Annotated in this window: 718 protein-coding genes, 13 tRNA genes, 3 rRNA genes, 17 pseudogenes, 1 CRISPR repeat array and 1 riboswitch (2 of these 753 running past the window's edge); of the genes and pseudogenes, 332 read left to right on the top strand and 419 right to left on the bottom strand. The window is 46.2% G+C overall.

The features are described 5' to 3' along the window. The 20 genes from EYA81_RS13120 to EYA81_RS13020 form a co-directional block, all read left to right on the top strand. Window positions 1–373 carry the end of a hypothetical protein gene (locus EYA81_RS13120; RefSeq protein WP_036631740.1) on the top strand. Its footprint begins 1,901 nt before the window's first position, so 373 of the gene's 2,274 nt are visible here — the last part of the coding sequence; its start codon lies beyond the left edge, outside the window; it ends in the stop codon at window positions 371–373. Window positions 374–557: 184 nt separating this feature from the next. Continuing rightward, a complete protein-coding gene (locus EYA81_RS13115; RefSeq protein WP_036631730.1) occupies window positions 558–1,790 on the top strand; it encodes an AAA family ATPase in 1,233 nt (410 codons plus the stop codon). Continuing rightward, a complete protein-coding gene (locus EYA81_RS13110; protein WP_036631729.1) occupies window positions 1,787–2,290 on the top strand; it encodes a hypothetical protein in 504 nt (167 codons plus the stop codon). Before EYA81_RS13115 ends, EYA81_RS13110 begins: the two co-directional genes overlap by 4 nt. A gap of 107 nt (window positions 2,291–2,397) precedes the next feature. Next, window positions 2,398–3,378 (top strand): hypothetical protein, encoded by a 981-nt coding sequence (locus EYA81_RS13105; protein WP_036631727.1) that lies wholly within the window; start codon window positions 2,398–2,400, stop codon window positions 3,376–3,378. A gap of 462 nt (window positions 3,379–3,840) precedes the next feature. Continuing rightward, window positions 3,841–4,461: a TetR/AcrR family transcriptional regulator gene (locus tag EYA81_RS13100; protein ID WP_036631723.1), complete on the top strand. Its 621-nt coding sequence runs from the start codon at window positions 3,841–3,843 to the stop codon at window positions 4,459–4,461. A gap of 5 nt (window positions 4,462–4,466) precedes the next feature. Then, on the top strand, window positions 4,467–5,606 hold the full coding sequence (locus EYA81_RS13095; protein WP_117688852.1) for a StlD/DarB family beta-ketosynthase: 1,140 nt from the start codon (window positions 4,467–4,469) through the stop codon (window positions 5,604–5,606). A gap of 236 nt (window positions 5,607–5,842) precedes the next feature. Continuing rightward, on the top strand, window positions 5,843–6,367 hold the full coding sequence (locus EYA81_RS13090; protein ID WP_036631738.1) for a TetR/AcrR family transcriptional regulator: 525 nt from the start codon (window positions 5,843–5,845) through the stop codon (window positions 6,365–6,367). 196 nt (window positions 6,368–6,563) lie between these two features. Next, the gene (locus EYA81_RS13080) at window positions 6,564–8,903 is read left to right on the top strand and encodes an ATP-binding protein (RefSeq protein WP_036631717.1); all 2,340 of its coding nucleotides are present in this window, start codon (window positions 6,564–6,566) and stop codon (window positions 8,901–8,903) included. Then, window positions 8,884–10,203 carry a sigma-54 dependent transcriptional regulator gene (locus EYA81_RS13075; RefSeq protein WP_036631714.1) on the top strand — a complete coding sequence of 440 codons (1,320 nt, stop codon included), beginning with the start codon at window positions 8,884–8,886 and terminating at the stop codon, window positions 10,201–10,203. The genes EYA81_RS13080 and EYA81_RS13075 overlap by 20 nt, the downstream gene beginning before the upstream one ends. A 308-nt stretch (window positions 10,204–10,511) precedes the next feature. Then, window positions 10,512–10,706 carry a hypothetical protein gene (locus EYA81_RS19250; RefSeq protein ID WP_005858555.1) on the top strand — a complete coding sequence of 65 codons (195 nt, stop codon included), beginning with the start codon at window positions 10,512–10,514 and terminating at the stop codon, window positions 10,704–10,706. 110 nt (window positions 10,707–10,816) lie between these two features. After that, entirely contained in the window at window positions 10,817–12,655 is a 1,839-nt protein-coding gene (locus tag EYA81_RS13065) for a DUF3945 domain-containing protein (RefSeq protein WP_008778022.1), read from the top strand. Window positions 12,656–12,708: 53 nt separating this feature from the next. Continuing rightward, window positions 12,709–12,984, top strand: a complete 276-nt coding sequence (locus EYA81_RS13060) for a DUF4099 domain-containing protein (RefSeq protein WP_004288697.1) — start codon at window positions 12,709–12,711, stop codon at window positions 12,982–12,984. A gap of 72 nt (window positions 12,985–13,056) precedes the next feature. Beyond that, complete coding sequence (locus EYA81_RS13055) at window positions 13,057–14,829, top strand: DNA topoisomerase (RefSeq protein WP_005858550.1); 1,773 nt, start codon at window positions 13,057–13,059, stop codon at window positions 14,827–14,829. Window positions 14,830–15,125: 296 nt separating this feature from the next. Further along, window positions 15,126–15,338, top strand: a complete 213-nt coding sequence (locus EYA81_RS13050; RefSeq protein ID WP_005858548.1) for a hypothetical protein — start codon at window positions 15,126–15,128, stop codon at window positions 15,336–15,338. 18 nt (window positions 15,339–15,356) lie between these two features. Then, window positions 15,357–15,566 carry a hypothetical protein gene (locus EYA81_RS13045; RefSeq protein ID WP_005858546.1) on the top strand — a complete coding sequence of 70 codons (210 nt, stop codon included), beginning with the start codon at window positions 15,357–15,359 and terminating at the stop codon, window positions 15,564–15,566. 19 nt (window positions 15,567–15,585) lie between these two features. Then, on the top strand, window positions 15,586–16,560 hold the full coding sequence (locus EYA81_RS13040; RefSeq protein WP_036631737.1) for a PRTRC system protein E: 975 nt from the start codon (window positions 15,586–15,588) through the stop codon (window positions 16,558–16,560). A gap of 21 nt (window positions 16,561–16,581) precedes the next feature. Continuing rightward, window positions 16,582–16,803 carry a PRTRC system protein C gene (locus EYA81_RS13035; protein ID WP_005858542.1) on the top strand — a complete coding sequence of 74 codons (222 nt, stop codon included), beginning with the start codon at window positions 16,582–16,584 and terminating at the stop codon, window positions 16,801–16,803. Window positions 16,804–16,837: 34 nt separating this feature from the next. Then, window positions 16,838–17,947, top strand: coding sequence for a hypothetical protein (locus tag EYA81_RS13030; RefSeq protein WP_036631711.1), 1,110 nt, complete (start codon window positions 16,838–16,840; stop codon window positions 17,945–17,947). Between the two features lie 10 nt (window positions 17,948–17,957). Continuing rightward, a complete protein-coding gene (locus tag EYA81_RS13025) occupies window positions 17,958–18,659 on the top strand; it encodes a prokaryotic E2 ligase family D protein (RefSeq protein ID WP_036631708.1) in 702 nt (233 codons plus the stop codon). Next, window positions 18,656–19,435: a PRTRC system ThiF family protein gene (locus EYA81_RS13020; protein ID WP_036631707.1), complete on the top strand. Its 780-nt coding sequence runs from the start codon at window positions 18,656–18,658 to the stop codon at window positions 19,433–19,435. The genes EYA81_RS13025 and EYA81_RS13020 overlap by 4 nt, the downstream gene beginning before the upstream one ends. Window positions 19,436–19,515: 80 nt before the next feature. Here EYA81_RS13020 and EYA81_RS13015 read toward each other — a convergent pair whose 3' ends face one another. The 3 genes from EYA81_RS13015 to EYA81_RS13005 all read right to left on the bottom strand — a co-directional run bounded on the left by EYA81_RS13015 (window position 19,516) and on the right by EYA81_RS13005 (window position 21,638). Beyond that, complete coding sequence (locus tag EYA81_RS13015; protein WP_036631704.1) at window positions 19,516–20,220, bottom strand: NYN domain-containing protein; 705 nt, start codon at window positions 20,218–20,220, stop codon at window positions 19,516–19,518. A gap of 22 nt (window positions 20,221–20,242) precedes the next feature. Then, the gene (locus EYA81_RS13010) at window positions 20,243–20,569 is read right to left on the bottom strand and encodes a helix-turn-helix domain-containing protein (RefSeq protein WP_004288686.1); all 327 of its coding nucleotides are present in this window, start codon (window positions 20,567–20,569) and stop codon (window positions 20,243–20,245) included. A gap of 238 nt (window positions 20,570–20,807) precedes the next feature. Beyond that, a complete protein-coding gene (locus EYA81_RS13005; RefSeq protein WP_173022629.1) occupies window positions 20,808–21,638 on the bottom strand; it encodes a phosphoribosyltransferase in 831 nt (276 codons plus the stop codon). 210 nt (window positions 21,639–21,848) lie between these two features. Between EYA81_RS13005 and EYA81_RS13000 the strand changes: the two genes are divergently transcribed. The 3 genes from EYA81_RS13000 to EYA81_RS12985 all read left to right on the top strand — a co-directional run bounded on the left by EYA81_RS13000 (window position 21,849) and on the right by EYA81_RS12985 (window position 23,569). Then, window positions 21,849–22,142 (top strand): helix-turn-helix domain-containing protein, encoded by a 294-nt coding sequence (locus tag EYA81_RS13000; protein WP_004288683.1) that lies wholly within the window; start codon window positions 21,849–21,851, stop codon window positions 22,140–22,142. After that, a complete protein-coding gene (locus EYA81_RS12995; protein ID WP_036631699.1) occupies window positions 22,139–22,441 on the top strand; it encodes a helix-turn-helix domain-containing protein in 303 nt (100 codons plus the stop codon). Before EYA81_RS13000 ends, EYA81_RS12995 begins: the two co-directional genes overlap by 4 nt. Before the next feature lie 348 nt (window positions 22,442–22,789). After that, a complete protein-coding gene (locus tag EYA81_RS12985; RefSeq protein ID WP_036631696.1) occupies window positions 22,790–23,569 on the top strand; it encodes a DUF4121 family protein in 780 nt (259 codons plus the stop codon). 100 nt (window positions 23,570–23,669) lie between these two features. Here EYA81_RS12985 and EYA81_RS12980 read toward each other — a convergent pair whose 3' ends face one another. Further along, on the bottom strand, window positions 23,670–24,533 hold the full coding sequence (locus EYA81_RS12980) for a toprim domain-containing protein (RefSeq protein WP_036631694.1): 864 nt from the start codon (window positions 24,531–24,533) through the stop codon (window positions 23,670–23,672). 369 nt (window positions 24,534–24,902) lie between these two features. On the opposite strand from EYA81_RS12980, the gene EYA81_RS12975 reads away from it, so the two are divergent. From EYA81_RS12975 to EYA81_RS12965, 3 genes are read left to right on the top strand one after another with little or no spacing between them, the layout of a single operon-like run. Then, the gene (locus EYA81_RS12975; protein WP_051636094.1) at window positions 24,903–25,154 is read left to right on the top strand and encodes a DUF1653 domain-containing protein; all 252 of its coding nucleotides are present in this window, start codon (window positions 24,903–24,905) and stop codon (window positions 25,152–25,154) included. Further along, window positions 25,121–25,963 (top strand): hypothetical protein, encoded by an 843-nt coding sequence (locus EYA81_RS12970; RefSeq protein ID WP_036631692.1) that lies wholly within the window; start codon window positions 25,121–25,123, stop codon window positions 25,961–25,963. Before EYA81_RS12975 ends, EYA81_RS12970 begins: the two co-directional genes overlap by 34 nt. Before the next feature lie 2 nt (window positions 25,964–25,965). After that, window positions 25,966–26,646 (top strand): hypothetical protein, encoded by a 681-nt coding sequence (locus EYA81_RS12965; RefSeq protein WP_036631691.1) that lies wholly within the window; start codon window positions 25,966–25,968, stop codon window positions 26,644–26,646. Between the two features lie 282 nt (window positions 26,647–26,928). Here the strand turns inward: EYA81_RS12965 and EYA81_RS12960 are convergent, their stop codons facing one another. The 3 genes from EYA81_RS12960 to EYA81_RS12950 form a co-directional block, all read right to left on the bottom strand. Further along, window positions 26,929–27,909 (bottom strand): hypothetical protein, encoded by a 981-nt coding sequence (locus EYA81_RS12960; RefSeq protein ID WP_118067134.1) that lies wholly within the window; start codon window positions 27,907–27,909, stop codon window positions 26,929–26,931. Further along, window positions 27,887–29,779, bottom strand: coding sequence for an AAA family ATPase (locus EYA81_RS12955; protein WP_036643881.1), 1,893 nt, complete (start codon window positions 29,777–29,779; stop codon window positions 27,887–27,889). Before EYA81_RS12955 ends, EYA81_RS12960 begins: the two co-directional genes overlap by 23 nt. 96 nt (window positions 29,780–29,875) lie before the next feature. After that, on the bottom strand, window positions 29,876–31,765 hold the full coding sequence (locus tag EYA81_RS12950) for a P-loop NTPase fold protein (protein WP_036629362.1): 1,890 nt from the start codon (window positions 31,763–31,765) through the stop codon (window positions 29,876–29,878). Window positions 31,766–32,586: 821 nt separating this feature from the next. Between EYA81_RS12950 and EYA81_RS12940 the strand changes: the two genes are divergently transcribed. The 3 genes from EYA81_RS12940 (at window position 32,587) to EYA81_RS12930 (ending at window position 35,134) form a co-directional block, all read left to right on the top strand. Beyond that, window positions 32,587–33,819: a site-specific integrase gene (locus EYA81_RS12940; RefSeq protein ID WP_117597318.1), complete on the top strand. Its 1,233-nt coding sequence runs from the start codon at window positions 32,587–32,589 to the stop codon at window positions 33,817–33,819. 3 nt (window positions 33,820–33,822) lie between these two features. Continuing rightward, the gene (locus tag EYA81_RS12935) at window positions 33,823–34,197 is read left to right on the top strand and encodes a hypothetical protein (protein ID WP_117597316.1); all 375 of its coding nucleotides are present in this window, start codon (window positions 33,823–33,825) and stop codon (window positions 34,195–34,197) included. 178 nt (window positions 34,198–34,375) lie between these two features. After that, window positions 34,376–35,134 (top strand): hypothetical protein, encoded by a 759-nt coding sequence (locus tag EYA81_RS12930; RefSeq protein ID WP_131225896.1) that lies wholly within the window; start codon window positions 34,376–34,378, stop codon window positions 35,132–35,134. A 173-nt stretch (window positions 35,135–35,307) separates the two neighbouring features. Here the strand turns inward: EYA81_RS12930 and EYA81_RS12925 are convergent, their stop codons facing one another. Beyond that, window positions 35,308–35,610, bottom strand: coding sequence for a helix-turn-helix domain-containing protein (locus EYA81_RS12925; RefSeq protein WP_117597312.1), 303 nt, complete (start codon window positions 35,608–35,610; stop codon window positions 35,308–35,310). Window positions 35,611–35,643: 33 nt separating this feature from the next. After that, window positions 35,644–35,955, bottom strand: a complete 312-nt coding sequence (locus tag EYA81_RS12920) for a helix-turn-helix domain-containing protein (protein WP_009319098.1) — start codon at window positions 35,953–35,955, stop codon at window positions 35,644–35,646. 850 nt (window positions 35,956–36,805) lie between these two features. On the opposite strand from EYA81_RS12920, the gene EYA81_RS12915 reads away from it, so the two are divergent. The 7 genes from EYA81_RS12915 (at window position 36,806) to EYA81_RS12885 (ending at window position 48,022) form a co-directional block, all read left to right on the top strand. Beyond that, entirely contained in the window at window positions 36,806–37,171 is a 366-nt protein-coding gene (locus tag EYA81_RS12915; RefSeq protein WP_117816669.1) for a MobC family plasmid mobilization relaxosome protein, read from the top strand. Then, window positions 37,168–38,088, top strand: a complete 921-nt coding sequence (locus EYA81_RS12910) for a relaxase/mobilization nuclease domain-containing protein (protein ID WP_117816670.1) — start codon at window positions 37,168–37,170, stop codon at window positions 38,086–38,088. The genes EYA81_RS12915 and EYA81_RS12910 overlap by 4 nt, the downstream gene beginning before the upstream one ends. Before the next feature lie 3 nt (window positions 38,089–38,091). Then, window positions 38,092–38,571: a hypothetical protein gene (locus EYA81_RS12905; RefSeq protein ID WP_117816671.1), complete on the top strand. Its 480-nt coding sequence runs from the start codon at window positions 38,092–38,094 to the stop codon at window positions 38,569–38,571. Between the two features lies 1 nt (window position 38,572). Further along, window positions 38,573–39,775, top strand: coding sequence for a site-specific integrase (locus EYA81_RS12900; RefSeq protein ID WP_117816672.1), 1,203 nt, complete (start codon window positions 38,573–38,575; stop codon window positions 39,773–39,775). Window positions 39,776–40,030: 255 nt separating this feature from the next. Next, entirely contained in the window at window positions 40,031–41,065 is a 1,035-nt protein-coding gene (locus EYA81_RS12895) for a restriction endonuclease subunit M (RefSeq protein WP_117816673.1), read from the top strand. Beyond that, the gene (locus EYA81_RS12890; protein WP_131225894.1) at window positions 41,062–44,985 is read left to right on the top strand and encodes an Eco57I restriction-modification methylase domain-containing protein; all 3,924 of its coding nucleotides are present in this window, start codon (window positions 41,062–41,064) and stop codon (window positions 44,983–44,985) included. Before EYA81_RS12895 ends, EYA81_RS12890 begins: the two co-directional genes overlap by 4 nt. Before the next feature lie 85 nt (window positions 44,986–45,070). Next, on the top strand, window positions 45,071–48,022 hold the full coding sequence (locus EYA81_RS12885; RefSeq protein ID WP_131225892.1) for an ATP-binding protein: 2,952 nt from the start codon (window positions 45,071–45,073) through the stop codon (window positions 48,020–48,022). A 202-nt stretch (window positions 48,023–48,224) separates the two neighbouring features. Here EYA81_RS12885 and EYA81_RS12880 read toward each other — a convergent pair whose 3' ends face one another. Together EYA81_RS12880 and EYA81_RS12875 are read right to left on the bottom strand one after the other, a co-directional pair. Then, window positions 48,225–48,689, bottom strand: a complete 465-nt coding sequence (locus tag EYA81_RS12880; RefSeq protein WP_117601152.1) for a DUF2867 domain-containing protein — start codon at window positions 48,687–48,689, stop codon at window positions 48,225–48,227. Window positions 48,690–48,808: 119 nt separating this feature from the next. After that, window positions 48,809–49,579: a hypothetical protein gene (locus EYA81_RS12875; RefSeq protein ID WP_131225891.1), complete on the bottom strand. Its 771-nt coding sequence runs from the start codon at window positions 49,577–49,579 to the stop codon at window positions 48,809–48,811. A gap of 284 nt (window positions 49,580–49,863) precedes the next feature. Here EYA81_RS12875 and EYA81_RS12870 point away from each other — a divergent pair, with 284 nt between their 5' ends. After that, window positions 49,864–50,106, top strand: coding sequence for a hypothetical protein (locus EYA81_RS12870; protein ID WP_131225889.1), 243 nt, complete (start codon window positions 49,864–49,866; stop codon window positions 50,104–50,106). On the opposite strand, the gene EYA81_RS12865 is transcribed toward EYA81_RS12870, so the two are convergent. After that, window positions 50,076–50,336: a hypothetical protein gene (locus EYA81_RS12865; RefSeq protein WP_131225887.1), complete on the bottom strand. Its 261-nt coding sequence runs from the start codon at window positions 50,334–50,336 to the stop codon at window positions 50,076–50,078. The two genes, EYA81_RS12870 and EYA81_RS12865, sit on opposite strands and share 31 nt — an antisense overlap. A 23-nt stretch (window positions 50,337–50,359) precedes the next feature. Between EYA81_RS12865 and EYA81_RS19245 the strand changes: the two genes are divergently transcribed. Beyond that, a complete protein-coding gene (locus EYA81_RS19245; protein ID WP_165491390.1) occupies window positions 50,360–50,530 on the top strand; it encodes a hypothetical protein in 171 nt (56 codons plus the stop codon). On the opposite strand, the gene EYA81_RS12860 is transcribed toward EYA81_RS19245, so the two are convergent. The 3 genes from EYA81_RS12860 to EYA81_RS12850 form a co-directional block, all read right to left on the bottom strand. Next, entirely contained in the window at window positions 50,518–50,823 is a 306-nt protein-coding gene (locus tag EYA81_RS12860; protein WP_131225885.1) for a hypothetical protein, read from the bottom strand. The genes EYA81_RS19245 and EYA81_RS12860 overlap by 13 nt on opposite strands. Next, complete coding sequence (locus tag EYA81_RS12855; RefSeq protein WP_131225884.1) at window positions 50,820–51,737, bottom strand: IS1595-like element ISBun1 family transposase; 918 nt, start codon at window positions 51,735–51,737, stop codon at window positions 50,820–50,822. Before EYA81_RS12855 ends, EYA81_RS12860 begins: the two co-directional genes overlap by 4 nt. 72 nt (window positions 51,738–51,809) lie before the next feature. Next, on the bottom strand, window positions 51,810–52,133 hold the full coding sequence (locus EYA81_RS12850) for a hypothetical protein (protein ID WP_005825891.1): 324 nt from the start codon (window positions 52,131–52,133) through the stop codon (window positions 51,810–51,812). Window positions 52,134–52,342: 209 nt separating this feature from the next. Here EYA81_RS12850 and EYA81_RS12845 point away from each other — a divergent pair, with 209 nt between their 5' ends. Next, window positions 52,343–53,107, top strand: coding sequence for a LuxR C-terminal-related transcriptional regulator (locus EYA81_RS12845; protein ID WP_117601101.1), 765 nt, complete (start codon window positions 52,343–52,345; stop codon window positions 53,105–53,107). 2 nt (window positions 53,108–53,109) lie between these two features. On the opposite strand, the gene EYA81_RS12840 is transcribed toward EYA81_RS12845, so the two are convergent. Continuing rightward, window positions 53,110–53,694 carry a nucleotidyltransferase domain-containing protein gene (locus tag EYA81_RS12840; RefSeq protein ID WP_117601102.1) on the bottom strand — a complete coding sequence of 195 codons (585 nt, stop codon included), beginning with the start codon at window positions 53,692–53,694 and terminating at the stop codon, window positions 53,110–53,112. A gap of 126 nt (window positions 53,695–53,820) precedes the next feature. Between EYA81_RS12840 and EYA81_RS12835 the strand changes: the two genes are divergently transcribed. Further along, on the top strand, window positions 53,821–55,881 hold the full coding sequence (locus EYA81_RS12835) for a 3'-5' exonuclease (RefSeq protein ID WP_131225883.1): 2,061 nt from the start codon (window positions 53,821–53,823) through the stop codon (window positions 55,879–55,881). Between the two features lie 10 nt (window positions 55,882–55,891). Here the strand turns inward: EYA81_RS12835 and EYA81_RS12830 are convergent, their stop codons facing one another. Further along, a complete protein-coding gene (locus EYA81_RS12830; protein WP_005828836.1) occupies window positions 55,892–56,512 on the bottom strand; it encodes a CatB-related O-acetyltransferase in 621 nt (206 codons plus the stop codon). A gap of 14 nt (window positions 56,513–56,526) precedes the next feature. Then, a pseudogene (locus EYA81_RS12825) lies at window positions 56,527–57,820 on the bottom strand (MATE family efflux transporter). A gap of 628 nt (window positions 57,821–58,448) precedes the next feature. On the opposite strand from EYA81_RS12825, the gene miaA (EYA81_RS12815) reads away from it, so the two are divergent. From miaA (EYA81_RS12815) to EYA81_RS12775, 9 genes are all read left to right on the top strand, one after another. Continuing rightward, entirely contained in the window at window positions 58,449–59,366 is a 918-nt protein-coding gene (miaA, locus tag EYA81_RS12815; protein WP_117601106.1) for a tRNA (adenosine(37)-N6)-dimethylallyltransferase MiaA, read from the top strand. Window positions 59,367–59,432: 66 nt separating this feature from the next. Beyond that, on the top strand, window positions 59,433–60,359 hold the full coding sequence (locus tag EYA81_RS12810) for a diacylglycerol kinase family protein (RefSeq protein WP_005828845.1): 927 nt from the start codon (window positions 59,433–59,435) through the stop codon (window positions 60,357–60,359). A gap of 23 nt (window positions 60,360–60,382) precedes the next feature. Beyond that, on the top strand, window positions 60,383–61,183 hold the full coding sequence (gene kdsA / locus EYA81_RS12805) for a 3-deoxy-8-phosphooctulonate synthase (RefSeq protein ID WP_117601107.1): 801 nt from the start codon (window positions 60,383–60,385) through the stop codon (window positions 61,181–61,183). Window positions 61,184–61,286: 103 nt separating this feature from the next. Beyond that, window positions 61,287–64,115, top strand: a complete 2,829-nt coding sequence (locus EYA81_RS12800) for a pitrilysin family protein (protein WP_117965976.1) — start codon at window positions 61,287–61,289, stop codon at window positions 64,113–64,115. Between the two features lie 80 nt (window positions 64,116–64,195). Continuing rightward, the gene (locus tag EYA81_RS12795) at window positions 64,196–65,683 is read left to right on the top strand and encodes a DUF5687 family protein (RefSeq protein ID WP_117601109.1); all 1,488 of its coding nucleotides are present in this window, start codon (window positions 64,196–64,198) and stop codon (window positions 65,681–65,683) included. Between the two features lie 25 nt (window positions 65,684–65,708). After that, complete coding sequence (locus EYA81_RS12790; protein ID WP_117601110.1) at window positions 65,709–66,518, top strand: ABC transporter ATP-binding protein; 810 nt, start codon at window positions 65,709–65,711, stop codon at window positions 66,516–66,518. After that, window positions 66,515–67,027 (top strand): C40 family peptidase, encoded by a 513-nt coding sequence (locus EYA81_RS12785; protein WP_117601111.1) that lies wholly within the window; start codon window positions 66,515–66,517, stop codon window positions 67,025–67,027. Before EYA81_RS12790 ends, EYA81_RS12785 begins: the two co-directional genes overlap by 4 nt. Before the next feature lie 78 nt (window positions 67,028–67,105). Beyond that, complete coding sequence (locus EYA81_RS12780) at window positions 67,106–67,990, top strand: TraB/GumN family protein (protein WP_117601112.1); 885 nt, start codon at window positions 67,106–67,108, stop codon at window positions 67,988–67,990. A gap of 440 nt (window positions 67,991–68,430) precedes the next feature. After that, window positions 68,431–69,957, top strand: a complete 1,527-nt coding sequence (locus EYA81_RS12775; protein WP_117601113.1) for an ATP-binding protein — start codon at window positions 68,431–68,433, stop codon at window positions 69,955–69,957. 78 nt (window positions 69,958–70,035) lie between these two features. On the opposite strand, the gene EYA81_RS12770 is transcribed toward EYA81_RS12775, so the two are convergent. The 10 genes from EYA81_RS12770 to EYA81_RS12725 all read right to left on the bottom strand — a co-directional run bounded on the left by EYA81_RS12770 (window position 70,036) and on the right by EYA81_RS12725 (window position 87,731). Next, a complete protein-coding gene (locus EYA81_RS12770; protein WP_117601114.1) occupies window positions 70,036–72,279 on the bottom strand; it encodes a GH92 family glycosyl hydrolase in 2,244 nt (747 codons plus the stop codon). 297 nt (window positions 72,280–72,576) lie between these two features. Further along, the gene (locus EYA81_RS12765) at window positions 72,577–73,551 is read right to left on the bottom strand and encodes a glycoside hydrolase family 130 protein (RefSeq protein WP_117588978.1); all 975 of its coding nucleotides are present in this window, start codon (window positions 73,549–73,551) and stop codon (window positions 72,577–72,579) included. A 108-nt stretch (window positions 73,552–73,659) separates the two neighbouring features. Next, a complete protein-coding gene (locus tag EYA81_RS12760; RefSeq protein WP_117588977.1) occupies window positions 73,660–74,967 on the bottom strand; it encodes an MFS transporter in 1,308 nt (435 codons plus the stop codon). Between the two features lie 16 nt (window positions 74,968–74,983). Further along, window positions 74,984–77,269: a GH92 family glycosyl hydrolase gene (locus EYA81_RS12755; protein ID WP_171030415.1), complete on the bottom strand. Its 2,286-nt coding sequence runs from the start codon at window positions 77,267–77,269 to the stop codon at window positions 74,984–74,986. A gap of 214 nt (window positions 77,270–77,483) precedes the next feature. After that, window positions 77,484–78,635 carry a DUF1735 and LamG domain-containing protein gene (locus EYA81_RS12750; protein ID WP_117588989.1) on the bottom strand — a complete coding sequence of 384 codons (1,152 nt, stop codon included), beginning with the start codon at window positions 78,633–78,635 and terminating at the stop codon, window positions 77,484–77,486. A 27-nt stretch (window positions 78,636–78,662) separates the two neighbouring features. Beyond that, window positions 78,663–79,772 carry a glycoside hydrolase family 18 gene (locus tag EYA81_RS12745; RefSeq protein ID WP_117601153.1) on the bottom strand — a complete coding sequence of 370 codons (1,110 nt, stop codon included), beginning with the start codon at window positions 79,770–79,772 and terminating at the stop codon, window positions 78,663–78,665. Between the two features lie 33 nt (window positions 79,773–79,805). Beyond that, entirely contained in the window at window positions 79,806–81,437 is a 1,632-nt protein-coding gene (locus EYA81_RS12740) for a SusD/RagB family nutrient-binding outer membrane lipoprotein (protein WP_117588975.1), read from the bottom strand. A 16-nt stretch (window positions 81,438–81,453) separates the two neighbouring features. Continuing rightward, the gene (locus EYA81_RS12735; RefSeq protein ID WP_226791310.1) at window positions 81,454–84,744 is read right to left on the bottom strand and encodes a TonB-dependent receptor; all 3,291 of its coding nucleotides are present in this window, start codon (window positions 84,742–84,744) and stop codon (window positions 81,454–81,456) included. 237 nt (window positions 84,745–84,981) lie between these two features. Beyond that, window positions 84,982–86,637: an IS1182 family transposase gene (locus tag EYA81_RS12730; protein WP_118434923.1), complete on the bottom strand. Its 1,656-nt coding sequence runs from the start codon at window positions 86,635–86,637 to the stop codon at window positions 84,982–84,984. Window positions 86,638–86,810: 173 nt separating this feature from the next. Then, window positions 86,811–87,731 carry a FecR family protein gene (locus tag EYA81_RS12725; RefSeq protein WP_117588973.1) on the bottom strand — a complete coding sequence of 307 codons (921 nt, stop codon included), beginning with the start codon at window positions 87,729–87,731 and terminating at the stop codon, window positions 86,811–86,813. 218 nt (window positions 87,732–87,949) lie between these two features. On the opposite strand from EYA81_RS12725, the gene EYA81_RS12720 reads away from it, so the two are divergent. Continuing rightward, the gene (locus EYA81_RS12720; protein WP_117588972.1) at window positions 87,950–88,504 is read left to right on the top strand and encodes an RNA polymerase sigma-70 factor; all 555 of its coding nucleotides are present in this window, start codon (window positions 87,950–87,952) and stop codon (window positions 88,502–88,504) included. 58 nt (window positions 88,505–88,562) lie between these two features. Here the strand turns inward: EYA81_RS12720 and EYA81_RS12715 are convergent, their stop codons facing one another. The 10 genes from EYA81_RS12715 to EYA81_RS12670 all read right to left on the bottom strand — a co-directional run bounded on the left by EYA81_RS12715 (window position 88,563) and on the right by EYA81_RS12670 (window position 106,702). Then, window positions 88,563–90,842: a GH92 family glycosyl hydrolase gene (locus tag EYA81_RS12715; protein WP_117965955.1), complete on the bottom strand. Its 2,280-nt coding sequence runs from the start codon at window positions 90,840–90,842 to the stop codon at window positions 88,563–88,565. Window positions 90,843–91,009: 167 nt separating this feature from the next. Further along, window positions 91,010–92,992, bottom strand: coding sequence for a BT_3987 domain-containing protein (locus tag EYA81_RS12710; RefSeq protein WP_117965952.1), 1,983 nt, complete (start codon window positions 92,990–92,992; stop codon window positions 91,010–91,012). A 38-nt stretch (window positions 92,993–93,030) separates the two neighbouring features. Continuing rightward, window positions 93,031–94,185: a DUF1735 and LamG domain-containing protein gene (locus EYA81_RS12705; RefSeq protein WP_117965949.1), complete on the bottom strand. Its 1,155-nt coding sequence runs from the start codon at window positions 94,183–94,185 to the stop codon at window positions 93,031–93,033. A 9-nt stretch (window positions 94,186–94,194) separates the two neighbouring features. After that, the gene (locus tag EYA81_RS12700) at window positions 94,195–95,208 is read right to left on the bottom strand and encodes a glycoside hydrolase family 18 (RefSeq protein WP_117965946.1); all 1,014 of its coding nucleotides are present in this window, start codon (window positions 95,206–95,208) and stop codon (window positions 94,195–94,197) included. Between the two features lie 22 nt (window positions 95,209–95,230). Beyond that, window positions 95,231–96,820 (bottom strand): RagB/SusD family nutrient uptake outer membrane protein, encoded by a 1,590-nt coding sequence (locus EYA81_RS12695; RefSeq protein WP_117965943.1) that lies wholly within the window; start codon window positions 96,818–96,820, stop codon window positions 95,231–95,233. 11 nt (window positions 96,821–96,831) lie between these two features. After that, window positions 96,832–100,218 carry a TonB-dependent receptor gene (locus EYA81_RS12690; protein ID WP_117965940.1) on the bottom strand — a complete coding sequence of 1,129 codons (3,387 nt, stop codon included), beginning with the start codon at window positions 100,216–100,218 and terminating at the stop codon, window positions 96,832–96,834. Window positions 100,219–100,522: 304 nt separating this feature from the next. After that, entirely contained in the window at window positions 100,523–102,799 is a 2,277-nt protein-coding gene (locus EYA81_RS12685) for a GH92 family glycosyl hydrolase (RefSeq protein WP_117965937.1), read from the bottom strand. Window positions 102,800–102,864: 65 nt separating this feature from the next. Beyond that, window positions 102,865–103,854, bottom strand: a complete 990-nt coding sequence (locus tag EYA81_RS12680; RefSeq protein WP_165491389.1) for a FecR family protein — start codon at window positions 103,852–103,854, stop codon at window positions 102,865–102,867. 11 nt (window positions 103,855–103,865) lie between these two features. Next, window positions 103,866–104,459: an RNA polymerase sigma-70 factor gene (locus EYA81_RS12675; protein ID WP_117601122.1), complete on the bottom strand. Its 594-nt coding sequence runs from the start codon at window positions 104,457–104,459 to the stop codon at window positions 103,866–103,868. An 11-nt stretch (window positions 104,460–104,470) separates the two neighbouring features. Then, window positions 104,471–106,702, bottom strand: coding sequence for a GH92 family glycosyl hydrolase (locus EYA81_RS12670; protein ID WP_117965934.1), 2,232 nt, complete (start codon window positions 106,700–106,702; stop codon window positions 104,471–104,473). A gap of 174 nt (window positions 106,703–106,876) precedes the next feature. On the opposite strand from EYA81_RS12670, the gene EYA81_RS12665 reads away from it, so the two are divergent. From EYA81_RS12665 to serS, 4 genes are all read left to right on the top strand, one after another. Next, entirely contained in the window at window positions 106,877–108,889 is a 2,013-nt protein-coding gene (locus EYA81_RS12665) for an HAD-IA family hydrolase (protein WP_131225881.1), read from the top strand. 225 nt (window positions 108,890–109,114) lie between these two features. Continuing rightward, window positions 109,115–109,432 carry a 50S ribosomal protein L21 gene (gene rplU / locus EYA81_RS12655; protein WP_005828892.1) on the top strand — a complete coding sequence of 106 codons (318 nt, stop codon included), beginning with the start codon at window positions 109,115–109,117 and terminating at the stop codon, window positions 109,430–109,432. A 22-nt stretch (window positions 109,433–109,454) separates the two neighbouring features. Then, complete coding sequence (rpmA, locus tag EYA81_RS12650) at window positions 109,455–109,724, top strand: 50S ribosomal protein L27 (RefSeq protein ID WP_117601126.1); 270 nt, start codon at window positions 109,455–109,457, stop codon at window positions 109,722–109,724. Window positions 109,725–109,865: 141 nt separating this feature from the next. After that, on the top strand, window positions 109,866–111,140 hold the full coding sequence (serS, locus tag EYA81_RS12645) for a serine--tRNA ligase (protein WP_119961246.1): 1,275 nt from the start codon (window positions 109,866–109,868) through the stop codon (window positions 111,138–111,140). 147 nt (window positions 111,141–111,287) lie between these two features. Here serS and EYA81_RS12640 read toward each other — a convergent pair whose 3' ends face one another. The 3 genes from EYA81_RS12640 to EYA81_RS12630 are packed head-to-tail and all read right to left on the bottom strand — an operon-like array spanning window position 111,288 to window position 115,145. Continuing rightward, window positions 111,288–111,989, bottom strand: coding sequence for a LytTR family DNA-binding domain-containing protein (locus tag EYA81_RS12640; RefSeq protein WP_119961247.1), 702 nt, complete (start codon window positions 111,987–111,989; stop codon window positions 111,288–111,290). A 1-nt stretch (window position 111,990) separates the two neighbouring features. Further along, a complete protein-coding gene (locus EYA81_RS12635) occupies window positions 111,991–113,004 on the bottom strand; it encodes a sensor histidine kinase (protein ID WP_131225880.1) in 1,014 nt (337 codons plus the stop codon). 5 nt (window positions 113,005–113,009) lie between these two features. Then, window positions 113,010–115,145: an outer membrane beta-barrel family protein gene (locus EYA81_RS12630; RefSeq protein WP_227186385.1), complete on the bottom strand. Its 2,136-nt coding sequence runs from the start codon at window positions 115,143–115,145 to the stop codon at window positions 113,010–113,012. 196 nt (window positions 115,146–115,341) lie between these two features. Between EYA81_RS12630 and EYA81_RS12625 the strand changes: the two genes are divergently transcribed. Both EYA81_RS12625 and EYA81_RS12620 read left to right on the top strand, forming a co-directional pair. Beyond that, on the top strand, window positions 115,342–117,642 hold the full coding sequence (locus tag EYA81_RS12625) for a bifunctional dihydroorotate dehydrogenase B NAD binding subunit/NADPH-dependent glutamate synthase (protein WP_131225878.1): 2,301 nt from the start codon (window positions 115,342–115,344) through the stop codon (window positions 117,640–117,642). Window positions 117,643–117,748: 106 nt separating this feature from the next. Then, window positions 117,749–119,395, top strand: coding sequence for a S41 family peptidase (locus EYA81_RS12620; protein WP_131225876.1), 1,647 nt, complete (start codon window positions 117,749–117,751; stop codon window positions 119,393–119,395). 64 nt (window positions 119,396–119,459) lie between these two features. Here EYA81_RS12620 and panD read toward each other — a convergent pair whose 3' ends face one another. Then, entirely contained in the window at window positions 119,460–119,813 is a 354-nt protein-coding gene (gene panD / locus EYA81_RS12615; RefSeq protein WP_005823568.1) for an aspartate 1-decarboxylase, read from the bottom strand. A gap of 32 nt (window positions 119,814–119,845) precedes the next feature. After that, window positions 119,846–120,703, bottom strand: coding sequence for a pantoate--beta-alanine ligase (gene panC, locus EYA81_RS12610; protein ID WP_117965911.1), 858 nt, complete (start codon window positions 120,701–120,703; stop codon window positions 119,846–119,848). 246 nt (window positions 120,704–120,949) lie between these two features. Here panC and EYA81_RS12605 point away from each other — a divergent pair, with 246 nt between their 5' ends. Next, window positions 120,950–121,774 carry a glycogen/starch synthase gene (locus EYA81_RS12605; RefSeq protein WP_117601131.1) on the top strand — a complete coding sequence of 275 codons (825 nt, stop codon included), beginning with the start codon at window positions 120,950–120,952 and terminating at the stop codon, window positions 121,772–121,774. Window positions 121,775–121,797: 23 nt separating this feature from the next. Beyond that, complete coding sequence (locus EYA81_RS12600) at window positions 121,798–123,381, top strand: DUF4270 domain-containing protein (protein WP_117601132.1); 1,584 nt, start codon at window positions 121,798–121,800, stop codon at window positions 123,379–123,381. Window positions 123,382–123,462: 81 nt separating this feature from the next. Here EYA81_RS12600 and EYA81_RS12595 read toward each other — a convergent pair whose 3' ends face one another. Genes EYA81_RS12595 through EYA81_RS12585 form a run of 3 tightly spaced genes read right to left on the bottom strand, consistent with a single transcriptional unit; the run spans window position 123,463 to window position 128,119 of the window. Then, on the bottom strand, window positions 123,463–124,878 hold the full coding sequence (locus EYA81_RS12595; RefSeq protein WP_131225874.1) for a glycoside hydrolase family 57 protein: 1,416 nt from the start codon (window positions 124,876–124,878) through the stop codon (window positions 123,463–123,465). Between the two features lie 17 nt (window positions 124,879–124,895). Beyond that, window positions 124,896–126,164, bottom strand: coding sequence for a glycosyltransferase family 4 protein (locus EYA81_RS12590; protein ID WP_008666090.1), 1,269 nt, complete (start codon window positions 126,162–126,164; stop codon window positions 124,896–124,898). A gap of 14 nt (window positions 126,165–126,178) precedes the next feature. Then, a complete protein-coding gene (locus EYA81_RS12585; RefSeq protein WP_117965905.1) occupies window positions 126,179–128,119 on the bottom strand; it encodes a glycogen debranching enzyme N-terminal domain-containing protein in 1,941 nt (646 codons plus the stop codon). 170 nt (window positions 128,120–128,289) lie between these two features. Here EYA81_RS12585 and EYA81_RS12580 point away from each other — a divergent pair, with 170 nt between their 5' ends. Continuing rightward, a complete protein-coding gene (locus EYA81_RS12580) occupies window positions 128,290–128,973 on the top strand; it encodes a rhomboid family intramembrane serine protease (RefSeq protein WP_117965902.1) in 684 nt (227 codons plus the stop codon). Between the two features lie 82 nt (window positions 128,974–129,055). Further along, the gene (locus tag EYA81_RS12575) at window positions 129,056–129,718 is read left to right on the top strand and encodes a Crp/Fnr family transcriptional regulator (RefSeq protein ID WP_117601136.1); all 663 of its coding nucleotides are present in this window, start codon (window positions 129,056–129,058) and stop codon (window positions 129,716–129,718) included. A gap of 19 nt (window positions 129,719–129,737) precedes the next feature. Here EYA81_RS12575 and EYA81_RS12570 read toward each other — a convergent pair whose 3' ends face one another. From EYA81_RS12570 to mscL, 4 genes are all read right to left on the bottom strand, one after another. Next, window positions 129,738–130,430 carry an SGNH/GDSL hydrolase family protein gene (locus EYA81_RS12570; RefSeq protein WP_117965899.1) on the bottom strand — a complete coding sequence of 231 codons (693 nt, stop codon included), beginning with the start codon at window positions 130,428–130,430 and terminating at the stop codon, window positions 129,738–129,740. Between the two features lie 81 nt (window positions 130,431–130,511). Beyond that, on the bottom strand, window positions 130,512–131,819 hold the full coding sequence (gene guaA, locus EYA81_RS12565; RefSeq protein WP_117601138.1) for a glutamine-hydrolyzing GMP synthase: 1,308 nt from the start codon (window positions 131,817–131,819) through the stop codon (window positions 130,512–130,514). Between the two features lie 39 nt (window positions 131,820–131,858). Next, complete coding sequence (guaA, locus tag EYA81_RS12560; RefSeq protein ID WP_117965893.1) at window positions 131,859–133,412, bottom strand: glutamine-hydrolyzing GMP synthase; 1,554 nt, start codon at window positions 133,410–133,412, stop codon at window positions 131,859–131,861. Window positions 133,413–133,762: 350 nt separating this feature from the next. Then, a complete protein-coding gene (gene mscL, locus EYA81_RS12550) occupies window positions 133,763–134,197 on the bottom strand; it encodes a large-conductance mechanosensitive channel protein MscL (protein WP_117601141.1) in 435 nt (144 codons plus the stop codon). A 140-nt stretch (window positions 134,198–134,337) separates the two neighbouring features. Here mscL and gap point away from each other — a divergent pair, with 140 nt between their 5' ends. From gap to EYA81_RS12515, 7 genes are all read left to right on the top strand, one after another. Beyond that, window positions 134,338–135,348 carry a type I glyceraldehyde-3-phosphate dehydrogenase gene (gap, locus tag EYA81_RS12545; protein ID WP_117601142.1) on the top strand — a complete coding sequence of 337 codons (1,011 nt, stop codon included), beginning with the start codon at window positions 134,338–134,340 and terminating at the stop codon, window positions 135,346–135,348. Window positions 135,349–135,488: 140 nt separating this feature from the next. After that, window positions 135,489–137,546 carry a M3 family metallopeptidase gene (locus EYA81_RS12540; protein ID WP_131225872.1) on the top strand — a complete coding sequence of 686 codons (2,058 nt, stop codon included), beginning with the start codon at window positions 135,489–135,491 and terminating at the stop codon, window positions 137,544–137,546. Then, window positions 137,543–138,067 carry a DUF4847 family protein gene (locus tag EYA81_RS12535; RefSeq protein ID WP_117601144.1) on the top strand — a complete coding sequence of 175 codons (525 nt, stop codon included), beginning with the start codon at window positions 137,543–137,545 and terminating at the stop codon, window positions 138,065–138,067. Before EYA81_RS12540 ends, EYA81_RS12535 begins: the two co-directional genes overlap by 4 nt. A 12-nt stretch (window positions 138,068–138,079) precedes the next feature. Further along, window positions 138,080–138,520: a dCMP deaminase family protein gene (locus EYA81_RS12530; RefSeq protein WP_022401703.1), complete on the top strand. Its 441-nt coding sequence runs from the start codon at window positions 138,080–138,082 to the stop codon at window positions 138,518–138,520. Between the two features lie 68 nt (window positions 138,521–138,588). Further along, on the top strand, window positions 138,589–140,328 hold the full coding sequence (locus EYA81_RS12525) for a S41 family peptidase (protein ID WP_117601145.1): 1,740 nt from the start codon (window positions 138,589–138,591) through the stop codon (window positions 140,326–140,328). Continuing rightward, entirely contained in the window at window positions 140,246–140,776 is a 531-nt protein-coding gene (locus EYA81_RS12520; RefSeq protein ID WP_131226435.1) for a 5-formyltetrahydrofolate cyclo-ligase, read from the top strand. The genes EYA81_RS12525 and EYA81_RS12520 overlap by 83 nt, the downstream gene beginning before the upstream one ends. Further along, a complete protein-coding gene (locus EYA81_RS12515; protein ID WP_117601146.1) occupies window positions 140,773–141,558 on the top strand; it encodes a histidinol-phosphatase in 786 nt (261 codons plus the stop codon). The genes EYA81_RS12520 and EYA81_RS12515 overlap by 4 nt, the downstream gene beginning before the upstream one ends. Here EYA81_RS12515 and EYA81_RS12510 read toward each other — a convergent pair. Together EYA81_RS12510 and EYA81_RS12505 are read right to left on the bottom strand one after the other, a co-directional pair. After that, complete coding sequence (locus tag EYA81_RS12510; protein ID WP_005823615.1) at window positions 141,551–141,841, bottom strand: DUF721 domain-containing protein; 291 nt, start codon at window positions 141,839–141,841, stop codon at window positions 141,551–141,553. The two genes, EYA81_RS12515 and EYA81_RS12510, sit on opposite strands and share 8 nt — an antisense overlap. Then, the gene (locus EYA81_RS12505; protein WP_119961256.1) at window positions 141,838–142,950 is read right to left on the bottom strand and encodes a DNA replication/repair protein RecF; all 1,113 of its coding nucleotides are present in this window, start codon (window positions 142,948–142,950) and stop codon (window positions 141,838–141,840) included. The genes EYA81_RS12510 and EYA81_RS12505 overlap by 4 nt, the downstream gene beginning before the upstream one ends. A gap of 237 nt (window positions 142,951–143,187) precedes the next feature. On the opposite strand from EYA81_RS12505, the gene EYA81_RS12500 reads away from it, so the two are divergent. From EYA81_RS12500 to EYA81_RS12435, 14 genes are all read left to right on the top strand, one after another. Beyond that, window positions 143,188–143,871, top strand: coding sequence for a tol-pal system YbgF family protein (locus tag EYA81_RS12500; protein WP_119961257.1), 684 nt, complete (start codon window positions 143,188–143,190; stop codon window positions 143,869–143,871). 150 nt (window positions 143,872–144,021) lie between these two features. Further along, on the top strand, window positions 144,022–144,516 hold the full coding sequence (gene ribH / locus EYA81_RS12495; protein WP_005823623.1) for a 6,7-dimethyl-8-ribityllumazine synthase: 495 nt from the start codon (window positions 144,022–144,024) through the stop codon (window positions 144,514–144,516). A 74-nt stretch (window positions 144,517–144,590) separates the two neighbouring features. Then, window positions 144,591–144,673 (top strand) — tRNA-Tyr (locus EYA81_RS12490). 9 nt (window positions 144,674–144,682) lie between these two features. Continuing rightward, window positions 144,683–144,755 (top strand) — tRNA-Gly (locus tag EYA81_RS12485). Window positions 144,756–144,884: 129 nt separating this feature from the next. Then, window positions 144,885–146,162 carry a phage integrase SAM-like domain-containing protein gene (locus EYA81_RS12480; protein WP_117877910.1) on the top strand — a complete coding sequence of 426 codons (1,278 nt, stop codon included), beginning with the start codon at window positions 144,885–144,887 and terminating at the stop codon, window positions 146,160–146,162. Window positions 146,163–146,261: 99 nt separating this feature from the next. After that, complete coding sequence (locus EYA81_RS12475) at window positions 146,262–148,337, top strand: hypothetical protein (RefSeq protein ID WP_117877908.1); 2,076 nt, start codon at window positions 146,262–146,264, stop codon at window positions 148,335–148,337. 218 nt (window positions 148,338–148,555) lie between these two features. Further along, the gene (locus EYA81_RS12470) at window positions 148,556–149,221 is read left to right on the top strand and encodes a hypothetical protein (RefSeq protein ID WP_131225871.1); all 666 of its coding nucleotides are present in this window, start codon (window positions 148,556–148,558) and stop codon (window positions 149,219–149,221) included. 160 nt (window positions 149,222–149,381) lie between these two features. Next, window positions 149,382–149,654 carry a hypothetical protein gene (locus EYA81_RS12465; protein ID WP_117877904.1) on the top strand — a complete coding sequence of 91 codons (273 nt, stop codon included), beginning with the start codon at window positions 149,382–149,384 and terminating at the stop codon, window positions 149,652–149,654. Window positions 149,655–149,746: 92 nt separating this feature from the next. After that, window positions 149,747–150,637, top strand: coding sequence for an AAA family ATPase (locus EYA81_RS12460; RefSeq protein ID WP_117877902.1), 891 nt, complete (start codon window positions 149,747–149,749; stop codon window positions 150,635–150,637). Beyond that, window positions 150,600–151,652, top strand: coding sequence for a DUF3871 family protein (locus EYA81_RS12455; RefSeq protein ID WP_117877900.1), 1,053 nt, complete (start codon window positions 150,600–150,602; stop codon window positions 151,650–151,652). Before EYA81_RS12460 ends, EYA81_RS12455 begins: the two co-directional genes overlap by 38 nt. Before the next feature lie 942 nt (window positions 151,653–152,594). Continuing rightward, window positions 152,595–153,461, top strand: a complete 867-nt coding sequence (locus tag EYA81_RS12450; protein ID WP_009125444.1) for a WG repeat-containing protein — start codon at window positions 152,595–152,597, stop codon at window positions 153,459–153,461. A 44-nt stretch (window positions 153,462–153,505) separates the two neighbouring features. After that, window positions 153,506–153,913, top strand: a complete 408-nt coding sequence (locus EYA81_RS12445; RefSeq protein ID WP_009125445.1) for a hypothetical protein — start codon at window positions 153,506–153,508, stop codon at window positions 153,911–153,913. Beyond that, window positions 153,906–154,205: a hypothetical protein gene (locus tag EYA81_RS12440; RefSeq protein ID WP_009125446.1), complete on the top strand. Its 300-nt coding sequence runs from the start codon at window positions 153,906–153,908 to the stop codon at window positions 154,203–154,205. The genes EYA81_RS12445 and EYA81_RS12440 overlap by 8 nt, the downstream gene beginning before the upstream one ends. Next, window positions 154,180–154,620, top strand: a complete 441-nt coding sequence (locus EYA81_RS12435; RefSeq protein WP_117877898.1) for a hypothetical protein — start codon at window positions 154,180–154,182, stop codon at window positions 154,618–154,620. Before EYA81_RS12440 ends, EYA81_RS12435 begins: the two co-directional genes overlap by 26 nt. Window positions 154,621–154,957: 337 nt before the next feature. Here EYA81_RS12435 and EYA81_RS12430 read toward each other — a convergent pair whose 3' ends face one another. Further along, on the bottom strand, window positions 154,958–155,254 hold the full coding sequence (locus EYA81_RS12430; protein ID WP_005823625.1) for a hypothetical protein: 297 nt from the start codon (window positions 155,252–155,254) through the stop codon (window positions 154,958–154,960). Between the two features lie 173 nt (window positions 155,255–155,427). Between EYA81_RS12430 and EYA81_RS12425 the strand changes: the two genes are divergently transcribed. After that, window positions 155,428–155,991, top strand: coding sequence for a Crp/Fnr family transcriptional regulator (locus EYA81_RS12425; RefSeq protein ID WP_117599438.1), 564 nt, complete (start codon window positions 155,428–155,430; stop codon window positions 155,989–155,991). Between the two features lie 98 nt (window positions 155,992–156,089). Continuing rightward, window positions 156,090–157,244 carry an acyltransferase gene (locus EYA81_RS12420; RefSeq protein WP_119961259.1) on the top strand — a complete coding sequence of 385 codons (1,155 nt, stop codon included), beginning with the start codon at window positions 156,090–156,092 and terminating at the stop codon, window positions 157,242–157,244. A gap of 95 nt (window positions 157,245–157,339) precedes the next feature. Here the strand turns inward: EYA81_RS12420 and EYA81_RS12415 are convergent, their stop codons facing one another. Further along, on the bottom strand, window positions 157,340–157,705 hold the full coding sequence (locus EYA81_RS12415) for a hypothetical protein (RefSeq protein WP_005835432.1): 366 nt from the start codon (window positions 157,703–157,705) through the stop codon (window positions 157,340–157,342). Window positions 157,706–157,837: 132 nt separating this feature from the next. On the opposite strand from EYA81_RS12415, the gene EYA81_RS12410 reads away from it, so the two are divergent. After that, window positions 157,838–158,728, top strand: a complete 891-nt coding sequence (locus tag EYA81_RS12410; RefSeq protein WP_005835428.1) for a YitT family protein — start codon at window positions 157,838–157,840, stop codon at window positions 158,726–158,728. Here EYA81_RS12410 and EYA81_RS12405 read toward each other — a convergent pair. The 4 genes from EYA81_RS12405 to truA form a co-directional block, all read right to left on the bottom strand. Beyond that, the gene (locus tag EYA81_RS12405) at window positions 158,715–159,374 is read right to left on the bottom strand and encodes a DUF3256 family protein (protein WP_131225869.1); all 660 of its coding nucleotides are present in this window, start codon (window positions 159,372–159,374) and stop codon (window positions 158,715–158,717) included. The genes EYA81_RS12410 and EYA81_RS12405 overlap by 14 nt on opposite strands. Then, complete coding sequence (locus EYA81_RS12400) at window positions 159,371–159,841, bottom strand: GAF domain-containing protein (protein WP_117599434.1); 471 nt, start codon at window positions 159,839–159,841, stop codon at window positions 159,371–159,373. The genes EYA81_RS12405 and EYA81_RS12400 overlap by 4 nt, the downstream gene beginning before the upstream one ends. Before the next feature lie 11 nt (window positions 159,842–159,852). After that, window positions 159,853–160,752 (bottom strand): DMT family transporter, encoded by a 900-nt coding sequence (locus tag EYA81_RS12395; RefSeq protein WP_016272603.1) that lies wholly within the window; start codon window positions 160,750–160,752, stop codon window positions 159,853–159,855. Between the two features lie 65 nt (window positions 160,753–160,817). Then, window positions 160,818–161,570 (bottom strand): tRNA pseudouridine(38-40) synthase TruA, encoded by a 753-nt coding sequence (truA, locus tag EYA81_RS12390; protein ID WP_117599457.1) that lies wholly within the window; start codon window positions 161,568–161,570, stop codon window positions 160,818–160,820. 192 nt (window positions 161,571–161,762) lie between these two features. Here truA and EYA81_RS12385 point away from each other — a divergent pair, with 192 nt between their 5' ends. Then, window positions 161,763–162,446 carry a DUF5715 family protein gene (locus EYA81_RS12385; RefSeq protein WP_117599433.1) on the top strand — a complete coding sequence of 228 codons (684 nt, stop codon included), beginning with the start codon at window positions 161,763–161,765 and terminating at the stop codon, window positions 162,444–162,446. An 11-nt stretch (window positions 162,447–162,457) separates the two neighbouring features. Here the strand turns inward: EYA81_RS12385 and EYA81_RS12380 are convergent, their stop codons facing one another. After that, window positions 162,458–163,969, bottom strand: a complete 1,512-nt coding sequence (locus EYA81_RS12380; RefSeq protein ID WP_131225867.1) for an NAD(P)H-hydrate dehydratase — start codon at window positions 163,967–163,969, stop codon at window positions 162,458–162,460. 389 nt (window positions 163,970–164,358) lie between these two features. Here EYA81_RS12380 and EYA81_RS12375 point away from each other — a divergent pair, with 389 nt between their 5' ends. The 23 genes from EYA81_RS12375 to miaA (EYA81_RS12265) all read left to right on the top strand — a co-directional run bounded on the left by EYA81_RS12375 (window position 164,359) and on the right by miaA (EYA81_RS12265) (window position 186,385). Then, on the top strand, window positions 164,359–165,897 hold the full coding sequence (locus tag EYA81_RS12375) for a peptide MFS transporter (RefSeq protein WP_131225865.1): 1,539 nt from the start codon (window positions 164,359–164,361) through the stop codon (window positions 165,895–165,897). Between the two features lie 41 nt (window positions 165,898–165,938). Then, complete coding sequence (hpt, locus tag EYA81_RS12370; RefSeq protein WP_005823670.1) at window positions 165,939–166,475, top strand: hypoxanthine phosphoribosyltransferase; 537 nt, start codon at window positions 165,939–165,941, stop codon at window positions 166,473–166,475. A gap of 42 nt (window positions 166,476–166,517) precedes the next feature. Then, window positions 166,518–167,090, top strand: a complete 573-nt coding sequence (locus tag EYA81_RS12365; protein WP_005823672.1) for an adenylate kinase — start codon at window positions 166,518–166,520, stop codon at window positions 167,088–167,090. 14 nt (window positions 167,091–167,104) lie between these two features. Next, on the top strand, window positions 167,105–168,286 hold the full coding sequence (gene obgE, locus EYA81_RS12360) for a GTPase ObgE (RefSeq protein WP_131225863.1): 1,182 nt from the start codon (window positions 167,105–167,107) through the stop codon (window positions 168,284–168,286). Further along, window positions 168,283–169,092 carry a peptidoglycan editing factor PgeF gene (pgeF, locus tag EYA81_RS12355; RefSeq protein WP_131225862.1) on the top strand — a complete coding sequence of 270 codons (810 nt, stop codon included), beginning with the start codon at window positions 168,283–168,285 and terminating at the stop codon, window positions 169,090–169,092. The genes obgE and pgeF overlap by 4 nt, the downstream gene beginning before the upstream one ends. Window positions 169,093–169,126: 34 nt before the next feature. Further along, on the top strand, window positions 169,127–169,792 hold the full coding sequence (locus EYA81_RS12350; RefSeq protein WP_131225860.1) for a B3/4 domain-containing protein: 666 nt from the start codon (window positions 169,127–169,129) through the stop codon (window positions 169,790–169,792). Further along, complete coding sequence (locus tag EYA81_RS12345; RefSeq protein WP_117599427.1) at window positions 169,793–170,512, top strand: M23 family metallopeptidase; 720 nt, start codon at window positions 169,793–169,795, stop codon at window positions 170,510–170,512. A gap of 9 nt (window positions 170,513–170,521) precedes the next feature. Continuing rightward, window positions 170,522–171,523 (top strand): PhoH family protein, encoded by a 1,002-nt coding sequence (locus EYA81_RS12340; protein WP_131225858.1) that lies wholly within the window; start codon window positions 170,522–170,524, stop codon window positions 171,521–171,523. Between the two features lie 26 nt (window positions 171,524–171,549). Beyond that, the gene (locus EYA81_RS12335) at window positions 171,550–172,491 is read left to right on the top strand and encodes a phosphoribosylaminoimidazolesuccinocarboxamide synthase (RefSeq protein ID WP_117599425.1); all 942 of its coding nucleotides are present in this window, start codon (window positions 171,550–171,552) and stop codon (window positions 172,489–172,491) included. 89 nt (window positions 172,492–172,580) lie between these two features. Further along, entirely contained in the window at window positions 172,581–173,318 is a 738-nt protein-coding gene (gene ubiE, locus EYA81_RS12330; RefSeq protein WP_098032550.1) for a bifunctional demethylmenaquinone methyltransferase/2-methoxy-6-polyprenyl-1,4-benzoquinol methylase UbiE, read from the top strand. Between the two features lie 30 nt (window positions 173,319–173,348). Then, window positions 173,349–174,095 (top strand): shikimate dehydrogenase, encoded by a 747-nt coding sequence (locus EYA81_RS12325; protein WP_005835363.1) that lies wholly within the window; start codon window positions 173,349–173,351, stop codon window positions 174,093–174,095. Continuing rightward, window positions 174,095–175,090, top strand: a complete 996-nt coding sequence (locus tag EYA81_RS12320; protein ID WP_131225856.1) for an alpha/beta hydrolase — start codon at window positions 174,095–174,097, stop codon at window positions 175,088–175,090. The genes EYA81_RS12325 and EYA81_RS12320 overlap by 1 nt, the downstream gene beginning before the upstream one ends. A gap of 40 nt (window positions 175,091–175,130) precedes the next feature. Continuing rightward, window positions 175,131–176,039 (top strand): YgcG family protein, encoded by a 909-nt coding sequence (locus EYA81_RS12315; protein WP_117991045.1) that lies wholly within the window; start codon window positions 175,131–175,133, stop codon window positions 176,037–176,039. Window positions 176,040–176,210: 171 nt separating this feature from the next. After that, on the top strand, window positions 176,211–176,792 hold the full coding sequence (locus EYA81_RS12310) for a LemA family protein (protein ID WP_005835359.1): 582 nt from the start codon (window positions 176,211–176,213) through the stop codon (window positions 176,790–176,792). A 112-nt stretch (window positions 176,793–176,904) separates the two neighbouring features. After that, window positions 176,905–178,074 (top strand): AIR synthase-related protein, encoded by a 1,170-nt coding sequence (locus tag EYA81_RS12305; RefSeq protein WP_120141110.1) that lies wholly within the window; start codon window positions 176,905–176,907, stop codon window positions 178,072–178,074. Between the two features lie 4 nt (window positions 178,075–178,078). After that, entirely contained in the window at window positions 178,079–179,191 is a 1,113-nt protein-coding gene (gene prfA / locus EYA81_RS12300; RefSeq protein ID WP_118930981.1) for a peptide chain release factor 1, read from the top strand. 120 nt (window positions 179,192–179,311) lie between these two features. Next, complete coding sequence (pyrF, locus tag EYA81_RS12295) at window positions 179,312–180,142, top strand: orotidine-5'-phosphate decarboxylase (protein WP_131225855.1); 831 nt, start codon at window positions 179,312–179,314, stop codon at window positions 180,140–180,142. A 6-nt stretch (window positions 180,143–180,148) separates the two neighbouring features. Continuing rightward, entirely contained in the window at window positions 180,149–181,375 is a 1,227-nt protein-coding gene (locus tag EYA81_RS12290) for an HD domain-containing protein (RefSeq protein ID WP_131225853.1), read from the top strand. 84 nt (window positions 181,376–181,459) lie between these two features. Beyond that, window positions 181,460–182,500 carry a UDP-3-O-(3-hydroxymyristoyl)glucosamine N-acyltransferase gene (lpxD, locus tag EYA81_RS12285; RefSeq protein WP_131225851.1) on the top strand — a complete coding sequence of 347 codons (1,041 nt, stop codon included), beginning with the start codon at window positions 181,460–181,462 and terminating at the stop codon, window positions 182,498–182,500. Between the two features lie 3 nt (window positions 182,501–182,503). Beyond that, a complete protein-coding gene (locus EYA81_RS12280) occupies window positions 182,504–183,889 on the top strand; it encodes a bifunctional UDP-3-O-[3-hydroxymyristoyl] N-acetylglucosamine deacetylase/3-hydroxyacyl-ACP dehydratase (protein ID WP_005823709.1) in 1,386 nt (461 codons plus the stop codon). Window positions 183,890–184,026: 137 nt separating this feature from the next. Continuing rightward, window positions 184,027–184,803, top strand: coding sequence for an acyl-ACP--UDP-N-acetylglucosamine O-acyltransferase (gene lpxA, locus EYA81_RS12275; RefSeq protein WP_009037103.1), 777 nt, complete (start codon window positions 184,027–184,029; stop codon window positions 184,801–184,803). Window positions 184,804–184,859: 56 nt separating this feature from the next. After that, window positions 184,860–185,414, top strand: a complete 555-nt coding sequence (locus EYA81_RS12270) for a hypothetical protein (RefSeq protein WP_057282010.1) — start codon at window positions 184,860–184,862, stop codon at window positions 185,412–185,414. A gap of 65 nt (window positions 185,415–185,479) precedes the next feature. Beyond that, window positions 185,480–186,385 (top strand): tRNA (adenosine(37)-N6)-dimethylallyltransferase MiaA, encoded by a 906-nt coding sequence (miaA, locus tag EYA81_RS12265; RefSeq protein ID WP_117599416.1) that lies wholly within the window; start codon window positions 185,480–185,482, stop codon window positions 186,383–186,385. Here the strand turns inward: miaA (EYA81_RS12265) and EYA81_RS12260 are convergent. The 5 genes from EYA81_RS12260 to EYA81_RS12240 form a co-directional block, all read right to left on the bottom strand. Further along, window positions 186,361–187,602 carry a hypothetical protein gene (locus tag EYA81_RS12260; RefSeq protein ID WP_117964792.1) on the bottom strand — a complete coding sequence of 414 codons (1,242 nt, stop codon included), beginning with the start codon at window positions 187,600–187,602 and terminating at the stop codon, window positions 186,361–186,363. The genes miaA (EYA81_RS12265) and EYA81_RS12260 overlap by 25 nt on opposite strands. A 101-nt stretch (window positions 187,603–187,703) precedes the next feature. Continuing rightward, window positions 187,704–188,474 carry a TlpA disulfide reductase family protein gene (locus EYA81_RS12255; protein ID WP_117964794.1) on the bottom strand — a complete coding sequence of 257 codons (771 nt, stop codon included), beginning with the start codon at window positions 188,472–188,474 and terminating at the stop codon, window positions 187,704–187,706. Between the two features lie 12 nt (window positions 188,475–188,486). Beyond that, window positions 188,487–190,568, bottom strand: coding sequence for a M56 family metallopeptidase (locus EYA81_RS12250; protein ID WP_131225850.1), 2,082 nt, complete (start codon window positions 190,566–190,568; stop codon window positions 188,487–188,489). A gap of 36 nt (window positions 190,569–190,604) precedes the next feature. Beyond that, window positions 190,605–192,470: a TlpA disulfide reductase family protein gene (locus tag EYA81_RS12245; RefSeq protein WP_131225848.1), complete on the bottom strand. Its 1,866-nt coding sequence runs from the start codon at window positions 192,468–192,470 to the stop codon at window positions 190,605–190,607. Between the two features lie 29 nt (window positions 192,471–192,499). After that, on the bottom strand, window positions 192,500–192,862 hold the full coding sequence (locus EYA81_RS12240) for a BlaI/MecI/CopY family transcriptional regulator (RefSeq protein WP_117599411.1): 363 nt from the start codon (window positions 192,860–192,862) through the stop codon (window positions 192,500–192,502). A 210-nt stretch (window positions 192,863–193,072) separates the two neighbouring features. On the opposite strand from EYA81_RS12240, the gene EYA81_RS12235 reads away from it, so the two are divergent. Both EYA81_RS12235 and EYA81_RS12230 read left to right on the top strand, forming a co-directional pair. After that, a complete protein-coding gene (locus EYA81_RS12235; protein ID WP_117599410.1) occupies window positions 193,073–193,777 on the top strand; it encodes a hemerythrin domain-containing protein in 705 nt (234 codons plus the stop codon). Further along, window positions 193,767–194,381 (top strand): response regulator transcription factor, encoded by a 615-nt coding sequence (locus EYA81_RS12230; protein ID WP_005835337.1) that lies wholly within the window; start codon window positions 193,767–193,769, stop codon window positions 194,379–194,381. The genes EYA81_RS12235 and EYA81_RS12230 overlap by 11 nt, the downstream gene beginning before the upstream one ends. A gap of 494 nt (window positions 194,382–194,875) precedes the next feature. Here the strand turns inward: EYA81_RS12230 and ccsA are convergent, their stop codons facing one another. The 17 genes from ccsA to EYA81_RS12145 all read right to left on the bottom strand — a co-directional run bounded on the left by ccsA (window position 194,876) and on the right by EYA81_RS12145 (window position 217,511). Further along, on the bottom strand, window positions 194,876–196,927 hold the full coding sequence (ccsA, locus tag EYA81_RS12225) for a cytochrome c biogenesis protein CcsA (RefSeq protein ID WP_119962241.1): 2,052 nt from the start codon (window positions 196,925–196,927) through the stop codon (window positions 194,876–194,878). 29 nt (window positions 196,928–196,956) lie between these two features. Beyond that, window positions 196,957–198,111, bottom strand: coding sequence for a Rid family hydrolase (locus tag EYA81_RS12220; protein WP_005835334.1), 1,155 nt, complete (start codon window positions 198,109–198,111; stop codon window positions 196,957–196,959). A 65-nt stretch (window positions 198,112–198,176) separates the two neighbouring features. Further along, window positions 198,177–198,893 carry a hypothetical protein gene (locus EYA81_RS12215; RefSeq protein ID WP_008665536.1) on the bottom strand — a complete coding sequence of 239 codons (717 nt, stop codon included), beginning with the start codon at window positions 198,891–198,893 and terminating at the stop codon, window positions 198,177–198,179. Window positions 198,894–198,917: 24 nt separating this feature from the next. Beyond that, complete coding sequence (locus EYA81_RS12210) at window positions 198,918–200,129, bottom strand: porin (RefSeq protein ID WP_087332953.1); 1,212 nt, start codon at window positions 200,127–200,129, stop codon at window positions 198,918–198,920. A 29-nt stretch (window positions 200,130–200,158) separates the two neighbouring features. Next, window positions 200,159–201,592, bottom strand: coding sequence for a di-heme oxidoredictase family protein (locus EYA81_RS12205; RefSeq protein WP_034523352.1), 1,434 nt, complete (start codon window positions 201,590–201,592; stop codon window positions 200,159–200,161). A 109-nt stretch (window positions 201,593–201,701) separates the two neighbouring features. Then, complete coding sequence (locus EYA81_RS12200; protein ID WP_117680609.1) at window positions 201,702–202,853, bottom strand: imelysin family protein; 1,152 nt, start codon at window positions 202,851–202,853, stop codon at window positions 201,702–201,704. A gap of 29 nt (window positions 202,854–202,882) precedes the next feature. Next, window positions 202,883–204,265, bottom strand: coding sequence for a hypothetical protein (locus EYA81_RS12195; RefSeq protein ID WP_131225846.1), 1,383 nt, complete (start codon window positions 204,263–204,265; stop codon window positions 202,883–202,885). A 179-nt stretch (window positions 204,266–204,444) separates the two neighbouring features. Beyond that, window positions 204,445–204,792 (bottom strand): hypothetical protein, encoded by a 348-nt coding sequence (locus EYA81_RS12190; RefSeq protein WP_227186378.1) that lies wholly within the window; start codon window positions 204,790–204,792, stop codon window positions 204,445–204,447. A gap of 135 nt (window positions 204,793–204,927) precedes the next feature. Beyond that, window positions 204,928–205,137 (bottom strand): hypothetical protein, encoded by a 210-nt coding sequence (locus tag EYA81_RS12185; RefSeq protein WP_005835322.1) that lies wholly within the window; start codon window positions 205,135–205,137, stop codon window positions 204,928–204,930. 66 nt (window positions 205,138–205,203) lie between these two features. Next, a complete protein-coding gene (locus EYA81_RS12180; RefSeq protein ID WP_131225844.1) occupies window positions 205,204–206,562 on the bottom strand; it encodes an alpha/beta fold hydrolase in 1,359 nt (452 codons plus the stop codon). 12 nt (window positions 206,563–206,574) lie between these two features. Next, the gene (locus EYA81_RS12175) at window positions 206,575–207,531 is read right to left on the bottom strand and encodes an SPFH domain-containing protein (protein WP_016272575.1); all 957 of its coding nucleotides are present in this window, start codon (window positions 207,529–207,531) and stop codon (window positions 206,575–206,577) included. 198 nt (window positions 207,532–207,729) lie between these two features. After that, a complete protein-coding gene (gene xyl3A / locus EYA81_RS12170) occupies window positions 207,730–210,324 on the bottom strand; it encodes a xylan 1,4-beta-xylosidase (protein ID WP_131226434.1) in 2,595 nt (864 codons plus the stop codon). Window positions 210,325–210,412: 88 nt separating this feature from the next. Next, window positions 210,413–212,818, bottom strand: coding sequence for a TonB-dependent receptor domain-containing protein (locus tag EYA81_RS12165; RefSeq protein ID WP_131225843.1), 2,406 nt, complete (start codon window positions 212,816–212,818; stop codon window positions 210,413–210,415). 172 nt (window positions 212,819–212,990) lie between these two features. Continuing rightward, window positions 212,991–214,625, bottom strand: a complete 1,635-nt coding sequence (locus EYA81_RS12160; protein ID WP_131225841.1) for a hypothetical protein — start codon at window positions 214,623–214,625, stop codon at window positions 212,991–212,993. 113 nt (window positions 214,626–214,738) lie between these two features. Continuing rightward, window positions 214,739–215,908: a MalY/PatB family protein gene (locus tag EYA81_RS12155; protein ID WP_131225839.1), complete on the bottom strand. Its 1,170-nt coding sequence runs from the start codon at window positions 215,906–215,908 to the stop codon at window positions 214,739–214,741. 98 nt (window positions 215,909–216,006) lie between these two features. Further along, window positions 216,007–216,621 carry a CPBP family intramembrane glutamic endopeptidase gene (locus EYA81_RS12150; protein ID WP_131225837.1) on the bottom strand — a complete coding sequence of 205 codons (615 nt, stop codon included), beginning with the start codon at window positions 216,619–216,621 and terminating at the stop codon, window positions 216,007–216,009. Beyond that, window positions 216,618–217,511: a prenyltransferase gene (locus tag EYA81_RS12145; RefSeq protein ID WP_131225836.1), complete on the bottom strand. Its 894-nt coding sequence runs from the start codon at window positions 217,509–217,511 to the stop codon at window positions 216,618–216,620. Before EYA81_RS12145 ends, EYA81_RS12150 begins: the two co-directional genes overlap by 4 nt. A gap of 87 nt (window positions 217,512–217,598) precedes the next feature. Between EYA81_RS12145 and EYA81_RS12140 the strand changes: the two genes are divergently transcribed. The 4 genes from EYA81_RS12140 to EYA81_RS12125 all read left to right on the top strand — a co-directional run bounded on the left by EYA81_RS12140 (window position 217,599) and on the right by EYA81_RS12125 (window position 221,936). Beyond that, on the top strand, window positions 217,599–218,399 hold the full coding sequence (locus EYA81_RS12140) for a Cof-type HAD-IIB family hydrolase (protein WP_131225834.1): 801 nt from the start codon (window positions 217,599–217,601) through the stop codon (window positions 218,397–218,399). A gap of 12 nt (window positions 218,400–218,411) precedes the next feature. Then, complete coding sequence (locus EYA81_RS12135; protein ID WP_009037121.1) at window positions 218,412–220,154, top strand: ATP-dependent RecD-like DNA helicase; 1,743 nt, start codon at window positions 218,412–218,414, stop codon at window positions 220,152–220,154. A 68-nt stretch (window positions 220,155–220,222) separates the two neighbouring features. Next, window positions 220,223–220,837 carry an L-threonylcarbamoyladenylate synthase gene (locus EYA81_RS12130; protein ID WP_022401749.1) on the top strand — a complete coding sequence of 205 codons (615 nt, stop codon included), beginning with the start codon at window positions 220,223–220,225 and terminating at the stop codon, window positions 220,835–220,837. A gap of 76 nt (window positions 220,838–220,913) precedes the next feature. Beyond that, a complete protein-coding gene (locus EYA81_RS12125; protein ID WP_131225832.1) occupies window positions 220,914–221,936 on the top strand; it encodes an AI-2E family transporter in 1,023 nt (340 codons plus the stop codon). Between the two features lie 5 nt (window positions 221,937–221,941). Here EYA81_RS12125 and EYA81_RS12120 read toward each other — a convergent pair. The 13 genes and pseudogenes from EYA81_RS12120 to EYA81_RS12055 all read right to left on the bottom strand — a co-directional run bounded on the left by EYA81_RS12120 (window position 221,942) and on the right by EYA81_RS12055 (window position 236,417). Further along, window positions 221,942–223,252, bottom strand: a pseudogene (locus EYA81_RS12120) (HlyD family secretion protein). 3 nt (window positions 223,253–223,255) lie between these two features. Beyond that, on the bottom strand, window positions 223,256–225,463 hold the full coding sequence (locus EYA81_RS12115) for a peptidase domain-containing ABC transporter (protein ID WP_131225831.1): 2,208 nt from the start codon (window positions 225,461–225,463) through the stop codon (window positions 223,256–223,258). A gap of 1 nt (window position 225,464) precedes the next feature. Continuing rightward, complete coding sequence (locus tag EYA81_RS12110; RefSeq protein WP_131225829.1) at window positions 225,465–226,712, bottom strand: carboxypeptidase-like regulatory domain-containing protein; 1,248 nt, start codon at window positions 226,710–226,712, stop codon at window positions 225,465–225,467. Window positions 226,713–226,762: 50 nt separating this feature from the next. Beyond that, window positions 226,763–227,095, bottom strand: coding sequence for a hypothetical protein (locus EYA81_RS12105; protein ID WP_131225827.1), 333 nt, complete (start codon window positions 227,093–227,095; stop codon window positions 226,763–226,765). Window positions 227,096–227,109: 14 nt separating this feature from the next. After that, the gene (locus EYA81_RS12100) at window positions 227,110–227,763 is read right to left on the bottom strand and encodes a nucleotidyltransferase domain-containing protein (protein WP_165491388.1); all 654 of its coding nucleotides are present in this window, start codon (window positions 227,761–227,763) and stop codon (window positions 227,110–227,112) included. Window positions 227,764–227,777: 14 nt separating this feature from the next. Continuing rightward, window positions 227,778–228,134: a hypothetical protein gene (locus EYA81_RS12095; protein WP_131225823.1), complete on the bottom strand. Its 357-nt coding sequence runs from the start codon at window positions 228,132–228,134 to the stop codon at window positions 227,778–227,780. Further along, window positions 228,124–229,320 (bottom strand): radical SAM/SPASM domain-containing protein, encoded by a 1,197-nt coding sequence (locus EYA81_RS12090; RefSeq protein ID WP_242672385.1) that lies wholly within the window; start codon window positions 229,318–229,320, stop codon window positions 228,124–228,126. The genes EYA81_RS12095 and EYA81_RS12090 overlap by 11 nt, the downstream gene beginning before the upstream one ends. A 207-nt stretch (window positions 229,321–229,527) precedes the next feature. After that, a complete protein-coding gene (locus EYA81_RS12085) occupies window positions 229,528–229,938 on the bottom strand; it encodes a DUF3244 domain-containing protein (RefSeq protein WP_226791305.1) in 411 nt (136 codons plus the stop codon). 119 nt (window positions 229,939–230,057) lie between these two features. Next, window positions 230,058–231,794 (bottom strand): hypothetical protein, encoded by a 1,737-nt coding sequence (locus EYA81_RS12080; protein WP_131225822.1) that lies wholly within the window; start codon window positions 231,792–231,794, stop codon window positions 230,058–230,060. A gap of 1,246 nt (window positions 231,795–233,040) precedes the next feature. Continuing rightward, window positions 233,041–233,211 carry a hypothetical protein gene (locus EYA81_RS19670; RefSeq protein WP_242672384.1) on the bottom strand — a complete coding sequence of 57 codons (171 nt, stop codon included), beginning with the start codon at window positions 233,209–233,211 and terminating at the stop codon, window positions 233,041–233,043. A 155-nt stretch (window positions 233,212–233,366) separates the two neighbouring features. Continuing rightward, on the bottom strand, window positions 233,367–234,179 hold the full coding sequence (gene nagB, locus EYA81_RS12065) for a glucosamine-6-phosphate deaminase (RefSeq protein ID WP_131225819.1): 813 nt from the start codon (window positions 234,177–234,179) through the stop codon (window positions 233,367–233,369). 44 nt (window positions 234,180–234,223) lie between these two features. Next, complete coding sequence (locus tag EYA81_RS12060; RefSeq protein ID WP_131225817.1) at window positions 234,224–235,426, bottom strand: FprA family A-type flavoprotein; 1,203 nt, start codon at window positions 235,424–235,426, stop codon at window positions 234,224–234,226. A 61-nt stretch (window positions 235,427–235,487) separates the two neighbouring features. Beyond that, on the bottom strand, window positions 235,488–236,417 hold the full coding sequence (locus tag EYA81_RS12055) for a TIGR01212 family radical SAM protein (protein ID WP_131225815.1): 930 nt from the start codon (window positions 236,415–236,417) through the stop codon (window positions 235,488–235,490). Between the two features lie 315 nt (window positions 236,418–236,732). On the opposite strand from EYA81_RS12055, the gene EYA81_RS12050 reads away from it, so the two are divergent. From EYA81_RS12050 to EYA81_RS12025, 6 genes are all read left to right on the top strand, one after another. Next, window positions 236,733–237,692, top strand: a complete 960-nt coding sequence (locus EYA81_RS12050) for an ROK family protein (RefSeq protein ID WP_131225813.1) — start codon at window positions 236,733–236,735, stop codon at window positions 237,690–237,692. Then, window positions 237,685–238,836 carry a sugar MFS transporter gene (locus EYA81_RS12045; protein WP_117599341.1) on the top strand — a complete coding sequence of 384 codons (1,152 nt, stop codon included), beginning with the start codon at window positions 237,685–237,687 and terminating at the stop codon, window positions 238,834–238,836. The genes EYA81_RS12050 and EYA81_RS12045 overlap by 8 nt, the downstream gene beginning before the upstream one ends. Window positions 238,837–238,867: 31 nt before the next feature. Beyond that, window positions 238,868–239,629, top strand: coding sequence for a sugar isomerase domain-containing protein (locus EYA81_RS12040; protein ID WP_117599340.1), 762 nt, complete (start codon window positions 238,868–238,870; stop codon window positions 239,627–239,629). A gap of 201 nt (window positions 239,630–239,830) precedes the next feature. Beyond that, complete coding sequence (locus tag EYA81_RS12035; protein ID WP_117599339.1) at window positions 239,831–242,044, top strand: S9 family peptidase; 2,214 nt, start codon at window positions 239,831–239,833, stop codon at window positions 242,042–242,044. Then, window positions 242,044–242,925: a lipoyl synthase gene (gene lipA / locus EYA81_RS12030; RefSeq protein WP_117599338.1), complete on the top strand. Its 882-nt coding sequence runs from the start codon at window positions 242,044–242,046 to the stop codon at window positions 242,923–242,925. The genes EYA81_RS12035 and lipA overlap by 1 nt, the downstream gene beginning before the upstream one ends. A 46-nt stretch (window positions 242,926–242,971) precedes the next feature. After that, complete coding sequence (locus EYA81_RS12025) at window positions 242,972–244,090, top strand: hypothetical protein (RefSeq protein WP_117599450.1); 1,119 nt, start codon at window positions 242,972–242,974, stop codon at window positions 244,088–244,090. Here the strand turns inward: EYA81_RS12025 and EYA81_RS12020 are convergent. Then, window positions 244,056–244,760, bottom strand: coding sequence for an SAM-dependent methyltransferase (locus EYA81_RS12020; RefSeq protein WP_117599337.1), 705 nt, complete (start codon window positions 244,758–244,760; stop codon window positions 244,056–244,058). The genes EYA81_RS12025 and EYA81_RS12020 overlap by 35 nt on opposite strands. Next, the gene (locus tag EYA81_RS12015) at window positions 244,760–245,617 is read right to left on the bottom strand and encodes an enoyl-ACP reductase (protein WP_025835705.1); all 858 of its coding nucleotides are present in this window, start codon (window positions 245,615–245,617) and stop codon (window positions 244,760–244,762) included. Before EYA81_RS12015 ends, EYA81_RS12020 begins: the two co-directional genes overlap by 1 nt. A gap of 338 nt (window positions 245,618–245,955) precedes the next feature. Between EYA81_RS12015 and EYA81_RS12005 the strand changes: the two genes are divergently transcribed. From EYA81_RS12005 to EYA81_RS11990, 4 genes are all read left to right on the top strand, one after another. Continuing rightward, complete coding sequence (locus EYA81_RS12005) at window positions 245,956–246,609, top strand: HAD family hydrolase (RefSeq protein ID WP_131225810.1); 654 nt, start codon at window positions 245,956–245,958, stop codon at window positions 246,607–246,609. Window positions 246,610–247,336: 727 nt separating this feature from the next. Beyond that, window positions 247,337–248,728 (top strand): PTS galactitol transporter subunit IIC, encoded by a 1,392-nt coding sequence (locus tag EYA81_RS12000; RefSeq protein WP_117599335.1) that lies wholly within the window; start codon window positions 247,337–247,339, stop codon window positions 248,726–248,728. Window positions 248,729–248,748: 20 nt separating this feature from the next. Beyond that, on the top strand, window positions 248,749–249,705 hold the full coding sequence (gene kduI, locus EYA81_RS11995; protein WP_005823932.1) for a 5-dehydro-4-deoxy-D-glucuronate isomerase: 957 nt from the start codon (window positions 248,749–248,751) through the stop codon (window positions 249,703–249,705). 140 nt (window positions 249,706–249,845) lie between these two features. After that, entirely contained in the window at window positions 249,846–251,330 is a 1,485-nt protein-coding gene (locus EYA81_RS11990; RefSeq protein WP_117599334.1) for an MFS transporter, read from the top strand. 319 nt (window positions 251,331–251,649) lie between these two features. On the opposite strand, the gene EYA81_RS11985 is transcribed toward EYA81_RS11990, so the two are convergent. From EYA81_RS11985 to EYA81_RS11960, 6 genes are all read right to left on the bottom strand, one after another. After that, a complete protein-coding gene (locus tag EYA81_RS11985; protein WP_131225808.1) occupies window positions 251,650–255,114 on the bottom strand; it encodes a DEAD/DEAH box helicase in 3,465 nt (1,154 codons plus the stop codon). Next, window positions 255,111–255,932 (bottom strand): twin-arginine translocase subunit TatC, encoded by an 822-nt coding sequence (gene tatC / locus EYA81_RS11980; RefSeq protein WP_005823936.1) that lies wholly within the window; start codon window positions 255,930–255,932, stop codon window positions 255,111–255,113. Before tatC ends, EYA81_RS11985 begins: the two co-directional genes overlap by 4 nt. Window positions 255,933–256,069: 137 nt before the next feature. After that, window positions 256,070–256,285, bottom strand: coding sequence for a twin-arginine translocase TatA/TatE family subunit (locus EYA81_RS11975; RefSeq protein WP_005823939.1), 216 nt, complete (start codon window positions 256,283–256,285; stop codon window positions 256,070–256,072). A gap of 111 nt (window positions 256,286–256,396) precedes the next feature. Beyond that, the gene (locus tag EYA81_RS11970) at window positions 256,397–258,922 is read right to left on the bottom strand and encodes a bifunctional UDP-N-acetylmuramoyl-tripeptide:D-alanyl-D-alanine ligase/alanine racemase (protein WP_131225806.1); all 2,526 of its coding nucleotides are present in this window, start codon (window positions 258,920–258,922) and stop codon (window positions 256,397–256,399) included. Next, entirely contained in the window at window positions 258,898–259,887 is a 990-nt protein-coding gene (locus EYA81_RS11965; protein WP_117599331.1) for a GSCFA domain-containing protein, read from the bottom strand. The genes EYA81_RS11970 and EYA81_RS11965 overlap by 25 nt, the downstream gene beginning before the upstream one ends. Before the next feature lie 162 nt (window positions 259,888–260,049). Beyond that, window positions 260,050–261,147 (bottom strand): hypothetical protein, encoded by a 1,098-nt coding sequence (locus EYA81_RS11960; RefSeq protein WP_034525358.1) that lies wholly within the window; start codon window positions 261,145–261,147, stop codon window positions 260,050–260,052. Between the two features lie 566 nt (window positions 261,148–261,713). Between EYA81_RS11960 and dxs the strand changes: the two genes are divergently transcribed. From dxs to EYA81_RS11890, 14 genes are all read left to right on the top strand, one after another. Continuing rightward, entirely contained in the window at window positions 261,714–263,618 is a 1,905-nt protein-coding gene (gene dxs, locus EYA81_RS11955) for a 1-deoxy-D-xylulose-5-phosphate synthase (protein ID WP_034525360.1), read from the top strand. 66 nt (window positions 263,619–263,684) lie between these two features. Next, entirely contained in the window at window positions 263,685–265,025 is a 1,341-nt protein-coding gene (trkA, locus tag EYA81_RS11950; protein WP_005823949.1) for a Trk system potassium transporter TrkA, read from the top strand. 21 nt (window positions 265,026–265,046) lie between these two features. Beyond that, a complete protein-coding gene (locus EYA81_RS11945; RefSeq protein WP_131225803.1) occupies window positions 265,047–266,498 on the top strand; it encodes a TrkH family potassium uptake protein in 1,452 nt (483 codons plus the stop codon). Between the two features lie 102 nt (window positions 266,499–266,600). Then, complete coding sequence (locus EYA81_RS11940; RefSeq protein ID WP_117599328.1) at window positions 266,601–266,972, top strand: hypothetical protein; 372 nt, start codon at window positions 266,601–266,603, stop codon at window positions 266,970–266,972. A gap of 112 nt (window positions 266,973–267,084) precedes the next feature. Further along, a complete protein-coding gene (locus tag EYA81_RS11935; protein WP_005823956.1) occupies window positions 267,085–267,435 on the top strand; it encodes an NADH-quinone oxidoreductase subunit A in 351 nt (116 codons plus the stop codon). Next, window positions 267,426–268,007, top strand: coding sequence for an NADH-quinone oxidoreductase subunit B (locus EYA81_RS11930; protein WP_005823959.1), 582 nt, complete (start codon window positions 267,426–267,428; stop codon window positions 268,005–268,007). The genes EYA81_RS11935 and EYA81_RS11930 overlap by 10 nt, the downstream gene beginning before the upstream one ends. Before the next feature lie 15 nt (window positions 268,008–268,022). Continuing rightward, entirely contained in the window at window positions 268,023–269,612 is a 1,590-nt protein-coding gene (locus EYA81_RS11925; RefSeq protein WP_131225801.1) for an NADH-quinone oxidoreductase subunit D, read from the top strand. Window positions 269,613–269,745: 133 nt separating this feature from the next. Beyond that, entirely contained in the window at window positions 269,746–270,822 is a 1,077-nt protein-coding gene (gene nuoH, locus EYA81_RS11920; protein WP_009037156.1) for an NADH-quinone oxidoreductase subunit NuoH, read from the top strand. A gap of 57 nt (window positions 270,823–270,879) precedes the next feature. Then, window positions 270,880–271,383, top strand: a complete 504-nt coding sequence (locus EYA81_RS11915; protein WP_117599326.1) for a 4Fe-4S binding protein — start codon at window positions 270,880–270,882, stop codon at window positions 271,381–271,383. Window positions 271,384–271,413: 30 nt separating this feature from the next. Further along, the gene (locus EYA81_RS11910) at window positions 271,414–271,926 is read left to right on the top strand and encodes an NADH-quinone oxidoreductase subunit J (protein ID WP_005823970.1); all 513 of its coding nucleotides are present in this window, start codon (window positions 271,414–271,416) and stop codon (window positions 271,924–271,926) included. A gap of 5 nt (window positions 271,927–271,931) precedes the next feature. Further along, window positions 271,932–272,240 carry an NADH-quinone oxidoreductase subunit NuoK gene (gene nuoK / locus EYA81_RS11905; RefSeq protein WP_005823972.1) on the top strand — a complete coding sequence of 103 codons (309 nt, stop codon included), beginning with the start codon at window positions 271,932–271,934 and terminating at the stop codon, window positions 272,238–272,240. Between the two features lie 58 nt (window positions 272,241–272,298). Continuing rightward, window positions 272,299–274,212 carry an NADH-quinone oxidoreductase subunit L gene (nuoL, locus tag EYA81_RS11900; RefSeq protein ID WP_119961798.1) on the top strand — a complete coding sequence of 638 codons (1,914 nt, stop codon included), beginning with the start codon at window positions 272,299–272,301 and terminating at the stop codon, window positions 274,210–274,212. Window positions 274,213–274,263: 51 nt separating this feature from the next. Then, entirely contained in the window at window positions 274,264–275,742 is a 1,479-nt protein-coding gene (locus EYA81_RS11895; protein WP_117964860.1) for a NuoM family protein, read from the top strand. A gap of 39 nt (window positions 275,743–275,781) precedes the next feature. Continuing rightward, window positions 275,782–277,221 (top strand): NADH-quinone oxidoreductase subunit N, encoded by a 1,440-nt coding sequence (locus tag EYA81_RS11890; protein ID WP_117599323.1) that lies wholly within the window; start codon window positions 275,782–275,784, stop codon window positions 277,219–277,221. A 135-nt stretch (window positions 277,222–277,356) separates the two neighbouring features. On the opposite strand, the gene EYA81_RS11885 is transcribed toward EYA81_RS11890, so the two are convergent. Further along, on the bottom strand, window positions 277,357–280,140 hold the full coding sequence (locus EYA81_RS11885) for an ATP-binding protein (RefSeq protein WP_022402329.1): 2,784 nt from the start codon (window positions 280,138–280,140) through the stop codon (window positions 277,357–277,359). 234 nt (window positions 280,141–280,374) lie between these two features. On the opposite strand from EYA81_RS11885, the gene EYA81_RS11880 reads away from it, so the two are divergent. Then, a complete protein-coding gene (locus tag EYA81_RS11880; protein ID WP_131225799.1) occupies window positions 280,375–283,080 on the top strand; it encodes a TonB-dependent receptor in 2,706 nt (901 codons plus the stop codon). A gap of 120 nt (window positions 283,081–283,200) precedes the next feature. Then, window positions 283,201–284,382, top strand: coding sequence for a hypothetical protein (locus EYA81_RS11875; RefSeq protein ID WP_117958595.1), 1,182 nt, complete (start codon window positions 283,201–283,203; stop codon window positions 284,380–284,382). 120 nt (window positions 284,383–284,502) lie between these two features. Here the strand turns inward: EYA81_RS11875 and EYA81_RS11870 are convergent, their stop codons facing one another. The 4 genes from EYA81_RS11870 to EYA81_RS11850 all read right to left on the bottom strand — a co-directional run bounded on the left by EYA81_RS11870 (window position 284,503) and on the right by EYA81_RS11850 (window position 288,424). Continuing rightward, window positions 284,503–284,928 (bottom strand): hypothetical protein, encoded by a 426-nt coding sequence (locus EYA81_RS11870; protein WP_005835201.1) that lies wholly within the window; start codon window positions 284,926–284,928, stop codon window positions 284,503–284,505. Window positions 284,929–285,263: 335 nt separating this feature from the next. Beyond that, window positions 285,264–286,541 (bottom strand): mechanosensitive ion channel family protein, encoded by a 1,278-nt coding sequence (locus EYA81_RS11860; protein ID WP_005835199.1) that lies wholly within the window; start codon window positions 286,539–286,541, stop codon window positions 285,264–285,266. 27 nt (window positions 286,542–286,568) lie between these two features. Further along, on the bottom strand, window positions 286,569–287,582 hold the full coding sequence (locus EYA81_RS11855; RefSeq protein WP_005823997.1) for a DUF4435 domain-containing protein: 1,014 nt from the start codon (window positions 287,580–287,582) through the stop codon (window positions 286,569–286,571). Between the two features lie 11 nt (window positions 287,583–287,593). Further along, the gene (locus tag EYA81_RS11850; RefSeq protein WP_005823999.1) at window positions 287,594–288,424 is read right to left on the bottom strand and encodes an AAA family ATPase; all 831 of its coding nucleotides are present in this window, start codon (window positions 288,422–288,424) and stop codon (window positions 287,594–287,596) included. Between the two features lie 140 nt (window positions 288,425–288,564). Here EYA81_RS11850 and EYA81_RS11845 point away from each other — a divergent pair, with 140 nt between their 5' ends. Next, entirely contained in the window at window positions 288,565–289,476 is a 912-nt protein-coding gene (locus tag EYA81_RS11845; RefSeq protein ID WP_005835197.1) for a DMT family transporter, read from the top strand. Window positions 289,477–289,492: 16 nt separating this feature from the next. Here EYA81_RS11845 and EYA81_RS11840 read toward each other — a convergent pair whose 3' ends face one another. The 13 genes and pseudogenes from EYA81_RS11840 to EYA81_RS11780 all read right to left on the bottom strand — a co-directional run bounded on the left by EYA81_RS11840 (window position 289,493) and on the right by EYA81_RS11780 (window position 311,160). Continuing rightward, window positions 289,493–290,077, bottom strand: coding sequence for a Crp/Fnr family transcriptional regulator (locus EYA81_RS11840; RefSeq protein WP_005824006.1), 585 nt, complete (start codon window positions 290,075–290,077; stop codon window positions 289,493–289,495). Between the two features lie 24 nt (window positions 290,078–290,101). Beyond that, window positions 290,102–291,205 carry a methylmalonyl Co-A mutase-associated GTPase MeaB gene (gene meaB, locus EYA81_RS11835; RefSeq protein WP_005824008.1) on the bottom strand — a complete coding sequence of 368 codons (1,104 nt, stop codon included), beginning with the start codon at window positions 291,203–291,205 and terminating at the stop codon, window positions 290,102–290,104. A 49-nt stretch (window positions 291,206–291,254) separates the two neighbouring features. Next, entirely contained in the window at window positions 291,255–292,328 is a 1,074-nt protein-coding gene (locus EYA81_RS11830; protein ID WP_022402320.1) for a DUF1573 domain-containing protein, read from the bottom strand. A gap of 539 nt (window positions 292,329–292,867) precedes the next feature. Continuing rightward, a CRISPR array of direct repeats spans window positions 292,868–293,693; the repeat unit is 32 nt; unit sequence GTTTCAATCCACACACCCACGTAGGGTGTGAC. Window positions 293,694–293,862: 169 nt separating this feature from the next. Further along, window positions 293,863–294,153, bottom strand: a complete 291-nt coding sequence (cas2, locus tag EYA81_RS11825) for a CRISPR-associated endonuclease Cas2 (protein ID WP_131225797.1) — start codon at window positions 294,151–294,153, stop codon at window positions 293,863–293,865. Window positions 294,154–294,162: 9 nt separating this feature from the next. Then, complete coding sequence (gene cas1c, locus EYA81_RS11820) at window positions 294,163–295,185, bottom strand: type I-C CRISPR-associated endonuclease Cas1c (protein ID WP_131225794.1); 1,023 nt, start codon at window positions 295,183–295,185, stop codon at window positions 294,163–294,165. Continuing rightward, on the bottom strand, window positions 295,182–295,844 hold the full coding sequence (cas4, locus tag EYA81_RS11815) for a CRISPR-associated protein Cas4 (protein ID WP_131225793.1): 663 nt from the start codon (window positions 295,842–295,844) through the stop codon (window positions 295,182–295,184). Before cas4 ends, cas1c begins: the two co-directional genes overlap by 4 nt. Window positions 295,845–295,854: 10 nt before the next feature. Next, window positions 295,855–296,706 carry a type I-C CRISPR-associated protein Cas7/Csd2 gene (cas7c, locus tag EYA81_RS11810; protein WP_131225792.1) on the bottom strand — a complete coding sequence of 284 codons (852 nt, stop codon included), beginning with the start codon at window positions 296,704–296,706 and terminating at the stop codon, window positions 295,855–295,857. A 24-nt stretch (window positions 296,707–296,730) separates the two neighbouring features. Further along, complete coding sequence (gene cas8c, locus EYA81_RS11805; protein ID WP_131225790.1) at window positions 296,731–298,449, bottom strand: type I-C CRISPR-associated protein Cas8c/Csd1; 1,719 nt, start codon at window positions 298,447–298,449, stop codon at window positions 296,731–296,733. Beyond that, window positions 298,446–299,126, bottom strand: a complete 681-nt coding sequence (cas5c, locus tag EYA81_RS11800; protein WP_131225788.1) for a type I-C CRISPR-associated protein Cas5c — start codon at window positions 299,124–299,126, stop codon at window positions 298,446–298,448. Before cas5c ends, cas8c begins: the two co-directional genes overlap by 4 nt. 137 nt (window positions 299,127–299,263) lie before the next feature. Continuing rightward, window positions 299,264–301,489, bottom strand: a complete 2,226-nt coding sequence (gene cas3 / locus EYA81_RS11795; protein ID WP_131225786.1) for a CRISPR-associated helicase Cas3' — start codon at window positions 301,487–301,489, stop codon at window positions 299,264–299,266. 293 nt (window positions 301,490–301,782) lie between these two features. Continuing rightward, window positions 301,783–307,679: pseudogene (locus EYA81_RS11790) on the bottom strand (alpha-2-macroglobulin family protein). Window positions 307,680–308,378: 699 nt separating this feature from the next. Next, window positions 308,379–309,836, bottom strand: a complete 1,458-nt coding sequence (locus EYA81_RS11785; protein ID WP_117599309.1) for an aminoacyl-histidine dipeptidase — start codon at window positions 309,834–309,836, stop codon at window positions 308,379–308,381. A gap of 337 nt (window positions 309,837–310,173) precedes the next feature. Next, on the bottom strand, window positions 310,174–311,160 hold the full coding sequence (locus tag EYA81_RS11780; protein ID WP_117599308.1) for a lysylphosphatidylglycerol synthase transmembrane domain-containing protein: 987 nt from the start codon (window positions 311,158–311,160) through the stop codon (window positions 310,174–310,176). Window positions 311,161–311,295: 135 nt separating this feature from the next. Here EYA81_RS11780 and rsmA point away from each other — a divergent pair, with 135 nt between their 5' ends. The 3 genes from rsmA (at window position 311,296) to EYA81_RS11765 (ending at window position 315,434) form a co-directional block, all read left to right on the top strand. After that, window positions 311,296–312,090 (top strand): 16S rRNA (adenine(1518)-N(6)/adenine(1519)-N(6))-dimethyltransferase RsmA, encoded by a 795-nt coding sequence (gene rsmA / locus EYA81_RS11775; protein WP_117599307.1) that lies wholly within the window; start codon window positions 311,296–311,298, stop codon window positions 312,088–312,090. A 26-nt stretch (window positions 312,091–312,116) separates the two neighbouring features. Continuing rightward, window positions 312,117–313,463: a magnesium transporter gene (gene mgtE / locus EYA81_RS11770; RefSeq protein ID WP_165491386.1), complete on the top strand. Its 1,347-nt coding sequence runs from the start codon at window positions 312,117–312,119 to the stop codon at window positions 313,461–313,463. A 117-nt stretch (window positions 313,464–313,580) separates the two neighbouring features. Beyond that, entirely contained in the window at window positions 313,581–315,434 is a 1,854-nt protein-coding gene (locus EYA81_RS11765) for a DUF349 domain-containing protein (protein ID WP_117599306.1), read from the top strand. Between the two features lie 88 nt (window positions 315,435–315,522). Here EYA81_RS11765 and EYA81_RS11760 read toward each other — a convergent pair whose 3' ends face one another. After that, window positions 315,523–316,701 carry a phosphoribosylaminoimidazolecarboxamide formyltransferase gene (locus EYA81_RS11760; protein ID WP_131225784.1) on the bottom strand — a complete coding sequence of 393 codons (1,179 nt, stop codon included), beginning with the start codon at window positions 316,699–316,701 and terminating at the stop codon, window positions 315,523–315,525. Between the two features lie 186 nt (window positions 316,702–316,887). Beyond that, window positions 316,888–316,958 (bottom strand) — tRNA-Gln (locus EYA81_RS11755). A 217-nt stretch (window positions 316,959–317,175) separates the two neighbouring features. Between EYA81_RS11755 and rsfS the strand changes: the two genes are divergently transcribed. Genes rsfS through EYA81_RS11740 form a run of 3 tightly spaced genes read left to right on the top strand, consistent with a single transcriptional unit; the run spans window position 317,176 to window position 320,392 of the window. Further along, a complete protein-coding gene (gene rsfS, locus EYA81_RS11750) occupies window positions 317,176–317,535 on the top strand; it encodes a ribosome silencing factor (protein WP_117599304.1) in 360 nt (119 codons plus the stop codon). 9 nt (window positions 317,536–317,544) lie between these two features. Next, the gene (gene ftsH / locus EYA81_RS11745; protein ID WP_016274133.1) at window positions 317,545–319,560 is read left to right on the top strand and encodes an ATP-dependent zinc metalloprotease FtsH; all 2,016 of its coding nucleotides are present in this window, start codon (window positions 317,545–317,547) and stop codon (window positions 319,558–319,560) included. Continuing rightward, the gene (locus tag EYA81_RS11740; protein ID WP_009037172.1) at window positions 319,550–320,392 is read left to right on the top strand and encodes a phosphatidate cytidylyltransferase; all 843 of its coding nucleotides are present in this window, start codon (window positions 319,550–319,552) and stop codon (window positions 320,390–320,392) included. The genes ftsH and EYA81_RS11740 overlap by 11 nt, the downstream gene beginning before the upstream one ends. A 117-nt stretch (window positions 320,393–320,509) precedes the next feature. Here the strand turns inward: EYA81_RS11740 and EYA81_RS11735 are convergent, their stop codons facing one another. From EYA81_RS11735 to surE, 3 genes are all read right to left on the bottom strand, one after another. Continuing rightward, the gene (locus EYA81_RS11735; protein WP_165491385.1) at window positions 320,510–321,259 is read right to left on the bottom strand and encodes a NigD-like protein; all 750 of its coding nucleotides are present in this window, start codon (window positions 321,257–321,259) and stop codon (window positions 320,510–320,512) included. A 98-nt stretch (window positions 321,260–321,357) separates the two neighbouring features. Beyond that, window positions 321,358–322,503, bottom strand: coding sequence for a lipid-A-disaccharide synthase (gene lpxB / locus EYA81_RS11730; protein WP_131225782.1), 1,146 nt, complete (start codon window positions 322,501–322,503; stop codon window positions 321,358–321,360). A gap of 24 nt (window positions 322,504–322,527) precedes the next feature. Continuing rightward, complete coding sequence (surE, locus tag EYA81_RS11725; RefSeq protein ID WP_131225781.1) at window positions 322,528–323,292, bottom strand: 5'/3'-nucleotidase SurE; 765 nt, start codon at window positions 323,290–323,292, stop codon at window positions 322,528–322,530. Window positions 323,293–323,449: 157 nt separating this feature from the next. Here surE and EYA81_RS11720 point away from each other — a divergent pair, with 157 nt between their 5' ends. The 7 genes from EYA81_RS11720 (at window position 323,450) to EYA81_RS11690 (ending at window position 332,133) form a co-directional block, all read left to right on the top strand. Next, on the top strand, window positions 323,450–324,886 hold the full coding sequence (locus EYA81_RS11720) for a DUF1080 domain-containing protein (protein ID WP_131225779.1): 1,437 nt from the start codon (window positions 323,450–323,452) through the stop codon (window positions 324,884–324,886). Between the two features lie 45 nt (window positions 324,887–324,931). After that, the gene (locus EYA81_RS11715) at window positions 324,932–325,405 is read left to right on the top strand and encodes a DUF456 domain-containing protein (protein ID WP_117964875.1); all 474 of its coding nucleotides are present in this window, start codon (window positions 324,932–324,934) and stop codon (window positions 325,403–325,405) included. A gap of 421 nt (window positions 325,406–325,826) precedes the next feature. Next, window positions 325,827–326,600: a ParA family protein gene (locus EYA81_RS11710; protein ID WP_117964877.1), complete on the top strand. Its 774-nt coding sequence runs from the start codon at window positions 325,827–325,829 to the stop codon at window positions 326,598–326,600. A 185-nt stretch (window positions 326,601–326,785) separates the two neighbouring features. Beyond that, complete coding sequence (locus tag EYA81_RS11705; protein ID WP_061411439.1) at window positions 326,786–327,670, top strand: ParB/RepB/Spo0J family partition protein; 885 nt, start codon at window positions 326,786–326,788, stop codon at window positions 327,668–327,670. After that, on the top strand, window positions 327,671–328,450 hold the full coding sequence (locus tag EYA81_RS11700) for a DUF5683 domain-containing protein (RefSeq protein WP_117964879.1): 780 nt from the start codon (window positions 327,671–327,673) through the stop codon (window positions 328,448–328,450). It begins immediately after the preceding gene. A gap of 31 nt (window positions 328,451–328,481) precedes the next feature. After that, on the top strand, window positions 328,482–329,798 hold the full coding sequence (locus EYA81_RS11695; protein WP_117964881.1) for a lytic transglycosylase domain-containing protein: 1,317 nt from the start codon (window positions 328,482–328,484) through the stop codon (window positions 329,796–329,798). Between the two features lie 76 nt (window positions 329,799–329,874). Further along, window positions 329,875–332,133, top strand: a complete 2,259-nt coding sequence (locus tag EYA81_RS11690) for a bifunctional (p)ppGpp synthetase/guanosine-3',5'-bis(diphosphate) 3'-pyrophosphohydrolase (protein WP_117588666.1) — start codon at window positions 329,875–329,877, stop codon at window positions 332,131–332,133. A gap of 13 nt (window positions 332,134–332,146) precedes the next feature. On the opposite strand, the gene EYA81_RS11685 is transcribed toward EYA81_RS11690, so the two are convergent. Both EYA81_RS11685 and EYA81_RS11680 read right to left on the bottom strand, forming a co-directional pair. Then, complete coding sequence (locus EYA81_RS11685) at window positions 332,147–332,536, bottom strand: MerR family transcriptional regulator (protein ID WP_117588667.1); 390 nt, start codon at window positions 332,534–332,536, stop codon at window positions 332,147–332,149. Window positions 332,537–332,565: 29 nt separating this feature from the next. Next, window positions 332,566–333,534, bottom strand: a complete 969-nt coding sequence (locus tag EYA81_RS11680) for a M23 family metallopeptidase (protein WP_117588668.1) — start codon at window positions 333,532–333,534, stop codon at window positions 332,566–332,568. A gap of 171 nt (window positions 333,535–333,705) precedes the next feature. Between EYA81_RS11680 and alaS the strand changes: the two genes are divergently transcribed. Continuing rightward, the gene (gene alaS, locus EYA81_RS11675; protein ID WP_117588669.1) at window positions 333,706–336,324 is read left to right on the top strand and encodes an alanine--tRNA ligase; all 2,619 of its coding nucleotides are present in this window, start codon (window positions 333,706–333,708) and stop codon (window positions 336,322–336,324) included. A gap of 453 nt (window positions 336,325–336,777) precedes the next feature. Here the strand turns inward: alaS and EYA81_RS11670 are convergent, their stop codons facing one another. Further along, window positions 336,778–337,587: a hypothetical protein gene (locus EYA81_RS11670; RefSeq protein WP_117588670.1), complete on the bottom strand. Its 810-nt coding sequence runs from the start codon at window positions 337,585–337,587 to the stop codon at window positions 336,778–336,780. 76 nt (window positions 337,588–337,663) lie between these two features. Continuing rightward, window positions 337,664–339,082, bottom strand: a complete 1,419-nt coding sequence (locus EYA81_RS11665) for an ATP-dependent RecD-like DNA helicase (RefSeq protein ID WP_117588671.1) — start codon at window positions 339,080–339,082, stop codon at window positions 337,664–337,666. 95 nt (window positions 339,083–339,177) lie between these two features. Between EYA81_RS11665 and EYA81_RS11660 the strand changes: the two genes are divergently transcribed. The 3 genes from EYA81_RS11660 to rsmD are packed head-to-tail and all read left to right on the top strand — an operon-like array spanning window position 339,178 to window position 341,201. Continuing rightward, window positions 339,178–339,864, top strand: a complete 687-nt coding sequence (locus tag EYA81_RS11660) for a hypothetical protein (protein WP_117964889.1) — start codon at window positions 339,178–339,180, stop codon at window positions 339,862–339,864. A gap of 18 nt (window positions 339,865–339,882) precedes the next feature. After that, window positions 339,883–340,662, top strand: coding sequence for a DUF3822 family protein (locus EYA81_RS11655; protein WP_117588673.1), 780 nt, complete (start codon window positions 339,883–339,885; stop codon window positions 340,660–340,662). Then, window positions 340,653–341,201, top strand: a complete 549-nt coding sequence (rsmD, locus tag EYA81_RS11650; protein ID WP_131225777.1) for a 16S rRNA (guanine(966)-N(2))-methyltransferase RsmD — start codon at window positions 340,653–340,655, stop codon at window positions 341,199–341,201. The genes EYA81_RS11655 and rsmD overlap by 10 nt, the downstream gene beginning before the upstream one ends. A 64-nt stretch (window positions 341,202–341,265) precedes the next feature. On the opposite strand, the gene cls is transcribed toward rsmD, so the two are convergent. From cls to EYA81_RS11635, 3 genes are all read right to left on the bottom strand, one after another. Then, entirely contained in the window at window positions 341,266–342,705 is a 1,440-nt protein-coding gene (gene cls / locus EYA81_RS11645; RefSeq protein ID WP_117964893.1) for a cardiolipin synthase, read from the bottom strand. A 177-nt stretch (window positions 342,706–342,882) separates the two neighbouring features. Beyond that, a complete protein-coding gene (locus EYA81_RS11640) occupies window positions 342,883–345,807 on the bottom strand; it encodes a TonB-dependent receptor (RefSeq protein WP_117964895.1) in 2,925 nt (974 codons plus the stop codon). Window positions 345,808–345,915: 108 nt separating this feature from the next. Next, the gene (locus EYA81_RS11635) at window positions 345,916–346,329 is read right to left on the bottom strand and encodes a hypothetical protein (protein ID WP_016274145.1); all 414 of its coding nucleotides are present in this window, start codon (window positions 346,327–346,329) and stop codon (window positions 345,916–345,918) included. A 207-nt stretch (window positions 346,330–346,536) separates the two neighbouring features. Between EYA81_RS11635 and aroB the strand changes: the two genes are divergently transcribed. After that, complete coding sequence (gene aroB / locus EYA81_RS11630; protein ID WP_117974686.1) at window positions 346,537–347,598, top strand: 3-dehydroquinate synthase; 1,062 nt, start codon at window positions 346,537–346,539, stop codon at window positions 347,596–347,598. Window positions 347,599–347,649: 51 nt separating this feature from the next. Here the strand turns inward: aroB and EYA81_RS11625 are convergent, their stop codons facing one another. Next, a complete protein-coding gene (locus tag EYA81_RS11625; RefSeq protein WP_008665685.1) occupies window positions 347,650–348,180 on the bottom strand; it encodes an HU family DNA-binding protein in 531 nt (176 codons plus the stop codon). A 373-nt stretch (window positions 348,181–348,553) separates the two neighbouring features. Between EYA81_RS11625 and EYA81_RS11620 the strand changes: the two genes are divergently transcribed. The 7 genes from EYA81_RS11620 (at window position 348,554) to EYA81_RS11590 (ending at window position 357,228) form a co-directional block, all read left to right on the top strand. Continuing rightward, the gene (locus EYA81_RS11620; protein WP_165491384.1) at window positions 348,554–349,303 is read left to right on the top strand and encodes a NigD-like protein; all 750 of its coding nucleotides are present in this window, start codon (window positions 348,554–348,556) and stop codon (window positions 349,301–349,303) included. A 183-nt stretch (window positions 349,304–349,486) separates the two neighbouring features. Next, window positions 349,487–349,560 (top strand) — tRNA-Pro (locus EYA81_RS11615). A 199-nt stretch (window positions 349,561–349,759) separates the two neighbouring features. Beyond that, a complete protein-coding gene (locus tag EYA81_RS11610) occupies window positions 349,760–350,539 on the top strand; it encodes a DnaJ domain-containing protein (protein ID WP_119961778.1) in 780 nt (259 codons plus the stop codon). A 76-nt stretch (window positions 350,540–350,615) separates the two neighbouring features. Next, entirely contained in the window at window positions 350,616–353,888 is a 3,273-nt protein-coding gene (locus EYA81_RS11605; protein WP_131225775.1) for a S41 family peptidase, read from the top strand. A 168-nt stretch (window positions 353,889–354,056) separates the two neighbouring features. Next, window positions 354,057–355,655 carry an aspartate:alanine exchanger family transporter gene (locus EYA81_RS11600; RefSeq protein WP_117599288.1) on the top strand — a complete coding sequence of 533 codons (1,599 nt, stop codon included), beginning with the start codon at window positions 354,057–354,059 and terminating at the stop codon, window positions 355,653–355,655. Between the two features lie 3 nt (window positions 355,656–355,658). Further along, complete coding sequence (locus EYA81_RS11595; RefSeq protein ID WP_129643829.1) at window positions 355,659–356,648, top strand: aminodeoxychorismate synthase component I; 990 nt, start codon at window positions 355,659–355,661, stop codon at window positions 356,646–356,648. Next, window positions 356,632–357,228 (top strand): aminotransferase class IV family protein, encoded by a 597-nt coding sequence (locus EYA81_RS11590; RefSeq protein ID WP_131225774.1) that lies wholly within the window; start codon window positions 356,632–356,634, stop codon window positions 357,226–357,228. The genes EYA81_RS11595 and EYA81_RS11590 overlap by 17 nt, the downstream gene beginning before the upstream one ends. Window positions 357,229–357,233: 5 nt before the next feature. On the opposite strand, the gene EYA81_RS11585 is transcribed toward EYA81_RS11590, so the two are convergent. Then, window positions 357,234–357,623: a DUF2721 domain-containing protein gene (locus tag EYA81_RS11585; protein ID WP_005824170.1), complete on the bottom strand. Its 390-nt coding sequence runs from the start codon at window positions 357,621–357,623 to the stop codon at window positions 357,234–357,236. Between the two features lie 177 nt (window positions 357,624–357,800). Here EYA81_RS11585 and EYA81_RS11580 point away from each other — a divergent pair, with 177 nt between their 5' ends. From EYA81_RS11580 to EYA81_RS11560, 5 genes are all read left to right on the top strand, one after another. Continuing rightward, a complete protein-coding gene (locus EYA81_RS11580; protein WP_131225772.1) occupies window positions 357,801–359,117 on the top strand; it encodes a 3-phosphoshikimate 1-carboxyvinyltransferase in 1,317 nt (438 codons plus the stop codon). Between the two features lie 254 nt (window positions 359,118–359,371). Continuing rightward, a complete protein-coding gene (locus EYA81_RS11575) occupies window positions 359,372–359,800 on the top strand; it encodes a hypothetical protein (protein WP_055288493.1) in 429 nt (142 codons plus the stop codon). 50 nt (window positions 359,801–359,850) lie between these two features. Then, window positions 359,851–360,663 carry a metal ABC transporter permease gene (locus EYA81_RS11570; protein WP_016274158.1) on the top strand — a complete coding sequence of 271 codons (813 nt, stop codon included), beginning with the start codon at window positions 359,851–359,853 and terminating at the stop codon, window positions 360,661–360,663. Between the two features lie 13 nt (window positions 360,664–360,676). Further along, complete coding sequence (tsaE, locus tag EYA81_RS11565; RefSeq protein WP_117703512.1) at window positions 360,677–361,102, top strand: tRNA (adenosine(37)-N6)-threonylcarbamoyltransferase complex ATPase subunit type 1 TsaE; 426 nt, start codon at window positions 360,677–360,679, stop codon at window positions 361,100–361,102. A 49-nt stretch (window positions 361,103–361,151) separates the two neighbouring features. Further along, window positions 361,152–361,370: an immunity 17 family protein gene (locus tag EYA81_RS11560; RefSeq protein ID WP_081027348.1), complete on the top strand. Its 219-nt coding sequence runs from the start codon at window positions 361,152–361,154 to the stop codon at window positions 361,368–361,370. Window positions 361,371–361,431: 61 nt separating this feature from the next. Here the strand turns inward: EYA81_RS11560 and EYA81_RS11555 are convergent, their stop codons facing one another. The 3 genes from EYA81_RS11555 to dnaE all read right to left on the bottom strand — a co-directional run bounded on the left by EYA81_RS11555 (window position 361,432) and on the right by dnaE (window position 366,154). Continuing rightward, the gene (locus EYA81_RS11555) at window positions 361,432–361,764 is read right to left on the bottom strand and encodes a hypothetical protein (RefSeq protein ID WP_005824189.1); all 333 of its coding nucleotides are present in this window, start codon (window positions 361,762–361,764) and stop codon (window positions 361,432–361,434) included. A gap of 111 nt (window positions 361,765–361,875) precedes the next feature. Beyond that, window positions 361,876–362,190 (bottom strand): thioredoxin, encoded by a 315-nt coding sequence (gene trxA, locus EYA81_RS11550; protein WP_005824191.1) that lies wholly within the window; start codon window positions 362,188–362,190, stop codon window positions 361,876–361,878. Window positions 362,191–362,356: 166 nt separating this feature from the next. Next, window positions 362,357–366,154: a DNA polymerase III subunit alpha gene (gene dnaE / locus EYA81_RS11545; protein ID WP_131225771.1), complete on the bottom strand. Its 3,798-nt coding sequence runs from the start codon at window positions 366,152–366,154 to the stop codon at window positions 362,357–362,359. Between the two features lie 170 nt (window positions 366,155–366,324). Between dnaE and EYA81_RS11540 the strand changes: the two genes are divergently transcribed. The 3 genes from EYA81_RS11540 (at window position 366,325) to EYA81_RS11530 (ending at window position 368,099) form a co-directional block, all read left to right on the top strand. After that, entirely contained in the window at window positions 366,325–367,011 is a 687-nt protein-coding gene (locus EYA81_RS11540) for a phosphatidylserine decarboxylase family protein (RefSeq protein ID WP_117599283.1), read from the top strand. Window positions 367,012–367,024: 13 nt separating this feature from the next. Beyond that, window positions 367,025–367,732 (top strand): CDP-diacylglycerol--serine O-phosphatidyltransferase, encoded by a 708-nt coding sequence (gene pssA / locus EYA81_RS11535; RefSeq protein ID WP_131225769.1) that lies wholly within the window; start codon window positions 367,025–367,027, stop codon window positions 367,730–367,732. A gap of 67 nt (window positions 367,733–367,799) precedes the next feature. Beyond that, window positions 367,800–368,099, top strand: coding sequence for a DUF4834 family protein (locus tag EYA81_RS11530; RefSeq protein ID WP_016274162.1), 300 nt, complete (start codon window positions 367,800–367,802; stop codon window positions 368,097–368,099). Between the two features lie 24 nt (window positions 368,100–368,123). On the opposite strand, the gene EYA81_RS11525 is transcribed toward EYA81_RS11530, so the two are convergent. Then, entirely contained in the window at window positions 368,124–368,558 is a 435-nt protein-coding gene (locus EYA81_RS11525) for a nucleoside deaminase (RefSeq protein ID WP_117599445.1), read from the bottom strand. 40 nt (window positions 368,559–368,598) lie between these two features. Then, entirely contained in the window at window positions 368,599–368,832 is a 234-nt protein-coding gene (locus tag EYA81_RS11520) for a hypothetical protein (RefSeq protein ID WP_005824205.1), read from the bottom strand. 180 nt (window positions 368,833–369,012) lie between these two features. On the opposite strand from EYA81_RS11520, the gene EYA81_RS19665 reads away from it, so the two are divergent. The 6 genes and pseudogenes from EYA81_RS19665 (at window position 369,013) to EYA81_RS11495 (ending at window position 372,912) form a co-directional block, all read left to right on the top strand. Next, window positions 369,013–369,828, top strand: coding sequence for a BACON domain-containing protein (locus tag EYA81_RS19665; protein ID WP_242672383.1), 816 nt, complete (start codon window positions 369,013–369,015; stop codon window positions 369,826–369,828). Beyond that, window positions 369,821–370,786, top strand: a complete 966-nt coding sequence (locus EYA81_RS19660) for a S41 family peptidase (RefSeq protein WP_370293102.1) — start codon at window positions 369,821–369,823, stop codon at window positions 370,784–370,786. The genes EYA81_RS19665 and EYA81_RS19660 overlap by 8 nt, the downstream gene beginning before the upstream one ends. Beyond that, window positions 370,786–371,151 (top strand): YraN family protein, encoded by a 366-nt coding sequence (locus EYA81_RS11510; RefSeq protein ID WP_117599281.1) that lies wholly within the window; start codon window positions 370,786–370,788, stop codon window positions 371,149–371,151. Before EYA81_RS19660 ends, EYA81_RS11510 begins: the two co-directional genes overlap by 1 nt. Before the next feature lie 75 nt (window positions 371,152–371,226). Further along, window positions 371,227–371,584, top strand: a pseudogene (locus EYA81_RS11505) (MmcQ/YjbR family DNA-binding protein). Then, window positions 371,568–372,341 carry a biotin--[acetyl-CoA-carboxylase] ligase gene (locus tag EYA81_RS11500; protein ID WP_005835105.1) on the top strand — a complete coding sequence of 258 codons (774 nt, stop codon included), beginning with the start codon at window positions 371,568–371,570 and terminating at the stop codon, window positions 372,339–372,341. Before EYA81_RS11505 ends, EYA81_RS11500 begins: the two are co-directional and overlap by 17 nt. A gap of 391 nt (window positions 372,342–372,732) precedes the next feature. Continuing rightward, window positions 372,733–372,912: a hypothetical protein gene (locus EYA81_RS11495; protein ID WP_117599280.1), complete on the top strand. Its 180-nt coding sequence runs from the start codon at window positions 372,733–372,735 to the stop codon at window positions 372,910–372,912. Between the two features lie 188 nt (window positions 372,913–373,100). On the opposite strand, the gene EYA81_RS11490 is transcribed toward EYA81_RS11495, so the two are convergent. From EYA81_RS11490 to EYA81_RS11475, 4 genes are all read right to left on the bottom strand, one after another. Continuing rightward, entirely contained in the window at window positions 373,101–373,517 is a 417-nt protein-coding gene (locus EYA81_RS11490) for a zinc ribbon domain-containing protein (RefSeq protein WP_117599279.1), read from the bottom strand. Between the two features lie 34 nt (window positions 373,518–373,551). Continuing rightward, window positions 373,552–373,851, bottom strand: a complete 300-nt coding sequence (locus EYA81_RS11485) for a hypothetical protein (RefSeq protein WP_131225765.1) — start codon at window positions 373,849–373,851, stop codon at window positions 373,552–373,554. Window positions 373,852–374,007: 156 nt separating this feature from the next. Then, window positions 374,008–374,280 (bottom strand): zinc ribbon domain-containing protein, encoded by a 273-nt coding sequence (locus EYA81_RS11480; protein WP_131225763.1) that lies wholly within the window; start codon window positions 374,278–374,280, stop codon window positions 374,008–374,010. Between the two features lie 12 nt (window positions 374,281–374,292). Next, on the bottom strand, window positions 374,293–375,417 hold the full coding sequence (locus EYA81_RS11475) for an SH3 domain-containing protein (protein WP_165491383.1): 1,125 nt from the start codon (window positions 375,415–375,417) through the stop codon (window positions 374,293–374,295). Between the two features lie 581 nt (window positions 375,418–375,998). On the opposite strand from EYA81_RS11475, the gene EYA81_RS19240 reads away from it, so the two are divergent. From EYA81_RS19240 to EYA81_RS11465, 3 genes and pseudogenes are all read left to right on the top strand, one after another. Then, the gene (locus EYA81_RS19240) at window positions 375,999–376,157 is read left to right on the top strand and encodes a hypothetical protein (protein WP_165491382.1); all 159 of its coding nucleotides are present in this window, start codon (window positions 375,999–376,001) and stop codon (window positions 376,155–376,157) included. 57 nt (window positions 376,158–376,214) lie between these two features. Continuing rightward, window positions 376,215–376,925 (top strand): annotated as a pseudogene (locus EYA81_RS11470) (ATP-binding cassette domain-containing protein); the annotation flags it as partial. A gap of 3 nt (window positions 376,926–376,928) precedes the next feature. Continuing rightward, window positions 376,929–377,306 carry a hypothetical protein gene (locus EYA81_RS11465; protein ID WP_131225760.1) on the top strand — a complete coding sequence of 126 codons (378 nt, stop codon included), beginning with the start codon at window positions 376,929–376,931 and terminating at the stop codon, window positions 377,304–377,306. A 210-nt stretch (window positions 377,307–377,516) separates the two neighbouring features. Here the strand turns inward: EYA81_RS11465 and EYA81_RS11460 are convergent, their stop codons facing one another. After that, window positions 377,517–378,197 (bottom strand): hypothetical protein, encoded by a 681-nt coding sequence (locus EYA81_RS11460; RefSeq protein ID WP_117599444.1) that lies wholly within the window; start codon window positions 378,195–378,197, stop codon window positions 377,517–377,519. A gap of 163 nt (window positions 378,198–378,360) precedes the next feature. Here EYA81_RS11460 and EYA81_RS11455 point away from each other — a divergent pair, with 163 nt between their 5' ends. The 11 genes from EYA81_RS11455 (at window position 378,361) to EYA81_RS11405 (ending at window position 393,718) form a co-directional block, all read left to right on the top strand. Continuing rightward, complete coding sequence (locus EYA81_RS11455; RefSeq protein WP_117599275.1) at window positions 378,361–379,713, top strand: MATE family efflux transporter; 1,353 nt, start codon at window positions 378,361–378,363, stop codon at window positions 379,711–379,713. 129 nt (window positions 379,714–379,842) lie between these two features. Continuing rightward, entirely contained in the window at window positions 379,843–382,341 is a 2,499-nt protein-coding gene (locus tag EYA81_RS11450) for a heavy metal translocating P-type ATPase (protein WP_131225759.1), read from the top strand. An 88-nt stretch (window positions 382,342–382,429) separates the two neighbouring features. Beyond that, window positions 382,430–383,368 carry a DMT family transporter gene (locus EYA81_RS11445; RefSeq protein WP_119961772.1) on the top strand — a complete coding sequence of 313 codons (939 nt, stop codon included), beginning with the start codon at window positions 382,430–382,432 and terminating at the stop codon, window positions 383,366–383,368. A gap of 21 nt (window positions 383,369–383,389) precedes the next feature. Continuing rightward, window positions 383,390–383,905, top strand: a complete 516-nt coding sequence (locus tag EYA81_RS11440) for a nucleoside 2-deoxyribosyltransferase domain-containing protein (protein ID WP_117964922.1) — start codon at window positions 383,390–383,392, stop codon at window positions 383,903–383,905. An 82-nt stretch (window positions 383,906–383,987) separates the two neighbouring features. Then, window positions 383,988–384,698, top strand: coding sequence for a UMP kinase (pyrH, locus tag EYA81_RS11435; protein ID WP_117599271.1), 711 nt, complete (start codon window positions 383,988–383,990; stop codon window positions 384,696–384,698). 129 nt (window positions 384,699–384,827) lie between these two features. After that, window positions 384,828–385,388 carry a ribosome recycling factor gene (gene frr, locus EYA81_RS11430; protein ID WP_025834253.1) on the top strand — a complete coding sequence of 187 codons (561 nt, stop codon included), beginning with the start codon at window positions 384,828–384,830 and terminating at the stop codon, window positions 385,386–385,388. A gap of 109 nt (window positions 385,389–385,497) precedes the next feature. Then, a complete protein-coding gene (gene rsgA, locus EYA81_RS11425; RefSeq protein ID WP_117599270.1) occupies window positions 385,498–386,430 on the top strand; it encodes a ribosome small subunit-dependent GTPase A in 933 nt (310 codons plus the stop codon). Window positions 386,431–386,551: 121 nt separating this feature from the next. Beyond that, window positions 386,552–387,634, top strand: coding sequence for an efflux RND transporter periplasmic adaptor subunit (locus tag EYA81_RS11420; protein ID WP_117599269.1), 1,083 nt, complete (start codon window positions 386,552–386,554; stop codon window positions 387,632–387,634). A gap of 40 nt (window positions 387,635–387,674) precedes the next feature. Next, window positions 387,675–390,707: an efflux RND transporter permease subunit gene (locus tag EYA81_RS11415; protein WP_131225758.1), complete on the top strand. Its 3,033-nt coding sequence runs from the start codon at window positions 387,675–387,677 to the stop codon at window positions 390,705–390,707. Further along, on the top strand, window positions 390,704–392,029 hold the full coding sequence (locus EYA81_RS11410) for a TolC family protein (protein WP_131225757.1): 1,326 nt from the start codon (window positions 390,704–390,706) through the stop codon (window positions 392,027–392,029). The genes EYA81_RS11415 and EYA81_RS11410 overlap by 4 nt, the downstream gene beginning before the upstream one ends. A gap of 48 nt (window positions 392,030–392,077) precedes the next feature. Beyond that, on the top strand, window positions 392,078–393,718 hold the full coding sequence (locus EYA81_RS11405) for an amino acid permease (RefSeq protein ID WP_044467866.1): 1,641 nt from the start codon (window positions 392,078–392,080) through the stop codon (window positions 393,716–393,718). A gap of 47 nt (window positions 393,719–393,765) precedes the next feature. Here EYA81_RS11405 and EYA81_RS11400 read toward each other — a convergent pair whose 3' ends face one another. The 7 genes from EYA81_RS11400 to EYA81_RS11365 form a co-directional block, all read right to left on the bottom strand. Next, complete coding sequence (locus EYA81_RS11400; protein WP_131225756.1) at window positions 393,766–394,923, bottom strand: acyltransferase; 1,158 nt, start codon at window positions 394,921–394,923, stop codon at window positions 393,766–393,768. A 371-nt stretch (window positions 394,924–395,294) separates the two neighbouring features. Further along, the gene (locus EYA81_RS11390) at window positions 395,295–396,935 is read right to left on the bottom strand and encodes a fumarate hydratase (RefSeq protein WP_005824254.1); all 1,641 of its coding nucleotides are present in this window, start codon (window positions 396,933–396,935) and stop codon (window positions 395,295–395,297) included. A 132-nt stretch (window positions 396,936–397,067) separates the two neighbouring features. Then, a complete protein-coding gene (locus EYA81_RS11385) occupies window positions 397,068–399,059 on the bottom strand; it encodes a DUF4954 family protein (protein ID WP_165491381.1) in 1,992 nt (663 codons plus the stop codon). A 108-nt stretch (window positions 399,060–399,167) separates the two neighbouring features. After that, window positions 399,168–400,424: a GTPase HflX gene (gene hflX / locus EYA81_RS11380; RefSeq protein WP_131225755.1), complete on the bottom strand. Its 1,257-nt coding sequence runs from the start codon at window positions 400,422–400,424 to the stop codon at window positions 399,168–399,170. A 163-nt stretch (window positions 400,425–400,587) separates the two neighbouring features. Beyond that, the gene (locus EYA81_RS11375; protein WP_120164391.1) at window positions 400,588–401,505 is read right to left on the bottom strand and encodes a hypothetical protein; all 918 of its coding nucleotides are present in this window, start codon (window positions 401,503–401,505) and stop codon (window positions 400,588–400,590) included. Between the two features lie 34 nt (window positions 401,506–401,539). Then, entirely contained in the window at window positions 401,540–403,168 is a 1,629-nt protein-coding gene (locus EYA81_RS11370) for a RagB/SusD family nutrient uptake outer membrane protein (RefSeq protein WP_226791303.1), read from the bottom strand. A 27-nt stretch (window positions 403,169–403,195) separates the two neighbouring features. Beyond that, on the bottom strand, window positions 403,196–406,414 hold the full coding sequence (locus EYA81_RS11365) for a TonB-dependent receptor (RefSeq protein ID WP_165491380.1): 3,219 nt from the start codon (window positions 406,412–406,414) through the stop codon (window positions 403,196–403,198). 453 nt (window positions 406,415–406,867) lie between these two features. Here EYA81_RS11365 and EYA81_RS11360 point away from each other — a divergent pair, with 453 nt between their 5' ends. From EYA81_RS11360 to EYA81_RS11350, 3 genes are all read left to right on the top strand, one after another. Next, window positions 406,868–408,058, top strand: coding sequence for a site-specific integrase (locus EYA81_RS11360; protein WP_131225754.1), 1,191 nt, complete (start codon window positions 406,868–406,870; stop codon window positions 408,056–408,058). Window positions 408,059–408,869: 811 nt separating this feature from the next. Next, entirely contained in the window at window positions 408,870–411,836 is a 2,967-nt protein-coding gene (locus EYA81_RS11355; RefSeq protein ID WP_255425207.1) for a SusC/RagA family TonB-linked outer membrane protein, read from the top strand. A 20-nt stretch (window positions 411,837–411,856) separates the two neighbouring features. Beyond that, complete coding sequence (locus EYA81_RS11350) at window positions 411,857–413,455, top strand: RagB/SusD family nutrient uptake outer membrane protein (protein ID WP_117599254.1); 1,599 nt, start codon at window positions 411,857–411,859, stop codon at window positions 413,453–413,455. A 228-nt stretch (window positions 413,456–413,683) separates the two neighbouring features. Here the strand turns inward: EYA81_RS11350 and EYA81_RS19235 are convergent, their stop codons facing one another. Further along, on the bottom strand, window positions 413,684–413,845 hold the full coding sequence (locus EYA81_RS19235) for a hypothetical protein (protein ID WP_165491379.1): 162 nt from the start codon (window positions 413,843–413,845) through the stop codon (window positions 413,684–413,686). A 705-nt stretch (window positions 413,846–414,550) separates the two neighbouring features. Between EYA81_RS19235 and EYA81_RS11340 the strand changes: the two genes are divergently transcribed. The 5 genes from EYA81_RS11340 (at window position 414,551) to EYA81_RS11320 (ending at window position 425,510) form a co-directional block, all read left to right on the top strand. Beyond that, window positions 414,551–417,487 carry a TonB-dependent receptor gene (locus EYA81_RS11340; protein ID WP_131225753.1) on the top strand — a complete coding sequence of 979 codons (2,937 nt, stop codon included), beginning with the start codon at window positions 414,551–414,553 and terminating at the stop codon, window positions 417,485–417,487. Window positions 417,488–417,505: 18 nt separating this feature from the next. After that, window positions 417,506–418,966: a RagB/SusD family nutrient uptake outer membrane protein gene (locus tag EYA81_RS11335; RefSeq protein ID WP_016274185.1), complete on the top strand. Its 1,461-nt coding sequence runs from the start codon at window positions 417,506–417,508 to the stop codon at window positions 418,964–418,966. A 993-nt stretch (window positions 418,967–419,959) separates the two neighbouring features. Beyond that, entirely contained in the window at window positions 419,960–422,905 is a 2,946-nt protein-coding gene (locus tag EYA81_RS11330) for a SusC/RagA family TonB-linked outer membrane protein (RefSeq protein ID WP_242672381.1), read from the top strand. Between the two features lie 31 nt (window positions 422,906–422,936). After that, a complete protein-coding gene (locus tag EYA81_RS11325; protein WP_131225751.1) occupies window positions 422,937–424,526 on the top strand; it encodes a RagB/SusD family nutrient uptake outer membrane protein in 1,590 nt (529 codons plus the stop codon). A 30-nt stretch (window positions 424,527–424,556) separates the two neighbouring features. Further along, window positions 424,557–425,510: a hypothetical protein gene (locus tag EYA81_RS11320; RefSeq protein WP_131225750.1), complete on the top strand. Its 954-nt coding sequence runs from the start codon at window positions 424,557–424,559 to the stop codon at window positions 425,508–425,510. A gap of 95 nt (window positions 425,511–425,605) precedes the next feature. On the opposite strand, the gene EYA81_RS11315 is transcribed toward EYA81_RS11320, so the two are convergent. Continuing rightward, complete coding sequence (locus tag EYA81_RS11315; protein ID WP_131225749.1) at window positions 425,606–426,826, bottom strand: ATP-binding protein; 1,221 nt, start codon at window positions 426,824–426,826, stop codon at window positions 425,606–425,608. Window positions 426,827–427,242: 416 nt separating this feature from the next. Between EYA81_RS11315 and EYA81_RS11310 the strand changes: the two genes are divergently transcribed. Beyond that, complete coding sequence (locus EYA81_RS11310; RefSeq protein WP_370293453.1) at window positions 427,243–430,092, top strand: SusC/RagA family TonB-linked outer membrane protein; 2,850 nt, start codon at window positions 427,243–427,245, stop codon at window positions 430,090–430,092. Window positions 430,093–430,109: 17 nt separating this feature from the next. After that, complete coding sequence (locus tag EYA81_RS11305; RefSeq protein WP_005828430.1) at window positions 430,110–431,627, top strand: RagB/SusD family nutrient uptake outer membrane protein; 1,518 nt, start codon at window positions 430,110–430,112, stop codon at window positions 431,625–431,627. Window positions 431,628–431,686: 59 nt separating this feature from the next. On the opposite strand, the gene EYA81_RS11300 is transcribed toward EYA81_RS11305, so the two are convergent. The 5 genes from EYA81_RS11300 to EYA81_RS11280 form a co-directional block, all read right to left on the bottom strand. Then, entirely contained in the window at window positions 431,687–432,352 is a 666-nt protein-coding gene (locus EYA81_RS11300; protein WP_008665785.1) for a MarC family protein, read from the bottom strand. 52 nt (window positions 432,353–432,404) lie between these two features. Beyond that, the gene (locus EYA81_RS11295; protein ID WP_008665786.1) at window positions 432,405–433,103 is read right to left on the bottom strand and encodes a YjjG family noncanonical pyrimidine nucleotidase; all 699 of its coding nucleotides are present in this window, start codon (window positions 433,101–433,103) and stop codon (window positions 432,405–432,407) included. Between the two features lie 87 nt (window positions 433,104–433,190). Further along, window positions 433,191–434,069 carry a hypothetical protein gene (locus tag EYA81_RS11290; protein ID WP_005828438.1) on the bottom strand — a complete coding sequence of 293 codons (879 nt, stop codon included), beginning with the start codon at window positions 434,067–434,069 and terminating at the stop codon, window positions 433,191–433,193. 34 nt (window positions 434,070–434,103) lie between these two features. Further along, window positions 434,104–434,778, bottom strand: a complete 675-nt coding sequence (gene rsmI / locus EYA81_RS11285; RefSeq protein ID WP_005828441.1) for a 16S rRNA (cytidine(1402)-2'-O)-methyltransferase — start codon at window positions 434,776–434,778, stop codon at window positions 434,104–434,106. A gap of 13 nt (window positions 434,779–434,791) precedes the next feature. Further along, the gene (locus tag EYA81_RS11280; protein WP_117599252.1) at window positions 434,792–435,376 is read right to left on the bottom strand and encodes a hypothetical protein; all 585 of its coding nucleotides are present in this window, start codon (window positions 435,374–435,376) and stop codon (window positions 434,792–434,794) included. A 110-nt stretch (window positions 435,377–435,486) separates the two neighbouring features. On the opposite strand from EYA81_RS11280, the gene EYA81_RS11275 reads away from it, so the two are divergent. The 3 genes from EYA81_RS11275 to EYA81_RS11265 all read left to right on the top strand — a co-directional run bounded on the left by EYA81_RS11275 (window position 435,487) and on the right by EYA81_RS11265 (window position 437,400). Beyond that, window positions 435,487–436,092: a thymidine kinase gene (locus EYA81_RS11275; RefSeq protein ID WP_005828444.1), complete on the top strand. Its 606-nt coding sequence runs from the start codon at window positions 435,487–435,489 to the stop codon at window positions 436,090–436,092. Window positions 436,093–436,114: 22 nt separating this feature from the next. Then, window positions 436,115–437,230 carry an AI-2E family transporter gene (locus tag EYA81_RS11270; protein ID WP_008665790.1) on the top strand — a complete coding sequence of 372 codons (1,116 nt, stop codon included), beginning with the start codon at window positions 436,115–436,117 and terminating at the stop codon, window positions 437,228–437,230. A gap of 94 nt (window positions 437,231–437,324) precedes the next feature. Next, a tRNA-Lys gene (locus EYA81_RS11265) sits at window positions 437,325–437,400 on the top strand. A 705-nt stretch (window positions 437,401–438,105) separates the two neighbouring features. On the opposite strand, the gene EYA81_RS11255 is transcribed toward EYA81_RS11265, so the two are convergent. Together EYA81_RS11255 and EYA81_RS11250 are read right to left on the bottom strand one after the other, a co-directional pair. Continuing rightward, a complete protein-coding gene (locus tag EYA81_RS11255) occupies window positions 438,106–438,315 on the bottom strand; it encodes a winged helix-turn-helix domain-containing protein (RefSeq protein ID WP_005835016.1) in 210 nt (69 codons plus the stop codon). Window positions 438,316–438,549: 234 nt separating this feature from the next. Beyond that, window positions 438,550–438,999 carry a hypothetical protein gene (locus EYA81_RS11250; RefSeq protein ID WP_117966358.1) on the bottom strand — a complete coding sequence of 150 codons (450 nt, stop codon included), beginning with the start codon at window positions 438,997–438,999 and terminating at the stop codon, window positions 438,550–438,552. 127 nt (window positions 439,000–439,126) lie between these two features. Between EYA81_RS11250 and EYA81_RS11245 the strand changes: the two genes are divergently transcribed. After that, complete coding sequence (locus EYA81_RS11245) at window positions 439,127–439,942, top strand: helix-turn-helix transcriptional regulator (protein WP_117599249.1); 816 nt, start codon at window positions 439,127–439,129, stop codon at window positions 439,940–439,942. A 76-nt stretch (window positions 439,943–440,018) separates the two neighbouring features. Continuing rightward, a complete protein-coding gene (locus EYA81_RS11240; protein WP_005835009.1) occupies window positions 440,019–440,426 on the top strand; it encodes a pyridoxamine 5'-phosphate oxidase family protein in 408 nt (135 codons plus the stop codon). A gap of 48 nt (window positions 440,427–440,474) precedes the next feature. On the opposite strand, the gene EYA81_RS11235 is transcribed toward EYA81_RS11240, so the two are convergent. Then, a complete protein-coding gene (locus EYA81_RS11235) occupies window positions 440,475–441,017 on the bottom strand; it encodes a hypothetical protein (RefSeq protein WP_117589786.1) in 543 nt (180 codons plus the stop codon). Window positions 441,018–441,146: 129 nt separating this feature from the next. Between EYA81_RS11235 and EYA81_RS11230 the strand changes: the two genes are divergently transcribed. Further along, window positions 441,147–441,389 (top strand): hypothetical protein, encoded by a 243-nt coding sequence (locus tag EYA81_RS11230; protein ID WP_005828479.1) that lies wholly within the window; start codon window positions 441,147–441,149, stop codon window positions 441,387–441,389. A gap of 127 nt (window positions 441,390–441,516) precedes the next feature. On the opposite strand, the gene EYA81_RS11225 is transcribed toward EYA81_RS11230, so the two are convergent. Then, entirely contained in the window at window positions 441,517–442,386 is an 870-nt protein-coding gene (locus EYA81_RS11225; RefSeq protein WP_034528887.1) for a mechanosensitive ion channel family protein, read from the bottom strand. 104 nt (window positions 442,387–442,490) lie between these two features. Continuing rightward, window positions 442,491–442,587: riboswitch (TPP riboswitch) on the top strand. A gap of 33 nt (window positions 442,588–442,620) precedes the next feature. On the opposite strand from EYA81_RS11225, the gene EYA81_RS11220 reads away from it, so the two are divergent. From EYA81_RS11220 to EYA81_RS11210, 3 genes are read left to right on the top strand one after another with little or no spacing between them, the layout of a single operon-like run. Then, window positions 442,621–444,933, top strand: a complete 2,313-nt coding sequence (locus tag EYA81_RS11220) for a TonB-dependent receptor (RefSeq protein ID WP_117599248.1) — start codon at window positions 442,621–442,623, stop codon at window positions 444,931–444,933. Further along, window positions 444,933–445,583, top strand: a complete 651-nt coding sequence (gene pnuC / locus EYA81_RS11215) for a nicotinamide riboside transporter PnuC (RefSeq protein WP_117599247.1) — start codon at window positions 444,933–444,935, stop codon at window positions 445,581–445,583. The genes EYA81_RS11220 and pnuC overlap by 1 nt, the downstream gene beginning before the upstream one ends. Before the next feature lie 7 nt (window positions 445,584–445,590). Next, complete coding sequence (locus tag EYA81_RS11210; protein ID WP_117599246.1) at window positions 445,591–446,268, top strand: thiamine diphosphokinase; 678 nt, start codon at window positions 445,591–445,593, stop codon at window positions 446,266–446,268. On the opposite strand, the gene EYA81_RS11205 is transcribed toward EYA81_RS11210, so the two are convergent. Then, window positions 446,228–447,136, bottom strand: a complete 909-nt coding sequence (locus tag EYA81_RS11205) for a DMT family transporter (protein ID WP_117966355.1) — start codon at window positions 447,134–447,136, stop codon at window positions 446,228–446,230. The two genes, EYA81_RS11210 and EYA81_RS11205, sit on opposite strands and share 41 nt — an antisense overlap. A 70-nt stretch (window positions 447,137–447,206) precedes the next feature. On the opposite strand from EYA81_RS11205, the gene EYA81_RS19230 reads away from it, so the two are divergent. Together EYA81_RS19230 and EYA81_RS11200 are read left to right on the top strand one after the other, a co-directional pair. Next, entirely contained in the window at window positions 447,207–447,374 is a 168-nt protein-coding gene (locus tag EYA81_RS19230; protein ID WP_016274202.1) for a hypothetical protein, read from the top strand. Beyond that, a complete protein-coding gene (locus tag EYA81_RS11200) occupies window positions 447,359–447,682 on the top strand; it encodes a type II toxin-antitoxin system RelE/ParE family toxin (protein WP_117966352.1) in 324 nt (107 codons plus the stop codon). Before EYA81_RS19230 ends, EYA81_RS11200 begins: the two co-directional genes overlap by 16 nt. Before the next feature lie 441 nt (window positions 447,683–448,123). On the opposite strand, the gene thrC is transcribed toward EYA81_RS11200, so the two are convergent. From thrC to thrA, 3 genes are read right to left on the bottom strand one after another with little or no spacing between them, the layout of a single operon-like run. Beyond that, on the bottom strand, window positions 448,124–449,425 hold the full coding sequence (gene thrC / locus EYA81_RS11195) for a threonine synthase (protein WP_117599244.1): 1,302 nt from the start codon (window positions 449,423–449,425) through the stop codon (window positions 448,124–448,126). Between the two features lie 6 nt (window positions 449,426–449,431). Then, window positions 449,432–450,682 carry a cofactor-independent phosphoglycerate mutase gene (locus EYA81_RS11190; protein ID WP_117599243.1) on the bottom strand — a complete coding sequence of 417 codons (1,251 nt, stop codon included), beginning with the start codon at window positions 450,680–450,682 and terminating at the stop codon, window positions 449,432–449,434. Window positions 450,683–450,703: 21 nt separating this feature from the next. Further along, entirely contained in the window at window positions 450,704–453,136 is a 2,433-nt protein-coding gene (thrA, locus tag EYA81_RS11185; RefSeq protein ID WP_117966350.1) for a bifunctional aspartate kinase/homoserine dehydrogenase I, read from the bottom strand. A gap of 448 nt (window positions 453,137–453,584) precedes the next feature. Here thrA and EYA81_RS11175 point away from each other — a divergent pair, with 448 nt between their 5' ends. Next, the gene (locus EYA81_RS11175; RefSeq protein WP_117966348.1) at window positions 453,585–454,622 is read left to right on the top strand and encodes an asparaginase; all 1,038 of its coding nucleotides are present in this window, start codon (window positions 453,585–453,587) and stop codon (window positions 454,620–454,622) included. Window positions 454,623–454,632: 10 nt separating this feature from the next. Here the strand turns inward: EYA81_RS11175 and EYA81_RS11170 are convergent, their stop codons facing one another. Then, on the bottom strand, window positions 454,633–455,175 hold the full coding sequence (locus EYA81_RS11170; RefSeq protein WP_117599240.1) for a carbonic anhydrase: 543 nt from the start codon (window positions 455,173–455,175) through the stop codon (window positions 454,633–454,635). Between the two features lie 120 nt (window positions 455,176–455,295). Between EYA81_RS11170 and radA the strand changes: the two genes are divergently transcribed. From radA to EYA81_RS11145, 5 genes are all read left to right on the top strand, one after another. Beyond that, the gene (gene radA, locus EYA81_RS11165; RefSeq protein WP_117966345.1) at window positions 455,296–456,663 is read left to right on the top strand and encodes a DNA repair protein RadA; all 1,368 of its coding nucleotides are present in this window, start codon (window positions 455,296–455,298) and stop codon (window positions 456,661–456,663) included. A gap of 5 nt (window positions 456,664–456,668) precedes the next feature. Continuing rightward, window positions 456,669–458,291, top strand: coding sequence for an NAD(P)/FAD-dependent oxidoreductase (locus EYA81_RS11160; RefSeq protein WP_117966342.1), 1,623 nt, complete (start codon window positions 456,669–456,671; stop codon window positions 458,289–458,291). A 95-nt stretch (window positions 458,292–458,386) separates the two neighbouring features. Further along, window positions 458,387–462,379, top strand: a complete 3,993-nt coding sequence (locus EYA81_RS11155; RefSeq protein ID WP_131225747.1) for a hybrid sensor histidine kinase/response regulator transcription factor — start codon at window positions 458,387–458,389, stop codon at window positions 462,377–462,379. 88 nt (window positions 462,380–462,467) lie between these two features. Continuing rightward, window positions 462,468–463,076, top strand: coding sequence for a LuxR C-terminal-related transcriptional regulator (locus tag EYA81_RS11150; protein ID WP_117599236.1), 609 nt, complete (start codon window positions 462,468–462,470; stop codon window positions 463,074–463,076). Window positions 463,077–463,339: 263 nt separating this feature from the next. Next, window positions 463,340–465,796 (top strand): TonB-dependent receptor, encoded by a 2,457-nt coding sequence (locus EYA81_RS11145; RefSeq protein WP_131225746.1) that lies wholly within the window; start codon window positions 463,340–463,342, stop codon window positions 465,794–465,796. Window positions 465,797–465,801: 5 nt separating this feature from the next. Here EYA81_RS11145 and EYA81_RS11140 read toward each other — a convergent pair whose 3' ends face one another. Genes EYA81_RS11140 through metA form a run of 3 tightly spaced genes read right to left on the bottom strand, consistent with a single transcriptional unit; the run spans window position 465,802 to window position 469,714 of the window. Continuing rightward, window positions 465,802–466,857 (bottom strand): hypothetical protein, encoded by a 1,056-nt coding sequence (locus EYA81_RS11140; protein ID WP_117599234.1) that lies wholly within the window; start codon window positions 466,855–466,857, stop codon window positions 465,802–465,804. A gap of 41 nt (window positions 466,858–466,898) precedes the next feature. Beyond that, entirely contained in the window at window positions 466,899–468,764 is a 1,866-nt protein-coding gene (locus EYA81_RS11135; protein WP_131225745.1) for a U32 family peptidase, read from the bottom strand. 32 nt (window positions 468,765–468,796) lie between these two features. After that, a complete protein-coding gene (gene metA, locus EYA81_RS11130) occupies window positions 468,797–469,714 on the bottom strand; it encodes a homoserine O-succinyltransferase (protein ID WP_117599232.1) in 918 nt (305 codons plus the stop codon). Window positions 469,715–470,055: 341 nt separating this feature from the next. Between metA and EYA81_RS11125 the strand changes: the two genes are divergently transcribed. From EYA81_RS11125 to EYA81_RS11105, 5 genes are all read left to right on the top strand, one after another. Continuing rightward, window positions 470,056–471,963: a fimbrillin family protein gene (locus EYA81_RS11125; RefSeq protein ID WP_117599231.1), complete on the top strand. Its 1,908-nt coding sequence runs from the start codon at window positions 470,056–470,058 to the stop codon at window positions 471,961–471,963. Window positions 471,964–472,054: 91 nt separating this feature from the next. Then, entirely contained in the window at window positions 472,055–473,008 is a 954-nt protein-coding gene (gene metF, locus EYA81_RS11120; protein ID WP_117599230.1) for a methylenetetrahydrofolate reductase [NAD(P)H], read from the top strand. Window positions 473,009–473,080: 72 nt separating this feature from the next. After that, on the top strand, window positions 473,081–474,208 hold the full coding sequence (locus EYA81_RS11115) for a DNA polymerase III subunit delta' (RefSeq protein WP_131225744.1): 1,128 nt from the start codon (window positions 473,081–473,083) through the stop codon (window positions 474,206–474,208). 73 nt (window positions 474,209–474,281) lie between these two features. Then, window positions 474,282–475,655, top strand: a complete 1,374-nt coding sequence (locus EYA81_RS11110; RefSeq protein ID WP_171030462.1) for a regulatory iron-sulfur-containing complex subunit RicT — start codon at window positions 474,282–474,284, stop codon at window positions 475,653–475,655. After that, window positions 475,633–476,118: a gliding motility lipoprotein GldH gene (locus tag EYA81_RS11105; RefSeq protein WP_117966327.1), complete on the top strand. Its 486-nt coding sequence runs from the start codon at window positions 475,633–475,635 to the stop codon at window positions 476,116–476,118. The genes EYA81_RS11110 and EYA81_RS11105 overlap by 23 nt, the downstream gene beginning before the upstream one ends. Window positions 476,119–476,413: 295 nt before the next feature. Here the strand turns inward: EYA81_RS11105 and rodA are convergent, their stop codons facing one another. The 9 genes from rodA to EYA81_RS11060 all read right to left on the bottom strand — a co-directional run bounded on the left by rodA (window position 476,414) and on the right by EYA81_RS11060 (window position 489,725). Then, window positions 476,414–477,871, bottom strand: a complete 1,458-nt coding sequence (gene rodA, locus EYA81_RS11100; RefSeq protein ID WP_061412063.1) for a rod shape-determining protein RodA — start codon at window positions 477,869–477,871, stop codon at window positions 476,414–476,416. A 70-nt stretch (window positions 477,872–477,941) separates the two neighbouring features. Continuing rightward, window positions 477,942–479,810 carry a penicillin-binding protein 2 gene (mrdA, locus tag EYA81_RS11095; protein ID WP_117966324.1) on the bottom strand — a complete coding sequence of 623 codons (1,869 nt, stop codon included), beginning with the start codon at window positions 479,808–479,810 and terminating at the stop codon, window positions 477,942–477,944. A 19-nt stretch (window positions 479,811–479,829) separates the two neighbouring features. Continuing rightward, entirely contained in the window at window positions 479,830–480,333 is a 504-nt protein-coding gene (gene mreD / locus EYA81_RS11090; protein ID WP_005828540.1) for a rod shape-determining protein MreD, read from the bottom strand. Window positions 480,334–480,432: 99 nt separating this feature from the next. Continuing rightward, the gene (mreC, locus tag EYA81_RS11085; RefSeq protein WP_117966322.1) at window positions 480,433–481,278 is read right to left on the bottom strand and encodes a rod shape-determining protein MreC; all 846 of its coding nucleotides are present in this window, start codon (window positions 481,276–481,278) and stop codon (window positions 480,433–480,435) included. Then, window positions 481,278–482,300, bottom strand: coding sequence for a rod shape-determining protein (locus EYA81_RS11080; RefSeq protein ID WP_005828544.1), 1,023 nt, complete (start codon window positions 482,298–482,300; stop codon window positions 481,278–481,280). The genes mreC and EYA81_RS11080 overlap by 1 nt, the downstream gene beginning before the upstream one ends. 124 nt (window positions 482,301–482,424) lie before the next feature. Then, complete coding sequence (gene purH, locus EYA81_RS11075; protein WP_117966320.1) at window positions 482,425–483,948, bottom strand: bifunctional phosphoribosylaminoimidazolecarboxamide formyltransferase/IMP cyclohydrolase; 1,524 nt, start codon at window positions 483,946–483,948, stop codon at window positions 482,425–482,427. Window positions 483,949–484,108: 160 nt separating this feature from the next. Next, window positions 484,109–486,145 carry a M13 family metallopeptidase gene (locus EYA81_RS11070; protein ID WP_117966316.1) on the bottom strand — a complete coding sequence of 679 codons (2,037 nt, stop codon included), beginning with the start codon at window positions 486,143–486,145 and terminating at the stop codon, window positions 484,109–484,111. A 20-nt stretch (window positions 486,146–486,165) separates the two neighbouring features. Beyond that, window positions 486,166–488,127, bottom strand: a complete 1,962-nt coding sequence (locus tag EYA81_RS11065) for an ABC-F family ATP-binding cassette domain-containing protein (RefSeq protein WP_117966387.1) — start codon at window positions 488,125–488,127, stop codon at window positions 486,166–486,168. Between the two features lie 104 nt (window positions 488,128–488,231). Beyond that, window positions 488,232–489,725: an ATP-binding protein gene (locus EYA81_RS11060; protein ID WP_131225742.1), complete on the bottom strand. Its 1,494-nt coding sequence runs from the start codon at window positions 489,723–489,725 to the stop codon at window positions 488,232–488,234. A gap of 220 nt (window positions 489,726–489,945) precedes the next feature. On the opposite strand from EYA81_RS11060, the gene EYA81_RS11055 reads away from it, so the two are divergent. Further along, window positions 489,946–490,779: an AraC family transcriptional regulator gene (locus tag EYA81_RS11055; RefSeq protein WP_131225741.1), complete on the top strand. Its 834-nt coding sequence runs from the start codon at window positions 489,946–489,948 to the stop codon at window positions 490,777–490,779. A 74-nt stretch (window positions 490,780–490,853) separates the two neighbouring features. Here the strand turns inward: EYA81_RS11055 and EYA81_RS11050 are convergent, their stop codons facing one another. From EYA81_RS11050 to EYA81_RS11005, 9 genes are all read right to left on the bottom strand, one after another. Next, window positions 490,854–491,630, bottom strand: coding sequence for a class I SAM-dependent methyltransferase (locus EYA81_RS11050; protein WP_165491378.1), 777 nt, complete (start codon window positions 491,628–491,630; stop codon window positions 490,854–490,856). 235 nt (window positions 491,631–491,865) lie between these two features. Next, the gene (locus EYA81_RS11045; RefSeq protein ID WP_034528899.1) at window positions 491,866–492,198 is read right to left on the bottom strand and encodes a DUF3795 domain-containing protein; all 333 of its coding nucleotides are present in this window, start codon (window positions 492,196–492,198) and stop codon (window positions 491,866–491,868) included. A gap of 452 nt (window positions 492,199–492,650) precedes the next feature. Next, window positions 492,651–493,562 carry a nucleotidyltransferase gene (locus EYA81_RS11035; protein ID WP_005828584.1) on the bottom strand — a complete coding sequence of 304 codons (912 nt, stop codon included), beginning with the start codon at window positions 493,560–493,562 and terminating at the stop codon, window positions 492,651–492,653. A 126-nt stretch (window positions 493,563–493,688) separates the two neighbouring features. After that, complete coding sequence (locus EYA81_RS11030; protein ID WP_117966304.1) at window positions 493,689–496,043, bottom strand: BamA/TamA family outer membrane protein; 2,355 nt, start codon at window positions 496,041–496,043, stop codon at window positions 493,689–493,691. A 9-nt stretch (window positions 496,044–496,052) separates the two neighbouring features. Beyond that, complete coding sequence (locus EYA81_RS11025) at window positions 496,053–500,603, bottom strand: translocation/assembly module TamB domain-containing protein (protein ID WP_131225739.1); 4,551 nt, start codon at window positions 500,601–500,603, stop codon at window positions 496,053–496,055. 107 nt (window positions 500,604–500,710) lie between these two features. Beyond that, entirely contained in the window at window positions 500,711–502,996 is a 2,286-nt protein-coding gene (locus EYA81_RS11020; protein WP_131225738.1) for a hybrid sensor histidine kinase/response regulator, read from the bottom strand. Window positions 502,997–503,000: 4 nt separating this feature from the next. Next, on the bottom strand, window positions 503,001–504,344 hold the full coding sequence (locus EYA81_RS11015; RefSeq protein ID WP_117599219.1) for an MATE family efflux transporter: 1,344 nt from the start codon (window positions 504,342–504,344) through the stop codon (window positions 503,001–503,003). A 1-nt stretch (window position 504,345) separates the two neighbouring features. Further along, complete coding sequence (locus tag EYA81_RS11010) at window positions 504,346–505,584, bottom strand: pitrilysin family protein (RefSeq protein WP_117599218.1); 1,239 nt, start codon at window positions 505,582–505,584, stop codon at window positions 504,346–504,348. Between the two features lie 24 nt (window positions 505,585–505,608). After that, window positions 505,609–506,448: a peptidylprolyl isomerase gene (locus tag EYA81_RS11005; protein WP_117966295.1), complete on the bottom strand. Its 840-nt coding sequence runs from the start codon at window positions 506,446–506,448 to the stop codon at window positions 505,609–505,611. A 93-nt stretch (window positions 506,449–506,541) separates the two neighbouring features. Between EYA81_RS11005 and EYA81_RS11000 the strand changes: the two genes are divergently transcribed. After that, a complete protein-coding gene (locus tag EYA81_RS11000) occupies window positions 506,542–507,969 on the top strand; it encodes a sigma-54 dependent transcriptional regulator (protein WP_117599216.1) in 1,428 nt (475 codons plus the stop codon). Between the two features lie 222 nt (window positions 507,970–508,191). Then, window positions 508,192–508,374 (top strand): hypothetical protein, encoded by a 183-nt coding sequence (locus tag EYA81_RS10995; protein WP_005828596.1) that lies wholly within the window; start codon window positions 508,192–508,194, stop codon window positions 508,372–508,374. Between the two features lie 93 nt (window positions 508,375–508,467). Here the strand turns inward: EYA81_RS10995 and EYA81_RS10990 are convergent, their stop codons facing one another. The 4 genes from EYA81_RS10990 to EYA81_RS10975 all read right to left on the bottom strand — a co-directional run bounded on the left by EYA81_RS10990 (window position 508,468) and on the right by EYA81_RS10975 (window position 513,142). Then, the gene (locus tag EYA81_RS10990) at window positions 508,468–511,005 is read right to left on the bottom strand and encodes a prolyl oligopeptidase family serine peptidase (protein ID WP_131225737.1); all 2,538 of its coding nucleotides are present in this window, start codon (window positions 511,003–511,005) and stop codon (window positions 508,468–508,470) included. 10 nt (window positions 511,006–511,015) lie between these two features. Then, the gene (locus EYA81_RS10985; protein ID WP_005828600.1) at window positions 511,016–511,687 is read right to left on the bottom strand and encodes an RluA family pseudouridine synthase; all 672 of its coding nucleotides are present in this window, start codon (window positions 511,685–511,687) and stop codon (window positions 511,016–511,018) included. A gap of 92 nt (window positions 511,688–511,779) precedes the next feature. Next, window positions 511,780–512,526 (bottom strand): 3-oxoacyl-[acyl-carrier-protein] reductase, encoded by a 747-nt coding sequence (gene fabG, locus EYA81_RS10980; protein WP_117588701.1) that lies wholly within the window; start codon window positions 512,524–512,526, stop codon window positions 511,780–511,782. A 31-nt stretch (window positions 512,527–512,557) separates the two neighbouring features. After that, on the bottom strand, window positions 512,558–513,142 hold the full coding sequence (locus EYA81_RS10975; RefSeq protein WP_005828604.1) for a TetR/AcrR family transcriptional regulator: 585 nt from the start codon (window positions 513,140–513,142) through the stop codon (window positions 512,558–512,560). Window positions 513,143–513,380: 238 nt separating this feature from the next. Between EYA81_RS10975 and EYA81_RS10970 the strand changes: the two genes are divergently transcribed. Continuing rightward, window positions 513,381–513,453 (top strand) — tRNA-Met (locus tag EYA81_RS10970). Window positions 513,454–514,095: 642 nt separating this feature from the next. Here the strand turns inward: EYA81_RS10970 and EYA81_RS10965 are convergent. The 17 genes from EYA81_RS10965 to EYA81_RS10885 all read right to left on the bottom strand — a co-directional run bounded on the left by EYA81_RS10965 (window position 514,096) and on the right by EYA81_RS10885 (window position 530,064). Beyond that, window positions 514,096–515,406, bottom strand: coding sequence for an anaerobic C4-dicarboxylate transporter family protein (locus tag EYA81_RS10965; protein ID WP_008665936.1), 1,311 nt, complete (start codon window positions 515,404–515,406; stop codon window positions 514,096–514,098). A 52-nt stretch (window positions 515,407–515,458) separates the two neighbouring features. Beyond that, window positions 515,459–516,289: a hypothetical protein gene (locus EYA81_RS10960; protein ID WP_131225736.1), complete on the bottom strand. Its 831-nt coding sequence runs from the start codon at window positions 516,287–516,289 to the stop codon at window positions 515,459–515,461. Window positions 516,290–516,301: 12 nt separating this feature from the next. Further along, the gene (locus EYA81_RS10955; protein ID WP_005828614.1) at window positions 516,302–516,670 is read right to left on the bottom strand and encodes a GntR family transcriptional regulator; all 369 of its coding nucleotides are present in this window, start codon (window positions 516,668–516,670) and stop codon (window positions 516,302–516,304) included. Between the two features lie 2 nt (window positions 516,671–516,672). Further along, window positions 516,673–517,503, bottom strand: a complete 831-nt coding sequence (locus EYA81_RS10950; protein WP_131225735.1) for a hypothetical protein — start codon at window positions 517,501–517,503, stop codon at window positions 516,673–516,675. Next, complete coding sequence (locus EYA81_RS10945; protein WP_005828621.1) at window positions 517,503–518,354, bottom strand: ATP-binding cassette domain-containing protein; 852 nt, start codon at window positions 518,352–518,354, stop codon at window positions 517,503–517,505. Before EYA81_RS10945 ends, EYA81_RS10950 begins: the two co-directional genes overlap by 1 nt. Window positions 518,355–518,543: 189 nt before the next feature. Continuing rightward, window positions 518,544–519,989 (bottom strand): tetratricopeptide repeat protein, encoded by a 1,446-nt coding sequence (locus EYA81_RS10940; RefSeq protein ID WP_131225734.1) that lies wholly within the window; start codon window positions 519,987–519,989, stop codon window positions 518,544–518,546. A 5-nt stretch (window positions 519,990–519,994) separates the two neighbouring features. After that, a complete protein-coding gene (locus tag EYA81_RS10935) occupies window positions 519,995–520,945 on the bottom strand; it encodes a PstS family phosphate ABC transporter substrate-binding protein (protein ID WP_131225733.1) in 951 nt (316 codons plus the stop codon). A gap of 11 nt (window positions 520,946–520,956) precedes the next feature. After that, the gene (locus EYA81_RS10930) at window positions 520,957–521,772 is read right to left on the bottom strand and encodes an energy transducer TonB (protein ID WP_005828639.1); all 816 of its coding nucleotides are present in this window, start codon (window positions 521,770–521,772) and stop codon (window positions 520,957–520,959) included. 28 nt (window positions 521,773–521,800) lie between these two features. Beyond that, window positions 521,801–522,451 (bottom strand): biopolymer transporter ExbD, encoded by a 651-nt coding sequence (locus tag EYA81_RS10925; RefSeq protein ID WP_005828642.1) that lies wholly within the window; start codon window positions 522,449–522,451, stop codon window positions 521,801–521,803. Window positions 522,452–522,490: 39 nt separating this feature from the next. Further along, window positions 522,491–523,096 carry a biopolymer transporter ExbD gene (locus EYA81_RS10920; RefSeq protein WP_005828648.1) on the bottom strand — a complete coding sequence of 202 codons (606 nt, stop codon included), beginning with the start codon at window positions 523,094–523,096 and terminating at the stop codon, window positions 522,491–522,493. A 93-nt stretch (window positions 523,097–523,189) separates the two neighbouring features. Further along, window positions 523,190–524,002 (bottom strand): MotA/TolQ/ExbB proton channel family protein, encoded by an 813-nt coding sequence (locus EYA81_RS10915; RefSeq protein ID WP_005828650.1) that lies wholly within the window; start codon window positions 524,000–524,002, stop codon window positions 523,190–523,192. Window positions 524,003–524,201: 199 nt separating this feature from the next. Then, window positions 524,202–524,648, bottom strand: a complete 447-nt coding sequence (locus tag EYA81_RS10910) for a hypothetical protein (RefSeq protein WP_005828652.1) — start codon at window positions 524,646–524,648, stop codon at window positions 524,202–524,204. A 366-nt stretch (window positions 524,649–525,014) separates the two neighbouring features. Beyond that, window positions 525,015–525,125, bottom strand: a 5S ribosomal RNA gene (rrf, locus tag EYA81_RS10905). A 73-nt stretch (window positions 525,126–525,198) separates the two neighbouring features. Then, a 23S ribosomal RNA gene (locus EYA81_RS10900) occupies window positions 525,199–528,076 on the bottom strand. Between the two features lie 122 nt (window positions 528,077–528,198). Continuing rightward, a tRNA-Ala gene (locus EYA81_RS10895) sits at window positions 528,199–528,272 on the bottom strand. Between the two features lie 56 nt (window positions 528,273–528,328). Then, window positions 528,329–528,402: transfer RNA gene (locus tag EYA81_RS10890), tRNA-Ile, on the bottom strand. A gap of 135 nt (window positions 528,403–528,537) precedes the next feature. After that, window positions 528,538–530,064, bottom strand: a 16S ribosomal RNA gene (locus EYA81_RS10885). The 16S, 23S and 5S rRNA genes sit together here with 2 tRNA genes alongside, the layout of an rRNA operon. A gap of 36 nt (window positions 530,065–530,100) precedes the next feature. Here EYA81_RS10885 and EYA81_RS19655 point away from each other — a divergent pair. Continuing rightward, window positions 530,101–530,721 carry a hypothetical protein gene (locus EYA81_RS19655; protein WP_242672379.1) on the top strand — a complete coding sequence of 207 codons (621 nt, stop codon included), beginning with the start codon at window positions 530,101–530,103 and terminating at the stop codon, window positions 530,719–530,721. 131 nt (window positions 530,722–530,852) lie between these two features. Here the strand turns inward: EYA81_RS19655 and EYA81_RS10875 are convergent, their stop codons facing one another. From EYA81_RS10875 to EYA81_RS19945, 4 genes and pseudogenes are all read right to left on the bottom strand, one after another. After that, complete coding sequence (locus EYA81_RS10875; RefSeq protein ID WP_227201806.1) at window positions 530,853–531,371, bottom strand: HU family DNA-binding protein; 519 nt, start codon at window positions 531,369–531,371, stop codon at window positions 530,853–530,855. Window positions 531,372–531,704: 333 nt separating this feature from the next. Next, window positions 531,705–532,424: an SGNH/GDSL hydrolase family protein gene (locus EYA81_RS10865; RefSeq protein WP_131225732.1), complete on the bottom strand. Its 720-nt coding sequence runs from the start codon at window positions 532,422–532,424 to the stop codon at window positions 531,705–531,707. A 185-nt stretch (window positions 532,425–532,609) separates the two neighbouring features. Then, window positions 532,610–533,577: pseudogene (locus EYA81_RS10860) on the bottom strand (TolC family protein); the annotation flags it as partial. A 27-nt stretch (window positions 533,578–533,604) separates the two neighbouring features. After that, window positions 533,605–533,790, bottom strand: coding sequence for a hypothetical protein (locus EYA81_RS19945; protein ID WP_370293083.1), 186 nt, complete (start codon window positions 533,788–533,790; stop codon window positions 533,605–533,607). 11 nt (window positions 533,791–533,801) lie between these two features. On the opposite strand from EYA81_RS19945, the pseudogene EYA81_RS19650 reads away from it, so the two are divergent. Both EYA81_RS19650 and EYA81_RS10850 read left to right on the top strand, forming a co-directional pair. After that, window positions 533,802–533,924: pseudogene (locus EYA81_RS19650) on the top strand (AraC family transcriptional regulator); the annotation flags it as partial. A gap of 84 nt (window positions 533,925–534,008) precedes the next feature. Next, window positions 534,009–535,676, top strand: a complete 1,668-nt coding sequence (locus EYA81_RS10850; protein ID WP_131225731.1) for a beta-N-acetylhexosaminidase — start codon at window positions 534,009–534,011, stop codon at window positions 535,674–535,676. Here EYA81_RS10850 and EYA81_RS10845 read toward each other — a convergent pair whose 3' ends face one another. From EYA81_RS10845 to EYA81_RS10780, 14 genes and pseudogenes are all read right to left on the bottom strand, one after another. Beyond that, on the bottom strand, window positions 535,677–537,185 hold the full coding sequence (locus tag EYA81_RS10845; RefSeq protein ID WP_131225730.1) for an MBOAT family protein: 1,509 nt from the start codon (window positions 537,183–537,185) through the stop codon (window positions 535,677–535,679). It lies immediately after the preceding gene. After that, a complete protein-coding gene (locus EYA81_RS10840) occupies window positions 537,172–538,143 on the bottom strand; it encodes an SGNH/GDSL hydrolase family protein (RefSeq protein WP_226791299.1) in 972 nt (323 codons plus the stop codon). The genes EYA81_RS10845 and EYA81_RS10840 overlap by 14 nt, the downstream gene beginning before the upstream one ends. Beyond that, window positions 538,091–539,469, bottom strand: a pseudogene (locus tag EYA81_RS10835) (SGNH/GDSL hydrolase family protein). Before EYA81_RS10835 ends, EYA81_RS10840 begins: the two are co-directional and overlap by 53 nt. A 122-nt stretch (window positions 539,470–539,591) precedes the next feature. Then, window positions 539,592–539,885 (bottom strand): PG0541 family transporter-associated protein, encoded by a 294-nt coding sequence (locus tag EYA81_RS10830; RefSeq protein ID WP_005825638.1) that lies wholly within the window; start codon window positions 539,883–539,885, stop codon window positions 539,592–539,594. 51 nt (window positions 539,886–539,936) lie between these two features. Further along, window positions 539,937–543,107, bottom strand: coding sequence for an efflux RND transporter permease subunit (locus EYA81_RS10825; protein WP_131225729.1), 3,171 nt, complete (start codon window positions 543,105–543,107; stop codon window positions 539,937–539,939). Between the two features lie 102 nt (window positions 543,108–543,209). Next, entirely contained in the window at window positions 543,210–544,226 is a 1,017-nt protein-coding gene (locus tag EYA81_RS10820; RefSeq protein ID WP_131225728.1) for an efflux RND transporter periplasmic adaptor subunit, read from the bottom strand. Window positions 544,227–544,263: 37 nt separating this feature from the next. Continuing rightward, window positions 544,264–545,622, bottom strand: a complete 1,359-nt coding sequence (locus EYA81_RS10815) for a TolC family protein (protein WP_131225727.1) — start codon at window positions 545,620–545,622, stop codon at window positions 544,264–544,266. Between the two features lie 27 nt (window positions 545,623–545,649). Beyond that, entirely contained in the window at window positions 545,650–546,312 is a 663-nt protein-coding gene (locus EYA81_RS10810; protein WP_117601031.1) for a TetR/AcrR family transcriptional regulator, read from the bottom strand. A 155-nt stretch (window positions 546,313–546,467) separates the two neighbouring features. Next, on the bottom strand, window positions 546,468–547,964 hold the full coding sequence (hutH, locus tag EYA81_RS10805; RefSeq protein WP_117601030.1) for a histidine ammonia-lyase: 1,497 nt from the start codon (window positions 547,962–547,964) through the stop codon (window positions 546,468–546,470). Next, on the bottom strand, window positions 547,961–548,590 hold the full coding sequence (locus EYA81_RS10800; protein ID WP_117601029.1) for a cyclodeaminase/cyclohydrolase family protein: 630 nt from the start codon (window positions 548,588–548,590) through the stop codon (window positions 547,961–547,963). Before EYA81_RS10800 ends, hutH begins: the two co-directional genes overlap by 4 nt. 43 nt (window positions 548,591–548,633) lie before the next feature. Then, window positions 548,634–549,887: an imidazolonepropionase gene (gene hutI, locus EYA81_RS10795; protein WP_117966516.1), complete on the bottom strand. Its 1,254-nt coding sequence runs from the start codon at window positions 549,885–549,887 to the stop codon at window positions 548,634–548,636. Between the two features lie 63 nt (window positions 549,888–549,950). Then, window positions 549,951–550,841, bottom strand: coding sequence for a glutamate formimidoyltransferase (gene ftcD / locus EYA81_RS10790; protein WP_131225726.1), 891 nt, complete (start codon window positions 550,839–550,841; stop codon window positions 549,951–549,953). A gap of 31 nt (window positions 550,842–550,872) precedes the next feature. After that, window positions 550,873–552,861, bottom strand: a complete 1,989-nt coding sequence (locus tag EYA81_RS10785) for a urocanate hydratase (RefSeq protein WP_117966510.1) — start codon at window positions 552,859–552,861, stop codon at window positions 550,873–550,875. A 137-nt stretch (window positions 552,862–552,998) separates the two neighbouring features. Continuing rightward, a complete protein-coding gene (locus tag EYA81_RS10780) occupies window positions 552,999–553,658 on the bottom strand; it encodes a lipocalin family protein (RefSeq protein ID WP_117966508.1) in 660 nt (219 codons plus the stop codon). Between the two features lie 431 nt (window positions 553,659–554,089). Between EYA81_RS10780 and EYA81_RS10770 the strand changes: the two genes are divergently transcribed. Together EYA81_RS10770 and EYA81_RS10765 are read left to right on the top strand one after the other, a co-directional pair. Continuing rightward, entirely contained in the window at window positions 554,090–554,368 is a 279-nt protein-coding gene (locus tag EYA81_RS10770) for a LysO family transporter (protein ID WP_005825664.1), read from the top strand. After that, on the top strand, window positions 554,365–554,985 hold the full coding sequence (locus EYA81_RS10765; protein WP_117966505.1) for a lysine exporter LysO family protein: 621 nt from the start codon (window positions 554,365–554,367) through the stop codon (window positions 554,983–554,985). Before EYA81_RS10770 ends, EYA81_RS10765 begins: the two co-directional genes overlap by 4 nt. Window positions 554,986–555,191: 206 nt before the next feature. Here EYA81_RS10765 and EYA81_RS10760 read toward each other — a convergent pair whose 3' ends face one another. Together EYA81_RS10760 and EYA81_RS10755 are read right to left on the bottom strand one after the other, a co-directional pair. Further along, the gene (locus EYA81_RS10760; protein WP_131225725.1) at window positions 555,192–555,644 is read right to left on the bottom strand and encodes a DUF6078 family protein; all 453 of its coding nucleotides are present in this window, start codon (window positions 555,642–555,644) and stop codon (window positions 555,192–555,194) included. Between the two features lie 11 nt (window positions 555,645–555,655). After that, window positions 555,656–556,300: a DUF6563 family protein gene (locus tag EYA81_RS10755; protein ID WP_034525464.1), complete on the bottom strand. Its 645-nt coding sequence runs from the start codon at window positions 556,298–556,300 to the stop codon at window positions 555,656–555,658. A gap of 126 nt (window positions 556,301–556,426) precedes the next feature. Between EYA81_RS10755 and EYA81_RS10750 the strand changes: the two genes are divergently transcribed. Then, entirely contained in the window at window positions 556,427–558,325 is a 1,899-nt protein-coding gene (locus EYA81_RS10750; RefSeq protein ID WP_131225724.1) for a MutS family DNA mismatch repair protein, read from the top strand. A 40-nt stretch (window positions 558,326–558,365) separates the two neighbouring features. On the opposite strand, the gene EYA81_RS10745 is transcribed toward EYA81_RS10750, so the two are convergent. The 52 genes from EYA81_RS10745 to rpsU all read right to left on the bottom strand — a co-directional run bounded on the left by EYA81_RS10745 (window position 558,366) and on the right by rpsU (window position 592,967). After that, window positions 558,366–558,905 carry a hypothetical protein gene (locus EYA81_RS10745; protein WP_131225723.1) on the bottom strand — a complete coding sequence of 180 codons (540 nt, stop codon included), beginning with the start codon at window positions 558,903–558,905 and terminating at the stop codon, window positions 558,366–558,368. Between the two features lie 109 nt (window positions 558,906–559,014). After that, on the bottom strand, window positions 559,015–559,428 hold the full coding sequence (locus EYA81_RS10740) for a hypothetical protein (protein ID WP_131225722.1): 414 nt from the start codon (window positions 559,426–559,428) through the stop codon (window positions 559,015–559,017). A gap of 140 nt (window positions 559,429–559,568) precedes the next feature. Next, window positions 559,569–560,072, bottom strand: a complete 504-nt coding sequence (rplQ, locus tag EYA81_RS10735) for a 50S ribosomal protein L17 (protein WP_131225721.1) — start codon at window positions 560,070–560,072, stop codon at window positions 559,569–559,571. A gap of 3 nt (window positions 560,073–560,075) precedes the next feature. Then, complete coding sequence (locus tag EYA81_RS10730) at window positions 560,076–561,068, bottom strand: DNA-directed RNA polymerase subunit alpha (protein ID WP_117601011.1); 993 nt, start codon at window positions 561,066–561,068, stop codon at window positions 560,076–560,078. An 11-nt stretch (window positions 561,069–561,079) separates the two neighbouring features. Then, the gene (gene rpsD, locus EYA81_RS10725) at window positions 561,080–561,685 is read right to left on the bottom strand and encodes a 30S ribosomal protein S4 (protein WP_005825685.1); all 606 of its coding nucleotides are present in this window, start codon (window positions 561,683–561,685) and stop codon (window positions 561,080–561,082) included. 117 nt (window positions 561,686–561,802) lie between these two features. After that, window positions 561,803–562,192, bottom strand: a complete 390-nt coding sequence (gene rpsK, locus EYA81_RS10720; protein ID WP_002558049.1) for a 30S ribosomal protein S11 — start codon at window positions 562,190–562,192, stop codon at window positions 561,803–561,805. An 11-nt stretch (window positions 562,193–562,203) separates the two neighbouring features. After that, window positions 562,204–562,584 carry a 30S ribosomal protein S13 gene (gene rpsM / locus EYA81_RS10715; protein WP_005941839.1) on the bottom strand — a complete coding sequence of 127 codons (381 nt, stop codon included), beginning with the start codon at window positions 562,582–562,584 and terminating at the stop codon, window positions 562,204–562,206. A gap of 34 nt (window positions 562,585–562,618) precedes the next feature. Then, window positions 562,619–562,735 (bottom strand): type B 50S ribosomal protein L36, encoded by a 117-nt coding sequence (gene ykgO, locus EYA81_RS10710; RefSeq protein ID WP_002558051.1) that lies wholly within the window; start codon window positions 562,733–562,735, stop codon window positions 562,619–562,621. 9 nt (window positions 562,736–562,744) lie between these two features. After that, on the bottom strand, window positions 562,745–562,963 hold the full coding sequence (gene infA, locus EYA81_RS10705; RefSeq protein ID WP_002558052.1) for a translation initiation factor IF-1: 219 nt from the start codon (window positions 562,961–562,963) through the stop codon (window positions 562,745–562,747). A 9-nt stretch (window positions 562,964–562,972) separates the two neighbouring features. Continuing rightward, window positions 562,973–563,773, bottom strand: a complete 801-nt coding sequence (map, locus tag EYA81_RS10700; protein ID WP_117601010.1) for a type I methionyl aminopeptidase — start codon at window positions 563,771–563,773, stop codon at window positions 562,973–562,975. 13 nt (window positions 563,774–563,786) lie between these two features. After that, complete coding sequence (gene secY, locus EYA81_RS10695) at window positions 563,787–565,130, bottom strand: preprotein translocase subunit SecY (RefSeq protein WP_005825690.1); 1,344 nt, start codon at window positions 565,128–565,130, stop codon at window positions 563,787–563,789. A 4-nt stretch (window positions 565,131–565,134) separates the two neighbouring features. Next, on the bottom strand, window positions 565,135–565,581 hold the full coding sequence (gene rplO, locus EYA81_RS10690; RefSeq protein ID WP_005825692.1) for a 50S ribosomal protein L15: 447 nt from the start codon (window positions 565,579–565,581) through the stop codon (window positions 565,135–565,137). Between the two features lie 30 nt (window positions 565,582–565,611). After that, entirely contained in the window at window positions 565,612–565,788 is a 177-nt protein-coding gene (gene rpmD, locus EYA81_RS10685; protein WP_004291222.1) for a 50S ribosomal protein L30, read from the bottom strand. 11 nt (window positions 565,789–565,799) lie between these two features. Beyond that, on the bottom strand, window positions 565,800–566,318 hold the full coding sequence (rpsE, locus tag EYA81_RS10680; RefSeq protein ID WP_005825693.1) for a 30S ribosomal protein S5: 519 nt from the start codon (window positions 566,316–566,318) through the stop codon (window positions 565,800–565,802). A gap of 5 nt (window positions 566,319–566,323) precedes the next feature. After that, window positions 566,324–566,668 (bottom strand): 50S ribosomal protein L18, encoded by a 345-nt coding sequence (rplR, locus tag EYA81_RS10675; RefSeq protein WP_005656518.1) that lies wholly within the window; start codon window positions 566,666–566,668, stop codon window positions 566,324–566,326. Window positions 566,669–566,688: 20 nt separating this feature from the next. Then, window positions 566,689–567,258: a 50S ribosomal protein L6 gene (gene rplF, locus EYA81_RS10670; protein WP_131225720.1), complete on the bottom strand. Its 570-nt coding sequence runs from the start codon at window positions 567,256–567,258 to the stop codon at window positions 566,689–566,691. 15 nt (window positions 567,259–567,273) lie between these two features. Beyond that, entirely contained in the window at window positions 567,274–567,669 is a 396-nt protein-coding gene (gene rpsH, locus EYA81_RS10665) for a 30S ribosomal protein S8 (protein ID WP_004291226.1), read from the bottom strand. A 55-nt stretch (window positions 567,670–567,724) separates the two neighbouring features. After that, window positions 567,725–568,024, bottom strand: coding sequence for a 30S ribosomal protein S14 (gene rpsN / locus EYA81_RS10660; protein ID WP_005825697.1), 300 nt, complete (start codon window positions 568,022–568,024; stop codon window positions 567,725–567,727). A gap of 4 nt (window positions 568,025–568,028) precedes the next feature. Then, window positions 568,029–568,586, bottom strand: a complete 558-nt coding sequence (gene rplE, locus EYA81_RS10655) for a 50S ribosomal protein L5 (RefSeq protein ID WP_117601009.1) — start codon at window positions 568,584–568,586, stop codon at window positions 568,029–568,031. Beyond that, complete coding sequence (gene rplX, locus EYA81_RS10650; protein ID WP_117601008.1) at window positions 568,586–568,906, bottom strand: 50S ribosomal protein L24; 321 nt, start codon at window positions 568,904–568,906, stop codon at window positions 568,586–568,588. The genes rplE and rplX overlap by 1 nt, the downstream gene beginning before the upstream one ends. A gap of 20 nt (window positions 568,907–568,926) precedes the next feature. Beyond that, window positions 568,927–569,292, bottom strand: coding sequence for a 50S ribosomal protein L14 (rplN, locus tag EYA81_RS10645; RefSeq protein ID WP_005825700.1), 366 nt, complete (start codon window positions 569,290–569,292; stop codon window positions 568,927–568,929). 2 nt (window positions 569,293–569,294) lie between these two features. Continuing rightward, entirely contained in the window at window positions 569,295–569,564 is a 270-nt protein-coding gene (gene rpsQ / locus EYA81_RS10640) for a 30S ribosomal protein S17 (RefSeq protein ID WP_005825701.1), read from the bottom strand. Further along, window positions 569,561–569,758: a 50S ribosomal protein L29 gene (gene rpmC / locus EYA81_RS10635; protein WP_117601007.1), complete on the bottom strand. Its 198-nt coding sequence runs from the start codon at window positions 569,756–569,758 to the stop codon at window positions 569,561–569,563. The genes rpsQ and rpmC overlap by 4 nt, the downstream gene beginning before the upstream one ends. Window positions 569,759–569,763: 5 nt before the next feature. After that, entirely contained in the window at window positions 569,764–570,198 is a 435-nt protein-coding gene (gene rplP / locus EYA81_RS10630) for a 50S ribosomal protein L16 (RefSeq protein WP_004291234.1), read from the bottom strand. Window positions 570,199–570,219: 21 nt separating this feature from the next. Beyond that, complete coding sequence (gene rpsC, locus EYA81_RS10625; RefSeq protein WP_004291235.1) at window positions 570,220–570,951, bottom strand: 30S ribosomal protein S3; 732 nt, start codon at window positions 570,949–570,951, stop codon at window positions 570,220–570,222. Window positions 570,952–570,956: 5 nt separating this feature from the next. Beyond that, window positions 570,957–571,367 carry a 50S ribosomal protein L22 gene (gene rplV / locus EYA81_RS10620; RefSeq protein WP_004291236.1) on the bottom strand — a complete coding sequence of 137 codons (411 nt, stop codon included), beginning with the start codon at window positions 571,365–571,367 and terminating at the stop codon, window positions 570,957–570,959. A 36-nt stretch (window positions 571,368–571,403) separates the two neighbouring features. Further along, window positions 571,404–571,673 (bottom strand): 30S ribosomal protein S19, encoded by a 270-nt coding sequence (gene rpsS / locus EYA81_RS10615; protein WP_002558070.1) that lies wholly within the window; start codon window positions 571,671–571,673, stop codon window positions 571,404–571,406. Window positions 571,674–571,693: 20 nt separating this feature from the next. Next, window positions 571,694–572,518, bottom strand: coding sequence for a 50S ribosomal protein L2 (rplB, locus tag EYA81_RS10610; RefSeq protein ID WP_117601006.1), 825 nt, complete (start codon window positions 572,516–572,518; stop codon window positions 571,694–571,696). Window positions 572,519–572,523: 5 nt separating this feature from the next. Then, entirely contained in the window at window positions 572,524–572,817 is a 294-nt protein-coding gene (rplW, locus tag EYA81_RS10605) for a 50S ribosomal protein L23 (RefSeq protein ID WP_005825706.1), read from the bottom strand. 16 nt (window positions 572,818–572,833) lie between these two features. Next, the gene (gene rplD, locus EYA81_RS10600; RefSeq protein ID WP_005825707.1) at window positions 572,834–573,460 is read right to left on the bottom strand and encodes a 50S ribosomal protein L4; all 627 of its coding nucleotides are present in this window, start codon (window positions 573,458–573,460) and stop codon (window positions 572,834–572,836) included. Then, window positions 573,460–574,077 carry a 50S ribosomal protein L3 gene (gene rplC / locus EYA81_RS10595; RefSeq protein ID WP_117601005.1) on the bottom strand — a complete coding sequence of 206 codons (618 nt, stop codon included), beginning with the start codon at window positions 574,075–574,077 and terminating at the stop codon, window positions 573,460–573,462. The genes rplD and rplC overlap by 1 nt, the downstream gene beginning before the upstream one ends. 19 nt (window positions 574,078–574,096) lie before the next feature. Continuing rightward, window positions 574,097–574,402 carry a 30S ribosomal protein S10 gene (rpsJ, locus tag EYA81_RS10590; protein ID WP_004291244.1) on the bottom strand — a complete coding sequence of 102 codons (306 nt, stop codon included), beginning with the start codon at window positions 574,400–574,402 and terminating at the stop codon, window positions 574,097–574,099. 87 nt (window positions 574,403–574,489) lie between these two features. Then, on the bottom strand, window positions 574,490–576,607 hold the full coding sequence (gene fusA, locus EYA81_RS10585; protein WP_117601004.1) for an elongation factor G: 2,118 nt from the start codon (window positions 576,605–576,607) through the stop codon (window positions 574,490–574,492). Between the two features lie 57 nt (window positions 576,608–576,664). After that, complete coding sequence (gene rpsG, locus EYA81_RS10580) at window positions 576,665–577,141, bottom strand: 30S ribosomal protein S7 (protein WP_005825710.1); 477 nt, start codon at window positions 577,139–577,141, stop codon at window positions 576,665–576,667. A gap of 156 nt (window positions 577,142–577,297) precedes the next feature. Beyond that, complete coding sequence (gene rpsL, locus EYA81_RS10575; RefSeq protein ID WP_005825712.1) at window positions 577,298–577,699, bottom strand: 30S ribosomal protein S12; 402 nt, start codon at window positions 577,697–577,699, stop codon at window positions 577,298–577,300. Between the two features lie 119 nt (window positions 577,700–577,818). After that, window positions 577,819–578,130, bottom strand: a complete 312-nt coding sequence (locus tag EYA81_RS10570; RefSeq protein WP_117601003.1) for a DUF3467 domain-containing protein — start codon at window positions 578,128–578,130, stop codon at window positions 577,819–577,821. Window positions 578,131–578,401: 271 nt separating this feature from the next. Continuing rightward, complete coding sequence (gene rpoC, locus EYA81_RS10565; protein ID WP_117601002.1) at window positions 578,402–582,697, bottom strand: DNA-directed RNA polymerase subunit beta'; 4,296 nt, start codon at window positions 582,695–582,697, stop codon at window positions 578,402–578,404. A 108-nt stretch (window positions 582,698–582,805) separates the two neighbouring features. Then, complete coding sequence (rpoB, locus tag EYA81_RS10560; RefSeq protein WP_117601001.1) at window positions 582,806–586,618, bottom strand: DNA-directed RNA polymerase subunit beta; 3,813 nt, start codon at window positions 586,616–586,618, stop codon at window positions 582,806–582,808. 105 nt (window positions 586,619–586,723) lie between these two features. Continuing rightward, window positions 586,724–587,101: a 50S ribosomal protein L7/L12 gene (rplL, locus tag EYA81_RS10555; RefSeq protein WP_004291279.1), complete on the bottom strand. Its 378-nt coding sequence runs from the start codon at window positions 587,099–587,101 to the stop codon at window positions 586,724–586,726. A 61-nt stretch (window positions 587,102–587,162) separates the two neighbouring features. Further along, window positions 587,163–587,684, bottom strand: a complete 522-nt coding sequence (gene rplJ / locus EYA81_RS10550) for a 50S ribosomal protein L10 (protein ID WP_131225719.1) — start codon at window positions 587,682–587,684, stop codon at window positions 587,163–587,165. A gap of 15 nt (window positions 587,685–587,699) precedes the next feature. Further along, window positions 587,700–588,398 carry a 50S ribosomal protein L1 gene (rplA, locus tag EYA81_RS10545; protein WP_005825721.1) on the bottom strand — a complete coding sequence of 233 codons (699 nt, stop codon included), beginning with the start codon at window positions 588,396–588,398 and terminating at the stop codon, window positions 587,700–587,702. A 15-nt stretch (window positions 588,399–588,413) separates the two neighbouring features. After that, window positions 588,414–588,857 carry a 50S ribosomal protein L11 gene (rplK, locus tag EYA81_RS10540; RefSeq protein ID WP_005825722.1) on the bottom strand — a complete coding sequence of 148 codons (444 nt, stop codon included), beginning with the start codon at window positions 588,855–588,857 and terminating at the stop codon, window positions 588,414–588,416. 57 nt (window positions 588,858–588,914) lie between these two features. Then, entirely contained in the window at window positions 588,915–589,457 is a 543-nt protein-coding gene (gene nusG / locus EYA81_RS10535; protein ID WP_005825724.1) for a transcription termination/antitermination protein NusG, read from the bottom strand. Window positions 589,458–589,469: 12 nt separating this feature from the next. Beyond that, on the bottom strand, window positions 589,470–589,658 hold the full coding sequence (secE, locus tag EYA81_RS19940) for a preprotein translocase subunit SecE (RefSeq protein ID WP_005825726.1): 189 nt from the start codon (window positions 589,656–589,658) through the stop codon (window positions 589,470–589,472). A 14-nt stretch (window positions 589,659–589,672) separates the two neighbouring features. Then, window positions 589,673–589,745, bottom strand: a tRNA-Trp gene (locus tag EYA81_RS10525). A gap of 56 nt (window positions 589,746–589,801) precedes the next feature. Continuing rightward, a complete protein-coding gene (tuf, locus tag EYA81_RS10520; RefSeq protein WP_117601000.1) occupies window positions 589,802–590,986 on the bottom strand; it encodes an elongation factor Tu in 1,185 nt (394 codons plus the stop codon). Between the two features lie 50 nt (window positions 590,987–591,036). After that, window positions 591,037–591,108: transfer RNA gene (locus EYA81_RS10515), tRNA-Thr, on the bottom strand. A gap of 17 nt (window positions 591,109–591,125) precedes the next feature. After that, window positions 591,126–591,208: transfer RNA gene (locus tag EYA81_RS10510), tRNA-Tyr, on the bottom strand. Window positions 591,209–591,332: 124 nt separating this feature from the next. Next, window positions 591,333–591,406 (bottom strand) — tRNA-Thr (locus tag EYA81_RS10505). 93 nt (window positions 591,407–591,499) lie between these two features. Continuing rightward, window positions 591,500–591,799: a ribosome hibernation-promoting factor, HPF/YfiA family gene (gene hpf, locus EYA81_RS10500; RefSeq protein WP_005825731.1), complete on the bottom strand. Its 300-nt coding sequence runs from the start codon at window positions 591,797–591,799 to the stop codon at window positions 591,500–591,502. 18 nt (window positions 591,800–591,817) lie between these two features. Then, on the bottom strand, window positions 591,818–592,702 hold the full coding sequence (gene xerC / locus EYA81_RS10495) for a tyrosine recombinase XerC (protein ID WP_131225718.1): 885 nt from the start codon (window positions 592,700–592,702) through the stop codon (window positions 591,818–591,820). Window positions 592,703–592,775: 73 nt separating this feature from the next. Continuing rightward, complete coding sequence (gene rpsU, locus EYA81_RS10490) at window positions 592,776–592,967, bottom strand: 30S ribosomal protein S21 (protein WP_005825735.1); 192 nt, start codon at window positions 592,965–592,967, stop codon at window positions 592,776–592,778. 279 nt (window positions 592,968–593,246) lie between these two features. Here rpsU and EYA81_RS10485 point away from each other — a divergent pair, with 279 nt between their 5' ends. Together EYA81_RS10485 and EYA81_RS10480 are read left to right on the top strand one after the other, a co-directional pair. After that, window positions 593,247–595,040, top strand: a complete 1,794-nt coding sequence (locus EYA81_RS10485) for an aminopeptidase P family protein (RefSeq protein WP_131225717.1) — start codon at window positions 593,247–593,249, stop codon at window positions 595,038–595,040. A gap of 3 nt (window positions 595,041–595,043) precedes the next feature. Further along, window positions 595,044–595,556, top strand: a complete 513-nt coding sequence (locus EYA81_RS10480; protein WP_117600996.1) for a gamma carbonic anhydrase family protein — start codon at window positions 595,044–595,046, stop codon at window positions 595,554–595,556. A gap of 89 nt (window positions 595,557–595,645) precedes the next feature. Here the strand turns inward: EYA81_RS10480 and EYA81_RS10475 are convergent, their stop codons facing one another. After that, window positions 595,646–596,866 (bottom strand): 3-deoxy-D-manno-octulosonic acid transferase, encoded by a 1,221-nt coding sequence (locus tag EYA81_RS10475; RefSeq protein WP_117600995.1) that lies wholly within the window; start codon window positions 596,864–596,866, stop codon window positions 595,646–595,648. Window positions 596,867–596,897: 31 nt separating this feature from the next. Then, complete coding sequence (gene gltX / locus EYA81_RS10470) at window positions 596,898–598,424, bottom strand: glutamate--tRNA ligase (protein ID WP_131225716.1); 1,527 nt, start codon at window positions 598,422–598,424, stop codon at window positions 596,898–596,900. A gap of 98 nt (window positions 598,425–598,522) precedes the next feature. Between gltX and EYA81_RS10465 the strand changes: the two genes are divergently transcribed. From EYA81_RS10465 to EYA81_RS10440, 6 genes are all read left to right on the top strand, one after another. After that, on the top strand, window positions 598,523–600,583 hold the full coding sequence (locus EYA81_RS10465; RefSeq protein WP_117600993.1) for an HD family phosphohydrolase: 2,061 nt from the start codon (window positions 598,523–598,525) through the stop codon (window positions 600,581–600,583). 5 nt (window positions 600,584–600,588) lie between these two features. Next, window positions 600,589–601,362 carry a hypothetical protein gene (locus tag EYA81_RS10460; protein ID WP_117600992.1) on the top strand — a complete coding sequence of 258 codons (774 nt, stop codon included), beginning with the start codon at window positions 600,589–600,591 and terminating at the stop codon, window positions 601,360–601,362. A gap of 133 nt (window positions 601,363–601,495) precedes the next feature. After that, a complete protein-coding gene (locus tag EYA81_RS10455) occupies window positions 601,496–602,449 on the top strand; it encodes a site-specific integrase (RefSeq protein ID WP_131225715.1) in 954 nt (317 codons plus the stop codon). Window positions 602,450–602,884: 435 nt separating this feature from the next. Beyond that, on the top strand, window positions 602,885–605,914 hold the full coding sequence (locus tag EYA81_RS10450) for a cell surface protein (protein WP_131225714.1): 3,030 nt from the start codon (window positions 602,885–602,887) through the stop codon (window positions 605,912–605,914). Window positions 605,915–606,376: 462 nt separating this feature from the next. Then, window positions 606,377–608,842, top strand: coding sequence for a primosomal protein N' (gene priA / locus EYA81_RS10445; protein ID WP_117600986.1), 2,466 nt, complete (start codon window positions 606,377–606,379; stop codon window positions 608,840–608,842). 21 nt (window positions 608,843–608,863) lie between these two features. Next, a complete protein-coding gene (locus tag EYA81_RS10440; RefSeq protein WP_005825832.1) occupies window positions 608,864–609,325 on the top strand; it encodes a low molecular weight protein-tyrosine-phosphatase in 462 nt (153 codons plus the stop codon). On the opposite strand, the gene EYA81_RS10435 is transcribed toward EYA81_RS10440, so the two are convergent. After that, window positions 609,322–611,412 (bottom strand): BT4734/BF3469 family protein, encoded by a 2,091-nt coding sequence (locus EYA81_RS10435; protein WP_120173093.1) that lies wholly within the window; start codon window positions 611,410–611,412, stop codon window positions 609,322–609,324. The genes EYA81_RS10440 and EYA81_RS10435 overlap by 4 nt on opposite strands. A gap of 250 nt (window positions 611,413–611,662) precedes the next feature. Between EYA81_RS10435 and EYA81_RS19225 the strand changes: the two genes are divergently transcribed. Continuing rightward, window positions 611,663–611,809: a hypothetical protein gene (locus EYA81_RS19225; protein WP_165491377.1), complete on the top strand. Its 147-nt coding sequence runs from the start codon at window positions 611,663–611,665 to the stop codon at window positions 611,807–611,809. Between the two features lie 3 nt (window positions 611,810–611,812). After that, the gene (locus EYA81_RS10430; protein ID WP_131225713.1) at window positions 611,813–612,436 is read left to right on the top strand and encodes an HU family DNA-binding protein; all 624 of its coding nucleotides are present in this window, start codon (window positions 611,813–611,815) and stop codon (window positions 612,434–612,436) included. 217 nt (window positions 612,437–612,653) lie between these two features. Here EYA81_RS10430 and EYA81_RS10425 read toward each other — a convergent pair whose 3' ends face one another. From EYA81_RS10425 to EYA81_RS10390, 6 genes and pseudogenes are all read right to left on the bottom strand, one after another. Beyond that, window positions 612,654–615,410: a hypothetical protein gene (locus EYA81_RS10425; RefSeq protein ID WP_242672378.1), complete on the bottom strand. Its 2,757-nt coding sequence runs from the start codon at window positions 615,408–615,410 to the stop codon at window positions 612,654–612,656. A 300-nt stretch (window positions 615,411–615,710) separates the two neighbouring features. Next, the gene (locus tag EYA81_RS10415; RefSeq protein ID WP_131225711.1) at window positions 615,711–616,664 is read right to left on the bottom strand and encodes a site-specific integrase; all 954 of its coding nucleotides are present in this window, start codon (window positions 616,662–616,664) and stop codon (window positions 615,711–615,713) included. A gap of 76 nt (window positions 616,665–616,740) precedes the next feature. Then, the gene (locus EYA81_RS10410; protein WP_131225710.1) at window positions 616,741–617,868 is read right to left on the bottom strand and encodes an ATP-binding protein; all 1,128 of its coding nucleotides are present in this window, start codon (window positions 617,866–617,868) and stop codon (window positions 616,741–616,743) included. Window positions 617,869–618,032: 164 nt separating this feature from the next. Continuing rightward, window positions 618,033–618,374: a hypothetical protein gene (locus EYA81_RS10405; RefSeq protein WP_131225709.1), complete on the bottom strand. Its 342-nt coding sequence runs from the start codon at window positions 618,372–618,374 to the stop codon at window positions 618,033–618,035. A gap of 90 nt (window positions 618,375–618,464) precedes the next feature. Further along, window positions 618,465–621,801 (bottom strand): annotated as a pseudogene (locus tag EYA81_RS19935) (hypothetical protein). Window positions 621,802–622,269: 468 nt separating this feature from the next. Then, window positions 622,270–623,223 (bottom strand): site-specific integrase, encoded by a 954-nt coding sequence (locus tag EYA81_RS10390; protein ID WP_117601701.1) that lies wholly within the window; start codon window positions 623,221–623,223, stop codon window positions 622,270–622,272. A 329-nt stretch (window positions 623,224–623,552) separates the two neighbouring features. Here EYA81_RS10390 and EYA81_RS19220 point away from each other — a divergent pair, with 329 nt between their 5' ends. Further along, complete coding sequence (locus EYA81_RS19220) at window positions 623,553–623,714, top strand: hypothetical protein (RefSeq protein WP_005825763.1); 162 nt, start codon at window positions 623,553–623,555, stop codon at window positions 623,712–623,714. 302 nt (window positions 623,715–624,016) lie between these two features. Here the strand turns inward: EYA81_RS19220 and EYA81_RS10385 are convergent, their stop codons facing one another. Both EYA81_RS10385 and EYA81_RS10380 read right to left on the bottom strand, forming a co-directional pair. Then, the gene (locus EYA81_RS10385; protein ID WP_008661937.1) at window positions 624,017–624,358 is read right to left on the bottom strand and encodes a hypothetical protein; all 342 of its coding nucleotides are present in this window, start codon (window positions 624,356–624,358) and stop codon (window positions 624,017–624,019) included. Window positions 624,359–624,439: 81 nt separating this feature from the next. Continuing rightward, window positions 624,440–627,607, bottom strand: coding sequence for a hypothetical protein (locus tag EYA81_RS10380; RefSeq protein ID WP_131225708.1), 3,168 nt, complete (start codon window positions 627,605–627,607; stop codon window positions 624,440–624,442). A 333-nt stretch (window positions 627,608–627,940) separates the two neighbouring features. Between EYA81_RS10380 and EYA81_RS10375 the strand changes: the two genes are divergently transcribed. The 3 genes from EYA81_RS10375 (at window position 627,941) to EYA81_RS10365 (ending at window position 632,932) form a co-directional block, all read left to right on the top strand. After that, on the top strand, window positions 627,941–628,888 hold the full coding sequence (locus tag EYA81_RS10375; protein ID WP_117964240.1) for a site-specific integrase: 948 nt from the start codon (window positions 627,941–627,943) through the stop codon (window positions 628,886–628,888). 440 nt (window positions 628,889–629,328) lie between these two features. Further along, on the top strand, window positions 629,329–632,217 hold the full coding sequence (locus EYA81_RS10370) for a hypothetical protein (protein WP_131225707.1): 2,889 nt from the start codon (window positions 629,329–629,331) through the stop codon (window positions 632,215–632,217). A 232-nt stretch (window positions 632,218–632,449) separates the two neighbouring features. Continuing rightward, complete coding sequence (locus EYA81_RS10365) at window positions 632,450–632,932, top strand: hypothetical protein (RefSeq protein ID WP_117964242.1); 483 nt, start codon at window positions 632,450–632,452, stop codon at window positions 632,930–632,932. A gap of 183 nt (window positions 632,933–633,115) precedes the next feature. On the opposite strand, the gene EYA81_RS10360 is transcribed toward EYA81_RS10365, so the two are convergent. Next, window positions 633,116–633,676 carry a porin family protein gene (locus EYA81_RS10360; protein ID WP_117964243.1) on the bottom strand — a complete coding sequence of 187 codons (561 nt, stop codon included), beginning with the start codon at window positions 633,674–633,676 and terminating at the stop codon, window positions 633,116–633,118. A gap of 159 nt (window positions 633,677–633,835) precedes the next feature. On the opposite strand from EYA81_RS10360, the gene EYA81_RS10355 reads away from it, so the two are divergent. Next, window positions 633,836–634,333 (top strand): GNAT family N-acetyltransferase, encoded by a 498-nt coding sequence (locus EYA81_RS10355; protein ID WP_117964244.1) that lies wholly within the window; start codon window positions 633,836–633,838, stop codon window positions 634,331–634,333. Window position 634,334: 1 nt separating this feature from the next. On the opposite strand, the gene EYA81_RS10350 is transcribed toward EYA81_RS10355, so the two are convergent. The 11 genes from EYA81_RS10350 to EYA81_RS10300 all read right to left on the bottom strand — a co-directional run bounded on the left by EYA81_RS10350 (window position 634,335) and on the right by EYA81_RS10300 (window position 656,746). After that, window positions 634,335–636,764, bottom strand: a complete 2,430-nt coding sequence (locus EYA81_RS10350; RefSeq protein WP_131225706.1) for a DEAD/DEAH box helicase — start codon at window positions 636,762–636,764, stop codon at window positions 634,335–634,337. A gap of 128 nt (window positions 636,765–636,892) precedes the next feature. Beyond that, entirely contained in the window at window positions 636,893–637,114 is a 222-nt protein-coding gene (locus EYA81_RS10345) for a DUF2795 domain-containing protein (protein WP_002558131.1), read from the bottom strand. 70 nt (window positions 637,115–637,184) lie between these two features. After that, entirely contained in the window at window positions 637,185–637,739 is a 555-nt protein-coding gene (locus EYA81_RS10340) for a cob(I)yrinic acid a,c-diamide adenosyltransferase (protein WP_117964246.1), read from the bottom strand. A 104-nt stretch (window positions 637,740–637,843) separates the two neighbouring features. Next, the gene (locus EYA81_RS10335) at window positions 637,844–638,476 is read right to left on the bottom strand and encodes a hypothetical protein (RefSeq protein ID WP_117964247.1); all 633 of its coding nucleotides are present in this window, start codon (window positions 638,474–638,476) and stop codon (window positions 637,844–637,846) included. Between the two features lie 4 nt (window positions 638,477–638,480). Beyond that, entirely contained in the window at window positions 638,481–639,977 is a 1,497-nt protein-coding gene (gene bas-suc / locus EYA81_RS10330) for a 3-succinylated cholic acid synthase (RefSeq protein ID WP_117964248.1), read from the bottom strand. A gap of 96 nt (window positions 639,978–640,073) precedes the next feature. Then, window positions 640,074–642,536, bottom strand: coding sequence for a glycoside hydrolase N-terminal domain-containing protein (locus EYA81_RS10325; protein WP_131225705.1), 2,463 nt, complete (start codon window positions 642,534–642,536; stop codon window positions 640,074–640,076). Between the two features lie 196 nt (window positions 642,537–642,732). Further along, complete coding sequence (locus tag EYA81_RS10320; RefSeq protein WP_117964250.1) at window positions 642,733–644,946, bottom strand: glycoside hydrolase family 3 C-terminal domain-containing protein; 2,214 nt, start codon at window positions 644,944–644,946, stop codon at window positions 642,733–642,735. A 23-nt stretch (window positions 644,947–644,969) separates the two neighbouring features. Then, complete coding sequence (locus EYA81_RS10315; RefSeq protein WP_131225704.1) at window positions 644,970–647,552, bottom strand: sugar-binding domain-containing protein; 2,583 nt, start codon at window positions 647,550–647,552, stop codon at window positions 644,970–644,972. A gap of 141 nt (window positions 647,553–647,693) precedes the next feature. Beyond that, on the bottom strand, window positions 647,694–650,576 hold the full coding sequence (locus EYA81_RS10310) for a TIM-barrel domain-containing protein (protein WP_131225703.1): 2,883 nt from the start codon (window positions 650,574–650,576) through the stop codon (window positions 647,694–647,696). 138 nt (window positions 650,577–650,714) lie between these two features. Beyond that, window positions 650,715–654,773, bottom strand: a complete 4,059-nt coding sequence (locus EYA81_RS10305) for a hybrid sensor histidine kinase/response regulator transcription factor (RefSeq protein ID WP_117599962.1) — start codon at window positions 654,771–654,773, stop codon at window positions 650,715–650,717. Between the two features lie 245 nt (window positions 654,774–655,018). Beyond that, on the bottom strand, window positions 655,019–656,746 hold the full coding sequence (locus EYA81_RS10300) for a cellulase family glycosylhydrolase (RefSeq protein WP_117599762.1): 1,728 nt from the start codon (window positions 656,744–656,746) through the stop codon (window positions 655,019–655,021). A 201-nt stretch (window positions 656,747–656,947) separates the two neighbouring features. Between EYA81_RS10300 and EYA81_RS19810 the strand changes: the two are divergent. Next, window positions 656,948–658,297, top strand: a pseudogene (locus tag EYA81_RS19810) (glycoside hydrolase family 43 protein). Between the two features lie 134 nt (window positions 658,298–658,431). On the opposite strand, the gene EYA81_RS10290 reads toward EYA81_RS19810, so the two are convergent. The 3 genes from EYA81_RS10290 to EYA81_RS10280 are packed head-to-tail and all read right to left on the bottom strand — an operon-like array spanning window position 658,432 to window position 665,171. Beyond that, window positions 658,432–660,234 (bottom strand): hypothetical protein, encoded by a 1,803-nt coding sequence (locus tag EYA81_RS10290; RefSeq protein ID WP_117599763.1) that lies wholly within the window; start codon window positions 660,232–660,234, stop codon window positions 658,432–658,434. 32 nt (window positions 660,235–660,266) lie between these two features. After that, the gene (locus tag EYA81_RS10285) at window positions 660,267–661,949 is read right to left on the bottom strand and encodes a RagB/SusD family nutrient uptake outer membrane protein (protein ID WP_117599963.1); all 1,683 of its coding nucleotides are present in this window, start codon (window positions 661,947–661,949) and stop codon (window positions 660,267–660,269) included. A gap of 45 nt (window positions 661,950–661,994) precedes the next feature. After that, window positions 661,995–665,171 carry a TonB-dependent receptor gene (locus EYA81_RS10280; protein WP_131225702.1) on the bottom strand — a complete coding sequence of 1,059 codons (3,177 nt, stop codon included), beginning with the start codon at window positions 665,169–665,171 and terminating at the stop codon, window positions 661,995–661,997. 352 nt (window positions 665,172–665,523) lie between these two features. Here EYA81_RS10280 and EYA81_RS10275 point away from each other — a divergent pair, with 352 nt between their 5' ends. Beyond that, a complete protein-coding gene (locus tag EYA81_RS10275; protein WP_117599765.1) occupies window positions 665,524–666,483 on the top strand; it encodes a FimB/Mfa2 family fimbrial subunit in 960 nt (319 codons plus the stop codon). A 107-nt stretch (window positions 666,484–666,590) separates the two neighbouring features. Here the strand turns inward: EYA81_RS10275 and EYA81_RS19930 are convergent, their stop codons facing one another. Genes EYA81_RS19930 through EYA81_RS19215 form a run of 3 tightly spaced genes read right to left on the bottom strand, consistent with a single transcriptional unit; the run spans window position 666,591 to window position 667,418 of the window. After that, on the bottom strand, window positions 666,591–666,794 hold the full coding sequence (locus tag EYA81_RS19930) for a hypothetical protein (RefSeq protein ID WP_332055716.1): 204 nt from the start codon (window positions 666,792–666,794) through the stop codon (window positions 666,591–666,593). A 27-nt stretch (window positions 666,795–666,821) separates the two neighbouring features. Further along, the gene (locus EYA81_RS19620; protein WP_227186442.1) at window positions 666,822–667,229 is read right to left on the bottom strand and encodes a sensor histidine kinase KdpD; all 408 of its coding nucleotides are present in this window, start codon (window positions 667,227–667,229) and stop codon (window positions 666,822–666,824) included. A gap of 21 nt (window positions 667,230–667,250) precedes the next feature. Further along, window positions 667,251–667,418, bottom strand: a complete 168-nt coding sequence (locus EYA81_RS19215) for a hypothetical protein (protein ID WP_165491376.1) — start codon at window positions 667,416–667,418, stop codon at window positions 667,251–667,253. 325 nt (window positions 667,419–667,743) lie between these two features. Here EYA81_RS19215 and EYA81_RS19615 point away from each other — a divergent pair. From EYA81_RS19615 to EYA81_RS10230, 6 genes and pseudogenes are all read left to right on the top strand, one after another. Continuing rightward, window positions 667,744–668,983 (top strand): annotated as a pseudogene (locus EYA81_RS19615) (tyrosine-type recombinase/integrase). Window positions 668,984–669,007: 24 nt separating this feature from the next. Then, window positions 669,008–670,090, top strand: a pseudogene (locus tag EYA81_RS10255) (YhcG family protein). A 166-nt stretch (window positions 670,091–670,256) separates the two neighbouring features. Continuing rightward, window positions 670,257–670,616 (top strand): hypothetical protein, encoded by a 360-nt coding sequence (locus EYA81_RS10250; RefSeq protein ID WP_117599766.1) that lies wholly within the window; start codon window positions 670,257–670,259, stop codon window positions 670,614–670,616. 78 nt (window positions 670,617–670,694) lie between these two features. Further along, window positions 670,695–671,984 (top strand): PD-(D/E)XK nuclease family protein, encoded by a 1,290-nt coding sequence (locus EYA81_RS10245; protein ID WP_117599767.1) that lies wholly within the window; start codon window positions 670,695–670,697, stop codon window positions 671,982–671,984. A 1-nt stretch (window position 671,985) separates the two neighbouring features. After that, window positions 671,986–672,855 carry a hypothetical protein gene (locus EYA81_RS10240; protein WP_117599768.1) on the top strand — a complete coding sequence of 290 codons (870 nt, stop codon included), beginning with the start codon at window positions 671,986–671,988 and terminating at the stop codon, window positions 672,853–672,855. A gap of 500 nt (window positions 672,856–673,355) precedes the next feature. Then, entirely contained in the window at window positions 673,356–673,799 is a 444-nt protein-coding gene (locus EYA81_RS10230; protein ID WP_165491375.1) for a hypothetical protein, read from the top strand. Here EYA81_RS10230 and EYA81_RS10225 read toward each other — a convergent pair. Continuing rightward, window positions 673,796–674,590, bottom strand: a complete 795-nt coding sequence (locus EYA81_RS10225; protein WP_117599770.1) for a hypothetical protein — start codon at window positions 674,588–674,590, stop codon at window positions 673,796–673,798. The two genes, EYA81_RS10230 and EYA81_RS10225, sit on opposite strands and share 4 nt — an antisense overlap. Window positions 674,591–675,117: 527 nt before the next feature. Between EYA81_RS10225 and EYA81_RS19210 the strand changes: the two genes are divergently transcribed. From EYA81_RS19210 to EYA81_RS10210, 3 genes and pseudogenes are all read left to right on the top strand, one after another. Continuing rightward, window positions 675,118–675,339 carry a hypothetical protein gene (locus EYA81_RS19210; RefSeq protein WP_165491344.1) on the top strand — a complete coding sequence of 74 codons (222 nt, stop codon included), beginning with the start codon at window positions 675,118–675,120 and terminating at the stop codon, window positions 675,337–675,339. A 191-nt stretch (window positions 675,340–675,530) separates the two neighbouring features. Further along, the gene (locus EYA81_RS10215; RefSeq protein WP_117964259.1) at window positions 675,531–675,872 is read left to right on the top strand and encodes a hypothetical protein; all 342 of its coding nucleotides are present in this window, start codon (window positions 675,531–675,533) and stop codon (window positions 675,870–675,872) included. 58 nt (window positions 675,873–675,930) lie between these two features. Next, window positions 675,931–676,844: pseudogene (locus EYA81_RS10210) on the top strand (transposase). A 119-nt stretch (window positions 676,845–676,963) separates the two neighbouring features. Here EYA81_RS10210 and EYA81_RS10205 read toward each other — a convergent pair. Beyond that, window positions 676,964–677,047: transfer RNA gene (locus tag EYA81_RS10205), tRNA-Leu, on the bottom strand. Between the two features lie 157 nt (window positions 677,048–677,204). Here EYA81_RS10205 and EYA81_RS10200 point away from each other — a divergent pair. Further along, on the top strand, window positions 677,205–678,290 hold the full coding sequence (locus EYA81_RS10200; RefSeq protein WP_117599773.1) for a mannose-1-phosphate guanylyltransferase: 1,086 nt from the start codon (window positions 677,205–677,207) through the stop codon (window positions 678,288–678,290). Window positions 678,291–678,388: 98 nt separating this feature from the next. Here the strand turns inward: EYA81_RS10200 and EYA81_RS10195 are convergent, their stop codons facing one another. The 3 genes from EYA81_RS10195 to EYA81_RS10185 form a co-directional block, all read right to left on the bottom strand. Next, window positions 678,389–678,781 carry an HIT family protein gene (locus EYA81_RS10195; protein WP_117599774.1) on the bottom strand — a complete coding sequence of 131 codons (393 nt, stop codon included), beginning with the start codon at window positions 678,779–678,781 and terminating at the stop codon, window positions 678,389–678,391. Between the two features lie 49 nt (window positions 678,782–678,830). Next, the gene (greA, locus tag EYA81_RS10190) at window positions 678,831–679,295 is read right to left on the bottom strand and encodes a transcription elongation factor GreA (RefSeq protein ID WP_005824394.1); all 465 of its coding nucleotides are present in this window, start codon (window positions 679,293–679,295) and stop codon (window positions 678,831–678,833) included. A 190-nt stretch (window positions 679,296–679,485) separates the two neighbouring features. Continuing rightward, complete coding sequence (locus EYA81_RS10185; RefSeq protein ID WP_117599775.1) at window positions 679,486–680,637, bottom strand: thioredoxin-like domain-containing protein; 1,152 nt, start codon at window positions 680,635–680,637, stop codon at window positions 679,486–679,488. A gap of 207 nt (window positions 680,638–680,844) precedes the next feature. On the opposite strand from EYA81_RS10185, the gene pnp reads away from it, so the two are divergent. The 5 genes from pnp to EYA81_RS10160 all read left to right on the top strand — a co-directional run bounded on the left by pnp (window position 680,845) and on the right by EYA81_RS10160 (window position 689,892). Continuing rightward, a complete protein-coding gene (pnp, locus tag EYA81_RS10180) occupies window positions 680,845–682,989 on the top strand; it encodes a polyribonucleotide nucleotidyltransferase (RefSeq protein ID WP_117599776.1) in 2,145 nt (714 codons plus the stop codon). A gap of 171 nt (window positions 682,990–683,160) precedes the next feature. Continuing rightward, the gene (locus EYA81_RS10175) at window positions 683,161–683,733 is read left to right on the top strand and encodes an RNA polymerase sigma-70 factor (RefSeq protein WP_117599777.1); all 573 of its coding nucleotides are present in this window, start codon (window positions 683,161–683,163) and stop codon (window positions 683,731–683,733) included. A 97-nt stretch (window positions 683,734–683,830) separates the two neighbouring features. Further along, a complete protein-coding gene (locus EYA81_RS10170) occupies window positions 683,831–684,766 on the top strand; it encodes a FecR family protein (protein ID WP_117599778.1) in 936 nt (311 codons plus the stop codon). 164 nt (window positions 684,767–684,930) lie between these two features. Beyond that, window positions 684,931–688,278, top strand: coding sequence for a SusC/RagA family TonB-linked outer membrane protein (locus tag EYA81_RS10165; RefSeq protein ID WP_117964262.1), 3,348 nt, complete (start codon window positions 684,931–684,933; stop codon window positions 688,276–688,278). Between the two features lie 12 nt (window positions 688,279–688,290). Beyond that, window positions 688,291–689,892, top strand: coding sequence for a SusD/RagB family nutrient-binding outer membrane lipoprotein (locus EYA81_RS10160; RefSeq protein ID WP_117964263.1), 1,602 nt, complete (start codon window positions 688,291–688,293; stop codon window positions 689,890–689,892). Here EYA81_RS10160 and EYA81_RS10155 read toward each other — a convergent pair. The 22 genes and pseudogenes from EYA81_RS10155 to EYA81_RS10045 form a co-directional block, all read right to left on the bottom strand. Further along, window positions 689,889–692,093 (bottom strand): sodium-translocating pyrophosphatase, encoded by a 2,205-nt coding sequence (locus EYA81_RS10155; RefSeq protein WP_117599781.1) that lies wholly within the window; start codon window positions 692,091–692,093, stop codon window positions 689,889–689,891. The genes EYA81_RS10160 and EYA81_RS10155 overlap by 4 nt on opposite strands. A gap of 237 nt (window positions 692,094–692,330) precedes the next feature. Continuing rightward, complete coding sequence (locus EYA81_RS10150; protein WP_117599782.1) at window positions 692,331–692,651, bottom strand: heavy metal-binding domain-containing protein; 321 nt, start codon at window positions 692,649–692,651, stop codon at window positions 692,331–692,333. 71 nt (window positions 692,652–692,722) lie between these two features. Beyond that, a complete protein-coding gene (locus EYA81_RS10145) occupies window positions 692,723–693,988 on the bottom strand; it encodes a cysteine desulfurase (RefSeq protein WP_165491374.1) in 1,266 nt (421 codons plus the stop codon). A 22-nt stretch (window positions 693,989–694,010) separates the two neighbouring features. Then, on the bottom strand, window positions 694,011–695,354 hold the full coding sequence (gene sufD, locus EYA81_RS10140) for a Fe-S cluster assembly protein SufD (RefSeq protein WP_131225701.1): 1,344 nt from the start codon (window positions 695,352–695,354) through the stop codon (window positions 694,011–694,013). 17 nt (window positions 695,355–695,371) lie between these two features. Then, window positions 695,372–696,127, bottom strand: a complete 756-nt coding sequence (gene sufC / locus EYA81_RS10135; RefSeq protein WP_005824362.1) for a Fe-S cluster assembly ATPase SufC — start codon at window positions 696,125–696,127, stop codon at window positions 695,372–695,374. A 44-nt stretch (window positions 696,128–696,171) separates the two neighbouring features. Continuing rightward, window positions 696,172–697,626, bottom strand: a complete 1,455-nt coding sequence (gene sufB / locus EYA81_RS10130; protein ID WP_008661988.1) for a Fe-S cluster assembly protein SufB — start codon at window positions 697,624–697,626, stop codon at window positions 696,172–696,174. Between the two features lie 48 nt (window positions 697,627–697,674). After that, window positions 697,675–698,187 carry a CvpA family protein gene (locus EYA81_RS10125; RefSeq protein WP_008661989.1) on the bottom strand — a complete coding sequence of 171 codons (513 nt, stop codon included), beginning with the start codon at window positions 698,185–698,187 and terminating at the stop codon, window positions 697,675–697,677. Between the two features lie 153 nt (window positions 698,188–698,340). Continuing rightward, the gene (infB, locus tag EYA81_RS10120; protein ID WP_005824356.1) at window positions 698,341–701,388 is read right to left on the bottom strand and encodes a translation initiation factor IF-2; all 3,048 of its coding nucleotides are present in this window, start codon (window positions 701,386–701,388) and stop codon (window positions 698,341–698,343) included. A 123-nt stretch (window positions 701,389–701,511) separates the two neighbouring features. Beyond that, a complete protein-coding gene (nusA, locus tag EYA81_RS10115; protein WP_005824354.1) occupies window positions 701,512–702,777 on the bottom strand; it encodes a transcription termination factor NusA in 1,266 nt (421 codons plus the stop codon). A 4-nt stretch (window positions 702,778–702,781) separates the two neighbouring features. Continuing rightward, on the bottom strand, window positions 702,782–703,249 hold the full coding sequence (gene rimP / locus EYA81_RS10110; protein ID WP_005824352.1) for a ribosome assembly cofactor RimP: 468 nt from the start codon (window positions 703,247–703,249) through the stop codon (window positions 702,782–702,784). Window positions 703,250–703,719: 470 nt separating this feature from the next. Continuing rightward, window positions 703,720–706,209 carry a glycoside hydrolase family 3 N-terminal domain-containing protein gene (locus EYA81_RS10105; RefSeq protein ID WP_008661991.1) on the bottom strand — a complete coding sequence of 830 codons (2,490 nt, stop codon included), beginning with the start codon at window positions 706,207–706,209 and terminating at the stop codon, window positions 703,720–703,722. Window positions 706,210–706,345: 136 nt separating this feature from the next. Further along, complete coding sequence (locus tag EYA81_RS10100) at window positions 706,346–708,670, bottom strand: glycoside hydrolase family 3 C-terminal domain-containing protein (RefSeq protein WP_131225700.1); 2,325 nt, start codon at window positions 708,668–708,670, stop codon at window positions 706,346–706,348. A gap of 4 nt (window positions 708,671–708,674) precedes the next feature. Then, window positions 708,675–709,871, bottom strand: coding sequence for an esterase (locus EYA81_RS10095; protein ID WP_120172612.1), 1,197 nt, complete (start codon window positions 709,869–709,871; stop codon window positions 708,675–708,677). A gap of 45 nt (window positions 709,872–709,916) precedes the next feature. After that, the gene (locus EYA81_RS10090; protein ID WP_008661994.1) at window positions 709,917–711,122 is read right to left on the bottom strand and encodes an esterase; all 1,206 of its coding nucleotides are present in this window, start codon (window positions 711,120–711,122) and stop codon (window positions 709,917–709,919) included. A 31-nt stretch (window positions 711,123–711,153) separates the two neighbouring features. Further along, on the bottom strand, window positions 711,154–712,038 hold the full coding sequence (locus tag EYA81_RS10085; protein ID WP_008661995.1) for an esterase family protein: 885 nt from the start codon (window positions 712,036–712,038) through the stop codon (window positions 711,154–711,156). Window positions 712,039–712,125: 87 nt separating this feature from the next. Further along, entirely contained in the window at window positions 712,126–714,492 is a 2,367-nt protein-coding gene (locus EYA81_RS10080; RefSeq protein WP_117922907.1) for a glycoside hydrolase family 3 N-terminal domain-containing protein, read from the bottom strand. Window positions 714,493–714,645: 153 nt separating this feature from the next. Beyond that, window positions 714,646–715,428, bottom strand: a complete 783-nt coding sequence (locus EYA81_RS10075; RefSeq protein WP_230373587.1) for a RagB/SusD family nutrient uptake outer membrane protein — start codon at window positions 715,426–715,428, stop codon at window positions 714,646–714,648. Window positions 715,429–715,517: 89 nt separating this feature from the next. Further along, window positions 715,518–715,856, bottom strand: a pseudogene (locus tag EYA81_RS19610) (fibronectin type III-like domain-contianing protein); the annotation flags it as partial. 402 nt (window positions 715,857–716,258) lie between these two features. After that, window positions 716,259–718,718: an MBL fold metallo-hydrolase gene (locus tag EYA81_RS19600; RefSeq protein ID WP_230373588.1), complete on the bottom strand. Its 2,460-nt coding sequence runs from the start codon at window positions 718,716–718,718 to the stop codon at window positions 716,259–716,261. A 122-nt stretch (window positions 718,719–718,840) separates the two neighbouring features. After that, window positions 718,841–720,496: a RagB/SusD family nutrient uptake outer membrane protein gene (locus EYA81_RS10055; protein WP_117878269.1), complete on the bottom strand. Its 1,656-nt coding sequence runs from the start codon at window positions 720,494–720,496 to the stop codon at window positions 718,841–718,843. A gap of 29 nt (window positions 720,497–720,525) precedes the next feature. After that, window positions 720,526–723,630 (bottom strand): TonB-dependent receptor, encoded by a 3,105-nt coding sequence (locus tag EYA81_RS10050; protein ID WP_117878271.1) that lies wholly within the window; start codon window positions 723,628–723,630, stop codon window positions 720,526–720,528. A 52-nt stretch (window positions 723,631–723,682) separates the two neighbouring features. Then, on the bottom strand, window positions 723,683–725,338 hold the full coding sequence (locus EYA81_RS10045) for a carboxylesterase/lipase family protein (protein WP_117878273.1): 1,656 nt from the start codon (window positions 725,336–725,338) through the stop codon (window positions 723,683–723,685). Between the two features lie 259 nt (window positions 725,339–725,597). Between EYA81_RS10045 and EYA81_RS10040 the strand changes: the two genes are divergently transcribed. Then, window positions 725,598–729,647, top strand: a complete 4,050-nt coding sequence (locus EYA81_RS10040; protein WP_131225699.1) for a two-component regulator propeller domain-containing protein — start codon at window positions 725,598–725,600, stop codon at window positions 729,645–729,647. A 62-nt stretch (window positions 729,648–729,709) separates the two neighbouring features. Further along, window positions 729,710–730,108, top strand: a complete 399-nt coding sequence (locus EYA81_RS10035) for a hypothetical protein (RefSeq protein WP_117599793.1) — start codon at window positions 729,710–729,712, stop codon at window positions 730,106–730,108. Window positions 730,109–730,428: 320 nt separating this feature from the next. Here the strand turns inward: EYA81_RS10035 and EYA81_RS10030 are convergent, their stop codons facing one another. Next, entirely contained in the window at window positions 730,429–731,139 is a 711-nt protein-coding gene (locus EYA81_RS10030) for a SprT family zinc-dependent metalloprotease (RefSeq protein WP_131225698.1), read from the bottom strand. A 287-nt stretch (window positions 731,140–731,426) separates the two neighbouring features. On the opposite strand from EYA81_RS10030, the gene EYA81_RS10025 reads away from it, so the two are divergent. Continuing rightward, window positions 731,427–732,287, top strand: coding sequence for a head GIN domain-containing protein (locus EYA81_RS10025; protein ID WP_117599795.1), 861 nt, complete (start codon window positions 731,427–731,429; stop codon window positions 732,285–732,287). Window positions 732,288–732,587: 300 nt separating this feature from the next. Here the strand turns inward: EYA81_RS10025 and EYA81_RS10020 are convergent, their stop codons facing one another. The 6 genes from EYA81_RS10020 to EYA81_RS09995 all read right to left on the bottom strand — a co-directional run bounded on the left by EYA81_RS10020 (window position 732,588) and on the right by EYA81_RS09995 (window position 737,622). Further along, entirely contained in the window at window positions 732,588–733,070 is a 483-nt protein-coding gene (locus tag EYA81_RS10020; RefSeq protein WP_117599796.1) for a hypothetical protein, read from the bottom strand. Further along, a complete protein-coding gene (locus EYA81_RS10015) occupies window positions 733,060–733,569 on the bottom strand; it encodes an RNA polymerase sigma factor (protein ID WP_117599797.1) in 510 nt (169 codons plus the stop codon). Before EYA81_RS10015 ends, EYA81_RS10020 begins: the two co-directional genes overlap by 11 nt. A 60-nt stretch (window positions 733,570–733,629) precedes the next feature. After that, entirely contained in the window at window positions 733,630–734,400 is a 771-nt protein-coding gene (gene argB, locus EYA81_RS10010) for an acetylglutamate kinase (RefSeq protein ID WP_117599798.1), read from the bottom strand. Window position 734,401: 1 nt separating this feature from the next. Further along, window positions 734,402–736,294: a biosynthetic arginine decarboxylase gene (gene speA, locus EYA81_RS10005; protein WP_117599799.1), complete on the bottom strand. Its 1,893-nt coding sequence runs from the start codon at window positions 736,292–736,294 to the stop codon at window positions 734,402–734,404. A gap of 135 nt (window positions 736,295–736,429) precedes the next feature. Beyond that, entirely contained in the window at window positions 736,430–736,957 is a 528-nt protein-coding gene (locus tag EYA81_RS10000; RefSeq protein ID WP_117599800.1) for a shikimate kinase, read from the bottom strand. 62 nt (window positions 736,958–737,019) lie between these two features. Next, window positions 737,020–737,622: a nitroreductase family protein gene (locus EYA81_RS09995; RefSeq protein WP_117964278.1), complete on the bottom strand. Its 603-nt coding sequence runs from the start codon at window positions 737,620–737,622 to the stop codon at window positions 737,020–737,022. Between the two features lie 117 nt (window positions 737,623–737,739). Between EYA81_RS09995 and EYA81_RS09990 the strand changes: the two genes are divergently transcribed. Next, entirely contained in the window at window positions 737,740–738,375 is a 636-nt protein-coding gene (locus EYA81_RS09990; protein ID WP_057281933.1) for a viroplasmin family protein, read from the top strand. 93 nt (window positions 738,376–738,468) lie between these two features. On the opposite strand, the gene EYA81_RS09985 is transcribed toward EYA81_RS09990, so the two are convergent. The 15 genes and pseudogenes from EYA81_RS09985 to EYA81_RS09915 all read right to left on the bottom strand — a co-directional run bounded on the left by EYA81_RS09985 (window position 738,469) and on the right by EYA81_RS09915 (window position 757,678). Beyond that, entirely contained in the window at window positions 738,469–739,371 is a 903-nt protein-coding gene (locus tag EYA81_RS09985) for a sugar phosphate isomerase/epimerase (protein ID WP_117599802.1), read from the bottom strand. Between the two features lie 22 nt (window positions 739,372–739,393). After that, on the bottom strand, window positions 739,394–740,269 hold the full coding sequence (locus tag EYA81_RS09980; RefSeq protein WP_117599803.1) for a DUF1080 domain-containing protein: 876 nt from the start codon (window positions 740,267–740,269) through the stop codon (window positions 739,394–739,396). Between the two features lie 72 nt (window positions 740,270–740,341). After that, window positions 740,342–741,829 carry a Gfo/Idh/MocA family protein gene (locus tag EYA81_RS09975; RefSeq protein WP_005825899.1) on the bottom strand — a complete coding sequence of 496 codons (1,488 nt, stop codon included), beginning with the start codon at window positions 741,827–741,829 and terminating at the stop codon, window positions 740,342–740,344. Window positions 741,830–741,895: 66 nt separating this feature from the next. Then, a complete protein-coding gene (locus EYA81_RS09970) occupies window positions 741,896–742,975 on the bottom strand; it encodes a Gfo/Idh/MocA family protein (RefSeq protein ID WP_131225697.1) in 1,080 nt (359 codons plus the stop codon). 493 nt (window positions 742,976–743,468) lie between these two features. Further along, window positions 743,469–745,307, bottom strand: a complete 1,839-nt coding sequence (locus EYA81_RS09965; protein ID WP_117964280.1) for an ABC transporter ATP-binding protein — start codon at window positions 745,305–745,307, stop codon at window positions 743,469–743,471. 171 nt (window positions 745,308–745,478) lie between these two features. After that, on the bottom strand, window positions 745,479–747,320 hold the full coding sequence (locus EYA81_RS09960) for an ABC transporter ATP-binding protein (RefSeq protein WP_117599806.1): 1,842 nt from the start codon (window positions 747,318–747,320) through the stop codon (window positions 745,479–745,481). A 64-nt stretch (window positions 747,321–747,384) separates the two neighbouring features. Further along, complete coding sequence (locus tag EYA81_RS09955; RefSeq protein WP_117599807.1) at window positions 747,385–748,692, bottom strand: glycosyltransferase; 1,308 nt, start codon at window positions 748,690–748,692, stop codon at window positions 747,385–747,387. Between the two features lie 14 nt (window positions 748,693–748,706). Next, window positions 748,707–749,624 carry a glycosyltransferase gene (locus tag EYA81_RS09950; protein ID WP_119961738.1) on the bottom strand — a complete coding sequence of 306 codons (918 nt, stop codon included), beginning with the start codon at window positions 749,622–749,624 and terminating at the stop codon, window positions 748,707–748,709. Between the two features lie 68 nt (window positions 749,625–749,692). Next, window positions 749,693–751,951: a glycosyltransferase gene (locus EYA81_RS09945; protein ID WP_117599808.1), complete on the bottom strand. Its 2,259-nt coding sequence runs from the start codon at window positions 751,949–751,951 to the stop codon at window positions 749,693–749,695. Window positions 751,952–751,993: 42 nt separating this feature from the next. Beyond that, window positions 751,994–752,258 (bottom strand): annotated as a pseudogene (locus tag EYA81_RS09940) (glycosyltransferase); the annotation flags it as partial. A 12-nt stretch (window positions 752,259–752,270) separates the two neighbouring features. Continuing rightward, window positions 752,271–753,554 carry a glycosyltransferase family 4 protein gene (locus tag EYA81_RS09935; protein WP_117599809.1) on the bottom strand — a complete coding sequence of 428 codons (1,284 nt, stop codon included), beginning with the start codon at window positions 753,552–753,554 and terminating at the stop codon, window positions 752,271–752,273. Next, entirely contained in the window at window positions 753,554–754,498 is a 945-nt protein-coding gene (locus tag EYA81_RS09930; protein ID WP_117599810.1) for a glycosyltransferase family 2 protein, read from the bottom strand. Before EYA81_RS09930 ends, EYA81_RS09935 begins: the two co-directional genes overlap by 1 nt. Continuing rightward, on the bottom strand, window positions 754,495–755,571 hold the full coding sequence (locus EYA81_RS09925; RefSeq protein ID WP_005825939.1) for a glycoside hydrolase family 99-like domain-containing protein: 1,077 nt from the start codon (window positions 755,569–755,571) through the stop codon (window positions 754,495–754,497). Before EYA81_RS09925 ends, EYA81_RS09930 begins: the two co-directional genes overlap by 4 nt. A gap of 19 nt (window positions 755,572–755,590) precedes the next feature. Then, window positions 755,591–756,601 (bottom strand): glycosyltransferase, encoded by a 1,011-nt coding sequence (locus EYA81_RS09920; RefSeq protein WP_117599811.1) that lies wholly within the window; start codon window positions 756,599–756,601, stop codon window positions 755,591–755,593. Between the two features lie 12 nt (window positions 756,602–756,613). Beyond that, window positions 756,614–757,678 (bottom strand): CDP-glycerol glycerophosphotransferase family protein, encoded by a 1,065-nt coding sequence (locus EYA81_RS09915; protein ID WP_117599812.1) that lies wholly within the window; start codon window positions 757,676–757,678, stop codon window positions 756,614–756,616. A 261-nt stretch (window positions 757,679–757,939) separates the two neighbouring features. On the opposite strand from EYA81_RS09915, the gene EYA81_RS09910 reads away from it, so the two are divergent. The 5 genes from EYA81_RS09910 to hldE all read left to right on the top strand — a co-directional run bounded on the left by EYA81_RS09910 (window position 757,940) and on the right by hldE (window position 763,113). After that, window positions 757,940–759,754, top strand: a complete 1,815-nt coding sequence (locus EYA81_RS09910) for an LTA synthase family protein (RefSeq protein WP_117964287.1) — start codon at window positions 757,940–757,942, stop codon at window positions 759,752–759,754. An 83-nt stretch (window positions 759,755–759,837) separates the two neighbouring features. Beyond that, window positions 759,838–760,587, top strand: coding sequence for a lipopolysaccharide kinase InaA family protein (locus EYA81_RS09905; RefSeq protein WP_117599814.1), 750 nt, complete (start codon window positions 759,838–759,840; stop codon window positions 760,585–760,587). 36 nt (window positions 760,588–760,623) lie between these two features. Further along, a complete protein-coding gene (gene gmhA, locus EYA81_RS09900; RefSeq protein WP_022401853.1) occupies window positions 760,624–761,205 on the top strand; it encodes a D-sedoheptulose 7-phosphate isomerase in 582 nt (193 codons plus the stop codon). Beyond that, window positions 761,198–761,686, top strand: coding sequence for a D-glycero-beta-D-manno-heptose 1,7-bisphosphate 7-phosphatase (locus tag EYA81_RS09895; RefSeq protein ID WP_016272073.1), 489 nt, complete (start codon window positions 761,198–761,200; stop codon window positions 761,684–761,686). Before gmhA ends, EYA81_RS09895 begins: the two co-directional genes overlap by 8 nt. Then, entirely contained in the window at window positions 761,683–763,113 is a 1,431-nt protein-coding gene (gene hldE / locus EYA81_RS09890) for a bifunctional D-glycero-beta-D-manno-heptose-7-phosphate kinase/D-glycero-beta-D-manno-heptose 1-phosphate adenylyltransferase HldE (RefSeq protein ID WP_118696374.1), read from the top strand. Before EYA81_RS09895 ends, hldE begins: the two co-directional genes overlap by 4 nt. Here hldE and EYA81_RS09885 read toward each other — a convergent pair. Then, the gene (locus tag EYA81_RS09885) at window positions 763,094–764,092 is read right to left on the bottom strand and encodes a glycosyltransferase family 9 protein (RefSeq protein WP_118696375.1); all 999 of its coding nucleotides are present in this window, start codon (window positions 764,090–764,092) and stop codon (window positions 763,094–763,096) included. The two genes, hldE and EYA81_RS09885, sit on opposite strands and share 20 nt — an antisense overlap. Before the next feature lie 212 nt (window positions 764,093–764,304). On the opposite strand from EYA81_RS09885, the gene EYA81_RS09880 reads away from it, so the two are divergent. Then, a complete protein-coding gene (locus tag EYA81_RS09880) occupies window positions 764,305–765,279 on the top strand; it encodes a glycosyl transferase family 90 (protein ID WP_119961741.1) in 975 nt (324 codons plus the stop codon). A gap of 14 nt (window positions 765,280–765,293) precedes the next feature. On the opposite strand, the gene EYA81_RS09875 is transcribed toward EYA81_RS09880, so the two are convergent. Genes EYA81_RS09875 through EYA81_RS09855 form a run of 5 tightly spaced genes read right to left on the bottom strand, consistent with a single transcriptional unit; the run spans window position 765,294 to window position 769,869 of the window. After that, window positions 765,294–766,100 carry an FkbM family methyltransferase gene (locus tag EYA81_RS09875; RefSeq protein ID WP_118696376.1) on the bottom strand — a complete coding sequence of 269 codons (807 nt, stop codon included), beginning with the start codon at window positions 766,098–766,100 and terminating at the stop codon, window positions 765,294–765,296. A gap of 24 nt (window positions 766,101–766,124) precedes the next feature. Next, a complete protein-coding gene (locus tag EYA81_RS09870; protein ID WP_118696377.1) occupies window positions 766,125–766,937 on the bottom strand; it encodes a phosphorylcholine transferase LicD in 813 nt (270 codons plus the stop codon). Window positions 766,938–766,954: 17 nt separating this feature from the next. Continuing rightward, complete coding sequence (locus EYA81_RS09865; RefSeq protein ID WP_131225696.1) at window positions 766,955–767,686, bottom strand: NTP transferase domain-containing protein; 732 nt, start codon at window positions 767,684–767,686, stop codon at window positions 766,955–766,957. Further along, window positions 767,683–768,720 carry a histidinol-phosphate transaminase gene (locus EYA81_RS09860; protein ID WP_118696379.1) on the bottom strand — a complete coding sequence of 346 codons (1,038 nt, stop codon included), beginning with the start codon at window positions 768,718–768,720 and terminating at the stop codon, window positions 767,683–767,685. The genes EYA81_RS09865 and EYA81_RS09860 overlap by 4 nt, the downstream gene beginning before the upstream one ends. Window positions 768,721–768,723: 3 nt before the next feature. Beyond that, complete coding sequence (locus EYA81_RS09855; RefSeq protein WP_118696380.1) at window positions 768,724–769,869, bottom strand: glycosyltransferase family 1 protein; 1,146 nt, start codon at window positions 769,867–769,869, stop codon at window positions 768,724–768,726. Between the two features lie 367 nt (window positions 769,870–770,236). On the opposite strand from EYA81_RS09855, the gene EYA81_RS09850 reads away from it, so the two are divergent. The 3 genes from EYA81_RS09850 to EYA81_RS09840 all read left to right on the top strand — a co-directional run bounded on the left by EYA81_RS09850 (window position 770,237) and on the right by EYA81_RS09840 (window position 773,511). Then, window positions 770,237–770,434, top strand: coding sequence for a hypothetical protein (locus EYA81_RS09850; RefSeq protein WP_227212774.1), 198 nt, complete (start codon window positions 770,237–770,239; stop codon window positions 770,432–770,434). A gap of 63 nt (window positions 770,435–770,497) precedes the next feature. After that, window positions 770,498–771,541: a 4-phosphoerythronate dehydrogenase PdxB gene (pdxB, locus tag EYA81_RS09845; RefSeq protein WP_117878285.1), complete on the top strand. Its 1,044-nt coding sequence runs from the start codon at window positions 770,498–770,500 to the stop codon at window positions 771,539–771,541. 116 nt (window positions 771,542–771,657) lie between these two features. Further along, window positions 771,658–773,511, top strand: a complete 1,854-nt coding sequence (locus tag EYA81_RS09840; RefSeq protein WP_131225695.1) for a sulfatase-like hydrolase/transferase — start codon at window positions 771,658–771,660, stop codon at window positions 773,509–773,511. Here the strand turns inward: EYA81_RS09840 and purN are convergent. Then, window positions 773,502–774,089: a phosphoribosylglycinamide formyltransferase gene (gene purN / locus EYA81_RS09835; RefSeq protein ID WP_016272085.1), complete on the bottom strand. Its 588-nt coding sequence runs from the start codon at window positions 774,087–774,089 to the stop codon at window positions 773,502–773,504. The genes EYA81_RS09840 and purN overlap by 10 nt on opposite strands. A gap of 149 nt (window positions 774,090–774,238) precedes the next feature. On the opposite strand from purN, the gene EYA81_RS09830 reads away from it, so the two are divergent. Genes EYA81_RS09830 through rnc form a run of 3 tightly spaced genes read left to right on the top strand, consistent with a single transcriptional unit; the run spans window position 774,239 to window position 776,648 of the window. Then, window positions 774,239–774,475, top strand: coding sequence for an acyl carrier protein (locus EYA81_RS09830; protein WP_004291965.1), 237 nt, complete (start codon window positions 774,239–774,241; stop codon window positions 774,473–774,475). A gap of 21 nt (window positions 774,476–774,496) precedes the next feature. Beyond that, window positions 774,497–775,762 carry a beta-ketoacyl-ACP synthase II gene (gene fabF / locus EYA81_RS09825; RefSeq protein WP_131225694.1) on the top strand — a complete coding sequence of 422 codons (1,266 nt, stop codon included), beginning with the start codon at window positions 774,497–774,499 and terminating at the stop codon, window positions 775,760–775,762. 7 nt (window positions 775,763–775,769) lie between these two features. Next, on the top strand, window positions 775,770–776,648 hold the full coding sequence (gene rnc, locus EYA81_RS09820) for a ribonuclease III (protein WP_016272086.1): 879 nt from the start codon (window positions 775,770–775,772) through the stop codon (window positions 776,646–776,648). Here rnc and EYA81_RS09815 read toward each other — a convergent pair. Then, window positions 776,607–777,617, bottom strand: coding sequence for an ATP-dependent 6-phosphofructokinase (locus EYA81_RS09815; protein ID WP_005833813.1), 1,011 nt, complete (start codon window positions 777,615–777,617; stop codon window positions 776,607–776,609). The genes rnc and EYA81_RS09815 overlap by 42 nt on opposite strands. A 122-nt stretch (window positions 777,618–777,739) precedes the next feature. Between EYA81_RS09815 and EYA81_RS09810 the strand changes: the two genes are divergently transcribed. Next, window positions 777,740–779,251, top strand: a complete 1,512-nt coding sequence (locus EYA81_RS09810; RefSeq protein ID WP_131225693.1) for a GH3 auxin-responsive promoter family protein — start codon at window positions 777,740–777,742, stop codon at window positions 779,249–779,251. A 22-nt stretch (window positions 779,252–779,273) separates the two neighbouring features. Here EYA81_RS09810 and mnmA read toward each other — a convergent pair whose 3' ends face one another. Further along, on the bottom strand, window positions 779,274–780,326 hold the full coding sequence (gene mnmA / locus EYA81_RS09805; RefSeq protein ID WP_131225692.1) for a tRNA 2-thiouridine(34) synthase MnmA: 1,053 nt from the start codon (window positions 780,324–780,326) through the stop codon (window positions 779,274–779,276). A gap of 125 nt (window positions 780,327–780,451) precedes the next feature. Between mnmA and cysS the strand changes: the two genes are divergently transcribed. Beyond that, entirely contained in the window at window positions 780,452–781,927 is a 1,476-nt protein-coding gene (gene cysS, locus EYA81_RS09800) for a cysteine--tRNA ligase (protein ID WP_008662079.1), read from the top strand. A gap of 140 nt (window positions 781,928–782,067) precedes the next feature. Here cysS and EYA81_RS09795 read toward each other — a convergent pair whose 3' ends face one another. The 3 genes from EYA81_RS09795 to EYA81_RS09785 all read right to left on the bottom strand — a co-directional run bounded on the left by EYA81_RS09795 (window position 782,068) and on the right by EYA81_RS09785 (window position 786,986). Next, the gene (locus tag EYA81_RS09795; protein ID WP_207389412.1) at window positions 782,068–784,098 is read right to left on the bottom strand and encodes a patatin-like phospholipase family protein; all 2,031 of its coding nucleotides are present in this window, start codon (window positions 784,096–784,098) and stop codon (window positions 782,068–782,070) included. 147 nt (window positions 784,099–784,245) lie between these two features. Beyond that, window positions 784,246–785,790 (bottom strand): sulfatase, encoded by a 1,545-nt coding sequence (locus tag EYA81_RS09790; RefSeq protein ID WP_131225690.1) that lies wholly within the window; start codon window positions 785,788–785,790, stop codon window positions 784,246–784,248. Then, on the bottom strand, window positions 785,787–786,986 hold the full coding sequence (locus EYA81_RS09785) for a glycoside hydrolase family 88 protein (protein WP_118696383.1): 1,200 nt from the start codon (window positions 786,984–786,986) through the stop codon (window positions 785,787–785,789). The genes EYA81_RS09790 and EYA81_RS09785 overlap by 4 nt, the downstream gene beginning before the upstream one ends. 179 nt (window positions 786,987–787,165) lie before the next feature. On the opposite strand from EYA81_RS09785, the gene EYA81_RS09780 reads away from it, so the two are divergent. Then, the gene (locus EYA81_RS09780) at window positions 787,166–787,609 is read left to right on the top strand and encodes a PaaI family thioesterase (protein ID WP_118696384.1); all 444 of its coding nucleotides are present in this window, start codon (window positions 787,166–787,168) and stop codon (window positions 787,607–787,609) included. On the opposite strand, the gene EYA81_RS09775 is transcribed toward EYA81_RS09780, so the two are convergent. Both EYA81_RS09775 and EYA81_RS09770 read right to left on the bottom strand, forming a co-directional pair. Next, window positions 787,554–788,468: a DUF3108 domain-containing protein gene (locus tag EYA81_RS09775; RefSeq protein WP_174646490.1), complete on the bottom strand. Its 915-nt coding sequence runs from the start codon at window positions 788,466–788,468 to the stop codon at window positions 787,554–787,556. The two genes, EYA81_RS09780 and EYA81_RS09775, sit on opposite strands and share 56 nt — an antisense overlap. Next, the gene (locus EYA81_RS09770; RefSeq protein WP_131225689.1) at window positions 788,383–790,338 is read right to left on the bottom strand and encodes an Ig-like domain-containing protein; all 1,956 of its coding nucleotides are present in this window, start codon (window positions 790,336–790,338) and stop codon (window positions 788,383–788,385) included. Before EYA81_RS09770 ends, EYA81_RS09775 begins: the two co-directional genes overlap by 86 nt. Before the next feature lie 307 nt (window positions 790,339–790,645). Here EYA81_RS09770 and EYA81_RS09765 point away from each other — a divergent pair, with 307 nt between their 5' ends. From EYA81_RS09765 to lpxA (EYA81_RS09750), 4 genes are all read left to right on the top strand, one after another. Further along, a complete protein-coding gene (locus EYA81_RS09765; RefSeq protein ID WP_117599831.1) occupies window positions 790,646–791,821 on the top strand; it encodes an efflux RND transporter periplasmic adaptor subunit in 1,176 nt (391 codons plus the stop codon). A 90-nt stretch (window positions 791,822–791,911) separates the two neighbouring features. Further along, window positions 791,912–795,331 (top strand): efflux RND transporter permease subunit, encoded by a 3,420-nt coding sequence (locus EYA81_RS09760; protein WP_117599832.1) that lies wholly within the window; start codon window positions 791,912–791,914, stop codon window positions 795,329–795,331. Window positions 795,332–795,350: 19 nt separating this feature from the next. Further along, window positions 795,351–796,736 carry a TolC family protein gene (locus tag EYA81_RS09755; RefSeq protein WP_117599833.1) on the top strand — a complete coding sequence of 462 codons (1,386 nt, stop codon included), beginning with the start codon at window positions 795,351–795,353 and terminating at the stop codon, window positions 796,734–796,736. Between the two features lie 99 nt (window positions 796,737–796,835). Continuing rightward, window positions 796,836–797,603, top strand: a complete 768-nt coding sequence (gene lpxA, locus EYA81_RS09750) for an acyl-ACP--UDP-N-acetylglucosamine O-acyltransferase (protein WP_117599834.1) — start codon at window positions 796,836–796,838, stop codon at window positions 797,601–797,603. A 562-nt stretch (window positions 797,604–798,165) separates the two neighbouring features. Here lpxA (EYA81_RS09750) and EYA81_RS09735 read toward each other — a convergent pair. Both EYA81_RS09735 and EYA81_RS09730 read right to left on the bottom strand, forming a co-directional pair. Next, a complete protein-coding gene (locus EYA81_RS09735) occupies window positions 798,166–798,900 on the bottom strand; it encodes a carbohydrate-binding family 9-like protein (protein WP_117599835.1) in 735 nt (244 codons plus the stop codon). Continuing rightward, the gene (locus tag EYA81_RS09730) at window positions 798,891–799,973 is read right to left on the bottom strand and encodes a phosphotransferase enzyme family protein (RefSeq protein ID WP_117599836.1); all 1,083 of its coding nucleotides are present in this window, start codon (window positions 799,971–799,973) and stop codon (window positions 798,891–798,893) included. The genes EYA81_RS09735 and EYA81_RS09730 overlap by 10 nt, the downstream gene beginning before the upstream one ends. A gap of 189 nt (window positions 799,974–800,162) precedes the next feature. Here EYA81_RS09730 and EYA81_RS09725 point away from each other — a divergent pair, with 189 nt between their 5' ends. From EYA81_RS09725 to EYA81_RS09695, 7 genes are all read left to right on the top strand, one after another. After that, a complete protein-coding gene (locus EYA81_RS09725) occupies window positions 800,163–804,236 on the top strand; it encodes a hybrid sensor histidine kinase/response regulator transcription factor (protein WP_117599837.1) in 4,074 nt (1,357 codons plus the stop codon). Between the two features lie 129 nt (window positions 804,237–804,365). Continuing rightward, window positions 804,366–805,925, top strand: coding sequence for an arylsulfatase (locus EYA81_RS09720; protein ID WP_117599838.1), 1,560 nt, complete (start codon window positions 804,366–804,368; stop codon window positions 805,923–805,925). A gap of 191 nt (window positions 805,926–806,116) precedes the next feature. Further along, window positions 806,117–809,260: a TonB-dependent receptor gene (locus tag EYA81_RS09715; protein WP_227186469.1), complete on the top strand. Its 3,144-nt coding sequence runs from the start codon at window positions 806,117–806,119 to the stop codon at window positions 809,258–809,260. Between the two features lie 25 nt (window positions 809,261–809,285). Further along, window positions 809,286–811,040 (top strand): RagB/SusD family nutrient uptake outer membrane protein, encoded by a 1,755-nt coding sequence (locus EYA81_RS09710; protein WP_117599840.1) that lies wholly within the window; start codon window positions 809,286–809,288, stop codon window positions 811,038–811,040. Between the two features lie 48 nt (window positions 811,041–811,088). Then, a complete protein-coding gene (locus EYA81_RS09705) occupies window positions 811,089–812,096 on the top strand; it encodes a DUF5017 domain-containing protein (RefSeq protein WP_117599841.1) in 1,008 nt (335 codons plus the stop codon). 139 nt (window positions 812,097–812,235) lie between these two features. Then, window positions 812,236–814,278, top strand: coding sequence for a polysaccharide lyase family 8 super-sandwich domain-containing protein (locus EYA81_RS09700; RefSeq protein WP_117964299.1), 2,043 nt, complete (start codon window positions 812,236–812,238; stop codon window positions 814,276–814,278). A 26-nt stretch (window positions 814,279–814,304) separates the two neighbouring features. After that, window positions 814,305–815,255 (top strand): tRNA-dihydrouridine synthase family protein, encoded by a 951-nt coding sequence (locus EYA81_RS09695; RefSeq protein WP_165491373.1) that lies wholly within the window; start codon window positions 814,305–814,307, stop codon window positions 815,253–815,255. 208 nt (window positions 815,256–815,463) lie between these two features. On the opposite strand, the gene EYA81_RS09690 is transcribed toward EYA81_RS09695, so the two are convergent. The 3 genes from EYA81_RS09690 to EYA81_RS09680 form a co-directional block, all read right to left on the bottom strand. Further along, a complete protein-coding gene (locus tag EYA81_RS09690; RefSeq protein ID WP_117964300.1) occupies window positions 815,464–818,550 on the bottom strand; it encodes a chondroitinase family polysaccharide lyase in 3,087 nt (1,028 codons plus the stop codon). A 179-nt stretch (window positions 818,551–818,729) separates the two neighbouring features. Beyond that, window positions 818,730–819,242 carry a DUF4348 domain-containing protein gene (locus EYA81_RS09685; RefSeq protein WP_117599845.1) on the bottom strand — a complete coding sequence of 171 codons (513 nt, stop codon included), beginning with the start codon at window positions 819,240–819,242 and terminating at the stop codon, window positions 818,730–818,732. A 77-nt stretch (window positions 819,243–819,319) separates the two neighbouring features. Then, the gene (locus EYA81_RS09680; RefSeq protein ID WP_131225688.1) at window positions 819,320–820,594 is read right to left on the bottom strand and encodes a DUF2851 family protein; all 1,275 of its coding nucleotides are present in this window, start codon (window positions 820,592–820,594) and stop codon (window positions 819,320–819,322) included. Window positions 820,595–820,690: 96 nt separating this feature from the next. On the opposite strand from EYA81_RS09680, the gene dapB reads away from it, so the two are divergent. The 6 genes from dapB (at window position 820,691) to uxuA (ending at window position 826,741) form a co-directional block, all read left to right on the top strand. Beyond that, window positions 820,691–821,455, top strand: coding sequence for a 4-hydroxy-tetrahydrodipicolinate reductase (dapB, locus tag EYA81_RS09675; protein ID WP_117599847.1), 765 nt, complete (start codon window positions 820,691–820,693; stop codon window positions 821,453–821,455). 6 nt (window positions 821,456–821,461) lie between these two features. Continuing rightward, window positions 821,462–822,955: a signal peptidase I gene (lepB, locus tag EYA81_RS09670; RefSeq protein WP_117599848.1), complete on the top strand. Its 1,494-nt coding sequence runs from the start codon at window positions 821,462–821,464 to the stop codon at window positions 822,953–822,955. Further along, a complete protein-coding gene (gene lepB, locus EYA81_RS09665) occupies window positions 822,952–823,887 on the top strand; it encodes a signal peptidase I (RefSeq protein ID WP_117599849.1) in 936 nt (311 codons plus the stop codon). Before lepB (EYA81_RS09670) ends, lepB (EYA81_RS09665) begins: the two co-directional genes overlap by 4 nt. A gap of 89 nt (window positions 823,888–823,976) precedes the next feature. Further along, on the top strand, window positions 823,977–824,612 hold the full coding sequence (locus EYA81_RS09660) for a WbqC family protein (protein ID WP_117599850.1): 636 nt from the start codon (window positions 823,977–823,979) through the stop codon (window positions 824,610–824,612). 109 nt (window positions 824,613–824,721) lie between these two features. Continuing rightward, window positions 824,722–825,534 (top strand): SDR family oxidoreductase, encoded by an 813-nt coding sequence (locus EYA81_RS09655; protein ID WP_117599851.1) that lies wholly within the window; start codon window positions 824,722–824,724, stop codon window positions 825,532–825,534. Window positions 825,535–825,568: 34 nt separating this feature from the next. Beyond that, the gene (gene uxuA / locus EYA81_RS09650) at window positions 825,569–826,741 is read left to right on the top strand and encodes a mannonate dehydratase (protein ID WP_117964302.1); all 1,173 of its coding nucleotides are present in this window, start codon (window positions 825,569–825,571) and stop codon (window positions 826,739–826,741) included. A 134-nt stretch (window positions 826,742–826,875) separates the two neighbouring features. On the opposite strand, the gene EYA81_RS09645 is transcribed toward uxuA, so the two are convergent. The 4 genes from EYA81_RS09645 to EYA81_RS09630 form a co-directional block, all read right to left on the bottom strand. After that, complete coding sequence (locus EYA81_RS09645) at window positions 826,876–827,562, bottom strand: MIP family channel protein (RefSeq protein ID WP_117599853.1); 687 nt, start codon at window positions 827,560–827,562, stop codon at window positions 826,876–826,878. A gap of 280 nt (window positions 827,563–827,842) precedes the next feature. Beyond that, complete coding sequence (locus EYA81_RS09640) at window positions 827,843–830,068, bottom strand: glycoside hydrolase family 3 C-terminal domain-containing protein (protein WP_131225687.1); 2,226 nt, start codon at window positions 830,066–830,068, stop codon at window positions 827,843–827,845. A gap of 366 nt (window positions 830,069–830,434) precedes the next feature. After that, complete coding sequence (locus EYA81_RS09635) at window positions 830,435–831,685, bottom strand: glycoside hydrolase family 5 protein (protein ID WP_131225686.1); 1,251 nt, start codon at window positions 831,683–831,685, stop codon at window positions 830,435–830,437. Between the two features lie 205 nt (window positions 831,686–831,890). After that, on the bottom strand, window positions 831,891–833,534 hold the full coding sequence (locus EYA81_RS09630; RefSeq protein WP_131225685.1) for a DUF6377 domain-containing protein: 1,644 nt from the start codon (window positions 833,532–833,534) through the stop codon (window positions 831,891–831,893). Between the two features lie 55 nt (window positions 833,535–833,589). Between EYA81_RS09630 and EYA81_RS09625 the strand changes: the two genes are divergently transcribed. The 3 genes and pseudogenes from EYA81_RS09625 to EYA81_RS19925 form a co-directional block, all read left to right on the top strand. Continuing rightward, window positions 833,590–834,774, top strand: a complete 1,185-nt coding sequence (locus tag EYA81_RS09625; protein ID WP_117964305.1) for a DUF5009 domain-containing protein — start codon at window positions 833,590–833,592, stop codon at window positions 834,772–834,774. Next, window positions 834,774–835,355 (top strand): epoxyqueuosine reductase QueH, encoded by a 582-nt coding sequence (locus EYA81_RS09620; protein WP_117599858.1) that lies wholly within the window; start codon window positions 834,774–834,776, stop codon window positions 835,353–835,355. Before EYA81_RS09625 ends, EYA81_RS09620 begins: the two co-directional genes overlap by 1 nt. 202 nt (window positions 835,356–835,557) lie before the next feature. Next, window positions 835,558–835,775: pseudogene (locus EYA81_RS19925) on the top strand (alkaline phosphatase); the annotation flags it as partial. A 9-nt stretch (window positions 835,776–835,784) separates the two neighbouring features. Here the strand turns inward: EYA81_RS19925 and EYA81_RS09610 are convergent. Then, entirely contained in the window at window positions 835,785–837,032 is a 1,248-nt protein-coding gene (locus tag EYA81_RS09610; RefSeq protein WP_131225684.1) for a pitrilysin family protein, read from the bottom strand. Window positions 837,033–837,207: 175 nt separating this feature from the next. Between EYA81_RS09610 and EYA81_RS09605 the strand changes: the two genes are divergently transcribed. From EYA81_RS09605 to EYA81_RS09590, 4 genes are all read left to right on the top strand, one after another. Then, the gene (locus EYA81_RS09605) at window positions 837,208–837,813 is read left to right on the top strand and encodes an SIS domain-containing protein (protein ID WP_117599860.1); all 606 of its coding nucleotides are present in this window, start codon (window positions 837,208–837,210) and stop codon (window positions 837,811–837,813) included. After that, window positions 837,801–838,721, top strand: coding sequence for a carbohydrate kinase (locus tag EYA81_RS09600; RefSeq protein ID WP_131225683.1), 921 nt, complete (start codon window positions 837,801–837,803; stop codon window positions 838,719–838,721). Before EYA81_RS09605 ends, EYA81_RS09600 begins: the two co-directional genes overlap by 13 nt. A gap of 103 nt (window positions 838,722–838,824) precedes the next feature. Further along, window positions 838,825–839,889 carry a tyrosine-protein phosphatase gene (locus tag EYA81_RS09595; protein ID WP_117599862.1) on the top strand — a complete coding sequence of 355 codons (1,065 nt, stop codon included), beginning with the start codon at window positions 838,825–838,827 and terminating at the stop codon, window positions 839,887–839,889. Window positions 839,890–840,027: 138 nt separating this feature from the next. Next, window positions 840,028–841,983: a DEAD/DEAH box helicase gene (locus EYA81_RS09590; RefSeq protein WP_117599863.1), complete on the top strand. Its 1,956-nt coding sequence runs from the start codon at window positions 840,028–840,030 to the stop codon at window positions 841,981–841,983. Between the two features lie 419 nt (window positions 841,984–842,402). Here the strand turns inward: EYA81_RS09590 and EYA81_RS09585 are convergent, their stop codons facing one another. From EYA81_RS09585 to EYA81_RS09525, 13 genes and pseudogenes are all read right to left on the bottom strand, one after another. Next, on the bottom strand, window positions 842,403–843,062 hold the full coding sequence (locus tag EYA81_RS09585) for a hypothetical protein (RefSeq protein ID WP_117599864.1): 660 nt from the start codon (window positions 843,060–843,062) through the stop codon (window positions 842,403–842,405). Between the two features lie 35 nt (window positions 843,063–843,097). Further along, the gene (locus tag EYA81_RS09580) at window positions 843,098–843,946 is read right to left on the bottom strand and encodes a helix-turn-helix transcriptional regulator (RefSeq protein WP_117599865.1); all 849 of its coding nucleotides are present in this window, start codon (window positions 843,944–843,946) and stop codon (window positions 843,098–843,100) included. 370 nt (window positions 843,947–844,316) lie between these two features. Beyond that, window positions 844,317–847,901, bottom strand: a complete 3,585-nt coding sequence (locus EYA81_RS09575; protein WP_131225682.1) for a hypothetical protein — start codon at window positions 847,899–847,901, stop codon at window positions 844,317–844,319. A 56-nt stretch (window positions 847,902–847,957) separates the two neighbouring features. Then, window positions 847,958–849,211 carry a hypothetical protein gene (locus tag EYA81_RS09570; protein ID WP_131225681.1) on the bottom strand — a complete coding sequence of 418 codons (1,254 nt, stop codon included), beginning with the start codon at window positions 849,209–849,211 and terminating at the stop codon, window positions 847,958–847,960. 82 nt (window positions 849,212–849,293) lie between these two features. Further along, complete coding sequence (locus tag EYA81_RS09565; RefSeq protein WP_117599868.1) at window positions 849,294–850,262, bottom strand: FimB/Mfa2 family fimbrial subunit; 969 nt, start codon at window positions 850,260–850,262, stop codon at window positions 849,294–849,296. 143 nt (window positions 850,263–850,405) lie between these two features. Continuing rightward, the gene (locus EYA81_RS09560) at window positions 850,406–851,941 is read right to left on the bottom strand and encodes an Mfa1 family fimbria major subunit (RefSeq protein WP_117599869.1); all 1,536 of its coding nucleotides are present in this window, start codon (window positions 851,939–851,941) and stop codon (window positions 850,406–850,408) included. A gap of 91 nt (window positions 851,942–852,032) precedes the next feature. Beyond that, window positions 852,033–852,875, bottom strand: coding sequence for a hypothetical protein (locus EYA81_RS09555; protein WP_131225680.1), 843 nt, complete (start codon window positions 852,873–852,875; stop codon window positions 852,033–852,035). A 38-nt stretch (window positions 852,876–852,913) separates the two neighbouring features. Next, a complete protein-coding gene (locus EYA81_RS09550) occupies window positions 852,914–853,510 on the bottom strand; it encodes a DUF3575 domain-containing protein (protein WP_131225679.1) in 597 nt (198 codons plus the stop codon). A 271-nt stretch (window positions 853,511–853,781) separates the two neighbouring features. Next, window positions 853,782–854,645, bottom strand: coding sequence for a glycine betaine ABC transporter substrate-binding protein (locus tag EYA81_RS09545; RefSeq protein ID WP_131225678.1), 864 nt, complete (start codon window positions 854,643–854,645; stop codon window positions 853,782–853,784). Window positions 854,646–854,680: 35 nt separating this feature from the next. Continuing rightward, window positions 854,681–855,496 carry a proline/glycine betaine ABC transporter permease gene (locus tag EYA81_RS09540; protein WP_117599872.1) on the bottom strand — a complete coding sequence of 272 codons (816 nt, stop codon included), beginning with the start codon at window positions 855,494–855,496 and terminating at the stop codon, window positions 854,681–854,683. After that, window positions 855,493–856,725 carry a glycine betaine/L-proline ABC transporter ATP-binding protein gene (locus EYA81_RS09535; protein WP_117599873.1) on the bottom strand — a complete coding sequence of 411 codons (1,233 nt, stop codon included), beginning with the start codon at window positions 856,723–856,725 and terminating at the stop codon, window positions 855,493–855,495. Before EYA81_RS09535 ends, EYA81_RS09540 begins: the two co-directional genes overlap by 4 nt. Before the next feature lie 6 nt (window positions 856,726–856,731). Continuing rightward, a pseudogene (locus EYA81_RS19920) lies at window positions 856,732–857,719 on the bottom strand (hypothetical protein). A gap of 611 nt (window positions 857,720–858,330) precedes the next feature. Further along, window positions 858,331–858,819, bottom strand: coding sequence for a Dps family protein (locus tag EYA81_RS09525; RefSeq protein ID WP_117599874.1), 489 nt, complete (start codon window positions 858,817–858,819; stop codon window positions 858,331–858,333). A 140-nt stretch (window positions 858,820–858,959) separates the two neighbouring features. Between EYA81_RS09525 and EYA81_RS09520 the strand changes: the two genes are divergently transcribed. The 3 genes from EYA81_RS09520 to ahpF all read left to right on the top strand — a co-directional run bounded on the left by EYA81_RS09520 (window position 858,960) and on the right by ahpF (window position 862,232). Next, entirely contained in the window at window positions 858,960–859,886 is a 927-nt protein-coding gene (locus EYA81_RS09520; protein ID WP_131225677.1) for a hydrogen peroxide-inducible genes activator, read from the top strand. A 117-nt stretch (window positions 859,887–860,003) separates the two neighbouring features. Beyond that, window positions 860,004–860,570, top strand: coding sequence for an alkyl hydroperoxide reductase subunit C (ahpC, locus tag EYA81_RS09515; RefSeq protein ID WP_117599875.1), 567 nt, complete (start codon window positions 860,004–860,006; stop codon window positions 860,568–860,570). Window positions 860,571–860,672: 102 nt separating this feature from the next. Beyond that, window positions 860,673–862,232, top strand: coding sequence for an alkyl hydroperoxide reductase subunit F (gene ahpF / locus EYA81_RS09510; protein ID WP_117964318.1), 1,560 nt, complete (start codon window positions 860,673–860,675; stop codon window positions 862,230–862,232). Window positions 862,233–862,273: 41 nt separating this feature from the next. On the opposite strand, the gene EYA81_RS09505 is transcribed toward ahpF, so the two are convergent. From EYA81_RS09505 to EYA81_RS09485, 5 genes are all read right to left on the bottom strand, one after another. Further along, window positions 862,274–864,412, bottom strand: a complete 2,139-nt coding sequence (locus EYA81_RS09505) for a S46 family peptidase (protein ID WP_117964319.1) — start codon at window positions 864,410–864,412, stop codon at window positions 862,274–862,276. Window positions 864,413–864,450: 38 nt separating this feature from the next. After that, the gene (locus EYA81_RS09500) at window positions 864,451–865,812 is read right to left on the bottom strand and encodes a TIGR00341 family protein (RefSeq protein WP_117599877.1); all 1,362 of its coding nucleotides are present in this window, start codon (window positions 865,810–865,812) and stop codon (window positions 864,451–864,453) included. Between the two features lie 32 nt (window positions 865,813–865,844). After that, window positions 865,845–867,293, bottom strand: a complete 1,449-nt coding sequence (locus EYA81_RS09495) for a lipopolysaccharide biosynthesis protein (protein ID WP_117964361.1) — start codon at window positions 867,291–867,293, stop codon at window positions 865,845–865,847. A gap of 112 nt (window positions 867,294–867,405) precedes the next feature. Beyond that, window positions 867,406–868,443, bottom strand: a complete 1,038-nt coding sequence (gene ruvB, locus EYA81_RS09490; RefSeq protein ID WP_034525480.1) for a Holliday junction branch migration DNA helicase RuvB — start codon at window positions 868,441–868,443, stop codon at window positions 867,406–867,408. Between the two features lie 85 nt (window positions 868,444–868,528). Further along, window positions 868,529–869,296 (bottom strand): DNA alkylation repair protein, encoded by a 768-nt coding sequence (locus EYA81_RS09485; RefSeq protein ID WP_117599879.1) that lies wholly within the window; start codon window positions 869,294–869,296, stop codon window positions 868,529–868,531. A gap of 131 nt (window positions 869,297–869,427) precedes the next feature. Between EYA81_RS09485 and EYA81_RS09480 the strand changes: the two genes are divergently transcribed. From EYA81_RS09480 to ybeY, 3 genes are read left to right on the top strand one after another with little or no spacing between them, the layout of a single operon-like run. After that, window positions 869,428–870,432, top strand: a complete 1,005-nt coding sequence (locus EYA81_RS09480; protein ID WP_119961991.1) for a M28 family metallopeptidase — start codon at window positions 869,428–869,430, stop codon at window positions 870,430–870,432. Window positions 870,433–870,456: 24 nt separating this feature from the next. Next, entirely contained in the window at window positions 870,457–871,689 is a 1,233-nt protein-coding gene (locus EYA81_RS09475) for a nucleoside recognition domain-containing protein (protein WP_117599881.1), read from the top strand. Between the two features lie 60 nt (window positions 871,690–871,749). Continuing rightward, window positions 871,750–872,163: an rRNA maturation RNase YbeY gene (gene ybeY / locus EYA81_RS09470; protein WP_005826129.1), complete on the top strand. Its 414-nt coding sequence runs from the start codon at window positions 871,750–871,752 to the stop codon at window positions 872,161–872,163. A gap of 71 nt (window positions 872,164–872,234) precedes the next feature. Here ybeY and EYA81_RS09465 read toward each other — a convergent pair whose 3' ends face one another. The 14 genes from EYA81_RS09465 to EYA81_RS19205 all read right to left on the bottom strand — a co-directional run bounded on the left by EYA81_RS09465 (window position 872,235) and on the right by EYA81_RS19205 (window position 897,487). Beyond that, window positions 872,235–872,426 carry a hypothetical protein gene (locus EYA81_RS09465; protein ID WP_227187000.1) on the bottom strand — a complete coding sequence of 64 codons (192 nt, stop codon included), beginning with the start codon at window positions 872,424–872,426 and terminating at the stop codon, window positions 872,235–872,237. 63 nt (window positions 872,427–872,489) lie between these two features. Further along, window positions 872,490–873,626 carry an aldose epimerase family protein gene (locus tag EYA81_RS09460; RefSeq protein WP_005826133.1) on the bottom strand — a complete coding sequence of 379 codons (1,137 nt, stop codon included), beginning with the start codon at window positions 873,624–873,626 and terminating at the stop codon, window positions 872,490–872,492. Window positions 873,627–873,655: 29 nt separating this feature from the next. Beyond that, window positions 873,656–875,686, bottom strand: coding sequence for a hypothetical protein (locus tag EYA81_RS09455; RefSeq protein WP_117964323.1), 2,031 nt, complete (start codon window positions 875,684–875,686; stop codon window positions 873,656–873,658). Between the two features lie 32 nt (window positions 875,687–875,718). Continuing rightward, window positions 875,719–878,445 (bottom strand): alpha-L-rhamnosidase, encoded by a 2,727-nt coding sequence (locus EYA81_RS09450; protein ID WP_117964324.1) that lies wholly within the window; start codon window positions 878,443–878,445, stop codon window positions 875,719–875,721. 5 nt (window positions 878,446–878,450) lie between these two features. After that, window positions 878,451–879,455 (bottom strand): family 43 glycosylhydrolase, encoded by a 1,005-nt coding sequence (locus tag EYA81_RS09445; protein WP_119961994.1) that lies wholly within the window; start codon window positions 879,453–879,455, stop codon window positions 878,451–878,453. An 11-nt stretch (window positions 879,456–879,466) separates the two neighbouring features. Further along, window positions 879,467–881,530, bottom strand: coding sequence for a glycoside hydrolase family 172 protein (locus EYA81_RS09440; RefSeq protein ID WP_227186998.1), 2,064 nt, complete (start codon window positions 881,528–881,530; stop codon window positions 879,467–879,469). Beyond that, window positions 881,527–882,495 carry a glycoside hydrolase family 43 protein gene (locus tag EYA81_RS09435; protein WP_165491372.1) on the bottom strand — a complete coding sequence of 323 codons (969 nt, stop codon included), beginning with the start codon at window positions 882,493–882,495 and terminating at the stop codon, window positions 881,527–881,529. Before EYA81_RS09435 ends, EYA81_RS09440 begins: the two co-directional genes overlap by 4 nt. A 3-nt stretch (window positions 882,496–882,498) precedes the next feature. Then, window positions 882,499–883,467 (bottom strand): glycoside hydrolase family 43 protein, encoded by a 969-nt coding sequence (locus EYA81_RS09430; RefSeq protein WP_117964326.1) that lies wholly within the window; start codon window positions 883,465–883,467, stop codon window positions 882,499–882,501. A 208-nt stretch (window positions 883,468–883,675) separates the two neighbouring features. Then, window positions 883,676–886,330, bottom strand: a complete 2,655-nt coding sequence (locus EYA81_RS09425) for a family 43 glycosylhydrolase (protein WP_131225675.1) — start codon at window positions 886,328–886,330, stop codon at window positions 883,676–883,678. Window positions 886,331–886,414: 84 nt separating this feature from the next. Beyond that, the gene (locus EYA81_RS09420; protein ID WP_009037458.1) at window positions 886,415–887,992 is read right to left on the bottom strand and encodes a RagB/SusD family nutrient uptake outer membrane protein; all 1,578 of its coding nucleotides are present in this window, start codon (window positions 887,990–887,992) and stop codon (window positions 886,415–886,417) included. A gap of 22 nt (window positions 887,993–888,014) precedes the next feature. Then, the gene (locus EYA81_RS09415) at window positions 888,015–891,026 is read right to left on the bottom strand and encodes a TonB-dependent receptor (RefSeq protein WP_131225674.1); all 3,012 of its coding nucleotides are present in this window, start codon (window positions 891,024–891,026) and stop codon (window positions 888,015–888,017) included. Window positions 891,027–891,325: 299 nt separating this feature from the next. Next, window positions 891,326–895,279, bottom strand: a complete 3,954-nt coding sequence (locus EYA81_RS09410; protein WP_117964329.1) for a hybrid sensor histidine kinase/response regulator transcription factor — start codon at window positions 895,277–895,279, stop codon at window positions 891,326–891,328. 105 nt (window positions 895,280–895,384) lie between these two features. Beyond that, window positions 895,385–897,202: a glycoside hydrolase family 2 protein gene (locus EYA81_RS09405; protein ID WP_131225673.1), complete on the bottom strand. Its 1,818-nt coding sequence runs from the start codon at window positions 897,200–897,202 to the stop codon at window positions 895,385–895,387. Between the two features lie 126 nt (window positions 897,203–897,328). Further along, on the bottom strand, window positions 897,329–897,487 hold the full coding sequence (locus tag EYA81_RS19205; protein WP_165491371.1) for a hypothetical protein: 159 nt from the start codon (window positions 897,485–897,487) through the stop codon (window positions 897,329–897,331). A 294-nt stretch (window positions 897,488–897,781) separates the two neighbouring features. On the opposite strand from EYA81_RS19205, the gene mnmG reads away from it, so the two are divergent. From mnmG to deoC, 6 genes are all read left to right on the top strand, one after another. Beyond that, the gene (gene mnmG, locus EYA81_RS09400; RefSeq protein WP_131225672.1) at window positions 897,782–899,656 is read left to right on the top strand and encodes a tRNA uridine-5-carboxymethylaminomethyl(34) synthesis enzyme MnmG; all 1,875 of its coding nucleotides are present in this window, start codon (window positions 897,782–897,784) and stop codon (window positions 899,654–899,656) included. A 56-nt stretch (window positions 899,657–899,712) separates the two neighbouring features. Then, window positions 899,713–900,237 carry an adenine phosphoribosyltransferase gene (locus tag EYA81_RS09395; protein WP_165491370.1) on the top strand — a complete coding sequence of 175 codons (525 nt, stop codon included), beginning with the start codon at window positions 899,713–899,715 and terminating at the stop codon, window positions 900,235–900,237. Window positions 900,238–900,341: 104 nt separating this feature from the next. Continuing rightward, window positions 900,342–902,162: an excinuclease ABC subunit UvrC gene (uvrC, locus tag EYA81_RS09390; RefSeq protein WP_131225671.1), complete on the top strand. Its 1,821-nt coding sequence runs from the start codon at window positions 900,342–900,344 to the stop codon at window positions 902,160–902,162. Between the two features lie 79 nt (window positions 902,163–902,241). Next, on the top strand, window positions 902,242–902,694 hold the full coding sequence (dtd, locus tag EYA81_RS09385; protein WP_131225670.1) for a D-aminoacyl-tRNA deacylase: 453 nt from the start codon (window positions 902,242–902,244) through the stop codon (window positions 902,692–902,694). Next, window positions 902,694–903,032 carry a nucleotide pyrophosphohydrolase gene (locus EYA81_RS09380; protein ID WP_131225669.1) on the top strand — a complete coding sequence of 113 codons (339 nt, stop codon included), beginning with the start codon at window positions 902,694–902,696 and terminating at the stop codon, window positions 903,030–903,032. The genes dtd and EYA81_RS09380 overlap by 1 nt, the downstream gene beginning before the upstream one ends. After that, window positions 903,019–903,921, top strand: a complete 903-nt coding sequence (deoC, locus tag EYA81_RS09375; RefSeq protein ID WP_131225668.1) for a deoxyribose-phosphate aldolase — start codon at window positions 903,019–903,021, stop codon at window positions 903,919–903,921. Before EYA81_RS09380 ends, deoC begins: the two co-directional genes overlap by 14 nt. Before the next feature lie 85 nt (window positions 903,922–904,006). On the opposite strand, the gene EYA81_RS09370 is transcribed toward deoC, so the two are convergent. After that, window positions 904,007–904,981 (bottom strand): polyprenyl synthetase family protein, encoded by a 975-nt coding sequence (locus EYA81_RS09370; RefSeq protein ID WP_131225667.1) that lies wholly within the window; start codon window positions 904,979–904,981, stop codon window positions 904,007–904,009. 87 nt (window positions 904,982–905,068) lie between these two features. On the opposite strand from EYA81_RS09370, the gene polA reads away from it, so the two are divergent. Both polA and EYA81_RS09360 read left to right on the top strand, forming a co-directional pair. Next, window positions 905,069–907,924 (top strand): DNA polymerase I, encoded by a 2,856-nt coding sequence (gene polA, locus EYA81_RS09365; RefSeq protein ID WP_117599891.1) that lies wholly within the window; start codon window positions 905,069–905,071, stop codon window positions 907,922–907,924. 278 nt (window positions 907,925–908,202) lie between these two features. After that, window positions 908,203–908,595: a DUF3836 domain-containing protein gene (locus tag EYA81_RS09360; protein WP_005826180.1), complete on the top strand. Its 393-nt coding sequence runs from the start codon at window positions 908,203–908,205 to the stop codon at window positions 908,593–908,595. A gap of 153 nt (window positions 908,596–908,748) precedes the next feature. Here EYA81_RS09360 and EYA81_RS09355 read toward each other — a convergent pair whose 3' ends face one another. Both EYA81_RS09355 and EYA81_RS09350 read right to left on the bottom strand, forming a co-directional pair. Next, complete coding sequence (locus EYA81_RS09355) at window positions 908,749–910,536, bottom strand: RagB/SusD family nutrient uptake outer membrane protein (RefSeq protein ID WP_022401916.1); 1,788 nt, start codon at window positions 910,534–910,536, stop codon at window positions 908,749–908,751. A 56-nt stretch (window positions 910,537–910,592) separates the two neighbouring features. Continuing rightward, window positions 910,593–913,643 (bottom strand): TonB-dependent receptor, encoded by a 3,051-nt coding sequence (locus EYA81_RS09350; protein WP_005833923.1) that lies wholly within the window; start codon window positions 913,641–913,643, stop codon window positions 910,593–910,595. A gap of 215 nt (window positions 913,644–913,858) precedes the next feature. On the opposite strand from EYA81_RS09350, the gene EYA81_RS09345 reads away from it, so the two are divergent. Both EYA81_RS09345 and EYA81_RS09340 read left to right on the top strand, forming a co-directional pair. Further along, window positions 913,859–915,274: a calcineurin-like phosphoesterase family protein gene (locus EYA81_RS09345; RefSeq protein ID WP_005833924.1), complete on the top strand. Its 1,416-nt coding sequence runs from the start codon at window positions 913,859–913,861 to the stop codon at window positions 915,272–915,274. 106 nt (window positions 915,275–915,380) lie between these two features. After that, window positions 915,381–916,004: an HD domain-containing protein gene (locus EYA81_RS09340; RefSeq protein ID WP_117964338.1), complete on the top strand. Its 624-nt coding sequence runs from the start codon at window positions 915,381–915,383 to the stop codon at window positions 916,002–916,004. Window positions 916,005–916,274: 270 nt separating this feature from the next. Here the strand turns inward: EYA81_RS09340 and EYA81_RS09335 are convergent, their stop codons facing one another. Beyond that, window positions 916,275–917,891, bottom strand: coding sequence for a family 43 glycosylhydrolase (locus EYA81_RS09335; RefSeq protein WP_117964339.1), 1,617 nt, complete (start codon window positions 917,889–917,891; stop codon window positions 916,275–916,277). Between the two features lie 252 nt (window positions 917,892–918,143). On the opposite strand from EYA81_RS09335, the gene ychF reads away from it, so the two are divergent. The 5 genes from ychF to EYA81_RS09310 all read left to right on the top strand — a co-directional run. Further along, complete coding sequence (ychF, locus tag EYA81_RS09330; RefSeq protein WP_057097379.1) at window positions 918,144–919,247, top strand: redox-regulated ATPase YchF; 1,104 nt, start codon at window positions 918,144–918,146, stop codon at window positions 919,245–919,247. A 74-nt stretch (window positions 919,248–919,321) separates the two neighbouring features. After that, window positions 919,322–920,134 (top strand): carboxypeptidase-like regulatory domain-containing protein, encoded by an 813-nt coding sequence (locus tag EYA81_RS09325; protein ID WP_117964340.1) that lies wholly within the window; start codon window positions 919,322–919,324, stop codon window positions 920,132–920,134. A gap of 14 nt (window positions 920,135–920,148) precedes the next feature. Beyond that, the gene (locus EYA81_RS09320) at window positions 920,149–921,069 is read left to right on the top strand and encodes a ketopantoate reductase family protein (RefSeq protein WP_117599895.1); all 921 of its coding nucleotides are present in this window, start codon (window positions 920,149–920,151) and stop codon (window positions 921,067–921,069) included. A gap of 86 nt (window positions 921,070–921,155) precedes the next feature. After that, on the top strand, window positions 921,156–922,058 hold the full coding sequence (lgt, locus tag EYA81_RS09315; protein WP_131225666.1) for a prolipoprotein diacylglyceryl transferase: 903 nt from the start codon (window positions 921,156–921,158) through the stop codon (window positions 922,056–922,058). Between the two features lie 101 nt (window positions 922,059–922,159). Then, a protein-coding gene (locus EYA81_RS09310; protein ID WP_131225665.1) for an alpha-xylosidase crosses the window boundary here: on the top strand, window positions 922,160–922,746 show its start. It continues 1,750 nt past the right edge of the window; only the first 587 of its 2,337 coding nucleotides appear in the window; the start codon lies at window positions 922,160–922,162; its stop codon lies off the right edge, out of view.

Here is a 922,746-nt window from a genome sequence, read left to right as displayed (position 1 = left end):
GCCTGGAGATCATACAGTCGAATTTACAAATACTGTGATTATTCTCAACAAGTCAGACCTGCCCAAACTGAAATTACTTGATCCGCCTTCCACACTAAAGGACAAGTTTCATTTGAAATGTATCAATGAACAATACAAGTTATATGCCTCTGTAATCAAATTATCCGAAAACGAACCTCTTCTAAATGAATATATCAGTTCGGGAGCATACTTGGAAAAAGAATTGAAACAGATGGCATTGGTTTGTACAGAGCTGGACGCACAGATACTATGGAAGCAGAATATACCTGTTGTCATGATTAAGGTGCTCGACCGCTTTATTGACAGCGGCAATGAAAATCTTTCCGAAATCCGTCCGTTCAATGCCGACTGATACACATTCAGATATCAGATTGACACTTCTGACTATTAGAAAACCATCATAAAACATACAGGTTAAAAATTGGAAAAACAAAGAATTGGGAAGACCTCTATGTTCACAGCAAATGAAACACAACATTCATTAGGTCGTTTCATTTAGAAACACTATCTTTGTAACAGGTCTATACAATAAATATATGAGTAGAATCAAGATTAAAAACTTCGGTCCGTTGAAAGAAACAGCATCTGTAACGGACGGATGGATAGATATAAAGAAAGTAACCGTTTTTACGGGTAACCAGGGTAGCGGTAAAAGTACGGTTGCCAAACTGATTTCCACCTTTACATGGATGGAGAAGGTCTTGACACGGGGTGATTTCAAGGAGAAAGAATTTACCGCCGCCAAGTTCAAGAACAAGTATTGCGGTTACCATCGTATTTCCAATTATTTCATAAAGGAACAGACTGAGATTTTCTACGAAGGGGATTCCTACAAGTTTACCTACACGAAGCAAGGCGAACTTGTCATAGAAAAGAATGAGAATGCATTGGACAGCTATGCCCTTCCTCAAATCATGTACGTTCCTGCCGAACGGAATTTCATCAGCATGGTCAACAAACCGGATCTGATTAAGGATTTGCCGGATGCCTTGCTAGGTTTTCTTACGGAATATGACAAAGCCAAACAACGCATTAAGAGTAGTCTGGAACTGCCTATCAATCATGCTCAACTGGAATATAACAAACAAAATGACATTGTTTATGTCAAAGGTGAGGACTATAAGGTGAAGTTAATGGAAGCGTCCAGCGGATTCCAATCCATCGTACCGCTTTATTTGGTTTCTTTACATTTGTCCGAATCTGTAAAAAGTCAGGCGAATAGTGCCCAAAAGATGAGCAGCGATGAAGCGAAACGCTTCGAAGCGGAAGTTGCGAATATATGGAACATACCGAACCTTACGGACGAGCAACGGAGGATTGCCCTTTCAGCCGTTTCTGCCAGATTCAACAAATCGGCATTTGTCAACATTGTAGAAGAACCGGAACAAAACCTTTATCCGGAATCGCAATGGATGATAATGAAACAGTTGCTGGCTTTTAACAATGCTTTGGAAACAAACCGTTTGGTAGTTACAACACATAGCCCATACCTTATTAATAGCCTGACCGTCGCTGTCAAAGCCGGTATGCTGTTGGCTGTAGGTAATCTTTCCTGTGAGGTACAAGAAAGGATAAATGCTATTTATCCCATAGAAGCTGCCATACACCCTGACGAAATCGCTATTTACGAGTTCAACGAGATAGAAGGGACGGTAACTGTACTGGACACATATCATGGGCTTCCTTCCGATGAGAACTTCCTCAACAGGATGCTAGAGAGAACAAACGAAGATTTTGCCGATTTATTGGAAATACAGCAGGAATTATGATTGACTTCTTCCCGACACGACATATATCATCATCAAACAGACGCAAATTCGGTATATGTGACCGGCCGGCTCCTGCTGCTGAAAAAGCATATATTGCAGAAAGACAGGGTCAGGATTGGATTGCGGCGGTGGACAATTATCCTCAGATAAAGGTGAATTTCGTACCGGTTGATCATTGCATTGAACTGCGCAGGGCGGACGGGAGTATGGACAACCGCTGCGACGGCTGCCTGTTTTATAGAGATACGATCATATTTGTAGAGTTGAAGCAAAGAAAAGGCAAGGGTAATCAATGGATAAAAGACGGCGAACAGCAGTTGCGTTCTACCATTGGTTATTTTGAACAACAGGAAGAGGCACGGAATTTTCCCATAAAAAAAGCCTACATAGCCAATAGCGAAAAACCTTTGTTCAGAACCGGTCAGGCAGTACGTATGGAACGCTTTTTCTTGGAAACAAACTATATACTGAGAATCGAGAACAGAATAAATATTGAATAATTGGTTGACCCTGCAGTGATTTTCGGCGAAAAACGGAACTCCGGTACGAAACTTGATGCCTACATTTGCACCGTTAACAAAATGTTTCACTTAAAACCTGTTGATTTATGGACTATATCCAAAAGATTAAGTTGCTGAACGAGTTGATGCTCAATGCAACACCGCAAAATGTAGATTTCACGCCGCAAAACGGCAATTATTGTGTGGCACTGATAGCTACGCGGCCTGTTCACACTTGGGGATACCAAAAGCGTAACTTCAAGATTAAGGGACGCTTGGAAGAAGGCAAGACGGTCTCTGCCGATTTGATAGCGGAAAATGAAATGCTTTTTGGCGTGGAAGATCTGCCTTACGTGGCTCACGAGGGTGACCGTACCCCTATCTTCAAGATAATTCGTGCTTCCATTTTCTGTGCGTATGCGGGGTTGCAGCTTACAGACCTGCATCTGGGGATGCGGAAGATTGCCTGGTCAGATTATCCTTTCAAGAGACCGGATAAGGAAGAACAGGCAAAAGCAGAAGTCGGATTTATGAAACGTCTGGCATCGGTAATGACTGTTCCGGATCATTGTGTGGTAGGACGTTCCGTGGTAACCCATCTCACTTCCACCCGTTTGCGGGATGTTATGCTGTACAACAAGGAGTACGAACCGTCCTTATATGGAAAGATAAAGGATTCAATAGAATCCTTATCTCCCTTTATTCCGGCAAAGGACCATGCCGATAATGTGGTTCCCGATGTATTTGTTTCGCAACAGGATTGGGAAAATCCTCGTGACACTTATGAACATCAGGTTATCATACTCAATGCCAAAAGCAAAAAGAAAGAACAGTTCTGGTGGGATTACCTGAAACTCAATATTTTCCTGAGCGATTTGGAGTATTATTTCGGCTACTATATTTTGATGAACCGTTGGCAGATTCCGATGATTCAGAGGTGGATTGCCGAGTATCGCGAAAAAGGTTTCTTCGAGTCCCAGCGTGCGAAGGATTATCTTCTGTTCTATTTGAAAGCCGGAGAAAAGACACCGGTTCGTGTTTTAAACTCACAGGGGGTGCAGGTTAAGATGAAGATACCTTCAAGATAAGCCGGTAACATAATGTTTCTCATAGGGAAAAGCGGATTATGTATATTTCATAGGCATTTCTTTGCCGATAGAATGCATAATTGGCTTTTCCCTTTGTTTTTGTTGGGGATATTTATACTTTTGCATTCAAAAAAATACCGTCTGGTCGGTATTTTTTTGAATGAATATAGAAGAGTTATCAGAATATGGAATGAAAACACAGGGGAACATCTCTGTTTGAAATTCCACTTTCTGTTTGGGTTCCCCTATGTTAAACAAACCGACTAATCGGCTTATTTGAAAACAAATATAGTGAAAAAATAATATATCGCACAAAAAAATAAAATGGTATTGCAGATCGGTGTGTCGTAAATTCATAAAAGGCTTTGATTCATATGAAAAAGGCATATTTAATAATACTAAAACAAAATGCTTATTCTCTTAAAAAGAACTACTTTTGTATGATGCAAAAAAAAGAATGTCATGAAAGGAACAAAAGGTTCAGAAACAAAAGCTTTAATAAGGGAGACTGCATTTAAACAGTTTCTGACAAAAGATTACAGCATGGTCCCCTTAAAAGATATAGAAAAAAGCCTCAATTTGTCGAGAGGATGTATGTCATATCACTATCCTACAAAACAAGAATTGTTTATTGATGTGATAGACCAATACATACTCCGAAAACAAGATGTTGATAACAAACTGCAAATTTCAAAGCCCATGTCTTTATATGAATTTATAGAACACTATATTATTAATGTTGAGCGTACTATGAATTATTTAACTCAGTTCATTTTGCCGGAAGCTAAAACTAATGGAACACGAGCATATATGAACTTAATTCTACAAGCTGAAAAATTTTATCCTAATTTCACTAAAGAAACAACAATAATAACACAAAAAGAATTATTGTTGTGGGAAAGAATATTGAAACATGCTCAAAATGAGGGGGAAATAAATAAACAATATGATTGTAGATACCTTGCCAAACAGTTTAAATATCTTTTCTTTGGACAATCTTATAATGATGCCCTAGAAAACGGATTAAATATACCTGAGCTAAAAAAACAATTTATATTCATATATAATCTAATAAAAATATAATTTAAATGCAGAAAGAAGTTTTTATAACAACAACAGCTGTTTACTTTCCCAACTCTCCTATCGGCAATAACCAAATGGAGGAGTATTTGGGCTTAATTTCCGGTTCACACTCTCGTGTTAAAAACATTGTGCTTAGACAGAATGGTATAAAGCAACGTTTCTATGCCATTGATACTAATCAGACCATGACACATACTAATGCAGACTTGGCGGCACAATCTATATATAACTTGTTGGCGAAACACCCTCTTCCAATGCAGGATTTGGAATTGTTAGCGTGCGCAACTGCTAGTCCGGATCAGATATTACCCTCACATGCTTCTATGGTACATGGTTTACTAAAAAATAAGCCGATGGAAATATATTCATCATCTGGTATTTGTTTATCATGCATTCAAGCATTTAAAATTGCTTATTGGAGCATTTTATCTGGTGAAAAACGGAATGCTGTTTGTAGCTGTTCTGAATTGGCATCAGCAGGCTTGCTATCCAAAAACTATGATTTAGAATATGAGAAATGCGCAAATCTTGGAATAAAGCCATACATGGCACTAGAGAAAGATTTTTTACGTTTCATGTTGAGTGATGGGGCTAGTGCTGTATTGCTTCAGGACAATCCGGGTAATGAAAAGGCTTTGAAGGTTGAATGGGTAGAGATGACTTCATTTGCAAATGAATTACCAACATGTATGTTTATGGGAGCAGAAAAAACAGAAAATGGAGAATTAAAGAGTTGGAAATCATTTGATTCTCAAGATTTTGTAAATCGTTCACTCTTTACTGTTAAACAAGATATTAAATTATTGGAACAAAAGGCAGTTCCATATTGGGCCAAACATATCAAATATTGCTTTGCGAAACATAACATATCACCAGACACGATTTCGTATGTACTTCCTCACGTTTCTTCCATGTTTTTTTATGATAAAATAATAAATGAGCTTGAACAAGTGGGAATTGGAATCGACAAGAGCAAATGGTTCACTAATTTGCCGGAAGTCGGAAATATTGCTTCAGCAGCCATATTTGCAATTCTGGATCAATTCTGGAAGACACATAAGCTCGTGCCGGGAGAAAAAATACTGCTGCTTGTCCCTGAAAGCGGACGCTTTTCTTATGGAACAGTGCTATTAAGTGTCGTATAAATTTGGAAATAAACGATAAATAACGTATTTTTGCGCTGTTAAAACGACATAGTATAGTATCATATATCATCTTCCAAACGAAAAGTGGAAAATTTCAAAGAGATAAGATGGAATATGACGGCTTGCGCTATATTAAAATATATAGCACAGGTGCGTCAGCATCATCTCTAGGTATTCCACTACCGCGTTGGGGTGTTGATTGCATCTGTGCTATTTTTTATAATATAGGCAGTAGGATGGACCCGAATTTGAAACAGCGGATTATAGAGGAGGCATACAGGTTATTCATCACAAAAGGAATGAAGCAGACCTCATTCTGCGATGTGGCTGTCGCCGTGCATAAATCCAAAGGGGCTGTCATACACTACTTTCCTTCCAAAAAGAAACTGATTGATGCGGTTGTCAGAATGCGTTTTTTCCCCGACTCGCAGATTTCTTGTGAAATGTATTCCTTGGCTGACAAGGATTGGAATGAGTTTTTAAGGCAATACAGGAATCCGATAGAACGGGTGATAAACAGTTTTCCAAAACATCTGAATGGCAATCTCCTGGTATGTTATATGCAGTTTGTTTCCTCCGCCCATGAATATATGGACGAATTTCCACAAATGTATCAGCAACTCCTTATCCGGGAACAGGACTTTCTTTCCAATGTGGCTTATGGTCATAAAATAAGTTTGAAGGATGCCAAGGCGTTCAGCAGACAGGCATTGAACACTTCTATTGGTAAGACTTTCTTGGGGATGTTCTCAGAAATTTAAGCCCGCATTCCTTTCCTTTTCCTCCCTATCAGTTCATTCCGTTGTCTTTTAGACTGATAAATGATAAAACTTTACTTGCTGGAACCTGTTTTTTTTCATTATTCTTGGAAAAGGCTTATCTTTGCAAAATAAACCGACCAGTCGGTTTATTTTGCAAAGAATTTTAATAGAATATAATGAATTAAAAAGTGAATAATTGGAAAGTAGGAATAAATTGTTGAAATCTTTGCGCCTGCAACCGCTTCTTGCCAAAATAGCGGTAGGATATATGGCCAAGATTGTAGTCATAAGTGGTATTGCTTACGTTGGCATCTGCGAATGGAAAGAGACTAAGGCCAGGGAAATGGAAGTACGGATGATTAACCGGAAAAAGCATGAGATAAATGATATATACGTGAAAATGCTCAGGCTTTCTTTCTTCTGTGAAACCTTTATGGAGTGGAGTGAGCAGGATTTTTTATCATTTCAGAAGCGGAGACGGCACATTGACAGCCTGTTGTGTAGCTTGAGGTACTCCTCTTCCGGCTCACATACAGACAGCATCCGTAATTTGTGGAGAGCCAAGGAGCGGTATATGCGGGAAATCATATATTGGGTACACAGGCAGGAGGAAGCCGACCGGGAAATTGCAGCGCAGATTCCGGCCATTGCCAGACAGAGTGAACGGGAAAATGCCCCCAAAGGGGGATTCCTGAAGAGGTTGTTCGCAAAACGCCACAAGGCGGATTCTCCTTCTGCCGCCTCCATGCTTCATGAACTTAACCGAAGCGTGGTGGGCAGACAGCAGGCGTATGCCCGGAAGCTGGCAGAACGGACGGACAGCTTGGATGGGATGAACAGAAGGCTGAACGTGCAGTTGCGGCAGATGATTGAGAATATGGACGGAACGGTACAAGCAGAATTGAAGAGACAGGAAGAAGAAGTTGCGGAAGCCGGGAAACGGTCATTTGCCACGGTCATCGGTCTGACGGCATTCATGGTTTTGCTGCTGATATGGTCCTACATGGTGATACACCGGGATATGATGCGTATAAACCGTTATAAAAAAAGGCTGGAAGGCACAGTCCGTCAGTTGGAGCAGACCGTTCTTGAAAACGAGGAACTGATTGAGGCAAGAAAGAAAATCATGCTGGCCGTAACCCATGACTTGCGCGCGCCGCTTGCTTCTATCAGCAGCTATGCGGAATTGCTTTCCACGGAAAGAGAAGTGTCGAAGTGCAGGGAATACAGCCGGAACATACGGCAGGTGGCGGGACACATGTCTTCCATGCTGAATTCCCTGTTGGGATTTTTTCGGTTGGAAAGTGGCGGGGAAAAGGCCGTTCCTGTCCCGTTCAGGTTATGTTCCGTCACCGAGATTTTGGAAACGGATTTTATGCCGCTGGCAGCAGGAAAAAACCTTTTGCTGAACGTGCTGAGTGCCGGAGATGCGGTTGTTATAGGAGATAGGGACAGGATAATACAGATAGGAAGCAACTTGTTGTCCAATGCAATCAAGTTTACGGAGCAGGGAAGTGTAACGGTTCGCACACAATTTGACCAGGGCGTATTGACGCTTATCGTGGAAGATACCGGCACCGGAATGGACGATGAGGAGCAGACACGCATTTTCACTGCATTCGAAAGGCTTCCCAATGCGATTGCGGAAGAAGGGGTCGGACTGGGACTTTCAATAGTAAAAGGTCTGGTCGGATTGTTGGACGGCAGGATTGAAGTGGCAAGCCGGAAAGGGGTGGGCAGCCGGTTCACTGTCTGTCTTCCTCTGGCTGTGGCAGAGGAAGCGATGGCGGAGAGCGGCAGGAGCCGGATTTCCGTACGGTCCTATACGGTACTGGTATTGGACAATGACACCGTTTTGCTGGCGGCAATCAGGGAAATGTTTGCGTATCACGGGGTGGCTTGCACGGTATGTGAGAACACGCGTGATCTGATGGAGCATGTCCGCAGCCGTAGTTATGACCTTTTGATTACGGATTTGAAAATGCCCCGGACAAACGGATTCGAGGTGTTGAAGCTCCTGCGCATGGCCAATGTGGGAAATTCACGGAGCATTCCGGTTATAGCGAGTACCGCATCGGGAAACTGCGATACGGGGGATTTGTATGCGGCAGGGTTTTCGGGCTGTTTGAAAAAGCCGTTTTCCGCCGAAGAACTTTTGCAGGTATGTACGGAATGTCTGGGAAATGAAAGGCAGTCTGAACAGATAGACCTCGATGCCCTGCTGAAATATGGGAACAGGCGGAAGATGCTGGATACCCTGATCCGGGAGACAAGGAAGGATATGGAGGCTATGGCTGAATGTGCAGAAAAGAATGATCATGAGGCACTGAAAGAATGGATACATCATCTGACAGGCTCATGGGAGATCATTCATGCCGGCAAGCCGCTGCGTGAGTTGTTCGCACTGCTTCAGGATTCGGGAGAGTTTTCTGTGGACGAGTTCGGGCGGACTGTACAGCAGGTATTGGATAAAGGAAAAGAAATAATATGTTTGGCACAACAGGCTAAGAAGGCTTATGAGAGTAATTGTTGTTGAGGACAATGTCTTGTTCTGTAATTATATCTGCAATTTTTTGCAGAAGGCGGATTTGGATACTGTAAGGACTTACAGGCTGGCACAGGCTAAGAAGTTCATTGGGACATCCGTCCGTGAGGATGACATCGTATTGGCGGATTTAAGATTGCCTGACGGGGAAAGTACCACGCTGTTGCAGTGGATGAGGGAGAACGGCTATATGCACCCGTTCATCATGATGACTAATTATGAAGAGATACATTCTGCGGTTCATACCATGAAACTGGGTGCGGAAGATTATATCCTCAAACCGCTGGTTGAAACCAGGCTGCTGCCCGTCATCAAAAAAATAAGGACGGTGAACGAGGCTTTCACCAAGGTAATCTATGAACGCAAAAGCACCCCTTTTTGCGAGTTGAACCGGTACATTCACATGGTAGCGCCGACGGATATGACGGTACTGATATTGGGAAGCACCGGAACGGGAAAGGAACACCTGGCAAAAAAGATTCACAGGCAGAGCCTCAGATCCGGCAAGCCGTATGTAACGGTCGATTGCGGCAGTTTGTCCAAAGAGCTGGCACCTTCCGCCTTTTTCGGCCATGTCAAGGGGGCGTTTACCGGAGCCACAGAGGAAAAGGCAGGATATTTTCAGGAAGCGCAGGGAGGCACCCTGTTCATGGATGAGGTGGAGAACCTTTCGATAGAAACGCAGCGGATGCTGTTGCGTGCCATGGAGGAACGGCGGTATCGTCCGGTAGGCGGACAACGGGACAGGCTGATGGATGTGCGCATCATTGCGGCCACCAATGAGGATTTGCAGGAGGCTGTTGCGGAAAAGCGTTTCCGGAAGGACCTGCTTTATCGCTTTCAGGATTTTACCATCACCGTACCTGCATTGCATAATTGCCTGGAGGATATACTGCCTTTGGCGGATTTTTTCCGGGAGCAATCTTGCGGATTGCTCCGGAAAGAGGTCTTGGATTTTGACGAACCGGCAAAGAAGATGCTGCTGGGATACAGTTGGCCGGGAAATGTACGGGAACTGAAGCAGGTTATTCATGCGGCGGTATTGATATGCAAAGGAAAACTGATTACCCCCAATTCCTTACGGCTCCAATATGCGGGAGAGCCCGTTTCTGACCCCATGGGGAAAGAGAAGATAGACAAGTGTTTGCAGAAAGATGAAAGAAGAAACATAGAACAGATCAAGACGGCTCTTTCCATCTCTAAAGGGAACCTGACACAGGCAGCGGCCTTGTTGGGAATCAGCCGCCCGACCCTTTACAAGAGAATGAGCCTGCACGGAATTTCCAGATAGGTTTGTTTGCGATACAGTTTTCCCCCTCATCAAAGGAAAATCGAATTTGTCTTGCCGGCCGCATTTGCCGAATCTTTTCGTGGAAATTTTCCTTGCGGCTTCGCCGTGGAAAATTTTCACGAAAAAGAATGCGGCGGCAATCCAGATTCGATTTGAAAAACGATTACAGGGGCAAACTGCGACCGATGTGACGCATGGATAAAGGATATGGGCTGCTTGAAGAGGCCGTATTTCATAATCCATGAAATTCCACATATCCAGCCGGGATACAGATCTTATGAAAGTCTTGCTGTAAAAAAGCGGAAGGCATGAGAAGACAGGGGGCTTCAGCTCCCTCTGTTCTGCATGGTTTTGTCTTGCCTGCCCGCCTGCTCTTTTCTGGTGTCGGATGCGCAGGCTTTTTCCCTTCTGCCTCACGTATCTTCTCTCTTTCCGTTTATTCACTTCCCTTCTTCTCCGTTCACGGTTTAGCCGTTGGGAACAGTCATGTTTATGACATCTGACGACATTTGATGACATCTGATGACACCTTTTTGAAAATCAGCATATTATTTGGAAATACCCCATACCTTTGAAGCGTCAAAGCAATTCATTAACCCCTAAAAGAAAAGGTATGGCACAAGAAAAGATCCCGAACGAAAAGCCCAAACGGACCCGGAAACCGAAGGCCGGAAGTGATGCTCTTCCGGTGGAACAGATTACGGAATTGATGCTGGTTCATAACAAGAACGATCCGAAATTCGGTGTACAGGCTGTCAGTGAAATTGACAAGGACGGAAAAGCGAAGACGGTTCCGGCGGACGAGAAGAATGAAAACTCATTCCTGAAATTCGACAAGAATTCGAGTATTCTCGAAAACTTCATCAAGAATTTTTGGAGCCAGCTCAAGGAACCTACCCATTTCCGCCTGCTCCGCATGACCTACCACGACTACAAGGTGAACAAGCAGGCCATCAGGGATTTGTCGGAGGGAAAGCAGACGGATGCGGTGAAAGAGTTCCTCAAACGCTACGAAATCCGTCCGAGAGAAAACAAGAAGGAACAAAGTGTAAACCAAAAAGAAAAAACAGCTATGGCAGACAAAGAGACACAACCGCAGGAACCCCTGCAACAGAGCGAAGTACAGCAGGCGGCACAGCAACAGCAGCAGCCCCAGGCTCAACAGGCAGCGCAGGAGTCGCAAGGACCGCGTTACCGGTATAATGAGAACATGGTCAACTGGGAGGAGTTGGAAAAGGTCGGAATCTCAAAGGCTTCGCTGGAACAGCAGGGACTCCTTGATTCCATGCTGAAGGGCTACAAGACCAACAAACTGGTGCCCCTGACCATCCATCTTTCCGGTTTGCTGACAGCCAAACTGGATGCAAGGCTCTCACTCATCCCGCAACAGGACGGACAGGTGGGACTGGCCATTCACGGCATACGCAAGGAACCGCAGTTGGAGCGTCCTTATTTCGGGTTTAACTTTAACGAGGAGGACAAGAAGAATCTGCGTGAGACCGGCAACATGGGGCGTGTGGCAGAACTCAACCTGCGCGGCAGTGAATATACCCCCTGTCTGATTTCCATCGACAAGAGCACCAACGAGCTGGTTGCCGTCCGTCAGGAGCACGTTTACATCCCGCAGGAAGTGAGCGGGGTCAAACTTACCGCAGAGGAGATCAGGCTGCTGAAGGAGGGACAGCCTGTCAAAGTGGAGGGTATGACTTCCAAAGCAGGCAAGGAATTCGATGCCACACTCCAGTACAGTGCCGAGCGCAGGGGACTGGAATTCATCTTTCCGAAAAACCAGATTTTCAACGAACGTTCCATCGGAGGCGTGCCTCTCTCGCCCACCCAGATAAAAATGCTCAGCGAAGGACATACCATTCTGGTGGAAGACATGAAGTTCAGGAACAGGAATGACACCTTCTCGTCCTTTGTAACGATAGACAAGGTTACGGGGCGCCCGAACTACACGCGGCACAATCCGGAAACCGGAGAGATTTATATTCCAAAGGAAATCTGCAACGTGCAGCTGACTGCCGAAGACAGGGAAACCCTGCGCAAGGGACAGCCGGTCTATCTGGAAAACATGATCGGGCGCAACGGGGAGGAATTCTCCTCGTTCGTCAAGCTGGATATGAATACCGGCAGGACGATGTATTCACGCACGCCGAACGGATTCAACGAGCAGCAGGCACCGCGTATTCCGGCGGAGGTTTACGGGCACGTGTTCACGGCACAGGAAAAAGCGAACCTCCAGGATGGCAAGACTTTGCTTGTCGAAGGGCTGAAAAACAACGGGCAGACCTTCAGTTCCTACCTGAAAGTCAATCCCTATTCCGGGCAGTTGCAGTATTTTCAGGAAAATCCGGACATCCGCAGGGACACTTCCCGCCGTGCCGCACAGACGGAGACCGCACAGGGACAGCAGCAGGAGCAGAAGAAGGGTGCATCGCAGGCAGTATAGACCTGCCCGGAGAGAAACAGAATCAATCATACAAACCTAAAAAAACGAATCGTATGAATACGGATCAGAATACCCGTCATATTTATAAGACGGAAGATATCGACTGGGACGGTCTGAAGGCCGCAGGTATCAGTAAGAAACAACTGGAAGCGGAAGGCAACATGGAACTGTTGCTGCAAGGAAAGGAAACGGGCATCGTTCCGCTGAAACTCCATATTTCGGTCCTCAGCCTGACAATGGATGCCACGCTGAAGCTGGTACCCGACGGCAACGGCAGACCGGTCATGGAAATAAACGGTCTCCGTCAGAAGGAGGAGGCGGCAGTTTGACCGGGAAACAATAAGTATAACTCACGTTCCGTGCCGTTCCTGACGGTACGGAACATCAAAAGGAAAAAGAATATGATAGCGATAGTGACTGACAAGCCCAATGTGGGCAGAGAGATAGCAAGGGTTTTGGGAGCTGACAGAAAAGAGAACGGATATATGAGCGGAAACGGATACATGGTAACATGGACATACGGCAACATGCTTTCCCTGGCGATGCCGAAAGATACCGGTACGGCATGGGTGGAGCGGGAGAACTTCCCCCTGCTGCCGCCTCCTTTTCTGACGGTACGGCATGTAAAGACGGACACGGGATGGAATCCCGACATCAATGCGGTGCTCCAGTTGAAGGTGATAGCCGGGGTGTTCGATGCGTGTGACACTATTGTTGCGGCAACCGACGCTTCCCGCGAGGGGGAAATGCTGTTCCGGTATCTTTATCGTTTTTTGGGATGCAGGAAACCTTGCCTCCGCCTGTGGATCTCCTCCTTGACGGACGAAGCCATTGCCAAAGGAATGGAAAACCTTCGTCCTTGCAGCCTGTTCGACAACTTGTTTTTGGCGGCAGACAGCCGCAACAAGGCCGACTGGCTTCTTGGAGTCAATTCGAGCTATGCCGTCTGCAAGGCGGTCGGTTTCGGGAACAACTCGCTTGGAAGGGTACAGACCCCTGTATTGGCAGCGATAAGCGGACGGTACAGGGAAAGGGAAAATCACATTCCCGCAGACAGCTGGCCCGTATTCGTCAGCCTCTGCAAGAACGGGAAGATAATAAAGATGCGGCATGTGGAAGATTTCTGCAACCGCCGGGATGCCCTGGAACTTTACGAGGACTGCAAGGCGGCAGGATATGCCCGTATCACGGCGGTCAACAGCCGGACTGAGGAAATCACCGCACCTGCCCTTTATAACCTGACCGGGCTTCAGAAGGATGCGAACCGTTACCATAACCTGACAGCCATACGGGTGCAGGAAATTACCCAAAGCCTGTATGAGAAAAAACTGATCTCCTGCCCGCGCACTTCCAGCCGTCTGCTGCCCGGAGACGTGTATGACATGTTGCCTCCGGTTATGGAAAAGCTGCTGTCCGGCAAGGAATTCCGTCAATATGCCGGTATGATCGACCTTGCTGCAAGGAAAGGCGTAACCGGAAATCAGGACACGGCGGAGCATCATGCCATTGTCATCACCGGCATACAGCCGGGGGAACTGGACAGGGAGGAAAGGCTGGTTTACACCCTTGTTGTCGGCAGGATGCTTGAAACGTTCATGCCGCCCTGCAAGGTGGAATATACGACGGTTGAAGCGGTCTGTGCCGCACGCAAGTTCCGAATCCGTACATACCGTATTCTGGAAGCGGGGTGGCTCGGTATCTTTCAGAGGGAACGGCTTGTCGCGGAAGACAACGACCTCTGTCCCGTACCCCCTGAACTTTTTCGGGAGGAGAAGCTGCCGGTAACGGGATGCAGCCTTATACACAGGAAATCGCTGCCCGCTGCCCCTTATACGGATGAGGAACTGGCGGACTATATGGACAAGACCGGTCTGGGAACCGCATCCACGCGCACGAATATCATCCGTACGCTTCTGGAGCGTAAATATATCCGGTATTCGGGCAAATACATTATCCCGACCCCAAAAGGTCTTCTTTTATATGAAACGGTACGCGGAATGAAAGTGGCTGACGCCTCCCTCACCTCCGGCTGGGAAGCGGAGCTGGCACGGATTGAACAGGGAGAACTCACACAGAAAGAATTTCTGGATGGCGTATTGGAAACGGTAAATGAGGTTACCGGTGAGATTTTCCGGAAACTTTCGGAAGATGGACAGCCGCATGGTTCCATATAGACGGCCGGGCGGAAGGTACGGAACAGAAGAGGTGCAGACTGGGGTCTGTGCCTCGTTTTTATATATGTACAAGATACGTTTTTCCGCTTTTAAGCGGCAAAGGTCTTGGATTGCCTCGTTTTTGCCGCAAGGCGGCCCCTTTCAGGGGCTGGTCGGCTAAAAGAAAATCATCCTCGCTTCGCTGCGGTATTTTCTTTTGCCAAGCCTTGCGCAAAAAGGCAATCCAAGGGCCGGAGGCCTATAAAATCGGGAAAACATATCCCGATGGGATTATTCATTCTTAAAAATTTAAAGACATGAAACTGAAACTCATCGAAAACATCTGCAGGCAAGTGGTCGCACTGGTTCTGCTTACGGGAATATGCCTGCTTTACTGCAAGGGCGTCATTCCCGTGTACCTGTCTGTCCTGTTCCTTATGTCCGGAACACTGGTCCGTCTCGCCTTCAGGACATTCACCTTTGTCTTGAAAACAATCCTTGTCCTGATTGTCATGGGCATGCTTGTATAACCATCAAATGCAGAAGATATGAGAACTTACACATTTACATCCTCGGCTCCGGTCATGCCGGCTGCATGGCCTGCCACAAACCGGACAACACCTGTCAAAAGACAGCCTCCCTGTACGACAGACGGGCCCAGACGTATCGGCTACTATCTGGAACCGTTGAAAGGCATCGCCTCGAATCCGGACAGGCAGAGAATCCTGAAGGATTTTTTCAAGGAAACTTATGTATAACATTTTAAATTTTACCATTATGTTTTTTCAAGCAATCAACCAAATGATTACGGCAGGCACAGACCTGAGTATCAACATCAGACGGGTAAACGACAATCTGACGGTTGCCGTCGTTCCCAGACGGTCGGGAGTAAAGGCCGGCGAACGCATTGTCCCGCTCATCCTGAACGGTACGCCGGAAGAACTGGATGCAGGATTCCTGCAGGCTGTCGGTGCACCCGTACAGAAAGCGCAAGGTATCCTTACCAACCTGGAATCGTTCGAGAAGCAGGCAGAGCAGGCGGTTTCACAAAGCAAAACCTCCAAGCCTACGGTGGAAAAGGAGTCCAAGGAAGCCCGTGAAAAACGGGAAAAGATGGAAAAACTGCTGAAGAAAGCTGAGGATGCCACGGCAGGAAAGCATTATTCCGAAGCATTGACCTGGCTCAGGCAGGCTAAGGTACTGGCACAGCCGGACAAACAGGCGGACATTGACAAAAAAATGGCGGAAGTGCAGAAGAAGGCATCCGAGGGAAGTCTGTTCGACATGGTACAGCCGCCGGTAACTGCTCCACAGCCATCCTTGCAGCAATCGGCTCCACAACCGATGGCAGCCCCGACGCCACAATACCGGAGCGGAGAGCAAGTTCCGATGTTCATGCCCGAACAGCCTGCCCCGGCTCCGCAACCCGTTGCACAGCCGCAAGTCCAGCCCGTACAATATAGGCAACCTGCACCGCAACCGGTTCCTCAGCAGGCTGCTCCACAACCGCAAGACATCCAGTTCCATCAACCGGTACAGGTGCCGCAACCGCAATTGGCGGACAATCGCTGGATGCAACAACCGGCTCCGTCACAGTATGCAACGGTGCAGGAGGCTGCAATGTATAACTTCGACAAGGATTACGAGGATGACCGGGAGCTGCTCAGGGAGGACCCTTATGCGGAATATCCGGACTTTCCGAAGGAATGCCGCATGACGGATATGGCACAAATGGATATGGTATATTGTTAAACCCTATAAAAGAAAAATAATATGGCACTTGAAATCAAAGGATTGCAGAGAGTATTCAAATTCAAGAAGGACTCCGTGGAGCTCGTGTTGGATGATCCGAACAGCGAACTGTCCGTAAACGAGGTGATGGACTTCTATTCCATGACCTACCCTGAACTGACTACGGCAACGGTACATGGTCCTGAGTGGGAGGACGACAAGGCGGTTTACCGCTTCAAGACAACCATCGGAGTAAAAGGGTAAGCGGTATGAACAAGAAAAAAAAGGATAAGGAAACATGCAGACAGCTTTCAGAACAAGCCAAGGATGGACTGGCACGGCTGATTATTCTCTCAGTAAGTTCGTCCCACATCCGAAGGGGAACCTCGGAACGGAAAAGAAGGATACTTCCGCCACCGGGAAGCACAATGCTTTTCTGACCGGTAGAATCACACCCCTTGCACCGGATTATTGGCATCAGGATATGGATAATGATTCTCCGGTCAATCTCACGACTCCGGAAAATTTTGACTATCTCTACCGGTCGGCATCAAGATATGCGGAACTTATGGGCATAAAACTCCCTTTCCGATACAGGAAAGGGGGTTGCCCCCGCCTGAATATTACCGAGTTGTACAGAGTTATGGAAGAGTGTGTACCGGAGTGTATCAATCTGGAAAAGAAGGACGGAAGGCTGCATTTCTGTCTGTTCCGCCATCATGACTGGCCGGAACCTACTTTGTTTTGGATTCCGGTTGATTTTACCGAACGGCTTTCGGCATCATTGAAGAACATTGTCAGAGAGTTCATCCGGCTATTTGTCCGACACCACAGACTGTACGATATTACTGAGACATTTTGTTATGACTTTGCCATAGAAGAACTGGAAGACTGGGGAAACCGGGATTCCGATGCTTCCCCGAAGGAAGTCAGGGCGAACAAACGGCTGGCAGATTCCTATCAGTCTGGAAAACGGATGAAAGCACTCAGACGGATGTCGGGCAAACCGTTCTGCAAGTCTTTGGAGGAGGCTGTGCGGAATTATCGGACAAAAAAGGAAAAAGAGCTGAAGCTGTTGGAACTGATTGAGGACGGCATGGCATTGATTACTCCGGAAAGCCCGGTATTGACAGGCTACCAGTACGATTGGGCTTATGAAGAGGAATGCGATTTTCCCCCGGTGGGAATGGAAAGCCAGGTCATACTGGTCTATTCTGCTGATGATACATTGGCGGAGTGTGTCAAGGGGTATATAAATTCGGATTATCAGGAAACCTATGCCCTTACTCCGGTCACTTACAAGCTACTGACACCGGAAACGGACAGTCTTTTTCAGATGGATGACTATCCGGAAAGGCTTTCCAGATGGTTGGTGTGTTTTACAGGCTATATTGATGACAACTTTTAAAACGAATGACATGAATGAACTGACTAAGAAACTTCAACAGGTGATGGTTCCCAAAGCGGCACTGATTGCTTACGAATACAGTGATGGCCGCTATGGACACGGGACATATTATCTCGAACTGCATCCGATCAACGACAGAGGCCGGATGGAGGCTGCCGTCCCCGTTACGTATGAATTTATGGACTCCCTTGTGGAATACTATACGGATAACCGGCAGGATGTACCGCATGGGAAAATCCCCACCAATATGCTGTGGTGCGATACACGCAAGGGACACGAGAGGTACATCTGGTACAATCCTCCGGGAAAACGGCAGATGTTCTTTTCCGAAAGGCTGAATATTCCGGACGGGACATTCCATGTACCCGGTGTCATTTACAGGGTTTCCGGTGACAGACTGGAAATTTTTGCCTATAAGGGAGAAGCACCGGCAGAAGACAGCCCGCTTTTCCTTGCCCCGTTTTTCAATGTAACGGGAAGCAGTGTCTGCCTGGGAAATGCCTCGTTGACTCCTCCGGAAAACATGACTTTCTCAAAACTCCTTGAGCATTGGGAAAAACGCTTCTGGCTCAGTGAATTTTCCCATTTGGGAGGAAGCAGGAATCCCACCGAAAGCAATCTGGTTTCGGTGACGGAAAAGGCACGGACCAATCCGTTTGACTATAACGAATTGAAACCTATGGACAGACAACTTAAAGACTTATTGATATGAAAAAGATTCATTATACAGACAGATACCTGCTCAATCCCCACCATCCCGTAACCGTTTTCGTAATCGGTGCGGGCGGAACCGGATCGCAGGTGGCCACCAATCTGGCAAGAATAAGTATCGCATTGCAGGCACTCGGACATCCGGGCCTGCACTTGACGGTTTTTGACCCCGATACTGTCACGGAAGCGAACATCGGACGCCAGTTGTTCAGCGAATCCGAGCTCGGACTGAACAAGGCGGTGGCACTTGTAACCCGTATCAACCGCTTTTTCGGCTTTTCATGGGAAGCAAAAGGGCAATGCTATCCGTCAGGAACATCAGATTCCGTTTTGGCGAATATCATCATCACCTGCACGGACACCACCCGTTCACGGACCGGTCTGTGGCGTTTTTTGAAAAAGCATAGGGAACGTTCATACGATGACGAGAAATCACCGATATACTGGATGGATTTCGGCAATGCCCAGACCACCGGACAAGTACTGATAGGTAATGTCAAAAGCAAGATACCGCAGCCCTCCTCCACTGAATACCTGCCTATACCCAAGATGAACGTCATAACGGAGGAAGTTCCTTATTCCACCATCAGGGAGAAGGATTCGGGACCGAGCTGCTCGCTGACGGAGGCATTGCAAAAGCAGGATCTCTTCATCAATTCCATGTTGGCACAAATCGGATGCGACATCCTGTGGCGCATGCTCAGGGAAGGAAGAACGTTCTACCGGGGAGCCTATCTCAATCTTGACACGTTACGGGTAAACCCCATCCCGGTATAGAACACAAACGTCAGTTTCTCCTGATACATAAAAAGATGTATAGGAGAAACTGACGTTTTGGAACACTCCTGCCATGCGGTTTAATATTTCAGCCGTACGGCATTTGCCACTCCCTTTTCCGTCATGACCAGCTCATACCGGTCCAACTTTTCATAAAGTTTGCCCAATGTCTTGCATCCATATCTCCTGACCTTGAATTTGGGCATCATTTTTTTCAATGCACCGCCGATCAGTGAAAGGGAAACCTCTTCTTTGCCGTCAGCCGCCTGCTCAAAAGCCTTGTCGAAATACTCCATATCCCTTCGGATAAAGAATTCGGGAGTGTTCTCCTCTGCCTTGCTTTCCTTCCGGTCGGCATACAGGAATACGGAACAGGACCGTACCAATGACACCGGGGTCTTTCCTTCCCCATATCCCAGCACTTTCACCCCGGCTTCCCGTATCCGTTGGGCAAGCAGGCTGTAATCACCGTCACTGGCCACCAGGCAGAAACAGTCCGCCTGCCCGTCCCGAAGAATATCCATCGCATCTATGACCAGTGCAATGTCCGTCGTGTTCTTTCCGGGAACATGGGAGGAAGCTTGTACAAGCCTGAATCCATGCTCCCTGGCACTTTCCTTCCATGCGGAAAGCGCTTTCCTCGTCCAGTCTCCATAAATTCGTCTCACAACGGCATCCCCGTAACGGGAAACAAAGCCCATTATATCTTCCATCCTCTCAAAGGATGCGTTATCCCCGTCAATAAGGACTGCAACGGTATATCTTGAATTGGCATTTGTCTTCATAACAACTGTTTATGAAACAAAGTTAGCATAACTTTCCCATGTTGGTATTCCCGCCCTTATCTTTTTTCCCACGTTTCTGTAAAAACTCCTGTATTTCCGAGCTTCTGTAGAAGTTTTTCCCGTTATCGTCCGTCTGGTAATAACGGATCAGCCCTTTTTCCCTGTAACGGGCGACTGTCCGCAATGACACGTTTAGCAGTTTGGCAATGTCATAGTTGTCCAAAAGCTCGTCTCCGTTCAGGCAGTCCTTCACGCGTCCCATCCTGTCCAGTTTCTTTTCTATACGGTCAAAACCTTCCACTATGGTCATTATCATTTTTTCAAGCACTTCATTGTCTATATACATCATGGCAATTTTCTCCTGTCTTTTTAAAGGTTATTACTGGAATACCCTTTTCTTGTGCGCACTTTCAAGAGTATATGCCATGTTCAGTGAAAAATGTATGCCACATTATCCGTTTATATTGGACGGGGAATTATATAATGCTGCAAATCAATAAAATACAGATATAAAAATAGTATAGGGGAAATTGAAATGTAAAAATTCGAGGTGTAAAATTGTAAAATCCGAATGTAAACTTTACAATTTACAGGTCGTCAGACCTTCTCCAGATCAGGACTGATAGATGGCGTTTCCATACCAGGCGTTTTACTTTTGCCGGCGAAGGCATCTGAAAGGTACGGGCAAGAAATACAGCACCTTCCACTTTGGCACCGGCTCTTTCCAGATTATGGGCGTATTCCATCAGGCTGGATCCGCTGGTCAGCAAATCATCGACAATCACCACGCGCTTTCCGTACAGATCGTTTGACATCATATAGTTGGCGGTATTTATTTCAGAGCGTTTTTCTGAGGCGTGTTTACACTCCCTGCTTTCCGTAATGCATATTAAATCCAGTCCTGAACGGACATAGCCATGCGTTTCCAGAAAACTGGCAATACCTGAGAAACGTCTGTAATAGCGGTCTGATGTGCTGCACGGCATAAACATGGCAGTAATATCCTCATCAGTGGAAAGAAGCAGGAATGCTTGTGAAAAATATTCCGTACAGCTGTCTTTTCCATCCTTGAAATCATATACTTTTTGCACGAATGCCAACTGGTCATCACAAAGCCAGCTTTCAAAGCGTTTGGGAAAATAATAGCCGGCAAACACGCAGCGAATGCTCCCGAATGAGAACAATCGCAACGGACGGACTTTATCAAACAGCTCAGGACAAGTCAGCGCATATAACAGCGGTGCATGAGGATTTCCTGCTATGATGGCTTGACGTAGCGGTTTCTCCCTGTCTTCCCGCTCATCGTAGGCTGCTGCATATTGGCATAGCACCTTGCCGCACTTTTTTCTCCAGTATTGTCCGTATATCCAGAGAACGATAGCCGCTAGTAATAATGTTGCATTGATTATCAGTTCCATATTTCCTGTTTTTTTATTTTCGGACAGATTGTCCGGGATAAAAATACTGTTTTTCCGGTAAAGAAACAGACTTTTAGCCATTCTTTTACTTTGCTTCCCCAAACAGAGCGGTCTATGACATCTGATGACATCTGATGCCGTTTGATGACATCCTTTTGCCCACGACTTTTACTTCCCGTATTTTCGTGCCGGACAAAAAAAGCAGAGTTTATGGAGTTTGTATGTATCGAAGCTAAGGCATTCATGGAAATGAATGAGGCTTTGGAAGCCGTTGAAAAGAAAATGCGTGAAACATGCGGAGGAGGCATCTGTAGTATGGATGACTGGATTGATAACCAGGAAGCGTGTATGCTTATGAATGTCTCGCCCCGAAAGCTGTTGCAACTTCGGAGAAGCAGGATTATCCCTTACAGCCATATAGACCGCAAGGTATATTACAGGCGTCAGGATATTATACGTTATTTGGAAAACAGTATTCACCATGTAACCCCCGAATCCTTATGACTCAATTCATACTGACTAAAGAAAGCCCTGAGATTATACGTTTTTTTCGGAACATAAGCACCCTGTCCAAAATGCTGGATGATCAGGAGAAAAACCTTCGTCCGGTTCTGAACGGAGAGCGTTACATTACCGACAGCGAGTTGGCGGAGAAATTGAAGCTGACACGAAGGACGCTGGCTGATTACAGAATGAACGGCAGGCTGCCCTATTACAAAATAGGAGGCAAACTTTTATATAAGGAAAAGGACATTCTTGTTCTGTTGGAAAAAAACAGGGTGGAAACATTTGATCATTGGTAATACCCGTTTCCAAGTATCACGACATAAACATAAGAAAGTCATGGAAACGATAAAAAGAGAGGGGTTCATGGCTTTCTTATTACAGAACCGGCAGATTATACGTTTTTTTATTTTGGAATCATATATCGGTCAGCATTTCTATTTCTTACATGTAAAGGTAGCCTTTTGCTTCTGATGCGCAAGGCGGTCCTTCGGACTGGTTGGCTGAAAAAATCATCCTCGCTTCGCTGCGGTATTTTTTCGCCAAGCCTTGCACTATCAGAGCAAAAGACAAATGTCTGACATGTAAGAGATAGAAATACCGGCTTTGCCAAAGCCGGAAATGTTTAATCACAAAATAAGGAAATTATGATTCAGACAACAAACAAGTATAGCAAAGAAACTTTCATCCGCCTGAACTACTGGTATGATCGGATACACGGACTTGTACAGGAAGATATAGATAAAGTGAATACCATGGTGGAACACATCGAAAAGACACACTCCGACCGGTATCCACGAACAGGAGACAACCTGTTCTTTGTTTCCGGTTATGGTGAGCGTTCCCGGCTGTTCTTTATAGATGCCGTATATGGAGATAACATTATACTCCGGGATTTTTCCCGTGTTCCATTCGTGTCCCGTGACAAAGAGGGTATCAAATGCGATATGCATGGCGGTGAGTGTCTGTTGGTAAAGGCAGGCGATGTAAGGTTCAAGGCATGGACTACCGGCCGTTTCAAGCATTGGGGGCATTACGGGGCATGTGAAAACGGGGAGGTTTACTACGATGCGAAAATAGCCCTGTGGGAGTGTGGCGCACCTGAACAGCCGGAAAGCCGGGAATGGTTCAAAATCCATATCCGCAAAAACACCCGGCCGGGCGAGGATATGTACGTCGGAGAAATATCCTGTAAGGATGAGGATGGACTCAAACAGTTTGTCAACGACCATGAAGGTACCATATTCGCTGAAGAGGATTCTCAGGAAATGGTCATGCTGTGTTTCAGGCATTCCGACATGAGGATTTCCCCGGAAGAATGGGAAAAGATGGATTGTCCGGTATCCATGCGTGAGATATACGGACAGATGCAGGAAGTAAAGATTGTAAAAGACCATAAAACGCATCTGACCACATTCTACTATTAACATAGTATCACCACATGAAAAATCACCCTTGTTTCCTCCTGCCACATATGACAGGAAAGAAACAAGGGTATATCATCAGGCAGTCTTTTCAATACATCTATTAGATATGGAGCAGATTGTTCTTCCCGCACAAATATTCATTCAGATCCTTATATCCGGAATATTCATGCGAAAAATCGCATATACGGATTCCGTATTTCTCCTTTAATGCCTGCACCGCATTTTTCCCGGCGGCATCATTATCCAGACAGCAACGGATGCCGTCATATTGTGAAAGGAAAGAAAAAGCTTTCTGTAAGTTACTGACAGAATTCAACACTATATAATCCCCCTCTTCCAAAGATGGAAAAGCCGGTCTGAAAGACAGAAAATCCATAAACCCCTCAAAAATATAGCAAATCCTGCTTTCCGGCGTGCTAATGATGCGACTAATGTCCTTGGGAGCAATACAAGCCTTGAAATACCTGTTCCTGATTTCGTACCCTCCGGAAATATTAGGAAAAGCGATGGCAAAATAATTCTTCCCATTCCGTTTAAAATGGGCTTCCCTGCATATTTTTCGGGCAGTTTCCAGATCGATGCACCGTTCCTTCAGATAAGTAAGCAGTATCCGGTTGGCAAGAGGAATGATTTTCAGATCTTGAAAAGCGGGATATGCCTTTTCAAACGGACAGGAAACAGTAACCGGTTTCAGTACGGCTCTTTTATCCTCAATACACTGTAGTACATAACCTATATCTTGTGTCCGATAAATCTCCTTGGCCAACGTTATAATGTCCCCTCCCTTCCCCAGACCGAAATCATACCACAGTTCCTTATGGAGGTCAACCTTGAAAGAGGCCTCCTTTTCCGTCCTGAAGGGCGATTTGTACCATACGCTGTTCCCACGCTGTATTACCGGCTTGTATCCGAATCCGGCTAAAAAATCAACAAGCCTGATGTTCTTTGCTTCTTGTATGTTCATGGCATCTCATTTTCATGGATTAGTTCACTATTAATACACGACAAAGAACCGCTTTATATCCGAAACATAAAAAGCAGTATCATCAGATGTCATTAAAAGTCATCAGATGACAACTTGTTCCATCAATCAATGCGTAAATACTCCCATCTTCTTGCATGGATACTTGATAGATAAAATTTTCCTTTGTTTATTCATGCAGACATAAGTATAGAACAGATTCCCACTTGCTTTGTCGATAAAAAGCATCCTTATCTCTCCTCCTTTATTTCTTATTGCGACGTTATACAACGTTAAAAAAGAAAATATCTGTGACATTTCGATGTTTTTAATGAGGAATTCACTATTTTTATACTCAAATATAGATTTATCATGGATAAGGAACGATATTTTATGCATTTCAAGGGCGGATTATATAAATTGATAGGGTATGCTTATCATAGTGAAACGCAAGAGGAGATGGTAATCTACCAAGCTTTGTATGGTATGCATAAAATATGGGTACGTCCTAAAACTTTGTTTTTTGACAAAGTAATCCGTGATGGTATTGAAATAAATCGTTTCACTGAGATTGCAGAAAAAGAAATGTCATGCCTATTAGCCCTCAAGAAAAAAAATATCTGAAGAACAAACATAAAGGTGGCAATAATAACAGTAAAGGGAATATTTATGAAAGTTTTTACACTATTTACTGTATTGCTCTTTTTATGAATAGCCATATAACGCAACTGGATTCTGTCTATTTTACGTCCCAATTAGAAGAGTGTTTTGTAGATGATCTTCTTATAGAAGAATCAAATACGGCTCATCGGATATATCATCAAATCAAGGATGTGAAAAATTTATCATGGCAAACAAAACAGCTGAAACATGATTTTGAACGGCAGATGGATATATCATCTGAAATGGGAGAAAATTTTGAACTGAAGTTAGTTCATTCAAATTCCCCCACGATGGTTACTCCTATTCCGGAGGAGATAGTTTCAAGTACTTCAGTCTCATTTTTTCCGGCTGAGAAAAGTCTTAACCAATTGATATTGTCTTATCCTCCTTTCAAGAATGCTATTCAAAATATTACAGTATTGGGAGAAGCAAAAGATGATGAATTGCTGGGTATTGCAGAAGCAATCTTGGGAGTATGGACTGGCTTGGAGCAAAAGAATATTTCTTTGAAGGCAATATCTGATGAAGTAAAAAGAATAGGTAAGGGACTTATTAATATAAAAACCTATCCGAATATCCAAATAGCAGATAGCAGTCAAGAAATATTAAGACGTTTTGATCTCTGTTTTTATACTTGCGGAAATAACCTGCATTGGCATACAAGTAATCAAAAACTGTCAGGCAAAATAATATGGACTCCAGAAATAGAGCAAAAGTTAGAAAATGTACAACCTTCTGATCTTTGGGAATTAATAGAATTATTAAGTTAGATATGAGAACTTATGTAAATTTGACATATGAAGCGAACAGCGAAACGATTCAACAGATACAGGCTTTATCAAAACCTGACATTTCTGTTGACGATTATCGTCATTCCTTTTACTTAGTAGGAAAAGCTTTAGGTAAACTCTTGAATGAACGTACACATGGTGAGTATGGCAATACAATGTTGGCTTGTGCTTCAGAAGATGCTGATTGGTTGGCTCGTGGAGTTTTGGAGAGCTTGTCTCAAAAGGAAGTATCTTTAGCTGTCTTTTGGAATGAAAGAATAACATTAAATGCCTCTACCGGATTAGAATATAGTCCTATTATCAAATCCTATATAGAGCCAATTGACAAATGCCGGACTTTGGTTGTTGTCAAATCCATTATTAGTACATCTTGTGTTGTACGAACACAGTTAACTCGTTTGATTAATGATATTTATCCTCAAGAGATTTACATCGTAGCTCCTGTGATGTATAAAGATGCCCAAGCTAATTTGAAAAAAGAATTTCCTGCTTCCATATCAGATAAGTTCAATTTCTTAACATTTGCAATTGACACCCTTAAAGATAAAGAAAAAGGTATCATTCCTGGAATTGGTGGCATGGTATATCCTAAATTAGGATTAGGAGATATGCATGAAAAAAATAAATACATACCAAATCTTGTCAAAGAACGTATGATGTAATATGGATATATTTTATTGCATATCATATTTTCTAATACTAAATCTGCGTTCACCTTTCAATATCTCACGTTCCATTATAAGCTATTAAAAATGCAGGTGATATTCGTTGCAACAAACTGAGTATTTATGAAAATATAGATAAAGGGGGCGTCTCATTTTTTGAGACAGCCTCCTAAAGATACAAAAAGCCAACTAATTCGCAAGACTTTAAGTATGAATTGGTTGGCTGATTTAAAAGCTCATTTGGACTAAAATTGAGTTTTGACACTTCTTACTTATTAGTTACATATTGGTCCTCGCTCTTTCCAATATATCCAATTTAAATTTACTGAAAGGATATTTACAAATCTCATCTCTTCTCAAATAGAATCCCCAATCATCAAATTCTTTTTTTATCAAATCTGCTGGTATAGGTAACATGTTCAAATAATCAAAATAAGTGGGAGGATATCTATTCAATTTTCGAATTATGGAAATTACATTCTCCCGATTCTGTATTGTATCATATCGACAACCCAGGTTTAACAATGCATTATAACCATCTTTTTTATCTCCACCTGTTAATATATACACATCACCGTTTTCTGCATTTTCCCAGTGAGACTTCAAATTATAATCAAAGAAAAAATGACTATCTTGATACTCGTATGGATTGATTATCTTCATTGGAGTTAAGCTCGCATCCTCTTTATCTGATGTGACATCCCAATTATTCTTATGCTGAAAATCGTTACAAGAAGGACAGCTTGGTATCAAATTATAAAAAGACAATCCCAACATTGGATACTTTTCTTTAGGATAAAAATGATCCAATTCTCCTTTCTCCGTCTTAGAGAATGCTGTTGCGGGAGTATAATGGATATCTACCATATTACAATAGGGACAGGTCCCCACTTGGCTTTGTCGATAAAAATCATCTTTATTAAAACACTTATCATTATATCCAAAGACAATGAAGATATGATAAAGAATACGATTTAAAATCTTACTAGAATCAAAAGCATCTGAATGCAATTTTGAAATTATACACCTTAGCTTATCTGGATGGGACACTATAAGTTCCTTCAAGTTTTCCTCTTTAGATAAATACCTCAACAAATCTTCACTAGGTTTATCTCTAAGAATAGATATTTTTTCTTTATTCATTATTCTATTCTTACCAGAAAGAAAGTAATTAATATCATCTAACAAACGCCCCTTTACATTATTGAAATGCTGTAACGCTAAGGCATCTGTGTTTTTAGTTATTTTCAGTTGATACATTATTTCCTAATTTTTTATCAAGAATATTTTTAAGAAAGGTGTCGCCGACCAGTTTGACGTATTTGTCAAGATTTCCATGATTGATTTGAGTTTGTTCATAGAAATAGGATACATCAAAAGAGGTATCATTCATTATCTTGGTCATTAAACTATTAATAACCTCATAAGACACTTTTCCAATAGCACTCTCCTTTAGAAAGAAACTGAAACGAAGGAGATCATACATATTAGCTCCAAAAGATTCTGTCAGTTCCTTTTTTACTTTTGATGTGACAGGCTTTCCTTGTTCTAAAAAAAGGATATTTTCCATTGGAATATCACTAAGCACAAATGGTGAATGAGTAACAAGCAATATGTCTATCCTAAAATTCTTATCGATATTAAGTTTGTTCAAATATTCAATTAAAGTAGCTATTAAAATACGTTGATATTCTGGATGATAATATTGTTCTATTTCTTCCAAAACAATCTGTACACAATTATATGATTTTCGATTTTCGGCATTTTTTATGGTATATATATTATGCACATGATACAATATTGAACTCATTGAGTAAACCAATTGTCTTTCCCCCGAACTCAAATCAGTTATATTAACAACTCCAAGTTGTCCTTTATCCGTTCTATAAGATAAATAAAAACTGGTCTTGAAGATCGGTGGAGGTAACAAATACATAATTTTATCTATCTGAACAGATGAATCCGATCTTTTCTTTAAGAAAGGTTCCAAATCGCTCCAATAATATCTCCCTTCATGATAATAAGGTTCTTCCAAGTAATAAAGAATCTGATGAATTTTCAATGTTATATGACTTCTATCCTTTTTTAACATATCCACAGCCTTACCAAATGGGTTTTCTTGTTTAGAACCTTCTTTGAAATAGACTTGAAAAAAAGAGTACTTAACAAGGATAGACATTGTTTTATAGACAAGATATTGATAACAATATTCTGAATATTCATTATTGCCATTAAGAAATGGAAATCTTTTTATCCAAGCCTCCTTGATTAGTTTTTCCATATCCTCCTTGCTCATATCCTTTATTTTAGCCAAACAAGGATAATAGTTTTTCATCGCATGTTTGACTTTTTGTGATACACCATCTTTATCTAGTTTGATTACAAAAGATTTAATGTCATAATCGGGATGAAAACTAATAGAGTGGTAAAGCTTGAAATAAGAAAAAAAAGCGATAGAACGTTGTTCTGCCAATTCTGTTTCCACATTGATATCAATATTGCCTCGTTCTCTGAAGGGATTCAAAACAATGGGTGTTCTATAACCGTCATTCTTATGAAAAAGAGCTTCTATCCAAAACTTTTTCTTATATCTCCCCATAATTTCGGACTGATATTCCAATGAGTTATAGGCATAATGTGAATAATTGATGACGATCGTATAAAACAGCGATTGCAAATCATCACTATTGTGTCCCATTATATTACCATACTCGTCTGTCCATGAAAAGCCTTCGTTGGAAATAGCGATCTTATAAATGACATTATCTTTTTCATAATACAATTCTGCCTTCAAGCGTTTTACTGGAACCAATGGCTCAGCGGCGTATGTTCCAGATTGCTCTCCTAAGATATAAAAAGACAAATTATTTATAATCCGGATAATTAATTCTACGATTGTACTTTTTCCACTACCGTTCATTCCAACAATAGCGTGCAGGCTAATATTGGATGCATACAAATTATCCGGAACTTGTTGTTCGCCTTTTATCACTTTCCCATCTTTAAGCTCATAATTATTATAAAATGCATAAAAAACATCAGGTCTCAAGTTTTTTATTACATGTTTATTACATCCCTTCAATGGTCGTACACCAATGATTTTAAAGGTTTCCATACGCTCTTTTGTCATTTGTTTTAATAAATTTATACGATAAATGGTTATAAATAGACAATTAGTTCTTGTCATGTAGAAAATATCTGAATCTAAATCCGCATAGCTTTTATATTAAATACAATCACTGGTGTCATTCTTGCCTTCACACCTCCTAATCGCTTTAGTCAAAGCCTCTTTCAACCTTATAAAGGCAAGCCTGTCCACACTCTTTAATACACTGATTTTCTTACTAACCAAATCATTCAATTGGAGTAAACAAGGAATATCTGCCTTATATCTATCCCCCACATCTTGTAGGTGATAATCAAAATTATAATGATAAGAAAGAAATTGCGTAAAAGAATTTCTGCTTTTATTACTTAGTTTACAAATAGCATCAAAAAGAGTATTTGCATCTTCCGATGCAAATATAGTACGATATTCGTATGTGCAACTTTTATCCGGATAAGGTTGCCTATCTATAATTATGAGCTCCTCGACAGTTTCTTCTGTCAAATTACGTAGTGCTTTTTGCATTTGATCTGGTAAATCATTAATCTTTGATTTCATCTTCTGCAAAAAATAGGACACAATATCATCTGTTATTAGAGTCTTGGAATCTGTGGTTACATAATTACATCCACTAATAAAAAGCCCTTTTAGCCGATAAAGTTCTTCTAAACTGGTTTGATTATTAATCATTTCTGCTATTCTCTCTTTTATTGAAGAGACAGTATCCTTTTCCAAATAGACAGCATCAATAGCAGCAAAATATGATAGATATGCAATACTATAACCAAGTTGATAAGCGTCTTTTATTTCTTTATCCAATATGGCATTTATAGTAGCTTGACAAATACTTTCAAGTTCTTGCTGTTCCATATCGAAAAAACCAGATAACCTTTCCCAAGGTTTTAGCTCTCTTTGATTACCCTTTATTTCCATAGCAATGAATTCTACAAGTGGAGCACCTGTAATAATATAGTTTATAATAGCCGTAACATACCCTGGATTTAAAACATTATATACCAAGCTTTTATTTAAGGAATCATATTTTTCTCTCAAATGCTGCATTCTTTGCTTATCCTCATTATCATCTTGGTGTAGCAAAAATTTACATTCTTCACTCCATTTGCAAATTAACTCTTTGCTTTCACCATTGCTATACTCTGCATACACTGCAATAAATGAACCAAGAATATTTTTAAGAAAGATATTATCCTTTTCAATCAGTTCGGAAGGAAGTTTGTTTAAGTGGCTTTTAAAATCATATAAGCATTGTCTCAAAACCCGTAAGTTATCGGATTTTGTACATATAAAACAGTCAATAATGAAATCACGCATTTCTTTCAAATAATCGGATGTCGGAACTTCGTCAAGGAAGTATTCGATGGCTTCTTTTATATTGGGTTGTATTTCAAATTCCTTGCCTATAGTCTTTTCCTTAAACTCATCCAATACAGCCTTAGGCAGTTCTTCAAGGTGGTTCTCATCTCCAATTACAACAACATGACAATTACAGTGCTCTACAAAATAATTGATAAAACCTAACAATTCTTTCATTTCTATCAGACACCTTTCGATGTCATCAAATATCAGAAATTTTACACCTTTTATACTATCGTCTTCCACTTGTAGTAACGACAATGAATCCAGTGTTGCGGAAAATGAACCATCCTCTTTAGAATCTTCATTAAAATCCATACTTGTTTTGAAGACTATCTTACCGGCTAATTTCAAAGCTCCTTTTATGAAGCGCCCTGTTTTCGAATAAAAGAAAGGATTTAATTCTCTATCTATAGCAGTCTTAATATCATTCACGCTATCCATTCCATAGGTCGAAATATAGATGGGCTTTAGTGTAATTTCCTCATTGGTATCTGAGGTCTTATCAAACTTCTTCTTCCATTGCTTTATAAGATGAGTTTTACCACATCCCCATTTTCCTTTCAGCATCACGGCATACTGAGGATTAGGATTACCAGCATAACTGTCTAAAAAATCAAGAATTAAACTGTTCATACTTTTGTTATTAACATAATTCTATTTTAACTCCATTGGAAAATAAGAATGTAGCAATAAGAACATTAAATATGAAATAGTAAATGACGCTACAAATCCATTATCGCCACATCCACAACAAACAAAGTTAGTGAAATTTCTTAAATACAATAACATCCATACAACTAAATTTCAGGTTTCTTCTCACGGCTCTTTCATTTAAAAACGAAAAAATATTAGGCTGATTTTCAATACACCTAACCTTGCTGTTTGGGCTGTTAAACAAACAAGAAGAATTAAAAGTTAAGCACATAGTAAATAAAAATACTAACAATCAACATATTAACAAAATCGCTCGTTTCTTGAGATAAAGAGCCATAGTTCTTCGTTTAAAAATCTAATAAAGGCTTGCAGAAATCGAACCTTTTGCTTATCTTCGCATCGTCAAAAAGATAATGATTGTTGAATTGATAAAGAAAAGCGATGAATTTAGTGTAAAGCTAATTCGATGGTTTTCATAAGAAATAAAGCAAAAAGGTGCTGTCAATCAAGGGATTAGAGTAAACCAAACTAAAAGGTTCGATTCCTGGTGGCACCACTTTGAAGAAAAGCAAAAGACAGTAAAATCCTGATTTCCAAGCGAAATCGGGATTTTTTGTTTTCCCCCGACACGCAAAAAACGGCAAAATATTACCGTTTGAGGTGGAGCAAAAGGTGGAGATAAAAGGTGGAGCAAAAATCTCCACCGAATTAGAGTCTTTCTCACTGATTTGCAATGTTTTGCGTATCAAGAAAACGTGGTCGGTTTCCTACTTTTGTCCAAACTAAAAACTGTAGGAAAAATGAAAAGAAGTTCATTCAATGTGCTTTTCTTCTTGAAGAAGACCAAGCTGCTGAAAAACGGAGAAGCATCCGTTTGTATGCGTATCACTGTAGATGGTACGCGAGTTGAAAACAACATCCGCAAAAGCATTGACCCGTCTCTCTGGAGTCAGGCTAAGGAATCCGCCAGAGGCAAAAGCCGCAAATCATGTGATCTGAATGCCTATATCGAAAATGCGAGAATCAAATTACATCAGATTTTTTGTGAGTTGGAAGAACAGAACCAGCCTATAACGGCACGTCTGTTACAGGAAATATTTTTCGGACAGGACAAAGAACCGGAAGCGGTACGCACCCTCATCGGTACCATGCAGGAGCACAATGACCAATGCCGTGCCCTAGTCGGGAAAGACTACGCCCTGATTACCGTTCGCCGTTATGAAAGCTGCAAGCGCTATCTTGCCGAACTTATCAGACAGAAATACGGAAAGGGTGATCTGCCGCTGGCGGGAGTCAACGGTGAGCTGGTACGTGCCTTTGAATTTTATCTGAAGACGGAAAAGGAATGTCAGCAGAATACCGTTATCCGTTATATGAAATGTCTGAAGAAAATTACCAATCTGGCACTGGCCAATGAATGGATAGCCAAAGACCCGTTTATCGGTATCAAGTTCCACGAAAAAGAAGTAATCCGTGAGTTTCTTACTATGGATGAACTGCTGACCATCTACCACAAGGAATTTTCTCTGGAGCGAATCACCGTAGTCCGTGATGTTTTTATTTTCGCCGCCTTTACCGGTCTGGCTTTCATCGATGTGCAACAACTTTCCCCTGAGCATATCGTAAAAGACAACAACGGAAACCTGTGGATCAGGAAGCCACGTCAGAAAACAAAGAACATGTGCAATATTCCGCTGCTGGATATTCCTTTGGAAATCCTGAGAAAATATGCAGATTATCCTGCCTGCAAAAAGAAAGGAGTATTGCTGCCTGTCCCCTGCAATCAGAAGATGAACAGCTACCTGAAAGAGATTGCCGACCTATGCCTGATAAAGAAGAACCTGACTACACACACCGCCCGCCACTCGTACGCCACATCTGTCTGTTTGGCCAATGGGGTAAGCATTGAGAATGTAGCCAAAATGCTCGGTCACTCCAATATCAAGATGACGCAGCACTATGCAAGGGTACTCGACAGTTCCATTCTGAAAGATATGAATAATGTAAGGGATGTACTTTCAAATTGTCTGTAGCTTATGAAAAGAGAAATTATCCATATAATGGAGGACGGCAGAATTGTTATTCCTGCTGTCCATCCTGATAAGATTCGTATGGACGAAGCCGAACTTGTCGGTTTGTTCAATGTGGTTGCACCGACCTTACGAGCAGCGAAAAGAAGAATATATAAACTTGAGATTTTGCAACCATTCACCGCAGAACAACGTATTCCGTTAAAAGAGGGGTATCAGGTAGTCTATAACCTGGAAATGATATTTGCGCTTGCCTTTCAGATTAATACTTATCCGGCACAACAATTACGTGAGTATATAATAAGCAGACTGTTCCAATCTGAAAAGTCAATGGTTATCTGCATGGTGAATGGAAATCATAAGTCATATCTAAAATGCTGATAAATATTGATTTCAGTGTTTCATGCGGATAATAAGCCGCAAATTTTGCGGTTAATTATCCACATATAATAATATAAAAATATACTCTCATAAAAATGTTCTAGATCTTTAATATTCCAATTAATTGTAACACTCAAAATAATAGAGTAATTTTACAAAATATCAATCAAATGTCATTATGGTAAAAAAGAATAGAAATATTTTAAGAAACAAAGGAAAAGGAATTAAACTCAATCAATTATTGAAATTATATAAACAATGTAAACATAAACATTGTCCCATTCTTATGCTTCACAAAAAACAACATTCATCAATGAATGAATGTTCTATTTTTAATTCAAGTGAAACAGTAGAATATACATATCCACAAAAAAATGATATTTTAATCAAGAAACCATCAGACTACAGTTCTTTGTCAATGGTAAGACAGAGCAATAATTTGAAGGAAATTTTAATACCAGAAGGATATTACACAATTGCCATCGATACTTTAATAAAAGCGCAAAATAGCAATAATAATATAACGAAAGATTCTTTAATTTTCCCAATCCTATTCTGTTTTAGGCATTATTTAGAAATAATAATGAAGGATACTATTAGAAAATTCAAAATAGCAAATAACGAAATTACACCTGAACAAATTGGCTATGACAAGGAACATAGCTTATTAACAATTTGGAATCAATTAAAAAAGTATATACAACAGACTCAAACAGTAGAATGTCAAGCCTTTGAGAAACTTATAAATGAAATAAATCGAATTGATAATAAATCATTCAGTTTCAGATATGCCTATGTTGGGACTAATAATAATGAAGAAAATATTAATCCAATATTCAAAAATGAAATTGATATCGATTTAGACAACCTAAAATCTGTTATGGAAAAAATGCACAATTTTATTGAAGGTATTTCGGAATTAACTTATCAAAATTAGTAGCAAATCAATCATCTACATTTTTTTGTATAAAATTCCTCTATTTACGAAATCCTGTATAGTAAGTACTTGTCATCCCCATGCCCGAAGATTTATAATTGTTCATCATACAAGCATAAAGGCTGTGTGACATCGGTTCATCCAGACCGGCACTCAGCCTTTATGCTTATCTTTTATTTACTACTCATATATGCTTCCCGATAACTCTCCTGAAGCATTTTCTCAATATCACTCTCCCGGTATAGGATTTTACCTCCCAACTGGTAATAGGATATTCTCCCTTCATTACGATAATCCTGAAGCGTGCGTCTGCTCAGTTTCAATTGTGCCGACACTTCCTTGTCGGTCAGATAGCGTTCACCACCCAGTACGGGACGGGTTCCGACCGCCAGATTCTCAATCCCGACCAGCATACGGTCAAGACTTCCCATGATACGGTGTACCCATTCTCTGCTGTCTGTTCTCAGTTCACTCATGTTATTATGGATTTAGTGGTTATTGTTTAACTGTTATATGTTACGTCCTCTGTAAAGAGCCTCTTTTCTTCTGTCCTCAACTTTCTTGACGATACCCTGCACATCTTCCGGCTTGTAGAATATCTTGTGATTGATTTGGGAAAAAGGCAGGGTACCGTTATCACGGAGTGTCTGTAAGGTACGGGGCGAGATGTTCAGATACCGGCATACGTCCTGATTATCCATCCACTTGTGCAGCGTCCTGTCGTTCTCCCGGTTACAAATTTCCATGACCCGATGCTCAAAGTATTCAAACTTACGCACCAATTCCTCAAACAGTTGTTTTTCTATTCCTACAAATTCCATATCGTTTCCTTTTTTTGTTGATTGATGTTTATTCTTTTTTCGTTGTTTGCGACAAAGAAAAGCCATATATTCTGAAAGGCAATGGTTTCCGCTTAACTGGCAGCATGTGGCGCTGATTATCCTAGTTATGAGGCCACTTTCATATCCTTTTCTGCAAATATCCCTATATTCAGGGACTCCATCCAATAATGAATTATAGAATAAAAGATCTATGAACCTGATTCAATAAAGGTCCATAGCAATGGATAAGGAATGGTTTATTTCCATGTAACCTTACTTCATCACTTTTCCAAGCCATTGATTAGCTAAGGAAGCAAAGAATTGTTCCTTCAATGATTCACAGACATGAATATTTACTACAGTACGACATTAAGTCAGTAAATATTCAAGTCAATAGATCAGTAACTGTTTGAATCCCCGGTTCATTGTTTCATCAAACAGGAAAAATACCGCATTCCACACCGATTGCCCTTCATGCAAACTGCAACAGGCTACATTGTTGCCACATCCCGGCCAACTGTTTGACTATTGGAAACTTATATTCTTTTTTTGCCAGACAATTCATTCCGAGATATATCGGAACATGGCAAACAAAATGAGAAAATACATGATGAACAGAAACGGAAAAACAGGCCTGTCCCCTCCATAAGATGATACCGACAACGGTATTATTTCTCCCAGATTTATAAGGAGCATATTCAGAGACGCTCAAAATAGCGGGATTCTGGTTTTTAGTGGGGCAAGTTTGTGTTTCGGGCAGACCGAAACCGCTTGCTCCCACTACTGGACGCAGTGAGAGGTTCATCCCGCTGGTCTAATCAGTACATTCATTTTATGCAATAGTCAACAGATGGAAAAGAAACAGAATACAGAAAGAAACAACAAGGGCGGCCGTCCTCCCAAAAGTACGACCGACAAACTGAAATACCGTGTTACCGTGAAACTGGCGACACCGGATTATTACATGCTGAAAAGCAGGGCAAGAAGCGCAGGCATATCGGCAAGCGAATACCTGAGGGAATGTTTCCGTAAGGGATATGTACGGCAAAGACTAACAGCCGAACATTCCGACTATATCCATAAGCTATGCGGTATGGCGAACAATCTGAACCAGCTGGCTCATAAGGCAAATGCCGGAGGATTCGATACGGCAAAGCTGGAATGCCGTGTACAGGTGGCAAGAATCGAAGAACTTCTGAACCATATCCTGCTATGATTGCGAAGATTGTAAAGGGAAGCGGATTCCGTGAAGTTACCGGTTATATCATTGACAGTAAAAAGAATGCCAGGATTATCGCACATGCCGGCTTGTTTATTGAGGATGTTGCCACAATAACAAAGGCTTTCGAAGCACAAGCCGGAATGAATCCGAAAGTATCCAGACCGGTCGGACACATTGCACTGGGATTTTCCAAAGAGGATGAAAGCAGGCTGACCAGCCGGATTATGGCAGAAATAGCTCTGGAATACATGGAACGGATGGGCATAAGGGACACACAGTTTTTTATAGCCAAACATTTCGACAAGGAGCATCCCCATATACATATTGCCTACAACCGGATAGACAATGACGGCAGGACCATATCCGACAAAAACGAGCGGTTACGGAGTGCACGCATCTGCAAGGAACTGACCTTGAAATATGGGCTGCACATGGCCAAAGGCAAGGATCATGTCAAGACTGAACGCTTAAGGGAACCGGACAAGACAAAATATGAACTTTACATTCTGCTTAAAACAGAAGTCAGAAAGGCCGGGAACTGGAAGGAACTGATTGCCGGATTAAACGAAAAGGGAGTGGATGTACGGCTCAAATACAAGGGAAAATCCGATGAAGTACAGGGTGTAGTGTTCATCATGAACGGTTATTCCTTCAGCGGTTCCAAGATTGACAGACAGTTCAGCTATTCCAAGATAGATGCCGCATTAAAGACACCGTCACACTTGGAAACAAAAAGGCAGGTAGCTGTTCAGAGTGAACCGGCATATCAGCAGGAATCGCATGGCAATGAATTGTACAGCGGTTCTTTAGGTCTGTTCACACCGAACCCGCAACCGGAACAACCGGAAGGTTATCCGGACGATTATTTGAGAAAGAAGAAAAAGAAAAAACAACGAAAAATAAGATGGTAAAGCATGGAAAAAGACAATGTATATGTTTTGTTTGAAGAAATCAAGAACAAGATTGATATGATAAACGGGAAGCTGGATCAGAAGGCCGGAACACCTACTGACGGACAGGCAGAAGAAGTGATCCCGACATGCGTAAGGCATATTCACCGGCATCGTTTTGACATCAGGTCAAGCAAAGTATTTTCTCTTTTGGTCGGAATGGGGGTGGTATGCAGCCTGTCCTTATGGGGAAATATCAGACTTTGGCAGTCTAACCGGCAATATGCGGATGATGCCCTGAAGTTCCGAGCTATCCGTTCCTGGAGCGGGTGTACTCCTGAAGATATTCTCTGGCTGAACAAGGTTTTCGACATTCATCGTGACGAGAAGGCCATCGAATGGGTCAGGAAACAGGCCGACGGGTACGAGAACGAGCTGAAAGCTGTTTCCGACAGCCTGATGCAGGAGACACTTAAATTACAGGTAGAATCTGAATCCGATTGATATGGCCAGTGTAAAAGTGAAATTCAGACCTTCCGCCATAGAAGGAAAGGAAGGTACCGTCTATTATCAGATTATCCAGAACCGTGTAATCCGTCAGTTAAAGACGGATTACCGGATATTTACGGATGAATGGAACGAAGCTGAAAGCTGTATCATTGTCGGTAGTTCGGAACGAAGCGATCTGCTCCTTTCCTTGCAAGAACGCATGGAATGGGACCTGAAACGGCTGGACGTGATTATCCGCCAACTGGATAACCGGAAAGCCGGATATACGGCAGATGATATTGTAGCTTCTTTTCAGAACAATACAGAGGGACAGTCGTTTTTCAACTTCATGCAGGGCATCATAGCCCGTCTAAAACAGATGGGCAAGATACGCACGGCTGAAAATTATTCCTGTACTCTGAAAAGTTTCATGCAGTTCAGAGGAGATAGGGATGTTCTGCTGTCCGAAATTGATTCGGATCTGATGCAGCTTTATGAAGCCTATCTTCATGGGAAAGGGGCCGTACGGAATACCAGTTCATTCTACATGCGTATCCTTCGGGCGGTATATAACCGTGCCTTGGAAAAGGAACTGATGGAACAGCGCAATCCTTTCAGGCATGTCTATACGGGAGTGGACAAGACCGTCAAGCGTGCCGTTCCCTTATCCGCCATCAAGCGTATGAAGAATCTGGATCTGTCTTTACAGCCTAATCTGGAATTTGCAAGGGACATGTTCCTGTTCAGCTTCTATACCCGTGGCATGTCGTTCATAGATATGGCTCACCTAAAAAAGAAAGATCTTCAGAACGGATTTTTATCGTATCGTAGACGAAAGACCGGGCAGCAGCTGGTTATCAGGTGGGAAAAATGTATGCAGGAGATAGTCGGCAAATACCCGGAAGACAGCCTCAGTCCTTATCTTTTACCGGTATTGAGATATCCTTTTAAGGATACGCACAAGCATTACAGAAATGTCATGTCCGGAATAAACCGGAACCTGAAAGAAATAGCCAAATTGGCCGATATATCCGTTCCTCTGAGCATGTACTGTGCCCGTCATTCATGGGCAAGCGCAGCCAAAGGCAAGAACATTCCGATTTCGGTTATCAGTGAAGGAATGGGACATGACTCCGAGGCGACCACACAAATTTATCTGGCTTCATTGGACAATTCCGTAGTGGACAAAGCCAACGCACAAATTCTGAAAAGTTTGTAGGATTGGAGAACGTTTAGCAAAAGCATTCATTTCTTAGACAGAGGGACTCACTCTTGCGCAAAGTTATACATTTTATTGAAAATCCTGCAATTCCAGCCGTTGGATTTTCATACGGAAGTCATTGAATTTCAACTGTTGTTTAGCAATCCTACATATAATTCATCAGCAAATCAGCCTTATAGCCCAAAATCTCCCTCTGTCTAAGAAAGACGCAGACACCGGGACTTTCTCATCCCCTTTACGCACAGAAAGAAGATGGAGAAAACGACCGGAGAAGCCGACATACAGGAGAACAAGCTGAAAGAACTTTCACCCGACTTACTGAATACCTTGCTCAAAGATCATACAACGAGTAAGGAAGGAAAACAGTGTAATATATTCTGGGCTACTTCCGATTATAAACCGCTCGGCAAAGGCTATGAATACGGATCACAGATTCTTCCGGAGCTGATAACCGGAGAGAACGGCCATGTAGTCATGCCCCGTGTTCTGAAACACAGGGATACCCAAAGCACACGTTCCAGGGAAATGGCGGAGGTATTTACTCCGTCCTGGATATGTAATGCCCAGAACAACCTTATCGATGAAGCCTGGTTTGGCAGAAAGAATGTATTCAACCATGAAGTGACACCCAAAGACGGTACACATTCATGGGAAATCAATCCGGATAAGATTGCTTTTCCTGAAGGCAGGACATGGAAAGACTATGTACGGGAAAACCGGTTGGAAATCACCTGTGGAGAAGCTCCTTATCTAGTAAGCCGGTATGATACGACTACCGGAACATTCATTCCCGTGGAGAAACGTATCGGTCTGCTTGACCGTAAACTCCGTATTGTCAGTGAGAATACTACGACAACGCGTGAATGGCTGGAGGCAGCCAAGGATGCTTACAGAAGCATCTATGCCTATGAATGGCTGGGCGACAGTCTTCTTCTTGCCCGTGAAGCCCTTCTCTTATCCTTCATTGAATATTACCGGAACAAGTTCGGTAAAGATCCGCAAATTAAATCCATCAACCATATAGCCTATATCATCTCCTGGAATGTATGGCAGATGGACGGACTGAAAGGTGTTGTTCCGGACAGTTGCGGAGAACGTGTGCGAATGGAACCAAGTCTGTTCGGTACGATTGAAAGACGGGAACCGTGCGAGGGCTGTCTGAAAAATGACCTGACCAAGCACAACGGAATTTACTGCATTATCAAGGACTGGCGGGCTACAGACAAGGCAACAGGCAAAAAGGGGAAACGAATCCGATTTATCGACCTCATAAATGAAGAAGCATGAGATTCACATCGTCCCTGAAACTAAAACTTATCTATGTGTTCCGTATCAATGATGCGGCGCACCATGGATGCCTGAAGATTGGCGAGGCAACTTGTGAGGATGAAAACGTGTTTGGTCTGTCTCCTAACAGCAAGGCGCTCAATGAAGCGGCAAGAAAGCGTATCAACCAGTACACACAGACGGCAGGCATCGCATACGATCTGCTATATACTGAACTGACCGTTTACAACCGTGGCGGACTCCGTTCATTCAACGACAAAGAGGTACACAATGTTCTGGAACGCTCCGGCGTCAAAAAGAAAGTCTTCGATACAGTCAACAAAGCCAATGAATGGTTCATCACCGATCTGGAAACCGTCAAGCGTGCCATTGCGGCTGTAAAGGAAGGCCGGAGCTCCCTTTCATCAGCGGAAGTTACCCGTGAATATTCCCCGATTGTATTCCGGCCGGAACAGCAGGAAGCCATCAGCAAGACCAAGAAACAGTTTAAGAAAGGCAACCAGATGCTCTGGAACGCAAAGATGCGTTTCGGAAAGACCCTTTCTGCCATGCAGGTTGTCAAGGATATGGAGTTTCAGCGTACCCTGATTCTGACTCATCGCCCTGTGGTGGATGCCGGATGGTTTGAGGATTTCGGTAAGATATTTTACGACCGCAAGGATTTTGCATACGGTTCCAAGAACAACGGGGAAAGTTTTGGCAGCCTTGAACGACGGGCGGAAAACAACGGGCTTCATTATGTTTATTTCGCATCCATGCAGGATTTGCGTGGTTCTGAACTTGTTGGTGGCAACTTCGACAAAAACAACGAAGTGTTTGCTACCGATTGGGACCTGATTATCGTTGATGAAGCGCACGAAGGCACCCAGACCGAACTGGGTAAAGCGGTTATGGGAGAGCTGGTCAAGGAACAGGCCAAAGTATTGCGCCTGTCAGGTACTCCATTCAACCTGCTGGATGATTTCAAGGAGGATGAAATCTATACATGGGACTATGTGATGGAACAGCGGGCCAAGGTGAGCTGGGACGAACTCCATTTTGGCGATCCCAATCCGTATGCCTCACTGCCTACACTCAATATCTATACCTACGATTTGGGACGGCTGCTTCATGAATTTGTAGATGAAGATGTCGCCTTTAACTTCAGGGAATTTTTCCGGGTCAATGAATCCGGCAGTTTCTGTCATGAAAAAGATGTGTGGGCTTTTCTGAATCTTCTTACCAAGGAGGACAAGGACAGCCTTTATCCATATGCCAACGAGGAATATCGGAATATTTTCCGCCATACCCTCTGGATGGTGCCTGGCGTGAAGGAAGCACGGGCACTGAGTGCCATGCTTCAAGCACATCCGGTGTTCCAGCATTTCAAGGTGGTCAATGTAGCTGGTGACGGTGATCAGGACGAGGAGAGCCGTGATGCCCTGGAAGCCGTGGAACAGGCTATCGGAAAAGATCCGGATGCTACACGGACCATAACCCTTTCTTGCGGACGACTGACGACCGGAGTAAGTGTAAAGGCATGGACTGCCGTATTCATGTTATCCGGTTCTTATAATACAGCTGCATCCAGTTATATGCAGACCATTTTCCGCGTGCAGACACCTGCCACCATCAACGGACGGATGAAGGAGCAGTGCTACGTTTTTGATTTTGCTCCGGACCGTACCCTGAAAGTGATAGCCGAAACCGCCAAAATATCGGCCAAGGCTGGAAAGACTTCACAAAGTGACCGTAAGGCAATGGGAGAGTTTATCAATTTCTGTCCTATCATATCCATTGAAGGCTCACAGATGAACCGCTTTGATGTACCCCGTATGCTGGAACAGTTGAAACGGGTATATGTGGAACGTGTTGTTCGTAACGGGTTTGAAGACAACAGTCTGTATAACGATGAGCTGATGAAACTGGATGATCTGGAACTACAGGAATTCGATGACCTGAAAAAGATCATCGGCCAGACCAAAGCCATGCCCAAGACCAACCAGGTGGACATCAACAGTCAAGGCCTGAATAATGAGGAATACGATGAAAAGGAGAAGCTGGAGAAGAAACCCAAGAAGGAACTTACGGAGGAAGAACGGAAACGGCTGGAAGAACTGAAAAAGAAGACCAAGAACAGGGAAGCGGCCATATCCATACTCCGTGGTATCTCCATCCGTATGCCCCTGTTGATTTATGGTGCGGAACTGAGTGATGAGAGTCAGGAAATCACGATTGATAATTTTGCCTCACTCATTGATCCGCAGTCATGGGAAGAGTTCATGCCAAAGGGAGTGACCAAGCAGAAATTCAACAGCTTCAAAAAATATTATGACCCGGAAATATTCTGTGCTGCCGGAAAACGAATCCGTGCAATGGCCCGTGCTGCGGACAAACTGAGTATAGAGGAACGTATCGAGAGGATTACGGACATCTTCAGTACTTTCCGTAATCCGGATAAGGAAACGGTGCTTACTCCGTGGCGTGTGGTAAACATGCACCTAGGTGATTGTCTAGGAGGATATAACTTCTATGACACAGAGTATCAGAATGTGATTCCTGAACCACGGTTTATAGATAAAGGAGAGGTTACCGCAGAAGTTTTCTCCCCTGAATCCCGTATTTTGGAAATCAATTCCAAATCTGGACTTTATCCGCTTTATATGGCATACGGCATTTACCGGGCAGGGGTAAAGGCTTCTCTTTTCGCAGTAGAAACAGTAGAAGAGCAGCAGGCTGTATGGGATAAGGTAATAGCCGAGAACATCTTTGTCATCTGTAAGACTCCGATGGCAAAGAGTATTACCAAACGCACGCTTGTCGGATTCCGTAAAGCTAAAGTAAATACAAGATATTTTGAAGATTTAATCAACCAGATTAAGAATAAGCCGGAAAACTTTATAGCCAAAGTTGCCAAAGGTCGTTCTTACTGGAAAGCCATAGATAATGACAATATGAAATTTAATGCGATAGTGGGAAATCCACCATATCAAATTATGGATGGAGGTGCTGGGGTCAGTGCAAAACCTGTTTATAACTTATTTGTTGAAATAGCTAAACTCATAAATCCAACATATATTTCCATGATTATGCCTTCTAGATGGTTTGCGGGAGGCAAAGGATTGGACTCATTTAGAGCGAATATGTTGTCTGATAAACGAATTCATTATATTTTCGATTATATAAATGCAAAGGATTGTTTTCCAACATCAAGTATTGGTGGAGGTGTAAATTACATATTATGGGATGCTAACCACCATGGGGATTGTTCGATTACAACTGTCCAAGGATTATTACGTGACACTGTATCACGCCCATTAGATCAGTTTGCAGTATTTATCCGCTATAATCCTGCTATCCATATAATTCAGAAATGTCAATCAGATAAAACCTTTGCCTCAATAGTAAGTACACGTAATCCATTTGGTTTATCATCAAATATTAGAGGTGATAAATCTGGAGATCTTCGTTTAATATCAAGTGAAGGGGTATCATGGCTTCCTAAAACTGCTGTTTCAGCTTCAAATCAACTACTTTCTAAATACAAAATTCTTATGAGCAAAGTAACAGCTGAACATGCCGGTGAGCCTGATAAAAACGGCCAATTCAGAATCGTTTCAAGGACAGAAATTATAGGGCCAAATGATGTTTGTACGGATTCCTATTTGATTATTGGTGCATCAGAAGATAAGTCTGTTGTTGAAAATGAATATAAATATATTCAAACTCGCTTTACCAGATTCTTATTAATGCTGGCAGTATCTTCTATAAATCTTTCTCCTGATAAGTTCCAGTTCATCCCATTGCAAGATTTCACTGAAAAATCTGATATTGACTGGAATAGAACCATTTTTGAAATAGACCAGCAGTTCTATAGAAAATACAAACTCTCCGATGAAGAGATATACTTTATTGAGAAAATGGTAAAACCAGTACAATAATCATTAATTAAATTTGTATATATCAATACTTTACTGTATATTTCCACATTCATATGATAAATAATGTTTTAATATACTATAAGTTATGATTCACAAACTAGAAAAAATTTTATTTGAAAAGACAAAAGACTCTCAAAGTGACATATTATATACTCAATGGATTTATGATAAAAAGCTGGTACCAAGAGCATTATCATTAATCGCTGGAATATTTCCACACTATAGCATGCATGATCAATCTCATTCAGAAACGGTCATCAATAATATTGTTAGAATAGTAGGAGAAGATGTTATTGAGAAATTTACAGCAATAGATATTTGGTTATTATTAACTTCCGCTTATTATCACGATATAGGAATGGCTATTCCTGCCGATCGTATTGAAGAGACCCTAAAAAGTAAAGATTTTTTATCTTACATATCTGACATTCAAAGTGATTTATCACATCCATTATATCTTTATGCTTCGCATTTCAAGGAAGAACATAGACGACTAGTATTGAAAGATAGCTCATTTAATATTAATATATATGATAGCGTAAAGTTTTTATTAGCAGATTACTTTAGAAGATTTCATGCAAATCGTTCCGAACAAATAATAATAAATCCGGAAAAAGAAATATCTCTTAACTCGCCAAGAGGTGTTATACCCCAAAGGCTTATAAAAATATTAGGAGCAATTTGCGCCTCACACACCGAAGATTTTAATAAAGTATTAGAATTGCCTAAAAATGAAGTAGGAATAGATATTAATGATGCTCACCCCAGATATATTGCTTGCTTATTAAGGCTTGGTGATCTATTAGATTTAGATAATAATCGCTTTTCTGATGTATTCTTAAGATCAGTAAAATCTATACCAAAAGATTCTTTGTTACACAAAGAAAAGCATTTTTCAATTACACATTTTAGCGTTGACACAACAACTATAGATATTACAGCAAGTTGCGATGATTATAATGTTGCTAATATAACTCAATCTTGGTTTGAATATATTAGACAAGAAATCGTAAATCAGATGCTAAATTGGAACAACATAGTTCCTAATAAATCTATGGGATATCTCCCTACAATAAAGAACCTTAAAGTAAATTTGAACACGTGGAGATATATACATGATAAAGAGAAACCTAGATTTAAAGTTGATAATGAACAAGCATTACAGTTACTAAAAGGTGCTGGATTATATCAAACTCCATGGCAATGTTTAAGAGAAATTTTACAAAACTCTGTTGATGCCTCTCTATTAAGACTTTGGTTGGAGAAAAATGAGAATGATGACTTCAATTCTCCCAATGATTCTAAATTATTAGGCATGTTGGAAAACTATCCAATTAACGTTACAATTGAAGAAGTTTCCAAGAGTGACAATGAAGATATGGAGTGGAAAATTACAGTTGAAGATAATGGTATAGGATTATCAATTAATGATTTAGAATATTTATCAATAACAGGAAGTAGCAGAAAAAATAAAATACGAAATCAAATCATATCTGAGATGCCAGAATGGTTACAACCTTCTGGAGAATTTGGTATTGGTTTTCAAAGTATTTTTATGATAACAGATTTAGTCCATATTAATACTAAAAGCTTCTTCACTCAGCAAGAATTAGAAATAGAACTTTCTAATCCTGATTCTGAAAGACGTGGTGACATTCTTATTAAACAGGTAGCTTCAACATATAAACGAAAACCAGGGACAATTTTAAGTTTTAGAATTAAGACAAGTCCTATATTTCCCCAAAAAGAAAAGCAAGATTATACTGATATTAAAATAAATAAATATAAGTTCTATAGAGAATTATATATTGACCCATTTGAGCATAAAAAAGTATCAGCTGAGTTAGAATTTATTATACAAGAATTAAATAAATTCGCCAAAGCCTCGTGCCTAGATATTTATTTATCTATTAGGGGGGATAAACATATATTAAATGATAAAAGTAAAGGTATAAATAATACATTTCAGTTTTTTAATCAAGAAGAACAAATTCAATTTAATATAATTCCTAAAGTAAAGGACAATGAAACGATTTTTTATTATAAAGGACAAAGAATTGAAAGCAGAATAGATTTCAACTTCCTCTGTTTCGAAGTAAATATATTGAAATGTAATGCAAAGGATATCGTATCCCTAGATCGAAACTATCTAAAATACGAATTTGAATTTGATTTTTTTGAAGTTCTGAAAAAGTGCATTATAAAAGAAATACCTAAGTATGCAAAAGAGCAATCTTCAAATACAGATATTCAGCACATGATTAGTATGTTTGTTAATTACTATTGGGAAGATGATTATAATGAATACCTAAATTTAGATACTTATCAACAATGGAAAGAATATCAGATAACGATTAATAATGGTAATCAGTATAAACTTGGATACTTTGTAGATAATTGTAACGATATTTATATATACGATTATGCATATGGGCCAGATACTCCCATTAACTCATATGAGATAAAAGATAATGCACTTTATATTCATGATAAAGGATATGACGAATTAGCTATTTCCAGATTTTTATATCGTATTTTTAAGAAATATTTCCAATATATTTCTGAGGAAGAATCTTCAGACAAAAAATGTCGTATCCTACATTTATCTAAAACAAAACCAGAACACATTATTTATGAAAATAATTTATTGGAATATATTACTGGTAAAAGTACAACCGAAGAAGACGATGATGATGACATCTTTTCTTTTATTCCTGCTAATTTGAGGTATATTATACCTTGTGAAGATAAATATAAAGCTCTTAAATTAAAAGATGCCGAAGACTTAAAATTTGTAGACACTGCATATTTCCCAAGTTTAATTTCAAATTCATATCCTAAAATGATTTCTCCATTTACGTTCAGGAAAGATGAAGGAAGTTTAAAATACATTTATGAAGTAAAAATTACAGAATTCCTAATAGACTGGGTTAAAGAACATAATGATAATCCATCTATCACACGAGAAGAAATAAAAGAAGCATACTCAAAATTTGTTGATGAATATAATGGTAAACTTAACAGAAATACAAATTAAAATTTCTATCTTTGTCTTAGGAAACCTCCACGCAACCTTGTGCAAAATATTGCAGAAATCCAGTGGAGCAATAGCGGGAGATTACTTCTTTAGCTAAAAGTTACATCAAAGATATTCAGCCACTTATCGTTAGATTACGATTCCTGGTGGCACCACTCAAATAAATACTCCCATTGAAATGATAATATTTCAATGGGAGTATTTATTTACACCCACTCCCCCTATCCCCAGCAACATGCTTTAAGATAGACTTTACTATTATCCCATGAAAAGGTCTGATAATAAAGAAATATGCCCTTCCCAGCCAATTATTGTACTTCACAACAGTAGTAATCCGAAGTTCTTGTTTTCCTTCGTGATATTCCCCACACCACATGGACACATGGAAATCAAGATGCTTATCCAGCATTCCGAGAATTTCTTCATGCAGATTTTTATCCAAGACCATATCTGTAAATCTGGTTGCTGTATCCAGTCCTAATGGCTTTACAATCGCATTCCTGAAATTCATGAGCCAACCAATCCATTTAGGAAATCGGCTGAAGGCAAGATTGCGAAAATCTTCCGGTGTCAATGCCTGCCCAGTGACCATCACTTTAGAAAAAGAATCTATATAATCTACAGGAAAATAATTCTTTATTAAGCTGTCTGCCGGTATATCTTTCATCTTATCACATATTGAATTTAGGTAACTATATACCACTTTGCACTAAACATTAATTAAAAATATTAACAATATGTGCATCAGACATTTAAACTGATGCACAATGTGTTTTTAAAATAGAATTAATTACTAATAGTTGATTTTATTGGTAATAATGAATAATAAATCTCTTTACTATTCTTATCTATAATATAAATATTTGAACAAATACCTTGGATAACCAATGTTCTAATATTGAATATAGCAGCTTGACGAGAATTCCACTTACCATTATAATATTTGAATTCTATTACTAAAGCCATATTATCCCTATTTGTTTCAATAGGAAAGGCTTGGCTTTCTGTCATAGGTAATTTTAAAGTATTGTAATAATAATATCTATCTGAATGCTTACGCTCTTTCCAATATTGTTTAACAGAAGAAGGACATTTGAAAACAAGTTGTTCAATATTCATATACCCTTGAATGGGATAAAAATCATCCCAATCCATTTGATAGGAAAGGTCAAAGGTTTTTGTTTCTAAATTATATTCTTTTCCGTAACCTGCGTATCTAAAAGGAAATACATAATACATACTTGAATTCATTATATCTTTCTTTTTCGCATTCAATTTATTTAAAAGGTCTTTTCCCTCTGGAGTTGTCTTAAACATTTTACGTTTTAATTCAGTATCATAATCTCTCAAATCATAATATTCACAAATATCTAAATTATAAATATCAAATAAATTATCTATACGCATTCCTTCCAATTTTCCCTTAAGTTTTATACCATCATAATTTTTCTCTAAAATAGAAGACAATGAATCTAATTTTAGAGTTTTCCCAGTTTGAGATGCTATCTCAATTATTGGTAAAACGACAAACAAAATCAATAATACAAACTTTTTCATAACTATTCGTATTTCTGCCTTCACGTGACCTATAAAGGCTGTACCTAAAAGGAAGTGGGTCACAGTCCACAACTTCGTAAGGTATCGCCAGAAACCTATGCACACGCAGACAAGCAACCCACTTGGTACAGTGAGGGCTTGTGCCTTGTGTGCGTGTTAAAACTGGCGATTTTAACGAAGTAAGGCACTCCCGAATATTTTCTCTAAAACATTTGTTCTATAGAACATTTGCAAATATAGTGATATTTGCTACATTTGCAATGTCAAACAAATAAGAAAATATTATGGAAATTTCAGAAAACACTAAAAATCCTTATTCAGGTGGAGAATGGGTATACTTGGAATCTGACAAATCTGTTATGGTTAAAATCTCAATCTCAAATCCTAATGGCATGTTAGAATATTACCTTAAAGACAATCCCCATAGACAATTTATACATTATTCAAAAGTTAAACCTATTACAGACTATAATCTAATCAGTGAATTAGAAAAGAATTATAGTGGAGAAACTGGGTTGTTAGGATAAATTATAAGTTCGTTCTTATCATAAGAACAGTCCTCCGGCGGAAAATAAATTGGATGAATCACATAAATCGATAATTCTTCGTTCACTCCGTTATTCTGCTCGCTATATGCAAGTAAGACTTCGGGTGCGTCAAAAGGTTTGTCAAGTTCCTTTGAAATTTTATGAAGGTTTGCAAGCAATTTACCGACCTCATAACCGTTTATCATTTTCTTTTTTAAATCCACTCTCATAAATAATTGATTTTAAATAGTTTATGAAAAATAAATGCAAACATGAATGGGTAAAAACATCCTCCGGCTATACATGCCAAAAATGTTCAGCCATTATCTTAACTAAAGATGTTATACCCGTATTAGGAGTAATATTAGATAGTTCAGAAGAACTTCAAGAAGAAACAGACAAAGAAGAGAATCAATCCAAATAAAGGTCTTTTTCCTTAACAGACTGCTCTAATTCCAAGTCTTTTTCTGTAGGGTGAAGAATCCTTTGTACTAATATTTGTGCATTGTCCGGCTTTTCTCCAATTCCTACAAGTCTTTTATAAAGCATTTCATCAGACCAAGAATTTTGCCTAAAAATATCTCTTACCTCAGAAGGTGTAAGTAAATTCTTTTCTTTCTTCTTCTTTCTTATATCCTTCTTCTTGTAATTATATCGCATTGCAAAACTCATAAAGTTTTCAAATTCTTCTCCTATCGTCATTTCCTTTTTACTCATGCTGTCAATTTCTTATATGTAATACGGTAATTCATATTACAAAGTAACAAATTAAATCTTGAATTCTCGCTGATTTTTCGTGTATTATAGCGGAACACAAATTCATTAACATATCTTTGAAGATGCTTAGAACTCATATAGTGGTATATTCCTACATATCCTCTTTTTAATAAAGTCCAAAAACCCTCAATGGTATTAGTGTTGATTCTTCCGTACCCATATTGTTTCTTGCTGTGGTCTATGGAATAGTGATAATACATTTTGTCTATCTCATTATATCCGTACCATTCATCAGTGTACAATATAGCGTTTCTATCAACAAACTCCAATATTTTAGGAGTAAGTTCCTCTTTGGACGTGTTTTTGATAACTATCCCGATAACCTTTCCTTTTCTTTCTACCATTCCAAGAACCGGGGTCTTATCCTTGAATGAACGTCCCTGGCAAGCCTTAACTTTCTTGTCGTTGTGTCTATTCTTGTTCTTTCCTCCGACAAAGGTTTCATCGGCTTCTACTTCATTATGCAATTTCCCTTGATTTTCACATGCCAAACATATTCTTATCCGTTGTAACACATACCAGGCTGTTTTCTGAGTAACTTTAATGTCTCTCGCCAACTGTAAAGATGATATTCCTTTCTTGTTTGAAAGAACCATCCATACAGCCATAAACCATTTTCGCAATGACATTTTCGTATTCTCAAAAATGGTTCCCGTTTTTACATTAAACCTTCTCCCGGTGTCCTTACATAAATATGTATTATTTCCACATACATACACTTTAGAGCCAGGGCTAAAAGGAGATTCCACCTTTTCACCCCATCGCACTTTCTTTAAATATTCGATACAAGACTGTTCAGTAGGAAATGCTTCTAACAGTTCAAACAATGAATTAAACGAATTGAATCCTATCATAATATATTCCTCCTTTTACATCTAAATATACGAATATTTTTTCACAAATCCAACTAAAATAGTATATTTTTCTTATAAATATTCTGTTTTACCAGATTTAATCAACCAAAAATAATCATCACCACCAAATTTAAAATTTTTTACAGAACGTCCTCGTAGCTTTTCTTCAAAAGATTGTGGGTTTAATTCCGACGGTAAAATAGGCAGGTTAACCGATATATCTGTAATATCAATCGCATTGTAAGCTTCATTAAAAGGGTTGTCCCTTGTCTTTGTTGAAAACCCACTTACTACATAAGCTTTAAATTCGCCTAAAAACTTCATCGCTAAAACTTGCTTATGGGTCTTTTCTACTATTACCCATAAATTTTTGATACTTTCCTCGTTCATTTCCATAACTTTCTATTTTTATTGAATTTAATATTTAGTGCAAAGTGGTATATAGTTACCTGAATTTATTACTCGTTTGCTTTTCATTCACGACGTCCCCAATGACATGGCCTACAAAAGTAGCCACTTAATCCAACCCTACAACATATTCTTAAAAATAATATTATCCCGTAAAAGATAAAGCTCAAAAGAAAATTATCAGTTATCTTTGTTCCATGACTACCAACAAGACAACTCCCAAAGAATTATGGGCAAGACAGCAGATTAGCGGTCCCGATGTGGACTATGATTTGTGGAACAAGAAAAGAATATCCGTGCAAGCGTTCTCACAAATGAGTCAGAGCTGTATTTTTACAGTTGACGTATTTAAAGAGAGATACGATTTTGCATCCGACAGTTTTGCCCATCTTTTCGGATACAATCCCACTTGGATAAAGACAATCAGGCAACAAGGCGATTTACTGGAAGAGAGAATACACCCTGATGACAGAATTCAACTCACAGAATGCCAAATCGAGCATGGACAGTTCATCTACTCACTCCCACCGGAAGAAAGAAATGACTACCGGCAAATATTTCAATTCCGTATGTTGAATGCACGGCAACAGTATATCAATGTAAGCAGCCGGCAACAAGTCATAGAAACAGACCGGAATGGTAAAGCCTGGATAATCATGGGAGTAATGGACATACTTCCCGACCAGACCCCTATCGAAAGAATCAAACGGACGGTGGTGAACAGAAAAACGGGAGAGATACTTCCAACATGCACTGTTTCTCCCGACAAACAATTATCCAACCGGGAGAAAGAAATATTACGACTCATCCGACAAGGTTTTCTAAGCAAGGAAATCGCTTACCAGCTGGGAGTGAGCATCTATACTGTGAACAATCACCGGAAAAACATCCTAAGCAAGTTAGATGCCAACAATATAATGGAAGCCATCCATATAGTAGAAAATCTTGGTATCTACCTCTAAGATTACGGAAGCCAACCGAGACTGTCCGCCAACTGATTTGTTTTGCGCCACTCTTCAAGCTCCTTATAAGTGCGGACACCTCCCGTAAAGACAGCATGATAAATCTCTATACCTGGAATCGTTACACCATCCGGCACATCGAATTTGATTTGCAATATCGTTTTCCTAATTTCAGGAGTAAGGCGCTCCGCAATAGCGGCAGTCACCTTTTCTACAACACCATCATACCTGGAACCTTTCCGGATGTGAATCATATCAAACTTCCAAGTATTCTGTTCTCTATCCTTATATAAAGCATGCCACTCCATGCACTCTTCCTCCGTATGGATAAGGTTCCTATATTGTATTTCCTGCAAAGGCAATCGTTCCGCAAGTTCCCGGAGGACCGAAAAACTCTCTCCTACATCCAACCTATCGGTATAAATATGGATATCTATATCCCTACTTTTCGCCAACAGCCCGGTACGGAGTGAGCCCACCAAATGAACGGTTGCTCCAATGCGCTCCCATGCTTCAATAATACGGGTATCTTCCAATACTTTCCATGCAGATTGCTGATTCTGCCTTGCAAGCTCATGAATATCCATTTACCTCCACTTTTTTGAATGTGCAAAGATATAAAACTTCCCAATATATAGCTATAAATAGCCATTTCCCTTCCCGATACAATACACTAATTTTGCACACTGTCTTATTTTTAGCAACAACTAATTATGGCATTCAATCAAACAGAGAAACAAGAGAAAGAATATTTAAAGCAAATAATCAGTTTTCTGAAAAAGGTTATCGGTAATACCGACGCATCAGTGAAAGACCACGTCGACACCTTGGCAGAATACAAAGACTATATCTGGTCCAACAAAGACATCGACCCGCACGAGATACGCTCCATGCGCGAAAGCATCCTAAACCATTTTGCCTTGGGGGAAAGTGTAATCAACAAGCGTAAGCGGCTCACCAAGATACTTGCCATTCCTTACTTCGGACGAATTGATTTTTTGGAAAAGAAAGAAAACAGCAAAGTGATGCCTATCTATATAGGTATCCATACCTTCTATGACCCGGAAAGTCGAGCTACCCTTATCCATGACTGGCGAGCACCCGTTTCGAGCATGTTCTATGACCATGAATTAGGAGAAGCAGGCTATCGGTCTCCATCGGGAGAGATTAAAGGAGTAATTTCCCTAAAACGCCAATACAGAATTCGGGGCGGCAAAATGGAATTTATGATTGAAAGTGCCCTGACCGTCCATGACGACATTCTGCAAAAAGAGTTAAGTTCCAATGCAGATGACAAGATGAAAAATATCGTTGCCACCATCCAACGGGAACAGAACCGGATTATCCGCAACGAAGATATCCGCACGCTTATTATTCAAGGAGTGGCCGGCTCTGGAAAAACATCCATAGCCCTGCACCGCATAGCCTACCTGCTCTATACCTTCAGAGACAGCATCTCATCAAAAGATATTCTGATTATCTCCCCCAACAAAGTGTTTTCCGATTATATCTCCAACGTCCTCCCCGAACTTGGGGAAGAAACCGTGCCCGAAACCAGTATGGAACAAATACTCTCCGGAGTGTTGGAACACAAATATAAGTACCAAACATACTTCGGGCTAGTGAATGAACTGTTAGAAAAGCCATCCTCAAGCCTCATCGACAGAATAGCCTATAAAGCCTCTTTCGGCTTCATTTCAGAGCTTGACAAGTTTATCCTCCACATAGAGAACACCTACTTCAAGGCAGCAGACGTGAAGCTGACCAAATACATCACCATACCTGCCCCGTTTATTGAAGAACAGTACCTACGTTTCAACCGTTATCCCATACGCCGACGATTTGATGCTATGGCTGATTATATGCTGGATATGTTGAAAATACAATACGCCTTTACGGTAACCACCGCCGGCAGAAACCTTTTGAAAAAAGGAATCAGACTAATGTTTGCAGGCAATAACGACATTCAAGTCTACAAAGATTTCTTTAAATGGACAAATAATCCCGGAATGTTCAAAATGCGAAAGGGACATACACTCGAATACTCAGACTTGGCACCGCTGGCATACCTACACTTGGCATTGGAGGGAAACGGGAACCAGCCATTCAGAGTCAAACATCTGTTGATAGATGAGATGCAGGACTATTCGCCCATACAGTACAAGGTAATACAGAAACTCTTTCCATGCCGGAAAACCGTGTTGGGCGATGCAGGACAGTCCGTGAATCCTTATGGCTCATCCACAGCAGAAACTATCCAAAAGTCACTTACTGCAAGTGAAATCATGAAATTGTGTAAGAGTTATCGTTCCACCTTCGAGATTACGGATTTTGCGCAAAAGATTCATCCTAACGCAGAGCTGGAACCGGTTGCCCGGCATGGAGAAAAGCCACAAATCCTGCAGTTCGGCAGTGCCGTAGAAGAACTGTCCGGCATTATGGGGCTAATCTCCACTTACCGGAAATCCGGATATAAGTCTCTTGGCATCATATGCAAGACGGAGCAGCAAGCCAGGAAGATGGCAGACATGCTGAAATCATATGCCAATGATATCAGCTTCCTATCAAGTCAAAGCTCCGCATTTGTGCAAGGCATCGTCATCACCTCTGCCCACATGGCAAAAGGGCTTGAGTTTGACGAAGTCATTATTCCACAGACGGATGAGAGAAATTACCGTTCGGAGATTGACAAGAGTATGCTTTATGTAGCTGTAACCAGAGCTATGCACCGCCTAACCTTGACATTTCACGAGGCAAGACCGGCAACTCACTGATGATGGATTATTAAGGAAATCTATCCCAACAGCCTTGTACAAGATGCGGCAAGTAACAGCGTATCTCATCAATCGACCAATCCCACCATTGCAGCCGCAATAATTTCTTCACCACATCCTCATCAAAACGTTTCCTGATTTCTTTGGCAGGAGTTCCCCCTACAATTGTATAAGGGGGAACATCTTTAGTCACAACAGCACGTGCACCAATAATCGCCCCATCTCCTATATGAACACCAGCCATTATCACCGCTTCATAACCAATCCAAACATCATTACCTATTATAATATCTCCTTTGTCATCCCATGCATCCGTTATGTCCGATTTCTTCAATCCCCACTCTTCGTAAAATAAAGGAAATGTATAAGTAGACAGAGATTTCAACGTATGATTGGCACAGTTGAACAGAAATTTCGTACCGCAAGCAATGGAACAGAATTTACCAATAACCAGCCTCTCCTGATGGATGGGGTAATGATACAGCACATTGTTTTTCTCGAACAACAAAGGGTCAGCTACAAAATCATTATAAATAGTATAGTCACCAACCTCTATTCGAGGATCCTTTACAACAGCATTAAGATATACGGTTTGCTTATCTCCCGTACGCGGATATATTTTAGTCATCATAATTCGATATGTTTCTAATATTGTTTACTTCTTAAATAGAAAACCGATTGCAGTGCCAGCAAAATCACAAAAAGGTATTCTGCCGTTAAGTAAATAGCCAAGGATGCATGAGTGCAAGCGCTTAACCAATAAAGATACCCCAAATACACGACAGTGGTAGTCACTTGGAAAAGAAAAGTAATCCGGGTTTTACCGGTCCCTCCAACTGCGTTGAGATATACATAGCCTGGCAAGGCAAAGGTATAATTCAGCAACGTCACAACAAAAGGGATGAAAGCCTGCTCCGTCAACAGTTCGTTATCTGTATAGATTCCTATTATCAAGCGATTACAGCATACAGCTACCCCTATCAGTGGAAATCCAACAGAATAGCCCAACCTCAGTATCTTACGGCAGATAATGAAAACAGCCCTCCTTTCTCCAGCCCCAATCGCATTACTGACCAGCGAACCCGTAGTGACCGCAAAAGAATTGACTATTACAAAAAAGACAGCAGATACACTTCGCGTAATATTGGAAATGGCTAATTCCGTTTTACCCAAATGTTCCACCGCCACAAAAAACAAGAGCCACGGAGCTACGCTGATAAAGGCATGAAGCATGCTCCATACCGACAAGCTCAGCACATCTACCAACAGCTTTCCGTCATATACCGGTTTCAATCCATATTTCCCTTTATCTATTTTCAGCCATACGTAGAAAAGAAGCATCGCCAAAGAACCCATCTCTGCCAGAGAAGAAGCAATGGCAGCTCCCGATATTCCCAGTCCTCCAACGAATATCAGAATATAATTCAAAGGAATATTAATCACTACTGCAACGGCTGCAGCCCACGATAATGCCCGAGTGCATGTTATTCCCACAAGAAAAGAACGGATAGCCAAAAACGGAAACGAAAACAGCAAACCGAAACTGCGCCAGTCCAGATACTGAATTACAGCCCGATAAATCTCCGGTGAGGAAATCAACCTTCCCAATATGAAAGGAGAACTTGCCTGCATCAGCAGACAAAGCAAAATAGCCAATCCCGATAAAAAGAAGAAACCTTGAAAGAATATCTTCCCAGCCTTACCATAATCACATTCTCCATTCCTTGCGGGCAATCATCACCTGCAATCCGATACTAAATCCAAACCTAAGCATGTAGATCGCCAAATAATAAATCCCTGCAATGGCAGATGCTCCCAATTCCACCTCGCCAACGTGACCTAAGAAAACAGCATCGGTTATATTTATCAGCTGCTCCATCAAAATGCTCATCATTACCGGAAAGTTGATAAGCCATATCTGTTTATATGTATAATGCATTGCTCAACAATAAAATAGCACAAAACAACACACTGTACAAGTACAGCATGCTATCCTGCAAATTCATGAATAAAAGGATATACAATCTCTATGGCAAACGGGGCATCGCTTGCCAGATAGCTGAATAGCTTTATCAAGCAGGGCTATTCGTTGAGCGTAGCTATATACAGAGCTTCATAAAAGGTGAATATGTTTGTTCATTCAAGATATAGTGCAAAAGTACAGAAAAAAATGTGCCAAAGTTCAGTTTAGGGCATAAAAAAAGGAGTACCGCTGTACTCCAACCTTTGTTAACCTTAAATCTAATACTATGAAAAACACATTGCAAATGTACGGACTTTTGGGACATTGACAAACTTTCCAAGAAAAAAAGCATGTTTCATAACACATTTTAATAAGATAAATGCTCGTTTTCACGTCCTTTTTCACTTTTTCTGCTTCAAAATAGAAAAGGAGGTATAGCATCACGTAAAAAAATAAGCAAGTTCTTTCCATTATACTCCCAGTTTGCATTATCTTTGCACTAACACGAAGATAAGCTGCACCTCAGCATAAAAAATGAACGAGTTCATTTTATTCTGCATTCGGTTTGCACTATCTTTGTAATGAGATTAACAAGAACTTATATATGCCAGACTATGATTTAATCGCCATATTAGGGCCTACCGCCTCAGGAAAGACTCCATTTGCAGCCGCCTTGGCCGCCGAACTCCATACGGAAATCATCAGTGCCGATTCACGGCAAATCTACCGGGGGATGGACCTGGGCACCGGCAAAGACCTTGCCGACTATACCGTCGACGGGAAACAGATTCCCTATCACCTCATCGACATAGCCGACCCGGGCTATAAGTACAATGTTTTCGAGTATCAGCGTGATTTCTTGAATGCTTACGAGACTATTAAACAAAAAGGTTGCCTGCCCGTTGTATGTGGAGGAACCGGAATGTATCTCGAATCAGTGCTGAAAGGCTACCGTCTGCTGCCCGTACCCGAGAATCCTGAGTTGCGCACCCGTCTGGCGGACAAATCGCTGGAAGAACTGACCGACATACTGAAAGGTTACAAAAGCCTGCACAATACTACGGACGTGGACACAGCCAAACGTGCCATACGAGCCATCGAAATCGAAGAGTATTATGCCCATACCCCAGTAGACGAACGTTCCTTCCCCCAGATGAACAGCCTCATCATAGGTGTGGACATCGACCGGGAATTGCGTCGGGAGAAAATCACCCGCCGCCTGCACCAGCGCCTGGAAGAAGGAATGATAGACGAAGTGCGCCGTCTGATAGAGCAAGGCATCCAACCGGATGACCTCATCTATTACGGACTGGAATACAAGTATCTGACACTTTATGTCATCGGCAAGCTGACCTATGAAGAGATGTTCACGCAACTGGAAACAGCCATCCACCAGTTTGCCAAACGCCAGATGACCTGGTTCCGCGGTATGGAACGGCGTGGATTTACCATCCATTGGATGAATGCCCGATGGCCGATGGAAGAAAAGATAGCTTTTGTAAAGAATAAGTTGGAAGGATGATGAAATGATGAAGTAACCGGGTGATTTAAATCGTAAACTGTAAATAGTCAAATTGTAAATAGAATCATGAGTGCAGAACCCGAAAAGTTGGGAGTGATATACAACCCCAAGGCCGGAACGCGGAAAGTGCAGAAACGGTGGAAAGAAATCAAAGAATACATGGACAGCAAAGGTGTGCCTTACGACTATGTGCAGTCCGAAGGGTTCGGTTCGGTAGAGCGTCTGGCAGGCATCCTCGCCAACAACGGCTACCGCACCATTGTTGTAGTAGGCGGTGACGGCGCACTGAATGACGTCATTAACGGCATCATGCTTTCCAATGCACCGGACAAGGAGAATATAGCCATCGGCATCATCCCCAATGGTATAGGAAATGACTTTGCCGACTATTGGGAAATGAGTTCGGATTACAAGAAAGCGGTGGATTGCATTATCAACAACCGCCGCCGGAAAATAGACGTGGGTACCTGCTATTATTACGACGGTGAAAAGCATCTGACACGCTACTTTCTCAATGCCATCAACATAGGTCTGGGAGCCCGTATCGTGAAAATCACCGACCAGTGCAAGCGTTTTTGGGGAGTGAAGTTCCTCTCTTACTTCATGGCACTGCTATCCATTATCTTCGAACGTAAGTTGTACCGCATGCATCTCAAGATAAACGGCGAGCATATACGCGGACGCATCATGACTGTCTGCATAGGCAGTGCGTGGGGATACGGCCAGGCGCCTAGTGCAGTGCCCTATAACGGCTGGCTGGATGTTTCCGTCATTTACCGTCCCGAATTGCTGCAACTATGGTCGGGATTGTGGATGCTTATCCAAGGGCGGATTCTGAACCATAAGGTAGTGATGCCCTACCGTACGCAAAAAGTAAAAGTGCTGCGTGCGCAAAATGCCTCTGTCGATTTGGACGGACGTATTCTCGACCGTCATTTTCCACTGGACATCAGCGTACTGCATGAAGCAATAACATTGATTATACCCAATTGAAAATACTTAATCAGTAACAACCTATGATTGAATTAAAGAATAATCCTGCCGGAAACTTCTTCCTACTGGCAGGTCCATGTGTCATCGAAGGAGAAGAAATGGCAATGCGCATTGCCGAACGTATCGTGACTATCACCGAAAAACTGCAAATCCCCTATGTATTCAAAGGGTCGTACCGCAAAGCCAACCGCTCCCGCCTGGATTCCTTTATGGGTATCGGTGACGAAAAGGCGCTGAAGATACTGCAAAAAGTGCACACCACTTTCGGAGTACCTACCGTAACCGATATTCATGCCGCCGAAGAAGCCACCATGGCTGCCGAATATGTGGATATTCTGCAAATTCCCGCCTTCCTCTGCCGGCAGACAGACCTGCTTGTAGCCGCCGCCAAAACCGGAAAAACCATCAACATCAAGAAAGGGCAGTTCCTCTCTCCGCTTGCCATGCGCTTTGCGGCTGATAAAGTAGTGGAAGCAGGCAATAGGAACGTCATGCTGACGGAACGCGGAACTACTTTCGGTTATCAGGATTTGGTCATCGACTATCGCGGCATCCCCGAAATGCAGACCTTCGGTTTCCCTGTCATCCTGGATGTAACCCACTCCCTGCAACAGCCCAACCAGACCAGTGGTGTCACGGGAGGTATGCCGCAACTTATCGAGACCGTAGCCAAAGCCGGTGTTGCCGTAGGTGTAGACGGACTGTTCATCGAAACCCACGAAAATCCCACCGTAGCCAAGAGTGACGGCGCCAACATGCTGAAACTCGACCTGCTGGAAGACCTGCTGACCAAATTGGTCCGCATCCGGGAAGCAGTCAGATAAATTCCATTTATCCGGAATGGAATCCGAAAAAAACAACAGAAGTTGTGATTTATCTAAGGGCTGTCCGACAGATAGTTCAAGAACAATTTAAATTCATAATAATATGAAACATCTATTACGCGGTTTATGGATTGTAGCGTTAATTCTTTGCTGCAATTTTCAGCAGGTATTTGCACAGCAAATGCCGCCTATCCCGGTCGACAAAAATGTCCGTATCGGAAAGTTGGACAACGGATTGACCTATTATATCCGCAAGAACAGCCAGCCTGCAAACCGGGCCGACTTTTACATTGCCCAAAAGGTAGGCTCCATTCAAGAAGAAGCCGACCAACGCGGCCTTGCCCATTTCCTGGAACACATGTGTTTCAATGGAACGACCCACTTCCCCGGTGATGCACTGAAACAATACCTGGAGCGTATCGGGGTGAAATTCGGTGAGAACTTGAACGCCTATACTTCCGTAGACGAAACCGTATACAACATTTCCAATGTGCCGGTCACTACTCCGGGAGCCATCGACTCCTGCTTGCTGATTCTGCACGATTGGAGTAACGATTTGACTCTGGACCCGAAGGAAATAGACAAGGAACGCGGAGTCATCAACGAAGAATGGCGCACCCGTATGAGCGCCATACAACGCTTCCAGGAGAAGATGCTTCCGGTCATGTTCGAAGGAACGAAGTATGCCACTTGTTTCCCTATCGGAACGATGGAGGTCGTTATGAACTTCAAACCGCAAACCTTGAGAGACTACTATGAAAAGTGGTACCGTCCGGACCTTCAGGGTATTGTGGTAGTTGGCGATATAGACGTGGATGCCATCGAAGCCCAAATCAAGAAAATATTTTCTGATATTCCCGCCCAGCCCAATGCTGCCAAACGTGAGTACTATCCGGTAAACGACAACAAGGAGCCTATCGTATTGGTTTATCAGGACAAGGAACAGTCCAATGTACAAGCCCTCATCTTCAACAAGCACGAAGCCACTCCTGACGAGCAGAAAGGCGACATGGGCTATCTGGTACAGAATTATGCAACCACGCTCATCAACAATATGCTGAATGCGCGTCTGAACGAATTGGTACAGACCGCCAATCCTCCTTATATATATGCCGCCACTTATGACGATGATTTCTTTGTTGCCAAAACCAAAGATGCCTTCACCGGTGTCGTTGTCTGCAAGGAAGATGCCATAGAAAATGGAATAGCCACTCTCCTGCGCGAAACAGAACGCGCCCGCCAATTCGGCTTTACGGAAACGGAATACAACCGTGCCCGTGCCGAATATCTGCGCCAACTGGAATCTGCTTATAACGAGCGTGACAAACGCAAGAATGAAGAGTACGTGGATGAATATGTCCGTCATTTCCTCGATAACGAACCGATTCCAGGCATCGAAAACGAATACGCCATCATCAATCAGATAGCTCCCGCCATTCCGGTTGCCGCACTGAACCAGATGATGCAAGCCCTCGTAACAGACAGTAACCAGGTAGTCGCAATTCTCGGTCCGGATAAGGAAGGATTGAAAATGCCGACAGAAGATGCAATCAAGAAGATACTGAAAGATATTAAAGCTGAAAAACTGACTGCCTACGTAGACAAGGTATCGGATGAACCTTTGATGGCCGAAGCCCCGAAAGGCGGAAAGATTGTATCCGAGCAGACAGACGATATATTCAGCACTACAACGCTGACACTCTCCAACGGAGTCAAGGTCATTATCAAGAAGACAGACTTCAAGGCAGACGAAATCCGCATGAAGGGAGTCAGCCTGGGCGGCAGTTCCTTGTTCCCCGACTCGGAAATCATCAACATCAACGGACTGGATGCAGTGAGTGTCGGTGGTCTGGGTAATTTCAGTGCCGTAGACCTGGAAAAAGTTCTGGCTGGCAAGAAAGCTTCCGTCAGCTATGGTATCGGTGACAAGACAGAAACCGTCAATGGCAGCTGTTCACCGAAAGACTTCGAGACAATGATGCAGCTCACTTACTTGACGTTCACCGCCCCGCGCCGTGACGACGATGCCTTTGCATCCTACAAGAACCGCAACAAAGCTGCTTTGCAAAATATGGAAATGAATCCCCAGGTGGCGTTCAGTGACTCTGTCTCGGCCGGTATTTACATGCACCATCCCAGAAGAGCCAGAATAAAGGCGGACATGATTGACAAGATGGATTATGACAAGATTCTGTCTATGTATCAAGACCGCTACAAAGATGCCAGCGATTTTACCTTTATCTTTGTAGGAAATGTGAATGTGGAGGAAATGAAACCGCTCATCGCCGAGTACCTGGGTGCACTGCCTGCCATCAACCGCAAGGAAACATTCAAGGACAATAAAGTCGACATGCGCCAAGGAATTTACAAGAATGAGTTCGTAAGGAAGCAGGAAACTGCTAAAGCGTCGAATTTTGTCCTGCTGAGCGGTGACTGCAAGTACGACCTGAAAAATGACATCCTGCTGGATATGACCAGCCAGATTCTTGACTTGGTTTATACAGCCAAGGTACGTGAAGACGAAGGTGGCACTTACGGTGTATATGTAGGCGGCCAGTTAAGCAAATATCCGAAAGAAAAGGCCCTTCTGCAGATTATATTCGAAACCGCTCCGGCAAAAAGAGAAAAGTTGATGCAGATTATCTTTACAGAACTCGACAACATCGCCAAAGCAGGTCCGTCGGAAGGAGATCTGAATAAAGTGAAGGAGTTCATGCTGAAAAAACACGCCGAAGACTTGAAGGAGAACAGCTACTGGCTGGGAAGTATTGACGAATACCTGTTCACCGGTATGAATCCGATAAAGGATTACGAACAGATAGTCAACAGCATTACCGTGAAGGACATCCAGAAGTTCACCGACGACTTGTTCAAGCAGAAGAATGAGATTGAGGTATCAATGATCAGTCCTGAAACTCCTGACAAAGAATAAGAGAGCCATACACACAGAAGGCTGCGTTGTTTAAAAGGCAGCGCAGCCTTTTTTATACAAACTCTATATATACAAATACTATGAGTCTTTTCTTAGATTTGCGCAAGCACGGAAAACTGGCGGAAAAACGAAATCCGATGTACGAAAAAAGTAAATTCGGAAAATTCTGGATGTACTTCATGTTCGTCTTCTGGGCCGGTTACCTGATATTCTTCGGTACGACCTTTGCATTCGCCTTTGACGGTGGTGCCACAGAAGCCTATCACGTAATGAACTCCGGATTGATATTTGTCCTTGTGCTGGATTTCCTGATACGCCTGCCTTTCCAAAAAACACCCACCCAGGAAGTGAAGCCCTACCTGCTGCTTCCCATCAAACGGAATCGTCTTATAGACTTCCTGCTGATTCGTTCCGGACTGGATGGCTTCAATCTGTTCTGGCTGTTTCTGTTTGTTCCGTTTTCCATCATCACCGTCACCAAATTCTATGGAATCAGTGGTGTGCTGACCTATTGCATTGGCATCTGGCTGCTGATGGTATTCAATAACTACTGGTTCTTGTTGTGCCGCACACTGATGGGTGAGCGCATCTGGTGGCTGGCATTACCAGTAGTAGTATATGGTGGCATTGCCGCCGCACTATTCATTCCGGACAACAGTCCGCTTTTCGACTGTTTTGTCAATCTGGGAGAAGGGTTCATCACCGGCAGTATACTGTCATTCATCAGTGTACTGGCTGCCATCGCCCTCATGTGGTTCATCAACCGCACCCTGATGCAGAAACTCATCTACAATGAACTGAACAAAGTGGAAGATACACGGATAAAACATGTATCCGAATACAAATTCCTCGACCGCTACGGCGAAATAGGCGAATACATGAGACTGGAACTCAAGTTATTGCTACGCAACAAGATTTGTAAGCGTTCGCTCTATTCCATCACCGGTGTAGTGATAATGTTCAGTAGTATCATTAGCTTTTCCGATGTGTATGACGGAGGTCTGAGAGATTTCTTCGTCCTTTATAACTACATTATCTTCGGCATCATGTTCCTCAGCACACTGATGGGTTACGAAGGCAATTACATTGACGGACTGATGAGCCGCAAGGAATCTATCTACTCGCTGCTGCGTGCCAAATACATACTGTACAGCATTGCATTGCTCATTCCTACAATTCTGATGATTCCCGGTATGGTTACCGGGAAGGTATCCGTACTCGGTTGCATTGCATGGCTGATATTCATTCCGGGAGCCGTATACTGCTGTCTGTTCCAGTTGGCAGTATACAACAACAAGACTACCGACCTGAATTCAAAGATGACCAGCCGGCAGAATATAGGCACCGGTCTGCAGAATCTGATTTCAGGAGGTGCTTTCGGCATACCTTTACTGCTGCTTTTTGCACTGAATGCCATCTTTGGCAAAGAGGTCACCCCCTGGATACTTATCGGCATCGGCGTGGCATTTATCGCCACTTCCAAATTCTGGCTGATGAATGTATATCACCGACTCATGAAACGCCGCTACAAGAATATGGAAGGCTTCAGGGACAGTAGACAGAAATAGAAATCATTAAACATCAATCACTAACATGATACGCATCAATAATTTACAGAAGAATTTCGGCACAAAAAAAGCCGTAGATATAGAGAACTACACCATCGGGCAAGGCGATATGCTGGGACTGGTAGGCAACAACGGTGCAGGCAAGACCACCCTCTTCCGCCTTATTCTTGACTTACTACAGGCAGACCAGGGCAATGTAACCATCAATGACATTGACGTCAGCAAAAGTGAGGACTGGAAAAACTTCACGGGAGCCTTTATAGACGACGGTTTCCTGATAGACTACCTCACTCCCGAAGAATACTTCTATTTCATCGGCAAGATGTACGGTCTGAAGAAAGAGGAGGTAGACGAACGCCTGCTTCCCTTCGAACGCTTCATGAACGGCGAGGTAATGGGCCAGAAGAAATTCATCCGCAACTATTCTGCCGGAAACAAACAGAAAATCGGCATCATCTCCGCCATGCTCCACCATCCGCAACTGTTGATTCTGGATGAACCGTTCAACTTCCTTGACCCCAGTTCACAGTCTGTAATCAAACACTTGCTGAAAAGATACAATGAAGAACACGGAGCCACTGTCATCATTTCCAGCCATAACCTGAACCACACAGTGGACGTTTGCCCGCGTATTGCATTGTTAGAAAACGGTGTTATTATCCGCGATATACGAAATGAGAACAACTCTGCCGAACAGGAATTGGAAGCTTACTTCAACGTCGGCGTGGAGGAAGAAGCCGTGGTAGAAGAAACGGTAGAAGAAGCAGAAGCAGCCGTAGAAGAAATAACGGAAAAAGAAGATAAAACGGTAGAAGAAAAAAACTCGGAAGCATGAAAAAATATCTTTCTTATATAGTAGCCTTTACCATCATATTGATAGGTCTAAGTTCCTGCCATACCTCCGCGCCACGCCTGGACTACAAAGCCCTGGCACAGGCATCCGTCCGTTTGGGAGTGGATATTGAACTGCAGGACAACCACAAGCTGTACATCCATGCCTCCGAATGGATAGGCACCCCCTATCGTGCTGGTGGCGACAGCAAGCGGGGGACAGACTGCTCCGGACTGGTATCGCAACTGTATAAGAAAGTTTACCACACCCGTCTGTCGAGAAGCACAGACGGGCAACTGAAAGAGAGCAGCAAAATCTCCCGCCGCAACTTGCGTGAGGGAGATTTGGTGTTCTTCACCAGCCGTGCTTCCCGCAAAAAAGTGGCACACGTAGGTATCTACCTCAAGGACGGCAAATTTATACATGCCAGTACCAGCCAGGGAGTCATAGTCAGCAACCTCCGGGAAAAATATTACACCCAACACTGGCTCTGCGGAGGAAGAATAAAATGATACTAATTTTTTCCCTTCTTGTGATTTTCTTTACTCTTTCCCGACTGATAGTCCAGAAACAATTAAAAGAAGAAAACAATGAAGAAACTTTTAGGCATCCTCGTATTCATCAGCATTGCGCTGAGTGCCAATGCACAACTTTTATGGAAAGTATCCGGTAAAGGATTAGAGAAACCATCCTATATTTTCGGTACTTACCATCTCTCTCCACTCAGCATCAAGGACAGCATCGCCGCCATGCCGCAGGCCATGAACGAAACCACCCAAGTCTACGGTGAGGTCGTGATAAGCGAAATGGCGACTCCCGCCTTCATGCAAAGCATGCAACAGCAGATGATGATGCCCAAAGACACCACGCTGCAAAGCCTCTTTACTCCCGAGCAATACGAAGAAGTAGGTAAAGTTGTAAAAGAGAATATGATGGTAGACATCGCCATGCTTGCTCAACTGAAACCGGCTGCCATCAACCAGCAGCTTGTCGTCCTGCTCTACATGAAACATACTCCGGGCTTCAACCCGCAAGAACAGCTCGACACTTACTTCCAGCAGCAGGCCGGACAGCAAGGCAAGAAAGTTGGCGGTCTGGAAACAGCCCAGTCACAAATAGACATTCTGTTCAACAGCCAGACGCTGCAACGCCAGGCAAACCTCCTCTACTGCGCTATCAGTGACATCGAGAAAGGTATCGAGCAAAGCAAGCGCCTGATTGCCGCTTATGAAAAGCAGGATCTGGATGCCATGCTGCAACTGATGGAAGAGCGCGACGGCAATTCATGCGACCCGCTGCCCGGAGAGATGGAAGCCATGCTGGACAACCGCAACAAGGCATGGGTTGAAAAGATGCCTGCCATCATGACGGAAGCCCCCACCCTTTTCGTAGTCGGTGCCGGACACCTGCCCGGAGACAATGGAGTGCTGAACCTTCTGAAACAACAAGGATATACCATAGAAGCCATGAAATAAATCCTCTAACAATTCTCTCTAACAACAACTTTTAATGGCAGACTATACAAAGCGTGACGGTCAAATACCATCACGCTTTGTTTGCATATACACTTTATTGTCCTCATCATACTGTACATCCCGAAAAATATACTACTTTTGCACCAAAGTCTTGGCTGTTATAGTGATAACGTCACTTTTGACTCGATTCGATAAGAACGCAAGAAGCGAAAGTTATTATCCCTGCTATTCGGAATCTGGAAAATTCTCTTAAACACCGCAGGATAATAGCAACAGTTTCTTCACGTCTATGTTATTATATACTTAGGCGTGGGGGCTGTTGTCTATTAACGGTGTGGGCATTTTCCAGAGCCTCGAATGCAGATAGACAATAACAGTCCTCGCGCTTTTTATATAATAACCTTCGTCAATGAGGACAGACGAAATGAAAGACACCGCGTATGCATCTTACATTATTTGGAGAAGTACAGTTATTTCTGTTAATTGCCGTTACATCTGCAAGCTTTCTATACTGGATAAATCATAAATACAAAAGTCTGAACAGACAGATTATCCGGGCAATAGACATTCCAGTATATCTGCTGAACAGACAAGGTATTGTCGTAAAACTACTTAATACACCTACCGAAAAGGCGAACAGACTTCCATTTCTGAATTCGGGAGTTCTAAATATCAATAATTTAGTGACAGACGCCGATGAATGCCGGAAATACATGACGTCGCTGTTACGCGTACTGAATACCCGCACTTCGGACAGCCTGATCCTAAAGATAAGAGTGGAAAGTAGTGAAGAACTATATATCGCAGTGCGCATGGTCTACCTCAACAGAAATTATGCCATGGCCTTCATACGCGACATTACGGAAGATGAAGTCCAACGCCGGGAAAACGAAAAATACCGTTTCTTCCTTGAAAGTATTCTGGAGAACCTCCCCATCGCCACTACAGTAAAAGACAAAAACGACGAAGGACGCTACCTGATATGGAACAAAAAAGCGGCAGAGATGATGGAAGTCCCCGCTGAGGATATTGTGGGACACTATGAAGAGGAGTTCAAACCCCTAATGCAAGATAATTTCATTCAGGAGACAGACAAAGAAGTCGAAGAGTCGGAAACTCCCCAGTCCTACATCAAACACTTTGTCAATCCCAAAGGCAGAGAGTATGTTCTGTCGTTTCACAAAACGCTGGTGTCCTACAACAAAGGAAAAGAGAGATGGATTGTCAGTTCTGCACTGGATATCACCGAACTACTGGCAGCCAAAGAGAAAGCAGAAGAAGCCAGCCGCCTGAAATCGGCTTTTTTTGCCAATATGAGCCACGAGATACGTACTCCACTAAACGCCATTGTCGGATTCTCCTCCATACTTTCCGATTATATACAAGACGAAGATACAAAGGAATACATACATATCATCGAAGAAAACACCCAACTGCTGCTGCAACTGATTAATGATATTCTCGACCTGTCACGCATCGAAGCCGGCATTCTCGAATTCACAGAAGGAGATATGGATGTAAACAAGACGCTTGATGAAATGCAGACGATGGCAAAACTGAAACTTCCGCCCAAAGTCTGCATACGTCTCCTCCCCGGTACGGATTGCTGTAGCATTCATACCATTCCCAAGCGGGTAAGGCAAGTACTGAACAACTATCTGTCAAACGCCCTCAAGCATACGGAAGAAGGTTTCATCGACATTGGTTATCACCTGCCGCAAGAAGACAGGATTCGCTTCTTTGTCCGTGATACCGGGTGCGGCATTCCTCCCGAAAAGCAAAAGGATGTATTCGAACGCTTTGTCAAGCTAAACAGCTTTAAACAAGGCACGGGCCTCGGACTCTCCATCTGCACCATGATTGCCGGGAAAATGAACGGAAAAGTGGGCGTCAGCTCTATTCCGGGGAAAGGTTCCGAATTCTGGTTCGAAATACCCTATCAACCTGCCGGAAGCCAACCTGCATAGAAAAGCCCGCCACTGACATGAACTCTGTCAACAGCGGGCAACCTAAACCATCACCGATGTTATCCTGACTCACAATACCTATCGAAGACTAAACTGCAGTTTACCTCCCTGCACCAGTTCTTCATGAGTGATACGATATCGGGACAGTTTTTTTCCTCCCAGCTTCATCTCGCGGATATATAGAGATTCTGCCGACGGACGTTCCGTCTCTATTACCAGTTGGTCGCGTCCCCAATACTTAGGGTCGAGCTTTATGGTTACTTTATCAAATACCGGAGTAGATAGCGTATATGCCGGTTCTCCGGGACAATCCGGATAAAAGCCCATCATATTGAAGATAGCCCAAGCGGACATCGTTCCGGTATCATCATTGCCGGGAATTCCGTCGGGGGCATTCTTGAAATACTTCTGCAAAAGGCGGTGCAGCTCTTTCTGCGTGCGCCACTCCTCACCCTTGAAATAAGAGAAAAGATGGGCGTATGCAATGTCCGGTTCGTTGGCAGGGTCGTACAGCCCTTCGTCGAACACGCGCTGAAGCTTGTCTACAAACGGCTTCTTTCCACCCATGAGCCGGGCAAGCCCTTTCACATCGTGGGGAACATAGAAAGTATAGTTCCAAGCATTGCCTTCGTGGAAGCCGGGGCTGGGCTCAAAATTCTCACCTTCCATAGGATTGAAAGGAGCATAGAATTCTCCGTCCGGCAAGATGGGACGGAAAGTACCGTACTCCTTACAGTAATAATGCTTGTAGCCCAGCGAACGTTCGTGGAACAGACGGGCATCCTCCTTCTTGCCAAGCGCAGCAGCTATGCGCGACAAGGCATTGTCGGCAATATAGTATTCCAGGGCATGTGAAACGGAATTGTCATACTGCTCCCGCAGAGGCACATATCCCAATGACACATAGTCGTCATTGTCCGGACGGAGCAGGTTCTCCGCCCCCGGCAGGGTGGCTCCCTTGCGCATGGCCTCGTAGGCCAGTTCTATGTCAAAGTCGCGCAGACCTTTCAGCCAGGTGTCGACGATGACGGGGATGGAAGGGTCACCTTCCATGGTCAGCGTCTCACGGCCGTAGAGTTCCCATTTGGGAAGCCAGCCGTGTTCGCGGTACATGTCGAGCATGGAGCGCACCATCTGCAATTGCCGTTCGGGATATACTAGCGTAAGAAGCTGGTGCACATTGCGGTAAGTGTCCCACAAGGAAAAGACGGTATAACGGTCGCCTTTGGTGGTCAGAATTTTGTCACTCTCCATAGCGGGATACTCCCCGTTCACATCTTGCAGGATATTGGGATGTATCAGCGTATGATAGAGTGCCGTATAAAAAACGGTTTTCTGCTCTTCCGTACCTCCTTCCACAAGGATGCGCGAGAGGTCATCGTTCCAGCAACGACGGGCTTCCTCCAGCACTTGGCTGAAGTTCTTTCCCTGCTGCTCGATATCCAAATTGAGCCGGGCATTCTCTATACTCACAAAAGAGACTCCCATCTGTACTTCCACTTGCTCGCCCTCTTCAGTATGGAATGTAAGGTAAGCGCCGATGTCATCTCCTGCCAGCTCTTTCCCGTAGCCGGTGTAAAGTTTGTAGCGTCCGTTATCGGGATCCCATTCGGCCTCCACACCGGTCATGGGGCGTTGCTTCTTCCAGTAGCCCGAAGCAGCAGGCTGCTTGTTGACACGCATCACAAAGTAGATGGGGAAAACGGCCTGCGGATTATAGCAGAAAGTACCCAGCAGCTTCATACCTTCAAACTCGCACTCACCCGTCCGACGCAGAAAAGCTCCCGATTCATTGGTCAGACCTTCGCCCAGATTCAGCAGTACATGGCTTTGCCCAGCAGGAAAGGTGAAACGCGCCACACCCGTGCGGGGAGTTGCCGTCACTTCCGTCTTCACATTGTAGCGGGTCAGGAAGTTGCTGTAATATCCGGGGGATGCCTGCTCGTCCTTATAGCGGCTTCCATACTCCTTATAATCCACGGACAACTCTCCCGTAGTGGGCATCAGCAGCAAAGAACCCAATTCCGGACAGCCCACACCGCTCAAATTGACATGCGAATATCCGGTGAAGAAACAATTGTGATACTCATAGGGAGTGGACCACCAGCGGGCATCTTTATCGTATTTGTTGTCCTCCGAGCCCATCACGTTGAAGGGCACTACGGACATCATTCCATTGGGACAGACGGCTCCCGGATTTGTAGTGCCGAAGTTGGTGGTACCAATAAAAGGATTCACATAGTCCGTCGGTTGCTTCTCCGCAGCCATAGATGCCGTGAGCATTCCAAAGGAGATGATACAGAAAGTAATCAGTCGTTTCATAATATAGTAGGGATTTGTTCTTTATTAGTTAGTGAGCACGCTACCCATGCCGGTGTCATTGCATGCACTCTGCAGCGTTACTGCAAACGGTCTGCAGTGACACTGCAAACTACTTTGCAGTAGCGCTGCAACAGCTTTGCAGTAACGCTGCATCAGCTTTGCAGTGGCGCTGCAACGGCTCTGCAGTATCACTGCAAAAAGCATGCAGTATCTTTGCAGTGATATTTCACTAAGTATAAGACAGTTACGGCAGACGTTTTTTTCAGCAATACCAAGCGCCTGCCAACTGCTTGGTGCTTACAAAATACTTGTGCGCTTCGTGAACTCCAGAATCTCGTGGATATAGCCAAAGGCAAGCCCCACTACCGTATCGGCTGCACCGTAGTATACAGCTACACGTTCTCCATCCTGCAATGCTGCGCAAGGGAACACCACATTGGGTACATCGCCTGCCAGTTCGTATGGAGCAGCAGGCGCAAGCAGATACTCACGGGTGCGGTAGAGCAACTTGGCAGGATTGTCCTTATCCAGAATAGCCGCCCCCATGGAGTAACGGAAACCGTTGCAAGTGGTTATCACGCCGTGATAGAACATCAGCCAACCTTCGTCCGTGAGGAACGGTACCGAACCCGCCCCTATCTTGGTGCATTGCCAGGCACTTTCGGGGAAAGGTGTGGGAGCCATCACATGGCGGTGTTTGCCCCAAAACTTCATGTCGGGGCTGAAGCTGATGTAGATGTCGCCAAAAGGTGTATGGCCACTGTCGCTGGGACGGCTCAAGAGTGCATATTTGCCATCGAACCTCTGAGGCAACAATACACCGTTGCGATTGAAAGGCAAGAAAGCATTCTCGCACTGGAAGAACTCCTTGAAATCGAAAGTATAGCCGATACCGATGGTGGGACCGTAGTAGCCGTTGCACCACGTAATCCAGTAGCGATCCTCAATCCATGTCACGCGCGGGTCGTATTTATATTCGGACTCTATCATGTCCGTATTCCCGGCCTTGAACTTGATTGGCTCATGCTCTATTTCCCAGTGGATGCCGTCCTTGCTGAAACCGGCAAAAATATTCATCTGCACCGCCCGGTTGTCACAACGGAACACACCGGCAAATCCGTCGCCAAAAGGCACCACTGCACTATTGAAGATACTGTTGGACGTCGGAATATGGTAACGTCCGATAACGGGATTCTGCGAATAACGCCACATCACGTCCGCACAATCTGCCGGACGCTCTTCCCAAGGGATTGAAGTAAATTTATTGTTCATAATATTTTGGATTTTTATCTTTGCACCACAGATTACACAGATGGGCACAGATTATATTCTTTTATTCAATAGTTTTTTATGCAACAAGTCTCATTCATGCTGCAAAGCTTACTTCACCTCATCGTCATGCGTAAAGGGAATGAAGTATGTTATCAGCAACGACGGTACGGCGGCCAACAGCACGTAAGTGAAGAACTTCTCGTACCCCAACAAATCACTAAAGAAACCACTCATCATCCCCGGAAGCATCACTCCCAAATTCATGATGCCGGAAGCAAAGGCGTAGTGTGACATCTGATGCTTGCCGGGAGCAATCTGCTGCATCATGAACAACGTCAGCCCCACGAAGCCGAAGCCGTAACCGAAATACTCCGCCACGATGCCCGCACCTATCAGATAAAGGTTCTCCGGTTGATAAATGGCGAGTAGCGTGTAGGCCACGAACGGAAAGTTGAACACGATGCAGAGCGAAAACAGCGTCTTCTTCAGCCCGCGCTTCGACACGTAGATGCCTGCCAACAAGGATCCCAGCACAAAAGCCGCTGAACCGAAGACACCGTTCAACGTACCGATTTCAGTAAGCGAAAGCCCCAATCCCCCCACCTCACGCGAGGAGCGCAAGAAGAGCGGTGCAATCTTCATCACAAGCCCTTCAGCAAAGCGGTAGAGGATAATGAAGCAAATGTAATAGAAGATGTGGCGCTTTGTGAAGAAATTCCTTATCACCGCCCACAGTTCCCGCATCACCTCCGCGCCCGAACGCTTGGCGTCCTGCCGCTTCTGCGTGCACGGCAACATCCGTGAATGATACCCCCCCAACAGCAACAGCAACACGGCAATGACGATAAAGATAATCATCCACGCTTCCTTATAAGCAGACATGTTCTCCTGCATAGAACGGCCTTCCATCGCCCCGAAACTCTGGGCCAGCATACCCGCCATCGCCACCAGTCCGCCGTTCGCCACCAATTTGGCGATGTTGTAGAAAGCCCCCTGCACACCGATGTACTTGGCTTGGTCGGCAGGTGACAGTTCCGCCATATACACGCCATCGCAGGCTATATCGTGCGTGGCTCCGCTGAAAGCGATGACTGCCATTGTCGAAATACTAATGGCAAAAAAGTAATCGAACTTCAACGAAAAAGCCACCAGTCCGAACAGCAATCCGCTCAACAACTGGGTGATAACCACAAAGAACTTCTTTGTGCGGTACATCTCCAGGAACGGACTCCAAAGGAACTTCAACGTCCAGGGCATCATGATGATAGAAGTCCAGAAGGCAATCTGCGTGTCGGATATGCCCAAATCCTTAAACATGAACGTAGAGACCAGGTTGACTGCAATGAAAGGCAGCCCCATGGCAAAATAAACGGAAGGCACCCAGGAAACCGGGTTACGGTAATTATTGTGATTCATAACTAATCGCACGTTATCAATTGTTTGTCTTTACCGGCTTGTCGCCCATTATCAACTCCAAAGTGCCACCGTCCGTTATGTCCTGATGCGTAAAGAACGGGCGTACCAATTCCTCGCCGTTCAACAACATCTTCTGAACATACTTGTTCGTACGACTGTTGTCCGTGGCCACCACCGTGAATTTCTTTCCATCCTTAAGGTTCACTGTCGCCTTGTCGAACAACGGGCGACCGATGGAATAGAGCGGACGGCCTGGGCAAACTTGGTAGAAGCCCATGGCATTCAGTACATACCATGCCGACATCTGCCCACAGTCTTCATTACCCGAAAGCCCGTTCGGATTGTTGAAATAAAGCGTCTGCAGTACCTCGTCCACCAACTCCTGCGTGCGCCAGGGTTGGCCCACATAGTTGTAGAAGTGAATGATATGGTGACTCGGCTCATTACCATGGGCATACTGCCCTATCAGGCCGGAAATGTCGGCAGACACTAGTTCACCTTCCAGTGAAGAATCGGCCACGAACAGCGAGTCCAACTTACCGATAAAAGCTTCACGGCCTCCCATCAGTTCCACCAGTCCCTCCACATCGTGAGGAACAAACCAGGTCCATTGCCAGGCAGTCCCCTCACAATAGTCATCACTGCGATGGTTGGAAGAGCGGGGATTGAACGGCGTACGCCAATTGCCTTTGCTATCCAGTCCACGCATAAAACGGGTAACTGGATCGAAATAGTTCTGATAGCCCTTGCTGAAATCAGCATACTTCCGTTGGTTCAGCGTGTCGCCCAACTCACCGGCCAGCACAGAGATGCACCAGTCATCGTAGGCATACTCCAAGGCCTTAGCTACTGCTTCATTATCCTTGTCGCAAGGCACGTAACCGACCTTGTTCTTCCAATATTTGGCCTGCGGCATCAAATGAGGCAATACCAAAGGATGGGTGATAATACCAGTAGTGTCATACTCCGCCACACGCAGGCAAGCGCGGTATGCCTTCTGTACATCAAAGTCGCGATAGCCCTTCATATAGGCATCTGCCACAAGGGAGGCAGCATGATAGCCTATCATCGTGCCCGTATAGTTGCCCGCCAATTCCCACATGGGAAATACACCGCCTTCGCGCTCCTTCTGGATGAGCGAGCGGATGAAGGCTTGGTTCAAATCCGGATTGATAATCGTCATCAACGGGTGGTAGGCACGGAACGTGTCCCACAAAGAGAAAATGGTATAGACGGGCTCTTCCACGCTACCCTGATGCACTTTCAAATCCATGCCAAAATAACGCCCGTCGGCATCGGTAAACAGATTGGGCTGCATACCCGTATGATAAAGCGCCGTATAGAACATGGTACGCTGGTCTTCATCCTCCGTCTCGATATCTATCTTGGCAAGGTATTCATTCCATGATTGGCGGGCTGCCCGACGCACTCCGTCAAAATCCCATCCGGGTATCTCCGCTTCCACATTCCGGCGGGCACCGTCCATATCCACAGCTGAAACACCCACCTTCACCATCACCTGCTCATCCTTCTCCGTCTGGAATTGCAATAGCACCTTGGCGGTGGGCAGCAGCGGTTCCCCTTCATCCAATGCCATGGAATCGGTCACCATTGTATAAGTAAACGGTTTGGAGAACTTGGCATAGAAGTTTATGTATTGATCGAAAGCCCAGTAAACGGTTTTCTTATGTCCGCGGATTTCTGTATCACTGATGACTTCCAGCTTCATCTCTTCATTCTTCTGACGCTGGAGGCTGTAGTCAAGGTCAAGGATAAATCCTGCTTTCCCAGACTTGGGAAACGTGTAGCGATGAATGGCGGCGCGCTTGGTAGAGGTCAACTCGGCTTGTACGCCATAACGGTTGAGGAATACGGAATAATATCCCGGTTCTGCCTTCTCCCGCCCGTGCGAGAAAGGCGAGGCGTATGCCATTTGCTGGCTCTTCTTCCCCATCGCATGATAGTCCTGACGGCCCACGGTGGGCATCAGCAGCACATCGCCATAATCACCGCAACCCGTTCCACTGAGGTGCGTGTGCGAGAATCCGTTAATGGTGGAATCGGCATAGTAATAACCGGAACAAGCATCCCACTGAAAGATGCGCGTGTCGGGGCTCGGCTGAATCATCCCGTTGGGTACCACTGCGCCCGGATAGGTATGTCCGTGCCCCCCCGTACCGATAAACGGATTTACGTAAGATGCATAGTCTTCCCCTGAAGAAGCCGGAGTACAGTTGCATACCGCCATGCCCAACCACAAGAGACATCCGGCTTGCCATGCAATAGATTTCATGTTTTTCATCCTAAATTTAAGTTTATTGAGACACATTCTTTTGCCTTTTATTGGTTAATAAAACAATTCACTCGGCAAAAACACTAATACTGCAGATTATTTTTTAATTTTAATTAGCAGAATAGAAGGATAAAGAATAAAGACATGTCGGTAAAAGAAAGAATGCAAGTTCTTGTAATTGGTAGTTGCAAGAACTTGCATTCATATCCAAACCGGAATCCTGCTATTTAATAGTTATCGGTTCATCCAATTCCACGATGCCGAGGGCTTTATCGCCTCCATTCACCAATCCGTCCATTCCATGACCGGAAGCATCTTTCACTTTCCACGTCTCTCCGTCTTGGAACTGGTCGGTTCCGTTCAACTTATAATAAGCAGCAAGGCCTTCCGATTTCGGGTCAACCGTAATCATGTTTTCCTTGATTTGACTCTCCGTGCGCGACACATTCCAAAGTCTGACTTCGCTCATGCGACCATAGAACGGACGTTCGCCCCACATGAATCCGGCCACCTTACCGATAAAGAAGTCGCCCTTACCGAAATCGAAGCTCGGAATATCCCAAACCGCTTCGGAAGCTTTTTCTCCATTGATGAAGATGGCAGTCTTGCCGGTAGGCTGATTGTAAGTGAACGCCACGTGATACCATTTCCCGGTTCCCAAAGCCTGAGAAACGCTGTATTCCGATTTGCCTGCAATCTGCAAATGGTCTTTCTCCAGCAAAGGTGCATCACCGATACGGAAAATCAGAGTTCCCTCGCATCCCATAACAGTATTGTTGTTTCCAAAGAAATCAATATAAATCAATGCTTCGTAAGTAACGGATGTGAATTGGGTACCGGGAAGCAAAGGTATCCTCACATAATTGTTATACACACGAGCCACCTTCATAATCCGCACGGGCTTGTGGAGGATAAAATAAACCACATCTCCCCCTTGGGAAACCGGTAGAGAAGCAGACCGTACACGCACCGGAAGCAGATAAGACTTACCTTCTTCCACCTTATCCAACTTAGAAAATTTCACCGATACCGATCCGGCATACACCTCTCCGGAAGGAACAGTGGCAACAGCATTTCCCAAATCTACGGCAGTAGCATCGAACATCTCATATTCCGTTCCATACTTTTTGTTATAAGCCTCAATTACAGAAGTATCGGCCACTTCATAAGACACCTCTACCTGCGAAGCACACAAGGATGACACACGTGCCCGCAACTCATGGGTCATCGCTTCGCCCTCTTCCACCTCTATCCGGTACTCCCTTTCTTCAAAATAGACCTTAGGTTCCAGCAAATCACTTTCGCTATCATTGCAACTGACCGACAGCATGGCTATGAAGCAAAACACCATATATTTCAACAAATATTTATTCATATCTTTCATATTCTAAAATTTGATTCACTACTTATTTTTTCCTTTGCTTTCTTTCCATTCGTTGAACACACGCTGATTAATCTGTATGGCTTGACGCATCCATTTATAATCGGGTGCATTGTCATAGTCATTATCAAAGCGATAAGCTCCCACACCGCCTTTATACCCTTCTTCCGGCATCCAGGCGGCCTGTTTCAACAATTGCCCTCCATTGGAAGCAAACGATTCGAAGTTCTCCGTGACAATGAGTTTCTCATTGATATTGCCAGGCGAATGCAAATAAGGAGAAGCTTGCCCATACGCCTGAGCTATCCAGTAATCCACATAATCTTCTATCTCAGGCAAGAAATCATTGATATGCCCGTCGATGCATAGCAGTTTATGCCCTTTGTTCTCCGGGTCGCTCTTAGGACCGATGTATTTGCCCAACTCTTTCACCACGAAACCGATGTTACGGCTGCCGATAGTACCGTCGGAATCATTGAAACCGTTACCCGGTTCCCAGTCGATATCATATCCGTCCCACTCGCCGGTCACCAACGAGTCACAGATGGCTTTGGCAAATTTGGAAAGAGCCCGTTCCAGCTCTTCCTTGTTGTTCAAGTCATGCGAAGTAAACCCCCAGAAGTCCCAGCGAGCAAACTTTCTTTCTTCTGTCAGCTTAGCTTCGCTCCAACCCTCTTCTATGGCTTTTTTTTCCACTTCATCGTATACCGAAGTAGGGGTGCGCCCTTTGCCCAAGTGTGAAAGCAGGCAGACTTCCAATAACCTGATGCCTTTCACTTTTTGCACAAACTCCTTGTCTTTCTTCTGCGCCTCAGTGATTTCATAACGTCCTGGGGCACCGCTCCACATAGATATGATATCCATACTATCGGGCACAGAAGTGAGATACCCCCTCCGCATGGCTCCCGTCGGCGCCCAGTTGGAAAACCAGCCGAACGCAACGGGGCGGCCATAATTCTTGGCGGTTTCTTTATACGCGCGCAAGTCGGCATAGTACGCTTCGCTCTCCACGTCATCTTTGGTATTGTTACCACCGATATGATCTATCTCAATGCTCTCAATATCCGTGCAGGCAGTAGCCATCAAACCAAGCAACGGAACAATATATAATAGTTTCTTCAATTTTTTCATATTTTTCTTATTTCTAACGTAAGACATCGTTTATCACTTGCAATCCCACCACAGACGGGTAGAAGATTTGTCTTCACCACCCTTCCCATTATTGAGCAACTTCAGGATGGCCTGATAGTTGGCCTCGTCCTCCGTTGTCTGATGGAAACTGGTCGGATAAATCATTCGGCGCACTCCTTTTTCAATGGTGGCTCCTTGGAACGAACCTCTGTTTGCCATCACCGGATTCAAGTCGGGATAGCCAGTTCTTCTCCACTCCGTCCAAGCCTCTTGACCGTTGGGAAAGAGCGCAAGCCACTTCTGGATAATAATCTTCTCCAATTTTTCTTCCCGGCTGCCTTCAAACTTGACTGTAACGGCACGAGGGGCGGAAAAACTGCAAGAGTAAGAACCACCGAACTCATGCTTGATTGGTACATTGCCGGAGTTCATGTAATCATCGACCGAAGCTGTCACCCCGTTTTCCTGGAACGACATCCCAATACCTTGCTTGTAGAGTTCGTCGGCATTACCGAATTCACCTCCCCACACCAAAGCAGCTTCAGCACGTAAGAAATAGACTTCGGAAGCACGCATCCAATAGGTCGGAGTGTCACCTTTGATATTCGGCTTTGAGAATGTCGTATAGACATCGTTCTGCCCGTAAAGATGCCCGGCAGGAATGGCTTGATATTTCTTGCCATCGAATGCCAACTGTCCCAAAGTACATTTGTCATCCACCGGTTTGAAGTAAGCGCTCAGACGTGGGTCTTCGTAACCCATCAGGTAAGAGAACATGGACGACCCCATGCGCGATTCATTGTACTGCTCGGCCAACCACTCGATGTTGTTGCGGAAAGTGATGCCCGCACCCGAACTCATCTGCGCCTCTTCGTCTTTGGAGGTCATCACTCCGATGGAGTGTTTCACGGCCAAAGCCGCATACCGCTTTGCCAGTTCGGTATCGGCAAAACGTACGCGCATCGCCAGACGAAGCATCAGCGAATTGGCATACTTCACCCATTTCCTAGAGTCACCCGCATAAACCGCATCATAATCTTCCATAATGGTCACCCCGGCATCCGCTTTCTTGGTCAAAACCTCCACAGCATCGGCCAAGTCTTTGAACATGGCAGCATATATGTCCTTCTCCAAGTCGAAAGGAATGTTCATCGTAGCATCGGCTGCATGTGAATAAGGCATCGGCCCGAAACTCTCCAACGCCTTGTGCCAAGCCGAAATCTTCAATACTTGTGCCAAGGCAAAGACTTCGGGAGTGTCGTTCTTTTCAGAAGCGGCTTTCAATTTTTTCCACGGGTCGAGTGCATTGGTATAAGAACGTGCATAAGTACCCTTAATCCATCCGTCAATCAAATAATAACTGGTATTGTTGTTACCACCGTTCCAAGAGTTGTTTTGTGAGAAGAATCCACTCCAGCAGTCGGCAGACAGATGATAGTCGGTCTGGTACATGTTGATGATGTCCGTATCGTCGGCTTGTGTCCCTACCGGGAAGACGGTCTGCTCCATCGTTGTCACCAATCCTCCGACGGCAACACCGTCCATGGCTTCTTCCTTCTCGTTCATTTCAGCCCAATTGGTATTGATTTCCTCGTAATCGCAGGATGCCAACAATGCTAGGGCATATATTCCCGCTAAAAGCTTATATTGATTTATCTTTTTCATATTAAAAGTCGGTCTGTTATAATTTGAATTTAATACCAAAGCCAAAGCTACGCACACTTGGCTGCATAAAGTAATCGTTGCCTTGTCCGTAGGTGGCGGTAGAGGGAGTCAGTTCGGGGTCGAACGGAGCCTCGCAGTACAACATCCAGGGATTGTTGGCAATGAAGGAAACCGTCACGTCCTTCAGTACGTTGCCAAACCAGCGGTTGGGCATGGTGTAGCTGAGTGTCAACTCCTGCAAACGGATGTTGGTAGCGCTGTAGACATAGTAGCCGGAGGTCTCGTAACCTCCTGTACCAATCATCTGGTAGTAGGTCTTTGCATCTACCCTGCCCTGTCCCGGCAATAATGCACCGCCATTGTCACGTGCCTCGGCCGAACGCTTCGACACGCCGAAACGGTCGAGCAATGCTTCGGTAGAGGAGGTAACCACACCTCCGAAACGTCCGTTGAGCAGGAAGCTGAGTCCGAGTCCTTTGTACGACAAGGAGTTGTTCCATCCCATATTGAAGTCGGGGGAAGTCTTGCCCAAATAGACGGGCTTACCGCTATTATCCAGTTCAAACGTACCGTCACTCTTTATCTCTACATAACCCTGATGATCTTTCTTCAAGAAGGTATTGGCGTAAATGTCGTGAATGCTGCCACCTTTCCTCAAAATGATACGTCCGCCATCTTTCACAACTTCAGAAATCTGGATGGGATCGTCCAACAAATCAGTATGGTAACCATCCACCATTTCTTTAATTCTGTTGACGTTACGCGAAAATGTCAATGTGGAGGAGAATGCCAGTCCGTTCTTCAGCTTGTCATTGTAACCCAAAGAGGCTTCCCATCCGCGGTTCTCCACATTACCGGCCTGCAAGTAAATCTGCTTGTAACCGGTAAATTCAGGCAAGTTACCCAAGAAAGTCTGGTTCTTGGTATTGGAATGGTAGTAAGTGACTTCTGCACTCAACTTGTTCCACAAACGCAAACTTAAACCGAATTCATACGAACGGGTACGCTCTGCCTTGAAGTCGGTAAACGGATAGATATAGGTAGGCTTCACCGTACCGCCGTCAATGGGAGTTGTCACCGTACCGGGAGTCAGACCGGAACGGGAAATTGGAGCGCCCACTTCGGTAAAGGAACCACGTACCTTCAAGTAAGAAATGAACCGGGGCAAATCTACCATTTCGGAAATGATGGCCGACAAACCTACGGAAGGATAGAAGAAGGACTCTTCGTCGGTGTTCACCAGACGGGAGTTCCAGTCGTTACGTCCGGTCAGCGTCAAGTAAAGCATACTCTTCCAGCCTAATTCCACATTGGCAAAGACGGCATGGTTGCGCACGCGGCTATCACCGCCCTTTTCGGAGACACGTCCATTGGCCGGGTCGATGTTGACTGCCACGAATTTATTGGGTACCAGGCTCAATGTTCCTTTATATCCTCTCTCCAATAGCCAATAGTTAGAATAGCTCCAGCCCAAGTTAGCAGCAATGCTGAAGTCCCGGATATGCTTGTTGACATTCAGCATGAAGTCGGCGTATTCTTGGCGGTCGTTATAGTTGCTGTAGCCATAATGTCCTTTCTTTCCCTCGGCAAACTTCTGGTCGGAAGTGGCGTAAATCTTGCGTTCGAAGAGCACATGCGTATCGTCCATGCGGAAGCGTGCGGCGGCGTTCAGCCAGTCGGTAATCTTGTAGGTCAGCCCCACGTTGAACATGTAGCGGCTCTTCTCGTTGGTAGCCACATTGCGGTAGGCAGTCCAGTAAGGGTTCTGCGAAGCGTAGGTAGGTTCGGACACCGGCCAGTATTGTACGGGAAACTTACGGCTGTCATCATAACGCTCAAAAGTCTTGATGTCTTCAAAGTTTTCTCCCCGCGGGAAGAGGTAGGCAGCCATCACCGGATTCCAGTACTGTCCTTGCGACACCATGTTGCGGTCTTTCTGCTTCACATACGACGCGCCCAGGTCGAGTTGCAGTTTATCCTTGAAGAAGGTGGCAGTGTTGCGGATAGTGAAGTTCAGACGGTCGTAAGAGTTATTGGGCACAATACCGGCCGAGTTGGTGGATGATACGGACGCGAACGTCTGGTTCTGCTTGGTGCCCGTGGTCAATGTCAACGAGTTGATGAAGTTGGTTCCGGTATTGAAGAAGTCGTCCTTCGGATCGTAGGCAGAAGGGGTAGCCAGCTTTTCTCCCCAGCTTTCGTACATGTCCTTTTTATTGCCGTAGGTGCTCTGGAACTCCGGTGTCATGTAGGCTTTGCTAAACTCCGTGGAAGAAGAGAACTGGACGGAAAGTTTTCCTTCCTTGCCCTTTTTGGTAGTAATCAGAATCACCCCGTTGGCGGCGCTGCTACCGTACAAGGCGGCTGCCGAAGGGCCGCTCAACACGGAGAGGCTTTCGATGTCTTCGGGGTTGAAGTCAGCAATACCTTCCGTTCCGGCCTTGCCCTCACCCATGATACCGCTGTCCGTATTCCCCATATTGGTGTTGAACAAAGGGATACCGTCCACCACGTAGAGTGCATTGTTGTCGCCCTCGATGGACTTGGCTCCACGCATCACCACGCGGGTAGCTCCTCCCACGCCGCTAGCACTCTTGTTGATGCTTACACCGGCAATCTTTCCGCTCAGCGAGTTCACGAAGTTAGCATCCTTCACACGGACCAGCTCGTCTTGTTTCACCTGCTGCACGTTGTAGCTCAACGCTTTCTCGGCACGCTTGATACCCAGGGCAGTGACCACTACCTCGTTCAGCTTCTGCGAATCTTCTTCCAACAGCACATTCAGGATTCGATCGTCTATTATCTTGATTTCCTTAGTAGTATATCCCACATAAGAGATTTCGAGAACGTCCCCCTTGTTTACCGCCAAGTTGAACTTGCCGTCCAAATCAGTAATGGTACCGGCAATGGTATTCTTCACCTTCACGTTGACGCCAATCAGCGGTTCGCCGGTAGCATCCTTGACCACGCCGTCCACCTTGATTTTGGGTTCTTGTTGCTTTATCTGTTTCGTGGACAAGATTATCTGATTGTCTACCAATGTATAAGTGACATTTGTTCCACGAAACATGTCATCCAGGATCTCTGTTATCTTTCCCGACCGGCTGTTTACCGAAACAATGCGGTCTGCCTGAATCGTCTTGTTATTATAGAGGAACACATAGTCGGAGTTCTCCTCTATCTTATTCAATACATTTTCTATGGAAACACTCGACATAGAAAAGGAGCCTCGCGTCCGCTGGGCGTACCCGTTACTGGCAGGAAGCTGTAATACAACAGCAAAAAGTAGTATTAGACTTATCCTCATAGGTAAAGGAAGTTTTAATTTTAAGGTATATTTAAGGCATACTGCACTAAATGAATGATTATTTTTCATACATTTGCGGTTAACTAAAGTTTATTACTAAATGAACTAAGGTTTGATTCACGGCTTCTTGTCTGCTAAACCAAAATCCGTGAGTTTTTTAATGAGTAGGAAGGTGTGTCGTAATGCACGATGCACCTTCTTTCTTGTTTATCACCGATATAAATCGGTTTATTTTCTTCAAGCTGCGATAATTCGAAGATTTCTTTGATTTATGTGTCTCCAGCATCTAAATAAAGCGACAGTAAGCTCATAAAACCATCCTATCAGCCAGTTCATACCTTCTTTTGTCAGTTTTGCACACATCTTTTTTATATTGAAGGCAATGGCTAGGAAGGCAAAGTCCATGAAGACCTTGTCCTTTCCAAAATGTCGGAAACGTTTGTAGTTCATATTGTTTTTAATTTGTCCGAACACGGCTTCCGGTTCTATGCATCTCTGCCCTCTGTGTTTCAGTCCTTTCTCTGAGCAGAGCAGTTCTTTGGCTCTCCGCTTGTATTGTCTAAGCCTATGATTCAGTTCTATCGTCCTGTTTCCTTTTGCTTTAAAACAGCGGCATCGCAGGGGACAGCCTTCACACCTGACAGCTCTGTACCGTGCATTTTCGCTGACATATCCGGATGCGGTTTTCACATTCCTGGTGCCTATCCTCCGCATCCTTTGCCCCATAGGACAGATGCAGAAGTCATGTTCTTCATTGTAGTAGAAGTTTTCGGCCTTGAACGGGTCCGGTTTGAATCTCGGCCGCTGCTCCATGTGGAAATAGTTGTACTTTACGTAGGCTTCCATGCCGTTTTCGGACATGAAGCGGTAATTCTCTTCGGAGCCATAGCCGGAATCAGCAACCACCGTATGGGCCATCCGGTCATACCTGTTTGAAAAAGATTGCAGGAAAGGAATCAGGGTCAGTGTATCCGTAGGGTTCGGGAAGAGTGCAAAATCGGTGATGAACTGATTTTCGGTGCCGATTTGAAGGTTGTAACCGGGCTTCGTCTGTCCGTTGCGCATGGCATCCTCCTTCATTCTCATAAAAGTAGCGTCCTTGTCCGTCTTGGAATAGGAATTCCTCTCTTGCAGTGTTTCCAGATGGCAGTCGTATTCCTGCAGTTTGTCCCTGTGTTCTTCCAGTTCCTTCAGCTGTTTGCGTTTCTTTTTCAGTTCAGTCTTTTCCTCTTTCGCGGATGGCTCGGAAACCTGTTCCAATGCATGACGCAATTCTCCTGCCATTTCAGTCAGCATGGCCGGAGTGAACTCAACCTCCTCATTGTTCTCTGATGACTTCTCCCGGGCAATGACATCGTCTATCTGCCCTAACAGGACATGTATCTTCTTCATCAGGCGTTCACGGTTCCGCTCAACCGTTTTTCGCCAGACGAAAGTGTACTTGTTGGCTTTGGATTCGATCTTTGTCCCGTCAATGTATTCCACATTCAGGCTGATGAAGCCTTTGGAAGAGAGAAGAAGTACGGTTTGCGTAAACACCTCGTTGATTTCCTTCTTCACCCGGTTGCGGAAACGGTTGATGGTAATGAAATCCGGTTTCTCATATCCGGCCAGCCAGATATAATGGATGTCACGGTGAAGAAGCTTTTCAATTTTCCGGCAGGAGTAGATGTTGTTCATATAGGCATACAGAATGACCTTGAGCATCATCTTGGGGTGGTAAGGGCTGCGGCCGCATTCCTTATACAGCTTTCTGAAACTTTCAAGATTCAAGCCCTCAACCAGGGCGTCAACCATGCGCACCGGATCGTTTTCTGCAATATCCTCATCAATTCTTTGAGGAAAAAGAACGGTTTGGTTGGGAATGTAAGGACGAAAATGTATCTTTGTCATAGTGAAATTCTTATGCCTAAAGATACAGAATCTTTAGGTAATAACAAAGCCCCAGCTTGTGAAAGTCGGGGCTTTGTACGTAAAATAATGAAGGTGTGCATTTTGACACACCTTCTTTTTTGTTTTTGCTCTTCTTATACTATATCATAGGCTCTTTATGGTTTTAAGGGTTACTAATATAAGTTTACTATAATCCTAGCCTTCGTAAGGGTATCGTCTGCCTGCTGCGCAGCATCTTCCACCCTCCACTTCAAGGCTGCCGACTTTGCCAGATAATCCAAAATCTGCTGCAAGGTCTCTTTGTGGAAAGTCGCCCGGTACTTGTATTCCTTTCCCAACCTATTGTCAAACTCAATATCCACATTGAAATGCCTTGAAAGCCTTTTGAATATCTCTTCCAACGTCGCATTCCTGAAAATCAGCTTTCCGTCTTTCCAAGCCACCTTCTCGTAGACATCCACTTTATTTTTAATCCATTTCCGACTGTTCCGATTGTAAAGCAACTGCTCTCCGGGTAACAATTCCATTGTCTCCTGATTGGGGGTTACCACATTTACCTTACCTTTCTCCAACACCGTACCAATAAGTTCTTCATCCTCGTAGGCAGCCACGTTGAACTTCGTTCCGTATACATATACACTCAATCCATCCAGTGTGTTCACATAAAAAGGACGTTTCTTGTCGGCCTGCACTTCAAAATACGCTTCCCCTTTCAGTTCCACGCTCCGATTGTCTTTCCTGAAAACTATGGGATAACGCAAGGTACTTCCCGCATTGAGCCACGCCACCGAATGGTCAGGAAGCTCATAACGGATGACCGAACCTTTGGCAGCCGTGACTTCGGCGTAGCAGTCTACCGCTTCCGGTCCACTGAAATATAAGTAGCCCAACGTCAGCGAAATCATCAGCAAAGGTAACGTCAAGAATGCGGCATAGCGCATCAAGCTATCATACATCTGCCTACCCCGCTTTTTCCTTATCAACTGCTGTGTCCGTTCAAAAGCTTTGGCCACATCAATTGATTCCATTTCCCGGATATCATCTCCCAATGCTTGTGCTTTCCGAAACAATAAATCCGAATCTAATTTTTCCATAATCTCTAAACCTTATAACCTATTTATAATTGCAATTACATAGATAATACAATCGGGAAATCAAAAAGGGACAGCTAAAACAAAGTTTTTTCAATTGGGTCCTTAATAACAAAATACTACTTGCCTATTGCCACAGCTTTGTTCTTTTAAATTTCAAAAAGAACCTTTTATTTGACTTTCTTATTGTATATTTGCCTTCGAAATACTGTAGATATATTATGAAACTATCTCTTAATGAACAAAGCAAGAAACAAGTATTCAAGCAGCTCTACGAGGAGTACTATGCCCCCTTCTGCTTGTATGCCAAGCGTTTTGTTGACAATAAAGAGACTCGCGAAGACATTGTTTCCGAAGTATTCGCCTCCCTATGGAACAACATGGACAACTTCGAGATAGACCCGAAAACGATATTGGGTTACCTCAAGATGTGCGTGAGGAACAATTGCCTGAACTACCTGAAGCATCAGGAATATGAATGGAATTATGCGGAAGTCGTCAAAAAGAAAACCCCTGTCTACGAAACGGAACCGGACAGTGTATATACCTTAGACGAAATGTACCGGATGCTGTACGGTACCCTGAACAAGCTTCCCGAGAGCTACCGCATTGTCTTCATCGAGAGCTTCTTCAAGGGAAAAACGCATACAGAAATAGCGGAAGAGCTGAACCTTAGTGTGAAGTCAGTCAACCGCTATAAACAAAAAACATTGGAATTTCTGCGCAACGAGCTAAAAGAATACATGCCGTTGCTGCTGCTATTCATTTCCCGGTAGGACTCCACCTTATTAAAGGTATTGCTCATCAGGGAATCTTGTGAGCATAATAATCCATTTACTCTTCCGGCTTCAGCGGTTCGCTGCCCATAGTCAGTTCCAGTGTACCGCCGTCCACTATATCCTGATGCGTGAAGAATGGAGTCTCCAGCTTATTGCCGTTCAGCACAATGCTCTGCACATACTTGTTATCGCGGCTATTGTTGTGGGCTATCACCTTGAACGACTTGCCGTCTTTCAGATGAACGGTCGCCTCGTTGAACAGCGGGCGTCCGATGGAATATACCGACTTGCCGGGGCATACCTGATAGAAGCCCATCGCATTCAGAATGTACCATGCAGACATCTGTCCGCAGTCTTCATTGCCCGAAAGTCCGTCGGGGTTGTTGAAGTAAAGCGTATGCAGCACCTCATCCACAATCTCCTGCGTACGCCAGGGCTGGCCTACGTAGTTGTAGAGATGGGCAATGTGATGGCTCGGCTCATTGCCGTGAGCATACTGGCCTATCAGACCGGAAATATCCACCGAAGTCGATTCACCTTCCAGCTTGGAATCGGCAGTGAACAGAGAATCCAACTTGCCGATGAAAGCGTCGCGTCCTCCCATCAGTTCTACCAATCCGTCTACATCGTGGGGAACGAACCAAGTCCACTGCCAGGCAGTGCCTTCGCAATAGTCATCGTTACGGTGATTGGATGCGCGGGGGTTGAAAGGCGTACGCCAGTTGCCCTCACTGTCCAGTCCACGCATGAAACGGGTACTCGGATCGAAATAAACTTTATATCCCTCGGCAAAGGCAGCATACTTGTCGCGGTTGACTTCGTCGTCCAAGGCACCTGCCAGTACAGAGATGCACCAGTCATCGTAAGCATACTCCAGCGCTTTTGCCACGGACTCATTGTCTTTGTCGCAAGGCACGTAGCCAATCTTGTTCTTCCAGTACTTGGCCTGCGGCATCAGATGCGGCACAACCAAAGGATGCGTGATAATGCCCGTCGTATCGTATTCTGCCGTACGGAGGCAAGCCTTATAGGCCTCCTGCACGTCGAAGTTACGGTATCCCTTTACATACGAATCCGCTATGAGGGAAGCTGCATGATAACCAATCATGGTACCCGTATAGTTTCCGGCCAGTTCCCACATAGGCAGGACGCCGCCCTCGCGGGACTTCTGGATGAGCGAACGGATGAAGGCCTCGTTCAGTTCTGGATCGATAATCGTCATCAGCGGATGATAGGCACGGAAAGTGTCCCATAAAGAGAAAATGGTGTAGACAGGCTCGTCCACCCTGCCTTGATGGGGCTTCAAGTCCATACCAAAGTAACGTCCGTCGACATCGGTAAATAAGTTGGGCTGCATGCCCGTGTGGTAAAGTGCCGTGTAGAACATGGTACGCTGGTCGTTGTCCTTCGTATCGATGTCAATCTTGGAGAGATAAGTGTTCCACTGCTGGCGGGCAGCACGGCGCACACCGTCAAAATCCCATCCGGAGATTTCGGCTTCCACATTCTTGCGGGCACCGTCCATATCCACGGCAGACACACCTACCTTTACCAATACCTCCTCATTGGGCTCCGTCTGGAATTGCAGTAAAGCTTTAGCTGTAGGCAGAAGCGGACCGCCTTCGTCCAATGCCATGGAGTCCGTGACCAGCGTATAGGTAAATGGTTTGGAGAACTTGGCGTAGAAGTTGATATACTGGTCGAAAGCCCAATATACAGTCTTCTTGCGTCCACGGATTTCAGTATCGCTGATTACTTCCAGCTCCATCTGTTCATTCTTCTGGCGCTGAATGCTATAATCCAAGTCGAGGATAAAGCCTGCATCTTCCGCTTTCGGGAAGGTATAGCGATGAATCGCCGCACGTTTGGTAGAGGTCAGTTCGGCTTTCACCCCGTAGCGGTCCAAAAATACGGAATAATATCCCGGTTCGGCTGTTTCATTCTCGTGGGAAAAGGCAGAGGCGTACGCCATCTGCTGGCTCTTCGAGCCCATAGAGTGGTAATCCTGCCGCCCTACAGTGGGCATCAGCAACACATCCCCGTAATCGGCACAACCCGTACCGCTGACGTGAGTATGTGAAAATCCGTTGATAGTAGTATCTGCATAGTAATATCCGGAGCAGGCATCCCACTCGTAGATACGCGTGTCGGGGCTGGGCTGAATCATTCCGTTGGGAACTACCGCTCCGGGATAGGTATGCCCATGTCCGCCCGTACCGATGAACGGATTGACGTAAGACGCATAGTCCGGTGCCGTCTGGGTACAGCTGCAAACCGCCCCCAGCAGAAAAAGTCCGCCCAACAGTATGGAACTAGATTTCATGTTTTTCTTCATATTGTTTATTGTATAAGTAAGTGTATAGCTTCATAATAGAATCTTGTTATATGAGAATGCTTGAGGAGGGCCGCCCCATTACTTTGAGCAAAGCCCTCCTTTGTTTCATGTATGAAAAGGTTCAAGCATCCATTTTTCCGAAACCTCAGTTTACGGAAAACATGGCATCAGCGTACCTTCTTCATCGTATAGTTCTCACTCACGAAGTAAGGAACATCGGGGAAGATGTCGTTCTCAATCTCACCGCCTACATACTTATAAGGGTTGATAGCCCATCTGTTGCCCAAACCATAGATACGCATATCACCGTTAGGAGCAATATCGCCATCCATGGAATAATTATCATACTTAGGATATGCTTTCCACTGGAAGGCATTACTATAAGTACCGAAATGCATCTTGTAGGTAGCAGGGTCTTCAGCATCGCCCTCATGAATGGTTTGCGGATAGATGAGCAGTGCACCGTTATAGTAATCGCAATGCATCGGATACTTACCGGTAATTTCGGGGAAAGTACCCCAGTTGTAAACTACATATCCGGTACCTTCTTCATCTTTCTCTATAATTACATTCTTCTCAAAATCCTGACTGCCTTTCCAATCCCACCAGCGAGGATTGCCTTCTTCATCCACATAGGTAAAGAGGGAGTTACTGGAAGTTACTTTCCATTCACCGACCAAATCTTCATAGCCCATCATCTTTCCTTGATAAGCTTCACCAGTACGGTTCCAGTACTTACCGCTCCACTCCACTTCATCATCAAAAAGTACTTTACTTATTTCCGAAAGCAGCGTATAATACTGATACATCAGCGGTTTGGGATTGTAGAACATCTGAATGCCATAACCTTCATCTTTCACTTTTTGGAATTTGCTCTTGTCAAATCCATTCCAACCTCCGTTCAACTCATCATTAATCTTCCAAGGCAGCGGAGCATACTTGGATTTGGGCAGGTTCTCAAAATGAGACGCTTCACGGCCAAAAGCTCCATTAGGATTCTGATTCTGGTAATAACCATAGGTCATATAGTCCACAATATCACCAACTTTCACACCTTCTACCTCGCCATCGGGAGAATCAAGCGAACCATATTCATACACACCGATCAGTTTATCTCCAAATACCTGGCGGCACTCATAAACCAAACGTGCGAAGTTGGCACGTGAACGTTTTTCGAAGCCGGGACTGGGGTTGGAGTTGTTGTAACTGGTGTACTCATCATCAAAGTCAATGCCATCCAAACCATAGATATCCAAATAAGCCTTCAGTTCCTTGGCAAAGTCTTTGGCGGCAGCTTCAGAAAGGTTACCCATACCGGCCTCATCATGGTTGCCAAGAATAGTCATAGCCACCTTAATGCCCTTAGCCTGCAAAGGACGGATGAACTTATCCGCATTTCTCAGCAAGAAAGAAACCTGGTCATTGCAAAAAACATGTACGCGACCGGTCTTGCTATCCACATTGATATTGGCAGCAAAAATGCTGACTACATCAAAGAAAGGCTTTCCGTCGCTCTTCATGGTATATTCACCCATATTCAAGATGTTCTCGTCATTTACTTCCACAAAGCAATGTGTAAGTATATCACCCTTACTGATACTCTCAGGAATAGCAGCCAAAGGCTTTACCAAGTAAATATATTCCTGATTGTTTGTAGAAACTTCCACACCGTTATTGGCAGATGCAGAAACGGCAACAGCATAAGTTTGTCCGATTGTGCCTCCTGCATTGATATTCAGTTCCACAGAAGCCGACTTCTGTTCGCCCGCCTTGATAATGACAGTTCCACCGTTCGCCAGACTCAACTTATCGGCGGGATACATTTTATAGCTTGTTCCATTCTTCTTATTATAAGCTTCCAAAACGTCTTCGTCCACTTTGAAGGTCACCGTAACATCCTGCTCTGCAGCTTTGCTCAGTTCAAAATAGAGATGTCCGGTAGCAACCTTGTCGCCAAAAACGGAAATCGGAGTAAGTTCACGTGCACCAGCGGCAGACTTTACATAACCATACACGCCATCCACAGTATCCAGCTTGTCGCTGTTGCCGGTGTTGATGACAACATCATCTTCACAACCGGTAAAGCATATTCCTGCACATGCAAAAGCCATTGCCAGCAAGCCTGATTTTACATGATTCATATATTTCATAATCAATATCTTTTTATTTGAATTAAGGTATAACTAAATTATTTGGCGGGCAGTTCCACAGCAGTCCAAGTCAATGGTTCAACTGCAGTAGCATTGTTCTCATTTCCGCTATAGTCATGAATGGCAGTACCGGCACCTTCATCGAACTTCCAGTAAGAAACCAGTCCGTCAGCATCCGGATCTACCTGGTAGAAGTGGTCCTTTGCATTGATTTCTGCTGATGTCAACACCTTGTTCCAGATACGTACCTCTGAGATGTTACCTTCCAACCAGCGGTCACGATTGTATGAATGACCAATCCAGAATCCGTTACCTTCATCAGTCATAGTCTGCCCCCAGTTCACAGCACCGCAGTCCAAAGTAGTCTCCAACATATTCTTACCATTGATGTAAACTATAACAGTTTTTGCATCCGCATCGTAGGTCACAGCTATATGTGTCCATTCATTTGTCGGAATAGCCAGACTCTCATCAGTCACATTGCCACTGCTTGTAGCCACCTGCAATTGGTTCTGAGGAATTCCGGCATCACCGATACGGAGCAGGAACTTGCCTTCGATACCCATAATGGAAGTCAGCATCTTGTCGAACTTGCTTACGCGAATCAACGCTTCTGCCGTCAGTTTATTCATATTATTGGCTACATCCGGATTGGTCCAAGTTACGTAAACCAGATTCTTGGTAATATCAGGAACCGTATTAATCAATGCAGCACCCTTCAGCACGTAGTACATAGTACCGGAGCTCTTCAAGACTCCGATACTTGCCTGGTCTACCGTAACCGGCAATACATATACCTTCTCACGGTCCAGTTCCGTCAAGTTCTTGAAGCTGACAGTGATGTCATCTGAAATGACAGCACCGGCCAAAATGGTAGCCTGCGGAGTTTCTACCGTATAATAATTTTCCGGCAGCGCCTCGGCTGTGTCATAATAGGTGGCGTTATAAGTAGCTACCAAGGAAGGGTCCGCCTTCAAGGAAATAGTTATGTCCCGTGATTCAGGGCGAGCCATTGAAATCCGGAATGAACCTTCCGTATCGGAAACTGTGTTTTTCAACAACACAGTGCTGGTCATCGCCGAGCTGTTGATATACACCTGATTATCGAAATTCTCAACGTCATTATCATTACAAGCAGCAAATACACCTGCCAATAATGCCATCGATACTAAATATATACTTTTCAGTTTCATGATATTCTTTTATTTTTTAGGAGCAGGATTCATAATATTGATAGCTTCTCTCACGTATTGGTAGGTATTGGTTGCATTGTAGTAATCATTCTGCATGTTCTCAATAGCCAAACCAGCTTTTATAAACTCAGCAGACGGCTCTGTCACCCAATAAGCGGCTTCCGACAGAGCTCTCAAAGCATTGTAATATCCGGTAGTCTTATCAGTTGTATCCAGAGAGATGGTAGATGCCGATACAATGAAGCGGTCAGCCGGAACACCGTCTGCCATCAAGGCCTGAAGCGCTTCTATCCCCAGTTGGGCAACATCCGTGACATCATTTGTAATCAAGATGATATGGTCACAAGAAGACAGTACAGACTGACCTATCAGGTTGGCAGGATACCCCTGGAACACCAGCTTCTTACCCGAATTGGCGCTCTTCCAGTTGGCTATCACACTGAAAAAGGTATCTTGATTTGCCTTTGCTTCAGCCTTGTCAGCTTCGGACATGTAGATAGGATTGCTGCCGCGATATTCAGCAACAATGCCGTCGAAAGGAGCTTCCAGAGCAATCAATCTGTTCAACTCAGCAGAAAGATAAGCCGAGAATGTGGACGTTTCCGTTCCTTCCTTCACCTTGTCGGTATGTTCCTTCAAGATATTGTCATAACTGATAGAGTAGAATACTTTTGTTCCTTTCTCGTGTACACTTACAATGTCTTTCAGTTCGAATTCCACTAAATCGGGAGTAGTCACAATAATTACGTCCAGACTGTCAGGCACATCTGACATGTGTTGCCCACGACTGAAAGGAACTTTCTCACTATTATCAAACCAGCCGTACACAATCTTATGGTCAGAATTCTTATATTCCTGCAAGTTCTTCAGATACTTGGCATACAATTCGGGAGACTGTTCGTCGATTCCGGGTTCTGCCAAATTGATGCTTTCTGTATCTGTCCAGTCGGAGCAGGCAGACAATGCCAATACGGAAAAAGCTGCCAGCGCAATTCCTTTAAATGATTTCTTATATAATTTCATAATTATTCAGCATTTATTGTTATTATTTACGTGCCCACCATACATCAGTAGCCATGTTGTCCGGTCCACCCAGATAATTGCTTACTGCATCCTGCACGTTTTCAGTATTATTTGTATATTCTTCAGAAGGATAAGGCATGCGACGTGCACCTTTCTCGCTGTCAACAATTCCATTACTCTTATTGCCTTCGCTGGTTGCAGGCAACAGTTTGGGATAACCCGTACGACGGTAATCAGCCCAAGCCTCGTTGCCTAACGGCCAGTTAGCAATCCATTTCTGAGTAATGATACGCTCCTGCTTTTCCTCTTTGGATGCTCCCTCATTCCATTTGATGGTAATGTTTGAAAGGTTCTTTTCATACGTATTAAGACCAGCAGGATCCTTATAAAGGGCAGGGACACTGCTTTCATCAGCCAGATAACTATCTACCCCCGTAGCTCCCCATTGTTCAAAAGAAAGGCGGACACCTTGTTCATAAAAATCAGCCGCAGTTCCTTTCATGCTGAAACCATAGACTGCAGTAGCTTCAGCGCGCAAGAAGGCAACTTCCGCTGCATTCATCCAAAGCACAGGGTCTGAAGAGGAAATCTTCACCCGTGAATAATTTATGAAAGATTCCCTCGCTTTGCTGAGATCGATACCACGGCGTAATCCTACATAAGACTCTCCCTCCCATTTGGATTCTTCAAAATAGCTGGCGCGGCGATTGTCATTGTAACCGTTCATGTAACAGATGATGTCAGCAGCAGGATGGGTATCACCGCCTGATGCTTCTTCATTATAACGCACTGCCATAAACAGCGGGTTGCTGATTGTTCCGAAATACTTCCATGTAGCATTGTCTGCATTTGTTTCAATCAAGCCCAGTTCATGATTCACTGCGCTTTCAGCCATCTCTTTGGCCTTGGCAGGACTTACATTGGCAATGCGGATAGCCAGACGCAACTTCAACGAGTTGGCAAATTTCACCCATTTCTGTACATTACCGCTGTATACGAAGTCTGCAGAAGCGACCAACGCCGCGTTTCTGTTCTCGGTCAGCACCTCAATGGACTCGTCCAGTTCCTTGAAGAATGCATTGTAGACTTCTTCCTGCGTATCATAAGGAATAGTTATCTTGCCATCCTGACCAATCTTGGAATAAGGGATGGGACCGTATGTATCAGTCACGCGGCTCATGGCAGCAACCTTTATGATTTGTGCAATAGCATAGGGAACCGGATTGTTGGTATTCTCCGATACTTGTTTCACTGTGCTCAAGTTAGCATATAATGTCGAGATGATACGGTCACTCATCAAGAATACGCGTGTCCAGTCATTCGTAGCATTAAAATTGGATATTGTATTGGACCAGCCGGCATTTGAATCGGCAAAATAACCTCCCAACGGTCCGCCCAACAAACAATCGGTAAATTGTGCCGTATTGACGTCTGACGAAATAACCGTACTTGCCAAGTTACTCATGGCAGAACCCAGTGCATAATCATCGGGAGTCAAATCGCCCGGTTGATAAGGATTGGAATTGATATCCATATAATTGCCGGTGCAGGACATAAAGCCCATAACCAATGGAGCAATAATCAATTTATTTATTATATTTCTCTTTTTCATATCGTTTGGTATTAAAATTTAAAGCTCAAGCTAAAGCCGATGTTACGCAAAGCCGGCATCATGAAATAGTCGATTCCCTGATAGAAGTTATCGGTAGAAGCCACACTTTCTGGATCGAAAGGAGCCTTGCTGTAAATCATCCATAAGTTGCGGCCTACCAACGAAACCTTGATATCACACACATCGTTCAACAACTTTTTGGGAATAGTGTAACCCAAGGAAACTTCCTGCAGGCGAACGTTGGTAGCAGAGTAAGTATAGTATTGGGGAACAGCTGTACCACTACCGACTACACCATACCATGTTTCGGGATTTACCTTGTCCTTGCCATTCACCAATACGTAACCTAAATCACGTGCATCCGCAGAAGCCTCAGACACACCATAGTAATCCAACATGGCTTGTGTACGTGAGTAGACCACACCACCCAAACGGGCTGAAATCAAAAAGCCTGCTGTGAAATTCTTCCAGATGAAGTTGTTACGCCAAGCCAAATTCCCCTTAGGAAGTACACTTCCCAATTTGATGTATTTGTCAGGATCGGTAATGGTTTCCGTAGCAACTGCTCCGTTCTGGTCTACAAAAATCTGTCCATTGGCATCACGCTTCATATCTCTCAGAGAGTAAAGGTCCCCCATGCTTCCTCCCTCTTTCAGCAAGAAGCGGGCATCACCTAAACCACCCATATTCAACGTGCTCAAAGAGAACAACTCACCGGTAACGGGGTTGATGGCTTTGTCTGCCAGTGTCAAAATCTTATTCTTGTTGCTGGAAAAAGTTATACCAGTATCCCATGTAAAGTCCTTCCAAGTATTCTTATAGTTCAGTGACAACTCAATACCGGAGTTACGTACGGCACCGGTCTGGATATACAAAGCCGACCAACCGCTGACAGGCAACTGCGGATTGAATGTCTGATTCATAGTCTTGGCATTGTAATATGTCACATCCAATTCAAAATTTTTGAGGAAACGCATGTTCAAACCGATTTCCCAAGAATTGGTACGCTCAGGCTTCAGATTATACAACGGATATTGAGTCGTGATACTCCATTGACCGGAACTTGAATTCCATTCGTAGTGAGGATTAGCCAAGTATCTGGAGAAAGCACTACCAACAGATGCCCATGAACCACGAACCTTTATAAAAGAAAGATAATCTTTGTTCAAGTTAGGCATCAGTTCAGACAGTACAACAGAACCACCGACTGAAGGATAAAAGAATGATTTACTGTTGGAGTTGGGACCTGCCAACTGTGAAGGCCAGTCGTTACGTCCGGTCAGCGTCAAGAAGTAAGTATTCTTGTAACCAAGCTCAGCCGAAGCGAAGAGAGACTGAGTCTGTTCACGCCATCCCTCCTGCAAGCGCTGTGTCTTGCTGGCACTCAGGTTCTGGATAGCAAAGTAGTTGGTTAGACCTACCGGTTCACCACCGAAAGCATCACCACCGTCAGCAATCGGACCACGTGTTTTCATTGCATCCGAACGTATATCGGAGAATGAACCACCGACGTTGGCCTGGAGTGACCAGTCTTCACCGAAATATTTGTTGATACTCACCAGGAAGTCAGCATACAACTGTTTGTCCTGCGTCTTAGTAATACCATAAAGACCTCGTGAAGAACTCTCGGTGAGCTGAGTATTGGTAGAAGCATAAAACTTTTCTGTATAGTCATTATTGGAGTTATCCAAACGTACACGTCCTGAAACAGTCAGCCAGTCCAGAATCTTATAGCTCAAACCGGCATTCAGCATATAGCGATCCTTCTTGTTCTGGCGCAAATTGCGGTAGTTAATCCAATAAGGATTCTGCATTACCATACCTTCGTCCCCTACCGGCCAATATTGCGTATAAATCTTACGGGCAGCGTCATAGCGCTCATACATGCTGATATCCGACCAGTCGTTGCTGCGCGGGAACAAATAAGCACCCACCAACGGGTTATTGTAGGTACCCTGGTTCGTCATGTTCTGGTCATTCTGCAGAATATAGCTTGCACCGAAGTCCAAAGTCATCTTGTCGTCCAAGAAAGTAGTGGTATTACGTACCGTGAAGTTGTAACGGTTGTATTTGTTGTTGGGAACAATACCCTTAGAGTTTACGGCAGCAGCCGATGCATACGTCTGGTTTTTTTCTGTACCAGTTGACAAAGAGATGCTTTCCGTCCCTACAATACCCGTCTGGAAATAATCATCTTTCGGACTGTAATTGTAATTATTGGCTGCAGACAAAGGAGCTCCCCAGCTCATGGCTCCTGAAGTGCTCATCACACCACCGGTTCCCGTACCATACCGGTTTTGGAAGCTCGGCATCACAAACGGATTGGTGAATTCAGTATTGCTGCTGACAGTAAGACTCACCTTACCTTCTTTACCTTTCTTTGTAGTGATGACAATGGCACCGTTGGCAGCTTCCGAACCGTACAAGGCAGCAGCGGCGGCGCCAGTCAAGACCGACATTGACTCGATGTCTTCCGGGTTGATGTCAGCAATCGGTTCTGAAGATCCCTGGGAGTCGAACTCCTTACCTCCGGCAGTACCACGGCCAGAGAAAATAGGCACACCGTCAATTACATAAAGTGCATTGGAAGACTGCATGATGGATTTCGTACCACGCATCACTACCTTTGACACGCCACCCACACCGGATGAAGAAGCATTGATATTCACACCTGCTACTTTACCACTCAATGAGTTCACAAAGTTGGCGTCTTTATTGGAAGTAATGGCATCTGTATTCACCTGCTGTACATTGTAGGACAATGCCTTTTCCGAACGCTTGATACCTAGGGCAGTAACCACAACTTCTTCAAGCTGTTGGGTATCTCCGGCCATCATCACATTAATCGGTGCATTACCTTTCACGGGAATTTCCTGAGTAGTATAACCGATATAAGAGAATACGATCACCGGATTCGCTTCCGTAGTGGTCAACGTAAAGTTACCGTCGAGGTCGGTAATGCACCCGTTGCTGGTACCTTTTATCAATACATTCACACCAATCAGAGGTCCCATGTCATCTGACACGACTCCGGTAATCGTCCGTTCTTTCCCTTGTTGGTTGCCCTCTTGAGGAGCAGCAGACTTTTCAGAAAGATAAACGATGTTATCCTCCACTTTATAGGAAATGTCTTTCCCTTTGAGAATAACATTCAAAGCATCTTCTATAGACGCATTGTTCACTTTGACGTTTTCTACCGGCAACGCAGCCAGTTTGTCGTCATAAAAAAATTGATACTTGGATTGAGACTTGATTTGTTCAATGACTGTCCTCAATGTGCCGCGAGACACATTCAGGTTTAATTGGGCAAAGCCCCACTGGATAGAAACTGCCATGAACAACAAAACTAATAAAGCCCGCATGAACGTCGAACTCCGAAAAGCATAATTGTCTTTCATAAACACAATTTATAGGTTATACAATAAATTACTTCGAGAGATTCATTCTCTCGCATTCCTATATAAAACAACAGACAATGAAAATACACTTACTGAAAAAGTATCTTTTTTATCATTAATCCTAAAAAAAAAGAGTTACCCCGAAAATAAGTTGATATATCATTTTGCTCAATATTACTAACGAAGTAAATAATTATTTCCACCTGATTCAAGAAAAACACCTATAATACAGATAGTAAATAACAAAATGATATATCAACTTATTTTCGAGGCAACCCTTTTCTTACTATATTATTACTATTCTTTACTTCTTCAGTTCATTCGAGAAAGAATAAGGATAATCTTCCGGCTGCGTACCTCTCTTCATATTAGGCTGGCTGCCCATATCAAACCTCAAGGTACCGCCATTCTGCAAATTGCCATGCGTCAGATAATTCCTGGAATAATCCACGCCGTTCACCTTGAGAGACTCGATATACATGTTCTCCGGTGAGTTATCCGGAGCGTCAATTGTCAGGGACTTACCGTTCTCGAAATGGAGGGTAGCCTTACGGAACAGAGGGGCGCCCAGTACATACTCGTCCGTACCAGGGCAAACCGGATAGAAACCAAGTGCAGAGAAGACATACCACGCGGAAGTCTGACCGTTGTCCTCGTCACCGCAATAACCGTCGGGACCGGCAGTGTACATGCGGTTCATTACCTGACGAAGCCAATATTGGGCCTTCCAAGGCTCCCCGGCATAATTATAAAGGTAAATCATGTGCTGGATGGGCTGGTTGCCATGGGCATAGTTACCCATATTCATCACTGTCATCTCACGGATTTCATGGATTACCTGGCCGTAATAGCTGTCATCGAACAAGGGTGGAACAATAAATACAGAGTCAAGCATCTCCACGAAAGATTCCTTGCCACCCATCAAGTCTATCAGACCTTGAGGGTCGTGGAATACAGACCAGGAATAGTGCCAACTGTTACCTTCAGTAAAGGCATCACCCCACTTCAATGGAGAGAAAGGAGCCTGGAACTGGCCGTCTTGATTACGACCACGCATCAGCTTGCTTTCCTTATCAAACACATTCCTATAGTTCATGGCACGTTCCGCAAAGAGTTTCTGCTCCTTCTTCGGACGGTTCAACTCTTTTGCCATGCGGTAGATGCACCAGTCATTATAAGCATACTCCAAAGTACGGGCAGTGTTCTCGTTGATTTTCACATCGTAGGGAACATAACCAAGCTTATTGTAATACTCATAGCCGAGGCGACCCGTAGAAGAGACCTCGGGATGGACATTCTTTGTACCGTTGATGAGACCTTCGTACAGCGTCTGCACATCCTCCACCTTCACACCTTTCAGATAGGCATCTGCCAGTACGGAAGCAGAGTTGTTGCCAATCATACAGCCACGGTGACCCGGACTTGCCCATTCGGGGAAGAAACCGCTTTCCTTATAGGTGTTGACAAGACCTTCCTGAATCTGCCTGTTCACTGACGGATACATCAGATTAAGGAATGGAAAGAGACAGCGGAAAGTATCCCAGAAACCGGTATCCGTATACATATAACCGGGCAGCACCTGACCATTGTAAGGGCTGTAATGAATAGGACTTCCCGCCTCATCCAGTTCATAGAATGCACGGGGGAATAACAAGGAACGATACAAACATGAGTAGAAAGTACGGTACTGGTCAAGGGTTCCGCCTTCCACATCAATACGGCCCAGCACCTTGTTCCAGGCATCCTGACCTTTCTGAACCAATGTTTCCAAATTGTCATTGCCAAGCTCCTTCAAGTTACGGTCAGCCTGCTCAAAACTGATGAAAGAAGAGGCTACACGGGCATGTACCACTTCACCCTTGCGGGTTTTGAAGCCGATAACAGCACCGGCGTGTCCGGCTTCCTGCTCAACCTTATTCTCGGTCAAGACGCCATCGGCTACAGACGCCTTATAAGTAAAAGGCTTGTCGAACTCTATCACGAAATAGTTCTTGAAGTTCTCGGGAACACCGCCGCTGTTACGGGTAGTATAACCGATAATACGATTCTGTTCCGGAAGTATCTTCACATAAGAGCCCTTGTCAAAGGCATCAACAACAACGTATGAATGATCATTTTCAGGGAAAGTGAAACGGAACAATACGGCACGGTCGGTAGGGGTGAACTCGGTAACCACATCGTGTTCGGCAAGATATACCTTATAATAATGAGGAAGTGCCACTTCGCCCTTGTGGGAGAACCAGCTTGCACGCTTCTCCTCATCAAACTCGGGCTTGCCAACCACCGGCATGATGGAGAACTGCCCGTAGTCGTTAATCCAGGGACTGGGCTGGTGTGTCTGCTTGAAACCACGGATCTTGTTCGCGGTATAGACGTATTGCCAGCCGTCACCCATCTTACCAGTCTGAGGAGTCCAGAAGTTCATACCCCAGGGACGTGCGATCGCAGGATAGGTATTACCGGTGGAAAGCTCGAAAGTAGACTGCGTGCCGACAAGAGGACTGACATACTGGGTAAAGTCCTTGGCATGCAGCCACAAGGAACTGCTCACAAAAAGAAACAATAGGATTAATTTTCGCATAATATTAGAAAGTTGTTAGTATTAAATAAATTCTTCTCGTCATATCTCGGATTTGTGCGGCCTTCCTACTTCATTGAGGAGAGGAAAACACTGTTCCCCACAATTTTATACTCCAATGGAATGGCATTCTTTATCAGATTCAGCACAGCCCCCACACTCTCTTTTTTCTTCAGTGTACCCGAGTAGGTCTTGCTTACATCTATGTTCGGTGCCAGAATTATCCTCACCCCATACGAATTCTCCAATGTACGCGCAATGGTGTATAGGTCAGCCTTCTCAAAGACAAACTCATTATTGTGCCAGTTTTCGATTCCCGTATCCACCTGCTTCACCACCAGACGCCTAGTCATTCCGTTCAGCTCGGCTTTCTGTCCGGGGGCAAGGATAATCATACCCTCGCCATGATTGCCTTTCACCTCTACTTCGCCTTTCAGAAGGGTAGCTACTGCAGACATCTTAGCCTTGTCAGACTTGAGGTTGAAAACAGTTCCCAATACTCTGACCTGCATGGCCTCACTCTGTACGACAAACGGTTTTTCCGGATTCCTCATTACCTCAAAATATCCTTCTCCTTCCAGATAAACCTTTCTTCCCTTCCCTGCAAACTCATACGGATATTTCAAGGTAGTATTTTTATTCAGCCAGACTTTTGTGCCATCCGGCAGTTTCAATTCCTTAATCTTATCATGAGTGGTGACAGCCAGTAATGTTTCCGGCTGGCTATAAGTCTGATAAAAAAGATAGCCGAAAGTACCCAAAAGGAAGAAGCCCACAAATACGGCCGCATACCGCATCCATCCAACCATCCTCCGTACCTTGTATTGTTTCGTCTTCTCTTGTTCCAACCTTTTAAACAATCGCTTTTCGACCTTTTCTATGTCTTGTGCATTCGAAGTATCCCCCAGTCTCCCCAAGTGGTAAATCTCCTCCAGCCTGAACAATTCGCGTGCATTCTCACCCGACCCTTCCAGCCAGGCGTTCACCTCACGAAGTTCATCTTCCGTACATTCACCCATAAGGAACTTGGCCAATATCTCCTCATTCAACTTATTCATTCTTTCCTTCATTATGATAATAAAACAACGCTGCTCGCAAAAACACTTACTTTCCCGATGAAAAACAGAGCCAACATCAGGTTCAGATACCCCAGTTTATCGCGCAGCAACTTCAAAGCTTTGTACATGTGAGCCTCCACCGTACGCAATGACACTCCCATCGTATCAGCTATCTCCTTATTCTTCATATCATGCAGATAGCTGAGTTTGAATACCATCCGGCACTTGTCCGGCAATTCATTGATGGCATCGGACAGCTTCCTTCTGAGTTCGGCATCCTCTATCCGTTTCACCACATCATTGCTGTCGGGTTGATAGAACTCAACCCTCTTTTTATGGATTTCGAGCATGACAGCCTCATAGCCACTTACAATGTCCCGATGCTTCAGAACGTTCAAGGCACGGGTATACACCGCCCTATACAAAAAAGCCTGAATCTGCTCTCCCACCTTCATGGTATCTTTCCGCTTCCACAGCTCCACGAAAACATCCTGCACCACATCTTCCGCATCTTCTTCCCCCACAATGCGTGTGGCGTAGAACAGCAGATTGGTATAATACCTGCGGAAAAGGGATTTATATGTCAAGTCGAAATGTTCATCCATATTTTAGCCGGTTATCGGGGGCTGTACCATGCATCACCTGGCTTATCCCCCATTTCAAATTCGAAAACACTTCCATCCATTATCTGTTCATGCGTAATATAACTTTTGTCATAGCTCTTACCGTTGAGTTTGACAGATTGAATGTAGCAATTTTCCTTGCTCACCGCCGGTGCCAGTACCTTAAAGGTCTTTCCACCAGGCAGGTGCATCTTCATTTCCGGATATAGGGGGGTACCGATTTCATATTTTCCGCCAACCGGGTCTACCGGATAAAAGCCCATCGCACTGAACACATACCAAGCAGACATCTGTCCGCAATCCTCGTTGCCACACAAACCGGCAGGAGTGTTCAGGTAGAGTTCATGCATCACCCGGGCTGCATATTTCTGGGTTTTCCAAGGTTGATCCACAGCATTGAACAGATAAATGACGTGATGGCTAGGCTCATTTCCATGCGCATACTGGCCAATCATTCCGGTGCTGAAAATAGGCAGCTCATCATCTGCAGAAGGATTATAGGTAAACATACTGTCCAGCTTCTGGGCAAACCGTTCCTTACCTCCGGTCAAAGCTATCAAGCCGTCAATATCCTGCTGTACAGACCAGAAGTACTGCCAGCCGTTGCTCTCGCAGATGTGCGGAGTATAGTCGTCCGGCGAGAAGTTCCGGATAAACTCTCCCTTGTCATCACGGGGCTGCATGAAAGAACTTACCGGATTGTAAACATTCCGGTAATTACGGGAACGCTTATAAAACTCGTCCGCTACCTCCTTATCGCCCAGTTTCTCTGCCATACGGGCTATACAATAGTCATCGTATGCATATTCCAGTGTTTTAGAAAGTGACCAGTTTTCCGAATTATACTGATCCGTCACATTATAAGGAACATAAGCATATTTCTTATATAACCCAATGCCACGATAAGAATCGATATTGGCAGTAGCTACACAAGCCTCCAAGGCCTTTTTCGCATCGAAGTCCCCAATACCTTTCAGATAGGCATCTACAATAACTGGTACAGAGTGGTAACCTATCATCATATCTGTCTCGCTCCCCTGAAAATTCCATACGGGAAGGCGACCGTTCTGTTCGAAGAAGGCGAGGAAGGACTTCACCATATCGTTCACCCGTTCCGGCTCAATAAAGGTATAGAGAGGATGAGCCGCACGGTAAGTGTCCCACAAGGAGAAAGTACTGTAATTTGTCCAGCTCTCCGCACGGTGCACTTGCTTGTCGGGACCGTAATAAGCACCGTCCACATCACTGTAAATGGTAGGAGCAATCATCGAATGATACAAAGCCGTATAGAACTTGACTTTCTCATCACGGTCATCGCATTTTATTTCTATCCGGGACAATTGTTTGTTCCAATCATCCTGCACAGCTGCCAGGTATTTGTCGAAATCATCATCGGGTACTTCGGCTGCCAAATTACGTGCCGCCCCTTCCATACTCACACCGGAGATGGCAGTACTAACAAGAATCTGTTCTCCTTCCTTAGTCTGAAAGTCGAATCGTGCAATGACGGATGTCCCTATCCGCTTGCCATCTTTCTCTATGGCAGCTGTATCGAGCTGCATCACAACAAACGGTTTGGAGAAACGGGTACGGAAGTAGAGGCGCTGGTCGCGTGCCCAACCGTCAGAGTAACGGTAACCTTGCACCGTTACCGAATCGACGACTTCTATGTGAGAATCATTGGTAAAATCCCAATTCATGGCTTTCCGCAAATTCAGGAAAACGGCAGCATCGGCTTTGGGGAAAGTATACCGCTGAATGCCACAACGCTCGGTGGCCGTCAACTCTACATTGATATTATAATCTTTCAGACGCACCTGGTAATATCCGGCGCTTGCCGACTCTTCCGAATGAGAGAACAAAGAGTGAATGCCGAGCGGAGCTTCCGCCTCCTTATAAGGCAATGTCACCGGCATAAAAGAGATATCATACAAGTCACCAGCGCCGGTTCCGGAGAGATGGGTATGGCTGAAGCCTGCAATGGTACTGTCTGGATAAAAATATCCGGAAATACGGTCCCAGCCCGGCAGTCCGTTGTCAGGACTGAGTTGCACCATGCCAAACGGTGCCTGGGCACCCGGATAGGTGTTTCCAGTAAAATCTGTACCGATAAAGGGGTTCACGAACTCTGTATAAGACATACTCTTCACATCCGACACTTGTGGGGTACATGCCAGAAAGGATGAAAAGACCACAAACAAACAACAAGATTTTATCAAATTCATAACATTATAGGGTTAACGTGTATAGTATAACAACCTAACCGGATAAAACACTTACACATCTTGTCACTTTTTCAACAGAATTCATGCAAACAAAAGTAATACAAAATTCCGATTAATCCTCTTTTTTATTTTGTAAAAATATACTTTACACTATCTTTGCCACAAAAAGTCACAATGAATTACACGACCTATCTTTTCGACTTTGACTATACGCTTGCTGATTCTTCCCGCGGAATCGTCACTTGTTTCCGCAACGTACTGACCCGTCACGGATATACAGAGGTTACAGATGACGACATCAAACGTACCATCGGCAAGACTCTGGAAAACTCTTTTTCCATCCTCACCGGCGTGACAGATGCCGGACAACTGGCAGGATTCAAGGCAGAATACCGAAAAGAGGCCGATACGCATATGACTGTCAATACGGTGCTTTTCCTGGAAACCAAGTCTGTACTGACTGCACTAAAGGACTCTGGCGCCCGCATCGGAATCATCTCGACCAAATACCGATTCCGCATCAAGGAACTCCTCGACCAGCATTTTCCTGAAGATTTTATAGACATCATCGTGGGTGGTGAAGACGTGAAAACCGCCAAGCCATCTCCCGAAGGGCTACTCCTTGCCATTAAGCGGCTACATGTCAGCAAAACCGATACCCTCTATATAGGCGACAGCACGATAGATGCGGAAACAGCCCAAGCGGCCGGAGTAGACTTTGCCGGGGTCACCCACGGAGTAACCACTGCCAAAGAATTGGAAAAGTACCCACACCGGAAAATAATGAGCACTTTGGAAGAACTGCTGGCAGTTCAGGAGGAGCATCCCTCCATATTCAAGATTGAAAGCCCCATCCGACCGGAAAATATGTATGCCACTTCTCCCCGGAAACAGAAAAGGATAAATGCCTGGCAAATCCTCCTTCTATTGACACTCTTTTGGTTGGCTATTGAAGAGCTGGACATGACCGACGACAGCAACTTCTTCCCGGTTGTCTTCATACTAACATTGTGGGGCATCCTCCCAAAAAGAAGGATACTGCCCAACAAAGCAAGAACTTTCATCGACTCATGGTGGCACCCCTACGCAGTACGCCTGCGTGCATTCCACATCAAGCTGATACAAGGAAGGAAAACTCCTCCTGCGAGTACCGAAACCTGCACTTGCCTGAATTGTGGCACCACCTATACCGGCAACTACTGTAACCGTTGCGGACAAAGCCGAAACACTCCACGTTACCGGCTAAGCAACGCCCTTAAAAACATTGCCGGAGGCTTCTTCAATATAGACAATGGTTTTGGACGTACCCTTCTGGAACTCCTCTACCGTCCGGGATACATGATTAGAGACTTCATCGGTGGTAAGCGTATAGAGTATTTTCGCCCGTTCCAGACACTCTTCATTCTTGCAGCTCTTTATATCATGGCTGTGCAACTGGTAGACCCGGAAGCTCTGAGCAAAAAAGCAAAGACGGAAAAGACAGAGCAGACAGACAAAGAAGAAATCATTGCCGCTAAAGAGAAGCTTACCCAAAAGATGGAGAAAACCTATAGCAAAGAGGAAAAGCGAGCCCTCGCCATCACTATAAAAAGCCTGGAGAAAAGCCTGAACAAACTGGAAGAGAAGAACGCCTCCACTTCTGCCACACAGGTATCCGAATCGAACAGCGATGATGGCGACCTCATCGATGAGTTTGTAAACGACACCTCGGAGGTGGGAGACAGACTGGAAAAAGTCTTCCAGAACTCTCCTTTCCTAATGAAAGTATGGAATCTGATGAAGAGCTGGGGACACGGAAACAAAGCATTCCGCATCATTGCCACACTGCCTCTGTTTGCACTTGCTACCCAACTTGCCTTCCGACGCCGGAAATATAAGTTAAACTACAATACCACGGAGCATGTATTCATACAAGCCTACATAGCTTGCCAGATACTCCTGCTAAGCATCATCGTGCTGCCTTTCAACGGGTATGCAAAGGTAGACGATTTGTATGAGCTGCCTTTATGGCTTATTTTCTTCCTATTCTGTTGCGATTACAAACAATTGTACCGCTGCACCTGGTGGAGAAGCTTTTGGCGCACTATCCTCATGCTGACTTACAGTCTTGTGCTACTCGTCATATTTGCATGCCTCGTCATGGCACTAATGCTGGCCGGTATCTATGTACTGAAATTCATCTTGTAACAACAACCATCCCTACATAAATTGTCTCTTCTTGATGAAACAGTTTTTCTCCAATAGGCCAAAAGTACAATCTGCACTAAAAGAATAAAAAAGCAAAAGAACATTTGCCCATTTAGAATAAAAAGAGTACTTTTGTGCCCGATTATTCCGCACCGGGTTCGACCAAGTGCTTTCTAAGTGATTAGAGACCACCCGACGGAGCTAACTTATACATTAATATAAGAAATGTACGCAATTGTAGAAATTAACGGTCAGCAATTCAAAGCAGAAGCTGGCAAAAAACTGTTTGTACACCACATCCAGAATGCAGAAAACGGTGCAACAGTAGAGTTTGACAAGGTTCTTTTGGTAGACAAAGACGGCAACATCACCGTAGGTGCTCCCACAGTAGAGGGTGCAAAGGTTGTTTGCCAGGTCGTATCAAACATGGTAAAAGGCGATAAAGTTCTCGTTTTCCATAAGAAAAGAAGAAAAGGTTATCGTAAGTTGAACGGTCACCGTCAACAATTCACAGAGTTAACAATTACAGAAGTAGTAGCTTAATCAATTAAAACAGTAAGAAAAAATGGCACATAAAAAAGGTGTCGGTAGTTCTAAGAACGGCCGCGAATCACAGAGCAAGAGATTAGGCGTTAAGATATTTGGTGGCGAAGCTTGCAAGGCAGGTAACATCATCGTTCGTCAAAGAGGTACTGAATTCCACCCGGGTGAGAACATCGGCATGGGAAAAGACCACACTCTTTTCGCTTTAGTAGACGGAACTGTAAAGTTCAAAGTAGGCAAGGAAGACAGACGTTCAGTTTCTGTTATCCCCGCAGAAAACGCAGAAGCATAAGTTTCCGAACAAGAAATAAGGAAAAGGGATGCAATCCGAATGGATTGCATCCCTTTCTTTCATGTCAAAAGCAACACTTTATTTGTTTTTTCCATATCTTTGCACTCACAAAACCGAATAACATAAAAACAAGTATAAGATATGCTTACCATCAAACAAATTACAGAAAATACCGACGCGGTTCTCCGCGGACTGGAAAAGAAGCACTTCAAGAATGCGAAAGAAACCATTGCACAAGTGCTGGACTTCAATGACAAAAGAAAAGCCAATCAAACCATCTTAGATAAAAACTTGGCAGAAGCCAACTCACTCTCCAAATCCATCGGACAACTGATGAAGGAGGGTAAGAAAGAAGAAGCAGAAGCCGCCAAAAGCCGCGTGGCCGAGCTGAAAGAAGTCAACAAAGACTTGCAAGCCAATATGGAGCAGGCTGCCAACGATTTGCAGACTTTACTTTACACCATCCCCAACGTTCCCTATGACAGTGTACCCGAAGGCGTCGGTGCCGACGACAATGTGGTAGAGAAGATGGGCGGCATGGAAACCGAATTGCCCAAAGATGCCCTGCCCCACTGGGAACTGGCCAAGAAATATGACTTGATAGACTTTGACCTGGGCGTTAAGATTACCGGTGCCGGATTCCCCGTATACAAAGGCAAAGGTGCACAACTGCAACGCGCGCTCATCAACTTCTTCCTGGACGAGGCACGCAAATCCGGCTATACAGAAGTAATGCCGCCGACAGTGGTGAACGCCGCTTCCGGCTATGGCACGGGGCAACTTCCCGATAAAGAAGGACAAATGTACCATTGCGAAGTGGACGACTTATATCTGATTCCTACAGCCGAAGTTCCGGTAACAAACATCTACCGCGATGTGATTCTGGACGAAAAACAGTTGCCCATCAAGAATTGCGCCTATACTCAATGTTTCCGTCGCGAAGCCGGCTCATACGGAAAAGATGTACGTGGTCTGAACCGTCTGCACGAATTCTCCAAAGTAGAACTGGTGCGCATCGACAAGCCGGAACACTCCAAACAGTCTCATCAGGAAATGCTGGACCATGTAGAAGGTTTGCTTCAAAAACTGGAACTCCCCTACCGCATCCTGCGCCTTTGCGGTGGCGATATGAGCTTCACGGCTGCCCTCTGTTTTGACTTTGAGGTGTATTCCGAAGCACAGAAACGCTGGCTGGAAGTAAGTTCCGTCTCTAATTTTGACACTTATCAAGCCAACCGTCTGAAATGCCGCTACCGTACGGCAGAAAAGAAAACAGAGCTTTGCCATACGCTGAACGGTTCCGCACTCGCTCTGCCACGCATCGTTGCCGCCTTGCTGGAAAACAACCAGACTCCAGAAGGAATCCGCATACCAAAGGCATTGGTTCCGTATACGGGATTTGAAATAATAGACTAAGGCCATAATAGTCACGTGCAGCAATACGCCTTTGACACTTTCTTTCGGGCACGAATTACATGAATTTCACAGTTGCGGTTAGCAAAAAACGTGAAATCCATGTAATTCGTGCCCAGAGTTTTATCATGACAAGCTTCTCCTGCGCAACTACAAAGTATTCTTCAAAATACGTGCAAACACCTCCTCGCGGAAATTACGTGCCACCGGAACAGTATGCCTCCCAACTATAATCCGATTGCCACCTATCATCTCAATCTTTTCCAAATTTATCAGATATGATTTATGGACTTGCTGAAATACTCCACCAGGAAGAGCCTCTATCATACGCTTCATGGTAGAACGTACAAGCAGCTTTGTGCTTTCCGTATAAATACAGACGTAATTTTCCAGCCCCTCCACCACCAGAATATCCTTAAACAACACCTTATGCATCTGACGGTCTGAACGGACAAATATAAAATTATTAGCTTCATCCGGCCATTTCTCCTGCTGCAAAAGACCATGTACTTTATTCACCGCTTTCAGGAACCGGTCAAACGAAATCGGTTTCAACAGATAGTCCGTAACATCAAGTTCATAACCTTTCAATGCATACTGCTCATAAGCGGAAGTGATAATCACATGAGGCGGATGGGCAAGAGATGCCAAGAGTTCAAGCCCCGAAAGATAAGGCATTTCAATATCCAGAAACAACAAGTCCGGCTGCTCAGTCTGCAAAAGAGTGTTCAACTGCATAGCATCTTCACATACACCCATTAAAGAAAGGAAATCCACCTTTTCCACATAGCGTTGCAATCCTTCACATGCAGTAGGCTCGTCATCGGTTATTACACATTTTACCTGTTTCATCCTATAATTCTATCACAAGTTTTACTCTAAACAAAGTATCTCCTCTATTTATGTCCAGCGTATGACGCTCCGGATATAGCAGCTCCAGCCTGCGCCTCAGATTTTCTATGCCGATTCCATGTTTTCCTTTCTGGTGCACTAATGGTTCCGGTATAGAATTTTCAATACTAAAACACAACTTGCCTTCTTTCAGACACATATCCATAGCTATAAAATAGTTCCCTCCCACATATTTGAAAGCATTCTCCACCAACGGTACAAACAACAATGGATAAATCTCAACCTGCGCCTCCATTTCATCGAAATGCATCTGCAACTGCAGCCGCTTCGTAGCACGAAGTTTACATAGGCTGATGTATTGTTTCAGATATTCCACTTCCACACGAACTTGCACTTTCTCCCCGTCATTGTATAATTGGTAACGAAGCAAATCGGACAATTGCTCAAGAGTATGCCGTGGAGCCTCATTATTCTCATCTATCTGAAAATAAACCGTATTGAGTACATTAAAAAGAAAGTGTGGATGATATTGTGCTTTAAGGAATTTCAGCTCTGTCTGGAGCTGGTCATTTTTTATCTTCTCCAATTGCAGGCGTTGAGCTTCGTTTTCCTTCTGTATCATCTGATTACGCAAGAATATATAGAAGAAGCCGCCAAGCAACATACTGACTATGGCGGGAATAGGCACATCGTATAAATCAAGACTTACCCCCATCAAAAAGCGGATAACCCACATCGTCAGAAGACACCAGACGGGAGCTGTCAGGACAACCACCCCGTATTCCTGCCACCACACCAACTTCCGCTTCCGGCACAAACAAAGCCAATACTTCAATAGAAAAAAGATAGGGTAAGACATGAAGAGTACCACAAGCATATCCTTCAACATGAAATTCCACTCATTACTTTCCCAATAGTATTCATGTTTCGGAATATCATTCGCCACACGAATACATAGAAAAAGAATCACGGCAAATAATGCCGGCATCAGCCATTTGTTCCACAGTCTGCCCATAGTAGTTACAAATTTACTCTTTTTGTTTCATTTATTTCTTTTTTCCTTCTGCTTTCTTTTGTATCGCTGCCTTTTTGAAAACGCCAAGAGAAAGCAATACCCAGCACACGTTTGTTGTGCCGTTCGTCAACAAACGCCTGCACACCGGGAGACCGAATATCTACTTTTTGATAATTGGTGTTGAATACATCCTTGGCAAACAAGGTAACGGTGCATCTGTTACGGAACATCTTCTTTTGGATACCGATGTTCACCTCCAGCACCGGATGTACAGTGGCTTGTCCGTAGGCCATTCGCCCATTATAATTTGCCGAAAGTTCGGCCGACCATACTGAAGCGAAAGCAAACTGGTTCATGCAGCCGAGTATCGGGGTAAACATACGGTTTTTCATTTTCTGCCCTTGTTCCGTCCAACCATAATTATTATAAATACCGATAGCGGTCAGATTCACTTTCCAAAAAGAAGCAGGTGAGAGGTTGGCAGCATGTACACGCACACCCGTCTGTACATAGGAAGACAGATTCTGAGGCATTACATAGATACGCCGTTCCTCTTGTTCGCGATAGCTCTTCATGATAGCATCATCTGTATACGAGAAAAAGAGAACCGTCTGAAACCAGTCACGATACACATACCCCAACTCTATATTATCAGAAAAGGAAGGATGCAGTTTTGTATTTCCTCCTTCATGGGTATAGTCATCGAATATGTAGGTAAAAGGATTCAAATCACCATAATTGGGGCGGGTAATACGCCTGCCATACGAAAACTGAAACAAATGTTCCGAAGTCAAACCGTATTGCAAAGCAATGGTAGGAAACAAATGGAAGTAATTCGTTGTAAACGAAGAGTCTTTCTGTTGTGTATTTCCTCCAAAGTCCCCGTGTACATGGGTATGTTCCAACCTTAGACCCGCTGAGATTTTCAAGCGGTCTTTCTCATAGCCGGCTTGCAGATAGGAGGCATTGATATTTTCATCATATACAAATCGGGAACCAAGCGCCCCGTCCGGCAGCCAGCCGGAAGCCGACGGACGCATATAACCTGCCGTATTGTCTATCGTAACAAATGAGGTTTTGACTCCGGCCTGCAACTTCCAAACCTCACTTAATGGATAAACCGCATCTATCTGTCCGACATATAAGTCGGTATTTCCCTTCATGTCCCCTTTCAATGTATCGGGCTTAAAACTATCCATCAACTGGTTTCCAACACGGTAATAATGGAAATAATCAAAAGAAGCGCTGAGTTCTCCCCCTTCTCTTTTAAGCTTATGCACCATACTGGTCCCGGCAGAAAGATTGTTCCGGTTTTGCTCCGCATAGCTATAAGTATTTCCCGCAACTCCGATTTCTTGGATTTCCGTAAACATGCCTGCATTTTCCTTTTGCCGGGAAAAGTTTCCACCCAACGAGACTCCCCAAACTGTCCGTTCATTGAGATAATAATCACATCCGGTACGAAAATAGTGCGAATAATTCCTACGCTTCCGGTAAGAGTCCTGCATCATTCTTCCTCCATCCCGTTCGAACGCACGGTCGATAAACAAGTCTATGACATCCTTTCCCTGATAATACGAATAATTCAAATAAAGATTGAACTTATTCTCCCTGACATTCATGGAAACGCCGCCATAACCGCCACCCGTCCGTCCAAGACTGCCATTGCCGTTCAAGGCCAGATTCACACCGCGCAGCCTTATTTTTCTTGTACGTATATCAATCAACCCGGAGCTTCCCGCCGCATCGTGGCGTGCGGAAGGCTGGGTTATCAAATCTATCTTATCAGCATTAGTTGCAGGAGTAGATTTCAACAGACTCATCAATTCATCTCCCGAAAGATAAGTAGGCTTGCCATCCATCAGAATCGTTGCACCGCTTTGTCCGTTCAACAAAATATTGCCATTGGAATCTATCACGACTCCCGGCAGGGAAGCAAGAACATCATAAAGACTGCCCGTACTTTGAGTGACAGATGCATCCATCCGATAACTTGTTTTACCGGCAGATATTTCTACCAACGGGAGTTTAGCAGTTACCATAATTTCTTCCAAACGCTGGTCGGCAATCGTATCCTGCTGCGACCAAACCACCAAAGGCATACTCAATAAAATTGCCCCTAAAAAAACATTTCGATACATACTCTTCCTCATTTTTTATTTCAAAAGTAGGCAGGCTGTAGAAAGTGAACAAATTATAGTGACAAAGGGATGTTATCCAGTGACAACATGCAGTTTTACCCTATTCTTCTTTTGATATTACCAAATAACCCCTATCTTTGCAAAATCTATCAATCTGACAGTAATTGCGTAATTACACCAACAAAATTATTAGATAATGAATAAAATCATTAGCAAAGAACACTTTTCTGAAAAGGTCTTTAAGTTAGTCATTGAAGCACCATTGATTGCCAAATCACGTAAGGCAGGGCACTTTGTCATTGTACGTGTGGGCGAAAAAGGCGAACGTATGCCGCTTACCATTGCGGAAGCCGACCCGGTAAAGGGAACCATCACACTGGTGGTTCAGGAAGTCGGGCTCTCCTCTACCCGTCTTTGCGAACTGAACGAAGGCGATTACATTACGGATGTTGTCGGCCCGTTGGGACAAGCTACGCACATTGACAACTTCGGTACTGTGGTCTGTGCCGGAGGTGGTGTAGGCGTAGCTCCCATGCTCCCTATCGTGCAAGCGCTGAAAGCTGCCGGCAACCGCGTCATCACCGTACTGGCAGGACGTACCAAAGAACTGATCATCCTTGAAAAGGAGATGCGCGAAAGCTCCGACGAAGTCATTATCATGACCGACGACGGCTCCTACGGACGAAAAGGTCTGGTGACGGAAGGCGTAGAAGAAGTCATCAAGCGCGAGAAGGTGAACAAGTGTTTCGCCATCGGCCCCGCCATCATGATGAAATTTGTTTGTTTGCTGACAAAGAAATACGAAATCCCCACGGATGTATCCCTGAATACGATTATGGTTGACGGTACCGGCATGTGTGGCGCCTGCCGAATCACCATCGGAGGAAAGACCAAATTTGTATGTGTGGACGGCCCTGAGTTCGACGGACATCAAGTGGACTTCGATGAGATGCTGAAGCGTATGGGCGCTTTTAAAAGCATCGAACGCGAGGAGATGCACAAGCTGGAAGAACCTCAGACCTGCCAAGCTACCGGTGAAAACATGGAAGATGAGAAAAGCCGTAATGCTGCATGGCGTCAGGAGTTACGCAAATCCATAAAAGCCAAAGAACGGACTGCCATTCCACGCGTGGAGATGAACGAGCTCGATGCAGAATACCGCTCGCACAGCCGCAAGGAGGAAGTCAACCAAGGGTTAACGAAAGAACAAGCGCTGACAGAGGCCAAACGTTGCTTGGACTGCGCCAACCCCGGATGTACGGAAGGTTGTCCGGTAGGTATCGACATCCCCCGCTTCATCAAGAACATTGAGCGCGGTGAATTCCTCGAAGCGGCCAAGACACTGAAAGAAACCAGTGCGCTGCCTGCCGTCTGCGGTCGCGTCTGTCCGCAAGAGAAACAGTGCGAATCCAAATGTATCCATCTGAAGATGAACGAAAAGCCGGTAGCCATCGGCTATCTGGAACGTTTTGCCGCTGACTACGAACGAGAGAGCGGACAAATCTCCATACCTGAAATCAAGGAAAAGAACGGTATCAAAGTAGCTGTCATCGGTTCAGGTCCCGCCGGTCTGTCATTTGCCGGAGATATGGCGAAGTATGGCTATGACGTGACTGTTTTCGAAGCACTGCACGAGATTGGTGGTGTATTGAAATACGGCATTCCTGAGTTCCGCCTGCCCAACAAAGTGGTGGATGTGGAAATTGACAACCTTGCCAAAATGGGAGTAGAATTCGTCAAGGACTGTATCATCGGCAAGACGCTCAGCGTGGAACAACTGGAAGAGGAAGGCTTCAAAGGCATATTCGTAGCTTCCGGTGCAGGACTGCCCAACTTTATGAACATCCCCGGCGAGAACTCCATCAATATCCTCTCGTCCAATGAATACCTGACCCGTGTCAACCTGATGGATGCGGCAAGTGAAGATTCCGATACACCGGTTCCCTTCGGCAAATGTGTAGCCGTGATAGGCGGCGGTAATACTGCCATGGACTCCGTGCGTACTGCACGCCGCCTCGGTGCAGCGCGCGCCCTAATTATCTACCGTCGTTCGGAAGAAGAAATGCCGGCACGTATCGAGGAGGTGAAACATGCCAAGGAAGAAGGTGTAGAATTCCTGACCCTCCACAACCCAATCGAATACATTGCCGACGAACAAGGAAAAGTGAAACAAGTGGTGCTTCAGAAAATGGAACTGGGTGAACCGGATGCCAGCGGACGCCGCAGTCCCGTACCCATCCCCGGAGCCACGGAAACCATCGACATTGACCTTGCCATCGTCAGCGTAGGTGTATCTCCCAACCCGATTGTCCCAAGCTCCATCAAGGGACTGGAATTGGGCCGGAAAGGAACGATTGCCGTCAACGATAACATGCAGTCGTCCATCCCGACCATCTTTGCCGGAGGAGACATTGTCCGCGGAGGTGCTACCGTAATCCTTGCCATGGGAGACGGACGAAAGGCAGCAGCAGCGATGAACGAACAGCTAAAAAAATAAGAATCTGTCATGAAAGGTGGAGACATACGAACTCCACCTTTTTTATTCTACTACAACCTCTCCTTCTACTTTCCCCTTCTAATATACAACTTAATATTTCAAGAATATGAAACATATTCATCTATCCTTCCTTCTCTGTCTGGCTTCCCTATTGGCAAGCGCCCAAGAGCCCCTAAACGGGGATTCCCTTGCTTCAGACTTTCGGTATCTGGTAAAAGAACTGACAGCAACCCATCTTGACCCTTACAGCGGCTTCGGAGGAAAAGTATTCTTCTACGAACAAGCTTTCCATCTGGAGAACGAGTTACGCCGGACTCCCAGTACGAAACAGACCTTTTTTGACAAGGTAAGCATTTTCCTATCCAATCTGCAAGACGGACACACCTACCTTTTACCTCCCACAGCCAATCAACAAGCAAAGCAGCGTTACCTGGCACTGGAAGTACGCACCATCCCCGACGGCATTATACTTCAAGGAATCCCTGAAACGTACAAAGACTTGTTAGGTAGCCGTATCACAACCATCAACGGAGATTCTTTAGAAGAGGTACTGGCCCGCACTGCCGCTATCCAAGCCAGTGAAAACCTATATGACCGTTATGCCAATCTATGCAAGTCCATGCCTACGGAACATTTCTTGAGACAGCTTTTCCCTGAAATGAAAGACAACCTTCACCTCTCACTTCTTACTCCCGACGGCAAATCAAGAGGATTAACCCTTCCCTTATTGTCAAGGCAGGAAGTGCAAAACACACCCATGCAACACAATAACAGTTGGAAAGCTTATACAGACAAACAACTGACCTATCAGTTCGTAGACAACGACAAGCAAATAATGCTCATCAATATCAACAGTATCATGGCACGGGATAATTTTGAGTATATGCAAAAACAAGGGCTGAAAGATTTATACCGGCAAATAGGATTCTATTATCGGGATATCTTGAAACAAGATATGCCCGCCGATACCCTGCAAGCCATTCGGCAACTCCCGTCCCTTTCCGAAGTTTTCGCCCATATGTTGAAAGAGATGAAGAAGGAAGCCTCCTCCACTCTCATCATAGATTTGCGCAACAATAGCGGCGGCTGGACTCCGATTGTCCTACCCACACTTTACCAACTGTTCGGTGACCACTTCCTGCAAACGGATATGGATATAAAATTCTATCGTATCATCTCTCCCCTCTACATGCAAAAACTACAGACAAACTTGCAGGATTTCAACCAAACATACGGAACAGACTATACCTACGGTGACTACACTTTTAGTACGGACGAAGCAGATACCACAAACATAGAACAGCGACGGGCCGACTTCATCGAGAACTGTATGTCCAGTGTACCGGAAGAACTGAGAAAGCAACAAGGAAAGGCGCTCTATACTCCGGAACACATTTACGTCATTACCAACGAACGTACCTTCAGTGCAGCTTTCCACTACACTTTCTATCTGTGGAAAATGGGTGCTACCCTTGTAGGAATACCCAGTGGACAAGCCCCCAATACCTATATGGAACAAACCTTATTCCGGTTACCTTATACCGGCATGCAAGGCTCTATCTCCAACTCCATACAAATATGCTTTCCGGGCAAAGACCGGTGTGCCCACACACTTTATCCGGACTTGATGCCCACCTATCAGGACTACCAAAGATATAATTTCGATGTCCAAACTGAGATTCTGTATTTACTCGATAAGATTAAATCGGCTCCTCATTCTCATACGAACCCTGCGGGGAAGAATCAGAAGTAAAAACAAAGCCCCGTTTACAGAAAAATTGCAAACGGGGCTTTATTTCCATATTTCAATAAAGAGACTACTTCACCACCTTGTTCGTTGCCGGGTCGGGGAAAATCACCGTCGGCTTGAATGACTTGGCTTCTTCAAAGTCCATCAGCGCGTAGGACATGATAATAACGATGTCATCAGGTTGCACCTTGCGGGCTGCCGCACCGTTCAAGCAAATTTTTCCAGAGCCGCGCTCGCCCTTAATAATGTAGGTTTCAAAACGTTCACCGTTATTATTGTCGGCTATATACACCTTCTCGCCGGCAATCATGTTGGCAGCATCCATCAAATCCTCATCAATCGTAATGCTTCCCATATAGTTCAGGTTTGCTTCCGTGACGCGGGCACAATGGATTTTCGACTTCAACACTTCAATCATCATATCTTTATAAATTACGAATTACTAATTATAAATTACAAGGCAGCAGGCTCTTTGTACTTGATATTGTCAATCAGACGGACTTCCCCGCAGAACACCGTGATACAACCCACAGCATAAGAGGTTTCCTCCCAATCGGCAATCTTCTGTAAGGTACTGCCATCCACCAGCTCAAAGTATTCCAAACGCAATCCGGGGGTGGCTGCGATGGTGTCTTCCACAAACTTCTGTGTCTCAGTTACCGTATGCGAGGTTGCAAAGGTACGACTTTCAAATAAAGTCTGCGAAATTCTCAGTGCATTTTTGCGTTCTTCGGCAGATAAACGGGCATTGCGGCTGCTCAGAGCCAACCCGTCTTCCTCACGAACAATGGGACAGCCTACAATTTCCAAAGGATACTTCAGTTGGCGGACCATCTCGCGAATAATTGCCAGCTGCTGGAAATCTTTCTCGCCGAAGTAGGCACGATCCGGCTGCACAGCATCAAACAGTTTGCTCACAATCTGGCAAACACCATTAAAATGTCCCGGACGGAATGCCCCTTCCATCACTGTGTCCAGCGGTGCATAGCTGAAACGGCGGGTATCCGGTTCCGGATACATCTCCTCCACCGAAGGAGCAAAGACAAATGCCGCTCCACACTCCTCCAGCAAACGGCAATCAGCCTCCGGCGTACGGGGATATTTCACTAAATCATTCTTGTCATTAAACTGGGTCGGATTTACAAAAACGCTTACTACGGCAGCGTCATTTTCTGCCACACAACGTTTCACCAATGAGGCATGACCGGCATGCAAGGCACCCATCGTAGGTACCAGACCTATCTTCTTTCCCTGGGCTCTCAAAGCCGAAAGTCCGGCCTGCAAGTCCTTGATAGTATGTACTATTTCCATTTTAATTGGTTATATAATAACTTGGTTGTTCTCAAAAGCGGTGCAAAATAAACCATTATTTAGCATATAAAGAAGAAATATCACAAATTAATGCAAAACTCAGTACACTTTCCGACAATTCCAAAAGAAGATTTCTCACTGAACAACAATCAGTTAACAATTCATAAGGAATTATAGACGGGCTCTGTTTGCTTTATTGCCCGATTTTTTTTATATCTTTGCAGAATAATTGAGAACATTGTTATTATGACAAAGGCGAACAAGGTTTTATTTATAACCCAAGAAATTACCCCTTACGTTTCAGAATCCGAAATGTCCCTCGTAGGCAGAAACCTACCTCAGGCTATTCAAGAAAAAGGCAGAGAAATCAGAACGTTTATGCCAAAATGGGGAAATATCAACGAACGCAGAAACCAGCTGCATGAGGTGATACGACTCTCCGGCATGAACCTCATCATTGACGATACCGATCACCCGCTCATCATCAAGGTTGCCTCTATCCAGTCTGCACGTATGCAAGTATACTTCATCGACAACGATGACTACTTCCAGAACCGCTTGCAGGTAACAGACGAAAATGGTGAAGAGTATGAAGACAATGATGCCCGTGCCATCTTCTATGCCCGCGGCGTACTGGAAACGGTGAAGAAACTGCGTTGGTGTCCCGACATCATCCACTGCCACGGCTGGATGACCGCTTTAGCGCCTCTGTACATCAAGAAAGCCTATAAAGACGAACCTTCTTTCAGAGATGCCAAAGTCATATTTTCCCTTTATGAAGATGACTTCAAACAAGCTTTCCACACAGACTTTTCTAACAAGCTATTGTTGAAAGGCATTGCCAAAAAAGATATTGCAGGATTGAAGGAACCCATTGACTACACAGCACTTTGCAAACTGGCTGCTGACTTCTCCGACGGCATTATACAGCAAAGCGAACACGTCAATGAGGAAGTACTGAACTATGCCCGCGAATCCGGAAAGCCCGTATTGGAATATCAATCTCCCGAAAACTTTGCTGAAGCCTGCAACGACTTCTACGACAAGGTATGGAAAACAGAACAAAAATAAAATCGATTTAGACAGTTAAAACTATGAAAGTAAGATATCTGGGAACATTACTTTTGGCAGTCCTGACTTTCTTTGGATGCGATGACAACACCGGCACATTAGGCCTGGGTATGTTGCCCGATTCTGACGGCATGTCAGCGCATACTGCTACTTTTAATGTAACAACATGTTCATTTCCCGTTGATTCCGTATTTGCCAAAACGAGTACCGGCTATATAGGCAAGTTTTCCGACCCGGAATTCGGTTATTACGAAACAAGTTTCCTTACGGAGCTGAACTGTACGGAGAACTTCTCACTTCCGGAAGTGTATAAAGTGACCGAATGGGACAGTGAAGGAAATCCAATCAAGGCAACAGGTACAATGACTGCCGACTCGGTAGTTTCAGTACAACTGGCAGTCTATTATTCCAGTTGGTTCGGCGATTCCCTGAATGCATGCCGAATGAGTGTCTATGAACTGGACAAGAAGCTGGACAAAAATCGCTATACCAACATCAATCCAGAGGAGTACTACAATAAGTATGACCCCAAGTCCCTGCTCGGACGTAAGGCTTATTCAGCTTTCGACACGTCTGTTCCAGACTCTGTGAGATTTGAAAAGGACAATAACGGTTATTATACTTTCTATCCCAATGTAACGTTCCCATTGGACAAGAAAACCTTCGGCGAAGACAGAATATTGAAGGTTTATCGCGAGCATCCCGAATACTTTAAAGACGCCGCAACTTTCATAGACAAGATTTTCAAAGGAGTATACGTGAAGAGCGATTATGGAGATGGAACCATCCTCTATGTGGATTATGTGGCTCTGCAAATGCAATTCCGTTTCCACCACGTAAATGATACTACCGGTGTAGCACTGAAGAAAAAAGATGGTACAGACTCTTTGTTCTATAGCATGCAAACTGTATTCGCCTCTACCAAAGAGGTTATCCAGGCAAACCAGTTTCTGAATTCTGATTTGATAAAAGCAAAGGCTGCCGAAACTCAACATACCTATATCAAATCTCCTGCCGGTATCTTCACTCAAGCTACCATGCCATACGATTCAATATACAATAAACTGACCAATGACACCTTGAATGCCGTGAAGTTAACTTTCACGAATTATAATATAAACAGTGACTATGAATATAGCATGAGTGCTCCCAATGACGTGCTGTTGATACGTAAACAAGACTTGAAAAGCTTCTTTGAAGAGAACAAAGTCATGGATAATATTACCTCATTTACAACCACCCACAATGCATTTGCCACTAATCAATATGTATTCAGCAACATCGCCCGGTTGGTTACCACTTGCATCAACGAAAAACAAGCTGCCAAGAAAGCCGCCAAAGAAAAGGCCGGCAGTTCTTGGAATGAGACAGAGTGGGAAAAAACTTGGAACAAAGAAAATGAAGACTGGGATAAGGTATTGCTGATTCCGGTTTCCATTACCTATGACAACAGTACAAGCAGTAGCGGCAACAAAACCATAACCGGTATCCAAAACGACCTCAAGCCGGGATATGCCAAACTGAAAGGCGGTCCGAAAGAGAATGCAAAAGGCGAAGTGGAATCGCCTCTGAAGATAGAAGTTACATACACCAGTTTCAACAAGTAACTGACAGATATTCCATAAAAAAGCCTTCCGCTCTACAATGAGCGGAAGGCTTTTTTATGATTGATGGGAAAGCTGCCGATATTATTCAGCAGCCTTTTTAGTTGTTTTCTTTGCAGCAGGCTTTCTGGCAGAAGCCTTGGCCTTTGCCGTTTTTTCTGCGGCAGATTTAGCTGTAGCCTTGCCCTCTTTCTTTTCCGCAGCCTTTATCTTCTCCAGTTTGGTCTGCGCTTTCGCCAATTCCTTATGAAGTTCCTCTATCTCGGTACCTTGGTTTTGGATAGTGGTCAGCAATGCATTCAGTTCTTCATTATCTATATCTACCGGATAAAGAGAATCGACACGTTTGATAAAGTCACCAAGAATATTCATATAATTGGTGAAAGCATCAAAAGGAGATTCATAAATGCCACGGTTCAAACCGACACCGCTTTGCTTGGTAGTCATGAAACGGAAGTTGTTACTTGCCTGCAGATAATCCCAGTCTTGCTTGATACGACGGTCATCACAGAGATGGACACGTTCGGCAACACTATACAACTTGTTGAATGCTTCACGCTGCATCACGTTACCCAGCCAGCAGCTGGTATCTCTTTCTTCGTCCACCCAAGACATCGGATATGGAACGTCCAACTGGGAAACAGATTTCAGTTTAGTAACGATTTCCGTCGGTGTGGAGAAAGTAATCCCCTTTTCTTTGGCACAGTATGGAAGTGCCTTCAGGAATTCCAGAATATTGGAAGACAACGGCTGTGCCATGCCCAGAGCAGAGAGTTCCATAAAGATGTTGATGACCTGCTCTTCCTGCGGTAAAGCATCAATCCAGTTGATGTACTTGTCGGCAAACAAAGGATACTCGTTCCACTCGGAGTTGGAGAAGCGTAGGCTGATGTCGTCAGACAGCTTAAAGTCACGCAACAGCAACTTCAAGTTAGGATTCATGGAGCAATGGTATACATAGTGCGGACTCTTCCAACCCAAAACATGCTTGGCTCCTTCCGTCAGCATGCCCTTGAATCCCAAAGCTGCCACCATCGCACCAATCTCGTCATTATAAATCAGGCTGGAATTACGAAACACCTTCGGCGCCTTACCGAACATTTGCTTCATCTTAGCGCTCTGACGCATCACCTCTTCCTTGAAGCAATCCTCGTTGGCCAGAGAAGAAAGGCCATGAGAATAAGGCTCGGCAAGGAACTCACAGCAACCAGTATCATTCAGCTGGTGCAACAAGTCGATGACAGCCGGTGCATATATTTCCAACTGCTCCAGCGCAACCCCTGAAATGGAGAAAGCCACTTTAAACGCACCTCCGGAATTCTTCACCATTTCAATCAGAGTGTTCAATGCCGGGATATAAGAGCGTTCGGCTACATCATTGATACTGGTTTCATTGGCATAATCATCGTAGTAATAATGATCGATACCTATATCAAAGAAACGGTAACGTTTCAGATGAATGATTTGATGTATTTCAAAATAAAGACAGATAGTTCTCATTTCTATTATTGTTTTTGTTATTTACCATAGTTTCTTAACACATCCTCATAGAGGGCGCGGATTCTCAAGCCTACTTTTTCCCACGTGATTCCATCCACTTCCTTCTTGCCTTCCTCCTGCAGATATTGGAAGAGAGCGGGATTAGTGCAGAGAGAGTAAATGGCATCGGCCATTGCATGAATGTCCCAATAATCGGTCTTGATGACCTTATCAAGAATTTCACCGCATCCCGACTGCTTTGAAATGATGGAAGGAGTTCCACACTGCATGGCTTCCAGCGGAGCAATACCGAAAGGTTCGGAAACGGAAGGCATAACGAATACATCACTGTTCTTATAAACCTCATATACCTGCTTTCCCTTCATGAAGCCCGGGAAATGGAACCGGTCGGCGATGCCCCGCTCGGCTGCCAGATTAATCATGGCATCCATCATATCTCCCGAACCGGCCATAACAAAGCGGATGTTACGGGCACGCTGCAATACCAGTGAAGCAGCTTCCACAAAGTATTCCGGTCCCTTTTGCATGGTGATGCGGCCAAGGAATGTCACAATCTTCTCTTTGGAATGGTCGGGACGTGGAATGTCCTGGTATTCCTGCGAGAGAGGATAGACGGCATTGTGCATGGCAAACACCTTCTTGGGATTCTGATGGTACTGCTCAATAACCGTGCGACGGGTCAGTTCGGACACGCACATGATGCAGTCGGCATAATCCATACCGTTCTTCTCCATAGAATAGACGGTAGGATTGACTTTTCCACGTGAACGGTCAAAGTCCGTAGCATGCACATGGATGCAGAGCGGCTTTCCGCTCACCATCTTGGCATGCACTCCGGCAGGATACGTCAGCCAGTCGTGGGCATGAATAATATCAAATTCCTGCTGGCGAGCCACTACTCCGGCAATCACCGAGAAGTTGTTTATCTCTTCGTGCAGGTTGCCGGGATAACCGCCGGCAAAGTCCATGCAGCCTATGTCATTGACGTGCATATAAGAGAAATCCGAATAGATATGGTCGCGGAAAGAATAATAATCTTCCGGCGTCATGTTGCGCGTCAGCCTCGACTTCAAATAATTGTAATCGACATCACGCCACACGATAGGCACCTGGTTCATGCCTACTATCTTCAAGAAGTCCTCTTCTTCACCCGTCGGCTTGGGCATGCAGAAAGTAGTTTCCACATCGCCCTGCAAACTTAATCCTTTAGTTATTCCATAAGAAGCAACCGCAAGACCACCATATATTTTGGGAGGAAATTCCCATCCAAACATTAAAACTTTCATCTTCGTTCCTCCTTTTATAAATTATACTTAGACAATAACTTCAAGATACGCAGGATTTCTGCCGTATTCATGGCAAATGACACCGCCCCTCTTCCTACAAACGGAGGATTACCATCGAAGAGTTCGGGCAATGCGCCAATACAATGGGAAGTCATTTCATCTTCCATACCGATGAGGTATCTTTCTACAAACGACACGCCACTCACTTTATAGATACGCAGATATGCTTCCATGTAAAAACCCATCAGCCACGGCCATGCCGTACCCTGATGATAGGCATAATCTCTTTGAATCTGAGGACCTACATAATTCGGATTGTATCCGCCACTCTTGGGGCTCAGTGTACGCAAACCCTTCGGAGTCAACAGTTCTTTCGTCACAATATCGAGTACCTGCTTTTTCTGGGCCCTATCCAACGGAGAATAGTCAAAAGCAACAGTAAATATCATGTTGGGACGTACACTCCAATCCATCATATAACCATCCACATAGTCAAACAGATAGCCATACTCATTGCGGAATACGTCTACGAAAGACTTTCCGGTAACTTCTGCCTGAGCGTCCAGTGTATCAGCAAGAATTTCATTGCCTCCCTCCCGCACCATATCGGCTACAAAACGCAGGGCATTGTACCACAGTGCATTCACTTCCACAATATAGCCCGTACGCGGAATAACCGGACGGCCATTGGCGGTAGAGTTCATCCAGGTAACCGCTTTCTCGGTACCATTGGTATACAACAATCCATTTTCGTGCAGGAAGAGATTGCCATGCCTGCGTTCACGGATATAGTCAACAATCTCCTCAAGGAGATTACCGTACATCTGCCGGCAATTTTCACGCGAAGTCTCCTTAGCATACTGCTGTAAAGCCCAGACAGCCCACAGCAGCACATCCGGATGCTCCATCTCGTATATCTTATAGGAAGAAGGTTCTCCATTGATAAATTCACGGATAGCCTTTTCGGCTGTTTTCATCACGTCTTCAAATTCATCTTGCTCGCCTAAGGCCAAAGTAAGACCCGGCAGGGAGATGAACAAGTCACGGGCACGGCACTTGAACCAAGGATAACCTGCAAGCACATAATGCTCCTCTCCCTGCTTGTTGTGGAACTGGTGCGCCGAGTTTTTCAGACAGTGGTAAAAGCTGTCACGCGGAGTGCGGTCGGCCACCTCGGACTCAAAAGTCTGCTTCAGCTTGCGGGGGGAAATCTCGGAAATACCGGCGGAGAAGACAACGTTTTCCCCTTTCTTTATATCAACTTCAAAATATCCCGGCACATAAAGGTCTTCATTGAAGTCATATCCGCGTTCCTGTTCTTTAGGATACTCAATACCACGATACCAGTCAGGCTGGAAGTGGAACTCATTCTTTTTGTTGAGCTGCATGAACAACTCCGGATAACCAGGATACATGCAGGTTTTAATGCCATTCTCTACCAACTGATAGTCGCGGCTTGCCTGCGCATTTTCGTGCGTGTACTCGCGCACACTGCGGAATGCCAGGAAAGGGCGGAATCTGAGTGTAGTTGCCGAATGGGCATCGACCAAGGTATAACGAATCAGAATCCGATTTTCATGATGTACGAAAATCTTTTCTTTACGAAGGATGACACCTCCTACACGATAGGTAGTTGTGGGGATATTTTCACAGTCGAACTCTCGAATGTACTTGTGTCCGTTAGGACTGAAGTGGTTCCCTTGATACTTATGCAACCCCAGGTTGAACTCCGCACCGTGCTGAATTACAGTTTCATCCAAAGAAGACAGCAGCACATGGTTTTCATCATCAAGGTTGGGGACCGGTATCACCAACAGACCGTGATATTTGCGTGTGTTACAATCTACAATTGTTGTACAATGATAGGCTCCCGACCTATTCGTCCGCAATATCTCCCTTGGCAAAGATTCTTGCAGATTAATCATCAGGGTCTTGTCAAATCGTAAATAACTCATAGTTGTGCATTATTTAAAGGTTAATTATTTCGGTATATGCGCTACAAGCCATGTAGCGATGCCCAAAAATACGAATTAAAGCTTATAGGCAAAATAAAAAGTCAGTTTTTTTTCGGTTTTCGTCAAATATTCCGTAGTATTGTACAAAAATAGCAATCACTGTACGAAATATGAAGCATGATATACGCAGAATGGCATTGGCGGCGGTTATACCCCTATTCCTGCTATTCATTTTATACATTTTGAAGTTTTTGGAGATAGGCATGGACTGGAACTTCACACAACTGGGAGTATATCCGATGGAACAGCGGGGTATGTTCGGAATTTTCGCACATCCACTGGTGCACAGCAGCTTCAAGCATCTGCTCGCCAATACGATTCCACTCTTTTTCCTGATGTGGTGTCTGTTCTATTTCTACCGCCATATAGCCCCCTACATTTTCTTTGCCATTTGGATAGGATGCGGTACACTTACCTTTCTTATAGGGAAACCGGGATGGCATATCGGAGCCAGTGGCATTATATACGGACTGGCTTTCTTTCTGTTCTTCAGCGGCATACTGCGCAAACATGTACCGCTTATCGCCATTTCACTGTTGATAACGTTCCTATATGGCGGCCTGGTATGGAATATGTTCCCACAATTTGCAAAGGCCACCACTTCTTGGGAAGGACACCTTAGCGGAGCCATAGCAGGCACGCTATGCGCCATATGCTTTATGGGATACGGACCACAACGGCCTGATCCGTTTGCCGGAGAGGAGGAAGAGGAAGACACGGAAGAAGAGGATTCAGAAAAAGAGGATTCGGACCACAAGGCAGAAGAGGACAACAGCACGTTTAAGAAACAATAAAAAAAACAAAAAGAGGGGCAAAGAGTTTACAGTACACCTTGATAATGTCTACTTTTGTTTCAAAACAAGAAGAAAAAGCATCATGAATACAATGTTTGATACATTATTGCAACTGCCACTCTTTCAAGGACTCGCACAAGAAGACTTTACCAATATCCTAGGAAAAGTCAAGCTGAACTTTACAAAGCATAAAGCCGGCGAAGTTATCGTGAAAGCCGGTGACACATGCAGTCAACTGATATTCGTATTGAAAGGTGAAATCTCCTCATGTACTTCATCCGCTAATACCTCATACAGCTTCACGGAATATTTTCAAGCGCCTTATGTCATCGAGCCACAATCCCTATTCGGGATGAGCACCTCCTATGTCTCGACCTATACCGCCCAAACTGAGACCCACACTGTTAGCATAAGCAAGGCTTTCGTCATGAGCGAATTGTTTAAATATGATATATTCCGCCTGAATTACATGAATATCATCAGCAACCGCGCGCAAAGTCTGAGCAACCGCCTTTGGGCAGAAAACACCGACAACCTTGAAAGACGTATCGGCAACTTTATCCTAACACACATCGAACGTCCGGCAGGCAGGAAAACGCTGAAAATAAAAATGGAAGAACTGGCCCAGGTGGTCAATGATACCCGCGTGGGAGTATCGAGAGCGCTGAACAGCATGCAGGAGAAAGGTCTGCTCGAACTGCACAGAGGCGAGATGATGATTCCCAACGCAGAAAAACTCTTATAACCACCTGAACCGAGATTTCCTACAACACCTTGTCTATCACTTTCTTTATCAAGGATTCCATCACTTTATACCCTTCCAGAGTGGGGTGTACCCCGTCCTTAGTATACAAGGGGTTCAAGGCGTTATTGCCGTCTTCCGCCTCTACCATCTCACTGTAATAGTCGACATAAGGAATCTTGTTCTCCTTAGCATATGCCCGTATTCTGGCATTCAGCTGCATTATCTTTTGCGGAGCATCCTTCACCGAAGAATTCCAGCCAAAAGCAGCGGCAGGCAACACAGATGTCAAAATCACCTTTATCTTATTAGCCCGTGCCAACTCAACCATAGACACTATATTTCCAAAAGTGTATTCTTCATTATAAGCGCCTGCATTTTCCGCTACGTCATTGGTACCTGCATTTATCACGACCAGCGCCGGAGCAAGCTTGATGACATCCTCACGAAAACGGAGCAGGAAATGGGAAGAAGTCTGCCCACTTATACCACGGCCCACATAGCCATTTTTTTCAAAGAAAGCGGCATCATTTGCCACCCATCCTTCTGTGATTGAGTTGCCCATAAAAACCACCCGGTCCTTTTGCTTTCCCTTCCGTACCAGTTCCTTATTTGCCTCTGCATAACGTTTCAAATTTCCCCAATCCTGCTTCTGCGCGTCAGAGGCTACCCAAGGTATGCACAAAAAGACAGCAATCATACATAAAAGTTTCATTGTTCTATTCTTTGTTGTTTTTGTCATAAAAAAACAGCCCCACCATTTTTAAGGTGAGGCTATCATTATCATTGGCCAGTCTCACTCCCACTCGATTGTCGCATTGGGTTTCGGAGACATATCGTAGCAAACACGGTTGACGGTCTTCACTTCCTTGAGGATACGGTCTGTAATCTTCATCAGGATGGGCCAGTCTACCGGCTCGACGGTAGCGGTCATAGCATCCACCGTATTGACGGCACGGATAATGACGGGCCAGTCGAAAGAGCGCGCATTGTCGCGTACACCTACAGATTTGAAATCGGGCACCACAGTGAAATACTGCCATACCTTCTTATCCAGGCCTGCCAATTGGAATTCCTCACGCAGAATGGCATCCGACTCGCGTACAGCCTCCAAACGGTCGCGGGTAATGGCTCCCAGACAACGCACTCCCAATCCGGGACCGGGGAACGGTTGACGGTAAACCATCTCGTACGGCAATCCAAGCTCTACACCGCATGCACGTACTTCGTCCTTGAACAACTGGCGCAACGGCTCCACCAGTTCAAATTGCAAATCCTCGGGCAGACCGCCTACGTTGTGATGAGACTTCACCATCTTGGCTGTTTTTGTACCACTCTCTACAATGTCGGGATAGATGGTACCCTGTCCAAGGAAGTCGATGCCGTCCAGCTTACGGGCTTCTTCCTCAAAGACGCGGATAAACTCTCCGCCGATAATCTTGCGCTTCTGTTCAGGGTCGGCCACGTTTTCAAGCTTGGAGAGGAAACGGTCTGTGGCATCCACGTATATCAAGTTAGCCTTCAGCTCCTTGCCAAAGATTTCCACCACGGCTTCCGATTCGCCCTTACGCATCAACCCGTGGTTCACGTGTACGCAAACCAGCTTGTCGCCGATAGCTTTCAGCAGCAAAGCAGCCACCACGGAGCTATCCACACCACCGGACAGTGCCAGCAGCACCTTACGGTCGCCTACCTGACGGCGTATCAATTCTATCTGGTCGTTGACGAAATTCGTCATGTTCCAATTAGCCTCAGCCTTACAAGTATCGAATACGAAAGATTTCACAGCATCCTTGATGGCTTCCACATCATCCGTAAACTGCGGCAGCTTCACTTCACACAACGCCTTGTCGTGTCCGGCGGCCATCACGGGGAACCCTGCTTCGTAAATCTCGGGCAATACATCGATAGATACCCCATCAACCACATTATTGGGACCACCGTTGATGATGATACCTTTCACATTCGGCAAAGCCTTCAGTTCGGCAGCGGTAATATCGTGCGGGTATATTTCGCTATATACTCCCAACGCACGAATCGCTCTGGCAAGCACTGTGTTCTCATGGCTTCCCAAATCCAGAATCACAATCATATCCTGCTTCATTCTTCTATATTGTTTTTAAGTTAATAATTTCAGTCGGTCTTATTCCCATTCTATTGTGCTGGGCGGTTTTGAAGAGATGTCATAGGTTACGCGGTTCACACCTTTCACTTTATTAATAATGTCGTTGGACACCTTGCCCAGAAATTCGTAGGGCAGATGCGCCCAGTCGGCCGTCATGGCATCGGTGGAAGTAACAGCACGCAAGGCCACCGCACGTTCATAGGTACGTTCGTCACCCATCACGCCCACACTCTGTACGGGCAGAAGAATGACGCCCGCCTGCCAGACCTGATGGTAGAGCGATGTCTCGTTGCCGGCGGCATCCTTCACTTTCCAATCACGCAAGCCCTGGATGAAAATATCGTCGGCTTCCTGCAAGGTCTGTACTTTCTCTCGTGTTATATCCCCCAGAATGCGGACAGCCAGTCCCGGGCCAGGGAAAGGATGACGAGTAATCAGATGTTCGGGCATTCCCAATTCGCGTCCTACGCGGCGTACTTCGTCCTTGAACAGCCACTGCAACGGCTCGCACAGACGGAGGTTCATCTCCTCGGGCAGACCGCCCACGTTGTGATGGCTTTTGATGGTCTTGCCCGTAATGTTCAAGCTCTCGATGCGGTCGGGATAAATGGTGCCTTGTGCCAACCAACGGGCATCGGTAATTTTGTGCGCCTCGGCATCGAAGACTTCGATGAAATCGCGGCCGATGATTTTACGCTTCTGCTCAGGCTCGGTCACTCCCTTCAAATCCTTGAAGAACTTCTCACTGGCATCCACACCAATCACATTCAACCCCAGACACTCGTAGTCGTGCATCACATTCTTGAACTCATTCTTGCGAAGCAGTCCGTGGTCTACAAAGATGCAGGTCAGGTTCTTACCGATGGCACGATGCAGCAACACGGCGGCTACCGAAGAGTCTACACCGCCACTCAGTCCCAAGATAACGCGATCGTTGCCAAGCTGCTCCTTCAGTTCGGCCACAGTGGTATCTACAAACGATGCGGCGCTCCAGCTTTGACTGCAACCGCAGACGTCTACCACGAAGTTGCGTAGCATCTGCGTACCATCCTCGCTATGAAACACTTCCGGATGGAACTGCACTCCCCATATCTCCTCGCCGGACACCTGGTAAGCAGCAATCGCTACCTTGTCCGTAGAAGCTATAATCTTGAAATTGTCGGGAATGGCTGTAATCGTGTCTCCGTGGCTCATCCATACTTGGGTATTCTTCCTTACCCCTTTGAAAAGGACATTCTCCGAATCGAAAGAACCGAGATGGGCACGTCCGTACTCGCGGGTTCCTGCCGGCTCCACCCGTCCACCGTTGCTGTAGGAGATAAACTGTGCACCGTAGCAGATACCCAGAATGGGATATTTCCCACGAATCCCGCTCAAATCTACCTTGAATGCACTCTTATCATAAACAGAAAAGGGGCTACCCGAAAGGATAACTCCTTTTACACTCTCATCTCCGTATGGAAATTTGTTGTAAGGTACAATCTCGCAATAGACATTCAGTTCGCGCAACCGGCGGCCTATGAGCTGCGTGGTTTGCGAACCGAAATCAAGAATAATAATCTTCTCTTGCATATAAATCCGTATAGACTTTAATAAATGATTTGCAAAAGTAGAAAAAGTAAAGGAATTATTAGGGATAATGTGACAGAAAAACGCTTTTTTACTAAAAACAGCTTTAAATTCAGGCAAACACTATCCACAAATATACGAAAAGCTATTCTCACCACAGCCGTGTTGTTTTCTTACCACAGCTATGCAACTTGCTTACCACAGCAATGTTATTTTCTTACCACAGCTGTGGTAAGATTATTGCTTAGCACAAAAAGGAACAGTTTCCGGCAGTGTCGGGAAGAGTTAAAGGTACCAATGTAATTAATATGCCAACCGGCACATTAACCACATTATGAAGTTCTGCTTCGATATTACTTTTCTTTCAGCAAGTCACGGATTTCGGTCAGCAGCACCTCTTCCTTGCTCGGTACGGGGGGAGCCGGAGGAACGGCAGGCGCCTCTTCTTTCTTCTTTTCAGTCAGTTTGGTCAACAACTTTATAAACATGAAGATAGAGAATGCTATAATCAGAAAGTCGAAAGTGACCTGCAAGAAATTACCGTAATTCAAGGTCACGGCAGCAACCTCTTTCCCATCCACCATTTCGGCAGGTTTCAGCACCCACTTCAAGTCTGTAAAGTTGACACCGCCCACCAGTAACCCGATAGGAGGCATAATCACATCTGCCACGATGGAAGAGACGATTTTTCCAAATGCCCCACCGATAATCACACCGACGGCCATGTCTATCACATTGCCCTTCATGGCAAAAGCCTTAAATTCCTGTAAAAATGAACTTTTTCCCATCTTTTCAATTATTTAATTATGATTTTGGTTACGAATATAAAAACATTTTCTTACTTTTGCACCGCAAATCAGAAAGAAATGCAATTAGTAAGCGAAAGTTTATTTTTAAACATTATAAAACCCTTAAAAGTTTAAACAAAATGATTAAAGTAGGTATTAATGGATTCGGACGTATCGGACGTTTCGTATTCCGCGCTGCAATGAAGAGAAACGATATTCAGATCGTAGGTATCAACGACCTTTGCCCGGTAGACTACTTGGCTTACATGCTGAAGTATGACACTATGCACGGTCAATTCGACGGTACTATCGAAGCTGACGTTGAAAACAGCAAATTGATCGTTAACGGTCAGGCTATCCGCATCACTGCAGAAAAAAATCCGGCTGACTTGAAATGGAACGAAGTAGAGGCAGAATACGTTGTTGAATCTACTGGCTTGTTCCTGAGCAAAGACAAAGCTCAAGCTCACATCGAAGCTGGCGCAAAATATGTTGTAATGTCTGCTCCTTCTAAGGACGACACTCCGATGTTCGTTTGCGGTGTTAACGAAAAGACTTACGTTAAGGGTACTCAATTCGTATCTAACGCTTCTTGTACTACTAACTGCTTGGCTCCTATCGCTAAGGTATTGAACGACAAATGGGGTATCACTGACGGTTTGATGACTACTGTTCACTCTACAACTGCTACTCAGAAGACAGTTGACGGTCCTTCTATGAAAGACTGGAGAGGTGGTCGTGCTGCTTCCGGCAACATTATCCCGTCCTCTACCGGTGCTGCTAAGGCTGTAGGTAAAGTTATCCCGGCATTGAACGGTAAACTGACTGGTATGTCTATGCGTGTTCCGACTTTGGACGTATCTGTAGTTGACTTGACAGTTAACTTGGCTAAGCCCGCTACTTACGCTGAAATCTGCGCTGCCATGAAGGAAGCTTCTGAAGGCGAATTGAAGGGTGTTCTAGGTTACACTGAAGATGCAGTTGTTTCTTCTGACTTCTTGGGTGACACTCGCACTTCTATCTTCGACGCTAAGGCTGGTATCGCTTTGACTGATACTTTCGTTAAGGTTGTATCTTGGTATGATAACGAAATCGGTTATTCTAACAAGGTTCTTGACCTGATTGCTCACATGGCATCAGTTAACTGCTAATATACAGTTAGAAAATAATAAAAAATAGGTGGCTTCTGCGGAAGTCGCCTATTTTTTTTGCAATTTTGCAGCTAGTACGTTTTTTATCAGCTTCTTTAATGATGATGAAGATTATACTAACTCTAATATTGCTTTGCTTTATGAACACTATATCGTCTCAAAATCCTTTTTTTGAAACATACTCCACGCTACACGGCACTGTCCCGTTCGACAAGATTAAGACCGGAGACTATGTACCCGCCATCCACGAAGGCATCCGCCGCCAGAATGCGGAAATAGATGCCATCATCCGCAATCCGGAAGTCCCGACATTTGCCAACACAGTGCTGGCCTATGAGAAGTCCGGCGAAATGCTCCACCGTGTCGGTACCGTATTCGGCAATCTGCTCAGCGCAGAAACGAACGATGACCTGCAGGAACTGGCCAAGGAAATCATGCCGATGATGAGCGAGCATGAAAACAACATCAGCCTGAACGAAGAGCTGTTTGCACGCATCAAAGCGGTTTACGAGCAGCAAGACAAAGAGACGCTGAACCCGGAACAACACAAGCTGCTGGAAGATATTTACAATGGCTTTGTACGCAATGGAGCCAACCTCCAGGGAGAAGCCAAGGAGAAATACCGGGCTTTATGCAAAGAGCTCAGCCTGCTGACGCTGCAGTTCAGTGAAAACAACCTGAAAGAAACGAACGACTACAAGCTTGTCATCACCGACAAGTCACAACTGGCCGGGCTACCCGAGAGCGCGGTAGAAGCCGCTGCAGAGATAGCCGGGGAAAAAGGCGTCGAAGGCTGGGTATTCACCTTGCAGGCTCCCAGCTATGGCCCTTTCCTGACCTACGCAGACAGCCGTGACCTGCGCCGTGAGCTATATATGGCCTACAATACGAAGTGTACGCATGACAACGCCAGCAATAACCTGGAAATTGTAAAGAAACTGGCCAATGTCCGTATGGAGATTGCCCAACTCCTAGGCTATGACAACTTCGCCGAATACAACCTCCAGGAGCGCATGGCACAAAACAGTGAGTCCGTGTATAAGCTGCTGGACCAACTGCTGGAGGCTTACACGCCTACCGCCAAACAAGAATATGCAGAAGTGCAAGCCCTGGCACGCCAAGCGGAAGGAGAAGACTTCGTCGTGATGCCGTGGGACTGGGCGTACTATTCCCATAAACTGAAAGACCGGAAGTTCAATATCGACGATGAGCTGCTCCGCCCTTACTTTGAGCTGAACAACGTGAAGGAAGGTGTATTCAGCCTGGCAACCAGACTGTATGGCATCACCTTCAAGAAGAACCCAAATATTCCCGTTTATCACAAGGATGTGGACGCCTACGAGGTATTCGACAAAGACGGAAAATTCCTGGCTGTGTTCTATACCGACTTCCACCCCCGGGCAGGCAAGCGCTCGGGAGCCTGGATGACCAGCTACAAGGAGCAGTGGATTGACGAGAAGACCGGCGAGAACAGCCGTCCCCACATATCCATCGTGATGAACTTCACCAAACCGACACAAGACAAACCCGCCCTATTGACCTTCGGTGAAGTAAAAACCTTCCTGCACGAATTCGGACACAGCCTGCATGGTATGTTTGCCAATTCCACCTACGGAAGCCTGAGTGGGACCAATGTGTATTGGGACTTTGTGGAACTCCCCTCCCAATTCATGGAGAACTTCGCTATCGAAAAGGAATTCCTGCATACGTTTGCCCGCCATTACCAAACCGGTGAGCTGATACCGGACGAACTGGTACAGCGCATTGTGGATTCCTCCAACTTCAACGCGGCATACGCCTGCCTCCGCCAGGTTAGCTTCGGCCTGCTTGATATGGCTTGGTACACACGTAACACCCCGTTTGAAGGTGACGTGAAAGCCTATGAAAAGAAGGCTTGGGAAAAAGCACAGATTCTGCCTTCTGTGGCAGAAGCCTGCATGAGCACACAATTCTCCCATATCTTTGCCGGAGGATATTCTGCCGGATACTATAGTTATAAGTGGGCAGAGGTGCTGGATGCAGATGCTTTCTCGCTATTCAAGCAGACGGGCATCTTCAACCCTGAGACTGCCGCCTCCTTCCGAGAGAATATCCTTTCCAAAGGTGGAACGGAACATCCGATGACGCTCTATAAACGCTTCCGCGGACAAGAGCCTACAATCGACGCATTATTAATCAGAAATGGAATAAAGAAATGAAGAGACTTATAAGGAACATCTGTTGCATGCTGCTCATGTTGTCGTTGCTTCCCCTGTTAAGCGGTTGCGACAATGAGGACGATGTTGTCGGGATATTCACCGGGAAGACATGGAAGCTCAGCCGACTCACCAATAAAGGCAGCAATGCCCAATTCTATCCAAACCTTTGGAACAACAATGAGGAAGAGATGAAGAAGAGTCTGGACAAGCTATATAATCAGAAAAGTACCTTCACCCTCAATTTTGAAGGTACCGAACTGGATGGAGAACTGATGGGCACCACCGTCAACGGGCAAGGCATCAACTCAAGCGTCAACGGCACTTGGAAAGCCGACGGAGCTTCAGGCTCGCTCAGCATCAGCGTAAAGGTTACAGGGTCCGCAGAGAGCGATGCACTGGCCAAGGCATTCATCTCCGGACTGCAAAATGTGTACAAGTATGAAGGGGATGCCAATTCACTGACCCTCTATTTTAAAGACGGACCGACAACCAGAGTCATGGGATTCACCCCGCAACGATAAAACATAAATATGATGGACGATTCTACAAAAGACAAACAAGAAGCATTGGACAGGCGTTATATACGTATGGCAAGCATTTGGGCCGAAAATTCGTATTGCCAACGCCGCCAGGTCGGTGCACTGATTGTAAAAGACAAGATGATTATCTCCGACGGCTACAACGGTACTCCTTCCGGTTTTGAGAATGTGTGCGAAGATGAGAACAACGTCACCAAACCATACGTGCTCCATGCCGAAGCAAATGCCATTACCAAAATAGCCCGTTCAAACAACAGCAGTAACGGTGCCACCATGTACGTCACCGCCTCCCCATGCATAGAATGTGCCAAACTGATTATCCAGGCAGGCATCAAACGGGTGGTCTACTCCGAGAAATACCGCCTGGAAGATGGTATCGAACTTTTGAAACGGGCAGGCATCGAGGTGGTATTTATTTCAATGGATAATGGATAATAGAAAGTTGAAAATTGCATGCACAGCCAAATAGTAAATTGTAAATAGTCTAATAGTAAATAAACATCATGAGTACAAAAAATACTTCCCGCTTTATGCCGCTTATCATCGCAATCAGCGTAGTCGCGGGAATCCTTATCGGAACGTTTTATGCCAGGCATTTTGCCGGTAATAAACTGGGAATCATCAATAGCTCGTCCAACAAGCTGAATGCCTTGCTGCGTGTTATTGACGACCAGTATGTGGATACCGTCAACATGACCGATTTGGTAGAGAAGGCCATGCCGCAGATATTGGCGGAACTCGACCCCCACTCCACCTACATCCCCGCACAGAAACTGGAGGAGGTTAATTCCGAACTTGAAGGCAGCTTCAGCGGTATAGGCATCCAGTTCACCATTCAGGAAGACACGATACACGTAAACAGCGTGATTCCCGGCGGACCGTCCGAGAAAGTGGGCCTGATGGCAGGCGACCGCATTGTGATGGTCAACGACAGTCTTTTTGCAGGCAAAGGCCTGACAAACGAAAAGGCTATGCGCAACCTGAAAGGTCCGAAAGGAAGCCAAGTGAAGTTAGGCGTCAAGCGTGCCACGGAAAAGGAGTTGCTCGACTTCACCATCACACGCGGTGACATCCCGCAAAACACCATTGATGCAGCCTATATGCTCGATGATGACTATGGCTATATACAAATCAGCAAATTCGGACGCACCACACACGTGGAGCTGCTGAATGCGATTGCCCAACTGAGCCACGAGAAATGCAAAGGCCTGATTATCGACCTGCGCGACAATACCGGAGGATACATGGAAGCCGCCACGCGCATGGTGAACGAATTCCTGCCGGAAGGAAAGCTGATAGTGTATACCCACGGCCGCAAATATCCCCGTATGGAGGAATATGCCAACGGCACCGGCAGTTGCCAGAAGCTGCCGCTGATAGTATTGGTGAACGAAGGCTCCGCTTCGGCCAGCGAAATCTTTGCGGGCGCCATTCAGGACAATGACCGCGGGACCATTGTAGGACGCCGTTCCTTCGGCAAGGGACTCGTACAGCAACCCATCGACTTCAGCGACGGTTCCGCCATCCGCCTGACCATTGCCCGCTATTACACCCCATCGGGCCGTTGCATCCAGCGTCCCTATGAGAACGGTAAGGACAGCAAATACGAAATGGACTGGATTACCCGTTACGAACACGGCGAGTTCTTCTCCAAAGACAGTATCAAACTGGACGAAAACCTACGTTACTCTACCGGCTTGGGCAGACCCGTATACGGCGGCGGTGGCATTATGCCGGACGTATTCGTTCCGCAAGACACCACCGGAGTATCTTCTTACCTGATAGAAGTAAGCAACAAGGGACTGATTCTGCAATTCAGCTTCCAGTATACCGACCGCAACCGCACGAAATTGAGTGAATACGACAATGAAGAAGACTTGTTGAAGTACCTTCGCCATCAGGGTATTGTGGAACAGTTTGTGCGTTTTGCAGACTCCAAGGGAGTAAAGCGGCGCAACCTGCTTATACACAAGTCTTACAAGCTACTGGAAAGAAGCCTTTACGGCAACATTATCTATAACATACTGGGAAGGGAGCAATACATCCGCTACATCAACCAGAGCGATGCTACCGTCAAGAAGGCATTGGATATTCTGGAACGTGGCGAGGCATTCCCCAAAGCCCCGGAAGCGACACCAATCATAGAGGATACAAAAGATGATGGAAAGGAAAAAAGAACTGCGCAGGCAGGTAGCTTTGTTGAAGACCCGACACAGCTCTTCCACTACGCGTCAGTCTGCTGAAATACTTGCCGCCCTCGAGGCACATCCTGCTTTCAGGGCGGCAACAACCGTACTGCTTTATCACTCTCTCAAAGACGAAGTGGACACACACGAATTTATCCGGAAGTGGAGCTGCGAAAAGCGGATACTGCTTCCGGTAGTTGTAGGCGACGACCTGGAACTGCGGCTGTACACCGGACCGGAAGACCTGAAACCCGGCGCATACGGCATTGAAGAACCAACCGGCGAGCTATTTACCGACTATGCAGACATTGACTTCATAGTAGTTCCCGGTGTCGCATTCGACCGTAACGGCAACCGTCTGGGGCGCGGTAAAGGTTACTACGACCGGCTTCTGCCCCGCATCCCATCAGCCTACAAAGCCGGCATCTGTTTCCCGTTTCAACTCGTAGAAGAAGTTCCTGCGGAACCGTTTGATATACGCATGGATGAAATCATAACGCAATGAAAACTAATTATCACACGCACACCACACGCTGCATGCATGCCACCGGAGATGATGAAGACTATGTGCTCAGTGCCATCAAAGGCGGTTACCGGATACTCGGATTTTCGGACCACACTCCCTGGAAATACCGTACTGACTACGTAGCCGACATGCGGATGCTCCCCGAAGAGCTTCCCGGCTACGTGGAGAGTCTTAAGACGCTCCGTGAGAAATACCACGACCGGATAGACATCAGAATAGGACTTGAATGTGAATACTTCCCCCAATATATCCATTGGCTGAAAGAACAAATCAAGAAGTACCAACTGGACTATATCATCTTCGGAAACCATCACTACCACACTGATGAAAAGTTCCCCTACTTCGGCCATCATACGGACAGCCGCGATATGCTCGACCTTTACGAAGAGAGCGCCATCGAAGGTATGGAAAGCGGATTATTCTCTTGCCTTGCCCATCCGGACTTGTTCATGCGTTCCTATCCGAGATTCGACCACCATTGCACTACCATCAGCCGGCACATCTGCCGCACTGCTGCACGCCTGAATGTCCCGTTGGAATACAATATAGGCTATGTAGCCTACAATGAAGCGCACAGCTTATCCACCTACCCATGCCCGGAATTCTGGCGAATCGCTGCCAATGAAGGCTGTACAGCTATCATCGGACTGGATGCGCATGACAACAAGGATTTGGAAACTCCGATGTATTATGACCGGGCAGTCCGGGAATTGAAAGAACTGAAGATTGAAAGAATAGATGAGCTGAGGATGCTCATCTGAATATGATATTCGTTATGACCTGAGCCCCCACATGACGGTTCAAGTTGCGCACCAGCAACTCACGCCCCATCATCAGCTCCTGGCGCAGGGCAGCAGAAGTGAGGTGTACATAAAGTACCTGGTTCTTTATATAAAGTTCACGGGTGTAGGAGGCAATAGTAGGGCCCAGCACTTCGGGCCACGCACTGATAAGCCGCCGTTCATTCAGCGGAGACTCCAGACTTTCCTGCCTGAGGTAATGACGGATAAGCTCACCTATCTGTTCGGCATTATTTCGCTTCATGCCTCTTCCTCCTTCATCTCAGCAACTATTCCCTGCTCCACACGGAACATCTTATAATCACTGCCCACTTTATGCAGAATACGGTCCAGGTGTTCGCGGTTGGTATCGGTTATAAAAATCTGTCCGAAACTGTCGCCTGCCACCAACTTGATGATTTGCTCCACACGCGAGGCATCCAGTTTGTCAAAGATATCGTCCAGCAACAACAAGGGAACAGTGGTCCCGGTACGTTTCAGGAAATCAAACTGTGCCAGCTTCAACGCTACCAGATAAGTCTTGTTCTGTCCCTGCGATCCTTCACGTTTGATGGGGAAATTTCCCAAAAGCATATTCAGCTCGTCCTTGTGCACACCGCGCAATGAATAGCCCATAATCTGGTCGCGTACACGGCTTTCCTTCAGTACTTCCAGCAAAGAGGCATCGCGGGCATGGGAATCATAGCTTAATCCCACCTTCTCCCTATCTTGCGAAATGAATGAATAGAAAGACTGGAAAATAGGAATAAACTCACGGATAAAGGCCTCACGTTTGCGGAACACCACTTCGCCGGCTTGCGCCATCATCTCCTCCCAAACCAGAAAGAGCTCTTCCTCCACCGGCTGTTCACTCTTCAGTAAGGTATTCCGCTGCACCAAAGCTTTATTGTATCGTATCAAAGCATCCAGATACTCTTTGTCGTACTGCGAGATAACCACATCCATAAAACGTCGGCGTTCATCACTGCCTCCTGCTATCAACTCCGAATCGGCAGGCGAGACCATGACCAAAGGCAGGAAGCCGATATGGTCTGACAAACGCGTATACTCCTTCTTGTTTCGCTTGAACTGTTTCTTCTGGCGCCTCTTCATACCACAGTAGATTTCTTCAGGAGTCCCATCGGCAGCCTCATAAAACCCTTGAATAACAAAGAAGTCGGCATCATGGCGGATATTCTGGGAATCAATGGGATTACCGGCACTTTTACAGAAAGACAAGAAATACACCGCATCCAGCAGGTTCGTTTTCCCCATGCCGTTCTGTCCGAAAAAGCAGTTCAACTTGGGCGAGAATGTAAGCTCTACCTGCTCCAAGTTCTTATAATTGAGTATAGATATACGTTTCAGTATCATTATAGTAACGATGAGTTCGGTTACAAAGATAATGCAAAACCAAAAGCAGTACAAAATAAGCCTGCTTATTTTTAACACAGAGGTGAAGCCCGGCTTATTGAAAAGTAGAAATAATTTCAGTGTTTTCTGATACAATACAAAAAAAGATGCTGCTAAATTTCGTTGATAGCTATAAAAAACTTACTTTTGCGGGTCGAAATAGATAAATAAGAATAATAACAAAAAGATTATATAAAAATGGCAGAACAAAAAAAGACGAATGAAGCCTTAAACGTGGAGGATGCACTGACACAATCGGAGGCCTTTTTCATTAAGAACAAAAAAGCAATCATCGGCGCTGTAGTAGCAGTAATCATCATCATAGCCGGTGTAGTGATGTACAAGAACCTTTATGCAGACCCCCGTGAAGAAAAAGCACAAGCTGCCTTATTCAAAGGACAAGAATACTTCGAAGCAGACGCTTATGTACAAGCACTGAACGGTGACAGCATCGGTTTTGCCGGATTTGTAAAAGTGGCAGATGAATACAGCGGCACAAAAGCAGCCAATCTTGCAAAAGCCTATATGGGTCTCTGCTATGCACACCTCGGCAAATATGACGAAGCAGTGAAAGCATTGGACAGCTTTGACGGAGACGACCAAATGGTAACTCCTGCCATGAAAGGTGCTATGGGTAACTGCTATGCGCAGCTCGGCCAACTGGACAAAGCCGCTTCTATGCTGCTGAAAGCCGCCAACGAAGCCGACAACAACTCCCTCAGCCCCATCTACCTGCTGCAAGCCGGAGAAATCCTGGTAAAGCAAGGTAAATATGACGATGCAATTCAGGCGTATACCACTATCAAGGATAAATACTTCCGTTCATACCAGGCAATGGATATCGACAAGTATATCGAACAAGCCAAACTGTTGAAGAAGTAATATACTTTATTATAAAGACATTTCAGGCACGGATTACACGGAAAACACGGAAAAACACAATAGCCGTGAATCCGTGCAGTCCGTGCCTCTTTTATCTCCCCTCTCCCTTTAATTTTCAATTATTAATTTTTAATTCTTAATTCCTTATTTATGGCAACAGCTTATCACAATCTTTCAGACTACGATTTCAGTTCTGTACCCAGCGCGGAAAAAATGAAATTCGGCATCGTTGTATCTGAGTGGAATTATAATATTACCGGTGCTCTCCTAAAAGGTGCCATAGACACCTTAAAAAAACATGGAGCCAAAGATGAAAATATCCTGGTAAAAACAGTACCCGGCAGTTTTGAACTGACTTTCGGTGCCAACCAACTTATCGAATACAGTGAAGTCGATGCAGTTATTGCAATTGGTTGTGTAGTCAGAGGAGATACTCCACATTTTGACTATGTTTGCATGGGTGCTACCCAAGGAATTACCCAATTAAACGCAAGTGGCGATGTACCAGTAATTTACGGATTAATTACTACCAATACTATGGAGCAAGCAGAAGACCGCGCCGGTGGCAAGCTGGGTAATAAAGGAGACGAATGTGCAATTACTGCAATAAAAATGATAGATTTTGCTTGGAGTTTACAAAAATAGTCGTATCTTTGCACCGCAATTGAGAAACAAACCTACTCAATGAGAGAATTGAGATAGAATCTTAAGTGCAAAAGGGGCAAATACCAGAGTGGCCAAATGGGGCAGACTGTAAATCTGCTGGCTTACGCCTTCGGTGGTTCGAATCCATCTTTGCCCACAAAAAATTGCGGAAGTAGCTCAGTTGATAGAGCATTAGCCTTCCAAGCTGAGGGTCGCGGGTTTGAGCCCCGTCTTCCGCTCTTAGAAAGGATTGATAATCAAAAGGTTATCAATCCTTTTCTTTTATATGAATTCTTTGAAACACCCTTTCATTATACTATAAATTATGTAATTGTTGGTCTATTGTTGTTCCCCCAAAAACAATAGATATGATAACAATCAAAGCCGAAGTATTAAAAGGCAAACAAAAGAGTGATGGTACGTATAATGTCAAAATCAGAATGACTTATAAGAGAGAAGTCAAAAGACTGCCTACTTCTATCTATGTAAGGAAGGAAGACCTCACCAAGGCATTCAAAATAAAGAATCCCAAGTTTATTAAGGAAGCAAATAATATTGTTAGGCAATATCAAGAATTATGTGCTTCCCTCCCATTGGAAACAGCTAATTACAGCTTAAATGATATAATAGAGTGCATCAAGGTTAAAAATGAAAGAAAGACTACCATAGATTTCATTCAGTTCTCAAAAGAGTGGTTGAAGACTACTCAATTAAAAGGAAAAGCCAACTACCAGACTTCTATTAATGCTTTCATCACTTATCTTGGAAAAGAACACTTGAATACAGACCAAATAACTAAAAAGCTATTAAAAGATTTCATGAACTACCTACAATTAAAAAGAGCCCAAAGAATTGAGGAATTAAAGAAACATGGAAAACGAATACCTTCCAACAGAATGCTCTCTTTATATATTGGATGCCTCAGACATCTATACAATGAAGTCAAAAAAAGATATAATGACTATGATAGAAATATCATCTTAGTGCCCAATTCACCTTTTGATAACTTAGAAATACCTAAGCAAGAGGCTACAAGAAAGAGAGCCATACCAGCAGAAGCCATCAAAAAGATATGGGAATTACCTTATCAATACAACAACACAGGAAAAGAGAAGAAATGCCCATATAATTTAGCCAAAGATTGCTTCATTATATCTTTCTGCCTAATGGGAATGAACTCAATAGACTTATACAGTTGCTCTACACTGGAAGGAAAAGCAATCACCTACTACAGAAGTAAAACCAAAGACAGAAGGTTAGATAAAGCCAAAATGAAAGTTATAGTTCCCCCTATTCTTCAACCACTAATGGAAAAATACCAAGACCAAACAAAAAATAGAATATTTAATTTCTATCATACTTATTCAACTGCTGGCAACTTCAATAAGGCTATAAATATAGGACTCAAAGAGATTGGAAAACTTTTGAAAATAGATGATTTGGAATACTACGCAGCAAGGCATAGTTGGGCTACCTTGGCAGTCAATAAGGCAAGCATAGACAAATATACAGTCCATGCAGCACTAAACCACATAGATGAAGCCATGAAAGTCACAGATATATACATTGAAAGAGACTTTAAGATTGAGAATGAAGCTAATTCTAAAGTTCTTAAATATGTGTTTGGCAGTGATCTCCAGAAGTAAGTAGGTTTAAAAGAATCTCTATGGTTTATTGGATTATGGAGATTCTTTACTATTTTTGCTCACTTTGTTATTTTATTATAAACTTAAACTAAGTGAGATATGGAAAATACTACCCCATTGTATAATACTTATGGAGATTTATATGATGCTCCACAGATTGTATATTCAATAGATGGAAATTCCGAAGAAATCAAAGAAATATCACCAGATACAAGAATTGATAGTCTTGAAGGATTATTATATGGAGATTTTTCAAAGTATGAAGAGGTTCAATGTAACTTTAATCTATCTTTTTACATTGATAAGATGCCACATGGCATAGTAAACAAACAGATTCCTGGAGTAGGTGCTACTACCCTTGAAATAAACTCAAATAGAAATTCAATTATAGTCCTTCCTACAAAAGCACTGGCTTTCTCCAAATGTAAAAAGCACCCCAAAACTTTATATATAGGAAGTGAAATAAAGGATGAAAAGGAAAGGACAACAGACCAAGAGATAATAGAGTATCTCCAGAAGGAAGGATATAAGAAGCTGTTGGTAGTAGCAGATAGTTTAGGTAGGTTACTGAAATTAATAAAAGAAGAGAATTATAAAGACTACTTTCTAATGATTGATGAAATAGATGTCCTTCAATCTGATAGTAACTACAGACCTCAACTGGAAGATGTGATTGATTATTATCTATTGTTCCCTCCCAAGAATAGGTGCATGGTTACAGCTACTATGAAAGAGTTTACCAATCCCCTTTTAAAGAAGGAATGTCTATTTCCTATTTCATGGCAATGGGAAAAGAAAAGAAATATTAAACTACTTCATACCAATAACATTATCCAAGTAGTGATAAATGAGATTAAATCTCACCCAAATGAGAAAATATTCATTGCATATAACTCCATCCTACAGATTCAAAATATCATATCTTCTCTTGAAGAAGAAGTGAAAAAGGAATGTGCAATACTATGTAGTGAGGCATCTATTAAAGAAGCAGGAGAATATTATGTAGCCAAATTAGATAGTGATGATGTATTGCCAAATAGAATTAATTTTGCCACTTGTTGCTACTTTACTGGAATAGACATATCAGACAATTATCATCTAATAACAGTATCAGACTCCAGAAGAGACTATTCTATGTTAACCTTAGATAGAATGACACAAATATATGGAAGATGTAGAGGTGAGTATAAGATACTAAGTGACACTATTGTTTATAATACCAAAGATTATGCATTGGTAGAAGATATGAGAACTTATCCAGACTCTCTTGTAAGGAAAGCTAATAAAGTTTTAAGGCTTATTACTGCTGCTGATGACATTAGCCAAGGAGACTATACACTTACAAACCTATTCTCTATTGTAAAAGAGGCTATAAAGGATAAAGCACAAGAGAGGATAAGCAATGATGAACCTATAAATCTAATTAGGAGAAACATATATGGTGAGTATGTGCCTGCCTATCTGAATATAGATTATTTAGTTGAGAGAATGGAGTTATATAGAGGGCTATATTTCCTACCTGAGAAGATGAAAGAAGCTTTAGATAAATGTGCCAACATAGCCCAATACAACTCTATAAATTATGATATAAGCCAGCAACAAATGGCTCTTGAAGATGAAAACAAAGCCATGCAAGGAGAACTTGCAGATAGTTACATACAAGAGGCTATTACTGAAATTAATACATTGGCTGCAATAGGTAGTTTAAATGATAATACTTTAAAGACATGTATTAGGCAGAGTAAAAGAAATAAGAGAATATTTCTTGAGAGATTCAGTAGGCTATATAAATATGTTGATTTGGATAGCCTATTAAAACAGCTTTGGGAGATTAGAACTGACAATGATGTATCCTTTAAAAATCTCAGCAATGCTGTAATGTATTGGGCTTTAGCAGAAGAACACCCTTTCAAAAAAGCTATAAGGGAGTCTTTTTCTGTAAATCAAACATTATCTTCCCCTGAAATACAAGCTATATTAGTCCCTATAGTCAAATATCATCTGCACAAGGTACTAATGCCTAGAAAGTATATAAGCCTCTTTAAAAGCATGTATAAGACTGATAGACCAAGGAATCAATATGTTATTAGAGGGGAAAATCCTCTACAATTAAAAGAGCATAAGGATAGAATTGCTCCAGAAGAAAATAATTTATTAAGATTTTTTAATCCTTAAATCCTGATTATCAACACAATAAACTGTTAAACAATTTGCATAAGTCAATATTTTTTCATATCTTTATATATTCCTTAAAGGAGAGATTGTTTTCTTCTCATATTTATCTTTAGCAAAACTGGATTTACAATTGTCTATATTTTATGCGATACTATAATACAAAAGATTAAGGTAGGTATTATAGTATCACATAAAATATGGACTCATGAAAATAAGATATGAAAAATTATACTGTAATACCCAATAGAATTAGTAGTTTGTTTTCTCCAAATGATTTATATACTTTAATAGGCTTATACTTTACAGCCAACTCAAACTATTCAACTGACTCAACCTATCTCCAAATAGCAGATATTACAAAACAATCCTTTAGTTATATAAAAGATAACTTTATGCCAAGGTTAGAAAAAAGTGGTTTCTGCGATAGAATAGAGTTGTTTATTCAAGAAAGACTTAAAAGAAAAAGATATTTTCTGCCACACCCACAAACTAATTTTAGAATAATTCAGAAGGAAGTATTAGAAAATACAGATTTAACTTCAGAAGAGAAAGGATTCATCATTGCACTATATTGTAATACTGTGAATAATTCTTTCAACCTTACTATGTCATGGAAATTTTGGGAGGAAAAAATTAAAGTGAAAAAAAGCACCTTTTATAAAATAAGAAAATCACTCATAAATAAGGGTTATTTGAAAAAACTTGAAGATGTTCCTGAGAATCCAGAAAGTGAAGATTATCCTCGTGACTATATGTTATGTGTATCTTGGTTAGGACATATAAACTATGAAAATTGGTTAGAAATGGCAGCCATAAGTGAAGATGTTCCTAAAAGTATGTATGTTTACAAAGATAAGCAACAGTATTACTATGTTTATAAGTAGTAATGTATAACTGTTTTTACTGACTTGAAAAAACTATTCAAAATTATTTTTTTATTTTTTTCTCTTCTGGAGCCATGAGTGTTATGCACTCCAACCAATCACCTACCCTATCATTCAGGGTGGGGATGGTCCCCCCTGCAACAATAATAAATTTACAATTATGGAAAGAAACTTGAAGTTCTTAAAGACAATGAGTGTAGCTGAATTTAAAGCACAGCACAATGTGGAAAAGATTGAAGTGAAAAGAAATGAACACACTGGCAAGTGTTTCTTTGTCTATGGCTTTGAAACTGGAGCTTGTTCAAAGAAGGTGGAGACTGGAGAGCTGACAATACCAGTCATTTCAGAAGTATGCTCTGCTGAAACAGGGGATATATTCCTTCTGTTACATCAGAAAGGGGAAGGAGGAGCTACTACATTGGCAACTCTATAGGAACTAATGAAAATGCTCCAGAAGGGTAGTTGGATTAATAGTCTGACTGCCTTTTTTATTTTCTAAATAATTATCATTAATAGAATATAGTCATGTTAAATTTAAGAGTATCATCAAAGAAGCAGGCTAAGATAAAGCTTGCTCTGCAAGGCTGTGCTGGTAGTGGTAAAACCTATTCAGCCTTGTCATTAGCCTATGGTCTGACTAATGACTGGGCTAAAATAGCCATCATAGACAGTGAAAATGGGAGTGCTGATTTATATGCACACTTGGGAAATTACAATGTATTACCCCTTCAAGACAACTTCACACCTGAGACTTATATTGAAGCTATAAAGATATGTGAAGAGGCTAAAATGGAGGTGATAATCATAGACAGCATTTCCCAATGCTGGGATTGCCTTCTGGAGTATCATGCTAACTTACAAGGTAATTCATTTACTAACTGGCAGAAGATTACACCAAGAATGAATGCCTTCATGCAGAAGATTCTACAATCTCCAAGCCATGTTATTTGTACCATGAGGTGTAAGCAGGATTATGTTCTTAGTGAAAAAAATGGCAAGATGATTCCTGAGAAAGTGGGCTTAAAGGCTGTCATGAGGGATGGAATAGACTATGAATTTACTATAGTCCTTGATATTAATATGAAGCATCAAGCCATTGCATCAAAGGATAGGACAAGTCTATTCATGGGTAAACCAGACTTTACTATTACACCCACTACTGGGCAAATAATACTGGATTGGTGCAATAATGGAGTAAACTTGGATATGATAAGGCAGAAGATAAATCAAGCTAAAACTATTGAAGAACTTACCTCCATTTATCACCAATACCCAGAATGGTATCAACAACTTACATCAGATTTCATGCAGAAGAAGATGCAGTTACAAGAAGAGAGCAATAAACCTATTATCAATTATAATCCTAATTTTATACATTATGGAAGCAATGCAGTTAATGCCAGTACACAGAACTAATATGTTGATGCAAACATTTAGTCAGCCAAAGTTTGAGATTGAAACCCCAGTTGAAACTATAGAGACTGAAATTATCAACTCCAGAAGGGAAAACAAAAGATTGCCCTTTATAGAAGCCAATACCAAAGAAGTCACTATACAGCATCTAAGGGAAGAATGTGTAGTGCCAGTATTCAGCAAGGATAATGAGATAACTATCAGTCACCCTTCATTTATTGAAACTGTTTGGGAAGCTGCCAATCAGATATTTCCCAATGAGAGGATTGAAGAACCTGCAATCAGAGTAAGCCATGTCATTAAAGGCAGAACACCCGAAGCTATTCATAAACCAGTGAAGGATTTACTTGAATCAGACAAGACTATTTACTATGAAAGAATGATGTTCTGCTTTGAGATTCCCACTATCCATGAGGATATAATGGGCAATAGGTTAAACCTTACAATAGGTGGTATCAGGGCATATAACCATGAGAATCTATATAGTAAGAAAGGTACAGAAAAGTTCAAGGTATTCATTGGTTTTAAAAATTTGGTTTGCTGTAATATGTGTGTATCTACTGATGGTTACAAGTCAGAATTAAAGGTGATGAGCACTGCTGATTTATTTAGTTCAGTGATGAGGCTATTTCAAGAATACAATATAGCCAAGCACCTATACTACATGAGTGCTTATAAGGATAGTTATATGACTGAAAGCCAATTTGCACAGTTCTTGGGAAAGAGCAGATTATACCAATATCTCCCAATTGAACAGAAGAAAAGACTTCCTCAAATGCTGATGACTGATACTCAGATAGGGCTTGTAGCCAAGGCATATTATAATGATGATAATTTTGCCCTTCCTGAGAATCAGAGTGCCATATCCATGTGGAATGTATATAATTTGCTCACTGGAGCCAACAAAAGCAGCTATATAGATAATTTCTTGGATAGGTCACTGAATGCCACACAGCTTACAGAAGGGCTAAATAAGGCTCTGTATGGAGAAAATGAATATTCTTGGTTTATACAATAATCTTATACTTCCTATTCCCTTCTGGAGTATCTGCTCCCATTTATCCATTATGTTAGGAAATTCTGTAGTGTCGAAAAAACCTGTAATGTACCTTATAGGAATAAAAATAAAAATTCGACACTTCACACTTACTTGGTTATATTTATACAGGAAGTAAGTGAGCAAGGGGTATTTTCTATGGTGGCTGAATGGAAAACTGGAAAACAAGCTCCAGAAGGTGGTTTGAAAGAAAGATTGGATATGAAATGTCCTCCATCTTTTTCTTGTTATTCCTTCTGGAGTAGCTGGCTGTAGTTGGGTATTAAGGTATTTGAACTGATTATAACATGGAGATAATGGTAAAAGGCATTTTGAATATCACTATTGGATTGATATTCATGTGTATAATGGCTAAAGAGAGATAAAGGTGAACAGCCTTTGTATTGTGTTTATTATTGTTGTAAGCCTCGGTTCTTGTAAGGAATTGGGGCTTTTATTTTGAAAATATATGAGAATCAGAGATATGTAATGGAATTAATGGTACATTTGCCACTGGTGGATATGAAGGTATATTATTACTTTTCCACTTCAAGAGCCTTAATGACAGATAAGAGAATAAGCTCATGCCTATGGTACTAATATGGATTGAAACCTATTAAAAGTAGCCTTCAAATGATTGTTTATTTGTGGAAAGTCCTAACTTTGCAACAGAAACAATCAAATGATTGCTAATGAAATAGAAGTTTAACAAGACATATTAGAAAAAGAAGTGTTTGCTTCTTACTTGTGAAGTCCTAAAATCACCACTTTGAAGACTAACAATCACAGCAGTAAGGGAGTAAATGCTCATACCATCAGGTGTGGGCTTTCCTTGTTTGTGATTGTAGGTGTTGTGGTGATACCTTGGACTCAGCAGGAAAGCACCACACTTTCTTTTTTGTAGTATGGCTACAAAAAGGCAGCATGGATAAGGACTATATTATATTTCAAGAGGATGGCTTATTTGGAGCTAAGAACCAAAGAGGGGAAGTTATCATTCAACCTCAATATATGGAAATGCAGCCATTCAGTTGTGGTCTATCTTTGGTCAGGAATCATCAATATCAGTATGCTTACATTGATATTGACAATAAACAAGTAGTTCCTTTTGGCAAATATTCTTGGTGTGACCCGCAATTTACTTGTGGTTTTTCTCGTGTAATGGAATATCATTATCTTGAAGAAAAGAATAAATGGGGTATCATTGACACATTGGAAAATATTGTTGTTCCTCTGAAATATGATAAAATATGGGCTATAAAGGAAGATTCTCTTTTTTCTCTCAAGGCTTTTCTCGGTGATAAAGAAGAAAGAATAAACCTTCACCAATTAGGCAATAAAGTCATTTTTGATGGTTTAACCTACATCTGTACTTATTCAGTAGAGGCATTTAAAGAATTAGCACATTGCAAGAAACTGTATGTCAAAGCTCAACCTAATACAAGGCAATTGTATTTTACTTACGGAGCTAATATAGGTTTTGTTTCTTTAAGAAGGATTCCCAAAGAACCAGTCATATCCATTGTTGCCAATAGTAGTGGTAAGATTTTCCCTTTACTGATGGAAAAGTCAGATATAGGGAAAACAACATTGCCTATTGCCAAGGTAACTTCTAACAAGAAAAAGACTTCCAAAACATATTCACATAGAACTTCTTTCTGGGATTATGAAGAAGAAAGGATGAATGATGTAGATAATTGGGATGACCCTTATGGAGATGAGCAAGCTTTCTATGATGGTTGGAGTAGGGAAGATGTAGAAAGTGGATTAGCAGATGCTTATGAGGGGTAATTTAGATATAAAATGAAATAATGATTGATTATAAATGAATAAAAATGGAATTTCCACTAACATTTGGTCTGCAAAAAACAGGTTTACCACTGATACTGACATCAGGAAAAACAAATAACTTTTGTTTCTTGATTGATACTGGTGCTACTCATAACACCCTATTTGACTTTGTATATGAACATTTTAAGAGTGAGTTTAAGCTACTTGAAGGGACATATAGAACAATGGGGATAGAGGGACACTACAAAGAAACCCCTATCATTGAAGCTACATTCAATTTTGAAGGGAGGGATTATACTTCCACCTTTTCTGTATTGGATGCTTCTGAGGCTATAAAACAAGTGCAGGATGAAACTGGGATACAGATTCATGGGGTACTTGGGGTACAATTTTTGATAGAGAATAAATGGATTATTGATTTTGAAACTTATAATGTAAAATGTAATGATTGAGGGCATAGCAATACTTGCCGTAGGAGCTGCAATACTTCTATATGCAGAGATGAAATCTAATAGGAAAACCATAGAGCAACAAGACTATAGGATAAGACATCTCACAGGTAATCTTAATGAGGAAGATGAGAGGGAAAATCAACAGCTCAGGGATGATTATCACTTTGACAAAATAATTAGGCAGATAAAATCAGCAGATGAATATGCAGAGTTTATTCCAGATGATATAGTTGAAGAACAAGCAAAGGATAAGTTCAAAAAGCTGTATGGATATGACTATAAGAAACGATGAAATAGAAGTATTTATTCAAGTAAAAGGTTTAGGCTTTACATTCCTTCTGGACAAAAGAATGAAACACAATTTGATTAGCCCTACTTTCTTAGCTTTCTTCAAAACAAATAAGCAGAGGGATTCTCTTTTAAATAATGGTATAGGAGCAGTAAGTACAAAACCTGAATATAATAACTCCCTTCCTTTTCTTCCTGCTTATGTAGATAGTATTTCACTGGAAGATACATTCCATTATGTTGGAAAGAAAGTTGTTTGGTGCAGTGATAATAAGTTTAGGGAGTGTAAGGCAGTCAAACTCAATTTTGAATATGAGGGACACCCTTACTCTGAACTATTCTTTATTGATAAGAGTATTGAAGAGAACTATGCTATTTTAGGCTCTACCTTCTGGAGCAAATGTGATATTTTAAAATAATAGAAATTGTTATGAGAAAGAAACAAGAAACTTAGCATTACTAAATGCTACTATTGGTATTGTATAAACCTTACCAATGTTGGTCAATAGTTGTTCTATTGACTTTTATAGAAGTAATTAACAGACTAACAATCAAATAATTGAATAGTATTATCAAAGAGCCTTCCAAGCTGAGGGTCGCGGGTTTGAGCCCCGTCTTCCGCTCTTAAGAAAATCAGATAGTTATCGCAAGATTTCTATCTGATTTTTGTTTTTAGAGAATGCTGAATTTAGTGTGGTTTAACCGAGTGAGTTAAACCTGGAAGTCAACCGAATGCCGCAAAGCACAAATTCATGGTTATTTAAATAAGATATTTCTGAGAATATCATCTAACCACGGCTCTTTCATCTTTTCCACAAAAACATCATTCTTTAGTTGAAAAGCCTTTTTGTAAACACTCTGCATTTTCAAATTATAGCGCACCGTATCATAGCGGACTACTGACTGGTAAAATCCGGTATCAACAGCGACAATTTCATTTTCTATTCTCAATGTATCCTCAGCTGTATCGGAAACTCTTCCAGTCTCCATCTGTGCGAATGAAATGCAGCTGCCTCCGATTAGAGCCAATAATGTTACCAATATTTTATTCATAGGCTACCGTTTTCTACAAAGATACAATATTCAAAGAACAAACATCTCTTTTACAAGAAAAATTCCATTATACCATAAACGCTTATGAGGCAACGCACACATTTGTATATCAAAGTTCTGTTTTAGTTAATAAAATTATGTAAGTTTGTAAACGAATAAAAAGTTCCCCTCCAATGAACAACATCATTCATAAAATCAGGCAGATTTACCCGGTTTCCGAAGAAGCACTTCAGGCACTTTTGACGAATATGCAGGTAAGATACTATCCTAAAGGAACTTATATAGTACAAGCGGGAGTAACAGACCGTTTGATTTATTTCATTGAGGAAGGGGTCACCCGTTCCGTATTTCATCACGACGGACAAGATACCACCACTTGGTTCAGCCAGGAAGGTGATGTAACCTTCGGAATGGATTCACTGTACTATCAGCAGCCGTCGGTAGAAAGCATTGAAACTCTTTCGGACTGCAAAATCTATACTATCCACATAGACAAGTTAAATGCTCTCTACGAAACATATATTGATATAGCCAACTGGGGCAGAATACTGCATCAGAACGTAAACAAGGAGCTCAGTCATATGTTTGTGGAAAGACTCCAACTGCCTCCCCAAGAGCGGTATGAACAATTTAACCGCCGTTACCCCGGACTGATAAATCGGGTGAAGCTAAAATATGTGGCAGCTTTCCTGGGTATTTCCATCTATACTCTCAGCCGGGTACGCGCAAAAAAATAGAAGATTACCGTTCTTTTTTGCTTTTAAGCAAAAGAACTTCGCTTCGCATGGCGTATCTTTGACATCCGAAAACATTAACCAAACAACAGAAAAAATAGATGTCGTACATTTCATCTTCTGCCTTTTCAGACACCAAAGCACATTATGACCTTCTCGACGGGCTCCGTGGCGTAGCAGCCTTGATGGTTATATGGTATCATATATTCGAAGGCTACGCTTTTGCCGGTGGTGGCATTATCGAAACCTTCAACCACGGCTATTTAGCTGTAGATTTCTTCTTTATACTATCGGGATTCGTTATCGGGTATGCTTATGACGACCGTTGGGGCAGGAGCCTCACCATGAAGAGTTTTTTCAAGCGACGTCTGATACGTCTTCATCCGATGGTAATTATGGGCGCTGTTTTGGGCGCCATCACCTTCTGCATTCAAGGATGCATACAATGGGACGGAACACATATTGCCCTATCAATGATTATGCTGTCCCTTCTCTGCTCCATATTCTTTATTCCCGCAATGCCGGGAGCAGGCTATGAAGTCCGTGGTAATGGCGAAATGTTTCCCTTGAATGGTCCTTGCTGGTCATTGTTCTTTGAGTATATAGGCAACATCCTTTATGCCTTGTTCATCCGACGATTGTCAAACAAAGCACTGACCGTACTGACAATATTGCTGGGAATAGCATTGGCATCATTCGCCATCTTCGATGTCTCCGGATATGGCAATATGGGAGTAGGTTGGACACTGGACGGAATAAACTTTATCGGAGGATTATTGAGGATGCTTTTCCCTTTCTCCATGGGTATGCTTTTATCGCGCAACTTCAAGCCCATTAAGGTGAAAGGCGCTTTCTGGATATGCACCATTGCATTGATTACCTTGTTCTCAGTGCCCTATCTGGAAGGTACGGCGCCGGTCTGTACAAATGGCATTTATGAAGTGTTCTGTGTCATCATAGCTTTTCCGATTCTTGTCTGGTTAGGAGCTTCCGGTACCACAACGGATAAGAAATCGACCCAGATATGCAAGTTCCTGGGAGATATATCCTATCCTGTCTATGTGATACACTATCCATTTATGTACTTGTTCTATGCATGGCTCATCAAGAACCAGCTCTTCACGTTGGAGCAGACTTGGCAGGTTGCCTTATGCGTCTATGCATGGAATATATTGTTAGCCTATCTATGCCTGAAATTCTATGATGAACCGGTACGGAAATATCTGGCTAAACGCTTCTTGAGCAAAAAACAATAAACAGTCCGTCACGGAGATTATGCTGATTCGCACAGATACAAATACGCGATATGAATTCAATCCGTACAAATCAGCATAATCTCCGTGGCGAACTGCTATTCCAGATAAAGTGGCTCCACCACCTCCGTCACATTCTCATGGAACCACTCATCCAATTTAGCTTCAACCTTGTCTTTTATCTGTGGAGTGATGTATTTCTTCACTTTCTTATAAGCATAAACTGCGGCAAATCCCTTCCCTACCATAAAGACTTGTCCCAAAAGATCTTCTATACTGGTAGGAAATACAATGGCCACCAAAGCAATCATGATATTTGTCCTTTCACTCTCCGGAGTAGAGTCTGCAGTCATCACATAATAAGCCGTCAGTACTGGACGACCAGCTGCCCGGCCACCTTTCTTTATATACTCTTCTACTTTAAGACGAATCTCGTCCATGGAAAAATTCATTTTCATATTCATAATCTCCTCTTTTTATTTATTAGACGCAGAAAGATGAAGTTTGGTTGCAAAAATCTGCATTTTTTTTTCAACATTATATCCCAAATAAGCAGTATCTTTGTCCCCGCATTTTCACAACCACATAAAATTATAATGAAAACAATAGTAAATATTCCCTCCCGACAGAACACTATGCGCGAACTGCGGGATTATCTGATGATTGCCTTAGGCATGGTCTTGTACGGTATCGGCTGGACAGTCTTCCTGCTTCCCAACGATATTACTACCGGTGGCGTACCGGGCATTGCATCCATCGTATATTTTGCCACAGGATTTCCCGTCCAATATACGTACTTTGCCATCAACTTCCTGCTTCTATTGCTTGCCCTACGTGTGTTGGGATGGAAGTTCAGCGTAAAGACAATCTTTGCCGTATTCACCCTGACCTTTTTCCTTTCCATTATCCAAAAACTGACTGAGGGTGTTGTCCTCCTGCACGACCAGCCTTTCATGGCTTGTGTCATCGGTGCCTCCTTCTGCGGTAGCGGCATCGGCATCGCCTTTTCCAACAACGGCAGTACTGGCGGCACGGACATCATTGCCGCCGTAATCAACAAGTACCGCGACATCACGCTGGGCAGAGTCATGTTGATATGTGACCTTATCATCATCTCGTCCAGTTACTTTGTTCTAAAAGATTGGGAAAAGGTGGTGTATGGCTACGTTACTCTATACATATGCAGCTTCGTGCTCGACCAAGTGGTGAACAGTGCCCGCCAGTCCGTACAATTCTTTATTATCAGCGATAAATATGAGGAGATAGCCAAGCACATCCAGGTATATCCCCACAGAGGTGCAACGGTCATCAACGCCTCGGGCTTCTATACGGGAAAAGAGATAAAAATGCTGTTCGTGCTGGCCAAGAAGCGGGAGTCCACCATCATTTTCCGGCTCATAAAAGACATAGACCCCAATGCCTTTGTATCACAAAGTGCAGTCATCGGAGTCTATGGAGAGGGATTCGACAGAATCAAAGTGAAGTAGAGGATTTCCCGAACTTCCCTTGATTCCAAGTATAAACAATAGGACGGCGGACAAACGATTTTAGTTTTTCCGCCGCTTCTTTACCCATGTAATCGATCGTGGTAAAAGTGAATGCCAACGTGGCGTCCTTCGCAGAAAGGTCCGCTTTCATCAGCAGCATGTCGGCCTGGCGACGAGCATCCTCATACTCATAGATATCCACCGTATCCGCAGCCTCAGCGATAAAATCATCCAGAACGGGCAATACCGGCAGGTAGGACGAAGCAACCAGCTCCTTCCAGTCTGTCGTATAGAACTTGACATGGCTGTCGCAAGCCGGAGCACAAACCGTAGCAACCACACAAATCACCTTCGTACTGTCGTTAGTAGGCAAGAGCTTCATCTGCCATGAACTCTGGGGCGTCATCTTCACATGTATATAGTCTGGAGAAAGTTCCGTCATTTCCGATTTACCACCAAAGCTGTTGGTCACCTCAGCTTTCATCTTACTTTCCAGAAAGTCTATAAAATCCGCACGGTTCACGGCGCTAAGCAACGGACATATAGAATCCGGCATATTCTTAAAACACGTCTTGGCTTCCTGAGCCTGCAAATACCCCCATCCGATGAAAGCCAAAATCAAAAAAGCACTCAGTTTTCTTATCATAACATTTTAATCATTTCTTCAAGGAAACGGGCATCTGTTTCATCAAAACTGCCCAAATCGTCACTGTCAATATCCAATACTCCCCACACTTCACCGTCCTCACGCTTCAGCGGAACCACGATCTCCGAACGCGACAGCAAGCTGCAGGCTATATGTCCGGGAAATGCATCCACATCGGGCACAACCAACGTCTCGGCTCTATCCCATGCCGCGCCGCAAACACCGCGGCCTTTCCTGATGCGCGTACAAGCTATCGGTCCCTGGAAAGGTCCTAACACCAATTCTTCACCCTTCACTAAATAGAAGCCTACCCAAAAGAAATGGAAAGTCTCTTTCAGCGCCGCCGAAGCATTCGCCAGATTGGCTATCAAGTCATCTTCACCTGCCAGCAGATTTTTCAGTTGAGGAAGCAAAGCGCGATATTTCTCTGTCTTGCTACCAGCATTTATGTATAGGTCTTCTGCCATATATCACTTGTTTATTTACTCCCCAAATATAAGAAGAACATTCCAATCAACACCAAAATGAGGTCGACAGCCTTACTTTTTAAATTCTTTTCACGGAAGAAAAGCGCACCGAAAAGGAAGGAAACTACAACACTACCACGACGCACCATCGAAACAATGGAAATCATGGAGTCCTCATAGCTTAGGGCATAAAAATAGACAAAGTCTGCCGCACAAAGGAAAATGGAGATACAGATAATGGTCCAGTCCCAACGAAACGGGGTACTTTCTTTTCGCTTGGGATACCACAACAGCAGGATGATGGGACACATGATAAAGACTTGGTAGACATTATACCACGACTGCACCAACATCGGGTTGAGCTGCTTCATCAGGTATTTGTCATACAGCCCACTGACAGCTCCAGCAACGGCAGCCAGCACGATGAAAAGAATCCATTTGTTATGCTTGAAGTCGATTCCCTCTTTCTTACCCGAACGGCTCAGCATGAAGAAGGAGACTATGGCAAGCAGCACGCCAATCCATTGATAAAGGTTCAAGCGTTCGCCAAACACAAGCATAGCACCTACAAGCACCATTACGGGACGCGTCGCATTAATCGGTCCCACGATGGTCAGCGGCAGATGCTTCATCCCGAAATAACCGAATATCCAGGAAGAAAGCACGATAAACGACTTGACAACAATAAACTTATGCACCTCCCACCCCACCACGGGAACATCAAACATCGTACCTCCCAACACTGACGGCGCAAAGGCAGATACAAGAATGAAAGGAAGAAATATAAGGCTCGAAAACAGCGTGTTCAAGAAAAGTACCGGCAGTACGGCATTATCACGAAGCGACTTCTTCTTGAAGACATCGTAAAATCCCAGCAAGGCAGCAGAAAGGAAAGCAAGCAATAACCACATAGAGTTAATTAAAAATTAAAAATTAAAGGGAGGGGGGGGGACGTTTTTGTAGTGCATCCCTCTGTTTATTCTAAAAAAGTCGTTTCCGGATAGGCTACATCCACCAGAAACAATGCATTTCCGGGAACGGAGGTTCCTGCCTGGCAACGGTCCTTCTGTTCGATGACGCGTCGGAAACCTTCAACAGAAAGTTTTCCACGACCCACTTCGAGTAGAGTGCCGACAATGGCACGTACCATGTTCCGCAGGAACCGGTCGGCCTGGATGGTGAAAACCCAAGTCACATCGTCTACCCGAGTCCAGGCAGCATGCATAATCTTGCAATTATTGGTTTTAACATCTGTATGAAGTTTGCTGAAGCTGGTAAAGTCCGTATAATCAAACAAGGTTTGGGCAGCCTCATTCATCCGTTCAAAGTCCGGTGTTTGGAACAGACGGCAGCGATATTGGCGGTTGAAAGGAGACTTGGCGGTAGTGACATAATACTTATACATACGCGCCGTAGCATCAAAGCGGGCATGTGCATCGGACTTCACGGCCCGCAAGCGGTATACAGAAATATCGGGAGGAAGCAGACGATTCAGCTTATCCGTCATAAAAACAGTGTCCAGAGGAGAATCACTGTCAAAGTGAGCTACCATCAGTGAGGCATGAACCCCGGCATCGGTACGCCCCGCTCCCACGACTTCCACTTCGCGACGCAGCAAGGTACTCAGCGCCTTCATCAAACACTCCTGCACACTCGCTCCATTCGGCTGGATTTGCCAGCCGTGATAAGCGGTGCCATCATAAGCCAGGTATACAAAATATCGTTGCACGGTCTTTTTTGTGTGCAAAGATAGTGCAAACCGAATACAGAACTTTCATGCTCGCATGAAAAAGTTATGTTAAGGTGCAGCCTATATTCGCTTTTTCAGCACAGATAGTGCTAATTTAAGAAGGTTTGAATTATCTTTGCAAGGTTTTTCACCACAGATTACACAGATTAACGCAGATTTTTCACAGACATCATGAAATATTCTTCCAAAATCCTACCTATACTGATAATTGTCGCAGCTGCCGCAACATTCACCTTTGCCGGCTGCAAGAAGAAAGACATGTCGCTCAAGTTGAACGAACCGCGCAACATTCGGGGCGTTGTCAGCTACAAACGCTCATTCGGAGACTTGAATGAGAAACATCTCAATGTAGCCCAAGCCATCGGCATACGTGTGCTTTCCTCCCGCGAGGAAGCAGAAAAGATGAAGGAGCAACTGCAACCTATCACGACAAACGAACTGTATGCCGTGGATTCACTGACGCATTCCATCCCTTATCTCATTCCGGGCGCCGCCAGCCTACTGGACACCATCGGACACAACTTCCTAGATTCACTGACCGCCAAAGGACTGAATCCAAACAAGATAATTGTGACTTCCGTACTTCGCACCCAGGACGATGTAAAACGCCTGCGCCGCCGCAACGGCAATGCTTCTCCAAACTCGGCACATTTTTACGGAACGACATTCGATGTCAGTTGGAAACGCTTCCAGAAAATAGAAGACGAAGATGGACGCCCTTTGCAGGATGTCAGCGCAGATACCTTAAAGCTGGTTCTTTCGGAAGTGCTCCGTGACCTGCGGAAAGCCGATAAATGCTACATCAAGTACGAGTTGAAGCAAGGATGCTTCCACATTACGACAAGAGAGAAATAAGCGGAAAAGAATTATTCTTCCAGCATCTTCCACGCCAACGGCAAGCAAGCAGTCATATCCCCCGCCGTCATCCCCACTGCCCCCTGCTTCTTGCAGGCTATGTCTCCCGCCAGTCCGTGCACATACGTGGCCAGGCAGGCAGCCTTCTCCGGCTCATAACCTTGGGCAAGCAAGGCAAGCACCACTCCCGTCAACACATCACCGCTGCCTCCCGTTGCCATACCCGGATTGCCGGTAGGGTTGAAAAAGCATTTCCCGGCAGGAGTGACAATGGCAGAATAAGCACCTTTCAAGATAATGTGCACTCCGGCGCTCTTCGCCAGCTCGCGAGCCTTCATCAAGCGCTCGTACGAATTCTGGCATTTGCCTACAAGACGCTCCAGCTCCTTGGGGTGCGGAGTCAGAATACTCCCTTTGGGCAGACGCCCTATATAGTTACGCTTCTCGCCCAGCAAGTTCAGGGCATCGGCATCCACCACCATCGGAGTCTGGCATATCTCTATCTGCTCCAGCAGAGCCGCCTCGGTCTCTGCCGCCTTTCCCAGTCCCGGGCCTATCGCTACGGCCTGGTAATCGTCCGTATCGGTAGCGGCAGCAAAGCAGGTGTCGCTGATGTCCAGCTCCGTCATGGCTTCGGGCACGGAAGTCTGCACAATGAAGTTGTTGCAGAACGGCACATGTACCGTCAGCAGCCCCACACCCGAACGCAGGCACGCACGCGCAGCCAGTACCGAAGCTCCCGCCATCCCCTGCGAACCGGCTATCAGCAGTGCACGGCCAAAATTCCCCTTATGGGCAAACCGGCCGCGCGGCTTCAGCAGGGCAGATACATCTTCATGCTCCAGCAGGCAGAAGTCCGTTTCCATGTCATGGATGGCATCCTTGCTGAGCCCGATGTCCAGTAACTGCCATTCGCCCACATACGGCTCGTTCTCGGCAAAGAGAAATGCCAGTTTCGGCAATTGCAGGCTCAGCGTCAGATGGGCACGGACGATATTCGTATGTACGTTGTAGGTGTTGTCCTCACCCATCAGTCCCGATGGGATATCGATGGACACCACCGTTGCGGGCGAAGCGTTGATGTACTTCACTACGGCTGCAAAACCGCCGCTCAGAGCCTTGTTCAGACCGCTGCCGAAGAGGCCGTCTATCACCACATGGTCCGCCGTCAGCACAGGAGGTACAAACTGAGTGGTCACTTCGTGGAAGTCCACGCCCGGCACGTCGGCCAGCCGCTCCTTGTTCGTCTCGCAGTCCGGCGAAAGCGTCCCTTTCGTATTGAAGAGATACACCTCGAGCCGGTAGCCCTTCCCAGCCAGCAGTCGCGCCAGGGCAAGCGCATCGCCACCGTTGTTCCCCGGTCCGGCAAAAACGGTGAGCGGCGTGTCCGGCTCCCAACGCTCGGCAATGGCACGGGCCAATGCGCGTGAGGCACGTTCCATCAAGTCGATGGAGGCAATCGGTTCATTCTCTATGGTATCTGCATCCAGTTGCTTGATGCTTGTAGTAGGAAATATCTTCATAATAGGATTATCTTAAAATCGTAGAGCAAAGATAGGGCTTTGATTTCAACTGTACAAAGAGAAGACGTTTTTTATCAAGTTGCTTTGTCCCCCGGGAAAAGATATCTGCTCCGTAAGGAAAAGTTGTCTTCAATGCAAAGGATTCTTAGAACAAAGCCTTTATTCTTAGAAACAAAAGCTCTATTTCTATAAACAAAAGCTTTATTTACAGAAACAGAAATTCTGTTTTAAGTTTGCGTAGGCTTACGGATAAGTTTGCACAGGCTTGTCGGCAAGTTCCCGCAGGCTTGCCGGCAAGTTTCTAATTATACCCATTAACTTACGCAAAATAATGACTAATTTTGTACCCTCAACATATAATAAAAGCCAAAACAATAAAAGCATATTCAATGAGTACATCCCGACACCCGAAAGGTCTTTACCTTATCTTCGCCACCAGCACGGCAGAGCGTTTCAGCTACTACGGCATGCGTGCCATCTTCATCCTGTTCCTCACCCAGGCGCTCCTTTTCGACAAGGAGCACGCCGCCTCCATCTACGGCAGCTACACCGGACTGGTGTACCTGACGCCCTTAATCGGAGGCTACATCGCCGACAAATACTGGGGCATCCGCCGTTCCGTCTTCTGGGGGGCCATGATGATGGCAGTCGGCCAGTTCCTGATGTTTGCCAGCGCCTCGATGCTGGAGGCGCGTGAGCTTTCGCATTGGCTGATGTACGGCGGACTGACTTTCCTTATATTGGGCAACGGCTGCTTCAAGCCCACCGTCTCCTCCCTGGTGGGGCAACTCTACAAGCCGGGTGACAAACGGCTGGATTCCGCCTACACCATCTTCTATATGGGTGTCAACGTGGGTTCCTTCCTCGCCCCGCTGGTCTGCGGCTACTTTGGCGAGACGGGCAATCCTCACGACTTCCGATGGGGCTTCCTCATCGCAGCCATCGTCACCGTGCTGACGGTCGTCCTCTTCGAAACCCAGAAGAACAAGTACCTCATCGGCCCCGACGGCAAGCCCCTCGGCATTATCCCCGACGCCCGCAAGGAGCGGCCCCAGGCAGACAACACCGCCCGGAAGAGTGCCCACGCCAACGGACGGCCCATGCGCAACTACCTGCTGCTCGCCCTGCTCGCCATCGCGCTTGCCGGTTTCTTCTACCGGTGTTTCGGGAGCGATTGGATAAGCATCGGCATCTTCACCGCCTGCATCGTGTTTCCCGTCAGCATCCTGCTGGAAGGCTCGCTCACCAAGACGGAGCGCGACCGCATCTTCGTCATCTACATCATCGCCTTCTTCGTCATTTTCTTCTGGGCGGCCTACGAGCAGGCAGGCGCCTCGCTCACGCTTTTCGCCTCCGAGCAGACCGACCGCGTCATCCTGGGGTGGGAAATGCCCGCCTCCTGGATTCAGTCCTTCAACCCCTTCTTTGTGGTGATACTTGCCGCCATCATGCCGGGCGTATGGGGCGCCCTGGGCAAGCGGGGCATGGAGCCCGCCTCGCCCACCAAGCAAGCTATCGGCTTGCTACTGCTTTCACTGGGCTATCTCGTCATCTGCTTTGGGGTGAAAGATGTTCAGCCGGGCATCAAGGTGAGTCTCATCTGGCTGACGGGGCTCTACTTCATCCATACCATGGGCGAAATCTGCCTCTCGCCCATCGGGCTCTCCATGGTGAACAAGCTCACGCCCATCCGCTTCGCCTCGCTGATGATGGGGATATGGTACCTCTCCACCGCCACTGCCAATAAGTTTGCAGGCACGCTGAGCGGGCTCTACCCCGAAGCCGGAAAGGTAAAGACGCTACTGGGCTATCGCATTGAGACGATGTACGATTTCTTCATGGTGTTCGTCGTCATGTCTGCCACGGCATCGCTTATCCTCTTCCTGCTTTCAAAGAAATTACAGAAGATGATGCATGGAGTGGAATAAAAATCGTATTTTTGCGGCAACTTTCTAAAAACATCCCATCTATGGATACCATACAAATAAAAGACAAGATGTTCACAGTCTCCATCAAGGAGCAGGACATACTGAAAGAAGTAACCCGTGTAGCGAACGAAATCAACCGCGACCTGGCAGGAAAGAATCCTCTATTCCTCAGCGTACTGAACGGTTCGTTCATGTTTACCGCCGATTTGCTGAAACGAATCACGATTCCCTGCGAAATTTCGTTTGTCAAATTGGCATCTTATCAAGGAGTATCCTCTACCGGGGTAATTAAGGAAGTAATAGGCATCAATGAAGACCTCACGGACCGTACAGTGGTCATTGTAGAGGATATCGTAGATACGGGACTCACCATGCAACGCTTACTGGACACCCTCGGCACTCGCGGTCCCAGAGAGATTCATATTGCCTCTCTACTGGTGAAACCCGATAAGCTGAAAGTTGATTTAAACATAGAATATGTGGCCATGAATATTCCGAACGACTTCATCGTGGGCTACGGGTTGGATTATGACGGCTTCGGGCGCAACTATCCCGACATTTATACTGTAGTAGACTGATACAGACATAATATAGTAAATCATTAAATAATAACTAAGCAAATGTTGAACATTGTAATTTTTGGCGCTCCCGGTTCAGGTAAGGGAACGCAAAGTGAAAAGATTGTAGAAAAGTATGGCATCAACCACATCTCTACCGGAGACGTGCTCCGTGCTGAAATGAAGAACGGTACAGAACTGGGCAAGACTGCTAAAGGTTATATCGACCAGGGCCAGTTGATTCCCGATGAGTTGATGATTGATATCCTGGCAAGCGTGTTCGACAGCTTCAAGGATAGCAAAGGCGTGATTTTCGACGGCTTCCCCAGAACAATCGCCCAAGCTGAAGCATTAAAGAAGATGCTCGCCGAACGCGGACAAGAAGTCAGCGTGATGCTTGACCTCGACGTGCCCGAAGAAGAACTGATGAAGCGCCTCATCAAGCGTGGACAAGAATCAGGACGTGCAGACGACAACGAAGAGACAATCAAAAAGCGCCTTGTTGTTTATCACTCACAGACAGCTCCGCTAATTGACTGGTACAAACAAGATGGCAAATACCAGCACATCCAAGGCTTCGGCGTATTGGAAGAAATCTTTGCTGATGTTTGCAAGGCTATTGACGCAGTGAAATAACAATAAAACAGAATATGGCTGAATCGAATTTTGTTGACTACGTAAAAATATATTGCCGCTCCGGAAAGGGCGGACGAGGTTCTACGCATATGCGGCGTGAGAAATACATACCCAACGGAGGCCCCGACGGAGGTGACGGAGGACGAGGAGGCCATGTCATCCTGCGGGGTAACCGCAACTACTGGACGCTGCTCCACCTGAAATATGATCGCCACATCCTGGCAGGTCACGGAGAATCCGGTTCCAAGAACCGCAGTTTCGGAAAAGACGGAGCGGACAAGGTTATTGAAGTGCCCTGCGGCACGGTGGTGTACAACGCCGAAACGGGTGAATATATCTGCGACGTCACCGAGCACGAACAAGAAGTCATCCTGCTGAAAGGCGGACGAGGAGGTCTGGGCAACTGGCACTTCAAAACCGCCACACGCCAGGCTCCCCGCTTTGCCCAACCGGGCGAACCGATGCAGGAATTGACGGTAATCATGGAACTGAAGCTGCTGGCAGACGTCGGTCTGGTAGGCTTCCCCAATGCGGGCAAGTCGACTTTGTTGGCAGCCGTTTCTGCGGCAAAGCCCAAAATCGCCAATTACCCGTTCACCACTTTGGAGCCCAATCTGGGCATCGTGTCCTACCGTGACAGCAAGTCATTCGTCATGGCAGACATCCCCGGTATCATCGAAGGGGCCAGTGCCGGCAAAGGCTTGGGATTGCGTTTCCTGCGCCACATCGAGCGCAACTCATTGTTGCTGTTCATGGTGCCTGCCGACAGTGACGACATCCGTAAGGAATACGAAATCCTGTTGAACGAGCTTCGCACTTTCAACCCCGAAATGCTGGACAAACAGAGAGTGCTTGCCGTCACCAAATGCGACATGCTCGACCAGGAACTGATGGACGAGATAGAACCGACACTGCCCGAAGGGATTCCGCATATATTCATCTCTGCTGTCTCCGGCATGGGCATCTCTACGCTGAAAGACATCCTTTGGGAAGAGCTGAACAAGGAAAGCAATAAGATAGAAGGCAAAGTGAACAGCATTGCCCACCGCGCCAAAGACCTCAGCCACCTGCAGGAAGAATTGAAAGAAGAGGGTGAGGACGAAGACCTCAGCTATGAATACGTCAACGACGACGAGGACATAGAGGACCTCGAGGACTTTGAATACGAAGAGGATTGGGAGGAAGATAAAAAATGATTCCTCTTACTGAAGATAGGAAAATGTTGGGATATGAGCTGCTTGCCTCATATCCCGGCATTTCTTGTTTTGTAACCACCCGTCATGGAGGGTGCAGCCAGGGAAACTATGCCTCCCTCAATTGTACGCCTTACACGGGAGACGAAGCTGGAGCTGTGCGCTGCAATCAGGAAATAGTGTGTTCTTCCCTGCCCCAGCGTCCCAAAGAACTGGTCATTCCGTTTCAGACCCACGGGACAAAGGCACTTGTCATTGACGGAACTTATCTGCAAGCAACAGCAGAAGAACGCCACTCCATGTTACAGGGCATTGATGCACTGATAACCCGTGAACCGGGCTGCTGCATCTGCATCTCTACGGCAGACTGCATTCCCATCCTGCTCTACGACCGGAAGAATGCCGTGATAGCCGCTGTTCATGCCGGATGGCGCGGCACTGTGAATTACATCCTCGGCCACACACTCGACAAGATGAGTGCCTGCTATGGCACAGAGGGTAAAGAAGTGATAGCCTGCATCGGCCCCGGTATCTCCCTTTCCGCCTTCGAGGTAGGCGACGAAGTCTATGAAGCATTCCGCAAGAACGGTTTCCAGATGGATTGCATCTCCGAATGGAAACCCGACACCCACAAATACCATATCGACCTATGGGCTGCCAACCGACTGCAACTGCTGGACTTCGGAGTACCTTCCGCACAAGTGGAGACGGCAGGCATCTGCACATACACCCGACACGAAGAATTCTTCTCCGCACGCAGGCTGGGTATCAAATCCGGAAGATTACTGTCAGGAATCATGTTAAAATGAAATTGAGATAAAGAACATATTCAAGCATATTATAATGTATCATATCACACTTTCTAAAGAAATCAAACAGAATTGCCCCGAATTCCGTGGTGCAGCCGTATTTGCCGAAGTGACAAATACCGCATATAGCGAAGGGTTGTGGCAGGAAATCGCAACTTTCACCCAAGAGCTAAGAGCCCGTGAAACCACGGACAGCATCAAGTACCAACCTGTCATTGCCGCCACCCGTGAAGCCTACAAACGTTGCGGCAAAGACCCCAGCCGCTACCGTCCCTCGGCCGAAGCACTGAGACGACGACTGCTACGCGGATTGGAACTCTATCAGATAGATACGTTGGTAGACCTTATCAACCTTGTTTCCTTACGTACGGGTCACTCTATCGGCGGATTTGATGCCGACGAGATACAAGGAACCGACCTTGAACTGGGCATAGGACGTGGAGAGGAATCGTTCGAGGGTATAGGCCGCGGCATGCTGAACATAGAAGGGCTACCCGTCTACCGCGACCGTATAGGCGGTATCGGTACCCCGACCAGTGACCACGAACGCACCAAGATGAAACTGGAAACCCGCCATATCCTTGCCATTGTCAACGGCTACAACGGGCAGGAAGGCCTGAAAGAAGCAGCCGAAATGATATTGGGACTGTTGGAGAAATATGCTTCCTCTACCGGTGGGACCATACAATATTTTGAATAAATGAGAATACGCGTTCTTGTCCCTCTCCTACTCATAGCCCTTGGTGCCACGGCACAAGGGAAAAAAGCGGTCTTTTCCGCCATGGAAACCAACCATATCCGCGTTGCCACTCCAGGACTGTTTTCGCAAAGAGAACTGATAGAGCTACCTTTGGAGGACATTCCGGACACGGAATACTCCTTTCCTCTGCCCGGAGGAAAAGTCATCTCCCCTTACGGACGGGGGCGGGGACGCCACAGCGGCATAGACATCAAGACCTGCGCCAAAGACACCATACGGAGTGCCTTCAACGGCGTAGTACGGATGTCCAAGCCTTACAGCGCCTACGGCAATGTCGTTGTCGTACGCCATGACTTCGGACTGGAAACGATATACAGCCACAACTTCAAAAACCTTGTACATTGTGGCGACACGGTCAAAGCCGGACAGCCCATCGCACTGACCGGACGTACCGGACGCGCCTCTACCGAGCATCTCCACTTCGAAACACGAGTCAACGGCCAGCACTTCGACCCCAATATCATCTTCAACATGAAGGAGCAGACGCTGAACCGGCAACGCATCGGATGCTCAAAAAAAGGAAACGGCATCGTCGTGCAACAATTGCCGGCAATCTACCCGAAGCCTCTGCAAAAAAAATACCCGATAGAACCATTTAAGTATCCAAACGTTTCACTACATTTGCAAAACGTTTCACTAAAAGAACGAATTGAACTTTAAAGCATATCAATGATAGAAAAACTGATTGTTCTTGAAGATATTGATCCGGTAATATTCTACGGCGTAAACAACGCCAACATGCAACTGATAAAAGCCCTGTATCCCAAGCTTCGTATCATCGCCCGTGGCAATGTCATCAAAGTATTGGGTGATGAGGAGGAAATGTGTGCATTCGAAGAGAACATCACCAAACTGGAAAAATACTGTGCCGAGTACAACTCTTTGAAAGAAGAGGTCATTATAGACATCATCAAAGGCAATGCCCCGCAAGCAGAGAAATCGGGCAATGTCATTGTATTCAGCGTAACCGGAAAGCCGATTATCCCGCGCAGCGAGAACCAGCTGAAACTGGTGGAGGCTTTTGCCAAGAACGACATGCTGTTTGCCATCGGTCCTGCCGGTTCCGGAAAGACTTATACTGCCATCGCGCTTGCTGTGCGGGCACTGAAAAACAAAGAAATCAAGAAAATCATCCTCAGCCGCCCCGCTGTAGAAGCCGGAGAAAAGCTCGGTTTCCTGCCCGGCGACATGAAGGACAAGATAGACCCGTATCTGCAACCGCTCTATGATGCCCTGCAGGACATGATACCTGCTGCCAAGCTGAAAGAGTACATGGAGCTGAACATCATCCAGATTGCCCCCCTCGCCTTTATGCGCGGACGCACACTGAACGATGCCGTCGTCATTCTGGACGAAGCGCAGAACACCACCACCCAGCAAATCAAAATGTTCCTCACCCGCATGGGAATGAACACCAAGATGATTGTCACGGGAGACATGACGCAGATTGACTTGCCTTCCTCCCAGACATCCGGTCTGGTGCAGGCACTCCGTATTCTGAAAGGAGTGAAAGGCATCAGCTTCGTGGAACTGAACAAGAAAGACATCGTAAGGCATAAGCTTGTCACCCAAATTGTGGAGGCCTACGAAAAGTTTGACAAAGAAGCGAAAGCGGAGCGCGAAAGACGCAAGGCCGAACAAGCCAATAGCAAGATTGAACAGAAACAGTAAATTCTCAAATCGTAAATATTACAAAGATGAAAGCATTAACAAAAACAGATTTCAACTTTCCCGGACAGAAAAGTGTCTATCATGGGAAGGTTCGTGATGTGTACAACATCAATGGCGAGAAGTTGGTCATGGTAGCTACCGACCGTATCTCAGCCTTCGACGTAGTATTGCCTAAAGGCATTCCTTTCAAGGGACAAATGCTGAACCAGATTGCAGCCAAGTTTCTGGATGCCACCACCGACATCTGCCCCAACTGGAAAATGGCTACTCCCGACCCGATGGTGACGGTAGGCGTGATGTGTGAAGGATTCCCCGTAGAAATGATTGTACGCGGTTACCTCTGCGGCAGTGCATGGCGCGCTTACAAAAGCGGTGTCCGTGAAATCTGCGGTGTGAAACTGCCCGAAGGAATGAAGGAGAACCAGAAGTTCCCCGAACCCATCATCACCCCGACTACCAAAGCCGAAATTGGCGAACACGATGCCGACATCTCCAAAGAAGAAATCCTAGCACAAGGACTTGCCACGCCCGAAGAATATGCCGTATTGGAAAAATACACAATGGCTCTCTTCAAACGCGGTACAGAGATTGCAGCGGAACGCGGATTGATTCTGGTAGACACCAAATACGAATTCGGCAAGCACGACGGCAAGATTTATCTGATGGACGAAATCCATACCCCGGACTCCAGCCGTTATTTCTACTCCGAAGGCTACGAAGAACGTTTTGCCAAAGGCGAACCGCAGAAACAACTTTCCAAGGAATTTGTACGCGAATGGCTGATGGACAACGGTTTTCAGGGTAAGGAAGGACAGCAGGTACCGGAAATGACAGACGAAATCGTTACTTCAATCAGCGAACGTTACATCGAACTGTACGAACACATCACTGGCGAGAAGTTCGTAAAGGAAGATACCGACAACATTGCCGAACGCATTGAAAAGAATGTAACTAATTACTTAATGTGATAATATGCCAATGTGCTAATGACCTTGCGGCATAATAGCGCAGCCAATTAGCACATTGGCGTATCAGCACATTAGCACATAAAAAAATCATGGATTACCCCCAAGAACACATCAAGCCCTACGGCGCTGACGGTAAGAAGAGCGAACAAGTGGAAGAAATGTTCGACAACATCGCTCCCGCCTACGACAAGCTGAATCACACCCTATCCATGGGTATTGACCGCAGCTGGCGCAGGAAGGCAATCAAATACCTCCTTCCTTTCCACCCCCGACGTATCATGGACGTAGCTACCGGCACCGGTGATTTCGCCATCCTTGCATGCCGCGAACTGCAACCCGATGCTTTGATTGGTACCGACATCTCGGAAGGCATGATGAATGTGGGGCGCGAAAAAGTAAAACGGGCGCACCTCTCGGACAAGATTTCATTTGCCCGGGAGGACTGCACCTCTCTCTCGTTTGCCGATGAGAGTTTCGATGCTGTAACCGTAGCGTTCGGCATCCGCAACTTCGAAGGGCTGGATAAAGGACTGTCCGAAATGTGCCGCGTACTGACGGCCGGCGGACATCTTGTCATACTGGAACTCTCCACGCCGGACCGCTTCCCGATGAAACAACTGTTTACCATTTACTCCAAAGTCGTTATCCCCCTGCTCGGTAAATGTATTTCGAAAGACAACAGCGCCTACACTTATCTGCCGGAAAGCATCCGTGCCTTCCCTCAAGGAGAAGTGATGCAGGAAGTTATCCGCAAGGCCGGTTTCAGTGAAGTACACTTCAAGCGGCTCACTTTCGGAATATGTACGTTGTATACAGCCAGAAAATAATCATTAATTCCCCTTTAACACACCCTCATTATGCAGAAATACGGTTTAATAGGTTACCCGTTGAAACATTCCTTTTCCATCGGATATTTCAATGAGAAATTCACGGCAGAAAACATTGATGCAGAATATGTAAACTTCGAAATTCCACGTATCGAGGATTTCATGGAAGTTATAGAGGAAAACCCTAACCTCTGTGGACTGAATGTGACCATCCCCTACAAGGAGCAAGTCATCCCCTATCTGGACGAACTGGACAAAGACACCGCCAAGATAGGCGCCGTCAATGTCATCAAGATTATCCGCCTTCCCAAAGGCAAGGTAAAGCTGGTTGGCTACAATTCCGACATCATAGGATTCACACAATCCATAGAACCGCTTTTGCAACCACATCACAAGAAAGCCCTGATTCTGGGCACCGGCGGCGCATCGAAAGCCGTATATCGCGGGCTGGAGAACCTGGGTATAAAAAGTACCTTCGTATCGCGCACCAAGAAAGAGGACAAATACCTCACTTACGAAGAGCTGACACCGGAAATCATGCAGGAGTACACGGTGATTGTCAACTGTACCCCCGTAGGCATGTACCCCAAAGTGGACTTCTGTCCCAACATTCCTTACGAGCTACTGACCCCCAACCATTTGCTCTACGATTTGTTATATAATCCAAACGAAACCCTCTTCATGAAGAAAGGCCAGGCACAAGGAGCCGTCACCAAGAACGGACTGGAGATGTTGCTGTTGCAGGCCTTTGCCGCATGGGAAATTTGGAATAAATAATGAAAAAAGCCATAAAATATTCAATTCTCAGTCTGGCCGCCCTCTGCACCCTACTGTTGTGCGGAGGGTACTATATGCTGGGCTATTCCCTGAAACCGGACGACCTCGTTTCACGCAGCCGCAACATAGCCGCATCCTACGATTTCATGTACGAGCGCTACCCCGAACTGCCCCCCTGGGTGGATAGCCTGATGACCGCAGGAGCACTGAAGGACTTCTACATCGAGAACGACCGCGGAGAGACGCTGCATGCGCTCTATGTTGCCGCTGCCCGCCCTACCGACAAAACGGCAGTCATCGTACATGGATATACGGACAACGCCGTGCGCATGCTGATGATAGGTTATTTGTACAGCAAGGAGATGGGCTTCAATATCCTGCTGCCCGACCTTTACGGACACGGGATGAGCGAAGGAAACCATGTACAGATGGGCTGGAAAGACCGGCTCGACGTGTTGCAATGGACCGAAACCGCCGATGAGCTTTTCGGACGCAGCCATACGGACAGCATAGCGTCCCGCAGTACAAAGATGGTAGTACACGGCATCTCCATGGGAGCCGCCACCACCATGATGGTATCCGGCGAAGTGGAACACGGACAATACCAACAGCCATTCATCAAGTGTTTTGTGGAAGACTGCGGTTACACAAGCGTATGGGATGAGTTTCGCGGGGAGTTGAAAGAACAGTTCGGACTGCCCGCTTTCCCCCTACTGCATACTGCAAGCTGGCTTTGCCGGCAGGAGTACGGATGGGACTTCCGCGAAGCTTCTGCCCTGGAGCAAGTAAAGAAATGTACTTTGCCGATGCTCTTCATCCACGGTGATGCCGACACCTTTGTACCGACGTGGATGGTTTATCCCCTCTATGAAGCCAAGCCCGAACCCAAAGAATTATGGATTGTACCCGGTGCCACACATGCCATGTCTTACAAGGATTATCCGCAGGAATACACCGAGCATGTAAAGAAATTCGTAGGGAAATACATACATTGACGTGATTTTTCCTATCTTCGCCGCAACAAACATTGGTAATATGAAACGATTTATTTCCATAGCATTCTTCCTGTGCTTGTTCATATCCTTGCAGGCACAAGAAGTCTACACCACTAAGAACATTCCTAAAGTACACCTTCAGGACAAGACGCGTTATGTCTGCAACCCTGCCGACATCTTATCCAAAGAGGCATGTGCCGACATAGACCGCATGCTCTACGCATTGGAGCAGCAGACTGGTATTGAAACGGTAGTTGCCGTTGTTCCCTCCATCGGACAAGAAGACTGTTTTGATTTCTCACACCAGCTGCTCAATGAATGGGGAGTAGGGAAAAAAGAGAAAAACAACGGTTTGGTCATTCTGCTGGTAACCGATCAACGCTGCATCCAGTTTTATACGGGATACGGTTTGGAAGGGGACCTTCCTGATGCCATCTGCAAACGCATACAGACCAAATACATGATTCCCTATCTGAAAGACGGTAATTGGGATGCCGGAATGGTAGCGGGTGTAAAGGCAGTCTGTTCACGTCTTGACGGCACTATGGTGAATGACACGGAAGAGGAGGATGACCTCTCCGTAGGAGGTATCCTACTGGGGCTTATCGGTTTCCTCGCAGTGGCATCTATTATAGGCATCCTTGCCCAACGCGCTGCCAACAAATGCCCCAACTGCGGACAACATAAATTGCAACGTAGCAGCAGCATACTCATCTCACGCCGCAATGGAGTGAAAACGGAAGATGTGACCTACACCTGCCGCAATTGCGGACATAAAGTAGTGCGCCGCCAGCAGTCATACGATGAAAACTACCGGGGAGGAGGCGGAGGTGGTCCGGTCATCTTCGGTGGTGGAGGTCTCTTCGGCGGAGGTGGCGGAGGAGGCTTCAGCGGTGGTAGCTTCGGAGGCGGTATGGGAGGTGGCGGTGGAGCCGGTTCCCGGTTCTAACGCCGAGGATGTGTCATCTGTGTGCCATCAACCGTTTTGACACACCTTCGAGGATACTGGAAGAATATAAAACGTTTACATAGAATATAATTAAATGATTAATAACTGCCTTCCCCTCCTCCCCTCTCTCTATCGGAGAGAAATTGGAGGTGAGGCCTAAAAATGAAAAGTATGAAGAAATCAACCATTATCATTATCGTTGTTATAGCTCTTCTCGCCATTTGGGGTGTAACCGGCTATAACGGACTCGTAACCATGGACGAAAATGTCAGCGGACAATGGTCGAACGTAGAAACCCAATACCAACGCCGTGCCGACCTGATTCCGAACTTGGTGAATACCGTGAAAGGATATGCCACGCACGAGAAGGAAACACTGGAAGGTGTAGTAGAAGCCCGCAGCAAAGCCACTCAAATCAAAGTGGATGCTGCAGACCTTACTCCAGAAAAGCTGGCTGAATATCAGAAAGCACAAGGTGCGGTGACTTCTGCCCTCGGTAAATTGCTTGCCATCACAGAAAACTATCCGGACTTGAAAGCAAATCAGAATTTCTTGGAACTGCAGGCACAGCTGGAAGGTACGGAAAACCGTATCAACGTAGCACGGACCAACTTCAACAATGCAGCCAAGAACTTCAATACAGCCATTCGCCGTTTCCCCAAAAATATCCTTGCCGGTCTCTTCGGTTTTGAGAAACGAGCTTATTTCGAAGCGGCAGAAGGAGCGGAACAAGCTCCCCAGGTACAATTCTGATAAATACACAACTCTATAGCGAGGCACAAAGGCGAGAAACTTTGTGCCTCGCTTTGTGTTGTAGAAGATTAGATGTATCTTTGCACATTCAATTGAACAAACCTATTATCTCATGAGTAATCAACGATACATGATGCGAGGCGTCAGCGCATCTAAGGAAGATGTGCACAACGCCATCAAGAACATCGACAAAGGTATTTTCCCGCAGGCTTTCTGCAAAATTATCCCCGACATTTTGGGCGGTAACCCGGAGTATTGCAACATTATGCATGCCGATGGAGCAGGCACCAAATCCAGTCTTGCCTATATGTACTGGAAGGAAACCGGCGACCTGGGTGTGTGGAAAGGCATTGCACAAGATGCACTGATTATGAACATCGACGACCTGCTTTGTGTGGGTGCGGTAGACAACATTCTGGTATCCTCTACCATCGGACGTAATAAACTTCTCATCCCCGGCGAAGTAATTTCAGCCATCATCAACGGTACGGACGAACTGCTTGCCGAACTCCGCGAGATGGGCGTAGGCGTTTATGCCACCGGTGGCGAAACAGCCGACGTGGGCGACCTTGTACGTACCATTATCGTAGACTCGACAGTGACCTGCCGCATGAAGCGCTCAGATGTTATAGACAATGCCAATATCCGTCCGGGCGATGTGATTGTTGGTCTGGCATCTTACGGAAAGGCTACTTATGAGAAAGAATACAATGGCGGTATGGGCAGTAACGGACTGACCAGCGCACGCCACGATGTATTCTCCAAATACCTGGCAGAGAAATACCCTGAAAGCTATGACAAGGCTGTACCCGAAGAGCTGGTATACAGTGGCAAGCTAAAACTGACAGACAGTGTCGAAGACAGTCCGCTGGATGCAGGAAAGCTGGTACTTTCCCCTACCCGCACCTACGCACCGGTAGTAAAGAAACTGCTCGATGCGCTCCGTCCCCAAATCCACGGTATGGTACACTGCTCGGGCGGCGCACAAACCAAGGTACTGCACTTTGTGGGAGACAACTGCCGTGTCATCAAAGACAATCTCTTCCCCGTTCCACCGTTGTTCAAGACCATCAAGGAGCAGAGCGATACGGACTGGAGCGAAATGTACAAGGTGTTCAATATGGGACATCGCCTGGAAGTGTACCTCTCTCCCGAACATGCAGAAGAGGTGATTGCTATTTCGAAGAGTTTCAACATCGATGCACAGATTGTAGGCCGCGTGGAAGAAAGCGACAAGAAAGAACTGATTATCAAGAGTGAATTCGGAGAGTTCAAGTATTAAATATATGGCAGACAACAATACCATACTCGAAAAGCTGGAAGGGCTTGTCGCCCGCTTCGAAGAAGTGTCGACCTTGATTACAGACCCGGCAGTGATTGCGGACCAGAAGCGTTACGTCAAGCTCACCAAAGAATATAAAGAACTGGGCGACCTGATGAATGCCCGCAAAGAGTACATGCAAGTACTGGGCGGCATAGAAGAAGCCAAAGAAATTATCGCCAACGAAACAGACCAGGAGATGCGGGAAATGGCACGCGAAGAGCTGGATGCCTGCCAAGCCCGCCAACCGGAACTGGAAGAGCAGATAAAGCTGCTGCTCGTCCCCGCCGACCCGCAGGATGGCCGTAATGCCATCCTCGAAATTCGTGGCGGCACGGGTGGTGACGAAGCGGCAATCTTTGCCGGCGACCTCTTCCGCATGTACACCAAGTATTGCGAATCCAAGGGATGGAGAATGGAGATATCCAGCGCCAACGAAGGTGCAGCCGGCGGTTTCAAGGAAATTGTCTGCTCCGTGACGGGAGACAATGTATATGGCACACTGAAATATGAATCGGGCGTGCACCGCGTGCAGCGCGTACCGGCCACAGAAACGCAAGGACGCGTACACACCTCAGCCGCCAGCGTAGCCGTGCTTCCCGAAGCCGAAGAGTTCGACGTAGTCATCAACGAAGGTGAAATCAAGTGGGACACCTTCCGAAGCGGTGGTGCCGGCGGTCAGAACGTGAACAAGGTGGAATCCGGCGTGCGCCTGCGCTACAACTGGAAGAACCCCAACACAGGCATAGTCGAGGAAATCCTCATCGAATGTACCGAGACGCGCGACCAGCCCAAGAACAAGGAACGCGCCCTCTCGCGCCTACGTACCTTCATCTACGACAAGGAACACCAGAAGTACATCGACGATATCGCCTCCAAGCGTAAGACGATGGTCAGTACTGGCGACCGCTCTGCCAAGATACGCACCTACAACTATCCGCAAGGACGCATCACCGACCACCGCATCAACTACACCATTTATAATCTCGCCGCCTTTATGGACGGAGACATCCAAGACTGCATCGACCACCTGATTGTGGCGGAAAATGCAGAAAGGCTGAAAGAGAGCGAGCTGTAAGATAGTTACAAGAAACAAGTGACAAGTAGCTCGTAACTCATAACTAAAAAAACAACCAGCTGCCAGCCCACACGCTATCTCTCGTAGCTCGTAGCTTGTAGCCCGTAACTAAAAAATAATATGAACAAACAGCAATTATTCGAGAACATCAAGCGCAAGAAGTCATTTCTTTGCGTAGGTCTTGACACCGACATCAAGAAAATACCCGAACATCTTCTGAAAGAGGAAGACCCTATATTCGCTTTCAACAAAGCTATCATCGACGCTACTGCCGACCTCTGCATCGCCTACAAGCCCAATCTGGCATTTTATGAGAGTATGGGCGTGAAAGGCTGGATAGCTTTCGAGAAAACCGTAAATTACATCAAGCAGAACTATCCCGACCAATTCATCATTGCCGACGCCAAACGCGGTGACATCGGGAACACCTCTGCCATGTATGCCCGCACCTTCTTCGAAGAGCTGGATATAGATTCCGTAACCGTAGCTCCCTACATGGGCGAAGACAGTGTGACCCCGTTCCTTACGTACGAAGGCAAATGGGTAATCCTGCTTGCGTTGACCAGCAACAAAGGCTCGCACGACTTCCAGCTGACGGAAGACACCAACGGCGAACGCCTCTTCGAAAAAGTGCTCCGCAAATCCCAGGAGTGGGCCAGTGACGAACAGATGATGTACGTAGTAGGCGCCACACAAGGCCGCGCCTTCGAAGATATCCGCAAGATTGCTCCCGAACACTTTCTATTGGTTCCCGGCGTAGGCGCACAAGGCGGCTCCCTGGAAGAAGTCTGCAAGTATGGCATGAACAAGACTTGCGGCCTGATTGTCAACTCCAGCCGTGGCATCATCTACGTGGACAAGACAGAGAACTTCGCCGCCGCCAGCCGAAAAGCAGCCCAAGAAGTGCAGGCACAGATGGCGGAAGAGTTGAAAAAAGTGATTAACGGCTAACGCTTAATGTTCGAAAGAAAGATTATCAACGACCCTGTCTTCGGGTTCATCAACATACCAAAGGGGTTGTTGTACGATGTTGTACGACATCCTCTTTTGCAACGTCTAAACCGTATCAAGCAACTGGGGTTGTCCTCTGTCGTATATCCCGGTGCGCAGCATACACGGTTCCAACACTCTTTGGGAGCCTTCTACCTGATGAGTGAGGCCATCCAGCAACTTGCCACCAAAGGAAACTTTATCTTCGACAGCGAAGCCGAAGCTGTGGAAGCCGCTATCCTGATGCACGACATCGGCCACGGCCCCTTCTCCCACGTACTGGAAAATACTATCGTGCAGGGCGTCTCCCACGAAGACATCTCCTTGATGCTGATGGAACGTATCAACAAGGAAATGAACGGACAGTTGACACTCGCCATTCAAATTTTCAAGGATGAATACCCCAAGCGCTTCCTGCACCAACTGGTAAGCGGGCAACTGGATATGGACCGCCTGGACTACCTGCGCCGCGACAGCTTCTATACCGGAGTGACCGAAGGCAACATTGGCTCCGCCCGCATCATCAAGATGCTGGATGTAAAGGATGACCACCTGGTAGTAGAGTCCAAAGGCATCTATTCTATTGAGAACTTCCTCACCGCCCGCCGCCTGATGTACTGGCAGGTCTACCTGCATAAGACCTCCGTTGCCTACGAGAAAATGCTGATTAGCGCCCTGCTCCGCGCCAAGGAACTGGCAAGCCGCGGCATAGACCTCTTTGCCTCACCCGCCTTGAAATTCTTTCTATACAACGACATCAGCCGGGAGGCATTCTACAACAATCCCGAATGTTTGGAGAATTTCATTCAGTTGGACGATAATGACATCTGGACTGCCCTCAAGGTATGGAGCCGCCATCCGGACAAGGTTTTGTCCACCTTGAGCGCCGGCATGATTAACCGAAACATCTTCAAAGTTGAGATTTCTACCGAACCTATTAGTGAGGAACGGAAAAAAGCACTAACTTTGCAAATCAGTGAACAACTGAACATCCCTCTCTCCGAAGCGAGATATTTCATCTCTACCCCCAGCATCGAGAAGAATATGTACGACGAGGCAGATGACAGTATTGACATCCTCTACAACGACGGCAGCATCAAGAATATTGCCGAAGCATCGGATATGCTCAATATCTCTCTTCTGTCCAAGAAAGTAAAAAAATACTACTTATGCTACCAACGTTTGCATAGATAAGTATAAAATATTCACCTCAGGACAAGGAAATATAAAAAAAAAGTCCGTTATTTGCGTTTTGAAACCATCTAACAAGAATAAGACATGGAGTTCTCTGCTAAACAAATTGCAATATTTATCCAAGGAGAAATTGTTGGAGACGAGAATGCTACCGTTCATACCTTTGCGAAAATCGAAGAGGGAATACCGGGAGCCATCTCCTTCCTATCCAACCCCAAATATACCCCCTACATATACGAAACCCAATCAAGCATTGTTCTGGTAAATAAGGACTTTGTTCCGGAACAAGAAGTGAAAGCTACCTTGATTAAAGTGGACAATGCGTATGAAAGTCTTGCTAAATTGCTAAATCTTTATGAGCAAAGTAAACCAAAGCGAGTGGGAATTGACTCTCTGGCATTTGTTGCCGAAACAGCTAAAATTGGCAAGGATGTTTACATTGCGCCTTTTGCCTGCATTGGCGAGCATGCAGAGGTGGGAGACAATACGGTCATTCATCCGCACGTCACGATTGGCAGCGGTGCCAAAGTAGGCAATGACTGTATTATTTACGCCAATTCAACCATCTACCACGATTGCCGGGTAGGAAACCACTGTATCCTGCACTCCGGTTGCGTTATCGGTGCAGACGGTTTCGGCTTCGCCCCCACTTCCGAGGGTTATGAAAAAATCCCGCAAATAGGCATTACCATTCTGGAAGACCATGTGGAAATCGGTGCCAACACGTGTGTGGACCGTGCTACTATGGGAGCTACCATCGTACATAGCGGCGTGAAACTGGATAATTTAATTCAGGTGGCACACAACGATGAAATAGGCTCCCACACCGTAATGGCGGCGCAAGTAGGTATAGCAGGTTCTACCAAGATAGGAGAATGGTGCATGTTCGGCGGTCAGGTAGGCATTGCAGGCCATATTCATATTGGCAATAAAGTAAACCTTGGCGCACAGTCTGGTGTTCCCAGTAGCATAAAAAACGGCAGCCAGCTTATCGGCACCCCTCCTATGGAGCTGAAACAATATTTCAAGGCATCCATCGTACAAAGAAGTTTGCCGGAAATGCAAGTGGAGCTACGCCAGCTCCGCAAAGAATTGAATGAACTTAAACAACAATTAAATAAGTAACCAATGTTAAAACAAAAGACTCTGAAAGATAGCTTTTCGCTTAGTGGAAAAGGTCTTCATACGGGACTTGACCTAACCGTTACTTTCAATCCTGCTCCGGATAACCATGGATACAAAATCCAACGTATCGACCTGGAAGGACAGCCAACCTTCGATGCCGTTGCAGACAACGTATCCGAAACTACCCGTGGAACTGTAATCTCCAAAAACGGAGTAAAGGTGAGCACAGTGGAGCATGGTATGGCAGCCCTCTATGCATTGGGTATCGATAACTGCCTGATACAGGTAAACGGACCGGAATTTCCCATTCTGGACGGAAGCGCCCAATATTATGTCAACGAAATAGAGCGCGTAGGCACTGTAGAACAAAATGCCGTAAAAGATTTCTATATCATCAAGTCCAAAATTGAATTCCGTGACGAAACAACCGGCTCTTCCATCATCGTATTGCCGGACGAGAACTTCAGTTTGAATGTATTGGTATCATACGACTCCAACATCCTCCCCAACCAGTTTGCAACGCTGGAAGACATGACGAAGTTCAAGGATGAAATCGCCGCAAGCCGTACTTTCGTGTTTGTACGCGAAATTGAGCCGTTGCTGCAAGCCGGTCTTATCAAGGGCGGCGACCTTGACAATGCGATTGTTATTTACGAACGCGAAATGTCCCAGGAGAACTATGACAAGCTGGCCGATGTGATGGGTGTTCCTCACATGGACGCCAAACAATTGGGATATATCAACCACAAACCTTTGGTGTGGCCCAATGAATGCGCCCGCCACAAGTTGCTCGACGTCATCGGTGACCTGGCTTTGATAGGCAAGCCCATCAAGGGCCGTATCATCGCTACCCGCCCGGGACACACCATCAACAATAAGTTCGCTCGCCAGATGCGCAAGGAAATCCGCCTGCACGAAATACAGGCTCCTACCTACGACTGCAACCGCGAACCGATTATGGATGTAAACCGCATCCGCGAACTTCTGCCTCACCGTTACCCGATGCAATTGGTGGACAAAGTCATAGAAATAGGTGCCAACTACATTGTAGGTGTCAAGAACGTAACTTCCAACGAACCTTTCTTCCAGGGACACTTCCCGCAGGAACCCGTAATGCCCGGTGTATTGCAGATAGAGGCAATGGCACAGACGGGAGGTTTGCTTGTACTGAATTCGGTGGATGAACCGGAACGTTACTCCACCTACTTCATGAAGATTGACGGTGTGAAATTCCGCCAGAAAGTGGTACCGGGAGACACGCTCATCTTCCGTGTAGAGCTGATGGCCCCCATACGCCGCGGCATCTCCACCATGAAAGGTTATGTGTTCGTAGGCGAAAAGGTGGTCTGCGAAGCAGAGTTTATGGCACAAATAGTTAAGAACAAATAAATAGATTCACGATTAGAAGATTTACGATTTACGATTCATATTACCCATAAGAATTATCACCTTCGGGTAAAATCGTATATACAGTAAATCGCAAGTAATCTCAATCGTAAATTGTAAATAGCTAAATCGTAAATAATATGATAAGTCCCTTAGCGTATATTCATCCCGAAGCTAAAATCGGGGAAAACGTAGAGATTGCTCCTTTTGTTTTCATTGACAAGAATGTGGTAATCGGTGATAACAACAAGATTATGGCAAACGCCAACATTCTGTACGGTGCACGCATCGGCAATGGAAACACCATTTTCCCGGGAGCCGTTATCGGTGCCATTCCCCAGGATTTAAAGTTCAGAGGGGAGGAAAGCACTGCTGAAATCGGAGACAACAATATCATACGTGAAAACGTAACTGTCAACCGCGGTACAGCTGCCAAAGGCAGAACCATCGTCGGCAACAACAATCTCTTGATGGAAAGTGTACACGTGGCGCATGATGCCCTAATAGGCAACGGCTGTATCATTGGCAACTCTACAAAAATGGCGGGTGAAATTGTCATCGACGATTATTCCATCATCAGCGCCAATGTACTGATGCACCAATTCTGCCATGTAGGTGGTTACGGCATGATACAGGGCGGCTGCCGTTTCAGCAAGGACATCCCACCGTACATCATTGCCGGACGCGAGCCTATCTGCTATGCGGGAATCAATGTGGTAGGGTTACGCCGCCGCGGCTTCTCCAACGAGACCATCGAGAAAATCCATGATGCCTATCGCATCATCTACCAAGGCGGCCTGAACAATACGGATGCCTTGAAGAAAATCGAGGATGAAATGGAAATGACACCGGAAATAAGCTATATCGTAAACTTTATACGTGAATCAGCCCGCGGCATTATCCCCGCAGGAAAATGAAAAGACGTATGATTTACACAAAATCAGAAGTCAGAAATCATAAATTATAAATCATCATGATCTACAGATTTACAATCATCTCTGATGAGGTGGACGATTTTGTCAGAGAAATACAGATAGACCCGGAAGCTACCTTTTATGACTTCCATGAGGCGATTCTAAAGTCGGCAGGCTACACTAACGACCAGATGACTTCTTTCTTCATTTGCGATGATGACTGGGAAAAAGAAAAGGAAATTACGCTGGAAGAAATGGACGATAATCCGGAAATGGACAGTTGGGTGATGAAAGAGACCCAGCTGAGCGAACTGGTTGAAGACGAGAAGCAGAAACTTCTCTATGTATTCGATTATATGACTGAACGCTGCTTCTTCATCGAGCTTTCTGAAATCATTACCGGAAAAGAAATGAAAGGCGCCAAATGCACCAAGAAAGCGGGTGAAGCTCCCAAGCAGACCGTTGACTTTGAAGAAATGGCAGCTGCCGGCGGTTCCCTGGACTTGGACGAAAACTTTTACGGCGACCAAGACTTCGATATGGAAGATTTCGACAAAGAGGGTTTCGGCGGTTTGGACGAAGCCGGGAACTCCTTCGAAGAAGAGAAATATTAAACAGACATTATTCCCCTTCAGAAAGGCGCGGATTGTTATGGTTCGCGCCTAAATTTTATACCCGCATGCACACCCTAATCGTACTTATCGGCCCCACCGGAGTAGGCAAAACAGAATTAAGCCTCCGATTGGCAGAACATTTCCATACTTGTATCGTCTCGGCCGATTCGAGACAACTCTATGCAGATTTAAAGATAGGCACGGCTGCCCCTACACCGGAGCAGCTGCAACGGGTACAGCATCACTTCGTCGGTACCCTGAAGCTGACAGACTATTACAGTGCCGCCCAATACGAAGCGGAAGTAATGAAGCTGCTGGAAGACTTGTTTACAAAGCATAACACCATACTGCTGACCGGAGGCTCAATGATGTATGTAGATGCAGTCTGTAAAGGCATTGACGACATTCCGACCGTAGATGCCGATACACGCCAACTCATGCTGTACAAATACGAAACAGAAGGTCTGGAAAGACTTTGTGCGGAACTTAAGCTGTTGGACCCGGAATATTACAAAATAGTAGATTTGAAAAACCCAAAACGCGTAGTCCATGCTTTGGAAATCTGCTATATGACGGGCAAGACCTACACTTCCTTCCGCACCCAACAAAAGAAAGAACGCCCCTTCCGTATTATCAAAATAGGATTAACGCGTGACCGGGAAGAGCTTTATGAACGCATCAACTGCCGGGTGGACCAAATGGTGGAAGAGGGTTTGGTGGAAGAAGCGCGCATGGTCTATCCGCATAAAAGTCTAAATTCCCTAAATACAGTAGGCTACAAAGAAATATTCAAGTACCTGGACGGCGAATGGACATTACCCTTTGCCATTGAGAAGATAAAGCAGAACTCACGCATCTATTCCCGTAAGCAAATGACCTGGTTCAAACGGGACGAGGAAATCCGCTGGTTCCACCCTGAGCAGGAAAGAGAAATACTGGAATACTGTCATTGCTCCATCAAAGGCGTATAAGCCTTTCGGACAAGTGCTTCCACATCTTGATAAAGCTTCTGCATTTCTTGAGAATCAATGCTTCCTTGCTGTCTCCAACTGTCCAACAATGGGCATGTACGGCGAAACACCTCCGCCTCCACCGGAACAAGCTGTTGCATATAGCCGTTATTCTCCATATTGTACAGTTTTTCCCAATTCAGATAACGATTGGTTCCCATCCCCTGATTGTAACAGAAGACATTATTGGAAAGCCGGAGTGACCAATCACTGAGCGGAGCGGCAGCACACGCCTTGTCCCAACATACCATCGAAGGCAGAAATTTATCCGCATCCTTCACCCAAAGTGGCACGGCAATGCCCGTAGGAGAATATCCCAGCATTGTCCACATCGTAGTAAGTTCCGCCTTCTCACCCGGTTTTACGCCCTGCACCACAATGGAACAAGAAGTGCTGTTACGGGGAATAAAATCCTGGTCGACAAACCAACCGGAACCTTGCGGGCGATTAAACTTCCCGCTCCTCAAATCAATATCGAGCATGCAATTGCGGAACGAACGTGAAAGGTCATTGAAGATACCCTGAGGTGTCACCCCACCCGTTGCAGAAGCCTTCATCAATACCCGGTCTGCCTCCATATAGCGTACATAACCCGCTCCCCGGTTCACCTCACCGGCAAAAGAAAAGTTCGTACGGGCAATGTAACCGTAAGGAGCATCTTTCGGATCATTGGCATCATACATCGTATATTTATAGTAATCCACCTCAAACATGGCGGCACCGCCTTTGGCATCAATCACGCCAAAATTGGCTTCTATCAGGCTGGGCTTGGTGATGGTATCAAGAAAATGGCAGAAGTCCTCCACCGTGGCACAAACCTCCAAAGCACGGTAGATAATCCTCCCGTTGGCGGCACCCCGTTCTTCCCCATCTTTCACTTCCACCAGATTGTAGGATTGGGTGTTCATCAAGGCAAAGCCGGCGGAATTGGTACCGACCCATGCCTCCTTCAAATCAGGGAAATTGTCACTATTCACATCGGCAATGAAGTCATACTTCTCACCTTTCACATAAGCTACATGATTTCGCAGATAGTCCGTATCACGGTTTTTCCATAGCAACGGACGGCCGTCAAGAGTAACCTTTCCGGAAACGACGGCAGATGTACAAGCCAGAACCGGCTCGGCAAAAGTGAGCGCAGCAAGCAGTCCCAATATTAAAAAAAGATGTTTTATCATAACCTTCCCCTTCCTTAGATTTATATTCGCAAAGGTATGATAATCTGTGAAAGAGCAAAAGAAATCCTCTGAAATCCTTATCCCTATTCATCAAGAAAGAATTATTCGCTGACAAGTTTCTGCAACTTATCCTGTATATACCGAAGTTTCGCAGTTCCAGTACCTTGTTCTATATGGCGGATAATACCTTTCTTATCCACCAGTATAGTGACCGGCATACCGCTCACATGAAAGGTCTCGAAGAAAAACAAGTCATCGGCTATCTGGGTAAAGAGAAAAGGACGGCTCTCTACAATTTTCTTTATTTGTGCAGCACTGTCAAAAGTCGTAGCAAGATAGGTTACATCAGGATAGACTTCCATCCATTTGTTCAGCTCCGGCATTTCACGGATACAAGGGCCACAGCCAGTATACCAGAAGTTCAAGACCATAGGACGGCCCACTACATCGGTATTAGTCCACTCCTTCCCTGCGGTATCTTTTACTTTGAATTCTGGAAAGGGTTTACCTATCCATTCCTCTGTCTTCAGAGTCCGTACGACAGAGACTATCGGGAGCTTCTGCCCTATCCCTCCACGATAACTCATCAAAAAGGCTTCCGCACCAGACACCTCTTCAGCAGGAGTAGCGTATTTTCTCACATCTTCAGGCAGCACAAAATCCCTGCACAAACGAAGTTCTGTAACCTCGTGTCCCACGCCGTCCTTATGTATAACGTAGGCTGCTACATTATCCGAATCCACACAAGGTGGCATGCCTTCGAAGAAAAGGCCATCCACTAAATAATATTTCTTACCTGCTGTCTGGGCAGAGCAAAGCCCTGCCCCCACAGCTATCAGAATCAGAAACAAAGAAAGAATTTTACTTGTCATAGTTGTTAGAGACTATTCATTTTTTAGTGTAATCGTAAGCTTGGATTGCGCCTTCACTTTGCTGGTAGCCATGCCTATATACGAAGCAACCAATACAGCATCCTTAGAAGGAACAGAAAGGACAAAATTACCATTGACATCGGTAACGCTTCCCGTAGTGGTACCTTCTATCAGAACAGCCGCACCAATAATAGGCTCGCCCTGCTCATCCACCACTTTGCCTTCCACTTTCATATTACCTTGAACGGAAGTCTTTTCTACAGCTTTAGTTTTTTTAGTAGCAATGTAAATCTCACCTTTTCCACCTGCCTCTTTCTTCACCTCAATGCTCTCAATATTCTCCGCAGGTATTAAATCATCGATAGTTTTAGTACCCAAATCAACCTTTTCTCCATCAATATAAATAGTCTTCGTTAAATCAAGACTACCGTTATGCTGTACTTTAGCGTTCTCTGTCACCTCTTTATCCCGACGGATAACTATACCTGGAGTTCCTTGTTTCAGGGTTATCAAAAGAACACCATTCTTTCCCTTTTCTCCATATAATTCCGTGGCAGATTTATCTTTCAAAACCGTTACACGCTCTATCTTATCAGGATCCAATGCACTCATGACAGATGGTGTCACCTCTTTTCCATCCACAATATACAGTGGTTCTTTCCCATTACCTGCATATCCTTCAACTGTAATACCATTGGCAGAAGAAGTTTTCTCAAGTTTGTCATCATCCAAACTGAACATCACCGGAACCGTATATTTCACCGCCACCGGCTGCCCCTTCTGTCTCCCCGGTTTCCACTTCGGCATATTACTTATCAAACGCAACGCTTCAGCATCCATATCCTTATCTACAGAACGGAGAAGTTTCGGTTCCTTGATACTTCCATCTTTATCCACCACAAATTGGACAGTCACACGCCCTTGCGTACCTTTCTCTTTGGCAGATGCCGGATAGCGCATATTGTCTTTCAGATAACCCATAAGAGCACTCATTCCACCTCCGGGAAATTCCGGCATCTCCTCTACCAGTTCAAAGACCGGAGTTCCCTTCAACTGCTTGCGGACTTCCGTAGGTACATACTTCACATCGGCAGGTTTCGTTGTGTCTCCTACACTTTCCACCACTTTTGTTTCTACAATTGCAGCCAAATCGTTAACTTTGACACTTGAAATCTCCTCAACCTTATCGGAGACTTCTGGACGGGCAAAAGTTGTCACTGCAATGGCAGCTACCGGAAGTACATAAAGATACTTCAAACGTGCCCACGGACTTGATTTTTCTTTTAACATCATAGTGATACGTTTTTTAAGTTTACTGTGATTAAAGCTGTTGGCCATAGAGTAGAGCCTTGTGCCGACAGCTTTTTTTATTAATAATAGTTGATACTGTTTTGCATCCACACCCTCCTTTATCACCGTTTCATCCGCTTCAAACTCATGGATATTCTGCAATTCCTGCTTCAGGAGCCATGATGCCGGATTGAACCACTGAAAGAAAATGCAGACATCAGCCACCAGCAAGTCCCAGGAATGGCGGTTATGAATATGGGCAAGCTCGTGGATAAGGATTTCCCGTCCGTTCTCCTCCAAGTCTTTCCGTGGAATGACAATATATCCCATCCAACTGAACGGAGCGATGTCACAGTTGTGTACAATCAAAGTAACGCGCTCTTTCCTGCCCGGCAAGTAATTGCCGACACTTTCTTTCTTACCCGCTTTCAGCAACATCAGCAACCGCACCAACGAACAAGCATTGCGGAGAGCAAAGAAAATGATTCCTGCCAGATAAACCAACAACGCCACCTGTATCCAGGTGACCGTTGCCGCCTCAGCCGTTATTCCGGTTTCAGTAGCATTCATTGCATCTGCCATCATCAACAACTGTTCCAATGTCAGCATGGTCTGATGCACTTCAGTCTCTTGCCTTACACTTACCTCAACCAAAGGCAGCAGGCACGACAACAACAAAATGCCCAGCAACGCAAACCGGTTGAAACGATGAAATGTATCACGTGCCAGCAGCAAGCGATAAAACAGATAGAATACCGCCAGACAAACGGATGATTTGAGTATATAAACAAAAAACAGACCCATGGAGTTATTTACTATTTAACGATTTACTATTTACAGCTACTTAGTCAGTTCATTCCGTAGCATCTCCACTCCGGGGAATCCGGTTACTTTGTAGGAGACATCTCCTTCACGGTTCACTACGAAATAGGTCGGGATGCCCGGATATTCATACAACTTTGCCAATGCTGTACTTTGCTCATTGCTGATGCGGCAATGGATGCCGTGTATATCCGGTATCCTCAATTTCCATTTCCCTTCAGGAGATGATTCATCCGCAATGTATAAATAGACCACCTCTTTCAACTCTTCCTTCAAAGGTTTCAGACTTTTCATTGCCCGCATACAAGGACCGCACCAGGTGTTCCACATATCGACCAATACCATCTTACCACGATAAGGACGGGTAATAACTTTCAATAAGCTATCTGCCGCTATCTCCTTTCCTACTTCAACAACCGTATATCCGGTCTTGCCCTTAGCAGCTTCCATCCCGGCCTTCAATTCAGCCTCAATCCTCTCGTTTCTCATCAGGAACAATTGCCTGAGGTCGGGAGAAGCAATGCTGTCTACCGTCCGATGCTCTTCCTCAGTCAAAGGCATGTACTTGCTCAGATTACGGGAAGCACGCCTGGCAAGAAGCATGTCCGGCCAAAGGGTGTCCTGCACAAACCTGTCACGAAGTTCTCCGGTAGCAGTCCGCACAAAATCCGTATAAAAGTCATAATACTTCTGCGCGGGAGAATGCAGAATATCTAGTTGCAGTATTTCCTTGAAGTATGAGGTGCTGTCCACCGTCATGTCCGCCCTTTTCACACCCTTCCTGCCCGAAAGCATCGGGGCATAACTAAGGTTGCTCTTGTAATTATAGATAAGGCTGAATAGATTCATATCCAGATTTGACCGGATATAGGTGCGGCAAGCCTGACTCATATCCTTGTTTTTCACAAGTTCCTCCAGCATATCTTCATAATGCCTGAACAGATATTTCTTATATGCCTGCGGAGTCATCCCACAAATATCGGAATAAAAATCATCAGCTTCCGATAAGCTTTTCATTTCACCGAACCGCAACAACTCGGTGTTCAGTCCGGCATAGTCTCCTTCAAACCAGACGCGGTTCTCCACTTCCCCATCGCTTTTCCTGCTTAAAAGACGGCTCTGCGAATAGAATATTTCGGGCAGATTGATTGTAATATCCAGTTCTCCACCCGGCACAAGGAACAATTCTATCTTCGAACGGGATATCCACAACGCAGCACCGCTTGGCAACAGCACCTCCGTCTCATAGCGGAACGTGCCATCCTCCGCAATCTCCAAGTCCTTGCCGGTGAAATACATAAAGAACCAAGGCGAGCCATAGTAGCGTAACGTCACTCCATATTCCGGCTTATACCCTAATATCCGTCCTTTTATGACAGCCTTTCCTGCATTCAGTTCCGGTGCGGGCAAGGGTAAAACTTCATCCGGCTTCTTGTCCAGTAGCCTTTCGGGAATATCCACCTGAGGCTTCTGCCCGTTGAGCTGTATGCCGTAGATTATCCATCCCTCATCACTGCCAGGCATCTCCAGAAAGTCAAAACTCTCGGTGTCCATCGGAAGCGGCCTAAACTTCAAAGTAGCGGTCATTTCACCGGAAGCAGGAATACTTGTCCATTCCCCTCTGGAAAAACCGGTATCCCCCCAATATTCATAATGCTTTCCGGATGCCTGCAATACGGCTGCCGAATCTATCCTGACCTTATCACCCTGCATACCGTATATCTTCACATCCAGCCAAGTCGTGTCTTCTCCAAGTATCACTCGCTCCACTTCGATGCTACGCGTATTACAAGCCATGAAATAGGGAGTCTTTACAATTTTCTTTGCTTGCAATCCGCAGCAAATACTCACCAGCAACCAACAAACCAATCCGATGTTTTTCATAAGCAAGAGTTATTAGATTTTCAATTACCTCAATCCTTTCCCTTTTCCACCTCTTGTATCAACAGTTTCAGTTCTTCCAAAGATATATCTTCTTCCCTCACCAAAGACGACACTGCACTGAGATAGGAATTATTGAAATATTTACTGATAACATTCTTCAGTGTCCGCTTGCGAAAATCCTCCTCGCTGACCACCGCATAATACTGATAGGTGTTACCATATGCATGATGGCTTAGGAATCCCTTATCCTCCAATCCCCTCACAATGGTGGACAAAGTATTGAAATGGGGTTTCGGCTCTTCATAGAATGCCAGCATTTCCTTCACAAACAAGGGTCCTTTTCCCCAGAAAAAGCCCATGATTTCTTCTTCTTTTGCAGTCAATCCTTTCATAACATTCTTTGTTTTCCGCAAATAACTAAATTATTTAGTTCAAAAACTAATTTCTCTCGTTAAATAAAACTAAAGCTTTTAGTTTATCCAGCAAACACCACTCTCCAACCATCTCCCGACAAGCAAAATACCTACTAATAGTGATTGCAGTTCTCGGATAAAAGCCGTTACTTTGCGCACGAATTAAAGAATTAAAAACAATAACACACAATGAATGAGCAACATAAGTACCGCTCCACGGACAAAATGAGCGACCTCATCTGTGACAATTACTCCTTATTAATGGTGATGAGCCGCTTCGGACTGTCATTAGGATTCGGAGACAAGAACGTGAAGGACGTCTGCGAAGCGCAAGGCGTAGATTGCCCCACATTCCTCGCCGTAGCCAACTTTATCAGCGAAGAACAATACTCTTACAGCGGCAATGAAAGTGACTTTTCCATTCCCGCCCTTATGGATTATCTGAAGCGTGCCCACACGTATTTCCTCGACTTCAACCTGCCGGCCATCCGCCGCAAACTCATCGAAGCCATCGATTGTTCCAGTACAAACGATGTAGCCTACCTCATCCTGAAGTTCTTCGATGAATATGCCAAGGAGGTACGCCGCCACATGGAATATGAAAACCAGGCCGTATTCACCTACGTAGAGCACTTGCTCCAGGGCAGACTATCGGACGAATACAACATCGCCACTTTTGCCAGCAAACATAATCAGATAGACACCAAACTGAAAGAACTGAAGAACATCATCATCAAATACTACCCGGAAAAGGAGAACAACAATCTCCTGAATGCGGTCTTGTTCGATATATTCAACTGCGAACAAGACCTTGCCACCCACTGCCAGGTAGAAGATTATATGTTTGTTCCCGCCGTAGCGCAAATAGAAAGGAAACTGAAAAATGAACAATAATACTTCTTTGAAGATTGTCATTGCAGAAACTTCGGTCATCATCCGAAGTGGTCTGACGGCTGTTTTGAAGCGTATTCCCAACTTGAATGCACACCCTATTGAAGTTTCTTCTCCGGAATCGCTGCAAAACTACATTCACATGCATCCGGCAGACATTATCATCATCAACCCCACTTTCGGTGGCTGGTTCGACCTGCCCGCCTTCAAGGCAGAACACGGAAAATCCGGCATCAAGTACATTGCTATGGTATGCTCCGTCATCGACAACAACATATTGAAGGAATATGACGAGAACTTCGCCATGTGCGATGACATAGATGTCATCACCTCCAAAATCAACCACTTGCTGCACACCGAGGAGGAAGAGGAAAAAGACAGCGAACAAGAAACCCTGAGCCAGCGCGAAAAAGAAATCATCACCTGCGTTGTGAAGGGCATGACCAACAAAGCCATCGCCGACAAACTCTACCTCTCCATTCATACTGTCATTACCCATCGCCGTAACATTGCACGCAAACTGCAGATACATTCTCCGGCAGGGCTTACCATCTACGCTATTGTGAACAAGCTAGTGGAATTGGGAGACATCAAGGACTCTCTATAAGGTTCTTCCGGCAACTGTTTCCCTACCCACTACGGCCTATAGGGAAAAAACGGATGAATCCCTTGCAAAAGTATTCTCCCCCATACGGGAAAAGGCCTCTGGCTATTGATTAAGGTTTATCTTGTGACTGGCGATATACATCTTTAGCGTAAAGATGTATATCTTCAGCATAGAGATGTGCATCTTCAGGCTGAAGACAAAGCTCATCCCCTATGTCAGCCCTCCCCATGCTATGACTCAAGCAGTCTGACAAGTAGCCTTAACCAACCTTGCCCACAGTATCCGCCACGCCATACACAAATCCCCACTTCACGATATCACATCGGAAAGTGGGGATCCTTTTATCTTCATAAAAGTGGTTACGTAATTATGACTAACTAATTCATTCAAATCTGATGTTGCAAAGATAAGGCATCGGCAGACAGTACGCAATCGCTCAAATTAGGTATAATGAAAAAAGCCAGTCATTATAAATAGGTAGAACCACCCGCAAATCAAGCATTGGCATAGCTATGCATTCCTCCAAGGATGTAGTTCACCCCAAAATAGGTCATCAGGACTGTCAGAAAAGCGACAATCATATAGATGTGGAAGAATAACGGCCTGCGGAAAATGCGCAGGCTGCGCGCATGGAACGCCGCTCCATAAACCATAAAGGTAATCAGCGCCCATACTTCCTTCGGGTCCCAAGCCCAATATCGCCCCCAAGAAGCATTGGCCCAAACCGCACCCAGAAAAATACCGGCTCCCAAAAAGAAAACGGCAGGATAAAGCAGCAATCGGCCGAGCAGCATCAACATCCGGGCTGAACGGCGAAGACACAATGCCAGTATGCCGTTCAGCATCATAAAGGCAAACAAAGCATAAGACATCATTATCAACGACACATGCGTACTGAGCCATGGAGAAACAAGCACGGGCATCAAGGGAGTGATTTGGGGATTCATCTGTCCCAAATAAGACACTAGCAAGGCAAAACCGGACAGCAAAAAGCCGAAAGGCACCATAAACGGGAAGCGCCGCCGAAACAGACAAGCCAGGAACAGCGCACACAATGCCATGAACTGCATCGTTTCGTATCCGTTGCCCAACGGTATTCGCCCACCGATGTACCACCTCAGGCCATACCCGAAGAGCTGAAAGAGAAACGCCGCATAAAGAGAAAACGGGAAAAAAGTATCTGCCAAACGCGAAGAGAAAGAGAGCGCTACAATCCTACCGGAAGAGTCTGACAATGCCGACGAACGACGCAGGCCGCGATACAGCAGACGGAAGAAAGCCAGCATCCCCACCGTAAGGTTGAACATGAACAGTAATTTGCTGAAAGGAATACGGTTATACAGCAATTCGGCTTGTATTTTAGTATCGGAAACAGGCTCCACACTCCCGTCTTCCGGCAAAGGACGAATCAATGTACCATTTTGGAGCATCAAAATCAGTCCCACCTTTTCATCCGCCTCTACAATGGCCTTTTCCAGAGAAGTCATTTTCTGATGATGGTCTTGCTTCCCCTTCCAGAACTTCTGCAAGCGATACTTCTCACCGTCGAACAAATCAGCCAGACATGCATAGGGTGTCTCCAAATGAAGCAGGCGACGGAGTGCCTCGTTTTTGATATAAATCATCGGCTCATTCTGCCAAACTTCCGGACGCAGAAGCCATCCACCAATCACCTGCTCCGGCGTCATGCCTCCATAAGACGGTTTTCCCGTCAGTTTCAGTACAAAATCGCGCGCAAGGGTATTGAAAGGAACCACACGGTCATTATAAATCACCTGCTTACGGGCGAGACTATCCGCCTGCTTGCGTGCCAGTGCCGGAAGGCTTCTCTTCTGCGCATGTACCCCACTTCCCAGACACAGCAACAATAGAACAAACATTCCTCCCTTCTTCAACAACGGATGCCTCAGCAGCCTGCGGAACTCTCCACCCCGGCTGACCAGCATCCAGAGCATGGAGACACCTAACAAGAGGTATCCACTATAGGTAACCCCTATCCCCCACGGGTCATAATTCACTGTCAGCCAGCTCCCCTGCATATCCTCATCAAAGGAAGACTGATAAAAGCGGAACCCCTGCCGTGAAAGAATACGGTTCATGGAGACGGGCGTCTCACCGTGAATATAGCTGATATAATCTGCAGGAGCATCCGTACCCGGATAGTACTCAATCCGGAAACTGTCCAGACGTAAGGTGAACGGTAACTCTACAACCTGCCTGCCGTCTTGTTCCAAAAAGCAGTTCACCTCACTGCCGACAGTAAGATGCACATATCCTTTTCGGCCACAAAGAAACGTAGTCATGGCTCCCGCCAAAATCACGAGGAAGGAGCCATGCAACAACAACGTCGGGAGACGCCGCCACAACCGCTGTCTTACAAGCACAACAACAGTCATCGCAGCAAGGGCTCCCCACAAACAACAGAACCAAATCGTATGATAAACATGCTTTTCTACAAAATCCGTACTGTATGTCTGCTCTACAAACGTAGTTGCAGCAAGTAAGAGCAGCAAACAACCATAAACAGCTATGAGAAACTTTTTCAATTAAGAGCTATCAATTAAAAGTAAAAAAATCAATATGGAGCAAACTCCTTGTTTTCTAAAGACTTGACTCCCATACATTCCATCTCTATCAGCCAACCCGGACGACATACGGGAGCATATACAAACACTCTCGGAGTATCCGGAAAACGCTCGTCATACATTCCTTTGACCACGGTATAGTCTGCAACATCCCGCAGATAAACAATCATCTGTCCTAAATCATCAAACGTACAGCCAGCCTCTTTCAACAAAGCCTCCACATTCTCCCACATACGTTCCGTCTGCTTGCGAATGTCTCCGGGACATACCACCTCACCTTTATTATTGATGCTCGCAGTACCCGAAATAAACACCTGGCGACGGTCGCCATAATCCACATACGTACCTCGCTCGAAACTCACACCGTATTCGTATGTGGGATTCAGATGTGTCGGTGCGTAAAGGTAGTGAATTTGTTCAGATTTCAAACCATCTACAGCATAAGTATCCATCTGAACCGTCACTTTTGGGTCGGCATGACGGCCACCGATACCGGTACTGGAAATATAATGAGTCTTCTCCGTCAAGTCCTGGGTAACAAACACCTCATTACGCGCCTTCACCACTCCGGCATAATTCACATCCACGTTCTGTACAAAGAACCAGGTACGTATGCAATTATCAGCCAGCTTACAGCCCTGTTCCATCAGCTGCATCACATAGTCATTCAACAGCAGACGGGTCTGGTATTCCGAATTGGCAGCACGATTGAAAGAGCCGCCTCCCCAAAGGTGACGGTAGGCGCCATGTCTCACTTCGAACAATCCGTTATGAAGCACCTGTGTTTCCACACCTTTCTGCAGATAGACCCACAGTGCAATCTTTGTACCGTTCAACGGCGGCTGCTCTACCACGGAGAGTGCACAATCCGAACATTCTGCCGAAAGCGCCAGTAGCATATCTGCTTGATTGGCGGCGTCACTTAGAAAGTAGCGTTTAAAGATGGCAACAGCACCTTGTAGTTCACTTTCACGCAGTTGGCAGTAAGTGTCGACCACCGCATTCAGCTGTTCTTCATAAGTCGCTTCCGGTCTGGTGGCATGAATCATTACATGATATTCCGAAACACCCGCTTCTACCTCATATTTAAAGATTTCGGTTAAGGTATTCTCCAATTGATTAGTTTGTTGTTGTTTATTTTTCATATTAAATATCAATTAGTCGTTGTTGTTCAAAAAAGTACCGGTATTACCAGTAAGGCCCATCATTATTACGGCTGTGCACCATCGTCAATCCAGTTGCCAATCAAAGACTGCATATCAGATGAGGTTATCATCTGAGAATGGTCTATACGCCAATCCGAGCTGATGTCCGTACCCAATATGAGATGCAAGACACTTTCTGACGCATTACCGGGCATAACCCTCATTTTACCGTCCACCGTCGTTGAAGCCCGGTTGACCAGATCAGCATGGCTATGTCCTTCCAGCAGATTCAAGCCACCACCCGGAGTGGTGCTAAGACCATGGCAAGCCGTACAAGTGGCATTGAATATTTTTTGTTGAATGGCATTGTACATACTTGCATCAACTGTTCCTGCATCCATAAGTATAGTATCAGCGATTTCAGTACATTCCATTGCCACCAAACTGACAATGCGCTTCCTCAACTTATTGATTACACATAGCTCGACAGTTGTCACCTCATCCGTTATGCCGGACATTGTCAACTGGATTTCATCATTATCCGATTCGGATGCCGGAACAACCTTTGAAACAATGGCATAATCGCTTTCATCATCAAATCCTGCCACTACCACACTATAGTCGCCCGACCACTTATCCACACCACTAATCCGGCCTGTCATCTTCACTGTGCGTCCTTCACCCGTGGCCACAACGGCATTCTCATAAATTCTCCCCTCATCGCATGCATGCAGACCTATAAGAAGCACGGGCAGAAAAAAGAAAAGAATGTATTTTTTCATAGACGAATCCTTTCCTGACTTCATTTAGAATGTATATTGAAGCATCACCGTGGCAGAGTGAGTGGCCAGACCTAAATTATCATTATCACGGTCGAGCTGCGTGTCGTGTCCCCAACGGGCTACATACTGATACATTGCCTGCAATTTCAAGTTGCATCCTCTGAAAAAGTAGTTCATACCTACAGCAGGCATATTCAGGAAACCGTCGTCATCCGTACCGTTACGATTGAAGATATCGTAGCGTGCGGCAAGCTGTAGGCGGGGAGCGACAAAGTAACCACCTTGCACATAACCGCCTAAAAAGCTATACGATTCATTTATCTTTTGCCGTTTGGTGAAACCTACATTCATATAATAAGCTTCAGCCGCCAGATAGAGCTTGTTCTTCAACATAGCAAATTCCAACCCCACACGGGTATCATTGGTACTCTCATTTTCACTCTCCACATTGATAGAACCCGAAAGACCGAATAATATCTTATCCTCGTTCAAACGGTTAGGATTACCTTGTGTGGAAGGCATCACCCCCTTGGGCATATAAGTCAGACGTCCGGCATACAGCAATGAAGGGATATGCCAGTCATCACTCATCGTCTTTGAAGCTGTATTCACGGAAGCTCCGGTTCCATTGAACAAGCCGACTTCATAACCGAACTTATCTGCCACCAGACCGTGAACTTCAACACCCAGGTCAAATCCCGTACCGATATTAGGCGTCACGGCATTCAACGAATAAGGCAAAATTACAGAAGACGTCAGAGAAACCGGCAACTGGGGAAGCAGTGTTTCGCCAAGAGTTGTCAGATAGGCATGCGAGAATGGAGTCTTGAACTTTCCGACACGAATCGCAAATTGTTTTTTCAGCTGTACATCGAACCACGCCTGCTGTAACAGCGCTCCTCCACTTGCAGCAGCATTGATGGACAGATTGAAAGCCACTTTTCCAAAAGCCTTGCCAGTAAAGCCAAGTACGGCATAAGGAATGGAAAAACCCGAATTGGCAATATTATCTTGGTTATAAGCCTTATCCAAGCCTTCATCATCATACCAATTGAAATTAGCACTCGTTTGTACCAACAGATAAGGCTTGAAAACAAAGTCACCTTTCTTTGTTTCAATGGTAAAACCTTCTCTTCCGGCCAATGACACTACACCATTCTCCGTATCTTCCTCATGTTGCGCCATAGCGGTCAAAGGCAAAACAGCCAGCATGGCGACATATAAAAATTTCTTCATAATTACTTTTTATATAAAGCTTATTAGTTCTAAAGTGAATTTAAAAATGCAATCAGGGCATCACGGTCATCCTTGCTCATGTTCTTAAAGAGATTTTTCGATGCTTCTCCCTCTCCCCCATGCCACATTATGGCTTCAACAAGATTGCGGGCACGGCCATCGTGCAAGAAGTAGGTATGTCCGTTTACCTTTTCCTGAAGCCCGATACCCCAAAGCGGAGTAGTGCGCCATTCATTGCCACGCGCCAACCCACTTACATAGTTATCATTCAGACCGACTCCCATAATTTCGGAGCCCATATCATGCAGCAAAAAATCCGAATAGGGGTGAATTGTCTGACTTCCCAACCATGGCAAACGGGTACCGTTCAACAGCACGGAGCCCCGAGGCTTGGTATGCAACGTGGTGACATGGCAAAGATGGCACTTGGCTTTATAGAAATTCTGTTCTCCCCTTATCACCTGCGGGTCATTCACATTACGCCGTGCAGGAACACCAAGACTCTGCATATACAAGTCAACATCTTCCATATCTTCTGTAGAAACATCCAACTGGGCATAAGAAAGCCCCATCATGCTGCCTTGATTCACCTGGGCCTGCCCCTCGCATATCTCTTCCGGATAGCGGCTATTGGTAACACCCATATCACTTGAAAAACCAAGTTCAACAGTCAAATCCGCATGTTGAGCCTTATTTCCCGACAGCCCCAAGCTTCTCACACCACGTTCGGTAATGTAATTGCAACGGCCACTTATACCATACTCCGGATAATTACTTTTTGCAGCAAGCGCTTCAATCTCCGTAGGTTCCAAAGCCATCATTTGCCCCATACCGACATGTCTCAACGGGATACGCACCGTACAGAACATATCTTCAGGCTTTATACTGTCAGCATACCATTCGGATATGGAATAAGCCGGTCTGCAAAGTTCATACTTCTCTCCGTCGGGAAAGGTAAAAGTCTCATAAGTATACTCCACAGAAAGCTTTCCCTCCGGTTTCACTCCATAAATGGCCTGGTCATGGAGAACACGGCCATAATCCTGAAAAAACGCACCATTCTTGCGGCTTATATAAACCAGCATCGAGGAAAACCCGTAACTACCCGATCCGCCTTCACTCCACAGCGTCGGTTTGGTACGGCCGGCATTACGATGACAACTGCCACAAGAATACCCCGCATAGACTGGGCCAAGCCCCCCTCCCATGCCATTGCTACTCGTACGCACATCATCGTAAAGCCCGTCACCATCATTAAAGCGACTGTTGTAAACACCCGACACCCAATCTGCCGGTGAATCATAGGCCTTGGATGAATTCATGAAGATTGTGGACGTTCCGGCAGACAGAGCGTATCCTTCAGGAATCTCTATATCCAACACGTCAATCCCATCATCATCACAAGCAGTCAAACCTGCCGACAAACAAAGGAGAAGACATGAATATCTCATTAAATGATTCATCATCTTTATCTACTTTTTAATAATGGCATATCCAAACATGCCAAAGAAGTAAAGGCAGGATTCTCCAAATCCCCCCCTTTACTTCTTGAGTATTGTTTATAAATAATTCTTATTTAACTGTACGAGGCTTGCCATCCTTGAAAAGCAGGAATTCTAAAGTATGGAATCCGCGTACATTTTGGGCAGATTCAACTTTTGCATCATCATCACCCTCGCTCCATTCCAAATCGCCCCATTTCTGGGAATTCAGAATCTGGACAATGGCGTTCTGGTCCAAAGGCCAACTATCCATATTCGGGTCAAGCCCCAGCTCATCCACCGGCCCAAATAGGAACGCCTCACTTTCCTCCCAAGGTTCACGGGCTGTTATCCAAGCATTGCATGCCGTCTCAAAAGCACTGTTAGAGGGATTGTTGGCAAGAGCCACCACAGCGTCATACAGCGTACTATTCTTCTCCTTCAAATCCTTATAGGTAGGCAAAACCACAACATTGACATAATTTTCAACAATCGGGTCAAGTGCTTCATTGCTGTTAATGGTGCTATTGTCCCTGATATAAGGTTTCAACTCCTTATCCAATACACTTTCCAGTTCTTCACAAGCCTTGATAGCCGCTACCGTTTCCTGACTGTTGATATTATTACGGAAAGGTTGGGGAATAGCCTGAATAGCCGATGCTGCCGTAGTGATAGCTGCCGACACTTTCGTATCCAACTCCGCATTGGCTCCAGCCACCAATTTTGAAATTGACTTGTCGCTCACCTTACCGTCCAAAGAGCCGTAATAGGCATTGCGGATTGAGTAAATATTATTGGTATAATCATCACGGGAATGCCAGCTATACCATGACTCAACAGCATAGAGGGCCTCTGTAACATTGTTTGCCATATATTTATTATATGGATCACCAATCTTCGTCTCACCTACCTCATTGGAGATTTCAACACAACCGTCGATAACCTGCTCTATACAGTTCCAGGCACTTGAAAAGTTATAGGCACCATTATGAGCTTTGAAGGAAGTTGCAAAACTTGCCCCACCCTTATAACTCGTATTCCAAGAATCATAAAGATTGGTGGCATCTGTCTTCAACAAAGCCGCCACATTTCTCATGTAGTTGTGCCAACTTGCTGCATTCCCCGAATTATACTCAATGTCAGCAGGATTAACTGTACTGTTGTCATCATCATCGCTACAAGCAGTAGCCGTAAATGCCAGCCCTAATACCAAAGCTGTCGCATAAAAGAAATTTTTCTTCATTTGTATAAAATTAATTGATTACTATTCATCTACTTCTTGACAAACCAACCGATATAGGCAATACCGATCGAAAACTCATTTTCACTATTATACTTACCAGTTCCAAAAACCTTGTTTGTTCCGATTTGGCGGGTGGTGTAATCAGCCTTTACCACCAGATTAGGCAAGGCATACCAATTCAATCCAGCAGTCCACATGCTTACTTGACAACGTTTCTCCATTATCTGGCTGGCCTCTCCCTTTTCTTGCGGATTATAATATTCATAACGTGCAAAGGAGTAGATAACCGGAACTTTCCTGTTTCCTTTGAAGAAAGCGCTGATATTCAAACCGGCCTCGGCTGCATAACTGACTACATTCTTTGCAATGGGGGTTATACGGCTGTAAGGAGATTTATTCGACAATTTGGTATTTGCCTCACTAAGCTTCGCTGAATTACCCAAATTTCCGTATACCATATTGGCACGGGCAACCACATATTTATTACGGTATTGGGCATCTGCCGTATAGATTCTTACCGGAATCTTACCGGTAGACGAATAAGTATCCGCTTTGTCAGAATTGGAACCGGCATCAGCGCAGTAATAGAACGAAGCACCTATACGCAACCCCGGAACCCCCTTATAGTCCAAACGAGCCACATAGCCCGGTGAAGTAAAATTGTCTTCTTCAAAGATGCCTTGTTTGCCACTTGCTATCCAGGTGTTACGGTCAAAACCATTGGCATTCAGACCGGCCACTATCATGGCCTGATAATCAAAGCTGGCATATCCTTTTCCAAAAGAACCAAAAAACTCGAGTCCGTTTTCATGCCACGTAGAAGGAAGGATGGTTGTCTCTCCTTCTGGCCGATAAGTTCCAAAGAAATTGATTGGTTCATGATGGGCGTTGGTCAATCCTACCGGGACAATGATGTGACCGGCACGTATGTTGAATTGTGGAACAATTAAACGGGTAATGTGGAATTGCTCGATAGCCACTTCGCCACCCTTTTCCACCTCCGTTTCATACTCACCGTTTTCCGTATTCTCAAGTTCATAAGCAGTACCCGTACCACCGGATTCAAACTCGATTTCAGCACCGAGTATCCATTTGGAATTGAACTTGTAATCCAGAGCCAACACGAAACGGGGTATAGAAATTGTATTCCTATGTTTGTCTGGATTGCCTTCAGGCGCACCATAGAAACGGTTAATACCATAATCCTTAAAACTTGCAACCATTTCTCCGTATCCACCGAAACGGAATTTCTTGTAGTTGTCGCCATCATTCGCTACTTTTTCCTTTTTCTCTTTGTCTGTTGAAATTTCCGTACTCTCTGCTGCAGAAGTAACTTTTTCAGGTTCAGCAGCCTGCAAAGCATTGGCAGAAAGCAGAAAACATAAAACGAATAAGCCTGTTAATTTTCTCATCTTTTATCTTAAATTTTATTGGGGCAAAGGTAGAGGTAGTTAAAAAGGAGAACAATACCTAAAAATTACGAAAAGAAGAGAAAGAGTAACCATTAGTAGGTAATGGCAGATTTATAACAACAAATAAAGATGAGAAAGGAGGGTAAGTGGTAAAAAGGACTATTAAACAGACTGTAAGGCTACTTATATTTAAACGCCAGTATATAGTACCCTATAAATGCCACCCCCAACAAAACAAACGAGACAAGGAGCAGGAGTTTGCCGAATGCATAATACAAGCCCCAAACACTGCCCAAAAGCACTAACAACAGAATGATGTTCATCACCCGGGTAAGGCGTATGGCAAACAAATATTGAACAGCCGCATTGCGCTCGGTGACCCGAATAGGGAAATTGATGAAACGGACGGGAAGATACGCCAATCCCCCCATCAAAAGGAAACAGAAAATGGAACAGCCACCCATCACCCAGACGGCGGGCAGCAGGGCACCTTCTCTTTGGGTATACAGCCAGTAAATGTAATCCACGTAACGAGCACGATAAGCAGGGCCGTACCTTCCAGAATACGGTCAATCACAGTGGGTTAAAAACGGACATTAGGGCAATTCTTGCCGGAATAAGGACCAAGATTAATCATACTATCTGCGATTTAGAATCTGTTATTACGAATCCTCCTCTGCTTTCTCTTCAGACGGAGGAGGATTCTTGGACTTCTTCATCCGCCCACTCTTCCGCAATGCTTCAGCGATAATCCACTGAAGCTGTCCATTGGTACTACGGAACTCGTCGGCTGCCCATTTTTCAATGGCATCCATCGTTGCAGCATCCACACGGAGGACAAAGCTTTTGGTTGAAGTTTCTTTTTTAGCCACTATTTATTTACTATTTAACAATTTACGATTTACGATTGAAGTTACTTTGATATAACCAAGTACCAATCAAAGAGTATTCTGCTTGCCCCGCACGAAGGAGGCAATGTCATCCATAACATATGCTGGGACGGGCGAAGCATGGCTATACTCAAACGGAGTCGCCTTGCCGCTGCCTTCCTGCAACAAGTGATTCAATTTCGGATAAGATTTGAAATATGCATTCTTGCAGCGCAACAAACCGGAACGCCATAAACCGAAGTCTTCCATAGTCACCTGATAATCTCTCTCCCCTTGAAGAACAAATATAGGCAGCTTTAGTTTAGCGGCAACTTCCACCGGTTTGTAAGCATTGGCAAACAGCCAATATGAGCGGGGCTGCCCCAATGGCAAGGAAATCGTTTCATCAAACTCTTCCGTACCAAGCTTTTTGACATTAGCCAACTGTTGTTTCAGTTCATCAAGTTGAGCCTTTACATTGACTGAAGAATCCGTCAAAGAAGAGGTATAATAAAACTGTTCCTCAAGAGCATCTTCAAGCGGTCTTGCCAGCCCGGCAAGGATAATGATACCTGCCAAACCTTTCGAACGCCCGGCAATACGGGGAGCCAATGTACCTCCCAGGCTGTGCCCCAACACATACACACTGTCAGGAGCCAGCTCGGGCAAAGCCCTTACCTGCTCCACTATGGCAACGGCATCGTCCACGGCCTCAGTATCATAATCGAGTTCGCGACCGGCAGGAACGCAAGCCGCACCATATACCTTTGTCCGTTTTTCATAGCGGACGACAGCAATGCCGCGTTCCGCCAATCCCCAAGCAAGGTCACGGAAAGGCTTGTTGGGACCTATCGTCTCGTCACAGTCGTGAGGACCGGAACCATGTACCAAAATAACACAAGGAACCCTGCATGCATCCGGGCCGACTGCCCGCTTGGGCAAAGTCAACGTTCCGGGAAGCTTGTAACCGTCGGCTCCCAGCGTAATATCCCTTTCATCCATTTTTGTCTCATCATAGGCTACCGGTTGAGCAGTGCTAACAGCAGGAGCAGGGACCAGCCTGATTGTATTCAGTGCCCCGTCAGCATCAAAAGCCACTAGAAAGCGGAGATTATAACGTTCAAATTCCACATCGGAATAATAGATAGTAATTCCCTGGACAGAATCGGTCTTCCATTCTCCTTTTGATATGGATTTACCAAACATTTTCTCTGCTTGCCGGAAAGAATCATTAAAGAATGCCGGAGCTAGTTTCTCCTGCAACTCCCGGTTCAATGCCGCATGGATACTGTCACCTTGCCCTGCCACAAACAATTCATAAATGTGCTGCGCGCGCGCAGTATTCGCATCTTGTGCAAAGCCCCCATATACATTGCCCAGCAAGAGCAGTATAAGAGCCCATCGTCCTATAACCCCCATCTCTTTCATCCGTATCCTTTATCAATGGTTCAACGTTCCCGTATTGACTACCGGTTGAGCAGCCTCATCCGCACAAAGCACTACCAACAGATTGCTGACCATTGCCGCTTTCTTGTCTTCGTCCAGTTCAACAATTTCTTCTTCAGAAAGTTTATGGAGCGCCATTTTTACCATAGAGACTGCCCCTTCCACAATCTTCTCGCGTGCCGTAATAATGGCAGATGCTTGCTGGCGACGCAGCATCACAGCGGCAATTTCGGGCGCATACGCCAGATAGTTGATGCGGGCTTCCACCACTTCCATACCCGCCATGGCCAGGCGTTCATTCAGTTTCTGCTCCAGCTGTTCATTGATTTCCTCACCGCCCGAACGAAGTGTCAACTCTTCCGTATCAGCCTCATTATCATCATAGGCATACTGACCGGCAACCTGACGAAGAGCGGCATCACTCTGTATCATGACGAAGTTCTCGAACGCATTCATACGGTTGGCCACCGCATTGCCAAGGCTCACCTGGTTGGCATTACCCGCTGTCGGAGCGGATGCAGCCATTGTTTGTGAATCAATCTCAAACATGGCTTTATAGGTGTCCTTCAGCTTCCACACCAATACCAGCCCTATGAGAATAGGATTACCAATCTTATCGTTCACCTTTATCGGCTCCACATCCAGGTTGCGTGCACGAAGCGAAAGCTTCTTCTTATTAAGGAATGGGTTTACCCAGAAAAAACCGGTCTCTTTGAATGTTCCCTTGTATTTGCCAAAGAACACCATAGCACGCGCCTCGTTCGGCTCCAGCTCCATATAGCCGGCAAACATAATGAACCATACCAGGCACAGACACACCGAAAGGATCAAGGTAGGCACAGAAATGAGAAATCCAAAGATTATCACCGCCGTAAGCACTACCAAATGAAGGAACAAGGCCAGAAAGCCATTCATCTTGAAACCACTGAAACCACACTCTTTTGTTTCCATATTCTATAAATTTAATTGATATCATAATGATATCACAAATATATCAATTAAATTTAGAGAAGTACAAAGAAACAAGGAAGTTAACATATCGTATTAAGGATTATTAAGAACATGTATTCCCAGTATATAAAAATTCCGCTTGAGGGTCATAACTCACCCTCAAGCGGAAAACTTTTTTTTGACTCTGTCAGTGATGTATCAAGGCTGAATGACAAAAGACCGGCGCAGCAAATCAGCAGTTTGCGAGCTACCGCCCACCATCAGTTCATAACTGCCTTCGGAAACGCACATGGTATTGCTTTGCGAATTCCACCACACTAACTCTTTATCACCCAAATCAAACTCTACATCGACCGTCTTTCCTGCCGGGATATGTACCCGCTTGAAAGCACGCAATGCCTTGCTCGGTCCTTCGAAATCATCGTTTTTCTTCAAATAGACCTGCACAACCTCTTCACCGTCACATTTGCCGGTATTGGTTACGGGAACACTCAATCTCAATTTCTCACCGGACTTTATATTATCCGAACCAAGCACCACAGCGCCATAGCTGAAAGAGGTATAGCTCAATCCATGACCGAAGGGGAAAAGCGGTTCCTGGGTCATATAACGGTAAGTCCGCCCCGTCATGTTATAATCCTCAAAATCCGGAAGCTGTGACACATTACGGTAGAAGGTCACCGGCAAGCGTCCTGCCGGATTGTAATCACCGAACAATACTTCGGCTACAGCCGTACCACCTGCCTGACCGGGATACCAAGCCTGCAGGATAGCTCCACACCTCTCGGTTTCCGGCTCCAGGCCGATGGGAGAACCCGAACAGTTCACCAACACCACCTTTTTGCCGGCACGGTGCAAGGCGGCAATCAGTTCCCGTTGGACAGCAGGCAACTCGATATCCGTACGGTCGCCTCCTCTGAATCCGGGAAGCTCAACGCCCATCTCCTCGCCTTCGAGGTTCGGAGAGACTCCTCCCACAAAGACCACGACATCAGCATCCTTTACACGCTCCACAGATTTCTTCACATCCACTTCATTCTTAAATCCAAGGTCAAAGTCCAGCTGTGCATCGCTACGGAAATATTCAAAATCCAATTCAACGTCATACGTTTTTCCTGCTTGTACCTGCAAAGTATAAGCACTCTTCTGCCCACCATGCTGATTAGAGAATCCTCTCACTTCCTCTCCATTTATCCGCAATCTCCCTGAGCCATAAGCATAGATGTCAAAAACGACCTCTCCCGACTGGTCGGGAGTGAATACGCTGTTGTAGGTAGCCGAGAAGTCGGTAAGGTTCACACCCGGAGCAAAAACCGTGGCACCGGATGTACAGAAATGGAAAGGAGTGGTCACTTGGGCAGTAGTGACTGGCTCACCGTCACGAGTCACGTTATTCCAGTAACGTGCAGTAAATCCGGGTTTCCCGTCGGCAGTCTTGCAACGGTTGAAGACGCTCTGTATCTGAGCTCTCTCCACCCATCCGCAGCCTTGTTCATAAATAAGCCGGTCATCACTCCCCAAAGCTTTTCTAATTCCGTCCAGAATGGTAACTGTGTGCGGAGGCATACCGTTATAATTTCCCCATTGCATCACAGAATCATTGGCATTCGGACCCATCACGGCTATAGTCAGACCTCCACGCTTCAACGGCAAGGAATTATCCTTGTTCATAAGCAGTGTCATTGACTTGCGCGCCATGTCGAGCGCCAGAGAGTCGTGTCCAGCAGAAGCCACCACAGAAAAAGGAATGCCGGTCCAGGACACCTTCTCCGGCTCGTCCATTTCCCCCAAGGCAAAGCGGGCCGTCAAAAGGCGTTTGACTGCTACATCCACTGCTTTTTCATCAATCTTTCCCTGCTTCACCGCTTCTACCAGGACCTCGTAACTCGAACCGCACTCCAAGTCAGTTCCACTCAGCACCGCAGCCGCCGAAGCGGACTCCGCATCAGGATGCGTCTTATGACCATTATCTCTGTAAAAATCAGCAATAGCTCCACAGTCCGAAAGGACAATACCGTCAAATCCCCACTCATCGCGCAGAATCTGCATCAGCAAGCGGTCGCTACCGCAACAAGGATCACCCTCAAAGCGGTTGTAGGCACACATCACCTCCTTCACTTTTCCTTCTTTCACCAAAGCTTCGAAAGGAGGAAGATAAGTTTCATACAAATCACGGGGCTTGATATTTTCCGCATTAAACTCATGGCGGTTCCACTCCGGACCGAAGTGTACGGCAAAGTGCTTGGCACAAGCATGCAACTTGTCATATTTTCCATCGTTCGTGCCCTGCAAACCCTTTACAACCATCACTCCCATACGGCTGGTCAGATAAGGGTCTTCCCCATAAGTCTCTATACCCCTTCCCCAACGGGGGTCGCGGTAGATGTTCACCGTAGGCGTCCACATCGTCAATCCTTGATAGCGTTCACGACTTCCCTGAGATGCATAGTAGGCATTCTTGGCACGGGCCTCATCGGATACGGCAGTAAATACCTCGTATACAGTCTCCGGCGAGAAAGATGCCGCCATACCAATCGGTTGGGGAAACACTGTGGCCAGCCCGGCACGCGCCACTCCATGCAACGCTTCATTCCACCAGTTATAGGGCTTGATGCCCAGACGTTCCACCGGTTTGGAGCTGTCCATCATCAAGGACACCTTCTCTTCGAGCGTCAGTTCCTTCAGCAAAAGTCCGGCACGCTCTTCTGCCGGCAGAGATGCATTCTTGTAAGTAGCCTGCCCGCATCCCGACAATAGGAAGAGTGGCAATAGGTAAAGAAGTTTCTGTGTCATCATGGTTTTATATTAATCGTTGTTACAATCGCTTGTATCACAAAGATAAATATTTTCTCCCAATTGCCAACACGCAATAAACTTCTTATTATAATCTTCTCTGAATATCCTCGTTACTGTTCCGCTGCCCCTTGCTACGTATATCTCCACCGAAAGTATAGGATACACCGATACGGAAACTGGTAAAGGAGAACTGGTTATCTGCAATTATCTTCAGCCCGTTGGACATGGTTTCCAATTTGGAATGGCTGACAAACAGATTGTTGACATTCAGGCTGAGGTTGAGCTTATTGTTCAACAACCGGTAAAGCATACCTGCACTGACGCTGTAAGTGGGACTCATCAGATAGATGCCCTGATACTGACGGGAAGAATAGGAACCGGACAACGTGGCCAGAAGAGTCTTCTTTTCATTGAAGAAGAAAGTGTTGCGCAGACTGGCGTCATAAGCCCATCCTTTCTCCTCGGGAGAGGTGGTGACAGCGCTGGAGGTAGTCCGGCGATAGCTCACTCCATGCTGGGCGTAAGCTTGCAGCCATTTGGTACGGAAAGTGTACGAATTGTTAAGCCCGAAAGCATGCGTCTTCATGAAATTCTCCCAAAGGAAAGAAGTCACATTCGTTTCGGCATCCAAGTCCACAACCTGGAAGAATACATCGTCCGAATAAGAATAATAAGCGGAAACATTGAAGTTGTTCTTCAACGTATATCCCAGTTCTGCATTGTAAGTGTAGCTGGGTTTCAAGTCCTCACGTCCGCAGGCATACGTATATTTGTTCTGATAGAACGGAAAAGGATTGACCATATTCTGCGACGGACGGGAGATGCGGTTGGAGAAACTGAAGTTCAGCGCATGCCCGTCTGTAGGCGAATAAAGCAGATAGACAGTAGGGAACAAGCGCGTATAGTCGTGCTTGTCCTCCGTATCCTTCGCTTCGGAAATACCGGTAGTGCGGGTGTGCTCCATACGCAAGCCCAACTGCATGGAAAAACGTTCGGAATATTCACGGCTATAATCAGCATATAAGGCATAGATTTGCTCCTTGTAACGGAAATAATCATCCTGCACCAGCGTAGGGTCCGACGTATCGTAATTGATACCGTTGCGAGTGTTGGTAAAGGAGACCTTGGCACCTGCCGTTATCTTGTACTTTTCAAAAGGAAGGATGAAATCAAGAGCGGAGGAGACTACATCCACCTTGCGATGTTGCAGATAGTTGTAGTCGAAGTTTGTACCCGGAATCTCCGTACCGTCAGGCAGGAGGGTTTTCGAGAGAAAGCCCATATTTTCGTCCCGGTTGTCACGCAGGTAATCCACATCCCAAGTCATTTTCTTGCCTTTGTCATCCCAGACCTTATCGGTATGAAAATTCAGATTGAGGCGGTCGGAACCGGTATCCTTGTCACTGTTGGAGTACAGCAGAGAATCCAGTACGGCAGTAGAGGCATCGTAAACTTCCGTCCATGAAAGGGCGTTGCTCGGTTTGGGAGCACTGTGATTATAGATGGCCTGCATACCTGCACTCCAGTCCCGTTCCAACGATACATCCACACCTCCCTGAAGGTAGAAGCTATTCATGTAATTGGTGTAGTCGGCACGGCTGTTCCAGGTGTTCTGCGGAAAATAGCGGTAATTCTTCTCACGCGTCTCATAGTTGCCCTGCGTAGTACCCCCGTTGAGAAAGGATGACACGCGCCCCTTGCTGAGGTTCAGGCTTACCCCGCCATATCCGTAATTGTCCTTTTCACCAGCGCTGTAGGAAGCGGAAGCCGTACCACCCACGTAATCTTTGGGACGTGACTTCAAGCGAATATTGATGATGCCTGCATTTCCGGCGGCATCGTACTTGGACGGAGGCGTGGTAATCACCTCCACCTTCAGTATCTGGGAGGCGTCATAGGAACGGAGGTAATCTATCAGTTCATCTCCCGACAGCTTCGTCTCACGGTCGTTGATATAAACCTTGATGCCCCCTTTACCTATAATACCAATGCTGTTTTGTCCAACCTGCAGACCGGGCACTTCACGCAGAAGGTCGAGTGCACTGCCACCGGCAGAGGCTATGGTATTATGTGCATCGAATACTACCCTATCTACCAGACGCTTGATAACAGGACGCGCGGCCGTAACGGTCACTTCGTCCAGCAAGGCGGAAGAAGATTTCAATGTCAATTCGCCAACGTTTTTGTTTCCTCGCAGCACAACGGGAACGTAGAGGTCTTCGCTGCCGATAAGGGTAATGTGCAACAAGTATTCTCCCAGTGGCTGGTCAAAGGAAAAACAACCTTGCGTGTCGGTCAGCATACCGGTAATATAGGCACTGTCTTTTGCCTGCTTCAGCAGCACATTCGCCACCTCTACCGGTTGGCGGTTCTCGTCCTGCACACAACCGGAAAGCCGGTAAGTCTGGGCGGAAAGGAAAGTGGCCATACTTGCCAAGGCCATCCATACCATCACTTTTTTTCTAACGTTGTTCAGTAGATTTTCTTTCATTATGCGTTTGATTTCAATGTTTTACTCTTTGTATTTCGCTGAAACAAAGATAGGGGTAAAACATGCCTCAAACAGTCTATACCAAGGAATAAAAAGTCTATATCCTCGAACCACGAATCACTACATATCAACGTTTTAACCTTACAACACTCTATATTATACCTTTCCCGGTCTATATGCTCTTTATAAACTCTACGATGCCCTCTTTCTCCTCCATCCCCAGCTTCTTGCGGATATTCGTCTTTCGCTGGTAAATGGTGGGAATACTTTGTTGTGTCACCACACTAATCTCCTTCGTCGAGAAGTCCGCACAGAGCAGGCAGCAAAGCTGCTTTTCTTTGTCAATGAGCACATCGCCAAAACGGCTGTCCATCTTTGTGTAGAAGTTATCATACATCCGGTCTATGATAGGGTACAAGTCCTCCCATACCAGCAAACTCTCTACCGGCAGTTCATGGCTGGTAATACCCGAAATGCGGCGAAGCAGCTCCTGATTCTGTGAGGTAGGTTGTTTAGCCACCAGCCGTATCATGCCTAATTGCTGCAACAGTATTTTCCGGAAAAACTGTCCGTCTTCCTCCTTCGACTGGTTCTTGGTCGCATCTTCCAACAGCCGGGTCAGTGTTTCCGCCCGTTCTTCCGCTTCAATCAACCGGTTACGCCGGTTACGGACATAAAGGGACACACCGCCACCTGCAAGCACCAGTACCAACAGTGCCAGCAACAAATTCAACTGTGCCTGCTTCCGTTCCACCGTCAGAATCAAGTTGGCTTGCGAAAGCGTCTCCTTCGACTCATCCTTACGCCGGACGGTACTCTGCAACGCAGCAAGAGCATTGGCTACAGAATCATTATAACGTGCCACGTCCAGCACATCAAACGTACGGTGACGTGTATAATCTATCAATGCCCTATATACTGCCACCATATTCTCTTCCGTCAGAAACCGGTTCCGGCCCTCGCCACGTTTCCTCTCCTTATTCAAATAGTATTTCGCCGAATCAAGCAGCCCTTCTTTCAAGAACACTTCCACTTTCACCAGATCTCCCATACGCAACTGCACCGGGTCGACGACATACTGCTCCATACGACGAATAGTAGCTATCGCACCGGAAGGTTCATCAAAAAGGTAAGCCTGCATCTGGGCATAGTTACGCAAATAATGCACTATCTTACTGGTATCTCCTGCTTGCACAGCCAGTTCTATGCTACGCTCCATGTAGTAAGGTGCAGAATCATTCTTATTCAGCCCCAGGGCAATACCCATGGAGAAGAAGTTCTCGGCCTTTGCGTCCAGAGCTATGGCAGCATGGAAAGTTTCTATGGCTTTCTTATAATCTTTCCACACGTACACATACCAATATGCCTTATCACTCAGCATATCTGCCATTTTTCCGGTGTCCTGCAAGGCTTTGGCAAGAGCTATGCCACTGTCAATGGCAGCTATACACTGTCCGTGCTTTTTCAGCCAATGCCAATACCAGGCCTTCAGTTGGTAGGAGAGCAGGTTCTTCGCCGTGTCGTCGCAAAAAGCATAATAATCGGAAGCAGGCAATATCAGGGAATCTTCCGTCATCGAGTTTCGCCACTTATAGTGTACGTACGCATTCAGCCACCCATACAACAGCCTCTCTTCACCCGAGAGCTGCGAGGGTTTCTCTATCTGTGACAGCAAAGCATAAATACTGTCCACATTCATTTCTACTTGTTCTTCTGCCAGATGCAGCAGACGTACATCGTTCATCTGCCGACAGGAAACGAGGCACAGCAATGCAAACAACAGTCCCAGGAAAGGTAATCGATTCATATATAGGAGATGTGTTTTCAGACAAAAGAACATTTTTTTCCTTATGTTCTTATGTTTTTGTTCTTATGTTCTTCTGTCTAAATCATTTTTATTCAATCCGTCAAACGCAGTTATCAACTGCCTGCAACCGCAGCTTCCAGTTGCTTCAGCGCCTGCTCCAGCACCGAACGCGGACAGCCGACATTCAGCCGCATAAATCCCTTACCCGGTTCACCGAACATGGTGCCGTCATTCAGTGCCAGATGTGCCTTGTCTACAAATAGTCCCACCAGTTTCTCCTGAATCAGTCCCAATCCCCGGCAGTCCAGATAAATCAGGTAAGAAGCCTGCGGACGTATCATGCCGATGCCCGGAATATGCTCGCGCAGGTAGTTCTCCGTGAAATCGATATTACCCTTTATATAGTCCAGCAGCTGTTCCAACCATTCCTCACCATGCATATAGGCAGCAGCCGCACCGATATAGGCCAGCATATGCCCTTCGCTGAACTCGCCCGCTTCCATGAACTCCTGAAAACGGTGGCGGATGTCCTCATTGAGGATAATGGCGTACGAACTTCCCAATCCCGGCATATTGAATGTTTTGCTGGGTGCCATGAAGGTGAGGGAATTCTGCGCAGCAGCCCCCGAAACAGTAGCAAAAGGATGGTGTTTGTAAGGCGGCAGAGTCAAGTCGGCATGAATTTCATCGGAGATGACAAACGTATGGTTTTCCATACAAATATCAGCAATCCGGCGTAATTCGTCCATCGTCCATACACGCCCGCCCGGGTTATGGGGATTGCAGAGAATCAATACTTTGCATCCTTGTATATCCTTACGGAAACGCTCAAAGTCAATCTGATACTGTCCGTCTTTCAGGTCGAGCGGAGAGTAAACCACTTCGCGCTTCATGCGTTGCGTCACCAGGAAGAAGGGATGATAAACGGGAGTCATCACCATTACCCGGTCGCCGGGATTGGTGAAGCATTGCAATGCGAAGGCTTGACCGCGGACAATGCCGGGTACAAAAGTCAGCATCTCGCGAGTGACGTCCCAACCGTGGCGACGACTGAGCCAGCTACAAATGGAAGTATACCATTCCTCACACGCAGACGTATAGCCCAGCACTTCATGTTCAAGACGCTTCCGCAAGGCTTCCATCACAAACGGGGGCGTGCGGAAATCCATATCCGCCACCCACATGGGGAGGAGGTCATCGCGTCCCCATACACTCTTCACACCGTCCCATTTCACGGAGTCGGTACCACGGCGCTCTATTACTTCATCAAAATTGTAAGTCATATGCTTGCTTTTTTACTTGTAGTTTCACAAATCCAACGCATCAATTTGTCTTGTTTTTATACGAACCATTACCGCTGCCTTATTTTTGTAAACAATAATCATATCGGGAAAAATATAAATACCGCCACATCCCACACTGCATGAGACAAGATAATAGCGGCAAAGCGGTTCGGAAAGAAACGGTAAAGCGCACCCCATGCCGCTCCCACCACCAGAGCAGCCATGACCAGCATGAAGTTACAGGAACCGGCATGCACCAGTGCATAAATCAAAGTAGCCACCACAAAACCCGCATTCGGATTCCAGCGTTTGGAAAGCGTGCGTTGCACATAGCCGCGCCAGAAAATCTCTTCCGCCGGCCCTATCAGCAACAGCAGCAATGCCGCCAACAGCCAAGGAGACTCTCCCTCTTTCATCCCATAAATGGAGTCCACCTGCGGACGGGCAAAATCGAACATCCAAGATGACACCTTGTCTCCCAACCAGAAAACGCCCCACAAAGCAACAGCAATGCCAATTCCCAGCAAGACATTCGGCAAGTTCCACTTCACCTCCCGCCACCAGCCGGGATTGAACAAGGTGGCAAACACGGACAGCGTGAGCGCAGAACCAGTCATCATCCACCAGAAATTCACGAAAGGAGCCGTCCAAGGCGAAAACATGACTGTCCACAGCACGGCAGCCAGCAGAATGGTAAAAATCAGCTTCTTCATGACAGCAAACCGGCTACAACGAACGACAACGTGAACAGCAGACTGAACAACAACTGGAGTTTTGCAGTCATCTCATCCAGACCGGCTATGGCACTTTCTCCCTTTCTGGGAAAACGGGACACCACCCGTACATTGCCTATGGCAGGAACCAGTGCCGGCATCACCAGCAGGGTCCATAAAGGAAGAGTTCCCACAGCTATCAAGCCGGCTATCCAACCAAAAGGAAAAAGGACTTCGGCACAATAAACGTACATCGACGCCTTTCCTCCCAGCTTCATGGCCAGTGTCTGAATCTCTGCACGGGCATCGGTACGCATATCCCGTGTATTATTGGCATGCAGAATGGCCACCGTAATCAGTCCCACCGGCAGAGCTATCCACAAGACATTCCAGTCAACTACTCCCGTAGCCACATAGCAGGTGCCCAACGTCGGCAGCAAGGCATACGCCAAAAAGATGACGACATCGCCCAACGCACGATACTTGAGCGGTGGATAAAGCAACGAGCAAGCTGCACCGCCTATACCTATATACAACAGCGGCAAGCCGGTACGCCACAACAAGCCGATACCCGCAACAAGGGCAACTGCCAGCAATGCCATCGACAAGCGGTATATCTCACGCGGGGTAAACATCCCATCAGTCAGTGTCTTGGCGCCAAAGGTATCCCTTGCATCGACCTTATGCTTATAGTCAAAATAATCACTCCAGGTATTCCCGGCAGCGTGAAACACAATGATGTTCAACAATGCCCAGATACCGTTCACCCAGTTTATGTCCTGCCGCATCCAATACAGATATGCCAACGTCACCACCACCGGCATCGAAGAGGCGGGGAATGACCACGGACGCACCGCTATCATCCAATCTTTCAAAGAATGTTTCTTCATTTGTTATTTATCATTTATTTGTGCACAAAAGTACGAAATATCTTCGCTTTTTTAAGTAATTTCGCGCACAAGATAAAAGAACCCCTTATGATAAAAGCTCTGTTTTTTGACATCGACGGAACCTTGGTCAGCTTCAAGACCCACGAAATTCCCGTTTCCACTATTGAAGCGTTGACTGCCGCCAAAGCCAAAGGCATACATATCTTCATTTCTACCGGACGTCCACGCGTCATCATCAACAACTTGTCTGCCTTGCAGGAACGGAATCTGATAGACGGCTACATCACGATGAACGGCGCCTATTGCTTTGTAGAAGACACCGTTATCTACAAAAGCCCCATACCGACAGCGGAAGTGGATGCCTTGACAGCTTTCTGCCACGAACGCAACATCCCATGCATCCTGGTGGGAGAGCACGACATCTGCGTGAACCAGCCCGGCGAAGTAGTGGAGGAAATCTTCCATCACCAATTGAAAGTGGACCCCATCGAAGCAAAGCCCTATACCGACAGCCATGCCGACAAAGCCTTCTTCCAGCTGACTCCCTTTATCAACGCCGAGGAAGAAGCAATCATCCTGCCCGCCGTCCCCCACTGCGAAATGGGCCGCTGGCATCCCGCCTTCGTAGACGTGACAGCCAAAGGAAACACCAAGCAGAACGGTATCGACCAGATTATCCGCCACTTCGGCATCAAGCTGGAAGAAACCATGGCCTTCGGCGACGGAGGAAATGACATCAGCATGTTGCGCCATGCCGGTATCGGTGTAGCCATGGGCAATGCCAATGACGACGTGAAAGCTGCCAGTAACTACACAACCACTTCTGTTGATGAAGACGGTATCGCCAACGCCCTGAAATATTTCGGCATAGTCGGGAATCCATCATAAATCTGAAATCTTTTGAGCTTCGTTCCCGATACCCAAAACAAAGAGTTTCAAGACGCCTTGAACCTCATCCAGTATACCCGTCAGTCCGTATTCCTGACGGGCAAAGCAGGTACGGGCAAATCGACCTTCCTGAAGTACATCTGCGCGAATACAAAGAAAAAGCACGTGGTGCTTGCACCGACCGGCATAGCCGCCATCAATGCCGGAGGCAGTACCCTGCACAGCTTCTTCAAACTGCCCTTCTACCCCCTGCTGCCCGACGACCCGAACTTCAGTCTGCAACGGGGACGCATCCACGAATTTTTCAAATACACCAAACCCCACCGCAAACTGCTGGAAGAGCTGGAATTGGTCATCATCGACGAGATTTCCATGGTACGCGCCGACATCATCGACGCCGTAGACCGCATCCTGCGCGTCTATTCCCGCAACCTGCGCGAACCCTTCGGTGGCAAACAGATATTATTGGTGGGCGATGTGTTCCAGTTGGAACCCGTCGTCAAAGGAGATGAACGGGAGATACTGAACCGATTCTACCCTACCCCCTATTTCTTCTCTGCCAGAGTGTTCGGCCAGATAGACCTTGTCTCCATCGAACTGCAGAAAGTATACCGGCAAACGGACAGCAAGTTCATCCATGTGCTGGACCACATCCGCAACAATACCGTCGGCTCTACCGAACTTCAGCTGCTCAACACCCGCTATGGCACCCAAATAGAGCAATCGGAAGCCGACATGTACATCACCCTCGCCACCCGCCGTGATAATGTGGACTACATCAACGACAAGAAACTGGCGGAACTTCCCGGTGACCCGGTCACCTTCTACGGCGAAATCATGGGAGACTTTCCCGAAAGCAGCCTCCCCACCTCGCAGGAACTGGTACTGAAACCGGGCGCACAAATCATCTTCATCAAGAATGACTTCGACCGCCGCTGGGTGAACGGCACCATCGGCGTCATCAGCGGCTTCGACCCTATTGAAGAGACCCTCTACGTCATCACCGACGACGGCAAGGAATGTGACGTCAAACGAGAGTCGTGGCGAAACATCCGCTACAAATACAACGAAGAAAAGAAACAGATTGAAGAGGAAGAGCTGGGTACCTTTACACAATATCCCGTGCGCCTGGCATGGGCCATCACCGTCCACAAGAGCCAAGGGCTGACCTTCAGCCGGGTAGTCATCGACTTTACCGGCGGCGTGTTTGCCGGTGGGCAGGCATACGTAGCCCTCAGCCGCTGCACCTCGCTGGAAGGCATCCAGCTGAAAAAGCCCATCAGCCGTGCCGATGTATTCGTGCGTCCGGAGATTGTCAGTTTCTCCGAACGCTTCAACAACCGCACCGCCATCGACCGTGCCTTGAAGCAAGCACAGGCAGACGTTCAATACGTTGCCGCCGCCAAAGCCTTCGACAAAGGGGATTTCGGCACTTTCCTGGATGAGTTTTTCAAAGCCATCCATTCCCGCTACGACATCGAGAAGCCCAACGTGCAGCGCCTCATCCGCCGGAAGCTGAACATCATCAACCGTCTGAAAGAGGAAAACCGTGCACTAAAACAAGCAGCATTGGAGAAAGAGAAAGCCCTTGTAAAGTATGCCCGCGAATACATCCTTATGGGTGACGAATGCCTGAAGCATGACATGAAGGAGGCAGCCATGAAAAACTATGAGAAAGCCGTCACCCTCTGTCCCAAATTCAAAGAGGCCTGGAAGAAGATAAAGAAACTGGAGAAAGAGATGCTAAAAAGGTGAATCGCTTGTTTATAAGCCGATTATTATCTATTTTTGCATGTAATATAAAACTCAAATCCATTTCCGCCATGCTTCTGAAACTTTATGAAAAAAATAACAATCCCGCCGACCTGCAGCAGGTGATCGACCTACTGAATGACGGAGGTATCCTTATCTACCCTACCGACACCATGTATGCCATCGGCTGCCACGGACTGAAGGAGCGCGCCATCGAGCGCATCTGCCGCCTCAAGGACATCGACCCCAAGAAGAACAATCTTTCCATCATCTGCTACGACTTGAGCAAGGTCAGCGAATACGCCAAAGTGGACAACAGCACCTTCAAGTTGATGAAGCGTAATCTGCCCGGAGCTTTCACCTTCATTCTGAACGGCACCACCCGCCTGCCCAAGATATTCCGTAACCGTAAGGAGGTCGGCATCCGTATGCCGGACAATTCCATCATTCAGGAAATAGCCCGCCTGCTGGATGCTCCCATCATGACAACTACATTGCCGCATGATGACAATGAGGACATTGAATACTGCACAGACCCGGAACTGATTGACGAGAAATTCGGTGATATTGTCGATTTGGTAATAGACGGCGGTATCGGCGGTACGGAAGGCTCTACCGTAGTGGATTGCACCAATGGGGAGCCGGAAATCATACGCCAGGGGGTAGGCTGGCTGGACGAAGGATAAATATTGAATTCCGGCCACAATTTCCAAACCTTTTCAACTTCTTTTATGTTTCTTTACTAAGAAATACAGGAACTTTATGAGCACAAAAGAACAATACTGGAAATATTCATTGATAGCTATCATTATCGGGCTGGGAATCATTCTTTTCAGACAAATAGCCCCATTCATGGGCGGTCTGCTGGGAGCCTTGACTATCTATATCCTGGTGAGAAAGCAGATGATGTATCTTTCCGACAAGCGGAAAATGAAGCGCAGCATAGCTGCCACCCTCATTACAGCAGAGGCCATTCTCTGCTTTCTGGTTCCGCTTGGGCTGGTGGTATGGTTGGCTGTGGTCAATCTTCAAAACATCAATCTGGACCCGCAAGCCATTATAGCTCCTTTCGAAGAAGCGGCCAACATCATTAAAGCCAAAACCGGCTACTATATCTTGGGGAAAGACACGGTGGCATACGTCATTTCAATTCTTCCCCGCATCGGGCAAGCCATCATGGGAGGTATCAGCAGTTTTGCCGTCAACATCTTCGTACTGGTCTTTGTACTCTACTTCATGCTGATAGGGGGCAAAAAGATGGAACAGTACGTCAACGACCTACTGCCGTTCAACGATGACAATACACAAAACGTCATCCACGAAATCAACATGATTGTCCGCTCCAATGCCATCGGCATCCCCTTACTCGCCGTCATACAAGGAGGAGTAGCCATGATAGGCTACTGGATTTTCGGTGCTCCCAACATATTGTTCGCCGGTTTCCTGACCTGCTTCGCCAGCATCATCCCAATGGTAGGAACAGCGCTGGTATGGTTTCCGATAGCTGTCTACATGGCATTGATAGGCAACTGGGTTCAAGCTATCGGGCTGGCCATCTATGGCGGTGCAGTCATTTCACAGCTCGACAACCTGATACGCTTCATCATCCAGAAGAAAATGGCAGACATTCATCCGCTTATCACTGTCTTCGGAGTTGTAATCGGCTTGTCCCTTTTCGGATTCATGGGTGTCATCTTCGGGCCACTGCTCTTGTCACTATTCTTTCTGTTCGTGGATATGTTTAAAAGAGGGTATTTGGATACAAGGGGGAAGATGACGGAATAAGTACTTCATTTTTCATATTCCACCATTTTCCTCAACGGAGCCAACAACCTTTCCAATACATTCTTGTCAGCAAGGATAATGTCTGCCGTACCTTTCAACTCACGCGAAACAGGCAGCTGCTTGCCGTAGTTGGTCTGCATGCCGTCAAGCAAAGTTATTTCTACTATATACATTCCCTCTTCCGTTGGAGCAGGAGAGATACTTGCAACCTGCCCTTTTACATAGCCAAACTCCTGGTCAGGATAATTATTCAGACGTATATGCACCCGCTATCCCACATGTACCTTACCCGAACCCTGCAAAGGAAGTAGAGCCTTACCTAACACCCTTGAACTGTCGGATGGCTGAATCGTGAAAACCGTTTCACCGGCTTTCACATTCTGGTTACGACTCCAAACCGTCATAAAAGTAACCTTCCCCCTGACCGGACTTTTCAATAAATAAGAGTGCTCCCATTCACTCAATTGCGCGGCTAACTGCTCTATGGCATTCTTTAAATCAGTCCGGCGACTCTGTTCCTCATCGTATGCTTGCTTACGTATATCCAACATATTCTCCTCATGTTGCACCAACTGCATTTCTGCCTGAAGCAAACTCATACGTACCTCTTCTTTAGAACGCAAACTTTGCAAATATCTGCTTCCAGACTCCTCAAATTCCGCAGCAATCATAGCCTTACGCACATATAGAATAGAATCACGGGTATACATACTTTCGACAAGCTTTATATCCTTATCAATCAACTCATACTCCCGCTCTGCCAACCGAAGATAGGAGCGTTGTCCACCCAGTTGTTTTTCCTGAAAACGAAGTTTCCGAGCGTAATAGTCCAACTCCATAAAACGTGCATATTCTGTAAGTGAAGTAATGAAAGCTGCAAAAACCGATTGCAGTTCCCCCAACTGCCAGCGCCTACCGGCAAAAAACTCCACCCCTTCCCGCCAGTCATAATCTTGCGCTTCCCAGGCTTTCATCCTCTCCTTAAGAAAACGCACATCTTCAGAAGACGCAGCATTGCCAATCACTCCTAAATCCGCATCCGCACTCACCAGACTCCCATTCTTCACATAAAGTGTATCCAGCTTCCCCGTAGCATGTGACAGCACAAAGGCGGGGGGCTCTTCCGTAGCCAGAGTCACCTCTGCCGCCAAGGTGTCCGGATACCTGAATATCCAACAACCAACCAGTACCATCAACAGAATCACTGCCAAGACAGTAATCCCACACCTCACCACCCAAGGAGAAATGTGGTTCATCACCTCCTGTACTTCTTCACTGCGAAGTTCTATATCCTTATATATCTTCTCTTCCTCCATTCATTAGCTACCCAATTCCAGCTGATTCTTAACCAGCCGATAATACATTCCTTTCCGCTCCGTCAGTTCCCGATGGGTACCTTCTTCCGCAATGCATCCCCTATCCAGCACCACAATCTTGTCGGCATCCTTCACCGTACTGAGCCTATGCGCCACTACCACTACGGTTTTCCCTTTATAGAATTCATGCAGATGTTCCATAATCTCCTTTTCATTATTCGCATCCAAGGCATTGGTAGCTTCGTCGAAGAAAAGAAATTCCGGATTTTTATATACGGCACGCGCTATCAGCAAACGTTGTTTCTGCCCCTGACTGATGCCGTTTCCCTCCATACCGATTTTGGTGTTATACCCCAATGGAAGCGAGTCTATGAAATCACGGATATTGGCCACCGCCACGGCATGGCGCAGCCGCTCCACATCGATCTGCTCCTCTCCCACAGCAATATTCTGCGCAATGGTTTCCGAAAAAATAAAGCCGTCCTGCATCACGGCTCCCGTCTTGGCACGCCACAAATGAGGATTTATGTTCTCCAACGAAGCATCCCCTACCTTCATGCTTCCTTTATTGGGCGAATAGAAACCTAGCATCAGTTTCACCAGAGTGGTCTTTCCACTCCCGCTCGCACCTACAATAGCTGTCACTTTATGTTCGGGAATCACCAAAGAGACATTATCCAGCACATAGTCTCTATCCGCTCCATCGTAACTGAAGCACACATTTTCCATTCTTAGCTCCCGCTTCTCAGGCAAAACAGACAATTTAGAAGCGATATCCTGCTCCTCGTCCGGCTTCCCATGTACCTCATTCAGCCGTTCCAGACTTATCTTGGCATCCTGAAACTGTTGCGCAAATCCTATAAAAGAAGAAACCGGCGCACTGAGCTGGCCGATGATATAAGTCAGAGACATCATCATACCCAGTGTCATCTGACCGTCTACCACTGCTTTTGCCGCTATAAAGGAGATTATAATATTCGTGGTCTGATTGAAAAATACAGAACCTACTTGTTGTACTTGCCCCAAAGCCAACCCTTTTACGCTGATTTTAAACAGTTTCACCTGAATACGCTCCCACTGCCAGCGCTTCTGTGTCTCGCAGTTGTTCAACTTAATCTCCTGCATAGCGGTCACCATCTGTACAAGGTTACTCTCCTCATCCGCAGCTTGTTCAAACCGTTTAAAATCCAATTCGCGACGATATTTCATAAAAAAAAGGATCCAAGCTACATACAATGAGTTCCCAATAAGGAAGATTACCAATATAGTCAAATTATAGTAAGCCAATACACCTGCAAATATAAAAAAAGTCACAAAAGAGAAAGCCGTGGATATGGATGAACCCATTAGGAAAGATCTTATCCGTCCATGATCCCTGATTCGCTGCATGATATCTCCCACAAATTTCACATCGAAAAAGTGTAATGGAAGTTTCATCAGTTTTATCAAAAAATCAGATATTAACGATATAGAAATACGTGCATTTACATGAAGCAATATCCAGCTTCGAATAAATTCGACTGAAAGTAAAGAAGTAGAAAGAACCACTTGTGAAATTAGTATCAAGGTTATGAAATTCAAATTACCGTCCCGAATACCTACATCCACCAAAGTCTGAGTCAAAAAAGGGAAGATAAGCTGTAATAAAGCAACTATCAACATCCCTAATACTAATTGTAACAACTGCTTTTTATAGGAAGTCAGGTATTTTATAAAGAACATCAACTTATGTCCTTGCCCAACTTCAGGCTCATCATCTTTTTCAAAGAAACGTGCTCCCGGCTCTAAAGCCAATACTATTCCGAGTTCTCTTGAGTCAGATTCTGCAGATAACCAATATCGTTTAATTTCCGCTTCCGAGTAAACAAGCAAACTACTGGCTGGATCTGCTATTTGAAAAAGGCATCTGCCTCTCTGCTTTTTTATGCCATAACAAACCACAAAATGATTCTGATTCCAATATAAAATGCAAGGTAAAGGCACATCTTTCTTCAACTGTTCCAATGTAATGCGTAGACCGACAGTACGAAGTCTTATAGACTCAGCCGCATCACTAAGTCCCATCAATGAAACACCTTCCCGCGATAGAAAAGAATATTCACGAAGAGTCTGTAGAGAATAATTTTTCCCATAATATTTTGCAATCATACGTAAGCACGCAGGACCACAATCCATTTTATCCAACTGCTTATAGTATGGAAAAGTTCTCATTCTATTTCGGATTCAATCTGTCTACATCAATAGAAACAACCTCTATCGAAGGAAGCCCCTCCCGATAAGCACCTATGATATACAATTTACCATCGGCATAACAAAATCCCGGTTTCTTTATACCATACGTAAAATAGCATGTATTCACTTCATTGGTCTCAATATTATAAATCTGTAAAACATTCGCATCATAAATATAAATCAAAACTCCGTTAAGAGCCACTTCCGGTGCGTACACCACCTCTTTCAAGTTACATAATGTTTTCCATTCGCCACTCAATAAATTAAAACTTCTTATAGTCCACTTCGAATCCGTGCTATTTCCACCTATCAAATAAACTGTATGTCCCGCCAAAACGCCCTTCAGATTATCCATCCATTCTTTGGGAATTTTTATTCCTGCGTCGTACCAAACACCGGTTTTCAAATCGAGCATATGCACCTTATCGGAATATTTATTCTTTTTAACCGTACCACCCATCACATACAAGCAATCATTATAAATAAACGTAATGGGGTTAACAGCCTGATGTGGAATACGCTTGTCCACATACACCGTATCTTTCTCTATATCATATACTTCAAGCTGAGGAGACGTAAATTCCAATCTACGATTAGTAGAAAAATACTTGCCTCCCAATATGAACAATTTGTTTTTATAACAATGCACAGCATGACCAATACGGGCCTTAAAAGAATGCCTGCACTTTTTCCAAGCATCCCGAGCAATGTCATATATAAACATTTTCTTCACCAAGTTATCATAACGTGTAACTCCTATACCCTTACCGCATATAGCATAAGATTCCTCTCCCGAAACAACATAAATTTTTCCATCACACGCAAGTACGGCAGAAGAATAAAGCCCTTGCGGCAAGTTATTCAAAAATTCATACTCACCGAAAGTACGCCTAGATTCTCCCTTCACTACCACTTCCTGCAGCGACTGGGAATAGCTATACAGCTTAACTATGTATCCAGAAGCCTCTAATTCTTTCAAAGTATATTTCATAGGCATATAGCCAACGTAAGAGAAGACAAGAGTATCATTCAGAATCCCCTGATTCCAATCACCAAGTTTAAATTTGCCCGAATCATCCGTTATGGCAATTCCAGTTGAATCACGTTGCAAATAGATATTGACCCCAGATAGCGGGGATTTATCTCTCCCGTCAATAACACATCCCCTAACCTGAGAATTTAAAGAAGAAGTACAGCAAAGGGAAAAAAGAAATATATATAATTTCATATAGCCAACGTATTCAACAACATATAAACGTTTTCTCTAACTTGTACACATCATGTCGGATCCATACTAAAACAACTATCCATGCCCATATCAAAGCATGCATCAGGGCTATAAAAACAACCTACAAAATCATTATAAGGAGTGCAACCATCCCATTCACAAGCAGGTGCACAATTTCCATCACAACGATTACAATCCGATGAGCATCCCCACATGGACGGACAAACGTAGGTCGGACAATCCATTCTTACACAAGTTTCACCAGCCCTTATAAGTTTCAACTCATTAGACTCCAATCTTTGCAATCTTGCATCTAAATTCAATTCTTCTTCAAATTCTACTTTAGTAGTATTCAAAGAGATAATTTCCATCTTCTCTTTCATAAATCTTCCTATTTTTAATAAACATTATTTATATAATTCTCAAAAAGTTCTTTTAGTTGCCTATATGATTTAAAACTATAAGGTAAGCATCCCTTCAGTTTCTCATATAATATATAATCATCTTGTTTTATTACGTCATATGGATTACAACCTTCTAATTTCTGCACAATTCTATCTGCATGAAACTTCAAATAGAATATAAAAATTATCATATTAATTATGTTACAACTTTTTCTTTTTGCATCAAAACATGAAATTGGCTCTATTTGCAACTGAGTTTCAATACGAGCTTTCAACTCATCAATCAGGACATACTTTAATGCTTTACGTCTCTCTATAGCCTCTCTAATAAAACCTTTCAAATCAGCTATTAGCTTTTTATTATCATATATAACTACCACATTTAGAATAAAAGCAACTGGCATATTGTGATGGTTCATCAGAAATCGCTGCTCGCTCCAACGCAAACCATCTCTACTAAATCCAAAAATACTGACCTTAATTCCTCTATGGGAAAAAGAGACTAAGAAGTTTTTATGACAATCCTCTTGTTGAAATAGGATATCAACATCACTATCAGCTCTATAAGTTCCTATAGCAACAGAACCACCAACCCCAATAGAAGCATCAGGATAGGCTTTATGCAAATAATCTACTACTTCACTCAATACTTTTCTCTGCATTAATTAACCTCCAACAATATTACACCATTATTTGCATACTTTTCAAGATAAAGATTCCGCATACACTTAAATATAACTTCACAGCGACACAATTTTTCAAATGTAAAATCCGATTTTAGCAAATTTTTCAGTTCGCATATATGAGACTCCAAAAAAACATTATCGGCATTCCATGTACAAAATGAAATTATTTCAGCTTCTACAATTCCCAAACGAATATCCATTTCTGCATTTTCTAAACTTTCAAGCAATTTAAAAAAACCAACAGTTACAGAAAAAAATTCTTTAGGAAGATACTTTTCTTCTCTGCATTTATCCGACTGTAAATACTTCAACACTATATCTTCAGTTTTCATCAATACCTTTCTTTATTTTTTCATTATAAATATACTTTATTTCGGCATTGAACAGACGAGAATAATCATTGCATGTACCTGATTGTAAATTTCCGGTTGTTCGTATGGCGTTTGCCAAACATCCTCCACCGCAAAACAACACATATTTACATTTAATACAAGAAAATTTACTAACTCTCGAATCAAACCATTTATCCGCAAACGTATCCTCCAATACAAAATCTGGCATATAGTGTCCCACTCTATATTCCCGTTGTCCCACAACATCCCAGCAAGAATAAATGTCACCCAAAGGATCAAATATAATCATACCAGATTGCGCACCGCAAAAATGACTTTTATAAGGAGTAGATTTCCCCAAAAGCATATTTGTCAACACCGACCTCACGTTATAATCCTGACACATAACTTTACCACATCCTTGTTTTTCCAATCCTTTTTGTAGATAAGTGCAGAAGAAACTACTTTGCGTAAACATCTCTTTCGAATATTCTCCATTTTCTCCTTTTATTGGAACTTCCTTTCTCAAGAGAGCATAATAAGCTTTAAAATTTTGGTATTGAAGCCACCCCTTTTCTTTGAAATAATCCAATAATTCATCAGCCCGTTCCATCGTATAAGGGTCTGTATTTATACGAATTGAAACCGAAATTCCAAGTTTGAGTAAACTATCTACGTTTGAAGTGATTTTAGCAAAAGAATCCTTATTCCTATAATGTGGTTTTCTCTCATTATGTATATCCTCTACTCCATCTATTGTTATTTGAAAAGAAAATATTTTAGAATTTTCTTCTAAATAATCCATATATTTATCCAAGTCATATCCATTAGATGTTACAGAAAACACATATCCCAGTTCTTTACCTTTCTGCACAATATACTCAAGCATTTCATAATTTTCAACCAAGAAAGGTTCTCCACCATACAAATGGATAGTTTTTCTACCAGTTTTATCCTTATCCTTTTCTATTATTATTTCATAGGCCTTATCTACTTGTTCCTTGGTTATCCTGCATTTGGGTAAACACGCGCATCCATTCAATATTGGGTCTTCATAACAATACACGCATCTCAGATTGCAATCATACGAAATTATAAAATGAAAACCGAAATTCTTCAAACGGACTTCATCATAAATTTTATCTAAAAGCCGTTTCACTAATTCCCTTTCATCTTCTTTCGACAAAGAGGTTATATACCCCCGCTTCACAAGCTTCTTCTTTGTTTCATCTGAAATATCACAATCGCTACCTTCATTCTTGAGATACTAGTATACATTCTGATTTACAATATCAAAAGCATGAGTATAACTGTTCAACAAAGCATAACGCCCTGTATCATCATCTACTTTTACTATTATATTATATGACGACGTTCTCATATTTCCATATCTTTACAAGTCAAAGTTACCAAAAGCATAAGCCCCTTCACCATTTCTTATTTCAAGCAAAAAAACACCAGAAGAACCTTGCGGTAATTGGATATTTTTCAATATAGGCGATACAACATTCTCGGAAGAAGAATAGATAACATCTCCATTTTGAGAGATTATAATTTCTATTTCACCGATAGCTTCATAGAAATCCAACTCTATAGAATGGCTTTCACTCAAAAATGCAGAGAAAGGAACGAGCATAGGTATAGAACGAGGCTCCTTTTCCCGACCATTTGGCATTGTAAAAGGTTCATCTGTGACAAACAGCTTTATTTCCACTCGCTCCACAGGCCCCGAATCAGTAGCTATTGCAGTTATTGACAACAAACCGCATAGGCTTAAAAGACACAAAAATCTCTTTAGTTTCATAGCATAAGAATTTCATTGTTATGCCATAAAGATAGTGCAAAAAGAAGAAATATAGACAATAAATATATGGACAATCTACATACACAATAAAACACTATATATCAGAATATTGCGCATCATTATTCATCTTTTATAATGGACAAATAGATGGGATTTGAACTGAAGAACGCCTCCAAATCATCTTGTTTACCCAAATGAAGCCTTTCTTTTAGCCTTTGTTTCTTCCTATAAATAGAGTTTTCTTCGCAATCAAAAGCAAGAAGCAGTTCTGTTGTAGAAAAACCTAATTTTATCAAAACAGATAACAAGAGATTATTTTCATTCAAATTATAATCTTTCCGCAGACGAGTAACAAAATTGCCGGACAATAAATCCACATATTCAAAAACATTCAATTTGTCTTGCCGGGTCATATTTTCCACAAGTAACAAGCCTTGTTTCAATTGGCCCAAAATATATGGAGCACTTACAGCAGAATTTTCACGGATTTCTTTATTCTCATTCATCAATATTTGCATTTTCTGATTTAATTTCCCAATCTTTTCTTTTGTATTTTCCACCGACAGCGCTTCCTTTTGTCTCAGTTCCTCTATTTGATGAATATATTGCCTAATTGCCAGTTCATTCTCTCTATACACCTTCAACTCCCTCTCCATACGCACTTTAAGGCGTTTCTTATATATTTTCCTATATTGCTTCTTTATCCCCCAATATAATACTATGCCCAAGCCTATCAATAGCAAGCACATGCATATCCATACATATTGCTGGATTTGTTTTTCTTGCGCAAGCAACCTATTTTCCATCATTAATTTGTCAGCCTCATATTTCCGCTGTAAAGTAAGAATTCTATTCTGCAAATCTATCTCCCGACTAATTCTCAACAATGAATCAGATTTTTCCTTATAGGCAAGTGCCCTAACATAATCAGTACGCTTTTTTTCCAACAAATAGAGATAATTATAAGCGCCAGATTGTGTATAGTCGTCTTTTGAAGCTAAAACCTTTTTCAAATACTTTTCTGCCTTTTCTAATTGACCAAGTTGCAGATAAGTATCTCCCAACGACATACAATAACAATAAGCGAGATGGGGAATTCGTTCATTTTTGACCGCCGAACAAAAATAGGTAATTGCCTCAGAATAGTTTTTTCTCTTTTTCTCCTGCTCACCCATAAAATGTAGCAGAGAAGAAAATACCGGAGACAAACTATCCCCTTTTAATAATGAGATTCCAGTCTTTGCATACCAAGTTGCACTATCACAATTTTGCTTAATCTCATAAATCCAAGCTATATTCCGATAACTATATACTATTTTCAAAGTATCACTCGTTTTCGTACTATAAAAAATAGACCTTCGATAATTATTAAGCGCCATATCATACATCTTCCGATCACTATTCAAAGAACCCATATACTGCTGAATTAAAGCCAGCATCTTATACTCTTTGGTCTTCTCCAACGCTGCATAGGCATCCAAATAGGCTTTCATAGCCATCGCTTCATTTTTTTGCAAATCCAGTACCTTACCATAATAGAGAAAAGCCTTTCCTATTTTTACTTTATCATCACCCTCTAAATAGTAATCTACCGCATTTTTTATCAACGAATCCGACTGCAAACTATCCAGATAGTTTTTATCACGTGCTTGTGTCAACAACAATGCATAATCTGCCCGCTGCTTTCCACGAAGCTTCTCTGGATGAGGAATTTGCTCCAACAGCAGCAATGCACTGTCAGGATATACATCCATATACCTCTCTACCTTATCAAAAGCATTGGATACGTTCTTCTCTACGCAAGAACCTAACAGTACGCAAACGGACAAAAGCCCAAGATATAACAGTTTTTTCATATGAACATGTTCTTTACCAGATTATCATTGCGTATACACAGAATCCTTTTGGAGATAAATATTCACACCAGCCAACGGCAATCCTTTTTCCCCATCAGTCACAATGCCATTTGTCTGCGCATTAGAAATAACTGTACAGCAGAATATTATGAACAGCACTATACATCACTTCATAATTCATGTATATATAATTAAACTTTGGATGAGAATAAGCTTTTTTACGGCCCCTCCCTTCAAAGATACAAAAAAACGCTTCAATAATGTACAAAAACAAGATAAATGTGACAAACAAAACAAATAGCTCAGAGCTTGTTTCCCCTTACATAGGCTTCCTTTCCATTTTCTGTACGGAGTTATCAGCGCCTATCGACCGTGATACGCTCTGCCAACGGCCGTCAACCACTCGACTAACGACCGTCAACAAGGTGCCTCATAGCCGTTGAACACCTATTACACTCATGGTTTCCCCATATTGTACACCTATCTTATTCCTATTATGAGCCCAGCTGCAGTCTATCGGTAAACAGTCTTTTACGAAGTTAATACCTTGTTTACACGAAACTCATATCGTGTAAACAAGATATTTGCAAATTGCTGTACATTCTATTAATAAACTAACAAACAAGATATTAACTTACTTTCCGGCGTATTTTCGCTGTGGAAGCAAAAGTTGCTTCCACCTTTTTGAGTTGCTTCCACAGCACTTGTAATGCCGATGAATAAAGGGATGCAGGAAGTGGGTGGAAGTGTGGAAGCAGAAATGATAAAACTAAGCAGAGATAATTTCCCCTTAAAAGCAATAAAACTCCAGAATCTGCTAGAGCAAAGCATCCTGCTTTCCCGGACCTTTTATAAAATTGTGCCAGTAAAGCTGACGACTGCTTCTCGCAAAGACGGGAATCATGTACCTGCTCCATCCAGCAGACGATCTCTCTCCAAACATCTACCGAAAGATGTGACAAGACTTCTGTCGGGGCTCCCCCCTTCTCCACCTTACGGAAGATTTCGACCAAAGCACACAACAAGCTGGACATTATCTGTTTACAACGGGAATGGGAACGGGATTCCCGGTTTCTGAAACGTAGCAGGAAATAGTACCCCAGCCACAAATAAACGGCGGTGACTTCTGCATGGATTTTCTCTATCTCTTCCGATGCACAACCAAGGCAGCATCAATTTCTTCCAGAATCGCATCCGTATCATCTTCTATGTAGTATTTCTGCGCAAGACACTCTATCACGCACCCCTATTTCGCTATATCCACACACTCTTGCGTACGCCCCATCCATACATGGGCTTCCTCCAACATCCGGAATGCTTTTTCTCCACATTCCGGAGCATCATAAAACCGATACTGACGAAACAACAGAAGAGACTGACATAATAGCTCATCCAAAGAGTACTCCGCACTTTCCATATTTAAAATTCAAGTATCCATTCAGGTTACAAAATCGAGCAAAAGTAATCATTTTCCAAGATAATCATGCCGTTCCGAAGTACAAAAAGAAAGCGCAACTTGTTTTTCATAATCAAACAAGCTGCGCTAATCCATATTATACAATAATTATCTGCTTACTTCAGCAAACTTTCCGCATCCAGGTGCTCCGCCTCAATATCCTTGAAGTAGCGGTAAGTACCCACCTTCAATTCTTCGGTAGCCGCATCGTCACAAACGATGATACCCTTTTCGTGCATCTGCAAGGCGCTGATGGTCCACATCTGCATCACGGGACCCTCGACTGCATGATAGAGGGCACGTGCCTTGTTGTGTCCGTTTACGATAATCATTACCTCGCGGGCGCTGAGCACAGTACCCACACCGACGGTCAGGGCAGTCTTGGGAACCTTGTTCACGTCGTTGTCAAAGAAACGGGAGTTGGCAATGATGGTATCGGTAGTCAATGTCTTCTGGCGGGTGCGTGACGCAAGGGAAGAACCTGGCTCGTTGAAAGCAATATGTCCGTCGGGGCCGATACCGCCCATGAAGAGGTCAATGCCGCCGTAGGACTTGATTTTCTCTTCATAGCGTGTACACTCGGCATCCAGGTCGGCAGCGTTGCCGTTCAGGATATTGGTGTTCTCCGGCTTGATGTCTATATGGCTGAAGAAGTTGTTCCACATAAAGGAATAGTAGCTTTCGGGATGTTCCTTGGGCAAACCTACATACTCGTCCATATTGAAAGTCACTACGTTCTGGAAAGACACGATGCCTTTCTTGTTCAGGTCGATAAGTTCCTTGTACATGCCCAACGGAGAAGAACCGGTGGGGCATCCCAATACAAACGGTTTTTCAGGTGTCGGATGAGCGGCCTTGATTTTGGCAGCCACATAATGTGCCGCCCACTTTGATACGGACTGATAATCCGATTGAATGATAAGTCTCATTGTGATTGTTTTTATTAGGTTAATAAATTAGGGGTAATTCAACTTTAATTACTTCTATCCTTCTTCAAACGCTCTGCCATGGCACGTGCCAGGTTTTCGCATTGTTCGTAAGTAATGTCCTTCATGGCCTGCTTCATCTCTACCGGGTCGCCCACAATCTCGAACTTGCTCTTTTCGGCAAACTCGCCCATACGCTTCACGGCAGCACCTGCCCAGCAGAAGGATCCGAAGTATCCCAGATAACGTCCCTTCACTTCGCGTACCAGAATCTTGGAAAGCAAGGATTCTATCTCAGGATAAATCTGGTTGCTGTAGGTGGGGCTGCCGATGATAAGTCCGCGATACTTGAAGATATCGGCAATGATATAAGAAGGATTGCTCTTGCTCACATTGTGCATCACGATGTTCTTGATGCCTTGTGCAGAAAGTTCCGCCGCAATGGCTTCCGCCATCTGCTCCGTGTTGCCGTACATGGAACCGTAAGCAATGACCACACCTTCGTCAGCAGCGTAACGGCTCAACTTGTCGTAGATGCCGATAACCTTGGCTATGTTTTCCGTCCACACCGGTCCGTGCGTGGAGCAGATAGTGGAAACGGGCAGACCGCCCAGCTTAGCCAACGCCTTCTGCACCGGAGAGCCGTACTTGCCTACGATGTTAGAATAGTAGCGAACCATCTCATCCCAGTATCTGTCCAGATTGATGCGGGTATCCAGGAACCCTCCGTCCAACGTGCCGAAACAGCCGAAACCGTCACCGGCGAAAAGAACTCCTTCCGTTTCGTCAAAAGTCATCATCGTCTCGGGCCAGTGCACCATCGGGGTCATATAGAAACGGAGTTTATGATGTCCCAAAGCCAGAAAATCCTCGTCCTTCACCATGTACTGTTCGCCCGTCACGCCATAAAAGCCCTCTATCATGCCGAAAGTCTGCTTGTTGCCCACGATGATGATGTCGGGGTAATGCTGCTTTATCAGACGGATAGAACCCGAATGGTCCGGTTCCATGTGGTTGATGATGAGATATTGGATGGGGCGCTCGCCGATGATACTCTTTATCTTGCGCAGATACACCTCGAAGTAGCAGATGTCTACCGTATCGACCAAAGCGACCATTTCGTCGTCTATCAGGTAAGAGTTGTAGGAAACCCCATACGGCAACGGCCACATACCTTCAAACAAATGCTTATTGCGGTCATTCACTCCCACGTAGTGGATTTTTCCTTTTATCACTGTTTTTGGGTTCATAATTATTCTTTATTTAGATTGATTCCATATTTAAAGTTGCGGCAAAAATAATTCTTTTTTCTCACATTTCATACTTCTTTCCCTGATATGCACCGAGTTCTTTCATTCTTTTTTGAACCCGATGATTAAATTCATAATTTTTCAGTCCCCAGTCAGGTGCAATGAGCAGTTCCTTAGGAGACTGGGAGACGAAACGCTCCAGCACCAAGTCCGGCCGCAGATGCTCGATATAGTCTATCACGAGGTCGATATATTCCTCCACATCAAACAGATGAAAATCTTCAGGATACTGCCGGTACTCCAGAGCCATGCGGGTACCCCTTATCAGTTGCAACTGGTGCATCTTCAAGGTAGTGAGTGGCAGGCGGGACAATACACCGGCTTGTGCTACGATACTTTCGTGCGTCTCGCCTGGCAGTCCGAGGATGACATGCCCACCGGTCAGGATTCCGCGTGAAGCGGTTCTTTCCACCGCATCGGCGGCGGCATGGAAAGTATGCCCGCGGTTGATGCGGCAAAGTGTCTTGTCGTCGGTACTCTCTATGCCGTACTCCACTAAGAGGAATGTATGCCGGTTCATCTCCTCCAGATAGTCCAGCAAGCTGTCGGGCATACAGTCCGGACGGGTGCCGATAACCAGGCCCACCACTCCGTCTGCCGACAAGGCCTCCTCGTATTTCCGCTTCAGGTCTTCCAATTCGCCATACGTATTGGTATAGGCCTGGAAATAGGCGAGATACTTCATCTCCGGATATTTGTGTGCAAAGAACTGCTTGCCCTCTTCCAGCTGGCGGGTAATGGATTTCTCCGTACGGCAATAATCGGGGTTGAAGGTCTGGTTGTTGCAATAGGTGCAACCGCCGACTCCTTTGTTTCCATCCCGGTTGGGGCACGTAAAACCGGCATTCAGCGATATTTTCTGTACCTTATAGGGAAAATATCGCTTCAGAAAAAAAGGGAACTCATTATAGAGCGTAGATTTGGTTTCCATACATATTCCTTATGTAAGTGGCAAATATAGGATTTTTCCGTGGGATGAACCTGCAAAAACAAGAATACTTTCCACTTGATTTGTTAACGAACATAAAACAAAGAATTTCCGCCTGCACTAAAAAATGTTTCATCTACTGATATATAACTAATTAATTGAGAAAGAGTACATCCAAGCTCAATTAAATTAAACACAATTTAGTGATTAGACACTCTTTTTACACACAATTTCCTCAGTTTATACTCCTCAAGAATGAAATAAATTCATAGCTTTGCATACAACCTTAATGAATCAACCTATAAATACTATAACACCATGGCAACAATCGCATTGGACATAGGCGGCACAAAAATAGCCAGCGCCATTTTCTTTCCGGACGGAAGCATGATGTTTAACCGCAAACGGCTCCTGAAAGGAAGAACCGGTCACGAAGTGGGCAAGCTCGCCGCGGATATCCTCGCCAAACTTCTTACCGTAGCACGCAGAAGCCGTATACACATCGACGGAATAGGTGTCTGCATCCCCGGTATCGTTTACTCCCAAACCAACCGGATATGGGCCCCCAACATACCGGGCTGGGATAACTACCCCCTCTATGAGGAGCTGCGCAGTGTAACGCCTCCGGGCATCGAGATATACATCGACAGCGACCGTACCTGCTATATGTATGGAGAGATGTGGCAAGGTGCCGCCAAAGAATGTCACAGTGCCATATTCATTGCCGTGGGAACCGGTATCGGTGCCGGCATCATCATCGACGGGCACGTGTTGCACGGAGCCAACGACATTATCGGCGCCACCGGCTGGATGGCCCTGCAACCTCCCTACCGGGAAGAGTATGACGCATGCGGATGTTTCGAATATTACGCTTCCGGCAATGGTATCGGGGCACGGGTACGCGATGCCGTACGCGCCAACAAGGCATACAAAGGGAAACTGCGCCAGAAACCCATCTGCCGCATATCGGCCTATGATATGTTCAGTGCCTATAATGAAAAAGACCCTATCGCCATCTCCGTATTGCACAAAGCCGTCGAGATGTGGGGCATGGCTTCCGCAAATCTGGTCAGCCTGCTCAACCCGCAGAAGATAATTTGGGGCAGAGGCGTCTTCGGCCCTGCCGGTATCTTTATAGATGACATTTATAAGGAAGCCTGCAAATGGGCGCAGCCGCTCAGCATCAAGCAGGTGGAATTTGTACCTTCTCAGTTGTCCGGTAATGCCGGACTGATAGGAGCAGCGTTTCTTGCCATCAAAAATCACTTGTATGAGTAACAGTTATCACAAGAATCTCGTATTCACGGCAGCGTGCATCGGGATGTGTTTCTTCGGAGTCTCCATGATTACATTGGGAGCAGTGTTGCCATCCCTCATAGCCAAGCTGAATCTGAGCGGGTTGCAGACAACCTCACTGGCCACTTTCCTGCCGCTGGGCATGCTGGCCGGTTCCCTGATTTTCGGTCCCATCGTAGACCGGTTCGGACATAAAGCCCTGCTGGTGCCCAGCTGCATCATCGTACTGCTGGGGATGGAAGGACTTGCCTTCTTTGAAAGTGTGCCATTACTGCAAGCTTCCATCGTCGGCATCGGCTTGGGCGGAGGCATCCTCAACGGAGAAACCAATGCATTGGTATCCGATATCTCGGGAGAATCCGAGAAAGGGTCGCGTCTCAGCTTTCTGGGCATGTTCTACGGACTGGGCGCATTGGGCATACCGATGTTGCTGGGCTCCCTTTCCAAGCATTATTCATTCGAAACCATCTTGCTGGGAATTGGTGTAGTGATGCTTGCGGGCATTATATTCTGCATCCCCGTACGCTTCCCCGCCCCTAAGCAGGCACAAGGTTTCCCGGTAAAAGAGGGATTGGGACTGCTGAAAGAAAGCAGCTTACTGCTACTCAGCTTCATTCTTTTTTTCCAAAGCGGCATTGAGGGTGTCTGCAACAATTGGTCCACAAGTTACTTTGGGCAGATGACGGATATTCCGGCCAATCAGGCATTGATTGCACTGACCTGCATGGTAGCGGGACTGACCGTGGCACGTATGGTGCAGGTTGCGATATTCAAGAAGATAAAACCGGAAACCGTACTGCCCTACAGCCTTACGCTCACTGCCATAGGATTCTGTTTCCTTATGTTCTCGCCGGGTTTTGCACGCGCAGCAGTCGGCATGGTGCTGGTAGGTATGGGGCTGTCGGCCACGTATCCCGTGATACTCAGCATTCTTGGAAGCCGGTACCCGTCCTTATCGGGAACAGCATTCAGCGTGGCGCTTGCCATAGCCCTCATTGGCCAGACTGCAATGAATGGCCTGATGGGAATGGTTTCCCAATACACCAATGGCATCGGGCTTTATCCTTATCTGATGATTGCCTCACTTGCCGTCATGCTCCTTTTGTATAAACGCTCACTCAAATAAATTTATTAACTTCTTAAAAAACAAAAAAGTTATGTTAGCACTCGAATGGTTAAAGAATGCCCATGGCATTATGGAAAAGCTGGAAGCTACCCAGTTGGAAAACATCAAAAAAGCAGCCACTGTTATGGCAGACTCCATCGAAACCGGTCGTTGGGTCCACACGTTTGGTTGCGGCCACGCAACGATTCCCGTAGAAGAAATGTATCCGCGTATCGGCAGCTTTGTAGGATTCCACCCGCTTTGCGAATTGCCTCTGACATTCTTCACGCAGATTATCGGCCAGATGGGTATTCATCAGTTCCTCTTCCTGGAACGGGCAGAAGGCTACGGCCAGGAAATTATGAAGAACTATGATTTTGATTCCAAAGACTGTATGTGGATTTTCTCACATACCGGTATCAATGCCGTCAATATAGACATGGCATTGGAAGCCAAGAAGCGCGGCATGAAAGTTATTGTATACGGTTCGGCCAGCGAAACGGGCGACAAGGCCAGCCGCCACTCCAGCGGAAAGAACCTCTTCCAGTTGGCAGATATCGTAGTGGATTCCTGCGTTCCCCTGGTAGACGCCTCCGTACCTTTGAAGAACCACTTCGACAAGGTAGGTCCGTTGTCTACATTGAGTTTCGTCACCATGGTATGGATGACCATCACTACCGTTGCCGAAATCCTTGCCGACCGTGGCGTACACTTGTACATCCATCCGTCGCACAACGTTCCGGGTGACACAACCGCCCACGAACGACTGGATGCAGCCATTGCAGAATATCAAAGAAAAGTCAAGTGCTTGTAACGAAAGATATTCCAATCATCATCTCATCCAATCATCATCTATGAGTGACGGACGTCCGTCCCTGCTTCGCCCCCAAGGAGCAGGACGGGCTTTTTCTGTTCAAAAAGAATAAAATCGGCCCACTGCTTCGATAAATCTTCCCTTTGTTGTATATTTGTTCCCCAGAAAAAAGATGGAAACAGATAAGCATAAAAGATAGATATGAAACAGATAAGCATCGCACTTCTCCTCTGCCTCTGTACGCTGGCAGGTTTCGCCCAAGGTGGCAAGGCGCTCGATTTGAAAGAAATCATATCGGGCAAGTTCACTCCGAAGAACATTTCCGGCGTTATCCCCATCCCGGGAGACGGAGAACATTATTCGCAAATGAATGCGGACAGGACACAAATCATCAAATACTCCTTCAAAACGGGAAAACCCGTGGAAGTGCTGTTTGATGCCGCTACCGCACGCGAATGCACGTTCAAGACATTTGACAGCTACAGCTTTGCTCCGGACGGCAGCAAACTGCTCATTGCCACCGAAACAACTCCCATCTACCGCCATTCCTATACGGCTGTGCATTACATCTACAGCCTGAAGCGCAATCTGGACGGTAAAATCAACAATATTGTGGAAAAACTTTCGGACGGCGGCCCGCAGCAGGTGCCCGTATTTTCACCGGACGGCAACCAGGTGGCTTTTGTACGCGACAACAATATCTTCCTTGTGAAACTGCTCTATGGCAACAGCGAAAGCCAGGTGACGGAAGACGGAAAACAGAACGAGGTGCTGAACGGCATCCCCGATTGGGTTTACGAAGAGGAGTTCTCCTTCAACCGTGCGTTGGAATTCAGTGCCGACAGCCAGATGCTGGCTTTCATCCGCTTCGACGAGAAAGATGTTCCCTCCTACTCTTTCCCTCTTTTTGCCGGACAAGCCCCCCACTTCACCCCTTTCGAGAAGTATCCGGGAGAGTATACTTACAAATATCCTAAAACGGGAGAAGTAAATTCCAAAGTGTCCGTACACACCTTCGATATCAAGTCGAAAGTGACCCGCAAGATAAACGTGCCGGTAGATGCAGACGGCTATATTCCCCGCATCCGCTTTACCCAAGACCCCAACAAGCTTGCCGTCATGACACTGAACCGCCATCAGAACCGGTTCGACCTATACTTTGCCGACCCTCGCAGCACGGTAGCCAAACTGGCTCTGCGTGATGAAAGCGATACCTATATCCGCGAGAATGTATTCGACAACATCGTCTTCTATCCGGAAAATTTCAGCTTTGTCAGCGAAAAGAGCGGATACAACCATCTGTACTGGTATAGCATAGGTGGCAATCTGCTGAAACAAGTGACAGCCGGACCATATGAAGTGCAGGAGTTCCTGGGTTATGACCCCGAAGAAGGAAGCTTCTACTTCAGCAGCAACGAGGAAAGCCCCATGCGCAGTGCCATCTACAAGATTGACCGGAAAGGCAAAAAGACCAGGCTATCGTCACAAGCCGGAACAAACAGTGCGCAGTTCAGTACGAACATGAAGTACTATATGAACCGTTATTCCAATCTGGATACTCCGACCGTCATTACACTGAACGACAATACGGGCAAGACTCTTGCCACCCTGATGGACAATGCGGCATTGAAGCAGGAAATCAGTGGCTATGACATGCCACGAAAGGAATTCTTCACTTTCCAGACTTCCGACGGAACCACATTGAATGGCTGGATGATGAAACCTGCCGACTTCTCCGCCGGCAAGAAATACCCGGTACTGATGTACCAGTACAGCGGCCCCGGTTCACAGCAAGTGCTTGACAAGTTCAGTGTAAGCTGGGAAACCTACATGGCATCGCAAGGCTATATCGTGGTTTGCGTAGACGGGCGTGGCACCGGAGGACGTGGTGCCGAATTCGCCAAATGCACCTATCTGAACCTGGGTATCAAGGAAGCCAAAGACCAGGTGGAAACCGCCCTCTACATGGGCAACCAGCCTTATGTGGACAAAAACCGCATCGGAATCTGGGGATGGAGTTACGGTGGATACATGACCATTATGAGTATGAGTGAAGGAACACCGGTATTCAAGGCCGGAGTAGCCGTAGCTGCCGTTACCGACTGGAACTACTACGACACCGTTTACGGCGAACGCTTTATGCGCACACCGAAAGAAAACGCCGAAGGCTATAAGGCCAGTTCCGCCTTTACCCGTGCCGACAAGTTGCACGGCAACCTGCTGCTAGTACACGGCATGGCAGACGACAATGTACACTTCCAGAACTGTGCCGAATATGCCGAACAACTGGTACAGCTCGGCAAACAGTTCGATATGCAGGTTTACACCAACCGCAACCACAGTATCTACGGAGGAAATACCCGGTTACACCTATATACGCGGTTGACCAACTTCTTCAACAAAGAATTGAAATAATGCCTGAAAGAGTACGTAAGCCTGAATGGCTCAAAATAAGCATCGGTGCCAACGAGCGCTATACCGAGACCAAACGCATTGTCGAGTCGCATTGCCTCCATACCATCTGCAGCAGCGGCCGTTGCCCCAATATGGGGGAATGTTGGGGGAAAGGCACCGCAACCTTCATGATTGGGGGAAATATCTGCACCCGGTGCTGTAAGTTCTGCAACACAGCAAGCGGGAAGCCCTTGCCGCTGGATGCCGATGAGCCTACACATGTGGCAGAATCCATCGCCTTGATGAAACTCTCCCATGCAGTCGTCACCTCTGTAGACCGTGACGACCTGCCCGACTTAGGCGCATCGCACTGGGTACGTACCATCCGGGAAATCAAGCGGCTCAATCCGGACACCACCGTCGAAGTGCTGATTCCCGACTTCCAGGGAAGAAAGGAGCTCGTGGCACAAGTTATCGATGCACAACCGGAAATCATTTCGCACAACATGGAGACTGTCCGCCGCATCAGCCCCCTCGTGCGCAGTGCCGCCAAGTATGAGACAAGCCTGGAAGTGTTGCGGCAGATTGCAGAAAGCAATACCACCACCAAGTCCGGCATTATGGTGGGATTGGGCGAGACTCCGGAAGAAGTGGAAGAACTGATGGACGACCTTCGCCAAGTGGGCTGTCACATACTGACCATAGGGCAATACCTTCAACCCACACACAAACATTATCCGGTAGCGGCATATATTACTCCCGAACAATTTGCACTCTACAAAGAGAAAGGATTGGAAAAAGGGTTTCAGCAAGTGGAAAGCGCCCCATTGGTACGCTCCTCCTATCATGCAGAAAAACAGATTCATTTTATACAAAAAAGAAGTAAAACAGGAAACATTTAAATCTCCCAGTTGTTATGATGTAAACGACAAAATCATAATACGGATAATGAATCATCAAAGAATTCTATCATCAAGATTCAATATGTCGCTGGGATTCATCCCCGTTATAATATCCATCATATTATGCGAGTTTATAACGCAGGACATGTCCATCTACATCGGTACAGGTGTAGGACTCTTCTTTAGCATCTATTCGGTGAGGCATAGAGGGACTCATGTTCCACAAATCATACTTTACTGCACTACCGGAATGTTACTGCTATTATCGGTAACAACCCTATTCCTCGTAAACTACTGTCCACGTTTTATGCTTCCGTTCACACTGGAAATCAGCGCTATCATTCCCCCATTCGTCATCTACCTCAATAGGAGAAAATTTCTGGACTACCACATGTCTCAGACACAGAAATGCTGCAAGCAGCTTTTTGCACAAGGGGCAGAAGCCGCCATCGTATCCTCACGCGTAATCCTTATCATAAGCCTGCTGCATTTTCTGATTATCTCCTTGGCGATTCTGGTCAGTTACCCTTTGGGAGATACTACCCGCCACATTCTGTTTTATGTGGCGCCTCCCCTCGTCTTTATATTAGGCATTCTGTTCAACCAATTCGGTATCTTCTATTTCAATATAGTGATGAACCACACGGTTTTCGTACCGATAGTCAACACCAAAGGAGATGTCATGGGGAAAGCCATCGCTTCAGAAGCCATCAACCGGAAAAACGACTATATCAATCCGGTCATCCGGATTGCCGTTGCCTCACACGGCATGCTGTTTCTCCTCCCCCGCCCCAAATGCAACGTTTTCGAGAAAGACAAAATCGACTTACTGATGGAGGGTTACCTGATATATGGAGAAACATTGGAACAAGGCGCACACAGAATTTTACGGCAAACGCTTCCCACCGCCCCATTAGACCATTTGCACTTCAACTTCATGTATCATTTTGAGAATGAAGCCACCGACCGCCTGGTCTATCTCTTCACGCTAGACCTGGACGATGACTCCATCTTATGCAATAAGAATTTCAAGGGTGGAAAGCTATGGACGTTCCAGCAAATGGAACACAACCTGGGACGGAACTTCTTCAGCAGTTGCCTGGAATATGAATTCGAGCACCTGGAAGCTATTATTTATACAAGAGAAAAATACAAGGAATCTTAGAAAGGTCGGGAGTCTTTCCCTGCCACTCCCTCACTGTCTTGGTTTTGATATACTCCCCTTCACAAGTAATGTTCGCCGCAATGCAGAGCTTGGTCTGCGGACGGCAGTTATGAAGAATATCCTCTATCATCTTATTATTGCGGTAAGGCGTTTCAATGAAAAGCTGGGTCTGATGTTCATTATAGACGCGTTGTTCCAGCATTTTCAGCTTTTTGGCACGCTCTGCCGGTTCAATGGGAAGATAACCGTGGAAGGCAAAGCTCTGACCGTTGAAACCGGAACCCATAACAGAGAGGATAATAGAAGAAGGTCCCACCAAGGGGACCACTCTCAAGTTTTTCCGTTGTGCAATAGCCACTACGTCCGCTCCCGGATCGGCCACAGCCGGACAACCGGCTTCGGAGATTACGCCCATCGGCTGCCCCTCCACCAGCGGCTTCAGATAGCCGGAGATGTCTTCAGGCGACGTATGCTTGTTCAACGTATAGAATGTCAGCGCATCAATATCTATTCCCTTGTCCACCTTCTTCAGAAACCGACGTGCCGAGCGCACATCCTCCACGATGAAATGACGGATTCCCAGTATTATCTCCTTATTATAAGGAGGCAACACTGCTTCAATAGGCGTATCGCCCAAGGTGACAGGCAAAAGATAAAGTGCGATTTCCATTAGCCGTAGATGATATTTCCGTTTTCGTCCTTATACTCATCCAAACCCTTCTCATAGGTAGCCATGGCGCGAAGACTCATACCTACGCTGGAAAAACCTCCATCGTGGAACAAGTTCTGCATGGTAACCTTGCGGGTGAGGTCGGAAAACATGACGATACAGTAGTCGGCACATTCATCGGCAGAAGCATTACCAAGCGGAGACATGCGGTTGGCGAAGTCGAACAGCTTGTCCATACCTTTCACACCGGAACCGGCAGTGGTCATCGTAGGAGACTGGGAAATGGTGTTGACACGTACATGGTGTTCGCGTCCGTAGATGTAACCGAAACTGCGGGCGATAGATTCCAGCAGTGCCTTGGCATCTGCCATATCGTTGTAACCGTAAAACGTACGTTGCGCAGCCACATAACTCAGAGCCAGGATTGAACCGTAGTCGGCAATGGCGTTGAGCTTCTTGGCAGCTTGTATCATCTTGTGGAAAGAGACAGCGGAAATATCCAGCGTCTTTTCCAACATATCGTAATCCAAATCATCATATGTACGTTTCTTACGCACATTGGGAGACATACCAATGGAGTGCAGCACGAAGTCGACCGGGCCACCCAATACTTCCATAGAGCGTTTGAATACATTTTCCAAATCTTCTACACTTGTAGCATCTGCGGGAATCACCTCGCAGTTCAGTTTCTCCGAAAGAGCGGACACTTCGCCCATACGTACGGCAACCGGCGTATTCGACAAAGTGATGGTTGCACCTTCTTCTACTGCTTTTTCTGCTACTTTCCAGGCAATGGACTGCTCATTCAGAGCACCGAAAATAATGCCTCTTTTTCCTTTCAACAAATTGTAACTCATACCTATTTTTAGTAAAATTCGGCTGCAAAGATAGGAAGTTTTTGCATAAAAAGCCCGAAAGTGTGCAAAGAAAAGGGAAGAACGGCAAAAAATACACCAATCACCCACTGCAAAACTACTGCAACACTTGTGCAGTGCCACTGCAATACTGTTGCAGTCACGCTGCACCCCATCTGCAGTACTACTGCAAAGCGCATACAGCAGGAATGCAGTAATAATGCACTGATTATCAGCCCAGGGCTTGCTATTCTGCAAATACCTGATGAAACCCGAGGCAGCATTTGAACATGAGCGCAAAAAGCCCTATATTTGCAGCAAACTAAAAAATAGAGAAAGCAATGAAGAAGTTGATTATATTTGACCTGGACGGAACTTTACTGAATACAATAGCCGATTTGGCACAAAGTACAAACCATGCCCTGCAAGCGCTCGGCTATCCCACCCACCCGGAATCGGCCTATAACTTCATGGTTGGCAACGGAATCAACAAACTGTTCGAGCGCGCCCTCCCAGAAGGGGAAAAGAGCGAAGAAAACGTCCTGCGTGTCCGCAAGGAGTTTGTGTCTTATTATGACGTGCACAATGCAGATAAAAGCCGCCCTTACCCCGGCATCCCCGAACTGCTGGAACAGTTGCAGGAGAAAGAGATGATATTGGCAGTGGCTTCCAACAAATATCAATCGGCTACCGTGAAACTGATTTCACACTATTTCCCCAACATACGTTTTACCGCCGTCTTCGGACAGCGGGAAGGGGTCAACGTGAAGCCCGACCCAACAGTGGTGCATGACATTCTGGACATCACCCGGATATCCCGTGAAGACGTACTATATGTAGGAGACTCCGGAGTGGATATGCAGACAGCCGCCAATGCCGGAGTCACCGCCTGCGGAGTCACTTGGGGATTCCGTCCCCGCACAGAACTGGAAGAGTTTCATCCGGCACATATCGTAGACAATGCTACGGACATTGCCGTTATCGCTGCTCTTTGAGAGGGCACTCCCTCCCCGAGGTGATAAGGAACAGGAAGTGATGACAACAACTATCACCCAAGATATGTAGGGTCAGAACAATTCCCACATCACACCTTTATCTCCCCCCATCACAAGATAGGCATGCCCGTAAATTTTCAGAATATAACCAATATAACTATCAATCCTCCACATCTTTTCCCCATAAATCAATATCAGATGGAGCTTTCCATAAGCTCCATCCGACCAATAGTCCTATTGCCAATAAAAAAATCAAATATATCATTATAGTCCGGTTTGTTTCAATGTTTTATAATAACACTGCGAACGGTATGAAAGTTCACTCCACCCGAATTTGGAGAAAAAGGCACGTACACGAGGATTAGTTTCCTCCCCCGACTCTCTTAATCGAAATACATGCAGATACAATAAATTTACAAATCGAATCTTTCTTCATGCAATCATTCATTTTTTGTATTAGAACAGTTTTATTTCCCAAAACAAAAGTAATGCTTTCTTTCCAAACGGATATGTAGTTTTCAACGTAGAAGATGTGTTATTTGGTTTTCGTGTACGAAAACGAGCAATTTTGTGCACGATAACGACCAATTTCGTCCAAAATTGTTCCATTTACTAATAATTATGCTTTTCAAGTTTGATTAATTGAGAAAAGGTCTTATTTTTGACCCGGTTTTTAATTCATACTATTGCAAAAACAAGCTCAATTACCTAATTAAATCACAAGAGAATGGAACAAGTTTTCGGCTATATCATCGGCTTAGGAGCAGCAGTGATGATGCCTATAATCTTTACAATTTTGGGAGTATGCATCGGTATTAAATTCAGTAAGGCATTAAAGAGCGGTCTGCTGGTAGGTGTCGGGTTCGTAGGTCTGTCAGTTGTCACTGCATTGTTGACCAGCAGCCTCGGTCCTGCTCTGAGCCAAGTCGTTGAAATTTATGGTCTTCAGCTGAAAGTATTCGACATGGGATGGCCAGCAGCTGCTGCTGTAGCCTATAACACATCGGTAGGTGCATTCATCATTCCGGTATGTTTGGGAGTAAATCTTCTGATGTTATTAACGAAAACGACCCGTACGGTCAATATCGACCTTTGGAACTACTGGCATTTCGCATTTATCGGCGCAGTCGTTTATTTTGCCAGCGACAATATCTGGTGGGGCTTCTTCGCCGCTATCATCTGCTACATCATTACCCTGATTATGGCCGACTATACCGCCGACAAATTCCAAGGATTCTACGACAAGATGGAGGGTATCTCCATTCCCCAGCCTTTCTGCGCAGGTTTCGTACCATTTGCCGTAGTCATCAATAAAGCATTGGACAAAATCCCCGGTTTTGACAAATTGAACATCGATGCGGAAGGCATGAAGAAGAAATTCGGTTTGCTGGGTGAGCCTCTGTTCTTGGGTATTCTGGTTGGTTGCGGTATCGGTGCCTTGTCTTGCAAGAACAGCCAGGAACTGGTAGACAAGATACCTTATATATTAGGTTTGGGTATCAAGATGGGCGCCGTAATGGAACTGATTCCGCGTATCACCGCTTTGTTCATCGAAGGTTTGAAACCTATTTCCGATGCTACCCGCGAGCTGATTGCCAAGAAATTCAAAGGTGCTGTCGGCCTGAATATCGGTATGAGCCCCGCATTGGTTATCGGCCATCCTGCAACGCTGGTGGTTTCCCTGCTGCTGATTCCCGTAACCATACTGCTGGCTGTCATCCTGCCGGGTAACCAGTTCCTGCCTTTGGCGTCGCTGGCCGGAATGTTCTACCTCTTCCCGCTGGTACTGCCCATCACGAAAGGAAATGTAGTAAAGACATTCATCATCGGACTCGTTGTACTGACCATCGGTCTTTATTTCGTAACAGACCTCGCCCCCTATTTCACACAAGCAGCCCACGATGTATACGAGAAGACACAAGACGCTGCCGTGAATATCCCTGCCGGCTTTGAAGGCGGCGCACTGGACTTTGCATCCAGCCCCTTCGCTTGGGTCATTTTCCACCTGACCTACTCGTTGAAATGGATAGGCTCCGGTATCCTTGTATTATGCACATTGTTCCTGATGATTATGAACCGTCGTGCCATTATCAAATACCAGAAATCAATCAAAAATTAAAAGTTAAATAGTAACGGATTATGAAAAAGTTAGTACTTGCATTTATGATGGGAGCAGCTGCCATGGCAGCCAATGCCCAAGTGAATTACAAAGTGCAGACCGCCTGCCATCCGCAGGACGTGAAGCATTATGACACGGAACTTCTACGCAGCAGATTCATGATGGACAAAGTCATGGCTCCGGATGAAATCAACGTAACCTACACCCTCTACGACCGGTTGATTTACGGTGGCGCCATGCCGGTGAACAAGACATTGAAATTGGAAGTGTTCCGTGAACTGGGTCCGGAAATCACTTACTTCCTCGAACGCCGCGAACTGGGTGTCATCAATACCGGCGGTGACGGAGTGGTTACTGTAGACGGCAAGGAATACCCCATGAAGTATAAGGAAGCCCTTTACGTAGGCTGCGGAAATAAGGAAGTAACCTTCAAGAGCAACGACGCTACCAATCCCGCCAAGTTCTACATCAACTCGGCTCCGGCCTACAAGCCCTATGTTACTCAGCTGATTACTACCGATGCCAAGCTTCAGAAAGCCAACCCCAAGAAATATGCACTGGGCATCTCCGACCATTATGGAAAAATGGAGGACAGTAACGACCGCATCGTAAACCAGCTGATTGTGAAAGATGTACTGGAAAGAGTGAAAGACGGTGGTACCAACCAGTTGCAGATGGGACTCACGGAACTGGCTCCCGGTTCTGTATGGAATACCATGCCTGCCCACACACACACTCGCCGCATGGAAGCTTACTACTACTTCAACCTGAAACCCGGCAACGCTATCTGTCACTTGATGGGCGAACCGCAGGAAGAACGTCTGATATGGCTGCACAACGAACAAGCCATCACTTCTCCCGAATGGTCTATCCACGCTGCTGCCGGAACCAGCAACTATACTTTCATTTGGGGTATGGGCGGTGAAAACCTGAAATACAGCGACAAAGACGAAATCAAATACATCGATATGAAATAAAGTTGCCCTGTAGCGCCCGATAGGCATGGACTTAAATAATCCATGCCTATTTTTGTCATTTTCAGCATCCTAATTTACCCAATATTACACCTCGAACAACACACAAACCTACATTTGTATCAAAATATAAATCTATTATCATGAGTACATTTCAAAACACCGCAGGGCGGATGACCAATTACCGTTGGATTATCTGCGCCATGCTATTCTTCGCGACAACCGTCAACTACCTCGACCGCCAGGTTCTTTCATTGACCTGGAAAGATTTTATCTCCCCCGAATTCCACTGGACCGATACACACTACGGCTACATCACGGCCATCTTTTCCATCGTCTATGCCTTAGGCAATCTGTTTGCCGGACGTTTCATCGACTGGATGGGAACGAAGAAAGGATATTTATGGGCCATCGCCGTATGGTCCACCGGCGCCTGTATGCACGCCCTTTGCGGACTTGCCACAGAAGTGACCCTCGGCATTGAAAATGCCGCCAACATGATTAGTGCTACCGGTGCATTGGCCTCTACCATAGCCATCACCAGTGTTTACTACTTCATTGCCGCCCGTATCATACTGGGCATCGGTGAAGCAGGAAACTTTCCTGCCGCCATCAAGGTTACCGCCGAATATTTTCCCAAGAAAGACCGTGCCTTCTCCACTTCCATCTTCAATGCCGGCTCTACCATCGGAGCACTGATAGCCCCATTGTGTATCCCTACCCTGGCCCGCTACTTCCAACGCATGGGCGTGGGCAACGGCTGGGAAATGGCTTTTATCGTTATCGGCGGATTGGGTTTCATCTGGATGGGACTATGGATGTTCATGTACAAGAAACCTGATGAAAATCCACACGTAAACGCAGCTGAGCTGGCATATATAGAACAAGACAAAGAGGAGGATAAAAAGGCGACTACTCCGGCAACCAAGGACGAAAAGAGCATTTCTTTCCTGCAATGTTTCAAATATCCGCAGACTTGGGCTGTATTTTTCGGCAAATTCATGACTGACGGTGTATGGTGGTTCTTCCTCTTCTGGGCACCCGCATACATTTCGGACGTTTACGGATTCTCCTCAGATACTCCCACGGCACAGATGCTTATCTTTGTGCTCTATGCCATCACGATGTTGTCCGTCTATGGCGGAAAATTGCCCACCATCATTATCAACAAGACCGGCAAGAACCCCTACGCCGCACGCATGCAGGCCATGTTCATCTTTGCACTGTTCCCGCTATTGGCATTGTTTGCACAGCCATTGGGCAACAAGGAAGTATTTGGCGAACAAGCCTATTGGTTCCCGATTATCATCATAGGTATTGCAGGCGCTGCCCATCAGTCCTGGTCGGCCAACATCTATTCTGTGGTAGGTGATATGTTTCCCAAGAGCACCATTGCCACCATTGTGGGAATCGGAGGTATGGCGGGCGGTATCAGCTCATTCCTCATCAACATGAGTTCCGGTTTGCTGTTCGACTATGCCGACAAGACACAAATGGTATTTCTCGGATTTCAGGGCAAGCCTGCCGGATATTTCATCATCTTCTGTATATGTGCAGTGTCCTACCTGATAGGCTGGTGCATCATGAAGGCACTGGTTCCGAAGTACAAACCGATTATAGTGGACTAATCAGAAGTCTCTTTATAGATATTCAAAATCATGCGGAGTTTGCAAACTGCATTACATGCCTTGCAAACTCCGCACAAAAAAGCCCTTTCTCACGAAATGGCTTTTCTTTGTTCAATTACAGTCAAAAACAAAAAACTGTAAATGGAACACAATTTAAGATGAAAAAAAGGGAAGTCTCACGACTTCCACAATTCTTCTAACCTTAAATCTAAATCTCTATGAAAAAAACGTAATGCAAAGATAATGGTTTATCCCACACAGCGTTATTAATAAACTCTATAAAGAAGCAGAGAATATTTAAGATTTACTAATAAGACGGTTACGAATGGCAAACTACAGACAAGAGCTCGGCATAAATAGGGTTAAGTTTCAATAGTTGCGGCACTCCTGTCATAAACATCTGCTTGCGGGCACGAGTAAGGGCAACATTCAATTTCCGGTCAATCCGAGTACCGTTTTCCTCCGTCATATTTGCCAGAAACTTCAACTGATAAGCCCGGTTCACACAGAAAGAGTAGATAATGACATCCCGTTCGCTACCTTGGAAGCGCTCCACGGTGTCTACCAATATATCCTCCAAAGGAGCAATACCCAAAGCGGCAATCTCTTTCTTAATCAAGGCTATCTGACTGCGATAAGGAGTGATGACACCTAAAGTGACAGCCGGGTTGAAACCGGAAACAGCCGCATACTGCCGATAGATAGCCGCTGCCAACCGTGCCACAATCCGCGCCTCCGAATGGTTCATCTTGGCCGACTGTGCCGGCGGTTCGACTGCGGAAGGCAGAAAAGCGACACGACGAGTGAGCAAGCCGGCAAACTCACAATCACACAATTCAGGAGCAAGGGTCAGCTCACCCTGCTGGTGCGGCAAGCCAACCGGCTCCAGCAGACCACCGTAAAAAGCACGATTAGGAAACAAAGCTACCTCGATATTCATGCGTCCCTGACGACAGAGCATGTCATAGGAGGGATGAGGGATAAGGGATGAAGGATGAGAGGTTGATGTCTGGCGATTGGCGCTCTCCCTGGAGAGGTTTCTATAAAGGCGTTCGAAAAGGGAATCTTTCAAATTATACAATCCGATGGCCTGCAAAGCTTCGTCACACACTTCCGACTGCTCGGACGATTGCAAGACCACTGCGGGCAGCTGCTTATGGTCACCTATCAAAATAAATTTGCCGATGGCATCCGCGCCTGCAGGATTACGGGTACAGAGTAATCCCAGCAGTTGTGGTTCCAAAATTTGAGTAGCCTCATCCACAATCGCTACATCAAAAGTCTTCAACCGGAAAAGCTCGGTCTTGGAAGAAAGCGTGGCAACCGTACCGACAAAAACACGGCAACGGGCAATGCGCTCTTGCACCTGCCGCCGAGTGGCACAAGGTTCCAGCACATTCTCAATCAGATACGGGCGGAATGACTCATCACAAGACAACTCACTGCCTAAACGGATAAAGTCTATTTCAGGCTCAATGGAGGTCAGCGCCTTACTGATTTCATCTACGGCACGATTGGTATACGAAAGCAGCAAAATCTGTTTCCCCTCCCGGTAAAAGGCTTCTACCATGCCCCGTAGCGCGCGGGAGGTCTTACCGGTACCCGGAGGACCGATTAAAAGGAAATAGTCGCGGGCAGCCTGCGCTTTCAGAGTAATCCGCGAAAAATCATCCGGAGCGGTCGCAATAGCGGCATCCAAAGAAGCATCGAATTCGGGAGGGCGCTGCCCCAACAACAAGTCACGTCGTCTTTGGGTGGCAGAAAGAAAAGCGGAAAGTCCCAGATACATGCTACGAAAGGAGGTGTCCATATAGTCGTGCTCTATGGCATAAAGGCTAGCAGCAGGCAATACACCCGCATTCTGCTGAGTGGCACGAAGACGGATGCAGACTTCGTCATCGGATATGCGCTCTATATTACCTTTGAATACCATCTTGTTGGTAACGTTGTCGGTATCCGTATTCCGTTCGTAAAGAACCACCGCATCACCCTGACGGAAATTGGGCAAACTCCCCCCTACTCCCGGCTCCGCGGAGTATTCCCTCCCCCTCCCTACCGGGGAGGGGGTACGGGGGGAGAGGCTTAAATACGGTTTATGCGCATCTGCCGCATGATTCTCGCAAATAGCCAAATCGTACAGAATTTCACCTGCCTCACATTTCTCAGCCAGTGTGGAAAGCCAGAGGGCGGCAGCGCCGGTACGTCCTTCATAATCCACATCTCCAGATTTGGAGGTATAGAGTTCCTTGGTTATAAAATTATAGAGCGTATAAAAATAGCTTTGTTCCAACGACGAAAGCGAACGGATGCGTTGCGCTACGGCATCGATGGAAGGGTAAAGGAAACGTTTCCACAAGGTATTGTCCAAACCGCGCTCGTTCAAGGTGTCCGGATGAATGTCTTTCAGGCGCTCTGCCGTATACTGCGGGCTGTTCCGTAACTGGATGCCATATTCATTGGCTACAATCCGGTTACGCACATCCATCACACGGCGCACCATTGCCCACGAAGGACGTGCCGGATAAAGCAACGGATAACGGGTATAGAGCAGGTAGGCCTTTACACGTCGATGGTCCATTCCCATAGAATACTCCAACACAGCCTGATAGAGCAACATCTGTACCTTATTGTTTTCTTTAGGCTCCACCTTACCACGGATGGAATACTCGTCCGCCTTACCGGACTTCATTTCAATGAACGAGGTCATATCCCGCTGCATGTAGTCCAGACGCCCTTGCAAACCCAATGCTTCACAGATGTAAGAGGGTTCCAGCACGGCATCAGTCCTATCGAGTTCATAGCCGGATGCACGGAATGTTTCTGTCACCGTCCGGCGGATATTGTCGAAATGGCGCTTGCAATCGGAAAAGAATTCGGCTTCCTTCTCCCGGTCGCGCAGGTCGGCACATGCTGCCAGCTCAATGGGATAAGAACGGAAGGCCTTCTTCATGCATGCCAAATAATCGGGTGCCTCCTTGGCATGAATCCACTCGTCCAGAAAGAGGTTGGCAATATTACCCAACAGTAACGGACGGGTATTGTCCGGCGACTGGAGCCGTGCCAGGATATAGTTGGCAGGATGATGTCCGTAATCCTTAAAGCATTCGGCAAGCGAACTGATGTCTATCAAGTAATCGGGCTCAAGTACAATAAAGGAAGGAGTAAGTATGCCGGCTTCGTCCACCGTAACATCCAGCAGATTGACCTGGGCATGCCGCCACAGAATCCGGCAGGTTTCTGCAAACTCTTCATTAATCTGAGGTACATTGTAACGGACACGTAACGGCTCATCGGCCACAGTGTCTACTGGCAGTACATATAAGTAAGTATCATCGGCATACTGAAAACAGACGCGCATGCGCTTTATCTGCTCTTTGGCGGGCGGCGCCACTATATAGGTGGCATCCGCACGGGGCAGCAGGCGATAAAGCCCGGCAGGTATCTCCTCCCCTGTCAAGCGCTTGACAAAGAATGCCAGTGTCTTGGCATCACGCAACAACTGTTCACGTTGCGGTTCCGTCTGGCGGTTCAGAATAGCATTGGAGGTCAGCCGGAAGGTATGCAGACGGTTCTGTTCCACGGTGGAAAGTCCGGCCTTCGAAGCCACGAAACTGATACGTGCAGAAAGGTCCGTCATCTGCAAGCTTCCGTCGGGCATCTGTGTACGGCACAAACGCTCCAGCAATTCGCGCAATTGCCGATAGGCCACATCCAGGGAGCTTTCCTCAACGTGGCAGGCTTCCTGCAATATACTAAAATATTCTTTTACTTCACAATCCGTCATTCCTCTGTCTCCACTTCTTCCGCTTCATCATCAGTTTTTTTATCCTTTATCATCAGGATACTCAACTCATAGAGCAGATAAAGCGGCACCGCCACTACTGTCAAGGTAAACGGGTCACCGGTCGGAGTAATGATGGCCGAGGCAATAACAATGATGACAACAGCATGACGGCGGTATTTCCGCAAAAAGGTCTTGTGCACCAGTCCCAGCAGGGAAAGCAGCCATGTCACCAGCGGCAGTTCGAATGCCAGCCCCATGCAAAGCACCAGCATCATGAAATTGTCAATGTACGAGTTCAGGGAAATTTGATTCTCGATGGCTGCACTCAATTGATAAGTAGAAAGGAAACGCAAAGTCAGTGGATAGACCATAAAATACCCCAGCGACACACCGATGAAAAACATCACCGTACCTATACCCAGCGCTTTCCTCACCCCTTTACGCTCGTTTGGATAAAGGGCAGGGCTTACAAAGCGCCAGATTTCATAGAATATATAAGGAGCAGCCGTAACCACCGACATCCAGAAAGCGGTAGACATGTGGACAAAGAACGGTGCGGCAAGATTGATATTGATGAGTTTCACATGAAACTCTTGAGTAAAGAATTCATCCTTCAAATCCAATTTCTGCCCTATCCAACGGAGCAGGTCATAGAAAACAAAGTCGTTATGGCAAGGAGCCAGTATCACGTTGTCAAACAGATAAGGCATGGCAATAAAATAACCGATAGCCAATACAAACCACACACCAAGCACACGAAACAGTACCCGGCGCAACTCGTCCAAGTGATCCCAAAAGGTTAGCTCTTTTTCTGCCATAAACACCAATGCATTTACTATTTTACGATTTACTATTTGGGCTACGCAGTGGAATGAAAGATAACAAGTCTACCCATACTTCTGCAATTTGCAGAGTATCAAATAGTAAATCGTAAATAGTCAAATAGTAAATCCTTTTATTTCTTTTCAGCTGGTTTATCCAAATCTTCCTGAGCCTTGTTTATCTCTTCTTTGGCTTCATTCACACCATCCTTGAAGCTCTTCACTCCTTTGCCCAAACCACGCATCAATTCGGGAATTTTCTTACCGCCAAACAATAGTAAGATGACCAATGCAATAATTATCCATTCGGAGCCGCTGGGCAGAAAGCCTAATAAAAGTAAGTTTGTCATAGTTATATCTGATTAATTATAATGCAAAGATAGAAAAATTAAGGATTAGGGATTAAGGATTAAGGATTAATTTTATTGTAATCTCCATCCCCTAATCCCTGCCCCCTATCTTCAGTCTTGATAATAAACACGTTTTACCCGCGTAGAAACGCTTGTCAACACCTCATAAGGAATAGTTGCAAGCGCATCGGAAAGAACGGTTATAGGCAGATGATTACCAAAAATTTCCACACTGTCACCCTCCTTGCAATCGATGTCCGTTACATCAATCATACAGACATCCATGCAGATATTCCCTACATAGACAGCCCGTTGGCCGTTTACAAGACAATAGGCATGTCCGTTTCCAAGATGGCGATTCAGACCGTCGGCATAACCAATGGGAAGAGCCGCTATACGTGACGGACGGGTGAGATGCCCTTTCCGGCTATACCCAACCGTATCCTCTTCAGGAACATCACGTATTTGGAGGATGGTAGTCTTTAACGTGCTCACATTATTCATAATGGAATTGTCTATGGGATTGACACCATAAAGACCGATACCCAGACGCACCATATCGAATTGCGCCCCCGGGAAACGCTCGATACCTGCAGAATTGCAGATATGGCGAAGTATCTTATGCGGAAAAGCTCCCTGCAATTCCATGGACGCTTTTTCGAACATTTCTATCTGCCGGCGTGTAAAACTGTCGAATTGCTGCGAATCGCTCCCTACCAAATGTGAGAAGACGGAACGGGCAATCACGGCATTCTGTCCCTTCAGCCGTTCTATCAGCCGGGGCATATCCTCCGGAGCAAACCCCAGGCGGTGCATACCGGTATCCAGCTTTATGTGGATGGGGAAGTTTGTGATACCTTCCTTTTCCGCTTCTTTAATCAAAGCGTCCAGCAGATGGAAGCTATATACTTCGGGCTCCAGCTTGTAATCGAACATGGTCTTGAAAGCAGTCATCTCAGGATTCATGATAATGATGTTCGCTGTGATACCCGCTTTGCGGAGTTCGGAGCCTTCGTCGGCAACTGCCACAGCAAGATAATCGACATGATGTTCCTGCAAAGTCTTGGCTATCTCATAAGAACCTGCACCGTAAGCGGAGGCTTTCACCATGCAGACCATCTTTGTTTCCGGCTTCAACTTGCCACGATAATAGTTCAGATTGGCAATCATCGCTCCAAGATTAACCTCCAGGATAGTTTCGTGCACCTTCTTCTCCAATACTTCCGTCAAGGAGTCAAAACCGAACTTACGTGCACCCTTAATCAGAATAATTTCGTTTTCAAGGCGCAGTTCCCCACGCTGGATAGTGCGTATCAAAGCTGCCGTATCCGGATAAAAGGTCTTCTCTATATTAAAGCGTGCAGCGCAGGAAGAGATTTCATTTCCTACACCTATGATGCGTTCAATGCCGCGGCTGTTTACCAGCTGTGCCACTTGTCGGTAAAGTGTCGGCGTATTCTGACCGGTCTCCAATATATCCGAAAGAATCAAGGTCCGCCTCAATCCCTTACTTTGCGAACGGCGGTAAAGAAAATCGAGTGCAATATCCAATGAGCCAAGGTCAGAATTATAACTGTCGTTAATCAACAGACAGTTGTTTTTTCCCTCCTTGACTTCCAAACGCATGGCGATGGGTTCCAGCTTTGCCATACGTTCCGTAATCCGTTCGGCAGGAAGCATCAGATAGAGGCATGCGGCCAGACAGTTCAGCGAGTTCTCGATGGAAGCATCATCTATGAACGGCAAGGTAAACGTATTGTCCATATCCAGATAACGATAGGAAATGACAGTACAGTCATCCTGTTTCTCCACTTTACTTATATATAAAGGACGTTCCATATCCTTCCGGCTCCACGCAATCTCACGTGCAGAAAGCATGGACTTCGCCACACAGTTGCTGACGAACTCATCGTCACCATTATAAATCACTACATCACAATTCTTGAAAAGCATCAACTTCTCCATACACTTCTCCTGTAACGAGAAGAAATTTTCCTGGTGAGCCCCTCCTATATTGGTCAGGATGCCTATGGTAGGCTTAATGATGTTCTGCAAAGCGCGCATTTCCCCCGGTTCGGAAATACCGGCTTCAAAAATAGCAAGTTCAGACTGTTCGTTCATCTGCCACACAGACAAAGGTACTCCAATCTGGGAGTTATAACTACGGGGAGAACGGATAATGGCACGTTCCGGACTGAGCAACTGGTGCAGCCATTCCTTCACAACTGTCTTTCCGTTGCTTCCCGTAATACCGATGACTGGTATCTGGAACCGGTTCCTATGCTGTTCTGCCAGTTTTTGCAGGGCTTTCAGCGGATTGGAAACAATAAGGTAGTTGACAGTGAAAGATTGAAAATGGATAGCGGGTTGCTGCGCATCATTATCAATTTTCAATTCTCCATGCTCAATTAATCTAAAGCTTTCTTCGCTAAGCACAAAATTACGTACTCCACGGGCATATAAATCTGCGATATAGCGCGCACCGTCATTTCTCTTGGTGGTCAAGGCAAAGAATAATGTTTCCTCAGGAAAATTCAGGGAACGGCTGTCTGTGAGCAGCCAGTCTATGGTAGCCGGCACGTTTCCCACACGCCGTGCGCCAATACTTTCGGTTATGCTTTCAATCGAATACGACATATTTCTCTCTCTTTTTGGAAATCTAAGTACGGGTATTTTCCGTTAAGTTGGTCTATTTTTAACACAATTTGTCCTAAAAAACGCTTATACTCTTCTGAAGCAGGATAAAATGGCTTATGCGACAACATCTTACGGATATTTTCACTTTCTTCCATAATCCGTAACGCATCGGCAGAGATGCACGACCGAATAAACCTTTCCCAGATATAGCGAATGGCTATTTCAGAAGGATGCACCATGTCTTCTGCATAGAAGCGATAGTCACGAAGCTCGTCGAGCAACAGCTCGTATGCCGGAAAATAGAAAACATGTTTTGGGAAAGTGGCTTGCAACTGATTCACGGCAAGCAGCAAGGTAGCTTTACTGAGCTGGTTGGCATGCATTCCGTCACGCACGTGGCGGATGGGGCTGACGGTAAACAATATTTTCAGCCGGGGAATCCGCGCCAGCAAACCGGAAAGCAAAGAGGTGTAGTCAGACACTATTTCACTGACGGAAAGCATGTGACGAGTAAAGCAAGACTCAGGTTGCTTATGGCAGTTGGCAACTATAGTTCCCGTCTTTTTATTTTCATATACCCAAGCAGAGCCGAAAGTCAGTAGCAGACAATCCAACCGATCCAATCTTTCATGGGCGCTTTTCAAACGTCCGTTAATACCTGCCAATGTTTCCTCTGCAGAGACTGAGGAGAAGCTACCATGATGCATGGCACTGTGCCAAAGTCCATGAAAGAGGAAAATGTCGTTTTCATTGTAGCATTTGCCCGCAATGATTTCACGCAATGCCACAGAAATGGAAAAAGGATTATAAAGCACACCATAAGGATTGACGTCACAACAGAACTTGGCATCCGCCAGCCTTTGTCCCATCTCGGATGCAAAACAAGAACCCATCAGCAACAGATTATTCTCTTGCGAAAGAAGGGGCATACCGGAAACTACTTCTACAGGCGTATAAAGATTCATAAGCTCGGAATAAAAAAACATTCACATTCGGGAAAAAGGATGTACCAACCTACTTGCTACGCCACAAAGATAGTAAATTTCAATATATAACGGTCGAAACATAAAAAAGGCAGGTAATATAACCTTCCATTATATCACCTACCTTAAATACTATATATTCCATTAATACCAATTAACCGTAGGATCAGCCACCCAATTTGCAAAATCTGGATATTTATTATTAATAGCCTGACGCTCAGAAGTCCAGTCATATCTTGTCTCTACACGTATCTTCTGCGGAGCTTTGCCTACCTCCGCTTTCAGTGTATATACTTCAGCATTTTGACCTTCCACTTTGATATTTACGGCACCAGTACCGTTAACTCTATACATCACCGGAGCCTTAGTTGCTCCAGCACCCGTATTTATCATTGTAGTACTAGAAACACTAAAGATCTCATGAACTTCACGACTATCACCGCCTACCTCAATATACAAAGGCAAAGTACCACCCGCAGCCTGCAGGGTAATGATAGTTGTTCCTCCATTGGTCGCTACATCAAACACGACATCGTTGAAATCAAAATCGTCACTGTCTCCAAGGTCTTCCGCTATGATTCTGTACGCATTTGTATATACGGCCGGAGAGATCTTTACAATCCAATCACTATAATACCCATCTGCAGCTACTTGTTGATTTGGGTTCTGGCCGGTAGCTTCAAAGTCAAATCCCACATAATAAGCACCCTCAATATATTGTATAGTATAATTATAGTGCATTTTACTATCCAAAGAAGCCCTATAGCCAAAAGAAGACGTCCCACTATTCTGCATTAGCATTATAGCTCCCTCAGCAGCATTAAAATTATTGATATGATCATCTGATGCCGCAACCAAAAAATCCATATCAGAGCGTGAGCCACTTACATGTTGAACAAAAAAGTCGGTCCAATCCACACCAATGGATTGTGGATTCTGATGTGTTTCAAACCATTTCGTAACCACTTCTTTTTCTATAGCCGTAACACTCCCCGGTACTTCCGCAAAATCTCTCCATTGATTGCTATTAGTGTTAGCAACACGCGTTGTCGGTGTTACCCCAAATCCCCAATCCTGATTAACTGCAATTTTTCCATACTTCCGCACGAAAGCCGATGCATACTGTGCCTCTTTCTTAGCCACCGCCTTTTCCGGGTCGAACAGATCGCTATCAGAACCGCAAGCGGAAAAAAACACTACGCTCACAATAGCCAAAATTCCAAAGTTAAACTTTTTCTTCATATCATTCATTGTTTATTCATTTAGCAATTCGTGGTTACGCCCCATTCCGGCACATATTACAACTAAGAATGCCATCATGTACAATTCATAATCGTATAACATATTGATAAATAGGACATATTCTACTTTGCAAATATAGATAATATTATATTAACAACAGTCCAAGCTCCTAAAAAAGTTGCAATAAATAGTTTGCAAAGTTGCATTTTTCAACAAGTGTTAAGTTTAAAGCATCTCTTATCATAGATGCACACATACGAGAGTACAAGTCAATCTTTGAAAGGATTAATATCTTTGCTTGCCAAAACTAAATCATTCCTATATGGAGAAAAAATCGTTCCACCATGGTGGAACGATTTTTCTACCAGGATGGAACAATATTTTCTCCATGGAGGAACGATTTACCATCAGGCATCTTTTTCCTTAATTATAGGCAGAACAAGAAATGCAATTTATACAGAGAAAGTAAAAACCGAAGTGAACAAAAGAGGCTTTTTTTCCTTCTAAAACTTCCCGTCATCCGTTTTCTTTTGCTATTTTTGCATTTTGTAATCTTCAGATTAGAAATGAGAACAGAACCAACAACATATAACTTGCTTAGCACCATTACATTTCCCGAGGATTTACGCCAACTCAGCGTAGAAGAGCTTCCTGAAGTCTGTAAAGAATTGAGGCAAGACATTATAAAGGAGGTTTCGTGTAACCCCGGACATTTCGCAGCCAGTCTGGGCACGGTAGAGCTGACCGTTGCCTTGCACTACGTATTCAATACTCCGTACGACCGCATAGTCTGGGATGTAGGCCATCAGGCATACGGGCACAAGATACTGACCGGACGCCGTGAAGCATTCTCCACCAACCGTAAATTCAAGGGAGTTCGTCCTTTTCCCTCACCAGAGGAAAGCGATTATGACACATTCACCTGCGGACATGCGTCAAATTCAATCTCCGCCGCCCTTGGCATGGCTGTTGCCGCTGCCGAAAAAGGCGAGAAGGACCGCCATGTAGTGGCCATCATCGGCGACGGAAGCATGAGCGGCGGCTTAGCTTTTGAAGGACTGAACAACGCTTCGTCCACCCCAAACAACCTTCTTATCATTCTCAACGACAATGATATGTCGATAGACAGAAGTGTAGGTGGCATGAAGCAGTATCTTTTCAACCTAACTACCAGCAACCGCTATAACCAGCTGCGCTTCAAAACTTCCAGACTGCTATTCAAAATGGGACTTTTGAACGAGGACCGCCGCAAAGCGCTGATTCGCTTTGCCAACAGTCTGAAATCAATGGCCGCCCAGCAGCAGAATATCTTTGAAGGGATGAACATCCGCTACTTCGGTCCTATCAATGGACACGATGTGAAAAACATAGCCCGTGTCCTGCGGGACATCAAAGATATGCAGGGACCGAAAATACTGCATCTGCACACTGTAAAAGGAAAAGGATTCGAACCTGCCGAGAAGAATCCCGATATCTGGCATGCACCGGGCAAGTTCGATCCGAAAACCGGAAAACGCCTCAAGGCAGATACCAGCAACCTGCCTCCGCTTTACCAGGACGTGTTTGGGGAAACACTGGTAGAACTGGCAAAGGAAAATCCGAGAATCGTCGGAGTAACCCCCGCCATGCCCACTGGCTGCTCTATGAACAAGCTGATGGACACCATGCCCGACCGTGCCTTCGATGTGGGTATTGCCGAAGGACATGCAGCCACTTTCTCGGGCGGTATGGCAAAAGAAGGAATGCAACCTTTCTGCAACATCTACTCCTCCTTCATGCAGCGGGCATACGATAATGTCATCCATGACATCGCCCTGCTCCGCCTCCCCGTCGTACTTTGTCTGGACCGCGCCGGACTGGTGGGAGAAGACGGACCGACCCACCACGGAGTTTTCGACCTGGCCTATTTCCGTCCGATTCCCAACCTGACCATATCTTCACCGATGGACGAACATGAATTGCGCCGCCTGATGTACACGGCACAATTGTCAGACAAAGGTCCGTTCGTCATCCGCTATCCCCGCGGACGCGGCGTATTACTGGACTGGAAATGTCCGCTGGAAGAAATCCCCGTAGGTAAAGGGCGTAAACTGAAGGAAGGTAAAGACCTGGCAGTCATCACCCTCGGTCCCATAGGCAACGTAGCCGCACGTGCCATAGAGCGCGCAGAGAAAGACAAAGGGATCTCCATAGCCCATTACGACCTGCGTTTTCTCAAACCGCTCGACGAAGCCTTGCTGCACGAGGTAGGACTCAACTTCCAGCATGTCGTCACCATAGAAGACGGTGTCAAAAAAGGAGGAATGGGCAGTGCCATACTGGAGTTCATGGCAGACAATGACTATATCCCCCATATCAGACGTATCGGTGTACCCGATGCCTTCATAGAGCACGGCACCATACAAGAGTTGCATCATCTTTGCGGAATGGACGAAGAAGGAATCTATAATCAATTGATAATTGATAGTTGAAAATTGACCGTTTAAGTATCTACCCCATATGTCAACTATTAATTATCAACTATCAACTAATTAAAAGTGAAAATAATTATTGCAGGTGCCGGCGCAGTAGGCACACACTTGGCTAAATTGCTGTCCCGCGAGAAGCAGGACATCATTCTGATGGACGACAACGAAGAAAAGTTGAGCACCCTAAACTCCAACTTTGACTTAATGACGGCTACGGCCTCCCCTACATCCATAAAAGGCTTGAAAGAAGTGGGAGTGAGAGAAGCCGACTTGTTCATAGCCGTCACCCCTGATGAAAGCCGGAACATGACCGCATGCATGCTGGCAAACAATCTGGGAGCACAGAAGACCGTAGCCCGCATTGACAACTACGAATACCTGCTGCCCAAAAACAAGGAATTTTTCCAGAAGCTGGGTGTCGATTCACTCATCTACCCGGAAATGCTTGCCGCCAAAGAGATCGTATCCTCCATCCGCATGAGCTGGGTACGCCAATGGTGGGAATTCTGCGGAGGCGCCTTGATACTGATAGGCACCAAAATACGCGAAAAAGCCGAGATACTGGACATCCCTCTCCACAAACTGGGCGGACCGGAGCTGCCCTATCACGTGGTAGCCATCAAACGGGGAAGCGAGACACTGATTCCCCGCGGTGACGATACCATCAAGCTACATGACATCGTATACTTTACCACCATCAGGAAATACGTCCCCTACATCCGCAAAATAGCTGGCAAGGAAGATTATGCTGATGTGCGCAACGTAATGATTATGGGTGGAAGCCGAATTGCCGTACGCACCGCCCAATACGTCCCGGACTACATGCAGGTGAAAATCGTGGACAACGACTTGAACCGCTGCAACCGTCTGACCGAGTTGCTTGACGACCGCACCATGATTATCAATGGCGACGGGCGGGATATGGACTTACTTGTGGAAGAGGGACTGAAAAACACGGAAGCCTTCGTTGCCTTGACCGGCAATTCGGAGACCAATATTCTAGCCTGCCTTGCCGCCAAACGCATGGGAGTCAGCAAAACCGTAGCAGAAGTGGAGAATATAGACTACATAGGCATGGCTGAAAGCCTTGACATCGGCACTGTCATCAACAAAAAGATGATTGCCGCCAGCCACATTTATCAGATGATGCTGGATGCGGACGTCAGCAATGTGAAATGCCTGACCTTTGCCAATGCCGATGTAGCGGAATTTACCGTTAAGGCCGGCTCAAAGATTACCAAACATCCGGTAAAAGACCTCGGCCTCCCGAAAGGAACCACCATCGGCGGACTTATCCGTCAGGGGGAAGGCGTCGTGGTTATGGGTAATACCTTGATACAACCGGGTGACCATGTGGTGGTATTCTGTCTAAACATGATGATTAAGAAAATCGAAAAATACTTTAACTAATAGAGAATGAGTCGTTGGTAAATGATTAACTTCAAGACAATCATACGGATTATCGGTATTCTGCTATTGCTGGAAACAGTCATGTTTCTGGTCTGTTCGAGCGTGTCTTTCTACTACAGAGAAAGCGATATGCTCGATTTCTGGAAAGCAGGAGGTATCACAGCAGGGATAGGCTTATTGCTGGCAGCTCTCGGTAAAGGAGGTGAACGGCAACTGACGCGCCGTGACGGATATGTACTGGTCAGCTTTGCCTGGGTGGCATTCTCTCTTTTCGGAATGCTGCCTTTCTATATAGGCGGATACATACCCGACATTGCCGATGCATTCTTCGAGACCATGTCCGGTTTCAGCAGTACGGGTGCCACTATTTTGGACGACATCGAGTCACTTCCTCATGGAATACTGTTCTGGCGCAGCATGACACAGTGGATTGGCGGCTTGGGAATCATCATGTTCACCATTGCAGTGCTTCCTATCTTCGGAGTCAGTGGTCTGCAGGTATTCGCAGCCGAAGCAAGCGGCCCCACACATGACAAGGTTCATCCGCGTATCGGTATCACCGCCAAGTGGATTTGGAGCATCTATACCGGCATAACCACTTTACTTGTCTGCCTGCTGATGCTTGGAGGCATGGACTGGTTCGACAGCATCTGCCATGCATTTGCCACTACCGGCACCGGTGGATTCTCTACCAAGCAGGCCAGCGTTGCCTACTATAATTCTCCTTATATAGAATATGTCATCTCCATCTTCATGTTTATCTCCGGTATCAACTTCACTTTAGTATTATTGTTCGTCAACCGGAAATTCAAGAAATTCATCAGCAACGCCGAGCTGAAATTCTATTTCAGCTCAGTCGTATTTTTCACTGCAGTCATAGCCATCGCGCTCTATTATACCAGTCCCATGGGGATGGAAGAATCCTTCCGCAAATCCTTGTTCCAGGTAATTTCCCTTCATACGTCCACCGGCTTTGCAACGGATGACTACATGCAATGGTCGCCCGTCCTATGGGGCCTGCTTACCATCATCATGCTGATGGGAGCGTGTGCAGGCAGTACCACCGGAGGCTTGAAATGCATACGTATGGTAATTCTTACCAAAGTATCACGGAACGAATTCAAACACATCCTACACCCCAATGCCATACTTCCGGTACGAATAAACAAGCAAGTCATATCTTCCTCCATTGTCTCCACCGTACTGGCTTTTTGCTTTATTTATATCACCATTATAGTTATCAGCACACTGCTTATGATGGCTATGGGAGTCGGAGCTGAAGAGTCAATAGGCTGCGTTATTTCCAGCATCGGTAATATGGGACCCGGATTGGGTGAAACCGGACCTGCCTATTCGTGGAATGCCCTGCCCGATGCAGCTAAATGGCTATTATCCCTTTTAATGCTTCTGGGACGTCTTGAGTTATTCACCGTACTACTGCTTTTCACACCTGATTTCTGGAAACGAAATTGATTTAGGATAAAAAGTGTAAAAATAACCATTTTTGTTATGCGGGGATAGCAAAATGAGCAAGACTTATTATATCTTTGCGCCCTTGAAAGAGAGATTTGTGGTATGAAGCAATGCATCAAATACTGTTTAATCATTATCTTTGCAGCCCTATTGCACGACAGTGCAATAGGAGTTGCGGACATTTTGTGTGTTCCTGCCACCCGACAAGCAGAATGCTGTACGCTGTCACAAGCTCCTACCACCCAACAAGTAGTCCAGAAGTTCTACGACTTGTTTTCACCAAACTCCCTCTGCATAGAGCATGTGGATCATACGCAAGTACCAACCAATAAAAACGTACTCCTGCGCATGTACATCTACAAGATGCAGCAGTATGCTTATGCACCGGAATGCGACCGTTTGTTAAATCTGTCTCCTCATCCCGTACCCGACGCAAACTATTATGTGTTCGGACTAAGAAAGATTATCATTTAGAAGGCCTGCAAGCGCAAATGCTTGCCCCTTGACCTCGCCCCGGACAACATTCAGTTTTTTGTCCTCTGGTACGATGTATCTATTATTATATATCTAAAATCTTATCAGGTTTATGAACTTTACTTTGTTAGTGGTCGTCTTATTGACGGCAATCGCTTTCGTGGGTATCGTCATCGCGCTCTCCAATGCGATAGCACCCCGTTCGTACAATGCACAGAAGATGGAACCGTACGAGTGTGGCATCCCTACCCGCGGTAAATCGTGGATGCAATTCCGGGTAGGTTACTATCTGTTTGCCATCTTGTTCCTGATGTTCGAAGTGGAAACGGTATTTCTGTTCCCTTGGGCAGTCATCACCCGCGAACTTGGCGTGGCAGGACTTTTCAGTGTTTTATTTTTCCTGATTATATTGATTCTGGGTCTTGCTTATGCCTGGAGGAAAGGAGCTTTGGAATGGAAGTAACAAAGAAGCCGAAAATTAAATCTATCCCTTATGAGGAGTTTACAGACAACGAAACGTTGGAGAAACTGGTTCGGGAACTTAATGCCGGAGGCGCCAATGTTGCCCTTGGCGTACTGGACGATTTCGTCAATTGGGGACGCAGCAACTCACTGTGGCCTCTTACGTTTGCAACCAGCTGTTGCGGTATCGAATTCATGGCCCTCGGCGCAGCCCGCTATGATATGGCGCGCTTCGGGTTCGAAGTAGCCCGTGCCAGTCCGCGCCAGGCAGATATGATTATGGTTTGCGGGACAATAACCAACAAGATGGCTCCCGTTCTGAAACGTCTTTACGACCAGATGGCCGATCCAAAATATGTAGTAGCCGTAGGCGGCTGTGCCGTCAGCGGAGGCCCGTTCAAGAAATCCTATCATGTGGTGAACGGTGTGGACAAGATTCTGCCGGTGGATGTCTACATTCCCGGTTGCCCTCCGCGTCCGGAAGCATTCTACTACGGCATGATGCAATTGCAGCGTAAAGTGAAAATAGAAAAATACTTCGGTGGAGTAAACAGAAAAGAAGAAAACCACTAATCAGCACTTAAATATATGGAAATAAAATACATAGAGCCCTCAGCCCTGCACGACGAAATGCTGCGTCTGCGGAAAGAGAAACAGATGGACTTTCTGGAATGCCTCAGCGGTATGGATTGGGGAATACCCGACGAGAAAGACACACCGGACACTCCCCGCGGACTCGGTGTAGTCTATCTGTTGGAATCTACCGTTACCGGCGAACGGATAGCGGTACGTACCGCCACTCTAAACCGGGAACATCCCGAACTCCCTTCCGTCAGCGATATCTGGAAAGCTGCGGATTTCAACGAACGCGAAGTCTACGACTTTTACGGTATCGTTTTCATCGGTCACCCGGATATGCGCCGACTCTATCTGCGCAATGACTGGGTAGGCTATCCCATGCGTAAGGACAATGAACCGGAAAAAGATAATCCGTTACGTATGGACAACGAAGAAACGGTAGACACCACCATGGAGTTGGAGCTGAATCCCGACGGTAGCATCAAAAATAAGGAGATGCAACTTTTTGGTGATGAAGAATATGTGGTGAACATCGGTCCCCAACATCCGGCCACCCACGGCGTAATGCGCTTCCGTGTATCATTGGAGGGTGAAGTCATCGACAAGATTGATGCCAACTGCGGCTACATCCACCGGGGTATCGAGAAGATGTGCGAAAGCCTGACCTATCCGCAGACTTTGGCTCTGACCGACCGTCTGGACTATCTGGGTGCACACCAGAACCGCCATGCCTTGTGCATGTGTATCGAAAAGGCAATGGGCGTGGAAGTTAGTGAACGCGTGCAGTACATACGTACCATTATGGACGAGTTGCAGCGAATAGACTCTCATCTGCTGTTCTACTCTTGTCTTGCTATGGACTTGGGTGCATTAACGGCCTTCTTCTACGGTTTCCGCGACCGCGAAAAGATACTCGACATCTTTGAGGAAACTTGTGGCGGACGCCTCATCATGAACTACAACACCATCGGTGGCGTGCAGGCGGACATTGCTCCCGGCTTCGTAAAGAAAGTGAAGGAGTTCATCCCCTACCTCCGCGGTATCCTACACGAATATCACGACGTATTCACCGGAAACATCATTGCCCAGCAACGTCTGAAAGGTGTGGGTATACTCTCACGGGAAGATACCATCGCCTTTGGAGCTACCGGAGGCACCGGACGCGCCAGCGGATGGGCCTGCGACGTGCGTAAGCGTATGCCGTATGCCGTATATGACAAGGTGGACTTTAAAGAAGTCATCCGCACCGAAGGTGATTCATGGGCACGCTACCTTATCCGTATGGATGAAATTTTGGAGAGCCTGAAGATTATCGAGCAACTGATAGACAACATCCCGGAAGGAGCCTACCAGGAAAAGATGAAACCTATTATCCGCGTACCGGAAGGCACTTATTATGCAGCCGTAGAAGGTAGCCGCGGTGAATTCGGCGTCTTCCTCGAAAGCCACGGTGACAAAACGCCTTACCGCCTGCACTTCCGCAGTACGGGTTTGCCATTGGTATCGACCGTAAACACGATTTGCCGCGGAGCTAAAATCGCCGACCTTATAGCCATTGGCGGAACATTAGATTATGTAGTACCAGATATTGATAGATAAAAGAATTTACGATTTGACAATTCACAATTTACCATGCGGAATTACAGCGCAGCCAAATTGTAAATTGTACATTGTAAATCAAAAAGCGCCTCGTAAATTGTACATTGTAAATAGTAAATAGTAAATGAACAACGTGTTTGACTTTAGTATAGTAACCAACTGGATACACCAGATGCTGACTTCCCTGATGCCGGAAGGTCTGGCAATATTCCTCGAATGCGTGGTGATTGGCGTATGCATCATCTTGATGTATGCCGTGCTTGCCATCATCCTGATTTACATGGAGCGTAAAATATGCGCCTTCTTCCAATGCCGCCTCGGTCCGATGCGCGTGGGGAAATGGGGATTGCTCCAAGTGCCCTGCGACGTCATCAAGATGTTGACGAAGGAAATCATTGATTTGAAATTTTCTGACCGGTTCCTCTACAATCTGGCACCGTTCATGGTAATCATCGCTTCTTTCCTGACATTTGCCTGCCTGCCCATCAACAAGGGATTGGAGGTATTGGACTTCAATGTAGGAGTGTTCTTCCTGCTGGCTGCATCGAGTATCGGCGTAGTGGGTATCCTGCTGGCAGGCTGGAGCTCCAACAATAAATTCTCGCTGATTGGAGCCATGCGAAGCGGTGCGCAGATTATCAGCTACGAGTTGTCCTGCGGATTGAGCATACTGACAATGGTAGTGTTGATGGGAACCATGCAGTTCTCCGAAATAGTAGAAGGACAAGCTGACGGCTGGTTCATCTTCAAGGGACATATCCCTGCATTGATAGCCTTCATCATCTACCTCATTGCCGGAAATGCGGAAACCAACCGTGGTCCCTTCGACTTGCCCGAAGCCGAAAGCGAGTTGACTGCCGGATACCATACGGAGTACAGCGGTATGGGCTTCGGATTCTTCTATCTGGCGGAATATTTAAATCTGTTTATCGTAGCCTCCGTGGCAGCCACCATCTTCCTGGGAGGCTGGATGCCGCTACACATCGTAGGTCTGGACGGCTTCAACGCAGTGATGGATTACATTCCGGGCTTTGTATGGTTCTTCGGAAAGGCCTTCTTCGTAGTCTTCCTGCTGATGTGGATAAAGTGGACTTTCCCCCGCCTGCGTATTGACCAGATTCTGAATCTGGAGTGGAAGTACCTGGTACCCATCTCTATGGTGAACTTGATTTTGATGGTATTAATTGTAGTATTTAAATTGCATTTCTAACCGGCGTAGCGCCGGAGCAAGATTTCCTTGCGGATAATTTTAATAAAGGCAAAAGTAATGAAAGAAAAGAACTCTTATATCGGCGGACTCATACACGGCGTCACTTCTCTGCTGACGGGTATGAAGACAACCATGACCGTATTCTGCCGACGAAAGACTACCGAACAATATCCGGAAAACCGCTCGACATTGAAACTCTCCGACCGTTTCCGTGGCACGCTGACCATGCCCCATAATGACAAAAATGAACATCGGTGCGTGGCTTGCGGCTTGTGCCAGATGGCTTGTCCCAACGACACCATCAAGGTGACCGGCGAGATGATTGAAACGGAAGACGGCAAGAAAAAGAAGATATTGGCTAAGTACGAGTACGACCTCGGTTCGTGCATGTTCTGCCAACTCTGTGTGAATGCCTGCCCTCACGATGCCATCACGTTCGACCAGGATTTTGAGCATGCTGTGTTCGACCGCACGAAACTGGTCATGACGCTGAACCGTCCGGGCAGCCATGTAGAAGAAAAAAAGAAACCCGCTGCTCCCAAAGAAGAGACAACAAAGTAATTCGTTAATAGTAACTTGTAATTAAACAACATGGAAATAACTCTTGAAACAGTAGTATTCTACTTCCTTGCGGCCTTTATCACCGTATTTTCCATCTTGACGGTAACGACCCACCGCATGGTGCGCTCGGCCACCTACCTGCTGTTCGTGCTTTTCGGTACGGCAGGCATCTACTTTCTGCTGGGTTACACCTTCCTCGGTTCCGTGCAGATTATGGTCTATGCCGGCGGTATCGTGGTACTCTACGTCTTCTCCATACTGCTTACCAGTGGCGAAGGCGATGTCATCGAGAAGTTAAAGCGTAGCAGATTCCTTGCCGGACTGGGTGCCACCGTGGGCGGTGCCATCATCGTAGTATTCATCACTTTAAAGCATAAGTTCATTGCCACTACCGACGTGGAGCCTTTGGAAGTCAACATCAAGACCATCGGTCACCACATGCTGAGCGGTGACAAGTATGGTTATCTGCTTCCCTTCGAAGCTGTCAGCATTTTATTATTGGCATGTATCGTAGGCGGATTATTAATAGCACGTAAAAGATAAGAATTATGATACACATGGAATATTATCTGATAGTTTCGGCTATCATGTTCTTCGCAGGCATCTATGGGTTCTTTACCCGCCGCAACACACTGGCGATACTTATCAGCATCGAGCTGATTCTGAATGCCACGGACATCAACTTTGCGGTGTTCAACCGTTTCTTATTCCCTGGAGGACTGGAAGGATATTTCTTCTCTTTATTCTCCATTGCCATCTCGGCGGCCGAAACGGCTGTAGCCATTGCCATCATGATCAACATCTACCGTAACATCCGCAGCATCCAGGTGAACAAACTGGATGAGATGAAATGGTAAGAGCCAAAATCGCCAAACGATGTTTCTTGAATAGTAATAATTGATAAACATAGTATATATGGAATATACAATATTAATCCTTCTGCTCCCTTTCCTCTCTTTCCTCGCCCTGGGACTTGGAGGTAAATGGATGTCGCACCGCATTGCCGGCCTTATCGGAACTGCAGTACTGGGCCTGGTCGCAGTGCTTTCCTATCTCACCGCAGGAATGTACTTCAGCGCTCCCCGCCTTGCTGACGGTACGTACGAGACGCTGATGCCCTATAACTTCAAATGGCTGCCCTTCACAGAAAGCCTCAGTATCGACATGGGCATTCTGCTTGACCCGATTTCGGTCATGATGCTCGTAGTCATCAGCACCGTTTCGCTGCTAGTACACATATACTCTTTCGGTTACATGAAGGGCGAACGCGGTTTCCAGCGCTACTACGCCTTCTTGTCGCTCTTCACCATGTCCATGCTCGGACTGGTAGTGGCTACGAATATCTTCCAGATGTATCTTTTCTGGGAGTTGGTGGGCGTGTCCTCCTACCTGCTGATTGGTTTCTACTATACGAAACCCGCAGCTATTGCTGCTTCGAAGAAAGCATTTATCGTTACCCGTTTTGCTGACCTAGGTTTCCTTATAGGTATCCTTGTCTATGGATATTATGCCGGCACATACACCTTCAGCCCCAATGAGATGGCGCTGGCAAAGGGCGGTGCGGCCATGATTCCGCTTGCCTTGGGACTGATGTTCATCGGTGGCGCCGGAAAGAGTGCCATGTTCCCGTTGCACATCTGGCTGCCCGATGCCATGGAAGGTCCTACGCCAGTCAGTGCACTGATTCATGCCGCCACGATGGTGGTTGCAGGGGTCTATCTGGTGGCACGCATGTTCCCGTTGTTCATAGAGTATGCTCCCAGCGTGCTGCACATCGTGGCATACGTAGGAGCTTTCACGGCATTCTATGCCGCCAGTGTGGCATGTGTGCAGAGTGATATCAAACGTGTACTGGCATTCTCCACCATCTCCCAAATCGGTTTCATGATGGTGGCGCTGGGTGTATGTACATCAGCCGACCCGCACGAAGGGGGACTGGGCTACATGGCAGGCATGTTCCACTTGTTCACACATGCCATGTTCAAGGCATTGCTGTTCCTCGGAGCGGGTAGCATCATCCATACCGTACACAGTAACGAGATGTCTGCCATGGGCGGACTGCGGAAGTATATGCCCATTACGCATATCACGTTCCTCATCGCCTGCCTTGCCATTGCAGGTATCCCGCCGTTCTCCGGATTCTTCTCCAAAGATGAAATCCTGACGGCATGCTTCCAGTTCAGCCCCACTATGGGATGGATTATGACAGTGATTGCAGGTATGACAGCATTCTATATGTTCCGTCTTTATTATGGTATCTTTTGGGCCGGCTCAGAGCCGGGACAAAAGTCGGCAAGTGATGGGGGCGACAGCCACGTGCCTCACCCCCACGAGAGTCCACTGGCGATGACCCTGCCCCTGATGCTCCTGGCTGTTGTTACGATAGTTGCCGGTTTCATTCCTTTCGGACACTTCATCAGTTCCAACGGTGAAGCATATAGCATCCATCTTGATTGGAGTGTGGCAGGTACAAGTATCGTCGTAGCAGTGGTTGCCATAGCCATTGCCACCTACATCTATGCAGGTAGCCGGCAGCCCGTTGCCAACGCACTGGCACGCCGTTTCAAAGGCCTATGGACAGCAGCTTACCACCGCTTCTACCTGGATGAAGTTTACCAGTTCATCACCCACCGCATCATCTTCGGCTGCATCTGCCGCCCCATCGCCTGGTGGGACCGCCACGTGGTCGACGGCTTCTTCAACTTCCTTGCCTGGAGTGCCGAGGCTACCAGTGACGAGATACGCGGTCTGCAGAGCGGACGCATCCAGCAATATACATTTGTATTCCTGCTGGGCACGCTGGCATTGATACTGCTACTATTGCTATAACCCGAGATCTTTCAATCGTAAATCGTAAATCGTTAAATCGTAAATATAAAGATGAACTTTTTATCATTATTTGTACTCATCCCCTTGCTGATGTTGCTGGGTCTTTGGCTCAGCCGCAACATCGCACAAATACGTGCGGTGATGGTGACCGGTGCATCGGCTCTGCTGGTTCTTTCTGCAGCATTGACCGTAATGTACCTCAATGCACGCCACGCCGGTGCCACGGATGAAATGCTGTTCCGTGCCGACATGGCCTGGTATCCTGCACTCAACATCCACTATTCGGTAGGAGTAGACGGTATTTCGGTAGCCATGCTGCTGCTTTCGGCCATCATTGTCTTTACCGGAACATTCGCCTCCTGGAGGCTGCAACCGCTGACTAAAGAATATTTCCTTTGGTTCACCTTCCTTTCCATCGGTGTGTTCGGGTTCTTCATCTCAATAGACTTGTTCACCATGTTCATGTTCTACGAGGTAGCCCTCATTCCCATGTATCTGCTTATCGGTGTATGGGGGTCGGGACGCAAGGAGTACTCTGCCATGAAGCTGACACTGATGCTGATGGGCGGCTCCGCCTTCCTGCTTATCGGTATCCTGGGTATCTACTACGGTGCCGGAGCCACCTCTATGAATCTATTGGAAATAGCACAGATGCACAATATTCCCATCGAACAGCAACGTATCTGGTTCCCGCTCACTTTCCTCGGTTTCGGTGTGCTGGGCGCTCTGTTCCCGTTCCACACATGGAGCCCCGACGGTCACGCCTCCGCACCGACTGCCGTATCCATGCTCCATGCCGGTGTATTGATGAAGCTGGGAGGTTACGGTTGTTTCCGCATAGCCATGTACCTGATGCCCGAAGCTGCACAGGAACTGGGATGGATATTCCTGATTCTTACCGGAATCTCCGTAGTATACGGCGCATTCTCCGCTTGTGTACAAACCGACTTGAAGTATATCAACGCCTACTCTTCCGTCAGCCATTGCGGTCTGGTGTTGTTCGCCATTCTGATGATGAACCAAACAGCTTGCACGGGTGCTGTTCTGCAGATGCTCTCTCACGGACTGATGACAGCCTTGTTCTTCGCCCTTATCGGTATGATATACGGACGTACCCATACGCGTGACGTCCGCGAACTCTCCGGTCTGATGAAGATTATGCCTTTCCTGGCTGTCTGCTATGTAATCGCCGGTCTTGCCAATCTGGGATTACCCGGACTCAGCGGTTTCATTGCCGAAATGACCATCTTCACCGGTTCGTTCCAGCATCCCGATACGTTCCACCGCGTGTGGACAGTCATTGCATGCAGTTCCATCGTGATTACAGCAGTCTATATCCTGCGACTGGTAGGAAAGATTCTCTATGGCACCTGCACTAACAAACATCACCTCACTTTGAGCGACGCTACCTGGGATGAACGCACAGCGGTCATTATCCTCATAGCATGCGTTGCCGCCCTTGGTATGGCACCATGGTGGATTAGCGGCATGATTGGAGACAGCGTATTGCCGATAGTTAATGCACTGTAAATTGTAAATAGAAAATTGTAAAACAATAAATACATAGTCATGGATTATTCTCAATTCCTCCTGCTCAAAGAAGAGCTTTCGCTGATATTGGTCATCGTCATCCTTTTTGTCGCCGACCTCTTCATGAGTCCGGATGCACACAAGAATGACGGCAAACCGGTGCTGAACACAATGCTGCCAGTTGTTCTGCTGACCATACATACACTTATCACCATCGTTCCCGGTCCTATGGCCGATGCCTTTGGCGGCATGTACCACAACCAGCCTATACAAAGCATCGTGAAATCCATCCTCAGTATAGGTACACTGATTGTATTCCTGATGGCCCACGAATGGATGCGCCGTCCGGACACTGCCATCAAACAAGGTGAGTTCTACATTCTGACACTTTCCACCCTGCTGGGTATGTACTTCATGATTTCCGCCGGCCACTTCCTGATGTTCTTTATCGGCCTGGAAACGGCAAGTATCCCAATGGCAGCATTGGTTGCCTTCGACAAATACCGCCATCACTCTGCCGAGGCAGGTGCCAAATATATTCTCACGGCACTGTTCTCCAGCGGATTGCTGCTATACGGATTATCTTTGATTTACGGTACGGTAGGCACTCTCTACTTTGCCGACATACCGGCACGCCTCACCGGTGACCCGTTGCAGATTATGGCATTCGTATTCTTCTTCTCTGGCATGGGATTCAAAATATCACTGGTGCCTTTCCATCTTTGGACAGCAGACGTTTACGAAGGTGCTCCAAGCACGGTGACAGCCTATCTGAGTGTCATCTCTAAAGGCTCTGCCGCTTTCGTACTGATGACTATCCTCATCAAGGTATTCGCTCCGATGGTGGAGCAATGGCAGGAAGTGCTGTACTGGGTTATCATCGCCTCCATCACAATCGCCAACCTCTTCGCCCTGCGCCAGCAGAACCTGAAGCGGTTGATGGCTTTCTCCAGTATCTCGCAAGCAGGTTACATCATGCTGGGTGTCATCAGCGGAAGCGCACAAGGTATGACGTCGCTGGTATACTACGTGCTGATATATATGTTCGCCAATCTTGCCGTATTTACCGTTATCACGATTGTGGCACTGCGGGCAGGCAAGTTCACACTTGAAGACTATAACGGGCTGTATACCACTAATCCGAAGTTGGCGTTCCTGATGACACTGGCACTGTTCTCTCTGGCAGGCATCCCGCCGTTTGCGGGCTTCTTCTCGAAGTTCTTCATCTTCGCGGCAGCTTTCGAAGGCGGCTTCCATCTGCTGGTATTCATTGCCCTTATCAATACAATCATCTCGCTTTATTACTATCTGAAGATTGTAAAGGCAATGTACATCAACAAGAGCGACGAGCCGATTGCAGCATTCCGCAGTGACAACTATACACGTGCCAGCCTGGCCATTTGCACGCTGGGTATTGTGGTACTGAGTATTGCAAGTGTGGTATATCAATCCATCGATAAGTTCTCATTCGGATTATAACCGGAGGGTATCATCACTTACCACAAATTACGCAGATTGGCACAAATTATCTTTAGAAGTTCTGATAATCAAGAGCTTTGAGTTGTGTTAATCTGCATAATTTGTGGTGAGTGTGTATTTTAGCACATTTCCATACTATACAATCGGCAGCACAAACCAAAAGCATGAGCCTTTCCCCGGTTCACTGTCCACACCGATTGTGCCACCCAACTGCTCTATAATGCTCTTGCTGATAGAAAGCCCCAGGCCGGTGCCATGCACAAACGTATTCAGCTTTATAAAACGGTCGAATATCTGAGCCTGCATTTCCGGCTCAATGCCAAGGCCCGTATCGGCCACATAAAAACGCAAATGAGTTTCATCCACCTTATCATATCCTACACGTATACTTCCCGCAGTGGTGAACTTGATGGCATTGTTGACAAAGTTGGCTATGACCTGATTCAAACGGTTACGGTCACTGACAATCCGGCATTCCGGCAGATGATGGTCGAAGAGAACTTCCACACCCGGTTTAGCCTTCATCTTCATGAAGCGCACAATGTCCTCACATAGTACGTTCACGTCCAGCTCTTTTTCCACAAAGTCAAATGTCCCGGCCTCTATCTTGGACAAATCCAGTATGTCGGAAATCAGCTGCAACAGCAGGTCATTGTTTTCTTCGATAATCGCCATATACTGCCTTTTTTCCTCCATGTCCCCGGTCTCTCCCATCAGACTGGAGAAACCGACAATCGCATTCAGGGGCGTACGTATCTCATGACTCATATTGGCAAGGAAGGCACTCTTCAGACGGTCGGCGGTTTCTGCCTTCTCCTTGGCTTCAATCAGCATAGCCTCCGTCTCCTTCAATTCCGTAATGTCATAGTTGACGCCTATCAGCTCTATTTGTCCGTTCTCCGGTTCGAACAGATTGACAACCACATTGGTACGTACCCAGTTCCATTTTCCCTTTTCGCCCGGACGCTCAATGCGCATCTCTCCCTGGAAATGTTTGGCTTCGCCCACACGGGCCTTACTGAAGAAATCAAGCATCCTCCTGCGGTCACTGGGGTACATCTTGCTGTATATTCCCACGACATCTGCCAATTGGGTATTCTCGTCCTCTCCCATATTCTTATACCATTGCTTGATGGCATAGCCTTTCCGGTCGAGCAGGTTCAGCTTGGCATAACCTACCTTCGCATAATCCGATATAAGCAGGAAGAAATTCTCGAAATCACAGATACGGCTCATGGCATCAATCCGTTCCGTATTGTCGATGTTAATCATGGCATAGCCGGTAAAGTTACCTTTACTGTCATACACCTTGCTCACTTTCGTATAAAGATGTATCACATCCTTCGGCTGTTTGGAAGTGGAGTAATACCCTTCAGTCCGGTCGAAAGCATAATTCAGGCGGAAGTCGACCATATCCTCGGTCTGTATACGTTCTGCCAATTGGGCGGACACATTCGGGTTCTCGAATAAGTTCACTCCAATGACATCCTGTTTGTCACGGACCCCGAATATCTCCATATCCTTATTGTTGATGTCTACCAGGAATCCGTCTTTGTCATAGATTTCCACCCCGGCCGGTATATTGGCAAAGATATTCTTGAACAGTTTTTCGCTATGGTCCAAAGCCAGATGAGTCTGTACCGAGTCTGTCGTATCGAGGAATAACGCCACCACTTCATTCTTTTCCGGAGAGTATATCACCACGTGGCAGTGCTTGTTGGTGAGCTCAAAACACATGTCCATTTCCTTATGTGTCCCGGTGTTCACTATATCAAGCAGATATTCCAGTCTGGGGGCCGCCTCCCTTGAAAAAGACGAGGCAGTCTTGCCGATAAACGTCGACGCGGGTTTTCCCAGAAAATCGGCAAAGATAGAATTCGCATCTGTCACATAATACCCGTAGGGATTGTCCTTTTCATCACAGACAATGGACATCCGCACATACCCCAAAGGCATATAGCGGAACAAATTGCTGAGGAAAGTACGTTCACGCACAGCCTCATCCTTCGTTTTGCGCAACTCTATGCAAATGCTGATGACATTTGCCAACGAACTAAACCATTGGTAATCCTCGTTAGTCCACATTCGGGTACGGTCCACCAAATCAATGCCCATATATCCCCACACCTGGTCATTGGCAACCAGCGGAGTTACCATCAAGGACTTTATATTCTGTCTCGCCAGAATTTCATATTCGGCGTAAGCGTGCTCCGGCAGTTGCCCCAGCGTTTCCAGCAGAACAGGCTTTTGTGCCATAATCTGTGACGTCCACCACGGCAAGCTGTCAGCCTGGACTCCCTGAAGCATTTCTTTCTCAGGAGCCACTCCCGGAGCCACCACCTCGTATGTGCAGCTCTGGTACCGGCACTTCTCATCGTATTGGAATATATAGACACGCCCGCCGCGAAAGAAATCGAGAATATCTTTCAGTATGTCGTAAATGCCCGCACTGATATCCTCGTCTTTCAGGAAACGGAATAAGGAATGGGATATTGAGGTCTGCCGATAAAGCAAATTGTTCACTCTTTGCAAAGCCTGCTTCGCAGCTTCCTCCTTCGGCATCTCTACGCGCTGCAACACTCCGAAAGCCTTCAACGTACCATCCGGCAAATGCTCCTTATACCCCACGCGCGAGTAGACCCAGACCACTCCTTCAGTAGAATAGATAGGAAACGTCTGTTCATAGACCTCCATATTCTGAATGGCAAGGAACTCCCGGCTGATACGCGTCCGATAGTCTTCGCGTATCATTTTACCGAAATCCTCAAAGCTCAGGTATTCCCCTTCCAAGCCTAACAACTTACAGACATATTCGGAGCAGAGATACTGCCTTGAAGAAAAATCAGCCTCCCACCAACCTATCCGGCCAAGAATGGAAAGGCGCCGGAAACGTTCACTATCGTCACGATGAACAGCCATATATTTATCAATATTGGTTTGAGATACAAAAATAGCCATAAAACTCTAATAAGCAACCATTAGAAACCTTTTTCGTCCCAAGCAGCCTATATATAAGGATAACAAACAATCCGGAAGAATGTGCGGTAACCGAATCGTAATAAATTTGAAAATGAAACGTATGTGCCATGTATCACCGGTGTAATGTCATTGCCTCATCTTTGCAGCGGATTAAAAAACGTACAAAGAAAAGAGATGAGCATGAAATTAGACTTGGGAAAGATTTTCTTCCTTATTTTATTCCTCACACTTTCCGTCATGGCTGCCACGGCGGGAACCATCAAAGGGACAATCACCGACCGACAAACCAAAGAACCGCTGACGGGAGCCACCGTGCAAGTGAGCGGAACGGCACAAGGCGCCGTCGCCGATTTGGATGGTAACTATACACTGGAGCTGAAAAACGGAACCTATACCCTCACCGTCCGTTACATCGGCTACAAAGACATGACGATAAATGCCGTAGAGATAAAGGGCGAAACCGTGCTGAACTTCGACATGGAGCCGGACACGCAAACCCTGGGCGAAGTGCAGGTCACCGCCAAGAAGAACCTTGAGGGCGAACGCGCCTTGCAGATGGAACGGCAAAAAGCGACCCTCGCCATCGAGAACCTCGGTTCCAAAGAGATGTCCCTCAAAGGCATCGGCAATGTGGAAGAAGGAGTAAAGAAAATAACGGGCATCTCCATCGCCAGCGCCGGACAACTTATCGTCCGCGGACTGGGCGACCGCTACAGCACCACCACGCTGAACGGACTGCCCATCGCCTCGCCCAACCCGGACAACAAGCTGGTGCCGCTCGACCTGTTCCCCTCGTCCACCGTACAGAACATCACCGTCAGCAAGGTGTATGACGCAGCCGCCTTTGCCGACTACAGCGGTGCGCACATCAACATCAGCACCAAAGAAAACATACCGCAAGATTTCTTCCAACTGAGCCTCAACACGGGCGGGAAGTTCAACACCTTAGGCAAAGACCGCTATCAGATGGACCGCAGCGGCTCGCTCCTGAAGACACCCGGAGTGGACGCAGCCGCCCTCGGCATGCCCCTGATGGAGTTTGACAAATACGTGAAGACCCGCAATATCTTCGATACCTCCTTCAGCGCCGGCAAGAAGAGTTCGTTGCCCGAACTGGGCGGGAACCTCGGCTTCGGCAAGAACTTCGGTATAGGCAACCAGACACTCAGCCTGCTCGCCTCCTTCAGCGCCAGCAACGGCTACCAAAACATGGAAGATGCCTTCTACAAGACACTCGAGGCCACCGACACCGTGCAGGACGACTTCTCCTACGACAGCTTTGCGCAGGAACTGAAGCTCGCCGCCCTCGGCTACCTGGGCTACACCCTGCGCCGGAGCGACCGCATAGGCTACACTTTCTTCTACGCCCGCAACGCCATCGACACCTACCAGCGCCGCGAAGGTACTGATGCCGAAGGACACGAGCTGACCGGCAGCAACAACATCATGCACATATACACCCTGCAAAACCATCAACTGAACGGAATCCATAACTTCGGCGAGAGCGACAGGTGGCAACTGACCTGGGGAGGCTCGTACAGCAAGACCGGTAGCGAAGAACCCGACCGCCGCCAAGTGATGTACGTCAAGGACAACGACGGCAGCCTCAGGCTCTTCAAGCTGAACCGCCAAGAGACCATGCGCTACTTCGGCAGCCTGGACGAAGAAGAGTGGAACGCCAACCTCGCCATGCGCTGGAAGTGGAACGACACCAGCCACCTCAAGCTCGGCTTCAACTACAAGGACAAGAACCGCGACTACAGCGCTACCCGCTTCTACTACAACCTGAACAAGCTGGACCCCGTCATCACCGACATCTACAACACCGACGGCTTCCTCAACCAGCAGAACATTGCCGACGGACAAATCATGGTACAGCGTGTGATGCAGCCCAAAGACAGCTACCGCGCCGGAAACGAAATCTACTCCGCCTACCTGCTGACCGACTTCTATCCCACCGAAGCCCTCCTGGTGAACCTCGGCCTGCGCTACGAAATGAGCAAGCAATGGGTGCGCTACGCCAGCGACGGCGGCGACTGGTACTCCCGTCGGCGCAATTTAGACAAGAACGACCTCTTCCCCGCCCTGAACCTGAAATATGCGGTGAACCCCGCCAACAGCATCCGCTTCTCTGCCTCGCGCACCGTCACCCGTCCCTCGTTCATCGAGATGGCACCCTTCCTCTACCAAGAGTCCTACGGTTCGGCACAAATCCGCGGTAACGAAGAGTTGCAGAACGGCTACAACTACAACTTCGACCTACGTTACGAACGCTTCGGCAAGGACGGCGACATGCTCTCCGTGACCGGCTACTTCAAATACCTCGACAGCCCCATCGAACGCATCCAAGACCTGCAAGGCGGCGCCACGCTGCACAGCTTCAAGAATGCCGACAACGGCATGGCTGCCGGCGTGGAGCTGGAGATACGCAAACGGCTCGTCAAAGACCTGCGCCTGGGTGCCAACATCAGTTACATGTACACCAACGTGAAGCTGCCCCAAGGCGGTGCCTACACCAACAAGGAACGTTCGCTGCAAGGCGCATCGCCCATCCTTGCCAATGCCGACCTCACCTACTCGCCACGCTTCGGTGAAGACAGGCAACTCAATCTGGCCCTGCTCTACAACCTGCAAGGCAGCCGCATCCATGCAGTAGGCGTGTCGGGTCTGGGCGATGTCAGGCAACAGACGCTGCACACGTTGAACTTCAGCGCCGGATATAGCCTGAACAAACACTTCAACCTGAAGCTGCAAGTGAACGACCTGCTGAACCGCGATGTCATCTTCAAACAAGATGTGCCCACCACGGGGCAGGAAATGGAAGTAGAACGATACCACAAGGGAACGAACTTTGAGGTGGGAATAAGCTACAACCTATAAAGTCTCCCACCCTCCCCCTGAAGAGAACGGAGAACACTTTTTGACAAACAAGCTGATTTAAGAGAATCAATCTGAATGACAGACAGATAAATTGGATATAACAACTAAAACAATTGAATTATGAAAACAATGAAATGGAAATTCTACTCTCTGGCCTTTGTAGCCGGAATGTCTATCCTCACCGCTTGCAGCAGCGACGACAACAACGACAATGACGGCAACGACGGCAACGGAAACGGCAATGAAATCGAAAACGGTACGATACTGAAAGGTACCATCACCTCCGACGTGACCCTGGCTGCCGGAAACACCTACAAGCTGAGCGGCGAATACATCGTAGAAGAAGGTGCCACGCTCCACATAGAGGAAGGCGTGAAGATTATCGCCGTCTACGATGACATCGCAGACTACATCCTCGTGAAGCAGGGCGGTAAAATCAACGCCGTAGGCACGCCGGACAAACCCATCGTAATGACCAGCGAAAAAGAAGAGCCGGGCGCATGGGGAGGCATACACATCTGCGGACGCGCCCACACCAATGCCGAAGGCGGCAAGGGAAGTTCTGAAATAGGCGGCGCCGTTTACGGCGGCAACGATGATGCCGACAACTCGGGCACGCTGCAATACATTCGTCTGGAATACACCGGCTTTGCCTTCGATGAAGAGCACGAAGCCAACGGTATCTCTTTCTACGGCGTAGGCAACGGTACCATCGTGGACCACTGCCAAGCCTACAAAGGTTCCGACGACGGCTTTGAGTTCTTCGGCGGCTCGGTAAACGTGAGCAACCTCGTAGCCGTAAGCTGTAGCGACGACTCCTTCGACTGGACCGAAGGCTGGAACGGCAAAGGCACCAACCTCGTGGCTTACCAAGAGGACAAATCCACACTGGGCTACGACTGCGACTGCCTGATGGAGTGCGACAACAACGGCAGCAACAACGCCGCCACTCCCGTTGCCCACCCCGTATTGAAGAACCTCATCCTCGTCGGCAACGGCGGCAGCAAGCAAGGCATCCGTCTGCGTGCCGGCACGGAAGTGGAAATAGACAACGCCAAGGTCTGCGGCAAAGGCCAACCCCTGACCGTGGAAACCGCCCTTACCGAAAACGCCCTGAAGAACGGCACCTCCAAGCTGACCAACATCACCCTCACCTCCGAGCTGAGCAGCAAAGAAGGCATCTACACCCATGCCGACTTCATCGCCGTGACAAGCAACAAGGTGGACGCCAACCTGAGCTACAGCTCTTTCGAGGACATCAGGAAAGAATGCAGCTGGATGAACGGAAGCTGGGTGAAGTAAAAAAAAGAAGCACTCGCAAGGCTATAAAAAAACACACAACTTCTTCAACAGCGTGCCCCTCGAATGCCTTCCGGCTTCAAGGGGTACGCGCTGTTTCAAGAAAGAAACTAAAAGTACCGTTTACTTCTTCTTCAGCTCCTTCTTCAATTCCTGAACCTGAAAGCTGAACAAGTCCAGATGACGGCAAACGCGCTGCATGAAACTGCCTGCCGCCCTGAAGCAGATACGCGAAATGCGCACTTTATCTGCCGTACAGTCCTCTATCCGTTCCACCGGTTCGCTGGTGATGGAGGGAAAAAAGTTTCCAAGTCCCTTGATGTTCACCGTGCGTCCACTGGCCAGATAGTCCGCTATAATATCCGGCAGTTGCACCAGCACGGACTGGGCATCGCCCACCTGCAGGGAGCTGACAAAAGCCAGCCTCTTGGCCAGTTCGTCATTGCTCACCGGTTCCGGCTGAAGCACTTTTGACGCCGCGTAGTAGCGCACCACTTCCTTGTCTCCACTCTTGTCCACCTTCTTGCGGACCACATAATTCATTGACATACCAATCTTTCTTTATAATTAGGTTCGTAAAAAACGAAAGATATTCCCGCCCGACGCGAGGCACACCTACAACTTGCATACACAAAGCCTATACCTTACGGTAAAGACTCCGTGACCGAATACCTTTCACTATATGACTGAATACCTAAAACACCCGGATGTATTGCCCCAAAACATGGGGATGTTTTCACCCAAAACACCCGGATGTAATACCCCAAAACATGGGGATGTTTTGGGAGAAAAGATGGGGATGTTCTGACCTTTCAGTATAGGGTTCAAAGGTAATGACTCCCTATGAGAAATACAATAGATATAGGCCTTTTTGATGGTCGGAATCAAGCTCCTTTTTCTTCGGAAGCAGCAGGCAGTACCCGCTGGAAATCTCTGCCGGACGGAGACTGGAATACCTGCAAATCGAATTCGGGGATGATTGCCAGCACATGGTCGAACACATCCGCCTGCACCCCTTCATAGGGCACCCAATCCTTCAGCGCACAGAAGAAATAAAGTTCTATCGGGATACCGCGGTCGGTAGGCTGGAGTTGGCGCACCATGCAGGTCAGTTCCTGATTTACGTCGGGAAGACTTTTCAAATAAGCCGTCAGATACGCCCGGAACACCCCCAGATTGGTCTGGCGGCGTCCGTTGACGAGGATGGAGTTATCGATGCCGTTTTCCACATTGTACTTTTCAATCACTTCCTCCGTCTGCTCCACATAATCTTTCAGTAGCTGTATCTTGCGATATTTTGCCAGCATCTCCGGGGTACAGAAACGGACGCTGGTCATGTCGATATTGATGCTGCGCTTCACTCGCCGCCCACCGCTCTCGCGCATGCCGCGCCAGTTCTGGAAGGAGTCGCTGACAAGCAGATAAGGAGGGATGGTGGTAATGGTATTGTCCCAGTTGCGCACTTTCACGGTGTTCAGTGTCACTTCTATCACCGTGCCGTCGGCGCCATACTTGGGCATGGCAATCCAATCGCCCACCTTCAGCATGTCGTTGGCCGAAAGCTGCACACCGGAGACAAAGCCCATAATGGAATCCTTGAATACCAGCATCAGGATGGCTGCCGAAGCACCCAATCCGGCAAGCAGCGAAAGCGGGTCGCGGCCTATCAGTTCGCCCACGACCACAATGCCGCCCACCAGCCATAGGATGACTTGCATGGTTTGCAACATCCCCTTTAAAGGGCGGTCACGAAATTGCTCCTTCTCACTGTATACACTGTAAACAGCCTTCAGGAACGAGTTGACGAAACTCAGGAAAGTAATGATGATGTAAATAAGGCAGATACGCCGGATAAAATCCATTGCCGATGAACCGACTTCGACAAATGCCAATGGGACAAACAGATAGATGATGACGGGAGCCACCATGCGGCTGAGGTGCACCATCACTTTGCGGTCGAATACGATGTCGTCCCATGTAGCTTTGGTCTTCTTCACCAGTTGTGCCACTACTTTCAGCAGAATTTTCCGGCATAGGGCATCCGCCAGAAAAGCAACGGCAAGTATCAGTGCAAAGGCTATGAACTGGTCGAACATGTCGGCACGGGAAGGGGATATGCCCCACCCGATTAAAAGGTCGTCTATCTTCTTCAATATCTCCATAATCGTATGTTTATCATAACGGCAATCTTATCTACGCGACTGCTCCTCCCGCTCAAGGAACTCCATGATATCTTCTTTCAACCACTGATAAAGATAAAGGTTCTTGTAGCCGCTGTTTTTTTTCAGCATCACGGATACATTGACCTGACTGTTCTCATACCCCGTCAGTTCGTTGCGGAACTGTTCGTTATGCTCTGCCAGGCGCTTTATCTCCTGCTCGCGTTCACGACGCAGCACCGTACATACCGGGATAAGGATTTTCAGCACTACACAATCCATGATATGGTGTCCTTGGATATAAAGATAGGTATTGTCCGGAGTCAGTCCCAAACGTTCCAACTCCGTGCCCAGCTGCTCCACCCGGTCGATGTAGCGGGGGAAACGGGCTTGCAGTTCGGACAGCTTTGCCGACACCGTCTTTTGCATCTCGTCCAGACTACGGTAAGGATGACGCAGGTTTATCTCTTGCAAACGCACGCAGGCGTTGAAGTCGTACATCGGGAAAGTGTGTGTGTCGTGCTGGCGGTAGAACCAGACATTCCACAGAAACAGCGGATAGGCAATCTGAGAATAACGCTTCAGAAAAGCGGGGAAGTCCAGGATATGCCGGTCGTTCAGCGTGGCCTGCACACAGACTTCATGCAGACTGTCGGCAAAGCAGTGGAAGTTCTCGATGGCATAGCCATAAGTCTGGAAGATATAGGGATTCTTGTTTATCTTATGCGACACCTTGGTGGCACCTTGCAGCAGGAAGTCGTAGTCGCTGTCTACACAAGCTATCAGGCTGCGGCCCAGCTCCGATGTGTTCAACGTATTCATCAGCACCATCTTCTTGCCCTTTGCCAGGGAGGTGGCAGACGGAAGCATCACCTGGAAATAACGCTCCTCATTCTCGAACTCGGACAGCAGCGTCCGCCAGAAAGCGATGTCGTCATAGCTCTCCACATACGCCACTATGCGCCTGCGTGCTCTCTTGGGAGACAACTTGCGGGCGGCATCCAGATAGGCGGAAGTAAGGTTATGTTTTAAAGAAGTGGACACTTGGGTAGGGATTAAGGATTAGGGATTAGGGAGGAGATTTCGCTGACTTCGGTGACGGCATCCAGCCAGCCTTCCATGATGACGGCGGGCGAATGGGTGGTGAGGATAAGCTGCACATTGGGATTCAGGCTGCGTATCATGCCGATGAGCTTCTGCTGCCATTCGATGTGCAGGGAGGCTTCCGGCTCGTCCATGAAGAGTACGCAGTGGTCATCGTCACGCACCAGCACGGTCAGCAGGATGACCAGCATCTGCTTCTCGCCCGAAGACAGTTTGTAGGGCAGCAGGCGCTCGCCGTTCTGATAGAAAACGATGTCGTTGCTTTTGCGGTCTATCGTCTTATGGGTATAGCTGAAAAGCTCGTCAATCATATCCTGGAACTTCCGCTTGGGGAGGGAAAGGGAGGGAGCCAGGCTGCGCTGCTCTTCGTCACCGCTGAGCAGCTCTATCATCTTGTTGCCGATGTTCACCTGGTAGTCCAGATAACGGCGCTGGAGCAGATAGAGCTGCCAGTCCAGTTCCGACTTCACGTTGGCATCGGCCATGCGTGCCGTAAAGTCGCCCATGATAAGGGGGCGGTCGTAGCTGCGGATTACATCATAGGGGATAAAGGTGGCTGCGGGGTTGTCGAAGTAGACGTGTACGCCGTTCTTCTCGTCACTCTTCACTTCACCCGATGTCTGTTCCAGATAGTTGACCGAACGGTTCAGGATAGTGGTCTTCCCCACTCCGTTGATGCCGGAAAGTATATTGACGTCAGGACGCAGGTCCCAGGCAATATCGTACCGATGCCACAATCCGTGTATTTCGATACGCTTGATGTAATTGGCTTGTACTTCCATGGTTTCTTGCTTTTAATTAGAAGCAAATATACACGATAATCTCTTATTTCTACGCCCATGAACCAGAAAAATCATATAATGAAAGATTTTCTCTTTTCAGAAAATAGTTGTTCTTTTGCACCCGCAAAGAACAAAAGAGTATGGACAAGAACATTCAAGGGCATCTGTTCGCCCTTACCGCAAATATCTTATGGGGGCTGATGGCACCTATCGGCAAGTCGGCCTTAGCGGAGTTTTCCGCGTTGTCAGTAACCACATTCCGCATGGTAGGCGCAGCCGCCTGCTTCTGGCTCCTCTCCTTGTTCTGCAAACGCGAGCAGGTGGACCACCGGGACATGCTGAAGATATTCTTCGCCGCACTCTTCGCGCTGGTATTCAATCAGGGTGTCTATATCTTCGGACTCTCCATGACTTCGCCCATAGACGCCTCCATCGTTACAACCACGCTGCCCATCGTCACCATGATAGTGGCTGCAATCTATCTGAAAGAGCCGGTCACCAACAAGAAAGTGCTGGGCATCTTTGTAGGGGCTATGGGCGCATTCATACTCATCATGAGCAGCCAGACCACCGGTGCCGGCAATGGCAGCCTCATCGGAGACCTTCTCTGCCTGCTCGCCCAAATCAGCTTCTCCATTTATCTGACCGTATTCAAGGGGTTGTCGCAAAAATACTCTCCCATCACCCTGAACAAATGGATGTTTGTCTATGCCTCCATGTGCTACATCCCGTTCTCTTACCACGACGTGGCTGCCATACAGTGGAGCGAAATATCTACAGCCGCCCTGCTGCAAGCGGGATATGTGGTTGTGGGAGGAAGCTTCCTTGCCTATATCTTCATAATGAGTGCGCAGAGGCTGTTGCGCCCCACTGTGGTGAGCATGTACAACTACATGCAGCCCATCGTGGCCTCAACCGTTGCCATCATCTTAGGATTGGGAGTGTTCAATTTGGAAAAGGGAATAGCCATAGCCTTGGTATTCCTGGGAGTGTACATCGTGACACAAAGCAAGTCACGCAAGGATTTCGAGAAAGAAGGGAAAGCCGTATAAAACAGCCGTTCCACCGTCACAGTACTCCGGCACGTACCCGGCTCAGAGACTCGGGAGTCATTAACAGATAAGATGCTATGTGGTTGACTGAGGCACGCCGGGCTATCTCCGGATAATCCCTGACGAAGCGCGCATACCGCTCGCGTGAGGTTTCGAAACGCCAAGAGTCTGCTTTATATTGGGAAAGCATTAAAGACCCCTCCAATAAATGGCGAAGCAGACGGGCTATATGCAGATAACGCTCAGAGAGTTCGACCAGTCCTGCATACGAAATGCTCCAGATGACGCCTTCCTCCAAGGATTCCAGCTGAAGGCAATTACGGCGTCCGGTGAAAAGGCTGACGATACACATAGCGCCGTCACCGTCGCAGGCAAAGTTCTCTGTAATGTCCCGGCCTTCTTTGAAATAGAACTGGCGAAGCAGTCCTTTCTCTACAAAAACAATATCCCTGGCTATATCTTTTTCACTAATCAACAGTTCTCCTTTGTGCACCTCACGGCGTACAAACAAACCGGCAATGAGCTCCAGCTCCTCAGAAGGGAGTTCATGAAGGCGGCGGGTAAACCGCCGCGCCACTTCCATGTTGTTTTCCTTAGTCATCGATATAGAGAAAGGGATATGCCCCTATTTCTTCAGTTCTGCAAAATAGGTGTCCAGCAAGTTCTTGGCAGCCACAAAAGAAGTCAAGTTGCCCTGTAGCACTTGTTTTTCCTTGCCAGTCAGCATCGCTTCAATCTGCGGATTGTGGTAGAAGCTGTCGCGCAGCTGTTCGTTAATGGTCTCGTACATCCAGTATTTGCTTTGCTCATTGCGGCGGTATTCAAAATAGCCGTTATCTTTCACAAAGTCAATGTATTTGTAGACCATATCCCACACTTCTTTTACACCAAGATTATAGAAACCGGAATAAGTCAGCACTTGGGGTGTCCAACCGCTCTCCGGAGCCGGGAAGAGGTGCAGCGCATTACGGAACTGCGTTGCTGCCAGTCTGGCCCGCTCCAGATTGTCGCCATCAGCCTTATTAATAACAATGCCATCGGCCATTTCCATGATGCCGCGTTTGATGCCTTGCAACTCATCGCCCGTACCCGCCAGCTGTATCAGCAGGAAGAAGTCTACCATAGAATGTACGGCAGTCTCACTCTGCCCCACCCCTACCGTCTCTACAAATATCTTGTCGAAACCGGCAGCCTCACAAAGCACAATCGTTTCACGCGTCTTGCGTGCCACGCCACCCAGCGAACCGGCAGAGGGACTGGGACGTATAAAGGACTTGGGATGAACGGAGAGCTTCTCCATACGCGTCTTATCACCGAGAATACTGCCTTTGCTGCGTTCACTGCTCGGGTCAATGGCAAGAACGGCCAACTTGCCGCCGTGTTCCTCCAGTACATGCAAGCCAAATACATCAATAGAGGTACTTTTACCGGCACCGGGCACACCACTGATACCCACACGGACGGAGTTGCCCGAATAGGGCAAACACTTCTCTATCACCTCCTGCGCCACAGCCTGGTGCTCCGGTTTCACACTTTCCACCAGTGTTACAGCCTGGCTGAGTACCGTAACATCACCTTTCACTATACCCTCCACATAGTCTGATACGGAAAGCTCGCGTTTCTTCCGCCTGGGACGGTTCTTCAAGTAAGGATTGACCGATGAAGGTTGCTCAATGCCTGCATTGACAACCAAGCCTTTATATGCTTCATTATTTTCGGGATGTTCCATGGCTATTTGTGAGTTATAAGTTATGAGTTATGAAGGACTTTACGACTTCTTATTGTTTTGCTTTAATGTTGATTTCAACTTTCGGCTGCATCGGGTCATTGGTAATCATCAGCAGACGCAGATGACGGCGCTTCTTGCCTATATTCTTCTTCACTACCGTTACCCGCAGGCGGGTGCTTTCACCGGGTTGCAATACACTCTTCTTGAGGTTAACTCCCACTGCCGGGTGGAATACCTGGAGTTTGTTTATCTGTAAAGGAGAACGCCCGGTATTGGTAATGGTAATATCCTGACGTGCTTTTGACTTCTTTGCCAATATCGCACTCATATCAACTTCTTTGGTAGAAAGGCTGATGACAGGAGCATTTGCCTTCTCCACTTCCGTCATTCCGGAGAAATCCGGTAAAAGAATGGCAGAAACGGGAATCTCGTTTTCATCGCCCACCTTGTCACCGGAGAAGCGAGAAAGATAGACCGACGTTTGAGTCAGTCCGAGGCCAGTCAGTCTTTCCGAATTCAATGTAAGTGTAATCACTCCTTTTTCTCCCTTTTGCAGCACGTTAGGTTCTACTTTTGTCTGCAAATAAGGGGGCAGATGCATCAGTACCGGTTCATAAGGACGGTCGGAAAGATTGACCACGCCGATATGAATCACCGGCTGCTCACCATGCTGAATATCGGGGAAGTCGAGGCTGTTCTTGTCAATACGTATCTGACCGATAAGATAGGGATGCGTCTTGGTAAAGTCCTTGATTTCCTGTACTACTTCACCATTGAACTTCAAATAGACCAGATTGGGTTGCGCATTGCTGTAAATAGCCACAGATTTCTGGAAATGTCCCAATGCCTTGGCGTCAAAAGTCACATTTACTGTTCCTTTTGCCCCCGGAGCAATAGGCGTTTTTGTCCACTGGGCCACGGAGCAGGCGCAATCCGGCTCTACTTCTGTAAGCACTAAAGGCTGGTCACCCGTATTGGTGATGGTATATTGCACAGTCACGGGATGCTTCCATTCTATCTGGCCGAAACTGTACATCTCTGTATTCGAGGTAAAACGAGCTTGCGCTACAGCAGTCAATACCACACTTGCAAGCACATATAAAGTTATCAATATCCGCTTCATCTATTTTTCTTAATATCAAGATTTCCTAATTCTGCCACTCTCATTCAATATTAGTCGGACAAAAATAGGTGTTTTTAGCGAGAGTACCTAAAATAGAGGAGCGCAATTTCTGTAAATTGCGTCACACAGTCATCTTCATCAACAAATCAGATAAGGATGAAAAATTTCATTTTCTCCGGCACCGGGAAGCCCAGCCCTCCTCGGTGCCGGAGAGAGAGTGTTCCCTGGTGTCGGAGAAACGCCTTGCACAGAAAGGGGCTGGGAGAGAGGGAAGGGAAGGCCAAGGAAGAAGATGCTTGAAGGTATATTTACATTTTAATTCTAATCACACTGATTGACCACGATTGTTCCTCCCGCCGAATGCGAAGCGTATTCCGGAGCATATGCACACTGTATAGTGGCAAGCCCCGTTTCATATGTTCCACCACAGGCAATGTGGTAGCCATGCTCCAAGACATAAATACCTTTGCTCAAATACATTCTCCCTTCCTCACATAGAGAATAACTCAGTATAGCCAAGTCACAAATCGCCTTGTAGTGTTTCAACCCACACACCCACGTAGGGTGTGACACGGTGGAAAGAGCTACGGATATATCATTACGGAAGTTTCAATCCACACACCCACGTAGGGTGTGACTCCGCGGTCAGCTTGTCGCCGACTTCCAGCTTGTTTCAATCCACACACCCACGTAGGGTGTGACAGCTCACGGACTTCCTTCCGTATTCCCTAAGCTTGTTTCAATCCACACACCCACGTAGGGTGTGACAATTGTTTGACGAGAGTAATAAAGTGGTTTACAGAGTTTCAATCCACACACCCACGTAGGGTGTGACAATCTTTTCCTTTACCCACTTACATTTACTAAAAGTGTTTCAATCCACACACCCACGTAGGGTGTGACAATATGTTTTTGGAGATGAAACAGTTTTAAGAGGTTTCAATCCACACACCCACGTAGGGTGTGACGCGGCGGCACCGTCATAACCTGTTGCCATCTGTGTTTCAATCCACACACCCACGTAGGGTGTGACCGAAGTATGTCCGTCTGCCGAAAACAGCCCCCTCAAGTTTCAATCCACACACCCACGTAGGGTGTGACCATTATTCAATCTCCTTTCAGTTTCTCTATTAGTGTTTCAATCCACACACCCACGTAGGGTGTGACTCTTTGCCTTCATAATATCGTCGTATGCGCTTTTTGTTTCAATCCACACACCCACGTAGGGTGTGACCCCACGGGCTGTCCGTTCTTGAAAGTCTGTTTGGTTTCAATCCACACACCCACGTAGGGTGTGACACGGTAAAGTTACCCATCACATGAGCCACAATAAGTTTCAATCCACACACCCACGTAGGGTGTGACGCTATGGCAAATAACATATTACAAACCAGTAAGTTTAATCCATTATTATGCGAATCATCACTTTTCCCGATTTCACAAAAAGAAAAATGCTTCACAAACAAACCAATCTACTGATTATTAGCACATGCGAAAATACTATTATTTATGTAACACTATACATTCGCACGCGCTATATAATAAGCGCATCATTCACTTTATAAGCAGTTTCAACACCTAACACCTCTACCCTCCTATTTTCATTCTTACTGAGGATATAAAAACGAATACTATCAAACGATATATCAATAATACTCTTGATTCTTTCTTTCAAAAGACAATATTGAGCCTCTGTCACCTCGCACTCAAAGACAGAATTCTGTACCCTCTGCCCATAATCTATACAAGCCTTAGCCACACACCGTAAGCGACGTGCACCTGCTTTACTCGTAGTATCTACATCATAAGTTACAAGAATATACATAATCAGCATTCATTTTATTAGAAATACCGGATAATCATCAATATCTTGCCTGATATATCTTGCCAATAACATAGCTTGTACATAGGGCAGAAGTCCTATTTCTACCTTTTCATTCAAATAAGGATGAATGATTACCTCCCGCTTCCTGCTTTGCCACGCAGAAACAAATGTTTTCTTTCCTTTGTCTGTCATAACAACCCCATTATCACCTTGAAACAAAAAATCCTTAGCTGTTATCTGTCTTTTATTAATTAACGACAAGACAAAACGGTCGCCAAGATAAGCACGCAGTTCTTCCATCATGTCTAAAGCCAGTGACGTACGTCCCGGACGAAGCGTATGAAGAAACCCTACGTATGGGTCAAGGCCAATCGTTTCGAGTGCGGCGGCAACATCATTAGCTATCAACGTATAAGCAAAAGACAGCATGGCATTCACAGCATCCTTAGGAGGACGACGGTTACGACCATGAAACGGGAAATCAGCCTTCTGATGAAGTATTAAAATCGGTAATACTTCAAAGTAAGCATTTGAAGCCATGCCCTCATGCCCTATCAATGTTGTCTTATCCTGAGCCACCAGAACATTACGTTTAGCTTGTTCCAACACATGCACTGTTTGATTAACATTCTCATTATCACCATAATCACGAATATATCTCCTCAATATATTACGATAGTTTTGGATTTTCCCACCAATCATCAACCGCGCCACATGCAATGACCACGATTCATCATCAGACAACTGATATTGTTTCTTACGCAAAAACACATTTCCCTTTACCACCCCTTGCACCCTACTGATAAACCTACCGTTTGGGGACAGGAACGTGAGCGATATGCCATTGTCACTGCACAATTTCATCACACCGGGACTTGCTCCCATATACCCGAATGTTACAATACCCTCTATGTTAATAGCAGGAATGCGAAACATCTCTTCCTGTTTGACGTACACAACTACATTCAGCCCATCCTTACTAAGATATGCTTCCGGAGTCATTACATATAAAGTATTCAACAATTTTCTCATTGATACAAATTTTTATTAAGGTACGCATTTACCGTAGTGCAGTTCATCATCTTTGGCATACAAATATCCTTCAACGAACATTTATCGCAATGCTTGCCATATTCCACTTTAGGAATGACTGCCTTGCTGAATATTTCGTGCATATCCTGGGCGCATTGTCTGACAATATCTCGCAGTTCCCCCGTTATATCCACCTCTACCCGATGACGAAGCTCTCCGTAGAAGAACACACCGTAGGGAATATGAATAGCATACATTTCCTCCAGACACATGATTTGTGCCGCCAACTGTACCTCGTCCACTTCATCCCTTTTGGGTCTGCCATGTTTGTATTCTACAACCACCGGTTGCCATCGCCCCGGATATTTGGGATGCACAATTGTGCCTTCAAGAGATGAGGCTGAAAACAGCTCGATGGCATCAGAGGTTCCATAAAGTCCCAGTTCATGCGAAGCGATATTCACCGCGCGCAATGTGATCTGATCACCGCACTTTTGCCGATAGAACGGGGCATCCATATGCTTGTGCATAATCTGCCCTTCGATGGTGAGATGATTATCGTCCCACTGTTGCTCAATGTGTATCAAAGCCCATTGCCGGGGACAAAACCTAAAGTGCTGAATCCCCGACAACATAAGCATATCATCATCACTGTACATGCGACGGGAATTATATCAGTTCCTCAACCGTTACATTTGACGGAACACGATCTTTGTCTATGGTAACTGAATAATCGCTGAATGAGCGTGGTGCCCCATCGCAAACTTTTTCCACCTTGACCAAATCAAACAGTTTGTTGGCAGGAGCATTGCCCAGTATCGAGTCGTGCTTAAAGATAATCAACTTTTGAGCACTCATCAATCCACGTGCAGCCGAACGGTCTACATCGAACATATTCTTTAAAGCTTCCCAAAACAGCTCAAGGTCTTTTTCCGAGAATCCTGTCTGCTGCGCCAAATTGGCAGAGATAAAGCCGTGGCAAACGTAAAGGCCGTAAGGGATGGTTGCTTTGCGCCCCATCGTACGGTTGCCGCCACTTTGTTTCTCCGCTTCTTTTTCTGTCGCTACAGCCATACGAGTGATAGAGTGTTCCGCTGTAGCGATAGAATCAACAGAACGGGCAAATGTAAATTGAATAGGCCCACGAACCTGACCTGCATTTTTACCTGTTGACATAACAGCACCAAATGTTCTAATATCAAAATAATTCTTGCACATAAAACGACGTGCTGCTTCAGTCTTGTCTTTTGCATTTTTTACCTCAGAATCGTCATGTGCATTATCAATCAAAGTATTCAAAACAGCCTTCTCTTTGATAAATATATCAAAGCCATCCACAAAACCTTTTGCCACTTGTACATAGTTACGTACCTTACGTTTCAAACAAACATCCGTAACAAGTCCCATACCTGTTTCAGCATCTACTCGGGGGAGATTACCAGCATCCGGGTCACCATTCGGATTACCATCCTGTACATCAAACATATAAACAAAATCGAGTCTATTTTTTAATTCTGACATAGCTATATTCTTTTAAGATTATTATTACTCAGATTCTTTATTCTCTTTACTTATAAAAAAGTCTTGACGCTGGTGATAATAACCCACGAAGAACCGTCCTTGGTCTTGTAGGTCAAGATGCAGGGGGAAGCCATTCGCATCAAGTTTTGAAACAATTTCTTGTTTCAATTTTTCATACTTTATTTGTCCACCAACACTCAACTTTTCTAAATGATGAGTTGAAAGATTAAGAATAGTAGCAAATACCATAGCCGGAGTAGCCGATGCAGAATTCATGTAACGCTCACGGATGGAGTGAATGCCATTGGTATCCTCTTGTATTTTATCAAGTACGGCAAACAACCTGCCGCAAAGATACCCTTGATTTTGATTTTCTTTGTCTAACATAATATCAAGTTTTTCATTGTCATTATTTCTATTTAGTCTATTGAGATATGCCTTAATAATGGCAGCACGAACAATGTTGACGGATTGCTCTGCACGGATACGACGAATGCAGGATTGGAATAAAGATACCGGATATGGCAAGCCTTGAAAAATACTTTTCACTACAGCATCTGGAAGATTTGGAGTTGCATCACTTGATTTTCCTCCAAGAGTTACGCTTCCGAGAATTGAATGCAATCCCACGTATGGTTTCTTTTCTTTGCGGATATCAACCATCTCCATGTCTAAAAAATGTTCACTGATTAAACCGGCAAACCCGCGCAAAGGTATCTCACTCCAATATACTACCGCTATTCTCGCCGAATTAGGAGCCAAACCCAAGATAAAGAATTTATCATCTTCATTTGCCGACAACTTTCCATGATAAATAGATAAGAATGTATTACGTACCAATTCTATACGTCTGTTTGGGTCATCGTCTTCTTCAACACGTCCCAATAAAGCATACAAACTATCCTCGGACTCTTTTGAAGCCTCACTATTGGAAGAAGCCCAGAAAAGATAAGTACGTGAACCAACCATGAATTTATTGTGAGAATCTGAGCGCAACAAATGATTTAATGCGGTTGTATATGCAAATTCGGCCTCTTCGGATATAGGAGCATTATACCCCTTCGACTTTCCATACGAATCATATCCAGAATTAACCTGAAATGCAACAAGTTTAGCTGTCGCTTGGCTTCCAGGTATCATTGTAGCGGTGGTAATCTCTACTGTCTTCGAATGCTTCCCTGTTATCAAGCAAAGCTCCCCAGCCACTTCATGGCTATCTCCAAGCAAATTTATCAGCTCCGTTTTCGAAGCTACTATTTTCGTATCCCCTTCTATAAGGAACGAGAACATAGAATATTTCTTACTAAGATTTTTAGCTATATCATCCCATAAAGGATCATTCTGCATTGTTTCAATCATAGCAGAAGAATCTTGCTGGTAGAATGTATAAATAGACTTTATATCCTCATTATCCGAGAATGCATCATAAATTTCTTTCACTTTTGCCTTAAAGACCTCAAAACATTTGTTTACTTTTACGACGTCTCCTTTGTCGGAATAACCAAACACATATTGGCTATTATCATACAAATAGTTTGCAATAGGAGTACTTGATCGACCAACACTTTTCTTAACAAGAAACTGTTGGGCCGACTTCTTATCTATACGTCTATCCTCAAAACGCAGAAATTTTCCATACCTATCAATAACAATGATAAATCCAATCTCTTTATATTCCAGACTAAACGGAGCCACCGCATCTCCACTCCGATGATAGTAATCATATAATGCTTTCAGTATCATCTCAACACCTCCTCACTATCTTTATCCGGTACAACAATCACTCCTTGTTTCATTTGGGCTCTATAAAACATTGCATCCGGCTTTTGTGGACTCTTTTCAAAATCCATATCATAAAGCATGATGCCAAAATCCTTGTCTTCGGCTAAAGGAAACTGAAGACTATCGGTATTTTCAATATACTTCCAATTTGCAGCAAACTCACGGCATCCGAAATAAGGTTGCGTGAAAGATTGCCCCTGCGATGCCCTGCGCTCAAACATCTGATAATATTTCATGGGATTTTCGTCACCCCCTGGTTGATGCTTGACAAAAGCCTCTTTCGAGCGATTCTTAACTGGAATAAATATCAATTTGGCGTAAATGCGATAATGCACATCCTGTAAAAGCAAAGAATTCTTCTGCTGACGCTTATCTTCGATAAAGATAGACGACTTACTTGCAACTGCCCCCACCTCATTCCGCCTTATGGTAGTCCATTTAATAGGATTGAGCACCTCAATCTTTGTTACCTGCCAACGCATGGCATAGCGTTTAAACAATATCGCTTCAAAAATCGCACGTGCTGCCGATGGAGTAATGACATCATAACTCACACGCTCTACTTTCAACTCCGGACGAGTGAAGCAAGCCCAATCGCCCCACACCTCCAAACAATATTCTTTATCTGTATATTCCATATCATTCATTTTCTTTTTTGCTTGCTAATAAATCTTCCAGCTTCTTTTCATCTTCACAGACCAAAGGAACCAAGGTACAAATTGTACCCCAGTTTGGACTTTCAATTTTTCCTTCTTTGTCATATTCAGCTTTGTCTTTATATCGTTAATATTTCCTCCAGCCAATGGTTGTCAAGGCTGAGCCCTGTGGCTTTATCGTACTGTGCCCAGTCTGTCAGTACGTATATACCTTCCAATATTTCTTCGACAACCCCATAACCATTTAGTTGCTTAAAGTCCTTTGAACGAACACCCACGGTAAATTGTGCTAATTGCTTCATCAAAGAGTAGGTACACCCTGATACCTTCAACTTCTCCACAAGCTCCATGCTGTTTTCCCAATTTACAATGATGCTTATACTATCATCATCAATCAACCGGAATGCTTCTGATGCTGTTTCAAAACATAATTCTGTTGGTTTGTAAAGCCAGTGCTTTATATCCTTTTTATCAAATGTATTTATCCTGCAATACAACTGACGAAAATATGCTGTCATTGTAGAAGGAGCAAACCAATCACTATTGGTTGGCAAATTCAGCCGCGCATAATTGGCATTTTTCATTGAAGGAGGAAGTGTTCTGCCTTCAGCGGCAAGACTGAACACGAATGTATGGCCCACCGCATTCTTTCCTTCACGATTACACCGCCCAGCCGCTTGCAATACAGAATCGAGTCCGGCCTCTTGACGAAACACGATTGGAAAATCTATATCCACACCGGCCTCCACGAGTTGGGTCGCAATAACCCTGACAACCGGCTGTGCCTCGTCCTTCAGCAAAACTTTTATTTTACCGATAGTTTCATTTACATGAGCAGGGCACATCATCCTCGACAGATGCAACTTCACTCCGTCATTAGGCAAACGGTCATATAATTCCTTGGCATCTTTACGGGTATTCACTATGCACAACACCTTATTATATCCCGATAACTTAACTACTATCTCGTCGTATGTCTTTCCCTCATCGTCCATTTCCAGTTTCACGCGGCGAAGTTCGTCGTGCAATGCAAATTCGGACGAAATGATTTCCTTAATATGCCCTATCCCCTTAAACCCGACTCTTGGATTTGTGCCTTCTATCAGACCGCTTAGCACTGGTTGGCTTGCTGTTGTAAACAAGACCGATACCCCGAACATCTCTTGATATGCTTTCAATGCATCAACTATCGGTTGCAAGAAGTCTGTCGGTAACATCTGAACCTCATCCAGAACAATGACTGAATTTGCGATATTGTGCAGTTTGCGGCAATCAGACGGTTTATTGCTAAACATCGACTCAAAAAGCTGCACATTGGTAGTGACAATAATGGGATAATCCCAGTTCTCTGTAGCCAGTTTCGCTTTCTCTCGCTTTTCTTCATCCTTAATATCATCGGGATTGAAATTGCTATGATGCTCCAATACGTTTTCTTCCCCAAAGATTTTCTTCAAGAGTCCTGCCGTCTGCACAATGATACTGGTATATGGAATGGCAATGATGATGCGATTCATTGAATGACTTACAGCGTGTTTCATCGCCCATAGCAGGGACGAGAAAGTTTTGCCACCTCCCGTGGGTACGGTAAGACTATAAAATCCCTTCTCGCCAGAAGAGGCCGCGCAACATTGTTCTTGCACCTGCCGACGGATGCGGTTCACCTTTGTGGCAGTGGCATTCGATTGCAAATTCTGCATAAATGCCTCCAGTTTAAGCAACAAGTCGGCAAGCGTAGCCGTACCTCCTCGCTTCTGCCACGACTCCACATCCATAAACCTCTCCGTATCGAGGCAATCTGCGTCTACAAGACAAGAAAAAAGCATACGAGACAAGTGATGAAGATGCCTCCTATCGACGTTTGACTTAGAAAAAGACGAATCTTTAAATTCTTGGAACAATAAAGGTTTGTTTATGCCAATGTCACTCTTACTTATTTCTTTGGGCAGTTGTTTCTCTTTCAAGATATTTTCCACATCCGTGTAATCATGCAACCCCGTATGATGAGAAACAATTTGATTGACAAGAAGATTTAGAACTTCCTTTCCCACAAATTCTTTTGCCAATATTCCACCCACAAAAGCATGAGTATGATTGTCATAGCACTTTTTATCATCTGTAGGCAGACCATTTACCTTGCGTATGTATTGCTGGAATGCCGCCCGTTCCTTGCCTTTGTCATGAAGCAGTCCAAGCGCCCTCCCCCAAGAGGAAAGTTCGAACTGGCAGGCAAAGGAGGCCGCCATTTTTGCGACCCCTTCCTGATGCTCATCATTGGATTGCATAATCCACTGCCCATTTTCTTTATCTTGATACAAATGGGATATCAAATATTTATCCATTATCATCTGATTAATAGAGCTTTTAAAGATTTAAAGGTTAACATATAAGATAACTTTTTCTCATTTTATACAAATATCCATTTTAATCACTACTCTTTCGATAGTTATGTATTGTACAAATATAGAAGAAATACAACGGCAAGTTATCAAGAAAAAATCAAACAGACAAGAAAAGGAAAAGAAATATAACCTGTGTAGCACGAAAATATGATATGTATTAGGAAAAGAGTCCTAATCGAGAGTGCCTAAAATAGCGGAGCGCAATTTGTACAAATTGCGCTCCGCTCCATACTCTATTGTTACTTTATTACAATTATCCCTCCCGCCGAATGCGAAGCATACTCCGGAGCATACGCACACTGTATCGTGGCCAGCCCCGTTTCGTATGTTCCGCCACGAGCTATGCGATAACTGTGCTCTAAGACATAAACGCCTTTGCCCAAATGGTCGAAGAAGAAATTGGTTGCGGCATCTTCCACTTCTGCATAATAACCGAGGCCATTACTCCAACGATAACCGGAAAGCGAGCCTATAGGTTCAAAGCAGGCACCCCGCTGGTCTTTCAACTGAACAAAATCCATAGTACGGTCCAAGCGGATAGTCAAACGGGCCACTATTTTATCACCGACGGATAATACGGTCCCTTCCGTAACCGGTTGCAAGGACTTGCTACCACCGGCCGATATACGCTCTACATAAAGTTTCTTCTCTACATTCAATTCCCCCCCTGCTGCTTTACATCAGATATGGGTGACAGATACTGGGCATAAACAGCTCCCCAGGCAATGCCTGCATCCCGTTTCTCTACGGTGACGGTTTTAGCTTTCAGCTCCGGACTTCCTTGAGCGAAGGTTTCCTTGACATAACCCAAACCCGGGATTATGGTCTTTGTAGGCGACAATGTTTCCAAAACTTTGTTACCTAACGTGATACGTACGTCTCCCCGACTTTCCAGCAGATTAGTACCTTGACAAAGCAATGCATAAACAGCATCAGCCGTTGCAACCGGAGAATTCCAACTGGTAGTCTGCTTCTGTTTCAGCAGCCAGAGTTTCATTTCCTCCACCAAAGCATCGTTGCCACCTGCCATACGCAGGGCTTCCATTACTTCCACATGGGCAGGGATGGGCAGCATACCCCAGTTATACGGATTTGCTTGGAAAGCAAAGTATGCACCCAGTTCATCCGTCTGTACCAGATGTTCCTTGAGGGAAGCGATGAATTCATTCGCCTCGGCTGTACGCCCTACTGCTTTCAGGATGATGGCAGACTGCGCCTTGCTGCTCATGGTTCCATCTTTAAGATTGGCACCTACTTTTGATAGGAAATAGCGGTAAGCCGCTTGATTGTCTGCCGGCACTTGTTCGCCGCTAAGGGCTATCAGATACAGATATGTCATTGCCGATTCGGAGTTGACAGTAATTCTAGCGCCATTTTTCTCAGCTTTACGGATATTGCGATACTCTTCCAAAGCCTGCAGATTCAAATAGCCGAAAGCTTTCTGCCGCATGGCGGCAACTTCTTCAGACAGTTCATTTTTCGTCAGCAGAGGAAGACGAACAAGTAATTCTGTAATATAGCCAGTTATATAGCGGCTACCGGACATTCCCTTATACCAGCTCCATCCACCGTCTTCACCCTGCAATTCTTTCAATTTGGTAAAAGCGGAAAGATTGCGGTTATTCAGTTGGTTGATATCAAACAGCGTGGCAATACGTGCCTGCTGTTCGGCTTCAGTAGTAGCTTCCAGTACCCACGGAGACTCGCTGAGCAGGATATTCTTCACATCCTGATTCTTCTCCAACTGGCTGAGGAAGGTTTCTTTCGTGCCACCGGCAGCCTTCCAACTGTCAAATACAGTCTTAATGCGGGGCTGGCTGTTGGCAATGAAGCCTGCCAGACTATTGGCATACCAAGCTGTAGCCCAAGAAATGGCATTATCATTGGCAGGCAGGCTCAATGCCGGCAACGCTTGTACAGCATACCAAGCCGGATTCCCGGTAAATTCTACAGTCAGACGACGGTCTGTCGCTGTACGGCTATTACGGTTGAAAAGGCTGTCTAATGAGAACGTACGGGTCTCCTCGCCACGGATAGGCATAGCAAGCGTTTCCGTAATATACTCCTTATTACTTAATACGGGCAACAGATGCTGCTCGCCATCGCTAAACGTACCTCCATCGGCAACCATACGAATACCAAGCAAATCATAGCGGTCGGACACTTCGAAATGGAAGTTGACAGCAGTATTTCTTCCTGCTTCTACCAAGAATTTCTGACGTTGAGTAGCAATAACTTTCTCCGTCATAGGGTCGAACAGTGTGAATACTGCTGTTCCTTTCACCGCTTTACCCGTCAGATTGGCTATTGTTCCGGCTATCTGTGTTTTATCTCCAACGCGGACAAACCGAGGCATATTCGGAGTCAGCATAAACTCCTTGGCAGTTACAACGGAAGCATCCAATATCCCAGTCAGCATATCCTTAGTATGTGAGTAACCACGGAAATTCCAACGAGTCAAGCTCTGCGGCATCGTAAAAGAAAACGCAAGCTCCCCTTGTTCGTTTGTACGAAGTTGAGGATAAAAAAAGGCTGTTTCGGCAAAGTTGGTGCGAAGCCCCTCAATAGGTTGCAAGGCCTCGCCAACCGGTATCGTTTCCGATTCAAAAACAACATCTTCCACCGCGTCTTCCACTACTTGTGCAGGAACATATTTCACTTCAACGGCATTCCCGGATTCTGCTTTGGAAGCAAGCATCGGCTGGTTGGCACCACGTATTCTAAGATTACCGGTCAAAGAGCTATTCCGGGTAGTCCCATACCCCACAACACTTACTTCTTCCAAAAGCGCATTGTCTTCTACCATCACTATCCGCATCCTTCCATCCATATAAGAAGAACAGAAGTAGTCAAACGACCACACCGGAACCCTCCAAGCCTTCAACGGGAAATAAACGGAGAAGTAATTGCTATTATAACGGCTCGCACCACGGAATGCCCCATACAGATTATCCGGATAGAAAACCCGTAGTATCTGGTTACTCTTATAAATCTTATCCAGTGAAGCGTCGTACATCGTAGCCAACATCTCAGCCGCAGCAGGCATACCTTGAGGCGTCTTTATGACGAGCTTCCACTCTTCTTCCTGTCCGGGACGCAAACGGTCACGGAACACTTCCCATTTCATGTCGAGAGCACGTTCCGGCTCCCGCTTCTTCAGTTCAACCTGATGACTGTACATCTCGCCAGCTTTCACAAAACTGAAAAGAATGGTGATTCCCTTGCCATATGCTTCCTTATAAGGGAATTCCATACGAATAATAGTATCATTCAACTGCAACACACGGCTTTCAATGCGTTTTCTGTCACAAAAGACATCCATCAGCACATATGCATCCCGATAAGAAGTCCCCAAAAGAAAAGCGGCAGGGTACTGTACATCAAATTCCTCATTTTCTTTATAATAAAAGAAATCTGTAAACGTAGCCGGACGCTTGTCACTCTTTGAAAAGAGCATGAAACTGTCACTGCCATATGCCCCATTATTCTCTTCACGTCCCAAACTATCACGTACAGAAAGTTTCAAGCGATAGTTACCTGAAGGAAGCTTGTTCCAAGCCGAAAAATCCTGGAGCCGATTGGCCATGAAGTCCCCCTCTAATATTACATCAGTCAAAGGGTCAGAGTCTCCTATATTCCTCCCCCGATCCCGTTCTGTTAATGGATACAGATAATAGGAGCCTTTCATATCTTGAGGAACATTCATCATATTATTCACTCTAAAAGTGAACAGCATGCTATCTTCCTTACAAACATATTGAGGCAGGCGGACATCAAAGGAATAAGCCTTAGGGCCTGCCAGCAAGTTATACGAAGCGGACTGCGTTTCACCAGCCTCATCCGTCACCACCGCCTCCACATGATAAGTATACACACTTCCATACCCGTCTGTATCTACAACCGGAACCTCTAAAGTCAAGGGTATGGAAAAATCCCCGTTGGCATCCAATTGTATGGTGTCAGACAGTAATGGTTTATCAGCATTGCTCCAATAGCCAGGTCTCGGATTCCGGCGAGTCACCGTATATGCCAATGGCACATCCTGTACCATCATGCCATTGAAAGCCTTGACATTTCCTTTCAACACTACCTTGCCCCCCAGTCGGTAAGCTTCCGAAACCGGAGTGAAGGCAATCTCAAACGTAGGTCGCTTGTACTCCTCTACCCTAAAAGTGACGGTAGATTGAGGCTCTTTAGTCCGTATACTGAACATGCCATTCAGGCAAGCTGCCGGAAGTACAAACTCCGTAGCAAAAGAGCCGAAATCATTGGTCTGCACCTTCCTAGTGGCAAGTTCCTTTCGGTTGGCATCCAACAAGACAAGCTCATAATCAACTCCTTGTAGCACCTGGGCATTATCACTGTTCTGTTTGTAAGCTATTCCTTTTACATGGACGGTCTGCCCGGGGCGATAAAGCGAACGGTCTGTCAGCAATGCCATCTGCCTCCAATCTGTATCCTTTATACCGTAATAAGAATGATTCATATAAACATTCTGCGGCATCATACCTGTGTCTCTGCCTTTACGCGCCACATAACTTCGGATTCCACTCTGCCAGGGTAATACAGCTTTCCCCCCGGCATCAGTCAGTACCTCTGCCATCACTTTTCTATTCTTCTCATCATAAGAAGAGTAGAAACTCACTTTGGCATCAGCAATCGGCTGTCCGCTACGGGCATCCAATGTAACCACTTCCATATGGTCGTCACCCAAATCCAATGTCAGCACCTTGAAGCGAGTAGATACCAAAAATTTATCATCTGTACGGGCCGTTTCAGCATCAGGTACTATTTGAAGAATATAGACTCCCGTTTCCCGAGGTATCATGAACTTAAATACAGTGTCCGAGGCAAGATAAGGGACATCTTCAGGCAATTTATCCTTGCCTGGCAACGGCTTTAAGCCAAAATGCGTGGAAGAAAACTTCCGGGCATATTTTCTATAAGTATCTTTATTTATACCATGGTCCATCCAAGGCACTTCACTTAAAGTAGTGGCATATAAGTTGAGAGTGAAGCCCCCGACATTACGATAATGCAGTCTCATATTTACCGAATCGCCGGGATAACCGCTTTCATTCATAGTCAGAATGAGTTCAGGCTGCAAAATCTGTTCACGGATATTTTTCAACTCATTGATACGCTTATACGCAGGATAGCGCTTCAAGCCTTCTTCACAGACTTTTAGAGCCTCATCAGCGCGTTTCGGTTCCAAACGGCGCAGGTGGTTGGCTTTATGAATGTAAACCTCGGCACAAACCTCTCGTGAACCGTATTCCTTTATCAATTTATCCAAAACCTCAAGATATTCCCGATTAGCCTTTTCCTGACGCATTCGGAAAGTAGGATAAGGCTGCTGGCTGATACCACCGGTCAGCTTCCAGCTCCAATAATCAAGAGAACAGAGCAACATAGCATCTTCCGAACCGGCACGATGGCGATAAGCATTCATCATATCCAGATAAATCCTTTCGATACGGGCCTGTACCAAAGAATCCACACTGAAACCATCCAGTTGCCGATAGGCATCAACAGCACGGCTTACCAAGAGATGGTACATATCGTGCCCATAGAACCGGCTACCGTCTTCCAACACCACAAAAGGCACATATTTTTCTGCAGATGTATCAAGCAAGCGGATGGAATCCTGCAAGGATGCACGGTTACACCTATCTATTTTATCCACAAACTGGCTGATACTCCACTCACGGATATCTTCCGGGACCTCGTCAACAGCCAGTAGAGTACGTGACAGCAAGACACGGCGATTCTTCCGCATCAAGTCAACATATTCATATGCCAACAAAGAGTGTAGAATAGCCTTGTTCACAGGATTCCTCTCCGATTGTGCCCAAGATTCCATATATTTCAGACTGGAGTAAAGGCTGTCCGGAGTCAGCCCCTCTTGATAAGTCTCCCTACAAATGTAGGCTTTCAACATTTGCGGAGCATTCTGCTCTTGCCGACCTTTCCGATAGATTTCATCAGCCAGTTTTATCACTGTTTGAGGCAGGCTTTTCTTTTGAGCCTGCTCCACCTGCTTCCACAACTTATCGTACGTCTGCGCATACAATGCCGCCCCCCCAAATGTAACCAGCAGCAACAATATGCTACAAATTCTTTGAATTACTCTCATGATTATTCGTTTGTTAGTCTTTGTATTAATAACAAAGGAAGTGAATAAAGTTCAAACAAATGTACTTTTAGATATAAAAAATCTTATTCTACTCCTACAAAAAAACAAGGGATATGTTTGCAAACATATCCCTTGTTCTATACTTAAATGTTAGTGTACTCACATTTGGAGGCTATAATATCTCATTGCCTCCATCCAATTCTTACCAGCGGCGGTAAGAATGTGCTTAAATGAATTTGCAATCTTCTTTTTCATAATCTTAAAAAATTAAACCAATACCTGAAAACTAAAATTCGATACTTCACGAAAGGGAAGGAATGCTTAAAGCATTACATATCCCCAAATGTTCTTATCGGCTTCGCCGACATGCTTAAAAAAACTCTTTAACACTTTCATTTTGTTATCCTCCTAAAATCAATCTTGTTATCCTTAAAAAATCTACTAGTTTTCTATTGTTTTCATGTTTTACAACACAAAAATAGAGCCTTTGTTCAAGATAGCAAGCAAAAAATGGATAGAAAACATGTTTTATAACACATTTCTTGACTTAAGTCAATTTTCAAGGAGAAAGTGAAAGGATATTGACATGCATTGTAATAAGTCCGAGACATTCTGGCAGAAAGAGGACAAACTGTCACAGATAAAAAAGGCAGGATACTTATAAAGCACCCCGCCCCTATTCATAACATAAAGTATTCTCTACTTTTCAGGAGTCTGCTCCAATGTAGCCACCAAGAAATCATAGAACTTGGAAACAGTAGGAATTAATGCACGCTCGTCCGGTGAATGCGGAGAACGCAAAGTGGGACCGAAAGAAATCATATCGAGTCCTGGACAATTGGCACCAATAATACCGCATTCCAGACCTGCATGAATAACCTTCACGGCAGGTTCCACACCAAACTGCTGCTTATAGGACAGCTTCATGGCATGCAGTATAGGAGAATCCACATTGGGCTGCCATCCGGAATAACCACCACTCAATTCCACCTTCATACCTGCCATAGCGAAACAAGCTGTCAGGCTGTCTGCCAGGAAATCCTTCATTGTATCGCAAGAACTACGCGCCAAAATACGAACTTCGGCCTTACCATCTGCAATGGTTACGATAGCCAAATTAGAGGAGGTTTCTACAGTATCGGGAACAGTAGGAATCATACGCATCACACCATTCTGGCAAGCCATCAACACGTTAATCATATTATCCTGGATTTCTGAGGGAACAACGGCAGCAGGTAGAGTCACCTCTTCTACACTCAGAGTAATACCACTTTCAATCGGAGCATATTCGTCATTCAGTTGTGCCTCGTATTCCTTCATATAATCTTCCAAACCGTCCATATCCTCAGGATTGAACACCAATACCGCATGTGCTTCGCGGGGGATAGCATTACGCATATTGCCACCTTCAAAACTTGCCAGCTGGGAGTCAAACTCAATCAGCAAATCATGTACGATGCGTGCCAACAATTTATTGGCATTACCGCGCCCTTCATTGATTTCCAAACCGGAATGACCGCCACGCAAACCTTTCAACGTAATTTTACGAGCAACGAAATCGACCATAGGCATCTCCTCCTTATATTCCAAAGTAGCAGTAATATCAAGACCACCGGCACAGCCGATATAGAGTTCTCCTTCGTCCTCAGAGTCAAGGTTCAGCAGAATTTCCCCTTGCATAGTTCCCGGTTTCAAACCGAATGCACCATACATTCCCGTTTCTTCATCCTTGGTAATCAGGGCTTCCAATGGACCATGCTTCAAGTTATTATCTTCAAGTACCGCCATAATAGCAGCCACTCCCAAACCATTATCTGCCCCCAGCGTAGTTCCTTTGGCTTTCACCCAATCACCGTCAACATAGGTTTCAATGGGATCTGTTGTAAAATCGTGGATAGTATCGTTGTTCTTCTGGGGCACCATGTCCATATGCGCCTGAAGGATGACGCCCTTGCGGTTTTCCATACCCGGAGTGGCAGGCTTACGAATAATAACATTGCCGACCTCGTCGACAAATGATTCCAACCCCAAGCCTTTTCCAAAATCAATAAGGAATTTGGTAATCTTCTCCATATGTCCTGACGGACGGGGAATCTGGGTCAGTGAATAAAAGTGCTTCCATACATTCTGTGGAGCTAACTGTAAGATTGTACTCATAATTCTAAAAAGTTAGTTTTCGCAAATATAACGGTTTATTCTCGGAAAGTACAATAAACCGGGATTTTTCTAAAGTACTAAATCATCGGCTATCTTAAATATGGCTTTTACATCATTTAGGAATTTCTCCCGCTTCCATATACAAGCAACAATATCGTTTAAAGAAACCAATCTTCCAACAACCTTTACGACTCCAGTACATATAAGGAAATGCCGAAGTTATTGCAAAGAAGTATTACAGTACTTTTAAAGGAGTACTACAGTGGTTCTCTATAAATAACTGTTTCTGTCCTCTAACATAAGAAATAACAATATAGGAACCCACCACAAGAAACGTCTATTTCTTTGTCCTATTCGCCAACACCAGGTGCAACGCCCCGTAGATGCCCAGCACTATCACCAGCAACGTCTGTATGCCATGCACTATCAGCGCAAAGATACCCGCATCCGTAGCATTTACCCCATAAAGCATCATCATAGTGATGACAGCAAAGTGCCAGGGACCTGCCCCGTTGGGCGTAGGAACAATGACTGCAAACGTTCCTCCGACAAACATCACCATTCCGGCAAGGAAACTAAGGTGCTCTGTAAACTGGAAGCAATAGAAAGTTATATAGAAATGATAAAAATAGCATAGCCAAATAAGTAAAGTGTAAAGAACAAACAAAGGCACATTCTTCACATTCTTAAGCGACATCACACCTTCCCATATATTCAAGACTACCCCCTTCACCTTTTCAAAAAAAGAGAGCATACGCAACAGAAAATAGAGAAGTACCAGAACACCAATAATAGAAAAAAGAGCCACATAAAACCAAGGAGAAGTCACAAGATGCATCAGTGATGGAATCTTGGTGCCCGTCTCCTCAAAAAAACGAAAAAAAACGGGCATCTGCACCAAAAAAGTAATCCCCGTAATCAACAGAATGCAAAGCGTATCTACCAACCGCTCTGTCACCACCGTCCCCAAGGACTTCGCAAAGGAAACATTATCATATTTGGCAAGTACTCCACAACGTGAAACCTCTCCCACACGGGGCAGTACCAGATTGGTGGCATAAGATACGAAAATGGCATCGACGCAATCGCTTGTTTTGGGATGAGCATCCAGAGGCTCCAAAGTCTGCTTCCAACGCCAGCCTCGCAACACATGGCTCATCACACCGAAGAACAAGGACAACAACATCCACCACCAGTTCGTCTGATGAAGTAGAACTTCTTCTGCCTTTGAAAAGTCAAAATCACGATATACCCAATAGAAGATAAAACCACCCAATAAAATGGGTAAGATGATTTTCAACGTCTTTTTTAGCAGCTTATTCATACGATATTCCCAAATTCTTCATTCTTCATTCTTCATTCTTCATTGAAAAGAACTACCTTTGCTCCGTGTAAAGATAGGTTGTTGTTCACGTTACAGCCTACGTTTACGGAGCAAAAGTAATGATTTAGTTGATACATGAGAGTAGTTAAACCTAAAAAGTTTCTCGGGCAACACTTCCTGAAAGACCTGAAAGTGGCACAAGACATTGCCGACACGGTAGATGTCTGTCCCGAAATTCCCATCCTCGAAGTTGGTCCGGGAATGGGAGTGCTGACCCAGTTTCTTCTGCCCAAAGAACGCAACGTCAAAGTAGTAGAACTGGACTACGAGTCAGTGGCCTACCTACGGGAAGCCTATCCGCAACTGGAAGACAACATCATTGAGGACGACTTCCTCAAAATGAATCTGCAACGATTGTTTGGCGGGCAACCTTTTGTGCTGACGGGAAACTATCCTTATAATATCTCCAGCCAGATATTCTTCAAAGTGCTGGAATATAAGGATCTGATTCCCTGCTGTACGGGTATGATACAAAAGGAAGTAGCCGAGCGCATAACCGCTGGGCCGGGCAGCAAGACATACGGAATCCTAAGTGTACTGATACAAGCATGGTACAAAGTGGAGTACTTGTTTACGGTACACGAACATGTCTTCAACCCGCCCCCAAAAGTTAAAAGTGCCGTCATCCGCATGATGCGCAATGAAACGCACGATTTAGGCTGCGACGAGAAATTGTTCAAGCAAGTAGTGAAAACCACGTTCAACCAACGACGCAAGACACTGCGGAACTCCATAAAACCGATACTCGGCAAAGACTGTCCACTGACGGAGGACGTATTATTTAATAAACGCCCGGAACAACTGTCCGTAAAGGAATTTATTCAACTGACCAACCAAGTGGAGCAGGCATTGAGAACAATTAATGATTAATGGTTAGTGATTAAACACGAATAATCATGGAAATAGACGAAGAATATATAGACAAAGTCAAAAGCCTGATAGAACAGAAAGACGCGGAAAACGTCAAGACACTTTTGACCGACCTTCATCCGGCGGATATTGCAGAACTATGCAATGACCTCGGCTTGGAGGAAGCCCGCTTCGTTTACCGCCTCCTTGACAACGAAACGGCAGCGGATGTACTGGTTGAAATGGACGAAGACATCCGGAAAGAATTCCTGGAACTTCTTCCTTCGGAGACCATTGCCAAACGTTTCGTGGATTATATGGACACGGACGATGCCGTAGACCTGATGCGCGAACTCGATGAAGACAAGCAGGAGGAAATACTTTCGCACATCGAAGATATAGAACAAGCCGGTGACATCGTTGACCTGCTGAAATATGATGAAGACACTGCCGGTGGTTTGATGGGTACGGAAATGGTGACTGTCAATGAAAACTGGAGTATGCCGGAGTGTCTGAAGGAAATGCGCCTGCAAGCTGAAAAGCTGGATGAAATTTACTACGTATACGTCATCGACGACGAAGACCGTCTGCAAGGAGTATTCCCATTAAAGAAAATGATAACTTCCCCTTCTGTCTCCAAGGTAAAGCATGTGATGCGAAAAGATCCTATCTCCGTCCATGTAGATACCCCCATTGACGAAGTGGTGCAAATCATCGAAAAGTATGACTTAGTGGCAGTTCCTGTTGTAGACAGCATCGGGCGCCTGGTAGGCCAGATTACCGTAGACGACGTCATGGACGAAGTCCGCGAACAGTCGGAACGTGATTACCAGCTGGCATCCGGTTTGTCCCAAGATGTAGAAACGGACGATAATGTTATGCGCCAAACTTCAGCCCGCCTTCCATGGCTACTCATCGGTATGCTGGGCGGTATAGGCAACTCCATGATATTGGGCAACTTCGACACGACTTTCGCCGCCCACCCGGAAATGGCCCTTTATATTCCGTTGATTGGCGGTACGGGGGGAAACGTGGGAACCCAGTCGTCTGCCATCATCGTACAAGGCCTTGCCAACAGCTCACTGGATGCCAAAGACACCTTCAAACAGGTAGCTAAGGAAGCTGTAGTGGCGGTTATCAATGCAACCATCATTTCCCTGCTAGTATACATTTATAATTTTATCCGGTTCGGAGCTACGGCTACGGTCACTTATTCCGTCTCCATCAGCCTCTTTGCAGTCGTCATGTTCGCCTCCATCTTCGGAACGCTAGTCCCCATGACTTTAGAGAAGCTGAAGGTTGACCCGGCCATTGCCACCGGCCCATTTATCTCCATCACCAATGACATTATAGGCATGATGCTGTACATGGGTATCACAGTCTTACTGTCATAAAAACAAGAAAATAGAAAAAAATCAAGGCAAATTGTATGAAGTAATCATTTTATTTCATTAATTTGTAGCCTAATGTAACCCGAACGGGAGGAACCCGTTTCTAAAAAAGTAAATACAATGACGGACACTCATGACACTAATCTCCCCGAAAAGCCGGTGGAATTAGAAGAAGAAAAGAAGACAGCAGAGGTTTCTGAACCGGCAACAACAGAAACTCCCGCTGAAGAAATCGTTTCAAAAAAGCCGGTAGAGTCAGTTCTGAAGCTCACGAAAGAGGAAATACTTGCCAAACTCAAAGAGGTGGTTGCAGACGTGGAGAACGTGGCAAAACCTGAAATAGACGGTTTGAAGCAATCTTTCTACAAGCTGCACAATGCTGAGCAGGATGCGGCGAGAAAACTGTTCATTGAAAACGGAGGCGCCGCGGAGAACTTTGTTCCACAAACAGACTGTGTGGAGGAAGAGTTCAAGAATATCATGTCCGTCATCAAAGAAAAAAGAAGTGCACTCACAGCCGAACTGGAGAAGCAAAAGGAAATGAACCTGCAGGTAAAGCTTTCCATCATCGAAGAGCTGAAGGAGCTGGTTGAATCTCCAGATGACGCCAACAAGAGCTATACGGAGTTCAAGAAACTACAGCAGCAATGGAACGAAGTTAAACTCGTTCCGCAAGCTAAGGTCAACGAGCTTTGGAAAAACTACCAATTGTATGTTGAGAAATTCTATGACCTTCTGAAACTGAACAATGAATTCCGCGAATACGATTTCAAGAAGAATTTGGAAATCAAGACACATCTCTGTGAAGCTGCCGAAAAGCTGGCGGATGAAGAGGATGTAGTTTCAGCTTTCCATCAGTTACAGAAGCTACATCAAGAATTTCGTGATACAGGGCCGGTAGCCAAAGAACTACGCGACGAAATCTGGGCACGTTTCAAAGCTGCCTCTACAACCGTAAACCGACGTCACCAGCAACATTTCGAAGCATTGAAGGAAGTGGAACAGCACAATCTTGACCAAAAGACTGTAATTTGCGAAATCATAGAAGCCATTGACTACAAAGAACTGACAAGCTTTGCTTCTTGGGAGAGCAAGACGCAAGAAGTCATCGCACTTCAAAACAAATGGAAAACCATTGGTTTCGCTCCGCAAAAAATGAACGTGAAGATTTTCGAACGTTTCCGCAAAGCGTGCGACGAGTTCTTCCGTAGAAAGGGAGAGTTCTTCAAGAGCCTGAAGGAAGGTATGAACGAAAACCTGGAAAAGAAGCGTGCCTTGTGCGAAAAAGCAGAAGCTCTGAAGGACAGTACCGACTGGAAAGCAACCGCCGATGAACTGACCAAACTTCAGAAAGAATGGAAAACCATTGGTCCGGTAGCAAAAAAATATTCGGATGCCGTATGGAAACGTTTCATCTCCGCTTGTGACTACTTCTTCGAACAAAAGAACAAAGCCACTTCTTCACAGCGCAGCGTAGAGCAGGAAAATCTGGAAAAGAAAAAAGCCATCATCGAGAAACTGAATGTCATCGATGACCAAATGGATACGGAGGAAGCTACCCAACTGGTACGCGACCTCATGAAAGAGTGGAACGGCGTAGGACATGTACCTTTCAAAGAGAAAGACCGAATCTATAAGCAATACCACAGCCAGGTAGACAAATTGTTTGAACGCTTCAACATCAGCGCCTCCAACAAGAAGCTAAGCAACTTCAAGTCGACTATCAGCTCCATTCAGGAAGGTAGTCCACAAGCTCTTTACCGGGAACGTGAGAAGCTGGTACGTGCCTTCGACAATATGAAGAACGAGCTTCAGACATATGAAAACAATCTCGGTTTCCTAACCACTTCTTCCAAAAAGGGAAACAGTCTGCTGACAGAAATCAACCGCAAGGTGGAAAAGCTGAAAGCAGATATCGAACTTGTAAAAGAAAAGATAAAAGTGGTGGACGAGAATATCAAAAATCAAGGATAACGCAACAAGATAAGACTTAATAAAAAAGTAGACCCGCCCCCACGGCTGTATAGCTGTAGGGGCGGGTCTACTTTTTTATTAAGTCTTATCAATGATGGAACAGACGGATACCCGTGAACGTCATGGCAATGCCATATTTATCGCAAGTTTCAATCACATGGTCATCGCGTACAGAACCACCCGCTTGGGCAATGTAATCTACTCCACTCTTATGGGCACGCTCAATATTGTCTCCAAAAGGAAAGAATGCATCCGAACCCAAAGAAACACCTTTCAATGTATCCAACCAAGCCCGTTTTTCTTCACGGGTCAGCACTTCAGGTCTCTCCGTAAAGAACTGCTGCCAAACGCCATCAGCCAGCACATCGTCATGGTCTTCACTGATATAGACATCAATCGTATTATCACGGTCGGCACGGCGGATTTTCTCTACCCATGGCAAATTCAACACCTTCGGATGCTGGCGTAAATACCAAATGTCAGCCTTGTTGCCCGCCAAGCGAGTACAGTGGATACGGCTCTGCTGGCCGGCACCAATACCGATAGCCTGACCGTCCTTCACATAGCATACAGAATTCGACTGCGTATATTTCAAAGTGATAAGGGCTATCATCAAATCACGTTTCGCTGCTTCCGGGAAATTCTTATTCCGAGTAGGAATATTCGCAAAGAGTTCATCTCCATTCAGCTTTATCTCATTACGTCCCTGCTCAAACGTGATACCAAAGACATCCTTATGTTCAATCGGGGCAGGCTTATAGCCGGGACTTATCTGAATCACATTGTAAGTTCCTTTACGCTTTTCCCTCAAGATAGCCAGTGCTTCGTCCGTATACCCCGGAGCAATAACGCCATCCGAGACCTCGCGGTTAATAAAACGTGCAGTAGCCTCGTCGCACACATCACTCAAAGCGATAAAGTCACCATAAGAAGACATACGGTCGGCACCGCGGGCACGCACATATGCGCAAGCAAGCGGAGAGAGCGGAAGATTATCCACAAAATAAATCTTCTTCATTATTTCGTCGAGTTCCAAACCGATGGCGGCCCCCGCCGGACTGACGTGCTTGAATGAAGTTGCAGCAGGCATACCGGTCGCCTCTTTCAGTTCCTTTACCAACTGCCATCCATTCAAGGCATCCATAAAATTAATATACCCCGGACGTCCGTTCAGAACCTCAATAGGTAACTCCCCCTCCTGCATGAAAATGCGAGCCGGCTTCTGGTTAGGGTTACAGCCGTACTTCAGTGCTAATTCTTTTGCCATAAAATTCTGCTTTAATGTTGAAATGCTACAAATTTACAGAATATTTCCGGCTTACAGAAGCCTTGTCACTGAATTTGCCACCGAATGCCTACACTGAAATTTTCGTACATGATTGAAAAGTAACGAAAAAAACCACTAAAACTTGCGATTTTAGTGGTTTTTTGACTTAAATAAGCTGTTTGATAGTTGGGCTACCTGGATTCGAACCAGGAATGACAGGACCAGAATCTGTAGTGTTACCATTACACCATAGCCCAATTATTGTTATTTCCGTTTTGCGGTTGCAAAGATACAAAGATTTCTATAAATCAAAACAAAAACGAGTATTTTTTTCGCAAAAAACTGATAAGATACCGTAATCCAAAGGATTATATAACTAAAAAAAATCAAAAATTGAAAGAGTTTTCCTCTTTTGCGTGTTTGATATGAGAAATCAACGTATATTTGTCAACAGTTTTAATATAATACTGTATAATGAACGAAACGAAAAAACTGATTCAACAGATAACAGAAGGTATTCAAGATAAAAAAGGAAAAAAAATCGTCATCGCAGATCTGACAAAAATCGACGATACAATATGCAATTATTTCGTCATCTGCCAAGGAAACTCTCCCAGCCAAGTGACAGCCATTGTAGAATCCATCAGGGACTTCACACGCAAGGGTGCCGACACCAAGCCCTTTGCCGTAGACGGGCTGCGCAATGCCGAATGGGTAGCTATGGACTACCCGGACATATTGGTGCATGTCTTCCTGCCTGAAACAAGGGAATTCTACAATCTGGAACACCTCTGGGCAGACGCCAAATTAACTCAAATTCCTGACCTCGATTAATCAAAACGTATGGACAATAATACCAACAAGAAACCCAATAAAGTGAATATGCCCAAGTTCAACCTGAACTGGCTGTATATGATTATAGCAATGATGTTGCTGGGGTTGTACCTGACCAATGAAAGTGGTACGGCAACTAAAAATATTTCTTATGATGAATTCCAGCAATATGTACGAGACGGTTATATAAGCAAAGTCATCGGCTACGACGACAATTCCGTCGAAGCATACGTCAAACCGCAACACGTAGGAAACGTATTTCGTCAGGACTCCAGTCGCGTAGGTAAGAATCCGCTTATTACGACCGAGGCCCCTTCACGCGAGAGCCTGGGCAATTTCCTGCAAAAGGAAAGAGACGACGCCCACTTTGACGGTTCTATTAACTACGAAAAAAAACGGAACTACTTCGGTGCCATTCTGTGGCAGATTCTCCCTTTTGCATTCCTTATTGGTTTCTGGATTTTCATGTCCCGCCGCATGAGCGGTGGTGGAGGCATGGGTGGAGGTGGAGGCATCTTCAGCGTAGGAAAGTCCAAGGCCCAATTGTTTGAAAAAGGTTCCCCCATCAAGATTACATTCAAGGATGTGGCAGGACTTGCCGAAGCCAAGCAAGAGGTAGAAGAAATTGTCGAGTTCTTGAAAGAGCCCCAGAAATATACCGATTTGGGAGGTAAGATACCCAAGGGCGCTTTGCTGGTAGGCCCTCCGGGAACCGGAAAGACCCTGCTTGCAAAGGCTGTGGCCGGAGAAGCCAACGTACCTTTCTTCTCTTTGGCAGGTTCCGACTTTGTGGAAATGTTTGTCGGCGTGGGAGCTTCCCGTGTCCGCGATTTGTTCCGCCAAGCAAAGGAAAAAGCGCCTTGTATCGTGTTTATCGACGAGATTGACGCTGTAGGGCGTGCCCGTGCCAAAGCAGCCGCTATGGGTGGCAACGACGAGCGCGAGAACACATTGAACCAGTTACTGACCGAGATGGACGGTTTCGGCTCCAACAGTGGTGTTATCATCTTAGCCGCCACCAACCGTGTGGACGTTTTGGATAAGGCATTGTTGCGTGCCGGACGTTTTGACCGCCAGATACATGTAGACCTACCCGACCTTAATGAGCGTAAGGAAGTATTCGGTGTACACCTGCGCCCCATCAAGATAGACAATAGTGTGGATGTAGACCTTCTGGCACGCCAGACTCCCGGATTCTCGGGGGCAGACATTGCCAATGTATGTAACGAAGCAGCTTTGATAGCCGCCCGCCACGGCAAAAAGTTTGTCGGAAAGCAAGACTTCCTGGACGCTGTAGACCGTATTGTGGGTGGGTTGGAAAAGAAAACCAAAATCACTACCGAGGCCGAACGCCGTTCCATTGCCATACACGAAGCCGGCCATGCCAGTATCTCCTGGTTACTGGAATACGCCAATCCACTGATTAAAGTAACCATTGTACCCCGTGGACGCGCTTTGGGCGCGGCTTGGTATCTGCCGGAAGAACGGCAAATCACCACCAAGGAACAGATGCTTGATGAGATGTGTGCCACCTTGGGAGGACGTGCTGCCGAAGACCTATTCTTAGGTAGAATATCAACCGGAGCCATGAATGACTTGGAACGCGTGACCAAGCAGGCGTACGGTATGATTGCCTATCTGGGTATGAGCGAAAAACTCCCCAACCTCTGTTACTATAATAATGAGGAATATTCCTTCAACCGCCCGTATAGCGAAAAGACTGCGGAATTGATTGACGAAGAAGTGAAGCAGATGGTCAACGAACAGTACGAACGTGCCAAGAAAATATTGTCCGAAAACCAAGAAGGGCACAACCGGCTGGCACAACTGCTGATTGACAAAGAAGTAATCTTTGCCGAAGACGTTGAACACATCTTTGGGAAACGTCCATGGGCTTCCCGCTCGGAGGAAATCAGTGCAAACAAGACTGCTGCCGAGCTAAAAAAAGCAGAGCAAGAAGAAGAGCAAAAAGCCATAGAAGCAGAAAAGGAAGTCAAGGAAGAAGAAGAAAAGCATGAAAAATAACTTTATCCAACGTGCCGTTACCGGCGTGTTATTCGTCATAGTATTGGTGGGCTGTATTCTTTACAGCCCCCTTTCGTTCGGTATACTATTCACCATTATCAGTGCACTGAGCGTACATGAGTTTGCCCAATTAGTCAGCAAAAGCGGCGAAGTAAGCATTAACAAAACCATCACTGCATTGGGGGGAGCCTACCTTTTCCTTGCATTAATGAGTTTCTGTACCCAGCAGTCTGTAGGAGCACGGGTATTCCTTCCTTATTTGGGACTATTGCTCTACATGATGATTACGGAACTTTACCTCAAGAAAAAGAATCCGACGGGTAACTGGGCCTACTCCATGCTAAGCCAATTATACGTGGCACTCCCCTTTGCCCTGCTGAACGTACTCGCTTTTCAAAATTCCCCGGAAACGGGCAGTGTGACCTACAACCCTATTCTACCGCTTTCCATTTTCGTTTTTATCTGGTTGAGCGATACAGGTGCCTATTGCGTAGGTTCGCTGATAGGCAAACACCGTCTGTTCGAACGCATCTCACCTAAAAAATCCTGGGAGGGCAGCATCGGCGGCGGAATATTCTCCATCGCTTCCTCTCTTGGCTTTGCACATTTCTTTCCTTTTATGCCAGGATGGCAATGGGTAGGTCTGGCAATCGTTGTCGTCATTTTCGGCACTTGGGGCGACTTGACCGAATCACTCATGAAACGCCAATTGGGCATAAAGGATTCCGGTAACATTCTGCCGGGGCATGGAGGGATGCTCGACCGTTTCGACAGTGCACTGATGGCAATTCCTGCAGCAGTTGTTTATCTATATGCCTTGACGATGTTCTAACGACGACTCACATGACCAAACTTACATAAAACAAATATAAAAAGAGCACCCGGGCAAGGTGAATGACATCAAAATCCCGGGTGCTCTTTCTAACTATATACTCTCGCAAACTCTTTCTTACTTCAACTGCATATTGGACAAATCCACATTAGTAGTCAACTTTTCATTAGTACCCACAGTTTTCAAATCAAAGGTTACTTCCACCTCTCCATTCTCCTCTGAATTGAGTTTCAACTTGATACCTTTGGTTTCAGAGGGAATGTCCAGACTGTTCAGATTATAAGAAACAGCACCGGGGCTGCGATAACCCGTCAAGTCATCATAGTCGTTATAGCGGAGCTCCAAGTGGATGTATCCGTCTTCACCATACAAAGCATCATCTTCTTGCGGACGTACCAGACTAATGCGATGTTTATTATCAGCCGAAGACGGCAGGTTCTGCATGAAAAAAATGTTCATATAGCCACCGCTAATGGTAATGTCACCTTTATATATAAGTACGGAATCATTGCCGAACTCCTCTTCTGTTTCGGGAGTCAGCGTCTCCACCTCTTTCGTCAGAACATTCTGCAAGCGTAACAATTTCACAGCATGGTCATACCCTGCATAGTCATCCCACAAAGGATTGAACATGGTAATCACACGCTGCCCATCCACAGCATCATACCACCCAATGTCCGTATTCACCGGCCAGAGTGTCCCCCAGACATCGCAGTTTAAATAAAAGGCATTTCCCGTAACACGCACAGTAGCCCACAAAGGCGGGGTGAAATCACCCAAAGAATATCCGTCGTTATCATCACATGATTGCAAAGCGGGCATCACTGCCAAACATATTGCCATAAATAACCAATGTAGCTTTTTCATAATCAAAGTCCTTTTCATTTGTTTCTGTATAGAAAATACAAAAGCCGGGCATTTACTGCACCGGCTTTTCCCATTTTAACAAATTCTTAATTTTTCGATTATTCTTCCCTCTTTCTCAGTAATGCCACCATCTCGCGGGCAGTATGTTTGGGTGCCCCTGCCTCTCCCAGACGGGATGCCATATACTCATATCCCTCGAGCATCTGACGGCGGTATTCCTTATCGTACAAAATGCGGTTCAGCTCCGAGCGTACCTGCTCTACCGTCATGGTATCTGCAACCAGCTCTTTCACCACCTCCCGGTTGGCTATGAGATTGACCAGGGAAATGTACTTCACTTTCAGTATATGCCGTTTCAGGAAAGCGATAACCTTTCCTATCGGAGTATGGTAGCACACCGCTTGCGGCACACGGAACAGAGCTGTTTCCAGCGTTGCCGTCCCCGAAGTGACCAGTGCAGCCTCTGCCTGCCTCAACAAAGGGTATGTCTTGTTGAAGATAATCTTCACGTCCGCCCCACCCACATAACGTTTATAATACTCGGGGGAAATACCCGGAGCACCGGCCAGCACCAGTTGATAATCGGGAAAAGAAGCTGCCGCACGAAGCATGTCGGGCAGATTGTCCTTGATTTCCTGCTTGCGGCTACCAGCCAGCAGAGCAATAATGGGTTTGGTAGGAAGTCCGTTTGCCCGGACAAAGTCGTCGAATGTCTCTGAGCTGGAAGCAAGAAAAGCCGTCACTTCATCCACTGTCGGATTGCCAACATAACGTATCGGATACCCGTGCTTCCCTTCAAAAAACTCCACTTCGAACGGTAGGATGGAGAACAGCTCATCTACATCCCGTTTAATATTCTTGATGCGGTATTCCTTCCATGCCCAAATCTTGGGAGAGATATAATAAAAGACAGGAATCCTCGTGTTGGCATGGACAAACTTGGCTATATCCAGATTAAAGCCCGGATAGTCCACCAAAATCAGCACATCCGGCTGCCACGCAACAATATCCTCCTTGCAGCGCTTCATATTGGCAAAAATGGTGCGCAGATGCAGCAATACGGGAATGAACCCCATATATGCCAACTCTTTGTAATGCTTCACCATCACACCACCCACTGCAGCCATGAGATCGCCTCCGAAGAAACGGAACTCCGCTTGCGAGTCCTCCTCCTTCAATGCAGCCATCAGATGGGAAGCATGCAGGTCACCAGAAGCTTCACCGGCAATCAAGTAGTACTTCATATCAATTGATAATTGTCAATTAATTCAGAACCATGTTTTCAGTTCATCAATCAAGCCGTATGCCGTTGCATCCACCGTGGTCGGGGTGATTGCCACATAACCGTTATCGAGTGCCCAATGGTCATTCTTCTCGTTTTCAGCATCGTTGTTCTCAAACTCACCGGTCAGCCAGTAGTAATGGGCATCTCCTCTATGGGCAAAGTTTTCCCATTCATTAGTCCATTGCCCTTTGGTTTGTTCGCAAATCTTCACACCCTTCAGTTCTTTGGTATCGGGGAAGTTGACATTGAGGCACGTCAACGGAGGGAGTCCTTTCTCCAATACCAGCCGGGTTATCTCTCGGATGTAAGGACCTGCAGGCTCAAAATCAGCGTTCGGCTCATGGCTGCAAAGAGAGAATCCAATGGAAGGCACTCCTTTCAGGCATCCCTCTATCACAACGCCCATCGTACCGGAATAATGCAGGTTTACGGAAGAATTGTCGCCATGATTGATGCCGCCTACCACCAAGTCGGGCTTGCGGTCGAGCACCGTATGAAAAGCCAGCTTCACACAGTCGGTCGGCGTACCGGAACACTTGTATACCGTCAGCCCAACATCCTTACGAACCAGCTGGTAGTGGATAGGTTCCGTTACTGTCAGCGCACACGCACTTCCAGAGCGGGGTGCATCCGGCGCCATTACCACAATCTCACCCAGCGGACGGAGGAATTTGATTAACTCGCTAATACCTTTCGCAATGATGCCGTCATCATTGGAAATCAATATCAAAGGTCTCTGATTTTCCATAACTTTCTTTTTTATTATCGTGCAAAAGTAGCTAAAAAGGCTTTAAACAGAATACTACAAAGATAATAATTCTTTTGTATTCAAAGATATTTTCAGAAAAGGCTAACTTTGTACCGACAATAATTGGAATATAATCATTCATAAAATCCATGCTATAATGAACACTTTTTGCCATTCTACCATTGCTGCACGCATCGAGACGGCAGCTGCCGCAATTATTCTGTTTCTAACAACCCTGACAAGCTGTGGCAGGAGCAGTTCTCCCGAGCCACTTGACCAATGGAATGACGGGACATCTACGCTTCACACGGCAGACCCGGTCATTGCAGAAGGCCGGAAGCTCTTCAACGACAAAGAATACCAAAATTTCCGACTCACCGGAGAAGCCCTCACACAACCCGGCTCCGAAGCAGGCCTCCTCTTTCATACGGACGGCGAGTCCGGTTATGAAATGATATTCCGTAACGGAGACATCGACGGCACACGCAAGAGCGGCTCACTCGCCTCGGTGCGCAACCTCTATCGCTCACTCGCAAAAGATGGAGAATGGTTTGACTTCGAGATAACCGTACGCGGACAAAACATCATTGTCTGCATTAACGGAACCGAAGTTGTCTGCTATACCGAACCCGAACATCCATATCGCACAGAGGAGCACGCCCGGCAACTGTTGAGTCAAGGTTCCATAGCCTTGCAAGGCATACACGGCGAAGTGTCATTCCGGAATCTCGCCATCGAACAGCTTGCCAAGGAAGCACGCAACGAAGCCGACACGCTTGCTCCGGTAGACGAGCGCACGGATGAGATAATCAGGCTACAGCAGCGCGATTTCCCAGTTATAGACTACCACGTTCACTTGAAAGGAGGGCTGACGAAGGAAACGGCACACGCCATGTCCATGAATTACGGTATCAACTATGGTGTCGCCCCCAATGCCGGAGAAGGAGGCGTAGGACGTATGCTGGCCGATGACAAAGAAGTGTACGACTATTTTAATGAAGTAAAAGGGATGCCATTCCTGTGCGGTGTACAAGGTGAGGGACGCAAATGGACGGCAACTTTCTCGCAGGAAGCCTTGGGGATTTTCGATTACCTGTTTACCGACGCCATGACCATCATAGACCACAAAGGACGTAATTCGCGTATCTACCGGGCCGAAGAAGCACTCTTTGATGACATTACGCTTGAACAGTATATGGACCACCTTGTCGACCAAACAGTTCTGATTCTGACCAACGAGCCAGCCGACATTTATGCCAACCCTACCTTCTTGCCCGATACTATGGCGCATGATTACGACAAGTACTGGACGGACGGACGCATTGAACGCGTATTGAATGTATTGCAACAACATGGAATCGCTCTGGAAATCAATGCACGCTACCGGATTCCCAGTTTCGATATTATCCGTCGCGCCAAAGCACGTGGAATCAAATTCACATTCGGTACAAACAATGTCGATGCCGACTTCGGACGACTGGAATACTGCGCCGAAGCCATCAAGCAATGCGGCCTCACAGCCGACGATATATGGTTCCCGTCGATGAGCACACGCCGCTCCCGCCCCATTGTCATATACAACCGATTCGAGTAGCAGGGAACAACCGCTGTCATCTTCACCAACAGAAACGATACACCTATGGACATTCTTCTCATCATCTTAGGCATCCTCTGCCTGATTGTCGGATTGGCAGGATGTATCCTGCCTATGATTCCGGGACCGCCCGTAGCCTATGCAGGCTTGTTGCTTCTACATTTCACGGACAAGGCGCAGTTTTCCACCACGCAGTTACTTCTATGGCTGGCAGCAGTCGTCCTTGTACAGATACTGGATTATTTCGTCCCGATGCTGGGCAGCAAATATAGCGGAGGCAGTCGGTGGGGAACGCGCGGCTGCCTCATAGGCACCATCGTAGGGTTGTTCTTCATGCCTTGGGGCATCATCCTCGGCCCCTTTCTCGGAGCCTTTGCCGGCGAACTGATGGGAGGCAGCAAGACAGACCAGGCCTTGAAATCGGGGCTGGGCTCGCTGCTTGGATTCTTGCTGGGCACAGTAGTGAAATGTGTCATATGTGCATACTTCTGCTGGGAGTTCGTCAAAGCCTTGGTCTGACACCATCTCCTCTCCTTCCGCCTGGGAACAACTTATCTGCCGACCGCCATCCACACAGTAGTCCATCTGCATGAGATGTGCATCTCGAGCAACATGAGATGCCCGTCTCAAACGACACGAGATGTACATCTCATGCAAGTAGAGAGAATAGTCCAAGCCAATGTCTTCCATTGGTTTACAAATCTTAATCTTCTGCAAGCGAGACAAAAAAACAGCTTCATTTCAAGATAAATACGTATATTTGCCCACTAAACAGAGAAAGAACGCTTTACGAGTAATTTACAGGAAGAAAAACAGCGGTAAACGTCTGTGAGTTATTAACAAAACAGCCGACTTATCAACCGTTTTTGCAATCTTTCTCCAAATTTGTAGGCGCTATCCGGAATTATCACTTATTTCGCTGCCAATAAATATTGAGATTATGGGAAAAATAATTGCTATGGCTAACCAAAAGGGTGGTGTAGGCAAGACTACGACGACGATCAACCTCGCAGCCTCACTCGCCACACTTGAAAAGAAAGTGCTCGTTGTGGATGCCGACCCTCAGGCCAATGCCTCCTCAGGATTGGGTGTGGACATCAAGCAGTCGGAATGTACTATCTACGAGTGCATTATTGACCGTGCAGACGTACGCGAAGCCCTTCATGACACGGAGATAGACACACTGAAGGTAATCTCCTCCCACATCAATCTGGTAGGTGCCGAAATAGAGATGCTCAATCTGAAAAACCGCGAAAAGATACTGAAAGAGGTACTCGCTCCGCTGAAGAATGAATTTGACTATATCTTGATAGACTGTTCCCCGTCTTTGGGCCTGATTACGGTCAACGCACTGACTGCCGCCGATTCAGTAATCATCCCCGTACAAGCGGAATATTTTGCACTAGAAGGCATCAGCAAATTGCTGAATACCATTAAAATCATCAAGTCCAAGCTGAACCCTGCCCTCGAAATCGAAGGCTTCCTGCTGACGATGTACGACTCGCGTCTGCGCCAAGCCAACCAGATTTACGATGAAGTGAAACGCCACTTCCAGGAATTGGTGTTCAACACCGTCATCCAGCGTAATGTGAAACTGAGCGAAGCTCCCAGCTACGGCCTGCCCACCATTCTCTATGACGCAGACTCAACCGGAGCCAAGAACCACATGGCACTTGCCAAGGAGCTGATAAGCAGAAACGAAAGAAGGGATTAGCGGTTAGGGATAAGGAATAAGCAGTTAGTGATTAATGATTAGGGGGTAGTGATAAATATCATATTTACAATACACAACAAAATCACCCCGTATGGCTAAATAGTAAATTGTAAATCGTCAACGTACCTATGTGTCAAAGATAAGAAATGTGTCATGACCGTAGGGAATAAATAGTAAATAAATAGATGGCACAAAGAAATGCATTAGGACGCGGGCTGGACGCCCTCTTCTCCATGGATGAAGTAAAGACCGAAGGCTCCTCTTCTATCAATGAAATAGAGTTGTCGAAGATTACGGTCAATCCCAACCAGCCCCGTCATGAATTCGACCCGGTTGCGTTGCAGGAGTTAGCTGATTCCATCTCCGAAATCGGCATCATACAGCCCATCACCCTGCGCAAGCTTAGCGACGACGAATACCAGATTATCGCCGGCGAGCGTCGTTTCCGCGCTTCGCAGCTTGCCGGACTGACCAGCATCCCCGCCTATATCCGCACTGCAGACGATGAGAACGTCATGGAAATGGCGCTCATCGAAAACATACAGCGCGAAGACTTGAACTCCGTAGAAATAGCTCTCGCTTACCAGCATCTATTGGAGCAATACGGGCTGACGCAAGAGCGCCTCAGCGAACGTGTAGGCAAGAAGCGCACCACCATCGCCAATTACCTGCGGCTGCTCAAACTGCCAGCTCCCGTCCAGATGGGGCTGCAGAACAAGCAGATAGACATGGGACATGCCCGCGCGTTGGTAACGCTCGGCGACCCCAAACTGCAAGTAAAGATTTTCGAGGAAATCCTGGAGCACGGGTATTCCGTACGCAAAGTGGAAGAAATAGTAAAGTCACTGAGTGAAGGCGAAACCGTGAAAAGCGGTGGTCGTAAGATTGCTCCCAAGCGCGCCAAACTGCCCGAAGAATTCAATATGCTGAAACAACAACTCTCGGGCTTTTTCAGTACCAAGGTGCAACTCACCTGCTCGGAGAAAGGAAAAGGCAAAATCAGTATCCCGTTCAATAACGAAGAAGAATTGGAACGTATCATCGGCATTCTTGATACACTGAAGAAATAAATGAGAAAAAAAGGAAGAATATATCAGTTAGCCATTACCCTGCTGCTCTGTTTTTTACAGACGGCAGGGATTGCTATGTATGGTCAGGACCGTCCGCGTGCCGCTTCCAAGCGTGCGCAGCGGCATCAGACCGATACACTCAACACCGTGGTAAACCGGGACAGCCTCGCTGTTGCCGACAGTCTTGCGGCCGAAAACAAACGGAAGATGCTGGAAATGACCGCCAGCCCCGACCTGAAGGAACAGCCCGTACCTACAGACAGCCTGCAAAAGGCCATCGACCCCAAGCGATGGGTGCCCAACCCCACAAAAGCCACCTGGCTTGCCCTCGTCATTCCCGGCGGTGGACAAATCTACAACCGCAAATATTGGAAACTGCCCATCTTCTATGGAGGATTTGCCGGTTGTGCCTATGCCCTCACGTGGAACAGCAAGATGTACAAGGACTATTCGGCCGCCTACAAGGATGCCGTAAATGGTAATTTCAACTCCAGTACCATTACCGACCTGCTGCCTCCCAACTATAACTATACCGAAAGCCAGCTGACGGAGACACTGCGGAAGCGTAAGGACACCTTCCGACGATACCGCGACTTGAGCATCTTCGCCTTTATCGGTGTATATCTATTGTCCGTTGTCGACGCATACGTAGACGCAGAACTGTCCAACTTCGACATCACCCCCGACCTCAGCATGAAAGTGGAACCTGCCATAATCAACAGTCAGATGACCGGTTCCTCTAATAAGAACGTCGGCGTGCAATGCAGTTTCCGATTCTAAAAACGAAAATTAAAGCATAAATTATTACCTAATGATACACAAGGCCATATATATGAAAAGAATTATTCTCGGTTCCTCGCTTCTGTTTTGCGCCCTCTTCGCCGTTCCGGCCATGCATGCGCAAGAAAGCGTGGAAGTACTTATCCGCGAAAACGGTACAGAACGCCAGGAATCCATCGAGCTGCCCAAAAGCATGACCTATCCGCTGGACAGCCTGCTCAATGACTGGAAAGCCAAGAATTACATAGACTTGGGAAAAGACTGCAGCACCTCTACCGTAAACCCGATGTTCAGTGACTCTGTATACATAGACCGGTTGTCGCGCATGCCGACCGTCATGGAAATGCCGTACAACGAGATTGTACGCAAATTCATCGACATGTATACCGGACGCCTGCGCAACCAAGTTGCCTTCATGCTGAGCGCCTGCAACTTCTATATGCCCATCTTCGAAGAAGCGCTGGATGCCTACGGTCTGCCGCTCGAGCTGAAATATCTGCCCATCATAGAATCCGCTCTCAACCCTTCTGCCGTATCCCGCGCTGGAGCTTGCGGACTATGGCAGTTTATGCTCGCCACCGGGAAGATATACGGACTGGAAAGCAATAGCCTCGTAGACGAACGCCGCGACCCGATAAAGGCAACCTGGGCGGCAGCACGCTACCTGAAGGACATGTACGACATTTACAAAGACTGGAACCTGGTGATTGCCGCCTATAACTGCGGTCCGGGCACCATCAACAAAGCCATCCGTCGTTCGGGAGGGAAAACCGATTATTGGGAAATCTACAACTATCTGCCCAAAGAGACACGTGGCTACGTGCCCGCCTTCATTGCCGCCAACTACGTAATGACCTACTACTGCAAGCACAACATCTGCCCCATGGAAACCGACATTCCGGAAGCAACCGATACGGTGCAGGTAAGCCGTAACCTTCATTTCGAACAGATTTCCGACCTATGCGGCATCAGTCTGGATCAGATAAAGAGTCTGAATCCTCAATTCAAGAAAAGTATCATCCCCGGAGAGAGCAAGCCACAGACGCTACGCCTCCCCATCAATTATATCAGTGCCTTCATCGACAAACAAGATACAATCTATGCCCACCGCAGCAATGAGCTGTTCAAGAACCGCAGAGTCGTGGCCGTTTCCAATACACGCCCGACGGCACGCAGCAGCAAAAGCAGTACCACTACGGGGAATGTCACTTACTACAAGATACGCAAGGGTGACAATCTCGGCAGCATTGCACGAAAATACGGCGTCACAGTCAATCAGTTAAAAAGTTGGAATGGATTGCGTAGTACCAGAATCTCCGCAGGAAAGCGTTTGAAGATTTATAAATAAAGACATAAACGCTTGCCCGGTGTTGAAAATTGCTTATTTTTGCAAAAAGTGAAGTGAAGAAAGGAGAAAGCAGTATATGGAAGAAAATATAAGTCAGAAGGAAAAGGAAAAAGCCGAAGAGGAAATGATCGAACAAGCATTCCAAGAACTGTTGAACGACTATTTGGCCACCAAACACCGCAAGCGCATCGAAATAATAACCAAAGCATTCAACTTTGCCAACCAGGCGCATAAGGGCATCAAGCGTCGTTCCGGCGAGCCCTACATCATGCACCCCATTGCTGTGGCAAAGATTGTCTGTAATGAGATAGGACTGGGGTCTACTTCCATATGCTCGGCATTGCTGCACGATGTGGTGGAAGACACTGACTACACCGTAGAGGATATCGAAAACATCTTCGGTCCCAAAATCGCCCAGATTGTAGACGGGCTGACAAAGATTTCCGGCGGTATCTTCGGCGACCGTGCCTCGGCGCAGGCGGAGAACTTCAAGAAGCTGCTGCTCACTATGTCCGACGATATCCGGGTTATCCTCATCAAGATAGCCGACCGTCTGCATAACATGCGTACACTCGGCTCCATGCTGCCCAACAAACAGTTCAAGATTGCAGGCGAAACACTCTACATCTATGCTCCTCTCGCCAACCGCCTCGGCTTGTACAAAATCAAGACAGAACTGGAAAACCTGAGCTTCAAGTACGAACATCCGGAAGAGTACCACGAGATAGAAGAGAAACTGGAAGCCACCGCTGTGGAGCGCGACAAGGTATTCAATGAGTTCACCGCTCCGATACGGGCGCAACTGGACAAAATGGGACTGAAATACCGTATCCTTGCCCGTGTAAAGTCCATCTACTCCATCTGGAACAAAATGCAGACCAAACATGTCCCCTTCGAGGAAATCTATGACCTGCTTGCTGTCCGCATCATCTTCGAGCCTCGCAATATAGAGGAAGAGCTAAACGACTGCTTCGACATCTACGTCTCCATATCCAAGATATACAAGCCCCACCCCGACCGCCTGCGCGACTGGGTGAGCCATCCCAAAGCCAACGGCTACCAAGCCCTGCACGTCACCCTTATGGGTAACAACGGGCAATGGATTGAAGTACAAATCCGCAGTGAGCGTATGAATGACGTTGCCGAACAAGGCTTTGCCGCCCACTGGAAATACAAAGAAGGCGGAGGCAGCGAAGATGAAGGCGAACTGGAGAAATGGCTGCGTACCATCAAAGAAATTCTGGATGACCCGCAACCGGACGCCATCGACTTTCTCGATACCATCAAACTAAACTTGTTCGCGTCGGAAATTTTCGTCTTCACCCCGAAAGGCGACCTCAAGACCATGCCGCAGAACTCTACGGCACTGGACTTTGCCTTCTCCTTGCATACCGACATCGGCAGCCACTGCATCGGCGCCAAGGTAAACCACAAATTGGTCCCCCTAAGCCACAAACTGCAAAGCGGTGACCAGGTAGAGATATTGACCTCCAAATCGCAACGCGTGCAGCCGGAGTGGGAAGTATATGCCACCACTGCCCGTGCCCGTACCAAGATTGCCGCCATCTTGCGTAAAGAAGCAAAAGCCTATCAAAAAGAAGGTGAAACCATACTGAACGAATTCTTCAAAAACGAGGATATACGTATGGATGATGCCGCTCTGGACAAACTGACCAGGCTGCACGGCTTCCACACCCGCGACGAGTTGTTCGTTGCCATTGGTAACAAGCGGGTTGTGCTGGGCGATGCCGACAAGAATGTGTTCAAGGAAAAACAGAACAGCAACTGGAAGAAGTTCCTGACCTTCTCCTTCGGTAACAAGGACAACAAGGATGCCAAAGAACAACCGGAAGAGAAAGCACCGCAAGAGAAAATCAACACCAAGCAGATTCTGAAGCTGACGGAAGAGACCATCTCAAAGAACTATATCATGGCTGACTGTTGCCACCCCATTCCGGGTGACGACGTACTGGGATACATCGACGAACAGAACCGTGTTGTCATCCACAAGCGCCAATGCCCCGTTGCCACCCGCCTTAAAAGTAGCTACGGAAACCGTATCATCGCCACCGAATGGGACACTCACAAGGATTTGTCGTTCCTCGTCACCATATATATAAAAGGTATAGACAGCATGGGATTGCTGAACGAAGTGACCCAAGTCATCTCCCGCCAGCTCAACGTGAATATCCGTAAACTGACCATCGAAACCAACGATGGCATCTTCGAAGGAAAGATACAGCTCTATGTACACGATGTGGACGACGTGCGCACTATCTGCAATAATCTGAAGCAGATACAGAATATAAAACAAGTGACGAGAGTAGAGGAATAAACGGAGTGGTATTCTACTTCAGTCCTTGGATATTTTCCTTCAAGTTCTCCACATCCTCGTAGGTAAACTCATCCAATGCCAGTTTCATGCCTACCAGTTCTTCGCGGATAGCTCTGAGGCGATCTACGATTTCAAAGTTACGTATCGTAGCTTCCTTATTGTCTTTTATCCGTTGGCGGGCGCCGGGCAAGGTCATCCCGCGCTCCTTCACCAGATGATAGATAAGTTTCACTGTCTCAATGTCCTCCTTACGGTACTGGCGTATTCCCCGCCCTCCTTTCTTCGGATTGAGTTGCGGAAACTCCTTTTCCCAGAAACGGAGCAGCGATTCGTTGACGTCGAACATGGCAGCCACCTCACTGATGGAGTAATATAACTTCAAATTCTTATCTGTATTCAACATGATGTAATCCTTTCTTTATCAATCATCCGTCAATCAAGCACCTTACCATTGTTCGCAGCAATCTGTATCATGCGGTCATAATCCTCAGCACTGAGGTCCATAAAGTAGTAGTTGACGGGATTCACAACCTTTCCCTTGACGTGTACTTCGTAGTGCAAATGCGGACCAGTGCTCTTGCCCGTACTGCCTACCCCGCCAATGACCTCACCACGTACCACTTTCTTGCCTAACTTCGTCCGGAAATCGCGCAAGTGTGCATATACTGTCTGGTAACCGAATCCGTGATCTATCACGATTCTATTGCCATAGCCCGATTGCCAGCCCATCTGCACCACAGTACCGTCTCCCGTGGCATAGACGTCTGTACCCTGAGGAGCCGAAAAGTCCATACCCTCATGGAACTTGCTGGTACCATAAATGGGGTCGATACGCGTACCGTAACCGGAAGCAGTCTTACGGAGGTCCTTGTTCGAAACAGGCTGTATGGCAGGAATGCAACGCAGCATTTCATCATGATTCTTGCACATCTCCACCACGTCATCGAAAGAGCATGACTGAATATAGAGCTGCTTCGTCAGCATGTCCATCTTCTGGGTGGTATTGATAACCAGGTCAGAGTTTGCCATATCCATCAGATGCTCATAGCGGTTGGTGCCGCCATATCCAGCCTGACGGATGGCAGAAGGAATAGGGTCGGCCATGAAAATCACCCGGTACAGATTGTCGTCACGCTGCTGTATGTCCTGCAGCACTCCCATCGCCTCGTCCAGCCGACGGGAGAGCACGTTGTACTGCGCCTGCAGTTTGCTGTTCTCCTTCCGCAGCTCCTTCTCCGACGGAGAACCGAAGATAAGCAGCAATACGATGAAACTGCCCGCACCCAGCCCCATACCGATGAACAAACGGCGGAGAATGCTCAACGCCCGCTGCCTCACGGTAGGATAAATACGGTCATACGTCTGCGTCTGGGGATTATAAATGTAGTAAACTTTGCGCATCTTAGGAAATATTTCGCTTGTCAATGCGACAAAAGTAATAAAAACAAGCTATCTTTGCACAGTTTTTTCAAGAATATTAAGACTAAGTAGCAAGTAGTTAGTAGTAAGAAACGGACAAAAAACGACAGAAGAAGATAAATCAAATTAGAATCAGATAAATCAATAGAGAGTATGTTGACTGCAAACGAAATCAGAGACTCTTTCAAGAGTTTCTTCGAAAGTAAAGGTCACCAGATAGTGCCTTCGGCCCCGATGGTGATTAAGGATGACCCCACGTTGATGTTCACCAATGCGGGAATGAACCAGTTTAAAGATATCATTTTGGGCAACCACCCGGCGAAATACAAAAGAGTTGCTGACTCGCAGAAATGCCTTCGCGTAAGCGGAAAACACAACGACCTGGAGGAAGTAGGTCACGATACCTACCACCACACCATGTTCGAGATGCTGGGCAACTGGTCGTTCGGCGACTACTTCAAGAAAGAAGCCATCTCCTGGGCATGGGAGTATCTGGTGGATGTATTGAAACTCGACCCCAAAGACCTCTACGCCACCGTATTCGAAGGTAGCGCCGAAGAAGGACTGGAACGCGACAACGAAGCTGCTTCTTACTGGGAGCAGTTCTTGCCGAAAGACCACATTCTGAATGGCAACAAACACGATAACTTCTGGGAAATGGGCGATACGGGACCGTGCGGTCCGTGTTCGGAAATCCATGTGGACTCCCGTTCGGAAGAAGAGAAGGCCAAAGTACCCGGCAGCCAGCTGGTGAACAAAGACCACCCGCAGGTGATTGAAATCTGGAACCTCGTGTTCATGCAGTTCAACCGCAAGGCAGACGGCAGCCTGGAAGGACTTCCCGCCAAGGTTATCGACACCGGCATGGGCTTCGAGCGACTGGTGCGCACACTGCAAGGAAAGACCTCCAACTACGACACCGACGTGTTCCAACCGATACTGAAAGCCATCGGAGACATAGCAGGCAAGAAGTACGGCGACGATGAGAAGTCGGACATCGCCATGCGTGTGATTGCCGACCACATCCGTACCATCGCCTTCTCTATTACCGACGGACAGCTTCCAAGTAATGCCAAAGCAGGTTATGTCATCCGCCGTATTCTCCGCCGTGCCGTTCGCTACGGCTACACGTTCCTCGGACAGAAGCAGGCATTCATGTACAAGCTCCTCCCCGTACTCATCGAGAACATGGGTGCCGCTTATCCCGAACTGAATGCACAGAAGGAACTGATTGCCAAAGTTATCAAGGAAGAAGAAGATTCCTTCCTCCGCACTTTGGAGACGGGTATCCGCCTGCTGGAAAAGACCATGGCAGACGCCAAAGCCGCCGGCAAGAACAAAATCAGCGGAAAGGACGCCTTCACTTTATATGACACCTTCGGTTTCCCGCTTGACTTGACGGAGCTGATTCTCCGCGAAAACGGCATGACTGCCGACATCAAGGAGTTTGACGCCGAAATGCAACAGCAAAAACAACGTGCCCGCAATGCCGCTGCCATAGAGACCGGTGACTGGATTACGCTGAAAGAAGGTACCACTGAATTCGTGGGATATGACTATACGGAATACGAGACATCCATTCTGCGCTACCGCCAAGTGAAGCAGAAGAACCAGACCTTATATCAGATTGTACTGGACAAGACTCCATTCTACGCCGAAAGCGGCGGTCAGGTAGGCGATACCGGTGTATTGGTAAACGAGTTCGAAACCATCGAAGTAGTAGACACCAAGAAGGAAAACAACTTGCCCATCCACATCACCAAGAAGCTGCCCCAACATTTGGAAGCTCCGATGATGGCATGCGTAGATACCGACAAACGTGCTGCTTGTGCTGCCAACCACTCTGCCACCCACTTGCTGGATGCCGCACTGCGCGAAGTATTGGGCGAACATGTAGAGCAGAAGGGCTCTTTGGTTACACCAGACTCCCTGCGTTTCGACTTCTCACACTTCCAAAAGGTGACGGACGAGGAAATCCGCAAGGTGGAACACATCGTTAATGCAAAGATTCGCGCCAACATACCTTTGAAGGAATACCGCAACATTCCTATCGAAGAAGCCAAAGAACTGGGCGCCATCGCTCTGTTCGGCGAAAAGTACGGCGACCATGTACGCGTTATCCAGTTCGGTTCTTCCGTAGAGTTCTGTGGTGGTACACATGTGGCTGCAACCGGAAACATCGGTATGGTGAAGATTATCTCCGAAAGCTCCGTGGCTGCCGGTGTGCGCCGTATCGAAGCCTACACGGGTGCACGCGTGGAGGAATTGATGAACACCATCGAGGACACGCTGCACGACCTGAAGGCGCTCTTCAACAACGCACCCGACCTTGCCGGAACCATCCGCAAGTATATCGACGAGAACGCCGGACTGAAGAAGCAGGTAGAGGACTTCATGAAAGAGAAAGAAGCACAGCTGAAAGAAAGACTGCTGAAGAACGTGCAGGAAGTCAATGGCGTTAAAGTCATCAAGTTCTGTGCCCCGCTGCCGGCAGAAACAGTGAAGAACATCGCCTTCCAGCTGCGTGGCCAGATTACGGAAAACTTGTTCTTCGTGGCCGGAACAGAAGCCGAAGGCAAGCCGATGCTGACCGTCATGCTGAGCGACAACCTTGTGGCAGGTGGACTGAAAGCCGGTAACCTGGTGAAAGAAGCCGCCAAACTTATCCAAGGCGGTGGCGGTGGCCAGCCCCACTTTGCAACTGCCGGCGGTAAGAATGTTGATGGACTGAACGCTGCCATTGACAAAGTATTGGAATTGGCAGGATTATAATCGAAAATAATTGGCAAAACACTTGACATCGCCTCTGCGATGTTGTATATTTGTAACGTCATTTTTTAGATATTTAAAAATTAAACTACCGGGAAAGGAGGAGCATTGCTTCTCCTTTTCTTTTTACCCTCCACAGTATTCCATTTGAAATGCCACATGCCGGCTCCCCAAACTCCACACCTTACCATCCTAAATGCCACACCTTAGCAAGTGAAATGGCTGGCATTTACCCTCCAAAGCCCTGGGGTTTCCGTGAAAAGCCCTGAGGTTTGGGACAGTGAAGTGGAGGGAACGGATGATTAGTCCAGAACAAACAGACAATACATTCGAAGCAAACGAATGATGCATACAGAACAGACAGATGATGCACAACAGAAACAAAAACGGGAAGCCTAAGCCTCCCGTCTGTTAATCTTTCGTAAATCTACTCTTGACAAGATTTTCACTAAAACCTCATTCCGTCCGAAGTAGAAACATCTCGCGATAAACCACCAGTGCACCTTCGGGCAACAAACCGGAAGGACAGAAAGGAGTTACATTTTCCGCAAGTACACATTTACCATTTCCCGAGACCGTCCGCGTAAAGAGCCTCTTCTCTCCATTATAAGTAAACTGCCACAGTGCATATGTATCTCCGTTCTCATCTTCCACTGGAACTGTCTCGTATATTCCCATTAGCGGTTCCTCCTCTTTCCCCGTCGGATAGATTTCCAATACACCTTTCCACATACTATTGGAGAAATCTTCGGGTACCAGCACATAATACCCGCCATCCTTCACCCAAGGACGCTCGGCAAGCGCCTTAGAGACATCACTCAGCAGTTCCGTCAGTGCACCATTACTGATACCATACTCGGAGCCCATCTTCGTCAACGTATATTGCCTGCGACCTTTCACCGTGATGCGCAGTTGGGTCTCCTCACCGGAACCATCCATCACCTTCACAATCGTCTCTCCCTCTGCCAACGGATGAATTTTGATACGCTGATAACCGTTGACCTCATCGGTAAAAGTCACGGAAGCCACCGACTCATGTTCGTTAATCACATTATAGGAACCGTCACCACCGTCAATGCCCAGCACTGTATCTTCGTTTGTTTCAGAAAGATAATAAGAAAGATTAGACACCAGATTATCACATGTCCCAATCTGATAAATAGGCTCCACGCCTTCGAAAAGTACCATGCTCCGGTAATCGTCCTCGCAACCGGAAGCGGTAAACAGCAGTGCTATCAAGGCAAAGAGAGAATATAGCTTCTTCATACTTGTTCTGTTATAGTTGTTCTATCTACAAAAATACAAAAAATACCGGAATACTGCATCGGTACCCCTCTCTTTTTCAAACGATTTGTTCTTTCGGATAGTTCACCAAGTAGAGCGTTCCCGTGGCACGGGTAAAAGCCGTATAGAGCCAACGAAAGTAATCGGGTGTCAAATATTCGTCCGTCATATAGCCCTGGTCCAGAAATACATTCCTCCACTGCCCGCCCTGCGCCTTGTGGCAAGTCACGGCGTAGGCATACTTCACCTGCAAAGCATTGTAATACGGGTCTGCCTTCATCTTCTTCATCCGCTCACGCTTCACGGTGATGTCGGCATAGTCTTCGAGGACGGAATAGAAAAGCCGGTCGTTCTCTGCCTTAGGCAGCGCAGGCGAGTCGGTATGCAGCGTATCGAGCAGCATGTTCACTTCCAGTTCAAAGTCGTTATAGTCAGGAAAGACCAGCGTCACGTCCGCAAAGCGGAAACCATACAGCTCCCGCGTACGGCGCACGCGGCGCACTACGGCAGTCTCACCGTTGGCAATGAAGTCCATCTCCTTCTCTTTTTCCGTCCAGAAGTAGTTATTTTTCGCCACCATCAACAAATCACCGGTGTTCAATTCATCCTCACGCCAGAGAATCTGCGCACGGATGCCCTTGTTGTAGATGTTCGCCCGCTTATTGGAACGGCACACCACGATGGTTTCATCCAGCCCGTCGCGGTCGTAGCAAGAGCTCAGCGTCTCTATCAGCTCATTACCGGGCAGAACTTTAATATCGGCAAACCCCGAAACCTTTATCTTTGGCAGGCTGTAACAATCGTCTTCCGCTATCAACTGCCTCAGGCGGGTGGCATTCCACAAGATACCCGACTGCTGCTCCTGACGCACTACCTGCGTCAAGTCCACCTCCACCACTTCCAGCCCGTAGCCTTTCAAGGCATCGGCAAAGAGGGCAGGACTCTGCTCCTCCCCCACTGGCGGCAGCTGTGCCGTATCGCCCATCAGCAGCAAACGGCATCCCTGGCCGGAATAGACAAACTGCACCAGGTCGTCCAGCAACCTGCCCGTGCCGAACATGGAACCGGACAGTCCCTCATTGGAAATCATCGAGGCCTCATCCACTATATAGAGAGTGTGAGTTGTCAAATTATCGTTCACAGAAAAATTGCTCAGCTCGTTGGAGAAAGATTGCTGTCTATAGATTTTTTTATGAATTGTAAACGCCGGATGCCCCGCATACGATGAAAAAACTTTTGCCGCCCGCCCGGTTGGTGCCAGCAATACCGACTTCTGTTGCAGCTTATCCAACGTCCGCACCAAGGCACCGACCAACGATGTTTTACCCGTCCCCGCATAACCACGAAGCATAAAAACCACCTCGCTACAAGGTGATAGAAGGAACTCCGATAAAGATTTTACAGCAATTTCTTGCTCAGGAGTTGGTTGGTAAGGAAAATTTTCCTTAATTTGCCTTTCTAAATAGTTATTTATCATTTTTGTAACAGAAAAAAGTAAAGGGAACTATCGTTTTTAAATTAATTTCTTTTATTTTTGCGGTGCGAATATAACAACTAAAAAACATATTTATCATGAAAACAGTATTTAATGTCATTTTAGGCTTATGTGCTTTGGTGCTAATTTATATTTGTTACGCCAGCATTATGGGTCCTATCAACTTTGAAAAAGCAAAGAAGCACAGAGATGCAGCTGTCATTGCACGTCTGATTGACATCCGTAAAGCACAATTGGAATATCGTACTTTACATGACCAGCAATATACTGCAAGCTTCGACTCTCTGATTGACTTTGTTAAAAACCAGAAACTTCCGTTCATCTTCAAGCAAGGAGAACTGAACGATAAGCAGCTGGAAGACGGTCTGACTGAAAAGAAAGCCATCAACATCATCAATAAAGCCAAGAAGACCGGCAAATATGATGAAGTAAAGAAATGGGGATTGGAAAACTTCAAACGTGATACCTTGTGGGTAGCCGTATTGGACACTATCTTCCCGAAAGGTTTCAACCCCGATTCAATGAGATATGTTCCCTTCGGAAACGGTGCACAATTCGAAATGGCCATCAAGAACGATACAGCCAAATCCGGTGCTCCTTTCTGTTTGCTCGAAGTGAAGACTCCGTATGAAGTTTACTTGAACGGTCTGGATAAGCAGGAAATTGCTAACATCAAGGACGTACAAACCAAACTTGGCAAGTACTGCGGTCTGATGATTGGTAGCTTGGAAACAGCTAACAACAACGCCGGTAACTGGGAATAATCTCACCCCGACAAACGTATGATAGAAACGACTGATTTTAATAAATCGGAACAGTATACATTATCCATCCGTCTCAGCACGGATGGATTTTCTTTTTCTGTGTTCAATCCTCTGGGCGACGGTGAGTTTTCTTACTACGACCGTGAAGTGGATGAGTCCCTCTCCCTCACTGCCAATCTGAAACAGACTTTCCGCGAGCTGGAGTGGCTGAAACGCCCCTTCCGCCGTGTCAATGTGCTCATGGCAGACAAACGCTTCACGTTCATTCCCCTGGAGTTCTTCGAAGACGAACAAACGGAAATCATCTTCTATCACAACCACCCTAAACGGGAAAATGAAACCGTACAATACAACATACTGCATAAGAACAACACTGTCGTACTGTTCGGCATGGATAAGAGTGCCTGTTCCTTCCTTCGCGAACAGTATCCCGGTGTCAAGTTCTATTCCCAAGCCAGCCCCTTCATTGAGTTCTTCTCTTCAAAGAGCCGCTTGGGCAACAGCCGGAAAATGTATGCACACTTGCGAAAAGATGCCGTAGACGTATACGGCTACGAGCGCGGACGCCTGCTTCTAGCCAATTCCTTTGAGTGCAGAAGCACACCCGACCGTGTCTACTACCTATTATATATATGGAAACAACTCGGCTTCGAGCAGGAGCGCGATGAGCTGCACCTAACCGGTGACCTGAACGACAAAGAGCTGCTACTGCCCGAACTGCGAAAATTCATCCGGCAGGTATTCATCATGAATCCCGCCACTAATCTTGACCTGCAAGCCATAACCCTATGCGAGTAATCAGTGGAATATACAAAAGACGACGTTTCGACGTGCCCCACTCCTTCAAGGCACGCCCCACCACAGACTTTGCCAAAGAGAATCTGTTCAATGTACTCTCCAACTACATGGACTTTGAGGACGGCATCCGTGCCCTCGACCTATTTGCCGGTACGGGCAGCATCAGCATCGAGCTTGTGTCCAGAGGCTGCGACCAAGTAATCAGCGTGGAAAAAGACCGCGACCACTATGCCTTCATCTGCAAGATTATGCAGGAATTAAAGACGGACAAGTGCCTGCCCATACGCGGTGACGTATTCAAATACCTCAAAAGCGGACGGGAGCAATTCGACTTTATCTTTGCCGATCCTCCCTACGAACTTGCCGGGCTGGAAACTTTGCCCGACCTTATCTTCGAAAACAACCTGCTGAAAGAAGACGGCCTCTTCGTTCTGGAACACGGGAAGAAAAACAGTTTCGAAGGACATCCGCACTTTGTGGAGAGAAGGGTGTACGGGAGCGTGAACTTCTCATTCTTTAAACGGAAAGGTGAAAATTGAAAATGGGAAATGAATGGTGAGAATGTATCAGGTATTGATTTTTATCTCATTTTCAACTTTCCACTTACAAAAGCGGCGCCATCAGCCGCACCACACTCTCTGCAGCCTTACGATACCAAGGGCGCTTCACCCAGTTCTTCAGGAATACCTGTACGCAGTCGCGCTGATCTTGGAGGAAGATTTCGCGCATCTGAAGCGCTGTTTCTGTGTCATAGATGAAGGCATTCACCTCAAAGTTATGTTCAAAACTGCGAAAATCCACATTCGTGGAGCCTACCGTGGACAACTCATCATCCGAAACCATCAGTTTGGAGTGTAGGAAGCCCTTCTTATAGAAATAGACCTTGACTCCCGAATAGAGCACATCTGCCAGATAAGAGCAGGAGCCCAGATGTGTCAAGCGATTATCAGCACGCATGGGCAGCATCAGACGCACATCCACACCTGATAAGGCAGCTGTCTGCATGGCAACAAGTACGGCTTCGGTTGGCAGGAAGTAGGGAGTCTGGATATAGAAGTATTTCTTTGCGCTGGAAATGGATATGACGAGGCCCTGCATAATGTCTTTCCATGGGCCCACGGGCTCACTCGTTACAATCTGTGCCAAGGAAGTACCGTAGTTTTCTATTTTCGGGAAATAGCGGGTAGACGTAATCAGTGTACGGTCCACAAAGTACCAATCGAGCAGGAAGGCGGTCTGCAATCCGTGAACAGCCTTGCCCTCCAGCAGCAGATGTGTATCCCGCCAGATGCCCCATGAGAATCCGCGCATATAGCGTTCGGCAAGATTCATCCCCCCCACAAAGCCGATGTGCCCGTCAATGACAACTATTTTCCGATGATTACGATAATTCACCTTGCTGGTGAAAAGCGGAAAACGTACCTTCAGGAAGCTGCGTACCTCGATACCGGCCTCGCGCATCTCTTCAAAAAAACGGTTGGGAACATGCCAGCAACCCACATCATCATAAATCACACGTACCTCTACCCCGGCACGCGCCTTTTCCATCAGGACATCACGCACCAAGCGCCCGATGGCATCGTCCTCAAAGATATAGAATTCCATGTGGATATGCTTCGTTGCTTTCCCCAATTCGCGCAGCAGGGATTGCAGCATGGAGAGCCCCAGGGTATAGACTTCCACCCGGTTTCCATCGAAGGGGAAAGCCTGGTTGGTATTACGGAACAAAGATATGAGACGGCTGTAATTGATGGGAAGCGTACATGAATCCTGCGCCAGATATTCCGCCATAGGTTTCTTCAACAAGCGACTGTAACTCTTCTTCCCTATCATGCGCACACGGCGCTGACTACGCCCGAAGAAGAAGTAAAACACCAGCCCCACGATAGGAAGGAACATCAATACCAGTATCCATGCCATGGTTTTCACCGGATTGCGGTTGTCGAGGATAATGACGACAATCGTTCCGATGATGGCACCGAAATAAACAATGTCGAAGGCTATCGTAGCAATCTGGCTGGCAATAAAGTTCCAATCAAGCATGTTCACAGACAATTAAGTGTGAAACAAATGTAGGAAAAAGAAATGAAGTACAAAAAATGAAATGAAAGAAAAAGAAAAGGAAAATCACAAAGACACAGAGATACAGAGAGCTTATATAATATAAAGAATAAGCTCTGTGCCTCTGTGTCTTTTACAAACCTTATACAGAAAAGGATTTTAGAACGGCCTATGCCCTCCGAAACGGCCAGGACCATGCCCCGGACCAAAGCCCGGACCACCGAAGCCACGTCGACCCTGCATCTTGTCGCGTGCGGCCTTGCTGCCGAAAATATTCAGACGATAGATGAAGTGAAGCATGCAATAGCTGTTCACGCCGTTATATTCGTACACCGAGCGACCGCTTGCAGTCAGCGAACGACTGATGTTGCTCTGCTTCTTCAGAATGTCGTACATCTCGAAGCTGACAGTGGCATTTCCTTTCAGAAAAGTCTGCGACAACTGCGCATTCCAGATAAGCTCATTACGGTTCATACTACTGTCCGTATATCCGCGACGGCTCTGATTGGCAATGTTGGTAGAGAGCGTCATGTTCCACGGCATGGAAATCTGCGTATTGGCACCGTAGGAGAAGGTATAGGGCTCCTGGTTATTGTCAGGCGTCAGTTTATCCTTCTCTATTGAATAGGAGATGCTTCCGTTCAAGCCGAATTCAAACCAGTCGTTACGATAGGCGGCATTCAGACGTTCGCCCAGCGTCAGGTTGGTGGTCGTATTCTTCCGTTCCACGGCATCTGCTCCCTTACCGGACGTCAGATAAGCCACATTGTTCTGATATCTGGCATTGGAGAAAGAACTGATGGTGTACTTCTTATTGGGCAGCGCTGTATTGAAGCCGAACAAGCCGAACGCATTCCAATTACCGTTGATATTCTTCGGAGTTGTAGTCCATCCACCGGTTTCCGAATTGTACACACGGCTGTTGCTGATGCTATTCTGCGTTGCCGAGAAATTGACGTGCGACATAATACCGCGTTGCTTTTCGGCATTATACGTATTATAGAAAAATCTCATGCTGTGCGTGAAGGAAGGCTTCAAGCCCGGATTACCGATACGCACATTCTGCGGATTGGAGTTGTCCACAATCGGCAACAGATTCTCCATACTCGGTTGGCTGCTACGCCCGCGGTATGTTATACGCAGCTGGCTCACTTTGGAGAAACGGAGGCGCAAGTCCAGGTTCGGAGCGAAGTTGAACACATTGCGGGTGGTATCAATCATATAGTCGCCACGTTTATAGGACAACACAGAATGTTGCGGCTGAAACGACATACCTGCGCTCAGCTGATACTTCTCGCGGATAAAGCGTAAGGACACGGATGCATCGTGGTTGTAGTAGCGATATTCCGCATACTTACCCAGACTGTCCACCGCATGCTCTTCATATCCCGTGGGAAGCTGGGTTGACAATCCCCAATCCGGAAAGCCCTGCAAATCGTACGTCGTCTTGTCACTCTCACTGTACTTGTACTGGAACTGATAGCTGAATTGCAGGAAAGTGGCACGGGCTATCGGTTCGCTGTAAGTCAGCTGTGCACTGTAATTGTAGTTCTTGGTAGGAGTAGTGATGTACTGGTTACGTACCAAGATGGAGTCTCCTCCCAAAGCATTCAACAACTGGAAGTAGTGCGTTTCCGACTCCGTATACTGGTTGTTGTCAGTATTGGTATAACCGAACCTTCCACGGAACGTGACATTGCGTCCTTTGTCATTCAGCTTTCTGTTCAACTGCAAGGTTGCATCCGTAGACACACTCTTATTGTCACTCAGCGAACCGCTATTGATGGCATTTATACGGATACTTCTCAACGGGTCATCGTCCGGATTGAGAATCTTCTCCAGATTCAGCCAGTTATTGGGGGCGCTCACCAGACTGTAAGGGTCGGAATTGAACGTACCGTTCTCAGAATTGGAGAGATTGTCCGTTTTACCATACGAGAAGTTGGGGCGGAAAATAATATTCGTCATCGAATCCGGCTTCCACTCCATACGGAAATCGGCATTGAAATTCTTGGCTTTGTTACGTTGCTTGCTGTTCGAGTTGGAGTAAGAGTTGCCGTCCGGCAGAAAGTCCTCGGTAGAGCCAATGCTTGCAATGTCCCCATCCTGATAGTTGTAGCGTGCACTACCACCCAGTTCCAGTTTATCGGTCTGGGTAGCGAAGTTTACACCCAGCATTTTCGTTGCAGTAAGTCCGTTGTTCCTGCGCCAGCGCGGAGGACCGCCACCGCCTGAAAAGCCTTGGTCGTTCACGTTATTGGCAGAGCCAATAAGAGTAACTTGAGTATTTTCAACAAGACGGTTCAGCATAACACGTCCCATGTAGCGGTCTTCCGTACCTCCGGCCACATCGGCATTACCGAACCACCCCTGGTTCATGCCTTTCTTTACGGTCAGGTCGAGCACCGTCTCCTCCTCACCGTCGTCAATACCGGTGATACGTGCCAAATCGGACTTCTTGTCGTAGGTTTTCAGCTTCTCTATCATATCTACCGGCAGATTCTTCAAACCGGTCTTTACGTCTCCACCAAAGAACTCCTTCCCGTCGACCATAATCTTCGACAAGTCCTTACCGTTGATTTTCACATTCCCCTCGTCATCAATCTCCGCACCGGGCAACTTCTTCACCAGCTCTTCGAGCATGGCTCCCTCGGGGGTACGATAAGCAGAGGAATTATAGACCAATGTATCTTCCACCACCTGCACTTGCGGCGCTTCTGCCGTAACCACAGCCTCGGCCAGCATCACCGCATCCGTTTCCAGTGTCAGGGTACCCACGTTCTTGGCGGTTGTCGTGGCATAAAGATGTAAAGGGATGTACCGGCTCTTGAACCCGATATAAGAAACCTTTAGCACGTATTTACCCGCACTGACTTTGGGAAGAGTGAAATAACCTTGTGCCGTAGTAGCCGTACCCGATGCCTGGACACTGTCTGGCAACAAAAGCAACTGCACGGTAGCTTGTATCGCGGGCTCCTTGGTGTCCTCCACGACACGGCCCGATACCGTAATGTTTTTGGTCTGTGAGAATGCAGACAGCGTTGTTACCAACAGCAACGCCATCCCCGTGATAATTTTCTTCATGTGTCTATTCTTTGTCTATTCTTAAATGAACAATGCCTTTTATTCACTGTTTCATTTGACAGACTTCCGGGCAAAAGGTTTAATGCCCCACATGACGATTTGCTCCGTTTATCGACTATTCCGCTTAAATAATCTATCAACTGTCGCTTTCTTTATACCAAATTCCAAGCAAAGCACATTCAATATAAGAAATATGAGAAAAGAAGAAGAATCGACCGAAAGGAGGTCACCCTGCGCCACCCGGTAGAGCATACCGCCGAAGATAAAAAGAACGGTCAGAAAGATGGCATTGCGCGTGGCCTTGTTGCGCACCTGCTCTATCTCCTTATTCTCGTTCTTCGTCAAGGCAAAGATTATCATCAGTGCCCCCATCATCATCAGGAGTTTGGAGCATTCCTTGTAAAACAGCAAGTTGGCATCTGTCACTTTTCCCCACAATAGGAATATGAAAGGGAGGAACAACGCCAAAGCTATGATGAAATAACCCAGCGGACGGCAATAAACGGGAAGTAATGCTCTCATTTCTATCAATCAATTACAAATTACTAATTACAAATAGTGGGAGGCAGATGACGGAAACGCCTTGCCACCCATAGAATTTCACGGGACAAAGATAACGTTTTATTGCCAAAAGAGCTATCTTTGTGCCACAATATAATGAAGAAGGCCCCCTTTCCTTCATAATCCGTAACATCAGTAATTGGTAATTCGTAATTTGTAATTAACAAGATGAGTAAACAAGAAGTAATCCTTTGCGAAGGACTGGCAAACAGCCTGACGCATGCCATAGCGAAGTGTCCCCATGACAAGCTTTTCATCCTTACCGACGAGCATACCCACCGCCTCTGCCGCCCGCATCTGGACGGTATCCCCGCCTTGGAAGAAGCGGAAGAAATTATTATCGGTGCAGAAGACGTACACAAGAATCTGGAAACGCTGGCTGCCGTATGGCAAGCCCTGAGTGAGAAAGGGGCCAGCCGCCACTCCCTGCTCATCAACCTGGGCGGTGGCATGGTGACCGACCTTGGCGGTTTTGCCGCTTCCACCTTCAAGCGGGGCATCGCCTACATCAACGTTCCCACTACGCTGCTCGCCATGGTCGACGCTTCCGTGGGAGGCAAGACGGGCATCAACTTCAACGGTCTGAAGAATGAAATCGGCGTCTTTGCTCCTGCCGCCTGCGTGCTGCTGGAAACCGAGTTCCTGCGCAGCCTCGATGCTCATAACTTCTTCTCCGGCTATGCGGAGATGCTGAAGCACGGCCTCATCAGTACCCCGGAACATCTGGCAGAACTGCTGGCCTTCGATACGGAGAAGATAGATTATGCCTTGCTGAAGTCCATGGTAGGACGTTCCGTGCAGGTAAAGGAACACATCGTAGAAGAAGACCCGCAGGAACATGGCATCCGCAAAGCCCTGAACCTGGGGCACACCGTGGGACACGCCTTCGAAAGCCTCGCCCTTGCCGAAAACCGTCCGGTGCTGCACGGCTATGCAGTGGCATGGGGGCTGGTCTGCGAACTATACCTTTCTTATATAAAGACCGGATTCCCGAAGGACAAGATGCGCCAGACCATCCAATTCGTCAAAGAGAATTATGGCAGCTTCTCCTTCAACTGCAAACAGTACGACCAGCTGTACGAACTGATGAAGCATGACAAGAAGAATACCGCCGGAGTCATCAACTTCACCCTATTGAAAGAAGTGGGTAACATCTGTCTCAACCAGACGGCAGACAAGGATACTATCTTCGAGATGTTCGACTTTTATAGGGAGTGCATGGGAGCATAGCACTCCCGGCAAGGAGAGACAGTATTCTCTGAATTCTTCCACATTCATCGCTCACTCCTCCCCCGAAAAGTCCTCCGTATCATTTTCCATCCCAACCGGGTCTTCATCCGGAATTCCCGTCTTTCCCTCGGCCCGCTCCTTTCGCAGCGTTTCCGGCCGCAACATATCGTGAGGGAAATATCGGCTAAGCGGATAACGGTAGAAATCCATCCCGCTGTTCAGCCTCGCCACCAGCGACTTATCCGGACGAAAATAGACACGAGATAAGCGCACCTTGCCCGGCATCACATCGTCGGGATGCTCAAACCCGTCACTCGTCACCGCCACATGGAAGGAACCCAGCCCCTTAATGGTCACCGACTCTCCCTCCATCAGCGCTTCCTCTATAAACTTCGGCAAATCTATCAATACACTCTGCACGTCTCCCGAACTCATCCCTTTTCTGGATGCCATACGCTGCGCCAGCAGCTCTGCCGTCACACCTCCACGCCGCTGTAACACACGCTGCACAGCATAATAGAGTTGCTTCACCCCTTCCGCCGTGCGGAAAACCTTCTTTCGAACCAAATAGACTATACTCATACTCTTTTCACAATGAACATAATGTTTCTTACTGCAACCAGACTGCCGACACCCCACCCGAAGTTTACTTCCCCTCAACAGAAAGCCAGTTTCCATACTGCCGGACAGCTATTCCCCAACATGCACGAGATGCACATCTCATGCAGTTCGAGACATACATCTCAACACACGCGAGATGTGCATCTCATACAGCAAAGATAATCATATTCCACCTGATATACAAATATCTTTCATGTATCGGGGAATAATGTTCCGCACCAGCTTACTCCGGCTCTTATCATTAATTAACAATGCCGCATGCAGGGTTTTCGCAAATATGCTATTTTTATAAAAGTGAAGCCTATTCCGAATGTTTAATTTAAAAGAGTACACTATGAAAATAAAGTCAATCTTTAACAAGAAAATTTTAATCGCTATTGCAACCATCAGTTCCTTAAGCCTCCAATCATGCCTGGACGACGATGATAATTATGCCATGAGATTCCCCAATGCCCTGGTAACGGTAAAGACCGATGCAGACCAGACAGTCTTTCTGCAATTGGATGACAAGACCACTCTGCTGCCTACCAACATGACGAAATCTCCCTATGGCGAAAAGGAAGTCCGCGCTTTGGTAAACTACAAGGAAGTGGACGAGCCCAGCGATATCTACACCCAAGCTGTACATATAAACTGGATAGACAGTATCCTTACCAAACCCATCGCCCCGGATTTGGGTGAAGAGAACGATACCGTATACGGCACCGACCCGGTGGAAATTGTGAACGATTGGGTGACCATTGCAGAAGACGGTTATCTAACCCTTCGCTTTAGAACTCAGCAAGGAGACTATCAAACAAAGCACTTTGTCAATCTGCTGCTGAGCGAGAATCCGGAAAACCCGTATGAAGTAGAATTCCGCCACAATGCCAAGGGCGATATTTACGGCAGGTATGCGGACGGTCTGGTTGCTTTCAAGTTGGATGCCCTGCCTGATACAGAAGGCAAGACCGTTAAATTGAAACTGAAATGGAAATCATTCAGCGGCGAAAAGTCTGCGGAATTCGATTATTGTACCCGGAAATCCGTAACGCCCGAAAGTCCGGCTGTCACTTCCGTAAGAAATAGCCTAAACCTGCAATAACTTCATTCAAAGTATGCCTGCCCGCTCAAAGCCATTGCCTTGCGAAGCAGGCATACAAGTAAAAAGAAAGTAGGGCACGTTGGCCGAAAGCCTTGAAACTGCAAAATATAGGTTCATTCAATAAAAAAAGCACTATAAATATTTGCTATTTTAAAATAAAGCCGTACATTTGCACCCGCAATTCGGGATGTAGCTCAGCCCGGTAGAGTACGCGTCTGGGGGGCGTGTGGTCGCAAGTTCGAATCTTGTCATCCCGACTGTTGAGCATTAAGGAGTTAAGTCTAAGACTTAACTCCTTAATTTTTATAGTATTTCTTAATGACAGACTTGCTGCCATGAATATGCTGAATATGTACAAAAAGAAGACGGTGCTATTCGCTTCAGTGAGAATAGCCCATCAAATTACTGGAATTCTCGTAAGAAATCTCTATTTTTGCACTTTAAACAAAAAAAATTATGGGAGCAGCTAAATGGATAGGCGGCATCATCGGTTTCATGGCCGGAGGACCGCTGGGAGCCTTGGCAGGTTTTGTATTCGGTTCACTGTTCGACACCGATTCAAATGACGCAGGCAGTTATTATGGAGAAGAACCAACGCGCGGCACTACCTATACCGGGCAACGGAACAGTTTCCTCTTCTCCATGCTCGTGATGGCTTCGTACATTATCCGTGCAGACGGGCGCATCATGCATAGTGAAATGGAATTCGTCCGCCGCTTTCTGAGAAGCACATTCGGTGAGGCTGCCGTGGGCGAGGGAGAACGAATACTGCTCAACCTCTTCGAACAGCGCAAGCAGATGGACAGACAAAACCCACTGGCATTTAAAAACACCATCCGTGACTGTGGAACGCAGATTGCCGCCAACCTGACATACGAGGAACGCTTGCAACTGCTGGTATTCTTGGTAGAAATTGCCAAAAGCGACGGACACGTCTGCAACGAGGAGATAGAAGCCTTGAAAGAAGTGGCCATGTACATGGGACTATCCGTCAAGGAAGTGGAATCCATGCTCAACCTGGGCGGCAGCTCACTGAACGAGGCCTATAAAGTACTTGAAATTGAACCTACCGCCACCAATGACGAAGTGCGTGCCGCTTACCGCCGCCTAGCCTTGAAACACCATCCCGACCGGGTGGCAACGCTGGGCGAAGACATCAAGAAAGCCGCAGAAGAGAAGTTCCAAAGCATCAACAATGCCAAAGAACAGATATACAAGGCACGAGGTATGAAATGACATACCTCGTGCCTTGCCTTGTGGACAGCATCATGACGTTTATAAACATTCTATATTAACATCAACCCACACATTTATGAAGAAAACCCTTGCAATCCTTGCACTAGGCCTTACTGCCATTGCCGGACATGCCGCCACGCCGCTCTGGATGCGCGATGTGCAAATTTCTCCCGACGGTACGGAAATCGCATTCTGCTACAAAGGAGACATCTACAAGGTGCCTGCCAAAGGTGGAACCGCCACACAGCTTACTACCCAAGAGAGCTACGAATGTACCCCCATATGGTCGCCGGACGGCAAACAGATTGCCTTTGCCAGCGACAGATACGGCAACTTCGACGTATTCGTGATGCCGGCAGACGGCGGAACCGCCCAACGGCTCACTACCCACTCCACCGGCGAGATACCCTCCACATTCACTCCGGACGGAAAGTATATCCTGTTTTCCGCCTCCATCCAGGACCCGGCAAGCAGCGCTCTTTTCCCCACGTCGGCCATGACCGAGCTTTACAAAGTACCTGCAACGGGAGGGCGTACGGAACAAGTGCTGGGCACCCCTGCCGAAGCGGTCTGCTTCGACAAGGCGGGCCAGCAGTTCCTCTACCAAGACCGCAAGGGATTTGAAGATGAATGGAGAAAGCACCACACCTCCTCCATCACCCGCGACATCTGGCTGTATGATGCAAAGACGGGTATCCATACCAACCTCACCGACCACGCGGGCGAAGACCGCAACCCGGTGTTGTCACCCGATGGAAGAACGGTTTACTTTCTGAGTGAGAGAAACGGCGGCTCATTCAATGTGTATGCCTTCCCACTGGCACAGCCCCGAGAGGTGAAGCCCATCACCAGCTTCAAGACACATCCCGTGCGCTTCCTCTCTATGAGTGACGGCGGGACGTTGTGCTACGGTTACGACGGCGAAATCTATACCCAGCAGCCGGATGCCACCCCGAAGAAAGTCGCCATAGAAATTGTGCGCGATGACCGGCCGCAATTCGCCAACCTGCAGTCTTCCGACGGAGCCACTTCTGCCGTTGTGTCCCCGGACGGAAAGCAGATTGCCTTCACTCTGCGCGGCGAAGTCTTTGTCACTTCGGCAGACTATGCCACTACCAAGCAGGTGACGCACACACCGGCACGCGAAGCGGGCCTCTCCTTTGCGCCAGACAACCGCACCCTGGCCTACGCCAGCGAGCGAGGCGGCAACTGGCAGCTCTACCTTGCCAAGATAGCCCGCAAGGAAGACCCTAACTTCCCGAACGCCACGCTGATTGAAGAAGAAGTGCTGCTGCCCTCCACCACCGTGGAACGTGCCCATCCGCAATTCTCGCCCGACGGTAAGGAACTCGCCTTTATCGAAGACCGCATCCGGCTGATGGTGCTCAATCTGGAAACGAAAAAGGTGCGCCAGATTACGGACGGCTCCACCTGGTACAGCACCGGCGGAGGATTTGACTACGCATGGTCGCCGGACGGCAAGTGGTTTACACTTGAGTTCACCGGCAACAAGCACGACCCCTACTCCGACATCGGCCTGGTCAGCGCAGAGGGAGGCAAAGACATCATCAACCTCACCAATAGCGGCTACATGAGCGGCTATCCCCGCTTTGCGCTGGACGGCAACGCCATCCTCTTCACCACCGAACGCTACGGCATGCGTGCCCACGCCTCATGGGGCTCGCTGAACGACGCCATGCTCGTCTTCCTCAACCAAGACGCCTACGACAAATACTGCCTGAGCAAGGAAGACTACGAACTGCGCAAGGAGCTGGAGAAGGAACAGAAGAAGTCTGCCGGAAAAGACACCCCCCAAGACAAAAACAAGGATAAAAAGAAGAAAGACGACAAGAAAGACAGCAATACTGACGAAAAAGATGACCAGCCGAAAGACATCGTCGTCGAGCTGCGAGGCATCGAAGACCGTGTGGTGCGCCTCACCCCGAATTCTTCCGACATGGGCAGCACCATCATCTCCAAGGATGGCGAGACACTCTACTACCTGGCTGCCTTCGAAGGCGGCTACGACCTCTGGAAGATGGACCTACGCAAGAAAGAGACCCGCCTGCTGCACAAGATGGACGCTGGATGGGCAGACATGCAGCTGGACAAGGACGGCAAGAGCCTCTTCCTGCTGGGCAGCCGCAAGATGCAGAAAATGGACACTTCATCCGATGCGCTGACCCCCATCACCTTCCAGGTAGATGCCAAGATGGATTTGGCTGCGGAGCGCGAATACATGTTCGACCACGTGTACCGCCAGCAGCAGAAGCGATTCTACAATACCAATATGCACGGAGTGGACTGGGAGAAGATGACCGCCGCCTATCGCCGCTTCCTGCCCCATATCGACAACAATTATGACTTTGCCGAACTGCTGAGCGAATGGCTGGGCGAGCTGAACGTATCTCACACCGGCGGCCGTTTCTATCCCAAAGGGCAGTTCGAGCCTACTGCCAGTCTGGGACTGTTCTTCGACTGGAACTACACGGGCCGGGGCATGCTCATTGCCGAAGTAGTAGAGAAAGGCCCCTTCGACACAGCCAACACCCGGGTGAAAGCCGGCACAGTCATCGAAAAGATAGACGGCGTGGAAATCACCCCCGATGCGGACTATTACACGCTGCTCAACAACAAGGCACGGAAGAAAACACTTGTTTCTCTCTTCGACCCGCAGACCAAGGAGCACTGGGAAGAGGTCATTATCCCCATTACGAACGGTGCGTTCAGCGATTTACTCTACAGCCGCTGGGTGAAACAGCGCGCGGCAGACGTTGACCGATGGTCGGGTGGCCGATTGGGTTACGTGCACATTGAGTCTATGGGAGACGACAGTTTCCGTTCTGTCTACTCGGACATCCTGGGCAAGTACAACAACCGCGAAGGCATCGTCATCGACACCCGTTTCAATGGCGGCGGACGCTTGCACGAGGATATAGAAATACTTTTCAGCGGACAGAAATACTTCACCCAGGTGGTGCGCGGCCGCGAGGCGTGCGACATGCCCAGCCGCCGCTGGAACAAACCCTCCATCATGGTGATGTGCGAGGCCAACTACTCCAATGCGCACGGCACGCCGTGGGTATACAGCCACCGCGGCATCGGCAAGCTGGTAGGTATGCCCGTGCCGGGAACCATGACCAGCGTCTCATGGGAACGCCTGCAAGACCCGTCATTGGTATTCGGCATCCCCGTCGTGGGCTACCGCCTACCAGACGGCAGCTATCTGGAGAACTCGCAGCTGGAGCCGGACATCAAGGTAGCCAATTCACCCGAGACCATCGTGAAGGGAGAAGACACACAACTGAAAGCTGCCGTAGAGGAACTGCTGAAGGAACTCGAAAAATAAGTACCGCCCTGCCCCACGCAGGAATACCGGCCATATAGGCCAATATATATTAAGGAGTTAAACCGTGGTTTAACTCCTTTTTTATATACCACAAGAAAACAATGCCTTTTTCTATCTCACTTTTTTGCACTATCTTTGTGGCATAAACTCCTAACTCTTTAACTGATTATGTTTGCTGACTTGTTAAACTCCTCCTATTTCGCGCTCTTTCTTATTGTGGCTTTAGGCTTCATGTTGGGAAGAATCAAGATTAAAGGGCTTTCACTCGACGTCTCCGCTGTCATCTTCATTGCCCTGCTGTTCGGACACTTCGGCGTCATCATCCCCAAAGAGTTAGGCAACTTCGGACTGGTGCTGTTTATCTTCACCATCGGTATCCAGGCCGGTCCCGGATTCTTCGACTCCTTCCGGAGCAAGGGCAAGACACTTATCGTCATCACCCTGCTCATCATCTGTTCTGCCGCCCTCACAGCCGTAGGATTGAAGTACGCTTTCGATATAGACACACCCAGCGTGGTCGGTCTCATAGCCGGCGCGCTGACCAGTACGCCGGGACTCGCCGTAGCCATCGACAGCACCCACTCTCCGCTAGCCTCCATCGCCTACGGTATCGCCTATCCCTTCGGTGTCATCGGCGTCATCCTCTTCGTCAAGCTGCTGCCCCGCATTATGCGCATCGACCTCGACAAGGAGGCGCGCCGACTGGAGAAGGAACGCCGCAGCCAGTTCCCGGAACTGACAACCTGCCTGTTCCGTGTAACCAACCCCGCCGTCTTCGACCGGAGCCTGATGCAAATCAATGCGCGCGCCATGACCGGAGCTGTCATCTCACGCCATAAGCACAATGAGCAGATAGCCATCCCCACCGCCCAGACCATACTTCACGAGGGAGACTACATACAAGCCGTGGGCAGCGAAGAGGCCTTGAACCAGCTCGCCGTCCTCGTGGGCCAGCGCGAAGAAGGCGAACTGCCACTCGTAGACATGCAGGAGATTGAATCTCTACTGCTCACCAAGAAGGACATGATAAACAAACAACTGGGCGACCTCAACCTGATGAAGAACTTCGGCTGTACCGTCACCCGCGTCCGCCGAAGCGGTATCGACCTCTCCCCCTCGCCAGATCTGGCACTGAAGTTCGGCGACAAGCTGATGGTGGTAGGCGAGAAAGACGGTATTAAAGGCGTGGCACGCCTACTGGGCAACGACAACAAGCAACTGTCCGACACCGACTTCTTTCCCATCGCCCTGGGTATCGTGCTGGGCGTGCTCTTCGGCAAGCTGAACATCTCCTTCTCGGACAGTCTGTCGTTCTCACCGGGACTGACGGGAGGCATCCTCATGGTGGCCCTCTTCCTCAGTGCCATCGGAAAGACCGGTCCCATTCTGTGGTCTATGTCCGGCCCAGCCAACCAACTGCTGCGCCAGCTGGGACTGCTGCTCTTCCTGGCCGAAGTGGGAACCTCGGCAGGACGGAACCTGGTAGCCACATTCCAGGAAAGCGGCTGGCTCTTGTTCGGCGTAGGTGCCGCCATCACGCTGGTACCCATGCTGGTGGCCGTCATCGTCGGACTGTTCGTATTCAAGATAAACATTCTCGACCTGCTGGGCACCATCACCGGTGGCATGACCAGCACGCCCGGCCTTGCCGCCGCCGACTCCATGACGGACAGCAACATACCGAGCGTAGCCTATGCCACGGTATATCCCATTGCAATGGTATTCCTCATTCTGATAATCCAGGTGATATCCTCTGCAGTCTACTGATATATGAAAACTTACAACCGAACAGAAGCTATCGCCCGCATGAACGCACTGGCCGGAGACAATGTGCCCTTCCTCTTCATCGTAGACTACGCACAAGAGCAGTCGCACGTAGAGCCCCTCGACCTGATAAATCCCGCCACTTGCCTTTTCCAATTCCCGAAGGCAGGCAACGTGGGGGTAGCTGCAACAGCCGCCCGATACGCCGGTCTTATTCAGTGGGACATCACTCCCCCTTCCCCCGCCGCATACAAACACTCGTTTGACCTCGTGAAGCAAAATCTACTGGCGGGCAACAGCTACTTGACAAACCTCACCTGCCGGGTGCCCGTCAGCACCAATCTGACAATGGACGAAATATTCCTCCACTCCGAAGCCTTGTACAAGCTGTGGCTGAAAGACCGATTCGTCTGCTTCTCCCCCGAAATCTTTGTCCGCATAGAGAAGGGCAAGATAAAGTCCTTCCCCATGAAAGGCACCATCGACGCTACCCTGCCTGATGCGGAACAGCTTTTGATGCAGGATGCCAAAGAGGCCGCCGAGCACGCCACCATCGTCGACCTGATACGCAACGACCTAAGTATGGTATCAGAGCACGTAGAGGTAACCTCCTACCGATACATAGACCGCCTGCAAACCAACAAAGGCCCCATCCTCCAGACCAGCTCCGAAATATGCGGGACCCTCCCCGAAGATTATACCGCACACATCGGCGACATCCTCTTCCGCCTGCTTCCCGCCGGTTCCATCACCGGTGCCCCCAAGCCCAAAACCGTGGAAATCATTGCCGAAGCCGAAGATTACGAACGGGGCTTCTACACCGGCATCATGGGGCATTATGCCGATGGACAGCTGGACAGCGCAGTCATGATACGCTTCATCGAGCAGGAAAACGGCCGGCTCCATTTCAAGGCAGGAGGCGGCATCACCGCCAAAAGCCGGTGGGAAAGCGAATACAACGAAGTAATACAGAAAATATATGTGCCTATTTATTGAAACCATACGCATCGACCACGGAAAAGCCTGCAACCTTTCCCGCCACAATCGGAGGCTGAACGATACCCGCGCCCACTTCTGGCCGGAAAGTACACCGCTACAACTGCGTGACCATCTGTCGTCTCTCAGCTGCGAGGCAGGTATCGTCAAGGCACGCGTAGTGTATGGTGAGAAAGGTATTGAAGATGTCAGCTACTCCCCCTACGCCGTGCGGCACGTGCATTCGCTGGCACTGATACAGGCAGACCACATCGACTACACCTACAAAAGCACCGGACGCGAACCGCTGAACTGCCTCTTTGCCCTGCGCGGCGCATGCGACGACATTCTGATTGTGAAACAAGGCCTGCTGACAGACACCTCCATCGCCAACATCGCCCTTTCCGACGGTACCCACTGGTACACGCCGGCACATCCCCTGCTGAAAGGGACCAAACGGGCAGCCTTGCTGGAAGAAGGAATCTTGCAGGAAAAAGATATCAGACCGGAAGACTTGCCTTCATTCTCTACTGTCAGGCTGTTCAATGCCATGATTGACTGGGGAGAACTGGAACTCCCCGTACGGAACATCACCCCGTAGAGCCTCTACTCGTGCATATCGTTGAGATGTATCTCCAAAGACTTCACCGATATATATATTTCGTACACCGATATGGCCAGCGAAATAATCAGCAATATCAGCGCCAAACCGAAGATATAGGCCGAAAGCAGATGGAGACGGATATAGACAAAGAACATGCTGACCACGCACAGCAGCAGGCTGCCGATGCCCGCCACCTGCATGGCACGCGTCAGGTAGAGCCGCTTCCTCAGGTTGGCAATCTGCGCCGCCTTCACCGAAGACGGGTTCTCCATGTACTGTTCCTTCAAGGTGCGCACCAGTTGGGCATAGGACAAGAAACGGTTGGTATAGGCCAGCATAATCAGCGATATGGCCGAAAACAGCAAGGCGGGGGTGGTTAAATCTATTTCCATAAGAATGATGCTTAATTATATCTATCCGTCCCGATAGCAGGACTTACCTCCGCAAAGATAAACGAAAGATTGAAACCACAGAAACAAGTTTCCTTTTTTCCATTTCCCAAAGATTTATCCTACTTTTGCAGTGACAATAAAAAAACTCCTTACCACCGTAACTTAACAAATACGACCATGCGATATACCGTTTCCGCTCCTGCCTCACTGCACGCAGCCATACAGCTCCCGGCATCCAAAAGTATCAGTAACCGGGCACTCATCCTCCACTCCCTTGCCCACGGCAATATCCTGCCCCGCAATCTGAGCGATTGTGACGACACCATAGTGATGACTCGCGCCCTCGACGGAAATCCCGGACATATAGATATCCTTGCCGCCGGCACCGCCATGCGTTTCCTCACCGCCTACCTCAGCGTAACTCCTGGCACCCGAATCATCACCGGTACGCAACGCATGCAGCAACGCCCCATCCGCATACTGGTAGACGCCCTGCGAGAGCTCGGCGCCCGCATAGAATACGTCGGAAACGAAGGGTTCCCTCCCTTGCGCATCACCGGAACAGAACTGACCGGCAGCGAAATATCCCTCGCCGGCAATGTCAGCTCACAATACATATCCGCCCTGCTGATGATTGGTACCGTCCTTCCCAAAGGCCTGCGCCTGCACTTGACGGGTGACATCATCTCCCGCCCCTACATCAACCTGACCCTGCAACTGATGCGCGACTTCGGCGCCCAAGCCGACTGGGTCTCCGAAGATTGCATCACCGTCAGCCCCGGCGGATACACGGATACCCCTTTCACCGTAGAAAGCGATTGGAGCGCCGCCTCTTACTGGTATCAGATGATGGCAATAGAAGGAATTAAAAATGAAAAAATAAAAGGGGGAGACAGAAGTAGCGCAAAAGAAAGTGAAGACAGCACGAAGGAAGAAGCGTACACGGCAGAAATCGAACTACTCGGTCTCTTCGCCCACAGCTATCAAGGCGACAGCCGCGGCGCGGAAGTCTTTACCCGCCTCGGCGTCCATACCGAATATACAGACCGGGGAGTAAAACTGACCCGGAAGGGTACTCCCGCCACCCGTCTCGACGAAGACATGGTGGACATCCCGGACCTGGCGCAGACCTTTGTCGTCACCTGCTGCTTGATGGACATCCCTTTCCGCTTCACCGGACTGCAAAGCCTCAAAATAAAGGAGACCGACCGTATCACCGCCCTCATTACGGAACTGCGTAAACTGGGTTACGTCGTGCGCTCCGAGCAAGACAGCATCTTGTTGTGGGATGGCGAACGCTGCCCGGCAGACGCTGACCCCGTCATCGCCACCTACGAAGACCACCGTATGGCCATGGCATTTGCCCCCGCCTGCCTTGTACTGCCCCAAATACGGATAAATGAACCACAGGTCGTTACCAAATCTTACCCTGCTTACTGGGAAGACTTGCAAAAGGCGGGATTTAAAGTCTGCCAAGATGCAATGCAATCTTAGAATAAAGCTTTTATTCTTAGAAATACAGCCTTTATTCTTAAGAATATAACCTTTATTCTTAGGAATAAAGGATACATTCTAAGATTAGGATGCATCCAAAGTAGTTTTATACTGCGTTCCAGGCAAGTAATGCCTGCGTCGGGTGGAAGTAATCTGCCTACCTGCAATCTGACTCATTATTTTGTCGTGTACAAAACAATGTGTATCTTTGTCCGTTCTATTAATGGAACATGTTTTTCAAGAAAAGGAAGCCCATGTGGATATTGATTATTAGCCTGATTGTCCTTGCCCTCGTGGCAGCCACAGCCGGAATTATACGCAACCGGAAACTGCAGAAGAAGATAGACCGCGGCGAACTGGACGCCATGCCCGAAGTGCAGGAAGTGGATTCCGAATGCTGCGGACAGCATGAAATCTGCGAACGTGACAGCTTACTGGCAGCCGTCAGCAAACAAATTGAATATTACGATGACGAGGAACTGGACAAATACATCGGCACCGCTCCCGATGCCTATACTCCCGAGCAGGAAGACGAGTTCCGCGACGTGTTCTACACCATGCAAGACACGGACGTAGCCGGATGGGTACGCAGCCTGCAACTGCGCGGCATAGCCCTGCCGGAGAATATCAAGGATGAAGTATTCCTCATTATCGGCGAACGTCGTCTCACCCCCCATTCCTAACACTCCACATCCAACTTTTAATTTGTAATTCTTAATTTTTAATTGAATAAATGGAGCTACTGCAATACACCTTTTTCCAACATGCCCTCATCGGCAGTCTGCTGGCAAGCATTGCTTGCGGGCTGATAGGCACATACATCGTCACCCGGAGACTGGTGTTCATCAGCGGCGGATTGACGCATGCCTCCTTCGGCGGTATCGGTCTGGGATTGTATACCGGCATTTCTCCCATTCTGTCGGCAGCCTTGTTTGCAGTTTTGTCCGCTTTCGGTGTAGAGTGGCTCAGCAAACGAAAGGATATGCGGGAAGACTCCGCTATTGCCGTATTCTGGACATTGGGCATGGCACTGGGCATCATGTTCACTTTCCTTTCGCCGGGATTCGCACCCGACTTGTCCGCCTATCTCTTCGGCAACATTCTCACGATTACCTGGAGCGACATCGCTCTATTGGGCGGGCTTGCCCTGCTGCTGATACTGTTTTTCGCGCTGTATCTCCATCCCATCATCTACGTGGCTTTCGACCGGGAGTTTGCTCGCTCGCAAGGTATTCCGGTGCAGGTATTCGAATATGTACTGATGATGTTCATTGCGCTGACCATCGTGGCATGCTTGCGCATGGTGGGCATCGTGCTGGTCATTTCACTGCTCACCGTTCCGCAGATGACCGCCAACTTGTTCTCGCACCGGTTCCACCGCATCATCTGGCTTTCCATCGGCATCGGTTACCTCAGTTGCCTGGGCGGGCTGATGATTTCTTTCTACTTGAATGTCCCCTCGGGTGCATCCATCATATTCTTTTCCATCATTATCTATGCCATTTGCAAGACGGGAAAAAGTTTTTGGCTATATTTGCAACGCTAAATCAAAAGACACAATGGAAATCAAAATTCAGTCATTAGACCAGATTCACGAAGCCGCCCGCCAGTTCATCGCTGAAATGGGTGACAATACCGTCTTCGCCCTCTATGGAAAAATGGGGGCGGGCAAGACGACTTTCATCAAAGCCGTTTGCGAGGAATTGGGCGTTTCCGACGTCATCACCTCCCCTACCTTCGCCATTGTCAACGAATACCGTTCCGACACTGCCGGCGAACTGATTTACCATTTTGACTTCTACCGCATCAAGAAACTGGAAGAAGTGTATGACATGGGGTACGAAGATTACTTCTACAGCGGCGCCCTCTGCTTCATAGAATGGCCGGAGCTGGTAGAGGAGCTCTTGCCGGGTAACACCATTAAGGTCACCATCGAAGAAGTGGAGAACGGAGAGCGGAAAGTCACGTTAGAGAGCTTTGAATAAGGCATGCTTTTCCCCCGCTTTAATTTTTAATTCTTAATTGTTATTTCTGATGAGCCAATACATCGTTCAAGGAATTTTTGCCGTCGCGGGCATCACCGCCTTGCTGGCAGCCATATTGGACTGGAACTGGTTCTTTACTGCCCGAAACACCCAGTTTATCGTACAAAATGTAGGGCGGCGACAAGCCCGCCTGTTCTACGGTGTATTGGGTGTCATCCTCATCGGCACGTCCATCTTCTTTTTTCTGAATACGCCACCGGTTACATAAAAACAAAAAATCGCGGATGAAGCCATGCTCATCCGCGATTTTCCTATACTTTTGATACAGACTATTCTTCGTCCAAAGATTCCGTATATTCCATCTCACCTTGTACGATGAAAAGGATTTCTTCCGGATCATAGTCACCCATCTCATCCTTATGGGCTTCCTTGACAATATAGTCCACGATTTTCCCCAAATCAATTTCGATGTACCCATCCGCATCCGGCTGTGCATCAAGGATGCCGCTCTCGGAATAGTACTCGTCAATCAAATCGAGAAAATAATAGAACTCGTCGTCAGAGAACTTCTCTTTCAACTCCTGCGGCAAATAATTCTTGATGTACTCGATGGTCTTTTCATCATCGACATCATTCTGCAAAAAATCGTCTTCCATTCCCATACTTACTATTGCTTAAAGGGTTAATGTTATTGACTATTTGACGATTTACTATTTACTATTTAGCTGCGCCATGATGCCGAAAGGGTAAATCGTAAATCGTCAAATAGTACCTTATAATATCGCTTCTATCTTGGCCACGTAAGCAGATTTCGGAGCAGAACCTACCTGCTTGTCCACCAGCTCTCCATTCTTGAAGAACAAGACTGTAGGGATGTTGCGTATACCATATTCGGCAGCCACATCACCGTTCTCATCCACGTCACATTTGCCAATAATCACCTTTCCTTCATATTCAGTAGCCAATTCATCGATGATTGGTCCCACCATCTTACAAGGGCCGCACCAAGGTGCCCAGAAATCCATAACGACCGGCTTTCCCTCTGCCAGGATTTCTTGAAAATTGCTGTCTGTAATTTCTAAAGCCATTTCTTTTAATATTAAATGTCAACTATAATTATTAATTTACTGTCAATTGCGTTTTATCAACCTTCGCTTTCGAAGCAAAGATAGTGCAAACCGAATGCAAAACAAAATGAACTTGTTCATTTTTTATGCCGAGGTGCAGCCTATCTTCGTTTTCCAACAAAGATAACTAATTAATCCTGAACTCAAGGTCCGGACGCTCTTTTAAATAAGTAATCAGTTCACGCCCCACGGAAAGCTTCACGGGACGGGAAATCAAATCGACCGTCATCTTGCTATCCTCATCTCTGACTTTGAAATAAAGCTCCGTACTGCCCGGACGTTCCTTGGTCAGTTCTGCCAGTTCAGTTATCAAAGCCTTGTTCAGCACACTCAGCGGAATGAGAATGGTTATCTTCTCAATCAGTTTCTCCTTGACGTCAGGCAACAGTTCCATGGAGGTTATCTTCAGCTCCAACTCATCCTGCCGCCATTGCTTGGGCTGGCAACGGGCTTTGATGAACAAGAAGGTACGTTCACCCAGATACCCCTGATAGGTCACCCAATCATTTCCGAAGAAAGGAAGCTCTGCCGAACCGGAATAGTCTTCAATCTTGGCTATGCCGTAAGGATTTCCATTTTTGCTGATACCGCGACGCACGGCGGTCACGATGCCACCCATTGTTATTTCGCGTCCCACAAGTGCCGTCTTATCTTCCAGCTCTGTCATGTGAGTGTTGCAAACATGCTCCAGAACTACGGAATACTCATCCAACGGGTGTGCGGACAGATAGATACCTACCAAATCGCGCTCCCGGTTCAAACGGTCGAGGTCGCTCCAACGTTCCGCTACCGGTATTTCCGGAGTGGCGATATCCACCACATTCTCACCGCCGAACAAGGAGTTTGCAGCCGCAGCCTGGTCGGCCTGGTAACGGTTACCATACCGCACCAAGGTTTCGAGGAAGACCTCGTTCTTGGAATTTACGGCAAAATACTGCTCTCGCTTCAGCTCCGGGAAGCTGTCGAACCCGCCCGCCAAAGCAAGACATTCCAGATTCTTCTTGTTGCAGGCTGTCAGATTGACACGCTGCACAAAATCAAATATACCCTTGAAAGGACCATTCTTCTCGCGTTCCTCCATGATGCTCTGCACAGCACCCTCGCCTACCCCTTTCACCGCGCCAAGACCAAAACGGATATTGCCTTCCTTGTTCACGGTGAACTTCAGGTTACTTTCATTCACATCCGGCCCCAATGTATTGATGCCCATTGCCTTGCATTCATCCATCAGTTTGGTTATATCGGTAATATTCGCCAAACTTCGGCTCATGACCGCCGCCATGTATTCGGCCGGATAGTTGGCCTTGAGGAAAGCCGTCTGATAGGCCACCCACGAATAGCAAGTGGCATGTGACTTGTTGAAGGCATAGGACGCAAACTTTTCCCAGTCGGCCCAGATTTTCTCAAGCACTTTCGGGTCGTGGCCGTTCTTTTGTCCACCCGAAATGAATTTCGGCTTCATGTGGTCCAGCTTGTCACGCAGTTTCTTACCCATCGCCTTACGCAAGGCATCGGACTCACCACGGGTGAAGTCCGCCAGCAAACGCGACAGAAGCATGACCTGCTCCTGGTAGACCGTAATGCCGTAGGTATCCTTCAGATACTTCTCCATGATGGGGATGTCATACTCGATGGGCTTGCGTCCCCACTTACGGTCGATGAAGTCGGGGATATAATCCATAGGACCCGGACGGTAGAGGGCATTCATGGCAATCAAATCCTCGAAAGTGCTCGGTTGCAACTCACGCAGATATTTCTGCATACCGGCCGATTCAAACTGGAACGTACCGATGGTGCGGCCGTCGCAATAGAGTTTATAGGTAGCAGGGTCGGAAATGGATATCTTGTCGATGTCGAGTTCCAAGCCGCGGTGCAGACGTACATTGGCAACGGCTTCCTTAATGATGGACAAGGTTTTCAGTCCGAGGAAGTCCATCTTGATAAGTCCCGTATCTTCGATGACGGAACCTTCGTATTGGGTAACGAGCATCTTCTCGCCCGTCTCCTTATCATCCGCCGTGCTGACGGGTACCCAATCCGTGATGTCGTCACGGCAAATAATAGTACCGCAGGCATGCACACCCGTACCGCGTACATTACCTTCCAGCATCTTGGCATATTTCATCGTATCGCGCACCAGGGGATCGGGCGAAGCCTCCGCAGCCTGCAATTCGGGCACGTAGGCAATGGCATTGGGCAGGTTGAGTTTCTTGTCGGGAATCTTATCCGGCACGAGCTTGCACAGACGGTCCGATTCGCTCAAAGGCAGTTTCTGCACGCGCGCCACGTCCTTGATGGCCATCTTGGTCGCCATCGTGCCATATGTAATGATGTGCGCCACCTTCTCTTGCCCGTACTTCTCCGTCACCCAGCGGAGCACTTCTCCACGCCCGTCATCATCGAAGTCCACATCGATATCAGGCAAAGAGATACGGTCGGGATTCAAGAAACGCTCGAACAGAAGGTCGTATTGAATCGGGTCTATTTTCGTGATGCCCAAGCAATAGGCCACCGCCGAGCCGGCAGCCGAACCACGTCCCGGTCCTACCGAAACGCCCAGCTGTGTGCGGGCGGCATTGATAAAGTCCTGCACAATCAAGAAGTATCCGGGGAAACCCATCGTCTTCATGATGTACAGCTCAAAGACCAGACGTTCCTTCACCTCGTCGGACAAGGGATCACCGTACAGCTTCTTGGCACCGTCGAATGCCAACTTTGCCAGATAGTCGGCTTCCAGCTTGATACGGTACAGTTTGTCGTAGCCCCCCAGACGCTTTATCTTGGCATTGGCGGCATCCTCATCCAGCACCACCTTGCCGTTTTCATCCTGGGTAAACTCATCAAATAAGTCCTTTTCGGTATATTTCTGCCGATAGCCCTCTTCCGTTCCAAAATCTTCCGGAATAGCAAACGTAGGCATAATAGGAGCATGGTCGATGGAATAATATTCCACCTTGTCCAAAATCTCCAAGGTATTGGACAAGGCTTCGGGAATATCCTCAAACAAGGCGTTCATCTCAGCCTTTGTCTTCATCCATTCCTGCTTGGTATAGAGCATTCGGGTAGGGTCATCCAGGTCTTTACCCGTGCTCAGACAAATCAGGCGGTCGTGCGCTTCCGCATTCTCTTCATCCACAAAGTGGACGTCATTAGAGCAGATAACCTTAATGTCATATTTCCGGGCAAGCTCCAGCAACTTGGCATTCGCCTTCTGCTGAAGCGGATAGGCTTCGTGGTTGGCACGGGGAACAGTGGCTTTATGGCGCTGAAGCTCCAGGTAGTAATCATCGCCAAACAGATTCTTATACCAGCGTACAGCTTCTTCCGCCTCTTCCAGCTGGTCATTGATAATCTTCTTAGGGACCTCGCCACCGATACAAGCCGAGCAGACAATCAGCCCCTCATGATACTTTTCCAGTTCACTGCGGTCTGTACGCGGACGCATATAGTATCCCCTTGTCCAGGCATGCGATACAAGTTTTATCAGATTGTGATACCCCTTCTCATTCTTCGCCAGCACAATCAGGTGATAGCCACTCTGGTCCGGCTTCCCCTCCTTCTTATCCATGGTTCGGCGAGCCACATACATTTCACAGCCTACAATCGGCTTGAACAACTTGCTTTCCGCTTCTGCCATCTTGGCACGGCAACCGGCAATCTCCGCTTCCTTGTCTTCACACTCTATCTCACCGCTTTCAATACCGGCAATCCTTTTCTTGAGGTCCTTTATCTCCCCCTTCGGCCCGCTGTTCTTCTTGTTGACATAGTTGGTGAACTCCTTGATACCGAACATATTTCCATGGTCAGTCACGGCAATGCCTTTCATACCATCCTTCATGGCCTTGTCAACCAACCTGCTGACACTTGCCTGGCCATCCAGAAGAGAGTATTGGGTATGGACATGTAAATGAACAAAATCTTGCATATATATCCTTTCTATTCAGAGCCTAAAATTACAACCTCTATCACAGCTAACAAAAATATTTCCCAAAAAGTTATCAACATACACATTTCTCTCTCCAAATCCTTGTTAGATTTTCAAAATAAGCCTATTTTTGCAGATAATTTCTATCTAAATTAGCAAATACGATATACATGGGTCGATTAAAAAGATTAAAAAAGATACGCATACACCGTGAAGGAACACATACATTGGCAGGCAGCCTGGCCTTGATTCTGGCTGTCAACACTGCCCTTTACTTCGGATTGGAATGCAAAGTTCCTTTTTACGTAGTAGCGGTCATCAGCCTCATAGTATATGGCATACTCGTGAACTTCTTCCGCTGCCCCATCCGTTTGTTCGGACAAGAAACGGAGAAAGTCGTGGTAGCTCCTGCCGACGGTAAAATCGTAGTGGTGGAAGAAGTGGAGGAAAACGAATACTTCCACGACCGCCGTATCATGGTATCTATATTCATGAGTCTGGTTAATGTACACGCCAACTGGTATCCGGTAGACGGTACGGTAAAGAAGGTGTGGCACCAAAACGGAAAGTTCATGAAAGCCTGGCTGCCCAAAGCCAGCACCGACAACGAGCGTTCCACCGTAGTAATAGAAACCCCGGAAGGCGTGGAGATTATGGCACGACAGATAGCCGGAGCCATGGCGCGCCGCATCGTAACCTATGCCGAACCGGGCGAGGAATGCTATATTGACGAACATATGGGTTTCATCAAATTCGGCTCCCGCGTGGATGTCTTTCTGCCGTTGGGCACCGAAGTATTCGTTAAACTAGGACAACTGACTACTGGCAATCAGACAGTGATAGCCAAACTTAAATAATAAAAGAACAACAATGGCAAACTGCATTACCCGCCATATTCCAAATACTCTGACCTGCCTGAACCTATTCTCCGGGTGTATTGCTTGTGTCATGGCATTCGAAGCCAGATATGAATGGGCACTCGCTTTCATTATTTTCAGTGCCGTATTCGATTTCTTCGACGGCATGATGGCACGTGCACTGGACGCACACTCCATTATCGGCAAGGATTTGGATTCTCTGGCAGATGATGTCAGTTTCGGAGTGGCCCCTTCCCTGATTGTATTTTCCTTGTTCAAGGAAATGGACTATTCGGGCGCAATGGAAAGCTTGGCCGGTGTTTTCCCCTATCTCGCATTTCTTTTGTCCGTATTCTCTGCACTGCGGCTTGCCAAGTTCAACAACGATACCCGCCAGACGAGCTCTTTCGTAGGACTTCCCGTCCCGGCAAACGCCTTGTTCTGGGCTTCATTGGTGACGGGCGCTCACGACTGGCTGGTGAGCGGCAGCTTCCATCCGGTTTATCTGTTGCTGCTGGTCTACCTTTTCTCATGGCTACTTGTATCGGAGATTCCAATGTTCTCACTCAAATTCAAGAATCTGTCATGGAAAGACAATAAAACAAGCTTCATTTTCCTGCTTGTCTGCATTCCGTTCCTCATCTTCTTGGGAATCTGCAGCTTTGCTGCAATTATCGTGTGGTATATACTACTTTCGCTTATTACAAGGAAAAGTAAATAAACAAATTTTTGGCACGGTTGTTGTATTGAAGTTCGCAGAAAACGAACACATAAAAAGACATTAGCCCATGTTTCATATTTTAGGATTTTTATTCATCATCATAATTGCCATTCTGCTCATTGGCCTCAGCATTATCGGTACTGTCATCCGGAACATATTCGGATTGGGCGGACGCCGTACTTCCTCCAACTCCGGTCCCTACCAAAAAGGAAATGGTAACTACCAGCCGGGAGGGTACTCCTACAATGATAATAGACAATCGTCTGAAGAGGTACAAGCTGAAGAAGGTGAAATACGCCCCCGCCACAAGAAACTGTTCTCCAAAGACGAGGGAGAGTATGTGGATTTTGAAGAAATCAAAGAGTAGGGATTAGGGATAAAGGATTAGAGATTATTTGCGCTTGGCGGCAAAGAACTCTTTCATCAGGGCGGCACATTCATCTGCCAGAATTCCTTTTACCACTTGTGTTTTGGGATGCAATGCCTGCGAGGCATAGCGCTGATACCCTCTTTTCTCATCTTCAGCACCAAAGACCAGACGTCCCATCTGCGCCCAGGCAATGGCACCGGCACACATCACGCAGGGTTCCACTGTGACATAGAGAGTACATTCATTCAGATATTTGCCGCCAAGGGATGCAGCGGCAGCGGTAATGGCTTGCATCTCGGCATGGGCGGTGACATCTGTCAAGGTCTCCGTCAGATTATGGGCACGAGCTATGATACGGTCCTTGCAAACCACAACCGCACCTACAGGAACTTCTCCCCGTTCACCTGCCTTCTGCGCTTCCTGAAGTGCCTGCTTCATATAATAGCTATCGTCCAACGCCATCCCCTTTTAATTGTTAATTTCTAATTTTTAATGCTCATCTCCTCATGTCGTGCTCACCGAACAAAGTAGGATAATCCTCTTCCATATTCTTATGGATAAACATGAGAATAGTCTCCCGCAGCCAACGCGACTTGTTCGTTATCTTGTATTTCTCCAGATAACGATCCACAATCCGCTGCTCTTCCTCGCTCATCAGGCATACCATGCGCTGCTCGCGCTTCGGTTCTTCGGGCGTTGCTTTCGCACACGTTTTATCTCTCTTTCTCATATTTCCTGCAAAATTACTTTTACTTCTGTAAAAACAAAACGAACCTACGTAATTTTTATATCAGAAACGCTTAAATGGCACTGAAATATTTTTTTGACCGATAAACTTAAAGAATTTCTTAAAAACATTTTAATTTAATAATTAAAAACGTATTTTTGGAGAGTTCTAAATTTAAAAGGTATGAAACATGTAAATTATCTCAGCTTCTTTCTACTCGCGTTGTTCAGTATAAGTTTTATCTCATGTAGTGACGATGACGATAATAAGCTTAATACCGGCATAACCAATCAAAGTTGGACAGAGGGAAAATCCCTGGAGATCAGCCAGGATAATGACTTGTCTGTAAGCTTCAATGCTGCAGCTAAATGGGTAGCTTCCGTCACCTCTGGAGCGGATTGGTGCAAACTGAATACGACCTCGGGCACAAAAGGACAAAGTACCTTGAAATTATCTGTAAGTACAAGTTCCACCACCGACCGGACAGCCAGAATCTCCATTAATATAGACGGCTATTCTCCTGCAAGTTTTGAAGTTACACAAAAAGGGACCAGTGCTCCCCAAACCACTGAAGATATGGAGATTAACGCTAAAGTTGATGAATATCTGAGAGAAATGTATCTCTGGAACGATGAATACAAAACATTGAATCTTGACCATAACAAAGGCTATGAAGACTTCTTCTATGATGCATTGGGAAGTATGACTACTAATACTTTGGATAAAAAGGCCACTGCGGATGGAAAATATACTCTCTTTTCATACATACAGAAAAAAAATCCCATCGGTTCAACCCGTTCCACTCAATGGGTAAAAAAAGAACAAACTTACAGTTTCGGCATTACCGGAGCAGACGTTCGAGCAATTGGAAGCGAAGATAATTACACTATCTACTTCTTTGTACAAGGTGTTTACCCCAATTCACCGGCAGCACGGGCAGGTATTAAACGAGGTTCCTCAATCATGCAAATAAACGGAGAGAAAGTTAACCATGAGTAATTATTGGCAACATTACCTAGATTTACTGATACCAGCTTCGGCTTTCAGCCTGAAAATTACAGAGGAAAAGACAGAGGGAGGAACCCAAGAAAAAGACATATCTTCCGAAGCCATGTACTGCAATCCTATTCTTTTCAGTAAAGTGACAACAGAAGAAGAAACCCCAGGGCACAGAATTGGCTATCTTGTTTATTCTGGATTTGAGGCCGGATTTGACCAAGAATTATTCGATGTATTCAAAGAATTCAAAAGTCAGAATATCACGGACCTAATTTTGGATTTACGTTACAATGGAGGTGGCCACGTTATATCAGCCAACCTAATAGCAACTTGTATAGCCGGCGCAAAATCTGAAGGCAAAGTGTTCACAAGCCTGAGATATAATAAAGAAAGAATGAAAAAACGCAATGATAAACGTGAGGAAGAATTGTTTGCATATTCCAACTATGAGAATCTGGCTACGTCTCTATCAGCAGGTGCCTTAAACCTTCAGCACGTCTATTGTATCGTAGGTAACGGAACAGCATCAGCCAGTGAACTTGTCATCAATTCTCTAAAGGGAATAGATGTAGAAGTAACACTTATAGGTAAAAGAACTACCGGTAAAAATGTAGGTATGGAACCAGTAGAATATACCATAAGAAATAACGTCTACGAAGTGGTTCCCATCACCTTCCAAAGCTATAATGCCAAAGGAGTTGGAGATTATGAAAATGGGTTCACACCTGACATCGAAATAGATGAAAACGACCCTTACGGCAGAGGAGACGGATATTACATATACAGAGACTATGGTTCGGATAAAGAGTTCCTATATGCCCGTGCCATCCAGGAAATCACCGGTCAGGCTCCGGCACCCACAACACGCAGTGCAGAACCCCTGATGAGAGGCAAAGCCTTGAAGGTCCCTGCCATCTACCGACGAGGACATGAAGGCATGATTAAGTTGCCGGAATAATGGCAATACACAATATTCTTGGAAAAGCCGGTGAAGACGCCGCTGCCAAATATTTGGAACAGAACGGTTACACCATACGTGACCGTAACTGGCGGAAGAATCACCTTGAGCTGGATATTGTAGCCGACAAAGATAAGGAACTGATTATTGTGGAAGTGAAAACCCGTAGCAATACGGACTACATCGAGCCGCAGAATGCCGTGAACTGGCAGAAAATACGACGTATTGTCGTAGCGGCCGATGCCTATATCAAGCACTTCTGTTTGGATGCACCCGTCCGCTTCGACATCATAACTGCTGTAGGCGAACCGGGAGCATTCAGGATAGAGCACATGAAGGATGCCTTCTATCCACCCATATTTTGATAATTGACAATTGATAAGTGAGAGTTATTTCAATCGTAAATCGTAGATTATAAATTGTAAACCGTAAATACCATCATGGACATAGAAACCGCCCGCGAATATTGCCTCAGCAAAAAGGCCGTCACGGAATGCCTTCCGTTCGACGAATACTCGCTCGTGATGAAAGTCATGGATAAAATGTTTGCACTTATCGACCTGGAAAGCGCCAACAAGATTTGTCTGAAATGCGACCCCGAATATGCACTCGAACTGCGGGAGCACTATGCTGCCATCGAAGGTGCCTATCACTTCAACAAAAAGTACTGGAACCAGGTGTTCCTTGACGGTGACGTCGACGACAAACTGTTGAAGCAACTGATAGACCACTCTATGGAAGAAGTATTGAAGAAGTTCACCAAAAAAAATGCGTACCGAATATGAAGCCCTGCCCTGACACATTCCCGTTCCCGCTGGTAGCATTGGACGAAACGGCATCGACCAACCAATACCTCAGCCAGCTTTGCAACCAGTTGCAAGAATCCGTTGCCGAACTAACAACCGTGACTGCCGAGTTCCAAACCGCCGGTAAAGGCCAGCGCGGCAACACCTGGGAAGCTGAAGAAGGCAAGAACCTGCTTTTCAGCTTTGTACTCTACCCTTCTTTTCTGGAAGCCCGCCGACAGTTCATCCTTTCACAAATCGTTTCCCTCGCCATTAAGGAAGAACTGAGCAGATGGTCTGATGAAATCACCATCAAATGGCCGAACGACATTTATTGGAAAGACAAGAAAATCTGCGGTATACTGATAGAGAACGACCTTTCCGGACATCATATCAGGCGCAGCATTGCCGGAATCGGCATCAACATCAACCAGGAAGTCTTCAACAGTGATGCTCCCAACCCCGTCTCACTGAAACAAATCACCGGAAAGGAGCACGACCGTTATGAAATCCTTGCCCATATCCTGAGACGTGTACAAATCTACTACAACAGCCTCCAAATGGAGGACTTCGCCGTCTACTCCGACGAGATATCCACACGGTATGCCCGCTCCCTTTTCCGTCGCCGGGGATTGCACCCTTATGAAGATGCCAACGGCAAGTTCCTTGCCCGGTTGCTGCGTGTAGAGCAAGACGGACGGTTCGTGCTGGAGGATGAAGGAGGAAGTGAACGGGAATATCTGTTCAAGGAAGTGCAATACATTCTGTAAAGGAGATTCATCCCTATCACAAAGTTTATTTTGAAATTCATCTGTCACGCTATCACGTCACAAGGGAGGAACCATCTATGCCAAACAAGTTGCCTATCGCAAACTTTTGGAACTCACCATCGAACAAGCGACACAGACGGAAACCATCCACCGGATGCACTTCCCTCTACAACTATCAACTGCGTGAAAAAGAGAACAACCGGCTGAAAGCGACAACTTAGAGTTGCTCAACCACATCTTGCAACAAAAAGCGATAGAAAACGAGCAAGAGCAGGAGGGCCAAGAGTATCTGCTTGGTTCCAATATATAGCAGAAACTATAAGAACGGGCAAACTTCGCTCGTGGCGAGGCATACATCACCCCTGAAGAATGGGAAATACTGAAAGAACTGATGTCTCCTGTCTGCCCCAACTTCTTTGAAAAGCTGCATTCACTGCACAATCCCAACGAAAACGAACTGCACGTATGTATGCTTATCAAGCTCCAATTCCGCCAAACAGACATCGCACGGTTGATGCACCCAAGCCGGAAAGCATTTCTTCCATCCGAAGACGACTTTATCAGAAAGTGACCGGAGAAAAAGGGACACCGGAAATGTGAGAATGAAAATTATGAAATTTCTTTAGCTCTACTTTCTTTTGTTTTGATTACAAAAGTAACAAAATATGCTGGCAAAAAGTGAATTTGTTCTTTTTGCCAGCATCACTTAATTGGTATCTAAAATTCTTAAACGATAGAACCTTCTATGTATAACAACCATTAACTAAAGAGTGAAAAGGCTCCAATAGACCCAACGACGAACACAGCGACAATCACCCATATAAATGAGATAATGAAACCTGCAATGGCGCAGCCGCGCGGACTTTTGAATAAGCCGATGAAACTAAAAAGCGCACCGAGGAACCAGATAATCCACCCAAGAATAGGTATCCACCCAAGAAAGATTCCAAGAATGGCGAATACCAGCCCAGTAGTGCCGATACCATTGGATTGCTTACCTGGAACATTTACGTAAACCGACTGTTGCGTAGCATTTGTGTTCTGCTGGAACGGCTGCTGGGCTGTTTGAGGTTGAACCTGAGGTTGTCCTGCTTGCAGGACTGCATTACAATGAGGGCAGGTGGTAGCTTTGTCCGAAACCTGCTTTCCACAATGGGAACAAAAAATGAGTGCCATAATACAAAATATATTAGCGTTAATAAATAAAAAACTATTCTAGGTGAGTATGTTGTTTGGAAACATACAGCACAAGTCCCTTATAATCAACCTTATAAAAGTCTCCTACTTCTCCTAAATAAGGAAACCGTTCACCTTTCTCCGGGTGACGGTTGGTTCCGTCAGCCCACTTGTATGTTTCTGCATCCGACGATGGTGCATACCGTAAACGTAGGTTGACACCATCAATCACTACTTGCCGCGAAGTACCTACGACAGATTCCAATGTGTTGGTCTTATCCTTAAAATAATCGGTCGTATAATAAAATATACCGAAACTTACTAACAGCACCAATACAATACCACCAATAAACCAATATAAAGCCCTACTCCTTGGGGGAAGGGAAAGTTCCTGCTCTTCAACCTCTATAGGAGATGCTGTCTGTGTAATGGATACCGGAGGGATAGATGAAGCGGCAATCGGCGTAGCTGGTACAACGGGACATCCGCATTACGGACAAACGTATACGGAATCAGCCAGCTCAGCACCACATTCATGGCAATGGCGATTTTTCGTGGCAGATATGGGGCACCCGCATGTGGGGCACGATGTTACACCGTTAGGGATTTCAGTTCCACATTCACTACAAACAATAAACTGTTCCTCTTCTGCACAACGTTCACTGATGTTACCACACTTCGGACAGAAACATTCCTTTTGATAAGCATCATGTTCAAATATGTGTTGGCATGAAGTACACTTGAATTTCATTTTCGTACTCATAAATAGTTATTTTTAGTTGTTGAAATACTCAAGGGATTGTGTCTCGATACGTTCCGGTTCTGTTTTGGTAGAGAATGACTCACCATTCTCCTTATACTCTTTCACCTGATTGGTGCGGGTAACTTTTCGCTTCAACCAATTCCCATGCTCGTCCACTTCCAGATACTCATATCTATCTGTGGTAAGGTAATCTCCGGTTTCATCGTAATCGTGTACACTTTTACTATCAGGAAGAAGGTTCACACCGGTGTAAGTGAATGTTTCTGTGAGGTAAATCATTCTTACCTGACTTTTACGTTCTATGATTCTGTCCTGCTCGTCAAAAAGATATTCTACAGAACCTTCCATATCGGATTCATTCTTACTCATATCGCTCCGCTTATGGTCGCTGTATGTGATGGTGTAAGAGCCCCAATCGCTTCGGCTGTATTCTGTACGGTTGTCATTGTACTTATAAATCAGGGAATATTCTTCCCCTTTACTGATTTCCAGTATATTCCCAACCTTGTCAAACCGAGTGGTTTCCCCTTCACTATTGGTCAGACTTTCTACGCTCCCATATAGGCCGAGACCTTTACGTGCCGACAAAGGATGAGGAGTTTCAGTTTCTTTATTAACGGGAGCCGCATTCAAAATGCCATCAACATCTGAAGTCTTAAATAGTGCCCCTTCAAAGATGAATCCTCCCTCAACGGGCGAATAATATGCGGTATAAGGCTTTACTTCCTCCATCTCCTCCGGAGTAACGTCTTCCAGCAGTCCCCTAAAGGATTCCAAGTGACGTGTGAAGACCAGCCGATTTCCTTCTATCTTTCCATAATAGACCGTTGCCCCTTGGTAGACCGAATTCCAAAGATTTCCATCCTCTGGCACAGAATTATAACCCCTCGCCATAAATACGTTGTTTCCATCCAGTCTGAAAGATAGGGCACCGTATTGTACTCTCTGCTCTGCCAAAGGACAATACGCTTCAAAAGCCTTCTTCGGAATAGAATCATGGGATAGCACTTTGGAAAATTCGCTGTTGACATAGCCCTCTTCACCTGTACGTAACCGAACTTTATACCATCCGTTGACCGAATCTACCAGTTCGCACATTTCTCCACGTTCAACAACCCCTACCTGTTTGCCTTCCACCGATTCCTTTTTGACGCTAATGTCCGACTTTATTGCAATTACATACGTGTGGTTTGGATTCTTTGAGGCAGAAAGAGACTTTTGCTTGGGAGAGTCTTTGCAGGCCATGAATAACAAAAACGTACCGCATAAAATGAATAGGTGACGTGCATTCATAATATTTAAATAATTAATCTCCCTCAGTCTCTCCCGGGAACCATTCAACATAAAAGCGTGAGACTGCAATGCCACGTTCTGGTTGGAGGTCCTAGGAAAACCTTGTACACGGATATGGTTATAGCAGCCCACGCTATATGCGTGAGAACCACTATGCTATCCTTGTGTACAATTGCGAATTTCCTAGGTTCCCAACCACAAGATAAGCATAACGCTTCTTCAAATTCTAAAATGTCTTGGAGAGAACTCCTCTCTCCAAATGCAAAAATATGAAAAATGTAGGAAGCGCAATAACATTTCCTGCATTTTTTATGTTGGCGCATAAATATCTCAAAGACGGATATGCAACGGTGCTCAATATAAAACTCAAAAAAAGGAGCTAGACTTACCAGCTGCTAAATCTGAACAATGACGTCCATCCGGGAATGTTGACAAATTCTCATAGTGGAAGTTTTGAAACCGGGAACGATAAATTCTCTTTCTACACCATCTTTTCCTGGGTGGGAAACAACCGTGAAAAAGGAACTGAATACGGAGAACAGCACTACTCCGGAACAGAAAAATACTACAATACAGAAACCTGAAACTATTTGCGCAATGCCGCCTTTTACATGGGAGGAGACTTTGTGCCTAACCTTAAGAACAACAACAAAACCTACCAGTTCATCACCGCCATGCAGGGGATAAAGCTGCAAGACTGCGAGCAACGCCGCCGCTGGGAGTGGGAAGACGTGCAGGCCGAACTTTTCGAAGCCAACATGAAGAACCTGAAACTGCAACAGACACAAGAAGCAGGCAGCATCTTCATCAACGAAATAAAGAACAGGAAGCGGAAAGACGACCATCATCAAATTGCTGTTGGGCTACTACAAGGCATTGGGCGGAGAAATCTCCATCGGCGACACAGATCTCAACCAGTTCAACCTAAAATAGACAAGGAACGGCTGGCAGAGGCTGCCCGGATTGCCAATATAAACGACTACATCATGCGCCTCCCCCTGAAATACAACACTCTGATAGGGCAAGACGGTGTGGGTCTGAGTCAAGGGCAGAAACAACGGATACTGATTGCCCGAGCCGTCTACAAGAATCCGCAGTACATCTTTCTGGACGAAGCCACCAATGCGCTGGATGCCAACAACGAGCGGATAATTGTAGAGAACCTGACGGAGTTCTACAAAGGGAAAACGGTGATCGTGGTGGCCCATCGCCTAAGCACTGTAAAGAACGCCGACCGGATAGTAGTGATAGACAAAGGGAAAATCATAGAAGCCGGAAAGCATCAGGAACTGATAGCCAGCCGGGGAGCTTATTATAATCTTGTGAAGAATCAATTGGAATTGGGCAGTTAGCATATGGAAAGCAAGGATATAGAACTCAGAAGCAAACAGGTACGGAAAATCATCGGGCAGATTCCTCCGCTGCTGGTACGTAGCGGAATCGGCATCATCGGAATAATTATAGCTTTGCTGCTGGCTGTAGCCGCATTTGTCCCCTATCCCGAAACAACGGAATGCAACATCACCCTGACGGACATTCAGCAAGGAGAAGTGTCAGCTACCGGAGAACTGCCGTATGCCTGCATCACACAAGTAAGTACCGGCATGAAAGCAGAAATTGAACTGGAAGGATATACAAGCAAGGAATACGGCTATCTGCAAGGAACTGTCACAACCGTTTCTACACGGATAGCCGCAACGGGCACAACTATTTCTGTTTTATACTGTCACTGAAAGAAGTCCCTTTCATGCAGAAAGGCATGAAAGGAAAGGCATCCATCATCTTGTCGGAGAAGACGCTGCTCGGAAGAATATGGGAGTGAACAGCTATGCCTCGCCAAACAAGTCTTCCCGCACAACACCTCGCTTCGCACCCGCGATGAATAAGCGTTAGAAATCTATTACTTGCGCAATCCGTATCTCAAAAAGGAGATTGAGCTACTATTAACGCATCTCCGCCTCCATCTTCTTTATTCTTTCCAGCGTATTGCCTGCCTCCATGGAAGGAAATACCTGGAGCACCCGTTGCAGATAGGTCTTTGCCTTGCTATAGCTATTGGTAAGCACGTCCGACAAACCGTTACGATAACGGGCATATTGCATCCGCGTAGGGGAAGTTATCTTCTTAAAGTCATCATCGAGCTTCTTCCTTTCCTTTTCTGCCTGAAGATAGAAATAATTCCCCAAGAAGATATTTGCCTGCAGGTTATCACCGTCGAGCATCAGCACCTTCTCGTAGGTTTTCAGAGCATCCTTCTCTTTTCCCCGCATCATTTCCATCTCGGCACAAGAAACAAGGGCAGGCACATCTTCGGGATGGCGTTGCAAGAACTCCTTATAGAAGAGATAGGCCTTGTCGTAATTCCGCATTTCCTTGTAATGGGCAGCCAGCTCATTGGCCAAACGGGAAGCTACCACAGTGTTCTTGTCAACATTGGCCCAATAGAACATTTCCGCCTGGTCCACACCGGCATCTGCCGACTGACGAAACAGACTTACGGCATAATCGTCCTTGCCTTCGGACAACGCTTCGGAAACTTTCTGTAACAATTCACCCGCCGACTGAGCGAAAACTGACAGAGGCAACATCAGAAACAAAGAGAAAAATAAAGTTAAGGATTTCATTTTTAAAGTATATAATAGTTTAACAGCCTGAATCATCTCCATAGAAATTCACCTACAAATTTACACACTTTCACTGCAAACATCAACAAAATATAGTTAATCTTTCCCACTATTTTCCCCTTTTCTGCGTAACTTTGCCAATCTTATGAAATAAGCGTTACCAATGAAGCTCAGAGACAAGCAAATCTTGCAAATAGCACTGCCTTCCATCGTATCAAACATCACCGTTCCTTTGCTCGGACTGATTGATGTAGCCATTGTCGGACACTTAGGCTCACCGGCCTATATCGGAGCCATTGCCGTAGGCGGGATGCTGTTCAACATCATCTACTGGATTTTCGGTTTCCTGCGCATGGGGACCAGCGGAATGACTTCACAAGCATACGGAAAACGGGATTTGCCGGAAGTTGTACGCCTATTAGTGCGCTCCGTCGGCATAGGGCTGGCTGTCGCGTCCTGCCTCATAGCATTGCAAGTCCCCATCAGACAAGGCGCATTCCTGCTGATTCATCCTACAGACGAGGTCAAAGAGATGGCAACGCTTTATTTCCACATCTGCATCTGGGGTGCACCCGCCATGCTGGGACTATACGGGCTCACGGGATGGTTCATCGGCATGCAGAATTCACGCATTCCCATGTATATAGCCATCACACAGAATATAGTCAATATCATTGCCAGCCTCTGCCTGGTCTATCTATGCGGAATGAAAGTCGAAGGAGTTGCCCTGGGGACGCTGATAGCCCAGTACGCCGGTTTCCTGATGGGGCTGATGCTCTGGATACGCAATTATGGAAAGTTGCAGAGATACTGGGAAATTAAAAATTATAAATTGGAAATTAAAGGGGAAGAAAGAAAAGGTATCTGGGAGAAGGAGACAATGCTAAAATTCTTCCAAGTGAACAGGGACATTTTTCTGCGCACCCTTTGCCTGGTGGCGGTTACTCTGTTCTTTACTTCAGCAGGAGCTTCGCAGGGCGAAATCATTTTGGCTGTCAACACGCTGCTGATGCAGCTCTTCACTTTGTTCTCGTATGTAATGGATGGTTTTGCCTACGCAGGCGAGGCCCTGAGCGGCAGATACATAGGCGCACACAACCGGGAAGCCTTTACAGACACCGTCCGACATCTCTTTGGATGGGGAGCGGTAATGGCAGTTCTCTTTACGTTGACCTATGCACTGGGAGGTAATGCCTTCCTCGGGCTATTGACGGATGACAAAGAAGTGATAGCGGTTGCCGACACCTATTTCTACTGGGCGCTTGCCGTTCCTGCTGTTGGTATAGCCGCCTTCATTTGGGACGGCATTTTTATAGGTGCCACAGCCACACGCGGCATGCTGCTGTCCATGACTGCAGCAGCCGTCAGCTTCTTTGTCTTGTATTATGGCCTACATCCCGTCCTGGCAAACCATGCTTTATGGCTTGCCTTCCTCACCTACCTCCTGATGCGGGGAGCGGTGCAGACGGGATTGAGTCGGGGAGTCATCAAAAAAGCATTCCCCAGTGAGAAGTAGTCTATTTATTGCGATTTTAAGCGATGAACATTTCAAGGGGAAAAAGCATTATCTTTGTATCGCTATGATTTATACATAACTCAAGTTTCGCAAGTTCAAGAACTTACGGAATTTAAATACATAATTGTTATGACAGACAAGAATATTGTTCAAGAGACATTTCCCGTATTGGGAATGAGCTGTGCATCATGTGCCGCACGGATAGAAAAGACGCTGAACCGGCAGTCCGGTGTCAAGATAGCAGCCGTAAACTACGCTTCGGCAACGGCAACCGTAGAATATGATCCCAAGAACTGTTCTTCCGAGGCATTGCAGCAAGCCGTGCAGGCCGCTGGATATGACTTGCTGATAAATCGGGACGGCAATACGCTCGAAGAAGCGGAAGAGGCCCACAACAAAAAATTCACTACACTGAAACTCCGCACTGTCTGGGCCGTTATTCTATCCTTACCTGTTGTCATAATAGGTATGTTTTTCATGGATATGCCCTATGCCAATCCTATCATGTGGACACTATCCACTCCTATTGTATTTTGGCTGGGACGGGGATTCTTCAGCAGTGCCTGGAAACAGTTGAGACATGGCAGCGCCAATATGGATACATTGGTAGCCATCAGCACCGGAACAGCCTATCTGTTCAGTCTGTTCAACATGTTATTTCCGGACTTCTGGCTGTCCAGGGGCATCCACCCGCATGTGTATTTTGAAGCGGCAAGTGTCATCATAGCTTTTATCCTGCTGGGGCGCCTGCTGGAAGAAAAGGCGAAAGGAAACACTTCAACAGCCATCAAGAAGCTGATGGGACTCCAACCCAAGACCGTGACCGTCGTTGGGAATGAGGAACGCATTGTCCCTATTGAGCAGATTCGCCCCGGCGACATCATACTGGTGAAGCCCGGCGAACGGATTGCAGTGGACGGCATCGTGACGGAAGGTTCTTCGTACGTAGACGAAAGTATGCTGAGCGGCGAACCGGTAGCAGTGTCCAAGCAAAAAGATGCCAAAGTCTTCGCAGGTACCATCAACCAGAAGGGGAGTTTCCGCTTCCGTGCAGAGAAAGTCGGCACAGATACACTGCTGGCAAAGATTATACACATGGTGCAAGACGCACAAGGGAGCAAAGCACCGGTACAGCAACTGGTCGACAAGATAGCAGGGATATTCGTACCTACCATTATCGGCATTGCAGTGCTCGCTTTCATCGTATGGATGATGCTGGACGGAACCGGTGGATTCACCCACGGATTATTGGCATTTGTCACAGTGGTTATCATCGCCTGCCCGTGTGCGCTAGGGTTGGCCACTCCTACCGCCATCATGGTAGGCATCGGCAAGGGAGCCGAGAGGGGGATACTGATAAAAGATGCCGAGAGCCTGGAGATTGCCAAAAAGGTAAATACCGTAGTACTCGACAAAACCGGAACCGTAACCGAAGGAAAACCGGTAGTCAGTAAGCTGGTATGGAATACGCCGACAACTACTCCCAATCCAAGCATTTCCTCAAAAGATGTCTTGCCGGACATTTTCTACAGTCTGGAAAAGTTATCGGAACATCCATTGGCAGACGCCGTAGTGAATCACCTCAAGGAATCGGCTTCCATAGACGACATCCAAGATTTCGAAACCATCACCGGAAAAGGTGTAAAAGGACGGACACAAGGCCGGATTTATTTTGTCGGAAACCTGAAACTACTGGAAGAGAACCGGATTGCCATCAGCCGGTCTCTTCGGGAAGAAGCTACCCGACTGACAGCGAAAGCACAAACCGTCATCTGGTTTGCCGACGAAGAAAACGCACTGGCAATAGCCGGAATCACGGACCGGATAAAGGAAACTTCCATTCGTGCCGTCGACGAGCTGCGTGCCACCGGTATCGAAGTCCACATGCTGACCGGAGACAATGAAACCACCGCCCGCGAAATTGCCCGCAAAGCAGGTATTGCGCATTATCAAGCGAGCGTACTGCCGCAGGACAAGGCAGCCTTTATCAGCCGGTTACAAGCAGAAGGACGGAAAGTGGCGATGGTGGGCGATGGCATCAACGACAGCGCCGCCCTTGCCCAAGCCGACTTGAGCATCGCTATGGGCGGAGGTAGTGACATCGCCATGGACGTAGCCAAAATGACCATCATCTCCTCCGATTTGACAAAAATTCCGGAAGCCCTCCGGCTGTCCCGTCTGACAGTCCGGACCATCCGGCAGAATCTGTTCTGGGCGTTTATATACAATATAGTAGGTGTGCCCATTGCAGCCGGAATACTCTATCCCATCAACGGCTTCCTGTTGAATCCGATGATAGCCGGCGCAGCCATGGCATTCAGCAGTGTCAGTGTGGTGAGCAACAGCTTGCTGCTAAAACGGAAAAAGATACATGAAGGAGAAGAAAACAAAAAAGTTGAACCATCAACAGAAACAATCATGAAAAAAGAATTCAAGGTAGAAGGTATGATGTGCAACCATTGCCGCATGCACGTAGAGAAAGCATTAAATAGTATGGAGGGCGTACATGCCACCGTAACTCTGAACCCTCCGGTGGCCATCGTAGAGTTTTCAGACGGAGAAAAGACACTCGAAGAATTGCAGAAGGCAGTGACAGAAGAAGCCGGTGACTACACACTGAAGGTATAAGGGTAAAATTCATACGGTTTTCATACAGAAAAGAAAGAGGAAATCAAAGTAAATATCTACCTTTGCACGCTAATCTACATATAAAGATATGAATGCAAAAGCTAAAGGATATATTTTGGGTTCTATCGCCGCAGCCTCCTACGGTATGAATCCATTGTTTGCCCTCCCGTTGTACAAAGCCGGCATGGATCCGGACTCCGTACTCTTTTTCAGATACCTTTTTGCCATCCCATTGCTGGGCATTATGATAAAAGCGAGAGGGCGGACATTCAAGATACAACGGAAAGAAACATTTCCGCTCATCATCATGGGATTACTCGTAGCCCTCTCCTCACTGACGCTTTTTCTGAGTTATAATTATATGGCCGCCGGCATAGCGTCGACACTGCTGTTCGTCTACCCCATCATGGTGGCTCTTATTATGGCTATGGTCTTCAAAGAGAAGCTGGCACTGCAAACCATCGTCTGCATGCTGCTTGCACTGGGAGGCATCGGGCTGCTCTATAAAAGTGAGGACGGCAGTACGCTGAGCCTGATAGGGACATTGCTGGTTTTCGCTTCCTCCCTTTCCTACGCCATATACATCGTGGGCATCAACCAGACGTCATTGAAAAATGTAGCTACACTCAAAGTCACCTTCTATGTCCTTCTCTTCGGCTTATCGCTCTTCGTAGCACGCCTGCTCTATTCCGGAGTACTGAACACACCGGACGAGTGGTATCTGTGGGGCAATTTGCTTGCACTGGCTGTCTTTCCCACCGCCATATCCTTCCTCTGCACTACTGGAGCCATCCAATACATCGGCTCCACCCCGACCGCTATTCTCGGTGCATTGGAACCCGTGACAGCCATCTTCTTCGGAATAGCTGTCTTTGGAGAAAGCTTGACTGTCAGAGAAAGCATCGGACTGGTGATGATTATTGTAGCCGTAACGCTCGTCATCGCAGGGGGAAACATTACAGGCCAACTGGTTCGTTTCAGGAAACTGTTTCCAAGACTCCCGATAAAGAGCAAGAAAAACAACTAATTCTATAAACCATCATCAACCATGAAAAAAAATCTCTACCTGCTTTTAGTTCTGTTATTCCCTATCGGCCTACAAGCTCAGTCCGAGGTGATCGTACTCCGTCCGGATGAAGACAAAGCCGAAGTGAACGAAGCTGAATATACCAAAATTTTCCTGGCTGGAACCATTGACATGGGCAAGAGCATAGACTGGCAAAAGGCAACCTGCGACTGGTTCCGAGCACGTCCCGAAGGCAAATATCTCCTATACAACCCCCGAAGGGACAAGGGGTTGAGCGGTGAAATGTCCGACTTTGAACATCAAGTGAACTGGGAACTGGAACATCTGGAAAAAGCCGACCTGATAATCATGAATATCCTGGCAAGCAGTAAGTCTCCCATCACTCTGCTGGAGATGGGGCTGCACATGCGTTCCGGCAAACTGCACGTCATCTGCGAGCCCGGCTTCTACCGCTACGACAATGTGCGAATTACTTGTAACCATTATGGTATTCCGTTATATCACAGCATGGACGAGTTCCTAAAGACAATACGTTAGGCAACTATCCTACCTCATTCTGCAGCACTTTTCAGTTTTATTCTTTATCTTTGCTGCAAAGAAATATAACAAACTATATATTATGACAACCTATAAAAGAATCTTATTGAAGCTCAGCGGCGAGAGCCTGATGGGTGAAAAGCAATACGGCATTGACGAAAAACGCCTTGCCGAGTACGCAGCTCAAATCAAAGAAATCCACGAATTGGGAGTACAAATAGGCATCGTGATAGGCGGTGGAAACATTTTTCGCGGATTGAACGGTGCCCACAAAGGATTCGACCGCGTGAAAGGCGACCAGATGGGAATGCTAGCAACCGTCATCAACAGCCTTGCCCTCAGTTCAGCTCTGGCAGCTACCGGCGTGAAGGTCCGCGTGCTGACTGCCGTACGTATGGAACCCATCGGTGAATTCTACAATAAATGGCGTGCCATCGAATGTATGGAAGCAGGCGAAGTAGTCATCATGTCCGCCGGTACAGGCAATCCGTTCTTCACTACCGATACCGGTTCCAGTCTGCGCGGCATCGAGATTGAGGCAGATGTCATGTTGAAAGGTACCCGTGTGGATGGCATCTATACCGCCGATCCGGAGAAGGACCCGACAGCCACGAAATTCCACGACATCACTTACGACGAAGTACTGAAGCGCGGTCTGAAAGTGATGGACCTCACCGCCACCTGCATGTGCAAGGAGAACAACCTACCCATCATCGTTTTTGACATGGATACAGTGGGGAATCTGAAAAGAGTGATGCAAGGAGAAGAAATCGGTACACTGGTACATAATTGAATTAAAAACGGAAAACGAAGAATTGAGAATAAAAAAATGAATGTTATTTAATTCTTAATTCTCAATTCCCGATTTAATAATTATATTTGCAAAGTTTCAAATTAAAGCTATTCCAAAAACGAAAATAATATGAGAGACGTAAAAGACATCTTAGACGAAGCGCAAGAAAGTATGGACATGGCCATCATGTATCTGGACGAGGCATTGGCTCATATCCGCGCCGGAAAAGCTGATATCCGTTTGCTGGATGGTATCCGTGTGGATTCTTACGGAAGTATGGTTCCTATCAACAATGTGGCAGCCGTAACCACTCCGGACGCACGCAGCATTGCCATCAAGCCATGGGATAAGAGCATGTTCCGCGTCATTGAAAAGGCCATCATTGACTCCAGTCTCGGCATCATGCCCGAAAACAACGGTGAAATTATCCGTATCGGCATCCCACCGCTGACGGAAGAACGCCGGAAGCAGCTTGCCAAACAATGCAAGGGAGAAGGAGAAACAGCCAAAGTAAGTGTACGTAATGCACGCCGTGATGCCATCGACGCCTTGAAGAAATCCGTAAAGGACGGACTGGCAGAAGACGCCCAGAAAGGCGGTGAAGAAAAGCTGCAGAAGATTCACGACAAGTTCATCAAGCGGATTGATGACATGCTGGCTGCAAAGGATAAAGAAATCATGACCGTTTAATGAATTGATAATTGATGATTGACAGTTGATAATTACCATGTGTAATAATACCTGTAGTTAATTATCCAGCAATCAATTATCAATTATCAATTATCAATTATCAATTATTTTGAGGGGACTCGTTATAAAAAATACCGGAAGCTGGTACTTGGTACGGACTGACGACGGAAGGGAGATTGAATGTAAAATCAAAGGGAACTTCCGGTTGAAAGGCATACGAAGCACCAATCCCGTGGCTGTAGGCGATTACGTAAACATCATACTGAACCAGGAAGGTACGGCCTTTATCAGCGAGATAGAGGACCGGAAGAATTACATCATCCGCCGTGCCTCCAACCTTTCCAAGCAATCACATATTCTTGCCGCCAACCTCGACCAGTGCATGCTCATAGTGACGGTGAACTATCCCGAAACCTCCACCACATTTATAGACCGTTTTCTCGCCTCTGCCGAGGCATACCGTGTTCCCGTCAAGATTATATTCAACAAAGTGGATGCCTACAACGAAGAGGAACTGCACTATCTGAACAGTCTCATCAACCTTTATACCACCATCGGTTATCCATGTTTCAAGGTTTCTGCCAAAAAAGGGGAAGGCATCGATATTATCGAGGAAGAACTCAAAGGACGTATAACCCTCTTTTCCGGACATTCCGGAGTAGGGAAATCGACACTCATCAAGGCAATACTGCCCGATATAGAGATTAAAACCGGAGAGATATCCACCTATCATAATAAAGGTATGCACACCACTACCTTCTCAGAAATGTTCCCGGTTCCCGGTGACGGATATATCATTGACACCCCGGGCATCAAAGGTTTTGGAACATTCGATATGGAAGAAGAAGAAATAGGCCACTATTTCCCGGAAATATTCAAAGTATCTGCCGACTGCCGTTACGGCAACTGTACCCACCGCCACGAACCCGGATGCGCTGTACGCGAGGCGGTTGAGAAGCACTATATCAGTGAGTCACGATACGCTTCTTATCTGAACATGCTGGAAGACAAGGAGGAGGGGAAATACCGGGCTGCTTACTGATTTGTCATTTTATCATCTTTCCATCTCATATTCTTACACTTTTTAACTCTTTATATTTTAAACCTTTCCTTTTTCCTGCTGTCTAATCTAAGGCTGATTTTATTACTACTAATACTACAACATGAATAAGAGAGTTAAATGGGGCATCATTATCGTGATTGGTGCCGGACTGATTGGAGGAGGAATCTACTCCCAATTACCTAAAGAGAATGAAGAATTAGCCGCTGCAGACAAGGTGATGACCGGTCAACGTAGCGGTAAGAAAATTCTAAACGTAAACGCAAAAATAATCAAACCGCAATTGCTGAAGGATGAAATACAAATCAGCGGCAGCCTGCTGCCGGATGAGGAAGTGGACCTTTCTTTCGAGACATCCGGCAAAATCATAGAGATAAATTTTGAAGAAGGCAGTTTCGTCAAGAAAGGACAATTACTTGCCAAAGTTAATGACCGGCCGCTGCAAGCACAATTGCAACGCCTCGTCTCCCAATTAAAGTTGGCAGAAGACCGCGTGTTTCGCCAGAACGCCCTGTTGGAAAGGGATGCGGTCAGTAAAGAAGCCTACGAACAAGTAAAGACCGAGCTGGCCACCCTGAATGCCGACATTGACTTGATAGAATCGAACATCGCACAAACCGAGCTGCGTGCCCCTTTCGACGGTGTCATCGGTCTACGCCAAGTCAGTGTGGGTACTTACGCTTCCCCTACAACCATTGTAGCCAAGCTCACCAAGATTTCACCGTTGAAGGTGGAATTTGCCGTACCCGAGCGGTATGCCAATGACGTAAAGACCGGCGCCGGACTGGACTTCACTCTCGAAGGAAAACTAAACACCTTCCACGCCACGGTTTATGCACGCGAATCAAAGATAGACCCTACTACCCATACCTTGACAATCCGTGCACTTTATCCCAATGCCAACGGAGCCGTGCTTCCGGGCCGCTATGCCAGCATCAAGCTGAACAAGGACGAAATTCAGAACGCCCTCGCCGTACCGTCCGAAGCCATTGTACCGGAAATGGGAAAAGACAAAATATTCCTCTATAAGTCGGGAAAAGCCCAGCCGGTAGAGATTACTACGGGAATCCGTACGGAAGCGGAAGTACAAGTATTGCAAGGCTTGCAGGCAGGAGATACCATCATCACCTCGGGAACCCTGCAACTCCGTACCGGACTGCCGGTAACACTGGACAATATCAATTGACAACTGTCAATTATCAACCATTAATTATCAATTGTAAAGAATGAATATATCCGAATTAAGTATACGGCGACCGGTACTCTCGACAGTACTTACCCTGATAATCCTGCTGTTTGGCTTCATCGGCTACAATTATCTGGGTGTACGCGAATACCCGTCTGTAGATAATCCCATCATATCAGTATCCTGCTCCTATCCGGGTGCCAACGCCGATGTCATCGAGAACCAGATAACGGAGCCTCTGGAGCAGAACATCAACGGTATTCCCGGCATACGCTCCCTCTCCAGTGTCAGCCAGCAAGGTTCATCACGCATTACAGTAGAGTTTGAGCTTTCCGTTGACTTGGAAACCGCCGCCAACGACGTACGTGATAAAGTGTCGCGTGCACAGCGCTATCTGCCTCGTGACTGTGATCCGCCTACCGTATCAAAAGCCGATGCGGACGCCACCCCTATCCTGATGGTTGCCCTCCAAAGTGACAAACGTTCCCTACTGGAGCTCAGTGAAATAGCCGACCTAACTGTCAAGGAGCAGCTTCAGACTATTTCAGATGTAAGTAGTGTAAGCATCTGGGGAGAAAAGCGCTATTCCATGCGGCTTTGGCTGGACCCCATCAAGATGTCCGGCTATGGAATCACTCCCCTGGATGTAAAGAATGCGGTGGACAACGAAAACGTAGAGCTCCCTTCCGGAAGTATCGAAGGAAACACTACCGAGCTCACCATCCGCACGTTGGGGCTGATGCATACAGCCGAAGAGTTCAACAATCTTATCCTGAAGGAAGACGGTAACCGTATTGTCCGTTTCAGCGACATTGGACGTGCCGAACTGGGACCAGCCGACATCAAAAGTTATATGAAGATGAACGGTGTGCCCATGGTAGGTGTCGTAGTAATTCCGCAGCCGGGTGCCAACCACATTGAAATAGCCAACGCCGTATATGACCGCATGGAGAAGATGAAGAAAGACCTTCCCGAAGATGTTCATTACAACTACGGTTTTGACAATACCAAGTTTATCCGCGCTTCTATCGACGAGGTGAAGCAGACGGTGTATGAGGCCTTTGTACTGGTTATCATCATCATTTTCCTCTTCTTGCGCGATTGGCGTGTGACGCTTGTGCCATGTATTGTAATCCCCGTTTCGCTGATTGGAGCTTTCTTCGTCATGTATCTGGCCGGTTTCTCCATCAATGTGCTCTCCATGCTTGCCGTGGTGCTTGCCGTGGGCTTGGTGGTGGACGACGCCATCGTGATGACGGAGAACATTTATGTCCGCATCGAGAAAGGGATGCCACCGAAAGAAGCCGGCATAGAAGGAGCCAAGGAGATTTTCTTTGCCGTCATTTCCACTACCATTACGCTGGTGGCGGTATTCTTCCCTATTGTATTCATGGACGGGACGACGGGACGACTGTTCCGCGAATTCAGTATTGTGGTCTCCGGTTCGGTGATTATCTCCTCCTTCGCCGCATTGACTTTTACGCCGATGCTTGCCACCAAACTTTTAATCAAAAGGGAACAGCAGAGCTGGTTCTATCGCAAGACCGAACCTTTCTTCGAAGGGATGAACCGGGTATACAGCCAGTCACTGGCCGCCTTCCTGAAACGGCGCTGGATTGCCTTGCCCTTCACCATCGTCACCATTCTGCTTATCGGAGTCCTTTGGAATACTATCCCGGCTGAAATGGCGCCATTGGAGGACCGTTCGCAAATCAGTATCAATACAATGGGTGCCGAAGGAGTGACTTACGAATATATCCGCGACTATACCGAAGACATCAATCATCTGGTGGACTCCATTATCCCGGATGCAGAAGCGGTAACAGCGCGTGTGTCCAGTGGTAGCGGTAACGTACGTATCACACTGAAAGACATGAAAGACCGTGACTATACCCAAATGGAAGTTGCCGAAAAGTTGTCGAAGGCAGTGCAGAAAAAGACAATGGCACGCTCTTTCGTACAGCAGTCCTCCTCATTCGGAGGACGGCGCGGCGGTATGCCCGTGCAGTATGTATTGCAGGCAACCAATATCGAGAAATTGCAGGAGGTGCTCCCCAAGTTCATGACGAAGGTCTACGAAAATCCGGTATTCCAGATGGCAGACGTAAACCTGAAGTTCAGCAAGCCCGAAGCGCGCATCAACATCAACCGTGACAAGGCGAGCATCATGGGCGTAAGCACCAAGAACATTGCCCAAACCCTGCAATACGGCTTGAGCGGACAGCGCATGGGCTACTTCTACATGAACGGAAAGCAATACGAGATATTGGGCGAAATCAACCGCCAGCAACGCAACAAGCCTGCCGACCTGAAAGGCATCTATATCCGTAGCGACAATGGAACCATGGTGCAGCTGGACAACCTGATTGAACTGACCGGCGGTATCGCCCCTCCGAAGTTGTACCGTTACAACCGTTTCGTTTCCGCCACCATCTCCGCGGGACTGGCGGACGGCAAGACCATCGGACAAGGTCTGGATGAAATGGACAAGATTGCCAAAGAGACACTGGACGAGACCTTCCGCACCGCACTGACCGGAGACTCCAAAGAGTATCGGGAAAGTTCCTCCAGTCTGATGTTCGCCTTCATCCTGGCCATTGTGCTGATTTACCTGATTCTTGCCGCCCAGTTCGAAAGTTTCAAGGACCCGCTGGTTATCATGCTGACGGTGCCTCTCGCCATTGCCGGTGCACTGGTATTCATGTATTTCGGGGGAATTACAATGAATATATTCAGCCAGATTGGTATTATCATGCTGATTGGTCTGGTGGCAAAGAACGGTATCCTGATTGTGGAATTTGCCAATCAGAAGCAGGAAGCGGGTGAAGACAAGATGCGAGCCATCAAGGACGCCTCCCTGCAACGTCTGCGCCCCATCCTGATGACGAGTGCCTCCACCATCCTGGGACTGATACCGCTTGCCTACGCCACCGGCGAAGGTTGCAACCAACGCATCGCCATGGGTACTGCCGTCGTAGGCGGCATGCTCATCTCCACACTACTGACGATGTACATCGTGCCTGCCATATATAGTTATGTATCAACGAACCGAAGTAAACTGAAGACCGAATGAAACGCATTGTTTTAATTTTCATAGCCACTGCCTGCACAGCGCTGGGCCTTTACGCACAGCCTGCGCCTACCTACACCTTGAAGTCCTGCCTGGAGCAGGGATTGCTGAACAACTACTCCCTGCGCATTGTCCGCAATGAAGAGCAGGTCAGCAAGAACAACGCCACACTGGGCAATGCGGGCTACCTGCCCACACTATACCTCTCCGCCGGCTACAAGGGAACCATAGACAATATCGAAACCAAAGCCCGAGCCACCGGAGAGACAACCAAGGACAACGGAGTGTTTGACCAAACTCTCGATGCAGGCATCAACCTGAACTGGACCATCTTCGACGGTTTCAACATTACCGCCAACTACCAACGGCTCAAGGAGCTGGAACGCCAAGGCGAGACCAATACGCGCATCGCCATCGAGGACCTGATAGCCAACATAGCCGCTGAATACTATAACTATGTGCAGCAAAAAATCCGCTTGAAGAACTTCCGTTATGCCGTATCGCTATCCAAAGAGCGCCTGCGCATTGTGGAAGAGCGTTACCACATCGGTAACTTCTCGCGCCTGGACTACCAGCAGGCCAAAGTGGACTTCAATGCCGACAGTGCCCAATACATGAAACAGCAGGAACTGCTGCACACCTCACGTATCCAGCTGAACGAACTCATGGCAAACAAAGATGTAGACCAGCCGTTTATCATACAAGACAGCCTCATCAACGTGACCGCCTCCCTGAACTTCGAGGAGCTGTGGAACGCCACCCTCACCATCAACGCCTCACTGCTACGTGCCGAACAGAACAATACCCTGGCCCGTCTGGACTACAAGAAAGTCTGCTCGCGCGACTACCCATACGTGAAGATGAACGGCGGATACGGCTACACCCTCAACAAGTATGACATCTCTGCCAACAGCCGCCGCAGCAACCTCGGTCTGAACTTCGGCGTCACGGTCGGCTTCAATCTGTTCGACGGCAACCGGCGCCGCGAACGCAAGAATGCCCGCATTGCCGTACAGAATGCTCGCCTGGAACGGGAGCAACTGGAGCAGGCCCTGCGCGCCGACCTCAGCAACCTATGGCAGGCCTACCAAAACAACCTGCAAATGCTGAACCTGGAACGCCAGAACCTTGTGGCTGCCAAGGAGAACCACGAGATTGCCATGGAACGATATATGCTGGGCAACCTCTCGGGAATCGAGATGCGCGAAGCCCAAAAGAGTCTGCTGGATGCAGAAGAACGTATTCTCTCCGCGGAATATGATACCAAATTATGTGAAATCTCCCTACTGCAAATCAGTGGAAAAGTAGCGCGCTATATGGAATAAGCAATATAATCCGTACCTTTACGCCCGATTTATCAGAATTAAAGCACAATGGGATTATTCATCAGAAAGCCATTCGAGGCACTGCAAGCGGAGGCGAATGCCTCCGGAAAGAAAACATTGAAACGTGTACTTGGTCCGTGGAGCCTTGTTGCCCTGGGCGTGGGAGTCATCATCGGAGCGGGTCTATTCTCCATCACCGGAACGGTGGCGGCAGGCTATACGGGACCGGCCATCACACTGTCCTTTGCCATTGCCGCACTGGGATGCTGCTTCGCCGGACTATGTTATGCGGAATTTGCATCCATGATACCCGTAGCCGGCAGCGCATACACCTACTCGTATGCCACGATGGGCGAACTCATCGCCTGGATTATCGGGTGGGACCTGGTATTGGAATACACCGTAGCCGCAACCACGGTAAGCATCAGTTGGAGCCGCTATCTGGTCGTCTTTCTCGAGGGACTGGACATACATCTACCGCAAGTCCTCACCGCCTGTCCCTGGGATGGTGGAGTCGTAAATATCCCCGCCTTCCTTATCGTCGTGCTGATGAGCCTCTTCCTGATACGGGGTACGGAAGGCAGCTCCATCTTCAACGGCTTCATTGTATTCCTGAAGGTTTCCGTCATACTGATTTTTGTCATACTCGGCTGGAAATACATCAATACCGACAACTATACACCTTACATCCCTGCCAATACGGGCGTGCTGGGCGAATATGGCTTCTCCGGCATCCTGCGAGGGGCGGCCATCGTATTCTTCGCCTTCCTCGGGTTCGACGCTGTGAGCACAGCCGCCCAAGAGACGAAGAACCCGAAGCGGAACATGCCTATCGGCATTCTGGTCTCCTTGCTGGTATGCACCGTGCTCTATATGGTTTTTGCCCACGTCATGACGGGAGTGGCACACTACACCGCCTTCAGCGGACAGCAAGGCATTGCTCCCGTTGCCATAGCCATAGAGCACATGGGGCAGGCTGATGCGGCAGGTATCATCCAGCCGGACTATCCCTGGCTGAACCGTGCCATCGTGCTGTCCATTCTGTTCGGATATTGCTCCGTCATCATGGTGACGCTGCTGGGACAGAGCCGCGTATTCCTGAGCATGAGCCACGACGGGCTGCTGCCTCCTTTCTTCTCGCATATCAACGAAAAGTTCCGTACTCCGGCACGCAGCAACCTGCTCTTCATGGTACTTGTGGGCCTGCTGGCAGCTTTTGTACCCGCACGGCTGGCCGGAGAGATGACAAGCATCGGCACGCTGATGGCCTTCACGCTGGTCTGTGCCGCTGTACTGGTAGTACGCAGAACCATGCCTGACGTGCCCCGCTCCTTTAAAACCCCACTTGTTCCACTTATCCCCATACTGGGTATTCTTACTTGCCTTTGCATGATGTTGTTCCTTCCTGCCGATACATGGATACGCCTGGTGCTGTGGATGCTCATCGGTCTGGACATCTACGTGGGCTACGGCATGAAGCACAGTAAGCTGGAGCATGGAGGCGACACCCGCCACGGGCAGGTGACCTTGAACATGATTGGACTTATCCTTGCCGTTCTTTGTGTCATCACCGGACTGTGGCACCAACAGACTGTGGGATGGGGAGAAAGCAAAGTGCTGCTGATTATCTCGTTTGTTTTCGCATTCACGCACTGCGCTTACTATATGTGGAGAATCTGGAGGAGATAATAAGCCCTAAATCTCCTCCTTTAAAGATAAACAATCTTTCATCCAAACTACCCCAGCACCCACTTGGTCCGTTTCCCGAAACAACGGTATGCCATTGCCACCAGAAACCAGGAAGTACAGAAAGCGACGACTGCGGCACAAGGTATCTGAAGATAGATAGGAACATGGATAGCACGCATCAGGACTACGCTCGGTCCGGTAAAGAAATAGTGTATCATATAGATTCCAAAACCACAGAGCGTCAAGTTTGCCAATGCTTTCTTGATGCGCTCCGAACGGAAATTGGCCCGCTTGCAAAGCATAAACACGGGGATGGTCATCATTACTACATTCAGCGAACAGTAGGTGAAGAAGAGTTCGAGCATCTCATCCGTAAAATCCGGCAAGGAGGTCATACGACGGAAACCAAGGAATGTTACGGCATAGCCAATGGCAAACATGGGAATGCCGATGCCACAGAGTTGCCGACCCGTCCAGTTATGGTTCCTCAGATAATGGCCCAACAATAGGTAGCCGTTAAAACCGGCAAAGTAATACAGCATACCGAACGAGTTCCACGAGCAAGTCCCCCAAAGGTACGGAGCGGCAAACTCGGTATAATAAGGCAGCAGCAGTGTCACTCCCCATGCTGCAAGAAACCATAGTTTGGCACGTTCCGAGGCCTTCTCCACCCATGCCGAGAATATCGGAAGATAGAGATAAAGCCCTATCAGCAGATAGATATACCACATGTGTACATCCAATAGAGAGAAATTAAAAGGCATTTCTGCAATATATCCCAGGCTCACTGCCAGAGACTGGCGCATCACTTCCTCACCCGAATAAGGGAAGAAATCCAGAATCACTTTCGGCTCCACTCCCAGCAGTCCCGTTATCCAGGGGAACAGATTGTAAATCACAGACCAGATGAGGAAAGGAAAGAATACGCGGGGGATACGTTTCTTGTAGAATGCCGAGGCGTCACCCCGTACCGGCAACAGCAATGCACCGGTAATCATTACAAAAAGCGGTACGCAAGGACGGAGCGCCGCACCGTAGACAGCTCCCCAGAACTTGATGTCAACAATGTCGGGCGATGTGCCCGGATAGAAGTTAAAAGGGTCTGTGCAATGGCAGCAAACTACTGTAAACATTGCAACAAGGCGTACCACATCCAGCCATACGATGTGTTGTGCCGGAGTTTGTCGTGTAAGAGTTGGTTCCATGTTTTATTAAATTGGTTGTTTGGAGGGCTAAAGATAAAGAAGTTAACCGAGAAATGAAAAGGAGAATGTAACAAAAATACGACAACAAACGAGTTTCAGTTTTATTCTCCTATAGAGAACAATCTGTTTTATCAAGGCAGAACAGAGTGTTCCAATAGGGAAGAACACTTTGTTCCAACATGAAAGAACAGTTTGTTTCTTCCTATTGAAACAATTTGTTTCAACATAAAGGAACAGTTTGTTTTGCTTGATGAAACAGAGTGTTCTATGCCGCGAAACACTTTGTTTTCCTCTACAAAACAAAAAAGCCGTAACAAGATTTTCTCCGTTACGGCTTTCCTTATATTATGCCTTTCTAAAAGGCTTCTGTTTTATTTGCTGCAATTCCAAGGCTTCAGTTGCTTGAAGAAGTCGTTGCCCTTATCGTCCACCAAGATGAATGCAGGGAAGTTCTCCACCTCAATCTTCCAGATAGCTTCCATACCGAGCTCGGGATATTCCACGCACTCGATGCTCTTGATGTTGTTCTGTGCCAAGATAGCGGCAGGACCACCGATAGAGCCCAAGTAGAAACCGCCATACTTTTGGCAGGCATCTGTCACTTGCTGGCTGCGGTTACCTTTGGCAAGCATAATCATGCTGCCGCCGTGGCTTTGGAAGAGGTCTACATACGGGTCCATACGTCCGGCAGTAGTCGGGCCCATGGAGCCGCAAGCCATGCCTTGAGGAGTCTTGGCAGGACCGGCGTAGTAGATGGGATGGTCTTTGATGTACTGCGGCAGGTCTTCGCCACGGTCCAGACGTTCTTTCAGCTTGGCGTGTGCGATGTCACGGCCTACGATGATGGTTCCATTCAGAGACAAACGGGTGGAAACCGGATACTTGGTCAGTTCCTTCAGAATATCGGCCATCGGCTGGTTCAAGTCAATCTTCACCACGTCGCCTTCACCGGCCTTACGGAGTTCTTCGGGAATCAGTTCACCCGGATTGCTGTCGAGCTTTTCAATCCAGATACCTTCTTTATTGATTTTACACTTGATGTTACGGTCGGCAGAGCAGGAAACACCCAGACCCACGGGGCAGGACGCACCGTGACGCGGCAGGCGGATGATGCGGATGTCGTGAGCCAGATACTTGCCGCCGAACTGGGCACCGAGGCCAATCTTATGAGCTTCTTCCAGTACCAGCTTCTCCAGTTCCACATCGCGGAAAGCGCGGCCGAACTCATTGCCGGTAGTGGGTAGGTTATCGTAGAAGTGGGTGGAAGCCAGTTTCACAGTCAGCAAGTTCTTTTCGGCAGAGGTACCGCCGATAACGAATGCGATGTGATAGGGAGGACAAGCTGCCGTACCCAAAGTCTTGATTTTTGAGATAAGGAAGGGAACCAATGTTTCGGGGTTGAGGATAGCCTTTGTCTCCTGGTAGAGATAAGTCTTGTTGGCAGAGCCACCACCCTTGGTTACGCAGAGGAACTCGTACTCCATACCTTCCGTAGCTTCGATGTCAATCTGTGCGGGAAGGTTGCACTTCGTATTCACCTCATCGTACATGGTGAGGGGAGCATTCTGCGAATAGCGCAGGTTCTCTTCGGTATAAGTCTTGTAAACACCCAGTGAGAGAGCTTCTTCATCACAGTAGCCGGTCCATACTTGCTGTCCCTTTTCACCGTGGATGATTGCCGTACCCGTATCCTGGCAGAAAGGAAGTACCCCCTTGGATGCTACCTCTGCATTGCGCAGGAAGGTGAGTGCCACGTATTTATCGTTATCGCTGGCTTCGGGGTCACTCAGAATCTTAGCAACCTGCTCATTGTGCGAACGACGCAACATGAACGATACATCACGGAAAGCCGCATTGGCCATTGCCGTCAAACCTTCTTTTTCAATCTTCAGGATAGGTTTTCCTTCAAACTCGCTTACTGACACGTAATCTTTCGTAAGCAGATAATACTCAGTAGTATCTTTCCCCTTCTCGAACATGGGCTGATACTTGAACGGAGGTGTTGTTGCCATAATTACTCGTATATTTAATGTTTAAAAGTGATTCGGGTAGTAAAGGCAGCACAAAACCGCCTTTACCGAGCAAAGGTAAAAACTATTATTGAAATAATTCTTTAATTAGAGTAAAAACGCAACAAATCATAATTAATTTTCTGACACCCGCTGCATCCGCCCTATCAGTTCATCGCCCAGCGCCGTCTTCACCTCAATGTGTTTCAGCACAGCCATTACAAACGGATTGCTTTCAAAGTCGCCGCGTACCTGCTCAAAGTCGAGTTCCTTTTCCAAGCGTGAGCCATCGGCTCCAAAGCCCGTCATGGAAGCCAGTGAAAATTCTTTCTTAGCATCCTCATACACCATGCGGTCGAGGCCAACTACTGCTTCTTTCCATTTTTCGACAATATGTATGACGTCTTCTGCCGTCATACCTTCCGGCTTGATACCATAGAACTCTTCCAACTTCTCATACGCCCAGGTCCATTCGTAGGTATAGTAGTTGCTGTGCATCTTCTCAAACTCGGCATTGATAGACTTCAAGCGATTGACTTTGCCGGACTCAATACCGTCTATCAGCGCATCTATCTCACTCTTTGGGGCTATCAATCCGGAAATATCCACCCATTCGCCGCTGCCAATGGCAGTATCGGGCTTCAAACGGGCACGTATTTCTTCATTGCTCCGGAAGTCAATGCCTTCCAAGCGCTTGATGACAGAGTTTCCGAGGAACTTATGAATGGCTATTTCATAGAAGCGGATACCTTTCACCAAAGCCGAGTTACGTATCTTCGCACTATGGAAAGAATAGATGTCCGAAAGCTCGCCACTGGCATGACGCAGATTCTGCAACGTCTCCCGTCCCTTGAACATCTTCTGCACCGTGTAGGGGCTGAGAAGATTATAGTTGATGTAATCCAGTTTGTTCGGGTCGGTACGCCCGTCACGTTTCGGCCACTTCTGGGCATCGCGGATGGTACCCACACTACGCAGGTTGACACCGGGCACGAGATAAGTCGTATTATTCTGCTCTATCAAGTAAGAGAACGGCAGGTTCGAAGTATCAGAATGGTTGACATGGCGCCCCATTACCAAGGAGAACGCTCCCACCCTTGCAGGCCACAAGATGTACGAATCGGAAGTCGTCTTGGCACCACGCTCCAAAGTGCCTTGATGGATAGGCCCTAACTTATACATATGGTTGCTCTGATTGGACCCCGAACCGGCATTCATAAAGGAAAACATACCGGCAATCAGCAACGTGGATTTATGGTGCGTCACCGTATAAGGTCCGGCAAAAATAGCGCACGCCTCCCCGTTCTCTCCCTGGCAGTTGCTGAAAAACAAAGAGTCTGAGGCAGAGTAGTTGTGTCCCAACTTGCATGCCTGCCCCACGAAGCAGCGGCTCAGCATAGCTCCGTCATCTACATGAGACCCGGTAGAGATGATGAAATCATCACAAATCACCCCATGCCCGATGTGTACCGGCGCCACCTCGTTGCTGTTGATGCTTCCGTTATACAGACGGCATGTACCACAGATGCGGCAATAATCACCGATGCGCACATTCTTTATGGAACCGGTGTTCAATATCATTACATGATTCCCGATGCTTCCTACAGCAGAAGCATGTTTGTTGGAATAAAAATCCGTGATTTCCTTCATCCGTGTAATCAGTTCCGGACGATGGCGGTAAAGCGCCAGAATATAGGCTTGGTGTGCGGAGAGTTTATCATTAATCAGCACCTCACGGCCTCCCGTCTCATTCAGGACAGACACTTCTACCCCGTTACCGAACTTCGACACACCGTCTACCAGAATAATATCCACATTCTCAATAAAAGTATCATGCCCTATTTCATAATTGGCAATATAGTTCTGGATATTCTCAATGCAACAGTTATCTCCCACTGTTACATTATGCAGCGTCACATGCCGCAAACCGGAATGCTTCCTGATTCCTCCCGGCAACATAAATTCTGAATGGAACACTCCCAAACGCACCTCACCCGAAAAACGGGTATGATGCACAAATTCCGTTGAGAACTCTTCTGCAACAGCTACTTTTCCCCAATCATCAGCCAGACATGACTGGCTCTTCAACCGGAGAATTTCATCTTCGGTCAGTCTTCTGTAATTCATCCTTATAACGAGTTATGAATTATGAGTTATAAGTTATTGCCTTTGCCGGCACTACCGATTCAAACCGCTGCCAGCAAATAACTCATAACTTATCACTCATAACTAAAATTAAACTTCTTCTTCGTAGGTCTGATAAAGAAAGTCATTATAGGGGTACTTCTGCACGTGCAATTCCTTCACACGCTGATAAACCACACTCTTCAGTTCCTCCATATTGATTTTTTCGCGGGCAGAAATAAAGAGGCAGTTATCCTCCATCTTAGCCATCCACGTCTTCATCAGTTCTTCGAGTGTCAAGTTTTCCTTGGTTCTGGGGGTAAGGTCGTCAGCCGCTTTCTCTATATAGGTATAAGCGTCTATCTTATTGAATACAAGAATCATAGGCTTACCGGCGGCACCGATATCTGCCAACGTCTTGTTCACAACTTCTATCTGTTCTTCAAAATCCGGATGAGAGATGTCTACGATATGCAACAGCAAGTCTGCCTCGCGTACCTCGTCCAAGGTAGACTTGAAGGAGTCTACCAAATCCGTCGGCAATTTACGGATAAAGCCCACTGTATCAGAAAGCAGGGACGGCAGGTTCTCAATAATCACCTTACGCACCGTAGTATCCAACGTGGCAAACAGCTTGTTCTCGGCAAAGACTTCACTTTTCGAAAGCAAAGTCATCAATGTGGATTTTCCTACATTGGTATATCCCACCAATGCCACACGAATCAAGCGTCCGCGGTTCTTCCGCTGGGTAGACTTCTGCTTGTCAATCTCAGCCAAGCGCTCCTTCAACAATGACATACGGTTCAAGATGATACGGCGGTCCATTTCCAACTGCGTTTCACCCGGACCGCGAAGTCCCACGGAACCTTTACCTCCACCGGCACCGGAGCCACCACCCTGGCGTTCCAAGTGGGTCCACAAACGTTGCAGACGAGGAAGCATATACTTGTATTGAGCCAGCTCCACCTGCGTTTTTGCATTGGCAGTCTGGGCACGCATGGCAAAAATATCGAGAATGAGCGAAGTACGGTCCAATATCTTAATCTTCAACTCCGCTTCAATGTTACGTATCTGTTTGGCAGAAAGTTCATCGTCAAAAATCACCATGCCGACTTCACGCTCGGCTTCTTCTTCATTACGGATGTACTCTCTGATTTCTTCCAGCTTGCCCTTGCCGACGTAGGTCACGGAATGCGCCTGGTCCAGCTTTTGGGTAAACCGCTTTACTACTTCCGCCCCGGCTGTCTCAGCCAAGAATGCAAGCTCGTCTAGGTATTCGTTGGTCTTACGCTCATCCTGAGTCTTCGTGACAAGACCTACCAATACCGCTGTTTCTGCCCGCACTTCGGAGATTACAAATTCTTTCATAGTTTCTATACCTTATTATATATATTGTTGGTTCTGGCAGCAAATATATATAATTTTAGCGGAAGCTCCTTAGAAAGGGAGATAAAATAAAGGGAGGATGAATTCTATTATAATTCACCCTCCACATTCATAAGTTCCGTATCACACGGAATACAAACAAAAATCAGTTGTTCAGATACAGCAAAGTTGTACCCTTAAGAGGATAATTTAATTCAGAGCCACTGTCATCTATACAAAAGAAAAGAGCTCCCAAATCAAATACCTTCTCAGCATCGTTGTAGCTTCCCAATGGATAAGTACCAAGGTCTTCGGAAAGATTTCCATAAACAGAACCGAAAGTTCCCCAATCGCTATTGGCCTCAGGACCTACACCATTTACCATTTTCCATCCCAATTTTGTAACAGTGATATAATATCCACCCGGATAAGTATTACCGTCCAACTCAATATAAGGAAGTTTAAAATCATCAGGAAGAAGAGTTCCTATGCCAAACAAAGAGTTAAAATAAGAATTGTCATAAGGACTCTTAAAACGATATTTGTTAAGTTCGGGATGCTTTTCCACCGTAATACCGGTCAGTTTAACACCGGCAGCACCAAATGCCTCAAACATATTGTCTATCAATGTGGCATTAGTACTTACCACTTCCCAAACTAATGGACAAATGGCACTGATCGTCAAGTCAGTAATGCCATACGGAGTGCCGTCCACTGCAGAGAGGGTCAAAGTATAGGGGACATCACGCTTCATATTCTGGTAAGTCACCGTTATTTTTGCCTCTGTCACACCATCAGCAAAGCTTACTTCGGTAGGAACTGTAAAAATGCCAGCAGCATTCTCACCGGGAGTAACAGTTATTTGTGTGGTGGAGGCTCCTGAACTTACTGTACGAAATACACTTACCTCGAAAGAACCAGACGTCTCGGTCAGCGTTATACTGCTTGATTGACTCGAAGGGAAGAAGACCCCTTGTCCATCGGCAGCAGCACCGGGATTCCAGTCAATATCGTCTGAACAAGCCGTCATTGTCAAGCCGCATACAGCCATGACCCAAAACAGTTTATTAAATATCTTATTCATATACAAATTCAATTATAAAGTTAGTTCATTTAATTTAATTGTTACCAGGCGCAAACTCTCCTATCGGAGTAGGACGCTTAGGAATAGCACCGGTCGGGTCCGGATTGTTCATTCCTTGAAGCGCGATATTTGAATCCACCTCGGTCTTGGGGATCATCAGCGTCCAGTTAGGCTTCACACCTTTACAGTTGATCTTGAAGTTATCTTCTTTAAAATTGGTACCCTCATAGTGCTGAATAACATCCGGTTTCAAACGCTTGGCAGTAGGGAATGCAACCCCCTCTCCCCAAAACTCGATACGCATCTGCTTCAAGACCTCAAGTTGGAAACTGCGCAAATCGCCTGCGTTAAAACTGTAATCAGACTGACGATTTTGCTTCATAAAGTTATTCAACAGTTGTACACCTGCTGCCACACTCTGGCTGGCACCTACAGCTTCAGCCTCTATGAGATACATCTCTTCCACACGCATCACGGGAATATCAGCAGCCGCACCCACAGAATAAGTACTATAGTCACCGCCCACGGGACGGAACTTCAATGACATATAATCCGGCTGTTCGTCCAACCACTCATTGCCTCTCACAGACTGGTAAGCGTAAACAGATCTGTCCGGGTCAAGGTAAGAATATTTGCGGAAATCGGTAGTAGGAATCGCGTCATAAAGTGAACGTGCCATTTGGAGTTTAGACAAAGAAGCATATCCCCAATCCGCTTCATTGGAAATGTGACCGATGAAATTAGCAAGGTTACCCATGTTGGAAGCTGTGGGGTGAAGATACCACATCCATGCAGAAGTAGCCGTATTGAAACCTGTAGTGGGGTTATGCCACTGTGCTTCGTTCATAGGAGTTGCACCCGACTTATCAATAGCCTTGCGGGCATACTCGGCAGCTTTATCAAATTGGCCATCCCACATATATACCTTAGCCTTCAGACCATATACTACAGCCAAGTCGGGAAAATTCTTGCTAGTAGGTATATAAGACTCCAAACCTATCTCTGCTTTGTCAAGGTCAGAAAGGATAAAGTTCACCATTTCTTCGTGAGTCGCACGCGGATTGCTCTTCGCAATGTCATTAGTTGTTTCCTCAGTTACAATGGGCACTGTCAGTCCCAACACCTTGCTACAATCAGTATAGATATTCTCTACTGGCTCGAAAAGCACCATCAGCGTATAATAGCTAAACGCACGGAAAGCATGGGATATACTGCCGAGTCCACGTATCTCATCGGTAATCGTGGGATCGGTAACGTCAACAACTGAAATCACGTCATTGGCCGATTTAACAAACTTATATAGAGTAAAGTAAGGCAAATATGAGTAATAACCATTGTCATACATCTGCAAGCTTGCATTGAAGGGCCACCACCAGTCATACCCATAGTCTGTGTCCACTACATCGCCCAACAATTCAGACTGTGCCAACATCAGCGAAGGATAGCCAAGGTCGGTTTCATGGGTTTGGCTACCATATACCAGATAGCCTTGTACCATTTGTGACGGCATGCCACTGACTGCAGCCTCAAGCGCCGTAGCTGACGCACCGATTTGCTCGGAGGTCGCAGTAGAATCTTCGGGAAAAACCTCTTCTATACAGCCGGTTAGTACTGTAGCCGATACCACCATGGCTGAAAACAACTTGAATATATTTTTCTTCATAATCATTGTTATCTATAATATTTAGTTTTAGAACTCGAATGACACACCACCGGAGATGGTACGCATCGGTGAATAGAAAGTAGCGTTGGTCGTCTCGTCATATGATTGACGCGGGTCGAACCCTTTACGTTTAGACCAGTAGAAAACATTTTCTGCCGACATGTACACGCGCAAAGAGCTTATAGCCAGTTTCTTTGTCCACTTGGAAGGCAATGTATAGCCCACATTTATGTTCTGGATATTCAAGAAACTTGCATCGGTCAAGAAACGTGTAGATGATGAAGCCGGATATGAAGGGTCATTCATCATGAAACGCGGAATATCAGTGTTGGTGTTCTCGGGAGTCCATGACTTTAGGATATCCTTGTGATAGTTGTAACCTGCCGTGCCTTTGGGTGATGACATAAAGTATGCATACGTGCCATCATACTGCTTGCCGCCAATCTGGTAAGTGAAGTTAATACCGAAATCTACACCATATACTTTCAGTTTGGTACCGAAACCACCGTATACCTTGGGCATCGTGCTTTCTTCTGTGATGTAATAGTCAGCTTCAGCATGGTTCCAAGTCGTTTCGCGTCCGGTGATGTTGCCGGCCTCATCCTTAACATTCTTATAATACAAGGCTCTTCCCTCTTCGTCCACTCCGGCATATTCCTTCATACGCCATGTAAACATAGACAAATCTTCACCAATGAAGAAGCTTCCGTTAGAATAACCCTTATATCCCTTTCCGTCAGCTGTATACTCAGTAGTAATCAACTTGTCAGGATCAAGCATCGTAATACGGTTCTTCAAAGTTGAGATGTTCAAATTTACGTCCCACGTAAAGTTACGTGTATCGAAGATATTCACATTGAAATCCATTTCTACACCACTATTGACCATGTTACCAACATTGTCCAGATAAGAAGAATAACCCAATGAAGGAGCCACGGAGAATGAGAATAACATATCTGAAGTCTTGCGTCTGTAGTACTCTATGCTACCGGTAACGCGGTCCCACAATTGGAATTCCGCACCGATATTGAAATTGGTATTGGTTTCCCAAGTGATGTCCTTAGTACCTTTAGAGTAGAACGAAGTGCCGAGACTATTATTGGAATTAATAATATTAAATCTATCCGTATAGCGGAAATCACCGATATTATCGTTACCTTGTGAACCGATTGAAGCCTTCAACTTCAGTTCCTGCACCCAAGAAGCATCAAACCAGCTTTCTTTGTTGATGAGCCATGCACCACCTGCCGACCAGAATGTACCCCAGCGGTGGTCTGGATGGAAACGGCTGGAAGCATCACGACGCAAGGAAGCTGAGCCGAAGATTCGTTCGTCATAGTTGTATTGCAAACGTCCGAAGAAGCCTTCGTTGTTACGACGACTCTTATATGAAGAAGCACTCTGTCCATCTATAATGGCACCATCCAATTCCTGATTGTCCTGAGAGAACATCTGTGACTTACTGGCTCCCAAATAAGAAAGGCGGTAGTCATAATATTCATGTCCTAACAAAATATCGAAATTATTGCTTCCGAATGATTTGGCATATGAGACAAGTTGTTGCAAGTTGTAGTCGTAAGTTCTCTGGTGGCGCTTGCTTACTGTACCACCGGTAGAATCGAACTGTCCATAATAAGGATTATAAACATATGTAAAGCGTGTCTCATCCAAGTTGAAAGTACCATTGAATGTCACCTTTAACCCTTCTATAGGAGTTATGTCTACAAAAGCATTACCACTGATAGCATTTCCTTCAGCATTATGGGTGTTAAGTTTGTTGTCCAGAATAGGATTGGCATCAGGAATGAAAGGACGTTGCATACCTGCATTGATACCGCTACCGTAGTCCATCATTCCAATACCATTCTTATCAACCATGATACTGCCATCAGCATTACGTACGTAAGCAGGATAGATGGGAGCCATTTGGGTAATAAATGCCCATACATTACCTTGAGAACTACTGGAACCATTATTACTCAATGAATTGGAATCAAATCGCGCATATGCCATATTACCACCGATCTTCAACCACTTCTTGGCTTGATAGTCGGCTTTTAAACGGCCAGTCAAACGTTTCAGGTCAGAACCTTCAGTGATACCCTCATTTCCAAGATAGCCTAAAGAAACATAGAAAGAAGATTTTTCATTAGCTGCGCTCACTGAGAAGTTATATTCCTGACGTAAACCGGTACGCATACCTACATCGTCCCAATCATCCGGAGTAAGCAGATAGTCGCGTCCTTTATAATTCACAACTCTACCCAATGTGGCATTGGGATTAAGCTTGCCATTCTGACCGATAAGGTATTGTCCTTCGGGAACCGTATAGACATTGTAACCCAAGCCACCGTTAGAGCCAAACAAATTGTTATTTGCCTCAAGCCATGCAGCCTGATCACTCATTCCCCCCTCATATTTATAGTAGTTTTTCATTGCCTCATAGTGCGTCTCATAGTACATGCCAGGATTGTCAATCACGTCATATTTCTGCAACGCACGGGTATTTGCTCCCCACTTGGCATCGAAAGTTACTTTGGCCTCACCCGACATATTGGCTTTCTTGGTAGTGATGATAATTACACCGTTAGCACCACGCGCACCGTAAAGAGCATTGGAAGCCGCATCCTTCAATACCGTCATTGATTCAACGTCGTTGGGATTGATATTATTGATATCACCGCTATAAGGAGCACCATCCACAATAATCAGAGGGTCGTTTCCTGCATTGAGTGAACTGAAACCACGGATCTTGATGGATGACTTTGAACCAGGAGCACCGTCATTGGATGTCAATGTCACACCCGGCACAGCACCAGCCAAAGCATCGGTAACGTTTGTCACCTGCGACTGCTCCAGCTTTTCCGTACCTATCACCTTAGCCGAACCCGTAAATGCAGACTTCTTTGCTGTACCGAAAGCAACTACCATTACCTCATCAAGCATCTCTGTATCAGACTTCATCACCACTTTTACGCTAGGTTTTATTGTCACCTCCTGGGTTTGCATACCAATATAAGAAATTACCAGAGTTTTCGCGGAACTTGGTACGTTTGGTAATGTAAAATCACCATCTACACCGGTAATAGCACCAACTTGTGTACCTTTTACCAATACAGAGGCTCCAATAACTGGCTGCCCGTCTTCTTCAGAAATTACAACACCTGTAACCTTCTGGGTTTGGGCAGTTACTAGGCCTATTCCAACAAAAAGACAGGCCAATAACAGCATTAATTTTCTTTTCATAAATTCTCTCTTAAAGTTTAACTTTACATTAATTGTTTCTTTACTCTAACAAAGTGCAAATATATTAATAAAACTGAAACGAACAACTATTTTATTGAAAAAACCTTGCAAATCTATCAATCTGTTAATTAAATACGCTACTTTATGCTTAATAACAGATTTTTCATACTTAAAAAACCTAAACCGGCTTATGTTTACTATCACTATGATTCCCTCTTTCAAGGTGATTTTTCCAAGAAATACACATATTTTAAAACAAAATGGTTAATAAACAAGCCGCTAAAACAAAAAACATACCTGATTTTGAAACAAAATGAGAATTTCCGGAGATTAAATACCAATTAATAGCTAAACACAAAAAGACACTTTTTAGAGATATTAATTCTTATTCTATTCTCACTGAGCACAGAATATCGTCTTATTTGTTATTAGTATTAATTAAAACCAAACAAAATGAGTAAAATTATTTACAATCTAGTATACAACAGAAAAAGAAGCCTGAATAAAAAAGGAATGGCGTTAGTGCAAGTAGAAGCCTATTTGGATAGAAAAAAAAAGTATTTCTCCACCAAAGTTTATCTAAAGCCAGAACAATGGGACAATAAAAAGCTTATCGTGAAGAATCATCCTAATGCGGATGCACTGAATAGATTGATATATGAATTTATGGCTATGATAGAAAAAAAAGAGTTGGAATTGTGGCAGCAAGGAAGGCGTATTTCATTAGAATTACTAAAGGACGTTTTGAGCACAAGCGAAAACAAAACCTCTTTTATTTCTTTTTGTAGACAAGAGATAGCAAACTCTGCTCTGAAAGAAAGTACAAAACGAAATCACCTCTCCACTCTTTCATTATTACAACAGTTCAAAAAGGATGTAACCTTTTCTGATTTAACATTCGAATTCATATCCTCCTTTGAATATTTCTTGCAATCAAGAGGCTATCACACAAATACGATAGCCAAACATATGAAGCATCTGAAGCGGCATATAAATGTTGCCATCAACAAGGATTATATAGAGATACAAAAATACGCTTTTCGAAAGTACAAGATTAAAACTATAGAAAACAAGCATACGCACTTATCCCCTGAAGAGCTGGAGAAGTTGGAGAAATTAAGCTTGGCTGGCAGATATACTAAATTGCAGAAGACTTTAGATGCATTCTTGTTTTGTTGCTATGCAGGAATGAGATATTCTGATTTTATCAGTTTATCACCCGATAACATCGTGGAGATCCGTCAAGAAACCTGGCTAATTTATAAATCCATAAAGACGAGTACAGAAGTCAGATTGCCTCTTTATCTCTTATTCGAAGGAAAAGGGCTTGTTATTCTGGACAAATATCGGGATGACTTACAAAGCTTCTTTCATTTAAGGGATAACTCTAATGTGAACAAAAATTTAATTGTGATTTCCCGCCTAGCCGGTTTATCAAAAAAGATTTCATTTCACACCGCTCGCCATACTAATGCAACTCTATTGATTTATAATGGAGTAAACATTACAACGGTGCAAAAATTGTTGGGGCATAAAAGTGTTAAAACCACACAAGTGTATACGAATGTAATGGATATGACTATAGTACATGATTTAGAAAAGAGCCATGCACTCATGCCTTTGCCTAAAAAAACACGAACTTAGCATAGTCAATACTGCACTTTCATATCATTAGTCATATACTTCTCCTTTAAAGTCTATTCACTCACTATTCTGTTTCAACCTGCTCGCTGCAAACTCACTGCATACGTTTTGCAGTATTACTGCATATTGTTTGCAGTACCACTGCATATTGCTTGCAGTACCACTGCAACAGCTTTGCAGTATCACTGCAATAGGTTTGCAAAATCTTGCAGCAAGAAACTATTTATAATCAATTAGATACAGCATAGTGTGAATAGAAGATTAACATTGGTGTTTTATCAATATTTAAACTGATTGGAGGTGTGGAAGCTAAATTTGCTTCCACACTTTTGCATTGCTTCCACAGCATCTGTGATGCCGATGAATAGAGGGATATAAGGAACGGGTGGAAGCGTGGAAGCAAAAATGATGAAAACTGTTATGAGGAAACAATTGTTGTCTTGATTGTTTAGCCAATCAGAAAGTTTTGAATTTGCTGTTTTCTGAAGCTATTGAAATATTCTTTTACATAGACTTTAGTAGTTTCGCTAATAAAGTGACAATGTAGAATAAATACTTCATTGAAAGCAGCTAAGATGATAGATATTGACAAAAGACATGCTTCATATAAGAGGAAGAATCATTTAAAATCTTTAAGCAGTGTATTAACTTTATGGTATACATCTGATAACTTGGTTGTTAATCCAACAAATAGTATCACAGCAGTAAGGTTTTATGCGTCGTCCCTCCATACACATACCTTGTGAGAAAGGAAATTTCGCTATAGTTATTTCTAGCACATAGCATAATTATCTGATTATTAATAAGATAAATAAAATATAGTTCCGCGAAAACTCTGGTGATTTCATACATCGGTATGAAGACTCAAGAAGTGGTAATCAAACCGAGCGTAAAAGTGGTTATGATGCCTGATACAGAGATACTTGATGAAGTAACAGTAGTGGCTTATGGCACTAAACGCAAACAAGATTTGGTGGGCTCTATCAGCAGTGTAAAGAATGAGATTATCAGTAATTCACAAGCTACATCCGTGTCCAATGCACTAGAAGGAGCTGTGGCCGGTTTGCAGGTTGTAAGCTCTTCCGGCCAGCCGGGACAAGATGCCAATATCGTATTGCGCGGTATCGGTTCTATTTCAGCCAGCAACAATGCGCTGATTGTAGTAGATGGTGTGCCCTTCAACGGTAAGTTGTCGGACATCAACCCTACGGACATTGCTTCAGTGAACGTGTCGAAAGATGCTGTATCCAACTCTTTGTATGGTTCCCGCGCAGCTGGTGGTGTGGTCATGATTACTACCAAGACCGGACGCAAAGACAAGGTGGCCATCAACTTTAACGGTACCTGGGGTGTGGCACAGCGTGCGTACAAAGATTATGATATGGCTACTGATCCGGAAGAGTTCTATCGTTTGTCTTGGTATGGTCTTCGTAATACCTATTGGGCGGCTGGAAAATCCATTGAAGACTCTAATTTAGCAGCCAGTCAGGATTTACTGGGCGAACTGGGTAATTACAATGCATATATCATCCCGCAAGGAGAATATTTAGTAACACCTGATGGAAAACTTAACCCCAATGCACGTTTGCGTTATAATGATTCGTTTGCCGATGCCTTGTTCGACAATGCCTTCCGCCAAGAATACAATGTATCTGCATCGGGTGGTAATGACCGTACAGATTTTTATGTATCTATGGGCTTTCTGGATAATGACTCTTATGTGTTAGGTTCTTCTTATGAGCGTTTTACAGCTCGTGCCAACGTTAACTCCCAGTTGAAATCCTGGTTGAAGGTAGGTACCAATGTAGGATATTCCAAAGCAACTCAGAATGGTGTACAAGAGAATGCCGGAGCTGCCTCCAATCCTTTCGAAGTAGCACGTTCTTGGGCTCCTATCTTTCCGGTTCATGCCTATGATGCAGAAGGTAACATGAAATATTATGAGGATGGAAGCCCCATGTATGATGCCGGAAATGGTGAAACAGACGGTACATCTAAACGTCCTACGGCTACTAACCAGAATGTGATAGCCAATATGAAAGAGGATATTCGTGAAACTGTGTACAATAATCTGACTTCACGCTCGTATCTGGAAATCTCGTTCTTGAAGAATTTCAAGTTTACAGCAAACTATAGTTATGATTTCACGAACAGTAGCCAGACAGTATTCTACACTCCGCTCATCGGTGACGGACAGTCTTTCGGTGGTCGTGGTACAAAAGGAAGCTACAACACTACGACTACCAACTTCAACCAGATTCTGGCTTACAGCAATGTATTTGGCGATAACCACCACCTGTCGGCCAAGATAGGTCACGAGTACTACAAGTATGAATATCAGTATTTGGCAGGACAGAAGACCAACTTCTTTAATCCGAACAATCCGGAACTGGACAACGGTGGACAAATGCAATACATCAATAGCTACACGGCAAACCATAACATCGAGGGTTATTTCGGTATGGCAGACTACGACTATAGCAATAAATATTACGTTTCTGCCGCTTTCCGTCGCGACGGTACTTCCCGCTTTTTGGACCGTTGGGGTAATTTCTGGTCGGTAGGTGCTGCTTGGCGTATTTCCAACGAAGCATTCATGGAAGGTACAAATTCTTGGTTGAACGACTTGAAACTGCGTGCATCTTATGGTACCCAGGGTAATGAAAGCATCCTTTCGGAATATGACTATGCCTATGTGTACACGCCTTATCAAGACCAATACACAGTTACTTGGAATGGTTCAGAGCTGGGTTATTCACCGGAATTCTACGGTAATCCGGACTTGACCTGGGAAAAGCAGAAGACTTTTGACGTGGGAGTAGATTTCCGTCTCTTCGATAGAGTATACGGTTCATTCGAATATTTTTATCGTCGTACGGACGATATGCTTTTCAAGCGTCCCGTAGCTTTCTCTACAGCCGGACGGCCGTATAACTGGGAAAATCTGGGTGCGATGAAGAACACTGGTATAGAGTTTGAAGTGAATGTGGATATCTTCAATCAGTCTGACCTGAAGTGGACGGTATCGCTCGTAGGCTCCCACTACAAGAACCGTATTGTGACATTACCCGAAGAAAACCGTGAAAATGGTATCACTTCCGGTCCGTTCAACCTGCGCGAAGGTAAGAGCCGCTTTGAATACTATACTTATATGTATGCCGGCATGGACGAAAAAGGAAATGCCATGTGGTACATGGATGAGACAAACGAGAAAGGGGAAGTGACAGGCCGTACTACCACCACCACTTATGCAGACGCAACCCGCTACTTCATTGGAAAATCTGCGCTGCCCGATTTCAACGGTGGTTTGAGCACTACTTTCTCTTACAAGGGAATTGACCTTTCTATAGCAACGGCTTTCCAGATTGGTGGCTATGCTTATGACTACTCTTATCTGTCCGGCATGAGCTCTTCATTCTACGTAGGTCATAATAAGGATATGTGGAAAACATTCAACCCTGAGACCGGTCAAGGTTCACTTCCTATTTGGAATGCCGACAATGCTTCCAACTCTTTCACTCAGCAATCAGACCTCAATCTGGTAAAGGCCAGCTACTTCAGCATCCGTAACATCACTTTGGGCTACACATTGCCGAAGAACTTGATGCAGAAATTGGGTGTTGAGAAACTGCGTATCTATGCTACGGCAGATAATCTCGGCTTGTGGTCCAAACGTCAGGGATTTGACCCTCGTGTGGCAATGGCTGGTTCTGATAATGAATATGGAGGCTATTCTCCGATGCGTGTGATTTCCGGAGGTATCAACCTTACATTCTAAACTAAAAAATAAAATTGTATATGAAGATAATGAAATATATGATGCAGGTGCTTCTTGTCGGGGGCCTGCTTACATCTTGCATTGAAGATGCTGATGTTACCGCTTATTTGACTGAAGACCAACTGGGCAATGTGGCTCAGGAAGATCCTGATAAGGCTTTTTCAGCTGCTGTGGCAGGTATGTATACTGATATGCAACAGTATGTTGACGTCAATATGAGTCACAACTATTTCGGTCAAAAGAGTTTTGATTACTTAACATCGCTGATGGGCAACGATATGATTATGACCGGACGTTTCGCTATGAGTATGTATCATTATTTGCTGGATTACTGGCAACAGAACTATACTCCGACCAACAACCGTTGGAAAGAGTACTATCGTGTCATAGCCAATGCCAACAACATCCTCAAGCTGATTGACCCCAGCAGTGAAGATCCCGCCAATTTGAAATATCGTGCCATCGCTCTTGGTTTCCGTGGCTACGCCTACTTACAACTGACTTACTTATACCAGCATTCCTACTATACCGGTGCGGATGGAACGAAATGGGGCCGTGGAGAGAAATATGACTTCTCCCAGTCTCCGTGTGTACCGCTTATTACAGAGGATACGGAAGGTGACCAGCCACGTGCTACTGTAGCCCAAATCTATGAACAAATCAAGAGTGACCTTACTACTGCTTTCGACTTGTTCAAGAATTTGGATATGACGCGTACTTCCTCACCCACTGATATGGATGGCTGCGTGGTAGCTATGCATTTGGCTCGTGCGAACATGGTTATCCATGAATGGGATGAGGCGATAAAGTATGCGCAGGTGGTGATTGATAATTTCCCTATATTGCAGAGTGAAGACCAGATACTCCAAGGATTCAGTAATATCAGCTTGCCGGATGTAGTATTCGGTAGCGATGTTACAGCAGACAATAGTACAACTTATATGTCTTTCTTCTCGCAGATGGATACTTATGGCGATGGTTATGCCGGCATCGGTGTATGGCGCGCTGCCTTTAAGCCATTAGTAGACCGTATCGCGGATACTGATATCCGTCTGCAATGGTTCTGCTGCGACCGTTCTACAGGTGTAACAGATGACTCCGGTAATCGTATAACATTGATTCGTGACACTCAGTCTCCAGTTGCCGTGGAATACCAAGCCGTAAAATTTATCGGTACAGGTCGTGATAACATCAAGGCCGGTGTGTTCAGCGGATGGGAACTGGGAGATTATATTTACCTGCGTTCAGAAGAAGCTTACATGATAAAAATGGAAGCTTTGGCTCACAAGGGTTCTGCTGAAGCAGTGACTGAACTGAATAGCTTTATGAAGACCCGCCAGCCCGATTATAATTACACTTTCACGAACAAGGCTGACCTGATAGAGGAAATCATTTATCAGAAACGTGTAGAGTTCTGGGGTGAAGGTTTGGAATATATTGATAATCGTCGTTTGAATATTCCTGTAGATCGTACAGATGAAACTTGGGGCGCAGAAAATAATAATCACTTCTCTGCCGGTAAGTTCCGTTATAACCAAGAAGACAGGCCGTTCCTTTACCAGTTACCTCTCTCTGAAATAGAGAATAATTCTCAGCTTTCTCCGAGCGACCAGAATTAATACTTCAAAGGACATGTTATACGGAAAAATGACACAGAAGCGCTATCTGTGCAGACTAATCAAGCTGCATTACCCCAACAATAATAATGCGGCAATTATGATGATTCATCCGGTTGAACATACCGGAATTTCATAATAAAGTGTTTTTGAGAAGCCACTCATTGCGAAATGGGTGGCTTTCTTCTCTTAATCCAACAAAAGACTTCAGGGGGAAGTGTTATTTCAAGATTACATATCTTCCAAAGAAAGCCCTTTATAAGAAACAGAGCAGTTTTTCCATTCTTTGTTGATTGTGACTTTTTTCTTCAATATCCCCCAACCTATCCGTTCAGGATTGTGTTTAATTTCGACCAATTCATAAAATGAAAAAATACGATGTCGGTCTTTCATCCGTTGATTTCAATAAAAGTGAGGTCTTACCGATGCGCCTTCTTCCTACTAAAACCGGCATTTGCGATTCTTCTTGAAACTGTTCTGCTATATTCTTTAAAACAGCCAACTCTTTTTTGACCATAGAATTTCATAATACACCTATTATTTTACATCAAGTCCACTATTATCCGTAGTGTACATTACGATAATACTAATTAAAGACGATATTTGTATAAAATGAATTTATTTTTGAACTTTTACACAAAAAACTATAAAGTAATTTATTTAAGATCCTTTAGAAATAACCTCATAAGTTCATTAGTTTTTTATCCGACAAACACAGACTTTCTCTATTTGAAATAGGAATAGTTATTCTGTAATTTAAAATAGTATTTACATGAAATGCAATATTCTTATGGATGAAATAAATAATACAAGTAAATATTCAACGAAAAATAAACAAATGATAGATATTGACATAATCACCCATTCTTTTAAAAAGAGGAATGCTAATTTTACAACTGCAGTACATTAATTAACACTCAAATAACTATTAATCAAAATATTACATTTGTTAATGGTATCACATAAGTAAGGTTTTGTTTATTGTAGACCCATATAGGACAGCTTTGAAAAGAGTATTCCTTGTTTTAGCCAATTCTTTGACTTATTGTATATTCTTTATTATCAACAGAATACAGATAGTGTAGTTCCGCGAAAACTCTGCTAATTTCGTATGTTGGTATGCAAACGCAAGAGGTGGCTGTCGCACCTTCTTTAAGAGTCATCTTAAAGTCCGACAGTGAAATTCTTGATGAAGTAACAGTCATAGCTTATGGTACTGCAAAGAAGAACTCACTAACAGGTTCTGTTGCTACTATCAAATCCAGTGATATGGAAAAGCTTCCAGTTACTTCATTTGAGAAAGCATTACAAGGATTGTCTCCTGGACTGCAGATCGCAAGTGTCTCCGGTCAACCGGGTTCGTCTACACAGGTACGTATTCGTGGTATCGGGTCTATGTCTGCCTCAAGTACCCCACTTTATGTTATAGATGGAGTTGCTATTGAAGCTGCAAACTTAAGTGAAGTTGCAAATACCAGTAAATATGGGACAAGTGCAAATCCACTTTCAAACTTAAATCCGAATGATATTGAGTCTATTACCATCTTAAAAGATGCTTCTGCTGCTTCTCTGTACGGATCACGTGCGGCCAATGGTGTTATTCTGATTACAACGAAGCAGGGTAAAAAAGGACAAGCCAAGGTTAGCTTTAAAGCTCAAATGTCATCTTCCAAACTCCCTTCTGGTGGTTATAATTTGATGAATGCCTCCGAACATTATGCTCTGTATTATGGAGGCTTCTATAATAATAATATTGCTAAAGGCATGTCCTCAGAAGAAGCTTCTGCTGCAGCCAACAAATCCACACAAAGCATGTATGGGCGAAATCCATATAATGTTGCTAACCCTCTGGATGCTTCTGGCGACTTGACATCTGGCGCTCAATTGATGATTGATACCGATTGGTTGGATGAAGTCTTCAGAACCGGGATGTCACAAGAATACGATATCAGTGTAAATGGAGGAAACGAGAAATCAAAATACTTCATTTCTATGGGATATATGAATCAAGAGGGTATTGTGATTGGTTCGGATTTTGAACGATATTCAGGTCGTGCAAATGTCTCAACAGAAATTAAACCTTGGTTCAGTATGGGTATCAATTCCACTTTCTCTTTGGCAAAACAAAACACTCCTGTAGGTGGAGGTGGCGGTGCTAGTCCTTTGACTAATGGTATTTTCCTACCCAATGCTGTTCCAGTATATGATTTGGATGAAAATTTCCAAATGCAATATGATGAGAATGGCAAACCTCTTTATAACTTCAAGAATCCCATATTTCAGGATATGAATGTTATATCATTTGCACAAACTGACAAATATGCAACTAACACATACCGTGTTTTGGTAAATCCCTACGTGGATTTCAACTTTTATGGAGTTCATTGGAAAACAAGTCTTTCATATGATTATATCAATTTGGATGAAACGCAATGGTATAATGCGGAGCATGGTAATGGTAAAGCTGCACAAGGACGCTTGTACAAATATGCCATTTGGAACAATACTTTTGGATTGACCAGTACATTAAATTATAATTTCAACATAAAGGAAGACCATCACTTCTCGGTATTGGCTGGTTATGAAATCTATAATAAAGAGTACAAGCGCACTTATGCACAAGGAACAAAATTTCCAATTGGTGGTTTGACAGAGCTGAATGTAGCTGCTACTCCGCAAGAAGTAGGTTCTGTAACAGATAAAGAGCGCATGCTTTCTTATTTTGGTCGATTAAATTATGATTATCAGAATAAATATTTTGCCTCATTCAGTATCCGCTCCGATGGTTCTTCACGTTTTGCACCGGGACATCGTTATGGTACATTTTGGAGTGTCGGATTAAATTGGCGTATCAGCGAAGAAAACTTCATGAAAGATATTACTTGGCTCGATGACTTGAAACTGCGTGCCAGCTATGGTACTTCAGGTAACAAAACATCTGATTACTTATATGGTTATCAAGCCTTCTATGAAGGTGGAGCCAATTATAACGGAGAGTCTGGCTTCAGACATTCTCAATTAGCAAATCCTGATTTGTCATGGGAAAAATCCAAAAACTTCAATGTGGGGTTGGATTTTGCAGTACTTAACAGTCGCCTGCATGGATCCATTGACTATTATATCAAAAACTCTGATGAACTGTTATTGGAAAAAACTTTAGCCGGTTCTACGGGGTTGGACATAATTATGTCTAATTTGGGTGGTATGCGCAACTCTGGTATAGAAGTAGATTTGCATTCCCTAAATATTCAAGCCGGAGACTTTAATTGGGGAACCGACTTCAATATCTCTTTTAACAAGAATGAAATCACTTCTTATCCCGAAGAACAGGAAGTTGTTGGTACAAAAGTTCGTACGGTAGGCTACAGCCTTTATGAATTTTACATGCAAGAATGGGCCGGAGTAGATAAAGAAACCGGTGCTCCACTTTGGTATAAAGACGTAAAAGATGATAAAGGTAATCCGACAGGTGAAAGAACTACCACTTCAACTTACTCTACTGCAGACAAATACAAACTTGGTTCTGCACTTCCCAATGTATTTGGAGGTTTGAATAACACATTTACATTTAAAGGATTAGACCTTTCATTCCTCTTTACTTATAGTTTTGGAGGAAAGATATATGATGCGTACGAAGCCAATTTGCTGAATGATGGTAACAACAACGGTTATCAAGCCATCAAAGATCAAGCGAATTATTGGACAAAAGAGAATCCAAACGCTCCGAATCCTGCATTCTTGCCCAATAACACTTCAAGTTCTCATTCTACATCAAGCCGCTATTTGCACGATGCAGATTTCATTAAATTAAAAAATATCAACTTAGGTTATACTCTACCAAAAAAATGGACACAGAAGATACAGTTGGAGACAGTACGTTTCTTTGGAAGTCTGGAGAATATCTGTGTATGGAACTTGGATGGTAGTTTCAAAGGTTACGATGTGGAATTGGGAGGTGTAACCGGAGTATTGGACGGTGCAGGTACGGTTCCATTGCCTCGTACAATCTTATTTGGTATAAATGTTGGTTTCTAATTTAAAATTGAGATTACGATGAATAGAATAAAGCAAACTATAATAGCACTTGCAATAGGTCTTAGCTTGGCAAATTGCGGTGATGATTTTTTGGATACTACTTCTTCGGACCAAATGTCCGATTCTAACACCTTTACTACGATAGACGGTGCGCAGCAAGTGTTGACCGGTGCTTATGACTGGTTGACCAATGGCTGGTTGGCTCATATGACCAACCAATATATTTTCTTCTTGCCTGACATTATGGGAGATGACGCATTGGTGACACCTGACCCCAACTACAATTATGGACGTTTTGTGTCTCCTTATCAATATACAGTTTCTCCAGGAAGTACCTATACTGATGACCCGTGGAAGGGATGTTACAGTATCATAGATAATACGAATGCCATTTTGGATAATATCGGAAACCTGGCAGAAAGTGCAGAGCGTAACAGAATTGAAGGTGAAGCGCTATCTCTAAGAGCTTATACTTATCATTTCTTAGTAAGAATGTATGCCAAACCTGTAAACAAGTACCCGGATAATCCGAGCATAATTTTACGTATTTCTTCTGGAACAGAAGACCTTCCTCGTGCTACGGTAAAAGATGTGTATAATCAGCTTGTCGTTGACATGGAAAAAGCATGTGGATTGTTGGACCAGCATTCTTCTTCATCCAAGGCATATATCGGTGCGAATGCTGCTCATGGAATTCTTGCACGTTTGTATTTGGATTTAGGTGATGAAACAAATGGCATCAAACATGCCAATGCTGCATTGAAAGGTGTTAATTTGATGAATACGGCAGTTTACACAGCTGATTTCTGTGAAGTTAACTCAGAAACACTTTGGGCTTTCGAATGTCCAACTGATGATAATCAATTCTATCTTTCATTACCCTCTTTCTGGTATTTGTGTGGAGATGATTATGAAGATGCTGTTATTGGTTATAGCTCATTACGAGTTTCAAAGGCTTTGATTAATCTAATGGAAGATAAAGATATACGCAAAACTCAGTTCCCGAAAGATTCTGAAACAAACGATTATATCAGTGAAACAGGATACTTGACAACAAAGATTCATAGTCGTAACAATGAAATGGGACAAGGCTCTTTCAATATGCTGCGTGGTTCTGAGATGTATCTTATTATTGCTGAATTAGCTGCTGACAAACAGCATTATGATGTGGCTAAAGAAGCATTAAATGTTGTTCGGATAGCTCGTGGATTGGATAAATATAGTGGAACGGATGCCGGTTTAGCAGATGAGATACAACAAGAAAGAAGGCGTGAATTATTTGCAGAGGGACATCGCCTATTCGACATGAAACGTAGAGGTTTGGCATTGACAAGAACTGGAGTTGACGGACACGATTTGTGGACTAGTCAATTAGACCTTCCTGCTGGCTCTGATAGATTTGAATTACCTATTCCGCAAGCAGAGATTGATGCTAATGGAGAACTGACAAATAATGATCAGAATCCTGCTTATAAATAAGTCTGTAAGAAGGAGTATATCTGATTTATGAACTTTCAAAACATCTCTATTTGATAGGGTGTTTTCTAAATAAAGTGTTTTAAAAGCCGTTCACTGTGAAGTAAGCGGCTTTTGTTATTCTATCTTTTCCACTTTATTTCTGCAACAACCATTTCCAAATAGGACGTATAGAAATTCGCTGCCGGGGATTAACGGTTATTTCTTCCTCGTCTTCCAAAGTGATGCCAATGGAGAGATTAAAAGTATACCGGCACGTATCATACTGCATAGACTTTATGGAGAAGAACTGAAACGATAGAAATATCCTCTCTTCAATAAACAGCAAACCTGAATTGTCTGCACGACACGGGAGTCAGCGCGGATTACAAAAGTACATTCTTTATTCCCCTGAATTATAAAAATATATCCACTCAGTCTTCGTTATTCTATGTAGACTATATTCTCTTACAAGAAGACTTCCTCATTACGTTTTTGACATGCTCCAAACAGTAGTTTTTCATAGCTATAGAATTCTTTACTCCAATTACTTTGTATTTGGAATAATCTCCATTTATAAGATAGAGACAATTACATAGTGTTCTATGCATAAAATGGATAAATAGGTAGGATAGTATTTATGTAACCATTATAAATTCAATAGTATTTTACATAAGGGGTTACATTCTCATAGATGGAATAAACAACACGGTAAATAATTGACAAAAGCAACTAAATGATAGATATTGACAAAGCCCTTCTAGTTTTTGAGAAAAAAGATCCTGACGTTATGATTATAGCACATCAGCACAGAATTAAAAACCTTCAAATCAGCATATTACCATTATAAATAGTATCATATAAGTAGATTGTCATTTACAGTGGATATGTATAGAGTATCTTCTCTAGAGGATTACTTTATTTCAGGAGCTCTTTTTATTTATTTTATATTGCTTATTATCAACAATATAGACATATTGTAGTTCCGCGAAAACTTTGGTGATTTCGTACATTGGCATGCAGACTCAAGAGGTTGAGATTAAGCCGAATATAAAAGTATTCATGCGTTCCGATTCTGAGATGCTTGATGAGGTAATGGTGGTAGCTTACGGAACAGCAAAGAAGTCCGCTTTTACTGGTTCAGCCTCTGTGATCAAGTCTGAGACATTGGAGAAGCGTCAAGTCTCCAACTTATCGAACGCACTTTCCGGTACTGTATCTGGTGTGCAGACACAAAGTACAAATGGCCAGCCGGGTACGAGTGCGACAGTTCGTATTCGCGGTATTGGTTCTATGTATGCCAGCAACAATCCTTTGTATGTAGTGGATGGCATTCCTTATGAAGGAGATATCTCCGCTGTCAATTCACAAGATATTGAATCGATGACCGTATTGAAAGATGCTGCAGCTGCTGCTCTGTATGGCGCACGTGGTGCAAACGGTGTTATTTTGGTTACTACAAAAAAAGGTAAGAGCGGTGATACGCAGATTTCTTTAGACGCCCGTTGGGGAGTCAACTCCCGCTTAGTAAAAAACTATGATGTATTGCAGAATGCAAATACCTATATGGAGACTGCATATTCTGCTTTGTACAACGGATACCTATATAATAGCGGATATACAGCAGAACAGGCTTATCAATTGGCCAATGCAGACTTGTTTCCCAAGCTGGGCTATCAAGTTTATACCATACCTGATGGACAATATCTTATTGGTCGGAACGGCAAGTTAAACCCTCATGCAGCTTTGGGATATAGTGACGGTGACTATTATTATACACCGGACAACTGGTCTGATGAGATGTTCCAAAGTAATTTGCGCCAAGAGTATAATCTTAGTGTTTCTGGTGGTTCGGACAAATTAAGTTACTATCTGTCTGCCAGTTATTTGAATGATGAAGGTATTATTGAAAATTCAGGTTTCGAACGTATCTCCACTCGTATGAACGTGGATTATCAGGCTAAAAAGTGGTTGAAACTTGGAGTGAATCTTAGCTATTCGAATGTAACAAGCCGTTCACCGGGCGATCAGGATACCGATGCCGCTACTTCTTCCGGTAATGCGTTCTTTGTTGGTAACTTTATCGCACCAATCTATCCGATGTATGTACGGAATGCAGACGGCAGTTTACAATATAATGCCAATACCGGCTATCATGTATATGACTATGGTGATGGTTCAAGTACAAACTTCACCCGTAATTTTATGAGCATGTCCAATCCTATGAGCGGTTTCCTTTATGATACTGAAAAATATCTGATGGATATTCTGAATGGGAAATGGTATGCAAAGATTGATATCATTGACGGTTTGTCATTGACAGCTTCTTTGGGCTTGCATATTGACAACACACGCCAGCATAGTGTGGGTAACAAGTATTATGGTCAGTCGGCTTCCTATGGCGGTTCTGTTATGCAATACTCCTCACGCGTTTATTCGCTTGACCAACAATATCTGTTGAATTACAAAAAGACATTCGGCAACCATAACTTGGATATTCTTGCCGGCTATGAAAGTATGGACTTCAACACGGAAAGTCACTATATTTTAGGATATAACATGTATAGTGACAAGAACTGGACTGCATCTAATGTTATCGACCGCAAGAATGGTTCTGGCAGTTACAATGAATATGCCACAATCGGTATCATTACACGTGCCAGCTACGATTTCAATGAAAAATATTATGGTAGTGTTTCTTATCGTCGTGATGCTTCTTCACGCTTCCATCCGGATAACCGTTGGGGTAACTTCTGGAGTGTGAGTGCAGCATGGGATATGGCAAAAGAAAACTTTATCAGTCAATACGATTGGATCAACATGCTGAAGCTGAAGGCTTCTTTCGGTCAGCAGGGTAATGACAACCTCTATTATAAGGGATATACAAACTACTATCCGTATCTGGATCAGTTCATGGTTAGCGGGTCTGACGGTGTATTCTCTGATGGTGTGCTCTACTACAAGGGGAGCAAAGATATCACTTGGGAAACATCCAATTCATTCAATGTAGGTGTGGATTTCGCTCTTTTGGGAGGACGTATTGACGGTACAATCGAATACTTCAACCGCCAGACTAAGGATATGTTGTATTATAAACCGGTAGCGATGTCTAACGGTTATACCCAACTTCCTATGAATATCGGTTCGGTACGCAACTCCGGTGTGGAAATTGAATTGAACTATACTCCTATTGAAACTAATGATTTAAAGTGGGTGATCAATTGGAATGGAACATTGATGAAAAATAAGATTCTTGAGCTGCATCCGGATTTGAAAGGAGAGATGATTGATGGTTCCTATATTTATCGTGAAGGTGAATCTTTGTACCAGATGTATTTGACAAAATATGCAGGGGTAGATCCTGATTCCGGCGAAGCTCTGTATTGGGCAAAGGACGAAAACGGTGTAGAGTATAAGGATAAAGATTGGTCTGCTGCCTACAATTCCAATAGACAAGCTTCCGGTGACCTGTTGCCTACTATCTATGGCGGTGTCGGTACAACATTGGAGTTCCGTGGCTTTGATTTCTCCATCCAGTGTGCTTATCAGTTGGGTGGTACGATTTATGATAGTGGCTATCAAGCTTTCATGCATGGCGGTGACTCCCACTACATGGGATATAACTGGCACAAGGATATCTTGAATGCATGGACACCAGAGAATAGAAATACCAATATTCCGCGTGTAGATGCCATTGATAAATACACCAACTCTTCATCAGACCGTTGGTTGACAAGTTCTGATTATTTCTCTATCAATAACATCACCCTGGGCTATACTTTACCTAAGAGATGGTTGAGAAGTCTGGGTATCGGAAGCTTGCGTATTTACGGTGCGGCTGACAATGTGGCTCTTTTCTCTGCCCGTAAAGGGCTTGATCCACGTATGAGCTACACAACAGCTTCTACAGATAGATATACGCCTATACGTACTATTTCCGGCGGTTTGAAAGTAACATTCTGATAATAGTTCAATAATAAAATACAGAAAGAATATGAAGAAATTATATAAGATAACACCGTATATTATGCTCGGTTTGATGGTAGCCGGATGTACAGATCTGGATACAGAACCGCTGAGTTCGACTATTACATCTGACCAAAAGGAAGAAGTTGTTGAATCTGATCCTTCCAGATTGGAAGCCAGCGTAGCAGCCGTGGCTGCAAATTTCACCCAATATGCCAAAATCTACACAGAAGATGACAATGTGCATAGTGATATAGGTTATCCGACCATTATGCTGGCCACGGAATCAAGAGGTACGGACATGGTGGCAGATATTACTGGTTATAACTGGTATTCCAATTCAGCCGATTACAGTGACTGCTTGAATACAAGTACAGCTACCATTGAATTCTGGGGTACATTATACAACCAGATTTTTACAGCCAATAACGTAATCGGTACTGTAGATAGCGAAACAGAAGATCCTACGTTGCAATATTATCTGGCGCAGGCATTAGCAGTCCGTGCTTTTGACTATTTTACGTTGATACAATTGTATCAGTTCAATTACAAAGGACATGAGAGTGCCATGGGTATGCCTTTGATTACAGAGCAGAATGCAACAGAAGTTGCAGCCAATGGTTGCGCCCGTTCTACGGTGCAGGAAACTTATGATTTTATCTTGGCAGACCTGAATAAAGCTATTGAGCTGCTGACAGCCACTACAAAAGAACGTGATGACAAGCGCTATGTCAGCTTGGATGTCGCTTACGGTATCCGTGCGCGTGTCTATCTGGCAATGCACAACTATGCGGAAGCTTTAAAGGATGCGGAAGCCGCACTGGCCAAAACTACTGCCACTCCATACTCCCGTGCTGATGTAAGCAAGCCTTCATTCATTAATATCGAAGACAATTCATGGATGTGGGGTATCTTGATTACAGAACAGGACCGTGTAAGTACAACCGGTATTTGTAATTTCCCTTCACATATGGGCTCTTTGAATTATGGTTATGCTTCTGTAGGTGGATGGCGTAGAATCAGTCCGAAACTCTATAGTGAGATTCCTGCCAGTGATGTCCGCAAGGGATGGTTCCTGAACGGTGAAGGTATATCCGCCAATTTGCCTGCTGCAGCCCAGGCATATATTACTGGGAAAAAGGCACCTGCCTATACACAAGTGAAGTATGGGGTGCTGAATGACCAATGGGGAACTGACAACAATGCTACGGATATAATATTGATGCGTGTTGAGGAAATGTATCTTATCAAGGCTGAGGCACAAGCTATGAGTGGTAATGTCAGTGGCGGTGTATCTACCCTTAACTCGTTTGTTACTGCATATCGTGACCCGTCTTATCAGTGTACAGCCACTACACCGGAAGCTGTGCAAGAAGCTGTTTGGCAACAACGTCGTCTTGAATTCTGGGGAGAAGGTATGGCATATTTTGATATTATGCGTCTGAACAAGGGAGTCAACCGTTTAGGCTGCGGCTTCCCGACTACTGCCGTATTTAATATTACAGCAGGTGATCCGGTTCAAATTTACAGTATTCCTAATAAGGAAGTACAATATAACCCATTATTGGAGAACAATCCGCTGGTTTCGGCACCTACACCAATACCTGATGTAGAATAATGTATATGTTAACTATTAAAAATATGGAATATGAAATATATAAATAAGATACTTAGTCTGTTTGTCATCGCACTGATAGCTACCTCTTGCGATCCTGATGCAGAAAGTTATACTCCGGGTGAACAGGAAGACGGTAATCAAGGCATCTGCTTTGTGGGCAATTACACCCAAACAGTGGAAGTTGAGCCGGGAATAACCTCTTTTGATTTAACCTTGACACGCGCCTTGACAGATGCTGTCGGTACGGTTGATGTTACTGTGATAAATAATGAAGAGAATATATTTATATGCCCTTCTACTGTATCATTCGCTGCTGGAGAGAAAACAGCCAAGTTGACAGTTGAAGCACCATCAGCTGCTGAGGGTATCACTTATAATCTACAGCTGGCTTTGAGCGGCAATGATGTCAGTAACTATTCCTCCGGATACCATGAAATATCAGTGAATTTTGCTATTTTGAAGTGGGAATCTATCGGTACCGGATACTACTTGGATGGTACAGTTTCCAATTTCTTTAAAGTAGATCCGTCTGTTCCGATGGCTGTGGAAATTGAAAAGACTACAACTGCTACCAGTACACGTTTCCGTTTCGACAGCCCGTTTGCCAAAGTTGCGACCGCACAAGATGAGGTTGGTGGTTTCAACGGTTATCCCTTTAATGAAGAGGCTGATATAGTTCCAGGTGAATATACTTTCGTAATTGATGTGACTAAAGAAGGCGCTTCTTTGAAACCAATTCAATATGGTATGGATTGGGGATATGGTATGTTCAGCGGTGGTTCTGTATATGGCAACTTATCTACTAATATAAATTCTTATCCTTTGGGAGTTTATAATGAAAAGGCCGGTAGTATTACCTTCCCAGCCAATTCGTTGTACGTAAGTATGGCTGACTATCAAGACGGTGGTGCATATCCTTGTACCAACCCGTCTTATCTCTACTTGAGTGCGGAAGCATACCTTAACTCTTTGGAGACAGAGTAATTTGAAAATTAAAAAAATTACATAAGAAAAGCCGGTTCACACAAGGGGCCGGCTTTTTACTTTAAATATCGATTCGCAGAGATTGAATCGTTAATTTACAGTTTTTCCTTATCCTCTGCCAACAAAAAGTTTCGCAGTGAAATCTGTTTAATTCCTTTGTAATTCCCCCCGCTTTGCATTTCATCCATTGTTACCACATATTTGGGGTAATTGTCTGCTATTTCCAAAAGATTGCCAAATTCTCGCCTAACAGTTGCATCATCGGGAAGCATATATGCTACTTGAATATAGATTTTATGGTCGTCTTTGGAAGCAATGAAATCAATTTCCTTATTACCACTCTTTCCAACATATACTTCATATCCATATCTTAACAAATCAATGCATACTACATTTTCCATTAACTTGTTGATGTCTTTTCGAAAATCGAAATGCTGTATGGAATTATGTAATCCCAAATCTTCAAAATAATATTTCTCACCAATCTCAAAGATTTTCATCCCTTGGATTTCAGCTCGTTGAATTTTGTAAATAAAGAAACTATTGCACAGTGCCTTTAGATAGTTCAGAATTGTCTGCGTAGGAATGTTGACGTGTTGCGACTTTAAATATTTACTAATATTCTGGGCAGAAAAAAGAGAACCGGTATTATCTATCAGATAAGCTACGAGATTTTCCAAAAAAGATACATTCCGGATTGATTCACGTGCAACCACATCTTTTAGTAGGATAGTGGAATAAACGTTTCTCAAATACTCAAATATGACATTCTTGTCCATTGTTAGATTATGAATGTAGGGCATACCTCCGAATGTAAGATAGAGTTTTAAACTTTCGGTGGAATCTTGACATTGATTGAAAGTTAAGAATTCCCCGTAGCTAAGTGAATGAATGGGAAATTCTATATATCTTCCTGCCAACTGAGTAGCAAGTTCACTGGATAGCATTTTAGCATTACTTCCGGTGCAATAGATATCGCATCTATTTTCATTCAATAAACTCCGCAGACACAATTGGAATTCTTCAATCTCTTGGATTTCATCTACAAAGAGATAGTTATGATTATGCCCAATAACCTTCTTTAAAACATATTGATAAAGATCCATGTAGTTCCTAATTTCCGTGAAGGCAAGTTGCTCTTTATCTACAAAAATGATATTGGCTTCCGGTATGTTTTTCTTTATGATATCTGATATCTGCAAAAGAATGTAGCTTTTACCTATCCTACGTTGGCCGGTTATGACTTTTATTATACTTTTATCAATAAACGGTTCAATTCTCCTTATGTATAAAGGGCGGGAGATATAATTTTTCATATTCAAACACGATTTAGTTTATGCACAAAGATATAAAATCATTCAATTATAATTGAATCTTTCCATACATATTATATATTCATCGATTATAAATAACATATGTAAACCAAATATTTCTCAACAAAAAATATTTTGGAACTTTCATGGATAAAATCTATCTTTCAAGATATATTCCTCTATATAATCTATCGTTATTCTTGAATAAAAAACATTTATTGGGTTAATTAGTACATCACCAATTAAAAGAGTAGAATGAAATGTTACAATAACGTGCTCATTATCAGCTTTTAATTATTCAAAACGGTATGAAATGGGTACTTTGAGATACTTACCTCCCTTTGCCATATACCTTTATAGATAATATACAATAGAATAAACCCTGTTCTACGGCAAACATAAACAGTTGTTTTTCAACAATATACAATTATTATAGTTCCGCGAAAACTCTGGTGATTTCGTTTGTTGGTATGCAAACCCAAGAAGTAACGATTAAACCTCATGTAAAGGTAATTTTGAAATCCGATTCTGAGCTGCTTGAAGAGGTTGTGGTTACCGGTTACGGTACATTTAAAAAAGCATCATTTACCGGAGCTGCTTCTACTGTAAACACTTCCACCTTGGAAGATGTACCTGTTCTTTCTGTTGCCGACAAGCTTTCTGGTAATGTCGCTGGTGTTACTTTTGGTTCAAGTTCAAGTAATCCAGGTTCTGTAAGCAGTATTCGTGTACGTGGTATGGGTTCCATCAATGCCGGAAACAATCCGCTTTATGTTATTGACGGAACACCGGTAACAAGTGGAGACTTATCCGAGTTCACTTATAGTGATGCAGGAACTGATATTCTGTCTTCACTCAATACCAATGACATCGAGTCTATCACAGTTATCAAAGATGCGGCGGCTGCCTCTCTTTACGGCTCGCGTGCTGCTAACGGTGTTGTGGTCATTACGACGAAAAGCGGAAAACAAGGTAAAACAAATGTAAGTTTCCGCTCTGACTGGGGTTTTTCAAACATGGCAATAGATTATCGTCCTATGCTCGACGGTGACTCACGCCGCGAACTCTTATGGACCGGTCTCAAGAATTATGGATTATACAGCGGAAACATGTCCGATGCAGATGCCGCAACTTTTGCAGACCAGAACATCGAGGACTTCGCTTCAAAACCCTCAACCGGATGGACGGATTGGAAAGACCTGCTTTTCCGTAACGGTTCTCATCAGAACTACCAGCTGAGCGTATCTGGCGGCAACGACCGTACCAAATTCTACACCTCAGCCGCTTATACCAATCAGGAAGGCATCATTTACAAACAAGGTCTGGAACGTTTCACTGGTAATGCAAACCTCACTCATAAGTTTGGAGACTTTGAAGTTCAGGTTACAAGCCAATTTTCAAAAGTAAGACAAAACAAAACCAATGAAGCTACCTCCTATGATGGGCCTGTAGCCAATTATGCATTCTTCCAAAGCCCCTCATCAACTCCCTATAATGAAGACGGCACATTAAACAATGGTTGCGGCATATTTGGAGTCAATCCTTTGTATGAAAGAGAGCACAGCTCTGACGTTTATACCCTGATGAAGGCATTTAATACAATCAAGTTGACCTATAATATTTGGAACAAGTTAAATTTAAGTGAAAAGATTGCTTATGATTACGCACAAGGTACCAATGATGTTCTTTGGGACAGACACTCAAACAATGGCGCTCCAGGTGGTGTCATGCAGCGCATTGTCAATCGTAATGACCAGCTGAATACACAAACCCAGCTCTCTTACATCAACTCTTTCGGCCTGCACAATATTGATGCCCTGCTTGGTTTTGAAACACAAGATACGGAATATGCTTTCAACTATATGGCAGGCCAAGACTATCCGGGTGATTTGTACGAATTGACAAATGCCGGTTCAACAAGTGCCGAAACCAACAGACAGAGCTATCGCATGACTTCGTTCCTCGGACGTGCCAATTATAACTACGCAGACAGATATTATCTCGGTCTCAGCTATCGTACCGACGGAAGTTCACGTCTGGCAAGAGAAAACCGTTGGGGAAGTTTCTGGTCGGTTTCCGGAGCATGGAGATTCATAGACGAAAGTTTTCTGAATCCCGTCAAGAGTGTATTGACAGATGGAAAGCTCCGTGTGTCATATGGTGTAAACGGAACGCAACCATCAGACTATTACGCTTATATGAATCTTTATAAATATGGAGTCATATACAATGGACAGTCAGGAATGTCAATCGTCGGAATTGCAAACCCGGACCTGAAATGGGAAAAGAACAAAACATGGAATATCGGTCTCGACTTTTCATTCATTGACCGTATCTCCGTAACATTCGACTACTATCAGCGTAAAACCAGTGACCTTATATACGACCTCCCCGTATCACAAGTCGGAGGATATTATGATGGCGATTACGGATATACCACTCCGCAGAACATCGGTTCACTGAAGAACTCCGGTTTTGAGTTGACCATTACATCAACCAATTTCAGAAACAAGGATTTCACATGGACCACTTCTCTGAACATGGCACATAACAGCAACAAACTGACCAAACTGGATGGCCAGCAGAATGAAATCGTATCAGGACCACTGATTCACCGTGTAGGCGAACCTTACTATTCATACTATGTTTATGAATACGCCGGAGTCGACGCTGAGACCGGTAAAGAAATGTTCTACCTGAATGACGGAACAGAGAATGCCCGCAAGACAACAACCAATATCTCTGAAGCCAACAAAACTATTGTAGGCAAGCATCAGGCTAGTATAGAAGGCGGTCTTACCAACAACCTCAAATGGAAGTTTATTGACTTGGGCTTCACTTTCACTTATTCATTGGGTGGTGATGCTTTTGACTACTCCACTTGGCAGCACTCCAATGGCGGTTCACATCTATACGGTGGTGCCGTACCGACATACTACGACATCTCAAAGATGTGGACCGGCCCGGGCGACACGAATGCCACATTGCCTAAATTTGAATATGGAAGCGTAGCTTCACTGTCTTCACGCTGGCTGATGCCTACTGATTATCTACGTCTGAAGAACCTCACATTAGGTGTAAGCATTCCGCAAAACTATATCAACAAGCTTGGACTTAGCAAGGCAAGAATTTACTTCTCGGGGTCCAACCTGCTTACATGGAAATCTAAAGACTTATTTGTAGATCCGGAAATGCGTGTAGACGGACTATGCACATTTGAGACTCCGGCATTGAGAACATATACATTCGGAATAGAATTGAATTTCTAACTAATAAAGATACGAAAATGAAAATATTAAAGACATTATACACAGCAACGCTTTGCGCAGCTATGGCAGTCAGCACTTCATCATGCCTCAACAGTTGGCTGGATCAGTCACCCGCAGACGGAATAGATGCTGAAACCGCAATCAAGAACAGCGATGATTTGGCCAATGTGCGGACGGGACTTTATGCTGCCGTTAAAGGTAACAGTAGCCTGATTAATTATTATGGACGCCTCATGTTCGTATACGGTGACATGAGAGGGGAAGATATCCAATATGAATATAACGGTGGAAGTGGAAGAGCAAACTTCTACTACTATATGGAATATACAACTGCCGACAATTTCACCACCTCAACAGCCGTATGGCAGATGCCTTATGTAGTCATAGCACGCGCCAACCGTCTGATTCAGGCAGCAGAAAGTGGCAACCTGACCGACGCGGCAGAGGCAAAAGCCACTATTGACCAATATGATGCAGAAGCAAAAGTTCTGCGCGCCATGGCACTGTTTGACCTTACACGTATCTACGGTAAACCTTATACAGTAGATCAAGGCAGCTCACTCGGTGTGCCCATCGCTACCTCCCCGCTGGAATCGACAGAAAAGCCAAGCCGCAGCACGGTAGCCCAATGTTATGAGGCTATTGAAAAGGATTTGACAGATGCAATCAACTCAAATGCACTGCCCAAAACCAATGAAGTGGGTTATGTCAACCTTTGGGCTGCCAAAGCCTTGCAGGTACGTGTATATATGACAAAAGGCGAATGGAGCAAGGCTTTATCCGTAGCTGAAGACATCATATCAAACTCGTCTTACAAACTTTGGGAACCGTCAGAATATGTTGCTGCATGGAGCAAAAGTGATGCCAATCATTCAAAAGAAATCATGTTCGAGATTTCCATCAACAACAATACTGACTGGACAGACCGTGAAGGTATTGCCTACTTATATGCAGACAAGGCTGGCGCTTCTCCCGGATATGGAGATGTAATTGTCACAAAAGACTTCTCTGACATGCTTACATCCGACCCGGCAGACATCCGTAACGACATATTATTGGCAGCGGCAGCAGGAGGATTTGACAAACGTAAAGTTTACATCAACAAAATGCCTGCTGTAAACGGAGATGTACGTTACTCCAATGTCCCATTGCTGCGCTTGTCAGAAGTTTACTTGTCAGCAGCAGAAGCAGCTTTCCAAGCCGGAGACAAGAACAAGGCTGCCAACTTGCTGAACGATATCATCTCCAACCGCACAACGGATGAAAGCAAACAAGTAACCAGCGGAAACATCACATTAGACCGCATCTACATCGAACGCCGCAAGGAACTTGTAGGTGAAGGACAGCGCTACTTCGATGTTATGCGCCGAGGTGAAACCGTTACACGCTACACGGACGTTAATGACAGAGGATGGCACGACGTATTGAGCGAAGAAGCGCGTACATTCAACCGCGACTCCAAGAAAGCGCTCCCGTTGATTCCCGTCGGTGAAATCAATGCCAATCCGAACATAGAACAAAATCCAGGCTATTAATCAATAGTAGCCTAAAGAAACTTGGGAATTTTCCCAATGTGTTTTTATAAATAAAGTGTTTAGAGGAGGTGTGCCAGTGATGGTATGCCTCCTTCTTTCAATATATCCACCAATATAGGTTTCACTCCGCTGACAAAACACTCAACGGCAATAACCATCAGGATAAGTCCCATTAGGCGCATCATCACATTGTTTCCCGTCTCACCCAAAATTTTGACCAACCGCGTAGAAGCACGCAATATGAAAAAGGTAATCAGATAAATAAAGGCAATCATTCCTATAAGAACTCCTTTCATCTGAATGGTGTGGGCATCCTGCATCAGCACAATGGCATTGGCTATGGCACCGGGACCACAAAGCATCGGAATTCCAAGAGGAGTAATGGAAATATCATCGGCATAAGTCTTGATTTCCTCGTCTTTCAGCTTCATTGGAGTATAACGGGCTTGCAGCATATCGAAGCCAATCTTAAAGATAATAACTCCACCGGCAATACGGAAACCATTGGTAGAGATACCGAAGAACTTAAAGAGGAACTGTCCCGCAAACGTAAAGACCATAATCGTAATAAAGGCAACCAAAGTGGCGCGCGATACTACCGACTGCCGTTCACGGTCCGTCATTCCATGCGTCATGGTCAAAAACACCGGCATGGTGCCGAGAGGGTTTGTCAACGTAAAGAAGGAGGTAAAACAAAGTAGAGCGAAAGGTAAGATTGTGTCCATAGCTGTATAATATACGTTTCTGCAGACAAAAGTACAATTAAAAATTTCAATGTCACAAAATCTGCATCAATTCTTTCAGATTACTGATATGATAAGTCGGTTGAAAAGGCAGTTCTTCCTTCCCGGTTACATTATAAAACACTTGGTGCATACCCACTCCTTTGGCTCCTATCACATCATTTTCCCAACTATCGCCTATCATCAAAGAATCATGCACCTCGGATTGTGTGGCAGAAAGTGCAAAATGAAAGATTTCGGGCCAGGGCTTCAAGATACCGATGTCATCAGAGAGAACAATCTTCTTAAAAAAGCGGTCGATACCCGCCGAACGCATCTTATGACATTGCAGTTCTTGGAAACCATTGGAAAGGATATAGAGGTTATATTTCCCCGCCAAATATTCCAGCACCTCATAAGCATGCGGCATCAGCCGATTTTTTGTGGGAATGACCGAAAAGAAATCATCAGAAAAAGCCTCAGCCAAAGCAACATCCCTCGCCCCTACTGCCTCCAGAGGATATAGGAAACGCTGGCGGTTCAACTCTTCCTTACTGACCTGCCCTCTACCGTATTCTTCCCACAGCTCTGTATTACGATGCTGATAAAGAGTATAGAAATGCAGGAAAGAGCGAAAGAAACGACCATAGTCATACTTGTGATACATTTCTTCGAATGTATCACGTGCATTAAGGGAAAATGCCCAAAGCGTATCGTCCAGATCAAAAAAGAGGTTTTTATATTGAGATGCCATTACTTAAAGGAAAGGTATATATAAAAATAGACGCAGATTATCAATTCCAATAACCTGCGTCCGTTCTGTATCAATCTTATAACAGTGTTATTTTACTTGGATTACCAAATACTTGGACACACTCCAGAAGTCTTTCGGATTTGTAATCTTCAAAGTCAGCTGTCCTTTATCATCTTTCTCCAACGCATAAGAGCCAGCAGGATGAGTGGTCAAGATATCAGCATCTTTGGAGTATAGTTTAATCTCTTTTGTCGTACGGATATCCACTTGTGTAAAGTAGTCCTTGTTGATATCAGAATCTTTCAGCACCTGGCCTTTTTTGAAAAGCCCGGTATTTGTCAATATCTTCTGGTCTTTCAGCTCCTTCTTTGTGCCAAACACAAACCAAGCTGTGTTAAGTGCCTTATCTTGCTCGGCAACGGTTTTGGCCTTCGCCTCATTTTCGGCAGTCAATTCCTCCTTCTCACTAGACAAGCCGGTCACGGCAGCATCCAGTTCCTGGATACGGATATTCTTGGAAGCCAGCTCAGCCTGCAATTCTTCAATACGCTGGGTCTTTGCCACCAACTCCTGAGTCAAAGATTCTACAGCTCTCTTCAACTGAACAGAGTTGTTTTTGCTGTTCTTCAACATAGATTGCAGTTTGGCAATCTGCTCCTTGTTCTCTTCCATCTGTTTACGGATAAATTCAATGTCCGACGCAATCTGCTGCTTGGCATTCAAAGAGCCTTCTGCCACAGCGCCACGTTGCAAATCCACACGGCTCTCCGCCGCATTAATCTGGCGGAATCCCTCTGAAATATCATTGAAAGTACCCATCATCTCGTCTAATTCAGCATTACGCTGAGTCAGTTCCATCAATAAAGAATCATTTTCAGCTTTCAGCTGGTTCTTACTGCCACCAGAGAAACTGTCACACGAAGCCATTACAGCCGCGCATACAATTAAAACTGCTAACTTTTTCATACGCTTTCGTTTTACGTTTGGTTAATGAAGTTATTTAATCGTCTATTCCTGCTACTACAATCACAATTTCACCGCGCGGTTCGTTCGCCGTGAAATGTTCTATTAATTCTGTAAGCGTTCCACGCACCGTTTCTTCGTGCACCTTTGAAATTTCCCGCGAAACAGATGCCTGACGTCCGGCACCGAAATGTTCGGTAAACTGCGCCAAAGCTTTTACCAATCTGTGGGGAGACTCATAGAACACCATGGTACGACGCTCCCCGGCCAATGCCTTCAGGCGAGTCATCCTTCCTTTCTTCTGTGGAAGAAAACCTTCAAAACAGAACTTCTCATTCGGCAATCCGGAAGCCACTAATGCCGGCACAAAAGCTGTCGCTCCCGGCAGGCATTGCACTTCGATGCCGTTGCGCACACACTCTCTGACCACCAGAAAGCCCGGGTCGGATATACCCGGTGTACCTGCATCCGAAATCAAAGCTACAGTTTCTCCCCCCTTTATTCTATTAACAACACTTTCAACCGTTTTATGTTCATTAAATTTATGGTGAGATTGCATCACATTCTTTATTTCGAAGTGTTTCAGCAATATGCCGGAAGTACGTGTATCCTCAGCCAATATTAAATCCACTTCTTTCAGAATCCGGATAGCACGGAATGTCATATCTTCCAAATTCCCTACCGGGGTAGGCACTACATAAAGTTTTCCCATACTTATCGGTTGTTTAGCTGAAATATTTTTTGAGGAGTTCCATAAAATCGACAGCGGCTTCATTCTCTTCATCCGGCTGCACTTCCGAAACGAAAATATCCATAGCCTTGTCCAAAGAAGGGGCCTCACCCAAACGTCGTACCACTTCATTCATCCGTGCAGCATCGCCTGCGAACAGCTCGCGGACAAAACGGAATGAATCGTTCAGACTGATGGCATGTCTCAAATCCTTGGCAGGCTTGATACGTTCTGCCAAAATAGGAGATGCCGAAGTTACAACAGTCTGGAGCGCTTCAGCCGTATGAACTGTTTCCGGTTCCTCACATACCATCTTCATTGTATCAGGGACGACCGGTACAACCGGAGAAACCGGTCCAGCCAAAGGAGTAGTAGCAGTAGGGATTTCCTTCAGGGGCGGCACAACAGCCGTTGGCGCCTCCTCAAGCAGTTCTTGCAACGCCTCCAAGCGTACCTTCATCTGCTGGATATTCCGTTTTGCCACAATCCTCAATGTCGGATTGGTATCACTTGAAATGGCTTGCATCAAACATTTCAATTCCTGAATATCTAATTCTATGTCATTTAATAAGGTTTGCATATCCTTTACACAGTCCGTGTTAACGCTACAAATGTAGAAATAAATAATGAAAAAATATCGGAAAGCAAACAAAAGTGTTACTTTTGCGCTTAAATATAACACTCGAAAGCATGGTATTATTCTCAGAAGATCATATACAGGAAACCAAACGCAGGGGAAGAATTGAGGTCATTTGCGGTTCTATGTTTTCCGGCAAAACCGAAGAGCTGATAAGGAGACTGAAACGGGCAAAATTTGCCAAACAACGCGTAGAGATATTCAAGCCCGCCATAGACACCCGTTATTCCGAAGCCGATGTAGTATCGCATGACAGTCATTCCATAGCCTCCACTCCCATCGACTCGTCTGCCAGCATTCTGCTCTTCACTTCAGAGATAGATGTAGTGGGCATTGACGAAGCCCAGTTCTTTGATAGCGGCCTGATTGATGTATGCAACCAGCTTGCCAACAATGGTATACGCGTCATTGTTGCCGGACTGGACATGGACTTCCGGGGTATTCCATTCGGTCCTATGCCGGGACTGTGTGCCATTGCAGACGAAGTTTCCAAAGTACATGCCATCTGTGTGAAATGCGGCCAACTCGCCTCGTTCTCCCACCGTACCGTCAAGAACGACAAACAAGTACTGCTGGGGGAAACCGAAGAGTACGAACCTCTATGCCGGGAGTGCTATCAGCAAGCCATCCAAGCCGACCAAAAGGAAAGCGGTCATTAACGAATACAAAAAACAGAGCATTATGGAACGCAAAAAGATTACATTCGACAGTTTTATCCGCGGTGTCATACTCGGTGTCATTATTATCGGCATCCTTATGCTCTTCAAGCGTCTAAGCGGCGTATTGCTGCCATTCTTCATCGCATGGCTCATTGCCTATCTGATATACCCCCTGGTCACCTTTTTCCAGTACAGATTAAGGCTCAAGAACCGGGTCATATCCATCTTCTGCGCCTTATTCAGTATTCTGATTGTAGGAGGAACCGCATTTTATCTGCTTGTGCCTCCCATGATGGACGAATTCGTCAGGGTGAAAGATTTGGTAATAGACTACTTTTCCAACGGAACCCACGACGGCAATGTGCCCAAAACACTCTCTGAATTCCTTCGTGAGAACATAGACACCCAGTTTGTCACCCAATTGTTCAAGGAAGAGAATATGCTGAACGCCATCAAGGAAACCGTTCCCCGGCTCTGGTCCTTGCTGTCAGAATCCGTCAATCTACTGTTCAGTTTCTTCACTTTCTTTCTCATTCTTCTCTATATAATCTTCATATTGCTGGACTATGAAAGCATTTCCGAAGGGTGGCCCCACCTGGTACCACAGAAATACCGGCCCTTCGTAATCAATGTAATGAACGATGTGAAAGACGGCATGAACAGATACTTCCGCGGACAAGCATTCGTGGCATTGTGTGTCGGTATTCTGTTCAGTATAGGCTTTCTGATTATTGATTTCCCACTGGCCATTGGGCTCGGCTTGTTCATCGGTGCTTTAAACCTAGTGCCCTATTTACAGATTATTGGCTTTATACCTACCATCGTGCTGGCCATACTGAAAGCAGCGGATACGGGAGGAAACTTCTGGATTATCATTGCATCGGCCCTTGCGGTATTCATCATAGTACAAGCCATTCAAGACGGATTCATCGTACCGCGTGTCATGGGGAAAATTACGGGCCTGAACCCTGCCATCATCCTACTGTCTTTATCAATTTGGGGCTCATTGATGGGTATGCTGGGTATGATTATAGCACTTCCGCTTACCACCCTTATGCTCTCCTACTATCAACGTTTCATCATAAACAGAGAAAAAATTCACAAGTTTGAACAGACTGATAATCAACAAGAAGAGTAAAAGCAGAAGTCGTTATCAAAACTTTTTCCCTTAATCCATTTGTTTTTTAAACAAAAGTATCTATCTTTGCACCCGCTTAACAGCAATAAGGTCTGAATCGCTAGCTCAGCAGGTAGAGCACAACACTTTTAATGTTGGGGTCTTGGGTTCGAGCCCCAAGCGGTTCACCAAAGAAAAGCAGTTATCTGAAATAGATAATTGCTTTTTTCTTTTAAAGGCATCTGCTACGTAATGAGTTGGTTGGAAAGTTTATAATCATACCGATACTTCAGAACACAAAACAGAAGCACAATGAAAATGATTGGTTTTACCCAGTCATCTTATCCGGTATTTTTACGCCCCTCCGATGAGGATTACAAAACTCTTTTGGTTTTCTAATTCGCGTGCAAAAGAGAAACTTATTTTTCAAGTATCCCAATATTCATGATTTCTTTCACTGAAAAACTGTAAGACATGAACATTATCCACTGCCATATCACTCTTTTGAAGGTACATACACAGCCAATGAAAGACTATTTATCAGTTTTTCATCACTCAAATATAGGTTTTTAGTCCACTGAGTAAATGACAGTTAGATATGCGCACTATTGTGGTACTGCTTCTCCACAAGCATGAAGAAGCCGTACCACAATAGTGAAGAAACTGCATCACAACCGTGCACAATAGTCATTAATAAGCTTTTAGTAGAAGAAAGAGCCGTTCTTTGCGGAAAGAAGACCAGCCATTTGCACAAGAAAAAACAGCATGCAAGCAAAGTTTGCCTACATACTTGCATAGCGTCTGCTTACATACCGTAAAACGCGGTATAACAAACAATTAGAAAGCGCCATGCAAGCATGTAAGCAAAATGTGTGGTAAACCTATTGTATATCTTTTCATTTTGCGACGACTCCATAGTAAACCATGTTATCAATACGCTTCTGATAAATCTGGTTATTCTGCAGCAGATACCCCAAGGCCAAACACAAATCCACATCCCTGAACTTCGTCAGTTTCTGTAATTCAAAGATTGTACACTTCTTAAGATTGCACAGAATGGAATATACCATTTTCATATTATTGGTCGCCTTCTCAATATTCTTCATATTATTATCTTATTATTAGTTCCTTTCTTAAAATGATATCCTATATTATCTACTCAAATATAAGATAAAGACAGAGCAATGACAAACATTGCCCATTCTTTTCATTTCAGATAACATTCTTTGAACTACATATACCTAAAATCTGCAAAAAATATAGAACTTTATAAATATCAGCACTTTATAGAAAGGTATATTCACATTATACTATATCCGGAAACGATTATGCTGGTATAATCAAGGTACTATTATATGCTTGCCTTCGGGAGTGACTACTACCGAGCCCATTTTGATGTAATGTTTCCCTTCCGGCGAAACTATTACCTTTGTTTCGCTACTCTTGTCGGAAGATTCTTTTTTCTCGTCCATGAAACTCTTGTCCCGCGAAGTGGTAACCGGATAAGTATCATCCAGATAGCTCTTCATTTCGTCCACTTTTCCGTCTTTGAACCACACCTTGACAGCCGACCACCCCGCAGGAGTATAAGCACGGAATGTCCAAGCCTCTCCCTCCTTATTCAAATCTCTAAATGCAGGCTCTCCTAAAATGGTACACACCTCTTTAAAGCTCATACCACGTTCAATGCTGCTCAACTGCTTATAATCAAACCCGTAGCTCTCATAAATGCCACAGCCCGTCACCAAGACAGCGAGTAACAAGCCTAAAACAACTGACATCTTTTTCATAATAGAAAGTTTTAGTATTTATCCATACAGCAAATGTAGTATGATAAAAACCTCCTTTTCCGTGATTCTCTCTATTTATACATAGGGATTTCCCTATCTTCGAAGTTTATTCCTATCTTTACAACCTATGTACAAAGAATATCATCCCAGCCCCCTGCTCTCCCCCTATATTGACAAATATTGGGAGTTTAAAGGACAACCCGGATACGGCATGCATATCAACATCCTGCCGGACGGATGCACAGACTTTATATTCACGTTGGGTGAAGCCCCTAAGGCCGTACACGACAGCCTCGTTATGCAGCCCTACCATACCTACTTCATTGGAGCCATGACCAAATATTCCGAATTAGTGACCCATACGGTAACAGTCCATATGCTGGGAATCCGCTTTCTGCCTTGCGGAATACTTCGCTTCATGGACCTCCCTTTGCAGGAGCTCACCAACTTACGGTTAAACGCCGATGAGCTTACAAGCCTCTTTACCCACTCTTTTGCAGAGAGACTGGGCGAACTGGGAACCATTCAAGAGCACCTGGTCTTTATTGAAAACTTCCTGTTTCAAGCCTTATGCCGATACAGTCCAAAAGCAGAACGGAGCATGCTGTTCGCCATACAACAAATCAACCGATGCAAGGGTGACTTGTCACTCCTCCGGTTAGCGGAGGAGACTTGCCTATGCCAACGCCATTTCGAACGGAAATTCAAGCAGCACACCGGACTTACACCCAAAGAGTACAGTCGGATTATGAAGTTCAAACATGTTGTAGACTTGTTGCGGAGTACCTCTTTCGACAATCTGCTGTCCGTTGCCATCAAAGCAGGATATTATGATGTCTCCCATCTCTCAAAAGAAATCAAGAAGATGTCCGGCAACACGCCAAGCCAGCTTCTCACTTCCGCTCCATTGGAAGAAGGGACTTTGAGTTATGTGAAAACATAAAAGTCGATTTTTTACAATAGCTCTTCCTATTACCATGCCTATATTTGCAGCAATCAAATCAATAAAAACATCCAATATGGCAACATTAATCGAGAAAGCAGCAGAAATCTTGGCAAGATGCGAAACCGTCGTCATCACTTCCATCAACCAAGAGGGATATCCCCGCCCCGTTCCAATGAGCAACATCAAGTCGGAAGGGGCCACCACCGTATGGTTGGCAACCGGCAAAGACAGTCTTAAAACAAAGGAGTTTGCAGCCAATCCGAAAGCAGGTTTGTGCTTTCAGGAAAAAGGAAACAGCGTAGTGCTCACCGGTGAAGTGGAGATTATAGAAGACGAAGCCACCAAGCAGGAAATGTGGCAAGAGTGGTTCAGCGCACACTTCAGCAAAGGCCCGACAGATCCCAATTATGTATTACTGAAATTCAAAGGGCACCATGCCACCATTTGGATTGACGGACATTTTGTACGCAGAAATCTTTAAGAAGAGCATTCTGTTCCTCATCTGATGTCTTGCATGGGGAAATTAGAACTATAACCCCTTCGTTATCACCGGCAATCCGAAAGCTCCTTTCTGCAAAGTCAAGACTTTCGGTTTGTCTTTTCGTGCTTTGTTGTATGTGGCTGTGGAAACATGCAAGGTCTCTATCGCTCCATCCTCGAAAGCCACCTTTAAGTAATACTCCTTACGTACTCCGTCCGACACATAACGATGCTTGCCTACTTTACGTCTCTTTTCATGTTCTTTTATCAGCTTCTCAAGTACGGTGACCGTCACCTCCTTTGTCGAAGCAGGAGCCGCCATCTGATAATTTCCTACCAGAAAAAGCGAACAACTGATGACACCCACGCACACCACATGACACAATATATTCACTGCCTTTTGCTCCATCGTTGTCAGCCATATCCATTTTTTATATAGAGGAAGTGTAACGACTGCCACCACAAGTCCTACCCCTACGGGTATCCACACAGCAGCCAACGTATCTTCATAGATGTTATATCCGATGCAGCCCAAAGCTACGACCAGTACAAACATCAGAAAACGGAGTATTTTTATAAACAGTTCTTTCATTGCCGCGCTTATATTTTTGGCAAATATAAAAAGAAATATCGTTCGGTCGACTGTCAAGTCTGTTCAATCTACATGAACTAACTTGCTTGATAGAATGTTATAACTACAATAACTAAAACAGAAAATATCATGGAAAAGAGCTTAATTCATAGTAATGAACTGCATTTTATCAGTAAGAAACGCATTCATCAAGCAGTAGAGAAAATGGTTGAGTCATTGGATTTGGCTGCGGGTTCCACAACCGGCTTCAACATCTATGCAGTAGTGGAGAGCTATTTCACGGATTTGGAAAAACGAAAAGAAATCAATCAGCTGCTCAACCTGGAACAAGATGTCTGCGAAGAAATAGAGGCAGAATTAAGTTATAAATAAACTACGGAGTTACCGACTACTATTAAGTTACGGGCTACAAGTTGTCCTGCAGTATGATAATGCAGGACAACTTGTAGCCCGTAACTTATAGTGGCTGATAGCTAATAAATTGAAACTTGTAGCCCACTCAGTCTTTCGCCTGATGCACCGTCAACTGCGGGAATGGGAAGTCGATACCTTCCTCGTTGAATACGGAGTAAATCTTCTTGTTCATATCAAAATAAACGCCCCAGTAGTCTCCGCTCTTCACCCAAACACGAATCACCACATTCACACTGCTGGCATCCAGGGCATGAAGAGCCACAAACGGCTCGGGAGTATTCAAGATACGGCTGTCTTCGGAGATGATACGACGCACGGTGCTCTCTACCTTGTCATAGTTCTCACCATATTCTACACCGATCACCCAATCTACACGACGCGTATCCTCACGGCTGTAATTAGTCACTGTACCACTGCTCAACGCACCGTTAGGTATATAGATTACCTTATTGTCGGCTGTGGTCAGAATCGTATGGAAGATTTGAATCTCACGTACCGTTCCGGACACTCCCTGGCTTTCAATCCAGTCGCCTACCTTGAAAGGACGGAACAACAGTACAATCAATCCACCCGCAAAGTTCTGCAAGTTTCCGGAAAGTGCCATACCGATAGCCACACCGGCAGATGCCAACAAAGCTGCAAAAGAAGTAGTTTCCACTCCCAATTTGCCGATAACGGCAATAATCAGCAGAATGGTCAGCAAGATATTGACTAAACTTTTCACAAAGCTCTGGATACTGGCATCCACATGTCTTTTTGCCAATAACCTCGCCAGCATTTTCCTAAGAAAGGAAATCAAGAACCGTCCTACCACAAAGATGATGACAGCTCCAATAATACGTCCACCGGCACTTACGCCCCAATCTATCAATTGCTGAAGGAATATCTGCAGTTTGCTGAAACCATCGTCAGCAACTTGGGCAGCAAAGGCTGCCATGAATAAAGATGATAACATAACTATATTCTTTTTTTAAAATTAATGCTACAAAATTAACAAATAACTCTGAGTTTCGTTCACTTAACTTGCCACTTTCGACGAAAACTCCTACCTTTGCCCCGATTTCAACTAAGGGGTGCCCTAATACGACGGGCTGAGATCATACCCATTAACCTGATCCGGGTAATGCCGGCGGAGGGAAAAGAAGAAAAGTTCCCCTTTTCTGTATTCATCTAAACGAAACAATTGCAAATGAAGAGACATGCAATGGCGGTCTGCCTCCTGACGGCAGCACTGGGTGTCTGTGCGCAGGCACAAGAACAAGACAGCCTGCGGGTGATAAACCTGCAGGAAGTGGAAGTCATCTCCACACGTGCCACAAACAGCACACCGGTGGCATTCACCAATATAGGCAAAGAACAACTGAAAAAACAGAATTTCGGACAAGACCTGCCGTATCTGTTGAGTATGACACCCTCCGCCATTACTACCAGCGATGCCGGTGCCGGGGTGGGTTACACCACGCTGAGAGTCCGCGGAACAGACGGCACACGCATCAACGTCACCGCCAACGGTATTCCCATCAACGACGCGGAGAGTCACACGGTATTCTGGGTCAACCTGCCGGACTTCGCCTCCTCCGTCAAGGACATGCAGGTGCAACGCGGAGCTGGTACCTCAACGAACGGTGCAGGAGCTTTCGGTGCCAGCATCAACATGCAGACGGGTGATTTCTCCATGAAACCCTATGCAGAATTCAACGGTTCCTACGGCTCCTTCCATACGCACAAGGAGACGGTGAAAGTGGGAACGGGACTCATCAACAATCATTGGTCGTTCGATGCGCGGCTCTCCAACATCAGTACGGACGGGTATATAGACCGGGCATCTGTGGGACTGAACTCCTATTATCTGCAAGGAGGATACTACAATGACAATACCTCCGTCAAACTGATAACCTTTGCCGGCAAAGAGCGCACTTACCACGCATGGAACTATGCCAGCAAGGAGGAGATGGAACGTTACGGACGGCGTTACAATTCCTGCGGATTCATGTACGCCACCGACCGGGACGGCCATGTATACAGCAAAGAATATTATAAAGACGACAACGGCGAGAAGCATTACCTCACGGACGAAGGAGGTGCACTGCATTTCTATGACGACCAGACCGACAACTATACGCAGAAGAATTACCAGTTGCTGTTCAACCACAATTTCACCTCGCAATGGAATCTGAATATCGGCCTGCATTACACCAAAGGCGACGGGTACTACCAGGAATATAAAGGCGAACGCTCGTTGACAGAGTACGGCATGTCGCCTTTCGAATACAATGGCGGCAAGGTAGAAGTAAGCGACCTTATCCGCAAGAAGGCAATGGACAACTGGTTTGGCGGTGGAATCTTCTCCGTAAGCTACAAAGCCGACCGTCTGCATGCCTCGCTAGGCGGTGCACTGAATCGCTATGACGGCGACCACTTTGGAAAAGTGCTTTGGGTAAAGAACTATATCGGCGAACTGAACCCCGACCACGACTACTACCGCAACAACGCCACAAAGAATGACGGCAATATTTATCTGAAAGCCAATTATGAACTGGTAAGCGGCCTCAGCGCCTACCTCGACCTGCAATACCGCCACATCGACTACAAGATAAACGGACTGAACGACAAGTACAACTGGACTGCCACCACTCCGGGAATGCAGAAGCTGGACATCGACGAAGACTTCGACTTCTTCAACCCGAAAGCCGGACTGTCCTGGCAAATCGACCGCAACCACCGCCTATACGGTTCGTTCAGCGTAGCCCATAAAGAGCCTACGCGCAACAACTACACCGACGGCTACTTCACCGAACATCCCAAGGCTGAGCGCTTGTTCGACTACGAACTGGGATATACCTTCGCCAACTCATGGCTCCATGCGGGTGCCAACTTCTACTATATGGACTATAAAGACCAGCTGGTACTGACGGGAGAGCTGAACGAGATAGGCGAAGCCATGGCCAGCAACGTGCCCGACAGCTACCGTACGGGTATTGAACTGATGGCTGGCATCAAACTGGACTGCGGCTTGCAATGGGACATCAATGCCACACTCAGCAAGAACCGTGTGCAGAACTTTACCGAGACACTTTTTGAAAACGAAGAGGCAGGGTCGGAAGCATGGGTCATCGAACACGGAGATACCCCCATCGCATTCTCTCCCGACTTCATACTGAACAACCGCTTCGGCTATACGTTCAAAGGATTCGAAGCCTCGTTACAGTCACAATATATCAGCAAGCAATACATGAGTAACGCCAAGCAAGAGGAGTGCACGCTGGATGCTTATTTCGTAAGCAACCTGAATCTGTCCTATACCTTCAAGTTGCCTAAAGTAAAGTCGGTAACCATAGGGTGCACCATCTATAATCTGTTCAATGAAGAATACGAGAATAACGGATACGCAGGCAGCGGATACTATCTCGACGATAACGGAGGAAAAGTCCGTTACAACTATGCCGGCTACGCTGCCCAGGCGGGAACGAATGTATTGGGACATATAGCAATCAATTTCTGATGGAACATATTCTTGAGATTACAGGCACTGTGACCGGGATCCTCTACCTCTGGTTGGAGTACCGGGCAAGCATTTATCTTTGGATAGCGGGCATCATTATGCCTGCCGTCTATATTTTTGTCTACTATGATGCGGGGTTGTATGCAGATTTCGGCATCAACATCTATTATCTGGGTGCTGCCATCTACGGCTGGATGATGTGGAAGTACAGAGCTGTACTACGACGTACTATCTTGAAACGGAAAGATGCCCCACAAAGGGGAGAGAACAACAGAACAGAAGAACAAAAGCAGGAGCTTTCCATTACCTATATGCCGACGCGCTACTTGCTGCCGCTTACTGCCGTATTCACCGCCGCCTTCCTCGGCATTGCCTGGATATTGATAAACTTCACGGACAGCAATGTGCCCTGGCTGGACTCCTTCACCACCGCACTGAGCATCGTCGGCATGTGGATGCTGGCACGGAAATATGTAGAACAATGGTGGGCATGGATTGCGGTAGATGCCGTCAGCGCCGGACTGTACATCTACAAAGGACTTGATTTTACAGCCGGACTATATGCCCTTTATACAATTATAGCTATCTTTGGCTACTTCAAATGGAGAAAGATGATGAGCAAAGACGAAGGATTAGAGATTAGGGATTAAGAAAGATATGAAAAACGAACTATCAACGAGCAACGAGCAATTATCAACTATTGATGCCGTAGTTTTAGCGAATGGGGAATATCCTGCCGGTCCCCTGCCTTTGAAGATATTGGCGGAAGCGCCATACGTGGTTTGCTGCGACGGCGGAGCGAACGAATACATCCGCCGGGGTCATACTCCCGACATAATCATCGGCGACGGCGACTCCCTCAGTGATGAAAACCGCCGGAAGTTCGGACATATCCTGCACCGTATCAGCGACCAGGAAACCAACGACCAGACCAAAGCCGTCAACTTCCTGCTGGCGCAAGGCAAACGCCGCATCGCCATCATCGGTGCCACGGGCAAACGTGAAGACCATACACTGGGAAATATCAGCCTGCTCATCGACTATCTCCGTGCCGGAGCCGATGTACGTACCTATACCGATTACGGCATCTTCATCCCCTGCCGGGGTACCCGCACCTTCCCAAGCCATCCCGGACAGCAAGTATCCATCATCAATTTCACTGCACACGGTCTGCATGGCAAAGGACTGGTCTATCCTCTCAGCGACTTCACCAACTGGTGGCAAGGCACACTCAACGAATGCACCGGTACGGAATTCACCATCGAGGCGGAAGGGGAATACCTGGTATTCGTCACTACTTCTTCGCTTCCGCCACTTCAACAAAGTACACGCTGATACAAATCATGGCAATGGCAGCGGCTTGCGTCCAACTGAAACGGTCTTGCCCCAAGGTGAGGGAAACAACGGTAGTCACCACCAATATCAGATAGCTGTACATGGATACAACCGTCGTCTTGAGATACTTCAAGCCCACCGGAACCAGAAAGTAACTGAGGTAAGTAGGGAAAACCAGCACAAACGCCAACACCGCCCACGGCACCCAGTGCCACTTCCCATGCAAGGCATCCGTAAGCAAGGGTGCATCCCAGCCTATAATGGACGACACAATCAATCCCGTTACTGCCGCACCGCCAAAGATGTACTTCATCATCGTCACTACCCCGACCTCTTCCAGCAGTTTCTTGCTCACAATCAGGTAAACGGCAAAGACCAGCGAGCTCACCATGCAGAGCATGTTGCCCGTAAACGCATCGTGCGCCAGGTCATCACTGCCTTGCGTAAGGATGCACAGCAACGCACCGCCAAAACCCAGCGCTATGCCGATTATCTTCATCAGCGTAGCCTTTTCGTGCAGGAAAAAGACAGATATCAGAAAGACCCAAATGGGCTGCATGGAGTTGAAGATGGCACTGGAAACCGGAGTCGTCTTACTGATGCCCAGCAGATAGCAGAACATGAACCCGTAGAGTCCGAAAGCCCCCAGGCAGAACAGCCCTATCCGCTGCCGCCTTGTGGCCGGTGCCTCCTTTACAAACCAGCCTGTTATCCAAAATGCCACGGCAGCAAAGACACAACGCACCGTGACACCCGTCAATGCACCCAGCCACAAAGGGAGCAGAAATTTCAATCCATTCATATTCAACCCCGCCATGACGCGCGATGCAACCATACTGAGATTGGCTTCCAGTTTCTTATCTTTCATCAGCTTCGTATTTTTCCCCTCAAACAATTCATTACTTTGAAATGTTTTAGGAGAAAAAGGAGATAACACTATGGCAAAAGTTAAAGAAGAACAATCGTCTCAGCAAACAAAGCAAGTCCTCGCATTCTCCACCCGGCTACGCCATGACCTTAAGAAAGCCTGCCGGCAACTGGATGAGGGAGAAGGACAAGAGGACGTCACAATCAGTAAGGAGGTGAAGGCATGGCTAAACAAATAATATGGTCGCCCCTCGCCAAAGAGGCGCTGAAGGGCCTGCTGATTTCCTCGCAAGAAAGAGATGGCAACAAACGGTGTGGCGGGGTTCTGTACTCCTTATTCCAAAATGCATTGTACCGCATCACGCTGAATCCGTTTATCGGACAGCCCACCGAAGCAGAGAACATACGGTACATCATCCCGCATCCCGACTATACGCTTCTTTACCGGCACAGTCTCCGGAAGATAGAAGTGCTTGTGCTATGGAACAACCATCATAAGTTGGGCAGCATGATAGACCTCATCCGGGAAGAACCCGATACAGAATAAAGCAGCCAATCTTGTCAAGAGCAGATTTATGGAAGATTAACGGAACAGACGCATTATCGTCCGTTCATATAGCCGGAACAAACCATGTATCCGTCCCGAACATATCATCTGTTTATCCTCGACACACCATCTGTCGGCGCTGAACATATCATCCGAAACATCCGAGCTTTTCGTCAAAACCACTGGGATTTTCCAAGCAAATGCCCGCTATTCCGCTTGCTGAAGTGGAGGATTAAATCTGTAAAGCACTGGTTCAGGAGAGTAAACCCTAAGGTTTAGCAAATGAAGTGACGGAAGAACACAACAAAAAAGGAGAAGCGACGCCTCTCCTTTTATGCTAATTTAAAATTGAATCTGAACTAAGATTGCAGTTACAAAGATACAACATCCGAAAGGCAATGTCAAGCAATCCGGTGTTTTTCTTTACTGACGTCCCATTCTTTATACATGCATCAGATATTGCTTGAAGTCCGCGAAATCCTTCGACATCGGCAGGCTCTTCTTCTCACCGCGCATAAAGGCCTGAAGCTTGGCTGGTATTTCTACGGCTTCACCGATAATCTTCTCGACTGTATCCTTGAACTTCGCCGGATGAGCCGTTTCAAGGAACACGCCCGTTTCACCGAGTTTCAGTCCTTCGACCAAAGCGCGGAAGCCGCAGGCTCCGTGCGGGTCGAGCAGGTAATGGTCCTTCTTCCACACTTCCCGCATAGTTTCGGCAATCTGCTCATCGGTATAAGTGGCACCGCTGATTTCGGCAGAGATGGCGGCATGGCTGCCTCCGTAAAGGTCGAGTATGCGAGCAAAGTTGCTCGGGTCGCCCACATCCATCGCGTTAGCAATGGTAGCGATACTGGGACGCGGTGTATAAATGCCCGTCTGCAAATATTGGAAGAAGATATCATTGCGGTTGTTGGAAGCGATAAAGCGTTCCACGGGTAGTCCCATACGCTTGCCGAAAAGGCCGGCAGTGATATTGCCGAAGTTACCACTGGGTACACAAATGACGGCATTGTCTCCCTTACCGGCACGCTTCAGTTGAGCATAGGCATAAAAGTAATAGAATGCCTGCGGCAAGAAACGCGCCACGTTGATGGAATTGGCGCTGGTCAGTTGCAGGTGCTCGTTTAGTTCCCCGTCCATAAAAGCGGATTTAACCAGAGCCTGGCAATCGTCGAACGTACCGTCAACCTCAATGGCCGTGATATTCTGCCCTAAGGTAGTGAACTGTTTCTCCTGGATTTCACTGACTTTTCCCTTCGGGTAGAGCACATAGACGTGTATGCCTTCCACACCGAGGAAACCATTGGCAACGGCACTCCCCGTATCACCGGAAGTAGCCACAAGCACATTGACTTGCTTCTTGCCCTCTTTCTTGATAAAGTACCCCAGCAAACGCGCCATGAAGCGACCGCCTACATCCTTAAAGGCAAGTGTCGGACCATGGAACAGCTCAAGCGAATAAATATTCTCCGTCACCCGGACCAGAGGGACATCGAAACTGAGTGTGTCATAAACAATCTGTTTCAGCGTATCGGCAGGAACATCCTCACCAAAGAAAGCATCTGCCACGCGATAGGCTATCTCCTGAAAGCTGAGTGTATCGATGCTATCGTAAAACTCTTGTGGCAGAGTTTTGATTGTAAAGGGCATGAAAAGCCCCTTGTCTGCGGCAAGCCCCTTTACCACGGCCTCTTCAAGAGTGACTTCGGAAGCTTGTTTGTTGGTGCTATAATATTTCATATTAAATTAAAAATTAAAGAATTCATTGATAAACTCGTCTTCTTTCATCAGTCCGTAACTGCCTTCACAGGCTGCCACTTCATCAAATGTCCGTACTTCGTCAGCCTCGATACCCGGATGCCAGATGAGGAATGGAACAGGTTCGGCCGTATGCGTACGGAGCTCGCAGGGAGTGGGATGGTCAGGCAATACGGAGATGGCAACGGGTTCCTCCCAATCCTTCACAGCCTCGTAGATAGGACCTACAGCACGGCTGTCCAGATTCTCAATCGTCATAATCTTCAAGGGGACGTTTCCTTCATGACCGGCCTCATCACTGGCTTCGATATGCAGGTAGACAAAATCATCCGTCCGCAATGCATCGAGGGCGGCAGCCACCTTATTCTCATAGTTGGTATCATAAAGCCCCGTCGCACCTTCTACGGTGATACGCCGCAGCCCCGCATAGTAGCCGATACCGTTAATCAAATCCACGGCAGAAATCACGGCGCCGCGCCTCACCTGCGGAAACTTGTCTGAAAGGCGCTCCATCTGCGGACGATAACCGGGACTCCACGGCCAGATGCTATTGGCAGGGTCCTTACCCTCGGACTTCCGCTTCATGTTGACCGGATGGTTTTCCAGCAACACTTGCGAACGGATAATCAAATCGTTAATCAAATCGGCAGTCTGCTTCGGAGTAAGCTCTGCACCGCCTTCGGGGACCGAAATATTCTCCGTCCCCTCCATCGGCTTCACCATCAACGGACGGAAAGGCCTCAAAGGGACATCGTGGGGCGGCGTACAGTCAATGCGCTTGTCCCCTCCTTTTATTACCAGCAGATGGCGGTATTGCACGCCCGTATGGAAACGCACGCGGTCGTCGCCCAGATGCTCTTGAAGGTATTTCACCAACACATCCGCTTCCTCTGTAGTGATGTGCCCGGCAGAATGATTCTTGATATTGTCTCCCTCGATGCAGATAATATTGCAGCGCATCGCCATCTCACCTGGCTGCAAGTCCACACCGATGCTCGCCGCCTCCAACGGACCGCGGCCTTCGTACACCTTCGGCAGGTTATAGCCCAGAACGGACATATTCGCCACCTCACTGCCGGGATGAAATCCCTCGGCCACCGTCACCAGCCTTCCCACACGTCCCATGCGTGCCAGCTTGTCCATATAGGGAGTTGCAGCCGCCTGCAGCAAGGTTTTGCCTCCCAGAGCCTTCACGGGCCAGTCGGCCATACCATCACCCAATATAATGATGTGTTTCATCTTTTTATATTACGATTTGGATTAAACGTTTGCAATGCTCATAATATCCGCAAATACCCCCGCAGCCGTTACACCCGCACCGGCTCCGTATCCTTGTATCATCATCGGATATTCCTTATAACGTGCCGTGGTCAGCAGGATGATGTTATTGCTGCCTTCCAGACCGTAAAACGGATGGTTAGCGCCGACTTCCTGCAAGCCGACAGATGCTTTGCCGTTTTCCAGCTTGGCTACGAAACGCCAATGCTTGTTCTCGGCTTCCAACACCTTGCGACGGGCCTCGAAATCGGCATCGAGGCTCGGCACTTTCTTCCAGAAGTCATCCAGGGAGCCTTCAAAGAAGTCATCGGGCACAAAGAGGTTCTTCTCAACATCGCTCTGTTCCAAACAGTAACCGGCCTCGCGTGCCAGAATCACCAGTTTGCGGATAACATCCTTTCCGCTGAGGTCGATACGCGGATCGGGTTCGGAGTAACGTTCCTCCTGTGCCATCTTAATGGTCTTGCTGAAAGGAATGTCGGCACTGATTTTATTGAAAATATAGTTCAACGTACCGCTCAGCACGGCTTCAATCTTCAATATCTTATCACCGCTATGAATAAGGTCGTTAATGGTATTGATGATGGGGAGTCCGGCACCTACATTTGTTTCAAACAAGTACTTCACACCGCGTTGGCGGGCAATCTGTTTCAGTTCACGATAGTTCTCGTATTCAGAAGAAGCGGCAATCTTGTTGGCAGCCACTACCGAAACATTGTGCAGCAGCAAGTCCTTGTAAAGGGAAGCCACGCCTGCACTTGCCGTACAGTCCACAAAGACAGAGTTAAAGATGTTCATACCGATAATCTCATTACGCAGCGTTTCCAGAGAGCTGTCCTTTCCCTTCTCCTGCAGTTCTTCACGGAAACGTCCCAAATCGAAACCTTCGCGGCTGAACATGGCTTTGTTTGCATCGGCAATGCCCACTACATTCAATTGCAGGCCGTTCTCCTGCATCAGCTTCTGGCGCTGGCTGTGGATTTGCTCTATCAGGCTACCGCCTACGGTTCCTATGCCACAGATAAAGAGATTCAGTACCTGATATTCCGACAAGAAAAAAGAATCATGGATGACATTCAGCGATTTGCGCAATGATTTGCTGTCCACTACAAACGAGATGTTGGTTTCCGAAGCACCCTGCGCACAAGCAATCACATTGATACCGTTACGCCCCAACGTACCGAACAGCTTTCCGGCAATACCCGGCGTATGCTTCATGTTCTCGCCTACGATGGCCACGGTAGCCAGGTTCTTTTCTGCCTGAATAGGAGAAATTTCTCCCATCTCTATTTCTTTGGCAAACTCCTCGTTCAGCACCTCGCAAGCCAGGTTAGCATCCGCATTGCGCACACCGATAGACGTTGAATTCTCCGAAGAAGCCTGGGACACAAGGAACACACTGATGCCATTCTTTGCCAGCGCCTTGAAGATACGGTAGTTCACACCGATAACACCTACCATACCAAGGCCTTGCACTGTAATCAGGCTCGTATCATTGATGGATGAAATACCCTTGATGGCCTTGCTTTGCGGGTCGGAAACCTCTCGCTTGATGACAGTTCCCACACCCTCCGGATTGAAGGTATTCTTCACCAGAATGGGGATATTCTTGTGGCAAACCGGATAGATTGTCGGAGGATAGACCACTTTCGCACCGAAGTTACAAAGCTCCGTAGCTTCCACATAGCTCAATTCATTGATAGTGTATGCCCTGGAAATCACACGCGGGTCAGCTGTCATGAACCCGTCTACATCCGTCCAGATTTCCAGACTGTCGGCATCCAGTGCGGCAGCAATGATTGCCGCTGTATAGTCGGAACCACCTCTACCCAGGTTCGTTACCTCTCCCGTCATTTTGTCTGTGGAGATAAACCCCGGAACCAATACGCGTTTGGGCAGGCTGCTGAATGTTTCGCGCACCAACGAATTTGTCAGCTCCGTATCCAGCACATGCTTGGAATGTTTCTTCTCCGTCTTGATAAACTTACGCGAATCAAACCATTCAGCTCCCGTCAGTTGTGCCACGATGATAGATGAAAGCCGTTCGCCATAGCTCACAATCGTATCGGACGTCTTCTGCGAAAGGTCCTTTATCAGATAAATACCCTGAAAAATATCTTTCAGCTCATTAAGCAGTTCGCCAATCTGGCGCTGCAAGGCAACCTGCGCCTCGCCTGCCGGAATCACTTCCTTAATCATTTCCACATGACGGTAGACAATCTCCCGGAACTCATTCTCGTAAGAAGCATCACCGGCTGCCGCCATTCTGGAGGTGTTAATCAACTTGTCCGTGATACCACCCAATGCGGACACTACCACGATAACCGGTTCATCGACTGCTTCTACAATTCTCTTGACGCTCAAAATACTGTTCACGGAACCTACGGACGTTCCGCCGAATTTCATTACTTTCATTTCTCTTTATATTGTTGAGATGGTTGATACAATGTGTCGGAAACAAGCTGATACGGCTTGCATTGACTTTAATTAAATAGAAAAACTGCTTGAAAATGGTGTAACACGTAGAAACACAAAATACTATCCCTAACCCCTAAGGGTCATGGTCCACATGGATGTGACTGTATGCTGATAGTACTTGTTCATTGTCTCTTGTTTCTATCATTTATGATAAGTGTTGCAAAAGTAACAATAAAAACATTCAATCTATCACTTTTTGCGACTTTTTTGCGATAAAAATACAGAAAGCCTTTAAAAAGGCAAGAAATATGCACAACTTACGGCTTACACTTTCACACTTTCCATACCTTTTTTCTGTATATCCGTTTATTCTTTTCTAACATTTTGCTATCATTATCAAGATATATCATTATATTTGCATGGAAAACATGAAAGAAAAGTGCGCATGAACCCAGAAAACACTTCCGTTTTGCTAATATACACCGGTGGAACTATCGGAATGATAGAGAATGCAGAAACCGGCGCCCTGGAAAGCTTCAACTTCGAGCAGTTGCAGAAACATGTTCCCGAGCTTCAGAGATTTGCGTTCCGTATCGACACTTATCAATTCGACCCGCCCATGGATTCCTCGGACATGGACCCCGATGCCTGGCGCAAACTGGTACGCATCATCAGCGACAACTACGACCAATACACTGGCTTCGTCATTCTGCATGGCACAGATACCATGGCCTACACAGCTTCCGCACTCAGCTTCATGCTTGAAGGGCTGAACAAGCCCGTCATCCTAACCGGCTCGCAACTGCCCATTGGCGTGCTCCGCACAGACGGCAAGGAAAACCTGCTGACCAGCATCGAAATAGCCACCGACCGCCACTCCAACGGACAGCCCATCGTACCCGAAGTCTGCATCTTCTTCGAAAATCACCTGATGCGCGGCAACCGTACCACCAAAATGAACGCGGAAAACTTCAATGCTTTCCGCTCCTTCAATTATCCGGTACTCGCTTCTGCCGGTATACATATTAAATATAATAATGTACAGATTCATACACACGGCACTCCCCGCGAACTGGAGCCTCATTATCTGCTCGATACCAACATCGCCATACTGAAGCTTTTTCCAGGTATTCAGGAAAATGTCGTGGCAGCCATACTTGCCACTAAAGGACTGAAGGCCGTAGTCCTCGAAACCTACGGTTCCGGCAACGCTCCCCGAAAGGAATGGTTTCTACGCCGCCTGCATGATGCCTGCGAACAAGGCATCATCATTGTCAACGTCACCCAATGCAGTGCCGGCACCGTTGAAATGGAGCGCTATGAAACCGGTTACCACCTGATGCAGGCAGGAGTTGTCTGCGGATATGACAGCACAACGGAATCTGCCGTAACCAAGCTGATGTTCCTTCTGGGGCACGATTATCCACCTGCCGAAATACGCGAACTGATGGGACGACCGCTGGCAGGGGAAATTACCGTGTGAAGCACAACTATCACTGCACCGGGGTCAGTTCTCCCGTCACAGAATCTATTATGAAACCGCTGACATTGACATCATCCGGTATCAGCGGATGGTTGACAATGGCTTCCACCGTACCTTTTACCGATTTCTCCGTATCTTCGAACCCATACAGCCAGGACTCGAAATCCACTCCGCAGAAACGAATCATATCAATCGTCTCCTGCTTGATACCCCGGGTCTTCATATGCTCTATCATCTGGGCACTGCTCATATGGCACGCACCACAATCGGAGTGGGCAATAACCATAACTTCCGTCACTCCCAACTCATAGATGGCCACCATCAGACTACGGATGACGCTACCGAACGGATGTGAAATGATTCCACCCGCATTTTTTATCATCTTCACATCACCGTTCTTGATACCTAAGGCCGCCGGCAGTAAAGCGGTCAAACGGGTATCCATACAAGAGAGGATGGCAATCTTCTTATCCGGGTATTTATTCGTGATGTATTTCTCATATCCCTTCTCGGCAACAAAACGCTTGTTGTATGCAAGAATATCTTCTATCATGGCTTTTATAACATGTTATTGTTTTCTACTCACAAAAATAAAAAAACTCTATGGGAGTCTGCAAGCCCTGCATTGAAAAATTGTACCTTTGGGCAATCATTTTAGAAGGAATGCGCAACTATGGCTAAAGAAAAGACGGTTTATGTATGCAGCAACTGCGGACAAGACTCTCCCAAATGGGTAGGCAAGTGTCCGTCGTGCGGAATGTGGAACACGTATGTGGAAGAGGTGGTACGGAAAGAAGTGGTGAACAAGCGTCCCGTATCGGGCATAGAAACCGCCAAAGCCAAACCCGTAACCCTCCATGAGATTGTAGCCGATGACGAACCGCGCATCGACCTCCATGATGCCGAGCTGAACCGGGTACTGGGTGGTGGTCTTGTACAAGGTTCTCTTGTTTTGATTGGCGGCGAACCGGGTATTGGGAAATCCACCCTGGTGCTACAGACCGTACTCCGCATACCGGAAAAACGTATTCTCTATGTATCCGGCGAAGAAAGCACCCGCCAATTGAAACTGCGTGCCGACCGCTTGACAAGCACCTCCAGTGACTGCCTCATCGTGTGCGAAACTTCCCTGGAACAGATTTACGTCCACATCAAAAATATTCGCCCGGATATAGTCATCATCGACTCCATACAGACAATTTCTACCGAAACCCTTGAATCGTCGCCTGGGAGCATCGCCCAGGTACGGGAATGTTCCGCCTCCATCCTGCGCTTTGCCAAGGAAACGCATACGGCGGTCATCCTCATCGGGCATATCAATAAGGAAGGAAGCATAGCCGGCCCCAAGGTACTGGAACATATCGTGGATACCGTACTCCAGTTCGAGGGCGACCAACACTACATGTACCGTATCCTGCGCAGCATCAAGAACCGTTTCGGAAGTACTGCCGAACTGGGGATTTACGAAATGCGGCAAGATGGATTGCGCCAGGTGAGCAACCCATCCGAACTGCTGCTGAACCAGGACCATGAAGGTATGAGCGGCATAGCCATCGCCTCCGCGATAGAAGGCATCAGACCGTTCCTCATCGAAATGCAGGCATTGGTCAGCAGTGCCGTATATGGTAACCCGCAACGCTCTGCCACAGGGTTCGACATCCGCCGCATGAATATGCTGCTGGCCGTATTGGAAAAACGTGTAGGCTTCAAGCTGGCACAGAAAGACGTCTTTCTCAACATTGCCGGCGGATTGAAAGTGAACGACCCGGCAATAGACCTTGCCGTCATCAGTTCTATCCTCTCCAGCAACATGGACACGGCCATAGAGCCGGAGGTGTGCATGGCGGGAGAAATAGGTCTGTCAGGTGAAATCCGCCCAGTGAACCGCATAGAGCAACGTATCGGAGAAGCAGAGAAACTTGGATTCAAGCGATTCATACTTCCCAAGTATAATATGCAAGGACTGAACACGAAGAAGATTAAAATGGAATTGATACCGGTACGGAAGGTGGAAGAAGCATTCCGTGCCTTATTCGGATAATCATTATGATACAAGAATACCAACTGCGCGTATTGCCCGAAGTAGCGGCAAACGAGCAACGCCTGAAAGAGTACTTAGTACATGAGAAAGGACTGAATGCAGGGGAAATAACAGCAACGCGCATCTTGAAGCGCAGTATCGATGCCCGCCAACGGAGCATCTATATCAACCTCAACGTACGGGCATATCTGAACGAAATGCCGAAAGAGGACGAATATCAACATACCTTATATAATAATGTAGAAGGAAAAAACCAAGTAGTAGTGGTAGGCGCCGGTCCCGGAGGACTCTTCGCCGCTCTGCGCCTGATAGAGCTCGGTCTGCGCCCCGTCATTGTGGAACGTGGAAAGGACGTACGGGAACGCAAGAAAGACCTGGCGCAAATCAGCCGCCAGCAACTCGTCAACCCGGAGTCCAATTACAGCTTCGGAGAGGGAGGTGCCGGAGCCTACTCGGATGGCAAGCTGTACACACGCAGCAAAAAGCGCGGTAATGTAGACAAGATTCTGAACGTCTTCTGCCAACATGGAGCCTCCACTTCTATACTGGTAGATGCACATCCGCACATAGGTACGGACAAACTGCCGCGTGTCATTGAAAACATGCGGAACACTATCATCCAGTGCGGTGGCGAGGTTCACTTCGAAACACGCATGGACGCTCTGCTCATAGAGAAGGATGAAGTCAAAGGCATTGAAACAAATACCGGCAAGATTTTCCTCGGTCCGGTGATACTTGCCACCGGTCACTCTGCCCGGGATGTATACCGCTGGCTTGCCGCCAACAATGTAGAGATTGAAGCTAAAGGCATTGCGGTAGGCGTACGACTGGAACATCCCGCCACCTTAATAGACCAAATACAATATCACAACCGGAACGGACGGGGAAAATATCTGCCTGCCGCCGAATATAGCTTTGTAAACCAGGTAGACGGACGAGGAGTATATAGCTTCTGCATGTGTCCCGGTGGTTTTGTTGTGCCCGCCGCCAGCGGTCCCGAGCAGATTGTAGTCAACGGGATGAGTCCCAGCAACCGCGGTTCCCGTTGGAGCAATTCGGGAATGGTGGTAGAGCTACGCCCGGAAGACATAGAGCAATTTACTATTGACAATCTACAATTTACAATTTCTATGCAGCACGACAGCGCGGCTAATTGTCAATTGCCAACCGTCAATTCCCCATTAAGCATGATGTACTTTCAAGAATATCTGGAGCGCCTCTGCTGGCAACAAGGCAATATGAAGCAGACAGCACCGGCACAGAGAATGGCAGACTTCACTAAGAAAAAACTAAGTTACGACCTGCCGGAAACTTCGTATGCACCGGGATTGGTCTCCTCGCCTCTCCACTTCTGGATGCCTTCTTTCATTGCAGAACGCCTGAGCAAAGGTTTTCAGTTATTCGGGAAATACAGCCGGGGGTTCTTGACGAATGAGGCGGTCATGATTGGAGTGGAAACCCGTACATCGGCTCCGGTACGCATAACAAGAGATAAGGAGACACTACAACATGTACGCGTAAAAGGACTATTCCCCTGCGGAGAAGGCGCCGGATACGCTGGCGGCATTGTTTCTGCCGGAATTGACGGCGAACGATGTGCGGAAGCGGCAAAGGCATTCTTTAATTAAGCTATAATATTTACATTCAAATTTTTATTTTATCGTTTAATTTGTAAACAATTATCACATATACATTGTTTTATTGTATTTATAGAAATATTTATATGAGATTCATCAGAAACATTGTATGCTTTCTATTTTTCTTACCTTTCATTGCCACAGCGCAAACCTATAAATACATCGGAGTGGAAAACGGATTAAGTAACCGCAGAATCTTCGACATTCAAAAGGATTCAATAGGTTACATGTGGTTCCTCACCAACGAAGGCATAGACCGGTACAATGGAAAAGACATCAAACATTACAAATTAATTGAAGAAGATAAAAAGTCAAACTCCCCCATCCATCTTGGCTGGCTATATTTTGAAGACCAAGGGAAATTATGGGTAATAGGCAAATCCGGATGCATTTTTCAATATAACCAAGAACGCGATTCGTTCAACAGGATATATAAACTGCCCAAAGCATCGGTCAATATCAGCTGTAGCTATATGGATCACAATAATAGAATTTGGCTATGTAGCAAATACAGTATCATTCTCTATGACACAAAGACCGGAGAAACCCATCAAATGCCCAATGAATTAAAAAGGAGCATTACAAGTATCGAACAAATAGACAATAACCACTTCTTCATGGGCACCAGCAAGGGAGCGCGATACGTCAAACTCGAAAACAAAACATTGCAGATTGTCCCTCTTGAACCTCTTGACAAAATCCGGGCCCAAATCAGTGCACTCTATTTCCACCAAGAGTCACAAAGACTTTTCATCGGTACTTTTGAAAAAGGAGTCTTTGCCTACGACATACGGCAACAACGAATTATACACTCCAATACAGATTTGAGCGATGTAAACATCGCCCGAATCAGACCTCTGAACCGGACAGAACTATTGATAGCAACAGAAGGTATGGGCATACACAAAATCAATGTGAACTCGTGCATCTCGGAACCGTACATCACCTCCAGCTACAAAAGTTACAATGAGATGAACAGCAATAACATCAATGACATTTATATTGATGAAGAAAAGCGGATATGGATAGCCAACTACCCGGAAGGGATTACCATTATAGACAACCGGTACAAAAACTACAACTGGATAAAGCATTCCATCGGAAACAGACAATCGCTGGTCAACGACCAGGTGCACTCTGTCATTGAAGACAGTGACGGAGACCTATGGTTCGGAACAAGCAACGGAATCAGCCTTTATCAATCAAAAACCGGGCAGTGGCATTCATTCCTGAGCTCTTTCGACCATCAACTGAAAGACAAGAACCACATCTTCATTACGCTATGCGAGGTATCACCCGGCATTATTTGGGCAGGAGGATATACTTCGGGAGTATACAAAATAAATAAAAGGACACTCTCGGTAGAATATTTCTCCCCTTACCTGCTCAATCCGGACAACATTCGTCCTGACAAGTATATCCGCGACATTGTAAAAGACTCCAAAGGATATATCTGGTCCGGAGGGTTCTACAATCTGAAGTGCTTCGATTTGTCCCTGAATTCTGTCCGTCTGTATCCCGGAATAAATTCCATCACCGCCATTACAGAAAAGGACGACGGACACATGTGGATTGGGACAAGTACCGGACTATATCTGTTGGACAGAGAGTCAGGCAGATTCCAATATATCGCCTTGCAGGAAGAGGCGACCTATATCAACACACTTTACCAAGCGGAAGACCTCTCTCTATATATAGGAACAAACGGCTCCGGAGTGGTTGTATACAACGCAAAGGACAGTACGTTCAAGCATTATCATAAGGACAATTGTGCCTTGATTTCAAACAACATCTACACCATACTCCCCGAGTCGGACGGGCATATCCTGATGAGCACTGAAAACGGGATCAGCTGTTTCCACCCTGCGGAGAAGATATTCCACAACTGGACCAAAGAGCAAGGGCTGATGTCCTCCTGCTTCAGCGCCTCTTCCGGAACGCTACGCAAGAACAAGGGTTTTGTCTTTGGCAGCACAGACGGAGCCATCGAATTCCCCGAAGGAACCCGTCTTCCCAAGTACATCTACTCCCCCATGATACTCAGCGATTTTCAGATATTCTATCAGACAGTCTTTCCCGGCAGTATGAATTCCCCCTTGAAGGAAAACATCAACCAGACAGACCGGTTAAAGCTGAAATATAACCAGAACACTTTCTCTCTCAACATTTCATCCATTAATTATGACGCACCGGACAATGTCACTTTCTACTGGAAATTGGAAGGATTTTACGATGACTGGAACCGACTGAGTGAAGAAGGGCATCTCCGCTTCACCAATCTTGCCTCGGGCGATTACAAGCTTTGCATACGGGCGGTATCCAAGGAAGAGCCGTATCTCTATTTTGAAGAGCGAAGTATCGACATCAGCATTGCGCGTCCCGTCTGGTTCAGTTTTTGGGCTATAGCTTGCTATGTTTTATTGGCGGCATTGATGTTCATTACCGGTTTTCGTATCATAGCACTGAGAAAACAAAAAAAGATATCCGATGAGAAAACCCGCTTCTTTGTCAATACCGCACATGATATCCGCACGCCATTGACACTGATAAAGGCACCTCTGGAAGAAATGCTTGAAAACAAGACATTGAACGAAGCCGAGACCAACAATATGTACATGGCACTGAGAAATGTCAATTCACTCCTGCACATGACCACCAATCTGATAAACTTCGAACGGGCAGAAGTATATTCCTCCCATCTGTACATAGCAGAATATGAACTGAATACTTATATAAAGGAGATATACAATATTTTCCGTACATACGCTGCCATAAAGCACATTTCTTTCAGATATGAAAGTAACTTCAGTTACATGAATGTGTGGTTCGATAAAGAGAAAATGGACTCCATCCTGAAGAACGTCATATCCAATGCCTTGAAATATACTCCTGAAAAAGGTGACATACTCATTTCCGTATATGACATTGGAAATACGTGGAGACTGGAGATCAAAGACAATGGCATAGGGATTCCAGCCAAAGAACAAAGGAAATTATTCAAGATGCACTTCCGTGGTACAAACGCCATTAACTCCAAGACCACGGGGAGTGGCATCGGTTTAATGCTGGTACGGAAACTGGTAAACCTGCACAATGGCAAAATACACATTGAAAGTACCGAACATCAAGGCACTACTATCAGAATCACCCTGCCCAAAGATAAAGAACAGTTCAAGCACTTCACATTGGCAATCAAAGAGAAGAAGTCTGCCTATGAACTGGACGTTCCCATTACTCCTTCGGAACGTACCGACTCTTTCCTGACCGAAGACAAGGACAAACTGCAACGTATCTTGATTGTAGAGGACAATGACGAGCTACGAAACTATCTGCTCCAGTCATTCTCCCCCAATTACAACGTGCAAGTATGCGGTAACGGCAAAGAAGCGCTTGCTATTGTAAAACAATTCTGGCCAGAACTGATTCTTTCCGACATCATGATGCCGGAAATGCGAGGAGACGAATTATGTACAGCCATCAAGAGCGACATCGAAACTTCCCATATCCCGATACTACTGCTGACGGCACTGGGAGATGAAAAAAACATTCTTGAAGGTCTCCAGATCGGTGCTGACGAATATATTGTAAAACCCTTCAGCATAAACATACTGAAAGCCAGTATAGCCAATCTGCTTGCCAACCGTGCATTGCTACGTAAGAAGTATGCAGATTTGGAAATCAATGCAGCAGAAGAGGAACCTCCTACAGCTACTTGTTCCAATAGCCTTGATTGGATATTCATGTCCAATGTAAAGAAGAACATCGAAGATAACATAGATAATCCCGATTTCACAGTAGACACCTTATGTTCTCTCCTGAACATGAGTCGCACCAGTTTCTACAACAAGCTGAAAGCGCTAACCGCCCAGGCCCCGGCAGATTTCGTACGGAATATTCGTTTGAAACACGCTGCCAATTTACTAAAAGAGGGAAAATATTCTATTACCGAAGTCGCAGAAAGAACCGGTTTCTGCGATGGGAAATACTTTCGGGAAGTCTTTAAGAAATATTTCAATGTCAGCCCCAGCCAATATGCGAAAGGAGACACTCCCTGCTCCCCCAAAGGAGAGGGAGAATAGTTCTGCATAGGAGAATTTTTCATTTTGCAGCCCCACACAGCCAAACCCTAAAAAATTATCCGTATTTTTGCAGAAACAAAAAACGAGAATGACTCCTGAAATAGCAATCGTCGACTCCAACACCCTCTCCTGCCTGGGACTGCAGAACTTGCTGGAGGAAATCATCCCGACAGCCGTCATCCGCTCTTTCCGTTCCTTTGGTGAGCTGATGGATGATACGCCTGACATGTATGTGCATTACTTCATCTCCTCGCAGATTTACTTCGAGCATACCGCTTTCTTTCTGGAGCGCAAACCCAAAACCATTGTGCTGGTCAACGGTGAAACCGTTCCCCAATTGTCGAGCGTGCCGACGTTGAACATCTATCAGGACGAACAGAACCTGGCAAAGAACATTCTGCAGCTGCGTCAATACGGAGACCAATACCACCTGCACCAAGGCAGACCGGAGTCTGCCGGACACGCAAACATGGCACCAGACACCACCAGCCACGACCTTTCCGCCCGAGAAATAGAAGTGCTGGTGCTGATTACCAAAGGCCTCATCAACAAGGAGATTGCCGACAAACTGAACATCAGCCTGACCACCGTCATCTCACACCGCAAGAATATCACCGAGAAGCTGGGCATCAAGTCCGTATCCGGGCTGACTATCTATGCAGTCATGCACGGATATGTGGAAGCCGACAGAATATAATCCTGCAACCGGAACACATCAGAAGCGGAGTTTTTCAGAAAGGCTCCGCCCTAATCAGTGTACTTGTATGCCAAAGTTTAATCGTTCCATCGTGGAGTAAAAATCGTTCCACCATGGTGGAACGATTTTTACTCCACGATGGAACGATATTTTCCACATGATAGAGCGATTTAAGATTAGCACTCCAAGAACGAAATCCTAATAAATGAGGATTGCCCCTTCCGCAAGAATCCCCTTACTTTGCAGGTACAAAAAAACAGTTTATGAACAGATATAGAATTTTAGCCGGCATCTTCTGCCTTTTGGCAACCGGCAATGTACTTGCCGAAGAGGCAGACACTTTGAAAGTGGTAGACGTAGAGGAAATAACCGTCATTGCTACCCCAAAAGAAAACCGGAAACTGCGCGAGCAGCCCACTGCCGTCACCCTGCTTTCGCAACAGGACATGCAGAACGCACAAGTAAACTCCATCAAGAATCTGACATCCGTAGTGCCCAATATATTTATCCCCGACTACGGATCTCGACTGACTTCGGCTGTCTATATCCGCGGCATAGGTTCACGCATCAACACTCCCTCCGTAGGACTTTATGTAGACAATATACCTTATATAGACAAGTCAGCCTTCGACTTCAGCTATGCCGACGTAGAGCGCATCGACGTGCTACGCGGTCCGCAAGGCACGCTCTACGGGCGCAATGCTATGGGCGGATTGATTAAGGTACACACCAAATCTCCCTTCTCCTACCAGGGAACGGACTTCCGCATGGGGGCAGGTACGCACAATGCCTATAATACCTCGCTGACCCACTATCATCGGCTTTCGGAACGGTTCGCCTTTTCCACCGGAGGGTTTTACGATTATCAAGGAGGATTCTTCCGCAACACGGTGAGGGACGAGAAAGCGGACAAGGGGCAATCGGCAGGCGGACGCATCCGCGCCATTTACCTCCCTTCGGACAACTGGAAGGTGGACCTGAACATCAACTACGAATACAGCGACCAAAGAGGATACCCGTATTTCTATCAAGGTAGCCTGGCCCCCGAAGCACAGAGCGAGGCGATGAAACCCTACATTGGAAAGGTCTCCAACAATGCCCGAAGCAACTATTACCGCAACCTGCTGAACACCGGTCTGAACCTGGAATACCAGGCACAGCACTTCACGTTGAGCATGGTCACCGGCTACCAGTTTCTAAAGGACTGCATGGACATAGACCAAGACTTCACCGCCAACGACATCTATACCTTGCAACAGAAACAATGCTCCCACGCACTGAGCGAGGAAATCATCTTGAAGAGTAAAAGCGGCAACCGCTGGCAATGGACCACCGGTGCCTTCGGCTTCTACCAATGGCTGAATACGGAAGCTCCCGTAACCTTCAAAGAAGCCGGAATGGGGATGCTGAACCAGATGTTGGGTAGTGTCATTCCATCACAAATACAAGTAGAGATGGGTCCGTCCATGAGCATGAATATCCTGCCCTCACTGGGCATCATCAGCCGGGCTATGCCCATCGGAGGCAGTTTCGACACTCCGCTGCTGAATGGGGCGCTCTTTCATCAATCCACCTTCAGAGATTTATTCGGGCTGAAAGGAGTGTCCTTCACCGCCGGGCTACGTTTGGATTATGAACGTATGAACATGGATTACAACTCCGGCACCAGCCTGGAGTACAAGGTGGGCATCAAGGGAGAAATGAAGCGAGGCGATGTCGTCATCCGCGAAATAGAGATGATGCCGGAGACAGCGCTGACCGTAGAGTCTCGCTACCAGGGAAGTATCGACAAAGATTATCTTCAGCTGTTGCCCAAGTTTGCTTTGCAGTATGACTTTGCGCGAAACAGAGGAAACATTTACGCTACGGTCAGCAAAGGTTACCGTTCGGGAGGCTACAACGTGCAGATGTTCTCCGACTTGCTGCAATCCAGTTTGAAAAACGACATGATGCGGCAAAGCAAAGAGGCGATTATGTCCAACGTACCGGATGCCTACAAAGAGTTGGTGAGCAAATACTTCCCCGATGCAGGAGAGAATCCGGATGCAAAATCTGCCACTGTCTATAAACCCGAACAAACCTGGAACTACGAAATAGGAACTCACCTGAATCTGTTTGACGGACGTCTGCATGCCGACGCCTCCATCTTCTGGCTGGAAACCCGCGACCAACAGATTTCACGTTTCGCCCCAAGTGGACTGGGACGTGAAACGGCAAATGCCGGTAAAAGCCGCAGCCAAGGGGCAGAGATTGCCTTGACAGCTGCCGTTACTACGGATTTCACGCTGAATGCAAGTTATGGCTATACTCGTGCCATCTTTAAGGACTACATCACCAACGAAAAAGTAAATGGTGAGCTTCAGGAAATCAGCTACAATGGCAAGTATGTACCTTTTGTTCCCAAGCATACCATGAACGTGGGCGGTCAGTACATCTTCCGCATCCGTCCGGGGTACTGGCTGGACCGCATCCAGCTGAATGCTAACTACACCGGTGCCGGGCGCATCTACTGGACCGAGAAAAATACCGTGAGCCAAGCCTTCTACGGCACGCTGAACGGACGCATCAGCTTCCAGAAAGGACATGGACAAATTGACTTCTGGGTGCGCAATGCCCTCAACAAGGATTACGCCTCCTTCTACTTCGAGAGTATGGGAAACGGATTTATGCAGAAAGGACGTCCCGTGCAAGCAGGGATAGAACTACGATGCAGATTCTGATTTCCTTATTCATTGATAGCTCCGCAATGCGGACAGACTCCCTTCTCCCTTAATTTCTGCCCGCATCTGCCGCAACGATAGCGTGAAGCCAGCAGCGAAATACGAAGCCTTTTGAGGAATACCCATACAAAAGCAGCCAAAAACAAGTATCCGACGTAGATAGATGTAGTAAGGATAAAGAAGAAATAACAGAAGATGCAGCAGGAGGCCAGCCCCAACAGATAGAATACGGCCGCCGCCGGACTTAACTGGCGGAACAAATCGTCGAGTACCGCCAGCAACACCACGATAAACAGCCAGAATCCCATCAGAAAAGCAGAAAGCACAAACGGTACCTTGAACGGCGACAAGGTAGGATTAAAATAGAAGTGTTGCCACGTCTCCGGCGCAAACACTTGTATAGATTCGTAAATAGTGGCACAGAACGCCATCAACAGACATAGCAACAACGGATAGAGACTGTCTATATCATTAAAGTACACCATCCTTAGCTGCTTGCGCCGAAAAGCCCGGAACAGCCAGACTGTCACAAACAAGGCAAAAATAATGATAAAATAAGAGGCATGGGTATCACTGAACAAGTAGATGGCCTGCGAAATGCTGTCTGTAGGAACAAAGGCATGCATCATTTCGGACTCCCGCAACCAGCCCTGCACTTCCTGCGAATGGGCAAGCTTCACCCATACACTATCCACACTGTCGGCAGGATGGATGGCGAACTCGGCAACCACCACGCGGTCTCCCCGATAAAGCATATTATAACAGTCCTTCACGGGCAGACAAGCCAAATTCACAGAATCTGCCAGCACTTCCAGATTGGTATTCCAAGTATAATGCCGTTCAAAAAGATAGGTCAGCGAATCACGCGTCTCCTTAGACAGATGTTCATCTTCAAGATTAGGACGGGAATAATGACAGGAAACTAAAGCAATGAAGCATAAAAAATAAAGAATGCAGAATAGGAGGGAACGCAGTGAACGCAAAGGATGTTTGTCCCTGCCCGCTTCCCGGTACCGGTCATTTGCCAGCCTTTCATTATGTGCCCGTTCCTCACTCCTCATTTTCAAGTCTTTATTAGTAATTCCTCATTCTTCGTCCTTCATTAAAGCGGCTCTTCATGAGCAATGACTTTCATCTGGCAATTCTTACAATCAAACGACAAGCGGAAACGCTTGCCGTCCGTCCCAACCAAATAATAAGGTTCCCTATAGGGAGAATGTCCTTTCTGATAGGTGGGACACCATCCCATACTGAAACGCAGGCAATGTTTGCAGAACATGAGCACAGCCTCTGGAACCGCTTGTGCCTCATAGGCAGGCGCTATAGACGAGAGTCCATGCTCACGGTAAAAACTCCGGGCAGCACTGTTCATCACATTGCCCAGATAGGTCAGCGAAGTAGCCGGGAAAGCATGGCTGGTCGGTTTCCAAACAGCCAGCTCACGACGATAAGTAACACGCCGAGCCTCAATCAGCTTATCTATCACCTGCCGGCGCCAGTCCGCCACCACAGAAGCAGGAATGAACCAATTCGCAGAAAGATTGAGCCTGATACCCGACGCCTCTTCTGATAAATGCCCGGCTACCTCGAAAGGTGTATTTCCCAACTTAGCCAGTTGGCTGCGCAGGTTATCCGCCTGCGGTGTACGTGCCAACTCCTTCGGATAAGGGAAAGAAAGTGTCACGCGGTTATCATCTTCGTCCGCAGCCGTCAGGCTAAATCCGAAAGAATTATCTGCCAACTCCCAACAAACACCGATTTTGCGTTCGGAGGATTTACGGGTAAGGATACGTTCAAATTCCTGGTCGAAGTTACGATAAAGCCGGGTACGTGGTTTAATACGGGGCACTTCCCCTGCCGGATAGAGCTTGTTGCCATCCACCCGGTTGATACGGAAACCTTGCAAACGTCCTTGCTCATCCAAGAAGCAGACACCGTCTCCGTTGTGGAAAGGCTTTATGCCTGCCACCGTGAGATAGCCCCCGCGCTGTTCCTTCAAAGTGCCCATCTCCTCTCCCAAAGATTTGGGCGTATCGAACGAAGTGATCTCCCCTCCCCTTCCTTGCAGGAAGTAATGAGTGAAACCACGACTGAAACTCTTGTCCAACTGTGGCTGAAAATCGAAACGGCAAGTGCCCGAAGAGGCACGGGCATATTCCTTGCGACGGGCAAAAATGGCATCGAGTCGCCTACGGTAAGCCGCCGTCACATTCTTCACGTACGTCACATCCTTCAAGCGGCCTTCTATCTTCAAGGAAGTGGCTCCGGCATCCAGCAGTTCTTCCAACACCTCACTTTGGTTGAGGTCTTTCAAAGAAAGCAAATGCTTATTACGCACAATGGTCTTGCCATCGGCATCTACCAGACTGAAGGGTAAACGGCAGAATTGCGCACATTCCCCCCGGTTGGCACTCCGTCCGAAACAAGCCTGGCTGACATAGCACTGCCCGCTATAACTGACGCAAAGAGCCCCGTGTACAAAGACTTCGAGCGGCACGTCGGGACACGCCTCATGGATACCGCGTATCTCCTGCAAAGAAAGTTCGCGTGCCAACACCACCTGACGGAAACCGGCATCGGCAAGGAAACGTACTTTCTCCGGCGTACGGTTATCCATCTGTGTACTGCCATGCAACGGGATGGGCGGCAAATTCAGCCGCGTAATCCCCATGTCCTGTACAATCAGCGCATCCACACCGATACGGTACAATTCCCAAATCATCCTCTCTGTCTCTTTCAGCTCTTCTTCTTTCAGAATGGTATTGACCGTCACATAGATACGGGCATTATACAGATGGGCATGCTCCACCAAAGCGGCAATATCCTCCAAAGAGTTGACAGCAGCAGCACGCGCACCGAACTTGGGTGCACCGATGTAGACCGTATCCGCTCCATGATTCACAGCTTCTATGCCACACTCCAAATTCTTGGCAGGAGCCAGCAGCTCTATTTTACGTTGTTTTATCATTGTTCAATTACGAGTGACAAGTGACACGCTACTCACTCTATATCATTAATATTATACGGTGTCTCCTGATATACAAAATAATTCAGCCAATTGGAGAACAACAGATTGGCATGGGCACGCCAACGCACCAACACTCCTTTGTCCGGGTCATCGTCCACATAGTAGTTACGGGGTATCTCGATGGGCAGGCCCTTATTCAAGTCACGGCGATACTCTGTGTCCAGCGTCAACGGAGAGTATTCCGAATGGCCGGTCACGAAGAACTCACGCCCTCCACGGGCCACCGCCATATATACACCGGCATCCTCCGACTCGGAAAGCAGCGTCAATTCCGGAACCTTCTGTATATCTTCCCGGCGCACTTCCGTGTGGCGGCTATGCGGCACATAGAATATATCATCAAATCCACGGAAAATGGGATGCAACGGTTGCAAGGTACGATGTTCAAAGATACCGAACATCTTCTTATCCAGTGCATACTTCGGCACTCCATAATGATGATAGAGCCCTGCCTGCGCCGCCCAGCAGATGTAGAGCGTAGAGGTGACATGCGTACGCGCCCAGTCGAAGATTTCAATAATCTCATCCCAATAAGTCACCTCCTCAAAATCCATCTGCTCTACCGGAGCACCGGTGATAATCATGCCATCGTACTTTTCACCGCGCATCTTGTCGAAATCCGTATAGAATGTTTTCATGTGTTCTATCGGAGTGTTCTTGGAAGTATGGCTTTTTATCTTCATGAACGAGATTTCCACCTGAAGCGGAGTATTGGAAAGCAGACGCACCAAGTCCGTTTCCGTTGTAATCTTTAGCGGCATCAAGTTCAGAATCACGATACGCAGCGGACGGATATCCTGCTGGGTTGCCCGGGAATTATCAATGACAAAAATATTCTCCTCTTTCAGCAACTCGATAGCGGGTAGTTTATCGGGTAAATTTAAAGGCATGAGTTTATATCTATGGTTTAACTTATTACTGTCTACTATTTTAGCGTGTAAAGTTAGGCAAAAAATCAGAGTGTGATAAATAAATTATAAAAGTTTTATCGATTTATCCCTCTTCATTTAACACGTTTAATTACATTTGTACCCGAAACCTATTAAAAGTTATTAAAAAATAAGGTTAAAAAGCACTGCGGCATCAAGCGTGATACTGATAATTAGCATCCAAAAGCGTAAAAGACTTTTCCATACCGGTTATAGCTCTGCTAAATCCACATTTTTAAGACAAGGTTCATTGAGTATAACTGGGAAAGCGGAAAAAACCGTTGCCCCGCAATAATAATATAATGAAAAAACTTATTCTTGCAAGAGGAGTCTTAGCTGCCTCTTTATTCTGCTGCGTGTCCTTAGGGAATACAGCTTGTGTGAACCGGATTGACGAAGAATCAGAAGCGGAAATCGAGGAAGGGACGACGCCTATCACGTTCTCTATCAAAATAGAAAAGGCCAGTACCAAGGTCACAAACACCGCCTTTGAAAAAGGAGACAAAATGGGCTTGTTTGCAACCACTTCCTCCGGCTCTATCAAGGGGAAACGGTATATTGACAATCTGGCTCTGGAATATACGGAAGGCTCTACACTGATTCCCCAAAAGACAGTATTCTATCCGGAAGGAGATGTGCCACTGGACTTTATCAGTTACCACCCTTACCAAACCGAAGGGGTAGTTGCCGGTACACCCGTTCTTCCCGTATCTGTACAGATAGACCAAAGCAATGAGAAAAACCGCGCACAAAGTGACTTCTTGGTAGCTAAAGCGCAAGGAATCACCAATAAAACCAAATCTGTAACCCTGGAGTTCCAACACAAGCTGTCCAAACTGGCAATCTCTCTGACACCCGACACAAGCAACTCTGCCAATGATTTGCTGAAAGCCAATCCGCGTATCATCGCAACCGGGCTCAAGACCTCGGCCGATTATAATCTGGAAGACGGGACTTTCAGTAATCTTACGGGGACACAAGACATCATAGCCTCCGGTGAATGGAGTGTCAAAGACAACAAACTTACCGGCAAGGAATTCATTATCATACCCCAAACGATAAATGATGGCAAGCAATCCTTCATTATGGAGTGGAGCGGACGTATATACAGTTGTGCAATACCCGAAGTGGAAATGAGTAGCAGCACGCAATGTATCATCAACATATCAGCCATGCAGAGCAACAGCAACGTCCTGAGCAGCTTTGCCGGCAAAATCAAGGAATGGAGCAGCCTCCCTCCCATCGACACCGATAATATGGAAGATTACACTGCCATACATATTTCCGCTCTCTCCTTTTCTCTTTCAAATGTATACAGAATTTATCACGAAGGGATACCCATTGCAGAAGTCTGCAAGGAATATCTCAAATCAGCGTCATTGACTTCCAGAGCCGTTATAGCCTATCCCATAGGTAAAAATGAAAAGGCCGACCTGAGCAATGGCGTCATCCTACAGCTTGCGGACCGTAAAGACACCATCTGCGGAGGAAGAATAAGCTGGAATACAGACGACTATGGATTTACCTACACTAAAGGGGAATATACCGGCATAGACAAGCTCTATATAGACAACAGCCATAAACTACTTCTGGAAAAGCCGGAAAACGCCATCAAGGTGAATGTGGCATGCTACACCCTTCGAGACATCAGAAAAGGAGTGTCTACCGAATACCCCATTGTCAAGATTGGAGCCCAATACTGGATGGGGAAAGAGCTCCATGCCACCACCTACCGTGACGGAACTCCCTTGAAAAAACAGATTGATTTGGGAACAGACAAAGCCGGATATTACAAGCCGGATAAGTATGATATTTATTTTTACAATGGAGAAGCCATACTGGCAGGAGAGCTGGTACCCGAAGGCTGGAAAATACCATCGGATGCAGACTGGGAACAGCTGAAAAGCTATACCGGCAACGACAGCTCCATACTAAAAGCCGGAGAATGGCAGACAATGGTATCCGGTGAAGTAGCCCCCGTCAACAACTATACCCGGTTCAATGCTTTTCCCGTAGGAATGTGGTACAACAAGGGGCACAACAGTCCAAACAAAATGACCGCCTTCTGGAGTTGGGATCATACAAAGCATACCCTTTCGGAAAGCACCATTTATTTTCTCGGCGAAAGCGACGAGTTTGTCTCAAGCGCCGCCCATGTCACCGGCAAGCCCTACTATAAAGCTCTTTCCATCCGCTGTATAAAAGAATAGCCGGCAATTTCGACATTTCTCATTTCTTTTTTGTATTTTTGTTCCCAATGTGCAAGATTTTTGCCAATCGGACAAAGATAACGAAAGAGAAATGAGAGTAATCGACCTGATAAACAGTAACGAAAAAACAGCTTTTTCCTTTGAAATATTGCCACCACTGAAAGGTACGGGCATCGAAAAGCTGTATCAGACCATAGATACGTTACGGGAATTCGACCCCAAATACATCAACATCACCACGCACCGCAGCGAGTACGTGTACAAAGACCTCGGCAACGGATTGTTCCAGCGAAACCGCCTGCGCCGCCGCCCCGGCACCGTAGCCGTAGCTGCTGCCATCCAGAACAAGTACAACATCACCATGGTGCCGCACATCCTTTGCAGCGGCTTCACCCGCGAGGAGACGGAGTACGTGCTGCTCGACCTGCAATTCCTCGGCATCACCGACCTGCTGGTGCTTCGTGGCGACAAGGCAAAGCACGAATCTTCGTTTATCCCCGTAGGCAACGGTTACCACCACGCCGTCGAACTACAAGAACAAATCAACAACTTCAATAAAGGCATCTTTGTGGACGGCTCCGAGATGAAAGTTACCAATACCCCGTTTTCGTACGGCGTAGCCTGCTATCCGGAAAAGCATGAAGAAGCCCCCAACATGGATACAGACATCTACTGGCTGAAGAAGAAAATGGAAATGGGTGCAGAGTATGCCGTGACCCAGCTCTTCTACGACAACCGGAAATATTTCGACTTCGTGGAACGCGCCCGCCAAGCCGGTGTCACCATCCCGATTATCCCGGGCATCAAGCCCTTCAAGAAGCTGTCACAACTCAGCATGATACCCAAGACGTTCAAAGTAGATTTGCCCAAGGAACTGACCCAAGAGGTTCTGAAGTGCAACACCGACGCAGAAGCTCAGCAAGTGGGTATCGAATGGTGCGTGCAGCAGTGCAAAGAGCTGATAGCCCATGGCGTCCCAAGCCTCCACTTCTACTCGGTAGGAGCTACAGACAGCATCAAGGAAGTAGCCAAACAAATCTACTAAACAATGGACAATCAACAGTTGACAATTGACAACAGGCAGTGTCACAAGTAATAACTTATAACTAATTACCCCGTGTTCAGTTTCAAGGACATAATAGGCCAAGAGCCAGCCAAGCAAAGGCTGATACAAGAAGTGCAGGAAGGACGTATCCCCCACGCACAACTCTTCTGCGGCCCTGCCGGAGTAGGAAAACTCCCATTGGCACTTGCCTATGCCCGCTACATCTGCTGTCCCAACCGGACGGAAACCGATGCCTGCGGTACTTGTCCCTCCTGCGTGAAATGGAACAAGCTGGTGCACCCGGACGTACACTTCGTATACCCTATCGTCAAGAGTGCCAAAGGGAAAAAGGAAGTCTGCGACGACTATATCACCAACTGGCGGCACCTGCTGCTGAACAGCCCCTACTTCGGACTGAATCATTGGCTGAACGAGATGGATGCCGAAAACGGGCAAGCCATCATTTATGCCAAAGAAAGCGACGAGATAACCCGCAAGCTCAGTCTGAAATCCAGCGAAGGAGGTTACAAAGTCACCATCGTATGGCTGCCCGAAAAAATGCACGAAGTCTGCGCCAACAAGCTGCTGAAGCTGCTGGAAGAGCCGCCCGAGAAAACGATATTCCTCCTCATTTCCGAAGCTCCGGAAATGATACTGCCCACCATCCTCAGCCGCACGCAACGCTTCAACATCCCCAAGATTGAAGAAGTTGACATAGCAGGAGCCTTACAGCAGAAGTACGGAGTGCAGCCCCGCGACAGCGAGACCATAGCCCACCTGGCAAACGGAGACTTTATCAAAGCATTGGAGACCATCCATATGAACGAGGAGAACGAACTGTTCTTCAATCTCTTTGTCAGCCTGATGCGACTCTCCTACCAGCGCAAGATACGGGAAATGAAACAATGGAGCGAGCAGCTTGCCGCCATGGGACGCGAACGGCAGAAGAACTTCCTGGACTACTGCCAGCGTATGACCCGCGAGAACTTCATCTACAACCTGCACCGCAAGGAGATGAACTACATGACGTTGCCCGAACAGAACTTCGCCACCCGCTTCGCCCCCTTTGTCAACGAGCGTAACGTCGTGGGCATCATGGACGAACTGAGTGAAGCGCAGCGCCACATCGAGCAGAACGTGAACGCCCGCATGGTGTTCTTCGACTTCTCCCTCAAAATGATTGTTTTATTGAAACAATGAAAAGTGGCAAGATAATGAAATGCAAAGTATCAAATCGTAAATAGTAAATAGTCAAATAGTAAATAAACAGATGATGGAATTTAAACTACATAACGGAAGCGGAGGTCTCTGCTGCAAGAGTTGCGGCAGGCAGGACAAGCAACTGAACACCTACGACTGGCTGGCCGACATACCGGGCAATGCCGATGAGAGCGAGCTGGTGGAAGTTCAGTTCAAGAACACCCGCAAGGGATATTTCCGCAACAGCAACAAGATACCCCTGGAGAAAGGCGACATCGTAGCCGTAGAAGCCACCCCCGGACATGACATCGGCGTGGTGACCCTGACCGGACGCCTCGTGCCGCTGCAAATGAAGAAAGCCAATATCAAGTCCGAGGCAGACATCAAACGCATCTACCGCAAGGCGAAGCCCGTAGATATGGAGAAGTACAACGAAGCAAAAGCCCGCGAGCACGCCACCATGATACGCTCGCGCCAGATTGCCCTGGACCTCAACCTCAACATGAAGATTGGTGACGTGGAATACCAGGGAGACGGCAACAAGGCCATCTTCTACTACATAGCCGACGAACGGGTGGACTTCCGCCAGCTCATCAAGGTACTTGCCGACGCTTTCCGCGTGCGTATCGAGATGAAACAGATTGGTGCCCGCCAGGAAGCCGGACGCATCGGCGGTATCGGTCCCTGCGGACGCGAGCTGTGCTGCGCCACCTGGATGACCTCCTTCGTATCGGTATCCACCAGCGCGGCGCGCTTCCAGGACATTTCACTGAATCCGCAGAAGCTTGCCGGACAATGCGCCAAACTGAAGTGCTGCCTCAACTACGAAGTAGACTGCTACGTGGAAGCACAGAAACGCCTGCCCTCACGCGAGATTACCCTGGAAACCAAAGACGGCGAGTTCTTCTTCTTCAAAGCCGACATTCTGAGCAACCAGATAACCTACTCAAGCGACAAGAACATCCCTGCCAACCTGGTGACCATCAGCGGCAGACGCGCCTTCGAGATTATCGGTTTGAACAAACGTGGCATCAAGCCCGACAGCTTGATAGAAGAAGCCCATCGCTCCGAACCCAAAAAGCCGGTGGACTTGCTGGAACAAGAGAGCCTCACACGCTTTGACCGCAGCCGGAAAGGCAAGAGTGGCGGTGACGGCAACGGTAACGAGAACAGCAACAACAGCCGTAACAAGAGAAAGAAAAAGAGTGGGAACGGTCGTCCGCAAGGAGGTGAGCAGGGTGCTCCCCAATCCAACAACCAGAGAGAACAATCCAGGCAAGACCGGCAACCGAGACAGAAACAAGACCGGCAAGTACCCAAACAAGGTGAACAGCAACAAGGCGAACGTCAACAACGGAACAATAACAACCGTCGTCCGCCCCGTAACAATAAGCCCAAACCTCAAGGTGAAAGACCTGCCCAAAATGACAAACCGGCTCAAGAATAGGAATCTCTGCCTGAAAGGTATCATACTACTGTTTGTCGCAAGCCTGCTGAGCGCTTGCGACAAACAGACCGTATACCATTCCTTCCAATCCCTCCCCACCGAAGGCTGGCCGCGCGAAGACACGCTCTCTTTCGACGTGAAGGTCACCGACTCACTGACCTACTACAAACTGTCTCTGGAAGTTCGTAACCGAAGCAACTACCCCTATCAGAATCTACCTCTATCCATCTGCTACACCACCGCAGATTCCATCCCTTCCCCCGCAGACACCATACAGCTAATCCTGGCGGACAAAGAAGGGATCTGGAAAGGTGACGGCTGGGGAGGTCTCTATCAGACTGCCGTCTCCGCAGGAAGCGTTCAAATCGGCAAACCCGGCACCTACCTCTTTAAAGTGGCCTATACGCTACCGGACGAAAGGCTGCAAGGAATCAATGACATCGGCATCAAACTGAAGAGATAGGAACTCCCTATTGTTCTTTATCACCTTCTTCTAACAACCATCTCAGTCTCCCACTCACGTCTCCTTGAAGCGGAAACGGGCGGGGTATCATAACTTGCCCTCTTACCTCATAGCGTTACGTCTTTTACGCCAGAATGTATCGGCCGTTACACCAGCATGTAAAGGTCGTTACAATACAGCGTAAAGGACGTTACAATGCGATGTAACAGCCTTTACATTACGATGTCAACAATGTGCAAATGCAATGTAATGATAATCAAGTCCATTCGTATGTCCCACAAGGAAACGGTCATAACTAAATTCGGCGATTACGTCCCGCATCAATCCGCAGGAAAATAAACAGCAGGATTGTGAATCCCCAAAGAGAAGAACCTCCGTAACTGAAGAAAGGCAACGGGATACCGATGACGGGGGTCAGTCCCAGCACCATGCCTATATTGATGAATAGATGGAACAAGAATATACTAAGCACAGAGTAACCATACACCCGGCCAAAGGGAGATTGCTGCCGCTCGGCCACGGCAATCAGCCGTAAAATAAGAATAAGGAACAGTAACAGTACAGCCGTAGACCCTACGAATCCTTCCTCCTCACCCACGGTGCAAAAAATGAAGTCCGTATCTTGCTCCGGCACATACTTCAGCTTTGTCTGCGTACCGTTCAAGAAACCTTTGCCGGTCAGCCCCCCGGAACCGATGGCTATCTTCGACTGGTTCACGTTATAGCCGGCACCAGCAAGGTCCTCTTCCATACCGAGTACCACCTTGATACGTATCTGTTGATGGGGCTCCAGCACTTTATTGAAGAAGTAGTCGCTGGAGTAGAGGAAACCTATCGAACCCAAAGCAAACAGCCCAATCAGAAAATAAGATAAATGGCGCTCGCTTAAAGAAAGAAAGACAAGATACCCGACAACAAGTGCACAAAGCCCCCACTGCACCCACACCAAGTTGAAGGGTACCACGTATTCCGAAATCAGATAAGCCACGAGCAGCACTCCCAGCGAACCGCCGATAATATTCCGCGTGGGTTCCCAACGCTTTTTATAAACCCATACCATTCCTCCGGCAAAAAGCAGTACCATCAGCAACACGGCAAATTCTCCGATAGGCGTCGGCGTATCGGCAATCATCACCGCATCAAAACGGATGCCCACCACAAAGTAGACCACTGCACATATACCCGAGAACAGTACCACGCCCGGCATTCCCTCCCGATAAAGCATCAGGAAAAATGCAGAGTACACCAATGCCGAACCCGTCTCCCGCTGCAGGATAATCAGCAACATGGGGAAGAGAATCAGGAAAGCCAGCATAAGGGAGCTTTTCCAGTTCTTCATCGTAAACGAGTAGGCGCTCATATACTTGGCAAGCGCCAGCGCCGTGGCAAACTTGGCAAACTCCGCCGGCTGCAAACTGACCGGCCCCAGGATGAGCCACGACCGCGACCCTTTCGTGTCGGGCGCAATGAATATCGTGACAATCAGCAACAGCATCAGCCCTATATATATAAGGTAGGAGAACATGTCATAGAGGGAATCGTCCAGCATCAGCAGCACAAACCCCAACCCGAAGGAACATATAATCCAGACAAACTGCTTGCCGGCACGCGTAGAGAAGTCCAGAAAGTCACGGTCACCATAATCATAACTTGCTCCACAAACACTGAACCAGCCGAATACAATCAGCAGCAGGTAAACGACAATCGTCACCCAGTCCAATGATTTCCATATGCTATCTCTCCTCGTCACCAATTTATTTACAATTTTACGATTTACTATTTACTATTGAAGTCACTCACCGTTCATCCCTAACCCCTAATCATCATCTCTCCTCATCTCCGTAAAGTATCACCCGGTTACTGAATTCTTCCGCCCGTATCTCATTCTCGGGCGACAGCTTTCCATGCAGATACTGGTCCATCATCATGGCACCGATAGGTACGCCATACGTGGCACCGAAACCACCGTTCTCCACATAGACGGCAATGGCTATCTTAGGGTTGTCCATCGGGGCAAAGCCCATAAAGACAGAATGGTCCTTGCCGCGGTTCTGTGCCGTACCCGTCTTTCCGCAGACCTCCACACCCGGCAGGATAGCTCCCGCCATGCGGCAAGTGGCGCTACCCGTACTTCCGTCTACAGCGGCACGCATACCTTTCACCACCATTTCATAATATTCGCGGTCGATGGTGGGATAACGGGGATTGCGATAGATGCTGTCCAGTTCATTGTCTTCTATCTCCTTCACGATGTGCGGAGTAATGAAATGCCCCCGGTTGGCAATGGTGGCACCCAGATTGGCTATCTGCAAGGGTGTAGCAAGAATCTCTCCCTGTCCAATAGCGATACTGATAACCGTCAGACCGTTCCACGAGCCCCGATAGGGCTTGTCGTAAAACTTGGCATTCGGTATGAGGCCACGCTGCTCGCCGGGGAGGTCGGTACCGAGCCGATAGCCGAAGCCCTGCGATACCATGTGGTCTTTCCATACGGTAATGGCATTCTGCGGCGAACCGTATTTTTTATCACCGAACATGCGATACAATCCCCAACAGAAATAGGAATTACAAGAGGTAGCGATGGCAGGAATCAGCGACAGAGGCGAACCATGTCCGTGACATCCCACATGAAGGCCTTTATGATTGAAACCATGCGCACAAGGGAAAGTCGGATAATCTTCGTGGATAATCTCTTCCTGAAGGAAAGTCAGTGCCTGCGCCGTCTTGAAGGTGGAGCCCGGCGGATAAGCTCCCATGATGGCACGGTTCAACAAAGGCTTCCGCTTGTCCATCTGCAGCAGGCGGTGGTTCTTTCCCCGCTGGCGCCCTATCATCAGATGAGGGTCAAAGGTAGGCGAGGAAACCATGCATAGTATCTCACCCGTAGCCGGTTCGATGGCCACAATGGCACCGATTTTGTGTTGAAGCAGTCGTTCTCCCAACATCTGAAGGTCAATGTCGATGCCCAACGTCAGGTTCTTGCCGGGTACGGAGGAACGGTCCAACTGTCCGTCCATGTAGTGTCCCTGGATGCGCCCGTGAGCGTCACGAAGCAGAATCTCCACCCCCTTCTCTCCACGCAGATACTTTTCATAGGATTTCTCAATGCCTTGCTTGCCTATATAGTCTCCACGAATATAATAGTCATCGTTCTCAATGTCTTTCTTGGACACTTCGCCGATGTCCCCCAGCAAATGGCCGGCAGAGTTATAGGTATATTGGCGGATAGTACGCCGCTGAATATAGAAACCTGGAAATTTGAACAGCTTCTCCTGAAACACACCGCACTCTTCGGCAGAAAGCTGCGTCATGAACACCTGATGGGTGTATTTGGAATAACCGGGGTTCATCCAGCGGTTCTTGACGTCCTTCATCCGTTTGTCAAACTGTTCACGGGTAATGTTCAAGGCACTGCAAAGGTCGAGTGTATCCAGCTGCGTCACCTCCCGAGGCACAAACGTAATATCATAGGCAGGCTGGTTAAACACGAGCAACTTACCGTTACGGTCGTAGATAGCCCCCCGTGATGGATATTGTATCTTGTTCAGAAAAGCGTTGCTGTCCGCGTTCTTCTTGTAGTCATCAGTCATGATTTGCAGGTCGAACAGCCGGAACACGTAAATAAGAACGATGACAATAGCCGCCGCTCCAATTACATATTTCCGCTTTTCCAGTGTATAGTCTTTCATCAATTCCTAATCCTTAATCCCTTTATCCTTTCTTTCTTATTCCCTCAACAGCCATAATACAAGTCACAGTAAGCAGGGTACTTGCCGCAATTCTCAACAACAGCGTACCGATATGGGCAAAAGAGAAGAATTCGAGGGTAAGCAACAAGCCGTGATGTATCAGCACACTCACAACCAGATATTTCAGGAAAGGAAGAATCCCCATTGTACGGATGGCCGGAACCAGTGTATCCAGCGTGTCACGAGGCACGAACAGCCGCAAGAAAGTGGGGCGCAAGAAAGCCAGCAACACCGTAGCGGCAGCGTTCATCCCCGGTGTGTCGGAAAAGACGTCGACAGCCAGCCCTAAAAAGAATGCCCACAACATCAACGCATTGCGGGGAGTGTCCGACTCAAACTTCAGTATCAAGTAGATATACAGAAATGGAGTGGCATATCCTGCAATATGCACATTGTTCAATATCAGCACCTGCAACAGTACCAAGCCTATGAACCATCCTATTTTATGCAGATAATTAATTAACAACGCTAATGAGTTATAAGTTACGAGTTACAAGTTATTGAGTGTATAAGTTATAAGATATAAAGATGATTAATCCTTAACCCCTAATCCCTAATTTCTTAGTCACTTCTCGTCCGCCCTCGACTCCAATGTCTTTTGTTCATCCTGCCCGTTGCGGGAAATGACGCGCACATTACTCACCTTTCCAAAGTCTGTAGCCAGCTTTATCTTCAACAGATACGAAAGCCCGTCGTGCGAGTCGGACATGTCATCCACCGTCCCCACCATAACACCTTCTGGAAACACGGTGGAATAGCCGCTGGTCACTACTGTATCTCCCAGATTGAATTCGGCATGCCGGGGCAAATCCTTCAGATAGGCAAAACGGGAATCACCTCCCTCCCACTTCAAATAACCGAAATAATCACTACCCACAATCTTACAGCTGATGCTCGACTTGCTGTTCAGCAACGGAATGACCAACGAATAATGGGGAGAGGTCTTATACACAATACCCACCACGCCATTGGCATCTACAACTCCCATCTCAGGACGGATACCTTCTGTTGTTCCACGGTCTAAAGTGATATAATTGTCAGCCTTGTTCAAGCTGTTCTTTATGACATTCGCCTTGAATATCTGATACTCCGTAGGAGCAAGCCGTTCCATGCTGTACAACCTGGCGGAGTCCAATCCTTTCTCCTTCAAAACATTTTCCAGAAACGAAAGCCGCTGCTCCAGCCACATGTTGCGGTCGAGCAGGTCTTCGTTGGCCGTCTTCAAGTGGAAATAAGAAGTGATGCCACCCGATATTTCATAAACCTTCCCTGCCACGCCATTGGCAGAGGTGAAATACACACTCTGCTGGTAATGATTGAAGCGAAATAATAAAATAAAACTGGCAACCTCTAACAGTAGAAAGAGGAACCAGTAATTATATTTAATGAGAAAGTTTAATAAATTCCGCATTACCGCATCAAGAATGAGAAGCGGTCAACGTTCTTCAATGCCACGCCCGTACCTTTGGCAACGGCATGCAAGGGGTCTTCCGCAATGTGGAACGGTATGTTTATTTTATCAGTCAAACGCTTATCCAGTCCACGAAGCAATGCACCGCCACCGGCAAGGTAGATGCCGTTGTGAACAATGTCGGCATACAATTCGGGAGGCGTATTTTCCAATGCACTCAAGATGGCTGTCTCAATCTTAGAGATAGACTTCTCCAGGCAGTGCGCCACTTCCTGATAGCATACCGGCACTTCCATGGGCAATGCCGTGATGCGGTTTGGACCATGAACGATATAGTCTTCAGGAGCATCCTCACCGAGTTCCGTCAAGGCAGCACCCACATTAATCTTAATACGCTCAGCCATACGCTCGCTGACCTTCACGTTGTGCTGGCGGCTCATGTATTCCTGAATATCGGCAGTCAAGTCGTCACCGGCAATGCGGATGGAGTTGTTACTTACGATACCTCCCAAAGAGATTACGGCAATTTCCGTAGAACCACCACCTATGTCAACAATCATGTTGCCTTCGGGAGCCTCTACATCGATACCGATACCGATGGCAGCAGCCATCGGCTCGAAAATCAAATAAACGTCGCGCCCGCCGGCATGCTCGGCAGAGTCGCGCACGGCACGCAGTTCCACTTCGGTACTGCCCGAAGGAACACCAATCACCATGCGGAGTGACGGAGAGAAAAGACGGTTACGGTTGTTCACCATCTTGATAAGTCCGCGTATCATCTGCTCGCAAGCATAGAAGTCAGCAATCACACCGTCGCGCAACGGACGGATGGTACGTATGTTTTCGTGGGTCTTTTCGTGCATCATCTTTGCCTTGTCACCCACGGCAATCATCTTATCGGTACGACGATCCAAAGCCACCACCGAAGGCTCATCCACCACAATCTTACCATTCGTGGTGATGATGGTATTGGCTGTGCCAAGGTCCATCGCTATTTCTTGTGTAAAAGAGAATAATCCCATCTATTGATTTACTATTAAATGATTTACTATTTACTATTTGGCAGATCTGCTATCTGACGACCTCCACCTACAATGACGCCTCCCGGCAAATAGTAAATAGTAAATCGTCAAATAATAAATGACCTTAATGTTTAAAGTGACGGAACCCAGTAGTTACCATGGCAATGCCATGCTCGTTGCAATATTCAAACGAGAGTTCATCCTTGATGCTCCCACCCGGCTGGATGACGGCTGTTACACCTTCATTGCCGGCAATTTCCACGCAGTCGGGGAAGGGGAAGAATGCGTCACTCGCCATTACAGCACCATTCAAGTCGAAACCAAAGTTCTTGGCTTTCTCGATAGCCTGTTTCAAAGCATCCACACGGCTGGTCTGGCCTACACCGCTTGCCAACAACTGCTTTCCTTTTGCCAATACAATGGCATTCGACTTACAGTTCTTCACAATCTTGTTTGCAAAGAGCATGTCCTCGATTTCCTGTGCAGTGGGAGCCTTCGTGGTTACAGTCTTCAATTCTTCAGGAGTTTCCACCTTAAGGTCGCGATCCTGGACCAATACGCCATTCAGCAAAGAACGGAACTGCTTCTTAGGCAGAGCTGCCGGCTTGCGAACCAGGATAATACGGTTCTTCTTCTGACCGAGGATTTCCAACGCATCCACATCGTAATCGGGAGCGATAATTACCTCAAAGAATATTTTATTGATTTCTTCGGCAGCAGCCTTGTCAATCACGGCATTTGTGATGAGCACACCACCAAAAGCGGATACCGGGTCACCGGCAAGCGCATCGTTCCATGCTTCGAGCACAGTGGGACGTGAAGCCAGTCCACAAGCATTATTATGTTTCAGGATAGCGAAAGTAGTATCCTTGAATTCGTCAATCAAATCAACGGCAGCATTGATGTCGAGCAGGTTGTTATAAGAGATTTCCTTACCGTGAATCTGGTCGAACATAGCATCCAGATTGCCATAGAAATAACCTTTCTGGTGCGGATTCTCGCCATAGCGTAAAGTCTTCTGGCTATTGGCAGAGCAACGGAAAGCGGAACCTTCCTCACCGTCAAAATAGTTGAAGATGGCAGAATCATAGTGTGAAGACACTCCGAACGCCTCTTTGGCAAACCAACGGCGTTCTTCGATGGTAGTAGTGGCTCCGTGTTCCATCAGCATGTCGCGGAACGGCTGGTATTGTGCTTGCGAAGCGATGATAACCACGTCGTTGTAATTCTTGGCAGCGGCACGAATCAGGGAGATACCGCCTATGTCAATCTTTTCGATGATGGCAGGTTCTTCGGCACCACTGGCAACTGTAGCCTCAAACGGATAGAGGTCAACGATGACGAGGTCTATTTCGGGAATTTCATATTTTTCAATCTGTTGCATGTCTTGCTCCAATCCGCGGCGGCAAAGGATACCTCCAAAAACCTTCGGATGCAAAGTCTTTACGCGTCCGCCCAGGATGGAAGGGTATGTAGTGAGGTCTTCCACTGCCTTGCAGGGATAGCCCAGAGATTCTATAAACTGACGTGTTCCACCGGTTGAGAGGAACTCTACACCTTCTTCATGCAGTTTGGTAATGATTTCGTCCAAACCTTCCTTATGGTAAACAGATACCAGAGCTGTTTTGATTCTTTTTGTTTCAGACATGGATTTGCGTATTAAAGTATGCGTATATTAGTATTTGATGCGCAAAGTTACAAATTTTGTTTATTCATACATACATTCATACACAATAAATTAGGTATAATTAAAAAAGGCGGCATCTGTTTCCAGTCTGCCGCCTTTTTTTAAGGGTTATTTTGTTGGTTTACCAAATAGAGACACGTTTTTCTACCGGCAAGAACATCGGGTCTTTTTCTGTCACGTTAAATGCCTCATACCAAGCACCGATTTGCGGCAATGCACCGTTTACACGCCATTCGCCCAATGAATGCACATCGCTCTTCGTGCGGTTCAGCACTTCTTCGGGACGAATATCATTGGCCCATACACCTGCGTATGCCAGGAAGAAACGTTGTTCGGGAGTAAGACCATCCAACACCGGCAACGGATTGGCAGCCGTAGCTTTCTTGAATGCCTGATAAGAAACCTGCAGACCACCGTGGTCGGCAATATTCTCACCCAATGTCATGCGTCCGTTGGCATATACGCCCGGAGCAACCTCGATGCTATCGAAGAAGTTCACCATCACCTGGGCACGCTCGTCAAAGTTCTTGGCATCTTCAGCAGTCCACCAGTCTTTCAGGTTACCGTCCTTGTCGTACTGGCGACCCTGGTCGTCGAATCCGTGAGTCATTTCATGACCGATTACCACACCGATGGCACCGTAGTTGAAGGCGTCATCCGCATTCATATCGAAGAAAGGATATTGCAGGATACCGGCGGGGAAACAGATTTCGTTCGTAGTCGGGTTATAGTATGCGTTGACGGTCTGCGGAGTCATCAGCCATTCATCCTTATCCACCGGCTTGCCGGCTTTGGCTATCATTTCGGCATGGCTCCACTCGTTGGCACGTTCCATGTTTGCCCAGTAAGAGTCGTTTTTGATTTCCAGTGTGGAGTAGTCTTTCCAAGTGTCGGGATAACCAATCTTCACATGGAAGGTAGCCAGTTTCTCCAGAGCTTTCACCTTAGTGGAATCACCCATCCAGGCAAGATTCTTGATACGTTCGCCCAGGCTTTCCTGCAAGTTCTTCACCAAAGTAACCATACGCTCCTTGGCAGCAGCAGGGAAATATTTCTCCACGTACATCTGACCTACAGCTTCGCCCAGCGCGCTGCTTACAGTGCTTACCGCTCTCTTCCAGCGGGGCTGCATCTCTTGTGTACCGCTCATAGTGCGGCTGTAGAAGTCGAAGTTCTGTTCTGCCATAGCATCGTTCAGCAAGCTTGCGGCAGAATCAATCAATTTCCATTGCAAATAAAGGCTCTGCTGTTCAATGGGCAGCGTATCCAGGATATCGGCAGCAGCTTTCAGTGAAGCGGGCTGGCCTACGATGATTTCCTTCACATCCTTCAAGTCCATGGCAGACAAATAAGCATCCCAATCGAAAGTAGGATAATTCTTCTTCAACTCTTCCATGCTCATCTTGTTATAATTGGCATGTGGGTCACGTAACTCCGTACGAGAGCGGAAAGCCTTGGCAAGACGTGTTTCCACATCCATCACCACCTCCATACCTTTCTTGGCAGTAGCCTCGTCGAAACCAGCCAACTGGTACATCTTCTGTACATGTGTACGGAAAGCATCACGAATTTTGGCAGTAGCCTCATCATTCTCCAGATAGTATTCACGTTCGCCCATGCTCAGCCCGGTCTGATAGGTCTGTACGGCATTCATGCTACTGTTCATTTCGTCAGCGCCAACATACAGCACGTTGTAGACGATGATACCTTTCTTCTGCATATCGCCCAGCAAGGCATAAAGCTCTTTCTTGTCCTTCAAAGCAGCCAGCTGGTCGAGTTCAGCCTTGATGGGGGCCACACCGTCCTTGTTCAGCTTCACGCTGTCCATTACGATTTTGTACAAGTCACCGATTTTTTGTGCCACGCTGCCGGCTTCGTGCTGGGTGGCGGCAAGTTCTTCAATCAGTCCTTGAATCTGCTTGCGGTTGTTTTCTGCAAGGATAGTGAAAGAACCGTACTGTGAGTATTCAGCAGGAATCGGATTGTTCTTCATCCAACCGCCACATGCGTATTGGTAAAAGTCAGTTCCGGGTAGAGCCGTTGTGTCAAGATTGGCGAGCTGGATGCCTGCTGTAAGTTCAGCCTGCTGCTTGCCGGTGTTGCAGGATGCCGTCATCAGACAGAATGCTGCAATGGGTAACAAATGATTTGCTTTCATAAATATATAAAATATAATAGTTAGTGATTCTCCAACTCTACAGTAGCCGCGTCCCACTCTTCCATCACACGGTCAAGCTGCTCTTTCAGTTTTTGGTGCTGCTCATAAAGCGACATGTCCGAAGCACCCTCCGGTGTAGCCATCCTAGCCTCAAGAATGGCAATGGCAGCCTCCGTCTGCTCTATCTCCGCTTCACAATCGGCAACGCGGCGTTCCAGCTTCTTAAGTTTCTTGTTAAGCTCCTTCTGCTCCTCATAGGAGAGCTTGGCAGCCGAGGGCTGAGCCGGTTCTGCACCAGCATTTCCTGATGCCGCCTTACCGGCAGTGGGCGAAGCGGAAAGTGAAGGAGATTTCTGTAACTCATTCAGGCTCTCTATCTGCTTCTTTTGCAGGAAATCATAAATTCCTCCCAAATGTTCCTTCACCAGTCCGCCACCAAACTCGTATACTTTAGTCGCAAGTCCGTCCAGAAAATCACGGTCATGACTGACTATTATCACCGTCCCGTCAAAATCGCGGATAGCTTCCTTCAGTACATCTTTGGAACGCATGTCAAGATGATTCGTAGGTTCGTCGAGAATCAGAAAATTCACCGGCTCCAACAACAGTTTTATCATGGCAAGCCGGGTACGCTCTCCACCGCTGAGCACCTTCACCCTTTTATCCGAAGCCTCACCGCCGAACATGAAAGCACCCAGAATATCACGAATTTTGAGGCGGATATCCCCTACGGCCACGTGGTCAATCGTATCGAATACAGTTAGGTTCTCATCCAAAAGTTGTGCCTGGTTCTGGGCAAAATATCCAATCTGCACATTATGTCCCAGTGTAAGTTTTCCGGTATAATCCGTAATCTCACCCATAATACACTTTACAAGCGTAGACTTTCCTTCGCCGTTCTTACCGACAAAAGCAACCTTCTCTCCTCGGTTGATGGTCAAATTCACATCATGGAAAACAATGTGCTCACCGTAGGATTTCTCCATATCCTCGCAGATGACGGGATAATTACCACTACGGCTGCTGCAAACAAACTTCAGGCGCAAAGAGGAGTTGTCTTCCTCATCCACCTCGATACGTTCTATCTTTTCAAGTTGCTTGATGCGACTTTGCACCTGCACAGCCTTGGTAGCTTTGTACCGGAAACGCTCGATAAAGTCTTCCGTATCTTGTATCTGCTTCTGCTGATTCTCGTAAGCACGCAGTTGCTGCTCCCGGCGCTCCTTGCGAAGCACCACGAACTCATCGTATTTCACTTTATAGTCGTAAATGCGTCCACAAGTTATTTCGATGGTACGCGTAGTGACATTGTTCAAAAAGGCGCGGTCGTGGCTGACAAGCACCACCGCATTGGCACGGGTGGAAAGGAAGTTCTCCAACCACTGGATACTCTCGATGTCAAGGTGGTTGGTAGGCTCGTCGAGCAGCAACACATCCGGACGACGAAGCAACAGCTTGGCAAGCTCTATACGCATACGCCAACCACCGGAAAACTCGCTTGTAGAGCGGTCAAAGTCCTCGCGGCTAAAGCCCAGCCCTTGGAGCGTGCGCTCTATTTCGGCACGGTAGTTGGTGCCTCCCATCATAAGGAAACGTTCGTTTTCGTGGGTGAAGCGGTCAATCAGTTTCTGGTAATCCTCACTATCGTAGTCGGTACGTTCGGCAAGTTGCTGATTCATGCGTTCGATGCCTGCCTGCATCTCAAAAATATGCTCGAAGGCAAGTTCAGCCTCCTGCATCACGGTGCGCTTGTCACTGAGTATCATCACTTGGGGCAAATACCCGATAGTACATTCGCGAGGAACGGCAACAATGCCGGCAGTGGGCTGCTGAATGCCAGCCAATATCTTGAGCATGGTGGACTTACCGGCACCATTCTTGCCGACAAGAGCTATACGGTCTTTCTTATTGATAACATAAGAGACGTCTTCGAACAGAGGAGTGGCATTAAATTCTACCTTCAGTCCTTCTACAGATATCATAGTGTCAATGAATTTATCGTTCAAGACTGCAAAGGTAGCGATTTTCAACGTTATACAATATCATACGCTCACATAATTACATCAAATATCCAAGAAAGAGAACACTACTCCCGCATTTCCTGCGGAAGGACAATTGCAAAGCGGCTCCCCTTGCCAAGAGATGAGGCCACTTCTATTTTTCCATGAAACCTTTCAACGATAGTCCTGCAAATGGCCAATCCCAATCCCGTGCCCTGCACAAAAGCATCTCCCTTATAGAAACGTTCAAAAATGTGCGCCAGAACTTCTTCCGACATGCCAGTTCCCGTATCTTCCACAAAGACTTCCAATGTAGCAAAGTCCTTCAGCCTATACCCTATGGTTATGCGTCCTTCAGCAGTGAACTTCACCGCATTATTGATAAGATTGTTGACAACTTGCCCCAAACGCGTAGGATCTGTATAGATAACTGCCGCCCGGTCCGGAAGGTCTAGCAGTAACTCCACTCCTTTCCGAAGATTCATCTTCTGCGCACTGTAAATGCTTTCCAATATGCCTTTTAAAGAAACCTTCTCAAAATGGAACTCCATTGTGTTCGATTCTATCTTGGACAAATCCAGAATATCTGAAATCAACACCATTAACAACTGGCTGTTCTTTTCAATCAAAGACGTGAATTCCATAATCTCCTGCCGTGACAAGTCGGCATCCCCACAAGCCAGTAGTGTAGAGAAGCCCACAATGGCATTTAGCGGCGTACGTATCTCGTGGCTCATATTAGCAAGAAACACGCTCTTCAACTCATCGCTACGTTGCGCTTTCTGCAAAGCCTCGTTCAATTTATTCTCCGTATCCTTGTATTTCTGCGTACTCATGCAAATACCGATGATACGGAACGGCAAATCCGTCAATTGCCCCACATAGGTAGACTGCGCCTCAAACCACTCCCACTTGCCGTCTCCCCGCCGTAGACGGTATTCCACTGGGCGTTCGTACAAATTACCATGCAACTGTAAAGCCAAAGCATCAAACACTCCCTTCCGGTCGTCCGGATGAATCAGAAATGCGAATTCCTCAGGCGTCAGCGTATAGTCACGCGTAGGAATCCCCAAATATTCAAAATAACGCGGTTCTATAATCATCAGATTATGTTCCATGTCGAAAGACCATTGAAATATCTGGGTACGACTCAGCGCAATATTCAGCAAATGCTTCTGTGTCCGTTCTTCCAACACATTCCTGAAATAGAGTACAATCCTCACCAATTGTCCATCTTCATGAATTCCCACCATAGCACCTTGTATCAGAAAACTTATACCACTCTTCAATTCACGTATAAAGCAATTGGTATCTAAGGGAATAATCCGCACATCCCTCTCCCGAAGTTGCAGCAAAAGGTCTTCTAACACATTCTTTTTATCACATACCACCTCCAATAAGTCAGTGATACGCCGCCCTATCACATACTCATTCAATTGGAGTTCATTCATCACCTGCTGATTCAGACGCCAGATACAATCTTCCAAATCAATCATAATAATGCTGACGGGCCATGAGTTGAACAACTGCTCGGAGATGGCATTTATTATACGTACTTCTTGAGGAACATTCGGATTCATCAGAATTGGTTTATCATACAAGAAGTAAAGTTCGGGTTAAAATGCTTATACCACAAACAAACCCTTATAAATCAATATTCCATTTTAATATGTATATATTCTATTATTCACAACTTTACCTTATTTAACAGAGATAAGTTGAGCGTAATATTGATTTTAACTGTTACCTCTGTCATTTATACATTATTATCCCCCATTTTTGCGTCTTAAAATCTCCAACATGAATATATCCGAATTCAATATAAATGACGAGTTCATTGCCTGCAATCATATCACAACCAGTGAACTGAATCCGCTAGTGAAAAAGCCATACCACACCAAGGCCAGTATCTTCGTTTTGTGTATCAAAGGAGTTCTGAATACCCAATTCAAGGTTGAAGCTAACGTTCTCCTAGCTATTCCTCCTGAGACCTTCGTACAATTACTACACACGTCAGACGATACTGAAATATATGTCGTCATATTTTCCAAACAACTTATCCAAAGTGCAGGAGTCGGTAAGGTCATGATGGATAAGTTTCACATTATAGGTAAACACTATATTTTTCCTCTATCGAAAAAGAACTTCCAGCTTTATGCTGAGTTCATGACCTATTTGTCACACCTCTATCAAAGAACAGAAAGCCCCTCAAGTCTAGTTTCATTGCAAACTCTACTGGCATATCTGTTACAAGGCATATCCGAACTCTGTCCGGAACACCCTAGGATAAAAGAGACTCCGGGCAGCAGGCATTTCAACCAATACCGCATTTTTATCCGATTGGTACACACAGACTATGTCCGGGAGCATCAAGTGTCCTATTATGCATTGAAAATGAATATGAGGCCGGCAGCTCTTTGCCGCCTTGTCAAAAAGGAATCAGGACATACAGCCATGGAAATCATCAACAATACTATCATCATGGATGCCAAAGCACAGCTTTGTACCGCCAACACTCCGATAAAGGATATAGCCGTGAGTCTAGGTTTTAATAATGCGGCCTTCTTCAACAAATTCTTTAAACGTCATACGGGAATACCTCCTCAGAAATTCCGTACATCCTCAAAACAATAAAATCTACTCAAAACCCAAAATGCGGATATTCTGTCCTGAGAATACCCGCATTCCTCAATAAGAGAAGTCCGTCATCAGCCTACCTTCTTGGCAATAAAGAACACATAACCGTAAAATTCCTTATACTTGCCGTACAGTTCATCCTCAATCATTTGGAGTAAGCTGAACTCTTCGGCAATTTTATTACCGGCATATTTCTTACGGAAAATCTCCTGAGCCGCAACCTTTGAAGCAAAGTAATGCTCTGTCCAGCAATTCTCCGGCAAAATGAATGTAGCAACGGGAAGATAACCTGCCTTGTACAACTTGGTCACCTGATTGGGAAGTGTATCCATTTCAGAGTAAGCGTCCATCCAGAAGTCATTGATTTCCGCAGGGCGTTCGTCCGTAAACCATGAACTCTCGGAGACGGCAATATACCCTCCCGGTTTCAGATACTTACGCCACTCCTTCAAGCCACGTTCAAAGCCAATGTTATAGATAGCACCTTCACACCAAATCATATCCAGCTCCTCCTCACCGAAAGGAAGGGCATCCATTGAACCGACAATTCCTTTTACTCTGTCCTGCAAGCCTAACTGCCTTGCATTACGGTTGAAGATATCAATAAAGCCGGGAAAAAGGTCAATTCCTGTAATCCACCCCGGCACATGGCCAGCTACTACCATTGTCTGGCCACCCGTTCCACAGCCGATATCGGCAATAAAGGATTCATCGGTAAGACCGTCTACAAAGCTCAATGCCTTCAACGTCGCTTCAGGACTGCCAGGGCCTTGTCGTTCCATATTGGAGAAAAAGTCACAGATTAAATTAAGTTCGAAATCGTGGATAGTTTTATTTTCGTTACTCATTTTCTTACTATATTTTGCATATACGGAAAGTATCACAATACCTTCAGCATAATATGCGGATTAAACTTGAATTATAACAATAGAAAAACACTCTCGAAAGAAGTTATCCGAGAGTAAACGAAGGGGGGACAATCTGTGCAGGGAACACAGATTGTTTACAAAACCAAATCCGATTTAAATGTCTTTGTCATACTGCAAAGATACGCAATATTTTATTTAATCAAAGATTTTACGGTTAATAAAGATTTTCCCTTGCACCGGGCGCATGCTGAAGAACCGCACCTACCACCTGGCAAGTATCCAGTTCCTTACAGTCGCCGCAAGTATTGAAACCTTTTTCGTACACACATTTGCGGATAGCACAATAATCGCTGCAATAGGCAAACTTCACCCCGTCTGCACGGCACCCCATACAATGGATGGTTTCCGGCGTAATTTCCGGCGTATTGTTCAGCACACTCCACTCTTTGGCAGTTTTCTCTCTCAGCTCATCGTCATTATTGACAGTGGCTATACGGGCGGCGCAATTTTCGCAATCCAACCCGCAACATGCAATTAATTGTTTCATCACTTGGTTATAACGATTTATGTTTGAGGATATAATGCCCTTTTTCCCGCACATCGATTCAGTAAGCCCAAAACTCACCCCATACCTTGGAACAGACACTCATTTACCGACAGTCCTCAGCGTTTTCTTAACGATATACTTGGTCTCTTTCGTTTCACTTTCCCAACGCCTGCAAAGCTTCCTTACAAATCCGGATTGCGTCTTACTTGCATCATTTAACCAATTCCCTACGCTGTTCCGGGCATACTTGGAGTAATCTGATTTCAAAGGTTCCAATATCGGTAAGCCCAATGCAGGGTTCTGTTCCAACATTTCAGTATGCTTGCACCAGACACCTCGTGAACAGAAAACAGAAGAACAAATATAGCTCTGGCAAACGCCTTCCCCATATTTGTCCTTTTGTTCTTTTACCCAATAAATTAATGCGAATCAAGTTATCCTTCCGTCTTACTTTAGAACAGCTTCGCAGGATACTCACCCGCATCCACCAAAGCCTGAATCTTGTCGACTACACTCTGACGGTCTTCGGGATAAGTCACACCGAACCACTTGCTGGTTGTATCGAGCACTTCGCAGGTAGCAGTGCCATTGTTAATCAGCTTATCCACCATCAGCGGGATGAAGAATTCGCTTTTCAGATTCTCCATATTCTTCGGGTCGCTCAGGAAGCTCTTGAAAAACTCTGCACTGTAAGCAAAGTAATCGGGAGTAAAGCCCCAGAAGTTCATGCTGACCGGAGTCGTCTCGGGAGTGGCAGTCCATTCACCGTTATCATCGATGTACTTCACCTCGCCGTCCATACGCTGAATCTTGGTACGCTCTACTACAGAAGTCAACAAGTTGTTTGCATCCGTTCCGCACAAACCACGGGATACGGTACCGCTTTCGCTCAATGTATTACCGATGCGGAAGCCTACCATGGAATATACATTTTTGGAACCTTCGGGAAGGGCTGCAAGAAATTTGCCCATTACCTGGAAGGAATCACGACCGTAGAAATCGTCGCAGTTGATAACAGCAAACGGTTCCTTTATTACATCGGCACCCATCATTACAGCATGGTTGGTTCCCCAAGGTTTGGTACGGCCTTCGGGGCAGGTGAAGCCTTCGGGAAGGTCATCGATGGACTGGAATACCAGTTCGCAGGGGATATGGCCTTCGTATTTGGAAATAATCTTGTCGCGGAAATCCTGCTCAAAATCTTTACGGATTACGAAAACGAGCTTTCCAAAACCGGCATTGATGGCATCGTAAATAGAATAATCCATGATAGTTTCGCCATTCGGGCCCAGTCCGTCCAATTGTTTCAAGCCACCATAACGACTGCCCATGCCGGCTGCCAATAAGAATAAAGTTGGTTTCATATTTAGTTATTATTTAAAAAGGTTAGTATATCACAGTTGATAACGGCTGCAAATGTACAAAAATTTATGGCTGACAGAAGGGAGTTTTAGTTCATTCTTTACCACTATCCGTTCAAAAAGGTACATTTAGAACGGATAACCGATGGCAAAATGCAACGCCATGCTGTCCTTGAACTTGGGAATATTATAATACCCCGACTTCCCGGTATCATACGGATCATGCAGCCCGATACCCAAGTCCAGACGAAAAACAAGAAAGTCCAAATCGTAACGCAAGCCAAATCCCGTGCCCAAAGCAATCTGTTTCGGGAAATTCTTCAACGTAAATTCACCATTCGGGCGGTTTTCATCTTTACGCATCAGCCATACATTGCCGGCATCCAAGAATACGGCTCCATGCAAGTCGGCAATCATACGGAAGCGATACTCGATATTGGCTTCCATGCGAATATCACCCACGTGGTTGATATAGGTATATTTCCTATCCGTCTCGGGAGGATAACCGCCCGGACCTATACTGCGTGCAGAAAAGGCGCGCACACTGTTGGCACCACCGATATAGAACTGTTCCGTATAAGGTGCGGTCGTAGCGTTGCCATACGACCATATTACCCCTCCCGCAATACGCGAAGCAATCATCTGGTTCTTGTCTATCCGGTAATGGTACCTGAATTCCGAGTTCAGCTTCAAGAACTGTGCAAAAGGTACACCGAAAAGCTTCTTCCCTTCCTCACTGAACGGCTTGCCGAAAATACGGTAAACAGCAGAAGTCAGGTTACCGGCCGACGCAACGGTGGTCTGCCACCAGATGGGGTTACGCTTGCCGCGCACGGAAGCGTTGTCATAAGTATAGGTGTACTCCATGGCAGGAATGAACTGGTCGCGCAAACTAACGTAGAGTGCCGGATTCTCGGCACGCAGTGTATCGAAAGCGGCAGTAGGATTGCGCAGTACATTGAATGTCAACCGGAAAGGAGTTATACTGTGCCTGGAAGTCGATTTGGGCTGGAAGTCATAAGTGACATTACCGCCAAAAGCCAACAGCTTATAATACTTGGCACGGTTCATCTGGTCGGCATACAAACGGAAAGTCGTTGTAGCCGGGAAGTCATACTCACGGTCGCCCATCCTGGGAAACACCACGCGCGGAAAGATAAGCGAAGTGGAGATACCCAGTTCATAGCTGTTCATCAGAGAAGAGCTTGCCTTGCCCGTCTGCCATTCGTACGAACCGTTCAACTTCACATTCCAGCTTTCACCGCCACCGAAGACATTATTCTTCGTCACCGTAAAAGCGGCACCCGGTCCCGTCTGATTATTGCTCTTCATAGTGACATTAAAATCCAATTCCGCATCGTAGGGTTTATCGAGCGCGGCAATGACCTTCACATCCAATGTATCAGACACAAATGCCGTATCACGCGGTATATACTGCATCTCCGCATAACGGAAAATACCGACGCTTGCCAGGCGCTCCTGAATACGGGTTTGACGATATAAGCTATACAAACTCTGCATAGAACGCTGGCGGGCAATACCTGCGCTGTCCTGTATCTGACGTTTCCGCCGATAACCTTGATAGTTCAACCAACGGTAAAGCATGTTGGGACGTACCGGTGGTTTGTTGTAGTAATGTATGGTCAAGCCTTTGTAATCCATGCTGTCATTGGGTTCCTGCCCCTGCTTTCCAAGAAGATAGACGGATTTACGCCCCACACGAAACTGCTTCTCGGCTACCTTTGGCATACCGGGAACGGGAATCAAGCGCATCTGGACATGCCCATTGGGAACCATCATGGTATCGGCCTGATAGGTTAGGTAGTCGGGACGGAAATAATAACAGCCCACATTACGCAGCAGGGTACTGATACGGGTACGCTCCCCATCCAAATCAGCCACATTGAATTGTTCTCCCGGACTGATAAGGGAACGTCGGCGCCCCAGCTCCATAATGCGAGTGGTACGTTGGTTGAAACCACGATAGTACACCGTATCTATAAAGTAAGGATTACGCATGTTCACCGTATATTGCAACTTTGCCTTCAGCGAGTCTTTCGGGTCGATAAATGTCTTGTAGCTGACGCTTCCGTTGAAATAGCCGTAATCGCGCAGCAAGTTAACCGCCGCCTTCTGACGTATATCGGGATTCACCGTAGACAGAAGCACCGGAGTGGCGGCAAATTTATTGAATATCCACTTTCCGAGTCCCTTCTCATACTTCTGGAAACCATTGTAAATCCACAGTCCGAAAGGAAAGGGATAGCGGATAGTAGAGCTCCCCAGCAACGAATTGTTCGGTGCCGTAGCAAGGGCGGCTTCCACCTCTTCCATGGCAATCTCGCCAACAGACGTTTCACTGCGGTTCAATACAATCATCGGCTTTTGTCCGGTATAGAGTATCTCCCCCTCGGGCAAGTGCTTCGTGGTGGAGCAACCTGCCAGAAATATCAATCCTGCAATATATAATATCAGTCGTTTCATATCACATTCCTACTTTTTCATATCGCTGTTTTCAGCCTCCGGTTTTATCTTTTTCTTCCTGAAGATGAAGAGTTCACCCAACCGGTCCATCTTCCGGCGCAGCACAAGGCCAACACCCGTTTCGGTTATCTCACCGTCGAGTATGCTTTCGTAGTTCTTATTATGGAATACACGGACATATCGGGTACCCGACGCATCAAGACGGTATTCCAGCGATATATTGTCAATGAATGATTCCGCATCGTTCGTCGCATTGGCCCCGGTGGATACTTTTCCACCGATGACTATCTGTACGCGATCGTTGAAGAAACGCTGGGAATAACGGAAACTGAAGTCTTTCTGCGTGTCGCCCGTTTCAGCAGAGGTACGGTCTTCCACACCTACACTGATATTGGCACCTTTTATACCTCCCGCCAAGGAGTTTATCTGGCTCTGAAGCACTGAGTTCAAGGCGGCTCCCATTGACAAACCTCCTCCTTTGGCGCCGCTATTCAAGTAAATACCCGTAGCAAGCATCGCAATAGCCTGCTTACTACGCTCTTCTGCCCCCATTGCCTGCAGCTCATTCTCTACTGTGCCATCTTCGGGCGCCGAAATATCGAATATAAGATCGGGAGCGTCAAGCCTGTTCTTGATGGAAATGGAAACATCGAAGTTCACCATGCGCGAACCGTCCCCGTCACCGTCGGCCACAGAAGCACGCATACGTTCCGTAGCCTTTAGGCTTAGCGTAGGATTCATAATATTCCCTCGCCAATCCACATAACTGCCGGGATTGAACTGAAACTCCTTCAAGGGGATGATAGGCAGCGAATATTTCATGACGCCACCCGAAAGGGTATAGCGTCCGGTAAGGCTCATATCCCCTTGGGGAGTATACTGCATATTCAAATCACCGCCACCTTCCAGTTCGATGTATTTGCTGCGGTCGGGACTCAAGTCGGCACGAAGACGGACAGCATCGTCAATATGGACGGACATATACATTTCCAATCCTCCCAACGACATGGCAGGAACTTCATCCGCCTTTACCGACGTCGTATCGGTGAATGAGGTAAAGGTAACCAGCCCACTGAGACGGTCTTCCACCGTTAAAGGGGAATCGGTCAACACGTAGGTTACGTTGGTATTGCCCAGCAGATTCATGTTTCCACGCATCGTGAGCCCGTCAAGCGGTCCCTTCACCGTGGCATGCAAGTCAACGAACACCTTTCCATATACCAGACTTTCGCGGGTACGCGGTGCATCCAGCAACGTATAATTCTCTGCCAGCAGATTGAGGTTGGCAGTAGGACGCTCCATATTCCGGAAATCAACCTTACCGTCAATCGTAAACGGATTCTTGCTGGTGGTATAAATGGCAAACTTATCGAATATCAACTGATTGTCCTTTATCTGCACCGGACGGTTGTCGAACCAGTAACGTGCTCCCGCCTGGCGTGCATAGACAGACACACTGTCCAAAACAATATCACCATGCATTTGAGGCTTATCCAGCGAACCGTAAATATAAAGCCCTCCATCAATATCTCCGGTAAAGGCCACCATTTGGTCAGGGATGAATGCATTGGCCATCTTCAATGGGAAATGCTCGAAACGAGTGGACACTTCCAGAGTATCCTTTCCGTTCTTCTGCGTCAAGATACCGTCGGCGGTCATCACTTCTTCGTTATCATGTGTAAAATAGGTATTCAAATAGTGCGTATTCTTGTCGCCCGGCAACCAGGTAGCCCCCAGACCTATATCTCCAACCGGTTGGCGTTCGTAGGTCAGTTTCTCTACATTGGCTTCGGCGGACACCTGCAGGGAAGTGGCAGTCTGTATATAATTTGCTTCGGCGGAGAACAATCCCGTAAGCCGAGGCATATAAGGAAGTACCTCCGTAAGTTCATCCAGGCGCAATCGGCTCAATTCTACGTTTATATTCTGCAAGGAAAGGGTATCATTCTTGTCGGATTGCATACGGAAACACAGACCATCGTCGCTGTCCATATCAATATTGGCATAGACGCGCATATTCTTATGCAGATAAATCCAGTTACTATTGTCCGCAAAGTGGAATTTACGGAAAGCGATAATCGGCTCGGCAGGAATAAGGTTCAGCAGCACACCATCACCGCGACCATGTCCTTCGGTCAACGGACGGGCGTTAATACCGAACAGCACACCAGTCTGCCCTTTTCCATCCACATAATCCACAGTCAGCTCCGCATCTTCATTACGGACTTCACCCGTCAGTGTACTGCGGAACACAAACTGCGGGTTCTTGGGACCGTTTATGACACCACCTTGCAACTTCATGCGGGCAGTATCCTGCTTCACTGTAAAAAATATCGTATCGAGCTGCAAGGAGTCCATGCGCAATCCGTGAACAGCTGTACGTCCATTGATGCCGACTTGCGGAGTAAATCCGAAGCTCAGTTTGAAATCATTATAGGAAATACCCTTTGCAGCCAGGAAATAGCTGACGGGATTCTGGTTACCGGCTTCCAGATACATGCCGGCTGAAGGAAGGACTTGTCGCAAAGCGGCATGGTCCAAACGCCGTTCATCAATCTGCTTTGTCAGGATAGAGACAAATTTATCCGACTGTTCCATCAACTTCTTCAACGTGCTATGAGCGCGGAAACGCAGATTCAAGTCACCGGCATCAAGCCTCAACTCGAGAGAATCATGACGTGCCTCCGCTCCCATTGTAAAGGCAAATGGGTGTTTCAACGGTCGGGGCACCAACCCCAGCTTATGCAGATTCACCTCTTCCACATTCAAATCCAAAGCGCCATCCAGATAGCTGCGGTCAAGACGCATATCTGCATTTCCCTGCATCTTGAGAAGAACATTATCGCTGGCAAGACGGACAGTAGCAACGGATGACTTGAGTCCGGCATGCACATCCACACCGGAAATGTCCCAATGGCCATACTGTAGTTTTTCCAAGGAGGCATTCAAAGCAGCCACAGTCTTTCGTGATGCCACATCCACCCCTTGTCCCTTAGCGGACATCTTTACCGTAAGAGTATAAATAGAGTCCTTGGGCAGGAAGTGATGCACCTGCAAGTTGTTGATGGCAAGGTCGGCATGGTAGGCTTCCGTAGCAAGATTATAGGCGGCATCCAGATTCAAGGCGCCTTCCTTCTCCTGCAGTTTCAGGGCGGCAGTGCACTGCGCCCCCTCCATACCGACACGTGCCGCAAGGTGCATACTGTCCGGCACGATGACGGAGCCATCGGGAGCAATGTCAGCTAGTCCGGTCAGGAAGTTCAAGTTCTGCGTATGCATCTCGAAGTCCATGTTTCCATTGCGTTTCACACTGTCGGTCAGGTTCCAGAATTCTCCTCCCCCACTCAACGAAAAGGCTCCGGGCAGCTCAGCCGTAAAACGGGAAATCTGCATCTGCTTCAGGTTTCCTTCCGTACCGGCATGAATCACCAACGGACGGAACGGATAGGCTTCCTTGAAAGTTTCCGGCAGGCCACCGGCAAAAAGCAGTACATCCTGTTTGCCGATACGGGCATTGAAACGGGCTGTCAAACGGCCGGTGGTAGGTATATTTATCAGTTCCCAGTAAGTCTGTGCCGTAAGATTCATCTCACTATGAGGTGTCAGCAACTTCAAAGAAGGGATACGGATAACGGTAGAGTCGGCAAACAACCGCCCGGTCAGGGAAGTTACACTCAAACCGGAACGCTCATACATGGAAAATTCCCGGATAACGGCATTCATATCTCTACCGTAGTACATCACAGAATCAATGCCCATACGAATGTCGTGAAGAGCAATGTGCGAGGGGTCGAAACCTATCGCACTCCCCGGGCCGCCGGTATCATAATTGACAGAAGTTCCAGTCAGCAGGAATTTTCTCCAGCCATAGAACTGGTGTTTCAGGTCGGCAGCAGCGTCCGCAATCTCAGCATTTCTTATATGGGCTTTCAGCCCCATGGAGTCCAATGGCATCTGTAAATCGACCGAGACGTTCTTCAACTTCAGGGTATGGAGTGTGACTTTCCAGTTTAACGCAGTGTCAGTAGTGTCCTTGGGAGTCTCAGTGGTATCTGCAAGCATTACCTGCACATGGGTATCGCTCAATTCTATATTATTGAGAATAGCATCTTCTTTTGTAAGGTCTATGCCATGGCTTTCGAAAAAGAAATGCCCCAGTACCCCTTTGATGCACATACCTTCCATTAAATTGGAAGAGTTAACAGCAACTTGTTTCAGGGTAATGTCATCCACCTCCACTTTCCCTTTGAGTAAAGGCCATGCCTGCACCCGCACGTTCAAACTTCCAAGATTCAGCAAAGTATCGGGATGCTGCACCTCAACAGCACTGTCGGCAGGCTGTACCACCAATACACCGCGAACCAACAAATTCAAAGGAAAGCGAAGGTCAATCCGCTCCACAGATATGTCCATACCCGTAGCATCTGATGCAATTGCTGTAGCCTGCTTCCGTATCAAATTCTGTACGGGAGGCACATAGAGCAGTATCATCAATATTATAAACAGTATAATAGGAGTAAGCAGCACCCACAGTGCTATTCTCAACCATTTTCTTCTCATCGGAACGTCAATCTTTCATCGTATTTAAAAGTCCTACAAAGTAAACAATTTCTTTCGACATTTGGTTCCCGATAGAGAAAAATCATGTATTCTTCTCTGTTCCCCCATTACGGAAAAGCTGTTGCCTGAGTAATGACATCCTCTATCAAAACGAGGGCGGCAAGGGCGTGCTCTTTCAACTCTCCGGTAAAAGGCACTCCATGCGAAGTTTCCAACAGTTTCAGCAATGCAACCAGTTCCGTAGCTCCAATCAACGTAAAGAGGGGAATCATTTTGTGGGAGACAGCAGCCATCTCGTCCACATCCTCATTCTCCACAGCCTTCTGCAAACGCTCCGCATTGAGACGGGTTTCAGCCACAAAACTTTCCAGAATGGACTTTGCGGCCTCGGGGTCATCGACCGAAAAAACGGTGAGCGAAGAGAATTTATACCCCGGGCAAGCCGAAGCTTCCGTAACCTCCTTCCCTTTGTCCTCCACATTCAATTCATGCAGCAATTCACTGACGGTAAACGGCTTATGCAGGCATCCGGCAAAGCCATGCGCCGTAAATTCCTCACGCTGCATGTCACTGCGAGCAGTGACAGCAATCACCGGAACAGACTGTGCCTGCGGTATGTTCGAAGCACGCAGCAGTTTCAGTAAATTAAAACCATTAATAGCAGGCATCTGCACATCAGTAAGCAGAACATCAAAGGTTGCAGTGCGCAAGGCATCCAGCAATTCATCCAGTTGTAAACAAGAAACAGAATTTATACCACTCTGCTGAAGCATGGCGGCAGTAAGGGTAAGTTGAATACGGTCATCATCGATAAGGAGGACATTCTTCAATGAAGAACAAGGAACGGAGAATGAAGAATTGCCCTCCGGCGTGACAACACAGCCCAATTCTTCATCCTTCATTCTACGCCTTTCGCTCCTTACGGGATAGATAGGAATATATATCGTGAAAGTGCTTCCCTTACCTGGTACACTGTCTACATCAATCGTACCTTCAAGTAACTGTACCAACATACGGACGATGGAAAGTCCGAGTCCGAACCCTTCTTTACCCTGAGCACCCGGTAATCGGGTGAATTCCTGGAAGATACGCTCACGGTCAGCAGGCTCCATACCTCTACCCGTATCAGCAATGGCAACTACCAGTCGACGGTCCTCGTAACGGGCAGTCATGGTAATACCGCCTTGGTCCGTAAACTTCACGGCATTGGACAGCAAATTGTTGATAATCTGACGCAGACGCAAGGGGTCACAAATATAGGTACCGTCCAGCTCCGGGGCAATGTCGCAATGAAGCTCCAGCCCTTTGGCAGCCGTAAGCGGTTCAAAACTTACGTGTATCTCTTCAAGCAGGCGGGAAGGATGAAAAGTGACCCGGTTGACTTCAGCCTTGTTCAAATCAAGACGATGGAAGTCGAGCAAATCAACGACCAGCTTCAGCAAATGCTCCGATGAGGTTTTCATGTTGTCCAGATAGAACCGCTGGCGCTCATCCACCGTCAGACGGGAAAGCAAATCGGCATAGCCCATGATAGAACCGAGCGGGGCTTTGAAATCATGGGTAATGGCAAGCATCAGTTTTTCACGGACAGCAAGTAAATCTTCGGCACGACGGCGAGCCTCTTCCAACTCACGGCGGTACCGGTTGCTTCGGGTTATGTCGCGGCCGATGATAATAAGGAAAAAAACGGAAAGCAATACCGCACCTACGGCAATGCCACTGATAATCTTGGCCGAACGGCGTCGGACCGCCTGTTGATACTCGGCTTCCGTCCGTGCACGCAGCAGAGTTTCCGTCTCATAATCTTTCAGCAAACTGTCAATACGAGCGGTCAGCATATGGTCCAAGCGTTGCAGATAGCGTTTACGTCGTTGTATAACAGTGTTTACAGCTTTTTTCTGCTGGGCCACAGCACGCAGTTTCTCATGCAAAGAATCGGCCGGATTATAAGGTTCAATCACCGTATCCGTCGCAAATTCGAGGGAGGTCTTTACCTGGATAGCCGTATCTTTCTTTGGGGGGACAAACACTTCACCCAAACGACGGAAAAAACCCTTCTTCCGAGGGCGTGTCACGACGGTATCCCGATGTGTAATGATACGGTGCTGCACACGTTGCTGGGTCACTACTGAGTCCTGCTGGGCAATTATCTGCTCAATGTCACTGGTGGATACCATGCTGTCATTCGCCTCACTCAGCGTACGCAGCATTCTTATCGTATTGGTATCCTTCTCGCGTATCAAAGCTAGTACGCTGTCTGTCCATTGTACATCGCGGTCATCGGTAAGAATAAGGTTCTCCATCTCCCGGTGTACGAAGAACAAGGAAAAAAACAATACCGCCAGCAACAAAGTGTAGCCTACGGCAATCTTTACTTTGGAGACACTGTTCATATTATCAAATCCTTTCCCTGGTCTGTCTACGGAATCTCAGCCACAGCATCACCCCTGCACTGGTCAGTCCAAACGGGAAAGCCATCCAGACCCCCGTCAGTCCCCAGCCGAAGATGAAACCGCAGAGGTACCCTACGGGCAAAGATATAACAAAATAGGATATAAATGCAATAATCATCATCGGTTTCACATCCGAGATACCACGCAGGGCATTGGCAAAATTAATCTGCAATCCGTCACCGAACTGGTAAATCAGGAACGGAAAGAAGAGAGCGGCTACCATACCGGACACTTCCATATTATCTGTAAACCATCCTCCGACCTGACCGCGAAGTGCAAAGACAATACTCAACAGCACCACTTCCATGCATAAGATGACGTGAAGGCCAGCATACGCCGAACGGCGCACATTCTGCCCGTCGCCCTGCCCCTTAAAGTTACTGACACGCACAGCAACTGCAGCACCCATGCCATAATACATCATGAAGGTGAACTGAGAGACAGTGAGCATTATCTGATGTGATGCCAGAGCAAGTGTCCCCAGCCACCCCACCATGACAACACTGAGGCTGAAGGAAGCGGTCTCCATTCCCATCTGCATACCGACAGGCCAGCCCAGAGCATTGAGTTTCCTAAACATCGGTGTCGACCATCCCAGCCTCATGAATCCGAGTCTATAACGGATAAAACGGCGACTACGAAGCACAATCACCGCAAAGACCACGACCATCACAATGCGAGAGAACAAGGTACTTACACCCGCGCCAAGCAATCCCATCTCCGGGAAACCCAATTTTCCATTGATCAGAATATAGTTTCCTACGATGTTAAGCGCATTCCCTCCAAGCAGAATCCACATGGCCGTCTTGGTGTCGGTGATGCCATCCGTAAACTGTTTAAAGCCGTTGAACAACATGACAAAAACCAGTGAAGCAAGCAGCACTAGATAATAAGGCTTAATCAGAGGCAGTAATTCTTCGGGCTGCCCCAGCCGTTCCACATTGAAATACAGAACAGCCATGACAAGAGTCAGCAATAAAGCTACCAGCACATTGGCCACCAGACTGCACCGTAACGCTTGTCCGGCTTCGGCAAAACGGCGGTTACCGTAGAAGCCTCCCACAACCGGGGTCAGCCCGTAGCTGAACCCCGTACTGAAAATAATACAGAGAGTAAACAGATTGTTTACGAAAGAAGCGGCACCCAGCTCTTCCGTGCTATGATGCCCAATCATCAGCGTATCGGCAAACCCCAGCACAATGACTCCCAACTGCCCCACCACAATGGGTAGTCCCAGGAGAAGCAATGCTTTGTAGTGTTGCTTATACGTATCAAATAAATTTCTCATACTAAAGGTTTTCTTTTTGGTAATAAAGCACAATCCCATTTTCATCGCGGAAGGTCTGTTGGGCTACCCTATGAAGCTGTTCTGCCGTCACAGAGCGGTAATTGTCCACTTCACGGTCTATGTCTTCCGCCTGCCCGGTCAGTTCAAACCAGGCAAGGTTCGTGGCAACATTCAGATAATTGATGTTGCCGAATATCTGTGTAGACTCAAACTTGTTCTTTACTTTCTCCAATTCCTGCTCTCCAACAAACCCGGATTTCAACTCTTCCAACTCTTTCCGGACAGCAGCCTCGGCTTGCTCCAAAGATACGCCAGCAGATGGCTTTCCACTGATATGCAGCAGTCCGGCATCCCGTGTACCGGAGATATAGGCATCGAGACTGGAAAAGAGCTTTTGCTCCTGCACCAGCCTGCGGGTCAAGCGACTGGAACGTCCATTGCTCAGAATATCCGACAGAATATCGAAGGCATAATAATCGGCATCTTCACGACTGCACATGTGATAAGCCATGAACAAAGCATCCAGAGGAACATTCCGTTCCACCGTCTGCCGGCGTTCCGCCGTCTGTACAACTTCTTGCGGTAATTGTCTTACAGGCACATTCCTACGGGGAATAGGAGCAAACCATTTTTCAGTCAGCCTAATCGTTTCTTCCCACGAAATATTTCCGGTAACGGCCAGAACTGCATTATTAGGTGCATAAAAACGGAAAAAGAATTCCTTTACCTCATCCAGCGTGGCATTGGCAATGTGAGAGAGGTCTTTCCCGATAGTAGGCCAGCGATAAGGATGCGTTTGATAAGCCAAAGGACGAAGCAGATGCCCCACATCACCATACGGCTGGTTCAGACAACGTTGCTTGAACTCCTCCATCACCACTGCACGCTGCACCTCAAGACTTTGCTCACTGAATGCCAGTTCCAGCATACGGTCGGACTCCAGCCAGAAGCCGATTTCCACATTCGATTTTGGAACCGTCAGGTAGTAATTGGTAATATCATTATTGGTCCATGCATTATTCTCCCCACCTGCCAGTTGCAAAGGAGCGTCATAATCAGGAATATGCACCGAACCTCCAAACATCAGATGCTCAAACAAATGGGCAAAGCCCGTATGCTCGGGATGCTCGTCACGGGCACCTACGTCATAAACAATATTCAAGGCAACCATCTGCGTGCTGGTATCTTCATTGTGCACCAACCGCAGACCGTTGTCAAATATCTTTTTGTTTATCTTCATAAAATAGAATGACAGAATCTATCATCAATCTATCACTGTCACTTTTTTAATAACCACATCCTCTTCAGGACGGTCGTTACGATCAGTCTTGACCTTCTGTATTTTATCAACTATATCCATACCTTCCAGCACTTCACCGAATACGGTATATGCACCGTCCAAATGCGGAGTACCACCCATGGTAGTATAAGCCTTCACCTGCTCGGGAGTAAACTTGAACTCCGGTTCCTTGGCAACCTGAGCCTCTGCCTGCGCAATCAAAGAATCTTGCAAATCCATCAGACCGTCCTGGTCATTATTCTTACGCATCTTGTAGATTTCCTTCATATGCTTCTGGGCCAATGCATTGAAAGCATTGTTCAGGCGCATCTGATTCATCTGCTGTTCCATCCCCAGCAAGGTAGAGTCATTATACACTTTTCCAGTCACAATGTAGAACTGGCAGCCGGATGATGCCTTGTCGGGATTCACCTCATCACCCTGGCGTGCAGCCGACAAAGCACCTTTTTTGTGAAAATACTTCGGATAAACAAATTCGGCAGGAACAGTATAACCTACGTCGCCTGCCCCCAGCATCTTGCCTTTTGGAGCCTTTTTCGATTCCGGGTCACCTGCTTGTATCATAAAGTCCTTGATGACACGGTGGAACAGCGTACCTTCATACGTGCCGTCTTTCACCAGCTTAATAAAGTTATCACGATGTTTCGGGGTTTCATTATACAGTTTCACGGTGATGTCACCCGCACTTGTTTCAATCTTCAGCTTCGTTTCTTTTTCCATATTTTCCTCTTTCTTTTGTCCCGGCTTGCAAGCAGTCAAACCGCAAACCAGTATAGTTAATAATACAATTAGATTCCTTTTCATTTTGTTTTTTATTTAATTTAAGTTTGCAAATATACTAAAATCAGACAAAAGCACTTACCTTTGCCTACATAAAAGAGATAAAAGGCAAAAGCAATGACATCCATATTAATTGTAGAAGATGATATTACTTACGGCATGATGCTAAAAACATGGCTCGGCAAAAAAGGTTTCCAAGTAACCTCCACCAGCAGCATTGCCCGTGCTCAAAAACATATTGAGTCGGAAACCGTGGACTTGATTTTGTCTGACCTACGCCTGCCCGACAAGGATGGCATTGACTTATTGAAATGGCTGGGCGAACACGGCCTGCAAATACCGCTTATCATCATGACGGGATACGCTGACATACAGTCGGCCGTCCAAGCCATGAAACTGGGAGCCTGCGATTACATTGCCAAGCCTGTGAATCCGGACGAATTACTGAAAAAAATAGGCGAAGCCTTGAATGCATCATCCTCCGCTTTGAAACAGATGATGCATCCGTCCCGAACAGATGACGCGTTTACCCCAAACAGACCATCCGTCTCGCCTAAACAGACGATGCATTCCGACAAGATGAAAAATCAGTCTCAGAAGAGTGCAGAAGGCTCATTGTCTTCCTCCGACTTCCTCGAAGGAGAGAGCGACGCAGCCAAACAACTCTACAATTATGTGAAACTGGTTTCACCTACCAATATGTCCGTACTCATCAATGGTGCCAGCGGAACGGGCAAAGAATACGTAGCCCATCGCATCCACCAGCTCAGCAAGCGTGCCGACCGGCCGTTTGTAGCCATCGATTGCGGTTCTATCCCCAAAGAATTGGCCGCTTCGGAATTCTTCGGGCATATAAAGGGCGCCTTTACCGGCGCACTGACCGACAAAACGGGCGCTTTCGTCGAAGCCAACGGCGGTACCATCTTCCTGGATGAGATAGGCAATCTGAGCTATGAAGTGCAAATACAACTGCTGCGTGCTTTGCAAGAACGCAAGATACGTCCGGTTGGTTCAAACAAAGAGATAAGCGTGGACATACGTCTGGTATCCGCCACCAACGAAAATCTGGAGCAAGCCATCGAAAAAGGAACGTTCCGTGAGGATTTATATCACCGTATCAATGAATTCACCCTGCGCATGCCGCAACTCAAAGACCGCCGTGAAGACATCTTGCTCTTTGCCAATTTCTTTCTGGACCAGGCCAACCGCGAAATGGACAAGCAACTGACCGGCTTTGATGACAAAGCATCCCGCGCCTTATTGGAATACCCCTGGCCTGGCAATCTGCGACAAATGAAGAATATGGTACGCCGTGCAACCCTGCTGGCACAAGGCAAATTCATTACTATCAACGAACTAAGTGAACTGAAAGAACCTGCATCGGCCATCATCGGCATCCCTCTCCGCAATGAGGAGGCAGAGAAGCGTCAAATCATCGAAGCCCTACGGCAGACGGGAAACAACAAGAGCCGCGCTGCACAACTGTTGGGCATTGACCGCAAAACGCTGTACAACAAGTTGAAGCTTTATAACATATCCGACTAAAAGATGTGGAATAATTCCACACTCCTCTCCACACATTCCCCACTTTTCCACATTATACTACACTTTGCATAAAAACATATACATCTAGTTATCAAAGCATTACCCAACAAACAATTCTTTTGGCACACCATTTGACTTGTATTAAGTACAAGCAACAAGCGCTACAACAAACAAGCACTTAGACTTAACAATAAGATATAGCAACCTAAAAGCAAATGAATTATGAAAAAATTAGTATTAGTAGCAGCCCTGTTTATGTTTGTTTGTGGCGGAACGTTCTTGGCTCAAGCTAAGGCTCCGGTAGAACAGCCGAGTAAGACAACAACCTTGTCTAACGACACTGTGGTAACGGATACTTTGCAGAAAGCCGAGAACGTCCAAGACACAGCAAAAGTGGCCCAATAACAGTAAGCACACTACAACAAAAAGCCGTTTCCTCCTTGTCTATTCTGGGAAACGGCTTTTTTAATTGATAGTTGATAGTTGTCAACTAAGAAATCACCAATGTCTTTCCGGATAAAGGTCATTCCACCATGCCGGACTATCCTGCAACCAGCGGGCAAACCAAGCCATAATTGAATTGTGCCACAATTCACGTTTTGCATAATCAAGTACAAAATGGTTTTCACCATCCACGGTAATAAATTCCACCGGCTTGCCCAATATCTTCAGCGCATTATACAACTGGATACTTTCACCGATAGGCACGTTTGTATCTACCGTGCCATGCAGCAACAACAGAGGGGTATTAATCTTGTCCGCATTGAACAATGCTCCATGCTTCGTAAACAAATCGGGATTATTCCAAGGATAGCTATCGGCTGCCGCAACAGAGTTATAGGAATATCCCCAATAACCCTCGCCCCAATAGCTCGTCACATTGCTGATGCCAGCATGCGAGGCAGCGGCAGCGAACATGTCCGTCTTAGTCTGCAGATACATCGTCATGAATCCTCCATAAGAGGCACCCAGACATCCGATACGTTTATCGTTGACAAACGGATGGGCTGCACAGAATTTCTTCGTACCTTCAATGATCTCATCAGCCGTACGCTCACCCCATGCATTGACATGCCGTGCAGAGAACTCCTGGCCGTACCCGATGGCACCACTGGGCTGGATAACATAAACCACATAGTCACGTGACGCAAACAACTGTGCACAGTACGGGGAAGTTATACCGCGAGTCGTAGGAGTCGTTCCTCCATAATAGTACACGATAAGCGGATACTTCTTGTTCGGGTCGAAAGACGGCGGAAGGCAAATCATTCCCTTTATCTCCGTACCGTCCGAAGCTGTAAAGTTCCACTCTTCCATCTGTCCCAGCTCAATCTTGTCGAGGACGGGCTTCATGGGGTTGGCAAGCAGGGTAGAAACTTTTTTCTTCGTGTCGTACGTATAGGCTACGCCCGTACTGGTGTTTCCTCCACCCACATAGGCAGCCACAACCGGATTGTCATTGGCCAGCGTGAAGGAAGTAATCACATCTTCTTCAAGCGGAAGCATTTCAAAGCCACCCGTCTTCGGAACATAACGGTATATATGCCTGCAATCCCCATCAGTCGTATCGAAATAGATACATCCGTCCACACGGTTCCACTGCACGGGAGACACTGTAGGATTGAAATCGCGCGTGATAGCCTGCACTTTCTTTGTAGCCAAATCCATAATGAATGCTTGGGTATCAAAGTCATTGGCTATGGGATGTTCACCGCAATTCTTGCCAATGCCTCCGAAAGCAGACGGACTGCCCGTCACCAGAAGCTGCTTCCCATCCGGAGAGTAAGAAGCACTTCCCAGATAAGCATCCCAGGCGACCAGCGTATCTGCCTGCAAGGTGGCCAAATCAATCTCGAAAAGAGAAGAGAGGGAGAAAGGGCATCGAGTGATGTCCGGCTTGGAAGTGCTGCACAACAGTTTCTTGCCATCCGGGGAAATATCATTCAGATAGACGTTGTGACTACCGTAGGTCAGACGCTCGGAAAGTCCCGTCGCCACATCGTATTTCATGAGATAATAGCGGTCACGAGAATTGGGGATACGGTCGTCCGGATGCAAGAGACGTTTCAACGGGCCACTCACCTTTTCGCCCTCGTCCGTGAGCATATAAATAAGATAGTCTTCTGTAGGAGACCAGCTGAAATATCCTTCGGGAACATTCTTCAGCAGCACTTCCTCACGCATCGTGGCAGGATCGAACACAACCAGGTCATTCTGCTCCTCGCCCATAACCGTATAATAGAGCTTGTTGCTGTTGGGCATCCAGTTCATCTTTTCATTGGCATTGGGCAATATCACCCGGCCGGTCTTTACCTCGGTCAGCTCACAACGGGTCCTGGAACGCTTCACGTCGTAATTGTCCGAATAGCGGGTCAGCAGATACTTGCCGTTGGGCGAAAGAGAAACCCTGCTCGCTCGGGAGCCGAAATTGGTGTTGAACAAAGAGAAACGTCTCTTCATGTCCGGTGCCATCCGGCAGGCTACATCGGCAAAGTCCTTTTCCTTTTCAAATTCGCATTTCAGCATCGGCTGCATCTTGTCGTCCGCGCTTGAAAGCAACTTGATGACAATCTCATAATCCGCTTCGGGGTCCATACGTAAACTGACAGCCGTAGGACGGACCTGCGACAAGCTGTCCTCCGCTGTCTCCTTGACTTGCTTGGATTCACCGTTTACAAACACCTCAAAACGGGCAGGAGAATATACATTCAGCTTGCCCTTCATGAAACGCTCCGCACGCAGATTGGTAGCAAACAGATAGAACAGATTGTCCTTGTCCGCCTTTGCCACAGTTACATATCCAGCCGTATCAGCAACCATACGTTCGTACCGACCTCCGTCGAAGTCGAGACTGACCTTCGTCTTCAGAAGATTGCCGGTAGTAAACTTGTCTCCCTTGAAGTTGATACTATCGCCCTGGAGGGGAGTGCGCACCGTAACGGCCGGACGCACGTTATACTCAGCAACTCTTTCCTGAGCTTGGGCAGCCAATCCCGCAAGGAGCAGCAAACCCGACAAAACTGTGATTTTCTTCATTACTGTAAGATTAAATCGTTTCAAAACCATTCCATAAATTTCCGGGAGGAACGGGCGCCTCCACTTCTATCAGTTCTTTGGACACCGGATGCACAAAACGGATATACCGCGCATGCAGACAGATGCTGCCGTCGGGATTGGAGCGGGGCGAACCATACTTCAAATCTCCCTTGATGGGACAGCCCATCTTTGCCAACTGACAACGTATCTGGTGATGGCGTCCGGTTTTCAAATCTATTTCCAACAGATAATAGTTCTGCGACCGCCCGATGAGCCGGTAATGCAAAATCGCTTTCTTGCTGCCCGGCACCTCCTTGTCGTATGCATAACTCTTGTTCTGTTTCTCATTTCGCACCAGATAGTTCACCAATTCCCCCTCTTCCTCGCGGGGCAGGTTCTTCACCACTGCCCAGTAAGTCTTCTTCACCTCGCTATTCTTGAACATCTCGTTCAGACGCGACAGTGCCTTACTGGTCTTGGCAAAAACAACAAGACCGCTCACGGGGCGGTCCAGCCGGTGGGCGACACCGATAAAGACATTTCCAGGCTTGCTGTACTTCTCTTTCAGGTACTGCTTTACAGTTTCCGAAAGCGGTGTATCACCCGTTTTGTCTCCCTGAACTATCTCGGAAGCGGTCTTGTTGACTATAATGATATGATTGTCTTCGTATACGACAGTCATCGATTGTTAATGTTTAATGATTAGTGATTAATGATTAATGACTAACACCCAACTTCTCATTAAACATTAATCACTAATCATTAATCATTAAATTACATATTCATCCCACCATCTACCTGAATAACCTGACCGGATACATAAGAAGACATATCAGAAGCCAGGAAAGTAGCGATATTTGCCACGTCTTCGGGTGTGCCGCCACGGCGCAAAGGAATCTTCTTGCACCATTCAGCCTTCACCTCTTCAGACAAGGCGTCGGTCATGGCTGTCATGATGAACCCCGGAGCAATGGCATTGGCACGGATGCCGCGAGAGCCCAGCTCCTGAGCGATAGACTTGGCCAAAGCAATCATACCGGCTTTGGAAGCAGAATAGTTGGCCTGGCCGGCATTGCCGTGAACACCTACCACAGATGCCATATTGATAATGCTACCCGCCTTCTGGCGCATCATGATGGGTGTGCAGGCATGGATAAAGTTAAATGCCGATTTCAGGTTGACATTGATAACCATATCCCATTGCTGTTCGCTCATACGCATCATCAGACCGTCACGTGTGATACCGGCATTGTTTACCAGAATATCAATACGTCCAAAGTCCTTATGGATTTCTGCCACTACCTTGGCAGTGTCTTCAAAGTTTGCTGCATTGGAGGCATAAGCTTTTGCCTTTACTCCCAAAGCTTCCAATTCTTTTGCCGTAGCCTCGGCATTTTCATCAATCACCAAGTCAGTGAATGCGATGTTTGCTCCTTCTTGAGCGAACTTCAAAGCGATAGCCTTGCCGATGCCGCGTGCAGCACCTGTCACAATGGCTGTTTTTCCATCTAATAATCCCATATTATTTTAAAATTATTTATAAAATGTATTCTTACTTCTTTCCCAATGCACCAAGTACCAGACGGGTCACGTAAGTATCGCGTACCGCATCATCCAGATTGGCTCCTATATGACCGCGGATATAAGGTGTTTCAATACCTTTGACACTGTAATGCACAATCTCGGCAGTCATATCCAAGTCATCTATCTGGAAAACGCCCTTCTCCATACCTTCACGCAGAACCTCCTTGAAAAGCTGGGTCTCTGTAGCATCGAAACGTTTGCGCACTTTCTCCACTCTCCAAATATCCCGAAAGAAATTGGCACGAAGAGTACCATTCCGAAAGACAACCTCTTTTACCGCATCCAGATGGGTGTAAATCATTTCCATCAGTTTCTCGTCCGGCTGAATATCTTTCTCTACCACGTGCTTCATCATATCCGAAAGAATATCCAGCTCCGACTCGACAACAGCCAAGTAGATATCTTCCTTGCTCTTAAAATAGGTATAGAGCGTTCTCCTACCTTTCTTCGAAGCGAGGGCAATATCATTCATCGTGGTATTCTCAACGCCCATCTTTGCAAACAGCTGACGGGCAACGTCCACTAATTTAGCTTTTGTCTTCGATACGGTCATAGATTAATTGCACATTGCTTTATTATTTGAGCAAAAGTAAGACATTTCCGCATATCTTACAAGAAAACATTCATTTTATTAATGAACAGCCCTAAAAAGGAAGAAAAAAAGTAGGCTTATTATCGTTCTATTTATCAACATATTACTCATTAAAATCCACTTAACCTCAAAAATATCATGCATTTTATTTGCATATTAAATAAAAAGCCGTACCTTTGCACCCACAAAACAATAACATCGCGGAGTGGAGCAGTTGGTAGCTCGTTGGGCTCATAACCCAAAGGTCATTCGTTCGAGTCGGATCTCCGCAACTACAATGAGGATAAAAGGTTTAAAGGCCGTTTATCCTCATTTTTTTTAATTCCCATCAAGGACAGAAAAAAATGTTTGCGCAAATAATGTTTGTGCAAATTGCTTCCACACTTCCACCTCCTCTCCGCATCCCTTTATTCATCGGCATTACAGATGCGGTGGAAGCAACTCAAAAGTGTGGAAGCAAAATTTGCTTCCACACCGTTTCACAAACAGAAATACTGACACACAAGAAGCTAACATGAAGTAACACAAGTTATTAATTTCTTGTATCACATCTTATTTATATCGTACCTGCACGAAATCAATATCCTGCAAACACGGTATTAATTCCATCTCCTCCCCCTTCAAATGCAATCAGAACAAATGCGTACAGCCACACAAAGCCAAGACTTCAATACTGTTTTCCTCTGTGCTTTATTCAGAGAATGAAGGTATTTATTACGTCGGACATAAGGAATCAACAGTATGCAACGGCCATGATGCAATCGCCTAACGGCCATCAACAACCCGCTTAACAGCCGTCAGCAGATCGCCGCACGACCATTAGGCGCTGATAAGGCAATGAGTAAAAGGGAACACTCCCCTATACACAAGTAAACAAAGCCCTATATACAACGGATTGAAAGCAGCGGTTTCCCTTAGAATATCCTGATGAAAAGCAACCCCAGCCCGATGGCAACGCCAGTCGAAACAAGTCCGGGAAGCATGAACGAGTGGTTCAGCACATACTTGCCGATACGGGTAGTTCCGGTACGGTCGAAATTAATGGCTGCTACTACGGTGGGATAGTTGGGAATAAAGAAGTAACCGTTTACGGCCGGGAACAGAGCAACCAGTATCATAGGCGAAATGCCCAAAGCGATGCCCAAAGGCATCAGTGCGCGCACAGTGGCGGCCTGGCTATAAAGCAGAATCGACATGGCAAACAAGGCTATCCCGAACAGCCACGGCATTTGCCTCACCACTCCCTCGATGGACTGGGTCAACTGAAGCATGTTTCCCTGAAGAAAAGTATCTCCCATCCAGGCAATGCCGAATATGGCAATCACCGCCTGCATGCCTGCCGGGAAGACGGAGCCTTGCGTTGCCTTCATGCCGTCGGTGCGAGTCAGCAGCAAGATGAGGGCGGCGGCAGAGAGCATCACGATTTCGATAATGGCGGACATGCCGAGTCTCACCGTCTCGCCGTCTATCACGAAGGCAGGACGCAAACTGTCGAACGAACCAAAGAACACGATAAAAACAGTGGCAAGGATAAAGATAAGCACGGACAAGACGGCATGCCGTTTATTGTGTATATCCTTTATCTCCACCTTCTTGACATCAAGATAGCCTTCGGTCAACCTCTTTCTGTACTCCGGGTCGTCTGCCAACTCCTTGCCCACCTTCATGGAAAACAAGGCGCCCACAAGTACCCCGATAATGGTAGCAGGAATCGTTATTTTCAGAATATCGAACAAGGTGACATCAAATCCCGCCAGCAACCCAAGCAGTGCGACGGTGGCAGCCGAAATGGGACTTGCCGTAATAGCCTGCTGCGAAGCAATCACCGCAATGCCCAGTGGCCTCTCGGGACGAATCTTGGTCTCCGTGGCAACCTCGGCAATCACGGGAAGCACCGAATATGCCACATGTCCCGTGCCGGCAACAAAAGTAAACAAATAGGTCACAATAGGGCTCAAGATGGTGACCTGTGAAGGATTCTTCCGCAACAACCGTTCTGCCAGCTTTACCATATAATCCAGTCCGCCAGCCGCCTGCATGCAGGATGCGGCAGAAATGACGGCGGCTATCATCAACATAACGTCAATGGGAGGTGATGTAGGCTGCAATCCGAAACCAAACGTCAGAATTGCCAGACCTATCCCTCCCATTACACCTAGTCCAATGCCGCCCAAGCGGGCGCCTATAATGATAGCTACCAATACGAATGCCAATTGCAAGGCCATATACTCTACACTTTTTGATTCATGTGCAAAGATAAGTCATTTCGTATTATGGCTACTCACCTACTTCTATTTTAACTGCTTGTTTTAACTCCACACTCAAAGAGGCATCATCCTTTAACGGTGTCCAGAACACCCGGCGGCATTCATTCTTCTGCAAAAGACAACGATGATAGCGACTGCCGGACAGATGCTCCGTATCGATATGGAAGGAACCGGTATTGACATCCCAGTCGGCTATCTCGTCCAGATTCAGATAAAGGTTGCGCACTGTGCCGCTGTTGAGATGCAAGCTCTGCGCCTGCGCCGCAAGCGCAGTGACATGGCAATCTTCCAGCCGGGCAAGGTATCGCGTGCGGAAAGAGAGCGTATCGCAACGGAGTCCGTAGAAATTGGTTTCCATATCCTCCACATCTACCACAACCGCTTGTACCTCCGCAGGCAACCGCAATTCCATCCCTTCTGAACGAACCCTTATCCAAATGTCATTCTGAAGATGCTGTTCCAGCTTATCCTCCGGAAAGTCAAAGGTGACGAGCAGGGTATCGCCAACGGAAGTCATCGACATAAAAGCCTCCATATCCCCTGCATAGGAGAAACTGCCCTGCTGCAAAGAGTCGGCAGTCACCTCCAACGGCACTTCCCCGAACGAGAATATACGCTCCGCCTCCACAATACCTTCTTTTTTCTGTTTCCACACCACCGGAGGCTGTGTCAGCTTCAACACCCTGCACGAGGGCAGCTGCACCGTTTTCCGTTCTCCGCCGATTTCCATAAAATTATCTTTCTGAGTGACATTGCGGTCCACCACATAGAACATGAGTCCGCATACCATTGCCACACCGGTAACCAGCATTCCTATCATTATATAAGTCGTTCGTTTCATAACTGTCTTCTTTTATTTTTGTTTCTTGATAAACTCCTGATACATCCCGGACAACTCCTCGGCAGAGATGCCCAGCGTGAAAATCTGCTTGAAGAAATAATCCACTTCCTCCTTCAGAAAATACTCTTTCCTCAACGAAAGAATCAGCTTACGTGCACCTACCGACACAAAATAGCCGATACCCCGCTTGTTGTAAATCACTCCTTGCGTCTGCAAGTAGTCGTACGAACGCATCACCGTATTGGCGTTGACCTCTACCACAGCCGCATATTCCCGTACCGAAGGAATACGTTCTTCCTCCTGATATTGCCCGAGAAGTACCTCGTCGCAAATGCGGTCTGCTATTTGCAGGTAGATGGCCTTGCTTTCCTTAAAGTTCATAGTTACCAGCGATTAATGATTTCGGACTCCTTGAAACGGAAATAGGCAAGCACCCAGTTGAAAAGGGCGAAAAACGAAGTTATAAAAATCAGCCAGCCGCCCGATGCCTCCCTGTCAATATAGGGCTCAGTCATGAAGAAGTTATTAGGCAGAATGGCCTTCAGGCACAATACAGCTATCAGGATATATGAAACGAAGATGCAGACACCGGCCGCAAAAGTCTTGATAAGTGCATTTTTGGGCCAGACCGTACTGCCCAGCAGGAAGAAAGACTGTAGGAAAAAGTAGCAGCTCAGGAATATCCCCACCACAGCCGGTCCGCTTCCTATCGTCTCATAGAAACAGTTCGTGTTACAGCAGAATTCCCACAACGGAAAGGAGTGAACGACATGCAGCTCCGGGTAGGCCAGAAGATAGAAGACGACTCTTGTCAAGTCCGCCAGCTTGAAAGCTATCAGAAAGACCAAGATAAAGCCGCAGGTAGCCACCAGCCAGCGGGCAAAGAATTTCTCGAACATGGTGGCAGGTGTCATGAGCACAACGGTACGACTCGTCTTGCTTTTCATCCTTTCCATGGTAAACGAGGCGCTAATGCATCCCCAAATGACAAGTCCCCAAAGAAAGAATCTGGACTCAAACTCCCAGATAGGGTCCATGCCCACAGCTCCCGCTTCCAGATTGTGATACTGATAGTATCCATTCCAGACAAAGACTATGGCCAACATTCCGTAGACCATCACCGAGCGGAGTATATAGGTCTTCCAATTCTCCACCATCTCTTTGCGGCATACGTTCACAAAGCGATGCAAATTAAAAAAGGTATCGCGTATCATTATTCATTTGTTTTAGTGTGAAACATTTCCGCTATCTTCCCAGGCTCTGCAAGTACGGCGCCAAACAGCAGTTCAAGATTAATCTCCGATTCCTCACCTTCCGTATTGGGCAGCATCAAGAAATTGCCTTGTACGGAGGGAAGCGTGTACAAGGCAGTCGCAGCCAACTCCCGGTCGTCACTCTCCAAGAAGAACAGCTTACTGCAAATGCTGGCAGTGGATTCGTCCAGCAATACGCGGCTGTTGTCCATAATCAGCACATGGTCCAGCACTTTGTCAATGTCACGCACCTGATGGGTGGAGATAACAATCGTCTTGTCGTCCGACATACCCGAAGCCAGGAATTTACGGAACTGGCTCTTCCCCGGAATATCCAGTCCATTGGTAGGCTCATCCATCAGCAGCAGGGAAGTATTGGTGGCCAGCGCAAAGCTCATGAAGATTTTCTTTTTCTGCCCCATGGACAAGGCTCCCAAATCAGCATCCATATCCATCTCGAAGAAATGTAGGTACTTCACCATGTCTTCCTTGCTGAAACGGGGATAGAACTTACTGTTCAGTTCAATATAGCTGACCAAGGAAATAGGAGGCAGCTCGAACTCCTCGGGTACCAGAAACATGTCCTGCAACGTGACGGGCAACCGGCGGCGCATGTCGGTATCATGATACATCACTCTCCCACGTTTGGGAGCCAACAAACCGCTCATCAGATAGAGCAACGTAGACTTGCCGGCTCCGTTCTTACCCAACAGACCGTAAACCCGGCCGGCTTCCAGCGAAAGTGAAAAATCACTCAGGACTTCTTTCCGCCCCTTGCGATAACTAAATGAAATGTTTTCTACTTGTAACATACGCTTGGATGAATTAAATATCTTATTGTTTATGTGTATTAGTATAATAGTACACTGCAAACATAGGCATTTTTTTTAGAATAACAAGAGATTTGAGAAAAAAGGAAATACGTACGAAGGTTCAAAAAAAAGGAGGAGCTAAGAATCACTCTCCACTCCTCCCGACACGACAAACAACTAAAATTATTGCTATTTGATGCCGTCCAATGCCTTGTTTGCTGTGGCATTGGTGGGGTCGATAGCCAGAATTTTATTCCAGTACTCTTTCGAAGTAGCATAGTCACTCTTCAACAGATAGTAGTAGCCCAGATAACTGTAACACTCTATCAATGCAGAGTTGTACCTCGGTTCGTTTTTGGCAAGCAGTACGTCCACCACCTTCTCGTAATAAGGTTTCGCCAATCCCTCTGTAGTTTCGGGGTCCATGGCAGAGTGTGTGCGGGCGCGCCACATATCTCCCAAATAACTGTCGGAAGCTTGTTCGGCAACAAGTGCGAACACAGAGTCGGCAGCCTGCAATGCCGCCATGCGGTCGGCAGACTGAACGGAGAGAGTGTCCGAGGACGTACCCTCTCCGTAGTACAGACGCCCTAACTGGAATAAGTTTTCGGACGTCTTTTTATCTTGTGCCAGCGAGTCATAGTACTTTTTATAAGCAGCAATGGCTTGGGTATAGTCGTTTTTCAATTCATAAGCATCGGCAATCTCACGCCACAAATCCACCTGACTCTCATCCTTCTCCAATGCCTTACCATATTCCTCAATGGCCTGGTCATATTTCTTCAGAGCACTCAACAGAGCACCGTGATAGCGGTAATCCAAGTATGAATAATCGGCATTATCCGAAGCATTGAAGAAAGCATCGGCAGCCTTCTCTGCCTCGTCATAACGCTTGAGGTCGACATTGTTGTACATCACAAGCCGGTTGAATGCGGCATGGCGGGCATTCTTCTGCAAACCTTTCTGCGCCACCGCCAAGGATTTCTCGAAGTCGTGGTTCAGGAATAGTGCAAAAGCATATTTCAGGATGTCATCTTCCGTAGCCACGGGAGTATCGATGAACTTGGCATAGGTGTCGGCAGCCTTGCCAAAACGGTTGGTGGCGTAATACACTTCCGCCAGCTCCTTGTCTGCTTCCAGGCAATCCGGAGCTATGGCCTTCAGCTGGTTCAGCTTCTCTATGGCCTGCGAAGGACTGGCAGACTTGTATGCCTGCGCATATTTCAGATACGCATCCTTATAATTCGAATCAAAATAGATGGCTTGCTCATAAAGCTGGCATGCCTTTCCGATATCTTTCCGGGCAAAAGCGATGTCACCCTCGAGTACAGAAACTGCCGGAGCCTTGTTGTCGGCCTTTCTTGCCATCTCCAGATAGGTTTCCGCCTCTTTCAGCTGTCCTGCATCCAGATAGGCACGGGCCACGGAAGTCACAAGCTCCACATTTTTTTTGTTCTTGCCCTTCAGCAGTTCTCCGGCTGCGTCGGAAGCCTGCTCCGGATTCGTCTTTATCAGACTTTTTACTTTATCCACCCCCGCCTGCCATTCGGGCACCGGCGTTTGTGCGGCGAGCGTACCTGCAAACAGCATCGCTCCCAAACAAAATACAAATCTACGTTTCATGTTAGCATTCATTTTAGTTATTCATCCTTGACGTTCACCACGCGCACCGGTTGGGTGGCGAGGACCAATCCCGACTTCAATATAATCCGCTGTCCCCGGTCGGAAGCGAGGAAAGAGGCAAATCCCCACGGAAGTGCGCTCCGCGGATCATTCAACAAGGCATAGATGCTGCGTGCCAACGGATAATCACCGTAATACAAATACGCCTGATAGGGTTTGTAACTGTTGTCCGGCATGGCCTTGTCAGCAGCACTGACGGACATCAGCCGCACCTCTTTACTGAAAGAGAGCCCCGTACTATCATTCCGGTCGCTCAGCCAGTTCACGCCGATAATACCGATGGCATCAGGCGTGCGGGCCACGTAGTCAATCACCTCCCTATTGGTTTTCAACGCTTTCAACTGACTGGAAAGCGGTACACCCTTACAGATGGAATCGACAGCAAAACGTACGGTACTGGAGTTCTTGTTGTCAAACACAAGACTGATATCCCCCAGACGGGAAGCCGGATAGATATCTTTCCACTGCTTCGCATCACCCGTCAGGATGCGGCGGATGTCCTTCACACTAATCAATGAATCCGGATTGCCAAGATGGGTTATCAATGCCAGCCCGTCCGTAGCAATCTTTATCTCCTGCGGAAAAAACTTCCGGCTATTGAAGGAATTCATCTCTTCGGGAGTCAGTCTGCGACTGGTTATTGCCAACCGCAGACTGTCCTTGAGCAAGAGGTTGACGGCATCGACTTCCGTCACATAACGGGGCACAATTCCTGCCAAGGGGAACAGTCCTTCGAACACGTCAATTTCTTCCTGCACAATAGGCTGGAAACTTTCGTCCGCAGCAATTGCAATCACACCGGAGGTATACGTATCCGTTTGTCCGTCCTTGGGCTTGCTTTGGCAGGCAGACAGCAGAGTCAGCAGCACCAGCAAGCCTGAAAGCTGAAGTTGTTTCACCGTTTTCATAACACACACACTTATTGTAATCTAAACATCACCGGTATCGTATATTTCACCGATACGGCCTTACCATTCTGCTTGCCGGGAATCCATTTGGGCATGGACATAATCACACGGACAGCTTCTTTATCCAGATAGGGGTCTACACCTCTCAGCACTTTCACATCACGCACCTTGCCGTCGGCACCTACCACAAACTGGCAGGTTACACGCCCTTGCGTACCGTTTTCCTGGGCAATGGTCGGATACTTCATATTCTTGCTGATGAACTGCATCATCTCGGCCTGACCACCGGGGAACTGGGGCATCTGCTCTACCATATCGAAAACCTTTTCAGGTTCCGGTTCGGCCTGCGTCACCACTTGTTTCAAGTCGGCGATGTCCTTGCCGTGTTCCTCGTCATTACCTTTCACGTCGGCAATGGAGATGGCAACTTTCGTTTCCGTCAGTTCTGTCTGGCTTTTTATTTCATCCTCGTCCCTCACTTCCTCATCCTTTTTGATGACGGGAGCGGTAAACTTAATGGAGCTTTTCAATGCAGGCGGCGGTGGGGCCACGGGCTCTATCCGCTTCATCTCTTCCTGCTTCACTTCCGGTTCTTCCAGCTGCGAAAGGGTAGTCACTTCGGTCATCACTTCTTTCTGTTTGGGGGTAGCCATCTTTATCAGCGTAGGGATACTGAAACCTATCAATGCAATTACAATTACCAGTATCACGGCAATGTTGTGCCGTCTGGGAGAGGTCTCACGCATCTTATAGGCTCCATATGCTTTGTTCTTACCACTGAACACGAGGTCACACCATGCTTGGGAGCTTAAATCTACTTTAGCCATATTCTTTCCTTTCTTTGGGTGTTACACATCATTCAGCAATGTTCTGGGACAATTCGCCCTTGCTTTCGTAGTTCTTCATCAAAAACTCGTCGGCTTCGGCAATATCCGTTATCACATACTTACCTATATTACATATCTGCATTTCATCGAGAGCATCAATCAGATTCTTGTACGAAGACTTGTCGGTAGCCTTGATGATGACTGTCGGCGTATCCTTTCCGCTTTTTATCTCGGAAAGCTGTTTCCGGTAGTCATCCTCTGATATCTTAAGATCCAGTTTCTGCTGCTTCAGTCTGTTCACCTCGTTCACAGCAACTCTATTACGTTGCAGAAGCATTGCCCGCAGACCATCCGCCTGATAGGTAGTTTCCTTCAGTGAAGTATAGTCCTTGTAGTTGGGCTCCCCTTCGTAATAATACAACTTGTTGTCATCCCCCAGCAACAGCGTGATGGCTTGGGAAGCCTTGACTTTGGTCTGCTGCTCCTCGGTGATGGTCTTGTCATTGCTCGGCATGCTTATCTCCATGGTCTGAGGTTTGCTCAGTGAGGTACAAAGCATAAAGAAGGTAATCAGCAACATGTTCATGTCCACCATAGGTGTAAAGTCCACCCTGACAGTCATTTTCTTCTGCTTGCTTTTTCCACCTTTCTTGTTGCCGCTTTCTTGTATTTCAGCCATAATGTTTCCTTTCTTGTTCTACTTGTAACTCGTAGCTTGTCACTCCTCACTTGTGGTCTTCAGAGAAGTAATCAGGTTGTACCGGTTCTCTCTGAGGTCCTGAAGTGAATTCATCACATTTTTTATTACGGAATAAGGAGTATTGGCATCTGCCTTGATGGCAATGCGCAAATCACTGTTCACTGCACGGGCGTTGCGTACCCAGGCCTTGAACTGATTGTCAATACTGTCTGTCGGTATCCCCTCATTCTTCAATACAGCATCTTGCTGGTCTTGCGGCAAGTCGAGGTATTTCTTCATACTCTTCATCGGCACACCAAAGGTAGACGCCAGCATGAATTTTTTAGTTTCCTCCGGAGTGAAAGTCACTCCATACTCCTGCCCCATAGCTTCCAGCACTTCGCGCAAGTCGGACTGCTTGTCCAGACTCATAAATACTTTTCCGCTCGGATCGACCAATATCTGGAGTACATTTGTCTCCGGAATCTTAATCTCGGATACAGAGGCGGGAGTCGTTACTTGTACCGGCTCTTTCTTCACGAACGTAGAAGTCAGCATGAAGAAGGTCAGCAGCAGTACAGTTACGTCACTCATCGCCGTCATATCGATGAACGTACTTTTCTTTTTTATTTTCGCTCTGCCCATAATCGTTTCATTGAAAATTAAAATTGAGAATTCATTCGTTGAATAGATAATAGAAGCCTACGTCACAGCGCAGCTCCAACTATCAGCAGTCAACTATTTATGGGTAGCTGCAAAAGTCTGCACGATGGAGAAACCAACCTCATCGAGGCTGTAAGTCAACTTGTCAATCTTGTTTGTATAATAGTTGTAGGAGATAACGGCCAATGCACCGGTCAAGATACCGAAGGCAGTATTAATCAAAGCCTCGGAAATACCTTGCGACAGAGCCATGGAGTCGGCTGAACCTCCGGCTGCAAGGGCGGCAAATGAACGGATCATACCGATAACTGTACCGAGCAATCCCATCAATGTACCTAAAGTCGTGATGGTACCAATAATAGGAAGATTCTGCTCCATCATCGGCAGTTCCAGCGCAGTGGCTTCTTCCAATTCCTTCTGGATGGCAAGCAGTTTCTGGTCTTTGGACAGCTCTGTGTCATTCTCCATCTCGGCATACTTCTTCAAAGTGGCATTTACCACATTGGCTACAGAACCACGTTGTGAATCGCAGATTTGTTGTGCCTTCTTCATATCACCTTCAGCCAAGGCTGCTTTGATGTTAGCTACGAATTTCACCAATGACCCCTTACCAAAGGCAGCGCCAATGGCAATATAACGTTCAATACTCAGTGCGATGACAGTCAGCAAAAGCGTTTGAATTACAGGAACAATGAATCCACCTTTATAGATGGTACCGAGGAAGTTACCCGGCAACGGATGGTTGTTCGGGTCGTTGTTCATAAAGTTGGAGGGATTTCCCAACACAAAGTGAAAAATAAGCACGGCGATGATAAAACAGATTACGATTACCCAACCGGCGGATCTGATGCCTTTAAAAGAGGCTGCTTTTTTTTGAGTAGTTTCCATGATGAAAAGTTTAATTGTTGGTATTTAAATAGAGTTTTGAAAATAAAGCATAGGGATACGACTTCCCGCTTACGAACCGATAGGGCGTAATCATCCTTGCAACCTTAACTAACATATATGTACACTAAAGGTCACCTGCCTTCAGTCTCTTCAAGACAATAAGGAGAAAAAGGGGGAAATCAATAAGAAGAAAAGTTGGCTAAATCAAAATCCGCCGAAGCGTATAAATATAGTAATCACTGCCCGTCAATGCATAGTACGGGTCTTTATCTGAGTAGTATAATTTAGAGCGGCCTTGCACGAGTAGATTCTCGTGGTTGGATAACATCAAAAGAATGTTTCTGAGGAAAAGATTGTCTTCAATCACCCTGCGCAAACGCTGTTGATGAGAAGAGTAAGTTTCGGAAACCGGTTTGTTTCCCAGTTCGACATCCGTAGTCCATGCGAACTTGGTATTCGTGAACAATGAATTCTTCTTGTCAATACTATTGTCGGAAGTAGAAGAACATGAAGATAAAGAAGCGGAAACTTCAGCAGTTCCGGCCATTCTGTCATCCACCTGCACCAGGTCAATGGCTTTACCGCTAATGCTGCAAGTCAACATCAGTAGCATGCATATCCAGAATGTCTTTACAGTTGTTTTCATGTCGTCTAATGATTCTACAATAAATAACAGATGTCTCTCTTATTTGTTTTACAACTATATTACTTTCTTTTGTAAAAAGATTAAATTGTTCACTGATTAAAGGATTTACTATACCTTTTAATACTCTGTAAAGGTACGAATAATATATGAAATACGAAAGTGGGAATAGGATATAAAATACTGATTTTAAACGTTTTTAATCATTCATTTAGCACCTTAATTCGGGAATTAATCTGATGAATATACGATGAATAATTATATATAATAAGGTATAGTGATTAGCGGTAGAAACGGAATGTTAGAGGAGAGGTATATAAAACGAACAAAGCCTCCGTATCCTTATCAGACACGGAGGCTTCTTCTGAAAAACGGCGACTACCTACTCTCCCACTGTTACGCAGTACCATCGGCGTGACCGGGCTTAACTTCTCTGTTCGGAATGGGAAGAGGTGGAACCCCGGTGCTGTAGTCACCTGAATAAGGTAGACATGATGCGAAAAAAGCAAAGCATTCATTTATGGCTGAACGTATATACCTCCATACAAGGCAAGGCAAAAAGTGAACGGGCAATTAGTAACGCTCGGCTATGACATCGCTGCCTGTACACCTGCGTCCTATCAACGTTGTAGTCTACAACGACCCTGAGAAATCTAATCTTGTGGCTGGCTTCGTACTTAGATGCTTTCAGCACTTATCCAATCCCGACTTAGATACCCGGCAATGCACCTGGCGGCACAACCGGTAAACCAGAGGTCAGTCCAACACGGTCCTCTCGTACTAGTGTCAGAGCCACGCAAATTTCATGCGCCCACGATAGATAGAGACCGAACTGTCTCACGACGTTCTGAACCCAGCTCGCGTGCCACTTTAATGGGCGAACAGCCCAACCCTTGGGACCTTCTCCAGCCCCAGGATGTGACGAGCCGACATCGAGGTGCCAAACCCCTCCGTCGATATGAGCTCTTGGGAGGGATCAGCCTGTTATCCCCGGAGTACCTTTTATCCTTTGAGCGATGTCCTTTCCATACAGAAACACCGGATCACTATGCTCTAGTTTCCTACCTGATCGACTTGTGAGTCTCCCAGTCAAGCGCCCTTATGCCATTACACTCTGCCGACGGTTACCAATCGTCGTGAGGGCACCTTTAGAAGCCTCCGTTACGCTTTTGGAGGCGACCACCCCAGTCAAACTACCCACCAAACAGTGTCCCCGCAACAGCGGGTTAGAACTCAAATAATCAAAGGGCCGTATTTCAACAGCGGCTCCACGAACACTGGCGTGCCCGCTTCAAAGCCTCCGGCCTATCCTACACATCAATTACCCAAATTCAATGTTAAGCTATAGTAAAGGTTCACGGGGTCTTTTCGTCCCATCGCGGGTAATCGGCATCTTCACCGATACTACAATTTCACTGAGCTCACGGTTGAGACAGCGTCCAGATCATTACACCATTCGTGCAGGTCGGAACTTACCCGACAAGGAATTTCGCTACCTTAGGACCGTTATAGTTACGGCCGCCGTTTACTGGGGCTTCAATTCAACGCTTCTCTTGCGATGACGTCTCCTCTTAACCTTCCAGCACCGGGCAGGTGTCAGGCTGTATACTTCATCTTTCAATTTTGCACAGCCCTGTGTTTTTGTTAAACAGTTGCCTGGACCTATTCTCTGCGCCTCAATTGCTTGAGGACCCTTTATCCCGAAGTTACAGGGTCAGTTTGCCTAGTTCCTTAACCGTGAATCACTCAAGCGCCTTAGTATATTCAACCCGACTACGTGTGTCCGTTTGCGGTACGGGTACCGTAAGGATTAAGTTTAGCGGATTTTCTTGGAAGTATGATTACACGCACTATTGGATTGTCCAGAAGGACGCTCCATACTGTCAGGTTCGACTCTCATTCCGGATTTGCCTGGAACAATCAACATCTACACCCTTCAACGGACTATTCCGTCAGTCCGCGGCGCTGTCACGACTCCGTCTCCACGTCACTCCTTAAGGTAGTACCGGAATATTAACCGGTTCTGCCATCGGCCTCGCCGTTCGGCTGAGCCTTAGGACCCGACTTACCCTGATCCGATTAGCGTTGATCAGGAAACCTTAGTCTTTCGGCGAGGGGGTTTCTCACCCCCTTTATCGTTACTTATACCTACATTTGCTTTTCCACACGCTCCAGCAAGGCTCACGCCTTACCTTCGACGCTGAGTGGAATGCTCCCCTACCGATGATTTCTCATCCCAAAGCTTCGGTAGAATACTTATGCCCGATTATTATCCACGCCAAACTCCTCGACTAGTGAGCTGTTACGCACTCTTTAAATGAATGGCTGCTTCCAAGCCAACATCCTAGCTGTCTTAGCAATCTGACTTCGTTAGTTCAACTTAGTATTCATTTCGGGACCTTAGCTGTTGGTCCGGATTGTTCTCCTTTAGGACATGGACCTTAGCACCCATGCCCTCACTCCTGACATAGAACTGACACGCATTCGGAGTTTGTCAAGACTTGATAGGCGGTGAAGCCCTCGCATCTTATCAGTCGCTCTACCTCATGTCAGTATAAGTCAAGGCTGCACCTAAATGCATTTCGGGGAGTACGAGCTATCTCCAAGTTTGATTAGCCTTTCACCCCCACCCTCAGGTCATCCAGAAGCTTTTCAACGCTTATTGGTTCGGTCCTCCAGATGGTGTTACCCATCCTTCAACCTGCCCAAGGGTAGATCACTTGGTTTCGCGTCTACTCCTTCCGACTATACGCCCTGTTCAGACTCGCTTTCGCTTCGGCTGCGGATCTGAGATCCTTAACCTCGCCGGAAAAAGTAACTCGTAGGTTCATTATGCAAAAGGCACGCCGTCACACTAAAAGTGCTCCGACCGCTTGTAGGCACATGGTTTCAGGAACTATTTCACTCTTCTGTTCGAAGTGCTTTTCACCTTTCCTTCACAGTACTGGTTCACTATCGGTCTCTCGGGAGTATTTAGCCTTACCGGATGGTCCCGGCAGATTCACGCAGAATTCCTCGTGCTCCGCGCTACTCAGGATACCACTAGGCTTCGGTTGGCTTCGCATACGCAGCTATCATGCTCTATGGCTGTACTTTCCAGAACATTCTGCTCACCAACTTTCTTGCCACAACGTGGTCCTACAACCCCACACATGCCGTAACATGGATGGTTTGGGCTGTTCCCCGTTCGCTCGCCACTACTGGGGGAATCATTATTTATTTTCTTTTCCTGCAGGTACTAAGATGTTTCAGTTCCCTGCGTTAGCCTCCCGCATTGCGGGATGATATCCCTTCAGGATATCGGGTTGTCCCATTCGGAAATCCGCGGATCAAAGGTCATTTGCACCTACCCGCGGCTTATCGCAGCTTATCACGTCCTTCATCGCCTCCGAGAGCCAAGGCATCCGCCATGTGCCCTTACTTACTTTTTGTCTTACCGATCACGTATGGTCGATATATACTTTCAGCTTTCAACTTTACTTTTTTTGGTCACATCATGTCAAAGATCGTTGTCAAGGATTAAGGATTAAAGATAATTCCTAATCTTGAGAAGTGGAGAATAACGGATTCGAACCGTTGACCCCCTGCGTGCAAAGCAGGTGCTCTAGCCAGCTGAGCTAATCCCCCTTCACCATTGATGAAAGACCCGCTAAATCGTAACCGGTCGGTCACCAACTGAGAAGTAGTCCCAGGCAGAGTTGAACTGCCGACCTCTACATTATCAGTGTAGCGCTCTAACCAACTGAGCTATAGGACTGTCAGTCAAACCCTCGCCTTACGGCTCGGCTTCTACTTTTCTCGTATATTTTAATAAACAAGTACGCGCAGTACAAGAGGTTCTTATGGAAGCATAACTTCAAGAACCAACGATCGAGTCGAGACGTCACTCCAGAAAGGAGGTGTTCCAGCCGCACCTTCCGGTACGGCTACCTTGTTACGACTTAGCCCCAATCACCAGTTTTACCCTAGGGCGCTCCTCGCGGTTACGCACTTCAGGTACCCCCGGCTTTCATGGCTTGACGGGCGGTGTGTACAAGGCCCGGGAACGTATTCACCGCGCCGTGGCTGATGCGCGATTACTAGCGAATCCAGCTTCATGGAGTCGGGTTGCAGACTCCAATCCGAACTGAGAGAGGTTTTAGGGATTAGCATCACGTCACCGTGTAGCTGCCTTCTGTACCCCCCATTGTAACACGTGTGTAGCCCCGGACGTAAGGGCCGTGCTGATTTGACGTCATCCCCACCTTCCTCACATCTTACGACGGCAGTCTCGACAGAGTCCCCAGCATAACCTGATGGTAACTATCGATAAGGGTTGCGCTCGTTATGGCACTTAAGCCGACACCTCACGGCACGAGCTGACGACAACCATGCAGCACCTTCACAAATGCCTTGCGGCTGATCTGTTTCCAGAACATTCATTTGCAATTTAAGCCCGGGTAAGGTTCCTCGCGTATCATCGAATTAAACCACATGTTCCTCCGCTTGTGCGGGCCCCCGTCAATTCCTTTGAGTTTCACCGTTGCCGGCGTACTCCCCAGGTGGAATACTTAACGCTTTCGCTTGGCCGCTTACTGTATATCGCAAACAGCGAGTATTCATCGTTTACTGTGTGGACTACCAGGGTATCTAATCCTGTTTGATACCCACACTTTCGAGCATCAGCGTCAGTTACAGTCCAGCAAGCTGCCTTCGCAATCGGAGTTCTTCGTGATATCTAAGCATTTCACCGCTACACCACGAATTCCGCCTGCCTCTACTGTACTCAAGACACCCAGTATCAACTGCAATTTTACGGTTGAGCCGCAAACTTTCACAACTGACTTAAGCATCCGCCTACGCTCCCTTTAAACCCAATAAATCCGGATAACGCTCGGATCCTCCGTATTACCGCGGCTGCTGGCACGGAGTTAGCCGATCCTTATTCATACGGTACATACAAAAAGGCACACGTGCCTAACTTTATTCCCGTATAAAAGAAGTTTACAACCCATAGGGCAGTCATCCTTCACGCTACTTGGCTGGTTCAGACTCTCGTCCATTGACCAATATTCCTCACTGCTGCCTCCCGTAGGAGTTTGGACCGTGTCTCAGTTCCAATGTGGGGGACCTTCCTCTCAGAACCCCTATCCATCGATGGCTTGGTGGGCCGTTACCCCGCCAACAACCTAATGGAACGCATCCCCATCAATGACCGAAATTCTTTAATAGCTGAAAGATGCCTTTCAGATATACCATCGGGTATTAATCTTTCTTTCGAAAGGCTATCCCCGAGTCATCGGCAGGTTGGATACGTGTTACTCACCCGTGCGCCGGTCGCCAGCAAAGAAAGCAAGCTTTCTTCCTGATGCCCCTCGACTTGCATGTGTTAAGCCTGTAGCTAGCGTTCATCCTGAGCCAGGATCAAACTCTTCATTGTAAAAGTATCGTGACTGCGCAAATTAAAAAAATTAATATGCGACAGCTTGTTATCTGTTCAGGACGCTCGAATTCAAAAGTTTATCTTTACCTATATAAAATAAGTATTGACGGTTCTCTTGTTTTACCCAAGGCTTTCCCCATTGATAAGGAAAAACCTTGCTCTTGTACTACTTGTATTGTTTATGTAAATCTGTTCAAAGATCGCTCGTTTCACGATTGCTGTTCTTTTCAGAAAGCGGATGCAAAGGTAAGAACTTTTAAGTATATCCTCCAAATATTTTCGGAAGTTTTTTTCTCTCTTTTCTCTTTCCTCGTCGTCTCTCTTGTCGAAAGGGAGGCAAAAAGAAAAAGAAAGAAGAACCAGGCACCGTTTCTTTTAAAAGAATGTCAACTCGCGCTGCTTTCATTTTCAAAAGCGGGTGCAAAGGTAAGAACTTTAAAGCATAACTTCCAAATATTTTCAGAAGTTTTTTTTCATTTTTCTTTTCCAAGGCCGAAGTTCCGGAAGAAACCGATGGCAAAGAAGAGAAAAATGGAAGCTTACCGCTCCGTTTTACTGTCAGAATGTCAAAACATCGCCGCCTTCGTTCCCGAAAGCGGATGCAAAAGTAGGCCTTTTATGGACATCTGCAAAATTTATACACGGTTTTTTTGAGAGATTCCATGAACTTTTTCATAACTCACTGATTGATAGATATGTTTTAAAGCATGTTTTTTAAAGGAAACTGGGATAAGGAAAGGAAGGGACACATTATATATATACGCGCGCGCAATACAAGCTCCAATTCATACCTTGACATAGACCACTGAACGACAGGCACCGCGCTTGCGAATCACGCCGGAATCGATAAATGTCTGCAAATCCCTCGAAGCCCGGCGGGCGGTGACGTGGACAAGGCGGGAATATTCTGCACGAGTGATACAGATATTAGCCTCCAGAAAGTCCATCATGCTTTTTTCACGGGCAGCCATGTCGCCCATTGCTTTCGGTTTATCCGGAAAGAAGCGTTTATCCGCACGTTCCAACTCCATCTTACCTGCCACATAACGTTTGAATTCGATGCTGGGACGGAATTTCACCGTGGACATCTTGACCGACTCCGCACGTACTTCTTTCTTATTCATCACCGGATGGGTACACTTCAGCGTGGTGCTGAAGAAGCCAAGTCCCTCTATCTCCACCGTATAGCCCTTTGCCAGCCAGTCTCCAAGCGTAGTGGTGATAGCTTGCACAATACCCACAACCATGGCGTGGGGCATATGTTCTTCACGAAAAACCCGTTCCATGAACTCTTTACCGGAAATGGTTCCCTTGGAACAGACACGGGCATGTAGCGACTTCGGTTCCTCGCCTTCGGGACGGGCGTTTCATAAAGGTCATAATAAGCACTCATAAAATAATTTAAATTAATGGTTTATAGAGAATTGAGGGAAACTTGCAGCAAACTTGGGGAAGAAATGTTCTCGAAATCGGCAGAAGCTGGCAGTAAAGGTACTAATTATTTTTCTTGCCACAAGGATTTTACTTTCTTTCCACTGCCGTATTCTTTTCTTTCCACAGCTGTGGAAAGAAAAGAATACGGCAGTGGAAAGATTAGCATCTAGGATAGAAAAGGATAACTCCCAATGGGTCTGTCTTTAGTTCTTGGCAGGCAAAGAAACAGAAGCCTCCAATATCGGGGAGACAGACTCCCAAACCTGAGCATCAATACTCTGCATTCCTTGCACAGAAGGATGCCCCCATTGTTTATCAATGTCGTGCAAACGAATATTCTCGATGCCATAGTGCCGGCAAATTTCATCCATGGAATCAGTTACCTCTTCGGATAATTCAGAATTGGTAATATTATAAATCCTGGCCGCAGGATAGAGCTGCTTGAGAGATGCAAGCAGATAGCAAAAGGCAGGACGGAAGCTATACAAATCGGCTTTCGTCCAGCCATCATATTGGTATGCGCCAATGGGGGCACCTGCCCAGCTGTCATTGGTACCGCCAAAAACAAGGATTATGTCGGGGGTGCCGAGGTTGTGAATACGGGTGATAAAAGAACGGTCGGAGTAATCGGCTTTCTCGTAACCGGTATGACAGACGGTGGAGCCGGAATAGGAATTGTTGCGTTCCAACTGAAAGCCGTGCTCATGGATGAAACGGTACCACCAGGTTTCCTCCATCTTTGTCACATCATTCTCTTTCTTTTCGCCGGGAACTCCATACCAGCAGAGATTGGCGGCAGGAGAGACATGACCGTAAAAAGTGGAATAGGAATCGCCAAGAATAGAAACTTTCTTTTGAGCAAACACCCCTGATATAAGGGGCAGGGAGAAAATAGCCAGAAAAAACAAGGATTTGCAGTTCATAATCAATAGATTTTTATGTCGTATGCCGCAAAGTTATAAAGTTTGTCCCGGTTTGACGGCAGGAGACCGTAGTTTTTTTGCCATAGCCCGCTTATATGAAAGTTCCTCTACCGCCGGATTTCCACAAAAAAGGAAATGCCGGATTGATAGAGGAGCAAGAGAATGAAGATGAGAAAGAGTATATTTTACTCCCGCCCTCCACCGAGGGCTTGATAGAGGTTGATGATACCTTGTATTTCATCAAAGCAGTGGGCTACCTGTGTCAGTTAGGCAGAGAGTAGCCCCTGCTGGGCAGTGAGCACTTCCAGATAGGTGGAGGTGCCGTGCCGCATCAGTAACCGGGTGCTGCGGACGGTAGTTTCCAGTGAAGTTATCTGCCTTGTGCAGAGCTCCGTCTTTCCACGGGCTACCTGCACTTGGGTCAGAGCATTGTTCACTTCGCTGCCGACATTAAGCAAAACTTGCTGAAAAGCGAGCCTGGCTTCTTCCTGCTGTGCTTTGGCATCTTGAGCTGTGCCACGTTCAGCCCTTTGTTGAACAAGGGTTGTGTCAGCGAGTCGATGACAGACAGAAGAAGTTTTCCGGGATTGACAATCATGCTTCCTGCCGAGTTGGTCCAGCCAGCTGTACCGCTCAGGGTGATGGAGGGGTAGAAAGCAGAACGGGCGGCATTTCCCTTACCTGCTGCCGGAGGTCGAGCAGCGAAGCTTCCACCTGGGCGACAGTTGGCTTCGGATTGCGAAACACTCGCCTCGTTCGTCATGCCTGCAGCCATCATGGCTCGCATGGTGCGTGCACTTTCGCGCCAACTGGCGGCTGTTTCTTCGGAAATGCGGTATTGCTCGTCAAGTATCAGCAAGGTAAAGGTTGGCCACATAGCTATCAGCGAAGTGCTGACGGCTTGTTCGTACTCCAAACTTTGAAGGTAGAGCGCTTTGGAGCAGCGCATGGCACTGGTCAAATTAGCCCAAATATCGACTCTCCAACTTGCCGAGGCAATACCGGAATAGGTCCACGAACCTTTGGAATTGTCGAAACTGCTGACGCCACACTGCGGAGTGAGCATAAACGAAGACAGGTACGAAAGTTTGGCCGACATCAGCGTGGCTTCTGCCTCCCTGATGCATTGCTGGGCGGAAAGCAAGTCGGTGTTGCCTTGCAAGATTTGCTCGATGAGCGACTATAATTGCGTGTCCGTAAAAAGCTCGAGCCAGGAAAGGGAGGCGATGGAGACAGTGTCCGATGCCGCAAACAGACTCAGGCTATCCAAACTTTGCCCGTCCAAATCGTGTTCATAAAGTCCATCGGTTGTGATGTCCTCCGGGCGCTGGTATTTGGTATAGATGCCGCAACTGGTCAGTACCAAGCCGGCGACAGCTAATACTGAAAGAGATTGCCGACAAATACCGTTTTCCCGACCAGTTTTTTTTCGGACGATATTTCAAGAAACACACGAGAATGTCACCCAAGGAGTATAGAGCAAAGAGAACTGAAGCATAAGCATACATAAATCCCCCTTATCCTCTACCTCTTTAGTATTTTTTGCGTATATTTGTCAGACACTAATTTAATCAATTCAATGCCATGAGAAAACTTACACACATGCTCCTTGCAGGTACCCTCGTCCTGGCCTGCTCTTCATGCGGGGTAGAAACAACAGCCAACTATCAAGTCATCCCCCTGCCCCAGGAAGTTGCCTTGAGTCAGGAATCTCCCTTCAACCTGAATGCCGGTACCATCATCGCCTACCCCGAAAACAATGAACTTTTGAAACGTAATGCTAAGTTTCTGGCTGAATACATCAGCCAGTCCACCGGCCACACCCTCCAGACAGAAGCCCTTGCCCCGGGGAGCGAAGCGCCCAAAGGCGCCATCACATTAGGACTGGATCCGGCTATCCGCAACCGGGAAGGCTATGTGCTGACCGTCAAAGCCGACCGGGTGACCCTAAACGGCCAGACCGAGAACGGAGTGTTCTACGGTATACAAACCCTGCGTAAATCAATCCCTGCCGAAACCAAAGCCACCTCTATCCTATTGCCTGCCGGCAGCATCCAGGATGAACCCCGCTTCAGCTACCGAGGCATGCACCTCGATGTGGGCCGCCACTTCTTCCCCATTGAGTTCATCAAGAAATACATCGATTTACTGGCACTTCACAATATGAATACCTTTCACTGGCACCTCACCGAAGACCAAGGCTGGAGAATAGAAATAAAGAAATATCCCAAGCTGACGGAAATTGGCGCCTGGCGCGACCGTACCGTCATCGGCCGGAATACCGAAGAGTATGACAATACCCGATATGGCGGTTTCTATACGCAGGAACAAGCCAAGGAAATCGTAAAATATGCCGAGGAGCGCTATATCACGGTCATCCCCGAAGTAGACCTGCCCGGACACATGCTTGCCGCACTGGCCGCCTATCCCGAAATGGGATGCACCGGTGGACCGTATGAAGTGTGTCCACGTTGGGGAGTATTCGAAGATGTGCTGTGCATCGGCAACGAAAAGTCCATGCAGTTCCTCGAAGATGTCATGGCCGAAATCATTGATATATTCCCTTCCAAATACATCCACATCGGCGGTGACGAAGCTCCCCGCACCCGTTGGGAAAAGTGTCCCAAATGCCAGGCGCGTATCAGAACCGAAAAATTGAAATCCGACAAGAACCATACAGCCGAAGACCGTCTGCAGAGTTATTGCATGACACGTATCGAAAAGTTCCTCAATAGTAAAGGACGCCGGATTATCGGCTGGGATGAGATTCTGGAAGGCGACGTCGCTCCTAACGCAACTGTTATGTCATGGCGTGGCTCGGCAGGAGGAATCAAAGCGGCCCAACTGGGACACGACGTGATAATGACACCCAACGACTATTGCTACTTTGATTATTACCAAAGTGAGGATACCCGGCACGAACCATTTGCCATCGGAGGCTTTGTCCCATTGGAAAAAGTATACAGTCTGAATCCTACCGCCTCACTGACCGAAGAACAAGCCAAGCACATACTCGGCGCACAAGCCAACCTTTGGACAGAATACATCCCGACCAGCGAGCAGGTAGAGTATATGGTTCTCCCCCGTATGGCCGCCCTTGCCGAAGTACAATGGACACAACAGGAAAAGAAAGATTATACAAACTTCACTACCCGACTGGCCGGACTCATCAGCCTCTACCGGAGAGACGGGCTCAACTACCGGGAACCCTTCCGACAGCAGGCAGACTCCACTGCTACCGAGAAGAAGTAATCAGAACTGGAAATAAATAAACGGCTGTATCTCCGAACTTTTCATCTGAATGACCAGATAGATTACAGCAAGCACCAGTACCGCCTTTCCCAACAAGGGAAGGCGGATTACTGTTTTTGTGCAGGCACGTTCCCAACTGTCGGGCACAAAATGCAGGAAATATCCCAATGCCATCAATGCGAACACTTCCCAATAGCCTGCCACCAACTGCGGGAAGAGTTGCGGACGGAAAGTAGTGAATATCTGCCTCAGCATATCCATTGATGTGGAAAACTCCGCATTACGGAAGAATATCCAGCAGAAACAAACAAAATGGAAAGTAATAAGCACCCCGAAGAACCGGCGAATGCCACGGCTTTCCGCACCTTTCTTATGTCCGGTGAGCGTCATCCAGCACTTGTGGGCTGCAAGCGCAACACCGTGCATCATCCCCCAAAGGACAAAATTCCACGAAGCTCCATGCCACAAGCCACCCAGGAACATGGTAATGATGAGATTGGCGTACTGGCGGATTTTCCCCTTCCGGTTGCCTCCCAAAGAGATATAAAGATAGTCGCGCAACCAACTGGAAAGCGAGATGTGCCACCGCCTCCAGAACTCCGTAATGGAAGCGGACTTATAGGGAGAATCGAAGTTGATATTGAAATGGAAACCCAGCAACAAGGCAATGCCAATAGCCATATCACTGTAACCGGAGAAGTCGCAATAAATCTGCAAGGCATAGCCATAGACACCCATCAGATTCTCCACCCCCGAATAAAGAGTAGGATTATCAAAGATACGCTCTACGAAGTTGACGCTGATATAGTCCGATATGACCGCTTTCTTGAAGAGTCCACTCACGATGAGGAAGATTCCACGCCCGAACATCTCCCTGGAGACAAACAGTGGACGGCAGATTTGCGGAATGAAATCACGGGCACGTACAATAGGCCCCGCCACCAACTGGGGAAAGAAGGAAACATAAAAAGCATAATCCAATAAACTGCCCAGAGGCGTTATCTGGCGACGATACACATCTATCGTATAGCTCAACGACTGAAAAGTGAAAAAAGAGATGCCCACCGGAAGGAAAATATCCATTGCCGTGAACGTTCCTCCCGTCAGCGAGGCAAAAGTTTCGCCCAGGAAATTGGTGTACTTGAAGTAACACAACAATCCCAAATTGATGAACAGACTCAACACAACCCATGCCTTACGTAGCCAGGGAATAGCCTCGCGTGCCATCAAACGTGCAATGAAAAAGTCACAGACCGTCACCAGTCCAAGCAGGAAAAAATAAGTGCCACTACTTTTATAATAGAAGTAATAGGAAAACAAGGTGACAAACAGCAAACGCGCCGTCGTCCGGCGTTGCAACAACAGATAAACCAATATAAAAGCGACAAACAGCCAGAGGAAAATACCACTGCTGAATATCATCGGGGCTTGCGGGTCATAAGTGAAGACATCGCGCAAACGGTCCAAGTCTATATTCAATCCGGATAAAAATTCTTCAATATTCCACATAATCGTTATAAGCTTTTAACAAGGCCTGGCAGAACAGCTCGCCTTGCAGGCGGTAACCGTCCGGCAAATAATGTACATGGTCCGGACGCATCAATCCGGCTTCCTGCCAGTTGAGGCAGGCACGGTGGGTACCGCCAAGTATTTCGTACATGTCCCATACCGCCAATCCGTTTTCATCGGCATAGCGGCGGATGGTCTGCACGGCAACGGCAGTACGCGGATTAATCTTATAGGTCCGACGACGGCGACGCTGCCGGAAACTCTCGTAAGAGCCCGGAGGAGTGGTCATCAACATCGGTACATTCGGCAGTTTCTCGCGAAGCATGCGTACAAGGTCATCCATCTGGCGATAGTGCAACATTGTATTGTAACGGCGGTTATGGCTTTCGTTCGTCCCGAAGGAAAGAATAAGCAGGTCGGGATGTAGAGCCGCAATATCAGCAATACGGTCCGGACGGGTGAAAGTAGTACAAAATGCACCGTTGATACCTACATCGGTATAAGAGACTGCCCCGAAAGTGTCCTGCATCAACGCACCGGTGGTACGGGGGAAGATATGGCCGCGTATATGGCTGTCGCCCACATGTACGATGCGAAGCGTATCAGCGGAAGCACCCAGCCGGGACAGACGCAACTTCTCCCAGAAAGGATTAAGAATACCCAGACTGTCGGTAAGTACATTCTCCTTCATTTGCCGGAATGCGGCGGGAAAAGTTATCAAAGGGACAGACACCGTATCCGTACGTTGGGAATAGAGGCAGAGAGTATCACAATCCGCTCCACCGGTATGACACGAAAGGCTGCCTGGCAGTATGTCTTGTGCATGGAGCGGCCGTATCGCCGCAATCAGTACCAGCACCGCGCAGCAAATCATACATCGTAAATCGTACAATCGTAAATCCTCCTTATGGCTCCTCTTCATAGTAGGCCCTCCTTCTGTCATACTGTTCCTTGCCATAAATCAAAGACTCATAAAGTAATCCCGCAAGATGCTTTCCACCACGGAAGTTGATGTGCGTATAATCATAATTGGCCAGTGACGGCTTGGCATGCACCATGTCTGCCATGCTGCCTTCCCCACCCATGGCCTCGAACATGTTCCAGAAAGCGACAGCCTCATCCGCTGCCAGATTCTGCTGATAACGAACCAGATTCTTGATGCCAGGCATGGTACGCAGCTCCCCTTCTTCGGTCTTATAGTCCCTATCGCCCACGCTGACTATGAGGATGGCTGCTTGCGGAAAGGCCTCCTTGAGATGCTGCACCGTTGTCTGCATGCCGGCAATGTACTTGTCGTAATTCCGTCCGCGCTCTGTAGCCACATTCAGTCCGTACTGCAGGATTATCAAATCGTAAGGACGCTGTTCGTTGAACTCGCGCATCATCCACACGGGAACAGAACGGAGGGAGAGGCCGGAGCTGCCACGCAGTGAGAAGTTATCCAGCACAATGCCGGAAGTACCGTCCATGGCAAGGCCATAAAACAAGGTGGAGTCCGCACTTTCCACCGTCCAACGGACAGAACCGATATTTCCCTCTACCGTCATCTCCTGCAAATCATCAATCGGCTCAAAAGTCTCAGTAGTTGCTTCGCCACGATTGACGCGGACAGAAAGGGTGGTTGTGCCACGGTTATAGAAAAAAATACTGGCACGCTGGCAGGTGTCCAGACGGGAGGCATAGTTCTTCTGCCCCCGCAGTTCCACATAAGCACCGGTATTCGGAATAAAGTAATGTCCGGAGACTCCCAGCTTGCTACGGTCAAAGAACACGGAGTCCATGACAGAATGACTCTCCCATCCGCTGAAGGAATGACGCACTGTAGGGCGGAAGCCACTGGTCATGGACGTAATGGTGACAAAACCTACTCCGCAACCGCCATATTTCTGCTGAAGCATCTCGCGTAAATCAGCCGTCAGAATATCCGCTTCGATAAAGGAGTCGCCGAAGTAGGCGATACGAACCGGACGGGGTGCTTTGGCAAGCTCGTCGAGTGCCTGATAGAACCGCGTCATGCCACGCATGGTAGAATCACTATAATCTTCAATGCACGTCATGCCCGCACGGCAGGTGTCCACAAAGGCGGGCTTCACCTTCGGGGCGGAGGCAGCAGGCTGTCCGGCTCACTCACCGGCTTGGAAGGACGACGCACGTCCCCCAAGATATCCACACGCCTCAGCACACGGCCACCCATCGTAATACTTGGCAACAGATGCATCAGCAACAATGCACCCCATACGATAAACGCCAACAGACCCGTATATTTCAATGAATTCTTTTCCATACCTAATGTGGACGCAAAGATATAGATATAGGTTGAAAAATCTCTCCGGACAAAAAAGAATTATCCCCGAAGAAACAAGATTTTTTCTCCGGGGATAACGGTTATAGACAGAGCAGACCCGATTAAATGGTCTGTTCGATATTCCAAACAAAAGCACGGAGTCCGAGTTGCTCGGTCTCCTTGTCCATCCGATGGAGCGCTTCGAGCAGCGGAGCCACCTTAGCCTCATCTATGATAGTGATGATGGCGGAACACATACTGGGCCAGGCATGGCTGCCATAGTGCGGTTCTCCCGTCTTACTGCCACGCCCCTGTACTTGCTGCCAATAGCTGAAGCCGCGGCAGTTGTGACGATCAAGCAATGCCATGATACGTTCAAAGAACGCTTGGTCGAATGTTATAAATACTGATTTCACGCTATATAATGTTTAGTGATTAATGTTTAATGATTAACGGATAATGATTAATCATTGTTTACGTGGTTTCGTCATCTTCTCCTTATGCAACTGGTAATAATCATTCAGCTCACGGTCTTTCTTAATCTTCTTACGTGTGCGCCGAATACCAACACCTGCAAACGAGCAATAGAGTACAGGGACAAGAATCAATGTCAGAATGGTAGATACCGTCAGACCGCCAATTACGGCAACCCCCAACGGACGCCACATCTCGGCACCTTCACCCTGCCCTACAGCCATCGGCACCATACCGAGGATAGTGGTCAGTGTAGTCATTAATACCGGACGCAAACGGCTGCGGCCTGCCGTGACTACAGAGTGAAGCACCGCTTGACCACGTTCGCGGCAAAGCGTGATGTAGTCGATGAGTACGATACCGTTCTTCACCACAATACCAATCAACATGATTCCACCCAAAAGCGACATCACATTCAAATTGGTTCCCGTAAAGAATAATGCCATCAACACACCGCTGAATGCAAATGGAATGGAAAACATGATGATGAACGGATAACTCAAAGACTCAAACTGAGCTGCCATCACAATGAATACGAGAATAACAATCAATACAGCCAGCGTTCCCAAGTCGGAGAATGAATCCTGTTGGTCCTCATACGAACCCGAAATCTGGATAGAAACACCACTTGGTAGGTCCATCTTATCAATTATAGCATTACCATCGGCCACCACATCGCCCAAAGGTGCTCCCGAAATAACCGCAGATACAGTAACAATACGCTCACGGTCTTTACGTTCGATGGTAGGAGGAGCAGAACGCTCGACTACTTTGCCGAGGTCTTTCACGCGGATACCCTCACCGGAAGGCGTATAAATAAGGATGTTCTCCAAATCTTCAATCTTTGTACGGAATTCGGGAGCGTAACGCACACGGATGTCGTACTCGTCACCATCTTCGCGATAATAAGATGCCAAAGCACCATTTACACGATTACGCAGATAGTTGGAGGCAGTAGAAAGATTCAAGCCATGCAATGCCAGCTTCTCACGGTCAAAGTCCACCTGATATTCGGGCTGATAATCCTGACGGCTGATATTCACTTCACTCACACCTTTCACCTGCAACAATTTCTCTTTCAGTTCGGCTGACACTTTGTCCGTCGCGGTGAAGTCGTAACCATAAACCTCAAAGTCGGCACTTGCCTGGGCGCTCATGCCGCCTGTGCTACCGCCCAGAATAACCTGCGCCTTGTCCAATTCGGGATACCCCTTCAAGTCCTCACGCATTTCGTCGCAAACGGTTTCCAGTGTCACGTCACGGTCTCCCGGACTCACCAGACTGATATTGAAACTAATGATATGACTACCGTTGTCCTGCATGGAAGCAAACGTATTGTCAGAGTCCGCCTGCCCCACAGTGTAGTTGCAAACTTTCATCATATCTCCGTAGCGCGTCATCCACTTGTTTGTCAGTTCCGAAGCCAACGCTTCCGCACGTTCCACACGGGCCCCGATGGGCAACTGAAGGTTGATACCGATGCGGCTATTGTCTGCTGCCGGGAAGAACTCGGTACCTATGTACTTGGCACAGAACAGACTTGCCACAAAAAATGCGGCACAGCCTGCCATAACCGTCAGACGATGGCGCACAGCCCAGTTCAACCGGTTCTGGTACCACACGTCAAGACCGTCCAGCGCACGCTGAATCGGCGTATAGAGCGTAAGGAACATCTTACTCTGCTTTTTCTGCAAACGCAGAAGCTGCGCACACATCATCGGAGTGAATGACAAGGCTGAAACTGTGGAAACCGTCATAATCACACACATCATCCATCCCAACTGACGGAATAGCACACCGGACATGCCACTTACCATCGTCAATGGGAAGAATACCGCAATCATAGTCAGCGTAGATGCAATTACGGAGATGGCCACCTCGTTCGTGGCATGTATCGCTGCCTGCTTCGGTTCGGAACCCCGTTCAATATGGGTCGTTACATTCTCGAGTACCACAATGGCGTCGTCCACCACGTTACCAATAGCAATGGAGAGACAAGAGAGCGAGATGATATTCAGTGAACCGCCGTCGATGATACCCAGATAGATGAATGAGGCAACCAATGACATCGGTATGGTGATACAAATAATGACCGTGGCACGCCAACGCCCCAAAAAAACGAACACCACCAAGATAACGAACAGCATAGCGTACATAATGGTTTCCTCCAAGCTGTCTATCGTATTCAGAATGTTTTCGGAAGTATTGACAATGATCCCCAGCTTCACATCGCTCGGCAGTGACTTCTGCAACTGCGGCAACATATCAATTATCTTCTGCGAAATGGCTACAGAATTGGCACCCGATTGTTTCTGCACCACAATCATGGCGCCCTGCACACCGTTGCTATACGTCTTCTGTGCACGTTCCTCCACAGAGTCCACAACTTTTGCCACATCGCGCAGATAGACGGAAGCACCGTTATGCGTACCTACCACGATGTTCTCCATCTCTTTGGGATCCTTGAACTCACCTTCCACACGCAGCGAATAGGTATTGTTACCCACATCGAACGTACCGCCCGGCGTATTCCGGTTTTCGGCACTGATAATAGAGCTGATAGTTTCTACTGAGAGGCTGTAGGCATCCAATTTATTGGGGTCGCAATATACATTGACCTCACGTTTGGGGGCACCCGAAATAGACACCGTACCCACACCTGGCACACGCGCCAAGGGATTCGCCACGTTGTCATCCAATATTTTATAAAGAGCCGGCTGGCTCTCCTCTGCCTGCACGGAGAGCAGCAGGATAGGAATCATATCCGTACTGAACTTGAAGATGATGGGAGTTTCGACCTCATCGGGCAGCATGGAGCTCACCATGTCCAGTTTATCACGCACGTCGTTCGTCAGCACGTCTATGTCATATCCATACTCAAACTCCAGCGTAATTACAGAAATATTCTCCGACGAACGGGAGGTGATATGCTTCAGATTACTGACCGAGTTCAGCACGTTTTCCAACGGACGAGTCACGTTGTTCTCAATGTCCGAGGCACTGGCACCCTGATAGGTAGTCATCACCATAATGGTGTTGGTCTCGATATCCGGATAAAGGTCTACCGGCAATTTCGACAGAGAGAACAGACCAAATATAGCCACTGCCAGGAAGCAGAGCGAGGTCATAATCGGTTTCTTAACCGCTCCTTCGTATAAACTCATAAGATTAATTCTTTAATTTGCCAATGTGCTAATATGCTAATTGGCTGCGCAATGTAGCTACATCGGCACATTAGCATATTATCACATTACCACATTACCATATTATTTTTCTACCTCAACTTCCACACCATCGGCTAATTTAGACTGCCCGGCAATAACAACTTGAGAGTTATTGTCTACACCGGAAATCAACTCATACTCCGTATCCATACGACGGCCAAGTTCTACCTTATTATAAGACACCTTGCCGTCCTTGTAGACATAGACATAGCGGTCGCCTGAACCGGCACGCTTCACAATGGCCAGGTCGGGAACGACCACGTGGTCCCGTATTCCGAAATTCAGCGTGGCACGGGCAAACATTCCCGGACGTACACGCTGGTCACGGTTAACAAGCTGTATCTCTACCGGGAAAGTACGGGTAGCCGGGTTGATGGTAGGATAAACAAGGCTGATTTTGCCTTCGAACTCCTCGTCACCATAGACATCCACTTTCACAGATACGGGAGCGCCCTTCTTCACTTTGGTAAAGTAGCCTTCGGATACGTTGATGTATAGTTTTACCGGAGTGATTTGCTCCACTACCAGTACCGGCTCTCCACCGCCATACATATCTCCGTTATCGTAATTACGTGCCGTCACCACTCCATTAATGGGACTGAGCAACGAGGTGTTCTCCAAGAGATTCTTATAGGAAGTCTCACGGATGTCGAGATTCATCTTGGCGGCATCCCACTCCGACTTGGAGGCACCGCCTACCTTATACAACTCGTCAATACGCTTGAACTCTATCTGCTGGTTGTCCAGCTGATATTTTATCTGCTTCAGATTGGCAGCATCCATGCTGACCAGCTTCTGGCCTTTCGACACGCGGTCGCCCACCTCCACAAAAATGCGGTCTATACGCACCGGAGAAGAGGGAGCAATATTGTTTTTCACTTCGGCTTCCACCGTAGCGGTGTATTCCTGAATCTGTTCTACGGGACGGGACGACACCTCGGCCAGTTTCACCTTCGGCTTCTCGTCCACCTTCTCAGCAGCAGCTTTATCACTACCTCCGCTACATGCCCCCAGCATGGCAACCACCAGCAGGACCATCCATTGAAAACCTTTTTTCATATCGTTGTTTTTATTTCTATTCTTCATTCTTAGTTCTTCATTCTTCGTTCCCTGCAATATAATCCTTTCCCAGTACTTGGTCAAGGTCAGCCTTCGCAACCAGATAATCATAGATGGACTGATTATAAGTCAGTTCGGCCTCCGTAAGCTGCACTTGCGAAGTGTTCAGCTCCAACACCGTACCTTTACCTACCTCATAGCGTTTACCGGCAATCTGCACAGCTTTCTGTGCCTGCATCACATGCTCGCGGTTGCTGACAACCTGCTCGGAACTGGCAGCCATATTGTTCTGATAGCTGGTAATCTGCATGTTCAGCTTGCGCTCTGTGTCCAGACGGTTCTGCTCCAACTGACGTATCTGAATACGGTTGGACTTGAGCTTGGTGAAATTGCTTGCCTTATACAAAGGAATACTCAGCGTAAACATCAGTGCGGAACTTCCGCTCCAATTATAATCGAGGATGTTCCAGTCCTCGTTGTAGAGTGACTGGTATTGGTAAGAATAATTCATACCCAAAGTAGGCATGAAGTTGGTACGGAGTGACTTGATGTTCTGATTGAGCATCTTCCGGTTCAAGTCCAACTGCTTCATCGTCGTATTATTGTTCAGATTGGCAGCGGGCTGATTCAGTTCATTGGCAAACAGCTCCGTCTCATAGTTGCCGAGATTGTCGGCAATCTCTATATCCACATCGGCCGTTACTCCCATCAGTACCTTCAACTGCAACTTGGACAACGTCACGGCATTACCCGCCGAAATCACATTCGGCTTAATGCTGCGCATCTGCACCTCGGCACTGATTTTATCGAACTCACTGACGGCACCCTGCTGATACTTGGCATTGACAATGTTGTAGTTGTCTTCTGCCAGCTTATAGCTCTTCTGCAACACATCGTAGGAGTCTTGCGTCAGCATCAGCTGATAGTAACCCTTAGTTACCTGGTTCACCAAGTCCAGCTTAGAAGCCCGTGACTTTTCCACAGCCAGTTCAATGTCTGTCTTCGTCATCGACATGGCCTTATATACGCTAGGGGCGAATATGGGCAAACTGATATTCAGCACCCCGCTTACCGTATTCGAATTGTCCATACCCATCTTGAACGACTGTCCGCCAAGATTCATCTGTGCCGCACTGATGGTATGATTCCACGTACCGTCAATGCTTGCCTGTGGAAGCAAGTTCTGCCAGGTTTCCTTGTGAGTCACTTTCTTCAAAGCAATTTCTTCCTCCGCCACCTTTATGGTAGGATTGTCGCTTAAAGCAATCTCCAAGGCACGGTCAAGGGTCAGGGTCAGGGTATCCTTTGTCTCTTGTGCGCGCACATAGCCGCCGGCATACAGCACAGCAACTGCCAACAATAGTGCTCTGCCTACCCAAAATCTCTGCATCTTCATAAATCAAAAATAGATTATTTATTAAAACTACTCCTTCGTTTCATCCGGCTTTACCTGATTCTTGCGATATTCGCAGATAAAGTCCTCCAGGACACGGGCACCCTTCTCCGTAGAGATACCGCGCAAGAAAGTGAACATGATAGATTCGTACACTTCAAGGAAAGAATACTCATTGCAGATGTCCGAATTCATCAGCAAATCGAGCTGGTCGCGCACAAGCAGATTGATAATAGCAAAATTCACATCATCACGGAAAATGCCTTGCTTCACGCCCTCTTTGAAAAAGTTCACGGTATCTTCCGAGCTCCGGTTCCGGTTGTTCTTCATCAACTGATAAGCCTTGGGATATTTCTTGATATCCTCAAAAAACTTCTTGTTCGTGGCATGAAAACGCTCTATGCTCCACTGATAACATCTCAACAAAACTTCCAATACGTTGTTGGAAGTCTCTATGACTTCTTTCACAAAAATATCACCATCCTTCTGGGACTTCAGGATACATTCTTCCAGCAAGGTTTCCTTATCCGGAAAAACTTCGTAAAGAGTGCGCTTAGAGATACCCAAAGATGCTGCAATCTCATCCATCGTGATACTTTTTATTCCATTTGTTGTAAATAATTCTACAGCGGCCAGAATGATACGTTCCCTTAGTTCCACCCGTGATGTTGAATGCTTCGTGTGTTCGCCCATTTTTCTTCCCTTTCTAAACTAAAACTATTTTTATTCATTATCGGAATAAAACGAGACAAATATAGAAAGAAAACTCAATTCGCCAATTAAGTTTCCTTTCTTATTGTTAACAGATTAATAATTATTATGTTTCTGGCAGATTTATTGGGAAGTTCCTAATAATCAAACTTTGTCCGGTTGAGGAAAGCGACTGTCTTATGGATTTCCTTATACATCACGATGTCCTCCTTCACAAAGGGAACTTCCTTGCGGTATTCGTGCAGGAAACGCTCCAAAACGGGAGAAGTCTTTGCCGGACGGCGGAAGTCAATGCCCTGAGCGGCATTCATCAGTTCGATGGCAAGGATATGCTCCAGATTATCCATAATGCGATAAAGCTTAGTAGCTGCATTGGCACCCATGCTGACGTGGTCTTCCTGCCCGTTGGAGGAAACGATGGAGTCGCTGCTGGCGGCATAGCAGTACATTTTGTTCTGGCTCACCATAGATGCGGCGGCATATTGCGGAATCATGAAACCGGAGTTCAGACCTGGATTGGCAACAAGGAATTCCGGAAGTCCGCGCAACCCCATGATAAGCTGGGCGATGCGCCGCTCGGATATATTGCCCAGTTCTGCCAGGGCGATGCCGAGAAAGTCGTAGGAGATGGCAAGCGGCTGGCCGTGGAAGTTACCGCCCGAAATGATACGGTCCTCATCGGGGAAGATAGTGGGATTGTCAGTCACGGAATTGATTTCCGTCAGCAGAACGGAAGACACGTAACGGATGGCGTCTTTCGTTGCCCCATGCACCTGAGGGATGCAACGGAACGAATAAGGGTCTTGCACATGCTGCTTGGGACGAGCTACCAGCTCGCTGCCTTCCAATAGCTTGCGGAAGTTGGCACCCGTTTCTATCTGTCCCTTGTGTGGACGAATCTGCTGGATACAGTCCATGAAGGGATCGATACGTCCGTCGAAAGCTTCCAGGGAAAGGGCGGCAATCAAGTCGGCTTTCTTGGAGAGACGAAAGGCTTTGAGAATGGCAAAGACACCGTTGGCACTCATAAACTGGGTGCCGTTGAGTAATGCCAATCCCTCTTTACTCATCAGCTTCACCGGTTCCCAGCCGAACTCGTCGAGCACGCTGATAGCCTCGCGCTTCTTTCCTTTATAATAAACATCGCCCACACCGATAAGCGGCAGGAAGAGGTTGGCCAGAGGAGCCAGATCGCCGGAGGCGCCCAGTGAACCACGGTCATACACAATAGGCATCACGTCGTTATTGAAAAAGTCGAGGATACGCTGCACGGTAATAACCTGCACACCGCTATGCCCCAAAGAGAGGGCATGCGCCTTGAGCAACATCATCAGCTTGATGATGACGGGACGTATCTCCTCGCCCACACTGCAAGCATGGCTCTTGATGAGATTCTCCTGCAAGGTACCCAGCTCGTCCGACGAAATGCTCTTGCTGCACAACGAGCCGAAACCGGTGGTAATGCCATACAAGGGTTCTTCCGACTCCGCAATCTTCTTGTCCAGATAATCGCGGCACTTCTGTATCCGCAGCTTGGCTTCCGGAGCCAGCTCCAGTTTCAAGTTTTCATTAATGATGCGTTCGATGAGGTCGAAGGTCAGCTCACCGGAACCTACGTAATAGACATTGTTCATACTTTCAGCTCTTGATTGATTTCGTCCAACAATTCCTTTTCTTTCGCACAAGCCAAGTGTTCCAATTCATCGGCTTCACTTTGGAGCTTGGACACAAACTCCTTGTCCTTCAACGAACCCAGGTTGATGCGTACATTCATCAGTGCGCCCAGCACAGCCGAACGGGCAGACATCATGGCTACACAAGCATCCGTAACGGCATTGCGATTGCCCATGCGGGCTATATCCATGATGACTGTCATCAACTCATACGCATTGCGTGCCACCTGCATGGGAACAAGGGCAGCAAACTTGGTAGCCTCCTGAATGGCAGCACTGCGCGCCGCTTTTTCCTCATCCGTAGCTTTCGGCATCTTGAAGCAGGCAAACACCTTGTTGTAGGCCTCAGAGTCGCGGTCTATATCTTCCACAAAAGCTCCCTTCTGCTGCAAGGCAACTCCGGAGACATGGCGCATCAGCTCTTCGTGAAGTTCATAACCTTTCTTGCCGATGGTGAGGTTGGCAACCATAGCGGCAAGAGCAGAAGCAATGGCACCGTTCAAAGCGGCAATACTACCGCCACCGGGGACGGGATCACTACCCGCCACTTTATTCAAAAATTCCTTTACTGTCAAATCAACTAACATGGTAATAAATTATTAAGGATTAAATATTAATGTTCAAGGAGCTCTAAAGTCCCGGATAAAGAACTCCGTTCTTCACGGTGGTATTGACACAATTCATCCCGACGTAATAGGGCAAAAAATGATAATTGTCCGTATCGAGGACTACAAAATCCCCTTTTTTGCCCACCTCGATACTACCAATGCTGTCCGCACGGTTCAAGGCGGCTGCACCGTTCAAGGTCAGGGCAGTGATGGCCTCTTCAACACTCATTTTCATATAAATGCACGCCAAGGCAAATGTCAGGGGGATGGAACCGGAGAAACAACTGCCCGGATTGAGGTCGGTGGCAAGAGCCACGGCACAACCGGCATCAATCATTTCGCGTCCACGGGCATAGGGTTCCTTCAAAGCAAAGGCTGTCAGCGGAAGAAGGGTCGCCACAACTTCTTTATTGGCCATGGCGCGGATGTCCGCATCCGAAGCATGCAGCAGATGGTCGGCAGAGACGGCAGAAAGTTCAGCAGCCAGTCCAGCACCACCTAATGGTACAATTTCATCGGCATGGAGTTTCAAGGCAAGTCCCATTTCCTTGGCTGCTAGCAAAAGGCGACGAGACTGTTCGATGGAGAAAACACCCTGCTCACAGAAGACATCGCAGAACTCTGCCAAATTATTATGAACCACTACGGGCATCACTTCGCGGATAATGTAGTCCACGTATTCGTCCGTCCGCCCGTTGTATTCTGCAGGCACAGCATGTGCGCCGAGAAAAGTGGAGACAACGTCTACACGCTTGTGCTCGTCATTATTAAGGCTACGCATCACCCGAAGCTGCAGGAGTTCGGTTTCCTTGTCCAGACCGTAGCCGCTCTTTCCCTCTACGGTAGTCACTCCCATAGCACTCATCTGCTTCAGAAAGCCCTCCGCCTTGCTGCGCAGCTGGATGAAATTGCATGCACGGGTAGCCTTCACCGTACTCACGATGCCTCCTCCACGTTCCATGATGGACATGTAACTCTCTCCCTTCAAACGCCAGGAGAACTCCTCGGCACGCTCGCCACCAAACACAAAATGTGTGTGTGAGTCCACAAAGCCGGGCAGCAGACACTTGCCGCGGGCATTGTAATGCCAGTAGTGCTGATAATAGCCATCACGCTCCTCTCCACGGTTGGGACCGACGTAGGTGATGACACCGTCGGTCACTTCCACCGTAGCATTGTCGATGATGCTCAGTTGCTCCATCTCGCTGCCGCGACGGGCGGAAAAACCGAGGGGGGTCACGACACGGGCATTGAATATAATAAGGTTCTCTGTCATAAAGCCTCTCCCCTAACCCCTCCCCCGTAAGGAGGGGAATTAAGTTAGTACTATTTAATTCGGTTACATTCGTGCTTCTAAAACTTGCTCCATGGAGAAGTTCTCCAATCCCAGATAGTAGGACGCTGTATCTATCAAGGCCTCCATCGGCACCAGACCGATAATCTCACTGCCCACAATGCTGACACCGTAGCGGCGGGCTTCCACACGCACCAGTTCGAAAGCACGGTAGAGGGCGGTGCGGGTATAGTCCGTCATGTTGATGGATACCTGCGTGATGCCGCGATCTTTCAACTCCACTCCCATTGCCTTGCAATAACGCAGTCCGCCGCCGATGAAACGGATTTTCTTAGCGATGTCATGGGCTATCTCCAGACTGGGAGTATTGAGGTTGATGTTATAGGCCACCAAAGGCATGCGGGCACCGATAGCTACTGTGCCTGCGGTGGGATGACGTTCAGCCGATCCAAAGTCGGGATGCCATTCCGGTTGCTTTATCTTCTCGGCCATACCTTCGAACTCCCCTTTACGGACAGCGGCCAGATTCTCCCGATGAGGGGCAGAAGCAGACTTTTCATATAAGAAGACAGGAAGATTGTAACGTTTTGCAACCTCCTCGCCCACCTCTTTGGAGAGGGCAACAGCTTCTTCCATCGTCACATTCCGGATGGGGATAAAAGGTACTACATCTACAGCACCCATACGAGGGTGCTGTCCCTGATGGTGATTGAGATCTATCAGCTCTACCGCTACGCCGATAGCTTCGAGCACAGCATCACGAAGCGGTTCAGGCTCACCCACTACGGTCACCACGAGGCGGTTATGGTCTTCATCGTTGCTGTAATCCAACAGTTTCACACCTTGTTTGCTCCGAAAAGGAGCCACTATCTTATCTATCTTTTGCAAATCGCGCCCTTCACTGAAATTGGGGACGCATTCCATAATTCTGTCCATAATATTCTAATATGCTAATGTGAGTAATATGCTAATGAGAGAATATACACATGCTTCTAATCAAATCCTCATCCGCCACATACGGCATCGTGATATGATAGCCATCTGCATGCGTACGGTTAAACTCTTCACTCGTCTCCATGGCATGAGGGTTACGCGCCCACGAACGGCGTGCCACACCACCCATCACATCCCACAGCATGGCGGAACGCAAGATTTCGTCTACCCGCTCACTACCGTCGCACACCATGCCGAAACCGCCGTTGATGGCTTTTCCGATACCTACGCCACCTCCATTGTGCAAGGCCACCAAGCTCATGCCACGCGCACAGTTTCCGGCAAAACACTGTACCGCCATATCTGCCATGACATTACTGCCGTCCTTGATATTGGATGTTTCACGGAATGGAGAGTCTGTACCGCTGACATCGTGATGGTCGCGTCCCAACATGATGGGGCCGACCTCTCCCTTACGCACCATTTCATTGAAGCGCAAAGCTATATTCATGCGTCCCACGGCATCCTGATAGAGAATACGAGCCTGCGTGCCGACTACCAGATTGTTCTTCTCCGCATCACGAATCCAATTGTAGTTATCCAAATCTTGCCCGCGACGTGTAGGGTCGATACATTCCATCGCCGCACGGTCGGTCTTCACCAAGTCTTCATGTTTTCCACTGAGACACACCCAGCGGAACGGACCATAACCATAATCAAACAATTCCGGTCCCATAATGTCTTCCACATAGCTGGGGAAAATGAAGCCGTTCTTATCGTCCCCGTCTCGCGCAATTTCGCTCACACCGGCATCGTAGACGGCTTTCATGAAGGAGTTCCCATAATCGAAGAAGTATGTACCGTGTTCCACCAGCCTCTTTATAGCCTTGAAATGACGCTCCAAGGAAACATTCACCAGGCACCGGAACTCCGACGGATTTTCATGTAGCATACGGGTACGCTGCTCAAACGTCAGTCCGACGGGACAGTAACCGCCCTCGTAGGTGGCATGGCAGGAAGTCTGGTCAGAAAGTAAATCTATGTGCAACTGCTTCTGCACCGCATATTCCAGCAAATCGACGACATTGCCGTGATAGGCCACAGAAACCGGGCGGCACTCATCCATCGCTTTTTGAGCCAGCGAGAAGGCTTCTTCCAGAGAATCCGTAACGTGTCCCACCCAACCCTGGGTATGGCGGGTTTCGATGCGGGAAGCATCCACCTCGGCAATGATTGCCGCCGCCCCTGCCATCTCGGCAGCTTTGGGCTGCGCACCGCTCATGCCTCCCAGACCGGAAGAAACAAACAAGCGTCCGCGCAAATCACCATCCTGCGGAATGCCCAGCTTCAGACGGCCCGCATTCAGCAGCGTATTAAAGGTGCCGTGCACAATGCCCTGCGGACCGATGTACATCCAGCCTCCGGCAGTCATCTGGCCGTAGTTGGCAACGCCCATCTGCATAGCGGTGTGCCAGTCCTTCTGATTATCATAGAGCCCCACCATCAGCGCATTGGTAATGATGACACGGGGCGCTTCGGGCTTGGATTTGAACAGTCCCAACGGATGCCCGCTTTCGATAACCAGTGTCTGCTCGCGCGTCAACACTTCGAGGTACTGCTTGATGAGCCGGTATTGCATCCAGTTCTGACAGACCTGTCCCGTCTCACCATAGGTAACTAATTCATACGGATAAAGGGCGATGTCGAAACAAAGATTATTGTCAATCATCACCTGGAAGGCCTTGCCTTCAATACAGTTCCCTTTGTACTCATCGATGGGTTTCGCTTTGAGGTCGCCCTGCGGGCGGTAGCGGTAGCCATAGATACGTCCACGTGTACGCAGTTCTTCCATGAACTCCGGAGCGAGGGTTTCGTGCAGCTCTTTGGGGATGTAGCGCAAAGCGTTCTTCAATGCCGTAGCCGTCTGCGCAGGGGTAAGGGTGTAGCCACGGTCGGGTGCCCGCCGGATACCCTCGACAAAGGAAGGATAGGAAGGCAATGTTTTACTTAAGGTTATCTCCATGTCCTATAAAGATTAAGGATTTACAAAGTGTCAGCCCACGAGGGCTATATTTGCCGCAATATAGAAATAAATCCCGACATTCGCAATGGAATGCCGGGATTATTTATCTTTTAGTCAGAAACCAACAAAGAGGATTTCTATTTTAAAGCCATTTTATTGATTTTCATTATCTGATAGACACCTTCATAATCGGCGGCAAATCCGTCATCGGCTTTGCCCATATCGATTACTTCCAACTCTACGTATACCGGTTTTCCGTTTTTAACTCCTTTCGTCATATCATCATATTTTTGCATGAGTTCTCCGGTCTCATCCACAATCCAATAATCGGCAGAATCTCCTTCGGCTTTGAAGGAACGCACCTCATGGCCGATGACCAGCTCGCCTCTTACCGACAGAAGTTTCTTGGCAGGGGTAAGCACCGCAGCAGGTATTGTTTTTTGATTCAGAGCTTCATTGTTCCTGGCATATTTCAAGAGCAACTCTCCTCTTTTGAGAATCAGGCTGTCCTGCGTCAGTTTTTCTATTGTCAGCGTATCCGTGAAAGAAATATTCTGGTGATTGCCGATGCTGGTACCTGAAAGTAACAACCGGTTTCCTACTTTTTTCCATGCCTCATATTTCAAGGTGGCCATGTTAATGGAAGAGGCGCTTCCGTCCCTATCAAGAACGAAACCTTGTTGCATGCCGGGCATTCCCGGAACCGGCTCCACCCAGGAGCCTTCAATGGAGGCATTGTTGCAAGCAGCCAAAGCAACCATGCCAAGAACAGCAGTTAAATCTCTCAATCTTTTCATATCTCTTCTCTTTTTAAAACTATATTTCTAAACAAAGGAGCTCTTGTTTTTCCTCTATTCTCTTGCAAAAATAATGTTTTTACGGGAACTTCCACGCATCAAAGAATCTTTTCACGAAACAAATTATGAATATTTATTTGGAAATTATTCAAACTAGCATTACCTTTGCACCGAAATTCAAAAACGATATGAACCAGTACTTAACTACAAGATACAATACGCGCAATGCTGCATGGGGCAACAAGACCTTATGCGGGCACTTCATAGTGCACGTACATTGGTTCAGCGGATTCATTTAACTATCCTGCAATTTGCATCTTACTATTTTGCACTTCCCTTACCGAGAAAAGGAGGGAGAGATGCCGTGTATGGAGTTTCCGTTCGGAAAAACCGGACTAACCTATGTATTCACCCAAAAAAGAAAAAAACTTATGTTTACAATTATATCCATCATGTTTATAGGAATCGGTATCGGATACCTAATGCGTAATGTACAGATGTTGCAAAAAGTGGAGAAAAGCGCCTCGCTCACCATCTTACTGCTGCTCTTTGTACTCGGTGTATCCATCGGTTCCAACCGTCTGATTGTTGACAATCTGGGAAGATTCGGGTGGCAGGCCGCCGTACTGGCCTCACTGAGCATTACAGGCAGCATGCTAGCCTCACTGATGGTGTTTCACCTATTTTTTAAGAAAGGAGAGAAGAGATGAAGGGAAGTTTGATGGTTGTTGCATTTTTCTGTGCCGGCTGCCTGATGGGAGTAGCCAATGATTTTCAGTTCGACCTGCACGACTTATCCATGTATGTGCTCTATGCATTGATGTTCCAGGTGGGCATCGGCATCGGGAGCAACAAGCAATTGAAGGAGCTGGTCAAGAGTCTGCGGCCCAAAATGCTTTTGGTGCCGATGGCCACCATTGTGGGAACACTGTTGTTCTCCGCCTTCGCCAGTCTGCTGTTGAGCCAATGGAGTGTGTTCGACTGCATGGCGGTGGGTAGCGGATTTGCTTATTATTCGCTTTCCTCCATTCTGATTACGCAATTCAAGGAACCTTCCATAGGTCTGCAACTCGCCACGGAACTGGGCACCATCGCCCTGCTTGCCAATATCTTCCGTGAAATGATGGCTTTGCTGGGTGCACCGCTCATCCGGAAATATTTCGGCAAACTGGCACCTATATCGGCGGCAGGGGTCAATTCGATGGATGTACTTCTACCCTCCATCACCCAATATTCCGGAAAGGATGTGATTCCTATCGCTATATTCCACGGAATATTAATTGATATGAGTGTACCGGTATTCGTATCCTTCTTCTGCAATCTGTAAACAGCGGGCCAAAAAAGGAGGATAAGGCCTCATTGTATTCATACTTTAACAACGTGAACAACAGAGACTTCTCACTGCAAAGTGAGTGCATGCTTTTTGCAGTGCCACTGCATACCTATTTGCAGTGATACTGCAACTGCTTTGCAGCGCGACTGCAACGGGTTTGCAGTGACGCTGCAAAAGGCGTGCAATGACTTTGCAGCCGGTCACCAAGCTACCGCATACTCGTAGCGGTCGAACTTAGGCTTGGTGCTTATGCCTACTGCCTTGAATACCCGGGCTATCCGTTGCTGTTCTTCGGGAGAGATAGGGCGCTCGCCCTTGCGGCAATGATAGTAATAGCGTTCACAAGAGAAGCATCCCATCACGCGATGGCGCACGGTGAAAAGCAGCTTGGTGGGTACTTCGTCGAAAAGGTGCGTCATACCGCGGGCATAGTGCAGCTGCTCGCTGGAGCGGTAACGGGCACAAGTGGAGGACCCGGACAAGCTGCCGACATAAAAAGGATTCACCGCACGAACGGACTGTGGCTGGGGGCCTTCACTCTCGGACAACAGTTGTGCCGCTATCGCCCGCAAGCAGGAAGAGGCTTTGGGGCACTTCCCGTTACCCGCAAAGCAGTATTCGTACCCATCGGGCACGTCTTGCAATAATATCATCTTATTAATGATTAATGGTTAGTGATTAATGGACGGAGTGCACGCAGATACTTGCCGATGACCTCTGCCGACTCGCTTGTTTCTTTCTCGAATTCTGCGTGCAGTGTCGGGTATCCGGCAAGCAGTTGCATCATTCGCTCACGTCCCACGAACTCGGACTTTCCAGTTTCGGGATTCAGTTCGTAATAGACGCGGGCATGCACCAGTCCCGAAGCATTGATGGCGTCTCCCACTTCACCGCCCAATCGTGTGGCATCATCGGGAGTCATGGTACTGGTGGCTGCTTGTCCCACAGGCTGTGCACAGAAGTAAACCTTTCCGCCGAGCCACATGGCAGGTGCATACCACTGCCCGAAGCGATAACGCTTATAGCGCATCTTACGGCAATTGACATAAAGCGAGGTATCTACCCGTACAGCATAACAACGGGACTTCAAATAACGGCAAAGACCGGGATTGTCGTCTACCGTAATACGATAATCGGCACCGCCCATGAGGTAAATCTGGTTCTTTGTACGCTTCTCAATCTTCAGCGTGGTAACCGTATCGCCACGGTTCTCCACCAACTCTTTCAGATTGGAATACATTACCTGTTGCGCCGCCGCCGGCAAAACCGCCAGCAACATCAGAACGCCTGACAACCAACTCTTCTTCATATCCCAACCTCCTCTTTTCTGAAACTTTGTTTTAGTGAGCGAAAGGTACATTTTTTATCGGAAGTAGACAAAAAATCGCGGAAAAAACAATTGGAAATGTATATCTTTGCCTTAAACTTAACATGTATGAAGCAAATAAATACGATAGATAAAATCAGCGCCGTCTACCGCAACACGGCAGAAGAGGCAAGACAAGAACTGAATAAAGTACAACAGAAGATTTACCGCATCGGCAGCCTGCGCCTGCTGCTGTTTGTGGCAGGAGTAGTAGGAATTATCTATTTCTGGAGCGAGAGCTGGGGTATACTGGCCTGCATTGCCCTCATCACCCTACTGCCATTCCTATTTTTAATGAAATACCACAACCGGCTGTTTCGTCGCAAGGACTATCTGGAAAAGAAGATGGAAATCAACGAGCAGGAACTCGCCGCTCTGGATTACGATACGTCTTCTTTCGATGACGGCGAAGCATACATCGACCCCACCCATCTCTACACCTATGATTTGGATGTTTTCGGTCCGCATTCCCTTTTCCAGTACATCAACCGTACCTGCACACAGCCCGGGAAACACCGCCTCGCCCACTGGCTGGGAAAACATCTCGAGAGAAAGGAAGAAATCATCCGCCGCCAGGAAGCCGTCAGCGAACTGGCTCCGGAACTGAAATTCCGTCAGCGCTTCCGTATCCTCGGCCTGCTGTACAAAGGAAAAGCCGCCGATGAAACAGAACTGTGCCAATGGGCGGAAAGTCCGAGCATCTTCCGGAACCGAAAACTACTGCGCCTCCTGCCGGTGCTGGTGACGGGAGCCAACCTCATCTGCCTCGCACTCGTCATGGCAGGAATTCTACCCGCAAGTATCTACGGCATCATCTGGACCAGCTTCGTCATCTCCGGCTTCGGCTTCACTGGCAAAGTCACCAAGATGCAGGCCATCTATGGCAAAAAACTGCAAATCCTCTCCACCTACGCCGCCCTGCTCCACCTCATGGAAAAGCAGCCTGCACAAGCCACCCTGCTCAAAGAGATAAAACAACAGATTGGCGGAGAAAAACGGAAAGCCTCCCACTCCATCAGCAGGCTGAACAAGCTCATGGATGAACTCGACCAACGCAACAATGTCTTTATGTACGTCATTCTGAACGGCCTCTTCTTCTGGGAGCTGCGTCAAATCATGCGCATTGAAGCCTGGAAAGAGCAATATGCCGCTGAACTGCCCGGGTGGCTCGATGCCATCGGACAAATGGATGCGCTCAACTCACTGGCAACATTTGCCTATAATCATCCGGACTATATTTACCCAAAGATAGTTCAAGCGGAAAGAAAGGGGAAAGGAAACCTGAATAAAGAAGAAGAAAGCAATTCTGAAACGGAAGCCCCCATCAATGCCCCTTCCTCCTTTCGTCTCCGTGCCGAAGCCCTGGGCCATCCGCTGATGAACCGTGACCGCTGTGTCCGCAATGACATCGACATGGTGAAACGACCGTTTTTCATCATCGTCACCGGCGCCAACATGGCAGGGAAAAGCACCTATCTGCGTACGGTGGGCATCAATTACCTCCTTGCCTGCATCGGCGCCCCCGTTTGTGCCCGCCAAATGGAAATATGCCCGGCCCGGCTCATCACCAGCCTGCGCACCTCGGATTCACTGAATGACAACGAGTCCTACTTCTTTGCCGAACTCAAACGTCTGAAACTCATCATAGACAAGTTACAGGCTGGTGAGGAGCTTTTCATCATCCTCGACGAAATTCTGAAAGGTACCAACTCCATGGACAAGCAGAAAGGATCCTTTGCCCTTATCAAGCAATTCATGACTTTGCAGGCCAATGGTATCATTGCCACCCACGATCTGCTACTGGGAACACTCATCGATCTCTTCCCCGATGATATCCGCAACTATCGCTTTGAAGCAGACATTACAGACAATGAACTGACATTCTCCTACCGCTTGCGCCCAGGTATCGCCCAGAATATGAACGCCTGCTTCCTGATGAAAAAAATGGGGATTGCCGTTGCCAACTAATCCCCACCACAGTTAAAGCCAAGTCTAACTCTTTGACTGATTATGCAGCTTTACATTTCTCCAGGAAAGTAGACACTGCAACCGCATCGCTACCCGTAAAGTAGCGTACGGAAGTTACCGGAGTATACGTGTAAGGCACAAACTGATACAACTGTACAGCCGCAAATTTATTATCCTGCGAAATAATGACATCCATGCGCACATTTCCACTGCCGCAACTTTTTATTTCAGTCTCGCCATTCAGCTGTTCATTCTCAATCATATCTGTAAGTTTGCCCAAATATTTCAAATCGAAGAAAACACTGCGTTCCTTGGTCACACTGCCCGTCGGCAAATAGACCACTTCCTTCGATTTCCAAAACAGACGGAACACGCCAAGCAAGACGAATGCCGTACCCAGCACCATCAAAACCATGCTGAGAGTGGAAGATTTATCACTCATCTCAAAAATGGATACAAAAATAAAAACACCGACCAGCAGCATAGCTACTGAAAAGATAAGTCCTGAAACACTGGTACGCTTTACAATATCGGGATGTGAAGACGCAAAAAGAGTTGCGTCAATAGTTTGAGTTGCCATAATTATAATATGTTTTAATGAATTTATTAGAAATAGAAAATACAGTATTCCCCTGCAAAAACACATAGTCTGACCATACACAAGGGAAAAAGGAAAATTCAATAAAACACTAAATGAGAATACGCCTTAGTGTGAAAATGTAATATTCGCACACCGGCTGGCAACGATAATAGGCAGTGGCATCATAGAGTTTCTCACGATGCAGAGACAAAACAGCCGCTCGCTGGGCCAGTTTGTCAATCCAGTCCTTTAAAGAAAATATATATTCCGTGGTAGAAATACGCTGTATACGGGAGTACGTCAGTGAATGTAATTGTCCACCCATACCCGCCAGCTCTGCATCTGGCAGATAAGGTAATTGAGGCATCTCAATATAGGCATCAGTCTGCTCATGTACGGCAATAGTATTCTCACTCACAACATTCCCCCCACTTGCCGCTTTATTTGCAAATGCATCGCTTGCAGTCTGCCATAAGGCCAATGCAAGCACCATGAATCCTATGAATCTTAAGAATTTAGCCATATCTATGTGCAAATATAACAGTTTCTATCAGGAATTTGTTTTGTGCACACATCTTTTAATGTTTCTTGGATGATTTATAGGAAAAAAAAGCCGTTCCAAACAAATTGGAACGGCTTCTATATATAAAAAGAATAGTTGAATTATTCAGCTTTAACTTCCTCAGCAGCAGGAGCTTCGGCAACCGGTGCAGATGTTTCTGCAGCAGGAGCAGCTTCAGTAGCAGCGGCTTTCTTTGAACGGCGAGTACGAGTAGCCTTCTTGGCAACCTTTTCCTTAGCCATATTTTCGTTGTAGTCAACGAGTTCAATGAAGCACATTTCTGCGTTGTCACCCAAACGGTTACCAGTCTTGATAATACGAGTGTAACCACCCGGACGATCAGCAATCTTCACAGAGATTTCTTTAAACAGTTCAGTTACAGCATACTTGTCTTGCAAATTGCTAAATACAACACGGCGGGAATTAGTCGTATCGTCTTTAGCCTTTGTAATCAAAGGCTCAACAAACTTCTTCAGAGCTTTAGCCTTTGCAACGGTCGTAGTGATTCTTTTGTGCTTAATCAAAGAACACGCCATATTAGCCAACATAGCGTTTCTATGAGAGGCAGTACGACCCAAATGGTTGAATTTCTTATTATGTCTCATTTTTTATTCTTTATCTAATTTATATTTAGAAATATCAGTTCCAAACGACAGATTCAGACTTTCCAGCAAATCATCAAGCTCGGTAAGCGATTTCTTTCCGAAGTTTCTGAATTTCAGCAAATCCGTCTTGTTGAATTGTACCAAGTCACCAAGAGTCTCTACATCTGCAGCCTTCAGACAGTTGAGGGCACGTACAGAGAGATCCATATCAACGAGCTTGGTCTTCAGCAACTGACGCATGTGCAATACTTCTTCATCAAACTCTTCATTGCCGTCAGCATCATTTGTTTCCAGCGTAATCTTCTCGTCAGAGAAAAGCATGAAGTGATAAATCAGAATCTTTGCTGCTTCTTTCAGGGCTTCTTTCGGATGAATGGAACCGTCGGTAGTAATCTCAAGTACCAGTTTCTCGTAGTCGGTCTTCTGCTCTACACGGAAGTTCTCTACCTGATACTTCACATTACGTATCGGAGTATAAATAGAATCGATAGGAATTACGTTCACATCGGTGCAATATTCGCGGTTTTCGTCAGCAGGAACATAACCACGACCTTTGTTGATCGTAATATCTATCTGCATAGTTGACTTTGAATCTAAATGACAAATAACTAATTCAGGATTTAACACTTCAAATCCAGTCAAATACTTACCTATGTCACCTGCTTTAAATTCACTTGAATTCTCGACCGTAATACTTACTTTCTCACTCTCGAATTCTTCAACTACTTGCTTGAATCTCACTTGTTTCAGATTCAAGATAATGTTAGTAACATCCTCTTTTGCCCCCGGAACACTGGAAAATTCATGCTCAACACCGTCTATCTTGATAGTAGTGATAGCAAAACCTTCCAATGAAGAAAGCAGGATGCGGCGCAGTGCATTACCCACGGTAATACCGAAACCGGGCTCCAACGGACGAAATTCGAATTTTCCGAATCTAGAGTCCGCTTCCAACATTAATACTTTATCAGGTTTTTGAAATGCTAATATCGCCATGAAATTAATTATTATTTAGAATACAATTCTACGATCAAATGCTCTTTAATGTTTTCAGGAATGTCTGCTCTTTCAGGTACATGCAGCAATTTGCCAACCTTAGAGTTATCATCCCATTCCAACCAAGGATATTTGCTATGGTTAAAACCAGCCAGTGAGTTAGCGATAACTTCCAATGATTTGGATCTTTCACGAACACCGATCACCTGACCCGGTTTTACTGCATAAGAAGGAATATTCACAACCTCACCGTCTACAGTAATGTGCTTGTGGCTCACCAACTGACGAGCAGCTGCGCGAGTAGGAGCAATACCCAAACGGAATACGATATTGTCAAGGCGACCTTCCAACAATTGGAGAAGGATTTCACCAGTAATACCTTTAGCAGTCTCAGCCTTCTCAAACAAGTTGCGGAATTGTTTTTCCAAAACGCCATAAGTATATTTAGCCTTCTGTTTCTCACGAAGTTGAACACCGTATTCAGAAGTCTTTCTCTTTCTGGAATTACCGTGCTGTCCGGGAGGATAGTTCTTCTTTGACAATACTTTATCTGCTCCAAAGATACCTTCACCGAATTTACGGGCTATTCTTGATTTTGGTCCAGTATATCTAGCCATTTCTTTTAAATATTTAATTGTTTATTCATGAACTTGGGTTTGTTGCAGCCGCGATTGCAGAGAGAAAGTTTACAATCCAATAACAAAATCAAGTCTCACTTCTATTAAAGGTAAATTTTAAACTCTACGTCTTTTCGGAGGACGACAACCATTGTGCGGAAGCGGAGTTACGTCAATGATTTCAGTAACCTCGATACCTGCACCGTGGATAGTTCTAATAGCAGACTCACGTCCGTTACCCGGGCCCTTCACATATGCTTTTACCTTTCTCAAGCCAAGATCGTATGCTATCTTAGCACAATCTTGAGCAGCCATCTGTGCTGCGTAGGGAGTGTTCTTCTTTGAACCTCTAAAACCCATCTTTCCGGCAGAAGACCAAGAAATGATCTGACCTTCGCTGTTTGCCAGAGAAACAATAATGTTGTTAAAAGATGAATGAACATGCAACTGTCCATTAGCATCAACCTTCACATTTCTCTTTTTTGCTGCAACTGTTTTTTTTGCCATATCAACAATTATTATTTAGTAGCTTTTTTCTTATTAGCAACGGTTTTCTTTCTACCCTTACGAGTACGGGCATTGTTCTTTGTGCTCTGACCTCTTACTGGAAGACCAATACGATGACGAACACCACGATAGCAACCGATATCCATTAAACGCTTAATGTTCAATTGAACTTCAGAACGAAGATCACCTTCAACCTTATACTCTGCACCAATGATCTCACGAATCTTGGCAGCCTGATCATCCGTCCAGTCTTTTACTTTCAGGTCTCTGTCAACACCTGCTTTATCCAAAATTTTTGCTGAACTACTACGACCTATACCATATACATAGGTCAACGCAATTTCACCTCTCTTGTTTTGAGGCAAATCGACACCAACTATTCTTATAGCCATATACTAAATTATTTTTTTTGCAAAAATAATAATATTATCCTTGACGTTGTTTATACTTAGGATTTTTCTTGTTAATAACATACAAACGGCCATTACGTCTAACGATCTTACACTCTGGCGTACGTTTCTTTAAGGATGCTCTTACTTTCATATCTTAATTTTATTTATATCTAAATACAATTCTTCCTTTCGATAAATCATAAGGAGACATTTCGACTCTTACTTTATCCCCTGGCAGGATTTTGATGTAATGCATCCGCATCTTACCGGAAATATGTGCAGTAATCTCATGTCCGTTTTCTAATTCAACACGAAACATTGCATTAGACAATGCTTCAACTATAACTCCATCTTGTTCTATTGCAGATTGCTTTGCCATATTAATTTCTTAAATTGCTTTATCTCCTAATACTTCTTCAATGAACTCGAATGATGACAATATATCAGCTTCACCAGCACCGACTGCTATCGTATGTTCAAAATGAGCTGCACACTTGCGGTCTTTTGTCCTCACCGTCCAGCCATCACGCTCCATGAGTATTTGTCGGTTACCTAAAGTTATCATCGGTTCAATGGCAATGCACAAGCCTTTCTTCAGCATTGTCCCATAACCACGTTTTCCGTAATTGGGGACCTGAGGATCTTCATGCATTTCCTTGCCTATTCCGTGACCCACAAACTCACGCACCACACCATAAGAATTAGATTCGCAGTGCTGCTGTATCGCATAGCCGATATCACCCAACCGCTTGCCGTGAACGGCATTCTGTATCCCTATGTACAATGCTTCTTTAGTAACCTTCAGTAATTTGCGGACCTCTTCGTCAACTTCACCTACACAAAACGTATAAGCTGAGTCGCCACAAAAGCCATTCATGTAAGTACCACAATCAACAGACACGATATCACCGTCTTTCAATACCACATTATCTCCCGGAATACCATGTACCACTTGGTCATTTACAGATGTGCAAATAGAAGCTGGAAACGGATCGCCATATTGATTAGGAAAACCTTTAAAGGTTGGAACAGCACCATTGTCTCTGATGAACTCTTCCGCTACCCTATCCAGCTCTTTTGTTGTCACTCCGGGCCTTATAACCTTAGCTATCTCAGCCAACGTCTTTCCAACAAGCAAATTACTCCTGCGGAGCAGCTCTATTTCATCTTCTGTTTTAAGAAATATCATTCTTCAAAAAAGATTAATATGCAGCTACATTACCACTGCGGCCTTTAATACGTCCGGATTTCAGCAAACCGTCATAGTGTCTCATTAACAAATGACTTTCTACCTGCTGGAGAGTATCAAGCACCACACCCACAAGGATTAACAAAGATGTACCGCCAAAGAATTGAGCAAACTCAGCTTTCACACCGAATATGCCGGCAAATGCAGGCATAATGGCAACCAAGGCCAAGAAGAAAGAACCAGGCAAAGTAATACGTGACATAATCACGTCAATATACTCGGCAGTTTGCTTTCCTGGCTTGATACCCGGAATAAAACCATTGTTTCTCTTCATATCTTCAGCCATCTGAGTCGGATTAATAGTAATTGCAGTATAGAAATACGTAAACAATATAATCAACACTGCAAAAATCAAATTATACCAAAAGCTTGTATGATCAGTCAATGCACGTACGAAACCGCTTGCATCATTTACATTCGAGAACCCAACAAGAGTGATAGGAATAAACATGATAGCCTGAGCAAAAATGATAGGCATCACGTTAGCAGCATTCACCTTCAAAGGAATATACTGTCTAGCACCGCCATATTGCTTGTTACCCACAATCTTCTTCGCATATTGAACAGGAATCTTTCTAGTTCCCTGCACCAAAAGAATAGCGAATGCAATAACAACCAGCAACACAACAAGCTCAATCAGGAACATTACCAGACCACCAGTCTTGTCCGTCATACGGGAAATCAATTCCTGGAATAAGGACTGCGGCAGACGGGCGATGATACCAATCATGATAATCAGCGAAATACCATTACCGATACCCTTATCCGTAATTCTCTCACCAAGCCACAAAATAAACATACTTCCAGCCGCTAAAATAATGGTAGAAGTAAACATAAACAGAGTCCAATCTAATGAAGCATTTAAAGAAGGACCAGCCTGCATCTTAAGATTGAGCAAATAAGAAGGAGCCTGAACCAAAAGAATAAGAATCGTCAGATAACGAGTATATTGATTCATTTTTCTTCTACCACTCTCACCTTCGCGCTGCAATTTTTGGAAATACGGAACCGCAATACCCAGCAGCTGAATCACAATGGAGGCAGAGATGTACGGCATGATACCCAATGCAAAAATAGAAGCATTGGAAAATGCTCCTCCGGAAAACATGTTTAACAAGGCTAAAAGACCTTCGCTTGTCTGTTGATGCAATTGTGTCAGCATTGACGGATTGATCCCCGGCAAAACGACATACGAACCAAAACGGTAGATTGCCACAAACAATATGGTAATGAGGATCCGTTGTCTCAGATCCTCAATTTTCCATATATTCTTTAATGTTTCAATAGCTTTTCTCATTGAATTAGAGTTTTACTACTTGTCCACCAGCAGCTTCGATGGCAGCAACAGCAGTCTTAGAAAATGCATGTGCCTGTACATCCAACTTAGCAGTCAAAGTTCCGTTACCTAATACTTTTACCAACTGGCTTGCAGAAATGAAACCAGCAGCAATGAAGTCACTGATACCTACAGTCTGCAAGTTCTTTGCTTCAGCCAATTTCTGAATTGTATCCAAGTTGATAGCCTTATACTCTACACGATTGATATTTTTAAAGCCAAACTTAGGAACACGACGTTGAAGAGGCATCTGACCACCTTCAAAACCGATTTTCTTAGAGTATCCAGATCTTGATTTAGCTCCTTTATGACCTCTAGTAGAAGTACCTCCCAAGCCAGAACCCGGACCACGTCCAATTCTCTTTCTTGTTTTAGTAGATCCCTCTGCAGGTTTTAAATTACTTAAGTTCATATTGTAATTCGTTTTATATTCAACAAATAATTACTTAACAATGGTAACCAAGTGTTTAACCTTATCCACCATTCCAAGAATTGAAGGAGTACATTCGTGTTCAACCACACGATTCAACTTATGAAGCCCCAGTGCATCGAGAGTTCTCTTCTGATCAGCAGGAGCACCAATTCTACTTTTAACTTGTTTAATCTTTATAGTCGACATATTCTTCCTCCTTATCCTCTAAATACTTTTTCCATACTAACTCCTCTGTTCTGGGCAACCATACGAGCATCGCGCATTTCACTCAATGCCAAGATAGTAGCCTTTACCAAGTTGTGCGGGTTGGAAGAACCTTTTGACTTAGCCAAAACGTCTGTTACACCAACACTTTCCAATACGGCACGCATTGCACCGCCAGCAACAACACCGGTACCGTGAGAAGCCGGTTTAATAAATACTTCAGCGCCACCGAACTTTGCAGACTGTTCGTGAGGAACTGTACCTTTCAGTACAGGCACTCTTGTCAGGTTTTTCTTTGCAGATTCAACACCTTTGGCAATAGCAGCGGTTACTTCACCAGCTTTACCAAGGCCCCAACCGATGATGCCTTCTTCGTTTCCTACTACCACAATAGCAGAGAAACTAAAAGTTCTACCACCTTTGGTTACTTTGGTTACACGATTAATAGCAACCAATCTGTCTTTCAGCTCTATATCGTTTGTAATCTTAACTCTATTATTAAGTCCTGCCATAATGATTAAAATTTAAGTCCACCGTTACGGGCAGCATCAGCCACCTCTTTTACTCTCCCATGATACAAGTAACCATTACGGTCGAAAACAACAGTAGTAATACCTGCTTCCTGAGCTTTTTTCGCAATCAGTTCACCTACTTTAGCAGCTTGTTCCTTCTTAGGCATTTTTTCAGTCATACCCAAAGAAGAAGCGGCAGCCAATGTCTTACCGGACAAGTCGTCGATAATCTGAACATAGATTTGCTTGTTACTTCTAAATACACTCATACGCGGGCATTCAGTAGTACCTGAAATTTTGTTGCGTACTCTATATTTGATCTTAATTCGTCTTTCTATTTTTGTTGTCATAATAATATCAATTTAAATGATTATTTAGCACCAGCTGATTTACCAGACTTTCTACGAATTTCTTCGCCAACAAACTTAATACCCTTACCCTTATACGGTTCAGGCTTACGGAAAGAACGTATTTTAGAGCAAACTTGACCAAGTAACTGCTTGTCGCAAGATTCCAATATAATCAAAGGATTCTTGTTTCTTTCAGACTTAGTCTCAACTTTAACTTCAGGAGGCAACTGTATAAAGATACTGTGAGTATAACCTAAAGCCAGTTCAATGATATTTCCCTGGTTAGAGGCACGGTAACCTACACCGACAAGTTCCAATTCTTTCTTATATCCTTCTGATACACCAACAACCATGTTGTGTACCAATGAACGGTATAATCCATGGAATGCATGCTTTTGCTTAGGATTATCCAGCATTGCATTTTCATTCTCAGCCAAAACAACATAACCGTCTTCGATGGTAACATTGATAGCAGGATTTACATATTGGCTCATTTCGCCTTTGGGTCCCTTAACGGTAACCACGTCATCTTTCAGAGTAACTGTTACTCCAGCGGGAATACTAATGGGTAATTTTCCTATTCTTGACATTGCTAATTCCTCCTATTAATATACATAACACAAAACTTCACCACCAATCTTTAGTTCAGCGGCTTCTTTGTTGGTCATTACACCCTTGGAAGTAGATATTATAGCAATACCCAAACCATTAATAACACGCGGCATGTCTTTATAACCGGTATATTGACGCAAACCCGGAGAAGAGATTCTCTCCAGCTTCTTGATAGCGTTAACCTTGTTTACCGGATCATACTTCAAGGCAACTTTAATTGTACCTTGAGGACCATCTTCTACAAACTTATAATTAAGAATGTAGCCCTTTTCAAAAAGAATCTTAGTGATTTCTTTTTTCAAATTTGAAGCCGGAACTTCCACAACTCTGTGCTTCGCTTGAATAGCGTTCCGCAACCTCGTCAAATAATCTGCTATTGGATCAGTCATATAAAAAATAAATTAAATTAATCAGGCCTACCCTGACAATATTTAAAAAACAAAATTACCAGCTTGCTTTCTTTACACCGGGAATAAGACCGTTAGAAGCCATCTCACGGAACTGGATTCTGGAGATACCAAACTGACGGATATATCCTTTAGGACGACCAGTCAGCTTGCAACGGTTGTGCATACGAATCGGATTAGAATTCTTAGGCAGGTCCTGCAATTTCTGTGCAGCTTCAAAAGCTTCAGCAGGATCACCAGTTCTAACGATTTGCTTCAACGCAGCTCTCTTCTCGGCATATCTGGCTACTAATTTAGCACGCTTTACTTCACGTGCCTTCATTGATTCCTTTGCCATATTATCAATCTTTTTTAGCGTTTTTAAACGGTAAACCGAATTCCTTCAACAAGGCATACCCTTCTTCATCTGTTTGCGCAGAGGTTACAAAGGTAATATTCATTCCGAGAATTCTAGTAATACTATCGATATTAATTTCAGGGAAAATGATTTGTTCCTGAATACCAAGGGTATAGTTACCCTTACCATCGAACTTACTTTCAATACCCTTGAAGTCGCGAATACGAGGCAGAGCTACACGAACCAACTTTTCAAGGAATTCGTACATTCTCTCACGACGCAGAGTTACCATAACACCAATCGGCATTTTCTTACGCAACTTAAAGTTTGCAATATCCTTACGAGAAATGGTTGCCACGGCTTTCTGACCAGTGATAGCAGTCATTTCATTAATTGCCACTTCAATAATCTTCTTGTCAGCAACAGCCATACCCAAACCTTGATTGATAACAATCTTCTTAAGTACGGGTATCTGCATAGAAGAAGAATACTGGAACTGTGATTTCAATGCAGGCGCAATACGGTCTGCATATTCTTTCTTAAGGCTAGCAGTATTACTCATTACTTAATCTCCTCTCCTGATTTTTTAGAATAACGCACTAAAGTGCCTTCAGCACTTACTTTTCTACCAACACGCGTTGCTTTACCAGTCTTTGGATCAACGGGATTCAAATTTGACAAGTGGACAGAAGCTTCCTGCTTCACAATGCCACCTTGTGGGTTTTTAGCATTCGGTTTTGTGCTCTTAGACACCATGTTGATACCTTCAACGATTGCGCGGTTTTTATCAACAAGAACCTTCAATACACGACCAGTCTTACCCTTGTCTTCACCGGAGTTTACATAAACTGTATCGCCTTTTTTAATATGTAATTTACTCATTACTCAAATCTTTTACAATATTAAAGTACTTCAGGAGCGAGTGACACAACTTTCATGTTAGTAGCACGAAGTTCACGAGCTACCGGACCGAAAATACGACTACCTCTAATTTCACCTGCATTGTTCAACAACACGCAAGCATTATCATCAAAACGTATGTAAGAGCCATCAGCACGACGGATTTCTTTCTTAGTACGTACGATCAAAGCTTTAGACACTGCACCTTTTTTAATATCACTTGAAGGGATAACGCTCTTAACAGAAACGACAATCACGTCCCCTACTGAAGCATAGCGACGACCTGTACCACCCAAAACACGGATACAGAGAGCCTCTTTTGCCCCACTATTATCACATACTGTAAGTCTGGATTCTACTTGTATCATAATTACTTAGCTCTTTCAATTATTTCTACCAATCTCCATCTCTTAGTCTTGCTCAAAGGACGAGTTTCCATGATGTGTACAGTATCGCCGATATTGCACTCATTCTTTTCATCATGAGCATGGTACTTCTTCGTCTTGCTAACGAACTTACCATATATGGGGTGTTTCTCCTTAAACTTAGCTGCTACTGTAATGGTCTTATCCATCTTGTTGCTCAGCACAACCCCAGTTCTTTCTTTTCTTAAATTTCTTGCTTCCATCAAGCTCATCATTTATTGTTAAGTTCTCTTTGGCGTAATTCAGTCTTCATACGCGCAATAGTCCTGCGTAATTGTTTGATCTGAGCAGGATTATCCAAAGGAGAAATAGAATGATTTAAAATCATTTGGTTGTAATTAGCTACTTCTGCTTCAACTCTTTCTACCAAGTCGTTGGTAGGCATCTCTTTAATTTCTGCTATTTTCATACTCCTTACGCATTTTGATTTTGAATATCATAATCACGTCTAACCACAAACTTGGTTGTGATAGGAAGCTTCTGTGCAGCTAAGCGCAAAGCCTCTTTAGCGATTTCATAAGATACTCCTTCGGCTTCGATAATAATTCTACCCGGTGTAACTGGGGCAACGAATCCCTCCGGTGCACCCTTACCTTTACCCATACGCACATCAGCTGGCTTTCTGGTAATAGGCTTGTCGGGGAAAATACGAATCCAAATCTGTCCTTGACGTTGCATATATCTTGTCACTGCAATACGCGCAGCTTCAATCTGACGGCCTGTAATCCATTTCGTTTCCAAGGCCTTAATACCAAAAGATCCGAAAGCCAACTGGTTTCCTCTTTGGGCATTACCCTTTTGACGGCCTTTTTGTTGTCTTCTGAATTTTGTTTTTTTCGGTTGTAACATAATTCCTAAAAATCAAATTCGTTAGCGATTATTTTTCTTTCTTTTGAAGTTCTTTCCGCCATTGTTTCCGCTATTGCTTCCACGACCACTTTCCTTGCTTTGCGTAAAGTTCGGAGCCAACTCCTTCTTACCATAAACTTCACCTCTACAAATCCAAACTTTAATACCGAGAAGACCAACCTTAGTCAATGCTTCTGCATGACAATAGTCGATATCTGCTCTGAAAGTGTGCAACGGAGTTCTTCCTTCCTTATACATTTCAGAACGAGCCATTTCTGCACCATTCAAACGTCCTGAAATCTGAATCTTGATACCTTCCGCACCCATACGCATTGTATTGGCAATGGCCATCTTAATGGCACGACGGTAGGCAATTTTGCCTTCAACCTGACGGGCAATGTTGTTAGCCACGATAACAGCGTCCAACTCAGGTCTTTTAACTTCGAAGATATTAATCTGAATATCCTTATCCGTAACCTTCTTCAACTCCTCCTTCAACTTGTCAACTTCTTGGCCACCTTTACCGATAATGATACCCGGACGTGCAGTACAAACGGTAATAGTCACGAGTTTCAGTGTACGTTCAATTACAATTCTTGACACACTAGCCTTTGCCAGACGAGCGTTCAAATATTTACGAATCTTGCTATCTTCCAGCAGAGAGTCGCCGTAATTCTTTCCACCATACCAATTGGAATCCCATCCTCTGATAATTCCTAAACGGTTGCTTATTGGATTAACTTTTTGTCCCATTTACCTTAATTTTGATCTTCGTTATTACTTTTAGAACCAACGAACAACGTTACGTGGTTTGAACGTTTACGAATTCTGTAACCTCTACCCTGCGGAGCCGGTCTCATTCTTTTGAGTGTGGCACCACCATCAACAAAAATCTTGGTTACGAACAGCTCGCCACTTTCAGCTTTACGTTCGTTTTTCTGCTCCCAGTTAGCAATTGCAGAGCGCAGCAACTTTTCCACTCTTGCGGCAGCCTCTTTTGAAGAGAACTTCAAAACGCCGAGTGCTCTGTTCACCTCCATCCCACGAATCATGTCAGCCACGAGACGCATTTTACGGGGGGAAGTAGGAACATTTTGCAATTTCGCAAAATACATGGTCTTAAGGGCTTCTTTTCTTTTTTCAGCCGATATTTTTTTTCTTGCTCCCATTATATTATTACTTTATTATTTCAGATAAATCCTGTTTTATTTTTTCTTGTTACCAGCGTGTCCTCTGAAAGTACGAGTTGGAGCAAATTCTCCCAACTTGTGTCCTACCATATTTTCGGTAACATAAACAGGAATAAATTTATTTCCGTTGTGAACTGCAACAGTATGGCCTACGAAATCAGGCGAAATCATTGAAGCTCTGGCCCAGGTCTTAACTACCACTTTCTTGCCCGATTCATTCATGGCAAGCACTTTCTTCTCAAGCTTAACGTTAATATACGGACCTTTTTTTAATGAACGACTCATAATTTACTCAATTAATCAGATTACTTCTTTCTTCTCTCAATAATATACTTAGACGATTGTTTCTTCGGAGCTCTTGTCTTAAGACCCTTAGCATACAATCCCTTACGAGATCTCGGGTGTCCTCCTGAAGCACGTCCTTCACCACCACCCATCGGGTGATCAACCGGGTTCATAACAACACCACGGTTACGCGGACGACGTCCTAACCAGCGAGAACGTCCAGCTTTACCCGAACTTTCCAATCCATGATCTGAGTTACCTACACTACCGATAGTAGCCTTACAAGTACTGAGGATCTGACGAACCTCCCCTGAAGGCAACTTGATAACGCAGTACTTACCTTCTCTGGAAGTCAACTGAGCGAAGTTACCGGCCGAGCGAACCAAGGCAGCGCCTTGTCCCGGACGTAATTCGATGTTGTGAATTACAGTACCGACCGGAATATTCTGAAGTGGAAGTGCGTTTCCGATTTCCGGAGCAGCAGCCTCACCTGACATCAAAGTCATACCAACTTGCAATCCGTTGGGAGCAATAATATATCTTTTTTCTCCATCTGCATAAAACAACAAAGCAATACGAGCCGAACGATTCGGATCATATTCAATTGTTTTAACCACTGCAGGCACACCGTCTTTATTTCTCTTGAAATCTACGATACGAATAATCTTCTTACTACCGCCACCGATGTAGCGCATAGTCATCTTACCTTCATTGTTACGACCACCTGAAGATTTCTTACCAAATACAAGAGACTTTTCTGGTACCCGTGCAGTAATCTCTTCGTAAGTACCAATAATTTTATGTCTTTGCCCCGGTGTTGTGGGCTTAAATTTACGTACTGCCATTTTTATTAAATATTGCTATAAAAATCAATAGTATCTCCTTCTTTCAACGTAACGATAGCTTTCTTGAACGCATTCGTACGTCCGTTGATGATACCGGCACGAGTATAGCGGCTCTTATTTTTGCCGGCATACTTCATCGTATTCACATCAACTACTGTAACGTTGTAAAGGGCTTCAACTTCCTTCTTAATTTCCAGTTTATTAGCTTCAGGACGCACGATAAAGCCGAAACGATTGTTCGTTTTATCAGTAATTGCAGTCATCTTCTCTGTCACTAACGGTTTAATAATAATTCCCATTATTTAAGCCTCCTTTTTACATTAAGATATTGTCGATAGCAGAAAGTGCACTTTCAGCAAACACAACAACCCCAGCGTCCAATACTCTATAAGTATTCAACCCTGAGATAGTCTGCACATTAGCACCCTTTACATTACGAGCCGACAAATATACGTTTTTATTTGCTTCTGGTAAAATCACAAGCAGCTTTTTGTCAGAAACTTTAAGATTTTTTGTCATTGCAACGAAATCTTTAGTCTTCGGAGCTTCAAAAGAGAAGTCTTCCACCACTACAACCGCGTTGTTCTGAGCCTTGTATGACAAAGCTGACTTACGAGCCAGAGCCTTTACTTTCTTGTTTAATTTGAAGTAGTAATCTCTCGGTTTCGGACCGAATACGCGTCCACCACCAACAAGTACCGGTGAGTTCATGTCACCACGACGTGCACCACCGCCACCTTTCTGGCGACCGATTTTACGAGTAGAACCACTGATTTCGCTTCTTTCCTTTGACTTGTGTGTACCCTGACGCTGGTTAGCCATAAACTGTTTAACATCCAAGTAGATAGCGTGGTCGTTGGGCTCAATTCCGAAGATAGACTCGTTTAACGTAATCTTTCTCCCAGTGTCTTCACCTTTAATGTTATATACGTTAACTTCCATTATTTCTCAATTATTACGATTGAACCTTTGCAACCAGGAACAGACCCCTTAATCAAAAGAAGATTATGCTCCGCGATTACCTTTAATACCTGCAGGTTTTGAACAGTTACTCTGTCGCCACCAAGCTGTCCACCCATGCGCATTCCCTTGAATACTTTTGCGGGGTAAGAACAAGCACCAATAGAACCCGGCTTACGAGCGCGGTTGTGCTGACCGTGAGTAGTCTGGCCTACACCACCGAAACCGTGGCGCTTTACCACGCCCTGAAACCCCTTACCCTTAGAGGTACCTACAACGTCAACAAAAGTTGTGTCATTGAACAGTTCTACAGTAACAGTGTCACCCAGATTCAACTCTGTTTCAAATTCTTTGAACTCAGCCAAGTGTTTCTTGGGAGTTACTCCAGCTTTTTTAAAGTGCCCCATCAAAGGCTTTGTAGTGTGCTTCTCCTTCTTATCTTGGAAGCCCAGCTGAACAGCTTCATAACCGTCCTTTTCTACAGTTTTCACTTGAGTAACAACACAAGGACCTGCTTCGATAACAGTGCATGGTACATTCTTACCCTCGGCACTGAAAACGGATGTCATTCCGATTTTTTTTCCTAATAATCCTGGCATTTCACTTAATTTTTAATACTTACACTTTAATTTCTACTTCCACACCACTCGGCAACTCCAACTTCATCAGAGCGTCTACTGTCTTAGCTGTTGAGCTATAGATGTCAATCAGTCTCTTGTAAGAAGAGAGTTCGAATTGTTCACGCGACTTCTTGTTAACGAAAGTCGAACGGTTCACGGTAAAGATACGCTTGTGCGTAGGAAGAGGAATCGGACCGCTAACGATAGCGCCCGTTGTCTTCACCGTTCTTACAATTTTCTCAGCTGACTTGTCAACCAAGTTGTGGTCGTAAGATTTCAGTTTGATTCTAATTTTTTGACTCATTACTGTTTTTAGTTATTAAATAGTTATATAAGATGAAGTTCCGCAGGCTAAGAGTCATTCGCTAGCCTACGGGACTTCAAGTTTTTTTTAGATTAAGTCAGCACGGCCTTTCACTTCCTCCAATACTGCCTTGGCAATAGAGTTGGAAACCTGGGCATGGTGAGAATATACCATTGAAGAGGTTGCACGACCAGAAGTGATGGTACGCAATGCTGTTACGTAACCAAACATTTCTGCCAGCGGAACCATTGCCTTCACGATACGTGCACCGGAACGGCTAGATTCCATACCTTCCACCTGGCCACGACGCTTGTTCAAGTCACCGATAACATCACCCATGTTTTCTTCCGGAGTAACAACTTCCAGCTTCATGATAGGCTCCATCAATACCGGACCCGCCTTAGCACAAGCGTTCTTATATGCCTGGATAGCACAGATTTCGAAAGACAACTGGTCAGAGTCAACCGGGTGGAAAGAACCGTCAATCAAAGTTACTTTCAGTGAATCCAGCGGATAACCAGCCAACACACCGTTCTTCATAGCAGTAGTGAAGCCCTTCTGTACAGACGGAATAAATTCCTTAGGGATGTTACCACCCTTCACTTCGTCAACGAATTGCAATCCACCTTCCTTGAAGTCTTCATCAACCGGGCCGATATTCACGATAATATCAGCGAATTTACCACGACCACCAGACTGCTTCTTGTAAACTTCACGCAAATTAACTGTCTTAGTGATAGCCTCCTTGTAGTTAACCTGAGGCTTACCTTGGTTACATTCAACCTTGAACTCACGTTTCAGACGGTCGATAATAATATCCAAGTGGAGCTCACCCATACCAGAGATAACTGTCTGACCAGTCTGTTCGTCAGTCTTAACTGTGAACGTCGGGTCTTCTTCAGCCAACTTAGCCAAACCATTTGACAGCTTATCCATATCTTTCTGAGTCTTAGGCTCAACAGCGATACCAATTACCGGTTCCGGGAAGTCCATAGATTCCAATACAATCGGTGCAGTTTCGTCACACAATGTATCACCAGTATGTATATCCTTGAAACCTACGCCAGCACCAATATCACCAGCACCGATAACTTCTACCGGATTCTGCTTGTTTGAGTGCATCTGGAACAAACGGGATACGCGTTCTTTCTTACCAGAACGAGAGTTATAGATATAAGAACCAGCCTCTATCTTACCGGAATAAACGCGGAAGAAAGTCAAACGACCTACATACGGGTCAGTTGCAATCTTAAATGCCAAAGCAGAAGTCTTTTCGTCTTCGCTCGGTTTACGATCTTCTTCAGCACCAGTTTCGGGATTTGTACCGACAACATTCTCTGTATCCAGCGGAGAAGGCAAGAATGCACAAACGTAATCAAGCAATGTCTGTACACCTTTGTTCTTGAATGAAGAACCGCAAAGCATCGGAACGACAGCCATTTGCACTGTTGCGTTACGGAGAGCTCTCAAAACCTCTTCTTCTGTAATGGTAGAAGGATCATCGAAATATTTCTCCATCAAAGCATCATCAAACTCAGCCACTTTTTCGAGCATCTTATCTCTCCATTCGTTAGCTTCGTCTACCAGATTTGCAGGGATTTCCTCTACTGTATAGTCAGCGCCCATTGTTTCATCATGCCAATAGATAGCTTTCATTTTGATAAGGTCTACCAGGCCTTTGAAAGATTCCTCAGCACCGATAGGAACGACGATAGGACACGGATTAGCTCCCAAAACATCCTTCATTTGGCGAACTACTTCAAAGAAGTCAGCGCCCGAACGGTCCATCTTATTAACGTAAGCGATACGCGGTACGTTATATTTGTCAGCTTGGCGCCAAACTGTCTCAGATTGCGGTTCAACACCACCTACTGCACAGTAAGCAGCAACGGCGCCATCAAGAATACGCAAAGAACGCTCTACCTCAGCGGTAAAGTCAACGTGTCCCGGAGTGTCAATCAAGTTAATTTTATAAGTATCACCGGCATATTTCCAACGAGTGGTAGTAGCAGCAGAAGTGATAGTGATACCACGTTCCTGTTCTTGCTCCATCCAGTCCATTGTAGCGGCACCATCGTGCACCTCACCGATTTTGTGGGTTAAACCCGTGTAAAACAAAATACGTTCAGAGGTCGTTGTCTTTCCGGCATCGATGTGGGCCATGATACCGATATTACGTGTCAAATGTAAATCATGCTTTGCCATTTTCTAATTCCCTTACTTTAAGTTTTTAATCTTCTAATTGGTTAGTCTCTTATAGTATTAGAATCTGAAATGAGCAAACGCACGGTTAGCTTCTGCCATTCTGTGCATGTCTTCTTTACGTTTGTAAGCACCACCCTGTTCGTTGAAAGCATCCATGATTTCAGCGGCTAACTTGTCAGCCATTGACTTGCCACCACGCTTACGTGCAAAGATAATCAAGTTCTTCATTGAAATTGACTCCTTACGGTCAGCACGGATTTCTGTAGGAACCTGGAAAGTAGCACCACCCACACGGCGAGACTTCACTTCCACCTGAGGAGTCACATTATCCAGAGCTTTTTTCCAAATTTCAAGAGCGGATTTCTCTTCGTTCTGCATTTTATTCTTCACTGTTTCCAACGCAGCATAGAAGATTTCATAAGAAGTGTTCTTCTTTCCATCGTACATCAAATGATTCACGAACTTGGAAACTTTTACATCATTGAACACGGGATCCGGAAGGATAACGCGTTTTTTCGGTTTTGCTTTTCTCATTTGTCTGAAAGAATAATGTTTTTCGTTCTTGGTTGTTTACTTCTGTCTTCTTCAACTCTCCCTCCGGAGAATTTACTCAACCTTTAGCATTTCCAACAAACTAAAACGTAAGTTATTACTTTTAATTTTTCTGTTTTTGGGTATCAGGCCACCAGATTATTTCTTCTTAGCAGGAGCTGCTTGACCCGGTTTCGGACGTTTTGCGCCGTATTTGGAACGTCTTTGTGTACGACCTGCAACACCTGCAGTATCCAAAGTACCACGTACGATATGATAACGCACACCCGGAAGGTCTTTTACACGACCACCACGTACCAATACAATAGAGTGTTCTTGCAAATTGTGACCTTCTCCCGGAATATAAGAGTTCACCTCTTTACCATTGGTCAAACGTACACGAGCTACTTTACGCATAGCTGAATTCGGTTTTTTCGGAGTGGTTGTATACACTCTCACGCAAACGCCACGTCTTTGAGGACAAGAGTCCAAGGCTGGAGACTTTGATTTCTCCACCAGCACTTCGCGTCCTTTTCTTACTAATTGCTGAATTGTAGGCATTTTAATTGTTTTTAGTTATATATTATTGTTTATATTAATTCAGAACTATACACTTTTGGGCTGCAAAGATACTAATAAGTTTTGAATAATCAATGCACTACAAGTTTTTTTTTTTAATTTTACGCTTCACCCTTGATGTTGGGAAGAGGCGGAAATGTTTGTTCGTCCGGCATGTGAATCGGTCCGAAAGAGCGTTCGTATTTCCCAATATTCTCTTCGAGTGCACGCAGCAAACGCTTGGCATGTTCGGGTGCCAAAACTATGCGCGATTGCACACCAGCCTTTGGCATTCCAGGCATCACGCGAATAAAGTCGAGAATAAATTCCGAACTGGAATGAGTTATAATAGCCAAATTGGCATATGTACCTTGCGCCACTTCTTCCTTCAATTCTATCTGAAGTTGACCGTTGTTGTTTTCTTGATTTTCCATGTTGCACAATTATTTTTAAAATGTTCTTAAAAGATAGACCAAAAGTACTCTTTTTTTTCGGACGATATACATTTAAGTCCCCAAAAGACACATAATAATCCGTCCAGAAAAAGAAGCAAGCCACTACAATCGTTTTGCAGTAGCACTATAACAAACATGCAGAAGCGTTGCAATACAGAAGGAAGAGGCAAAGATAAAACAGAGAGGGAATACTCCTTCTTATAGGATATTCCCTCTCTCTATTTAATAGAATTATATTGACGTTGTAAGGTTATCCCTCTACTTTCTCGTCTACAGCATAATCAAGTACCGTCTTCTTGTTAGCAAGCATACGGTCGTACTCTTCTTTGGAGCCAACAATAATCTTCTCGAACTCGCGCTGTCCGGTACCGGCAGGAATCAGGTGACCGCAGATTACGTTCTCCTTCATACCTTCCAGACGGTCCACCTTTCCGTTGATGGCAGCCTCGTTCAGCACCTTCGTCGTTTCTTGGAAGGAAGCAGCCGACATGAAGCTTGAAGTCTGCAATGCAGCACGGGTGATACCTTGAAGAATCTGAGTAGAAGTCGCAGGTACAGCGTCGCGCACTTCCACGGGTTTCAAGTCGCGGCGTTTCAACATGGAGTTCTCGTCACGCAGCTTGCGGGCCGTCACGATCTGACCAGCCTGCAAACTCTGGGAATCTCCAGCATCCACTACCACCTTCTTTCCCCAGATACGGTCGTTCTCTTCCATGAATTCCATCTTGTCAACAACTTGCTGCTCCAGGAAGCGGGTATCACCCGGCTCGTCAATTTCCACCTTGCGCATCATCTGACGTACGATGATTTCAAAGTGCTTATCGTTAATCTTCACACCCTGCAGACGGTAAACGTCCTGAACCTCGTTCACGATATATTCCTGCACGGCTGTAGGACCTTTGATGGCCAGGATGTCCGCAGGTGTGATAGCACCGTCTGATAACGGAGTACCGGCACGTACATAGTCGTTCTCCTGAACCAAAATCTGCTTGGACAACGGTACGAGGTACTTCTTCACTTCGCCGGTCTTGGAAGTAACGATGATTTCGCGGTTACCGCGTTTCACTTTACCCATGGTAACCTCACCGTCGATTTCTGAAACCACAGCAGGATTAGACGGGTTACGTGCCTCAAACAGCTCAGTGACACGGGGAAGACCACCCGTGATATCACCCGCTTTACCTACGGCACGCGGAATCTTCACGATAACTTCACCGGCCTTTACCTTTTGACCGTCCTCAACCACCACGTGGCCACCTACCGGCAAGTTGTATGTACGGATCAGTTCGCCGTCTTCTGTCATGATGTGTGCGGTAGGCACCTTCGTCTTATCCTTAGATTCAATGATGATGATTTCGCGCAAACCGGTAGATTCATCAGACTCTACCTTATAAGTCACGTTTTCAATAACGCCTTCAAATTCAATCTTACCGGTAGCTTCGGTAATGATAACTGCGTTGAACGGATCCCAACGGGCAATCATCTTGCCCTTCTCTACCATTTCACCGTCAGCAGCATAGAGCGTAGAACCGTAAGGTACGTTGTGGGTAGAAAGAACAATACCCGTGTTGACATCCACGAAACGCACTTCAGCCAGACGGCCTACCACTACCTTTGCAGGTTCGCCTGCTTCGTCAATAACGTCTACCGTACGGAGTTCTTCGAATTCCAAACGGGCAGGGTTCTTAGCCACGATACTTGCGTTGGCAGCGATATTGGCTGCCGTACCACCGGCATGGAATGTACGCAGTGTCAACTGTGTACCCGGCTCACCGATAGACTGTGCAGCAATTACGCCGACTGCCTCACCTTTCTGAACCATGCGGCTGGAAGCCAGATTACGTCCGTAACACTTGGCACAAACACCCTTCTTGGATTCGCAGGTCAATACGGAACGGATTTCAACACTCTCAATCGGGGAATCTTCAATCTTCTGCGCAATGTCTTCGGTAATTTCCTCACCGCCAGCCACAATCAGTTCGCCAGTTGTAGGATGAACAATATCATGTACGGATACACGACCGAGGATGCGTTCATACAGAGTGGCGATGGTTTCGTCATTGTTTTTCAATGCTGTACAAACCAATCCGCGGAGCGTGCCGCAGTCTTCTTCATTAATAATCACATCGTGCGATACGTCAACCAGACGACGGGTCAGGTATCCGGCGTCAGCCGTCTTCAAAGCGGTATCGGCAAGACCCTTACGGGCACCGTGAGTAGAGATAAAGTATTCCAACACGGACAGACCTTCCTTAAAGTTAGAAAGAATCGGATTTTCAATAATCTGACCGCCTTCGGCACCTGCTTTCTGGGGCTTTGCCATCAAACCACGCATACCGGAGAGCTGACGGATCTGTTCCTTAGAACCACGGGCACCGGAATCCAGCATCATGTATACAGAGTTGAAACCCTGGTCGTCGCTTGAAATGGTTTTCATCAAGATGTTGGACAACTCTGAGTTCACGTGTGTCCAGATATCGATTACCTGATTGTAACGCTCGTTGTTGGTGATGAAACCCATGTTATAGTTATTGATTACCTGCTCTACTTCATCATAACCTTTCTGTACTAATGCTTCCTTCTCTTCCGGGATGATGATATCCCCCAAGTTGAACGACAGACCACCCTTGAAGGCCATGTAGTAACCGAGGTTCTTGATCCCGTCGAGGAAGTCGGCTGCCTTGGCAACACCACACACCTTGATTACGTGACTGATGATATCGCGGAGTGACTTCTTGGAGATAATCGTATTGATATATCCTGCTTCTGCCGGAACAATTTCGTTGACAATGACACGGCCCACGGAGGTATCGTGCATCATCTTGTCCACAATGTTGCCATTCTCATCAACGTCTTTCACTATGACGCTTACCGGAGCGTGAATGTCGCACTTACCTTCATTATAGGCAATCAGTGCTTCTTCTGGACCGTAGAATGTCAACCCCTCACCTTTGGCACCTTTGCGCAACTTAGTGATGTAGTACAAACCGAGTACCATATCTTGGGCGGGCACAGTGATAGGAGCACCGTTAGCAGGGTTCAATATATTGTGTGACTGGAGCATCAGCATTTGTGCTTCCAGAATCGCTTCGTTGCTCAGCGGCAAGTGAACGGCCATCTGGTCACCGTCGAAGTCGGCATTAAACGCCGTACATGCCAACGGGTGCAGCTGGATTGCCTTACCTTCGATCATCTTGGGCTGGAATGCCTGAATACCGAGACGGTGAAGTGTCGGAGCACGGTTCAACAGCACCGGATGACCCTTCATCACGTGTTCCAGAATATCCCAGATAACAGGTTCCTTGCGATCTACAATCTTCTTGGCACTCTTTACCGTCTTCACGATACCGCGCTCAATGAGCTTACGGATGATGAACGGCTTATAAAGCTCAGCTGCCATCAGTTTTGGAATACCGCATTCACCCATTTTCAACTCTGGACCTACAACGATTACAGAACGTGCGGAATAGTCGACACGCTTACCCAACAAATTCTGACGGAAACGTCCTTGCTTGCCCTTCAAACTGTCAGAAAGTGACTTCAACGGACGGTTAGCGTCAGTCTTCACAGCACTCGATTTACGAGAGTTGTCGAACAGAGAGTCGACAGCTTCCTGCAACATACGTTTTTCATTACGTAAAATCACCTCAGGAGCCTTGATTTCAATCAATCTCTTCAGACGATTGTTACGGATGATGACACGACGGTAAAGATCGTTCAAGTCAGAAGTTGCGAAACGCCCTCCATCCAACGGAACCAACGGACGAAGTTCGGGTGGAATAACCGGCACAATGCGTACAATCATCCACTCAGGCTTGTTGCGTCCACGTGATGCACGGAACGACTCAACTACCTGAAGACGTTTCAGGGCTTCGGTCTTGCGTTGTTGTGAAGCATCGCTTCCGGCACGATTACGCAGTTCGTAAGACAAAGAGTCAAGATCGAGGTGTGACAGCAAATCGTAGATAGCTTCCGCGCCCATCTTGGCAATGAACTTATTGGGGTCTGAATCTTCGAGGAATTGGTTGTCTTTCGGCAACTTTTCCAGTAAGTCCAGGTATTCTCCTTCTTCCAGCAAGTCGTACTGTGCCACTTCGTCGGACAGTACACCTGGCTGAATGACAACATAACGCTCGTAATAGATAATGGCATCCAGTTTCTTGGTGGGCAGGCCCAACAAGTAACCGATTTTGTTGGGAAGTGAACGGAAATACCAAATGTGAGCCACGGGCACAACGAGCTGGATATGTCCCATACGCTCACGGCGCACTTTCTTTTCAGTCACTTCCACACCACAACGGTCGCAGACGATGCCTTTGTAACGGATACGCTTGTACTTACCGCAATGGCACTCGTAATCCTTGATAGGACCAAAGATGCGCTCGCAGAACAATCCGTCGCGTTCGGGCTTATACGTACGATAGTTGATGGTTTCAGGCTTTAAAACTTCACCACTCGAATTCTCAAGGATTTCCTCAGGAGAAGCCAAACCGATAGAGATTTTCGAGAAATTACTCTTTATCTTGTTATCTTTTCTAAAAGCCATAAATTTATTTAATTGATAATTGACAATGGAAAATTGAAATTGAAAAACTGAAAACCGATAATTGAGAATGGTAACTTGCATTATCCATTCTCAATTATCAATTATCCATTATTCTAAGTTGATGCTCAAGCCCAAACCTCTCAACTCGTGCAGCAATACGTTCAGTGACTCGGGGATACCCGGAGCAGGCATCGGCTCACCCTTCACGATTGCTTCATAAGCCTTGGAACGTCCTACAACGTCATCAGACTTGATAGTCAGGATTTCCTGCAGAATGTGTGCGGCACCGAATGCTTCGAGAGCCCAAACTTCCATTTCTCCAAAACGCTGACCACCGAACTGTGCCTTACCACCCAACGGCTGTTGCGTAATGAGTGAGTACGGACCGATGGAACGTGCGTGCATCTTGTCTTCAACCATGTGACCGAGCTTCAGCATGTAGGTCACACCTACCGTAGCCTGCTGCTCGAATGCTTCACCGGTACCACCATCATACAGCGTTGTCTTGCCGTAACGGGGCAAGCCGGCCTTATCGGTCCATTCGTTCAAATCGTCCAAAGATGCACCGTCAAAGATAGGAGTGGCAAACTTCACGCCCAAGTTCTTTCCGGCACGACCGAGAACGGCCTCGAATATCTGACCGATGTTCATACGTGAAGGCACACCCAACGGATTCAGCACGATGTCTACCGGAGTACCGTCAGCAAGGAACGGCATGTCTTCCTGGCGTACCACGCGGGAAACAATGCCCTTGTTACCATGACGACCAGCCATCTTGTCACCGACACCAATCTTACGTTTCTTGGCAATGTATACCTTGGCCATCTGAATGATACCTGCGGGCAACTCGTCACCGATAGTAATGGCAAACTTCTTGCGCTTCAACTCGGCATCGAGTTCCTTATACTTCTTGATGAAGTTCATCACCAACGCACGAATCAGTCCGTTGGTATGTTCATCCTTCGTCCAGTTGCTCAACTGAACAGCAGTGAAGTCCAAATCACTGAAGTCGGAAGCAGAGAATCTGGCGCCTTTGGAAATTATGTCGGCACCCATGTAATCCTTCACACCTTCCGATGTATAGTTTTCTGTAAGCTTCAACAGTTTGTTTATCAATACTTTCTTGAGATCACCTATCTTGGCATCGAATTCGTCGTCAATCTTCGGCAGCAGAGCCTTGTCGGCCAGCTTGGAGCTGCGAGTCTTAATAACACGAGAGAACAGACGCTTACCGATAACAACACCTTTCAAAGAAGGAGAAGCTTTCAAAGAAGCGTCCTTCACATCACCGGCCTTATCACCGAAGATGGCACGGAGCAGTTTCTCTTCCGGAGAAGGATCTGATTCACCCTTCGGAGTAATCTTACCGATAAGGATATCCCCCGGCTCGATGCGGGCACCCACACGAACAATACCGTTTTCGTCAAGGTCTTTAGTCGCTTCCTCACTTACATTGGGAATGTCAGAAGTCAACTCTTCCATACCACGCTTCGTTTCACGAACTTCCAAAGAATATTCTTCCACGTGTACAGAAGTCAAAAGGTCCTCACGAACCACGCGTTCGTTCAGTACAATAGCATCCTCATAGTTATAGCCCTTCCACGGCATGTAAGCAACCAGCAGGTTCTTACCCAATGCAAGCTCTCCGTCTTCGGTTGAATAACCTTCTGTCAAAATTTGACCTGCAGTAACGCGCTGGCCCTTCTCGCAAATCGGACGGAGGTCAATCGTCATGTTCTGGTTGGTACGGCGCCATTTCGGGATATTATATTCTTTCAATGCAGGCTCGAAGCTTACGAATTCCTCCTCTTCCGTACGGTCGTACAGAATACGGATAGTCGTTGCATCCACGAATTCAACCACACCGTCACCCTCGGCAGTAATCTGCGTACGGGAATCGCGTGCCAGCTGACGTTCGATACCAGTACCTACAATCGGAGCTTCGCTCTTCAACAAAGGAACAGCTTGACGCATCATGTTTGATCCCATCAATGCACGGTTGGCGTCATCATGCTCCAGGAACGGAATCAAAGAAGCTGCAATAGAAGCAATCTGCTGGGGAGATACGTCCATCAATTCCACCTCGGAAGGAGGAACCACCGGATAGTCGGCATCCTGACGGGATTTTACTTTATCACGTACAAAAGTACCGTCATCGTTCAAAGGAGCATTACCCTGCGCAATAATCTTGGCTTCCTCTTCTTCTGCGGTGAGGTAAACCAAACCTTCGTCAGAAAGGTCAACCTTACCATCTGCCACCTTACGGTACGGAGTTTCAATGAAGCCGAGCTCGTTGATTTTCGCAAATACGCAGAGTGAAGAAATCAAACCGATGTTCGGACCTTCAGGAGTCTCGATAGGACAAAGACGCCCGTAGTGAGTATAGTGTACGTCACGAACCTCGAAGCCTGCACGTTCGCGTGACAAACCGCCAGGACCCAGGGCAGACATACGGCGCTTGTGAGTAATCTCGGCCAGCGGGTTGGTCTGGTCCATGAACTGTGACAAAGCATTCGTTCCAAAGAATGAATTGATAACGGAAGAGATTGTCTTGGCGTTAATCAGGTCAATAGGAGTAAAGACTTCATTGTCACGGACGTTCATACGTTCGCGGATAGTACGCGACATACGTGCCAGACCGATGGCAAACTGATTGGACAACTGTTCGCCCACTGTACGCACACGACGGTTGCTCAAGTGGTCGATATCATCCACATCCGCTTTCGAGTTAATCAACTCGATGAGATATTTGATAATTTCGATAATATCTTCCTTGGTAAGGACACGCACGTCCATATCGGTCGTCAAGTTCAACTTTCTGTTGATACGATAACGGCCTACATCACCCAGGTCATATCTCTTTTCTGAGAAGAACAAGTTATTGATAACTTCGCGTGCACTGGCATCATCGGCTGGGTCTGCATTACGCAGCTGGCGGTAGATGTAGAGTACAGCTTCTTTTTCCGAGTTACTCGGATCCTTCTGCAGAGTATTATATATAATAGAATAGTCAGACTGGTTCGGTTCTTCCTTGTGTACGAGGATATTCTGAACACCCGACTCTAATATAATATCAACATGTTCCGGCTCGATTACAGTTTCACGATCGATAACGACTTCGTTACGCTCGATGGAAACAACTTCACCGGTATCTTCGTCTACAAAATCCTCAATCCATGTTTTCAACACACGTGCGGCCAACTTACGTCCCACCATCTTCTTGAGATTCGTCTTGTTTACCTTCACGTCTTCCGCCAAATTAAAGATCTCGAGAATGTCCTTGTCATTCTCAAAACCGATGGCTCTCAGCAAAGTAGTAACCGGCAATTTCTTCTTACGGTCAATGTAAGCATACATGACGTTGTTGATGTCGGTGGCAAACTCAATCCACGAACCCTTGAACGGGATGATACGGGCTGAGTACAACTTGGTACCGTTGGCATGTACGCTCTGTCCGAAAAATACGCCCGGTGAACGGTGAAGTTGGGATACAACCACACGTTCCGCACCGTTGATGACGAATGTCGCCTTATCCGTCATGTAAGGAATGGGACCTAGGAACACGTCCTGAATGACCGTGTCAAAATCTTCGTGGTCGGGGTCGGTACAATATAATTTCAATTTTGCCTTCAAAGGCACGCTATATGTAAGCCCTCGCTCTATACATTCATCAATGGTATAGCGCGGCGGATCAATATAGTAGTCCAAAAACTCAAGAACAAAATTATTTCTTGTATCGGCAATGGGGAAGTTTTCAGCAAATACTTTATACAGTCCCTCGTTCTTACGCTTCTCGGGTGGGGTGTCCAGTTGTAGAAAGTCTTTGAATGACTTCAATTGTACTTCCAGAAAATCCGGATATTCAAGCGGATTCTTAGTCGAAGCAAAATTAACTCTTTGATTTACAGTATTTGAAGACATCTGTTAATGGATTTGTAGAACTTAATTTTAAATATATACACAAAAAGGTTAAGAACCCTTTTCACGAAGGGTTCCTAACCGAATTACCTGATTTACAGGCTAATGTTATTTAAGTTCAACTTCAGCTCCAGCTTCTTCCAATGTTTTCTTCAATGATTCTGCTTCGTCTTTAGCCAAACCTTCTTTTACTACGCTAGGAGCACCGTCTACCATGTCCTTAGCTTCCTTCAAGCCAAGACCGCAAGCTTCCTTAACGGCTTTAACTACCTGAAGTTTAGCTGAGCCAGCGCTCTTCAATACTACGTCGAAAGAAGTCTTTTCTTCTGCGGCAGCAGCACCACCAGCTGCAGGACCAGCAGCAACAGCTACAGCTGCAGCAGCAGGTTCAATACCATATTCTTCTTTCAGGATTGTTGCAAGTTCATTAACTTCTTTTACTGTCAAGTTAACTAATTGTTCTGCAAAAGCTTTCAAATCTGCCATTTTTGTATGATTTTTAATTGTTTAAATACTAAATAAATTGATATAATTCTTTTTCCGAAATTTACGCTTCGGGACGTTCACCAAGAGTCTTGAGAACTCCGTGGAGGGTGTTACCACCTGATTGCAGAGCAGAAATAACATTCTTGGCCGGTGACTGCAGCAATGCAACGATATCGGCAATAACTTCATTCTTACTCTTGATACTTACGAGAGCATCCAACTGGTCAGCACCAACATAGAAGCTTTCTTCTGCATATGCAGCCTTCAGTCCGGGAATACCATTCTTAGCCTTATCTTTGATCAACTTGGCCGGTGCGTTAGCAACGTCGCTGAACATTACGGCAGTTGTACCTTTCAGAGAACCATAAAGCGGAGAAAAGTCTTCTTCCAGGCTTTCCAATGCCTTGTGAAGCAATGTATTCTTAACTACCATCAATTTGATGTCAGCTTTGAAACATTCTCTTCTCAACATGCTGGTTGTAGCAGCATTCATGGCAGTGGTATCCACCAAATAGAAGTGACCGTATTCCTTCACTGTAGCAGCAATCTGCTCAATAATCGTACTTTTATCTTCCTTTCTCATTATTACTCCGTTTTATTAGATTTCTTCTACTGTTTTCGGGTCAATCTTGATGCCCGCACTCATCGTGCTAGAAAGATAAATACTCTTAATATATGTACCCTTGGCTGCAGTCGGTTTCAATTTATTCAAAGTAGAGATGAATTCTTTCGCATTGTCGCGAATTTGCTCAGCGCTAAATGAAACTTTACCGATAGAAGTATGAACAATACCGCTCTTGTCAACCTTGAAGTCGATTTTACCTTGTTTTACTTCTCTTACAGCTTTAGCAACATCCATAGTTACAGTGCCACTCTTGGGGTTAGGCATCAATCCACGAGGACCGAGCACACGACCGAGTGCACCAATCTTACCCATGATGGACGGCATAGTGATAATCACATCAATATCAGTCCATCCACCTTTGATCTTTTCAATATATTCGTCAAGACCAACATAGTCAGCTCCGGCTTCTTTTGCAGCAGCTTCAGCATCTGGTGTACAAAGCACCAAAACGCGTACAACCTTACCAGTACCGTGAGGAAGTGATACAACACCTCTCACCATCTGGTTGGCCTTACGCGGGTCAACGCCCAAACGTACGTCGATATCCAGAGAAGCGTCAAACTTGGTATAAGTGATTTCTTTTACCAACTGAGCAGCTTCCTTGAGAGAGTATGCTTTCCCTGCTTCAATTTTTTCTGCAGCCAACTTTTGATTTTTTGTCAGTTTACCCATTCTAATTGAAGTTTATTAATTATTAACCGGGAACTCCCCTTTTACAGCGATACCCATACTTCTAGCTGTACCGGCAACCATTTTCATGGCAGCTTCTACAGTGAAACAGTTCAAGTCAACCATTTTGTCCTGAGCAATCGTACGAACTTGTTCCCAAGTAATCTCGGCAACCTTCTTACGGTTAGGCTCAGCAGAACCACTCTTTTGCTTCGTCACTTCCAACAACTGGATAGCCACGGGAGGAGTCTTGATTACAAAATCGAAAGACTTGTCTGCGTAGTAAGTGATAATCACAGGAAGAATCTTTCCTGCTTTGTCTTGGGTTCTGGCGTTGAATTGCTTGCAAAACTCCATGATATTGATACCCTTGGACCCCAAAGCAGGTCCTACTGGGGGAGATGGATTTGCCGCGCCTCCTTTAATCTGTAATTTGATTAGTCCAGCAACTTCTTTAGCCATTTTCTAATTGATTTATATATAAACATTAATGAAGAATACTACAGCGTAACACCTGCACTATTCTTTTTCAACTTGCATAAAGCCCAATTCGAGCGGAGTCTTCCGTCCGAATATCTTGACCATGACCTTCAGTTTCTTCTTCTCGGTGTTCACTTCTTCAATGATTCCACTGAATCCACTGAACGGACCGTAATTCACCTTTACAGTCTCGCCGACTACATACGGGATACTCAAGTCTTCACCTGATTCCTGCAATTCGTCAACCGTACCAAGTATACGATTCACTTCCGACTGTCTCAGAGGTACGGGTTTTTCCGAACCACCCAAGAACCCTATCACATTAGGAGTATTTCTCAGATGATGAGCAACCTCACCCACCAGAGCAGCCTCCACCAAAACGTAACCAGGGAGATAACTTCTCTCTTTCACAATTTTCTTACCATTGCGAACCTGATATACCTTTTCGGTAGGAATCAATACCTGAGATACGTAATCACCAAGGTCGCTGTTTTTAATATCAGCTTCAAGGTATTCCTTTACCTTAGCTTCTTTTCCGCTAATAGCACGCAAAACGTACCATTTCTTTTCAATCTCAGACATTTCTTCTTACTTTTAATGTGGATAAACAAATTCCATCAGATGCTGGAAACAGAAGTCCATCGCAAATACTACCACTGCAATTAGTAGGGAAGCATATAAAACAACTACTGCACTGTTAGTAAGTTCAGAATACGTAGGCCACGACACTTTATGAACAAGTTCGTCGTAAGTTTCTTTAAAATAAGCTACAATCTTCTTCATTTCAAAAATATTAGCACGGGAGGAGAGGCTCGAACTCCCGACACCCGGTTTTGGAGACCGGTGCTCTACCAACTGAGCTACTCCCGTTTGTACATAATCAGTTCCCGATGTATACCGGGAACTGATTAAGATTATATTGGTTATTAGTCAAGAATTTCAGTAATCTGACCAGAGCCTACCGTACGACCACCTTCACGGATAGCGAAACGCAAACCTACGTTCAATGCTACCGGGTAGATCAGTTCTACAGTGATTTCTACGTTATCACCAGGCATTACCATTTCAGTTCCTTCCGGAAGAGTGATTTCACCTGTACAGTCCATAGTACGCAGATAGAACTGAGGACGGTATTTATTGTGGAACGGAGTGTGACGACCACCTTCTTCTTTCTTCAAAACGTAGATAGAAGCTTTGAACTTAGAGTGAGGTTTAATCTGACCGGGCTTACAAAGAACCATACCACGTTTGATTTCGTTCTTGTCGATACCGCGGAGCAACAGACCTACGTTGTCACCAGCTTCACCCTGATCCAGCAACTTGCGGAACATTTCAACACCAGTTACAACAGACTTCTTATCTTCACCCAAACCAAGGATTTCAACTTCGTCACCTACATGGATAACACCAGCTTCGATACGACCAGTAGCTACAGTACCACGACCAGTGATTGAGAATACGTCTTCAACCGGCATCAAGAACGGTTTATCAACATCACGCGGAGGCAGAGGAATCCAAGTATCACAAGCTTCCATCAGCTCCATAACCTTCTCTTCCCACTTTTCAACGCCATTCAACGCACCAAGAGCAGAGCCCTGGATAAACGGAGTGTTGTCGCCATCGAATTCGTAAGCTGAAAGCAGTTCACGCATTTCCATTTCAACGAGCTCCAACATTTCAGCGTCGTCTACCATATCACACTTGTTCATGAATACAACCAGTCTCGGTACGTTTACCTGACGAGCCAACAAGATGTGCTCACGAGTCTGAGGCATCGGACCATCAGTAGCAGCAACTACGATGATAGCACCGTCCATCTGAGCAGCACCAGTTACCATGTTCTTTACGTAGTCAGCGTGACCCGGGCAGTCTACGTGAGCGTAGTGACGGTTAGCTGTTTCATACTCTACGTGAGAAGTATTGATAGTGATACCTCTTTCTTTTTCTTCAGGAGCGTTATCGATAGAATCGAAAGAACGCAGTTCAGAAAGACCTTTCTTTGCCAACACTGTAGTGATAGCAGCTGTCAACGTGGTTTTACCGTGGTCAACGTGACCAATTGTACCAATGTTTACGTGCGGTTTGGTACGTTCGAATTTCTCTTTAGCCATAGCTTTACTTGTTATTTATTTGATTAATAATCAGCTTTTACATTTTTGTGAGCTGTTACCGGGACTTGAACCCGGGACCTCTTCCTTACCAAGGAAGTGCTCTACCGCTGAGCTATAACAGCAAGGAGAATAAGAGTTGTGGGCAAAGATGGATTCGAACCACCGAAGGCGTAAGCCAGCAGATTTACAGTCTGCCCCATTTGGCCACTCTGGTATTTGCCCCTACATTATAAAAAGAACTCTTTTCCTTACTAAATCATCGCAGAGTAAACTTTACCCGAACGATTTCCGTTTTCATATCACCTCCACCTCGTGAAGAAAGACTTATTCCACTCATCCTTGAGCGAGCCTCTTGTCGGATTCGAACCAACGACCCCGAGATTACAAATCACGTGCTCTGGCCAACTGAGCTAAAGAGGCAAGCTAAAAAATGCAACCGTAACGTTCATAGCGTGAGCGAAACGGCTGCAAATTTAGACATTTATTTTTTACCCGCAAAATTTTAGCGGAAAATTATTTGCTCCGTTGCTTTTCCTTGTACTTAACCAGCTGTTTTTCCAAAGCTTCCAGACATAAATCTACCGCTTCTTCAAACGTATCACAAACCTTGTTTGCATAAAACTCGCCATTGGGAACCAACACTTTCACTCCGGCTTCTTTATTTTCGGCTGTTTCTGGTTTTACTACCTTTAATGACACCTCTACTTTCTTTATATCGTCGTAAAATTTCTCCAACTTAGCAACTTTCTTTTGAACGAAAGACTGCAATTGCTCTGACGCATCAAAGTGAATCGATTGAATTCTTACTTCCATACTTACCTCCTTTTTACTTTAGGCTCGGGGATGAGCCTGATTATACACTTTTTTAAGCTCTTCAAAAGTAGTATGCGTATAAATTTCCGTTGTCGCCAGACTCTCGTGCCCGAGGAGTTCTTTTATCGAACCTAAATCAGCACCATTGTTCAGCATAGCCGTTGCAAAGGTGTGCCTCAGCACGTGGGGACTTCTTTTTTTTACAGTCACTACCTTCGAAAGGTTTCGTTTCACAAGGCATGCTACGATACCGCGGTAAAGCCTCTTTCCATTCTTCCGGATAAAAAAAGCATCCGAGCGAACCGGAACAGCCTCATTCCGCACATTGACATATTCCCTCATCGAGCGCCCCAGCTCCTCATCAAAAGGTATAAGACGTTGCTTATTCCGCTTTCCTGTCACTTTAACGAGAGAAGCCGAAAAATCAATATCTTTGTCATCCAACCCTATCAATTCTGAAAGTCGCATGCCGGTAGCATAGAACATTTCAACAATCATATGGTCGCGACACCCTTCAAAACCTTCACCAAAATCCATATCATCCAGCAACCTATCCATCTCACCTTCTCTCAGAAATACTGGAAGCGGTTTTTTCTTTTTGGGCCCCGTAACTTTTCGTAACGGATCTACCACAACCTCACCTCTCCTCAAAAGGAATTTATAATATGTCCGGATAGAGCTCAGCTTTCGGTTTATCGTATTAGAAGCAAGTCCTTTGTCCATCAAGGAAGCAATCCATTCACGAACAAGTTCTGCATCTACATCCGATGGAGTCAAGTCCCCCCACATTTCTTCTCCAAACCTCTGCAGTTCAAGAATATCTGTCCGATAGTACTCAATCGTACCTTTGGAATAGTTCCGCTCGTACAGAAGATAGTCAAGAAAAGAATCTGTCAACAACATATCGCTACATATCTAAAATCATGCAACGAATGTATGAAAAAGAATTCAATAATTCAAAGGAATTTACGAATTATTAATCTTCTACTTGCTGAAGTTGTTGAACGTAAACAGCACGTTCTTTCTTAAGTCTTTTAGTCACAGACGGTTTATCGAACTGTTGTCTGCGTCTCAATTCCTTAACTGTGCCAGTTTTTTCAAACTTTCTTTTGAATTTCTTCAGCGCTTTTTCAATGTTTTCGCCTTCTTTTACAGGTACTACAATCATTTTCTTTTAATTAAATGTTAATGGTTTAAAAATCTCACGATCAAATTGAGCGGCAAAATTACACATACTTTCTTTATTCACAAAACTTTCTGCAAAAAAATTACCCATAATTCCTAATTATCAAACGAATGAGCAGAGGGAAAGATGTTTTTATTGAGCCAATCCGCTAAAATCCGTGAAGCATGGCAATTTTTTAAAAGAGAATGTGTAACTTTGAAAGCAGAGAATGGAGAGATTATAAACTCATTTACACGCCTACTTAATTACATTTATAAAAATATGGCTCAGACAATCAATCAACGTATAGATGCTTTACGGGCATTGTTAAAAAGAGAAGGCATAGACGCTTTCATTATCCCCAGTACCGACCCGCACCTAAGCGAGTACGTAGCACCGTACTGGAAATCAAGAGAATGGATATCAGGTTTTACCGGTTCGGCAGGCACGGTGGTGATTACCACCGACAAGGCGGGGCTGTGGACAGATTCCCGCTATTTTCTCCAAGCCGAGCAGCAGCTGGAAGGCAGCGGCATCGACTTATACAAGGAAATGTTGCCCGAAACGCCCAGCATCCTCGATTTCCTGCGGGAGAACCTTACAGCGAATTCAGTTGTAGGTATAGACGGAAAGGTATTTTCCACCACACAAGCCATAGCCCTGCAAGAGGATTTGGCAAAAAACGACATCACCATAAAGAGCATTGCCGACCCGATGAATGAGATATGGACAGACCGCCCTCCCATGCCCGAAGCACCCGCCTTTATCCACGAGATGAAATACGCCGGGAAAAGCTGCCCGGACAAACTGGCTGATATCCGCCGGGAAATGAAGAAAAGCGAAGCAGACGTATTATTGGTGTCGGCATTGGACGAGATAGCATGGGCACTCAACATACGCGGCAACGATGTGCATTGCAACCCCGTAGTAGTGAGCTATCTGATAATCAACGAACAAGAAACACACTTTTTCATCCAGCCCGAGAAAGTAACGGAAGAGCTTTCAGCCTATCTGGAAGAAGCCGGCGTCACCATCCACGCTTATGAGGACACCGAATCCTTTGTGACAAAAATACCGGACGGCAGCATCATGCTCGACATGGGAAGGACGAATTATGCCGTTTATTCTGCCCTCCCCCCTTCCTGCCGGGTACTTGACGAGCGCTCACCGATAGCCTTGCTGAAAGCAGTCCGCAATGACCGGGAAATAGCCGGCATCCACGCAGCCATGCAACGCGACGGAGTGGCACTGGTGAAATTCCTGAAATGGCTGGAGGAGGCCGTTCCCGCAGGCAACGAGACAGAAATCAGCGTAGACAAGAAACTACACGAATTCCGTGCCGCACAGCCACTCTACATGGGGGAAAGCTTCGACACCATTGCCGGGTACAAGGAGCATGGAGCCATTGTACACTACGAAGCCACTCCGGAAACGGACGTGCCACTGAAACCCGAGGGATTCCTGCTCCTGGACTCGGGTGCGCAATACCTGGACGGCACTACCGACATCACCCGCACCATCGCACTGGGGGAACTGACCGAAGAAGAGAAGACGGACTACACCCTGATACTGAAAGGACATATCAACCTTGCCATGGCTGTCTTCCCGGAAGGTACGCGAGGAGCGCAACTGGATGTACTGGCCCGCATGCCGATATGGCAGCACCACATGAACTTCCTGCATGGTACCGGACACGGCGTAGGTCATTTCCTCAATGTGCACGAAGGTCCGCAAAGCATCCGTATGAACGAGAATCCGGTAACCCTCCGGCCGGGAATGGTCACTTCCAACGAACCGGGCGTCTATAAAGCCGGAAGTCATGGAATACGCACAGAAAACCTGATGCTGACCGTGAAGGACCGTGAAGGCATGTTCGGAAATTACCTGAAATTCGAAACCATTACCCTCTGCCCCATCTGCAAGAAAGGTATCATCAAAGAGATGCTGACGGCAGAGGAAACGGCATGGCTGGACAACTATCACCAGCATGCATACGAGAAACTTTCGCCAAGCCTGAACGAAGAAGAACGGGAATGGCTGAAGGAAGCATGCAGTAACCTAACTACTAATCACTAAAAAATGGCATTAATAAAATCAGTAAGAGGATTCACTCCCGAAATCGGGGAGAATTGTTTTTTGGCGGACAATGCGGTTATCATTGGTGACGTCAAGATGGGACGGGATTGCAGCATCTGGTTCAGCACCGTGCTGCGAGGTGACGTAAATTCAATCCGCATAGGAAACGGAGTAAACATCCAGGATGGAAGCGTACTCCATACCTTGTACGAGAAATCGACCATAGAGATAGGAGACCACGTATCCGTGGGGCACAACGTGACCATCCACGGAGCTGCCATCAAGGACTATGCTTTGGTAGGGATGGGTTCCACCATCCTTGACCACGCAGTAGTGGGCGAAGGGGCCATTGTCGCCGCCGGTTCCCTGGTATTGAGTAATACGGTCATCGAGCCGGGAAGCATTTGGGGAGGAGTCCCCGCCAAGTTCATCAAGAAAGTGGACCCGAAGCAGGCCAAGGAGCTGAACCAGAAGATTGCACACAACTATCTGATGTATTCCGACTGGTACAAATAAAGGGAGGCAAGGCCCCCCTAAAAAACAGGGCGATAAAGGGATGCCATTCCATCACCTTTATCGCCCTATCGTTATCACTCTTTACTCTTCTAAAAGTTTATCATACTCATTATCTTATCCGTCGCACCGGCATTGCTGGTCACATAATTGCTTGCATTCATGCCTGATTCGCGCAAAAAGACTTCATCTGTCAGCATACGGTCGAGCAAAGTTTTCAGCTCCTCATAATCCTTCACCGAGAAAGCGCCTTTTGTCTCCAGCAACTGGATGGCCTCCTGAAATTTCTGATACTTCGGTCCGAAAATCACCGGAATGCCATAAACTGCAGCCTCAAGGGTATTGTGGATTCCCACTCCGAAACCACCTCCGATATAGGCAATCTCGCCATAGCGGTAAATGGAAGAGAGCAGCCCGAAGCAATCAATAATCAGGCAATCGGCCTTACGGACATTCTTCTCGTTGGCACGGGTATAGCGCACATAAGGGCGTTTCAGTTTACGGATAATCTCTACCAGATGGTTCTCGTCGATGACATGCGGAGCGATAATCAACTTCACCTCCGGATGCTGGTTGAAGTATTCAATAAATAAATCCTCGTCCGGCTGCCAAGAGCTTCCTGCCACAAAAGTCATCGTATTGTTCTTGAAAAGCTCCACCAAAGGCAGACGCTTAGCTTCCTCACAAATCTGCAGCACACGGTCAAAACGGGTATCCCCCACCACCGTGACACGGCTGATGCCTATCTTCGCCAGATAGCGTTTGGAGCGTTCATTCTGCACAAACAAATGGTCGAAGTCGCGCAGCACATGTCTGTACGTACCGCCATACCACTTGAAAAATACTTGCCCGCGACGGAAAATGGAGGAAATGCTGTACACCGGAATACGACGCTTATGCAGTTCGTCCAGATAGTTCTTCCAGAACTCGTACTTGATGAAGAATGCCATGCAGGGATTCACGATATCCAGGAACTTCTTCACATTTCGAGGCTTGTCGAAAGGCAGGTAGCAGACAACGTCTGCCCCCCTATAATTCTTGCGGACCTCATAGCCCGACGGCGAGAAGAAAGTCAGCAGAATACCGTAATCCGGATATTTGGCACGAATTTTCTCAATCAACGGCCGTCCCTGCTCGAACTCCCCCAAAGAAGCGGCATGGAACCATATATAGCGCACGTCCTTCTCCAACTGCTGCCGGAGAAGTTCATAAACCACCCAGTGTCCCTTCATCATCTTTCGGGGCTTACGGCTAAATGGAGCAGCCAGATGCACCAGAATATCGTAGATGGCTATTGCCAAGTCATATAGCATACTATATGGATTAAGGATGAAGAAGATTTATTCACTTTAAAGCATCAACAGCACGCTGTATACGGACCAACGTCTCTTCCTTGCCAATCAGCTCAGTAATGTCGAACATGTGCGGACCTTTACACTCGCCCACCACTGACAAGCGGAAGGCATTCATCACATTTCCCATGTGATAGCCACGCTCGGTAATCCAGCCAATCACAATATCTTCGGAAGGCTTGGAGGAGAAATCCCCGATACCGCGCAGCACATCCATCAATTCAGCCATGATGCGGGGAGTATCTTCCGACCAACGTTTCTTCACATCCTTTGCCGCATATTCCGTGGGAGCTACGAAGAAGAAACGGGTCTGGTCCCACAGTTCCTTTACGAAGTTGACGCGTCCCTTCACCAGTGAAATCACTTTCGTAAGGAACTCGTCGCTATAGTTGGAGGCGTCTATGCCGTTAGACTCCAGCACCGGCTTGAAAAGACAAGCTATCTCCGCATCCGGTTTCATCATGATGTACTCATGGTTGAACCAGATACCTTTCTTATAGTCGAATTTGGCACCCGACTTGCTACAATGGCTCAAATCAAACAATTTCACCAATTCATCCATAGACATCAGTTCCTGGTCATTGCCCGGATTCCAGCCCAGCAGAGCCAGGAAATTAATGACCGCTTCGGGCAGATAACCAGATTCGCGGTAACCTGAAGAGACATCTCCCGACTTGGGGTCATGCCACTCCAACGGGAAAACCGGGAAGCCCAGACGGTCGCCGTCACGCTTACTCAATTTGCCGTTACCCTCGGGCTTCAGCAACAAGGGCAAATGCGCAAAGGCAGGCATGGTATCCTCCCACCCAAAGGCACGGTAGAGCAATACATGCAACGGTGCGGAAGGCAACCATTCCTCACCACGTATCACATGGGACACTTCCATCAAATGGTCGTCCACAATATTGGCCAGATGGTAAGTAGGTAGTTCATCTGCCGATTTATAAAGAACCTTGTCATCAAGAATGGAAGAGTTTATCACCACTTCCCCACGAATCAAGTCGTTCACATGCACATCTTCGTTCGGCTCTATCTTGAAACGCACCACGTACTGCTTACCGGCAGCAATCAGCGCGTCTACCTCTTCTTTAGGAAGGGTCAGTGAATTGCACATCTGCATGCGGGTAGAAGCATCGTACTGGAAATTCGCAATCTCCGCACGCTTTACTTCCAGCTCCTCAGGAGTATCGAAAGCGATGTAGGCTTTTCCGGCCTCCAGCAGAATCTGAACATACTTCTTGTATATTTCCCGACGTTCCGACTGACGGTACGGGCCATGGTCTCCACCGAAACTCACGCCCTCGTCAAACGGGATGCCCAACCACTTGAAAGACTCCAGGATATATTCTTCCGCACCCGGTACAAACCGGTTGGAATCAGTATCTTCAATACGAAATATCAAATCTCCTCCATGCTGACGCGCAAAGAGATAATTGTATAAAGCTGTACGCACACCGCCGATGTGCAACGCCCCCGTAGGACTCGGGGCAAAACGGACTCTGACCTTTCTTTCTGTCATAATCTACCTTACTTATGAATATTTTAGACGGCAAAATTAAACCTTTTTTTCCACACTAATGTTTTTTTTTTGTACTTTTCGCAAAAATTTCAGCCGATATGAGTTATTTCAATACCCAAAAAGAGTTCTCACTCAGAGATTTGCTATACAGAGCACTGATATTCATCGGCACTGTGGGGATTATTGTCTATTTTCTGCCACGTGACGGTAAATTCAACTACCAGTTCGACATTGACAAGCCCTGGAAGTACGGACAGCTCATGGCCACCTTCGACTTCCCCATCTATAAGGCCGACGAAGTGGTGAAACGCGAGCAGGACAGTATCCTCGCCGCCTTCCAGCCGTATTTCCAGCTGGACAAAAGCATTGAGAAAAGTGTGCTCGCCAAGTTGAAGGCAGACTATCAGACCCACCTGCGCGGCCTGCTTCCCTCCACCGACTACGTCCGCTTTCTGGAAAGGAAACTCTCTGAAGTATATCGCGCCGGCATCGTTTCCACCGAAGAGTTGAACCAACTGCATAAGGACAGCACAACCGCCATCATGGTCATTAACGACAAACTGGCCAACCAGCAGGACATCAACAAGGTATATTCGGTGAAGGATGCCTATAACTATATACTCACGGCCGATACCGCCCACTACCGCCCGGACATTCTACGGCAATGCTCGCTGAACGAATATCTGTTTCCTAATCTAACCTATGATGAGCAGCGGACAGAGACCGCCAAGAAGGAGATGCTCGACAACTATTCATGGGCCAACGGCATCGTACTGAGCGGACAGAAAATCATCGACCGCGGCGAGATTGTCAGCCAGGAGACATACAACATCCTTGAAAGTCTACGGAAAGAATCCATCAAACGCAGTGAGTCCATCGGGCAAAAACGGTTGATGCTGGCGGGGCAGGTACTGTTTGCCAGTATCTTCATGCTGTGTTTCATGCTCTACCTCGACTTGTTCCGTAAAGATTACTACAAGCGCAAGGGCAGCCTCTCCCTGCTCTTCGCCCTCATCATGTTCTATTGCGTGGTGACGGCCATCATGGTTGCCAACAACATATTCAATGTCTATATCATCCCGTATGCCATGCTGCCGGTCATCATCCGGGTGTTCCTCGACTCACGCACGGCCTTCATCGCACAAGTCACCACCATACTGATATGCTCCATCTGCCTGCGCTATCCGCATGAATTCATTCTTCTGCAACTCTCGGCGGGACTGGTTGCCATCTTCAGTCTGAGGGAGCTTTCACAACGGTCGCAACTGTTCCGAACAGCCTTCCTCGTCATATTGACCTACGCTGCCGTCTACTTTGCTTTTGAGCTGATTACAGAAAACGACTTGACAAAAATCAACGGAAGCATGTACACCTATTTCGTCATCAACGGAGTGTTGCTGCTGTTCACCTATCCCCTGCTCTTCCTGGTGGAAAAGACGTTCGGCTTTACCTCCAATGTCACCCTGGTCGAATTGTCCAACATCAATAACAGCCTGCTGCGCCGCATGTCCGAGACAGTTCCCGGCACCTTCCAGCATTCCATGCAGGTTGCCAACCTTGCGGCAGAAGCGGCCAACCGCATCGGAGCCAAAAGCCAGCTGGTACGTACCGGAGCGCTGTATCATGACATCGGCAAGATGGAGAATCCGGTGTTCTTCACCGAGAATCAGTCGGGCGGAGTCAATCCGCACAAGAATCTGGGCTATGAGCAAAGTGCCCAAGTCGTCATCAGCCATGTGACGGACGGGCTGAAGCTGGCCGAGAAGAACAATCTCCCCAAAGTAATCAAGGATTTCATCACCACTCACCATGGTCGTGGAAAAACGAAGTATTTCTATATCTCCTGGAAAAACGAACACCCCGGTGAAGCCCCCAACGAGGAGGCATTCACTTACCCCGGTCCCAACCCGTTCACCAAAGAGCAGGCTATCCTGATGATGGCCGATTCGGTGGAAGCCGCTTCACGCAGTCTGCCCGAATATACGGAAGAGAGCATCAGCAACCTGGTAGACAAGATTATCGATTCGCAAGTGGCAGAAGGCTATTTCAAGGAATGCCCCATCACCTTCAAGGATATCGCCACCGTGAAGAACGTATTCAAGGAGAAGCTGAAGACTATATACCATACCCGCATCAGTTATCCCGAACTTAAAAAATAAGAACTATGGAAGTGACCAGTAAAGAACAGAAAAGAGCCGAACAACTGCTGCAAAGCCAGCACATCGGACTGCACCAAATCAAGAGTTTCAGTTTCATGAAGCGTTACCACCAGGTTCCCCGCAAAAGCAACCTGGCTGCAAAAGACAAATACGGTCCGGGCATACTGACTTTACATCTAAAGGAAGGGAAAGAAAAAGCAATCTATCTGCCTCCTTTCCGTCACCCTTCCTCGGTCATCCGCTACCTGGTCTCCCAAGAAATCCCCTTCGACAACTACGCACCGAGGGAACGGACAGCCGCAAAGATTCCCACAGAAACATACCAGCGCCCGTCACTCTATATGTTCTGGTTCTTTGTCTTATTCCTAGTGTCCCTTATCTTGGGATATTATTCCGTCAGTGGCAACGTATGGTGGGGCTTCATCCCGGCTATCATTTCGTTTGCATTAAGTCTTTTTTTCATCAGCATGCTGATGACCCGCTTCTGTTACCTGACGCTGGACAATGACGGCCTCATCATACACAGCGTAGGCAGGAACATCCGCTATCCGTACCAAAACCTAAGAAAAGTAAACTTCGACTTTGCCCGCGAACAGAATTTCACGCACGTCATGGAATTGTTGGACAACGATTACCGCTATCGTCTGTTTTATATCGGAAGGGTTTCGAGGAAAAAGCTGAATGAGATTACCGAACGCCTGCAACAAGCCGGAGTGGATGCCACTTGCAGCCTAAACGACAACAAACGGTTCTTCCAGGATACGTATATCAGCCACTAAACAGACGTTAGCCAACAAATAAGCTGCCGGATACGGCATCATTCCCGTTTCGCAGATTTCAGAATGATGCCTTTGCACTTGCTCTCAATTTATTTATAATTGCAGGATAAACCTTTTTATAAATAATTTAAAAATGAGCAGAAATGAAATTACCTTACAAGAGATGTTCTCCTCAGTCATTGGGGAACTCCGGGAAAGCGGCAGGTGGGGAACAGCACACATCTACCAGTCAACGGTGAATGTATTCTCGGTATTCGCCAAATGGCAACCGATGCCCATGCGCAAGCTGAGCCCGACCGTACTGAAGAGATTCGAAAACTACCTCAGACAGAGGAATTGTAGTTGGAACACGGTGTCCACCTATATTAAAGCAATACGCTCGGTTTACAACCGGACAGTGGACAGAAAGCTGGTGCGATATGTACCCAGACTGTTTGAACATGTATATACCGGTACACGGACAGATAGGAAGAAAGCGCTCGAAGCTTCCGACATAGGCTCTTTGGTGCGAGAGACAGAGATGAACCTGCAGGCCGGTAATTCTCCCAACACCCGACAGAAAACAAAAATTTTCTTTGTATTGATGTTTATGCTAAGAGGGATTCCTTTTGTAGACCTAGCGTATCTGCACAAAAGGGACTTACAAGGAAACATCTTGTCTTATAGGCGCAGGAAGACGGGACGGGCACTAACCGTGTCACTCACACCCGAAGCCATGCAGATGGTGAGAATAATAGCAAACAAGGACAAGGACTCTCCTTATTTATTCCCCATATTACAAAGTGAGGAAGGCACAGAAGCGGCATACCGGGAATACCAGTCGGCACTCAGGGCATTCAACCAACGTTTGGCAGTGCTCAGGCAGTGTCTGGGAATGCAGTCGGCACTCAGTAGTTATGCCGCGAGACATACTTGGGCCACCATGGCTTACCACTGCGAGATACATCCCGGAATCATATCAGAAGCCATGGGGCACTCCTCCATCACAGTGACGGAAACCTATCTGAAGCCTTTCAGCAACAGAAAGATTGACGAAGCCAATCAGAAGGTAATTTCTTTTGTAAAAAACGAAGGATATCCAGTATAAAAGAGATTACTTCTTTTGAGGAAGTAGAGCAAACTTGTTGTTTCTTTTTTATAATCTTCAAACAAAGTTTTGAGGAACGGATTGATATCGACTTTACAAAAAATTTCCCAACGTAAGCAATAAACTGAAAGATAGAAGCTTTGATTGAAAATTAGGCACTTTTTCACTTCATAATTTCTATTGTAGCTTTTCTATGATGTTGGGGATTAAGACTATATATTATCTTTCCAATATCCTAACGGACTGATTTTTACTATTCTGAACAAAATCAGCCTATTCCCTCCTTATTCCCTGATTATTAATGAAATTAACAAGATTTCATTACCTGCGAAGTAACGGAAAATCATATAACAAAACGGATATAGGAATGGAATATAAAATGAGAGATTATTCACTTTTTTATTTTTTAAATTTATAAATTTAAAGTTTTCAATTATGAACAAGAAGTTTCTAAGTGTGATCCTGTTCAGTGCCTTAATGGTTGGTACTGCAGGAACGTTTACGTCTTGTAAGGACTACGATGATGACATCAACAACTTGCAGGAACAAATCGACGGTCAAAATGGTCTGAGTGCCAAGATTACTGCTGTAGAGAGCTCAATCAGCAATTTGCAGTCTGCACAAAGTGGTTTGCAGAGTGAAATCGCTGCTGCAAAAGACGAGGCTTCAAAGGCTGCCCTTGCAGCACAAGAAGCTGCTATTGCTGTAGCAAAGGCTGAATTGGAAAAAGTCAAAGCCGAGTTGCAAGAGGCCGACAAAGCCGGTATAGCAGCAATAGAAGAAAAACTGGCTGAAATTTCAGGTAGAATCCAGACTTTGGAACAGTTCAAAACTACTACTGAAGCAACATTGGAAAAATTGGCAGCAGCAGATGTAGCTTTGCAGAGCAGCATCACTACCTTGAAAGCTGATGTCGCTGCCAATGCAGAACAGATTGGTAAGAACAAAGCTGCCATTGAAGCACAAATTGCCGCTTTGGGTGAATATAAAGGAACCAACGATGCTGCCATTGCTGCTTTAAAAGCTGATTTGGAAAAATTGCAAGCTGGCGAGCTGACAGAAGAAATGGCTGCAAAAATTGCAGCACAAGTAACAGAAGTTGTAGGCGCTAAATTAGACTTGATTTCTGCTGCATTCAGTAAAGCTGTTACTCATGTAGAATTGTTGAATTATTCATTCGGCAGCAAAACTGACAATATTATTGAAGGTGAGCCTTCTATAATGGATTTGCGTACTGCTGAAGCTGTAGAAGACCGTGTGTTTGGTAAAGGCAGCTCCGACGAAGTAGAGGCAAATTCTTATGAAATCATTAATCAAAAGGAGTTCAAAAAAGGTGAAAGAGCATTCATCAGCGACTCTGTATTGATTCGTGTGTCACCGGCTAATGCCACCTTGACCGAAGGACAGATTTCATTTGTCAATTCTGCACTGGGCAATCTAGATGAACTGGTGACTGTTGAGAAAGTGGAGCAGTTTAAAGGCACAGTAACCACCAGAGGTGTATCTTCTAATGGTCTGTGGAAAGTCGTATTCAAGTTGAACAAGGATAACTATACAGAAGAGAATTTGCTGAAAGCTGCAAAGTTTGACTATAAGAGCGGCAACGCTGAAGACGAACCGGTGAAGAAACTGAAGGATATTCTCTACGCAGTAGCAGTAACAGACAAACCGGGCGACGTGGAACGTAGTGTGACAACCGGTTATGAATTGACACTGGGTTCTGTATATACACCGCAGTATGAACTGAATTTCAAGGTCAACGACAAGGAAGTGAATGATCTGCGTAACCGTTTCCAGTATGCTGAAGATGGAACTTTAACTGCTGATGCAAGCAAAAAGCTGTTCTATGACTATAAATGGAATGTTGATAGAAACGGAAACCGTATAGAGGAAAACGGCTCTTATGTATCTATTGATGCTACTATTAAATATGGCACATGGAGAGACCAAGACCTTTGGAGGGGTGGCGATAACCGTGACAAAGAAGGTTCTAGCAAATCTTTCTTCTCTACAAAAGTGGGTGAAAAGTTTACCGTAGAATTGAGTTATAATGATGAGGATATCAGTGGTATCTATGGTTTCTATGTAGTGCTTGACGCGCAACGTGCCGTAGAAAGTGCTCCGTCTGAAATCACGGCATGGAACTCTTATAAGGCAGATATCGAAGGACTGAATACAATTACGACAAACCGTAAGATTGAAATGTCTATCAATGCAGAGAAGGCTGATGGTGACATTATCGGTTTCCGCGTATATGCAGTAAATAATAACGGTTCTTTGGTTGACCCGGACGGTAAGGCATTCTATGTAGCAGTAGGCGACATCGATGCTATGACTACTACGTTGAAGGCTGATTACGTACCGGTATGGAATGCTCCTGATGGTGATTACGAACGTGATGTTGAGATTGATTTGGACGAAGAACTTCTGAAACTGTTTGAAGATAAATATAATGAATATGAGGAAGGTAATTTGATATTTGACATAGAGAATAATCCGAATGACAATGAAAATTTCGTCAAATACTTCGACAGCCAGGAAGGCAAGTTAGTTATTTCATTGAAGGGTAATTTGAATAAGTTCAAGGATAATGGTACTTATAAGATGTATTTCAACTTTACCGATAGTAAGAAGAATGTAATAGTTAAGAAAGTTGCCATTGAAATAACCAAGAAGATGCCAGAATTCCCTGCTGCATTCTCTGCTAAGGCCAACCAACTTGACAAAGAAGGCGCAAAGGTTGTTGAAGTAACAGAAGCTAACTGGAATACTACTATCCATAATCTGGGTACAGCATTCAATGGCGTTTCTGATCCTACCAACGCAATCATCGACTTCAACTATACATTCACTTGCGCAGAAAAGCAGATTGTATTCTACTCTGATAAGGCAAATGTTGCTAGATATGGATTCTGTCTCGATGTAAACAATGACAAGGATAAAGCAGCAGCTCTGTTTGCAGATAAACCAGAAGGAAAGATGTACGATGTAACCGTATCCTATAAGTACAGCAATGTTTCATCAGAAACGGCAGACTACTCTTACACTGTAAAAGCCCCGGCTGCCCAGAACTTCAAACTGAGACTTGTATGTGGTGAAGGTTTCACTTCTGAATGGAAGAACTTTGATGACAAGAAGAATCCAATTAAGGAATCCTTAATCTATAACGCTTCTGAAACAAGAATTGCTCTTGCTAATATTCTGAAGTTCAAGAAAGGTGATATAGATTACACGCCTACTTTTGTTGCTGCAAATATCAAAGAATGCCACTTGGCTTCTAACAATGTGGATGACGAATACTTTACTGTAACATTTGATGCGGTTACTCAAGAATTTGTATTTGTTTCAAGATTGGGACAAAATCCACCGACTTCTGATGTTATTGCAACCTTGAAGTTCACAATGGTAGACTTCTTCGGACACGAAAATCCTGAGGAATATCCATACTTCGTTATTAAGAAATAATTTTTTCATTCTTAGTAATTGATGAAAGAGAAGCCTAACTGAAAAAATAAGCTTCCGTACTTTATGAGGGTAGGAGAAAACAAAATTGTTTTCTCCTACTTTTTTCTCCCTACTTTGCTTCCACACTTCCACCCACCTCCTGCATCCCCCTGTCCATCGGCATTTACCCCGCTGTGGAAGTAACTCCCAAAAGTGGAAGCAAAATTTGCTTCCACCTATTCAAGACGCCATAGTTTTACCATAACTAACTCATTCTTATTTTAATACATCGAACAAAGTTTATAAAACACTTGCACCAGTTTCCCCATACTTCTACACCCATCCTACCCATAAAATCTGCAATACCCATATCCCCCCTTATCTTCATCCCAAATCCACAACAGCCTCCTCCCCCTCCTCAGCATAAAAAATGCCCCCGTTCATTTCATTCTCCCTCCACTTTCCACTATCTTTGTCCCCGCGATGAAAAAGTTTGCCGACGTCATATTGCCTTTGCCTTTGCACAGCTGCTTCACCTACTCCCTGCCCGACGAGTGGGCGGATGAAGTGCAGACCGGTTGCCGGGTGGTAGTGCCATTCGGACGGAAGAAATACTATACAGCCATCGTGCGCAACGTGCACTATTGTGCCCCCACCGAATACGAAGTAAAGGAAGTGTCCGCCTTGCTGGATGCCCGCCCCATACTGCTCCCGCGGCAGTTCAAGTTCTGGGAATGGCTCTCCGACTACTACCTCTGCACACAAGGAGACGTCTACAAAGCCGCCCTACCCTCCGGCCTGAAGCTGGAAAGCGAAACAATCGTAGAGTACAACCCCGATTTCGAGTCCGACGTCCGCCTGCCGGAGAAGGAACAGAAGATACTGGATATGCTCTCTGCCGACCCGGAGCAATGCGTGACGAAACTGGAGAAAGAGACCGGCATCAAGAACATACTTTCTGTCATCAAGTCACTGCTCGACAAAGAGGCCATCTTCGTAAAGGAAGAATTGCGCCGTACCTATAAGCCTAAGACCGAAAACCGAGTGCGCCTTACCACTGCCGCCCGCAACGAACACCGCCTGCACATCTTCTTCGACGAGTTGCAGCGCCGTGCCCCCAAGCAACTGGACCTGCTGATGAAGTACCTGGAACTCTCCGGCTACCTCAGCGGACGAGATATAAAAGAAGTCTCCAAAGCCGAACTGCTGCAACGCACCTCCGCCACCCCTGCCGTATTCAACGGTCTTGTGGACCGTGGTGTATTCGAAGTCTACCAGCAGGAAATAGGCCGCATAGACAAAACACTCCTCAAAGAAGTCATCCCCGTCAACCCGCTGAACGAGCACCAGCAACGCGCTTATCACTCCATCTTAGAGAATTTTCAAAGCAAGAACGTCTGCCTGCTGCATGGCGTCACGGCAAGCGGCAAGACCGAAGTCTATATTCATCTGATAGAAGAAACCATCCGGCAAGGAAAGCAAGTGCTCTATCTCCTGCCCGAAATAGCTCTCACTGCACAAATCACAGAGCGCCTGCAACGCGTATTCGGCTCCCGACTGGGCATCTATCACTCCAAGTTCCCCGATGCCGAACGGGTGGAAATCTGGCAGAAGCAGCTGTCGGAAGCAGACTATGACATTATTCTCGGCGTCCGCTCCTCCGTCTTCCTTCCTTTCCGCAACCTCGGTCTCGTGATTGTGGACGAGGAGCACGAAAACACCTACAAGCAGCAAGACCCCGCCCCTCGCTATCATGCTCGCAATGCAGCCATTGTACTCGCCTCCATGTACGGCGCCAAAACTCTGTTGGGTACGGCAACCCCTTCTGTAGAGACTTGGCACAATGCCACATCCGGTAAGTATGGCCTCGTGGAACTGAAAGAACGCTATAAAGAGATACAACTGCCGGAGATTATCCCCGTAGACATTAAGGAACTGCACCGCAAGAAGATGATGAAAGGTCCGTTCTCTCCACTGCTCCTGCAATACATCCGCGAAGCGCTGGAACAGAAAGAACAAGTCATCCTCTTTCAGAACCGCCGCGGCTTCGCCCCCATGATAGAGTGCAACACCTGCGGCTGGGTACCCAAGTGCAAGAACTGCGACGTCAGCCTCACCTACCACAAGGGGCTGAACCAACTGACCTGCCACTACTGTGGCTACACCTACCAACTGCCCCGCATCTGCCCCGCCTGCGAGGGCACTGACCTGCGCAACCGCGGCTTCGGCACGGAGAAAATAGAAGATGACATCAAAGCCCTTTTCCCCGACGCTCGAGTAGCCCGTATGGACTTGGACACCACCCGCACCCGTACCGCTTACGAGCGCATCATCTCCGATTTCCAGCAAGGCAAGACGGACATCCTGATAGGCACACAAATGGTGTCCAAGGGTCTGGACTTCGACCACGTCAGCATTGTGGGCATACTCAATGCCGACACTATGCTGAACTATCCCGACTTCCGCGCCTACGAGCGCGCCTTCCAGCTCATGGCGCAGGTTGCCGGACGCGCCGGACGGAAGAACAAGCGCGGCAGGGTGGTGCTACAAACCAAAAGCATCGACCATCCCATCATCCCGCAAGTCATTGCCAACGACTACGAAGCCATGGTAGGCGGGCAGCTTGCCGAACGCCAGATGTTCCACTACCCGCCCTACTACCGCCTGGTGTATGTCTACCTGAAGAACCGGAACGAGACCCTGCTCGACCTCATGGCACAGACTATGGCCGCCAAGCTCCGCACCGTCTTTGGCAACCGGGTACTGGGACCGGACAAGCCGCCCGTAGCACGCGTACAGACCCTGTTCATCCGAAAGATTGTCTTGAAGATAGAAACCAATGCCCCGATGGCCCGTGCCCGCGAACTGCTCGTCCAGGTGCAAAAGGAGATGGTAGCGGAAGACCGCTTCAAGTCGCTGATAGTGTATTATGATGTAGACCCGATGTAAATAACTCGTAACTATAGAAATATGAAGAAGATACTTTTCGTTTGCCTTGGCAACATTTGCCGTTCCTCCTCGGCAGAGGGAGTCATGAAGCATCTGGTAGAAGAAGCCGGACGTGCGGATGAGTTTTTAATCGATTCTGCAGGCATTCTGTCTTATCACCAGGGCGAACTGCCGGACAGCCGGATGCGTGCCCATGCTGCCCGCCGTGGATACAATCTGACGCATCTTTCGCGCCCCGTACGTACCGAGGATTTTTACAACTTTGACCTGATTATCGGTATGGACGACCGCAACATCGACGACCTGAAAGACCGCGCCCCTTCAACCGCCGAATGGAGCAAGATACACCGCATGACGGAATACTGTACAAAGTTTACCCATGCCGACCATGTACCGGACCCCTACTACGGCGGTTCCGAAGGTTTTGAGTATGTGCTGGACATTCTGGAGGATGCTTGTGCCGGGTTACTGCAGAGCATTTAATCCAGCGGCATTACATGATACAGTGTCCCCTGCCGTGACTTCTTGTTCGGTATTTCAAGCTTCTTGAGCGTCCGCCCGAATACGGCAACCTTGTTGATTGCCAGACGGTCCCGCGTCTTTGTCTGCAAGGCGGAAAGAATCTGCATGGGCATCATCCATTGCCCCTCCTCATCCTCTTCTGCCGCGCGGAAATGGCTGTGGAAGAGTTGTTCCAGTGGGGTGAGCTGTTCAAATTCCCGGTTCGTCCGCTTCAAGATGGCTTCATCGGCATCATCCAGCCAGTAGCGCTCACCTTTGGCTACGGCATTCAGAGCTTGTGCATAGAGCTGGCGGTAGTTGATGGTGACATTCGTATCAATGGGGCCGGTGACCTCAATGCAGATGAAACGGCGGCTGCCACTGGGGTCTGACAACAAGTCCTTCTGGTTGCTGGTGCCGATGAAGGAGGCATACCGCCGTATCTCCCGGATGGTGCTGCCGTAGGGTTTGCGCAGGTTGGCAACCGGTTTCTGCAGCAGATGCTTCAGAAAGCCCTGCTGGTTGATGTTGATTTGGTCGAACTCGTCGATGTTGACGAGCAGAAAGCATCCCAGGCTGCGTTCCGCTTCCTGCCTGCTCTTGAAGTCAATGCTGTCCGTATAGCCGAAACGCAGCTCCGGTGGCAGCAAAATGCGGCAAAAGGTGGATTTCCGGAACCCTTGGGAACCGACAAGCAGAGGAGAAGTATTGTTTCCGTGTTGCCGGTCCATTCCACGCCAGTGTGCCACCATGCCTAGGAACCAGCGGTAGAACAACTCCCGCCAATGAGGATTGTGGCACGGGACGAGGTCGGCCAACGCCCGGATGCGGTCTTTCCCGTCCCAGCGGCCGGTATCGTAAAGGTATTCTTCGACGGGATTATAGAGTGGCACATGGTCTGAAGTAAGGAAACGGTTGATGTCGCGGTCCCATACGCGGATACCCTCCTTCAGGGCATTCATGGAGACCGTACTGCGGGCACGCTGGTCAGCAGGCTTGAAATAGAAATGGACGGAGTCGCGCTGACGGTATTCCAAATCATCCAGAACGGTGTTGTAGCGGAACTCATACCGGCGGCCCATAAACTCTTCCAGCCGGAAAACGCTCTCCTGCTCTTGCGTCAGACTGCTCTTTTTCCCGAAGCCTTTAAGCTCTTGATATAGGTTATGAATCGTTTGACGAACAATGAATTCATCCGCTTCCCGGTAATAGTGCATCAATGTCTGGCGGACTACTTCCTCTTCGGGGATGCCTGCCTTGAAACAATGTTCGGCCAGAGGCACCAGCAGTATCCGTAAATCCCCCTCCCGTTTCCAGCCGTCCAATTCGCGAAATGCACGGTCAAGGGCCGATTCGAAGAGTATGGCGAAGGTGTCCGAGGCTTTACTGTCCGGATGCAGCCGCAACAGCGGGTTCTTTTCTGCGAGTTTTCGTTGCCGGAAGTTCTCTTCCTCGGGCATGCCGAGGGGTTGTTCCAAGCAGAAAGGCACAGCGGCAGGATTGTAGTAAGGATATCCATCCAGAGTCATGCGGCAACTCTGTGTAAGGGAAGGTTCTTTCAATGTAATGGCAAACGGCAGTAAGGGCTGGTAGCACTTCACCGCCATACGGTAGGCGTGGGCATGAAACAAGGCGGCATCGCTCTCCCGCTTCGGCGTTGTGCCGTCGGGCAGGGCAAACAATACCCATATCTTGGCACTCCGTCCGCTGGAACCGCAGAAAGCGGCAAAGGTCTGTGGCAGCAGGGCGGCTTGTCGCTTTACATATTCCGCTTCGGCAATGCCCGACAGACGGTTTACTTCCAGTTGTACGAGTCCGTTATAGTTCTTCATCTGCCGTTCTCCCTCTTGCGTACGGCTATATTCCACGGCAGGGTAGATGCGTGGCAGTTTGTCTATATGTTCGTATTGGGCGCAAGTACCCTCCAGTTGAGGAAGGATGGCCCGGAGGGTCGATACATGTCCGGCTTTGGTTTCGGTTTTCAGTTTTTTAATCAGTGCATCCGCTTCCAGGGTGCTGAGGGCTTCCTTTCCGCTCTCTTTTTCTGCTCTAATCAAGGTAATTTTCATTCTGTTTGTCAGCTTGTTTAAGTAAATATAATTCTCGTAAAGATACGATATCAGAAGGCGGAAAACAAGTATTCAGTAGAATAATTATTAAATAAATCCCTGCTTCCACAAACTATACAGCGTGGTATCGGAAACCTTTGGATTTCTTTTTTAAAACATAGGCATTCCTTTGTTTTTCTCCCTTTGTTTGTCTACTTTTGTATAGGGAATAGATGACGCCTAACGACCATGAACAGCTCTGCTTACGGCCATGAAGCAATCGCTTGACGACCGTAAGCAGAGCTGTTCATGGTCGTTAGGCGTTTCTATCCCCAAAGCTTTTACGGATGAAGTACGTAACCCGCACCTATTCCGCATAGGGCGCGAACGTATTGTACAACAACTTAAAAGACATTGAACTATGGCAATTTTATTCGATTGGTATGAGCTCCCGGAACCTAAAGACAAACAGCGGGAAGAAAAGATACTTCATCCGCGCATCCGCTTGAACGGCTCTACCAGTACTGCCGAACTGAGACGTCGGATTCAGGAACGCTGTTCGTTGACGAAGACTGATGTTTCGGCGGTGCTGGATGCCTTGTCGCACGTCATGGGGGAAGACCTTGCCGAGGGGCGGCAGGTGCATCTGGACGGTATCGGCTATTTCCATCCCGTACTGACTAGCACGGAGCCGGTGACCGCTGCGACCAAACGTAAAACCACCAAGATTAAGCTGAAGGGCATCAAGTTTCGTGCCGACCAGGTACTGAAGAATGAGATAGGCGCTATCAAAGCTAAACCACTGGGGCTGAATGAGCATTCCCAAAAACTGAGTGACAAGGAGATTGACAGGCGGCTGACGAGCTACTTCTCTACGCATCAGTTCCTTACGCGCAGTGATTTTCAGAGCCTCTGCGGAATGATGCGCTCTACGGCACAGCTTCATATTCGCCTGCTTCGCAGCGAAGGCAAACTCGAGAATGCAGGAAAACTGAACCAACCGATTTATCTACCTTGCACGGGGTATTATGGTAGAGACGAGTAGGTTACGGTAAAACTATAGCGTTTTGAGTAGGTGGAAGCAAAATTTGCTTCCACCTTTTTTTGTTGCTTCCACAGCAGCTCAAATGCCGATGGATAGGGGGATGCAGGAGGTGGGTGGAAGTGTGGAAGCAAAGTGATGGAAAATAAATTTTTGGAGAAAAAAAGAGGGCATTCCGTTTTATCGGAATACCCTCAAGTCTATCTATGTACTATATATCTTACTTCTTCAAAGTAATTGTTACAGTAGTGGTTGTGGTAGCACCCCACTTATCAAGTACAACGAGAGAAACCTTACATGGAACATCGTTCTGCAATGCAGTTTCTGCGCTCTTCTTCACTACTGAGAAGTAAGAGTAAGCATCAGTCTCAGTCGGAGCAAACTGACTTCCACTATGGTCTTCAATAGCCAGATATTCTTTGGCATTGTCATCAGCCAAAACAACTCTCACGCTTTGGATTCTACTATCCATAGGCTCAGTTGTATCCGCTACATAATTAGCACCTGATTTCTTATACATCTGAGTCAAGTTATAAGCCTCTCCGTAAACATCCTTAGCAGTGATGTTCTTCAAGCTAACCTTGATAGGACTAACACCATTGCCAGAAGCATTTGCAGCTGCAGTAGCTTCCAAGGCACCTTCCTTGATTTCAGACTTAACTGTCAAGTTGAATTTATCTACAATCTTAGCGATGTGAACGTTGCCGAATACAGTGTAAGCAGCCTGGATTTCACGAGTTGAGTAAACATTGTCTCTGTTGTCTGCATTCTGAGCATTGTCGTATACCTTAACGCTGATATCACCCGCAACACCGGTTGTTGTAATCCATGGTGTACAAGTGTGTCCATCAATTTCGTGAAGCGTTTCAGTAAACGCTACATTGGTCTTTTCAGCACCCATGTCTTTGTACAGCTTGAACAAGTTATAAGTAACATCTGTACCATCTGCTGAACCGTAAGCTACAGCGTTGTCACCAACGAAGTAAGCAGACAGTCTGCTGAACGGAGTTACAGCTGACTCAGCCGGAGACTTGATAGTAACCTTAACAGGAATTTCAAAGGCGTTTACTGTGGCTCCCTTCTTCTTCAAGCCCAATACAATTTGATAGCTTTCTTCCGCTGGGAATGCTTTAGTGTAATCGAAACTGAACTTAATGTACAACGGGGTCTGAATCTTAGAGCCAGCCGCTGAAACATATTGACCTGCACTGTTTTTAACATAAAGAGTGCTTGCATCAATTGTTGTAATCCAGCTTTCATCGAATGCAGTTCCATCCTTACCATATTTCACACCGTTTACTGTGATTGTCTTTTCAGTAAGAGCCTTGCCGTCTGCCCAAGTAATGCTTCCAACCTTTGCAACAGAAGGCAGGTCAGTGTCAGTTGAACCAGCCAAAGCTGCTTGAATATCACCCAATGGCAAGAAGAAATCAGCATTAGTTTTATTTACTGTCCATTCTACATCACCTAAAGTTGTTGAAGGAGCAACATATTTAAAGGTTACTGTAATAGTCTTGGCAGTTGCAGCTTCTGCAACAGTTCCATTTACTAACAGATAATTTACTTTAATATTAAGACTACCAGCCTTTTCAGCCTTAATCGTATTTCCAGATATAGTTGCACCAAGATTTGCTGCAGCAGTCTTATCGGCAATTTCAAAATAGTAATCAACGATATAAGGAGTCAAATCGGCAACAGCAGTACCATCAACAGTAGCAACAGCAGTATTTTTGAAGCATCCGATTAAATCAAGTTCCTTATTGATGTCAACAGAAAGAGCTTTCAGGCTAGTTACAGAAATTGCACTAACAGCCGTTTCTGTCACTTTTACATCATATGTGGAAGCGACCAAACCATCGGCAGTTTCAGTCGTTAAAGCATAAGTTCCTGCAGATTTACCACAATTTGTTGTAGAAAGATACTCTACAGTCATATCGAATACACCCTTGTTCACTGAAGCTGCACGAGTCAATGCATCTTCAGTCATGTTAGCTACCGGATTAGTCACCTTGAAAGGCATATTACCTTTTGAATCGGACAAAACATAAGCATATTTAGTGGCATCGGCATCCTGAGGATTTACAATAGCACTTAATGTACTAGTCTGTGAAAGCAAAATAGCGTCTTTCTTATATGTTACATTATTAAATTTCACATCAGCACCCAATGCCTTACCATAGCTCATTGTAACATTAGCAGCTTCAATCTTACCGTCATTAATAGAAACCGCTTTCAAGCTTGTAATAGATGCGGCTTTGGGTAATTTGATGACAGCAGGTTCGCCTTCACCATTTTCACTTGTTGCAACGTGCAGTTCCCAATAGCTGGTCTTATCTACGACATAAGTACTTGCTCCCATGGCAGAAATGCCAGTATCAGTGCCGACATAGTCATTCTTTTCAGCATCCCATTCGTAAGTCACCCAATTACCGGTTTCCTTACTGATAGAAGGAGCTTTAGCATTGATGCCGTTTACTCCATTCTTACCTTCAGAGCAAATACCGGTATCTTCGTTGTTGATGATGAAATTTTTAGTAACTGGATCGATGGTGATTGTAGCAGCATCACCCTTATCCCCTTTATCGCCTTTAATGGTTCCAATGGTGCTAGTAGTATTATCACTCCAAGTGATTGTAATACCATCGCCATTTTTCACAACGTTGGTAACAAACTTACCATCGCCCACTTTTGCCTGTAAGTCGCTGATTGAAGCCTTGATACCAGTCAACTCATTGTTGATCTGATCAATGTCATCATCATAGTCCTTACAAGACGTGAAAGTTCCTGCAGTACCAACCATTAAGGCACTGAACAGGATCACACTTAGAAACTTCTTGTTCATAATTGAAAACTTTAAATTTATAAATTTAAAAAATAAAAAAGTGAATAATCTCTCATTTTCATTCCCTTTCACATAGCTGTTGATTACATGATTTTTTCCGTTACTTCGCAGGTAATGAAATCTTGTTAATTTCATTAATAATCAGGGAATAAGGAGAAAATAGACCGGTTTTGTTTGGAATAGTAAAAATCTGTTCGTTGGGATATTGGAAAGAGGATTAGAAGTCCAGAAAAGTGACAATGGGAAAGTAATGAAATGAGGCCTTCAAAAAATGGAAGTGTGTATTTTCAGCTCAAAAGGTTGAATAACAGCATATTGATAGAACCGATGTGAGCTCCGTAAAGACAACATCATTCCGTTCCTCAAAACTCTGTTTGAAGATTCCGGAAAATGTGCGACAAATCTATTCTATCCTATCAAAAGAAGTAACGTCTTTTACACCGTACACACTCCACTTCTTACAAAAGAAATTACCCTTTGATTGGCCTCGTCAATTTTTCTGTTGCTGAAAGGCTTCAGATAGGTTTCCGTCACTGTGATGGAGGAGTGCCCCATGGCTTCTGATATGATTCCGGGATGTATCTCGCAGTGGTAAGCCATGGTGGCCCAAGTATGTCTCGCGGCATAACTACTGAGTGCCGACTGCATTCCCAGACACTGCCTGAGCACTGCCAAACGCTGGTTGAATGCCCTGAGTGCCGACTGGTATTCCCGGTATGCGGTTTCCGTACCTTCCTCGCTCTGCAGGATGGGAAACAGATAGGGGGAGTCGGGGTTCCTGTCCGCCACCATCCTGACCATCTGCATGGCTTCGGGTGTGAGTGACACGGTTAGTGCCCGTCCCGTCTTCCTGCGCCTATAAGACAAAGTGTTTCCTTGTAAATCCCTCTTATGCAAATAGGCGAGGTCCACAAAAGGAATCCCTCTTAGCATAAACATCAATACAAAGAAAATTTTTGTTTTCTGTCGGGTGTTGGGAGAATTATCGGTCTGCAGGCTCATCTCCGTCTCTCGCACCAAAGAGCCTATGTCAAAAGCTTCGAGCGCCTTTTTCCTATCTGCCCGTGTGCCGGTATACACATGCTCAAACAGCCTGGGTACATATCGCACCAGCTTTCTGTCCACCGCCTGGTTGTAAACCGAACGTATTGCTTTAATATAGGTGGATACCGTATTCCAACTACAATTCCTCTGCCTGAGGAAGTTTTCGAATCTCTTCAGTACGGTCGGGCTCAGTTTGCACATGGACATCGGTTGCCATTTGGTGAATGCCGAGAATGCATTCACCGTTGACTGGTAGATGTGTGCCGTCCCCCACCTGCTGCTTTCCCGGAGTTCCCCGATGACTGAGGAGAACATCTCTTGTAAGGTAATTTCATTTCTGCTCATTTCTAAATTATTTATAAATGGTTTGCCCTGCAATTACAAATAAATTGAATGAATATAAGATTCAAGAAAGAAACCATTAAAGCTTGTTCCTTTGCAACCAAAGTTGGAAGAACTGATCATATACCTGGTAAATACCTTTATCATACGTAATAAAGTCTTTTTCTAGCAGTCCTTTTACAGCTGAAGAGACAGAACTTGCAGATTGCAACTTGTATTTACGTACAAAGCCACCACTTGAGATAGCCTTAGCTTTTCCCTCTGCTGCTATTGCCATAAATACAATACGCTGCTTTTCGGGCATCTGATATAATAAGGCATCATAGGTGTCGGCAGAAAAGTCTAGAAGGTCGTTAATGGCAGTATCTATCATTGAGGGAATACATATTTCTCCAGTTCCGGTCATGGAAAATAAAATGTTCATAACCTTCTGCATATACGAAGTTATACCATTGAAGCGTTCATATAACTCTGTTATTACCAATGTATCTAAGAGTTTGCTTGCCCGCTCAAAGTGCTTAAGGCAGAACTCCGCGTATTTATCAACAGAAATGGGAGGCAGGTTTATCAATGTAACTGATTGATAGAATGGACGTGTCGGAGAAGTAAACATTGCCCCCATCAGATGCCTATGGGACCCGGAGAAGACAAAGTGGGCATTGGAACAGCGTTGTATATGTGTCCGTAATGCCGCTTCTATGTTGGGATCGTCTGCATATTTGGTTATTTGCTGGAATTCATCGATGGCGATTAGGCATGGTTTTCCGGCATTGTTCAGATAGGAGAATATCTCATCCAATGTTGCAGAGGGATTGGTTATAGCTCCCAGACCGATTCCCCACGTAGGCTGCCCATTCATGTCGAATGTTATTTCGGAGCGAAGAGAGGCCAGGACATTCAGGAAGGTACTCCATACGGATTTACCTTTTGGACGTAATTCATCCAGTACAGCCTTGCCGAAAACATTCACAAAATCGCGTACAGAGCTTGTGGCATAGATGTCGATGATAAAAGTGTGATAATGCTCCTTGATTTCCGGCTGTCCAAAACAATGCCGCAACAAGTCTGTTTTGCCTAATCTGCGTGGGGAAATCAAGGCTATGTTATTCTCATTCGTCAAAAGTGAGACGATTTTAGTCGTTTCTTTCTCTCTGTCACAGAAATATTCTGGTGACACATAGCCGTTCGTAACAAATGGATTTTTCATATGATTATTGAGTTTACACGCAAATATATAGAAAATATCACAATAATCATTAGATGATAATCATAAAATGATTATTAATAGAAGTGTGTGGTTAACTATCATATGAAATGGCTATTCTTTTCCTCATCCAAAGAATAGAGGAATAGCAATAGCTATTTTCTGTTTTAATCTTGATATTCAATTTCTTCACCAAGAACTTGACGTATCATATTATGTTCATTGCGATAGAGTTTACCATTACGCAGATAATAATAGTTAAAGTAACCGGCAAACTCAATAGTGGCATACTTTAGTGTGTCTCCTTGATTATAGGCTCTCCATGTACTCTCGTAAGAGCTGGAATCATCATATTGAATCAAGGTGGTGGAGTCGGATCGAAGGTTGAATTGGATACCGGTTTCAGTGATGAATTTGCCTGGAAAAGGATGTGTAGCTGCTGACTTCTTACATGAAGAAAAGCAGATGAGTGAAACTGACACGGTCAAAATGAATAGTATTTTCTTCATATCTGATATTTATAAATGAAAGATTGAAAAAAAGGACGTCCTGCAAGAGGACGTCCCTTTTATTAAATTATATCAAGAATCTCTTTTTAATTATTTGGCACTCGGTGTACCGGCAGCCTTCTTAACGATGACTTTCAGGTTATCCTTGCTCAATACACCCCACTTGTAGTTGACATTTACAGTCAGGAACATGTTGTAGTCAACGTTAACCGGAGTACCATGGTTGTTGAAGTATGCCAAGTGAGTCGGGTCAGCTTTAGCTTCTGTAGCAGTAGACTTAGCTTTTGTCTCATCCCAGTTCATCATCTTCAATGAAGCATTGGTCGGCAACTTACCGTCAGTAGTACCCTCCTTATGCTCATAAGTGCTGGTTGCAGCATTCCAAGCCAAGCTGGTAGTGGTCTTATCAGTCAAGAACTTAACTTCACGCACAGCATAGTAGTCATACAAAGCATGTGCATAAACTTCATCACCAGTGGCCTTGTCAGCTACAGCAGCAGCTACCGGCTTATTATTCCAGTCAGTGAATGTGAAGTTCTTGGCAACGCTCAAGAAGCTACCGTCAATTTCAGCATCAACGAAGTTGTCGCTGATAGAACCGTCAATAGTCAACGGGTTGATGAAGTGTACCTCAAATTCTTGAACTGGAATAACATTGAAGTCATTGTATGCAACAACTAGCTGTACAGGAACTTCCTTGCCAATCAACTTGAGGGCGGCATCAGTACCGTTCAAGTCATCTTTTTCGTGGAGACGGATGATACTGGAGCATTCATTTACGCTATTACCTAATTTTTCATCATAATTCCAAGGCAAGTTCTTTTTGTTTTCTGTAGCATCAGCACCCATCAGGTTATTGATAGTGGCAGCCAAATCGTTAGATTGTATATAATCATTAATTCCTGCATCCGTTCTACCGATGTTGCTGTTGTCACCTACAACTTCGTCTTTTGCTGTACCTTTAGTCTTATACCACAATTGGGTTTGGTCATCGCTTGTGACAAAGTCTTTCAAATGCGGATAAGTAGTCAGGTCTTTCATACGTGTTTCGTCAAAGATAAACTTAACCTCTGCACACTCACGAATATACTGGATGAATTGGGCCAAGTTGGCTGGTTTTTCTTTGGTCGGTTTATATACAAAGCCATTAACCAAGTCAGCTTCGATGTGGCTATAGTCTTTAAGCTCACAACCGTCTGGAGTACCCGGATATACATGCGGGTCTTTCTGTGTTCCACCGTCATTTGCAGTAGTGTAAACAATCGGATTCACATTGAAGACACCTTCACCCTTACCATTCTTCCAGAAAGTACCTTGGTATGCAAACTTCTGTGCAGGAACAACAATTGTCTGCTTGATGTCATCATTCAAACCAGTTCCGTCAACGTACTTAACATCAATTTCAAATGTAGAAGCATAAGTCTTGTTTGCAGCATTGTAAGCCAATGTACCAACAGTCTTCGGATTCATAGCCAAACCAAGTTGAAAGAAGTATTGTCCTCAGCATCCTGTAAGAAACCGAATACAAGTTCTTTGTTATTATTGATGAGTTCACCGCCGTCTTTACCAACTTTATTTGCTCCTTCTTCCCAGTCATTCAAAGCATCTGTAGACTCTGCCAATGTGCTGAGGTCAATCTTCTTACCATCTTTTCTAAGTTCAAGGATTTCGATGTCCTTGTAGATGTTATGGAACTGAGTTTTACTCATACTCTGTCCACTATCGAACTTAACCATATGATAGATCTTCTCGTTCATTTCCTTAGAGAACAGCTGCTGGAACATGTCATGACAAGTTACAGTGTCGTTCGGGAATGTGATAGCAGCAATAGTCTGATCCTTTTCACCAGTCCAACAGATCTTAATGTAGCGAACTGCAATCATGTTACCATTGTTCTTATCCCATAACTCAGCGCGAATGATAGGCTCACGACCGATAGAAGTTTTGGAATATTCGTTGTCTCCCAACTCTACGTCATAAACTTCAGGCTTCAGAGTATAACCATCAGACAAGATACGGCCGAATTCTTGTTCGTCTGTCTTCCGGTCACCCTGCAGATACTTGGCTTTTGCCAAAGCAAAACGGAACTCCAGACCATAGTCGGGGTAGTTGCTCAATTCCTTGTGGCTACCATGTTCGTCTTCTGCATAAGTATAGCATACTGTTACCAGTGTTCTCAAATCAAGCGGTTCGTCATATGCTTGCTTAACGTCTACCAGCTCTTCATTTCCTGATTTGTACAAGCAAATAGAGTCATGATAGTGAACATATTTGCCATTTTGTTCTTCGTCAGCAAAATTGCCAGATATTTTTGAGAAGTCAATATGCTTGTTAGCCAAATAAGGGAATACTATAGATTCTTCGATACGGCTGTATTCAGAACTTACATACACTTCTTTACCGGCCTTTTCTTCTTCATCTGTCAGATTCTTGTCAGCAATAGGGGGGGCAGAGAAGCCATCCAGAATGTTTCAAGCTTACCTTCTCCATGTGCAGAGCCATATGTACTGATTTTTTCATTCAGATATCCCTTGTTCTCCTTGTATTGTATAGTCAAAATGCCACCATCTACACTTGCGTAGGGAGATAGGTAAAACGTCTAATGCTTGTATTGTATAGTCAAAATGCCACCATCTACACTATAATCTACTACTTCGATAAGTGCATTCTCCAAGACTTCAGGAGTAGACTTGGTTACATTCTGAGATTTGATGCCTTCGAACTGCGAGAGTTTAATATCATCTTTCAATACACCGATGCTTGGACTCATTTTGTAGCTAACCTTGTTCTTTTCTGTAGAGATATTAAGGGATTTGGCATTAGCTACTGGTTTGTGGTCCAAAACAGGGCGAAGTTGCCCGTGATCTCTCGGGTTCGCATTGTCTTGATGGCCTGTTACAGCAGTATAAACCTGCGGAGTATACTGCAATGACAGTAATTCAATAGAAGGAATACCATTGATGTATGTAGTCGGAATCAATGTGAGACTTGTCAAACGATGACCAATCAAGGTCATCACTTCTACGCTCAATTTTTCAACCTTAGTTGCGAGTTCCTTCAAATCTGCATCGGAGATGAAATCTTTCTGTAATTCCGTCTTCAGATCTGCAATATTTTTGTCTACAGCATCCAGAGAAGCCAGCTTGTGATTTGTTTCTGTAGAGCTGTATTTGCATCCTCTAAAGCTTACTTCAAGGCTGCAACGTCCTCAGAAGAAGCCCCACCTTGTCCTGCTTTGTCCAATGCTTCTTGTGCTGCTGTTTTAACATTAGAAGTTCAGTTTTGGCTTCAGCGATAGAAGTCTCCAAAGTACTTATTTAGAGTTCAATTCATCAAGTGAAGCTTTCTTATCCAATTGTCCCTGCAAGTCCTTGATGTCGTCATCATAGTCCTTACAAGACGTGAAAGTTCCTGCAGTACCGGCCATTAAGACACTGAACAAGAACATACTTATGTTTATAATTGAAAACTTTAAATTTATAAATTTTAAAAAATAAAAAGTGAATAATCTCGCATATTTGGTATTACTTTCTCTTATTTTTTTTGTTAAAATTTTCCGTTACTTCGCAGGTAATGAAATCTTGTTAATTTCGTTAATAATCAGGGAATAAGGAGAAAACAGGTGGGGCTTGTCCAGAATAGTAAAAATCTGTTCGTTGGGATATTGGAAAGAGGATTGGAAGTCCAGAAAAGTGACAATGGGAAAGTAATGAAATGAGGTCTTCAAAAAATGGAAGTGTGTATTTTTTAGCTCAAAAGGTTGAATAACAATATATTGATAGAACCGATGTGAGCTCCATAAAGGCAACACCATTCCGTTCCTCAAAACTCTGTTTGAAGATTCCGGAAAATGTGCGACAAATCTATTCTATCCTATCAAAAGCAGTAACGTCTTTTACACCATACACGCTCCACTTCTTACAAAAGAAATTACCCTCTGATTTGCCTCGTCAATCTTTCTGTTGCTGAAAGGCTTCAGATAGGTTTCCGTCACCGTGATGGAGGAGTGCCCCATGGCTTCCGATATGATTCCGGGGTGTATCTCGCAATGGTAAGCCATTGTGGCCCAGGTATGTCTCGCCGCATAGGTGCTGAGTGCCGACTGCATTCCCAGACACTGTCTGAGTACTGCCAAACGCTGGTTGAATGCCCTGAGTGCCGACTGGTATTCCCGGTATGCGGCTTCCGTGCCTTCCTCGCTCTGCAGGATGGGAAACAGATAGGGGGAGTCGGGGTTCCTGTCCGCCACCATCCTGACCATCTGCATGGCTTCGGGTGTGAGTGACACGGTCAGTGCCCGTCCCGTCTTCCGCCTTCTGTAAGACAGTACATTCCCTTGCAGGTCCCTTTTGTGCAGGTACGCCAGGTCCACAAAGGGTATGCCCCTGAGCATGAACATGAGTACGAAGAAAATCCTTGTTCTCTGCTGTGCGTTTGGGAGCGTCCCTCCTTGCAGGCTCCTTTCCGTCTCCCTTACCAGGCTGCTGATGTCGGATGCCTTGAGCGCCTTCTTCTTGTCTGCCCGTGTGCCGGTATACACATGCTCGAACAGTCTGGGTACATACCGTATGTACTTTCTGTCCACCGCCCGATGATACACCGAGCGTACCGTCTTGATGTAGGTGGACACGGTGTTCCAACTGCAGTTCCTCTGCCTGAGGTAGTTTTCGAACCTCTTCAGTACGGTCGGGCTCAGCTTGCGCATGGGCATTGGTTGCCATTTGGTGAATCCCGAGAATGCATTCATCGCTGATTGGTAGATGTGTGCTGTCCCCCATCTGCCGCCTTCCCGGAGTTCCCCGATGACTGAGGAGAACATCTCTTGTAAGGTAATTTCATTTCTGCTCATTTCCAATTTATTTATAAAGAGTTTATCTTACAAGTATATACAATAAAATGAAGAAAAACAGAAGCTTATAATGTATTTTTCATTTTAGCCAGTCTTTCAGAATGCCCCCAAATATATTCACTATATTTGCGAAAAAAGTCGCATTGAAAAAAAATCGCAATATGAATAATCCATTTAAATTCAGTACCATTGTAGACGGTGAATACTTTACGGATAGAGTAGCGGAATAGGGAAGAGTAAGAGAGATACTTGCAAGTGAAAATCGCCTGATATTTATTAGTCCACGACGTTTCAGCAAGACCAGCCTCGTCCAAAAAGTAACGAAAGGATTGTCACGTCCCGTTTTCCAGTTGAACCTGCAGTTGGTAACAGGCACTGCCGACTTTGCCGCACGATTATTGTGGATTATGCTTCAGCAATATCCTATGGAACGTCTGGAGTATCTCATCACTCACTTTCATTTTATTCCCACCATTTCAACCAATCCATGACGGATGGCATAGAAGTTTCATTTCAGCCGTCAATGGATGAAACAGACAAGAAGGTATTGATAGGCTTAGCTGTAGAGATGAGGGTTCCAGTCTTCCTTTTCTACAAGGTGTCGGCATTGATTCTCCAAGTACTGCCTTTAGCAGTTTAAAGCTGCTTGGGCAACAAGATATGTGATACGCAACGAAGAGTATGAACTGGATGCTCCTTTCTTTCTTGTCGATATATACAAAGATGGCTATTTCCGTTTTCCTAAGAAGGAAAATGGAAATAGCCGTTTCTAGTATGGAATATCTAGCTTATATCATTTTGGGTAATTGATTCTTCTGCCCAATACGTCATTGCGCATTTCCCGTTCACTACGATAGAGCTTTCCGTCTTTCAGGAAATAGTAAGCAGGATATCCGGCAAACTCAATTGTAGCATATTCCAAATTATCTGCACTTTTACAGACTTGCCAAGTACCTTCATAAGTCAGCGAGTCGTTAAACTGGATAAGTGTGGTTGAATCCGCTTTAAGTTCAAAGCGTACTCCTTCTTCCGTAAAAAAAGTGCCGCCAAAGGGATGGCTACTGCTTTTTCCGGTACAGGCTACTAACACACAGATACCCATCAAGAGCATTGAAGAATAAATAAATCTTTTCATCTTCATCTGTTTTTATTTAATCAATAAAGGGTATCCCATTAAGGAATACCCTTTAATATATCAGTATCTAACGATCTTTACTTATCGTGTACCAGGAGTTCCAGAGTTAGGAGCTACAGTAATCTCATAAACATTGATGAGAGTTTTCCACTTATAACCGTATTCAACCGGGATAAACAGCTTATAAGCTTTGTTAACCGGAGTACCGCTATAGTTGTAATAAGTCAAGACTTTTTCTTTGTCACCGTCACCATCGATATCTTTTTCTTCATATCTGATTTCAATGTTTGCAGGCAACTTACCATTTGTATAACCTTCTTCTGGTTCCAAGTTACCGTCAGTCAGTTTCAAGTTAGTCTTGATCTTAGTAACATCCAGAATATTGTCAGAACCAGCCTTCAACGGCCAAACAGCTTCTCTTACTTGATAGAAGTCATACAATGCTTTTGGCAGACCAGTTGTGTTTTCCACAATCTGCTTGTTGTCATTCCAAGAGTAGTAAGTGAATGCACCAGTTACATCAATTGAGCTACCTTCGTTCTTGGCGTCAACGAAGTTGTCGATTTCGCCCTTCTTAACTTGCAACGGCTCAATAATATTTGCTTCGTATTGCTTAACAATGCCTACATTCTTTGCATTATTGCAGAGATCAGCAACCAAGTTGATGGGAACCATCTTACCAACCAATGCCTTAGCAGCTTCTGTCGGTTGATTAGTGAAATCTGTAACAGCATGATCAGGAACAGCTTCTTGCAACTTGATGTTGTACGTCAGCTCGTCTGCGTTCAAAAGGTTAGCCTTGTGATTTACGATTGTTGCTGCTAATTCTCCCTTAATCCACAATTCTGTATCATTGTTTCTCAACTCAGCCTTCACTTCAGTACCATCGTTCCAAATATAAGTATAGTTGGCGATTCTTGCCTTATCGAATACGAATCTTACGCCTTCTTCTGCATAGTAAATGCCGTTAGCATTTTCAGGCATAGTGTGGTCAGGTTGCATCGGACCAAAAGCAGGATAATAGAACTTCGTATTAGCTACATTCTTATCTGTATAATAGATAGCGCCAGCAGCACCTTCAGTAGGTTTCACACCTCTGTCATCCAAGAAACCGTTCAACAAGTCAGTATAGATGTTACATGTCGGGTTAGTACCGTCAACAACATTCCATGCCGGATTAGATTCTTTGGTTCCATAAACGATCGGGTTGATGTTGAATATCTTATATTCCTTTTCACCTTTCCAGTATGTACCCATGTGGCCCCATACATTCAAAGCAGGCATATAGACAGTTCTTGTCATTACAACGGTAATATCAGCATTGATACCCTTAGGATCTTTGTAGATAACAGTCTTCGTGAACGTCTTCTCTTGCTGACCAGGCCAGAACACACCAAGATCTTCTTCGTTTAATGTCCACAAAATATTGTGAGACTCAACGCCTTCTTCCGGATCTTTCAAATCTTCAGCTGTACCAGCTCCCTCACCTACAATGAATTCAGTATAGATAGCATGGAATTCGTTCTTTGTCATACCACCTTCTTTAGCCTTGTCGTAAATCATGGTATTCATCATTTCTGTATCGACAAGGTTCTTAACTGTACAAGAGAACAATACCGGGTTGAACGGAACTGCCAGTTCTTTTCCTTCCATTGTCCATTTAACCTTCAAGTAACGTTGAGCAACCAATGCATTGCCATTTACAGAGTCGATCAATTCTACGCAAACAATAGGCTCACGACCTACGGCTGTTGCAGATCCAGAGATGTCATATACTTTAGCAGACATTTTACCATTCATCGGAGAATCGATTTCTGCAAATTTTTGTTGGTCAGTCTTGTTGTCATTGTCGTTTTCAGGAATATAAGCGGCTTCTGCCAGACGGAAACGGAATGTCAGACCATAGTCCTTGTAGTCTACCAAATCCTCATGTGCGGCATGATCATTGGCTTTGTCACTAACACAAACTTTTACCAATTTCTTTAAATCAAGAGGTTGGTCATAAGCTTGGTAATAGTCAACTAAAGCATTTGCATTTGATTCATACAGACATACTGAGTCATGATAGTGAACATAGAAATCACCGTTTCCATCATTCTGTATTTCGTCTGCGAATTCACCTGTTATGGTTTTTCCAAAATCAGTTCTGCTGTTAGCCAAATACGGCAATTTGATAAGCTCTTCAATACGAGCATATTCAGAGTTTACATAAACGCCATCAATAGTACCAGCTTCAACATCCTTAGCTTCGTCTTCTGTATAGTTTTCTGCAGAAATAGGAGCTTTCAAAGAAGCCATATAGAATTTCTCTTTATTGCCTTCCTTAGTGGTAGAGAGCTGTTGACCTAAGAAATCAGAATGTTTTTTGAATGTAACTTCCAGTACACCTTCCTTGTCAATATTGTGACCTGTAACTTCGATCGGGCTATTGTTTGTAATTGTTGTACCGTCAGCATTCTTTGTCATTATATTTTCAGACTTGATGCAGTCAAATGACGGAGTCAGGATATCTTGAGTACGAACACCTACACTCGGGCTTACATGGAAATAAGCCTTATTCTTCTCAGTAGCGATGTAACGGGCTGTACCGGCATCTTTGTGGTCTAACACAGGACGGTTAGTGTGGCCCGAAGGATCAGACGTATGTGTAGGCATTGCCTCATACTTCTGAGGAGTATACTGCAAAGTGGTAAAAGTCATAGCAGCAATACCGTTGATATGCTGAGTCGGGATCAGAGCTAGACTAGTCAGACGGTGTCCAATCAATTTAACCACCTCAGCGGTCAGGGCATCAACCTTTGCAGCCAAAGCTTGTAATTTTTCGTCTGTAACGAAGCCTCCTTCAAGCTCTTTCTTTAAATCTGCAATTTTCTTGTCCACAGTCTCCAATGAGGCCATTTTGTCAATTTGCTTCTGCAAGTCTGCCTGCGCTTTCTCCAGAGCGGCTTTTAAGGCTGCAATTTCTTCAGAAGAAGATCCACCTTGTCCTGCTTTGTCCAATGCTTCTTTAGCTTTGTCCAGTGCTTCTTGTGCTGCTGTTTTAGCATTAGAAGCTTCAGTTTTGGCTTCAGCGATAGAAGTCTCCAAAGCACTTACTTTAGAGTTCAATTCATCAAGTGAAGCTTTCTTGTCCAGTTGTCCCTGCAAGTCCTTGATGTCATCATCATAGTCCTTACAAGACGTGAACGTTCCTGCAGTACCAGCCATTAAGGCACTGAACAGGATCACACTTAGAAACTTTTTGTTCATAATTGAAAACTTTAAATTTATAAATTTAAAAAAATAAAAAGTGAATAATCTCGCATATTTGGTATTACTTTCTCTTATTTTTTTGTTAAAATTTTCCGTTACTTCGCAGGTAACGGAGGAATTTTCCGTGCAAACATAATCGTTTTTCTATAAATGAGCAAATAATAATGCTGTTTTTTTATAATTAATCGAAAAATCTGCATTTAAGCGCACTTTTTTGTTAATGGAATTGTTGTTGCCCCAGCTATTAGCGTATTTGTACGTGTGTTCTGTATTACAGAGGAGTTACCCTTATACATATTATAAATAAGAATTGTATAATTAAAATTGAAGATGAAAGAGATTACCTTACAAGAAATGCTGTCAACTATTATTGGAGAGCTTCGGAAAAATGGAAGATGGGGAACAGCCCATATTTACCAATCCACATTGAATGTGTTTTCCGTATTCAACAACTATCAGAATTTGCATCTGCGCAAACTGAATTCAGTGGTTTTAAAACGTTTTGAAATGTACCTGCGCCAACGGGATTGTAGTTGGAATACCGTTTCCACCTATATGAAAGTCATCCGTTCGGCTTATAACCGAGCTGTAGATTTACGATATGTCCGTTATATTCCCAGGTTGTTTGAACATGTGTATACGGGAACTAAAGCGGACAAGAAAAGAGCATTGGAAGCTTCGGATATAGGAGCTTTAGTTTGCGAGACAGAGATGGATTTGTCCAAAAGGATTCCCTCCTCGAGACTTCAAAAAGCAAAAATGCTATTCGTGTTTATGTTTATGATGCGTGGTCTTCCGTTTGTCGATTTGGCTTTTTTGCGTAAGAAAGACTTGCAAGGTAACGTATTATCCTATCGTAGAAGAAAAACTGGTCACACCTTGCGGGTACTTCTGTCCCCTGAAGCCTTGCAGTTGGTACGCATGGTGTCCAATAAGGACGAAAACTCACCTTATTTATTTCCAATATTACATAGCAAGGAGGGTACCGAAGCGGCTTATAAAGAGTATCAATCAGCTCTGAGACGTTTTAACTATCAGTTATCAACTTTAAAAACACATTTAAACATGAGTTCACATCTTAGCTCGTATTCGGCAAGACACACATGGGCTACAATGGCATATTATTGCGAGATTCACCCTGGAATTATTTCCGAAGCGATGGGACACTCATCGATAAATGTTACTGAAACCTATCTCAAACCCTTCAACGACAAGAAGATTGATGAGGCAAATGAGAAGGTAATTTCTTTTGTGAAAAGCAATGGAATTTCGGCATAGTTTTTTTGCTTTTTATTGATAGAATAGTCTAAATATGTACTTATTATTCCTCCCGCAAGAGACTTCTCTTGAAGGGAAGGATCGCCTTGTTTGTTTCTCAGCCACCTTTTCTTATGTCAAAGTACTACAAAATAAGACTTTATATTTTCCCCTGTCTTGCAAACCTTTTGAGTCTCTTTCACCTCAATCTTATTTCTTAGTCCTATTATAAGAATTCCACCTATAAGCCCCTCCTTATCTTTATTCATTTAAAATATTATAAACAATTATAGATGTATCGAAACTGTATTAAACATGTTTTTATACAATTGATTAAATATAGATTCCCGTTACCTGCGAAGTAACGGAAAAAATCATATATAAAAATGTGAGGAAAAATACTGTAATCGTAGATTTTATTATTTTTCATTTTTTAAATTTATAAATTTAAAGTTTTCATTATGAACAAAAAGTTTTTAAGTGTAATCTTGTTTGGGGCCTTGATGACGGCTACTACAAGTACGTTCACGTCTTGCAAGGACTATGATGATGACATCGATAATTTGCAGGAGCAATTGGACAAAAAAGCTACAGCTGAAGACTTGAATAGCAAAGTAAGCGCATTGGAAAGTGAAATTGCTGCTGCTAAGTCAAGTGCAGAAGATGCAGCGAAAAAAGCTCAAGAAGCTTTAGATAAAGCTACAGGAGCTGGTACTGTTACAGATGCTGACTTGGAAGCTCTAAAAACTGATTTAGAAGCTAAAATAGCTAAGTTAGCAGCTTTAAAAGATGTTGAGGAACAAATTGCCAACCTTAAATCTGAACTGACCAATGCTATTGCAGGTAAAGCAAGTCAAGAAGAATTGAAGGCTCTTGCAGAAAAGGTGGCTAAATTACAAAATGAGGCATTAAATCTGATCGGCCGTCAATTGACTAGTTTAGTGTTTAAGCCTGATTTCTACTATCAAGGTATTGAAGCTATGTCTGCGTCTACATTTGCATATAATGCTTTGACATTGAAAGTTGTTAATGCTGATGCGGATTTTTCTAAAGATGCGGCAACAATTGCAGCTACGCTGTCTTATTTGACTCCAGGATTGACTGCAGATTATCACATGAATCCGTCTACTGTAGATATAAATAATATCGCAGAACTGACATTTATCTCCGATGATAAGAAATACACTAAAGCTGCAGGTGCAGTAGTGAAAGCTGAAGTTATTGGTAAAAGCTTAGCTCCAAACCAACCAGGTGTTTTGAGAGTAAAAGCAAAATTGACTGACGGTAGCATTAAAGACATTGACAAAGATGGACTCGTAACAGTATTGGCTTTGCAAGCTCATTATAAAGATGCCAAAGTAGATACTATAATTACTTCTGATTACGCTGCTGTAAAAGCGCAAGAAATCAAAGATTTAGTATTGGCAAACGCAAAAGTACAACCTAATCATGCTGACGGAGAAGGTCACTTGTATACGACTGCTGCTGAAGCTATTCAGAATGAACCTCAAATTCAAGTTGCATGGAACAGCGAAGGTGTAGATGTTGCTGAATATATTCAAACACACTATACAACAACTACCAATAAAGATATCGCTTGGGATAAAAATGCAAATGAAGGTCTTGTTGAGAAAGATGGTTTCAAGTATATTTATGAATTGGTAGGTTATTTTGCCGGACAAAATGAGACTTCAGAAAGTGCCCATGCAAATTGGAAGGGTGCTATATTGAGACCTCAAATAACCAAAGGTGGTAAGCAACAGGCATTTGGTGCTGAACAAAGCAAAGCAACCATAGGTCGTATGCCGTTGATTCGTGTCATCTTGAAAGATACTGTACAGAACCAAAATGTAGCCGTTGGTTATATTAAAGCTGAAATTACAACAACTCCGGAAGAGAATGAAATTACTGTTATTGATCCGTTCAACTTTACTGAAGGATATACCGTTAATTGCTCTGAAGATAATTTGATTAAGAAATTAACTTGGGATCAAGTGGAAGAACAAATTTTAGCTAAACTTGATATTTCTAAGGAAGAGTTTGAAAATACTTACAAACTTGACGCTACGGATAGCGATGCAAAGCAATTCACTGGGGCAAGTGCAGATGCAGTAGAAGTTGCGAAGAAGATTGGGGTAGTTTCTAAAACAACTGCTGATACGGAAGGCCATATGACAGAAGTATTGCAGTGGACAATAGGAGCTAATGACGCTTATGAACTTTTCACAGAAAAAGCAAGTATAAATGCTGTCGTTCGTTTTGTTAAGGAGAATAGCAATAAAACTGCACACTATGTGTATGTAACATTCAACTGGACACCGAGTCCACGCAATGTTACTCCAGCTGGTACTATTGCCAATACTACAAAACTTGACTATGCTTGGTTTGCAAGTGGTAGTACAGAAGCTAAGAGCGGTTATGATGAAATCCATCAGAACGTAAAAGTACCCAATAAGGGTGAAGGCGCAGATAAGTGTACTTATGTAAATGACCTTTTGAATGTATTTGAAGGCAATAAGGTTACTATCAGTGGAGTAGATGCAGTTTATGCAGATTTCCAAGATAATAAATTAACTAAAACATTCCAGTTCGTTACTCCGCGCATAAAGGATGTTTATGGCGTTTCTAAACATAACAAGTACAGATTATCTGTTTCTACGGATGGATTAACTTTATCTGCAACTAAGTTGGAGAACAATCAACCAACCGGAGCTTCTCAAAAGATAGCAGTAATTAGCAATACTGCTGTGACATATCAAGAAACTGATTACGCAAAAGATATCTTGAACTATGCTGGTCGCACTGAAATGAAAGATGGTGAAACTCTTTGCGGTCGTGTTAAAGTTGTTGCAACAAACGAATGCAAAAAGGACTTGAAATTGAGCAATTATGAATTTGATGTGAAATTTATACGCCCTATTAATGTAACTTCTAAGGATAATGAAGGCTTGAAAGATGCTATTAATGACGGTGACAAGCTTGACTTCAGCAAGGTATTAGCATTTACGGACTGGCGTAATAACAAGGAACAAAATGAGTTCAGTCCGGAAGGATATAACTACTATATTTACTATGGAGTTGAGAAGATTGAAGTAGATGAAGCTAATATCACAACTAATTTGAATGGTGGAACATTGGGTGAAACGTTATTGAGCTCTAAGAGTAATAAGATTAAAATAACATATACTCCGTCTACAGAGCCTATTGATGGTACACATATGGGTATCCTGAACTATAAGAACAATGGTAATGAAGTTGGTAGCTACCAAATTCAAGTTCCTGTAAAAGTAACTTATAAATGGGGTGTTATTGAAGTTAATATTGTTATTGATGTTCACGGAACTGTCTAATCATTAGATTAAATAGAAATCTCCAATAGAAAGAGTGCCTTCAAAAGAGGGCACTCTTTTTAATCTATAAAGACGTCTACATATTGAAATTATGTGGTCAGTTCACTTGGAGTGAAGTGAAGAAGCTATTTCTCTTTCATTTTTTCGCTATATATTTTAATATAGCTCCAGCCTATTGATACCAATCATAATAATATGCCTCCAAAATCACCTAACAAAAGTAGATAAAAGAATGAAAACGATAAAGTCTTTAAGTATACTGTTGTATGTACTTGTTTTGATGACAGCTTGTAAACAAGAAAAGAAAAGAGTAGGAAGTATTGCCCCCAAAACATCCTCTATCATGGTACTCTCACAGCGAGATACAACAACTGTGACTGAGCTTGTAAACCGATTCATGACTTTAGCCCAAAATAAAGAGTATGCCGAAGCTGTAGCCATGCTATACAAAATGGATGCTAAAATTCCTAATCAAGCACCAGAACCTTTAGATAATGAAGACATGCAACATATTAAAACATTATTTGAACTCTTTCCTATCTATAGATATAAAATTGATAATATACAATTTAAAGAAGCTGAAGATAATGAAGTAAGATGCACCGTTTACTTTACCGAAACTAGAAAGACCAATTGGTACTTTAAACCAGTACGCTATCTAGGGAATTGGAAATTATGCATGAAAGATTCAGGAATGGGTGATAAAGCCATCTGATAAACTTTTCAATTCCCATCAAAGACGGCAGACAGCCTAGTCGCGAAGCCGCTACCCCACTCCACGATGATGCACCTGCCCCAGTAGATGTAATTATAGAAAAGTAATCAAAAACGCAAGAAAGGCCCTCCTTTTGTAGGAGAGCCTTTCTTATATTATATTCCACAAATCGTTTTACTACATTTAGAAAAGATACGCCGCAGACACCTGCCAAGTCTTATTCTTGGCACCGATGGCATCACCCGCATTCTTCCACGTAAATGAGTCGCCCATCGGGAGCTGATAGGTCACTCCAACCTGGAGATGCTTCAGCAGCTTCACACCGGCACCCAAATTAAGTGCCACTTGAGCCTTCTTACGGTCTACGTAGTCTTTCTTCTTAAAATCGAAGAAGAAATCGGGACCGGCTGCCACATAAATACCCAACAAACTACCCAAGCCAATGGTATATTTCAGATTTACGGGTACTTCCAGTCCTGTCTGCTTCACCTCGTCCTTGCCGCGCTGAGAGAACAGCAAAGCCCCATCGATACCCAAACCTACAATGGGAATGGTAAACTCAGCCATCGGACCAATAAAGAAACCGGTAGAATTATCCTTGTTTCCCTTATATCCGCCATCCCAATCTATTTTCGTCATATTCACACCACCCTTAACACCCCACTTCAATAGTTGGGCCTGAACAGGCATAGCCATAAGCATACAGCATACAGCTATCATGAAAGCACTAAAAATCTTTTTCATAATCAATTGTGTTTAATATTACGGGACAAATATATGCAAATTCTTCCTAAAGAAACAACATATGTCAGCATTTGTTCATTTACGAGAACAATGAATCACAAAACACATTACCTTTGCAACATAAATCAAGGAAAATGTCACGCTGACAAAATAAAAACTATGATAGAAATCAGAAAGACACTACCCACAGAACTGGAAGTCCTTATGGACATCTTTGAGCAGGCCAAGCGCATCATGCGGAAAGATGGCAACATGCACCAATGGACGGGCAACTATCCCTCCCGCGAACTCGTCATGGCAGACATCGAACAAGGCAACAGTTACGTATGCACCGACGATACCGGAGAAATCATCGGGACTTTCGCCTTTATCCGTGGAAACGACCCTACATATGCACATATCCACGAAGGAGAATGGCTGGAAAACACACAGCCTTACGGAGTCATCCACCGGCTGGCAAGCACAGAGCACAGCAAAGGAGTGGCCAATGCCTGCCTGCAATGGTGCTACGAACAAATCCCCAACCTACGTGCAGATACCCACCGGGACAACCGCATCCTGCAATACATACTGAAGAAACATGGTTTCCAGTATTGCGGCATCATTTTTCTGGCCAATGGGGACGAACGGCTGGCATTCCAGAAAACAGAACGATAGCTTACGCAAACTTCACCTTCAAGTCGTCCACTCCCATTCCCGTAAAATAATCCTCGATAAAGTCCCAACGCTGTTCATCCGTCAGTTTATCCGTTCCAAAGAAGAAGGAGAATAAAGCTATCTGTTCCTGGAATACCTGCTCGTTGGTGTCCAGAATCAGATTGCGGTAATCATCGCCAAGCGCAAGTTCCTGCAGAGTTTCGGGGTCATTGAAACGGACAAATACGCAAGGCGTACCGCCACCCTCCACACTGAACGAAAGGCAGTCGAGCATAGAAAGCAGATTAAGCAGCATATTCAAGTCCGAGAAAGGAGTGCAATAAAACACCAGGCGGTCTCCCTTACTGCCCACTATGCGTTGGCTGAACAGTTTTTGATAGCGCGACAAAAGCAAATCAAAGCCTTTGGTCACCGTAAAAGAGAGTTCATTGGAATCCTTCTTTTTCACGCTGCTGATATAGCTTACACTGCGGCCTTCCTCCGTGCGACTCTCCAGCAGGGAACCGATAAAGCGTTTGGCAGAGCGCACGTCCATGCCATGCTCGGCAAAGACAGCCCGCAGTTCTTCTTCATCAAAACGTCCTTTCGACTTTATCAATGCCGTTTTCAGCATCGTTGTCAAGCTCTTGAACAAGGCATCCATCCGTTCACGGATGACGGAGGCATCTTCCTTCAACAGCACCTCATGCTTGCCTACAGACACGGCACGGGCTCCCTCCCACAACGTTCCATTATTCAGTTTCTGTTTGAACTCCTTGTAGCCAAGCTCCGGGAAACGCTCTTCCCAAAGCGCTTCCAGACGTGCGACGTAAACCCCGTCCTCCCCTTCTACCTTTGTCAGATAGCTTTGGAATTCACGGGCAAAGACATCACCCGTCTTGTCCTGGACATATCCTTCAGTCAACAGATTCTTGGGGCTGATTTCAAGCAGATGCCTTCCATAACGCTGCATCAAATCGTCTTCCAGCCAAAGCAAGGCGGTCTTGATGAGCTGTCCCAACTCTGCTTCATACTCCAACTTGTTCTTTGTACGCGGCAGTTTCACCACAAACTCGAAATCAGACAAAGACACCATGATTTCCGGTTTTTCCCCTTTCATGCGGTACACTTCCATGAGCTTTCTCAGAATAAGCACCAGCTGTTCCTGGGCAATGTTCCCCGTCTGATGCAGACGCTTCATATAATAGAAGTCACGCTCATGGTAGTCGGTAGCGGCAATACCCTGTATCTCCGTATCACGCGCGGCACGCCCTATCTCCTGAATATAGTCGACAAACGTACTGGATGGCGCCACATGATATACACGGTCTATATCACTGATATCTACTCCCATACCAAAGGCTTTCGTAGCCACAATCAGTTTCTTGGTTCCTTCCTTGAACTCCTGCACAATGGCAGCTTTCTGTTCCTTGTCCTTCTTGCCATAATAGGAGGCGACCAGACGCCAGTCTGCCGGCTTCACCCACGTCTTCAAGCGCATGTCGATGCCACCCGCAAAAGGATAATAGAGCAGTGTCTTGTGACCGTCCAGGAAGTTTTCGACCCGCGCAGCAACTACGCGCTGCTTTGCCTTGTCGTATGTCTCCCCGTCCTCCATCTCCATCTGACGGATGTCAAAGCCAATATTCCGGCGCTTCACCGTACCTACATAAAGCACACAAGGCTCCATCTGCAAAGAACGGATAGTCTCGAATATCATGTCATTACCCCCTTTCGGGTTCCAGACAGCCGTAGCAGTCAATGCAAACAACGGGAAACTATAACCGAGAGTCTGTTTCAGCGTATTCAAGTAACGTCCCAAGAACCAATAGTCCACACGGAACTCCTTGCCCCATGTCGTTACCGTATGTGCCTCATCGACCACTACCAGACCGATGCGGCGTTCGCCTACAAAATGCTTGATGTCGTAAGAGAGAAGCAATTCCGGCGAGAGATAGAACAAATCAATCTCCCCCTCACGCACCTGCCGATAAACCTCCATCTTCTGTTCCGGCGATAAATCGGACGAGGCATATGCCACACGCATATACCCCAGTTCTTGCAGACTTTCCACCTGGTCTACAATCAACGCCTTCAAAGGGGAGACCACGATGGTAAGCAGATTATATTCTTTCCCCAGATAGATAGCAGGAAGCTGGAACAACATGGATTTTCCGGAACCGGTAGGGGCAGTCAACAATATATTGTCTATCTTCGTTTCACCTTTCCAAGCCTCTTCAGCCTCCAGTATAACGTTCTCTATCAGCTGTCCCTGCGAAATGCAAAGCTTTTCCTTTCCCTTGAACAAATCATCGTAAATCTCAAGATTACGAAACTGTTCGTAGCCGTAAGTCTCCTTTAAAATCGTGTTCACGGCTTCGCGGCAGTTTTCAGGCAGATGCCTTTCCTTCAAATCCGGCAACCGACATGTTGTTGCTTCTTGTACATCCATTATTATTGTAGGGGGGATTAAAAGAAAAGAAGTAATTCTTCAACCATAGTTATCGGTCTTGGAATTACTTCTCCCTATGTTTCAAAATATTACCAGACATACCGGTAAGTTTTTTCTTTTAAAGCGTATCAATATTCCTCCTCGTTGAAGAAAAAGTCCTCTTTGCTGGGATAATCGGGCCAAATATCTTCTATGCTTTCATAAATCTCGCCTTCATCTTCCATTTCCTGCAGATTCTCAATCACTTCAAGCGGAGCACCCGAACGCATGGCATAATCTATCAATTCATCCTTAGTTGCCGGCCAAGGAGCATCTTCCAGTTTAGATGCTAATTCCAATGTCCAATACATAGTCTCTAGTATTAAAATTGTGAATATTAAGTCCTATTTCTATTTTTCGGCAAAAGTATAACAATTTATTTCACTTGCAACTATTATTCCAAAATATTTCACCTTTTTTGTCGTCTTGATTCATTTTACGGGAAAGGACGAACAAATAATCAGACAAGCGGTTCACGTAAGCCAGTAATTCCGAAGCGATTTCCACCTGCTCGGCCAAAGCAAGAATCCGACGCTCTGCACGGCGGCAAACCGTACGACAAACGTGACAAACTGCCGCACCGCGACTTCCACCGGGAAGAATAAAAGCCGAAAGAGGGGGCAAAAGAGTATCCAAACGGTCTATCTCCCGCTCCACCATTTCCACTTGCTCCGGGCCGATGATACTGGCTTCTTTCAGCTCCATTTTCTCCCGGTCTGTGGCCAGATGAGAGCCTACGGCAAAAAGTCTGTCTTGTACTTGCTGCAGAAAATCCTTATCCTTCCCGTCAGGCAGGTACGTGATGAGAAGACCCAGATTGGAATTCAGTTCATCCACCGTACCATACGCCTCAAGGCGGATATGGGTTTTGGGTACACGGGTTCCACCTACAAGAGAGGTGGTTCCTTTATCTCCGGTTTTAGTGTATATCTTCATAAGGAATTAATGTTTAGGGGTTAGGGATTAATGTTTAGCAGCCAGTAAGTGGAGCTAAGCACTAATCACTAACCGCTAATCACTATTGAAACGCCTAAAGATAATCAAAAGTTGACAATATAGTCTTGTTTTATCTTTGTTTTATCGAAGAATAGGATACCAAGGTCATAAAGGTCGAACGTAATACCCGCCCGCCCGTCCTGCTTCATACGTTTCCAGAGGGCAGACATCTGCGGAGTGTAACGGATACCCTCAATCACAAAAACAGACTTTCCCCTGGTACGGGCGGAACAGATGCGGAAGACCTCCTCTACAAAACCGGGACGACGATAATCGTGCAAATAAAGAAAATCAACGGGAACGCCACTCTCCAGAAAGAGCTCGGAAAGGTCGGAAGCCGAGGTATAATCCGCCCCCTCCTTCCCCGCTTTCAGATAGAGGGCAGAAGCGGCAAGCGTACCGGCATCTACAATGGTCTCCGGCTGGGTATAGTTTACCAGACGGAACAGAAGACGTTTTACTTTCTTCGATTCGTACTTCCAACGTCTATCTTTCTCCAGCTCCAGTTGCTTCTGTGCCTTGGCCAGCTCTTCATATTTATAATAAGCCGTACTTTCGTAAATTACATGCGTAATTAGGTTAAAGGCAAAAGGAGAATGTACACCGTAGCCGCAACGGTGCCGAAAACGGTACAGCCAGATAAAAGGCCGTTTTAGAGTAAGCAAAATATGATTCATTATTTTAATGTGCTAATGTACCTTCGAAAGTCACCCCTTCACCCGAAGAATAATTCTCCGTAACAGTCAGGAGTACCTTGTTATCCTCAAAGCGGAGCGTAAGCCCAAGGGCGCTTATCCAGCTGACATAATGTACTTTCAGTTGCAAAGCATCAGGTGACGCCCACGCATAACTGCCTGCTACCTGGAAAGGGCCTTCTATACCCTTAAAACGCCCCTTTGCAGCAACCGAATACGGAGGATAGCCATCAATTGCCGCTTTCGACCATTGCTTATAGCCAAACGGAAGACTGTATGTCTTTCCGTCTTTCTCCACCACAGTCATCACCACTTCTTGCTGCTTAAATTGCAGCTCGATGGATTGCCATCCGTATTTGTTCTCTCCGAGCAGGATGCGCTTGCCTGCGTATTTCTGTGAAAGGGAGGAAGCAGCCTTTCCTTGCACTAACGGCAGTTGATAAGAACGCTGTTTCTTCTGCAGGCGCTTGTAGTCCTTACCGGGCACTAATGCCTGGTCACCTGTCTCCGGCAACAAGCGGTTCCAGACCAAACGACGCTGCCGACGACCGTCTATCAATGTACATTCGGTAATGACCACTACCATATCCTTATCCGGAACAATCAGAATGTATTGTCCCAAAGCCCCGTCAGCACGTACAGCACCCGGATATTCGCAAAGCCACATCTGATAGCCATAATCTCCTATCTGTCTGGTCATCATCTGCTCCACCCAGGAAGCCGGAAGCAACTGCCTGCCTTCCCAAACACCCCGGTTCAGCAGCAGCAATCCGAATTTTGCCAATGACTCGCTCTGGATATGCAGCCCCCAGCCACCGGTATTGATGCCTTCGGGGCTTAGTTCCCACGCAACGTCCGTGATATGCATTGGGATGAAAAGCTTCTGCTTCAGATAATCCAGCAAGGTCATGCCCGTCACCTTCTGCACAATGGCAGAAAGCATATAGGTACTAATCGAATCATATTCAAACTTCTTGCCCGGAGTTTTCACCGGTTTGGCAAGGAAGGTACGTATCCAGTCGGGAGTGAGATTGCGCATATTCCAGTCGGGAGTGACACCCGATGTCATGGTAAGCAGGTCGCGGACAGTCATGTCTGCCAGATTAGCGGAAACCGAATCCGGAAGAAGCTCCGGGAAGAAAGCACCGACACGGTCTGTCAAGCGCAAGCGGTTGTCTGCAATGGCCAGCCCTACGGCAGCCCCGACAAAGGTCTTGGAGCAGGAATACATGGTATGGCGATATTCCGGTGCGAACGGAGCCGGATAGATTTCTCCGATGACCTTGCCGTGACGCACCACCACCACGCTGTGGATGTCTGTTTTCGGCAATGCCATCAGTGAATCAAACAAGGCAGTGACAGCCTTGGAAGGGACTCCTTCTGCCTCGGGTGTGGAACGTGGCAACTCATTGATTTGTGCATGAACTGCCAACGTTCCCAGCAAGCCGAGAAACAAGAAGAAAAAACGTACTCTATTTTTCATAATTATCTAAGATATTTGTTCTACATGCACTGCAAATGTACAGTATTCGGACGCGAAAGACAAATAACTTGATAATTTTGTCGGAGGGGAACGTTCCTATAAGAAATGTATGGTCACCGCCTCTCCCTTGTTCAAATCCAACGGAAATACCGGTTCTTTGTAAGTATGCGTACGTCCTCCTATCTTCACTTGGGCACGGACGGCGCCTGTGGGCATCTTTAGGATGAATTTACCCGGAACAAGAGCGGTAACAACAGCCCTCGTTGCCCGTCCATCCTTCCAGTCCAGGTCTATGGAAGCACCGCCACGTACGCGCATTCCACGGAAGTTGCCGGTAGTCCAGCTATCCGGCAGGGCAGGAAGCAGATGGATAAAGCCTTCATGACTTTGCAGCAGCATTTCGCCGACTCCCGCCGCGCCACCGTAGTTGCCATCAATCTGAAAAGGAGGATGCGAACAGAACAAATTAGGGAAAGTGCCGCTACCATGACCTCCCGTCGCAGTATCGACAGCAGGATGCAGCAAACTCTTGAAGAGTTTCCAAGCACGGTTTCCGTCGCCCAAACGAGCCCAGAAGTTTATCTTCCAAGCACGGCTCCAACCGGTACCCTCATCTCCACGACGGTTCAAGGTCATCCGGCAGGCTTCGGCAAGCTCAGGGGTGGACTCCGGCGAAATCAGGTTTCCCGGATGCAAGCCGTAGAGATGGGAAACGTGGCGGTGTTGCACATCCACTTCCTTATAGTCTTCCAGCCATTCCTGCAAGTATCCTTCCTTACTGATTTGCATGGGCGGAAACTTCTTCAGGTCTGCCTCAAGCTTCGCCACATAGTCCGCATCACAATCCAGCAGGCGGGCGGCGGTAATGACATTGGTATAAAGCTCGGTAAGCAGTTGCACATCCATAGTGGGACCCATACAAATGCTGACGGGAGTCACGCTGTCACCCGGCACATAGAAGCTGTTTTCCGGAGAAGAAGTGGGAGCAGTTACCAGCCAGCCATGCGAAGGCTCCTGCACGGTGGTGGAACTAAAGAACCGGGCGGCACCTTTCAAGACGGGATAGATACGACGCAGATAATTCTTGTCCTGCGTATACAGATAGTGTTCCCACAAATGGGCACACAACCAAGCGCCACCGGTATTGGTAGCTCCCCAGGAGGGGTGTTCACCGGGAGCGGTATAATTCCATACGTTGGTCATCATGTGGAGTACCCAGCCATCTGCCTCATCGCCATAGAAAGTATGCGCACTTGCTTCTCCCGAAGGGACAAGGCGCTCCATCAACGTTGTCAACGGTTGATAGAGTTCGGAAAGACCGGCTTGTTCCAAAGGCCAGTGGTTCATCTGGATATTGATGTTCGTATGATAGTCCCCGTTCCAAGGAGTCGATACTCCATTTGCCCAGAGTCCTTGCAGATTGGGCGGCAGACTGCCGGGGCGTGTACTGCTGATGAGCAGATAGCGTCCGTAGTTATAGTACAAAGCAGCCAATGCCGGCGACTCCTGCTGTGTGAAGCGGAGGATGCGCTCGTTCGTCGGGAGCGTATCATCCGGCGTGGCAGGAAGCGTCAAGGAAACACGGTCGTAGAGGAAACGGTGGGCAGTGACATGGTTGGATAATGAAGAATGGAAAATGGAACATGGAGAATTAGCGGGGGTGGTGAAAGGACGGAGCAAGCTGTCGCAGACTTCCGCATAGCGTTCGCCCGGGAAGTCTGTACCGGCAGCGGCATAGGAGGTAGTGGCAGAAAGTATCAACCAGGCTTCCTGCCCGTTCTTCAAGCAGATACCATTTCCCGGGCTGACAGATGATTCACCACCGTTCTGCACGAGTTGCATCGCCACACGGTATTTCATACCGTCCAAACCGGGTTTACCGCTTTCCAACATGCCGTCCATCAAAAGGGTGTTCCCTTGGACAGTCACCAGGCTATGTTCTGCACGGCTCAAACGGGCAGAGAAGTTCAGAGTCCCTTCATGTCCGGCAACCAGATGAATCAGCATGACATCACGGTCACGGGAAACAAAATACTCACGGCGGTAATCGACATCTTCCAGCCTGAAAGCCGTGTATGCCACCGCATCGCGTAAGTTGAGCCAACGGCGATAGTTGTTTAATGGAGAATTGAGAATGGATAATGAAGAATTGTAGGTAAAATCTATATCCAAATCACCCAATACCTGATAGGTTCCATATCTCCCGTCAGTCTCCTGCTTCTTCGGAACAAAACTGCTGTACATCAGTTCCTGTGCCTCTCGGTTCTTTCCCTCAAACAACAGTTGCCGAATGGCAGGCAGACTCTTCGAGGCATCCGGATTGCTATAATCCGCCTCCATTCCGCTCCATAATGAAATTTCATTCAGCACAATGTGCTCACGGAGAATGCCTCCGTCGGGCATCATGCCCAAGCGTCCGTTACCCAAAGGAAGAGTCTCCTCCCAGATAGCGACGGGCGATGTATAGTATAGCTGATGATTACAACTGTCGGCAGGCGCATCGGCTGCACGAAGCAGCAACGAGGCTGCAAGCAGAAATAGAGTGGCAAGTGTCTTCATATTGTTTTTTGATTCTGATTTCAGGCTGCAAACTTACCGCATACATTTTGCAGCATTACTGCATACACTTTGCAGCATTGCTGCATACCTTTTGCAGTGACGCTGCAAAGCAATTGCAGTAGCGCTGCAAAAGGTATGCAGTACCACTGCAAAATAGTTGCACTGATTTTGCAGTGGTTACGCACTGATTATAAGTTTATTGCATTTCGAACGAAACTACACCACGGACGTCGGCAGACGAAGCGCAAACGTATGCCTTGAACTTACCCGATTCGTACTTCCAAGCTGCGGAAGCCTCATCGTAGAACTTCAAATCATCCGGAGTAAGGGTGAAAGTCACACTCTTCTCCTCGCCCGGTGCCAGAGCGACTTTTGCAAAATGTTTCAGCTCCTTTACAGGACGAAGCACACTGCATTTATCATCGCCTACATAAAGCTGTACAATCTCTTTTCCGGCAATGCTACCCGTATTCTTCACGGCAACTGTCACCGTCAGCGTACCGTCGGCAGCCATGGTCTTGGCAGAAGCCACCGGTTTGCCATATGTAAAAGTAGTATAGCTCAAGCCATGACCGAAGGGGAAGAGTGCCGGAATCTTCTTGGTGTCATGCCAACGATAGCCCACCAGAATATCTTCCTTGTACTCCTGCTTAATGCTGTCGCCCGGATAACTGAGTTCATCGAAAGCATGTGCACCGCAATCCGTCAACTTGGCAGGGAAAGAGAAGGGCAACTTTCCGCTTGGATTTACCGCACCACTCAAGATGTCAGCCAGAGACTTGCCACCCATGGAGCCTAAATACCAACCTTGCACAATGGCAGGGACCCGGGATACCCACGGCATTTCCACCGCATTGCCGCTGAGAAGTACCAAAACGAGATTCTTGTTTACACCCAGCAAAGCTTCAATCAGTTCATCCTGCCCGAAAGGCAAGCCGTATTCCAGACGGTCGCCGCCTTCACAATCCTGGAAGTGGTTCTTGTTCAATCCGCCTACCAATACCACCAAGTCTGCCTTTTTCGCCATTTCCACAGCTTCTGCACGGAGTGAGTCTACCACATTCTGCGGAATTTCATCTGCACGGCCGTACATCGGACGACCGGCGGCATAGCCTTTCGCATAGGCTACCTTATCGCCATAAGCGGCACGCAAGCCATCCAGCGGAGATACCATATCCTTCACTTTCAGTTCGGAAGAGCCTCCTCCCTGATTCAGCAAGCGTACGGCATTATCGCCCACCACCAGGATATTCTGATACTTGGCTGCATCAATCGGCAGCAACGGAGCACCTTTCTTTACCACCGGAACATTCTTCAAGAGCACAATGCCCTCATTGCCTATCTCGCGGGCAGCGGCATAATGCTCTTCCGTAGCTACCGAACCATAGGGTTTCTGACGGTTCATCGCCGTACGGAATATCAGACGAAGAATACGGGAAGCCTTGTCGTCTATTGTAGACATCGGCACTTTGCCATCTTTCAACATCTGGAGGTAAGGGTTGGCAAGGTAATAATCGTTATAGGTAAATACACTCTCGGACGTCAGACCGTTGGTGTAAGAACCCATTTCAATATCCAGACCGTTGACGGCAGCTTCATAGGTGTCGTGGGCACCGCCCCAGTCGGTAATGACACAGCCATCGAACTTCCAGTCATCTTTCAGAATCTTGTTCAGTGTGAAATCGTTATGGCAGGCGTGCTGGCCGCGAATCTTATTGTAAGCGCCCATAATGCTCCAGGCACCTCCTTCTTCTACCGCAGCCTTGAATGCAGGCAGATAGATTTCATGCAAAGCACGGTCGCTAAGATTCACATCAATATGTCCGCGCCACAGTTCCTGGTTGTTCAGCGCATAGTGCTTGACACAAGCTGCCACTCCGTTCTTCTGCAACTCCTGGATGTAAGGTACGCACATCACACTGGCCAGATAAGGGTCCTCGCCCATATATTCAAAATTACGCCCGTTCATCGGAGTGCGGTAGATGTTGACGCCGGGGCCCAGCAACACATCCTTTTCACGATAGCGCGCTTCCTCACCGATGGCCTTGCCATACTTGGCAGACATGTCCGGATTCCAGGTAGCGGCCAGACAAGTCAAGGCCGGGAAAGCGGTAATGCTGTCATTGGTCCAGTTGGCATATCCCCAGTCATTCCAGTTGATTTCGGCACGGACACCGTGAGGGCCGTCGCTCATCCAAAGCTCGGGAATGCCGAGTCGCGGAACACCCGCACTGCTGAATTTACTCTGCGCATGGCAAAGGGCTACCTTCTCTTCCAGCGTCATCCGACTAAGGGCATCCTTTACACGTGCTTCAATAGGTTGTGCATCGTCCATATAGACCGGTGTCTGTGCAGACACGGTACTGATGGAGCATGTCAATAATAGGGTTGCTAAAAATTTATTCTTCATATCTTAATTGGCACATTAAATTATCATTTAATTTTAATCGTTGTCGTCGCCTTCTCCAGTCCATCAGCCGTAGCCGTCACCTTGACACCACCCGGTTCACCGTTGTTCTGCAGTACCACCAGGCACTTCCCGTAGAAAGCCTTGCGGTGGTTGTCCTTGAACTTCTCCATAGAAATAGGGCTTCCGTTGTCCACTCCGGCAATGAAACCGGCACCTTCTACGGCAAAGGTCACATCGTTTTCGGCATTCGGACACAAATTTCCATCTTTGTCCAAAATCTCAACCGCAATGAAACTCAAATCTTTACCATCTGCCTGAATGGTACTGCGGTCGGGGCTGAGACGAATCTGTGCTGGTTTGCCCGCTGTCCGGATTTCCTGTTCGGCCACAGTCTTCCCTTCCTTACGGGAAACAGCCTTTACCGTACCCGGCTCATACTTCACGCGCCACATGACGTGGAAATCATCTTTTCCCTTGCTGCGCACACCCTGCGACTTTCCATTCACGAAAAGCTCCACTTCGTCGGCATTATTATAATATGCCCACAAATCGATGTCTTGTCCCTCCGTCCAATTCCAATGCGGGAAAAGATGCAACACCGCCTTATCCGGACGCCACTCGGACTGATACATGTAGTAGACATCCTTCGGGAAGCCGGCCAAGTCGATAATGCCAAAGTAAGAGCTGCGTGCCGGCCAACCGTAAGGAGTAGGCTCACCGATATAATCGAAGCCCGTCCAGACGTATTGTCCGCTGATAAAGTCGTTGTTCTTCACATGACGCATAGTACCTTCGTGACGGTTGCCCCAAGGAACATGACAGTTGTCGTAGGAGGAGCAAGAGAACGAGGCATCATAGAAAGGCTTGTCCCAACGTTCGGGCCAGATGAACATCGAATCACTCGGCATCCGGTAGTAACCGCGTGTCATCAGGCCGGAAACACTTTCCGTCACGATGAACGGCTTGCCGGGGAAGTTCTCGGGAACACCTGCAAACCAGTCGTCATGGTAGTTGAAGCCGATAATATCGAGCGCACCGGAACGGAACAAATGATTGTTCGGGTTCGGCTCGTTGCAACCTGCCGTCACGGGACGTGTGGCATCGAGCTCCCTCACCATATCTGCCAGTTTCTTTGTCAGCAATGAGTTGACGGACATTTCTCCGTCCTTTGCCAGCATATCCGCACTATGACCGAAGTTCAAGACCAGGTTGGCCTCTTCCAGGCTCAAGGTGTCGGCTTTGGCATCCGTCCACTGCTCCAGCACTTCGTTGCCGATACTCCACATGAAGATGGAAGGATGATTGCGGTCACGCAGGATAAGGTCAGTCAAATCACGTTCGTGCCATTCGTTGAAATAGCGTGAATAGTCGTGGCGGGTCTTTTTCTTGCGCCACATGTCGAAAGTCTCGTCCATCACGATGAAGCCCATACGGTCGCAAAAGTCGAGCAGCTCCGGTGCAGGAGGGTTATGGGAACAACGGATTCCGTTGCAACCCATTTCTTTCAGAATCTCCAACTGGCGTTCGATGGCGCGCGTATTCACCGCAGCTCCCAGGCAACCCAGGTCATGATGCATGCAGACACCGTTTATCTTCACTTGTTCACCATTCAGGATAAATCCTTTTTGTGCATCGAAGCGGAAAGTACGGATGCCGGTAGGAGTATAATAACGGTCGAGTACCTCGCCGGTCTCTTTATTCTTGAGGATGCTTTCTACCTCATACATATAAGGTGCATCAATACTCCAGAGATTAGGATTCTTCAATTCTATTTCCTGCTCCATTTCTGCCGGAGCGACAGGCATCAGCTGAGCTTCCGACACAGCCTCACCTACCACATGACCGTCGGCATCCACTAACCGGGTTTGCAGGACGACATCAATCAGAGGAATAATTTCCGAATCGAACACAACATATGTACCGTCGGCCTGCTGCACGGAATCTTCCGTCTGCGTCTCTACATCGTACTGTAAACTGGTACGTATCTTCAACCGGGCACTGTTCTTCGACACTTCTTCTGCCGTCACGTAGGTACCCCACTGTGCCACATGCACCGGATTCAGTTTCGTCAACCACACATTACGGTAGATACCGCAACCGGAATACCAACGTGAATTGGGTTGTTCGGCATTGTCCACTCTTACAGCAATCACATTCTTCTCCCCCCATTTAATATAAGGAGTCAAATCATAACTAAACGAGATGTATCCATAGGGGCGTGTTCCCAGTTCATGCCCATTAATATAAACGGTGGAGTTCATATAGACACCATCGAAATCTATGCGATAGCGCTTGCCCTCATCGACCTTATCGGCAATAAAAGTCTTACGATACCAACCTATACCACCAGGCAGAGCACCTCCCCCTGTTCCTGACGGATTGTCCCGACTGAACTCTCCTTCAACAGCCCAATCGTGGGGCAAGTTCAGTTTCCGCCAGTCTGCGTCATTATAATCTGAACGGGATGCCGCTGTATCGTCTCCCAAGCGAAAGGCCCAGTCGGCAGTAAAATCCAAGCTACGGTCATCGCCAGCTACCTCTTTAGGAGCATTGCAACCAACCAGCAGGGACAGCCCGATGGCCAAAGACAATATGATTTTATTCATGGTAATAAATATCTAAAAGATTATCGAGTGCCTATTCCTCTCTTACAGCTATTCAGAAGCAGGGAAGTTTCTGGCACCGGGGAACAACGAGACCGGCACCCGGAAGATTTCTCTCCCTGGCACCGTCGTCTATCATTCTGATTATAATTTTATAGTTTGCGCTTTTCCGGCATACTTCACTGTTGTGCCTTTCGCCTTTAAATCGAACGGTTGCGGCTGATCTTTGCTTACCTTCACTACATTGAAAGTACGTTCCTTCAGCATACCAGGGAAGTCACCCGTACGGTCACCGATAACCAGTGTACCTTCAGCATCGTTATAAGCAAAAGGTATAGTGGCATATTGTCCCTTCTCGTAATTATAGTTCACACCTTCATCTTCATAGAGTGTAAATGCACCGTCCTTACCCGTATAGACATAGAGTGTGATTTCCGAAGCCGGTTTTTCATCACTGTATTGCATATCCGGACCATAAGGTACAATGGCACCTTCGCAAACGTAGAGCGGAATACGTTCATAAGGAGCATCCACTGTCAGCTTCTGGCCACCGTCCACATACTTGCCGGAGTAGAAGTCATACCAACCGCAGCTTGCCGGGAAATAAACCTCGCGGTTGCGTGCACCGTATTCGTAAACCGGAGCCACCATCAGGGCAGAACCGAACATGAACTGGTCACCTATATTGTTGACGTTTGCATCAGCTGTGAAGTCCATTACGAGCGGACGCATGATGGTATAATCATTGAAATAAGTCATACCTGCCAAAGAATAGATATACGGCATCATGTTGTAACGCAACTTCGTATAATAAACGATGGAGTTGTAGCACGGATGTCCTGCCGGAGCGATATTCCAAACCTCACGGTACGGATACTGGCCGTGTGCACGGAACAACGGGCAGAAAGCGCCGAACTGATACCAACGGGTATTCAACTCTCTCCATTCCTTATAATCAGCATTTTCACGTCCAGTCTTGTTGAATTCCATCTGACCAGCCACATAACGGTTCTCTACACAGAATCCGCCGATGTCCATAGTCCAATAAGGGATACCGCTGACAGCAAAGTTCAGGCCGGCAGAGATTTGTGCTTTCATATCTTCCCAACGGGTAGCGATGTCACCACTCCAGGTGGCAGTAGAATAGCGTTGCAATCCTGCAAAGCCGGAACGTGTTAACAAGAAGACGCGTTTATCCGGTTCCACGCCGCGCTGTCCGTCATAGATAGCTTCGGCATTCATCAGCGCGTATGCATTGAAGAACTTGGCAGAGGGGCCGAGTGCTGTCGGACCGCAAAGGTCCTTGCGGTATTGCAAATCCGTACAGTCGCGTATGTTCGGTTCGCTGGCATCCATCCACCAGGCATCTATGCCGAGAGGATAGTAATGGTCTTGCATCTGCTTCCAGAAGAGCTTGCGTGCATCGGCATCGTATGCGTCATAGAAAGAGCCCAGATAGCCGGGACCTACCCAGTCTTTAATACTGTCTTTAATAGCCTGCTGGTATATCCAGCCTTTTTCGTCAAATTCCTTGAAGTGTTCGGTCGTAGCATAGAACTTGGGCCATACGGAAATCATCAAACGTCCATTCATGGCGTGGATGGAGTCGACCATTCCTTTCGGATCGGGGAAACGTTCGGGGTCGAACTCATGGCTTCCCCAAGAATCCTGCTTCCAGTGCAGCCAGTCGATTACGATATTGTCGATAGGAATCTGACGTTCACGGAATTCCTTCAAGGTGGAGAGAACCTCCTCACGCGTATTGTACTTCTCACGGCTCTGCCAGTAACCCATCGCCCATTTCGGCATAATCTGGGATTTACCTGTCAATGTACGGTAGCCGCTAATCACATCGTCCATATCATCACCATAAACGAAATAGTAGTCTATTTCATTCTGCATTTCACCCCACCAGGAGAGTTTGTTCTGTTCTTCATCAGCCACCGGACTCAATGCCCGCAGACCGCAGTAAGAAATTCCGGCGTCAGGCTTCCATTCTATCTTCAACGGAACGCGCTTGCCCGCTTCCAGATTGACAGCAAACTTATAGCTATTAGGATTCCAAGCCGTACGCCAACGTTCGGGAACCACCAACTCATTATCAATATATACTTTCATGTAGCCTGCATAGTAAAGGATGAAGCGGAACAAGCCGCTTTCTGCCGGTTCTATTTCTCCCTCATAAACTACGTCGGACCCTCCGAACGGGAACTCCTCAGGCAAATTAATCACCTTACTCAGATGTGCGGCACGGTCCAGATGTTCAAAATAAAGAGAATCCTCACGACGTACAAGGGTTTCCACGTCTTTCTTGCCCGGAATATATGTACCGGTCAAAGCACCTTCCTTGCCCTCTTTATCATAAAGTTTGAAGACATCACCCAGCTGTGAGTAATCGCGCGGGTCACCGAAACGGCAGAGCGAATAGCTGTCCCAAAGCACACCGTAGTTCTTATTAGACACAATGAAGGGTACAGACACCTTTGTATTATACTGGAACAGTTCCTCATTCTTACCTTTATAGTTGAACTCATCCGCCTGGTGCTGGCCCAAGCCATAGAAAGCCTCATCATTGCCTGCCGACTGGAATACTTGACGTACTGTATATCCTTTCGTACCTTCCACTTCCACCGGAGTAAAGGTCCGCCCGTCAGAGTCTTCAGCCAGAATCTGCTTGCCGTCAGCATCCGTGAAGCGTACCTCACCCGTTGTCTTGGACACAATGGCACATAATTCCGATGTCTTGACAGTCACTTCATCGCCCTGCTCTTCGACCTTAAAGTCGGTCTTATTCTGTTGAGGGATCACAATGAGACTCTGCTCCTTTGAAAATTCCTTCTCAGGAGTAGCCGATACATGAATGAGCTTCTCGCCCATTACTTCTAATCTTACTTTACGCACATCCGTCGGTTGCTGCTGCTTGACTTCCACAACAACACCGTTCTCGGTCTTTTGGAATCCGCCTCCGGAACATGCGGCGAGCATCCATCCGGCAAGCAAATAAACTGAAGTGTTTTTCAATTTCATATTACTGTTTTTAAAGTGAATTTTCTCCGATGTAAAAATAGAAAGTTTCCTTCAAAAACGGGTCCCCCCGATGTTGAAACACAAGGGCGCTTTTGATTACCCTAAAAGACAATATGTTTCCGTAAGGGGTATCTTTTGTTATTTACCCTCTCTTTCCTGATAAACAGAGGGCAAAACACCGAATTCATCCTTGAAATATTTGCTGAAATACTTGGGGTTGTTAAAGCCCAACTGATACGCTATCTCCGATACATTTTGCTGACTCTCGCGCAGCATCTGCGCCGCTCTTTTCAGACGGATGACACGGATAAATTCAATGGGTGTCTTACCGGTTATCTGCAAGAGTTTCTTGTAAAGATGTACCCGGCTCATACCCAACTCATGGCTCAGCTCCTCTACGGACAAATCACTACGTGCAATATTCGCTTCCACATATTTGATAGCATTTTCCACCAGCTTTTCATCCAACGAAGTAATGGCTATTTCACTTGGTTCGGGGTCAATCTTTGTACGCAGCCTATTCTTACCGCTAAGGTCTATCAGCTTTCGCATACGCAATATCAGCACTTCCATATTAAACGGCTTCGTCACATAATCATCCGCACCGATAGTCAAGCCCTCTACTTTATTCTCTACCGACTGTTTGGCAGTCAGCAACACAAAAGGTATATTCTCCGTATGCTTGTCCGTCTTTACCCTGCGGCAAAGTTCGTTGCCATCCATTACGGGCATCATCAAGTCACTGACAATAAGGTCGGGCTTCAGCTCCGGGATGACATTCCATGCTTCTTGTCCGTTGGCAGCTACTTGAATGGAGAAATAAAGACTCAAGCTGTCTTTCATGAAGGCAACAAAATCTTCGTTATCATCCACAATAAGCACCAAGGGCTTCTTCTTTTCTCCGGCCGATTCTTCCTTTTCCCGATTTGTCCCCCCAATCACTTCCAGCGCAACCGCATCTTCTTCGGCCGCTTCTTCCGACAAAGGCGTAGCAACATTCACCACCGAATGCTTGATAGGAATATCCACTACAAATACGCTGCCCGAACCCACATTGTCGAACACACGCACAGCACCACCATGGAGCGTCACAAAGTCACGCACCAAGCTTAGCCCGATACCGCTTCCGGTGGAATGATTATCCTCCCCTTCGTGCTCCGCTTGATAGAACCGTTCGAATATCCTTTCCTTGTCTTCATCCTTGACTCCTATCCCCGTATCGGATACTTTGATTTCCAGAGTTTCCGGAGAGCCCTTCAGCACTTCCAACGAAACATCCACCCTCCCGCCATTAGGAGTAAACTTAAAGGCATTGGACAGAAGGTTCATCACAATCTTGCCCACCTTGTCTTCGTCAAAGGACATATTCAGCCATTCCACCGCCGAAAAGAAAGTAAGGTGCACATGTTTTTTTTCCGAAAGCATCAGAAAAGAGCTACAGATATTACGTACATACGCCACAATGTCTCCTTCGGAAAGAGTAAGGTGCAAACCCGCCATCTCATTCTTACGGAAATCAAGCAGCTGGTTCACCAAATTCAGCAGACGCAATGCATTGCGGTGAATCATACCCAGTTTGTCTTGCCATTTTTCATCTGCCGTCTCCTTCATCATACTCTCCAACGGCGAGATAATCAGCGTCAACGGAGTGCGCAATTCATGGCTGACATTCGTGAAGAAACGGAATTTCATCTGGTTAACTTCCTCGTTCTTTTTGGCATCCCGCTCCATCTGGCGTATCTTGAATTTGTTACGCTCCCTACGCTGCACCGTATAGAAAGCCAGAAACAAACTACCGAGCAATAACAGCACATAACAAGTGTATGCCCATGGAGTCATCCAAAAAGGCGGAAGAATCACTATCTTCAAGCAAGCCTCTTCAGTACCTGCATATCCGTCGCTATTCGTAGCCTTTACTTTCAGCTCATACGTACCGGGAGCCAGATTCGTATAGGTCACACGGTGCATATCGGACATGCTCGTCAACCAGTCCTCATTGAATCCCTCCAACTTATAAAGATACCTCGTCTTTTCCGGTAACACATAATTGTCCGAAGCGAAAAACACCGTAAATACGTTCTGCTTATAAGTCAGCACCACTTCCTTCGTTTCATTCAGCGCCTCCTTCAATATCACATGGCCTGCATACTCTTCGTTCACCTTTACATCCTCATTGAACAGTTGAAATCCGGTAAACATTACTTTAGGTAGTGTACGGTTGTACTTTATGTTATCAGGTCTGAAACGGTTCAGTCCATACAGTCCTCCTACTACGATTTCACCCGTATGCAGGCGTTTAAGAGAACGCTGATTAAAATCACAAGTCTGCAACCCGTCCTTATCGTTATAAGTATAACAACGAAAAGAAATCTGTCCCGTCTTATTGTCCGACAGCAGAACCACATTTATCAGCTCCCCTCCCGTACTGACCCACATTCCTTTATTATCATCTTCCGTGATACCTAATATCAGTAGTTTCGAGAAATCGGATTTTATGGGGACTTCATGTATTTCATCCCGTTGCGGATCGTATACATTAAGTCCCTCGCGTGTAGCCAGCCAAAGCAGTCCTCTACTGTCTTCATACACCTGATTGATGACCAAATTTGAGAGAGTGGTCTTACCGGACTTTGTACCGGTAAAGTTCGCAATTTTCCTGGTGGACAAATCCATGACAGCTATGCCTGCTGCAGTTCCAATATATAATGTATTGTTGCGCCCTACACAAAGGGATGAGATATAATCCGACACCAGATTGGAATTCCCAGTAGAATAGGTTGTAAAAATTCCCGTTTTAGGGTCCAGGCATTGCAATCCCTGCCCCAAAGTCCCCACCCAGATATTCCGGTCAGCGTCTTCGGCCAGTGCCCATACATTGTCATAAGCCAGTGAGTTCTTGTCATCCTTGTTGGCACGGTAATGGATAAAGCGATTACCGTCATAACAATTCAGTCCGCCCCAAAAAGTTCCTGCCCACAACCGGCCGTCACGACCCTGAAGAAGACAGACAATCACATCGCTTGAAATGGAACGGGGATCTGCCGTATGCGAAAAGGTTTTCCGTTCATCCGTCACCATATTCCAGCGCACCAGTCCACGGTCATTGGTCCCCAACCACACAATATCCCCTTGTCCGTCCTCCACACAATTAATGTCACCCAAATCGACAATGCCAAACTTGAAGCTACTTTCATTGTAAAATGAAACACCTTTCTTATAAGTGCCCACCCACATGGTACCAACATTATCTTCATAGAGAACAGTCACCGTATTGTTGGAAATCGTACGCTCATTATTAGGGTCATTCATCAATCGCACGCTCTCTCCATCCAGACCTATCACTTCAATTCCATCCTGGTCTCTACCAATCCAAATGTTTCCATACTTATCCTGCGAAATGGCCCGTACCATGTTAGAGCGATCGCTCCTGACAGAACGCACCTCCCAGCTTTTCTTCGGCAGATGGTAAACCCACATTCCTTCAACGCTATACATCCAGACACGTTCATGACTGTCAACGAACAAAGTGAAAGTTTCTGATTGATTTTTCCCCCATTGACTGGCAATACCGTCGAAAGTCCATTTTACATTCAACTTCTCCCTATCCAGACAAGCCAGAACTCCATTGCCGAAAGCCAACAAGATTCCCTCACTACATTCCGTCATGTCTGTTATGTTCATCTCTGTCAACAAGGTATCAGTACCAGCCACCATCACCGCATTCTCTTGTCCCGGCTTATAACAGTAAATACCTTTACCCGCCACATAAATCCAGAAAATCTTTTCGCTATCAATATACACAGTGGAAGGATTCCCACTTATCCCAATATGCCACATCCAGCCCTCCACATTGCGGTCGAAAATATCGGATACAGAGTTATAAATGGCATATCCCGCTCCTGTACGTACCCACAAATTTCCAGTAGCATCTTCCTGAATGTCCTCAATATAACTATCCGGCAGCGAATTGCCGTCATCCTTCAGGCTGCGGTATATCCTGGTATCATAGCCGTCATAACGGTTCAGCCCGGAAGCTGTGCCAAACCACATGAATCCATGTGAATCTTTATAAATGGCATTAACCTGGTTATTGGAAAGCCCGTCTTTTACTTCCAAATGTTTAAACATGTAGTTGTGCGAAGCGGCAGTGAAGCAAGCTACCCAAACCCATAAGACAAGTAATAGCAATCTTTTCATTCTATCGGAGATAAGGAACACATATTTTATTGCAAATGAAGCAAAAAGCCTAAAAAAAAACAAGAAAAGCCCGTCTTTTTTTATCATTTTATCCCCCTCATTTGTTTCATGGGCAGAAAAAAGAAGGAGAAGTACATTCCTCACGGACAGACTTCTCCATAACCAATCAAAAAAAACTATATTAACAATTTTGTAACCTAATAAAAACTATCTATATGAAACTTAGAAAACTGTTCTATATTCTATCAAAATGGATACTTACCCTCTTTAGCACCTCTCATAATGCCATCATAGGTATATTTATCACCTATCGTTCCATCAGCACGCTTAATCATAGCAAACGTACCACCATCCCAAAAAAACGGAACCATACCATGATTTTTCGCTTCACGAGTTACTACCTCATTAAATTGTTCGCGAGATTTATTATGAGCCTCTTGATTTTCTCCAAGTCCGGTACGCACCATTGCACCATACTCGCCAAGGATAACGGGAATTCCTTTGTCCACAAACTGAGATTTCATTTTAGCAAATAATTCACTCATCTCAGTCATATCACCAGAAGTAGCATTACGGTTGGAACCTTCGACTTTATAGTCTCCCCAAAAGTAGGCCATCCTCCCCCAATCTTCATCCTTCTCCAAACCACAGAATGTCCAAGGGGTATAGTAATGTACCTCGACCATTAGACGGTCCTTCACCACATCAGTAGGCATGTCGCCAAAGAGATTGTCGGTCTTGCCGATATCTGTAGACGGTCCTTGTACAATAAGATTGCGCACAGCATTGTTACCTCCCGTAGTACGCACAGCATCAATAAAAGTCTGCTCATAAGATTTCAATACAGCCATTTGGGCAGTATTTTCCACATTGGGTTCGTTACATCCGGCAAAAAGCAAATGCTCATCATAGACATTTAATTTATTCGCTATCTGAGTCCATAAAGCTTTTTGCTTCTTGTTATTAGCTTCCTGCTTGTCGGCAGTACAATTGTTTTCAAGCCAACCGCCATCCCAGTGGATATTTACAATGGCATACATATCATTGGATACACAATAGCCTACCACTTCATAAACACGGTTCAGCCATTCATCTTTTACCTTGTATGTCCCTCCGTCTTCTATATACTGATCCCAGGAACAAGGTATGCGTACCGCATTGAAACCAAGCTCTTTCACACTCTTGATAAGTTCCGCCGTAACCTTCGGGTTTCCCCATGCAGTTTCACCTCCAATAGCTTCCAGCGTATTTCCGAGATTCCAGCCTGCATACATCTTTGCCGCCAATGTCATTGCATCACTTTCCATACCCTCATCAGGCAGTTGACCGGCCATTTGACTGACAACAACCGTCTCTGTCAAAGTTCCTAAAGTCAAAGTGATAAGTCCCGAACGAGCAGTTCCATAATTAACTGAAACGATAAAACTCTTAACAGCTTCTGACATTGCAGCACGTGTACTGACCTCTTTTATCCAATCACTATCGACCGCCACTTGTACATCACCGTTTGTTATCAGTGTCACAATATAATTGCCTCCTTCAGCCGGTACCTTTTCCGGGAAAGTAGTCGACTCAACTACCAGTCCATCCGCAGCCGTCTGTTTCACAATAAAATGGCCAACCTCACTACCTCCGGACTTCACCATCACATTTGCTTCCCGGTCACTTGGTTCCGTATTGGCTTCAGTTGTAACCGCATATTTAAGGATAGTGCTCGATGTGGAGTTCTCGGCAGTGACTTTACACCAATCCGGCGCACTGCTGGTTACTTCCAGCGCAACATTCGATTTGATGTTCAATGTACTTGTTCCTCCGACCTTGGAGAAAGTCATTCCATTCATCAGAATTTTTTCAGGAATAGTAATTTCCGGAGTCACTGTTTCGTCATCACTGGAGCACGCACTCACAAAAGAAGAGAGGAAAAGTGCCAATAGCACCAAGCTAATCTGGAATCTTTTAATAATATTCTTCATGTTGTTTTTAGGTATTAAATAATGGTTAAAAGTAATAGCAAAAGTAGCGGAAAAAGTGAGAAATAGCCAAACAGCATGTTATGCCAAACAGTATGATTTGTTACCGAATAGGGTCAGAAAGTAATCAATAGCTGACATCAGGCGTAGCCTGTTTGTCCATCCTGGAATTCACAAGACAAGCAGGGATATCAAAATCCGGTTATTCCGGGCTACCATCCCGACTCAAGCGTTTGCCGCGTAGGCGATGACTTCTACTTGGTCAACAGTAGGGAGGTATCTATGCGCCAACCATCCGCTACAACAACGGAACATTCTACATGATTACCACCAATGTATCGGACAAAGGCAACTTCATCGTCCATACCACCGCCCCGCTTGGTGAATGGTCTGATCCTATCTGGCTGAAACAAGGTGGCATTGACCCCTCCCTCTATTTCGAAGACGGTAAATGTTATCTGGTCAGCAACCCCGACATAGGTATCTTTCTATGCGAAATCAACCCGATGACCGGCGAACAGCTCAGTAAATCCAAGCACATCTGGAACGGTACGGGAGGACGCCATCCGGAGGGTCCGCATATCTATAAGAAAGACGGCTGGTACTATCTGCTGATTTCTGAAGGCGGTACGGAATATGGACATAAGGTGACGATTGCCCGCAGCCGCACGATAGACGGCCCATACGAAAGCCCCCCACCAACCCGATTCTGACACACATTAACAAAAACGCCTAGAACAGCCCCATTCAAGGCACCGGGCATGCTGACCTTGTTCAGGCTCCCGACGGAAGCTGGTGGATGGTCTACTTGGCATTCCGCCCGCAAACGGGTTCCCACCATCTATTAGGACGCGAAACCTTCCTCGCTCCCGTGCGCTGGGCCACCAACGCCTGGCCTGTAGTGAATGGAGACGGGACCATTGCCCTGCAAATGTATGTTCCCACCCTGCCGCAACAAACGTTTGCAGAAAAACCTACCCGCACAGAATTCAAAGATGGTAAATTAGGAGCCGAATGGGTGCACATCCGGAACACTACACTTTCTCATCCGGCAAGTTACGGCTGAAAGCGACTCCCGTCAATTTGGATAACAGCAAGGAAAGCCCCATCTTCGTCGGCCGCCGACAAGAACATATCGATTTTACCGCTACTACTTCCATGCGGCTACAGAAAGCCTCTGCAGGAGATGAAACCGGATTGACGGTCTATATGTTTAAACCTGCACACTATGACCTTTTCGTCAAACAGCAGGAAGACGGGAAACAAGCTGTAGTATTACGCTACCGTCTCGGAGCAATGACCCATATAGAAAAGGAGGTGATTTTGCCTCAAGGTAAAGTGCAACTCCGTGTAAAAGGCGACAAAGACATATATTCCTTTGAATATGCTACGGACGGAAAGAATTTCAAGGAGATGGGACGCATGAATGCCTGCTATATCAGTACCGAAACCCCAGGTGGCTTTACGGAAATCACGCTGGGCCTATATGCAGCTTCCGGCTCGACTGGATCAGAGGCGTACGCAGATTTTGAATATTTCGACTACGAGAAATAAGCATATACCCGTTCTTCAGAAATTGAACTGATCAATAATCCTCCATTTAAAAGGAAAGGCTACCCTTCACGGGTAGCCTTTCCTTTTATACCTATTACAACAGACGCCACGAAAGCATCGTCCACCATAGGAGATTACAAAATCTCCAAGTTATCTATTGTTACCTTTACAGCATCCGGTTCGGTAATATCACTGAAGATATCAAAGATATCAATCACAAATACGATTGCACCATTAATGGCTGCTTCCGGCTTATAAGTAATAGTATAAGTACCGTCTCCTTTAATTTTAACATCGGACTCACCACTGTAAGAAGGCCACCATCCAGGAGCAGTGTACATCAACCCTGCATTATACTCTTTTGTCAGTGCATCTCCACTCAATCCGCTGATACTGAAAGTCAGCTTCATAGAATAATCAAACGTCAGAGCAGAAAGGTCTACCGGACTATCATTTTTAGTACTACCAAAATCATTGTAGATTTCAATACGGAAGTTATTCTTCTCTCCTTCGAGATGTCCGAACACCAGCTTACTGTTATCTACTACCACCGCTTTGGGTTCGGGAGTAGAAGAGCCTCCTGCTGCATTGGGAATAAAATGATAGGCAACATATTCCTCCTTATCACCATTACGTACTCCCAACCACATACTTGTCACATTTCCTGCCATAGTCTCCAGGCGAAGAATACGGAGCTGGTTATCAGAATTGGCAAAGAACATGATGTCTCCACCACCGATATGATAAGAAGGCACACCGCTTTCAAAAGAATAAATACCTTTTTCATCCAGTGTATATGTACCACTTACGGTTGTTCCGTCGGGCATGGAGAATTCATAGGTCATAGCCTTTGAATCCATAGTCAGAGAGAGTTTATCAAGGTCTGCTACTGGAGTTGCCCAGTCAGGATAATTGCCTGCTGTAAAGTTATTCATCAAACTACCATCCAGATTTGCCCAGTCAAAAGGAACATCAGCAGACATATTCCACTGAATAGTGGTACTTACTGTTTGAGATACAGCATCTTTCCATCCGTCGGGCAATGTGGGCTCCGGATCAGGCTGATCCTCGGGTACATAGTTGTCAGCAAACTCTTTAGAGACAAAGTTCCATATCAACCACCAAGCACCCTCACTATTATCACGCATGACAGCCACACGCAGATGGTTTTCATCCAGTTCCAGTATCTTCAGGTCTTTTCTCCAGTTTGTACTTCTATCAGTCCAGCCAGGAGTGTGTAGTAAATCACAATCTGTGAAAGTGATGGTATGGTTCTCTGTGTTCAGCATAAAGGTTCCTTTACTGTCCGTAGTACCTGAAACCGACTCGGAATGTACATTTACATTAGCTCCACCTTTCAAGTCAAAGGTCATTGTACTTGCCCAAATAGCATCATCACCAGTATGTCCCTTGCCCGGATCCCAGTTAGCTTCCCAATTATTCCATTCAGTAGTTTTTGAAGGGTCAGCATAAGTCATCTCACCTGCCGCATAGCCATAGGAACCATCGTCAAATATCCAAACTTTCTCACTGTCTACACCTCCGGTAAGGAATGACCACAATTCATCGTTTACAAAGTCCGCACAAAAAGTACTGATATCAAAAGTTGTAGGTTCACCGTAAATAACACCACCCCGTGTCTCTACACCAAATTTCACAGTATAAGTACCTTCAAAAGGCATCTTTAGTGTCACTTTCTGTTCTTGGCTGCGTCCTTGGGGATGCTCCCACAAAGCAGTGTAATTGACACCTAACTTACTTTCCAAATAAACAATGTTCGGATTCTTCGAGTCATGAGTAATCGTATAGGCAATACCCTCCACAAGATCATCAGATGTCACTCCTTTGTCACCCAGATCATATTCATCGGGGGAACAAGCGCTGAATATTAGCATCACACTTGCTATAAGCGAATAGATATAATAGTTTAATTTCATACCTTAGATTTTTTTATTTGTTATACATCCATTTACCAACCGGCATTCTGTTTCAGCACACCGTTTGAAAGGTTTATCTGGTTATAAGGTATTTGGCACAAACCTCTTGTTGATACAACCTTACTACTCTGTATAGTCACTACGTCTTCCACGCCACCACTGAGCACAGTACGAGTTTCGGCAATTTCGGAAGCAGCAACTTCCACACCCTGACGAAGCAGATCCCAGTAACGCAACCCTTCAAAAGCAAACTCGTACATGCGTTCTTTCAGGATGTTCTCCTTTGTTGCTGTCACGCGCTTGCTGGTATCACCACCAAAAGCGCGATCACGCACTGCATCCAAATAACTCTGGGCATTAGGACTACCGAGCTCTGCAGCCATCAGTAATACATCCGAATAACGAACTACAATGAAATCCTGATATGGACTAAGTTGATACTCGCCTGCACCTATGTCCTTTCCCATTACTTCATTTATTTCACTCCAAGTACCATCTTCAGCTTGTTGCCAAATAGCAAGTGGCGAATACTTTTTGATAGCATAACCCGTATACTCACGTTGGTCATTATAGAGCAACGAGAAATTATCGTGATCTACAAGGCCCTCAGCCTCGCAGTCAATAATGGACGCCGTACTGCGAGTGTCACCAGATTGAAAACTATTCACCAATTTCGGATTGACTGTACAGCCTCCCCAGCCTTGTCCATAAGGCACCGCAATCAAATTACGGAGTGCAATCATCACCTGCCAAGCATTACCATCAGCATTACCATTATAGTCTGATGTATAGTTGAATTTTTGAGCCAGTACTGTCTCTACATTGCCACGCCCTGCATACGTATTTGTCTTGGTATGGCTACCATCATTATTAGTTGTCCAAGTCACGGAAGCAGCAGGCCAAAGATTCTTGAACTCATCTATCAAACCAAATTCCCCGGAAGCAATCACATCTTCCACTCCTGCTAAAGCTTCAGCTCTAGTAAGCCCAGCAGGTTCTTTACCATAATAACCGGAATAGAACAGATAAACACGTGCCAGAAGAGCCTCAGCAGCATACTTCGTAATATGTCCGTCGTTAGATGCAGCTTGTGCTTTCGGATAGGCATTGGCCGGAATATTCTCGGCAGCATATTTCAAATCACTGATAATGAGCTGGTAAACGTCATCCGGATTTGCTTGCGAAATATTATCAGTAGTAGGAATATCCAACAAAGGGATATTTTCCCATAGACGAACCATATCAAAATAACAAAGTGCACGGATAGCACGTGCCTCTCCTATATAAGTGCCTCTTGTTGCTTCACTCGTCCAGTTAATGTCATCTGCACGGGAAATCAACTCGTTACAACGATAAACAGCGGCATAATAATTTTTCCAATCTGTTTCGTATATGTTCAAATCAGATGTAGACTGTGCCTGATCAAAACGATCGATTACTTGATAATTACGTCCATCAGCAACACCGGTAGCACCAAAACACTCATCCGACATCATCTCTGAAGCCAGATAAAAACCTACTCCCTTATTAGATGTAGTACATTGCCATCCGTCATAACAGCCTACCAAAGCGCGATAAGCGTCACTTTCTGTCTTGTAATAGTTTCCGGTGGAAGATTCCGTCTTCGATTCCACATCCAAGAAGCTGTTTGTGCAGGATGCCAGCCCAAAGCCGAACAATGCCAAAGCCAGTATATTTAATTTGAATTTCATCATTTCTTTCTTGTTTTTGGGTTTATGAGTCATAAGAACTCTTTTCTATTAAAACTTAAGATTAACGCCGAAAAGCACAGTACGCGGACGAGGATAATAACCGTAGTCAATACCCGATACCCAACTCTTTTTATTGCTGTCTTCCGGACCAAAACCTATTTCAGGATCCATACCATCATATTTGGTGAAAGTAAGTGCATTCTGTACTTGTATATAGGCACGACACTGCGAAATAACTTTGCCCTTCCAAAGACGGGAGAAATCATAACCCAGCGTAATGGCACTAATACGCAGGAAGTCACCATCCTGAATATAAAGGTCAGAGAATTGCCAGTTGACGTTAGTATCAGTCACACGCGGTATACGGTTACTTGTACCTTCTCCGGTCCAACGGTTGAGGATAGCAGTTGTATAATTTGATTTCTTATTAGTGTGGTTACGATAGCTCTGCACAATCTTATTACCTACAGAACCATTAGCATTCAGCGAGAAGTCAAAACCTTTATAGTCGAAGCCCAAATTGAAACCATAAGTAAAGTCCGGCATACCATTACCTAAGTCCACCTTGTCGTTGTCATCGATAATTCCGTTATGGTCTACATCTACAAACTTCACATCACCCGGCTTCACATCACTTTGCAACACACCGTTCTTGGCAGCAATCCAGTCGTCAATCTCTTGCTGGTTCTGGAAGATACCGGCAGTTTTATACCCCCAAAAGTAACCGATGGCATGGCCGTTGGAAGCGCGATAGAACTCAGGAGAGTTGTCATACAGCTGGTTTGTATTACCATGAATAATGCCATCTTCAGTAGGAATATTTCCTACCTTATTTTTATTGTAAGTACCATTGACACCAATGTTGTAGTGGAAATCCTTACCTATTTCATCATTCCAAGTCAGCGCCAGTTCAATACCGGTATTCTTTACATCACCACCGTTGATGTAAGGAGCACCTGTACCGGCAGTGGCAAGGATAGGAGCCTGTACCAGCCAATCTTTGGTTGTCTTTATATAAAAATCTGCATTCATACCCAAGCATCCATTGAGGAAACGGGCATCGATACCGATATTATATTGCTCGGAAGTTTCCCATTTCACATTCTCGTTGGCTAGACGGCTAGGATAAGCACCCCAGACATGATTGGCAGAGCCAAGGCCCGTACCAAACAAGTAATTGGTAGTAGAGCTCTTGATAGGAGCTGTATATTGGTAGTTATCAATATTCTGATTACCTACTTGTCCCCAGCTGACACGGAGTTTCAGGAAGTCGAGCCACTCGCGGGTACTTTCCATAAATGCCTCGTTCGTCAGTGTCCAACCTGCCGATACAGAAGGGAAGTAGCCAAAGCGATGACCACTGGCAAATTTGGAAGAACCATCGGCACGCACAGTAGCATTAATCATATAAGTCTCTTTCCAATTCCATCCCAAACGGGCAAAGTAGGAAACGGTACGTGTTTCATCATTCGGTTTACCATCTGCACCCAATCCCTGCTCGGGAGTAGTGGCTGACCCGTTGCTGACAAAAGCGTGGTCCCAATCATCAAATCCTTCTTTCAGGATACCATTTCTCGCCCCTACATAAGTGCCTTCATAGCGGCTGGATTCCATACCAATCAAGGCATTGAAGGAATGTTCACCCAAGGTCCAATCATACTGTGCAGTATTTGTCCAAACCATCGTCAAACCATGAGTCATGTTCTGGTTTACTTTTGTATTCTCCGTATTCTTAGTATAGATGTCAAACTGATAAAGGGGAGTATAACTGCGATACTCACTGGAACCATAAGTAGCACCGAATACAGTACGTATCTTCAAATTCTTAATCGGAGTCAACTCCGCATATACATTACCGGCGAAAGTGGCAGCCTTGTTCTCATTATTAGTGTTGGTCATCATGGAACCATAAGGGTTACCATCAGAATTGTGCCAATCGCTACTACTAGTGTCATTGTAAGGACTATCATACAGATTATTATCACTATATATAGGACTCAGCGGGGAAGTGGCAAATGCGCTGCGCAACGTATTGTTATACAAGTCACCTACATTTGTACCATTATTTTTCTTATATACGAAACTCACTTGTTCACCCACCTTCAAAAGGTTTTTGATGACCTGGTGGTCGGAGTTGATACGGAAGTTATAACGTTCGTAATTGGATACGTCAGCACCACCAACAATACCTTCTTGCTGCATATAACCTAAAGAAAGTGCATACGTAGAAGTGGCAGTTCCCCCTGTCACACCTAATGTATAACTTTGCGTCTTGGCATCATCCTTGAGCATAGCATCAATCCAATCCGTGTCATATATGTTACCATTAGCATCGCGAATTGACTTGAAGCTGTTCCAATCATAAGCGGCATTGCCACTATTCAATGCTTGTTCATCCATGATGGCCATATACTGTTCCGCATTCAGCATATTTGCTTTACGTGCCACATTCTGAATACCATAATAAGCATCCAATGAAACTACAGCCTTACCTTCCTTACCCGATTTTGTAGTAATCAACACTACACCATTGGCCGCCTGCGCACCATAAATAGCTGCAGAGGCAGCATCTTTCAGGATGTCAATACTCTCGATATCGGCAGGATTTAGCGTGGAGATATCGCCACCTACACCATCAATCAAATAAAGAGGAGAAGAATTACCTACAGTTCCCAAACCACGAATGGTCACCTTCATATCAGCACCTGGTTGTCCTGAAGTTGAAGTGATATTCACACCCGGAGTTTGTCCCTGCATAGCCTGCAACGGGTTGTTTGTATTTAGTTTGGCGATGTTATCACCTTTTACCTGAACCGTAGCACCAGTTACCAGTTTCTTCTTTTGGACACCGTAACCTACTACTACTACTTCATCTAGCATTTCCGTATCTTCTTTCAGAACCACGTTGATAACGGATGAAGCACCAACCTGAATTTCCTGGGTTTGATAACCGATATACGAAAAAATCAGCGTCTGCCCTTGTTCTGCATTCACAGAGAATTTACCGTCAATATCGGTAATACCACCTGTAGCAGTTTCTTTCACCTGCACACTGACACCGATCAACGGTTCATTGTCCGTAGCCGATGTCACAACTCCTGTAACGGCCTTGTTTTGAGAAGGATTAGCCTGAAGGCTACTGATTGCAGGTACCAATAGCAACAGTACCCATGCAATGCGGCACAAATGCAAATTTATGCACTTTTCCAAGAATGTTTTTCTCATTGTACATTGTTTAATAGTTAATATCAAAGATTTTATAACGCTCTTTGTCAATGCAAAGAACCTGGATACAAAAGTATGGAGGAACAAGGAAAGAGTGTCGAGAAATTGTTACGAAAAGTATATGATTTCGTTAATCAAGGCTTCTAAAATGTTACTAAAAAAGGTATAATTTGTTTTCCATCCCTTCTCTAAACCTTTTAAAGAGGGGGGGGGGAGATTCTTCCCATCCCCCTCAATGCTGGAATTGATTTCATCTCACTTTTCCATCCCCAATATACTTTCTCCGGAATACAAAGAACCATTTCTTTCTAAAAACGTTCTCAGGAAAGTACAACCTAAAACTTAACAGATAATGAAAAAATTAGTAGTATTTGCAGTACTTGCCGCAATCGTGGCAAGCTGCACCAATGACAATCCGCCCCAGATAGAAAAAAGTAGTGAGTTGGTATCACCACGACTCTTGATGGACGTGTCCACAGAAAGCGGACAAAGCCCGCTGACCGGCATACTGACCATCATGCCCTGTAAGGCGGGCACCTCTATTTATTATGGGAACTATGTAAACCGAAAGCTGACACCTTTTTACGGTTACTACCAAGTTAAAGACGGAACTTTCTATAACGATGGCGTCAATCGGGAATTATCCTTACCCGCAGGTCCCTATAACATGATTTACTGGGGAACCCCTAAATACGAGGAGCCGATTTATGCACATCCTCTTATGAGGGACCCGGCCTACATCTTAGGCGAAGACATGTCCCAGCAACACTTTTCCTTATTCAAAATGGAAGCGGACACAACCTATTATCCGGTATTCGACTTGGTACATACCGTCCAACCTGCCAACGTCGGAAGTGAAAACCTGAAAGCATCCCTTAAACGGGTAGTGACCGGACTGAAGGTAATCATCAAGGACAAGAATAACGGCATCCTCAGTTCGAGCATCGACAGCATGGTAGTGCGTATCACTAATATTGCCGGAGAACTAAATTTCTACACTGCCGTTCCTCAGGGAAGCCCGCGCACAGTAGCCTTCCCTCTAGTCCGTTCCATCGACGGTACGCAAATGAGCAATGCCACCGTCATGCTTTTCCCTTCTTTCGGGAAATCAGAATTCCAGATGAACATCATACTGAAAAACGGAAACGTAAAAAGTTTCAAACAAACATTGAACGAACCTTTGAAAGCAAACTCCAAACTGACTCTGACCCTTACTCTGGGAGACATCTTTTCCGAAGAATCATCCGGAGAATTCACCATTGACAACTGGAACGAGGAAAGCCAGACAATCGATGTCCCTTCATTGGATTGAGCTTACCGCATCAAGGAAAGATAGAACGGTGTGCGCCCATCTTATAAAAAGGCAACGTGAACCAGAAAGTGGAGCCCGTGCCTAACTGCGTCCCCCTATCTCCTCTTTCAGTTCCCTCGCAATGTTTTGCGAAATGGCCACTCCCAGTCCGATACCCTGCTTAAAGGAAGCCTGTTTACAAAGCGATTAAAAATCCCCTGCGCATTATAAGATGATATCCCCGTCCCGGTATCGGTAACATAAAAAAGGATATACCCATTTTCGGGCATCCCGTAAGCAACAGTAATGCTACCGGCAGCAGTAAACTTCAACGCATTGCTGATGAAGTCATTAAATACCTACATAATTCTGCGCAGGTTGGTATACAGCAGCAAACCGGGCAATAGCGTAACCGTGGCCATACGCACGTCTTTATTGGTCAGCCTAATACTTGTGGCCTGCTCTATCTCGAACACCATTTTATTGATATCCACATTGGCATAGACATATTCCAATGTGCTGGCTTCTATCTTCGACAAATCCAGAATGTCATTGATGAGCTGCAACAGCAGTTCATTATTCCGTTCTATAATATTGAGATACTCCACCCGTTCTTCCTCGGACACTCCCGTGGCCAGAATACTCAAAAAACCGACTATTGCATTAAACGGAGTACGCATCTCATGACTTATATTGGCTAGGAAAGTCGATTTTATCTGGTTGGATTCCTCAGCCTCCTCTTCGGCCAGACACAGCTTGCACTCCATGATTTTCAAATCAGTAATGTCCTAAGCAGTATAAACAATCCACTTGCGACCATCAAAATTATTGTTCTGGAAGGAAAACCACTCCTTGCTCTTCTTGGTAAAAAAACGTCGTATACCCTCTTGCGGAATCCCCGCCTTGACCAGCTGCTCTTCATCCTCTTTCCTAATTAAAGCTACAGCCTCTGGCATTGTTTCAAAATCCGTCTAGTCTATAGCCTCTTTGGCCGAATATTCAAAGAGTTCCTCTGCCTTTTTATTCCCAAAAGTATAGCGCATCTCATCATTTACATTCTTCACTTTTGTTGTAATGAGAAGATTATCAAGAATGCCTTCCAATATTGCGGATACCCCTCTCCCGGTTCCTTTCCCTCATTTTTTTCATCCGCCTCTTTTTACGTTGGTCCCATCTACTGGGATTGAAACCCAAAACAAAAATGTTTCAGCTATGTTTCAGTAGAAAAAGACAAAACCCTTGTAAAATTTTGATTTATAATAGATTTGTCTACATCCTTTCATGCCCAGACCAGGTACAAACCATAGAAATCATAGGAAAACGAAAGAAAATCCGAAATTGGAGCAAAATAAACTTTCGGATGGCAGAATCAGCCTTTAGTTGGAGTATTATTTAGGTAGAGAGGAAAAGCCCGTATTAGATGAAAACGGCAATCAGGTATATTACGAAAGTGGCAAGATGCAAGGAAAGCCAAAGTTCGCAGTCAAGCATCACAGGCGAAAAGAAAACCTTAGCCTGTATCTGATAGACAAGCCACATACTCCAGCTGAATGACAACAGAACAAGGAAACTTTGGAACTCGCTTCAAAAATACGCGCAGAGCGTGAGCAGGAGTTTAAGGAGAGTATGCTTGGCTACCGCTTAAAGAAAGACAGGACGGTTAATTTCTTGGATTATTATCAAGCATACATAAACAGTTATACAAAGAAAGACATTCGCATGGTGCAAATTGCACTTAGCCGTTTCAAAGACTTCTTGAAAGAGAAATACCCCATGAATGAGTGTAGCATTAAACCGGAACTCATCACCAAAGAAATGATGGAACAGTTTGTAGCTTATCTGCAATCCCGAAGCATTGGTGAAGGTGCTAAAAGCATTTACCAGCGTTTCAAGAAAGTTATTCGCTATGCAATAGAGCATGATGTAATGCTGGAAGACCCTTGCAAAGATGTTACCTGCAAAGTGGATAGTCAGATGCTTCGGAAAGATGTGCTTTCGCCCGAAGAAATACAAAAGTTGGTGGCTTTTCATTATAACAACGAAAACCCTACAGCCAGACGAGCGTTTATCTTTTGCCTGTATTGCGGTCTGCGCTTCTGCGATGTAAAAGACCTTACTTTTAAAAATGTGGATTATGCTAACTGATTATTGAAGTTCGAGCAAAGCAAGGCCAAGGGACATTCTGCCAGTAGGTGTGGTTATTTCTTTGAATGACGTTCTATTGTCTATCATTGGTGAAGCTCCGGCAGATAAGAACTGTTTGATATTCGATTTGCCTACATACGAAAGCTGCTGCAAATCGGTTAAGCGTTGGGTAAAAAGAGCCGGAATAGACAAGCATATAAGCTGGCATTGCTTCCGGCATTCTTTTGCCGTGAACATTCTGAACAATGGGGCAAATATCAAGATCTTAGCCAATCTTTTAGGACACAGCGGATTGAAGCATACAGAGAAATACACCCGTGTGGTGGATAAATTGAAAGAGGAAGCAATAAACAGCTTGCCTGAACTAAAGTTTTAACCACAAAAGATTATCTTTGCGACTATGAACTTTGAAGCATTAGTAAAACATATCAGCACGATACAGAACACGTTGCAGGCACAAGCCGCACACGCTGTAAACCTTGCCCTTACTTCCCGTAACTGGTTTATGGGTTGCTATATCGTGGAATTCGAACAGAACGGAGAAGACCGTGCCACATACGGTGAACAACTGTTGAAAAAGCAGGAACAACGGCTGAAAACAAAAGGTCTGAATGAACGTAGATTCCGTGAATTTAGACGGTTATACCTTGTTTATCCACATCTGAAAGAACAAGTATTACACTACATCATGGCAGGAAATGAAATTCGGCACTCGGCAAGTGCCGAATTACAACAATCTGATAAATAGTATAATAAATGGATAAATCCAGCAACAAAGATATTCAATAAAATACCTTATACCCACTTAAAACATATCGCAAAAATAGACAACCCGGTAAAACATGCTTTCTATGAAATGGAAACAATTCGTAGCTGCTGGTCTGTCAAAGAATTGGAACAACAAATAGCGTCTTTATACTATGAGCGTAGCGGACTATCCAAAAATAAAGAAGCCCTCTCCGCTTTAGTACAGCAACAAGCGACCTTATTACAGCCTAAAGATGTTATCAACACCCCTGTTACCTTAGAGTTCTTAGAATTGAATGAACGTGCCTTAGTAACAGAAAACGATCTGGAGCAATCTATTCTTGATAACTTACAACACTTCCTGCTGGAAATGGGGCATGGATTCTGCTTTGAAGCCCGACAAAAACGTATCTTGATTGATGAAGATTACTTCTTTGCCGACCTTGTATTCTATCATCGCATCTTGAAATGCCATGTCATTGTGGAATTAAAGATAGACAAGTTCTGCCATGAATACGCTTCACAACTGAATATGTACCTTAATTATTTCAAGGCAGAGATAATGCAGCCGGACGACAATCCACCTATCGGTATTCTGCTTTGTACGGAAAAGGGAGATACATTAGTAAAATATGCCACTGCCGGATTAGACCCGAATATCTTCGTACAGAAATATATGATAGAATTGCCGAGCGAGGAAGAAATCAAGAGGTTTATATTAGGAGTAAATTTTTAATCTTTCATTGAGGACTCCTATTTGTATTTCAATGTTAATTATGTTAAAACATAAAAATAAAACAAACACAAACATTTTAACCATGTATTATTCATATCCGACAAACTCCTGAAATAAATTAAAGAGGTAAACAAAACATTTATCAACCACATATTCATTAAAAGCTATGAGCCACAATATGATTTTGAACTGCTTTAACATCAACTATTTCTTTTTGGATTTTGGAAATGGATATTGTGTAGAAATGCCTTCAGACAAAAAGGATCTTGATAAATTACTGGATTATCTTTTTTCTCAAAAGGTTGAATGGAAATTTTACGCCACACTTACAGGAAGAAAATGGTTTCATGGAATATATATAACTTTCAAAAATAGAAAACACTTAGAAGTTACTTCTATCATGAAAGACATCTGCATGATATTAAAAATAGACTCTTATTGCTTATGTGAGAATTATACACAATCAATTATAGACATCGAGGGAGATGTAATTGCATTTGCTGATTTTTCAGAGAAGCAAGAATAAGTTATCCTCTTATCAGCCAATTAAGAATGTACAAAAGACAAACATCTGAATTTTATAAGTATAAAACTACAGGAGAAAATGAAGAAATTGATACAACTATTCAATGAAATACATCTAATCATTGAAAAACATGAATATATACGGAAAGAGAAAGGAGACAATTATAATCTTTTCAAAGTAATCAATATGACCAGTGACGAAACAAGAGTACATTCAGCCATGATAGCGGATTTGCTGAATCCGAATGGACAGCACCAAATGAAAGATGTGTTTCTCAAATTATTCATTGAGCGTCTGAATGGGCAAACAGACCATATTGTTTCTTTCACTTGCGATAATGCCAAAGTGGAATGTGAAAAATATATCGGTCCTAAAACAGATACAGATGGAGGAAGACTCGACATTTACCTCACGGACGGGATAAACCATATTGTCATTGAAAACAAGATTTATGCGACTGACCAAGAGAATCAACTTCTTCGGTATCATAATTTTCTGAAACGATGTTCAAAAAATAAGAATGATACACTGTTGCTATACTTGTCTTTAGACGGTGAAGTACACGATATTGATAAAACCACAGGTGGCGAAGAAATAACTTTCTTTACCATATCCTATGCCGATTTTATATTAAACTGGCTGACTGATTGTCGCCACAAAGCAATAGACAAGTCTCTGATACGGGAAGGAATAGCACACTATTTGAACTTAATCAAAATATTGACACACCAAATGGATAAAGAAAAGAATGAATTAATCAATTTGATTAAAAGTAACCCGAAGTATATCAGTTGTATATCTCAATACAAGGATGCCATACGAGAAGTAGAAATTAGTCTGCAAATCGATTTTTGGAGTCAACTGGAAGCGGTCATTGAAGAAAAAGGTTATGAAGTAATTAAAGAATCTTTTAGTGACTACAAATATGCTCTCGACAATCATGAAGACTACATACGCAGATATTATGAAAGTAACAATAAATACCAGTCTCTTGAATTTAAGCTAAAGACAATCGGTGATGATTACCAATTGATGTATGCCGTTCAAGTTGACTGGCGTACATATAGCGGTGTTATACTGAGAGATAAAGAGGGGAAAACAGTCAGACTCTCAATCGCCAAAGAAATACAAAACGAAGAAATACAGAAAGTTATAAATGAAATTAATAAGATTATAGAAGATTTTCATAATGACAACAGATATCATTCGAGTGATTCTTGGCTTTTATGGGAATATACCCATCCGACTATCAATTTCCGAAATCTGAATGACGGAGATAGCCAACGACATTTAAGTAGGATGAAGGAAACGATAGAAAGCATAAGCAAAGATATTATTGAAAATATAAACATGATATTAAAAGAATAGCATGAAAAGATCTTATAAATTTATTGTAGCCAGCGCAGGATATTTAAGCGCTTTTCTGGTAACTCAAAAACTGGATGGTGCAATACAAAGGGAATGGTGGGAGGTATTTATCCCTATATGGTGTGCAATACCTGCATATTTTATAATTACCAGTCTTTTTATATTTATACGTAATGTATTAACTTCAAGAGATACTTCTGTAGATGAAATATTTGATGGTGAAAGTTATATATCTTCCTTGCCGTATTTTCTTACATTTCCCTTAATGTTTCTACGCTATAACAATCTGATTGTCATGCCGTGGAAGTTTATATTAATCCCTTATTTACCGATGCTTTTAGTTATAATAATCATGGGCATTGCCTTTTTGGTCTATATACCATCTGCAATAAAGAGCTCCTGTAGAGAAAAAGCCCTGAAGCGGTTTCCCCCTGAAGACTTAGAGAAACTGGACTGGGAAAGCATGAAACATTGCCTGCTTGACATAAAATCAGAGCTTCCTCAGTTTGAGTTCAGTGAACCCAATTGGGATTACAGCCGCAAATACACCATTGAAGCCCGAAAGAACGGGTACATCGTAGGAGCTGGGTTCTATTTCCGCAATAATATATATGCTGTTTGTACGTATATATATGGACGCGATGTAAGCCAACTGGATATAGAAGGATTTACGCTCAATCCTAACAATTCGTGGGACTACTTTTCGTGGCTTATCTGGACAGAAGATGAGTACTCCGAATCGCGTTTCAAAAAAGAAATAATTGTACGATTGAAACAGATTAAACCGTTTTTTATATCAAAACAACAAGAAAATGAGAATACGATACCGTCCCTGGAGCAAACTCCAAACAGCTCTATACCGCATAATTGACCCAAATGTAGGATTTCAGATACATTGCATAACATACCCAATGCGTAGCAAGACTGGATATGCTAACGACGACATGCCACGTTATTGGATTACCATAGGAAAAAAAATCATATGGGACTATCCCCAAATATTCACCAAAGAAGAACTGAGAGAACAGTTTTATCCTTGGATGGGAGATACATCCGATATTTCTTGCTTAATTAGAGAATATATTGATTGTCCTGATTGGGAATTACTCACTCATTCATTTGAAGACCGATGGCACTTAGTACCCATACTGATAGCGTGCGATAAACGCATAGGTAAAAGACGCTTGACTTTACTTTTGAAGCAAGACAATTTTGCCCAAGTACATTGGATTATCCGAAAAAGATTGGGCACCTCCCTACTGATTTTGTAATCTATTTTATTTGTCAAACTCCCGGTTCATTCATTTGCATCGGGATATTTTTTTACTAAAACTATCAATTATAGAAGCATTATTTGTATTGGAAATAAACGTGTTCTACAAAAAGCGCAGAAAATCTCGTGAAGATTATCCTGAAATTGAAATCCAAAGAGAAAGATTCTCATATGACCTTTGTCCGGAAGAAGCCCGCCGGTTGATACCTGCAAATATAACTTTGCTTGAAGATTGCGGTATAGAATATGACGGCATTACCTTCTACGCTATTTCCTGTAGGATGATTCAGCAAATGCAATGGTTGGGAGAAGAATGTGGATTGTCTTATAAAACGGATTTTTTGATTACCCACATTCCCCCGAAAGGTATATTGGATGAAGATACGGGTAGCGAGATATTGAAACAAATAATTTTAGAGCGCCAACCGAAATATCATCTTTTCGGCCATGTGCATTATACAGGAGGACTATGGGAAGAAAAGTGGAGCACAAAGTTTGGCAATGTCTCCACCTTTCAGGCACTTTGCAAAACAAATGATTAATCCGAGTTATAGCGTTTCCCGTTTTGGTCTATAATATGTTGACATACCAGATGGGCTTCTACCCAAAAATCATTTAACCGCAATAAGTCCGGAATGGAGTAAGGTTTGTGAGTGCAAATGTCATGTATGGCATGACACACGATAATATGCTTCAGTTCCGGACGGCGTAAATGTCCTTCTGCCCATGTCACTCCATCATCCCATACATCCACACATTGTAACTGCTCATCTGTCATATCCGATGTGTTTTTGGGTGAATAATTACAAGAACATTCTTCGATTTCGGGAAGTCCCCCATTGTATTCTTCAAGTAAACAACAACAAATTAGTTCTATCATGTAAGCAAAATCGGAGCCATAATAGCTGTCTTCCGGCAATTTCAATATAGACTCCACCCCACAGAACACATACCTCAGTGTACCACAAATGACATAATCGTCATCAAAAGATTCATCTTTGGGGCTATTAATCAATGTACGATAGAGATTTGCCATGCGATGATACATCTTCTTGGTCAAACTATTCAGCAATTCGTTTACCGCTTCAAAGCGTTTGATTTCCTGCGAAGTGGCTTGAAACATCTGGTTGAGAAGCAAACTTCTTGTACCTATCAGATCTTGTATCTTTTCTATCTGTACTGCACCAATGTGCCTTAAATCAAGGCTACCCTTTTCCTGTTCGCCCATGAGCTTTTTGATTTCCGCTTCCACTTCCAATAACAATGCCCGTTTCTTGTCCACATCATTTTCTTGATAGATGTAATCCGCCAAATCGTCTGCATATAAATCCATAATCGTCTTATTTATTTAATGATTTAGACTTTGAGGTTGAGTATATCGCATAAAAAAGGCTTTGAGTATTTCCGTATATCATGGGAAATGAGCAAATTAGATGTGATAAAAAACATTACTCAAAGCCATGAGCAAAATTACAAAAATTCCGTTAGAAATCCGCAATTTTTTCAGTGAGAAACGTCGCAGTGCCGTTATGGACTCATTTACACACCTACTTGAAAATGTCAACTTGGACTGTCGTAGTCTTGGTGGAATGAAGCGTGACAACTGTCAGCTCACAAACCACCAGGTGTTCCCAATATTAGTGTTGCTTCCATTCTTTGCAATAAAAGGGCTCTCACATTACGATGGTTCTGTCCTAAGCCGGATGTTTGGTCGAAAAAAGGATGCACTGTATTCCTATTTGTCACAAGACGACATCAACTGGCGAAAGGTGATATACCGCATAACCAATTGGCTTCTAATGAAAGTGACAATGCGGAACGATCACAAGAAAAGCAAATTGCCGACAGTACTGATAGCAGATGACACAGACCTTCCTAAGGCAGGCTTTCACATGGAAGACATTAGAAAAATTTTCTCACATGTACACCATACGAAACAAAGTTCTATTTGAGTATTTAGAAGTCGTGACGGTTGTGGCTGAAATCACTGAGGCTGGGGCTGAATCTGAAGATTTGAATATGCAGGTCATTGAAAACGACAAGAGGTTGGCTGCTCTTAAAGCCTACGCTATGACAGCCTAAGTCTAAATCCGAAACTTGAGTTAAGTTATTATATACACCAATGGATTGCTTGAACAGGAAGCTTCCGAAATAGTACGCATACAGCGCACTTATACCAATATGGGAGTGTACAACAACAATAAGATGGGTCAATGTAAAAACCTGAGGGGTAAATTTATAAGTTATTATCTTTGTCTCCAAATTCATAGCTTATGGAGTTAAACGGTTATCGCCTTCTTCTTCCTGAAGGCACTTTAGAGTACTTTGATCTTGTTGATGTGAAGGAAAGCGTAAATGAAGTTGTGATCTACCTTGAGGAAAAAAATATCGTTCCTGAGAAGTATACAGATCAGGATACTGAGAGTAAAGGCTTTTATGATCCTGTTATTGTTCAGGATTTCCCTCTTCGTGGCAAGAAGGTCTTCCTTAACATTCGTCGTCGTCGCTGGCTCTTAAAGAAGCATAATGAGTATATCTCTCGTAACTGGCGTATGGTGGCTGAAGGTACTCGTATGACGCAAGATTTTGCGTCTTTTTTAAAAGAACTATATTGATAGCTATCCGATCAGTTGCAAGCTCTTAGGTGTTTTATATGGAGTTGACGGAGATTTATTGGAGCATCAATACCGTAACCATCTAAGTGGTTATCTCCATTGGGACCAACTTGTTCATGCAGAGGATTGGCTACTATTCGAAAAGAATATCGGTGCTTATATCTGTATTGATGAGGTAGCCCTCTCGCGTGGAGAACTCTATACTGTACTGATCAATAAAGAAGCTCACGGTGGTAAAGGTAGTATGATTGCTATCATTAAAGGTACGGACGTTCATACGGTCACTTCTGTCCTGCTTAAGCTATCCCGTCGCCGCCGTTACCAAGTGCGCGAGATTACTTTGGATATGGCTCCTAACATGGAGCAGATTGCCCGCATCTGCTTTCCTGCGGCCAAACGTGTTACCGATCGCTTTCACGTACAGAAGTTAGCTTATGAAGCGGTGCAGGAGACGCGTGTAAAAGCTCGCTGGGAGGCTTTGGATGAAGAGTCCACTCAGATTGCTTATGCAAAGGCCTGTGGAAAGATGTATCATGCACCTGTTTTCGCTAATGGAGATACAAGAAAGCAGTTGTTAGCGAGAAGTATTTATCTGCTTTACAAGAAGGAATCCTTATGGACTCAGTCTCAAAGAATACGAGCTGAAATTCTTTTCAAGGAATATCCCGATATAAAGAAAGGATATTATCTGTCTATGCGGTTAGGCTTAATCTATCATCAGTGTAAGTTTAAGGATATTGCTTTGACAAGGCTGGCAAGGTGGTATGATGAGGTAGATAAATCAGGGTTCCTCACCTTTGGAAGGGTCGCACGTTCTATACAAACACATTATCTGAATATAATCAATTTTTTTGAAAGGAGGGCAACCAATGCTGCAGCAGAGTCATTCAATGCTAAAATCAAAGCATTTAGAGCACAGTTCAGAGGAGTAAAAGATAGAGTTTTTTTTTATATAGACTTGCTAAATTATAGGCTTAAATATAAAATCCCTCAGATTGTTACGTTGACCCTTGCCCCCCATCAGCAAACCAACGAGTTACGAGGAGTAGAAAAGAAAAACGGAGAGAGTTTTTCAACTTTCTCCGTTTCAGTACCCAGACCCGGGGTCGAACCGGGATGGAAGTGAATCCACTGGTGTTTGAGACCAGCGCGTCTACCGATTCCGCCATCTGGGCATGTTTGATTTCTCAAATGCGGTGCAAAGATACAGCTTTTTTCTAAACCTGCAATACTTTTCCTAAAAAAAGGCGAAAAAAACGATAAAACCGACTTGAATCATTCCTTGTTTGTAAAATATGCAGTACATTAGCAGAAACTTTTAAAATCAATAGCATGGTAACCAATAAGGATAATTTCTGTGTAATTATGGGCGGAGGAATCGGCAGCCGTTTCTGGCCATTCAGCCGCAAGACACTTCCAAAACAGTTTCTGGATTTCTTTGGTACGGGACGTTCCTTGCTGCAGCAAACCTTCGATCGCTTCAAGCAGGTAATCCCCATGGAAAATATACTTATCGTAACAAATGACTTATATGCCGACCTTGTAAAAGAACAGCTTCCCGAACTTAAACCCGAACAGATTCTACTGGAGCCGACACGCAGGAATACAGCTCCCTGCATCGCGTGGGCTTCCTATCATATCCGCGCCTTGAATCCGGACGCCAATATAGTGGTAGCTCCTTCGGACCACTTAATTCTGAAGGAAGGCGAATTTCTGGCCGCTATCGAAAAAGGACTGGACTTCGTTTCCCAATCCGATAATCTGCTGACACTCGGTATCAAGCCCAACCGTCCAGAAACTGGATATGGTTATATACAAATAGCCGAAACCGCTGGTGATAACTTCTACAAGGTAAAAACCTTCACTGAAAAGCCCGAACTGGAACTGGCAAAAGTATTCGTGGAAAGCGGAGAATTCTATTGGAACTCCGGTCTGTTCATGTGGAACGTAAATACCATCATTAAGGCAAACGAAGCCCTGCTGCCCGAGCTGACATCCAAACTGGCCCCTGGCAAAGATGTGTACGGAACAGCCCAGGAGAAACAATTCATTGATGAGAACTTCCCGGCTTGCCCCAATGTATCCATAGACTTCGGCATCATGGAAAAGGCTGACAATGTATATGTATCATTAGGCGATTTCGGTTGGTCTGATTTAGGAACCTGGGGGTCTTTGTATGATTTGTCTCCTAAAGATGAAGCAGGCAATGTAGCTCTAAAATGTAAATCACTCATCTATAACAGCAAGGACAATATCGTGGTGCTGCCCGACAACAAACTTGCAGTTATCGACGGTTTGGAAGGTTATCTCATAGCCGAGTCGGACAATGTATTACTGATTTGCAAGAAGGATGAAGAACATACCATCCGCAAATATGTGAATGACGCCCAGATAAAATTGGGAGAAAAATACATTTAAATTAAGAATTAAAGGATAGGTGCCGAAGGTAACAATAGCGGGAGTTGGATGAATTCCAACTCCCGCTTCCGTTTATTTAGGGGAGGAAAATAAACCGGTTAAAGCGCTGCACGGATGGCTTCCGCCACAGCTTTGAATTCTTCGTCCGTCAGTTTCAGTTTGGGATTGGAAAAAAGCATATCTTTTTCGTTCTGCATAGGAATCAGATGTATGTGCGCATGAGGCACTTCCAGCCCCAATACCGCTTCTCCTACCTTTCTACACGGGAAGGCCTTGCCAATGGCAAGCGCCACTCTCTTGGCGAAAACATGCATCGCCGCCAAATCCTCATCGTTCAAATCGAAGATATAATCTACTTCCTGCTTGGGAATGACCAATGTATGACCTTTTACCAACGGATTGATGTCAAGGAACGCAAAGAATCTGTCATCCTCCGCCACCTTGTAGCAAGGTATTTCACCTGCGATAATTCTACTGAATATTGTTGCCATAGCTATAAATTATAAAATAAGGCAAGCCCGTATGCGGACCTGCCTTCCTTTAAAATGATATGTTCACTACTTCCAGGTTAATCATGCCCTGCGGAACTTTGATTTCTGCGATGTCACCTACTTTCTTGCCAAGCAGACCTTGTGCAATCGGAGTATTCACGGAAATCTTTCCTTCCTTCAGATTGGCTTCACTTTCGGAAACGATGGTATAAACCATCTTCATGCCATTCTTCACGTTCTTAAGCTCTACTTTATTAAGAATCTGTACAGAATCGGTTTTCAACTTCGACTCATCAATAATCTTGGCGTCGGCAATGGTCAGCTTCAAATTGTTAATTTTCATCTCAAGCATACCTTGAGCTTCCTTGGCAGCGTCATACTCTGCATTTTCCGACAAATCACCTTTGTCACGCGCTTCGGCAATGGCAGCCGATATTTTGGGACGTTCCACCGTCTCCAGGTGTTTCAATTCGGCCATTAATTTCTTGTAGCCGTCTTCTGACATATAAGCCATACTTTTTCCTCCTTAAATGTTATGTTAGTTTTTAATGGTACTATAAACAAAAAAGAATTCCAACATGGTCAGCATGCTGGAACCCTCTTTCCGATTTTCCTTTGCAAAGATAGCCTTTTATGCAATGCGTGTCAAGCATAAAAGGCTGCTTTGTAACATATTTAAACGAAAACTTCTTATTTATAACATGTTACAGCAATGCTTTCACTGCCGCCTCCAAGTCTTTAACACTCTCTCCACGGGCACTCAACTCATTGTTCTTGTTAACCAGGAACACAGAAGGCACATTCTTCACATTATAAGAAGCCGCTATAGACGAATAAATTCCATTGCCGTCGCGCACACAAATCCAAGGTAGATTGTCGGCAGTTGTTTTCCAATAGTGCTCGTCTGCATCCAGAGAAACCTGATAAATTTCCAATCCCTGGGCAGCATACTTGTCGTACAAGTCACGCAACATATAATTATGTGTAGCAGAAACGGCACTCTGATAAACAGTGAAGTCCACAATAACAGCCTTGCCCTTCAATTCGCTCAACTTACGTGTATTGCCCTTCATGTCACGTAGGTTAATGTCGATGATGCCGGTTTCGGAAATTGCCTCTTCAGGGATTTCCACCACCTTCTGTTGCGGAGTACGGGTATTCTTCATTCCCTTTATTACAATGTTGTAGAGGTTCTTGGAACGGTCTGCATCCGGATAATAATTGTTCAGGCTGGTTGCCACGGCTGCAAAACACTTAACGTCTTCCTTATTGTTCAGAGGGTCGAAAATCAAATAATTATTCAACTTCTGAAACAAGGCGAAATAGGCGGCAGCCGTATTGGGAGCGGCAAAAATATAGCTGATTTTCACTTCATCCTTATAGTTCTTCAATAAAGAGGCGAGACTATCCTCAAAAACATCAGCGCCTATCTTATGTGCCTGCACCGACTGCAGCAATGCATTCACATTGTCCTGAAGCTTCATCTGCTTCAACGTCAAGTCCTTTATCTTCGAGCTGTTCGGAGAACCTTCGACCGTATAGGCAGTGGCAAAATCGGTATAAGGTGCCCTTACCAAAACCGTTTCCGTCGAATCTACCGAGAAATTAATAACCTTGTCGTCTACCCGCAAACGGTAGAATTCCGGAGACACCGGACGTACCTGCTTGAAGTGGAAAGAACCATCCCCTTTTAGTTTTACAGAATCCAAAGGAACAATACCTTCCAATGCCGAGGCTTCCAAATAAAGCATCTTGCCGTCGGCACCAGACACTTCACCCTCTACTTTGAATTTAGGTTCGGAATTACATGCACCCAATGCTATTGCAGCAAGTGCCATAAAAAAGATTTTCTTCATATCGTATCTTCAGTTTTGTTTTGCAAACGTGCCTGCAAATATACTTCTTTTCAAGTTCAGTCAAAGCATTTTCCCACGTTCTTACATATAGAAAACAGCAAAAAACAACTAAATACAAACTTTTTATCTCATTCCCACCATTTTACATGAATAAATTATGTATCTTTGCACGAATTTTGAAAGAAAATTAGATATAAAACATTTTTTATGATTAACCCAATTGTTAAGACGATCGAGCTTCCTGATGGCAGAACCATCACGCTCGAAACGGGAAAGCTGGCAAAACAGGCAGACGGTTCTGTAATGCTTCGTATGGGCAACACCATGCTTTTAGCTACTGTTTGTGCCGCCAAGGACGCAGTTCCCGGAACAGATTTCATGCCATTACAAGTAGAGTACAAAGAAAAATTCTCCGCATTCGGACGTTTCCCCGGCGGTTTCACAAAACGTGAAGGACGCGCTTCTGACTACGAAATCCTCACTTGCCGCCTCGTTGACCGTGCTCTCCGCCCATTATTCCCTGATAATTTCCATGCAGAGGTATACGTAAACATCATTCTTTTCTCGGCAGACGGCGTAGATATGCCCGATGCTCTGGCCGGACTCGCTGCTTCTGCCGCACTTGCAGTTTCAGATATCCCCTTCAACGGACCTATTTCCGAAGTACGCGTAGCACGCATCAACGGACAATTTGTCATCAACCCTACCTTTGAGCAACTGGAGCAAGCCGATATGGATTTGATGGTGGGCGCCACTTATGAAAACATCATGATGGTGGAAGGCGAAATGGACGAAGTTTCCGAGCAGGACTTGCTGGAAGCTATGAAGGCCGCACACGAAGCCATTAAGATTCAGTGTAAGGCACAGATGGAACTGGCAGAGGAAGTAGGCTCTACCGTGAAACGCGAATATTGCCACGAAGTGAACGACGAAGAACTTCGTAAAGCCGTTCACGACGCTTGCTACGACAAGGCTTATGCCATCGCCGCTTCCGGAAACAAGAACAAGCACGAACGCATGGATGCTTTCGATGCCATCCGCGAAGAATTCAAGGCACAGTTCTCCGAAGAAGAATTGGAAGAAAAGGCAGCCCTCATCGACCGTTACTATCATGATGTGGAAAAAGAGGCGATGCGCCGTTCCATTCTGGACGAAGGCAAGCGCCTTGACGGACGTAAGACCACCGAAATCCGTCCTATCTGGTGTGAGACCAGCTACCTGCCCGGTCCTCACGGCTCCGCTATTTTCACACGTGGCGAGACACAGTCTTTGTCTACAGTAACTTTAGGTACCAAGTTGGACGAGAAGATTATCGACGACGTATTGGAACACGGAAAAGAACGTTTCCTTCTGCACTATAACTTCCCTCCGTTCTCTACAGGCGAAGCTAAGGCACAACGCGGTGTAGGCCGCCGTGAAATCGGTCATGGGCACTTAGCATGGCGTGCCTTGAAGGGGCAGATTCCCGCAGACTATCCGTACGTAGTACGCGTAGTATCCGACATCCTCGAATCAAACGGTTCTTCTTCCATGGCTACCGTATGTGCCGGAACTCTGGCATTGATGGATGCAGGTGTGAAAATTAAGAAACCGGTATCAGGTATCGCCATGGGATTGATTAAGAATGCAGGCGAAGACAAATATGCCGTATTGTCCGACATCCTCGGTGATGAGGACCACTTGGGCGACATGGACTTCAAAGTGACCGGAACAAAAGACGGTATCACCGCCACTCAGATGGATATCAAAGTGGATGGTCTGTCATACGAAATCCTTGAAAAGGCTTTGCTGCAGGCTAAAGAAGGCCGCGAATATATCTTGGGAAAAATTACCGAGTGCATCGCCGAGCCTCGCGAAGACCTGAAACCTCACGCTCCGCGTATCGAGACAATGACCATTCCTAAAGAATTCATCGGTGCTGTCATCGGTCCTGGTGGAAAGATTATCCAAGGTATGCAGGAAGAAACCGGTGCCACCATCACAATTGAAGAAGTGGACAACATCGGTAGAATCGAAATCGCCGGTACCAACAAGAAGAGCATCGATGATGCTATGCGTATCATCAAAGGCATTGTGGCTGTCCCTGAAGTAGGCGAAGTCTACAAAGGCAAGGTACGCTCCATTATGCCTTACGGCGCATTCGTTGAATTCCTGCCGGGTAAGGACGGTTTGCTCCATATCTCCGAAATCGACTGGAAACGTCTGGAAACAGTGGAAGAAGCCGGTATCAAGGAAGGTGACGAAATCGACGTAAAACTTCTCGACATCGACCCGAAGACCGGAAAATTCAAGCTGTCACGTAAAGTATTGCTTCCAAGACCGGAAAGACAAGAAAGACCGGAAAAGAAATAAGAAATCTCTTATTCTTTAAGCATATAAAGCCTGGTGGAGCTCCATCAGGCTTTCTTTTTGTCCATACAGCCAAAATGGCTCCGAAAAAACAAGGCACAATGCTTGCATATTCCAAAAAGATTATGTTTTTTTGCTATATAAAGCCTTATATTCCATAAAGAACCTCAATTAATGTCCGGTTTAAGGAGCCTACATACTATGAATCTTTTCTCACGTTTTTTCCAGGAAAACCAAGAAAAGTTTTTGGCCTTTGCTTATTCTTATCTCAGGGATAAAGCGGAAGCGGAAGACGTTGTGATGGAATCCATGATTGCCCTATGGGAAAATCGAGACCGCTGGGAAGAAAATAGTAACCTGCATGCCCTGCTGCTGACCATCATAAAGAACAAAGCCCTGCACGTACTCGAGCACAAGCAGGTGCGTCTACGGGCGGAAGAAACCATCAGTAGCCACAACCTGCGCGAATTGGACTTACGTATCTCCACCCTGAAAGCCTGCGAACCAGACAAGATATTCAATACGGAAATACAACATATCGTAAATAAGACCTTGCAGGAAATGCCCGAACAAAGCCGGAGGATATTCATGTTGAGCCGATACCAGAACCTGGCAAACAAGCAGATTGCCGATAGCCTGAACATATCACTTAAGACCGTAGAGGCACACATCACCAAAGTGCTGCGAATTCTCCGGCTGAGACTGAAAGATTATCTTATAACTATACTCATTATATTAATATCCTAAAAAGATGCCTCTACGGAATAGGGTTACCGCCCACTTTCCGGTTATATATACAAAAGGTAAAAAGAGCACATTTTAGAAAAGAAACAAATTATTGACAATGAACCAAGAGCTATTATATAAATATTTCAAAGGTATTACTTCCATTGAAGAAGAAAAGATGATACTCGACTGGGTAGACGCCTCGGATGAAAACCGGGACACCTTCCTGAAAGAGCGCATGATATATGACATTTCCTTGTTCTCGGACAAACAGGACAACAATGAAAAGAAAACGGTGCGCATCATGCCGATGCTCCGCTGGACGGCCCGCATAGCCGCCGTCACCATTGTCGCCATAGCCGGTTATTTCATCACCTCCGACTTTCTATATAACAAGGAGGTACAATTGCAAACAGTCACCGTGCCTGCCGGACAACGGGCGCAGATTACCCTTGCCGATGGAACGCGCGTATGGCTGAACTCCAAGTCTACCATGAAATATGCCGCCAACTTCGGACGCAACGAACGGAATGTGGAGCTGGACGGAGAGGCCTACTTTGAAGTAGCCAAAAACAAGAGTATCCCATTCTATGTACATACAGAAACGAACAAGGTAAAAGTTGTAGGAACGAGTTTCAATGTTTGTGCCTATAGTGGGAGCCATGAGTTCGGAACCACATTGGTAGAAGGTGTCGTCGATATCTATCCGGCCAACAGCAGCCAGATAATCACCAGGTTGCAGAAAGACGAGGTATTTCTCAATGAAAATGGAAAATGCAGAAAGACCGTCCTTCCTTCCTATGAATATCTACGCTGGAAAGAGGGACTATACTGTTTTGACGACGCCCCATTCAGCGGCATCCTCAGTAGACTGGAGAAATACTATAACGTAAAAATAACCGTTGCCAGTCCCCAACTGCTGAACTACAGCAGCTTTACCGGCAAGTTCAGAGAGCAGGACGGTATCGAACACATACTGCGGACCATCTCGAAAGACCATCCTTTCAAGTTCCGCATCAACGAAGAAAAGGACTCAATTGTTATATATGAGTAAGAAAAAAGATCGGAAAGTACCCCCATACTTTCCGATCCGAAACAGTCAAAAATCGACCTTAATCAATTTATTAACTTAACACAGTGACAAAGATATGAGAAAAATTTTGTTGATGAGGCTTTTTTATCTAAAAAAATTAGATTTTAAGCAATTATTGCAAACCTATGAAAATCACATTATTCCTTCTCCTGCTTGTTATATTTCAGGTATACAGCGGGAACTGCTACTCTCAGAATGCCAGGGTCAGCATTCAAAATGCCCGGCTGAGGGTAGGGCAAGTTCTCGAGCAAATTGAGTCGCAAACAGAATACTTATTTGTATATAACAAACAGAACGTCGATGTACACCGTACCGTCGACATCCATGCAAGTAACCAAACTGTTTCCAAAGTACTTGACCAAATGTTCAAAGGGACAGACATCAAGTATGTGATGGAAGGCAAAAACATCGTTTTAACCAAAAACAGCAGGAGTGCTGAGGATAAGACAGACACTCTGCAGGAAATGGCTACTGTAAGAGGAAAGGTGACGGACTCCAGAGGTGAACCGATTATCGGTGCCAACATTCTTGAAAAAGGGACCGCCAATGGTGTTATCACCAATACCGAAGGAGAATTTAGCATGAATATCCCTCCTTATGCCACTATTGTCGTATCCTACATCAGTTATGAACCGCAAACCATTGCCCTGAACGGTAGAAACAATCTCCACATCCGGATGGAAGAAAAGAACCTCACCCTGGAGCAGGTAGTGGTAACCGCCATGGGTATCCAGAAGAAAATGTCCTCATTGACCTATTCTACCCAACAGATAAGCAGCAGTGAGCTGACCCGTGCCAAAGAACCGAACATGATTAATACACTGGCAGGAAAGACGGCCGGAGTACAAATCAACAAAACCGCCAATTTAGGAGGTTCTGCCAAAGTCGCCATCCGCGGTGCACGCTCTGCATTTGCCAGCGGCAACAACCAGCCCTTGTACGTAATTGACGGTGTTCCTATGCTGAACAGCTCAACAGAATCCACCTCCACCGTAATCGGCGGTAACAACGATGGATTGAACCGTGATGCCGGTGATGGGATTTCCAACCTGAATCCGGACGATATAGAAAGCATAAACATCCTGAAAGGTTCTTCTGCCGCCGCACTTTATGGCTCGCAGGCAGCTAATGGTGTCATTCTGATCACCACTAAAAAGGGAAAAGCCGGACTGCAGCGCGTTACATTCTCCTCCAACCTGACCGTGAGTCACGCCATCAGTACCCCCGAATTCCAAAATACATACGGTCGCAACGAAGATGGCGGTACGGCAAGCTGGGGTACAAAAAGCAATGTAACCGACTATGACAACATAGGCGAGTTCTTCAGCAATGGCATCACGACTTTCAATTCGCTGGCCATCACTACCGGAAATGAAAAAGTACAAACTTATTTCTCATACGCCAACACCACGGCTAAAGGAATTGTAGACAACAACAAGCTACAGAAAAATAACCTGAACCTACACGAAACGGCCAGCCTCTTCAACAACAAGCTGAAACTGGACGGCATTGCAACACTAATGACCCAAACCGTCAAGAACTCCCCTGCTACCGGCGGCTATTATCTGAATCCGCTGGTCAGCTTGTACAGTTTCCCACGTGGCGTAGATATGAGCACTTACAGAGAAAACTTTGAAACGTGGAATGCCGACCGCAATATGATGACACAAAACTGGATTGAAAAGAATGGAGATGGTACCGTCAGTGAATGGGGACAGAATCCCTACTGGTTGAAAAACCGCGTGCTCAGTAGCAACAAGCGATATCGCGCTATCGCATCGGCCAGCGCCAATCTGCACATTACGGATTATTTCAGCCTGCAGGCACGGGGTAATGTGGATTATATCAGTGATAAATTCGACAATAAGATGTATGCCACTACAGCTCCCAACATCGCCGGCAAATACGAGGACAAGGAAAACGGACGTTACATCTGGTCGGACAGCCAAGAAATCCAAGTCTACGGTGACGTAATGGCCTTGTTCAACAAGGAATTTGATGACTTCTCCCTCAACACGGCACTGGGTGCCAGCATCAACATGAGTAAAGTCAACTCCCTGACAATAGACTCAAGGCTTGCTTCCCTCTACAAACCGAATGTATTTACCGTCCCCAATGTAGTGATGGACTCCAAAGCAGCCGTAAACCAGAGCATCGACAGCAAACGCACGCTCCAATCAGTATTTGCCACCATGCAGTGGGGCTGGAAAGGATTACTATACCTGGACATTACCGCACGTAACGACTGGTCATCCACACTGGCCTACACAGACAGCAAGAATACCGGATTCTTCTATCCCTCCATAGGGGCTACCTGGATTCTTAACAAAGCCTGCTCCCTACCCCAATGGATAAGTTTTGCCAAAGTGCGCGCTTCGTGGGCGGAAGTCGGTAATGACCTTCCGATAGGAATCACCAATCCGGTAGACATCATCATGGTAGGCGGCAGTATCAATGTAAATACCGTAGAACAGCGTGGTGACCTAAAACCGGAAATCAGCAGCTCCATCGAATTCGGTACAGAATGGCGTTTCTTCCACCACCGATTCGGGATGGACTTCACTTGGTATCAGACCAATACCAAGAATCAGTTATTGAGAATGGACAACCCCACGGGCTCCACCTACAAATACCGGTATGTCAATGCCGGAAAAATACGCAACCAAGGCTTTGAGCTGACGGTAGACGCCACTCCGCTACTATACAGAAACTTTTCGTGGAAGAGTCTCATCAACATGTCCGCCAACAAAAACAAAGTAGTGACCCTGCATCCTGACTATCCGGAATTTTCCTACTACGAAGAAGGTTTCAATGCTGGCTATCAGATGCGCGTCAAAGAAGGAGGTAGCCTGGGGGATATTTATGGAAATGCTTTCCGCCGTAATGAGGATGGCAGCATCATGGTTGATGAAACCAGCAAAAGGCCTTTGGGAAATACCGGAAACAAGGATTTGCTTGGGAATGCCAATCCTGACTTCACTATGGGATGGAGCAATACACTTACCTACAAAGACCTGGAGCTCTATTTCCTGATAGATTTCCGCTTCGGCGGCGAAGTCATGTCACTGACACAGTCCGAACTGGATGCCAACGGCGTGACCAAAGTCACCGAAGAGGCCCGAACCCGGGGATATGTAGAATACCAAGGACAGAAGTTCAACGACCCGAGAGCATTCTACAGTGCAGTAGGCGGCAGAAATGCCATCTCCGAATATTATATGTACGACGCAACCTGCATCAGACTCCGTGAAGTATCACTGAGCTATTCTTTCCCGAAAACGATACTGGAAAATAGCAGATTCATAAAGGGAATCGACGTATCATTGGCAGCGCGCAACTTGTGCTTTTTCAAGAAGGAAGCACCGTTCGACCCCGATGCAGTGATGTCCGTAGGCAACAACAATCAAGGAGTAGACGTGTTTGGCATGCCTACTACCCGGAATATCGGCTTTAACCTAAGATTTACCTTTTAAAATGAATACCTTATGAAAAACAAGTGCATCATATTCCTTTTCTGCCATAGCATGCTGCTGCTTACAGCTTGTACCGGTGGTTTTGAGAATGACAACGAAATCAAAGGAGGTTTCTCGGATGACAAAAAGGAAATAGACTTCCAGAACTTGACTGCTCCATTCGAACCCATACAGTCGGGTATCTACTTCAATATAGGTTCTGTAGGCTTGAACTGGGTATGGCAGATGACACAATCCCTAAACCACGACATGTTCTCCGGCTACTTCATGGACCCTATTCCTAAATTCATGAAATCCAACGCCTGCTACAACCTGAACTCCGGCTGGACCAATGCTGCATGGCAATGTACTTACGGATATGTCTACACGGAAGTGCAGAAGGCAGAAAAGAACTTTTATGGCAATGACAACCTGAAAGGCTATCTCGGCATTACTGAAATCTTGAAAGTAGAACTGATGCACCGCATTGCCGATACATATGGTCCGCTGGTCTACCACCAATTGGGTGAGGTACCCCGGGTTTACGGACTGCAGGAAGCCTATACACGTTTCTTTGCAGACCTGGACGAAGGGCAGCAATTGATAAGGGAATACCTGGACGAAGGAGGTGACAACAACAAATTCAAAGAGTATGATATGCTGACCAACGGCAAGACCTTGAAGGACTGGTTGAAGTTTGCCAACTCACTGCGTTTGCGCCTTGCCATGCGCATCTCCAATGTGGATGCAACACTTGCCAAAGACCAAGCAACCAAAGCACTGAATGACAATCAAGGTGTACTGGAAGGTGCAAGGGAAACCATCGCTGTAATGGGCAAGAACTATATCAATCCTTTGTGTGCCGTTGCCGGTTGGGGTGAAGTCTACATGAATGCCTCGATGGAATCCATTGTCAACGGTTATGAGGACCCGCGTGGCAAGAAATGGTATAACACCGCCCTGCTCGAAGGTTGTAGAGAGCAATTGTTAGGCATTCCCATCGGCTTACCCATGAAAGACGGTGACGCCAACATTTACAGTTCCTGCTCTTCCCTCAACACAAGCACCATCGGCGAAAAGACCGGAGCCGTATTGATGAGTGCGGCAGAAGTCTGGCTACTCAGGGCCGAAGCAGCCCTCCGCGGCTATACCAAAGAAAATCCCCGCACATGCTATGAATACGGTGTAAGTACTTCATTTACACAGTGGGACTGTGCCGGTGCTTCCGAATATCTGGAAAGCAATAAAACCCCTGCCGATTATAAAGATGTAGTCTCAGGCGGCAAGGTGGGCAAGGACATGAAAGCCTTGATTACCATCTCCCCAAAATGGGAAGAAGATGCAGACATAGAGACAAAACTCGAAAAGATTATTACCCAGAAGTGGCTGGCATGCTGGCCCGAAAGTTATGAGGCATGGGCCGAGCAACGCCGTACCGGATACCCCAAACTTTTCAAGGTCCAAAGCAACACCGGAAAAGTGATTGATACGGATATCATGATCCGCCGCCTTCCGTTCTCGACGGATGCCGCCACTGCCGACCCGGCACAATACGCTACCCTCACGGAAAAACTGGGTGGCGCAGACAATGGCGCCACCCGCCTTTGGTGGGATACGGGGAAAAACTCTTTTTAGAACAGACTCCACGCAACCGTAAGCCCTGCCATCACAATGGCTACCATGCTCATCAGCTTGATCAGGATATTCAAACTCGGACCGGATGTGTCCTTGAACGGGTCTCCTACGGTGTCACCCACGACTGTAGCTTTGTGGACTTCACTGCCTTTGCCGCCAAAGTTGCCTTCTTCCACATATTTTTTGGCATTATCCCATGCACCACCGGCATTTGCCATGAAGATAGCAAGCACGAAACCGCTACTCAATCCGCCAATCAGCAGGCCGAGCACACCGGGAACACCGAAAATAAGTCCCGTCGCAATCGGAGTAATGATAGCTATCAGTGACGGAACCACCATCTCGCGTTGCGCCCCTTTCGTCGAGATTGCCACACAACGCTCATAATCAGGCTCCGTCTCTCCCGTAAGGATTCCCTTAATTTCGCGAAACTGGCGGCGCACTTCGTCTACCATATGGGCCGCCGCACGACCTACCGCATTCATCGTCAATCCACAGAAAAGAAATGCCATCATCGAACCCAGGAACATACCGGAAAGAACTTTTGGATTCATCAACGTCACATCATAGTGATGCATAAAGTCGAAGAAAGTGGCATCTTGAAGAGCCACGGCATCGCCATGAGGAAGCGACAATTCGGTAGCCCCGAGGCGGGTCAGCCCAATACGGATTTCCTCGACATAAGAGGCCAGCAAAGCCAATCCCGTCAAAGCGGCGGAACCGATGGCAAAGCCTTTGCCCGTAGCAGCTGTAGTATTACCCAAAGAGTCGAGCGCATCGGTACGCTTACGCACCTCCTCACCCAGACCGGACATTTCCGCATTGCCACCCGCGTTGTCGGCTATCGGTCCGTAAGCATCTGTAGCAAGCGTGATGCCCAATGTAGAAAGCATACCTACCGCAGCAATGCCAATACCATAGAGCCCCAGACCCACATTAGAGAAGTCGAAGCCCGAAGCAAAGAGATAAGAAGCAATAATACCCATCACCACGGCAATCACCGGAATAGCCGTAGATAGCATTCCCAAGCCTATACCGGAAATTATAACTGTTGCCGGACCAGTCTTTCCGCTTTCACTCAGCTTTTGGGTAGGACGGTAGGATTGGGAAGTATAGTATTCCGTAGAACGCCCAATAATAATGCCTACTATCAAACCTACTATCACGGAGCAGGAAATCCACAGCCAATTGTCCAGTTTCAGCAACCATAAGATAAAGAAAGTGGCAATGACTATCAGAATAGAGCTGAGATTAGTACCGAAAGCCAGTGAGTTCAGCAAGTCCTTCATCTTCGCATTCTCTTTGGTACGCACGGAGAAGATACCGATAATGGAAAGCAATATACCAACGGCTGCAATCAGCATCGGAGCGATTACGGCCTTAAACTGCATCAGCGTATCACCCGAGTGGATAAAAGCCGCAGCACCGAGGGCAGCCGTAGCAAGGATAGAACCGCAATAACTTTCGTACAAATCAGCCCCCATACCTGCCACGTCGCCTACATTGTCGCCTACATTATCCGCAATCGTGGCAGGATTACGCGGGTCGTCTTCGGGGATACCGGCTTCCACCTTTCCCACAAGGTCGGCACCTACATCGGCAGCTTTTGTATAGATACCGCCACCTACGCGTGCAAACAATGCCTGCGTGGAAGCGCCCATGCCGAAAGTCAGCATGGTAGTGGTAATGATGCAGAGTTTATGGGTGGGAGTCATTACATCTTCCGGAATTACAGCATTCAGCAACAGATACCAGAAAGATATATCAAGCAAGCCAAGGCCAACCACTACCAGTCCCATCACCGCACCGCTACGGAAAGCCACGCGTAGTCCGGCATTCAGCGATGTGCGTGCCGCATTGGCAGTGCGAGCCGATGCGTAGGTGGCCGTCTTCATACCCAGAAAACCGGAAAGTCCGGAAAAGAATCCTCCGGTAAGGAAAGCAACCGGTACCCAGGAGTTCTGCACTCCGAAACCGTATGCCATAATGGAGAAAAGGATAACCAGCCCCAGAAATACCCAGCCCACAATCTTGTATTGTTGGCGGAGGTAAGACATAGCACCTTTGCGCACAGCAGCGGCAATCTTAATCATCTGAGGGGTACCCTCACTTTCTTTCATCATCTGACAATGGAAATACCAGGCAAAGTAAAGTGCCAGAACGGAAGCGGCTGGAACCAGCCAAAATAGGATTTGGTCCATAGCATTTATTCATATTAAAAGGTTGAACGAAAGCCTAAAATTATTGATTTGAAGCGAAATATGCAAACAATTAGGCTATTTTATGCACTAGTTCCATTTCTATAAATAATAAAGACCTCTATCTATAAAAAAATAGATGATGTATCCCCCTAAAATGTATCGTTTATTCTTGGGAAACACATCATCTGTTCAGGTCAAATACATCATCTGTTCGATTAAAATAGATGATGTATTTTATTATTCCACCGTTACAGCCGTACCGCAGGCTGTAACCATCAGCATGCTGCCACTACCTCCTACCGTTTCATAATCCAGGTCTACACCAATCACGGCATTGGCACCCATAGCACGGGCATTTTCCTGCATCTCACGCAAAGCTGTCTCCTTAGCTTCGCGTAGCACTTCTTCATAAGAGCCGCTTCTCCCACCTACCACGTCACGGATGCTGGCAAAAAAATCGCGGAATACATTGGCACCGATAATCGTCTCACCGGAAACGATGCCATAATAGCGGGTGATACGTCCACCCTCAATAGTCGGGGTTGTTGTTACTAACATAATTCATTTTTTTTAGTTGTTGATATATTAGACGCAAGGAATGGAAGAAAGGTTGCAAAGCTTTGCTTGGGTCAGAACATCCGGCTGACACGAACTATACCTGCCACCAGCGCATCTATCTCCTCCCGGGTATTGTAAAGTCCGAAAGATGCACGCACCGTTCCTTCGATACCAAGACGCTGCATCAATGGTTGGGCACAATGATGTCCCGTGCGTACGGCAATGCCAAGACGGTCGAGCAATGTACCCATATCAAAATGATGGATATCACCTACCAGAAACGATATGACACTACCCTTGTCTTCTGCCTCGCCGAAGATACGCATACCGGGAATCTCTTTCAGCCGTTGCATGGCATACTGGGTCAATTCGTGTTCATAGGCGGCAATCTTGTCCATCCCAACCAGCGAAACGTAGTCCAAAGCTTTGGCAAGTCCGGTAGTACCGATATAATCCGGCGTACCGGCTTCAAACTTGAACGGCAATTCATTGAAGGTAGTCTTTTCAAAAGAGACATGCTGAATCATCTCTCCACCACCCTGATAGGGAGGTATCCTATCCAGCCACTCCTCTTTACCATAAAGTACGCCTACTCCCGTAGGACCATACACCTTGTGAGCGGAGAAAACGAAGAAGTCGGCATCCAAGTCCTGCACATCCACCGGCATGTGGGGAATGGACTGGGCACCGTCCACAAGCACCGGAACACCCTGCTCATGGGCAAAAGCAATCATCTCCTTGACGGGATTGACCGTGCCCAGCACATTGGAAACATGTGCCACACTGACAATCCTGGTACGTTCGGAGAACAACTGCCTATATTCGTCCAATAAGAGTTCGCCCTTGTCATTCATCGGAATCACTTTGATGGCTATTCCACGCTTGGCGGCAAGCAGCTGCCAGGGAACAATGTTACTATGGTGCTCCATCACAGAAAGAATCACCTCATCCCCCTCCTGCATAAATTCCTCACCAAAGCTGGAGACAAGCAGATTGATACTCTCCGTCGTACCACGGGTAAAGACAATCTCATTCGTACTACGGGCATTGATGAAACGTCGCACCGTCTCACGCGAGGCCTCGTGCAGCTCTGTAGCCTGCTGCGAAAGGAAGTGCACCCCGCGATGCACATTGGCATTCACCGAATAGTATTCGTCCGTAATGGCATCTACTACCTGGCGGGGTTTCTGCGTAGTCGCGCCGTTGTCCAGATAGACCAACGGCTTGCCATATACCTCACGGGAAAGGATGGGGAAATCAGCTCGAAGCCTCTCCCCCAGCCCCTCCCCCGTAGGGAGGGGAGCCAAGATACTACTCTTATTTATATCGTTGTTCATAATGAATCGAAATTATAAGCTATCACTTGCAGATGGCACATCCCTGGCATTTGTTCAGTTCTCCCCGGAAACGCTTCTCTACCAGCAGATGCAGACGGTCCTTCAAAGCATCCAAACGGATGGTGTCGATGACTTCGTTGACAAAAGCGAACATCAGCAGCAGGCGCGCCTCACGCACCGGGATACCACGCTGCCGCATATAGAAGAGAGCGCTTTCATCGAGCTGCCCCACCGTAGCACCATGACTGCACTTCACGTCATCTGCATAAATCTCCAGCTGAGGTTGGGTGTACATATGCGCATCGCGGGTAGCACAAAGATTGCGGTTGGTCTGTTGCGAACTGGTGTGCTGTGCGTCAGGGCGCACTAAAACAAGACCGGCAAAGGCACCTACAGCCTGCTCGTCAAGGACATACTTATAAAGCTCATTGCTGGTACAGTTGGGCACAGCATGGTCGATAGTCGTATGATTGTCCACATGTTGGTTCTTGTCTGCAATGGCCATACCGCACAGATTCAGTTCCGCATGTTCACCGGCGAGCGTCACACGGGTTGTATTCCGCGTAGTTCCGTTGTGCAGGGTCATACCATTCAGCAGTACATTGCTATTGGCTTCCTGCTTTACATACATATTGCTGATACGCACCGTACTGGTGTGGGTCTCCTCCAGTTCATAAAAATCGAAAACAGCATTTTCACCGGCAAAAATTTCTATTACCTGCGTTGCCAGGAAGTTCACACTGTCCATTGCATGGTCACATACTAGCAAGCGGGCTTGTGCACCCTCCTCCAGAATAATCAGCACACGGCGGTTCACCATAAAATTGACGTCACCACGCAGGATATTCACCAGCTGAATAGGTTTCTCTACCACCACGTTCTTAGGAACATAAAACAGAACGCCGTCTTGTGCAAAAGCGGTGTTGAACGCCGTCACCCCATCCTCTGCCGTATCAGCCAACTTGCCATAATATTTCTTCACCAAATCGGGATGTTTCTCGGCCACCTCCTTCAGGCTGCCGAAGATAACCCCTTCAGGCAGATGGGACTTAGGCAAAGCCCTGCCATAAAAAGCATCGTTCACCACAAAATAAAGAGCAGTGCTCATATTGGGAACATCGCACTTGAACACTTCATAAGGATTCACCGGAATTTCCAACCGGTTCAAGTTCAAGCCATAATCCGGCTCAAAGAACTTGCTGATATCCGTATATTTGTATTTCTCCTCCTTACGGGTGGGAAAGCCCAAGCGCTCAAAGTCAGCAAAAGCAGCGGCACGCGGCGCATTCAGCACCTCGGCACTATGCCGGCATATCATCGCCTCCGTTTGGGAGAAAAGGTCTATGTATTGTTGCTCTACACTCATGTTTTCAGATTATGAGTTTATAATTCACCTGCTTCTTTCCTTATCCAATCGAAGCCACGTGTTTCAATCTCCTTCGCCAATTCCGGTCCACCGGTCTTTACGATACGTCCACCCAGCAGTACATGTACCGTATCGGGTTTGATATAGTCCAACAACCGCTGGTAGTGGGTAATGACCATAGCACTGGTTTCCGCAGTCTTGAGTTTGTTGAAACCGTCGGCCACAATACGCAAAGCATCCACATCCAATCCGGAATCCGTCTCGTCCAAAATAGCAAAAGTCGGTTCCAACATCGCCATCTGGAATATCTCGTTACGCTTCTTTTCACCGCCGCTGAAACCTTCGTTCACGCTACGGTTGGCCAGCTTGTTGTCCAACTCCACAATGGCACGCTTCTCGCGCATCAGCTTCAGGAACTCACTGGCCGACAAAGCAGGCAGATGGCGGTACTTGCGTTGCTCATTCACAGCCGCACGCATGAAGTTCACCATCGACACGCCCGGAATCTCTACCGGAGCCTGGAAAGAAAGAAAGATTCCTTCATGTGCACGGTCCTCAGGACTCATGGCAAGCAAGTCCTTGCCATTAAAGGTAATTGAGCCGCGCGTCACTTCGTAAGCAGGATGGCCAACCAACACATTACTCAACGTACTTTTACCAGCACCGTTCTGTCCCATCAGTGCATGTACTTCTCCATCACGTATGGTCAAGTTGATGCCTTTCAATATTTCTTTGCCATTGATGCTGGCATGCAGGTCTTTTATCTCTAACATCTTTATATTTACTATTTGACTATTTACAATTTACTATTTATAAATCACCCCACGCTTCCTTCCAGCGAAATGGCAAGCAATTTCTGCGCTTCTACGGCAAACTCCATCGGAAGTTTATTCAAAACCTCTTTGGCATAACCGTTCACAATCAGCCCCACGGCATCTTCCGTAGAAATACCGCGCTGATTGCAGTAGAATATCTGGTCCTCACTGATTTTGCTGGTAGTGGCCTCATGCTCCACGATGGCCGTTTCATTGTGAATATCCATGTAGGGGAAAGTATGCGCGCCGCATTTGTCACCAAGTAGCAAGGAGTCGCACTGGCTGTAATTACGAGCATTGTCCGCTTTCTGTGCCACGCGCACCAAGCCGCGGTAAGAGTTTTCGCTCTTTCCGGCAGAAATGCCTTTGCTCACAATGGTGCTCCGGGTATTCTTGCCCAGATGAATCATCTTTGTTCCCGTGTCTGCCTGCTGATGGTTATTGGTTACTGCCACACTATAGAACTCCGCTGTCGAATTGTCGCCGGAAAGGATGCAAGACGGATACTTCCAGGTAATGGCCGAACCTGTTTCCACTTGTGTCCAAGACAGTTTACTGTCCACCCCTTTACAATGGCCACGCTTCGTCACAAAGTTATAGACACCACCCCGGCCCTCGGCATCACCGGGATACCAGTTCTGCACGGTGCTGTATTTCACTTCTGCACGGTCGTGCACTACAATTTCCACAATGGCCGCGTGCAACTGGTTCTCGTCACGCATCGGAGCCGTACACCCTTCCAGATAAGAAACGTACGAATCATCATCCGCCACAATCAAGGTTCTTTCGAACTGCCCCGTATTGCGGGCATTGATGCGGAAATAGGTGGACAACTCCATCGGACAGCGTACCCCCTTCGGGATATAGACAAAAGAACCGTCGGAGAACACCGCCGAGTTCAGTGCCGCAAAGAAGTTGTCACGATAAGGCACCACCGAACCGAGATATTTCTGTACCAAGTCGGGATGCTCGTGTACAGCCTCGCTGAACGAGCAGAAGATGATTCCTTTCTCCATCAGTGTCTCCTTGAAGGTAGTCTTTACAGACACCGAGTCCATAACGGCATCCACAGCCATACCGCTTAACGCCATCTGTTCTTCCAGCGGAATGCCCAGCTTATTGAAAGTCTTTATCAACTCAGGGTCTACCTCATCCATGCTTTTCGGTCCTTCCTTCTTCTTCGTAGGGTCGGCATAGTAGGATATGGCCTGATAATCTATTTCGGGAATGCGGAGATGTGCCCATGTAGGCATCTCCAATGTCAGCCAGTGGCGATATGCCTTCAGGCGGAACTCCAGCAACCATTCCGGTTCTCCCTTCTTCTCAGAGATAAGCCGCACTACATCTTCATTCAGCCCGCGCTCAATGATGTCTGTATGCACGTCGGTCGTGAAACCGTACTTATACTTCTCCTGAGTGAGTTCCTTTACATATTTATTGGGTTCTTCTTGTTGCATCACTTCTATAATTACAAATTATGAATTACAAAATCACGGTTCACGGTATCAGTCAAAGTCTCCGTTTACAATCTGCTCCGTAACCGCCTTTGCTGCGGGAAAGAATATCCCGGCAAACTCTTCCATAGGATAATATAACACTGATTCTTTCTTTTTTGTTTTGCTAATCAGCGTATTGTCTCCGTCTATAAATTCGATGACACCAATCAGCAGGCTCGTCAGCAGGAGGTACTTCAAAGCCCCTAGACCAGCCCCCAACCAATGATTGAGCCAGCCCAGCGAGACGGCCTCCATTGCCCGGGTCAGCAGAGAAGCCACCAGGGAGAAGAGCAAAGGAACAGCCAGCCAGATGAAGACAAATGCCAGTACTTGCGCCACTGTCATAGAGTCTGTCAACATGGGGCACAGCTTCACTGCCAACGAGGCATACAAAGCCTTTGCCGCCAGCAGACCGACAATCAGCCCCAGCAGAGAGGCCAATTGCTTCACAAAACCTTTCATGAAGCCGATGATTGCGCCCAAGCCGAAAGCAGCCAATATGATGATATCTATAATTGCCATAAAATTAATGTACCAATGTGACAATATGCTAATGTGCCAATATGCTAATGGGTCAATGAGCAAATAACTAATATGCAAAATGTGCCAATTGCCCTGCGGCATTTTCTGTACGCGCAGCCAATTGGCACATTAGCATATTTGCACATTATTCAATTATAATGTTTGCTTCACTTCTATTTCTTCGTAAGATTCGATAATATCGCCCACCTTGATGTCGTTGCAGTTTGTCAGGCTGATACCGCACTCGAAGTTGGTACCTACCTCCTTCACGTCGTCCTTGAAGCGCTTCAGGGCATTGATGGCACCCGTAAAGATTACGATACCGTCGCGTATCAAACGGGCCTTGTCGCTGCGTTTCACCTTTCCGGTCTTGACCATGGCACCTGCCACCAGTCCCACCTTCGTGATGTTGAACACTTCGCGCACCTCGATGGTTGCCGTTATCTGCTCCTTCAATGTCGGTGCCAGCATACCTTCCATGGCAGCCTTCACCTCTTCGATGGCATCGTAGATGACGGAGTACTTGCGGATATCCACACCCTCCTGCTCTGCCATCTTGGCGGCAGCACCCGAAGGACGTACCTGGAAACCGACGATAATCGCATCCGAAGCGGCAGCCAGCGAGACATCCGATTCGGAAATCTGACCGACACCCTTGTGGATTACGTTTACCTGCACCTGCTCCGTAGACAGCTTGATTAAAGAGTCGCTCAACGCTTCCACAGAACCGTCCACGTCACCCTTCACAATCACGTTCAGCTCATGGAAGTCACCCAGCGCCAGACGGCGGCCCACTTCGTCGAGCGTCAGCATCTTCTGCGTACGCAAACCTTGTTCACGCTGCAACTGTTCGCGTTTGTTGGCAATCTCGCGTGCTTCCTGCTCCGTTTCGATTACGTGGAACGTGTCGCCAGCAGCAGGTGCACCGTTCAAGCCCAATATCAGGGCAGGTGTAGAAGGACCAGCCTCCTGCATGCGTTGGTTACGCTCATTGAACATAGCCTTCACCTTACCGTAGCTGGTACCCGCCAGCACGATGTCGCCCATTTTCAAGGTACCGTTGGAAACGAGTACCGTAGCCACATAGCCACGACCCTTATCCAATGAGGACTCGATAATGGAACCGGTAGCACGGCGGTTCGGGTTTGCTTTCAACTCCAGCATTTCTGCTTCGAGCAGCACTTTCTCCATCAACTCGGGTACACCGATACCCTTTTTGGCAGAGATATCTTGCGACTGATACTTACCGCCCCACTCTTCCACCAAGAAGTTCATGGCAGCCAGCTCTTCCTTAATCTTGTCGGGGTTGGCAGTCGGTTTATCAATCTTATTGATTGCAAATACAATAGGAACACCCGCAGCCATGGCATGGTTGATGGCTTCCTTTGTCTGCGGCATCACGTTGTCGTCAGCAGCCACAATGATGATGGCAATATCCGTAGCTTTGGCACCACGGGCACGCATGGCGGTAAACGCCTCGTGGCCCGGAGTATCGAGGAATGTAATCTTACGTCCGTCGTCCAGCGACACGTGGTAGGCACCGATGTGCTGTGTGATACCACCCGCTTCACCGGCAATCACATTCGCCTTACGGATATAGTCGAGCAATGAAGTCTTACCGTGGTCTACGTGACCCATCACCGTTACAATCGGAGCGCGAGGTTCCAAATCTTCCTCATCATCCTCTTCCTCTACGATGGCCTGCGCCACTTCTGCGCTTACATATTCTGTCTTGAAGCCGAATTCCTCAGCCACCAAGTTGATGGTCTCGGCATCCAGACGCTGGTTGATGGATACCATCATACCAATGCTCATACAAGTGGCGATGACCTGAGTAACAGAAACATCCATCATGCTTGCCAACTCGTTGGCCGTCACGAATTCCGTAATCTTCAGTACCTTGCTTTCTGCCATTTCCATGTCTTCCAATTCCTGCATACGGCTGGAAGCCATGTCACGTTTTTCCTTACGATACTTGGCACCTTTGTTCTTTCCTTTGGAAGTGAGGCGTGCCAAAGTTTCCTTTACCTGCTTTGCTACATCTTCCTCGCTAACCTCCTGCTTGATGACCGGCTTCTTGAAGCGGTCCTTATTGCGGTTGCGGTTATTATTGGCATTGTTTCCACCAGGCTGGTTTCCACCTTGCGGGCGGGCACCCTGACCTTGCTGGGCACCAGCGTGTCCACGGTCGTTGCCACCACGCTGGAAGTTGGAAGCATTGTTGATGTCCACTTTCTCCTTATTGATACGGACACGTTTCTTCTTGCCGTTGGCATCGCCGGCAGCGGTATCCTTCAACTTGCTGTCATCACGGCGGATTTCCTTGATGATAGCTTCCTTCATCTGCTTCTTCTGATCCTGGCGAATCTTTTCCTTCTCTTCACGCTCCTTGCGTTTCTCCTCTTTCGATTTCTTCTTCGGGCGTGTGGATTGGTTCAGAGCCGCCAGGTCTATCTGTCCGATGACATTAATCTTCGAAACAAACTCAGGCTGATGTATCTTGAAGATTTCTTCTCCTTCTTCTTTCCCCTCTTTTTCAACCGGTGCTTCTTCAGCCACCGGTACGGGAGCAGGCGCTTCTATCATTTCTTCCTTTTTAGATTCTTGTTGAGCCTCTACAACCGGAGCAGGCTCTTCCTTGACAACGGGTTGTGGCTGCGGTTCCGAAACGGGCTGCGGCTCGGACTCAGATGCCGGCTGTACCTCCGGTTGCGGCTGTGGTTCCGGTTGGGGAGCAGGAGCAGGTTCCGGTTTCGGCGTTTCTACAACTGCCGGTTCCTCCACCTTCTTCTCCTCTACCGCTTTTTCCGCTTCTTTCTCTTTTTCCTGAGCAGGAGCAGGTCTACGGTTCAGTTTGTCCAAATCAATCTTGCCTACCGGCTTGAACTTCGGACGTGCGTCTTCCGGAACAACCGTCTTAATCTCCTCGGGCTTCGCTTTCTCCTGCGTTTCCCTATAGCCGTCAATAGACACGGACGCCTTGTTGCGGTCCTTGCTCTGACGTTCCTGGCTGAAACGCTCCGACTTTATCTTAAGGTCCTTATCTGTACTAAACTCCTTTTTGAGCAGTTCGAACTGTTCATCCGTAATTTTTGTGTTCGGATTTGCCTCAACGGTAAATCCCTTCTTTTGCAGGAACTCGACAGCCGTCGTAATCCCTACATTTAAATCTCTTGTTACTTTGTTTAACCTTATCGTCATACTAATTTAATGAATTAATGTGCCAATATGCTAATGTGCTAATTGGCTGAGAAAAAAGGAGTGTGCACTTCATCCGATATGCTATCTGCATTGGCACATTAGCATATTACCCACATTACCACATTACTGCTCCTCCTCTTCAAACTCCTGTTTCAAAATGCGCAATACCTCGTCCACCGTCTCTTCTTCGAGGTCCGTCTTCTCAATCAACATCTCACGGGGAGCGTTCAACACAGCCTTAGCCGTATCGATACCGATAGCCTTGATGGCATCGATAACCCAACCGTCTATTTCATCACGGAATTCGTCCAAGTAGATGTCTTCATCCTCTATGGCCTCATCCAACTCACGGAACACGTCGATGGTGTACTCAGTCAACATACTGGCAAGCTTGATATTCAAACCGCCTTTACCGATAGCCAGCGACACCTCTTCGGGTTTCAAGAACACTTCAGCCTTGCGTTCTTCCTCGTTCAAGCGGATGGAAGAAATCTTGGCAGGGCTCAAGGCACGCTGTATAAACAACTGGATATTGGACGTATAGTTGATAACGTCGATATTCTCGTTGCGAAGCTCGCGGACAATACCATGAATACGGCTACCCTTCACACCCACGCAAGCACCTACCGGATCGATACGGTCATCGTAGCTCTCAACGGCAATCTTGGCACGCTCGCCGGGGATGCGGGCAATCTTCTTGATGGTAATCAGTCCGTCATTGATTTCGGGTACTTCCATTTCGAACAGACGTTGCAGGAAGACGGGCGACGTACGGCTTAGGATAATCTTCGGATTATTATTCTTGTTGTCCACACGTGCCACTACGGCGCGGGCGGTCTCGCCCTTGCGGTAGAAGTCACTCGGTATCTGTTCGGTCTTGGGCAGCAACAGTTCGTTGCCTTCATCATCGAGCAGCAGCATCTCTTTCTTCCAAATCTGGTAGACTTCCGCATTGATGATGGTACCCACTTTATCAATGTATTTGTTGTAAATACTATCTTTCTCCAGTTCCAATATCTTGGAGGCCAGTGTCTGGCGCAAGTTCAAGATGGCACGGCGACCGAAGTTCGCGAAGATAACTTCATCCGTCACTTCCTCGCCCACTTCATAAGAAGCATCAATCTTTTGTGCTTCGGACAATGCAATCTGCAGGTTCGGGTTTTCCAAATCCTCGTCTGCCACTACCTCACGGTTACGCCATATTTCGAAGTCACCCTTGTCCGGGTTTACAATTACGTCGTAATTCTCATCGGTACCGAACATTTTCGCAATCACACTACGGAACGACTCCTCGAGTACGCTTACCATCGTGGTTCTGTCGATATTCTTCAGTTCCTTAAATTCCGAAAATGTATCTATCAAGCTGACAGTTTCTACTTTTTTGGCCATAGTCTTATTTAAAACTGATTAAGTATTTAGTGTATTTTATCTCTTCATACGTAAAGGTCAAGTCCTCGTCCACCAGCTTGGGACGCTTGGCACCTTCCTCTTTCACTTTCTTCTGAATGGTCACGACGAAATGCTGTTCGTCGGCTTCCTTCAACACGCCGCTGAGCTTGCGGCCGTCCTTTGCCAGCACTTCCACTTCCTTGCCGATGTGGTTAATGTACTGCTGCAGTACCTTGAAGGGCTGTCCGATGCCGGCCGAACCGACTTCCAACTCATAATCCTCATCCTCACGGTTCAACTTGGACTCGATGTAGCGGCTCAGCTCTACGCAGTCCTCAATCCAAACACCTTCTTTGTGGTCTATTTCCACCAAAATCTTGTCATCCGGGCTGATTGTCACCTCCACAAGGAAGTAGTCCTTTCCTGCCAGCCACTCGTCAACAATCTGACAAACAGTTTTCTTTTCTATCATAGATTAACCATTAGGAACAAAAAAGAGGAGCTTAATCGCCCCTCCACCTTTCATCCGTTTTCGGTTGCAAAGATATAAATAATCTGTTCGACTACAAAATATTAGAGAAAAAAAGATTGATTTAACGGTTCAAACGGGAATTATATTACAAACACACCCTTTCAACACTTCAAGATAAGGGGTAAAACATATAATCTTATGAGACAGAAGCTTATACTTTATGAAATGAATTATCACGTTCCATACTGCATGAGATGCACATGTCAAGCACAACGAGATGTGCATCTCGGACAACATGAGATGTACATCTCAAGCATACAATCTCTATTGTTTCAGGAAAAGAAGTAAGGAGATACAAACGGAAAGAAGATACTGTTGAAAGACAACGCGGAAAAATAAAAGGCCGATAGCTTGTTTCATGCTATCGGCCCTTTTACTATGGTTCTAAAGGTCTAAAAGACCTTGTCGTATCACTTATTCGGAGTCTCCCACTTCTTGGTATCCGTACAAACCACGTTCACCGTTTGGTCACCCGTCTGGATGCGGAAGTCACCTTTCTCCAAAATCCACTTGCCATCATAGCCTACGAAAGCAAGGTCGGAGCCTTTCAGTTTCAGAGTCACGGTCTTTGTCTCGCCCGGTTTCAGTTCCACTTTCTCGAAAGCGCGAAGACGGCGGGTATCGGGAGTAAGGGAGGCAACGAGGTCACTGCTGAAGAGCAACACGCTCTCCTTGCCGACACGGTCACCGGTATTCTTCACATCAACGGTGAAAGTAAGCACATCATCAGCGGTAAAGTCCGACTTATCCACCTTGAGGTTGCTGTACGCAAAGGTGGTATAGCTCAAACCGTAGCCGAACGCCCACTGTACGGACACCTGCGCGTCGTAGTTATAAGCGCCTTCCATCTGCTTGCCGATGTGTTCGCACGGTTTGTAGTCGTACGTAATCAGCGAGTTGATTTCCTTCGGATAAGTGAAAGGCATCTTTCCGCTGAAGTTGGCGTCGCCGGCAATGAGGTTTGCCAACGCATCGCCGCCGTAGTTGCCCGGAAGCATGGTGTTGACCACAGCCTTTGCCAAAGGCTCGATGTCGGCTATCAGGCGTGGACGGCCCTCGTTCAGCACCAGAATGACGGGCTTGCCGGTCTTGGCAAGAGCCTTCACCAGGTCGAGCTGGTTCTGTGAGAGGAAGAGGTTCGTCAGGTTACCCGGAGTCTCGCAGTAAGAGTTCTCACCGATGCAGGCAACGATGTAGTCGGCACCGGCAGCGGCAGCTACGGCTTTCTCTATCTCAGGAGCATTCTCTTCCCACCAGTTGCCACCTTGCTTATAAGTGACACCGGCTTCGTAGATGATGTTGTCCGCACCGAATTTATTGGTGAAAGCCTCGAGGATGGTATTATATTGGCCTGCATGCTCGTCTGCCTTGTCACCCTGCCAAGAGTAGGACCAGCCGCCGTTGAGGCAACGCATGGAGTTGGCATTCGGACCGGTAACCAGCAGTTTCTTGCCTTTTGCCAGCGGCAGTATGCCGTCTGTGTTCTTCAGGAGTACCAAAGACTCTTCGGCAGCCTGGAGTGCGGCGGCGGCATGTTCCGCACTGCCGAACAGCGGGAAGTCTTTCAAATCATAATAGGGTTTCTCAAACAGATTGAGGCGGTACTTCAGGCGCAATACGCGGCGCACCGCATCGTCAATGCGGCTCATGGGGACTTCGCCTTCTTCCACCAGCTCCTTCAGGAGTGTGCAGAACTTCCAGTCGTACGGGTCCATCGACATGTCGATGCCGGCATTGATGGCGAGCTTGATGGCTTCCTTCTTATCCTTGGCTATGTGGTCGCGGCTATAAAGGTTGTTGATGTCCGCCCAGTCAGTCACAATCATACCGTCCCAGTTGAGGTCTTCTTTCAGCCACTTGGTCAGCAGCTCATAGTTGGCATGGAAAGGCAGACCGTTGTTCATGGCGGAGTTCACCATCACGGAGAGGGCACCTGCTTTCACCATTTCCAGATAAGGAGCGAAATGCTTCTCACGCATATCCTGCTCGGTGATGGAAGACGGCGTACGGTCCTTACCGGAAACGGGAACACCATAACCCATATAGTGCTTCATACAAGCGGCAACGTTGTTCTCGCCAATCAGGTTGGGGTTCTCGCCCTGGAAACCGATAACTGCTTCACGTCCCATTTCGGCATTGACGTAGGCGTCTTCACCATAATTTTCCCACATACGAGGCCAGCGCGGGTCACGTCCGAGGTCGGTCACCGGGGCATACGTCCAGGGAATGCTTCCCGCCTTTGTTTCATAAGCGGAGATGCGTGCACCTTCACGTGTCAGTTCACGGTTGAAGGTAGCTCCCATATTGACGCCTTGCGGGAAGAAAGTACCACCCAGCGTATAGGTAGTTCCGTGTATCTGGTCTACACCGTACACACAAGGAATACCCATCACCTCCATGGATTTCTCCTGAATGCGTTTGATGATTTCCTGCCACTTCTCCACGCTTTGTGCCACACCGTTAGGCACGTTCAAGATGGAGCCTACTTTGTATTTTCCGATGACAGAGTCGAGCATCGCCTCGTCCAACTGGAAGCCCTTGGCATTCTCAATACCCTGGATACGCATATAGAGCTGCATCATCACTTCTTGCGAAGGCATCTCCTTACCCAGCTTGAACTCTTTCTCTAACTTATACCTCTTGACGATTTTCTTCAAATCATCTACAGTTATATCTTTCGGATTGAGACCGGCAAAAGGATTGGCGCGTTTCTGCAGGAGGTCTATGGTGAGTTCGCACATCTGACCGACTTTCTCGTCAAGCGTCATCTTCTTCAGCAAAGTCTCAATCTGCTGTTCTATTTTCTCGTCTCTTGGAATGGCAGGCGCAACAGTGGTCTGCGCCGTAGAAGTAAGTACTAACCCTGATAGGGCTAAAGATAAGATTAACTTTTTACTCATGGTTGTGATATTGGTTTATAATAGTTGCACTATCTGTTTATACGAGGCACAAAGATAAGAACATCCTGCCATACTAAAGGGTACAACAGGATGTTTTTTAGGGTATGATTTGTTATTTTTTCAGACAATCCAACTCTCATCTCTTCAAGAGGCTCATCGGTTCCTGAAGTTTCAGGATGTTGTTCGTCTTCTGCGTTGCGGCAGCTACTTCAGCCTCCAGCGTAGCCTTGATGTCGCGTGAGGAAGCCCCGACGAGGAACTTGTAGTTTCCGGGAGTTACCACCCATGCCGATGCAGCCTCATCGTAGGAAGCCAGGTCATCAGCATTCACTTTCAGCGTCACCACAACCGCTTCGCCCGGTTTCAGCTCCTTGGTCTTGGCAAAAGCCTTCAGTTCCTTTTCGGGCTTGTTGGCAGCAACATCGGGAGCGGATACATAAAGCTGAACCACTTCCTTGCCTGCTACCTTACCGGTGTTCTTCACTTCTACAGACACGGTATAGACACCGTTGTCTGCCTTGACAGCAGCCTTGTCGTAAGCAAAAGTGGTATAGGAAAGACCGTAACCGAAAGGATAGGAAACCTGCTTGCCAAAGGTGTCGAAGTAACGGTAACCCACGTAAATGTCCTCTTCGTAATTGGTATAGTCCACGTTCTTCACGTCGTTCTTCTTCCCGCCTTTGTTCATGAGGTTGGTGCTCACACGGATGTCTATCGGGAAGTTGTCGGAAGAAGCGGCATCTTCAAACTTCACCGGGAAAGTCATTGTCAGCTTGCCCGAAGGAGAAGCCTTGCCACTCAGCACGTCAGCCACACTGTTTCCTCCCTCCTGGCCTGCCTGCCATGCACAAAGAATGGCATCGGGAGCAGATTTCCAAGAAGCAGTTTCAATCACACCACCGATATTGAGCACCACCACTACCTTCTTTCCGGCAGCGTGGAAAGCATCGGACACAGCTTTCAACATGTTCTGTTCCTCTTTGGTGAGGTTGAAGTCGGCTACCATACGGTCAAGGAACTCACCGGAGGTACGTCCCAGCGTCACCAGTGCCACATCGGCCTTGGCAGCCTGCTCGCGGATGACTTGTGCGGAAACAGCCATCTCAGCCGGACGGGTATCGGGCATGAACCACTCTTTCTTATCTTTGGACAGACGTTCTTTCTCGGCTTTCAGGTAAGCTTCATAGCTATTCTTCAGCGCTTCATCCACCACATAGCCGGCATTCTTCAAGCCGTCCAATAGCGAAACGGTATAAGCGCGGTTCACGTTGCCCGAACCTGTACCGCCTGCAATGAAATCGTAGGAAGTGCAACCGAAGAGTGCCACGTTCTTCACGTCGGCAGCCAGCGGCAGAGCACCGTTATCGTTCTTCAGCAATACCATGCCTTCCGTTGCCGACTGGCGGGTTACGGCAGCATGCGCCTTCAAATCAGGCTTGTTGGAGTATTTATATCCCTTGAAGTGGGGAGTCTGGAGAATCATCTCCAGAATACGCTTCACATTCTGATTGAGGATGGCTTCATCTAACGCTCCGTCCTGCACACCCTTCACGATGGCTTCGTACTGCTTGGGCAGACCGGGCTGCAACATGTCGTTGCCTGCCACCATCTGTGCCACGGCATCCTTGCCGCCAAACCAGTCGGTCATCACCATGCCTTTGAAGCCCCATTCGTCGCGCAACATGGTTGTCTGCAACTCCTTGTTTTCCGAAGTGTAGACACCGTTCAGGTAGTTGTATGAGGACATCACGGTCCAAGGAGCGGATTCCTTCACGGCAATCTCGAACCCTTTCAAGTAGATTTCGCGCAAGGCGCGTGGAGATACATGCGCATCCGTAGCCATACGGTTGGTTTCCTGGTTGTTCACAGCAAAGTGCTTGATACTGGTACCCACACCGTTGCTCTGCACACCACGTACGTAGGCGGCGGCAATCTTACCCGACACCAACGGGTCTTCGGAATAATACTCGAAGTTACGTCCGCAAAGCGGGTTACGGTGAATGTTCAGCGCCGGAGCCAACAGCACGTCCGCACCGTATTCCAGCACTTCGTTACCGATGGACTGACCTACACTTTCCACCAGTTCCTGGTCCCAGGTAGAGGCGAGCAAAGTTCCGATAGGGAAATGAGTACAATAGTACGTAGCCGAATCCCCCTCACGCTTGGGGTCGATACGCAGTCCGGCAGGACCATCAGCCAGCACCACAGCGGGAATACCGAGGCGTTCAATCGGGTATGTGGTTCCTGCCGCACCCGGCACCAGCTTTCTCGTTGCACCGATTACGGCACTGTCACCCGAGAAGCCTGCCATACCGGTACCCACTACCAGATGCGCCTTTTCTTCCAAGGTCATGGCGCCAATCACCTCATCCAGAGAGGACTTTCCAAGCTGCGGCACACCCGGTCCGCAAGCTGACAAAACAGCCATTGCTGCTGCCATGGATATGATATTCTTCTTCATAATCTTATTTAAATATCTTCGGTGCGAATTCTGTCAGGTAAATACGCCAGTTCTTCCAGATATGACCTTCTCCGGTTTCATAATATTCATATTTGTAACCCTTCTCGTCCAACATCTTGCGGTAGTCGCTGTTGGCTTGGAACAAGAAGTCTTTATTACCGATAGCGATGTAATAGAGTGCCGGTTTCTTGGCAAACTGGGTTTTCAGTTTGGCTTCAAGGTTGTCATAAATCGGAGACTTCACATCTTTGTTGGGCATGATGGCTGCCGAGAACAGACCTACATAGTCGAACATATCCGGATATTGCTTGGAGATGTGCATGGAGTGGTAACCGCCCATAGACAATCCGGCAATGGCACGACCCCGCTTGTTGGCCTGCGTACGGTAAGTCTTATCAATGAACTTCACCACGTCGGGGAAAGCAGTCTCGAAAGAGCCTTCCATCGTCTTGGGCAGATTCATGCTGGGAGCGGCAAAACCCAGTGACGATTCACCCGGAGCAGCCTCCAACGCAGCGTTACCGTTGGTCATTACTACAATCATCGGCTTGGCCTTGCCTTGGGCGATGAGGTTATCCAGAATCTGTGCCGTACGTCCCAGTTCGCTCCATGCGTTCTCGTCGCCACCCATGCCGTGTAGCAGGTAGAAGACGGGGTAGCGCTTGCCGCTTGTCTCATATCCGGCAGGCGTATAGACAGTCAGGCGGCGGTCCATACCCAGCGTAGGGCTGTTGTACCATACCTTAGATACCGTTCCATGAGGAACCTTATTCACTTTGTAGAGATCGATGCGCTCGTCACCACCGATGATGAATACATTCGTCACGCTTGCCACGTCTCGAATCATATAGACGTTGGCAGGGTCGTTAATCTTCAGTCCGTCTACCAGGAAAGTGTAGCTGTAGAGTTCTGGTTTCAGCGGTTCGGGAGTAGTGAATTCCCACACACCGTCCTTGTTCTCTTTCAAATCTGCCACACCCGGACCATCAAACTCACCAAAAGGAGTCTTGATTTTCTGCGTAGGCAGGAAGTCGCCGGTTACTTGCACCTTTACGGCTTTCGGCGCCTTCAAGCGGAAAGTTACTGTATTGTTGTCGTGTATCTCAGGTGAGACCACGGGAGCGCCTCCCCAGAGAGCTTGTTGCGCGAAAGTCATCGCACACATCAGCAACAGAGCTGACAAAATAGAAATTCTTTTCATGATACGTATGTTATTTTGTTATTAAATTAGTTATACCAAATCCTCTTATTTGAACAACTTCGGCGCGAACTCCGTCAGATAGATTCGCCAGTTCCTCCAGATATGTCCCTCGCCCGTTTCAAGATACTCGTACTTATAACCATTGTCGTCAAGCAACTTGCGAAAATCGGCCACACCTTTATAAACAAAGTCCGTCTTGCCGCATGCGATGAAGTAAAGAGCCGGTTTCTTGGCAAACTGAGTCTTCAGCTTACCTTCGAAGTCGGTATAGACCGGACAAGTCGATTTATCGTTTCCGGTACTTGCACCGGAGAAAAGACCTACATAGTCGAACATGTCCGGGTAATACTTGGAAATATTGCAAGAGTGGAAACTACCCATAGAAAGCCCGGCAATGGCACGGTTCTTCTTATTGGCAAGAGTGCGGAAATTCTTCTCCACGAACTTCACGATTTCGGGGAACGAGAGTTCAAAAGCACCTTCCGCCACCTTCGCTCTTTCGTCGGGACGCATGGAGGGGGCAACAAAACCCTTGGGAGATTCACCTGCAGCAGCATCTTGCCAAGCATTGCCGTTAGTCATCACCACAATCATAGGTTTAGCCTTGCCTTGTGCAATGAGATTATCCAATATCTGCGAAGTACGGCCAAGAGCAATCCAAGCTTCCTCATCACCACCTGCACCATGAAGCAGATAAAATACCGGATAACGCTTGCCGCTGGTTTCATAACCAGCCGGAGTGTAAATCGTCAGACGGCGGTCCATTCCCAGCGAAGGACTATTGTACCACATGCGACTTACCGTTCCATGGGGTACCTTATTCACTTTATACAAATCGGCACGGTCACCACCGATGATAAATACATTGGTCACGGTAGCCACATCCCGAATCATGTAAACATTGCTCGGGTCCATCATTCTCAATCCGTCCACAATAAAGGAGTATCCATAAAGTTCCGGCTTCAATGGTTCGGGAGTAGTAAATTCCCAAACGCCATCCTTCCCCTCTGTCAAATCGGCAATGCCCGGTGCATCATAATCGCCACGAGGAGTCTTAATAGTTTGTGGAGGCAGAAAATCACCGGTAATCTGCACCCTTACAGCCTTAGGAGCTTTCAAGCGAAAAGTAACCGTGTTGTCGTCATGAATATCAGGAGAGACAACTGCCGCACCTCCCCAAAGAGCTTGCTGTGCAAAAAGGGTGACACAGCAGACCAGCAGCATCGCTGCCAAACTTAATAATCTTTTCATAATTTCTTATATTAAATGAATTAGCTTCTTGTTATTTAGCAAAGCAGCGACTTACAAAAGGCAGGCACATATAAAGTGCCGAATGCCAATATTCGCTGGTATGTCCGCCATCCCGCACACGGAACTGGCAAGGGATACCGGCATTACGCATCGCCTGGAAAAACTCTATATTACGGTCCAGCAGAAAGTCATCGTCTCCGCAATCCACAAACCACTGTACAGTACGAAGCTGTGCCTTACGCGCAACATCTGCCTCAGCCACATACCTGATGCAACTATGCTCCTGCACAGAACGCGTCAGTACAGCCATCTTGTTTGTGGGGTCGGGGTCTCTTCCCACCTCCTCACCACTAACGGGGATGTTCATCAAAGCACTCATAGCATAAGCAGCACAATACATATCCGGATAGCGCTGTGCATAGCTTGCCGTTCCACCTCCGCCCATAGAAAGTCCGGCAATGGCACGATGCCGCTTATCACCTTTCACCCGGTAAGTCTTCTCTATATAAGGAAGGAACTCCTTATAGAAGAAATCTTCGTAAGCCCAGCCCGGCATGTTGAAGTAGCCGTTCCAGCAAGTAGCCGGATTGCCTCCTGCATTGGGGCTGACGATAATCATCTCGCAAGCCTCGCCCGATGCCACCAACTGGTCCATCACGTCCTTCACACGTTGGTCTGTAAACCAACTGGTATTCACCCCCGACATGCCGTGCAGCAAATAGAGGATAGGATATTTCCTATCCGTTTCATTGCTATAGCTTTGCGGCAGATAGATGGTGTAGGCACGGTGTGCTTTCAATACCTGGCTGTAGATGCTGTCGGTCACTACCTTGCTTTGCGGTCCCCATGCAGGATTTTGTGCATTTGCCATCCACAGCAAGCAGACGGCTAAAAGAGAGAGTATCAATCTTTTCATGGTATCGATTTAAAAATGTACTACAAAATAAGCGTTTTCCATTCTAAAACTAATTGATATATATCAGTTTTTTCACGCATATCCCCCTCATCTCTTCACCATCGGATACACAGCCACAGGCACTTGCGCCCGCATGGCATCATGCACTTTCTGCTTGCGTGCCTTTGTCACCCTCTGTACCGCTGTACAACGCACATCGGCCGAAGATGCGGCAACCATCCACTGATATTCACCCTTAGCCAACTCCCAAGAGCTGTTTTTCTCATTAAAGGAAGCCATGTCCATCACGTTCCAAGTCAGAATCAGTGTCTGGCTCTCGCCCGGCTGGAGCAAGGCAGTTTTGCCGAAGGCCTTCAACTCCTTGGCAGGCTTGTCAAGTCCCCCATTCGGAGCTTTCACATAGAGTTGTACAGCTTCACGCCCTGCCACCTTGCCGATGTTCTTCACGCTCACTTTCAACTCACAGCGGTCGGCATCCATTTTGGCGTTCTCTACCGCATAGTCAAAAGCAGTATAGCTCAAACCATGACCGAACGGATAGGAAACCTCTTTACCGAAAGTGTCGAAATAGCGATAACCCACATAGATTCCCTCTTCATAGTTGGTGAAATCCACATTTTTCTCCGGTTCCTTCGGTTTCTCCTCTTTCTTTTCGGACTTGAAGTTCATGCCGGTACCCATAGCAAACGACAGCATCTTGAACTCGTAATCAAAAGGGAAGTTAGCATCCGACGGCGCATCGCCATATTTCACGGCAAACGTCATGGGTAACTTGCCCGAAGGATTCACCTTTCCGGTCAGGATGTCCGTGATACAATTACCCACCTCTTGTCCCGGCTGGAAGGCACAAACCACTGCATCTGCCAGTCCCTTCCAAGAAGCAGTCTCCACCGGGCTGCAGATGTTGAGAACCACCACCAGTTTCTTGCCTGCAGCACGATAAGCGGCAGACACTTGCTTAATCAGAGCCAATTCGTTCTCCTTCAGGAGGAAATCTTCCACACGGCGGTCACAGCCCTCGCCACTGACACGCCCCAGCGTAAGCACGGCAATGTCGTTGGCTTTCACTTGTGCAGCCAGTTCCTCGGCAGTGGGCAGGAACTCCTCGGCACGGGGCAGCGGAGTAAAGGCGAAAGGCGGTTTTCCGTGAGGAAAAAGCCGTTTCTGCTCGTCGGCCATATGCTTCTTGTAGCGGTTCAGCAATTCTTTGTCCACGGTGTAGCCCGCATTGCGCAAACCTTCTACCATAGAAACCGTGTAATAACCGATGCCCGTACTGCCAAAGCCCATGCCGGCAGGAACCATGTCATAGGAAGTAGTTCCATAAAGGGCCACTTTTTTGATGCCGGCAGCCATGGGTAGCGCCTGCTTGTTATCCAGCAGCACGATACCTTCCGCACCTATCTCACGGTCTACTTGCGCATGAGCCTCCAAGTCGGTTTTATTGGGATACTCGTAGCCGGCAAAGGTATGGCTCTTGACCACAAACTCCAGCACACGCTTCACGCTGCGGTCGAGGAGTGCCAAATCCAGTGTACCACTCTCTACGGCTTTCAAAATAGCTTTATACTGGCGGTCCTGCCCCGGTTGAAGCATATCGTTTCCTGCTACGATGGAGGTCACGGCATCTTTTCCGGCATTCCAGTCGGACATCACCAGTCCCTTGAATCCCCATTCGTCGCGGAGGATGTCCTCTGTCAGTTCGCGGTCCTCGCAGGTATATTTGCCGTTCACCTTATTGTAGGCGGTCATCACGCTCCAGGGCTGAGACTCTTTGACAGCAATCTCAAAGCACTTCAAATACAGCTCGCGCAAGGGGCGCTGTGTCAGGCGAGAGTCGTTGTTATTGCGGTTGGTCTCCTGGTTGTTTACGGCAAAGTGTTTCAGGCAGGTACCTGTCCCCCGGCTCTGGATTCCGTTGATATAAGCAGCAGCCATTTTGCCGGTCAGCACCGGATCTTCCGAATAATATTCATGGTTACGTCCGCAGAGCACATTTCGCATCAGGTTGACACCCGGTGCCAGCAACACATCCAAACCATAATCCTTCACCTCCGTACCCAAAGTACGTCCCACCTTGTGGGCTGCATCCGGATTGAAAGTTGCTGCCACCGTGGTGCTGGAAGGAAATTCCGTAGCATGATAAGTACGGCTGTCGAATTCCCGCTTGGCAGCCATCGCCAACCGGTGCGGTCCGTCGGCAAGATAGGCGGAAGGGATACCCAGTCGGGGAATGTCGTAAGTACGTCCCGCTGTTCCGGGAAACTTGGTATCACTTCCCATCGACATTCCACAACCGATAACGAGGTGTACCTTCTCTTCGAGGGTCATGGCACTGACTACTTCGTCGATATTATCGGCACGCAGTCTGACTGACTGATTCGAACCGGTCGTCTGTGCAGTCAAGGCAGATGCCAGACAGAGTGAAAATAAAGTAATTGACAATCTTCTCATATATATTATATTTAAAAAGCCACAAAAGAAGCCCCCGTACAATTAGATGATTTCCACGGGGGACTTCTTCTACAAACAATTAATCAGTTAGAAAAATCTAATTTTGTCTATCTGCATCAGATGACGAAGTTAGATTTTGATTCTTTATGCGCTTTACCAACCTGCATTTTGTTCCATATTCGGATTCAAGCGGATTTCCTTTGCCGGAATAGGCAACAAATAATGTCTTTCCTTGAAACCATAACGCGTTTTATCCTTGTTATACTGAATGTATTCTACCGCTACATTATCCGGCTCATCTTTTCCTGCCTTATTTGACAAGATAGGTGTTCTTTCACCCTGATCCTTAAGCAAAGCCTCCGCATCTTTCCAACGGATAATATCCTGATAACGGGTATATTCAGAACAGAGTTCCAGTCTCTTTTCCAATTTAATGGCATCCAGGGTAGCTGTCTTGGCATCCAATCTTGCACGCTGACGCACCTCATTCAAGCAAGCATCAGCTTCAGATTGATTGCCATCCTTCAGGTTTGCTTCAGCCGCCAGTAACAAGACTTCAGCATAACGCATCCAACGATAGTTATTATATGAACACCAGAACCCAGCAGGAGATTCTACATTCGAGAAGCGACGCTTCCACATGAAATAACCTTCATTAATCAAACTCTGCCCTTTGGCAACCTTGACACCTAATTGAGAAATTTGGTCATAGGTTTTCATTGTCTGATTCAACCGATAACCATCTACACCCTCTTCCTGAACAAATGCATCATACAACTTTTTCTGAGGAACCATAAATCCCCATCCGGTACCATTAAACTGATTGTTAGAGCCAGACATATCCAACTTATCAGTGCGCCAATGATTCATCACCTCAAAGAAACTGAACTCATCCATGGAATTACTTGCATCAAAAATACGGTTACTTTCGAGCATACTTTCACAATTATACTCAGCCTTGTAGGTCAAGATATCCTCATAATTTCCATCATAAAGTTTATACTTACCGCTAGCTCTAACCTCATTCAAGACAACAGCAACTTCATTGCATCGTTTGCCTTATCCTTTCGTGCTTTGGCAACCTTTTGGGTGACGATACAACGTATGTCTGCAAAGGAGGCAGCTACCATCCACTTGTATTCACCTTTTGCCAATTCCCAAGCATTGATTTTATCGTTGAAGGAAGCCATGCCCATCACGTTCCAAGTCAGAATCAGTGCCTGGCTCTCGCCCGACTGGAGCAAGGCAGTTTTGCCGAAGGCCTTCAACTCCTTGGCAGGCTTGCCCATACCACTCTTGGGAGCCTTAACATATAACTATACAGCTTCACGTTCCATTAACTTACCAGTATTCTTCACATTCAAAAAGTAATCACCGTCAATATTGGTAATACAAGCGTTAGTAGTGCCTTTCTCCAGAATACTTACACCAATCATCTGTTCATTTAGGTTGTCCGTCACTATACCTGCCACTTTCAAGGCTTAGGTTTGCGCCTAACTGAAAGAGAGACAATACAGAAGCAGTACGGCAAATAACATATACCGCCTCAAGTTCATATTCTTTATTTTTTCATTTACAAATTAATTTAATTATTAGTTTAGCTTCGTACCATCGTTCATCGCCGTCACCCATACATTCACGTACAAGCAATCTAAGTTAGGTGGGAGGGAAGACCGTTGTTTCAATAAAAAAGATACCTATTTCGCATCATTTTTATAAAACATCTCTAATGCTTCACTATATATTATATCAAGACATCAACTTTATTATTTTCTTCCATGATAAATAAGCTCCTTCGTTTGTGGATCACGTGAGAATTGCATAAAATAATCCCACATCATTTTTGCTGCAGGTTTAAAATTCCAATGTCCATAATCATTGACCGCAACCATCTGAATAAGAGGTACCCCATTTTTACTCAACACACCAGTTTCCATCGAAATACCTTTATTCGTCCAAATTGTTTCACGATTCTCAAGAGTAATACCAAAAATAGTGTCCTTACTAAAATCTGGACGTTCTGTAACCGACATACCATTCATAATCTGATATATTTGCCATGCAGCAAAAAAAGCATTCTTCTGCCAATTATCTTTATTTATAAATGGTACTACAGTATCACTGGTTCCTGTTGCAGAAAAATAGGGCATTTCTACTGCACCACTCTTTTGGATCGCTTCACCCAACAAAGATTGCCGATCACAATCAAACCGGTAACTTCCAGGCAATATACCTGCCGAAAAGCCACCTACCGCAGCAAACAGATATGATTTTCGTATTCCTAATCCTGTAGAAGTGGCAGATCCAGCAGACAAACCTTCTGTGTAGACACGTGAAGCATCAAGCTGAGGATAAGTCTTCAACAAATAATATACAACCTGTTCAATACCATCCATACCCATCCGGGCATAATCTTTACTACCCTGCCATTCAAGTTCCACAACTACAAAATTTTCTTTTGCGCAGAGTTCAATGAAACCAGAGGTCTCAGCTTGTGTACGCGGATCATTCTCATTGCCATGCAGCAAGAGCAATAAAGGTACAGTTCCTCTAGGCGCTTTCAATGTTGCTTCAGGATGAAATTCATACCACAAAAAAGTTCCAGTACCCAGCAAATTCGTTTCCATAACCCGCCGAGTTATCCCCCACTCTTCAGGCATGATATATGGTTCAAGCTCATAAGTTCCATACTTTTCAGGAGTACCTCCCATATACCATGTATGTTTATAATTATTAAAACGATAGTTTTTAGACAACACTTGAACCCAAGCTTCCAAAAAAGTCTCTTTCAACGATGCACTTGTATCGCTCGATGAAACTACTTGCAACAGTTCTTCATCTGTATTGACATAGAATGTTAGGTTGCCCTTTACTGCAGTCTTAACAGCCTTATTAAGTTTTACATAAGAGTTGGTCACCTGTTTACTTCTAGCACCAGCAACGAATGTCGGTACAGGACAATCATCTAGTTCATACTTGCCAGGATTACCGCCAATAGTAACTATACCAGCCACAGCCTCAGCGTTCCGTGCTATGGCCTTGTTCACAAAAGTTGCTCCTTGTCCAATACCTATAACTTTTAGATTATTAACAACACGCATACCTTTAAAAAAAGTTTGGAAAGCCGACAAATCTTTTTCCATATCATAAGTATTACCCAAAGGATTCATAACACATACCGATGCAGAAAATTTATGTAGAATACTATCCATCCCCATCTCCTTAATCAAGGATTCAGCTTGAGTTACGTCACAACGTTTATCCGGATATATAAGGAAAAAAGGAGAAAAGCCCGCAAAACGGCCATCAACCTGCGTACAAGTATCACGATACATATATGCTTCTTGCTCTACTTTGGGGAGACGATCCAATATAATTGCATGATGCGAGTCAATACTTTTCCTTTTAATGACAATGTTTCTGACATCATAAACAATCTTGCAAAAACCGTCAGATATGCTACGAGTTGTAGAGGGTTGCGGAATTGCAAAATTATTGTATGGTCTGGCTCCATTTTGTTCTCCATCAGCCAACCGGCGGGACATTTTTTTCATAGTCTGAATATAGCTTAGAGACAGATAATTCTTTAAATATGGATAATGTCCACACCATATTCTACTGATACTTCCATCCGTCATCAGTTTCTCCATACGACAACAAGATTGATAAAAAGTTTCTATTGGAGACATTGGTACACATTGCAACCATACCTCTCCTGAGCCGAAAGCATCACCCGAATAACAATCTCCTTGTTCACGGTCAAGAAGAACAATAGAACCCGGTGTATGTCCTGCCATCAGCATAACTTCCAGTTTACGTCCTCCCAAATCAAATACTTGTCCTTCCTCCATATAACGTACCTTACCAGTATAGTTCACTGTTCGTTCCTTGATAAGTATACTATCGTTACGATGCATCCAAACCTCGTCGAAATAGCCGATACACCCAGCATGATCCGGATGTGCGTGAGTGATAATGACATCATAAGGTTTATTAGTGATACTCTCTACAATCTTATCCAAATCAGCGCAACGAGTACCCGCATCAATCAATGCAGCTTTATCATTACCCTCCAACAAATACATAGTAGTAAAATCCCATGTTTCAAACACCCATGTTTTATCTTTCAGCTTAGATACAGTCACCTCATCATTCTTGAAAACAACTTGTGACCATGTTCCCACAAAAGAAAATAGAACAACTATAAATAATAAACCTTTCTTCATAATCATATATTTAAGAATCTCTTGACACAGATAATACATTATAAACTACATAATCAACTTTCATATAAACTAGAGACAGCCTCCCCCCAGCAAAAAGAGAGAGGCTATATCATCAATCCACATCAATATCCCGGGTTTTGAACAATATTAGGATTTACCTCAATCTCATTTTCCGGATATGGCAGTAATTCATCACGATTAGGTGTCCAACCTGCCAATTCTCTTTCATTCTCTGTATAAGATACAGAAGTATCATACTGAGCATTATATATACCTTTAGCAGTAGTCAAATCATTTCCTTCTTTAGGAACTATAAGGAAGTTTGGCAATTTCTTACCTTTATCAGCCAACACAATAGGTGCATCTCCCCAACGTATCAAGTCTTGGAAACGCACTGCTTCCATAGCAAGTTCTAACCGACGTTCCAGCTTTAAGTCATCCATCGTAACATTTGACTTAGAAGGCAATTGAGCTCTTGTACGTACTTTATTCAGATAAATATCGGCATCAGGATCGTTTGTTTGAATACAGCATTCTGCCATCATCAGCAAGACATCAGCATAGCGAATAACCGGTGTACAGCTCTGATTACCGCACCAATATGACACATTTTCGTCATCTAAGCTTGCCAACCATTTCAAACGGAAATAGCCCTCATTGCCATATCTATTTGCTGTAGAATTTATACCAATGTTCATTCCTACAACTTGTTCAAAGGTACGAATCCAGCTACTTACACGATACCCATCCACTCCTTCTTCTGCTACATAAGCCTCATACAACGATTTAGTAGGATTGAAATAACTATAGCCACTGGTTGCATTAAATCTAAAATGAGAGGACGATTCCGGACCTGCTATAAACCCATAACCAAACGCCCAGTTAGCCAAAATACCATACCAGCCACCTTGTGCATACATATTAGCAGTATCATAATGACGGGTACACTCCAATACATATTCCTTACTTCCATTTCCTGCTGTATGATAGAAAATATTGATATCGTCTTCCAAATCATACTTACCAGAACCAATAACATCCTTGAACAGACTTTTAGCATCAGTAAATTTTTGTTGGTATAAGTAAGACTTGCCCAATAATGTCTTGGCTGCTTCCAAAGTAGCACGGGTACATCCATCCTTATCATCCACACTAGTTTTCGAAGTAAGCACACCGGAATTAATAGCTTCCGTCAAATCTGTTTCAATAAACTCCCACAATTTTTCACGTGTAGAATTAGACACTTTATATTCTTCCGAATTCTTCAACACCCTATCTACCAAAGGAGGATTACCCCAAAGAGTAGTCAGTTCAAAATAGCAAAGCGCACGATAGAACTTAGCTTCAGCAATATTGCGAGCTTTAATGACACTGTCCTCTGAATTGAATTTTTCTATCACCAGGTTACATAAATAGATCGTAGTATACAGATCCTTATAATAAGTCTCTATCCAGCCATTAGTAGGCATGGCTGCACTTTCAAATATTTCCTGTGCATAAGTCTGGTCTGATCGTGAACCTCCTGTATTAAAATCATCTGCCAAAAGATTCTTCACGAAAAAGCCGTTGGCATATTGCGAAGCTCCTCTATGACCTCCGGAGAAAGCCGTACGCCACGAACGATAAACGGCAGCAATAGCCTCTTCACAATCCTGGTCAGTTTTATAAAAAGCCTCTTCATTTGTCACACCTTGCTGTGGAATGTCCAATAAGTCAACGTCGCAAGATGTAAACGAGATCACACCTGCCATTAATCCCAATAATATTTCTCTTTTCATAAGTTTATTAATATTCAAAAGGTTATATATTAAAATGTTACCGATAATCCAAATACTACCTTTTTTGTTGTCGGATAGTTACCATAGTCTACCCCCATACCACTTGTGGTAGTAGAAGACACTTCAGGATCGAGTCCAGGATATTTGGTAAACAAGAAAAAGTTATCCAAAGATGCATAGACACGTAAGTTGTCTATCATGATTTTCTTTGTCCATTGTTTTGGGAAGGTATATCCCAACTGAATTTGCTTGATACGGAAATAAGAGCCATCGAAAACATAAGCATCAGACAAACCGTATTTATCCGCATTCGTCAGTTGCGGACGAGCATATTTGGCAGAAAGATTTTGTGGCGTCCAACGCTGATCGTACATCTCTTTCAACGAATACAGAATCCGGTTATAGCTGTAGGACATAAACACATCATTACCTACCGAACCATTACCAAATACCGACAAGTCAAAGTTTTTGTAGCTGGCTGTCAACGTAAGACCATAAGTAAAATCCGGCATTGGTTTGCCAATCATAGCCTTGTCATTGGCATTGATAGAACCATTACCATCATTATCTCTGAATACGGGATCACCGTTTTCATTCAAATGGTCTACTTGATAACCACGGAAATACCATACCGGAAAACCTTCCTCAAAAGCAGAGAATGAACCATTGGAAGCCATTGTAGTACTTCCTTCAATACGTCCACCACTAACGTGTGGATCAAGGTAAGTAACTTCATTCTTCAACGTAGCGATGTTTCCTGAAACCGAATAGCTAAAATCTCCAATATTATCGCGCCAAGAAGCTTCCAGCTCAAAACCTTCATTTACTACATTACCAGCATTCATAGGAGCAGCAGAATTTCCTGCCTCATACGGAATAATAATGTTAGATACAATCAAATCTTTCGTTTTCTTCTTATACCAATCCATACTCAAAGAAAAGCGGTCCTTGAAAGCGCGAAGGTCAAGACCAATATTCAATTGCTCAGAAGTTTCCCACTTCAAATCAGGATTATAAAGTTGGGAAGGCTGAGCAGATGTCATATAATTTATTTTACTATTGCTGAAAGGATACCCAGCTGCATTCGTAATCAAGGCATTAGAATATTTATACCCACTCAGATTACTTGTACTACCATTCTGTCCCCAACTGCTCCTCACTTTCAGAAATGTAATAGGAGTGTGATTGTTCTCTGCAAAAAAGTCTTCATTGGATATAGTCCATCCCACCGAAGCAGAAGGAAAGTATCCCCAGCGATTCGTCGGAGGCAATACAGAAGCATCAGCAGCGTCAGCACGCATGGCAAACTGAGCCATGTAGCGGTTCTTATAGTCATAACCCACACGACCAAAGTAAGACAGTTTGCGGTAAATATAATTATGTCCACCGGTACTTTTTACCGCATCGCCGGCCGGCCAGTCCACATCCGCATACAAAAGGTTATCTTTGGCTATCTTGTCTACACCAGCAGACACATAAATCTGGTCAGACTGCGAATAAGACATACCCAACATGGCAGAGATATTATGTGTATCCAACAAGGTGGTATTATAGTTGACAAAGTTCTCCCATTGGTAATAAGTAGTAGATAAGCTGGTGCGAGTTACGCCGTTTCTGTCTTTATTTGAAGCTGAGGCAGAACCATAATACAAATTGTTGTGAGTGTAAGTATTATCCGTGGCAATACGATAACCCAAACGAGTGGTGAACACTAAATCCTTAATCGGAGTAAAATTGGCATATAGGGTACCCATCAGGCTGTTGCCCGTATTCTTCTTGTCGTTCATACGGATAGCCACCATCGGATGTACTTGTTCCATTGTGCCCAAACAGCTGTAATAATCACCATTGGCATTCTGTAAAAGTGTAAAACCATTAGCTATCTGTGCTTGCATCTGTGTGGGCAAAGCGTCAGCCGGATAAGTATCAGCAATGTAAGGAGCCAAGGTCATAACAGTAGCTATCATACTTACATAAGAAGTTCCACCACTACCATCACTGATGGCTTTGCTCGTATAATTGGCATAATTGGCAGTAGTACCCACTTTCAGCCAAGGCTTGATCTTGTAGTCAGCATTCAGCATGACAGAAAGGCGCTTGTAGGTATCACGGTCCTCACGAATGATACCATTATCATACAAATTATTAAGTGACAAGAAATATGAGCCTTTGTCATTGGCACCTTGAAAGGTGACTGTATGACGGGAAGCAGGAGAAGCATTAAATGCCACATCATACCAATCTGTTGACGACACTCCATCCCATACACCATTGCTTATCAACTCTCGAATATTAACGTCAGTAAAAGTAGGGTCAGCTTCCTTCATCTGTGTAAGGTACTCCTGAGAATTCAACAATTCAGGACGACGTGCTAGGCTGTTGATAGAATACTGGAAATCGTAAGAGATACTACTAGTACCCTGACTTCCACTTTTGGTCGTAATCAATACAACACCATTACCAGCCTGGGCACCATAGATGGCTGCCGAAGCGGCATCCTTCAATACCTCCATACTCTTGATATTATTAGGGTCGATAGAGCTTAAATCGTTGACGATAAGTCCATCCACTACATACAAGGGGTCAGATGTTCCATTGGAAGAGAAACCACGGATACGGATAGTAGGTGATGAACCCGGCTGAGAAGTAGTAGACACCAGCTGTACCCCGGCCGTCTTGCCTTGTAAGGCTTCTTCGGCACGGGTTATAGAACGATTCTGGATATCCTCGGACTTCACCTGCGAGATGGCACCCGTCACTGAACTTTTCTTCTGTACACCATATCCCACTACAACTACTTCGTCCAATGCCTGAGCGTCTTCTTTTAAGATGATGTTCATTACTCCCGCTACGGCTTTCCGTTCAAGAGCGACATAGCCGATATAAGAATACACAAGGGTAGCCCCTTGCTTCACATTCAGAGTATAGTTACCATCAATGTCGGTAATACAACCGTTGGCAGTACCTTTCTCAACGATACTCACGCCAATCATCGGTTCGTTCAGGTCATCAGTAACTCTACCATTCACCTTCACCGTCTGAGCTTGTACCAGACTGAAAGGGAGACAAATCAATAGGAAGAGTGTCATAGCCGCAAATCTCTCCCGAGCTGTTTGTTTCAGATTTTGTTTCATTTGATTAAATATTAGATTTATGTTAATAATAAAAAGGGCTCTTAAAAAAATGTCAGAATCCACGCACCGGAAAGGTCATCACCACCTCAAGCAGTTCCTTGTCATGATTGTACTTCATGCCACAATCATTATCGAAAATCATCGTTGCTCCCTTATCAGCTGTATAAGGTTCCCACTCGGGCAAACCTTCAGTATTGGGATTCCCCGTACGGGCAAAGTTCAGCCACGCACTGCTCATCTTGTCCGCCAGCACTTGTGCCGCCTTTCCGCCTCCGGTCATCGAAGCATGGCGCACGACATTGTTGAACACAAAAGGAATCTCCATACAATGCGTGCTGCGGAGTATTCCGTCCATCACGGGCGATTCCCAAGCAAACATATACATATAGACCGGTGCACCTTGCTGTGCCGACTTCAGTTTGGCCTGCTCCACTGCGCCGGGGCGGAAAATGAAGTCCACATCCACCAGGTCCTTGGGCTGATAACCGGGGTAGGCCTGCTCAAAAGCTTTCAGAAAATCATCCGTACGTTCACCATATTTCTTTTTAATCTGCTCCACAACCTGCTCCTTCGTCATGCTCCGCAAAGGCGGGAAGTAAGTGCTTGCGGTAAACTCGTGCAGGGTAGTGCCTATCATCACCGGAATGTCCTTGCTTTGCACCGGAGCCTGAGGGTCGAAAGGCTGTGCTGGCAGCACATCGCCATCTACCGTGGGAGCCCAGCCAAAGATAAAAGAAGCCACTCCTTCTTTATCAGCCTCTACACGCATTTTGGCAACGGCCTTTTCGCCTGCGGCAAGCAATTTGTCGTAAGGTACTTTCTGTAATTCATCTATCTGCGAAGCATTCAGTCCCAGCTCCTCCATAACCGCACTGCCAATGCGACGAGAATACTTTTGCTCCATCGTACGAAGCATAGATCCGCTTTGTACAATGGCTTTATGGAACAAGCCTCTCGCCGACGGTGTGGCAAGCAACGTAGAGACCTTGCCTCCCCCACCGGACTGACCGAAAATGGTAACATTCCGGGCATCTCCGCCAAAAGATTCTATATTCTTATTCACCCATTGCAGTGCCGCCACCAAGTCAAGCAGTCCGGCATTGCCCGATTTTGCATATTTATCGCCATAGGCGGAAAGGTCGAGAAAACCCAGGACGTTGAGACGATGATTCAGCGTCACAACCACTGCATCCCCTTTCTTTGCCAGATTTGTTCCGTCATACGAGGGAAGCTCCTGACCACTGCCGGCGGAATAACCTCCACCATGCAGCCACACCATGACGGGGCGTTTCTTCCCGTCTTTCAGTCCCGGTGTCCAGATATTCACCCGCAGACAATTCTCGTCAGGATAACCGTCATCCCAGTTGAAGGCAAACGCCTGTTCGTCGCTGTACCATCCCATGCGCTTGCCTTGCGGACAAGTAGGGCCATAGGCACGGCTGCTGCGGACGCCTTCCCATTTATCAGCGGCCACGGGCGGCATAAAACGTTCGGCTTTGGCATATGGGATACCTTTATATATATAGATACCATTTTCCACATATCCGGCTACTTTTCCTGATTCGGTCTCGGCAATGGCGGTTGCCGAAGAAGCCGTAATCTCCCCCTCCTGCCCACAAGCAGATGCTTTCTCTATTTTAGCTGTCCCTCCGCACGAGGAAAGTAGGATGGCGGTGAATGCTAACACTGACAAGAATTGCTTTTTCATATTATGTATTAGTTTTATGTTTTTATGATTGCAATATTAGCACATTCTCCCCAGAAGGATTTTCTACGTTATCCAAACGGCTTTCCCCGATGTTCAAAACAGCTTTCTCCAATGTTCAAATGTTTGCAGATTTGTTCAAAACATGCTCTCCGGCAGTCTCTCTCTCAATTTTTATGAGTATTTTCGCATCGTAATGCAGAGATTCGTTGAACAAAACAAATGGATGACATGCCAATGCTTTTAGTCTACACTATATATTATGAAATACATTAAATACCTACTTCTATTGTGTTTAATCACCGCATGCAACCCGTCGGACACAAAGACCGCACCGGAAGGCAGCATCGAAAGCCCGGTCATCACCAATGACCTCTCCAACCAGAAGGTCACCGCCTTTGCCGAAGATGCACAAGGACACATTTGGATAGGAACTTCACGAGGGGTGAACAAATATAATGTACATGAATATCATCAGTATTACTGTACGGATGACTCACTGGATATACCCGATAATCAAATCAACGACCTCTTCCGCGATTCACAAGGCCGGTTGTGGGTAGTCACCGTAAATGGAACCAGCCTATACACGGACAAAGATAATTTCCAAAATATCCCACTGGACTTCCCCAACAAGAACGGCATCCAGATACTTGAAAACAAAGACGGAAAGATTTTTCTGAACATGATGCACAACCTTGCCGTATATAATCCGCAAACACATAAATTTGACGTACCCATCAAGATATTCGACCCGAACTATACCTTCAACAACCGCTGCTTCATAGACCAGAGCAACAAACTGTGGGCAGTGACCCCGCTGTCTCTGCGCCGCTACAACTCCTCCACACTGGCACTGGAAGACTCCATTCCAATGCAGGGCTTTTCTCCCACCTACTTCTTCATGCAGGCTAACGGAATCCTATGGCTGGCGGGAAACCGCCAGATAACATTGTTCGACACACATACGCACAAGTTCAAGGAAACACCCCAAGCCCTCCGGAGCCATCCGCTGCTGCATGCCAACGTCAATTACATCCACCCTTACGGCAGCAACAGCTTGTTGCTGAATACCGACCAACAAGGAATGTTTCTCTACAACTACGTGGAAGGATACGTGATACATCAGAGCGAAAACGGTTTTCCCTTCGAAGTGCCTCACTTCAAGATAAGCACCATGTTTACCGACTCACAGAAAAACCTATGGATAGGCTCTGTAGACCAAGGGTATGTCGTGCGCTATAACTACAAAGAACGTTTCAACACCAACAACCATCTCAGTTCATACCTGAACCGGAAGTCAGTGCTGTCCGTGGCAGTGGACAAGGAGCGAAATCTCTGGATGGCCACCATGATAGACGGGCTGTACGTTTACAACATGGACAGCCACGCAGTGAAAGAAGTGGACTCGGCTGGACTTCCGGGAAAAAGCGCTACCGACAAACCGGACATCACACGCGTATTCGTAGATGATGAGGGCTACATCTGGCTGGCGGCCCTCTATGCGAGCAAGGTGATGAAATGCAGCTATAAAAACGGCATATTGAAGACAGAGGCTATTCATGACATCTTCCTACCACTGTCGTTTGCACAAGATAGCCGTGGAACAATTTGGGTGGGTACACACAGCCCCAAACTTTACGCCAAAAAGCGTGAAGAAAAAGAATTTGTCCAAACAAAAGTATTTTCCTGGACGGGAACCTTCATACCCGGACTCCTTCCACTCAACAACGGAAAGATGTGGGCCACTGCCTTCATGACCCCAGTCATGCAAATCAATCCCGACAATTGGGAAAGCGCTGAAGTACCATTCGAGAACACCGACTGGCAAGCTTGTATCCAACGTTCAGTATTCATCCCTACCGACATCTTCGAAGACAGTCGTGGAGATGTATGGATTGGAACCGTCAGCAACGGACTGCTGCACTATTCTGCCGCCACCGGAAAAATCGAGACCATAGAGGGTACACCCTGCCGGGACATCTCTTGCATTGAGGAAGATGCACAAGGCAATATATGGGCAGGCACACAATACGGGCTGGGCAAATATGACCGCACCGTAGGGAAATTTACCAACTACTATGCCGCCGACGGCATAGGCGGCAATCAGTTTTACGACCGTTCTTCATGCCGCCTGCCCGACGGGACACTGGTTTTTGGCGGTACGCACGGGCTGACTTTCTTCAACCCTATGGACGTAAGTACCAAACGGGAAATTCCACTGCTCTTCGAGGATTTGAAGATACACAACCGGTTGGCACGCCCACAAGACAGCAAAAGTGTAGACAAGCACCTTTCCTACCGACCGGACATCTGCCTGGACCACAATCAGAATGGTTTCAGCATCTCCTTTGCCGCACTGGACTACTGCGAATACGAACGCGTACATTATTATTACAAGATGGACGGTTTCGACAAATATTGGATTGATGCCCGCAACAACCGCGAGGCCTACTATGCCAATCTGCCTGCCGGTACCTACACCTTCAAAGTTAAAATAACCAATAACGACAAGAGCATTGTAGAAAGGGAAAATTCCATACGCGTCATCGTAAAGCCCGCCCCTTGGCAAACATGGTGGGCATGGTGCACCTATCTGCTCATTGCCGCCGCCATCATCGGTATCTTCATCCGTGCCTGGCTACGCATTAAGCAGGAAAAAGAAACCGCCCGACGCGCCAAACTGGAGAAGGACCAGGAACAACGTGTGAATCGTATGAACATGAGTTTCTTTGCCAACATCTCGCACGAGTTCCGCACCCCACTCACCATGATTTCGGGTCCGGTGACACAACTTTGCGAAAGCCCCAAGATAGAGGGAGAGAACAAGCAGCTACTCTACATTGTACAACGCAGTGTGGGGCGCATGCTCCGTCTGGTGAACCAGCTGATGGACTTCAACAAGCTGGAGAATGACACCCTAAAACTGCGGGTGAAACGGACCGACATCATCTCGCAACTGCAACGTTTTGTAGACATTTTCCGCATCAACGCCAACGAGAAAGGCATCGCACTGAACACTTATGGCCTGGAGGATACTTTCCTCATGTGGCTGGACGTGGACAAGCTGGACAAGATTGTAGGAAACCTACTTTCAAACGCCTTGAAGTTCACTCCGAACGGCGGAAAAGTGGAACTGTGCTTCGACGTCATTACCCGCGAAGAGGCTGCACGCCTCTTTACGCTGACGGACAAAGACATCGACACACAGTACGTCAAAGTTGCCGTGGCAGACAGTGGCCACGGAATCCCCGAGGAACAGTTGGAGAAAGTATTCGAACGCTATTACCAACTGGACAATCAATCCAAAGGTACCTATAACTGGGGAACCGGTATCGGTCTGTACTATGCCCGTAGCCTGGCGCTGCTGCATCATGGCTATCTGAAAGCCGGCAACCGTACCGAAGGAAACGGAGCCGTCTTCACCCTACTGCTACCGGTGAATGATCTCTCTTATACCCCCGAAGAATGCACTCTCCCCGAAGAGGAACAGAACAAGGCATTTCCGATACAAACGGAAGAACAATATCAACTGGAAAATACAGAGAGCATCCGGCAGCAAAAGCAAACTCTTCTGGTAGTAGACGACGATACGGAAGTGGCTCACTACCTGAAAGCCCTGCTTTCTCCCATCTACAAAATCGTCTGCCGCTTCGATGCCGACAGCGCCTTCAAAGCCATGAACGAAGAAGCGCCCGACCTCGTACTGAGTGATGTAGTGATGCCCGGAAGAAACGGTTACGACCTCTGTCGCCAGATAAAAGAGGACTTGCAACTATGCCACATCCCCGTGATACTGGTAACGGCCAAAGCTACTGTAGAGAATCAGGTGGAAGGTCTGAATACCGGTGCAGATGCCTACGTGACGAAACCTTTCGAGCCCAACTACCTGCTGGCGCTTATCAAATCCCAACTGAAAAACCGCGAGAAAGTGCGCAGCCTCCTGAGCCAGTCCACCCAAACGGATAAGATTGAGGGAAATGTGCTTTCGCCGCAGGACAACACTTTCATGACCGAGCTTTACCACCTGATGGAGAACGAACTCTCCAATCCGGAGCTGGACGTGGCGCGCATGACCGAGCTACTGAAAATCTCCCGTACCAAGTTCTATTATAAGGTAAAGGGGCTGACGGGTGAGAACCCCAGCGTATTCTTCAAGACCTACAAGCTGAACCGTGCCGCCGAATTGCTCAAAGAAGGAAAATACACTATTTCAGAGATAGCGGACATGACGGGATTCAGTACGCTGTCCCATTTCTCGACAAGCTTCAAGAAACAGTTCGGTGTGAGTCCGAGCGAATACAGCAAGTAAAAAGCCGGTCGGTTCAAATTTATTCATTACATTTGTACCATTCTTAAAAAACCTTTTTATCCATGGCACACCGACTGAACACCAACAAACAGTTTATGATAGGCAACGGCATCCTTGCTTTCGCCGTGATTTTTGTAGTTGTCATCTTTGTCTACATGAGCATGAGGCTGCAACAACGGAAAGAAGGAGAACGCAAATTCATCGAGACATACACCATCACACTGACGAAAGGATTTGCCGGAGATTCCACTTCCATATTCATCAACGACAGCCTGCTAGTGAACCGCACCATTGCAGAAGAACCTTTCACCATCGAAGTGAAACGCTTTGCCGAGCAAAACGCACTCATGATTGTAAACAATGCAACTGAAAAGCTTTCCTTATTTGAGCTAAGCGAAAAAGGAGGAGAATACCGGTTCGAGAAGGAAGGGGAAGAGGTAAAGCAGTTGGCAAAAAATTAGGGATAAAAAGTTTGAGGCATTTTGCTCTCATATTTCGGAGTCGACAAGCTGTTTCCTGGCTTACCAACAGCCACTGCAAAGACACCACATAACTTTTGCAGTGGCACTGCAAAGACATTACACAACTCCTGCAGTGACACTGCAGCGATACTGCATACCTTTTGCAGCGTTACTGCAAAACAGTTGCAGTGTCACTGCAAAGGTGTTGCAGCAGCACTGCAAAAGGAGTGCAGTGACAGTGCAAAAGGTATGCAGTGGTTTTGCAGTATCACTGTCTGCAAAACAAGGAACTACTTACCGTGATACACCCATACTAATCTCTAATCATTTATTTTCGTTTGATATTTCCGAAGCTCCGCTCTCAATGCTTGTGCCTTTCCATCAGTCATCCGATCGAGCAAATCCCAGAAACGCTCCCCGTGATTCATCTCGCGGGTATGTGCCAGTTCGTGCAGTAGCACGTAGTCTATCAGATGCTTGGGAAGAAGTACCAGATAATAGGAAAGGTTGATATTGCCTTGTGCCGAACAGCTTCCCCAACGCCCACTGCTGGAATTTATCTTCACACTCTTGTAAGAAAGGTTGTGCTGCATGGAAAGCATATACAAACGGTGCGGAAGAACAATTTTCGCATTTCGCCGTAAAGCTTCCTCAATTACCTTGCGTAGCCAAGCCTGCAACTTCTCATCCGAGAAATCGGCATCAGGAGGACAGATTATCTGCATTTCCCCCAATTCCGAACGGGACAAGAACCGTTCCCGTTGTCCGCTGACCAATGTCAGTTTAAAGAACTCCGTATCAATGCGGTAATCCAAATCAATCAGCTTTCTGACCTGCTTCTGTCTGGCAGCCTTCAGACGCGGACGAAGCTGCTCGATGGCATTCTCTATCTCGGCAAGAGAAGTCCGGGGAGGCACAGTCACGTAAATTCCATCTTCCTTTGTACGGAAAGTAAGACGCCGTGCCCGGGCATTGACCCGGACAAACAAAGGGCCAAGCTCTTTATCTTCTATAATGCGGTTTACTGTCATAAATCAAAGCCTCTCCCATAGGAAAGGGGTGGGAAGAGGCTTTGCAAATGAACAAAGAATCATCCAAAAACGCAAGCAAATACCTGACAAAAGCGGACGGAGTGTCCGATAATGAACACTGCACAAAAACGGCTATCCTTTAACAATCACCATTTTACACTTATGGCACAATAATTGATTAAAGTATGCTGAACTGGTTTCTTTTGAAAAAAGCATTTCTACATGCAACTTTTTCAAGGCAGTTCACGTCTAACTAATAAACACTAAATCACAAAAAACAAAAGAATATGAAAGCTCTAACAACATTTATCGCAATCGCCTTATTGGCATTCAGTACAACCGCTTGTTCACAACAACACACATACCGTTCCGGAGGCTTCGGCAGCAAAACAGTCAAGGCAAGCAAGAACTATGTAACCAAAGACATAAAAGTGGACAATTTCACCAAGCTGAGTGTAGCCGGCAGCCCCGACGTGACCTACACACAGAAGTCCGGCAAACCGACAGTGGAAGTATACACCTCGGACAACATTGTAGACTTACTGGATATCCGTGTCAAGGACAATACCCTCTACATCGGCTTCAAGAAGAATGTCAGCGTATCCTATAATAAACTGGAAGTACGTGTGTCCGCAGAAAAGTTGAACGGCATTGCCGTTGCAGGTTCGGGAGACGTGGAACTGAAAAACGGACTGAAGACAGACAACCTCAAAATCTCTGTGGCAGGTTCGGGTGACATCAATGGGAACAACATCTCCTGCACAGACCTCGATATTTCCATCGCAGGCTCGGGAGACATCAACAGCAGCGACATCACTTGCAATGACCTCCAAGTATCCGTTGCAGGTTCAGGTGACATGAAGCTGAACAACGTAACGGCCAACTTCACCAAAGCATCCGTTGCCGGTTCGGGTACCGCTATCCTGAGCGGCAGCACCCAAGAAGCTGAATACAGCGTGGCAGGTTCAGGTGATTTGTTTGCTTCCGATTTCGTTGCCAAGAAAGCATCCGCCAGTGTTGCCGGTTCAGGCGACATCAAGTGCCATGCCACAGATTTCCTAAAAGTACGCACTAGCGGAAGCGGCAGTGTGGGCTACAAGGGTAATCCGGAACTGGACTATCCGAAAAAAGGACTGTATAAGCTTTAACATTGGAAAATATAGACTTTAAGATTAATGAACCTAAACTAAATTCTCTCTCAAATAATTACCTATAAAGATGACGAAGGACTCCCGCGAGGAAGTTCTTCGTTCTTTGTGCATCCACCCATGCTGGGCGTACAAACAATAAAGGGACGCTGCATCACGCAGCGTCCCTTCTATTTTAGTTAGTTTTTATAAGATTTTGAGAGAATTGAAACTTCACAGCCTCAAGTTGTTTTAATAAAGCACACTAACTATTATGTTTAAAGCAAATGAAAATGTTATTTTAAAAGCAAATGAAAATATCTATTCACTGATTTCCAGACCCTTGTCCACCCGACGCAGGCTATCCATTACCTGCTTTTCATGAGACACGGGCACATCTCCCGAAAGAGCTACCGACGGTGCGGAAATCTGTTTACCGATAGTATCGGCTGCGGCCACCTCCTCTACATCCGAGAAAAATGAATGTTGCATCACATTCCCCATAGAAAGGACCACTGCCACTACTGCAGCGGCTTTGAACAACGGCATGAAACGTGCGGTCAATGTCATGCGCTTTGCCTTGACCACCGGAACTTCTACTTCGGCAAGCACCCGGGCATCAAAATCCTCACCCAAATGCACTTCCTGCTGAAGCTGCTGATATACGAACAAGTCCTTGTAGCGAAGCAAGTGTCCGGGAACATCGTTACCGCTAAAGAAAGCACGCAGGCATGCTTCCTCTTCCAAAGAAGTTTCGCACTGCCAGTAGCGTTCCAAGAGTTGTTCTATATATTTAGAGTCCATAACCTTCTATATCAATAAACGTTTGTTTTACTTTTTGCCGCGCCCTGAAGAGGTTCACTTTTACCTGCTCCTCGGTCAAGTTCAGGACCGCTGCTATTTCTTTATAGCTCTTACCTTCCACATCCCTAAGCTGCATAATCAACCGCTGTTTTTCGGGAAGCTTGCTCATCAACCGATGTATCAACGCCATCCGTTCCTTGTTCACCAGCTTTTCGTAAGGGCTCGATGCATCGGAGACTTGCTCCATTTCGGGGAGTAGCTCCACGGTACGGGAGTCTTTTCGCTCGCTACGGTCTATCGCCAGATTTCTTGCCACAGTCAAGCAATAGGCTTCAATAGAACCAAACTGCGACCACTCGTCACGCTTGTTCCAAACCCTTATCAGCGTTTCCTGCACAACGTCCTCTGCCTCTGCCCTATCAAACGTAATTCTTAAGGCTAACCGAAAAAGCTTATCCTTCAGCGGGAGAATGTCATTGCGAAAGCTGAGTTCTTGCATCTCTAATAAATTGACGGTTAAGTATTCAGAAAGTTACAGTCTATTGCCGTTTTTTTTGAATTATTTTCGGATACGGGTTCCACTGTTCCCGTTGATGGCTGATGCTAAAGTGATTACGACTTCGGACACACCCGCATTCAACGCCTCGAAAGAGTTCTCCAATTTTGGAATCATGCCACCTTGAATCACTCCATCGGCTACATATTGCTTGAATTCCTCCGGTGTTATCTGTGGAATCACGCTATCATCGTCGTTCTCGTCACGCAGCACCCCTTTCTTCTCAAAGCAGAACACCAAAGTAACATCGAACAAGCCCGCCAAAGCCTTGGCAGTCTCTCCGGCAATGGTGTCGGCATTCGTATTCAGCATGTGCCCCTCTCCATCGTGCGTCAGCGGAGCCATCACGGGAACCACACCCTTATGAATGAGGTCTGCCAAAAAAGCAGCATTCACCTGCTTCACATCGCCCACAAACCCATAGTCCACCTCCTTCACGGGACGCTTAACCGAACGGATTACATCCATATCGGCTCCCGTCAAGCCCAGTGCATTGACACCGCGCGCCTGCAAGCCAGCGACGATATTCTTATTCACCAGCCCGCCATACACCATTGTTACCACTTTCAGCGTTTCGGCATCAGTGATACGACGGCCATTCACCATTTTGCTTTCAATCCCCAGTTGGGCGGCGAGCTTCGTAGCTGAGCGTCCGCCTCCATGTACCAAGACCTTGTAGCCTTCGATGGCTGCAAAGTCATCCAATAACTTATAGAGGGTGGCTTCCTCTTCTACAATCTTGCCACCCACCTTTATTACAGTCAGTTTCTCCATTTTATTCCAAATAAGTATATCCGTACAGTCCGGAACGGTAATTAGACAAGAATTCCTTTCCTTCTTCCACAGAGATACGCCCTTCCTTGACGGATTGCGTCACCCAAGTTTCCAGCGTACGTACCAGTTTCTTAGGATTATATTGCACGTAGTCCAGCACCTCTGCCACCGTCTCTCCATCAATCAGTTGGTCAATGGTGTAGCCTTTGGAATTGACAGACACATGCACAGCATTCGTATCACCGAACAGATTGTGCATATCTCCCAGAATCTCCTGATAGGCCCCTACGAGGAAAACCGCCAGATAATAGTGCTCCTTGTCGCGCAACGAGTGCAGCGGCAGGGTCGTCGTATCGGCACGCGAGCTGACGAAATTAGCTATTTTACCGTCAGAGTCGCAAGTCATATCCTGCAAAGTAGCCTCGCGGTCGGGTCTTTCATCCAGCCGCTGTATGGGCATGATGGGGAACATCTGGTCGATGGCCCAGGAATCGGGCAATGACTGGAACAGCGAAAAATTACAGAAATACTTGTCGGCAAGCAGCTTGCTCAACTTGCGGAATTCCTCGGGGCAATGCTTCATGCCGCTGGCAATGGAGTTAATTTCGCGGCAGATACTCCAATAGAGTTTCTCTATCTGCGCGCGCGTATTCAAGTCGACGATGCCATGACTGAAAAGGTCGAGTGCCTCTTCGCGTATCTGCTGTGCATCGTGCCAGGGTTCCAGCATGCTGCGCTGACTCAGGTTGTCCCAGATGTCATACAGTTCCTTCACCAGTTCGTGGGCATCCTCTCCCGGTTCCCAGTCGTCATCCATTTCGGGCAGGGAAGCCGTTTCCAGTACTTCAAAGATAAGCACGGAGTGATGGGCAGTCAAGCTACGTCCCGTTTCGGTAATGATATTGGGATGAGGAAAGCCGTGTTTGTTGGCAGCATCAACAAATGTCGACACCACATCGTTGACATATTCCTGGATGGAATAGTTGACGGAGCTTTCGCTGCTTGAAGAACGTGTACCGTCATAATCAACTCCCATACCGCCACCGGTATCCACGAATTCGATGTTGAATCCCATCTTGTTCAGCTGCACAAAGAATTGCGAAGCTTCACGCAAGGCATTCTTGATGCGGCGTATCTTGGTTATCTGACTGCCGATATGGAAATGTATCAGCTTCAGACAGTCCTTCATGTCCTTTTTCTCCAGGAAGTCCAGCGCTTCAAGCAGTTCACTGGATGTCAGTCCGAACTTGCTGGCATCTCCCCCACTTTCTTCCCATTTGCCACTTCCACTGGAAGCCAATTTTATGCGAATTCCAATGTTGGGTTTCACTTTCAATTGCTTCGCCATCTTGGCAATAAGATTCAACTCATTAAGTTTCTCTACAACAAGAAAAATGCGTTTGCCCATTTTCTGCGCCAACAGTGCCAATTCAATGAAGCTCTCGTCCTTATATCCGTTACAGACCACGAGGGAGTCCGGGTCTGTATTGACCCCTATCACAGCATGCAACTCCGGCTTTGAACCCGCTTCCAGACCTAGATTGAACTTCTTCCCATGGTTAATCATCTCTTCCACCACAGGACGCATCTGATTCACTTTGATGGGATAGATAATAAAGTTCTCTCCTTTATACCCATACTCATCGGCGGCCTGTCTGAAGCAGCAGGACACCTTCTCGATTCGGTTGTCCAGAATATCGGGAAAACGCACCAATACCGGAGCCGCTACATCGCGCAACTGCAACTCGTCCACCAACTCTTTTAAATCGACGGCAACCCCATCCTTACGCGGTGTCACCACAACATGACCTTTGTCATTGATACTAAAGTACGAAGTGCCCCAACCAGTTATGTTGTACAGCTCTTCTGAATCTTCAATACGCCATTTTCTCATCAGTACATTTACTATTAGACTATTTACAATTTACTATTTTCCCACTATAGTGTGTTTTATAAAAGGGGCGACAAAAATACACATAAATCTAATACATCCAGCTCATCGGACTGAAAAATACACATTTACAAGGGATTAAAGTCCTAAAAGTTGGCGTAACCGTTGCACGGATTCGCTAATCTGGCTGCGACTCTCCAGATAACCGGCATCAAAGCGATAACGGGCCTGCGAGTAGAAAGGCGCACGCTTATCCAGCGCCTCCACAATGAAGGTGCGCAAATCTTCGTCCGTCTTGCCTTGCAGGATGGGGCGCTGCTGCTTCGCCACCCGGAGCCGGCGGAACAGAATATCGGGGTGTACATCCAGGAACACCGTCTGCCCGCAACCGTTCATATACTCCATATTGTCAAAAAAACAAGGAGTACCGCCACCGGTAGAAACCACGACATCCTCAAATTCCCCTACTTCATGCAGCATGTTTCGCTCCAATTCACGAAAAGAGGCTTCTCCCCGCTCGGTGAACAATTCACGGATTGATTTGTGAAAACGTTCTTCGATGTACCAGTCCAAATCAATGAACGGCACATTCATTTCGCGGGCAAAAGCCTTTCCTAAAGTAGTTTTACCGGCTCCCATGTAGCCGGTCAAGAAAATACGCATCATATCTGCTACGAGTTACAGGTTTCCTGCAAAGGTAGCAATTCCAAGCTGAAAACGCCTCTGTATCAGAGAAAAATTTTGATACGCTTGCTTAAATCTTCGAATTCCTTTTCTCCTGGTTCACCGGTGGGTGTACCGAAGGGCATCTGTGCAATCATCATCCAGTCGCCGGGCAGGTTCCAGGTGCGGCGTACCTCGTCGTCAATCAAGGGGTTATAGTGTTGCAGGGAGGCGCCCAACCCCATATCTTCCAGCATAGTCCAGATGGCAAACTGGTGCATAGCGGAGGTGTGCTGTGACCAAGTGGGGAAATTATCCTTATAGGAAGGGAATGCTTCCTGCAGCTTCTTGACTACAGAAGTGTCTTCAAAATAGAGCACAGTACCGTGTCCGCTGGCAAAGCAGCCGTCAATCTTGGCTTCCGTCTTGGCAAAAGCCTCGGCAGAGATGCGTGCTTTCAGGGTTTCCTTCACGATGTTCCACAATTTTTTATGTTCGTCGCCCAGCAACAATACAATTCTTGTAGACTGTGAATTGAAAGCTGACGGCACATTCTTTACGGCTTCACGAATAATGTGTACTATTTCTTCATCCAGTACTGGCGAATCGCTGCCGATAGAGTAATAACTACGGCGATGCGCCATGGCTTCTGCAAATGTTCTCTTCATTTTTTGTCCTTTCTTTTTTTATTGAGTCTTCTCTTCTTTATTTTATATCCGCCATACAAAGAAACAAATGAAAGAGTTAAGTTGTTCGGATTTTCTTTTTTACCTTTGTCCGCAGTTATGAAGAAAGAAAAATATTACGTCGTATGGGCGGGAGTCAGCCCGGGTATCTACACTTCCTGGACAGACTGCCAACTGCAGACCAAAGGCTACGAAGGAGCAAAATACAAGTCATTCGAATCACGCGAGGAAGCGGAAAAAGCCTTTGCCTCTTCGCCGTACGCGTACATCAAGCGGTCAGCCCCTTCTCCTGCCAAGACTATTCCCGGCGCCGACGCTCCCCTTCCCACCGCCGTCGCGGAAAACAGCCTTGCCGTAGACGCGGCTTGCAGCGGAAACCCCGGTGCCATGGAGTACCGGGGAGTACACGTCGCCAGCCGTCAGGAAATCTTCCACTTCGGGCCGATGTATGGAACCAACAATATCGGCGAATTCCTCGCCATTGTCCACGGACTTGCCTTGTTGAAACAGAAAGGTTTCGACATGCCCATCTACAGTGACAGCGTGAACGCCATCAACTGGATAAAACAGAAAAAATGCAAGACCAAACTGCCGCGCGACGCCAAGACCGAAGAGCTTTTCTGCCTGATAGAACGTGCGGAGAAGTGGTTGCGCGAAAACACCTACACCACCCGCATCCTAAAATGGGAGACAAAGCAATGGGGGGAAATTCCGGCCGACTTCGGAAGGAAGTAAAAAAACGCGGGCACCCCGGATTCTTCATCCGGTTGTGCCCGCGTCAAGAAAATGATGCGGCCGAGCTTATGAATGAATAGCCGCCATCATGTTTTATTTGCTATACGATGCCTTCACGAAAGGAGCATCAAGCAAGTAGTCAAGACTCTGCTTCACACTCTCTTCTACGGGGCAGCTGTATTTCTCAATCTCAGCTACGATGTGGCGCACGCCAGCAGTATCCGTATTCTTGAAGATAGCATCATAACCTACCATACCACTCTGCCCAATCTCGCGGTGATCCTTGATATGGAGCATGGTGAAGCGTCCGGGATACTTGTTAAAGTAATCCACCGGGCTGTTCTGGCCACGTACTACCCAGTAAACGTCCATCTGGAAGAATACATATTCGGGATTGGTGTGTTGCAGCATGTAGTCCAGCATCAGCTCCTTGTCTTCCACTTTCTGGAATTCATGGGCATGATTGTGGTAACCGTATTTCAGACCGGCAGCCTGGCAACGCTTGCCCACCTCATTGTAATAGTCGCAGTAGGTCTGCAAGTCTTTCAATGTCTTGGGAACGGAGAGATACGGAGTCACGATATACTCCATACCGGCCTCCTTATGGGCAGCAATGCACTGATCCCACCATTTCAAGGCTTCCGTAAAGTCGCCCGAAGCCAGTTCCTCGTCCGACAACCCGTGGGTAGTGTGCGAAGAAAGCACGGTCATACCGCTCTTTTCCACCATCTGCTTGAACTCCTGGGGAGTCTTGCCGTAGAACTTACCGTCATTGTAGTTGGCGGCCTCCACACTGGTATATCCCATATCAGCCAAGTCCTTCAAAATCTGGTCAAGGTTACTACCGTCTTTCACCAAGTCTCTCACAGAGTAGAGCTGTATGGCAACTTCCTTTTTCGTCGTTTCCGGCGTCGTTTCCCTACTCTGGCTGCTACAGCTTGTGGCCATCATGGATAAACACAGTGCTGACAAAATCATCATATGTTTGATTCTCATAGTACTATCTTTTTAGAAGGAATCAGTCGAGAACCTTTACACGGATGTTGCGGTACCAAACATCATCACCATGATCCTGTACACCGATAAAGCCTTCATGGTTTTCGCCACCACAGTTGTTCAACAGTTCAAAAGCCAAAGGCCATTTTTCTTCGCTGAACTTGCTGGCTTGGAGCATATCAGTCCACTGCTTGGTCCACAAGTGATACTCCAGTACATTTTCATCGTTCTGTCCGTGAACTACAGTGCCTTTGTATACCATAATCTTGGCCTTATTCCATTCACCGAAAGGTTTGGCGTTCTGCGGAACAGCAGGAATCATATCATACAAGGAAGCAGCCTGACGGTTGTTGTCCTTGCCCAGCTTGGCATCCGGATGATTGGCGTTGTCCAACACCTGGAATTCAGGAGCAGAGATATAGATGGGTTCCAGCACTTCGTTGCCGTCCTTATCCTTTGAAGTAACTTCCTGAGCCAGATAGAAGATACCGGAGTTACCACCTTTCGAAATTTTCCATTCCAGTTCCAACTCAAAATTCTTGAACTTATGGGCGAAAATCAAGTCACCACCTTCACCGGTCTGTCCTTCACCGGTACCGGTTCCACAGAATTTGAGGCAACCATCCTCAATAATCCACCTGGAAGGCACTTTATCCTTACCGTATCCACGCCATCCGTCCAGGCTCTTTCCATCAAAAATAGTAATATAACCGTCCGCATCAATCGGCAGATTCAGACTGTCCGTTTCAGGCGCTTTCAAAGACTTGGAGTAAGACACCGCAGTAGTAGTAGGAGCTGCGGCTTCTTCCGTAGCGTTCGATTTCTTTGCACCGCCACCGCAAGAGGCGAGCATACCTCCGATAAGGCAACAAGCCAAAGGATAATATATTTTCTTCATAATCTGAAAAATTAAATGATTAGTATTCGTTTATGAGCATCAGAAAACAAGTTCTGATGCCCCTTTTAATGTTTATCTGGGCATATCGGGCAACTTCCAGCCTTCGCGGTAGTTATGCTTGATGAGCTCTTCTGCAAAAGCTTTGGCATTTACCGGATCTGTCCATGTCTTGTCGAAGCTTGGATGGCCGTTGTGTATCTTGAAGCCGTCCTTGATGACTGTACGCAATGTCTCGTCGTCGCCAATATTGGTAAAGCGCATGTTGGCTCCGTCCCATTCCAGTGTCTTGTTCAGGCCCTGCAGACGGATAGCCAATACACCCATTGCCACCATTTCGTTCATCGGTCCTGCTTCGGAGAAGTCAGACTTAGGCATTACGCGGCTGGAAGGACTTTCCTTACAAGCACGTACCCAGTCCATCTCATGACCGCCATTCATAGCCTTCGGCACACGGCGGCAAACCTTCGGTGCATTGGGCACACGACCAGAAAGTAACCACGGGTTCTGTCCGTAGCAACCGCAAATCAGCGTATCCTTCGTTCCGTGGAAGATAGTCAGACCGCCACCGCTCTGCATCAGTTGCTTTCCTTCGGGGAAGCCTTTCGGACGGTCGGGCATCATGCCGCCATCATACCAGTGAACTTCCACTTCGGGCATAGCCACCTTCGGCATATTTTCACGTGCGGGGAAAGTCAGCTTCACGTGCTGTGCTTGCGGAGCGCAGGCATTGAGCAACAATGTAGACGAACCTTCTACCTTGGTAGGATACAACAACTTCAAAGCTCTGAACGGCTGGTGCAGGATGTGACAAGCCATATCGCCCAAAGCACCCGTACCATAATCCCACCATCCGCGCCAGTTCCAGGGATGATAGATTTCGTTATACGGATTCATCTTGGCAGGACCGGTGAACAAATCCCAGTTCAGAGTTTTGGGAATGCGGTCTTCCTTCTCGGGAACATTCAATCCTTGCGGCCAGATGGGACGGTCGGTAGCACATTCCACCTTTGTCACGTCACCGATTTCGCCGTTCCATATCCACTCGCACACCAAGTCGGTACCTTCGTCCGAAGAACCCTGGTTACCCATCTGAGTAACTACTCCCGTAGAAGCGGCCAGGCGAGTAAGCAGACGGGACTCGTATACGGAGTGCGTCAACGGTTTCTGGCAATATACATGTTTGCCCATCGTCATGGCATCAGCAGTGATGATGGCATGTGTATGGTCGGCCGTAGCGATGATAACGGCATCGATGTCCTTGCCCATCTCATCGTACATCTTACGATAATCCCAATACTTTTTCGCATTGGGAAGCTCATCGAACACACCTTTCGCGTAGCGCCAATCTACGTCACACAGCGCCACGATATTTTCCGTAGCCTTCACATGATTAATGTTAGTGTGTCCCATACCACCGATACCTACGGCAGCAATGTTCAAACGGTCACTGGGAGGTACGTGTCCGTGACTCTTACCCAAAATGCTGCTTGGAGCAATGGTAAGACCCGCCAAAGCTAAACCTCCGGTCTTAAGAAACTCTCTTCTTGTAAATTTCGACATGGTTCTTTAGATTTTAAAATCGGTTAATATAATTAAGTTTTAAAACACTTCTTATTACAATAGGCATCAGACTACCGTCTTCTTCGGACGGAGCAGTCCGTAACCTTCCTTCATATGCCTCCGGCGCTCCCTGATTTCCTCCAGCGTCTGCAAGTCGCCTATGCCGGGCAGGTCGTGGCGGCGCGCATCCTCCAGGAAGGTCCATCCGTATTGGGAAGCAATGGCCGAGTCTCGCATCTGCGGCAATCTCGGATCGCGTTTCCCGCTCTCGATGGAGTCGGCCATAATATTGCATAGCTTATCCAGGTTCTTCCCGCCAAACGGCTTCTCCAGGCGAAGCGTACGGTTCACGCCGTGAAGCTCCACCACGGCAGTCCGGAAATCATGCGTCATGCGCACGATACCTTTTGTACCGATAATGTCCGTATATGCATTATGAGTCTGGTTTCTGGAGAGTTGTCCGTAGACGAATCCTTGTGTAACATCGAAGGCGATGCCGTTCTCGAACGTACCGTGGCACTGTACCCACCAAGGGTCCTTGTAGTCCCACATCCGCATGCCTTGCGCATGCCAGGTCTTGTATTCACTGTCGGCATACCAGCGGGCAATGTCTATGTAGTGCATGCCGCAGTCGTGGTAGGCGGGACCCTCATATTCGTGTCCCTCGCCCGGCGCCAATCCCGGAGTCATGTGGCAGATGCGCAAGATGGCCAGTTCGCCAATTTCGCCTTCATCGATAAACTGCTTCATAGCCTGGTGATACCAGGAGTTGCGCAGATAAAGGTTGACAGCAGCAATACGGTCATACTTTTCAATCAGATCCACAATTTCCCATTCCTTGTCAATGGTATCGGCAATGGGTTTCTCCGTCAGGATGTGCTTATGGCTTCGGACAGCTTTCTCTATTTGTTCTTTTCTGGAATTTGCCAATGCAAAAAGACCAACAGCTTCTACACTCTGGTCGTCAAAGATTTCTTGTTCATCAGATATGATTCTGGATGAAGGGGAAAGGTTTCTTGCCAATTCTCGGGAGTCCGGATCGGTATCGCAGATATATGCGATGTCCCATCGACCGCTTTTTTGCATTTCCTCCCAATACATTTGCCCCATTCTACCGAACCCTATCAAACCAACTTTTATTTTCATGGTAGGCGAATATTAAATATTTACAGTTATAGTATTATCGGGGTCAATTGAATTACATGATTAAGAGTACTTGGACTGATAGTCATAGTAGCTGTCGTCGTAGACGTTGGATATAATTTTTTCATGATATTTGCAATGTTTATGTATGTGTTCTTTGCAAAAATAGGATAATTAGTGATAGAATGGAAGCAAGCAGATATTAAAAAAGCGTAAAAGGCAAAAGAACGCCCTTTATTCATCATTGCCTAACAAGCCGTGAAACACTCTGCCGGCAGCCATCAACACCCACCTACATCATAGATTCTGCGTAAGAAGTATAGAAGAGAAAGAAGAATTAATATGCTGTTTGCAGGAAATTAACTTCCTATTTACAAAGTATCAACAAGAAGGGATACACGAAATCAACACATTGCCTTACAATGAATTAACTTCCTATTTTAGTCATAACAACATAGCACAAGCGGGTGGAAGCAAAGTACGCAGAATTTTATTTCTATGAGAGAGACTGCATATCATTCAGCCTCTTATAATAGCCGTTCTTCTCAAGGAGTTCCTCGTGCTTACCACGTTCCACGATTTCACCTTCATAAAGAACACAAATCTCATCCGCATTCTTGATGGTGGAAAGGCGGTGGGCGATGGCAATCGTGGTACGGGTCTTCATTAGCCGTTCCAGAGCCTCCTGCACCAGTCGTTCGCTTTCGGTATCGAGTGCGGAAGTAGCCTCATCGAGTATCAGGATGGGCGGATTCTTCAGGATGGCACGGGCAATACTGATGCGCTGGCGCTGTCCGCCGGAAAGCTTGCCGCCACGGTCGCCGATGTTGGTTTGATAACCGAGTTCGGTCTCCATGATGAAGTCGTGGGCATTGGCAATCTTTGCCGCTTCGATCACCTGCTCCATAGTTGCATTTTCCACACCGAAGGCAATGTTGTTGAAGAAGGTGTCATTGAACAGGATGGCCTCCTGGTTCACGTTTCCTATCAACGCACGCAAGTCGTGGATGCGAAAATTCTTAATATTCACACCGTCAATTGTAACCTCACCCAACTGCACATCGTGATAGCGCGGCAGCAAATCCACCAATGTCGACTTGCCGGAACCGGACTGGCCGACAAGTGCAATGGTCTGTCCTTTGGGCACCATCAGATTGACGTGCTTCAACACTTCGCGCTTGCCGTCGTAACTGAAGGAGAGGTCCTTAAATTCAATCCGGTCATTCATCCCGTGCAGCGGCAACGGGTTTACCGGTTCCTTAATGGGATTCTCGGCTTTCAGTATTTTGTCCACACGTTCCATGGATGCCAGACCCTTTGGAATGTTGTATCCTGCCTTTGCAAAGTCTTTCAACGGATTGATGATACTGTACAGAATCACCATATAGAAAATGAACGTTGAAGCTTCCATGGAAGTACCATCGCCCAAAATAAGCAGACCACCAAACCACAGAACCAATACAATGAGCAACGTACCGAGGAATTCGCTCATAGGATGTGCCAACGACTGACGGATGGCTACCTTGTTGGTGGCATCACGCAGCTCGTTGCTACATTGTTTGAAACGGTCCACCATCTTGTCTTCGGCTATGAAAGCCTTGATGATGCGCAGTCCGCCCAACGTCTCTTCCAGTTGCGACATCGTGTCGCTCCATTTCCCCTGGGCTTCCAGCGACTTGCGTTTCAGCTTCTTGCCGACCTTTCCCATCAGCCAGCCCATACCCGGCAATACCAGGACAGTAAACAAGGTCAGCTGCCAACTGGTTACAATCAAAGTGGAAAAATAAAGCAGAATCAGGATAGGATTCTTGAGCAACATATCCAGTGAACTGGTAATGGAGTTTTCAATTTCGCCTACGTCACCGCTCATACGTGCAATGATGTCCCCTTTTCTTTCTTCAGAGAAAAAACCAAGTGGCAAGTGCATCACTTTGGAATAGACCATCACACGGATATCGCGTACTACTCCCGTACGCAAAGGAACCATTATAGCAGAAGAACCGAAGTAGCAGGAGGTCTTCAGCATGGTCATGAAAGCAAGGAAGAGCCCCATGAACAGCAGTGTCATCTGCGGCCCGTGTGTCTCAATCATCTGGGTGACGTAGTAGTAGAAGTTGTTCACCGCCACTTCCTTCAAGCTGCCGTTTCCCCACTCCATGAAGTGATATACCTCGGTATTCGCCCCAGTCTTGAAAAGGATGTTAAGGATAGGAATTAACAATGTAAATGAAAAGACGTTGAATATAGCGGACAGCACATTGAGCACGATTGCCCAACCGATATATCTCTTGTAAGGCGACACAAAGCGCCGCATCAGTTGTAGGAATTCCTTCATTGATTGTAGTTAAGTGAATTATAAGGTTGCAAAGGTACAAGAATAAAATGAAAAACATCTAAGTTCGATGCTTATCTCTAAATATAAAACGACAGCGGACTATTAACTAATCCGCTGTCTACATAAAAAATCACTGACCATCAATAGTCATATATTCCTCACAAAATATATTTATGAAAGTGACTGCATATCATTCAGTTTCTTATAATATCCATTAAGAGCTATAAGCTCATCATGCGTTCCACGTTCCACAATTTCACCTTCATAAAGTACGCATATCTCATCTGCATTTTTGATTGTAGACAAACGGTGGGCAATGGCAATGGTAGTACGTGATTTCATCAAACGTTCCAAAGCTTCTTGCACCAAACGTTCACTCTCTGTATCAAGTGCAGAAGTGGCCTCATCCAAAATCAAAATAGGAGGATTCTTCAAAATCGCACGCGCTATACTGACACGTTGTCTTTGCCCACCAGACAAACGCCCACCACGGTCACCAATCATAGTATCATATCCTTTCTCAGTTTCCATAATAAAATCATGTGCATTAGCTATCTTTGCAGCTTCAACAACCTGCTCCATCGTAGCATTCTCGACACCAAATGTAATATTATTAAAAAAAGTATCATTAAACAGAATAGCTTCCTGATTCACATTGCCTATTAATGACCTTAAACTGCTTATGGAAACATCCTTCACATTCTTACCATCTATCAATAAGGCTCCTTCTGTGACATCATGATAACGAGGAACCAAATCTACTAAAGTGGATTTTCCTGATCCTGACTGTCCTACCAGAGCAATAGTCTTACCTTTATGAACCGTCAAATTAATATGTTTCAAAACTGGTCTTCCCTCTATATAACTGAAACTTACATCACGAAATTCCAATTTATTCTCAAAGCCATTTAATGATAAGGGCTGCATAGGATCTTTTATATGGCTCTCAGCCTTTAATATCATGTCAATACGTTCCATACTGCCAAGCCCTAAAGGTATATTATAAAAAGCCTTAGAGAACTCTTTTAAGGGATTAATGATACTATAAAGAATAACTAAATAGAAAATAAAAGTGGCTGCATCCATGGGAGAATAAGTATTACTCAAAATCAATGAACCACCAAACAGCAATACGATAACGATGATACAAGTACCCAAAAATTCACTCATCGGATGAGCTGAACTCTGACGGATTACCATTTCATTCACAGCATTTCTAAATTCATTATTGGTCTTTGCAAAACGCGCAGACATTTTCTTTTCTGCAAGAAAAGCTTTAATCACACGTAATCCTCCCAAGGTTTCGTCCAATTGAGACATTATATCTCCCCATTGGGCTTGTGCCGCTGATGATTGTCTTTTCAATTTACGGCTGATTATTCCCATGAGCCATCCAGCCAATGGAAGAATTATAAGGACAAACAAAGTCATCTCCCAACTTACAGTAAACAAAGTGACAAAGCAAACCAAAAGAGCTATCGGATTACGAATTAACATGTCAATGGAACTGGTTAAAGAATTCTCAACAACAGTAACATCCGCACTCATACGAGCAATAATATCCCCTTTACGCTCCTCAGAAAAGAAACTAAGAGGCAACTCCAATACTTTATTATATACTTGAATACGGATATCACGAACAATACCTGTACGAAGAGGGACCATAATTGCAGAAGAAGCGAAGTAACCTGCAGTCTTCAATAACGTCATAAAAACCAATATACATCCCATCATAACAAGTGTAAGAAAAGCGCCATGTTCCAAAACAAAATTACTGATCCAATAATAAGCATTATTAATAAGAACATCTTTGTCAAAGTTTCCCCAGTCCATGGGCATATATTCATACACTTTAGTGTCAATCTTAAACAATATGTTTAAAATAGGAATAATAGCCATAAAAGAAAAAACGTTCAGCCATTGAGAAAGGAAATTCAGTATCAATGCCCACGTTAAATACTTGCGATACGGCATGATATATCGCTTCATCAAAGAGAAAAACTGTTTTACCATAAGTTTTGATTATAATTAAATTGCTAAATTACACGAAAATACCTAAATACTCAAAATAAAAATTTTAAAAATTCAGAATATGAGAATAAATAGCTATACGCTGTTCTAACATCTTTTTCCAATCATATAAATCTTCTAATTTACGTTTAGCTTGTAAAACAAGTCTACACTGCATGTTACTATCATTAGCCAACCTAATAATCGCATCTGCAAAATCCATAGCTGTATCCGCCTTTAAACACTCTTCATTATCATTAAAACTAATCCCCTCTACTCCTTTAGAAGTAGTAACAAAAGGAATGCCCAAAGATACAGCATCTAATATTTTCATTCTCAACCCACTACCGATGCGTATAGGAACAAGAGCAATACTACCTTTAAGAAAATCACTCAAATCCTCCACATAACCTACAAATTTTATTTCTGGACAAACAGAAGAAAGTCTTACTATATGAGAGCAATCCCACCGTCCTGCAACCCTAAAATCAAAAGAGAATCCTTGCTTATGCAAATAAGGAGCCACCTCTTTGCAAAACCAAGTAATCGCATCTAAGTTCGGATAATGATCTCCACTTCCAACAAACGTTAATCTATGAGTAATTGCCGGAGTAAATTCTTCAATAGAAGTATCTGACATCTGCACCACCGCTGGAGAAGCATAAATACGTTCTTTACGACCAAGAAAATCAATCAGCAGTTGTCTGTCTACTTCAGTCAAAGCAATTACATGCTTATATTTTAGCAAGGCAGCTCGCTCATAGTCCTTTGCCACAGAGAAAAGCATGCGATCTTCATCTGTCATCTCTTCAAACAAAGACATTTCATTAGCATTACGGACATATCTTAATTCATGATGCACAAAAATCGTTTGTACATTTTCCGGCAATAAATATCCTACAGAAATCAATTCATAAAATTCAACCTGAATAATATCATATCCTTGCTTTATAACCTGACAAATATATTGAGCATATCCAGATTCAAGGGGCTCAAAAACCGATCTTAAAAGAGCAGAATTCTCGCGAACTGGATCTAAACCTGATTCCATATCTACCCCCATATTCACAATCTGCCTTCTCATTTTGCGCTCCACAGAAGCCTTCACTCTTTTCAAAACATTGTAATATAATGGATTACGGACTTCAATATGTACAGATTTCTTTTTAGGCCATTTATATACAAAAAAATCTACATTTGCCCACAATTTTTTCAGGGCCACTATATTTTTATCATGTTCTTCGGATTTTGAGCAAAGCAAAATTGACACCGACATTCGATTACGGATATAATTAACCATATTAAAAAAGGCCTGATTACCTCCTGAATCTAAAGGATATGGAATATAGGGAATTATAAAAAGTATCTTTTTCATATTTTCTCAAAAACTCATTTTTTCAACAAATGGCGATACGCCACGTGTAAAGCGGCAACATAATCTATTTTACCAAGAGCATAACATAAACGGACAAGATCACACAAACTGAAGTTACCACGAACTGAGCAAGACAAAATCGTATGAGTATAAGCTTCTAAAGCTTTTCTCAATCTAGCATCTCTAAGATTGCAAGGATAATGTCTGTTTATCCAATTAAAAAAAAGGCCTGTTGCTCTAAGCTTTTCCTTATCAAAACCTACAGAATTACTAATATTCTCACCTTCTACATTTCGCCAACACACAGCCCTCCCAGGTAGAGAAATAATTCCTTCTGTTAAATCGGCAAAACTTGCCCAAGTAGCATCATCCGAACACCATGCAAACGGAAACTTCACAAAACCTTTTATTTGTTTCCAAACATCACGGCTAAAAACATACTCACAAGCAGCCGAACTAATCTTTCCTGATAACTTATCCAATAAAAACTCATATCCAGAAATCCGTTCCGTTTCAAAAGGAGGATTCTGATATTTCATGTTACCACAAGCATCTATTACCATTAAAGGGAAACGCATACACACCAGCTTATCTCCATATTTCTCAACAGCCTGCATTACTCTTTTAACCCCATCAAACGGCATTATATCATCATCAGAAAAAAGCCAAACCAACGGCTCATTGGATAAAGCAATACATCTATCCCACTGCCCAGGCAAATCTACGCCTCCAAGATTCGTACTAAACCGATGGTAAACAATATCTAACTTCTCATCATAATCATGGACAAGCCCTTCTATATTCTCCGGACTCGCATCATCACCCACATATACAATAAATTCTGAACTATTCTGCTTAAGTATTGAATCCAGAGTTTCTCTCAAAAAACGAGCTTTATAAGCAGGTATAATTATTGCCAGTTTTTTCTCCATCTTTAGTTATAACAATTAATCATATAAAGCAGTCAAAATGCTTCTATCATAGGCTTACTACTACAACTTCATTCCTTTGGCAAAGTATTCAAGGCTTCATTATACACACCAATATACCGTTCTGCAGTATGAGTAATATTCATTTTTTTAGTAACCTCACTAGTCCGCCTCTTCAACTGCATGTACTTTTCATTATCTGTAGCCAAAAGCAAAATAATCTGCGCCAATTCATCAACTGGTATTTCACCCTCCCTAAGTTTAAATAACATACCAGCCATATTACCAGCTTCATCAGCCAACATATTACGAACTTCTCCTATATCACTCGCCACGACTGGAGAACCACTCATCAAACTTTCTATCACAACTAAAGGGAAACTCTCACCCTTGAACCGAGAAGGTAACAATCCCACATCAGACATAGCAAAATAATTCCTGACATCACTTTTGCGTCCCAGCAAATGAATATAAGAAGGAAGGTTTTTACCTTTTAAAAAGTCATAACATTCTCCTTCCCCAATCAATATCAAATGAATCGGTCGCTCTGACTTCCTCCTTGCTATTTTTACAGCCTCTATCGCTTCTATCCAGCCTTTCTCAAAAATAGCTCTACTAACCAATGTCAAACAAAAAGCATTTTCTTCAATACCCAACTCAAGTCTTTTGTGGGGAACAATAGGTATTTGCGGAAGCCCATTTCCTATTTTCCGAAATTGCAAGTTTTGAAATAGCCCCTTAAACGGAAGCAAGTTTTTATCAGCAATATATACAAAACAAGAACAGCTTGGGATCACAAACTCCAATATTCCATCCAAGTTCTTTTTAGAAATAGCTTCATACATACCATGAAGTGTAATAATATGCTTACAAGCACCTTCCTTATTCCTTATAACGCGAGCTACAAAGTAATCCACAGTCCCTTCATGAGTATGAACGATCTCCGTTCCAAGAGCAGAAATTACACCATTAAAGAATTTAACGTCACTAAGTTCGATTAATGGTATATCTCTATCCAGTTTTTTCCTGATTCCTTCGTCATAATTTGCTCTTCTAAAATCAACAAAAGTTACTGCTATCCCCTGCTTTTTCAATTCATTTGCCAAATAAATGGGAAATACCTCTCCCCCACCTTGAATTAAAGAATAGCCGCAAATAGCAACATTCGGACGCCGACATTTTGCACACTCTTTTATCTGATTAAGATCGTATATTCTCTCAACCTCCTCTACCTTGTTTTCATGTTTTCTATCTATACAATGTCGTACTAAGTTATTCTTAACAGTATCAAAAATCGATAAATCTACTGCATAGTTCTGGGCTACAAAACAAGAAACACGAAAAGTTTCAATATAATAATCCAATGTATCTTGAACTTTCAATGAAGTACTATTCTCATGTATTCTATAATAATTGGTCACTTTATTAGTATAGCTGACAGCTCCTCCTCGAATCAACCATAGATAAAATAACCAATCACCACATAAGGACATATCTTTCCAGATAGCAGTAATCTCATCAGGTATAGTACCCACATTTCTAAAAACCGCACTACTGACATTTGGGACTACATTTTTAATCCCAAAAGCCTTATTCACAAGCATGTGAGCCGACATAACAAAAGGAGCATTCCAAGATATTGACGAATCCTTTAGATATCTCTCTATTGACCATATTTTTTTACCATCTTTCATGAATACACTCCTTGCAAAGGAAAGCATTACCGATTGGTGGCGCAACCCTAAAAGTACTTCTTTTAAAAAACCTTTATCACAATAATCATCACTTTCAGCTATCCATATATACTCTCCTTTGGCCAAACTCAATCCCTTATTCCATTGAGCAAAAACTTTTCCCGAATTCTTCTCATTGACTATTAAACGGGTTTTTTGTGGATATTTCTGAGCATATTCAGTCAATATTTCAACACTATTATCAGAAGATGCATCATCCAATAGAATTACCTCAAACTTTTTATACGTTTGGCTATAAATTGAATCCAAACGTTCTCTTAAATATAGAGCATGATTATAATTTGGAACAATAATACTAACTAAAGGTAAACTATCCTGAGCCAAAGGAATATCAAGAACATCAAAACAACGATTATTCACTTTAAACAATAGTTCTTTTTCTGAAACTTTCCTAGTAAAATGAAGGAATTTTAAATATGTAAAATTAACTTCATCATAAGAAATCACCTTTTTAAGCAAAGTTACTTTCAGTATTCTATATTTTTCAATAGTGTATATACCATTTCCACGAATCTTCTTCTCATATATAAATGACAAAAATTTACGTCTCCAAAAGGTAATCTTATTTCCATTCATAACAGTCAAATTTTATATAGTCTATTTATGTCACAATACTTAAATTATACCACAATCCGGTTCCTTAAGTTTCTTCTCAATGCACTTTCCCCAGCCTACCGAATGAAACTTTACATCCTCATGAACAAAAACAGAAAGGGATAATGTGCCCGAGAAGCTCCTCATTATACGCACGTGCTATCGGCCATTGTTTTTCACGATTATCAATAGCAATGATTTCATAATCAACACCAATAGTATCATGAATATTCCGGGTTACTTGCTCCAAACGTTCGGGAGATACCGAACAAATTATGATTGAAAGCATAATCTGATGCTATTAGTTTGTATTATTTTGCAATATCTCATCATAAACAGCCAGTCTTCTCTCCAACATTTCCTGAGGATTATAAAGTTCACGCAAACGCTTCAATGCTTGCGTCGCCAGCCTGACTTGCAATTTTTTATCCGCCTCCAAACGAATGACTGCTGCTGCAAAATCAGTTGCGCTATCAGCAATCAAACACTCTTCATTGTGACGTAGGTCAATTCCCTCAACTCCTTTTGTCGTAGTTACAAAAGAAGCCATAGAGGAAACCGCATCCAATATTTTCATCCTCATACCACTACCAATACGAATTGGCACCAGAACGATGCTTCCATTCAAGTATTCCTGCAAATCCTCCACATAACCCACTAACTCCATTTCCGGACATACTGCCTGAAGACTTTTCACGTAACGGCTCTTCCATGTCCCAATCACTTGAAAAACAAATTTAAAACCCTGAGCACGCAAACAAGGGGCTACTTCATGACAAAACCAATCTACTGCATCCTGGTTCGGGTAATGATTTTCACTTCCAACAAATGTCAGACGAACAGAGGCCGGCTTCACAATTCTGTCATAAACAGACTCTATCTGTACCACTGCCGGAGAAACATAAATATTGCATTCTTGTCCAACCAAGTCTGCCAACAATAAACGGTCAATATCCGTCAATGCAATTACATGCTTATATTGACGTAAAGCGGCTTTCTCCATATCCTTAGCAATACCATAGAGCATCTTGTCTTCATCTGTTACATGAGTAAGGCATTCCATTTCATTTTCATTACGTATATACCTCAGTTCATGATGCACAAACACTGTTTGTACATCTTTTGGCAATAGATACCCCAAGGTTATCAATGGATAGAACTCAACCTGAATAATATCAAATCCACGACGTGAGATGTCAGACACATACTCTACGTATGCCTTGGGAAAAGGTTTAAAACAAGAATTCTTCAACGTCATATTCTTATACGGATGCTCTTGCTGAAAAGAATACAGTTGCCGTTGCATCTTGCGGGAAATGGATTCAGACATCTTTTTTAACCAACGGTAATATCGGGGGCAACGAGTCTTAGGTTCTGCATCTTCTTCCCTAAAAAGATAGAAATCAACATTTGTCCATAAAGCCCTTAAACTTTCGACATCATTCATCTCCTTATTTCCCGGCGAAAGCAACAAAGACACAGACATTTTGTGCCGGATATATTCCACCATATTGAAAAAGGCCTGATTACCTCCAGCAGTCAACGGATAAGGCACACAAGGAAGTATAAAAAGAATTTTCTTCATTATCTCTTTCGATTTCTAAGTTTCAACTTACACATGCGGAATGCCACACTTAATGATACAGAAGGGCAAATATACCATAAACTACGACAAATACCCATAAGATCATGTAATTTATAACGATCTTGCAAACTGTAATGCAATATCGTATGGGCATATTTCTTTATCGCATGCTGTAGTTTTCTATCTTGAAGTCTGTCCGAGTAAAAAACTGAAACCCATTTTATAAATTGCCTTGTAGCTACTATCTTCTCTTCATCATAATTGAAGGAACAACTTATATTCTCGCCCATCACATTTCGCCAACAAACCGGCTTACCCGGCAAAGGAATCATTCCACCTGCATTTTCACCTATGCTTGTCCACGTTGCATCGTCTGAACACCACGCCAATGGAAACTTCACAAAACCGCCTATCCGTTCATATATATCACGAGTAAAAACATATTCACAAGCAGCCGAATAAATTCTTCCTTCCAATTTATCCAACAAAAACTGATAGCCCGAAACCGGATATTCCTGCAATGAAGGATTTTTATGTATTATCTTGCCATTTTCATCTATCACAGCAAGGGGAAAACGGAACATCCCATGCCTCGTACCATAGCATTCTAATGCTTTTATAATACGCTCTACCCCGTCCTGCGGCATCAAATCATCATCTGAAAAGAACCAAATAACCGGTTCTTTTGCAAGTGCTATACAACGGTCCCAATGCCCCGGCAAATCCACTCCACCCAGATTAGTATCAAAACGTCGATAGACAATATTCATTTTATCCGCATAATCAGAAACAATTTCCTTCAGATTCTGAGGACTTGCATCATCACCTATGTAAACAGTAAAACTCCGACAAGTCTGTACGACAATAGAATCCAAAGTCTGCCGGAGGAAGCGGCACTTATATGCCGGAATAACAATTGCTATCTTTTCTTCCATAGAAATCATCCCTCTACAACATTCTTTTTTATCACTTCCAGATAACGTTTTCCATAATGTAAATCCGGTTCCAGATAGTTCCCTTCAGCCCACTCATTCCATGATTTTACAAATGCAAGCCGATGGTCTAAAGGCTTATTCTCAATACGCTTTATTGCTTCTTTCATATGTCGGGCAAAATAAGAAGGTTCAGCGTGATTCAAGACCAACGATTTACCACGGGAACGTGGAGAATGATCCCAGTTAGGAATAATGGTAGGTATAATATTCTCTTCATATTCTTCATCACCCACAAAGAAAGAACTGGCCTTCTTATACTCCACAACCTTAGGAATACGAAATATTTTATGTTTCCATTTCGCATATTTATAAGTCAGAGCAGCTTTCTTCTCAAAGTCAAACAAGCGTACAACATTAATAGCATCAAACCCCATTTTCATAAGTCTCTCTTTTTCTTCTTTCAAATGATAGGTTTGTCCTATGAAATAAACCCCCTTCAAGCCATTCTGCACAGCTAAAGTACGCCAGAGTTCAATGAACTCTTTCATCTCCGGATGATCCAAAGGATGATAAACCATAAACAACGGTTTCTCATCCACTGTAATATAGCGATGGTCTTTAAAAGCAGGTAATACCTCGTGGAAATGAGCTATATAATCTTGTTCTCCCGGATAAAGCTGATTTATCAAAGTATCTTTGCTCTTTATGCCGTGATAAAAGCCCCTCCATGACTCATTAGCCCAAGCCAGACAAAAAGGAAAATCCGGTTCATCAGAAGACAATACTTCATTAAACGGACGCTCTAAGAGTCTCTTTCCATTTCCAAACCAATAATGCCAGTAACAAAAGCCTTCGATACCATATTCTTTTGCCATATCAGCTTGCGCTTTACGTGTTTCCGGCACTCGCAAATCATAATATCCCAAATCTGCCGGCACCTTAGGTTGATAATGTCCAGGAAACAATGGACGTGCCTTTCCTACATTAGTCCATTCCGTAAAACCTTTCATCCACCATCTGTCGTTTTCTGGTATTGGATGAAATTGAGGTAGATAAAAAGCTATAACCCTTGCTTTATTCATTATTGAGATTCAATTAAAGTTATAATGTTTGGAATTTATACCGTTTAGATTTGAAGAATGTCCTCACTAAACGGTAAATACATCTATAAACCTTTAGATGACAATACATCATACGGCGCTTAAATATATGCATAACACCCAATTGCGGCCACGACACATTATCAAACTCCTGCATTCTGGCTAATACATCATTGATAACATCATCTATCAAAGAAGATTGAGGAAGCATCATCAAATGGTCAATCAAATGAATTCCCCGTTCATGTACACAATAAGGAGCTTTATCCCATATTTCTTTTTCTCGCACAAATTTCACTTGTTCATAGACAGTTTGAAAGAGCAGATATTCCTTTTCGTAATTGTACAATTTACCTTGAGTAGTACTTCCTTCACGTTTCAAATAATGATATTTAGGACAGTCTTGCATAACGACTTTCTGCGTTTTATAAAATATCTGATAAGAAACTGCAATATCTTCAAAAACTCTATTTACCGGAAAATATATTCCAGCAAATAATTGACGCTTATACAACTTATCCCACATATAATTTCTTATACGCTTATCTTCTACCAATGTTCGGATAGCTTCTTCACGAGAAAAGCTGGAGAATTGCCCAGAAGAGTGCTTCACTCTGGTCTTTACGGCAGTTTCTATATAATGCGAGCAAATGGATATATCCGCCCCATTCTCTTTCAGTAAGTGATACAAGAATTCGTACATATCCGGTTCAATCCAGTCGTCGCTATCCACGAAACCAAGAAATTCACCTTGAGCTACCGCCAAACCTCTATTCCTAGCTGCACTCTGACCTGCATTTGCCTGATGGATAACCTTTATCCGTCCATCCCTTTGGGCAAATAAATCACAAAGCTCTCCCGAACCATCGGAAGAGCCGTCGTCAATCAATATTATTTCCAGATTCTTATAAGTCTGCCCGCAAATGGATTGCAGGCATTTCTCCAAGTAATTCTTTACATTATAGACCGGTACAATAATACTTATCAGAGGTAGTGTCTCAGTGTTCTCCATAAGCTATGACAATTACCACAACCGCAAAGTGGCCATCAACGGATAGCCCACCCGCCATCGCAATTTAAACTTACGTACCAGATTCCAAGGCTTGGTTCTGGTCTTACCTTGAAAATACCAGATGTAGTTGTTTACGGCATCCAGTACCCGTGAAGAGGACTCACCGTCCAGATGCGCCTCATGCTTGTGCACGTAGGCACGCATCCGCTCCATCAGTTCTGCCGGACGGGAAATGGCCTTTTCTATCGCTCCTTCTACAGCATCCGTCTCAGTGACATTCAGCAAATGATCCCCTGGCATGGTGTTACAATAGGTCACAACCGGTTTGTCCAACATCATCGCCTCAACAATCACAGACGAAGCATCGGACAACAATACATCCGCACTGTTCAGCAGCTTGGCATCAACAAGTCCACTCTCGTGGAAAGTAATATTGGGGCAGGAAGCGGCCAGTTCCTTGTATTTCTTGAGGACTTCCATATCCGAAAATTTCGGATGGAACGAAATAATCCAATCCCAGTTCTTCTCGCGCACCAGTCTCTTGATGGTATCAAACAGATGAGGAGCAGAAGTTATATTTTTGGTAAACGTAGAAGAGTACAAGACTACCGGACGTGCATTATGAGGAGTATGTGCACGTTCCTTCACGAAAGTATCCGCCTTGCACCAGCCAGTTTCATATACCTTAAAGAAGCCGTATTTCCTCTCAAGCTCCTTGAAGGGAAGAGTGCTCGTTTCTCCTTGTGTGCAATAGACATCGAACCATCCGCGAACAGAAAAATGGTCATCCTTTTCATCGCCACGCTTATTGATGGGGTAGCCATGGAAAAGGGAGACTTTCACTCCCGGGAAGAAATCATAAATATAATTGCCCGGTGCAAAAACAGCAATAGGCTGATAATCCATCACTTCCTGGACGGATTGAAGCCACCTCTCATCCTGGGCCAACAGAACCGGGCAGTCTGACTCGATAAACCATGCAACATCATCCCCTCTACGCCTGATTTCGTCCTGAAGCGGGCGAAGTATAGGATAGGAATAGGCTACCGAAACGAAAAATAAATAATGCTTCTTCATACACTCAAAATATCACGGCAACGACACAATCGTCACCTCATTTTACCAATAGAACAATAAAATTCAGCCCTTAGTTTGTAACAGTTTTGCTTTCTTTGCTTTAAACGTCTGCAAAGTAAATACAAGAATTCTGCATATACTGCATCAATCCAGAAAAAAAAATGACTTTTATCAACTTTTCTCCAAAAGTTGCTGTTTATGAAGCTTTTTCTTCTCTAAAATATCTATCTTTGCACCCCACTATTTTAAAAGTACTATTTTATGAGAAGAAATCTTTTTCATTGCTCCAACAGCCAACAAGGAGCAACAGATAAAGTGACTCTTTTATTCGGAATCACCATTTTTTTCAAATTCCTGCTATTCGATTTCATCTGGAGCATACCCACCACATTCGCTTCATTCTCTACCATCGAATTTTATGCGACCAAAATAATAGCCACCCTCGTACTTCTCGTCCCCTATAAGTTCTTCCGGTTCTGGAAAACAGAGATAGTCATCATGCTTTTGCTGGATATACTACTGATTGTCAACCTGATGTATTTCCGCACCTACTATACTGCCATTCCACTTAACAGCTATGGACTTTCTGGAAACCTAGCCGATTTCACCGGAAGCGTTTATGACTCTTTCCGCTGGTACGACATCTTCTTCCCTCTATCTACCATTGCCAGTATCCCCCTTTATTGGCATTACAAAAGAAATACCGCCGGAAGAACATCATACAAGTATTACGGAGGGGCTTTGGGAATCGGTATCCTGCTGTTTGCCATCACCACCCTGGCCAAAGGAGGATTCAAGGAAGCATACAACACCGTCCGCCAGAAAGCCTATCTGTGTGCAAGCACCACTTCCATGTATACCGTCTTCGGAAGCCTATGCTATGACCTCATCAACCAGAAGCAGGAGGCCACCCCACAGATACAGCAAGAGATAAAGGAGTGGCTGAGCCAGAAACCCGGACATCACCCTTTGGCCGGACGTATCGGAATCCGCAACAACTGCATCGTCATCCTGGCAGAATCTCTGGAAAGCTGGGTACTCGAAAGGGAAGTGGAAGGGCAAGAGATTACTCCATATCTCAACAAACTGCTGCAAGACTCCACCACCTTATACGCTCCCCACGTACTAACGCAAGTGAAAGGAGGGCGCTCCATTGATGCACAGCTGTTGCTTTGCGCCGGTATGCTGCCTATCAACAGCGGCACATACAGCAGCCAATATCCTGACCACACCTACGGAACCCTGCAGAAAGCCATGCATCAGCAGAAGAACTCGCGCAACTACCTCCTGACCATTGATAAAGTATCGACCTGGAACCAAGGCGTCATAGCCTACAGTTTCGGGACCGACACCATCATTGCTTATCATGACTTTGAACTGACAGAAGCCTTTGGCACGCACAAACGTACCGGAGACGGCTCCTTCCTGGCGCAATGCCGCCAAAAAATAGAGAAGGGGGAAATCTGGAAGAAGGGGGAGAATGTTTACATGCAGCTGGTGACCTACTCCGGCCATGCTCCCTTCAAATTGCCAGAAGAATTGAAAGAGATTCATTTCTCTCCGGCCATTCCACAGAAAATGAATGACTACATGACCACTGCACGCTATACGGACAAGGCGATAGGAAAATTCGTAGAGTACCTGAAAACACTCCCACAATACGACGAGACCCTTATCGTCATCACCGGTGACCACGAAGGACTGGCTACCTACCGTGAAGAATTGTGCAACGCCCCCGGTGGCAAGGGTATCGTATCCGACAAGACATTCACCCCTTTCATCATAGTAAACTCTCCGGTAGGCATGCGTTATGATAAAGTGATGGGACAAATCGATATGTACCCCACCTTACTGAACCTGCTCCAACTGGATGATTACTACTGGAGCGGATTGGGCCAAAGCATCCTCGACCCATGCAAGAAAGGATTCGCCATCAGCCCCCAAATGGAGGTGGTAGGTGAAGAGCCCACCCCGGCAGAAGCCGAGTTCGCCCAAAAAGCATACGATATTTCCGACCAGATGATACATTTTGATTATCTTTGCTCAAAAGCGAAGATAAGCGGCACCTCAAAATAAAAAATGAACAAGTTCATTTTGTTCTGCTTTCGGTTTGCACTATCTTTGCACCGTTCAAAAGAAGTAAAATGTAAATAAAAACAATGAAGGTACATATTCATCCGCATTATGCCGCCTACGAGAGTTATATCCGAGCCATCCCATCGGAAGAATATGAACGGGAAGAGGTTTATTGTAACCGAAGAAACACAGTCGAAAGAGTGCGGTTCGGAGACAAGGACTTCGTAATCAAAAAATACAAAAGACCTGCCCTCATAAACTGTCTCATTTACACTTGGTTTCGCAAAAGCAAAGCGCAGCGCGCCTTTGAATATGCAGAACTTTTTCTGCAACGGGGAATAGAGACCGCCCCTCCGGTAGCTTATATAGAAATCAAAAAGAATGGTTTCTTCCACACCGGATACTTTATTTCCGAATACCTCCCCTACCCGCTTGTAACGGATATGTTCGGTATGGAAATGGAGGAAGAAGAGAAAAAACGGCTAAGACATGACCTCGTAGACTTCACTCTCCAATTACATCTGAACAAGGTCTTGCCACTGGACTATAATCCCAAGAATATATTTTACCGGAAGACAAACGGCAAATATCACTTCGCCCTCATTGACATCAACCGCCTGAAGCTCGGTAAAGTGCCCGGTATCAGAATGTCCATGAATGCCTTCAGCCAACTGGGTATTCCCGCCGATGACTTCATGAAAATAATACCTCTATATGCCGAGCAAAGAGGATTCGATATTGAAGAATGCATATTCTTCACTCTCTTCAGCAGACTGAAATGGAGAAAGCAAAGACAATTTAAAAATTTCGTCAAAAGCAAGCTTCATTTCTGAAATGTCGTATCTTTGTACCAACGAGATTAGAAATTTATGCAAGATTATATCATCCAGTCCATCCAAGAAGGTATCAGGCTCAAAGAAAATATCCTGAACAACCGGCAAATGCTTACCGACATCGAAACCGTCGGCAATCTGATAGTACAAGCCCTTCGACAAGGGCACAAAGTCTTGCTTTGCGGTAACGGCGGCAGTGCAGCCGATGCCCAGCATATCGCTGCCGAACTCGTCGGACGTTTCGTGACCGAACGGGAAGGCCTGCCCGCCATCGCCATGACAACCGACACTTCCATCCTGACCGCAGTCAGCAATGATTATGGCTTCGACCGTGTCTTCGAACGGCAGACTGCAGCTTTGGGAACGAAAGGTGATATTCTGATAGGCCTTTCTACCAGCGGCAACTCTCCCAACGTAGAGCATGCCTTGCAGAAGGCACAATCTATGGGCATCACCACCATAGGGCTCCTGGGAAGGGATGGAGGAAGGTGCAAGGAACTTTGCAATTACCCGTTGATTATACAGCACGCCGAATCTGCCAGGATTCAAGAAGTGCACATTACCATCGGACATATCTTGTGCGGCATCGTCGACAATAAACTGTTCTCCCATGAATAAAGCGATTTTCCTTGATCGGGACGGTACCATCAATGTTGATTTCGGCTACGTTTATAAGACCCAAGAGCTTGAATTATTGCCCGGTGTAGCCGAAGCACTCCGTATTTTTCAGGAATTGGGTTATCTGCTGATTGTCATCACGAACCAATCCGGCATTGGACGTGGCTACTTTACGCTGGAGGACGCCGAACAGTTCAACCGGGCACTCGCCCAAGAGCTGGAAAAACATGGAGTTATACTGAACGATTTCTATACTTGCCCTCACGCTCCGGAAGAACATTGCGAATGCCGTAAGCCTTCTCCTTTCATGGTGACGGAAGCGATGAAGAAATATGAAATCGACCCATCCCAATCCTATATGTTCGGAGATAAGAAATCGGATACGGAATGCGGCGAAAGAAGTGGTGTCAAGTCCTTCCGGGTCACCTCTGAGCACTCACTTCTATATTGGGCCAACCAATTAAAAAACAACCTATTATGAATACAGAATTAAACAGTATAAAGGGAAAGAAGGTACTCGTTATCGGAGACGTGATGCTGGATACTTACCATATAGGGGACGTGAAAAGGATTTCTCCCGAAGCCCCCGTACCAGTGGTCCGTGTCACCCGCACCTACAATGTATTGGGAGGAGCGGCCAATGTTGCAAGAAATCTGTTGGGACTGGGTTGCTCGCCGTATGTCGTCAGCCTGCTTGGCAACGACCACAACGGAAACACAATGCAGGAGATGTTCGCTGATTTGGGTATCAGAAACGAACTGTTTTATACGGACCACCCGACCATCACCAAAACCCGCGTAATAGGCAACAGCCAGCAAGTAGTACGGCTGGACTTTGAAACAGAAAATGAATGCCTGAACGAAGAGACTGAGCAGAAATTGCTGGATGCCGTGAAGCGTGCACTCCCCGAAGTGGACATTGTCGTGATTTCGGATTATGGCAAGGGAGTATGCAATGATACAGTATGCCAGCAGGTTATATCCGCCTCTGCCGGGCAAGGGAAGAAGGTCATTATAGACCCCAAAGGGACAAATTGGGAGAAATACCGTTCCGCAACCATCATCACCCCCAATCTAAAAGAACTTTCAGCCGTTTCGGGAATGGATGTGAGAAATGAGGATAAAGAAATCCATAGCGCGGCAGACCGGATACTGAAGGAGTATAACCTTACTTCTCTATTAGTGACACGTTCCGAAAAAGGGATGTCATATATAGCTCCGGAAGTCTCACAAGACATTCCTACCGAAGCAAGGGAAGTATATGACGTTTCAGGTGCAGGCGATACTGTCGTGGCAACTTTAGCAGCTGCGCTGGCAGCCGGTATCCCTATTGCAGATGCCATTTATCTTGCCAATAAAGCGGCCGGCATTGTAGTCGGGAAAATAGGCACCAGCCCCATTCTGTTCAAAGAGTTGCAGGACGAGCTACAAATCGGGAAACCGGCCAGCAAACTTATTCCTATTCCCCAACTTGCAGATACTATAAAACAACTGCGTGCGCAGGAGCGCAAAATCGTATTCACAAACGGCTGCTTCGACATTCTGCACAAAGGACACGTGTGCTATCTGGAAAAGGCCAAAAGACTGGGGGACGTACTTATCGTAGGATTGAATTCGGACAGCTCAGTAAAACGTCTGAAAGGGGAATCGCGCCCCATCAATAATGAAAACGCCCGCTCCACAGTCCTGGCAGCCTTGGAAGCAGTGGACTACGTAGTGATTTTTACGGAAGACACCCCTCTGAATCTCATCAAGACAGTTGCACCGGACGTGTTGGTAAAAGGTGGCGACTATGCCATAGAAAACATTGTAGGCAGGGAGTACGCCCAAGAAACAGTAACTATCCCTTTCGTAGACGGTTATTCCACTACAAAGACGATAGGCGCCATCAACCAAGAGAAGCAATAATCTTTTCAGCGACTTGTTGGGGGGTAATATCCACCATACACTTCTGATAAACAGCCAGCTTGCATTTACCCCGTCCGTCTTTGGTGCACGGACGGCAAGGCAGGGCTGTTTCGAGTATTTCCACCGTAGGTCCCGTAGGAAAACCGAAGGCTGTAGGTCCCATCAAGGCAAAAGCAGGAACACGGAACAAATCAGCGGCATGCATAAAACCCGTATCAGCGCTGATTACCAGATTGGAGCGCAACACTATGTAAGAAGATTCCATCAATGAGGTTTGTCCCGCAAGGTTAACTACCCGTTCCGGTGCAGCACTTCTGATTTCCTCACAGAAAGTATCCTTCGGACCAGCCAGAATAACAAATCTATACTCAGGAAGAAGGGCAACCAATTCTTTCCAATAGGAAACGGGCCAGCGTTTCATTTCCCAGTTGGCAGACGGCACCAGCGTAACCATATCTTTGGTTACAAAGTTCTCATACTTGCTACGTATTTCATCCGGGAAACACCAGTCGTGATAGTTGTCTGGAAAATGCGTAATTCCCCATTTCTTCAATGGTTTCTGAAAAGACACCATCCCCCTGAAAGGCTTGTCGAAATGATTGATTCCCAGTTTAAACAACAAAAAGCGTTTGCCTCTCTCTTTGCTCCGCAGAGCAACGTAAGGTTTCACAAAAGGCAATGGAGACACTATCAGCTTCAATATGTTGGAACGGATATTACTATGAGCGTCATAAATGTAGTCGAAATGCTCTTTTCTCAAATCAGCCGCCATTTTCAACAATCCGGCAAGTCCGGTCTCCTTGTCAAACGCCCAAATTTTATCAATCCTGCCATCCATCGACAAGGTCCCCACCATATCTTTCCGGGTAATCCAATGAATTTCCACATCTGCAAACCGTTCACGTATTCCACCGATAATTCCCATACACTGGATAATATCCCCTATCGAGCTGAAACGGATAATTAAGAATTTGGTCATAACAAATTTATTAGAATTGCTGATTCACCACAAAAGTAAGCGTTAACAACGAAAAAACAAACCAGACTACTCAAAATCTGAAAACAGAGCAACTCTTTATTATAAAAAGAATATGATAATTAAAGGATAAATTCAATTGGAAGTTCTCATTTATTTATATAAGTTTGCATCATATTTCATACAATGTACCTACTGAATAAAAAACGAAATCAATGGATTACAAACTATTGTATGCCCTAAAAAGCGGGAAGAACATCAAACTTGTCTATTATATAAAGAATATGCTCGGTATGCTGATACCCAATGTATTCTTTCAGATGCAGCTTCATCATAAGTTGGCATCTTTATCCGACAGAAAAGATAAAGACTACATTTTATACCGGGTAAACTACTATAACAAACTTTTACCGGGTGCAATATTGCCCGAATCGGTACCTGCACTTGCAGAACATAAATTAAAAGGGCACAAAGTCTACATCTATGATACCCGCTGCTATACCCGCTGGTTTTCCCAACAACTACGGTTGAACCTATGTGCCGGTGATGTGGATTTCGTCCCACCAATCCCATCCATTTCAAAAAGCCGTCTTATAACTGAAAACAACGGCAACGGGGTTATTATGAAACTCAACAAGATAAGGCATTTTATTTTTGTCCGTGACAAGAAAAAATTTACAGAAAAAAAAGATATGGCTGTCTTTCGCGGAAAAGTAACAGACAAAGAGCAGCGAATCAAATTCATGAAAATGTATTTTGGCCATCCCATGTGCGATTTGGGAGATATCAGCCGGGATACTATCAATCCTACGTGGTGCATTGGAAAATTGACCATTAAGGAGCAGCTTGAATATAAATTTGTCCTAGCCATAGAAGGCTATGATGTTGCCAGCAATCTAAAATGGGTAATGTCTTCCAACTCTATCGCCGTAATGCCCCGTCCTACTTGTGAAACTTGGTTCATGGAAGGCACATTAATTCCTAACTATCACTACATTGAAATCAAACCGGACTTCTCTGATTTGGAAGAAAGACTGCAATATTACATGGCTCATACTGATGAAGCTCAAGCAATAATCGAACATGCACATGAGTATATAGAGCAATTCAAGAATAAAAAACGGGAACAATTGATATCCCTTCTTGTATTGGAAAAATACTTCAAGATGACCGGGCAGTTCAATCATTGATACATCAACACATACTATACTATAACATCACATCCTTTACAGCCACGCAGAACAACACTACGTACTTTATGCCTAAAGTATCCCTTTTGATTACGATAAGTGCAACCGAACTGCTTTAAGAAGGTGGTTATTACCGCTTCATCATCTTCTTCATGGTAAGTACAGATTGCAAAATCCAGCTGTTTACACTCTTTAAACAGTCCCTTGCAACCTGCCAATGCATAACGTTCAGCCCCCTCTACATCCATCTTCAAGAACAAATGCTCCTTATCTTTGTCTTTAAAGAAATCATCCAATGTCTGTTCTGTAGCAGAATTATGATCACTCACATACTTTCGGACAATAGTAACCTTCTCCTGCCAAGGACTAAAAGTGGCCTTAAGAGCTTCTATCCACAACTCATCTTGTTCAAACAGATAGACATGTCCAACCTCTTCCACAACTTCCAACGAAGAATAACCTTCAGCACATCCTATATCAACGAATGTTTTGCCGGTAACCTCTTTTATACTTTCCAGATAATGATGAGGGGAACGTTTATCTTGTTCCATGACAAGTTCCCTATAATTCCTTGCTATTTTATCAAGAGGAGTATTCCGTCTGAAATAGAGTCGTTTGCCATCTTTCAAGACATAGTGCAATCCCCTGCTTTCATCCATCTGTATATGGACTTCCATATCATCATATTCCTCCCTGAACTCATATAAATGGCGTGAATATTTATGGTCTTTAATATACTTATAGTATTTTAGTGAAGGAGAATGGGAACTAAATATTTTTGTCAGATAATAAGGGATTGCCCCATATAGCAGTCTTTTCATTACAATATAAATTTTATTATTTAATCAGACCTCATATTCTCTGTAAGGCTTATCTAAATCCAGATAGTGGAAGTTATGCTGTCTCTGCCCGCTTTGTTTCGGTATAACCATGTAGTCTCCATATTTTCTGGTCAGATAGGTATCATAATCTTGTACTCCCCACACAGTTTCGTCCTCAAACGAAACGGGAGTCGGAGTTCCCAGCTCTGCCTTGGGCATGATGCCGCGCATACCGTCATCATAATCACAGACTAGAGAAGACTTGTCAAAGTCATAGGTGGTCATCACATTTCTGATACTCCTCTGTACGCCGGCAGTAGTAAAAAATCTCCGGCACAGCAGCGGCAACCATGAGCCGGGACCTTTCCCATGCTTATAAGGGTCGCGGTAGATAAAATAGAGCACCCGCTTGTAAAATTCATACCGGGCAAAATGAATCCTCTGTTTCAGGTTGCTTTGCGGTACACCGTCCAATGGAAACACGTCCAAGTAGATACCTCCCAAGTATTTCAAATGCATACGCTCGATAAGAGTCGTATCCGCATCTTGTATCTTGGCAAAAGGTAATGGATAATTCGGATCATTTTCTGCGCAGACAGCCTCATAAGGCTGGGGAAGCCACTCCTTGGAATGAGACATCAACAAATCATAATCAGCCCTCGGCATACCGATATCCAAATCATCGTCCCAAGGGATAAATCCCTTATGACGGACTGCACCAAGCATAGTACCGGCCATTATATAATAGCGCAAACCATGTTCTTTACAAACTTTATCCACAGCAAGCAATATCTTCAAAATACGAAGCTGCAAAGGACGTATATCATAATCTGCCATAAAAATCAGCCCATTAATTAATAAAGTTGTGAAGGAATCAACCGCTGTGCTTGTTCAAAGTCATTCACCGTATCAAGCTCCACAGAAAAATATTCGGTAGTGTCAAGCGCATAGAAAGAGTGTCCTTGCGGTATGAGACGCTCAAAAGCACGTTCATAGAAGATATTATCCAAACCTTCTTTGGTAATCATAACCTCCAATTCCCGGAAAAGCGCTTCTGTATAAGCGGCAGACATCTTCTCGATGCCAATAGACTCGCCAATCGCTCGGGATATGGAGCACGTCTTACTGATTTCCAACACCTTGCCATCATTGTCCGCTATTACCTTGATTTCCTCTTCCCCCAATGTATGATGGTTCAGAGCCAACGCATCCGCTTGACCATATCCAAGCAACTTGGCTACAATCTGCGGGTCAAAAAGGATATCGCTGTCCAGCAACAGAATATCCTCTTTATCTACATAAGGCCGTGCAAGCCATAAAGAGTAGATATTATTGGTAGAAGCATATTTCTCATTATAGATAAACGTAACCTCCAATGCCGGATAATGAGCTTCCAGAAAATCCACAATCTGCTGCTGTCTATAACCGGTGACAATGACAAACTCCCGAAAGCCATTCTGCAGCAATGCATCAAAGGCTCTTTGCAGCAAACAACGCTCTCCAACTTTCAACAGACATTTTGGAGTGGTATCAGTCAACGGACGCAAACGCGAAGCTATCCCTGCAGCCAATATAACCGCTTTCATTGTAATGCAATTTTTTTAATGGTGTCAATGACAATACGGTTCTGTTCAGGACGCCCCAAGGTAATACGCAAATGGGTATTGATGTCTGGTTCATTCATGAACTTCACCTTATAATCCTCGTCGGCAAAAGCTTTCTGTAAACGTTCTTTCAAGACAATCGGATATTTTATAAGGACAAAGTTCGCCACCGACTCATATACCTTGAAACCAGGCAACGTCCCTATCTCCGCTTCAAAGCAGGCGCGACTCTCATTCATCAGCCGTGCTATATTCCGGTAATGCGCATCCGATTTCAGTGCGGCAATAGCAATATCCTCAGAGATACGGTTATAACCCAGATATTTGTTGCTGTATTTGCCAAAGCTGGCCAACTCCTTACTCATAAACCCAAACCCCATGCGCAATCCGGGCAATCCGTAGAACTTGGAAAGCGTGCGTGAAATAATCAGGTTGGGATATTTATCAACCAGCATCTTAATATAGTCCGTATCAGTAGATACGAAAGAGGCATAGGCTTCGTCCACCAAAACGATGGTTGTTACGGGCAACTCAGCCAACAAAGCGTCCAGTTCTGCAGGGGTCAGCCCGTTACCGGTGGGATTATTGGGCGAAGCGATTAATAAGACCTTGGGATTCTCACGCTGTACCATCTCTTTCATGGCAGCGAAATCATATTTAAAGGTATTGCCATCCTCATACAACGGATATTGCAGCGTACGCCCGTTCACCTCGTCGGCTATGGATTTATAGTACCACCACGAGAATTTAGGAATGAGCATCGTCTTGTTCCCATCCTCTTGGGTCAGGAAATAGTGGACTGCTTGTTTCAATATATCTTCTCCACCATAACCCAACAGCACCTGCGGTTCATCAATTCCGTAAGATTCAGACAGATAAACAGACAGAATACTCTTCTTGCCTTCGTCGTAGATACGGGTATAGAAACAGAGTTTGTTTATATCAAAATTCTTTAGAGCCTCCACCACCTCTTGCGAAGGTGCGTAGTTAAACTCATTGCGGTCCAAATAATTCATATCTTAGATTTCTTTTGTTAATACTTTCTGATAACACTCCATCGTTTCACGCGCCATCTGCTCCTGCGTGAAACGCTGTGCCCACTTCAATCCCTCCGCAATCATGGTGGCACGCAAAGAAGGCTCTTGTGTACGGGCAATCGCCGCTGCCAATCCCCCCACATCGTGGGGACTCACATACAATGAATGCTCCCCCCCCGCTTCTTCAAGACAAGAGCCGGTTGCTGCAACCACCGGAATGCCGGAATGCAAAGCCTCAAGAATAGGGATGCCAAAACCTTCGTAAACGGATGGGTATACAAAAGTCTCGGCCGACTGATAAATGGCAGGTAAATCGTCTGAAGGGATACCATGCAGAAAATGTACTCTGTCTTGCAATCCGGCTTTTGTCATAAACTCTTTCAGCTGATGGATATAGGCTGTGGGTCTCCCTACCAGAACAAAGTGCAGTTCATCGGGCAGATACTCCAAAGCCTTCACAATGGCCAGCGCATTTTTACGCTCCTCAATGGTGCCCACCGACAAGATATAGCGTTCGGGCAACCGATAACTCCGCATCACCTCCTTGCGCTTATCCTTACCGACACGGCAGGCATACAGAGAGCTACACCCTTGGTAAATAACGGAAATTTTATCCGCAGGAATTCCATAATAATGTATGATGTCACGCTTGGTACACTCACTCACAGCAATGATGTGGTCTGCATGCTTGCATGCATAGCGGCATTTGTAGTTATAAATCAAGCGGTCGACCAACGAAAAACAATGTGAAAGTCTCAGGAAAATAAGGTCGTGAACAGTCACCACACTCTTTACTTCCCGTACCCGATGGATGGTCAGGGGAAGTTCGTTACTCAATCCGTGGAACAGCCGTATGTTGTCCCGTTTCAAAGTCCTGCGTATACCTCCCACGCGCCACAACGAAGTCATTCCTCTCCAGAGCCAATAAGATGGATAATGTACCGATACCGTTCCCCGGCTTTCAGCCACCATCGACGAGAGTTGCTGATTTTCACGGTGTACCGGAGCATACAACCAATACTCGTTTTCCGGAGCAAAGGCTGACAATGACTGCACCACATACCGGCTGTAATTGCCCAATCCCGTAAAATTCTGCACAGCCCGTTTTCCGTCGTATCCTATTCTCATCTCTAAAAAGTTTCAGCTGCAAATGTACAAGATAATCCTCATATAGCAGTCTATTTCGCTTTCCTTTTTTGACAAAAACACAAATTCACCTATAAAACATAAAATAAAGATGAGCAATCACTTGCTGTCTGTTACAAAAACTAAGTACGGAATCGGGCACATCCCCATTGCCCAATCCATACTAGCTCATTGTTTTATCCTTCAAACACCTTATCTCCTTCCCGAAAACTACTTTATTCATCATCGGCCCACTGTTATGAACCAATTCAACCACACTAGTGAGCTGTTTAGTTCACTCAAGTGAACATCACGGCTCACTAACGTGGGCTGCTGAAGAATCCAAAAGTAAAACGAAAGAATGAAAAGGATGCAACAGAAGAAAGAAGGATGCGGAACGGAAGAAAACACGGGTGAGAGCAAAATTTACCCTCACCCTTTTCGATTGCTCTCACCCACCCCTGCAATGCCGATGAATAGGGAAGTTGAAGAAAAGAGTGAGAGCGGTGAGGGCAGAAATGCAAACTTAAAACGGAAAAAGCCGAATTATTTTCCGGGCATTACTTAGCCACTTTGACGGATTAGTCGTATCTTCGCACGATGGAGAATCGTCGAAAAGAACAGCAGCATTATGAGAGTCATTGTTGACAACAAGATACCTTTTATTAAGGAAGCCATCGAAAAAATAGCCGACAGCGTGATTTATACTCCCGGCAGAGACTTCACTCCGGAGTTGGTAAAAGATGCCGATGCACTGATTATACGTACCCGCACCCGCTGCAACAAGGAATTGCTGGAAGGCAGTAAAGTCCGCTTCATTGCTACCGCCACCATAGGCTTCGACCATATAGATACGGAATATTGCCGTGAAGCAGGCATCGCTTGGACCAATGCCCCCGGATGCAATTCAGCATCCGTAGCTCAATACGTGCAATCAGCCTTACTATTATTGCAACAACTCAAAGGAGTACAACTGTCCGAATTGACATTAGGCATCATCGGCGTAGGCAATGTGGGTAGCAAAATAGCCCAAGTAGGGCAAGAACTAGGCATGCGTGTCCTGAAGAATGACCTGCCCCGGCAAGACAAGGAAGGAGAGAGCGATTTCAGTTCCTTGCAAGCACTCGCAGCAGAATGTGATATCCTCACCTTCCACGTACCTTTATATAAGGAAGGGCCATACAAAACATTCCATTTGGCAGACCATACTTTCTTCCGGTCATTAAAACGCTGTCCCGTCATTATCAATACCTCACGTGGAGAGGTGATTGAAACCAATGCGCTCCTGAATGCCTTAGAAGACGGACTGATTTCCGATGCCATCATTGATGTATGGGAGAATGAGCCTGATATCAATCTTACCTTATTAAATAGAGTGTTCCTTGGAACTCCCCATATAGCCGGTTATTCAGCCGACGGAAAAGCCAATGCCACCCGTATGTCCCTGGATGCCCTTTGCCGTTTCTTTCACATCAAAGCCGACTACCGCATCGCTCCCCCCCAACCCCGGAACCCGATTATTACCGCCGACAGCCTGGCAGAAGCATATCTGCAAATGTATGACCCGAGAAGGGACAGCGAAGCACTGAAAACACATCCCGAACAATTTGAAAAATTGCGGGGAGACTACCCGCTACGAAGAGAAAAAGATGCTTACACTTATATCCCAAAGTAGCACATACATTTAGAAATACAGCCCGATAATACAAAAGACGTCACTATATAAGCTCCTCACGCCTTTACTATCAATGCCGAATCAGAGGAAACTATAGGCAAAACATTACAATATCAATGCAAAAAATACAGTTAGAGAAATCACTCAGTGAAGGATTTATTTTTTATGCAATTTCAACTCTGACGATTGCCATACAATTTCTGTTTTATCTGATTCACAGTCCCCGGCTCGCCATGATGGACGTGGGAGGCTGGATGTTTTATATAACGGCCGCTTGCTCACATGCCGCCTTGTGGGCACTTATTCCTTACATCATATCCTTAATCGTAGCCATTACCGTCCGGCGCCATCAAGCCGCCGCCATCACACACATTATTCTTGTATCATTACTCAATATACTTGCTTACATAGACGGCAGTGTGTACAGTCTTTACAAGTTCCATATCAATGGTTTTGTACTGAATCTCCTGGTTGGAGAGGGCAACAGTGAGATTTTCACATTCAGCTTCTGGCTTTATCTGAAGATTGCAGGAGTATTAGTGGGTATATTTGCCGCCAATACTTTGCTAAGAATACTTGCAGGCCATTGTTATACCCGCTTTCACCGCTGTGGCTTCCGTCCTGTACTTGCCACTCTGATTTTGTTTGCACTATTCTCTAACTTTTATCATGCCTATGCCGCTGTAGCGCAAAAGACTTCAGTGATTCGCAGCGCCCCCTGCCTGCCCTATTACTTCCCGCTTACGGCAACCCGCCTGATGATGAAGTTAGGAGTGGTCTCATCCAAGGATGTCATTAAAATGAACTTCAACAACAAAAAGCAGTCTGCTGACCTCAACTATCCGATAGATTCTTTGAAATACGAAGTCCATTCCAACCCCAAGAATGTAGTGCTGATAGCCATAGACTCATGGAACTACCGCGCCTTTAACCAGGACATTACACCTCATATCAGCCACTTTGCCGACAGTTGCAGCAGATTCACCTCCCATCTAAGCAGCAGCAATGGCACACGTGGAAGTATCTTCGGGCTTTTCTTCAGTCTCTCATCCATCTACTGGACTGATTTTGAGGTATCGGGCATACAGCCCCTGCTCATAGAAGAACTATTGAAGCAGAATTATCAGATAGGTATTTATCCCAGTGCTACAATCGTCAACCCGCCATTTGCCAAAATACTTTTCTCAAAGGTACCCGACTTGCGTACCCATACCGAAGGAAAAACCGTTTATGACCGCGACTGCCGTATTACAGCAGATTATCTGCAAGCACTCGATACGCTGGGCAGCGGTACAAAACCTTTCTTTTCCTTTCTCTTCTATGATTTGGCACACGGATATGAAGTGCCGAAGGACAAGCTTTATCGTTTCCAACCGTCCTGGGAGTTCGCCGACTATATGAAACTGAACAACGACATAGACCCTACTCCTTTCCTGAACCTCTACTACAACTGCGTGGCGGAAGCCGACTCACTGGTGGGATGCGTCCTCCACAAACTTGAGGAAAAGAAACTGCTAGACAATACCCTGGTCATCATTATCGGAGACCATGGACAAGAATTCAATGAGAATCATAAAAATTATTGGGGCCACGGCAGTAATTATTCACCGGTACAAACACATATCCCCTTCCTATTATATGAACCGGGAGAACAGCCACATACCTACCATCACCGTACCACGCACTATGATTTTGCACCAACCCTAATGAATAAAGTGCTGGGTGTAACCAATCCGCCTTCCGATTACAGTATGGGGCATTTAATAACCGATACTTGTCCACGGAACTGGCATATCGTGGGCGACAATCTCAATTATGCCTTTATCGTAGAAAATCATACTATTCTGGAAAAACACCCTTCCGGATATATAGAAATCAGCGACAGTGCATTGAATCCCCTGGAAAACTACAAGATAGACAACCGTAAGCTGAACGAGGCCATCCTCTCCCTTAACCGATTCTATAAATAACTGGGAGAGAGGCCTTCCACCAACTCCTCTATCACCTTCGGATAGTATTCATACTCCAGCCGGTGGATGCGTTGCGCCAGCTCCTCCGGCGTATCGCCCGGCAATACGGGGCATTTCTGCTGGCAGATAATGCCGCCTTCGTCATAATGCTCATTCGTATAATGGATGGTAATACCGCTTTCCTTTTCGCCGGAAGCAATCACTGCCTCGTGCACACGGTCGCCGTACATTCCCTTTCCACCGAACTTGGGCAGCAACGAAGGATGTATATTTATCATTTTATTGGGATAAGCATGCAGAATATTGTCCGGCACACGTGCCAGGAATCCTGCCAATACCACAAAATCAATATCATGCTCTCGAAGCGTCGACAAAACAAGCTCTCCACTTTCCCAATCGCTCTTGGCAAACCAGACACAAGGCACTCCCAGCCCCTTGGCACGCTCTAAAACAAACGCATTCTGCCGGTTAGTCAAAACCAGAGCCACACGTGCCGAACCTTTTTCCCGGAAATAACGGATGATATTCTCGGCATTCGTACCACTTCCCGACGCTAAAACTGCGATATTTTTTCCCATAACCCCTCCAATTACTGCACAAAACCGTGAAAAATGTGCAAAAAGGTGCATTTAATTCATCAAATATTTGCGAGGAATGATAAATATTCATTCCTTTGCACCGCAAATTTAAAGAAATAAAACTAATTATTAATTAAAAACTTAAAGTTATGTCTGAAATTGCATCAAGAGTGAAAGCGATTATCGTCGATAAATTAGGCGTAGAAGAATCAGAAGTTACTAACGAAGCTAGCTTCACTAACGACCTGGGAGCTGATTCTCTTGACACTGTAGAACTTATCATGGAATTCGAAAAGGAATTCGGTATCTCTATTCCCGATGACCAGGCTGAAAAGATTGGTACTGTAGGTGATGCTGTATCTTACATCGAAGAACACGCTAAGTAATCTTATCCATTCGTTTATAACATGGAATTAAAAAGAGTTGTAGTAACAGGTCTCGGCGCCATTACTCCCATTGGCAACAGTGTTCCCGAATTCTGGGAAAATCTTGTGAATGGGGTTAGTGGAGCAGGACCTATTACTCATTTCGATGCATCGCTTTTCAAGACTCAGTTTGCATGCGAAGTAAAAGGCTTCGATGCTACCAAATATATAGACCGCAAAGAGGCCCGCAAGATGGACTTGTACACACAATATGCCATTGCAGTAGCCAAAGAAGCGGTAAGTGACTCTGGGCTTGACGTCGAAAATGAGGATTTAAACAGAATCGGTGTCATCTTCGGCGCCGGTATCGGTGGCATCCGTACATTCGAAGAAGAGGCGGGCAACTATGCCCTGACCGGTAAGGAAAACGGCCCCAAATTCAATCCGTTCTTCATCCCCAAGATGATTTCGGACATTGCTGCCGGACAAATTTCCATCATGTATGGTTTCCATGGTCCCAACTACGCAACTTGTTCTGCATGTGCCACTTCCACAAATGCCATTGCCGATGCGTTTAACCTCATCCGTTTGGGTAAGGCAAATGTTATCGTGTCCGGTGGTTCGGAAGCTGCCATCGCCGCTTGCGGTGTAGGTGGTTTCAATGCCATGCATGCATTGTCAACCCGCAATGATTCTCCCGAAACTGCATCCCGTCCGTTCAGCGCAAGCCGTGACGGATTCATCATGGGTGAAGGTGGCGGTTGTCTCGTTCTCGAGGAACTGGAACACGCCAAGGCACGCGGTGCCAAAATCTATGCGGAAGTTGCCGGCGTAGGAATGTCTGCCGACGCTCATCACCTGACAGCCTCTCACCCCGAAGGTTTGGGAGCCAAGTTAGTGATGCTGAATGCGTTGGAAGATGCAGAAATGAAACCCGAAGAAGTAGATTATATCAATGTTCACGGTACATCTACTCCCGTAGGTGATATTTCGGAAGCAAAAGCAATCAAAGAGGTATTCGGACAGCATGCGTATGAGTTGAACATCAGTTCGACAAAATCCATGACCGGCCACTTGCTGGGCGCTGCCGGTGCGGTAGAATCCATTGCAAGCATCCTCGCCATCAAGAATGGCATTGTTCCTCCGACCATCAACCACGAAGAGGGTGATAACGACGAAAACATCGACTATGACCTGAACTTCACGTTCAACAAAGCACAAAAGCGCGAAGTGAACGTAGCTTTGTCCAATACTTTTGGATTCGGTGGTCATAATGCGTGTGTCATTTTCAAGAAATACGCAGAATAATAAGGTCGTGTTACGTAACCAAATAGATAAAATAAGGCTCTTGTTCCGCAAGGATAGAGAGTCTTATTTTTGTTTTTACAGAATTCTCGGCTTCTTCCCTCGCAACATCAAGGTTTATCAGCAGGCTTTGCTGCATAAATCCATCTCCATGCGCTCCGAAAAAGGACGTCCCATCAACAACGAACGGCTGGAATTCTTGGGCGATGCTATCCTCGACGCCATTGTAGGAGATATTGTCTACCGCCATTTCGAAGGACGCCGCGAAGGTTTCCTTACCAATACCCGTTCCAAAATTGTACAGCGGGAAACACTCAACAAACTGGCCGTGGAAATCGGACTGGACAAACTGGTGAAATACTCCACCCGCTCCTCATCCCACAACAGCTACATGTACGGCAATGCATTCGAAGCCTTCATCGGCGCCATTTATCTGGACCAGGGCTACGACCGCTGCAAGCAGTTCATGGAAGAGAAGATTTTCAAAAACTATATCGACCTCGACAAGATGTCTCGCAAAGAGGTCAACTTCAAGTCAAAACTCATCGAATGGAGCCAGAAGAACAAAATGGAGGTGTCATTCGAGCTTATCGAGCAGTTTCTCGACGAAGAATACAATCCGATGTTCCACACCGAAGTCCGCATCGAAGGGATATCGGCAGGTACCGGCACCGGTTATTCCAAGAAGGAGTCGCAACAAAATGCGGCACAGATGGCATTGAAAAAAATTAAGGATGCCGCTTTCAAGGAGGAAGTCCAGGCAGCCAAGGAGCGAAACCATGCAACAGAAACCTCCACAGAAGAAAATCCCATGGCAGAAGCTGTTGAAGAATCCCCACAAGAAAAATTAGCCGAAACAGATTCCCATCCGACGTCCCTGGACAACTAAGTCATTGTCTTCCGTCACCAGCTTCAACTTGCCCGCAATCTCCTCCAGCGGTGCAGAAGCTATTTCATTCCCCTTCAAGGTAATCATCCGCCCGAACTGCCCGTTGGCAATCAGTTCCGTGGCATGTCCGCCCATACGTGTGGAAAGGTTACGGTCAAAAGGTGTGGGTGAGCCGCCCCGCTGAATATAACCCAACACAGTCTCACGGGTCTCGATACCCGTCTCATACTCTATCTCCTGAGCGATATACTCGGCGGCACGCTTCCGACCGTCCGTCTGTATACCTTCGGCTACCACCACGATGGAGTAAGGCTTTCCTTTCTTCAGCCGATTCAGAATCGTTTCTCCGATACGGTGGATATTATAGGGAATCTCCGGAATCAGAATCACGTCACCACCGCCTGCCATACCGGAGTATAAGGCTATCCAACCTGCCTTGTGCCCCATCACCTCAATCACCATCACCCGTTTGTGCGAGCTGGCCGTGCTGTGCAACCGGTCGATGGCATCCGTAGCAATGCTGACGGCAGAATCGAATCCGAAGGAGAAATCAGTTCCCCAAATATCGTTGTCTATGGTTTTAGGTACAGACACAATGTTCAGCCCCATAGCAGAGAGTTTGGCGGCTGTCTTCTGCGTACCGTTCCCGCCGATACAGACTACACAATCAAGCCCCATCTCTTCGATATTCCGCGCTATCAGTGCCGGTTTGTCCACGCCGGACATCACGCCGTTCTTCTTAAAGGGCTTCTCGCGCGAAGTACCGAGCATCGTACCTCCCAAGTTCAGCAAACCGGATAAGGATTTTTCGGTAAACGACTCCACATCCTTGGTCAGCAGCCCCTGAAAACCGCTGTGAATGCCAATTACTTCCATTCCATAATGGTTGATAGCTGTTTTACATACACCGCGAATGGTAGCGTTGATGCCGGGACAGTCGCCTCCTGAAGTCAAAATACCTATTCTCATGATATTTTTGTTTGAATTATTGTTCTATAGGTCCGTAAAGATAGAAAAAAAAGAGAAAAAAGATAGAGATGCCGATAAATAAGATTATTTTTGTGGTTTAAAATAAGATTTCACAAAGAACGATGAATATTACAAAGTTTCTGAATAAGGTATATTTTGCTCCCCGTCTGAAAGAAATCGAACAATACACCAGCCATGCCGGTGAATTGCAACAGCTTGTACTGCAGCGCCTCGTCCGGACAGCGGCAAACACGGAATGGGGAAAGAAGCATGACTATGCCTCTATCCGTACTTATGAAGATTTCAAGAAGCGCCTTCCCATACAAACTTACGAAGAAGTAAAGCCTTATGTAACCCGCCTGCGTGCCGGTGAGCAGAATCTGCTTTGGCCTTCGGAAATACGTTGGTTTGCCAAATCATCGGGTACCACCAACGACAAGAGTAAGTTCCTGCCCGTCAGCCGGGAGTCCTTGCACGACACGCATTACAAGGGAGGCCGGGATGCCGTTGCCATCTATCTGGGACAGAATCCCGAAAGTCGTTTCTTTTCCGGTAAAGGGCTTATCCTTGGAGGCAGCCACGCTCCCAACCTGAACACCAACCACAGTCTTGTAGGCGACCTCTCCGCCATCCTCATAGAAAATATCAACCCACTGGTAAACTTTGTCCGCGTACCCAGCAAGCAGACAGCCTTGATGGAGCACTTCGAGCCCAAAATGGAGGCCATTGCCCGCGAAACCATCCATGCAAACGTCAGCAACCTTTCCGGTGTACCGTCCTGGATGCTTGTACTCATCAAACATATATTGGAAAAGACAGGAAAGCAGAGCCTTGAGGAGATATGGCCCAATCTGGAGGTGTTCTTCCACGGCGGCGTTGCCTTCACTCCTTACCGCGAGCAATACAAAGACGTGGTCCGCAGCAGCAAGATGCATTATGTAGAGACTTACAATGCATCCGAAGGCTACTTCGGAACTCAGAACGACCCTACCGATCCTGCCATGTTACTGATGATTGACTACGGTATATTTTACGAGTTCATCCCGCTGGAAGATGTAGGCAAGGAGAATCCGCGTACCTTCTGCCTCGAAGAGGTGGAACTGAACAAGAACTACGCCATGGTAATCTCCACTTCTGCCGGTTTATGGCGATATATGATTGGGGATACAGTGAAGTTTACATCGAAGAATCCCTATAAGTTCGTCATCACCGGACGTACCAAGCACTTTATCAACGCATTCGGCGAGGAGCTGATTGTGGACAATGCGGAAAGAGGACTTGCCAGAGCATGTGCCGAAACCGATGCACGGGTCATAGATTATTCTGCCGCCCCAGTCTTTATGGACCGGAATGCTAAATGCCGCCACCAGTGGCTGATAGAATTTGCACAAATGCCGGACAGCCTGGAGAAGTTCGCCAAAGTATTGGACGACACCCTGAAAGAGGTAAACTCCGACTATGAAGCTAAAAGACAGAATAACCTGGCACTGCAACCACTGGAAATCATCGTCGCCCGTCCCAACCTCTTCCACGATTGGCTGGATAGCAAGGGGAAACTCGGTGGACAACATAAAGTACCCCGACTCAGCAACACAAGGGAATACATAGAAGAAATGCTGAAGCTTAATAAATAACAAAATATAAAAGCAGATTTTATCACAAAATAATTCCACCGCCCAGCAGCAGACCGCTTTCATCATAAAAAGCCGCTGCCTGCCCTGGCGCAATAGATTCGAGCGGCTCTATCAAGCGGACATGCAGTAGTCCCTCCACTGTAAGACTTACCTTGCAGTGGTTTGCCTGCTTACGGTAGCGTATCTTCACAATAACCTCGTCTGCACCCAGCACGCGGCTGTTCTCCACCAGGTTCCACTCTCCCAGCCACATTTCCTGCTTGTAGAGGGAAGATAGTGGAGCAAGAACAACTTCATTGCTTTCCACTCTTGTCTCTTTCACAAAAACAGCCTTGTTCAGATGGATACCTAAGCCCCTACGTTGCCCTACGGTATAAAACGGATAGCCCTCATGCCATCCCAAGAAATCCCCCTTTTCATCGACGAATCTACCTTTACCGGGTAATAGTGTTTCAGGAACCTCACGCTTCAAAAAGGAACGGTAATCCAAAGGGCAAAAGCACACCCCCATACTGTCTTTCTTTGCAGCCACTTGCTCGAAACCACGCTCCGCCGCATACGAGCGCGCCTCATTTTTCGTAATATCTCCCATCGGAAGCAACATACGCTGCAGGATGTCCTGCTTCAATCCCCATAGAAAGAAAGTCTGGTCTTTGTCCTTATCCGCGGCAGGAGCTATATAATACTTTGCTCCGGACAAGACCTTGCGCACATAATGTCCGGTAGAAATCCAATAAATTCCCTTTTCATCGGCTATTTTAGCCAACAGCACCCACTTCAGCTCATTATTGCAGACCGTGCAAGGAACGGGAGTGCGCCCCATTAGATACTCTTCCACAAAATAGCGGATAATACGCGAACGGAAAAGCTCGCGTGCATCATAGGTAATGTGTTTCATCCCCAGCTTCAGGGCCAGAGCCCGTGCATCTTCCAGATACCCGGTCTCATCTCCTGCCTCATAGAAACGGAAAGTCACGCCAGTCACCTCATAACCGGCTTCCTGCAACCTCATGGCGGCCACGGAACTATCCGTGCCGCCACTCATGCCAAGCAATACACGTTTATTTGACTTCATGGATACAAAAGTAATAAACGAAGGTGAAATCCGTTGCATTTACTCTTATAAAACAGAATATCATTATAGATTTTCACAGATTTATTATACCTTTGTACTCCTAAAAGAACTAATAATCAACTGTTATGGAACATCAACTGACCATTTACAACACTTTAAATAGAAAAAAAGAGCTGTTCGTACCGCTGCATGCACCGCATGTAGGCATGTATGTCTGCGGACCGACCGTGTACGGTGACCCGCACTTGGGACATGCACGCCCTGCCATCACTTTCGACCTGCTGTTCCGCTACCTGACGCACATCGGCTACAAGGTGCGCTATGTCCGCAACATTACCGACGTGGGCCATCTGGAGCACGATGCCGACGAAGGTGAAGACAAGATTGCGAAAAAAGCCCGTCTGGAACAACTGGAACCAATGGAAGTGGCACAGTACTACATCAACCGCTATCATAAGGCGATGGATGCATTGAATGTGCTGTCTCCCAGTATCGAGCCACATGCCAGCGGCCACATCATCGAACAGATAGAACTTGTAAAGGAGATATTGAAGAACGGATATGCCTATGAAAGTGAAGGTTCCGTTTATTTCGATGTAGAAAAATACAACAAGGACCATCACTACGGCAAGCTCTCCGGACGCAACCTGGATGATGTTCTCAACACCACCCGCGAACTGGATGGACAGAGCGAGAAGCACAATCCCGCAGACTTTGCTCTCTGGAAATGTGCGCAACCGGAACACATCATGCGTTGGCCTTCCCCGTGGAGCGACGGCTTCCCCGGCTGGCACGCCGAATGTACAGCCATGGGAAAGAAATACTTGGGCGAGCACTTCGACATTCATGGTGGCGGTATGGACCTTATCTTCCCGCATCACGAATGCGAGATTGCACAATCCGTAGCTTCCCAAGGAGAAGATATGGTACATTATTGGATGCACAACAACATGCTGACCGTGAACGGACAGAAAATGGGTAAGTCTTACGGTAACTTCATCACATTGGAAGAGCTCTTCAAAGGCACGCACCCCATGCTGGAGCAAGCCTACAGCCCAATGACCATCCGATTCTTCACCCTGCAAGCCCACTACCGCAGTACGGTAGACTTCAGCAACGAAGCGCTGCAAGCCGCCGAAAAGGGATTGGCAAGGCTGATGGATGCTGTACATGGACTGGACAAGATTACCCCTGCTGCAACCTCCACCATAGATGTGAAATCCCTGCGTGCCAAGTGTTACGAAGCCATGAATGATGACTTGAACTCACCGATTGTCATCGCCCACCTCTTCGACGGCGCCAAGATGGTAAACAATATCCTGGCTGGAAACGATTCCATCACAGCCGAAGACCTGAAAGAATTGAAGGAAACCTTCCACCTCTTCTGCTTCGACATCTTAGGATTACAAGAAGACAACGCCTCCAACGAAGAGCGTGAAGCCGCCTTCGGCAAAGTAGTGGACATGCTATTGGAAGAGCGTTCAAAGGCAAAAGCCAACAAAGATTGGGCCACATCCGACAAAATCCGTAATGAACTCACCGCACTCGGTTTCGAGATTAAAGACGGTAAGGACGGAAGCGAATGGAAGCTGAATAAATAATGAAAGTATCATAACTCACCGCAGAATCATACAGATTGGGGTAAGTTTTAGGCAGAAGAACAAAAGAATATATTTTTCTCTTGTTCTTCTGTTCTTTTGTCTGAAAAATAAAATCCATGTAATATTTTGATATATCCTCGTTAGAATACGAATCCGAACCCAGCATACCACCCTAGTTTCTTCGTCTGATTAGACCAGTTCAACTGTATCTCCACTGGTCCCAGAAAACTCTTGTACATATAGCCGATGCCTACCCCTGCCATATCAGCCGATTCGGAAGAGTCAAGAATCTGATGAAACTTCCCGGAGTTTCGCCCATAACTGCCCATCACTGATATATACTGGTTTTTCAAGATACGCTGTCTGAGGTTCAGCCCTGCAACCAGCAGTGCGGCTTGTGACAGTTCCGCACGGTTGATGCCCGTAAACGGTATCTGCTGTGGCATATAGCGCCCCGGTATGGTTCCCCCCACCATATTAATGATGGCAAAAGGATAATTACCGCTTCCGGACAATACGCGTCCATAAAACGAAGGAGTGACAGTGAACTTACTCGAGGGAGAGAAACATCCCTGCCAACGGGCATCGAAAACAGAAATAGGATTGTTGTCCTTATACTGGAAGAAGTTATCCGTATAGAGATGATAGGATACCGCCCACGACATGCCTTTTGTAGGGGCGCTCCTCTCATTCAAGTTGTTGAACACAAGTCCGGCAAAGTAACTGAATAAGGACGAATTTTCAAACAGTGCCGAAGCCAACGGGTCGAGCGACAGCAAATCATGATAGTGGTAGTAATCAAAGTCAATGCCCAGACTGACCTGGATATTGTTCCAGTCCTTCGCCGCCCCCATACGGACCAGTTGATGTGTAAAAGTCAAATCCAGTGCCCGTTTGCCTTCATTGTAAATATTCATATCTTTATAGTCGAACTGATAGGCAAGTCCCGCCTGCCATCCACCGTCCCACTGGTAACTATATCCGAGTCGTGCCAGTGTACGCTTGCCCAGACGGACAGTAAGGCTGACCAGCGACTCGCGCTGCCGGCCGAAATAGAAGTCCGTATTTGCCTGCAACGCCGCCAGTTCTTCCGTATCAAAGCGAAAACCGACATTCAGCTTGTTCTCCCGCACAGCAGGGACGGCTATTTGGGAATCAACGGGAATCTCCCTATCAACAGCCACGCCGGGCAAGCGGAAAGGTCCCGGACGGCGAGGCTGATAATCGTCTGCAAGCCCCAGCTTCCGTTTCAGAGCAAGCAGTCCGTCCCAACTGTCCATGGCAGCACGTTCTCCCCGCACCATCAGAGTATCGATGGCCTCTTTGGTAAAACTTGCAGCCGAATAGCCGGAGACATCCACCTTTATCAGTACGTCGGTATTACGCAGATTCTCACGATATTTCTTCTCTCCTTGCAGATTGATGATTTGCCCGAAGATGTCTTTCACCGATTTCAGCTCGGAAGCCTTAAGCAGCGGGCTCTGCACATCCACCCCGATAACGTAGTCGGCCCCCATGGCAAGCGCCACATCTACCGGATAGTTATTCACCATTCCACCGTCCACCAACACCATTCCATCCAGGTCTACCGGAGCAAACACACCGGGAATGGACATGCTGGAACGCATGGCAGTAGCCAGTATTCCCTCACGGAACACTACTTCACTACCATTCACCAGATTTTCCGATACGCAGGCAAACGGAATAGGAAAACGGCTAAAATCCACGGAATCCTGGTAACCTTCTGTCAACGTGGAGAACAAACGTGCCAGGTTCTTCCCTTTTATGATACCCGCATCCGAAACAGCGGCAGATTTCAAAGAAAACGGAATAGAGAGTACATAGCGCTCCGACTTCAACCGGTCGTCCAGCAACACATCCTTAGGATTGGGTGCATCCGAGAGTAGGAATTTCCAGTTCTGGGCATTCACCATACTGTCCAATTGCTGCGGGGTATATCCGATAGAATACAAACCTCCCACAATGGCCCCCATACTGGTACCTACCACATAATCTATAGGGATACCCGCTTCTTCAATTACTTTCAGAGCACCGATATGCGCCGTCCCTTTGGCGCCACCCCCACTGAGTACGACAGCCACTTTCGGACGCCCGGACGCCCAAAGAACCATCGGCAAAAACAACAGACAAGCCCATAGTCTATACTTCATCTCCATCATTTACTTAAATACGTATTGGTAAATTTATTCTATTCTGAATCAAACAACCCGCTCCGACAAATAGTTCACTATCAGTCGAAGCGGGTCGCAAAAAACGTTCAAACAATTTATGGAGGATTATCTATAACCCATTTCCAATCAATAAGGTATCATATCCTTCAAGATGCCTTCCTTATACCAAGGGTCATCAATCTCTTTCAATACTTTGCCCATCTCTGCGCAAAGGTCTTTTACGACTTCTTGGTTTTCTTCCAAAGAAAGGTTATTCATCTGATACGGATCCTTTTCATCGTCAAACAACAAGCTTTTGACCAGCTTATGGTTTTCGCGGTCAATGTAGAGCGCCAGCGTGTAGCGCGACGATTTAAAGCCGCGCGATGAAGGGAAATAAGAACGGACCATACCTTCCGCATCCTTCTCACCATCCAAGTTCTGGATGTAAAGAGCACCGGTAGGACGTACAATATCTGCCTTTTCATCGAAGAAAAGCGGTGCATAGTTGCGTCCCTGCACCTCAGCCGGAATAGAGTCGGCAAGGCCGGCAAGGCCCAACAAGGTAGGCATGATGTCCGGCGAGGAAAGCATCAAGTCGTCCACGCGGGGTTTAATCTTATTGGGGAAACGCACCAGGAAAGGAATGTTCATGGACTCGGAGTACGGGGAATTCTTCGGGTCTTCCGTATGCTGGCTACACATGGTCTCTCCATGGTCGGAGGCAAACACGACAATGGTATTCTTGTCCAGCCCGAGTTCCTTCAAGGCATCAAGTATCTGACCAAAAGCACGGTCGACACCCGTCACAGAAGCAAAGTAGTAGCGTGCACTCTCTGCCTTGAGCATCTTGGAGTCGGCATTCGGACGGACGAGCAGGCTGTCCAGAGGCTGGTTTTTATAGAGATTGAAATCTTCCTCCATACAGTCGTCCAAAGAACGGTACGGACTATGGGGAGGATTCATGCCTACCATAATGAAGAAAGGTCTCTTCGGGTCGCGTACATTCCCCTCGTTCTTCAGATAAGACACCACCTTGCCCGATTCGTGTAACGGCGACCACTCGCGCGGGTCGTGGCGACGGCCTTCCGTATCCCAGTAATGCGGATTCTTGTGTTCGTCGAAGGTACCATAAGAATACCAGTAATTGAACCCATGACGACGTTCTTTCGATGTATAGGCATCCCATGCAGGTACGCGGTCTTCCACATACTGTCCGGGACGTTCGGGGTCGTTGGGGGTAGGAAAGTCGGCATGCAGTTTGCCAAAGTAGGCGCAGTCATATCCGGCATTGCAGAAAACATCACTCACACACACAGCATCCTCACGCAGGGAGCTGATGGGACGGCTCGAATTGCAATTCAATGGAATACCACTCTTATTAGGATACATTCCCGTCAACAGAGAACCACGGTGGGGACTGCTCAACGGGCAGTTGCTCATGGCAGATGTCAATACCACCGACTCCCGGGCAAAATCATTCAAGCGTGGGGTATGCACCGGGTCATTCCGAAAGTTCACTTTCTCCCGAAAACCTTCCTGGCCCCAGAACTCCATCGCCTGGTTACGGTATTGGTCGGGAAAAACGTAAATGACATTCGGCTGGACGGATTGTTCCGCCTGCGGGGCTTTACAGCCCTGCAAGGCGAACAAACCTAAACCACCTAACAAAATATTTAATTGAGTTTTCATTTTTCCAAGTCTCTTTTACGCATCAATCCTTCCAGGAAGTAATAGTCGGCATAGTTCAACGGTACATCAATCTCCGCACCGTGAGGAATACTGCCCACAGAGTGCATCAGGATGAAGTTGCCGTTGGTACCCACCTTGGCACGGTAGGAAGGAGAAGCAAGGCTTTCCATAATCCGGTCGGCGGTTTCCTTGTATCCCTTATCCGGCAGATAAGTGCTCAGCTCGTAAAGGGCGGACGCCGTGCAGGCAGCTGCCGAAGCATCGCGAGGTTCATTCGGGATATTGGGAGCATCGAAATCCCAGTAGGGAACCAAGTCTTCCGGAAGATTCTTGTTGTTGAAGATAAAGTTGTAGACCTTTTCAGCCTGTTCCAGGTATTTGGCATCGTGTGTATAGCGATAGCACATGGTATAGCCGTACAAGGCCCACGCTTGTCCACGTGCCCAAGCAGACTCGTCGGCATAGCCTTGTGCAGTCTGTCTCTTACGGACTTCACCGGTTTCGGGGTCATAATCCACCACATGATAGCAGCTGTTGTCCTCACGGAAATGGTTAGCCATAGTCGTATCGGCATGCTTCCGGGCTATGTTGTAGAAAGTGGAGTCGCCCGACAGCTTGGAAGCTTCGAACAGCAGTTCGAGGTTCATCATATTATCAATGATAACGGGACATTTCCAGCCACGTTCAGCCTGCCATCCCTTATCTGCATCCCATGATTGAAGTACGCCTGCTGCAGGGCGGAAACGGGTAGACAACGATTTGGCCGTCTGTATGATGACCGGCTTGTACTCTTCCTTACCCGCAAAACGGTATCCGTTCAGGTAACTGCAGCCAATCATAAAGCCCACATCATGATGCCAGGTGAGGTATTGTACCGAATCCAAATCCTCGGTATACTTCTCTGCCAGCGGCAGCCACTTCTGGTCACCGGTCAACTCGTACATATGCCAGATATTACCGGGAAAGAAACCGGAACACCAATCGTCGATAGGTACATAGACAATGTTCCCATCCTTATCAATGGTACGGGGATTAAGGATTTTACCGGATTTCTCGATAATGTCTGTCTGAATTGTCTCCTGAGCCACAGCATTATCAATGTTTTCTTGGATAAAGTTGCTTTCAGCCTGCTTTTGCCCTGCGCAACCTGCCAATACAAGGAGGGAGATTCCCAATGTAGTGAGGACTGTTTTCATAATAAGGGATTTATTTATTAAGAGTTTATGATTTTTCCTGCTGCAAAAGTAGGGCAAGTGTACAGATTTGACCCGCCTAAATAATTCAATTAATGGCTAAAATCGTTACTTTTGCGTCCGGAAGCACATATTTTTCCACCCATTAATCATTAATCACTAAACATTAATCATTACCCCTCATGACCGCACAAGAGTTTTTTAAGAACGACCGCTTCGCCACGAATGCAGGCGTAGAACTGATAGAAATAAAGGAAGGATACAGCAAGGCATGCCTGGTTATCACGGCAGAGCATCTCAATGCGGGAGGCCGTACGCAAGGGGGTGCCATCTTCACCCTTGCCGACCTGGCACTGGCAGCAGCAGCCAACTCCCACGGAACATTGGCCTTCTCTCTTTCGTCCAATATCACCTTCCTGCGCAGCAGCGGACCGGGCGATGTGCTGTATGCCGAAGCGCGCGAACGCTACATCGGCCGCACCACCGGATATTACCAGATCGACGTCACCAACCAGGAGGGAAAACTGATTGCCACTTTCGAATCCAGTGTATTTAGAAAAGGGGATAACATCACTTTTTCCTTACCACAGACGTCATCGGATAGCGGTTGCCCCGGACACTCTTGAAGAATGCCTTGGCCGAACCGAAATTCAAATACATGTCCAAGCGAATGGGAAGGTGGTTCTTATCATCGGATACGAAGAAGGTGATGACCTCCTTCTCCTTACCTTTCTTGTACTCTACAAAAGAGAATACCAAGCAGCGGTAAATGGTGTCGTTATTCGCCTTGACCTCCTCCTTGCCGCGGTAAATCAACGTCTGCTCTTCTACCCTGCGCCCCGTGGCCATGGGAAAGAGTATCTTCTGCCCCACCTTGTAGTCTTTAGGGTCATAGGAGCGCGCCTGCGCCAAAATGCTCAACATATCGAAGATGCAGCGACTATCACTGTATTCCATCTCCTGAGCCTCACGCACGGGATTGTGCCAAGTGCGTCTCTGCTTTACATTCGCCAGTCCGTCCGAGTAGGAGAACCAGGCCTCGTCCACCGTATGGCGGCTTCCCTCCTCTGCCGCTTTGCGGAAATAGAGTGGCTCCAACTTGTCGCTGACATAACAAGTCAGCGTATCGCGCATCTTGAAGAAAAAATCGGTCTTTTTACTGCCTACACAAAGCAAGTTAAAGCGGAATGCAGGCTCGGAATGGTAAGTCGTGGCATTGGTAGTGAGGCTTGCCAGCCCCACCTTCTTCCAAATGAACTTCCAATTGAAATATAAATCGTACATGACGTGCTCGCCCGACTGAAAAGCTTCATTCTTTGCAGCACATTGGGCCTGAACAGACTGGGAGGCTCCCAAACAGACTGCTCCCACCATCAATAGAACGAACAATTGCTTCCGCCTAATAGCTATAGCCCCTACCACTATTGCGGCTGCTATTGCCACTGCGGTTATTTTTGTTCCTGTTTTGCTTTTTCTTGTCTTCATCTGGCTTTTGTTTTTTTAGTTCGTCCGGTTTCTGCCTATCCAGAGACTTGGCCTTAATATTCCATTCCTGCGTCAAATCAAAGTTTGCCTTAAGCTCCAAAACCATCGGATAATAGTAAACCATTTCAGGCTGGCGCTTCTCGGCATAATTCCCTGTGTCCCAGACGCCATTCCCATTCGTATCATTTATCAGCCGCGCTCCATATTTGCCCGGATTGAGAAAATAGAAATCGGCTTTCCCATCCACCACCGGCACCGTGCGCAGCACTTTGTCTTGACCGTCCAGCAGTTCCACAAAAGCCAGAGAGTCTGCTCCATGCACATTAAAGAATATCTGCCCGTACTCTTCCAGCTTCTTGGCCTTGAAGTCCTTCTTTATCTTATCGGAAAACAACCCGTACAACCCACGTATGGCAGTAGAATCCACTTCAAATGTATAGCTTTCACCGGGTACCCATTCGGCAAACAGATTATAACGCTTCAAGTCCAAAGAGTCGCGCATAAAGTCGAACGGGATATCCTGCCACAACGAGTCCACTTTCTGTTTCAGATGGAAAGCGGCGGTATCTATGCTTGCCACCGGTTCCGTAAACGACAGAGTAAGATAATCATATACATCAATTGCAGAAGGGGCATACACATCTACAGCCAGGAATTCCGTCGGCTCGGGCTCTTCCACCTCACCTTCTTTCAACTTCTTCTTTTTCTTCTCATGCTCTTTCTGTTCCTTTTCCTTCGCTTCCTGCTTCTGTTTCTGCTGCTTGTCGTATGTCAACTTCGCCAACACATTCAAAGTATCGGTACGGGGCACCAGTTGTTTCAGGCTATCCGTATACAAATAGGTGATACTCATTTTCAGGGAATCCTGCTTATAGAGCAGGGAATCCTTTATCCAATAATGAATCGTATCGTTCCGGCCGGTAGGCTGTTCTATAACAAACGCATCTTCCTCATTAAAGTTCAATCCTTTCAATAAAGGCAACGTGTCTGCCGGAGCAGTGAAATAGAGCGAAAACTTCTCCGGAGTCAACCGTTCGGCCTTCAAGAAACGCTGCGAGAAGGAAAGCTCCTTGAAAGCACGCAACAGGATATCGTCTGGCAGGTAGTGGGTATATTGACGTTCTACAACCGTATCTACTGTCAGCGAGTCTATCCAGGTCGTATCCTGGCGCATGCGTTCTTCCATGGAAGGAATGATGATGGAATCATTGAAAGCTATCACTTCCGTCGGCTGAGAATAGGTAAAATTCTGGTCGGCATCCTGCAAGGCATAGATGCGATACTTGCCGGGAGCCACTCCACGGATAGAAAAGCGTCCGCGACTGTCCGTGCGCCCCACCCGCTCAAAAGGAAGTTTGGTAAAAGCAGAGTCGGTCAGATTGGCATGCAGGCCGACCAGCATCCCTTTCACCGGTTCAAGATTAGCCGCATTCAGCACTGTGCCGGCCACAGCCATAGAGTCGAGGCGGTCGCCCGTAGAGAAAGAATAGAAAAAATTCTCTAAGGGATTCCCCTCATTATTGTCCTGGATGGCATCACCAAAATCGAATGTATAAGTGGTATTGGGTTTCAATGTATCCTGCAGGGTGATGACCACCTTCTTCCCATTAGACTTAACTTCGGGCTGCTGCACCTGCGGAGGGGATATTACAATCTTCTCATTCGGCTTGTCAAGCTTGATAAATTCATCGAACTCAATGGAAAGTTTATTTTTATTGTGATGGAGTGCACCGGGCGTGGGAGTACCGGAAATAAAACGCGGAGGAGTCTCATCATAAGGTCCTCCTTCAATACGGCCCACACTGGCACAAGAATACAGTGCGGCAGCTATGGCAACACCCCCCAACAACCTGCGGAAAAGCGGCCTCATTTTAGTATGGCGTTTACGTTCTAACATGCTGCAAAAATAAAGGTTATCTGCCAATTAGCGGTATGCTTTACAGTATTTTAATCAAAAAATGTCCTTTTGTTCTCATCTATGTATGAAACATAGTTAAAAAAGGAACTGTTTCACACCTTATATACTAAGAAAAGAATATTTTTGCAGACGAAAAACTGAATAGGAGTATTCAGTTTTCTTTTTCCTGCCTTATTTCTAAATTATGAATTGCACACCAAAACGCCTTTCAAGAATCGAAAAAAGAAGAATATAAAATTATACAGAGAACAAAAAGAGTATGAAGAGTAGATTAGTATTATTGGCATGTTGCCTGGCACTGCTCAGCAGTTGCGGACAAGGCGACAAAGGAACGGGTAAAGCTCCCGAATTTGCAGTGATTGAGGCAAAAACCACCACTGCCAACTTGACAAACAGCTACCCTGCTACTATCAAGGGTAAACAAGATGTAGAAATTCGCCCGATGGTGAGCGGTTTCATCACAAAATTGCACGTCGACGAAGGCGCAACAGTACGCAAAGGACAAGTGTTGTTCAGCATCGACCCCGTACAGTATCAGGCAGCCGTAAATTCGGCCAAAGCTGCTGTTGAAACAGCCAAAGCTGCCGTAAACACACAAGAACTGACTGTAAACAACAAACGTGAACTGAACAAGAAAAACATCATCAGTGACTACGATTTGCAAATGGCCGAAAACCAACTGGCACAGACAAAGGCGCAACTAGCACAAGCCAATGCCCAATTGGTCAATGCCAAGAACAACTTGTCATACACTAGTGTAACCAGCCCCAGTGACGGTGTAGTAGGTAGCATTCCCTACCGCGTAGGTAGCCTAGTTAGTCCTTCCGTAGCCAGCCCGCTGACTACCGTTGCCGACATCTCCGAAATGTACGCCTATTTCTCCATGACCGAACGCCAACTTTTGTCACAAATTCGTGAAGGCGGCAGCATCAAGGAAATTCTGGAAAAGATGCCGGATGTACAGTTGCAGCTCATCGACGGAACCATGTATGCCGACAGTGGCCGCGTGGAGACAATCAGCGGAGTCATTGACCAAACTACCGGTTCGGTAACCATGCGTGCCCTCTTCCCCAACAAGCACAACGTGTTGCGTAGCGGAAGCACCGGCAATGTGGTATTCCCCAACCCTTTGCATGATGTCATCATGATTCCACAGGCCGCCACTACCGAAATCCAGGACAAGCAGTTCGTTTTCGTTCTGCAACCGGACAATACGTTGAAAAATACCGAAGTCAAAGTGTTCAGCTTAGACGATGGCAAGTATTATTACGTGACGGAAGGTTTGAAAGCAGGCGATAAAATCGTTATCGAAGGGGTACAGAACCTGAAGGACGGACAATCCATCACACCTATTACGCCTGCTGAAAAGGAAGCCGAATACCAGAAGGCCTTGAAAGACCAGAAAGAAGGTAACATTCAAACGGCATTCAATTAATGTTTAACGGTTAGTGATTAATGATAAGCGGCTGCGCCATTATATCACACGAGCTTATCACTAATCACTAACCCCTAATCACTAAATAAAATGAAACTAGATAGATTTATTAACCGTCCGGTACTATCAACGGTAATTTCCATCCTGATAGTAATCTTAGGAGTTATTGGTCTGGCGACCTTGCCTATCACCCAATACCCGGACATTGCCCCCCCTACCGTATCGGTAAGTGCAACTTACCAAGGTGCCAATGCCCAAACGGTGCTGAACTCCGTTATCGCTCCGTTGGAGGACCAGATTAACGGTGTGGAAAATATGATGTACATGAGTTCGAGCGCCACCAACAGCGGTTCGGGCGACATCTCCATCTACTTCAAGCAAGGTACCGACCCCGATATGGCAGCGGTGAACGTGCAGAACCGCGTTTCCATGGCACAAGGCTTGCTGCCTGCCGAAGTTACCAAAATCGGTGTAACCACCCGTAAACGCCAGACTTCCATGTTGATGGTATTCTCCATCTATGATGAAAAAGACCAGTACAACATCGAGTTCCTGGAAAACTACGCCAACATCAACCTTATCCCTGAGGTGAAACGTGTCAACGGTGTGGGTGATGCCATGGTATTGGGACAGGACTACTCCATGCGTATCTGGCTGAAACCTGATGTAATGGCCCAATACAAACTTATCCCCAACGATGTGGTTGCCGCCTTGAGCGAACAGAACATCGAAGCGGCTCCCGGCCAGTTGGGTGAGCGCGGTAACCAAACTTACCAATATACCCTGCGCTATAAAGGACGTCTGCAACAGACTACAGAGTTCGAGAACATTGTCATCAAAGCTTTGGAAAACGGTGAAATACTCCGTCTGAAGGATGTAGCAAATGTGGAACTGGGTCGTCTGTCATATGGATTCAACAATATGGTTAACGGACATAAAGCCGTATGTTGCATCATTTTCCAGATGGCAGGCAGTAATGCCACACAAACCATCTCGGATATCGAGGCCCTGCTGGACGACTATTCCAGCAAACTGCCTGCCGGCTTGAAGATAAACATTGCACAGAGTGCCAACGACTTCCTCTTCGCCTCTATCCATGAGGTAATCAAGACATTGATCGAAGCCTTTATCCTGGTGTTCATCGTGGTGTATATCTTCCTGCAGGATATGCGTTCTACGTTGATTCCCGCCATCGCCATTCCCGTGGCATTGATTGCCACCTTCTTCGTATTGAAGCTGATCGGTTTCAGTATCAACTTGCTGACCCTTTCGGCCATGGTACTTGCCATTGCGATTGTGGTCGATGATGCCATCGTCGTCGTCGAGGGCGTCCATGCCAAGCTGGACCAGGGTTACAAATCAGCCCGTACAGCTTCCATTGACGCCATGAGTGAGTTGGGCGGCGCTATCGTCTCCATTACGCTGGTCATGATGTCCGTATTCGTCCCTGTGAGCTTCATGGGAGGTACAGCAGGTACTTTCTACCGTCAGTTCGGTTTGACCATGGCTATTGCTATCGGTTTCTCGGCTTTGAACGCCTTGACCCTGAGTCCTGCTCTGTGTGCTATCTTCTTGAAACCTCATAATGGAGGACACGAAAGTCTGAAAGAACGTGTAGGCGTTGCCGCCAAGGAAGCGCGCAAGATTATGCTTGCTCGTTATGTCGACTCTCTCGGTCGGTTGATGCGCCCAGGTATCACGTTGCTCTTCGTGACGGTAGCTATTCTGGGCATGATTTTCGGTCTGTTCAGCTTCAGCGAACACCCCATTCTGTGCAGCTTGATGATTATCATCAGTGTGCTGGCGTTGGCAGGCATGACTACCGACAAGTTCAAACACTCCTTCAATGACTCATACAACGGTATCTTGGGCAAGTATAAGAAACAAGTGCTGTTCTTCATCCAAAAACGATGGCTATCGGCAGGATTGGTTATCGGTTCCATCGTATTGCTGGGTGTTTTCATGCAGATTACTCCTACCGGTATGGTGCCCAACGAAGATACCGGTACCATTATGGGTGCCGTTACTTTGCCTCCCGGCACTTCACAAGAACGTGCTCAAGAGGTTCTGAATCGCGTAGACAGTCTGGTTGCTGCCGACCCTGCAGTAGAATCGCGTACCGTCATTTCCGGTTATAGTTTTCTGGGTGGACAAGGTCCTTCCTATGGTTCTATCATCATCAAGCTGAAGAACTGGGAAGAACGCTCCACCATGCAGAACTCTACCATTGTCTATGCCACATTATACATGCGTGCCCAGAAGATTATCAAGGAAGCGCAGGTATTGTTCTTCGCTCCACCTATGATTCCGGGTTACTCGGCTTCAAGTGACATCGAGTTGAACATGCAGGACAAGACGGGTGGTGATTTGAACCACTTCTTCGACGTGGTGAACAACTATACCGCAGCCCTGGAAGCACGCCCTGAAATCAACTCTGCCAAGACATCCTTCAACCCCCACTTCCCGCAATACCAGCTGGACATTGATGCTGCCGCTTGTAAGAAAGCAGGCATCAGCCCCAATGACATCTTGACTACCTTGCAGGGATATTACGGTGGTTTGTATGCTTCCAACTTCAATAGCTTCGGTAAGATGTACCGCGTAATGGTACAAGCCGAACCTGACGCTACCAAGAATATGGAAACACTACAGAGCATCAAGGTGCGCAACGGCAACGAAATGGCACCTATCACGCAATTCATCTCCATCAAGAAAGTATATGGTCCTGACGTCATCAGCCGTTTCAACCTTTACACCTCCATGAAAGTGATGGTGGCTCCCGCATCAGGCTACACTTCCGGTCAAGCTCTGCAAGCCATTGCCGAAGTGGCGCAGGAAAACCTGCCTGCCGGTTTCGGTTACGAGCTGGGAGGTATGGCGCGTGAAGAGGCCGAAACGAGTGGAAGCACTACGGGACTCATCTTCATATTGTGCTTCGTATTCGTTTATCTGTTGCTGAGTGCCCAGTACGAAAGTTACATCCTACCTTTATCCGTATTGCTGTCCGTGCCGTTCGGTCTGCTGGGTAGCTTCCTTTTTGTAAGCGGTATAGGTACATTGGGCAGTATCCCGGCACTGAAGATGATTCTGGGCACGATGTCCAATGACATCTATATGCAGATTGCCCTCATCATGTTGATGGGTCTGTTGGCCAAGAATGCCATCTTGATTGTAGAGTTTGCCCTCGAACGCCGCAGAATGGGTATGAGTATCACCTGGGCAGCCGTATTGGGTGCTGCAGCCCGTCTGCGTCCTATCTTGATGACGTCATTGGCAATGATTGTCGGCCTGCTTCCGCTGATGTTTGCTTCCGGTGCGGGTGCCAACGGTAACCGTACGCTGGGTACGTCTGCCATCGGCGGTATGTTAATCGGTATGATTCTGCAAATCTTCATAGTGCCCGCACTGTTCGTGGCATTCCAGTACTTGCAGGAGAAATTCAAACCGATGGAATGGGAAGATGTGGACAACTCGGATGCAGAACCTGAGATTGAACAATATACAAAATAGTGATTAACGATTAGCGATTATGAAGAAAATAATATGCCTGATGTGCGCAACTGCTTTATTGAGCAGTTGCCACATCTACAAATCATACGACAGACCCGAAGACATAACAACTGCCGGACTGTATCGCGACACGGCGTCCGTGAACGATACATTAGCCGCAGATACAGCCAACTTCGGTAATCTGCCTTGGAGAGAAGTGTTCACAGACCCGCAGCTGCAGACACTTATCGAGCAAGCACTCACCAACAACGGTGACCTGCGCAGTGCCGCCTTGAACGTGAAACAAGCACAAGCCGCACTGATGTCTGCCCGTCTTGCCTATGCTCCGACGCTTGCCTTGTCTCCGCAAGGAACCGTCAGCAGCTGGGACAAGGGAAAGGCTACACAAATCTACTCCCTGCCCGTTACCGCAAGCTGGCAAATCGACCTCTTCGGTCAATTGCTGAACCCGAAGCGACAAGCAAAGGTTAGCTTGAAGCAGACGCAATTCTACGAACAAGCCGTTCAGACGCAAGTCATCGCCGGTGTAGCCAACATGTACTACACCCTGCTGATGCTGGACCGCCAACTGCAAATCACCGAAGGCACCGTCGAGATTCTGAAAAAGAACTTGGAGACCGTGCAAGCCATGAAAGATGCAGGCATCTACGGAACCACTTCTGCTGCCGTAGAGCAGAGCCGCACCGCCTACGCTCAAGTCATGGCATCACTGCCCGACATACGCCAGAGCATACGCGAAACCGAAAACGCTCTCTGCCTGATGTTGCACCAACCGGCACAGAGCATCGCACGCGGTGTACTGGAAGATCAACAGCTTCCTACGGAATTTTCAGTAGGTATCCCCTTGCAGTTGCTATCCAACCGTCCGGACGTGAAAGCTGCCGAGATGTCACTGGCTGCCAACTACTATAACACCAATAGCGCCCGTGCCGCCTTCTACCCGCAGATTACATTGAGCGGTTCGGGAGGCTGGACCAATAACTCCGGTGCAGGTATCGTCAACCCGGGCAAACTGCTGGCTTCTGCCATCGGTTCGCTGACGCAACCCTTGTTCTATCGCGGTGCCAACATTGCCCGTCTGAAACAAGCCAAGGCACAAGAGGAGCAGGCTAAGATTCAGTTCCAAACCGCCCTACTGAATGCCGGAAATGAAGTGAGCAACGCCCTGCACCTGTATCAAATGGAGAAGAACAAAGCCGTTTCACGCACTATTCAAGTAAATTCTGCTCGCCAAGCTGCCTCAGATACAAAAGAATTGTTTAACTTAGGCACGTCGACCTATCTGGAAGTCTTGTCTGCCGAGCAGTCTTACCTCAGCGCACAGCTTGCAGAAGTATCCGACACCTTCAGCAGCATGCAGGCAGTCATCAGCCTGTATCAAGCGCTTGGAGGAGGAAGAGAATAAAATGAGCGATAAGTGATTAGTGATTAGCGATTAATGAAATAGTAAATCCTAATCACTGACCATTTATCACTAATCATTAATCATTAATCGCTAATTACTATGATAAGTCCGTTAGCTTATGTAGATTCTGCCGCAAAAATCGGCAAGAATGTAACCATCCAGCCCTTTGCATTTATCGAAGGGAACGTGGAAATCGGTGATGACTGTATTATTATGTCGGGTGCAAAAATTCTGCACGGTACCCGCATGGGAAAAGGGAACAAGGTACATCACAATGCCGTTCTGGGTGCCGAACCGCAAGACTTCCATTATACGGGAGAGAACAGCATGCTGATTATCGGTGATAATAACGACATCCGCGAGAACGTGGTTGTCAGCCGTGCCACCCATGCAGAAAGCGCTACCCGCATCGGCAATGAAAACTACCTGATGGATGGTGTACACCTCTGCCACGACGTGCAGATAGGCAACCATTGTGTACTGGGTATCAAGACTACCGTAGCCGGAGAATGTCAGATAGACGACTGCACCATTCTGAGCAGCAACGTCATTCTGCACCAATACTGCCACATTGGAAGTTGGGTACTGATTCAAGCTGGCTGCCGCATATCAAAGGATGTGCCGCCCTATATCATCATGAACGGTAATCCAGCAGAATACCACGGTATCAACGCTGCTGTGCTTCAACACAAACACCAGGTGAGTGAACGTGTATTGCGCCATATCGTAAATGCCTACCGTCTGGTATACCAGGGAAACTTCAGCGTGCAGGATGCCTTGCAGAAGATTGAAGACCAAGTACCGATGAGTGACGAGATACACAATATCATCAACTTCATCAAGAATTCCAAAGGAATCGTGAAGTAAACACCCTTCTTCGGGCACGAATCACGCAGACAATCATGGATGGACAGATTCTTTTCTGCAAGTCTGCGTAGTTCGTGCCATTTTCTATATACCTCTACAATAGTTCCTGCATAGTCTTTATCCTTTTTTAATGCACACTCATTCCAAGCAGTATGCTAAGTAAAACAAACTGTTTCCTTTAACTAAACATTTTGTTTCCTTATAGAGAACACTTTGTTTCCCTTAACAAAACAGTTCGTTCCATTATATGAAAACAAAGTGTTTTTCTATACTGAAACAAAGTGTTCTCTATGCTGGAACAAAGTGTTCAGTGTTGTGAACTAACGGATTAAGTATATAAAGGGTATTTATTATACTGTTTCTGTAGACAATGGTTTGTCTTGTCCTATAAAAGACGGGGAAAGAAGCAGGAAGCAACCGGGTACGCCCGGAAGGGTGAGGGTAAAATTTGCCCTCACCCTTTTTATTTGCCCTCACTCACCCCTGGAAGGGCGACGAATAGGGAGTTTCAGGAAAACAGTGATAGTGGTGAGGGCAGGTTGAGTAACTTTTTGTTCTACTACTACTCGAAATGCAGGGTGCCGAAAAACTCCGGACAATGGAAGTTCGGCTTCTCCAGACCTATCGGATTCCATGAAAGGAAATGGGGAGTCTGGAGCTTATCGCCGCATTTATAAAAATTGGCACGGAGCGTCTTTCCATCCAACGAAGTGATGTCATGCAGGAAGAAAGCGGAATAAGGGATGACCAGAGCCACTTCCCAGGCACACTCACCTACTCTTTCGTCGAAAGCCTCACGTCCCAAAGAAGCCCAACGCTGTACTTTATCGAGCACCTCTTGCGGGGCATGCTGGCGGTTTCCACGTCCGGCACCTGCCCCGATAAGCAGCGTTCCGGCACAATTACACTCCATATTGTAGTACACTCCGTCACCGGCAGGCACAGAGAAGAACTCTACACACGCATCTTCCCAGACCGGACCGTTATCGTGTCCTGCCACTGCGCGTACACTCGCTTCCCTTACCTTGAAATGCAGCAGAATGGCATCTTCCGTATGCGCTATGCGGAACTCCACACTGGGAGCATAAGGAAAAGCAGCCCAATTCACTGTATTTACGGGCTGAAACGCCACTTTCTCTTCATCCAGAAGAGCCGGAACCGACTCTACCGGTATATTGGCCACACTTACTTTCTTTACATTCAATTCTTTCATTTTACTATTTTGGGGATTAATTGCAGACAACGGCAGCATGCAAAGAGCTGCTGCTATCGTCATCAGATACTTTTTCAGATACATGAGTCAATGAACTTTTTCATCTCCGGTGTATGTTCCTCCACGCTCTGCAACAGTTTGAACTGAGCCTTGGTACGAACAAGATTGTGCTCCGGATACTGGATTTTATAATAAGTATCACCGTTGATATAATCTGCCAGGAAGCGTACGCACTGCATGTATGGGAACAAGGCAGCCGCATAAGGCAGATTCTCAATCTCTATCGGCAACAAGAAGGATTTGCCCGATTCCAGATAACCCTTGGTAAATGCCTGGAATATTTCCATATTGAAGTTCACATTATCCAGATTCTTGTCATCTTCCAACCCCGTGTTGGCACCTGAGCGAAGGAAATCGCCATAATCGGAGAAGATGAAGCTGGGCATCACCGTATCCAGGTCGATGACACAAAGCACCGTACCGTCTTCGTCGAACATCATGTTGTTTACTTTCGTATCACAGTGGCATACCCGTTTGGGCAGTTTGCCTTCACGGTACAAGCGTTCTGCCTTACACATTTCATCAGCACGTTTTTCTATCTCATCCAGAAAATACTGCACCTCCTGCACACGTCCCGCCGCATCGGCAGCCACAGCGTCACGGAGTTGCTTCAAGCGGAACTCCATGTTGTGGAAATCGGGAATTGTCTCGCCCAATGTATCTGGAATGTCGGCAAGCATAGCCTGGAAATTACCGAAGGCAGCTCCCGCATAATAGGAATATTCCGGATTTACCGTCTCGTAAGTCTTGGCACGAGGAATAAAAGTCATGATACGCCAGTAGTTCTCACCGTCATACCAATAGGTTTTCCCTTCGGCCGTGGGGATGAAATGAAGTACTTTGCGCTCGACATCGGCCTCTCTTTTCTCTTCCAGTTTCTTACGGATATGCCTGGTCACAGCCTCGATATTGGACTGTAACATCTCTACATTCTGAAAAATGGCATGATTGATACGTTGCAGAACATAGTCCTGCGCACCGGCCTCAGCGGTGGTCACTTTGTACGTATCGTTAATCAGGCCTGAGCCTAAAGGCTTGATTTCACGAACTGTACCCTGCATTTGAAAATGAGATACAATAGATAAAAGGTCTTTCATGATAATAAATGAATTAATTTGTTTACAAAGATACGCTGATAGCCTTATACCAAAAGGCAAGTATCGTTCGGCGCGCTTCCAAAATTATACATTTATCCAAACATAACCACAAAAACCGCCTAATAAATAAGAAGTCTTGTACAAAATATACCTATATTTGTAACTGAAACCTTAAAAACTACCCGAAAAGTGCGAACGTTTATCATCCGGCTGCTTCTTGTTTCAGTAAGCATGATTGCTGCAACCCTGCAGGCGCAGAACATCACCTTCAACCATCTGACGACCGACGACGGTCTGTCACAATTCTCCGTGAACAGTCTTTACATCGATGAAAACGGTGTTTTATGGATTGGAACCCGAGAAGGCTTGAACCGTTATGACGGAGAAGACATACAAACTTACAAGCTGCAGAAGAACAACCCTTACAGCCTTTTCTGCAACACCGTGCTACGCATGGCCGGCAACCGTAACGGAAAAATCTACCTGCTCTGTACGGAAGGAGTAGCCGAGTTCAATTTCGCCACCCAAAGATTCACCACCCTGCTGCAAGGAAATGTGCACAGCATATATTACAAAGAGGCCCTTTTCATCGGAAAACAGAATGAAATCTACCGCTATAACGAGCAGACCGGAAACTTTGACCTTTATTACCAGCTTCCCGGAAAAAGTCTGGAAATCTGCTGTATGCATCTGGACAAAGGACAAATGTGGATTGGAACGACCACCAACGGAGCATACCGCCTGCAACTGGACAAGAACGAGCTGACCCACCCCATCCTGAAAGGCAACATCACCAGCATATACCAAGACAGCGAAGGCGAGTTATGGATTGGCAGCTGGAAAGAAGGGCTGCACCATGTAAAAACCGACGGAACCATCGAAATCTTTGAATACGACGCAAAGAACCCTTACAGCATCTCTTCCAACTTCGTGCGAGCCTGCTGTGAAGACAATCTGGGAAACATCTGGATTGGAACCTTCAACGGTCTGAACCGGTATGACAAAAGTACGGGACTCTTCCAGAACCACACTGCCAGTGATGCCCAGAGCGACGGACTGACACACTCTTCCATCTGGTGCATCGTAAAGGACAACCAAGGAACGCTGTGGCTAGGAACCTACTTTGGCGGCGTCAACTATTTCAACCCCGAGTACGAGATATACAGCCGCTATATGTATTCGCCCATCGAAAAGAAAGGACTGAGCAATCCGGTTGTAGGCCGCACCATCGAAGACAAGAACGGCAATCTGTGGATTGGCACCGAAGGGGGCGGACTGAACTATTACAACCGCCGTACCCGTGAATTCAAATGGTTCCGCCCGGGAAGCGGTCCCAACAGCATTTCCCATAACAACATCAAGGCTCTCTATTATGATGCCTCCAAAGACATCATCTGGATAGGAACCCATCTGGGCGGACTGAACAGACTGGACATACACTCAGGCCGATTCACACACTACCGCATGGAAGCAGACAATCCGGAAACCCTGCCTTCCGACATCATCCGCGACATCGTGCCTTATCAGCACCAGCTGGTAGTGGCCACCCAAAACGGAATCTGCCTCTTCGACCCTGCCAACGGGAAATGCCAACAACTGTTCCAGGACAGCAAAGAAGGCAAAAGAATCAAGATGGTGGCAGACATCACTTTCGACAGCAACGGTACGCTCTGGATTGCAGCCACGGGCGAAGGTGTGTTCAGCTACCGTTTCGATACCGGCAAACTGACCAACTACCGCCATGATACTGCCAACCCACACAGCATCAGCAACAACAATGTAAACAACATTACCCAAGACAGCAAAGGCAATCTGTGGTTCGCCACTTCGGGCAGCGGACTGGACTTATACCGCCCTGCCAGCAACGACTTCGAGAACTTTGACCAAGCGAAGAACGGTCTTTCCAGCAACTGCATCTACGAGACGCAGGAATCCCCCACCAGCGGCAAACTGCTGCTCATCACCAACGAAGGCTTCTCCATCTTCGACTACCGGCAGAAGGCATTCCTGAACTACAGTGCCGAAAACGGTTTCCCAATGACTGCCGTCAATGAGAATGCCCTTTGCGTGACCCGTGACGGAGAAATATTCCTGGGAGGCACGCAGGGAATGATTTCCTTCCATGAAATGGAGTTGAACTTCACGCCGAAACCCTACAAAATCATCCTCTCCCGCCTCATTGTGAACGGAACGGAAATACAAGTGGGAGATGAGACCGGTATCCTGCAGCAAGCCTTGTACTGCACCCCCGAGATTACGCTCAACGCTGACCAGTCCATGTTCAGCATAGAGTTCGCCACTTCAAACTATGTAGCCGCCAACAAAGACGACATCATCTATAAACTGGAAGGCTTCTCCAACGATTGGAACAGCACTCGTGGACTACACAACATCACTTATACCAACCTAAACGCAGGAACCTATAACTTGATTATAAAGCCCAACGGAAAAGACGAGAGCCTTTGTCCGCAAGTCCACCTGACCATACACGTGTTGCCTCCCTACTACAAGACTCCCCTTGCCTATCTTATCTACCTGATAGTGACGGGAATCCTGCTCTGGTATCTGGTGCGTACCTACAAGTCGAGAATCAAGTTGCGTGAATCACTGAAGTACGAACAGAAGCACATCCGTGACGTAGAGGCCCTAAACCAGTCAAAGCTACGTTTCTTCACCAACATTTCCCATGAATTCCGCACCCCGCTGACGCTCATCGTGGCACAAGTGGAAACGCTGATGCAACTCCAGAACTTCACGCCTGCCATATATAACAAGGTGTTGGGCATCTACAAGAACAGCATACAGCTACGGGAACTCATCACCGAGCTGCTCGACTTCCGCAAGCAGGAACAAGGGCACATGAAGATAAAGGTAAGCCCACACAACATCGTGAACTTCCTATACGAAAACTATCTGCTTTTCCTGGAATATGCCAGCGCCAAACAAATCAGCCTCTACTTCGAAAAGGAAACAGACAGCCTCGAAGTGTGGTATGACCAAAAACAGATGCAGAAAGTGATAAACAACCTGCTGTCCAACGCCGTCAAGCATACCAAGGCGGAAGACAGCATCACCCTCAGCATCAAGACCGAAGGCAGCAATGCCGTCATCCGTGTGACCGATACCGGCAGCGGCATAGATGCCCGGGAAGTGGACAAGATATTCGACCGCTTCTACCAGATAGACCCAATGGACTCTACGGATGCAAGCAAGACGGGTACGGGTATCGGCCTGGCATTGACAAAGGGTATCGTGGAGCTCCATCACGGCACCATCCGTGTGGAAAGCGAACTGGGCAAAGGCAGCAGCTTCATCGTAAACCTGCAATTGGGGAACGCACAGTTTGACGAAGAGCAAATAAATAAGAATGCAGACAGTGTGCAACAAATAGAAATTCCCAAACCGGAAAACGATGCCTTGCTCAAGGCAGAGCTGGAAGAGAATGCTCCCATCAAACGGCTCCCGGATGCAAAAATCCTGATAGTGGAAGACAACGACTCCATCCGCGACATGCTGGCAGGTATCTTCAAGCCGTTCTACGAAGTACTGACTGCGGCCGACGGAGCGGAAGGACTTACACTGGTGCGTAGCGAAATGCCCAATATCGTAGTCAGCGATGTAGTGATGCCCAACATGTCGGGAACGGAACTGTGCAAACAGATAAAGAGTGACTTCAACACCTGCCACATTCCCGTGGTACTGCTCACGGCACGTACTGCCATCGAACAGAATATCGAGGGACTGCGCATCGGTGCGGACGACTATATCACCAAGCCATTCAACACCAATCTATTGATTTCTCGTTGCAACAACCTCGTAAACTCGCGCATCCTTCTGCAGGAGAAATTCAGCAAGCAACCGCAAGCCTTTGTACAGATGCTTGCCACCAACCCCATAGACAAAGAGATTCTGGACCGCGCCATGACAGTCATCGAGCAACATCTGGACGATACGGAGTTCAACGTCAACGTCTTTGCCCGTGAAATGGCAATGGCACGCACCAATCTGTTCACCAAGCTGAAGGCTATCACCGGACAGACTCCGAATGACTTTATCCTGACCATCCGCCTGAAGAAAGGCGCTCTGATGCTGCGCAACAATCCGGAACTGAATATCACTGAAATTGCGGACCGGATAGGTTTCAGTTCTTCACGCTATTTCTCCAAATGCTTCAAGGACATTTACCATGTCAGCCCGCTGGCCTACCGCAAAGGAGAGAATGGAGGAGAGGAAAGTACGGAAGACAGTGAAGAGACATCTTAATATTGTACATCAAGCCATCGCATGATACGGTTTGTACTTTTTCTCCCTTCCCTTGTACTTCCTCATACACCCGATTCCACAAAACCTCTTACCTTTGACCTCAGAATTACAATCTAAAGTCAAAGAACTATGAAGCATTTTTCCCCCTTGTGGTCTCTGATTCCCGGTGCAGCCCTGATAGCGGGATGCGGAAGCCAACCTAAAGACAAGACTTCGGAGCACTTGCCGCAGAAGCCCAATGTAGTATATCTGATCGCTGATGACCTGGGTATCGGCGACCTGAGCTGTTACGGTGCCACCAAAGTAAGCACTCCCAACATTGACCGCCTTGCCGGACAAGGCATGCAGTTTACCAACGCTTATGCCACTTCTTCCACCAGCACCCCTTCCCGCTTCGGCCTGCTGACAGGCATGTATCCCTGGCGACAGAAGAATACCGGCATTGCTCCGGGCAATTCCGAACTCATCATCGATACCGCCTGCGTCACTATGGCCGATATGTTCAAGGAAGAAGGCTACGCCACTGCAGCAGTGGGCAAGTGGCACCTCGGCCTGGGTCCTAAAGGCGGTACAGACTTCAACCACTCCATCAAACCGAACACCCAAGACATCGGCTTTGACTATGAATACATCATCCCCGCTACCGTCGACCGCGTTCCCTGCGTCTTTGTAGAGAACGGACATGTAGTGGGCCTCGACCCCAACGACCCTATCACGGTGAGCTACGACCACAAGGTCGGTGACTGGCCCACCGGTCTCGAAAACCCCGAACTCGTCAAGATGAAACCCAGCCAAGGGCACAATAACACCATCATCAACGGCATCCCCCGCATCGGCTGGATGACCGGCGGTAAATCCGCCCTTTGGACAGACGAAGACATTGCCGACGTGATTACAGACAAGGCCAAGAACTTCATCACAGCCCATAAAGACGAACCTTTCTTCCTTTATATGGGTACGCAAGATGTACATGTTCCCCGCGTGCCACATCCACGTTTCGCCGGCAAGAGCGGTTTGGGCGTACGTGGCGACGTCATCCTCCAGCTGGACTGGACTGTGGGTGAAATCATGCACACCCTGGACAGCCTCGGCATTGCCGACAACACTATTTTTGTATTCTGCAGTGACAACGGGCCCGTCATAGACGACGGCTATCAGGACCAGGCACACGAACTGCTGAATGGCCATACTCCCATGAAGCACTACCGCGGTGGGAAGTACAGCGCTTTCGATGCCGGTACCCGCATTCCCTTCATTGTACGCTGGCCCAATGGCATCAAGCCCGGCAAACAACAAGCCCTCTTCTCCATGATTGATGTATACGCTTCATTCGCCGCCCTGCTGAACCATCCGCTGGAAGCAGGCATCGCTCCCGACAGCCGCGACCAGCTCAACAACTTCCTGGGAACCGATACTGCCGGATGTGACTATATTGTACAACAGAATCTGGACAATACACTCTCCATTATCCAGGGAGACTGGAAATACATAGAGCCCAGCAACAAACCGGCACTGGAGTACTGGACGAAAACAGAAATGGGAAACGCCCCACAGCCTCAACTGTACAATCTTTCCATCGATCCGTCCGAAAAAGACAATGTGGCAGAAGCTCATCCGGACAAGGTAAAAGCCCTCTCCATCCTACTGAAAGAGGTGAAGGAAGCAAAGAATCAAAGCGAAAGGAGATAAAAGTACAAGAGTGTGGTTGCTCGCAAGTTTTGTACGAATTCGTACTTTTTGCGAACTATTAACTAAGGCATTTGTATATTCCATCTCCTACATTTGCGATGTGATTCAACTCTAAAGTGAGTACAAAACGAAGAAACAGCCTTTATTAATAACTAATTAAATTAATATTTATGAAACAGAAAGTAACCTTTATGCTACTTGCAATGCTCTTTTGCTGTGTACTCGGTATACACGCACAGACTGGAGGCCAAGTAAGCGGTAAAGTTGTTGACGCCATGGGAGAATTACCCGGTGTCAGCGTTGTTGTGAAAGGAACCACCAACGGAACTACTACTGACCTGGAAGGAAAGTTCACATTGGGTAACGTAAAATCCTCCGATATCCTTCAATTTTCTTTTATTGGATACAAGACCCAAGACATCAAAGTAGGTGAGCAGCGGACATTCAATATCACATTGGAAGAAGATGCCCAGGCATTGGATGAGGTGGTTGTTGTGGGATACCAGGAAGTTCGTAAGAAAGACTTGACCGGTTCTGTATCCAAAGTCAACATGAGCGACTTGCTCAAGACTCCTTCTGCGTCTTTCGACCAGACATTGGGCGGCCGTATCGCTGGTGTAAACGTAAGCTCAGGTGAAGGTATGCCTGGCGGTACGATGACCATCACCATCCGCGGTAACAACTCGCTAACACAAGACAATACCCCACTTTATATCATCGATGGTTTCCCAGTGGAAGATGCACGCGTAGCAGCTGCTATCAACCCAAACGACATCGAATCGACTGATGTATTGAAAGATGCATCGGCCACAGCCATCTATGGTGCGCGTGGTGCCAACGGTGTCATTATCATCACCACCAAGCAGGGAAAAGTAGGTAAACCACAACTCAGCTATGACGGCAGCTTCGGTATCTCCACCGTTACTAAAAAGCTGGACATGATGGATGCTTATGATTACGTGAAACTACAACTCGAAGTAGATCCTACCCGTGCCACTGAAAAATACCTTCCGCTATACGAGGGACATCAATGGACGCTGGACGACTACCAAGGCATTGCCCAAAACAACTATCAAGACGAAATTTTCCGCACTGCATGGCAGCAAAACCATAATGTTCGTCTGTCCGGCGGTTCGGAAGGTATACGCTACAATGCATCCCTTTCTTATTACGACCAAGATGGTATCCTGCTCAACTCCAATTACGAGCGTCTGCAAAGCCGTCTGAATACTTTGGTAAAACGCGGTAAGCTGACCATAAACTTCAATTCCAACTTCTCTCGTTCCATCCAGAGTGGCTCATCTCCTTCTTCAAGTTCTTACTCCGGCATGAATAACCTCTTCTATAGTGTATGGGGGTATCGTCCGGTTAACTACCCCGGTAAGTCTCTTGACTCTCTGCTGAATGATCTTGTGGACGATGACATAGATGCATCGAACGACTACCGTTTCAACCCCATCGCCGACCTGAAGAACGCTTACCGCAAGTACTACGTCAACAATCTTCAGCTAAATGGCTACGTAGAATATGAGTTTATCAAGGGGCTGAAACTGAAAGTGTCCGGTGGATGGACTTATGACAACCGCCATTCAGATACCTTCAACAATTCCAAGACCCGTTACGGTGGTCCTACATCTACCGACAAAGTGAATGCAGAAGTAGTGCGCCAGCAACGTTTGACGTGGTTGAATGAAAACATCCTGACCTATCAGACTAACTTCAAAAGCAAGCACTTCCTGAATGCATTGCTCGGTGTGACATTACAGAACTCTGACTATGAATATTACTCATTACGCATGAAGCAGATTCCCAACGAATCACTAGGTATGGCAGGCATGAGCCAAGGTACTTTTGACAAGAGTACTTCCACGTTGTCTTCCTGGTCTATGCTGTCTTATCTGGGACGTGTGAACTACAACTATAAATCCAAATATTATGCCACTGCTTCATTCCGTGCCGACGGTTCCTCTAAATTCAGTAAGAAAAACCGTTACGGCTACTTCCCCTCAGGCTCACTGGCATGGAGCTTCTCCGAAGAAGAATTCATGAAGGACTACAAGAAATGGCTTTCAAGTGGTAAGCTTCGCCTGAGCTGGGGGCTTACGGGTAACAACCGTATCGGTGAATACGACTACCTTGCCTTGCTGGACATGATTAAAAGCCATGCCACTACCAGCATGAATAACACAGTATATCCTTTTGACGGCAATAACGCCAACGTCGGTGTAGCCCCCATCTCTCTACCCAATGAGGACTTAAAATGGGAAACCACCGAACAGTGGAACTTGGGTCTTGACCTGGGATTCTTTGACGAACGTATCAGCTTTACTGCCGACCTCTATCGCAAAACTACGCGCGACTTGTTGCTGGATGCCACTCTTCCTTACTCTTCGGGTTATCTGACAGCCATGAAAAACATCGGTAAGGTGCGCAATGACGGTATTGAATTGACTTTGAACACAGTGAATATAGACAATAAAGACTTCAAATGGAGCAGCAACTTCAATATCTCCTTTAACAAGAACAAAGTGTTGGAACTCGCTGAAAACCAAACCAGTTTATTGAGCACTGCCACTTTTGATCAGAACTTTAACAGCCAGCCCAACTACATTGCTAAGATAGGCCAACCGATGGGTATGATTTACGGCTATATCTACGAAGGCACTTACAAGTACGATGACTTTGACAAAAGCGGTAGCAGTTATACGCTGAAAGGTAACATTCCCCACTACGTGAGCGAAAGCAATACACAGCCCGGTATGCCAAAGTACAAAGACTTGAACGGTGACGGCATCATCGACACTAACGACCGTACCATGATAGGACGCGGTCTGCCCATCCATACCGGAGGTTTCACCAACAACTTCGAATATAAAGGCTTTGACTTAAGCGTATTTTTCCAATGGAGCTATGGCAATGACGTTCTGAATGCCAACCGTCTGTTCTTCGATAGCGGTTTCCAAAAGAAACGTGAGCTGAACCAATATGCCAGCTATACCAACCGCTGGACACCGGAAAACCCGAACAGTGATATTCCGGCAGCCACCAACTCAAGTTCTAACCTCGTGATTTCTTCACGTGTAGTAGAAGATGCCTCATTCCTGCGACTGAAAACTGTAACATTGGGCTATACCGTACCAAAAACTTTCCTGAAGAAGTATAAGATTGATAATGCACGCCTTTATGTAGCTGCACAAAATCTTTGGACCATCACCGGATACTCCGGGTACGACCCTGAAGTATCTATCCGTAGCGGAGGTCTGACTCCGGGACTCGACTTCTCGTCTTACCCACGTGCACTCTCCGTAAGTTTCGGTATCAATTTAGGTTTCTAATCCCATTAAAGCACTGAAATATAATATGAAAACAATAAAAACAATAATACTATCTTTGACTTGTCTGGCTATGGTCTCCTGCGATTTTCTGGACAAAGAACCTACTAAGCTGACTCCCGACAATTACTTTAATAATGCGGATGAAGCTCTCTCATTCCTGACCTCTGTATACGCCCCACTGACCTCACAGAACTTCTACGGAAACGAATACATGTTCATGACGGGTGCTGATGACTTGTCCCATTATGGTGGTGGTCGCAATCCGCAAACCAGCGGTGCGATTGCCTGTAACAATGCCAATTCAAGTTCACCGCAATTCAGCAATCTTTGGCAAACACTCTATACGGGTATCGACCGTGCCAATACGTTTCTTGAGAATATTGACAAAAGCAAAGACATATCCGACAAATTGCTCCTGCAGTACACAGCAGAAGCACGTTTCATGCGCGCTTACTACTACTTCACACTGGTACAAGGCTGGGGAGACGTTCCCTTCAAGACAACTTCCACCAGTAGTGTAACGGGACTTGACATTCCCCGTACAGACAAGCAGACTATCTATGATTTCATCACCACCGAAATGTCTGAATGCGCTGAGGGTCTTGCTACAGCCGCAGAACTAGGCTACAAGCCGGGACATGTTTCACGCTCTGCAGCATGGGGTATTCTGGCACGTGTCTATTTATTCCGTGCCGGCGAGCATTTCCGAGACAATGCCAACGGAGACGCTACAGCCATTCAAAATTATTTCAAGCAAGCCAGCACCTATGCCCAAAAAGTAATGGGCGAAGGACATGGCTTAGCAGCCAACTACTGGGATGTATTCATCGACCTTTGTTCTAACCAATACAATACTACAGCCAATGAAAGTATCTGGGAGGCAGAGTTTGCCGGAGACTATACTTCCGAAGTCAGAGCAGAAGGACGTATCGGAAACCTGATAGGCATCAAATGTCCTGACGAATCCAACGATCAATCTTTAATAGACGCTAAAGATCCCGGATTTGGCTACGCATACTTCTGGTCAACTCCGAAACTATATGAACTCTACAAGGATAATGGAGACATCAACCGTATGAACTGGAATATTGCGCCATTCGAATACGTGGAGGCCGTAAGCAAGAAAGGCGTTACAGGACGCCAATTCGAGTACGGTAAGCTGGAAGAAGTGAAAAACCAATATTGGGATGTGTCTTACAGCTATGGCGAAGGTGATTCTTCCAAGAAAACGGGAGATTACGAGAAAACCGAAGCCGACTCAGAAAAGAACTACTCACGTGCTTGCGGAAAATACCGCAGAGAATATGAGGCATACGGCACCAAAAAGAACAAGAACTACACTTCACTCAACTTCCCATTGTTACGCTATTCGGACGTATTACTGATGGTGGCCGAAGCAGAGAATGAAATTAGCTCCTCTCCCACTACACTGGCTTACAAATGTTTGAACGACGTGCGTAATCGTGCCGGCATCGCTCCCTATGAAGAAGGAAGCCTCAGCAAAGAAGCCTTCCGTCAGGCAGTGAAAGATGAACGTGCTATGGAACTCTGCTTTGAACATACCCGCCGCTACGACCTTATCCGCTGGGGTGAATATGTGAAAAACATGAATGAATTAGCTCCCCGTGCCCTTCAAGGCGCCAATGCCAACTGGGCTACGGGACCTAGCTACAGCGTCTATACCTTCTTCCAGATAACAGACGCTTACAATTACTTCCCCATACCGGACAGTGAAATGTCAGTAAACAAAGCCATCACCCAGAATAATCCTGGTTGGTAATCGAATGAGTAAAACAAAGATAATCGTTCCAAATAAATAAATCATATCATGAAACTAAATAAACTATTGATAGCTATCAGCATTGCAAGTTTCACTTTTGCCTCCTGCGAAAGCGAATTCACTAAAGATGCAGAACTGGATGTAAATGTGGCAACCGGAAACGGTATCAGTTTCGACGGTCAGACCATCACCGTAAAAAACGGAACTCCGGTGGAGTTTCATTTCAAGGGTGACCCGGACTTCCTCACTTTTTACAGCGGTGAAGCCGGAAAAGAATATAAATACAGAGAACGTACTACAGTAGACGAAAGTGAGGTGGAAACTTCAACTTTGAAATTCAAGCTGACCCCACAATATGGAAATCCAGCAAACATACTCACCATGTATGTATCCTCCGACTTTCCCGGCATAGAAAAAGGGAACTTTGAAGCCGACTCCGTACTGGTGGAGCAACACGCTTGGGAAACATTGATCCCGGCTTCCGATTTCCCTACTGCAACCAAAGCACAAGACTTTGCCATAGACATGAAGCCCTATTTGGGCAAACGTATTGCCATAGCCATCTGCTATCGCGGTCAAACCAACAGTGTGGCACAAACGAGATTTACTTTTAGCAACATGCAGATATTGAACCAAATGTCCAAGGGACAAGAGACGACTTTCACCGCCGGATCTTTCGGCTTCACCCCTATCAATATGTTGCACCGTCATAACCTGAGCGACCAGAAGAGTATGACTTCCAACCGTGCCTATGGCACAGTCACCAACAACACTTCCGGCATCTGGAACTTCAAGGACATGAACGCTTTCTTCATTCATAGTTCCAACGCCAATACTGAATTAAAATATAGCTGGCTGGTTTCCAATCTGTTTGTTGTCAACGCATGTTCCCCCGACGCAGGCACCGGATTGAAGAACGTTACCCAAAGTCTTGACTCTTATCAATATACCTACAAGACTCCCGGTACCTACACAGCCACCTTTGTAGCCACCAATGGAAACTACAAACAAGAATCTTCCGTGGTACGTGAATATAAAGTGATGGTAACCGAATAATGAAATAAAAACGTTCTATCAACACAAAACTTCTAACCTTAAGTATTTTTATAGACCTTAATCAATTAACTTTGTCAGGGAGGAACCGCGAGGCTCTTCCCTGATTCATAAATCCCCTAATATAACAAAGAATATCAACATGAAAACCCATAACATCAAACTCATTGCAGCAATTGCCTTGTGCATTACATTGACAGGTATTCGTGCCCATGCCTCCGACTTCAAGACCATCTACAACCGGATGTACGAAAAGTACCTCGACCGGAACCCATCGAAAGAAACTATTGGCGGACTGATGAAATCCCTCTCACCAGAAGGAGCATTCGTCACCCTCAACTATCGCGCTACCGATGGTTCCCCACGCAAGCATGTACAAAACCTCATCACCCTGGCCTGCGCCTACCAACATCCAGAGAACACATTCTACCATGACAAAACGCTGAAAGAGTCTTATCTTAAAGCGCTCCGCTTCTGGATAGACACCAACCATCAAGCCAAAAACTGGTGGTATCGTTACATCCCCTATCCCAAAGAACTATCTACCAGCGTAGTGCTGATGAGCCGCGAAATCAATGAAAATCCAGAACTTTTTGACAAGACCATCAAATACCTACGCTGGAGCTACGAGAATGCCGCCCCCTCACACATGACAGGAGCCAACGGCGCCGACATCATCATGGGGTCATTTGCCGCCAGCATCCTGACCGAGAACGAAAGCCAGATGGAAGACTTCAAAGAACGGATGACGCAACTGCTCACCATACAACCCTCCGAAGGCATACAACCTGACTATCTCTTCGGGCAACATTGCGGTCATGGACGGCAACTTTACTTCACCAGCTACGGCAAAGAATTCGTTAACTCCACCCTCGCTTATCTGGAACTCTGCAAGGATACCCGTTTCCAAAGCCCCGGACTGGAATTATTGCAACGCCTCTTCACCGACGGCGTACAATGGATATTCTACAACAAGCAGCATGACCCCAACAATGCAGGACGCTTTATCAGCAGCAACCAATACTCCTCTGCCATAAAAGTTCTGGCCGAAAGAATCTGCAAGTTGAGCAACTCCGATGCACGCAACAACATGAAGCAAGCACTGCAACACATCGGTGGAGACAACAGCCTGACGGGTAACCGCATGTTCTGGCGTTTCGACTACATGGTACACCGCCGCAACAATTATATGACCAGTTCACGCATGACCTCCACCCGTACCGTAGGCAACGAGGCCGGCAACGGTGATGGTGAGTTCAACTATTATGCCTCCAACGGAGTAAATTATCTTTTTGTCACCGGACACGAGTATGACGGCAATTTCTTTAAGATATTCAACAACCGCCAATATCCCGGCATTACTGCCGAACAAGACAATGCCCCCCTTCCCATTCCCGATTGGGGTGAAGGCGGCAATAACGGAAACTGTTTTGCCGGAGGTGTCAGCGACAGTCTTTATGGAACCTGCGGCATGATTTTAGACCGCCGCGGATTACAAGCTCACAAAGCCTGGTTCTATTTCGATGAAGAATTTGTATGCCTTGGGGCAGGCATCTGCAACGCCAAAGGAAAAGCCGAAGTATTCACCACTCTCAACCAATGTAACCGCAACGGGAAGGTACAGTACATGACAAATGGGAAAAAACAGACTCTGAAGAACGGCTCCATACAGACCGTTGCAGACTGGATACTCCACGGACAGACCGCCTACTTCAATCTGCTGCCCCAAACCGAGTACAAAATAACTTGTGATACGGCACTGTTCAGTTTGAACGCCAATCACGGCATCCGCCCGCAGCAAGGGAAATACGCCTACGTGGTACACCCAAGCATCCCTAGCACATCCGCTGCCGATAAATATGCTGCAAAGCTGCCAATAAAAGTACTTGCCAATACGGAAAAAATACAAGCTGTACGTCATGAAAAATTAAGAATAACAGAAATCATCTTCTATCAACCAGGGGAACTGAAACTTGAAAATGGTGACATCCTTGCGACAGATACCCCTTGTGCCCTTTTGTGGAAGGAAAAAGAAAAAAGAATACATATCGCAAATCCACGTTGTGAATCGGAAAATCCTGAAAAAGCAACAATAACACTGATTCAAAACGGACAATCCAAACAAATATTGCTTGAAATGCCGCAAAAAGAAGAAGCCGGAAAAAGTAGCACAGCTTCCTACTAGAAAGAAAAATATGTATCTTTGCAGCCATGAACGAGAACATATTACCTATCCACTTCGCCCCGCTACAAGGCTACACCGATGCCGTCTACCGGCGGGTGCATGCACGCATCTTCGGCGGCATAGAGACCTATTACTCTCCTTTCGTACGCATGGAACACGGAGAAATCCGGCGGAAAGATACCCGTGACATTGAGCCGGACCACAATCCGGGCCTGCACCTCATCCCCCAGCTCATTGCTCCGGATGCGGACAAGCTGGAGCACATAATGTCCCTTTTCATCGAAAAAGGATACCGGGAAGCGGACATCAATTTGGGTTGTCCTTTTCCGATGCTGGCCCGGCGCCACAATGGCTCCGGCATGCTGCCCTATCCCGAAGAAGTGAAAGCGCTGCTCTCCGAAGCCATCGACCGGCATCCCGACATCCGTTTCTCCGTGAAGCTGCGTCTGGGTTGGGAGCAGGCGGAGGAGTGTCTTGCCCTGCTACCGCTATTCAACGAACTCCCCCTCGCACACATCATCCTGCACCCGCGTCTGGGCAAGCAGCAATACAAAGGAGAGGTAGACCTGAAGGGGTTTGAAGCTTTCTACAAAGAGTGCACCCGCCCTCTGTTCTACAACGGCGACCTGCATACCGTGGAAGATATCCGTTCTATCACCACACGGTTCCCCCGATTGGCAGGTATCGTCATCGGCCGCGGGCTGCTAGCCAATCCTGCTCTGGCGCTGGAATACAAGCAAGGAACCCCGATTTCTTCCGATGAAATGGCGAAAAAGGTGGGGCAACTGCACACCGAGGTCTTCAACGCCTATCAAGAGCTACTACAAGGCGGTGAGGCACAGTTATTAATGAAAATGAAAAGTTTCTGGGAGTATCTGTTACCGGACGGAGACCGCAAAGCGAGAAAGACCATTCATAAGACCAGTAAACTGGCAAACTATCAGTCAGCAGTAAGCAATCTGCTCGGAACATATTAAACAACCGTTTCCAGTATCTTTCTCTATAGGAGAGAAAGGCTAAGACTCCTATACCGAATACCCACAACACCCGGATGTATTCACCCAAAACATGGGGATGTATTACCCCAAAACATCCCCATGTTTTATAGTAAAACACCCGGATGTTATGGGGTAAAACATCCGGGTGTTGTGGGTATTCAGTATCAATGTCTAACCTATACTCTCCCTACCTCTTTAACTCTACCTCTAAGCTTGCAGCATCCCGGCAAGTAAAGCGCAACACTGTCTGCTTCTTGTCTGCCGACACCACCTTGCAATAGGGCGTCTCGGCAACCTTCCACTGTCCCTTCAAAGTAACGGTTACGGGAATCTCCTGACTCTCATTGTCAGTCCACGGGCGTGAATAGATACTGCGCTCAATACGTTTTCCGTCTTTGTCGAAAGCCTCGTCACTCGGACCACGATACAAGGCCAGGTCGGGCTGGGAGACAGTCAGAAGAAGCTTGTCCTTATATTCACGTATCATGACAAGGCACGATGTATCGGCTTTCTGCAACAATCCACCGTCGGGCAGCGCCTGCGGAGTCTCGAACAAGACGTAAGAAGTAAGACCGTCTGCCGGAGAGCGTACAATATGGGCGTTGCGGTCTTGTCGGAGAATCTTGTAAGTGGGTTTCTTGGCGAATGCCTTCAAAGCGGCAGCATCCGTGTGGGGCAGCACTGCATATTCGTAGGAAGCGCCTTTCGGGGCTTTGCCATGTTGCAATGTCAAGGACACCCAATCACCGGAAGTAGGCTTGGTGCTACGCTCGCCCACGGTCACTTGCGGGAAGTTCTTCTCGTACCGGGCATCAGGGCGGGAGGCTTTGGAAATGTAATAACCTACGCCGTTAGGGTCTATATAAGTCTGTCCGTCACTCTGATAGGACTCCCAGTATTGACGGGTTTCGGGAGTGGTGGCGGCAAGCTGGAACACGGTGGTTTCCGTGGGATATTCGGTATTCAGGTTTTCGATGTCCGTACCGAGGCATACAATGGTGCCGTCGAAGAAGTGGAACGACTTGCGGGCACGGTGAGAACCGTTATACTTATCATGTTCATGCAGCACCATACCGAAGTTACCGTTCAGATGTGCCTGGGACAAACCGCCGGCAAAAGCCTCATCGGAATAGAGCATCTCCTCCATACCGGAGAAGGTATCGACATTCAATACCCGGGCACGCAACTGGTCGAAAGGCAGATGGATGCTCGTGACACCCGGAATACGATTCCAGTCGAAACCGGCTTCCTGCCAGCCACTGGTGGCAAAAGTAACCATTTCATCGGGTTTTCCGGTAAGAATCTGCATGCTGCCATGTGCCAGATAACGGCCATAGAAGTTGGCGGGGAGATAGTGCTCGGCAGCCCAGAGATAACGGGAATGTCCGCGTACTACGGCAGCCCAGTTGTCACGACGCTGTACGGACACGCAGCCGTAACCCAAGGCCAGATTGCCTTGTGGGTCGGGTTCCGGACGGAAGCCCTGGGCTTCGAGCAACTTCTTCATCTCCAATTCGTGGCGGGTGGAAGCCTTCGGCAGATAGTCGGGCGCATTCTTGTCCGGAGCTTCTGTATAGGCAACCAGGCGCAGATAGGCAGCAGCCATTTCGGGGTCATATTTCTGCTTGCCATCCGGCGTACCGGCAATGGCCATCGTGGCATATTGGATAGGTATCAGACTTCCTCCCCCGTTGGGATGGCGCCCGGACATGGAGAGAGACCATTGCTTCAGGTTGCAATAGAAACGCATGGTGAGAAGCACTTTCTTCACCGTCTCGTGTGCCTGCTCGGACAGGCGGAACTCGGTACCACTCAGCAAGTAAATCATATTAGTGGCACCGTCCAGACCGCCCACTGCATAGGCAGGATAATTGTTGCAATGATGGAAGCAGGCACCGTCCGGCTTGAAAGAACCGGCCAGTCCCGGCGCAGGAAGGCAGCCTTTGTCCAGCCAACGGGAGAAGGAACGCAGGTATTGCAGTTTCTCCGGTGTATCCTCCATAATCAGGATGCTGGCTATGCGGCCTTGCAACTTGGTGTTAAACGTATCTATATCAATACCGTTGACGGCAGGTTCGGGATATACCTCATTGGTGATGGCATACCAGTTGAGCGTACGTACCGCCTCTTCCAGCTTACCTGCCTCACGCAACACGTCCTTCATCAAGAAATAAGCCAAAAACAGACCGCGCATACTATATCCGTAATGGTGGATATTTCCCCAGCAACTGCCGTAGGCAATACCCTGGTCGGTGGCGTTATCGTACATGGCGATGAATTTCTGCTTCAACTCGTGTTTCAGCGCCGCATCCTCCACATTGTTGTAGGCGATGGCGACGCGTTTCATCAGGTTGAAATAGTCGCTTATCTCTATCCCCAGTCTGGAGAACATATCTTTGTCCCAATCGGGTACCATACGTTCGTATGCCTCGGAGTGACGTACGAAATAGATAGGACGTCCTGCTACCTTGCCGTTCTTGTAGGTAATCCGATAAAAATCATACTTCTTACGGATGGACTGCATCTCCTTCTCCGAAAGTGCGGAAGGCGTGTAGAGCATGTCGCGGAAACGTTTCTCCATAATCCGTATATCCTGCTTCTGCGCCTCGGTCACGTCTGTCAGAGGGATGTCCGGTTTCCACAAGGAGTGTTCGTAGATAACCAGCCAGTGGTTGGTGGTTCCCTTATTTACAAACGGTACCTGTAAGTCGGCAGTCTGCTGGCGGGCATCCACCTTGCTGGCAGTAATCAGATGGTCGAAAAAGAGTTTCCCCTTCACGTCGGGGGCTACAATTCGGATTTCGTCCATCCCTTCTTCCGGGGTACCTTGCATATCGCGTTCATAACATACCCATGCTCCGCGCCAACCGGTGAAGTTGATGCCAAAAGGAAAAGAGGTGTATACCTTGCCATCCTTCAAGAACTCAAACCGAATCTGCTTGTCCTGGGCCTGCTCATTGTACACCCATACGATGAAAGCCGAAAGATAGGTGTCTTTCCCCGTCGGGTCTTTCTTCTCAAACTTCAAGTCTTTCTTGATGGACAGTGCGGCACCCGGCTCGAAAGTCCAGCTCAAACTGTGGTCGCCGTCCCTATAATGTTCGTCGCTAATGCCCAACTGCGAACCGGCTGCCGTAGTGACAAACGCCGGAACCTGTCTCTCCTCAAAAGAAAGCAAACGCTCATTCTTCACGATTTGCGCATGTACACTGCCCGGCAGCAACATGCAAACGAGCGCTGCCGCTCCTATTTTCCATTTACTGAATTGCATCATGGCTGTTTATTTAAGGTTATCGATATTTGCTACTTGGAAATCTGCAAAAGAAGTTGTAACTGCATATTCCAATGCATTAGTACGGCACAAAGAAACCCCTCTTTTTGGAAAAGGGGGGGCATAAATCGTACAGAAGAAGGATAAAATAATGATTGAGGCGGATTTCTGCCCCAGCTTCATCAGGGATGAAGTTCTTCGAAAGCCTTGTTTTCCTCTTGTACCGCCTGAATGGTTTCTTCCAGTTCACTAATAGGGAGGTCGAAGTTGTACCAGTCGTTATAGCAGTCGGTGACATACCACTTGCCATCCGTCAGTTCAAAGACCACACGAAGGGAAGGTTCTGATTCATCATAGCCTGCTTCGAACTCCTTATGGGCAGGCTCATTGACAGTAAAGTGAGAAATATAGGTACCTCCCTCCTCTTCGGTAGTACGTCCTTCCTTCAGCGTTTCCTCGTCCAGCAATGCCCACTTCTCGCGCGTGAAGGGAAAAGTCTGTTCCGTCTCGCCGTCATCCTTCAAAAGGACGATGGGAGACTTCAAAGGAAACTTGATTCGGGAATACTGGAATGAGGCACTGGACGTAAATTTCTGGAGGAATGTCTTGAAATCCTCCTCTTCGGCAGCCAGACCATTGAAAGTCGTCAGCATGAGTGCCGCAAACAGACAAAAAACAAAGCGGATAGCCTTCATATACTCGGATTATTTTTCAACGCACAAAGATAATATAAAAGTGATAAAATGCTAAGGCCATGAGGCGATAATTATTATCATCTACGCCGCAAATACTCGTAACCAAACCGACAACGCAAGCAGTCTTTCCTGTCACAATATTCCTTTTGAAGTTGGAGCAATGCCTGCGAGTCGGCAGCGGTAGATACCGGCAAACCGGCACCATCCCAAAGACGGGTCACGTGATTGTTTTCGGCCTTCAAGGATTCAAGGAAACGGGTGGCACGGTCACACAAAACGTCATCGGCCTTGTGCAGGCCGTATGCATAAAGAAACGGGATGACCGTATTGATAGCAATCAGATTCAAAGCACCGTCCCCTACCCGCTTTTCCCTCCGGGGTGAAACTTTTCTGAAATTGAAGTGCTCTTCCCAATACACGGAAGTATTGGCAGCCAGTATCTTCTTCACCGCTTCCAGCGTTTCCGCCTCCATGATACGTGAGAAGAGTGCCTGCTCCTTATGATATAGACTGGCAAGCTGCGCCAGACGTACATGCGGAAAGTTATCGGGACGAAGACGCAGAAATCGCCACTGCTCAACGGACATGGGAGCTGGCAGCTCGAACTTGCGTTGCAGGTAGCGGAATTCTTTCTGAAGTTTCAAATAATAATCATCCGCCTCCGCTGGGACCTCCTCCAGCAGGCCTGCCTGCCCCAGGAAGAAAGCCTCCACTTGAAACAGACTGTCCCGATGCTTGTCTACGGCGCGGAATGGAAGGCGGTTTGCCCATGCCTCGAAAGCATCCCCATTCAGCCCGAAGCCGAAGTTACGAGCAAGAGTAATGAAGAAAACATCCTCCCAATGATGATTGCAGCGTTCGAGCCGCTGGGATATGACATGTGCTTTCTGCTCAAAACGCTCTACCTGCAAAGCGGACAGCCAGGAGTGGACGGTCAGCTTCGGAAGGGAGGCAAGGATGGAATAACAGGGAGGATAAATCTCTGTCTGCCGAAGCTCTTCATAGCGCAAACGGACAGTGTCGGGGCAGGTGAGCACCATCTGGGGAACCAGCTCACCGCTCGTGCGGTACACATCACAATTCGATTCGCCCACTACATGCAGAATGACAGTATCATACGCCTTGTCACAGTCGTGCCTATGGAGCAGCCACTCTGATGCCTGCGTATGCACTTCGACGTTGCCCACCCAAAGCGTACCGTCTATTTTCAGTTTGGCATTAAAGAAATCGGGGCCTGCATTCATGTTCGGCAAACCGGGATCTATCACTTCTACCGGCCGGCCGGAGGTTGTTTGGAGTGCTGACAAAGGAAATATTTTGTGCTTCCAAACATAATGCAGTAGTTGTTCCATGTTAACAAGACGTTAATGTTGAGTACAAATGTAAGAAAAAGATTATCTTTGCGACCTATAGTTTGTTGATAAACTAAATAAAAACAGATAGAAACAATGAAAATCGCATTAATCGGCTACGGAAAAATGGGCAAGGAAATCGAGAAAATAGCCCTTGGCCGCGGACACGAAATTGTAAGCATCATCGATGTCGACAATCAGGAAGACTTTGAATCGGCAGCCTTCAAGAGCGCCGACGTTGCCATAGAGTTCACCAATCCCATGGTTGCATACAATAACTATATGAAGGCATTCCAGGCCGGAGTCAAATTGGTATCCGGCAGTACGGGATGGATGGCGGAACATGGAGACGAAGTGAAGAAGCTTTGCACCGAAGGTGGCAAAACACTGTTCTGGTCGTCCAACTTCAGCTTGGGAGTAAGCATATTCTCTGCTGTCAACAAGTACCTCGCAAAGATAATGAACCAGTTCCCTGCCTATGATGTGACAATGAGCGAAACGCACCACATCCACAAGATGGACGCTCCGAGCGGTACGGCCATCACGCTTGCCGAAGGTATTCTGGAGAATCTCGACCGTAAGGACAAATGGGTAGAAGGAACTTTCCAGGCTCCCGACGGGACTGTCTCGGGCTCTACGGAATGTGCAGCCAATGAGCTGCCCATAAGTTCTATCCGCGAAGGAGAAGTACCGGGCATCCACAGCATCCGCTACGACTCCGAAGCCGACAGCATCACCATCACCCACGATGCCAAGAATCGCAGGGGATTTGCCTTGGGAGCTGTCCTTGCTGCCGAATATACCGCCAAGCACGAAGGTGCTTTGGGAATGAGTGACTTGTTTCCATTTTTAAAAGACTAAGACATCATGAGAAAAGCAACACGCACCCAATGGATTAAATTCAGTATAGTCACCCTGCTCTACCTTGCCTTTCTGGTTTGGGTAAAAAGCTGGCTGGGGCTGATTGTACTACCTTTCATTTTTGACATCTACATCAGTAAGAAGATACCCTGGGGGTTCTGGAAGAAATCGGAGAATCCTGCCGTACGCAGCATCATGAGTTGGGTGGATGCCATCGTATTTGCGCTGGTAGCCGTCTACTTCGTAAATATCTATGTGTTCCAGAATTATCAGATACCGTCTTCCTCATTGGAGAAATCCTTGTTGGTAGGCGATTTCCTTTACGTCAGCAAGATGAGTTATGGCCCGCGCGTACCGAATACGCCGCTTTCCATGCCGCTGGCACAACATACACTGCCGGTATTCAACACCAAATCGTACATCGAATGGCCCCAATGGAAATATAAACGTGTACCGGGCTTCGGCAAAGTGAAACTGAACGACATTGTGGTGTTCAACTTCCCGGCAGGCGACACGGTAGCCACCAACTTCCAGCAGACAGATTTCTATACCCTTGCTTACGAAGAAGGAAAACGCGTGTATCCCAACAAAGTGAATATGGACAGTCTGACACGCAAACAGCAACGTACCGTCTATGATTTGTACTACAATGCCGGACGTAACCTCATCCGTTCCAATCCGAGAATGTACGGTGACATTGTCATACGTCCCGTCGACCGTCGTGAAAACTATGTAAAACGTTGCGTAGGCCTACCCGGCGATACATTGCAAATCAAGAAGGGACAAGTATACATCGACGGCAAAGCTATCGAGAACCCTACAGAAATGCAGTTCAACTACTTTGTACAAACAACGGGGCCCTATATCACCGATGATATGTTCCGTGAACTGGGCATCAGCAAAGAGGACCAGACACTGATGACTGACGGTCTGGGCTGGGAAGAGAATCTGATTGAAATGGGATTGGACCGCCGGGATGCCCAAGGCAGGCTGGCACCGGTCTATCATCTTCCGCTCACTAAAAAGATGTACGAGACCCTTTCGGGCAACAAGAAACTCATCAGTAGTATTATCATCGAACCGGGAGAATTCTCGGGACAGATGTATCCGCTGAACCTTTACACCCAATGGGACCGCAACAACTACGGCCCAATCTGGATTCCTGCCAAAGGCGCCACCATCAAGCTGACCGAGGATAACCTGCCCATCTACGAACGCTGCATCGTTGCCTATGAAGGCAACAAACTGGAAGTCAAGGAAGACGGCATCTACATCAACGGTGAAAAGACCGACTCCTATACTTTCAATATGGACTACTACTGGATGATGGGCGACAACCGCGACAAGTCCGCCGACTCCCGATACTGGGGTTTTGTGCCGGAAGACCATGTCGTAGGAAAGCCTATCGTAGTATGGTTGTCACTGGACAAAGACCGCAGCTGGTTTGATGGCAAGATACGCTGGAACCGGATATTCAAGTGGGTGGACAACATTAAATGAAAAAAGGGTGGAAGATAGCAATTACAATCGTTGGAGTGGCACTCGTCGTAGTGCTGCTTCGGGGTTGTGTGGCAACTTCCTATCTTATCCCTTCTTCCGGTATGGAGAACTCACTGTATCAGGGTGAACGTATTCTTGTAAACAAGTGGAGCTACGGTCTACGACTTCCTTTTATGAAGTTATGGGGATATCATCGCTGGGCGGACAGTCCGGTGCAGAAAGAGGATATTCTTGTATTCAACAATCCTGCCAATCTTTCAGAACCCGTGATCGACCGACGGGAAGTCTTTATCAGCCGTTGCATCGGTACTCCCGGAGATACCTTACTGATAGATTCGCTTTTTTCAGTGATTCCTTCCGAAAAGAATGCACCCGACCAGAAGTTTCTTTATTCTTACCCCAGGCAACGGGAACGACAGTTGGATTCATTGCTTTCCATCCTTTCCATCGCTCCCAACCAACTATTGGGACAGGACTCAATAAAGAATATACGTAGTTTCAGCCGCTATGAACACTACTTGCTGGAACAAGCCATGAACGGGAATTGCTGGATAGAACCGATTGTCAAGGAAGACTCCATGGAGATGTTGAAACCTCTGATAATCCCCGGCAAAGGCAAAACCGTACGCGTATATCCGTGGAACAAGACTTTGCTGCGGAATACCCTGGTACTTCACGAAAAGAAACAGGCCGAAATCAAGAACGACACCCTTTATGTGGAAGGCAAGCCCGTGCAGCACTGCCATTTTACCAAAGACTACTACTGGGTAGGTGCCAACAATGCCATCAATCTTTCGGACTCCCGCCTTTTCGGTTTCGTCCCCGAAGACCACATCATAGGCAAGGCGTCTGTCATCTGGTTCTCCAAAGAAAAGGGAACAGGACCTTTCAGCGGTTACCGATGGGGTAGGATATGGAAAAAAGTGGAATGACAAACAAATGAAAGAATAAAAATGAAAATACAAACAATGAACAGTAACTTCAATCGTAAATCGCAAATCATCTAATCGTAAATATACTGATGAAAACAGTTTTTCTTTCTTCCGCCTATTTGGCTCCCATAGAATATTATACCAAACTACTGGCATACGATAAAGTATTCATCGAACAGCATGACCACTATATGAAGCAGACTTACCGGAACCGTTGTACCATTGCTGCACCGGACGGTGAACTGGCCCTTTCCATCCCCACCGTCAAACCGAGCACCCTGAAATGCCCGATGCGCGATATACGTATTTCAGACCACGGTAACTGGAGGCATCTGCACTGGAATGCCATAGAATCTGCCTATAACCACACTCCCTTCTTCGAATACTACAAGGATGACTTCCGTCCCTTCTATGAACAGAAATATGAATTTTTAGCCGATTTCAACGAAGAACTTTGCCACCTCGTCTGTTCCTTGATAGACTTGCAACCGGATATGACACGTACTACCGGATACCGGACTGAGTTTGCTCCGCATGAGACAGATTTCCGCGAACGCATTCATCCGAAAAAGGATTTTGCCCTGGAAGATACAGAATTCTCACCACAACCTTATTATCAGGTGTTTCAAGAGAGACTCGGGTTTCTGCCCAACTTGAGCATCATAGACCTGCTGTTCAATATGGGACCGGAGAGTTTATTGATATTACAGAAGTCCATCACCTAAACAATAAGCACATATTTTCTGTACGATTGTAAATGCAGTGCAACAGATTATTCCGTATTTTTGCAATGTTAATCAAATAAAACACAACGTAATTTTAAATGAATGAATCATGAAAAACTTATTTGACATCAAAGACAAAGTAGTGGTTATAACCGGTGGAACGGGAGTATTGGGGAAAGCCATCGCCTTTCATCTGGCAGAAGAAGGTGCAAAGGTTGTTGTTTTAGGACGCAAGGCAGAAACAGGGGACGCCATTGCCAGAGAAATCAAGGCAAACGGTGGAGAAGCCATGTTCCTGACAACCGACGTGACGAACCGTGAACTGCTGGAACAGAACCTGGCTGATATTCTGAAAACCTATGGACGCATAGATGCCCTGCTGAATGCAGCCGGTGGAAATATGCCGGGTGCCACCATCGCGCCTACGGGTACATTCTTCGATTTGAAGATAGAAGAATTCCAACGGGTGCTGGAATTAAACCTGACCGGTACCGTACTGCCTACACAAGTCTTCCTCAAACCAATGGTGGAGCAGAAGGCAGGCGCTATTGTCAACTTCTCCAGCATGGCTGCTTTCCGCCCCATGACGCGCGTAGCCGGATATGCTGCCGCAAAAGCCGGTATCTCCAATTTCACAGCTTTCATGGCTACAGAAGTTGCCAAAAAGTTTGGCGAAGGTATTCGTGTAAATGCCATCGCACCCGGATTTTTCCTCACAGAGCAGAACCGTGCCCTGCTGACGAACCCGGATGGAAGCTACACGGAACGTGGGCAAGATGTGATCCGCCAAACTCCCTTCGGACGTATGGGCCGTGCAGAAGAGCTTTGCGGAACCATCCAATACCTCATCAGCGATGCTTCCAGCTTTGTCACCGGTACGGTGGCTGTAGTGGACGGAGGGTTCAACGCATTCGCGATGTAAATAGTAAATTGCAAATCATCAAACAATAAATAACATGATTCTTTGTGAACAAACCTGGCGCTGGTACGGTCCCAACGACCCGGTAAGCCTTTGGGACATCAAACAAGCCGGGGCTACCGGCATTGTAAACGCCTTGCATCATATTCCAAACGGGGAAATATGGACAGTAGAGGAAATCAAGAAACGGAAAGAAATGATTGAAGCCGTCAGTCTGCGCTGGTCTGTAGTAGAAAGTGTACCCGTACACGAACATATCAAGACCCAAACCGGAGACTTCCAGAAGTATATCGACAACTATAAAGAGAGCTTGCGTAACCTGGGCAAATGCGGCATTCACATTGTCACCTACAACTTTATGCCCGTACTGGACTGGACACGTACCGACCTCGCCTACGAACTACCCGACGGCAGTCGTGCCCTCCGCTTTGAACGTGCCGCCTTCATCGCCTTCGACCTCTTCCTGCTACATCGCCCCGGTGCAGAAGCCGAATACACTGACGAGGAAAAGACCAAGGCCCGTACCCGCTTCGAACAGATGACGGAGGCAGACAAACAACTGCTTGTACGCAACATGATTGCCGGACTTCCCGGTTCAGAAGAAAGCTTCACCTTGGAACAGTTCCAGCAGGAACTGGACCGCTACAAAGGCATCACTCCGGAACGCCTGCGTGCCAACCTGATCTATTTCCTGCAAGAAATCACTCCGGTAGCCGACGAAGCAGGTGTCATGCTCGTTATCCATCCAGACGACCCACCGTGCTCCATCCTCGGCCTGCCACGCATCATGAGCTGTGCTGCCGATTTCCAGGCACTGATTGACGCTGTTCCCAACAAGAGCAACGGCCTTTGCCTCTGCACCGGCTCACTCGGTGTAAGCAGTGCCAACGACTGTGCAGCCATCATGCAGCAGTTTGCCGACCGCATCAACTTCGTCCACCTGCGCAGTACGCAACGCGACGCCGAAGGCAACTTCTACGAAGCCAACCACCTGGAAGGAGACGTGGACATGTATCACGTGATGAAAGCCTTCCTTGAACTGCAGCAACATCGTGGCGTCTCCATCCCAATGCGCCCTGACCATGGGCACCAGATGGTGGACGACTTGAAGAAGAAAACCAATCCCGGCTATTCCTGTATCGGCCGCCTGCGTGGACTGGCAGAACTTCGTGGACTGGAAATGGGTATAGCCAAATCGCTGTACGAATAAGGCACAAGAAATAGCAAGCATAAGGAAAGAACAGGAAGCCCTCCGTCCGAAACTTCAAAGTTTCGGACGGAGGGCTTCCCTTTATAAGTTTTCTGCCATCAGCCGCCTCTTCTTAAGGCACTGTCTGCCGGCATTTATTTACCTTCTTTTGCAGCAAGCACTTTCCATACAACGGCACTCAGCGCAGCACCCACAAACGGAGCTACAATGAACAGCCACAACTGAGAGAGAGCCTCGCCACCCTGGAACAGTGCCGGACCGATGCTACGGGCAGGATTGACAGAAGTTCCCGTAACAGGAATACAAACAATGTGCACTAATACCAACGTAAGACCAATGGCCAATCCTGCAAGATTACCCGCCCCCTTCTCGGAATCCGTAGAACCTAAGACAACCAGCACAAAGATAAACGTGAACACAGCCTCTGCAATGAATGCCTGCAACATCATTCCGTCAGCAAACCCATTGGAACCGGTAGCCGTAGGACCGCCATGAGCGCCCGTAGACACCAATGCATAAAGAATGGCAGAACCGATAACCGCCCCGATAACCTGAAACACCATATACATGGCTGCATCTTTCCCGCTCATCCTGCCGGACAACAGAACGCCCAGGGTAACGGCAGGATTAATATGACAGCCCGAGATTCCTCCGATAGCGTATGCCATCGCCACAACGGACAAGCCGAAAGCAAAAGCCACTCCCAGCGTTCCGACACCTGCACTAACCGCCCCCGCCGCACTTCCGGCAAAGACAGCACTACCACATCCCATCAGGACAAGAACCATTGTCCCGATCATTTCTGCTAAATACTTCTTCATGATAGTTTTATTAAACATTGATTTCTGCAAAAATAAATATAAAAGATGAAAATCTGCCTAAACACGGCGGTAAAAACTCACCCATTACTACAAAACATCACTGCTTTGACTCTAACATCCAGCATATCTGCATCTTCTTTAGCCAACCCGAAGAAACTCAGAAATATAAGAAAACATATTGGCTTGTAAAGAGTACAAAGAAAGGGTGCAACCTCACGGCCACACCCTCCATCTACACTATCTTTGATAATAACCTAAAAGGAAACTTTATTTCCCTACATCATTTCAATTCAAAAGGAACTGTTCCCTTCACATCGGCTGCCGAAGCTGCTATGACAGCCTCGAACTTACCCGGCTCGGCCACCCAAGCGTGCTGGGTGTCATCGAAGAAGCTAAGAGCCTCCTTATCAATGGTAAATGTGACTTCCTTTGTTTCGCCCGGAGCCAGTTTCACCTTTTGGAAACCTTTCAGTTCCTTGACGGGACGAGGCAGAGAGGACTTCTTGTCACTGATGTACAGTTGGACAACTTCCTGCCCTTCGCGCGCTCCGGTATTCTTTACAGAAACCTTCACGGTCAGCGTACCGTCGGCCTGCATGGTCTTGCTGTCGGCTGTGGGCTTGCCATACTCGAAAGTGGTATAGCTCAAACCGTGGCCGAAGGGGAACAACGGTTTCACCTTCTTCTGCTTATCGGCCCAACGGTAACCTACAAAAATACTTTCATTGTATTTGATGTCGATGATGTCCTTGCTCCGCTTGCCGGTATATTCACCCAGGCTGTGGGCCGGGCAATCCTCCAACTTCACGGGGAAGGTAAACGGAAGCTTGCCACTGGGATTCACATCCCCCATAAGGATAGCGGCGAGAGCACTGCCGGCTTCGGAACCCAGATACCAGTCCTGAACGATAGCAGGCACTTCGTTCACCCACGGCATGGCAATGGCATTGCCGGAAATGTTGACAACAATCAGATTCTTGTTTGTCTTTGCCAGTGCAGAGATAACAGCATCTTGTCCGTAAGACAAACCCAGACCTTCACGGTCTGAATCCTCACAGTCCTGGCCGTTGCTTTTGTTCAAACCGCCGATGAAGATTACATAATCGGCATCCTGGGCTTCTTTCACGGCTTCGGCTATCAGTTCTTCGGGAGTGCGGTCATCCTTCAGGTTCTGTCCAGTCACCACACCATTATACTCACCGCTTGCATCGCCCACGTAGCCACGAGCATACACCACTTCAGCCTTGCCAGCCACACGCTGCTTGATACCGTCCAATGGAGAAAGCTCACGCTGCACCTTCAGCGAAGAACTGCCACCACCTACAGTCATCATCTTGATAGCATTTTCGCCCACTACCAGAATCTTTTTAGTCTGGTCCAAATCTATCGGGAGCACATTGCCTTTGTTCTGCAACAGTACGATGCCCTCCTCGCCGATGCGGCGGGCAGCCTCGTAATGCTCCGGAGAAAGCATACTTCCCCACGGACGGTCGGGATTCATCACCGTACGGAAGATAAGGCGCAGAATGCGGCGTACCTTGTCGTCCAGCTCCTTAGTACCGACCTTACCTTCGCGTATGAGGTTCAGGTAGGGATTCGCCAGATAATAATTGTCGTATGCATTGCTGGCACCATTTGAAAGTCCGTTAGTCCAACTGCCGAATTCCATATCCAGCCCATTGGTAATGGCTTGCCGAGTATCGTGCGTTCCTCCCCAGTCGGAAATGACTACGCCGTCGAATCCCCATTCGCCCTTCAATATATCGTTTAATGTGTATTGGTTGTGGCAAAGATGTTGGCCTTTGTAAAGGTTGTAGGCACCCATGATGCTCCACGCTCCACCTTCCTGCACAGCCATCTTGAAGGCAGGCAGATAGATTTCATAAAGGGCGCGGTCGTCCACGATGACATTGGTGGTGTGACGGTTCACTTCGTGGTTGTTCAAGGCAAAGTGTTTCACGCAGGCAGCCACACCATTCTGCTGCACGCCCCGGATATAGGGCACTACCATCTTTCCGGCCAGATAAGGGTCCTCACCCATATACTCAAAGTTACGTCCGTTGAGCGGTGTACGGTAGATATTGACACCAGGGCCCAGCAAGACCGATTTGTTGCGGTAGCGCGCCTCTTCACCGATAGTCTGTCCGTAAAGGAGAGACATTTCGGGGTTCCAGGTTGCTGCCAGACAAGTCAAGGCAGGGAAAGCCACACAGGAGTCATTGGTGCATCCGGCTTGTTCCCACTCGTCCCACAACACATCGGGACGTATACCGTGAGGGCCGTCATCCGTCCATACATCGGGAATGCCCAGACGGGGTACACCCGCACTGCTGAACTTGCTTTGCGCATGAGTCAACTTCACTTTCTCTTCCAGGGTCAGACGGCTCAAAGCGTCTTCCACTCTTTCTTCAATAGGTTTGCTTGCGTCCAGATAGACGGGCTTCTGCTGGGCTGAAAGAGGCAGCGCGACAGCAGCCAGAACCAAACCGAATAATACTTTTTTCATTGTTGTACAATTTAAGTTGTTATATAATTTAAGTAAGTACTCATAATCAGTCCGTACTATTGACAATCCCCAGCAGACAAGGGAATATGACTTATCCCTACACACATAGGAACTGAAATCCTTACAGCCGTATAGTGAATATCTATAACATCCGGATGTTGTTGTCCAAAACATCCCCATGTTTTACCCCAAAACACCCGGATGTTTTATCCCAATACATCCCCATGTTTTGCCCTAAAACATCCGGATGTTTTGGGTTCTCAGTCCTATAGTGTGTACAGCTCAGTCCCTACCTCTTTCATGCTAAGTCCCGGCATCTCATCCTCTGGGACTTGATACGTACTGTTTGCAGCGAGGCAATACCCGCTACTTCATTCCCAATGACCGGATATAACCCTCCTGAACCACACAATTCTTCAGTTTGCATGCCTCGATAAAGTCCATCATCGCCTTGCGGGACATGGCCTGCGCGGGACGTGCCTCACGGATTTCCTTGTACGTGGCACGCGGTGCTTCGGAGAAATACACGATGTTTGCCCAGTTCTCCGGCGGAGTGATGCCGACGAAAGAAGAACCGTCCATCTTCTTGTAGGGCCAGAAGGTATAGCCGATGTTGTTCTCGCGCATCGTCTGGCAGAAAGCGGCCTGCCATTCGTCCGTATTGTGGCCTATCTCACCCATGTACATGGGCAGGTTCACACTGTCGCGGAAGTTGATAATCGTCTGGATGGCAGCTTGGGTAGGTTCGCCTCCGTAACGGTGGCAGGTGTACATTATCTTGTCGTCGAACTTGGAGTCCTTGAAAGGCTTGAAATTACCGTTCCATTGCGCACCGCCCAGCAGGATGATGTGGTTGCTGTCCACCTCGCGGATGGCGGCTACACCTTTCTTGTATACATCTTCCAGCTTGCCGTTGAGTTCCTCCATGTTCTCGAAGTAAGGGGCAATGGGCTCGTTGAAGAGTTCGTAACCGAGGATGACCGGTTCGTTCTTGTAGCGGTCGGCTATCCGGCGCCAGATGTCACAGTAGAGTTGCTGGCTGACTTCGCTGTCGAACAGCCAGGGATAGCCGTAGCTGTCGTCGATGTTGTCGCCCGTCTGTCCGCCGGGGGCGTCGTGCATGTCGAGGATGAGGTACAAGTCCGATTCGCGGCACCACTCTACCAGGCTGTCCACGCGGGCAAAGCCGTCTTGGTCGGCAGTCAGCCCCATATAGTCCTCGTCCGTAAACAGTTTGTAATGGAAAGGCAGGCGGATGGTGTTGGCACCCTGCTCCTTGATGAAGCGGATGTCCTCGCGCGTTACATAATTGTCCTTGAATACTTTCCAGAAGTCGGCCGTAAAGTCCGGTCCCACCAACTGGCAGAACATCTCGTTGATGAAACGGCCGGAATTGGTCTTGTTGAACTTGAACATGTATCCTTCCGGATTCAGCCAGTTGCCCAGGTTGGTACCCATGATGAAGAGTTTGGTACCGTCGGGCTTTATCAAGTCCTGACCCTGAATGGTTACGAATGCATCCGAAGTTACTTCTTTTGTCGCTTGTTTCTCACCGCATCCCGCAAGGCCCAAAGACAGCAAGGCGATGAAAATGTTTGTCGCTAATAAATGTTTCATGGCAATAATTTTGGTTATAGTATCAGTTGCGATATTCGCTTTTGCTTCCCCAAAGTTAGGAAAGATAAGAACACCTCGTACCGGCGAATCGGGAATAGGTGGAAGGAGTGAAGAAGCATGAACAAACAAACAACTAATAATCAGAAATATAAGCAAAAGAAGAGAAAGGCAGAAAGTGGATTCAAAAAGCCGGTTTGACGTATTGTCAGCGTATCTGCATCAGCCGTATTTCAAAGTCCTCGCGCGAAATGCGGGCCTTGTTCTTCACTTTGGCACGGTAATTATAGATGGTGTTTACGGAATAACGGAGGAATTCTGCAATCTGCGAACTGTCGTCGATGCCCAGACGAATCAAGGCGAAAATGCGGAGTTCCGTATTCAGCAACTCGCCTTTACGGAGCACGATGCGTTCTTCGGGCTGCAGCAAGTCATTGAATTTATCGACAAAATCGGGGAAAAGGTGCAAGAAGGCAGTATCAAAGTTATCATAGAGTTCCTTCAGTCCGGTGTCCAGCACCTCGCGGGAACGCACCATCTTCAGCAGCTCTTCCATCTGCCCGGCAGAGATTTTCTTGTTGACCATCCGCCGGTAGGTATCCAGCCGGTTGATATAAACGGAGCAGAGATTCATGAAACGGCCCACATACTCCTCCTTGATGTTGTTTGAGAGTTGCAGTTGCTCGTTGGCATGCTCCAGCTTGTTCCGTGCGGCAGAGAGTCGCTGCATCTGCCGGTAGATAAAGCCCACTGCCACCACCAACAGCACAATCAAAGCGCTGATGAGCCAGAGGTACAGCCGGAGCCGGTCATTCTGCTTCTCACGCATGGCCTGATAAGTGAGGTCTATCAGTGAAAGGATGCCGGCAGTCTGGAGGCTGCGGCTACGGGCGTTGTATCGGTTGGTTTCGTCCCACGAGAAACGGATGTAACGGTAGGCATGCTCCACATCCCCTTCCTCATAAAGAAGTTCCGCCAGGTTCCAGAGTGAGGCATGGTCTGTGATGCTCAGGCGAATATCGGTCAGTGCCGACAAAGCCAGATAGCGCTTCTCCTCCTCCCGGTTCCCGAGCCGTCGGTAGAGCAATGAGCGCTGATAGGTCACCAGCGCATATTCGGGAGTATTGGGCTTGGCATGTGCCAGACGCGTATCATTGATGCTCAAGGCTTCGTCCGGATGGCCTGCAGCGGCCTCCCGCGCCTCTCTTCGTTCCAGGTAGAGGGAGGATGAAGGCAGAAGTACCTGCATCAAAGAATCGTCATAATGGGTAGCCAAAGCCTGATAATGCTTCTTGAAAGAATCGTCCAGCGTATAGAAACTCAGTTCTGTGTAAAGTTTATGACAGGCATTGTAATAGTCCGGCAGCAGATGGGAGGGAAGGGAAGCTTTGTCCGTCTGCCTCAAGAGTTCGGCAGCCTCCTCGTACATACCTGCCGAAGCCATCAGGTGGGCAAGCTCCAGCCTTGTTTCGAGTACCGCATCCTGCCGGCCATAACGCTCTGCCCAATCCAGATTGACACGAAGATAATGGATGGCCGAATCGCAGATATATGTCTTATACTCCTTATAGATTTCCCCATTCCATCGAAAAAAAGAGATATTGGCGGTATCGGTATCCAGCACTTGGCGCTTCAGCCGGGCAATGCGTCCTTCACGCACGGCGACATAGTGCCGGTGCGCCTCGATAGCCTCATCCAAAGAGGACGTCAGCGCAGTAAAAGAGGGCGTGCCGGCAGCAAAAACCACACTTTGCCATACCACGACGGCAAGAAAACAAAAAGTGAACAATCTCCTTTCCATGACCATAAAGTTCATGCAAATATAGCAAGAAATCCTGCAAAGCAGTAGCATCGGAAAAAATAGTTTCCTATATTTGCGTTCTAAACCCCCAAACAAATTATCTATCATGAAAAGCTTAACACCCCAACGGATTGCCGCGGTAGACGTATTCCGCGCACTCACCATGTTCTTCATGCTCTTTGTCAACGACATTCCCGGACTGAAAAACGTCCCCCACTGGCTGATGCATGCTAGGATGGACGAAGACATGATGGGATTCTCCGACACCATCTTCCCCGCTTTCCTTTTCTGTATGGGCATGTCCGTATCCTTTGCCATACAAAACCGGTACAAAAAGGGAGACAACACCCTGCAAGTCGTGGCCCATATCTTCTGGCGGACAGTGGCGCTGATTGCCATGGGACTGTTTTCACTGAACAGCGGAGGCATCGAAGGCGGTCTATCGCACCAATGGTTTTCCATCCTGATGGTCATCGGTTTCTTCCTCACCTGGGGGGTATATCCCAAAGCGGAAGGAACGAAAAAGACCCTTTTCACCGCAATGAAAACAGCAGGCGTGCTGCTGCTCGCCTTCCTCGTCATCTACAAGGACATGAACGGGAAACCGTTCCAGATAAGCTGGTGGGGCATCCTCGGACTTATCGGCTGGACGTATGCGGTATGTGCAGGCATCTATCTGTTCACCCGGGAAAGCCTGCGGAAGAATGCCATTGCCTGGTTCGTGGTCGTATTGCTTGCCGTAGTCAGCCATTCAGACTTGATACCTGGAGAGTACGGCAGCCGGATTATCCTGCTTCCCTTTATCCCGAGTGACTGGACGCTGCATGCCTTCGGTATGTCCGGCGTATTGACCTCCCTGCTCATGCAGCGTTATGCCGACCGGGAACGGCCGGGACGATTCATCGGCATGCTTTGTGCCCTCGGCGTAGGAATGCTTGTCCTTGCCCTCGTCTCACACCCGTTCTGGATTATATCCAAAATACAAGCCACGCCGACATGGTTGTTCTACTGCCTAGCCATGTTCTTCCCGCTGTTCGGTTTCTTCTACTGGCTGACGGACGTGAAAGGCAAGACCAACTGGTTCGATATCATCAAACCTGCAGGTACGGCAACGCTGACCTGCTATATTATCCCTTACATCTGGTATGCTGTCCAGCAACTGCTGCATCTGCACTATCCCGAGGCATTGGGAAGCGGTGTACCGGGACTGCTCAAGTCCCTCGTGTTCTCGCTTGTCATTGTGGGGCTGACCGGCCTGCTGGTGAAAGGCAAGATTAAACTGAAAGTATAATGTTGAAAGTTCAGACACCCAACGGTGACAACAAGGTGCTGCTGCATTCGTGCTGCGCACCTTGTTCTTCCGCCATCATCGAGTGCATGCTGGCCAACGGCATACGCCCGACCGTATTCTACTGCAATCCCAACATCTATCCGCAGGCAGAATATGAGACAAGGAAAAACGAGGCTATCCGTTTCGTAACCTCCAAAAACATCGATTTCATCGATGCAGACTATGATTATGCACACTGGTTACATACCATGCAGGGCCTGGAGCATGAACCGGAACGCGGCAGCCGCTGCCTGAAGTGCTTCACTCTGCGCCTGACAGAAACAGCCCGCTACGCTTCCGAGCATGGTTTCTCCGTATTCACTACCACCCTTGCCTCTTCGCGCTGGAAAAGCCTGGAACAAATCAATGAAGCAGGACGCCGTGCCGCCGCACTCTATCCGGGCACCCTCTTCTGGGAACAGAATTGGCGGAAGGGCGGGCTCCAGGAGCGACGCAACCAACTGCTGAAAGAGTATGATTTCTATAACCAGCAGTATTGCGGCTGTGAATTCAGCATGCAACGACTGGAAAAGAATAAATAAAAACTAAAGAAAACATGAAGAAACTGACTTTTACATTACTCATCACTCCGACAGCGGTATACCTCTTTTCTGTTCCCTGCAATGCTAAGTGAAGAGCCAAACACGTAGTTTTCATCGGTCTTGATGGCTGGGGTGCCTACAATGAGGCTCTAAGACTCCCGAACTTCAGTCACGTGTATTGAACCATCATAGCATATTTCCTACCATCTTCATCGTTACTGCCAACCACGGAGGCATTAAAAACGGCCATGGCAACAAGACCATGCAGGAAATGCAGGCTCCGGAAAGAACATTAAGAAAGGAGGCGAATTCCACGAAAGCATGATGCAGTATGACGTTGCCTCCACCATTGTCCACATCCTCGGACTGAAACAGCCACAAGTATGGATAAGACGTCCTATGTTGCAGGTTTTCAAATAAAAAAAGCGATCAGCGATAAATGAGCGTCGAAAGATAGTCCTCGGCAAACATCTCGTTTGCCACCTCCAACAGAGCTTCCGAAGTGAGCTGTTCAATGCGATGGAACACGGCTTCGGAAGTTTCGCATTTATTATAATGCAGGAAAGTCTTGCCCATGCCCAACGCATTGTTCTCATTATTATCCGAAGCTACACCGATTTGTCCGATAAGTTGCTTCTTGGCAGCCGCAAGCTGCGAGGAAGTCATCCGGACATCACGCAAGCGTTTCAATTCCTTATATACCAGGCGGGTGCAGTAGTCCAAATCTGCAGGGTCGCAACCGAAGTAGATGCAGAAAGTTCCCGTATCGGTATAGGAAGTCAAGTTGGATTCTACGTTATAGACCAGCCCACGACGTTCACGGAGAGAAACGTTCAATCGGCTGTTCATGCCCGGGCCACCCAAAACATTGTTCAGCAGGTAAAGTGCGGTGCGCTTGTCATCGTATGCATTATATCCCCGGCTGCCAATCATGACATGTGCCTGGTGAGTATCCTTATGCACTACAAGATGCTCGGGTACATAGAGGGGCGGTGGCGTACGGCGGTTGTCCACTGCCATGGCAGGTATATCCGCGAGGAGTTTTTCCGCCCAGCGCACCACCTGCCTAAAGTCCAGATTGCCCAGAACAAAAAAGACCATATTGCCGGGATGGTAGAAGCGAGAAGTGAATGCAGCGGCATCCTCACTGCGAAACAGCTTCAGTTGCCCGGGATTGCCCAGAATGTTGCGTCCCAGGGGATGCCCTCTGAATATCAAGTCTTCGAAATCATCGAAGATGAGCTCGGAAGGGTTGTCTTCGTAGGATTGTATCTCGTCGATAATCACCTCCGTCTCCTTCTCGATTTCGCGTTGCGGGAAAGTGGAGTGGAATACAATATCCGTTAACAATTCGAAGGCACGGCCGAAATGCTCGGTCAGGAAAGCAGAGTAAATCACCGTCTCTTCCTTGTTGGTGTAGGCGTTAAGGTCTCCGCCCACATTCTCCATACGGTTCAGGATATGCCATGCCTTACGCTTGGCGGTACCTTTAAATATAAGGTGCTCCACAAAATGCGCCATACCTTGCTCGTTTTCAAGCTCATCGCGCGTACCCGCATCTACAGCAAAACCACAATAAGCCACCTTGGAGACTGAAGGTTCATGAATGATGCGCAAGCCGTTGGACAAGATATGTTGGTTGAAAGCCGACGGTAAATTCTCTTTTAACTTCTTCATTCTGACGTTTCAAACTATTTGAGGCGACAAAAATACAATAAAACTTATTGCCGTTTATAGAAAATTGCAGATATTTGCATATTGCTATAATGTGCTAATATGCCAATGACCATGCGGCATCACAGCGCAGCCAATTAGCACATTAGCATATTAGCACATTAAATACATTAAGAGTATGATTGCATCCATTCAAGAGCTTTTGCAGAAAGAGGCACAAGCCGTACTGAACATTCCAGTGACGGACGCTTATGAAAGAGCTGTAGAACTCATCGTAGAACAAGTGCACCGCAAAAAAGGGAAACTGGTAACTTCGGGTATGGGCAAGGCCGGACAAATAGCCATGAACATCGCTACTACCTTCTGCTCCACCGGTATTCCGTCCGTTTTCCTGCACCCCAGCGAAGCACAGCACGGTGACCTCGGCATCCTTCAGGGGAATGATCTGTTGCTACTCATCTCCAATTCGGGCAAAACTCGTGAAATCGTGGAGCTGACACAGTTGGCACATAACCTAAGTCCGGAACTGAAGTTTATCGTCATCACCGGAAACCCTGATAGCCCCCTGGCACACGAATCCGATGTATGCCTCAGCACCGGGAACCCCCAAGAAGTATGCGTATTGGGCATGACGCCCACGACTTCAACCACTGCCATGACCGTCATCGGTGACATTTTGGTTGTACAGACCATGAAAGAAACTGGATTCACCATTGAAGACTACTCCAAGCGCCATCACGGCGGTTACCTCGGAGAAAAATCAAGATCGCTATGCGTAAAGTAATAGGTATCGGAGAAACCATACTAGACATCATATTCCGTGGCGAACAGCCCACAGCAGCTGTCCCAGGCGGTTCAGTATTCAACGGCATCGTCTCGCTGGGACGTATCGGCGTTCCCATTTGCTTTATCAGTGAAACAGGCAATGACCACGTGGGCAATATCATACTCAACTTCATGCGCGAGAACAATATCCCCACAGACCATGTTAATGTCTTCCCTGACGGGAAATCCCCCGTATCACTCGCTTTCCTTAACGACCGGAGTGATGCGGAATACATCTTCTATAAAGATTACCCCAAACAACGATTAGATATAGAGTATCCACAAATTCAAGAGGACGACATCGTTATAATAGGGTCTTATTATGCCTTAAACCCCGTATTGCGCGACAAAGTATTAGAACTGCTGGAACGCGCACACGACATGCATGCCATTATCTATTACGACCCCAATTTTCGTTCGTCCCATAAAGAGGAGGCCATCAAGCTGGCTCCCACCATCATCGAAAATCTAGAATACGCCAACATTGTACGCGGCTCGCAAGAGGATTTCTTCTATATGTGGGGCCTGCAGGAGGCTGACAAGATATACAAAGACAAAGTAAAGTTCTACTGCCGTAACTTCCTCTGTACTGCCGGCGCAGAGCAGGTATCATTGCGCACCGACACGATTTCCAAGGAATATTCCATTCCTCCGTTAGAAGCGGTCAGTACCATCGGCGCAGGAGATAATTTCAACGCAGGCATCATCTTCGGGCTGCTGAAACATAATGTACGCTACAAGGACCTCGATACCATGGACGAAGCTACTTGGGACCAAGTTATCCAATGCGGCATTGAGTTTGCCGCTGAGGTATGCAAAAGTTTCAACAACTCCGTTTCAAAGGAATTTGTAGAGAAGCACAGATAATTTTAAAGTTCAAAAAAGAAATATAAAAGCCTGACATTGACGTTACCCTCTGTGGATAAATTACATATATTTGTGATTAACGACATCAGAGAGGTTACGAATTATGTATAGGAATTTATTGAACTTGCTTGTTTTGGCAGTGCTGCTCCCTTCTTGTAGCGGCACTGCCCCTCACATTTCCGTTGTATGCGAAGAAAACAATGTGGGCAACTGCATTGTGAAATGGGAAATGGCCCCTCTTATCAAAGGGAATGTTAAAGTATATGCCTCGACTAACCCGGAGGACATCCCCGAAGACGTTCCTATTGCCATTGCCAACATCTCCGATCTGAAGATGACCGTCATCACTACCGACCCTACACAGCGATACTACTACATGCTTGTATTCGGTGACAAATACCGGGTAAAGATTGCCACCCGCAACATCAATATCCCCGGCATACAGAACTTCCGCGACTTGGGAGGCTATACGTCCTATCCTACCCAAAAGAAAGTACATTGGGGCATGCTATATCGCTCTGCCGAAATAGACAAATTGGAACCGTGCTCGCGCAAGGAGCTCAAGAATATAGGAATAAGGACTATCATCGACCTGCGCTCATTCGATGAAGCACACAGACAAAGCCCCTTGCAGCAAGAATTCAAAGTGGTGCACATCCCTATTCCTACTGGTGATATGGAGCATATTCTGAAAGGTGTGCAGGAGCGGACAATCAAGAGTGATACCGTCCACCGGATAGTGGAGCGAATGAACCGCGAGCTCATCAGCAACTATACTAAAGAATACCGTCAGATTTTCGATATCCTACTGGATAAGAACAATTATCCCCTCATAATCCATTGCTCTTCAGGCAAAGGGCGCACAGGCATTGTATCGGCGCTTGTGCTTGCCTCCCTTGGAGTGGGCGAAGACATCATCATGGAAGACTACCGCCTCAGCAACGACTACTTCAACATCCCGGCTGCCTCTCGGTACGCTTACCAGCTTCCGGCACGTTCGCAAGAGGCTATCACCACCATATTCTCAGCACGCGCAGATTTCCTAAATGCCGCCATCGAAGAAATGGAACGAAGGTATGGAGATACCGACACCTACCTGCAAAGAGGCATCGGCCTGACGAAAGAAGAAAGAAAGAGACTACAAGACATTCTTTTAGTAGATAATTGACAATGCATAATGGATAATCAGTAGTCAATAAAAAACGATTTTATCATGTAATTACATAATTATCAACCATCAATTATCAAATATCCATTGAAAAGCACTATCTTTGCGTCCGAAATATAAAGATATACAAAAGATTTAATGAAGACATTTGAAGAGCTCGGTGTGTCGCCGGAGATACGCCGCGCCATCGAAGAAATGGGTTACGAGCAGCCCATGCCGGTACAAGAGGAAGTAATTCCATACCTTTTAGGAGAAAACAATGATGTAGTAGCACTGGCACAAACTGGAACAGGAAAAACCGCAGCGTTCGGTCTGCCGCTCATACAGAAGATTAACGTCAACAACCGAATTCCCCAATCACTTATTCTCTGCCCTACCCGTGAACTTTGTTTGCAGATAGCCGGCGATTTGAACGATTACTCCAAATACATTGATGGCTTACGGGTATTGCCCGTATATGGCGGTTCGTCCATTGAAAGCCAGATACGTGCCCTGAAACGGGGTGTACACATCATCGTAGCCACACCAGGACGACTGCTGGATCTGATGGAACGCAAAACCGTGTCCCTCGCCACCATACAGAACGTGGTTATGGACGAAGCGGACGAAATGCTGAACATGGGATTCACGGACAGCATCAACGCTATTCTTGCCGACGTTCCGCAAGAGCGCAATACCTTGCTGTTCTCCGCTACCATGAGCCCGGAAATCGCACGCATTTCCAAGAAGTACCTGCGCGATGCCAAAGAAATCACCATCGGGCGCAAAAATGAAAGCACCAGCAACGTGAAACACGTAGTCTTCTGTGTACATGCCAAAGACAAGTATGCTGCCCTGAAGCGTATTGTGGACTACTATCCGCAGATATACGGCATCATCTTCTGCCGTACCCGCAAAGAAACGCAGGAAATAGCTGACAAGTTGATGCAGGAAGGCTATAATGCCGACTCGCTGCACGGCGAACTGAGTCAAGCGCAGCGTGACGCCGTGATGCAGAAGTTCCGCATCCGCAACCTACAACTGCTGGTTGCCACGGACGTTGCCGCACGCGGCCTCGATGTGGACGACCTAACCCACGTCATCAACTACGGATTGCCCGATGACACCGAAAGTTATACCCACCGCAGCGGCCGTACGGGACGTGCTGGAAAAACCGGGACTTCCATCGCCATTATCAACCTGCGCGAGAAAGGCAAGATGCGCGAGATTGAGCGCATCATCGGCAAGAAATTCATTGCAGGCGAAATGCCTACCGGCAAACAGATATGCGAAAAACAACTGCTCAAAGTGATAGACGACCTTGAAAAAGTGAAAGTAAACGAGGAGGAAATCGCTGACTTTATGACTGATATCTACCGCAAGCTGGACTGGCTAAGTAAGGAAGATTTGATTAAGCGGATGGTTTCGCATGAATTCAACCGTTTTCTAGACTACTACCGCGACCGTGAAGAGATAGAGACAGCAACCGGCAGTGAACGCGGAACAAGAAACGGTGAGCGGAGTGAACACCGAAGCAGTGGCAATCATCAAGCCGAACCGGGCTACAAACGCCTATTCATAAATCTGGGCAAAATGGACAACTTTTTTCCCAGTGAGCTTATCAGCCTGCTGAACAAAAACACCCGTGGACGCATTGAGCTAGGACGCATCGACTTGATGCAGAAATTCTCTTTCTTCGAAGTAGAGGAAAAAGAAGCCAACAATGTAATGAAAGCCTTGAACCGTACCAACTGGAACGGTCGCAAAGTATCTGTAGAGATTGCCGGAGACGAAGGTAAGAATGTCCCGAAAGGCAGACGCACGGGTACAGCCGGAAGCTATGGAAAAAAAGATTCCGACGGCAAGAAGCGCAGCAACAAGGAAGACGGCAAACGGAACGATGCTGCCAGCAGACGTAGAGACAGAGCCGAAAACCCTGCAAACGACAAGAAGAAAGGCAAGCCCAGCCGCGAGGAACGCGGTTATACCAAAGCCCGTGGCAAAAAAGACGATTGGAAACAGTTCTTTCAAGGCAGCAATGACTTCAAGAACCCAGAACCTGACTTCAGTGAAGAAGGCTGGGCAAAACGGACACCGAAAAAGACAATGAGATAGAGGTTGTTATACTTAATTTGCATAAAAGATGAGGAGCGCAGTACATAGCCAATAAAAATTTCATCAATGATAGTATTGCGCGTGTTGTATAAACATTAGGCTGGAACTGCGGAGTAATACGTTACGTGTAGATGGTGGCCGTTACTCCCGGTTACCGTTTACTCAATATGAACCTTATCAATGTAGTTGTCAATGCGAACAAAAAACTCTTTAACAAACTTGATCAAACCCGTGGCGAATGTGTAAGAATCGAAAATCTGGACGTTGAAGAAGATACCCTTCAACCAACAGCAACGAGGTACACACAAAGGAATCATTCTTCTTTGAATAATTAGCTACCGTCTGTTCCAATTCTGATAAACGGTGATTGATAGAATATCCATTCTTTTCAAGCATGAATATCTTATTTCCCATATATCCTACACAAAAAGATAGGGAAATAGAGTGCAAGTCTCCTTATCTTCCAAAATACCTTTCTCTTTTAAAATTTTATACAACTGTCCTACGGATTTGGTTCCCATACCAGGAAGTCTGCACAGCGCATCAAACCCATTATATTTTATAAACCGTAAAAGATCCTCAAGTTGGCAGATATTGTATTTTCTAAGTGCACGTAAAGTCCTGAAATTTATATCCAGATTTCCTAAAGGTGTAGCCAGCAGGTGCACATATTCCGATGGAACATCCTGTTCCCTTACAACTATCACTACATTCTTTAAATTCTGTCCAGCATCCTCTTGGGAATGTGCCAGCAAAGCCTCATAATTCCGGCATCTGATATATAAACGGTCCAATTCCTTTTTCCATTCAGAATAGGGCTTCCATTCCAAGCGAACCTGCCTACCCGCTTTCTTATACATATATGCCAGATTTCTGGGAGAAATATTTGTTCTCCTGGAGACAGCCGATACGTCTCCCCCGATAGAAAGGGAGTAAAAAATATCTCGAATCCGAGCATCCTTTATCACTTCTGCCATTTCCTTAACAATCTCCTTGTAGACAGATATACAGATCTTCGGTAATTCCACATAAGAAAGATCTGTTTGCCCAACGGACAGATCTGCATTCGAATATTCCATAATTCCTCCGTTATAATGCAATTATAAAAATCTGTTTATTCTTTATTTTTTTCTCTCAACTTGGAAGGGGATATCCCGTATATTCTCCGGCAGTATGCCGTAAACTGGGAGGGCGAGCTAAAACCTAACTTATCGGATATTTCCTGAAAGGAAAGTTCCGGATCACTAATCATGTCCAACATCTGTTCTGCCTTTTTCCTCTGCATCCATTTATAGGGACTTTCCCCGAAGCTGGAGTGAAATTTTCTGCTGAAGGAACGCTCGGAAACATAATATAAATCAGCGAATTCCTTGACAGAGTTCACCCTCTTATAGTTCTCCATAACAAATTTCTCAAAATGCCGCCGAATACCAGTCGATGCGGAAAAAAACGCCGATAGTTCTTTCTTTGTATAGAAGCCCTTCAGCACCAAGAGCAGCTCCTGCTGTTTCAGCAAATGCATATGTTTGCAAAGCAGCCTTGCCTCCAGATACGTTCCAACAGAATTCAGTACTTTAACAAGAGGTTTCCTGATGGGAAGAATAAAATTATCAGCCGTTTGCTCCTTACCTCTGACAGACAACGAGCCCAAAAACAATTTGTCGCACACACTCACATTCTTGTCCCAAAATAAAAGCATGCATCTCGAACCGATTATAGACTTCATCCGGGTTCCTATGCTTTGCGGAATAAACACCATCTGGTTTTGTAAAATCCGCAAACCTTTATATTTACCCAAATCAAAAATCACCTCCCCTTCAATCATAAAAAGAGTACATGATGACCTGCTGTTATCAATCCGATATACCTCATTCTCCTCCAGCTGCTGACAAGAAAATCCCACGTCCGAATTCATCTGGTAATTCAGGCAAGATAAATGTTCATTCAGATATAGCAATTTCATGTTTTTTGTTTTTTATTACAACAAAAATTAAAGCACGTCTGTTTTTAACAAAATGGACAATTTATTAATTGAAACAGACAAATTTAACATACAAGATGTATGCTGATTAATCAATCAACCTCTGATTTTGACAATCCCTTAGATATAAAGGTTTACATACAGGTCACTAAAATAGGATTCATCATGATATATATTTGAGTCCCTCCCAATACTATATAAAAGTAATACGAAACAAGACTCTCGCAACTTCCACATCATGAATATGTGGCTTATACAAAAAACACCGGAATGTCTCAAAACAAAAGTATATGAGAAACTTTCTTGTCATTTTTTATGTCCCGTGCAAGTTTTCGTCTGCACGGGATATAACTTATTGGGGTAAATATTTCTCATAATCATCCTTTACATCTGGATCGACGACTGGACGTACGGAATAAGTCATGCAACGCCTGTAAACAGCGCTTGTATTAGAAGTAGGCGCCCAACCGGCAGGACCTCCAGTGGAATTAAGCAGATAACGCCCTGCATGAGTATCGCTTCTGGCTTGTGCCACGGCGAAAATGACTTCATTACCCCCAGACTTGCCATCTGTAAAACTGCCGTCATAAATACTTCCAGGCAGCGGTGTGTTAAGGCCGGAACGACTTGCATAATAATATGCAAACCTCAAAGTTACAGCCTCTTTCTGCGACATAATCCGGAATCCGTAAGGAGAAGGGTCAAATACGGTTTTCCCGCCTACATCCTCCGGATTCCCTGTCTGGGAAGGCTGGTTCCATGGATACAGGAATACCCAGCGGTCTTTGAAATAACTAACAAACCTATGCGGGAAACATTCATACAGCCAGAAACTTTGATGAGAGACGATAGCGTTTGGATGTTCGATGCTCTGTTTCATCGTAAGAGCAGCCCCTCTCGCTTGCTGAGCATCTGTTTTTCCATAATCCACATCATTTCCTCTCTGTTCCCAAAGGAAATCAAATAGCTTGCCACTGCCGTCATAAAAGTTTTTATTGACACGAACATCATGTGCCGGGAACGGGTCTTTCCTGCCCCATTGATATTGCATACCAAATTCCCTATATGCATCTGCACTATACTGTGATTGGACCCTTTCGTATGCTCCCAACAGATGCGACATCAATTGAACCGTTTTCGGACCATCACCTCCCTGACTCGCAACATCCAAGACTGTCGGATACTTGTCAACAATCCAGATATGCCAGGACCAGAGTGTCGGATTCCCCTTGATCTTTCCAGATTTAATTTCTATCAACACATTTCCCGGAGTCTGCCCTGGCTTGACATAAATATATGATCCCGGACCGGAACCTCCCTGTTCGGACAATTCACTGAGTCCCGCTTTTTCTATATCATTATGTCCGCCAGCCTCTTTAATGTCCGTCCACACGATATTGACTCTCCAATCATCATCTGCATCCAACTTATTCAACATGAAATCCTCTTTGCTACCGGGAAGTCCCTGCTTATCACTTAAAACAGCGTCATGATCCAGAAGCTTTTTGTAATACTCATAGGCAGTATTTACCCGGGAAACAGGAATAAAGATCCCTTGCTTTGCTCCCGCTTTAAGCATATATGTATTCGCTTCAGGCTGCACAATTCCGGAAACCAGCTCCAACTCAAATTCTCTTTCCGGAAAAAGACCATCAGGGGAATAAATCTTGAATTTCGCCTTACCGGAGTAAAGACGCGGAGACGCCATATCGTCAACAGCTATGAAAGGCACAGGTTTTCCCGAAAGGGAAGGATCCTTCTCATAGAAAAGCATAAAGTCTTCTATCACATTACCAGCATTGTTGTCAGACAAAGCCGAAACCAACTCAATTTTGTATTCGCTGTTGGCTTTGACATAATATTGTTTCTGTTTGCCATCCATCAGATAGATACTGCTACTAGATACCAGCAATGACTGATGCAGGAATTTGTCAAAGAAGGGGATGGCATTATATTCCTTCTGCAGGAGGCTGAGTTTCCCCGACGCACTTTTGCCGGTTCCCACATGTGTGACGGTCAAAGTATAAGTGGTATTGAAATTATCGAAATACTCCGTATTTCCTGTAATGTCGGGAGCCGTCACCGTGTACTTCCATATTCCCCCGGCAAGTTGACCCGCTTTCTCTATCTTGAACGGATTGGCAGCTTCAGCATGGAAAACGGGTTCCAAATCATGCGGTTCTGTCTTTACATAGAAAGTAACCCTGGCACCTGCCTCTTCTGCCGTAAGCGTCTGCCCGTCTTTCGTTATCACCTTATCTGCCTGCCCATAGCTCTCGCCATACTGATTGACCTCAATAAACTCCAGCGGCCGGCTGCAGGCCTCGTCCGCAAAAATCTGTAAGGTGACATTGATATCCTTAGACTGTTCAAAGCCAAGAAACCATTTCATACGCCCCGCCTTCACATAAGCGGCTTTCAGCGCATCCTGGGCATCTTCCGGCTTTTCCGGCCACATTCGGGATGCATCCACATGTTCTGTGACCGTAAAGGTCACGGTTTTCTCATCGGTCGGTGCGGTCTTATCTGGATCCGAAGGTTTTATAGAATAACCGATCCATGCAGGCAGTCCCTCTATCGTGAACCCCTCCGGCCAAGAAGTCTGCACTTTTGCCGTTAGGCTGCCTCCCTCCCTATAAAAAGTGAAATGGTCAGCGCTGACTCCCAGCATATATTGCCCGTCATACAATACATCAGACATCATGGACTCATTCCATACCACAACATTATACATGATGTTGGCGGCCGGTCCTTTCCTAGCATCCTCTTCCGTATCGAATCCCGGACCACCTACAGCCTTGATATTCACCAGATAACGGTGATTACGCAACAAGGGAAGGTACTCGTATGTCGCATCAGCCTCGGCTCCAGTACGTTTCAGGTAGTCTATCCGGAAGAAAGTTTCCTTGTCAGGACGGCTCTTATCTGCACCGGTCAGTCCGACAACGATATAAGGACGTTTCAAGTAATTTTCCGTATTATTCTCAGGAAGAGTTTCTCCGTTGGCTCCTTGCGTGGCAGCCGTCGGCGCATTGACCGCCTCCGGAACATATACCTCACGTAACAAGATTTTCTCATCCACTATGGAAGATGTTCTATCAATCTTTCCTGTCACAGCCGGAGCCGGATCAGGAATAGAAGGCTGTTTCGCCTTTCTATTGGCCTCATCCCAGTAAATCCCGTTCTCGAACGGGGAGACCCGTCCCGTCGTATTGGTATTATAAAAAAACACTTTAGTCAGCGTTATCCCTTCAATCCCCCCGGCTTTCTCGTCGAATGTAGAGGCCCCTTCCGACATGTTGCTCAAGTTAAGCCCCACGTCCACACGTGCTACGGCACGGACCAGATAGACAGTTCCAAGTTTGGGAACAGCACCGGCACTGTGATCCACCCTGACCGGGTCCGAGACACCCCACATCGGCAACTCCCCGTCTTTCCATACCCCCTTGTCCGGCATGGAGAAAGTGAAAAGTTGCATGACTTCCTCCCGTGTCTTTCCAGCCAGTCCGTCTGCGTCTGTATCAGCTGACCGGGTGACATTGGCCAGCATCACGAATGTACTGGTATCGCCTGAAGGAGTATTTTTCGCCAACAAGGTCATGGTACCCTTGCCTTTCTTGTCAGCCGGATTACCGGAAGGAATATAGGAGGTCACTTTGGCCTCATATGAAAACTTGTTGTCCTTGTCAAACACAAGTACCCTAATCCTCTCCGCTGCCGTGGAATTCTCCCCCTCCGGTGTAAGGGACCGTGTCAGGGGATTTCGAAGACCAAGTCCTTCGACAGACATGCTGACAGACGTCCAGCCGTCCCTGACAGGCATTTCTGTCCCGCCGTTTCCATACTCATCGAAGGGATCACTGCACCCTTGCACGAGAGGGATTCCCATAGATATCGCCAGAAAAGCGACTATCAAAGTGTAATGTTTGATTCTCATATGTATCTATTCTTTAAACTGTTTTTCTTCGTGATGGCATGACTGGTCATACCTCGTTACCAAGGAATAGCCACCTCCGTATCCTTCCATTCGTCCACAACTATGTCATATTCCATGTTTCCGGATCCTTTCAGTGTGGCGAAGACACGGTAAATCGTATTACGCCGGATATTGTAATAACCCTTGTCATTCTCGGAAAGGTCCGGATTATAGAGCTCGATCCTATACTGCTTATCGAGGTTTTCCATCAGATAATCGATAGATAAGACCAAGGCCAGCGCCCCCTCTTTTCCTTTACCATAGACCCCCGGAGCCACATAAATATAATTAGGTGCCTCTCCCGTATATGGAAGCAGTCTCTCTTTACATTTGGCCACAAAAGCGGATTCTCCGGGGCCCTCGTTGGCGCCTTCATGGAAACTGGGCCTTTCCGGTAGCAATAGGGGATCTTCCATATAGTTGACTCCTCTGATATCTGGGTCACCATTCCCAGTGGCGGTGTATTCCCCGACGGAAGGAAGGACGGAATAACCGCTGGTCTCATTGTTCAGAGAGAGTTTCGTCACTCTGGAAAACGGCAATAAAGGAGACAAGTAGTTTCCCCCGTTATCAACCGTAGTAAGAATAAACTCGACACGGGCATGCATACGTTCCAGAAGTATGCAGGGTGAAAGGGTTACTCTATTATTACCGCTCGTATTGTACGGAACGCGGAAGTTGCATTGGCCTACCATGGGAAGGTACTTCCGGTTTTCTCCTTTTAGATCGTCAGATGTGAAAATTTCGGTTTTCTCTGTCAGCCGTTTAGGATCAGGAATTGTATGTTCCTCCCGGATCTTTTTCAATCCAGACTCGCAATTGACCAGTAAAACAAAAGTATAATTACCACCAGTCAGCTCCAGATCCAGGACAATATCGAAATCCCCTGCATTCACCCCACCCATCTCTCTCATCTCAAAACGGTCAATTCCAGTTACATCTGCCAGCGGATTGGCCGTTCCTTGGGGATAATAGAAAAGGACTTTTTCCAAGGAGTTCCCGATGTTCTTGTAAGCAAAAAGGAGGATATGCTTGACAGTTTTCTCGTATTCTTCTGCACCGATATAGTCCTCCTTCCATTCTCCAAATAAATGTGCAGAAGCTTCTGCCGCCCGGGAAGTAACGGCCCCCCTATTCATTTCCGCTACAATCCGGATGGGAACATCTGAAATGGCTTTTTCCATCTCTTCCGCATCAGACGAACATCCGGTCAATTGTACAATCGCTACGCAGACCACCGTCAACAGCCTCATCACAATTCCGTATTTCATTATCTATCGTTTTTTGTTAATAATCTCAAATCCTTTCTGATATCACACGGAGCATTTGTCTTAAACCTATCCTGACATGATATCAGTTTTCCAATTCTATAGGACGGGAAATGACATTCCAATCCAGAACAGTAGCTTGTACCAGCATCCATGTATCCTTCTCATATTTGAGTTTCAGGGTTATGGGAAAATCATGGTCACATTCTAGACTATACGGCGGCTCACCCGCATCTCCCTGGAACATAATGATGTCATCCACCAGATTTGCTGTATAAAGAATCTCCCCGGTTGTCTTATCAATCAGGGATACGAGTGCGTTCCTGCCCTCTTCCAGTTTCATCAGCGTGAAATCCGCTTTCAATGCCCCTCCAGTGTCACGTACGGCTTGGGTTACATACTCAAAGCGTTCGCAAAGAGCGATCTGACCGTTGAAATCATACACACCGTTGTCATCTTCTATCCTGATAACAAATTCCTCGTCCATGAGGAAAGAAGAACCTATAAAGCTGATTGTGAAGTGTATCCGGTATGTCAATTCCCGCATATTGAAAGTCACCCGCTCGTACACACTCCCCATATCCTCTCGGTTCTCCAGCGATACAGAGGCGAGACCGACATACAGCGATCCGGGGACTGAAGTAGTCCGTCTGTCTTTCAGCCGCAGTGCGACCCGCATTTCCCCCTTGGTAGTAACGCCTTCTTGAAAATCTGAAAAATCATAAGACTCTAGGTCACTGCCACCCCATGCGACAAATGTAAGTTTTCCAGTATGCTGTAATGTGGCAGACAAAGAATAATCCGCTGAAAGGAGTACTTTCTTGTCGGAAAATTCGCCTACCAGCACGCCATTGGCATCAAAGGCAAATACCCGGACCTGCCTGATATCTGACGGATAATTGGGAAATTGTTCGCAAGGGGTTTGCCTATAAAAATGAAAACTGACACCTTGCGGACAACTGACCAAGTCATCAAATACGGCAAAATCACATCCTATAAGACAGTAAGCCGATAACAAGATAAATGCGACAGCATGTACGCTTCTAAATCTCATTTGATATAGTTTATGTTGGGATTATTTAATAGTTTGAAGTCAAACTTTTAGGTTATTGGAGAGGGAAGGGAAAAAATCCACATCCCTCTCTAAAATTGTGTAAGAAATTGTTTGCTGAATTTATCAACTGTTTAATAGTAATATTACTCAAGAATAACATCACGTGAGACAAGGTTCCACTGGAGCACTTTAGCCTCGACACGCATGTAGGTCTCTTCTTTCTCGATATCCGGATTTTCCGGATTTGTCGGTTCATCCTTATCATCAGGTTTTGGCAAATACGGATCTTTAGGATCAGAAGGATCCCATGGCATACCCAATCCCTGGAAAGACTTGATTGTCAACAGATAGGTATTATTACGGCGTGTGTCAGCGTTCACAATCGACTTTCCATCAGCGGTAATAGTCTGACGGTTCCATAACGCACGATATGCACATTTTCCACTTGTATAGGTATAAGCTTTTTGGTCCGGGCTCCACTTACTTTTCTTTGCGGCTTCTTTGCTGGCATAGATAAGACCGTCATCTTCTCCCCGATAGAACGTTGTTCCTTTTGCATAATTATCCATTTTAACCAATGTTTTTCCATCATCATCAAGCTTCCATACTTCATTAGGGATATAAGTTACATAAACCTTGGCATAAGGTAGACGATAGTAACCGTAATTTTTATTTTCAGCTGTAAGCGCTTCCTTTTTTACAGAATTTTCCAAAAAATAAATACCTGCTACATTTTTAGCAGTATTAACATTTTCTGCAACGCCTTTAGCTGCATACATACCAAGATCATTCCGCTGTGGATTGTCCTTCGACAGAAGATTCCCCAAACGGATCAAATTTTCTTTAGCTGAACCTTCCGGTTCTTTGGCCGCCTTAAAATCGGTATATCCATCAATGGCTGATGCAAAGCCATCGTAAAGGCCATCGGCATCTCCAATTGTACGCTTTCCCGCATGGTTACGGAAAAGGTATGTCTTTGCGGCACCGTTGATGGCAGTATACTTGATGTCGGCAAGATCAACCGTTCCTTTTTTATCTGCGGTTGCTTCTTCCAAAGCAGCATCCTTCGCGACCAATCCTTGTGCCACGATACGCTCCACATCAAAGGAGAATACATTTTGAGCCTCACTTGTACCCGTTTTGGCAGCATCCTCGGTAATGCCGGGAACAATAGTTTTCTGCTCAGCTCTCGAAGTCATGACAAACTTGTTGTCTGTGGCGAGAGCGGCAATATTGTCTACTGCGGCAGCTGTACTACCATATGTCTGATCCGCGGCTGTTGCAATATCAGCGGAAAGGGCACCCTTGTTAAACAACAACGCCATGGCTTGAGGGCCGGAATTCGTTTTCCATGGAGCGACCTTAAATGTACCGGCTGTTTGCGTTTCCCAAAACTTACCTGTCTCATCAGCTGTCTCTCCTAACGTCCATGCTTGTGGGCGGACATTTGAGAGAAGCTGTAAATCTGTAAGCTTACTCTCTTCCGTTCTTCCTCCGTAATCTTCCTGATTGTCATTCACTGCTCTGGTTGAGACATCCTTCATGGTGGAAATGTACATTCCCACAAATGTTGTTCCCTCACCCAGATTGTTTACCGGAGGGACATCCTCATTATTACAAGCTGTCATGCCCAGACTTAGGGCTACAACCCCTGCTAAAAACAAATTGTTTACTTTCATAACTTAAACTGTTTAGTAAATAAATAATTTAATTATTAATACATTAAATGCTTTTTTCATTCGTTAGCCCCATCATACAAGTAAGGAATTTTCATTCCAAAGGTTCCATATCTTTTTTCAGCAATTCCTCCGCCTTCCGCCAGTCACCTTTCATATTGTGGGCAATTGCCATAGGATAAACAGAACGGCTGTCACTCTTTATTGTGTCCAATATCATCAGAGCCTTGTCCGCATCCTTTTCATACTTTAAAAGCGCATTGGCATAGTTAAGTGTCGCCAACGGATCAGGTGCAAACTGCTCATAAGCCTTCCTATATATATTTACCGGATTTTTTCCTTGTTCAGTATACAGTTGTGCCAGTCTACACATCTCGTACAAGCTCAGGCACCCGGGAACGGTAATAAACATTTCCTCCAGTTCGTCATCCATATAGGGACGTACATCGAAGCTCATGCGGAAGACAGTGCGGCGCAGGACAGGATAAACCGTGGATAGCAAATCAGTATAGACTTTTCCCCCATTCAGAGAACGAATTCCAGTCCCCTTCAAATCTCCGGCCTTGCGGATATCCTTCACTGGAACTGATGTATCCGGATTACCACCCAGAGTCTCTCTACGGATAACGGCCTTATATCTTTTCCTTCCAGATATACACAAGGGAAGGAAATCAGTCTTGATTTTGCCGTCAGAGGAGACCAAGGAAGGATAGATATAGACAATCTCCTGGGCACCCAACCGCTTGACAGATCCTGCTATATTGAAAGAGGCAGTAAACACTTTCCCGTCCGTACTACGTCCGACTTTCAGATCTGTATATTCCAGACGGGGATTCCCTCCCCTGACAACTTTATTCCCTGCTTGTCCTGCCAGTGGCAAGCAGTATACATATCCCATAACAGAGAGTATTCCTATATAATAATCTATCGGTCTCATTAATTACGTTTTTTATGTTTATATACGCGACTCGTCATTCATTTGATCATATAGACTATCGAAACTGCAAGCTTTGTAGGTCCCAGATAATCGGCTTTCCCCTTGCCTATCTTTTTCCCGCAAGAAGTACATCTGAATTTGTCATATTTAACACGTGCATAGCCCACTCCCAAAGATGCCTCCACACTGAATCTGCTGGACAGTATCCAATGATAGCCTGCACTGACACCACCACCGTAAAAATATCCCTCGTAACGGTGCCCTTTCATTTCTCTGGAATGGTTCTGAATGATAAAAGGAATATTTATACCCGCCACATTCATTTGGCCTCCGTGGATATGAATGCCCCAAAATAAGCCGTTAAATGTTTCACAAGTCCAATATCTTACCTCCGGTTGTACAAGCCAATGACTCCATTTCCTTGTCTTATAACGATTTGCCGTGGCATCATTCTCATAAAAGAAAAAATTCATACCTACCTGAGCGTCCAGAGTCCATTTCTTTCCTAGGGAGAACTCTACTGAAAGATTGGGTGTTAGCAAGGCGTCATAGGCAAGGTTGTTTTTCAACGCAACCTTTTGTGAGAAGGTCTGCAGGCTGGACAGCAGGAAGAAAAAAAAACATACTTGTTTCATATTGTCACTGATAGTTTTACTAGGAAAAACATACTTGTTTTATGATGTTAACTTTGATAATGCAAAATTATGAATATACAACCATGTTTTTGTTATGAATATTAGACATAGAATTACGCAAAACAGTCTTTTAATGGCATACAATGTATGCCATTAAGACAATAATAGGGTATATACTCTTTTTCAAAATATTACCAGAAATATGGCGGGACAGTTAGCACCCACCTTACGAAGAAAAAAGGATTGAAAGTCATCCATTCCAGCGTAATGTTCATCGGTTGTATTTCTCCTTGTCCGGAATCCAGCTGTCTATCAAATCCCTATGCTTATCCATCCACTGGCGTACAGCTCTTGTCTCGGTCTCACGGGTTTCCTCTATGGTCCGCATCAAAGAGCTGATCTCGGTATCGGACAGATGGATGTTTCCCAAAAGGGCGGCAACGAACGGATGCTCCTTACTGAATCCTTTCCTGGCAATGGAATGGATTTGCTCGGCCTCCCCATAAACGTTTTTCGAATCTTCCAGCACTCTCAGACAGAAGAGATCAAACATCCAGTGCGGGGTCCATCCGGTCACAACGATCCATTCCTTCTTGTCGATAGCCTTCTTCAGCAAGGCCGTCATGGCGGGACCGCTGGAGATCATGAGCTTGTAGTCCAGACCGTATTCAGGGATGGCTTTCTCCGTGCATTTCATGATACCGGTACCCGCATCAATTCCCACGATCTCTCCGGAAAACCGTCCGGTATGACCGCCCAGCTCCTCTATCATATGGACTGGGACATATTCGGGCACCACAAGACCGATACGGGCACTGTCGTATATCTGCCCGAGGATTTCCAGTTTACCATTGTATTTCCGGAAATAATCGGCATGGGTCACCGGCAGCCAGCTGTCCATGAACACGTCTGTCTTACCTCTTGCCAACGAAGTGAATATGGGAGCTATGTCCGCATTCAAAAGTTCTATTCTGTATCCTTGCTCCGAGAGAATCTCCTTGGCCAAATAGGTGACCGCTATCCCTTCGGCCCAGTTCGCATAGGCTATACGGATTTTCTTGTCAGAAATGTTACCGCATGAGAAGAATATCGTAACAGCCAACAAGACTGTGAAAAATTTCGTTTTGTTTCTCATAATCATTCTGTCTTTCATTATATGTTCTACTCCTTCTATTTTTTTCGTGCTATTCCCTGTGTGATCCGATCAAGCACGATAGCCAGTATTACAACGGCAATCCCTCCTTCGAATCCCATGCCAATCTTCATCTGCGTGATACCTTTCAATACTATTTCCCCCAAACCTCCAGCTGATATCATAGCAGCTACCACTACCATAGAGAGAGACATCATGATGGTCTGGTTGACACCGGCAAGAATAGTCGGCAACGCCAGCGGTAATTGTACCTTGTAGAGCAGCTGCCAAGAAGTGGCTCCAAAAGACCGGGCGGCCTCCACCACATTTTTCGGCACCTGGCAGATACCCAATGCGGTGAGCCTTGCTACCGGAGGCATGGCGAAAATGATCGTGGCAAAGGCTCCCGGCACCGTTCCCAGCCCGAAAAAGAGCACTGCCGGTATCAGATAGACAAAGGCCGGCATAGTCTGCATACAATCAAGTACCGGCTGCAGGACTTTGTTGCAGCGTCCGCTGCTCGCCATCCAGATCCCCAGAGGGATTCCCAGCAGCAATGCCATACCGGTGGAGGAAAGTACCAGAGCCAGGGTCTGCATGGTCTCCTCCCAGAGTCCCATCCCGTAGACGAGCGACAGCCCTAGGAGGGTGAAGCCCCCCGTCTCCCTGCCACTCTTGTATAACGCCAGGAAAGTGAGTGTTACGATGGTTATGTAAAAAGGTATCTCGAGCAGGATGCACAGTATCCCGTCAATAACGCCTTCCACTCCCAGACTCAGCAGGTCAAAAAATGATGCGCCGTGCTCGGTCAACCATTCCACGGCCATTTCTATATATTCTCCTATCTTTATCATAATTTTATTGCGTTTTGAATGATTTCATTGATTTCTTTCTTGTCTTTTCCCGTCACCTCAATAATGAGTGACGAGAGCGGTACCATCCCTTCAAACTCACGTCGCTCATTAACTACCCAGATGGGCGAGTTGGTCTTCGTCATCAAGGGAAGTATATCCTCCACCACAGTGTCACTTAATACGGAATGTACCTCTTTCTTTATCACAGAGTCTATATTCAGGATATGCTCCTTACGCAACCAGAGAAGATCTTCCAGGCGAACCTCACCTACCAGTATACCATCCGGGTCCACTACAGGCAACACGGTTGTCTTCCGTTCTCTCATCTTTCGAGTCAGAACCTCCGGCCCTTCTTTTCCCAACCTTGCCACCATAGGCTTGTCCACCATAATGGAGGCGGCAGTGACAATCCTACTGCGGTCCACATTCTCTACAAAACACCTCACATACTCATTGGCGGGGGTGGTCAGAATCTCTTCGGAAGTGCCGGTTTGCTGTATCTCCCCATCACGCATGATGGCGATACGGTCACCCAACTTGACAGCCTCCTCCAAGTCGTGTGTGATAAATACGATGGTCTTTTTCATCTTTGACTGCAAGGCCAGCAGCTCGTCCTGCATCTGTACCCGTATCAGCGGGTCCAGCGCTGAGAAGGCCTCGTCCATCAGCAGGACTTCCGGATCGTTGGCCAGAGCACGTGCCAGTCCCACTCGTTGCTGCATGCCTCCAGACAGCTCACTGACCATCAGGTCGGCATATCCGTCTAGCCCGACCAAACGCATGCTTTCTGCTGCCTTTAATTCACGTTCCCTCTTCTCCACCCCTTGCAACTCAAGTCCGAAAGCGATATTTTGCAATACAGTATAATGGGGCAGCAGTCCGAAATGCTGGAATACCATCGCCAATTCCTTCCGGCGCAGGGAACGCAACCGCTCCATCGGTATTCCAGCGATGTCCTCACCGTTGATCAGAATCTCGCCGGAGGTAGGCCTATTCAACCGGTTGATACATCTGAGCAGACTTGACTTTCCGCTTCCCGAAAGTCCCATGATCACAAATATCTCACCCTCCCGGACAGAGAGGCTGGCATTGTTCACGGCAATCGTACATCCAGTCTCCTTCAATATCTCATTTTTACTCTTTCCTTTTTTCAGCATTCTGAAAGCCTTGTTTTTTTCAGAACCGAAAATCAAATACAAATTCCTGATCTCAACTTTGTTCTTATCCATAATTCTTTAAAAATAATATCCTATATTTATATTGAATTTGACACTCCAATTGTCTTCCGTCCCCCGGACAAAAGCTTCATCCTATACATCCCCCAGCCATGCGTGATTCCTTCCCACAGCATAGTCAATGTAGGAGAACACCTTTCCCATCGTCAGCGAACATCCCGTCACGTTCTCCAAGCTGTCATTGAACCCTGCAATGCGTTTGTTCAGCAAGCTAAAATCATTGTACAAGCAGATACTGTCCAAAAACAACTTGTGTATTTTAAGGTTCCACCATTGATAGTCGACGACGTAGTGTAGGGCGAAATCGGAACGGAACCCCGTCTTCCGTGTGTCCATATTATATAGCCCACCCACCAGTACCGAACCTCCGAGTTGCTGTCTTCACAAGTTTCCGAAATGATATACCACCCGGACATTGCCCTGATGCACCTCCTTATCACGTCCAGCGATGCCATAGGCATAACGGCTAGCGGACAGTTCTGTGTCTCCACCAGTTCCGGAAAAGTCAGCATTCTGGAAATAGGCGAGAGACAACTCCCACCGATTCTTGCGGAAAAAGTATTTTATCCCCCATGTCCGCATCGTCCTCGAGACCGGCATAATAGCTCAGATTAAAAAAGTAATTGTTGCCTGTATAAGGCAGGATGCCGAAAGGTACTGTTGTCAACCCCATCTGTAGCTAGTGTGATTTGTTGAAGCTATAACCTATCCAGCCCTCCCTGAGCATCCCGTCTCCCAAAGAGGCGGGATAGAAGCGGTAATCTACGGCTAAATCGAATTTCTTGTAAGAAGCGTTCACATTCAAGCGGAACACGTCGAAATCGAACTCTTCACCATGTTTCCGGTTTTCGGATTTCCAATCCGAGTAATTGCAGTTGAAACGGAGTGTGCCTCCTATCTTTAATATCGTTTTTTCCTGTGCCGCCAAAGGTGAAACGGCTATTATTGCCCCAAAGAATGGCAATAGCAAACTTTCTTTATATCGCATAAAGTTACGTTTTGACAGGGATATTTGTCCGATACCCCACAATGGTTTATAAAATGATTTCTATAAGCAGGACCTGTGTGATTTTTAAGAAGGGATGAAATTTATCCGATGCGCAAAAAAGAATTTATGTGCTAAAAAACAGTAGATTGGAGCCTGCTATTTTTGCAAATATACGAAAAACAAACGGATATACCAAATTTCATTCAAATTACTGTAAGTTCTCGAACTTAGGGCAAAACGGTCTATCCTGACAAGGTTTGCACCATACCACTTGCATCTATATTCAAGCATCACGAGGAACATCCCGAAAGATGTCCCCCCCCCGACCGCTTGTGCAAGGCCATGGCTACGTTGCTTTCACATTCACGTCCTCCATGCAGACAGTGCGCACTTGGCTATCGTACGTGAGTGCATGGATGATCTTGCGAAGGTTATCTTTGCGGCAGTTGACGATATGCTCCTGCAAACGTGCCACTCTGATAAGGGTCTTATTATGGTTCGCAGAATCTTTGAATCTAAGGTACAGAACGATAGAAATTAATTATACTCTACAAATAAAACCGGCAGCATCCACTACCGGTTTTATCACTCTATTATCTTTTTACGACTTTTTATTTCGTGCAACTTTTCGTGCTGAATGCAACAAGCATCCAGACCATCTTCTCCTGCTCTTTCAAGTAGCTAGTCATCAAATCTGCTGTCACGTCATCGCCAGCTTCATTTGCCAATTCAATCACTTTTCTTTCTTCGCCAATCAGGTAGCCATATGTCCCGAGGATATGATCTACAGCTTCACTGCCACAAGAGATGTCTGACACTTCCTTCACGTTGGCAACCTTCAGGTATTCACTGAACTTATTTTCGGGCACGCCACCCAGCATCAGGATGCGCTCTGCAATTTCGTCAATCTTCTCGGCGGTATCGTCATACATACTCTCGAACTTCTCGTGCAGCACAAAGAAACTGTGTCCCTTGATGTTCCAGTGCATACCGCGCAGATTGGTGTAATGTACCTGGAAATCGGCCAACAATTGGTGCAATGCTGATGCTACACCAGCCACTTTCTTTTCATTCAAATACAAGTAATCTAAAGTTTTCATAATTCTATTGTTTTAAATATTTATACTATTTTTCTTTGGGGTATTACAAAGATAAGGGGTAAATCAAAACTTGTCAAACAGATAATTTCTATCTTTGCATAGACGAATTCTATACATAACCTTCAAATGCCTTGTTCATCATGACTTTACAACAATTGGAATACATCCTTGCCGTCAACCAGTTCCGCCACTTTGCCAAAGCAGCCGAATATTGCCGCGTAACACAGCCCACCCTCAGTGCCATGATTCAGAAACTGGAAGAGGAACTGGATACCCGGATTTTTGACCGCAGCCAGCAACCGGTATGCCCCACTCCCGTCGGTATCCTCATCATAGAACAAGCACAGAAGATATTGGTTCAAGCCAACCGTATAAAGAATATTATAGAAGAAGAAAAACATTCACTGACCGGTACCTTCAAGTTGGGCATACTTCCTACCGTGGCTCCTTACCTCCTGCCTCGCTTCTTTCCTCAACTGATGAAGAAATACCCCGACCTCGACATCCGGGTAATCGAAATGAAAACAAACGACATCAAGAAAGCCCTGCAGACGGGAGAAATAGACGCAGGTATCGTAGCGAGTCTGGCAGGTATGGAAGAGCTGCAGCAGACACCGCTGTTCTATGAACAATTCTTTGTCTACGTGTCGCGCAAAGACATCCTCTTCAACAGCGAGGTAATCCGTACTTCGGACCTGAACGGCGAACAGCTTTGGTTGCTCGACGAGGGTCATTGCTTCCGCGATCAGCTGGTGCGTTTCTGCCAGATGAAGTCGGCACGCGCCAGCCAGCTTGCCTATCACTTGGGCAGCATGGAGACTTTCATGCGCATGGTAGAAAGCGGTAAAGGTGTGACTTTCATCCCCGAACTGGCCGTTCTGCAACTGGGGGATATCCAGAAAGAACTGGTACGCCCCTTCGCCATTCCCTGCCCTACCCGGCAAATCGTGATGCTCACTAACAAGAACTTTATCCGCCATACTCTGCTGGAAGCACTGACTAAAGAGATTAAGTCCTCTATACCTAAGGAAATGCTCTCTCTGAAGGCAACCCAAGCCATTGTATAGATTTTATCTATCGGTCCATAAAACCTTTCAATCAGATTTCTTGTTCTATCGGGAAAAAATGCTATATTTTTGCAACGAGAAAAACAAAGAACTAAACCTATAAAAAAAAGAAAAATTATGGAACCGATTATCAATTCCCAACTTCCTGAATTCAAAGTTCAGGCTTTCCAAAACGGAAATTTCAAAACAGTATCCCACGAAGACGTAAAAGGCAAATGGGCCATTTTCTTCTTCTATCCGGCAGACTTTACCTTCGTATGCCCTACCGAACTGGTGGACATCGCCGAGAAATATGACCAATTCCAGGCAATGGGCGTAGAAGTATATTCTGTAAGTACAGACTCGCACTTCGTGCACAAAGCATGGCACGATGCTTCCGAAAGCATCCGCAAAATCAAGTATCCGATGCTGGCCGACCCGACCGGCGTACTGAGCCGCGCGTTCGGTGTGATGATTGAAGAAGAAGGTATGGCCTATCGCGGTACATTCCTCGTGAATCCCGAAGGTAAAATCAAGATTGCCGAAATACAAGACAACAACATCGGACGCAATGCAGACGAGTTGCTGCGCAAGGTGGAAGCTGCGCAGTTCGTAGCCACACATGACGGTGAAGTCTGCCCGGCCAAGTGGAAAAAGGGAGCCGCAACCTTGAAACCGAGCATTGACCTCGTAGGAAAGATTTAATTCCTAAACGGTGCCAAATGTGTTTCCCACTTTGGCACCGTTAGTTCCAATACGAGAAACCGACGGTACCCTCTCGTCCAACCTTAACAGCCCATATTAATCATGTTAGAAACAAGTATTTTAGATCAAGTGCGGAGCGTATTCCAGCATTTGGAAGCCCGCTATATCTTCCATATCACCTATAATCCGGAACACGAGCAAGCCCAAGAGTTCATCGGGTTCTTGAATAATGTGGCAAGTTGTTCCGAGAAGCTGTCCTGCCTATTGACCGAGACCGACAACCCAGGACTGGAATTCACGTTACTGAAAGAAGGTGTGGAGACCGGCATAAAGTTTCGGGGCATACCCAGTGGACACGAGTTCACCTCTCTCCTGCTTGCCGTACTGAATGCCGATGGAAAGGGGAAAAATCTACCGGACGAAGCCATCAGCCACCGCATCAAGGCCCTGCAAGGCCCCGTCCGCCTGCAAACGTATGTATCACTGACCTGCACCAACTGCCCGGACGTGGTACAAGCCCTGAACATCATCACACTCCTGAATCCGCAAATCACTCATGAGATGGTGGACGGCGCCCTCTATCAGGAGGAAGTGGATGCACTGAAGATTCAAGGCGTGCCGTCTGTCTACGCCAACGGCAAACTGTTGCACGTGGGTCGGGCTTCGCTCGGCGAATTGCTGCAAAAGCTGGAACAGACCTTCGGTAGCGCTCCGCAAACGGACGAAACACCCATACAAAGAGAATTCGACGTATTGGTGCTCGGAGGCGGTCCTGCCGGAGCTTCCGCTGCCATCTACTCAGCCCGTAAAGGACTGCGGGTTGCCATCGTTGCCGAGCGTATCGGTGGGCAGGTGAAAGAGACTGTGGACATCGAAAACCTTATTTCTGTTCCACAAACTACCGGAACAGAGCTTGCCAATGCACTCCGTACCCATATAGAGCACTACCCGATAGAGATTTTCGAGGAGCGGAAGATAGAGAAGGTGGAATTGCAAGGCCGGGAGAAGAGTATCTCCGTTATAGGCGGCGAAGTGTTCACCGCACCGGCAGTGATCATTTCAACGGGTGCCAGCTGGCGCAAACTGAATGTGGAAGGCGAAGCAGAGTACATCGGACGCGGCGTAGCTTTCTGTCCGCATTGCGACGGACCATTCTATCAAGGCAAGCACGTAGCCGTCATCGGTGGAGGCAACTCAGGTATCGAGGCTGCCATCGACTTGGCAGGCATCTGCAAGAAAGTAACCATATTCGAGTTTGCCGATACGCTGAAAGCCGACCAAGTGTTGCAGGAGAAAGCCCGAAATCTGCCAAATGTGGAAATCTTCACCTCGTCGCAGACCACAAAAGTCGATGGAAACGGGGAAAATGTAACTTCCATCCGCATCAAAGACCGTCTTACCGGCGAGGAACGCGACTATCCCTTGGATGGTATCTTCGTACAAATCGGTCTGGCAGCCAACAGTGCCCCATTCCGCGACAGCTTGGAAACGACTCCGGCAGGGGAAATCAAAATCGATACTTTCTGCCGTACGACACTTCGGGGAGTATATGCCGCAGGAGATGTGTCAAATGTTCCTTATAAGCAGATAGTCATCGCTATGGGCGAAGGGGCTAAAGCGGCGCTTTCAGCATTCGACGACCGTATCCGCGGAGTTATTTAGGAAATATCACCCATAAAGAAGCATAGGCAGGGAAGCACACGTTAAGGATTGGCAATCTTCAGCTCTTGAATCAGATTACCTGCCTTTCCATATTTCTCAATCATGAACAACATATAACGCACATCCACCCCGATGGTGCGCTGCATCTTCGGTTCATAAAGGATGTCGCTGCTCATAGCTTCCCAGTTACCATCGAAGGCAAGTCCCAGAAGCTCTCCTCTGGCATTGAACATGGCACTGCCGGAATTGCCTCCCGTAATGTCGTTGTTGGAAATGAAGCAAACGCTCATTTCACCCTTTTCATCGGCATATCTGCCAAAGTCACCGGAGGAAAGGAGGGATACCAATTCGGGCTGCACTTCAAAATCCACATCGCCTGCATGGGCTCTGACTTTCTCCAGAATGCCCATCGTGGTGGTATAATAATCATATTTCACTCCGTCGGACGGGGCATAGCCGCACACAGTGCCAAAACTCAAGCGCATGGTGGAGTTGGCATCGGGATAGAAGTTACGGGATGCGTACATCCGCCGCACGGCAGCATTGAACAAGCGCTCATTCCGCTCGATTTCACCGGAGGCCTGCTGGACCTCCATGTTCATCTCGAATAGTTTTGTAATCAGATCGATACCCAGACTGATGGCAGAGTCGTTATATATCTGATAGGTGGTGTCCTGCTCCAAGAAGCGCTTCAATCCACGGGGCGTGGTCAGCTCCGAACGGGCATAAAGGCTGTTTACATAGGCACGCTCGTTGCCTCCGTATTCTGTTGCAATTGTCTGGTAGAGCTCGGGAAGGTAGGTCGAATCCACTTGGGAACGGTATTCTTTCAGCAGTGCCGCGAACACTTCCTTGTCAATGCCCAAGTCCAGATTGGCATACTTCTCAACGATGGCTTTCAGATTGGCAACCACCGTTTTCTCTTCGCCCTCAAAGTCGAAATTAAGGATGGACAAAGCAAGCTGTATCAGCTCCGGGCCGTTCAGGAAAGACTCGGCAAAGTAAGCCCTGGCGCGATAAGCTTCGCGGCGGCTCTTGTAGTTCAACTCCAAATCAGTGAAAAGGTGCAGCAAGTGTTCCCGTTCCTTTGGGGTCTGCTGTATCCATCGGCGGAGTTCGGTTTCCAAGGCACGCTTCTTATCCAGCACATGCAACTTTTTAATGGTACGGTTCACCCCTATGCTGTTCTTCCAGTAATTGGAGCTTTCGTCATATTTGGAAGCATACTTGATACGGATGCTGTCGCGGCTATCCATTTCACGCTTCCAGATGGCCTGCTTCACACCACGGACATCTATCTGCGCCTGGTTGGTGGTAGTCATCATCTCTTCGATGCCGAAAGAGGAGAGGTAGCGTTCCGTGCTGCCCGGATAGCCCAGCGTCATACAGAAGGAACCTTCACGGTAGCCGTCAAGGGAAATCGGGGCTACATATTCGGGACGGTAGGGAACATTGTCGGGAGAATAATCGGCAGGGCGGTTATGCTTATCGGCATAGATACGGAATACGGAGAAATCACCGGTATGGCGCGGCCATTCCCAGTTGTCAGTGTCCCAGCCGAACTTGCCTACCGAGGAAGGCGGTGCAAACACCAGACGCACGTCATTGTAATCGCGATAAACGGAAAGCCAGAACTCGTTGCCTCCATAGTAAGCATCCACAATGCCTACCAACGTGGAGTCCTTGCGGGAAACTTCTTCGCCGATAACCAGCATCACCGAATCGACCGCACTCGTACGCCCCGCCTCATCCATATCCGGCTTTACCGCCCCAAGCACGCGGCGGGTCACGTCTTCCTGACGTAAAAGGAAACGTACATAAAGTTCCGGATTAGGAAGCTCCTCACTAAGATTATGTGCCACAAAACCATCCTTCAGATAGTCGTGCTCCACAGACGAATGCTGCTGTATGCTGCTGAAACCGCAATGATGATTGGTAAACACCAGCCCGTCCCCGGACACCACCACCCCGGAACAAAAGCCTCCGAAGCTGACTACCGCATCCTTCAGCGACGGGCGTTTCGTATTGTATAGCTTATTAACAGGCATCTGCAAACCCAGCTCTTTCATGGTCCGGCGTGTCTGCTTGTTCAGGTTTCCCAGCATCCACATCCCTTCATCCGCTTGTCCCGGCAGAGAGAGGAGGAAGCAGACGGCTATCAGTATAAATCTTAATTTCATGCCAAATAAGTATATTTCTACCCCCTCGGGGGATGTTGTCATTCCGTAATCAGCCTCAATTGCTTGGCTCCCGTACGTGCCTTGAGCCATTCGGCAATCTTTTCCTTCTCGTGAGCAGCCGGGTGTTTGCCGAACTTCAATACGGCAAGGGTCACTGTATCCACCCGTACCGAATCTACCGTCAGTTCAATCGCATGAGATATTGAGACTGTCTTCACCGATGGATAGAGCACCTTCAACTCGGGAATAATCTTTTTGCCCAATTCATCGAAGGTTTTATATCTTTCCAGATTCTGTTCAAGAGTTTCAATCTGCTGTTTCTGCTCCACCAAGCGCTGCTCGCTGTTCTTGTAGAAATCTTCCATCACCATGGCACGGATGGAAGAAATATCCACCGCTTCGTTGTTCATGCCCTGAAGCACAATCAGCTTGGTGTTATCGAGCTTATAGTCCTTCATCTTACTGCGGGCAATGGCAATGGAAGCTTCGGGCACCTCCTGCCCTATCAACACTACACGTATTTCATGACCCTTGCCGTCATGGTGAATCTTCTTGTCCAATACCTGCGTATTCTCAAAGGAGAGTTGCTCGTTGACAAAGCGGTTGGCGGCACTTTCAAAGAAGGTATCCTGAATGATTCCTACCGTCAGATACACAGCAGGGCACATGGTCAGCACTGCAATCAGGATGATGTATTTGCGCACTTTCTTCTCCCTATTCTTGTCTACAAACTCCTTACGCTGGAAGTGCATCACACGCACCCCTACAAAAGTGGCGAGACTGATAAACACGGAATTGATAAAATAAAGGTAGAATGCGCCGAGGAAGTAAATCAGATTGCCCGTTGCCAGCCCGTAACCTGCCGTACAGAGAGGTGGCATCAGCGCCGTGGCAATGGCAACGCCGGGAATCACATTTCCTTTCTCTTTGGTAGAAAGCGCAGTCACACCTGCCAAGCCGCCCATCAAGGCGATGAATACATCATAAATAGTGGGCGATGTACGTGCCAGCAATTCCGACTGCCCTTCGGCAACGGGGCTGACCAGAAAAAATATGGTAGCCGTAGTCACACTGAACAAAGTGGTTATCAGGAAGCTCTTCAATGAACGTTTCATCAGTTCAAAGTCATTCAGTCCCACGGAAAGCCCCACACCCATAATAGGTCCCATCAGCGGTGAGATGAGCATGGCACCGATAATCACAGCGGTGGAGTTCACATTCAGCCCCAACGAAGCCATGAATATGGCGAATATCAGAATCCAAAGATTGGCTCCCTTGAATTCCACTCCCTTACGGATGGAGTCTACAGTTTCCAGTTCATTGTCCTTGTCTTTACGCAAATCAAGATACTCTTTCAGAAAGGTCTTGACGGCAAAGGAGTTTCTTTTATCAGAATCCATAATATTTACGATTTGACGATTTACGATTGAATTTACTGTTTCCTTATCAGTTTGTTGATGACGGGGATACTGCCGAGAGGCATATCACGCCACACGATGTAGACCACAAAGACCAGCAACAATATAGTTCGGTATGCCATACGCAGGTAGATATTATCTATCGGGACATACTCTGCTGCCAGGTAGAGAACTGCCGCAAGTAATACATAGCCGCCAATGGCTTTCAGGTCATACTGAATGGGATACTTCTTCTGCCCCACGAAGTAAGACAGCAGCATGGCGATGCCGTAACCGCAGAAGCCTGCCCAGGCACAAGCCATATAACTGTATCGGGGAATCAGAAGTATGTTCATCACTACCAGTACCGTGCAACCTATCAGGGAGAAATAAGCGCCCCAACGCGTCTCGTCAATCAGCTTGTACCAGAAAGAAAGATTGAAGTAGATACCCATAAAGATTTCGGCAGCCATCACGATGGGCACTACCCGCAACCCCGGCCAGTAGTCGCGACCTATAATATGGCGCAGGATGTCCAGATAGAACATGACAGCGAGGAATGCCAGCAGTGTGAAGATGATGAAGAACTTCATGGCTTGCGCATACATCTGCTTGTTGTCCTTGTCCCGGCTCTTCCCGAAGACAAAAGGCTCGTATGCATAGCGGAAGGCTTGTGTAAGCATCGCCATCACCATGGCAATCTTGCTGGCAGCCCCATAAATGCCCAACTGTACGGAAGCTTCCGCCTCATCCGGATAGACAAAAGGAAAAATAATCTTATCCGCCACCTGATTCAGGATACCTGCCAAGCCGAGTACCAGCAACGGCAGACAATAAGCAAGCATCCGCTTCAGCAGTTTTCTGTCCAGCACGTAGGCAAACCCACGCAACTCCGGAATCATGCAAAGCATGATGGTAGAGGTACATATCAGATTGAAAAGGAAGGCATAGCCCACGTCATCCCCTTTCATCCCTACATAATAGAGCAGATTCAGTGCAATGTTCAGGAAGATGAACAGCAGTTTGAGTGCCGCAAACTTAATGGGACGCTTCTTGTAGCGCAAATAAGCGAAAGGAATGCTTTGAATAGCATCCATCGCCACCACAATCATCATCATGCCCACGTACCAGGGATGGTCACCATACTCCAGCCATCCGGCAATGGGGTTGAGGAACAGCAATCCCAATGCAAGAAAGGTAAGCGCCCCCACACTCACACTGAGCAATGTCGTGGAGTACACCCGCATCGGGTCATCCTCTCCTTTATTGGCAAAGCGGAAGAAACCGGTCTCCATGCCGCACGTCAACAACACCAGCATGAGCGCCACCCACGCATATACATTCGTCACTACGCCATAGCCTCCGCTCTGTGCGGACATCGCCATGGTATATACGGGCACCAGCAGGTAATTGAGGAAACGCCCCACAATGCTGCTCAACCCATAAATGGCAGTTTCTTTTGCCAATGATTTTAATCCGGCCACTTCTTTAATGGTTGTTATGAACACAAAGGCACGGAGGCACAGAGTTTTTTAGGATAAGAGGAAAGAGAGACTTTATGTCTCCGCATCTCTGTATTCGTTTTCTTAAAATGAATCACTCGTCGCCAAACAAGGTACGCTGGCTACTATAGAGGCTTCGCCCCAGATGCTTGTAGGCAAGCTCCGTCACTTCACGCCCACGGGGAGTGCGTTTCAGGAAACCTTCTTTTATCAGGAACGGTTCATAGACTTCCTCTATCGTACCTGCATCTTCGCCCAAAGCAGTGGCGATGGTAGTCAATCCCACCGGACCGCCTTTGAACTTGTCGATGATGGTACAGAGTATCTTATTGTCTATCTCGTCCAGACCATACTTGTCGATATTCAGAGCCTCAAGGGCAAACTGTGCGATTTCCGTGTCAATGCTCCCCGAACCTTTCACCTGGGCAAAATCGCGTACACGCCGCAGCAATGCATTGGCAATACGCGGTGTGCCACGGCTGCGGCTCGCAATCTCGGCGGCAGCCCTTACGGAGCAGGGTACATCGAGAATGCCGGACGAACGACGTATAATGCCGCTCAACACATCATCATCGTAATATTCCAGATGCAGGTTGATACCGAAACGGGCACGCAACGGAGCTGTCAACAGACCGCTACGCGTGGTAGCTCCCACCAGCGTGAAAGGATTCAAATCAATCTGTATGCTTCGGGCAGAAGGGCCTTTGTCTATCATGATGTCTATGCGGTAGTCCTCCATGGCTGAGTACAGATACTCCTCCACTACGGGGCTCAACCGGTGTATTTCGTCGATGAAAAGTACATCGTTCGGCTCCAGGCTGGTAAGCACTCCCGCCAAATCTCCCGGCTTGTCGAGTACCGGACCGGAAGTTATCTTGAAACCTACGCCCAGTTCGTTGGCTATGATATTGCTGAGTGTCGTTTTTCCCAATCCGGGAGGGCCGTGAAGCAACACATGGTCCAGCGCCTCGCCACGCAGGCGGGCAGCTTTCACAAATATGCGCAGATTGTCCACCACCTTGTCCTGCCCGCTGAAATCCTCAAAATTCAACGGACGGAGAGCGTTCTCGAAATCACGTTCTCGGCTGGTGACGGGCTGCTGGTTGCGTATATCAAAATCTTCTTGTTCCATTCCAGATTCCTTTGTTTTCTGCAAAATAACTAATTTATTTTGAGATAAGCGATAGAAGGAATGATAAAACACTGCCTCTCGTCCATCAACGCTTCATGAACTCCTTCCGCTCCTCGTCCGAAAACTTCTCTATCGCATAGCGCAACATGGTACGGGGCATCGTCCTGCAATGCTTCTCCAAGAATTGCACCAGCAAGTCCTTGTCCCGCTTACCCATCTCCCGGAGCATCCATCCTACCGCCTTTTGCATCAAGTCATGCTTATGATGGAGCAGCCGTTCCGAAAGGGCTAATATATCGATGAAATCACCGTTTTTGATGAGTGTATAGGTAGATACCACGGCAATGCGCTGGTTCCAAAGCAGCGGAGTATCCGCCAGCCGGTAGAGGTCTTCGCGAGGTTTGTCTTTCAGATATTCGCCCACAATGCCGGGGGCAGACAAATCGACCAAATCCCAATTATTGATACGGGCTGTCTGCGAAAGGTAAAAGTCATAAATCTCCTTTTTCCCCTTTTCATCGCTCTTTTTGAACCGCTCCACCAACATCAGCAAGGCACAAAGGCGACACTCGTGCCATTCACTCTGAAGCAAGGTTGCCATTACCCCAAAAGGTTCGTGCTTGTGCTGCTTTGCCACCTGCCGGGTGTTGGGTACCACCACTCCCAGAAACTTATCCCCCTCGCCATACTGCCCCTTTCCGGTCTTGAAGAAACGGGGAAGATACTCCCTTTTCACCGGGTCGATATACGCCTCCAATTCCTGCTGAATCTGTGCCGAGATGCACGCCACTTCTTCTGCCGAAAGCACACGTTCGCACAAGACGGTTTCCACTGCTTCATTCTTCTTTTTCATCCTTCTCTCATTTGATTTACACGGATTTGAATTCATCCGCCAACGGACAAAAATACGATATTTATATCGGAACTATGGAAAGTTATCTTTAATTTTGCAACCGGTATGTCCAATCCTTAAAACCGTACGACATGTATAAAGCTGTTTTGGGAGCAATCTGCTGCCTTTCTTTCGCACTATCCTTACATGCACAATCTCCACAAGAAAAGGGATTGCAAAGCATCAGCCGCACTTCGGCCGAGGCTATTGTCGGTTTTCTTGCCGACGATGAGCTGCAAGGACGCGAAGCAGGCATGCACGGTTCACGACTGGCTGCCCGCTATCTGGCATCCTGCCTGAAAGAAGCCGGCATTGCCCCGCTGGAAAAGGACAATTATTACCAGCCCTTCGAGGCTTACAACAAGGAACGCCAACAACGGGGACGGTGGCAAGTGCATCCCGACTCCATCGCCATCCTTAAACAAGGCGTCCACCGCATCCTGCAGATGAGTAATGTATTGGGAACCATCCCGGGAGAACGACCGGATGAATATGTCATCGTAGGTGCCCACTTCGACCATCTGGGTGTGGACGAGACGCTGGCAAACGACCGGATATACAACGGTGCAGACGACAATGCCTCCGGTGTCTCTGCCGTCCTGCAGATAGCCCGTGCATTTCTTGCCACCGGACAGAAGCCTCTGCGCACGGTCATCTTTGCCTTTTGGGATGGGGAAGAAAAGGGATTGCTCGGCTCAAAATACTTTGTACAAAGCTGTCCTTTCATCAGCCAGGTGAAAGGTTATCTCAATTTCGACATGATAGGCCGTAACAATAAGCCCGAGCAGCCTCAACACGTTGTCTACTTCTACACCGCCGCCCACCCCGTATTCGGCGACTGGCTGAAGCAGGACATTGCACGCTACAGCTTGCGCCTGCAACCGGACTACCGCGCCTGGGACCGCCCCACGGGAGGAAGTGACAATGCTTCTTTTGCCCTGTGCAACATCCCCATCATCTGGTACCACACAGACGGACATCCCGATTACCACCAGCCTTCGGACCACACCGACCGGCTGAACTGGGAAAAAATGATAGAAATAACCAAAGCAGCTTTCCTCAACGCCTGGAATCTTGCCAACGAAAACAAATATTAATCCATTAGAACAAAGTAACGATACATGGTTTTAAATTACATCTGGGTAGCATTCTTCGTCATCGCATTCATCGTGGCCCTCTGCAAACTCATTTTTATGGGTGATGTGGAGATATTCACAGAACTCGTCAACTCCACCTTCTCCTCTTCCAAAACAGCTTTTGAAATATCCCTGGGACTGACAGGAATACTCGCCCTCTGGCTCGGCGTGATGAAAATAGGCGAAAACAGCGGCATGATCAATGCCCTCTCCCGTTGGCTGAGTCCGGTATTCTGCCGTCTCTTTCCCGAAATACCGAAAGGACATCCTGCCATGGGTTCCATATTCATGAATCTCTCTGCCAACATGCTGGGGCTGGACAATGCCGCTACCCCAATGGGGCTGAAAGCCATGAAGGAACTTCAGGAACTAAACCCGAAAAAGGATACTGCCACCAATCCGATGGTAATGTTCCTTGTCCTCAACACCTCGGGACTGATACTTATCCCCGTCAGCATCATGATGTATCGCTCGCAGATGGGTGCCGCCCAACCCACGGACATCTTTATCCCCACACTGATAACGACTGCCATCTCGACCATTGTCGGTGTCATTGCCGTCAGCATTGCACAACGCATCAACCTGCTGAACAAGCCCATACTTATCCTGATTGGCTGCATCAGTCTTTTCTTTGCCGCACTCATTTATCTGTTCACACAGATTAGCCGTGATGAAATGGGTGTATATTCCACTTTAATTGCCAACATACTGCTGTTCTCCATCATCCTGCTGTTCATCCTCTGGGGGCTATGGAAGAAAATCAATGTATACGATGCCTTCATCGAAGGGGCCAAAGAAGGCTTCACCACCGCTGTACGCATCATTCCCTATCTGGTTGCCTTCCTCGTTGGAATCGCCGTTTTCCGTACTTCCGGCGCCATGGATATACTGGTGAACGGTATCGGTTATGTGGTAGGACTGTTCGGTGTAGACACCAGTTTTGTAGGTGCCCTGCCCACTGCCTTGATGAAGTCACTGAGCGGCAGCGGTGCCAACGGACTGATGATTGACACCATGAAGCAATATGGTCCCGATTCATTCGTCAGCCGTATGAGCTGCGTGGCACGCGGTGCTTCGGATACTACGTTCTATATCCTTGCTGTGTATTTCGGCAGCGTAGGTATCACCAAAACGAGGAATGCCGTGACGTGTGGGCTGATTACCGATTTCTCCGGCATCATTGCAGCGATTATTATCAGTTATATGTTCTTCTTCTAAAGAAACTGTCTTAATCACAGGAATGTAATTTCAATCGTAAATCGTAAAATTGTAAATAAAATGATTAGTTATCAGACAGACGGCGTGGAAATGCCATCCATCAAGAAGCGTGAAACCACGGAATGGATAAAATCCGTAGCCGCCACTTACGGAAAAAGAGTCGGTGAAATCGCCTATATCTTCTGTTCAGACGAGAAGATACTCGAAGTGAACCGCCAATATCTGCAACATGATTATTATACAGATATCATTACCTTCGACTATTGCGAAGGAAACCGTCTCAGCGGTGACCTCTTCATCAGCCTTGATACCGTACGCACCAATGCGGAACAGTTCGCCGATAACAACTACGAACGTGAACTGTACCGTGTCATCATCCACGGCATCCTCCACCTTTGCGGCATCAATGACAAAGGGCCGGGAGAACGGGAGATTATGGAGGAGGCGGAGAATAAGGCGCTGGCGATGCGGTAATTCCAAAGAATAAAAACTCTGTCTTGATAAAGTGCTGATTTTACCAAGACAGAGTACTTAAGAAAAACAAGTTACTTTGCCAACACAACGACAACTAACGGGTGATATTTGTCTGTTCCTGATTCGATGCGGGCATCCACACCATCTATAGTTACTCTAATAAGTTCAACACTGCCATAACCATCATTATACTTCCAATGGGAAATGATGGAATGTTCCTCTCCTTCACCAAAGATATAGGGACAAACAAACGTACGCCTCAATACTTCAGGCTTCTTGTCATATTTATATCCATCCCATAAAGGCAGGCTATGCCTGCCTTATATTTATTTCTTCACCGAGAAGCGATAAATGCAATGGCTGTCATACTTCTCTCCCGGCTTCAGCAATGCAGAAGGCCATTCCGGCTTGTTGGGCGTATCGGGATACTTTTGAGTCTCCAGACAGACAGAAGCACGATGACCGTACACAATACCTTTCTTTCCGGTCAGTGTGCCATCCAGGAAGTTACCGGCATAAATCTGAATGCCCGGTTCGTTGGTATAGACATCAAGCACAATACCCGTTGAGGGAGATTCGAGGGTGGCACACGGGCGGGTGACATCGCCCTTCGTATTGAGTACCCAGTTGTGGTCATAGCCCTTGCCGTTCTTCAACTGCTCAAAGTCATTGTCGATACGGGCGCCAACAGCAGTAGGAGTGCGGAAATCCATATCCGTACCTTCTACGGAAACAATCTCACCGGTAGTCATGAAGGTACTGTCCACGGGGGTATAAGCATCTGCATCAATAGTGAGCAGATAATCCGAATTGGACTTGGAGGGGTCACCGTCCAGGTTAAAGTAAGAATGGTTCGTCATATTGACAACAGTGGTACGGTCCGTTTCGGCACTGTAACGAATGTCGATGGCATCGTCATCTGTCAGCGAGAAAGTGACCTTGCAGGTCAGGTTACCCGGGAAGCCCTCCTCTCCGTCTTTCGACAGATAAGTCAACTCCAGAACCTGACTGCTCAACTGGCGGGCATCGAACACTTGATATTGGTATCCCTTGGGACCTCCATGCAGGCAATGACCGTAATTGTTGCGCGGCAGCTGATACTCTACCCCATCCACTGTAATCTTACCCTGGTTGATACGGTTGGCATAACGTCCGATGGTAGCGCCGAAATCCGAAGGGAACTTGATGTAGTCCTGAATGGAATCGAAGCCCAGCACCACATCACGCATAACGCCATCCTTGTCTGGCACCATCACTGATACAATACGTCCGCCGAAATTCGTAATACAAACTTCCATACCATTCTTATTCTTCAAAACAAACAAGTCTGTCTGCTTGCCATCCACTTCCGTACGGAAGTTGGCAGGTTCCAGTCCAGAAGCAGTCTTTTCACTCGCCTGCTTGCCCGTGCAAGCCGATGCCAATAGCATCACGCTTGCCAACAAAGTCATCATCTTATTCATAAATACAATATTGGTTACTGTTTAGACTATCATTTTTTCAACAAGAACTGCTCCGCACGTCCCGGAGTGAACAGCTCCCACAAAGAAGCGACCGTCCAGCCCGGAGCGAAGATATTGTTGTAATATCCCTTTCCGTTACGTCCGTAATCCCAATTGGTATGCTGCACCACTTCCGGGTAATAGCCTACTTTGGCAATGCCGCACATGTGTCCTTCATATGGCAGTAACTGGCGCATGGAAGTGGAAATCACCTCGGCAAAGTCAGAGAAGCGCGGCTCGTTGTACTCCTTGGAGAGCCAATGCAGCACATCGGCAAATTCGAAGATAAATACATCGATATGGTTATTCTCTACCGACACATTTCCCCAACCACGGGTTTTCAAGCCGATATCTCCCAGCATCTGACCTTCGGCAAAAGGAACATCCCAAGTATAATACCACGACAAAGCAAAATAAGCGGCTTTCTTCGCCAGACCGGCATAGTGCGCACGCTCTTCTCCTTTGGTAACCAAAGCCAGATAATAAGCAGCCGTAGCAGCATACAAGGAGGCTTCCTTGTCCTCGCAGTTGGCATCCAGCGTAGAAGAGAAATAATCGGCTTTGGATATCAGTTCCTTCTCCAGATAGTCTACCGTACGCTTGGCGCTTGCCAGATAACGTTTGTCCTTGAAATACTTGGACGCCATCACCAAAGGCAATGTTGCCGAAGGCGTGCTACCGCCGCTGGCATCCACGACAGAGAAATCATCCTTGAACTTGCGCGGGAAGCTGCCGTCCTCGTTCTGCAACTTGAGGAAGCTGTCCAGCATGCCCTTGATGCGTTTCTCCCATTCGGGGTGTTTACGCTTCTGCTGTTTCTCGTAGTTCAAATAGTTCAAGATGGCATACACTCCCTCGGACTGACGGCGGATGCTATGTCTGGTTTCCTTGAAGCCGCGGTTGTAGTGTACCACTTCGTTGAAGAAACCGGCAGGCGAAAAACCGTTCTGGAGATAAGTGTCAAAGATATGGTTGGCATTGTCCACCAGGTCTTGGCGGTTCTGCTGTTTGCCATACTCCAAAGCATTGAAAGCGTTCAGCAATGTACGTCCCACAAAGCCCACTTCGGCAACATCGGTATTGGCACAAGTAGCAGTCTCCAACTCTACACCGGAATAATAATGAGTGGGGGTATTGCCAACATAGCTTTCCACGAAGAAGTTGCTCATCACCTCCTTCATGCGGTCTACCGTGTAAGGTGTGTCAACCGGTTTCGGACGGTTAGTGTCATAACAATACTCCCAGGTGCGCTGTACGCATTCCGAAAAATCGGCAGCATTCCTTTCGGACACCTCCCAAGTCATGGAGATGCTGTCACCCTTACGAAGCAACTGGAAAGCCTCAACGGCAGGAGCCAGCGTCAATTTGCGGATATATGTCTTCGGTGCTTCCTTATAGGGGAAACCGTATGCCAAGACAGTCATACCATCCACATTGCAGAAACCGGTATATCCGATGGAAGTCTCACCGGACAAGATTACCTCTCCCTCCTTATGAGTGGTCAAAGCTTCCTTATCGAACTTGTCAATACGGATAACCGACATGGACGTACCACTTGCCGGATTGAAAGCTGCCGTCAGCGGAGTGCTCAAACGGTCCTCACGCACCAGCCAACTGTCCGATGTGTGGAAAGAAGGAGCTTCCTTCGGCGAACGCAGGTTGCGGCGATACCAGAAGCCCGGCATGTAGAACTGGCAGTCCGAATGCTTGTAACCGGTCTTTATCTGTTCCCCGTAGTTGAAATACACATTTTCCAGTGCCTTGAGTGTGACGGTAATGCGCAGTTTGCCATCCTTGTCCACCACCTGGCGGATGATGTCCAATGGCAACGTTTCCGAAGCCCGGCAGCTGTACATACCATCCTGCATCTTCTGCAAGGCCAGCGGATATTGCTTGGCATCATTCCCCGGCACTTTCAAGGAAATAGAAGCAGAGATGTCTTCCGGAGCAGCATTTGCCGCTCCTGCACCCGTAATGCCCGTAAAGAGCATTATCCCCAAAAACAATCTTTTTAGTCTCATAGTTACATCTGTTTTATTGTTGTTAGAAAATATCATTCAGACATGAATACATACTTGCCGGAGCCCAATTCGACTACCAGCTTACCGTCAGCCTCCTCCACGGAATGAATCCCCGCCTGACCGGCATCTACCTGTACATGGAAGTCAAGCGGCAGCTTGATCGTAGCGGTTGTATTGGCGGGAATCTCAACGTTCCACTCCAGCTTATTGCCGTCACGTTTCCAGGAACTCCCTATCCTGCCATAAGGCGATACATGCGAAGCATTCACATAATTCAGTTTTTCCGGGAATACCGGTTCCATCAGAATCTGCTTGAACCCGACGGAAGCGGGAGCATTTTTTATACCGGCAAGATCCTCATAGAACCATATCAGCAGGTCTCCCAAAAGCATCACATGGTTTCTTGAATTCATCGCCGGATTTGCCGTGTCACCATTCCATAATTCCCAAATGGTGGTTGCACCCTTCTTAATCATGTAACCCCATGAGGGATAAGTGTCATTGGTCACTATCTTATAGGCAAGTTCCAGTCCGCCGTACTCGGTAAGTCCGCGCATCAGATGCTGGATGCCAAGCACACCGGCACTGACATGTCCCTTACAGTCTTTTTCCGTCTTCTCCACGACATTGGCAAATACTTTATCTTCATATCCATCGGGAACCAGACCCAGTCTGAGGGAAAGCAGGTTTGCCGTCACCGTATTGTTGTCATACTGTGCAGTCTCAGTATTGAAGAATTTCTTGTTATAAGCGTCCTTGACCTTAATGGCAAGTGCTGCATACTCTTCAGCATCTGCCGGAAGTCCGTTCATTTGCGCGAACTTCTCCATCAGTTGCAGAATACTGTAAAACACCGTTGTACTCAACACTTCACCGTTCGTCTTACGGGCAGGGTCCTCCGAATGAATCAGCTCCGGCGACTCGGGAGGCATGCACCAATCCCCGTATTCATCCTTCACCAGAATATAGTCCTTCATTTTGGTCTCCGTCATGTGGTTTACCCAGCGCTTCATGGACGAATAGCGCTCTTTGATGGAGCTATCATCGCCAAACTGGCGGTAAAGCATGTCGGCTACGTAAAAATAGGCAGCCGGCCAAGTTACGTCATCATGGAAGATGGTCCAGTAACGGGGAGATACCACAGAGATACTTCCATTTTCATTCATGGACTCTTCTATATCCACCAGCCACTTCTTATACATCAAGGCATTGCCGAAAATGAAACTTTCACCATAGGCACCGGTAGTGCGGTCGCCCAGCCATCCAAGACGTTCATCACGCTGGGGGCAGTCGGTAGGCATACCGCGATAGTTTCCACGGATTCCCCAATAGGCATTCTTGTGAATTCTGTTAATCAACTCCTCGGAAGTCTCGAACGTACCGTTCGTTGCCATTTCATCATACACCACCTTACCGATGAAATCATCCGCTGCCGGTTCATAGTCCAAACCGGATATTTCCATAAAACGGAAACCATGGTAAACAAACAGCGGTTCCCAAACAAACTCACCGTCAGCGGCAGGAGTATAAATATCCGTGACAAGGGCACTGCGCAGGTTGTCAAGATACAGTTCCGTACCATTGTCCTTCAGCACTTCGGCAAAACGCATAGTAATGGGCTTGTCCTTCTTGCCACGCAGTTTCACCTGCTGTATTCCTACCATATTCTGCCCCATATCCACGATATATCTTCCATCACCTACCGATTTAACGGATATTGGCTTTATCTCCTCCATCACCTTCAGACTCGGAGAGAGCTGTGCCACAAGTTTTCCTTTGGGAGCCTCCATCCGTTCGGCCAACTGCCATCCGGAATCATTATAGCCGCTTTCCGTCCATTTACCCAATTCCAAGCGGGCATCGTAATGTTCACCGTCAAATTCGTTGTTCGCAGTTATAGGACCGTGGTTCGTCGCTTTCCAGGAATCATCGCTGACTACCGACACCGTCTCACCATTGTCGTACTCTATATTCAACTGCGCCATGAGGCGAGGTAAGCCAAAGCCTACCATCCCATTGGCACGCATGGAAAGATAGCGGCCGTTGCCCAGAGCCACGCCTATCGTATTGGTACCGGACTTCAACAAGGGGGTGACATCATAGGTCAGATAAGATACAGAAGCATCGTACCAGGTAGGCAAAGGACCGAATACATCGTTTCCAATCCTCTCGCCATTCATATAGCATACGGAAGAGCCTACTCCCGAAACATAAAGGACTGCACGCTTCGGCTGTGACGGCAAATCAAACTCCTTCCTCAGATAACGTGCCGGAAGGATGGTCCGTTCACCGTCCAGTTCCAAGTTTGTACTGTCGTTCAGTCCAATCCAGCCGGCTTTCCAGTCCGAACTGTCCAGCAAGGACATTGACCAGTGCCGGACATTGCTTTGCGCTTTGTCACCGGTATTTGTCCATACCGTGACACGCCAATAATATTTCTGTCCCGACTCCAAAGGCGCCCCTGCATATTTCACCAGCACCGACTGGTCGGACTCCACACGACCACTGTTCCATACCAGCCCGGCCCCGGTCTGCAAACTCTTTTCCGAATCTGCCACTTCAATCTGATAAGCAGTCTGCATCACATCCTGCTTGCCGGTTGCCAACTGCCATGAGAAACGGGGAGCAAACGAAGCTACTCCTTCGGGATTATCCCGCATTTCGACGGTAGGTTCCACTATTTCCAAGGCACCTCCATTCGATGTTTTACAGCCCATCATAAGCAAGGCCAACAAGGATACTAAAATAAAATTCTTCATACTCGTCAGAATTCAGGTTTCTCCGATTCTGTAGATGCAACGGAGCCTTCTACTGTCGGCCATCCGTCTTCCCAGCTAATCTTATCCAGCATCAATACGCGGCCTTCAGGATTCTTCGTGCTCACCGCATGATAGAAGAACCAGTCATTACCGGCATTGTCCGTCACAATCTCGGAGTTATGGCCGGTGCCCACAAAGGTATTGCTTTTCTGAATCAGCACTTCGTGCTTGTTGTCCATCATGCTACCGCCTTTCTTGTCGACGTAGGGGCCGAAAAGATTGTCCGAACGCCCTACAACGGTAGTGTAGGTACTGTTCAACCCCTCACAGCAACTTCCTATGGAAGCAAAGAAATAGTAATGTCCGTCTTTCTTATGGATATAAGTACCCTCGTAAGCGGTTCCCGCCACTTGCTGCGGTGTGGCGCCTTCCTTCAAAGACAAGCCGTCATCGGACAGTTCAATCGCATAGATTCCACGGAAGCTGCCCCAGAAAAGATATTTCTTTCCTCCCTCCTCTATGTAGAAAGGGTCGATGGAATTCTGCACATTGATTTCATTGCTGCGGAACATCTTCCCGTGGTCCTTGAAAGGTCCCTCCGGTTTATCGGCAGTGGCACAACCGATGCCGCAATTCCACTCGCCTCCCCAAACGGACATGGAATAGTAGAGTACGTATTTATCACCTATCTTGTTGATGTCCGGTGCCCACAAACCGCCGTTCGGCTCAAAATCAGGTCGGGTACGGTCGGTAAAGGCAGTACCTACATATTCCCAATCCACCAGATTCCTGGAACGGTGAATCGGCAGATTACGTATGTCCTCGGTGGCATACAGATAGTAGTAGCCGTCACCGCCCTTTATCACAGAAGGGTCGGGCAAACTGTAGTTTATCACCGGATTGCGATAGACATTCTTCGGCTGTTCTTCCGGCTCGTTTTCTTTTGTCGCCGACGACGAAGAGCATGCCGTCAGGCAACATAATGCAAACATCAGAATTTGTTTCTTCATATTATCCTTAATTATTGTATTATTAAATAATCCATGCCCAACAATGAATTCGCAGAACGGCTATCAGCTTTTTTTTGTATAATCAGCAGTTCATTAGAGCCGTCTTGCAAAGTAACTGTCCCCAAATCCAATACATTCGTTGCCAGCCCGGTACTATACAGATTCAGGTTTTCTTTCAGTTTATGGTTGTTCAGGTACAAATCTATACAACCATAATCCGGTGCTACCGTAAAAGCTATTTTCAACCGATAATTGCCTCCCTTGTCGACTTTAAAGCCTAAGGAAGCTTTATCGCCTTCCTTTGCTTCAGCCCAAAAGAACTGGGCACCGTTACTCCAGTTCATGGCAGGTATACTTTGCGATCTTTCAATTCCTCCGGTCAGCCGAATATCCAAATATTCGCCTTCCACCTTCCTTCCGGCAACGGCTACATTGCTCACCAGATCATTCTTATGCTTTGCAATATCCGCAGATGCTTTAGCAGCTTCCGCCTTGCGGTTGGATTCTCCACCGGGCAGCATATACCAGAAAGTAGTAGGAGCATAGTTGATGACCGTACTGCCCCAATGCCATATCTCCATGTCAAACGTCAATGACTTGCTGAAAGGAATGGCATCCAAACCACGATAGCGCACATTGGAGACGTGCCCACACTGAGTGGAGCCTGTTCCATCCGGCTCGGCAATAAACGGATGGCTGAAAGCATTGTGCATGCACCAGGCATAACCGTAATAGTCTTCCGTACCGGTGCCGAAGTGCGAAGGAAATTCCTCACCGTTCACATACACTTTTTCATCACCTTCGCCCCACCAGTCGGCCAAGGAGTTGAACAAGGTTACCCCATCGCCCACATATACTCCTCTGCCGGTCAGTTTCACGAAATTTACTTCAAAGTGGTCGTCTGTCGTAGGCTTATCCGGATTTGTACGGGTATGCAGATGAGAGAACTCCGTCCACCCCGCACCGAAGTACATACTTCTTTCATCCCATTTCCAAGCCGAGGTGTATGCAGTCAGAGAAGCCTCAACCTCGTCCGTCCCCACATTCTGCAATGCAATCCTGCAATCTTTCTGATAGGGCATTACCCAAAAGCAAGAAAACAGTGAATCGGATGTTACTTCGGTATAAAAAGTCTGAAACGGAGAAAGACGGTTCCCGCTTCCGAAAAAGTCTCCTACCGGTACCCATACAGTTTCGTTTCCATCAAAAGAAATACGCAGAACCGTAGAACGCAATGCCTGGTCAAAGTCTCCGGCATGCAGCTTTACGTCCAGACGGCGAACAGCACCCGGACCGGAAAGGGTCATATCCTGCTCTTCACCGGCAGCCAGCACACTCCGAAGCATCGGTTCTTTCTGCAATCCTCCTATTTCCCTCCGGGATACAGTCAGTTTTCGTTGTACATCTGCCAGTAATTTCGCATTCTGCTTGATGTCCTCCTTAGAGAAAGTGGCTACAGACGTTCCTTCTGCATAAGTACGGTAATTGATGTTGTAATAGAAGCATTCTTCGGAAAACTCGCCGGGTTCCTTGATGGAAGGACTTTCATAGGTAATCTTGCAATGCTTGGCATAAGGTATGGGCAGATACAGATTATGTCCCCTCTGCTTATAGTCCGTCAGTTCCGATACAGAAGCCGAAAGAGGCGCATCTACCAGAGCATGTCCGCTCAATATGCCCAGAACCTCCCCTTCTATTTCGGGAACCTCCTGATTATCAAGATAAAAACGCAGGGTTCCTTTATCCGAATATGCGGCTACAGTCACCCAAAAGCGAGTGATAGCTCCCGGACCGTCCGTATCAACCAGAACAAACTCTCTCCGTCCGTCAATGGAATCAACGCGCAGAAACTGGCTTCGGTCACAATTGGCATACCAAGAGACACTATCTTTTTTGACAGACGCCCGGTCGTAACTACTGAACTGCCTGGTTTCATAATAAGGTTCAGGATACTTTGCCAATGCTTCACAATCCACCATTTCTTTCAATAAAGAAGCAGTAGAGATTGTTTCTGCCTTCTTTTGACAAGCACAGAGGCATGCTATCAGCATATAATAAAACAGTCCTTTTTTCATTTTGATGTCAGATTATCAGTTAATACCTGCGGACGGATAAGAGGGCCACCGATAGAAACCGTTCTCTGGTCGGAAATGGCAAAATCCTTGATGTACGAAGTACGCGGCTGTACCTTCGTGGAATCCCAGTGTGCATGGAAAATATATTTCCAACTGCCGTCTTTGCAACGGAAGGGCGCTCCGTGTCCGGTACCCATCAAACCGTCGGCACGTTGCAAAATCGGGTTTTCCTCGTATTTCTTCCACGGTCCCATAGGACTGTCTGAAGTTGCGTAGCCCACTCCGTAATTTTTGCTTTCAAAGTGATTGGCTGAATAAATCAGGTAATAAATGCCCTCTTTTTTCAGGACGGAAGGGCCTTCGGCCACCTTGGCAGGCTTGTCCTGCGAAAGTTCCCAAGGCTCTCCCACTTTAATGCACTCCGTCAACGTTTCCTGCTTGATGCCGGTCAAATCATCATTCATTTCTGCCACCCAAATGACATTGCCATCTGTGAAACGCACGAAATAAAGGTAAGGCGTGCCGTCATCGTCGATGAAGAGAGAAGTATCAATGCTCTTCTCATCCCATATAGGCTGCTTCACCTCCTGACGGAACGGGCCTTGGGGAGTATCTGCCGTTGCCACACAAATATGCTCTTCGGTGGAGTAGAACAAGTAAAACTTTTTCTTCGACTCGATATAGCAGACTTCCGGAGCCCAGAATCCCCACGTACCGTAGGAGTCGGCGGCCGACAACGCCTGGCCTTCACGCGTCCAGTTCTTCAGGTCATCGGAAGAGAAGCAGGCAAAGCCCTCCCCTTCTACCGTACCTCCGGTGCCGTAAGCATAGTACTTGCCTTCGTAAAGCATCACGTAAGGGTCGGCAATCGGCAGATAGTCTGATTCTACAACCGTCTTCTCCTTGCATCCGGCAAAACAAAGACAAAGCAACAGCAACCATATACAATTTTTCTCCATATCCATCTTTTATTTTACTACTTTGGGGGTCATATAGTCCTTGCTGATTCTCATACGGTCCACACCGTCCACTTTCTCGAAAGAAACATCAGTGATATACATGGCGCGCGGATGGATATTGTTCTTGTCCTTATGAGCATGGAAAACAAGACGAAGCTTGCCAGCCTTGTCTGTGAAGGTGGCACTGTGTCCCACCCCGACCAGTTCTCCGGGTTTCTGCAACAAGGGGTTCTCCTCGTATTTGGTCCAAGTACCCATCAAATCGGTAGCCGTGGCGCAACCTATGCCGTAGAAGGGACTTTCATAACTGTTGGCGGAATAAGTCATATAATAAATTCCGTTGTGCTTGACGACAAACGGACCTTCATTCACACGAGGCCACACTTCCTCCCATGCCTGAGAAACGTGAATGCAAGGATGCATGGTCTCCTTCTTGATAGTCATGAGGTCTTTCTCCAATTCGGCCACCCAAATGTTGAGTCCGTCGTTGAAACGGTCGAAAAAGAGATAAGGTGTGCCGTCGTCATCAATGAACAGGGAGTTATCAATGCATTTCTCATCGGCAATCTGGGGCTCCTTCTTGCTCTGAGTGAACGGACCTGCGGGCGAATCGGCTGTTGCCACACAGATATGCTCGTCTGCCGAATAGTACATATAGAACTTCCCGTTCACTTCGTAGACCTCCGGCGCCCAGAACCAACGGTCGGCCCAGACATCCTTCTTTTGGAGCGCCATGCCCTTATACTTCCAAGTCTGCAAATCATCGGAGGTATAGACTTCAATGCCGTCATCCGCATGGGTGCCGTATGCATAGTAAGTACCCTCGTACAACATGATGAACGGGTCGCCCAAAGGTACCGGTGTTTCAACTCCTTCGACAACAATATCGTCCACATCCTTATAGTCTGAAGAGCAGGACTGACAGGAAGCCAGCGTAGCCGACAGAAACAAATACATACATATAAAATTCTTTTTCATGATTCTCATGGTTTCTATTTCAAAATAAATATTTACATCAAACTCATTTCGTCATCTCCTCGTATAGTGAAGAGGTCTCAGTCATATACTTAGGTTCCCTCAGTCGTATACTTAGATAAGAGTAATTTAAGCACACTGATTACCAACATATTACAGTTTTATCATTCGATGTGCAAATTTCAAGACAAAATGCGGTTCCAACATCCAATCAAGGCTTCACCTGATTGGGAACCTGCCCTATGTGATAATACAGCACTCCCTTATAAGCAGGAGATTCGCCCTCCGAACAGAATCCGATGCGGGACGCAGGGTAGCGGATGTCTAACGTACCCAATTCCCTGCCGTCCACAAACAGATACAGTTTGTCTGCCCGGCGTACTGCACGAAAATTATAGGAGTCTTTCCACAACTCGTGTACGCCTATCTTATAGATATGGCGTTCCAAATCTTCCGCCTCCTTGTTAATGAACCGGATACCTTCTGCCTTCACCGGAGTAAAGGTACAATAATTATACGCAGGATGTTCTGCTACTCCCCCACTTTTGCTCTCTATCGGATACCATTCGCTGCCATTCAGGTACTCTATGTCGAATTTGCCGAACATGTCATCTACAAATTCGGACTTGTTACCTGCTTCATGACGGTTCAGGTAAAGGGTATCCAGCCACGTAGGTGCAGCAAAACGATAATCTTTCTCAATGAAGTCGGTATACTTCACATCCGGATAGAATGTTTGCAGGCATCCTAGTGAAAACTCCTTTTTCCAAGCGTTTTTCCCCTTCTTCACAGCTGTCACCTCAAGCATACGGGTAGCACCATTAAACTGAGCCTTCACATAGTTATCCTTATCCACATAAACCGGATAGCTTCCTGCCTTGTCTTGTCCGGACAAGCCGGACAACTGGAAGCTGAATTCATAATCGTTCAAGAAATCGCCCTTCAACAACTCCTCATTCCCCGAAAGCTGGAAATGCACATCATCGAAGCCGATGGTATAGGTAGCCCCTTCGAACAAGGCAGACTTTGTCTCGTCAAATACTCCGGGAACACCCGCTTCTTCCGCCGGAAGAGCCTCTGCAAAGACATGTTTTCCCGGTGCGGGAATCTCATCCAGCCAAATCTTCAGACAGCCACCATTACGCTCAATGCGCAGATGATGGTACACACCCCAACGGAAATCTTCAGGCAGGGCATAGGATTCCTTATTTTCTTTACCGCCGACAAGTGTACGCAGGTACCAGCTCCGGTTCTCGGCATCCAAACCTACATAAGCACAGTTATCTGCATCCTTCCACCAGGCAATGACGCCGGCTCCACCCTCGGTCTTGACTCCCGTCTCGAACAAGTAAGCCACGGACGGCTGTACTTGTTGCAACACACCGAACGAAGCTGTCTCGCCTTTACCCGCAAAGGTAGGCATCGAAGGTTCGGGATGATAACCTGCCGTGCGGGGGCCGGTGATACCATCCACAAACAACGTCTTGTCGAAGAACTGGACACGGTTGATATATTGTCCCCGATGCTCATTGTTCTTGTTTGCCATATAAATCAGCCACCATTCAAATCCGTTGGGGCCTCTCAGGATATTGGGCTGGCCGGGAGTCATCAGAATATCGTCGGCAATGCCGTCTTTCATATCGAACAGAGAAACGTCGAAGAATTGCGAACGTCCCTTGTTTGTTTCTACGGCAAGCAGATTCGTGCCTTCCTTCAAAGCAGCACGCAGCTTCTTGTCCAGGTTCACGATACAATAATCACGCCCCTGCTTCTCGTAGACAATTGTTCCGTTCAGATAAATCCGGGTATCTCCGTCGTGAGCGACACGCAGTGCCAGATTGCCGGTTTCGCTACCGGCAGAGAAAGTCTTTCGCAACCATAGGGAGGGCGTATTCCACCAAGTACCCAGATGCCGGGTTGTGGAACCTTTCACTTCACGGGACGAAAAGCCGGTCTCCCCCCTCGCCCAGCCGGAGTCATCGTAGGTCACTTTTGTCCAGTCGCCCTCCGGCTTGCTCTCCGTATAAGCAAACAACGGCTCATACGTGCGGCCATACCGCAATAAATCCACTTGCTTCTCCTCCAGTTGTGTCTGATTGCAGCCTACAACCGGATAGCTATATTTATTACCATTTTGAAAACCTAAAGGAGAGTCTGCCTCAGCAACTCCCAACTGATAATTGCCCCACTCTGTAGAGGTGTGGTTGGCATTATACATCATATAGTAGCGGTCTCTATACTTCATGACCCACGGTCCCTCCGCTACTCTGTTATCCATCGTTTCCCATGTATCCGGCAATGAGGCGAACTGACACACCGGTTCGCCGGCAAATTCTGCCGGGTTCTTCATTTTACGTCCCCATATGGTATTTCCATCAGTAAAACGTACCATATACATGTATAGTTGTCCATCATCATCTCTGAATATTTTGGGGTCGATACGGTTATCCATCCATGTCTTCTTGTTCGGTTCTGTATAAGCGCCCAAGACATCTTTGCTCTGCGCATGTACAATGTGAACGGCATGCTTGTCCTTCCCCCAATAATTGACTGACCAGTATAAATGAAAATCTCCATTCAGATAGAACATGTCATTGGCATGAATCTGGTCATCTCCGGCTCCGCTGCCTCTGGTCCAGTCATTGTCCATTGTCACGACATGGATAGGTTTCCCCCAATGAACCAGGTCATCGGATACATAGAAATCCCCGTTTGTACGGACCCCGCCAATATAATATTTGCCGTTATATTTCATTACGCCGGCATCCGCCACTCCCGGAAGTACCGGATTCTGGATGTTCTGCGCAAACAAGCTGCCGCAGCAGGCAAAAGCGAATGGTAATAGTAGTTTTTTACAGACAAGCATATGGTATAAGATTTAAGAAAGAAAAGGCTATGCCGGAAGCATCCTGAATAAGAACAGGCTTCCAGGCATAGCCTTCTTTAGTTATTAATAGTTAGGATTCTGAGTAAGATGTGCAACACCACCTACTGTGCTGTTTTCCACCTCATCTCTTGGAATAGGCAGACGTCTGTGCTTGCCGACAATAAAGTTATCAAAGTCTTTGTCACGAGCTTTCAGTTCATCAATTCCAGCCTGGGAATCAAGTAATCCCCAGCGCTTCAAGTCAGCCCAACGCCAACCTTCGAAACAGAGTTCCAAAGTACGTTCCATCTGCAGACGCTTGATAAAGGCATCTTTAGAGCTCAAGCAATCTTTCCACTGACTGTCTTTCAACTTGGCCAGACCGGCACGTTCTCTCACCTTGTCCACATAAACAGCAGCATCGGCAGGATTAGTACCCGTTTCAACAAGACACTCTGCATAGTTCATCAGGATATCTGCGTAACGCATGATACGATAGTTGTTACGGGCAAAATAATCTTCTGCACTACGATAGTAAGAAGTATTGTATTTACGGATATAGCAGTCTTCCGGGTCAGTTCCCCAATTGTCATTCCAATCGGCATTTTCAAATCCATAATATTTCTTCGGCTGGTCGGGGAAGTCTTGCGAAAATCCACGATAAAGGATACTGCCGTACAAGCGCAAGTCATTCTTTCCATCCACACGTTTCTCTTTCAAGAACTCGTCTACCAACCAGCGGCGTGCCTTACCATCTCCCCAACCTATACCACTTGGAGCATAGAACTGAGTACGCTGGAAACCGAATGCCATACTGGCATCATTACCCGTACCACCCTTGTTCTGGTCATCGAACTGAATCTCAAAGATACCTTCCTTGTTGTTCTCGTCCAAGTCAGTGAAATTATCTTCACGATTGGCGATAAGACCGTACAAAGAGCCCTCTTTATCAATCAACCATTGTAATTGTTCCTTTGCTTTGTCATACTTATGTTGTTGCATATAAGCCTTGCCCAACAATGCCTTGGCAGCACCTTTGGTAGCACGTCCCAGATTGGCAGCATCCCAAGATTCCGGCAGATACTGCATGGCAAAAGTCAAATCTTTCTCTACCTGGTCCCATATTTCCTGCTCGGAAGCATCTTCCGGTATATAAGAAGCATCTTTAGGCTCCAACGGCATAGTTCCTTTGTCCCACAACAGATTTACCTGAAAATACCACAATGCACGCAAGAAAGAAGCTTGTGCCAGTACCTGGTTTTTCGTCGTCTCATCCATTTCGATAGAAGGAACATGAGCCAACACCTGATTACAACGGAAAATACCTACATAGAAATGTTCCCAATGTATGTTGTTGCCTTCATAAAAATTATAGTTATTATAGAGAAAACGTGTCCAGTCGCCCAATTCAATCCAAGGAGAAGAACTCCATCCTTCGTCCGAAGTCAAATCATAACGGAAAGAAAGCCAACGCATCCAAGTGCCTTCCTTATAGAAGAAGCTATAACAAGCATTGACACCGGCTGTCGCATCTTCCGGCTTATTCCAATAAGTATCATTAGTTACTTCATTGGGATTATCAATATCCAATAAACTCGAACTGCATCCGGTGCACAAGGTCAAGGCACCTGCAAGCATTAATCCATAATATATCTTTTTCATAATTTATAAGCTGATTTATAAGTTAAAAGGTCAAATCCAATCCAAACATTACCGAACGGGTATTAGGATATGCAAAACTGTCCGTACCACTGTTCCAAACGGAATTCGCGCCCTTGAAGTCAGGATCCAAGCCGGAATATCCGGTGATAGTAATCAAATTGCTACCGGTAGCAAACAGACGGAGTTTCTCAACACCCAGGTTGGTCAGCCACTTCTGCTTGAAGTTATAACCGATAGAAATGTTCTTCATGCGGAAATAAGAGCCATTCTCCAAGAAACGGTCGGCATCACGGGAGTTACGGAAATCACCGTAAATGATACGCGGGGTATTGGAGTTAGGATTTACCTGGTAAGGTTCTTCACCCTTTTCAAAGCGAATATAGTTGGAGTTGTCTGCAAACAGACGTCCTTGCCAGCGGGATACGTTGTATATCTTATTGCCGAACTGACCATTCCACATCATACTGAAATCGAAGTTCTTCCACTCTGCATTGAATACCAATGACATTTGCATTTTGGCCCAAGGACTACCGCAATAATCACGGTCGGCATCAGTAATCTCTCCATCATCATTCAAATCGAGATACTTGACATCTCCCAATTGAGGACGCTTTCCCTCAATCATAATGGGGGTACCCGTAGATGTCACATAATTATCAATCTGCTCTTGTGTCTTGAAGATACCGTCTGTTTTTCTCAAATAAAATTCAGCCAAAGATCTGCCCGGTTTAGTTCTTGCCTGACCAGAATCAATATAATCTCTATTAGTACCATCACGACCCAAGCTCAATACTTCGTTATCCATAGTAGTCACATTCAGCAAAGCGCTATACTTAAAATCCGAAATCTGATCTTTCCAACCAAGTGTAAACTCGAAGCCCTTGTTGCGCAAGCTGGCAGCATTTTTCCATGGAGAACCTCCTTGGTTACCGGTAGAAATGGCAATCGGAGTCTCTGCCAATACATCACTGGTCTTTGAGTTGTAATACTCTGCGCTGACAGTCAAGCGCTGGTTAAGGAAGCTGGCATCAAAACCTACATTCACCGTTTCTTTCGTTTCCCAAACAAGACCTGCATTCACAAGTTTCACCTGAGTAGAACCCGGAACAATAGCACCTCCGAATACAGTTACAATACTCTGATTGATAGTTCCAATATAATCCCAATCGCCAATGGAAGAGTTACCAAGACGGCCCCAGTTACCTCTAATCTTCAAATCATTAATCCAAGGTACATCAAAGAATTCCTCTTTTGAAATTCTCCAGGCACCGGAGAATGATGGGAAATTACCCCAACGATTTTCTTTAGCCAGACGGGAAGTTCCGTCACGACGGAAGGTGGCAGTCAAATAGTATTTATCATCATAAATGTAGTTCGCACGTCCCAAATAAGAAATCATCGCATTTTCACTGATGCTGTTTGTATTCTGCTGGTTGCTCTGTCCGGCATTCAATACGGTCAGGTAATCACCGTTACCCAACATCGGGAAGTTCAGACGGGAAGCCCACAAACCTTCCCACTCATGGTGCTGGTAAGTAGTACCGACTACAGCATCCACATGATGCTTGCCAAAATCCTTATTAAAGTTCAAAGTATGTTCAACCAGCATATTGTAAGTATTGTCACGTGCCTTCTGGCTTTCCGGGTCACGGTGTTCCTGGTTCTGAGTCCAGTTACCTTCTCCACGGAACCATGAATTCTCATAAAAGTAAAGGTCAATACCACCATTGAATTTATAGGAAAGGAATTCGAAAGGCTTGAATTCCAGCCATAAAGAACCATTCAAACGATTCTGACGGAAATGACGATATTCCAAATCTTCACGAGCAATCGGGTTCACACCAAAAGTATTGTATTTGGCAGCATCACCATAGCCATATCCACCCGGATTATTCTCATCATAGATAGGAATGGTAGGCATCATACGCAAAAAGTCATTGTAGGTATTTGTCTGGTTCGGGTCTGTGTTTGTGAGTGAATAAGCCAAGTTTTCACCAAAAGAGAACCAGCCCTTTTTACCTTGTGTATTGACACGGAAGCTATAACGGTCGAAAGTATTTCCATAAGAAACGCCATCATTGTTATAGTAGCCGGCTGATACAAAATAACTACCGGAGTCACCGCCACCGGAGAGTGATACGTTGTAGTCCTGCACCAATGCGGTCTTCAACACTTCATCCTGCCAGTTGGTATCATACTGTGAGTGTTTCTGAGTGCTGTTTACAGTAGCAATGCCATCTTTGATAGCTTCATTATAGGCAATATCATTATACTTGATATATTCTGCCGCATTCATCAAATCAAATTTCGGGCTCCATTCCAATGTTTCCTTTACGCTTACATTCACCTTCATGGGACCTTTCGTACCTTTCTTGGTAGTAACGATAATCACACCATTGGCAGCACGCGAACCGTAGATGGCAGCAGCAGAAGCGTCCTTCAGAATCTGGATGGATTCTGCATCTGCAGGGTTGAAGTCAACTCCCGGGTCTGTAATCATACCATCAATAACCCACAACGGAGAGTTATTACTCAAAGAACCGACACCGCGAATTTCAATAGAGGCATCTTCGCCCGCCCTACCGCTACTGCGTACGTTAATACCGGTTGCCAAACCCTGCATCTGGCTGACCAGTGTTCCTGCAGCGCTTTTCTTCATTTCCTTGGTATCAACAACGGCAACCGCTCCAGTCAAGTCGGACTTCTTCACGGTCTGATAACCGATGACAACCACTTCTTCCAGTGCTTTCGAATCATCTTTCATCACCACGCGCAAGGCAGTTCCCTTATAGACAACTTCCTGCGTAAGCATACCGATATAAGAAAAAACGAGTGTACTTCCTTTCTTTCCACTCACTGAGAAATTACCGTCAATATCGGTAATGGCACCCGTGGTAGTACCCTTCACCAATACATTCACGCCCACCAAAGGCTCACTATTTGCATCCGTCACCGTTCCCGTTATGGTCACATCTTGTGAATAAGCGGTAGCTGCAAACACAACAAAGAATAAGAATAAGATTTTCTTGATCATTTTTTATAGAATTAGATTTTAAAACTATGCGGAAACTAACGTCCGCTTTTAAATACACTGCAGAAAGTGATTAGTCACTTCTGCCAATCATAGAACATTGATTAGGATTTGTTACGTCATAGGCATAGGGGTCATAGTATTATAAATTGTTGGTTTTCGGATGCAAATATATCCGCATAAAGCTAAAATTAATGCAAATATCGCTTCAATCTATGCAATTATAAATCCAAAAAATGCCCCTGAGATGTCTCTCAGGGGCATTTGATTGGATTGTTATATTTAGCAAGCATTCCATGCTATCATTTCACGAAGTCTTTGGGCAGAATACCAAATTGTTTTTGGAAGCACTTGGTGAAATAGGAAGGAGTATTGAAGCCGGTCATGTAGCAAACCTCATTGATTTTGCACTCCCCTTCCTTTAAAAGCTGCGCCGCTTTCTTCAACCGCTCCAGGCGGATGTAGTCATTCGGGGTCATATCCAATATGCCCTTTATCTTCCGGTTCAGGCTCGAACGGCTCATGTTCAGCAGGCTTGCCATATCATCCAGACAGAAATCCGGATTCTGCATATTGGCAACCACCACTTCCTTCAATGTTTTAAGGAAAGATTCATCTGCCTTTGTCATTGCCATACTGCCCGTCTGCACAAAAGGAGAATTGACAAAAGAAGCCCGTAGCTTCTCACGGTTGTTCAGCAGATTGGCCACACAAACTTTCAGATATTCCACGGAGAAAGGTTTCTCTATATATACGTCAGCCCCCAGCTTCATTCCCTCTATTTTGGCTTGAAGGGTCGTCTTCGCCGTAAGCAGGATAATCGGTATATGGCTATAGTCAAGCTCGGACTTCAGATGCTCGCACAGCTCCAATCCATCCATCTCGGGCATCATAATGTCTGAAATGACAAGATTTACAGTATGTTCCTTCAACACCTTCAAAGCTTCCACCCCATTCACGGCAGTCAGCACACGATATTCCGAAGAGAGCTGTTTCACAACAAATGCCTGCATTTCCAGACTGTCTTCCACCACCAAAAGAGTATACCGGTGCTGTTCCAAGGCAGTACCTGCACCACTTTCCTCAGAGGATTCCCCGCCCGTTACCGGTTCTTTATGCTCCATAGCCACCGTCTGCTCGTGCTTCAACGGAAGTGACAGCAGGAAACAGTTGTTCTCCATCGAATCTTCCATGCACAACGTACCCTCATGGAGTTCGGCCAATGAACGGGCAAGTGCAAGCCCGATACCGGTGCCGGGCACAGAGCGCAAGGTACCGGTTTTATACTGGATGAACGGCTTGAAAATCTCCTCGCGCATCTCTACCGGAATGACAAGGCCGTCATTGCATACAGAAAGCAGCAGTCTTTCACCTTCCGAATATAGCCTGATGCGTATATAGGTCTCCGAATACTTTATCGCATTGGTCAGCAGATTGCTGATAATCTTGGTAAGCCCTTCCCTATCAACCGAAGCATACAAGCTTTCGGGAGTCTCTATACTCAATGCCAGCCCCCTTTCACGTGCCAAAGGCTTGAAACGCTTATACGTCTTTTGTAAGAGCTCAGACACGTCACATTCCACAAAATTCAATTGGAAGCCTTGCGTCTCCGTCTTCCGGAAGTCCAGCAACTGGTTCACCAAATCAAGCAGCCGGTTAGTGTTCAGTTCCATGGTCTCCAAATCATCCCTGATGTCATCCGAAACAGAACGAGAAGCCAGTACATTCTCGAGCGGACTCTTTATCAGTGTAAGCGGTGTACGTATCTCATGCGCCACATTCGTGAAGAAGTCTATCTTCGCAGCATATAACTCCCGTTCCTTTTCCCGCTCAAACTTGTCCATAGCCTGCTGATGCTTCTGCTGGGTCCGTTTTCTGAAATAGATAATTACAGCAGCCAGTGAGCATAACGCCAATACCGTATAAACAGCATACGCCCAGGTGGAGAGATAGAAAGGAGGATGAATATGGATGTCGAGCACACGTTCCGTCGCGTTCCACTTGCCATCGCTGTTGGAACCCTTTATACGCAATGTATAGCTTCCATAAGGAAGGTTTGAATAGTTGATGATGGAATTCCGTCCTACCGTATACCAGTCGCGGTCAAAGCCTTCCAGCTTACATTCAAGACCATTCATTTCGGGTGCCTGGTAACTCAGGGCCGCAACCTGGAAAGAGAAAGAATTCTGGTCGGCATCCAGCTCTATCTCATCCGCATAGGTGATGCTCTTCTCCAAAGGAGAATCCGGACTATCCACCGAAAGCCGTTTGTTGAACAGATAAAAATCTGTAATCACTACGGGAGGGAGAAAAGTGTTCTCCACAAAAGTTTCCGGGTCAAAGGCTATGAATCCGTTGATACTACCTAAATAGATGCGTCCCTTCTTGTCAATGTAACCGGACTGGAAATTAAACTGGTTGCTCAGCAGACCGTTTGCCGTGGTATAGACATGCTTGCTCTCCGTGTCGGGATTGAAGCAGACCAGACCATAATTGGAAGTAATCCATAAGTTTCCCCGCTTGTCCTCGACCATCTTGTAGATGGTATTGCTCGGAAATCCTTTCGACATGTCATAACGGGTAAAATTGTCCGTTTCCGGATTGTAGCGGCAGAAGCCCTCACCCAGCGTCATGAACCACAGACGCTTCCTGCTGTCTTCGTAGATACTGATTACCTTATTGTAGGGAAGAGAGGTCGAATCATTCTCATTAGACAGATAATTCCTCCACTGCTGGCTTCTTACATTGTAGCAGAACACTCCATTGGAAAAAGTAGCAAACCACAGATTTCCGTTGAAGTCCTCCAGAATGTTATAAGTAAACATATTCTTCAGCTGAGGAATCCGGGTAAAGTCATCTGTGGAGCGATTGTACTTCAACAGACCGGACGTGGTGCCTATCCACACGTCTCCCGTAGTGGTCCTGCAAATGGTAAAGGCGTCATTGGCGACCATGGAATTCTCACTCTCACCCTTGGCATAATGTTTCACCTGCCTGGTCCGAAGATTCACCCGGTTCAGACCACCGGAGAACGTACCTACCCACAAATCATCCCCGTCCAGGCAAAGGCCGTGGACATTCTGATAAATGGCCGGATGCTCAAAAGGCTCTATCTTTCCGTTTTCCGGATTGTAATTGAACAAGCCTTTGTCTTCGGTACCTATCCACAAGGTGCCATCATTACTTTCACAGATTTCCCGTACACGACGGCCGAAATGCCTGAGATTGTCTCTCGGATAGAACTTCTCGAAATAAGTCCACTGATAAGGGCAATAGTTCACTCCACCGAAATAAGACCCTATCCACATGCCGTTCTCCTTGTCGCAGCAGAGCGAATAAATAGCATTGTCCGATAATGCATACGAATCATCCTGGTCGGGAACGGTCAAATGGGTAATCTTGTCATTCGTCAGATTGTAAATATACAAGCCGGACTCTGCGCCCACCCACAGCTCGTCGTCAGATTTGAACTGCAAAGCCCTCACATAGGTGTTCAGCAGTTTCCGCGTCTTGCCTGTAGTCTGGTTTATCTCGGTCAGCCCGTTCAGCGAGGCGATATACACACAATTATGGGGTCCGCTGACCTGCCAATTGATAATATCATTCTTGAAAATCTCATTTCCTTCCGCGTCCTTGAAAGGCTGCAGAGGAGTTTCAAAGTCAGCTTTCGTATAGTAAAGATTATCCGCATACAAGGCCAGCCAACACGTATTCCCATTCAGCCAAAAGCGGGTTACATTGGGCAGTCCCGAATCGTGCAGATGGTTTAGCAACCTCCCTTCATCCGGTTTATAGCAGAACAACCCCTGGTTTTCTACCGATATCCAGATATTATCGTCCTCGTCACTTCCAATCATGGTGACGAAATCCCTGATGATACTGCCGTTATCACTGGCCTCATCGAAAGCGGTAAAGGAATCCAGTACCGGGTCATAAATAAAGACTCCCCCATCGGTACCAATCCAGATATTGCCCCGGCGGTCCTCGTAGAGCGCAGTTATGAAATTCTTGCCTAAACCGGAATTCTCTTTCTTGTAAATACGGAAAGACAATCCGTCATAACGGTTCAGACCGTCCTTGGTTCCGAACCACATAAAGCCTTTCCTATCCTGCAAAATCTGATACACGGTGTTCTGCGAAAGACCGTTCCGGATATCCATCGTTCTGAAATAGTAATGAACAGCATCCTGCGCACAAACCGGCAATACCGCCCATAGGCACAGACTAAGGAAAAGCTTTATAATCAATCGTTTCATAACAACATTTTTAATGTACAATTTACCATTTACAAAGTATAATTTAACTATGCAGATGACAGCGCAGCCAAATTATACTTTGTAAATGGTAAATTGTAAATGCCCCTATTTCTTAAGTGAATTGCAAATGCGTGTATTTATCTCCTTCACGCGTTTCTCATCCAGCTTTATCACCTTGCGGTCGTAAGTCATCAGACCGTTCACTTCCACCTCCACATCCGTGGTCTGTGTATAGACGGCCGCCGAGAAACCTCTTTTTATCATCTGATACAGCATATCGGCATATTTCACGTACTCATCAGTCACTTCTTTGGAAGAGTTGAACTGAACATATCCCCAATTGCGGTTCGGTTCCCAAATATGGTCTTTCAAGACAAGGCCGATGCCGCCATACTCACCCAAAACCGTGGCACGCTGTGCATCATACAGATACATTTCCGGTTGAGGATAGTTGTGGAGGTCGAGCATGTCACCGCAGGTATAATGGTTACCGCCACTTGCCGGATTCACCAGACGGGTCGGGTCATATTGTTTCGTCCATTCAGCCACCTCTACCGTCTTGAACTGTCCCCAAGCTTCGTTGAACGGTACCCATGTACCGATACACGGATAAGAGTAGAGGCAATCCATTATTTCCTTCCATTCCTTGTGATAATAGGCTTCGGATTCGGCGGAGCGTTTCAGTTCTGTTCCGTCGAAATAGCGGCGGTTCTGCCATTCCGGATTACGGTCACCGCTCGGCATATCCTGCCATACGATGATACCCAAACGGTCACAATGTGTGTACCAACGTGCCGGTTCCACCTTGATATGCTTGCGAATCATATTGAAACCGAAATCTTTCGTCTTCTGTACATCGTACAGCAAAGCCTCGTCTGTGGGAGCTGTATACAGTCCGTCGGGCCACCAACCCTGATCCAGCGGTCCGAACTGGAACAAAGCCTCGTTATTCAGTTCCAGACGTACGATGCCATCCGCGTCACGACGGGTGGAGTACTTACGCATGGCAGCATAGCTGTCCACCTTATCCACTACCTTGCCTCCGCTTTTCAGCGTCACTTTCAGCGTATAGAGGAAGGGGGAATCCGGACTCCACAACTTGGCATTCCGGGGCATGGACACCTCCACCGGCTCTGCATTGATACTTTTGCCGGTGGCTACCAGTTGATTGCCGTCATACACATTCACTTCCACAAAGTCGGAAGGGCATGCCTTATTCAATTCAGCCTTCACTGTCAGCATATTACGGTCAATATCGGGAGTAATACGGAGGTTCTCGATATGTTTTCCGGCAACCGGCTCCATCCATACCGTCTGCCAGATACCGCTTACGGGAGTGTACCAGATACCTTCCGGATTGCTGACCTGCTTTCCACGGGGTTGAGGCCCTTTATCCGTTGGGTCCCAAACTTTTACGACCAACTGATTATTGCCTTTGCCAGAAAGGGCGGCAGTAATATCGAAAGAGAACGGAGTAAATCCCCCCGTATGGCTGCCTACTTTCACATCATTCACCCATACATCCGTTTTCCAGTCGACAGCACCAAAGTGCAACAGCACTTGTTTTCCCTTCCAGGCAGAAGGAATTTCAAAACTGCGCTGGTAGACCAGTTCCTGGTTTTCATTGATTCTTTTTCCAACTCCGGACAAGGAGGATTCGATGGCAAAAGGAACAAGTATCTGCCCTTCGAACTCTGCCGGAAGATGCTCACCTTTATTTATAACGGCATAATTCCACAGTCCGTTCAAGTTCTTCCAGTCACTCCGTTCCATGATGGGACGAGGATATTCGGGCAACACATTCGCGGGATTGATCTGGGATGCCCAGTCCGTTTTGATTTTATCACCTGCCGGCTTCCATTGCGCCGAACTTCCGATTGCAAACAACGTCAAGAATGACGATATGAGGAAAAATCTTCTCATAGTATTATAACTTTATTATTGGTTTCTACGAAAGCAAAGATAAGCCGATTCAGAAAAAAAGAATAGAAATTTCGAGCCAATAAATAGTATTTTTGTGGAATATCAAGGTATTACCGTCTCATTTTATCAAAGGAATCCATCAAAGGCATCTTTCTGACAGTTTTGCCAACCTGCTGACAGAAATACCGTACTCAGTACATTCAAGATTGTAAAGTTACCTTCGATATCGGTCACTACCCCCATAACCAGACAGACAATGATTAACAAGAAGAATTTCTTTCTCATGCTTCTCTTCCTTAAAATTAATCAATCAAAACGCTTTTTAATATTCAATCACTGCAAAGATATGTCTCTTTTTCAAAAAGAAAAGTAATCACACTAAAAAGTTTTATTTTGATTACATTACAGACCAAATACAAGCAATATGTCTCCAGTTAAAGAAATCCAGAAAATAAGTATGATACCGAATGCAGAAATATAAGCAATGCCAAAGAAGATATATCCGGATTTTAAGATATGACACGTCCCGGCATACAACTTTTTTCGTAACTTTGCACAGTTTTAAAATACACTGAACGAATGGAGTTTAAGTATGACGTTATTGTAATAGGTGCCGGACACGCAGGATGCGAGGCCGCTGCCGCTGCCGCAAACCTGGGCTCGAAGACTTGTCTTATCACAATGGATATGAACAAAATCGGACAGATGAGTTGTAACCCGGCAGTGGGAGGCATCGCCAAAGGACAGATAGTACGCGAAATAGACGCCTTGGGAGGATATATGGGATTGGTGACAGACCAGACAGCCATACAGTTCCGTATACTGAACCGTTCCAAAGGTCCCGCTATGTGGAGCCCACGCGCACAGTGCGATCGCAACAAATTCATCTGGGCATGGAGAGAAATCCTGGAAAATATCCCCAACCTGCATATCTGGCAAGATACCGTGCAGGAAATCCTCGTTGAAAACGGTGAGATTACAGGAGTAGTAACACTATGGGGAGTAACGTTCCATGCCAAATGTGTAGTACTCACCGCAGGAACTTTCCTCAACGGACTGATGCACGTGGGACGTACCATGCTTCCGGGTGGACGTATGGCAGAACCTGCATCCTACCAATTAACCGAGTCCATCGCCAAACATGGCATCACATTCGGACGCATGAAGACGGGAACCCCCGTACGCATAGACGGACGCAGCGTGCATTATGAGGATATGGAAATTCAAGACGGAGAATGTGACTTCCACAAGTTCTCGTTCATGGATACTCATGTACGCCATTTGAAACAGCTCCCTTGCTGGACTTGTTTCACCAATGAAGAGGTACACCGGGTTCTGCAGGAAGGCCTGCCGGATTCTCCCCTTTTCAACGGACAAATCCAAAGTATCGGCCCACGTTATTGCCCCAGTATAGAGACCAAGATTGTGACTTTCCCCGACAAGCCGCAGCACCAGCTTTTCCTGGAGCCCGAAGGGGAAACAACCCAGGAGCTCTACTTGAATGGATTCTCTTCTTCATTGCCCATGAACATCCAGATTACAGCATTGAAAAAGATACCGGCATTCAGAGATTTGGTCATCTACCGCCCGGGCTATGCCATCGAATACGACTTCTTTGACCCCACCCAACTGAAACATACGCTGGAGACGAAGAATATAAAGAACCTGTTCTTTGCCGGACAAGTAAACGGAACAACCGGTTACGAGGAAGCTGCCGGACAAGGAATCATGGCAGGCATCAACGCCCACATCAATTGCCACGGCGGAGAACCATTCACCCTTGCAAGAGATGAAGCATATATCGGCGTTTTAATCGATGACTTGGTAACAAAAGGTGTGGACGAGCCTTACCGTATGTTTACTTCCCGTGCCGAATATCGCATCCTGCTCCGTATGGATGATGCGGACATGCGACTCACGGAAAAAGCCTGGAAGCTGGGACTCGCCAAGGAAGAGCGGTACAAGCTGCTGACAGAAAAACGTGAAGCCGTGAACCGAATTATAGACTTCGCGCGGAATTATTCGATGAAACCGGCATTAATCAATCCGGTATTGGAACAGCTCGGCACTACTCCACTGCGCCAAGGATGCAAATTGATAGATTTGATAAACCGACCGCAGGTAACAATTGAAAACATTGCCGAACATGTCAGCGCCTTTAAACGAGAACTGGATAAAATATCCGATAGAAAAGAAGAAATTGTAGAAGCTGCAGAAATACTCATCAAATACGAAGGATACATCGGACGCGAACGGATTATTGCGGATAAGTTGGCAAGATTGGAAAGCATCAAGATAAAAGGAAAGTTTGACTATAATTCCATCCAATCCCTTTCCACCGAAGCCAGACAGAAGCTGGTGAAGATAGATCCGGAAACAATAGCCCAAGCGAGTCGGATTCCGGGAGTATCTCCGAGCGACATCAACGTGCTACTGGTACTTTGCGGACGATAGAGCGCAAAGTTCCACGTGAAACAAAGAATTCAACAAACCTATTAAATAAACTGATTATGAGCAAAGAAACGCTTGCTAAAAGCATTCGGGAAATACCCAACTTCCCCATTCCAGGAATTCTATTCTACGACGTAACTACCTTGTTCAAGGAACCTGCCGCCTTGCAGGAGCTCTCGGACACACTGTACGAGATGTATAAGGACAAAGGAATAACCAAAGTAGTGGGTATAGAATCAAGAGGTTTCATTATGGGCCCCATTCTCGCCACCAGACTGGGAGCAGGCTTCGTTCCTATCCGCAAGCCGGGAAAACTTCCTGCAGAAACCATTGAAGAAAGCTATGATAAAGAATATGGCAAAGATACCGTACAGATGCACAAGGATGCCATTAATGAAGACGATGTAGTTTTGCTGCACGACGACTTACTGGCAACCGGTGGAACAATGGAAGCTGCCTGCAAATTGGTGAAGCAGATGAGCCCCAAGAAAGTGTATGTAAACTTCATCATCGAGCTGAAAGAGCTTCATGGCAAGGATGTGTTTGGGGATGATGTAGAAGTGGAATCGGTGCTATCGCTATAAATTTGTCAAACGCAACGACACAGAGGCACAGAGTACTCTTAGCTGAGAGTTGATGTTATCCATCATTTTACTCCTCTTATCCTCCACCTTTTCATCATACCATTATGGAAGAACTCAGAACTAACGACTACCTCAAAGGGATTGTATCCAACCTTCCCGAAAGTCCCGGTATTTACCAATATTTGAATACCGAAGGGACCATTATATATGTAGGAAAGGCAAAGAATCTGAAGCGAAGAGTGTCTTCCTACTTCAACCGGGAGCACGAACCGGGAAAGACGAGGGTGCTGGTCAGCAAGATTGCAGATATCCGATATATCGTGGTGAATACGGAAGAAGACGCGCTATTGTTGGAAAACAATCTTATCAAGAAATACAAGCCACGCTACAACGTACTGTTGAAAGACGACAAAACATATCCTAGCATCTGCGTGCAGAACGAATACTTTCCACGCGTATTCAGAACCCGGAAGATAATCCGTAACGGTTCCTCCTATTATGGCCCTTACAGCCATATACCTTCCATGTACGCATTACTCGACCTCATCAAGCATCTGTACCCCTTACGTACATGCCACCTGAACCTCTCTCCGGAAAACATACGTGCCGGAAAGTTCAATGTTTGCCTGGAATATCACATCAAGAACTGTGCAGGGCCTTGCATCGGCAAGCAAAGCCAGGAAGAGTATCTGAAAAACATCGCTGAAATCAAGGAAATCCTCAAAGGGAATACCCAAGAGATAGAAAGGATGCTCTTCCAGCAAATGCAGGAGTTGGCAACCGAAATGAAGTTTGAAGAAGCACAGAAGATAAAGGAAAAATACCTGCTGCTGGAAAACTACCGGGCAAAATCGGAAGTGGTAAGCAACGTGCTGCATAATATCGACGTATTCTCCATTGAAGAAGACAATGATGGAAAATCCGCTTTCGTCAACTACCTGCACATTACGAACGGCGCCATCAACCAGGCTTTCACCTTCGAATACAAAAAACGGCTGAACGAAACCAAGGAAGAGCTGCTCTCCCTCGGCATCATCGAAATGCGGGAAAGATACAAAAGCCTTTCACGTGAAATCATCGTACCTTTTGAGCTAGATATGGAGCTGAAAGATGTCGTTTTCACCATCCCGCAACGGGGAGACAAAAAGAAGCTACTGGAACTCTCCATCCTCAACGTGAAGCAGTACAAAGCCGACCGCCTGAAACAAGCCGAAAAGCTGAATCCGGAGCAACGAACTGTGCGCCTGCTGAAAGAGATACAACAAGAGCTGCACCTGGACCGCCTGCCCATACAGATAGAATGTTTCGATAACTCCAACATCCAAGGTTCCGACCCCGTGGCCGGGTGCGTAGTCTTCGTCAAGGGAAAACCCTCCAAGAAAGATTATCGCAAGTATAACATCAAGACCGTAGAGGGACCGGATGACTATGCCTCCATGAAAGAAGTCGTAAAACGGCGCTATCAGCGCGCCATAGAAGAGAAAACTCCCCTGCCCGACCTTCTTGTCACCGACGGTGGAAAAGGGCAAATGAGCGCCGTAAAAGAGGTGATAGACGAACTTGGCCTGAACATCCCCATCGCCGGGCTTACCAAGGATGGCAAACACCGCACTTCCGAACTGCTGTACGGTTTCCCTCCCCAGACCATCGGATTGAAACAGAACACCCCCCTCTTCCGATTGCTGACGCAGATTCAGGATGAAGTGCACCGCTTCGCCATTACCTTCCACCGCGACAAACGCAGCAAACGGCAGATTGCCTCTGCACTGGACGAGATAAAAGGCATCGGCGAAAAGACGAAAAGCGCATTGCTCAAGGAGTTCAAAAGCGTGAAACGTATCCGCGAAGCATCTGCCAAGGAGCTTGCCACCGTGGTGGGAGAAGCGAAAGCCAAAATCATCCAGACCTATTTTTCAGAGAAATAATGACTGATAAATCAGCCTGCAAAACCATGCACACAACGAATTAATTCGTAACTTTGTTCCCTCAAAAGACAAGAATAACATGAGAGTAGTGATACAACGTGCCGGACACGCTTCCGTCACCATCAACGGAACCTGCAAAGCCTCCATTGGAAAAGGCCTCATGATACTCGTAGGCATCGAAGAATCCGATGGAAAAGAAGATATTGACTGGCTTTGCAAGAAGATAGTCAACCTGCGCATTTTCGATGACGAAAACGGCGTGATGAACAAATCCATTCTTGAGGCAGGCGGCGAAATACTGGTTATCAGCCAGTTCACCCTACACGCCTCCACCAAGAAAGGTAACCGCCCTTCCTACATACGGGCAGCACGACCGGAAATATCCGTCCCGCTGTACGAACAATTCTGCCGGGAACTGAGTTTAGCATTAGGTAAAGAAATAGGTACCGGCGAATTTGGTGCCGATATGAAAATAGAACTGATGAACGATGGTCCCGTAACCATCTGTATGGATACAAAAAACAAGGAATAATGACGTTAGAAGAAGCACAGAAACAAGTGGATTCCTGGATAAAGGAATACGGAGTACGCTATTTCAGCGAACTCACCAACATGGCCATACTGACCGAAGAAGTGGGCGAAATGGCCCGCGTCATGGCCCGCAAGTATGGAGACCAGTCCTTCAAAGAAGGAGAAAAAGACAACCTCGAGGATGAAATGGCAGATATTCTCTGGGTACTTCTCTGTATTGCAAACCAGACCGGAGTGAACCTGACAGAGGCTTTCCGCCGTAACTTCGAGAAGAAAACCAGACGTGACCAGACAAGACATATCAATAATCCTAAATTGAAAGACCATGGAGAAAAATGAGCCTACCCAGAGTAAGTATGACGCCGCCCTGGCAAAGTACAACACCCAACTGGATGATGCAGAAATAGCTGCACAAGCTGCCAGAATCATTGCAGAGAAAGTACCGGCAAACAATACACCGGAGGTAAAGAAATTCCTGTTCAACTGCATTGACCTTACCACCCTGAAGAGTGAAGACAGCGATGAAAGCGTCATGAAATTCACCCAGAAAGTGAATAAATTCGACGAAGAGTTCCCCGACCTGAAGAATGTGGCAGCCATCTGTGTATACCCCAATTTTGCAGAAGTCGTAAAAGATACGCTGGAAGTGGAGGATGTAAAAATAGCTTGTGTATCAGCAGGTTTCCCCTCCTCCCAGACTTTCATTGAAGTGAAAGTGGCAGAAACTGCCATGGCACTGATGGAAGGCGCCGATGAAATAGACATCGTTATTTCGGTGGGCAAGTTCCTGGCTGGAGACTATGAAAGCATGTGCGAGGAGATACAAGAACTCAAAGCAACCTGTAAAGAGCACCACATGAAGGTAATTCTCGAAACCGGAGCTTTGAAGACGGCTTCGAACATCAAAAAAGCATCCATCCTTTCCATGTATTCGGGTGCCGATTTCATCAAGACTTCCACCGGCAAGCAACAGCCTGCCGCCACACCGGAGGCCGCTCTGGTTATGTGCCAGGCCATCAAGGAATATCACGAGCTGACGGGTATCAAGGTAGGCTTTAAGCCCGCAGGAGGAATCAACTGCGTGAACGACGCACTGATTTACTACACCATCGTCAAGGAAGTGCTCGGCGAAGAATGGCTGAACAACGAACTGTTCCGCTTGGGAACCAGCCGTCTTGCTAACCTGCTGCTTTCGGAAATCAAGGGCGAGGAAATGAAATTCTTTTAAGAGGAAGTTGCATTTACCTATAAATAAAGCCTGATGGAATGGATTCCATCAGGCTTTTTCATATTATCAACCGGAAATAGTTCCGTTATTTTTCCCGTTCCACCACATAGTCCAGATACCCGGTAAGCGCTGCTTTTACCTCCGTATCGGGCAAAGAAGCCAGCAAAGAAAGGGCCTTTCCCTTATAATCATGCATCACTTGCGAAGCATACTCTATGCCACCATGCTGCTTGGTAAACTCGATTAAATGGACTATTTCACTAGGCGTTGCCTCTCCGTTCTTTATCTTCACGGCAATCTCTTCCGCTGTTTTATTCTTCACGGTATTGAGTACATGGAGTACGGGCAGGGTCAACTTCCCTTCCACCATATCATTTCCGGTAGGTTTGCCTATCTCCTTGCTCTCGGAGTAATCGAAAATATCATCCTTTATCTGAAAACAAAGCCCGATATATTCACCGAACAGACGCGCAGATTCCGCCATTTCATCGCTGGCTCCCACCGAGAGCGCGCCCGCCTTCGTACAAGCAGCAAAGAGCACGGCCGTCTTCTTGCGGATAACGTCGAAATAGACTTCCTCGGAGAAATGGAGATTGCTGACGTTGGAAAGCTGCAGAAGTTCACCATCTGCCAAATCCTGCCCCAGGCAGGAGACGATGTCGATAATGTCATGGTTACGGGTCATGCCCACTTGCACCAACGCTGTTGCAAGCAGATAATCGCCTGCCAGCACGGCTACCTTATTATTGAAAATGGCATTAACGGAGAGTTGTCCACGGCGTTCAGTACTTTCATCCACTACATCATCGTGTACAAGGCTTGCATTATGGAGAAGTTCCAGTGCAACCGCAGCATGCAGGGTTGCAGGACATACTTTACCGAAAAGCTTCGCAGCCAGAAGCACCAGAATGGGGCGCATCATCTTCCCGTTCTTCTGCCGGATATGCGCAATCACGCTGTTCAGCAAAAGGTTGGAACTGGAAAGGGTACTTTCAAAAAGTTTCTTGAAGTCCTCCAGTTCCTCAGAAATCGGAGATTTTATCAATGATGAGTTGTCCATGCATCGCTATTTGCCTACAAAAATAGTAATAAAACGGTTAATACGGTATTTTTTTGTACTTTTACCATGAAAAAAAGGATTAAATGTATGAATTCAATCGATAAACTGTTTTTGCTCGATGCCTACGCACTGATATATCGGGCCTATTACGCGTTCATCAAGAACCCGAGAACCAACTCAAAAGGATTCAACACCTCGGCCATTCTGGGCTTTGTAAACACCCTGGAAGAAGTGCTTAAAAAAGAGAATCCCACACACATAGGAGTAGCCTTCGACCCGTCAGGCCCTACCTTCCGCCACGAGGCCTACGAGCAATACAAGGCACAGCGCGAGGAGACACCCGAGACCATCCGCCTTTCCGTACCTATTATAAAGGATATCATCCGCGCCTACCGCATCCCCATCCTTGAGGTGGCCGGCTATGAAGCGGACGACGTGATAGGCACGCTTGCCACCGAAGCAGGGCGGCAGGGCATCACCACCTATATGATGACACCCGACAAGGACTACGGCCAGCTGGTATCGGACCGCATCTTTATGTACCGCCCCAAGCACACCGGCGGATTCGAAGTGATGGGTACCGAAGAAGTAAAAGCCAAATTCAACATACAAACCACCGAGCAAGTCATCGATATGCTGGGACTGATGGGCGATGCTTCCGACAACATCCCCGGCTGTCCAGGTGTGGGCGAGAAAACCGCACAGAAGCTGATTGCCGAATTCGGCAGCATCGAGAACCTGCTGGAACACACCGACCAACTGAAAGGCGCACTGAAAACGAAGGTGGAGACAAACCGGGAGATGATTACCTTCTCCAAATTCCTTGCTACCATCAAAACAGATGTCCCCATCCGGCTCGATATGAATTCGCTCGTCCGGGAAGAACCGAACGAAGAAGAACTCCGCAAGATTTTCGAAGAGTTGGAATTCCGCACACTCATCGACCGGATACTCAAAAAAGGAAACGGCAACTCTTCCTCCCCCACCCCAACCTCTCCGACACCCGACCTCTTTGCCGGCACTCTGTTTGCCCAGCCGCAAACCTCCAATCCCGAAAACAGCGCCCCCGTTCAAGGCGATTTGTTTGCAAATTTTGCGGGCGAGGGGACGGGAGCTTCTGAAAATTCAAATCTGAAGCGGTTAGAAATGCTCGATGTAGACTATCAACTCATTGATACAGAAGAGAAAAGAAAGGGAATTATTCAAAAGTTGCTTACAAGCGAAATTCTCTCAATAGATACAGAGACTACCGGAACCGAGCCAATGGATGCCGAACTCGTGGGAATGAGCTTCAGTGACGCCGAAAATCGGGCATACTACGTACCCGTACCTGCTGAACGAGAGGAAGCCTTAAAAATTGTAAACGAGTTCCGCCCCCTCTTCGAAAACGAGAAATCCATGAAGGTGGGACAAAATATCAAGTACGATATGATTATCCTCCAGAATTACGGAGTCCGGGTGAAAGGCAAGCTTTTCGACACCATGCTCGCCCATTACGTGCTTCAACCCGAACTGCGACACAACATGGACTATCTGGCGGAAATCTACCTGCACTACCAGACCATCCACATCGATGAGCTGATTGGAGCGCGAGGCAAAAACCAAAAGAACATGCGCGACCTTCCACCCGAAGATGTCTACCGTTATGCCTGCGAGGATGCGGACGTCACCCTCAAACTGAAAAACGTGCTGGAAAAGGAACTGAAGGAGCAAGGTGCCGAACATCTGTTCTACGAAATAGAGATGCCGCTCGTCCCCGTACTTGTCAATATAGAGAGCAACGGAGTGCTGCTCGATACGGAAGCATTGAAGCAGTCGTCCCAGCACTTCACTGTCCGCCTGCAGGAGATTGAAAAGGAAATCTACGAGATGGCTGGCGAGACATTCAATATCAGCTCCGCCAAGCAGGTAGGCGAAGTGCTGTTCGACAAGCTGAAAATCGTGGAGAAAGCGAAAAAGACCAAGACCGGACAATACGTCACCTCCGAAGAGGTGCTGCAAAGCTACCGCAGCAAGCACGACATCATCGGGAAGATACTGGAATACCGCGGACTGAAGAAACTGCTGAGCACCTATATAGATGCCCTGCCCCAGCTCATCAACCCACGTACGGGCCGCATACACACCTCCTTCAACCAGGCGGTAACCGCTACCGGACGCCTCAGCTCCAGCAATCCCAACCTGCAGAACATCCCCATCCGCGACGAAGACGGAAAGGAAATCCGCAAGGCGTTCATCCCCGACACCGACTGCGAGTTCTTCTCTGCCGACTACTCGCAGATAGAGCTGCGCATCATGGCACACCTCAGCGAAGATAAGAACATGATAGACGCCTTCCTCAGCGGACACGACATCCACGCCGCTACCGCTGCCAAGATATATAAGATAGATATAAACGACGTAACCGCCGACATGCGCCGCAAGGCAAAAACGGCAAACTTCGGCATCATCTACGGCATCTCCGTCTTCGGGCTTGCCGAACGCATGGGCGTTTCCCGCCAGGAAGCCAAAGAGCTGATAGACGGCTACTTTGAAACCTACCCACAAGTGAAGGAGTATATGGACAAAAGCATCCAAGTGGCACGCGAGAACGGCTATGTGGAAACCATCTTCCACCGCAAGCGCTTCTTGCCGGACATCAACTCAAGAAACGGGGTGGTACGGGGCTATGCCGAACGGAATGCCATCAACGCTCCCATCCAGGGAAGTGCCGCCGACATCATAAAAGTAGCCATGGCACACATCTATCAGCGCTTCCAAGCTTACAATCTGAAAGCAAAGATGATTTTACAGGTCCATGACGAACTAAATTTCAGCGTTCCAGAGGCAGAAAAAGAGCTTGTACAGAAAATCGTAATCGAAGAGATGGAGCAGGCATATCGCATGTACGTACCCCTGAAAGCCGATTGTGGGTGGGGAAACAACTGGTTGCAGGCACACTAAACAGCCCAATAACTTTATTTAACTTACAATCAGAAAGCAACAGAAGCAATCCTTTCCAAATACAGTTTGCTCATCAGAATATCCGGCAACCTCGCTGCCGGATATTTTTTATTCACCAATCTTGCCAAAAGGAAAGCATACCGGAACCCTCACTACTGACATATTGATAAAATTTAATCCGATATTTATATTTATGTCAATTTAATACGTACCTTTGCAGCGAAATCAATGACATATTGATAGAAAATAGAAAGTTAAACTAAAAAAGACATAAAACCATGAAAGCAAAAGTATCTTTAAAAACAGTGATTGTTTCAGCACTTCTCTTAGTTTGCGGATTAAATGCCTCAGCCGACAATAAGAGCAACCTCATTTACAATTCGGAAGAAGTAAATGGCATGAAGGTGGCAGAGACCGTATACAAGATGGACGGAAACACGCTTGCCAACTATATGAAGTACAATTATAAGTACGACGACCAGAACCGCATGACGGAAAGCGAAGCCCTGAAATGGAACAGCACCAAGAATACATGGGGCAAGGACATGTGCATCCGCTATGCATACCAAGGCAAGACGATGACTACCACATACTACAAATGGAACAACAAGAAAGGCGAATACATACTGGTTCCCGAGATGACAGTAATCATGGACAACCCTAACATGTAATTGACAAACTCTCTCTTAAAGTAAGAAATCTTATTCCTAACAACAATAACCGAAACCTTTCATAAAAGAGCCGGAATGATTCGCACATTCCGGCTCTTTTATTATATCTTGAAAAACAAATCCTTTCCGTCAGATACCAATAACCTTACACGATTAGTATCCTGGATTGTTTTCTATAATGGCACTGTTTGTATCAATCTCACTTTGGGGAAGCGGCCAAAGTTCATCCTTTCCTTTGATATACTTCATCGTGTTATACACACGGAGATTCAGTGCTTTCCCATCCCAAGAACTACCTTCTGAATATGCCGGATGCCAGTTGTCATCAAATGAAGGCTTGGCATTGGACATAAGCCCTTTTTGATTGGGAGCATAAATCTTACCTGTCATCACTGTAGAAGCCATACCCCAACGACGGAGATCAAACCAACGAAAACCTTCATTACAAAGTTCAACAGTACGTTCGTAACGTAATGCCTTTCGGAGTCCGCTCTGCGAAGTAACTACCACATCGGGCATTCCTACACGATTACGAATTATATTGATGTCCGTTCGTGCTAACTCCAGATTGCCATCAGCCATTTCAATATTGGCTTCTGCCTCTATTAGATAAACCTCTGCTAAACGCATCAAGCCGCAATTAAGATCACTGGTTTCATGGTTGGAGATTGCAGCTCTTTCCAACTCGGCTATATCCAAATATTTCCTCCAGAGATATCCAGCAGGACCTTTAGTGCCATTGGCACCGTATACGCCCTTGGTTCCCTGTGACTCCATGTTTGTCACGTCCTTGCCCGTGCTATAGTCGTGAATCTTTTTACTGGTAGTGGAAGTCTGGAATTCTAGATTGAATATGCGTGAACCAGGTCGCAAACAGAAAAGATCCAGACGAGGGTCCCGGTTTTGCCAAGGGTTCTGCCAGTCATACAGAGAAGATTCCGTAATCGATTTGCCATCCTTGCATTGAAACATATCAACAAATGTTTGTGTAGGACCAAAATAGGCGCATCCTCCCAGTGTACGTGGAGCCATGTAATATGCCTCCTTGGTTTTATTACTGGATATTACCGCATCATACTGCACGGACCAGAGCCACTCATTGCTTGCCTCACCGTCATAACCAAACAGAGCCGTCTGACCGGTTGGCTCTCCTGCCTCATGACTTTCTCCACAATACTGTGTATTGATGGATTCCAATTCAAAGCCTGCCTCCTTAGCCAAATTCAAGGCTTGTTTGGCCGAACTGGCAGCCAAGTCATACTTTTTCCAATTCAAGGCAATACGGGCACGTAACGCATACGCTGCTACCCGTCCGATGCGTGCACTGCCATAGCTTTCTGCTTTATGGCGGAGTGGAAGGTTAGCCAAACACTCGTCGCTAAGATCCGAAAGCAGATTCTCTACAATGGTCTCTCTCGGTGTACGTGGGGTCTGGCTGTCATTTATACCCGCTGTGTGGACCACATACGGCAAGTCTCCATAGTGCTGGCAAGCTTGATCATAACAGAATGCCCGTATGCACAGCAGCTCTGCCCGTATACTCTCTATATCCGTATCAGAGGCTGTGCCACGCAGATTATCCAGCGCATCGAGAAGCTGGTTGATACGTGCCACGGTCTTATACACGCAATTATAAAGCTTGTTTGCCACCGCGTTTTCAGCAGAAGCTCCGGAGGTGATTAATTCCGTATACATAGCCGTGTTGACACGTGTAGCACCAATATCGGTAATATTGTCTGTCACCTTCCACCAGGTGGTGGTGCTGGCACTATAAGCTGTCAGAGATGAGTAAACAGCGTTCAAACCGAAATTCGCCTCTTCCATACTCGAAGGATAAGAGGCAGAAGACGGTGAAGTGAGTGGTTCAAGGTCGAGTGAACAAGCACCGAGACCTAATAGAGACAGCGAAAGGAGTGCTGTATAAATATTGTTTCGTTTCATATCATTTTTTCTTTTTATGTCTTCTTGAATACAGACGGTTTCCCTATTCCGGCTAATCAGAATTTGATGTCAACGCCAAAAGTGAAGGCTTTCGTCTGGGGATAATTGTTTGCCGCACCCAGAGATACCCCATCTGTTGCTGATGCGTTATAGTTGACTTCGGGGTCATAGCCATCCCAAAAGTCAGTAAAAGTCAAGAGATTCTCAGCATTGGCATAAATGTAGGCAGACTTCAGTCCGATGGCTTTCATCCATTTGGAGGGCAGGTCGTAACCCAGCTGCAGGTTCTTCAGACGCAGGTAAGCGGCACTCTTCATCCAGAAGGATGATGTATAGGTGTTGTTACTGCTCTTATAAGAGAGGCGAGGCGTGGATGCATCATGATTCTGCTCCGTCCAATAGTCAAGGTGTTCCTTGCGGTAGGTTCCTCCCTGATAGCAAGGCATCACATAGTAGGAATTGAGATAACCGTCGGCCTTGCCAACTCCTTGCAAGAAAGCCGAAAGACGAATTCCTTTGTATCCCACTCCTAAATTAAAGCTATAACTATAGCGTGGAACTGTACTTCCGATAATCGTCTTGTCATCTGTAGTAATTTTGTTGTCTCCGCTGACATTCCGGTATTTCAGGTCACCGGGATATACGGTTGTACCGAATTGGGGACAGTTGGCATTGATTTCGTCCGCTTCTTCTTGTGAATTGATGAAACCGTCGCATATCAATCCGTAAATGGAGTTAATGGAAGACCCCTCTTGGTTACGAATATCACCGCTTGTGCTGCTTGTGCCCCGCATGTCGGTGATGGTGTTTTTCACGTCGCTCAGCGTAAGGGCGGCATCCAGCGAAAAGTCCCTCGTCAGCTTCTTGCTGTAGCCTACGCTTAGCTCCCATCCCTGGTTTCTTACCTTGCCGGCATTCTGGAAGGGAGCACCCATACCAATGTGGTTGGGGATGTCCAGCTTCATCAGGATACCATCCGTTATCTTCCTATACCAGTCGGCAGTGATGTTGATACAGCCGAACAGTGAAAGATCTATGCCTAAGTCAGTCATGGTAGAAGTCTCCCATGTAAGGTCCCTATTGGAGAGCGAGGTAACAGCAGAGGTCGTGTAAAGATTACCTCCCATAGATATAGAGCCCGTAGAGAGTTGCTGAGTAGTGGGATAATAGGAACTTCCGATATTCTGGTTGCCCAGTTTGCCCCAAGAGGCACGTAATTTCAGATTATCCACTCTATCGCGTATAGATTCCATAAAGGGTTCCTCGCTGATGCGCCATGCTGCAGAGAATGAAGGGAACACGCCATATCGGTTACCCTCTGCAAATCTGGAAGAACCGTCGGTACGGATATTGGCCTCCACAAGGTAGCGTTCCTTGTAGTTGTAATTCAAGCGGCCAAAGAAGGAGTTGATGGCCCATTGGTACTCCCCTCCTCCATTGTTCATGTTCTCAATGTTACCGGCATCAATTTGGTCATATTGAGGGAAGTTGAATACTTGACGATAGGCAGAAAGAGTCTTTTCTGTATAGGTCTGACACTCCATACCTGCCATTACTTTGAAGTAGTGGTCATCCAGCTGTTTCTCATAGTTGGTCAGTGCCTGTGTGTTCCAGTAGAAGTAACGGTAGGCCGATTCTGTAAGCGAGTTGTAGGTTTCGCCGCTCTTGAAGCTGGTAGTACCTTCCGGGTCACCATACGTGGTGACAGAATTCTTATAGTTATGGTTATTCTTGGTGATATAACGTGGAGTGGCTTGAACTGACACATTCCATCCATCGAGAATCTTATAGGTCAGAGCCATCGCCATGGTAGCACGGATAACATTGTTTTTCACAATACCGCCTTCACGCAACAACAGCACGGGGTTATTGCCCATCAGACCATTTGCCCCATTATAAAGACCAGTAGTAAATTGATTGACAATGTTCGGGGTTCGGGTGTTCATATAATTGAAGGCATGTCCTTCGTAGGGAGAACTATTTTTATTGGCATTGCTTACTTGTATGTCAAACTTCATGTCCAGACGGTCGCTAAGCTTGATGTCCATATTGTTGCGTACAGAGATTTTACGGTAAGAGGAATTGACCACTATACCCGTCTGGTCCAGATACCCTATAGAAGTAAGTGTCTTGATACGTTCTGATGAAGAAGTCAGAGTAAGCGTATGCCCATGGTTGAATCCGTTTTCTGTAAGAATCAAGTCCTGCCAGTCTGTATTAGGATAGATGTCCGGGTCAGTAGCCATGCCAGCCACATATTCCCTTATATATTCATCACTATAGGGCAGGTCGGATCCGTCGTTACCTGCTGCCACATTTTCCAATTGCATATATTCCAATGCATCCACTTTTTGAGGAAGCATCGTTGCGCCTTGGAATCCAAAATATCCTTTATAGGATATGCTGAACTTGTCTTGACTGCCACCCCGTTTGGTAGTCACCAGAATGACACCATTGGCAGCACGTGAACCATAGATGGATGCAGATGCAGCATCTTTCAAGACGGACACTGACTCGATGATGTTAGGATCCACTTCATCTATGGTTCCTTCTACGCCATCGACCAACACCAACGGGGCGGCACTATCACCACCGAAGGTTCCGATACCACGTATACGTATATGACCGCCATTGCCGCCTGGCTCACCGCTCTGTGTAGTGACAGTTACACCTGCAGCCATGCCTTGCAGAGCCGAAGATACGTTTGATACTCGACGGCTTGCAAGCTTCTCGCTGTTAAGCGAAGAAACCGAGCCTGACAGATTAACCTTCTTGTTAGTGCTATAACCTACCACTACCACGTCGTTAAGCAATTGTGAGTCTTCATCCAGTACCACATGAATGAAGTTCTCCCCTGCAGTCTTCAGCTTGAGGGTACGGAAGCCGATGTAGGATACGATGAGTTCCGCGTCTTCGATGGTTTCAAAATTGAAGTTGCCGTCCACATCGGTAATGGTTTTCTCGGGAGAATGGGTCACTTGAATTGTAGCACCGGGAAGTGGATTATTGAACCGGTCCACCACTTTACCTTTGACGGGTTTCAGTGAAGCTGCGACTACATTCAACGAAACAAGCAGCCCACAGACACACACAAAGGATTTAATCATTCTTGTTTTCATTAGTTTCTATGATGATTTTAATTTCGGCTGCAAAAGAATGGATGCTGTATTACAGACTTGTGTCACTTCTGTGATTTTGATATGACACCGGATGAGAGCCCGACATATGTAACTTGAACGTAACCCCATAGAAACGACGAAGTAATTTCACTCACCTATTTTTGCTCTCAATTCAAACAACAAATAATTGAAAGAGAAAAGCAATGAACAAAAAGAACATTTTTTACGCCGCATTGCTGCTTATGGCAATAGGGGCAGAAGCTAAAGAGATTAAAGGCAAAGTCATGGCCGACGGCAAGGGGCTGGCCAAAGTTGTAGTAACCGATGGCACCGCATTCGCTCTTACCAGTGAAGACGGAAGCTATATGATTGATGCTGATGAGAAGGCCCACTTTATCTATGTAGTGACACCTTCAGGCTATATGGCTCCTTGCAACGGGGGTACTCCCGTCTTCTATAAGACTCTGAACGAGAACAGCCACGATTTCCAGCTCCATCGCTGGGGAACAGTAGGAGGCAAATACGCCATGATGGCAGCAGCCGATACACAACCGCGCGGAGAGAACGCATTCCATCGGCTTGAAACGGAAGCTTTCCCCGACCTCAAGCAAGTGGGCTTTGAATATATGAGCCAGAATATTCCTGCTTTCGCCATCTTCTTGGGCGACATCTTATGGGATAACCTGGAAATGTTTCCCCACATCAAGCAAGAGATAGCAAAGATCCAAATTCCCATCTATCCGGTTATCGGCAACCACGACCACGACAAGGAGGTGAGCGACGATGATGCCAGTGCACATCTTTATCGGCATTTCTTTGGACCCACTTACTATGCGTTCAATGCTGGAAAAGACTATTATATCGTTTTGGACAATATCCTTTATAAAGGAAACAAGAAGTATGAGGTGGGGCTCAATGATCAGCAGCTCAATTGGGTGAAGAGCTATCTGCAGTACGTCCCCAAAGGGGCTCATCTGTTTGTTTGCATGCATGCTCCGGCATACTTCTATAACGAGAACTACAAGTTGGGACGCGTAGCCGAGTTACTCGACCTTTTCGAGGGTTATAAGGTAGATATTCTCAGTGGTCACACTCATGTACAATGCAACACACAAATCAGAAACAACATTCGTGAGTACAATATCGCCTCCATCGGAGGCGCGTGGTGGTTATGGGACGGCATCTATAGCAAAGACGGTACCCCTATTGGCTACCAAGTATTCGAATCCGGCAAGAACGGAATTGCAAATTATTTCAAGTCATTAGGACATGACCGTGACTATCAGTTCCGTTACTATCCCGTGGGTACAGTACCCGGCCATGAAGACGAACTCTGCGTCAAGGTATGGAATTGGGATAACCGCTGGAAAGTGGAATACTACGAAGACGGGAAGTTGAAAGGCGAAATGAAGCAGTATAAAGGCATGGATCCTGATTATGATTTCTTCCTGCAGCGCAAAGCTGTCACAGAGGGAAAGGATATGAAGGAACGTGGTCGCCAAGCTAACAAGAATGCTTATTTCTTTTTCTCTACAAAACCGAGCGATAAAGCAAAGAAAATAAAAATCGTGGTGACTGACGCCAACGGGAAAAGCTACGAGCAGTCTTTGGAACATTAAGTAAACAGACAGATAGTAATCGGTACCTGATTATGAGCCATTCCCTGCTCCTCGTTATTCAGCTATCGGTTATTATTCGTACCTTTACCCGAAAAAGGAATGCCACATGATACCCAAGACCCTCATTACCTACATCGAGACAGCAATCATTCCCCGGTACAAGGAGTTTGACAAGGCACACAACCTCTCACACGTCCGCACCGTCATCGAAGAAAGCCTTGCCCTCGCCCGGCAATATCCCGAAGCGGACGAACGCCTGGCATACGTCATTGCCGCCTACCATGACACGGGACTGTGCCGCGACCGCGCCACCCACCACCTTGTCTCCGGCGAGATACTGATGGCGGACTCCACCCTGCGGCAATGGTTCTCCGACACGGAAATCCTCCTCATGAAAGAAGCCGTAGAGGACCACCGGGCCTCTACAGACCACGAACCTCGTAGCATCTACGGCAAGATTGTTGCCGAAGCGGACCGTATCATCGACCCGGACATCACTCTGCGCCGCACCGTGCAGTACGGATTGAAACAGAATCCTGCCGCCGACAAGGAGTGGCACTACCAGCGGTTCCATCAGCATCTCATGGCAAAATATGCACCCGGCGGTTATCTGAAGCTCTGGTTTCCCGAGGGCAAGAATGCGGAACAGCTGAAGAAGCTCCAAGCCATTATCGCAGACGAAGGACAGCTGCGGCAAGTTTTCAACCGAATATTCGAGGAGGAAAAGTAATAGCGGTATCAATGAAGCATATGCCCCATTTCATTTCCGACTATGGAAACGATTTGTTTCCTATAATGGAACAGAGTGTTCTCTATAAGGAAACAAAGTGTTTCCTATAACGGAACAAATCGTTTTATCCCGTCGAAACAAGTCGTTTCATACAAGAGAAACAATCTGTTCCGACGGGGTGTAACAAAGTGTTCAGTACTGTGAACTAATACAATAGCTCTATTTAGAAGGTCTCACAAGATAAGTATCCGCCTCCATAAATATAAAGACTTATAGGCGTGCCAACATGAGGAAATCATAAAACTCACAGATGGACTGGCCTTCGGTCTCTGATTCGAAGACAAAGAAGAGCGGCTGCTTTCCCTTATGCAGCTTTGCCGGAATAGAGAGCGAAGCATAGAACTCCCTGCAAGTGCTGCCAGCCTTCACATTCACAAGTCCTATCTCTACACCGCCTTTTGTTGTCCAAGGGCTACCCAGCATGATGCGGATGCGCCCGTCGGTATCTTCAGCCTTCAACCTTAACTGCATCTGCAAAGACTTATCTCGCGGAACGGCATTCATATTCAAGTATTTATATCCTACAATCGACCCACTTGTGTTATTCACCACCGGAGCGAACGGGATTTTGTGGTTGTTATCGCCGGCATAGGGATTATTATCCCGGTACACAGGCCGGATATAAGACCCCGTATACACATAATGGGGATAGACCTCTTTGATTCCTCCGGGATTGGTGTGCCAACAAGCCAGCCCGGCCGAGATGCGCTGCATAGGATTGAGCCCTTCAAGAAGGAAGCCTTCAGAATTGAACTCTCCGCGTGAAATCACGACTTTCCCGCCTTTTCCTTTTTCCACCTTTACATCAATGGCCGACACCATAGCTTGGCGTGCATAGCAATCGGTACCTATCTGGCGATGATAGAACACGTACCATTGCCCTCCTATCTTGCAGATACTGCCATGCGTATTTCCACCGGGCATGGCCGAAGCTATCACATTGCCTTTTTCATCATATTCGCGCGCACGGGCATCGATGATTGTTCCGCCATAGGTCCAGGGACCCAGAGGATGCTCGCTGTAGGCATAGGCCAACGTATAGTTGCTTGCATTGGGCAGACCATCTTCACCCTCAGCGGTAGTACGGCTATAGATAAACACATACTTATCCTCAATCTTGCGGATGGAGGATGCCTCAAAGAAGCGGAATATACCTTCCTGCCGATAGCCTGAAATCATGTTCTCCACCACTTCGGTACCCGGCTTTACCGTGCACATAGTAGTGGGGTCCAACTCCGCGCCATGCGAAATGCCAAATCCCCAATAACCATACACACGTCCATCATCATCGACAAACACTGCGGGGTCGAATCCCAAACAACCGAAAGTCTCGCGAGGACGCTCCTTATGCCAGTTGCATACCGTAAACGGGCCATCGGGACGGTCGCTTTTGGCAATCATGGAATTGCGCCCACCACCTTGATTATTCGGAAAGAGGTAGTAAGTTTTCTTACCATCGGCATCGGTAGTTACTGTCACGTCAGGGGCAAAAAGCACGTCGTCGGTTCCATCAGCATTCAGTTTATACAGTTCGGGCGACTCATTGACTTTAAATATCACGCCGTCATATCTCCAACGGGTCAGGTCCTCTACGGGTGCCGACCACACCACCTGGTCACGTCCGCAATACATCCACTTGAGATTATCGTGCGAACCATAAATATAAAGACGGTACTTGCCGGGACAGTCAGGATCCTCAAACACATAGGGCTCACCATCAGGAATAAATTCCCAAAGCGGCAGATAAGGATTCTGTGCAGATAATGTAAAAGACAGACCGATGAGACATGAGAAAATCATCAGAATTTTTCTTACTTTGTTTTTCATAATCGCATTGATTTATAGAATGATACTTAAATTTATAATTGCGACAAAACTATCAATTTATCATTTTACTCTCGTGCTTTTAATGCAAATTAACATACCCACTTTCCCCGGTAAGTACTATCTTTGCTTAAAAAAGTGAAGATAGGCTGCACCTCAGCATAAAAAATGAACGCGTTCATTTCATTCTGCCTTCGGTTTGCACTATCTTTGCATCCAATTAACTGAACAATAACTAAAAAACAAGATAACACTATGGCATTAAAAGCTGGTATCGTGGGCCTTCCCAACGTAGGAAAATCCACTCTTTTCAACTGCTTGAGCAGCGCAAAGGCACAAGCGGCAAACTTCCCGTTCTGTACAATCGACGCCCAAATGGGGCAAGTGTCCGTACCCGACGAACGACTGACGAAGCTCGCCGAGCTGGTTCACCCGGGGCGTATCGTACCCGCCGTGTGCGACATTGTCGACATTGCCGGACTGGTGAAAGGCGCCAGCAAAGGTGAAGGACTCGGCAACCAGTTCCTGGGCAACATCCGCGAGTGCGACGCCATCATCCACGTGCTGCGCTGCTTCGACAATGGCAACATCGTCCACGTGGACGGCTCGGTGAACCCCGTACGCGACAAGGAAATCATCGACACAGAGCTGCAACTGAAAGACCTCGAAACCGTGGAAAACCGCATCAAGCGCGTAGAGAAAATAGCCAAGGTGGGTGGCGACAAGGCTGCAAAGATAGAGTACGAACTCCTGCTCCGCTACAAGGATGCCCTGGAACAAGGACAAAGCGCCCGCACCGTCATCCCGCAGAACGACGACGAGGAACAATGCGCCAAGCAGATGTTCCTGCTTACTACCAAGCCCGTGCTCTATGTCTGCAACGTGGATGATGTCAGCGCCGCCGGCGGCAACCAGTACGTAGAGCAGGTGCGCGAAGCCATCAAGGGCGAGGATGCCGAACTTATCATCATCTCCGCCCAGACCGAGGCCGACATTGCCGAACTGGAGACATACGAGGAAAAACAGATGTTCCTCGAAGACCTGGGACTGAAAGAGAGCGGTTGCAACCGTTTGATTAAAGCTATCTACAGCCTGCTGAACCTCGAAACCTTCATCACTGCCGGAGAGATGGAAGTAAAGGCATGGACCTATCGCAAGGGATGGAAAGCACCGCAATGCGCCGGCGTTATCCATACGGATTTCGAGAAAGGGTTTATCCGGGCAGAGGTCATCAAGTATGAGGATTATATCAAGTATGGCAGCGAAGCAGCCGTGCGCGAAGCCGGAAAGTTGGGTGTGGAAGGCAAGGAGTATGTGGTGCAGGATGGGGACATCATGCACTTCAGGTTCAATGTGTAATGATATTCATTCCAGATGGCAATGTACTTTCTTTGTACATTGCCATTTTCTAATAAACTCCATACAATAACAATATGAAACAGATTATCTTCCTTTTATTCTTATTGTCCTGTACTGCCGTTTATGCACAACAGCAAGACTCAGTAACCATTCACGGACGGGTGACTGATTACAACGGACAGCCGATAGACAGTGCCAGCGTCTGGTGGCAAAACCCGCAGTTCAATGACATCATAGAAGCCATAACCGACAAAGACGGGCATTACACGGCCCGTATACCCAAAGGAAAATATCAAAGTGCAGCCTCTATTTATCTGCCCTCCTATGCGCACATTGCCATGAAAAGCGGGCTGCCCGAGACTGAACACCGCCTGGAGTTCTGGGCCTGGGATTTCATCGCCGACCGCGACACTACACTCGACATACGTTATCATCGTATGGAAGCTTATGGCCTGCGTGCTTTCCGCATCCCCGGAGCCATGCCTACTTATCAGATATACGTCCGTCCCATGAGCTTGACACGTACCTACCAATGGATGAAAGAAACAAAGCCCGAGTCATTGGTACACGGTGAAAACCTGAGTGACATTGAGCAACAAGAACAAAACGAAGAAGCCAAAGAATGCCAGATGGCTCCCCGCCCCGGGCAACTGAAAGTCACCGTCTGGATAGACGGCGAGAAAGTCCCCGTGCTGATGAAGCAGGAAATAAAAGAATATTTCGACAGCAACGAATATGGCAACGCCTATCTATTGACAGTAGACATGCCCAAGCATCCCAGAAAAGACCTTCCCTACCGTATCTTCAAAGTAGAGCTGGAAGACATGGAGAACGGTGACCGGGGCGAAGGGCTTTACTATATGGAAAAGGAAAACTACGTTCAATAAACCATACACAACAAATGGCAAACAGTAATCTGAAATACCTCATAGCAGGTACCGGCGGCGTAGGCGGAAGCATCGCCGCCTTTCTTTCATTATCCGGCAAAGACGTCACTTGCATTGCACGCGGCGAACACCTTGCCGCCATACGCGGGAACGGTCTGCAACTGCACTCCGATTTGAAAGGTGAACATTGTCTGAAAGTGGCGACATTTACCGCAGAAGAATTCCAAGGCAAAGCGGATGTTATCTTCGTCTGCGTCAAAGGTTATTCCGTAGACTCCATTACGGAACTCATCAAACGTGCCTCACACGAGCGTACAGTGGTAATCCCCATCCTGAATGTTTACGGAACCGGTCCCCGTATCCAACGGTTGGTCCCCGGCGTCACAGTGCTCGACGGCTGCATCTACATCGTAGGATTCGTATCCGGACGGGGAGAAATCACGCAGATGGGAAAGATTTTCCGGCTCGTCTACGGAGCACACCGCGGCACGATTGTTTCCCGTGAAACATTGGAAGCCGTGCAACGCGATTTGCAGGAAAGCGGCATCAAAGCCGAAATCTCCGACGACATCAACCGGGACACATTCGTCAAGTGGTCCTTCATTTCTGCTATGGCCGTCACCGGAGCCTATTACGACGTACCTATGGGCGAAGTCCAGAAACCGGGCAAAGTGCGCGACACCTTTATCGGACTGTCACAAGAGAGTGCAGCTTTGGGCAGGAAGTTGGGTATAGAATTTAAGGAAGACATCGTGCAGTATAACCTCAAAGTAATAGACAAACTCGCCCCCGAAAGTACCGCCTCCATGCAGAAAGATATGGCCAAAGGGCATCAGAGCGAAGTACAAGGCTTGTTGTTCGACATGATTACGGCTGCAGAGGCACAAGGGATTGAGGTGCCGACGTATAGGATGGTGGCGGAGAAATTCAAATAAACTGCCACAATGAACTGCCAAACGAGATAATTTCATACCTTTGTCCCGAACAACCCCGTAATTCAGTAATTTAATTCTTCATAAATATGCTATCACTACTCACCATCAACTGGAACCCCGACCCCGAACTATTCAACTTCTTCGGCATATCCATCCGCTACTACGGTTTGTTATGGATTATCGGCCTCGCTTTTGCCTACCTTATCGTGCAACACCAGTACCGCGACCGCAAAATAGACGAAAAGAAATTCGAACCTCTTTTCTTCTATTGCTTCTTCGGCATACTGATAGGCGCACGACTGGGCCACTGCATATTTTACGACTGGGCCTACTACCAAGACCACTTCGTTGAAATGATTCTCCCCATCAAGCAGACCGCCGCAGGATGGAAAATGACGGGTTACACCGGCCTTGCCAGCCACGGCGGCACGCTGGGCCTGATTATCGCCCTCTGGATGTACTGCCGCAAGACGAAGATGCACTACATGGACGTGCTCGACATGATAGCCGTTGCCACTCCCATCACCGCCTGCTGCATCCGCCTTGCCAACCTGATGAATTCCGAAATCATCGGCAAACCGACCGACGTGCCCTGGGCATTCATCTTCGAACGGGAAGACATGTTGCCCCGCCATCCGGCACAGCTCTACGAAGCCATCGCCTACTTCATTTTCTTCCTGGGGATGGTCTGGCTATACAAACGCGGGCAGAAGAAACAAGAGAGCAAACTTGAAACAGATTTCAGCACCACCAAGCGGAAATCAACCACCGTGCAGGCCGAAGCCTCCCTGCCCTATCACCGCGGTTTCTTCTTCGGACTCTGCCTGACGGAGATTTTCACCTTCCGTTTCTTCATCGAGTTCCTGAAAGAAAACCAGGTGAACTTTGAAGACAGCATGTCGCTGAACATGGGCCAATGGCTCAGCATCCCATTTGTCATTATCGGGGTGTATTTTATGTGTTTCTACGGAAAGAAAGCTTCCAAATAAACATTTAGGCCCTACATAAGCAACATACCTACCCCTTTCATCTGTGTAGATTTCTCTACTTTTACGGCATCGAAACAACAACCGTAAATCATATATTTATCATGAAAGAGAAACAACTGATGAAAGGGGCAGCTTTTATGCTGCTAGCAGCAACTGCCATCCCGCCCGCACATGCCCAACTGAAAACAAATGCCGGCGTGCAATACCTGCTTTCCCAGTCGAAAGACATGAGCCAGGATTTTCTGGACCTCAGCAACACCTATTTCTTTGCCGACAGCCTGGTATCGTTCGACACCTCCACCGGCAAGGGGACTGTCCAGTGGAAACGCCAGCAACTGATGCCCCGCCAGGCATTCAATGCAAACACCTACCTGCACCAGCCCCTCCAGTCACTGGACTTCCCGGAGACGGCCTACGACAACAATCCACAACTGACGTTCACCGTCGAACCGGTCAGCGAACGTACCCTCCGCATCCGTATGCTTACCTCGCCCATCGTACCGAAAGAAGATGCCGACGACCCCATGCTCATAGGAAAGCCTGCCGACGGACGCTCCTTCTGGAAAGCCGAGAAGACGGATAAAGGTACCCTGTACACCTCCCGATACGGCAGCCTGCTCATCGAGAATTACCCCTGGCGCCTGGTGCTGAAAGATGCCGACGGACGCCTGCTGACACAGACTCGTTG

It is taken from the genome of Bacteroides sp. A1C1 (genome assembly GCF_004328515.1).
GTDB classification, from domain to species: Bacteria; Bacteroidota; Bacteroidia; order Bacteroidales; family Bacteroidaceae; genus Bacteroides; species Bacteroides uniformis.
This window is presented reverse-complemented; position numbering and strand designations above follow the sequence as displayed.

Bases quoted from the DNA above. Each gene is read 5' to 3' on its own strand.
- EYA81_RS13055 (WP_005858550.1), top strand. From the start codon at position 13,057: ATGATAGCGATAGTGACTGACAAGCCCAATGTGGGCAGAGAGATAGCA.
- EYA81_RS12620 (WP_131225876.1), top strand. From the start codon at position 117,749: ATGAAACATATTCATCTATCCTTCCTTCTCTGTCTGGCTTCCCTATTG.
- EYA81_RS10485 (WP_131225717.1), top strand. From the start codon at position 593,247: ATGGCTCAGACAATCAATCAACGTATAGATGCTTTACGGGCATTGTTA.
- EYA81_RS19655 (WP_242672379.1), top strand. From the start codon at position 530,101: ATGCGACAGCTTGTTATCTGTTCAGGACGCTCGAATTCAAAAGTTTAT.
- dtd (WP_131225670.1), top strand. From the start codon at position 902,242: ATGAGAGTAGTGATACAACGTGCCGGACACGCTTCCGTCACCATCAAC.
- EYA81_RS10990 (WP_131225737.1), bottom strand. From the start codon at position 511,005: ATGAAGAAAATCACAGTTTTGTCGGGTTTGCTGCTCCTTGCGGGATTG.
- EYA81_RS09910 (WP_117964287.1), top strand. From the start codon at position 757,940: ATGAGAAGAAATCTTTTTCATTGCTCCAACAGCCAACAAGGAGCAACA.
- EYA81_RS09930 (WP_117599810.1), bottom strand. From the start codon at position 754,498: ATGATTTCTATGGAAGAAAAGATAGCAATTGTTATTCCGGCATATAAG.
- EYA81_RS12385 (WP_117599433.1), top strand. From the start codon at position 161,763: ATGAAATATTCTTCCAAAATCCTACCTATACTGATAATTGTCGCAGCT.
- pyrF (WP_131225855.1), top strand. From the start codon at position 179,312: ATGAACAAACAGCAATTATTCGAGAACATCAAGCGCAAGAAGTCATTT.
- EYA81_RS10095 (WP_120172612.1), bottom strand. From the start codon at position 709,871: ATGAAAAGAATTTCTATTTTGTCAGCTCTGTTGCTGATGTGTGCGATG.
- EYA81_RS09980 (WP_117599803.1), bottom strand. From the start codon at position 740,269: ATGAAGAAAATATATTATCCTTTGGCTTGTTGCCTTATCGGAGGTATG.
- EYA81_RS12430 (WP_005823625.1), bottom strand. From the start codon at position 155,254: ATGAATAAAATATTGGTAACATTATTGGCTCTAATCGGAGGCAGCTGC.
- EYA81_RS11280 (WP_117599252.1), bottom strand. From the start codon at position 435,376: ATGCAAACCTTATTAAATGACATAGAATTAGATATTCAGGAATTGAAA.
- rpoB (WP_117601001.1), bottom strand. From the start codon at position 586,618: ATGTCTTCAAATACTGTAAATCAAAGAGTTAATTTTGCTTCGACTAAG.
- gmhA (WP_022401853.1), top strand. From the start codon at position 760,624: ATGCAAGATTATATCATCCAGTCCATCCAAGAAGGTATCAGGCTCAAA.
- EYA81_RS12730 (WP_118434923.1), bottom strand. From the start codon at position 86,637: ATGACAAAGATACATTTTCGTCCTTACATTCCCAACCAAACCGTTCTT.
- dnaE (WP_131225771.1), bottom strand. From the start codon at position 366,154: ATGCAAGATTTTGTTCATTTACATGTCCATACCCAATACTCTCTTCTG.
- EYA81_RS10950 (WP_131225735.1), bottom strand. From the start codon at position 517,503: ATGATACGCGATACCTTTTTTAATTTGCATCGCTTTGTGAACGTATGC.
- tsaE (WP_117703512.1), top strand. From the start codon at position 360,677: ATGGAAATCAAAATTCAGTCATTAGACCAGATTCACGAAGCCGCCCGC.
- EYA81_RS10240 (WP_117599768.1), top strand. From the start codon at position 671,986: ATGAAAAGATCTTATAAATTTATTGTAGCCAGCGCAGGATATTTAAGC.
- EYA81_RS09770 (WP_131225689.1), bottom strand. From the start codon at position 790,338: ATGAGGCCGCTTTTCCGCAGGTTGTTGGGGGGTGTTGCCATAGCTGCC.
- EYA81_RS11375 (WP_120164391.1), bottom strand. From the start codon at position 401,505: ATGAATAAGATATTTAATAAACTGTTTTGGGTCATGGCTGTATGCGGC.
- EYA81_RS19210 (WP_165491344.1), top strand. From the start codon at position 675,118: ATGACACAGACCTTCCTAAGGCAGGCTTTCACATGGAAGACATTAGAA.
- EYA81_RS12305 (WP_120141110.1), top strand. From the start codon at position 176,905: ATGAGTAATCAACGATACATGATGCGAGGCGTCAGCGCATCTAAGGAA.
- deoC (WP_131225668.1), top strand. From the start codon at position 903,019: ATGGAGAAAAATGAGCCTACCCAGAGTAAGTATGACGCCGCCCTGGCA.
- EYA81_RS10770 (WP_005825664.1), top strand. From the start codon at position 554,090: ATGTTTACAATTATATCCATCATGTTTATAGGAATCGGTATCGGATAC.
- EYA81_RS12635 (WP_131225880.1), bottom strand. From the start codon at position 113,004: ATGGGCAGACTGTGGAACAAATGGCTGATGCCGGCATTATTTGCCGTG.
- rpsE (WP_005825693.1), bottom strand. From the start codon at position 566,318: ATGGCAGGACTTAATAATAGAGTTAAGATTACAAACGATATAGAGCTG.
- guaA (WP_117965893.1), bottom strand. From the start codon at position 133,412: ATGCAAGAGAAGATTATTATTCTTGATTTCGGTTCGCAAACCACGCAG.
- panD (WP_005823568.1), bottom strand. From the start codon at position 119,813: ATGATGATTGAAGTGTTGAAGTCGAAAATCCATTGTGCCCGCGTCACG.
- EYA81_RS12785 (WP_117601111.1), top strand. From the start codon at position 66,515: ATGAAAAAATATCTTTCTTATATAGTAGCCTTTACCATCATATTGATA.
- EYA81_RS10305 (WP_117599962.1), bottom strand. From the start codon at position 654,773: ATGAAAAGATTGCTATTACTTGTCTTATGGGTTTGGGTAGCTTGCTTC.
- EYA81_RS12950 (WP_036629362.1), bottom strand. From the start codon at position 31,765: ATGAACAGTTTAATTCTTGATTTTTTAGACAGTTATGCTGGTAATCCT.
- EYA81_RS13035 (WP_005858542.1), top strand. From the start codon at position 16,582: ATGGCACTTGAAATCAAAGGATTGCAGAGAGTATTCAAATTCAAGAAG.
- EYA81_RS11975 (WP_005823939.1), bottom strand. From the start codon at position 256,285: ATGACAAACTTACTTTTATTAGGCTTTCTGCCCAGCGGCTCCGAATGG.
- EYA81_RS12675 (WP_117601122.1), bottom strand. From the start codon at position 104,459: ATGGATGAACATTTCGACTTGACATATAAATCCCTTTTCCGCAGGTAT.
- EYA81_RS09905 (WP_117599814.1), top strand. From the start codon at position 759,838: ATGAAGGTACATATTCATCCGCATTATGCCGCCTACGAGAGTTATATC.
- surE (WP_131225781.1), bottom strand. From the start codon at position 323,292: ATGGAAAATCAGAGACCTTTGATATTGATTTCCAATGATGACGGCATC.
- EYA81_RS11035 (WP_005828584.1), bottom strand. From the start codon at position 493,562: ATGAAACCAACTTTATTCTTATTGGCAGCCGGCATGGGCAGTCGTTAT.
- EYA81_RS09370 (WP_131225667.1), bottom strand. From the start codon at position 904,981: ATGGACAACTCATCATTGATAAAATCTCCGATTTCTGAGGAACTGGAG.
- EYA81_RS09815 (WP_005833813.1), bottom strand. From the start codon at position 777,617: ATGAGAATAGGTATTTTGACTTCAGGAGGCGACTGTCCCGGCATCAAC.
- EYA81_RS09430 (WP_117964326.1), bottom strand. From the start codon at position 883,467: ATGAAAAAGAATTTTATATGTATGTATTTGTTTCTGTCGGCTACGCTG.
- EYA81_RS11385 (WP_165491381.1), bottom strand. From the start codon at position 399,059: ATGAATTACAGAAGACTGACCGAAGATGAAATTCTCCGGTTGAAGAGC.
- EYA81_RS11210 (WP_117599246.1), top strand. From the start codon at position 445,591: ATGAAAAACGAACTATCAACGAGCAACGAGCAATTATCAACTATTGAT.
- EYA81_RS09590 (WP_117599863.1), top strand. From the start codon at position 840,028: ATGAAGACATTTGAAGAGCTCGGTGTGTCGCCGGAGATACGCCGCGCC.
- EYA81_RS11520 (WP_005824205.1), bottom strand. From the start codon at position 368,832: ATGAGAAAGAGAGATAAAACGTGTGCGAAAGCAACGCCCGAAGAACCG.
- cas5c (WP_131225788.1), bottom strand. From the start codon at position 299,126: ATGGAATATACAGATAAAGAATATTGTTTGGAGGTGTGGGGCGATTGG.
- EYA81_RS12625 (WP_131225878.1), top strand. From the start codon at position 115,342: ATGAATAAAATCATTAGCAAAGAACACTTTTCTGAAAAGGTCTTTAAG.
- EYA81_RS11250 (WP_117966358.1), bottom strand. From the start codon at position 438,999: ATGAAAAAGATGTCAGTTGTTTTAGGCTTGTTACTCGCTGTCTTGGTG.
- EYA81_RS11600 (WP_117599288.1), top strand. From the start codon at position 354,057: ATGTTTGCTGACTTGTTAAACTCCTCCTATTTCGCGCTCTTTCTTATT.
- EYA81_RS10915 (WP_005828650.1), bottom strand. From the start codon at position 524,002: ATGGAAACTACTCAAAAAAAAGCAGCCTCTTTTAAAGGCATCAGATCC.
- EYA81_RS10225 (WP_117599770.1), bottom strand. From the start codon at position 674,590: ATGGATTTATATGCAGACGATTTGGCGGATTACATCTATCAAGAAAAT.
- EYA81_RS11735 (WP_165491385.1), bottom strand. From the start codon at position 321,259: ATGAAAAAGCTACATTGGTTATTTATGGCAATATGTTTGGCAGTGATG.
- EYA81_RS12255 (WP_117964794.1), bottom strand. From the start codon at position 188,474: ATGACAAGTAAAATTCTTTCTTTGTTTCTGATTCTGATAGCTGTGGGG.
- EYA81_RS12380 (WP_131225867.1), bottom strand. From the start codon at position 163,969: ATGAAGATATTTCCTACTACAAGCATCAAGCAACTGGATGCAGATACC.
- EYA81_RS12520 (WP_131226435.1), top strand. From the start codon at position 140,246: ATGGAAAGGAAAAAAGAACTGCGCAGGCAGGTAGCTTTGTTGAAGACC.
- EYA81_RS11000 (WP_117599216.1), top strand. From the start codon at position 506,542: ATGACATCCATATTAATTGTAGAAGATGATATTACTTACGGCATGATG.
- EYA81_RS10850 (WP_131225731.1), top strand. From the start codon at position 534,009: ATGAGAAAACTTACACACATGCTCCTTGCAGGTACCCTCGTCCTGGCC.
- EYA81_RS11370 (WP_226791303.1), bottom strand. From the start codon at position 403,168: ATGAAGAAAAATATATTCAAGTTGTTTTCAGCCATGGTGGTATCGGCT.
- EYA81_RS12570 (WP_117965899.1), bottom strand. From the start codon at position 130,430: ATGAAACTTTTATGTATGATTGCTGTCTTTTTGTGCATACCTTGGGTA.
- EYA81_RS11070 (WP_117966316.1), bottom strand. From the start codon at position 486,145: ATGAAAGCAAATCATTTGTTACCCATTGCAGCATTCTGTCTGATGACG.
- EYA81_RS11940 (WP_117599328.1), top strand. From the start codon at position 266,601: ATGAAGCAATGCATCAAATACTGTTTAATCATTATCTTTGCAGCCCTA.
- EYA81_RS12895 (WP_117816673.1), top strand. From the start codon at position 40,031: ATGGAGAAAACGACCGGAGAAGCCGACATACAGGAGAACAAGCTGAAA.
- EYA81_RS09595 (WP_117599862.1), top strand. From the start codon at position 838,825: ATGTATAGGAATTTATTGAACTTGCTTGTTTTGGCAGTGCTGCTCCCT.
- rpsD (WP_005825685.1), bottom strand. From the start codon at position 561,685: ATGGCTAGATATACTGGACCAAAATCAAGAATAGCCCGTAAATTCGGT.
- nusA (WP_005824354.1), bottom strand. From the start codon at position 702,777: ATGGCCAAAAAAGTAGAAACTGTCAGCTTGATAGATACATTTTCGGAA.
- EYA81_RS12260 (WP_117964792.1), bottom strand. From the start codon at position 187,602: ATGATAAAACATCTTTTTTTAATATTGGGACTGCTTGCTGCGCTCACT.
- EYA81_RS10075 (WP_230373587.1), bottom strand. From the start codon at position 715,428: ATGCTCGAAAGTAACCGTATTTTTGATGCAAGTAATTCCATGGATGAG.
- EYA81_RS12155 (WP_131225839.1), bottom strand. From the start codon at position 215,908: ATGACTTACAATTTTGATGAAGTAATAGAGCGCCGTGGTACCGACTCC.
- EYA81_RS11400 (WP_131225756.1), bottom strand. From the start codon at position 394,923: ATGGAACCAACTCTTACACGACAAACTCCGGCACAACACATCGTATGG.
- pssA (WP_131225769.1), top strand. From the start codon at position 367,025: ATGGCAAACTGCATTACCCGCCATATTCCAAATACTCTGACCTGCCTG.
- EYA81_RS10740 (WP_131225722.1), bottom strand. From the start codon at position 559,428: ATGGCTAAATTCTTAAGATTCATAGGATTCATGGTGCTTGCATTGGCC.
- EYA81_RS11875 (WP_117958595.1), top strand. From the start codon at position 283,201: ATGAAAACAATGAAATGGAAATTCTACTCTCTGGCCTTTGTAGCCGGA.
- EYA81_RS10315 (WP_131225704.1), bottom strand. From the start codon at position 647,552: ATGAATAAAATCATATTGTCTTTGGCCATCGGGCTGTCCCTGCTGGTT.
- EYA81_RS10100 (WP_131225700.1), bottom strand. From the start codon at position 708,670: ATGAAGAAGAATATCATATCCATGGCAGCAGCAATGGCTGTTTTGTCA.
- EYA81_RS11245 (WP_117599249.1), top strand. From the start codon at position 439,127: ATGTACAAAGAATATCATCCCAGCCCCCTGCTCTCCCCCTATATTGAC.
- EYA81_RS12345 (WP_117599427.1), top strand. From the start codon at position 169,793: ATGAGAATACGCGTTCTTGTCCCTCTCCTACTCATAGCCCTTGGTGCC.
- EYA81_RS10250 (WP_117599766.1), top strand. From the start codon at position 670,257: ATGAGCCACAATATGATTTTGAACTGCTTTAACATCAACTATTTCTTT.
- EYA81_RS10090 (WP_008661994.1), bottom strand. From the start codon at position 711,122: ATGAAAAGATTATTAAGTTTGGCAGCGATGCTGCTGGTCTGCTGTGTC.
- cas4 (WP_131225793.1), bottom strand. From the start codon at position 295,844: ATGTACAGTGATGATGATATGCTTATGTTGTCGGGGATTCAGCACTTT.
- EYA81_RS09655 (WP_117599851.1), top strand. From the start codon at position 824,722: ATGAAAAACTTATTTGACATCAAAGACAAAGTAGTGGTTATAACCGGT.
- EYA81_RS11190 (WP_117599243.1), bottom strand. From the start codon at position 450,682: ATGAAACACATCATTATATTGGGTGATGGTATGGCCGACTGGCCCGTG.
- EYA81_RS12860 (WP_131225885.1), bottom strand. From the start codon at position 50,823: ATGAGTAAAAAGGAAATGACGATAGGAGAAGAATTTGAAAACTTTATG.
- rplL (WP_004291279.1), bottom strand. From the start codon at position 587,101: ATGGCAGATTTGAAAGCTTTTGCAGAACAATTAGTTAACTTGACAGTA.
- EYA81_RS10930 (WP_005828639.1), bottom strand. From the start codon at position 521,772: ATGGCTAAAGTAGATTTAAGCTCCCAAGCATGGTGTGACCTCGTGTTC.
- rplP (WP_004291234.1), bottom strand. From the start codon at position 570,198: ATGTTACAACCGAAAAAAACAAAATTCAGAAGACAACAAAAAGGCCGT.
- EYA81_RS12885 (WP_131225892.1), top strand. From the start codon at position 45,071: ATGATTCACAAACTAGAAAAAATTTTATTTGAAAAGACAAAAGACTCT.
- EYA81_RS09350 (WP_005833923.1), bottom strand. From the start codon at position 913,643: ATGATTAAATCCTTTGTGTGTGTCTGTGGGCTGCTTGTTTCGTTGAAT.
- EYA81_RS11640 (WP_117964895.1), bottom strand. From the start codon at position 345,807: ATGAAGAAAATTATCACGGGGATGGCGTTGCTGTTGGTAACAACGCTG.
- EYA81_RS10165 (WP_117964262.1), top strand. From the start codon at position 684,931: ATGAAAATCACATTATTCCTTCTCCTGCTTGTTATATTTCAGGTATAC.
- lpxD (WP_131225851.1), top strand. From the start codon at position 181,460: ATGGAGTTCTCTGCTAAACAAATTGCAATATTTATCCAAGGAGAAATT.
- EYA81_RS12160 (WP_131225841.1), bottom strand. From the start codon at position 214,625: ATGAATCGATTACCTTTCCTGGGACTGTTGTTTGCATTGCTGTGCCTC.
- EYA81_RS09920 (WP_117599811.1), bottom strand. From the start codon at position 756,601: ATGGAGAACACTGAGACACTACCTCTGATAAGTATTATTGTACCGGTC.
- EYA81_RS10045 (WP_117878273.1), bottom strand. From the start codon at position 725,338: ATGAAAAAGCAATTCTTGTCAGTGTTAGCATTCACCGCCATCCTACTT.
- EYA81_RS12050 (WP_131225813.1), top strand. From the start codon at position 236,733: ATGGCAACAATCGCATTGGACATAGGCGGCACAAAAATAGCCAGCGCC.
- EYA81_RS10475 (WP_117600995.1), bottom strand. From the start codon at position 596,866: ATGCTATATGACTTGGCAATAGCCATCTACGATATTCTGGTGCATCTG.
- EYA81_RS11125 (WP_117599231.1), top strand. From the start codon at position 470,056: ATGAAAAAACTTATTCTTGCAAGAGGAGTCTTAGCTGCCTCTTTATTC.
- EYA81_RS09755 (WP_117599833.1), top strand. From the start codon at position 795,351: ATGAAGAAAATAATATGCCTGATGTGCGCAACTGCTTTATTGAGCAGT.
- EYA81_RS19660 (WP_370293102.1), top strand. From the start codon at position 369,821: ATGAGTAATTATTGGCAACATTACCTAGATTTACTGATACCAGCTTCG.
- EYA81_RS09475 (WP_117599881.1), top strand. From the start codon at position 870,457: ATGGTTTTAAATTACATCTGGGTAGCATTCTTCGTCATCGCATTCATC.
- EYA81_RS11320 (WP_131225750.1), top strand. From the start codon at position 424,557: ATGAAATATATAAATAAGATACTTAGTCTGTTTGTCATCGCACTGATA.
- EYA81_RS09860 (WP_118696379.1), bottom strand. From the start codon at position 768,720: ATGAATTATTTGGACCGCAATGAGTTTAACTACGCACCTTCGCAAGAG.
- EYA81_RS12780 (WP_117601112.1), top strand. From the start codon at position 67,106: ATGAAGAAACTTTTAGGCATCCTCGTATTCATCAGCATTGCGCTGAGT.
- EYA81_RS12375 (WP_131225865.1), top strand. From the start codon at position 164,359: ATGAGTACATCCCGACACCCGAAAGGTCTTTACCTTATCTTCGCCACC.
- EYA81_RS11625 (WP_008665685.1), bottom strand. From the start codon at position 348,180: ATGAGTATAGTCTATTTGGTTCGAAAGAAGGTTTTCCGCACGGCGGAA.
- EYA81_RS12740 (WP_117588975.1), bottom strand. From the start codon at position 81,437: ATGAAAAAGATAAATCAATATAAGCTTTTAGCGGGAATATATGCCCTA.
- EYA81_RS12175 (WP_016272575.1), bottom strand. From the start codon at position 207,531: ATGGAAACAAAAGAGTGTGGTTTCAGTGGTTTCAAGATGAATGGCTTT.
- EYA81_RS12630 (WP_227186385.1), bottom strand. From the start codon at position 115,145: ATGTATCGAAATGTTTTTTTAGGGGCAATTTTATTGAGTATGCCTTTG.
- nagB (WP_131225819.1), bottom strand. From the start codon at position 234,179: ATGAGACTTATCATTCAATCGGATTATCAGTCCGTATCAAAGTGGGCG.
- EYA81_RS09795 (WP_207389412.1), bottom strand. From the start codon at position 784,098: ATGAAGTATAGACTATGGGCTTGTCTGTTGTTTTTGCCGATGGTTCTT.
- pnuC (WP_117599247.1), top strand. From the start codon at position 444,933: ATGGAACATATTCTTGAGATTACAGGCACTGTGACCGGGATCCTCTAC.
- EYA81_RS19215 (WP_165491376.1), bottom strand. From the start codon at position 667,418: ATGCCAGAGGCTGTAGCTTTAATTAGGAAAGAGGATGAAGAGCAGCTG.
- infA (WP_002558052.1), bottom strand. From the start codon at position 562,963: ATGGCAAAGCAATCTGCAATAGAACAAGATGGAGTTATAGTTGAAGCA.
- EYA81_RS12310 (WP_005835359.1), top strand. From the start codon at position 176,211: ATGAAGAAATCAACCATTATCATTATCGTTGTTATAGCTCTTCTCGCC.
- EYA81_RS12935 (WP_117597316.1), top strand. From the start codon at position 33,823: ATGAAAAGAGAAATTATCCATATAATGGAGGACGGCAGAATTGTTATT.
- EYA81_RS10365 (WP_117964242.1), top strand. From the start codon at position 632,450: ATGAAAACGATAAAGTCTTTAAGTATACTGTTGTATGTACTTGTTTTG.
- EYA81_RS11325 (WP_131225751.1), top strand. From the start codon at position 422,937: ATGAAGAAATTATATAAGATAACACCGTATATTATGCTCGGTTTGATG.
- EYA81_RS10335 (WP_117964247.1), bottom strand. From the start codon at position 638,476: ATGAATCATATTTTGCTTACTCTAAAACGGCCTTTTATCTGGCTGTAC.
- EYA81_RS12985 (WP_036631696.1), top strand. From the start codon at position 22,790: ATGATTCAGACAACAAACAAGTATAGCAAAGAAACTTTCATCCGCCTG.
- EYA81_RS12500 (WP_119961257.1), top strand. From the start codon at position 143,188: ATGGCAGAACAAAAAAAGACGAATGAAGCCTTAAACGTGGAGGATGCA.
- rpsN (WP_005825697.1), bottom strand. From the start codon at position 568,024: ATGGCAAAGGAATCAATGAAGGCACGTGAAGTAAAGCGTGCTAAATTA.
- nusG (WP_005825724.1), bottom strand. From the start codon at position 589,457: ATGTCTGAGATTGAAAAGAAATGGTACGTTTTGCGTGCTATTAGCGGA.
- EYA81_RS12105 (WP_131225827.1), bottom strand. From the start codon at position 227,095: ATGAAAGAGAAGATGGAAATTATCTCTTTGAATACTACTAAAGTAGAA.
- EYA81_RS12140 (WP_131225834.1), top strand. From the start codon at position 217,599: ATGATAAAAGCTCTGTTTTTTGACATCGACGGAACCTTGGTCAGCTTC.
- thrC (WP_117599244.1), bottom strand. From the start codon at position 449,425: ATGAAATATTATAGCACCAACAAACAAGCTTCCGAAGTCACTCTTGAA.
- EYA81_RS11690 (WP_117588666.1), top strand. From the start codon at position 329,875: ATGGAAGAAAATATAAGTCAGAAGGAAAAGGAAAAAGCCGAAGAGGAA.
- EYA81_RS11445 (WP_119961772.1), top strand. From the start codon at position 382,430: ATGAATGCAAAAGCTAAAGGATATATTTTGGGTTCTATCGCCGCAGCC.
- cas1c (WP_131225794.1), bottom strand. From the start codon at position 295,185: ATGAGAAAATTGTTGAATACTTTATATGTAATGACTCCGGAAGCATAT.
- rpsU (WP_005825735.1), bottom strand. From the start codon at position 592,967: ATGATTGTAGTACCTGTAAAAGAAGGCGAAAACATTGAAAAAGCGCTG.
- hutI (WP_117966516.1), bottom strand. From the start codon at position 549,887: ATGACAGAGAACCTTATTATATTCAATGCCCGTGTCGTGACCCCCCTC.
- EYA81_RS12415 (WP_005835432.1), bottom strand. From the start codon at position 157,705: ATGAATATGAAAATGAATTTTTCCATGGACGAGATTCGTCTTAAAGTA.
- EYA81_RS09625 (WP_117964305.1), top strand. From the start codon at position 833,590: ATGAAAAGCTTAACACCCCAACGGATTGCCGCGGTAGACGTATTCCGC.
- EYA81_RS11390 (WP_005824254.1), bottom strand. From the start codon at position 396,935: ATGGCAACAACACCTCCGTTCAAGTATCAGCCCATGTTCGAGAAGGGG.
- EYA81_RS12325 (WP_005835363.1), top strand. From the start codon at position 173,349: ATGCAGAAATACGGTTTAATAGGTTACCCGTTGAAACATTCCTTTTCC.
- EYA81_RS10465 (WP_117600993.1), top strand. From the start codon at position 598,523: ATGAGTTATTTCAATACCCAAAAAGAGTTCTCACTCAGAGATTTGCTA.
- frr (WP_025834253.1), top strand. From the start codon at position 384,828: ATGAGAGACGTAAAAGACATCTTAGACGAAGCGCAAGAAAGTATGGAC.
- EYA81_RS10275 (WP_117599765.1), top strand. From the start codon at position 665,524: ATGAAAAAATTAGTAGTATTTGCAGTACTTGCCGCAATCGTGGCAAGC.
- EYA81_RS13095 (WP_117688852.1), top strand. From the start codon at position 4,467: ATGCAGAAAGAAGTTTTTATAACAACAACAGCTGTTTACTTTCCCAAC.
- EYA81_RS09790 (WP_131225690.1), bottom strand. From the start codon at position 785,790: ATGAAAACTCAATTAAATATTTTGTTAGGTGGTTTAGGTTTGTTCGCC.
- EYA81_RS12720 (WP_117588972.1), top strand. From the start codon at position 87,950: ATGAAACTATCTCTTAATGAACAAAGCAAGAAACAAGTATTCAAGCAG.
- ahpC (WP_117599875.1), top strand. From the start codon at position 860,004: ATGGAACCGATTATCAATTCCCAACTTCCTGAATTCAAAGTTCAGGCT.
- EYA81_RS12450 (WP_009125444.1), top strand. From the start codon at position 152,595: ATGGATAAGGACTATATTATATTTCAAGAGGATGGCTTATTTGGAGCT.
- EYA81_RS10920 (WP_005828648.1), bottom strand. From the start codon at position 523,096: ATGGGCAGAGCGAAAATAAAAAAGAAAAGTACGTTCATCGATATGACG.
- EYA81_RS11685 (WP_117588667.1), bottom strand. From the start codon at position 332,536: ATGTTGAATACAGATAAGAATTTGAAGTTATATTACTCCATCAGTGAG.
- EYA81_RS11030 (WP_117966304.1), bottom strand. From the start codon at position 496,043: ATGAAACGACTGATATTATATATTGCAGGATTGATATTTCTGGCAGGT.
- EYA81_RS10285 (WP_117599963.1), bottom strand. From the start codon at position 661,949: ATGATGAAATTCAAATTAAATATACTGGCTTTGGCATTGTTCGGCTTT.
- EYA81_RS11610 (WP_119961778.1), top strand. From the start codon at position 349,760: ATGGGAGCAGCTAAATGGATAGGCGGCATCATCGGTTTCATGGCCGGA.
- EYA81_RS11175 (WP_117966348.1), top strand. From the start codon at position 453,585: ATGAACCCAGAAAACACTTCCGTTTTGCTAATATACACCGGTGGAACT.
- EYA81_RS11660 (WP_117964889.1), top strand. From the start codon at position 339,178: ATGAAAACAGTATTTAATGTCATTTTAGGCTTATGTGCTTTGGTGCTA.
- EYA81_RS11670 (WP_117588670.1), bottom strand. From the start codon at position 337,587: ATGAAGAAGCTATATTCTCTCTTTGCCTTGATAGCACTGCTGTTTACC.
- rplX (WP_117601008.1), bottom strand. From the start codon at position 568,906: ATGAGTAAATTACATATTAAAAAAGGCGATACAGTTTATGTAAACTCC.
- xerC (WP_131225718.1), bottom strand. From the start codon at position 592,702: ATGTTGTTGACAGATTCTTTTCTTGACTATCTTCTGTACGAGCGGAAC.
- EYA81_RS09520 (WP_131225677.1), top strand. From the start codon at position 858,960: ATGACTTTACAACAATTGGAATACATCCTTGCCGTCAACCAGTTCCGC.
- EYA81_RS10840 (WP_226791299.1), bottom strand. From the start codon at position 538,143: ATGGCAAGGAACAGTATGACAGAAGGAGGGCCTACTATGAAGAGGAGC.
- cas8c (WP_131225790.1), bottom strand. From the start codon at position 298,449: ATGATACTGAAAGCATTATATGATTACTATCATCGGAGTGGAGATGCG.
- rpoC (WP_117601002.1), bottom strand. From the start codon at position 582,697: ATGGCTTTTAGAAAAGATAACAAGATAAAGAGTAATTTCTCGAAAATC.
- EYA81_RS10460 (WP_117600992.1), top strand. From the start codon at position 600,589: ATGGAAGTGACCAGTAAAGAACAGAAAAGAGCCGAACAACTGCTGCAA.
- EYA81_RS13110 (WP_036631729.1), top strand. From the start codon at position 1,787: ATGATTGACTTCTTCCCGACACGACATATATCATCATCAAACAGACGC.
- EYA81_RS11680 (WP_117588668.1), bottom strand. From the start codon at position 333,534: ATGCGCAAAGTTTACTACATTTATAATCCCCAGACGCAGACGTATGAC.
- EYA81_RS10145 (WP_165491374.1), bottom strand. From the start codon at position 693,988: ATGAACAACGATATAAATAAGAGTAGTATCTTGGCTCCCCTCCCTACG.
- EYA81_RS10405 (WP_131225709.1), bottom strand. From the start codon at position 618,374: ATGAAGAAAATACTATTCATTTTGACCGTGTCAGTTTCACTCATCTGC.
- EYA81_RS09550 (WP_131225679.1), bottom strand. From the start codon at position 853,510: ATGAAACAAGTATGTTTTTTTTTCTTCCTGCTGTCCAGCCTGCAGACC.
- EYA81_RS10570 (WP_117601003.1), bottom strand. From the start codon at position 578,130: ATGGAAAATCAAGAAAACAACAACGGTCAACTTCAGATAGAATTGAAG.
- EYA81_RS11300 (WP_008665785.1), bottom strand. From the start codon at position 432,352: ATGGACACAATCTTACCTTTCGCTCTACTTTGTTTTACCTCCTTCTTT.
- EYA81_RS13010 (WP_004288686.1), bottom strand. From the start codon at position 20,569: ATGATGTATATAGACAATGAAGTGCTTGAAAAAATGATAATGACCATA.
- EYA81_RS12165 (WP_131225843.1), bottom strand. From the start codon at position 212,818: ATGAAAGAAAATCTACTGAACAACGTTAGAAAAAAAGTGATGGTATGG.
- gltX (WP_131225716.1), bottom strand. From the start codon at position 598,424: ATGACAGAAAGAAAGGTCAGAGTCCGTTTTGCCCCGAGTCCTACGGGG.
- EYA81_RS12915 (WP_117816669.1), top strand. From the start codon at position 36,806: ATGGAAAAGAAACAGAATACAGAAAGAAACAACAAGGGCGGCCGTCCT.
- EYA81_RS12690 (WP_117965940.1), bottom strand. From the start codon at position 100,218: ATGAAAGACAATTATGCTTTTCGGAGTTCGACGTTCATGCGGGCTTTA.
- EYA81_RS10755 (WP_034525464.1), bottom strand. From the start codon at position 556,300: ATGAAGAAGAGTTGGTTGTCAGGCGTTCTGATGTTGCTGGCGGTTTTG.
- EYA81_RS12350 (WP_131225860.1), top strand. From the start codon at position 169,127: ATGTATCATATCACACTTTCTAAAGAAATCAAACAGAATTGCCCCGAA.
- EYA81_RS12670 (WP_117965934.1), bottom strand. From the start codon at position 106,702: ATGAATTTGATAAAATCTTGTTGTTTGTTTGTGGTCTTTTCATCCTTT.
- EYA81_RS10450 (WP_131225714.1), top strand. From the start codon at position 602,885: ATGAACAAGAAGTTTCTAAGTGTGATCCTGTTCAGTGCCTTAATGGTT.
- EYA81_RS12320 (WP_131225856.1), top strand. From the start codon at position 174,095: ATGAAAAAAGCCATAAAATATTCAATTCTCAGTCTGGCCGCCCTCTGC.
- EYA81_RS12905 (WP_117816671.1), top strand. From the start codon at position 38,092: ATGGAAAAAGACAATGTATATGTTTTGTTTGAAGAAATCAAGAACAAG.
- map (WP_117601010.1), bottom strand. From the start codon at position 563,773: ATGATATTTCTTAAAACAGAAGATGAAATAGAGCTGCTCCGCAGGAGT.
- EYA81_RS10785 (WP_117966510.1), bottom strand. From the start codon at position 552,861: ATGGAGATAACCTTAAGTAAAACATTGCCTTCCTATCCTTCCTTTGTC.
- EYA81_RS10195 (WP_117599774.1), bottom strand. From the start codon at position 678,781: ATGGCAACAATATTCAGTAGAATTATCGCAGGTGAAATACCTTGCTAC.
- EYA81_RS10215 (WP_117964259.1), top strand. From the start codon at position 675,531: ATGGAGTTAAACGGTTATCGCCTTCTTCTTCCTGAAGGCACTTTAGAG.
- rplO (WP_005825692.1), bottom strand. From the start codon at position 565,581: ATGAACTTAAGTAATTTAAAACCTGCAGAGGGATCTACTAAAACAAGA.
- EYA81_RS12605 (WP_117601131.1), top strand. From the start codon at position 120,950: ATGACAAAGGCGAACAAGGTTTTATTTATAACCCAAGAAATTACCCCT.
- cysS (WP_008662079.1), top strand. From the start codon at position 780,452: ATGGAACATCAACTGACCATTTACAACACTTTAAATAGAAAAAAAGAG.
- EYA81_RS12600 (WP_117601132.1), top strand. From the start codon at position 121,798: ATGAAAGTAAGATATCTGGGAACATTACTTTTGGCAGTCCTGACTTTC.
- EYA81_RS09555 (WP_131225680.1), bottom strand. From the start codon at position 852,875: ATGAGACCGATAGATTATTATATAGGAATACTCTCTGTTATGGGATAT.
- EYA81_RS10825 (WP_131225729.1), bottom strand. From the start codon at position 543,107: ATGAGTTTATACGAAGGAGCGGTTAAGAAACCGATTATGACCTCGCTC.
- EYA81_RS12045 (WP_117599341.1), top strand. From the start codon at position 237,685: ATGAGTAACAGTTATCACAAGAATCTCGTATTCACGGCAGCGTGCATC.
- rplK (WP_005825722.1), bottom strand. From the start codon at position 588,857: ATGGCTAAAGAAGTTGCTGGACTAATCAAATTACAGATTAAAGGAGGC.
- EYA81_RS09580 (WP_117599865.1), bottom strand. From the start codon at position 843,946: ATGAAATTGCTATATCTGAATGAACATTTATCTTGCCTGAATTACCAG.
- EYA81_RS11315 (WP_131225749.1), bottom strand. From the start codon at position 426,826: ATGAAAAATTATATCTCCCGCCCTTTATACATAAGGAGAATTGAACCG.
- EYA81_RS10080 (WP_117922907.1), bottom strand. From the start codon at position 714,492: ATGAGAAGATTGTCAATTACTTTATTTTCACTCTGTCTGGCATCTGCC.
- EYA81_RS10020 (WP_117599796.1), bottom strand. From the start codon at position 733,070: ATGGACTCTAAATATATAGAACAACTCTTGGAACGCTACTGGCAGTGC.
- EYA81_RS10280 (WP_131225702.1), bottom strand. From the start codon at position 665,171: ATGAGAAAAACATTCTTGGAAAAGTGCATAAATTTGCATTTGTGCCGC.
- EYA81_RS11025 (WP_131225739.1), bottom strand. From the start codon at position 500,603: ATGAGAAGAAAATGGTTGAGAATAGCACTGTGGGTGCTGCTTACTCCT.
- rpsM (WP_005941839.1), bottom strand. From the start codon at position 562,584: ATGGCTATAAGAATAGTTGGTGTCGATTTGCCTCAAAACAAGAGAGGT.
- EYA81_RS09525 (WP_117599874.1), bottom strand. From the start codon at position 858,819: ATGAAAACTTTAGATTACTTGTATTTGAATGAAAAGAAAGTGGCTGGT.
- thrA (WP_117966350.1), bottom strand. From the start codon at position 453,136: ATGAAAGTAATGAAATTCGGCGGAACGTCCGTAGGTTCCGTGAACAGT.
- EYA81_RS10360 (WP_117964243.1), bottom strand. From the start codon at position 633,676: ATGAAAAAGATTTTTAGTGCTTTCATGATAGCTGTATGCTGTATGCTT.
- EYA81_RS12930 (WP_131225896.1), top strand. From the start codon at position 34,376: ATGGTAAAAAAGAATAGAAATATTTTAAGAAACAAAGGAAAAGGAATT.
- rpsJ (WP_004291244.1), bottom strand. From the start codon at position 574,402: ATGAGTCAAAAAATTAGAATCAAACTGAAATCTTACGACCACAACTTG.
- EYA81_RS10730 (WP_117601011.1), bottom strand. From the start codon at position 561,068: ATGGCGATATTAGCATTTCAAAAACCTGATAAAGTATTAATGTTGGAA.
- EYA81_RS10055 (WP_117878269.1), bottom strand. From the start codon at position 720,496: ATGAAAAGAGAAATATTATTGGGATTAATGGCAGGTGTGATCTCGTTT.
- EYA81_RS12060 (WP_131225817.1), bottom strand. From the start codon at position 235,426: ATGAACCCAAAAACAGTGATAAAAGGAAAAATCCACTACGTGGGAGTG.
- rimP (WP_005824352.1), bottom strand. From the start codon at position 703,249: ATGATAGAAAAGAAAACTGTTTGTCAGATTGTTGACGAGTGGCTGGCA.
- EYA81_RS12745 (WP_117601153.1), bottom strand. From the start codon at position 79,772: ATGAAAAAATTGAAGAAACTATTATATATTGTTCCGTTGCTTGGTTTG.
- EYA81_RS09410 (WP_117964329.1), bottom strand. From the start codon at position 895,279: ATGAAACGATTGATTATAAAGCTTTTCCTTAGTCTGTGCCTATGGGCG.
- EYA81_RS12665 (WP_131225881.1), top strand. From the start codon at position 106,877: ATGAATTACACGACCTATCTTTTCGACTTTGACTATACGCTTGCTGAT.
- secE (WP_005825726.1), bottom strand. From the start codon at position 589,658: ATGAAGAAGATTGTAGCTTATTTTAAAGAAACTTACGACGAACTTGTT.
- EYA81_RS11570 (WP_016274158.1), top strand. From the start codon at position 359,851: ATGGAGCTACTGCAATACACCTTTTTCCAACATGCCCTCATCGGCAGT.
- EYA81_RS12830 (WP_005828836.1), bottom strand. From the start codon at position 56,512: ATGATGACTAAAATATATCCGCGTACGGGAGATAAGCAAACCGTATAT.
- polA (WP_117599891.1), top strand. From the start codon at position 905,069: ATGAATTCAATCGATAAACTGTTTTTGCTCGATGCCTACGCACTGATA.
- sufD (WP_131225701.1), bottom strand. From the start codon at position 695,354: ATGAGTGTAGAGCAACAATACATAGACCTTTTCTCCCAAACGGAGGCG.
- EYA81_RS10410 (WP_131225710.1), bottom strand. From the start codon at position 617,868: ATGAAAAATCCATTTGTTACGAACGGCTATGTGTCACCAGAATATTTC.
- EYA81_RS11970 (WP_131225806.1), bottom strand. From the start codon at position 258,922: ATGTCGTATTCGATTGAAAGCATAACCGAAAGTATTGGCGCACGGCGT.
- EYA81_RS12965 (WP_036631691.1), top strand. From the start codon at position 25,966: ATGAGAACTTATGTAAATTTGACATATGAAGCGAACAGCGAAACGATT.
- EYA81_RS11700 (WP_117964879.1), top strand. From the start codon at position 327,671: ATGAGAAAAAAAGGAAGAATATATCAGTTAGCCATTACCCTGCTGCTC.
- EYA81_RS09415 (WP_131225674.1), bottom strand. From the start codon at position 891,026: ATGATCAAGAAAATCTTATTCTTATTCTTTGTTGTGTTTGCAGCTACC.
- EYA81_RS10800 (WP_117601029.1), bottom strand. From the start codon at position 548,590: ATGTTAGTTGATTTGACAGTAAAGGAATTTTTGAATAAAGTGGCGGGT.
- EYA81_RS09335 (WP_117964339.1), bottom strand. From the start codon at position 917,891: ATGAAAAACAAAGTAAGAAAAATTCTGATGATTTTCTCATGTCTCATC.
- EYA81_RS12735 (WP_226791310.1), bottom strand. From the start codon at position 84,744: ATGAGGATAAGTCTAATACTACTTTTTGCTGTTGTATTACAGCTTCCT.
- greA (WP_005824394.1), bottom strand. From the start codon at position 679,295: ATGGCTTATATGTCAGAAGACGGCTACAAGAAATTAATGGCCGAATTG.
- EYA81_RS11450 (WP_131225759.1), top strand. From the start codon at position 379,843: ATGACAGACAAGAATATTGTTCAAGAGACATTTCCCGTATTGGGAATG.
- EYA81_RS09560 (WP_117599869.1), bottom strand. From the start codon at position 851,941: ATGAAAGTAAACAATTTGTTTTTAGCAGGGGTTGTAGCCCTAAGTCTG.
- pnp (WP_117599776.1), top strand. From the start codon at position 680,845: ATGATTAACCCAATTGTTAAGACGATCGAGCTTCCTGATGGCAGAACC.
- EYA81_RS10030 (WP_131225698.1), bottom strand. From the start codon at position 731,139: ATGACAGTAAACCGCATTATAGAAGATAAAGAGCTTGGCCCTTTGTTT.
- EYA81_RS13050 (WP_005858548.1), top strand. From the start codon at position 15,126: ATGAAACTGAAACTCATCGAAAACATCTGCAGGCAAGTGGTCGCACTG.
- EYA81_RS11440 (WP_117964922.1), top strand. From the start codon at position 383,390: ATGAAAAAAAATCTCTACCTGCTTTTAGTTCTGTTATTCCCTATCGGC.
- EYA81_RS09995 (WP_117964278.1), bottom strand. From the start codon at position 737,622: ATGAAGAGAACATTTGCAGAAGCCATGGCGCATCGCCGTAGTTATTAC.
- EYA81_RS09535 (WP_117599873.1), bottom strand. From the start codon at position 856,725: ATGGATAAGAACAAAGTTGAGATCAGGAATTTGTATTTGATTTTCGGT.
- EYA81_RS10000 (WP_117599800.1), bottom strand. From the start codon at position 736,957: ATGATGCGTATTTTCTTGACCGGCTACATGGGAGCCGGTAAAACTACT.
- EYA81_RS10760 (WP_131225725.1), bottom strand. From the start codon at position 555,644: ATGATATTATTGCAAGACGTGCCCGATGGGTACGAATACTGCTTTGCG.
- EYA81_RS09945 (WP_117599808.1), bottom strand. From the start codon at position 751,951: ATGAATGGAAATAAGATTACCTTTTGGAGACGTAAATTTTTGTCATTT.
- EYA81_RS11720 (WP_131225779.1), top strand. From the start codon at position 323,450: ATGAACACTTTTTGCCATTCTACCATTGCTGCACGCATCGAGACGGCA.
- EYA81_RS11540 (WP_117599283.1), top strand. From the start codon at position 366,325: ATGGGTCGATTAAAAAGATTAAAAAAGATACGCATACACCGTGAAGGA.
- EYA81_RS11880 (WP_131225799.1), top strand. From the start codon at position 280,375: ATGAGCATGAAATTAGACTTGGGAAAGATTTTCTTCCTTATTTTATTC.
- EYA81_RS12180 (WP_131225844.1), bottom strand. From the start codon at position 206,562: ATGAAAGAGATGGGGGTTATAGGACGATGGGCTCTTATACTGCTCTTG.
- EYA81_RS11830 (WP_022402320.1), bottom strand. From the start codon at position 292,328: ATGAAGCGGATATTGATAACTTTATATGTGCTTGCAAGTGTGGTATTG.
- tatC (WP_005823936.1), bottom strand. From the start codon at position 255,932: ATGGCAGAAAAAGAGCTAACCTTTTGGGATCACTTGGACGAGTTGCGC.
- rsfS (WP_117599304.1), top strand. From the start codon at position 317,176: ATGAACGAAACGAAAAAACTGATTCAACAGATAACAGAAGGTATTCAA.
- EYA81_RS11910 (WP_005823970.1), top strand. From the start codon at position 271,414: ATGGAAATAACTCTTGAAACAGTAGTATTCTACTTCCTTGCGGCCTTT.
- EYA81_RS11230 (WP_005828479.1), top strand. From the start codon at position 441,147: ATGGAAAAGAGCTTAATTCATAGTAATGAACTGCATTTTATCAGTAAG.
- EYA81_RS12210 (WP_087332953.1), bottom strand. From the start codon at position 200,129: ATGAAGAAATTTTTATATGTCGCCATGCTGGCTGTTTTGCCTTTGACC.
- EYA81_RS12025 (WP_117599450.1), top strand. From the start codon at position 242,972: ATGAATCATCAAAGAATTCTATCATCAAGATTCAATATGTCGCTGGGA.
- fabG (WP_117588701.1), bottom strand. From the start codon at position 512,526: ATGGGATTATTAGATGGAAAAACAGCCATTGTGACAGGTGCTGCACGC.
- EYA81_RS11665 (WP_117588671.1), bottom strand. From the start codon at position 339,082: ATGATAAATAACTATTTAGAAAGGCAAATTAAGGAAAATTTTCCTTAC.
- EYA81_RS11080 (WP_005828544.1), bottom strand. From the start codon at position 482,300: ATGGGATTATTCTCTTTTACACAAGAAATAGCGATGGACCTTGGCACA.
- EYA81_RS11555 (WP_005824189.1), bottom strand. From the start codon at position 361,764: ATGGGAATGGAAGACGATTTTTTGCAGAATGATGTCGATGATGAAAAG.
- EYA81_RS09480 (WP_119961991.1), top strand. From the start codon at position 869,428: ATGTATAAAGCTGTTTTGGGAGCAATCTGCTGCCTTTCTTTCGCACTA.
- EYA81_RS09685 (WP_117599845.1), bottom strand. From the start codon at position 819,242: ATGAAGGCTATCCGCTTTGTTTTTTGTCTGTTTGCGGCACTCATGCTG.
- EYA81_RS12040 (WP_117599340.1), top strand. From the start codon at position 238,868: ATGTTAGCACTCGAATGGTTAAAGAATGCCCATGGCATTATGGAAAAG.
- EYA81_RS12340 (WP_131225858.1), top strand. From the start codon at position 170,522: ATGATAGAAAAACTGATTGTTCTTGAAGATATTGATCCGGTAATATTC.
- EYA81_RS11860 (WP_005835199.1), bottom strand. From the start codon at position 286,541: ATGGAGATATTGAAGAAGATAGACGACCTTTTAATCGGGTGGGGCATA.
- EYA81_RS12800 (WP_117965976.1), top strand. From the start codon at position 61,287: ATGAAACATCTATTACGCGGTTTATGGATTGTAGCGTTAATTCTTTGC.
- lgt (WP_131225666.1), top strand. From the start codon at position 921,156: ATGCTATCACTACTCACCATCAACTGGAACCCCGACCCCGAACTATTC.
- EYA81_RS12150 (WP_131225837.1), bottom strand. From the start codon at position 216,621: ATGAAGAAGCTGATTTTTACCATTCTGCTGGCTGCCGTGCTGTGGACA.
- EYA81_RS09855 (WP_118696380.1), bottom strand. From the start codon at position 769,869: ATGAGAATAGGATACGACGGAAAACGGGCTGTGCAGAATTTTACGGGA.
- EYA81_RS11585 (WP_005824170.1), bottom strand. From the start codon at position 357,623: ATGGAAATAGATTTAACCACCCCCGCCTTGCTGTTTTCGGCCATATCG.
- lpxA (WP_009037103.1), top strand. From the start codon at position 184,027: ATGATAAGTCCCTTAGCGTATATTCATCCCGAAGCTAAAATCGGGGAA.
- EYA81_RS10035 (WP_117599793.1), top strand. From the start codon at position 729,710: ATGGCACACCGACTGAACACCAACAAACAGTTTATGATAGGCAACGGC.
- EYA81_RS10945 (WP_005828621.1), bottom strand. From the start codon at position 518,354: ATGTTACAAGTAGAAAACATTTCATTTAGTTATCGCAAGGGGCGGAAA.
- EYA81_RS12995 (WP_036631699.1), top strand. From the start codon at position 22,139: ATGACTCAATTCATACTGACTAAAGAAAGCCCTGAGATTATACGTTTT.
- EYA81_RS10245 (WP_117599767.1), top strand. From the start codon at position 670,695: ATGAAGAAATTGATACAACTATTCAATGAAATACATCTAATCATTGAA.
- rplJ (WP_131225719.1), bottom strand. From the start codon at position 587,684: ATGAGAAAGGAAGATAAAAGTACGATTATTGAGCAGATTGCTGCTACA.
- EYA81_RS11915 (WP_117599326.1), top strand. From the start codon at position 270,880: ATGAAAGAAAAGAACTCTTATATCGGCGGACTCATACACGGCGTCACT.
- EYA81_RS12850 (WP_005825891.1), bottom strand. From the start codon at position 52,133: ATGGAAATGAACGAGGAAAGTATCAAAAATTTATGGGTAATAGTAGAA.
- EYA81_RS11620 (WP_165491384.1), top strand. From the start codon at position 348,554: ATGAAAATAAAGTCAATCTTTAACAAGAAAATTTTAATCGCTATTGCA.
- EYA81_RS11060 (WP_131225742.1), bottom strand. From the start codon at position 489,725: ATGAATCCGAATGTTCCTCAAGAAGTACGTATAATAAATGCCATCTCC.
- EYA81_RS10820 (WP_131225728.1), bottom strand. From the start codon at position 544,226: ATGAAAAAAGGTTTTCAATGGATGGTCCTGCTGGTGGTTGCCATGCTG.
- EYA81_RS11710 (WP_117964877.1), top strand. From the start codon at position 325,827: ATGGGAAAAATAATTGCTATGGCTAACCAAAAGGGTGGTGTAGGCAAG.
- rpsL (WP_005825712.1), bottom strand. From the start codon at position 577,699: ATGCCTACAATTCAGCAATTAGTAAGAAAAGGACGCGAAGTGCTGGTG.
- rpmD (WP_004291222.1), bottom strand. From the start codon at position 565,788: ATGTCGACTATAAAGATTAAACAAGTTAAAAGTAGAATTGGTGCTCCT.
- hpt (WP_005823670.1), top strand. From the start codon at position 165,939: ATGGATACCATACAAATAAAAGACAAGATGTTCACAGTCTCCATCAAG.
- rpsH (WP_004291226.1), bottom strand. From the start codon at position 567,669: ATGACTGATCCAATAGCAGATTATTTGACGAGGTTGCGGAACGCTATT.
- EYA81_RS13005 (WP_173022629.1), bottom strand. From the start codon at position 21,638: ATGGAACTGATAATCAATGCAACATTATTACTAGCGGCTATCGTTCTC.
- EYA81_RS09630 (WP_131225685.1), bottom strand. From the start codon at position 833,534: ATGCTACTGCTTTGCAGGATTTCTTGCTATATTTGCATGAACTTTATG.
- EYA81_RS09880 (WP_119961741.1), top strand. From the start codon at position 764,305: ATGGATTACAAACTATTGTATGCCCTAAAAAGCGGGAAGAACATCAAA.
- EYA81_RS12980 (WP_036631694.1), bottom strand. From the start codon at position 24,533: ATGAACATACAAGAAGCAAAGAACATCAGGCTTGTTGATTTTTTAGCC.
- EYA81_RS12710 (WP_117965952.1), bottom strand. From the start codon at position 92,992: ATGAAATATATGAATCATGTAAAATCAGGCTTGCTGGCAATGGCTTTT.
- EYA81_RS10310 (WP_131225703.1), bottom strand. From the start codon at position 650,576: ATGAAATTGAAAAACACTTCAGTTTATTTGCTTGCCGGATGGATGCTC.
- EYA81_RS11965 (WP_117599331.1), bottom strand. From the start codon at position 259,887: ATGAATCTTTATACGCCTGTAGAAGTAGTTTCCGGTATGCCCCTTCTT.
- rpsK (WP_002558049.1), bottom strand. From the start codon at position 562,192: ATGGCAAAAAAAACAGTTGCAGCAAAAAAGAGAAATGTGAAGGTTGAT.
- EYA81_RS09960 (WP_117599806.1), bottom strand. From the start codon at position 747,320: ATGGTAAAACAGTTTTTCTCTTTGATGAAGCGATATATCATGCCGTAT.
- EYA81_RS09610 (WP_131225684.1), bottom strand. From the start codon at position 837,032: ATGAAGAAGTTAAAAGAGAATTTACCGTCGGCTTTCAACCAACATATC.
- EYA81_RS11305 (WP_005828430.1), top strand. From the start codon at position 430,110: ATGAAAATATTAAAGACATTATACACAGCAACGCTTTGCGCAGCTATG.
- guaA (WP_117601138.1), bottom strand. From the start codon at position 131,819: ATGAAGCAGGATATGATTGTGATTCTGGATTTGGGAAGCCATGAGAAC.
- EYA81_RS09570 (WP_131225681.1), bottom strand. From the start codon at position 849,211: ATGAAATACGGAATTGTGATGAGGCTGTTGACGGTGGTCTGCGTAGCG.
- xyl3A (WP_131226434.1), bottom strand. From the start codon at position 210,324: ATGACACAGAAACTTCTTTACCTATTGCCACTCTTCCTATTGTCGGGA.
- EYA81_RS12035 (WP_117599339.1), top strand. From the start codon at position 239,831: ATGAAACAGATAAGCATCGCACTTCTCCTCTGCCTCTGTACGCTGGCA.
- EYA81_RS09345 (WP_005833924.1), top strand. From the start codon at position 913,859: ATGAACAAAAAGAACATTTTTTACGCCGCATTGCTGCTTATGGCAATA.
- EYA81_RS12395 (WP_016272603.1), bottom strand. From the start codon at position 160,752: ATGTGGTTATTGCTTGCTTTCCTTTCTGCTGCCTTGCTGGGATTTTAC.
- EYA81_RS12515 (WP_117601146.1), top strand. From the start codon at position 140,773: ATGAAAACTAATTATCACACGCACACCACACGCTGCATGCATGCCACC.
- EYA81_RS12455 (WP_117877900.1), top strand. From the start codon at position 150,600: ATGGAAGCAATGCAGTTAATGCCAGTACACAGAACTAATATGTTGATG.
- EYA81_RS12790 (WP_117601110.1), top strand. From the start codon at position 65,709: ATGATACGCATCAATAATTTACAGAAGAATTTCGGCACAAAAAAAGCC.
- EYA81_RS10480 (WP_117600996.1), top strand. From the start codon at position 595,044: ATGGCATTAATAAAATCAGTAAGAGGATTCACTCCCGAAATCGGGGAG.
- EYA81_RS10910 (WP_005828652.1), bottom strand. From the start codon at position 524,648: ATGAAAACAACTGTAAAGACATTCTGGATATGCATGCTACTGATGTTG.
- EYA81_RS13030 (WP_036631711.1), top strand. From the start codon at position 16,838: ATGCAGACAGCTTTCAGAACAAGCCAAGGATGGACTGGCACGGCTGAT.
- EYA81_RS11135 (WP_131225745.1), bottom strand. From the start codon at position 468,764: ATGATAAAACAACGTAAAATAGAGCTGCTGGCTCCTGCCAAGAATTTG.
- EYA81_RS12420 (WP_119961259.1), top strand. From the start codon at position 156,090: ATGTCGTACATTTCATCTTCTGCCTTTTCAGACACCAAAGCACATTAT.
- EYA81_RS09425 (WP_131225675.1), bottom strand. From the start codon at position 886,330: ATGCTTGTCTGTAAAAAACTACTATTACCATTCGCTTTTGCCTGCTGC.
- rpmA (WP_117601126.1), top strand. From the start codon at position 109,455: ATGGCACATAAAAAAGGTGTCGGTAGTTCTAAGAACGGCCGCGAATCA.
- EYA81_RS11890 (WP_117599323.1), top strand. From the start codon at position 275,782: ATGGATTATTCTCAATTCCTCCTGCTCAAAGAAGAGCTTTCGCTGATA.
- rplF (WP_131225720.1), bottom strand. From the start codon at position 567,258: ATGTCAAGAATAGGAAAATTACCCATTAGTATTCCCGCTGGAGTAACA.
- EYA81_RS09645 (WP_117599853.1), bottom strand. From the start codon at position 827,562: ATGAAGAAGTATTTAGCAGAAATGATCGGGACAATGGTTCTTGTCCTG.
- EYA81_RS12365 (WP_005823672.1), top strand. From the start codon at position 166,518: ATGTTGAACATTGTAATTTTTGGCGCTCCCGGTTCAGGTAAGGGAACG.
- EYA81_RS12470 (WP_131225871.1), top strand. From the start codon at position 148,556: ATGAAAAATTATACTGTAATACCCAATAGAATTAGTAGTTTGTTTTCT.
- EYA81_RS10440 (WP_005825832.1), top strand. From the start codon at position 608,864: ATGAAGAAGATACTTTTCGTTTGCCTTGGCAACATTTGCCGTTCCTCC.
- EYA81_RS09875 (WP_118696376.1), bottom strand. From the start codon at position 766,100: ATGAAAAGACTGCTATATGGGGCAATCCCTTATTATCTGACAAAAATA.
- EYA81_RS12975 (WP_051636094.1), top strand. From the start codon at position 24,903: ATGGATAAGGAACGATATTTTATGCATTTCAAGGGCGGATTATATAAA.
- hutH (WP_117601030.1), bottom strand. From the start codon at position 547,964: ATGAACAATGTCTATTACGTAGGTTCCGGTGAGCTGACCTTCGACCTC.
- ybeY (WP_005826129.1), top strand. From the start codon at position 871,750: ATGATTAGTTATCAGACAGACGGCGTGGAAATGCCATCCATCAAGAAG.
- EYA81_RS12890 (WP_131225894.1), top strand. From the start codon at position 41,062: ATGAGATTCACATCGTCCCTGAAACTAAAACTTATCTATGTGTTCCGT.
- EYA81_RS09885 (WP_118696375.1), bottom strand. From the start codon at position 764,092: ATGACCAAATTCTTAATTATCCGTTTCAGCTCGATAGGGGATATTATC.
- EYA81_RS11105 (WP_117966327.1), top strand. From the start codon at position 475,633: ATGACAAACCGGCTCAAGAATAGGAATCTCTGCCTGAAAGGTATCATA.
- EYA81_RS09970 (WP_131225697.1), bottom strand. From the start codon at position 742,975: ATGAAAATAAAAGTTGGTTTGATAGGGTTCGGTAGAATGGGGCAAATG.
- mnmA (WP_131225692.1), bottom strand. From the start codon at position 780,326: ATGAAGTCAAATAAACGTGTATTGCTTGGCATGAGTGGCGGCACGGAT.
- EYA81_RS12250 (WP_131225850.1), bottom strand. From the start codon at position 190,568: ATGGGTCTGTTTTTTGTTTATATACTCAAATCATCCGTTTGTCTGGCG.
- EYA81_RS10350 (WP_131225706.1), bottom strand. From the start codon at position 636,764: ATGGATGTACAAGAAGCAACAACATGTCGGTTGCCGGATTTGAAGGAA.
- EYA81_RS10815 (WP_131225727.1), bottom strand. From the start codon at position 545,622: ATGAAGATGCAGAGATTTTGGGTAGGCAGAGCACTATTGTTGGCAGTT.
- EYA81_RS12280 (WP_005823709.1), top strand. From the start codon at position 182,504: ATGTTAAAACAAAAGACTCTGAAAGATAGCTTTTCGCTTAGTGGAAAA.
- rsmD (WP_131225777.1), top strand. From the start codon at position 340,653: ATGCGAGTAATCAGTGGAATATACAAAAGACGACGTTTCGACGTGCCC.
- EYA81_RS12765 (WP_117588978.1), bottom strand. From the start codon at position 73,551: ATGAACAATAAATTTACTTCAATCCCTTGGGAAGAGCGTCCGGCAGAT.
- rplQ (WP_131225721.1), bottom strand. From the start codon at position 560,072: ATGAGACATAATAAGAAATTCAACCATTTGGGTCGTACTGCCTCTCAT.
- EYA81_RS13045 (WP_005858546.1), top strand. From the start codon at position 15,357: ATGAGAACTTACACATTTACATCCTCGGCTCCGGTCATGCCGGCTGCA.
- EYA81_RS12080 (WP_131225822.1), bottom strand. From the start codon at position 231,794: ATGAAAAAACTGTTATATCTTGGGCTTTTGTCCGTTTGCGTACTGTTA.
- EYA81_RS12130 (WP_022401749.1), top strand. From the start codon at position 220,223: ATGCTTCTGAAACTTTATGAAAAAAATAACAATCCCGCCGACCTGCAG.
- EYA81_RS12460 (WP_117877902.1), top strand. From the start codon at position 149,747: ATGTTAAATTTAAGAGTATCATCAAAGAAGCAGGCTAAGATAAAGCTT.
- alaS (WP_117588669.1), top strand. From the start codon at position 333,706: ATGTTGACTGCAAACGAAATCAGAGACTCTTTCAAGAGTTTCTTCGAA.
- EYA81_RS10425 (WP_242672378.1), bottom strand. From the start codon at position 615,410: ATGAAATTAACAAGATTTCATTACCTGCGAAGTAACGGAAAAAATCAT.
- EYA81_RS12020 (WP_117599337.1), bottom strand. From the start codon at position 244,760: ATGGAAATCGCACTTTATCTTTTGCCTGTCACCTTGGGCGATACGCCT.
- EYA81_RS12700 (WP_117965946.1), bottom strand. From the start codon at position 95,208: ATGAAATTATATAAGAAATCATTTAAAGGAATTGCGCTGGCAGCTTTT.
- rplD (WP_005825707.1), bottom strand. From the start codon at position 573,460: ATGGAAGTTAACGTATATAACATTAAAGGTGAAGACACTGGGAGAAAG.
- EYA81_RS11420 (WP_117599269.1), top strand. From the start codon at position 386,552: ATGAATAAGAGAGTTAAATGGGGCATCATTATCGTGATTGGTGCCGGA.
- EYA81_RS10435 (WP_120173093.1), bottom strand. From the start codon at position 611,412: ATGAAAATTACCTTGATTAGAGCAGAAAAAGAGAGCGGAAAGGAAGCC.
- EYA81_RS12845 (WP_117601101.1), top strand. From the start codon at position 52,343: ATGACTACCAACAAGACAACTCCCAAAGAATTATGGGCAAGACAGCAG.
- lpxB (WP_131225782.1), bottom strand. From the start codon at position 322,503: ATGAAGTACTACTTGATTGCCGGTGAAGCTTCTGGTGACCTGCATGCT.
- EYA81_RS10845 (WP_131225730.1), bottom strand. From the start codon at position 537,185: ATGTGGAATATTGAAGAATTTTTATCCGGATTGAATATAGACTTGGAC.
- EYA81_RS11205 (WP_117966355.1), bottom strand. From the start codon at position 447,136: ATGAAAGATAAGAAACTGGAAGCCAATCTCAGTATGGTTGCATCGCGC.
- EYA81_RS09575 (WP_131225682.1), bottom strand. From the start codon at position 847,901: ATGAGAATCAAACATTACACTTTGATAGTCGCTTTTCTGGCGATATCT.
- EYA81_RS12525 (WP_117601145.1), top strand. From the start codon at position 138,589: ATGAGTACAAAAAATACTTCCCGCTTTATGCCGCTTATCATCGCAATC.
- bas-suc (WP_117964248.1), bottom strand. From the start codon at position 639,977: ATGAAAAATAGAGTACGTTTTTTCTTCTTGTTTCTCGGCTTGCTGGGA.
- EYA81_RS12695 (WP_117965943.1), bottom strand. From the start codon at position 96,820: ATGAAAAAGAGAAATATAATAAATAAATTGATTATTGCTCCATTGGTT.
- EYA81_RS10985 (WP_005828600.1), bottom strand. From the start codon at position 511,687: ATGACTGTCGTATACGAAGACAATCATATCATTATAGTCAACAAGACC.
- ykgO (WP_002558051.1), bottom strand. From the start codon at position 562,735: ATGAAAGTAAGAGCATCCTTAAAGAAACGTACGCCAGAGTGTAAGATC.
- EYA81_RS12940 (WP_117597318.1), top strand. From the start codon at position 32,587: ATGAAAAGAAGTTCATTCAATGTGCTTTTCTTCTTGAAGAAGACCAAG.
- EYA81_RS09395 (WP_165491370.1), top strand. From the start codon at position 899,713: ATGAGCAAAGAAACGCTTGCTAAAAGCATTCGGGAAATACCCAACTTC.
- EYA81_RS09720 (WP_117599838.1), top strand. From the start codon at position 804,366: ATGAAGCATTTTTCCCCCTTGTGGTCTCTGATTCCCGGTGCAGCCCTG.
- rplC (WP_117601005.1), bottom strand. From the start codon at position 574,077: ATGCCAGGATTATTAGGAAAAAAAATCGGAATGACATCCGTTTTCAGT.
- EYA81_RS11455 (WP_117599275.1), top strand. From the start codon at position 378,361: ATGAAGCTCAGAGACAAGCAAATCTTGCAAATAGCACTGCCTTCCATC.
- radA (WP_117966345.1), top strand. From the start codon at position 455,296: ATGGCTAAAGAAAAGACGGTTTATGTATGCAGCAACTGCGGACAAGAC.
- EYA81_RS11845 (WP_005835197.1), top strand. From the start codon at position 288,565: ATGGACAAGAACATTCAAGGGCATCTGTTCGCCCTTACCGCAAATATC.
- EYA81_RS13020 (WP_036631707.1), top strand. From the start codon at position 18,656: ATGAAAAAGATTCATTATACAGACAGATACCTGCTCAATCCCCACCAT.
- EYA81_RS10170 (WP_117599778.1), top strand. From the start codon at position 683,831: ATGAACCAAGAGCTATTATATAAATATTTCAAAGGTATTACTTCCATT.
- EYA81_RS11705 (WP_061411439.1), top strand. From the start codon at position 326,786: ATGGCACAAAGAAATGCATTAGGACGCGGGCTGGACGCCCTCTTCTCC.
- EYA81_RS12575 (WP_117601136.1), top strand. From the start codon at position 129,056: ATGAATACAATGTTTGATACATTATTGCAACTGCCACTCTTTCAAGGA.
- sufC (WP_005824362.1), bottom strand. From the start codon at position 696,127: ATGTTAGAGATAAAAGACCTGCATGCCAGCATCAATGGCAAAGAAATA.
- ahpF (WP_117964318.1), top strand. From the start codon at position 860,673: ATGTTAGAAACAAGTATTTTAGATCAAGTGCGGAGCGTATTCCAGCAT.
- EYA81_RS12920 (WP_009319098.1), bottom strand. From the start codon at position 35,955: ATGGAATTTGTAGGAATAGAAAAACAACTGTTTGAGGAATTGGTGCGT.
- metA (WP_117599232.1), bottom strand. From the start codon at position 469,714: ATGCCTTTAAATTTACCCGATAAACTACCCGCTATCGAGTTGCTGAAA.
- uxuA (WP_117964302.1), top strand. From the start codon at position 825,569: ATGATTCTTTGTGAACAAACCTGGCGCTGGTACGGTCCCAACGACCCG.
- EYA81_RS09850 (WP_227212774.1), top strand. From the start codon at position 770,237: ATGCAACAGAAGAAAGAAGGATGCGGAACGGAAGAAAACACGGGTGAG.
- serS (WP_119961246.1), top strand. From the start codon at position 109,866: ATGCTTACCATCAAACAAATTACAGAAAATACCGACGCGGTTCTCCGC.
- EYA81_RS11605 (WP_131225775.1), top strand. From the start codon at position 350,616: ATGAAGAAAACCCTTGCAATCCTTGCACTAGGCCTTACTGCCATTGCC.
- EYA81_RS11170 (WP_117599240.1), bottom strand. From the start codon at position 455,175: ATGATAGAAGATATTCTTGCATACAACAAGCGTTTTGTTGCCGAGAAG.
- EYA81_RS11460 (WP_117599444.1), bottom strand. From the start codon at position 378,197: ATGAAATCCTTAACTTTATTTTTCTCTTTGTTTCTGATGTTGCCTCTG.
- pdxB (WP_117878285.1), top strand. From the start codon at position 770,498: ATGAGAGTCATTGTTGACAACAAGATACCTTTTATTAAGGAAGCCATC.
- EYA81_RS19665 (WP_242672383.1), top strand. From the start codon at position 369,013: ATGAAACATGTAAATTATCTCAGCTTCTTTCTACTCGCGTTGTTCAGT.
- EYA81_RS09700 (WP_117964299.1), top strand. From the start codon at position 812,236: ATGAAAACCCATAACATCAAACTCATTGCAGCAATTGCCTTGTGCATT.
- EYA81_RS09355 (WP_022401916.1), bottom strand. From the start codon at position 910,536: ATGAAACGAAACAATATTTATACAGCACTCCTTTCGCTGTCTCTATTA.
- EYA81_RS12760 (WP_117588977.1), bottom strand. From the start codon at position 74,967: ATGAATCACAATAATTACCGTAACCCGGTTTCCTGGGTGCCTTCCGTT.
- EYA81_RS12705 (WP_117965949.1), bottom strand. From the start codon at position 94,185: ATGAAACTGAAAAGTATATATTTAGTATCGATGGCATTATTGGCAGGT.
- EYA81_RS10390 (WP_117601701.1), bottom strand. From the start codon at position 623,223: ATGAGCAGAAATGAAATTACCTTACAAGAGATGTTCTCCTCAGTCATC.
- EYA81_RS11840 (WP_005824006.1), bottom strand. From the start codon at position 290,077: ATGACTAAGGAAAACAACATGGAAGTGGCGCGGCGGTTTACCCGCCGC.
- EYA81_RS13060 (WP_004288697.1), top strand. From the start codon at position 12,709: ATGAATACGGATCAGAATACCCGTCATATTTATAAGACGGAAGATATC.
- rpsS (WP_002558070.1), bottom strand. From the start codon at position 571,673: ATGAGTCGTTCATTAAAAAAAGGTCCGTATATTAACGTTAAGCTTGAG.
- EYA81_RS13090 (WP_036631738.1), top strand. From the start codon at position 5,843: ATGGACCCGAATTTGAAACAGCGGATTATAGAGGAGGCATACAGGTTA.
- EYA81_RS10380 (WP_131225708.1), bottom strand. From the start codon at position 627,607: ATGAACAAAAAGTTTCTAAGTGTGATCCTGTTCAGTGCCTTAATGGCT.
- EYA81_RS12440 (WP_009125446.1), top strand. From the start codon at position 153,906: ATGATTGAGGGCATAGCAATACTTGCCGTAGGAGCTGCAATACTTCTA.
- EYA81_RS09690 (WP_117964300.1), bottom strand. From the start codon at position 818,550: ATGATGCAATTCAGTAAATGGAAAATAGGAGCGGCAGCGCTCGTTTGC.
- EYA81_RS12715 (WP_117965955.1), bottom strand. From the start codon at position 90,842: ATGAAGAAAAACATGAAATCTAGTTCCATACTGTTGGGCGGACTTTTT.
- panC (WP_117965911.1), bottom strand. From the start codon at position 120,703: ATGGAAATAGTACATACTATCAAGGACTTGCAGGCCGGACTTTCGGCT.
- EYA81_RS12245 (WP_131225848.1), bottom strand. From the start codon at position 192,470: ATGAAAAACATCGGATTGGTTTGTTGGTTGCTGGTGAGTATTTGCTGC.
- EYA81_RS10780 (WP_117966508.1), bottom strand. From the start codon at position 553,658: ATGAAAAGATTGAGAGATTTAACTGCTGTTCTTGGCATGGTTGCTTTG.
- EYA81_RS12435 (WP_117877898.1), top strand. From the start codon at position 154,180: ATGGATATGACTATAAGAAACGATGAAATAGAAGTATTTATTCAAGTA.
- hflX (WP_131225755.1), bottom strand. From the start codon at position 400,424: ATGAAAGAATTTGTAATCTCCGAAGTGCGGGCAGAAACAGCGGTATTG.
- EYA81_RS12215 (WP_008665536.1), bottom strand. From the start codon at position 198,893: ATGAAAAAATACATTCTTTTCTTTTTTCTGCCCGTGCTTCTTATAGGT.
- EYA81_RS09925 (WP_005825939.1), bottom strand. From the start codon at position 755,571: ATGAATAAAGCAAGGGTTATAGCTTTTTATCTACCTCAATTTCATCCA.
- rpsG (WP_005825710.1), bottom strand. From the start codon at position 577,141: ATGAGAAAAGCAAAACCGAAAAAACGCGTTATCCTTCCGGATCCCGTG.
- EYA81_RS09765 (WP_117599831.1), top strand. From the start codon at position 790,646: ATGAAGAGTAGATTAGTATTATTGGCATGTTGCCTGGCACTGCTCAGC.
- EYA81_RS12770 (WP_117601114.1), bottom strand. From the start codon at position 72,279: ATGAAACGACTGATTACTTTCTGTATCATCTCCTTTGGAATGCTCACG.
- EYA81_RS10300 (WP_117599762.1), bottom strand. From the start codon at position 656,746: ATGAAGAATATTATTAAAAGATTCCAGATTAGCTTGGTGCTATTGGCA.
- EYA81_RS12145 (WP_131225836.1), bottom strand. From the start codon at position 217,511: ATGAAGAAACATTCTTTGAAAGATTGGATGATAGCGGTGCGTCCGTGG.
- EYA81_RS12755 (WP_171030415.1), bottom strand. From the start codon at position 77,269: ATGAAAAACATGAAATCTATTGCATGGCAAGCCGGATGTCTCTTGTGG.
- rplV (WP_004291236.1), bottom strand. From the start codon at position 571,367: ATGGGAGCAAGAAAAAAAATATCGGCTGAAAAAAGAAAAGAAGCCCTT.
- EYA81_RS10050 (WP_117878271.1), bottom strand. From the start codon at position 723,630: ATGAAACAAAATCTGAAACAAACAGCTCGGGAGAGATTTGCGGCTATG.
- EYA81_RS12725 (WP_117588973.1), bottom strand. From the start codon at position 87,731: ATGGAAAAATTAGATTCGGATTTATTGTTTCGGAAAGCACAAGCATTG.
- EYA81_RS09735 (WP_117599835.1), bottom strand. From the start codon at position 798,900: ATGTATCTGAAAAAGTATCTGATGACGATAGCAGCAGCTCTTTGCATG.
- EYA81_RS09405 (WP_131225673.1), bottom strand. From the start codon at position 897,202: ATGAGAAGATTTTTCCTCATATCGTCATTCTTGACGTTGTTTGCAATC.
- EYA81_RS10865 (WP_131225732.1), bottom strand. From the start codon at position 532,424: ATGAACTGCAAATCCTTGTTTTTTCTGGCTATTTTCTCCCTGCCCCTT.
- EYA81_RS09810 (WP_131225693.1), top strand. From the start codon at position 777,740: ATGAATATTACAAAGTTTCTGAATAAGGTATATTTTGCTCCCCGTCTG.
- EYA81_RS11760 (WP_131225784.1), bottom strand. From the start codon at position 316,701: ATGGCAAAAGAATTAGCACTGAAGTACGGCTGTAACCCTAACCAGAAG.
- rsmA (WP_117599307.1), top strand. From the start codon at position 311,296: ATGAGAGTAGTTAAACCTAAAAAGTTTCTCGGGCAACACTTCCTGAAA.
- EYA81_RS09585 (WP_117599864.1), bottom strand. From the start codon at position 843,062: ATGGAATATTCGAATGCAGATCTGTCCGTTGGGCAAACAGATCTTTCT.
- EYA81_RS11055 (WP_131225741.1), top strand. From the start codon at position 489,946: ATGAATATATCCGAATTCAATATAAATGACGAGTTCATTGCCTGCAAT.
- EYA81_RS12095 (WP_131225823.1), bottom strand. From the start codon at position 228,134: ATGAAAACTGAAGATATAGTGTTGAAGTATTTACAGTCGGATAAATGC.
- speA (WP_117599799.1), bottom strand. From the start codon at position 736,294: ATGAGAAAATGGCGTATTGAAGATTCAGAAGAGCTGTACAACATAACT.
- EYA81_RS12200 (WP_117680609.1), bottom strand. From the start codon at position 202,853: ATGAAGAAAAATTTCTTTTATGCGACAGCTTTGGTATTAGGGCTGGCA.
- EYA81_RS12750 (WP_117588989.1), bottom strand. From the start codon at position 78,635: ATGAATAAATATTTGTTGAAATATATGGTGTTTTGCTTCATAGCCATG.
- EYA81_RS09715 (WP_227186469.1), top strand. From the start codon at position 806,117: ATGCTACTTGCAATGCTCTTTTGCTGTGTACTCGGTATACACGCACAG.
- EYA81_RS10955 (WP_005828614.1), bottom strand. From the start codon at position 516,670: ATGAACTTTAAGGAAAGCAAGGCCATCTACCTGCAAATAGCAGACCGC.
- EYA81_RS11015 (WP_117599219.1), bottom strand. From the start codon at position 504,344: ATGAGAAATTTATTTGATACGTATAAGCAACACTACAAAGCATTGCTT.
- EYA81_RS10290 (WP_117599763.1), bottom strand. From the start codon at position 660,234: ATGAAATTAAACTATTATATCTATTCGCTTATAGCAAGTGTGATGCTA.
- rpmC (WP_117601007.1), bottom strand. From the start codon at position 569,758: ATGAAAATAGCAGAAATTAAAGAGATGCCTACCAACGACTTGGTAGAA.
- EYA81_RS09360 (WP_005826180.1), top strand. From the start codon at position 908,203: ATGAAAGCAAAAGTATCTTTAAAAACAGTGATTGTTTCAGCACTTCTC.
- EYA81_RS19235 (WP_165491379.1), bottom strand. From the start codon at position 413,845: ATGAAAGACCGACATCGTATTTTTTCATTTTATGAATTGGTCGAAATT.
- EYA81_RS09635 (WP_131225686.1), bottom strand. From the start codon at position 831,685: ATGAAACATTTATTAGCGACAAACATTTTCATCGCCTTGCTGTCTTTG.
- EYA81_RS11930 (WP_005823959.1), top strand. From the start codon at position 267,426: ATGGAAGTAACAAAGAAGCCGAAAATTAAATCTATCCCTTATGAGGAG.
- purH (WP_117966320.1), bottom strand. From the start codon at position 483,948: ATGTCTGAAACAAAAAGAATCAAAACAGCTCTGGTATCTGTTTACCAT.
- EYA81_RS11495 (WP_117599280.1), top strand. From the start codon at position 372,733: ATGTCTCCTGTCTGCCCCAACTTCTTTGAAAAGCTGCATTCACTGCAC.
- EYA81_RS13065 (WP_008778022.1), top strand. From the start codon at position 10,817: ATGGCACAAGAAAAGATCCCGAACGAAAAGCCCAAACGGACCCGGAAA.
- EYA81_RS11270 (WP_008665790.1), top strand. From the start codon at position 436,115: ATGGAACGCAAAAAGATTACATTCGACAGTTTTATCCGCGGTGTCATA.
- EYA81_RS11490 (WP_117599279.1), bottom strand. From the start codon at position 373,517: ATGGCACTCATTTTTTGTTCCCATTGTGGAAAGCAGGTTTCGGACAAA.
- EYA81_RS09710 (WP_117599840.1), top strand. From the start codon at position 809,286: ATGAAAACAATAAAAACAATAATACTATCTTTGACTTGTCTGGCTATG.
- EYA81_RS09380 (WP_131225669.1), top strand. From the start codon at position 902,694: ATGACGTTAGAAGAAGCACAGAAACAAGTGGATTCCTGGATAAAGGAA.
- rplU (WP_005828892.1), top strand. From the start codon at position 109,115: ATGTACGCAATTGTAGAAATTAACGGTCAGCAATTCAAAGCAGAAGCT.
- argB (WP_117599798.1), bottom strand. From the start codon at position 734,400: ATGGAGAAACTGACTGTAATAAAGGTGGGTGGCAAGATTGTAGAAGAG.
- metF (WP_117599230.1), top strand. From the start codon at position 472,055: ATGAGAGTAATCGACCTGATAAACAGTAACGAAAAAACAGCTTTTTCC.
- EYA81_RS12475 (WP_117877908.1), top strand. From the start codon at position 146,262: ATGGAAAATACTACCCCATTGTATAATACTTATGGAGATTTATATGAT.
- lepB (WP_117599849.1), top strand. From the start codon at position 822,952: ATGAAAAAAGGGTGGAAGATAGCAATTACAATCGTTGGAGTGGCACTC.
- EYA81_RS10175 (WP_117599777.1), top strand. From the start codon at position 683,161: ATGTCCGGTTTAAGGAGCCTACATACTATGAATCTTTTCTCACGTTTT.
- EYA81_RS11560 (WP_081027348.1), top strand. From the start codon at position 361,152: ATGAGCCAATACATCGTTCAAGGAATTTTTGCCGTCGCGGGCATCACC.
- EYA81_RS10750 (WP_131225724.1), top strand. From the start codon at position 556,427: ATGAAGCAAATAAATACGATAGATAAAATCAGCGCCGTCTACCGCAAC.
- EYA81_RS12580 (WP_117965902.1), top strand. From the start codon at position 128,290: ATGAAGCATGATATACGCAGAATGGCATTGGCGGCGGTTATACCCCTA.
- EYA81_RS11960 (WP_034525358.1), bottom strand. From the start codon at position 261,147: ATGAAGAAAAAGTTTAACTTTGGAATTTTGGCTATTGTGAGCGTAGTG.
- EYA81_RS12290 (WP_131225853.1), top strand. From the start codon at position 180,149: ATGTTCGAAAGAAAGATTATCAACGACCCTGTCTTCGGGTTCATCAAC.
- EYA81_RS09965 (WP_117964280.1), bottom strand. From the start codon at position 745,307: ATGAAGGAATTCCTACAACTGATGCGGCGCTTTGTGTCGCCTTACAAG.
- EYA81_RS11410 (WP_131225757.1), top strand. From the start codon at position 390,704: ATGAAACGCATTGTTTTAATTTTCATAGCCACTGCCTGCACAGCGCTG.
- EYA81_RS10430 (WP_131225713.1), top strand. From the start codon at position 611,813: ATGGCAATTTTATTCGATTGGTATGAGCTCCCGGAACCTAAAGACAAA.
- EYA81_RS12410 (WP_005835428.1), top strand. From the start codon at position 157,838: ATGAAAACAATAGTAAATATTCCCTCCCGACAGAACACTATGCGCGAA.
- EYA81_RS12910 (WP_117816670.1), top strand. From the start codon at position 37,168: ATGATTGCGAAGATTGTAAAGGGAAGCGGATTCCGTGAAGTTACCGGT.
- nuoL (WP_119961798.1), top strand. From the start codon at position 272,299: ATGGAATATACAATATTAATCCTTCTGCTCCCTTTCCTCTCTTTCCTC.
- EYA81_RS19250 (WP_005858555.1), top strand. From the start codon at position 10,512: ATGAGAAGACAGGGGGCTTCAGCTCCCTCTGTTCTGCATGGTTTTGTC.
- mnmG (WP_131225672.1), top strand. From the start codon at position 897,782: ATGGAGTTTAAGTATGACGTTATTGTAATAGGTGCCGGACACGCAGGA.
- EYA81_RS09785 (WP_118696383.1), bottom strand. From the start codon at position 786,986: ATGAAAACAGTCCTCACTACATTGGGAATCTCCCTCCTTGTATTGGCA.
- EYA81_RS09565 (WP_117599868.1), bottom strand. From the start codon at position 850,262: ATGAGATTTAGAAGCGTACATGCTGTCGCATTTATCTTGTTATCGGCT.
- ruvB (WP_034525480.1), bottom strand. From the start codon at position 868,443: ATGGAACAAGAAGATTTTGATATACGCAACCAGCAGCCCGTCACCAGC.
- EYA81_RS12240 (WP_117599411.1), bottom strand. From the start codon at position 192,862: ATGAAAGGATTGACTGCAAAAGAAGAAGAAATCATGGGCTTTTTCTGG.
- EYA81_RS11005 (WP_117966295.1), bottom strand. From the start codon at position 506,448: ATGAAAAGGAATCTAATTGTATTATTAACTATACTGGTTTGCGGTTTG.
- EYA81_RS09320 (WP_117599895.1), top strand. From the start codon at position 920,149: ATGGCAAACAGTAATCTGAAATACCTCATAGCAGGTACCGGCGGCGTA.
- EYA81_RS11225 (WP_034528887.1), bottom strand. From the start codon at position 442,386: ATGTTATCATCTTTATTCATGGCAGCCTTTGCTGCCCAAGTTGCTGAC.
- EYA81_RS10995 (WP_005828596.1), top strand. From the start codon at position 508,192: ATGAAAAAATTAGTATTAGTAGCAGCCCTGTTTATGTTTGTTTGTGGC.
- EYA81_RS11200 (WP_117966352.1), top strand. From the start codon at position 447,359: ATGGCTAAACAAATAATATGGTCGCCCCTCGCCAAAGAGGCGCTGAAG.
- EYA81_RS09935 (WP_117599809.1), bottom strand. From the start codon at position 753,554: ATGAAGAAAATTCTTTTTATACTTCCTTGTGTGCCTTATCCGTTGACT.
- EYA81_RS12870 (WP_131225889.1), top strand. From the start codon at position 49,864: ATGGAAATTTCAGAAAACACTAAAAATCCTTATTCAGGTGGAGAATGG.
- EYA81_RS10325 (WP_131225705.1), bottom strand. From the start codon at position 642,536: ATGAAGACACTTGCCACTCTATTTCTGCTTGCAGCCTCGTTGCTGCTT.
- EYA81_RS12270 (WP_057282010.1), top strand. From the start codon at position 184,860: ATGATCTACAGATTTACAATCATCTCTGATGAGGTGGACGATTTTGTC.
- cas2 (WP_131225797.1), bottom strand. From the start codon at position 294,153: ATGTATATTCTTGTAACTTATGATGTAGATACTACGAGTAAAGCAGGT.
- EYA81_RS12220 (WP_005835334.1), bottom strand. From the start codon at position 198,111: ATGAAAAATAAACAACAACAAACTAATCAATTGGAGAATACCTTAACC.
- EYA81_RS09975 (WP_005825899.1), bottom strand. From the start codon at position 741,829: ATGTCGAAATTTACAAGAAGAGAGTTTCTTAAGACCGGAGGTTTAGCT.
- lpxA (WP_117599834.1), top strand. From the start codon at position 796,836: ATGATAAGTCCGTTAGCTTATGTAGATTCTGCCGCAAAAATCGGCAAG.
- EYA81_RS11350 (WP_117599254.1), top strand. From the start codon at position 411,857: ATGAAGATAATGAAATATATGATGCAGGTGCTTCTTGTCGGGGGCCTG.
- uvrC (WP_131225671.1), top strand. From the start codon at position 900,342: ATGGAAGAACTCAGAACTAACGACTACCTCAAAGGGATTGTATCCAAC.
- infB (WP_005824356.1), bottom strand. From the start codon at position 701,388: ATGACGATAAGGTTAAACAAAGTAACAAGAGATTTAAATGTAGGGATT.
- EYA81_RS19230 (WP_016274202.1), top strand. From the start codon at position 447,207: ATGGCAAAAGTTAAAGAAGAACAATCGTCTCAGCAAACAAAGCAAGTC.
- obgE (WP_131225863.1), top strand. From the start codon at position 167,105: ATGGCTGAATCGAATTTTGTTGACTACGTAAAAATATATTGCCGCTCC.
- EYA81_RS11275 (WP_005828444.1), top strand. From the start codon at position 435,487: ATGGTATTATTCTCAGAAGATCATATACAGGAAACCAAACGCAGGGGA.
- EYA81_RS13015 (WP_036631704.1), bottom strand. From the start codon at position 20,220: ATGAAGACAAATGCCAATTCAAGATATACCGTTGCAGTCCTTATTGAC.
- EYA81_RS10185 (WP_117599775.1), bottom strand. From the start codon at position 680,637: ATGAAGAAAATCTTTTTTATGGCACTTGCTGCAATAGCATTGGGTGCA.
- ubiE (WP_098032550.1), top strand. From the start codon at position 172,581: ATGGATTACCCCCAAGAACACATCAAGCCCTACGGCGCTGACGGTAAG.
- EYA81_RS09955 (WP_117599807.1), bottom strand. From the start codon at position 748,692: ATGAAAAAGATACTTTTTATAATTCCCTATATTCCATATCCTTTAGAT.
- EYA81_RS09445 (WP_119961994.1), bottom strand. From the start codon at position 879,455: ATGAAGAAACAAATTCTGATGTTTGCATTATGTTGCCTGACGGCATGC.
- EYA81_RS09705 (WP_117599841.1), top strand. From the start codon at position 811,089: ATGAAACTAAATAAACTATTGATAGCTATCAGCATTGCAAGTTTCACT.
- EYA81_RS09450 (WP_117964324.1), bottom strand. From the start codon at position 878,445: ATGAAGAATTTTATTTTAGTATCCTTGTTGGCCTTGCTTATGATGGGC.
- EYA81_RS12540 (WP_131225872.1), top strand. From the start codon at position 135,489: ATGAACACTATATCGTCTCAAAATCCTTTTTTTGAAACATACTCCACG.
- priA (WP_117600986.1), top strand. From the start codon at position 606,377: ATGAAAAAGTTTGCCGACGTCATATTGCCTTTGCCTTTGCACAGCTGC.
- EYA81_RS11510 (WP_117599281.1), top strand. From the start codon at position 370,786: ATGGCAATACACAATATTCTTGGAAAAGCCGGTGAAGACGCCGCTGCC.
- EYA81_RS13040 (WP_036631737.1), top strand. From the start codon at position 15,586: ATGTTTTTTCAAGCAATCAACCAAATGATTACGGCAGGCACAGACCTG.
- miaA (WP_117601106.1), top strand. From the start codon at position 58,449: ATGCCAGACTATGATTTAATCGCCATATTAGGGCCTACCGCCTCAGGA.
- EYA81_RS13075 (WP_036631714.1), top strand. From the start codon at position 8,884: ATGAGAGTAATTGTTGTTGAGGACAATGTCTTGTTCTGTAATTATATC.
- EYA81_RS10085 (WP_008661995.1), bottom strand. From the start codon at position 712,038: ATGAAAAGATTGATACTCTCTCTTTTAGCCGTCTGCTTGCTGTGGATG.
- EYA81_RS09505 (WP_117964319.1), bottom strand. From the start codon at position 864,412: ATGAAATTAAGATTTATACTGATAGCCGTCTGCTTCCTCCTCTCTCTG.
- EYA81_RS11740 (WP_009037172.1), top strand. From the start codon at position 319,550: ATGAAAAATAACTTTATCCAACGTGCCGTTACCGGCGTGTTATTCGTC.
- EYA81_RS11150 (WP_117599236.1), top strand. From the start codon at position 462,468: ATGACTCCTGAAATAGCAATCGTCGACTCCAACACCCTCTCCTGCCTG.
- EYA81_RS11575 (WP_055288493.1), top strand. From the start codon at position 359,372: ATGTGGATATTGATTATTAGCCTGATTGTCCTTGCCCTCGTGGCAGCC.
- EYA81_RS19670 (WP_242672384.1), bottom strand. From the start codon at position 233,211: ATGGAAAGTGCGGAGTACTCTTTGGATGAGCTATTATGTCAGTCTCTT.
- EYA81_RS10015 (WP_117599797.1), bottom strand. From the start codon at position 733,569: ATGCAAGAACTCAGCTTTCGCAATGACATTCTCCCGCTGAAGGATAAG.
- EYA81_RS12405 (WP_131225869.1), bottom strand. From the start codon at position 159,374: ATGATAAGAAAACTGAGTGCTTTTTTGATTTTGGCTTTCATCGGATGG.
- EYA81_RS09830 (WP_004291965.1), top strand. From the start codon at position 774,239: ATGTCTGAAATTGCATCAAGAGTGAAAGCGATTATCGTCGATAAATTA.
- EYA81_RS09950 (WP_119961738.1), bottom strand. From the start codon at position 749,624: ATGGAGAAAAAACTGGCAATAATTATACCTGCTTATAAAGCTCGTTTT.
- EYA81_RS11160 (WP_117966342.1), top strand. From the start codon at position 456,669: ATGATACAAGAATACCAACTGCGCGTATTGCCCGAAGTAGCGGCAAAC.
- EYA81_RS10925 (WP_005828642.1), bottom strand. From the start codon at position 522,451: ATGGCTGAAATACAAGAAAGCGGCAACAAGAAAGGTGGAAAAAGCAAG.
- EYA81_RS10965 (WP_008665936.1), bottom strand. From the start codon at position 515,406: ATGGCCTTGCAATTGGCATTCGTATTGGTAGCTATCATTATAGGCGCC.
- EYA81_RS12960 (WP_118067134.1), bottom strand. From the start codon at position 27,909: ATGTATCAACTGAAAATAACTAAAAACACAGATGCCTTAGCGTTACAG.
- tuf (WP_117601000.1), bottom strand. From the start codon at position 590,986: ATGGCTAAAGAGAAATTCGAACGTACCAAACCGCACGTAAACATTGGT.
- EYA81_RS11990 (WP_117599334.1), top strand. From the start codon at position 249,846: ATGAGTACATTTCAAAACACCGCAGGGCGGATGACCAATTACCGTTGG.
- EYA81_RS09545 (WP_131225678.1), bottom strand. From the start codon at position 854,645: ATGAGAAACAAAACGAAATTTTTCACAGTCTTGTTGGCTGTTACGATA.
- EYA81_RS12590 (WP_008666090.1), bottom strand. From the start codon at position 126,164: ATGAAAGTTTTAATGTTTGGATGGGAATTTCCTCCCAAAATATATGGT.
- EYA81_RS09500 (WP_117599877.1), bottom strand. From the start codon at position 865,812: ATGGATTCTGATAAAAGAAACTCCTTTGCCGTCAAGACCTTTCTGAAA.
- EYA81_RS12465 (WP_117877904.1), top strand. From the start codon at position 149,382: ATGGAAAGAAACTTGAAGTTCTTAAAGACAATGAGTGTAGCTGAATTT.
- EYA81_RS12640 (WP_119961247.1), bottom strand. From the start codon at position 111,989: ATGAAACAGGTAAAATGTGTAATAACCGATGACGAGCCTACTGCATGT.
- EYA81_RS10415 (WP_131225711.1), bottom strand. From the start codon at position 616,664: ATGAGCAGAAATGAAATTACCTTACAAGAGATGTTCTCCTCAGTCATC.
- EYA81_RS12585 (WP_117965905.1), bottom strand. From the start codon at position 128,119: ATGAGTTATTTACGATTTGACAAGACCCTGATGATTAATCTGCAAGAA.
- EYA81_RS12425 (WP_117599438.1), top strand. From the start codon at position 155,428: ATGAACAACATCATTCATAAAATCAGGCAGATTTACCCGGTTTCCGAA.
- EYA81_RS10150 (WP_117599782.1), bottom strand. From the start codon at position 692,651: ATGTTAGTAACAACAACCCCGACTATTGAGGGTGGACGTATCACCCGC.
- EYA81_RS11925 (WP_131225801.1), top strand. From the start codon at position 268,023: ATGGAAATAAAATACATAGAGCCCTCAGCCCTGCACGACGAAATGCTG.
- EYA81_RS09840 (WP_131225695.1), top strand. From the start codon at position 771,658: ATGCAAAAAATACAGTTAGAGAAATCACTCAGTGAAGGATTTATTTTT.
- EYA81_RS10375 (WP_117964240.1), top strand. From the start codon at position 627,941: ATGAAAGAGATTACCTTACAAGAAATGCTGTCAACTATTATTGGAGAG.
- EYA81_RS12000 (WP_117599335.1), top strand. From the start codon at position 247,337: ATGGAACAAGTTTTCGGCTATATCATCGGCTTAGGAGCAGCAGTGATG.
- rplN (WP_005825700.1), bottom strand. From the start codon at position 569,292: ATGATACAAGTAGAATCCAGACTTACAGTATGTGATAATAGTGGGGCA.
- EYA81_RS09435 (WP_165491372.1), bottom strand. From the start codon at position 882,495: ATGGATATGGAGAAAAATTGTATATGGTTGCTGTTGCTTTGTCTTTGT.
- miaA (WP_117599416.1), top strand. From the start codon at position 185,480: ATGCACACCCTAATCGTACTTATCGGCCCCACCGGAGTAGGCAAAACA.
- EYA81_RS11850 (WP_005823999.1), bottom strand. From the start codon at position 288,424: ATGGAAGTACAAGCCAATTACATCAAGCGTATCGAAATACACGGATTG.
- EYA81_RS11765 (WP_117599306.1), top strand. From the start codon at position 313,581: ATGACGGACACTCATGACACTAATCTCCCCGAAAAGCCGGTGGAATTA.
- EYA81_RS12230 (WP_005835337.1), top strand. From the start codon at position 193,767: ATGAACAATAATACTTCTTTGAAGATTGTCATTGCAGAAACTTCGGTC.
- EYA81_RS11935 (WP_005823956.1), top strand. From the start codon at position 267,085: ATGAACTTTACTTTGTTAGTGGTCGTCTTATTGACGGCAATCGCTTTC.
- EYA81_RS12595 (WP_131225874.1), bottom strand. From the start codon at position 124,878: ATGAGAACTATCTGTCTTTATTTTGAAATACATCAAATCATTCATCTG.
- EYA81_RS12775 (WP_117601113.1), top strand. From the start codon at position 68,431: ATGCATCTTACATTATTTGGAGAAGTACAGTTATTTCTGTTAATTGCC.
- EYA81_RS12955 (WP_036643881.1), bottom strand. From the start codon at position 29,779: ATGACAAAAGAGCGTATGGAAACCTTTAAAATCATTGGTGTACGACCA.
- EYA81_RS11155 (WP_131225747.1), top strand. From the start codon at position 458,387: ATGAGATTCATCAGAAACATTGTATGCTTTCTATTTTTCTTACCTTTC.
- EYA81_RS13100 (WP_036631723.1), top strand. From the start codon at position 3,841: ATGAAAGGAACAAAAGGTTCAGAAACAAAAGCTTTAATAAGGGAGACT.
- cas3 (WP_131225786.1), bottom strand. From the start codon at position 301,489: ATGATAATGGATAAATATTTGATATCCCATTTGTATCAAGATAAAGAA.
- EYA81_RS12055 (WP_131225815.1), bottom strand. From the start codon at position 236,417: ATGGAAACCAAATCTACGCTCTATAATGAGTTCCCTTTTTTTCTGAAG.
- EYA81_RS09760 (WP_117599832.1), top strand. From the start codon at position 791,912: ATGAAACTAGATAGATTTATTAACCGTCCGGTACTATCAACGGTAATT.
- EYA81_RS11885 (WP_022402329.1), bottom strand. From the start codon at position 280,140: ATGGCTGTTCATCGTGACGATAGTGAACGTTTCCGGCGCCTTTCCATT.
- EYA81_RS19205 (WP_165491371.1), bottom strand. From the start codon at position 897,487: ATGAGAAAGAAATTCTTCTTGTTAATCATTGTCTGTCTGGTTATGGGG.
- EYA81_RS10200 (WP_117599773.1), top strand. From the start codon at position 677,205: ATGGTAACCAATAAGGATAATTTCTGTGTAATTATGGGCGGAGGAATC.
- EYA81_RS12235 (WP_117599410.1), top strand. From the start codon at position 193,073: ATGAATGAGCAACATAAGTACCGCTCCACGGACAAAATGAGCGACCTC.
- cas7c (WP_131225792.1), bottom strand. From the start codon at position 296,706: ATGTCAGAATTAAAAAATAGACTCGATTTTGTTTATATGTTTGATGTA.
- EYA81_RS09915 (WP_117599812.1), bottom strand. From the start codon at position 757,678: ATGAAGAAGCATTATTTATTTTTCGTTTCGGTAGCCTATTCCTATCCT.
- EYA81_RS10370 (WP_131225707.1), top strand. From the start codon at position 629,329: ATGAACAAAAAGTTTTTAAGTGTAATCTTGTTTGGGGCCTTGATGACG.
- EYA81_RS12925 (WP_117597312.1), bottom strand. From the start codon at position 35,610: ATGAGTGAACTGAGAACAGACAGCAGAGAATGGGTACACCGTATCATG.
- EYA81_RS10810 (WP_117601031.1), bottom strand. From the start codon at position 546,312: ATGGGCGAACACACGAAGCATTCAACATCACGGGTGGAACTAAGGGAA.
- EYA81_RS10355 (WP_117964244.1), top strand. From the start codon at position 633,836: ATGATAGAAATCAGAAAGACACTACCCACAGAACTGGAAGTCCTTATG.
- hpf (WP_005825731.1), bottom strand. From the start codon at position 591,799: ATGGAAGTAAGAATTCAATCGATTCACTTTGATGCGTCAGAGCAATTG.
- EYA81_RS11780 (WP_117599308.1), bottom strand. From the start codon at position 311,160: ATGAATAAGCTGCTAAAAAAGACGTTGAAAATCATCTTACCCATTTTA.
- EYA81_RS11465 (WP_131225760.1), top strand. From the start codon at position 376,929: ATGGAAAGCAAGGATATAGAACTCAGAAGCAAACAGGTACGGAAAATC.
- rpsQ (WP_005825701.1), bottom strand. From the start codon at position 569,564: ATGATGAGCTTGATGGAAGCAAGAAATTTAAGAAAAGAAAGAACTGGG.
- EYA81_RS11110 (WP_171030462.1), top strand. From the start codon at position 474,282: ATGGAATTTAAACTACATAACGGAAGCGGAGGTCTCTGCTGCAAGAGT.
- EYA81_RS11785 (WP_117599309.1), bottom strand. From the start codon at position 309,836: ATGAGTACAATCTTACAGTTAGCTCCACAGAATGTATGGAAGCACTTT.
- EYA81_RS12840 (WP_117601102.1), bottom strand. From the start codon at position 53,694: ATGGATATTCATGAGCTTGCAAGGCAGAATCAGCAATCTGCATGGAAA.
- EYA81_RS09485 (WP_117599879.1), bottom strand. From the start codon at position 869,296: ATGAAAAAGAAGAATGAAGCAGTGGAAACCGTCTTGTGCGAACGTGTG.
- rplE (WP_117601009.1), bottom strand. From the start codon at position 568,586: ATGAGTAATACTGCTAGCCTTAAGAAAGAATATGCAGACCGTATTGCG.
- lipA (WP_117599338.1), top strand. From the start codon at position 242,044: ATGCCTGAAAGAGTACGTAAGCCTGAATGGCTCAAAATAAGCATCGGT.
- EYA81_RS09865 (WP_131225696.1), bottom strand. From the start codon at position 767,686: ATGAAAGCGGTTATATTGGCTGCAGGGATAGCTTCGCGTTTGCGTCCG.
- dapB (WP_117599847.1), top strand. From the start codon at position 820,691: ATGAAAATCGCATTAATCGGCTACGGAAAAATGGGCAAGGAAATCGAG.
- mreC (WP_117966322.1), bottom strand. From the start codon at position 481,278: ATGCGGAATTTATTAAACTTTCTCATTAAATATAATTACTGGTTCCTC.
- EYA81_RS09695 (WP_165491373.1), top strand. From the start codon at position 814,305: ATGAACGAGAACATATTACCTATCCACTTCGCCCCGCTACAAGGCTAC.
- EYA81_RS11255 (WP_005835016.1), bottom strand. From the start codon at position 438,315: ATGAAGAATATTGAGAAGGCGACCAATAATATGAAAATGGTATATTCC.
- EYA81_RS09460 (WP_005826133.1), bottom strand. From the start codon at position 873,626: ATGAATAAGATGATGACTTTGTTGGCAAGCGTGATGCTATTGGCATCG.
- EYA81_RS11870 (WP_005835201.1), bottom strand. From the start codon at position 284,928: ATGTCAATGAATTATGTGGTCCGCAAGAAGGTGGACAAGAGTGGAGAC.
- EYA81_RS10040 (WP_131225699.1), top strand. From the start codon at position 725,598: ATGAAATACATTAAATACCTACTTCTATTGTGTTTAATCACCGCATGC.
- EYA81_RS09620 (WP_117599858.1), top strand. From the start codon at position 834,774: ATGTTGAAAGTTCAGACACCCAACGGTGACAACAAGGTGCTGCTGCAT.
- EYA81_RS09440 (WP_227186998.1), bottom strand. From the start codon at position 881,530: ATGAAAAAAGGACTGTTTTATTATATGCTGATAGCATGCCTCTGTGCT.
- EYA81_RS11635 (WP_016274145.1), bottom strand. From the start codon at position 346,329: ATGAGAGCATTACTTCCCGTTTATTGCCGTCCGCTGGGTTATTTCATC.
- EYA81_RS12115 (WP_131225831.1), bottom strand. From the start codon at position 225,463: ATGAGAACTTTTCCATACTATAAGCAGTTGGATAAAATGGATTGTGGT.
- EYA81_RS10105 (WP_008661991.1), bottom strand. From the start codon at position 706,209: ATGAGTAAAAAGTTAATCTTATCTTTAGCCCTATCAGGGTTAGTACTT.
- EYA81_RS09985 (WP_117599802.1), bottom strand. From the start codon at position 739,371: ATGAGAATCAAACATATGATGATTTTGTCAGCACTGTGTTTATCCATG.
- EYA81_RS11240 (WP_005835009.1), top strand. From the start codon at position 440,019: ATGGCAACATTAATCGAGAAAGCAGCAGAAATCTTGGCAAGATGCGAA.
- purN (WP_016272085.1), bottom strand. From the start codon at position 774,089: ATGGGAAAAAATATCGCAGTTTTAGCGTCGGGAAGTGGTACGAATGCC.
- EYA81_RS11590 (WP_131225774.1), top strand. From the start codon at position 356,632: ATGTGCCTATTTATTGAAACCATACGCATCGACCACGGAAAAGCCTGC.
- EYA81_RS12015 (WP_025835705.1), bottom strand. From the start codon at position 245,617: ATGAGTTACAATTTGTTGAAAGGAAAAAGAGGCATTATTTTCGGTGCT.
- EYA81_RS12205 (WP_034523352.1), bottom strand. From the start codon at position 201,592: ATGAATCATTTAATGAGATATTCATGTCTTCTCCTTTGTTTGTCGGCA.
- EYA81_RS09780 (WP_118696384.1), top strand. From the start codon at position 787,166: ATGACCGCACAAGAGTTTTTTAAGAACGACCGCTTCGCCACGAATGCA.
- trxA (WP_005824191.1), bottom strand. From the start codon at position 362,190: ATGGCTTTAGAAATTACAGACAGCAATTTTCAAGAAATCCTGGCAGAG.
- mgtE (WP_165491386.1), top strand. From the start codon at position 312,117: ATGGAAATAGACGAAGAATATATAGACAAAGTCAAAAGCCTGATAGAA.
- EYA81_RS09775 (WP_174646490.1), bottom strand. From the start codon at position 788,468: ATGAAGACAAGAAAAAGCAAAACAGGAACAAAAATAACCGCAGTGGCA.
- EYA81_RS11290 (WP_005828438.1), bottom strand. From the start codon at position 434,069: ATGAAAAAGTTAGCAGTTTTAATTGTATGCGCGGCTGTAATGGCTTCG.
- EYA81_RS09605 (WP_117599860.1), top strand. From the start codon at position 837,208: ATGATTGCATCCATTCAAGAGCTTTTGCAGAAAGAGGCACAAGCCGTA.
- secY (WP_005825690.1), bottom strand. From the start codon at position 565,130: ATGAGAAAAGCTATTGAAACATTAAAGAATATATGGAAAATTGAGGAT.
- EYA81_RS09420 (WP_009037458.1), bottom strand. From the start codon at position 887,992: ATGAAAAAGATATATTATGGATTAATGCTTGCAGGTGCCTTGACCTTG.
- EYA81_RS19620 (WP_227186442.1), bottom strand. From the start codon at position 667,229: ATGGAGTGCAAGCTGTGTCTGGCCGAAGAGGAGGCTGAGGAATCCAAC.
- EYA81_RS12125 (WP_131225832.1), top strand. From the start codon at position 220,914: ATGAGCACAAAAGAACAATACTGGAAATATTCATTGATAGCTATCATT.
- EYA81_RS11595 (WP_129643829.1), top strand. From the start codon at position 355,659: ATGAAAACTTACAACCGAACAGAAGCTATCGCCCGCATGAACGCACTG.
- hldE (WP_118696374.1), top strand. From the start codon at position 761,683: ATGAATACAGAATTAAACAGTATAAAGGGAAAGAAGGTACTCGTTATC.
- EYA81_RS12880 (WP_117601152.1), bottom strand. From the start codon at position 48,689: ATGAAAGATATACCGGCAGACAGCTTAATAAAGAATTATTTTCCTGTA.
- EYA81_RS10385 (WP_008661937.1), bottom strand. From the start codon at position 624,358: ATGAAAAGATTTATTTATTCTTCAATGCTCTTGATGGGTATCTGTGTG.
- EYA81_RS11945 (WP_131225803.1), top strand. From the start codon at position 265,047: ATGATTAACTTCAAGACAATCATACGGATTATCGGTATTCTGCTATTG.
- rpsC (WP_004291235.1), bottom strand. From the start codon at position 570,951: ATGGGACAAAAAGTTAATCCAATAAGCAACCGTTTAGGAATTATCAGA.
- EYA81_RS19600 (WP_230373588.1), bottom strand. From the start codon at position 718,718: ATGAAGAAAGGTTTATTATTTATAGTTGTTCTATTTTCTTTTGTGGGA.
- EYA81_RS11295 (WP_008665786.1), bottom strand. From the start codon at position 433,103: ATGGCATCTCAATATAAAAACCTCTTTTTTGATCTGGACGATACGCTT.
- ychF (WP_057097379.1), top strand. From the start codon at position 918,144: ATGGCATTAAAAGCTGGTATCGTGGGCCTTCCCAACGTAGGAAAATCC.
- EYA81_RS10745 (WP_131225723.1), bottom strand. From the start codon at position 558,905: ATGGCAACTCAAACTATTGACGCAACTCTTTTTGCGTCTTCACATCCC.
- EYA81_RS12685 (WP_117965937.1), bottom strand. From the start codon at position 102,799: ATGCGAAAATTAATCCTATTGTTTCTTTTTGTGAGCAGTTCCTTGTGG.
- EYA81_RS12900 (WP_117816672.1), top strand. From the start codon at position 38,573: ATGGCCAGTGTAAAAGTGAAATTCAGACCTTCCGCCATAGAAGGAAAG.
- EYA81_RS10160 (WP_117964263.1), top strand. From the start codon at position 688,291: ATGAAAAACAAGTGCATCATATTCCTTTTCTGCCATAGCATGCTGCTG.
- EYA81_RS19240 (WP_165491382.1), top strand. From the start codon at position 375,999: ATGTTGACAAATTCTCATAGTGGAAGTTTTGAAACCGGGAACGATAAA.
- EYA81_RS09640 (WP_131225687.1), bottom strand. From the start codon at position 830,068: ATGAAAAAAGTATTATTCGGTTTGGTTCTGGCTGCTGTCGCGCTGCCT.
- EYA81_RS12400 (WP_117599434.1), bottom strand. From the start codon at position 159,841: ATGGCAGAAGACCTATACATAAATGCTGGTAGCAAGACAGAGAAATAT.
- EYA81_RS12835 (WP_131225883.1), top strand. From the start codon at position 53,821: ATGGCATTCAATCAAACAGAGAAACAAGAGAAAGAATATTTAAAGCAA.
- ftsH (WP_016274133.1), top strand. From the start codon at position 317,545: ATGGACAATAATACCAACAAGAAACCCAATAAAGTGAATATGCCCAAG.
- ribH (WP_005823623.1), top strand. From the start codon at position 144,022: ATGGCAACAGCTTATCACAATCTTTCAGACTACGATTTCAGTTCTGTA.
- EYA81_RS11020 (WP_131225738.1), bottom strand. From the start codon at position 502,996: ATGAACAGTGTCTCCAAAGTAAAGATTGCCGTAGGCTACACTTTGTTG.
- EYA81_RS11405 (WP_044467866.1), top strand. From the start codon at position 392,078: ATGGGATTATTCATCAGAAAGCCATTCGAGGCACTGCAAGCGGAGGCG.
- EYA81_RS11365 (WP_165491380.1), bottom strand. From the start codon at position 406,414: ATGAAAAGAAAATTAATGCTGTTATTGGCCTGTCTTTTTGTTGGAATA.
- EYA81_RS10345 (WP_002558131.1), bottom strand. From the start codon at position 637,114: ATGTATTGGACATTGGAATTAGCATCTAAACTGGAAGATGCTCCTTGG.
- EYA81_RS09600 (WP_131225683.1), top strand. From the start codon at position 837,801: ATGCGTAAAGTAATAGGTATCGGAGAAACCATACTAGACATCATATTC.
- EYA81_RS09540 (WP_117599872.1), bottom strand. From the start codon at position 855,496: ATGATAAAGATAGGAGAATATATAGAAATGGCCGTGGAATGGTTGACC.
- EYA81_RS12510 (WP_005823615.1), bottom strand. From the start codon at position 141,841: ATGAAGCGAAATAATGCCGAACAGATAGGTGAGCTTATCCGTCATTAC.
- EYA81_RS11895 (WP_117964860.1), top strand. From the start codon at position 274,264: ATGAACTTTTTATCATTATTTGTACTCATCCCCTTGCTGATGTTGCTG.
- EYA81_RS11530 (WP_016274162.1), top strand. From the start codon at position 367,800: ATGTTTCATATTTTAGGATTTTTATTCATCATCATAATTGCCATTCTG.
- EYA81_RS12795 (WP_117601109.1), top strand. From the start codon at position 64,196: ATGAGTCTTTTCTTAGATTTGCGCAAGCACGGAAAACTGGCGGAAAAA.
- rplR (WP_005656518.1), bottom strand. From the start codon at position 566,668: ATGACAACAAAAATAGAAAGACGAATTAAGATCAAATATAGAGTACGC.
- EYA81_RS12855 (WP_131225884.1), bottom strand. From the start codon at position 51,737: ATGATAGGATTCAATTCGTTTAATTCATTGTTTGAACTGTTAGAAGCA.
- EYA81_RS11330 (WP_242672381.1), top strand. From the start codon at position 419,960: ATGCAGACTCAAGAGGTTGAGATTAAGCCGAATATAAAAGTATTCATG.
- EYA81_RS12535 (WP_117601144.1), top strand. From the start codon at position 137,543: ATGAAGAGACTTATAAGGAACATCTGTTGCATGCTGCTCATGTTGTCG.
- EYA81_RS12110 (WP_131225829.1), bottom strand. From the start codon at position 226,712: ATGAAATTATATATATTTCTTTTTTCCCTTTGCTGTACTTCTTCTTTA.
- EYA81_RS12445 (WP_009125445.1), top strand. From the start codon at position 153,506: ATGGAATTTCCACTAACATTTGGTCTGCAAAAAACAGGTTTACCACTG.
- rplA (WP_005825721.1), bottom strand. From the start codon at position 588,398: ATGGGTAAACTGACAAAAAATCAAAAGTTGGCTGCAGAAAAAATTGAA.
- kduI (WP_005823932.1), top strand. From the start codon at position 248,749: ATGAAAAAGTTAGTACTTGCATTTATGATGGGAGCAGCTGCCATGGCA.
- EYA81_RS19245 (WP_165491390.1), top strand. From the start codon at position 50,360: ATGAAAAATAAATGCAAACATGAATGGGTAAAAACATCCTCCGGCTAT.
- EYA81_RS11050 (WP_165491378.1), bottom strand. From the start codon at position 491,630: ATGAGTAACGAAAATAAAACTATCCACGATTTCGAACTTAATTTAATC.
- EYA81_RS11220 (WP_117599248.1), top strand. From the start codon at position 442,621: ATGAAGAGACATGCAATGGCGGTCTGCCTCCTGACGGCAGCACTGGGT.
- EYA81_RS11010 (WP_117599218.1), bottom strand. From the start codon at position 505,584: ATGAAGATAAACAAAAAGATATTTGACAACGGTCTGCGGTTGGTGCAC.
- kdsA (WP_117601107.1), top strand. From the start codon at position 60,383: ATGATTGAATTAAAGAATAATCCTGCCGGAAACTTCTTCCTACTGGCA.
- EYA81_RS10155 (WP_117599781.1), bottom strand. From the start codon at position 692,093: ATGGACCAAATCCTATTTTGGCTGGTTCCAGCCGCTTCCGTTCTGGCA.
- EYA81_RS12530 (WP_022401703.1), top strand. From the start codon at position 138,080: ATGGACGATTCTACAAAAGACAAACAAGAAGCATTGGACAGGCGTTAT.
- rplB (WP_117601006.1), bottom strand. From the start codon at position 572,518: ATGGCAGTACGTAAATTTAAGCCCACAACACCGGGGCAAAGACATAAA.
- pyrH (WP_117599271.1), top strand. From the start codon at position 383,988: ATGACAACCTATAAAAGAATCTTATTGAAGCTCAGCGGCGAGAGCCTG.
- EYA81_RS10935 (WP_131225733.1), bottom strand. From the start codon at position 520,945: ATGAAAACGGTGAAACAACTTCAGCTTTCAGGCTTGCTGGTGCTGCTG.
- EYA81_RS10940 (WP_131225734.1), bottom strand. From the start codon at position 519,989: ATGAATGCTAACATGAAACGTAGATTTGTATTTTGTTTGGGAGCGATG.
- EYA81_RS12005 (WP_131225810.1), top strand. From the start codon at position 245,956: ATGAAGAAGTTGATTATATTTGACCTGGACGGAACTTTACTGAATACA.
- EYA81_RS13000 (WP_004288683.1), top strand. From the start codon at position 21,849: ATGGAGTTTGTATGTATCGAAGCTAAGGCATTCATGGAAATGAATGAG.
- EYA81_RS11715 (WP_117964875.1), top strand. From the start codon at position 324,932: ATGGACATTCTTCTCATCATCTTAGGCATCCTCTGCCTGATTGTCGGA.
- sufB (WP_008661988.1), bottom strand. From the start codon at position 697,626: ATGCAACAAGAAGAACCCAATAAATATGTAAAGGAACTCACTCAGGAG.
- EYA81_RS10320 (WP_117964250.1), bottom strand. From the start codon at position 644,946: ATGAAGAATAAATTTTTAGCAACCCTATTATTGACATGCTCCATCAGT.
- EYA81_RS10975 (WP_005828604.1), bottom strand. From the start codon at position 513,142: ATGACCGTATCGAAGACAAAAGCTAAATTAGTGGACGTTGCCCGTCAG.
- EYA81_RS11145 (WP_131225746.1), top strand. From the start codon at position 463,340: ATGAACAGATATAGAATTTTAGCCGGCATCTTCTGCCTTTTGGCAACC.
- EYA81_RS11655 (WP_117588673.1), top strand. From the start codon at position 339,883: ATGATAGAAACGACTGATTTTAATAAATCGGAACAGTATACATTATCC.
- EYA81_RS11045 (WP_034528899.1), bottom strand. From the start codon at position 492,198: ATGAAACAATTAATTGCATGTTGCGGGTTGGATTGCGAAAATTGCGCC.
- pgeF (WP_131225862.1), top strand. From the start codon at position 168,283: ATGATTCCTCTTACTGAAGATAGGAAAATGTTGGGATATGAGCTGCTT.
- EYA81_RS09730 (WP_117599836.1), bottom strand. From the start codon at position 799,973: ATGAAAGACCTTTTATCTATTGTATCTCATTTTCAAATGCAGGGTACA.
- EYA81_RS10125 (WP_008661989.1), bottom strand. From the start codon at position 698,187: ATGGCAATTATAGATATCATCATATTGGCTGCTTTCGGCTTGGGCGCA.
- EYA81_RS09870 (WP_118696377.1), bottom strand. From the start codon at position 766,937: ATGGCAGATTATGATATACGTCCTTTGCAGCTTCGTATTTTGAAGATA.
- EYA81_RS12865 (WP_131225887.1), bottom strand. From the start codon at position 50,336: ATGAGAGTGGATTTAAAAAAGAAAATGATAAACGGTTATGAGGTCGGT.
- aroB (WP_117974686.1), top strand. From the start codon at position 346,537: ATGAGTAAACAAGAAGTAATCCTTTGCGAAGGACTGGCAAACAGCCTG.
- prfA (WP_118930981.1), top strand. From the start codon at position 178,079: ATGGCAGACAACAATACCATACTCGAAAAGCTGGAAGGGCTTGTCGCC.
- EYA81_RS19225 (WP_165491377.1), top strand. From the start codon at position 611,663: ATGAAGCAATCGCTTGACGACCGTAAGCAGAGCTGTTCATGGTCGTTA.
- EYA81_RS13115 (WP_036631730.1), top strand. From the start codon at position 558: ATGAGTAGAATCAAGATTAAAAACTTCGGTCCGTTGAAAGAAACAGCA.
- EYA81_RS13025 (WP_036631708.1), top strand. From the start codon at position 17,958: ATGAATGAACTGACTAAGAAACTTCAACAGGTGATGGTTCCCAAAGCG.
- rsmI (WP_005828441.1), bottom strand. From the start codon at position 434,778: ATGGGAAAACTTTATGTAGTGCCTACCCCGGTAGGGAATTTGGAAGAT.
- EYA81_RS09340 (WP_117964338.1), top strand. From the start codon at position 915,381: ATGATACCCAAGACCCTCATTACCTACATCGAGACAGCAATCATTCCC.
- EYA81_RS09990 (WP_057281933.1), top strand. From the start codon at position 737,740: ATGAAGAAAGAAAAATATTACGTCGTATGGGCGGGAGTCAGCCCGGGT.
- EYA81_RS12505 (WP_119961256.1), bottom strand. From the start codon at position 142,950: ATGATACTGAAACGTATATCTATACTCAATTATAAGAACTTGGAGCAG.
- EYA81_RS12335 (WP_117599425.1), top strand. From the start codon at position 171,550: ATGAAAGCATTAACAAAAACAGATTTCAACTTTCCCGGACAGAAAAGT.
- EYA81_RS09325 (WP_117964340.1), top strand. From the start codon at position 919,322: ATGAAACAGATTATCTTCCTTTTATTCTTATTGTCCTGTACTGCCGTT.
- EYA81_RS12810 (WP_005828845.1), top strand. From the start codon at position 59,433: ATGAGTGCAGAACCCGAAAAGTTGGGAGTGATATACAACCCCAAGGCC.
- EYA81_RS11415 (WP_131225758.1), top strand. From the start codon at position 387,675: ATGAATATATCCGAATTAAGTATACGGCGACCGGTACTCTCGACAGTA.
- EYA81_RS12085 (WP_226791305.1), bottom strand. From the start codon at position 229,938: ATGAAACTAAAGAGATTTTTGTGTCTTTTAAGCCTATGCGGTTTGTTG.
- EYA81_RS12970 (WP_036631692.1), top strand. From the start codon at position 25,121: ATGCCTATTAGCCCTCAAGAAAAAAAATATCTGAAGAACAAACATAAA.
- EYA81_RS11360 (WP_131225754.1), top strand. From the start codon at position 406,868: ATGAGTAAAATTATTTACAATCTAGTATACAACAGAAAAAGAAGCCTG.
- EYA81_RS11985 (WP_131225808.1), bottom strand. From the start codon at position 255,114: ATGACGGATTGTGAAGTAAAAGAATATTTTAGTATATTGCAGGAAGCC.
- EYA81_RS12875 (WP_131225891.1), bottom strand. From the start codon at position 49,579: ATGAAAAAGTTTGTATTATTGATTTTGTTTGTCGTTTTACCAATAATT.
- mscL (WP_117601141.1), bottom strand. From the start codon at position 134,197: ATGGGAAAAAGTTCATTTTTACAGGAATTTAAGGCTTTTGCCATGAAG.
- EYA81_RS09680 (WP_131225688.1), bottom strand. From the start codon at position 820,594: ATGGAACAACTACTGCATTATGTTTGGAAGCACAAAATATTTCCTTTG.
- ftcD (WP_131225726.1), bottom strand. From the start codon at position 550,841: ATGGACAGAATTATGGAATGCGTCCCCAATTTCAGTGAAGGGCGCGAT.
- EYA81_RS10960 (WP_131225736.1), bottom strand. From the start codon at position 516,289: ATGAAACGAACGACTTATATAATGATAGGAATGCTGGTTACCGGTGTG.
- EYA81_RS12680 (WP_165491389.1), bottom strand. From the start codon at position 103,854: ATGAATAAGTTGAATGAGGAGATATTGGCCAAGTTCCTTATGGGTGAA.
- EYA81_RS11695 (WP_117964881.1), top strand. From the start codon at position 328,482: ATGATACACAAGGCCATATATATGAAAAGAATTATTCTCGGTTCCTCG.
- EYA81_RS12195 (WP_131225846.1), bottom strand. From the start codon at position 204,265: ATGAGAAAATTAACAGGCTTATTCGTTTTATGTTTTCTGCTTTCTGCC.
- EYA81_RS10455 (WP_131225715.1), top strand. From the start codon at position 601,496: ATGAGCAGAAATGAAATTACCTTACAAGAGATGTTCTCCTCAGTCATT.
- EYA81_RS10765 (WP_117966505.1), top strand. From the start codon at position 554,365: ATGAAGGGAAGTTTGATGGTTGTTGCATTTTTCTGTGCCGGCTGCCTG.
- EYA81_RS11580 (WP_131225772.1), top strand. From the start codon at position 357,801: ATGCGATATACCGTTTCCGCTCCTGCCTCACTGCACGCAGCCATACAG.
- nuoK (WP_005823972.1), top strand. From the start codon at position 271,932: ATGATACACATGGAATATTATCTGATAGTTTCGGCTATCATGTTCTTC.
- EYA81_RS11065 (WP_117966387.1), bottom strand. From the start codon at position 488,127: ATGATATCTGTAGAAGGACTGAAGGTAGAATTTAATGCCACTCCTCTG.
- gap (WP_117601142.1), top strand. From the start codon at position 134,338: ATGATTAAAGTAGGTATTAATGGATTCGGACGTATCGGACGTTTCGTA.
- fusA (WP_117601004.1), bottom strand. From the start codon at position 576,607: ATGGCAAAGCATGATTTACATTTGACACGTAATATCGGTATCATGGCC.
- EYA81_RS11335 (WP_016274185.1), top strand. From the start codon at position 417,506: ATGAATAGAATAAAGCAAACTATAATAGCACTTGCAATAGGTCTTAGC.
- EYA81_RS09660 (WP_117599850.1), top strand. From the start codon at position 823,977: ATGAAAACAGTTTTTCTTTCTTCCGCCTATTTGGCTCCCATAGAATAT.
- EYA81_RS11500 (WP_005835105.1), top strand. From the start codon at position 371,568: ATGAAGCCCTGCCCTGACACATTCCCGTTCCCGCTGGTAGCATTGGAC.
- meaB (WP_005824008.1), bottom strand. From the start codon at position 291,205: ATGGAACATCCCGAAAATAATGAAGCATATAAAGGCTTGGTTGTCAAT.
- EYA81_RS11140 (WP_117599234.1), bottom strand. From the start codon at position 466,857: ATGAGGAGTGAGGAACGGGCACATAATGAAAGGCTGGCAAATGACCGG.
- EYA81_RS11480 (WP_131225763.1), bottom strand. From the start codon at position 374,280: ATGAGTACGAAAATGAAATTCAAGTGTACTTCATGCCAACACATATTT.
- EYA81_RS09895 (WP_016272073.1), top strand. From the start codon at position 761,198: ATGAATAAAGCGATTTTCCTTGATCGGGACGGTACCATCAATGTTGAT.
- dxs (WP_034525360.1), top strand. From the start codon at position 261,714: ATGAGAACAGAACCAACAACATATAACTTGCTTAGCACCATTACATTT.
- EYA81_RS12315 (WP_117991045.1), top strand. From the start codon at position 175,131: ATGAAACGATTTATTTCCATAGCATTCTTCCTGTGCTTGTTCATATCC.
- EYA81_RS10340 (WP_117964246.1), bottom strand. From the start codon at position 637,739: ATGAAGATATACACTAAAACCGGAGATAAAGGAACCACCTCTCTTGTA.
- cls (WP_117964893.1), bottom strand. From the start codon at position 342,705: ATGCTTGATTGGAACTTTATTGCCAGCCAGATTGCTACGATAGCCTTC.
- EYA81_RS11235 (WP_117589786.1), bottom strand. From the start codon at position 441,017: ATGAAAGAACTGTTTATAAAAATACTCCGTTTTCTGATGTTTGTACTG.
- EYA81_RS13105 (WP_036631727.1), top strand. From the start codon at position 2,398: ATGGACTATATCCAAAAGATTAAGTTGCTGAACGAGTTGATGCTCAAT.
- EYA81_RS09455 (WP_117964323.1), bottom strand. From the start codon at position 875,686: ATGAGACTAAAAAGATTGTTTTTGGGGATAATGCTCTTTACGGGCATT.
- EYA81_RS12480 (WP_117877910.1), top strand. From the start codon at position 144,885: ATGATAACAATCAAAGCCGAAGTATTAAAAGGCAAACAAAAGAGTGAT.
- EYA81_RS10025 (WP_117599795.1), top strand. From the start codon at position 731,427: ATGAAAGCTCTAACAACATTTATCGCAATCGCCTTATTGGCATTCAGT.
- lepB (WP_117599848.1), top strand. From the start codon at position 821,462: ATGAGAAAAGCAACACGCACCCAATGGATTAAATTCAGTATAGTCACC.
- fabF (WP_131225694.1), top strand. From the start codon at position 774,497: ATGGAATTAAAAAGAGTTGTAGTAACAGGTCTCGGCGCCATTACTCCC.
- rplW (WP_005825706.1), bottom strand. From the start codon at position 572,817: ATGGGAATTATTATTAAACCGTTAGTGACAGAGAAGATGACTGCAATT.